The following is a 764,403-nucleotide window of genomic DNA, read 5'->3' as shown; positions in this document are numbered from 1 at the left end:
CTTGTTGGGTTAGTGGTTCTTTATGCATTCAGCAGAATGAAAGAAAGTAAACGTTGCACACTTCACGGTGAACAATTGAAGATAAAAGGGTGATAATCATTAACTTTAACTCGAGTTTATTATTTAATAAATTAAAAGAAACGAAATTAGCATTTTCATTGAAAGATTTAAATATAGAAACCTGGAATCAAGATTATGAAGCTATCAATTTTATTTTTAATAACATCACTTTTAAAAGTAGATTAGCTAAAAAAACACCGAAGAAACACGGCTACTTTGTTGCAATATGGCATAAAAATAATCAAGGGAACAATGTACCTTTTACTTATGATGAAATAGCAGATAAATTAGTTGTTAATATTATAGATGGTGTACAAAAAGGACAATTCGTTTTTCAAAAAGAAATACTCATGCACAAGGGTATAATTAGTTCTGAAAATAAAAAAGGGAAAATGGCTTTTCGTGTTTATCCAAGTTGGGAAAAGGATTTAAACAAAACTGCGCAGCTTAGTCAAAAATGGCAACTCGAATATTTTGTTGATTTGTCAAATGATGTTGATGAACAAAAGATAATTGAATTATATACATAGTGTTGACGCAAGATATCTAATATAAACATCCACTATTTTTTTTTTTCGTCTAATTGCGAACAATAAATGATACATAGGTATTTTTTGTAATGAAAAGTAAAGTGAAAGTGATTCAAACAATCTATTGTTTGAAATATAAATTGAAATACTATCATAATAAACGAGCCGAATACTAAAGTGTCCTACTATAAAAAAGCCTGAGTATGAAATTTTTATAAATTCATGCTCAGGCTGATTATACTAGAAATGAAATTTTAAATGTTTTCGAGTAGTAATTATTCATTTTAAACGCGTAATACATGTGTATTAAAATCTGTTTCTGTACGATTAGAAAGCAAATTATAAATGTGTGTTGAATGGATTTCTTGCTCAAATAAATGCGCATTTTGTTGATTTAGTTGCGTAATGAAATGACGTTCTGGAAATTTTTTCTTTAAGTATTTTAAATATTGTTGACCTTTTGATGACATACCAAGGATATGCACTGCTTTTATGTCGTTATGTTTATGCTGGTGTTGAAAGTTTAGTAAAATATTCATTAATATACGTTGTATATGCGTATATGTATATCTCTTTGTTTTAATCAACGACATTAAATGCTCAAATGATGAGGCATATCTGATTTTATCTAATATGCGATTTTCTAATCCTTCCCTCATCGTATAGATATTTTTCAATGAATTTGTTGTATGACTTAAAATAGCATATTTAATATACGGAAATGTATCTTCTACAGTCGCGTGTGGTTCTTGATAAAGCTGTTGTATTGAGTTAGGAACAACCGATTTCCATAGGTCATTTTGAGTTTGTAATGCATTGCGAATGGCAGTGCCACTAGCGAAATTTAAGTTTGAAATGTTGAAATCATGGTGATGACTACTTTCTCTTGATATCGTCCAAGGTTTGATATGTGGTGCTAACTTTTGAATTGCCCGCATATAAGAAATACCTAGTGTATTATTTGGAGAAGATAATAACGTATGATTGTTTAAAAGTTCACTTAATATTCTGGGATAACTTTTGCCTTCTTTTAGTTTCATTGAAAATTCAGATGTTTGTTCTATTTTAGAGATGTCTTTTTGCAATTCATGAAATGAATCGATATCACCTGATTCACTACCAAATGATAGATGATTTGCGTCAACATAACTTGCTATTTGGACAGCTGTTTCTGCAAAATATTGTCCTGCTGATAAAGCAGCTACTGCTGGCAATTCAATGACTAAATCGACAGCACTCAATGCCATTCGGGTGCGTATAAATTTATTATATATAGCTGGTTGCCCTCTCATAACAAAATTACCACTCATAATGGCTATTGATATTTCAGAATCGGTTATTGACTTTGATGTCTGGGCATGGTATAAGTGACCATTGTGGAAAGGATTATATTCAGTGACTAGTGCAACGCTTTTCATTTGCAATTCTCCCTTTCAGAATTCATTATAGATATTGTATCAGATTAATTTGTGTTAAGAAAAAATCTTGACAACTTTTATCTATAAAGTTAAAATAAATTTTGTGCTTGTTAGAGGTGAAGCCATATGAAATGGTCAATAACACAATTAAGAAAATTCCAAGATAAACCATTTGAGTTCCATCAAACGGTGAATTTTGATCATTTAGTAAAATCATTAGATTTAATAGATCTATCTGATATTGATGTTGAGGGTGAACTAACTGTCAAATCAAATGAAGTCATTGCAGATATGCATATAACTGGAACCTATACGATGGCATGTGCCCGTACGTTAGTACCAGTCGAAGTTCCTATTGATATAAAATCACAAGAAATTTTTGATTTAGAAGGTAACGAGTATATAAGTGATGACGAGGAAGATGAGCATTATCATGATGTCACAGACGGCATGATTAATCTAAAAGATATTGCTGAAGAACTTGTTATTATAGAAAAGCCAATGCGTGCTTTTGCAAATAATAGCGATCAGATGTTACGTGAAGGTAATGGTTGGGAAGTTATTGACGAGGAACAAGCGGTTGAGCTTGCTGAAGAAGAGGAAACTGAGCAAATCGATCCTAGGCTTCAAAAACTACAACAATTATATGACGAAGAGCAATAGCGGATTTAAATAATTTATAGTATAATAGATTATTGAGTCTGAAAATAATTTAGTAATGTATGAATATAAGGAGGATATATCATGGCAGTACCAAAAAGAAGAACGTCAAAAACAAGAAAAAATAAACGTCGTACTCATTTTAAAATTTCAGTACCTGGTATGACAGAATGCCCAAATTGTGGTGAATACAAATTATCTCACCGTGTTTGTAAGAACTGTGGTTCATACAAAGGTGAAGAAGTTGTATCTAAATAATTTCATTTATTTAAAGGCTAATGTATAGCCGAGATTAATCGTTCATTAATTATTCATATAATAATTTTTGAGCGATTTTTTATTTTATAATACTAATGCTATATACAATTGATGGGTTGTGTAAATGATGATTGAAATAAATGCACAAGTAATTTTAGAAAAAATAGAAAAAAGTGATAGCGAATGGTTATATAATCAGTTTAGTGATTATTTCCAAGAAATTTCTTCCTATCACGAATTAGAAAGATTATTGAAATCTTATAATACAATTAGGCATAAAAATATATTATATAAACACATACAACTCAATTATAAAGAAGAATACATATGGTTGGATGTAAAGCAAACATCTGGTATTAGTGTGACTTTAAATAAATATCATGAAATTATTGGTTTCGTTCTTATGCCTATCAACTTGGCAAACAGGCATAAAGAAACGAAATTAAGGTATACGATACCAGTTCCAAACAGTTGGTTTGTTTACGCTGGCGGAGAAAATGAACTTTTAAACCATCATTACTCATACAAAAATCAAAGTCATGCATTAGATTTAGTTTTTGTGAAGGATCATCTTACTTATCAGGGCAATCCTAATAGCTGTGAAAGTTATTATAGTTATGGTCAAAGTGTGATTGCACCAGCAAATGGCGTTGTAATAGACATTGTAGACGGAATACCAGATGCACCATCGGGTGAAAATAATATGAAACACCCTGAAGGGAATTACATCATTATTAAACATACAAGCAAAGAGTATAGTATGATAGCATATCTTAAACCAGACACATTTGAAGTGAATGTTGGAGATTATATAAGACGTGGGCAATTAATTGCACGAGTAGGAAATTCGGGTAACACAATGGAACCGCACATACATTTTCAAATTATGAATCAAAGCAACCCACAATTCGCCAAAACTTATAAGATTAGGTTACTAGATAACGTTTTGCCTGAAAAAGGTGATATGGTAAGTTATAGTGGAGACAGTATTATTATAGAAAATCAATTTGACTTAGCTAGAAGATGTAAGCAATTAAGTTCTAATATTAGGCATATATTTAAAAATTGAAATAAAGAGGCTATATTATGGAAATGATAACTTCTGCACAAAATAATAAAATTAAAAGTGCAAATAAATTAAAAAAGAAACGTGAAAGAGATAAAACAGGTCATGTACTTATCGAAGGTGTACATTTAATTGATGAAGCATATAAGAGTAATATAAAAATATTACAATTATTCGCAATTGATATCGATAGACTAGATGAGCAATTAGTGAATGATGCAGAAGAAGTATATGAAATAAATATAAAAGTTGCGGAATCATTGTCTGGTACGGTAACACCACAAGGATTCTTTGCGATTATAGAAAAAGTACATTATGAGGAACGCGCATATCAGCAAGTACTACTGTTAGATCGTATTCAAGATCCAGGTAATATGGGGACATTAATACGTACTGCGGATGCGGCAGGTATTGATTTAATCGTGCTAGAAAAAGGAACCGCAGATCCATATCAAGATAAAGTACTACGTGCAAGCCAAGGTAGTGTTTTTCATATTCCTATTATCACTAGAGATTTAAGTGAATTTATAGATGGTTTTAATGGAAATGTTTATGGTACAGCATTAGAGAACGCTATCCCTTATAATCAAATGGAACATCAAGAAAAATTTGCGCTGCTCCTTGGAAATGAGGGAGAAGGTGTCAACCCTAATTTATTAACACAAACGACTCAGAATTTAAACATTCCCATATATGGGCAAGCAGAAAGTTTAAATGTTGCCATAGCTGGTAGCATATTATTGTATCATCTCAAAGGTTGACCCTTTGAATGAACTTCGTATATAATACAAGTATCAATGAAAAATATTAACCTATAAAAAGACGTAAACTAATTGAGACAGTTGTTCAAGGGAGATTATTCATAGACTGAAAGATAATCCACTGTAATTGGTTTTTTTCATCTTTTTGGTTACTTAAAGAAATTTAAGTCGGAAATCATTTCCGTTATCAAAGATTACAAGTGTATGCGTGTGCATAAATTTGGGTGGTACCACGGAAAGCTTTCGTCCCAGTTTTAAGGGATGAAAGCTTTTTTGTATGCATTTATTGTTTATTTGAAAATATAGATCTTAAATAGGAGGCAAAGTATGGCACAAACAGAGGCAATGTCTGAGATTAAACAACAAGCATTAGTTGATATAAATGAAGCTCAAAATGAAAAAGAGTTACAAGATGTCAAAGTCAAATATCTAGGTAAAAAAGGTTCTGTGACTGGTTTGATGAAACATATGAAAGAATTATCAAACGAAGAGAAACCAGCATATGGCCAAAAAGTAAATGAAGTGAGACAAACGATCGAGGGTGAGATTGAATCCCGTCGAGAGGTTTTAGCAAATGCAAAATTAGAACAACAGTTAAAAGAAGAAAAAATTGATGTAACGTTGCCTAGCCGTAAAATTTCAATAGGTGCTAAGCATCCTTTAACAAGAACGATTGAAGAAATTGAAGATTTATTTTTAGGATTGGGCTATGAAATTGTTGATGGATATGAAGTTGAAAAAGATTATTACAATTTTGAAGCATTAAATTTACCAAAATCTCACCCAGCGAGAGATATGCAAGATAGTTTTTATATTACAGAAGATATTTTAATGCGCACACATACGTCACCAGTTCAAGCGAGAACAATGGAACAACGTAATGGTCAAGGACCAGTGAAAATATTATGTCCCGGTAAAGTTTATAGACGTGATTCTGACGATGCAACACACAGTCATCAATTTACGCAAATTGAAGGTTTAGTTGTAGACGAAAATATTCAAATGAGTGATTTGAAAGGGACATTAGAGTTGTTAGCCAAACAATTATTTGGTGAAGACAGAGAAATTCGTCTTCGTCCAAGTTACTTCCCATTTACTGAACCATCTGTAGAAGTTGATGTTTCTTGTTTTAAATGTGGTGGCGAGGGATGCAATGTCTGTAAACAAACGGGTTGGATAGAGATTTTAGGGGCAGGTATGGTTCACCCGAATGTACTAGAAATGGCTGGATTTGATGCAACGAAATATACAGGATTTGCTTTTGGTATGGGACCAGATAGAATTGCGATGCTCAAGTACGGTATTGAAGATATACGTCATTTCTATACGAATGATGTGCGTTTCTTAGACCAATTTAAAGCAGTAGAAGATAGAGGTGAGTTATAATGTTTATTTCAAAAGAATGGTTAGAGACATTTGTAGAAATTAATCAACCTGTCAATGTTCTAGCAGAAAAAATTACACGCACAGGTATTGAAGTAGATGATATTATTGATTACACAAAAGACATTAAAAATTTAGTGGTTGGATATATTCAATCTAAAGCACCGCATCCAGATGCAGATAAACTAAGTTTATGTCAAGTTGATATAGGTGAAGAAGCACCAGTGCAAATTGTTTGTGGTGCACCTAATGTAGATGCAGGACAGAGTGTCATTGTGGCAACTGTAGGTGGACGTTTACCTGGGGGAATAAAAATCAAAAGAGCAAAATTACGAGGTGAACGTTCAGAAGGAATGATTTGTTCATTACAAGAAATTGGTATTTCCTCAAATCTAGTTCCTAAACAATTTGAAGAAGGTATATATGTATTCACCTCAGATGTCAAACCTGGAACAGACGCCCTTACGGCTTTATATTTAAATGATCAAGTTATGGAATTTGATTTAACACCAAATAGAGCAGATGCATTAAGTATGATAGGTACAGCTTATGAAACAGCTGCACTTTATAATATGCCATTGAAAAAACCAGAAACACAATGCGAGACAACGAACGAACAAGCCGCTGATGAATTAAGTATTAGTGTTCAAAACCAAGACAAGGTACCGTACTACAGTGCTAGAATAGTGAAAAATGTTAAAATCCAACCATCACCAGAATGGATGCAAATGAGATTGATTAAAGCAGGTATTCGACCAATAAATAATGTTGTAGATATTTCAAATTATGTATTATTAGAATATGGTCAACCACTGCATATGTTTGATAAAGACCACATCGGCTCTGATCAAATAGAAGTGCGCCAAGCCAAAGCAGAAGAAAAAATGACAACACTAGATGATCAAGAGAGAACATTAAAAGAAAGTGATATTGTTATTACTAATGGTGATAGTCCTATTGCAATTGCTGGTGTTATGGGCGGCGATTTCTCAGAGGTGACTGAAAATACCACAAATGTCATCATCGAAGGTGCAATTTTCGACCCAGTTTCAATTAGACATACTTCCCGACGTTTAAATTTGCGTAGTGAAGCTTCAAGTCGATTTGAAAAGGGTATTGCAACAGAATTTGTAGACGAAGCGGTAGACAGAGCTTGTTATTTGCTACAACAATATGCGAGTGGAACGGTGGTACAAGATCGTGTAGCTGCAGGCGACCTTGGCCAATTTGTTACTCCAATTGAAATTACTGTTGAAAAAGTAAACAAAACGATTGGTTTTGATTTATCGAGAGAAGAAATTGAAGCTATTTTTGTTCAACTAGGCTTTGAAACAACACTAGAAGGTAATGCATTGACAGTAATGGTTCCGTCTCGTCGTAAAGATATTACAATCAAAGAAGACCTAATCGAAGAAATTGCTCGAATATACGGTTATGATGAAATTCCTTCAACGTTACCTGTGTTTGAACATGTAACACCGGGTACATTAAATGATAGACAAGCAAAAACAAGAATAGTAAAAGCGACATTAGAAGGTGCCGGTTTAAGCCAAGCGATTAATTACTCACTTGTAGATAAAGCACGTGCAACTGATTTTGCACTGCAAGATCGCTCAACGATATCATTGCTGATGCCTATGAGTGAAGCACATGCTACTTTGAGACAGAGTTTGATTCCTCATCTCATTGATGATGTGTCTTATAATGTAGCTCGAAGTAATCATCATGTTGCGCTATATGAATTAGGGCGTGTATTCTTCGGCAATGAGGAAGATCAATTGCCAGACGAGGTAGAATATTTAAGCGGTATATTAACAGGAGATTATGCTGTTAATACTTGGCAAAGTAAAAAGGAAGCAATTGATTTCTTTGTAGCAAAAGGTATCGTTGAACGTATTGCAGAAATTTTAGACATTCAATTTGAATATGAAGCTGGTGAAATAACTGGATTACACCCTGGTAGAACTGCATTGGTTAAATTAAATAATGAAATCGTTGGATTCGTAGGGGAGTTACATCCGCAAACTGAAAATGATTATGATTTAAAACAAACTTATGTATTTGAACTTAATTACGATAAGTTGATGTCAGTTTCAGTAGGTTACATTAATTATCAACCAATACCAAGATTCCCTGGTGTATCAAGAGATATTGCACTAGTCATTAATCGTGCAACGCCATCAGCCCAAATCGTTAATGTGATTAAAAATAACGGTGGCGACATTTTACAAAAAACGGAAGTCTTTGACGTTTATGAAGGTGAACATGTGGCAGAAGATGAAAAATCAATTGCACTTCGTTTATCATATTTAGATACAAAACAAACACTTACAGATGATAAAGTAAATGAAGTACATGATCGTATTTTAGAAGCCTTACAAGCAGAAGGTGCAACGATTAGATAATATAATAAAGCCTTGAATCTATGTCGCATGTTGCGATGATTCAAGGCTTTATTTTGCATTAGTAACGTTATGATTTACAAAAAAGCGTTTATTGTTGCTTTTTATTTATTAAATTTAAAGCTTTTGTTCTGTTAGCAAAATGTTTTTTGGTCATGGTATCTAAATAATGGACACCTTTTTTATCAATGATTTTTGCAGCGGCCAAATCCACTTTATTACTGGCGCCTTTAGGTAATATAACTTTTGCGTATTTTGAAAGTTGATCCATATTTTTCACAAAGGCATAACGTGAAATAATACTAGCGGCAGCAATTGCTATGGATTTTGATTCACCTTTCGTTTCAAATTTTGTCTTATTTTCAAACGGCAGTTCGCCAAGTGCATATCTTTTATATACGCCAGGTTCAGCAAATTGATCAATAACGATATAGTCAAGTTCGTCTGTGTCAATTTTTGCAACGACATTTTTAATTGCTTCGTTATGCAAAACTGCTTTCATTTTAACTTGAGACCAACCGGCTTTTTGTTTCTCGTTGTATTTTTCATTATGCATTGTTAATAAAGAATGTGGGATGAAAGTTATAATTTGTTCAGCAATTTCTATAATTTTAGGGTCAGTAAGTCTTTTAGAGTCGTCTACTCCAAGTGTTTTTAAGATTTGAGCGTCTTTTTCTGATACATAAGCTGCACAAACTGTTAGTGGTCCAAAGTAATCACCGCTGCCTGCCTCGTCACTACCGATACATTGAAATTGATTATAGGAGATGTGCTGTTTAGTTTGTTTGGTACTACCATGTTTTGTTTTGTTTTTGGGAGATGCTGATTTATTAGGTAATATAGCGTTTGCTACAGCTTCAGCATCTTTACCTTGAAACATTACTTTATTAGAATTATATATCGTAATCGCAGTATTGCAATGCTTTGCACGTGCTTTCATACCTTGTGAAAGATTAGTTGTATCAAAATTGATTTTAGTCATTAATTGTTGTATCTCTGAATTTGTTAATTTATGTACTATATTAGTCATTTAGTGACCTCTCTTTGTTCGTATAACGTATTTTAAAATTTAACAATGCATATCATATCATAAATTTAAATAAGTAAGCTATTTATGATATAACTAGCAATATGACTTTAATGAATGTGAATTAAAACCATTGTTTTATAATCATTAAATATTTCAAATAGAACAATTCCCACCTCTTACAAAAAAATATCTTGTCGTGTATAATAGTTCGTAATAAATATTATAAATTACCAACATATAAATATAAATAAAGTAAAACATTTAGATTAGAAATAAAATACAAAAGTCAGGAGTTATTATATGGGTGAGTTTAAAAATCGGATTAATGTAACTATAAATGATCAACATTATACAATCGTCGGAGAAGATAATCCTGAGCATATCCGTTATGTAGCACATTTGGTAGATGAAAGACTCAAAGAGTTAGCAAGTAAAAGTGCGGGTTTAGACACAACTAGAAAAGCCATTCTTACTGCAGTTAATATCATGCATGAAAAAGTCCAAGTAGAAGAAGAAAATGATCGTTTAAGACAAGAAATAAATCAATTGAAACATAGTGAAGATTAATGATTATTGATATAGTGATAGCTGTCATCTTTATATATATTGGCATCATTGGCTTTAGAAGAGGCGTGTGGTTATCAGCTATACATTTGAGCGCAACAATTTTTGCTTTGTGGATGGCTCAACGATATTATTTACAAATAGCACGACGCTTGGAGTTATTTGTCCCATATCCAAAGACACATGCTTACGATATGAATTTTGCATTTCAATTTGATAATTTGCAACAACGTTTTGAGCATATTGTCGCCTTTGTAACGATTGCTCTGATTACAAAAGTAATATGTTATGGCATTATTGTTATATTTGATTATACGCTTAAACAAAAGCTACCAAATATTACGAGCAGACTATGTGGTATGATTTTAAGTGTTATTCCATCGTTAATCATTAATGCTATTTTGTTATATAGTTGTGCAATTTATCCTAATGTGACGATACAACAACAACTTTCTCATTCGATTATAACAGAACATATATTATTACATATTCCATTTATCTCAATGTTTATCACACAACTATAAAGATATTGATGTGAAATTTATAGATTTAAAAAACTAGGGGGTCAAGGCATAACTGAAATACCAAAATAGTTTGGTGATGCTGTCTTGGCCTTTTTCTATGGAGTGAAACAAATGACTAAAAAAGAAATTATTCAATTATTAGAAAAAATTGCGGTGTATATGGAAATAAAAGGCGAAAACACTTTCAAAATTTCAGCTTATAGAAAAGCAGCTCAAAGTTTAGAAATAGATGAACGGCCTTTAGACCAAATCGAAGATGTTACAGAATTAAAAGGGATTGGTAAGGGTGTAGGAGACGTAATCAATGAATATAGAGAAACAGGTAATTCTACGACTTTAGCAACATTACAAGAAGAGGTGCCAGAAGGGTTAATTCCTTTACTTAAAATACAAGGTCTCGGTAGCAAAAAAATAGCGAAATTATATAAAGCGCTTAATATTGATGGGAAAGAAGCGTTGCAAAAAGCATGTGAAGAAGGAAAAGTAAGTGAATTAAGTGGATTCGCTAAGAAAACTGAAAAGAATATTCTTGAAGCAGTAAAAGCATTAGGAGCAAAAAAAGAGCGTTATCCAATTGATCAAATGAGAGGACTAAATATAGAAATTAGTGATTATTTATCATCGATTGAGACAGTAGAAAAATATGAAGTTGCAGGGAGTTTCCGTCGCTTTAAAGAAATGAGTAAAGACTTAGATTATATTATAAGCACGAATCAACCTTTAGAAGTTCAAAAAGCTTTATTAAAAATTCCAAATAAGGTTAAAGAAGTGGCAGTTGGAGCAACAAAAGTGTCATTAGAGTTAACTTATGATGACGAAACTATTGGCGTAGATTTTAGATTAATCGAGCCATCTGCTTTTTACCATACACTACAGCATTTTACAGGTTCAAAAGATCATAATATTCGAATCCGTCAATTGGCAAAAGAAAACAATGAAAAAGTTAGTGAATATGGTATAGAAAAAGAGAACGGCGCACTAATTCAATATAGCAGTGAACAAGAAATTTATAATCACTTTGGAGTGAATTGGATTGAACCTGCACTACGTGAAGATGGTAGCGAATTTGACAAAGATTTAACAGATATTATCAATATCAATGATATCAATGGTGATATTCATATGCATACAACATATAGTGATGGTGCTTTTAGTATTGAAGATATGATTGAAGCAAACATCGCAAAAGGTTATCAGTTTATGGTTATTACAGATCATTCTCAAAGTTTAAAAGTCGCCAATGGACTTTCTGTTGAGCGGTTGTTGCGACAAAATGAAGAGATTAAAGCGTTAAACGAAAAATATGATGAAATTGATATATATTCAGGCATTGAAATGGACATTTTACCTGATGGCCGTTTAGACTATGATGATGAAATATTAGCACAGTTAGATTATGTCATCGCAGCGATACATCAAAGTTTCAACCAATCTCAAGAAGATATTATGTATCGACTAGAACAAGCATGTCGTAATCCTTATGTCCGTCATATTGCACATCCAACAGGACGTATCATAGGTAAACGTGCAGGTTATGAACCTGATATTGATAAATTATGTGAAATCGCAGAAGAAACAAATACTATTTTAGAAATCAATGCGAACCCTAAACGCTTAGATTTAAATGCAGATATCGTTAAAAAACATCCTAATGTTAAATTAACGATTAATACTGATGCTCATCACGTAGATCACTTAGAATTTATGAAATATGGTATAGCTACTGCACAAAAAGGTTTTGTAAAAAAAGAAAGCGTGATTAATACAATGGATAGAGCATCCTTTAAAACATTTATTGAAAATAATATAAAATTGAAGAAATAGAGGGATTATATGAGACAGAAATCATTAAATGTCTTAGAATTCGATAAAATAAAAGCACTTGTTGAAAAAGAAACCATGAGTGACTTAGGTAGAGAGAAAGTCGTTGAAATGGTACCAGCAACTGATTTTCAAACTGTCGAATTTCAAATGAATGAAACGGATGAAATTGCTCAAATATATAATAAACACCGTTTACCCAGTTTGAGTGGATTATCTAAGATTTCATCACTGATTCATAGAGCGACAATCGGCGGTGTATTAAGTGTTAAAGAACTTAATGCAATTAAACGTTTAATTCAAATTCAAAATCAATATAAGACATTTTATAATAATTTATTAGAAGAAGAAGAAGTAGTGAATTATGCTATTCTTCACGATAGGATGGAACAATTACCTGTCCTTTCAGAGTTGTATCAAAATATCCATCAAAAATGTGACGCTAATGATTTATTCGATAACGCTAGTTACGAATTACAAGGCATCCGGAGTAAAATTTCTGGTACGACTCAACGAATAAAACAAAACTTAGACAAAATTGTGAAGCGTCAAGCTAATCAGAAAAAGTTGTCAGATGCTATAATAACGGTGCGCAATGAACGCAATGTTATTCCGGTAAAAGCAGAATATCGTCAAGATTTTAATGGCATCGTTCATGACCAATCAGCTTCTGGGCAAACACTTTACATTGAACCTTCGTCTATCGTTGAAATGAATAATCAAATTAGCCGTCTAAGAAATGATGAAGCGGTTGAACGTGAACGTATTTTAACTGAGTTAACGGGTTATGTAGCGGCTGAAGCAGACGCTTGTTTAATTTCAGAAAATATTATGGGTCAAATTGACTTTTTAACCGCTAAAGCACGTTATGCACGCTCAATCAAAGGAACGAAACCTGAGTTTACCAGTGAGCGAATGGTTTATTTACCCAAAGCATTTCATCCTTTATTAGATAGAGATACCGTTGTAGCAAATACGATTGAATTTGCAGACGATATTGAAACTGTGATCATCACCGGTCCTAATACAGGGGGGAAAACTGTAACACTAAAAACCCTCGGACTCGTTATTTTGATGGCACAATCAGGGATGTTGATACCTACTTTAGACGGTAGTAAACTAAGCATTTTTGAAAATGTTTATTGTGATATCGGAGATGAGCAATCTATTGAACAATCACTTTCAACTTTTTCCTCACACATGAAAAATATTGTTGAAATCTTACAGCATACAACAAAAAATAGTTTGATTCTTTTTGATGAACTAGGTGCTGGGACAGATCCGAGTGAAGGTGCTGCTTTAGCGATGAGTATCTTAGATCATGTTCATGAAATAGGATCATTAGTAATGGCGACAACGCATTACCCTGAACTTAAAGCATACAGTTACAATAGATCAGGTGTGATGAATGCTAGCGTAGAGTTTGATGTTAATACATTAAGCCCAACATATAAATTGCTCATGGGTGTACCGGGACGTTCTAATGCTTTTGATATTTCAAAAAAATTAGGACTCAATATGAAAGTGATTCAAAACGCGAAAGCAATGATAGGACAGGATGAGCAAGAAATAAATGAAATGATTGCTTCATTAGAAAAAAATTCTAAACGTGTAGACGAACAGAGAATTGAATTAGATGGTCTATTAAGAGAAGCTCAAGAAACACATGATGAACTTGAAAAAGAATATGATAAATATCGTAATCAAGAGAAACAATTAATGAGTGAAGCCAAAGAAAAAGCCAATCAACGCGTGAAAGCCGCTACCCAAGAAGCAGATGAGATCATTAAAGAATTACGCGAACTTAGAGATAAAAAAGGTGCTGATGTAAAAGAACATGAGCTTATCAATAAAAAGAAACAGCTGGATGATCAATATGAAGCTAAGTCAATAAAGCAAAATGTCGAAAAGAAAAAATGGGATGAAATTAAAGTTGGCGATGAAGTAAAAGTTCTGACATATGGGCAAAAAGGTGAAATATTAGAATTACTAGATGATAATGAAGCGGTTGTTCAAATGGGCATCATTAAAATGAAATTACCAACCAGTGACTTAGAAAAAACACAAAAGACGAAAGAAGCACCTTCTAAAATGGTTAAACGTGAAAATCGTCAAAGTATTAAAATGGAACTTGATTTACGTGGCTACCGCTATGATGAAGCAATGGTTGCGGTTGATCAATATTTAGACCAAGCTGTATTAAGTAATTATGAACAAGTATATATTATTCATGGTAAAGGAACAGGTGCACTTCAAAAAGGTGTGCAAAAACATTTAAAACAACATAAAAATGTGTCATCATATAGGAACGGCATGCCAAGTGAAGGTGGATTTGGCGTGACCGTTGCAGAATTGAAATAAATGTGAGCAAGAGGTATGCAGATTTGTACAAAGTCTGTTATAATTTCTTCATCATTTGAAATTTAAGGAGGATTGGCAGTTATGGCAATCGTAAAAGTAACAGATTCAAACTTTGATGAAAATATTCAATCAGGTGTCAATTTAGTAGATTTTTGGGCAACATGGTGTGGCCCATGTAAGATGATTGCTCCAGTATTAGAAGAATTAGCTGGTGATTATGATGGAAAAGCTAATATTTTAAAACTTGATGTAGATGAAAATCCGTCAACAGCTGCTAAATTTGAAGTAATGAGTATCCCGACTTTAATCTTATTTAAAGATGGTGAACCTGTCGATAAAGTTGTAGGCTTCCAACCTAAAGAAAACTTAGCAGAAGTAATTGAGAAACACTTATAAAAGCACAACGAAACGACCTGGGACATCAATGATTGTCTCAGGTTTTTTCTGTGATTTTTGTTAGTTTGTCTGAAATCGTAGTTTTTATGATTTTTATAGAGCTAGGCCTACATTCTGATTATTTATAGCATTGGTATAAAAATGCGAATTTGCATTATATTCATAACTAAAATTGACTGCATATCCACACCCTATATTATTCAACGTCGCTTATCCTCTAAATTTGGTTTATGAAAAAGCTTCAGTGTTTAAAATATTTTGATGCACCAGCATTTTATAGATTAAGGTGCTTTATATATAATGTTTGAAATTTTTACTGGCCACATATTTCATGTTCAAACGAATACTTTGGTTTAATGATAATGTATATTCTATAATGAATATTAGAATTAAAATTTTATATTTGCGAATAAGCTTTCAACGTTATACAACTGTGATGCAAATGATATATATCTTATTTTAGCAATATATTTTTACAAGAAAGGGGGGACTAAAGTGGAAAAATATCAAGAAGATATTAAACAAAAATTAACGGTCGTACCCACTGAACCGGGTTGCTATTTAATGAAAGATCGAAATGATCAAATTATTTATGTCGGCAAGGCTAAAAAATTAAGAAATAGATTAAGATCTTATTTTACAGGTGCACATGATGCTAAAACGACACGGCTCGTTTCAGAAATTAGAAACTTCGAATATATTGTAACTTCGAGTGAAACAGAATCATTATTGCTCGAACTTAATTTGATTAAACAATATCAACCGAGATATAACATTTTGTTGAAAGACGATAAAAGTTACCCTTTTATTAAAATCACTAAAGAAAAATATCCTCGGTTAATTGTGACACGCACAGTTAAAAAAGGAACAGGAAAATATTTTGGGCCTTATCCTAATGCATATTCAGCACAAGAGACAAAAAAGTTATTAGATAGAATTTATCCATTTAGAAAGTGTGATAAAATGCCCGATAAATTGTGTCTTTATTACCATATTGGCCAATGTTTAGGTCCTTGTGTTTACCCAGTAGATTTAAATAAATATGCTGAAATGACTAAAGAAATTACTGACTTTTTAAATGGCGAAGATAAAACAATATTGAATAACTTAGAACAAAAAATGAATGAAGCGAGTGAAGCACTAGACTTTGAAAGAGCAAAAGAGTACAGAGATTTAATACAACATATTCACAATTTAACTAAAAAACAAAAAATTACAACTTCGGATAATACTATAAGAGATGTTTTTGGGTATAGTGTGTCAAAAGGTTGGATGTGTATTCAAGTGTTTTTCATTAGACAAGGGAATATGATTAAGCGAGATGCAACTATGATTCCATTGCAACAAACAGAAGAAGAAGAATTTTATACTTTTATAGGTCAATTTTATGATTTAAATCAACACATTCTTCCTAAAGAAGTCCATATTCCTAAAAATTTAAACAAAGACATCATTCAATCGGTAGTAGATACGAAAATAGTCCAACCCATTAAAGGTAAGAAAAAAGAAATGATTGATTTAGCGAATCATAATGCTGAAGTTACGCTAGAGAATAAATTTGAACTCATTGCTAAAGATGAATCACGTACCGTGAAGGCAATTGAAGAATTAGGGGATCATATGGGGATTCAAACGCCTATTCGTATTGAAGCTTTTGACAATTCAAACATACAAGGTGTACACCCTGTTTCAGCTATGGTTTCATTTGTTGATGGCAAACCTAATAAAAAAGGATACCGTAAATATAAAATTAAAACGGTGGATGGCCCAGATGATTATAAATCGATGAGAGAAGTTGTGCGTAGACGTTATACACGTGTTTTAAATGAAGGTACACCATTACCAGACTTAATCATCGTCGATGGTGGTAAAGGTCATATGAACGGAGTAATCGATGTGCTTGAAAACGAATTAGGTTTGGATATACCAGTTGCTGGGCTACGTAAAAATGATAAACACCAAACCTCAGAGATTCTGTATGGTGAAAGTGCAGAGATTGTACCTTTGAAAAAAAATAGCCAAGCGTTTTATTTACTTCAAAGAATACAAGATGAAGTTCATAGATTTGCAATTACGTTTCATAGACAAACACGCCAGAAAACTGGTTTACAATCAGTTTTAGATACCGTAGATGGTATAGGTTCTAAACGCAAAACAAAACTATTACGAACTTTTGGCTCCATAAAGAAAATGAAAGAGGCAAGTATCGAAGATCTAAAGTCTTCTGGTTTACCTCAAAAAGTCGCTGAGAATCTTCATCACGCACTATATAACAAATAGAAAAAAAGAATATGGCATGAGAATCATTCTCATGCCCAAAATTTTATGAATTAGTGTTACAATAGCAAATAACAGGAATTCTTTTTTTAAAAGTATATGGAAGCGTTTACTAATTGAGAAAAATTATCACTTAAATCTAAATAATAAAACAATTGTTAAATTCAACTAGGGGTATTACTTCATTGTTTTATACATACATGTTGAAGTTTATATTGCTATAAATATAAAGCGATTGCATAACATGTTGTTGTTTAGTTTTAGTTGATAAGTGTCATCACATTTATACTTTAAAAAAAGGATACCAAAAAATTAATTGTTTCACAGGGGGGACTTCCTTTTGGCATATTCGAAAAATCAATTCTATTTAAGACGCTTACATTCTTTGTTAGGCGTAATACCGATAGGTGGATTCTTATTAGTGCATCTACTTGTTAACCACCAAGCTACAAAAGGCGTTGAGGCGTTTAACAAGGCTGCTGGATTTATGGAATCTTTACCATTCTTGATTGCATTGGAGTTTATCGTAATTTACATTCCAATTCTATATCATGCGGTATATGGTGTACATATTGCCTTTACGGCAAAAGAAAACGTAGGACATTACTCTCAATTTAGAAATTGGATGTTCTTATTGCAACGTATTACAGGTATTGTAACGTTTATTTTTGTTGCTATACATTTATGGCAAACACGTATTCAGCGTGCATTAGGTCAAGAAGTAAACTTCGATATGGTACATGATATTGTATCTAATCCAGGTTGGTTAATTTTCTATATCATTTGTTTACTTTCTGTAACATTCCACTTCGCAAATGGCTTATGGTCATTTTTAGTTACATGGGGTGTTTTACAATCTAAAAGATCACAACAGATTTTTACATGGGTATCACTTGTTGTATTTATCGTAGTTTCGTATATCGGAATAAGTGCTATTCTTGCGTTCGTATAATTTAAAAATGTTTCAGATATATTTAGGGGAGTGACTATTTATGGCAGAGAAGAAAATTATTGTTGTCGGTGGAGGACTTGCCGGTCTGATGTCAACAATTAAAGCAGCAGAACAAGGCGCACACGTTGACTTGTTCTCATTAGTGCCTGTTAAACGTTCACATTCCGTATGTGCCCAAGGTGGCATAAACGGAGCAATCAATACGAAAGGTGAAGGTGACTCACCTGCTGTTCACTTTGATGACACAGTTTATGGTGGAGATTTCTTAGCGAATCAGCCACCAGTAAAAGCAATGGCAGAAGAAGCGCCAAATATTATACATTTACTTGATCGTATGGGTGTAATGTTTAATAGAACGAATGAAGGCTTGCTAGATTTCCGTCGCTTTGGTGGTACGATGTATCACAGAACGGCATATGCTGGAGCAACAACTGGACAACAATTAATGTATGCCTTAGATGAACAAGTACGTAGTTATGAAGTGGATGGTTTAGTTACAAAATATGAAGGATGGGAATTCTTAGGTATTGTCAAAGATGATGACAATATGGCCAGAGGTATTGTGGCTCAAGATATGACATCTTCTGAAATAAAATCATTTGGTTCAGATGCAGTTATTATGGCAACTGGTGGTCCAGGTATTATATTTGGTAAAACAACAAACTCAATGATTAATACTGGTTCTGCTGCATCAATCGTTTACCAACAAGGAGCAATTTATGCAAATGGTGAGTTTATTCAAATTCATCCAACAGCAATCCCTGGCGATGACAAACTACGATTAATGAGTGAATCGGCTCGTGGTGAAGGTGGACGTATTTGGACATACAAAGATGGTAAACCATGGTACTTCTTAGAAGAAAAATATCCAGATTATGGTAACTTAGTACCTCGTGATATTGCAACACGTGAAATTTTTGATGTATGTGTTAATCAAAAATTAGGTATTAACGGTGAAAACATGGTATACCTTGATCTTTCTCATAAAGATCCGCATGAATTAGATGTAAAATTAGGTGGCATCATTGAAATTTATGAAAAATTCACTGGTGACGATCCAAGAAAAGTACCAATGAAAATCTTCCCAGCAGTCCACTATTCAATGGGTGGCCTTTATGTAGATTATGATCAAATGACAAATATCAAAGGCTTATTTGCAGCAGGTGAGTGTGATTTCTCACAACATGGTGGTAACCGTTTAGGTGCTAATTCATTGTTATCTGCTATTTACGGCGGAACAGTTGCAGGACCAAATGCAATTGAATATGTTGCAAATATTGAAAAATCATATACTGATTTGGACGACAGCATTTATGAAAAACGTGTTAAAGAAGAACAAGAAAAATTCGATAATTTATTGAATATGAATGGTACAGAAAATGCATATAAACTTCATAGAGAACTTGGTGAAGTTATGACAGCAAACGTTACTGTTGTACGTGATAATAAAGCATTATTGGAAACAGACAAGAAAATCCTAGAATTGATGGAACGTTATCAAGATATTGACATTGAAGATACGCAAACATGGAGTAACCAAGCAGTCTTCTTTACTCGTCAATTATGGAATATGTTAGTACTAGCACGTGTAATTACAATCGGTGCATACAACCGAAATGAGACTCGTGGGGCACATTATAAACCTGAATTCCCTGAGAGAAACGACGAAGAATGGTTGAAAACGACTTTAGCATCATATCAAGGAAAAACAGAACCGCCTAAATTTACATACGAACCAGTAGATGTAAGTTTAATCCCACCTCGTAAACGTGACTATTCAAGTAGTTCTAAAGGAGGTAAATAAAATGGCAGATACTAAAGAAGTAAATGAAACTCAAGCGCAAAACGAACAACAAAGCCAACAACAAAATCAAAAAACAATTAAATTTATCATTAAACGACAAGATGATGCAGAATCTAAACCTTATGAGGAAGAGTTTGAAATTCCTTATAAAGAGAATTTAAATGTTATTGCTTGTTTAATGGAAATTAGACGTAATCCGGTTAATAGTAAAGGTGAGAAAACAACACCTGTTATTTGGGATATGAACTGTTTAGAAGAAGTTTGTGGTGCTTGTTCTATGGTTATCAACGGCAAAGCGAGACAATCTTGTACAGCAATTGTTGACCAATTAGAACAACCAATTAAATTAGAGCCAATGAGTACATTCCCAGTGGTTCGTGACTTACAAGTTGATCGTAGTAGAATGTTTGATAACTTGAAACGTATGAAAGCATGGGTACCGATTGATGGTACGTATGATCTTGGACCAGGGCCTCGTATGCCAGAGAAAAAACGTCAAACAGCATATGAATTATCTAAATGTATGACATGTGGTGTATGTTTAGAAGTTTGTCCAAACGTTACAAGAAATAACGACTTTGTTGGTGCACAAGCTATTTCACAAGTTAGATTGTTTAACTTACACCCAACAGGTTCAATGACTAAAGATGAACGTTTAAATGCATTGATGGGTGCAGGTGGTTTACAAGAGTGTGGTAACTCACAAAACTGTGTTAACGCATGTCCTAAAGGTATTCCTCTAACGACATCAATTGCAGCATTAAACCGTGAAACTTCTTTCCATATGTTTAAATCATTCTTTGGTTCAGACCACCAAGTAAATTAATATATATATTAAGACTGTCAACAAAGTACTAACTTTGCTGACAGTTTTTTTATGAAATATGGTATAGATATAAATTTAACATCATGATTAGACGTTTAGTAAAAGTACTTTTCATATTAAATACGTTTAAATCACTGCTGTTGTAAAGTTAATATCTGAAATGCCAGTTATTTAGAAATTTAGTTCTTGTAAAATGATTTTGAAAACACAGCTATGCTACAATAAAAGACAAGTAAATATATAAGGATGAACAATATATGGAGAAACCAATTGGAGTTATTGACTCTGGCGTTGGAGGTTTAACAGTAGCTAAAGAAATCATGCGCCAATTACCAAATGAAACAATCTACTATTTAGGAGATATAAAACGTTGTCCTTATGGGCCAAGAGAAGCTTCGGAGGTAAGACAATTTACTACAGAATTAGCTGAAAAGCTCATGACGTTTGATATCAAGATGTTAGTGATTGCGTGTAATACTGCAACGGCAGTCGCATTAAAACATTTACAAAATTTATTAGCGATACCTGTTATTGGTGTTATAGAACCAGGTGCTAGAACAGCCATTATGACAACAAAAAATCAAAATGTTTTAATATTAGGTACAGAAGGTACGATTAAATCAGAGGCCTATAGGCATCATATTAAGCAAATTAATCCAAATGTAGAAGTATCTGGAGTTGCATGCCCAGGCTTTGTTCCACTTGTAGAACAAATGAGATACAAAGATCCAACGATTACGAGTATTGTTATACATCAAACATTAAAACAGTGGAGAAACAGCAAAGCAGATACAGTTATTTTAGGATGTACGCATTATCCATTACTGTATCAGCCAATTAATGATTACTTTCACGGAGAAAAAGTAGTTATTTCATCTGGTTTAGAAACAGCGAGAGAAGTGAGTGCATTATTAACGTTCAGTAACGAGCATGCAGGTTATAAAAAGCAACCCGAACATAAATTTTTTGCTACAGGAGAAACAGAACATATTGAACGCATTATTGATGAGTGGTTAAATATGAAAGCAACAGTTGAAAAAATAGAAGTTTAAAGTGAGGCGTAAATAATGGAAGATATTGTTATTGCATCAAATAATAAAGGAAAAATAAACGATTTTAGAGTTATTTTTCCTGATTATAATGTTATAGGTATATCAGAACTCATCGAAGGTTTTGATGTTGAGGAAACGGGTGACACTTTTGAAGAAAATGCAAAACTAAAATCTGAAGCAGCTGCGCAAGCATTAAATAAACGTGTTATTGCTGATGATAGTGGATTGGAAGTTTTTGCGTTAGATGGTGAACCTGGTATATATTCAGCTCGCTATGCTGGCGAAACTAAAGATGATAATGCAAATATTGAAAAACTTTTAACTAAATTAGGTGATGAAACCGACCGTAGTGCACAATTTGTTTGCGTTATTAGCATGAGCGCACCAGGTGAAGATACAGTACAGTTTAAAGGAACTGTACAAGGAGAAATCACACTAAATAAAATTGGTGAACATGGCTTTGGATATGATCCTATCTTTTTCGTAGAAGACAAAAATAAAACAATGGCACAGTTAACCGCTGAAGAAAAAGGGCAAATTAGTCATAGGGGTAAAGCAATAGAACAACTACAACAATACCTAGAAGGTGATCAATAATGTCGAAATGGATTATAGTTAGTGATAATCATACTGAACAAGGTGTGTTGTTTGATATTATAAATCAACATGAGCATGTAGATGCTGCTATTCATTTAGGTGACTCTGAATTTGCTTATGATGATAGTGAACTCAGTCATTTTTATAGAGTAAAAGGAAATACCGATTTTTACCCTGAGTTTCCAAATGAACAAACACTTAATATAAATGGTATCAATGCATTTTTAACTCATGGCCATTTATATCAAGTGAATCGTACAAGAATACCTTTAGCAGAACAAGCAAAAGCAGCAGACTGCAAATTTGCCTTTTATGGACATACACATGTTGCTAAACATGAAGCAATAAATGGTGTGCATGTGATAAATCCAGGTAGTATTTCACAGTCGAGAAGTAATATTGAAGAAACATATGCAGAATTGCTTATTGATGATACGAGTTTAGATGCGATTTTAAATTTCCGTAATCGAAATCATGAAATCATCAGCAGTGAAAACTTTACAATTTAAAAAAGATGAAGGGTCTAGCTACGTTTAGAAACAATTTAATCGTAGCTTCATCCTCTTATTTCTATAAATAGTTAGATGCAACAAATAATTAAGCGTTATAAAGTTGTAAAAATAACGCTAACGTTAATGAATTCCTCAATTTAAAGAATTTAAATAAATTAGCAATATTATGATAAAAAGTTTACAATAGTGAAAAATCATATTTATTTTTAAGGGATAGAGTATTGCTTTATCAGTGCAAGTTAGATATAATTATTCTTGTGTTCAAAAGATAATGTCCTGGTAGCTCAGCTGGATAGAGCAATGGCCTTCTAAGCCATCGGTCGGGGGTTCGAATCCCTCCCAGGACACTATAACCCGTTGTTATGACAACGTTTCAAGCTTGCAGGTGTCAAATATGTGTCAAGAGAATATTTCTCTGACACGTTGGCCCTGCTCTTTTTTATGTTCATCAAGTAAATGTGTATAAACATCTAGCGTAATTGATATACTCGCGTGTCCTAATCTTTTGCTAATATATTCAATAGAAATCCCTTTACTAATTAAGTAACTAGCATGTGTGTGTCTTAAAGAGTAAGGTGTGATTTCATCATCTATATTAAATCTGTCTTTAGCTTTATTAAACACTTTAGAAACTGCTGTGTGAGATAAACCGAATAACTTTCTATCTGTTCTTAACGGATGATTAGCAATACTTTTTTTAATATGTGCTAAATCTGCGTCTGACACTTCTATTTCTCTATCAGCGTTTTCTGTTTTTGTACCAGGTAAATGGATTAAACCTGGTTTATAATATAAATCATTATATGTCATTCTATTAACTTCTGAAAATCTAGCACCAGTTATCAAAAGTATATATAGCATCAATGTACTTTTATCACTTTTTAATTTAAAGTGTTTTCTTAATTGTTCGTATTGGAATATCGTTAGGAATTTCACACTTTCTTTTTTAGGCGCTTTAGTTCCTTTATAAGTTACTTTGTAAGTCGGGTCCTTTTTTATATATCCATCATAAATTGCATCTTTAATGCAACTAGATATATACAGATGTACTTTCCTAACTGTTTCTGATGTTCTATCAATCGAGTATTCGGAAATAAATTTTTGATATTCATTTCTTGTTATATTTTTGATCAGTACGTTTTCTCCAAAATGTTTTAGAAACAAATTAAGCGCATGTTCATACCAATATCGTTGCTTTTCAGACAACGTGTTTTTGCCATTAGCTATTAACCAATCTCTATAATAATCTTCAAACTTCTTATTATCTTCTATTTTGTTACCATCTTCTAAATCTCTGATAAGTTGTTGTGCTGCTAATGTAGCTTCTGCTTTCGTTTTAAAACCCGATTTACGTTTTTTACCTGACTTAAAACTTGGATCTTTCACATCGTATTGCCATGTTGTAGATGTTTTATTTTTACGTTTTGTTACTGTAAATGTTGCCATATTCACCAATTCCTTTTAAAAAAGATAAAAATATATAGGACAGTAGGGACTGCCCGTAAAATTATTTTTCACTTTTACGCATTACAGGATGCATAAAACTGCTTTCAGCTTGTGTTTCAATTGCGTCTGGTAGAGTAGTTAGCGCGTCTTTATTCATTTCGTTAATAGTATCTTTATCCCATCTACTGCTCATAACCATTTTTTCTTCATCTTTCATTCCGTCGTTCAGAGGATAATATACATATATATCTGCACTATTTACATCAATTTTAGATTTCTTTAGCGCATATAACGCTTCAGATGTTCCCATTCTAAACCCTCTTGAGGTCATTTTTTCAGATAAATTTTCTTTACCTTTTAATTCAATAGTTACATCCGACTCTCCTACGCCAAAATCAACATTTTTAACATCTGCAGAATGTACTTCTTTTTTCAGTTCCTTATTTAGCTTTTCTTCGTCTGTCAGAGGTTTTTTAGTTTCTTCTTTCTTGTTAGTATCTTTTTCTTTTTTAGTATCTTGTTTACTTTCTTTCTTCTCTTGTTTGGTAGCAGTTTCCTTTTTAGCATCTTCTGTTTCTGTGTTTTCGGAATCAGTAAAAATGTTCCCAATGCTACCAATAAGTATTAATATTATAATCCCACTCCAAATTTTGTGTTTTTTAATCCAACTGATAATTTTGTTATCTTCATTATTAGACGGTTCAAACTTCTGTGGATTAAACTCATGTATAATTTTTCTTTTTTCTTCCACTGGTTTTTTCTTGTACTCTTTTTTCTGATCTTTTGTTAGTGTTCTTAAATAATACCCTTCCACCATAGTTTCCTTAAACGTAAGCGTTTCCTTCCGTGCCATTCCACATTCTCCTTAATTATATTTTATATATTAAACAACAAAAGTTGCTATTCCCATTTATAGTGTTCGAATATTTGTAAAGGTTCGAACTTGATTACATATCCTTTGTGGTAGACATCTAATCCATATTTCATTTTGTAATTATTGAGTGCATTCAAAACATATTGTTCTGACACATCAAAATATTGTGACATTTCATATAAGTTTTGCACTCCATGATGAAAAGCATCTATTAAACCATCAAGCGAAACGGCCAACTCTGAACCTAAACGCCTAGCTTTTAGTTCAAATTTGCGATGTAACATTTTCGTTTGATCTCTAATATCACCATATGTAATTAAATGATGTGCTATTTCTTCACACAAAGTTTCGAGTTTGTTTACAGAATTTAAGCGTTTTTCAATAAGTATGATTTCACCTAAATACACACCGAGTAGGCCCTTTTTTAAATTAGTTTCTTCAATAATGATTTCATCATCATATTGTGCTAATAAATTTTCATAACTCTCCACAATAACACCCCTTACTTTTTACGCTTGCTTTTCACAAATTCTGCATAATCCAATATTTCTTGCCATTCTTCTTCTGTTAAATCTCCGTCTAAGTGAGCAGCGATCGTTTCGAAAGAACTTTTGTTTTTATTGTTTTCTTTTTGTTCAAATAAAATACTCTCAGGAGTCACACCCAATACGTTTGCAAAATCTGCAATATCTTCCATTGGTATTTTACGAGTTCCATTTTCATATCTTGATAAAGTAGATTTATTTATATCCACTTTCTTCGCCAAATCAGTTACACTCATTTGTCTTTGTTGTCGTATTTGCTTTATGTATTTACCGATTTGTTCTGAATTTCTCATAATATGTTACCTCCGTTATTTGATAATTTCATATTACCATATTTCCATATAGGAAACAACTAGGACTTTTAATATTCTTTAAAACTTTTTTGAAATCTTTTGTTGACAAACAGGAAACAGGAGTTTAATATTGGTTACAGAACGAAAGCGAGGTGACAAACAACATGTATGAATTCAACGTAAGACGAATGAAAGCAGAGCGTATTGCAAAAGGGATTTCGCTTAAAGAGATGTCAGATAAGTTAGGCATGACTCAAGGAACGTATTCGAAAAAAGAAAACGGTAAAATAAGGGTTAATGTTGACGACTTGGCAAAAATATTTGAAATCCTAGAATTAAGTGAAGAAGATTGTGGTATTTTTTTTACACATAGAGTTTCCAAATTGACAACTTAATACAGTATGGAGAAAGGAGTTGATCAAATGGAATTCATCGGATTTGCAGATGCAAAAGAATTTATAAAAGTTAGTGGCATTTCTAGGGACGATTTAGAAAGCAAAGTTTATCCGAACAAAGAATTTCAAGAAGCGTGTATGTACCGATTTGGTAAAGGTAACAAACGCTACATTAAAATCAGACCAGCAATAGAATTTATCGAACAAAACATAATGATTAAAGAAACTAATTTATAAGGAGGTGATTACATGAAACATATACTAGCGTGGTCAACAGCAATATTATTCACAGCACTGTTTGCAATAATCTCATTCGATTTCCATTACAGCGTTGTAGTTAGCATTTTAAGTTTCGTTGGTAGTTACGCATTTTGGAACGCATATTACACAGAAAAAAAGACCGCTAAGCGCGCCAACGCTTAACAGTCGGAAATTTAATAAATTATTTATATAAACAGTATACCCCATAACCTAGGAGGTAATCAATATGCAGAAACACAGACTGCTAAATATATTAACGGATTTAAACATTAAATTGGCTCATTCAGATATAGAAGGGCATGTAATCTTTAAACAATTCGATGGTGGAGAACTAGGTATTTGTTTCACACACTTTAGTGATTATTACGTTGGTGGTTGGAAAAGCCTCCACATATTCGAACATTATTCTGAGAATGACGCAGTACAAACATTCAATGAAATCAAAGAAGTGATATCTGGCGAAAGGTTGGTTACAGATGAAAGAAACAGTGACGTACTTAATCAAACTTAAAAACGCACCTTTCGACTTATACATCACCAATAAACCGATGGTTGCAGAAGATACGAGCTACACACGTAACAGAAGTAGAGCGAGAGATTTCAATGGTTTAGATGATGTCAGTATCGATATGACTGAACACATTGCGATTAAGAAAATTGTAACAGAACAAACTAAATACGAGGAGGTAGACAATGAGTTTTCAAATTAAACCAGCAACAGAAATGAAGAACAATACAGATACATTTTTAATATATGGCAGTCCAGGGCGTGGTAAAACACACACAATTAACTTTCTACCCGGCAAAACATTATATATCAGTGTAGATAAATCAGAACGTCCATTATCTAAAAATGAAAACGTCGATATATTAGATTTTAATGTTCACGAATCATGGACAGAATGGTCAGAATTAATGAAATGGTTAAACGAACAAGACATATCAATGTATGACAACATTGTGGTCGATAACATTTCAGAACTTTTTAGATCCATGTTAGCTAACTTAGGACGTAACGGCAGAAATAATAGAACACCAGAAATGTCACATTATCAACAAGTAGATTTCTTCACAATTGATAGCTTTAGATTTTTACAATCATTAAAAAAACGCCTTGTATTCTTAGCTTGGGAAACAACAGCAGAACATTATACAGAAGGTGGACAACAGTTCACTAGAACAATGCCAGATATTCGCCACACAATTAGAGATAACGTAGCAGGCTTATGCCAAGTAGTAGCTCGATTAGTTATCAATGAAAAGAGTGGTAACAGAGGTTTCATACTGTCACCGAGCAATACAGTCTGGGCTAAGAATCAATTAAGTAGTGATGAGCATTGTAAACAAGATGAACTGTTTGAGTTAGGCGGTGAAGGTGATGGTTAAAAGTATTTATTTACAAGATGGTGAAGAAATATTTGTAGATGATGAAGATTATGAAAAATTAAATCAATATACGTGGGTTAAAATATATAATCGCAACACTAGAGTTATTGTTTCTCGCCCTAATCTTTCCCTATGTAATTTTATTTTAAAAGACAGCACTCAAAAAACAAAGAATAACAATTTCACAAAAAGTAATTTAACTACAAAAGGAAATAAAGGTGTTTGGAGGAGACCTAAAATAAGTTCCAGTTCCAAATACAAAGGAGTTTGTTGGGATAAAAACAAAAAGAAATGGAGAGCCGATATAAATTTTAATGGTAAAACTATTTTTTTGGGTAATTTTTACAAAGAAGATGATGCGGGGAAAGCTTATAACGAAGCTGTATATAAATTTTATGAAGGTAAAGCTTTTATTAATGATATAGGTAAAGATAATAGAATACCAATTAAGCAATACAAAACACGTAAAGACCAATATTTCACAAGAGGTGGAAGTAGTGGATATAGAGGTGTATATCTCGTCCGCAAAAATAAACAATTGTTCAATGTATATGTTCCGTTTTCAAAAAAATACAAGTATGTGTCACGTTTCAAAGATGTTGATAAAGCTGCGTTAGTTTATAACAAATGTGTGAAATATTTATACGGTGACGAAGCAATTCTTAATGATGTACCAATGACAGATGAACTCAAAGAGTTTATATCTAACTGGCAGATACCAGAAAGGATAAAAGCATTAAAAGTCGGTGATTCCAATGAATAGTGAAACATTAGAAACCTACATCTACTGTATAAAAGGATTGAAACAAGCAAATAAAGATATGAAGTTAGGTATTGATGATAATTCTATCCCTCATATGGCAATAGAAATAGCTAAATTAGAAGAACTAATATCTATTAATAAAGCAGTTCAAAAATTACCTACTTGGGATTGTCAAGTCGAAATAAGCAATGCTATTACAAGTGAGCTAAATGGTATTAATGAATCAATTGAAGAATTGAACAATGAAGCTATATCTGAGGATGATACCCATGACTAACTTCCAACTATTTGATTATCAATTAGAGTTAGTTGATAAAGCTAGACACTTACTACTCAAAAATCAAGGTGTATTAATACAAAGCCCTCCAGGTAGTGGCAAGTCAGTAATGATTGCAGAAGTCGTTAAGAAAGCAGTGGAGAAAGGTGGACACATACTATTCATTGTCCATCGCAAAGAGTTAATTATGCAAATAACTCACACTCTAAATACTCATGGTGTTGATTTAAATCATGTAGATATTCTTTCAGAAAAACGAGCTAGAAATATACTGCAAGAATTAAAGACACCCACAATTATACTTACTGATGAAACACACCATAGTAGAGCAAAGACTTATACAGAAATATATGAATACTTTCCTAAAGCATTACGTTTAGGATTTACAGCAACTCCTTGGCGTTCGAATGGCAAAGGTTTCACTGATATATATAACGAAATGGTCGAAGGTCCTAGCGTAGAGTGGTTAATCAACAACAATCGTTTAGCTGACTATGATTATAAAAGTATTGTAATGGCAGATAACACTAAATTGAAAAAATCGTCAACTGGTGATTACACAAAGAAATCAATGGACGAAGCGATACCGAAAGCTATTTATGGAGATATTGTTGGTAATTATAAAAAGTATGCAAATGGTCAAAAAACTATATTATATGCCCACAGTGTTGAAGCTAGTAAAGATATAGCTCAAGAGTTTCAAGCCCAAGGTATTAACGCAATTCATGCAGACGCAAAAACGAAATCTGTAGAACGCGAACAAATTATGAATGACTTTAGGAACGGAACAATCAAAGTATTATGTAACGTTGATTTAATTAGTGAGGGCTTTGATGTACCCGATTGTACTTGCGTAATTCTAGCTAGACCTACAGATTCATTAGTTTTGTTCATGCAGCAAGCAATGCGTTCTATGCGTTATCAACCTGGTAAGAAAGCATTGATTATTGATCACGTTGGTAATTATGCAAGACACGGATTGCCAGATACTCATCATGACTGGAAGAAATACTTCAAGGGTTTTAAAAAGAACCGTAACAAACAAACAGATGATGAAGATATTGGACTGAAAACTTGCGATGAGTGTTTTGCAGTTTATCGTAACACAGAGCCAGAGTGTCCAGAATGTGGACACACCAACGAAACACAACCAAACAAATCTGATTTAGATAGAGTTAATGCTGAACTTACTGATATAAAACCTTTTAAAGTGGATTACACACTAAAGAGATACAGTAAAGCGAATACATCTCAATCAGATTTAAAAACTTTAGAAGATTATTATTTATATGCCAAAGCAAATAACTATAAAGAAACATGGATTAAATTTAACTATCCAGAATGCGTAAGAATGAGTTTCCCGCAGTTTTACGCAACATTAAAACCAATAAAAGAAAAATACAAACATTAAAGGAGAAATGAATTATGACATTATTTACAACAGATTATTCAAATATCGAGGAAAACAATCAAAACTTTGGACCACTACCAGAAGGAGAGTACGAAGTAGTAATCAAAAATGCATCTGAACGTTCAACACCAAATGGTAAAGAAGAAACACAATTAACATTAGTCGTACGTAACGATTTAACTAAAGTACCAGAACTAGCAGAACAAAATGGAAAATATGCAAACCGTCACATCTTTGTAGACGAGTGGAAACGTGATATTGACGGAGAGTACAAATATAAAATGGATAACTTCATGCACTACTTAAATGGTGTAGGTGTACCAGAAGGAACAAAAGTAGAAAGTTTTGAACAATTGCTATCTATGTTCAGAGGTAAACCAGTGAGAGTGTTCGTTAAGCAAGAAGAAAATGAGTATAAAGGTAACAAACAAACAGTCAATCGAGTAGCACCTTGGAACTTCAAGAATACTAAATACCCACAAGTGAATCATGAGTGGAAAGAGAAAGACAAAGACAATAAACAATCAAGCAATCCATTTGAAAATGCAAATGGTGGTCCAGTAGATATTCAAGATGATGATTTACCATTTTAAGCAAAGGATGATTTTAAATGTATAACAACATTCCAGATGAATTAAAACAACTTAATAACTGGTGCGTATGGAAACTTCAAGAACGCAACGGTAAAAAAACTAAAATTCCTTTTAACGCTGAAACTGGAGAGTTTGCTAAATCAAATGACAAAAGTACTTGGTCTAGTTATGAAACGGCAGTTAATGCAGAAGGTGTCGATGGTATAGGGTTCTTCTTTGAACCCCCATACCTTGGCATTGATATAGATAAAATTGATGATGATCTACACAGATACAGACACGGGGATAAACTCGACAACATTGTCAGTGAATTTAATGAAGCATTTAAAAGTTATACAGAAGTAAGTCCTAGTGGTACTGGGTTGCACATTATTGTTAAAGGTAAAATACCAGGCAATCGCAGACGTAAAGGTAACATTGAAATGTATGACAGTGGTCGCTTTTTCACTATGACTGGCAAACGTATAGGTAAATACACAGAAGTGACCGAAACATCAGATAGAGTATTTAAAACTATCTATGATAAATATCTACCAGATAACACAGTTCAATATCCTACACAAAATAACTACCAACAGAACATCCACAATCTTTCAGAAATAGATGTAATCAACGAAATATATAAATCAAAGCAATCTAAATTATTTGATGACTTAATGAGAGGTACTTACGAACCATATTACAATTCTCATTCAGAAGCAGATATGGCACTTGCAAACATTCTCGCTTTCTGGTGTGCCAAAGATTACTCACAAATGGATAGTATATTCAGACAATCAAATCTATATAGAGATAAATGGGACGAGAAACGTAAAAACTCCACATACGGAGAACAAACACTATTTAAAGCAATCAATGAAACAAATAATATCTATACACCTAAAGAAGAAAAAGAACCCTTACGTTATGCGTTAAGCCACATATTCGATACTAAAAAAGAAGAAGTTGAATATCCTGTCAGAAGTTATGACGATACAGGTAACGCAGATCGTTTCATTGATAGATATGGCAACCTATATAAGTTTAGTTATGTAGAGAAGAAATTTTATATCTATGATGGCACAAAGTGGACACTAGACGATAGAGGGTCAATACGTAAACTCATTGATGAAATGATTGAAAGTATGAAGAAGGAAAAAGTTGTTCACAATGAGGATGTAACTGAAGAAGAAGCCAAAGAATACTTTCAAAAATTCTATAAAAAAACGAGAGGTACACAATCTAAAAAGAACATTACAGACGAATTAAAACACCGTAGACCAGTGACACCAGATAGTTTTGACAAAGATAACATGTTACTGAATGTAGCGAATGGATATATCGATTTAACAAGTCGTGAACTATACAAACACGATATTAATAAAATGTTTTCTCAAATAGCGAATACTGATTATTCTGAAAAAATGCAACCATCTGTGTGGTTAGATTTCCTAAACGATATATTCGCAGGTGATAAAGAAGTCATTCGATATATACAAAAAGCACTTGGTTATTCATTAACTGGAAGTACGAGAGAGCAAGTAATGTTCATACTTCATGGTAAAGGACGTAACGGTAAGAGTATATTCGTTGAAACAATCGCAGAGATACTCGGAGATTACTCGAATAACATGCAAGCGAAATCACTCATGGTTAAGAAAAATGACAATGTTAATACAGATATTGCCAGATTAAGCAAAGCAAGGTTTGTCACATCGTCTGAACCTAACGAAGGTTTTCGTTTTGATGAAGGATTAATAAAACAAATCACAGGTGGAGATAAAGTAACTGCTAGATTCCTATATGCAGAAGAATTTGAGTATACACCTAAATTTAAAATATGGGTTTCAACTAACCATAAACCGATTATTCGTGGTACTGACGACGGTATATGGCGACGTTTAGTCTTGATACCTTTCGAAGTACAGATACCCGAAGAAAAAGTCGATAAAGATCTAAAGTACAAATTACTTAGAGAAGCACCTGCAATACTTAATTGGATGACAGAAGGTGCATACATGTGGATGCGTGAAGGATTAGAAATGCCAGAGAAATTAAAGAATGCTGGACAATCTTACCGTACAGAAATGGATGTTATCGAACAGTTTATCCAAGAAGAATGTATAAGAATTGAAGGCGGTCGAGCTAAAGGTAGTAGACTTTATGATTTATATAAAAAATGGGCAGATGAAAACAGTGCATACAAAATGGACAATAAAAAATTCGGTCAAAAAATGAAAGAAAAATTTAAATCTAAAAAAATGAATGACGGTATTAATTATATAGGAATAGAAATTCCAGAGAAAATACCAGGTTTAGAATCAGTCCTAAAATAAGTGAATAGTGAAGGGTAAAAGTGAAGGGTAAAAATTACACTTTTTACCTTATAAACACTGTCATATCAAGGTTTTTATTTCTTTATTTATAAAAGTGAATAGTAAGTAATAAAAAGTTATTATACGTAAAAATAAAAGAATATATATGTATGTGAACCTTTTATAAGCGTCACCCTTCACTTTTTTGTTGAAACCTAGAGCGCGTAAGGTTTGAAGGCGATTTTACTATTCACTTTACCCGTCACTTTGTGGAGGAACTAATGAAATCAGAACAAACAATACAAAATGAAATAATTATTGCGATTAACAAAATGGGTCACAGATTGTGGAGAAGTAACGCTGGCAAAGTTATTACGAAAGATAATCGAGTAATTCAGTTATTTCCCAAAGGATTTCCCGACACAGTAGGTTTTCGTAAAACAGATGGCAAAATAATATTCATTGAAGTGAAAACAGATAAAGGAAAATTAAGACCTGAACAAGAAAGGTTTAAAACATTCATTGAAACACAACCCGTTTTATACGGAGTAGCACGCAGTGTGGAAGATGCAATCAAAATTATAGAAGGTGATCTAAATGAATGAAGAAACGGCAACAATTCGATATAAAGTCTACGTTGAAAAGCAAGTGTATGTTAATCACGATGACGATGATAATACTGTTGAAGAAAAGATACACGACCAGATGTGGACATTAAAAGAAGATTACATGGACGCAAAGCCATTAGAGTTTGACGACGTAAAAATTATAGATAGGGGTTATTGATATGAGATTAAAACGTGCGAAAGATAAGCAAGGTGAAATTTGTTTCTTGATTATAGACGGAGACAAAGAATTATTAGTGCCAGTTGAAGATTATAAAGAGGCTGTGATGGCTGGAATAAGCAACGGTACGATTAAGAAGCATATTGTAAAAGGCAAGAGACACTTCCGTAAATATATTCGAGATTACGAAGTTCAAAAAGGATTAGCTAGATTAAAGCGTGAGGATAGAGAGCGTGAAGAACGCAAACAAGCATTAGCAGAAGAAAAACAACGTAAGGAGCAGGAACGCCTGCAGATGATTAACGATGCAAAATGTAATGGTAAGTGGTTTCAGGAATTATCTAAAAATAACTTAGTAGCAAAAATTAAAAAAGATAAATATGGCAATCAACATTTAGTTTAGGAGTGAATAAAATGCCAAGTGGACGTCCACACATGTATGAATATGTTGTTTATAAAGGAGACGAAGTGATTTGTGCTGGTACTAGACAAGAAATACAAGCGAAGATGAATATTACAGAAGGTACATTTGCTCGAATGGCAAGCTCATTAACAAAAAGAGAAGCTGGGCCAAATCAAATTGTAGTTGAAAAAGTGAAAATCAAAGAAATAGAAGCAGAGGCGGTGCGTTAGATGAAGGAACTAAAAGTAGGAACATGGATAGCTTACCCAAATAAATTAGGTCAATCAGAGTACGGTAGATTTATAAAAAAAGTATATAGAATGCACAAATTTAAGACAGAATTAGAGCTAGAGAAAGTAAACGGTGTGCATGTTTATTTAAGAGAAGATTCGGATTGGATAACTGTACAAGAATCTATGGCTGAACAGTTAGAAGAAGTGCGTAAAGAAAATTTAAAAGAAGTTAATAAAATGTTGTTAGGTATAAATGATGTGTATGAAAGTGAATATAATCAATCCAACGACTTACAACAACGTAAGCGTAAGGAAGAAAATACAGCGTTATTTAAAATTAAAGATTTAAAAGTTGGTTACAAAATTGAAATATTAGGCGACAGAATGACAGGAGAAGTTTCTGAAATAGCCAATAACGGTAAATCTGCTGAAATAAAAGTAGATGATGGCGTGTATAGAGTTATAAACGATAATTATGATTTCACAATAATAGAATGGAACGAAACGCCACAGTACGCAGAAGATATGGTCAACAGTCCTTCACATTATATGTTAGGCAATCATGAGGTTAAGGATATAGTTTCGCTTGTGGCAGATAAATATCATAAAGGTTCTGTTGCGCATAACATTGCTAGTGCATTGGAATATCAAATGAGAGCGCCGGAGAAGAATGGACTTGAAGATATTAAGGAAGCTAGAAAATGCTTAGACTTCGCTATTGAGAATTGGGATGTGAAGTAGATGACGACAATAATAGAAGGTTTAATCAATGCAAACTATAACCTCAATAAAAATAATACAGGCGACATTAACGTAGACAATATGACTGATTCGTTTGGCAAAGAAACTTTAAGACAAATAGTGAAGTTAATTGAACAAGGCGCACAATTAGATGATGAATTTATCGAGGAGGACTAGCACGTGATCCTATCTAACACTTCGAAAATTAAATACAAACTTGATACTAAAGACAGAAATACTGTCGAAATGGCAAAGCTACTAAGAGATTGTGGAGTTAAAGGATATTTATACTCCGTCAATCAACGTAGCATTGTCATGGCAGTGTTACCAGAGGACAAGGAACATAACAGGAGAGTAATGGAGGGGTTGAGAGAATGGTAAAAATTAAGCAGAAGAAAACGATGAATTTACCACAGTTGATTGAGTGGGCGTGGGATAACGGAATAAAAAACGAAAGGTTTATACATTCAGACAGCAATCCTCCTGAATACGTATGGATTAATGAAAATTCAAATGTTGAGTTAGATGAGGATATGTGTATTAGTAAAACCGACACTTTCACAGTTGAAGTCGAGGAAACCGTAACAGAAGATACGAAATTTAAGTACTTGGTAGAAATTTCTACAAAAGGTAGTTCTATAATGTGGGAACATTCATATATTAATCAAAGAATTGGTGGCCAAAGCAAAGAATTCCACGCATACATTGATGGAGAATTTAAATTAATCTGGCGTGACGGAAAGCTGGTGGAGTAGATGATTAAGTATAAAATGTGGATAAAATCGGACAAAAGATTTATTGATGGAAGTTTAGCGTTAGTTGATAATTTAAAATATTTAATAGAGGAGTGATGGCGAGTGGCTACAGAAAAACAAGTAAAGTATGTTCAATTATTACAAGAACAATATGGTGCAGAAGATTACACAGAAAAAGAAATCAAAAATATGAGCCATAACGAAATAAGCATTGTCATAGATGAACTTAAAAAAGCGATTGCAGAAGATGAATTGTACAACGAATGTATGAGTTATGGATTACCTAATCAATAAGGAGTGTTAAATATGAATTCAGAAACGAAATTTCATGTCAGCGTTATGGATGCAAGGTTGAAGAAAGTAAAAAAGCAATGTGACCAATACAAACAAGCATATCATCACTGTGTAGACGATTTAATTGTCTTGCGTGCGAATAATAAACGGTTGGAACGAGAGAATGCAGAACAACTCGCATTACTGAAACAGTTTAGAAAGCTCATAGATTATAAATTAACACTGCATCAAGGCAGTTCAATGTATAGAGAATATCGAAGTAAGTTAGATCAGCTGGGGGTTAAGTAGGATGGCGTATGAGTATGAAATCAAGATACCGATGTGGTTAGAAGATGGACGTTGGTTGAATATGAACGTGGACGATGAAGTATTAGAAGAACTTGAAGAAGTCTATCGCAAAGCGAAGGCGTTTGATGAAATTAAAAAAAGATTTGAAAAAGAATATAAAGCAGAAGTTCTCGAAGAAAGTCTGTATTACCCTGAAAATTTTGATAATAGCGAATTTTTAGTAGATGTAGAACATATTTTATATTTTGAAGATGTTAGATATGTAAAAATCAAGGAGGATAAATAAATGAATGAATTAATCAAACAAGTAGAACAATGGAGTAAGGATAAACAATTAGACAAAGGTAATTCAGATTTTAAATTAATTGAAAATTATCCTAATTATGTTGTTAGCAAAAACGGAGATATTGTTATCTTGCCATACAAAGATAAAAATAAGCATAATAGAAAAATTAGAGTTAAAAAAACAGGCTCAGATTTAGATGGATACGAAATAGTTCCTTTAGTTAATGAAAAAGGCACAAAAACTTTCTCGGTTCATCGTTTAGTAGCACAAGCGTTTTTACCTAATCCAGAAAATAAAGAAACAGTAAATCATATAGACGGGGATAAAACAAACAATAGCGTTACTAATTTGGAGTGGGCAACTAGAGGAGAACAAATGAGCCATGCCTATGATTTAGGATTGAAGAAATCAAATAATATTATGGTTACAAGTTCTAATATCAAAAATTGTAAACCTATAAAGGTATATGTAAAAGAAACAAATGAAATTATTTATTTTTTATCTGCTAGAGATTGCTCTAGACATTTTGGTTATTCAGATAGATGGTGTGACAAGTTAATTGGTGAAATGAATGGGGATACTAAAAAATATTTATTTGAATATGTCGATATAGATGAGATTAAAAATAATACCAATAAAGTTACATTTACTACATTGGTTAAATTAATTGAGTATTGGTCTATAGAAAAAGGATTGCATAAATCCAACTCTGCACAACAAGCATTGAAGACACTCGAGGAAATGGGTGAGGTCGCCTCTGCACTTTGTAGAAACAACACAGACGCACTCAGAGACGGTATAGGGGACGTTGTCGTTACATTAATCATATTGGCGCAACAAAATAATATGACGCTGTATGAGTGTCTGAATACGGCGTATGAAGAGATAAAGGACCGCAAGGGGGTTATGAGCAGTGAAGGAAGTTTTATCAAACAAGAAGACCTCAAAGGATAAAGACATCGTAACTAAAGTTAAGGAAGTGTTGAGGAAATGAGAGCTACTGCTTATGGCATACTAGGAGTTTTATTTGTTAGGGGAGTTTTTGAATTAATTGGTTCGCCATTTCACGTGGATAAACCAATAGATATTGGAATGATATTTTGCATATTCATCACATGTGCAACATCACAATTAATTAAACAGGCTAAGGAGTGAGTGTGGATGACAACAATAGAGTTTATTAAATCAGTCGAGCTACTAGGCTACAAATTGAATTGGTCATATAAGAATGTAAATAACCGTAAAGTTAAACTGCTTATTACACATAAAGATGATAAACATCCTAACGCTTGGGTATTCGTGCATGAACCTTATTCATTTAGAAGTTTAGGAGTTAGCAGTGAATTGTTTACATTACTTGTTATGTATGCAAGCACTTCAATTTATGAAAGAGGTGTCGTCTAATGCAATTCCTAGTACGCAAAACACACCACACAACAGGTGAAGTATTCTTTGATGTAACTAGAGCTAAGGAGAATGAAGAATTTATTGTTGTGGATGCAGAGAATAAGCAAGAAGCGAAAGAGAAGGTTAAGAAGCCTAAAGGACTATTGGAAGTAGTACCATCTAGTTTTAATAATGGTCCTATTAGTAGAGCGTTAAAAGCTGGTATGTATAGAAAGGACAATGACCAATGAAACAAATACTCAAATTATTATTAACACTTGCACTCTATGAATTAAGTAAAGAGATCACGTATGAAATCATTTGCCGCATGCAAGCGAATGATATGGTCCCGAAGGATTATGAGGTGAATGAATGATGTGGGTAATAACAACAATCGTGTTAGGGTGTGTTGCGATACTCACGCTTATATACAATGCCATCAAAGACGCAAAGATAAACGCGTTAGAGTATGAAGTCGGTTATCTGTTATACACAATATTTGAAAAGGACCTGCCTAAGAGAGAGCTGGACGATGAAGATATACGCAAGATTAAAGATGAGTTAGATAAACGTATGAAGTAGGTGGAGAGAATGTGTGAGAACATTAACCATTATGTTAAAGAGTTGAGAAAGAGCAAGGGTATCAACATAACTAATTTAGCTAGAGAAATTGGTGTTAGTCGTACGCTTGTTTCTATATTTGAGAATGGTAAAGGGAAAATGAGCGACTATAAAGTGAATGAATTGATAAAAGTGTTGTCGACTAATGAAAAGGAATATAAATCACATACAAAGTATATACAAGAAATGTTTGCTATGACATTTGAACATTGTGATGATGACTTTGGTTTAACCACTTATGATTTAAGTGATATAGACAAACTAGCCAAAACATTAACATATAAAGGAAAGCAAATTAGTCCTTCAAACATTGCGTTAATAAAACAATTGGCTCAGGCGTTGGCTGATAAATAACTGGGAGGTAGCGTATGTATACACGTGAAGATATAAGAGAAATGATAGACAATTATAAGTGGATGAACAATATTGTAACATCGCAAGTTTATGATGCAGATAGCACTTCGGTTGCACAATACGGTGTTGAATCTGCTATGCCTAAAGCTAAAGGACAAACAGGTGACAAAGTATTACTTAAGGTCATGAACAGAAATAAAGCGTGGAGAAGAAATATTAAACTGATAGAGAAAATAGAATTCATTGATAAGTACGAGGAACATATAACCAATGAAATGAACTACCACATTCTACAAATGATTAAATTAGGCACACAACATAAAACTGTCATGGACCTTATGGAGATTAAAAGCAAGTCGACATTTTATGGATGTCTGAATGAGATAGTAAATGTATACATGGACGCACAACAAGGTCATTTCGATTAGTGTACGAAACGAACACATCGAACCAATCGAACACATCGAACGATGATAGGCGTTTGATATTAATACGTTATATAATATATGCATAGGAAATCTGGATGGTAGCTTTAGAGGTGAAGTTATTATTCAGTAGGTATGTAAACTTAATACTATATTATATGAGGCACGTTACATTTGTAGCGTGTCTTTTTGTATGCACCTAATCTTAATGACCCACACAATAAGGACGCACATATTAAAAGACACTGCTTATTAAGGTGGGGAATAAAGGTCGTGTGAATTAAGGTCACATACTTTAAGGTCATCACTTGCACATTGAGTGTGTGACAGACAGAACAATGAACATCCATTTATATATTAAAAAGGTTTCATTAGTTCATAAAGATTAATTGAAACATTAAATCATAATTAGAATATAAAGTTTGTTTGTTGTTTAACAATTGAATATTAAAAAGAATTGTTTTATTGATCATAAACTTTATTAGATTAATTTGCATTTGATTGATGAAACAATTTCTAAAGTTAAAGACAAAATGATTTGAGATTATAATTTCTTAATTCGTTTTGTCTTTTATTATTTCTAAAACTAAATTACAAAATGAAATTAATAAAACAAAATTAATAAATAAAATTCAAATGAAAGAAGTTGATTCATTTGTTTGTTCAACCAAAGGTTCGACTTGGTAATAAGTCATATACTCAAACCGAGTTGCAAGACTATAGGAAAGCCAATACCAAAAGGTATAACCAAGAGGTTAGGCAGAATAGACGTAATAAAGAGTATACAGCGTTCTACAATAGCACACAGTGGCGTAAGCTACGTCAACAGGTGTTAATACGCGATAACTACTTATGTCAACACTGTTTAGCTGATGGCGTTGTGAATGACAAAGATTTAATTGTCCATCACAAGATTGAATTAAAACGGGATTGGTCAAAAAGACTGGATATGGAAAATTTAGAGGTAGTGTGTTTTAGCTGCCACAATAAAATTCATTCGAGTTAAAATTTATTTTTATTTTTGAAAATATTTTTGCGGGGCGAAGAAAACCCCGTCACTTCTGAGACGAGCGAACAACGAGCCCGACTTACACTTTGAAAAATGTTGAAAATAAAATGTAAATATTCGTAAAGTAAAACTTCTTTACATAATTGGAGGTGGATGAAATAGCTAAACTAAGCCAATCTGATATAAAAATAATTCTGGATTTGTACAAAAAGGGTGAAACATTCACCAACATAGCTAAAAAATTTAATGTATCAAGAAGTAGTGTAACAAGACGAATAAAACAAGCTGGTGTTTATAAATTAGATTCATCTAAAGTGTGTATTCGTTGTGGAACAACATTTTATCCTTCTAACTATGGATCTCAAATTCAAAAATATTGTTCAGACAAATGTAGAATTAAAACTCATTATAGTGATAATAAAAAAATAGCATATGGCAACTGTAAACAGTGTAATAATGAATTCGTAATAGGAAACAACAAAACGTTTTGTTGTAATAAATGTCAGAAAGAACATAAACGATTAGAAAAAATAAGAGGTAGAAAACTTAAAAAGTGTTACTACTGCGAAAAATGGCGATACGGATTTCGAGGTAAATACTGTACAGAAGAATGCAGGCATAAAGCTAATAGAGTGAAAGATGGACTTAGGAAAAGTGAGCGATTAAAAAGAGCTAGAAGTAATGGCCAATTCGACGCTGATATAGATATATATAAGTTAATAGAACGAGATGGAGGATGTTGTTACTTATGCGGTGATGATGTCCTTTTTTCATACCATTATAACGACCCTAAGTACCCAACGATCGAACATGTTTTACCTATTTCTAAAGGTGGCTCGCATTCTTGGGACAATGTAAAAGTTGCTTGTAGGGAGTGTAACACTAGAAAAAGCACAACTCTAATTGACGATTATTTGAAAGGGAGGTGAGTGAGTTGGCTGAACGTAAATTGTTATCACAACAAAAAAGCAGACGTACAAAAGAGGTACAAGAAGAAAAACAAGCTACGGAAGAAGCTATGAACGAACTTACTCCTTTAACAGATGAAGCACCAGAGTGGTTAGATAATGATGCTAAAAAAGAATGGAAACGAATATTACCTCTGATTAAAGAATTACCAGTGAAAGACTTAGATAAAGGTTTATTAGCAACTTATTGCCAAACGTATAGCAATTACAAGAACGCGACTCTCAAATTAGAAGAAGAAGGTATGGTCATCGAAACCGAAAGAGGAACAAAGTTATCTAGCTACTACACTGTACAAAGAGATAGCGTAAATACAATGAATGCCATTTGTCCTAAACTAGGATTAACTGTTGAATCACGTTTGAAAATACTAGCACCTAGCAACGATAAAGAAAAATCAGACCCATTTGAGGATTTAATGGATGACAAATAAAGATTTCGTTACCGAATATGCGCGAAAAGTGGTTAATGGCGAAATATTAGCTAGTAATAAAAACGTGAAAGTGTGTCAAAGACATTTAGACGATTTGAATAATAAAAATTTGCCTTATCATTTCGATGTAAAAAGAGCGAATCATGTTATTAAATTCCTTGAAATGTTACCCGACCCAAAATCAGGCAAGAAAATGGAGCTTGCAGGTTTTCAGAAGTTTATTGTAGGTAGTTTATACGGTTGGCAAGACAGCGAAGGATATAAAAGATTTACTAAAGCATATATAAGTATGAGTAGAAAAAACGGCAAGACGATAGCTGTGTCAGGATTAGCGTTATATGAAATGTTAATGGGCGACGACCCAGTGAACGAACGCTTAGTTGGCCTTAGCGCTAACAGTCGTGACCAAGCAGGTATTGCTTATGACATGACGTACGCGCAACTTAGTGCAATAAGACGCGTTTCACCTAAGATGAAGCAATTAACTAAGATTACGCCTAGTGCTAAAGAAATATTGAATACGAATGACCGGAGTAAGATTAAAGCTGTTTCTAATGAAGCTGCCAACCTTGAAGGTCACCAATTCAGTTATGCAATTATCGATGAATACCACGAAGCAAAAGACAAAAAGATATATGAAACGTTAAGGCGTGGACAAGTGTTATTACACAACCCTAGTTTGATTATTATTTCCACTGCTGGCACAAATATGAACGGGCCTATGTACGAAGAATATCAGTACATAGATAAAATATTAGACGGCATATCGCCTAATGATAATTATTTCATATTTTGTGCTGAACAAGATAATGAAGATGAAGTACATGATCCTGAAACATGGATTAAATCTAATCCATTGATGGAGTTGCCAGAACTCAAAAAATTGCTGACCAAAAACATTCAACCAGAAGTTAGAACGGCTTTAGATAGTGGAAGTGGATTAAACGGCATACTGATTAAGAATTTCAATATGTGGCGTGCAGCAAGCGAAGAATCCTATTTAGACTTTAACGACTGGAAAAAGAACGAAACTGATTTTGATATTAACTATTCCAAAGTGTATATCGGATTAGACTTATCACGCGCTGATGATTTAACGGCAATTTCATTCATACACCTAGATGAAACGAATAAACAATACTATATAACGTCACACTCATTTGTAGGCACAAAGGGCGGCCTACAAGGCAAGATAGAACGTGACCTTATTGACTATCGTCAATTGTCAGAAGATGGTTTCTGCACCATCACAGACTTGTCTAGCGGGATTATTAATACTAACCAAGTGCTAGATTACATTGAAACGTATGTAAATAGACACAACCTAGATGTTCAAGCTATATGCTATGACCCGTATTCAATACACGGTGTGTTAGCAGAGATTGAGCGTAGAGAATGGTATTACGATTTGTATGAAATAAGACAAGGTCCACAAACACTTTCTAATCCTAACTTAGACTTTAGATTAAATGTAATCAATGGAGATATTAAGCATCATAAAAATCCTTTGTTAGATACAGCAGTAAAAAACGCTGTTGCTAAAAATGTGAACGATTCAATCATGATTGAAAAGAAAATGAACAGACATAAAATTGATCCATTAATGGCCACTATATTCGCTTATGTGATAGCAAGTGAGCATGAATGGGACGCAGAAACGTTTATGCCAATGTTCTTATAGGAGGTGTGACGATGAAGAAAACCTTATATGCACTTGTGGTAATACTACTATTCGTTGTGGGCTTAATAGGGCTGTTCTACGGCTTGTTTATACTTTGGAAGCCGTTAGCTTATATTATTGGTGGACTGCTGCTCATAGGCCTCTCAGGTGTTTTAAATCAAGCGTATGACAATACCTCGATAAGTCAGAAAGGGGGTGACAGTTAAAGATGCCATTACTTGATTTAGGATTTACAAGTAAACAAGAAAAGATGAACAGAGATTTAGAACGATTATTGTATTGGCAAGAACATGGTACACACGCAAGTTATGTTGGCATCAATGCGTTGAAGAATAGTGATGTGTTCACTGCGACACGTATTATATCTGCAGACATAGCAAGTACTAAGTTAAAGGTTAAAGGTCATGAAACAAATACGGTTATGAATGATGTGTTAGATCTGTTCAATAATAATCCACATTCTGATTTACCAGGTTGGCATTTCAAATTCATAATCATTGCGAATATGTTACTTAACGGACAATCTTTCGTTGAAATCATACGTGATAAAAACGATTTCCCAGTTGGTTTCCACTTCTTACATAACGATTTAGTAGGAATAGAGGAGAAAGACGGAGAAATTGTTTATAACGTTAGTGAAGATGTGGAAGGGAATGCTGCTAAGATAACCAGTGAAGATATATTGCACTTTAGATATATCACATTAGATGGATATGTTGGCTACAGTCCTTTATATGCACTAGCACATGAGATTGGTATATCACAAGGCTCAAAGAGTTTCTTACGCAACTTCTTTGATAACGGTGGCACATCAACGTCTGTATTGCAATACAAAAAAGGTCAAATTAACGCAGAACAATTGAGGGATTTGAAACAAAACTTTGCAGAAAGCCAGTTAAAAAATAATGGTGGGTTAGTTGCTATTGACGACACAATGGACTTTAAACGATTGCAAATTCCTACTGAAGTATTGAACTTCTTAAACAGTTATAAGTTCAGCACTTCACAAGTTGCTAAAGCGTTTGGATTGCCAGTATCTAAATTAGGTATTGAAACAGTCAATACATCTATCACACAAGCAAACCTTGAGTATTTGCAAAGTACATTAGATCCAATATTCAAGATGATGATTTCAGAATTAGAAACCAAGATATTTAAATTTATTGATTCTGGTTATGAATTAGAGTTTGATTCATCACGTCTCATTGATATTGACCCAGAATTACAATTGGAACGTATTACTGAATTGCATGGTAAAGGGATTATATCTACAGACGAGGCAAGAAGTGTATTTGGTTATCAACCTATTGAACACGGTGAACAACCACTTGTGGACCTTAACAGAGCGCCACTTTCTACTTTACAGAACTATCAAGAATCTAAGATAGACAAAGAAGTCGAAAAGAACTCCATTAAAGGGGGTGATGAGTATGACGAACAGTAACGTTGACACTGGACAACAAGACATGGTTGTTGAAGGTTACGCAATTATCTTTAATTCAACGAGCGATGACTTGGGTGGGTTCAGAGAAATAGTAGCACCAAATGCCTTAGACGGTGTAGATGTAAGCGATGTGAAATGTTTAATTAACCACGATTTCAGTTATGTTATAGGTCGAACACAAGCAGGAACGCTTGAATTACAAGTGGATGAAAAAGGATTGTACTTTAAGTGCCACTTACCTAACACATCTTACGCTAGAGATATTTATGAAAATATTAAAGCGGGCAATGTAAACCAGTGTAGTTTCTTCTACACATTACCACCTAATGACTCAACAGCTCGCACATGGCAAAACATTGATAATGAGTACGTTCAAACCATAAATAAAATCGATGAACTTATTGAAGTCAGTATTGTTACAATACCTGCATACAAAGACACATCGGTTGAAGTCGGTCAACGTGCAAAAGATTTAAAGAAATTCAAACAGTTGGAACAAATGAAAATCGTGCTAGACATAGAAAGCCTTCGTTTTGAAACGTAAGGCTATTTTTTATGCACAAATTTAACAAGGAGTGATATTGCATGGCCAATTTAGATGAGCGCAAAAAAGAAATTGCTAGTTTGATTTCTAAAGCGCAAGAAGCAGTCGAAAAGGGCGACCTTGAAACTGCGCGTAATTTAAAAGCTGATATTGATGCACAGAAAAAAGAGTTTGAAGAACTCGAACAGCTTTCACAAGAAATTGAAGCATCAGCACCTAAGTTAGAAGAAACACCACCCAAAGACGAGGGTGCAGAAGTCGAAGATAACAAAGGTGATGACACTGGAGAAGGGTCAGAAAGTAAACCATCTGACGACAAAGAGGAGAAACCGTCAGATGAAGAAAAACCTGATGATAAACCAAAACCAGATGGCCCACCTGAATCTGAAAAAAAACCAGAAGGACCTGCTATCGAGAAAGTAGAAGAACCTACTGAAGAAGAATTAGAAGAAGAAAAAGACAAAAAGAAAAAAGAAGGAGCGAAACGTTCTATGGCGAAATTAAATCAAAATCCAGAGGAAAGCTTAGAAGTACAAGGCTTTGAACAATACATGAAATCAAAAGGGGCTAAACGTGACAACGTTAAATCAGACGATGTTGGCGTAACTATCCCAGAGGATATTAAATATATTCCTGAAAAAGAAGTAAACACAGTACAAGACTTATCAGAATTGGTACAAAAAACATCAGTATCAACTGCAAGTGGTAAATACCCAATCTTAAAACGTGCTAACGCTAAATTCAACACTGTTGCTGAATTAGAGAAAAACCCAGAGTTAGCTCGTCCAGAATTCGAAACAATTGCTTGGGAAGTAGACACTTATCGTGGTTCTATTCCAATTTCACAAGAAGCATTAGACGATTCAGTTGCTAACTTAACTGCTATTGTTTCTGAAAACATCAATGAACAAAAAATCAATACTTTAAACGAACGTATTGGTGAAGTATTAAAATCATTTAATCCATCTTCAATCTCTGATGTGGACGACTTAAAAGCAATCATTAACGTTAAATTAGACCCTGGTTATGACCGTCAAATCATCTGTACACAAAGTTTCTACCAAAAACTAGATACTTTGAAAGATGGTAACGGACGTTATTTATTACAAGATAGCATTATTAACACTGCAGGTAACACTGTATTAGGTATGAACGTAACAGTAGTTCGTGACGACCTATTAGGTGCTAACGGTGATGCTAAAGCCTTCATTGGTGATGTAAAACGTGGCGTTCTATTTGCAGACCGTACAGACGTGTCAGTGCAATGGATTGAAAACGAAATCTACGGTAAATACTTGATGGGTGCTTTCCGTTTCGATGTAAAACAAGCTGATAAAAATGCTGGTTTCTTCGTAACATTTGAAGATGCAGCAGAACCTAGTGATGGTTTAGGAGCATAAGTAAAGTAGGTGACTTCAATGTTTAAAATAGACAACGTTGAATCAATTAAGAAGTCTATTAGAGTGGACTATGACATAGATGACGATGAAATTATGCACGTCTTTCTACCAAACGCTATAGACAGCGTAAAAACAGCCGTTTCTTTAAATGAAAGTGATGAACCTTTTTTCAAAGACAATCCCACTTTCAATAGATTGGTGTTAATTACTATTGCTCATATGCAGGATAATCGTTCTCTAACTTCAAATGAGCAAATCTTTGATAACCCATCATACCTATCTGGAATACAAACATTAAGAGCTAAATTAGCTAAATGGCGTAGAGATAATATCGAGGTGATAGCCGATGAATCTTAACCAATTAGATTACAGAGTTACGTTTTACGAGAACACTAATGACGGTCCAGAAGCTGGTATGAACGAACGAAACGAATTATATAGTTGTTTTGCTGGGTTGTATGAGCCTACACAAAAAGATGTTCAGTTAGGGAATTTAGAACTTAGCAAAAGGTCAGTCACATTAAATATTAGAGATGCACAACCTCAATTTATACCTAATGTAAATCAAGTATTTGAGATACAGAACGGTATGTACGCAGGGTTGTTTTTTAATGTCAAAAATGTGGCACCTGCTAAGTCACCTAACTACGTCAAAGTCGTAGGTGAAGAACAATGACGGTAACAGTTAAAGGCGATAAAGAAATAATCGCTTATTTAGAAAAGAAATACGGTAAATCTGCTACAAAGCGCATAACAGACTTTGCACTAACTAAAGGTGGACAGAAGGTTGCTCAAATAATCAAAAACAACATGAAGTCGTTTAAAGATACTGGTGAATCTGTTGAAGAAACGACAGTATCAAAGCCTATGACGATAAATGGTGTACGCACAGTGAAAATCCATTGGCGTGGTCCTAAACAGCGTTATAGGATTATCCACTTAAATGAATATGGTCACTTTGACCGTGCTGGTAAGTGGGTTAATACAGCTGGTAAAGGTGTTATTGAAAACGCTATGCGCGAAGGCAGAGAAACGTATTTTAGAACAGTTAAAGAAGAAATAAGAAGGAGGGTGTAACTTATTGGACGACATCACAATGAAGATATACCAAGCGATTATAGATAACAAAGAAATTATGGAACATGTTCCTAAGAACAATATAAAGTTCTTCGATTATCCCAACGCACAAGAAATCAAAGATGTAGTGGTTGTTATAGATCCATTAGATACACCTAAACCTTCTGACTATGGCGATAACGATAATCTTACTTACGAATACTTTTATCAAATAGATGTATTTGTAAAGCAAAAGCAAGGCGTAAACGGACGAGTTCTATCAGATAGGCTCGTTTTTTTATTGCAAAGAATAATGTGGGAAGTATTGGGATTTGGCGAAGCATCTTCCATGAAACCCGAATATATCAAGGAGTTCAATATCTACCGACAAGCTAAACGGTTTGAAGGTAAACAATATTTTAATTTATAGGAGTGTTTTAATATGGCAGAGAAAAACTACCGTTCATTTACAGGTTTAACAGAGTTTTATTACAAAGTTCATGGTGAAGATGTACAACAAGTTACAGACCCAGAACGTATTAAATATTTACAAGAAATTTCAGTATCAAAAGACCAAGACATTGAAAAAGCTTACGGTGATAACCAAGTAGCAGAAATGGCTGTTGCTAACGGTACTATCGAAGTAGAAGCTGGTTTCCACAAACTACCTTTAGAGGACAGAGTGGCTTTATTTGGCTTAGAAAAATCAGAAGAAGGTATTGTATCAGTTGGTAACGATACGCCTCCATATGTAGCAGTTATGTTCGCTAAAACTATGGAAGATGGTTCTCGTGAATATGTAGGATTACCTAAAGGATTATTCACATTCCCTGAAGTTGAAGGTAATACGAAAGAAGATGGCGTTGAATTCAGTTCAGACTCTACTACTGCAGAATTCATGCAAGCACCAGTTAAAGGCTTTGAAGAAGAAAAAGCTATGTTAATGGGTCACGATGCTAAAGGTGCATCTGTTATGAAGGATGCTATTTGGAAAGCTATCTTTGGTGAATCTGCAGAAAGCAGTAATCCAAGTGATGGCACAGCAGAATCAGAATTAGGCGCATAACATACAGGAGGTTTGATTATGGCTAAGAAAAAATATGAAGTTTTACACAAATTCATCGATTTAGAGGATAAGAACAAAGTATATAACGCTGGTGACACTTATCCTAAACCAGCAAACAAAAAAGTACCACACGATCGCATATTAGACCTTACTACAAGCGATAACAAACGTGGCAAGGTATTAATCAAAGAGATAGAAGAATAACTAACACGAGGGCTTAAATGCCCTCTTTTTATTTGCAAATAAAAACCAAAATTAAAGGAGAAATTAAATATGGCTAAACGTAATTTTATTAAATTAACTCAAATCGACAAAAAAGGTAACGCAGTAACTGACACAGAGGGCAACGCAAAATACGACACATTCATTACTCCAACTCAAATTCCATTCCGTAAAATCTATGATGCTGCAGACTTAATGGACGGTGCATCAGAAGAAAATGCTTCCGCACAAGAAAACATCGACCAAATGTTAGATATGGTGGTAGACATCTACAACAACCAATTCACAAAAGACGACTTACTAGACAGATTACATGCACCAGATGCAGTAGAAGAATTACAAGGACAAATTGAATTTATCGCACAAGGACAAATGGATGAAGAAAGAAAAAAGGAACTAGCGAGAATAATTTAAAATCTCTCTCTTATAAAGAACATAAAGAAAACATGAAGAAACTCATGCTGCAAATGATGAAAGATGGGGGCAAGGATATTAACGACATTTTAGATATGCCCTTTGCTTTCTTCATGGAGTTAGTTGACGAAAGTAATAAGAAAAACGTCAAGAAAACGGATAGCATGATTAATGCGTTCATGTGATACATCTCACAAGTAAGGAGGTGGAGTAATGGCAGAAAGAATAAAAGGGTTACAGATTGACCTATCCATGCGTGACATGGGAGTTAGTAAAACACTAGCTGGTATTAAGCGTGAGTTTAGGTCATTGAACTCTAGTTTAAAATTATCTAGTAACAACTTTAAATATGGTGAAAAGAGTGCATCATCTTATAAAGCAAGAATGAATGATCTCGACAAATCTATTAAAGTTGGTACTTCTAATTTAAACGAACTAGAAAAACAATATAAACAAGTAGCACAATCACAAGGTGCAAACAGTGCTAAAGCGGTTAGGTTGCAAACAGAGTATAACAAGCAAGCTAATGCTATTAATGCTATGAAAGACGAATATAGTCGTTTAAATCAGTACTATAGAGAAAACTTTTCTATGGCTGGACGATTAAGTAATTCGTTTAGAAGTATAGGAACTAGCATGCAAGGTGTAGGGCAAAAAGCACAAGATGTAGGAGGCTCTCTAACAAACAGTATTACTAAGCCAGCATTAGTTGCTGGAACTGCGATGGCTGGTATCACAGCTAAGCTAGGTTTCGACAGATTAGTTGGTTTAGATAGTGCAAAGGCTAAACTCGAAGGACTAGGATATTCAACGAAAGAGGTTGGCTCAATCACTGACCAAGTATCGAAAGCTATTGAGGGTGGTATGACCACAATGGCAGAAGGTACTGACGTAGCAGCAGGTGCATTAGCAGCAGGTGTAAAAGAAGGTAAAGAATTAGAGAAATACATCAAGCTTGTTGGTGATGCTGCAGTCGGTAGTAACAGGCCAGTGAGTGAAATGGCTATGATATTCAACCGTGTACAAGGTCAGGGTAAACTTATGACACAAGAACTGAATATGGTTGAAGAAGGTATGCCTGGATTTAGTAATGCTATGGCTAAACATTTAGGCGTTTCATATGATGCGTTTAGAGAAATGGTCACTAATGGTGAAGTTAGTTCGAAAGAGTTCTTAACTGTAATGGACGACTTCGCAGGTGGAATGGCAAATGCTTATTCTAAATCATGGAAAGGTATGATGCAAAACACTAAAGCCTATATTGGACAAATTGGTGAGGCATTTCTTAGTAGCACATTCCAACAGGCTAAGGGTGGACTTCATGAGTTTGAAAAGATGCTCAAATCACCAGGAGCTAAACAATGGGCTGCTGAATCTGGAGAAAAACTAGGAAACGCTTTTGCTGCAATCGGAAACGGGATTAAAAATTTAATTAACTGGTGGAATGGTCTTGATAGTTCTACTCAAAAAGTATTTGGTGGCATTGCTAAATGGTTAGCAATAACTTTAGTAGCAGTTGGCCCATTATTAACTGTTTTTGGAAAGTTAGCAGTTGTTACTGGTGGTATGTTTACAACATTTGGCCAATTAGCTGGTGGAATAGGTAAGGTCGCATTTGCATCAAAAGAAGCAGGAAGCTTGCTAGGTGGATTGAAAGCGGTGTTTCCTAAACTTGGTGCCGCCATCGGATTATTCTCCGGACCAGTTGGATGGATAGTAGCTGGTGTAGTTGCTTTAGGTACTGCGTTTGTCATTGCTTACCAAAAGTCAGAAACATTTAGAAATATTGTAAATGGAGTTTTAGAAGCAATAAAAAATGGATTCATTGTATTATGGAATGTTCTAAAACCAGTACTAGCTGCAATATGGGATATTGTTAAAACTGTTTTCCAACAAATAAATGATGCTGGGAAAGAAATTATAACAATGTTATCCGAACAATTTGGCCCAGCTTTTAGTGATGTTGGAAATGCACTAAAAACATTACAACCCGTTTTCTCAACAGTAATGTATGCAATTAAAGCAATTGTTGATTTTGTGATGCCTGGAATTAAAGCAATGATCAGAAACACATTCGAAGGAATTAAAGGTATAATCACTGGTGCAGTTGACATCATACTAGGTGTCGTTAAGATTTTCGCAGGATTACTTACAGGTAATTTCCAATTGATGTGGTCTGGTGTAAAACAGATATTCAGTGGATTTATAAAAATAATTGTAGGCATATTCAAAGTGTCTTTTGTAGGACAAGTTATAGCTTTTGCCAAAGGCATGTGGGTTAGAACAAAACAAATATTTCTAAATCTTTGGACAGGTACAAAAGCTATTTTTACTGTTTTAGGCACATGGGTAGGCAAAAAATGGCAAGCAATCAAAGACTCTGTAGTTAATAAAGTTAAAGGATTATGGAGTGGTGTTAAAGCAACTTGGAACATTTTAAGAACTGGCACAATTAAAATTATGGCTGCGATAGCTGTATGGATAATCAAAAAATGGTTGTCAATAAGAAATGGTGTTGTAAATAAAGCTAAATCTTTATGGAACGGTGTTAAAAGTGCATGGAATGCTCTTAAAAATGGAACTATAAAAATCATGGCTGCTGTTGCTGTTTGGATAATCAAAAAGTGGCTTTCTATTAAAAATAGCGTCGTTAATAGAGCTAAAGCATTATGGACAGGTGTCAAAAATACATGGAATGCTTTAAAAGGCGGAACAATTAAAATTATTTCTGCCGTAAGCACTTGGCTTTCTAAAAAATGGACTGGTATAAAAAATTCAGTGGTAAATAAAGCCAAAGCCTTGTGGTCTGGTGTGAAAGGCGCTTGGAACAATCTTAAAAAAGGCACAACTAATACATTCAAGGCAGTAGGCAATTTCATGAGTTCCAAATGGAATGGTATTAAATCTGGCACAGTAAATAAAGCTAAAGCCTTGTGGTCTGGTGTGAAAGGCGCTTGGGGTTCTTTATCTAAAGGAACACGTAACACGATGAATTCCGTCGGCGGTTTCATGTCTAAAAAGTGGCAAGGCATCAAGAATAGTACAGTAAATTTAGTTACTGGAATGAAGAACAAAGTAACTGGTGTCATGAACAAAATGGGTGACGCTATCAAGTCGGTTACAGGAAAAATTAAAGGTTTCTTTAAAGGTATGCTTGGTGGAGTAGAAAAAGGATTAAACGGATTAATCAAAGGGGTAAACTGGGTAGGTAAAAAGTTAAATATGGACCCCTTACCTGATGTCAAATTACACACTGGTACAGAATCTACGCATACACAAAACGTTGTAACAAACGGTAAAATAAACCGTGATACATTTGCCACTGTTGGTGATAAAGGACGTGGAAATGGTCCTGGTGGTTTCAGACACGAAGCTATTCGTTATCCGAACGGTAAAATGGCACTTACACCTAATAAAGATACAACAGCGTTCCTACCTAAAGGTTCATCTGTTATGAATGGTATGCAGACGCATTCTATGTTAAGTGGATTGCCTAAATTTGCTAATGGTACTTTATCTAACAAAAAGCCTAAGAAGAAAAAGAAAGGGGATAACTTCTTCGGCGACGTAGCTACTGGTATAAAGGCAGGCACAAAAGTTGCTACTGGTAAAGTTGTAGACAGTGGTAAAGCAGTGGTTAATAAAACACTGGAAACTGCAGCCAAAGGTAAGAAATGGATGGAAGATAAAATTGGCGATGTAATGGACTGGATAGACAAACCAGGTAAATTACTCGACAAAGTTCTTGAAGGTGTAGGATTAGACTTAGACGGCTTTGGAATTAAAAAAGCAGCAGAGCTACCTTATAACATGATGAAAGGTATGTACGGCAAACTTAAAAAAGCTGCTATAGACACATTCACTTCATGGATGGCAGATGCTGCAGAAGGTGACGGAGGATATATAGACCTTTCTAAAGGTATTAACTTCCCGTTCAGTCCACATGGTAGAGCGCCAGGCTATCCTTTTGCAGGACCACATATGGGTGTCGATATTGGATATAGATATGACAAACTATATTCAGTTCTAGCTGGTAAAGCTACTGCTCGTAAAGGTTGGAACGGTGGCTTTGGTAACATGGTTGACATTGTTAAAGGTGCAACGAAAGTTATCTATGGTCACATGAGGAAACACGCATTTAGTGGAAATAAAAATGTAAAACCAGGTGACTATTTAGGTGTATCTGGTAACAGTGGTCGTTCATCAGGACCACACTTACACTTTGAAGTTCAAAAAAATGGAAAGCCAATTGACCCGTTAAAATGGTTAAAAACTAATGATGGCGGCGGTGGCAAAGCTGGTGGTAAATATGGCAGCACAATTAAAAAAGCTTTAGGTATGGCTGGATTGCCACAAACTAGCAAATACATTAAAGCATGGCAAAGTCAAGCTAACACAGAGTCTACATTTAATCCAAAAGCTAAAAACCCTAGTGGTGCGTCTGGATTGGTACAAGTTAAGCCAGGAACGTTCAATCAATATAAATTACCTGGTCATGGCAATATTTGGAATCCGTTAGATAACTTAATAGCAGGTATGCGATATGCAAAAGCTAGATACGGTAAAAGTGGTATGTTGAGCCAAATCGGTCATGGTCTACCATACGCTACAGGAGGTTTAATTAATTCATCCGGATTATATAACTTAGCAGAAGAAGGACATCCAGAATTTGTAATACCTACAGACCCAAGTAGACAATCAGATGCTATGAAACTACTTGCTATTGCTACTCAAAGAATAGAAGGTAATAAGAAAAACAAACGCCCTAATCAAATGCGTACACCTTCTACTAGCAACAATAACGACAATGAAATGATGAATGTTATGGCTAGGCAGTTAGAAGCTACACAAAGACAAGTTGAATTACTAACACAACTTGTAGCTAGTAACCAACGTTTAGAGCAGAAACCTACAGGTGTGAGTGAGCAAGATATGAGTAAGGCGCAAGGTAAACGAGCGCAAATGATGGCATACAACATGGGAGGTGCTTTCTAGTTTGAAAAAAGAAGTAAGGTTATTTAATGATAATTTTGACATTAAGCTAACCGATACACCCAACTTATTATTCTTAGATCACATTGAAGAAGATGTGGAAGTTAAAGCAAACACAACTGAAATTAATGGTACTGATGGAGTACTTATGGGACCGACTACGTTCGGTCCTTTTAATTTAGTTTTAAACTTTTCATTTAAAGGGTTAGATACTAAAGATTTGAAACTGTATAAACAGAAAATAAGAAACATTTTATACCAACGTGAACCATATTATGTGTGGCACAGTGATGCACCTGGTAAAAAATACGCAGTGTATTGTGATAGTAATGATAATGAAAATTTAACTAATTCATTTGCTACTTTTAAAGTAACTTTCGTTGTATTCAAAGGTTATTCAGAATCATTAAAAGACACAAGTCAATTCAGTTTATCTAGCGGAGATTGGCAATTTGAGGCTGGTGTGTTATCTGATAATGAAATCAAATACAAACACACTACGACAAGTTTTAAAATCTATAATGGCTCAACAGATACGATTAATCCATTACTTAGACACAAACTGAAAGTGTTAATCAATCTAAATGCGCCGAAAGGTTTCAAAATAAAAAACACAACAACGGGCGATGTGTTCGAATACAAGAAAGCTATTAAGAGCAATCAACGTTTTACACTAGATGGTGTACATCCGTTCATAAACAACAAACGCGTTGGCATAGATACCAATTGGCAATGGCTCACATTAGATGAAGGTTTCAATAACATAGAAATCATTGGCGAGAATATCAGTAACGTTCAGACACAATGGATATTCCCTTTCATATATAGGTAGGTGAATGAATTGGAAAGTTTAGTTTTGAAAAATAAAAAAGACACATACGGTGAAATATTAACCGATTTTGATTTCGGTTCATTCAAATATGAATATGAAAAGAATAATGAACGTTCTGTTGCTTTCACTATATTTAAGACAACATCTAATTCTGACATTTTTGACGCAATGTTGAATGAAATGTTGATACTTTGGAAAGGTCAGGAATATGTTATTAAATCAACTTCTGTTAAATATGATGGTGCAATTGTATCTAATGATGTGACTGCCAAACATATATTTATGGAGTTTCAAAATCATTACATTCAGAAAGATTTAGAAAATGAAAAAATGAATAGTGAAGAAACGACGGATGAAGAAAGCAAGCCCACAATGACGCTCGAACAATATCTTGATTTTGGCTTTAAAGGTAACAAGCTAGGATTTACCTATGAGATTAAAGGCACATTTAATAAACGTGTTGAAATTGATGAATTAGGTAACAAAAATGGCATGGAATTTCTTACAGAGGGTGCTGAATTATTCAATTATATTTATTTTGCCGACAATAAGAAAATTTACATCTACGATGAAGCAACTTTTTATAAAATGGCAGATATACCGTTAATCTACAAATATAATTCAAGTGAAGTGCAAGCAACAATTACTACAACTGATGTTAAAACTTACATTCAAGGTTATGGCAAGAAGAAAACAAAAGCTGAAACTAAGAACTATAAACCTATGAAACCTAAAGACTTAAGTTACTCAGGAACATTTATTAAGGATGGTACTTGGAGAACCGAAACTGTTGGGGCAAGTTACAATAAAACATTTAACTGTAAATGGGGAAACGAAACACTTGAATGGACATTGAAAAAAATGGCTAAAGGTGGTTTACTCGATATTTATTTAGACAATGAGTTAGTTGGACGATATGAATGTTATAGTAAAACAGCTACAAGCGAGAAGATAGTTGTTGCAAGAAATTTATCAAAAGGTAACCACACATTTAAAGCGGTATACAGAGGAGCCAAACCTGGTATAGACTATAAAAAGTCAAAACCTTGTATGTATGTTGGCACAGAGAAGTCTACAGTTTTAAATATTACTGCGGTATTGAAAGGTGCTGACATTTATCATGCTTATGCTGAATATAAATCGCCAAATATAGACGCTTTTGGTTTTTCAGAAGCGCCGACAGTGTTTGATGATAACGCGTTAGATAAAGAAGAATTATTAAAAAAAATAAAAGACGAACTTAATGACCAACCAACTGTTGAAGTATCAACAAACTATTTAGGTTCTGTCGAAGATAAGCATTATATTGGACATGATGATATTAAAGAAAATAATACTATAAGGTTTATCCATCAACCCTTAGGCTATAACTTAGATTTAAAAGTTGTTAAAATCACTGCTTCACATCCATTAGTAAATGAACCAGTGGAAGTTGATTTCAGCAATTCACCAACAGATATTATAAAAATACAACAGGGTATAAGTAGAAATATTAAAAAAGTAAACAATTTAGTAAGAGGTGGTTCACTAGGTGGAACATCATTTGCTATGCCTGAAAACTATTCGGATATTGTGGGGGTGACATTAACAGATGGCTGAGATTAACCACAGATATTTAAAAGATAATGATAACGAGGTTTATTATCCAGTAACACATATAGATGCTGTACAAGGTTGGAACCAAGAAAACACAGATAATGCATTAACTGATATAAATGACAAGATTAACCAAATGAATACTTTAATCACAGAAGCTAATGGAACGATAGCAAAACAACAAAAAATTATAGAAGAAAATGATAAAGCTATTAAAACATTTGACTTAGCAATGAAGGATACGGTAGGTGATACTGGTTGGGTAGATATTTCAATACCTACAGCTAATAAAAATAATGCTGTTTCAACGGGCTTTAAAAGTGGTGTTAGAGAGGTTAGAGTAGGCAATAGTTTAATGCCAAAGAGATTTCTTGTCCGTTCTATTAGATTAAATGTGTCTAATATTACAGGAAGTAGTATGCAAATAGCTCAAATACCCGCAGGCTTTGTCACTGACAACCAGTCATTCATGGCTAGACAAAATGGTAGCAGGTCTCCAGTAACAGTTGAATGTTTAAAAGATGGTAAGGTCATGGCTTATATCCATCCTGACGACCAATCCAAAACTAATTGGCTCTACCAAGAGTTTACTTGGCTGGAATAAAAAAGGAGTAAGATAAATGAAACTATATATAGACTTCCCTATTGAACTAGGTCAAAAATTTAGATATAAAACAGTAGAAAACTTTAAACGTATCTTAGATAACTATAAGTATCTTAATGAAGATATGAAGTATCATAGAGAAGAAGAAAAACATGCTCACAACTCAAAACAGATTGATTACAAGCTCTCGAATGTTCATGATGAATTAACTTATCAAGATGGACGTATTGAGGGCTTAGTTATTGGTCATAATGGTGACGGTATAGAAGAAATTAAAGATAGTAGAACAGCTTTAGATGGTACTAATCAACCTCTATTATCTAAACGTTTAAAATATGATTTTGAAATCATTAAGAACAAAATGGAAGAAAACTTTAACTACCTTAATAAGAAGATTGAACGTATTGTAAACGTAAATGATTACGGTGCAGATCCAACAGGTGAACAAGATTCTACTGAAGCTTTTAAGCAGGCTGTACGAGGTGGCAACGTTCACGTTCATATGACAGCAGGTACTTACAAAGTTACTGGAATTAAATTACCAAATAACACTGTATTATCAGGTGAAGGTAAAGATATTACTACAATTAAATTTGCAGATGAAACACCTGCTGAGAACATTGTAATTACTAATGAAGATATGTCAGGCAATGCTCACAATATCGGTATCAAAGATTTTACAGTCAACGGCAATAAGTGGAGACAGAACAAGAAGTTCAATGCGGCAGGAGGATCATTATCGTCTAACGTTAGGTTTGCTGGTGTTAAACATGGCTTTGCAAACAACATTAAATCAATTGATGCATTATTACATGGTTTTGATATTACTTATGCCAACGATGATTATTTCTATCAAGGTGATGGAGTAAGAGTTAATGAAGCTTTAGAAAGTAAATATATTCATATCGATAATTGTGAAGCTAGTGGTTTTGGTGATGATGGTATTACTACCCACCATTCAAGATACTTGTTAATCACTAATAATTATTCGCATCATGCTACTGGTGGAGGTAACAATAACGGTTTTGAAATTGACGATGGCTCACAACATGTAATGTTAGATAATAACATGACTGAAATGAACTATGGAGGTATCGAAGTTAAAGCCCATGCTCCTGCATCAGCTCCTAATAACGTTTTAATCAGTAATCATATGAGTATTCACGATTCACGTGCTTATAACTTAAGACATATCGGACATCACAGAGCAGGAGATGCTAAATCTAAAACAGCTCACAGTTTAATGTTGAACAACTGTACAGCAATTGAACCTTATGATAACAAAGTTTATCCAAATACTTCGCCACGTGCTTTAGTAATAGCAGCTTATAGAAATGTACAAATCAACAACTTTAGTGCTATTGGTGATGGTAAATTCGCAGCAAATCAGCCTGTTATCGCCGTACAATTTATGGCAGAAAATGTTATGTTTAATGGTATTAACGTAACTGGTTTTAAAAATGCTTCTACTGATATTAAATTATTTGGTGGTAAAAATAGAGGTAAAAAATTCACTGTCACTAATGCAAATATTTGGAACTCATCTCAAAATATTGGTATAGCTGGTGGTGCAGGATTATATGATATTCGAATTATTAATGCAAATATACAAGGTCAAGGAACCGGTAATGGCATAGAATTATATAATCACACTGCTGAAATAATTGGTTGTCATGCAGATAATTATAAAAATCCAGCAGTAATTGGTGGAAATGAGTATGCCACAGTACCTACTTTCTTAAAAGGTGGTTTTAACGGAGGTACGACTGGTTCTTCTGCTTTAGCTAACCGTTCTGCAATATTTGCTTCTACTGGTGGTTCATTTGCACACAGTGCTCGTTCATGGGTAGCTGGTTCGGGTGCTAATTCACATGCATGGGGTTCACGTAGTGCTGTACTTAACTCACTGGAATCAGAGACTACTAACGGAAATCATACACAGACTATATTAAACTCAAGAGGTATGAAGGTAGATAAAAACTACACTGTAGCAATGGGCTATGGTACAGATGGACCTTCAACTGAAAACACTGGTATAGAGTTTAGACCTATTAGTGGTAACGCATATTTCAAAGGGAAAATAACTTCAGGAAATAGTACAGGTGACTATGCAGAGTATTTTGAATCTCAATCAGGACAAGAAATACCTAACGGATATTTAGTTACACTTGATGGAAGATATGTCCGTAAAGCTAATTCAAATGATACACCTATCGGAGTTATTTCAGGAACAGCAGGGGTTATTCTTGGTGACCAAATGTTCCATCACAAAGAAAAATTCTTAAAAGATGAATTTGGTGTTACGCAAACCGAATGGACCACTAAAAAATGGGAAGATGACGAAGGTAATTGGTACTCAGAAGAAGTAGAACTTCCTATCCCTAACCCTGATTGGAAAGAATCAGATAATAAATATATAGACCGTTCGCAACGTCCTGAATGGAACGTAGTAGGTCTTGTAGGGCAAGTATATACTCGTATTGATTCAACAGTATCAGAGAACGACTATATCAAACCTAATAAAGGTATCGGTACTAAAGATAACGTGAATGGTTTCTATAGAGTACTAGAAATAACTACGCCTTATAATTCTGAAAAAGGTTATGGCGTGGCAGTAGTATTAATCAAATAAGGAGGACAAATAAATGGCTAATGGCATAGATAAAAAAGCCTTATTTAAATTAAAATCTGAACCTTATTTAAAACCTATTTCCGATTTGGGAGTAGGTTTTTATAATTTAGATGAAAACACAGCAATATTAAGATTTCAATTAAGCAATGAAAAAGGACCTTTATTAATTCATGAAAATAACTTAACAGCTTACGCTTACTTTGAATCTAGCAATGGAAGTGCTTCAGATGTAATTGAATTAGAAATAGAAGATTCATTCAATGGTATTGTGACAATCACCTTAGATAAAGAGTTCTTGCAAGCTAGCACATCAACAAAAGTTAAAGGACAAGTTTATATTGGTGTTAATAATGTAGATGGTAATCCTAAATATAATGAAGTAGCTGTATTTAGAGAGTTTAATTTTGAAGTAGCAGATGCATTAATTAACAAGATTTCTTCATTTACTAAGATTGAGTATATTCGTATGTTCGACCAACTTAAAATGCGTATCGAACAGAAAGTAAGAGATATTGAAGAAGCTATAGCTAACGGTGCAGACTATGTAGCAGAAATGGAATCAGTATTACAACAAGGTATCGAAACACTTAATGCTATTGTTGCTGATGGTAAATCAGATATTCAAGCATACATTGCTCAGGCTAAAACTGATTTAACTAAAGTTAAAGATGATGCTACAGAAGATATAACTACTACAGCTAATAATGCTAAATCAAGCTTAGAGGACACAGCAGACACTTCTATTAATAGTATTACAGCTAAAGCAACTGAAGCTACAGAACATGTAGACACTAAAGTTACAGAATTTAATCAGACAGTAACTGACAATGGTTTCTTATCACCTCAAATATTAGATGAAGAGATAGGTAATTTAAATTGGCAGAAGTATAAACTAACAAATGATGACGGAACAAGTTTTATTTTGACTAGTCCTGTGGATTTAGGAGATCCGACATATTTAAGTGGTTTAACTCCCGGTGAATATTATGCAGCAGCTCCAAAAAATTCACCAAATGGAGTAAGTGGTTTCTTAACGGTTCTACAAAGAGGCACTATAAAAATAATTTACTTCCAACCTTATAACCAAGATAGATTGTTTGTTAACAGATATTACAACGAATGGTTTGGTTGGAAAGAAATATCAAACAACCAAACCGACACTGGTTGGGTACCATTTAATTTAATAAACGGTGCTAAAACTAATAGTGCTTATGATTACGGTGGTCCTCGTAATGGTTATGGTTCTGCTTATAGAACTATAAAACGTGGTGAGGTAACAGAAAGACATTTAAGAATAAATGGTTCTAATGTTACACAGGGACAAGTTATAGCACAACTACCTCCTAACTTTTGTAAAAATGTACAAGTAGGATTTATAAGAGCACCGTTAGCTCACAATGGAACTAGTATTATTGTTGAAAATACTGGAGAGGTAAAAGTGTATATTAGTAATAGTGCAGAGTGGAGTAGCGATGATGGTCATTATCTATACGGAGAAATTAGTTGGTTAGACTAGAAGGAGAGTGAAAAATGGATTTCAAACAAGTATTTTTATATGATGGAACACCTTATTTAGCATTTAGAAATGAAGATGGAGAATATGATTATCCTAATGATGAATGGACTGAGGTAGCTCCTCCAGAAGGTATATACAGTCCGTTCTATTTTAATGGTAATGAGTGGGTTGGTGCTACGAAAGAGGAGTATGAGAAAAGTTTACCTGAAAGAGAACCTCATGTTCCTAGTGCTAATGAAATGATGTTGGCCCAAGCACAAATGCAAGTAACCAAGACAGCTAATCAATTAGTAAAGTCTCAAAAAGAACAAGCAGAAACTTTAAAAGAATTAACTAAAAAAGAAAAGCGTATGCAACAGTTAGAAGAACAACAAGCTCAAACTATGCTTGAAATCGCTAAATTGAAAGGGGAATAAATTATGTATCCAGGATTTGATTCAATCAAATATTTTTATGACATTAACTGCTACACAAATGAAGATATTCAAACTTATGTGGAGTTAGACGCATTGACGAAAGAAGAATATAAAAAAATCACAGGTGAAGAATATCCAGAACAACCACAGGCTTAGGCTTGTGGTTTTTATTTTATAAAAAGTGGGTGAACGCATGAATGAACATTTTACAATACGTGACAAACTAGCCACATTATCCTTATTTGGATTAGGCGTGTTTGTAGATGTACGAGGCCTCTACTGGTTTGTAAACCCTGGAAATGTAATCAAAGAGAGCGCTTTTTATCAAGCGTTAAATGACGTTATGCCTATTTGGATTTGGGGTTTGTTACTGCTTGTATTCGGTACTTGTCTGATTCTATCAAGTTTGTTTTTCGGCAAACGATCTGTGAATAATATTTCGGATCACTTTATGTTAATAGGTGGGTTAGGAAGTGCCATCATACACTTCTTAATGTCGTCGGCAGCTGTGTATAACGCCCTTAATTTGCTAACCCCAGCACAAATGATTATCATGACGGCATGGCTCGGATTTGTCGGTTTCTTAGGTGGTTTGGGTATTTATGGACGAAGATAAATATGTGCTAAGACACGAGTGGGAAAAATCAAGAGGCAAGATACACGAACGCATAAACGAAGTAGATAACAAACACACAGAAAACTTTAATAGTTTGTTGAATAAAATAGATAGACAGACATTGCTACAAGAGAAGGCATTCGAATCGCAATCCAGGTCAGAAAAACATTTAGAAAAAATGAGTGAATCATTATCAACGGTAGGAACTAGGGTAACTGATTTAGAATACGAAACAAAAAGTCACGAGAAAGAAATTAAAAGTTTGCAAGGAACTGTAGAAGCAGAAGCAAAAGGAAACAGAGAAGTAATTGGCTACTGGTTAGGATTTGCAGGTGTTGTATTAGTACCACTTATCACTTTGGTAGCAAACATTTTCTTTAAATAAGTCGGCACATATGTGTCGGCTTTTTATTATGGAGGTAAACTATGAATTTTATATTAAGACTTAAAAACAAAGCAACACTCACAGCTATTGTGGGTGCGATTTTACTATTCATTAAGCAAATAACGGAAGCGTTCGGTGTTGACTTATCTGCACAGATTGAACAAGTAAGCGGATTGATAGGTGCAATTATTACGTTTTTAGTTGGGATAGGCGTTGTGACTGATCCTACTACAGTTGGTGTGAAGGACAGTGGCATAACTAAAACTTACACAAAACCGCGTGATGAAAATGAAAATCCAGTTGAGTATCAGAAAGTGGTTAGTGATGAAAAAGTTACACCAGAACGAAAAGAATTAACGCCCGAAGAATTCGACACATCTGAACCATTCACTGATGACACTGACGAAGTGGAATTTGATGTTGCGGATTATGAATATGATGAAGAATTAAAACGTGGTGCTAGTCGTTACCACGATGACGAAGTATTGAAAGTGAGTGATGAAGATGGTCGCTAAATTAACACAAAAGGAAGCAGTTGCTTATGTTAAATCACAAGAAGGAAAAGGGTACGATTTTGATAATTATGCAGGATGGCAATGTTTCGACAGTGTCAACTACTATTGGTATCAACTATTCGGTCACGGTTTAAAAGGAGAAGGTGCAGCAGATATTCCTTTTAAAAATAATTTTACTAATGAAGCTAAAGTTTATCAGAACACACCATCATTTTTACCTAAACCAGGTGACGTTGTTGTTTGGAATAGAAAATATGGTGGTGGTTATGGCCACGTTGCTGTCGTTATTTCTGCCACATTAAACAGCTTTGTTGTAATCGAGCAGAATTGGTTGGGTGGTGGCGCAAGTAAAACTGAAGTAGCTACTAAAAGAACAAAAAGTTACGATAATCCAATGTGGTTTATCAGACCATATTACAAATCAGAGGGTGCAAAATCAGTTTCTGCACAATCTGCTACTAAAACCGCTGCTAAGAAGAAAACAACGGCTAAAAAGAAAATGAAGAAATTAACTTATATTCGAGATGAAGTGAAAGGTTATCGTTTACCTAATCGTGGATATAAGCCGACTTCAATAACGTTACACAATGATGCAGGAAGTGTAGGCGCTACTGCAGAAGCATATCATCGTGGATTAGTTAATGCACCTTTATCACGTTTAGAAGCTGGTGTAGCTCATTCTTATATTAGTGGAAATACAGTATACCAAGCATTACCAGAAGGGCGTATAGCGTGGCATACAGCTAATCAGAACGGTAATAAAAATTCATATGGTATTGAAATATGTCAATCTATTGGTGCAAGTGATAAAGTATTTCTTGCCAATGAGCAGGCAGCGTTCCAAGAAGCTGCGAGATTATTAAACAAGTGGGGATTAAAAGCTAATCGTAATACAGTGAGACTTCATATGGAATTTTCACAAACTAGCTGTCCACATCGATCAATGAAGCTTCACTCTGGTTTTGACCCAGTGACACAAGGCGTACCTTCACAAGCAATTAAACTCAAACTCAAAGACTACTTCATTAAGCAAATTAGAGCTTATCAAGATGGTAAAATACCAACTGCAACTGTTTCTAAAAAAACTAGTTCTGCAAGTAACACTAAATCAACAGTAGCTGGTGCTTGGAAACGTAACAGTCATCGTACTTGGTATATGAGTGAAAAAGCTAGATTTACTAATGGTAATCAACCTATTGTAGCTAGAACAACTGGACCATTTAGAAGTTGTCCATATGCTTATGATTTTCAACCTGGTGGATGGTGTGATTATGACGAAGTAATGTTGCAAGATTCGTTAGTGTGGATAGGGTATACATGGAAAAATAAAAGATACTACCTTCCAATCAGAAATTGGGATGGCACACCTCCGCCACGTCATTCGGTAGGAAAACTATGGGGAACAATTTCATAAAGTGTGGTATAATGTAGATACCACGTAATCATACTAGGGTAAGCACTCATGTGCTTGCCCTATTTTTTTGTGTTATAATGTAAATGCAGCGGTAATGAACCGACTGTATATTCCGAACGGTAATATTTGCTGTTCCGTGTCTAAAATTGAAAGTATGCCTCTCATCATCAGAGAAAGTAGAAATCATATTAAAAAGTAGTTGTAAGCTAACGCTTATTTAAACCTACGCCACCCATACATGTCACTGGGTGGTTATTTTTGTAACAAAGTTCAAAATATTTTACAAAAAGGTATTGATGAAATTAACAAACAACAGCAACTTATCATTGAAGAGCAAAGAAAGATAATTAAAGATAAATCGGAGTGATAAACATGGATAACCTTATATGGATTCTACTAACTTTATCAGCGGCATTTTTCGGATTAGCTTTTTATGGGCAATCAGTAAAAGTAGATCGATTAGAAAAAGACATAGAAAAATTGAAGGAACATAAATAAACCCACCAATTAAGGTGGGTCGCGTGTCAAATACGTGTCAAAATGTTTCTGTTTCGTTCTATTCCGTTCTAAAGTATATACTCTAAAATCCTTTAGTTATACGGTTTTCGATTATATCCGAAAGTATACAAATGCCCTCCCAGGACACTAAAAGCGTTAAAATACATAAATTAATTTATGCATTTACTGACTAGACTGCTGATATATCAGCAGTCTTTTTATTTTGCTTTAAATTTTATTTACATATAGTTGACACACATAGTGGATACAAACATACTGTTTATTAAAGTCATAATATAGTTAATTAGCACATTGCAAAACTAAGTTTACAGATGAAATTGGATATTGAATATTGAATAAAGTGAATGATCATTATAATATATGAAAATGATGTCAAAAAGTATTATTTTATATAGTGAATTTAAACTTTCCCTTGCTCATTAGGCTATAACAATTAAAATACATTGTCATTTAATGCTTAATCATCTAAATTTGTAAGATGCTGAAATTATTTATAGATAATTGAGACATTAACATATGTTTCAGTCTAACAATAAGTGGTATTTAATATATAACTATAAGGTAATATATAACTTAATGATTATTTTGCGTTTGCGCTACTTCAATTTGAAGTGGCGCATTTTTAATGTTATTTGTAAAATTAATAAAAACCTTTCGTATTAAAAACATTGATATATTACATAGCAAGCTTAATTAGCATTAAATTATTCGGTAAGTTTAATTATATATATATATATTATAATTAAAGGCTCTCATCTAAGTTGTATAACATGGAATTGTACAAAATACAGTTGAGCATTCAAAACTGTAAAATGATGTGTTTTTCACTACAGTTTTTACTATTATTTAATGAAGTATGAAATAAAACACAATTTTATATGTAAATGTCTTATAGTTATAGATAACAAACGATACTTAATTAAATAAAAAAATAACAGTATCGTTTAAAACATAATAAAACAGTCATAAGCATCTATCATATAATGAGGAGTGTTTATAATGGAAGGTTTATTTAACGCAATCAAAGATACAGTACAAGCTGGCATAGCAGGGGACGGTGCTAAATTAGGTACAAGTATCGTAAGCATCGTAGAAAACGGTGTAGGTTTAGCAAGTAAATTATTTGGATTCTAATATAAATAAATAATAAAGGAGATATAAATTATGACTAAATTAGCAGAGGCAATTGCAAACACAGTTGAAGCGGCAAAATCAGGTAACGGTTCAGAATTAGGTACAAGTATTGTAGATATCGTTTCAAGTGGTGCAGGTTTACTAGGTAAACTTTTCGGATTTTAAAATTGAGTACTTAGCTTATTTTAAAAATATAGTGAGGGGTGTTTATAATGGAAGGTTTATTTAATGCAATTAAAGATACAGTACAAGCTGGCATAGCAGGCGATGGTGCTAAATTAGGTACTAGTATTGTAGACATCGTAGAGAACGGTGTAGGTTTAGCAAGTAAATTATTCGGATTCTAATATAAATTTCTATGACGGACTGGCCAAGGTAATAACCTTGGCCTTTTTTGTTTGCTGAGATATGAAATATGGTATGATGAAGTAAAATTCGGCTATGTTTATACATTGACGAGGACATAACTGATATAGTTTATTAAAAGATATCATTAAGGGGTTAGAAAATACTATGAATAAAAGATGTTTGCTTATCGATTTTGACGATACAATTGTTGATTTTCATGATGCAGAAGCATATGCATTTCACCAACTTACAAAAAAATATAAATTAGAGACAAACCAAAATGATTTAAATCAATTTATGACTGTAAATCAAGCGCATTGGGAAGCATTTCAACAAAACCAATTATCAAAAACTGAAGTTTTAAGTAAAAGGTTTGAAGTGTATTTTGAGTTACATCAAATCAATGTTAATGGAGAAGAAGCGGACGTAATCTTTCGTGATGAACTGGCAAATGCTCCAATAAAATATTTTATGAACACGGTGGAAACATTGAGAATGCTCAAAGATACACATGATCTATATATTGTTACAAATGGTGTTTTAGAAACACAAGAAAGACGCATAGCAAAAACAAAAATGGGGAATTGGTTTAAAGGTGTTTATGTATCTGAGCAAACAGGATATCAAAAACCGATGCCAGAATTTTTTGATTTTGTTTTTAATGAAATTGGTCATGATAAAAGAGACCATGCAATGATTGTTGGCGATTCAATAACATCAGATATTTTAGGTGGGAAAAATGCTGCAATAAAAACATGTTGGTTTAATCCAAGAAATAAAATAAATGACACAGAAATTAATCCGGATTATACTATCGAATCGCTTGATCAATTGTTAGATATAGCAAAATAAAAGAAGCGTGAATTATAATCAGAAAAATTGATTTTAATTCACGCTTCATATTATGTTGATGATCATTCAAGAAATAAAAAAAGTTTACTTTATTAATAAAGTATCTACTATATTATAAAAATGAGTGCATTATTTTAAATGTATTAGATGTGAAAATTATGGTGTCCAAATAAGTATATCGTGGCCATCTTTATTTTGTTGTTCAATATCTTTAAATCCATGTTTAATAAAGAAATTTTTTGATTGATTACGTGCAATAACTTTTATAGGTTGGCCTTGTTCCTTGGCAAAATCTAGCAATGCTTTACCGTAACCACGACCTTGGAAATCACGTAAAACTTCTAGTTTCCATAAAATATTATAATCATTAAAATCTGAGAAATATACATCTTCAACTTCTCCTTTTCGGTATAAAGCCATACGAGCGCCTAACCTATCACCAACATATATGCCGAAAAATGGTGAGTCTGAACTAGCGTCTATCATTTCACCGCGTAATTCATCTACTAAATATAAATCTTCATTTCCGAAGTTTCTAAAATCTTCAAATAATTCGTCAGTTTTGTAATTAATATCTAGTCGTTTAACATTACTCACTTTAGCTTCCCCCTTTGCTTTATTACTAACTATTATACCTTATTTTATTGGATATTTCACAAAAATGAATGCTTAAAACATTTTGTAAAATTAACAATGTTAATTTGCTCATTGTTTTTATATAATGTAAAGTGCTGATAACTTGTATGAATATTGGACAACGACGTTTATACATATTTAAAATAATTTCCAATCAATTTATAAGCCGTAAAATTGTCAATGTTGAACATAAACTTTATACTAAATAGGAATAGAGTAACGTAAGGAGAATTACGAATGGATTGTATGACAACGAAACTTAATGAAAAAGATCAATTTATATCGAATGTTAAAAATAGTGATTCAACTTTAGCTAAATATTATCATCTTGATGCAATGAATGAACATGATTACAAAAAACGACTACTTATAGAAAATAACGGAAGAGAAGCGTCACTAGCAAAAATCATTGAAGCATACATGGGTGATTTAACATTAGATCATCAACAAAATGACAATTTAAAAGCACTTAGTAACGGTGCGAAAGTTGTAATCGGAGGCCAACAAGCTGGTTTGTTTGGTGGGCCCTTATACACGTTCCATAAAATATTTTCAATTATTACATTAAGTGAAAAACTATCAAAAGATTACGATACGCACGTTGTCCCTGTTTTTTGGATTGCGGGTGAAGATCATGATTTTGATGAAGTAAATCATACTTATGTTTTTAATGAGCACAAGGCAACTTTACAAAAAATTAGATATAGTACAATGACGCCACCAGAGTCTAGTGTTTCAAAGTATTTGCCAGATAAAGAAGCGTTACATAAAGCGTTAAATCAATTTTTTAAAGAACTAAAAGAAACTGAGGCTTCTTCAAAACTATTGAACATGTGTAGAAATATTATCGATCATTATGATGGTTGGACTGACATGTTTAAAGCTTTATTACACGAAGTTTTCAAACATTATGGATTATTACTGATAGATGCAAATGATAAAGCGTTGCGTCAATTAGAAAAACCAATGTTCAGAAACATGATTGAAAAGCATCATTCAGTTGACGATGCCTTTAGACAAACGCAAGCTCAAACAATGGCTGATGGCTTAGACCAAATGATACAGACAGAGACGAATGTGCATTTGTTCATGCATGATGAGGGTGTAAGACAACTATTAACTTTTGAAAATGGGAGATTTTATTTAAATAAATCTGAGAAGTCATTTTCGGAACAAGAACTTCTTAATATAGTAGAAACAGAACCAGAAAGATTTTCTAATAATGTCGTTACAAGGCCAGTAATGGAAGAATGGCTATTTAATACAGTAGCGTTTATAGGCGGTCCAAGTGAAATTAAATATTGGACAGAATTAAGCGATGTTTTTCGAACATTAGAAGTAAACATGCCTATCGTTTTACCTCGATTAAGAATTACTTATATAAATGCTAGAATAGAAAAGTTATTAGCGCATTATCAATTGAACCGTAATGATATCATTGAAAAAGGAATAGAGGCAGACAAAGCGCAGTTTATTAGATCCAAAGCGTCACAAACTTTTATAGAACAAATTGAAACACTGAAAGAACAGCAAAAGGACTTATTTCAATCTCTTCAAGCAGAAGTTACAGACAATCATGATAATAAAGTATTGTTAAACAAAAATAATGAAATTCATCAAAAACAATTTGATTACTTGCTAAAACGGTACTTATTAAATATCGAAAGAGAAAATGACATTAGCATGAAACATTTTGAGATATTAAGTAAAACACTCCATCCAATGGGTGGATTACAAGAAAGAATATGGAATCCACTTCAAATTATGAATGATTTTGGGCTAGATGTGTTTAGTCCCTCCACCTATCCACCACTTTCTTACACATTTGATCATATATTGATAAAACCTTAGAGCGACAATGGGAACACCCGATTCATCATTAAGATGAATCGGGTGTTTTTTTCTATATTTCAAGAAATTTTGGTGAAATTTGTATAATTAGTGGAGGATAGTGGTGAGATGTGGTAAATTATATATATAAGAAGGTGAGGTGATTATAAATGTTCATGGGTGAATACGAGCATCAATTGGATACTAAGGGACGTATGATTGTTCCTTCCAAATTTCGCTATGACCTAAATGAGCGTTTTATAATTACCCGAGGCCTTGATAAATGCTTATTTGGTTACACTTTAGAAGAATGGCAAGTAATTGAAGAGAAAATGAAAACCTTACCAATGACAAAAAAAGATGCGCGTAAATTTATGCGTATGTTCTTTTCAGGCGCTGTCGAAGTAGAATTAGATAAGCAAGGGCGTATTAATATTCCTCAGAATTTGAGAAAGTATGCCAATTTAAGTAAGGAATGTACGGTAATAGGTGTCTCAAATCGCATAGAAATTTGGGATAGAGAAACTTGGAATGATTTTTATGATGAATCAGAAGATAGTTTTGAAGATATTGCCGAAGACTTAATTGACTTTGATTTTTAAATGGAGGCGTTAAATTGTTTCATCATGTCAGCGTTATGCTAGAAGAAACTATAGATTACTTGAATATTAAAGAAGATGGCATATATGTCGACTGTACATTAGGTGGAGCAGGTCATGCCCTCTATTTATTAAATCAAATTGGAGACGAAGGTAGACTTATTGCAATTGATCAAGACACAACAGCACTTGAAAATGCAAAAGAAGTATTGAAAGACCATATACATAAAGTTACCTTCGTTCACAGCAACTTTAGAAAATTAACTGAAATTTTAGATGATTTAAATATTGAAAAAGTAGATGGCATTTATTATGACTTAGGTGTATCTAGCCCCCAATTAGACGTGCCTGAAAGAGGTTTTAGTTATCATAATGATGCGAAATTAGATATGCGTATGGATCAAACACAATCATTATCAGCATATGAAGTAGTGAATGAATGGTCGTTTGAAAAATTAGTTAGGATTTTTCATCGTTATGGTGAAGAAAAATTTTCAAAACAAATTGCAAGACGTATAGAACAAAATAGAGAACAAAAGCCAATTGAAACAACTTTAGAACTTGTAGATGTCATTAAAGAAGGTATCCCAGCTAAAGCAAGAAGAAAAGGTGGGCATCCTGCTAAAAGAATTTTCCAAGCAATTAGGATTGCAGTTAATGATGAATTATCTGCATTTGAAAATTCGTTAGAACAAGCGATTGATCTCGTGAAAGTGGACGGAAGAATATCTGTGATAACATTCCATTCGTTAGAGGATCGGCTATGTAAACAAATGTTTCAAGAATATGAAAAAGGTCCCGAAGTTCCTAGAGGTTTACCTGTCATACCAGAAGCTTATACACCTAAATTGAAGCGAGTTAACCGAAAACCAATCCTTGCTACAGATGAAGATTTAGAAGAAAACAATCGAGCGCGTAGTGCCAAGTTACGTATAGCTGAAATACTAAAATAAGGAGTGATTTTTGAGTGGCAGTAGAGAAAATATACCAACCGTATAGTGGAGCAGAGCAGCATATACCACAAACGCAACCGTCGCCTCATCCCCAGAGTCAACCCCAGACAGTTAAGCGTAAAGTAATTGTCAAGCTAACTAAGTTTGAAAAGATGTTATACATAGGACTTATAACAGTAATTGCTTTAATAAGTATTTATATGCTATCTTTAAAAATGGATGCGTATGAAACTCGAGAAAAAATTGCAGATTTAGATACAAAAATTGAAAAACAATCTAGTGAAAACAGCGCAATAAAATCTGAAATTAAAAAGAACTCCTCATATGAACGCATTTACGATAAGGCCAAAAAAGATGGAATGAGCCTTAAGAACGATAATGTAAAGGTAGTGCGTAATAATGGCGAAGCGAAGAATTAAATTAAAAAAACCGAAGTTTTCAATTAAAAAAAGTAAAATAGGGGCAGTCCTACTCATCCTTGGATTTGGACTGCTCTTTTTTACGTTGGTTTTAAGATACTCGTATATTATGTTGACAGGACACTCTTCTGGTGAAGATTTAATTATGAAAGCGAATGAAAAGTACTTAGTAAATACACAACAACAACCAGAAAGAGGTAAGATTTATGACAGAAATGGCAAAGTCTTAGCTGAAGATGTGGAACGTTATAAAGTTGTGGCAGTTGTAGATAAAAAAGCAAGTGAAGGTAGCGATAAACCTAAGCATGTGACAGACAAAAAAGAAACTGCCAAAAAACTTGCAACTGTGATTGATATGTCAGCAAAAGAAATTGAAAAAAAACTGGATAATAAAAAAGCCTTTCAAGTTGAATTTGGTCAAAAAGGTACAGATTTAACGTATCAAGAGAAAGAAAAAATTGAAAAAATGAACCTTCCTGGTGTGACGTTATATCCAGAAACTGAAAGATTTTATCCTAATGGAAACTTCGCATCTCATTTGATAGGAATTGCACAAAAAGATCCTGATAGTGGAGAATTAAAAGGTGCTTTAGGCGTTGAAAAGATATTTGATAGCTATCTTTCAGGTCAAAAAGGTGCATTATCATATATTCATGATATTTGGGGCTATATTGCACCAAATACCAAAAAAGAAAAAGTACCTAAACGTGGAGATGACGTACATTTAACCCTTGATTCAAACATACAAGTTTTCGTTGAAGAAGCATTAGATGGCATGGTTGAACATTATAAACCAAAAGATTTGTTTGCCGTAGTTATGGATGCAAAAACTGGAGAAATCTTGGCGTTTAGTCAAAGGCCAACTTTCAACCCAGAAACTGGTGAAAATTTTGGAAAAAAATGGGCAAACGATCTATATCAAAACACTTATGAACCAGGATCAACTTTTAAATCTTATGGACTAGCGGCTGCAATTCAAGAAGGTGAATTTAAACCGGATAAAAAATACACTGCTGAACCTAGAGAAGTTATGGGATCTAAAATATCTGACTGGAATAAAGTAGGTTGGGGAGAAATCTCAATGTCTACTGGTTTCACATATTCTTCAAATACTTTAATGATGCACTTACAAGATTTAGTTGGTTCAGATAAGATGAAAGAATGGTATGAAAAATTTGGTTTTGGTAAATCTACCGATAGCATGTTTGATGGTGAATCTACAGGTGGTATTGCCTGGGATAATGAAGCACAGCAAAAAACATCTTCATTTGGACAATCTACAACCGTAACACCAGTTCAAATGCTAAGAGCGCAATCAGCTTTTAATAATGAAGGTAAAATGTTGCAACCATGGTTTGTGGATAGCGTGAGCAATCCTGTTACTGATGATACATTTTATAAAGGTAAAAAAGAGTTTGCAGGAAAACCAATTACTAAAGACACTGCTAAGAAAGTTCGTACCGAATTAGATAAAGTTGTAAACAGTGAAGACAGTCACGCTAAAAACTATCAAATTGATGGTTATGACGTAGCCGGTAAAACAGGTACAGCACAAGTTGCTGACTCTGATAATGGTGGTTATGTTCAAGGTGAAAATCCATATTTTGTAAGCTTTATTGGTGACGCACCTAAAGATGATCCAGAAGTAATTGTTTATGCTGGTATGAGTTTAGCACAAAAAAATGATCAAGAAGCCTACGAAATGGGTGTAAGTAAAGCGTTTAAACCTATTATGGAAAATACGTTAAAATACTTAAATGTTGGAGATAAAAATTCTAAAGATAAATCTGATGTGAAGTATAGTAAAGTACCAGATGTTCAAGGTCAAGAGACGCAAAAAGCACAAGATAAGGTGAATAGTAAATCTCTTGATCCAATAGTCATAGGAAGTGGAGATAAAGTGGTAAAACAATCAGTATCACCTGATAAGGAAGTGCTTCCAAATAGTAAGGTACTCCTATTGACAGATGGGGATATAACAATGCCTGACATGACTGGTTGGACAAAAGAAGAAGTAATTGCCTTTGAAACATTGACGCAAACAAAAGTGACTACAAAAGGTAGTGGTTTTGTTTCTAATCAATCTGTTAATAAAGGACAAAAAATTGACAAAAAAGATAAAGTAGAAGTGACGTTATCTGCTGAAGCGATTAATGGTGAATCATCAACCACGTCATCTAAAGAAAAGGAATCATCCAAAGACGATACTGACAAAAATGATGATAACAACTCAGATTCAAGTAGTGACAAACAAAGTGAATAAATAAATTATTTTATTTCTGACGTCAATGGTAAAACATGTTAAAATGTATAATTTGAAATTGATGCGAGGTAGTAATTTAAATGTTTAGTACAAAATATAATTTTGTAGATTTAAAACATAAATACTGCCTCGTTACATATGATTTATAAGTTGCACCTAGCATTAACGACATTAATCCAATTTAATATTAAAGGAGCATAATATGGTTTATTTACTAGCGATCATTGCATTACTAATAACATTTATATTAGTCCCTGTATTGATACCAACACTAAAAAGAATGAAATTCGGACAAAGTATAAGAGAAGAAGGCCCTCAAAGTCATATGAAAAAAACAGGTACACCAACTATGGGTGGGTTAACTTTCCTACTTAGTATTATTATCACTTCAATATTAGCTATTATTTTTATGGATAATGCGAATCCAATTATATTATTATTGTTTGTGACGATTGGTTTTGGGTTAATTGGTTTTATAGATGACTACATCATTGTTGTTAAAAAAAATAATCAAGGTTTAACGAGTAAACAAAAATTTCTTGCTCAAATCGCTATTGCGGTTATTTTCTTCATATTAAGCCAAGTGTTTAATTTAACAGACTTTTCAACTGGCATTCATATTCCATTTACAGGTTTAGAAGTACCTTTATCTATTGCATATGTAATTTTCATTGTATTTTGGCAAGTTGGTTTTTCTAATGCAGTGAATTTAACAGATGGATTAGATGGACTTTCTACAGGGCTTTCCATTATTGGATTTATTATGTATGCATTAATGGCTTATATCCAAGGGGCTAATTCTATTGGTTTGTTTTGTATTATCATGATTTTTGCGTTACTTGGATTCTTACCGTTTAATTTAAATCCTGCAAAGGTATTTATGGGAGATACAGGCAGCTTAGCTTTAGGTGGTATCTTTGCCACGATTTCAATTATGCTAAACCAAGAATTGTCGCTCATTTTTATTGGTTTTGTATTTGTAGCTGAAACATTATCAGTTATGATTCAAGTTACATCATATAAGCTTACAGGGAAAAGAGTTTTCAAAATGTCACCACTACATCACCATTTTGAGTTAGTCGGCTGGAATGAACGAAAAGTTGTTACTGTATTTTGGACAGTTGGTATTATTTCAGGTCTTATTGGCTTATGGATTGGAGTGAATTAAATTGCTGAAATATACAGGTTTAGAAAATAAAGATGTATTAGTAATAGGATTAGCAAAAAGCGGATATGAAGCAGCAAAATTATTACAAAAACTTGGCGCAAATGTCGTTGTCAACGACGGCAAGGATTTAAGTCGAGATGCACATGCAATTGATTTAGAAAATATGGGTGTCAAAGTTGTTGGTGGGGAGCACCCATTTTCTTTACTTGATAATGATCCACTCATTTTTAAAAACCCTGGCATACCTTATACTGTTCCGTTGATTCAAGAAGCGGAACGCCGAGGACTACAAATACTTACTGAAGTGGAATTAAGTTATTTAGTTTCAAAAGCACCTATTATTGGTGTGACAGGTACAAATGGAAAAACAACGGTAACTTCATTAATTGGAGATATGTTTAAAAAAAGTAGAATTACTGGTAAATTATCTGGCAATATAGGTTATGTTGCTTCAAAAGTGGCACAAGAAGTAGATGAAGAGGATTACCTTATAACTGAATTATCTTCATTTCAATTACTAGGGATTGATAAATATAAACCACATATCTCAATTATTACAAATATTTATTCGGCACATTTGGATTATCATGAAAATTTAGAGAATTATCAAAATGCCAAAAAACAAATATATAAAAATCAAACAGAAGATGATTACTTAATATGTAATTATCATCAACGCCATTTGATTGAATCTGAGTCTTTAACAGCAAAAGTATATTATTTTTCAACACAGCAAGAGGTTGATGGTATCTACGTAAAAGATGATTATATTACATTTAAAGGTTTCCGACTTATTCATAAAGATGACTTAGTACTACCTGGTGAACACAATTTAGAAAACATACTTGCTGCCGTGTTAGCTGCATTATTAGCAGGTATTTCTGTAAGAGCAATTATAGATAGTTTGTCAACATTTTCAGGCATAGAACATAGGCTTCAATATGTAGGATCAAATAAAACTAATAAGTACTACAATGACTCTAAGGCTACTAATACTTTAGCAACTCAATTTGCGCTTAATTCATTTAAACAACCTATTATTTGGTTGTGTGGCGGTTTAGACAGAGGAAATGGATTTGATGAATTGATTCCATATATGAATAACGTCAGAGTGATGGTAACTTTTGGTGAAACACAAGATAAATTTGTGAAATTAGGCGAGAATCAAGGCAAATATGTAATAAAGGCTACTGATGTAGAAGATGCAGTCGATAAAGTACAATCAATTATTGAGCCTAATGACGTTGTGTTATTATCGCCAGCTTGTGCAAGTTGGGATCAATACAATACATTCGAAGAGCGCGGGAATAAGTTTATTAAGAGTTTCCAAGCGCATTTACCTTCACTTTAAAGGTTGTGAAATAAATGTCAGATAAAGTTAGTGAATTTGATTCTGAATATTTAAAAGAGAAACGTGCAAAGCGACGTAAAAAACAAAAACAAATCCAATACGCGATTTTCGGTATTTTGTTATTTATTATTTTGCTGATTCTTATTTATATGTTCACACCATTAAGTAAAATCAACACAGTGACCATTGAAGGTAATGATAATGTATCTAAAACTTCTATTAAAAAAGCTATCAATGTGAAAGATGATTCAAGAATGTATACCTATAGTACTTCAACAGCTGTTAAGAATTTAAAAAAGAATAAATTAATAAAACATGCAGAAGTGACTAAAGTATTACCGAATAAGTTGAATGTTAAAGTGACAGAAAGTCAAATTGTTGGTTTAGTTAAAAAGAAAGATGATTATGTACCCATTCTTGAAGATGGCACAGAGTTAGAAAATTATGAAGAAAGTAATGTGACAGATGACGGTCCCGTACTAGAAGGATTCAAAAAAGAGAAAAAAGAAAAAATGATACAAGAATTATCAAAAATGCCTGCAAAAGTTCGAGGTATGATTGCAGAAGTGCAATATGATCCACAAGAAAATTTACAAAATCAAATCAAATTATTTACGACAGATGAGATTCAAATTGTAGGTAATTTAAATACTATTGCCAATAAGATGAAGTATTATCCTCAAATGTCACAATCATTAGAACGTGATGAATCAGGAAGTTTAAAAAAATCAGGTTACATTGATTTGTCAGTTGGCGCTTCTTTCATTCCTTATAGTGGTGGAAGTACGACTAAATCAACAAGTGATCAAAATGTTGATAAAGGAAATACAGAGGAAGATAAAGCTAAAGACGAGTTACAAAGTGCATTAAATAAGATAAATAAAGAATCAGACAAAAATAATTAAAAAATTTAGACAAATACATGTGTTTATAGTTCACAAGCGTCAAAACGTATTGTAAACTGTTAATAGTGTGAACATGAATAAGTAATTGTCAGGAGGTGCCTATCTATGGAAGAGCATTATTATGTAAGTATAGATATCGGTTCGTCAAGTGTTAAAGCGATAGTGGGCGAAAAATTTCACAATGGAATAAATGTGATAGGTACAGGACAGACCTACACAAGTGGTATAAAAAATGGTCTTATTGATGATTTCGACATCGCAAAACAAGCGGTTAAAGATACAATCAAAAAAGCCTCTATTGCATCAGGCGTCGATGTTAAAGAAGTGTTTTTAAAACTTCCAATTATCGGTACTGAGGTATTTGATGAATCAAATGAAATTGAATTTTATGAAGATACTGAACTAGATGGTACACACATTGAAAGTGTACTGGAAGGTATACGTGAAAAAAATGATGTACCCGAAACAGAAATAATAAACGCTTTCCCAATTAAATTTGTTGTAGATGGCGAAAATGAAGTGTCAGATCCTAAAGAACTCATTGCTAGACACAGTTTGAAAGTAGAAGCTGGTGTCATTGCAATTCAAAAATCAATCTTAATAAACATGATTAAATGTGTAGAATCTTGTGGTGTAGACGTGTTAGATGTTTATTCTGATGCATATAACTATGGATCAGTACTTTCAGCAACGGAGAAAGAACTTGGCGCATGCATCATTGATATAGGTGAAGATATAACACAATTAGCATTTTACGAAAGAGGAGAGCTCGTAGATGCTGATGCTATAGAAATGGCTGGTAGAGATATAACAGAAGATATTGCAAAAGGTTTAAATACATCATATGAAACGGCTGAAAAAATTAAACATCAATATGGTCACGCTTTCTTTGATTCAGCGTCTGATCATGATGTATTCACTATTGACCAAGTAAATAGTGAAGAAGAAGCGCAATTTACTCAAAAAGATTTAGCAGATGTAATAGAAGCACGTGTGGAAGATATATTCTTTAATGTGTTTGATGTATTACAAGAGTTAGGTCTTACAAAGGTAAATGGAGGTTTCGTTGTAACTGGTGGTTCAGCTAATTTACTAGGCGTTAAAGAATTGCTTCAAGATATGGTAAGTGAAAAAGTAAGAATTCATACACCATCACAAATGGGCATAAGAAAACCAGAGTTTTCTTCAGCGATTTCAACGATTTCTAGTAGCATTACTTTCGACGAATTACTAGATTATGTTACAATTAATAATCATGACAGTGAAGAATTTGAAGAAGAAGTCATAGAATCAAATGATCGAGAAAATAGTACGAAGTCAAGCGGATTTGATTGGTTCAAAAAGAAATCAAACAAACAAGAAGAGCCACATACATCAACTTCTGATATAGAAGAACCAGAAGCGTCTGAGGCATACGAACATGAAGACAACATAGAACAAGAACATGAAGAAGAAAGTAAACCTCAAGACAAAGAAGAAAGTAAGTTCAAGAAACTTATGAAATCTCTATTCGATTGATTGGCCACTAAAACTAGGAGGAAATTTAAATGTTAGAATTTGAACAAGGATTTAATCATTTAGCGACGTTAAAAGTCATCGGTGTAGGGGGCGGCGGAAATAACGCTGTTAACCGAATGATTGATCATGGTATGAATAATGTTGAATTTATTTCCATCAATACGGATGGACAAGCTTTAAACTTATCTAAAGCTGAGTCTAAAATCCAAATTGGTGAAAAATTAACGCGTGGTTTAGGCGCTGGTGCAAACCCTGAAATAGGTAAAAAAGCTGCCGAAGAATCGCGTGAGCAAATTGAAGATGCCATCCAAGGTGCGGATATGGTGTTCGTAACAGCAGGTATGGGTGGCGGTACTGGTACAGGTGCTGCGCCAGTTGTAGCGAAAATCGCAAAAGAAATGGGAGCGTTAACAGTTGGTGTTGTTACGCGTCCATTCGGATTTGAAGGCCGTAAACGTCAAACACAAGCAGCTGCTGGTGTAGAATCAATGAAAGCTGCTGTTGACACATTAATCGTAATTCCTAATGACCGTTTATTAGATATTGTTGATAAGTCTACACCAATGATGGAAGCATTTAAAGAAGCTGACAATGTATTACGTCAAGGTGTTCAAGGTATTTCAGATTTAATCGCTGTTTCAGGTGAAGTTAACCTTGACTTTGCAGACGTTAAAACAATTATGTCTAACCAAGGTTCTGCGTTAATGGGTATCGGTGTGTCTTCTGGCGAAAACCGTGCAGTAGAAGCTGCTAAAAAAGCTATTTCTTCACCATTATTAGAAACTTCTATTGTGGGTGCACAAGGTGTGTTAATGAACATTACTGGTGGAGAATCACTATCATTATTCGAAGCACAGGAAGCAGCAGATATTGTACAAGATGCAGCAGACGAAGATGTTAATATGATTTTCGGTACTGTAATTAATCCAGAATTACAAGATGAAATTGTGGTAACAGTAATTGCTACTGGATTTGAAGATAAACCATCATCTCAAGGTCGCAAAGCATCAAATACTGGATTCGGCAATAGTGCATCATCTGGAAGTACAACTGCAAAAGAAGATTCATTCTCTTCTAGTGCATCACAATCTACAGATAGTGCAAATGAAGGTAGAACACATACTACAAATGAAGATGATATTCCTAGCTTTATTAGAAATCGTGAAGAAAGACGTTCTAGAAGAACTAGACGTTAATCTCGAATGAACTTCTTCTTCTGTTAGTTTTTCATAATAATTAATATTAATTAAGACAACATAAAACATATAGATGTCATCAGGTCCAAAGATCTGATGACTTTTTTGAATTTAGAAATTGGCATATAATTAGATGTGAAATAATTCGTTATGGACAAAATGTAGTTTCCAATTATTTAGAATCTCCCAATGACTTTAGATAGTTTGTAAATGTTGAATAGCTGGAGGTTTATGACATGCAAGAGAAATTTATCAAAGATCGTCATATTTTAAAATATGATGACAATCAATTAAACAATGTGAAATTGGGTATAACAACAAGAGAAGATGGATTTAGTAATTACCCGAAAAATGCATTTAACATGGCAAGATATATTAATGATGATCAAGATAATGTTACAAAGCATCAAATGTTACTTGCTTCTGTAATTCAGTTTCCCACAAATCAATGGGTTTTTCCGATTCAAACACATGAAAATAAAGTGGTTGAAATTACTAACAAAGATAAGGGTACAAATATTGATAGACTTTCTAATGCGTTACATGGTATAGATGGTATGTATACATTTGAAAAAGATATTTTATTAACCATGTGTTATGCAGATTGTGTACCAATTTATTTTTACAGCGAAAAGCATGATTTTATTGGTTTGGCTCATGCGGGTTGGCGTGGTACAGTAGGACAAATTGGCAACCAAATGTTAAAACATATACCATTTGATTTTAATGATTTAAAAGTTGTTATAGGACCAGCAACAGCAAATTCATATGAAATTAATGATGATATTAAAAGTAAATTTGAGCGCTTACCTATAGATTCACATCAATATATTGAGACGAGAGCAGAAAACCGTCACGGTATAGACTTAAAAAAAGCAAATGCTATGTTGCTAGCGTATGGTGGCGTTCCCCAAAATAATATTTATATAACAGATTATGCTACTTCAGAAGATTTAACTTTATTCTTTTCATATAGAGTAGAGAAAGGTAATACTGGTCGTATGTTAGCTTATATTGGTCAATAACTAAGAGGTGTATAAAAATTGGATGTACAGCAAAGTTTAACGCAAATAAATAATCAATTGGACATACATTGTAAAAAAGGAAATATTACAACAGTCCCACACGTGATAGCAGTGACAAAATATGTTACAATAGAGCGAGCTAATGATGCTTACCAAGCAGGTATTAGACACTTTGGTGAAAATCGTTTAGAAGGTTTTCAACAAAAAAAAGCAGCTTTACCAGACGATGTAGTCATGCATTTTATCGGTTCTTTACAAACAAGAAAAGTTAAAGAAGTAATCAATGATATCGACTATTTTCACGCTTTAGATCGTCTGAAATTAGCAAAAGAGATTAATAAAAGAGCTGAACATAAAGTGAAATGTTTTGTTCAAGTAAATGTTTCTGGAGAAACGTCAAAACAAGGCATCGCTTTAGATGAAGTAGATACGTTTATTAAAGATTTAGAGCAATATGAAAACATAGAAATTACTGGTCTTATGACAATGGCACCATATACGGACGATGAACCGTACATTAAAGATTTATTCAAATCATTAAGAGCAAAAAGAGATGAAATTAAAGCGCTCAATTTAAATTATGCACCATGCACAGAGTTATCGATGGGAATGAGTAATGATTACCATTTAGCAGCTGAAGAAGGTGCGTCATTTTTGAGAATTGGGACTAAACTTGTAGGAAAAGAGGAGTGAGCCCCGTGGCTTTAAAAGATTTATTTAGTGGTTTTTTCGTAGTTGAAGAGGAAGACGATGATTTAAAAGCGCCACCCGAAGAAGAACAAGATAGACAACAAGCACAGTCTCAAACAAATTATAATAATCAACAAACTGAAAATACAGAAAGACAACGTATACAGTCCGTACCCAAAAAACAACCAACAAGATTACAACAATCAACAGGGGAAAGGAAGTATCAAATGAATAACAGTGCACCTAAAAATAATACTAGGAACGTTGTGAACATGAATAATCAAGAACAAAATAATTATGGATTTACGCAAGAAAGTTCTAAAATGTGTTTATTTGAGCCACGCGTCTTTTCAGATACTCAAGATATTGCGGATGAATTAAAAAATCGCAGAGCAACTTTAGTAAACTTACAACGTATTGATAAAGTGTCTGCAAAAAGAATTATCGATTTTCTAAGCGGTACCGTTTATGCAATTGGTGGAGACATTCAACGTGTAGGTTCTGATATATTCTTATGTACGCCAGATAATGTTGAAGTCGCAGGAAGCATAACGGACCAAATTGAAAATATGGAATACCAAGGTGAATAGAGGTAAACATTCATGGATATAGGTTTATTAGCAAATATATTTCAATTTATTTTATTCTTGGTCAAAATTTATTACTTTGGGATGATTGTGTATTTCTTTATGTCATGGCTTCCAGGTGCACGGGAAAATAAATTCGGTCGATTTTTATCAAAATTGTATGAGCCGTTTTTAGAACCATTCCGTAAAATTATTCCGCCCATTGGCATGATTGATATTTCTTCAATTGTTGCAATAATTGTACTTGTATTATTCCAAACTGGCTTGGCAAATATTTTTAGTTTGATTTTAAGAAATTTAGTGTAAGTTTTGTACTGAGAATAAATAATAATTGAATAAAGTTTAAAATAAATGTTAAGCACCTAACGTTAAAAACGAGAGGTGCTTTAACTTATATTTGGAGTGAAATCACATCGATATTTATCAACATTTTAGAAAAGAAGAGCATGAATTAATCGATCAACTTATCGATAAGTGTTATCGTGCCAATGAGCAATTTGCGCCTGTGTTAACTTCTTTTTTAGATCCCAGAGGCCAATATATATTAAATGTTATAGTTGGTAGTTTTCAAGATTTAGAAGTTACATTTTATGGAGGACCATTTGCTGAGAGACAAAGAGCTATCATAGCACCAGATTACTTTCAACCTGAAGTGGAAGATTTTGAAATCATTCTTTTTGAAATTGATTATCCTCAAAAATTTGTCACACTTCAACATCAACATGTACTGGGTACAATCATGTCATTAGGTATCGAAAGAGACCAATTAGGTGACATTGTGGTAGATGAAAGTATACAATTTACTTTGACAAAGCAATTAGAATCATATATTATATTGGAATTAAATAAAATTAAAGGCGCTACAGTTAAACTAAATGCGATACCAATAAAAGATATGATACAATCAAAAGAGAACTGGCACTCATTTGAGACAACCGTATCTGGTTTACGTTTAGATGTCGTTCTAAAAGAAATGATTCGTAAATCGCGTTCTATTAGCAAACAGTTAATTGAAAAGAAACGTGTTAAAGTTAACCATACGATCATTGATTCTGCTGATTTCCAACTGGACAAAGGTGACTTACTGTCTATTCAAGGATACGGAAGAGCAATGGTTGTTGATATCGGTGGAAAAACAAAAAAAGATAAAACACGAATTTCCTACAAAACTTTATTTAAATAAGTTATACTTATAAAGTGTAAAACAACCGAATTTTAACGACTAAAATTAGCATTGATACTATATAAAATAAATTTTATTTCTGATATTTAATGAAATAACAAAATAGTGTATGATAAAAGGAGGATAATGACGCATGGCTTTTACACCAAGTGAAATAAAAAACAAATCATTTACTCGTGTTAAAACGGGTTTTGAACCAACTGAAGTTGAAAGTTATCTAGAACAACTCAGTAATGAAATTGAACGTTTAAAAGAAGATAAAGCACAATTAGAAAAAGTTGTTGAAGATAAAGAAACGAATATTCAATCTTATAAAGATGTGCATCAATCAGTGAGCGATGCATTAGTTCAAGCGAAACAAGCTGGAGAAGAAACGAAAGCAGCAGCAAATAAAGATGCAGAGGCAACAATTGCAAAAGCGAAAAGTGAAGCAGATCGTATTGTCAATGATGCAGTTGAAAAAGCTCGTCGACTTTCTTTCCAAACAGAAGATATGAAACGTCAGTCTAAAATATTTAGATCTCGTTTCCGTATGTTAGTAGAAGCACAGTTAGATTTACTCAAAAATGATGATTGGGATTATTTATTGAATTATGACCTTGATTCTGAACAAGTAACGCAAGAGAACATTAATCATTTAAATGAAAATGAATTAACTGAAGAAGAAAAAGCGATGAAAGCAAAAGCTGAAGCAGATAGTGCAGCAGAAGCGGATGCAGAAGCAACAGATAATGAGAATAAACAATAAACAACAGACGCGTAAGAAACAGTCGATATATTCAAGCGAGTTAGGGATAGTGCGAGCCTAATATATATTTGTTTCTTATATCACTGTCGTTTTAATTGAATAACATGCAATGAGAGAACTCTAAGTTGAGTTAATCAGGGTGGTAACGCGGTAAATATCGTCCCTGTTAATTGAACTTAGAGTTCTTTTTATTGTTAGATACTAGACAAGTCAGAATATTGTAATAAGGAGTGTAGGAAATGGATTACAAAGATACGTTATTAATGCCAAAAACGAATTTTCCAATGCGTGGAGGATTACCAAATAAAGAACCAAAGATTCAAGAAGAATGGGATGCTAATGATATTTATCAAAAAGCATTAGAAAAAAACAAAGATAATGAACATTACATTTTACATGATGGTCCACCATATGCAAATGGTAATTTACATATGGGACATGCGTTAAATAAAATTTTGAAGGATTTTATTACGCGTTATAAAACAATGCAAGGTTTCTATACACCATATGTTCCAGGTTGGGATACACATGGATTACCAATTGAACAAGCACTTACTAAAAAAGGTGTTAAGCGTAAAGAATTATCAATTGCTGAGTTTAGAAGAAAATGTGAAGCATTTGCGTTAGAGCAAATTGAAAATCAAAAAAAAGATTTTAAACGCCTTGGTGTTAAAGGAGATTTTGCTAATCCATATATAACTTTAAAACCAGAATATGAAGCTGCTCAAATTCGTTTGTTTGGTGAAATGGCTGATAAAGGACTTATTTATAAAGGTAAAAAACCAGTTTATTGGTCACCATCTAGTGAATCTTCATTAGCTGAAGCAGAAATTGAATATCAAGATAAGCGTTCGCCATCTATTTATGTCGCATTTGATGTTAAAGATAGTAAAGGTATTGTTGCTGAAGATGCAAAATTCGTTATTTGGACTACTACGCCTTGGACATTACCATCTAATGTTGCAATCACAGTACATCCAGATTTAGTTTATGGTCAATATAATGTGAACGGTGACAAATACATCATCGGCAAAGACTTAGTAGCTAATGTTGCTGAAGCATTAGAATGGGACGAAGATGCCATTGAACTAGAAAAAGAATTCAAAGGTAGTGACTTAGAATACATCGAAACACAACATCCATTTGCTGATCGTGTGTCACTAGTGATTAATGGATTACATGTTACAACAGATGCTGGTACAGGGTGTGTTCATACGGCTCCTGGACACGGGGAAGATGACTTTATTGTAGGCCAAAAATATAACTTGCCTGTTATCAGCCCTGTAGATGATAAAGGCGTATTTACAGAAGAAGCTGGCCAATTTGAAGGTATGTTCTACGATAAAGCCAATAAAGAAATTACAGATTTATTAAAAGAGAATGGTTCATTATTGAAATTAGAATTCATGACACATAGTTACCCACATGACTGGCGTACTAAGAAACCTGTTATTTTCCGTGCAACTCCACAATGGTTTGCTTCTATTGATAAAGTACGTCAAGATATTTTAGATGCAATCGAAAATACACACTTTAAGGTTGATTGGGGTAGAACTCGTATTTACAACATGGTAAGAGACCGTGGCGAATGGGTTATTTCACGTCAACGTGTCTGGGGCGTGCCATTACCAGTATTTTATGCGGAAAACGGCGACATTATTATGACTAAAGAAACTGTTAATCATGTTGCAGATTTATTCCAAGAACATGGTTCAAATGTGTGGTTTGAGCGAGAAGCTAAAGATTTATTACCTGACGGATTCACACATCCAAGCAGTCCGAATGGTGTATTTACAAAAGAAACAGATATCATGGATGTTTGGTTCGATTCAGGATCATCACATCGTGGTGTATTAGAAGAGCGTCCAGAATTATCTTATCCTGCTGATTTATATTTAGAAGGTAGTGACCAGTACCGTGGTTGGTTTAACTCCTCAATTACAACATCTGTTGCTACAAGAGGTATTTCACCATATAAAATGTTACTTTCACATGGATTCGTAATGGACGGCGAAGGTAAAAAAATGAGTAAATCATTAGGCAATGTCATCGTACCTGATCAAATAGTAAAACAAAAAGGTGCAGATATTGCACGTCTTTGGGTAAGTAGTGTTGATTATTTATCAGATGTGCGTATTTCAGATGAAATTTTAAAACAAACTTCTGACGTATATCGTAAAATTAGAAATACATTAAGATTTATGTTGGGTAATTTAAATGATTATAATCCGTCAACAGATGCAGTCCCAGAATCTGATTTATTAGAAGTAGATAAATATTTATTAAATAGATTACGTGAATTTACTGCGAACACATTAGATAATTATGATAACTATGATTATTTAGATATATATCAAGAATTACAAAATTTCATTAACGTTGAACTAAGTAATTTCTATTTAGATTATGGTAAAGACATCTTATATATAGAAGAGCAAAATGCACATAAACGTCGTAGTATGCAAACTGTGTTATACCAAATTGTAGTAGACATGACGAAACTATTAGCGCCTATTCTTGCACATACGTCTGAAGAAGTATGGTCACATATTCCACATGTAGAGGAAGAAAGTGTGCATTTATCACGCATGCCTGAACGTGTCGCTGTTGATGCTGAATTCATGGAAAAATGGAATACTTTTATGAAATTACGTGACGATGTGAACCGAGCTTTAGAAGTTGCACGTAATGAAAAAGTAATTGGAAAATCATTAGAAGCCAAAGTAGTAATCGGTAGTAATGATAACTTTGATGCAACTACGTTTTTACAACAATTTTCTGATTTACAACAACTATTCATTACTTCACAAGCAGAGGTAGTTGATAAAGTTGAAAATGGAGAAGCATATCAATACGGTGATATCCACATTGAACATGCTCACGGAGAAAAATGTGAACGTTGTTGGAATTATAGTGAAACATTAGTTTCTGTAGGCGAACTAGATAACTTATGCCCACGTTGTCAAGCAGTTGTTAAAACACTTGTTTAAATATTTATAAATGAAAATGCAGGAGCATGGCAATAACTGTATTAACAAAATATTCCACAGTTTTGTTCCAACATATTTGAATTGAATCAAGTTAAATTCGGTATGTATTTTAAACATTACAACAACTTTCGACTAATATTTTTGAATAACCTGAGACATCGTTGTGATGTCCCAGGTTTTCTTTTCTCTAATATAAAAAACTTAAGCGAGTTATTTAGCAAATCCAATTTTTAAATTAAAATGAGCATATTGAAATTTAAAATTGAACAATTCATATATAATGAATGCAATAAGTAATTAGAAAGGTGTTAAATATGTTCCATAACGAAAGTGCGCATTTTGTAAATGGCATTATATTAAATGTGAGAGACAAAGATGAAATGAAAAAATTTTATGGAGACATAATTGGATTAAATGTAGTGAATGAATCATATTCTACGATTCAATATGAGATTGGAAATCTAAATCACTTCATGACACTTAATCAAATAAATATAGGAAGAGAACCACTTGTTTCAGAAGCAGGTTTATTTCACTTAGCTATTAAATTACCAACAAAAACAGATTTAGCAGACCTACTTGTACAATTAAGTGAATATAAAATACCAATCAACGGTGGAGAACATGATATTTCAACTTCATTATATTTAGAAGATACTGAAGGAAATGGCTTAGAGTTTTATGTAGACAATCCAATTGATGAATGGTCTATTGAAAATGAAAAAGCAGTTTTAGAAACAAAACCATTAAATGTACCTAAATTATTAACATATGTCTCAGATGAGAAATGGCAAGGCATTCCTGATGACAGTATTATCGGATATATTAATTTAAAAACAATTCGGTTAAATAGAGTTAAACAATATTATAAAAATTACTTTGGTTTGGTACCATCTTCTGTAGAAACAGAGAGTGCAGTATATTTGGCTTCAAATGGTTATCATCAGCATCTTGTAGTGAATAATTGGCTATCAAGTGTTAAACGCATAGAAAATCATAAAACTTATGGTCTAGCATGCGTAGATTTTCACTTTCCAGAAACAACACATAAATTATTGACTGGTCCCGACGGAATTCAGTTTAGATTTAATTATTATTCTGTACTTTAAAATAATGTCTATTTGAATAATGTTTCAAAAAAATAACTTAATATTTGAACTGTAACTTTTTTTATAAGTTTGATTAGGATATAATGAGAGTTGTTGTAAAAATCGACCGCACGTAGAATAAATAGGAGGTACAGACATGAAACGTCAGTACTATATTGGTACTTCTATATTTATAACAATTGTTATACTTATATTAGATCAAATCACAAAATTTATAATAACTAAAACAATGCAAATTGGTGACTCATTTGAAGTAATCCCTAATTTTTTGAGCATCACTTCACATAGAAATAATGGTGCAGCATGGGGGATTTTAAGTGGAAAAATGGCTTTTTTCTATATCATAACTGTCATTATTCTAATTATACTCATTGTCTTTTTTATAAAAGAAGCGAAGCATAATTTATTGATGCAAATTGCTATAAGTTTATTGTTTGCTGGTGCTTTAGGTAACTTTATTGACCGTGTATTAAACGGTGAAGTTGTAGACTTTGTTGATACTTATATATTTAGTTATAATTTTCCAATATTTAACGTAGCTGATTCTAGTTTAACTATAGGCGTCGTTTTAGTAATAATCGCTTTGTTAAGGGATATGAGGACAGAAGAATAGGAGAGATAGTGTATGGAGTTTCATGAGTTTAACATAGAAGACCCAGCTAACGCAGGACAACGAATAGATAAACTTTTGCCTGAGTTTAATGCTGAATGGTCACGTACTCAAATGCAAGATTGGATTAAAGAAGGTTTAGTTAAAGTCAATGATAAAGTGATAAAATCCAATTATAAAACTAAGCTAAATGATAAAATTGTAGTAACTGAAAAAGAAATTGTTGAGGCAGATATTAAGCCAGAAAATCTTAATCTAAATTTTTATTATGAAGATGATGATGTCGCAATTGTTTATAAACCTAAGGGTATGGTAGTACATCCTTCTGCAGGTCATTATACAGGTACATTAGTAAATGGTTTAATGTATCAAATGAAAGACTTATCTGGTATAAATGGTGAAATACGTCCGGGAATTGTACATCGTATTGATAAAGATACTTCAGGTTTATTAATGATTGCGAAAAACGATATTGCACATCGTAGTTTAGTTGAACAATTGATAGATAAATCAGTCACGCGTAAATACATTGCATTAGTACATGGTAACATTCCACATGATTATGGTACTGTTGATGCACCTATTGGTCGAAATAAAAATGACCGTCAATCTATGGCTGTAGTCGATGATGGTAAAGACGCAATCACTCACTTTAATGTATTAGAACATTTTAATAAGTATACTTTAATAGAATGTCAGTTAGAAACAGGTCGTACCCACCAAATTCGTGTGCATATGAAATATATTGGTTATCCATTAGTAGGAGATCCAAAATATGGTCAGAAGAAAACATTAGATATTGGTGGTCAAGCATTGCATGCGGCAGTAATTGGTTTTGAACATCCAGTTACACAAGCTTACATTGAAAAGACTTCACCTTTACCAGATGATTTTGAACAACTTTTAAATGATATTCGTAAATCTGATAATTAATAAGGCTAAGTTATATGACAAATTGAAAGTCATACCATGATATTTGAATTGAAGCGATTGCTTTTACAAATCGAACTATATTCTAATATAGACTTGCAACGACATGTTATTCATGATAATATAATGACAGTTTAATAAAGAACGAACGTCTTTAATTGAAAGTCCAGAGAGGCTTCGAAGACATGTAATGAAAATAGAATATACAAACAAAGCATTTTAGTCACAAAAATAGCTAAAAGCCATCGTAGTTTTATAGTAAACGCGATAAAAATCGTAATCACAGACACAAAATGGGTTATGATGGAGAAATCATCTGAAATTCAGAAATGTCTCTGCTTTTTGTTTGTAATATTTTATTATGCAACCTCATGTCTTCTGAAGATGTGAGGTTTTTTTATATCATTAAGATTAAGGTAGGTGCCCAAAATGTCAGAACGAGTGATTATGGATGAAGCAGCAATACAAAGAACAGTGACACGTATTGCACATGAAATCTTAGAATATAATAAAGGTACTGATGATTTAATTTTGTTAGGCATTAAAACAAGAGGGGCATTTTTAGCGCGACGAATACAACAAAAAATCGAACAAATTGAAGAAATCACTGTTCCAACAGGTACCATTGATATTACACAATTTAGAGATGATTTGGAACAGACAATAGATCAAGCTGCAGAACAAACGTATGAAATTGATGTCAATATAACAAATCAAGTCGTAATTATAGTGGATGATGTTTTATATACTGGACGCACAGTTAGAGCATCACTTGATGCAGTACTTCAATATGCAAGACCTAGAAAAATAGGGCTAGCAACACTTATCGATCGCGGTCATAGAGAACTGCCGATACGCGCAGACTTTGTTGGTAAAAACATACCTACTGCTAGAGAAGAAGCTGTCTCAGTTTTTCTTAGTGAAATAGATAATAGAAATGCAGTTGTAATTGAATAAATCAACACCTTTTAATTCAGTACGAGAGACTGAAAAAGGGAAGAGAATCATGTGGAAGTCAAAATGAAGTTTCAAAGCAACCACATTTCAAAATATAGTTATATTATATAAAACATATACTATAGATTCTCTCCATATCATCTAATCTTAATTTAAGCCTAGTATTCAAATAACAAACCTTACGCTTTAAGCAGTAATTTTGTTTGAATGAGCTAAATTTTGATTTGAGGATTGATACTTTTTAAGTCTCTTTACATGAAAACAATGTAAAGAGACTTTTTTTATGAGAGGAAGCGGAAAGTCATGGAAAATGAAACAATGTTTGAACGGACAGCTAAACCAGTATTAGATGTACGAGATAAACCTAAATTAGGACAATGGGCATTTTTAAGCACCCAGCATTTATTTGCAATGTTTGGATCGACTGTTCTCGTACCTTTTTTAACTGGATTACCCATATCATCTGCCTTACTAGCATCAGGCATAGGGACATTATTGTATATACTAATTACAAAAGCGAAAATACCAGCATATTTAGGTTCAAGTTTCGCATTTATCACACCAATCATAACTGGATTGAATTCACATGGCTTAGGTGACATGTTAGTGGCATTGTTTATGAGCGGTGTAATGTATGTGCTCATCGGATTAGCTATTAGATTAAGTGGAACAGGGTGGCTTATGCACTTACTCCCTCCTGTAGTTGTCGGACCTGTCATTATGGTGATTGGTTTGAGTCTGGCACCTACTGCGGTTAACATGGCAATGTTTGAAAATTCAGGGGATATGAAGGGTTATAACTTAAGTTATTTAATAGTAGCAATGATTACATTGCTTGTAACGATTATGGTTCAAGGATACTTTAAAGGTTTCTTGTCGCTTATACCTGTATTAATAGGCATTATAACGGGTTACATTGTTTCAATTTTTATGGGACTTGTTAACTTTAAACCTGTAGCCGAAGCAAAATGGCTTCAGTTTCCAGAGGTGTACCTGCCGTTTAAAGATTACACGCCATCATTTCATCTAGGTTTGGTGCTCGTTTTAATACCAATCGTTTTTGTTACGGTAAGTGAGCATATTGGACATCAAATGGTGATTAACAAAATCGTGGGACGAAATTTCTTTAAAGATCCAGGATTAGATAAATCCATTATTGGTGACGGTGTGTCAACAATGTTTGCAAGTATTATAGGTGGTCCTCCAAGTACAACTTACGGAGAAAACATCGGCGTATTAGCTATCACAAAAATTTATAGTATATATGTGATTGGAGGTGCTGCAGTCATAGCTATAATATTAGGATTTGTAGGCAAATTCACAGCATTGGTTTCATCTATACCAACACCTGTTATGGGAGGTGTATCGATATTACTTTTTGGAATTATTGCAGCAAGTGGTCTGAGAATGCTTGTAGAAAGTGAGGTTGATTTTGCAAGTAACCGAAATCTTGTCATTGCATCAGTCATACTAGTAATAGGTATTGGCAACCTCGTCTTCAACTTAAATGGGATAGGTATTAATTTAGAAATTGAAGGTATGGCATTAGCAGCACTAGCTGGTATTCTACTAAACTTAATTTTACCGCAAGAGATTGAAACAAATAGATAAATGTGTATTTCATTATTAGGAGGCTGAAAAAATGGATAATTTACTATCAATGGAACATCTAACTACAAATGAGATTTATGAACTAATCGAAATTGCGAGTGGTATTAAAAACGGATCGTTTAAACCACATAATTATGAAGACAAGTTTGTAGCAAATTTATTTTTTGAAAATTCTACGCGTACGAAAAGTAGCTTTTTAGTGGCAGAGCAAAAATTAGGATTAAAATTGATTGATTTTGAGACGAGCACGTCTTCAGTTCAAAAAGGTGAGAGTTTATACGATACGTGTAAAACATTAGAACAAGTAGGCGCAGATGTTTTAGTAATTAGACATTCAGATACAACATACTATAATGATTTAAATTCACTGAAGTTACCGATTATCAATGCAGGTGATGGAAGTGGACAGCATCCAACACAAAGTTTATTAGACCTTATGACAATATATGAAGAGTATGACACATTTAAAGATTTAAATATTTTAATATGTGGAGATATAAAAAACTCCCGTGTAGCGAGAAGTAACTTCCAAAGTCTAACAGCACTCGGTGCAAATGTTATGTTCTCGAGTCCTGAAGCGTGGAGAGATGACACTTTAGCAGCACCCTATGTTGATATAGATAAAGTGATAGATGATATAGACATTGTCATGTTACTTAGAGTACAGCACGAAAGACATGGAGATGAAGAAACATCAAATTTTGAAAATCAAAATTATCACGAAAACTTTGGTTTGACGAAAGATCGCTATAATCGATTGAAATCATCAGCAATCGTTATGCATCCAGCACCTGTCAATCGCGGTGTTGAAATTGATGATTGTTTAGTTGAAGCAGAAAAATCGCGCATCTTTAAACAGATGGAAAATGGCATGTATACACGAATGGCTGTCATTGAGTATATATTACAAACAAAGGAGGCAGAAATAAATGAAATTGCTAACTAATGCGAAAATCTTAGAAAATGGTGAACTTAAAACCACTTCTATCTTAATAGAAGGTAAAAATATAAAAAAAATTGCGTCAGATATAGAGGTAGATACCGATGTTGAAATCGTTGATTTAAAGGGGGATTTTGTTGCTCCAGGTTTAGTTGATGTACATGTACATTTAAGAGAACCAGGTGGTGAACATAAAGAAACAATTGCAACAGGGACTCAAGCAGCTGCAAGAGGAGGATTTACAACAGTTTGTCCAATGCCAAACACACGCCCTGTACCTGACTCTGTTGAATATTTAGAGCGTTTAAACAAATTAATCGAAGAAAATGCACAAGTTAGAGTTTTACCATACAGTGCAATCACGGTTAGACAAGCAGGTAATGAACACGTTGATTTCGAAGCTTTAGCAAAGTTAGGCACATTTGCCTTTACTGATGATGGCGTAGGTGTACAACAAGCAAATATGATGTATGAAGCCATGCAACAAGCAGCAAAAGTAAATAAAGCAGTAGTTGCGCATTGTGAAGATAATAGTTTGATATATGGTGGTGCTATGCATGAAGGGGAACGTAGTAAAGCTTTAGGCATACCGGGTATACCTAATATTTGTGAAGCGGTACAAATTGCGAGAGATGTTCTGTTAGCTGAAGCAGCAGGGGCACATTACCATGTGTGTCATGTATCTACAAAAGAAAGTGTACGAGCTATAAGAGATGCTAAAAAAGCAGGTATTCATGTAACAGCAGAAGTGACACCACATCATTTATTATTAACTGAAGAGGATGTGCCTGGCGATGATGCAATCTATAAAATGAATCCTCCTTTAAGAAGTAAAGAAGATCGAGCAGCGCTAATCGAAGGATTGTTAGATGGGACAATAGATTGCATTGCTACAGACCATGCACCACATGCGAAAGAAGAAAAAGCACAGCCGATGACAAAAGCACCTTTTGGCATCGTTGGCAGTGAAACAGCATTTCCATTATTGTATACAAACTTTGTGAAAAATGGTGATTGGTCATTGCAACAATTGGTTGACTATTTAACAATCAAGCCATCTCAAATATTTGATTTACCTTATGGAAGATTAGAAGAAGGTGGTTTGGCTGACCTTACTGTCATTAATCTAGAAGAAGAGAAAGAGATTAGGTCAGAAGATTTTGCATCTAAAGGAACCAATACACCTTTTATAGGCGAAAAAGTATTCGGTACTCCAGTATTAACATTGGTAGAAGGTGAAGTTAAATTTAAGGAGGAAAAGTAATGTTGCAAAAACGCTATTTAGTTTTAGAAGATGGAACATATTATGAAGGTTATCCATTGGGTTCAGATCATTTGACGAAAGGTGAAATAGTATTCAATACTGCTATGACTGGATATCAAGAAACGATATCAGATCCATCATACACAGGACAAATTATTACATTTACTTATCCATTGATAGGAAACTATGGAATTAATCGAGATGATTTTGAATCATTGATACCAACATTGAGTGGTGTTGTTGTTAAAGAAGCGAGCACTTATCCGAGTCATTTTCGCATGCAAAAAACATTCCACGAAGTGTTAAAAGACTATGATATACCAGGTATTTCTGGCGTGGATACACGTAGTATTACTCGAAAAATTAGAAACTATGGCGTTTTAAAAGCAGCTTTTACAGATAATAAGGCAGATATTCCGCAATTGTTAGAAGAGTTGAAGGTCATTGAATTACCTAGAGATGAAGTGAAAACAGTGTCTACTAAGACACCATATGTGTCTACTGGCTATGACTTAAGTGTTGTATTAGTAGATTTTGGTAAAAAACAAAATATTGTAAGGGAACTTAATTTACGTGGTTGTAATGTTACAGTTGTGCCTTATGATTCCACGGCAGAAGAAATTATTAGAATGTCACCAGATGGTGTGATGTTATCAAATGGGCCTGGTGATCCAGAAGAAGTCAAAGTTGCAATTAATATGATTAATGGTATTTTAGGAAAAATTCCTTTCTTTGGCATTTGCTTAGGTCATCAATTATTTGCACTTTCACAAGGAGCTACATCGTTTAAAATGAAATTTGGACATAGAGGTGCAAATCATCCTGTGAAAGATTTAAAAACTGGAAAAATAGCATTAACAAGCCAAAATCATGGTTATGCAATTGATAAAGATTCATTAGTTAATACACCATTAGAAATAACACATGTAGCGATTAATGACGGTACAGTTGAAGGGTTAAGACACCAATCATTACCTGCATTTTCAGTTCAATATCATCCTGAAGCAAATCCTGGACCGACAGATTCAAATTATTTGTTTGATGAATTTATTAAAATGATGCATGACTTTAAAGAAAAGGAGCTTTTGACAAATGCCTAAACGTAACGATATTAAAACAATTTTAGTTATAGGATCTGGACCGATTATTATAGGTCAAGCTGCAGAGTTTGATTATGCAGGTACGCAAGCATGCTTAGCATTACGAGAAGAAGGTTATCGTGTTATATTAGTAAATTCAAATCCAGCGACGATCATGACGGATAATGAGATTGCTGACAAAGTCTATATTGAACCTTTAACGCATGACTTTATTGCACGCATTATTCGTAAAGAACAACCTGATGCTTTACTACCAACTTTAGGTGGCCAAACAGGGCTTAATATGGCGATTCAATTACATGATAGCGGCGTATTAGAAGCGAACAATGTACAATTACTTGGTACAAAACTAGCGTCTATTCAACAAGCGGAAGATAGAGAATTATTCAGAGATTTAATGAATGAGCTAGATGTTCCCGTTCCAGAAAGTGATATCGTAAATACTTTAGAACAGGCGTTTGAATTTAAAGAAGTGGTAGGATATCCATTAATTGTGAGACCTGCTTTCACTATGGGAGGTACTGGCGGTGGCATTTGCCATAATGATGAAGAATTCAGACAAGTGGTAACGAATGGCTTACATTACAGTCCTGCAACACAATGTTTAATAGAAAAATCAATCGCAGGTTTTAAAGAGATTGAATATGAAGTGATGCGAGATAAAAATGATAATGCCATTGTTGTTTGTAACATGGAGAATATAGATCCAGTCGGTATACATACAGGGGATTCGATTGTAGTAGCACCTAGTCAAACTTTATCAGATGTTGAATATCAAATGTTACGTGATGTGTCGTTAAAAGTGATTCGTGCTTTAGGCATTGAAGGTGGCTGTAATGTACAACTGGCATTAGACCCACACTCAATGAAATATTATATTATTGAAGTGAATCCACGTGTTTCACGTTCATCAGCTTTAGCTTCAAAGGCTACAGGCTATCCGATTGCAAAATTAGCTGCCAAAATAGCGATAGGTTTATCTTTAGATGAAATGCTGAATCCAATAACTAAAACGTCTTATGCTGCATTTGAACCTACGTTGGACTATGTTATAACAAAAATTCCACGTTTTCCGTTTGATAAGTTTGAAAAGGGTGAACGTGTGCTAGGTACACAAATGAAAGCAACTGGTGAGGTAATGGCGATTGGTCGAACATATGAAGAGTCATTATTGAAAGCGATTCGTTCACTTGAATATGGTGTACATCATTTAGGCTTACCAAATGGTGAAACATATGATTTAGATTATATAAAAGCGCGTATACAAGACCAAGATGATGAGCGTTTATTCTTTATAGGAGAAGCTATTAGACGAGGTACATCTTTAGAAGAAATACACGAAATGACTAAGATTGATTATTTCTTCTTAAATAAATTCCTACACATCATTGATATAGAGCATGATTTAAAAGAACACAAAGGGGATATAGACTATTTAAAATTTGCTAAGAGTTATGGTTTTAGTGATCGAATTATCGCACATCGTTTTGATATGTCAGAATCTGAAATTTATAATTTAAGAAAACAACATAATATTTCACCAGTATATAAAATGGTAGATACTTGTGCTGCAGAATTTGAATCAGCTACACCATATTACTATGGCACATATGAACAAGAAAATGAGTCAATCGTCACTGAAAAAGAGAAAATATTAGTTTTAGGTTCAGGACCAATTAGAATCGGCCAAGGTGTAGAATTTGATTACGCAACTGTGCATGCTGTTTGGGCAATTCAGCAAGCTGGTTATGAAGCCATTATCGTCAATAATAATCCTGAAACAGTGTCTACAGACTTCTCAATTTCAGACAAATTATATTTTGAACCACTAACAGAAGAAGATGTAATGAATATTATAAATATTGAACAACCAAAAGGTGTAGTAGTTCAGTTTGGTGGTCAAACTGCGATTAATTTAGCAGATAAAATTGAAAAGTATGGCGTGAAAATTTTAGGTACATCACTTGAAGATCTGAACCGTGCTGAAGATCGTAAAGAATTTGAGGCGCTGTTACATAAGATTGATGTGCCTCAACCTAACGGTAAAACAGCAACTTCAGCTGAAGAAGCGCTCAAAAATGCACGTGCAATCGGTTATCCTGTAGTAGTTAGACCATCATATGTATTAGGTGGACGTGCTATGGAAATCGTATATAACGATGAAGAGTTAACCAATTATATGAACCAAGCAGTGAAAGCGAGTCCGGATCATCCTGTATTAGTTGATAGATATCTCACAGGTAAAGAAATAGAAGTCGATGCTATCTCAGATGGTGAAACGGTAATTATACCTGGGATTATGGAACATATTGAACGCGCTGGTGTTCATTCAGGTGATTCGATTGCAGTATATCCTCCACAAACCTTGACACAAGAAGAGCTTAAAACACTAGAAGATTATACAATTCGCTTAGCGAAAGGCCTAAATATCATAGGTTTAATCAATATACAATTTGTCATTGCACATGATGGTGTATATGTTTTAGAAGTGAACCCTCGTGCGAGTCGTACAGTTCCTTTCTTAAGTAAAATTACGCATATACAAATGGCACAGTTGGCCATGCGTGCAATTATAGGTGAGCAACTTACAGATTTAGGATATCGCGAAGGTGTTCAACCATATAGTGAAGGTGTCTTTGTCAAAGCACCGGTATTTAGTTTTAATAAATTGAAAAATGTAGATATCACATTAGGACCTGAAATGAAGTCAACTGGAGAAGTCATGGGCAAAGATTCAACTATGGAAAAGGCTTTATATAAAGGTTTGACAGCAAGTGGTATGGAAGTTAAAGATTATGGCACGGTATTGATGACTGTAAGTGATAAAGACAAAGATGAAATTGTGAATATCGCAGCTCGTTTAAATGAAGTCGGTTATAAAATATTAGCTACTGAAGGTACTGCTAAAAAATTAGAAAATAACCATATAACTGCAGAAACTGTAGGGAAAATTGGCGGAGAAGACGATTTATTATCACGTATACAAACGAATGATGTGCAAATTGTGATTAATACAATGACAAAAGGAAAAGAAGTTGAACGTGATGGTTTCCAAATTAGACGTGCCTCTGTAGAAAATGGTGTACCTTGTCTAACTTCATTAGATACAGCGGAAGCATTAACATCGGTTATAGAAAGTATGACTTTTACAATGAAAAATATGTAAAATTTAGTTTCCAATGTTAAGAAAACTAAAACAATTGTTTATGTTTAAGTGAAAATTATGAAATTGGCAGTAGATGGCTAGGACGAAAAATGGTTTCATAAATTTTTCTCCTAGTTGTCCTTGTCAGGGTAAAAAATTTAAAAATATCATTGCTGTCATATGCCTTTACGTGCTTGGCAAATATAATGAAAAAGATACTATGAGAGGCGATATATATGCAAAATAATCTACCAATCATTGCTTTAGATTTTGATTCAGCAGAAGCAGTTGAACAATTCTTAGATCAATTTGATGAACCTTTATTTGTCAAAGTCGGGATGGAACTTTTTTATCAAACTGGTCCGTCATTAATCACTAATATTAAAAAACGTGGTCATCGCATATTCTTAGATTTAAAATTACATGATATTCCTAACACTGTTGGCAAAGCAATGGAAGGCTTAGGTAAATTAGATGTCGATTTAGTAAATGTACATGCGGCTGGTGGTTCAGAAATGATGAAACGCGCCTTAGAAGGCATTAAAAAACATAATAATGATATTAAAATTATTGCAGTGACACAATTAACGTCAACTACAGAAATAATGTTACATGATGAACAAAATATCCAAAGTACAATGGATGAAGCGGTTTTGAATTATGCGCGTTTAGCCAAATTATCAGGTTTAGATGGCGTTGTATGTTCACCACTGGAGGCAAAATTATTAACACGAGAATTGGGTGAAGATTTCTTGAAAGTGACGCCAGGCATTCGACCGGAAAATACTTCCTCCGATGATCAGCAACGTGTTACGACACCAGAAAAGGCAAGCATTTTTGGTGCTACACATATTGTTGTGGGGCGACCAATCACGCAGAGTGAAACTCCGGTTAAGAGTTACCAAAAAATTAAAGAAAGTTGGTTGAAATCAAATGACTAAATCAATTGCACAAGCATTGTTAGACATAAAAGCTGTATCATTATCTCCCAATGATCCGTTTACTTGGAGTTCAGGCATTAAATCACCAATATATTGTGATAATCGCGTTACATTAGGTTTTCCAGACGTACGTAATCATATTAGAGATGGTCTACAAGCATTGATTGAATCACATTTTAAAGATATTGAAGTTATATCAGGTACTGCAACAGCCGGTATACCGCATGCAGCTTATGTCTCAGAAGTGATGAACTTACCGATGAACTATGTTCGATCAAAAAGTAAAAGCCATGGTAAACAGAATCAAATTGAAGGCGCATCAAGTGAAGGGAAAAATGTAGTAGTTATAGAAGATTTAATATCTACAGGTGGTTCTTCAATAACTGCAGTAGAAGCATTGAAAGCTGCTGGTGCAAATGTCATTGGTGTAGTAGCGATCTTTACTTATGGTTTGAAAAAAGCAGACGAACAATTTGCACAAGCTGGAGTTCCTTTCTATACATTAAGTAATTATAATGAATTAATTGAAGTTGCAAGAGAAAATGGAGAAATTTCTGAAAATGATATTACTACATTAGTTGATTGGAGAGATAACTTGTCATAAAATGTTAAGTGGAGGGGATGTTATGACAAAAGACTCGAAAGTAGCCTATAATCATTTTGCTCATTTAAATAAATTCCTCAAAAAATCAGAAGACTATAGAGCACAATCAACTTCAGAAGACGAAAATAAATGGGTATTTAACGCTACAGAATCAAATATTTATAAAAAATCCAAATCAAACCTTAAGCAAAAAGGCCATATTAAATAACCATTATTTGTAAATATATTGTGGAAATTTGAAATAACGCAAAAAAATTATGTAATTATATTGATTAGAAAATGCTTAAAAGACTTTTATATATTGATAAAAGGTCTTTTAGGCATTTTTTAATATGTAAATACATTTTTGTTCATAATTAGTTCACAAAGTAGGTTTTAAATAATAAATATCATATGAAATTCCAAGATAGAAAGGAATGAATGAATTTGAAACATAAAAAATTTGATATTGTTGCACTATTTTTACTCATTGGTGTGTTTATGGCGGCTTTAGACAACGGTATTATTAGTGCAGCGTTAACTACAATAAATCAATCCTTTGAAATTTCAGCACAAATGGGATCATGGGGAATAACGATTTATACATTAGGTATGGCTGTAACCACACCTATAGCAGGTAAACTTGCTGATATGTATGGCTGTAAAAAAATATTTATAATTGAAGTGATTTTATTTGGTTTTGGATCATTGTTAGTTGCATTAAGTCCTAATTATACGTTCTTTATCATTGCACGTTTAATTCAATCGTTTGGTGGTGGCGGTTTATTTGTAATCGCTAGTTCACATATCATTTCTACATATACCAAAGAAAAGCAAGGTAGTATGCTTGGTGGATTAGGAGCAATGAATGGTATTGCTTCGGTATTAGGACCAAATATTGGAAGTTTATTAATTAATGTAAGTGGTACATGGCATTGGTTATTCTTGATCAATGTCCCAGTGGCAATAATGATTGTCATTTTTATGATGATTAAAATGCCAGAAACACAAGAAAAAGTTAAAACCAAAATTGATAAATATGCCATCATTGTATTTTCATTTTCAACGTTATTAATGATGTTTGCGATTAATAATATACAAACTGGTAATATTGCTAATAGTATACTCAGTTTTTCGGTGATTGGTTTATTTGTATTGGCTATGATTGGCTATGGTATTTTAATTTTAGTGGAATATAAAAATGAAGCGACTGATATAGATGCTTTCTTACCTTTTTATTTACTGAAAAAGCCAGCTTTTTCAGTGGTATTGATTATGGGCGTTTTATCTGGGATGTTAATTGGATCAATTATTTTCATTCCTTCATTTGTTGAAAACGTATTGCATGTTAAAGCTGCTAACAGTGGATATTGGATGACGCCCTTGGCATTAGCTTCAGGTGTAGGCGCATCAATGGGTGGAAAGATTGTAGATAAAAAAGGTCCTATATTTGCATTAGTGATTGCAAGTATCATTAGTATGATTGGCTATGGTGGTTTAGCCTTTTTAACTTATTCAACTATGCCATTTCTAGTATTTTCAATAATTGCAGGCTTAGGCTTTGGTTTTACTATTGGCGCACCAATGACTGTATTAGCAACTAAGTCAGCACATTCAGCTAAAAATAATAGTACAGTTATTGGAACATTATCAGTTTCTAGACAAGTCGGAATTACTATTGCACCGACAATGTTTACGACATTTATTCAATTCGGATATAGCCAAATGGGGAGTAAAATTAAAGAAAGTATAAATTCAGCCCATTTTGGACTCAAAGACATACCAGTTTCTTTAATGAACATAATGGAGCATCGTTCAGGTAATCTTACTAAAATATTAGGGCAAGTAAATCAAATTTCTAACGATACATTAAGACGTGCAATCACAAATGGTATTGAAGATGCAACACATCTTGCGTATATGCCAATATTTTTAACTGCAGTTATTGCATCTTTTATCATCTTGTTACTTGTTACGCTTTTTAGAAAAGAATTTAAATAAAGTGAAAATTTAGCAAGTGAGTAAATGGTATAGATTTTTTATAGAAGTTTCGGTTAACTTCAAAAACAAAAACGCAGAAACGTAGATAAGATTATATTGTCTACGTTTCTGCGTTATTTGAATGTTGCTATATGAAAACGACTGAAATCATTCACGATTTGAAATGATTAAAAAGAAATGTGATAAAGTTGTTATATAAAAATTATTAACGAATCATAATTTTAATGATGATAAAGCCAATGAGTATCACTAAAGCTGCAATAAGTAACGGTATAATATAATAAAGCATGAAATACCTCCAATTGTATTTGTATTTATTTTAACTATAAATATTCAAAAGTAAAATGATTTTATTGTTTTAAGCCGTCAAAGTTTTCAATAACACACGCTTTAGAAATTAATGTTGCAAACTACACTAAGTGGTATATTGAAATAGGTTGTGTTACATTTGCAATTATACTATGTAACAACAAATAATGTTATATTTTCAATTAATTTGGTTTTTAATTCAATTTGTGAGAAAAAAACGCATTTGTAAAATCAAAATGAAGCATGATTTGAATACGCTTTTCTAGCTTACCTTAATTAAATTTATATTATCAAATGTAAGGGGAAATGATATGAAGTTTGTGAAACAACTACTAAAAAACCATACAAAAAATGTTATTGTCTGTTTAATTGGTGCGTTTGTGAGTGCGATCGCAGTTAATTCATTTATATTAGAATCTAATTTAGGTGATGGGGGTACAGTTGGTATGTCATTGGCATTAAAATATGCATTTGGCTTTTCACCTGCTATATCCTCTTTAATTATAAATACATTGGTCATTATTGTAGGATGGCGTTTTTTGAGTACCAGAACAGCAGTATATACTTTTATTGCCAATACAGCGATATCTATCTTTTTAGATTTAACTGAAAACTTTAAAACAGGTATTGATAATTTTGTAATAAATGCTTCTTTTGGAGGGGTATTAGTAGGTGTAGGTATAGGATTAGTAATTACTTCTGGGGGCGTGATAGGGGGTACATCAGTCATTGCTAAGATGTTAAATAAATATTTTGACATCAAAACATCACAAGGTATTTTTGTTTTAGATGCTCTGGTTGTCTTATCCTTTTTATTTGTCTTACCATTAGAAAATGTCTTGTTTACTGTAATTATGATATTTATCACTGAACGTGCAACTGCATTTATTATTGAAGGATTCTATCCTAAAAAAGCAGTTACTGTGATATCAAGTAAAAATGAGATAATTAGTGATGAAATCAATAGTTTTACAGGTAGAGGCTCGACACTTTTAAAAGGGAAAGGTGGTTATGGTAAAAATGAAACAAGTATGTTGTATGTTGTAGTGCCACAATCACAAGTGACCAGAGTTAAAAAGCTTGTAAATGAGGTAGATGAAAATGCCTTTTTAGTTATTCATGATGTGAGAGATGTATTAGGAAACGGATTTATGAATTTATCTTAATTATAGATCTTTATAGGTGCTATGCTTCAAATTATTTGTTAATTGCTAATTTAATTCGTTCGATTTTTTTAAGAATTTGTTTTATTCTATATTTAAGATGTTTTAAGGAGGCAATTTAATGGCAATTCCAAAAATAACGACATTTCTTATGTTTAATGGACAAGCAGAGGAAGCAATCAATCTGTATGTAGAAGCATTTGAAGATGCAGAAATATTAACGATGGTTAAATATGAAGAAGATGATAAAGAACCTACTGGTGCAGTGCAACATGCTATCTTTCGTTTGAAAGATCAAGTTTTTATGGCGATTGATAATATGAATGGTGTCGATGTGGACATGAATCCAGCAATGTCATTATATGTTACGGTAGACAGTCCATTAGAAATGGAAAGATTATTTAGTAAATTAAAAAGTGGTGGGGCAATTTTAATGCCTAAAACTGAAATGCCACCATTTAGAGAATTTACATGGATTGTAGATAGATTTGGCGTTAATTTTCAACTCGCGTTACCAGAAAAAAATAAATATTAAAAAGGCTAAGATTAAGCATCGTACACATGTTGTGTGTACTAATTGCTCATAATCTTAGCCTTGTTTTTAATTTATAGGGACATGGTTACTACAACTTTAAAGTATTTTATGTTTATGATGTCACTTTCATTTTTTGAATATGGTCGTAATCAGGTGTAGCATAGAGTGTTTTTTGATGATCATATGTTACAAACCCTGGTTTTGCACCAGAAGGTTTATGAACGTGTTTAATTTCAGTGTAATCTACTGGTATTTGACCAGAATTACCAGCTTTTGAATAATAGCCAGCCAGCATAGCCGCTTCTTTTATGGTATTTTCACTAGGTGCATCATTTAAGATCACCACATGAGAACCAGGAATGTCTTTTGTATGAAACCACAAATGCTGTTTGCTTGCCTTTTTATTTGTTAAATAATCATTTTGCTTATTATTCTTTCCTACAAGCATAGTATCTCCGTCACTTGAGACATATTCCTGTAATTGAATGGAAGGTTTCTTTTTCTTATTTTTTTGTTTGCGTTGTTTCATATAGCCCTGTTCGGCAAGTTCTTCTCTAATGTCATCAATATCTTCCACGGATATATGTGTAAGTTGTTGTTCTATATTTTCAAAATATGTGATGTTTTCTTTAGTTAAATCAATTTGACGTGTTAATTCATGTGCACGTGTTTTCAATTTATTATATTTTTTATAATACATTTGGGCATTTGTTGCTGGTGATTTTGTGGTATCTAAAGGAATGGTTACTTCATTACCATCATAATAATTAGTAGTCGTCAGATACTCATCACCTTGTTTAATTCTATAAATATTGGCAGTGATTAATTCACCAAATAATTGTTGTACTTCTTTATCTTTAGTACCTTCTTGTTCATCGATTAGTTTACTTAATTTATTTTGATATTTATGCAACTGTTGCTGTACAAATTTAACTAAATCATTTGCACGTTGTTTTACGCGTTCTCTTTCGCCTCTGGCATCATAATATCTATCTAATAAATCATGTAAAGAATCATATTCAACCATATCATCGTAAAACTGATTTAAATGCATGAAGTAGAAATCTTCTTTTCCTGTTTCATGATTTTTATGAAAAACAGGGGTAGGTAATTCCTTTGTCTCATTCATTACAGAATCAAATGCCTCTGGTAACGTTTCAGTTGTCATAAATTGTTTGCGATTGACGATTTCGTTCGTAATTAAAGGACTAAAGCCTTCAAATTGATTTAATAGCTGTCTAGCGATTTTTCCACTATTGAAATCAATGAATTTTAAAGCTTCTGTACCTGTAATATCATATGGATTTGTTTTATTTTGCGTAGGAGGTGCTTCGTATTGAAACCCAGGCATTACTGTACGATATTGATTTGTATTAGGCGTCAAATGTTTAAAACCTTCAATAATCTTGCGTTGATCATCTACTAATATTAAATTACTGTGTTTCCCCATTATTTCTAAAATAACTGTACGGTAAGTGGTATCACCAATTTCATCTTTACTGTGTATATCTATTTCTACACGTCTATCATTTCCAATTTGTCTTATTGCTTTAATAAAACCACCCTCTAAATGTTTACGAAATACTCTTGCAAACATTGGTGGTTCAAATGGATTATCGTATTTTTTATCTGTTAAATGCATTCTAGCAAAACTAGGATGGATCGAGAGTAGAAGTTGATGGTTTTTACGATTTTGACGTATTACCATGATGATTGTATCGTTTTCAGGTTGATTGATTTTATGAATTCTACCATCAACGAGAAATTGTAAAGATTCTACCATTTTTCGTGTAAATAAACCATCGTATGCCATTACTATCAGCCACCTTATTTTTAGTCATTCATCATATTGTAACATGATGAAAAGATTTGGTCATGAGCAAAGATTGTTTGAACGTATGCTATACAACCAAACGCTCATTATGGTATCATAGTTTAATAATAGAAGAATAGCTTAGAGAGGTAGTAAGGCATGGATAATGAGAAAGGTTTGTTGATTGTACTTTCTGGACCTTCTGGTGTAGGAAAAGGTACAGTTAGAAAAAAAATATTTGATGACCCAACCACATCTTATAAATATTCTATCTCGATGACGACACGTAATATGCGTGAAGGTGAAGTCGATGGTGTAGATTATTTCTTCAAAACAAAATCAGAGTTTGAAGCATTAATTAAACAAGATCAATTTATAGAATATGCAGAGTATGTGGGTAATTATTATGGTACACCGGTGCAATACGTAAAAGATACTATGGACCAAGGACATGACGTATTTTTAGAAATTGAAGTAGAAGGTGCCAAACAAGTTCGTAAAAAGTTCCCTGATGCATTATTTATTTTTCTAGCACCACCAAGTTTAGATCATTTACGTGAACGTTTAGTAGGACGTGGTACTGAGTCTGATGAAAAAATTCAAAGTAGAGTACTCGAAGCTCGTAAAGAAGTTGAAATGATGAATTTATATGATTATGTTGTGGTTAATGATGAAGTTGAATTAGCTAAGCAACGTATTCAATCTATTGTTGAAGCTGAGCATTTGAAAAGGGAAAGAATTGAAGCAAAATATAGAAAAATGATATTGGAGGCAAAAAAATAATGTTATATCCACCATTAAATGATTTAACATCAAAAATCACATCAAAGTATTTAATCGCTACGACTGCTGCTAAACGTGCACGTGAGTTAGACGAGCATCCAAATAGTACGCTATTAAGCAAATATAATTCTGAAAAATCAGTGGGAAAAGCATTGGAAGAAATTGCTGGCGGCGAAATTTATCCTGAAACTACTAAATAACACTTTCTAAGCGAATATTGAATAATATAATTTTATAATTTTGAAAAGTACACCGGGTTAATGATGTGCACTTCAAAAGTCGGACGCATGCGATGACTTTGAGGTTTCATAGCCAAGGTGTGCTTTTTTAATTTGGACATTAATTTGTGTATAATAAGCAGTAACCATATTTATACTTAAAGCAATATAGCTAAAATATTAAAAGTTAATTTAACTAATGAAAATGAAAACATGCTATGTAATCCTATACATTAAACTAATGCGGAATAAAAACATTTGTCTATATTTAGTTATATTGAAGATTAAATATATAAACTACTATGTTAAACCATTAATAGAAAGATATAAATTATTTGGAGGAGAACTACGATGAAAAATATATTACTTGCTGTAACTGGTGGTATCGCTGCGTATAAAGCAATAGATTTAACGAGTAAACTCACACAGGCTGATTATAATGTCAGAGTGATGTTAACAGACCATGCACAAGAGTTTGTAACTCCTTTAGCTTTTCAAGCCATCGGTAGAAATCCTGTTTATACGAGCACTTTTAAAGAAGACAATCCAGAAGAAATTCAACATGTAGCTTTAGGAGATTGGGCAGATGCAATTGTAGTTGCACCGGCAACTGCAAATATAATCGCTAAACTAGCAAACGGTATTGCTGATGACATGGTTACATCAACGCTATTAGCTACAGAAACACCTAAATTTATCGCTCCAGCAATGAATGTACATATGTATGAGAATAAAAGAACGCAACATAATTTAGCAACGTTAAGTTCAGATGGTTATTATTTCTTAGAACCTGGTGAAGGTTTCTTAGCATGTGGCTACGTTGCAAAAGGTAGAATGGAAGAACCTTTGCAAATTGTAGAAAGGCTAAATCAATATTTTCAACACGACATATCAACACCCAAAAATAGTAGATTTAACGGTATGAAAGCTTTGGTGACTGCTGGACCAACCATAGAAGAACTAGATCCAGTTCGTTATTTATCCAATCGCTCATCAGGTAAAATGGGATATGCGCTAGCAGAATCTTTAGCTCAAAGAGGGGCGACCGTGACACTTATATCTGGTCCAACCAAGCTAACACCACCGAAAAATGTGGAAGTCATACAAGTAGAAAGTGCACAGCAGATGTTTGAAGCGGTTAAAACACGATTCGAGAACATGGATATTGTCTTTAAATCTGCAGCAGTATCAGATTATGCTCCAACAGAATTATTAGAGCATAAACTAAAAAAACAACAAGGCGATTTGACGGTTACTTTTAAACGCACACCCGATATTTTAAAATATTTGGGAGAACATAAAGGTAATCAATTTTTAGTTGGTTTTGCAGCAGAAACACAAAACATTGAAACATATGCTCAAAAAAAATTAAAAAGTAAAAACGCAGATGTCATTATAGCGAATAATGTTGGAGATCGCACAATTGGGTTTAGCTCTGATGATAATGCATATACAATGTACTATAAAAACGGTGAAACTATAGCGTTAGGAAAACATAAAAAAGTCATATTAGCGGAGCATATACTAGATAGTTTAGAAACAAGGTGGCAATAAAATGATAGCAAAAGTAATCGTAGATATCCCATCTAAAAGTGTTGACTTTACATTTGATTATTTAATTCCACAAAAATTTCAAGCGATGATTGAAGTTGGTATGCGTGTAATTGTACCTTTTGGACCGAGAACGATACAAGGTTATGTCATGGACATCACTAAGCAACCTGACACTGATATGGATATATCAAAATTAAAAGAAATAAAAGAGATACAAGATATTAAACCTGAATTAACGAAAGAATTAATACAACTTACAGACTGGTATCATACTTATTTTGTTACAAAGCGAATTTCTATGTTAGAGGTTATGCTTCCAAGTGCAATCAAAGCTAAATATACCAAAGTTTTTGCAGTTGAAGATGCTGAAGCTATACCAGAAAAGTTATTAAAACGATTTGACTCGGAAGGGCATTATGCATATAAAGAAGCACAAAAAAATGAAGACTTAACTCTAATTGCACCATTCTTAAAGCAAGGTGCAATTCTTGAAGATACCATTTTATCTCAAAGTTTAAAGAAAAAGAAACAACGTGCAGTGCGCATCGTCGAAGGTTTTGATTATGATATGGTATTAGGCTCTTTAGAAAAATCAAAAAAGCAATATGAATTATATGCTTATTTAATCGATGAAAGTCATCACGTTGTTTTTTTAAAGCAATTAGAAGAAATGGGCTTTTCAAAATCTAGCATTGAGACATTAGCTCGTAAAGGTTTTATTGAGAAATATGATACAACTGTAGAGCGCGATCCTTTTGCGACGCGAGTATTTGAACAAGATCAAAAGCAACAACTTACGCAAGAACAACAAGAAGCATATAATGCCATACTTGAGACGATTAATAAAAGTGAACAACGGACATTTTTATTACACGGCGTGACGGGTTCTGGAAAGACTGAAGTTTACTTACAAACCATAGAAAAAGTACTCAATCAGGACAAACAAGCGATGATGTTAGTACCGGAAATTGCACTCACACCCCAAATGGTATTAAGATTTAAACAAAGATTTGGGGACGAAGTTGCAGTTTTACATTCAGGGTTATCTAAGGGCGAACGTTATGATGAATGGCAAAAAATTAGAGATGGTAAAGCGAGTGTGAGCGTTGGTGCTCGTTCCAGTGTGTTTGCCCCTTTTAAAGATTTAGGTATGATTATTATTGATGAAGAGCACGAGTCTTCGTATAAACAAGAGGACTATCCAAGATACCATGCTAGAGATATTGCACAATGGCGCAGTCAATATCATCAATGTCCTTTAGTATTAGGCAGTGCCACGCCAAGTTTAGAGACATATGCACGTGCAACTAAAGGTGTTTATGAACTTTTATCATTACCTCATAGAGTGAATCAACAAGCTTTGCCAGAAGTGAACATCGTAGATATGCGTGCTGAACTTGCATCTGGAAATCGTTCTATGTTTTCAGAAGATTTGCGTCATGCGATTCAAGAGCGGTTAGATAAAAAAGAACAAGTTGTTTTATTTTTAAATAGACGTGGCTATGCGTCATTTATGTTGTGTCGTGATTGCGGTCATGTACCTCAATGTCCTAATTGTGATATTTCTCTAACATATCATAAATCAACGGATCAATTGAAATGCCATTATTGTGGTCATCAAGAAATCCCTCCCAATAAGTGTCCTAACTGTGAAAGTGAACACATTAGACAGGTTGGTACGGGTACGCAAAGAGTTGAAGAATTATTACAAGAAAATTTTCAGGAAGCAAAGATTATTCGTATGGATGTAGATACAACTTCTCGAAAAGGTGCACATGAACAATTATTAGATGACTTTGGTTCAGGTAAAGGGGATATTTTACTGGGGACACAAATGATAGCGAAAGGTTTAGACTTTCCAAACATTACATTAGTTGGCGTATTAAATGCTGATACGATGTTGAATTTGCCTGACTTTAGAGCTAGTGAGCGTACATATCAATTGTTGACACAGGTTTCAGGACGTGCAGGCCGCCATGAAAAAGAGGGGCAAGTGATCATACAAACGTATAATCCTGATCATTATGCAATTAAAGATGTTCAAGATAATGACTATCATTCTTTTTTTGAAAAAGAAATGAATTATAGAAAGTTAGGTAAATACCCGCCATACTTCTTTTTAATTAATTTTACGATTGCACACAAAGATATGAAAAAAGTAATGGAAGCTTCTAAACATATACACAAAATATTGTTACAGCATTTATCAGATAAGGCATTAGTGTTAGGCCCTTCTCCAGCAGCTTTATCACGAATTAATAATGAATACCGCTTTCAAATATTAATTAAATATAAAAGCGAACCTTCATTACACGAAGCGCTAAAATATTTAGATGATTTTTATCATGATCAATATTTAAAAGACAAATTATCACTGAAGATTGACATTAATCCTCAAATGATGATGTAGGTCACTATTAAATGTGGTTTAACCGTAGTGTTTAAAAACCTGTTGTTTAGCGATTAAGTTACAGTTTAGATAATTAATATTTTTCTTTTTTTTAAAATGGGGTCTGTAAATCGGTGTTTTGCTGATTTGATGGCCCTATTTTTTATTAAACTATAAATATTATTAGTTGAATATGATTGATAGATATAGTAAATTTATTTGCTCATATTTCTTTAAAAGGAGTACTAGATATGGAGATGAGAATTGCAAATAAAAATGATATTGAAACAATTATAAAATTAAGAAAAGAACAACTACTGGATCAAGGTATGCTTGCTACTGAAGATATTGATGATAATATGAGAGAATATTTTGAAGATGTTTTCGACAAAGAAAACATCTACCAAGTGTTTATGATAGATAATCAACAAGTTGTATCTACAGGAGCAGTTATTTTTCAACAAATACCACCCGCATATGATAATTATTCTGGCGTTGAAGGTTATATTACCAATGTTTATACAACTAAATTGTACAGAGGGTTAGGTTTAAGTAAACAAATTTTAGATGAGCTTTTATTAAAGTGTAAAACAGAACAGGTCAATATAGTTAATTTAAAAGCTTCTACTAATGCAGAACCATTATATTCTAAAATTGGTTTCATAAAAAATGCATCTTCCATGACCATTGAGTTATAAAATAACGAAGTGAACAGTATTAGATATAAATTTTTTTATTGAAATAATAATTAAGGTTAAACCTTTCAATATATAATAAATCTAAATATAAAATTAAGAAGTAGAAGTAAGAGAATTCAATTAAACTATTATTGATTTCTTTTTACTTCTACTTTTTTATTAATCCCTATTGTAAATTATAAAAAAATACTATTTGAATATTGAAAACGCTTTCGTAATGTAAATTATAATGATAACATATTATTAATTTATAAGAATTGGTATAAAGGTATTATATGCAATTGCTAAACATTTCAATGCTTAATCGTTAATGGAAATATTATATGATAATGGTTTATACTTATTGATTTTAAAAGGGAGGAAATAAATGGAATATAATCAGTTTAAACAACCTATTGGTAAGTCATTAATCAATTTCACTCAACCCAAAGCACCAACCGTTGATGTGTTAGAAGGGAAGTACTGTAGGTTAGAAAAATTAACTTCGCAACATATTAACCCTTTATTTAATCATTTCAAGGCACAAGATGATGCACCTAATTGGACTTATTTACCGGATGAGCAGCCTCAAAGTTATGATGATTTTGCAGCATATATAAATAATAAAAGACAAACAAAAGATCCATACTTTTTTGCTATAATTGATCAATTGGATAATGACGTGGTAGGCATTTTATCATTACTGAGAATAAATGAACAAAATGCAACGATTGAAGTTGGGCATATTCATTATGCTAATAAAATGAAACAAACACGTATAGCTACAGAGACACACTACTTATTAGCAAAATATATTTTTGACACGTTGGGTTATAGAAGGTATGAATGGAAGTGTGATGCATTCAATGAACCATCTATAAAAGCAGCAAAACGACTTGGGTTCAAATATGAAGGTTTATTTAAACATCATACTATTTATAAACAACGAAGTAGAGATACATACTGGCTTGCTATGTTAGCAGATGAGTGGTCACTTTATAAAAGTAAGTTTGAAAATTGGTTGAACGAAAACAATTTTGATGAATTTGGTAATCAAATCAATAAGTTATCGCTATGATTTTACAAAAGTTAACTGGAGCATAAAAATATATTACACCGTAAGCTTGTATGTGAGAGCTTGCGGTTATATTTTGTGATGAAGTAAAAGCGTAAAAAAGAAAATATGTATTGTTTTAACGCTTGCATTTCATCTAACCTTGGTGCAAATTTAACTAAAATAAGTTATAATGATGTGATGAATTTTTATGAGGAGTAATTTGTATGACAATAAAGCAACTTGTTGCAGCAGAAAATCCAATTTTACATAAAAACGTTCCTGATGTAACGCGATTTGATGAAAACTTAGCTCAATTATTGCTCGATTTAGAAGACACTATGTATGAAGTTGAAGCTTCTGCCATATGTGCGCCACAAATTGGCATCTTACAAAAAGTAGCTATTATCGATATGGAAATAGATGGATTGTTACAACTTATCAATCCAAAAATTATTCGCGAATCAGACCAAAAAGTAACTGACTTAGAAGGATCTATTTCATTACCTGACATTTATGGTGAAGTTGAAAGAAGTAAAATGATTGTTGTTAAAAGTAATGATAAAAATGGAAATGAAGTAGAGATGACAGCATATGATGATATTGCGCGTATGATATTACATATGATTGACCATTTTGAAGGGAAGTTTTTTACAGAACGTGCGGATAAAATTTTGACTGAAGCAGAAGTGGAGGCGTATTTTGAAAATGAGTAGAATTATTTTTATGGGCACACCTGATTTTTCGACAAAAGTGTTAGAAATGTTAATTGCAGAACATAATGTCATAGCAGTAGTTACACAACCTGATCGACCAGTTGGCAGAAAACGAAAATTAACACCACCACCAGTGAAACAAGTTGCGATAGAACATGCAATTCCTGTATATCAACCGGAAAAACTGTCACAATCTGAAGAATTACAGATGTTGATTGATTTGAACGCGGATTTAATTGTTACTGCAGCATTTGGCCAATTATTACCACAAACTTTATTGGATTCACCAAAGTTAGGTGCTATCAATGTGCATGCATCATTATTGCCTAAATATAGAGGTGGCGCTCCCATACATCAAGCGATTATTGATGGAGAAAAACAAACTGGTATTTCTATCATGTATATGGGTAAGAAATTGGATGCTGGAAATATTATATCTCAAAAAGCAATCGATATTGAACCACAAGATGACGTTGGTGTGATGCATGATAAATTAAGCTTTTTAGGTGCTGAATTATTAAAAGAAACACTTCCTTCTATTATTAATGGTACGAATGAAAGTATTGTTCAAAATGAAGACGAAGCAACATTTGCATCTAATATTCGTCGTGAAGATGAAAAAATTGATTGGTCAGAACCTGCTGAAGTAATTTATAACCATATTAGAGGCTTGTCTCCATGGCCGGTTGCTTACACAATAATGGATGAAGAAAATTTAAAGGTCTATGCTTCTCGCATTGAAAATGATAAAGATGGTGAACCGGGTACAATAATAGAGACAACTAAGAAAGCAATTATTGTGGCTACAGGTTCTAACGATGCGATTGCATTAACAGAGATTCAAGTTGCAGGTAAAAAAAGAATGCCTACAGCTAATTACTTAAGTGGTGTGCAATCAACACTCGTTGGGAAGGTATTAAAATGACAATTGAAACTAATGTAAGATTATTAGCTTTTGAAACATTACAAGATATTATTAATGATAAGGCATATAGTAATATTATTATTAACGAGGTATTAACCAATAATGATTTGAGCCGGGCAGATAAGAATTTATTAACCGAATTGGTATATGGTACATTAAAAAGAAAATATACACTTGATTATTATTTGAAACCTTTCGTACAAACTAAACTTAAAGGTTGGGTCAGACAATTACTGTGGATGAGTATCTATCAGTATATTTACTTGGATAAAGTCCCTGAACATGCGATTATTAATGAAGCTGTTAATATAGCAAAATATAAAGGTGGCCCGCATAACGGTAATGTGGTTAATGGGATTTTGAGAAACCTTATGCGCAGTGAATTACCAAATTTTAATGAAATTACGGACGATAAGAAGCGCATTGCTATTCAATATAGTTTGCCCAAATGGCTTGTTGATCACTGGGTTACACACTTTGGAATAGAAGAAACTGAAGCAATTGCACAATCATTTTTAACAAAAGTGACAACAACTGTAAGGGTCAATTTGACAAGAATTTCAGTTGAAAATGTGATGCAACGTTTAGAAGACGAAGGTTATACTGTAACGCAAGATAGTGACATTACAATTTGTTTACATATTAGTGGTAAACCAATTATAGAGTCACGTGTATTTAAAGATGGTCTAGTGTCTATCCAAGATAAAAGCTCTATGTTTGTAGCTGATGTAATGAATCTCCAAGATGGCGACCTTGTATTAGATGCTTGTAGTGCACCTGGTGGAAAGGCATGCCATATAGCAGAAAGGCTTCACGGTACTGGACATGTAGATGCGACAGATATCCATGAACATAAAATCGACTTGATTGATTTTAATATTCGAAAATTACGATTATCTAACATTTCTGCTTTTAGTCACGATGCGACGGAAAATTATGATAAAGTGTATGATAAGATTTTGGTAGATGCACCTTGTAGTGGCTTGGGTGTACTTAGACATAAGCCAGAAATCAAATATGAACAAAGTCAACAAAGCATTCAATCTTTAGTGAATATTCAACTAGAAATTTTAAATAACGTGAAAAATCATTTGCGACCTGGTGGCACATTAGTTTATTCAACTTGTACGATAGAACAGTTAGAAAATGAAAATGTTATATATACATTTTTAAAAGAAAATAAAGATTTTGAATTTGATTTATTTGAACATCCAATCAGTGGAGAAAAAGTAAAAACGTTACAGGTGCTACCACAGCAATTTAATTCTGATGGCTTTTTCATTACTAGGATAAAAAGAAAGGAACAATAAATAATGATAACTGCAGAGAAGAAGAAAAAAAATAAATTTCTTCCCAATTTCGAAAAGCAATCTATTTACTCTTTGAGATATGATGAAATGGAAAATTGGTTAAAAGAAAATGGACAACAAAAATTCAGAGCGAAACAAATCTTTGAATGGTTATATGAAAAACGAGTAGATAGCATTGATGAAATGACAAATTTGTCTAAAGAGCTAAGAGCACTTTTGAAAGACCATTTTGCAATGACAGTGATGACTACAGTAGTTAAACAAGAAAGTAGAGACGGAACGATTAAGTTTTTATTTGAATTACAAGATGGTTACACGATTGAAACAGTATTAATGAGACATGAATATGGGAACTCCGTATGTGTTACTACTCAAGTGGGTTGCCGTATAGGTTGTACATTCTGTGCATCCACATTAGGTGGCCTAAAGCGTAATTTAGAAGCGGGAGAAATTGTATCTCAGGTACTCACTGTCCAAAAAGCATTATATGAAACCGATGAACGTGTATCACAAATTGTAATCATGGGAATTGGTGAGCCATTTGAAAACTATGATGAAATGATGGACTTTTTAAAGATTGTTAACCATGATAATGGTTTAAATATAGGTGCGCGTCATATTACTGTTTCTACTTCTGGTATTATACCTAGAATTTATGATTTTGCTGACGAAGATATTCAAATAAATTTTGCAGTAAGCTTACATGGTGCTAATGACGAAATTCGTTCTCGTTTAATGCCTATTAATCGAGCGTATAATGTTGAAAAATTAATGGAAGCCATTAAATATTATCAAGAAACAACAAATAGACGTATTACATTTGAATATGGACTGTTTGGAGGAGTCAACGACCAAGTTGAACATGCAAGAGAATTAGCACATTTAATCCAAAAATTAAACTGTCATGTGAATTTAATACCTGTAAATCATGTACCAGAAAGAAATTACGTTAAGACACCTAAAGAGGATATTTTTAAATTTGAAAAAGAATTAAAGAGACTAGGTATTAATGCAACAATAAGAAGAGAACAAGGTGCTGATATTGATGCAGCATGTGGTCAATTAAGAGCTAAGGAACGAAAAGTAGAAACGAGGTAATAGTATGCTAAAAGCACAATTTTTTACTGACACAGGTCAATATCGTGATAAGAACGAAGATGCAGGTGGTGTGTTCTATAATCAAACAGAACAACAATTACTTGTACTCTGTGATGGTATGGGTGGACATTTAGCAGGAGAAGTAGCAAGTCAATTTGTGACAGATGAGTTGCAACGTCGTTTTGAAGAAGAAAATTTAATTGAACCTAACCAAGCTGAAGATTGGCTGAGAACCACACTAAAAGCGATTAACCGTGAATTATATCAACTCTCAGTTGACAATGCAGACTATCATGGCATGGGAACAACTTGTGTTTGTGCACTTGTATTTGATGATTATGTCGTTGTCGCAAATATTGGTGATTCAAGAGGATATTTGATTAATAGTAGAGAAATTGAACAAATTACAAATGATCATTCCTTCGTTAATCACTTAGTAATGATAGGGCAAATTAGTGTCGAAGAAGCATTTAATCATCCCCAAAAGAATATCATTACAAAAGTCATGGGTACGGATAAAGTAGTAACACCAGATATTTTTGTAAAAAGAACCAATTTTTATGATTTTCTATTATTAAATTCGGATGGATTAACAGATTTTGCAAGAAATCATATGATTCAAGAAGAATTAATGCAAGAAAATGATCTAGAAACACATGGTCGGAATCTTATTGAATTAGCATTATCACAAGAAACAAATGATAATGTAAGCATTGTTTTAGCAGAAATTGAAGGAGATAAGGTATGATTGGAAAATTAATAAGCGAACGTTATAAAGTGATAAAAAAGCTTGGCGGCGGTGGCATGAGCACGGTTTATTTGGCTGATGACACTATTTTGAATCGCAATGTAGCAATCAAAGCTATTAGGATACCTTCTGGTGAAAAAGAAGAAACAATTAAGCGTTTTGAGCGTGAAGTTCACAACTTAACACAACTTTCACATAAACATATCGTTAATGTTTTTGATGTTACTGAAAATGATGAAAATTTCTTTTTAGTGATGGAATACATAGAAGGTCCCACTTTATCAGAATATATTCAACAACATCGACCTTTAGACATCAAAACTGTAATCAAATTTACTGAACAAATTATTGAAGGAATAAAGCATGCACATGATACAAAAATTGTTCATCGTGATGTAAAGCCTCAAAATATTTTGGTGAATCGTGATCAAACATTAAAAATATTAGATTTTGGTATTGCAAAAGCATTAAGTGAAACAACGATGACTCAAACAAATCATGTTTTAGGTACGGTTCAATACCTTTCTCCTGAACAAGCTCGCGGTGATGCAACAGATAACGGTACTGATATATATTCTATTGGTGTTGTGCTTTATGAAATGTTAGTAGGGCAACCTCCATTTTCAGGTGAAACAGCAGTAAGCATTGCTATAAAGCATATTCAAGATCCGATGCCTAATGTTTCTAATAAACGTTCTGAAGTACCACAATCACTGAGCAATGTCGTGCTAAAAGCTACTGAAAAAGATAAGAATGATCGTTATCAAACAGTTCAAGAAATGCAAGAAGACTTGTCTACTGTGCTGTCAAAAGAGCGAGAGAATGAATCACCATATCATTCTGTTGATGCTGACACTAAAACGGTTCCTATTGATAAAAATGAAATAGCTAATCAGACACGTGCTGAAGATAAATCAAAAAGCATGAATCAAACCATGCAAATTCCAATTGTTAATCAACAATATTTTCAATCAAATGAGGAACAATTATATGCGATGCCTCCGAAAAAAAGATCAAAAAAGAAAAAGTTTTTCTATGGTTTAATCATCGTACTACTTTTATTTGGACTCTTTGGTTTCATGGCTATGGGAATGTTTGGTAATAAATATTTAGAAACACCTAATTTAATAGGTAAAACTGAAAAAGAAGCAGAAGGTATTTTAAAAGATAACAAACTAGAATTAGGCAAAACTACAAGAGCATACAGTGATAAGTATCCGGAGAATAAAATTATTAAAACAACACCAGGAAAAGGTGAGCGTTTAGAACAGCAAAGTAAAGTAGACATTGTATTATCAAAAGGTCCTAAAACTGCAGAAATGCCAAATTTATATGGCTTACCAAAATCAGAAGCGTTAAATAAATTAAAAAAACTAGGAATTGATGATGCTAAAGTTGACCAATCTTATACAAAACAAAATGTTGCTAAAGGTTTAATTGAAGCACAAAGTATTTCACCAGGAGACAGAGTGAAAATCAATGATAGTGATATTAAATTGACTGAATCGTTAGGTGTTAAACAAATTTATGTGGATGATTATGAGAAAAAATCGTTTAAGACTGCTAAATCCGAGCTGGAATCTAAAGGGTTTAAAGTAGTTACTGTAGAAAAACGCTCTGATAAAACAGTTAAAAAGGATAATGTCATTAGTCAATCACCTAAAGGCGAAGAAGTAGATGAAGGTTCTACTATAGAATTTGTGGTATCCACAGGTGAACCGAAATCATCAGAGAAAAAAGATGGTAAAGATTCTGATGAGCAAGAAGATAAGTCATCTAAAGAAGATGAAAAATCACAAACTAAAACATATACAGAAACCTATCAAGTTCCCTATACGGGTGATGATGATGAAAGTCAAGAAGTGAAGGTATATGTGAGAGATAAAGATGACAAAGGATCGTCAGCTGCACAAAGCTTTAAAATTAAAGATGACAAAACTGTAACCATTCCGATGACTATTGAAAAAGGAGAGACGGCTGGTTATACCATTCGAGTTGATGGTAAGGTTGTAGCTGATAAAGATATTCCTTACGATTTTTAGCGCAACTTAACGAATGGAGCAAAGCGAAGAGAGTTTAGTTGTGCTTATGCAGAAGCCAAAGGCTTCAGCGAACCGAAAGGCGAATGGAGCAAAGCGAAGAGAGTTTAGTTGCGCTTATGCACAGCGTACTGCTTTAAAAAAACGTTTATAACAGAGTGTTATTTCTACGATTGCTCGTAGTTATAATGCTCTGTTATTTATTTTTAACTGAAATAGTCTCAAATCGTATTTAAATTAAAAAGCCTTTGCTATAATATAGTATGTAAAGCTTTAAAAAGAGGGGTGCCTAAGTGAAAACAGGACGCATCATAAAATCATTAAGTGGTGTATATCGTGTAGATGTAAATGGAGAAATGTATGACACAAAACCACGTGGATTATTTAGAAAAAATAAATTTTCGCCTATAGTTGGTGATGTTGTAGATTTTGAAGTTGAAAATATTACAGAGGGCTATATTCACCATGTTCATGAACGAAAAAATGAATTAAAAAGACCACCAGTTAGCAATGTTGATCATCTTGTATTAGTGATGAGTGCAGTAGAGCCTGAATTTTCAACTCAGTTATTGGATAGATTTTTAGTAATAGCACATTCTTATCATATGAGACCTCGCATATTAGTAACAAAACGGGATATTACTTCACCTAACATGCAAAATACAATATTGCAGACACTAAAAGTTTATGAAAAGATGGGATATAATACACAATTTATAAGTGTTGAAGACCATATTGGTGAGGTTTTCTCACAATGGGGTGAAGGACTAGTGGTATTAAGCGGTCAGTCAGGTGTAGGGAAATCTACGTTATTAAATAAATATTTTCCAGAATTGGATATTGAAACGCAACATATATCTAAAGCCTTAAATAGAGGAAGACATACTACAAGACATGTAGAGTTATTTGAACGAGAAAATGGCTTTATAGCTGATACGCCTGGATTTAGTGCGCTAGATTTTAATCATATTCAAAAAGATGAAGTGAAACATTATTTCATGGAAATCAATGAATATGGCGAACAATGTAAATTTAGAGACTGCAACCATATAAACGAACCCAAATGTAACGTTAAAAATGAAATAGAAAAAGGAAATATAGCTCATTTTAGATATGAGCATTATTTACAATTATTTAAAGAAATTGCAAACAGAAAGGAAAGATATTAAGTGGCAAAATTATATCCATCATTATTATCAGCTGATTTTTTACAATTACAAAAGGAATTAAAGGCTTTGGAAGATGCAGGTGTTGATGGTGTGCACTTTGATGTGATGGACGGCCAATTTGTTCCAAACATTTCAATTGGATTACCTATATTAGAAGCAGTTAGGAAGGGTACTGATTTACCAATAGATGTACATTTAATGATAGAAGAACCTGAAAAATATGTAGAGCTTTTTGCAACGCAAGGAGCAGATATGATTTCAGTACATGTAGAAGCAACGCCACATATTCACAGAGTGATACAACAAATTAAAAAGACAAATGTAAAAGCTGGTGTAGTCATTAACCCAGGTACATCGGTTGATGCGATTATTCCAGTGTTGAAAATGGTGGATTATGTACTTGTCATGACAGTCAATCCTGGATTTGGTGGACAAACTTTCATTCAAGAAAGTATTGATAAATTAGATCAACTTGACAAGATGAAGAAAGAATTAAATTTATCATTTGAAATTGAAGTTGATGGTGGTATTAACGAAGAAACAGTTGCAACTGTAATCGAACACGGTGCTACTATGTTAGTAGCTGGTTCATATTTCTTTAAACAAAAGGATTATAAACAAGTGACGCAAACATTGAAAGGTTGAAGTCAATGAAAGTCAATTTATTATGCGGTGCAAGAAATTTACCAGAAAACATTTTACAAAATAAAACAAATGAGGCATGGATAGGGATTGATCGAGGTGCATTAATCTTGATTGAATCAGGGATTATGCCACAATTTGCAGTCGGTGATTTTGATTCAATAACTAAAGAAGAAAAGGATTATTTGACTGAAAAATTAGCAATTAATCCATATAATTCTGAAAAAGATGACACTGATTTAGCATTAGGTATCGAACAAGCTATAAGTTCAGGTTATAGTGAAATATGTGTTTACGGTGCAACCGGAGGGCGTTTAGACCATTTTATGGGTGCAATGCAAATATTAGAAAAGCCAGAATATACAAAAAAACAAATTAATATTAAAATCATTGATCAACAAAATGAAATTTCATATCTTTCTGCTAAAGACTATCATATCGATAGAGATTTAAATTACCCATATATATCATTTATTCCTATTGCATATCCCACAGTTATTTCATTAATCAATTTTAAATATGAATTGAAACAAGCATCTTTACAGCTAGGTTCTACATTGACAATATCTAATGAATTAATAAAACCACAGGGCATTGTTTCTATTCATTCAGGTAGCGTGTTAATGATTAAAAGTAAAGATTGATACATCGTAGTAAATTTAATTTCAAACAAAAAAAGACCAATCCTCCACATAAGGATTGGTCTTTTTCGTGCATTATATTTATTAAACTCTAGTTACTTTACCAGATTTTAAAGCACGTGCAGAAACCCAAACTTTTTTAGGTTTTCCGTCTACAAGAATTCTAACTTTTTGAAGGTTAGCATTCCATCTTCTTTTAGAAGAATTTAAAGCGTGTGAACGATTGTTTCCAGTTGAAGCTTTGCGACCTGTTACGAAACATTGTTTGCCCATGAAAGTACCTCCTTTAATAAATATAAATACACATATCTACTACATACTTGAATAATGTACCACATAAAAAAAATAATGGCAATAAAATGAAAAAAATTTCTTTACATAGCTTCTACTTTTGTTACACTCATTTTATGATATAATTGTAAACTATGGATAATATTGTATTTTTTAATCTTAATAAAAAGTTTTAAAGTATCAAAAATAAAGTAAGAACCATAAACTAGGAGGCCCAATAAAATGACATTAGAAATTACAAATGATTATGGTAGCATAGACATTTCAAACGAAGTAATAGCTTCAGTTGTGGGTAGTAAAGCAGTAGAATGTTATGGCATTGTAGGAATGGCTTCTAGACAACAAGTAAGAGATGGAATTGCTGAAATATTAGGCTATGAAAATTATGCAAAAGGCATTGTTGTGAGAGAAGAAAATAGTGTGTTGGATGTTGATATGTACATTATTGTAAGTTATGGTACGAAGATATCAGAAGTTGCAAGCAATGTTCAATCAACTGTCAAATATACATTAGAACAAACATTAAAAGTTAAAGTAAATTCAATTAATATATTTGTACAAGGCGTACGAGTGGATAATGGCAAGAAAAACTAGGAGGACATAACGAGATGGTTAGTAAAATAAATGGTAAATTATTTGCCGAAATGATTATTCAAGGGGCACAAAATTTATCTAATCATTCAGATTTAGTAGATTCATTAAATGTATACCCGGTTCCAGATGGTGATACTGGGACAAATATGAACTTAACTATGACATCAGGTAGAGAAGCTGTAGAAGAGAATTTATCTCAACATATAGGTGAGTTAGGTAAAACCTTTTCAAAAGGTTTATTAATGGGTGCACGAGGTAATTCTGGTGTTATTTTATCACAACTTTTTAGAGGCTTTAGTAAAAATTTAGAAGAATTTAGTGAAATTAATGCACAACAATTAGCAGACAGTTTTAAAGCTGGTGTTGACACTGCATACAAAGCAATTATGAAACCAGTAGAAGGTACAATTTTAACTGTTGCTAGAGATGCTGCGGATGCAGGTATACAAAAGGCACAGGAAACAGAAGATTGCATTGAACTTGTGACATATATTATAGAACAAGCTCATATTTCTTTAGAAAATACGCCTAATTTATTACCTGTATTAAAAGAAGTTGGTGTAGTTGACAGTGGCGGTAAAGGATTAGTCATCGTTTATGAAGGTTTTCTAAAAGCGTTAAAAGGTGAAACTGTAACTGCAGAAACTCCAAAATTAGATACAGAAACTTTAGTAAATGAAGAACATGACTTCCACGGTGTGATTAATACTGAAGATATTGTTTATGGGTATTGTACCGAAATGATGGTTCGTTTTGGAGTTAATAAAAAAGTATTCGATGAAAATACTTTTAGAGAAGAGATGAGCCAATTTGGTGATTCTTTATTAGTTATTAATGATGATGAAATTGTAAAAGTTCATGTACATACTGAAAAACCCGGAGATGTTTTTAATTACGGTCAGCAATACGGTGAATTAATTAAACTAAAAGTTGAGAATATGCGTGAACAACATCGTGAAGTTGTAAAAAAAGAACAAAAAGGTACAAATGCACAACAATCTAATCAAGAAACTTCAACAGTAGACACTGCAGTCATCGCTATATCTATGGGAGAAGGCATATCTGAATTGTTTAAATCCATGGGTGCGACACATTTAATAAGTGGTGGCCAGACAATGAATCCGTCTACAGAAGATATTGTAAAAGTGATTGAACAATCACAATGTAAACGTGCAATCATCTTACCAAATAATAAAAATATTATGATGGCGAGTGAACAGGCTGCAACAATCGTAGATGCTGAAGCTGTTGTCATTCCTACGAAATCTATACCACAGGGAATAGCTGCATTATTTAACTTTGATGAATCCGACGAGCTAACTGACAATAAAGCACGTATGGTTGAATCATTAGAAGTGATAGCGTCTGGTTCTGTTACTTACGCGGTGAGAGATACTAAAGTTGATGGTGTAGAAATTAAAAAAGATGCATTTATGGGATTAATCGAAGATAAAATTATCACAAGTAATGAAGACGAATTTGAGACAGTTAAGCAACTATTGTCTCAAATGATTACTGATGAAAGTGAAATCATCACTATGATTATCGGTGAAGATGCCAATGGTGATATAACATCCAATGTTGAATCTTGGATTGAAGCAACATATCCAGACATTGAACTAGATCAACATCAAGGTGATCAGCCAGTATATCAATATCTGTTCTCCGTTGAATAATTTTAGTTTGTTGATAATGACAAAAATTTCTATCAATATACGTAATTAGGTATGTTTCATATCTAGTTACGTATATTTATTTTTGAAGTAAAATAAAACATTTGGTAGATTTAAAATTTTTAAAAAGTATATACAAGATTGTTATGTTTAATTTATTAACGTTTATTGTGAAAAATAATTATTTTCACTATTTTTATATGTATATTCAATTCACAATAGTGTGCAATTTGTAACAATTTTAAATTAAAAGCAGTACAACCAAAATTAGTTTATAATGTTAACTTAAATTGTTATAATAATAAAGGTGCAAATAAAATGTAAGCGCAACACTTTAGAATGATTAAAAATAAGGGTGGGGTATCCATTATGAAATATAAAACAGTTTTCGATATAATTGGTCCAACAATGGTTGGTCCATCATCTTCACATACAGCAGGTGCAGTCAGAATTGGGTTAGTAGCTAAAGATTTATTTAATGAAATACCAAAACAAGTTGATATATATTTGTATGGCTCATTTATGGAAACATATAAGGGTCATGGTACTGATGTTGCACTTGTAGGTGGTTTATTAGGATATGATACAGACGATGATCGAATCCAAAAAAGTTTGGAAACTGCTGAAGAAATTGGGATGAAAGTAAATTTTATTGAAATGGCAGAAGAACGCTCTCATCCAAATACTGCAATTATTAATATGAGAGACGGAGAAAAAGAAATTTCTGTTGAAGGTGTATCTATCGGTGGTGGTAAAATAGAGGTTGTTGCAATCAATGGTTTTAGTATTGCAATTAGTGGCAATTATCCAGCACTTTTAGTATTCCATAAAGATACATTCGGTACGATTGGACGCGTAGCTAATATTTTAGGTGATTCCAGTATTAATGTTGGCAGCATGCAAGTTTCAAGAAAAGAAAAAGGTGACCAAGCATTAATGACTTGTGAATTAGATGATGCTATCAATGATGAAATAATAGAAAAAATAAAAAACGTCGATGGTGTAGTGACAGTCTCACTCATGGGCGACGCCTAATGGAGGGTTATCAATGTTTAAAAGTGTGAAAGAACTCATTGAAAAATGTGAGACAGAAAATAAAAAAATATATGAAGTGATGCTCGAGCAAGAAATGGAAGTTACGGGTCTATCAGAAGAAGAAGTATATGCACATATGGATAAGAATTTACAAACTATGGAAAATGCTTTAGATGAAGGCTTAGAAGGTGTTACTTCAACGACTGGTTTAACAGGTGGAGATGCTGTTTTAATCAAAGAATACTTAAAAACAGGTAAATCTTTATCTGGTGCAACATTATTAGACGCTGTGAGTAAAGCAGTAGCAACAAATGAAGTAAACGCTGCAATGGGGAAAATTTGTGCTACACCAACAGCTGGTTCAGCTGGGGTAGTTCCCGGCGTTCTATTTGGTTTGAAACCACGACTAGAACCTACGCGTAAAGATATGTTAAATTTCTTACTTACTTCAGGTGCATTTGGATTTGTTGTAGCAAATAATGCATCGATATCAGGTGCGGCAGGAGGTTGCCAGGCTGAAGTTGGCTCTGCTGCAGCTATGGCAGCAGGTGCAACAGTTGAACTCGCAGGTGGTACACCTCAACAATCTTCTGAAGCTTTTGCAATTTGTTTGAAAAATATGCTAGGTTTAGTATGTGACCCAGTAGCTGGTTTAGTAGAAGTACCTTGTGTAAAAAGAAATGCAGCTGGAGCATCTAATGCAATCGTATCAGCAGATATGGCATTAGCAGGTGTAACTTCTAGAATACCGACAGATGAAGTTATAGAAGCGATGTATAAAATAGGGCAAACGATGCCTTCAGCATTGCGTGAAACTGGTCGTGGAGGTTTAGCAGGTACACCGACAGGACAGCGTTTAAAACAAGAAATATTTGGTGATTAAAATGTCAAAAGTCAATTTAATAGAAAGTCCATTTCCTTTATCTCAAATCAAGGGTTTAGGTCCGAAAAGGTTAGCGGTATTAAATGAATTGAACATTTATACAGTAGAGGATTTAATTTTATATCTACCAACGCGTTATGAAGACAATACTGTAATTGACTTGAATGAAGCAGAAGATCAAGCGATGGTGACTGTTGTTGGGGAAGTATACTCAACACCCACTGTCGCTTTTTTTGGTAGGAATAAATCTAAACTTACAGTTCATCTAATGGTTAACAATATTGCTGTAAAATGCGTGTTTTTTAACCAACCTTATCTGAAAAACAAATTAGAATTACACCAAACGATTACGATTAAAGGTAAATGGAATAGAAACAAGCAAGAAATCAACGGAAATCGAATGTTTTTTAATCAATCAGCGATGGATGATGTACAATTTGAACCCATTTATCGAATTAAAGAGGGTATAAAGCAAAAACCACTACGTGATATGATTAGGCAAGTATTAGGACATGTCACGATTCATGAATGGATATCAGATTCGTTAAGAGCAAAATATAAATTAGAAACGCTAGAAGATACAATCAAAACATTGCACCTTGCGCCTGATAAAACCTCATTACTCAAAGCTAGAAGAACATACGCATTTATTGAATTATTTATGTTTGAACTAAGAATGCAATGGCTAAATAGATTGGAAAAAATTTCAGATGAGGCAATCGAAATTGATTATGATATTCAATTAGTTAGAAATTTTATAGCAAGTTTGCCATTTGAATTAACCGACGCACAAAAACAAAGTGTCAATGAGATATTTAGAGATTTAAAAGCACCCATCCGTATGCATAGATTATTACAAGGTGATGTTGGCTCAGGGAAAACAGTAGTAGCTGCAATTTGTATGTTTGCATTAAAAACGGCAGGTTATCAATCTGCTTTAATGGTACCTACGGAAATACTTGCCGAGCAGCACGCTGAAAGTCTTGCGGAGATATTTGGTGACAGAATGAATATTGCTTTACTAACAGGTTCAGTTAAAGGGAAAAAGCGCAGAATTTTGTTGGAACAACTTGAGCAAAATGAGATAGATTGCATTATTGGAACACATGCGCTTATTCAAGATGATGTTGTGTTTAATAATGTCGGTCTTGTAATTACAGATGAACAGCATCGTTTTGGTGTCAATCAACGACAATTGTTGAGAGAGAAGGGTGCTATGACAAATGTTTTGTTTATGACAGCGACACCTATTCCACGTACATTAGCGATTTCAGTTTTTGGAGAGATGGATGTATCCTCAATCAAACAGTTACCAAAAGGTAGGAAACCTATTATAACTTCTTGGTCTAAGCATGAAGCATATGAAAGTGTATTAAAACAAATGTCTGCTGAATTAAAAAAAGGTAGACAAGCATATGTGATCTGTCCATTGATAGAAAGTTCAGAGCATTTAGAAGATGTACAAAATGTTGTTGAATTATTCGAGTCTTTACAAGTTTATTATGGTACTGAAAAAGTTGGATTACTTCATGGTAAATTAACTTCTGAAGAAAAAGATCAAGTGATGCAACAATTTAGTAAGCACGAAATTGATATATTAGTGTCTACAACTGTTGTAGAAGTGGGCGTTAATGTACCAAATGCAACATTTATGATGATTTACGATGCAGATCGTTTTGGATTATCGACTTTGCACCAATTAAGAGGACGTGTTGGTAGAAGTGAACATCAAAGCTATTGTGTATTAATCGCTTCTCCTAAAACAGAAACAGGAATAGAACGTATGAATGTAATGACCCAAACAACAGATGGCTTTGAATTAAGTGAACGCGACTTAGAAATGAGAGGACCTGGTGATTTCTTTGGTGTAAAACAAAGTGGATTACCTGATTTCTTAGTAGCCAATGTAGTTGAAGATTACAAAATGTTAGAAGTAGCAAGAGATGAAGCAGCAGAATTAATACAATCTGGTGCATTTTTTGAAGATGAGTATCAAAGGCTAAGAACTTTTGTAGAAGATAATTTACTATATACAAGCTTCGATTAACCAAATAATATAAAAAAACAGCAATTTAGTACGGGTTTCGCTAAACTGCTGTTTTTTAATATTTACTAATCAACCCCTACATTAGTCCACGCTTGATCTATGGACTTTGATTCGGTACTATCATGACCATATAATTCATCTGAAGCTTGTTTTAAAGCAATTTTAGCATCAGAAAATTCAGCGTTGGATGTCAAATATTGCGTTAATGCTAGATAGTATATTTGTTCAGCCTTATCTTTACCAATAGATTGTATAGTAAGATATGCTGCTTTGTTTGGAATACCACTATTAATATGAACACCACCATTATCTTCAGAGCCAGTATAAAATTGGTCCATATGTGCTGGTTGATCATATTTTTCTGGATTTTTTAAGCTTCTTAACGCATCACCATCTTGTTTGGGTGTATATACATCTTCACCCATTAACCAGTTATCAGGATCTATAAAATATCCAAAAACATCTGAAAAAGATTCGTTGAGCGCACCAGATTGGTTTGCATATTCTAAATTAGCAGTTCTTTCTGTCACTGCATGCGTTAATTCATGAGCGACAATATCTTTAGCGCCTGATAAAGGATTAAATGTTTGACCATCACCATCACCATAAACCATATATTGTCCAGTCCATGCAGCATTATTATAGTTCTTATCAAAGTGTACGATAGAATTAATGTCAGCAGCATTACCGTCGTAACTATTTCTGCCGTGCGTATTTAAATAATAATCATAAACTGCTTTTGCGTAATAGTGTGCATCGACACCCGGACGTTGTTGTTTTTCATCAAAATGTTTTGAATCGTGAGTGATAGGAGAAAACCGATCAATGGTTTCATCGGCACTTTTAGTATTAATATGCGTATCTGTAGTTGTATCATTTAAAGTATATTGTCCACCGTTACTAGAAACGTTAAGTGGTGATTTTTTATCCCCGTTCACTCCGATACCAGAACCTTCTTCCGAAGCATGTTCAATCACATTTTGTTTTTTTAATATTTCCCCAGTACTAGCATCCACTTGTATTTGCCAATGCGCAAGTTTTGGAGATACGTAATTTAATTCAATATTATGTATAAATCTTTCTTTTTCACTATTAATATCTAATTTGTTTTTAGACACTATTTTAAAGCCATCTATGTTTGCAACATCATTACTTTTTTTACCAATCGCTTTAAAGGCTAATTTTTCTGCTTGAGAAGATGAAATGTTTACTTTGTTTTTAACGTCGATATGTTGTCTGTGTATATGCCCATTAATGAGTGATACCTTACCATCTCGGTTGACATGGACTTTTATCGTACTATCATCTGCTAATACATTATTGATTTTTGGCTTTAATTCATAATGCGAAACGCCAGTTGAATCAGTATTGCTATTGATTACTTTATATTGTTTGAAAGCATTTTTATTAATTGATTCCGTTTTCGTTTTATTATTATTGTTAAGCATAGACGTAGCATTGTTTTGAAGGTAATTTTCTACATCTATTTTATTGGAAATTTCTGTTTCAGTTGAACTTTCTAAGCGTTCAGGAATGATACTATTTAGTTCTTTTGCGTTGGACTGAGTAGAGATAGCTGCAAAAAATGTTGCTGATAGTAATGTATTGGTCACTACTTTTTTCAATGTTTTCAACCCCTTTGAATTGGAATGTATGATCTATTTATTTCTTAAAAATTTCTTGATAGTTAAGAATTTTTAAAATTATACATATTATTTTTATATAATTTAACATACTATTATTTTTAATTATATATTAACTACAAAAAACTTTTTTGTATTAACAATAAAGATGCTCAGTTTTAACTGATATATTATAGAAAGTCTTATGTTTTTAGTTGAGCAATTGAAATAGAAAGTGTTATGATATGTGAGGAATGTTTAAGACTTGGTACTAAAATTGGGGAGTAGTAAACTATGAAATTAAAAAAACAAGAACGTCGTGAAGCAATTAAAAAAGAAATAGAAAAAAATCCCTTTATTACTGATCTTGATTTAAGTAGTCTTTTTTCAGTCAGTATCCAAACAATAAGATTGGACCGTACACACTTAAATATTCCTGAGTTGAGAAAAAGAATAAAATCCGTTGCTCGAAAAAATTACGAAAGTATTCGGTCTATTGACGGAAGTGAAATCATAGGTGATGTGATTAACGTAGAACCTGATCATCAAGCAACATCTCTGATTAATATTGATGAAGATTCAGTATTTACAAGAAATAAGATTGCCAGAGGTCATGTGTTGTTTGCACAGGCCAATTCATTATGTGTGGCACTTATACATAAACCAATCGTTTTAACTAAAGAAAGTAACGTTTCATTTTTAAAACAAGTTAAATTAAATGATACGGTACGTGCTGAAGCACAAGCTGTTGAAATAACTAATAAATATTTTAAGATAAAAGTAAGTTCGTATGTCAAAGATACTTTAGTATTTAGAGGTACCTTCAAAATGTATTATACAAGTGAGGATGAACAAAATGGTTAAAATAGCTATCGACATGATGGGTGGCGATGATGCGCCCGGCATCGTTTTAGAAGCTGTTGAAAAAGCGGTCAATGATTTTAAAGATTTAGAAATTATATTATTTGGTGATCAAAATAAATGTAATATTAACCACGGTCGAGTGGAAGTGCGTCACTGTACAGAAGCAATAACGATGGAAGATGAACCTGTAAGAGCAATTAAACGAAAAAAAAATAGTTCCATGGTGCGCATGGCTGAAGCAGTAAAATCTGGAGAAGCGGATGGTTGTGTATCAGCTGGGAATACAGGTGCTTTAATGTCAGCAGGATTATTTATAGTTGGTAGGATTAAAGGTGTTGAAAGACCAGCCTTAGTGCTTACTTTACCGACTGTCTCAGGTAAAGGTTTTGTATTTATGGATGTTGGTGCAAATGCAGATGCTAAAGCAGAACATTTATTGCAATATGCGCAATTAGGCAATATTTATGCACAAAAAATACGTAATATTGAACAACCTTCTGTAGCATTACTTAATATAGGAACTGAAGCAGCCAAAGGGAATACATTAACTAAAAAAGCATTTAATCTAATGGAAGAACAACAAGATTTTCATTTTGCTGGTAATGTTGAAGCTAAAGTATTAATGGATGATGCTGCAGATGTCGTTGTTACGGATGGGTATACTGGGAATATGATTTTAAAAAATCTAGAAGGTGTAGCAAAATCTATAGGAAAAATGTTGAAAACCACACTTTTAAGTAATTTTAAAAATAAGTTGGCAGCATTAGTCTTGCGTAAAGATTTAAATGAGATAACTACAAAAATGGACTATGCAGAATACGGTGGCTCAGTTTTACTGGGATTGAATGGTATCGTTGTTAAAGCGCATGGTAGTTCTAATGCCAAGGCATTTTATTCAGCAATTCGTCAAGCTAAGGTTGCCGGAGAATTAAATATAGTAGATACAATGAGAGAAACGGTGGGGTCAAAAAATGGGTAAAACAGCGATTATCTTTCCTGGACAAGGGTCACAAAAAGTAGGTATGGCTAGTGATTTGTTTAATGAAAATGATGCAGCAACATCAATTCTAAATGAAGCGCAAGCACAATTGGATTTTGATATTTTAGAAACAATGTTTGAAGATGCCGAAGATAAGTTAGGCCAAACTGAAAATACACAACCAGCATTACTTACGCATAGCACTGCACTATTAAAGGCGTTAAATCAGATCAATGCAGATTATACAATGGGGCATAGCTTAGGTGAATACGCAAGTTTAGTAGCGAGCGGTGTATTAAAGTTTGAAGATGCGGTAAAAATAGTACGTAAACGTGGACAATTAATGTCAGCAGCTTTTCCTGATGGTGTTGGTAGCATGGCGGCTGTACTAGGTTTAAATTACAGTGAAGTTGATGATATTTGTAAACAACTTTCAACAGAAGACGAAATCATAGAACCTGCTAATATAAATGCACCTGGACAAATTGTGGTTTCAGGACATAAAACTTTGATAGATCAACTCGTTGCTGAAGGAAAATCTATGGGTGCTAAACGTGTGATGCCTTTAGCCGTTTCTGGACCATTTCATTCATCAATGATGCAAGTCATTGAATCAGATTTTGCAAATTATATCGAGCAATTTGAGTGGAACGATGCGCATTATCCAGTTGTTCAAAATGTAAATGCTAAAGGTGAAACAGACGCTAAAATAATTAAATCAAATATGATTAAGCAATTATATTCTCCGGTTCAATTTATAGATTCTACAAAATGGTTACTCGACCAAGGTGTAGATCATTTTATAGAAATTGGACCAGGTAAAGTGCTTTCAGGTCTAATTAAAAAAATAAATAGAGATGTTAAACTCACTTCAATTAAAACATTAGAAGACGTAAAAGGGTGGAATGAAAATGACTAAAAATGCATTAGTAACTGGGGCATCTAGAGGTATCGGTCGTAGTATAGCAATTCAATTAGCTGAAGAAGGTTATAACGTAGCAGTAAATTTTGCAGGTAATAAAGAAAAAGCAGAAGCTGTAGTAGCAGAAATCAAAGCTAAAGGTGTAGAAAGTTTTGCAATTCAAGCTAATGTTGCCAATGGTGATGAAGTAAAAGCAATGATTAAAGAAGTTGTAAGCCAATTTGGTACAGTCGATGTATTAGTTAACAATGCAGGTATAACTAGAGATAATTTATTGATGCGTATGAAAGAAAGTGAATGGGATGACGTTATCGACACTAATTTAAAAGGTGTATTTAACTGTATTCAAAAAGTAACACCACAAATGTTACGACAAAGAAGTGGTTCAATCATCAATTTATCTAGCGTAGTTGGTGCAGTCGGTAATCCTGGTCAAGCAAACTATGTGGCGACAAAAGCAGGCGTTATTGGTTTGACTAAATCTGCTGCGAAGGAATTAGCTTCAAGAAATATTACAGTTAACGCTGTTGCACCAGGATTTATTGTTTCTGACATGACAGATGCGTTAACAGATGATTTAAAAGATCAAATGCTTCAACAAATTCCATTATCAAGATTCGGTGAAGATACTGATATTGCAAATACAGTGGCGTTTTTAGCTTCAGACAAAGCAAAATATATTACTGGTCAAACAATACATGTTAATGGTGGCATGTTCATGGAATAGTGTTAACGTGTGAAAAACACCATTTTAACATTACTTGATGTGTCTTATATATGTATGTCATGCTTTAAGTATGTAATTCGTCGAAATACTACTTGTATTTCAATGGATAAAATGGGAAAATATAAAAGTCTATCATAGACTTTTAAAAGGAGGTGAATCGACGTGGAAAACTTCGACAAAGTAAAAGATATCATCGTTGACCGTTTAGGTGTTGACGCTGAAAAAGTAACTCAAGATGCATCTTTCAAAGATGATTTAGGCGCTGACTCACTTGATATTGCTGAATTAGTTATGGAATTAGAAGACGAATTTGGTACTGAAATTCCAGATGAAGAAGCTGAAAAAATCAACACAGTTGGTGACGCAGTTAACTTTATCAATAGTATGGAAAAATAATAAACCAATATCTGAGTCGTGGATTTTACGGCTCAGATTTTTTTCTATTAAAAATGGTTAATTTCAGCAATAATATTATGAGTATTCGTTAAAAAAGTTAAGTGTACGATATATGATAAAATGAACGTATTATTAGCAGTTTTCCCTTTTGTTTTATAATAAATTCACGTAAAATATAAAGGCATAAGTATATACAAAATTACATTAGATTGAGGTGGAAAAGTATTGACGAATCATAAAAAGAAAGAAATGGTTCATGCATTCCAAGAAAAGTTTTCCAAAAAAATGCAAGAATTAAATTTGAATTTTAATCAGGTAAATTTATACCAACAAGCATTTTCGCATTCGAGCTTCATTAATGACTTTAACATGGACAGATTAGATCATAATGAACGTTTAGAGTTTTTAGGAGATGCGGTATTAGAATTGACGGTTTCACGCTATTTGTTTGATAAATATCCAGAGTTACCTGAAGGTAATTTAACTAAAATGCGTGCGACAATTGTTTGTGAGCCTTCACTTGTAATATTCGCGAATAAAATTGCATTACACGACCTTATCTTATTAGGTAAAGGAGAAGAAAAAACAGGTGGCAGAACAAGGCCTTCACTCGTATCAGATGCATTTGAAGCTTTTGTAGGTGCATTATATTTAGACCAAGGACTAGCCGCTGTTTGGAAATTTGCTGAAAATGTGATTTTTCCATTTGTTGAAGGAGATAAACTTGATGGCGTCGTTGATTTTAAAACACAGTTTCAAGAATATGTGCATCAACAAAACAAAGGTGACGTTACTTATCGTTTAATAAATGAAGAAGGGCCTGCACATCATCGTTTATTTACGTCGGAAGTCATCTTAGAAAACAAGCCAGTTGCGATTGGCAAAGGCAAAACGAAAAAAGAATCGGAACAGCAAGCAGCAGAAAGTGCATATAAACTTTTGAAAAATAAAGAAGTTTAATAACAGTGCAATTGTTTAGTGTGATATAGCTCACACGTGATTTATCGCATATTGTACAAAATTGTAATTTATGTAGCATGAGTTAAGAACTGATGTAAAAGTATTTCTAAGAGATTAGTCTATAATGCATTTATTACATGTCTTTAATTGTGGATATTATTTGGTGGAAATGTAATAACTGCAAGTCGTTGTGCCAAATTTATTGATGCACTAATCATATAGAAGCGAGAGCATGAGCATAACTGTATTGCGTAGTTTTTATCTCGCATCTGAGAAACACTTTAAAGGAGAATAGCATGGTATATTTGAAATCTATTGATGCCTTTGGATTTAAATCATTTGCTGAACATACAAATGTACAGTTTGATGAAGGTGTCACGGCAATAGTTGGACCTAATGGTAGTGGTAAGAGTAATATTACAGATGCAATAAAGTGGGTATTGGGCGAACAATCCGCGAAATCATTGCGTGGCGCTAAAATGGAAGATATTATTTTTTCTGGTGCAGAGCATAGAAAAGCTCAAAATTTTGCTGAAGTAAAATTAAAATTAGATAATAGTACAGGTAAATTAAATGTTGATACAGAAGAATTAGTAGTCACTCGCCGTTTATATAGAAGTGGGGAAAGTGAATATTATTTAAATAATGACCGGTCACGACTTAAAGATATTATAGAATTATTTTTAGATTCGGGATTAGGAAAAGAAGCATTCAGTATAATATCTCAAGGTCGCGTTGATGAAATTCTTAATGCAAAGCCAATTGATAGAAGACAAATATTGGAAGAATCTGCAGGTGTATTAAAATATAAAAAAAGAAAGGCAACTTCTGTGCAAAAATTAGATCAAACAGAAGACAACCTGACGCGTGTAGAAGATATTTTATTTGATTTAGAAGGTCGTGTCGAACCATTACGAGAAGAAGCTGCAATAGCAAAAGAATATAAACACTTATCTAATGAGATGGAAAAAAGTGATGTGCTAGTCACTGTTTATGATATTGAGCAATATAATCAAAATATTTATGAGCTAGACGAAAATCTCAATCGCTTAAAAAGTCAACAAGCTTCAAAAGATGCAGAAAAGGTACAACACACACAATCATTAAATCAATATAAATCTGAACGTCAACAATTAGACGAAACAATCGAATCTTTAAATTTTAAACTGGTTAAAGCAACTGAAGAAGTTGAAAAATTTGCTGGACAGTTAAATGTGTTAGAGGAACGTAAGAAAAATCAATCACAAACTAATGCACGATTTGAAGAAGAACAAGAAAGTCTAGAGACACAAGTCACAAATATAAAGCAAGAGCAAGCAGAAGTGAAAGACCAAATAAAACATTTAAAATCCAAACAAACAGATTTAAATGAAGAGATACAACAATATGAGTCACAGCTTTATGTATCCGATGAACAACATGATGAAAAGTTAGAGTCAATAAAAGATAAATACTATCAACTTATGTCAGAACAATCAGATGTCAATAATGATATTCGTTTTTTAGAGCATACGATTCAAGAAAATGAAACGAAACAATCACGATTAGATTCACGCTTGTTAGATGCTTATAAAGATTTGAAAAATATTCAAAATCAAATTACTGAAACTGAGAAACAAAGTACCATCGCGAAAAAAGAGTTGAAAAAAGCGGAAAGTGATTTAGCATCTTATGAGAAAAAACTAACACAACTTAAAAATCAACAAAATGAATACGAAGAGAAATTACACCAAGCATACAGATTTAATGAAAAATTAAAATCACGTATCGACAGTTTAGCGACACAGCAAGAAGAATATAGTTATTTTTTCAATGGTGTCAAACACATACTGAAAATGAAAGATAATAAACTTTCTGGCATCCGTGGCGCAGTCGCAGAAGTCATCCATGTGCCTTCGAATTTAACGAAAGCAATTGAAACGGCATTAGGTGCTTCACTGCAACATATCATTGTGGATTCTGAAAAAGATGGTCGTCAAGCAATACAATATTTAAAACAAAATGGTCTTGGAAGAGCTACATTTTTACCATTAAATGTCATTCAACCTCGTAATGTTGCAAGCGATATTTTGAATATAGCAGATAGCTCAACTGGCTTTGTAAACGTTGCTTCAAATGCGATACAAGTTGAAAATGATTATAAACATGTGATTCAAAATTTATTAGGTAATACAATAATTGTAGACAATTTGAAAAATGCTAACGAGTTAGCTAGAAAAATTCGTTATAGAACACGTATCGTAACGTTAGAAGGAGATATTGTAAACCCAGGTGGTTCCATGACTGGTGGTGGTGATCGTAAAACTAAAAGTATTTTATCTCAAAAAGATGAGCTTTCAACAATGCGTGCACAATTAGAAGATTATCAACAACAAACTGTTTCATTCGAAAAACAGTTCCAAGCTATTAAAGAAGAAGCAGATGCGTTAAGTAATACTTATTTTGATACGAGTCAAAACTATAATACGATAAAACAAAACGTACATGAATTTGACTTAGAATTGGATAGATTACGAAAGCAAGAAACACATTTAAAAAATGAGCATGAGGAATTTGAATTTGAGAAAAATGATGGTTACCAAAGCGAAACAAGTAAGCAAACCTTAAACGACAAAAAGGAACAATTAGCAACAATTCAAGCGCAATTGCAAAAATTAGAAGAAGATATTAATATCTATACAAAATTATCAAAAGAAGGTAAAGAGAGTACAACGTTAATACAACAAAAATTACATCAAAAACAATCTGATTTAGCAGTAATTAAAGAAAGACTAAATACTCAAAAGCAAACTGAATCAAGATTAAATCATCAACTTAAACAATTAAAAGAGCAAAAGCAAAAATTGAGTGAACAAATTGAATTATTTAATTCAGATGAAATAACTGGCGAAAAAGCTTTCGAAACGATTCAAAATAATATTGAACAAAGTAAAAATAATAAAGTAAAATTAACTGAAGATTTAGCTACTATTAAATCACAACGTCAAGCTTTGAATGATACAATTGAGACAACAGAACGTAAGTTGGAAGAAGCAAATCAAGATATTTTATCAATTGAAAACCGTTACCAAGATATTAAAGCAGAACAATCTCGTTTAGATGTACTCATTAACCATGCGATAGATCATTTAAGTGAGCAGTATCATCTTACCTTTGAACGAGCGAGTGAATTATATACATTAGAAGAAGATATTGAGAGTTTGCGTAAAAAAGTAAAATTAACGAAGATGTCTATTGAAGAATTAGGACCTGTAAACTTAAATGCGATTGAACAATTTGAAGAAATCAATGAACGTTATACTTTCTTGAATGAGCAACGTGCAGATTTAAGAGCAGCCAAAGCGACATTAGAACAATTAATTGAAGAAATGGATAAAGAAGTTAAGGAACGGTTTAAAGAGACTTTTCATTCCGTACAAGGTCATTTTTCTGAAGTATTTAAATCATTATTTGGTGGGGGACAAGCAGAGCTGCGCTTGACAGATGATGATTATTTATCAGCAGGGGTAGATATTATCGTCCAACCACCAGGTAAAAAACTACAAAATCTATCATTATTAAGTGGTGGAGAACGTGCTTTAAGTGCAATTGCTTTGTTATTCGCAATTTTAAAAGTGAGATCAGCGCCATTTGTGATTTTAGATGAAGTAGAAGCCGCTTTAGATGAAGCCAATGTTATACGTTATGCGCAATATTTAAAAGCATTATCAAGTCAAACTCAGTTTATTGTCATAACACATCGTAAAGGTACGATGGAATTTTCAGATCGTTTATACGGTGTAACGATGCAAGAATCAGGTGTATCAAAATTAGTAAGTGTCAATTTAAATACGATTGATGAAGTCATTAAGGAGGAACAAGTATGAGCTTTTTCAAACGACTAAAAGATAAATTCACAACGTCTACAGAAAATCAAAAACCAGACGAATTAGAGCAAGAACAACAATCTGAATTAGATGTAGAACAATCTCAAACATCTGAAGAACCACAAGAAAAAACAAAACAGCCAAAAAAATTAAAAGAAGCTGATTTTGATGATGACGGATTAATTTCAATTGAGGATTTTGAAGAAATTGAAGCACAGCAATTAGGTGCAAAATTTAGAGCAGGGTTAGAAAAATCTCGCGAAAATTTCCAAGAACAGTTAAATAACTTAATTGCACGTTATCGTAAAGTTGATGAAGATTTCTTTGAAGCATTGGAAGAAATGTTAATAACTGCAGATGTTGGCTTTAATACAGTGATGGAACTCGTAGAAGAATTACGTAACGAAGCTCAGCGACGTAATATTTCAGAAACTGAAGATTTACGTGAAGTTATCGTAGAAAAAATTGTAGATATCTATCATCAAGACGATGAACATTCAGAAGTAATGAACATTGAAAATGAAGGATTAAATGTCATTTTAATGGTAGGTGTGAATGGTGTTGGCAAAACGACAACAATCGGTAAATTAGCACATCGTTATCAAGCTGAAGGTAAGAAAGTGATGCTAGCAGCTGGTGATACTTTTAGAGCTGGCGCTATTGAACAACTCAAAGTATGGGGAGAACGTGTTGGTGTGGAAGTAATGAGCCAAAAAGAAGGTTCAGACCCAGCTGCAGTTATGTATGATGCTATCAATGCAGCTAAAAGTAAGGGCGTTGATATTTTAATTTGTGATACTGCAGGTCGCTTACAAAATAAATCTAATTTAATGAATGAATTAGAAAAAGTAAAACGTGTGATAGGCAGAGCAGTACCAGAAGCGCCCCATGAAGTACTTCTTTGTTTAGATGCTACTACCGGACAAAATGCATTGTCCCAAGCTAAATCATTTAAAGAGGTTACGAATGTGACTGGTATTGTATTAACTAAGCTGGATGGAACTGCAAAAGGCGGTATCGTTTTAGCGATACGTAATGAATTAAAAATACCAGTTAAATATGTTGGCTTAGGTGAAAAATTAGATGATTTACAACCATTTAATCCAGAAAGTTATGTATATGGACTATTTGCTGATATGATTGAACAAAATGTTGATGATACAGAGGCATCTGACGATGGTGCAGATAGCACGGATGTGCAGAATGAAGGCAATAAAGATGAGTCAAAATGATTTAATTAAGACAATACGTATGAATTACTTGTTTGATTTTTATCAATCATTATTAACGGAAAAGCAACGAAACTATCTAGAACTATTTTACCTACAAGATTATTCTTTAAGTGAGATTGCAGATACGTTTGATGTGAGCCGCCAAGCAGTGTATGATAACATAAGAAGAACTGGTGATTTAGTAGAAGATTATGAAGAGAAACTAGGTCTTTATCAAAATTTTGAAAAACGACAAAATATATATGAAGCAATAAAAAAGCATATTGAGGAGCCAGAAAAAATTAAACAGTATCTTCAAGCACTTGAAGATTTAGAATAATTAAGAGTATAAAGGAGGGTATTGATATGGCATTTGAAGGGTTATCCGATCGTCTCCAAGGGACGATGCAAAAAATCCGTGGCAAAGGGAAAGTAACTGAAGCAGATATTAAATTAATGATGCGAGAGGTCCGACTAGCATTACTTGAAGCAGACGTTAACTTTAAAGTCGTAAAGGATTTTGTCAAAACCGTATCAGAACGAGCTTTAGGTTCAGATGTAATGAAGTCTTTAACACCTGGACAACAAGTTATTAAGATAGTACAAGAAGAACTTACACAACTCATGGGTGGCGAAAATGCAACCATCCAGATGGCCAACAAACCGCCAACAGTTGTGATGATGGTTGGTTTACAAGGTGCAGGTAAAACTACGACTGCAGGTAAGTTAGCATTGCTTATGCGTAAAAAATACAACAAAAAACCATTATTAGTTGCGGCCGATATTTATAGACCAGCAGCAATTGATCAATTACAAACTGTAGGTAAGCAAATTGATATTCCTGTATACAGTGAAGGGGACCAAGTTAAGCCACAACAAATTGTAGAAAATGCAATTAAACATGCAAAAGAGGAACATTTAGATTTTGTCATTATTGATACTGCAGGTCGTTTGCATGTTGATGAAGCATTAATGGAAGAATTAAGTGATGTAAAAGAAATCACTAAACCAGATGAGATTATGCTTGTTGTTGATGCCATGACTGGTCAAGATGCAGTAAATGTAGCCCAATCGTTTGATGAGCAATTAGAAGTTTCAGGTGTTACCTTGACAAAACTAGATGGTGATACACGTGGTGGTGCTGCTTTATCAATTAGAGCAGTGACACAAAAGCCAATTAAATTTGTTGGTATGAGTGAAAAGTTAGATGGCTTAGAACCATTTCATCCAGAACGTATGGCTTCTCGAATATTAGGTATGGGTGATGTGTTAAGTTTAATAGAAAAAGCGCAACAAGATGTAGATGAAGATAAAGCTAAAGATTTAGAAAAGAAAATGCGTACGTCATCATTTACTTTGGAAGATTTCTTAGAACAATTAGATCAAGTCAAGAACCTTGGTCCATTAGATGACATTATGAAAATGATCCCTGGAATGAACAAAATGAAAGGGATGAATAATCTTAATATGGATGATAAACAAATCGACCATATTAAAGCTATTATTCAATCTATGACACCTAATGAACGTAATAACCCTGAAACATTAAATGTATCACGTAAAAAACGTATTGCTAAGGGTTCAGGACGTACTGTTCAAGAAGTTAACAGATTGATGAAACAATTTAATGAAATGAAGAAAATGATGAAGCAATTTTCTGGTGGCGGCAAAGGCAAAAAAGGTAAACGTAAACAAATGGAGAATATGTTAAATGGTATGAACTTACCATTTTAACAATTGTCTATAAAATAATTTTTTAAAGAAATAAACGGGCACAAGTCTCATTCACAAAATAAAGGACTAATCCATATGAAAATGGATTAGTCCTTTTTATATGGATAATTTGCGATTTTGAACGTGCATGCTTGCCTGGGGATATGGCTCGAGCCCGTAGTCTCTCGCTCATATCATTTCCCTGGGCGTCAGCACGATGCAAAATCGTTTAAAATATTTCTCAAGATACAAAAGAAAAGGTTCAATTAAAACAATTTATTAACCCTAATAAATTGATGAAGTTCTTATTTTATAAAGTTACTAACATGAATTATCTTGAAATAATAAGTAATAAAGAATTAGTCCTTTTTATATGGATAATTTGCGATTTTGAACGTGCATGCTTGCCTGGGGATATGGCTCGAGCCTGTAGTCTCTCGCTCATATCATTTCCCTGGGCGTCAGCACGATGCAAAATCGTAGAAAATATAAAATTATGAATTTTCATTTGTGAATGACATGTTATTTAATTTAACTTAGGTATATTAATATTTTCCCTGAATGTCGTACCTTCATATTCTGTTCTAAAAAGATTTCTTTTTTGTAATTCTGGAATGATGTAATCTACAAAATCTTCCAAGCTATTAGGAAAAGTTGGCGGCATTAAATTAAATCCGTCAGCTACACCCTCATTAAACCAATGTTCCATTTCATCAACAATTTGTTCTGGTGTTCCGATGAGCGTTAAATGCCCACCACCTGCACTAAGATATCCTAACAATTGTCGTAAAGTTGGATTTTTGTCTTTTATAATTTCCAACACAGTTTGATAACGACCTTTGGGGCCTTTAAAAGATTCTAATGGTGGTAAAGGTGGCACCGGTTCATCCAAATCCCAATTATGACAATCTTGATGGATGAAAAATTCTAATTGATTTAATGCTGTTTCAATTGCTAAGTTTGCATCTAGTTTTTGCTTTTTAGCATAAGCTTCTTCGTATGTTGGGGCGACATATGTGACTAATCCTGGAAAGACTTTTAAACTGTTTTCTGATTTACCTGCTAATTTAAGTTGATGATTTAATCTTTTTTTAAATACAGTGGCTTGCTGTATGTTCCAAGCTACTGCATAAACAGCATCTGCGTATTTAGTAGCTAATGCAATGCCAGGATCTGATGCACCAGCTTGCATAGCAACAGGTTTGCCTTGTAGGCTGCTTGGTGTTGTTAAAGGTCCCTGTACTTTGAAATGCTCTCCTACATGATTGATCGCATGGATATGATTCGCATTGATTAGAATATCATGTACCTTGTCATGTATAAAATCATCTGAGCTCCAAGATGTTAATAATTGATTCATGACACATGCAAATTCATCTGCTTTTTTATAACGTTCATGATGTGCAGGTAAACTAGACATGCTATGATTTGCAGCTTCTAAATCCGTCATAGACGTTACTAAATTCCAGCCTGCACGTCCTTGACTCATATGATCAAGGCTCAATAATTGCCTTGCAGCAGTAAAAGGATTCGAAAATGTACTTGAGATAGTTGCAACAAGACCTATATTTTGTGTTACTTGTGCTATTGCTGCTAAATTCATTAATGGGTCAAACCAAAAAGCAGGCATGTCATTATCCGTTTTAGCAGGAAAAGATTGATTATCTGCAAAAAATATAGCGTCCAACAACCCCCGTTCTGCTAGTCTAGCTAACGATTTGTAATAAGCGGTATCTCCAATTTGGTCAATACTAGAATCATGCATACGCCATGCAGCTTGGTGATGGCCACAACCATAAAGTAATACACCTATATTGAGATGTTGGGTATGTGTCATAATTGATGTCCTCCATATTTTAATTCATTGTTAAGCCGCCATCTACGGTAATATTTTGACCAGTGATACCATTAGCCTGATCGGAAACTAAAAATGTCACCATGTTAGCTACATCTTGTGGTGTTGTAACTTTATGTAATGGCGTAGTTTGTTCGATTAAATCAAACACTTCATCCGTAGTGACAGCACTAGCGTCTGTAGTTTTTAATAAACCACCAGAAACGACATTAGCTTTGATGCCATATTGTCCTAGTTCGGCAGCGATATTTCTAGTGAAACCGATTAAACTTGACTTAGCGGTAGTATATTCGTGGTAGGGTACGACAGGATTTTGGTATAAATTCGTTCCGATAGATATAATGGTACCTGATTTGTGCTTAATAAATTGATCAATAACGCTTTGCGTTACATTGAAAGCACCTTTGAGCGTACCGTCAATTTGTTGTTGATAATCTGACCAGCTTAAGTCTTTAAATGATTTTTGACTAGAAGGATCAAATTTAAATCCTATAAGCGCATTATTCACAACAGCATCTATTTTTCCAAAATAATTAGTAGCTTCCGTGATTAATTGATCAACTTGTGTTCTGTCTGTGACATCAGCACGTATTGCAATTGCATGCTCGTGACCAATTTCGTCCACAACTTTTTCTGCTAATGCTTTATTTTGAAAATAATTGATAATTACATTATGTCCTTGTTTACCTAAAGTTTTTGCTATTGATGCACCTAATCCTCTACTGCTACCAGTTATAAGTATTGTTTTAGTCATCATTTCACTCCTAGAATTATTTATTAAATAAAAAAATACACAACCTCCGTGAGAGAAGTTGTGTACTAAAAATCTACAATCTATAGTTAAGATATTAAAATAGCTTTGTCATTTTTGTAACACTTCCCTCCGCTAGTATGGACTAGATCAGGTTCAAAGGGTTTGAGTAAACTCATCTCAGTTAAAAAACACCCCTAGTGCATTTCATATTTAATTTATTCTCAATTTATAGTGTTTAATGATTAATGTCAAGTTTACTTCAAAGTCGGAAGCTATATTGATACAATTAATTGTTTAAAAGTAAAAATATAAAATGGTAAAGAAGAAACTCTTTACAAACTTCTAAATAACTGTTAATATTATTTCTTGTAGAAAATAAAAATTAGAACAATCAAAGGAGAGAATATAAATGGCAGTTAAATTACGTTTAACACGTTTAGGCTCAAAAAGAAATCCATTCTATCGTATCGTAGCAGCAGATGCTCGTGCGCCACGTGATGGTCGTAACATCGAACAAATCGGAACTTATAATCCAAATAATGTAAATGCTCCAGAAGTTAAAATTGACGAAGAGTTAGCATTAAAATGGTTAAAAAATGGTGCTAAACCAACAGATACTGTACACAATATCTTATCAAGAGAAGGTATCTTGAAAAAATTTGACGATCAAAAATAATTGTCATCATTTACACATATTAAATTTATAAAAGGAGAGGCGTAGAAATCTCAGTGATTTAAAATGATTTCGTCGTCTCATCTTCGCATGAATGACTAAGGTAAAATGTTTACCATAGCGCATGCCAATATAATGATAAGAGGCTGAGACAATACATTTGTCCCAGCCTTTTAAATTATCACAAACATTTTAATACACATTAACTAATTGATAAGATTGTTTAAAGGAATAAATAAAATAATCAATAAAATAATCAATACAACATTTTACCACGTAACGATAGAGAAGGCTTATTATAATTATAATAATTCATGTTATAATTATTTTAGTCAAAAAATGAAAAAAACGAATTTCAATGATATATACACATTATCGGAGGAGCTTAAATGAAAGTAGAAATAGGTAAAATTATCAATACACATGGTATAAAAGGCGAAATCAAAGTCCAATCTCACTCAGATTTTACAGATATCCGCTTTCAACCAGGTGAAATTGTGATGATAGAACGTCAAAATGAACCAACAATAGAATTGAAAGTTGCGACATATCGTATGCATAAAGGGTTGCACATGTTGACTTTTGAAGGCATCAATAATATTAATGATATTGAGCATTTAAAAGGGGAGATACTTTTACAAGAACGCGACCATGAAGAAATTGAATTAGGTGAACATGAATATTATTACTCAGATATTATTGGTTGTACCGTATTCGATGAAAAAGAAACGCCTATTGGACGCGTGATAGAAATTTTTGAAACGGGTGCGAATGATGTATGGGTTGTCAAAGGTGATAAAGAATATCTTATACCATATATAGAAGGTGTTGTTAAACATATAGATGTTGAAGGTAGACGTATTGATATTACGCCTATGGAAGGACTGTTGGAGTAATGAAGATAGATTATTTAACTTTGTTCCCTCAAATGTTTGATGGCGTATTAAATCAATCGATTTTAAAAAGAGCACAAGATAAGGAAATGCTACAAGTCAATACTGTCGATTTTAGAAGTTTCGCTGAAAATAAGCATAATCAAGTAGATGATTATCCATTTGGCGGTGGACAAGGTATGGTGCTTAAACCAGAACCTATATTTAATGCAATGAAGTGCATTGAAAAAACAGAAAATACACGAGTGATTTTAATGTGTCCACAAGGTCGGCCATTTAATCAGGAAATTGCCCAGGAACTTAGTCATTCAGAACATTTGGTTTTTATTTGTGGACATTATGAAGGATATGATGAACGAATTCGACAGCATCTAGTTACTGATGAAATTTCTATGGGAGATTATGTTTTAACAGGTGGAGAATTGCCTGCTATGGTAATGACTGATGCAATTGTAAGGTTAATACCAGGTGTTTTAGGTAATCAACAATCACATGAGGATGATTCCTTTCAGGATGGTTTATTAGAATTTCCACAATATACAAGACCACGTTCATACCAAGATATGAACGTGCCAGATGTATTATTATCAGGTAATCATGCGCATATTGATCAATGGCGTCATGAGCAAAAACTGATACGTACGTGGGAAAAGCGTCCAGATTTATTAGAAAATTATCCACTTACGGATAAAGATAAAGATATTTTAGAAAGATATAAAAAGCAATTGAAAAATGAATGACAGTGTGCTAACATAATTTAAGTGTGCGACACACGAAAATCACTATGATCCGCTGCTATATATTTGTCAAGGCAAGAACATAGGTTGAAGGAGAGAAAAAATAATGAGTAATCACAAATTAATCGAAGCAGTAACACAATCACAATTACGCACAGATTTACCTTCATTCCGTCCAGGTGACACTTTAAGAGTTCACGTACGTATTATTGAAGGTACTCGCGAACGTATCCAAGTATTCGAAGGTGTTGTAATCAAACGTCGTGGTGGAGGTATTTCAGAAACTTTCACAGTACGTAAGATTTCTTCAGGTGTAGGTGTGGAACGTACATTCCCATTACACACTCCAAAAATCGAAAAAATCGAAGTTAAACGTCGCGGTAAAGTACGTCGTGCTAAATTATATTACTTACGTGAATTACGTGGTAAAGCTGCTAGAATCAAAGAAATTCGTTAATCAGCATAAAAGTCATAAAAAAGAAGCAGTTCCTAATAGGAACTGCTTCTTTTTTTGTTTCGTAATCAATTCGACGAAGGTAATAATGATATTATTTTTTAGCGTAAATCCATTTTGTATATATGAAACTTAAAACGACGCCAATAACACTAATTATGATCAATAACCATGTATAGGGTGGTGTATATTTAAGCGTAATTGTCTTTTGTCCTTGTTCTACAGGGATGATTGTCATGATGCCATTTCCTTGTTTAACTGGTAACGTTTTGACTTTGTCTGTATAAGCTTTCATTCCATCTCTATAAGGCATTGGCAACACGAGATAACCTTCATCATTTTTATTTTTTTCAATTGTATAATTACGCGCATTTTGTGAAACTTTCACTGAATGTAGTTGTTTATGTGCTTTATTTAATACGTCGTAGTTTTCTCCGTATATTCCTTTAATATTAAAACGATAAGTACCTTTAGATAATTTTATATTCAAATCTTGAGCAGATTTTATGCGCATTGTTACAGGAGTGACGAAACGTCTGTACTTATAAGATAAGTTATTACGATGTTGATTATATTCATTTACGCCAACATTGTGTACTTTATCTGGTCCCAATAATTCAACATCCATCTCTACATAGAGGTCTTCATATTGATTGGCAATAGATGTTGGTAACTTATACTGGATACCACCGCCGTCCTTAGAAACGGATAATTTATTTTTTTGTGTACGTTTTGCATTAACTAAATGAGTTGAAGTTTCTGCAAGTAAGTTTTTATTCGGTGTGAACTGTTGATTGGTAGGGTATGCGTCTGTCTGGTCAAAAACGACCCCTTGTAACATTGCTTGTTCTTTATCCAAAGGTGATTTAAGATCTTTTTTATTAAATACTTTATTTGTAATATGCGCACTTGGATAGTTGATTTTATTTGTTGAGTGTACAAAGGATTCATCATCAGAATGTTTGATTGTACTATGCTTAGAAAAACCATAAGGCATATTTTTGTCTTCTGGACGTCGTATACGATCATTGACATCCCAAAGTGCCATCAAATTAGCTCTATTTGAAAGTAAACGGTAAGTGCTGTTTTTATCCGTATGCATATTGATTTGTAATGCTTTATCATAATATTTTAAAATATCGCCATCAAAAATACTTGAATATAATGCAATGCCGTTGAAATGATATATCATTGGTGAATTCAAACCGTATTGTGACATGTAATCGATTCTACTGAATGGATTATCTTGACTCTGTTTAATCTTATCAATTTTTTTGGCTAATGAAGGACTTTTATATTTTGAATCATGCATTGACGAAACTGTCGATTCGTATTTTTGAACATTATTTACATGGTCGTTTTCTAAAATAATTGCTTGTTGAATAATGAATAATATTACAAGTACAACAGATGGCCATTTTAATTTGAATAGTGATTTTTTATAAAGCAATATACCGATAAAAATCATAATTACAAGGCAGACGCCCATCCATGACATTTTTTGTTCTTTTACTATAATTTGCATAATACCCATAATCATTAATACGGGTAAGCAAGCGAATATATACGACTTCAATGATAATTCAGATAAATGCTGAATAAATAATGCAATTAATCCAGCAGTAGTAAGCGCAAATATATAAACCCAGCGGCGCTCAGGTGTTGAGAACCCATTGAACATACTATCGAAAAGGGGAGTTAGAGATCCTATTAGCATCACCCAAGTTGCGATAGCGAAAAGTCTATAATAATAATGTCGATATAATTTAAAAGATAGTAAGGCAATGAGTGCAATGATAGTAACAGTGATATAAAATCCATTTGTGAAAAAATGTTTTTGTCGTGCGAAATCTGTAATGATACCAAAATTAAAATAAGGATTACTTACTCTATCATTATTTAAAAAAGAAGAAACTCCAGTATAAAAACCCCATATAGCAATTAAGGTACTTAATATAACAGCTATAGGTATCATCCAAAGTTGTTGTTTCCTTGTGACGCTATCTTTTGCATGTGGGAAGATACATCTGTAGATAAAGTAACTCAAAATGACAATAGCTTCGTAATAACTAAAATAAAAATTAGAAAATAATGTTAAAGCAATAGCAAAAATAAATAATCCAATTTTTCTTTCTTTATAAAACCGTTCAATACCAAGCAAAGATAGTGGGAGAAAAATTAATAAATCTCCATAATATGACCAAGTAAAATTAAAATAAATGACGGTTGTTGAAGCTGCATATAACATTGAAGCCAAAAATACTATGTAGTTTTTGAGCTTGATATAATTAAAGAAATAGAACGCAAGGATAAATGTAGCAATACCTTTGACAAAAGCTACAATCAATTGGTTACTTGCCCAATATGTGATATTGCTAGGGTTGCTATTAAATATTACTTCAGATAACCACACGAATAAAAAATTAATTATTACAAAAGGTGAGGTTGCATAGTAATAGGATAAATCTTTAACATAATCTCCACCTAAACCAAAAGAATGATCATAAAAACTTTTGAATTGGCTAAAGTGTTCGTAAAGATACATTTGGAAAGGCATCATTTGCCTAAACCCATCACCATGACCACTGAATACGACACCGTCAGTTAAATAGCGATAAATATATGGTGTGAACGTTAATAAAGCTACGCCAACACCCATTAAAAGGATCGTAAAAAATCTTGTTAGTTTGTGAGACCAAATTCTATGAAACACGGTCATACCTCATCTCAGATAAACTCCTTTATTTAAATTTAGATTTTTGTTTTAGACACCAAAAAGCACTTATTAAGATACTTATACCTGAAATTATAATCATCGTAAACCAATATTTCGGTCGATATTTAATGACAATTTCATGATCTTGTTCTGAGACTGGCACACCAGTCATCATATAATTTACTTTTTTAGGTTTTACTTTTTTATGATCTATGTAGGCCATCATACCGTCACGATAAGGAATGTTAATCGTTGCGATACCCTCAGAGTGTGGCGCTAACTTCACTTTAACTCCATTGTTAATATCATTATAATAATGATTTTGTTTTGTGTTATAGGCTTTTTTAAGTTTATTATAGTTTTCTCCATGAAGACTTTGAATTTCAAAATAATAATTACCTCTAGGATTAATAGCTATGTTAATATTACCATCTTTATCTGGTTGCGTCCTATATAATTGGTTTTCAACGCCAGTTTTATAGGTTGAATTGTTATATAAACGGTGGTTAGCATAATTATTTATATTAATTGTGTAGTTACTATCGGGTTTGCCACGTTGAACTTTTAAACTTAAATAAAAGTCTGAATAACGTTTTCTTATGTGATTTGGAACATGAATTTTAATCTGACCTTGGTTTTTGGGCAGATAGATTTGATTATGATTTTTCATTTTTACATTTTTATAAACTATTTTAGTTGAATTGATAAGGTTTTGTGCATTGTCCGTATAAGTCTCACCTTTATTTTTTATAACAACACCATCTAACATCGCATGTTCTCGATCGATAGGTGTTTTTAAAGCGTCGGCATTATAGATTTGATCACTCACTTTTACGGAAGGTAAGTTTAAAGTATTCTCATAAATGTGATATTGTCCTTCACTTTTTACTTTTTTAAAATAACTAGGAACATTGTTTTCGTAATCTTTTAACATTAAATATTTCATTGAAAATAAACTGCTAATATTTTGTCGCCCATTAGTACTTTGGTATCTACTCACTGATTCAGACTGCAGGTTAATTTTTAAATCATCGTAGTAATAGTCTAAAATATTATGGTGAAAGATACTTGAGTATATACTTGAACCTTTAAAAAATTGATACATAGGTGTGTTATCTTGTTCATTAACACGCCAATCGATACGTTCGTCTTCGGTCTTAGAATGTTTCATTTCAGAGACTAACTGTCTTTGTAACGGTGTGTTAAAAAGACTTGCATTGACATAATAACGATTTGCTCGTTCAACATGATCTTCAAAATAAATTTGATTGCGTATAAAAACAGCTACAACGAGTGTTGCTAATATCAATATGGCAGTATAGTAAAAATAAGCTAAACGTTTACGATAAGTTGGAACATGAATACACAATACTAATAAGCCAATTAAACTAACAATAGGTGTAAACCAAAGCCAAGAAACGAAATCATCATAAACCCAAGCGCTTATAAAGATAAAACTTAAACTTATGATTGATGAAAAAAGATAGTTTTTAACCGTTAAAGTGCTAAAGTATTTTGCATATAGTCCAATGAGCAATGCAGCGTTAAAAGCTATTAAGTAATGCCATCTTTTTTGTGGAGCAGAAAAGCCGTTAAAGAGCTGATCGACAAATGGTAAATAATTAGCACCTATCGTAAGGATCATAAAGAAAGCGAATAACTTAAAATAAAAATGTTTGTACAGTTTAAATGATAACAGTGCTTGTATCACTATAAATAAAATCACTATTAGGTAATTGTCATAAAATAAATTCGTATTTTGGTTGAAGGGTTCAAAAGCATCTACGTCTCCATTAAAAGGTATACGTCTATTATTGGTATAAGCACGTAAGCCATGATAAAAAAAGAAAAGACTACAACCAAGTGCTAAAATTGCAGCAATGAGGATTGTGTATATTGCTTTAAGTCTAGGAACGATATCATGTTTATGCTTATATATTAACCTAACCGTGAAATAGATTAGGCCTACGATTAATTGATAATATGCAAAATAAAAGTTATTAATTAATGAAACTGTGACTACTATAATAAACATAGCTTTTTTTTCTTTTTGCAAAAATAATTCAATAGACCATAAGAGTAGCGGTAATAATATAAAAATATCACTGAAAAAAGGCCAATATACAGTAAACCTAAAATAGAGTGGTGATATTACAAAAAGATATGACGATAGTAGTGCAATGCTTCTGTTATGTGTAATGTAACGTACAAAACCAAAAGTTGCTAACATCGCTAATGTTGATTTAAATACTGATATGACAATAGCATTTGTCATCCAAAACATGATGTCTTGCGTATTTATATTGACAACTAATTTTATTATAAAGATAAACAGCACATTCATCATAAATAAAATATTAGTTGAAAAATAATAACTTAAGTCAGTAAAAAAATCTCCGCCTAATCCAAAATCAGTGGCGTAAAACCATTGTCCATGACTCCATTTATCATACAAGTACATTTGCATTGGAATCATTTGTTCCATGCCATCGTTGGGCCCTGTAAATAAAACACCATCATTTATAAATCTATAGATGACATATCCATGACCAATGATTGCTAATATAAAGCATAATAATATGTAAAAAAGCATCCTTTTCATGAGTAGTCTCCTGTAATTGAATTATTTTAATTCTATTGTAACGATTTTTTAGATTTATTGATAAAAATTACTATTATTTTATTTCAAAAAAATTAATCTCAAGATTATATTTATTTTGGTGTTTAGTATTGAAGGACACAAATTTGCTTAGTTTAAGGTCTGTTATAGACAATTGGGCACTTATTATAGGAAAATAGTGTAAATTAGTTTTTTAAATAAAGTAAATACAAGTTTTTATTTATCTCTATTCACCGCTCGTGTTATGATTTTAAGGTCAATGAATGGTATGAATAAAATATAAAATTTTGAAAAACAAACGAATAAACGTAAAAAGAAAGGTGAAGTAAATGGTAATCCAATGGTATCCAGGACATATGGCAAAAGCAAAACGCGAAGTTGCTGAACAATTAAAGAAAGTAGATGTTGTTTTTGAACTTGTTGACGCCCGTATTCCTTATAGTTCAAGAAATCCAATGATTGATGACGTGATACAACAAAAACCGAGAGTAGTTATTTTGAATAAAAAAGACATGGCGAATTTAAAAGAATTAGAAAAATGGGAGTCTTATTTTAAAGAAAAAGGCTATTATCCAGTGGCAATCGATGCTAAACATGGAAAAGGACTAAAATTAGTAGAGCAAACAGCTATTAAAGCAACACAAGAAAAATTTGACCGTGAAAAGAAAAAAGGTCTAAAACCACGTGCGATACGTGCGATGATCGTCGGCATTCCTAATGTTGGAAAATCTACACTCATTAATAAGTTAGCACACAAATCCATTGCTAAAACTGGAAATACACCTGGTGTCACAAAGCAACAACAATGGATCAAAGTTGGAAATTCACTTCAATTATTAGATACGCCAGGTATACTTTGGCCTAAATTTGAAGATCAACTTGTAGGGAAAAAATTAAGTATTACCGGAGCGATTAAAGATAGTATTGTACATTTGGATGAAGTTGCGATTTATGGTCTTGAATTTTTAAAAACCTATGATTATGAAGGATTGAAAAATCACTATAAGGTCGATGTGCCAATAGAAGCTGAAAATTTAGAATGGTTTGATGCTATAGGACGTCGTAGAGGATTGTTGCGTAGCGGTAATGAGGTTGACTATGAAGCGGTCATTGAATTAATCATCCATGAAATTAGAAATGCAAAAATCGGAACATATACGTTTGATGTTATTAAAGAAATGGATGTGTAACATAAATTTATGAAGCAAACGATAAAAGAAATTAAAGACCAATTAGCAACGTTACACAACACAAGCGACATTCAACTTCAACCATTTTATAAGGATGAACGTATTGGGGTTCAAAAAGCAATAGCAACAAGAATAAAACAACTAGATAAAGAACAACAATTATTAAATCAATATCAAGCCATGACATTTTATGAAAATCAAATATTAGCAAATGATGAAAGTGCGATAATTTGTGGTATTGATGAAGTAGGGAGAGGTCCACTTGCAGGACCAGTTGTCGCTTGTGCGGTGATATTAAATCATGATCATCACTTTACAGGTCTTAATGATTCGAAACAACTTACTGCCAAAAAAAGAAAAGTATTAGAACGTCAATTATTAGAGGAATTACATGCTTATGCATTCGGCTATGCTACTGTAGAGGAAATTGATGAAATCAATATTTATGAAGCGACAAAATTAGCTATGAAACGTGCTATTAATGGGCTGTCAGTTCAGCCAACACATTTACTCATTGATGCGATGACTTTAGAAACAAATATCGATCAAACATCTCTTGTGAAAGGTGATGCTAAAAGTGTATCGATTGCTGCAGCAAGTGTCTTAGCCAAAGAAAATAGAGACAGGTATATGACTCAGCTTGCCCAAAAATTTCCAGAATATGGGTTTGAAAAAAACGTTGGCTATGGTACTCAGCAACACTTAGATGCAATTAAAAATCACGGCATTTTAAATGTCCACAGAAAAACATTTCAACCAATTAAATCACTTTATAAATAATCTAAAAATTAAAAGAATTGAAATAAGTAGTTTAAATCAGTTTACAATAGCGCTTTCATTTCCTATAATTAAATATGAACTTAACCTAAGAAACAGGAGGATGGAGAATGAATATCCACGAGTATCAAGGTAAAGCAATATTTCGTTCAATGGGCGTTGCTGTCCCAGAAGGACGTGTAGCATTTACTGTTGAAGAAGCAGTTGAAAAGGCAAAAGAATTAGATTCAAATGTATATGTTGTAAAAGCGCAAATTCACGCCGGGGGTAGAGGTAATGCAGGCGGTGTTAAAATTGCAAAATCACTATCTGAAGTGGAAACATATGCAAAAGAATTGTTAGGAAAAACATTAGTAACACATCAAACTGGACCAGAAGGTAAAGAGATTAAGCGCCTTTACATAGAAGAAGGCTGCGATATTCAAAAAGAATATTATGTTGGATTTGTAATTGATCGTGCAACTGATAGAGTAACTTTGATGGCATCAGAAGAAGGCGGTACTGAAATTGAAAAGGTTGCTGCTGAAACACCCGAAAAAATCTTCAAAGAAACAATTGATCCAGTTGTTGGATTAGCACCTTATCAAGCAAGAAGAATTGCTTTCAATATTAATATTCCTAAAGAATCTATTAATAAAGCAGCTAAGTTTTTAGTATCACTTTATAATGTATTTATTGAAAAGGATTGTTCAATTGTTGAGATTAACCCACTTGTAACTACAGGTGATGGGCAAGTACTTGCATTAGATGCAAAACTCAACTTTGATGACAATGCGTTATTTAAACATAAAGATATCCAAGAATTACGCGATTTAGAAGAAGAAGATCCAAAAGAAATCGAAGCTTCTAAATATGATTTATCATACATTGCATTAGATGGCGACATTGGCTGTATGGTAAATGGTGCTGGTCTTGCAATGGCGACAATGGATACAATCAATCACTTTGGTGGTAATCCGGCGAACTTCCTTGACGTAGGGGGCGGCGCAACGAAAGAAAAAGTTACTGAAGCGTTTAAAATCATATTGGGTGATGAAAACGTAAAAGGTATCTTTGTTAATATCTTTGGTGGCATTATGAAATGCGACATTATTGCTGAAGGTATTGTTGCTGCAGTTAAAGAAGTAGAATTAACTTTACCGTTAGTTGTACGTTTAGAAGGTACAAATGTTGAAAGAGGTAAAGAAATTCTGAAAGAATCAGGATTAGCTATTGAACCGGCTGCAACAATGGCAGAAGGCGCACAAAAAATCGTAAAACTTGTAAAAGAAGCGTAAGGAAAGGATGGGAACGCTAAGATGAGCGTAATGATAGATAAAAATACAAAAGTAATTGTACAAGGTATCACAGGGTCTACTGCACTTTTCCATACAAAACAAATGCTTGAATATGGTACGCAAATTGTTGCAGGGGTAACTCCAGGTAAAGGTGGACAAGTGGTTGAAGGCGTACCAGTTTTCAATACTGTTGAAGAAGCTAAAAAAGAAACTGGTGCAACCGTTTCAGTAATCTATGTACCTGCTCCATTTGCAGCAGATGCTATTTTAGAATGCATTGAAGCTGAGTTAGATTTAGCTATATGTATTACAGAGCATATTCCAGTTATCGACATGGTTAAAGTGAAACGTTATTCAGAAGGTAAGAAAACACGTGTTATTGGACCAAACTGTCCAGGTGTTATTACTGCAGACGAATGTAAGATTGGTATCATGCCTGGTTATATACACAAAAAAGGTCATGTGGGCGTAGTTTCACGTTCAGGTACATTGACTTATGAAGCTGTACATCAGTTGACTGAAGAAGGCATTGGTCAAACTACTGCAGTAGGTATCGGAGGAGATCCAGTTAACGGTACTAACTTCATCGATGTATTAAAACAATTTAATGAAGATGATGAAACGAAAGCAGTTGTTATGATTGGTGAAATTGGCGGTACAGCAGAAGAAGAAGCTGCTGAGTGGATTAAAGCTAATATGAATAAACCTGTTGTAGGTTTCGTTGGTGGCCAAACAGCGCCTCCAGGAAAACGTATGGGTCATGCTGGCGCAATTGTTTCTGGTGGTAAAGGTACTGCAGATGAGAAAATCAAAACATTAAATAGTTGTGGTGTGAAGACTGCAGATACACCATCAGAAATTGGTACTACGTTAATTGATGCTGCAAAAGAAGCAGGTATCTATGAACAGTTACTTACTGTTAAATAGTATAAATTAACAATAAAATAGTATTAAAAATGAGCACAAACTCCCGAAATATGTTGGAGTTTGTGCTATTTTAAGTGTATGAAATTTGTATGATATGAAGATTATGTACTGTACTCATTTAAATTTCTTTTTAAAAATAGATTACAAATGTAGTGTAAATGAATTTAATTTGTAAACTGACTTTATATCGATTTACTTTATAATGATTTTATAAAGGAGCACGATATATGAACACAGATTATCTATTTTTAAAATTACGTTTCTCAGGACTGTCCACACAGCAAATACATCGGTTACTTAAATTTAAAAGCAATTTTCTGTCATACACTAAGCGTGAACAACAAACAATATTAAAACTATATTTATCAACTACTAAATCTCAAAAGAAATATCAAATATATCATGATTTTGTTAACTATCATATTGATGCTATACTGATGCAATTATATAAATGGAATATTAATTTTATTGGATTTAACCATCCATCTTATCCAAATTTACTTCGTGAAATACACGATCCCCCGTTCATACTTTTTTATAAAGGAGATATCGCATTAACTGCACGTGATCAAAACCTTGCAATTGTCGGCTCTAGACATGCTACTGATTATACAAGGGATGCTCTGAAATTCCTTTTTCCTTCATTTAAAAAGAAGAATTTAACTATCGTTTCTGGATTAGCAGAAGGTGCAGACCAAGTAGCACATCAATACGCTATAGAAAATCATATTTCAGCTATTGCAGTGTTAGCCTTTGGCCACCTTAATCATTATCCAAAATCGACGCAAAAACTTAGGAAACAGTTAGAACAAACAGGATTAGTCATTAGTGAATATCTGCCTTATCAAAAACCGCTTAAACACCATTTTCCAGAAAGAAATAGATTGATTAGTGGTCTTTCGAAAGGTGTATTGATAACAGAATCTACAATTAAAAGTGGCACTTCAATTACAACAAATTGCGCATTAGAACAAAATAGAGAAGTATATGTTTTACCAGGTTCAATGTTTAATAATATGACAATGGGCAACCTAATGAGTGCACAAGAAGGCGCAAAAATTGTAATTTCACCGAAAGATATCATAGATGATTTTGATTAAAATTGATATAAATAAAATTGTACGAGAATACTTTTTGATTTATAAAAAAGATGTGAATAATCGGTGTCTTTTCCAATAATTAAAGCTAAATATGCCTTTGTTTAAATGAATTTAAAATTAAAAACATTGACAAAAACAAAATAGACCGTTTATCATTTATCTTTGTAATTAGAAATGCAAGGGGGTAACTACTTTGGCAGAAAATTTAGTCATAGTTGAATCGCCTGCAAAAGCTAAAACCATTGAAAAATATTTAGGTAAAAAATATAAAGTTATCGCATCTATGGGGCATGTAAGAGATTTGCCAAGAAGCCAAATGGGCGTAGATGTAGAAAATGACTATGAACCCAAATATATTACTATACGTGGCAAGGGTCCTGTTGTTAAGGAATTAAAAAAACATGCTAAGAAAGCAAAAAATATATTCTTAGCAAGTGACCCCGATCGTGAAGGTGAGGCAATTGCTTGGCATTTAGCGAATATATTAAATTTAGAAGACTCAACTGAAAATAGAGTAGTATTTAATGAAATAACAAAAGATGCAGTAAAACAAAGTTTTAAACATCCTAGGGGCATAGAAATGGAACTCGTGGATGCACAACAGGCTAGAAGAATTTTAGACCGTTTAGTAGGTTATAATATTTCACCTGTTTTATGGAAGAAAGTTAAAAAAGGACTTTCTGCGGGTCGCGTACAATCAGTCGCTTTAAGATTAGTCATAGATCGTGAAAATGAAATCAGAAATTTCAAGCCAGAAGAATATTGGAAAATAGAAGGGGAATTTAGATATAAAAAATCAAAATTTAGTGCTAAATTCTTACATTATAAAAACAAACCATATAAATTAACTAATAAAAATGAAGTTGAGACGATTACATCACAACTTGATGGAGATCAATTTGAAGTTACAAAAGTAACAAAAAAAGAGAAGACGCGTTATCCTGCAAATCCATTTACGACTTCAACACTACAACAAGAAGCTGCAAGAAAATTGAATTTCAAAGCGCGTAAAACAATGATGCTTGCTCAACAATTATATGAAGGTATCGACTTGAAAAAACAAGGTACAGTTGGTTTAATCACTTATATGCGTACAGATTCTACTAGAATTTCTGAACAAGCCAAGAGTGAAGCTAAAGGTTATATTCAAGATACTTATGGGAATGAATATACCTCAAATCGTAAATCTAAAGGTCAAGGAGACCAAGATGCCCACGAAGCTATTAGACCATCTAGTACTTTGCGTACACCTAGCGAAATGAAAAATTATTTAACTAGGGATCAATATAGATTATATAAATTAATTTGGGAGCGTTTTGTGGCAAGTCAAATGGCACCAGCTATTTTAGATACGGTAGCATTAGATTTAACGCAAAATGATTTGAAATTTAGAGCCAATGGACAAACAATCAAATTCAAAGGTTTTATGACTTTATATGTAGAAACAAAAGATGATGGAGATGAAGGTAAAGAAAATAAGTTACCTAATATAAATGAAGGTGAAATGGTTACAGCAACAAATATTGAACCTTCACAACATTTTACACAACCTCCACCACGTTATACCGAAGCAAGATTAGTAAAAACCTTGGAAGAAATGAAAATAGGACGTCCATCAACTTATGCACCTACAATTGATACAATTCAAAAAAGAAACTACGTTAAAAATGAGAGTAAGCGTTTTGTTCCTACCGAATTAGGTGAAATTGTTCATGAACAAGTTAAAGAATACTTCCCTGAAATTATTGATGTAGACTTTACAGTTAATATGGAGACATTACTCGATAAAGTTGCAGAAGGTGAGATAGCATGGAAAAAAGTTATTTCAGATTTCTATAATAGCTTTAAACAAGATGTTGAACGTGCAGAAGAAGAAATGGAAAAAATAGAAATTAAGGACGAACCTGCTGGAGAAGATTGTGAAGTTTGCGGTGCACCTATGGTTATAAAAATGGGTCGATATGGTAAATTTATGGCATGTTCTAACTTCCCTGATTGTAGAAATACAAAAGCAATCGTCAAAACAATTGGTGTGACTTGCCCTAAATGTAAAGAGGGCGATGTCGTTGAACGTAAGTCTAAGAAAAATCGTATCTTCTATGGTTGTTCTAAATATCCTGAATGTGATTTTGTGACTTGGGATAAACCAATTGGACGTGATTGTCCAAAATGTGAACACTATTTAGTTGAGAAAAAACAAGGACGTAAAAGTCAGGTTATTTGCTCAAACTGTGATTACAAAGAAGAAGAACAAAAATAACAATTATATATAAATTGATTATTAGGAAAAGAAAGTATTTTTTTAATAATATTTAGCAACTTACGATTCATATTTATAATGTAGAGATATGTTATTAAACTTATAAATTAGTATCGTAGTTGCTATTTTTTGTATAGGAGGATAATATATGACTCAAATTGTCAATGTTGTAGGAGCTGGTTTAGCTGGCTCAGAAGCCGCTTATCAATTAGCGCAAAGAGGCATAAAAGTAAATTTAATTGAAATGAGGCCGGTTAAACAAACTCCAGCACATCATACAGATAAGTTTGCTGAATTAGTATGTTCCAATTCATTACGTGGCAATGCGCTAACTAATGCCGTGGGTGTATTAAAAGAAGAAATGCGCCGAATGGATTCTCTCGTTATAACCGCAGCAGATAAAGCACGTGTACCTGCTGGTGGAGCACTTGCTGTATATAGACATGATTTTGCAGGTTATATTACTGAAACGTTGAAAAATCACCCGAATGTAACTGTAATGAATAAAGAAATTAATACGATACCTGAAGGATATACTATTATTGCTACTGGTCCGCTAACAACAGATCAATTAGCACAAGAAATTGTTGATGTAACAGGTGAAGATCAGCTATATTTTTATGATGCTGCAGCACCGATTGTTGAAAAAGACAGTATTGACATGAATAAAGTTTATTTAAAATCACGTTATGATAAAGGTGAAGCGGCTTATTTAAATTGTCCTATGACCGAAGAAGAATTTAATAAATTTTATGATGCTTTATTAGCAGCAGAGGTAGCACCTGTGAATGAATTCGAAAAAGAAAAATATTTCGAAGGTTGTATGCCATTTGAAGTAATGGCAGCACGTGGACGTAAAACGTTATTGTTTGGTCCAATGAAACCAGTTGGCTTGGAAGATCCTAAGACTGGTGAAATACCATATGCTGTTGTACAATTACGTCAGGACGATGCTGCTGGTACTTTGTATAATTTAGTAGGGTTTCAAACACATCTAAAATGGGGTGCACAAAAAGAAGTGCTTAGATTGATACCGGGTTTAGAAAATGTTGAAATCGTTAGATATGGTGTTATGCATAGAAATACATTTATTAATTCTCCTGATGTACTTACGGAGACTTATGAATTAAAAGGAAAAGAAACACTTCACTTTGCTGGCCAAATGACTGGTGTAGAAGGTTATGTAGAAAGTGCGGCAAGTGGTTTGATTGCTGGTATTAACGTAGCACATAAAATTAAAAATAGAGGAAAGGTTATTTTCCCTAGAGAAACAATGTTAGGTAGCATGGCTTATTATATTGCTCATGCAAAAAATGAAAAAAACTTCCAGCCGATGAATGCTAATTTTGGTTTGCTACCAGTTTTAGATGAAAAAATTAAAGATAAAAAAATAAGATATGAACAACTCGCTCATAGAGCTTTATCATATTTGGACAACTTTAAAGAAACATTATGATTTTAATAGAATGAAAAAGTGATTCAGAAAATAAAAAAAAGTTTTTCTCAATTTAATAGTTATTTTTCGCAGTTCCCTCCATCGATATGCTACAATTTATATCGATGGAGGGGTTTTTATTGGAAGAAATCCAACAAGCTTATTTATATATGCTTAAAGTAGAACGGCATTTTTCAGATCATACATTAAAATCATATCATGATGATTTAGAACAATTTAATGATTTTTTAAATCAAGAGCATTTAAGCTTAGCTAATTTTGAATATAAAGATGCAAGAAATTACTTAAGCTTTTTATATTCAAAAAACTTGAAAAGAACAACGGTTTCTCGTAAAATTTCTACGCTGAGAAGTTTTTATGAGTATTGGATGGTACAAGATGAAAGTGTTATAAATCCATTTATACAATTAGTTCATCCGAAAAAAGAACAGTATTTGCCGCATTTCTTTTATGAAGAAGAAATGGAAGCATTATTTAAAACAGTAGAGCAAGATTTAAAAAAAGGTTTAAGAGATCGTGTTATTTTGGAACTTTTATATGCAACTGGGATTAGGGTTTCAGAATTAGTAAATATCAAAGAACAAGATTTGGACATGAATTTGCCAGGTGTTAAAGTTTTAGGTAAGGGTGGTAAAGAAAGGTTTATCCCTTTCGGCGAATTTTGTAAACAGAGCATTGAACATTACTTAGAAACATTTAGACCCAAAAAAAGTACCGAACACGTTTATTTGTTAGTTAATATGAACGGTGCGCCTATCACTGAGCGTGGCGTTCGTTATGTGTTGAATGATGTAGTGAAACGAACTGCAGGTGTGACAGATATACATCCGCATAAATTAAGACATACGTTTGCTACACATATGTTAAATCAAGGCGCTGACTTAAGAACAGTGCAATCGTTATTAGGACATGTTAATTTATCGACGACAGGTCGTTATACACATGTTACGAATGAACAGCTTAAAAAAGTATATTTAAATGCACATCCTCGTGCAAAGAAGGAGAATTAATATATGAGTACATCTATTCATGCGACAACTATTTTCGCAGTACAACATAATGGACATTCGGCAATGGCTGGTGATGGTCAAGTAACACTTGGAGAACAAGTGATTATGAAGAAAACCGCTAGAAAAGTTCGACGCTTATATAATGATAAAGTGTTAGCAGGATTCGCAGGTAGTGTGGCAGATGCATTTACACTGTTTGAAAAGTTCGAGACAAAATTACAACAGTTTAGTGGTAATTTGGAAAGAGCTGCTGTCGAATTAGCGCAAGAATGGAGAGGCGATAAACAGTTAAGACAACTAGAAGCAATGCTTATTGTTATGGATAAAGATTCCATCCTTGTGGTGAGTGGTACTGGGGAAGTGATTGCACCAGATGATGATTTGATTGCAATTGGATCAGGTGGTAACTATGCCCTAAGTGCAGGTAGAGCATTAAAACGTCATGCGACAGATTTAAGCGCGCGCGAGATGGCTTATGAAAGTTTGAAAGTTGCATCAGATATTTGCGTATTCACGAATGACCAAATCGTAGTAGAAGAACTTTAAAAATTCATGTTTTAACGTAAGTAGAAATAACAAAAACTAAAAAATTATGAAATAAATGCATAATAAATGACGAGTTTTTGAAGAAAATATAGTAACGGAGGTATTTATCTTATGGAGTCGAATGGTATTAAATTAACGCCAAAAGATATCGTTTCAAAACTTAACGAATATATAGTCGGTCAAGATGACGCTAAACGCAAGGTAGCAGTAGCATTAAGAAATAGATATAGACGGAGCTTGCTTTCTGATGAAGAGAAACAAGAAATTGCACCTAAAAATATTTTAATGATTGGACCAACTGGTGTAGGGAAAACGGAAATTGCGCGACGTATGGCTAAAGTGGTTGGCGCACCTTTTATTAAAGTAGAAGCTACGAAATTTACAGAAGTAGGTTACGTTGGTCGTGACGTTGAGAGTATGGTTAGAGACTTGGTTGACATTGCTGTTAGATTAGTTAAAGATCAAAAGAAAGCGTTAGTTAAAGATGAAGCGAGAAATAAAGCAAATGAAAAATTAGTTAAACTTTTAGTACCAAGTATGAAGAAGAAAGCGAATAGCAGTAATAGTAATAACCCTTTAGAGTCTCTTTTTGGTGGAGCAATACCCAATTTTGGTCAAAATAATGAAGATGATGAAGAAGATACACCAACAGAAGAAATCAAAACAAAGCGTTCTGAAATTAAACAACAATTATTAAATGGTGAACTTGAAGAAGAAAAAGTGAGATTAAAAGTCGAGCAAGACCCAGGTGCCTTAGGTATGTTAGGAACAAATCAAAATCAACAAATGCAAGATATGATGAACCAACTTATGCCTAAGAAAAAAGTGGAAAGAGAAGTACCAGTCAAAACAGCTCGAAATATTTTGACAGATGAATATGCTGATGAATTGATTGATCAAGAAACTGCCAACCAAGAAGCGATTGAGCTAGCTGAACAAATGGGAATTATTTTTATTGATGAAATAGATAAAGTGGCTACGAACAATCAAAATTCAGGTCAAGACGTTTCACGACAAGGTGTTCAAAGAGACATTTTACCTATACTTGAAGGTAGCATGGTTCAAACCAAATATGGTACTGTTAATACTGAACATATGCTATTCATTGGCGCAGGAGCATTTCATGTTTCAAAACCAAGTGATTTAATACCTGAATTACAAGGTCGTTTCCCAATTCGTGTTGAATTAGAAAGCCTATCTGTGGAAGACTTTGTAAGCATTTTAACTGAACCTAAATTATCATTAATTAAACAGTATGAAGCGCTACTTCAAACAGAGCAAGTAACAGTTAATTTTACTGAAGAAGCGATTAAACGTCTGGCAGAAATTGCTTTTCAAGTTAATCAAGATACAGATAATATTGGCGCGCGTAGATTGCATACAATACTTGAAAAAATGTTGGAAGATTTATCGTTTGAAGCACCGAGCATGCCACATGCTGTCGTAGATATCACACCTCAATATGTTGATGATAAGTTGAAATCAATTTCAACAAATAAAGATTTAAGTGCATTTATTTTATAATACAAACAAAAAGGAGAAGTAATATGAGCTTATTATCAAAAACAAGAGAATTAAATACACTTTTGCAAAAGCACAAAGGAATTGCTGTAGACTTTAAAGACGTCGCACAAACAATAAGCAGTGTAACAGTGACAAATGTTTTTATTGTGTCAAGAAAAGGTAAAATTTTAGGATCAAGTTTAAATGAATTGTTAAAAAATGAACGTATTATTCAAATGTTAGAAAATAGACATATACCTGTAGAATATACTGACAAGTTAATGGATGTAAAAGAGACAGAATCTAACATTGGTATTGAAAGTGCTCTTTCAGTTTTCCCACCTGAAAATAAAGATGTATTTAAAGATAGTAAGTCAACTATCTTTCCAATACTAGGTGGGGGAGAAAGACTAGGTACGTTAGTACTTGGGCGTGTACAAGACGATTTTTCTGAAAACGATCTCGTTTTAGGTGAGTACGCGGCTACAGTTATTGGTATGGAAATTCTGCGTGAAAAACATAATGAAGTTGAACAAGAAGCAAGAGATAAAGCTGCAATCAATATGGCAATCAATTCGTTATCATACTCAGAAAGTGAAGCTATTGAACATATTTTTGAAGAGCTGGGTGGTAAAGAAGGCTTGCTAATTGCGTCTAAAGTAGCTGACCGAGTTGGTATTACACGTTCTGTGATTGTTAATGCATTACGTAAGTTAGAAAGTGCTGGAGTTATTGAATCACGTTCATTAGGTATGAAAGGTACGTTTATTAAAGTTAAAAAAGAAAAATTCTTAGATGAATTAGATAGAATAAAATAAAACGTAGAATAGCTAATTCGTGCATTTGCTATTTACACTATTCACATCATTTTGTATATCCATGCGTTATGCGTTGATTTGATAAATATGTAAAAAATAAATACAATGTCATTTTTAAACTTAAGCATTTCATATTAAGCATCTCATACTGGGGTGGAATCGTGTTATCTGAATTTGTAAAAATACAACTTGAGACCATGCCATTATTAATGAGAAATTATAAGCTGAACTATTGCTTTATATGTATGAATATGATATATTTATTCACGGCTATTAAGCCAATACGCACATAAAGAGCGGAAGTATAAAGGGTGCGATAACTTATTATCGTGTTTATATGAGCTTTTTATGGAGGTAAAAAACCAATAGGAGGATTTTATTTATGGCAGTAATTTCAATGAAACAATTACTAGAAGCAGGTGTTCACTTCGGTCACCAAACACGCCGTTGGAACCCAAAAATGAAAAGATACATCTTCACTGAAAGAAACGGTATCTACATTATCGACTTACAAAAAACAGTGAAGAAAGTAGAAGAAGCTTACAACTTTATCAAACAAATTTCAGAAGATGGCGGAAAAGTTTTATTCGTTGGTACGAAAAAACAAGCACAAGAATCAGTAAAAGCTGAAGCAGAACGTGCTGGTCAATTCTACGTTAACCAAAGATGGTTAGGTGGAATTTTAACTAACTATAAAACAATTTCAAAACGTATCAAACGTATTTCTGAAATTGAAAAAATGGAAGAAGATGGCTTATTCGAAGTATTACCTAAAAAAGAAGTAGTAGAACTTAGAAAAGAATATGACCGTTTAATTAAATTCTTAGGCGGAATTCGTGATATGAAATCTATGCCTCAAGCATTATTTGTAGTTGACCCTCGTAAAGAGCGCAACGCAATTGCTGAAGCACGTAAATTACACATCCCAATCGTTGGTATTGTGGATACTAACTGTGATCCAGATGAGATCGATTATGTTATCCCTGCAAACGATGATGCTATCCGTGCCGTTAAATTATTAACTGGTAAAATGGCAGATGCAATCTTAGAAGGTCAACAAGGTGTATCAAATGAAGAAGTAGCAGCTGAACAAAACATTGATTTAAATGAATCAAAAGAAGAAGCTACTGAAGCAGAAACAACTGAAGAAAACACTTCTGTTGAATCAAACTAAGAATAATGTAAAATGGGTGATAAGATATATAAGCTTATCACCTTTTTTTAAAATAAATATATTAAAATTCATTAAATAATGGAGGAATATGAAATGGCAATTTCAGCTAAACTTGTAAAAGAATTACGTGAAAAAACTGGCGCTGGTATGATGGATTGTAAAAAAGCGTTGACAGAAACTGATGGTGATATTGATAAAGCTATTGATTACCTACGTGAAAAAGGTATTGCAAAAGCAGCTAAAAAAGCTGACCGTATCGCTGCAGAAGGACTAGTACATGTAGAAGAAAGAGGAAATGAAGCAGCAATCGTAGAAATTAATTCAGAAACTGACTTCGTAGCACGTAACGAAGGTTTCCAAGAATTAGTAAAAGAAATTGCTATCCAAGTGTTAGATAGTAAAGTAGATACTGTTGAAGCTTTATTAGAATCTGAATTAGCTGACGGTAAATCTGTAGATCAACGCATGAAAGAAGCAATCTCTACAATCGGTGAAAAATTAAGTATCCGTCGTTTTGCAGTTAGAACAAAATCAGATAGTGATGCATTTGGTTCATATTTACACATGGGTGGACGTATCGGTGTATTAACAGTTGTTGAAGGTACTACTGATAGCGATGCTGCTAAAGATGTAGCTATGCATATTGCTGCGATTAACCCTAAATATGTTTCATCTGAACAAGTAAGTGAAGATGAAATTGCTCATGAAAAAGAAGTATTGAAACAACAAGCTTTAAACGAAGGAAAACCAGAAAAAATCGTTGAGAAAATGGTTGAAGGTCGTTTACGTAAATATTTACAAGAAATTTGTGCAGTTGACCAAAACTTTGTTAAAGATCCTGATCAAACAGTTGAAGCTTTCTTAAAATCAAAAGGTGGAAAACTAGTTGACTTCGTACGTTATGAAGTAGGCGAAGGTATGGAAAAACGTGAAGAAAACTTTGCTGACGAAGTAAAAGGACAAATGAAATAATTTTTCATAGTTTGAACAAGAAAGAAGACACCTTTTTGTGCTCCGTATGAAAGACTTACTTTTATATTGGAAGTTCTACTGTGTCTTCTTTACTTGTATCAAATACATATTTTCACAATAGAGAGGATAAGACAATGGCTCAAACTTCTAAATATAAACGTGTCGTTTTAAAATTAAGTGGTGAAGCACTAGCAGGTCAAGACGGATTCGGGATTAATCCGATAATTATTAAAAGTGTTGCTCAACAAGTAGCTGAGGTAGCAAAAATGGATTGTGAGATTGCAGTGATTGTTGGTGGAGGAAATATCTGGAGAGGTAAAACTGGTAGTGACCTTGGTATGGATCGTGGCACAGCCGATTATATGGGTATGTTGGCTACTGTCATGAACGCTTTAGCACTTCAAGATAGTCTAGAACAATTAGAGTGTGATACACGTGTGTTAACTTCTATAGAGATGAAACAAGTTGCAGAACCTTATATTCGTCGTCGTGCAATTAGACACTTAGAGAAAAAACGAGTTGTGATATTTGCAGCTGGCATAGGTAATCCATACTTCTCAACTGACACAACTGCAGCTCTGCGTGCTGCTGAAGTAGAAGCAGATGTTATCTTAATGGGCAAAAATAATGTTGATGGTGTTTACTCTGCAGATCCTAAAAAAGATGAAAATGCAGTTAAATATGAACATTTAACACATATTCAAATGTTACAAGAAGGATTACAAGTCATGGACTCAACAGCATCTTCTTTCTGTATGGATAACAATATTCCATTGAATGTGTTCTCTATTACAGAAGAAGGGAATATCAAACGTGCTGTTATGGGTGAAAAAATAGGAACATTAATTACAAAATAATTTAGAGGTGTATAATATGAGTGACATAATTAATGACACGAAAACAAAGATGAAAAAATCAATTGATAGTCTTTCAAGAGAATTAGCCAACATTAGTGCTGGTAGAGCAAATTCAAACCTTTTAAATGGTGTTACTGTTGATTATTATGGAGCACCAACACCTATACAGCAACTTGCTAGTATCAGTGTGCCAGAAGCACGTCTTTTAGTCATTTCACCATACGATAAATCATCAGTGGCTAATGTTGAAAAAGCCATTAATGCAGCAAACCTAGGTGTGAATCCATCTAGTGATGGTGAAGTAATCCGTATAAGTGTACCTGCATTAACAGAAGAACGTCGTAAAGAGCTTGTAAAAGAAGTTAAAAAAATTGGCGAAGATTCTAAAGTTGCAGTTAGAAATGTGCGTCGTGATTCGAATGACGAGCTTAAAAAACAAGAGAAAAATGGTGACATCACTGAAGATGACCTAAGAACTCAAACAAATGAAGTTCAAAAAATAACTGACGATTCTATAAATGACATTGATAAATTATTAGAAGAAAAAGAACAAGATATTATGTCAGTATAAACATGGTAATTATGATATGACTTTTTGTGAGTAAATATCTATCTTTTAGTTGTTTGATATTGAAAATAAAGCATATTATAAATTTATCTGAACTGTATCAAATCAGACTTTGGTACAGTTTTTTTATTTGTTTATTCATTGCGCTTATCTAGTATGATAAAATGATAGATAATTGCATTTAGAAGCTAATATAAAAAGCAGAGATGATAACGCTCGGAGGAAATACCATGTTTAAAAAGCTAAACAAGAAAAAAAATCAGCCTAACGAATCCAACATTGGCTTGGATTTACATAATGTACCTAATCATATAGCAATTATTATGGATGGCAATGGACGCTGGGCTAAACAAAGAAAGCTGCCTAGAATAAAAGGCCATTACCAAGGTATGCAAACGATCAAAAAAATAACTAAAGAAGCTAGTGATTTAGGTATTAAATATTTAACGTTGTATGCATTTTCAACTGAAAATTGGACTAGACCTAAAAATGAAGTTAATTATATTATGAACCTACCAGTTAATTTCTTAAAAACCTTTTTACCAGAATTAATAGAAAATAATGTTAAAGTAGAAACCATTGGTTTTTTAAATGATTTACCAACAGCAACACTTGAAGCTATAAATAAAGCAAAAGACCAAACCAAAGATAATACAGGTTTAAAACTGATTTTTGCAATTAACTATGGCGGACGTGCTGAAATTGTCCATAGTGTAAAATCAATTTATGAAAAATTATCTTCAGAAGGCTTATCCAGTGAACATATTACAGAACAATTGATTAACGAACATTTAATGACCCACCATTATCCTGATCCAGACCTTTTAATTAGAACCTCAGGTGAACAACGAATTAGTAACTTTCTTATCTGGCAAGTATCTTACAGTGAATTTATATTCAATGAAAAATTTTGGCCAGATTTTGACAAAGAAGAATTAATAAACTGTATTAAAATTTATCAATCTCGTCAAAGACGTTTTGGGGGATTATAGATAGTTAGGAGAATAGTATGAAAGTTAGAACTTTAACAGCAATAATAGCACTTATTGTTTTTCTACCTGTATTGTTAAAGGGTGGGCTTGTACTAATGCTTTTTTCATATTTATTAGCGTTTATAGGTCTCAAGGAATTGTTAAATATGAATATGATAAAGTTCTTATCCATCCCAGGAATTATAAGTGCATTAGGAATTTTAATTATTATGATACCGCAAGAAGCAGGTACATGGGTGAATGATTTACAATTAAAATCTTTGATAGCAATGAGTTTTATTTTATTAAGTTATACTGTGTTATCTAAAAATAGATTTAGTTTTATGGATGCTGCTTTTTGTTTAATGTCTATAGCTTATGTAGGCATAGGTTTTATGTATCTTTATGAAACAAGATCAGAGGGATTACATTACATACTGTTAGCTTTCTTAATTGTGTGGTCTACTGATACTGGTGCATACATTTTTGGTAGATTAATGGGCAAACATAAATTATGGCCAGTAATCAGTCCTAATAAAACAATTGAAGGATTCATAGGTGGTATTATTTGTAGTCTGATTGTTCCACTTATAATGGTGATGTTTATAGACTTTAATATTGCAATATGGTTATTGCTATTATGTACAGTTATTTTGAGTATGTTTGGTCAGCTAGGTGATTTAGTGGAGTCAGGTTTTAAACGCCATTTTGGTGTGAAGGATTCTGGACGTATTTTACCTGGTCATGGCGGAATATTAGACCGATTCGATAGTTTTATGTTTGTTTTACCATTATTAAATATATTTTTAATTTAAGTGATTTTGAAAGAAATGATGTGCTTTTAAAATTGTATAATTGAAAAATAAAAGGAGTTATTAATTTAAATGTTGATGATTGATCACATGAGACATTTAAATTTTTAACTCCTTTTCATAAGTTTATAAAATGAATCGTATATATTTAAGAGGTAAGTCGTGAAAATTTTTTATACTGTATAAAGTTACGTGTATCAGTCGGTAGTGTTATGTTATAATTTTATAATCAAAAGCATTAAATTTCTTGTATATTATAATAATATAAAATAATGGAACAATCTTACGGAAAATATGAGGTGTATCAATTTGAGTTTTCTAGTGACAATTATTTCTTTTATAATCGTATTTGGTGTTCTTGTAACGGTTCATGAATACGGTCATATGTTTTTTGCAAAAAGAGCTGGCATTATGTGCCCAGAATTTGCAATTGGAATGGGACCAAAAATTTTCAGCTTCAGAAAAAATGAAACTTTATATACCATTCGTTTATTGCCAGTTGGAGGATATGTAAGAATGGCAGGTGACGGATTGGAAGAACCACCCGTTCAACCAGGTATGCATGTAAAGATAAAATTAAATGATAAATATGAAATCACACACATCATTTTAGATGATCAACACAAATTCCAACAAATTGAAGCAATGGAAGTTAAGCAATGTGATTTTAAAGAAGATTTATATATAGAAGGTGTAACTGCATATGATCAACAAAGACATCATTATCAGATTGCTGACAAAGCTTATTTTGTTGAAAATGGTAGTTTAATTCAAATTGCTCCTAAAAACCGACAATTCACACACAAGAAACCTTATCAAAAATTCTTAACACTGTTTGCGGGTCCGTTATTTAACTTCTTACTTACATTAGTATTATTTATTGGCTTAGCTTATTATCAAGGTACACCAACAAATACAGTTGATAAAGTTGCGCAAGATAGTCCAGCAGCACACGCTGGCTTAAAAACAGGTGACACTATCGTGAAAATTGATGACAAATCTATCGATAGTAAATCTGATATAGATCAAGCAATGTCACAGGTTAAAGACAAAAAGACGCAAATTAAAGTAGAACGAGATGGCAAAACAGAAAATTTACAAGTAAAACCGAAAAAATACGAACAAAAAGTAACTAAAACACATTCAGAAACAAAATATTTATTAGGCTATACTGCTTCTACTGAACATACAGTATTTAAACCTATTGCTGAAGGTGTAAAACAAACAATTGTAGCTGGGAAACTGATATTTACTGCGATTTTAAGTATGATTGCGAGCATTTTTACAGGTCAATTTTCATTTGATATGTTAAATGGTCCTGTCGGTATTTACCATACGGTTGACTCTGTTGTTAAAACAGGCATTATCAATTTAATTTCTTGGACAGCATTGCTCAGTGTCAATTTAGGGTTGATGAATTTATTACCAGTCCCAGCACTTGATGGCGGACGTATCTTATTCGTAATATATGAAGCGATTTTCAGAAAGCCATTAAACAAAAAAGCAGAAACTACCATTATTGCGATTGGTGCAGTATTTGTATTAATTGTTATGGTCTTAGTGACATGGAATGACATTCAACGTTATTTCTTATAAAAGGAGAGAGCATGTAAATGAAACAATCTAAAGTATTTATACCAACGATGAAAGAAGTACCGGCTGCAGCTGAAGCTTTAAGTCATAGACTTTTGCTAAAAGCAGGATTAATTAAACAAAGTACGAGCGGCATATATAGCTATTTACCGTTAGCTGCAAAAGTTTTGAATAACATTGAAACAATTGTAAGACAAGAAATGGAACGTATTGATGCTGTGGAAATTTTAATGCCTGCGTTACAAAAAGCAGAACTATGGGAAGAATCAGGTCGTTGGAATGCATATGGTCCAGAACTGATGCGTTTAAAAGATAGACATGGTCGTGAGTTTGCACTTGGGCCAACACATGAAGAGCTTATAACGTCTGTGATAAGAGATGAGCTTAAATCATATAAACAATTACCACTTACTTTATTCCAAATACAATCTAAATTTAGAGATGAAAAACGTCCTCGTTTTGGACTGTTACGTGGTCGTGAATTTATTATGAAAGACGCATATTCGTTTCATGCAGATGAAACTTCTTTAGATGAAACATACCAAGATATGTATCACGCTTATGATCGCATATTTAAACGTGTCGGAATTAATGCACGACCAGTAGTTGCAGATTCAGGTGCTATTGGTGGAAGTCATACACATGAATTTATGGCTTTAAGTGAAATTGGTGAAGATACAATTGTTTATAGTGAAAATAGTGATTATGCTGCCAATATTGAAAAAGCTGAGGTTGTATATCATCCTAATGAAAAACATGATGATGTAGCACCATTAACAAAAATAGAAACACCTCAAGTACACACAGCACAAGCATTAGCAACATTTTTAGAAAAACCATTGGATGAAATTACAAAATCTATGGTGTTTAATGTCGATGGTGAATTTATTATGGTACTTGTACGTGGTCACCATGAAATTAATGATGTGAAATTAAAAGCATTCTTTGGTACTGATCACATCGAATTAGCAACAGAAGATGAAATTAAAAATTTATTAGGTGCATCTCCTGGTTCACTTGGGCCAATTTTTGATAAAAATATCAAAGTATATGCTGATAACTTTATAAAAGATTTAAATAATATTGTTGTAGGCGCTAACGAAGATGGTTACCATTTATTGAATGCAAATGTAGGGCGTGACTTTGAAATAGAAGCGTATGGCGATTTTAGATTTATTTTAGAAGGTGAAGCCTTAGCTGATGGGTCAGGTGTCGCTAAATTTGCTGAAGGAATTGAAGTCGGGCAAGTATTTAAACTTGGTACAAAATATTCTGAAGCAATGAATGCAACATTCTTAGATAATCAAGGCAAAGCCAAACCTTTATTAATGGGATGTTATGGTATAGGTATTTCTAGAACTTTAAGTGCGATTGTTGAGCAAAATAATGATGAAAATGGTATTATATGGCCTAAATCAGTGACGCCATTTGATTTACATTTAATTACAATCAACCCTAAAAAAGAAGAACAACGTGAATTGGCCGATCAACTTTATACACAATTAAAAGAAACATACGATGTACTATATGATGACCGTAAAGAACGTGCAGGTGTTAAATTTAATGATGCTGATTTAATTGGGTTACCAATTAGAGTAGTAGTTGGCAAAAATGCTGCAGAAGGTATCGTAGAAGTTAAACGACGTGATACAGGTGAAAGTGAAGATGTTCAAATTGATAACTTAAATCGTTATATTAATGATTTATACCTAAGTATATAATTCAGCAATTTACTTTTAGAAAGTAATTGCTATGACGAATGATATGTATGTTAAACAATTAAAAGCAAATATAGTTTTTATCAATGAATATATTTGTATATGGGCATAGTTGAATTTTTAAGATTAACCTGTAATTTGGTAAATAGTCGCCTTATTTAGGGGAGCGGGAAAGCGAAATCGAATGAGTCAGATTTGATTTCATTTCCGCTCCTATTTATTATTAGTAACCATATTGTAAAAATAGTAGAGTTTAAGTATTAGAAATTAATGCTTTTCCGTTATAAGATAGATAATGTAAAAAATACATACGCGACAGTTAAAGAAATGATTTGAAATAGTAACGTAGTGTAATTAATAGTAAGGTGGTTATCGTCATGTCAATGACAAATCAAGAAAAATTTAAGGTCTTAGCAGATCAAATTAAAATTGCAGATCATTTGGATCCAGAAATTTTAGCACAAAGTGAATTAACGCGTGTAGATGTTAAAACAACTGATCGTATTTGGGTATTTCAGATAACATTTCCATATTTTTTACCTATAGAAGATTATCTGTTATTTATGAATGCAATCACTGAAGAATTTAAAACAATTGCCAAAGTTGATTGCAATTTTACAGTTACGAATAAAGTGAATCAAGACGAATATGCCTTGAAATACTTTAGTTATTGTATTGATCAAACGCAATTATCGCCAAAAGTAAAAGGTCAGCTTAAGCAAAAACGCTTAATTATGTCAGGGGATGTTCTCAAAGTCATGTGTCAGAATGATATAGAACGAGATCATTTTGATAAAGCTTGCAATGGGAGTTTGATTAAAGCATTTCAACAATGTGGATTTGCAATCAGTAGTATCATTTTTGAAACTGATCATACTTCAAATGGAGACGATTTAGCATCATTAGAGGCACATATTCAACAAGAAGATGAAAAAAGTGCACGTGAAGCCACTGAAAAGTTAGAAAAGATGCGCGCTGAAAAAGCCAAACAACAAGATAATAACGAAAGTGCTGTAGCTAAATGTCAAATTGGTAAACCGATTCAAATAGAAAATGTAAAACCTATTGAATCAATTATCGAAGAAGAATTTAAAGTTGCGGTGGAAGGTGTTATCTTTGATATTAATTTAAAAGAATTGAAAAGCGGACGTCATATTGTTGAATTAAAAGTTACAGATTACACCGATTCATTAGTGTTGAAAATGTTCACTAGAAAAAATAAAGATGATTTAGCTCATTTTAAAGCCCTTAGTGTTGGTAAATGGGTACGAGCACAAGGTCGAATAGAAGAAGACACATTCGTACGTGACTTAGTAATGATGATGTCTGATATAGAAGAAATAAAAAAAGCAGTTAAACAAGACAAAGCAGATGAGAAACGCGTAGAATTTCATTTGCATTCATCCATGAGTCAGATGGACGGCATTCCGAATATAAGTGCATATGTGGACCAAGCAGCCAAATGGGGTCATAAAGCGATTGCAATTACTGATCATAATGTGGTTCAAGCATTTCCAGATGCGCATGCTGCAGCTGAAAAAAATAATATTAAAATGATATATGGTATGGAAGGCATGTTGGTTGATGATGGTGTGCCTATAGCTTACAAGCCACAAGATATTGATTTAAAAACTGCAACATACGTTGTTTTTGACGTTGAAACAACAGGTTTATCTAATCAGTATGATAAAATTATTGAACTCGCAGCTGTAAAAGTAAAAGAAGGAGAAATCATTGATAAGTTTGAACGTTTTAGTAATCCACATGAACGTTTATCTGAAACAATCAAGAATTTAACGCATATCACTGACGATATGCTCGTCAATGCGCCTGAAATTGAAACAGTATTAACAGAGTTTAAAGAGTGGGTCGGCGATGCGATATTTGTAGCACATAATGCATCATTTGATATGGGATTCATAGATACCGGTTATGAAAAAACTGGTCTAGGTGCATCAACGAATGGTGTGATAGATACACTTGAACTTTCCAGAACTATCAACACAGAATATGGTAAGCATGGTCTGAATTTCTTAGCTAAAAAATATGGTGTAGATTTAACACAGCATCACAGAGCGATTTATGATACTGAAGCAACAGCTTATATTTTTATAAAAATGTTAAAACAATTAGAAGAAGCGGAAGTTTATAATCATCAAGATATTAATAAATCGTTATCTAATGAAGATGCGTATAAACGTGCACGTCCAAACCACGTAACACTTATTGTGCAAAATCAACAAGGCTTGAAAAATTTATTTAAAATAGTAAGTGCGTCTTTAGTTAAATATTATTATAGAACACCTAGAATTCCACGATCATTATTAGATGAATATCGTGAAGGTATTCTTGTTGGTTCTGCATGTGATGAAGGTGAAGTATTTACTGCAGTAATGCAAAAAGATCAATCTCAAGTGGAAAGAATAGCAAAATACTATGATTTCATTGAAGTTCAGCCACCTGCATTATATCAAGATTTAATAGATAGAGAACTGGTGAGAGATAATGAAACATTGCATGAAATTTATCAACGCCTTATTCAAGCTGGAGATGTAAATGATATTCCTGTCATTGCTACAGGGAACGCGCATTATCTAAACGAACATGATGGTATTGCACGTAAAATTTTAATTGCATCACAGCCAGGTAACCCGTTAAATCGTAGTACTTTACCTGAGGCACACTTTAGAACAACAGATGAAATGTTAGACGAATTACATTTCTTAGGTGAAGCAAAAGCTCATGAACTAGTTGTTAAAAACACGAATGAATTAGCAGACCGTATCGAACGTGTAGTTCCGATAAAAGATGAATTGTATACGCCGCGTATGGAAGGTGCTAATGATGAAATACGAGATATGAGCTATGCCAATGCCAGAGCATTATATGGCGAAGATTTACCACAAATTGTCATCGACCGATTAGAGAAAGAACTTGAAAGTATCATTGGGAATGGATTCTCTGTTATATATTTAATTTCGCAAAGACTTGTTAAAAAATCGCTGGATGACGGTTACCTAGTAGGTTCACGTGGCTCTGTAGGTTCGAGTTTTGTAGCGACAATGACTGAAATTACAGAAGTTAATCCATTACCACCGCATTATATTTGTCCACAATGTAAAGAAAGTGAGTTCTTTAACGATGGATCCATTGGCTCTGGTTTTGATTTACCAGATAAAAAATGTGGCACATGTGGTTGTGAATTGATTAAAGAAGGGCAAGATATTCCTTTTGAAACTTTCTTAGGCTTCAAAGGTGATAAAGTGCCTGATATCGACTTGAACTTTAGTGGTGAGTATCAACCTCAAGCTCATAATTACACAAAAGAATTGTTTGGTGAAGACAAAGTCTTTCGTGCCGGTACTATTGGTACGGTGGCAGAAAAAACAGCTTTCGGTTTTGTGAAAGGATTTTTAAACGATCAAGGCATTCACAAAAGAGGAGCTGAAGTTGACAGACTCGTGAAAGGTTGCACGGGTGTTAAACGTACAACAGGACAACATCCAGGTGGCATCATCGTTGTCCCAGATTATATGGATATCTACGATTTTACACCTGTTCAATTTCCGGCAGATGATCAATCATCAGCTTGGATGACAACACATTTTGATTTCCACTCAATACATGATAACGTATTGAAACTGGATATATTAGGACACGATGACCCGACCATGATCCGTATGTTACAGGATTTATCAGGTATTGATCCTAAAACGATACCTGTTGATGATAAGGAAACCATGGGGATTTTTAGTTCACCAGAACCATTAGGTGTAACATCAGAGCAAATTTTATGTAAAACTGGTACATTTGGTGTGCCTGAATTTGGTACAGGATTTGTTCGTCAAATGTTAGAAGATACCAAACCAACTACATTTTCAGAATTAGTTAGAATATCTGGATTATCACATGGTACGGATGTTTGGCTAGGTAACGCACAAGATTTAATACGCTCAGGAACTTGCGATTTATCAAGTGTCATTTGTTGTCGTGATGATATTATGGTTTATCTAATGTATAACGGTTTAGAACCTTCACTAGCCTTCAAGACAATGGAATTTGTGCGTAAAGGTAAAGGGCTTACGGATGATATGGTTGAAGCAATGGTAGACAATGAAGTGCCTGATTGGTATTTAGATTCATGTAGAAAAATTAAATACATGTTCCCTAAAGCGCATGCTGCAGCATATGTGTTGATGGCGGTACGTATTGCATATTTCAAAGTCCATTACCCACTTTACTACTATGCAAGCTACTTTACGGTGCGTGCATCTGATTTTGATTTAATCTCAATGATTAAAGATAAAGAAGGTATTCGAAATACAGTAAACGATATGTATTCGCGCTACATGGATTTAGCCAAAAAAGAAAAAGATACATTAACTGTATTAGAAATCATGAATGAAATGGCGCAACGTGGTTATCGTATGCAACCGATAAGTTTAGAGAAAAGCAAAGCATTTGATTTTATCATTGAAGATGATAGTTTAATTCCACCGTTTATTGCTGTTCCTGGATTAGGAGAAAACGTTGCGCAACGCATAGTTGAAGCACGTGAAGAGGGACCGTTTTTATCTAAAGAAGATTTAAATAAAAAAGCTGGCTTGTCACAAAAAGTCATTGAGTATTTAGACGAACTTGGTTCATTACCTAACTTGCCAGATAAAGCACAATTATCAATATTTGATATGTAATCGTGCAATATAGTGATTGAAATTGAATATCAAAATGCTAAATTTATAAAAATTTGATATTAGTTATTGTCATACTATATGAAAAGATATAGTTGTTTGTATAGGAAATAAACATATGGTATAATAATATTGCTTAAAAAATTAGACTCAGGCAGGAAGAGTGGGCGTTATACCCGCTCTTTTCTATTTGCCAAAAAAGGAGGTCAGTATGAGTAAAGTAACTGAGCAAGTTGAATCAATTATTCAACCCGTCCTTGACGACTTAAATTTCGAATTAGTTGAAGTCGAATACACAAAAGAAGGAAAAGATTACTTCTTAAGAGTATCCATTGATAAAGAAGGTGGCGTCGATTTAAACGATTGCGCCCTAGCTTCTGAAAAGATTAGTGAAGTTATGGATGAAGAAGATCCTATTCAAGAAATGTATTATTTAGATGTAGCTTCTCCAGGTGCTGAAAGACCTATAAAAAAAGAAAAAGATTTCCAAAATGCTGTTTCAAAACCGATATACGTTTCTTTATATGCTCCTATTGAAGGTGGAAAAGAATGGTTAGGTATCTTAAAAGAAGTAACAAGTGAAACGATTATTATGGAAGTAAAAGAAAAATCAAAGAAGAAACAAGTTGAAATTCCAAGAAATAAAATCGCTAAAGCACGTCATGCTGTAATGCTTTAATGTGATGAGGAGGATGATAAATCGTGTCAAGTAATGAATTATTATTAGCAACTGAATATTTAGAAAAAGAAAAAAAGATTCCAAGAGAAGTTTTAATTGATGCAATTGAAGCAGCGCTGATTACTGCATATAAAAAGAACTATGACAGTGCAAGAAGTGTACGCGTTGAGTTAAACATGGATGAAGGTACATTTCATGTGATTGCTCGTAAACAAGTCGTAGAAGAAGTAATGGATAATAGAGAAGAAATCGACTTAAGTACAGCACTAGTTAAAAATCCAGCATATGAAGTTGGTGATATCTACGAAGAAGATGTAACGCCAAGTGATTTTGGACGTGTAGGTGCACAAGCTGCGAAACAAGCTGTAATGCAACGTTTACGCGATGCTGAGCGTGAAATATTATATGATGAGTTTATCGATAAAGAAGATGATATTGTTAATGGTCTCATTGATAGAGTCGATCATCGTTATGTATACGTTAATTTAGGACGCACAGAAGCTGTTTTATCTGAAGCTGAAAGAAGCCCTAATGATAGCTACATTCCTAATGAGAGAATTAGAGTATATGTCAATAAAGTAGAGCAAACTACAAAAGGGCCTCAAATTTACGTTTCACGTAGCCATCCAGGATTATTAAAACGCTTGTTTGAACAAGAAGTACCAGAAATTTTTGACGGTACAGTAATTGTAAAATCAGTTGCTCGTGAAGCTGGAGATCGCTCTAAAATCAGCGTTCATTCAGATAATCCAGATATTGATGCAGTAGGTGCATGTGTAGGTGCTAAAGGTTCCCGTGTTGAAGCGGTTGTAGAAGAATTAGGTGGCGAAAAAATTGACATTGTTCAATGGAATGAAGATCCGAAGGTATTTGTTAAAAATGCTTTAAGCCCTTCTCAAGTACTACAAGTTATTGTTGATGAAGAAAACCAATCAACGGTTGTTGTTGTGCCTGACTATCAATTATCTTTAGCAATCGGTAAGCGTGGACAAAACGCACGTTTAGCTGCCAAATTAACTGGTTGGAAAATTGATATAAAATCAGAAAGTGATGCTAGAGCTGAAGGCGTTTATCCTACAGATGAAGCGATTGAAACTGAGGATGTTGAAAATATTGAACAAAACACAGACATTGATTTAGAAGACGTTAATACAGAAATTAATGACTTCAAAAAAGATGATGAAACAGATAGCTTGGATGAAGAAGACGCTGAAAAATAAATTGGAGTGAGCTTTATGAAAAAGAAAAAAATTCCAATGCGTAAATGTATACTTTCAAACGACATGCACCCTAAAAAAGATATGATTCGAGTTGTTATTAATAAAGAAGGCGAAATTTTTGCTGATGCAACTGGAAAACAACAAGGTCGTGGTGCATATGTATCAAAAGATGTTAAATTAGTAGAAGATGCACAAAAAAAAGGTGTATTAGAAAAATACTTTAAGGTTGATGCAGAAACTCTAAATCCTGTATATAAGGAAATTATACGTCTTATTTATCGTGAAGAGATACCTAAATGACTATAGAGAAAATCGTGAATTTTTTAGGGTTAGCAATGCGTGCTGGAAAAGTTAAAACAGGTGAATCAGTCATTTTAAATGACATTAAGAAAAATAGATTGAAGCTCGTAATTATTGCAACTGATGCTTCTGAAAATACAATGACAATGTTTCAGAACAAGTGTGAAAGTTACCATATATCATTTCGTATATTTGGAACGAGAGCTGAATTAGGACAAGCTTTAGGTAAAGCAGAACGAGTTAACATTGGAATCACTGATCAAGGCTTTGCTAAAAAGTTAGTGTCAATGATAGATGAATATCGTAAGGAGTGACTATATGAGTAAAATAAGAATTTACGAATACGCCAAAGATTTAAAATTAAAAAGTAAAGATATTATAGACGAATTAAAGAAGATGGACGTTGAGGTAACGAGCCATATGCAAACGTTAGAAGACGACCAAATAAAAGCATTAGATAAAGTTTATAAACCAGAGAAATCCAATCAATCAGAACAAAAACAACAAGGTCAAAATCAACAGAAATCATCAAATAGCAAGTCTAATGCTAATAAAAAAGATAATAGTAATCAAAATCACAAGCAAAATAATAAAAATAATAACAAAAATAAGAAGAACAACAAGAACAATAAAAATAACAATAAAAACAAACAAACTAAACAGGAAGAACCAAAAGAAATACCTTCAAACATCACTTATCAAGAAGGTATAACAGTGGGAGAACTTGCTGAGAAAATTAATGTTGATTCTTCAGAAATTATTAAAAAGTTATTCTTATTAGGAATAATGGCTAACATTAATCAAGCATTAGATGATGAAACATTAGAATTGATTGCTGATGATTATGGTGTGGAAGTGGAAAAAGAAGTTGTTATTGATGAAGAAGATTTATCAATTTATTTTGATGATGAATCTGAAGATGAAGATGCAGTAGAAAGACCAGCAGTCGTTACTATTATGGGACATGTTGACCATGGTAAAACAACATTATTGGATTCTATCCGTCACACACAAGTAACAGCAGGTGAAGCTGGTGGTATCACACAACATATTGGTGCTTATCAAATTGAAAATGATGGCAAAAAAATTACTTTCCTTGATACACCAGGACATGCTGCATTCACAACGATGCGTGCACGTGGTGCACAAGTAACTGATATTACAATTTTGGTAGTAGCAGCAGATGATGGTGTAATGCCTCAAACGATAGAAGCTATTAATCATGCCAAAGAGGCAAATGTACCAACAATTGTAGCTGTTAATAAAGTTGATAAACCAACTGCTAACCCAGACCGAGTAATGCAAGAATTGACTGAATATGGTTTGATTCCTGAAGCCTGGGGTGGCGATACAATTTTCGTACCACTTTCTGCTTTAAGCGGTGATGGTATTGAAGATTTAATAGAAATGATTGTACTTACATCTGAAATACAAGAACTAAAAGCTAATCCTGATAAAAAAGCAGTGGGTACAGTGATAGAAGCAGAATTAGATAAATCACGTGGTCCATCTGCATCACTTCTAGTACAAAATGGTACGCTACATGTCGGAGATGCATTGGTTGTTGGTAATACGTATGGTAGAATTCGTGCGATGGTTAACGATTTAGGTCAAAGAATTAAATCTGCAAAGCCATCTACTCCTGTTGAAATTACAGGTATTCATGATGTACCACAAGCTGGGGACCGTTTTGTTGTGTTTAAAGATGAGAAACAAGCAAGACGTATTGGAGAAGCACGTCATGAAGCCAATGTTTTACAACAACGTCAAGAAAGTAAGAGCGTTTCACTAGATAATTTATTTGAACAAATGAAACAAGGTGAAATGAAAGATTTAAATGTCATCATTAAAGGTGATGTCCAAGGCTCTGTAGAAGCACTTGCAGCTTCATTAATGAAAATTGAAGTAGAAGGTGTTAATGTTCGTATTATTCACACTGCAGTAGGTGCGATAAACGAATCCGATGTGACCTTAGCGAATGCATCAAATGGTATTATCATTGGTTTCAATGTAAGACCTGATACAGGTGCCAAACGTGCAGCTGAAACAGAAGGTGTAGACATGAGATTACACCGCGTCATTTATAGCGTTATTGAAGAAATAGAAGCTGCAATGAAAGGCTTGCTAGATCCAGAATACGAAGAACAAGTGATTGGCCAAGCAGAAGTACGTCAAACATTTAAAGTTTCAAAAGTAGGTACAATTGCTGGTAGTTATGTTACAGATGGTAAGATTACGAGAAATGCGGGTGTCCGTGTTATCAGAGATGGTATTGTTCAATTTGAAGGTGAACTGGACACGTTAAAACGTTATAAAGACGATGCTAAAGAAGTAGCCCAAGGCTATGAATGTGGTATCACAATTGAAAAATATAACGATTTAAAAGAAGGCGACATTATAGAAGCTTTCGAAATGGTTGAAATTAAAAGATAAAGATAGTTATTTTAAATAAATAAGAAAAATAAAACCGTAGGCTAACTTATAGTGTTAGCTTACGGTTTTTTTCTTTTAAATATGTTATCTTTTGGGTAAGAGCATGTGTAACTTTGGATCATTTAAAATAATTGTTTATTTTTATAATTTATTTTAATGTTTAGCTTTAAGTGCATAGTTATTTGAAAATTTAGCCTTTTATTAAGCGTTGTGAACGAGTTAAAAAAGTTTAAGTAAAATTGCTTGTTACCTTAATCTGGACACTAACTGTCTATGTACTTAATTAAACTTAGCATAAATAGGAGGTTATAAGTGATGAGTGAATACTTAAAAGAAATAAATGAATTTTGGCAAGAATACTTGGATCAATATAACTCTATTTATGACTTAGATACTTTAAATGAAATAATAAAAAGACATGACACAACCGCTTTTCTACACCCACAAGATTTAGCATACTTCAAAAGAAATTTTGGTGAAGATTTTAGTAATATCCCAAGATTTAAAAAGTTGATTGATTTTGCAAATGGGAAAGTGAAAATTAATAAGCACAGACAACGAATTGTACAAAATGATGCAGTATTAAGTCCAGCCATAGCAAGACCATATTTTGGAAATCCTGAAATAGCAGATATAGTGATTTTGAAAAAAAAGGCTGAGAATGATTTTATAATTAATGACCCTTTATTACCAGAAGAAATGGTAGTACATTATCGTAATAGAATATTGCAAGATATCCAAGGTGAGTTGAATTTAAACGGACAAAAAGTATTTCTTCCTTATATAGATCATCATTGTTGGTTTAAGAAATATATCTATAGCAATGGGTCTATATTAAAGCAATTTAATATTAATCCAAATAGAGTGATGGTTATGAATTTCTTTCCATATCAAACTGGCCATACAGCAGGTATACCAAAAGATTTTTTAACATTTAATCATTATCTACCATCCCAAGTTATGAATTTTGAACTATTATTAAAAATTATAAATGATGATAAGAGGCGGATTTATATTGTAAGTGAAGAAGAACTCTTTATTTCAATTTTTAAAAATTTTACTAATAGTGAATTACATCAATACCTTGTTGACAATTTGTTTGTGCTTTCATCTAAACAGAATAGACACATCACAGCATGTAATGTATTGAGTTATAAAGAGCATGTTAAGCGTTTAAAAAAGAAAGAGTCATTAAATAAAATAGATTATTATAAGTGGAATCAACAACAAAAAAAAGAGCGAGAGTTAGGCAATTCGGATTTTATAAGAAAACTTAAAGCTATCCAATATAAGGAAGCATTACCACGTTAGTAAAATTGAAATGACTGAAAAGGTTCGGGACATAAATGTCTCTGACTAAACAGAAAACGATAATTTCTATTGAAATAATGTAGAAATTGTCGTTTTCTTTTTTTACCAAATAGTGTAGCTCGTTGAGCTACTATTTTCCTTACATTCAATGCCATTAAGACAAACTCTAATTTTCTTTTGACTTTGTCTACCCCTCGAACTAACACTCGAGTGAAACCCAAAATAGCCTTCATGAATCCAAAAACTGGTTCTACATCAATTTTTCTTTGACTTTAGATTTTTTAGTTCCTAGTTCTGAAAGCTGCTGATTAATTTGAGATTTAAAATACTCCCAAATTAAAATGCTTCATTATCTTCTTATTCGTTTTTGAATTGTTTTTCATACATAAATTTTTAAGTGGACATTTTAAACAATCATCACATTCGTATAATATGAGTCATGTTATAATCTTTATACATAAGGCAACTCGTTAATTTGGTTTAGTAGTGTTTATTAAATTATACGAAATGCCCTTCTTTTTTTGAATAAAAAATGCAAATTGTACTGATTTTGTAACGTGCTGACGCCCGGGGAAATGATATGAGCGAGAGACTACAGGCTCGAGCCATATCCCCAGGCAAGCATGCACGATCAAAATCGGAAGATTTTAAATATAAAGAGGGCAAATCCATTGTTAAGGATTTGCCCTCTTATTTTGAGAATGGGATTTATGTCCCGGCCTTTTTAGTATGCAGTTAAATATGATAATGCTTAAATAACGATTTGATTTTATTTTTGAAATCTTCCACATAATGATCTGGCTTTAATAAAATGATTTCTTGTGGATATTCATATGCTAAGTGTAGGCATTCGCTTTTTGAAATAATGAGTTCAGCTTCAATGAATGCTTCGTTATTTTGAGCATTCAGGACTATAAATTGACGTTGAATTTGTTCCCATATAGATGAACGGAATTTCATAGTGACAGTCGGGACTTGTAGAAAAATATTTTCGTCAAAAGCTTCATCAAATTGATGAATATCAAGTATTGAATTTAAATCTTGCGTATAAATTTTGTTCTGATATATATAAGTAATCCAATATTTATTTTTGAAATGTCTTGTATATACTGGTACAACTTTATATGTTTGATGATCAACATCATTTAGCGAAATAATCTGTTTATTTTGTATGGCAAGTTGTATTTTATAAATAAGTGTTGATTCTGTTAATTCGTGATTGATTGTAAATTGATTGAGTAATGTATTAGATAAAAATTTTTCAGCTAGATTCGAATTACTGTTTAGGCCTCTAATTAAATTATATGTATCGATATGAATGTTGGGCGTGAAATTTTTCATTCTAAATAGCAGATTAAGTAACCGATTATTTTTAAATTTATAGCGATCTATTCTTATGCGATGTCGGCCTATATTGTTTTCATAAACAATTCTTGCATTTAGTCCTTCCCATTCATGGTCTTCATATAAAAAATTGTTTATATCACTAAAGTCTCGCTGTATTGATCTTACATTAACATTTAATTGTTGTGCGAGTTCTTCTTTGCTTAATTTTTTCCCATTAAATAGACGAGTGAAAATATAAAGTAGTCTTTCTGATTTATCCAAGTATACACGCTCCTAACAATTTCAATAGAACAATTCATATTTTATTAGTTTGAATTATAGCATGATATTTTCTATAATGTGTAAAACAATATAAAATAAATTAAAAACTTAGTTGTTTCCTAAATAGTAATCATTTATAAAATTCAATGTAAATTTTATAAACTACCGCAGCATTTAAAAATAAAAATGTAATAAAGTTTCAGGCTATAACACTTAAGAAATATAATTGTGCCTAACTGTAATGGAAATAATGTTTTATCGTTTCATAACAATTACCTTTTTGATTTATTATTGATTTAGCAATTAAATTTTTTTTATTAAAAAAAGAATGAAGTTTGTTTGACGTTGTGAAATGAACTGTCATATAATCTTTAAGTAAGATAAATATACATGTATGAATGATATTTGTGAGGTGAAATATATGAATATGAGAGCTGAACGTGTTGGCGAACAAATGAAACAAGAAATCATGGACATTGTTAACAATAAAGTAAAAGATCCTAGAATTGGTTTCCTAACAATAACAGAAGTTCAATTAACGAATGATTTATCTATTGCAACAATTTATTTAACTGTACTTGGTAATGACAAACAAATTGATGATACGTTTAAAGGTTTAGAGAAAGCAAAAGGTTTTATCAAATCTGAAATTGGTTCAAGAATGCGTTTAAGAATTGTACCAGATTTAAAATTTGAATACGATGAGTCTATTGACTACGGAAATAAAATTGAAAAAATGATACAAGATTTACACAAAAATGATTAATTTTCAAAGCTGAAACAAACATTCACTGAGATGTTTGTTTCAGCTTTTTTATAACCATTTCTTTATTGAGTCGTGTTAATATAAGTAAGGAATGATAATAAAAGAACGATTGAAGGTGACATTAAAATGTATAATGGTATTTTACCTGTGTACAAAGAACGTGGCTTAACAAGCCATGACGTTGTATTTAAATTAAGGAAAATTTTAAAAACCAAAAAGGTGGGGCATACTGGTACATTAGATCCTGAAGTTTCAGGTGTATTACCCATATGTATAGGTCCAGCGACTAAGGTGAGCGATTATATTATGGAAATGGGAAAGACCTATTTTGCAACTGTATATTTAGGTTTTAGTACCACTACAGAAGATCAGACAGGTGAAATTTTAGAAAAAAAGGCTATTGATGAAGACGCACTTAATGAGGAACAAATAGATAACACTTTAGCACGTTTTGAAGGTGTAATTACGCAAATCCCACCGATGTATTCATCAGTGAAGGTTAACGGTAAAAAGCTTTATGAATATGCAAGAAAAAATGAAACAGTTGAAAGGCCTTCAAGAGAAGTCGAGATTTTCGACATTAAGCGAGCGTCTGAACTACGATTTAAAAATCAAGGTTGCCAGTTTGATATCATAGTAAAATGTGGTAAAGGTACTTATATTAGAACGTTGGCAACAGATATAGGAAAAGCGCTTGAATTACCAGCACATATGTCAAAGTTAACAAGAATACAAAGTGGTGGTTTTGATATTGAAAATAGTCTTACAATCGAAGATATACAATCACTACATGAGCACGAAACATTACAGGAAAAACTTTTTCCGATAGAATATGGTCTGAGAGGTTTGAAAAAAATCAACATTTCAAATGAAAGTCAAAGATTTAAAATATTGAATGGTCAAAAATTTGATACGAATGATTTTGACCAATCCATAGATACGTTGGTTGTGATGTTTGATACACTAAATAATAAGGCATTAGCAATTTATACACCACATCCTGAGAAGCCTTATGAAATAAAACCGAAGAAGGTATTTAACTAAAGGAGAAATAGCCATGAAAGTAATTGAAGTAACTCATCCGATTCAAGAAGATCAGTATATATCAGAAGATGTAGCAATGGCTTTTGGTTTTTTTGATGGCATGCATAAAGGTCATGCAGAGGTATTTGATACTTTAGAAAAAAAGGCAGAGGCATCGAATTTAAAGAAAGCTGTGATGACATTTGATCCACATCCTTCTGTTGTTTTAAATCCTGAACTTAAACGTACGGATTACTTAACTCCGATTCAAGATAAAATAGAAATATTAGAATCTTACGGGATTGACTATTGCATTGTCATTAATTTTTCTTCTAAATTTGCGAATGTAAGTGCAGAAGAATTTATACAGGAATACATCATTAATAACCATGTAAAAGAAGTAATTGCAGGTTTTGATTTTACGTTTGGCAAATTTGGTAAAGGTAACATGATGATTTTAGACGAAATGTCGGATTTTAATACGACTATCGTAAGTAAACAAGAAATTGAATCGGAGAAAATATCTACAACAGATATTAGAAAATCACTGAAAACAGGTGACTTACAAAAGGCAAACGATGAGCTTGGATATCGATATCGTATAAAAGGCATGGTTGTACAAGGGGAAAAACGTGGAAGAACAATTGGTTTTCCTACAGCGAATGTAGAGCCGAGTGGAGATTACGTACTGCCTAAAAATGGTGTTTATGCCGTGAGTATGAAAATAGGTGCAAATGATAAGATTTATCGTGGAGCTGCCAACGTTGGTGTCAAACCAACATTTCATGATCCTTCTAAAGCACAAGTTGTCATAGAGGTGAATCTGTTTGACTTCCACGAAAACATATACGGTGAACGTGTTATCGTTTATTGGCATCATTATTTAAGACCAGAAGTTAAATTTGATGGTATAGATCCTTTAGTTGAACAAATGAATAAGGATAAAGAAAAAGCGAAATATTTACTTTCTGTTGATTTTGGTGACGAAATATCATATAATATTTAAGTCTGATGTGTTACACACACATACAAGGCACCTTTATCTTGGCAGTTCGAGACTCCGACGATTGCTCGGATAAAGGCGCATAAAAATAAAAGGAGGAAATTGACTATGGCAATTTCACAAGAACGTAAAAATGAATTAATTAAAGAATATCGTACACACGAAGCGGACACTGGTTCTCCAGAAGTACAAATCGCTGTGTTAACTGCAGAAATCACTGCATTAAACACTCACTTACGTGAACATACGAAAGATCACCATTCACGTCGTGGATTATTAAAAATGGTAGGTCGTCGTAGACACTTATTAAACTACTTACGTAGCAAAGATATTCAACGTTACCGTGAATTAATTAAATCATTAGGTATCCGTCGTTAATCTTTAGACGTATATTTATCGGGAAAGAACCTTTGGGGTCTTTCCCTTTTTTATAATTTTAGCATTTATAATTATTCATTAAACTATATACTAATATAAATCATTATTAATAAATGATATGATAGGATTAACAGATAAATGAGAGGAGATTCGTAATGTCTCAAGAAAAAAAAGTTTTCAAAACTGAATGGGCAAATAGATCTTTAACGATTGAAACCGGACAATTAGCTAAACAAGCTAACGGCGCAGTACTTGTTAGATATGGTGATACAGTCGTTTTATCTACTGCAGTAGCGTCAAAAGAACCACGTGATGGTGACTTTTTCCCATTAATGGTTAACTACGAAGAAAAAATGTATGCTGCAGGTAAAATACCTGGTGGCTTTAAAAAACGCGAAGGCCGTCCGAGTGATGAAGCTACGTTAACTGCACGATTAATTGATAGACCCATTCGACCTTTGTTCCCTAAAGGTTATAGATATGACGTACAAATAATGAATACAGTCTTAAGTGCTGATCCTGATTGCTCTCCTGAAATGGCAGCAATGATAGGTTCGTCAATGGCATTAAGTGTTTCTGATATACCTTTTCAAGGTCCAATAGCAGGCGTGAACGTTGGTTATATAGATGGAGAATATGTGATTAACCCTACCGTTGCACAAAAAGAAGTATCTAGACTTGATTTAGAAGTAGCTGGTCATAAAGATGCTGTAAATATGGTAGAAGCAGGCGCAAGTGAAATTACAGAAAATGAAATGCTTGAAGCTATTTTCTTTGGACACCAAGAAATTCAGCGTCTAGTTAGCTTCCAAGAAGAAATTATCGATCATATTCAACCAGAGAAAAAAGCATTTGTTCCTGTTGAAAAAGATGAAACACTCGTTGAAAAGGTAAAATCATTAACTGCATCATATGGTTTAAAAGATGCCGTGTTAACATTTGATAAGCAACAACGAGATATTAATTTAGATGAACTTAAAGAGAAGGTTGCATCAGAATTTGTTGATGAAAATGATGATGAGAATGAAGTTTTAATCAAAGAAGTTTACAGTATATTAGATGACTTGGTTAAAGAAGAAGTAAGACGTCTCATAGCAGAAGAAAAAATCAGACCAGATGGTCGTAAAACAGATGAAATTCGCCCATTAGAATCTGAAGTTGGTATTTTACCAAGAGCGCATGGTTCAGGTTTATTTACAAGAGGACAAACACAGGCACTTTCAGTGTTAACATTAGGTTCGATGAGTGAATATCAAATCCTAGATGGTCTTGGTGAAGAAGAACAAAAACGTTTTATGCATCACTATAACTTCCCAAATTATTCAGTTGGTGAAACTGGACCAGTTCGTTCACCTGGTCGACGCGAAATTGGACATGGTGCATTGGGAGAACGCGCACTTAGCCACATCATTCCAGATGTTAAAGATTTCCCATATACTGTGAGAATAGTGAGTGAAGTATTAGAATCAAACGGTTCATCATCACAAGCTTCTATTTGTGGCTCAACGTTAGCGTTGATGGATGCGGGTGTTCCAATCAAAGCCCCAGTTGCTGGTATCGCTATGGGATTAGTTACACGTGACGATAGTTATACCATATTAACTGACATACAGGGGATGGAAGATGCACTTGGTGATATGGACTTTAAAGTAGCTGGTACATCTGAAGGTATTACAGCTATACAAATGGATATCAAAATTGATGGTTTAACTAAAGAAATTATTAAAGAAGCATTAGACCAAGCTCGAGAAGGTCGTTTGGCCATATTAGATCATATGCTACAAACAATTGATACACCACGTGGTGAACTAAGTGCCTTTGCACCTAAGGTTGTTACGATGTCTATTAAACCTGAAAAAATTAGAGATGTAATTGGTCCGGGTGGTAAAAAAATCAATGAAATCATTGATGAAACGGGCGTTAAATTAGATATCGAACAAGATGGAACGATATTTATTGGTGCAGTAGATAAAGATGCGATTGAAAAAGCGCGTAGTATCATTGACGAAATTACAAGAGAAGCAGTAGTTGGAGAAATATACAACGGTACAGTTAAACGTATTGAAAAATATGGTGCGTTTGTTGAATTATTCCCAGGTAAAGACGCACTTGTACACATTTCTCAAATTGCTAATGAGCGCATTGATAAAGTAGAAGATGTGTTGAAAGTAGGAGACACATTTAAAATTAAAGTTACAGAAATTGATAAACAAGGTAGAGTAAATGCTTCACATAAGGCATTGTTATCAAATAATACTAAATAATGTTTATTATTAGAGACTGGTAAAATGATGAGAACTGCTTACAATAGAATTATTTTAATTCTATTGTAGAAAAGTTCAAGTCATATCACTGGTTTCTTTTTTTAATATTTCAGCATTGATAATTAAATAGGAGTAAGCAAAAAGCTAAAAATAAATGTGAATATATACATAAAAAGCGCTACAAATACATCATTGCATACGTTAGAATCGCTTTTACATAAAAATAAATCATCCAATTATATATTTTAAAACAACTAAAGTAGCTACTTTAATAGTGTACATAAGGCCTATTTTAACTTATAATAAACTATGAGTTTATATATGGACGGGTAATTTAAATAGGAGGTAACATTTTGAGTTTAATTAAGAAAAAGAATAAAAATATTCGTATTATCCCTCTCGGAGGCGTTGGGGAAATTGCGAAAAATATGTATATCGTTGAAGTAGACGATGAAATGTTTATGTTAGATGCGGGACTGATGTTTCCAGAAGATGAAATGTTGGGTGTAGATATTGTTATTCCTGATATTCAATATGTGATAGAAAATAAAGACAGATTAAAAGGTATATTCCTAACGCACGGCTATGAACACGCGATAGGTGCTGTTACTTATGTGCTTGAGCAAGTTGATGCGCCTGTTTATGGTTCTAAATTAACAATTGCATTAATCAAAGAAAATATGAAGGCTCGCAATGTAAATAAGAAAGTTAGATATTATACTGTTAATAATGAATCAATTATGCGCTTTAAAGGTGTTAATGTCACATTCTTTAACACTACACATAGTATTCCAGATAGTTTAGGTGTTTGTATACACACTTCTTATGGCGCGATTGTATACACTGGGGAATTCAAGTTCGATCAAAGTTTACAAGGACATTATGCTCCAGATTTGAAAAAAATGACTGAAGTTGGACAAGATGGTGTATTTGCTTTGATCAGTGACTCGACTGAAGCAGAAAAGCCAGGTTATAACACGCCAGAAAACGTGATAGAATCTCATATGTATGATGCGTTTACAAAGGTGAAAGGTAGATTGATTGTTTCATGCTATGCATCTAATTTTATTCGTATTCAACAGGTTTTAAACATTGCGCAAAGATTAAATAGAAAAGTATCTTTCCTAGGGCGTTCGTTAGAAAGTTCATTTAATATCGCTAGAAAACTTGGTTATTTTGATATTTCTAAGGATTTACTAATACCAATTAATGAAGTTGAAAATTATCCGAAAAATGAAGTGATAATTATTGCAACTGGTATGCAAGGAGAACCAGTTGAAGCATTAAGCCAAATGGCACAAAAGAAACATAAGATAATGAATATTGAAGAAGGAGATTCGGTCTTCTTAGCAATTACTGCGTCTGCTAATATGGAAGTGATTGTTGGAAATACGCTTAATGAACTCGTTCGTGCAGGAGCAGAAATCATTCCCAACAGCAAAAAAATTCATACTTCAAGTCATGGTTGCATGGAAGAATTAAAAATGATGATTAATATCATGAAGCCTGAGTATTTCATTCCGGTAAATGGTGAATTTAAAATGCAAATTGCGCATGCTAAGTTAGCTAATGAAGCTGGCGTCCAACCTGAGAAAATATTCCTAGTGGAAAAAGGCGATGTAGTAAACTATGATGGTGAAGAAATGATTTTAAATGAGAAGGTCAATTCCGGCAATGTGCTCATTGATGGTATTGGTGTAGGTGATGTTGGTAACATCGTGTTACGTGATCGTCATTTACTTGCTGAAGATGGCATCTTTATCGCAGTCGTAACACTAGATCCCAAGAATCGTAGAATTGCCGCTGGTCCAGAAATTCAATCACGTGGTTTTGTTTATGTAAGGGAAAGTGAAGCTTTATTAAATGAAGCTGAAGAAAAAGTGCGTGAAATCGTTGAATTAGGTTTACAAGAAAAACGTATTGAATGGTCAGAAATCAAACAAAATATGCGTGATCAAGTAAGCAAATTGCTTTTTGAAAATACAAAACGCCGTCCAATGATTATTCCGGTAATATCTGAAATTTAATAATTTCTATTCTAAAATAAAGAGGTTAAGACAGACGCTTTGGTAAGGTTATTTAAAAGTAAATTGTATATATGTTATATCTAAACAAGATATATACAACCTTTAAATATACTGGAGCGAATAATGTCTTACCTCTTTTATGTTATTATAAGTATATAATAAAATGATTTTTATAGAATTTAAAATCATATTTATAATTTGTATTATCACTTGATATTAAAATACACAAATATGATTCATATACATATCGAAAAAACAGAGTTGAAAAGAAGGTGTGAATGTTGGCACAAACGAGAAAGAGCTCAACAACAAAGAAAAAAACATCGAATACAAGAAAGAAAACTGCAAATAATAAAAAAAGGAAAAGTGATAGTCCATTAAGATATATTATTGCGATAGTAATTTTTATTGCTATCATTCTTGGTGTTTTTCAATTGGGCATTATAGGCACAATGATAGATAGTTTTTTTAATTACTTATTTGGCACAAGTAGGTATTTAACTTATATCTTAATTTTGATAAGTACTGTATTTATTACTTACTATAAGGCATTGCCGAAGACGAGACGTACAACAGGTGCATTTGTTTTACAAATTGCATTATTACTTGTGACTCAAACAGTGTACTATTTTATGCATAGAGCTCAATCATTAAGAGAACCCGTGTTATCATATGTTTATAAATCTTATGAACATAATACATTTCCAAATTTTGGTGGAGGATTATTTGGACATTACTTATTGGCATTATTTATACCACTCATTTCAATTGTCGGTGTAATTATTGTAACGCTATTATTAATAGCTTCTAGTTTTATCTTATTGACAAAACAAAGACATAGAGATGTGTCTAAAGTTGCTTTTGAAAAGATGAAAGTAAAAAGTCAAGATGCTTCTGCAAATCTTAAAGAACGCCGTAAAGAAAATAAAATTAATAAAGATGCTAAAGCACGTATAAAAGCCGAAAAAAAAGCCGAAAAAGCAACTGAACAAGCACAAACTCAAAATAATGTTAAGGATGTAACTGATCTACCAGAGATAAGTAACAACACTCCTGAACAACAATCAATTCCAATTTATGGACATAACGATTATAAAGATGAAGATAATAAACAAACACAAACTCAAAACAAGAGAGCGAAACGCGTATTTGATCAAAATAATCAAAGTACAATCCAAGAATCAAATCCAGAAGATAACGTAATCATTGATCAACCAGTTAATGAATTAGAAGAAAGTGAAGCACAAGATGAAGATGCGGCTTCAAATTCCATATCTGAAGCTGGAGAAGTAGAAAATGAAGCATATAAAATACCACCATTAACATTATTGAAACAACCAACTAAACAGAAATCGACTTCTAAAGCAGAGGTGCAGAAAAAGGGGCAGTTGTTAGAAAACACATTGAAAAACTTTGGTGTAGATGCTAAAGTGACTCAGATTAAAATAGGCCCAGCAGTGACACAATATGAAATACAACCCGCTCAAGGGGTTAAAGTGAGTAAGATTGTTAATCTGCATAACGATATTGCCTTAGCCTTAGCAGCTAAGGACATACGTATCGAAGCACCAATACCTGGACGATCTGCTGTAGGTATAGAAGTACCGAATGATAAAATTTCGCTTGTTTCTTTAAAAGAAGTATTAGATGAAAAATTTCCTGCTTCTAATAAGTTAGAAGTAGGACTAGGTAGGGATATTTCAGGTGACCCTATTACAGTAGAACTTAACAAAATGCCTCATTTACTTGTAGCAGGTTCTACAGGAAGCGGGAAATCTGTTTGTATCAATGGTATTATTACAAGTATCCTATTAAATGCAAAGCCACACGAAGTTAAACTTATGTTAATTGATCCGAAAATGGTAGAATTAAATATATACAATGGTATCCCTCATTTACTCATACCTGTTGTAACCAATCCGCATAAGGCATCACAAGCTTTAGAAAAAGTAGTAGCAGAAATGGAAAGACGGTATGACTTGTTTCAACATTCTTCTACTAGAAATATTGAGGGATATAATGAAGCAATTAGAAAACAAAATGAAGAGTTAGATGAGAAACAATCTGAGTTACCATATATTGTTGTTATAGTAGATGAGTTAGCAGATTTAATGATGGTTGCTGGTAAAGAAGTAGAAAACGCAATACAAAGAATCACACAAATGGCACGTGCAGCAGGTATTCACCTAATAATCGCAACACAACGTCCTTCCGTAGATGTAATTACTGGTTTAATAAAAAATAATATACCTTCTAGAATTGCTTTTGCTGTGAGTTCACAAACAGATTCTAGAACGATTATTGATAGCGGTGGTGCAGATAAATTACTTGGTAAAGGTGACATGCTTTATGTTGCTAATGGTGGATCTACTAGAACCAGAGTTCAAGGTGCGTTTTTAAGTGACCAAGAGGTTCAAGACATTGTAAATTATGTCGTAGAGCAACAAAAAGCGAATTATGTAAAAGAAATGGAACCAGATGCGCCTGTTGAAAAATCAGAAATGAAGAGTGAAGATGCCTTGTATGATGAAGCGTATTTATTTGTAATTGAACAACAAAAAGCAAGTACATCGTTATTACAAAGACAATTTAGAATTGGTTACAACCGTGCTTCTAGATTGATGGATGATTTAGAAAGTAATCAAGTGATTGGACCACAAAAAGGCAGTAAACCTAGACAAATACTTGTGGATTTAGATAGTGATGAGGTGTAAATATGGAATTGACTTCTGTTTATAAAGTAAAAGAATGGCTGATACAAGAGATAAATACGAGAGCATTGAAACCAGGAGATGCTTTACCTAGTAACCTTGCAGTTGCTAGAAAATTAAATGTTAAAACAGATGACGTATACGATGCAGTTGATGAACTAATTACTGAACAAGTGTTATCTAATAATTTAGAAGAAGGTGCAAGTGTTAAAACGCTGCACCCGTTCTTCTATCCATTAGATGAATTGGTTAGTATCAGTAAAATGATTGAAAATCAAGGTTATCATGCGAGTACGGAGTATATAAGCTTAGACGAAAAACCTGCGACATCTTTAGATGCCCAGAGATTAAATCTTCCTGAAAAAGCGTTAGTAACAATTATTGAACGCGTGAGAATGGCTGACCGTATGCCAGTTGTTTATTGCTTAGATAAGCTACCAGCAGAAGATTTAACATGTGCGCAGTATCAAAATAGTGATGAATCGTTGTTAAACGCAATTGAATATTATGCTTCGAAAAAAGTTGCATATGCAGAAACTGAGATAGAGGCTATTGGTTATGAACCACATATATCAGACATATTGGATGCCTCACCACATGAAGGGCTTATGTTGTTGAAATTAATTCATTATGATAAAAATGATCAACCAATACTTTATTCTTTTAATTATTTCAAAAGTAGTTTAGTAAAATTTAAAACGGTTAGAAATAGTATATAATAACAAAATTATGAAAGTGAGGTTTGACAATTTGAAAATAAATGAACAGCAAAATGATTTGCATATTAATGTGTTACCAACAACAAAGTTCAAAACAACCACAATTACTTTAAAATTTATGGCCCCGTTAGATAGTGAAACCATGACAGCGCGATCAATACTCAGTAAATTACTCGTGCGTGCCACTAAAAAATGGCCGACAGACAAGGCGTTTAACCGTCATCTTTCAGAATTGTATGGCGCGTATGTTAATAGTTTTGTCTCAAAATTTAAAGACAAGCATGTCATAACGATATCATTGGAGTTAGTCAACGAACGCTATCTTACTGATCAAACACCATTATTTGAAAAGGGTTTAGATTTGTTAACAGAAATGATTTGGCACCCTTTAGTTTCTAATGATAGTTTTGATGAAAACTTTGTTTCACAAGAAAAAGCTTTACTAACTAAAAAATTAGAAGCAATGGTTGATAATAAATCTCAAATATCTTTTTTAAATTTATTGAAGTATATGTTTGGTGAACAGCCGTATCGTCACCTAGCATCAGGGCAAGTAGATTACATAGCAAATATAACACCCGAAACTTTATATCATACATATCAATCTATGCTACAGAACGACTATTGTGCTGTTTATGTCGTAGGTAATGTAGATGAACAAGAAGTAAAATCTCAAATCAAAACTTATTTTGATATAAAACCATTCCAATTCAAACAATCTCATGCGACGCCAGTACCACAAGCAGATAAAGTTCCACAAGAGATCGTTGAGACAGATGAAGTGGACCAAGCTAAATTAAATATTGGATTTAAACTGCCAGTACAATTTGGAGATAAACAATATTTTGCTAGTGTTGTTTTTAATACCATGTTTGGCGGAGATCCCTCTTCCGTTTTGTTTAACGAAGTTCGAGAAAAACAAAGTTTAGCGTATTCAATTCATTCGCAAATAGATGCAAAAAATGGTTTTATGTTTGTGCTTAGCGGTGTTTCATCTGATAAATATAGCGTAGCAAAAGATACAATTATTGCGGAATTTGAAAAGTTCCAGCAAGGTCAATTTAGCGAAGAAAAACTGGAACTTGCTAAGAAAATTATTATTTCTCAACGTCAAGAGTCGTACGATCGTCCTAAACGTATCATAGAGATATTGAATAATAATATTTTATTAGAGCATGATATATCAGAGGATGATTACATTAAACATATTCAAGATGTTAATAAATCTGAAATCATAGAATTAGTGAAAAACATAGAACTCAATACAATTTATATACTAACGAAAGGAGGTCAACAATAATGCAAAGCACATATTACGAGCAAATAGATGAAACTGTTTATGAAACTGAGTTGAATAATGGGTTAAAACTATTTGTGATACCTAAAACAGGCTTCCAGAAAACATTTGTTACATATACAACGCAATTTGGTTCTTTAGACCGTAAATTCAAACCACATGGTAGTGAAGATTATGTTACTGTACCAGATGGTGTTGCACACTTTTTAGAACATAAACTATTTGAAAATGAAGAAGAAGACTTATTCACAGCATTTGCAGAAGATAATGCACAAGTAAATGCATTTACTAGTTTTGACCGAACAAGTTATTTGTTTAGTGCAACAGATAATGTTGAAAGCAATATAAAACGCTTGTTAACGATGGTTGAAACACCGTACTTTACTGAGGCATCTGTAAATAAAGAAAAAGGTATTATTGCTGAAGAAATTAAAATGTATCAAGAACAGCCTGGCTATAAAATGATGTTTAATACGTTGAGAGCTATGTATGAATCACATCCAATTCGAGTTGATATAGCTGGTAGTGTAGAAAGTATTTATGAAATAACTAAAGAAGATTTATATCTTTGCTATGAAACATTTTATCATCCTTCTAACATGGTTTTATTTGTTGTTGGAGATGTAGATGTAGACCATATTTACAATGTTGTTGCAGACCATGAAAATCAAAGAGATAAAACGAATCAATCTCAAATAGTAAGAGATCCGTTAACAGAACAAGACAGCGTAAGAGAAAACATAGTAACTGAAAAGATGAAGTTACAATCACCTAGAATTATGCTTGGCTTTAAAAATACACCATTAGTTGATGTGCCAGATAAATTATTAGTAAAAAAAGATTTAGAAATGACTTTGTTTTTTGAATTATTATTTGGTGAAGAAACTGATTTTTATCAAATGTTGCTTAATAAAGAGTTGATAGATGAAACATTTGGTTATCAATTTGTATTAGAACCTACATATAGCTTTTCCATGATTACCAGTGCAACACAACATCCAGATAAGTTAAAAAAATTACTATTAGATGAACTAGAAGCAAAACAGGGTAATTTAACTGATGTAGAAGCGTTTAATTTATTGAAAAAACAATTTATTGGAGAGTTTATATCCGGTTTGAATTCCCCTGAATATATAGCAAACCAATACACAAAACTTTATTTTGAAGGTGTAAGTTTATTTGATTTATTAGATATTGTAGAAAGTATTACGTTAGAAAGCGTAAATGAAACGGCGCAAACGTGTTTGAATTTATCCCAAATTGTTGATAGTCGTTTGGAGATGAAATAAACAATGAAAGCTTTGGTTATAGGTGGTTCAGGATCTATAGGTTCTGCAATCGTTAATCGTTTGTTGTCTGATGGATATGAAGTCATCATCCATTACAATAATGCTGATATCAATCAACTAAACGTTCAGTTCAACCATAGTTCAGTACAATTTATACAATGCGATTTGCGCAATGTAAATGATTTCAATCAATATTTTCATTTTATAAAAAATTTAGATTGTCTTATTTATGCCAGTGGAACCGCGTTGTATGGTCAGTTGCAAGATATGACAGATGCAATGATTGATGAGCATTATCAAATTCATGTGCGCCAATTAATTAGAATATGTAGATATTTTGTAGACCAGTTACGACAAAGTCATAATGGTCGAATTGTAGTTATTTCATCAATTTGGGGAGAAACAGGTGCAAGTATGGAAACGATCTATTCGGCGATGAAATCAGCTCAAATTGGTTTCGTAAAAGCATTGAGTCAAGAACTATCAATGACTTCAGTCACTGTGAACGCCATCGCACCCGGTTTTGTGAGCGGTAATATGTTAAAAGCTTGGGGAGAAAGTGAGCTTGAAACTTTGACTCAAGAATTACCACAACAAAGGTTTATTGAGCCTGAAGAAGTTGCACATACCTGTAGTTACCTTTGCAATCCATTAGCTAAAAGTGTGACTGGTACAATACAAAAAGTGAATGGCGCTTGGTATTTATAATTTTTGATATAATTGAAAAAATAAACCACTTGTGAAACATTCAATGATATAATATCAATATCATTCATTACATTACAATTTAAAATTATTTGTGCTGTACTATGCTTTTTTCATTTAATAGATAACTAGAAATGTGATAGATTTTAGTCAAAGCTAATTGCTGTGATTTATAAACTAAGGGGTGTATATGCCATGACAGTTGCTGCAAAAAAAGAATGGTATTTAGAATATGAAATAACAATGAACAGAGCCGGACTGCTAGGTGATGTTTCCAGTTTGTTAGGTATGATGGGTATAAGTATTGTTACTATAAATGGTATTGATGAAGGTAGAAGAGGTCTATTAATTAAATCTGATAACCTTGAAAAAGTTAGTAGATTTGAAAATATCGTTAGTGAAATTGATGATATCTCTATTACTAAATTGCGTAAACCAGAATTGCGAGACCGATTGGCAGTACGACATGGCAGATACATAGAACAAGATGCTGCTGATAAAAAAACATTTCGTTTTGAAAGAGAAGATTTGGGTTTATTAGTAGATTTTATGGCCGAATTATTTAAAGAAAAAGGTCATAAATTAATCGGTATTAGAGGTATGCCAAGAGTGGGTAAAACTGAATCAATTGTAGCCGGTAGTGTCTGTGCACACAAACGTTGGTTATTTATTAGTTCTACTTTAATTAAGCAAACTGTTCGTAGTTCACTCATAAAAGGTGAGTATGATTCTGATCACGTCTATATTATTGATGGTGCGGTTACGGCAAGAGAATCCAACCAAAAACATCAAGAATTAGTAAAAGAGGTTATGAGCTTACCAGCAATTAAAGTTGTAGAGCATCCTGATTTATTTGTAGAAACCAGTGATTATGAGATGAGTGATTTTGATTACATCATTGAACTAAGAGAAAATAAAAATCAAGAAATCCATTATGAAGAAATGAAAAAACACACTGTAAAAAGTAAAAATAATCTTGATTTCGGTGACGATGTTTTCGGTGGAGGTTTTGGATTTTTTGAATAGCAAAAGATAATGGATGAGGAGGACTAACATCGTGAGTTTAGTTGGTCAAACTTTAAAAGGACGTCGCGAAAGATTAGGTATGACATTAACAGAATTAGAAAATCGAACAGAAATTAAACGTCAAACTTTGACACTCATTGAAAAAAATGATTTTGAGTCACTTAAAAATGCAGATTATGTAGAAGGTTTTATCCGTAAATATGCAAAGGCTGTAAATATTGATGCTGAACAGCTTATTCATGCACATAGAGATGAAATTCCTAATCATGATAATAACTTGAAAGATACAATTGACGCTTTTTCTTCTGATCATCAACCTAGTTATCGCAGTAAAAACAAAGAACCTTTGCAGTTAGCAGTAGTAATAAGTCTGGTGATTATTATCACTGCCATACTGTGGATATTAGCAGTATTATTTTTATAAAAATATTTTCGTGCATTTGTAGTAAGTTATATATATAGAAATGAGGATTTGAAATGAATATTCCGAATTGGATAACTGTTTTTAGAGTTATATTAATTCCAGTATTTCTATTATTCGCTTTAGTAGATTTTGGTTTTGGTAATGTAACTTTTATTGGTGGATATGAAATAAGAATCGAATTATTGATTAGTGGTGTTATCTTTATTATTGCCTCGTTAAGTGATTTTGTAGATGGTTATTTAGCAAGAAAATGGCAACTCGTTACAAATATGGGGAAATTTTTAGACCCATTAGCAGATAAACTACTTGTTTCAAGTGCTTTGATAGCATTAGTTGAAATTGGATTAACAAACTCCTGGGTAGCGATTATCATAATTGCACGTGAATTTGCGGTCACAGGGTTGCGATTATTACAAATCGAACAAGGTTTTGTAAGTGCGGCTGGGCAATTAGGTAAAATTAAAACGGCCGTTACGATGATAGCGCTAGTATGGATTTTACTTGGTGACCCATTAGCAACGTGGATTGGTTTTCCAATAGGTCAGGTGCTTTTATACATTGGGGTATTCTTTACTGTTCTTTCTGGTATTGAATATTTCTATAAGGGTAGAGATGTATTCAAAGCCAAATAATATGAGTTTAATTCTGACAATCATGAATTCAACTGGAAAGTGTTTTTTAAAGCACATTTCCAGTTTTTTTGTTGAAATAGTATGTTTTGTAACAGAATGCTGATTCATCAAAACAGAACAATTTACAAACGAAATTTTAGTTTTTAAATAGAGTTAGATTTATAATAAAAATAAGTAATTTAACATGTTAAATAGCGAAATGGTTATTTGCGAACGAGGAGGAAAAAGCGTGAATATATCAATTATAGCGGTTGGATCTGAATTATTACTGGGTCAAATTGCAAATACCAATGGTCAATATCTGTCAAAATTATTTAATGATATAGGACACAGTGTTGTAGAACATATTGTAGTAGGAGATAATCCTAAAAGACTTGAACGAGCTATACATTCATCATTAGAGCAGTATGATGCTGTTATTCTTACTGGTGGACTAGGACCTACTAAAGATGATTTAACGAAGCATACGATAGCTCAGATATTAGATCGCAATTTGGTGACGGATGAAAAATCATTGAAGTATATTGAGCAATATTTTAAAGATCAAAATGTTGAGATGACACCGAACAATAAACAACAAGCATTAGTCATTGAAGGTGCAATAGTTTTAGATAATAAAGTAGGTATGGCACCAGGCATGTTGATTGAACATAACGATAAACATATTGCTTTATTACCTGGTCCACCTAAAGAAATGCAACCGATGGCAAAACATGGCTTATTACCATATTTTTTAAATGGAGAAAGCATTATTTTTTCAGAATTATTGCGTTTTGCAGGTATAGGTGAATCCAAAATTGAAACTATTTTAATGGACTTAATAGATAATCAAACGAACCCTACAATTGCCCCTTTAGCAGGTACGCATGAAGTGAATATAAGATTGACGGCGAATGGTGATTCAAAACAAGAATGTGAAGCATTAATAGCACCAGTAAAAAAAGAAATACTATCACGTATTGGTGATTATTATTATGGATCGGATGACGTTTCCATTGAAGCAGCGTTTTTAAAACATATGAAGCAATCATTTGCAATCTATGATGGTGTTACAGATGGTGAATTATACTCGAGAATGAAAAATAATGATGATTCAAATAAACTCTTGGGTATGTTACCGCATCATCAACAATTTATAAATCTAAAAGAGGGTATTGAGCGTCAACTGTCAATATCATGTCGTATCGTTAAAGATTTATATAATGCGGAGATAGGTATTTCATTATTACATGAAAATGGTACAGTATACTTAGGTATTTTAGAAAATGAATATCTAACAATTAAATCATTTAAAATGACGAAAAATAGAAATTTAATTAAAAAAAGAGCACAAAACTATACATTGATCCGATTATTAAATTATTTTAAAGCATAAATGATTAAATCAAAACAAGTAATAATTAGTACGTACGTTCGCTTTTTGTAAAAATCGTTCTGTTATTAGCGAACAAATATTCGCAAAATGCTTGCAGAATACTTTAAATCAATGTATAGTATGGTTAAGATATTTTTCAGAGATAAATCTCATTTAGGAGGTCCAGCGTTTTGGATAATGATCGTCAAAAAGCTTTAGATACAGTAATTAAAAATATGGAAAAATCATTTGGTAAAGGTGCAGTAATGAAACTTGGTGATAATGAAGCACGTAAAGTTTCTAGTGTATCAAGTGGTTCAGTAACTCTAGATAACGCATTAGGAGTTGGTGGTTACCCTAAAGGTAGAATTATAGAAATATACGGACCAGAAAGTTCCGGTAAAACAACAGTTGCATTACATGCCATAGCTGAAGTACAAAAAAATGGTGGCATTGCCGCATTTATTGATGCTGAACATGCTTTAGACCCAGTTTATGCTGAAGCATTAGGTGTTGATATTCAAAATTTATACTTGTCTCAACCAGATCACGGTGAACAAGGCTTAGAAATTGCTGAAGCATTTGTTAGAAGTGGTGCGGTAGATATCGTTGTTATCGACTCTGTAGCTGCGTTAACGCCGAAAGCTGAAATTGAAGGTGAAATGGGCGATACACACGTCGGTTTACAAGCGCGTTTAATGTCACAAGCGCTACGTAAATTGTCTGGCGCTATTTCTAAATCAAATACAACTGCTGTATTTATAAATCAAATTCGTGAAAAAGTTGGCGTTATGTTTGGTAATCCTGAAACGACACCAGGTGGACGTGCATTGAAATTCTATAGCTCAGTGCGTTTAGAAGTTCGTCGTGCTGAACAGTTGAAACAAGGTCAAGAAATTGTTGGTAACAGAACAAAAATTAAAGTGGTAAAAAATAAAGTAGCGCCTCCATTTAGAGTGGCAGAAGTTGATATGATGTACGGCAAAGGTATCTCGAAAGAAGGCGAACTCATTGATCTCGGTGTAGAAAATGAAATCGTCAATAAATCGGGTGCTTGGTATTCTTACAATGGTGAACGTATGGGTCAAGGTAAAGAAAACGTTAAACTATATTTAAAAGAAAATCCAAAAGTTAAACAAGAAATCGACCAAAAATTGCGAGAAAAACTTGGTATTTTCGATGGTGACGTAGATGAAAAAGAGGAAGAAGAAGCAACAGCTACACTTTTTGATGAAAAAGATGAATAAATTATATTTTGACGTAAAATAAAAATTTTTCCTTATAAAATAAGCTTATATTTTAAAATATAGGCTTATTTTTTTGTTATAACATACAGGTTTAAAATTATTAAATAAGAATATTTTATGATGAAAATACAACAAGAAATAGACAATAGCAGTAACTATAACTAATTTAATGTAAAATGAGCTATTCAAATAATGAATTAATGTAGTTGCACACCTTGACACTTCTTAGTTTGAAACCGTACAATTACATTGTATGATTCTTATATAACTTCATATAATCATATTGAATTTGATATACAGAGCAAAATCCTAGAAAAAGGGGGTGTTTGTGTGAATTTATTAAACCTCCTACTCATTTTGCTAGGTATTATTCTCGGAGTTGTTGTAGGGTATATTATTGCCCGAAATATATTGCATCAAAAGCAATTACAAGCAAGACAGACTGCTGAAGATATTATCGAACATGGTAATAAAGAAGCAGAGAATATCAAGAAGGAAAAGCTCCTTGAAGCTAAAGAAGAGAATCAAATCTTAAAAGAGCAAAGTGAAAATGAACTTCGTGAAAGACGTGGTGATCTTCAAAGGCAAGAAGCACGACTTCTTCAAAAAGAAGAAAACTTAGAGCGAAAATCTGATCTTTTAGATAAAAAGGATGAGATTTTAGAGCAAAAAGAGTCTAAACTTGAAGAACGACAACAACAAGTAGATGCAAAAGAGAGTAGTGTTCAGTCATTAATAAATAAGCATGAACAAGAATTAGAACGCATCTCTGGTCTCACTCAAGAAGAAGCTGCCAATGAACAACTTCAAAGAGTCGAGGAAGAATTGTCACATGATATTGCAATACTTGTTAAGGAAAAAGAGAAAGAAGCAAAAGAAGCAGTCGATAAAAATGCAAAAGAACTATTAGCAACTACTGTACAACGGTTAGCTGCAGAGCATACTTCAGAATCTACAGTATCAGTTGTTAATTTACCAAATGACGAAATGAAAGGTCGAATTATTGGTAGAGAAGGTAGAAATATAAGAACGTTAGAAACGTTAACTGGTATTGATTTAATTATAGATGATACACCAGAAGCAGTTATTCTATCAGGTTTTGACCCAATTAGACGCGAAATTGCAAGAACTGCATTAGTAAATCTTGTTTCAGATGGACGCATCCATCCTGGAAGAATTGAAGATATGGTTGAAAAAGCTCGAAAAGAAGTGGACGATATTATAAGGGATGCTGGTGAACAAGCAACATTTGAAATTAATGTGCATAACATGCATCCAGATTTAGTTAAAATTCTAGGTCGTTTACAATATCGTACTAGCTATGGTCAAAATGTGTTAAAACATTCTATAGAGGTTGCTCACTTAAGTGGCATGTTAGCAGCTGAATTAGGAGAAGATGTTACATTAGCCAAACGTGCTGGACTACTTCATGATGTTGGTAAAGCTATTGACCATGAAGTTGAAGGAAGTCACGTTGAAATTGGTGTGGAATTAGCTAAAAAATACGCTGAAAGTGAAACAGTATTAAATGCTATACACTCACATCACGGTGATGTAGAACCAACTTCTATTATTTCTATATTGGTTGCAGCAGCAGATGCTCTATCAGCTGCTAGACCAGGTGCTCGTAAAGAGACGTTAGAAAATTATATTAGAAGATTGGAAAGACTAGAAACACTTTCAGAAAGCTATGATGGTGTTGAAAAAGCATTTGCAATCCAAGCTGGTAGAGAAATTCGGGTTATTGTATCACCAGAAACTATCGACGACTTAAAGTCACATCGCTTAGCAAGAGATATTAAGAGCCAGATTGAAGACGAACTTCAATATCCTGGTCATATAAAAGTGACAGTTGTTCGTGAGACTAGAGCAATTGAATACGCAAAATAATAAATAAAAACATAATTAACTTATGAAATAACTGCTAGCAGAGAAGTAAAACTTTGTTGGCAGTTATTTTTAGTTTGTGAAAAATAATGTGATTTTTAACACATTGAGAAAGTATCAATATATGATGGGAAATCGCTCTTTTTTGAATTAACATACCTTATTAGTAATGATTTTGTAATAGCTGAAAAAAAATGAAAAATGATGTGCGTGACAGGCTACAAACTCAGATTATGTAAATCGTATCGTCAGGCAAGTATAGCACAATCAAAATTGTAAATGTTTAAATTAAAAAAGAGATTGGGAAGTCATTTTTTGACTATATAAATGAGTCTGAAACATCATTGATATCCCAGACTCATTGTTTTGAAACTAAGCATTATATCTTAGTCTTTGTTATTCCTATGCGTTACGATTAGTTATTTTAACTCTAAGTCTACTTTCTGCAATTCTTTGATTACTTCAGCAGTGTCATAACAACTAGTGGAGATATTGGCATATCTTTCAGCAAGCCTATAAGCATTGATATATAACTCTAAGCTATCTTTAGCAATATCTTCCGGATTGTCACTATTTGCAGGGTTTGCAGAAACAACTAAGTCAGCAAAATGTTGTGGATCAATATTAATTGACATTTCTTACATACAACTCCTATTTTTTGAAATGATACTTAACTATAATATAAATATTACCACCAATCTGAAATTTAAAACAAAGTAATGTTTATGAATATTTATTAAAGAGCCTTTTCATCATAGATAATTTCAATTAAACTAACAGTAAGAGAGGATGACACGTAAATGAGAATTTTATTTATTGGGGATATTGTTGGCAAAATAGGTAGAGAAGCTATTTCAAACTATTTACCCAAGTTGAAACAAACTTATAAACCTACCGTTACAATAGTAAACGCAGAAAATGCAGCTCATGGTAAAGGTTTGACTGAAAAAATATATAAATCTTTACTAAGAGAAGGCGTTGATTTTATGACAATGGGAAATCATACATATGGTCAACGTCAAATATATGATTTTATAGAGAATGCCAATCGGATGGTTCGTCCAGCCAATTTTCCAGATGAAGCGCCTGGTGTTGGTATGCGCTTCATTCAAATTAATGAAATCAAATTGGCTATCATTAATTTACAAGGAAGAGCATTTATGCAAGACATTGACGATCCTTTTAAAAAAGCAGATGCATTAATAGCTGAAGCACAAAAAGAAACAGATTATATCTTTGTTGACTTTCATGCTGAGACTACTTCAGAAAAAAATGCAATGGGATGGTATTTAGATAATAGAGTTAGTGCTGTTGTTGGTACTCACACACATATCCAAACTTCAGATGAAAGAATATTACCTGGAGGCACTGGATATATTACAGATGTAGGGATGACTGGTTACTACGATGGTATACTTGGCATTAATCGTGAAGAAGTGATTACTCGCTTTATCACGAGCTTACCACAAAGACATGTCGTTCCTGATGAAGGTCGAAGTGTATTATCAGGTATAATTATAGATTTAAATAAAGATGGTAAAACAAAACGTATAGAACGTATTCTTATTAATGATGACCATCCTTTTAAATAATCGTCCATTAGTATGAATTTTTAATTAAACCGCTCTTTTCATAGTAAAAGCGTGGTTTGTTTTGGTATGATGAAATATGAATTATTATAACCACTAGGAGGCTAGATGATATGAAATCTCAAGTATCATGGAAAGTGGGCGGACAACAAGGTGAAGGTATTGAATCAACAGGTGAAATCTTTGCCACTGCTATGAACCGTAAAGGATACTATTTATACGGATATCGTCATTTTTCAAGTAGAATCAAAGGCGGTCATACAAATAACAAAATTAGAGTATCAACATCACCAGTGCATGCAATTAGTGATGATTTAGATATATTAATCGCATTCGATCAAGAAACAATCGAATTGAATCACCAAGAAATGCGTAAAGATAGTGTGATTATTGCTGATAGTAAAGTTAAACCAGAAAAGCCCGAACATTGTGAAGCACAATTGGTTGCGCTTCCTTTTACTGCTACTGCGAAAGAATTAGGCACGACTTTAATGAAAAATATGGTCGCTGTTGGTGCAACATGTGCCGTAATGAACTTAGATATCTCAGATTTCGAGACACTTATCACCAATATGTTTACTAAAAAAGGTGATAAAGTTGTAGAAATGAATATTGAAGCATTGAATGAAGGTTATCGATTAATGAACGAGCAATTAAGTACTGTTGATGGTGATTTTGTTTTAGAAACAACAGAAGGCACACCACACCTATATATGATAGGCAATGATGCGATAGGTTTAGGTGCGCTGTCAGCCGGTTCAAGATTTATGGCAGCATATCCTATTACACCAGCATCTGAAATTATGGAATATATGATTGAAAACTTACCTAAAGTTGGAGGTACTGTTGTACAAACAGAAGATGAAATCGCTGCAGCAAATATGGCAATTGGCTCCAACTATGCTGGCGTACGTGCATTTACAGCAAGCGCTGGACCTGGTCTTTCACTCATGATGGAAGCCATTGGCCTATCTGGTATGACTGAAACACCATTTGTTGTTATTAATACACAACGCGGAGGTCCATCCACTGGATTACCTACCAAGCAAGAACAATCAGACCTTATGCAAATGATTTACGGTACTCATGGTGATATACCTAAAATAGTAGTAGCACCTACTGATGCTGAAGATGCATTTTATCTTACAATAGAAGCTTTCAATCTTGCTGAAATGTATCAATGCCCTGTAATCATTTTAAGTGATTTACAATTGTCATTAGGTAAACAAACTGTAGAATCATTAGATTATAATAAAATCGAAATAAATCGTGGAGAAACGATTCAATCAGATATAGAAAGAGATGAAGATGATAAAACATACTTCAAGCGTTATGCGTTGACTGAAAGCGGTGTCTCTCCTAGACCAATCCCTGGCGTTAAAGGGGGCATACATCATGTTACGGGTGTGGAACATAATGAAGAAGGTAAGACAAGTGAAGCAGCTGATAACAGACAACAACAAATGGATAAACGTATGCGAAAAACAGAGCATCTATTGATTAATGATCCTGTTGAAAATGATGCGTTTCATGAAGCAGCAGATATACTTTATTTAGGTTTCATTTCTACTAAAGGCGCGATTCAAGAAGGTAAAGAAAGATTAGAGCACCAAGGTTTGAAGATTAACCATTTACAAATTCGACAATTACATCCATTCCCAAGCAAAACGATACAAGAAGCGGTTGATAAAGCTTCAAAAGTTGTAGTTGTTGAACATAATTATCAAGGTCAACTTTCAAATATATTAAAAATGAATGTGAACGTTGGAGACAAGTTAATTAACCAAACGAAATATGATGGTACGCCATTCTTACCAAATGAAATAGAATCCAAAGGATTAGAAATTGCCAAAAATTTAAAGGAGTTGGTATAAGTGGCAACATTTAAAGATTTTAGAAATAATGTGAAGCCCAATTGGTGCCCTGGTTGTGGAGATTTTTCTGTTCAAGCAGCGATTCAAAAAGCAGCTGCAAATGTTGGACTAGAACCTGAAGAAGTTGCAATTATAACAGGTATCGGGTGCTCAGGTCGCTTATCTGGTTACGTTAATTCATATGGTGTTCATGGCATTCACGGCCGTTCATTACCATTAGCACAAGGTGTGAAAATGGCTAATAAAGACTTAACAGTTATTGCTTCCGGTGGTGATGGTGACGGTTATGCGATTGGTATGGGACATACGATTCATGCACTACGTAGAAATATGAATATGACATATATAGTGATGGATAACCAAATCTATGGTTTAACAAAAGGACAAACATCACCATCTTCAGCACAGGGTTTTGTGACTAAATCTACGCCAAAAGGCAATATTGAGAAAAATGTTGCGCCATTAGAGCTTGCATTGTCTTCAGGTGCAACATTTGTTGCTCAAGGCTTTTCTAGTGATATCAAAGGATTAACTAAAATGTTGGAAGATGCAATTAATCATGATGGTTTTTCATTCGTTAACGTATTCTCTCCATGTGTGACATACAATAAAGTAAACACTTATGATTGGTTTAAAGAAAATCTTACCAATATTGATGAAATTGAAGATTTTGATACGACCGACAAACAAAAAGCGACTCAAAAAGTTTTAGAATATAATTCATTACTTAAAGGTATCGTATACCAAGACACAGAAACACCTTCCTATGAATCTCAAATTGAAGAAATAGAAGGCACAGCACTAGCCAAAAAAGATATTCACCTTGATGAACAACAATTCAAAGACTTAACAAAACAATTTGTATAGTAGTTTATCTACTTAAATAGTAATCAAAAGTGTAAAATAACTAGCTGATCACAAAAAGATGATTTTCATAGAAAAATCATTGTTTTATATTTGTGGATCAGCTATTTTTATATATAAACATTAAAAGTGGAGGCATAGAGAAAAATGGTTGATCATTTTGTGACAATGAAGGAATTGCTAGCATACACACACGAAGGTGAAGATTGGGAAATTCAAACGCGTGAAAGAGATTCACCTGTGCTTGTTACTGCTGTCCATGGAGGGGCTATAGAAAGAGGTACCACTGAAATTGCACAATATTTAAGTGAAATAGGAAATTTCAGTTTTTATAGTTTTAAAGGTGTAAGAAAAAATAAAAATAATGAACTTCATGTTACGTCAACTCATTTTGATGAACCTAAATTAAAAAAGATTGTGAGCGAACATGCCCAAGTTATATCTATTCATGGTTGTATGGGTGAGAAAAATGAAGTGTATATCGGTGGTAGAGATGAAGTGTTAATTACGCACATAAAACAAGTATTAAATGAAGCAGGATTCATTATAAAGGATGCACCATCTCATATTTCTGGTAAACAACAAGATAACTTTGTCAATTGTGGCAAGAATGGTATGGGAGTACAGTTAGAATTGACCGTTAACTTTAGGAAGCAATGTTTTGTTAATAAAAAATTTAATCTAAAAGATCGAGAAGATCGTTCAAATTGGTCAACTTATTTAAAAGAATTTTCGGAAGCAATGATTAAGGCAATCACATACCATAAATAGTTAACTGCAAATTGCTCAGAAGCAAATGTAAAAATTTTGTTAATAAACTAGCAAAAACTTAACAGTGATTTAAGATAGTGGACGCTAAAGTGTGGTAAATAAAAAAGTACATTTATATAGGAGGTGGAATATGTCTGATCGATTTAAGTCTATGACGGAATTAATGGATCTTACAGAGGAAAATACGGATTGGATCATTAATACTATTGAGCGAAATAGCAATGTTATAATAACTGCAATTCACGGAGGAGCTATTGAACCTGCTACTACCGAATTGGCGGAATTAACAGCTGAGAAAGGTGGTTTTGACTACATTACTTTTAAAGCAATTAGAACAAAAGCTAATGCAGAATTACATGTGACCTCCAGAAACTATGATGAACCTAAATTAATGAAAATGATTGCTAATAATCCATACGCCATCGCTATACATGGTTGTAAAGGTGAAGATGAAACTATTTATATGGGTGGTAAAGACGAGCAATTAATGGATGCAATGACAGAAGAATTTGAAAAACTAGAGATAGATGTCAGACAAGCGCCATCACATATGTCTGGTGCACATGATGACAATATTATTAATTGTTGTAAAACTGAAAAAGGTGTACAACTCGAATTAACCTCAGGAATAAGAAAAAAATTGTTTGAAAATGGACGCTATAATAAAAAAAGTAGAGAAAACAGCAGTAATTGGACTCAGTTTATGTATGATTTTGCACAAGCAATCATTAATGCGACTAAAAACATTGCATAATATTGAAAAGGAAAATCTAATAAGTTATTATAGATTTATTATATCTATAATAGGAAGATGATGAATTTATGAAATTTTCAAAAGCGACTGATTATGCTTTACACGCATTGTTATTTATGGTTAATAACCAAGGGGACCAAAAAAAGATTCCTGTACAAGATTTAGCATCAGTTTTAAGTGTTTCTACAACTTACTTATCAAAAGTACTGACACGTTTAGTAAAAAGCAATATCATTTCTGCTAGTAGTGGTGCTAAAGGTGGGTATCAATTAAAAAATGGTTGGGATTCAGTATCTATTTATGATGTCATAATTACGATTGATGGGAAGCAAAGTTTATTAGAAGACTCCTTTAATCACGATGAAGGTTGCCCGATTAAAGCTATAATGGAAGATGCTGAAACAACATTGATAACAACATTGAAACAAAAAAAATTAACAAGTTTAGATAAAAATAGAACAAGTAAATGAATTTATAGTATAGAAATAGGAAATGATAAACTATTTCTATACATTATTTTAAATTTATTATAGATATTAAAAATCTTTAATATATGTATAAATAAAAGGAATGGAATTTGAAGATAGTAGTCTTATACAAATAGAAAGTGCATTTACACAAATGATGTTTAACACCGAATTCGATTTCTTTAAATAATATAGAGCTACACCTTGATAAACAAGGAAAATCTAATCGAGATTTTATGGAAAAACTAATATTAATAGGTTGTATGTAGCTAGAGTGGTTAAAGATAACTTTGTTAGTCAATTAATTGATGCTGCTGCGAATGGAAGGAACATTGCTAAAAATATGATGATGGATCTTATAGATGAAACCTATCGATAAACAAAGCTTTAGAATTCTATACCTTAGGTTAATGTTTTGGTAAACTGAAGATAAGTAAAATTTAAGGGGTTGAATAAGTATGAATGATACTTTAATGAGCGTACAAATTATTCCAAAAACTACTAATGGTGAAGACGTTATACCTTACGTAGATGAAGCAATTAAAGTGATAGATGATTCTGGTTTAGAATATCGCGTTGGACCACTAGAAACAACTGTGCAAGGTGAAATGAATGAATGCTTAATATTGATTCAAAAGCTTAATGAGCGAATGGTAGAACTAGAAATACCAAGTACCATCAGTCAAGTAAAATTTTATCATGTTCCTGAAGGTATCACGATTGAAACATTAACTGGAAAATACGATGAAATCTAAGTGATTGTCATGTTAGTTAGATATTGGCTATTGATGTTATAAAGATAAAATTAAATTGTTAACTATTTAAGGTACATCGTTAATTTAGTTAAATTTACTAAATAATACAGAAGTACCTTATTTTTTGTGGGTAAAACCAAGGATAGTTTTATATGAAAATATTATAATAGTAAGAGGTACACTTAAAGATAATTCGATTTTTCACGATGATTTAACTACATATTTCTGTTATCGACCAATATATATATAAGTAAAAGGAGTTTTTGTTATATAAATTTTTAAATCAAAGTTGATTATTGTATATGACTTTTGCACTTTAGTGCTAAATTTAATATAATGAAATAATGATTATAGATAAAGTTATAGAACTTTGAACGACTCGATTGTTAAACAGCGAGATAGAATCTATTTTAAAGCGTTTGTTCTTAGTTTTTATGATATAGAAAGGGTTTTGTTAGCGTGAATGAAGAACAAAGAAAGCAAACTTCTATAGATGTGTTGGCCGAACGCGATAAGAAGACAAAAGATTATAGTAAGTATTTTGAGCATGTATACCAACCACCAAGTTTAAAAGAAGCACGTAAACGTGGTAAAGAAGAAATACATTATAATCGCGATTTTCAAATTGATGAAAAATATCGTGATATGGGTAAAGGGAAGACATTTTTAATAAAAACATATGGTTGTCAAATGAATGCGCATGATACAGAAGTCATGGCAGGTATTTTAAGTGCTTTAGGTTATCAAGCAACGGAAGAGATAAATGAAGCGGATGTTATATTAATTAATACTTGTGCAATTCGTGAAAATGCAGAAAATAAAGTGTTTAGTGAGATTGGCAATTTAAAACACTTAAAAAAAGAAAAACCTGAAACGGTCATTGGTGTTTGTGGTTGTATGTCGCAAGAAGAATCAGTCGTCAATAAAATATTAAAATCATATCAAAACGTGGATATGATTTTCGGTACTCATAATATACACAGACTGCCTGAAATACTTGAAGAAGCTTATCTATCGAAAGCAATGGTAGTGGAAGTTTGGTCTAAAGAAGGCGATGTAATTGAAAATTTACCTAAGGTCAGAAAAGGCAATATAAAAGCATGGGTAAATATCATGTATGGTTGTGACAAATTCTGTACATACTGTATTGTGCCATTTACACGAGGAAAAGAGCGGAGTAGAAGGCCACAAGATATTATTGATGAAGTTAGAGATCTAGCACGTCAAGGATATCAAGAAGTTACATTATTAGGTCAAAACGTTAATTCATATGGCAAAGATATTGATGGATTGGAATATGGACTTGGTGATTTACTTGAAGATATTTCGAAAATAGATATTCCGAGAGTACGTTTCACTACGAGTCACCCATGGGATTTTACTGATCGTATGATAGAAGTGATTGCTAACGGTGGGAACATAGTGCCGCATGTTCATTTGCCTGTACAATCAGGAAATAATGCTGTACTTAAAATTATGGGACGTAAATATACAAGAGAAAGTTATTTAGATTTAGTAGATCGTATTAAGTCTAAAATACCTGACGTTGCTTTAACAACAGATATTATTGTTGGTTATCCAAACGAAACAGCAGAACAATTTGAAGAAACATTAACTCTTTACGATGAAGTAGCATTTGAACATGCATATACGTATATCTATTCACAAAGAGATGGCACGCCAGCGGCTAAAATGAAAGACAACGTACCTTTAGAGGAAAAAAAGGCTAGACTACAACAGTTAAATAAAAAAGTAGCTTATTATTCTGAACAAGCTATGACACAATATGAAGGACAAACGGTTCAAGTTCTATGTGAAGGTGCTAGTAAGAAAGACGATACTGTACTCGCGGGTTATACAAATAAAAATAAACTTGTTAACTTTAAGGCGCCTAAAGAAATGATCGGAAAAATTGTTGATGTAAAAGTTGATGAAGCAAAACAATTTTCGTTAAATGGTACATTTTTAGGAGCTAGTGAAAAAGCAGTGGTGACACAATAATGTATGAAAAATATGAAATATTAGCTGAAGCAGATAAACTCAGCCAACGTATTCAATCATTAGACACTGTCAAAGAATATCAAGCGATTGAACAGCAAATTCATCATAATAAAAATATTGAGACACGCATGAAAGACTTGAAAAAAACACAGAAACAGTCTGTTAATTTACAAAATTATGGTAAACATCAGGCATTACGTCAATCTGAAGATAAAATTCAAGATATTGAGCAAAATATCAATGTTATACCTATTGTTGAAGAATTTAGAGAATCACAAACAGAAGCGAATGACTTATTGCAAATGATGATCAGTACGATGTCAAACCGTTTAAATGAAATTCAACAAGATAAAGATTGATACGTAATCCACTTGTAGAAAGGAAATGAACAATATGAAAACAAGAAAATTAACACTAACTGCGATATTGATTGCTATTAATGTAGTGTTAAGTAGCATTGTTGTTATACCTTTAGGGCCTATTAAAGCGGCACCTATTCAACATTTAATCAATGTTATATGCGCGGTATTTGTGGGACCTTGGTTTGGTTTGGCACAAGCGTTTATATCTTCGTTGTTAAGAATGCTATTTGGCACCGGTAGTTTCTTTGCATTTCCTGGAAGTATGGTTGGCGTATTATTAGCAAGTGGTTTTTACTATTATCGAAAACATATTTTTATGGCAGCAGTAGGTGAAGTTATAGGTACAGGTATCATTGGTAGTATCATGTGCATACCTTTAGCTTGGTTATTAGGCTTTAATAATTTTGCTGTAAAGCCTTTAATGATAGCTTTTATTGTATCAAGTGTGATTGGTGCAATGATTAGTTACATCGTTTTAATGATTATGAAAAGAAAAGGTATTTTAAAACGCTTCTTATAAATATGTAAATATGAAAAGGTTAAGTTTCATTACTTTTAACATATAAAAGAATTAATTATAATGTAGATTTGTAATTAACTATTTGTATGTGCAAATGAGACTTAATCTTTTTTTTATAAATTTTATATATCAATCAGCGAATTAATGAAGTTTTTATATCAATCTGACCCTGTAAGCATAAGCGTAAAAGCTAAAGTTATGTTAAAATTTAAGAGTTAAATGGACAATAAAATCTCAGGAAAATGGTTTGAGAGTACAAAACGATAAAGTAGTAAAATTCCTGATATAAAGCATAAATATCAATCAGATGAACAATTGAAAAGTCATCTGATTTAATGATTTACCATACATAAGTAATGATTTATTTAATGTATTTTAAATTATAGTGAGAAACTAATAGAAGGATTGTGAAAGATTAAATGACTAACCAAACGCCAATGATGCAGCAGTATTTAAAAATAAAATCACAATATCAAGATTGTTTACTATTTTTTAGATTAGGCGATTTTTATGAAATGTTTTTTGAAGATGCGAAAGAAGCATCTAGAGTTCTAGAAATAACATTAACGAAACGGGATGCTAAAAAAGAAAATCCCATTCCTATGTGCGGTGTACCTTACCATTCAGCAGATGGCTATATCGAAACATTAATTAATAATGGATATAAAGTTGCTATTTGCGAGCAAATGGAAGACCCTAGACAAACAAAGGGAATGGTAAAACGTGAGGTAGTTAGAATCGTTACGCCTGGTACGGTTATGGATCAAGGCGGCGTAGATGAAAAACAAAACAATTATATTTTGAGCTTTGTACAAATAAATGATTGTTATGCACTAAGTTATTGTGATGTGTCTACAGGAGAACTTAAAGTAACATCTTTTAACGATCAAGCTACATTAATTAATGAAATAACAACAATTAATCCAAATGAAATCGTGGTAAATGCGCAAATAGATGAGGGATTAAAACGTCAAATTAGTTTGACAACTGAAACAATTACAGTATTGAATGAAATATCAAATGCAGAATATGCAGTTAATACAAGTAATGATCAATCTTTATATAATGCGACTCAGTTATTACTTGATTATATTTTCCATACGCAAAAACGAGATCTATCTCATATAGAAACTGTTGTAAAATATGAAGCAGTAGATTTTATGAAAATGGACTTTTATGCAAAACGTAATTTAGAATTGACAGAAAGCATACGCCTAAAAAGTAAAAAAGGAACATTGCTATGGTTGATGGATGAAACTAAAACGCCTATGGGGGCAAGAAGATTAAAACAATGGATTGATAGACCGTTAATCCATAAAAACCAAATTGAATCTCGGCTAGATACAGTTGAGCAATTTATTGACTTTTTTATAGAGAGAGACACTTTGAGAGAACATCTTAATCAAGTATATGATATCGAGCGTTTAGTCGGCCGTGTAAGTTATGGAAATGTAAATGCTAGAGATTTAATTCAGTTAAAACATTCAATTTCTGAGATACCCAATATTAAACAATTATTAGATGGTTTAGATACAGAAACCACTGAACAATTTAAAGCACTTGAACCTTTAGATGAATTGTTAACATTATTAGAAAATAGTTTGAAAGAAGAGCCACCTATCTCTGTTAAAGAAGGTGGATTATTCAAAAAAGGATTTAATCAGGAGCTTGATGAGTATTTAGAAGCATCGAAGAATGGTAAATCTTGGTTGGCTGAACTGCAGACAAAGGAACGTCAACGCACTGGTATTAAATCACTGAAGATTAGTTTTAACAAAGTCTTTGGATATTTTATTGAAATTACAAGAGCCAACTTGCAAGGTTTTGATCCTTCTGCATATGGTTATCATCGTAAACAAACTTTATCAAATGCAGAACGATTTATTACGGATGAATTAAAAGAAAAAGAAGATATTATTTTAGGTGCTGAAGATAAAGCGATTGAATTAGAATATCAATTATTTGTGCAATTGAGAGAGCAAATAAAAACGTATACAGAGCGCTTGCAAAAACAAGCGAAAATTATTTCAGAATTGGATTGTTTACAAAGTTTTGCAGAAATAGCGCAAAAATACAATTATGCAAGACCTGCATTTAGTGAAGACAAAACACTTAAATTAACAAATTCAAGGCATCCAGTTGTAGAACGTGTCATGGATCACAACGACTATGTGCCAAATGATTGTAAACTAGATCAAGATACGTTTATTTATTTAATCACAGGACCTAATATGTCAGGGAAATCTACTTATATGAGACAAGTTGCAATCATAAGTATTATGGCACAAATGGGCGCATACGTACCTTGTGAAGCAGCTGTATTACCAGTTTTTGATCAAATATTTACAAGAATTGGAGCTGCAGATGATTTAGTTTCTGGTAAAAGTACATTTATGGTTGAGATGTTGGAAGCACAAAAAGCTCTTGCTAATGCTACAGAAGATAGTTTAATTATTTTTGATGAAATAGGTAGAGGTACCTCTACTTATGATGGATTGGCTTTGGCACAAGCTATGATTGAATTCGTTGCACATACTTCTCATGCCAAGACATTATTCTCTACACATTACCACGAATTAACAACTTTAGATCAGTCGTTATCTTCGTTGAAAAATGTTCATGTTGCAGCAAATGAATACAATGGTGAGCTTATCTTCTTACATAAAGTTAAAGATGGAGCTGTCGATGATAGTTATGGTATCCAAGTAGCGAAGTTAGCACATTTACCAGAAGCAGTTATCTCACGCGCACAAGTAATTCTAGATGCATTTGAACAAAATAATAATCAAGAACAAACGACAAATGAAAAAGTTAATGTTATTAAAACAGGTGTGGAAGCACAATCTTTAGAAAAACCAATAGTAGCAGAAAATGATTACAACTATAGCGATGACAAACAAGAACATAACAGCTACCAATTTGAACAAGCAGCTTTTGATTTGTTTGATTATCCAGCAGCACAAAGTGAAATAGAGAATGAAATTAAGCAATTAAATTTATCGAATATGACACCGATAGAAGCCCTAGTAAAACTTAGTGAATTACAGAATCAGTTAAAGTAGAGGTGAGGTCATTCAATGGGTAAAATAAAAGAATTACAGACATCTTTAGCAAATAAAATAGCAGCTGGTGAAGTAGTGGAAAGACCTGGATCAGTTGTGAAAGAACTATTAGAAAATGCAATTGATGCACAAGCAACAGAAATAAATATAGAGGTTGAACAATCAGGCGTCGCTTCTATACGTGTTGTTGACAACGGTACTGGTATTGAAATCGATGATTTAGATTTAGTATTCCATCGTCACGCAACAAGCAAATTGGATGCAGATGATGATCTGTTCCATATTCGTACATTAGGCTTTCGTGGAGAGGCATTAGCTAGTATTTCATCAGTTTCTAAGGTAACATTGAAAACATGCACAGATAATCAAGAAGGCCAAGAAATTTATGTGGAAAATGGTGAGGTTTTAAATCGAAAACCAGCTAAAGCAAAAAGAGGCACAGATATTTTAGTGGAGTCACTATTTTATAATACGCCAGCACGATTAAAATATATTAAGAGTCTATATACCGAACTAGGTAAGATAACAGATATAGTAAATCGTATGGCCATGAGTCATCCTGATATACGTATTTCGCTTGTGTCTGATGGTAAAACAATTATAAAAACAAATGGATCTGGTAGAACAAATGAAGTGATGGCTGAAATTTATGGTATGAAAGTTGCTAAAGACTTAGTACATGTTACAGGGGATACAAGTGATTATCATTTAGATGCTTATTTTGCGAAACCTGAACATTCTAGAAGTAATAAGCATTATATTTCTATCTTTATTAACGGGAGATATATTAAGAATTTCTTGTTAAATAAAGCGATTTTAGAAGGTTATCATACTTTATTAATGGTTGGTCGTTACCCAATATGTTATATCAATATTGAAATGGATCCGATATTGGTAGATGTCAATGTCCATCCAACTAAATTAGAGGTAAGATTATCAAAAGAAGACCAGCTTTTTGAATTAATCGTTAACAAAATTCGTGAAGCTTTTAAAGATCGCATTTTAATTCCTCAAAATGATATGGATAAAATGACGAAGAAAAACAAGGTATTAAACCAATTTGAGCAACAGAAAATGGATTTTGAAAAACGTCAACAACAAAATAACTTTGAGCAAAATATTGAGCAAACAGCTGATTCAAACATGCATAATGAAAATGACACAAGTGTAGAAAATGAAGCATCTTATATAAATCAACACGATGGTGAACAAAATCGTATTCAAGAATCACAAAATGATTATAAGAAAATACAAAATGAACTACTTTATGATTTTGAAACAACAAATAGTGATTCTACTGATAATGAAGTCTCAGTTGAAGATAATAGTGATGAGGATATTAAAGGTCGCGTGAGTGCTTCACCAACTCGTCGAATACCCTACATGGAAATTGTTGGACAAGTCCACGGTACCTATATTATCGCTCAAAATGAAAATGGTATGTTTATGATTGACCAACACGCAGCTCAAGAAAGAATAAAGTATGAATATTTCAGAGAAAAAATTGGTGATGTTGTAAATGAAAGTCAAAATTTATTAATCCCGTTAACTTTCCATTTCTCAAAAGATGAATTAATGATTATTAATCAGTATAAAGATGAATTAGATAAGGTAGGCGTGCATTTAGAACCATTTGGCGGACATGATTATATTGTAGATAGCTATCCTGTTTGGTTTCCGAAAGAAGAAGCAGAAGAAATCATCAAAGATATGATTGAATATGTATTAGAACATAAAAAAGTCGACGTTAGAAAAATTCGTGAAGAAGCTGCGATTATGATGAGTTGTAAAAAATCAATTAAGGCTAACCACTATCTAAAAAATAATGAAATGGCAGATTTAGTCAATCAGTTGAGAGAGACTGAAGATCCATTCACCTGTCCGCATGGAAGACCCATTATTATTAATTTCTCAAATTATGAATTAGAACGTCTATTTAAACGTATTGTCTAAGGAGGAATTCATGTTGAAACCGCATATTTTACCTGCAGTTCGCTCAATGAAAGATTTAGAAAAATTAACGATGACAGATTATAAGGAATGTGTCATGTTAGATGCGCATATTGGGCATGTTAAAAGCATCATGGGTCTATTAAACAAGAATAATATTGAAACATACATGCATATCGATTTAATCAAAGGTATGAGCCATGATGAATTCGCGTGTGAATACATTATTCAAAATTATCATCCTAAAGGCATCGTTTCAACCAAGACAAAAGTAATTAACAAAGCAAAATCACTAAATACAACAACTGTGTTCAGAGTATTTGTATTAGATAGCCATGCATTATCTAGAAGTATTGAATTGATTAAGCGTGTAGAACCAGATTTTGTGGAAGTTTTACCGGGTATTGCTACAAAAGCCATACGTATCATTAACGAAGAAACGAATACTGCTGTAATTGCTGGCGGACTCATTAACAGTAAAGAAGAAGTAGACATTGCAGTTTCAAATGGTGCAAAATATATTACAACTAGTGATCGATCGTTATGGTGATCTAACCAGATGATATAACTAAAACAATAAAAGTTAAGTATTTTGATATCATCAATATATTTGTGAACGATCACCATGAACGAGTATAGGGAGTTGTTGATAATGATAAAACCAATGCAATTAAAAGAAGGAGACACTGTGGCGATTGTGTCTCTTTCTTCTGGTTTAGCAGGTGAAAGTGATATATTATGGCGAACGCGACAAGGCATTCATCGTTTGGAAAGTGAATTTGGTTTAAAAGTCAAAGTAATGCCCCATGCACTCAAAGGTGTAACGTTTATTCACGATCACCCAGAATGTAGAGCGAAAGATTTAAATGAAGCAGTAAAAGATCCAGAAGTTAAAGCTATTATTAGTTGTATTGGTGGAGAAGATGCGATACGCATTTTGCCTTATGTGGATTTGCAGGCAATTACCACAAATCCTAAAATATTCAGTGGTTATTCAGATACAACTACAGTACATTTGATGTTTTATAAAATGGGGATAGTTAGTTTTTATGGGCAGGCATTACTTACTGATTTTGCAGAAAATATTGCAATGGATACATATACTGTAGAGAATATTAACAAGTGTTGGTTTAATACAAATAAAATTGGAACAATAGAACCAGCATTTTATATACGACCATACGGATTAAAGTGGGATATAAAAAATAAAAACAGGTGTAGACCTGAAATAGTCCAAAATGGATACGAAATATTAAATGGTAATAACAAAGTAAGCGGCCATCTTTTAGGCGGGAATCTAGAAACTTTTGTTGACTTATGTCATACTTCAATATTTCCTGAAATTGAGGCTTTTAATGGGGCAATATTATTTTTAGAAACATCGGAAGACACACCGACACCGGAAATGTTTACTGAATATTTAGAGCAATTGCTAGAGCATGGTATTTTAAATCGTCTGAATGGCATGATTTTTGGCAAGCCATTTAACAATGTATATTATGAAAATTATAAAAGAGAAATATTTAAAATAATAAAAAAATGCAATAATCCTAAAATGGTTGTTTTTTATAATTTATCATTTGGTCACAATGAACCAAAACATGCGATTCCTTATGGGTTGATGGCACAAATTGATCCATTAACCAGTCAGTTTAGTATCGCTGAAAACAGTGTAGTATCCACTTAAGTTGTGACAACTTTTCTACAAAAACATTTGACAACGCTTACAACAACGGTGTAAGATAAACTCAAGTTAATATTTAGAACAGAGATGGGAGATTTCTACAGTAATTAAACCGGTGGTTCACAACTGGATATAATTGTAGGGGTCTCCCTGTCTTATTTTAGGAGGAGTCTTTATGAGTGTATATTTTGCTGAATTTTTGGGAACAGCAATACTTGTACTATTTGGGGGAGGCGTTGTTGCAAACGTCAACTTAAAAAGAAGTAATGGGAATGGCGCAGATTGGATCGTTATTGCTACAGGTTGGGGATTAGCAGTTACTATGGGAGTGTACGCGGTAGGTAATATATCGGGTGCGCATTTAAATCCAGCAGTGACTTTAGCATTTGCAATGGATGGCGCAGTTAATTGGTCTATGGTACCTGGTTATATCATCTGTCAAATCCTTGGTGGTATTGTGGGTGGTGCATTAGTTTGGCTAATGTATTTAGCTCAATGGAAAGCAACAGAAGATCAAGGTACAAAATTAGCTGTATTTTCTACAGCTCCTGCCATTAAGAACTATTTTGCAAACTTTATGAGTGAAATTATTGGCACAGCTATTTTAACAATGGGGCTTTTATTCATCGGTATGAATAAAATTGCTGATGGACTAAATCCATTAATTGTCGGTAGTTTAATCGTTGCAATTGGTTTAAGCCTAGGTGGTCCTACAGGTTATGCAATTAACCCAGCGCGTGATTTAGGTCCGCGTATTGCACATGCAATTCTACCAATCTCTGGCAAAGGCGATTCTAATTGGTCCTATGCAATTGTACCAGTGTTAGGCCCTGTGACTGGTGGTATGATTGGTGCGGTGATTTATAGACTGTTTTATAAAGGTGCATTTGATACAATGTCAGTGGTTGCAATCGTATTATTAATCATCACACTTATTTTAGGTGTCGTATTAAATAAAGCGAAAAATGCTAAAGGTATTGAATCGATATATTAATTAAGTTTAATTTATTTGTATTTACGTTAAAATATAACTAGATATTATTATCATTGGATTAATATAAAATTATTAGTTGAGTGAACTAATAAAAAAAGGGTACAGAAAAGTATGTATATCAATGTGAATTACATATGTAATTCGTGTTATGAACATTAGAAGAGGGAGCTAATAATTATGGAAAAATATATTTTGTCAATCGACCAAGGCACTACGAGTTCTAGAGCAATTCTGTTTGATCAAGACGGAAAAATCAAAGGCGTTGCACAACGTGAATTCAAACAATATTTTCCAAAATCAGGCTGGGTAGAACATGATGCTAATGAAATTTGGACGTCTGTTTTAGCTGTTATGGCTGAAGTTTTAAATGAAGAAAACGTTGGTGCAGATCAAATTGCTGGTATTGGTATTACAAACCAACGTGAAACTACGGTAGTGTGGGATAAGAAAACATCAAGACCGGTATATCATGCAATTGTTTGGCAATCACGTCAAACACAAGGCATCTGTCAAGAATTAAAAGAACAAGGTTTAGAAGATAAATTCAGAGAAAAAACAGGTCTCTTATTAGATCCGTATTTCGCTGGGACAAAAGTTAAATGGATTCTTGATAATGTAGAAGGTGCAAGAGAAAAAGCTGATAATGGAGATTTATTATTCGGTACAATTGATTCATGGCTAGTGTGGAAATTATCTGGTGGCAAAGCACATATTACAGATTATACAAATGCAAGCCGTACATTGATTTATAATATCCATGATTTAGAATGGGATCAAGAATTATTGGATATATTAGAAATTCCAAACACTATGTTACCTGAAGTTAAAGAGTCTAGTGAAGTTTATGCAAATACCATTGATTATCATTTCTTTGGACAAGAAATACCAATTGCTGGTATTGCAGGTGACCAACAAGCAGCATTATTTGGTCAAGCTTGTTTTGAACGTGGAGATGTAAAAAACACCTACGGTACAGGTGGCTTTATGTTGATGAATACAGGTGAAGAAGCTGTAGCATCTAAAAGCGGTTTGTTAACAACAATCGCTTACGGACTAGATGGAAAAGTTAATTATGCACTTGAAGGTTCTATCTTTGTTTCGGGTTCAGCCATTCAATGGTTACGAGATGGATTAAGAATGATTAATTCTGCACCACAATCAGAAAATTACGCAGAACGTGTAGAATCTACAGAAGGTGTTTACGTTGTGCCTGCATTCGTAGGCTTAGGAACACCATATTGGGATGCAGATGCACGTGGAGCAATCTTTGGTTTAACGCGTGGTACTGAAAAAGAACACTTTATCCGTGCTACATTAGAATCACTGTGTTATCAAACGCGTGATGTACTTGAAGCAATGGAAAAAGATTCTGATATTACAGTGAATAACCTGCGTGTTGACGGTGGTGCTGTTAAAAATAACTTTATTATGCAATTCCAATCTGATTTATTAAACGTGAGTGTTGAACGTCCAGAAATTAATGAAACAACAGCTTTAGGTGCTGCTTATTTAGCTGGTTTAGCTGTAGGTTTCTGGGATAATAAAGATGAAATTGCTAACCGTTGGAAACTAGAAAAAGAATTTAATCCAGATATGGAAGAAAAAGAAAGAAATAAATTATATAAAGGCTGGAAAAAAGCTGTAGAAGCAACGCAAGTCTTTAAGTTAGACGATGAATAAAGAATTAGACTTATCTAAGTTTCTTATGCTATAATAAGGGTAAGTTAATATTATCGAGATGAGAATTGAGAGACACTGTTCGTACAATTATATATGTATGGGATAGGTCTCTCTTTTTTTATTACTACTAGGAGGCGCTAGATTTTATGAGTTTATCAACTTTGAAAAGAGAGCAGATTAAGAAAGATTTAAAAAATGATACTTTTGACGTTGTCATTATCGGTGGAGGTATTACTGGTGCAGGTATTGCATTAGATGCAACACAAAGAGGTATGAAGGTTGCGTTAGTTGAAATGCAAGACTTTGCACAAGGTACAAGTTCACGTTCAACAAAATTAGTTCATGGTGGTTTACGTTACTTGAAGCAATTGCAAGTGGGCGTTGTAGCAGAAACTGGTCGTGAGCGTGCGATTGTATATGAAAATGGCCCTCATGTAACGACACCAGAGCGTATGTTATTGCCAATGCATAAAGGTGGTTCAATGGGTAAATTTACCACAGCTATTGGTTTAACAATGTATGACAGACTAGCAGGCGTAAAAAAATCAGAACGTAAAACAATGTTAAATGCTAAAGAAACGTTAGCGAAAGAGCCACTTGTTAAAAAATCAGGCTTAAAAGGCGGTGGATCTTACGTTGAATATCGTACTGACGATGCGCGTTTAACAATTGAAGTTATGAAACGTGCAGCTGAAAAAGGCGCAACAATAATTAACCATACGAAATCAGTACATTTCACATATGATTCAAATGAAAAGGTAAATGGTATTCATGCCGAAGACCAAATTACTGGCGAAACTTACCCAATTAAGGCTAAAAAAGTAATCAATGCGAGTGGCCCATGGGTAGATGAAGTACGTAGCGGTGATTATGCACGTAATAACAAACAACTGCGCTTAACAAAAGGTGTTCATATTGTTATAGATCAATCGAAATTCCCATTAGGACAAGCAGTATACTTTGATACTGAAAAAGATGGACGTATGATTTTTGCGATTCCTCGTGAAGGAAAAGCATATGTAGGTACAACAGATACGTTTTACGATAACGATAAAACGTCACCATTAGCAACGCAGGAAGATAGAGATTATTTAATCGACGCAATCAACTATATGTTCCCAGATGTAAATGTAGCTGATGAAGACATTGAATCATCATGGGCTGGTGTTAGACCATTGATTTTAGAAGAAGGTAAAGATCCTTCAGAAATTTCTCGTAAAGATGAAGTATGGGAAGGTAAGTCTGGTTTACTCACGATTGCTGGTGGTAAATTAACTGGTTATCGCCATATGGCATTAGAAATTGTGGACTTATTATCTAAACGCTTAAAATCAGAGTACGGTTTGAAATTTGATAAATGTGCTACAAAACACTTACCAATTTCTGGTGGAGATGTTGGTGGTAGTGCAAACTTTGATAACTTTATTGATAAAAAAGTTGAAGATGCCAAAGCTTATCAAATAGATGATGCAACAGCACGTCATTTTGCAACGAAATATGGTTCGAATGTAGAAGAATTATTCAAAATTGCTCAAACAGCACAATATCAAGAGTCTGGTTTACCATTAGATATTTATACAGAATTGATTTATTCTATTCAAAACGAAATGGTTCATCGTCCAACAGATTTCTTTATTCGTCGTACTGGTAAACTTTATTTCAAAATAGATGATGTTCTAAATTATAAAGATCAAGTGATTGATGTAATGGCTGAATTACTTGGCTACACAGATATTCAAAAAGACTTGTTTACAAAAGAACTTCAAACTGCAATTGATGAAGCACAAACGGGTAATAATCAACCTGCAGTTAAAGAATAAATTTAAATATTGTATGAATCTATCATTGAATGCTCATGTATATGAGTGAGTGGATTCAAACTATGAATAATAATTTCCCCCCTTCAAAGTAGACATTAAAAAAATGTAAGCTTTGAAGGGGGTTTTTATATCTAAGATATATAGAGCGACACAGGTTTTTTTACTTAGTTAGTTTTTAAAGATATAATGCATTTAATTTTACTAATAATTGCGTTGTAAAATGTAATAAAGCTTAATAGCATTGTATTTGAAAACAGTGTACTTTGAAGGTATATTGTATAATGTATGATGAATGAAACGAAACGTGATTTGGGGGTAAAACATGAGTGGAAATGAGTTTAAAATCACTGTTGCAGATGGGACAACTTTAGAAGTGAAATTGAATAAGGCGAAAAAAGATACGATTGGTGTTATTCACTTACTTCATGGCATGGCGGAACATATGGATAGATATGATGCGCTTGTTGAATCATTAAATCAACAAGGATATGATGTACTGCGACACAACCATAGAGGGCATGGTATAGATATAGAATCATATGAACGTGGTCACATTGATAGTATGGAGCAAACAGCTGACGATACTTTTGAGATTGCACAGACGTTGTATTCTGATTCTGTGCATACGCCATATATTATATTAGGGCATTCTATGGGTTCTATTATCGCTAGAATTTTCACACAAAAATATCCTGATGTTGCGCAAGGTATGATTTTATCAGGAACTATGCAGTACCCTAAATATCTAGGTAAACTCGTACAAATAGTTTTAAAACTTATCACTTTAATAACTGGAAAAAGACGGCGTTTAAAATGGTTAAACCAAATAATGTATAAAACCTTTAATAAAAATATAAAAAATAATAAATCGGAAAGTGATTGGTTATCCAGCGATGAACAAGAAGTAGAAAAATTTGAAAAAGACCCTTATACTGGATTTTTAGTCTCAAATCAATTGATTTTTGAAACAGTAAAATATATGTTACAGACAAGTAAATTAAAAAATATAAAAAAAATGAAACCAGATCTACCCATTTTACTTATTTCTGGAAAAGATGATGCGATAGGTAATTATGGCAAAGGGATTAGACATTTAGGGAAATTATATAAAAAAGGTAATATTCAACATATCACAGTACATTTATACAAAAATAAAAGACATGAAGTGTTATTTGAAAAAGATGCGACGACTACATGGCAACATATGTACGATTGGATAGAAAGACAAATTTTAAAAAAATATAACAGAGCAGATAAAGCATAGAGAGAGTTGATATAAGTGCAGAGCGATAAACCATTCATAATTGCATTAGTTGGTCCAACAGCTGTTGGTAAAACAGAATTAAGCATTGAATTGGCTAAAAAATTTAATGGTGAAATAATTAGCGGAGATTCCATGCAAGTATATAAATACATGGATATTGGAACAGCAAAAATAAAACAAGAAGAGATGGCTGATATACCTCATCATATGATAGATATTTTGGAACCTGATGAAACTTTTTCTGCATATGATTTTAAAAATAGAGCTCAAAATTTAATTAATGAAATCACGGTTAGAAATCATGTGCCTATCATAGTTGGTGGCACAGGCTTGTATATCCAATCATTAATCTATAATTATGCCTTCGAGGATGAAACGATATCTGAAGCACAACAAATTAAAGTCGATCATGCGCTAAAAGAAATAGATTCATTAACAAATGAAGCAATGCATGACTATTTAGCATCTATAGATAAAATTTCAGCTGATAATATACATCCAAATAACCGAAAAAGAGTTCGAAGAGCTATTGAATATTATTTAAAAACAAAAAAACTTTTAAGTTCACGCAAGAAAAACCAACAATATACAGAAAATTATGATACATTATTAATAGGGATAGAAATGTCACGCGAAACTTTATATCAAAGAATTAATAAACGTGTAGATATAATGTTGGAACGCGGATTACTAAATGAAGTGAAACAACTCGTTGAAGATGGTTTTGAAACTTGTCAAAGTATGCAAGCTATCGGATATAAAGAGATGTTACCTGTAATTAAAAATGAGGCTAGTCTAGCCGAAGCAACAAATAAATTGAAAAAGCATTCTAGAAATTATGCTAAAAGACAAATGACTTGGTTCAAAAACAAACTCGACGTAGTATGGTTAGATAGAGAGAAAATGTCACTTTCATTGATGTTAGATGAAGTTTCAGTCCAAATAAAGAAAAGGAGAACATAATATGAATACAACAGAAAACATCCAAGATAAATTCCTAGGACAATTTAAGGCTGATCAAACGAAAGTTATTGTATTTTTAGTAAACGGTTTTCAAATGAAGGGCATTATTGAAGATTATGATGACAATTTAGTTTGTTTATTAACACAAGGAAAGCAACATCTTATTTATAAACATGCTATCAGTACATTCACGCTTGATGATGCAGTAGAAGAAGTATAATATTAAAAAACAATTTATTTTGCATACTTTAAATGAAAAAGCTACACTTTGATATAAATTATCAAGTGTAGCTTTCTTATTATTTATAATAGTGCTTCAATATCTGCTTCAATTTGACTTGGTTTTTTTTGTGGTGCGTAACGATTGGTTACTTTACCTTCTCTATCAATTAAAAATTTAGTGAAATTCCATTTGATTTTTTCATTGAAAAATCCATTTTGTTGTTCTGTTAGGAATTGATATAATGGGTGTTGATTTTCTCCTTTGACATCAATCTTTTCATGCATTGGAAAAGATACGCCATAATTAATTTTACAGTTTTGAGTCGCTTCTTCACCGGTACCTGGCTCTTGACCTCCAAATTGATTACATGGAAAACCTAGTACAACAAATCCTTGGTCTTTATAGTTGTCGTATAAATGTTGTAATCCTTCAAATTGTGGTGTGAAACCACATTCACTAGCAGTATTAACAATTAGCAATACTTTGTTTTTATATTCTTCTAATTTGTATGTTTCACCATTTGATTTTTGAACTTCTATATCGTATATAGTCATATAGCGTCACCTCTTATTAATAATTTAACATAATTTGAGAAGATAGTCTTTATATAAACACTGTGATAAAATAGCAAAGAAAACTTTGAAAGAGGTGCATGTTATGAGCCAACAAACACATACGACTAAAAAGGAATTAGAATCAGCAATTTTAGTTGGAGTACAAGCTCAAACCGATGAAGTGTTTGATTTTGAATCAACAATGGAAGAATTAGCTTCATTGTCTGAAACATGCCAATTAAATGTACAAGCTGAATTTACTCAGAACAGACAACATTTTGATAATAAATATTACGTTGGAAAAGGTAAGTTAGAAGAAATTAAAGCATACGTAGAAATGAACGAAATAGATGTAGTAGTTGCTAATGATGAATTGACAACGGCACAGTCAAAAACATTAAATGGTAATTTGAATGTTAAAATTATCGACAGAACGCAACTGATTTTAGAAATTTTTGCACTTCGAGCACGAAGTAAAGAAGGTAAGTTACAAGTAGAATTAGCGCAATTAGATTATTTATTACCAAGACTTCAAGGTCATGGGCGTAGTTTATCAAGATTAGGTGGAGGCATTGGAACGAGAGGTCCTGGTGAAACTAAATTAGAAATGGACCGTCGTCATATTAGAACACGCATGAATGAAATAAAACATCAATTAGAAACAGTGGTTGAACATCGTGAGCGTTATCGTAATAAACGTGAACAAAATAATGTGTTTCAAGTAGCACTAATTGGTTATACAAACGCTGGTAAATCATCTTGGTTTAATGCATTAGCTAATGAAGCTACCTATGAGAAGAATTTACTTTTTGCTACTTTAGATCCTAAGACAAGACAAATTCAAATTAATGATGGATTTAATTTAATCATATCTGATACGGTTGGTTTTATTCAAAAACTACCAACTACACTTATCGCTGCGTTTAAATCTACATTAGAAGAAGCGAAAGGTGCAGATTTGTTGTTACATGTCGTAGATGCGAGTCATCCTGAATATCGTGTTCAGTATGATACAGTTAATCAAATTATAGGTGATTTAGAAATGGGGCATATTCCACAAGCTATTATTTTTAATAAAAAAGATTTACATGAAGGTACTGCCCCTACTACTAATTTACCATCAATTTTTGTTTCAAGTAAAAATGAAGCAGATGAAGAAAAAGTGAAACAATTACTTATTGAGCAAGTAAAATCTGCTTTGACTACTTATGAAGAAAATGTACCAAGTGCTGATGCCGATAGATTATATTTTTTAAAACAGCATACACTTGTCACTGAAATCAAATTTAATGAAACAGATGCAACATATACTGTAAAAGGTTTTAAAAAAGAATAGGAAGAAGAATTACGATGAAAAATACGAAGCAATTAATAGCAGAAACAGAAGCAAAACTAGAACCATATTTTAAAAAAATAGAAGAAATCGCTTATATCAATCAAGAAAAAGTGTTAGATGCATTCCATGCTGTTAAAGTAGCTGAAAGTGACTTACTGGGGACAACGGGTTATGGTTATGATGATATAGGTCGGGATCATTTAGAAGCGGTTTATGCACATGCATTTAAGGCAGAAGATGCATTAGTACGTCCCCAAATTATTTCTGGCACGCATGCGATCACGATTGCATTACAAAGTACTTTGAAATATGGGGATGAGTTATTGTATATCACTGGAGATCCTTACGATACGTTATTAGAAGTGATAGGTATTAATGGTAATGGTATAGAAAGTTTAAAAGAACACGGAATACTATATAATAAGGTTGACTTAAAGCATGGTGAAATTGATATTGATAAGGTATTGTCTAAAATATCATCGCAAACTAAGGTTATTGCTATTCAGCGTTCGAAAGGTTATGATCAACGACCATCCATAGATTTAACAAACATAGAAATCGCGATTCAAAAAATAAAAGCCAAATACCCTGAAATCATAATTTTTGTAGATAATTGTTATGGTGAATTTGTTGAAGAACGGGAACCTATAGAATGTGGTGCTGATTTAATGGCAGGTTCATTAATTAAAAACCCAGGTGGAGGTTTAGCTAAAATTGGTGGTTATATCGTAGGTAATGAAACATTGATAGAAAGATGTGGATACCGTTTAACCGCGCCAGGAATTGGTAAAGAAGCCGGTGCCTCTCTATATTCATTGCAAGAAATGTATCAAGGCTTCTTCTTAGCGCCTCATGTGGTTAGTCAAAGTTTGAAAGGTGCATTATTTACGAGTTTATTATTAGAAAAAATGAATATGCACACTTCACCAAGATTTGATGTGCCTAGAACAGATTTGATTCAAACGGTCACTTTTGATACGAAGGAACAGATGATTCAATTTTGTCAAAGTATTCAAGCAGCTTCCCCGATTAACGCACATTTTAGTCCTGAACCATCTTATATGCCAGGTTATGAAGATGATGTTATTATGGCTGCGGGTACTTTTATTCAAGGTTCTTCAATTGAATTATCAGCGGATGGTCCAATTAGACCCCCATATGAAGCATATATACAAGGCGGCTTAACGTATGAACACATTAAGTTAGCAGTAACAAGAGCTGTTGAAAAGTTATTTTAATAACCTGAAAGAGATGCCACATTGAATTGCATTTATTGCTATGTTAAATAGCAAATTGTAATGTATATGTGGCTTTTTTAATTAAATTAAAAAAATTTCGGAAAATTCAGCGATTAAATTGAATAAAACTGTTATAAAGTCAGTAAGATCAATGGTTTGATGTATATGTTAGAAAACCTGACATATTTTTGAATTACTTTAGTAATTATGCTAAATTAAATACAAGTTCAAAAATAGAGGTGATTGGATTGGAGTCAAAAGATACGATACGACGAAGCATGCCGGTCTTCTCTATGAGTGTTGTTACGAAATTAAGTGAATTAACTGCTAGACAAGTTCGCTATTATGAGACACATGAACTGATTAAACCACATAGATCAGAAGGAAATAAACGACTTTTTTCGTTAAACGATTTGGAACGCCTTTTAGAGATAAAAAGATTAATAGAAAAAGGTTTTAATTTAAAAGGTATTAAACAGATTTTAAATGACGAACAAGAACACCTTTCTGATGTTGAACAAGAAACGAGAAAACAAATGATTGTTGATGCTACACAGAAACCACAACGAGAAGCGATTCCGATAAATCGTGGAGATTTATCTCGATTTATCAAATAAAATTAATGGGGGACATTTATAATGGCAAAACGTACATTTACAAAGGAAGACATACACAAGTTCGCTAAGGAAGAAAATGTCAGATACCTACGTTTACAATTTACTGATATTTTAGGTGTAATTAAAAACGTGGAAGTACCAGTAAGCCAATTAGAAAAAGTTTTAGATAACGAAATGATGTTTGACGGATCTTCAATTGAAGGTTTCGTACGTATTGAAGAATCAGACATGTATTTATATCCAGATTTAGATACATGGGTTATTTTCCCATGGACAGCCGGTCAAGGTAAAGTAGCTCGTCTTATCTGTGATGTTTATAAAACAGATGGCACACCATTTGAAGGTGACCCACGCGCAAACTTAAAACGTGTGTTAAAAAACATGCAAGATTTAGGATTTAGTGAACTTAATTTAGGGCCAGAACCTGAATTCTTCTTGTTTAAATTAGATGAAAAAGGTGAACCAACATTAGAATTAAATGATAATGGGGGTTACTTTGACCTTGCACCAACAGATTTAGGTGAAAATTGTCGTCGCGATATTGTTTTAGAATTAGAGGATATGGGCTTTGATATTGAAGCAAGTCACCACGAAGTGGCACCAGGCCAACATGAAATTGATTTTAAATATGCAGATGCTATCACTGCTTGTGATAATATCCAGACATTTAAATTAGTTGTTAAAACAATCGCACGTCAACACAATCTTCATGCAACATTTATGCCTAAACCATTATTTGGTGTGAACGGAAGCGGCATGCACTTCAATATGTCACTTTTCAAAGGTAAAGAAAATGCCTTTTACGATCCAGAGGGCGATATGGAAATGACTAAAGATGCTTATCATTTTATCGCGGGGATTCTGAAAAATGCACGTGGTTTAACTGGTGTATGTAACCCATTAGTTAATTCTTATAAACGTTTAGTTCCAGGTTATGAAGCGCCATGCTATATTGCTTGGAGTGGTAAAAACCGTTCACCATTAATCCGTGTACCAACTTCACGTGGTTTATCAACGCGTGTAGAAGTTCGTTCAGTAGATCCAGCAGCCAATCCTTACTTAGCATTAGCAGCTATCTTACAAGCGGGCTTAGACGGTATTGAAAATAAATTAGAAGTACCAGAACCAGTAAATCAAAATATATATGAAATGAATCGTGAAGAACGTGAAGCCGTTGGTATTCAAGATTTACCATCAACATTATATACAGCTATTAAAGCAATGAAAGATAATGATTCTATTAAAGAAGCTTTAGGTAATCACATTTATAATCAATTTATAAACTCTAAATCTATTGAATGGGATTACTATAGAACTCAAGTTTCTGAATGGGAAAGAGAACAATACTTAAAACAATACTAGGTGCTAAGCAAAAGGGGCAAACACTAGGTATATAAGCAATTCGGGTCACTTATTCGTAAGTGATTCGGGTTGCTTTTTTTGCACCCACTCGTATTTATAAGTGCCTTTTGGGTGAAAATCAGGGATGATTCAGCCTATTTTTAACTATTAGAAAGTGAAAAAGTTATGTAAAATTTGTATGAAGTGATATAATTTTTGAAAATAAGATTAGATTTTTTAATATAGTGTATTATATTTATAGGTTTTTAAGTTAAAGTAAAAATAACGTTTAGTCTTATTGAAATGATTTAAACTAATTAAAAAGGGGTTGGAGTTAAATGCAAGAAGTAAAATTAAGTACGTTAAAAGCGGGTTCCTTAAAAGAATTAGAAAGTAGCATAAATGCATATTTAAAAGATGAAGAAGTAGCGGATTATCAATTACTCAATTCAACTGTTCGTGAAATAGAAGAGCGTGCTTTTTCAGCAAATGAAGAAGAATTTCATGCTATATTAACATTTATAAAAGAAGTAGAATAAGAACAAACGTTATTGATTGTAATGATTACTAAGTTTTAGGGAATTACAAAATACACAATATGAGGTTGAGACTATTATCACGTCTCAACCTTTTTCTAATGAAAATTGATTTGTGAATGAAAGGTAGAATGTAATGAAGTATTTAAAAGTACAGATGACAAGAGAAAATTTAGAAAGTATTCCACAGTATGAATTACCTGTTGGATATAAAATTCGTAACTTTAAAATAGGAGAAGAAGTAAAATGGGCAAATTTGGAAATGAAAGTTAATGAATTTGATACTTCTGATCAAGCATTGACACATTTCAACACTGAATTTGGACCGTATATTAATGAAATGGAACAAAGATGTTTGTTTCTTGAGAATCCCGAAGGAGAAGTTATTGGTACCGCAACTGCTTGGTATGGACATTTAACAAAAGATAGCAAAACATCTGGACGAATCCATTGGGTTGCGATTATTCCGGAGTATCAAGGTAAGCAATTATCTAAACCTTTATTAACGGCAGCAATGAAAATTTTAGCTGCATATCATAATCAAGCATATTTAACCTCTCAAACAACAAGCTTCCAAGCAATCAATATGTATCTTAATTTTGGATTCAGACCAATTCATGCTGATGAATATGATCATGAAGCATGGGCTTTATTGGAAAAAACGTTAAATCGAAGCATTTTATAAATATATTTTTTAAAGAAAAGCGTGTTTATTAGTATATTCCTATAATAATATTATGTTAACTAAAATAAAAAAACTGCCGATTTAAACACTCGGCAGAAGACACTATTTTTTCTTATTCTTAGTTACAATAACTTGAATAATAAAAATAATAAATCCAATGAAAATGCCTAAAAATATTGCTACAACTGCAGACACAAGCGGTGGAAATTGAAATTGATATTGTAATATTAAGCCTACAATGATTGCTATAACAATCGCAATAACTGTAATCATGTTCTCCTTAAATATACTCAAACTGTTCACTCCTATCATTTATGTATTATATCATGATTGCTTAAGTACGTTAAAATAAAATAATGACTAATTAAAGTTTAATTTAATGTAAAAGATTAATTTTTATTTAAAATGAGCGTCTTGACGTAAACTTTAATTTTTTATATGATAATTTGGTATATTTATAAAAAGTGGGTGCAACAATGAAACCAACAAAGAAAATTACTACATTAATTATTAGTATAGTTGTACTAGGCGTACTTGCATTTCAGTTTATAAATGGGACTGGCCCTTTTTCATCCAATGATACAAATAATAATGACGGACCAAAGCAAACTGAGAAAGTACATGTAGCCCGTGTAGTTGATGGTGATACATTAATAGCAAATAATAATCAACATGAACAAATTAAAGTGAGGTTGATAGGTGTAGATACGCCTGAAACTGTTAAACCAAATACGCCAGTACAACCATATGGTAAAGAAGCATCTGATTTTTCAAAAGAACATTTAACCGATAAAGATGTCTTTTTAGAATATGATAAAGAAAAAGAAGATCGATATGGTCGTACACTGGCATATGTTTGGCTAGATAAAGATACGATGTTCAATGAACTGTTAGTGAAAAAAGGATTGGCTAGAGAAAAATATTTTTCTCCAAATGGTAAATATAGAGAAATGTTCGAAAAAGCAGAACAGATAGCTAAAAGTAATAACGAAAATATATGGAGTTAAAAATTTCAAATGACTTAAACACAAAAGTGACTGGTACATAAATATCTATTCTCAAAAAAGAGAGCTAATCCATAATGGGTTAGCTCTCCTTTATATTTACATCTTACGATTTTGGCAATACATGTTTGTCTGAGTATTTGATTTACTTAATCTGAGCATGTAATCTCTTACTTATATCATTATTAGAAGTGACGGCATGTTACAAAATCGTTCATGCAGTTTTTAATACTGTTTAATTAGTGGAAATGTGCAAGTAGTTCATTATACTGTGATTCAGTTAATGATTCTTGAGCATTTACAATCGTTTCACCAATTACTTCTTTTAGAGAAGATTTGGATGAAACTGTTTCTACAAAATCTTGTCTTTCTGTAGGTCCATCAATTAAATTTACGCTACCATCTGTAAAGTAAACTAAACCAATATTTTGAATTCTATGATGCAATTGGTCTGCAATTCTATCTTCCAATGCTTTGGCATTTTTTGAAGACTGTTCATATGGATCATAATTATAAAAGTCATAAATAATAGAATTATTTCTAATTCTCTCTACAAATGTGTATGTTGTAGGTCGTGTTGATTGGAATTGACTATGGAATTGATTTGCAATATAACGGCCAACTGTTTGATTTACAGTATCATCGTCACTATTTTGTGTGTCATTTGTTGGGTCAACTGTGAAGTGGTAAAATGTTTTTTGCTTCCAGTTTTTCACATTAATATTAAATAACCCTTTTTCAGTAATAACAATGTAATCGAAAGCTCTAGCATATTCAAACAAAGGATGCTTAACAGCTAAATTTCCAGTTGTTATAATATCAAAAAATGAAATTGAACCTTCACTTTGATATTGATTTAATATGTCATTTAAATCCTGTTTAGCTTTTCTTAATCCATGATGGTGTGTATCATTATTAACATTTTTTTCAAGCATTTGATTTTTTAAATAAGTGTTTTCACGCGTGATGATACTAATTTTATTTATTAACTGATCTTTTGCATATGATTCAGTCTCAAGCTTATGATTCATCACTCTTCTTTCAATAATAATAACTAATAATAGTATTACAATAATTATTGCTAAAATAATCGGTAAAAACATTGGTATCATCCTAATCTTAATATTTTTAATAAACTATATTTTACTCTTTTATTTATATTTGTACAAATACAATTAACTAATAGGGTTAATATTAGTATAATCATATTTTTTAATTATAAGCAATTCCTACTTAATATATAAATGAGTGATATGATTTGTTATAAAAATTATTGAATTAAAAAAATGATGTATCTATTTAATTAGTGCTTAATTGGGTAATACATATATTATCTACTATACTTACCATAGAAAAGTCTGTTTGGAGGACATTGATTTGACTACTATGAAAAAATATATCAACTATATAATAGAAAACGTAAATAATGAAGATGTTATTGCATTTGATAACCACCCAGTTACTTATCACATTATTGACGAACTATATGAAGCTAAATTTAAAATTTCAGTGATTTCTTTTTCAACTGATATCATTAAATATGTTGCAAGGTACACTGATTTTAATATTATAATGCCCAATGGAAAGGTAGACAATGCACTACATATTATCACTGGTACGGATGTTATCCAAACATTTGAGAGATATCGCATTCGCTATTATTTTGCAACTGCACCTTATATGACAGATAAAGCATTGTATCAAACATTGCCAGAAATTGCTGAAATTCAGTTAGCTTTATACAATCGTTCAGAAGAATTATTAATTGTTAACAGACCAGCGATTTTGAAACAACATCATCGACAAGACTATAGCTATATTGGCGAATTTTAAATAAAAATGTGTTTAAATTCACATTTTTGTGCTTTTCACATTGAAAAATGTAGCAACAAATAATATAATGATCATTAATGGAAACGCTTACTTTTGATAGGAGGTACAGATTTGGCAGTTAGTAATGATAAAAATATTAAAGAAGTTGTAAAAAATTTAACTGAAAATGTACCTGAACTGTTTAAATATAATGGTGAAGTCGCAAAACAACTTTTTCTTCATGATGAGTTTAATTTAGACGATAAGGTAGATATTAGTGTCGAAAGAAAATATCTTGGTGAAGTTTTAAAGTTTATACCTAAAAGCAATACGATTGTTTTACACGATGGTAAAAATACAACCACTGATTTTACAAAGTTAGAATTTGCAGATGTCACTCATGCAAATATTTATATAAATGATGAGTTAATAATGACAATTATTGTTTATGATGTTGAAAATGATGAATGGATGTTCAGGTGGAATCACAATATTCGTTTACCCGAAAAGCATATTTATTTTCATTCTATCAAATGGGATGTAGATTATATTAAGCCTGAAATTGTATTAATGTATGAATTATTGGATCCCATCGATTATCATCAATTACCAAATTATAGAAGTGTTATCGATTCGTTAAGTTATTATCAATTTGTTATTTTACGCTTAGTTGTTGGAGATGAACGCATTAATCAAGCACTTATATCTGAAAAAAAAGCAATTTAAAAACCCTTCAAATCATTCTTTAGGATTCATTCACTTTCAAATGAGTCTATACGATTTGAAGGATTTTTTATCGATAAATAGTTAGTAATTATTGTTTAAATATTCAAACAATTTTTAGTGTAACAATATTCATAAGTAGCATTAACTGCTTTCTCTGCATCTGTAACGTCGATTCCAAACATCATAGAAATTTCTGAAGCGCCTTGGTTCATCATTTTCAAGTTTATGTTTGATTCTGCAAGTGCATGAGTAATTGTGCTGGCAGTACCAACGATTCTATGCATGCCTTCACCAACTACCATTAGTATCGCTAAATCATGTTCAATGCTTAATTCATCTACATCACAATTTTTACGTATATCATTAAGTACTTGTTCCTCTTTGTTTTGTATCTCTTTAGAGCGCATGATGATACTTATGTTATCTATACCTGATGGCATATGATCAAATGAAATATTATAGTCTTCTAGTACGGCTAGTATTTTACGTGTAAAACCAACTTGTCTATTCATAAGATACTTTTTAATATTTAATACTGTGAAATCTTTGTCACAACTAATGCCACTTACAATACTATTTGAGTCAATTTCTCTATCATGTCTAATATAAGTTCCTATATCATCAGGTCTATTTGTGTTTTTTATAACGACAGGAATTCTGTCTTTGTGTAGCGGTTGTAAAGCTTCATCATGGAATACGCCAAAGCCAGCGTAAGATAACTCACGCATTTCGCGATATGTAATTTCATTTATAACTTCAGGATTTTTAACAATAGAAGGATTAGCTCTAAAAATGCCAGAAACATCTGTAAAGTTTTCATATAAATCCGCTCTTACACCTCTTGCTACAATAGCTCCTGTTATATCTGAACCACCACGAGGGAATGTGACCACGTAATTTTGTCTAGAAATACCAAAAAACCCAGGAATGATTAATTTTTCTTCAAATGACCTTAAGTTATAAAGTGCTTCATAAGATTGATCTAAGATTTGAGCATTTTGAGGTAAATCCGTAACAGTAATACCAGCCTCTCCAGGAGAAATATAACGCGTTGGAATACCTTGGCTATTATTATATTCTGCAATAAGCTGAGCATTAAAGTTCTCACCACATGAAAGTAAAGCATCTAACAGTCTGGATGGCTTTTCGCTCAATGTAGCTATGTAACTTTCTAAAGTTTCATCAATTGTTTTTAAAAGTGCATCACTCATGTTGAGTTCGTTAATAATATCCTTGTAACGTTGAATGATTTCTTCTTTTTTAGAATTGTAGTCTAATCGTTCTATCACTTTTTCGTAAAGTCGAATTAATAAATCAGTAGTTTTTACATCATCTTTATTTCGTTTTCCTGGTGCCGATACGACTACGATTTTTCGAGCTTCATCTGAATTAACAATGTCTAATACCTTTTTAATTTGCTCTGCATTGGAAACAGAGCTTCCTCCGAATTTAGTTACTTTCATAATGTTATACAACCTTTCTAAAAAATCAGAAAATTTAGTTTAGTTTTTATCACAGGAGTGATAATATAAATATACGTTTTAAATATTCATAGACTTTACAAAAATAATGAATGAATTTATACTATACCATATTCAAGTATTTTTCAACTGTACAATTGTATTTTTTAGATAAACAAACGGAGGAATGAAGACATGAAAGAATTAAATGTAGCACTACTTGGTTTAGGAACTGTAGGTTCTGGTGTAGTAAAAATAATAGAAGAAAATAGAGAACAAATTAGAGAAACAATGAATAAAGATATTAATATTAGACATATATTAGTACGTGACAAGTCTAGAAAACGTCCTATTAATACATCTAAATATAATTTAACTGAAAATATAGAAGATATTCTTGATGATGAAACAATTGATATCATTGTCGAAGTACTTGGTGGAGTTGAGCCCACAGTAGAATGGTTAAAACGCGCATTGAGTGAGAAGAAACACGTGATTACCGCAAACAAAGATCTTCTAGCTGAAAATTTAAGAGAGCTAGAACATTTAGCACAAGAAAATGATGTTGCTTTAAAATATGAAGCTAGTGTCGCAGGTGGTATTCCGATTGTAAATGCCATAAATAACGGTTTAAACGCCAATAATATAAGTAAATTTATGGGGATTTTAAATGGTACATCTAACTTTATATTAAGTAAGATGACACAAGAAGAAACATCATTTGAAGAAGCGTTGGCAGAAGCACAACGTCTAGGGTTTGCTGAAGCAGATCCAACTGATGATGTTGAAGGTATTGATGCAGCACGAAAAGTAGTTATTACGTCGTATTTATCATTTAATCAGGTGATTAATTTAGATGAGGTTGATAAATATGGTATTAGCGATGTCACACTATCAGATATTAAAGTAGCTGATAAACTTGGTTATAAAATTAAGTTGATTGGTAAAGGTACATATGAAAATGCTCAAGTCAATGCATCAGTCGCACCAACTTTGATTGATAAAAGCCATCAGTTAGCATCAGTAGAAGATGAATTTAACGCGATTTATGTGATAGGTGATGCTGTTGGAGAAACAATGTTTTATGGTAAAGGTGCAGGTAGTTTAGCTACAGGGAGTGCCGTTGTAAGTGATTTATTAAATGTTACATTTAATTTTGATACTAATTTGCATACGCTACCACCGCATTTTGAATTGAAAACTGAAGAAACCAAAGAAATGATGAACGAAGAAGAAGATACGATTGTTATCAAAGGGAAAGAAAGTTATTATGTCGTGGTGCAAACAGATGGAGAAGATGTAAACCAAGTTGAAACTTTATTGAAAGGCGAATTGCCTGTTCATAAATCATTAGCAGTTACTGAACGTGATGCACATACTGCTGGTGTAGTTATCATAGGAATTGATGAATCCCCGATAGAAACAATTCAAGAATCAGGTTATGTTGTACAGAAAATTTACCCAGTTGAAGGAGTTTAATGTTTATGAAAAATTGGCAAGGGCTTGTAGAAGAATTCAAGGAATATTTACCAGTAACAGCTGATACACCTAAAGTAAGTTTAAATGAAGGCCATACACCTTTGATATACTGTGAGAACATGTCTGAAATGCTTGGTATTGAATTACATGTTAAATACGAAGGTGCAAATCCAACAGGTTCATTTAAAGATAGAGGCATGGTAATGGCAATGGCTAAAGCTAAAGAAGAAGGCAAGAAAATAGTGATTTGTGCTTCAACTGGCAATACTTCAGCTTCCGCGGCAGCATATGCTGCGAGAGCAGGTTTAAAAGCGATTGTAGTTATTCCGGAAGGGAAAATTGCTTTAGGGAAATTGTCGCAAGCAGTTATGTACGGTGCAGAAATTGTTTCTATAGAAGGAAATTTTGATGAAGCACTTGAAATTGTACAAGAAGTGGCTAAAAATGGTGAAATTGCGCTTGTGAACTCAGTTAATCCTTATCGTATTGAAGGTCAAAAAACAAGTGCTTTTGAAGTGATTCAACAATTGAATGGCCAAGCACCAGATATATTATCAATTCCGGTTGGAAATGCTGGTAATATTTCAGCATATTGGAAAGGATTTAAAGAGTACCATGACACGAATGATACGCAACTTCCTAACTTATATGGGTTCCAAGCTGCAGGTGCATCCCCAATCGTTCAAAATAAAGTAGTGAAGAATCCAGATACAGTAGCTACTGCAATTAGAATCGGTAACCCCGCAAGTTGGGATAAAGCTAATCGTGCCTTAAAAGAATCAGAAGGTCTCATTGATAGCGTAACAGACGAAGAAATTTTAGAAGCATATCAACTGATGGCTCGAAAAGAAGGTATATTTAGTGAACCTGCAAGCAATGCCTCCATTGCTGGTTTAATTAAGTTACACCGTGCTGGTAAGTTACCAAAGGGGAAACGTGTTGTGTCAGTGTTGACTGGTAATGGTTTGAAAGATCCAGATACAGCTATCTCATTATTAGATAATCCAATTAAGCCACTACCAAATGATAGAGAAAGCATTTTAGAATATATTAAAGGAGCACTTTAGCATGTGTGTACGTTTACGTTTAAAAATACCGGCATCTACTGCTAATTTAGGTGTCGGATTTGATTCTATTGGAATGGCTTTAAATAAATTTTTATATCTTGATGTGCGAATTAATAATAGTGATAGATGGTCTTTTAAACATATAGGGCCAAATGTTGAATCATTACCAACAGACGAATCGCACTATATTTATCAAATTGCACAACAAGTGGCAAATAAATATGACGTGACTTTACCGTCTTTATCTATAGAAATGAGAAGTGAAATCCCTTTAGCAAGAGGCTTAGGTTCCTCTGCTTCTGCACTAGTAGGGGGATTATACATAGCTAATTATTTTGGTGATATAGAGCTTTCTAAATATGAATTATTGCAATTGGCAACTGAATTTGAAGGACATCCAGACAATGTAGCACCTACAATTTACGGAGGGCTTGTCTTAGGATACTATGATCCTGAAACAAAAGTGACGGATGTATCATATATTGATCCACCAAAAGCTGATATTATCATAACAATACCATCAAATGAATTAAGTACGACACTTTCAAGGAATGTGCTTCCGGAAACATTTTCACATAAAAATGCTGTTAGAAATAGTGCCATCAGCAATACAATGATTAGTGCTTTAATACAACAAAATTATGAACTTGCAGGCAAGATGATGGAACAAGACGGTTTTCATGAACCATATCGTCAACATCTAATCCCAGAATTTCAAACCATTAAACAAATTGCAAAACAATATAAATCATATGCTACAGTTATTAGTGGTGCAGGCCCAACTGTTTTAACCTTGATAGCACCTGAACGAAGCGGTGAATTAGTGAGGGAACTTAAACGTGAATTTACGAATTGTCGATCTGAACTCGTTACAGTTAATATCACAGGAGTGGAATCTGAAGTAGTATATTAGTTTGATTTATTTGTTATAATATAGTCTTGTAGAGGTTGAAAGGAGATAGCAAGATGGGATATAAATTAATAGTGATGGATATGGATGATACATTAATGACTTCTGATAACGAAGTTAGTGTTGAAACAGCGCAATATTTAATAGATATACAAGCGCAAGGTTATAAAGTTGTACTTGCATCGGGTAGACCAACAGATGGTATGATGCCTACAGCAAAACATTTGAAATTAGACCAACATGACAGTTATGTCATAAGTTACAATGGTGGAAAAACAGTTAAAGTTTCTGATGAAAAAGTGGAAGTAAGTCGCACTGTGTCAAAGTCTGATTTTGATAGTATTGTAGATTTTTGTAGGAATCAAAAATTGTTTGTTTTGACTTACCAAGATGGTTATATCGTATATGAAGGTGAACATGAATATATGAACATTGAATCAGAACTCACAGGCCTGCCAATGAAACAGGTGGATGATTTAAAAGCATATATTCAAGAGGACGTACCTAAAGTTATGGGGATTGATTATGTTTCAAATATTACAAGTATTAGAAATGATTTAGAAGGTCACTTTAATGAAAATATTGATGTTACTACAAGTAAACCGTTTTTCTTAGAATTTATGGCACAGGGTGTATCTAAAGGCAATGCTATCACTGAATTGTGTCAAAAATTAGATGTAAAATTATCTCAAGTTATTGGCTTCGGTGATAGTTCAAATGATATATCAATGTTGAAAGTAGTTGGTAAAGCTGTTGCTATGGGCAATGCAAATGATGATGTCAAAGCTGTTGTTGATGAAGTTACTTTAACAAATGATAATGATGGTATCCCACACACACTAAAAGCTTTACTTAACTAACAAATTAATTGCTTAACCTTTATTTTTAAATATTGGTCACGCAAATGATTGATAGTTTGATCCGAAATGCTCACCTATAAGTCCCACTAACTCAATTTATTGAGTAGTGGGACTTTATTTTTCAGTTCAATCATCTACTAAAAAACAGCCTGGGGCGAATCGATGATGTCTTAGACTTAACTTTTAATGTAAAAAATTGAAATTTTTGCTTGTGCAAGCTTGGCCTAGGGTTATGATTTAATAGTATAAGTCACTCATACCATTGATCTCGGTGTCAGCTCGTTACAAAATCGTTATCAAGTATGTATTTTAGTACGAAAATAAGCGCCTTATATATACTAAATAAAAATATTAAATTAATTGAACGCGAAACAGTACACGAAATTACTTTTATAAGAACGAAAACGATTATAAGAAACGTGTAAACTTAAATTAATATACCATGTATAAATAGTGCTAAATTATCAATATGCAGTCTTTTACTAAGCTAATACATTAGAATATTTCAACTACAATCTACTGTTTACATATAATTAGCAGAAAAAATGGCAATTTCTATATGAAAATTAGAAATTGCCATTTTTTGTTGGTGATTATTTAGCAGTATGTGTCCATTCATTTTTGCCTCGGTGTCTTTTAACATGAGCATAAACGTTATCTGCAGCATAGTTTAAATTGGTATAAACTGTGATTGAAAACGCTGACTGATTTTCTTCAAATTCTTCTTCTGAAAATAATTCTTTAAGATGGCTAAAAAGACTTTCCATTTGTGAGTGATCTAAACTTGGATACTCTCTTAATGTACGTTTGATTAATTGATCATGTCTTTCTTCAAGTGATTGTACAACAATAACGAAACGCTCGTCAGTTTCTAAAATATCGTCAAATAGGTTTGTTTGTCCAATCATAATTTCCACCTCTAAGTCATTAAATTATTAACTTCATTATACCTTAATTTTGGGTATCTGAAAATATGATAAGCTTTTAATTATTATAAATTCTCATTGTTGAGGTTTATTTTAGAACAAGTAGGTAATAAATAAATGTAAGGTTTGCAATATTAAAAAAGCACTGCAAAAAGTATCTTAAAATACTTTTACAGTGCAATTCATTAATTATAATCATGTTCTTTTAAATCAATGTCTTTGAGTTTAACAATTTTAGTTTGTCGTATTAATTTATGAACAAAGTAAATGATAGCTAAAATAATCATCGGCGATAGGTTTCTAATTAAGACGCCCATATCACCAGCTAAAATCGCACCAATTGAATTACCTATGAATAAGAATAATAATGCAATGATGACTATGATTGGTCCTAAAGGATAGAAAGGAGCTTTATAAGGTAGTACTTCATCAGGATTCAAATTTTGTTTTTTAATCGCTGAACGTAGCCTGATTTGCGCTACGATACTAGAAGCCCAAACAACGATGACTAAAGAACCAATAATATTTAATAGTGAAAAGACGATATCTGATTTAAACTGAGCAATTATAATTATAATTAAAACAATAATGAAAGTTACGAACAATGATACCAAAGGTAACTTTGTAGTTTTATTTAATTTACCTAAAAATTTAGGCGCTTGTTTATCTTCTGCCATTGAGAAAAGCATTCTACTTGTAGTATAAATACCTGAATTCGCAGCAGACAATAATGAAGTTAAAATAACAGCATTAATAACCGAAGCGGCAAAGGCAATACCTACACGATCAAATACGATTGTAAAAGGACTCTGTGATACAGATTCACTTTTGTTTAATAACAATGGGTCTGTGTAAGGAATAATAGCTGAAATAACAGCAATTGATAAAACATAGAACAATAATATTCTCCAAAACACTTGTTTAATTGCTTTTGGCATTGAATGACTTGGATTTGAAGATTCTCCAGCTGTTACGGCCACCACTTCGGTACCACCGACAGAGAATCCAGCGACAAGCAAGACACCCAAGAAGCCAGAGACGCCTCCTACAAAAGGAGCTTCTCCTGTTACGTAGTTGCCTAGACCATATGTCTTTCCACCTAAGATTCCAATAATCGTCAATACACCAATTACGATGAAAATAATTATTGTTGCAACTTTGATAAGTGATAACCAAAATTCTGTTTCACCGAAAGCTTTTACAGAGAAAATATTAAGTAAAAAAAGTATGGCAAGGAAGATAATGCTCCAAGTAACTGGACTGAAAAATTGGAAGAAATCCCAATAATAAATTACACTTGAAGAAATAATAATATCAACACTGGTAACTAGTAGCCAGATTGCCCAATATAGCCATCCCATAGTGAAACCTAGGGAACTATCAACAAAACGGGTTGAATAAGAACTAAAAGAACCTGTAACCGGATAAAAGGTGGCAAGTTCACCGATTGAAGACATTAAGAAATATAACATCACGCCAATAATCAAGTAAGCTAATATTGCGCCACCTGGTCCTGCTTGTGATATTACACTTCCAGTAGCTACAAACAAGCCTGTGCCAATTGCACCACCAATTGCTATCATAGAAATGTGTCTAGAATTAAGACCACGGTTCATATTGTTTTGTGCCATAATACAGTCTCCTATAGTCTATTGAATTTTAAATATATTCTCCATTTTAATGGTTTTATGATTTAAGAGCAATGCTTTTTATGACTTTAAAGCCATAAAATATTCAAATATTTTGAAAATTGTTATTTTATAGATGTATTGTGAGTTGCTTTTACAAATGTTATAGATTAAAATAAATACTAGGTAATAATAATTATTAATAAGAAAAAGCGGGGGAAATATTATGAGTAACAAGAAAAAGTTGACGAGCCTATTTGGCGCACCAATTTCAGATAGAGAAAATAGTATGACAGCAGGCCCTAGAGGACCACTATTAATGCAAGATTGGTACTTTTTAGAGCAAATGGCTCATTTTGATAGAGAAGTTATTCCTGAAAGACGTATGCATGCAAAAGGTTCAGGTGCATTTGGTACATTTACAGTTACAAATGATATTACACAATATACTTCAGCAAGCATTTTTTCTGAAGTTGGTAAACAAACAGAAATGTTTGCACGTTTTTCAACAGTAGCAGGTGAAAGAGGTGCAGCTGATGCTGAACGTGATATTCGCGGATTTGCATTGAAATTTTATACAGATGAAGGGAACTGGGATTTAGTAGGAAATAATACACCAGTGTTCTTCTTTAGAGATCCGAAATTATTTGCAAGTTTAAACCACGCAGTGAAGCGTGACCCAAGAACAAATATGAGAAGTGCACAAAATAACTGGGATTTCTGGACGTCTTTACCTGAAGCATTGCACCAAGTAACAATTTTAATGTCAGACCGTGGTATTCCTAAAGGCTTTAGAAACATGCACGGATTTGGCTCTCATACTTATTCTATGTACAATGATAAAGGTGAACGTGTTTGGGTTAAATTCCATCACAGAACACAACAAGGTATTGAAAACTTACAACCTGATGAAGCAGCTAGCGTAATTGCTGAAGACAGAGAATCATCACAACGTGACTTATTTGAAGCAATTGAAAATAAAGACTATCCAAAATGGAAAATGTATATCCAAGTTATGACAGAAGAACAAGCTCGTAACCATAAAGATAATCCGTTTGATTTAACAAAAGTTTGGTATAAAGGAGACTATCCATTAATAGAAGTTGGAGAGTTTGAATTAAATCGTAATCCAGACAACTATTTCCAAGATGTTGAACAAGCTGCTTTCGCACCAACCAATATTGTACCTGGCATAGATTTTTCTCCAGACAGAATGTTACAAGGTAGACTATTCTCATATGGTGATGCACAACGTTATAGATTAGGTGTGAACCATTGGCAAATCCCAGTTAACCAACCTAAAGGTGTAGGTATGGAAAATATTTGTCCATTCAGCCGTGATGGCCAAATGAGAATTATTGATAATAATCAAGGTGGCAGTACTCATTACTATCCAAATAGTGATGGCTCATTTGAAGATCAACCTGAATTTAAAAAACCTGGTCTAAAAGTTGAAGGTGAAGCATATGAATATGATTTAAGAGAAGATGATGATAACTACTTCGAACAACCAGGTCGTTTATTCAGATTACAATCAAAAGAACAACAAGAACGTATTTTTGAAAATACAGCTAATGAAATGCAAGGCACTACTTTAGAAGTACAACATCGTCATATTCGTCACTGTTATAAAGCGGATAGCGAATATGGTAAAGGTGTTGCGAAAGCACTAGGCATTGACATTAATGATGTAGATTTAGAAATTGCAGATTAATAAATGTATCTTAATTATACACGCATATTTATACTTCAATGGCGCATGGAATTATACAAAATAATTAATTTATGTTAAACATTTGAGATATATGTAGTTCGTGTATGATTTTAAGCGGATGATTTTTACGATATAAAGTAAAAATCATCCGTTTTTATATTTATTTATACCGAGTCTATGTTATAAGTATTGCTTTGTTTTTATAAATTTCCACATACAAAAACCTACAAAGTCAGAGGCTTTGTAGGTTGTCAAAGGTTGTTAACTATCGCTCACATCATATGAGGCGACTGAGTGATGAACAGTAATTTATTTCTCAATTACTAAAAATAATTATCGAGTTTTGATACCTAAGAAATTTTGTGAATAGAAATGCATTTTCCCACAGTTATTACATAATAAAGTTATCATAGGTGTCGGATCATTACCTAAAGAAGCAGTTAACAATGGTAGGAAATAATGTCCGTCTAATATTTCAATATTTGGATGTCCGCAGTTACATACACTTTTATCTTTTGTTTTCTCTGTTATTGAATCTATAATATGCCTTTTTTGCTCATTTGTAATATGACGATTTTCCATATGAAACGCCTCCACATATTTTAATATACTGTATTTATTATAAGGCTTGGCAACCTTTATTAGTAGTCTCTTAACCTATTTAAAAGTGTTAATTAAGTACTTTATTGTTAAATAACTATTAATTTTGATGAATAAATTATAATTTGCAATAAACTATCGTATTTTTGTGCATGTAAAAGTTTTAAATCACCATTCATCTTCAATGATTCAATTAACATTTAAATATTAAAAATAGCTACATAAATCCCATAATCAAAATAATAAACTTATCATTTTCTTATAGATGCGATATATGTTCCGCGTTTTTACCATTTAAAATATAAAAAAACGTCAATTCTATAGTAAAGGAATAGAATTGACGTTAATACTAAGTCCGAGACGTTTATATACCAGACAATTAGTTTGAATGTCGTATTAAAAAGATAATGAAAGCACAGAATTATTTTGTTTCACGATGTAAAGTGTATTTATTTAATCGTGGACAGAATTTTTTAAGTTCAATTCGTTCTGGATTATTACGCTTGTTTTTAGTGCTAATATAATTACGATCACCACATTCAGTACAAGCTAATGTTATATTTACGCGCAAAGTTAACACCTCTTTCTTAACAGGAATCATTACGTTTTAAAATAATATCATATTCTTTCATTAATTTCAATAAGATTGAGCTTTGAAAAGTATGTAGTTAATTAAAGTTAAATTTCTAAGCATTATACGAATGTTAATAATTTAAATATTTTAGTTTGATAAATAAAAAGAATGTGTTATTTTACAAAACGTAATAATTACGATTTGTAAAAAGGAGAGAATATTATGGCAAAAAAATCTAAAATTGCTAAGGAGCAAAAAAGAGAACGCTTAGTAGCACAATATTACGAATTAAGAAAAACGCTGAAGGAAAAAGGTGATTATGAAGCATTAAGAAAATTACCAAGAGATGCTTCACCAACAAGACTGACACGTAGATGTAAAGTAACTGGTCGTCCAAGAGGCGTGCTGAGAAAGTTTGAAATGTCACGAATTGCGTTTAGGGAACATGCACATAAAGGACAAATTCCTGGCGTGAAAAAATCAAGTTGGTAATTTAGGACTTTAGTTCATTTACATTTAGGGAAAAAGCATGTATATTAACTATTGGTAAAGATAAATAAAATGTCATTGTTCGGAAATAACTATCGTATGTTTAAGTATTTCTATTTAGAGTTATGAATTTTATTTGAAAATCTTACCTTTAAATACTATTTTATTAATAAATGTTAGGGGTTTATTTAATTATGAAGATATTTGATTACGAAGATATACAGCTTATTCCAAATAAATGTATTGTTAATAGCCGTTCAGAATGTGATACTACTGTGAAATTTGGTCCAAAATCATTTAAATTGCCAGTGGTACCTGCAAACATGCAAACAGTAATGAATGAAACATTAGCAGAATGGTTTGCTGAAAATGATTACTTCTATATTATGCATAGATTCGATGAAGAAGCACGTATACCATTTGTAAAGCAAATGCATGATAAAGGATTATTTGCTTCAATTTCAGTTGGTATTAAAGACCGTGAATTTGATTTTGTAGAAAAATTAGCACAGGATAAAGTGATTCCTGAGTATATTACAATTGATATCGCACACGGACATTCTGATGCCGTTATTAATATGATCAAACATATTAAAAACCACATACCTGAAGCATTTGTTATTGCAGGTAATGTTGGAACGCCAGAAGGTGTTCGTGAATTGGAAAATGCTGGTGCAGATGCAACTAAGGTTGGTATTGGACCAGGTCGCGTTTGTATTACAAAAATTAAAACAGGATTTGGCACAGGTGGTTGGCAATTAGCTGCGTTGAACCATTGTAGTAAAGCTGCAAGAAAACCGATAATAGCTGATGGAGGTATCAGAACGCACGGTGATATTGCTAAATCAATTCGTTTTGGTGCATCAATGGTTATGGTAGGCTCATTATTTGCAGCACATGAAGAATCTCCTGGTGAAACCGTTGAATTAGATGGAAAAATGTATAAAGAATATTTTGGTAGTGCGTCTGAGTTCCAAAAAGGTGAACACAAAAACGTTGAAGGTAAAAAAATGTTTGTTGAACATAAAGGTTTATTGAAAGATACATTAATTGAAATGCAACAAGATTTACAAAGTTCTATTTCATATGCGGGTGGCGATGATTTAAATTCATTGACTAAAGTAGATTATGTTATAGTAAGAAACTCCATTTTTAATGGAGACAGAGACTAATAAACTAGTAGGTGTAAAAAATTAAACGATTTTTATTATATGTAATTGTACTTCTTTGTATTGTTTTAATTGTTCCAATCAAAGAATTTACACCTTTAGAAAATTTGCAACAACAATTTAAAGCAAAAGTAGATAGTTGGTCATCATCTGAACAGTCACAAACTCAAAATGCTTTGAAAGTACCTGATGAGCAAGAATTTGCTTTGAATAATATTCAAATGAATATGTCGAAGACTGAAGTTGAAAGAAAACTAGGTAAAGCAAAACGCGTTACTGCAAATGAATATGGTACACAATGGTATGCGTATTATTCGGAGAATTATAGAAGCTTTATTATGGTAAGTTATATTAAAGGTAAAGTGAACGGATTATACAGTAATCAAAATGTTATTTCTTCAAAATCTAAAATTAAATATAGTACTCCTAAAGATATAGTTAGAGAACGATTAGGTGATCCGATAACTACAAAACGTAAAGGTCATTTGAGTATAGACGTTCGCGATAATGAATTTGATAATTTTAAAAAAGACAATATTTACACGACAGCTTTTTATGATAAGCATAATGACAATAATCTCACTGCGCTACTATTAGTAAGTGAAAAAATGGAGAATAGACTTCAAAATCAATATGCAACGCCTTCGCGTAATTTAGCAAAAAGTTTTGAACTTCAAAATTTTGATTTGGTCAATGCTGAAAGAGTACAACATGGGTTAAATACATTAGATTATTCTGAAACTATCTCTGATACAGCACGCAAACACAGTAATGATATGGCGGAGAATAATTATTTTGACCATAATAATCAATCTGGGGATTCACCATTTGATAGATTAGAACAAGATGGACATGATTTTAATGCAGCTGGCGAGAATTTAGCTTATGGTCAACCAAGTAGCATTTATGCTCATCAAGGATTAATGAACTCTTTAGGTCATAGAAAAAATATTCTTAAAAAAGAATTTAATACTTTAGGTGTCGGCGTTGATTTTAATGAACATAAACAACCTTATTGGACTGAAAATTATACGGGATAGTGTTTATGCATTGTTGAAAAGGGTATCTATATTCTGTGAGGATGAGGTATTATGACAACAAATAAAAAAGATCAAACAGAAGATATACTAGAAAAAGTGAAAGATGTCTTAGAAAAAAATGACAATAAATAAGAGGCTACGCTATAAGCGTAGCCTCTTATTTTAATTGAGAGTGTCTTTATCTATAAAATTAAATTTCTCTAAACAGGCCGACAACTTTACCTAAAACAGCAACTTGATCTAAATAGATTGGCGACATTGTACTATTTTCCGGCTGTAAACGGTATCGTGTTTTTTCTTTGTAAAAACGTTTGACTGTAGCTTCATTGTCCTCAGTCATTGCTACAATAATATCACCATTTTCAGCAATAGTTTGGCTTCTTACGATAACTTTATCTCCATCTAATATTCCCGCTTCAATCATGCTATCACCAACAACATTTAAGATGAAAATATCGCTGTTATGCGTTGAAGTGAAATGCTCGGGTAACGGAAAATACTCTTCAACATTTTCAACAGCAGTAATAGGTATACCTGCTGTGACTTTACCAATGACTGGCACGTGAATTGTAGATTCCATATTCACGGTTTCCCCTAATTGTTCGGTAACAATTTCAATTGCACGTGGTTTAGTTGGATCTCTTTTTATATAACCCTTTTCTTCTAATCTGGATAGATGTCCATGCACAGTTGAGCTAGATGCTAAACCAACAGCTTCACCAATTTCCCGAACACTTGGTGGATAACCCTTTGAATGAACAGTCTGTTTAATATACTCAAAAATCTCATTTTGTCGCTTAGTTAATTCTCTCATAATAGGCACTCCCTACGTTAATTTGTTTTTATTATAGCATGTATTGTTTATGTTTACAAACGTTTGTTCGTTTTCGTGTTGACAGAGAACAGATGTTCTGATAAAGTTTAAGTACAAACAAACGTTCTAGGAGTGACTTATATGTTTAAACTATATATATATCAAATTAAACCTTATATTACAGTATTACTAGTTACAATGATTTTAAGTACTGTATTTATATTAAGTGCTTATTATAATACAAAATCAGAACAAACGTACGAAATGACAGATCATCAAATCACAAATATTTCTACAAAAGACGAACAGTATCAAATGAATTCAGATGAAAAAAGCGAACGGACACTCAATCAATTTTTAGCAAAAGCCAAATAAAATATTAAGCCAACTGTATTGTGAAAGTGAATTTATTTAGTAGAATGGTAATATAAGCGTAACTATTTAGTTTCGCTTATTTTTTTGTTATATTTTCTATATTATGAATTACGGAGGTTTATTATGGCGAAAAATGATGCCGTAGATATTAAGCGTATAAATGAGTTAGCAAAAAAGAAAAAAGAACAAGGATTGACTGAATCTGAATCGAAAGAACAATCGAAATTAAGAAAAGCATATTTAGATTCTTTCCGACAAAGCTTTAAAAAACAAATTGAAAGTACGAGAGTTATTGATCCAGAAGGCAATGATGTAACGCCTGAAAAGGTGAAAAAAATATTAGATTCTAAAGATAAAAAAGATAATAACTAAATCAATTTTTTGTTAAATAATTACTAAATAAGGTATAATAGTAATGAAACTTGCTATAAGAAAGGAAGTCATTTAGATGAATAAAGAAAAAGATCAATTAGCGATAGATACGATAAGAGCCTTAAGTATCGATGCTGTTGAGCAAGCAAACTCAGGTCACCCTGGATTACCAATGGGCGCAGCTCCAATGGCATATACATTATGGACACGCCACTTAAATTTCAACCCCCAATCAAAAGATTTCTTCGATAGAGATCGTTTTGTATTGTCTGCAGGCCATGGTTCTGCATTGCTATACAGTTTATTACACGTTTCAGGTAGTTTAGAATTAGATGAATTAAAACAATTTAGACAATGGGGTTCAAAAACTCCAGGCCATCCAGAGTTTAGACATACTGATGGTGTTGAGGTAACAACTGGCCCATTAGGACAAGGTTTTGCTATGTCTGTAGGTATGGCATTGGCTGAAAAACATCTTGCTGGTAAGTTTAATAAAGAAGATGCTAATGTAATAGATCACCATACTTACGTAATAGCATCTGATGGAGATTTAATGGAAGGTATTTCACATGAAGCAGCATCATTAGCTGGTCATACACAATTAGATAAACTTATTGTATTATATGACTCAAATGACATTTCTTTAGATGGAGATTTAAACAAAGCATTTTCTGAAGATGTTAAAACGCGTTTTGAATCATATGGTTGGAAACACATTTTAGTTAAAGATGGTAATGATATAGATGCTATTGATAATGCTATTAAAGAAGCTAAAACTTCAGATGTACCAACAATCATTGAAGTGAAAACAATCATTGGTTACGGCGCGCCTAATAAACAAGCTTCTCATGGCGTACACGGTGCTCCATTAGGTGAAGAAGAAAGAAAATTAGCATTAGAAAACTATGGTTTGGATCCTGAAAAACGCTTTAACGTACCAGATGAAGTATATGAAATTTTCCAACAAACAATGTTAAAACGTGCTAATGAAAAAGAAGAAAACTGGAATAAACTTGTTGAAACATACAGTGAAAAATATCCAGAATTAGCTGAAGAATTCAAATTGGCAATCAGTGGTAAATTACCAACGAACTACTCAAATGAATTGCCAGAATTTGAAGCTGGCCATAGTGGTGCTTCACGTGCAGACTCTGGTGAAGTAATACAAGCACTAAGTAAAACAGTACCTTCATTCTTTGGTGGTTCAGCTGACTTAGCAGGTTCAAACAAATCAAACGTTAAAGATGCGGTTGACTTTGATAAAGATACACCTGAAGGTAAAAATATCTGGTTTGGTGTACGTGAATTTGCAATGGGTGCTGCTGTAAATGGTATGGCTGCTCACGGTGGTTTACATCCATATGGTGCAACTTTCTTCGTGTTTAGTGACTATTTAAAACCAGCACTTCGTTTATCAGCAATCATGGGATTAAATTCAACATTTATTTTCACGCATGATTCAATTGCAGTTGGTGAAGATGGCCCTACACATGAACCAATCGAACAATTATCTGGTTTACGTGCAATTCCAAACATGAATGTTATTCGTCCAGCAGACGGTAATGAAACACGTGTAGCTTGGGAAGTAGCAATGGAATCAGAAAATACACCTACATCTTTAGTATTGACACGTCAAAACCTAACAACAATGGACTTACCTAAAGAAACTGTTGAAGAAGGTGTGCGTAAAGGTGCTTATGTAGTGTTTGAATCAGATAAAGATCCAGAGTACTTACTATTAGCTACAGGTTCAGAAGTTAATTTAGCTATTGAAGCTGCTAAAGATTTAGAAGGACAAGGTAAAGGTGTACGTGTTGTATCAATGCCTAACTGGAATGCATTCGATCAACAATCCGATGAATATAAAGCATCTATCTTACCTTCTTCAATTACAAAACGTGTTGCTATTGAAATGGCATCATCATTAGGTTGGCATAAATATGTTGGTACTGAAGGTAAAGTGATTGGTATTGATGGATTTGGTGCAAGTGCGCCTGGTGATTTAGTAGTTGAAAAATATGGTTTCACTAAAGAAAATGTCTTAAATCAAATTCAAACGTTCTAATTATTAAGATAAAAAGATAGGTAACATTTTTGGTATGAGAGCTTTTGTTCTCATACCAATTTTTAATTATAAATAAAGATTGGATTATATTTACAAACTGAAATTATAATTGATATAATACATAAGGTTGGAAATATAAATTAATTGAGTCACTCTTGAAAAGGAGTGGTTATTTTAGTAAAATGCATTAGGATAGGAAAGTGGGTGAAACAATGGCAACTTGGTTAGCAATTTTATTAATCGTGTTAGCACTAATTCTAGGACTAGTCGGTGGATTTTTCCTTGCGAGAAAATATATGATGGATTATCTGAAAAAGAACCCACCAATTAATGAAGAAATGCTACGAATGATGATGATGCAAATGGGTCAAAAACCATCTCAAAAGAAAATAAATCAAATGATGACAATGATGAATAAAAATCAAGACGACGCATTCAAGAAGAAGAAATAATGTCTTGTGAAAAGCTGATGATTACTACCTACTAGTAAATCGTCAGCTTTTTTGATTTGAACAAATACCTATTATATTTAAAAAATGAGAATATAATCCTGGTTCGGTCATATAAATGTGATGCTACTCAATTTTTGTCATTTGCAAATCATACTTTAATGTTTCGAAATTTTATAGACGGATTAGGTTTTTTAAATGCGCATTAAAATAATTAAAGTGATAGTGAATGTAATTTATTTTTTAAATATTCAGTAAATATTTGATTGTAAAATCATATTTGTTATAATTTGTATATATAAGGGAGGTATTAATAAGTGAAGAGTGCTTATGACATGGAAGACAAAGAAGTTTTAGATCGATTAGCAAATATGCATATTAACTTTTCTACTGATGAAGCTTTCAAAGAATATCACAACGCGATGCAAATTCATGATATGAATTATCTTAGATATACTTTAGAAAATGCATTGTCAGCTTGTGACACAACACGCGCTATTTAAATAGCAATGAATAAGATAAGTCTGAAACAAGGCTTATTTTATTTTGAGTAATTTTCTATCAATACCTCCCGACGTTGACATTAATCTTTTGATACTATAGATCACCTATACATAATTGAATTTTTGAAATATACAGATAAGGCTAAATAACATGCTATACAGTCCAAATGAAAACATATTAAAATTACTGAATGTTAAATAGTAAAATGATATACTATTTGAGGTGGAGATTAAGCCAGTAACATAAAGAAGGTGTAAGCATGTTATATTTAGTTTTTTCTATAGTTGTAGCTTTTTTAATGGGTATTGGGGTAATCGTTGTAAGAATGAAAGCGCAGCAATATCCAGTAAATGAAAAGAAAATTATTTTACCGCCATTTTTTATGGCAACAGGTGCATTAATGTATGTGGTACCTTATTTCAGATTAACGGGTATGGAAATAATAGAGTGCATCGTATTAGGTGTTCTTTTCTCGACGATATTAATTTGGACTTCTCGATTTGAAACATCCGGTAGCGAAGTATACATGAAGCGGTCTAAAGCTTTTCCTATTATCTTAATTTCACTGTTGTTAATCAGAACAATTATGAAAATATTTATAAGTAATAAAATAGATCCAGGTGAAATTGGTGGCATGTTTTTCTTACTTGCTTTTTGTATGATTGTACCTTGGAGATTGGCTATGTTATATCAATATAAAAAAGTTAAGAAAACATTAATTAAATAAGCGAATGAAGTAATAATTATATTAGAGTAATTGAATATGCTTAATACTAAAGGGCTACTAAATTTCCTTAAAAATCATGGAATTTAAGTAGCCTCTTTTATATTTTGAAAAATTACTTGAGTATTAAGTAGGAGTATTATATCATAAAATCGAACGGATGTTCTATTAGGAGTGATAGAATGAAAATTGTACATACAGCTGATTGGCATTTAGGGCGGATTTTGAACGGAAAATCATTGCTAGAAGACCAAGCACATATATTAGATCAATTTATTAAAAAAATGGGCGACGAAAAACCAGATGTAATCGTAATTGCAGGTGATTTATATGATACTAGTTATCCCAATAAAGCTGCAATACAGTTATTGGAAAATACAATTAATACATTAAATTTAGAAATGAACATTCCGTTGGTGATGATAAGTGGAAATCATGATAGTAAAGAACGGTTAAATTATGGCTCAAAGTGGTTTGAAAAATCTCAACTTTATATCAGAACCTCACTTGAAGATATGTGTGATCCTATTACCATTGGAAATATTGATTTTTATACATTACCATTTTCTACAGTGAATGAAACAAGTTATTTCTTTAATGATAAAAAGATAGAAACACATCAACAAGCCGTGAGTAAATCAATAGAATTTATGGCACAGAATATTAATCCAAATAAAGTCAATATACTAATAGGCCACCTCACAGTTCAAGGTGGTATACGCACTGAATCTGAGAGAGCATTGACGATTGGCACTGTTGAATCAGTTACAGAACATTCATTTCAGCAATTTGATGCAGTGTTACTCGGCCATTTACATCATCCATTTAGTATAGATTCAGATTTTATTCATTATAGTGGTTCTTTATTACAATACTCTTTTTCAGAAACTACACAACCTAAAGGTTATAGAGTGATTGAAATGATAGATCATAAATTGAAAAGTATATTTAGGCCATTAATGCCCTTAAGACAATTAGAAGTAATTGAAGGGGATTATGAAGACGCTATTCAAGAAAAATTAAGCATAAAAGATAAAAACAACTATTTACATTTCAAGTTAAAACATATGTCACATGTTAGTGATCCTATGATGCATTTGAAACAAATATACCCAAACACGTTGGCGCTTACCAATAGTTCTTTTGAATTTAATACTCCGTTACATCATGAAAATATAGAAATACAAAAATTAGATGATACAACAATCATTAATAAATTTTTTGAGAATATGACGGATCAATCATTAACAAGCATTCAAAATAATAAAATTGGTAAAGTATTAAATCATTTACTTGAAGGAGATCAGAATAAATGAGACCTTTAACATTAAAATTAACAAATTTCGGCCCATTTTTAGACGAAACCATTGATTTTCAACAAGTAAATAATGATCAATTGTTTTTAATTAGTGGAAAAACGGGTTCAGGAAAAACAATGATATTTGATGCAATTGTATTTGCTTTATTTGGTGAAGCATCGACAAAAGATAGGAATGAAGGAGATTTACGTAGTCACTTTGCAGACGGTAAATCACCAATGGTCGTTGAATTCGAGTTTAAATTGAGAGATAGTATTTATAAAATTAATCGACAAGGCGCATTTGTAAAAGAAGGAAATAAAAATAAAACACTTGGACAACTTTCAATTTATCAACTTGAAGATACATTTGAATTACGTGAAAGTAAAGTGAATGCTGGAAATCAATTTATTAGAACGTTACTTGGTGTTAATTCAGAACAGTTTAGACAATTATTTATCCTTCCTCAGGGTGAATTTAAACGTTTCTTATTATCTAAAAGCATAGAAAAACAGGAAATATTAAGAACATTGTTTAATAGTCAAAGATTTGAAGAAATACAAAAATTGTTAAATGATGATGTTAAAGAAGTAAGGGCGAATATTGAAAAGCGTTATCATACACTTGAAACGGATTGGATGGATTTAGATACTTTTGATGAGACCTTATTAAATGAGTATAAAGAAGTAAATTCAAGACAAACTGATAAAATCAAAGCATTAATACCACAATTCAAAAGTTTAGGCGAATCTATTCAAAATGATTTATTAACAGCTAAAAAAAGAAGTATCGAAAAATTTGAGCAAGCTGAAAATTTATTAAATCGTAATTTGAAACTTCAAGATGCAATGACAAGTCTCGAAGAAAATAAACAAAAGCAAGAAGCATTGTTATCCAATCAAAATTATATAAAAAATCAAATAAAATTATTAAATGAAATCAATGAGGTAAGACCGCTCTCCAATTTACTTGACTCAAAAGAAAAACTTTTAAATAAGCATAAAGAGATAGAAAAAGATAATGCAAAAACAATAACAAGCATATCAAATTTACAGGAGCAATTAGAAAATTGTGAGAAACAATTAGCAAAACATAAAGACTTATCTGAGACAATAGATAAATCGAAAACATTTATAGAAAATTGTAAAATATTTTATAAAAAAATTGATAAATATAAAGAGCTATACCAGCAAATTGAAAATTTAAAAAACACATACGGTGAGTTTAAATCACAGTACGAAAAACAAAAGCAACAACTTAATCAATATATTGAAAAATTAAATGACAGAGAGCCAGATTATAAAAGAAATGAACAACTTAATGAAAAAATACATCAGTTGGATAGTGAAATTAAAACTAAAAAACAAAATGAGTTAAATAAAAAAGAATATCAAGCGTTGCAAAAGCGACAAACTGACATAACAGCGAAAAATGAACATATTAAATCTGAAATAAATGCATTAGATGATAAATATAAAGCTATTGATAAAACAAATATAGATTTAAACAATAAACAAGATATGATTATTAAATTACAATCAGTGCTTTCTAAAGGTGACAAATGCCCACTTTGTGGGAATGAGATTCATGAAATTGAACATCATATTGATTTTGATGAACTTACAAAAAGACATGACCAACTCAATAATATTGAACAACAACGATTAAAGTTAAAAGAACAAAAAATCAAATATGATAGTGAATTACAGCACATCTTAGAACAATTACATAGATTTAATTTAGATGAGTTAGAAAAAATTAACTATACAGAGCTTGAATTAACTAAGGATAACCTTTTGAAAGAAAAAGGATTAATAGAAGAGGAAAATGAAGAAATTAGAAACCTTAAAGAGAAAATTTTAAATTTAAGGCAAAAATCACATGAGTTAGAATTGGATTTAAAAACAAAACAATTCAAATTAGATGAAAGCACACTGATGATTAATGACTTTGAAAATACCACACAATATAAAGATGTGAATAAGTTTATTACGGCTTATGATAAATCATTAGAGGAAGTAAATGAATATCAAAAGCAATATGAATGGTTAGTACAGCAAGTTCAAAAATATAATAACGAACTGTCACTTGAAATGAATAATAAAACACATCTAGAAAATACTATAAAGAGTTTGCAAAAGGATATTAAAGAAGCAAATCAAAAAATTGATCATGAAATGAATAGGATAGGCTTTACATCATTGAAAGATGTAGAACACACCATTAATGAAATTCCTAATAAAGTAAAAATAGAAGCGGAAATAAATAAGTTCAATCAAGAGAAACAACAATTTGAAATTATCATTAATCAGCTAGAAGCAGAAATTAATAACCAAGAATTACATGATATTTCTCAATTAAAAAAAGATTATGAACAAGAAAAAGTACAACTAGATCAAGCTAAATCGATGTTAAGTCAACATAATTATAAACTTGAATTTAACAATAAGAAAATCGATAATATTTATGCTGTTATAAATCATTTAGAAAAAGAGTTACAAGAACAACAAGAAGTTTTTCAATTAGCAGAAGTATTATCTGGAAAAAATGAACAAAAATTAACTTTGGAAAATTTTGTTTTAATATATTATTTAGAACGAATACTTGCTCATGCGAACCAGCGCTTATCATTGATGACGGGTGAAAGGTATCAATTAGTTAGAAGGGAACAAACTTCAAAAGGGTATAGTGGTTTGGAAATAGATGTATTTGATTCTCACTCTAATAAAAAGAGACATATCACCTCGTTATCGGGAGGGGAAACCTTCCAAGCTTCTTTAGCGCTGGCATTAGGTTTGAGTGAAGTGGTGCAACAAGAATCTGGTGGGATTGCATTAGATTCTATGTTCATAGACGAAGGATTTGGTACCTTAGATCAGGAAACGCTGGAAACTGCTTTGGATACACTACTTAGTTTAAAATCTTCTGGAAGAATGGTTGGAATTATTTCTCATGTTAGCGAACTAAAACAACGTATTCCGCTTATTTTAGAAGTACAAACTGAGCAATACCAAAGTACAACAAACTTTATAAAACAATAAAAACAAAAAAACAGTGAATTACTTTTTGATAAAGTAAATTCACTGTTTTTTAATCTTAAAGCTATAAGCATTTAAATGAATAGGTGATGTATATTTGATTACTTTGTCCATTGAAATAAGCATAGTAACAATGATGATACGTCGATTTAAATTTTAAGATTTAATAATAATATGGTTGTGTATTGATTTTATAGTAAATAGTTAACACAAGTAACGCTCAACTGAATATTTAGGACAAAGTTTCCGCAAATACTAGCCTATCTAAAAGAGTTAGATTGCACAGTCTGATGAGTCTAAGAAAACAAAATTAGGAATTATAGACAAAAATAGACCCGTAAATGAATGTTCAAAATTCATTTACGGGTCTATCCTCATCGCTTACGCTAATATGAGATAACTAAATAATGTATTTGTTGCTTGCTGCTTATTGTTTCTCACGTAATAAATCACGAATTTCTGTTAATAATACTGTGTTTTCTTCAATTTCTTCTTCTTCTTGTTTAATTAATGTATTTGCAATTTTAACAAATATAAATAATGCAAATGCAATAATAATAAAGTCTATAATCGATTGTACAAACATACCATATTTGATACCCATGAAGGACCAACTTTTGGCAAAATCAACGGTACCAAATATTAAACCGATTAATGGCATGATAATATATGAAACCAAAGCTGTTACAATTTTGTTGAAAGCTGCACCCATAACTACAGCTACTGCTAAATCTAAGACATTCCCTTTTAATGCAAAATCTTTAAATTCTTGTAGCATATTAATAACCTCTCTTAATTAAATTTTTTTAATATAAATGTTATTATACAATATTTATTAAATTAAGAAAATACTTTTTAAAAGTGAATTTGATATTAACATAGATGTTTGTTATTCTTATGAATGGTAAAACTAAAAAATAGAAATAAATTTGTTTTTTCAAATTTTCTATTTAGATTTAAAAATTTAATATAAATATGAAAGGGAGTAATTAATTGTGAATTCTTCTGAAAATCAACCAAACGGTAAGAAGATATCCCCAGTATTTATTTATAGTGCGATTATTGTTGGTATAGTTGTTTTAATCGGGGCAATTGTTCCAGAACAATTTGACACTGTTACGAACACAATCAAACTATGGATTACTGATAAATTGGGTTGGTATTACTTAATTCTTACAACGTTTATTGTTTTCTTCTGTATTTTCCTAATTTTTAGCCCTATTGGAAAATTAAAGCTCGGTAAACCAAATGATAAACCGGAGTTTAATACTATATCTTGGTTTGCGATGCTATTCAGTGCTGGTATGGGTATAGGACTTGTGTTCTACGGTGCTGCTGAACCTATGGCAGATTTTGCTGCACCGCCAAATGCGGAACCTAAAACTACTGCAGCATATACTGAAGCATTACGTTCTACATTCTTCCATTGGGGATTCCATGCGTGGTCTATTTACGGTGTCGTTGCATTAGCACTTGCTTACGCACAGTTTAGAAAAGGAGAACCAGGACTTATCTCAAGAACGTTACGCCCTATCTTAGGCAATAAAGTAGAAGGTCCAATTGGAACAATCATTGACGTGTTAGCAGTATTTGCTACAGTTGTCGGTGTTGCTGTTTCATTAGGTATGGGTGCATTACAAATCAATGGTGGTTTGAATTACCTATTTGGTGTACCAAATACTATTTGGGTACAAGCAATCATTATTGTGATCGTTACGATTCTATTCCTAATGAGTGCATGGTCAGGCTTAAGTAGAGGTATCCAATACTTAAGTAATTTAAATATTAGTTTGGGCGCAGTTCTAATGATTGCAGTCTTGATTATTGGACCAACTGTGTTGATATTAAATATGATGACAAGTTCAACAGGTAGTTTATTAAATTCATTCCTATTTAATACTTTTGATACAGCGGCTCAAAACCCACAAAAACGTGAATGGATGTCTAGCTGGACACTTTACTATTGGGGCTGGTGGTTAAGTTGGAGTCCATTCGTAGGTATCTTTATAGCGCGTGTTTCTAAAGGTCGTTCAGTACGTGAATTTATTGGTGGGGTACTTTTAGTACCTGCTTTAGTAAGTTTTGTATGGTTCAGTGTATTTGGTGTACTAGGTATTGAAACTGGTAAGAAAAATCCTGAACTGTTTAATATGACAGCTGAAACTCAATTATTTGGTGCGTTTAATGAAATACCATTTGGAATTGTATTATCGTTGATAGCGCTAGTACTCATTGCATCATTCTTTATTACATCTGCTGACTCTGCAACATTTGTATTAGGTATGCAAACGACATTTGGTTCATTAGAACCTTCAAATGTTGTTAAAGTGACTTGGGGTATTGCTCAGTCATTAATTGCTTTCGTATTATTATTTGCAGGTGGAGGAAATGGTGCAGATGCTTTAAATGCAATTCAAAGTGCTGCCATAATCAGTGCGTTACCATTCTCCTTTGTAGTTATAATGATGATGATTTCATTCTACAAAGATGCGAATAAAGAACGTAAATTCTTAGGCTTAACTTTAACGCCTAACAAACACAGACTACAAGATTATGTACAATATCAACAAGAAGATTTTGAAGATGATATTATCAATAAAAGAGCGCCGTTAAGAGACGCTGAAAAATCAGAGAAATAAGCTTAAAAACTGAGGGCCGATGAAGGCTCTCAGTTTTTTTGTTTAAGTTTAATTGCACTTCATTAGTGATAATGATTCTCAATTAATAATAATAACTTATTACACGATACACTTGTGATAAGTTTTACTTATACATACTGATTGTAAATTCAAATCTAAATTATAGATGTTTATAATGGTAGGTAGTTGTTTTAAGTTACATATAATTATACAATTTAATTAACGGCATATAATTACTAAAAATTTCAAGGGGGATTTATATGGCTTCTAATTTAAAAGAGCAAGCGAAAAAGTCATTCGAGCTAAATGGGAAATCATACACATACTATGATTTAAAAACTTTAGAAGAACAAGGTTTAACTAAAATATCCAAATTACCATATTCGATAAGAGTTTTATTAGAATCTGAATTGAGACAAGAAGATGGATTTGTTATTTCTGAAGATCACATTAAAGCATTGTCTGAATTCAATAAAGGTACAGTAGGTGAGGTGCCTTTCAAACCATCTCGTGTAATTTTACAAGATTTCACTGGTGTACCTGCAGTTGTTGACTTAGCGTCATTACGTAAAGCTATGAATGATGTTGGGGGAGATTTAAATAAAATTAATCCAGAAGTGCCAGTGGATTTAGTTATTGATCACTCAGTTCAAGTAGATAGCTATGCGAATCCAGATGCGCTAGAAAGAAATATGAAATTAGAATTTGAAAGAAACTACGAACGTTATCAATTCTTAAATTGGGCTACTAAAGCATTTGCTAACTATAGTGCTGTTCCACCAGCAACTGGTATTGTACACCAAGTTAACCTAGAGTACTTAGCAAACGTTGTTCACGCACGTGAAGTAGACGGAGAAACAGTTGCTTTTCCAGATACATTAGTAGGAACTGACTCACATACAACTATGATTAATGGTCTAGGTGTATTAGGTTGGGGTGTAGGTGGTATTGAAGCCGAAGCTGGTATGCTTGGTCAACCTTCTTATTTCCCAATTCCTGAAGTAATTGGTGTAAGATTATCTAATGCGCTACCTCAAGGTGCTACTGCAACGGATTTAGCCTTACGTGTAACTCAAGAATTACGTAAAAAAGGCGTTGTTGGTAAATTTGTTGAGTTCTTTGGCCCAGGTGTAGAACATCTACCATTAGCAGATAGAGCTACAATCGCAAATATGGCGCCTGAATATGGTGCAACTTGTGGTTTCTTCCCTGTAGATAAAGAATCTTTAAAATATTTACGTTTAACTGGTCGTTCAGAAGAACAAATTGAATTAGTTGAAAAATATTTAGAAGAAAACAATATGTTCTTTACTGCTGATAAAGATGAACCAGATTATACAGATGTGGTTGAATTAGATTTAGCTACAGTTGAAGCTTCACTTTCAGGTCCTAAACGACCTCAAGATTTAATCTTCTTAAGTGATATGAAAGAAGAATTTGAAAAATCTGTTACTGCACCTGCTGGTAACCAAGGTCATGGTTTTGATGAAAGTGAATTTGATAAAACAGCAACAATTGAATTTAAAGATGGATCTAAAACACAAATGACTACAGGTGACCTTGCGATTGCAGCAATTACATCATGTACGAATACGTCAAATCCATATGTTATGTTGGGTGCTGGCTTGGTAGCTAGAAATGCAGTTGAAAAAGGCTTAAAAGTACCTGAATATGTTAAAACTTCATTAGCTCCGGGTTCTAAAGTTGTTACAGGTTATTTAAGAGATTCTGGATTACAAGAATATTTAGATGACTTAGGATTTAATTTAGTAGGGTACGGTTGTACAACTTGTATCGGTAACTCAGGCCCATTATTAGAAGAAATCGAAAAAGCGATTGCTGAAGAAGATTTACTTGTAACATCTGTTTTATCAGGTAACCGTAACTTTGAAGGACGTATTCATCCATTAGTAAAAGCTAACTATTTAGCATCACCTCAATTAGTAGTTGCATATGCACTTGCAGGTACAGTTGATATTGATTTACAAAATGAGCCATTAGGTAAAGGAAAAAATGGTGAAGATATCTATCTAAAAGATATTTGGCCAACAATTAAAGAAGTAGCAGATACTGTAGATAGTGTCGTTACACCTGAATTGTTTAAAGAAGAATATGAAACTGTTTATAACAACAATGAAATGTGGAATGAAATCGATGTAACAGATCAACCGTTGTATGATTTTGATCCAGAATCAACTTATATTCAAAATCCATCATTCTTCCAAAATTTATCTAAAGAACCAAATGATATTAAATCATTAAATAATTTACGTATTATGGGTAAATTTGGAGATTCAGTTACGACTGACCATATTTCTCCAGCGGGTGCTATCGGCAAAGATACGCCAGCAGGTAAATATTTACTAGATCATGACGTACCTATTCGTCAATTTAACTCTTATGGTTCTCGTCGTGGTAACCATGAGGTAATGGTTCGTGGTACTTTTGCTAATATTCGTATTAAAAACCAATTAGCACCAGGTACAGAAGGTGGTTTCACTACTTACTGGCCTACTGGTGAACAAATGCCTATATATGATGCGGCAATGAAATATAAAGAAGATGGTACTGGTTTAGTAGTATTAGCCGGAAATGACTACGGAATGGGTTCTTCCCGTGACTGGGCTGCTAAAGGTACAAATTTACTAGGTGTTAAAACTGTAATCGCTCAAAGTTATGAACGTATCCACCGTTCTAACTTAGTTATGATGGGTGTACTACCTTTACAATTCAAAGATGGTGAATCTGCAGATAGCCTAGGTTTAGATGGTACAGAAACTATTTCTGTTGACATCGATGAAAATGTAAAACCACATGATTTAGTGAAAGTAACTGCTAAAAAAGAAAATGGAGAAGTTGTTGACTTCGAAGCAGTTGCACGTTTCGATTCACATGTAGAAATTGATTACTATCGTCATGGCGGCATTTTACAATTAGTATTAAGAAATAAATTAGCAAATTAATTGTTTATTCTGAACAAAAATAAGGCTGAGACAATCTTTTGTGTCTCAGCCTTATTTTATTTGTGAACGCTAAACATTTAACTTTTTCTAGTTAAGTCTGTGGAAATGATTTTAAAATGTGTTTTCTGCCTTGCTTTCATTTTTATGTTAATATTTATATATAAGTAATTCGAACAATTGAAAAGAGGACGTTTATAATGATTTATAGTATTACAGAAATTCCTTCACGTTATGCAGAAACAGATCAAATGGGTGTTATTTATCACGGTAATTATCCAACATGGTTTGAGGTTGCACGCACAGATTATATATCAAAATTAGGTTTTAGCTATAAAGCAATGGAAGAATCTGGTATTATTTCTCCTGTTACAGATTTAGATATTAAATATATAAAAACGATACAATATCCTGAAACTGTTAAAATTAAAACATGGGTTGAAAAATATACACGTTTAAGATCAATTTATCGTTATGAAGTGTACAACGAGGTTGGCGAATTAGCTACTACAGGTTCAACTGTTTTGACTTGTATTAGGAAGGATAACTTTAAGCCTATTAGATTAGATAGATATTTTCCAGAATGGCATGCTATGTATGCAGAAGTAGATAAAAGAAATCAAGCTGGAGAAACATTTGAAGTAGAAAATGGCATGCTTTAATTTAGTTAGATGTATAAATGCATAATTCAATGTATGGTATTTGTATTTATATACATTAATTCATTTGCCATATGTTTTTCAAGTGTACAAAAGAATGATAAAGATGATTGATAAAAAGAGCCTGGAATGAAACCAGGCTCTTTTTAAGTATATATTTTTATATGAATTATATATTGTGTTATGTGTTTTGAGTTCTATTATTATTTAGCAGAATAAGCAATTTCATCGACACTATCATTGACGTCTATGAATAAATCATGGTCTTCAAAATACCATAAGTCTTTTTCGGCAATCACTACATCTAAGCCATCGAAATGGTTTTCGTAACCAATTTCTACATCATCTTTTTGATCAACACTAAATGCAGGGCTAAATCCTTGTTTTAATTGGAATTCTCCACCATAGCGAACGAAAAATTGTAAGACTTTGTTATCTTCAGGTAAATCAAGTTCATCTTTAAACCAAGATACAGCGTTATCTGAAAGTTTTATATCCATAATAAAAGTCCCCTCTCATTTCACAAGTTATAGCTTGTGACCATTGGTTACTAATTTTTAAATTAGTACTATATTTATTACCCAATTTTGAGTAATAATAAAAGTAGTATATCATATTTAAGTATAATTTTCTTTGAATTCAAATTGTTCAATCATGTTTCAGAGTGAAAACGAAGATATTTAACCACGTTGTAGATTAGTGTGGCATAATGAATATAAGGATTATAATTAAAATAATAGTAAATGAACGATAGATGTTATTGCTTATGAATGTAGAATTAAGAGAAGTGCATTTATTCCACAAATGTTAAGTTATGTTTTATAAATAATGTTTTAAAATGCTGATTTTGAGACAAGATTTAATTCATACGCTTAACTTGGATTATAATAAGTAAAAATTAATAGTATAATGATAGTCTGAGCTATAAATCTTTAATTTAATGAATAAAAAAATAGTGAAGCAGAAGTCTATTTTAAAGATTTCTGCTTCACTATAAGGAAAACTGACTAATGAATAGGTTTATGTTCCATCATTTTCTATTAGCCAGACATTCATTTTTACTTATCAGTAGCTGAGGCATTAGATTGTCCCAGTCTGAGTATGTTTGCTATTTTTGTTATTGATTGCTAATGACTTTTGTAATAGTTACATCCATTTAATTTTTGGTTCTTCGCCTTTAAATATTCTAACAATATTAGTTCGATGTCTAAATATTAATAGAACGCCTACACCGATACTCACGACTAGTAAGATATAATCTCGAATTAATAGTGCACCGATTACACAACAGATTGATGCTATGATACTCGATAGTGATACATACTTTGTTAAATAAAGTATGCCGAAGAAAATCGCTGCTAAAATGAGTAATAATATAGGATTGATTCCAAGTATAACACCAGCACTTGTGGCAACCGCTTTTCCACCTTTAAATCCAAGGTAAACTGGATAAACATGACCCAGAATAGCGAATGCGCCTACGATGAGTCCATTTGTGAAAAATGTACTAATAGCACCGTCTGCATGCACTGGTAACCATAGTGGTAAGAACACAACAATAAACCCTTTAAATATATCTAAAAATGTAACAAGGAATCCTGCAGGTTTTCCTAATACTCTAAAACTGTTTGTTGCTCCTGTATTCCCACTACCAAATTGTCTAATATCTTTTTTGAAAAATAATTTACCTATTACATAGCCACTTGGGAAAGCACCAATGAGATAACTTAAAATTAACATGATAATTATCATCACCATACATAATCCACATCCTTTAATGACATTAAAATTATTTTACCATATATGACCTCGGTTAGACGAATAAAAATTTATAACTGTAGTAAAACACGGTTTAAATATTAATTTGATACTTGCAATTTATCAAGATTTATATAAGAATAACTAATGTATAGTTTTAAAAACGAACGTACGTTTGTAGGAGGGCGAAACGATTGGCAATGAACAAACAAAATAAATATTCGGATGATTCCATTCAGGTTTTGGAAGGGTTAGAAGCCGTAAGAAAAAGACCTGGTATGTATATTGGTTCTACCGATAAAAGAGGATTACATCATTTAGTGTATGAAGTTGTCGATAATTCCGTCGATGAAGTATTAAACGGTTTTGGTAATGAAATATTAGTGACAATAAATAAGGACGAAAGTATTACTATAGAAGATGATGGACGTGGGATGCCAACCGGAATTCATACATCGGGTAAACCTACTGTTCAAGTAATATTTACAGTACTTCATGCAGGCGGTAAATTTGGACAAGGCGGATATAAAACTTCAGGTGGTCTACACGGTGTAGGTGCATCAGTTGTAAATGCATTAAGTGAATGGTTAGAAGTAGAAATATACAGAGATGGTGCTATCTATAAACAGCTATTTAGTCATGGTGGTGTACCAGCTACTGGATTAGAAAAGCAAGGTAAAACTAGAAAAACAGGTACTAAAGTTACCTTTAAACCAGATGCTGAAATTTTCAAATCAGCAACATCTTTTAACTATGATGTGTTGAGCGAACGTTTACAAGAATCAGCATTTTTGCTTAAAAATCTTAGAATTACACTTAAAGATTTGAGAGCTGGCAAAGAAAGAGAAGATGTTTTCCACTATGAAGATGGTATAAAAGAATTTGTGAGTTATGTAAATGAAGGTAAAGAAGTGTTACACGATGTAGCAAACTTTGCTGGCACTGCTAATGATATAGAAGTAGAGGTTGCATTTCAGTATAATGATCAATATTCGGAAAGCATCTTGAGTTTTGTCAATAATGTGCGTACTAAAGATGGCGGCACTCATGAAGTTGGCTTTAAAACAGCAATGACGAGAGTGTTTAATGATTATGCTAGACGTATTAATGAATTGAAAGAAAAAGATAAGAACCTAGATGGTAATGATATAAGAGAAGGTTTGACTGCGATTATTTCAATTCGTATACCTGAGGAATTATTACAATTCGAAGGGCAAACTAAGTCTAAATTAGGTACACCTGAAGCCAGAAGTGCAGTAGATTCAGTTGTATCTGAAAAATTACCTTATTATTTAGAAGAAAAAGGACAATTGTCAAAAACCCTCGTTAAAAAAGCATTAAAAGCCCAACAAGCAAGAGAAGCAGCACGTAAAGCAAGAGAAGATGCGCGTTCAGGTAAGAAAAACAAACGAAAAGATACATTATTATCCGGAAAGTTAACACCTGCGCAAAGTAAGAATACAGAGAAAAAAGAATTGTATTTAGTTGAGGGTGATTCAGCTGGTGGTTCTGCAAAATTGGGGCGTGACCGGAAATATCAAGCAATTTTACCTTTAAGAGGTAAAGTTATAAATACTGAAAAAGCACGCTTAGAAGATATTTTTAAAAATGAAGAGATTAATACGATTATCCACACAATAGGTGCTGGTGTAGGTAATGAATTTAAATTAGAAGATAGCAATTACAATCGTGTAATTATAATGACAGATGCGGATACGGATGGCGCACATATTCAAGTGCTTTTATTAACATTCTTCTTTAAATATATGAAACCTTTAGTAGAAGCAGGTAGAGTATTTATAGCATTACCTCCATTGTACAAACTGGAAAAAGGTAAGGGTGCTTCTAAGAAAATAGAATATGCATGGACAGATGAAGAATTAGAAAAACTACAAAAGAAATTAGGTAAAGGATTTAGTTTACAGCGTTATAAAGGTTTAGGGGAAATGAACGCTGATCAATTATGGGAAACAACAATGAACCCAGATACAAGAACGCTGATTCGAGTACAAGTTGATGATGAATTACGTTCATCGAAACGCGTAACAACTTTAATGGGAGACAAAGTAGCTCCTAGACGTGAATGGATTGAAAAACATGTTGAATTTGGTCTTCAAGAAGATCAAAGCATTCTGGATAACAATGAAATTCAAATACTAGAGCAGGATTATTCTGATGAGGAGGAAATGAATTGAGTGAAATAATTCAAGATTTGTCGCTGGAAGATGTTATTGGCGACCGATTTGGTAGATATAGTAAATACATCATTCAAGAGCGTGCATTACCAGATGTTCGTGATGGGCTTAAACCTGTTCAAAGACGTATTTTATACGCTATGTATTCTAGTGGTAATACATTTGATAAAAATTTCCGTAAAAGTGCAAAAACTGTCGGTGATGTTATCGGACAATATCACCCTCATGGTGATTTATCTGTATATGATGCGATGGTTCGTTTGAGTCAAGATTGGAAACTGCGACATGTTCTGATAGAAATGCAAGGTAATAATGGTAGTATTGATAACGACCCAGCAGCTGCTATGCGTTATACTGAAGCGAAATTAAGCAGAATATCAGAAGAGTTATTAAGAGATATTAATAAAGAAACTGTACCATTTATGCCTAACTACGATGATACGACAATGGAACCAATGGTATTACCTGCTAGACTGCCACATTTGTTAATCAATGGAAGTACAGGCATATCTTCAGGTTATGCTACGGATATACCTCCGCATAATCTCGCTGAAGTTATTCAAGCAACATTGAAGTATATAGATAATCCCAACATCACTGTAAGTCAGTTGATGAAGTATATCAAAGGTCCCGATTTTCCTACAGGTGGTATTATTCAAGGGATTGATGGTATTAAGAAAGCTTATGAAACAGGAAAAGGTAAAATTGTTGTTCGCTCTAAAGTCGATGTCGAAGAATTGAGAAATGGTAGAAAAGAACTCATCGTTACTGAATTACCTTATGAAGTTAACAAAAGTTCACTTGTTAAAAAGATGGATGAACTGCGAGCAGATAAAAAAGTAGATGGTATTGTAGAAGTACGTGACGAAACAGACCGTACAGGGCTGCGAATTGCCATTGAATTAAAGAAAGATGTCAATAGCGAAGCGGTTGCTAATTTTTTATATAAAAACACAGACTTACAAGTTGCATATAATTTTAATATGGTAGCAATCAGTGACGGTCGTCCACTTCTTATGGGTATTCGTCAATTTATAGACAGTTATCTCAATCATCAGATTGATGTAGTTACTAAGCGTACACGTTTTGAATTAGATAATGCAGAAAGTAGAATGCATATTGTAGAAGGTCTAATGAAAGCTTTGTCAATTTTAGATGAAGTTATCAAACTCATTAGAAATTCAAAAAATAAAAAAGATGCTAAAGATAATTTGGTTTCTGAGTTTGATTTTACAGAAGCACAAGCTGAAGCTATTGTTACGTTGCAACTATATCGTCTGACAAATACAGATATAGTACAATTACAAGAAGAACATGATGAATTAAAAGCTAAAATTGCACATTTAAAAAATATTTTAGATAACCATGATGCTTTGTTGAATGTTATCAAAGAAGAATTGGGAGAAATAAAAAATAAATATAAACAACAACGTTTATCTACTATAGAAGCTGAAATCAGTGAAATCAAAATTGACAAAGAGGTCATGGTGCCAAGCGAAAATGTGATTATGAGTATTACGAAACATGGTTACATAAAACGAACATCGTTACGTAGCTTTAATGCCAGTGGTGTAGAAGAGCTAGGTGTAAAAGATGGGGATACAATGCTCAAATATCAAGAAGTAAATACATTAGATACAGCATTAGTATTCACTAATAAAGGCAGACATCTTTATATACCAGTTCATAAACTTTCAGAGATTAAGTGGAAAGATTTAGGACAACATGTATCACAGATTGTGCCTATTGATGAAGGCGAGCATGTTATAGATGTTTATTGTGAAAGTGATTTTAAACCAGATGTATTTTATATTTTAGCTACGCGAAATGGCATGATTAAGAAAAGTAATGTCTCTATGTTTAAAACATCAAGATACAATAAACCACTTGTCTCTATGAAACTAAAAGATAATGATGAAGTGATCAATGTAATGAGATTAGATGAACCACAAACGATTACTGTTTTAACACACAAAGGGATGTCATTAACTTACAGTAGTGAAGAGTTATCAGATACTGGACTAAGAGCCGCTGGTGTTAAATCGATTAACCTTAAAAGTGAGGACTATGTTGTGTTAACACAAATCGTTAATGAAAATAACACGATCTTGATGGCGACTCAACGTGGTTCATTAAAACGCATAAGATTTAATATTTTACAAAAAGCTAAACGTGCACAACGCGGTATCACATTATTAAAAGAGCTTAAAAAAACACCGCATCGCATCGTAGCAGCTAACGTTGTTCAGCCGGATCATACAACTTATACAGTATATTCAAAACAACATGAAGAAAGCGGCAATATTAAAGATATTCATTTATCGGAACAATATACCAATGGTAGCTTTGTAGTAGATGTTAAAGAATTTGGTGAAGTTGTTAATATGATCGTTAAATAACACAAGTTTTAAAATTTTGTTAGAAAATACAACAATATAATGATAAAATACCTATTAGGTGTAACAAAAATGAAGCAAGAGATTTATAGTAATGTGAAAAGGTACTGTGCAATGCTTGATGATAAGTACTTTACCGATTCATTTATTTTCATGTCTACATAAGCATTGGATTTTGTTTATAAACATGAATGAAACTATAAATCTCTTGATTTTACTATGAAAATTAATTTGTATAGATGAGAGGGATTAAATTGAGCAATTTTGATAGTTTGATTCCGGATTGGTTCAAAGCATTTGTTCAAGTCGGGAATGATTTAATCTGGTCACAATACTTAATTGGACTTTTAATTACAGCAGGTATATTTTTTACCATTGGATCTAAGTTCGTACAATTAAGATGGATACCGGAAATGTTTCGAGCAATTGGAGAAAAACCTGAAACATTAGAAAATGGAAAAAAAGGTATTTCACCATTCCAAGCATTTGCAATTAGTGCAGGTTCTCGTGTTGGTACTGGTAATATTGCCGGTGTTGCGACAGCAATTGTATTAGGAGGCCCTGGTGCAGTATTCTGGATGTGGATTATTGCTTTTATCGGAGCAGCCAGTGCATTTATTGAAGCGACGCTTGCGCAAGTGTATAAGGTGCCTGATGAAGAAGGTGGTTATCGTGGTGGACCAGCTTATTACATAACTAAAGGACTCAACCAAAAATGGTTAGGTGTTGTTTTTGCGGTATTAATTACAGTGACATTTGCATTTGTTTTTAATACAGTACAATCAAACACAATAGCTGAATCATTAAAAACGCAATATAATGTAAGCCCTATTGTTACTGGTATAATCTTAGCTATTGTTACTGCTATTATTATATTTGGAGGCGTAAGAAGTATTGCAACATTATCTTCTATAATTGTGCCTGTGATGGCAATTATTTATATAGGTTTAGTTGCTGTAATATTAATATTCAACTATGATCAAATCATACCAATGATTGCAACTATAGTTAAAAATGCTTTTGGATTTGAACAAGCAACTGGAGGCGCTGTTGGTGCAGCTGTTCTTCAAGGTATTAAACGTGGTTTGTTCTCAAACGAAGCTGGTATGGGTTCTGCGCCAAATGCTGCTGCTACAGCTGCTGCGCCACACCCAGTTAAACAAGGTTTGATCCAATCATTAGGCGTATTCTTTGATACGATGTTAGTATGTACGGCAACGGCGATAATGATTTTATTATATACTGGATTGGAATTTGGAGAGAATGCAGCACAAGGCGTTGCAGTTACACAATCTGCATTGAATGAACATTTAGGTAGTGCAGGTGGTATTTTCTTAACGATTGCGATTACTTTATTTGCATTTTCTTCCGTTATCGGTAATTATTATTATGGTCAATCGAACATGGAATTTTTATGGGAAAATAAAACTGTATTATTTATTTTCAGATGTTTAGTTGTTGTACTTGTCTTCGTTGGCGCAGTTGTGAAAACTGAAACGGTATGGAGTACGGCAGATGTATTCATGGGTCTAATGGCGATTGTCAACTTAGTAGCTATTATTGGTTTATCTAACATTGCTTTCGCAGTTATGAATGATTACCAACGTCAACGTAAAGCCGGCAAAAAGCCTGTATTTAAACCTGAAGAGTTAGAAATCAACTTGTTCGGTATTGAGAGTTGGGGAATGAAGAAAAAATAATCTTGTTTAAATATTAGTGCAAAGATTTAAATGTTTCTTCATTATCATATTTTCTTTAATATTAATTTATATATAGGCAGTAATATAAAGTTATGTTAAACATTTGATTTTATATTACTGCTTTTTAATATACACTGTAATATTTTAGTCCAATACATTTTTTATTTGTAGTTGTTATTATGAATTATGGGTGTTTAGTTAATTTTTAATAAAACATGACAAAATATATGTTTGGGAAATGGTCATTGTGTTATGATTAACATTAGTTATTTTAAATATTAAACGTTATGTATTGTGTCACAAAAGTGCATAATTTTTTTATTATGCGCTAAAAGATCAATATATTTTGAAAAATAAGGTTTGGTGATGTTATGTCAAATGAAGATAATTTAAAGCAAGAAACGGAATCTAAGAAAAGTAAGTTAAAATTAAGTTTCCCCGAAACGCGTTTTATGAAGTTTTTAGGAGGCAAAGATTTAGTTTTTGCTTTGCTTATATTGATATTTATTGGCTGTGCTATTTTTATATTTGATCAAGTTTCTTATATTTTCAAACCATTTATAATTGTTTTTAATACAATTGTAGCACCGATCATTGTATCGATTATATTATATTATTTATTTAACCCATTAGTTAATTTGATGGAACGATATAATATATCAAGACTTTGGGGTGTGATTATATTATTCTTAGTCATTATTGGTGTGATTGCGTTAGCTATTAATTTATTAATACCTGTGATTGGCGCTCAGTTTAAAAGTTTTGGAAATAACTTCCCATACTATGTAGATAAGGTTAATAAATTTATAGATAGTGTAACGAAATACTCTTTAATTTCTAATTTTTATGGACAAATTCAAGATCAATTAGATTCATTGGCGAAAAAATTACCTTCAATGGTGTCTGATTATTTTAATGGTTTTAGTTCTAAAGTTAAAAATTTTGCTGAAGCTTTAGTAAATGTTGGCGTTGTGATTGCTACAACACCATTTGTTTTATTCTTTATGTTAAAAGATGGGCACCGCTTCAAAGAATTTTCAACAAACTTGATGCCGCCTAAATTTAGAAAAGACTTTCATGATTTGTTAGATAAAATGAGTCTACAAGTTGGTTCTTATATCCAAGGACAAATTATCGTATCGTTTTGTATTGGTATATTATTATTTATTGGGTATAGTATCATCGGTTTAGACTACAGTTTAATTTTAGCTTCAATCGCTGCAGTCACAAGTGTTGTTCCATATATTGGTCCGACGATTGCGATTTCACCAGCAATTATAATTGCTTTAATTACTTCACCGATTATGTTGCTGAAGTTAGTGGTTGTTTGGACAGCTGTTCAATTTATTGAAGGGCATTTCATTTCTCCGAATATCATGGGTAAAACATTGAAAATTCATCCACTGACAATTATATTCATCTTACTAAGTGCAGGTAATTTATTAGGTGTTGTCGGTGTTATTTTAGGTATTCCAGCTTATGCGATATTGAAAGTATTAGTTTCGCATTTATTTACCATGTACAAACGTCGTTATAATAAATATTATGGTGATGATGCAGGGGAATATGAAATTACTTCTGATGAAGAAATTCGTTGATTTAAAATTTAAACAATGTATTAAAAGGCTGAGACATAAGGTTCTTGGTCAAGTGAAAAAAGGCAATTTCTATTGAAATAATATAGAAATTGTCTTTTTCATTATTGTTTTGATTATTGCTAGCTTATTGAGCTATTACTTTTCTAATATTAAGTGCCATCAATACAAATCCAAGTTCTCTTTTGACGTGTTTACTTTTTTAACCGAATACATTTTTAGGGGTTGTTTCAACGATTTCATTCACATGTCGTGACATATCACTTATAGCGATTTTGTAACGTGCGGACGCCCGGGAAATGATATGAGCGAGAGACTACAGGTTCGAGCCATATCCCAGGCAAGCATGCATAATCAAAATCGTAAGATTTTTATATAAAATGGACTCATCCATCATGTGTAATCATATTAAGTTATATCATTTGGTGAAATTAAAATTATAAATTTCTGGCAGTTGTATATGTTAAATCATGTGTTTTAATATTATAAAACAGTTACTTCTTTAAATAATAAATACGAAAGTTTTTCCATTGTTTTAAAACACATCACTTATAGCGATTTTGTAACGTGCGGACGCCCGGGGAAATGATATGGGCGAGAGACTACAGGCTCGAGCCATATCCCCAGGCAAGCATGCACGATCAAAATCGTAGTATTTTAAATATAAAGAGGACCAATCTATATTAAGGATTGGCCCTCTTATTTTGAGAATGGGGATTTATGTTCCAGTCTCTTTTATAATTGCCAAGATGGGATGAAATATTCATTTTAAGTGAATTAGCTTCCCGTTCTGCTCATTTTTATTTTGTTTGTAAGATGATTCCATGTGTAAACTTTTAAACGAAGTATACAGAGTCTAACAATATTGTAATATATAACATGTATAAGAATTATTTATTAAAAATAAGAATTGTGCTATATTTTAAATATTATATGAATATAGAAAAGTGATGTGAACACATGTCAAAGAAGTTAGGAAATAAAATATTAACAATAATGAAAGTTATATTTGCACTTTCGTTATTTATATTTGTTGCTTTTACGTTATATAAAGAATTAGCGAATATAAATTTAAAAGAAACGATTCATTCTATAAAAGATATTAATAGTGTATGGTTGGTTGTGTTGTTTATGAGTGGCGGCCTAGCCATATTGATTTTATCGATGTATGATGTAATTTTAGCTAAGGTATTACATTTGAAAATTTCTTTAGTTAAAACCGTACGTATAGGATATATTGTAAATGCTTTGAATGCAGTATTGGGTTTTGGAGGATTTATAGGAGCGAGCGTAAGATTTTTATTATATAAAGATACTACGGAAGATAAAAAAGGATTACTACACACTATTTCTATTGTTTTAATCTCTATGTTGACTGGTTTGAGTATGCTTTCTATTTTAGTAGTATTTCATGTATTTGATGTTAGGCATGTATTTAGTCCATTCCCTTGGGTTAGATGGTTAATGTATATTGTAGCATTATTTTTGCCGATCTTTATTTTCTTTACAATTTGGAAACCAGTCAATAAAAACAGTAAACTGACTGGGATATATTGTACCATTGTTTCTAGTATTGAATGGATGATTGCTGCTTTAGTGTTGTACATGGCACTATTAATTGTTGGTATACATGTGCATTTTCCTGTATTCATGGGGATATTTATCATTGGCGCTTTATCTGGGTTAATGAGTTTCATTCCCGGAGGATTTGGCACATTTGATTTGGTACTATTACTAGGATTGAAAAGTTTAAACATTCCAGAAGAGAAAATTGTTTTAGCTTTATTACTCTACAGGTTAGCTTATTACCTATTTCCTGTTTTAATTGCACTTATTCTCTCAACATTTGAATTCAGAAATACTGCAAAACGTTATTGGGATGACTCTAAAATTATGATACCTGTCAAAGATATGTCATCACTTCTAGCATCTTATCAAAAAGATATTTTAACAAGAATTCCAGCGTTTTCCATTGCATTATTACTTTTATTTACGAGTGTTTTATTTTTCTTTAATAACATTACAATTATTTATGATGGGCTATATAGTAACAATCATGCGTTTTATTATATTATAGCGTCTATCCATACTTGTGCATGTTTATTATTATTGTTAAATGTGATTGGTGTATATCATTTATCTAAGAGAGCACTTTTGTTCGCTATCTGTTCAATCATCATTATATTTAGCGTCACAGTTTATACTTATCCTTCTTTGATTCTTTTGAGTTGGTTAATAACTATGTTCGTAATGCTTGTTTTATTTTATAGAAGCGCACGCGTCATAAAGCGTCCATTTAGATATACGAAACTATTGTCTAGTGTAATCATAGGCGCACTAGTGTTGTTCATTAACCATGTGTTTATAAAGAATACATTTTATACTTTAGATATTTATCATTTAGAAGTAGATACCTCTCTTTTAAGATATTATTTTTGGTTCACAATTATTACGGTAGTTATTATAGTAAGTGTTATTGTGTGGTGGTTTGAAGCAAGATTTAAATCTGCAGGCAGTGATCACAATCTAGAGCAATGTGAAACAATCATTCAAAAATTTGGCGGGAATTATTTAAGTCATCTAATTTATAGTGGTGATAAGAAGTTTTTCTTTAATGAACAGCAAGATGCATTTGTGATGTATCGTTATAAACGAAATGCATATATTGTTTTGGGTGATCCTATCGGAAATAGTGCATCGTTCCATGAGTTGCTTGAAACATTTTATAATGAAGCACACTATTTAGGTTACGATATTATTTTCTATCAAGTAACTGACAAATATATGTCAATTTACCATGATTTTGGAAATCAATTTTTTAAATTAGGTGAAGAAGCCATTATTGATTTATCAACTTTCACTACTTCAGGAAAAAAGAAGCGCGGTTTGCGTGCTACCTTGAACAAACTAGAAGATTTGGGTTGTAATTTTGAGATGTTAGAACCGCCTTTTTCACAAAACATATTTGATGAATTGAAACAAATAAGTGATGATTGGTTATCAGGTTCTACAGAAATGCAATTTTCAGTAGGGAATTTTAGTGAACATTATATATCACAAGCGCCGATTGGAGTCATTAGAGATAAAGAAAAAGTTATTATTGGTTTTTGTACATTTATGCCTGTGAATGACAATTCGACATTATCTATTGATTTAATTCGTTGGAAATCAGATGCTTCCTTACCACTGATGGATAGTTTATATCTGCATATGCTATTATGGGCTAAAGCAAATCATTATCAATACTTTAATATGGGCATGGCCACACTGTCTAATGTAGGTAAAGTACCGTTTTCATTTTACAGAGAAAGACTTGCTGGTAGAATATTTGAGCATTTCAATGGCTTATATAGATTTCAAGGTTTAAGACGTTATAAAGAAAAGTTCAATCCCAACTGGCAACCAAGATTTTTAGTATATCGTAAAGGTAATTCATTATGGGTAAGTATGACAAAAGTCATGCGCGTAATTAGAAAAAAATAATAAAAAACAACCAACAATCCCGTTAATGATTGTTGGTTGTTTTTTGGAGTTATAGCTTTTAATGGTTTTTGTAGTCAATGCCGGAGAAGTTATTAACTACTTTTTAATAAACTAACTATATACTTTCTAAATATCATTTTGACTCTAACTATATTTATGAATTTCTAGTTACCCCTTTGTCCAAGGTGTAAATATAATATATCATCAATAGAAAACGCTTTCAATACTATAATATCATCTCATGTGAATAAAAATTGACATTTTATATAGTTAATTTCATTTTGAAACTTAAATGTATTTTTACATCAGATTAAAGTTAATATTTGTAATTTGAATTATTATCATTTGTTATATTATTAAAATACATTCAATATTTTAAGATTATGTAGTAACATGTAAATATTAATGCTTGCAGTGTGCGCAATGGGGTGAAAAAATGAAAAAAGTTATCGTTTGTTTGGTATTAATAATGCTTTTAGTTGCGTTAACGTTATCAATTAAGTCGTTATATGATACCATACACACAAATTACAAAGGTTCGAACCAATCTGCTCAAAATGAAAAATTTAAAAAGGAAAAAAATCCAAAGTATAAAATACCTAAGATTAATGTATTATCGCAACAATTCAGTGAAAATTTCATGAATAGTGATGTAAGAAATCATTATATGCATATTTCAAAAGGTATGCACAAGCGTAAAGTTGAAACATATTTTGGTGATAGTGAAAATATAATACAAATTGCTAATGAGAAAGCACATAAATATGGTAACATCGCAGTTTTGTTTAAAAATGATAAAGTTCAACGAATTTTTGTTGTTCCTGATAATGTTACTGTTGAATCGTTTGCTCAAGTACATGGTCAAAGAACATTTACTAGTCATAATCGCACGATAATATATGATGATAATCCATCTAATCATTTTTCTGTTAAAGTATATTTTGATTCAAATGAAAAAGTGACGGCAATAGAAAATATAGATCAAATATCTACTATAGAATAGATATTAATGAGTGTGGACATAATGTTCAATATCAACTTTAAAGACTTATCCGAATTAACAGGATGAGTCTTTTTTATTTAAATTTATATGAGGTGAAAGAATTGCGGTTTTCAAGAAAATGATGAAACTATCACTTAATAAAAGTAATGAAGGTTCGAGTACGTCTTTATTTAATATAACTAATAGCGCAATAGTTTATAAAATGGTAAGATATTTATATTTTTGGTCCGATTAGTATAAACTAATGCTTTTGTGCTATATAAATAAATTAATAAAAACATGGGATATAAAGTAATATAAAAATTAAAATTTCAAATAAACTACCAAAATATAAATTATTATGATAATATGAAAACGGTTACAAAAATAGAGGTGATTTTTATAGTAACAATAAAAGAGGTAGCTAAATTAGCGGGTTGTTCTGTAGCAACGGTATCTAGAGTTATCAATAATAATGGATATGTAAAAGCTCAAACAAAAACACAAATTGAACGTGCGATTCATGAGCTTAACTATCAACCTAATGAAGCAGCACGTACATTATATAAACGCAAGTCAAAAATGATTGGTTTATTATTACCAGATATCAGTAATCCTTTTTTTACATTGATAGCGAGAGGTGTTGAAGATATAGCGCTTGCGCATGGTTTTCAAGTTTTAATTGGCAATAGTGACAACGATGTTGATAAGGCTAAAGATTATCTATCTACTTTCAATGCTTATAATTGTGTAGGCGTGATTGCTACAGCATTTGCTGATGATCAAATCGAAAAGTTATTAGTATCACAAGGTATTCATTATGTATTTGTAGATCGTGTTAAAGATGAAGGTAATGGTATTTCTATGAATCATTTTGAAGGTGGACAATTACAAGCTCGGCTTGTGTTAGAAGGTAAGCCAAAAAATATTTTGATTCTTCATTTAGATTTGAATATTGAGGCATTTAAATTGAGAATAGATGGCATTAAACAAGAATTGAACAATTATGATGTAAGTTATTACGATTGTTCAGCCGAGACTTTAAAAAATAAAAGTGCATTTATTTCATTAGTTAAAGATTTACATATTGATAGCATTATATGTAGCAATGATGTACTTGCAATTGAAACAATGGGACTTATTCAGCAATTTCAATTGAAAGTTCCTGAAGATATTCAAATTGTGGGTTATGACAATATACCTTTTTCTGCAATGACGTTTCCTCAAATTGCAACTATTGATCAGTCTGCGTATTTTTTAGGACAACAAGCGGTATCAATTTTATTGAAATTAAATAAAAACTGTGTAGTGAATCAACAAGATAATACGCTAAAGTTATCAACTAAACGCAGAGGCAGTATTAGATTTGAGTAATGATATGTAACGGGTTACATAAAATATGATTTAACGAAAGGGGAATTAAATGTATAAAACAGGTATTTTGAACAGTGAAATTTCTAAGGTATTAAGTGATTTAGGGCATACAGATACAATTATCATTGCTGATTGTGGATTACTAGTACCAGATGGTGTTAAAAAAATAGATTTAGCATTAACTTTTGGACACCCTTCATTTGAAGAAGTATTTAATTTAGTTAAAGCACATATGAAAATTGAACAGCTTACCATTGCAAATGAAATGATAAAACAAAATAGTGAGTTATATGTGAAATTATTAGCTGAAAATATTGATATGGTCACGGAATCCCATGAAAAATTAAAAATGTATAGTAAGGATGTTAAAGCAATTATAAGAACAGGTGAAGCGACACCTTACGCTAATGCAATTTTATCAAGCGGTGTTTTATTTTAAGGGGTGAAAAATATGATAACGATGAATCAAATTCATAAATCATTTGGTCAAAATGATGTCTTAAGAGGTGTTGATTTTGAAATCAATGATGCAGAAATACATGCGTTAATGGGTGAAAATGGTGCAGGTAAGAGTACGCTCATGAAAATATTAACAGGTGTATATAACGCTGATAGCGGTAATGTTTTAGAAAACGGTCAACCTATTCATTTTAAAAATACGATGGATGCTGAACAAAACGGTGTGTCATTTATACAGCAAGAATTAAATATTTGGCCAAATCTTACAGTGCTTGAAAATTTATTTTTAGGAAAAGAAGAAACAAAAGTTTTTGGCATTGTTGATAATAAAAAAATGAAACAACGTGCTTTGGCTATTTTCAAAAAATTAAATATTGATATCGATTTAAACCGCATGGCAGGTACTTTATCAGTCGGCATGCAACAGATGCTCGAAATCAGTAAAGCATTAATGGAAAAATCGAAAATCATTATCATGGATGAGCCTACTGCAGCTCTGACAAATAACGAAATAAATACGTTGTTTGAACAAATCAAAAATTTAAAAAAAGAAGGCGTTTCTTTTATATATATATCGCATAGAATGGAAGAAATTTTTGCAATCTCAGATCGTATTACAGTAATGAGGGATGGTCGTTCGATATTAACTAAAGAAACTCAAAATACGACGCATGCTGAGATAGTAAAATCTATGATTGGTAGAGATTTAGATAATCAATACCCTGTTAGACAATATCATCAAGGTGATGTTGTGCTTTCTGTTGAAAATTTGGATTCGGCTGAACATCATTTAAAACATATTCATTTTGATTTACATAAAGGTGAAATACTTGGTTTTAGTGGTTTGATGGGTGCCGGTCGTTCAGAAATTATGAGAGTACTTTTTGGCTTAGATAAAGGGAATAAATCGGTGAAACTTAACAATAAGCAATTACAGATTCAAAATCCTAACCAATCCATTTCACAAGGTCTGGCTTTTATCACTGAAAATAGAAAAGAAGAAGGTTTAGTTTTACAGGATTCAATTTTAGAAAACATTACATTACCTGCTTTGAAAAGTTTTTCAAGGTCTGGTTTTTTAACACAACATGCTATGGAACAATATTCAGAACAAATGGTTCAGCGTTTAAATATTAAAGGCAAAATAGGAGATACTTGTGGCAATTTATCAGGTGGTAATCAACAGAAAGTAGTTTTAGCTAAATGGATTGCGACTGCACCACACGTGTTAATACTAGATGAACCAACCCGAGGCATTGATGTAGGTGCTAAACGTGAGATATACCAATTGATGCATGAATTAACTGACCGAGGTATGTCTATTATTATGATTTCATCAGAACTACCAGAGATTATAGGTATGAGTGATAGAGTTGCGGTTGTACATGAAGGATCCATTGCAGGCACATTAGAGGGTTCAGCTATCACAGAAGAACGTATTATGACTTTAGCTACAGGAGGAAAATTAAATGAAACAGTCTAAATTATCATTTTCTTATTCGTATTTGGAAAAAATTATACCTTTTATTGGGTTAATACTATTAGTTGTTATTATTAGTATATTAAATAGTGCTTTTTTAGAACCTTCTAACTTATTTAATTTATTAAGACAAGTTTCTATTAATGGTTTGATTGCATTTGGCATGACTTTCGTAATATTGACTGGAGGCATTGATTTATCAGTAGGTTCAACGTTAGCGTTATCTAGTGCTTTTGTAGCGATTTTAATGGTTTCAGGTATGGATTCTATTGTAGCTTTATTCATGGGTTGTATATTTGGTGCGATTTTGGGAGCTGTGAACGGCTTACTCATCACGATAGGTAAAATGGCACCTTTCATTGCAACACTAGCTACAATGACTGTATTTAGGGGACTAACGCTTGTCATTACAGATGGAAATCCCATTACAAATTTAAATGGTAGTTATGCATTTCAATTATTTGGTAGGGGCTATTTTTTAGGTATTCCAGTACCAGCTGTCACAATGTTTATTACATTTATCATATTATATATTGTGCTACATAAAACCGTATTTGGTAGACAGACTTATGCTATGGGTGGTAATGAAAAAGCAGCATTTATTTCAGGAATTAAAGTTAATAAAATCAAAATAATGATTTATAGTTTAGCCGGCTTAATGTCAGCTATGGCAGGATCAATTTTAACTTCACGTTTAAATTCAGCACAACCAACAGCAGGGATGTCCTATGAATTGGATGCCATTGCAGCAGTTGTACTAGGAGGAACTTCTTTAACTGGTGGTAAAGGTCGTATTGTTGGAACATTAATTGGTGTGTTAATTATTGGTGTTTTGAACAATGGTTTGAATTTACTAGGTGTATCTTCATTTTACCAACAAGTGGTAAAAGGTGTCGTTATTATCATTGCAGTACTGATAGATAGAAAAAATAAATAATTGGAGGTGTTGATATTGAAAAAACTTTTTATAACTACAATAGCTATTTTATTATTTTTAACAGGTTGTTCTCTAGAATCACCTATAGAAAAAAATGATAATGGTAAAGTAGATAAGAAAAAATCTGATGTTGTTATTGGTGTGAGTATTTCTACCTTAAATAACCCTTTCTTTGTGAAAATTAAAGATGGCATTGAGAAAGAGGCAAAGAAACAAGGTGTCAAAGTTAAGTTTGCAGATGCCCAAGATGATGCAGCGAAACAAGCTAATGATATTGATGATTTAATACAACAAAAAGTGGATTACCTGATTGTAAATCCAACAGATTCTGATGCGATATCAGGTAGTATCCAAATCGCGAATGATGAGGCAATACCAGTTATTACATTAGACCGAGATGTAGCTAAAGGGGATGTTGCATCATTTATTGCTTCCGATAATATCAAAGGCGGTGAAATGGGTGGCGAACTCATTGTCGATGAATTAGGTGAAGATGCGAAAGTAGCGGAACTTGAGGGCGTTCCTGGTGCCAGTGCTACACGTGAACGTGGTAAAGGTTTCCATAACGTCGCAGATAAATCACTTGATGTAGTTTCCAAACAAAGCGCTAAGTTTAATAGAACAGAAGGTTTAAATGTAACACAAAATATTATTCAAGCTCATCCTGATATCAAAGCTATTTTTGCTCAAAATGATGAAATGGCTTTAGGGGCAGTAGAAGCGATAGGAAATAAGGATATTAAAGTCGTTGGTTTTGATGGTAATGAAGATGCGATAAAATCTGTTGAAAAGGGTAAGTTATTTGCTACAGTTGCGCAACAACCTAATTTGATGGGAGAAGAAAGTATTAAAACAATAATGAATTTATATAATGGTAAAAAGGTTGAGAAAAAGAATAAAATACCTTTAGAAATGAAACGACAATAAGTTATTTTGAAGTTTGAGTAATAAATAAAAACCGGATGCAAAAGGCACCGGTTTTTTTATGTGCTTACTTATATTTTTGACGTTCTTGCTGTTCTTGAGCATATCGTTCAGGGTTTTTCTTATAAAAATTTTGATGTTCTGCTTCAGCTTCATAAAATGTAGAAGCGGGTAATATTTTTGTAGCAATAGCTTTTTCTTTATCTATACTTTGTTTTAATTGTTCTACATAATCTTCAGCTACCGCTTTTTGGTCTTCATTTGTATAAAAAATTGCTGTTTTATATTGTGACCCTCTATCTTGGAATTGTCCACCTTCATCAGTTGGATCTATTACAGAAAAGAATATTTCTAATAATTTATTGTAGGAAAATAGAGCGACATCATACTCTATTTCAACTGTTTCGTAATGCCCGGTGTCACCCGTTTTAACTTCTTCATACGACGGATTATCTGTATGACCTCCCATGTAACCAGAAGTCACTTTCTCAATACCTTCAAATGTGTCGAAAGGCTTGACCATACACCAAAAGCAACCTCCAGCGAAGTATGCCTTGTTTATATTCATGTTTAACATCCTTTCCATATTAGACCTTAGTACCATATATTAAGATATCACTTGATTTTTATTCAGTTTTTATATAACTTTAATATATGTTAATTATAGTACATAGCAGTGCAATTTTGAAGATATAAGGTTGATTACATATGAATGAACACAAACACAGTAGTAAAGAAAGTGCAAACACAGAAGAACAACCGACGATGCGTAGGACAAAAAAGAAGAAATTAAAAAAATTTCCGATTGTAATTTTAATCATTGTAATTATTTTAGCCATTATAGTTGGTTATTCTGTTCATGGTTATAAATCAGGTATTGAATACGCAAAAGATCATGGCAAAACGCTCAAGCAACATAAATTTAATGGTGCTAAAAAAAATGATGGAAAAATTACGATTATGGTCTTAGGTGCAGATAAAGAGCAAGGTGGTATTTCTAGAACCGACTCAATTATGATTGCACAATATGATTATATTCATAAAAAGATGAAGATGATGTCTGTAATGCGAGATATTTATGCAGATATACCAGGCAATGGGCAACATAAAATTAATTCAGCTTATTCTATCGGTGGACCTGAATTATTACGACAAACATTAAAGAAAAATTTAGGTATAGACCCTGAGTATTATGCAATACTTGATTTTACCGGTTTTGAAAAAATGATTGATGAATTGGAACCTAACGGTGTACCGATTGATGTTGAAAAAGATATGTCTAAAAATATAGGTGTATCGCTTAAAAAAGGTCATCATCGATTAAATGGTAAAGAATTATTAGGTTATGCTAGATTCAGACATGATGAAGAAGGCGATTTCGGGCGTGTAAGACGTCAGCAACAAGTCATGCAATCACTTAAACAAGAATTGGCTAGTTTAGACACGCTACCTAAATTACCTAGAGTTGCAGGTATTTTAAGAGGTTATTTAAATACGAATATGCCAGATTCTGCGCTCATCCAAACTGGTTTGAATTTTGGAATACGTGGTGATAAAAAAGTAGAGTCTATCACTTTACCTGTATCAAACACTTATCAAGATATTCAGTCACCAATGGATGGTAGCGCGCTAGAAATCGATAAAGCCAAAAATAAAGAAGAAGTACAGAAATTTTTAAATGAATGATGATTAAAAGCATTCATTTAAACGTGAATGAAATATAAATCTCATACTTAAAAAGGCTAATCCGTTTTCAAAAGGATTAGCCTTTTTTTATTTGAAAACTTGCGATTTTGACCGTGCATGCTTGCCTGGGGATATGGCTCGAGCCTGTAGTCTCTCGCTCATATCATTTCCCCGGGCGTCCGCACGATGCAAAATCGCTATAAGTGATGTGTTTTAATACAATAGAAAAAAGTTTCGTATTATTTAACTTATACAACTAATAGAAAGTCATATTTTTAATTAACCAAAAGATATAACTTAATATGAAAACACATGATGGATTGGTCCTCTTTATATTTAAAATCTTACGATTTTGACTGTGCATGCTTGCCTGGGGATATGGCTCGAGCCTGTAGTCTCTCGCTCATATCATTTCCCCGGGCGTCCGCACGATGCAAAATCTCTATAAGTGATGTTGTTGAAAATAATTTTATATACCTATACGTATCATTCGTTTTTTTGGTCATATCATTGATAAATGAATAAACTTTTGAAAAGTAAAAAACATCAATCCCTAATATGTTTAGAATAGAAATTGATGATTATGTTCTAGTTTTTTGATATGTAATTTATTGTTGATCTGATTTTCTAATTCCAGCAACACCATAATGAGAAGCTTTCATTTCTTCTATTACAACTTGTATAGCGTCTTTGTTAGCACCTGTTGTTTTCTCTACTGCATTAGTAACTTCTGTGACTAAATTTTTTAGTTGTTCATCAGAACGACCTTCTAATAGTTTTACATTTACTATTGGCATTTAAATTCCTCCTAAAGCTATTTTTATATATTATAGCATGAAAATTCACAAAATTATAAAAAATATAAATAAGAACATTTGTTCTCTTTTATATTGAAATAGAACGTATGTTCTTTTATAATGTAAGTGATTAAGGGAGGAATGTTATATGTATGAATTTTATGATTACAATCTGTTAGAGGAAAGAGATATATTGTGTATCGACCAAAAAAGTTTTTTTGCAAGTGTTTCTTGCATACAAAAAGGATTAGACCCAATGAAAGAAAAGTTAGCAGTTGTTGCGGATACTAAGAGACAGGGATCGGTTGTATTGGCTGCTACGGGGCCACTAAAAGCTATAGGTATTAAAACAGGGTCAAGATTATTCGAAATCCCTCATAGAAATGATATATATATTATCAATCCAAGCATGAGAAAATATTTGGAAGTTTCAGTAGCAATTTCTAAAATCGCTTTACGCTATGTTGCTCCAGAAGATTTACACCAATATAGTATTGATGAATTTTTTATGGATGTAACAAATAGTTATCACAGATTTAGTAGTACAATTCAATCTTTTTGTAAAAAATTGCAATATGAAATTCTAGAAGAGACAGGTATACATTGTTCGATAGGGATTGGATCAAATATGTTATTGAGTAAAGTTGCAATGGATGTAGAAGCAAAACATACTGATGATCTCATTGCTGAATGGAGATATCAAGATGTTTCGCACAAACTTTGGCCTATTTCACCATTGAGTAAATTTTGGGGGATTAGTAGAAAAACAGAAGCAAAAATGAATAAAAGAGGTATTTTTACTATAGGTGATTTAGCTCATTATCCATATCAATATTTAAAAAGGGATTTTGGTACTGTAGGTGTGGATTTACATTTGCATGCAAATGGTATTGATCAAAGTAGAATAAGAGACAAGTATAGTGTAGTTAATCCTTCAATTTGTAAGAGTCAAATATTGATGCGTGATTACCATTATGATGAAGCTAAAATAGTGATGCAGGAATTAATTGAGGACGTAGCGAGTCGTGTTAGAGCAAGAAATAAATTAGCTAAGACAATACACTTTTCATTTGGTTATAGTGACCAAGGAGGGGTGCAGAAACAATACACATTAGAAGATCCAACAAATTTAGATGGTACTATTTTTAAGGTGGTTGAATATTTAGCAGATAAATTATGTGATCCAACAATGTTGTACAGAACGGTGAGCATTTCACTCACGCAGTTTATAGATGAGCGAAATACACAGTTGAATTTATTTATAGATGAATACGAAAGAAAAAGGAATGAAAAGTTGGCCAAAACGATTGATGCGCTACATCAAAAATTTGGTAAAGGTATCGTATCTAAAGCAATCTCCTATACAGATGCAGGCACAAAACATGGGCGTTTAGGACTTATGGCAGGGCATAAAATGTAAAAATTAAAATGATAAACTGAACGTTTAATATAGTCATAAATCAATTTCATTGGCAATATATGGAACGGAGATAATTTTAAGTAAGTTTATACGGTGCAGCCCGTCCCTAAAGTAGCTGTTGAATCAAACTTAGTTAGCTTTTTAACAAATACAATTTAAATAACGTATCTATAACATAATAGATGATTTGTCTATGCTAGGTAAGTAAAAAATCTAACGTACATCTATTAAACATATAAATATCATATTAGTATGATAAGGAGGGTATAATAGACTTTACATTACTACTATGAGTTATTTAAAAAAGTATGATGTCTAGATAGTAATAAAGCATAAATTGTATCTAGATGAGGTGTTGTTAATTTGTACTTTCGAGCTTGTCGATATAGAAAACCTTGTATGCCATCGATTTCTAATGGTGTATTTGAAAGTACATCATAATACATGCTTGTTCCCATATCGTCTGGATAACCTTGATAAATTGTCATTATTTCTTCAATAACGTTATCAGAAAGATTGATACCAGAATGTTTAGCTATCATATAACCTTCATTTAATAACGATATGCATAATGATTTAATATGAGGTTGCTTGAGAATAGATGCAGGCTGTATTCCAAGCGCTGTAACTGTATTGATTGCTAAATTAACTAATAGTTTATACCAGATTTCCACTTCAATATTTTTATGTAACACAAGCGAAAGACCACTTGAAGCTAATATTTTTTTCAATGACACTGTGTTGTCATCTTGTTGTAAATGCAGTATTTCATCTCTAAAGTGAATCACATGTTGAGCGGTCTTTTGACCGCTAATATAAGTTACAGCTTGATATATATTTGGAAAAGGAAGTTTTAAGTGTTGTCCATATCCATTTTGAGCTAGTATAACAATAGTAGTATCTTGTGATAAATGCTTGATTTGTTCATATAACCCCTCTAAGTGTGGAATTTTAACAGCGATGAATATAATATCTAATGGTTCAGTCATATCTGATGCTTTAACAACATTAAGTACTATATTTACGTTATTCGAAGCATCTTGATAGGTAATGTGCTCATTACGTTGACCAATTAAATAGACTTTATGTTCTGTTGTTAAAAGTTGAACTGTGATGCAGCTACCAACAGCACCAGGACCAATAACACCTATCTTTTTCATTTATAGTTGACCTCCGTTTATTTAGAAAATAAAATTATAATAGATATGTTTATGATAGTAATCAATAATGAAGTGTTAATCAACTAAAAATGTAAAATTATTTTTTTGAACAGGAGCATAAATCAAATGATAAAAACTATGATGAATGGAAAAATACACCGTGCACGTGTAACAGAAGCTAACCTTAATTATGTTGGTAGTATCACGATAGATCGTAATATTTTAGATGCAGTAGATATATTACCTAATGAGAAAGTTGCAATTGTTAATAATAACAATGGAGAAAGATTAGAAACCTATGTGATTGAAGGAGAACGTAATAGTGGAAAGATATGCCTGAATGGTGCAGCTGCTAGGCTTGTTCAAGTAAATGATATTATTATTATTATGTCTTATGTACAAGTTACTGCAGAAGAAGCATTAAATCACAATCCAAAAGTCGCGCTTATGAATGAAAAAAATGAAATTATAGAGATGATACAAGAAGAAGAAGGAAAATTGCTAAATTAGTTATGTAAAACAACATTTGAAATATAAACAGTCTCATCCAAACTATACCGAGATACGAGAATGAAACGATATGAGCCTAACGTAGCTTTCTAACAAAAGAAAACTGCGCTAGGCTCATATTTATATTTGATAATAAATTGAAAATGCTTTTAAATTTAGCGTTGTAAAAAACAACAACCATTACCACAGAAATGAGTGGTTGGCTTAAATATGTACTTTACGATTTATGCAAACAAAAAATAAATAAAACAATAACAATTAAGTAATTAACCTTTTTAAAAAGATAAAATCTATTCAATATAAGTATCAAAATCACTTAATGCTTCAGCGCCTTTTTTACGGTCTTCTGGATTTTTGAAGCTAATACGTAACGCACCATAAATATCTTCACGGACTTCTAATATTCTTAAGTTGCTTATAGAAATATTATGTAAACTAAGGATATGTGTTACTTGGCTAATCATACCCGGTTTATCCGGAATATCTACATAAAGATCATACTCTATAGATAGTGCACCTTGTGATTTAAGGGGGAGTCCATCTCTATATACTTTTGCATCATTATAAAAATTATATAACGCGTCCGGTTTGTTTTCTTCAACGAGCGTAATGACATCTTCCATTTGTGATTTCCATTCTTTTAATATATCAACAATAGTATTTTTATTTTCAATAGTAATATCACGCCACATAATTGGACTGCCACTTGCAATTCTTGTAATGTCTCTAAAACCTCCAGCAGCAAGTGTTTTAACTAATGAAGAGTGAGATGCGTGGTTTGCATTTAAATGAACGAGACTCGACGCAATGATATGAGGGACATGACTAACGATTCCTGTCACAAAATCATGTTCTTTTGGATTAGTAGCAATAAATTTTGCATTTGTTGTACTAAGTAATGAACGTATTTCATCAAAAGCTTTATCATTTGCAGGTTCGTCGTGAACCAAAACATAAAAAGCATTTTCAAATAAATGTTTCTTTGCATTGAGTACGCCAGATTTATGACTACCTGCCATCGGATGACCACCAATTAGGTGAATATTGTGATTTAAAAGGTATTGTTCATATTGCAAAATCGTCAATTTAGTACTGCCAGTATCGGTAACAATGACGTCAGACTTTGTTTGATAGTTTGGTAGTTCTTGTAAGTATTTGATTGTTTGTTGCACAGGTGTGGCATAAATAATGATATCTGCATTTTCCACACAGGCTTTATAATCAGTAGATTGATAATCAATAATTCCAATAGATAAAGCTTTTTCTAATTGGGAGCAATCTGCATCATATGCAGTGATTTCAATGTCATTATGATAATATCTTAAATTACTTGCCAGACTACCACCAATTAAGCCTAAACCTACGAAAAGTATTTGTTTCATTTTGCTGACCACCTCTATCAAAATTTTCAGAATAGTAACATTGTATAGTAGGAGTAGTTAATTCGCAATACATGTTTTATTTTCTATTTCATAAGCAGAACTCATTTATAAGGCCACTGGTTTAACAGTTTTTGATTCTAAACAATTTAGCTTACACAATTTCAATATAATTAAAACACTAAGTCACCAGATTACTTTAAATAAGTAGAAGAATTTAAAAATAAGAGTTGACAAAAATGAATGATGCTTGTATTATTCTAGTTAATTCATTTTGCAACGACAGTTGCCGTTTGAAAGGTAAAGTAACGTATGTGATTTGTAGCAAGTAGAAAGCTAATGGTAGATGGAAATTAGCACAACATATATTGTGAATTGGGCTTTTAAACGTAAGCATAATATAATAATTTTTAAAGTGAACAATGAAATTGTTAACTAAGGTGGCACCACGGTAACGCGTCCTTACAGCATGCGTTAGTGTGGTGTTTTTTATATAAAAAAACAAAATGTAGTAAGTTGTGAATGGTAGCAAGCAGAAAGTTAGTGGTAGATGAAAACTAACACCTACACATACTGAAATTGGGTTTTGTTGGATTAAAATTGCATAATTAAATGAGTGAGTAGGTGAGATTGATATTATCTACTAATTTAGGTGGTACCGCGCATCAGCGTCCTTAATTAATATTTAAGGATGCTGATTTTTTTTATAAGGAGGAGTAAAAATGAAGGTGCAATATCAAAAGATAAATGCTGAAGTAACACCAGAAGCATTGGCAAGATTAAAAAAACAAAAAATAGTGTTGGAAAGTACAGAACAATCTAAAGTGAAAGGGCGTTATTCAATTGTAATATTTGATGTATATGGCTCAGTGACTTTAGATAATGAAAATATGGCCATTCAATACAATGACAAGCAAACAGAGATAGAAAACGAAGCACCATATGACAAACTGAAAGCTTTTATAGATCAATATAAAGTAGAAATAGAAGACGAAGATTTAGCACAATTACCATTTATCTCAGGCTTTGTTGGATCATGCAGTTTTGATTTGGTAAGACATGAATTTCCTGTATTAAAGCAAATCGGTTTAGCTGACCACAAACAACACGATGCTAAATTTCACATGGTAGAAGATGTATACGTATTTGACCATTACAAAGAGCATCTATACGTTATATCCACAAACTTGTTTTCCAATGAAAATGAAGAACAATTAGCATTACGTGTCAAACGTCATGTTGATGAGTTGCAAAATATAAATATATATCCTTCGCCTATAAAAAATGACATAAAAGACAAAGCAATTGAATCAAACATTACACCAGATCAATTTAAAAAAACTGTTAGTAAAATGAAATCATTGATACAACAAGGGGATATGTTTCAAGTTGTACCCTCAATTATATATAAGTATAAACATAATTTTGGAATGAATTTACAACAATTATCGTATCAGCTTTATCAGAATTTAAAGAGACAAAACCCAAGTCCTTACATGTATTATTTGAATTTTGATGAACCGATTATTGTAGGTAGTTCGCCTGAAAGTTTTGTCAAAGTGAAAGGGCAAACTGTAGTCACAAATCCTATAGCTGGAACAATTAAACGAGGCACGACTGACAAAGAAGATCTTGAAAATGAAAAACAACTAATCAACGATGAAAAAGAGATAAGCGAACATAGCATGCTTGTTGATTTAGGTAGAAATGATATTCATAGAGTGAGTGAAATTGCTAGTTCTAAAATTGAAAAGTTAATGTCAATTGAACGCTATGAACATGTTATGCATATCGTTAGTGAGGTAACAGGAAAACTGAAATCAAATTATTCGCCAATGACTGTAATTGCAAGTTTATTACCTACAGGTACCGTGTCAGGAGCACCTAAATTAAGAGCAATACAAAGAATTTATGAAGCCCAACCTCAAAAACGAGGTGTATACAGTGGAGGAATAGGATATATCAACTGTAATCATGACCTAGATTTTGCTTTAGCGATTCGTACAATGATGATTGATGATACATACATCAATGTAGAAGCAGGATGTGGTGTCGTTTATGATTCAATACCTGAAAAAGAATTAGAAGAAACAAAATTAAAAGCCAAAAGTTTATTGGAGGTATCACCATGATTTTAGTAGTGGATAATTACGATTCTTTTACGTATAACTTAGTCAATATTGTAGGAAAGACTTCTGATGTAATTATTAAGTATCCAGATGATCCTGAAATATTTGATTTAAAAATAGATGGTTTGATTATATCGCCAGGACCTGGACATCCATTAGATACTAGCTATTTAGTCAATATTATTGAACATTATAAACATAAACCTATATTAGGTGTATGTCTGGGCTCACAAGCGTTGACATGTTACCACGGTGGTGATGTTATCCAAGGTGAAAAAATATGTCACGGTAAAAAAGATACGATGCAGATTGTAAGTGAATCCAAACTATACCGAAATATTACAGAATATTCTGAAATAATGCGCTATCATTCATTAATTAGTGACCCAAAAACGTTACCCGATACATTAAAAGTAACTGCTCAAACAAAAGATAGTATTCAATCATTTGAGCATGTTAATGACTTACATTTTGGCATACAATATCACCCCGAATCTTTTGCTACGGAATACGGTGAAGCAATCATAAGTAACTTTTTAAATATAGTAGAGGAGGTCAATGATATTGAGTCTACAAAATCATATAAAACAGTATAAGCCACTTAATCAAACACAAATGAACGAATTTATAGAATTGTTAATCACAGATCAACTAGAAGATGATATAAAACGAGAACTGTTAGAAGCCTTTTCGAAAAGAGAACCTAGTCAAGCGGAATTAACATATATTTCAAAAAGCTTAATAGGGTCTATGTACCCTACACAACCAACTTTTCCTAATAGTATGTGTGTTTGTGGTACTGGCGGAGATAAATCTAATAGTTTTAATATTTCAACAACAGTTTCTTTTGTATTGGCAAGTGCAGGTGTACCAGTTATTAAACATGGTAATAGAAGCGTTACATCAGCATCAGGGAGTACCGATTTATTAAATGCAATGTGTATTCCGACACGAAGTGTTGAGGAAACATCAACACATTTAAAAACACAAGGGCTTGTTTTTTTAAATGCGACTGAAACGTATCCAATTATGAAGCATATTCAACCGTTAAGAAAAGCCATAAGTAATCCAACTATTTTTAATGTTACTGGACCATTAATTAATCCATTCAAATTAGATTATCAAGTTATGGGTGTCTATGAACCGTCTCAATTAAATAAAATTGCGCAAACATTAGCAGATTTAGGTAGAAAAAGAGCAATCGTCTTACATGGTGCAAATGGTATGGACGAAGCTACATTATCTGGAAATAACACACTATATGAAGTGACGGAAGACAAACATATTAAATCTTATTCTATAAATGCAACAGATTTAGGGTTAGATTATGCACCAAATACGGATTTAAAAGGTGGCACACCTCAGGAAAATTTAGAAATTACAAAACAAATATTAAATGGTAAAGATCAAAGTGCTAAAAGAGATGTGGTGTTATTGAATGCAGGTATTGCCTTATATGTTGCTGAAAAAGCAGCCACTATTCAAGAAGGTGTTCATAAAGCAAAAATATTAATTGAAAATGGAGATGCACTCAAACAATATAACAAAATGGGAGGCAAAACGTATGACTATATTGGATGAAATAGTAGCATATAAAAAGGAATTATTGAAGGATGGCTATTATACAAAAAAATTATCAGACCTTGATGAGGTAGACATTACGCATAAACAAACGTTTGAGTCACAGTTAGCACAAGCTGATCAATTATCAGTTATCGCTGAGATTAAATCGAAAAGTCCGACATTATCTGAACTTCCAGGGAGAGATTTGAAACAACAAGTTAAGGCGTATGAAGCATATGGTGCTAACGCAGTTTCAATCTTAACAGATGAACATTATTTTGGAGGGAGTTACGAACGATTACAAACTTTGACACAAGTAACTGATTTACCAGTATTGTGTAAAGATTTTGTAGTTGATCCTATTCAAATTGATGTTGCTAAAAAGGCAGGTGCATCTATTATTTTACTTATTGTAAATGTATTGACTGATCAACAGTTAAAAGCCTTATATGATTATGCGATATCAAAAAATTTAGAAGTATTAGTAGAAGTTCATGATAAAGAAGAATTGGAACGTGCTTACAAGTTAAATCCCAAAATTATTGGTGTAAACAATAGAGATTTAAAACGATTTGTAACAGATGTTTTGCATACAAATGAAATATTAGAAAATAAAAAAGCAGGTTATTATTATATTTCTGAAAGTGGTATTCGCAACAAACAAGACGTTGCAAGTATTATAAACGCAGGTATTGATGGTTTACTTATCGGCGAATCATTAATGAAATGTGATGATTTAAGTCAGTTTTTACCAAGTCTAAAGTTAGATAAGGTGAAGGTATGAAATTGAAATTTTGTGGTTTTAAAACAATTGAAGATGTATATAAAGCAAAAGATTTAGATATTGATGCAATTGGTTTTATTCATTACCCCAAAAGTAAACGCTATGTGGATATCGATAAGATAGAAACATTTGCTAACATAATACCAGAAGATATAGACAAAGTAGTAATTGTAGTAAATCCAGATTATCAAACGATCAGTAACCTCATAGATAATACAAATATAACTACCATCCAATTACACGGGTTGGAAAATTTAGAAACCATTCATTTTATACGTCAAAAAAAAGACACCATAAAAATTATTAAAGCATTGCCTGCAAAAAACACAAATACATTAGCGAAGCATATTCAATATTATAAAGGTTTTGTAGATCAATTTATTATTGATACACCATCAATCTCTTACGGTGGTACTGGCCAATCCTATGATTGGGAAATCTTAAAATATATAAAAGATGTGGATTTTTTAATAGCTGGCGGTATGAATTATAAAAATATTCAAAGTGTAAGTAAACTTAATTTAAATCACAATGGTTATGATATTGCAAGTGGTATCGAAACAAATGGTGTAAAAGATAGCGAAAAAATGCAAGCAATCATAGAACTTGTAAAAGGAGTTAATTAAATATGGTTAAAAACATACAGACAGAAGCAGATGAATTTGGATTTTTTGGGAATTTTGGTGGGCAATATGTCCCAGAAACATTAATGCCAGCAATTCAAGAACTTAAACAAGCTTATGAAAAAGCTAAACTAAATCCTAAGTTTCAAAATGAATTGAATAACTATTTAAAAGATTATGTAGGAAGAGAGACACCATTAACATATGCGGCATCATATACAGAAGCGCTAGGCGGGGCAAAAATATATTTAAAAAGAGAAGATTTGAATCATACTGGTGCCCACAAAATTAATAATGCACTAGGTCAAGCACTTTTAGCTAAAAGAATGGGCAAAAATAAATTAGTTGCAGAAACTGGTGCAGGACAACATGGAGTTGCTAGCGCGACAGCAGCAGCCTTATTTGATATGGAACTCGTGGTGTTTATGGGTGAAGAAGATATCAAACGACAAGAATTGAATGTATTTAGAATGGAATTACTTGGTGCAAAAGTTGAACCCGTGACTGAAGGACAAGGAACGTTATCTGATGCAGTTAATAAGGCGTTACAATATTGGGTAAGTCATGTAGACGATACACATTATTTATTAGGTTCTGCATTAGGACCAGATCCATTCCCGACAATAGTGAGAGATTTCCAAAAAGTTATAGGTACTGAAATCAAAGATCAAATCAAAGAGAAGGAAGGGCGTTTACCAGATGCGATAATTGCATGTGTAGGCGGAGGATCAAATGCTATTGGTACATTTTATCCATTTATTCAAGATGATGTTGCACTTTATGGTGTTGAAGCAGCAGGAGAGGGCATTGATAGTGACAAACATGCACTCGCAATAAATAAAGGTCATGAAGGTATTTTACATGGTACAAAAATGTATTTAATACAAGATGAAAATGGACAGATAGAATTAGCACATTCAATCTCAGCTGGGTTAGATTATCCAGGTGTAGGACCTGAGCATTCATATTATCATGATATTGGAAGAGTTAAATATGCAACTGCTAGTGATAGACAAGCCATGGATGCATTGGTGAAATTTACCCAGGCAGAAGGTATTATACCTGCGATAGAAAGTGCGCATGCATTAAGTTTTGTTGAAGAGCTAGCACCATCTATGGATAAAGACCAAATCATTGTCGTAACTGTGTCAGGACGTGGTGATAAAGATATGGAAACGATTAGAAACTACATGAGACAAGGTGGCGAAAGTAATGCATAAATTATTTATTCCCTATATCATGGGGAACAAAAATTTTATTGAAAATATGAAAATATTAAGTGAATCAGGCGCGGATATTATTGAAGTAGGCGTTCCATTTTCAGATCCAGTAGCTGATGGGCCAGTGATTATGGAAGCTGGAAATAAAGCCATACAACAAGGCGTGAACATCGCATATATTTTTGATGAACTGACTGCACATCGTGATTCTATAAACAGTCAATATGTACTTATGACGTATATCAATATAATTAATCATTATGGAGAAGATGCATTTTTTGATGCATGTGAGAAAGCTGGTGTATATGGATTAATTATACCTGATTTGCCACATGAACTTGTCCAACAATTAAAAGATAGACATCCTCATCGCAAAGTTAATATTATTTCATTAATTGCTATGACAACATCTGATGAACGCATCAATCAAATTTCTGAAAATGCGGAAGGGTTTATCTATACAGTTACAATGAATGCAACAACTGGAGAAAATGGAAAGTTTCATCCAGAACTAAAACGAAAAATTGAAAAAATTAAAAACAAAGCAAATGTACCTGTAGTAGCCGGTTTTGGTATTCGTACTAAAACGCATGTTAGTGACATTAGCGAAGTAGCTGATGGTATAGTCATCGGTAGTGAAATTGTTAAACGGTTTGAACAAGACCAAAAAGAATCGACAATCGCGTATCTAAATTCAATTAGAACAACCCTAGATGATGTACAAATTAATAAATGATGTGTAATGTTTATTTTAGATGGGTATTATTTGAAATAGATAGTCAAAATTGAAACATCGAAATGAATTTGACGTGATTTCAAGTAGATAATAACCTAAATAAATGAAGAGGTGACAATCGTGAATAAAAAAGTTTTATTCGTTATAACAAGTAGAGCACAATATGAAGATGGTACACCAACTGGATTATGGTTGGAAGAGGCAAGTGAACCTTATCATATTTTAACAGAATCAGGTATCGACGTAGATATCGTTTCAATAGAAGGTGGAGAAATACCTTTAGATCCAAACTCAACTCAAAATGACGAATTAACGAAATATGCACAATTTGTAGAAAAAATTAATGATGTGCCTAGTATAGATAACATTAATGTTTCAGATTATGATGCAGTTTACCTACCAGGTGGTCATGGTACAGTATTTGATTTTGCTCATAATCAAAAATTAGCTAATATCTTGTCTGATTTTAAACATGAAGGCAAATTTATAAGTTCTGTATGTCATGGACCAAGTGCATTTGTCGGTGCAAAAGATAAAAATGGTAAATATCTCGTAGAAGGTGTTACTTTAACATCATTTACAGATGATGAAGAACGTACGATGGGACTAGAGAATAAAGTACCATTCTTAACACAAACAGAATTAGAGCAACAGGGCGCTAAATTCGTTACCAAAGATAATTTTACGGAACATGTTGAAACAGATAGTCAATTCATCACTGGTCAAAATCCTCAATCAAGTGTAGCAATCGGTGAAGCATTAAAAGATGCCTTAAAATAGTGGGGTTTTTAAAATAAGTTATATTGGGTAACATGAACTACTAACAAGTAAAAAACTTGTTAGTAGTTTTTATATTTACATAATTAAATTAAGATTTGTGTTTAAATAGTTATTCTTTGTTAGAATAAAAGTAATGCTATAATAAAACAATACATAAATTATAAGTGAATTGTAGCATTTAGTAATTCTAACTAGGGTATCGATTTAGTTTTATAATTGAATATTGTATAATAATTAAGATTAAAGTTTAAACTCGAAATAAAGTACTATAGACAAATAGGAGTATATAAAATGAAATTTACGAATTTAACTGCAAAAGAGTTTGGTGCATTTGTTGATCACATGCCCAACAGTCATTTCACACAGATGGTAGGGAATTATGAGTTAAAAATTGCAGAAGGCACAGAAACACATTTAGTAGGCGTTAAAAATAATGAAAATGAAGTTATAGCAGCATGTTTATTAACGGCTGTACCAGTTATGAAAATATTTAAATATTTTTATACAAATCGTGGACCAGTGATTGATTTCGAAAATAAAGAACTCGTCCATTATTTTTTCAATGAATTAGCTAAATATGTAAAAAAACATAATGCATTATATTTAAGAGTAGATCCATACTTAGCATATCAATATCGAAATCACGATGGAGATGTATTAGAAAATGCAGGTCATGATTGGATTTTCGATAAAATGAAACAACTTGGTTATAAACATCAAGGGTTTTTAACTGGTTTTGATCCAATTATTCAAATAAGATTCCATTCTGTATTAGACTTAAAAGATAAGACAGCAAAAGATGCACTAAATGATATGGATAGTTTACGTAAACGTAATACGAAAAAAGTTCAAAAAAATGGCGTGAAGGTCAGATTCTTAGGCGAAGATGAATTACCTATTTTCCGTTCGTTTATGGAAGATACTTCAGAATCTAAAGATTTCGATGATAGAGAAGACAGTTTCTATTACAATAGGTTAAAGTATTATAAGAATCGTGTATTGGTGCCATTAGCTTATATGGATTTTGAAGCATATATCGATGAACTCAAGTCAGAGCGTGAAGTGTTAAGTAAAGATATCAACAAAGCGCTTAAAGATATAGAAAAACGTCCTGAAAATAAAAAAGCATATAATAAAAAAGAAAATTTAGAAAAACAACTTATTGCAAATCAGCAAAAAATTGATGAAGCTAAGTCATTACAAGAACAACACGGTAATGAATTACCAATTTCAGCAGCATTCTTTATTGTTAATCCGTACGAAGTAGTGTATTACGCTGGAGGAACATCTAACGAATTTAGACATTTTGCGGGAAGCTATGCAATACAATGGAAAATGATAAATTATGCAATCGATAATAATATTGATAGATATAACTTCTATGGCATTAGTGGTGATTTTTCAGAAGATGCAGAAGATGCAGGTGTTGTTAAATTTAAAAAAGGCTTCAACGCTGATGTAGTTGAATATGTTGGTGATTTTATAAAACCAATAAATAAACCAATGTACAAAATTTATACAATGTTAAAGGGATTAAAAGATAAAAAGTAATACGTATTATATTTAGAAAGGAACTAGCTATAATGAAATTTACAGAGTTAACTGTCAAAGAATATGACAATTTTGTACAAAATCCAGCTTTAGAGAGTCATTACTTTCAAGTAAAGGAAAATATAGCTACTAGAGAAGAAGATGGTTTTCAAGTTGTTTTATTAGGCTTAAAAGATGATGATAATCAAGTTATCGCAGCTAGTCTTTTCTCTAAAATCCCAACTATGGGTAGCTATGTATATTATTCAAACCGTGGTCCAGTCATGGATTATAATGATTTAGGTTTAGTTGATTTCTATTTACGTGAATTAGATACTTACCTTCAAAAACAAAATTGTTTATATGTGAAAATGGATCCTTATTGGATATACCAAATTTATGATAAAGATATTAATCCAATGCCTGATTATCAAGAAAATGATGCGCTTGTTAATTTATTTAAATCACATGGATATACGCATCATGGTTTTACAACAGAATATGATACATCAAGTCAAGTTAGATGGATGGGTGTACTTAATTTAGATGGTAAATCACCAGCATCATTAAAAAAACAATTTGATAGCCAAAGAAAACGAAATATTAATAAAGCGATTAATTTTGGCGTGAAAGTAAGATTTTTAGAAAGAGATGAATTTGACATCTTTTTATCACTCTATCGTGAAACTGAAAAACGAGCTGGTTTTGTATCAAAAACGGATGAATATTTCTATAATTTCATAGATAATTATGGGGATAAAGCTTTAATTCCTCTAGCTTATATTGATTTAGATGAATATATTACGAATACGCAAGAAAGTATTAATGAAAAAGAAGCGCGTAGGGATCAAATGATGCAAAATGAAAATAAATCTGATAAGCAATTGAAAAAAATTGCTGAAATCGATAAACAAATTGAGCATGATAAAAAAGAATTATTACATGCGAGTGAATTAAGACAGACAGATGGCTCTATCTTGAATCTTGCAGCAGGCGTATATTTTGCTAATGCGTATGAAGTGAATTATTTCTCAGGTGGGTCATCTGAAAAATACAATCAATACATGGGACCTTATATGATGCATTGGTTTATGATTAATTATTGTTTTGATCATGGATATGGTCGTTACAATTTCTATGGCTTATCTGGTGACTTCACTGAAAATAGTGAAGACTATGGTGTTTATCGATTTAAACGAGGTTTCGGCGTACAAATCGAAGAATTAATTGGTGATTTTTATAAACCAATCAAAAAAACGAAGTATAAGTTATTCAATACGCTTAACAATATTAGAAAAAAAATTAAAAAATAAAAAGAAAGCATACTGGTATATAAGCCCTAAGCCAGTATGCTTTCTTATGTTCAAAAGAGGTTGAGATATAATGGATTCGCCCAACCTCATTTCACGTAGGACAGAAATCTTTTTAATAAAATCAGATTTCTGTCCCACTCCCTTTGCGTGGATTATCATGCGATGTCAATTCTGGTTGTTTTCCACATTTTTAGTATATATCTCACTAATCAGAAGTGCAATATCATTTTATTATATAAACAGGATAGTAAATTAATAAATAATATTATTCAAAAATGTTAGGTTTAAGAAATATTTCTAATATATTAAAAATATCTTTTTGAAAACAATTAACGTAAAGCGTCTATGAGATAAGTTATTCCAATAATAAAGAAAACTGCACTCATAAATACAGCGATAACAACGGCAGCTATCAATGGATTAAACAATAAAATGACACCAAATATAATTTCTATTATGTTTAATATAATAGATACCATATGAAATCGTTTGTTTGCACCTTCTGCTGACGTAATCGTAAACATATTCAAAAGTGCATTAATAATAAACCATATGGCAAATAAATAAACAATAAATGTTGTACTTGTTACTACATTAAATAATATAAGTATACCAATAATGATGTTGATAATACCTAAGATAATAAGTAAACTCGAACCATTTTGCGTGGCTTGTTTCATAATACGCCTTACAAAAATTTCAATGAAGCCATTAATTATAAATAAAATACCAATTAACCAAGTAATGGCAAATAAATTTTCTTCAGGAAAACTAATGATAAAAACGCCTATAATCAAGAAGAAAACACCTATTAATAAACTGGACCATTTAATACCTGATTTTTGTTGCATGTTTTTCACTCCAATCTCAATAATATTTACCCAAAATGAAAGTATTCAACACTTTAGTAAATAATAATATTATTATGTTAACAAAAACGAATAACAAAGTAACCTGTTTTGTTTGATTTAATAAATATTTAGGTCCAATCTATAATATGTATGGTTTAAAAATTAAGTATTCGTTTTAGGAGTGTATGATCAGTGGGAATTTCGATTCAAAAATCAATTTATAAAAAACTATTAAAAAATTTAGCAACTGAGCCGTTTAATGTAACATTTTGGGATGGTTCAACCGTACATTATAATGACGGAATTGCTAAATTTCATTTGACTTTCAATAGACCGTTAAATAAAAAACTGTTAAAAGCAAATCCGATGATTGCATTAGCAGAAGGCTATATGGATAAGAATATTGAAGTCAGTGGTGATTTAGAATTTATTATGGCGTCCATCTTTTCACAACAAAAAAGTTTTATTAATAAACCTAAGAAAAAATATGTACAATCTCGTAAAAAATATAAAAACAATAAAAAAATTGCTAAAGAAAATGCTTCATTTCATTATGATTTAGGTAACGATTTTTATCGCTTATGGTTAGATAAAACGATGAATTATTCTTGTGCATATTTTAAAACGAAAGAAGATTCGTTATATACAGCTCAAGTTAACAAGATTAACCATATATTAAAAAAGCTAAATTTACAGTCTGGACAAAGCTTATTAGATATTGGATCTGGATGGGGACATCTTATTATTGAAGCTGCAAAACAATACAATGTCCAAACATTAGGTATTACATTAAGTAAAGAACAATATATCAAAACAAAAGAACGTATTAAAGCTGAAGGTTTGATCGGTCAAGTGGATGTTAAGTTAATGGATTATAGAGAACTTATTAATGAAAAAAGAACGTTTGATCGTATTGTAAGTGTAGGCATGTTAGAACATGTTGGACATGATCATATTCCTATATTCATGGAAAATACACATAAGTTATTGAACGATGGCGGTGTGGCCTTATTGCATTGTATTACTGGACTTGTTGAAGTAGAAGGTAACGACTTTCTCACTAAATATATCTTTCCCGGAGGTGCAATTCCTTCTATAAGAGCGTTAGTTGACAATATGTCACAAAATAACTTAAAAATTGTAGATGTAGAAAGTTTAAGAAGGCATTACACTTTAACTTTACGCAACTGGGCAGAGAATTTTGAAGCAAATCTAGATAAAGTACGAGAGCAATTTGATGAGAGGTTTATAAGAATGTGGCGTTTGTATTTAAATGCATGTGCGGCAAACTTTACATGTGGCGTTTCTGATTTGCACCAGTTTTTAATCACAAAAGGCGTCAATAATGAACTGCCAATGACAAGAGATTATTTATACAAAGATAATTAAAATAAAATTTTCGATCAATAGTATTGAGATTTTACTTTTATCTCAATACTATTGATTTATTTATGTTATATAAGACAATCATTTAGTTAACGTTATTTATGTTATGTAAACCTATAATTATATATGCTTATTTTTAAACCATAGATTAAATAAGGATTGTTATAAATGTTATCTGATAGTAATACTCTTATAATTAATAGAAACTATAATTACTTTTAAAAAAACATCTCATTTAAAACGCTGAGAAGTTGATTTCTGAACGTTGAACTTTGCTTTTGTGTATCTATGTAAACATGATTGCAAATGAGCCAAAAATTGATTTATGATAATGTTATTGTCAGTTAGATTACTGTAAATACACGTTGAGGATGGTTAAGAAAAAAATAGAATACATATAGTGATGTTCATATGAATGAAATAAGATGTGATTATCAATTTTGTATTTGTATCTTAAGTTTTGGTTAAATTAATTAAGGATTTATCATACGATGAACTTTATACTTTTATAAATTAATAGATAAATCAGCATGCATATATAAATTAACATTTTAGTTTACATAATATATATTATAGGAAGTTATGTGTATTTCGATATAAGGGACCTATCATATAATCTTTATGTTATTTACGTTTGTTCTAATTTGTTTTCGTTAGCTTTTTTGAATAACCAATTTCATATCTTACTTGCAGTTTAAATTAGATTATTCGTTATCTACTTTAATAACTGAAATTATTAAGTCACTATGTATTCATTATATATAATTATTTGCATTGTATCTTAAATATGTAACGATACGTATTAGTCTATTAAGTATTTACTATAATCTATTAATCATTATATGAACTCTACAGCTTTAATCATTGATGTTGAAAATATAACTGATAACTTTACATAAAATATATGCCTTTATCAAATCGTAATTTTTTTGATTTAATAAAGGCATATCATTATTGTTTGTTTTTTACATAAACATCTATTGAGTCTTTAATGAACTGAGCAGTGCCTGTTCCAAATTTATCAATATTTACTTTGAATCGTTCGTCTTCGACATATATTTTACCTAAACACTCAAAAATATCTAATGTGTAATTAAAATTTAAATTTGAATTTAAATAATCATACCATTTTTGTACGTTTGACTGGGCTTCAACAGATTCTGGTGGCTGACTTTTTAAATTGGCGAAAGTTGAAAAGATATCATTCATTTCATTTGTTTTTAGAACTTTTTCTTTGTCTGACCATGAGTTAATATGTTGGTTAGCTTTTATAATAGTGCTATCGCCCCACTTTTTACGTGCTTCTTCGTCATAGCTTTTAGATAAATTATCAAAATTAAAGCCTTCGAATTTTTCTTCATTGGTCATTGCTATTTCTCCTCTCATATGACGTAATGTTTGATCAATTGTTTGAATCATTTGATCGGTACGATTTTGTCTTTCAATAAGTAATTGCTTGTGTATTTTTAATGCTTCTTGTCTATCGAAAGACGGGCTATCAATGATTGATTTTATTTTTTTAAGAGAAAAGTCGAGTTCTCTAAAAAATAAAATTTGCTGTAATTTATCTAGGTCTGTTTCTGAATATAGCCGATATCCTGACTTGGACAGTTTCGTTGGATTTAATAAATTAATTTCATCATAGTAATGTAACGTACGCACACTAATACCTACTAAATTGGCTATTTGTTTAACCGTCATTTGCATTTATCTTACCTCCTCATAAAATGACTATAATGCTTAACGGAACGTCAGGGTCAATAATAAATTTTGTATTATTGTTAGCAGTATAATAAAAATAAAAAGTCCCTGAGACAAAATGTGTCTGGGGACTTTCAATATTGGTAGATGAAACAATGAGCTTTGCATTTTTATTCCGATGTTACTTTTAACAATTATTTTTTTCTTTTAAATTCATGTGCTTCGTCTTCAGGCGAGATACCACGTTTTTTCATTTCTTTTAATGCCTTTTTTTCTCGACGTTTACGTCTGAAGTCACGCGTAAAGTACCAAATTAAAAAGCTCATGATTAAACTTAATACCGCCATAAATGCAGCAAAACCTAATAAAGGCTCGTAAGTAATATTTTCAAAATTAGGTATTAAGAATGCAGCAATAGCTAATATAACAAATGTTAAAATTGCAGCTGCAAACCATTTATTTAAAACAAGTGTACAGAATAATGTAACTACTATAACAGCTACTACTGTAATCCATAAAAAATTAGGTAAATCAAAAATAGTCATTTATAGCGCTCCTTATAAAAATCGACATATTTGTCATTATAACAATAATACTAAATGAAATTATATATCATATCCATCTTGAGTAGTATAATAACATATTAAAATATTGCATTAATCACGTCAAATTAACATTCTTTATATAATTAGATAACTTGTTTTCTTACGCGGGTTTGGTCTATAAACGCACAATTGTATCTTACCAGGTAATTTCATGTATAATTAAACATGAAATTATTATACATGATTAGGAGTGATTAAATGGCAGATACTTTACCACTTAGAAATGAAGTTTCAGCTGAAACAACTTGGGATATTTCAGCTCTATTTTCATCAGATGAAGCATTTTATCAAACTTTAGATAACACCACAGCAGCTGCAAAAACATTTAATGAAAATTATGTTCATCAATTGGATAATCCTACTATTATTGAAAAAGCATTAGCTGTATATTCTGATATACTGGTCCAATTAGATAAAATGGCAAATTATGCAGAATTGAGATTAAGTGTTGATACGTCAAATGAACAAGCACAAACATTAAGTGCTAAATTTTCAAATACTTATGGAAAAATTGCGAGTGAACTATCATTTGTTGAATCAGAAATATTGGAACTTTCTGATGAGGTATTCAATCATTTTATTTCAACATCTAAATACCCACATTATTTAAAAAAATTAAAAGAAAGTAAACCGTATCAACTTAGTCCTGAAGTTGAAAAAACATTAGCAAGTTTATCATCAGTGTTTGAACGTCCTTTTGAACTATATGGTATAACGAAGATGTTAGATATAGATTTTGATTCGTTTGAATATAACGGTAAAACATATCCTTTAGATTATGCTACCTTTGAAAATGAATATGAAGATCATCCAGAAGAAGCATTTAGAAGGATTAGTTTCAAAAAATTTAGCGATGCATTAAATAAGTATCAACATACAACTGCTGCTACATATAATATGCAAGTACAACAAGAAAAAATTGAAGCAGATTTACGTGGTTATGATTCTGTAATTGATTACCTATTACAAGATCAAGAAATTACTCGAGATATGTTTGACCGTCAAATTGATGTTATTATGAGTAATTTAGCGCCTATTATGCAAAAATATGCGAAATTGATTAAACGTGTTCATGGCTTAGAAGTCATGCATTTTGAAGATTTAAAGATATCTATAGATCCTAATTACGAACCAGATATCTCTATTGAAGATTCTAAAAAATATATTTATGGCGCATTAAATGTATTAGGTGAAAATTATTTGAATATGGTTGAAACAGCTTATCAAGATAGATGGATAGATTTTGCTCAGAACAAAGGCAAAGATACTGGTGCGTATTGTGCAAGTCCATATGCTACACATTCGTATATATTTATTTCTTGGACTGGTAAAATGACTGAGACATTTGTTTTAGCACATGAGTTAGGACACGCTGGCCATTTTACGTTAGCACAAAGTCATCAAAATTATTTGGAATCAGAACCATCCATGTATTTTGTAGAGGCACCATCGACAATGAATGAGATGTTAATGGCGAATTATTTATTCGAAAATAGTAGTGATGCTCAATTTAAGCGTTGGGTTATAGGTTCTATCGTTTCTAGAACATATTATCACAATATGGTAACGCATTTACTAGAAGCAGCGTATCAACGCGAAGTTTATAAAAAAGTTGATAATGGCGAATCGCTGACTGCGCCAATATTAAATCGAATTATGTTGGATGTCTACACTCAATTTTTTGGAGAAAGTGTTAAGTTTACTAAAGGTTCAGAGCTTACATGGATGAGACAACCACATTATTATATGGGGTTATATTCGTATACGTATTCTGCTGGCTTAACAATAGGTACAGTTATGTCACAACGTATTCAGCAAGAAGGACAACCTGCTGTGAGTGATTGGTTAAAAACATTGCAAGCAGGTGGCAGTCAATCACCTACTGAATTAGCTCAATTGGCTGGTATTGATATTCGCACTGATCAGCCATTAAAATCTACAATTGCATATATAGGTAAATTGGTAGATGAGTTGGAGCAGCTTACAGATGAAATTGAAGCAGACAATCATCAACACTAATAAATATAAATAAAGACATATCTTAAAAAAGCACGATGTCGATAAAATAAGCAAGCCCTGTTTTACAACTGGATGTAGCTTATCTCGACACCGTGCTTTTGTATTTTAGTCATATGATTCGTAACGTTCACTTGTGACAAAGTAAAAAATACTTTCTGCAACATTGCTGATGTGGTCACCGATGCGTTCCAAATGTCTGGCTGCTAGATGTGCTTGTCCTGCAACAAAAGGATCATTATCTATTAAATAAGTTGTATTAACAATATTTTTATATAAATCATCAATATCTTCGTCACGTTCAATAATTTCCTTAATCAAGGTAACATCGTCTCTTTTTACTGCATCATCTAAATCTTTTAACATTAATAATGCAAGTTTACCCATTGTGTTCAATCTTGTAAGCACGTATTCATCGGTGATTTTAGCGCGTAATCTAATTTCTGCAATATTTGCAGCATTATCACCAATTCTTTCAAAATCAGAAGCAATTTTTAATGCAGCCATCATCAACCTTAAATCAGTAGCGATGGGCTGTTGTTTAGTAATTAACATAATTACTTTTTCATTTATTTCTGTTTCTAAGGCATTGATGTCTTTATCGTTCGCAATTGTTTCCCGCGCGTAATTTCTATCCTCTTCACTTAACGATTTTAATCCATATTCAATATTATAATATACGTGAAGGCCAAGTCGACGTAAATCTTTCATTAATGCGTCTAATTGGCCTTCATATTTCTCTCTAATAACCATATATTAACCGAAACGACCAGAGATATAATCTTCTGTTTGTTTATCAGATGGGTTAGAGAAGATTTTATCAGTGTCGTCGTATTCATTTACATAACCGTTAAGGAAAAATGCTGTTTTATCAGATACACGCGCAGCTTGTTGCATATTATGTGTAACGATAATGATCGAATATTTTTCTTTTAGTTCTTGTACGAGCTCTTCAACTTTTAACGTTGAAATTGGATCTAACGCAGATGTTGGTTCATCCATTAAAATAACATCTGGTTCAATTGCTAATGTACGTGCAATACAAACACGCTGTTGTTGGCCACCTGATAAGCTATATGCGTTTGTATCTAAGCGGTCTTTTAATTCATCCCATATTGCAGCCCCACGTAAAGATTTTTCTACAATTTCATCAAGAATCTTTTTGTTTTTAATACCATGTATTTTAGGTCCGTATGTGATATTATCATATATTGATTTTGGAAATGGGTTGGGTTGTTGGAACACCATTCCGACATTTGTTCTTAATTTTTCAACTGAATATTTTTCGTCGAAAATATTTTGATCACGATAAATGATTTTACCTGCTGTTTTAACAGATGGCACAAGTTCTACCATTCTATTTAATGTTTTGATATAAGTAGATTTACCACAACCTGATGGTCCTATAATAGCAGTGACATTATTTTCTAAGATATCTAGATTTATGTTTTTTAAAGCATGATTATCGCCGTACCATAAATCTAGATTTTTTGTAGAATAGACAATTTTTTTCTTACTATCAGGAATTTTATGTTCTTTGTTATCTGTGTTTCTATCAATGGATGCAATTGGTACTGAATTTTGATTCGTATGTTCCGCTATTTTTGTTTTTTCTTCTTTAATTGTATCTTTAGCCATAATTAAAACTCCTTTTACGGTTATTTTCAAACTATAAATTTATAATTTCTCCCCAAAATAACCGTTTAATTAAATTTGATTTTGAAATAACATTAATATTTTTTACTGTATTTGTTTCTCAAGAATATCGCAATTGCGTTCATTAGCAGTAAAATGACTAGCAAGACAATGATACCGGCAGACGCAACATTTTGGAATTCATCTTGTGGAAGTTTTGCCCAATTGTAAATCGACATAGGTAATGCTTGGAATTGGTCGAATACACTTGAAGGTAAACTTAATAAAACGGTCGGTATACCGATTAGTATGAGCGGTGCAGTTTCACCTAATGCACGTGATAATGCTAGAATGAAACCTGTTAGTATACCTGGAATAGCTGCTGGTAATACAACTCGACGTATTGTTTGCCATTTATTTCCACCTAAGCCATATGAAGCTTCTCTAACCGAATTTGGCACAGATCTGATAGCTTCCTGGCTTGCGACAATAATGACTGGTAATATTAGTAACGACATGGTTAATGCTGCCGCAAGTACTGAGTTACTTAAAGCAAGTGCTTCTATCCCCATACCTCTTACAAAAATAGTGAGTCCAAGTAAACCAAAAACTACTGAAGGCACGCCGGCTAAGTTTGAAATACTGACTTTAATAAAACTTGTAAATGCATTATCTTTGGCATATTCCTCTAAATAAATTGCTGTACCTACACCTAATACAATTGAAATGGGTATGATTGTAATCATCAACCAAATTGTACCGATTAAACCACCTTTCACACCTGCCATTGAAGGTGTTGAGGACGAGAAATTACTGAAGAATGACGGTGTTAAATGTCCTGCACCTTTAATGAATGTGTCTATGATTAGAGCTGCTAGAAAAAGTAAGGCTACTAAAGTACATGTAAAAAATGCCCATTTATTGAATTTATTTGTTGCTAATCTACTGGAAAGTTTTTTTTCAACTTTTTGTTGATTAACAAGCGCTTTAGTATTTGTCTCTCCCATATTAATACTCCTCTCTAAAGCGTTTCGTAATCCATTGTGAAATTAAATTCATCACAAGTGTGAATAAGAATAATGTGAAACCAACAGCATAGATACTGTAATAGATATCAGAGCCAAATGTCGCATCTCCTGTTGCCACTTGTACAATATATCCTGTCATAGTTTGGATTGACCCAGTTAAATCTAATGAGGAACTAGGTGTACTACCTGCAGCGAGTGATACGATCATCGTTTCCCCGATTGCACGAGAAATAGCTAATACGATAGACGCCATAATACCTGAAGTAGCGGCTGGTAATATTACTTTTGTTGCAACTTCAAATTTTGTTGCGCCTAAACCAAGTGCACCTTCACGTATTTTGTTTGGCACTGATGACATAGCATCTTCACTCATACTTGAAATCAACGGAATAATCATAACGCCTACGACAATACCAGGACTAATTGAGTTAAAGCTGCCTAACTCAGGAAATATTGAACGAAGTACAGGGGTAACAAATGTTAAAGCGAAAAAGCCGAAAACAATTGTTGGTATCCCAGACAATATTTCTAATATAGGTTTTATTATTTTTCTCACTCTAGTAGAAGCATATTCACTTAAATATAAAGCAGCTCCTAAACCAAGAGGAACAGCAACGATTGTTGCAATAGCTGTGATTTTAAGCGTACCTAAAATTAATGCCCAAATACCATATTGTGGTGTTGATGAGAATGGATTCCATTCTTTAGAAAATAGAAACTCAGTTATTGGAACACGTGTAAAAAATGTAATGGTTTCTGTTAATAATGTAACGATAATCCCTACTGTTGCTAAGATTGAGCAAATTGCAATGATTCCCAGAATGATCGGTACAATTTTATCGCTAATGCCTTTTTTCTTGCCATTATTTTTAGCAATCATTTCACTAACAGAAGTATTCTGATTAGCCATGTAAATACCCTTCTTTCGTATAGACTCCCAATATTTAAAATAAAGTTGGGACTGTTCTTCATCTAGCGTTTAGCAACATAGCGATTTTCACTATATTGTTAAACGCTAGATAAATTGAACTTGGAAGTAGATAGATAAATTTAATAACGTGTTTTGTCTATCTACTTCCTGAATCCCAACTTTAAAAATTGCTATTATGTTTATTTATCTTCTTTTTTGCTGTCTTTTTTGTCGCTATCTTTACCAATGATGTCTTTTAATTTACTTTGTTGTTCTGTGTAATCTTTTTCAGGTAAGGCAACAAATCCTGCTTCTTCAGCTGATTTCCCTTTATCCTTCATGACAAATTTCATGAAGTCTTGGAATCCTTCATTATCTTTTAATTTTTTCTCGTTAGTGTAGATATAAAGTGGTCTGCTTAATGCGTAAGAACCATCTTGGATTGTTTTCTTAGTTGGTTCTGTTAATTGACCATTTTCATCTTTGATTTTAACTTCTTTTAATTTGTCTTTATTTTGTTTATAGAAGTTATAACCAAAGTAACCGACACTGTCTTTGTTTTTCTCTACTGATTGGACAATTGTATTTGTATCAGCATTTTTTTCTGCTTTGATATCTTTTTTGTCCATAATTTCTTCAGAGAAGAAATCGTAAGTACCGTGTGATTGGTCAGGAGAGAATGCTTTAATTTCTTTATCTGGCCATTTTGAATTAACGTCTTTCCATGTTTTTGCTTTGCCTGAGTAGATTTCTCTTAATTGCTCTTTCGTAAGTTCATCTACAAAGTCATTTTCTTTATTTACTGTAATTGTTACACCATCTTGTGCAACTTTAAATTCATCATATTTAATGCCTTTATCATCTAATTTTTTCTTTTCTTCATCTTTTATAGGTCTAGATGCATTTGAGAAATCAGTGCTGCCTGAAATGAATTTTTCAAATCCACCACCAGTTCCCGATGTACCATTTGATACAGTTACATCTGAATTATCTTTAGCAAATTTTTCATTTAATTTTTCAATGATTGGACCTACAGTAGATGAACCGTCACCTTTAACTTCTCCACTTCCTTTACCAGAATCGCTATTTCCGCCGCCACAAGCTCCTAATAAAAGTGAAGCACCGATTACAGTAGTACCAAATAATTGCCATTTTTTCATTGAAACATCCTCCTAATAAGTGAATAACCCAAAAGTTATATGTATTTCTTACAGTTCCTATACTACACACCTTTTATTAAATACAAATATAGTTAATGTAAATGTTTTGTTAAGTATTTATTGACCTTGTTTACAAAATTCACAATGGTAGAATCTATGGCTTAAACTTTTGAATAAACCTTGATATGACAACATTTGTGGAAAAATGAATATTACAAAAAGCGCATGATTTGTAATATAAAAACAAAAAAATCCTGTCCTACATGTTGATTTATGTAGTACAGGATAAAATTATAAATATTTAAACACTATTTTATATAGAAAGAACTAGTCTTCAACTCTGCTACAACCTTTATTAGTTAACGCGATTTTGCCAGTTTCAATTGTTATAATTTTGTTTTTATATAAATGACCAATCGCACGTTTAAATGCGCCTTTACTCATATTAAATACTTCTTTAATAGCTTCAGGATTTGATTTGTCCCAAAACGGCAATTCGCCATCATATTCTACAAGTAAATTAAATATATGTTGACCATCTTCGTCAAGTCTTTCATGTGCAAATGGTAAAAACGAACCGTTGAGTTCCCCTTTTTCATTATGCCCTATAATTCGAACTTCTAGCTTTTCACCTAAGCGAGGTTCCGATTTACGTTCAGACTCATGGACGAATATTTTATAACCATCTTTGGATAGCATGAAGCTTCCGATTCTTAAAACTCTGTATGGTCTTGCTTCGATAACTTTATTCTGTAATGTATCATCGTTTACTGGTGTGTACATTGAATCAACAATTGTTTCAGTTGCTAGACGAGCAAACATGTTGTTTTCGCTATCAATACGTAAAGTAACTAATAATTCATCACCTTGTATTGGCCATACATCTTTTACTTTTGGTAAATCAATCCACGGGATTAAAACTTCCCTTGGAAGACCTACATCAACGTGTGCACCATCTCGATCGGTTTTTAAAACTTTCACAAAATCATATTTGCTAGTTGTAATGTCTGGCATATTTTGTGTAGCAAACAATGCGCCAGATCTATTAGGATAAATGAAAAAGCTATATTCCTCGCCTATGATTAAATTATCTTCTTCATTAACTTCTGACTGATTGAGTTTAACTTCTTCTCCGTTTGGTCCTTGTAACTTGTAAGTAGATCCTTCTAATCCAACAACTTCAAGAAATTCAATGGAACCTACAATATTTTTCTCTTCTTGGGCCATACTGTTCTCCTTCGTACTTAAATTTATTCTTATCTATTATAACATGCCATAAAGAAACAAGCATCAACTCATTGTGAATGGTCGAAACTCCCTCTTAAGTGTGTTATAATTTGTCCGGTAGATTAACGTAAAGGAGCAAATGCATGTTACAAGTTACTGATGTGAGTTTACGATTTGGTGATCGTAAATTATTCGAAGATGTAAATATTAAATTTACAGAAGGAAATTGTTATGGTTTGATTGGAGCTAATGGTGCTGGAAAATCGACATTTTTAAAGATTTTATCTGGCGAGTTGGATGCTCAATCAGGTCATGTATCTATGGGGAAAGACGAACGTTTAGCAATCTTAAAACAGGATCACTTTGCATATGAAGAAGAACGTGTGATTGATGTTGTCATTAAAGGACATGAACGTCTATATGAAGTAATGAAAGAAAAAGATGAAATTTATATGAAACCGGATTTCAGTGATGAAGACGGTATCAGAGCTGCAGAATTAGAAGGTGAATTTGCTGAAATGGACGGCTGGAATGCCGAAGCAGATGCAGGTTCTTTATTATCTGGATTAGGTATATCTGCAGATTTACAAGATAAAAAAATGGCTGAATTAGAAAATAACCAAAAAGTAAAAGTATTATTAGCCCAAAGTCTGTTCGGTAAACCTGATGTACTTCTACTTGATGAACCGACCAATGGTTTAGATATCCCTGCGATAAGCTGGTTAGAAGATTTCTTAATCAATTTTGAAAATACAGTGATTGTGGTATCACATGATAGACACTTTTTAAATAATGTATGTACACATATTGCAGACTTAGATTATGGAAAAATAAAAGTATACGTAGGTAACTATGATTTTTGGTATCAATCAAGTCAATTAGCAATGAAAATGGCACAAGAACAAAACAAGAAAAAAGAAGAAAAGATTAAAGAATTGCAAGATTTCGTTGCTCGTTTCTCTGCAAATGCATCTAAATCTAAACAAGCAACAAGCCGTAAAAAGCAACTAGAAAAAATTGAACTAGATGATATTCAACCTTCTTCACGTCGTTACCCTTATGTGAAATTCACGCCAGAACGTGAAATTGGTAATGATTTACTATTTGTTGAAAATGTATCAAAAACAATAGATGGTAATAAAGTGTTAGATAATATTTCATTTACAATGAACCCTAATGATAAAGCAGTTTTAATTGGAGATAGTGAAATTGCGAAAACGACATTACTCAAAATATTAGCTGGTGAAATGACGCCAGACGAAGGAACTGTAAAATGGGGTGTTACGACTTCACGTAGTTACTTCCCTAAAGATAACTCTGAATACTTCGAAGGTGTAAATATGAACCTTGTTGATTGGTTACGTCAATATGCGCCTGAAGATGAACAAACAGAAACATTCTTAAGAGGCTTCTTAGGCCGCATGTTATTTAGTGGTGAAGAAGTTAAGAAAAAAGCGAGTGTTTTATCTGGTGGAGAAAAAGTGCGTTGTATGTTAAGTAAAATGATGTTATCTAGTGCGAATGTTCTATTACTAGATGAACCAACAAACCACTTAGATTTAGAAAGTATTACTGCAGTAAACGATGGTTTGAAAAATTTCAAAGGTTCAATGATTTTCACGTCGTATGACTTTGAATTTATCAACACAATCGCGAACCGAGTAATTGACTTAAATCCTACTGGCGGTTTATCAAAAGAAATATCTTATGAAGCTTATTTACAGGAAACTGGTGTATTAAATAAATAAGACCATTAAAAAAATAGAAGTATATTAGTCAACATATAGATTAAAAGTATTGCATATTTCAATGGTAAATTAGATAGCAAATAGCGTTATTAATCATATATGAAAAATACCATCAATGGATGAAATCATATGTTAAAGCTGAGATATTAATATATATCAGCTTAGACTGTCGACAAAGTATTCGCTTTGTTGGCAGTTTTTTTGTGCACGCTTTCCGCGGGCACTGCCTTTGCCTGTAGTCTTCGGCTAGTGCTCTTCCCGCAGGAGTCGGCCCAAATTACTGCCAATATCACACTAAAAACACTATTAATTCAGAGAATATTTTGTCTCAAGTCAATGTGACAAACAATCAAAGAAATTGTGGAAAAAGATACTTTTCTCTCCCAAATTGAAAAGTATTGTTGATACTGTAAAGAAACAATATAATTTGCGAAGTCAAACAATTGAGAGAAGATTTGGCGATATAAAAGAACACATGGTATGCGATGAACGAAATATAGACGTCATGACAAAGTTTCTATGCATACCATGATAATTTGCGTTACCACGAATCTTTAAAAAATGGCAATATGGTTAGTAAAATGGCCAATAATGGTCTGAAATACCCCTACTATTTTGAAAAAGCTATGTAAATAGACAATAGACAAACCCTTCGCAAATTAATGCAAAGGGTTTGTCTATGTTCTGAAGCTGAGATATTGATTTATCTCAGCTTTTTTTGTTTATAGTCTTCTCCCCTATGAAGACTAAATATTAGGCATAAATGGTTATGCATTATATAATCAAAGACATATATCGTTATGGAGGTATGTAAATGGAACAGTTAAATATGTTAGATGGACAAGTGATTCCTCAAATTGGGTTTGGTACATATAAGTTAAATGGTGCGCATGGTGCACATGCAATTGTGAATGCATTAGAACAAGGTTATCGTTTGTTAGATACAGCTTATAATTATGAGAATGAAGGAACAGTTGGTAAAGCAATCGAGATGAGCAGTGTTTCACGAGATCAAATTATGATTACTTCAAAATTGCCTGGACGTTATCAATCTTACGACGATGCACTGACTGCAATTCAGGAATCAATTTATCGCTTAGGTGTTGAGTATCTTGATTTATATTTAATTCACTGGCCTAATCCTAAACAAGGTAAATATGTTGAAGCTTGGCAAGCAATGATTGCAGCACAAAAAGCGGGCTTAATAAAATCGATTGGTGTGTGTAATTTTTTACCAGAACATATCGAAACACTACAACAAGAAACTGGTGTTCTGCCAGCAGTAAACCAAATTGAATTACACCCGTATTTCAATCAAGAAGCATTAGTTCAATACAACACATCCAAAGGAATTGTTACTCAAGCATGGAGCCCATTAGGTCGTGCTTCTAGTGTTATTGATGATGAAAATCTGGTCGAAATTGCTAAAAAACATAATAAAACAATTCCTCAAGTTATATTAAAATGGCATATTCAAAATGGTGTTGTGCCTATTCCGAAATCTACAACTGTATCAAGACAACTGCAAAATATGGATATTTTTGACTTTTATCTTGATAGTAATGATATTGAGAAAATCAATGCATTAACACGTACAGATGGCAGACGTAAAGACCAAGATCCGGCCACTTATGAAGAATTTTAAATTAATAGTTCATACATTTGAATATTTAAATTTTAATATATATATAATTACACTTATTTAGCAAAACGTTAATAAAACGGTTTAATTTTTCAGTAAATTTAAAAAACTTTGTAAAAGCGGTTTACAGTATATATAAGCATATGTATAATATGATTCATAAACAAAATTAAATAAGTTTTGATGAGGCGCATCAATCATTAGTAAATTTTAGAAGAACCTGTCTGCTAGCAGCTAATTTTGAAAGGGTGAGATGCCGAAACAGTTATAATAGCAGCTTATAACAAGTTGGACTTTATGGTTAAGAGCTAAGAGTCTGTCATTATTTTAAAATAATGGAGTGCATCACTTGTATATAAATTATAGAACAGGTTCGCATTCCGGACTTGTTCTTTTTTTATATCACTGTGATTCTCCCCTATCAAATGAGGAGGATATGGAATTGGAAAGAAGTGTTTTGAAATTTGGAGGTTCTTCCGTAAGTGATTTTACTAAAATTAAAAATATAGCAGGCATGTTAAAAACAAGAGTTGATGAAGGCGAACAACTTATCGTTGTCGTTAGTGCAATGGGAAAAACAACAGATGAGCTTATGGCTAATGTTTCAACGCTTACTACGACACCTAAAGATCAAGAATTAGCCTTGCTATTAACAACCGGTGAACAACAGACCGTTTCCTATTTGTCGATGGTATTAAATGATATCGGTGTAAACGCAAAAGCGATGACTGGATATCAAGCAGGAATTAAAACGGTTGGGCATCATTTGAAAAGTAAAATTGCTGAAATCAATCCTAGTACATTTGAACAAGCTTTTGAAAACAATGATGTACTAGTGATAGCAGGGTTTCAAGGTATTAATGATGAATTAGAAATAACTACCTTAGGTCGTGGCGGCTCAGACACGACTGCTGTAGCTTTAGCTGCAAGTAATCAAACGACTTGTGAGATATATACTGATGTAGATGGTGTATATGCGACAGATCCAAGGGTTTACAAAGATGCGAAACGATTAGCATATGTATCTTATGAGGAAATGATGGAGATGAGTGCTTTAGGTGCAGGTGTACTTGAAACTAGGAGTGTGGAGATAGCAAATAATTATAACATCCCACTGTATTTAGGAAGAACTTTATCAAATGTGAAAGGAACATGGATTATGTCACAAGCAGAATTATTAGAAAAAAAAGCAGTTACTGGTGTAGCATTAGATACACACATGTTACACGTTACAATTAGTTATCCCCTACCGGACAATAGATTATTGACGGATTTATTCAATCTTTTAGAAGAAGGATCAGTCAATGTGGATATGATTTCTCAAATCATTAATTTAGAAGGGTTGCAAATGTCTTTTACGATAAAAGATACAGATGCTGTTCAAATAACAAACATCTTAGATGTGTTAAAAGAAAGATTTAATGCATTAGACTTCAAGATTAACGAAGGATACGTTAAACTTTCATTAATTGGTTCTGGTATGCGAGATATGTCTGGTGTTGCTTCAAAAGCATTTATCACATTGATTGAAAATGATATTGCTTTTTATCAAACCACCACATCAGAAATTAGTATTTCATGTGTAATAGATTCCGAAAATGGTGAACGTGCAGTTCATGCCTTATATCAAACTTTTGATATCTGAATTTTCTAAATATAATTAATTTTTAAAAACTTATAAAAATGAAAATGGAGTGTATATTCTATGACAAAATTAGCAATAGCAGGCGCAACTGGTTTAGTAGGAAGAAAAATGTTAGAAACATTAGATCGTAAAAATGTACCGTTTGATGAATTAGTATTGTTTTCTTCAGCACGTTCAGCAGGAGAAGAAATTGAATTCCAAGGCAAAACGTATACTGTTAAAGAATTAACTGAAGAGGCTGCAAGTGAACATTATGATTATGTTTTAATGAGTGCCGGTGGAAGTACAAGTGCCCACTTCTCCCCTATTTTTGAACAAGCTGGTGCCATTGTTATTGATAATTCTAGTCAATGGAGAATGGCAGATGACATTGATTTAATTGTACCTGAAGTTAATGAACCTGTTTTAAACAGAAAGATTATCGCTAATCCAAATTGCTCTACTATTCAATCAGTTGTACCTTTAAAAGTATTACAAGAAGCATTTGGCCTAGAGCGTGTAGCTTATACAACATATCAAGCAGTTTCAGGTTCTGGTGTAAAAGGTAGACAAGACTTATCTGAAGGTGCGAATGGTAAAGACCCGGAAGCATACCCTCACCCTATCTATAATAATGTGTTGCCACATATTGATAGTTTTTTAGAAAATGGGTATACAAAAGAAGAACAAAAAATGATTGATGAGACTAGAAAAATTTTAAAAGATGATAATTTAAAAGTAACAGCAACTTGTGTACGTGTACCTGTTCAAGATAGTCACAGTGTACATATGAGCGTTACGCTTGAAAGTGAAAGTTCAGTTCAAGCGATTCAGCAACTCTTTGACAATGATCAACGCGTTGTACTTATTGATAATCCAGAACAAAATGAATATCCATTGGCGGTTAACGCTACTGGCAAAGATGAAATTTTTGTTGGTAGAATTCGTCGAGATGATTCATTAGATAATACTTTCCATGTTTGGTGTACTTCAGACAATTTACTAAAAGGTGCGGCTTTAAATGCAGTACAAGTTCTAGAACAAGTAATGAGTTTGAAAGGAGTAAAATAAAATGGGACATATTTTTGAAGGTGTAGGTGTTGCTCTAACAACACCGTTTACACACAATGAAGTTGATTTAAATGCGCTTAGAAGACATGTAAAATATTTATTAGAAAATAATGCGAAATGTATTGTGGTTAATGGTACAACAGCCGAAAATCCTACTTTAACAGATGAAGAAAAAGATCAAGTGTTGGAGACAGTTGTTAATTATGTAGATGGTAAAGTGCCAGTTATCGCTGGAACGGGTACAAATAATACTCAAAAATCTATCCAAGCTTCAGTACGTGCGAGAGAAATTGGTGCAGATGGTATTATGTTGATTACGCCCTACTATAATAAAACAAATCAACGTGGATTGATTGAACATTTTACAACTATAGCTAACGCAGTAAAATTACCTGTCATTTTGTATAATGTACCTTCACGTACGAACATGACTATTAATCCAGAAACAGTTGAAACATTAAGTGATAATGAATATATTGTAGCGATAAAAGATGCTACTAATGATTTTGAATATATGGATGAATTGAAAAAACGATTAGATTTAAATAACTTTGCTTTGTACAGCGGTAATGATGATAATGTGGTTGATTATTTTGAAAAAGGTGGTCACGGTGTCATTTCTGTTGCAGCAAATGTAATTCCTAATGCGTTCCAGTCTTTATTCGAAGCAAAACAAAGTGGAAAAGATATCAATTCACAATTTCAACCAATTCAAACACTATTAGATGCATTAGCTGTTGATGTCAATCCTATTCCAATCAAAGCATTAACAGCGGTTGAAGGGTTTGGTAATTATGAAGTACGCCTCCCATTAGTGAAGCTTCAAGATGCAGAACGTCAAACGTTAGAGCAAGCATACGAACAATTTAAAGCAGGTGACAATACATGAAGATTGTTTTAATAGGCTATGGAGCCATGAATCAACGGGTAGCAAGATTAGCTGAAGAAAAAGGACATCAAATTGAAGGTGTGATTGTACCTAATTCCTCAAAATCATATCCTTATCCAACGTACCAAAGTATTTCAGACGTTAAAGATGCTGATGTCGCAATTGATTTTTCAAATCCAGAGTTATTGTTGCCTTTGTTAGACGATGAATTTAATTTGCCATTAGTTATCGCAACAACTGGAGAAAAAGAAAAAATTATTGCAAAATTAAAAGAATTAAGTAGTGAAATGCCAGTATTTTTCAGTGCAAATATGAGTTATGGGGTTCACGCATTAACTAAAATTTTGGAAGCTGCTGTTCCCCTACTTCAAGATTTTGACATTGAACTTACAGAAGCACATCATAATAAAAAAGTGGACGCGCCTAGTGGTACATTAGTAAAACTTTATGATGTAATTGAGTCTTTACGTGAAAAGACAACACCAGTTTACGACAGACATGAAATAAATGAAAAGCGTTCCCAAGATGAAATTGGTATTCACTCAATACGTGGTGGTACGATTGTTGGGGAACATGATGTTTTATTTGCAGGTACTGATGAAACAATAGAAATCACCCACCGCGCTCAATCAAAAGATATTTTTGCTAATGGAGCGATTGGTGCAGCAGAAAAATTAATTAATAAATCAAATGAATTTTATACATTTGATAATTTATAACTTTTAAGGAGCGAATTAAATTATGGTACAACATTTAACGGCAGAAGAAATTATTCAATATATAAGTGATGCAAAGAAATCTACACCACTTAAAGTTTATGTGAATGGTCAGTTTGACAAAGTAACGTTCCCTGACAGCTTTAAAGTGTTTGGTGGTTCTGATTCTAAAGTAATCTTTTGTGAAGCGGATGATTGGAAGCAATTTTATGAAAATAATCAATCAGTGATTGATGAATTAGAAGTTGAGATGGACCGTCGTAATTCAGCAATTCCATTAAAAGACTTAACTAATACTAATGCACGTATTGAACCTGGTGCATTTATTCGTGAACAAGCTACTATTGAAGATGGCGCAGTAATTATGATGGGTGCTACTATCAACATCGGTGCTGTAGTTGGTGAAGGAACAATGGTAGACATGAACGCAACACTTGGCGGTCGTGCTACTACGGGCAAAAACGTCCATGTTGGAGCTGGTGCAGTATTAGCTGGTGTAATTGAACCGCCTAGTGCATCACCAGTGGTCATTGAAGATGACGTACTCATTGGTGCAAATGCAGTGATTCTTGAAGGTGTTCGTGTTGGTGAAGGTTCTATTGTTGCAGCTGGTGCAATCGTTACGCAAGATGTCCCTGCTGGATCTGTAGTTGCTGGAACACCAGCAAAAGTAATTAAGCAAACAAGTGAAGTTGAAGATTCAAAAAGAGAAATCGTTTCAGCACTAAGAAAATTAAATGATTAATTAATAAAAACTGAAATTTTAATATTTATAGGAGGTTTTAGACGACATAACATGCAATCATTGATAAATACATTTATTTTAATGTATATATCAATATGCAACTATGCAAGTCGTCTAACCTCCTTTTTATACATAAATCTTCTTAATTGAGCATTAATTTATACCTATACATATTACAATAACTAAAAGGATTTGATTTTAATGAATGAGTTAGAATTTGTTACAACCCATAGACGTCACTTACATCAACATCCAGAATTAAGCCTCCATGAATTTGAAACCACTAAATATATTGCAGCATTTTTAGATGATCTTAATATCGAATATCATCGGCCACTGGAAACGGGTTTGATTGCCTATCTTCCTGGTAATGGTAATCATACGATTGCTTATCGCGCGGATATAGATGCCTTACCTATTTATGAAGAGAATGACATCCCGTATCGTAGTAAAACTGATAATGTTATGCACGCATGTGGGCATGATGGACATACAACTGCATTAATGCTATTTGTTAAACGATGTAAATCTATGGCAGATCAAGGTACACTACCTCAAAATATTGTATTTATCTTTCAGCCAGCTGAAGAAACTGGAGGTGGCGCAAATCGTTTAATCCGTGCAGGCGCTTTTGATAAATACCCTATCGAAGCTATATTTGGTATTCACGTAATGCCTTTTGAAGATGAAGGTCGAGTTGTGATTCGTGACGAAGAAATTACAGCAAGTGCCACAGAATATCGTTTTTATTTAACTGGTCTATCAAGTCATGTTGCGGACAAAGAGCAAGGACATTCTGCTGGAGAAGCGCTACAGCATGTTTTAAGTCAAGTTGGTCAGATACAACAATTCCATTTAAATGGGTTAAAGAGAAATATTGTACATATGGGTCATTTTGAAGCTGGAGAAGCCATAAATACAGTTCCTAGCAATGGTTATTTAGAAGGTACAATTAGAACTTATGATGTCTATGATTTGGAAACTGTTAAACAGCAAATGAACAAAATTGCTGAAAGTGTAAAATTATTGTTTGATGTTGATTGTGAAGTGAAGTTTGAAGAAGGCTATCCGCCAACATATAATTCACCTGAATTACGTAAACATGTTGAAAATGGTCTGAACATTGCCAACTTAACAATAGTAGACAAGCCCACACCGTATTTATTTGGCGAAGATTTTAGCTTTTATAGTCAACTTGCACCTAGTTATTTTATTTTTGTCGGTGTACGAGACGAGTCAAATGGTTTTGTAACAGGGTTGCATACTGCCCATTTAAATTTTAATGAACATATGTTAATTAAAATTGTAGATTATTATGAAGCGATTTTAAAATCCTACAGTGAGGTGGAAACACAATGACAGCAATATGGTCTGTTGATGCTCAACGATTTTATAATAATGCGCTTAAAGTAATCCAAAATAATCAAATTATGGCAGTAGTTAAAAATAATGCTTATCATTACGGATTGGAATTTGCTGTACAGCAATTTTTAAAAGCAGGTATCAATACCTTTAGTACGACTTCCTTAAGAGAAGCAGTTCGCATTAGACAATTAGCCCCTAATGCAACAATTTTTTTAATGAATGCGGTGTATGAATTTGATAAAGTACGAGATTATCAGATTCAAATGACCCTCCCCTCATTAAACTTCTATTATGAACATATTGAAGATTTACAAGGTATTCAAGTGCATTTAGAATTTGAAAATTTACTTCACCGTTCAGGTTTGAAAAATATTGATGAAATAAGAGAAGTGATACATCATCATATGAAAAATGCAAATAAAAATAAAATGCATATCGCTGGTTTATGGACCCACTTTGGATATGCTGATGAATTTGATGTATCTGAATATAACGTAGAGCGTAAGGCTTGGTTAGATATTGTTAGTACATTAATAGACGAAGGTTATCACTTTGATATGATACATGCACAAAACAGTGCAAGCTATTATAGAGAAAACGGGGTGCTTGAAAACCATACACATGCGCGAGTCGGTATTGCGCTTTATGGCTCTAGACCTTATCAAACAATTGATGTAAATGCGATTGAACAATCATTGACTGTAAAAGGTAATGTCATCCAAATTCGTGAAGTAAATGAAGGAGATTATTGTGGCTATAGTTTTGCATTTGAAGCTAAACATGATCATACAAAATTAGCAGTAGTTGATATTGGCTATGGAGATGGTATTCTTAAGTCAAGAGCAAAACATGAGGCACTTATCAATGGCAAGCGTTACCCTATTCGTGCGTTGATGATGAGTCATATGTTTGTTGAAGTTGATCATAACGTGCATGCACAAGACGAAGTAATATTATATAATAATGATATTCGTGTTGATGAGTTTACATTTAAAGGTGTTGGCGCGAATTCTGAACAATTAAGTGCAATGAATCATGACTCACTAATAAAGGAGTATAGATAAATTATGGTAGTAGAATATAATGATCGTGGCGAGTTAACAATGGGAGGTACAAGTCTTAAAACAATAGCACAAAGTTTCGGTACCCCTACGATTGTTTATGACGAAGATCAAATCAGAACACAAATGCAACGATTTCACTCTGCTTTTCAGAAAAGTGGATTGAACTATAACATTTCATATGCTTCTAAAGCATTTACCTGTCTACAAATGGTGAAATTAGTACAAGAAGAAGGTCTTGAACTTGATGTAGTATCTGAAGGAGAACTGTATACAGCATTGGAGGCAGGTTTTGATCCACAGCATATACATTTTCATGGTAACAACAAGACAAAACATGAGATACAGTATGCATTAGAAAGTCAAGTTGGTTACATCGTTATTGATGCTTTAGAAGAAATAGAACTCATCGATAAGTATGCGAGTGAAACGGTTAATGTCGTATTACGTTTAAACCCTGGTGTAGAAGCACATACTCATGAATTTATTCAAACTGGTCAGGAAGATAGTAAATTTGGTCTGTCAATTAAACATGGGTTGGCAATACAAGCAGTTGAAAAAGTAAAAAACACTAAGCATTTAAAATTAAAAGGCGTTCACTTTCATGTAGGATCACAAATTGAAGGCACAGAAGCAATGATTGAAACTGCAAAAATAGTAATTCAATGGTTAAAAGAAAATGCTATAAATGTTGAGCTGATTAACTTGGGTGGTGGCTTCAGTATTAAATATGTTGAGGGTGATGTTAGTTTCCCTATCGAAACAGGTATTACTGAAATCACTGATGCAATTAAACAATTTTCAACTGAATTCGACTACCCTCTTCCTGAAATTGGAATAGAGCCTGGGAGATCCATTGTTGGAGAAGCTGGTATAACATTATATGAAGTTGGCACAATCAAAGAGATTCCCAATGTTAACAAATATGTATCGGTAGATGGTGGTATGAGTGATCATATCCGTACTGCGTTATATGACGCACAGTATGAAGCATTGTTAGTTAATAGAAATGAGCCTAAAGATGAAACTGTAACAATTGCTGGTAAACTTTGTGAGTCTGGAGATATTATAATTAAAGATGCTAAGTTACCTAGTACAGTTAAGCGTGGTGACTATCTAGCAGTATTATCAACTGGTGCCTATCATTATTCCATGGCTTCTAATTATAACCAAATGCAAAAGCCATCAGTATTCTTTTTAAAAGATAGTAAAGCGAGAGAAGTTATAAAACGACAATCATTGCGACAATTAATAATAAATGATACAAAATAACTTGTTAGTATTATAAAGAACCAAACATATTTAAAAGCTCTTTTTAAAGTACTCGATTTACGAGTATTCACTTTAAAAAGAGCTTTTTAAGTTACAATTTATTAATTTGTATATTAAAAAAGAACCTTTAACAAGGTTCTTTTTATAGTCAATATTGCAATCTATATTATAGTTTTACAACGTTCGCAGCTTGAGGACCGCGGTCGCCTTCAACTACTTCAAATTCAACTGATTGACCTTCTTCTAATGATTTGTAACCTTCTTGGTTAATCGCTGAGAAGTGTACGAATACATCGTTTTCTCCTTCTACTTCGATAAAACCAAATCCTTTTTCAGCGTTAAACCATTTTACTGTACCTTGTTTCATAAATGTGAAACCTCCAAGACTAATATTCATTCAATATGCATTATTCGCATATTACAAAAAATACAATTTCACAGTGTAAATCTGTCTTACAATATTCTTTGCAATATGGAATAAAACAATTGCTTGACTCATATTATAAGCCATAATAGCTGAAAATGCAATGCAATTATGAAAAAACAATTTATTAAACAATCGGTAATTTATAATAAACTTCATTATTATTTAAAACAATATAACTATAAAAAATCTGTAAATCTTCATCACAATCTTCACAAAATCCTAATTCACAATTATTATAAAATGCATGAATATTGTATTTACCAACTAGGAAATTATCATAATGCCTTTTACTATTTTCAATGATTGATTGATAGTAATTTAGCATTTTCTCATAGTTTTCAAAATGATATTGTTCTACGATATGATCAGTCCAGTCACTAAATAACCACCAGCCTTCATAATCAGCTCGAATTTTTGCAACTGTCCACATGTAAATTACACCCTTTCACTTTCAACTTCATATTTTAACTTCGTCAAATACATTTTTCGTTCATTATCAACATTATATTAAGTTTGATTTATTACGTTCATTTTGATTTATTTGCAAATATTAGCTATATGTATGTAATGTATTAAAAGAATACATTTATTCATCGATACTCAAATGATATTGCTAAATAGCTATGTGTAATATTTTAACTGTATCATACACAAAATCAAGTTATCTGTTTCATACTTTTGACGGATAGACAATTGTTGTTCAGACAAAAATATTAGTTTTGTATGACAAAATTTCGTATAATGATAATAAGAGGTGATTATATGCAATGCAAACATATTAAAGTATTCGGTATAGTGCAAGGTGTTGGTTTTCGCTATTATACTGAGAAGATAGCAAGAAAATATAATGTTGTGGGTACTGTTCAAAATATATCTGATTATGTAGAGATTTATGCCCAAAGTGATGAGACATCACTAACTTCATTTATTAACGCTATCATTGAGGGTGCTTCACCTGCTTCTCAAGTTGAAGATTATGAAATTGAAGAAATAGAAACGAACCCATCATGGAAAAATTTTAGTACATTATAAAGGAAGATGAAGTTTGAGATATAATATTTCGCGAATTTATGGGACCATTATTGCTTTTCCAATAGCAGTTATCGCGTGGATTTCTAGTATATTTGCATTAGAATTAAATTTTATTTTTGATTTTCTTATTTCTGCAGTAGCGTTTATAGCATTCTACTTCCCTACTCAGCGTTTAACTTCTAGAAAATATTTAAATGAAATTGGCTTAACACGAAGAGATTATCATTTTGTAAATAGTCAATTAAATAATGCTCAAGACAAGATAAGAAGAATTTTAAAATCTTTTGTTAATGTGAGATCAATCAAAGATTTTAGACAAGTAAATGAAATATATAGATTATCTCGAGCTATTTACTTTGCTGTTAAACAACAACCCAGAATGTTTTTTAAAGTAGAAAGTTTTTTCTACTCTCATATTGATAATGCATTGAATCTCATTGAATCTTATACGAGATTAGCAAAATCTCCAAAAAAATCTGAAGAAGAAAAGCAAAAGTTAGCACAAACTCGTATCACATTAGATGAAGTTAAACGAACTTTAGTAGCGGACTTAAAGAGAATTAATGAAGAAGACTATAGTCAATTAGATATAGAAATGGAATTAAATAAAATTGAACAAAAAAGGCATAAGTAAATTACATGAAGAAATGGAGTGAAATTAAATGGTAAGAGAACAAGACTTTTTAAATTCGCATCCATTGGATAAATATATTGATGAACAATCAGCAAATGAATCGGAAATTATCAACAGCACAAAACAATTTACTCAAGAAGATCAACAGAAAATTGATGAATTGAGTAAACAAATAAAACCAATGGATAATGATAGCTTATTAAATTATGGTACTACTGCACAATCTGATATGTCTCAATTCTCACAACGTATTCTTAATGAGGTAAAAACTACAGATGTTGGCCCTGTTGGGGAATCCTTAAATGGATTGATGAGCAAACTTAAATCAGTAAACCCAGATGAGTTAAACCCAGAAAATCAATCGAAATTAAAACGTATTTTCAGAAGAACAAAAGCATCAGTAAATGAAATTTTTTCAAAAATGCAATCTGTCGGTTCTCAAATTGATCGTATTTCTATTGAATTAGACAAACATAAAAATAATTTAAATAAAGATATAGGAATGCTAGATGAATTGTATAATTTAAATAAAGCGTATTTTGATGAATTAACACTGTATATTGAAGCTGCTAAAAGAAAGCAACAAGTACTCCAACAGGAAGATGTGCCTAAATTAAACGCACAAGCTGAATCTACAGGTAATCAAATGGATGTTCAAGCTGTATCAGATATGGAACAGTTTATAGATAGATTAGATAAACGTATTTATGACTTACAACTATCCAGACAAATTGCTATACAAACAGCACCTCAAATTCGAATGATTCAAAATGTAAACCATGCCTTAGCAGAAAAGATTCAAAGTTCCATTTTAACGAGCATTCCTTTATGGAAAAATCAAATGTCAATTGCTTTGACGTTAATGAGACAACGCAATGCAGTTTCTGCACAGAAAGCAGTAACAGATACAACGAATAATTTGTTACTCAAGAATTCAGAACTATTAAAACAAAATGCAGTTGCTACAGCTACTGAAAATGAACGTGGTGTCGTTGATATTGAGACCTTAAAAACAACACAACAAGATATTATTGATACGATTGAACAAACGCTCCAAATTCAAGAACAAGGTCGAAATAAACGTAGACAAGCAGAAACTGAATTAAACCAATTAGAAACAGAAATGAAGAATCAATTATTAGGTATGAAACAGGAAAAATAAAAAGAATTTAAAATATAAGTTTATAAAAAAGCCTGTGAATGCATTCCTTGATTCATTCACAGGCTTTTTTCTTGAATAGAAGATTTTGTTTTGTATGTTATACCATTGTCTTAAATTGTAATCAAGAAATCATTTTTCTCATCAGTAATATGCCAAGTTTCGTATGATGAATCTATCCCAATATACAGCAAACGTCAATTTCTATTAAAATAATATAGAAATTGACGTTTATTTATTAATGAAGGATAACGATACCCTAGCTGTTTGATTATATTATTCTTTTTCGTAAACGATAGTTTCTTGTTTTTTAAACAATGGCGCTACAATATAACCAATAATTGTAGTAATAACTGCAATTGGGAACCACTCTAATGAATAATCTTTCAATGGTAAGTTATCAATAAGGCCTAATTTAATCCACCCTTGAGTATGCACCACACTAAGGATCGAAACAATGGAAACCACCGCTACAGGAATTTGCTGTGCAATTGGTTTTGTTGGAACAAAACGTGCAATTAATATTAGTAGTACTGAAGTGATAGCTACTGGATATACAATACTTAAAACTGGAACTGACATCGTAATCACTGAGTTTAATCCTTGGTTTGCTAAAATAAAACTCACTAATGTGAAGATGATAACGTAAGTTTTGTATGAAATTCTCGGGAATATTCTATTAAAATACTCTGAAACAGATACAATCAATCCACAAGCAGTTGTTAAACAAGCAAGTGCTACGATAATACCTAGCAAGTACTTCCCAAAAGCACCAAATCCAGTGCTTGCCATTGTTGTTAGTAAATATGTACCAATATTTTGATCATTAGCAATTAAACTTGCAACTTTCTCTTGCGGTACAGCCATGTGGTTACCTATAAATCCTAAAGAAATATAAATGAACATAAGTGCAACTGCAGCAATAATACCAGCTAATAGTGTTTGTCTGAAAATTTTATTAGCATGCGTGACACCAGTCGCTTTAACCGCATTAACTACAATCATTGAAAAAGCAATGGCAGCAATAGCATCCATCGTTAAATAACCATTAGTAAATCCTTGAGAAAATCCTGCAAAATTAGAAGTGAAAGCTTCAGCTGCTTGACTATGTGTATTGCTACCATAATCAACAAACCCTTTGATAATCATCGCTAAAATAGTAATCAATAATAAAGGTGTTAACAATGAACCGATGCGATCTACCATTTTATTTGGATTGATACATAAATATAAAACTACTAAAAAGTAAATAATTGTAAATATAAACAATGCTAAACTGCTATTAGTATGGGCAATTGGTGTAATTGTCATTTCAAATGACGTTGATGCAGTACGTGGTATTGCAAAAAGTGGTCCTATTGTTAAATATATGATAATTAAGAATACAACAGAGAATTTTGGCGAAATTTTATTCAAAGAACCAATATAACCTTGTTTATCTAAAGCACCAACGACTACCCCTAATAATGGTAATCCTATACCTGTTAAAGCAAATGCTAATATGGAAGGCCAAAAGAATTGACCGCTATCTAAACCTAAATTTGGTGGAAATATAAGATTCCCTGCTCCGAAAAACATAGCGAACAGTGTAAACCCTATAATCCATGTATTTTTATTCATAAATCGTTCTCCTTCTTGCCTATAAAATAATATTTACTATTCTATCACGATTTATAAGAATGCGTCTATATAAATTTCTGAATATTTCAATTTATGTGTGATTTTATAAATAAATTACGTACTAAAAAGATTTTAATAATAATTTTTTAAGTAATGGTGCAAGATGGCTTGGTAGATTTTCTACACCTTCTACGAAAATTGCATAGTTACCATAAATATTATGAATTGTTTCTTCAACATCTTCTGTAATTGGGTCTTGACTTAAAAATACATTGAAAACTTCAATTCCTAATTTACGAGCTGTTTCCACTGCTTCATAAGTATCAAGAATACCATCTTGACTATAATTATAAGCTGATGGCTCACCATCAGAGAATACGATTAGAAAACGCTGATTATGCGCTCTGCGCATTAAACGTTCACTTCCAATTCTAATTGCCACACCGTCTCTATTATCATCTTGAGGTTCTAGGGCCATTATTCTAGGTCCTTCTCGTTTTATAGTTGATTGATCATAAGCTATAATCTCATCAATGATATTAGGTTGTTTTGTATCGTCAGCATCAAATGCATCTTCATTAAATGCTAAAATTTCGTGTTTTACATTTAATGATTTTAACGTTTCATGAAATAAAACGACACCTTTGATTGTTTCAGACATTTTATCCTGCATACTTGCCGAAGCATCCACTAACAATGTGAATGTTGCATCAAAAGTTTGGCTTAAATCTTGCTTTTTATAAAATAATTTATATTGATCATCAATAAACCAATTTAATAAATTTTTTTGTAATCGTCCTTTGGTTAGATTTCGACGCTCATCTTGGTATTCTCTATCTATTGTTTTTTTGATAATTTGTATCAAATCTTTTGTTTCAAATTGTACTTCGTTTTCAACATCGTGATATTCATTTTGAAATTCAGGTCGTATTTCAGGTACGTTCCATTTAACGTCTACGTTTGCATTTATGCCTTTTAATGCAAAAATAGAATTATTGCCGATTGATCCGCCCTCATCACTTTCAACTTGGTTTGTGGAACCTTTACCTTTCTTTGTTTGCATATCTGTCATATTATCACCACTATCACCTTCTCTGGCAGTGTCATTATCACCAACAACATCACTATTTTCACCTTCATGAAGTTCCATTTCTAAATATGCACCACCTTGTGAAGCACTATCTTGATGATTGGATTCTATATCTTCACTGACACTCTCTTCATCATGATCATTATTTGAAGCATTATCAGTATTACTTGCATCTGTTCGTTTTAAATCTTCAAAATTAAGCTCATGAATTGCCTCATATACTTTTTTAGGTAAATGATAATATTCGTTTAGCATATCTTCATTTAAGATATCATCAATTTGAAACATGATTCGTTCAGCTAAGTACAAATTATCCTCAGAAGAATCGTTATAGAAAAAATTAGGTAGATATTGATACATATTTAACAGAATATCATCAATTTGTGGACCAATTTGAGGTACGTCGTAAAAGTTTTCAGTTAAAAATGAAGATTCTAAATATAAAAAGAGCAAATCTGTAAATGTCTTTTTTGTTTTATATACATTAATTTGAGTACGTGTATAGCTTAATCTAACTTCATTGCGCATGTGAATTGCATCTTTAGTAGATGGTCGTTGCTTAACAATTTCATTCAATACTCTTTTATCTTCTAGTAATTTAAACAGTTGTTGAAAAAATTTTGGATGTTTAAACGTATCATTGTGAATAACTTCGTTGACTACTGTTTCATCCATTAATTGGTAGCCATAAGCTGCGAGCATAACATCTGTTTTAAGCCCTGTTGTTTCAATATCTTTTTTTCTATGTGACCAAAAAGAACTCGTTATTAACATATTATTGATTGGATCGTAATATGGGAATTTTTGAATTTTAACTTGTGTTTGTTCATTTTTAAGTAATAATCGAGCTAAATCTTGTAGCATCATCACTTGCTTTGCATCTAGCTGTTCATCATTAAATAATATAAAACGATCGCTCATAAATATCCCTCACTAAAAATTTAATTCTACCGCATTTAATATCGCTTGTTGTTCACGTTCGTCTTCTAGTTTATCAATAATCGTACGTTTGATGGCACGTTCTATAGGCATCACGGTAGCCAAATCACTTAAATCAATTAAAGCACGTATGCTCGCTGCTTCTTCAGATATTTGACCTTGTTTAGTCATTGTTCGTAAATCTTCATTAAAATTAATGATTTTTTGTATTGTCGTATCATCTGCTAATTGGCTTTGATCTTTAATTACATCATTTAATATATCCCCATCAATATAATCGACTTGAATGACTATAAAACGGTTTTTTAGTGCTTCGTTCATCGGTAATGTACCAATATATCCCTCATTTATTGCAGCGATTACATTGAATCCTGGAGCAGCATTAATCACTTCGCCAGTGAATGGATTTGTTAATTTTCTGCGGTAATCTAATACACCGTTTAAAATTGGTAATGTTTCTGGTTTTGCCATGTTGATTTCGTCGATATAAAGAATATGGCCTTCTTTCATTGCTTTGATTACTGGTCCATCAATAAATACAATCTCTTGAGTACCATTTTCATTTGTCTGTATAGTTTTAAAACCTAATAAACTTTCAGCATCTAAATCTACTGAACAATTGACTTGATGCATTGGTCGTTGTATTGTTTCACTTAAAGTCTCAGCTAGCTTTGTTTTTCCTGAGCCCGTTGGTCCTTTTAATAAAATATTTTTATTCAATGCCATCAATGATTTTGCATCATCAAATACTGTTTCATCTTTATTAATATATTGTGAGTTCGTCATTGTTTCTTACTCCTTTAAATTTAAAATAAGTTATAAAAAATCCATTTCATTAAAAATAGACCGGGGCTTGAATAATGTTTGATATTATAGCCCTAGTCTTATTAATTTAAGCAATATTTAAAATGCACATTTTCAATAGTACATGTGTCATACTGTAAATTATATCTCTTTAAAGTAGGTTTTAAAGTAGCCACCAACAAGTCCAGAGTTGTCGATGATTTGATAATATTCTTCAGTTTCATTTATTACATCATATTGTTGTCCCACAGTTAACATGTCAGAGACTGTGAATTTTTGCGCATCTGTATGTGTAACTTCTACTTTTTTAATGGGTGTATGATCTTTCCAAGTTTCGTGTAACATTTCTAAAAATCCTCTCTTTTTTATTATGAAGTTTCTAAGGTTAAAATGAATGTAATACCACTTTTTTCAGTGATTCTTAAAGATCTTTCGCCTTCTTGATCTAACGTTTGATAAGGTATTCCTATGGATTCAAGTTCTTCAATAGTCTTTTGAAATTGTGATTTAGATTCTATTCCAAATTCGATTTGTTCTAAAATACCATGTTCAGGCATTAAAATTTCCTCGTTTGATGCGTGAATATGTAGCTCACCGCCTAAACCACCATCACCTATACGAAAAACTTGTATTTTAAATTCAGCATGATCACTAGGAGTATATTCTGCAAAATGTTCTAGGCCAAATACTCTAGTTAAAATAGATTGTGTGAGTACAATATCATTAACTTTTAAGATTACAGGTCCTAGCCCTTGAATCTGATGTAATGGGTTTACATTACTTTCGAATGTTGGTATACCTAATGGTGTGCCAGAATTATGTTCATTGGAATAAATATTAAATGTTTGACCATTTTGATCTTGGAAATTGAAGTATTTATGGCCATTTAAATCTGTAGGTGAACTGAAAGAAATTTGATGTTGTTCTAAAATAGATTGATATTCTTCAATTCCTTCATCACTTGGAACCCTCAATCCGATATTTTCAATATGGTTGTTTTTGTTAATATAGTTTGGTACTTCTACAAAATGTATACGTGTACCTGAATTTAATTCAGCATCACCAAAACGTAAAGCTTGTCCTTTATCTGCCACATTTAATCCAAGTATGTTTGAGAATAACTCTTTGGTTTTACTTAAATCATTTGTCCCTGTAGTAACACTTCTAAGACCATTCATTATATTAACCCCTCTATTCATATCTTTTCAATACATTATAACTTATTTTTCATGTTATTTGTATGATGAAGTATCTGATTGTGCTTGTATTTACAAAATTGTAATTTTTAAACATTGGAGGATTAGCAGAAATGTATTAATATAGGTATATAATAGGAATAATTATTTTATATGTTCAAATATTTATTTAAGTTACTAGAGGAGGTTGTATATATGATTGGTACATGGATTTTATTTGGTGTCACAGTACTTATTGCAGTTTATTCAGGTATTACTTTCTTTTCCAATATAAATAATAAAGCAAAACAGCAAAAAGCAAGCAAAGAAAGTATAAAGAAAAATAATATTTACGGCATTGTTTTTCTAGTGTTTTTAATTCTAGCAATTATTGAACTATTTGTATTTATTGCTTAAATAAAACGTTTTAAAATAGTCAAGAATATAAATGACAATAACGGTTGAAATCGTAAATTTTAAATAAAGGACGCATCCATTAACTACGGATGCGTCCTTTATTTTGAACATGAGATTAATATCTATACCTTTATTTTTACTCTAATTTTTGATAAATCATTTGCACTACCCCACTTTTGTAAACATGTGTGTCACACAAAGTTATGTTTACACGATTTTGAATATGTTCAAAAAGTGGTTTGCCAGAACCTAAAATGACTGGGTGGATTGAAAGCCTATACTCGTCAATAAGGTTAAGATTTATAAAAGTTGTGATAATATTTGAGCCACCATAGAGCCAAATATCTTTATTGCTATGCTCTTTAATTTTAAAAACCATCCCACTGATATCGTCACTATTAATAAATTTTGTTTGATCTTTATCGTTATAATGTTGGTTAGTAAACACGAATTTATGCTTGCTATGAATTTGGTCCCACATCGTTTTATCCCCAAATTGATCGTCCTTTAAATTTGGGATAAATTCGCCTCATAAATCATAACTTTTCCTACCATATATAATGGTATCAATTTGATCTAAAAAATGATTGAAGTTCATTTCTTCATCCATGATGCACCAATCAACTTCTCCATTCGGTCCTTCTATATATCCATCCAATGTAATCGCTAAATCTAAGATAATTTTATTTGTAGGCATCGTGATTACTCCTTATTTTGGTAATGTTTATTATAGTTTATAAAATTACTATTTACAATAAATCAAATGATAATAAAACCGGACAGAAATCAATATAAAAAGATTTCTATCCGGTTCATTAATCAAATTGAATAAGTATGCTTTTAATCACTAATGGTCATGTTCCGCAATAAATCAAAATTTCATTTGTATGTTAAACACTAGTAAAATGAATTGTCTCATTTGCTTGTGAAGATTTTTGTATCGCATCAATGATTGCAATTGATGGTAATGCGTCATTGACGTGTACATAATTTTGGGTATTTTCATAAATTGATTCGTAGAATTGATTTATGAGTGTCCCATGGCTTGGTCCATAATACGATTTTGTACCTGGTAGCTTTTTATCCTCAATAATATGGATTTTGTAACCTTCTTTATTGACACGTGTAAGTATATTATCTTTAATTGTAAATTTTTCATTTTTAAAAATGACTTGAAGCTCAATACTTGAATTGCCAAAATTAGCATTAGTTGCAAAAAACATACCATTTGCTCCATTTTCAAATTTTATATGAGCAGAAGCAGTATCTTCGACCTCGATACGATAATCTAACAACTGTGATACATTGCCTTTAATTGTATCAACGGGACCGCAAAGTAATTGCATTAAATCCAACGTGTGAATGGCTTGGTTAATTAATACGCCTCCTCCAGCGGTATCTAATTTACCGCGCCATGGTTTATCAGTATAATATGATTCGGGTCTGAACCAAGTAACGATTCCTTTTATACCAATGATGTCACCAAATTTGTTGCTTTTTACTATTTGTTGTAAAGTTTGAAATGTATCATTGAATCTATTTTGAAAACAAACACATATTTTAGTATTTGGATTTTTTTGTTCTAATTGTATTAATTTTAATCCTTCTTTAGCGTTGATTGATAAAGGTTTTTCTTGCAATACATGTATACCTTTTTCTACACAGGCAGTCGTCGCAGATACATGCAAATGATGCGGCAAGCAAATATGTACACAATCTAGCGCTACTTCCTCTAACATAACTTCAAAATCTGTAAAAAAAAGAGCGTTGGGTACTTTAGCTTGCAAAGCTTTATCTATATCACATGCAGCAACTAATTCTACATTGGAATTTGTCTCTATCACGTTTAGATGTATTGCTGAAATATCACCTAGCCCTATAATTCCAATTTTCAACATATTACCAGCTCCGATTTTAAACTTTTTTAATGTGCTTCGTTTTGAATTTGTTTATTTAATGCATCCTTAAATTCTGAGGGATTTACTGGAACTGTTACTTCTTTACCTGTCCAACTAGATAAATAAATAGCGTTTACTAGATTCACGCCGTTTATACCATCTTTTCCAGGTGCAATTAGAGGCGTACCATCAATGATATTAGCAGCGAAATTTTCTAATACATTCATATGCTGTTCACCCCATACACTTTCAAATTCAAGTGTTTCTTGCTCATAAATACTTTCTAAACCATTGCCTTTAAAAATTTCAGCTGCTTCTTTCCAAGTCATATTTCGATTCATTTGTGTCTCGGATTCTTTCAAACGTGTCAAAGTTATTGTTTTACTATCTTCAACTAATATTTTCCCTTTATCACCTGTGATTTCTAAACGGTCGGTGCCAATGATGTCATGGGTACATGTAATGAACACACCTGTCGCACCATTTCCATAATCTAGTATGGTTGTAACATCATCATCAACTGCTAAATCACGCTGATAACCATATTTAATATTTGCAAATACAGATTTTGGCATACCACATAGCCACTGTAATAAATCAATTTGGTGTGGTGCTTGGTTTACTAAAACGCCTCCACCTTCTTCTGACCAAGTTGCTCTCCATGAACTTTGATCATAGTAAGCTTGAGGACGCCACCAAGTAGTAATAATCCAATTCGTGCGACGAACATTTCCTATTTCACCGGCGTCAATGAGTGATTTTACTTTTTGGTAAAGTGGATTTGTGCGTTGATTAAAGAATATAGCAAATGTTAAGTGTGGTTTAGATGCTGCTAATTCACTTATTTCTCTCACTTTTTCAGCATAAATATCAGCCGGCTTTTCAAGTAAAGCGTGAATATCTCGTTTTAATGCTTCTTTACCTATATCAGTATGCAGATAATGAGGAACGGTTGTAACAATTGCATCAACATCTCCACTTTCTAGCATAGCGATATAATCATTATAAAATGGTACATTAGGATACTGTTTTTCTACTTCACTTTTCTTTTCAGCATTGATGTCACAAATCGCACCAATTTCAATTTGTGGTATTTTACCAGCTTTAATAAATTCAGCATACGTACTACCTTGAGCGCCCAAACCAATAATGCCTAAACGAATTTTTTTCATTGTGTATTCTCCTTTTTATTTATATTAGATAATATTTTTAAAAGTGCTTCATATTGCATTTTGTATCCTTCTGCGCCATCTTTTGCAGCAGAATTTTGAATTGTTTCAGTTGAATGTTCTAATTCTAAGTCTTTAATAGCATCAAAAACCACAAGGTGAGGTTCAAGTGTTAAGAAACCTTGATAACCTGATTCAAAAAATTGTACTAAGATACTTTCAATCTGACCATCACCTGTACCACAAAGCACATTAAAATTATCTTTATATACTGCATCTTTAATGTGGATATACGCTATGTCATCTGAAAGTAAGTCATAACAGTCTTGTGTATTTTCCCCACATTGGACAAAGTTCGCAAAGTCAAATATCGCCTTGAAATTTGGAGAGTTTACTTCATCAAGAATAAGTTTACATCGACGAGCAATATCACCGAAAATATCTTTTTCATTTTCATGTAACAGTATAATATTGTATTGCTCAGCGATTTTTGCAAATTCTTTTAATTTTGAAATCACAATATCTTTATAAGCATCAAAATTGTCCTCTTTAGGAATGTAAAAACTAAATATTCTAATATACTGACAATTGAGCAATTGACTTATTTCACATAATGCTTTGAGCATTGTTAATTGTTTTTTAAATGCATTTTCATCGTTTATATAAATTTTACCGATTGGTGAACCTATAGAAGAGACACCAATGTCCCATTGCTTTAAGCGAGGAACTACATCTTTCTTAATCATTTCTACTGAGTAATCACCAATATTTTTATCATTAATACCACGTAAGGAAATATATCTCATGCCTAGCTCATTTACCGTTTTTAACTGTGTCTGAAAATCTGAAGCGATTTCATCAGAAAATCCAGAGATCTCAATATTTTTAAACATCGTATCAACATCCTCATCATTTTTGGTAGCGCTTACTTATTCGATGATAAATAAGCACATATTTCTTATTTAAAAGCAAATGTTAAAACCAAGATTTATAACCTAAATCATATAAATGGTTACGGCTAATTGTTAAACAATCATATGGATCTTCGCCGTATAGTTCGTCTTGTTCAACAAAGAAATATTCACTGCCGCTCTCACGTCCAATTTCAATAATATCTTTAAGCGGTAAAGTACCTTTTCCTAATTCAGCAAATTGAGTAATCATATGCAACATATAATATATTTTTTCATGACCTTCCCCAGGATATTGCGACATATCTATTTCGCCTACACGATAATCTTTAAGATGTATAGCACGAATACGATTCGCATATTTTGGTATAACATCTATGGGATTCAGTCCTGCTCTCCAAATCCAATGTACATCTAACTCGAAACCTAAATAATGAGTATTGTCTCTCATTAAATCAAGCATAAACTGTCCATTGTATTGAACAAATTCTAAATTATGCGCATGATAGTATAAATCAATTCCTTCATCTTTAAGTCTTTTGGCATAAGTTTCACAGATTTCAGCAAATTGTAAGGTGCTTTCTTTAGACCCCATATAGTTAATTGGTAACATCCCTATTCTCAATATAGAACAGTTTACAGCTTTACAGTCTGCTACAATTTTATCGAAATCATTTTGTAAAGTATCTCCAGGATATTTTTGTTTAGCAGATATATCCTCTACACCACAGGACATTGCTGCAATATTCATACCGAAATCATTAATAGCTTGTTGCATTTCTTCAATGTTTTGTGAATTCATGTCGATTTGAGAAATCTCGATCGCATTATAACCTAAATCACTGACTTTCTTCAGCACGTTATACAATCCTTCTTCTTGTACTTTTTGTTTGAGCATCATCATTTGAACGCCAATTTGTGTAGATGTAATATTCATTCTTCCTTTCAAAAATATTTATATTTTAGTGTTATAATATAATTATAATTTGAGGGAAAATTAACAACATTGTAAATCATGGAAAAAAGTATGTTTTTTGAGCAGGAGGGATACGTTCATGAAAAATAGAGAAGAATTTGTCCATCAATTTGATACTATTTCACTACCTTTTGAAGGTAAATACGCCGCATGGCATAGAATAAGTGATGGACATTTTGGAAATGAATTACACTATCATGATCATTATGAAATATTTTTTTCATTATCTGGAAATTTGCGTTATACCATAGAAGGACAATCTTTTAATTTAGAGGTTGGTTCAATGCTTATTATCCCACCGTATGAATTTCACCGTTTGGATGAACAAATGGATGGTCATGCAGAGCGTATTGGATTGAGATTTGATGCTAAAATATTAAATGAACTTTCCGTAGAAAATTGTGATCTGAGCATGTGTTTTGATAAATATTCACCAAAGTTTAAATATCTACTGCAATTATCGGAATCTCAAAAAAGAGAATTATATTATTTGTTACAAGGTTTAATTAATGAGCAAGATAATCAAGCTTTTGGTAAAGCATTAGCAGCTAAGTCTTTACTTACTCAGTTTTTAATCATACTTAATAGGACAGCAATAGAAAATGAAGATATTGTTGATTATAGTGATGACCCATCTAGTCATTTAGTTAGACAGGTATTAGATTATATGGAATTGCATTATAGTGAAGACATTTCATTAGAGCAACTTGAAAATAAGTTCTTTGTAAGTCGACACAAAATAACACAACAATTCACAAAACTGGTTGGTTATCCACCTTATCGTTATTTACTAAATTTACGTTTACGAAATGCTCAAAGATTATTAAAAAAAGGAGAAAATCCACAACAAGTAGCAACCAATTGTGGTTTTACTGATTATTCGAATTTTTACAGAAGATTTAAAACATCATATGGTTGTAGTCCACGCGAATTTTTACAGCAATATGATAATCATTAACGTAAAATCAATTCATAACTAATGCATTAAAATATTCAGAGCAACATAAACTAATAAACCAGCCATGACAAAATTAAATAAGCGCTCATGTGCTGCTATAAATGATTTAAATAAAGTGCCCAAAATACCCCAACTCAAAGTGCCAAAAAATCCAATAATAGCCAATAAAATAATAAATGGTAATTGTTCTAGCCAATGCGTATAAAATGGTGTAATAAAAGTGGAAATCACTGTTAAAGCATAAATGATTCCTTTAGGATTAATGAATTGCAGCATTACACCAGATTTTAAACCACTTAGTTCGTGATTAAAAGTTTGTTTCGTCCCATAAATAGAACTCATGGAAATTTTAAAAGCTAAATAAAGTAAATATATAAATGCAAATATTTTCATCCATAATTCAATTTTAGGAAAAACAGCATGCATTGTTGTGTTAAATATATTAGATAGTAATAATAAAAATAGAAAACCTAATCCTACACCAATTGAAAATCGCAAACTACTTTTGAAATTAAAATTTTGAGAAAAAAATAATGCCATAATATTATTTGGTCCAGGTGTAAAGCTTGCTACAATGGCATATATAACCATAGATATTGTTAACATTATAACTCCCCCTATTCGCAAAAACACTATAATGTCCGAATTTACGTTATAGTGTTCGGTCTTCAAATTATATGCTTTGTACGTTATATTGTAAATAGAGGTGTTAAAATTGATGAGAGAAATAAATGATATTATTGCTGAAAATTTAAAATTATATAGAAAACAAAATGGATATTCGTTAGAACAATTATCAGAAGCCACTGGTGTAAGTAAAACAATGTTGGGACAAATAGAACGTAAGATATCCATTCCATCTATCACTACATTATGGAAGATAGCAAATGGTTTAAAAATATCTTTTACAGAATTAACACAAGAAAATGGTAATGTTATACAGAAAATAAGTTTAAATGAAATACAACCTTTAATCTCAGATGATAATAAATACAAAGTATTTCCTCTATTTAAGTTTGATATTGAAAAGAAATTTGAAAGCTATATGGTTATTATTGAAGGTGAAGGTGAAATGAATGGATCACCCCATGGATCAAATACAATGGAATATATCACAGTCTATGAAGGTACCTTAACACTTATATTAGACGGGGAAACCTTTGTTATTCATAAAAATGAAGCTATTAAATTTAATGGAAATATGTTCCATCAATACTTAAATCAGCACAACGTAGCTGTACGATTACATATGACTATTCATTATTAATAAGTAATAACATAAATTGATTGAAATGACTGTTTTTACAGTTTTTTCATGTTTGATGATATGGGTATGCTTAATTTGATATATTAAATGAGGCAATATTAAGGACTGATTCAGAGAAAGAAATCATTTTATATTGCTCTCTTTTATCGATTGATTTATGACGACTCCTGCGGGAATAGCACTAGCCGAAGACTATAGGCTAAGGCAGTGTCCGCGGAAGCGTGCATAAAAGAAACTGCCAACAAAGTTGGAGACTTTGCCGACAGTCTGAAAGCACCTAAATTATTTGGGTGCTTTTGTTTTATATTCAAATATTACAATGACTTTCAACAGTAAAATAATACTAGAGCGCGCATTTGATTGTTATCAAAAAATGAAATAAACACATAAAAATACAACGACGCTAAACGCCGTTGTATTAGGGTTATTAAACTATTTTGTGTTGTGGATTAAGATTCTAATAGTAAATCTTCAGGATTTAGATAGAATATATATTATAATGTTATATATAGTGAAATGTTGTTATGAATTTCCATGATTAGTGAATTCTATGAGACAAATTTGGGGCAAAGAAATAATGTCTGGATTTAGTCATAACGAAAATCTGCGTTTAGATGTGAACACTTTTGTACTTGTCTACATCCATACAATACATTTATTAATAATAAAACCACGTTATTTTAATTAATAACGTGGTAAATTTCAACACAATCAATGTGCTACTTTTTTTTCATATTCTCTTTTCCTAAAATAAAATACGATAGTAATAAACCAACACCAACTATTATTAGGCAAAATAGTATTTTCCACACTATTGTTTCAGGCATTGGAAAAATATAAAACATTGTACACATAACTAATGCCATTATGATACCGAATCTCAATGAATTTTTAAGTGTCATAAAACCACCTCTTTTTATTGATATCCCCAATTAGTACCTTTAAACACATAATTACCGGCAGCATCTTTTACAGTTTCCATATTTATATAAACTCCTTTATTTGTATCTAAAGCTGAACCAGCCATAGCTCCAAGGAAACTACCAATAGAACCACCTAAAGGACCACCTATTAATCCTGATATTGCACCGGTTGCAGCTGCACCTGACCACGCTATAGCTTTAGTATATGCTGATGATAAGTATAGTGTAGCTTTACCGTTGCCATGGTCAACAAAAGTCGTTTTTCCAGCGCGTAATTGGTCTTCAGCTTTATACTGTTTAATTTCTTCTTTTGTATATATGTCGTTAATATCATAACCATCTTTTTCTAATTGGTCAAACAAATCTTGGTTTGAAAAATATTGAACCTTAGAATTTGTAGACTGACCGCCTTGTGACTGATTTTCTGCTTCTTTTGCGTCTGCATATGGAACAGTTGCATATCCAAGTATTAAAGCGCCCGTAGCCAAAGTTGCGAATAATATTTTTTTCAAATCATTCCATCTCCTCTACTAAATTATTTATTTCAAATATAGTATATCATTTTATATTGTAAACGGTTTATTATTCTTTAATCGTTTACTTTTATTTCATAACTGTTGTATTCTACTTATTTTTCGTAACAAAATAAAACTTGTATACGTATTGATAAAGTATTAGCGTTACAGTTTAAAGATATCTATCTTAGCACAGCATGCCAATTCCCTTAAAAGCTATTCAAGAGCGTGTGGGTCATTCTGATAGCAATATGCATTAAAGATATACACACATGTAACTGGTAACATGGGTCGAAACTTGATTAATGAATTAGGGGCATATGACGAAGACTATAGGCTAAGGCAGTGTCCGCGGAAGCGTGCATAAAAGAAACTGCCAACAAAGTTGGAGACTTTGCCGACAGTCTGAAAGCACCTAAATTATTTGGGTGCTTTTGTTTTATATTCAAATATTACAATGACTTTCAACAGTAAAATAATACTAGAGCGCGCATTTGATTGTTATCAAAAAATGAAATAAACACATAAAAATACAACGACGCTAAACGCCGTTGTATTAGGGTTATTAAACTATTTTGTGTTGTGGATTAAGATTCTAATAGTAAATCTTCAGGATTTTCAATTAATTCTTTAATAGTTTTTAAGAAACCTACTGCTTCTTTACCATCGATGATTCTGTGATCATAACTTAATGCAATATACATCATCGGACGGTTTTCAATTGTATCTGCATCGATAGCAATTGGACGTGTAATAATAGAATGCATACCTAGAATCGCAGCTTGGCTACCATTAATAATTGGTGTAGACATCATTGAACCAAAGATGCCGCCATTTGTAATAGTAAACGAACCATTTACCATGTCATCTAAACCTAATTTTTTATCACGTGCTTTGATAGCTAAATTAGCAATTTCATCTTCAATTTCGGCAAAGTTTTTCTTATCACAATCTCTTACAAATGGTACTAGTAAACCATCATCTGTAGATACTGCAACACCGATATCATAGAATTGTTTAGTAATCATGTCTTCACCATCAATTTCAGCGTTTACTTCAGGGTATTTTTTCAAAGCTGCTACTGATGCTTTTGTAAAGAATGACATAAATCCAAGTTTTGTGCCATCATGATCTTTAATGAACTGTTCTTTTTTACGTTTACGTAAGTTCATCACATTTGTCATGTCTACTTCATTAAATGTCGTTAGCATTGCTGTATTATTAGATACTTCTAATAATTTTTTAGAAGCTGTTTTCTTACGGCGAGACATCTTTTCTCTGATAACTGGTTTTGTTGGGTTTTGTTGAGCTGCTTGTTTTTTAGGTTCTTCTTTTGTTGATGATTGTGCAGCTTGTTCATTTTTATTATTTTGTGTTTGATCGACATGTTCTTTTCTAACAACGTCATTTGATTGTGTTGCTACTTCTGATAAGTCAATGCCTTTTTCACGAGCATATTTACGTGCAGATGGTGTCGCATTAACACGTTGTCCTTTATCTTGTGAATCGTCAGTAGTGCTATCATTATCCTTTTGAGATTCTGATTCTGTTTTTGGTTGCTCTGATTCTTCCTTACTAGCAGATGCTTGTGATTCAGAATTATCTTGTTTTGGTGCTTCTGAATTATTATTGCCACTTCCTTCGCCTACAACAGCGATAGATTGACCAACTTCTACAGTATCACCTTCATTTGCAAGTAATTCTTGCAATACGCCAGCTTCTTCAGAAACAACTTCGACGTTTACTTTGTCTGTTTCTAATTCAAGGATAGCTTCACCTTTATCTACACTATCACCGACTTGTTTTAACCATTCTGCAATGGTACCTTCTGTAATGGATTCTGCTAATTCTGGAACTTTTACCTCTGGCATGCTTAACTTCCCCCTAGTTAAATTTTGTGCTTTGTTCGATTATCATATTTTGAACAAGTTTGTGTATTTCTCCATCACCTTCAGCAGGAGCTGAACGTTGAATACGGCCATGATAACTTAAATCGTATTTATCAGTTGTTAATTCTTTTAGATATGGATAAACAAATGACCAAGCGCCTTGGTTCTTAGGTTCTTCTTGTACCCAAGCTACATTTTCTAAATTAGGTAATTCATTTAGTAACGTTTCAATTTCTTCAGCTGGGAATGGATACAATCTTTCCACGGCAACTAATAAAATTGAATTGTTTCGATTTTTTGCTAAATATTCTTTTAAATCAATAAACATTTTACCTGAAGCTAGAATAACTTTTTTAACAGCATCCTTATCATGTTCTTCTGGTAAAATTGGTTCGAATTTTCCAGATGTAAATTTATCAATTGGATCAGCAACCGTTTTATTACGTAAGAGACTCTTAGGAGACATTACCACTAGTGGTCTCATTGATTGTGTACCTAAGCTAGCAGCTTGAGCTCTCAGTAAATGGAAGTAGTTGCTTGAGCTTGATAAGTTTACTACTGTAGCGTTATTTTCTCCAGCTAATTGTAAAAATCTTTCTAGACGTGCCGATGAATGTTCAGGGCCTTGACCTTCAAATGAATGAGGTAAGAATAGTGTTAAACCTGAACGTTCGCCCCACTTGGCTCTAGCACTAAATAAGAAGTTGTCGAATATCATTTGAGCCATATTAGAAAAATCTCCATATTGTGCTTCCCAGATTGTCATACAATCTTTATTTTGCACATTATAACCATATTCAAAACCAACAACCGCTGCTTCTGATAGTGGCGAATTACGCACTTCAAAAGTTGCTTTTTGTCCTGGGACATTGTGTAGTGGGATATATTCTTCACCTGAATCAGGGTCGTGAAGTACGGCGTGACGGTGACTGAATGTACCACGTTCACTATCTTGTCCAGTTAAGCGAATAGGTGTACCTTTTTGAGTGATTGTTGCGAAGGCTAATTGTTCTGCTTGAGCCCAATCAACTAATCCTTCTTCGCTCTCAAAAGGTTCTCTTCTTTTCTCTAAGACTTTATTTAATTTTTTAAGAACATTAAAGTTAGATGGATATGATAGCATTGCATCATTAATTTCTTTAAGTTGTTCATAACTTACATCCACATCGACACTTTGGAGTGGTTCTGCAAGACTATCTGGTTTTTGCATATCAGGATTATCCATCTTGTCGTTTTTATCTATTTCATCATGAGCGGCACGAAGTTCTTTTTGAACATCATCAAAGATTTGATTCATTTGATCTTCAGAAATAATATTATCTTGAACTAATTGATGACCATAAAGTACATCAACAGGGTCATGTTTTCGAATATTGTGGTATGGTAACGGATTGGTAATGGATGGTTCATCCATCTCATTGTGGCCATATCGACGATATCCAACCAAATCAATGACAACATCTTTATGGAATTCTTTCCTAAATGCCATAGCGATTTCGATTGCCTCAATTGTTGCTTCAACATTATCCGCATTAACGTGCATGATAGGGACATCATAACCCTTTGCAACATCAGATGAATACGTTGTGGAACGTCCATCTTCTGGCTCTGTTGTAAAGCCAATTCTATTATTAGTGATGATATGAAGTGTACCGCCTGTTGAATAGCCATCCAAATTTTCCAAATTCATTGCTTCGAAGTTAATACCTTGACCTGGGTATGCAGCATCACCATGAATTAATATTGGCATAGATTTATGGAAATCAGTGTGAACAGCTCCAGATTTATCAGTATCATCTTGATTTGCACGTGTTTTACCTAAAACAACTGGTGCAACTATTTCAAGGTGACTTGGGTTATTAGCAAGAGAAATACGTTGCTCACTACCATATGAATTTGTAGTTTTGACACCACCGAGATGGTATTTCACATCTCCTGACCAACCAGAAGTTAATTCTAAACTGCCATCTTTCGGTAGGAACTTCATTGGATCAGTATGCATGAATTCTGAAATCATCATTTGATATGGTTTTTCTAACACATGTGTGAGTACATTTAATCTACCACGGTGGGCCATACCAATTTGTATGTTTTGAATGCCTTCATCACTAGCAAGTCTTAATGTCTGTTGTAACATTGGAACTAGTGTGTCTACACCTTCTATGGAGAAACGTTTTGCGCCCACAAAATTTTTGTGTAAATATTTTTCGAAGCCTTCTACATGTGCTAAGTTTTTAAATAATTCAATCTTTTGATTATCGTTTAATGTCGCTTTGTATGGTGTTTCTATTCTACGTTTTAACCATACACGTTCCCTATTGTTATTGATATGTGTATATTCAAATGCAATAGGACCTTTATAACGTTTTTCCATACGAACAATAGCTTCATAAGCATTATCGTAAATATCTTTAAAGTGTTCAGATACGATACCTGCTGAAATTGATTCTAATGTTTCTCTATCCAAATTAAAATCTTCAATATTTAATTTTGGAAGATTTTCTCTTACAGGTTTGTTAACTGGATAAATATCTGCCAATAAATGCCCATATTGACGTATGTTATCTATGAGACGCATAACACGTTTAATCGTGCTATCAGCTTTAGTCGCATTTTGTTGACCTTCAGCTGTATTTGTTGCGATGTTTGCTTCACCGTTTTTGATTGTACTAAATAGGACTTGTAAATCTTCAGGGACTGAAGCCGGATCATTCAAATACAAATCATATAAATCTAAAATGTATCCAAGATTTGCCCCGAAATTTACAGGTGCCTGGGTAACCTGACTTTCGTTGCTCATATTACACCCTCCACAAAATAGTTAAAACGCTTACAAATCAATAATAGCATTAAATATAACCAAATTAAAGTGTCAATAACTAGTTATATGAAAAAAGCAGAACCTGATTTTATTTGGCTCTGCTAATTATATTTTCATTTTATAGCGTAACATATTTTCTGTCGAAATAGTAACCGGTTAAAAATCAAAATGTGATTTTAAATGTCGTGTATTTTCCTACTTCACTTTCTACATGAATCGTACCATGATTTAATTCAATGATTTTTTTAGCTATCGATAAACCTAAACCGTTTCCTCCTAATTTTCTGGAACGAGATTTATCTACTCTATAGAATCTATCGAAAATAAAATCTATATCTTCTTTTGGAATACCAACACCATGGTCAGTGATTTCTATTGATATTTGTTTGTTTCGCAGGTTTGTCTGAATTTGAATATATTTATTAACTTGATCATATTTCATAGCGTTATCAATAAAGATAACTAATACTTGTTCGAATTGATAACGATCTATTTTTATATTAAGTGGTTTATGATACGGTTCAAATTCAAAAATATAATCTTGATGTAGCTGTTTTAAAGATTTAATTCTAGAAGTTATCTCTTGATTAATTTCTACGCTTTCTGTTTCATTTTCTTTACTGTTGTTATTATCTTTTGTTAATAATAATAATTCTTCAACTAATTTTGTAATTCTAGTCATCTCTTCTAAAGATATATCGAGAGATTCTTCAAGAATTGCTGCATCTTTTTTGCCCCAACGCTGTATCAAATTCAAGTGTCCCTGAATAATTTGTAATGGTGTACGTAGCTCATGAGAAGCATCTTCAACAAATTGTCGCTGTTGATTAAACGACTCTTCCAATTGAAACATCATTTCATTAAAGGTAACGATTAAATTATCTGTTTCTTCATAATTTGTAACTAGATCAACTTTTTCTTGGAAACCATCACGACGAATTTGCTGCATTTTATTAGACATTAAGATTAATGGTTTTGTAATTTGTGCAGAGAAGAAGTAACTTACCATTGCAGTGATAAAAGTAGCAATAACCCCAAATATGAGTGCAATAAAATATAGTGAATTAACAAGTGCATTATAATTTTCTAAAGAATGAATGATTACACTATATCCTTTGAAGTGCTGCGTATTAATTCGATTTGTAATAATTAAATAATCGTTGTTATGATAATTTTTTATCAAAGCAGTATTGATTTCTTTAGGTTTAAAATTGGGTGAAAAAACGATATCGTTATCATTTGAAGTTTCTATTTGTTTTTCACCTTTTTTATCAAAAAGAATCACTTTTTGAAAATTACCTAACGATGCATTTAAATCTAATGGCGTAATATCATTCAATTGTTTAGTTTCAAATAGTTGAATGATATCCGATGAACTTCTTTCTGCTTCGCTAAGTTCATTGTGACGTAATGCATTACTTAGAAAGAATATAATAATTAAACTGAAGATAAAAATTGTTGAAAATGTAATGGTTGTTGTGATAATCATCCACTTAGTTTTTAATTTACGCTGTTTCATTTTCTAACCACGTATCCCACACCACGTACAGTTTCGATAATTTTATCTTTGCCATATGGTTTAAGCTTATTTCTTAAATAACGTATATATACATCAACAACATTTGTTTCAACTTCTGAATCATAGCCCCACACATCTGCGATAATTTGCTCTCGCTGTAATACATGATTACGATTTTCAGCTAATAAGGTCAATAAATCATATTCTGTTTTCGTCAAATCTAAAGTATTACCATCTACAGTGACTTTAAAGCCATCTCTATCTATAATAATGCCTTGCATGTCTATGATGTTTTTTTGTGGCTGTCTACGTAACATTGCTCTAATTCTTGCTAATAATTCTTCAATATCAAATGGTTTTACTATATAATCATCTGCACCATAATCTAATCCTGCTACTTTATCATAAGTGTCACTTTTAGCTGTGATAATAATTATAGGAGTGGCTTTATTTTGTCTTACTTGTCTACAAATTTCTAAACCATTAATATTTGGTAACATCAAGTCTAACAAAATTAAATCGTAATCATTGGTTAAAGCTTTCTCTAACCCAGGTTTGCCATCATATTCAATATCTACTACATAATTTTCGTGTTCTAATTCTAGTTCGATGAAACGAGCAAGATTTTGTTCATCTTCAACAATTAAAATTTTTGTCATTGCTTACACCTCAAAATATATAATATATGAAATAACAGTTTATAGAAAGTAACAGGGTATTAAAAATACAATAAGATAGTGAAGATAATTAAGTGTAATAATGTTGAAATAAAAGATTAGAAAAATTTTCGAAATCTAATTGACAATTATTCTCAGTATTGTATAATGTAATTGAAAATGATTATCAATACTACATAGACATTCCCCCCACACATATTTGTTTTAGTAGGAATGATCATTTTCGTAAATATCCCCTTTTATATGCCCGTAAAAGACTAACGTTGTAAAACAACGTATATATAAAAACCGGTTTTGCAGTGTGAAATCGGTTTTTATAATAATTTTTGACACAATTAAATTAAGTTTGAGATAAAATCATTTCAGACGAATTTAAAAAAGGCAATTTCTATTTTTGTATAGAAATTGCCTTTTTCTCTATTTTATTGTGATTTAACTTCTCAAGGTGTAATTATCATTTATATTTTTAACTTGTGTCTTAATATCAATGTTGATAAAACGACGCAAAAAGCACCACCAATAATACCAGCAATGATATCTGTAGGATAATGCACTCCTAGATATACTCTTGATGATGAAATTAAAATAATAAATAGTGCTGAAAGACCTATCATTATCCCTTTTGTTTTCCCTTTTAAGACACGATTAGCAATGTAAATGGTACTGCCAAAGAAAGCAGCTGAGCCCATTGCGTGTCCACTTGGAAAACTAAAACCAGAGATATCTATAAGTCGTAATAATGTAGGTCTTTCTCTATCAAATATATTTTTTAATAATGGATTTAAAGTACTTGATAAACTCATAGCTATAGCAAAGAAAAGTGCCTCTATATTTAACTTTTTCAGCATTAAATAGGCGATGAGTAATAATGATAAACAAACCATTGCCCATACTTCACCGATTTTAGTTACTCCTAAGAAAAATGTGGTAGTTATGAAGCTTTCAGAAGAATATATAAATTCGTAAACTTCATTGTCTATCCATTTTCCTAATCTAGATTCATGGAAGGATGCAATAATGCCAAAAATTAATGTAAAAATAATGAGTAGACTTATTCTTTTCCAACGACTCATTGCGTATCCTCCCTATTATTAGTTATTTGCATCATTAACAATTTTATGAAATAAATCTTGGCGTGTAAAACTTTCCTTGTATGTTTGCATTTGAGTGATGATTGATTCACGTTGTGTTTCAATATCTTTTAACTGATCGATAAGTTTATGTTCAGTTAAAGTGTCTTCTGGAATCGTTCTTCCAAAACCTTTAGATTCAAAATTTTTCGCATTGTCAATTTGATCTCCCCTAGATTGGTCAAGACCTAAAGGAATTAAGAGCATTGGAATTCTTAATGCTAAAAACTCATATATAGCGTTTGAACCAGCACGGCTAATAACTGTATCTGTTATCGCTAATAAGTCAGTTAAATCGTCTTTAACAAATTCAAATTGAACATAACCTTCTTTATGCGTTAAGGATTGATCTAGCAAACCTTTGCCAGTTAAGTGAATGATTTGATAATTTTTTAATAATGCATCTAAATTATCTCTAATTATATCATTTAACTTTTTACTTCCAAGGCTTCCCCCCATGATTAATAAAACTTTTTTATCATCTTTAAATTCTGTTAATTGATAACCTCTATTTTTATCACCGCTTTTTAAATCTTCACGTACTGTAGCACCTACAAAATCTGCTTTTTCACTAGGAAGATATTGCAATGTATCTTCAAAAGTTGTATAAATCTTTTTAGCGAATTTTAAAGCAATTTTATTTGCTAAACCTGGTGTTAAATCAGACTCATGTATGATTGTTGGAATTTTCAAAGATTTAGCAGCAATAACTACTGGCACAGATACAAAACCGCCTTTTGAAAATAATAGGTCAGGACGTTCTTTTTTTAATATTCGTCTTGAATCGAATATACCTTTTAAAACTTTAAAAATATCTTTGATATTTTCAAAAGAGATGTATCGTCTTAATTTGCCACTTGAAATTTTATGGTATGGAATCTCTGGTAATTGAGATTCAATCATTTCTCGTTCCATACCATTTTTTGATCCAATATAAAAAGCTTCATGTCCTTCCTCTAAAGCTGTTGGAATTAAACTGAGATTTACAGATACATGTCCAACAGTACCGCCACCAGTAAATGCGATTTTTGTCATATTATTACCTCTATTCTTCTAATTTTTTATAATAGGCATAGAATGGTTCTCCTTTGTCGAAAGGAGGATAATCAATATTTACTTCACCTAATTTGATAAAGCCAAATTTTTAGAATAATCCTTGAGCACGTTTATTTAATGCAAAAGTGTCAGTTAACATTACATGTACATTATCTTTTAACGCAAGGTTAACAGCAAAATCAAATAATTTTGTTGCAGCACCCTTATATTCTGATGAGGCTGCTAATCTATGAATAACGTATGCATTTTTTCTATCAATTGGCCATGCCAGTTCATCATACCATTCAGATTGTTGTTGGTCGACAACTATAAAAGCATAAATTATCTCATTTTCTTCTAGTACAAAAAGTGAGTCTTTACTAATATCTTCTTTAAAATGTGATTTTAATGGATATTGTTCATCCCATTGTGTGTTATTTTCTTGTTTCATTATTGATTTTGCTTCTTCTACAATCGTTAAAATAGTTGGTAAATCTTTTATAGTACCTAATCTTATCATGGGGATTTCACCTCTTTAATTTAATTTATTTAATAAAGTTTTTAATACAGTATCTTCTTTATTAGCTTTATTAACTAAAGCTTGAGTGAATTTATCATTGGTTTGTTTGTCGAACTTTCCATTAACTGTTAAATTATTATCTTTTTGGAATGATTTAACAGCATCTTCTAAATCGTTATCAAAGATTTTAGATTTATTATTAGTCTCATAGTTTAATGCAGATAGACCTATTTTTATTGTTTTTATATGTTTGTCTTCGTCACCCAATTGATAAGTTTGTGTATTAGGTATGACATTTAATGATTGATATTCAGGTTCTTTAATTTTTGTATCAGGCGTAATACCTTTTCCGTGAATATAATGGGATTTTGGTGTTAGCCATTTCATATTCGTAAATTTTAATAACGAACCGTCATCAAATTCATGCGTTGTTTGTACAATACCTTTACCAAAAGTTTTTGAACCGTAAACTTTGGCTTTATTATAATCCATCATTGCACCTGTGAATACTTCAGATGCACTGGCTGAACCTTTGTTTACTAAAATTGAAACATCCATATCTTTAGCTTCTTTGTTAGCGTCGTTTGATGTTTTTATTTGTTCTTTTTGATCGCCTTTTTCAAGTTGAACTGCAGTTTTATCTTTATCTATAAAAATATTCACCATTTTCACAGCTTCATCAAGTAATCCACCGGGATTATTACGTAAATCGAGAACAATTTTTCTAATTCCATCTTTATGCGCTTTAATAATTAAAGATTTTAACTCACCTGATGTACTACTTTGGAATTTATTAATTGTAAACACACCAGTATTTCCATGTTTTTCATATTCTACACTCTTAACGTGTATTTTATCTCTTTTAATAGTGATTTCGTGTGCTTGATTCGCTCTTTCAATTGTTAATGTGACTTTTGTTCCTTGTTTTCCACGCACTTTTTTGACAATAGCTTCAAGTGGTTGTCCTTTAATAGACTTACCATTTACCTTAGTCACTACATCTTTAGGTTGAATGCCAGCTTTTTCCGCAGGGGAGTTTTTCATCGGGCTTGTAATTTGGATTTTATCTCCTTTTTTTTGCATTTCTGCACCGATACCTACAAAATCACCTGAGACATCTTCGTTAAACGATTTAGACTCCTTTTTTGTCATATACTCTGAATATGGATCATCTAAATCTTTAACCATCCCTTTAATTGCAGATTCAGATATTTTTTCTGAATCAGTATTTTTATAATATTCTTTATTTAAAATACGATAGACATCTTCAACTTTTTTCATTTCAGCTTTTTGCTTTCCATCCAGTCCACTTGTCCAGTGCATGACTGCTATGGTTGCAAAGACCGTTAAAACTGCTGTTATGAGCACAATACTTATGATTGTTAAAATAAAATTTTTACGTTTAAAGCTTAATTTTTTAGTGGGCTGTTTGTTATTTGCATCGTCAGTTTTGGTTTCTTTGTTGTGTTCATTTTCCATGTCTGATCTTTCCGACATTTTATCACTTCCTAAATATATGTATGTTTCAAATCAAAATTTTATTGATTTGAAAATAAAAGTAGCTGGGATTGAATCATTAAAGATTAATCCCAGCTCTCTATGATACTCTATTATTTTAATATACTTTACTATATTCGCTCAAATATAAACTAAGACTAAAATTTTAACCATTCAGTATATTCTTCATATAAACTATCAAAAACAGACATTGAAACGGTGTAACTTCCTTGCATTTCAATGTAATCAGATAGTGCATGAAAATCTTTTTCCTGTCGTGGAAAAGACAAATCATCAAAAATTTCTTCTGCTAATTCGCCTTTTTCGTCTTTTCGACCACGTGCTGTTAATGCAAATTGATAAAATGAATGATCTTTCATTAGTTCATTGTCACATCTATAATTTTAGTTTCACCTTTAGTTACTGAAGTTACATCGTCGGCAATTGCAATTGATGATGTGTTATCTGAGTTTGTAACAATAATCGGAGAAATAACTGATTTAGCATTTTCTTTAATATAATCTAAATCAAAACGTAATAATGGGTCTCCAACATTAACAGTATCGCCACTTTCAACTAATACTTCGAAACCTTCCCCATCAAGTTGAACTGTATCTAAACCAATATGAACAAGTAGTTCAAGTTCATTATCAGCTTGTAAACCAATAGCGTGTTTTGTTGGGAAGATATTATCTACTTTACCATTGATTGGAGAAACAACTTCACCGTCAGTTGGATTCACTCCGAATCCCTCTCCCATCATTTTTTGTGCAAACACTGGATCTGGAATATCTTCTATTTTTACATATTCTCCTGTAATAGGTGCATATACACTTGTTTCTTTGTCGACTTCTTTACCTTTACCAAATAATTTTTTAAACATGTCTTGTTCGCTCCTTATTTTTCAAAATGTGGTATTAAATCTTCATAGCCTAATTCTTCTAGTTTGTCATATGGTATGAATTGAACAGCAGCTGAGTTAATACAATATCTTAAACCACCGCTATCAGTTGGACCATCATTGAAAACATGTCCTAAATGACTGTTTGCATCTTCAGAGCGTACTTCTGTCCGTACCATACCAAATGTTTTGTCAACAAGCTCTATGATTTCTTCATCATCTAAAGCTTTTGAGAAACTAGGCCAACCACAGTCTGATTCAAATTTTTCTTCTGAGGTAAATAAAGGTTTACCAGAAATTTTATCAACATAAATCCCTTTTTCAAAATGATTCCAATACTCATTTTGAAATGGAGGTTCAGTTCCATCTTCTTGTGTTACCAAATATTCTATTTCAGTTAAATCATTTTTATTTTTTTTAATCATATTGTTTCCCCCAATGTTTTTCTATAAAACTTTTACGGCCAGAACCACGCTGATATTGCTCATAATGTAGTGGATTCTTTTTATAATAATCTTGATGATATGATTCAGCAGGGTAAAAGTTTTTGTATGGTTTTATGGGTGTAATTACAGGGTTGTTGAATATTGCCTGCTCATTTAATTCTTGAATTTTTGCTTCTGCGGCCTTTTTTTGCGCTTCATTATGATAAAAAATAGCTGGTTGATAATGTTCGCCTCTATCAAAAAATTGACCACCGTTATCAGTAGGATCAAATGTCTTAAAATAAACATCCAAAATGTTTTCGAAGGTAGTGATTTCAGAGTTATATGTGATTTGTACTGCTTCTACATGACCGGTTTGTCCACGGCTAACATCTTCATAAGAAGGATTTTCAACATGTCCACCACTATAGCCAGAAACAACATTTTCAATGCCTGGATAAGATGTGAATGGTTTTACCAAACACCAGAAACAACCTCCAGCTAATGTCGCATATGCCATGGTATACCTCCTTTTTTATTATCTTGTCATTAAGTTATCATTAATTCCAGAGATAAGCTATTAAATTGTTTTGAAAATTTAACAAATGAAAGAATAATTAAAACGAACCTTAATTTATTATAAATTAGTTTATGATTTTAAAACAACTAGACCTATTGCACCTTCTCCAGTATGTGTAGATATTATAGGAGTTGTAACATTTGTATCATATTCAGTGACATTAAATTCTTCGGTGAAATGTTTTTTTATTTTATCCACAAATTCTAAAATATTTGCATGCGCGATGCCTATTGATTTAATTTTTTTATCACCTAAAAAAGTGCTGATTTCTTTTTTTAGAAATTGAATACTACCATTTTGAGTACGGGAATTATGAATTAATTCAATTTTACCATCATCAAGCGTTCCAATTGGCTTGATTTTCATCATATTACCTATTAATCCTTTAGTTTTACTGATTCTACCGCCTTTGATTAATTGATTTAATTGACCAATCACGACGTATAATTTTATATTACTCTGTAAATCTGTAATTTTTGAAACAATTTCTTCTGATGAAAACCCTTGATTATTCCAATCAACTACATGTTGAACTTGATACCCTAATCCAAATGAAATAGATTTTGAATCTATAACAGTTACTTTGCTATCTGTCATTTGGCTTGCTTGTAGCGCAGTCTGATACGTACCACTAAGTCCTGATGTCATATGAATACTAATGATTTCAGAACCATCTTTGCCTAATTCATCATATAATTCAATAAAATTACCAATCGCTGGTTGACTTGTTTTTACATCAGCATTTTCTTCCAACTTTTCAATATATTCTTCAGAGGAAATGTCTACTTGATCTACATATGACTTGCCATCAATAGTTAAATTAAGCGGGATGACATGTATATCATTATCTTGTAAATAAGTATGAGATAAATCTGATGTTGAATCAGTTACAATTTTCATTTTCATATTATTTCCTCCTATGTTGTTTTTTTACGCACTAAATGTAGAAATGTATGGGGAATCGTATTTTTTTCATCTAATTTACCCGGAATAGAAGATTCCACTTCCCAGTCTTCAAATGTATAAGGTGGAAAGAATGTATCTCCATTATATTTATCTTCAATAACAGTAATATACATATCATCGACTTTATCAATCATTGCTTCGAATAATGTTTGACCACCAAAAATGAAAACATGACCGGATAAATTAAATATTTCGTCAATTGAGTGGATAACTTCCACACCATCATGCGCAAATGATTTATTTCTTGTTAGTACTACATTTTTTCTATTAGGAAGAGGTTTTCCTATAGAATCAAATGTTGCACGTCCCATAACAAGCGTATTGCCAGTTGAGAGTTTTTTAACATGCTTTAAATCATTTGGTAAATGCCATGGTAATTGATTATTAACTCCAATAACACGTTGCTGATCGTGAGCAACCAGTATAGAAAGTGTCATAATTTCCCTCCTAATAGTAGTATGATTTCAGTAAGTAAAACGTTCTCAGCATAAAGTATATATTAAATAAACATTAAAATTAAATATTCTATTATTTATACTGCTATTGGTGCCTTAATTGCTGGGTGTGATTCATAATTAACAATTTCTAAATCTTCATAATTAATGTCGAAGATAGAGTCATTTGAATTTATTTTAAGTTGTGGTGGCGCATAGCTAGTACGAGACAACTGTGTTTCTATGGCGTTTATATGATTCGTATAAATATGAGCATCCCCAAACGTATGTATAAATTCTCCTACTTCTAAATCACATTCTTTTGCGATTAAATGTGTCAGTAAACTGTAACTAGCTATGTTAAATGGTACACCCAAAAAGATATCTGCACTTCTTTGGTATAATTGGCAACTTAATTTACCATCTTGGACATAAAACTGAAACATTGTGTGACAAGGTGGTAATGCCATAGTATCAATTTCAGTTGGATTCCATGCTGAAACAATATGACGTCTTGAATTTGGGTTGTTTTTAATTTGTTCGATAACAGTTTTTAACTGATCAAAGTGATTGCCATTTTTATCTTCCCAATCGCGCCATTGTTTGCCATAAACATTACCTAGATCACCATACTTGTTTGCAAAAGCTTCATCGTTTAAAATTTGCTCTTTAAATTTACGCATTTCTTCTTTATATTTTTCATTAAATGCCTCATCCGTTTGTGCTCTATGACCAAAATTTGTCATATCTGGTCCTTTATAATCAACTGATTTAATATAATTTTCAAACGCCCATTCATTCCATATATTATTATTATATTGGAGTAAATATTTAATGTTTGTATCGCCTTTGATAAACCATAGTAATTCAGTTGCAATCAATTTAAAAGATACTTTTTTGGTAGTTAGCAATGGAAAACCTTCTGACAAATCAAATCTTAATTGATGGCCAAACTTTGAAATCGTACCTGTATTTGTGCGGTCTTCTTTTTGTTTTCCTATGTCTAATATTTCGTTACAAAGATCATGATAGGATTGATCAAATTTATTTAACATGTGGAACACACTCCTTTCAACAGCATAGTTATTTTTATTTAATCATATTTTAAAATACCAATAATTTAAAGAGATAACTACTAGTAAAACCAAAAATAAAATTGGAATTTGAGCATTATATTTATGTATCCAATTAATGACTTGTGTTTTGAAAGGCTTAGTGACACAAATCTGTTATTCTAAATATTGTGATAAACAATCAAAAGTAAAATCAACTTTTTAAATAGTTAATCCTATACTAATGGGATGGTCAACCATATCAGTCAAAACAACAAAATATGTTCATTAATGAAATGCATGATAAAGTCAGAAATTATGTGTTTAGCATTAAAGCAATTTAAGGCTGAGACATTTATTTATATCTCAGCCTTGGTCTTAATTGATTAATCACAATAATCATCAAATATGTCTTTAATATCCATACAAATGTCTTGAATATCTCTGCCTTCTATATGCTCTCTTGGCATGAAATGTTTTAATTCTTTTCCTTTAAACAATGCATACGAAGGACTAGATGGTGCTTGTTGAATGAAAGCGCGCATTGCTTCAGTTGCTTCTTTATCTTGACCAGCAAATACAGTAACTTTATGAGTTGGTTTTTTTTCATTTTGTTCTGCAACAGTAACTGCAGCGGGTCTTGCCAATCCTGCAGCACAACCACAAGTTGAATTAATCACGACAAATGTTGTATCATCTTCAGATACATTATTCATAAAGTCATCGACATCATCTGCAGTTTCTAAACTATTAAATTCATGATTAGTTAGTTCGCTTCTCATTTGTGTTGCAAGTTCATTCATATATGCTTCATAAGCATTCATTTATAACACTCCTATTTTATTAAATGATAGTTTCTTTAGACATTATTTCGATTAGCAATTTGCTTCCAAACGGAACCTAATGCTTCATCACCATTTTCAATTCTTGTTATAGCCATCTCTATTTGAAGTTTCACTTCATATGCTGAATCATCAGCATGTTCACGTAGTGATTTTAATTGTTCTGGTCCACCTTCATCAAAAATAAACATAGCAGCTCTCCATCTGACAATTTTGTGAGGATCATCTAATGCTTTTTCCATTTCTGGTAATGCTTGTTTGAAACCTAAATCACTTAAACAATCACCAGCAGTTCTTCTTACTGCAGGACTTTTATCGTTTAACCCTTTATAGAGATAAGGAAGTACTATTTCATCTTCAATCATTCCAAGAAGTATGATAGCTTCACGTCTTAATGGTGTTTTCTGTTCATCACTCACGACTTCGCCGAGCAACGGTAAATCTTCAATTGTAGGTGTTGGGAATGATTTTAGCATTCTTAAACGTTCTTTCCAACTTTCAGTTGATTGATATGTTTCCAAGGTTACATGTTTGTATTTGGTTTCAGGAATTGTAATATCAGAGGCTAAGGCTTCTTCCACAAGTTTTTGCAATTGATCTTTGGGATAGACAGCTGTAATCTCTTCAACGACATCCTCCATTACCTCTGAGAGCTCACCATAACGTATGCCTAAATCTTCCCACTTACGTTGAAACACAACATTGTCATCATCTTTCTGGGCAGCTAACATACTGTCGACATATATTTCAGGTAATTGTTTACGTTGTTCTTCTGTACTTGTCGTTAGTTTAATTTGATAAGGAATACCTTTGAACGTTAAAACTTCTGCTTTTATTTCACCAAAATGTTCATCTGGTAGCGCTTCGGAAGTTACTTCGTGTTCGTCATTTAATGTTGCTGTTACTTTAGGTAAAACATCTTCCCAATCAAACTTAGGTTTTTTATCTACAGCTAAAAAGTCCATCACATGAAATATAGATTTAACGCCATCAATTTCTAAAACATCATTGATAAAATCAGGCTGCCCTTCTGCAATTGATGAATAAGTATTAGATTGGTTATCCTCTCTTTTTTCACTCAATACAATTTTCATTGTATTGGGACTTGGTGTAGGCTCAACACGTACAATTTCCATAAAGGCACCCTCCTTATTTTTATATTTCTTCTAATACTTTTGTTATATTTGGTAAAAGTGTGTCCCAATCTGCATCTGAATTTTTATCAACTGATATAAAGTTCATTGCTTGAAATATAGATTTGACACCATCAACTTCTAATACTGCGTTGATGAAGGCTGGTTGGTCTTCTTTAACTTTTGTATACGTATTAGGTTTGTTATCACCACTATCTAATTTTAAATCAATTTTCATCGTATTTGGATTTGGTGTCGTTGCTACATTTAATATTTCCATAATCGTATGCTCCTTTTTATTGTAGTTCATTACCGATTTGTTTAATTTGTTTTCCGACTGAACATTCATTTATACAAAAATGATGTGCTTGTGTTTTGCCTTTTGTATTTTTAATATGACGTTTTAATAAACACGCTTTACAATATGTGTTCATCAATTGGTCTATGGCGTCAATTGCCTCTTTTTCAGAATAGGTTAGAATACGCTTCACGCTCCTGTATTTCTAAAAATGAATTATAAGTACCCAATTAACTAATTTATTATAAGATTTGAGACTTGATGACATTATATCATTTGTAACAACGATTGTTTAATCATTAAATTGAAATAGGGCATTGGTGAAAACATTTGTTGATAATTTACAATTTGAGCTTGCTTTTTTATAATTTTCTAGTAAAATAATGTAGTTGTTTATTTTGCGGTTTCTAAACACCCGCATTATCAAAATTTAGGAGGAATAAAATTGTTTAATGAAATATTTGGTGTTATTACTTTTTTAGTAACTTTTATATTATTGGTTACTATGTATCGTTTGTTTGGTAAACATGGTTTGATTGCATGGATTGCTATTGGCACAATTATAGCTAATATTCAAGTTATTAAAACAATCGATATTTTTACTATTTCAGCAACACTGGGAAATGTTATGTTTGCATCAATCTATTTAGCAACCGATATTTTAAATGATATCTACGGTCGCAAAATAGCTAAACGTGCAGTTTGGCTAGGTTTTTGTTCAACGTTGGTAATGATTATAGTGATGCAATTTTCACTTCATTTCACACCTTCCCCAGTAGATAATACACAAAAAGCATTAGAATCTATTTTTAATATTGTTCCAAGGATTGCTTTAGGTTCTGTTATAGCATACATCATCGGACAACATTTAGATGTTTTACTTTTCTCATTAATCAAAAAAGTGTTCAGCTCTGATAAAACATTTATTATAAGAGCTTATGGTAGTACTATTTTAAGTAATATCGTGGATACTGCATTATTTGTTATTATTGCCTTTTTAGGCGCAATGCCAAATGAAGCGGTACTTGAAATCTTTATTACAACGTATTTATTAAAAATAATTTCTACTATATTTAATGTTCCTTTTGGTTATTGGGCTAAATCAATGTACCGAAAAGGAAAGATTCAGAAGTTAGATGAAGGTTATTAATTTTTAATTAAGTGTTTCAATATAACTGATAAAAAAGCCCGTAAATGAATTTTCGGAAATTCATTTACGGGCTTTTTATATTTCAAGGAATTGAATATAATTATAAAATTTCCATTATCTTATCTTTTAAGTAATTGAAGGTGTCATACCCCTCAGTTTCTAAAAAGTGACCATCATGATTAATGTAATGTGTTTTGACATTTAATTGATTTGATAATCTATCAGTCGCGTCTATATTTACTACTGGATCATTTGAAGCACCAATTGTAACAATGTGACGCGCGTTTAATTTATTAATGTCAATACAGGTGTTATTGATATATTGATTTAGTTCAGGTATGTTAGACAATTTTTCGTTAAAACCAGAAATTAGAAAAAGCCCTTTTATTTTTGAATTAGCCTTAAAAGAAGTTAAATAATGTAATATTGAAATGACACCTAAACTATGCGCAACGATAATTGTTTCCGAATTCAATTTATTTTGTACGATATTATCAATAGCCTGACACCATGAATCGAGTTCAGGATAATCGGAATTTGGTAAATATACAATTTCAACATTGTAACCATATGGTTTCATCTGTGAGGCTAACCATTGAAACCAATGACTTTTTGTACTGGCTTGATAACCATGTATAATAAACATGTTTTTCAATTAAAATCATCCTTTGTATATATTAATTTTGTGCATTTTCATTAACTGTAATAGCTTACGTTATTTTGATGTATTTTCCAAGAAAATATATCTTCATGATTATGCTTATTTATGCTCTTTTGTTAATATAAAATTAACTTATTAAATTTGAAGGTGAATTTATGGCAAAAATATATTTTGATGCAGCTACAGCAGGTAATCCAGGTCAAAGCGCATGCTCTATAGTTATTATTACTGAGCAAGAACGATTGCATTATGACTTTGATTTGGGGATTTTAGATAATCATAGTGCAGAATGGGCAGCTTTTGTATTTGCATTGGAATGTGCAAAACATCATGGGATCACTATAGCACTCGTATACACTGATTCGAAATTAATAGAAGATAGTATGAACAAAGGACAAGTCAAAAATAAACAGTTCATAAATTACTACCATAAAATAAAAATATTAGAATCATCTTTTGATTTATTGTTTGTTAAATGGGTTCCAAGAAACCAAAATAAAGAGGCAAATCATCATGCCAAAAATGCCTTATATAAAATCATTAAAACGGCAGAAAAAAAGCGTTAAAACAATAATTTATTGTCAAAAATAGTGTCTGGACGATAGATATCCAGTAAGATATAAAAAGTTAATATCTATTTAAAATCTTAAGACATTAACTTTTTTGGTGCAAAACTTTTTAGTTGTTGGTGCTAATAGTTATTCCTTTGCATTTATAACACATTTTTAATGCAAATTCGTCCGAAACAATTGTATGAACAATAGACCACGAGCTCCTATTATATAAATCATATCTCAGACAAGTATGCACGGTCAAAAGCATTCGATATTAATTATTAGGGAGATTGGATATAAATCTCAGAAAAATAGCACTCAGATGATTTAATTCAATTCATCTGAATGCTTCTTTTTTATTCAATGCTTCGTATTGTTGGCTCGCTTACTTTGGGGACAGCTTCAGCTTCTCCTGTTCCCTCAAGAGACTCGCCAAAATACGTAATATTATTGAATAAGAAAAATGTAGTATAGTTAGGAAAACAAACACGACAAAAGCGAGCTTGGCGTTATATTAATGACACTTAATATAAGAAAAATAGTAGCTCAATGAGCTAGCTATAATTAAAATAATAGCGAAAAAGGCAATTTCTATATTATTTCAATAGAAATTGCCTTTTTTCACTTGTCCAAGAACTTTATGTTCCAGGATCCTTAACTATGAGCGTGTACTTTATTGTTGTTTATTTTATTTAACTAAAATGTGTTGCTAAATACTTTCCAGATACATAGAGCTCATGCTCTTTACATATATTTAGTATTTCAGCTAAATCAGTTCCGAATTTCATATCACTTAATAAATCGGATGTATTTATTGGTACTTCTGTATGAATTTTAGCTAATGATTTAGAAAGTTTTAAATTATATAAGTTATCTTCTATTTTATTACGTTGACCAGGTGTTAATTCGTTTAAAGCGTCAATAACTGATTCAACTGAACCATGATTTTGAATGAGTTTTATAGCTGTTTTTTCTCCAATGCCTTTAACGCCAGGATAGCCATCAGCGCTATCTCCCATAAATGCTTTAACATCTATGAGTTGTAGTGGATTTAGTCCATATTCATTTTGAAATCTGGTTAAAGTATAGCGATTGTAAATATTGAATCCTTTTTTAGTTAGCCAAATCTCAACATTTGGATTAATACATTGTAAAATATCTTTATCACCGGTGATTACATAAATTTGATTTTCTTGTGAATACTCATGTGCTAAAGTCCCTATAACATCATCAGCTTCGTAATTTTGTACACCAATATTTACAAAACCAAATTGGTTTGCTATCTCTTTTACATAATCAAACTGCGGTATCAATTCTTCTGGTGGTGCGGGACGATTTTGCTTGTATCCATCAAACATTTCATTTCGAAATGTAGATTTTCCCATATCCCAACACACAGCCACATGTGAGGGTTGTATTTCGTTTATTGCGATAAATACATGACGTACAAATCCTTGAACACCGTTCGTAGGCATTCCTGATGAATTTCTCATGAATTGTTTGTGTAAACTTGTTGCGTAAAAATGACGAAATAATAAAGCCATACCATCTATTAATAATATTTTTTTGGACATTGTGCGTACCTCTTTCTAAGTTAACAACTGAGCTTTTAGTTCGCTATTTGTTTCTTGAAGTTGTTTTACTAATGAATTATCTATATTAAAAGCTAAAAGTTGTTTAATTTGTGTGTGTATCTCTTTTTCATACTGATTGAATTTCATTTCTGCATCATTATTCAGTTTATTTACAATTTCAATTAATGCCTTCCTTAAATCAGCAATACTAGGTTTAAGTTGCACAAGTGTGTTTTGAGTTATTGTAGTTTGAATTTCATTTTGCATTTTTGGTTGCAAAATGTTCTTTTTAGTCAGTGATTTAGGCAAAGCAGAGATCATTTGGCTTAATTCAATTTTTAAATATGGATCGTCTAGTTCCATATTACTTTTATTAAATTCTGGTTCGATGAAAATGTGTAATTGTTCCAATTTTTGTTTTAAAGGTGCGATTTCTTCATGTATTTGTTGAATGAAATACTTTTTAATTCGTTCTACAAGTAAGGATTGTTCTAAATATAATCTTTGATGAATTTGATCTAAGTATTGTTTAGTGGAAAGACGTTTTTCTTCATTGAAGTTATTGCTTTGTGTCATTTGACCGTTATAAATTGATTTTACCTCATCTAGCAACTGAATTTTTAAACGCTCATTTAAGTGATAAATTTGATCTTCAACTTCATTTGAAGCACGTTGTACTGCAATTTGTAATATATTATTATTCAGTATTATTTGTTGTTGGTACTGTTCGAGTTTATTTTTACGTTGCTTAATTTTTGATTGATTATGCTGTGCATCTTCTATCATTTGATCAAATGCTTCTGAAATATTTGCTAATTGCTTAGTCATTTGTTGTTGCAATATATCTTTCGACTCAACTTGAGTAAAGTAGTCTATACTATTTTTTAATTTATCAATTCCTGAGTCACCTGTATTCAATGCTTTTCGACTTGAAACTGCAAAAATATCAGAATTCATATTTACATGATTAAGTGCATCACTTACATAGTTTATGACTGCATTCAGATCTTCTTCAGTTTCAGCTAAATCAGTGGCATTTATGATCATTTTAAATGCTTGGTTTTCACTTAATTGGTTCATTTCTTTCATATGCTCAATAAAGCGTTTATCATTATCTGTGAAAGAATGATTAAAATAACTTACATAAAGTATTAAATCTGAAGAAGTTAAAATCTTTTCTGTTTCATTTGTATGTCGTTGATTATTGGAATGTAATCCAAGTGAATCTACGATAACTTTATTTTTTAACCAATCAATGGGTAATCTTAAGTGAACTGTATTTACAAAGGTTGCATATTCATCTTCTGCACTCCATTTTCTAATTTCGTCCTGTTCAATGGAATGGGTTAAGCCTTGTTCTAGCATTTTTTGATACATCGTGTAATGTTTGTCAATTGCATTGATAAATGCTAATTTGTTTTTTTCTAAAGATGCTGTTAACTTATGTGTATTTTGATTTAAAAATGCTTCAATTGAATCAAAAGATTTATTTTCCACTTCAAATAATTGGTTTAATTCTTCTAATATTTGTTCTGATGATTTAAGTGTGATTTGACTTTCCTCACCATAAGTCAATTCTGTCATTGCAGCTGTTGTAGGATTTGGCGAGCTTACAAGATACGCATCACCAAGTAGCGCATTGATTAAACTACTTTTTCCGGCACTGAATGTTCCGAAAACCCCTATTTTAATAATTTTATTATCAAGGCGATTTAATGCATCATTGATATCTTGCTTAGTTTGTTCAAATAATGGAATATTTTTTATTAAATCTAATGAACGTTTTATATCTTGAATTGAAGTATTTGTTGATTTTGCTTTAGTGGTACTAGGTTGATTTTGTTTTTTAGTCACTGAATGTTCCTGTTTAGCTTGATAAGTGATTTCTTCTCTATCTATTAATTTATCTAATGAATCATCAATATGAATATAGTAGTGTCTGTAATTTTGTGTTTCAAGTGATTCTCTCAAATTACGTAGCTCCATAAATTTAACATAATCATTATAATCATCTACTTCTTCTGTGCCAATGTCGTTTGCTTGAGAATGGTTTATTGCTTTTTCAAATAATGGTTCAGTTTCTTTAACAATATGTTGTTTGATGGATTTCATTAAATCATCTGAAAATGTTAAGACATATTGATTACTAATAGATATTTGCATTTGATACAAATCATCCACGAGTTTTGAAGGGATTTGATAATGTTGGTTTAAAATAGCCTCAGTTACTTCGGAAGAATTAATAAATCGAGTCAAAAAGGACATGTCTTCTCTCAAAGGTTGACGTATTTCTTGATTTACCTTTTCTTGTAATTGCTCAAGTAGTTCTTGAAGTCTAATTTGTTGTGTTTCTAATGTTTTTTTCTTTTTATTGAATAAGCCACCCACTTTAAAATCTTTAGTTCGGCTTTCCAAATAAGTTCTTATTTTTTCCCTAGTATCGTGTGTCATTACATATGCATTGTCGAGAATCGCCTTACGTTTTTGTTTTAAGAAATCATATAACTGATCAGGATTATTTAGTAATTTTGCTTCTTCACTCACTTGTTGATGTTGTTGGAAGTTTAAATATGCTTGGTCAAAGTCTGCTTCAAATATATCCAGCTCTGTTAAAATTGCTTGAATTTCATGTTGTATAAATGATAGCTGTTCCTCTGTAATAAAATTGATAGTACGTTCCACATAATCCGACATTGATTCTCTATGTTGATCTTTATCAATGAGATAGTCTGATAATGCTTGAATTTGGTTGTGTTCATGTTCAAATTTAGAAACATAAAATATTTGTTCTAATTTGATTTCCCATTCATCAATCGATTTTTCAACGCGTTGTTTAAATGTGGCGAATGGAATCTCTGATTCATGATGTTTATCTATTTGATTGATAACAAAAACTACTGGTACACCAGCATGATTAAGCTGTTTCATAAATTGAAAATTCATTGCAGATTGAACATGATTATAGTCTACAGTGTAAAATAGAACATTACTTGTATACATAAATTCTTCAGTACTAGATTGATGTGTCGATACATTAGAATCAACACCTGGTGTATCTTGAAGTGTGAACCCTTTATTAAATTTATCAGAAGGGAATTTAATTTCTACAGATTCAACATCAATATTTTCGCGATTCATTTGTTTAACTTCATCATAGTTTGTTAATAAAGTATATTTTTGGTTGCTCAAATTTGCTATAATACCTGGTTCATCTGATACAGAAACGATTGCTGTGTTACTAGTTGTAGGTACTGGAGAACTTGGTAAAATATTTTCTTCCAGTAGCATATTGATGAGCGTTGATTTTCCTGCTGAAAAATGACCAACAAATGTAGCAGTATATTGTTCTAAAAATATTTTTTTAATGACTTGATTTATAATATGTACAAGCCTATGATTATCTGATTTTTCAACTTCTTTTTTTAGTTTATATAGAATATCGAGTTGCTTCGTTTTAGACATGTTATGTATCCCCTTTATTACTTATATGTAATTAAGTTCTATTGTATAACAAATTATTGTGGGTCTAAAGTAAGTTAGCAAAATTAAATTGTATTTAGTGCTTATTTATTAGTAAAAGCAAAGAAGTGTTACAAAGTTATTGGTAGCGACTTTATTTAAAATTAAAAATACCACCTTAATTGGTGGCATTTGCAATCATTACAAAAATGTTGTTGTTTTTTAAATTTTATTTCCAGCTTGGTTTACTAAAATCAGTATTAGGTTTGCTAATACCAATGTTATCTTTTAAATAAAGTTCAGGATTTTTGGCAATTTGTACTGCAACAGCAGCAACACTTTTTCTGGAAACTTCTGTCCCCTTAAATGGTTCATCTTTATGAGTAATTTCATAATCAATTTCGTTAATATCTGATAACCAAGCAGGTCTTAAAATTGTATAATTGAGCTTTGAGCTTTCAATGGTGTCAGCTGCTTTTTTATAAATTGGTAAGTAATTATGGATTTGCTCATTTACCCATTCGCCAAATTCACCAGGTACCTCATTATAAATGCCAAGCGCAGCTACAAATATTAAACGATCAACTTTATTCTGTTCCATAGCTTTAACAATAGTACTTGCTTCTTTATCTAATTCACCTGAAAGACTAGCAAATACAATGTCTACATCTTCCATCGCACTATTAACATCTTCAAAGTTTGTAGCGTCTCCTTCACGAACACGAATGCGATCTGATGCATAATCAGGTAATCTATTCGCGTCTCTTAAAAACAATCTCAGCGTATATGAGGTGTTTTCTAAAAAAGAATTAATAGCTGCTTTAGAAATTGCTCCGTTTGCCCCTAGTATTAATACTCTAGTCATATAATCACTCCATTATAATATATGGTTAAAAATATTAGTATATATAATAATTTTTTTGGATGCTTTTCTTTATATCTAATTTCACAATACTACAAATGCATGATTTATACTAATGATATATTTACGATATTGAATATAATAAAATGAGCTGTATGATATGTAAACATGTTTTGATTAATTTCAAGACAAAATAAAATCCCTAAAACAACTTTTATGAAGTTAACTTAGGGAAGTAATCAATACCAATTAGTGGATAGCAGGATTATTGTTTTTTTTAATTTTTACATACTGTGAAATACTATATATTACAATGCCAACCCAAATAAAGATGAACGTGATAAATTGGTCGACACTAAATGGTTCTTTGAATAAGAAAATACCTATTACAAACATAATTGTAGGACCAATGTACTGTATGAATCCAGTAAGCGACAATGGAATTCTACGTGCACCAGCTGAGAAAAGTATCAATGGAATTGCTGTTACAGCCCCTGAGAAAATCAACCAAAAAGATGAGGAGTTATAACCAAATGTTAAACTACCTTGTTGCCAAATGTACCATAGATATATAATGCCTGCTGGTGCAGTAACAATACATTCTATTGTAATACTACTAATTGCATCTATTGGCACGATTTTTTTAATTAAACCATAAATACCAAATGAACATGCTAATAGTAATGAAATACTTGGGAATACACCGACTCTTATAGTCATATACAAAACTCCGATGACTGCAAATCCAATAGCAATCCATTCTAATTTATTAAACCGTTCTTTGAGGAAAATTAACGCTAATAGAATGCTTACGAGTGGATTAATATAATAGCCTAAACTTGATTGTAATACGTGACCGTTCGTAACTGCCCATATAAAAGTGCCCCAATTAATTGTTATTACATAGCCAGCAGCTATGATAGCAATGAGTTGTATAGGATTTGCAATGAGCTGTTGTAAATCGCGTTTGAATGGTGCTGTATTGTTAGTGATTACTACTACTATCAGCATAAATATCATTGAAAGTATAATTCTGAAAGCTAATATTTCAAATGCACCAATATCTTCTATTAGATCCCAATATATTGGTAAAATCCCCCATAAAATGTATGCACCAAAAGCAAAAAATATGCCTTTTTTAAACTCGTTATTCATTTGTCGCACCTCTTTCTGATTGATTCATGCAGTCTAATTTTTAGGTTTTTTATTCCCCCAATATTGATAATAAGTACACTCGATATAACCATTAAATAGCTTTCTTCTTTTTGTAGCTTTTTTATTAACTAAAAATTCAAATTCATTATTACTTGTTAAAATATAAGTTGATAAATAAGGGTGTTCCTGCATTAATTGACCGATATAACGATACATTTCTTCAACTTCTGCTCTATCACCAATACGTTCACCATATGGTGGATTGCCAATTAAAGCAATTGGTGCTTCTGACTCTAATGATAAGGTGTTAACATCTTGAACTTTAAAGTTAATAATGTCTGATAAGCCGACTTCTTCAGCATTTCTACGCGCTATTTCTATCATTTCTGGGTCAATATCTGATGCGTAGATCTCTAGAGGTCTATCGTAATGAGCTTGTTGATCAGCTTCATCTCTCAATTCATCGTATAGTCCATCAGGCATAATATCCCATGTTTCTGAAACGAAATCTCGATTAAAACCAGGTGCAATATTTTGAGCTATTAAACATGCTTCAATCGCAATCGTGCCAGAACCACAAAATGGATCTATCAATGGTGTATCACCTGTCCAATTTGCTAATTTAATCAAACTAGCAGCAAGCGTTTCTTTTATAGGCGCTTCACCTTGGGCAAGCCTATAACCACGTTTGTTTAGCCCTGATCCAGAAGTATCTATTGTCAATAGTGCTTTATCCTTTAATAGAGCTACTTCAACTGGATATTTAGCACCTGATTCATCTAGCCACCCTTTTTCTTGATAAGCAGTTTTTAATCGTTCAACAATTGCTTTTTTAACGATTGCTTGGCAATCTGGCACACTAAATAAAGTAGATTTCACACTTCGACCTTGTACAGGAAAGTTTCCTTCTTTTTCAATAATCGATTCCCATGGGAGTTCTTTTGTTTTTTCAAATAATTCATCAAATGTTTTTGCATTAAATTGACCAACAACAATTTTTATTCTATCGGCAGTTCTTAGCCATAAATTGCATTTAACTATTGCTGTTTCATCGCCTTCGAAAAAGATTTTGCCGTTTTCTACTGTTGTTACATAACCAAGATCTTGGATTTCCTTAGAAACAACTGCTTCTAACCCCATTGGGCATACAGCTAATAATTGATACATTGTTTTGCTCCTTTTTTTAAATTGATTTAATTTAATTTTATCAAAAGTTATTTTAAATAGATATGACTTAACTTCTGTTTAGGTTCATATTAAAATTTTATGTGAATTTTAAACATTAAAAAAGCTCTCCTAAGTGGGAGAGCTTGGGGTCTAGTAATGATGTTTCTATAAGCCATGTTTTGTACCTTTGTACTGCCAACGTGTACTAGTTACACTCGTACGCTGGTGGTAACCATCTGTCTATATACTTTAAAAGTATACCTTATTTATACGTTGAATTCCGTTAAATAAGTGCTCCTACCTAATTTGGATTGCTCACTCGAGGGGTTTACCGCGTTCCACCTTTTATATTTCTATAAAAGCTACGTCACTGTGGCACTTTCAAACTATTTTAACCTTATCTAAAGACTTAGGTTATTTCGTTGCCGTCAATTTAATGCCTTGACTTATTGTTTCATCAAGCACGAACACTACAATCATCTCAGATTGTGTGAGCATGGACTTTCCTCTATATCGCTATAGCGATTACCCAAAACACCATCTTTAAGAGTATATCACTTTTCAAAGACTAGAACAAATAAAAATAAGATAAGTTTTGGGGAAAACCAAAACTTATCTTTATGTACGCAATAACTACTACGTATACATAGTCATTTGTTGTGATAGTTAGTTATATTATTTACCGAACACTGCTTTTTCTAGGTTTGAAATTCTTTTTAGAATATCGACGTTGTTATTATTAGTAGAATTGCTTGTAGCATTACCGTTTTTTGAAAAGTTTTTATTCTCTTGTGGTCTTGAAGTAGCCACTCGTAATCTCAATTCTTCTAGTTCTTTTTTTAATTTGTTATTTTCTTCGGAAAGTTTAACAACTTCATTATCTAAATCTGCCATCTTTTGATAATCTGCTATGATGTCGTCTAAGAAAGCATCTACTTCTTCCCTTCTATAACCACGTGTCATAGTTTTTTCAAAATCTTTTTCATAAATATCTTTAGCTGATAGTTTTAATGAAACATCTGACATATTTTTCCACCTCATTCGAAACTTTGTTCTTGAGACCACTGCAAATCGTTGATAAATTCCGTTAATTCATCGAACGAAACAATGTCACAAGTATAATTTGTTTTTTCCATAAAATCAACTAACATTTGTTTAAAGTATTTTGGACTAGCTTCTTGTTCTTCGTCATATATCAGTAATGATTGATCAGTATGGTCGAGCATAAATTGATCTGTCTGTTTAAATTGATGTGGCCCTACATATGATGTATGAAATACGCTATCTACAAAATCAGCATGTTGTACAATGTGATTATATTTTGCTTGATTTTGTTCATTCCATCTTTCAGTATGACCATAAAATGGTGTGACCACACCGAGTTTAAGATCAGGATATGTCTCTTTTAAATCAATTACTACTTCAGCTGTCCATAATTCTATACCCATCTGTCCTTGTATTAATACCCATTCAAGCCCTTCTTCAATCAATGATTTTAATTTATGTGCTATAAATTTTTTCAAATAAGAAACTTCAGGTGCATCATCTTTAAAGATATTAAGTTCAAATGACTTATAACCAGTCACATAAATTGTCCTTATCATAATGTAACATCACTTCTTTGTATATAACTTAAATCGTATTGTACTGCCTTAACTTTTTCTGTGAATAATTTGCGGCTAGTCCTTTTAAAATGACATTCAACTGACAATGATTCAATATTTGAAATAAGTAAATCAAATTTTTTCTTATTCATATAGAATAGTTGTAGTATTTTAGGCTCGAATGTGCTAAGTGTTTCTAACAGGTTATCTATGTAACTAGTAAATGGAACAACATCTTTGTAAAAATCATAGTCTATATCTTTCGATTTAACTGATTCATATCTATCTTGCATCAATTGCACATCATTTAATAGTTGGGTAATTAATTGTTGCATGAAGTTTCCTCCTACACATTAAATTTACCACAAATAAATTTGATAGTCATTTGTGAAACAATCATCTAACATTTATGTCATATTCCGGGCATATTTATAGGGAAATATTGTTTAATTGAGAAAAGCACGTTAAAATAAATATTGATGTATGTACAGATACATTGCATTATATTTCATAGTTTGGAAAAAAAGATTATTTTCATGTATAATGAAAAAAGTTTTTGAAACCAAATTAAAGTGGTGAAAAACAATGAATTATCCAAATGGGAAACCATTTTACGGAAATAAGTCTCAAGTCGGACGAACTTATAAGGATGAAAAGAGTAAAATAAACTATGGTGGCAGAGGCATGTCACTTGAGAGTGATATTGAATTATCTAATACGCACTATTTGAAACTTGGGCAAGCTGTTATACATAAAAAGCCCACCCCCGTTCAAATAGTTAATGTTCATTATCCTATGAGAAGTAAGGCGGTAATTAATGAGGCTTATTTCCGAACGCCTTCGACTACTGATTACAATGGTATTTACAAAGCGCACTATTTAGATTTTGAAGCGAAAGAAACTAAAAATAAAACTTCTTTTCCATTGAATAACATGCATGAACACCAAGTGGAGCATATGGATGCTTGCTATGACCAGGGAGGAATTGTTTTTTTATTAATTCGCTTTAAATTATTAGATGAAGTTTATTTGTTGCCTTATCGCAAGTTTAAATATTATTGGCATCGGTACAAAAAAGAAATTAAAAAGTCGATTACGGTTGAAGAAATTAGAAAAAATGGTTACTATATTCCTTATCAGTATCAACCAAGATTGAATTACCTCAAAGCAGTTGATAAGTTGATATTAGATGAAAGTGAGGACCGCGTATGACGGAGAAAAAAAGGACTTCCGATTCAAATAAGAATGATAAGTCCGGAGAAAAAAAGAATAGGAATATAAAAAGAACGATTATTAAGATAATCGGGTTTCTCATCATAGCCTTCATTGTTCTAGCATTAATTGGTATTTTATTATTTGCATACTATGCTTGGAAAGCACCTGCATTTACAGAATCAAAATTACAAGATCCAATTCCTGCTAAAATATATGATAAAGATGGCGATTTGATTAAAACGATTGATAATGGGCAAAGACGTGAACATGTTGATTTAGATGAAGTACCTAAAAGCATGAAATCAGCTGTCTTGGCAACAGAAGATAATCGTTTCTATGACCATGGTGCACTTGACTATAAACGTTTGTTTGGTGCAGTGGCTAAAAACTTTACGGGTGGATTTGGTTCGCAAGGTGCATCAACATTAACTCAACAAGTAGTTAAGCGTTCGTTCTTAACGGATCAAAAATCAATAGCACGTAAAGCACAAGAAGCTTATTTATCATATAGACTCGAACAAGAATATAGTAAAGATGAAATTTTTGAGATGTATTTAAATAAAATTTACTATTCTGACAGTGTTTATGGTGTGAAAGCTGCAGCTAAATATTACTTCGATAAAGATTTGAAAGATTTAAATTTAGCTGAATCGGCATATCTTGCTGGTTTACCGCAAGTTCCAAATACTTATAATATTTATGATCATCCAAAAGAAGCAGAATCACGTAAAGATACTGTTTTATACTTAATGGAATATCATAATCGTATTACTAAGAAACAAAAAGAAGAAGCACAAAATACATCATTAGAAGATAACTTAGTAAAACGTGATTCAGAAGATCGCCAAGTGAGTGATAAAAGTTCAAATCCTGAATATGATTCTTACGTTAACTTCGTAAAATCTGAATTAATGAATAATAAAGCATTCAAAGGCAAAGATTTAGGTGAAGTTCTTAATAGTGGTGTTAAAATCTACACAAATATGGACAAAGATGTCCAACAAACACTGCAAGATCGTGTAGATAATGGTGGCTACTATAAAAATGAAGACCAACAAGTTGGTGCTTCTATTGTAGACAGTGAATCTGGTGGTTTAGTTGCAATATCTGGCGGTAGAAATTATAAAGATATTGTTGATAGAAACTTAGCTACAGATGCTCACCCTACTGGTTCATCATTAAAACCATTCTTAGCGTATGGCCCTGCCATTGAAAATATGAATTGGGCTACGAATCACGCAATTCAAGATGAAGAAGCATATCAAGTTGATGGTGTCACATTTAGAAACTATGATACTAAAGGTCATGGTGAAGTTAAATTGTATGATGCTTTACGTCAAAGTTTCAATATACCAGCATTAAAAGCTTGGCAATCTTCAAAAGAGAACGCTGGAAATGACGCACCAAAAGATTTTGCTAATAAAGTTGGTTTAGAATATGAAGGAGATGTAGGACCTTCTGAAGTATTAGGTGGTTCATCATCAGAATTCTCACCTACACAATTAGCATCTGCATTTGCATCTATTGCAAATGGTGGCGAATATAATAATGCACATTCTATTAAAAAAGTAGAAAAAGAAGATGGAGAAACAATTAATTACGATCATACAAGTAAGAAAGCAATGAAAGATTCCACTTCTTATATGTTAGCAGAAGTACTTAAAGGTACATTTGAAGCATATGGTTCTGCATATGGCCACGGTATATCTGGTGTAAACGTTGCAGCAAAAACTGGTACAGGTACTTATGGTGACCAAACTTACCAACAATACGGCTTGCCTGATGATGCTGCAAAAGATGTATGGATGAATGGCTTCACGCCAAAATACAGCATGTCTGTGTGGATGGGCTTCAAAGAAGTTAAACAAGGCGGCGTAAATTCATTTGTTGGACATGACGAACAAGAGTATCCTCAGTATCTATTCGAGGATGTAATGAGCAATATCTCACCAAGAGATGGCAAAGACTTTAGTAAACCTGATTCAGTAAATGGTGATAGTAAAGATAGCCTATCTGTTGAAGGACATCCTGATGACAACACAACAAGTAATAAGCCTCGAGGACAAGGTGGTAGCAGTAGTAGTAATAGCGATGACAGTGATAATAATAGCAACAGCAATAGCAATAGTTCTTCATCAGCTTCATCAGCTAGCTCAAACAGTAGTAATACAAGTAATTCTAATGGCTTATCAAGAGCGCAATAATTATTAGTTGAAGTTTTTGAGTATCTATTACAAAGCTCAAAAAGTGCTTAGTTATCATCATTATTTATGAACACATAAACGCCAATTTCTATTGAAATTAAATAGAAATTGGCGTTTTCTTTATTTTATAGAGATTTTGTTACTTATTGACATCTTATGGAATTGTATGAATAAGAAACTAAATATCAAGTGTAAATTTGATAAGCTTAGAACACCAAAAACTTTGGAAATTAAATAAAAAGAAATGAGACAGAAATCTAATTATATTAAAATGGTTTCGTTGTCCACTTCGGCAAGGATGACTATAATTGAAAAAAATAAAAGAGGATTATCTGAACTGTAGCTCATGCATAAGTCCCACTAACTCAATAAATTGAGAAGTGGGACTTATTAATTTCAGCTCTACTATCTATTGACCATATATGAATAAGTCTGGACGAATCAATGATGTTTCAAGACGCATTTTGTTTAAAATATTGCTATATGATTGTAATGACATCACAAAATTGATTTGTAACTCAATTTCAACGCTAAATATTTGTGTTAATGGCCTTTATTTTTGTTACGTATTTGGTATGATGCATTCATTTTAATTAATTCCGATTTAAGTGTCTTCATTTGACTATAACCCATAAAATGATATTTACGCGCAATCATATAATGATAACGTTCTTTAAAATTCATTGGTACAACTGGATAATCGGTTAATCGCTCAAAGTCAATCGTATGAATGTGATTGATTTGTTTAAAAAAAGTTTCAATCATATCAAAATATTCATCAATTAATACCTTAGCTTCTTCAGAATTTAATTTTTTTTGTTTCGAGAATAAATCTATTTGTTCTTCTAATCTTATAAAATCTTCTTTTGAAATCAATTGTGTCACACTTCTTTCAAACTGGCTTTATATCTTTTTTGCCCTTCTCTACATTCATTAAATAAGGGGCAAATATCACATTTAGGGCTACGTGCTAAACAGTGATAGCGTCCGAAGAAAATAAGTTGATGATGCGTTTTATTCCAACGTTCTCTAGGTACTACTTTGCATAATTTATCTTCAACTTGTCTAACATTATCTTTCCACCTACAAATACCTAAACGTTTAGCTACACGTTCTACATGAGTATCTACTGCAAGCGAAGGTTCATTAAAAGCAACACTCATCACTACATTTGCTGTTTTACGCCCCACTCCAGCTAGACTTTCAAGCTCTGCATGTGTTTGAGGAATGACGCCATCAAATTTATTTAGTAATGATGCACATAATTTTTGGATATTTTTAGCTTTATTTCTATATAAGCCAATAGTACGAAGATCATTTTCTAATTCTGAGATATCTACATTTAGATAATCTTCAGGTGTTTTATATTTTTTAAAAAGATTTTTAGTGAGTTTATTAACAGAAATATCTGTAGTTTGTGCTGATAATAACACTGCAATTGTTAGTTCAAATGGATTATCATGTACAAGTTCGCATTCAGCGTTTGGGAACATATTAGCAATGACGTCAATCATTTCTAAAGATTTTTTATTACTTATCATCTTGATTCTCCTCATTTAGCCAATCAAATTTAGGCACTTTTTTTACTGTGTGTTTCATTTTAGGTTGGTTAAACTGTCGGCTTATTTTTTTGGAATCTTCAATGGTTTTCACATTATTTTTTTTCCAATTTAATAGAATTCTATCAATATATTTAAAACTCATTTTGTTTTGGCTTTCTGCCTCATCTAAAGCTGCTTGAATCACACTTAAGTCGTGTTTATCTACATCTAACCATTGGTTTAAGGTCTCAATTTCATATGGTGATAACGGTCTACCAAAAGCTTGTTCAATTTGTTGAAAAAGCTTGTTGAATTCAAGTTCAGTTTGTTTTTGATCATTATTATCATTAACGTGTTGCATAATATCATTTAGTTTATAATAAAACGGATCGAGATTCATATATTCAGTGAATTTGCCTTCTTCATCTTTATTAACGTTTAATTCTAATAAATCACGTTGAATAAGATTTTGTATAATGGCAGTAATTTCCCTGGAATCTAGTGAAGTTCCTTTTTGTAAAGATTCAATAGATGGTTGTTTATTGGTCATTTCCGATGCATGAATCAATTTTATCAAAATAACTAATTCACGTTCATTGATACCTAATTCATTATAGTGTTCTAGTAATTCTTTGTGAATTACAACTGGTCTAGTCTTTAGCATATCTATATTCAAATACATCCCTCCTTATCTTGTATAAATATTATAAAAAAGTCCAGCCATAAAATAGACTGGACGTAGCTTCGGTAGTTACTTGTATTGATAAGATTATGGATATAGACGATTTAATAAACGAGGGAATGGTGCAGTTTCACGAACATGTTCTACACCTGATAACCATGCAACTGTTCTTTCAAGTCCTAATCCGAACCCACTATGAGGTACACTGCCATAACGGCGTAAATCTAAATAGTAACTATAACTTTCAGCATCTAATTCAAATTCATTGATACGTTGTTCTAATAATGCAAGGTCATTAATACGTTCAGAACCACCAATTATTTCACCATATCCTTCAGGTGCAATTAAATCTGCACACAACACAGTATCCTCATTATCAGGATTTGGTTGCATATAGAATGGTTTGATTTTTGTTGGATAATTTGTAATAAATACAGGTAAATCATAATGATTTGCAATTGCAGTTTCATGGGGTGCACCAAAGTCTTCTCCCCATTCAATGTCATCAAAACCTTGTTCTTTCAAGAATTCAACTGCATCATCATATGTGATACGTGGGAAAGGAGTTGCAACTTTTTCAAGCTTTTCAGTATCACGTTCTAAAATATTTAATTCTAATTTGCAATTTTCTAGTACTGATTTAACAACATGAGTTACATATTGCTCTTGAATTTCTAAACTTTCGTTATGATCGCAAAATGCTTTTTCAGCTTCTATCATCCAAAATTCAATTAAATGACGGCGTGTTTTAGATTTTTCTGCACGGAATGTCGGTCCAAATGAAAATACTTTACCGTGAGCCATTGCAGCTGCTTCTAAATAGAGTTGACCACTTTGAGATAAAAAGGCATCTTGATCAAAATATTTAGTATGGAATAGTTCACTTGTGCCTTCTGGTGCACTAGCTGTTAAAATAGGTGGATCTATTTTAGTAAACCCAGTATTATTAAAGAATTCATAAGTTGCACGAATAATTTCGTTTCTTATTTTCATAACTGCATGTTGTTTTTTTGAACGTAACCAAAGGTGACGGTGATCCATTAAGAACTCTGTACCATGGTTTTTTGGTGTGATTGGGTAATCATGTGCTTCTGCGATGATTTCAATAGATTTTACTTGCATTTCATAACCTAAGTCAGAACGATTATCTTCTGAGATAACGCCAGTGATATATAATGAAGTTTCTTGTGTAATATCCTTAGCTAATTGAAAAGTCTCTTCATCTACATCAGCTTTTACTACGACACCTTGCATAAAACCAGTACCATCTCTTAACTGCAAGAATGCAATTTTACCACTTGAACGTTTATTCGTTAACCAAGCACCTATCGTTACTTCTTGGTTAATGTAATGTTTTGCTTCTTTTATCGTTGTTTTCATAACCAAACTCCTAATATTTTTGTAGTCTTCTTTTATTAATCCTTATACATTTTAACAAAATCAAGATACAAGTTCTAGTTGCGCGTGTTAACTTTTAATGATGTATTGTCTCTTTTTTTATTTTTTTAAGTAAGCTTGAAAATTGTTTTATATCACCTTTTTTTTGGCGATAACTTTCTAGTGATTGTTCAAAGAATTGTTTGTAATTACTTTTAATTAAACGATCATCAAAGGATACAATTATGCCTTTATCTTGTTCATTTCGAATAAGTCTACCTAACCCCTGTCTGAAACGCGTAACAGCATCTGGTAATACAAAATCTTTGAATGTGGAAGTGAATTCAGATTCCATTAGCCAATATTTAGTATTATTATGATTCATGAATGGTAGTTTTGTGATCATCACGCATTTGATACCATTTGATTGAAAATCAAACCCTTCAAAAAATGTTCCAGTCCCTAATAATATGGCTTTAGAAAAACTGTTGAATTGCTGAACGATTTTATAGTTTTCGTTTTGTTGTTGCGTGAGTATTACATAATCTTCAAATTCAGGTAATTCATTCAAGAGTTCTTGTACCATATGCATCATCTTATAACTAGTGAAAAGAATTAAACATTTTGATTCAACGACTGTTGTATATTCTATAACATAATTGACAATAGAGCTCACATAATCATCAATATTTTTATAATTATATGAAGCAATATCATTTGGTATAAATACTGTTGTCTGATTTGAAGATACTGCAGTAGTATCAAGTTCATAAGTATTAAAAACGATGTCCTTATTAAACCACTGCTTGAAATTTTCAAATGAATGATTAAAGGTTAAAGTACCTGAAATGAATGTTAGCGCATTAAATTTATCTAACACTTGTTTTGTTAGTATTTCTTTCACATCATAATCTTTGACATTTAATTTTATTGTGGATTTTTGATTAATATTTTTAATAGACAAATAACTAATATGATTATTTTTCAAACTAGTTTCAATTGCCCTAAATTTATCATTGATATAAAGTAATTGTTTTCTTACTGTTTTAATCGTTTTATGGCTCATGCCATTAAAGAATTCTAAAGTCATGTTTAATTTATGAATAACGGCATGCAAATCATTCAAAATCGGCGTTACATCGAAATGATATACAAAATGAACTTTATGCACTTCATCATCATGTATTTCTGATTGTTGGATGCTATTAAACATAGTACTAAACAATTGTTCATTTAAATCATGTATTTCATTGATATTTGTTTTAAGGCCAAAAACATCGATTGGTGGTATATCTAACTTTTCAAGTATACGTTGTTGTTCTAAATAGTCGATTGCTGCAAGCAATTTTTCGTTTTCAGTTTTACCGATCAGTCCTAATTGATACTTAACATCAGAATAACTTAACTCATTCGTAACTTGATTTAAAGCATAGTCAGGTAATCTATGTGCTTCGTCAATAATACAATCATCAAATAATTGATAGATTGTATTATCATGTGAAGCATGAATTAAATGTGCATGATTAGTAATACCGATTTGAATATTTTTTGCGTTACGTTTAATAAAGTTAAAATAATTAATGTCATTACGCACTGGAACATAAGTTTCTAACTTTTGTTCGTAATACATTTTCTGTCCGCCTTTTAAATCTAACTCCTGAATATCTCCAGTATGCGTTTCTGTAATCCAAATTAATAACTGCATTTTTAAAATGCTTACTTCGTAATTATTAGACTCATCTTTCAAAATTTGACTGATTAATCCTAAAGAAATATAGTCTCTTTTACTTTTGATTAATGAAGCATTTATTTTAAAATTTAAAGCTGATTTTAGAGCAGGTATATCTTTTTCCAACAATTGGCTTTGTAATAATTTTGTATTTGTAGAAATCATTACATGTTTCCCTGTTTGAATATTATACATTAATGATGCTAATAAATAAGAAAATGATTTGCCACTTCCTAACGGTGCTTCAATCATGGCTTTTTCACTATGCATCAATTGTTCTAATATAATTTCAGCTAAATATAATTGTTGTGGTCTATATGTTAAATTTAATTTTTCAGTAATATCTGTATATAGATCTTTTAAGGTTCCATCAAAATTTGCAGTAGGTGCTTTAAAATCTTTTTGTTTTTTATAAATAATCTGTTCAAACTGATCGAAATCTTCATTTAGAGGTTCATGATTATGGTTTCGAGCCATTTCAAAAAGAATATCATGTAAATCATACTTTAAATTTTTACTTAAATAATAAAGTTGCTTTAAAGTGTCTAAATGGAGCGCTTCAAATTTATTAAAAGCAAGTATCATGAGTTGTGCCGTCGTTGCAGCATCTTCATCAGCACGGTGAGCATTATTTAATATGATTCCATGCGATTCTGCTAATTCACTTAATTGGTAACTTTTATCTGTTGGGAAAGCTACTTTAAACAGCTCTAATGTATCTAATACCTTTTTGGGCTTATATTTGATATTGCAATTTTTAAACGATTTTTTTATAAAATTTAAGTCAAAGGTCACGTTATGTGCTACAAAGATGCAACCTTCTAGTTGCTTATAGATATCGTCAGCAATTTCATGAAAATATGGTGATTGATTTAGCATTTCTTCTTCAATTGAGGTTAATGCTTGAATAAAAGGAGGAATTTCTAAATCTGTTTTCACCATAGAGTGATAGGTGCCAATTATTTTATTATCACGAACGAAAGTAATACCAATTTGAATAATTTCATCATAATCTAATTGATTACCCGTCGTTTCTAAATCAACAACAGCGTAACAAGGTTGTGTCATTTTCATTCCTCCTTTTCTTATAATTTAAAGTTCTATATCTGCACTCATAAGTTTGTGTTGTATCTGTTGGTCATCAATGACGATTAAATAGCCATCCTCATCAATATCTACAGCTTCACCTTGAAATTGTTGCGCATTTTCAGTGAATTTTAGGGATCTATTCCAAATATTTGAAGCTTCAATATATTCGTTTCGTATAGTAGAAAATGGCTGGTTTAAAAATTGGTGATAACGTCTTTCAATATGATTTATCAATTGCTCTAAAAAATGATAACGATGTATTTTTTGGTTAGCATGTATTCTCAAGCTCGTAGCTTTTAATTGTAACTCACCTTGAAAGTCTTCGGCTAAGTGATTCATGTTTATGCCAATACCACATATAACCGCTTCTATACCATCACTATTAGCCACCATTTCAGTCAAAAAGCCGCAAGCTTTTTTTCCATCAATATAAATATCATTTGGCCATTTTATAGTTACGCTTTCATTACTAAATTGTTGCATTGTATCTCTGATACCCAATGCCATAAACAAATTAAATTTCGTTATCATTTCAAATGGAACTTTTGGTCGTAGCACAATAGACATCCACAACCCTTTGCCACGTGAAGAATCCCAAGGTCTATTGAAACGGCCTTTTCCTTTCGTTTGTTCATCACTTAAAATTAAAAAAGTATCTGTATTGCCAACTAATTTCTGCTTAGCGAGTAACTGTGTGGAATCTATTTGTGCTATTACCTCAACATGATCAAACATTTTTTGCTCATCGATTAAAGGTTCTACAATCCCACTATACCATTTATCAGGTAGTTCAATTAAGCGATGTCCTTTATGGTTAATTGATTCAATTTCGAATCCTTCTTGCTTTAGTTGATCGATGACTTTTTTGACTGCTGTTCGAGAAATTGCAAGATGTTCAGCGATAAATTGACCAGAAATATATTCATCTTGATTTGTATATAAGATTTGAATAACATCTTTACTGTATTTCGACATGTGAATTCACCCACCTAATGAGTTCTGATTTAATATTTTGAACATCTCCATCGATAATCGCAATCTCAATATCTCTCAATATTGTTTTTAGCCAAGGACCGCTTTGTTTATTGACTACTTCAAGGATATCTTTACCATTAATATCAATATCTTTTCTCGATTGAATTGGTAGTTGTTTGGATACTTCTTTTACAGACTGTGTATTTATAATGAGTGGTGAAAAAGATGGTAAATGGTTTTTTATGTGCAAATCCATATAATTTAATATGGATTGTATATCTTGCTCACCATAATCATAAATAAGTATTTTAAAGTCTGATTTTGATTTAATATTGGGTAATTGATTGAGTAGCTTTTCTAACTTGCTTATATATTTTTTGTCATTATTACTGATTTTCAAATCATTAAGATTGCCATTTATTGAAGGTTGCTGTACTTTCAATAATGCTACTAATAAAGTGAACGGAATGGCTTCATCCAAAATAAAATTATTTAGATTATAATGTTTAAAAAAAGGAATGTAATTAAATGCATTCAAACGCTGTAAGTTTTCAAAACTATTGGCTACATATTTACCAGAAGTGAGTTTCTTTAACTCAACCACTATACGTTCAATTGATAAATGTTCAATATCATTGATGTGTGATTGCATACCGTAAAAAGTTTCATTTTCTAGTGAGAATCCTAATTGTGATTGAAAACGTAACCCTCGGATGATTCTTAATGCATCCTCATTAAAACGTTCTTGTGCATTTCCTACAGTTCTGATTATGCGATTTTTTATATCTTGTTGCCCATTAAAATAGTCATGAATATGAAAATCAGCGTCCATGGCTATTGCATTCATTGTAAAATCACGTCTTTTAACATCCTCATATAATTCACGCACAAAAAATACTTCGTTAGGTCTACGATGATCATCATAATCACCTTCTGCACGAAAAGTCGTTACTTCATAATGTTCCCCGTTATAAACAACATTGATTGTACCATGTTCTCTACCTATAGGAATTGTCTTTTCAAAAATAGTTTCTACTTCATCAGGTGTCGCACTCGTAGTAATATCGATATCGTGTATTGTTTTATGCATTAGATAATCTCTGACAGATCCCCCAACAAAATATGCTTGGTGCTGGTTAGTTTGTAAAGTTTTTAATATAGGTTTTGCTTGTTCGAATAATGTTTTAGTCATGATTACCCTCTAACATTTTTTTATAATAATATTCATATTGATCAGCAATTAAATCTGAAGAAAAACGTTCAGCAACATCATTCAACATTTGCTGTTGCATTTTTTTATAAAGCTGATTATCTGTCAACAATTGTAAGGCATACGTACTAGCTTTTTCACTATCTCCAACATCTACAAGAAAACCTGTTTCATTATGTTTAATTACTTCCTTGATACCTCCAGCAGTTGAGCCAACTGGAAGTACACCTGATTTCATTGCTTCTAGTAATGTGAGACCAAAGCTTTCCTTTTCACTTAATAATAATACTATATCTGATATTTGATAAAATTCACTTACCCAATTTTGTTTACCTAAAAATAGTACGGAATCTTCAATATTTAATTCACGTGCTTTTGTTTTCATATCCATTAATTGAGGACCATCACCTAATAAAATAAGTTTTGATGGCAATTGTTGGTGTATCTTTGCGAAAGTTTCAATGACTGTATCAATACGTTTAACGGCTCTAAAATTAGACACGTGAATAACCACTTTTTCTTCAGGTTTTATCTCGTAACAAGCCTTTAATTTGATATCGGATTCAGTCGGCGTTGAATGTTTTGTAGGAAATTCATTTTCTCTAACGAAATTATATATTGGAATAATAGCTTTATCAGTTTCAATAATATCAGTTGTTTGTTCGGCTAGTGATTTACTAACGCTTGTTACTACATCACTACCTTCTATACCAAATTTAATCGCATTTTTTAATGAATGGTCATATCCCAATACAGTAATATCAGTGCCATGTAAAGTGGTCATTATTTTAATATCTTTACCTGACATGTGTTTTGCTAGGATGCCACAAACAGCATGTGGTACCGCATAATGCATATGTAATAGATCTAAGTCATACTCATTGATTACTTCAGCGATCTTTGTACTTAAGGTGATATCATAAGGTGCATATTGGAATACAGCATATTGATTCACTTCAACTTGATGAAATGTAATATTTGGTAATGGTTTTCTAATCCTAAAGGGTATATTTGATGTTATAAAATGGATATCATGTCCTCTTTCTGCTAACTTGATACCCAATTCAGTAGCGATAATACCAGAACCACCCATAGACGGGTAACATGTAATTCCTATTTTCATAGGTGGCACATCCTTTCTTAAACAATGTCAATCTATTTTCTTTCAAAACGATTTTTATCACGTGTATTAAATTTATCCATCGTTTCGTTAAAGCTTTCCGTCATGTCTATATCTAAAGAATTAGCAATACATAGTAACACAAATAAATTATCTCCAAGTTCTGCTTTTACTGTGTTTGCTGCTTCACTATCTTTTTTCTTTTTTTCACCATAAAAGTGGTTAATTTCTCTTGATAATTCTCCCACTTCTTCTGATAATCTTGCGAGATTTGCTAGAGGTGAAAAGTAGCCTGTTTTAAATTGATTTATATAGTCATCTACTTCGATTTGCATATCTTTCATTGATTTCATGATAAACGCCTCTCATTCTTACAGTTTCTTTTATAGTATAGACTAATTCTATGATTCATGCATTATTCCTGCAACCTTTATACGCTATTCAATGTTAAGTAAGCATTGAATATAATGATAATATAAAACACATAAAGCACAGTAATAATGAATCTTACGAAAAATGAGCATGATAAATATTTATATTGAAGGATAATTATTGCAAGCATAAAAAAGAGGCTGGACAAATTTATTGTCTCAACCTCTTATGCTAATATTGTCATTCTTGCCATTTTAAGACGAAGAAATCATTTGAAACCAATTAGACTTCTGTCACATGTGTATGACCAAATTATTCACTTGATCTAGCGATTAAAATGAAACGTGCAAGTTCTGCTAATGCTACAGCAGTTGATGCAACGTAAGTCATTGCAGCAGCAGATAATACTTTTTTCGCATGTCGATATTCTTTTTCATTAACAATATCTAAACTTTTGATTTGTTTCATTGCTCTACTGCTGGCATCAAATTCGACTGGTAAGGTAACAATTGAGAAAAGTACTGCAAATGACATTAATGCAATGCCAATCCAAAGTGCAGTTGAACCCAATGTACTCTGTAAACTAGTTAAAACAATACCAGCAAAAACTGCCATGTAACCTAAAGAACTACCAATATTTGCTAAAGGTACTAATGATGTTCTAAACCTTAAGAAGAAGTAACCCTGAGCATGCTGGATAGCATGACCTACTTCATGGGCAGCTATTGCTGTTCCAGCTACAGAAGGTCTATTGAAGTTCGCTGGAGATAAGACAAGTACTTTTTTACTAGGATCGTAGTGATCTGTTAGAAATCCTTTACCTTCGACAACGTCTACATCATAAATTCCATTTGAATGGAGTATTTCAAGCGCTACTTCACGCCCTGTTTTTCCACTAGTTGATCTTACTTGAGAATACTTTTCATAGTTAGATTTAACCTTGTGTTGTGCCCATAGAGGCAGAACCATTAAGATAACAAAGTATATAATCATATAAATAAAAGACAAAAATCCTCACTCCTTTATAAACATTTTACTGTGGACGTTAATAATGGTCAAATATTTTATCTTTTTTAAATAGAGTTAAACTTAAATATAAAACTAAAGGTATGACACTTAACCAAAATGCTAAGTATGCAATTGCTCCAATGTGACTTTCAATAAAATCATAAAAAGGATATTGCATGAATACATAATCGATAATGTCATTGTGGAACACCCATATCATCGCTACGAAAAACGAAAACATAGTCACTTTAAATCTTGGATAAAATATAAAAGCTTCAATGGCCATAATGCCGTGGGAAAGTATCAGCATACAACCTATAACTGTAATCATATCGTATTGGATAAATAAAATAATATTCATAATTACAGCCCATACACCATATTTGATTAATGTGACAAAAGCAAGTGCTTCAATGATTGGTATGTTCTGGTTAACAATTAACCCTAGTATAGCAATACATAAAAATAATGATGCAGTCGGACTATCAGGTACAAAAGGTATAAAATACCATGGTGTAATACTCATTTGTGAACCATACCAAATATACCCATAAATCGTTCCTAATAAATTACATATTAATAAGAAATAGAGCATCCCTTTATTATAAATGATAAGTTGCCAAAGCGAATAAATGTTCATATAGTCAATCCTTCGATAATGTATTAAGATTCCTCAACTTAAATGTATTAAGGATTTGAGATAATTGATAAAATAAAGCTTTATCTTGTAATTGTAAACTTAAGTCAATATTGTCTTGTAAATATTTGATAATAGATGATTCACTTTGTTTTGATAATGGCAAGCCATAAATATCTTGAATATATATAGCATAATAAGGAGAGTGAAGTAATTGTGTTAACAATAATTCATCTAATCTTGTATCTCTTGAACCTTCATTATTTAAATATAATTTGATATCAAAATAGATGTCTTGATTTGCGATATAGTCAAATATTTTTTCATTGTTAATATATTGTTGATTCTGCACTTTAAGTTTTATGGCGATATTGTCTGTATTCACTGCAGCAATTTCTAAAGTATTATGACTAGGAATTTGCTCATCTACAAAGTATATTTTTTGTAATAATTCAGGTGAGGATTTTATCAAATTTAATACCCATACACTAATTCGAGATTTAAAACGATAATGGAATAATACGTATTCTATAAAACTTGCTTTTACTTGTTGTAAGGTATCAGTCAATGTACTCACCTTCCTTACTTTTTAGAATGATTGCAATCTCTCAGCTTCATCATGCCATGTTTCATTAGATGGATCTATTTCCAGTAATTGTTTTAAGATTTGTTGAGCTTGTTCTATATAACCAATTTCAACTAAATAGAAATAATAATCACTTAAAAATGCTGATTGCGTTCTCATAGTTGGATAAGCTAATTCAAAGAAATGTTGAGCTTCTTTATCTCGCTCTTCTTGACCTAATGCATGTGCTAAGTGCCACATAAATACTGGATCCAAATCTTCTTCATCTGCATATTGTAGTAAGCCAATAATTGAATCGTAATCTTCTTCTTGTCTATAGAAATCACTTAAGATTAAAAGTGGTTCCTGATAAGCATTGTCTACATCTAAAGCTTGTAGTAGTAATTGAACACCTTCATTAGCATCTCCGTGTTCGATTTGAATACTTCCTGTTGATACCATTAATTCTTTATAAAATTGACTCAATCTCAATCCTTCTTTACCAATTTCAATGGCATCTGCGTGATTATGCTCGTTTTCATACAATTGTTGTAGATAAAAGTAGCCTTGTAGGAAATCCGGATCTTTTGATAATAATGTTTGTACTAATTTGATAGCTTCTTGTGTTAAATCATTTTTTTCATAAGCAATCGCTTTTTTGAAGTAACTTTCTGAATCCATTTCATCTTCACTGATTTCATCGAACATCGTGATTGCATCGCTATAATTTCCACTTTGCAAGCTACAATCAGCTAAACGTGAGAATAAATTAACATTATTGACCTGATATTCTCCCGTTTCTAGTACCGTTTCATATTCCGATGAAGCACGTAAATATTGTCCATCAAAATAAAGTAATTCTGCCAATGCGAAATGGATGATTGGGTCATTGGGTTCAATATCAATAGCTTCTACTAATTTATCAATAGCTACTTCTAGCATATTTAATTGTTGGTACAAATCTGCTTCTAACATCAAACGTTCCGTAGAAAGTTCAACAGTACTTAAATATTCTAATGCTTCATCCGTTTGGTCTTCCGCGATCAGCCCTTCAATAAAATAAATTAACAGTTCACTTTCATCTGGATATTTATGATAAAGTGTACGAAATACCTCAAGACCTTGCGGCATTAATCCATAATTATATAGTGTTTCACCAAGTATAAAGAGTGCATCATCTTTTGGAGAACTTAACGCGTCATTTACACGTGTATCTAAGTTGTCTAGTTTTTGTAAGTTGATATCATCTATAAGTTTATAGATATCTTCCATACTTTATCCCTCTTTTTCTAATTGTTTAAATTTAGCTAAGAAACCTGGGAAGGAAACATTGACTGCATCAAATTGATCAATCGTTAATGTATCATCAGTTAATAAAGAAGTTACAGCAAGCATCATTCCAATACGGTGATCAGTAAAACTATCCACTGTGGCAGTTTGTTCCAATCTTGATGGATGTATAATCATGCCATCACTTGTTGGTTGCAATGTAAAGCCTAATAAATTCAACATGTTTGCTGTAGTATCAATACGATTTGTTTCTTTGACCTTTAATTCTTCCGCTTCTTTTATAATACTTGTGCCATTTGCTTGAGTACAAAGTAATGCAATAACTGGTAACTCATCAATTGCTCTAGGTACTAACTCACCTTCGATATGGATAGGTTTCATGTTTGGCGTATACTGTACACGTATTGAAGCGGTAGGTTCTGAACCATTAGTTTGATTGAATAAAGTTATATTTCCACCCATTTGTGTCACGATATCAATAATACCTGAACGTGTTGGATTTATGCCAACATTGTGAATTGTAATATCACTGCCTGGTGTTATCAAGCCAGCAACAATGAAATATGCAGCAGAAGAAATGTCGCCAGGTACATGAAAATCAGTGGCAGTAATATGTTTGATACTATTTTCAGGTAATTCAATCGTTTTATCATTGGTAGTGATTGGAATTTGATAATGTTCAAACATCGTTTCTGTATGATTACGCGTAATACCGATTTCAGAAATAGTCGTTTTTTCGTTTGCAAATAAGCTTGCAAATAATATTGCGCTTTTAACTTGAGCACTTGCGACTTCCATTTGGTATGTTATGCCTTTAATTTGAGCAGGTTTGATTATTAAAGGTGTATAATTATCATTCACACCTGAAATATCTGCATTCATTAAGGTTAAGGGTTTCATAATTCGATCCATAGGCCTTTTTCCAATTGAAGCATCACCAGATAGCACTGTTTCAATACCAAGACCACACAATAATCCAGCAACTAAGCGTGTAGTTGTTCCGGAATTACCAGTATAGAGTACTTGATGTGGTGTTTGGAAAAATTTATATCCAGGTGAATTAATTTCTATTTTATCTTCTAATATATCTATTTCCACACCTAGCAGACGGAAAATTTCAACTGTACGAATACAATCTTCACCAAGTAATGGTTTATATATCGTTGATTTACCAGATGCTAATGAGCTCAGAATAATAGCTCTATGCGTCATTGATTTATCTCCAGGAACTTCTATATCTCCAATCAGAGGACCTTTTATATCAATTGTTTTACTAATAACCAAATATGCCACCTACTTTTTAATATATGTTTGTAATGCATTAAAGCTCTCTAATAATATGGATTTATCAACATGTTTAACCACAGGGTTACCTAATCCTTCTAATAAAACCATCTGCACCCCTTGCTGATCATTTTTCTTATCTCTTAACATCAATTCATAAAGTGGATCAAAATCGAAGGTATTGATGATATTTAATGGATAATCTAGAGAATTTAAATAATTGATGTAATGTGAAATATCAAAATTTTGATTTAAAATATGATTTGACACAATAAATTGGAATAGGATGCCAATCATTACTGCATGACCATGTGGAATTTTAAATGCATATTCAACGGCGTGACCAAAAGTATGTCCTAAGTTTAAAAATTTACGAACGTTAGATTCTTTTTCATCTTTTACAATGATATTTAACTTAGTCTCTATGCCCTTAAAAAGATAATATTCCATTTCATTTAAGGAAGCTAACGTAGCTTTATCATAAAAATGCGCTTCAATATCTCGTACTGCGTTCGCACTATTTAATAATGCGTGTTTATATACTTCAGCATAACCACTCAATACTTCTGTATAAGGGAGTGTTGAAAGAAAATTCAAATCATAGATAACAGCATTTGGTCTATAAAATGCACCAATCAAATTCTTACCGTGTTTCGAATTGATACCCACTTTACCACCAACACTAGAATCGTGCGCTAATATCGTCGTAGGCACCTGAATAAAATCAACGCCTCTTAATAAGGTAGAAGCTAAAAATCCAGCGAAATCACCTGTGGCTCCCCCTCCTACTGCAATGATACACGTATTTCTGGTCAAATTTTTACTCAATAATGTTTCTATACTTTCGGCATAATAAGCTAGAGATTTTGTGGTTTCACCTGATGGAACCATCAGCTTGTGTGCATCGTATTCAGATGTAATAAATTCTAATGTGTCATCCCATTTGTTTGCGATTTCGGTATCAACGACAAGTACAATATCTTTATAATTTTCAATATAATGACGCAGATCCTTTAATGCGTTATGTTCTATGATGATGGGATAATTATTTGTCTCATACGTAGTTTGTAATTTCATAGATATCACCTGGCTAATCTTAAAATTTTAATAAAACTTAGTATTCTATATTCAACAAGCGACGTTCTTCAATTTGTGATTTTAATTGATCGATATGATTACATTGGAATTCTTCTAATAGTGCTTTTGCAAGTTCAAATGCAACAACATTTTCTACTACAACACTTGCAGCTGGAACAGCACAACTATCAGAACGTTCAACAGAAGCTTTAAATGATTCTTTAGTGTTAATGTCTACTGAGTTTAAAGGTTTATATAGTGTTGGAATTGGTTTCATAACTCCATTGACGACAATAGGCATACCATTAGACATACCACCTTCAAATCCACCTAAATGATTTGATCCTCTGTAATAACCATTGGTTGTATCATATAGTATTTCGTCCTGTATTTCACTACCAGGTTTTTCAGCTGCTTTAAATCCTTCTCCAAAACTCACACCTTTAAAGGCATTGATACTTACGACACCTTGAGCAATTCTACCATCTAATTTACGGTCATAATGGACATAACTGCCGATACCAATTGGCACACCTTCAATAACAGTTTGCACAACACCACCAATAGTATCTCCTGCCTTTTTAGCATCATCAATTTTATCTCTCATTTGTTGAGCGATGTCATCATTAATAACACGGACATCATTTTTATCAAAATTAGATTTAATCGTTTCAAGATCATACTCTAAATCATCTTTAATACCACCAATTTCCATAACTCTACTATAAAAATGAATATCGAGTTGCTTAAGTAATATTTTAGATACTGCGCCAACAGCTACTCGCGCGGCAGTTTCTCTAGCTGAAGAACGTTCTAATACATTTCTTAAGTCTCTATGATTATATTTCATACCACCGATTAAATCTGCATGTCCAGGACGTGGTTTTGTAATCACACGTTTCATGTTTTCTTGATCTTCATCGCTAATAGGGTCAGCACCCATAATTTTTCTCCAATGTTTAAAATCATCATTTGTGACAATAAGCGTGATTGGACTACCAAGTGTATACCCGTTTCGCACACCAGACACAATTTCAACACTATCCTTTTCAATTTGCATGCGTCTACCTCTACCATATCCACCTTGACGCTTAAACATTTCTTCATTTATATCGGCAACATTAATTTCTAAATTTGCTGGCACACCTTCAATAATTACTGTTAGCTGTGGACCATGTGATTCTCCTGAAGTTAAATATCTCATTATTTACCCACTCCGTTCTTTAGTACTTTAAATGATTATATGTTCCTTATCTTATCATATTCATTTGTTCAAATTAACAGAAAAATTTCAAATAACTAAACTTTATAAGATTTACCTACATTCAACTATAACATCTGGCTAAATTTTAGTAATAACTTAAGATATTAAACGACTTCACTATAGAATGCAATTGCAACTTTTATCCATAGAAAAAACACTTTCGTATCAATTCATATTATTATGAATTCAACGAAAGTGTTTTGATTTTAATCACACGACCAAGAATCGTGTTTTTAACTATCAGCTTTTTATCTATATTGTTGAAAGTATTAAAAGTTAATAACGAATGTCATCTTATTTGCATTGGTTTGTCAATTCAAAGACAATTATTCATATAACCAAGCTTCACGTGATTCTGTGAAATCACTTAATTCTTCTGTGTTAAACCAAAGCTTGATTTCTTTATTAGCAGATTCTACTGAATCTGAACCATGAATAATGTTTCTGCCTACAGTCAAACCAAAGTCTCCTCTAATTGTACCAGGTGTAGCTTCTGATGGGTTTGTTGCTCCAATAATGTGACGTGCAATATGTACAGCATCTTCACCTTCTACAACCATTGCAAATACCGGTGCAGAAGTAATAAAATCTATTAAATTACCATAGAATGGTTTATCTGTATGTTCAGCGTAATGTTCTTCTGCAAGCGATTTTGGTACCGTCATTAGTTTAGCACCTACAAGTTTTAGTCCTTTACGTTCAATACGTGAAACGATTTCACCTATCAAGTTACGTTGAACCGCGTCCGGTTTAATCATTAAAAATGTTCTTTCCATTGTGTGTTTATCCCCCTGTTAATGATGTAAGTTTTATAAAAATATAAAACAAAATATTATAATGTCTTAAAGCACATTATAATATTAACAGTTAATTTAAGCGCTTTCAATGCTTTTCACACAATTATCCGTTTCTTTTTCCTACTTTTTTAATAATTTTTTTAAATATAGGTTTTGCTTCATCTCTTTCTAGCTGATCAATAAGATGTAAGGCTTTATCTAAATATCTATCACTGATTGCTTGCGATTGGTTTATGACATCAGAATGTTTAATTGTTTGAATACATTCATCAAATAATGATTGATCACTGTTAGGGCCAAGTTGTTCGATTTTTGATTTGAACTCAGGATTTTTACGCATTTCTAACAATACTGGTAAAGTTAAGTGACCATTCATTAAATCACTGCCTACAGGTTTTCCTAATTTTTTTTCAGAACTAGTAAAATCTAGAATATCATCTACGATTTGAAAACTCATCCCAATATAATGTCCGATCATTTTTAAATTACGAACTGTTTTGGTATCGGCGTGTGAAGCAATTGCGCCAACTTCTGTTGATAATTGTATGAGCAAGGCTGTTTTGCGATTGATTCTTCTTAAATAATTTGTAATTGTTTGATTTGCATTAAATTGATCTTGAAATTGATACAATTCACCCATACATACTTCAACAATAGCACTAGATATCACTTTATGTACTCGATTATCTTCTATATTTGAAATATATTCTAAACCGACTGCTAATAGAAAATTACCTGTAAGGATCGCAGTATCCTGATCCCATTTTTTAGCAATAGTTAAGCTACCGCGACGTTTATCACTTTTATCAATGACATCATCATGTACTAAAGTAGCCATATGTATTAATTCAAGTGCAACAGCTACACGATATACATCTTCATTCATTTCTTCACCAAATTGACTACTTAAGATTACAAAGGCAGGTCTTACACGTTTACCACCTGATGAAAACAAATGATAAGAAGCATCTTCTAAGATTTGATCTTTACTTATTAATGCTTCTTCTAATCGCTTTTCAATTATTTTAATTTCATTATTCATATTTAACTTTGACACAGTCATCACCTTTGGTTGTTTCATTTTATTTATAGCCTAGGTGCATCGCTGCAACGCCACCAGTGAAGCTACGTACCTTTATATTACTAAATCCTGCTTGTGAAAATAAACGTTTCAATTTTTCTTTATCTGGAAAATCAAAAGTGGATTGTTGTAACCATTCATATTCATCTTTTGATTTCGCAAATATTTTACCGAATATAGGCATAATAAATTTAAAATATAATTTATAACACTGTTTGAATATTGGTGCAGTTGGTTGGCTTGTTTCTAAACAAACAACCATACCACCAGGCTTTAATACTCTATTAAGTTCCTTAAGTGTTGCTAGATAATCAGGTACATTACGCAAACCAAAGCCGATTGTGACATAATCAAATTCATTATCTTCAAACGGTAAATTCATTGCATCACCATGAATAAGTTGGATGTTTTGCATATCCGTTGTCTTCTTTTTCCCTTCTTCAAGCATGTTCTCGCTAAAATCTACACCTATCACTTCACCAGAAGGACCGACTGCCTTGCTTAAAGAAATGGTCCAATCGGCCGTGCCACAACAAACATCTAATGCTTTGCTACCGTCTTTGACATTCATTTCTTTCATTACACGTTTTCTCCATGTTTTATGTTGTTCAAAGCTAATGATGTTATTTAAGCGATCATACTTTCCAGAAATATTTTGAAAAACGTTATGGACTTGTTCTTTTTTTGCTTTATTATCTGTCATTATTGATTACCTCTTTTTTAATAAATTTCTGATTTAATTTCATCTAAAAATGTAGTTAATTCATCTTTTGAATATTTCTTTAAATACGAAGGATGATTTTCTAATATGTTTGCTAATAATTTTTGGTTTATATTTACTGTTTCTATATTTGGTACGTATCGATTGATTGTTATAAGTGGAAATTTATTTTCTATCATTAAAATATAATGTCCAATTTTTTCTCTTGGAATCACTCCATTATGGATTGAAGATTTCATTTCGTTAATTTCAACAATCGCTGAACTAATTTGCTTTTGAAAAATTGGATCATGTAACTTCGCTAATAATGTATAAAAGTGAGCGCTTAGTAAATCACCAATTAATATGGCTTTCTTAGAGGATAAATTTTTGGAAACCTCATCTAAATGACGCATCGCAGTATCTATAGTGAGGCAAGCTAATTTAGCATCTTCAGGTATATCATAAGAATCAAGGATTTTTGCTAATATTTCATTTATATAAATAGCGTCATAATGATGTATACCTTTCAAGCGTTGGGTAATTTGTTTTTCAAAAATACTTAATGTCGTTTCCATGTTCACACCTCACGTTATTATCAATATACATATTAACATTATATAAGGAAAATTAAAATCAACGGTTTTCAAACTGATAAATATATACGTTTTATGTATTTTGTGAATAATAAAAATTATTCAAAGAAATGAATTATGTTTTGTTAATTATTTTAAAAAGCTCTTAATATCATATCATCATATCGAATGATACCATATTAAGAGACATAGTTTACAATCTATTTTTATTTGCGTTTAAAAGTTTTTACCAAAAGAAAAAAGCCCCTGTAACAAGGGCTTCACTTGTAAGTAAAGAATTATTTAACTGCATCTTTTAAAGCTTTACCAGCTTTGAACGCCGGTACTTTGCTTGCAGGGATATCAATTTCTTTACCAGTTTGTGGATTACGTCCTTTACGAGCAGCACGTTCACGTACTTCGAAATTACCGAATCCAATTAATTGTACTTTTTCACCTTTAGAAAGTGATGTTTGAATTGATTCGAATACTGCATCTACAGCTAAACCAGCTTCTTTTTTAGTTAAGTCAGCTTGTTCAGCAACAGCATTGATTAAATCTGTTTTGTTCATTATGAATTCACCTCCCCTAGGGTTTATAATGATAACTTAATATCATTATGGTATGACTTTAACACAACGAATACTGCAACTGCAATGATTTATGTGTAAAAAACGTTGAATTAATAGGATTTTAATATCAAATTGTTATATATTTGCTAAAAAGTGTAATACTTCTATCTTATTCAGCTTTTTTGCCACGTTCCATTAAATCTTTTACGCTTTCATCGACAGGTTGGTTTTCAAATAAAACTTTGTATAATGCAGTTGTAATTGGCATATCAATATTGTGTTCTTTTGCTAAATTATAAACTGATTTTGTCGTGTATACACCTTCAACAACCATATTCATTTCTTCCAATGCTTTGTCTAAGGATTTACCCTCACCTAATTTATAACCAAGTGTATAATTTCTAGAATGTGTAGAGGTACAAGTTACAATTAAATCGCCAATACCACCCAAACCTAAAAATGTGAGTGGATCTGCACCTAATTTTTCGCCAAGTCTACTTATTTCAGCTAAACCTCTAGTCATTAATGCCGCTTTAGCATTGTCTCCGAAACCCATTCCTGAAATCACACCGCTTGCAACAGCTATAATATTTTTCAAAGCACCACCCAATTCTACGCCAACTAGATCGTCATTAGTATAAACTCTTAAATAATCGTTCATAAATAAATCTTGAGCTAGCTTACTCACCTCTGTTGATTTAGAAGAAGCAGCCACTGTAGTTGGTTGTTTGATGACAACTTCTTCAGCATGACTTGGCCCTGATAATACACCAATACCTGCATTATGTTCAGGGCTGATTGAGTCTTCTAACATTTCAGAAACACGTTTATAAGTGTCGTTTTCTATTCCTTTAGCAACATGGATAAAGGTTTTTTTCGATGATAAATGTGAATCTATTTCACTTGCAACTTCTCTCATCGCTTTAGTAGGTAAAGCCATGAGATATACATCTGAATGTGTTATTGCTTTATTTATATCAGTAGTTGCGTTAATTGATAACTCAAGTTGTGCATTTTTAAGATATTTTGTGTTTGAATGTAATTCATTTATTTCTTTAACAGTCGTTTCATTTTTTCCCCACATTAATACTTGGTGTCCATTTTCAGCTAAGACATTTGCTAATGCCGTACCAAAACTCCCCGTACCAAAGACAGTTATATTAGACATGTAACCCCTCCATTTATTAATTTCTTCTTCTAGATATGATGTGTACAGGTGTACCTTCAAATCCAAAGGCAGCTCTTATTTGATTTTCAAGATAACGTTTATAAGAAAAATGCATTAATTCTACGTCATTTACAAATACAACAAATGTAGGAGGCTCTATTGCAACTTGTGTAGCATAAAATACGTTTAATCGACGTCCTTTATCTGTTGGTGTAGGATTCATAGAAATTGCATCTGTGATAACTTCATTTAATGTTGAACTTTGAACACGTTTTTTATGATTTTCACTAGCTTCTAGAATATATGGGAATAGTGTAGATAATCTTTTCTGTTCTTTAGCTGAAACAAATGCGATTTGTGCGTAATCTAAGAATTGAAATTCTTTACGCACTTCGTCTTTAAATTTCTTCATTGTGTTTGTTTCTTTATCTACAGCATCCCATTTATTGACAACTATAACAATCGCTTTTCCTTCTTCATGCGCATACCCAGCGACACGCTTATCTTGTTCTATAATGCCTTGTTCTGCATCAATTACTACTAAAACAACGTTTGATCGTTCTATCGCTTTAAGTGCTCGTAAAACTGAGTACTTTTCTGTATTTTCATATACTTTACCTTTTTTTCGCATACCAGCAGTATCAATAAGGACGTAATCTTGATCATCATAGCTATATTCAGTATCAATAGCATCTCTAGTTGTCCCAGCAACATTTGATACGATAACACGATTTTCACCTAATATGGCATTAACTAAACTTGACTTCCCAACATTAGGGCGACCAATGATTGATAAACGAATTGTATCTTCGTCATATGGGTCTGGTTCTTCTTCTTTGAAGTTTTTAACTACTTCATCTAATAAATCACCTAATCCCAAACCATGTGAACCTGAAATAGGATAAGGATCCCCGAAACCTAGTGAATAAAAATCATAAATTTCATTACGCATTTCAGGATTATCAACTTTATTCACCGCTAATACAACGGGTTTTTTAGATTTGTATAGCATTTGAGCTACCATTTCATCACTTTGTGTTAAGCCTTCTCTAACATTTACCATAAAAATAATGACATCAGCTTCATCTATGGCAATTTCTGCTTGTGCTCTTATCTGTGTTTGGAATGGCGCTTCACCTATTTCAATACCTCCAGTATCAATGATATTGAAATCATGAGTTAACCATTCGCCTGATGAATAAATTCTGTCACGAGTCACACCTGGTGTATCTTCAACAATAGAGACACGTTCACCTACGACTCTGTTAAAAATTGTAGACTTTCCAACATTCGGTCTTCCTACAATAGCAACTATAGGTTTAGTCATAACTAACTTCCTCTCTTTTTTAATCTCTATAATTCTATCATACGGGGTAAGTATTTCAAAAGAAATTATTAATGAAACCATTTAAATGATTTCCATTAAATACAATTACTTAATTGATTGATATGGACACTAAAAAAATAAATCTTGCCCTAACATAATATAGGACAAGATTTAGATTTGGTCTTATGATAACTATTAAAACTTAATATCTTTAAGTTTATCTCCGAAAACATCACCAAGTGTTGGATTGTCTTCATCTTCATTATTATCTAAATACGATTGCGTTGTTTCATTATCACTTTCAGCAACGTTTTCATCAGATAATGTTGCTTTAATAGAAAGTGAAATACGTTCATTATCAATATCGACACTGAGTATTTTAACACTGACAACTTGTCCTGGTTCTAACACTTCACCAGGTGTACCGATGTGTGAATGACTGATTTCTGAAATATGAACTAAACCTTGAACTCCAGGTTTGATTTCAACAAAAGCACCAAAATTTGTAAGTCTGACAACTTTACCTTCTATTACATCGCCTTCATTGACTTCTCCTTTTAATGATTCGAATGGGCTTGGTAACGTATCTTTAATTGATAATGAAATACGTTCAGAATCTTTATCAACAGATTTTACCTTCACTTTTACTTGATCACCAATTGAGACAACATCTTCTGGTGATTTAACATGTTCATGTGATAATTCAGAAACATGTACAAGTCCATCTACGCCACCAATATCGATAAACGCTCCGAAGTTTGTTAAGCGTGCAACTTTACCTTCTATTACATCGCCTTCATTAAGATTATTTAGTAAGTCATCTTTTTTCTCCGCATTTTCTAATGCTTCTACAGCTTTACGACTAAGAATGACGCGATTATTTGCTGGGTCTAGTTCTTCAACTTTTAATTTTAGAACTTGACCTTCAAAATGAGAGAAATCTTCGATGAAATCGGTTGAAATTAACGAAGCTGGTACAAACCCTCTTTGACCAACATCTACTACCAAACCACCTTTTACAACTTCAGTGACTTTAGCTTCGATAATTTCATCATTATCTAATTTTTCTTGTAAAAATTCATATGACTTTTCAGTTTCTAATTGACGTTTAGATAAGATATAAGTACCTGTCTCATTTTCTTCGTCATATTCCACTTTTGTAACATATGCACCGATTTCGTCACCAACTTTAACAGCATCACTCGGATTATCAATATGATGTGTTGAAAGTTGACTTATAGGGATAATACCGTTAAATTTACCACCGTTAACATGTACAATTACTTGTTTTTCTTCAATCTCTTGAATTTCACCAGTAACTTTATCCCCTTCTTTAATTTCGTTAATCATTGATTCATTGAATTCTTCAGTCATCTTGTCTGCCTCCTTATTACACTACATATTTATAACATCTTATAATTTGACAGAATTGTCAAGAAATTCCACTTTATAGTGAACACTCTAATTCCATACATTTAAAAATATTAATTGATACTTATCATGTAGACAATAGTTTTAATATCAATAGCAATTTACATTGACTTATATGTAGTACAAATTTTAAAAATCTACTACAATAATATACCCTAATTTTGATATTTTATAACTTTTTTACATTATTTTAACAAAAAGACAAAAAGAATAACAAATTGACCATGCATGCTTAATTATTTAAATTTTTTCTACTAATGTTAAAATTTTATCAGTAACTTCTTCGATACTCATACCAGTAGTGTCAATTGTTATTGCATCATCAGCTTTTTTCAATGGAGATATTTCTCTATTCATATCATAGTGATCACGCTCAGAAATTTCTTTTTTTAATTGTTCTACTGTTGATTGAATCCCTCTGATTTCATTGTCCTTTTGACGACGTACAGCACGTTCTTCCACAGAAGCAATCATATATATTTTTAAATCAGCATCAGGTAAGACAACAGTACCGATATCTCTTCCGTCCATTACGATTCCTTTTTGCTCTGCCAATTCTTGTTGTTTTTCAACTGCAAATGAACGCACTGATTCTTTTGAAGAAACATAGGAAACATGATTCGTTACATCATTTTCTCTTAAATAATCTGTAACATCTTGGTTGTCTAAAATAATTCTTTGCCCTTTTTCTTCATCATAAGTTAATGATAGCTCCGTTGACTGAACAAGTTCAGAAAAATTTTCAGTTTTATTTAATTGTAAATATTTATAAGTAATAGCACGATACATTGCACCAGTATCTACATAAACCATAGACAATTTGGCTGCCACAAGTTTTGCTATTGTACTCTTACCTGCGGCTGCAGGTCCATCAAGTGCGATATTTATTGGTTTCATTTTAGTAACCCTTCCTTGTTGTTTTATAGATATTATTTTATCATAAATATGTATTTTATAAATAGGAGGAATGCACACATGAAAAAACTTCTTGTCATACATACTGGTGGTACGATTAGCATGTCACAAGATGAATCAAACAAAGTTGTTACAAATACGGATAATCCAATTTCGAATCATCAAAATATTATTAATAAATATGCTGATGTAACTGAAATAACACCTTTTAATGTACCATCTCCACATATGAATATTGAGTATGTAGAAACATTAAAGCAAATTATTAACCAATCTGAAAAACAAGATGACTATGATGGTTATGTGATTACACATGGCACTGACACGCTAGAAGAAACGGCGTATTTATTAGATTTAACAGTGGATACCTCGAAACCAATTGTAATCACAGGTGCGATGCGTTCCTCTAATGAAATTGGTGCAGATGGATTATATAACTTTTTATCAGCAATTAGAGTTGCAATAAGTGATGAATCATTAAATATGGGTGTTATGGTGGTATTTAATGATGAGATTCATACAGCTAGAAATGTTACGAAAACACATACTTCTAATACGAATACTTTTCAAAGTCCGAATCATGGTCCTTTAGGTGTGATTACAAAACAAAGTGTACAATTTCATCACAGACCATTTGATCATTTAGTACTGACTGAAATAAATCAAACTTTAAATATCCCCCTTGTTAAAGCATATATGGGGATGAATAGTGATGTATTATCTTTCTACAGTGAAAAACAAGTGGATGGCATTATAATTGAAGCACTCGGACAAGGTAATTTACCTCCGACATGTTTAGAGGGATTGAATCAATGTTTAAGTAATCATATACCAGTCATACTTGTATCTAGATCTTTTAATGGCATTGTTGGCCCAATTTATGCCTATGAAGGTGGCGGAGCAACATTAGAGGAAAAAGGCGTTATTTTCTCTAACGGATTAAATGGACAAAAAGCGAGACTGAAATTATTAATCGGTTTAAGTAATCATTTAACGTTTGAACAATTGAAAAAGTATTTTGAAGCTCAGTTATAAAATAAAAAAAGAGTTGAGATAAGTAATATTGGATTTTTAGAATATTGAAGGAATTCTAAAATAATAATCACTTATCCAGCTCTTTTTTTTATATTATGACTCTAAAGGTGTTTGTTTTTTAGATAAAATATTTTGTGTAATGATGCCACCATGATATTTACCGTTTTCAATGAAAATCGTATTAGCATCATTCCCTGCTGCAATTACACCAGCAATATAACAATTTTCAACATTTGTTTCATAAGTTTCTTTGTTATGAACCGGTGCTGTACCATATTCATTTTCATTGATTTCAATTCCAATTGATTCTAAGAAATTATAGTCCGGGTGATAACCAATCATTGCAAAAATATAATCGTTAGGAATCTCAATTACTTCCCCATCTTGCTCATAAATAACACTGTCTTCAGTTATTTTTGTGACGTCAGCATTAAAAGCCATGTTTATTTTTTCATGTTTCACTAATGATTCAAAGTTAGGTAAAATCCATGGTTTAACTGCTTTTGGATAGTCAGAACCACGATAGATAACTGTGACATGTGCACCAGCTTTTTCTAATTCCAATGCTGCATCTACTGCTGAGTTTTTGCCACCGATGATAACAACATTTTGATCGAAATAAGGATGTGCTTCTTTAAAGTAATGTTTTACTTTTGGTAGTTCTGCACCTTCTACTTCTAAAGTATTATGTTGACCATAATAACCAGTAGCTACAGTTAGAAATCGACACTGATAAACATCTTTCGTAGTAGTAAGTGTAAAACGATTATTAATTTTTTTTACAGTAAGGACTTCTTCGAAAGCATTGATACGTAGTTGATGATGTTTAACAACTTCTCTATAATACACTAATGCTTGATTTCGACGTGGTTTGCTTTCTTCTACAATAAACGGAATGTCACCGATACTTAATTTATCACTTGAAGAAAAGAATGTTTGGTGTGTTGGATAGTTATAAATAGCATCCACGACATTTCCTTTTTCAATTACTAATGTATCAATCCCTTTTTTCTTTTGTTCGATAGCGGCACTTAAACCACATGGTCCACCGCCAATGATTATACTTTCTACTGTTTGCATAGTATTTGTCCTCCTTTTACCACCCATTTATTATAACAGTAGATTTTAAAAAACCAAGTGATAGAATTTGAAAATTTGTTTACAATAAAAATTAATTCATTGAAATTAGCACAATACAAAAAGGACTAATCCATTTGATAAGGATTAGTCTCAGGCTGTCGACAAAGTCTCCGACTTTGTTGGCAGTTTTTATGCATGCTTTCCGCGGGCACTGCCTTAGCCTATAGTCTTCGGCTAGTGCTATTCCCGCAGGAGTCGGCATAAATCACTGTCAATATTATAATATATGTAAATTAAACAGTGATGTTATTTATGCTGTTGAATAAATCAATAAAAGAGAGCAAGATAAAATAATTTCTTTTTCTGAATTTGTCTCTAATAATCATTTATTACGTAAAGTCGATGCGATATTAGATTTAAATTTTGTATATGAACTTGTCGAAGATAAATATTGTCTTGATAATGGTAAACCATCAATAGATCCAGTTGTTTAGTAATAATTATACAAGTCGTTTTCATGATACAGATTTATTTGAACAAATATTTGAGAAAATACTAAAAATAGCTATCAAAAAGAAATCTATTAGATCAGTCATTTTTATTTATTGATTTTATGCATATTAAAGTAAATGCAAATAAGAATAAATACACCAAAAGAATTGTGAAAAAAGATACGCCCCACTTGCAGAAAGAATTGGACAATGAAATAAATAAACAAAGACGAGCACTAAGAAAAAAGCCATTAAAAAGTAAAAACAAGGAGGAAAATAAAACAAAAAAGTTAAGCACAACTGATCCAGAAGCCGGATACTACGCTAATTTGTGGTGCCATGAATTTAATAAATCGCATTGCGACTAGTAAAAGTACCAATAATGGTCTGAAAGACTACTACTATTTTGAAAAAACTATATAAGTAGAAAATAAACAAACCCTTCGCAAATTAATGCGAAGGGTTTGTTTACGTTCAGTAACTAATCCATTTGATAGGGATTAGTCCCTTTATGGAAATGGGCTTGATATTCAAGCTCATTATATTTTTACAGTGTGAATGATATTATTGAGGGATAACTAATTGTTGTCCATTATGAATATCATTACCTTGTAAACCATTGGCTTTTCTGATTTTTTCTACATTTTCAGGAGAACCACTTCCATAATATTGGATAGCTATTCTGTATAGGTTTTGACCATTTACAGTATGTGTTTGTTGTCCTGAATTGTTGTTTGAAGATTGATTGTTTTGTTGATTGTTTTGGCTGTTAGTTGCTTGGTCTTGATTTGCTGAATCATTACCTTGATTCGTAGCTTGGTTATCTTGTTGAGACTGATCGCTTTGACCACTTTGTGCATTTTGATCACTTTGATTACTTTGATTGCTTTGGTCTGATTCAGTAGCTTGATTTTGGTCGCTAGTAGCAGCATCATCAGAATTAGAATCAGTTTGATTTGAACTATCATTATTATCTGATTCAGCGCTATCGTCACTGTTTTTATTTGCTTTATCACTATCAGCATCTTTGTCTTTGTCTGAATCTTTCTTGTTGTCTTTATCTGAGTCAGCATTTTTATCTTTATTATCAGCTACTTTTTTATCGTCGTTGCTGCCACTATCATCATTATTGCCAGTTAGTGCCATACCACCAAAAATTCCGATTGCTGCTAAAATTAAAATTGCTGCTATAATAGGCAATATTTTTCCGAACAAGCCGCCTTTTTTCTTGTTCTTATTGTTATCATCATCATTATTATTATCGTTGTTATTGTTACCGTTGCCATTATTTCCACCAGAGCCGTTGCCATTTGAATGTGCAGCTTTTGCTCCTGCAGCACCAGCACCAGCTGCGGCTGCTCCGCCAGCTACGGCAGCACCTTTTTTCTTGTTCTTATTGTTATCATCATCATTATTATCGTTGTTATTGTTATCGTTGCCATTATTTTCACCAGAGCCGTTGCCATTTGAATGTGCAGCTTTTGCTCCTGCAGCACCAGCACCAGCTGCGGCTGCTCCGCCAGCTACGGTAGCACCTTTTTTCTTGTTGTCTTTTTGCTCTTTATCTTTTTCAGATTTAGCACTAGTTTCTTCAGTATGTTGATCTTTATTATTAGATGCACCTACGTCTGTGCTAGCACCACTTTTTTCTTTATCTTTTGTTGATGTGATATCATCTTTTGAATCAACAGATTCGTCTTTTTTGTCATGATGTTTTTTAGTGGCATAAGCACCAGCACCAGCAGCTGCCGCTCCACCAGCCACGGCAGCACCTTTTTTCTTATCGTTTTTATCTTCAGATTGGTTGTCGTTATGTGTTTCGTTATCACTATCTTTTTCACTTCGATTTTGATTTATATTATTGCTTTCTGAAGGGTCTTGATTCTTATTGATTTCATCTGTATGAGATGATGAATGTGTGTCTTGTTGTTGTTCATCATCTATTTGACTTGATTTATCATTATTTTCATCAACAGGTGATTGGTTTCCTTCATTTTGATGTGTTGCCGTATCTCTTCTACGTTGTCTTCTTTGAGCATTTCTAGGAGGGAATTGTTCGTCTTTTTTATCAGAAACTTCCTCTTTTACGTTGTCAACGGAATCGTTAACAGAATCCTGTACATCATCTTGATGTTCTTTTGGATCAATAGATTGACGATTTTTCTCAAAATCATCTTTGAAATTATTATTAGACAAATTCATCATCCTTCCGTCATTTAATTTTAGTATATACTGTTTTACCCTAAAAGGTAGTATATATGTATAAATTTTATATGAAAAATAAATAAAACTTTAGTGTATATCTCGTATTATAGCTTGATTGAAAAAGTGAAGTAAAGCATTTATCTTTTATTTGAATATATTTTGTAATTTTTCTTTATAATCCATTTTTCTTTTCACTTTTTTACTATTAATTATATGAATTGATTTTAATTCTGAGTCATTATCGCAACACTGTGTTGGTTTAGATGTTAGATTTTCACCGAAAAATTCTATCATATATGCTCTGCGACATTGATCTAAGTTTTTATAACCTAACATTCGATAATAACCTCGTTGTTTTCGTTCAAAAGCTGCTTTGAAAATAGCACGCAATTGTTCAATTTTATAATAACTACTAAGAACGTCTAATATTTCATTTTTTTCAGGTGGTAAAAACATACCTAATTCAAATGAACTCACATCTTCTTCTGTAATGATATCGGCAAAGAGTAACGTTTCTAATAAATAGCTGTCATCTGGTTGATAAAGACTGATTGCTTGGCTTGACTTACCATCACGTCCTGCACGTCCAATTTCTTGCATATAACTTGATGGGCTCGTAGCTAAATGAAAATGTATGATTGTTCGAATATCTTTTTTATTAATCCCCATACCAAAAGCGCTCGTTGCTACAATAATGGGTATTTCATTATTTATAAACTGATGTTGTACTGTATGTCGTTCTTGATAGGTTAAATCACCATGATATATTCCTGTTAAAAAGCCATATTGGTAAATTGCTTTGGCTAAAGTCAGGCACATTTTTTTAGATGAAACATAAATAATTGTTGGTCCTGATTGTTCTAACATTGGAAGTAGCCATTTTAACTTTCCGTGATCATCTTCGAAATTTTTGTGAGATAATGTAATATTCTCTCTATTCGTTGTTGTTTTCACAACAGTAAATGTTTTATTTAACATGTCATTTAAGTCGTATGTTAAATATGGTGGTGCTGTAGCAGTCAAAGCAAGTATGTTTGCTTTAGGAAAATGATTGATAATTTTCCCTACAAGGGCATAATGTGGTCTGAAATCATAACCCCATTCAGACAAGCAGTGTGCTTCATCTAAAACAATTAACCCTAAATCCAAACTTTGTATAAGTTTAAAATTATGTGGTTGCAACAAAAATTCAGGACTTAAAAATATAAAGCGACTATGTAGCAAAGATTGTATATTTTGTTTTTTTTCATTTTCATCTAATCCTGAATGGATACATGAAACGTAATGCTCACCTTGAAGTTTTAATTGCATGACCTGATCATCCATTAAAGATATTAATGGTGAGATGATGAGCGTTGGTTTTTGCTTAATATAGGTTGGTAATTGATAACATAGACTTTTCCCGCTACCAGTAGGCAATATACCCAAAGTATTTTTATCATTTAATACATGTTCTATAATTTCTTGTTGCCCAGGTTTAAATGTATCAAAACCAAACCATTTTTTTAATTCATGATGCAACATTTAAATCACCTCTTTCATAACCGATGATTAATAGTTTTATTTCAAAGTAATTTAATTTTGGAAATTTTTCTTTGTAGTTTCTTAGTCTTTCGCTACGATTTTCTACATAATAACTTAAAAAATGTGTATACGACTTCTCGTTGATAAATGTGTCGTAGTGTGATAAATATCCTTTGATAAATAATTCTAGTATATGATCTTCGATTGTGTTTGGTTTTACATTTTGCATCTTGGCTAATTGTTTAAAACTGAGCCCTTTTTTTATACCATTGTATGTTTCTTCTGTTTTAAAAAGTAAAGTAGGTAAAATAATCAATTGACTTAAAATAGGATATTTAGTTACATTTTCTAATTCAAACATCATTATTACTAAATCATTCATATCTAGTACAAACAAATGTTGTTGAGAAATGTCTTCTATTAAGCTAACTTGTTGTCTTGTATACATGCTTTCTTTATATCCTTGTAAATAGTAATGTAAGTATGTTTTATTATTCTTTTCCGTAATTGAAGAAAATAAAATATTTAGTTCGTTATTTAATTTGAATGATATGTCCTTATTTTTAATGTTGTTATATACTTTTTTCACTCTATATTGAATTGTACTGTTGTGCGTTACAGGTACAAATTGAAATGAATCATGTGCGATATTCGAAATTGTTTGGGTTAATAATTGAATTGCCTTAAAAGTATTTAATAAACTATCGTATGTATACCTTGGATGAGTACGAATTAATTGCGTATCATCAACATCTTGTGTTTCATTTTGAGCATATCCAACAAATGATGGATATTTTAAGTTTGGTAAGCTATGATACAATGATAATAGCTGTTGACTACAGGCGTCAAAAAAGGTTTGATGGGACTTTTTGCCTGTGATAATATTATATATGCTTTTTTCTGTTTTGTAATTATGTGCTTGCGTTCGTGTAAAGTGAATTAAATTATACATGTGTGCTCCCTCATTTTATAAAACAAAAACATTTGAAAAAATTTAAAACAGTAACTACAATACTAATTGTGTTATTAGTGTAGCATGTTTGTTAAAGGAGGCGAAGAGTTTGGCTAAATATACAATTGTTGATATGGATACATGCATTGCATGTGGTGCTTGCGGTGCTGCTGCCCCTGATATATATGATTACGACGATGAAGGTATCGCATACGTTATACTAGATGATAACCAAGGTACTGCGGAAGTACCAGAAGAATTATATGAAGACATGGAAGATGCATTAGAAGGTTGTCCTACAGATTCTATTAAAATTGAAGAGGAATCTTTTGACGGCGATCCTTTAAAATTTGAATAATAAAATTAATCAAATAGATGTTCATTTTTGAATGAATTTAATTTATATAAGCTCAGTGTATTCATTGTATTAATGAAAATGCTGAGCTTTTATATTAGGAAAATGCAAACATTATGCAGATAATCATTTGGAAATGAACGAGTAAAGCTTTGTACATAAATCTTATTTTTTTAATATTTTACGATTTTGATCGTGCATGCTTGCCTGGGGATATGATTCGAGCCAGTAGTCTCTCACTCATATCTTTCCCCTCGGGCGTCAGCACGATGCAAAATCTCTATAAGTGATGTGTTTTAATACAATAAAAAAGCCTCGTATTATTTAACTTGTACAACTAATAGAAAGTCATATTTTTAATTAAACAAAAGATATAACTTAAAATGAATACACATGCATGATGGATGAGTCCATTTTATATAAAAAACTTACGATTTTGACTGTGCATGCTTGCCTAGGTATGGTTCGAGCCAGTAGTCTCTCACTCATATCTTTCCCCTAGGCGTCAGCACATTACAAAATCGTTATGAATGAGGCGTTTAAGCACAACAAATAAAGAGACATTATAAATGGTAATAACTTCCTTCAAGTTTCAAATTTATCAAAACCTTTTAATAACGAAAGAAGCTGAGATATTAAATTTATCTCAGCCATTCTCGAGTCTTTTATTCTTATTTGTTTCATATTTTTAGACTTAAACGTGTACTTAACTATTAGTTAAGTAAAATTTTTTCCAAACGTTTGAATAGTAGCATAAATATTAAAGAAATTATGATACCTTTTATTATGTTAAAAGGTATAACACCTGAAACTATAACAATTTTAATATTTTCAACTACATTAGTTAAATTCATAATCATGCCATATAGTGGTAATAAAACAAAATAGTTTAAAATACTTAAGACAATAGTCATGACAATTGTCGCTATAGCAAATCCAATAATTTGTGTTTTGACAGTATGTTTATTTTTAATAATATAAAAAGCACTTAAAATAAAGCTTGCACCAGCTAAGAAATTAGCAATGGGGCCCACTGGATCACCTATATTAAATAAGAAATTAAGTAAATTTTTTATAAATAATATAATAATACCGGCTACTGGTCCTAAACTAAAAGTTGCTAATAAAGCTGGAATATCACTAAAGTCTAATGTCAAATACGGCGGTAAAAACGGAATTGGAAATTTTATAAACATCAAAATAAATGACACCGCACTTAACATACTTATTGTAATAAGTCGTTTGGTTTGTTGTTGCATATTCAATTATCTCCTTCCATTCATCTTACACAGAAAAGGAGGATTTAATTGCACAACAAAAACCCTCCATCTTCTCCCATCCAGACTATACTGTCGGCTCTAGATTTACACTAGATCAGCCATTTATCTCATTAATAGATAAACGGGTCGCAGGCTTAAATTACTGCCGGTTGGGAATTACACCCTACCCCGAAGATGAATTTGTTAAATTTTATAAATATATCATAGCCTATTACTCAGATAAAAACAATAGACGTGCTCTATTCTAATTAAATGATATTATTTTTAAAAAAGACGAGATTGGAAATCAATATTAAAATATTGATTTCTTATCTCGCCTTTTTCAGCACACTCATGCTTTATAAATATTCATATTTATAAACTAAATCAAATTTAACTTTATACTAATTAATTGATAATCAAGTGTTTTTATATTCATCTGTTGGTTTTGGTAGATTAATTATAAAAGTAGTGCCTTTGCCAAGCTCACTTTTAACGTCAATCGTTCCTCCGTGTTCATCAATGATCATACGACAGATAAACAGTCCTAAACCAGTCCCCTGTTTACCCCGTTTTCGAGCAGTATCAACTTTATAGAAACGATCAAATACTTGTTGTAAATGTTCTGGAGCAATACCAGATCCTGTGTCTGAAATGTATAAGATATTTTCACTTTCTGTTTCTCCATAACTAATTGATATTAAATCACCAGGTTCTGTATATCTGGTAGCATTATCAATGAGATTGGTCAACACTTGTTCAATTCTATCCGTGTCGAAATACCATAATTGATTGTGTGTATTTGGATTTAAATTCATTGTTAACTTTAAATCATTTGCTTGTTTTTGGTATTTTTGTTGCATTCTACTTAGCAGCGGATCAATGGGTTGTTTAACTTTTTCTACAGTTAGTCCTTCAGCATCCATTCGTGCAACATTGAGCAATTCATTTACTAATCGATTTAAACGTTTTGTTTCATCAAGGACAATTGACAATGATTCATGTATTTCGTCTGGCTCTGTTACAATACCATCAACAATCGACTCTGTATATCCTTGTAATAATGAAATAGGCGTACGCAATTCATGCGATACATTAGCAATAAAATCTTTTTTCATTTGATCAATATTATGCTCATTTGTCATATCACGAATAATAGCGACAATACCACTTCGACCATCAGGTTGAATTTGTTCAATATAACTTGTAATAATGACAAAATAACGTGTGCTAATTTCATATTCTTCGAATTGTGTTTGCTGGGTTTTAAATGTTAATTCGTTTTGACGATCAAGCTTGTCTAAATCGTGAGCATCTAATATCTTTAAAATATTTTGTGCCATCTTGTTTGATATGATTATTTCTTGTTTATCATTAAAGCCAAGTACACCTTCAACCATAGAATTTATTAAACTATCTCTGATATTTTTAGATGAGGATAATGCGTCTATATGTTGTTGTATTTCGGAACTCATCGTGTTAAAAGCACGTGATAATTCTCCAATTTCATCTCGAGAATTAACAGGAACTACTTGAGCATAGTCCCCTTTAGAAACTTTTAATGCTTGTGTTCTTAAATTTCTAAGGGGCTTTGTAATTCGTGATGATAAGAAAAAGGCAAACACAGTTGTAATAGATAAAAAGATTATTGCAATAATTAATATAATGACTGTAATAACATTATTAGTATCTTCTATCGTTTTCAAATCTTGATAGATAAAAACACCACTATATTTACTATTATGAGGACTAGACTCTAGATTTTTAGATGGATAGCCTATTAAAACATAAGTCTTTTGCTGTTTATTCATATCAATTGTCACGTGCTCTGATATCTGTTTTCCTCGATCAAACACTTTTTCATAGTTTTTATTACTTTTAATTTCTTTGAACATCTTTTCTTTTGTCTCATCATTATTAATACTATCCATATGTTTATGGTTCATGATGATGAGTCCTACTGGCCCCTCGATAAGGGATTTACTATGTTTTATGGCAGTTGTTTTATCATCAGAATTCTCAACTAAATGACTTATTCTTTTAGCATCTTCAAGTAATGAATCTTCGGTTTCTTGCGTAAAGTAAGATTGTATAAACGTTATAAGTGCTGCACTTAATAAAATTAAAACTGTCGTTACTATAAAGATTATAGTTAACCACAGTTTTACTACTACGTTATTGAGTCGGTTCATTTTCAGATTTAACCTCGAATTTATAGCCAACGCCCCAAACAGTCTGAATCATTTGGGCAGCTTCATCAGAAACGCGATTTAATTTTTCTCTTAAACGTTTTACATGTGTATCAACAGTACGCAAATCTCCGTAAAATTCATAGTGCCATACTTCTTTTAAAAGTTGTTCACGATCAAAGACTTTATTTGGCGTTTTTGCTAAAAAGATTAAAAGTTCATATTCTTTTGGAGTTAAGTTTACTTGGTTGCCATCTGCTAGCACACGGTGTGCGTCATTATCAATCACAAGATGTTCAAACTCTATTAAATCTCGTGCATGTGGTTCGCTTTGTTCTGTATGTGCAACTTGAGTTCTTCTTAATAAAGCTTTGACACGTAAAACCACTTCACGCGGTGAAAATGGTTTTACAATATAATCATCTGCACCGGATTCAAAACCTTCTACGCGGTTTGTTTCTTCTCCTTTAGCAGTTAACATAATAATTGGTGTTTCCTTTTGCTCTCTTAATCTAGATGCCACAGTAATGCCATCCATTTCTGGCAACATTAAATCTAATAAGATACATGCATAATCATGTTCCATTGCCATTTTGTATGCTTCTTGTCCGTCTCTAGCTTCATGAGTTTCAAAAGATTCTCTTTCTAAGTACAATTTTAATAATCGTCTGATTCTATCTTCATCATCGACGATAAGTATTTCGTTTGACATAGGTTCGTACCCTCCCACACTGCTAACTTTCAATTTCAACCATATTATATCATAGGTTGAGCTATAAAAGTGTTTATGAATGAAAAGTTTGTGAAAAAATTATCAATATCAAGTTTTTGTTAAAGTAAAGTCATAATTAATGTCCGTGTTCTGCAATTTGACGTATCGTTTTTACTTCGTGAGGTGTAAGTACGCGACCTTCACCTGCATTGAGTCCTTTTAGATTTAAAGGACCAAATTCTATGCGCTGTAATTTTGATACTTGATGACCAAAGTGTTCAAACATGCGTCTGACTTGTCTATTGCGACCTTCAGTTATTGTAATTTCAACAAGTGTAGTGTTTTTATCTTTATCTTGGTTTTTGACTTTAACTGTTGCAGGTTGTGTTTTTCCATCTTCTAAATTAATACCTTGTTCTAATGCTTTAACTTCTTCACGCATTAGATAACCTTTTAATTTAACTACATATTTCTTTTTGATTTTATAACGAGGGTGTGTCATTAAGTTAGTGAACTCACCATCATTGGTAAGTAAAAGTAACCCTGATGTATCATAATCTAAACGTCCGACTGGATAAATCCTTGTCTTAATTTGTTTAAAATAATCAGTAACGACCTTTCTACCTTTGTCATCTGATACGCTAGTGATAACTTGCGAAGGTTTATAGAAAAGAATATATAGTTTATCTTCTTGTTCTAATTTAATTCCTTCAACTTCTACTGTATCTGTCGGTTTTACTTTAGTACCTAATTCTGTTTCAATTTCACCATTTACTTTTACTTTACCTTCTGTAATTAATGTTTCAGCTTTACGTCTTGATGTATAACCACTATTTGCGATACGTTTTTGTAATCTTTCTGTTTCTTTATTCATTATTATCTCCTTTTTGATTTACTAAATTACTAAAGAAAGCTTCTATTTCTTCGTCTTCTTCATCAGTAGTTGGTAAATCATCTAATTGTTCAATACCAAATACATTTAAAAATAATGCTGTTGTATATAATTGTTGACTTCTGGAATCTTCCTCATCTTTAGCTTCAATTAAACCACGTGCTATTAGAGTTTTGACGGCTCCGTCAGAATTAATGCCTCTAATCATTTCGATATCACTTCGAGATAATGGCTGATTATATGCTATTATCGATAAAGCTTCCATTGCTGCTTGCGATAATTTCATTTTAGATTTTTGTTCTATTAACTTCTCAATGTATTCTGACGCGTCTTTTTTAGTTGTTAAGACATAATGTTCCCCATAATGTTGGATTTCTAAGCCACAAGCGTCATATTCTTTTATTAATGTGTGGAAACTATCTTGGTCAATGTCTAAAATTTCTAGAATTTGTTTTTCTTCAAGTCCTTCATCACCTGCAGTATAAAGTAATGCTTCCAGGATACCTTTATCGTTCAATGCCATAATTAACTCCTCTTAAAATATTAATATCGTCAAAGCTTTTTTGTTGTTCAATATTTACTATTCCAGATTTAGACATTTCTAGTATTGCAAGGAAATGAGTAACAACCATTTCCAATGGTTCAGTAAAATTGAATAAACTAAAAAAGTTGAATGATTCATGTTTTTGTAAACGTTGAGTTACTTGTGAAGTAGCTTGTTGAATTGTAAACGTTTCTTTTCGAATATCGACGGATTTAGGTGTTTGATATTCAACACGATTTTTCACCTTTTGGTAAGCTATGATTAACTCTGTTAAATCAATCGTATTATTAGGATCCCAAGTTTCATTTGATTCTAAGTGCGTTAAATCCGTTGGATGTTTAGAATAATACTTTTCTCTTTCCGCCCTTTTTTCGTTTAAGAGCACTGTGTATTCTTTATAGTTTTGATATTCAATTAATCTCTCAACCAAATTTTCGCGTGGATCATCATCTAAATCGTCAACTTCTTCTGAATGAGGCAATAACATTTTGCTTTTTATCATAAGTAATTCTGAAGCCATAACTAAATATTCACTTGCCACATTAATTTCTAATTGACTCATCGCATGTATATATTGCATATACTGTTCTGTTAAAGATTTCATTGGTATATCATAAATATCAATTTCAAATTTTTGAATAAGATGCAATAATAAATCTAAAGGACCATTAAAGGCATCGAGTTTTACTTCATACATTTTATCTACCTCATATTAGCAAGTTAAGTGCGTAATTCACTAAATTATTATAGCATGTTTATTATAAACATTTAAAATCGGAGCGATATTCATGTTGAAAAATGCACTAAAAGATTTTTATTTTCAATTTCATACAAAGCAACATTATTTTCTTTGTCACGATATTTTAGAAGAAGCTTGGAAAACTAACCCAAATTACAATAAGAATGATGCTGTTGTGAGTCTTATATTGATTGCAACTGGATCTTATCATTACCGTAGACAAAATTATGTAGGCGCCCACAAATCTTTTAATAAGGCATTAAAAGTTATTGAAAACTATGATTCAGCGATTAATATTGGACTAGATATACAACCGTATAAAAGTCTGCTAGTTGGATTAATTAAAGCTGCAAAAAAAGAGAAATCTTTTGAGCCAATTCATCTACCTTTAACAGATACAATGGAACAAATTGTATTAGAACAGTACCCGAATTATGTGCTGACATATTATAAAATTGAAGATGATTATATCATAGACCACCATTTAAAAAGGGATAGAACTGAAGTTGAAGCGGCAAGGAAACGTGCATTACAAGCGCGAAATAGATCAGTATAAACACTTTACTTACGTAGATGATTTGTTACATGCTATGGCATCAATAAAAAAACACAGTCCAGTTATTCAATCGAATAAACCAGTCTGTGTTTATGCTCTTGGATGAAATTCGTTATACATCTTACGAATTTGTGATTTCGAAACGTGTGTATACAATTGTGTTGTTGATATATCAGAATGACCGAGCATTTCTTGTACTGCACGTAAATCTGCTCCGTTTTCAAGTAAATGGGTAGCAAATGAATGTCTTAATGTATGTGGTGTTAAAGTTTTTAATATATTTGCTTTGATACCATTTTGTTTAATCATTTTCCATATCGCTTGTCTCGATAAAGGTTTGCCGTGCATGTTTAAAAATAGTGTATCAGTGACCGTATTTTTTAATAATTGTGGTCTTACCGTTTCTAAATAAGTGTTTAAGTATTCAATCACTGTATCGCCTAATGGCACAATTCTTTCTTTATTTCCTTTACCAAAAACACGTATAAAGCCCATAATTAAATTAACGTCTTCTAATTCAATCTGAATCAGTTCTGATACACGCATGCCGGTAGCGTAAAGTAATTCTAACATTGTGCGATCTCTATAGCCGTTGTTTTTGGATAAATCAGGTGTTTCTAATAGTCTCAGTACTTCATCTATTTCTAAAACATCTGGTAATTTACGATCATATTTAGGTGTTTCTATTAATACCGTTGGGTCTTTTGCTGCATATTTTTCTCTTAATGCAAACTGATGAAAACTACGAATGGTAGAAATGAAGCGAGCTAATGATTTTGAAGATGCGCCTTCATCATGTAAGTGACCCAAACATTCTTGAATAAGTTGTCTATCCACAAAATCAATATGACTAATTTTGTGTAATGTTAAAAATTCATCATATTTCTTTAAATCTCTTCGATATGCACCAATTGTATTTACACTTAACCCTTTTTCTAATTGTATAAATTTCAAATATTCATCTATAATATTTTTCACTGTACTACCTCTATTTCTGAAATAGTATTTTTAAATTTATTTCCCTTTTGCTTGGCATGACGCACAAATACCATGGAATGTTAAACGATGGTCTAATATTTTAAATTCAAATTCATTTTCAACTCTTTCCTCTACACGAGGTAATAAGTCTTCTTCGATTTCTTCTACTTTACCACATTCCATACAAACAAGATGGTGATGAAAATGTTTTGCTCCTTCTTTTCTCAAATCGAATCGAGCAACACCATCTCCGAAATTTATTTTATCTACCACTTTCAATTCTGCTAGCAATTCTAAAGTACGATATACAGTTGCAAGTCCAATTTCAGGTGCTTTGTCTTTAACTTTCAAATAAACATCTTCAGCACTTAAATGGTCTTTTTCATTTTCAATTAAAACTCTTAAAGTTGCTTCACGTTGTGGCGTCAATTTATAAGATGATTGCTGTAATTGTTGCTTCACGCGATTTAATCGTTCTTCCACGGAAGCCTCACTCCCCTACTAATAATTATAATCATTTTAATTTAGTTATGATATATATATATAAAATACCAATAATTGATAAAATTCGCAAGTATTCTCGCATCTTATTTATAATGATTATAATTAAGTATTAAATGTTGTAAAGCAATTATAGTTTTTGCATCTTCTATTTCTTTATTGTCTAACAACGTTTTTATTTCGTTCATATCATAATATGCTAATTCTAAAAATTCATCTTCATCTAATTGCATTTTACCTTTTGTTAAATTTTCAGCTATATAAATTGATAATTTCTCATTTGAGAAACCTGGAGAACCATACATTTCAGTTATATGTTCTAATTCATCAGCAATATAACCTGTTTCTTCTTCAAGTTCACGTTTGGCAGCTGAAATTCGTTCTTCACCTTGTTCCAATTTGCCTGCAGGAATTTCTAAAAGTGGTTTTTCACAAGCTTTACGAAATTGTTTCACTAATATCACTTTGTTTTCAGGTGTAATTGGACAAACTGCGACAGCACCATTGTGGTATATCAATTCACGTTTAGAAGTTTGTCCATCGGGTAGTTCAACATCGTGGACTTCTAAATCAATGATTGTCCCTTTATAAATAGAAGTACTATGTAAAGTCTTTTCAAATAGGTTCATAAATAATCACAGTCCTTTTAATTGATTTAAGATATTGTTAAGATGTACTCATTAGTTATTATGGGAATAGCGAATGAACATATACTTGTTTCATTATGCTATGTATAGATTTAATATTGAAAATCCATCTTACTTTATTACGTCTACGCCCTATTATTCAAGTGTATCGAAAGGAGATAAAACATGCAAAAAAATGTTTTGAAAAGCGGTATAGAAATTTCAGAGTTAGGTTTAGGTTGTATGAGTCTTGGAACAAGTAAGAAACAAGCAGAGCCTATCATTGAACGTGCAATTGAACATGGTATCACGTATTTTGATACAGCTGATATGTATGACAAAGGTGTAAACGAAACAATTGTTGGTGAGACTTTAAAAAAATATCAAAATAGAGATGATATCATTATTGGTACAAAAGTAGGAAATCGTTTAACAGAAGATGGTTCTACAACTTGGGATCCTTCTAAATCTTATATCAAAGAAGCAGTGAAAGGATCCTTGAAAAGACTCGGATTAGATCATTTAGATTTATATCAGTTACACGGTGGTACAATCGAGGATCCAATTGATGAAACAATTAGTGCTTTCGATGAATTAAAGAAAGAAGGTATTATCCGTGCTTATGGTATTTCTTCAATCAGACCTAACGTGATTGATTACTATTTAGAACATAGCGATATCGAAACGCTAATGTCTCAATTTAATTTAATTGATAACAGACCAGAGCAACTTTTAGATGATGTACATGCTAAAAAAGTTAAAGTACTAGCACGTGGTCCAGTATTTAAAGGGTTATTAACTGCTAAAAGTAACAATGTGTTAGATTCAAAATTTAGTGATGGTATTTTTGATTATACTTATCAAGAACTTGGAGAAACAATTGCATCAATTAAAGAAATTGAAAGTAATTTATCTGCACTTACTTTTAATTATTTAACTTCTCATGATGCATTAGGTTCTATCATTGTAGGTGCAAGTAGTACAGATCAGCTAGATGAAAATGTAAAAAATTATCAACGTTCAAAAGACATAAGTTTAGAAGCATTAAAAGCAGCGCAAGATCGAGTGAAAAATTTAGAATATACCCAACATTTAAAATAAATCTCTTTTCGTTGTCCTAAAACATGTATGTCTGAGCAAAGATAAAAATATAAATAACTTCTATCAAAGCAAAAACGTCAATTTCTCTTATGATTTTATAGAAATTGACGTTTTTATTTTTATAAAGCTTCTTAATCCATGACATTGCTGTCTTCTATTTTAATGCTTTAGTCAAAATGAATATTTCCAAACTTTGAAGAAGTGCTAACCTTTGTTCTTAAATAATGAAGTAAAGTTTTTTTCTATAAACCGTGGCATCAATTGATAAATTTTTAATAAATGGTGCATCCATCTAGGTTGATTGATTTCTAATTTTTTCTCAATTATACCATTGATAATTTGGTTTGCTAATTTTTCTGGGTCAAGCATCATGTCCCTGTATTTTTTGGCAAATTTCATAGATGGATCTGCTTTTTCATGAAATGGTGTCGCTATTGGCCCAGTATTAACAGTCATAATATGATAATTTGGTTTCTCGATACGCAGTGCATTTAACAATTGGTTAAAAGCTGCTTTACTTGCACCATAATGTGCAGCATAACCTTGACTTATAAAGGCAGCTTGGCTACCTATACCTACTATTATTGGATTTTTTGAGAATGCCGGTTGTAAAACTTTCATTAATATATTGAAATGGAGCACATTTAATTTATATGTTTCAAGCATTTCTACAAATGTATGGTCTTCAATAGATTTAAAATACCCAAGGCCAGAACTGTATATAAGTCCATCAATGGTTTGGTATTGAAAGTATTCCTTTAAATCAATGATTTCTTGTTGTGATTGTAAATCGCATTTAATGATATTTAGATGTTCCGTATCATATTGCGTTGCGAATTGTTTTAGTTTATCTGGATTTCGGGCAAGTACAGTAACATATGCTCTTTTAGATAATAATGCTTTTAATATAGCTTTACCTAATCCACTTGTACCACCAGTTAACACAAAATGTTTACCTATCATAGTAAATTCTCCTTGCTTTAAATTCATAGTTTAAGTATATGAGTGTAAACGATATTTTGCCACAGGTCTTTAAAAATTCTTAGCCATAATTTAAATCTATGTTAGTATGGAAACATAAAAAGCAAAGAGGAAGTGAAGTCTTCACATGAAACTAGTATTTTATGGTGCCGGAAATATGGCGCATGCAATTTTTACAGGTATTGTTAGTTCTAAAGTGATTGATTCTAATAATATTTATTTAACGAATCGTTCAAATGAAGTTGCATTAAAAGAATATGCTGACGAGTTAGGTGTTAATTATAGCTATGATGATGCAGCATTGTTAAAAGATGCAGATTATGTATTCTTAGGAACGAAACCATATGATTTTGATGATTTAGCAGAGCGTATTAAGCCATATATTGCAGAAAAAAATAAATTCATTTCTATTATGGCTGGTTTACCGATAAACTATATTCGTGAAAAATTGGCTTCTAACAACCCAATTGCACGTATCATGCCAAACACAAATGCCCATGTTGGACATTCAGTTACTGGTATTAGCTTTTCTAATAATTTTGGCGCTAAGTCAAAAGAAGAAGTTGATAATTTAATAAACGCATTTGGATCTGCGATAGAAGTTTCAGAAGATAATTTGCATCAAGTTACAGCAATTACTGGAAGCGGTCCAGCTTTTTTATACCATGTCTTTGAGCAATATGTCACAGCGGGTACACGTTTGGGTTTGGAAAAATCACAGGTAGAAGAATCAATTCGTAATTTAATCATAGGGACGAGCAAAATGATAGAACGCTCAGAATTGAGTATGGAACAGTTAAGAAAAAATATTACTTCTAAAGGTGGTACAACACAAGCAGGCCTTAATGCACTTGCAGATCATGATATAGAAGCTATTTTCGAAGATTGTTTACGTTCTGCAGTAAATAGAAGTATTGAATTATCTAACCAAGACAATGATTAAAATTTAAAAAGCTTAAATTATTATAAAAAGTGGGACAGTAATCTAAATTGTAAAATACTACAATTTTTAGAAAACTGCCCCACTTTTCATTTATTAAAATTGCCAAGAATCAAAATCACTGACAAAACTAAATGGTGGTGTATTACTCAAAGCTTTAAGCGATTTACTAATATCGCACACCTCTTCTTTAGTATAACGATTGCTGATATGTGTTATTAAACTATAGTCAACATTTGCTTCTCTCATCAATTCAAAAACGTCATCAATATGGCTATGGTGATAGCTATTAGCTAATGATTTATCTCCTTCTATATATGTACTTTCATGTACCATGATATTTGCATCACGTGCAATTATCATTTCATTTTTACAAGGCATAGTATCTCCAAAAATTGCTACGACTGGGCCTTTAATTGCTTCATCTTTAAAATCTTTAGAGTTATAAATCTCACCTTTGTATTCAAATGTTTCATTGTTTTTTACATCTTGATATTTAGGTCCTGGTTCTAAACCAATGTTTCTGAGCGCTTCAACATTGATTTTACCAGATTTATATGGCGCTTCTACCCTATATCCAAAAGAAGGAATACCATGATTTAACATATGTGCTTCAACATTAAATCCATTGTGATGATAAGAAAGTTGTTCCTCTATTTCAATATAAGTGATTGGATAATTTAATTTTGATTCTGATAAAGTTAAAGTAGTTTCTATATATGATTTAATACCTTTTGGACCAATAATAGTAAGAGGCTTATCTTCGCCCCCTTGAAAAGATCGACTTGTGAGTAACCCAGGTAAACCAAATATATGATCACCATGCATATGCGTAATAAAAATGTGATCTACTTTTCCTAATTTGATTGAATGGTGTAATATTTGATGCTGTGTGCCTTCACCAACATCAAAAAGCCAAATGCTATTGGAGTATGGTTCCAAATTTAATGCAATCGCTTGGGTATTTCTTTCTTTAGTTGGCAGACCAGCACTTGTCCCAAAAAACGTAATTTCCATGCATATGCCTCCTCTTCTTGTTCATATTTTATCATATAAAAGTATTAAAAATATAATAAAATATGATATTACAAGCAAAATTGTGGGAAGATACTGGTGTATTGGTCTATAATAAATACAGATTTAATAAAGAATTGAGGTTTTGATCTTGAATACTAGAAATAAAGATATCCCATGCTTAATTACAATTTTTGGAGCAACTGGTGATCTTAGTCACAGAAAATTATTTCCATCATTATTCCATTTATACCAACAAGAAAATTTGAATGAGCACATTGCAATCGTTGGAATTGGTAGAAGAGACTTAACAAACGATGATTTCCGTAGTCAAGTGAAGTCGTCAATTCAAGAACACGTTAAAGATACTAAACACCTAGATAAGTTTATGGAACACGTATTTTATCACAAACACGATGTAAGTGACGAAGCAAGTTATCAATCACTATTAGAATTCAGTAATAAATTAGATCACGATTTCCAATTACAAGGTAATAGACTCTTTTATTTAGCTATGGCTCCAAATTTCTTTGGTGTTATATCTGATTATTTAAAATCTTCTGGATTAACAGATACAACTGGTTTCAAACGTTTAGTTATTGAAAAACCATTTGGTTCAGATTTAGAATCTGCTGAAAAATTAAATGAACAACTACGTCGTTCATTTAAGGAAGAAGAAATTTACCGTATTGACCACTATCTTGGTAAAGATATGGTGCAAAATATTGAAGTACTTCGTTTTGCTAATGCAATGTTTGAACCATTATGGAATAACAAATATATTTCAAACATTCAAGTTACTTCTTCGGAAGTACTTGGAGTTGAAGACAGAGGTGGCTACTACGAATCTAGTGGTGCATTAAAAGATATGGTCCAAAACCATATGCTGCAAATGGTTGCTTTGCTAGCAATGGAAGCACCTATAAGTTTAAATAGTGAAGATATCAGAGCAGAAAAAGTTAAGGCTTTAAAATCATTACGCAAACTAGAACCTGAAGAAGTTCGTCAAAACTTTGTTCGTGGTCAATATGATGAAGGCATCATAGAAGGACAGCAAGTTAAAAGATATAGAGATGAGGATCGTGTTGCAGAAGATTCTACAACGCCAACTTTTGTTTCTGGTAAACTAACCATTGATAATTTTAGATGGGCTGGCGTACCGTTCTACATAAGAACTGGTAAACGAATGAAGAGTAAAACGATACAAGTAGTCGTCGAATTCAAAGAAGTTCCAATGAATTTATACTATAAAACAGATAAAAAACTAGATTCCAACCTATTAGTTATTAATATTCAACCAAATGAAGGTGTTTCTTTACACTTAAATGCTAAAAAGAATGTACAAGGCATTGAAACTGAGCCAGTTCAACTATCATACGCAATGAGTGCACAAGATAAAATGAACACAGTGGATGCTTATGAAAATTTATTATTTGACTGTTTAAATGGAGATGCAACTAACTTTACGCATTGGGAAGAATTAAAATCAACTTGGAAATTTGTTGATGCAATACAAGAAGAGTGGAACCAAAATGAACCAGAATTCCCTAATTATACAGCTGGAACAAATGGTCCATTAGCGAGTGATTTACTATTGAGTAGAGATGGCTTCCACTGGTGGGACGATATCCATTAATCAACTTTTTAAAAATAAGGCAATGATACAAGTTTCAATCTGAGCTTGTGTTGTTGCTTTTTTATTATACCTTATTTGTGTTATGATTTAGACTATTGATTAAATCATTCATATACAATTTTAGGATGTTTACATTTTACCCTATTTAATATTTTTGAGATGTAAGTCACATGAAAATGATGTAAAATAGAATTAATCAACAATGATTCATAACATTATGTATAGAAAAGTAACGAGGTACATAATCATTTGTATTTCGTTATAATTTAGGAGTGAAAGTTTTGGACGTTATCAAGCAAATCCAACAGGCAATTGTATATATTGAAGATCATTTGCTAGAGCCTCTACATTTGCAAGCACTTAGTGATTACGTTGGTCTTTCACCATTTCATATTGATCAATCATTTAAAATGATTGTAGGTCAATCACCAACAGAATATGCAAGGTCAAGAAGGTTGACTTTAGCAGCACAAGACATTTTAAGTGGTTCAGCTCGCTTGGTAGATGTTGCAAAAAAGTATAGTTATAAAGACGCTAATGATTTTGCTAATGATTTTAGTGATTTTCATGGTGTTTCTCCTATTCAAGTCAATACAAAACGAGACGAATTAAAATTGCAATCAAGGCTTTATATTAAACTTACTACTACAGAACGTGCCCCTTATGCGTACCGTTTGGAAGATACACAAGGTTTGTCTTTAGTAGGTTATGCTAAGTTCTTAAATTCAGAAGAAATTGATAACCCTTTTAAAGTGCCTGATTTTTTAGAGGATTTATTAATTGACGATAAAATTAAAGAATTACAACGATATAATGATACGAGTCCACATGAACTCTTTGTGGTTAATTGTCCGCTTGATAATGGAATGGAAATTTTTGTTGGCGTACCGAGTGAAAGATATCCTGCGCACCTTGAAAGTCGTTTCTTACCTGAAAGACAATATGCTAAATTTAATTTACAAGGTGAGATGGATTATGTAGTCAATGAAGCGTGGTATTATATAGAGACTAGCCTTCAAATGACTTTACCCTATGAACATAATAGTTTGTACGTTGAAGTTTATCCATTTGACATTTCATTCGATGATCCATTCACTAAAGTTCAATTATGGATGCCTGTTGATCAAGAACAATATGACATATTAGAATAAAACCATAAAAATACGCTTAAACAATATATAGCGAGCAAGCAAACATATTTTTATATAAGTTGCTTACTCGCTATATTTTTGTTAGTTAATCATTATCTTAATTGCTAGATAATTGTTTCTAAAGTTTAATTACAAATGCTTCGTATGGTTGTATATTTTCAAAATCAATCGTGTTATTTTTGTAGTTATGTAGTAATATGTTTTCTTCTAGGAAGCTTGCATCAAAGGATAATGCAGCTTTTTTATTTGTTAAATTACCAACAATTAGTACATATTGCTCATTTAATTCTCGTGTATATGCAAATATTTGGTTATTTTTTGAATCAACCAAATTAAATTCACCATATGTAAAAACATCATGAGATTTTTTTAACTTTATTAAAGCTTTATAGAAATTTAATATTGAATCTGGATCTTTTTGTTGATGTGCAACATTAATGTTTTTGTAGTTTGGATTTACAGGAAACCAAGGCGTTACATCTGAAAATCCTGCAAAGTAAGAACTATTCCACTGCATAGGCGTTCTAGAATTATCTCTATTTTCTTTTTTATGCTTATCTAATAGTTTTGAGACATCGCCACCTTGTTGTTTGACAATTTCGTATTCATTGACCACTGCAACATCATTAAAGGTTTCAATATCATCAAATGGATAATTGGTCATACCAATTTCTTGACCTTGATAGATAAATGGTGTGCCTTGCTGCAAAAAATATACGACTGCATGACTTGTAGCAGATTCAAACCAATAATGAGTATCATCACCCCAAGTTGATACACGTCTTGGCTGATCGTGATTTTCAATAAACAATGCATTCCATCCAACATTTTCAAGTTTCTTTTGCCATTCATTGAGTACATTTTTATATGCATTGACGTCAAATTTAACATCGCCTGAATTCCACAAGCTTAAATGTTCAAACTGAAAAATCATATTGAATTTGCCAGTTGTCTCACCTACCCAAGGTTCAGCGTTTTCTGGACTAACACCATTTGCTTCTCCTACGGTCATAATATCATAATGACTTAAAGATTTATCTTTCATTTCTTGTAACCAAGTTTGTATGCCAGGCTGATTCATATCTACTTCAAAAGCCGGCGCATAAACTTTTCCTTCTGGTAGTTTTAAGTCACCAGCTTCAAATGTTTTTTTAATATGTGTTATAGCATCTACTCTAAAACCATCTATACCTTTATTAAACCACCAATTCATCATTTCAAAAATAGCATTTCTGACTTCTTGGTTTTCCCAGTTTAAATCTGGTTGCTTTTTACTGAATAAATGAAAATAATATTGACCTGTTTGTTCATCAAATTCCCATGTAGATCCATTAAATATACTTTCCCAATTATTTGGCTCCGATCCATCTGGTTTCGGATCTCTCCATATATACCAGTCACGTTTAGGGTTATCTTTACTTGATTTTGATTCTATAAACCATTGATGTTCGTCTGATGTATGATTAACGACTAAATCTAATATTAACTTCATATCTCTTTGGTGTACTTCATCTAATAATTGATCAAAATCGTCCATTGTTCCAAACTCATCCATGATATCTTTATAGTCACTTATATCATAGCCATTATCATCATTTGGCGATTTATACATTGGGCTAAGCCAAATAACATCAATTCCTAAATCATCTAAGTAATCTAACTTTTCTATCACACCTTTTAAATCTCCGATACCGTCGCTATTAGTATCATTAAAGCTTCTTGGATAAACTTGATAAGCGATTGCTTCTTTCCACCATTCCCTTTTCATATATATCCCCCTTTAAAGTTATTGAATTTGTTAAATCCTATCAATATTTATATCTAAAATTTTAACTATGAACAATCATGTCATATAAATATAGCATGAAAAATAGTATCAATGTTTAAACTGTCATAGGTTAATACAATATTAAATATAATAGACTTAATCACATATATTAATAGATTAATTAATGTACGTATAAAAGTCAAAATTTTAGCGCAATCGCTTACAAATGACTATATTTATTATTTTTGAAAAAGCATATAGATAATTGATAAAACAATATAATGTTAAAAAATTAGTAACTTATATTAATAATTATTACTCGAAAGCAAGTGAAATGGGAGAAACAACAATCTCATGTTTAAAATATTAAGATAACTTTATGAAAATGCTTTCTATTTTGACTATGCATGCTTGCCTCGGGATATGATTTACATAATCCGAGTCTGTAGTATCTATCTCTTAACACACCACTACGCGTCAGTAGGTTACAAAACGTAGAAATTATTATGTATTTATGATACGAGAAAAAACACTTCCGTATAAATTCATTTTTTATTATGAATTCAACGAAAGTGTTTTAATTTCACTCCATTATTTGAAGTTATTATATAATTATTCTAATGAAATTATATAATTTAAAGTCTGAATTGTGTATATCTCTGACAATTTTTAGGTCTTCTAAGTTAGTTATTCAAAACTGACCATTATAATATATCTAAATTATTCTTCAATCCATTGTGTATGGAAAATACCAGAACGATCTTTACGTTCATAAGTATGTGCACCAAAGTAATCACGTTGTGCTTGGATTAAGTTTGCTGGTAGATTTTCTGAACGATAACTATCATAGTAGTTAATACTTGCAGAAAAACCTGGTGTCGGAACGCCATTTTGTACGCCTGTTGCAACAACGTCACGTAAAGCTTCTTGATAATTCGTAACGATATCTTTGAAATAAGGATCTAATAGTAAGTTTTGTAGATCGCTATCATTATCGTATGCTTCTTTAATTTTTTGTAAAAATTGAGCACGGATAATGCAACCTTCACGCCATATCATAGCAAGTTCACCAAGTTGAAGGTTCCATGCATTGTCTTCACTAGCTTTTCTCATTTGAGCAAAACCTTGTGCATAAGAACAAATTTTACTCATGTAAAGTGCTTTACGGATTTTTTCAAGGAATGCTTCCTTATCACCTTCAAATTTTGCATTTGGTCCATTTAATTGTTTTGAAGCATTTACACGTTCTTCTTTAATTGAAGAAATAAAACGAGCAAATACTGACTCAGTGATAATTGTTAAAGGTATTCCTAATTCTAAAGCATTTATAGATGTCCATTTACCAGTACCTTTTTGGCCAGCTGTATCTAATATTTGTTCAACTAATGGACCATTCGTTTCATCATCTAATTTATTGAAAATATCACCAGTAATTTCTATTAAATAACTTGATAATTCACCAGCATTCCAATCTTTAAATGTTTGAGCAATATCTTTATGTGACATACCTAGCAAGTCTTTCATCATTGCATAACTTTCTGCAATTAATTGCATGTCAGCATATTCTATACCATTATGAACCATTTTAACGTAATGACCAGCACCATTTGGACCAATATAAGCTACACATGGTGCACCATCTTTTGCTTTTGCTGATATAGCTTCTAATATATGACTCACTTTATTAAAAGCTGCTTCTTGTCCGCCGGGCATAAGTGAAGGTCCAGTCAATGCACCAACTTCACCGCCAGATACACCCATACCAATAAAGTTAACACCACTTTCAGCTAAAGCTTTGTTTCGTCTGATTGTATCTTGATAATTTGTATTACCGCCATCAATTAAAATATCGTCATCATCTAATAATGGTAATAGAGTATCAATTGTTGCGTCTGTCGCTGTACCAGCTTTTACCATTAATAAAATTTTACGGGGTTTTTCTAAGGAATTTACAAATTCTTCCATTGAATATGTTGGATGTATGTTTTTTCCTTCAGATTCTTTTACCATTTCATCTGTTTTTTCTGAAGAACGGTTAAAAACTGATACGCTGTATCCGCGTGATTCAATATTCCAAGCAAGGTTTTTACCCATTACGGCTAAACCTACTACACCTATTTGTTGTGTCATTTAACTAACCTCTCTTATTAAAGTTTTCTAGTACATTGTATCACAAAGGTATCTTTAGATTCACTTAATCAGTTTATAGATTGTTTAATAACCACATCGTTGATACCTAAAAGTTGATTAGCTAACTGATTTAAAGATTTAATTGATATTCTTTCTTCTGTAGTGTGAATGTTTTCATAACCGACACCTAAAATGACTGTAGGTATACCAAGTTGATTGATTATATTACCATCTGATCCGCCACCAGCAATGACGGTATTTGCTTCTAAACCTAAAGATAAAGCGCTAGATTTTGCTATAGAAGTAACCGTTGCATCATCAGAAATTTTAAATCCTGGATAACTTTTGATGATTTCTACTTCTGCATGACAATGGTACTTTTTTGCAGTTGTTTCAAATACAGATTTCATATGATTCACTTGTTTGATAATACTTTCATCTGAATGCGAACGTGCTTCTGCATTTAATGTTACTTTTTCAGCCACAATATTGGTAGCTGATCCACCTTCAAAGCGACCGATATTAGCTGTAGTATATTCATCTATTCGACCTAAGTTCATCTCACTAATTGCTTTTGCTGCTACATTAATTGCGCTAATCCCATGGTTAGGCGTACTGGCGTGTGCTGTTTTTCCAAATATTGTGGCATTCAGTTTCATTTGTGTTGGCGCACCTACTACTGTTGTACCGACTGGAACACTTGCATCAATCGCAAAGCCATAATTTGCATCTAGTAAAGTTTTATCTATAGCTTTCGCACCCTCTAAACCTATTTCTTCTCCTACAGTTAAAATAAATTGTATTTGACCATGAGGCAAATTTTGTTCGTTAATGACACGGATAAATTCTATAATAGCTGCTAAACCTGCTTTATCATCTGCGCCTAAAATTGTAGTTCCATCTGAGTATATGTATCCATCTTCTTTTACAGTTGGTACAATTTTTTGACCTGGTACAACTGTATCCATGTGACTTGTAAAATATATTTTCTCAAGATGCTCAAAATTTGGAGTAGCCTTTAATGTGCATATTAAATTATTAGCACCTAATGCTTCATTTTGAATACTCGCTTTGTCTTCACTGATATCTATATTTTGTTGCTCCATCAATTTTTTTAAATGGTTTTGTATAGTTTGTTCATTTCCACTTTCTGAATCAATTTGAACGAGTGTTAAAAATGTCTCTAATAGACGTTTTTCATTTATCATATTTATCCCCTTTTCTATAATCACAATTTATTTTAGTTTACATAAGTTTAAAGTTTAGTAAAACAAATATGTTTATACGTGTTAGACTTGTTATGTTATAATATACATTGATAAAATAAAGATACTTAAAATTATTGTGGATGCTTCAAAGTACAATAATGATTAATAAAACGCATTGGATATATTATGGAGGAATAAAGATTGAATAACAATAAAGTGCTTAGATTTATAATTGTAGTTATGTTGGTAGCAGTAGTACTTGCATTAATCTTGACAAGTATAGTTCCTTTAACGAATTAAAATCAAAGCTTAACTTTTAAAAATTTTTTCTATCGGATTGAGACATAAATCCGTTAAAAATAGCACTTAGATGATTTAATTCATTTCATCTGAGTGCTTCTTTTTTATTCCATACTTCGTATTGTAGGCTCACTTTCTTAGGCGACAGCTTTAGCTTGTAGTCTTCAGCTTGTCCTGTTCCCTCAAGCGTCTCGCCAAAATACGTCGCATTTATATGTGTTTGTCACGACATGTTAATGAAATCGTTGAAACTATCCCTGCAAATGTATTCGATGTATTCAAATATCATCGTGGTAATACATCATATCATCAACCGTAATCAAAACAATAATGAAAAAGACAATTTCTATGTTATTTTAATAGAAATTGTCTTTTTTCACTAGTCCAAGAACTTTATATCACAAGCTCTTTTTCTGTACAATTTTAATTAAAATGGCCTAGGTATAAAGAAAATAGATGTCATTCTCTTAACTAGGCCAAGGTGATTATTATTTATGCTTTCTATGAAAAAATTGTTGATTTTGTATCTTTATGTAATTTTAAGGATCCAAATTGTGATTTAACTTCTAAATATTCTTCTAATTCATTGAGTAGTTGTTTAATACTTGCTCTAGTTCTAAATGAAGCATGTGTTTTTGGTAACTCTAATTGTTCTAACTCTATTTTAATTTCATAGAGAGAATGCAATCGTAACACTGTATAGTCATTACTATTTACGTTATGAGCCACTTCCAAAAATAAACTGCTGATTTTAGTTAACAGCATATCTTTCGTTTCAATGTTTTGTATCATTTTAGACATTCTTTCAAGTAGTTCTAACTGCTCTTCTCTCATATCAAAATAATGATAGTAAGAATTTTCATTACGTACGAAATGATTTTTAACATCTCTAAATGCAATTGATTTTGCCTTTTGAATCGTAAGTTGTAACTGGTTGAAAGAAATATTTAATGAAGCATTGGGTTCTTTACAATTATTACTAAATGTTTCAAAAATTGTTGTAAATTGATTTTCTATTTCTTCTTTATATTGTTTAAGTTTAAAGTCTAGGCTAGGCATGATTAAATTCATTATGAATGCAATACCAAGGCCCACAATTAATAATAAAATTTCATTGATAAACAAGTGCATGTCAATCACTTCAGCATTAAATACATGCAGCAAAATGACACAACTTGTAACTACGCCTTCCTGTACTTTGAATACAACAGTGAGCGGTATAAAAAATAATACGATTAGACCTAAAATAATAGCATTTTGACCGAAGTAACTGAAAGCTATTGACCCTATTATAAGGATTAATATACAAGATACAAATCTTGATATAATCGCTTGAAGTGAATGCACTTTGGTATGTTTAATACAAAGCACTACTAAAATGGCACTAGAAGCAAAATTATCTAATCCCATTAATTTAGCAATGATAATTCCTAGTGCCATACCTACAGCAGTTTTAATTGTTCTGAATCCGATTCGATATGGATTTAATCGCATCATCGGTGTCAACCTCTATCTTTCATCACAATAAGTATCAAATAAATTTTGTAATTGATTAATAACGTCCATCACATCATGGCCTTCGATTTGATGACGTTCTATCATTTGTGTGATTTCACCATTTTTTATTAATGCAAATGATGGGCTTGATGGTGCGTATCCTTTAAAATAATCTCTTGCTTGTTGTGTAGCTTCTTTGTCTTGTCCAGCAAACACTGTCACTAGTCTGTCTGGTAATTTATCATAATGTAAAGCGTGCGTAGCTGCTGGTCTAGCAATCCCACCAGCACAACCACAAACTGAATTAACCATAACAAGTGATGTACCTTCTTGACTTAACACTTTATCAACTTCATCTGCTGTTGTTAATTGTTCATAACCCGCTTCCTCAATTTCATTTCTTGCTTGGCTTACTACATCATTCATATATAAATCAAAATTTAAATCCATATTCAAATCACCTTTCATTATCAATTTATTAATTTCATTTTACTAATATATAGACAATAGTTCAACATGTGTGTTTAATGAGAAAGTAAGTTCGCTTTTCGTGAAATGCTTGAACAATAGTTATTTAAAAAAATAAGTTAGAAATCAAAATAATCAAATTTGATTTCTAACTTACCATTTTCATATAAATTACCATTTGTTTATACTATAAAAACTAGTAAATACTTGTATTTTCTATAGAGTATTGCTCAATTCTTGTCTTAACGAAATTCATAAATCTACCTGCTTGCAAACCATCTAATATACGATGATCAATAGAAATACATAGATTAACCATGTGTCTAATAGCTATCATATCATCAATAACAACGGGCTTTTTGATGATGGATTCAATTTGCAGTATAGCGGCTTCTGGGTGATTGATAATACCCATAGATGATACTGAGCCAAATGTACCAGTATTATTGACCGTAAATGTACCACCTTGCATATCTTCAGATTTTAATTTTTTATTACGTGCTTTTTGTGCTAAATCATTTATTTCTCTAGCAATGCCTTTTAAGGATTTTTCATCTGCATTTTTGATTACAGGAACATATAATTTTTCTTCATCAGCTACTGCAATTGAAATGTTGACATCTTTATGCATAACTATTTCGGAATTTTGCCAACTACTATTGAGTAAAGGATATGCTTTTAATCCTTCTGCAACCGCCTTTACAAAGAACGCAAAATAAGTAAGGTTATAACCTTCATTTTCTTTGAAACTATTTTTATGATAATTTCTTGTTTTAACTAAGTTTGTAGCATCTGCCTCAACCATCATCCAAGCATGTGGGATTTCATTAACACTGTTCACCATATTTTCAGCTATTTGTTTGCGAACACCATTTACTGGAATTGCAGAGCCAGGAGATGGTTCGTTATATTGAACTTGCTTATTGACTTTAGGAGAGTCTTTAGGAGCGATGATTTCTGAACCTAATTTATTAGTACCTTCTTTGATTACTTTCTCTATATCTTTTTTGGTTACTCTACCTTCAAAGCCAGTCCCTTTGACTTGTGAAAGGTCGATTTGATGTTCAGACGCAAGTTTAAATACTACCGGTGAAAAGCGTCCGTTATTTTTCGGAAGATTATCTGACGCATCAGTCGTGCTATCATTTACATTAGAGGAATCAACCATAGTTTGTGTTGATTCTGATGTATATTCATCTTGTTCATTTGTAGTATTATTATCGGTATTTTCATTGGATACTTCTTCCTCAGTATCTAAATAACAAATTACTTCACCAACTTCTACTGTTGTACCTTCCTCCACAATAATTTCGCGGATTGTACCAGCGTATGATGAAGGCACTTCTGCAGTTACTTTATCCGTAATAACCTCACAAAGTGGGTCATACTCTTCTACTTTATCGCCTACTGAAACGAGCCATTGTTCTATTGTGCCCTCATGCACACTTTCTCCGAGTTTAGGCATTTTTATTTCCATCATTGTGCCTCCTTAAAATTCTGCGAGTTCACGCATTTTAATTTTTATCTTATCTGGATTAATCATAAACTCATCTTCGAGTGTTGGTGCAAATGGCATTGAAGGAACATCTGGTCCAGCAAGTCTCATTATCGGTGCATCTAAATCAAACAGACAATTTTCAGCAATAATTGCAGCAACTTCAGATATGATACTACCTTCTAGGTTATCTTCAGTGACCAATAAAACCTTACCTGTTAATTTAGCTCTCTCAATAATCGTTTCTTTATCTAAAGGATAGACTGTGCGTAAATCAACTACTTCAACATTTATATCATCTTCAGCAAGCATATCAGCTGCTTGAATACAGTAATTGACACAAAGACCATAAGTAAATACAGTAATATCGTCGCCTTCACGCTTAACATCAGCTTTACCAATTGGCACTGTATAATACGATTCTGGCACTTCTTCTTTAAGTAAGCGATAAGCTTTTTTATGTTCGAAATATAATACTGGGTCATTTGATTCGATTGATGCTAATAATAAGCCTTTCGCATCATATGGTGTGGACGGAATAACAATTGTGAGCCCCGGCGTAGAAGCAAAAATGGATTCAACACTTTGTGAATGATAAAGTGCACCATGTATGCCTCCACCAAATGGAGAACGAATAGTAATAGGACAATGCCAATCATTATTAGAGCGGTATCTCATTTTTGCTGCTTCACTCATAATTTGATTCGTTGCAGGTAAAATATATTCAGCAAATTGAATTTCTGCAACTGGTCGTTTACCTAACATAGCAGCACCAATACTAGTACCCACAATATTCGATTCTGCAAGTGGTGTATCTAACACTCTTGCTTCTCCATATTTTTGCTGTAAACCTAATGTGACACCAAACACGCCACCTTTTTTACCAACATCCTCACCTAATACAAAAACGTCATTGTCTTTTTCCATTGCTTGATCTAGGCCTTGATGAATTGCTTCTAAATAAGATAATTTAGCCATTATTTAAGCTCCCTTCTTCGTAGACATATGTGTAAGTTTCTTCTGGTGATGGATAAGGAGCTTTTTCAGCTTCTTTTGTTGCTTGATTTACAATCTCTTTATGTTCTTTTTCTATTTCATCCAACCATTGTTCATCAATGATACCTTCTTCTAATAAAAAAGATTTGAATTTTAGGTTGCAGTCTAATGATTTTAACCCATCACGTTCTTCTTGTGTACGATACTTGTCATCATCATCTGATGAGTGTGCAGTCATTCTTGTACACATTGCTTCGATTAATGTCGATCCCTCTCCATTCAATGCGCGTTCTCGTGCTTCTTTCATTACTTTATACATTGCTATTGGATCATTACCATCGACATGCTCGCCATGCATACCATAACCAATAGCGCGATCAGATAATTTTTCTGCACCATATTGTAGCGTGTCGGGTACTGAAATTGCATATTTGTTGTTTTCAATCACGCAAATAAATGGAAGATTGTGAACACCAGCAAAATTGAGACCTTCATGAAAATCACCTTGGTTTGAACTACCTTCTCCCACAGTTGCCATAGCAATATTAGGCTTATTATCCATCTTTAATGCTAATGCAGCACCTACAGCGTGTAATATTTGTGTGCCAACAGGAGAACTTTGTGATAATATACCTTTTTCTCTTTTTCCAAAATGAGAAGGCATCTGTTTCCCACCGGAATTTATATCATCACGTTTACCGAATGCAGCTAGCATTGAGTCTAATGCTGTCATACCCATATAAGTTACAAACGCTAAATCTCTATAATAAGGTGAAGATATGTCTCCCTCATGCATAGCATATGCCATACCTATTTGTGTCGCCTCTTGCCCCTGGCAGCTTATGACAAATGGGATTTTCCCAGCACGGTTTAAAAGCCACATGCGCTCATCTATTTTACGACCTAAGTCCATCCATTTATACATGGTTTGTAAGTCAGACGCTTCAAGTCCAACTGATTTATAATCAAACATCTTATTTCCTCCTTATTTAAACATGAATCGATCTGTTTTCAACTTTTAAGCCTAACTCCATTAACACTTCAGACAGCGATGGATGAGCATGAGTAGTTAATCCAAGTTCTAGAGTGGAGCCATTCATAAATTGCATTAATGATACTTCATTAATTAATTCTGTTACATGTGGACCAATCATATTAAGTCCAAGTACAGTATCATTATCCTGATCGATTATGATTTCACAAAAGCCATTTTGATTTGTAACATTTTCTATAACAGCTTTGCCGATTGCTTTAAACGGAACTTTAAAGGCTTTTGCATTAAGCTTATTAGATTTTGCTTGTTCTAAATTTTGCCCAATACTTGCAACTTCAGGTTGCGTATAAACACATTTTGGCATTTTATCATAGTCAACTGATATTGGTGAAGCATCAAACATATGGTCAATTGCTGTTATGCCTTCTTTGGATCCTACATGTGCGAGTTGTAATTTACCGATACAATCACCTGCAGCATATATATGTTTGTCTTCAGTTTGTTGATATTCATTTACAATTATATGATTGGCATCTGATAATTTTATTTTTGTATTATTTAAGCCAATATCATCCGTATTGGGCTTTCTACCAATTGCGACTAAGCATTTTTCAAAATGAGTCGTTTCATCATTCAATAAAATATTGATACCAGAGTCTTCAATTGAAACTTGTTCTTTTGATAGTTGTGTATTTTCATAAAATTTCACACCACGTTGTATTAAATCATTTTTTAATGTATTTGCGATGGATTTACTTTCAGTCGGTAAGATTCGTTTACCTGCTTCTATGACAACTACTTCAACCCCAAAATCCGTCATTAAAGATGCGAATTCTAAACCTATGACACCTCCACCAATGATCGCAAGTGATTGGGGTAATTTATCTAGTTTTAATATATCGTCACTGGATAGCACAGTGTTTCCATCAAATGGTAAAAAGGGTAAAGGCATTGGAGATGAACCGGTACAGATTAATACATTATTATTTGGAATTAATTCTGATTCACCATTTTCGTATTCTACTGAAATAGTACCGCTTTGAGGTGAGAAAATAGATGGACCTAATATTCGTCCCACCCCATTAAATACATCAATTTTATTATGATTCATAAGTTGTTCAACACCTTTGAACATTTGTTGGACAACTTCATTTTTACGTGCTTGAATTCGTGAAAAATTTAATTTAAATGCATCTACATCTACACCAAATCCACTCGAATTTGCTACTGTTCTTAATACATCAGCTGATTTCAAAAGTGCTTTTGTTGGTATGCATCCTTTATGTAAACATGTGCCGCCTAAAAGTGACTTTTCTACAAGTGCAACTTTTTTCCCTAATTGAGATGCTCTAATTGCTGACACATACCCAGCAGTGCCCCCACCTAAAATTACTAAATCATATTTTTCGTCTGCCATATTTTTACTCCTAACTGTAATCTTAGTACTATGTCAATAATCATATTTAAACAAAAAATTTAGCAAAGTAATTGAAAATCAATATACAATATAAAAATCAAATTCATAACAAATTTTAATTTTTTATTAAACTAAATTGTTTGATATTAATTATTTTAAACATGCGAATAAAATCACCTTTGAGTTTTAAAAGTGATTTCAATGCGTGTTTTTAAAATTTCTAAAATCCTTTATTTTTCAAATGCTTTAATTTTATATTTTAAAAGAATTGTCTAGATAATGAAATATTGATGGTTACTATGATTACAATAAGTCTTTTATAGAAAAATCGTATGCTTCATACTTTATTTAAATACAAGCGCAAAAGAAATAGTTTTCTATTAATTTATATCCTTTACTATCTTACATCAAAATTCAATATTATAAAATTAATAACCTAAATAATAGTGTAAAAATTCAAATATAATTAGAAGTTAAATTTATTTTGTGATTTCAAAGCAAGTAATAAAGAGTTTAATTTATTTTGTTTACTTTCTGTCCTAGATGTGAAAACAATAGGGAATTTTGCTCCGAGTAACAAACTAGAAACAGAAGCATTTCCAAAATAAGTTAAAGATTTTAACAATGCACTCCCAACATCTATATTGGAAACTAGAAGTGCATCAACGTTACCAGCAATACTAGATGTATTATTTTTTTCAATTGCTCTTTTTTTACTGATTGCATGATCAAAAAGAATGGGTCCGTCTATTTTCGCATCTGTATCAGATGTTCGATTGAAAATATTTTTTAATTTTTCAGCATCTATAGATGACAAAATCTTTTTAGATGCTTGTTCTACTGAAGATAATAAACCTATGTTAAATTCATCATAACCTAGTGCTTTGCTGAAAGTAGTTAAATTTTTAATGATTTGTTTTTTTTCTTCAATTGTCGGAGCTACATTATATGCAACGTCACTAATCATTAACGTTTTGTGATAATTAGGAATACTAAAGCACGCAACATGATTTAAAAAGCCATATTGATCTATAAAGTTTTTATTGCTTAAAACAAAAGAAATCATTGATGTGGCTTTCATTTTTCCTTTCATTAAAACAGTAACTTTTCCTTGTGATAGATCTTCTGAACATTGTTTTAGTAATTGGTAATCACTTGAAAATGATAGCACATGAATCCTATTCAAGATTTGGGGTTCTAAATCAAAAGAACGTATGATTTCCGTAGTGTCTTGGGTATCATAAATAAAAATATCTATGTTAGTTAATTTTAATGCTTTAACTAATACTGCTATCATTTTTTCATCATTTGCATATAAAACCGCTACATTTCCAGTCATTGTTTCACATGGTTCAACTAATTGTTGGAATCGCATAAAATCAACATCCTTCACTGATTATTTATCAAATTCAGCTAGCACTAAAAATAACAATAATGAATTTAAATTTTTATTATAAATTGTGATTCTGTTCTATCATTTCCTTAGCATTTTGTTTGGTTAATTTTGTCACAGTAGCGCCTGAAATCATTCTCGCTACTTCATCGATACGCTCTTCTCCTGTCAATTCTTTAACTTGTGTTGTTGTTCTTTCATCATCTGTATTTTTACTAATAAATAAATGATGGTCACTCATTGATGCAACTTGTGGTAGATGCGAGATGCATATCACTTGAATGTGTTCAGCCAGTCCTTTCATTTTTTCTGCCATTTTTTGAGCAGCCTTACCAGACACACCAGAATCTACTTCATCAAATAAAATGGCTGTTTGGCCTCTAGTTTTTACAAAGATAGTTTTTAGCGCTAACATAATTCTGGACAATTCTCCTCCAGAAGCTATTTTATTTAAGCTTTTTAAAGGTTCGCCTTTATTTGGACTGATTAAAAACTCTACAAATTCTATACCTTCTCGATTAGGTGTGTCTAATGGTTTAAATGAAATTTCTAAATTAGCATCGTTCATCTGCAGGTTTTGGATTTCATCTACAATATGATTACGCAAAGATTGAGCGACAATTCTTCTTTCTTGTGATAACTTTTCCCCTAATTCCATAACATTTTTATATAAATCATCTATTTCTTGACGTAATTGAGCTGTACTTTCTTCATAATTTTCAATCTTATTAATTTCGTCAGCCATTTTATCTTGATACATAATAAGTTCATTGATATCTTTACCATATTTACGCTTTAAACTATTTAATAAATTCATCCTAGATTCTAATTCATTTAAATATTGTTCATCAAATTCTGTATTCGTTAAATCATCGTATAATTGATGTTTAGCGTCCTCAAGTGTGTAATAAAACTGGTCGACATCTTCTTTTAGTTCATCGTATTTTTCTGGTAAAATTTCACTGATTGATTGTAATTGATGACTCAATTCGTATAAACGGTCTGTAATAGCATGCTCATCCGTTAATGTAATATGTGCATTGTTTAACGCTAAACTTAGACTTTCGGAATTTTGAATACGTTTGATATCAGTTTCAAGTTGTGGGACTTCGTTTTCAATAAGATTCGCTTCTTGTAATTCATCATATTGAAATTTCAACAAGTCTAACCTTTGTAATAATGCTTGATCAGCAGACTCTAAATCGGCTAATTCTTTTTTCTTAGCTTTATATTTATCAAAAGTATCAACATACGATTCAAGTAGCGTTTGATATGTATTTTCAGCATAACTATCTAATAAATGTAAATGATATTTTTGTTTTAATAAAGTTTGTGTTTCATGTTGGCCATGTATATCTAGTAATTCTTGCATTATTTTTCGCAAATCTTGTAAAGTAACTGTTTGATTATTAACTCTACAAATACTCTTACCAGAGCTGAATATTTCTCTTTTTACTAATAAAAAGTCCTCATCTATATCGATTGATAAATCATGAAGTATTGAAATGGCTTCTTTACTATTATCAATATCAAAGATACCTTCAATCACTGCTTTTTTCTCACCGTGTCTAACATAGTTTGATGATGCACGCATGCCAATTAGTTGCCCAATTGCGTCTATAATAATTGATTTACCAGCACCAGTTTCACCACTTAAAACAGTTAAGCCATCACCAAAATTCACTTCTAATTCATCTATAATTGCGAATTGTTTAATCGATAAGGTTTGTAGCATTCATAATCACTTCCTTATACTTATAGTAAATTAAAGATACGCGTTTTAATTTTTTCGCTTGCAGATTCATCTCTGCATATAATTAAACAAGTATCATCACCACAAATTGTGCCTAGCACTTCATCCCAGTCTATTTGATCTAGGATTGCTCCAATTGATTGAGCGTTACCAGGTAATGTTTTAAGTACTAAAAGATTTCCTGTACCATCAATGTTTACAAATGAATCCATTAAATAACGACCAAGTTTTTCTAATGGATGATATTTTCTGTCATTAGGTAAACTATAAACATATTGACCAGAAGGTGTAGGTACCTTAATTAATTGTAATTCTTTAATGTCACGAGAAACAGTTGCTTGAGTTACATTTAACTCATATTCATTTAAACGCTTTACCAATTCATCTTGTGTTTCAATTTTTTCATTAGATATAATTTCTCTTATTTTAATATGTCTTACTGATTTTTTTGCCATGTGTAGCACCTCTATAAACGAATATTTATACAATGATTTTAACACATGGATGATGATACTACTACTAAAGTTAATCTAATTGAAATACTTTTATTCACTGTTATATATACTGCTTGCCTATTTTCTTAGATTGTTTAATATTGCACATACTTCTATTTTATACTGCTAATACTGTTACAATTTTAGTAGCAAATGAATATTTATTTATAAAATTATAAATTCTTATAAATAAAAAATCATGCTACGATCAGTAGCATGACTTAATATTTGAAATAATATAAAAGTATCAAAAACAGTTAATAAGTTTTTTTAAGATTCTCTATTATTAAATAATTCAATTATAAATTTTAGATTACTTGTGTCATACTGCTCAGGTAAACGAGCTAAACAAGCATATGCAGATTCAGTATGTGACTTTAACTTCTCTTCTGCACCATTTTGTCCTAACAATGAAACGTAAGTACTTTTATCATTTTCGATATCACTACCTGTAGCTTTTCCTAGTTTTGCTTCATCACCGTAAATATCTAATAAATCATCTTTTATTTGGAACATTAATCCTAAATGTTCACTATATGATTCTAATAAACTGGCGACATTGGTTTCGGGCTCAGCAATATCTACTGCAGCCATTACAGCAAATTTTAATAACGCTCCTGTTTTAGCATGATGTATATGTTCTAAAGTATTCAGGTCTACTGCAGATCCTTCACCTTCGCTTTGCATATCTAGTGTTTGACCGCCCACCATACCTAAATGTCCACTTGCAGATGACAAGCGCTTGATAAGTTTTACTTTAACATCATCTTTCAGATTGTCATCATTAATAATAATATCAAAAGCTTTTGTGAGCAATGCGTCACCAGCAAGTATTGCTTTCCATTCACCATACACTTTATGATTTGTCAATTTACCTCTTCGATAGTCATCATTATCCATTGCAGGTAAATCATCATGAATAAGAGAATACGTATGTACCATTTCTAATCCAAGTGCTGAAGAATAGCCAAGTTTGTAATCCTTTGCTAACATGTCCAGTGTTAATAAAAGTAAAACAGGCCTAATTCGTTTGCCACCTGCTTCTAACGAATATCTCATACTATTTTCTAAATCTGTATTTAGTGATGAATTCGGAATTGATTTTTGCAATAATTTATTTATTTCATCAGTTAAATTGTCAATTTTATGATTCATCATGATTTTCTTCCTTTTCAGTTTCTTCATCGCCTTCAACATTTTCTTCAGACATAAGTTCATTCACTTTTTTTTCAGCATTTTTCAATGTTTCATCACAATTTGCTGATAATGTCATACCTCGTTGATATAAGTTTAAAGATTCTTCTAAAGAAACATTTTCATTATCTAATTTTTGAACTATATTTTCTAATTCTTTCATCATTTCTTCAAAACTTTGTGATTTATTCGTCATCATTACACCTTACTTTCATAACTTGTGCATCAACAGAACCGTCTTTCATTGTTAATACAATATTATCATTTTCAGTTAAATCACTCGTGCTCGTTACTATCTTATCCTCTTTATTCACAATCGTATAACCACGTAACATTGTATTGGTTGGACTAAGATTATTCAAATTCTCTATTTTATTAGTTAAATTATTTCTTTGTTTTACAATGAGGTGATTCATTAATTTTACAAGATTCGTTTGTTGTTGATTGATCGTTGTTTGTTCTCTCTGAATACTTTGTTTGAAATGTTTTAAGTTGAAATTCTGTTTTATTAATTGCAGTTTTTGTACCTGTTGATTAACTTTAAAGTTTATTGCTAAATTAAGTTGTTTTTCTAAATCATCACGTTTTTGAATCTGTTGATCATATAACAAAGTTGGCGTTTTAAATTTATAGTATGAAGCAACATGTTGTAGATACTGTTTTCGATGTTGAATTTGTTGTTTCATAAACCTAGTTAGAGAAAATTTTTGTTGTTGAATATATTGTCTTAATTCATATTGATCAGGTGTAGCCATCACTGCTGCTTGTGTAGGTGTTGCTGCACGTGCATCTGCTACGAAATCACTAAGTGTAAAGTCTGTTTCGTGACCTACTGCTGATATAATTGGTGTTTCACATGTATAAATCGCTTTTACAACATCTTCTTCATTGAAGTTCCATAAATCTTCTATAGAACCACCACCACGCCCAATTATAATAGTATCTACATTTAATTCATCAGCTTGTTTTATTTTTTCAATGATATCATGCTTAGCCTGCTCACCTTGTACTAAAGTATTAATTTGAATTTGTTCAACTAAAGGATATCGACTATTGATAGTTGTATGGATATCCCTTATTGCTGCACCAGTACCTGCAGTCAACACAGCAATTTTTTCAGGAAACTTAGGAATCATTTTCTTGTGGTTTTGATCAAAATACCCATCTTTAGTTAATTTCTTTTTTAATTGTTCTAATTTTTGATATAAATTACCAATGCCATCTATATGCATTTTATTAACATAAACTTGATAATTGCCACGTCTTTCATATACAGAAACACGTGCTTCTAAAAGCACTTCGTCACCTTCTTTAGGCTCGAAGTCAATTTTTGAAGCATTTCCTTTAAACATCATTGCACTGATTACACTATTTTTATCTTTAACATTAAAATAAAGATGACCACTACTATGTTTTTTAAAGTTAGAAAGCTCGCCTTTGAGCAATACATTTTGTAGGTGTGGATCCTGATCAAATTTATATTTAATATATTTAGTTAAAGCTGACACACTTAAATAATCTGACATATTATATCACTCTTTTATTCAATATTACTTAATACACCATTGATGAACTTATAATGATCATCATCACTAAATTGTTTTGCTAATTCAACTGCTTCATTGATGATTACTTTTTGTGGCGTTTCGCTATTTAACAACTCAAAAGTTGACATTCTTAATATGATACGGTCAGATTTTAATAACCTGTCGATCGTCCAATCTTTTAAATGTGGCGCAATTTTGTTATCTAACACAGATTCATGATCTTTTACACCAGTAACTAGCCAATTAATAAAATCAAATTCTAAATCTGGATTATCATCTTTAATAAAACTAATTGCTTCATCAATCGTTAAATCACTATTTTTCATTTCTAATTGAAATAGTGTTTGAAAGGCTTGTGTTCTTGATTCTTTTCGACTCATTATAAACTCCTTTTAGCATTGTACGCTTTATGACTAATATAAAATAGAATTTTGTTAATCACTTGATTATGGAACTCCTGTTTTATGACTACATTAAAGTCATAGTGCTATTTTTAATTTGTAGATACGATATGTGTAATGTGAACATTAATTTGACTTGGTATGATGGTTGTCATCGTAGATAATGAGTTATAAATGGCATTTTGTATTTTTCTTGCAGTTTCTGAGATATTAATGCCGTATGAAAATGAACAATAAACATCTATATGAATACCATCATCTTTTGTATCTACTTTAATGCCACGTGCTAATTGTTTTTTTGTAACTTTTTCAACACTTAAGTCTTTAATTTCTTTAAAGTGTCCTTCTAAGCCTTTTATTTCTGAGGTTGCTATACTAGCTATAACAGTCAAAACCTCAGGTGCTATTTCTATTTTTCCTAAATTGGAATGTGATGATTCTGCTACTTTGACCATTTCACAAACCTCCTATTTAGATTATTCATCCATTATATTATATGTTTCTAAGAAGTTAGTATTAAATTTACCACTTCTAAATATATCGTTATTTAAAAGTCGAATATGGAACGGAATTGTAGTGTCAATTCCTAATACTAAATATTCACCTAACGCTCTCAATCCAGTCATAATTGCTTCATCTCTCGATGGTTCATGAACAATTAATTTTGCTACCATAGAATCATAATATGGAGGGATTGTATAATTAGTATAACATGCGGATTCGATTCTTACTCCAAAACCACCTGGTGCTAGATACTGTGTAATCTTTCCTGGTGAAGGCATAAAGTTTTTATATGGATTTTCGGCGTTAATCCTAAATTCGATTGCGTGTCCTTTGATTTCAATATCTTTTTGTGTGAATGGTAATTTTTCACCCATTGCAACTTTAAGTTGCAGTTTTACTAAATCAATACCAGTTACCATTTCTGTAACGGGGTGCTCTACCTGAATACGCGTATTCATTTCCATGAAATAAAATTCATTAGTGTTTAAATCATAAATGAATTCAATAGTACCAGCATTTTCATAATTAACAGCTTTTGCTGCTCGTACTGCTGCATTACCCATTTCTTGTCTTTTAGCATCAGTTAAGATTGGAGATGGTGCTTCTTCCACAAGTTTTTGCATACGTCTTTGTATTGTACAATCTCGCTCTCCTAAATGGATGACGTTACCATAACTATCTCCCATCACTTGTATTTCAATATGTCTAAAGTTTTCTATAAATTTTTCAAGATACAAGCCACTATTACCAAAAGCAGTTTCTGCTTCTTGTTGCGTCATTTTGAAGCCAGTTTCCAATTCTTTTTCATCACGTGCGACACGTATACCTTTACCACCACCGCCTGCAGTAGCTTTGATAATAACAGGATAACCTATATCTTTTGCAATTTTCTTAGCTTCTTTAATGTCTTTAACTAATCCTTCACTGCCAGGAACTACAGGTACTTCAGCACGCTTCATTTCTTCTTTAGCTACGTCTTTAATACCCATTTTTTGAATTGATTCATAACTTGGACCAATAAATTTAAGTTGACAAGCTTCACAAAGTTCAGCAAAATCGCCATTTTCTGCTAAAAAACCATATCCAGGGTGAACACCATCACATCCTGTAGAAGTCGCAATGGATAAAATATTAGGGATATTTAGGTAAGAATCTTTAGATTGAGTGGGACCGACACAATATGCTTCATCAGCAATTTGAGTATGTAATGCATCTTTGTCTCCCTCAGAATATATTGCTACAGTTTGTAATCCTAAATCGTGACATGCACGTATAATTCTTACAGCAATTTCCCCTCTATTTGCTATTAAAATTTTATTCATTATTTCACCTTAAATAACGGTTGGCCATACTCTACCATTTGACCGTCTTCTACAAGTATTTCAGTAATTTCCCCTGTGACTTCTGCTTGTATTTCATTGAATAATTTCATAGCTTCCAAAATACATACAGTGGATTCGTTTGAAACAGAATCTCCTACTTGAACATATGGACTTTCTTCCGGTGAAGGTGATTTATAAAACGTACCAACCATCGGTGCATTTATTGTTTTCAAGTTATCATTTTCCTGAGAAGAACTTGTCTCTTCAGAACTTTGAGCATCGAGTTGATTTGATACAGCCGATTGTTGTGGTGCAATTTGTTGCATCGGTTGTTGTGAAACTTGAGGTGTAATAATCTCAGTTTCTTTCTCTTTTTTTAAATTAACTATATTCCCTTTATCTTCTATATTAATTTCAGTCAAGCTGGATTGATCAAGAATTTCAATTAATTCTTTAATTTCTTTAAAATTCATAAATACTGACTCCTTCAGATTGTTTTCATTACCTAGTTTATTTTACTTTAGTGAAATGTTCAATTCAAGCATATACATATTTTCTATTATAACTCATTAATTACTATATTTAATCAATGGTTAACGATTATTTGTGTCAAGGTTATTTTCAGTTTATTCTTAAATAACAAAAGCCCTTCCATTTAAATAATTGGAAAGGCTTTTAAGTAATTTGCAAGATACTGTAGTCATATTATGTGTGAAGTTGATGAATTAAGCTCTTGATACGTAACTACCATCGCTAGTGTTAATTACTAAAGTATCTCCTTCATTAACAAATAGTGGCACATTTAATGTATAACCTGTTTCAACTGTTGCAGACTTTGTAGCACCGGTAGCAGTATCACCTTTAATACCTGGTTCTGTTTCTGTGACTGTAAGTTCAACGTTTTTAGGTAATTCAACACCTAAAGTTTCATTTTCATAACTTTGAATTTGAACTTCCATATTTGCTTTTAAGAAATTTAATTCATGTTCTAAATAATCAGCAGATAATTCAATTTGATCAAATGTTTGATTATCCATGAAAACATGTGTATCACCATCAGCGTATAAATATTGCATACGGCGATTTTCGATCATAGCAGTTTCAACTTTTTCTCCGCCTCTAAATGTTTTCTCTTGGATAGCACCTGTTCTTAAATTACGTAATTTAGAACGTACAAATGCAGCACCTTTTCCTGGTTTTACGTGTTGGAAATCTAAAACTTTCCAAATTCCATTATCTACAGAAATTGTTAAACCTGTTTTAAAATCATTAACCGAAATCATTCAGTTTCCTCCTTAATATAAGGTCTTCTATAAAATAATAAGGTCTTTAGACGATTTAGTAAAGCGTTCGCAACCATTTTCTGTAATTAATATATCATCTTCAATACGCACGCCACCAATTCCATCTAAATATATACCGGGTTCAATTGTAACACAATTATTTAACTCTAATGGAGATTCAGATTTTTTAGATAAATTTGGACCTTCGTGTACATCTAATCCAATACCATGGCCCAGTGAATGACCAAACGCTTCACCATATCCTTTTTCAGTGATATAATCTCTTGCAACTGCATCAAGTTCTTTTGCGGTCATCCCTTTTTTAGCTGCTTCAATTCCTTTTAAATTTGCTTGTAATACAATTTGATATATTTCTTTTAACTGAGCATCCGGTTCGCCTATAGCAAAAGTACGAGTAATATCTGAGGCATATCCATTGTAATAAGCACCATAATCTAAGGTGATTAATTCTCCTTGGTTAATTACTTTATCACTTGCTACGCCATGTGGGAGCGCCCCTCTGACTCCAGAGGCAACAATTGTATTAAAAGATGGACCTTCTGAACCTAATTCGAGCATTTTACTTTCTAATTTTGCTTTCAGCTCAAGTTCTGTCATTCCTGCTTTAGCAACTGTTAAAATATACTCATAAGCATCATCAACAATTTGAGCAGCCTTTTGAATATTTGCTATTTCTTGTTCATCTTTGACTTCTCTGATTTTTTCAATTAATCCAGAAATACTTATTAAACTAATATAAGATTTACTTAACTGTAAATAAGTATCATAGCTCACTAAATTACCTTCAAAACCAACATTTTGCACATTTAATTCTTCAAGTGTTGATTTAATAGATTCTATCAATTGCCCCTGTTGCTTAATTACTTTAAAATCAGCAGCCTGAGTAGTCGCTTGTTCTATGTATCTGAAATCAGTAAGTAATAGTTTTTCTTCATTTGTAATAATTAGTGCGCCACTGGTTCCAGTGAATCCAGATAAGTAACGTCTATTATAATCAGATAAAACGATAATTGCTTCTAAATGTTTTGTTTTTAGAGCAGCTTTTAATTTATCTATTCTATTCAACAGTAATCACCCTATTCAATAAATTTGTACATTTCCAATATATACATTAAAATGATAGCATAATTAATGTACAAATTTATAGTTTTTGAATTAGGAGAGAGTTATGAAGAAAAAATTATTCGCTATTTTAAGCGCTTCGTGTATACTCGCTGGGTGTGGGAGCCAAAATTTAGGGCCATTAGAAGAGAAAACAACAAAACTACGTGATGAAAATCATAAATTAAAAAGTAATATTCAAGATTTAAAATTAGAAATAAAAAAAGAAAAAACAAATATTACTGCATTAGAAAAAGATAAAAACAATATTAAGAATGCAAAAAGTAATAAAAATAAGCTGAATCATATTAAAGCGTCTTCTGAATATTATCAAGATGTCGCAAAAGCAATTGATGATTATAATAATATTGAAGATGAGGTTTCAAAAAATAAACAAAGTGAAAAAACTCAAAACAAATTAACAGATATTACTAATAAAATTGATGCTGCTTTTTCTACATATAAAAATAAAATTGATAAAGATAAAATGAATGATGAAGATAAAAAGAAACATAAAAGTATTACTAAATTAAACAAATCATTAGATTCAGCTATGAGTGATATAAGGGATGGTTATAACGAAAAAGATAAGAAGAAACTTAATAAAGGTCAAACTACTTTATCAAAAGTAAGTATAAGTAATGAGTAACGTGACATATAAATAGGAGTGTTTATTTTGAAACAAGCAATATTCTATATCGTAATCGCAATTGCATTAGTTGGTTTAATACTTAACTTAGATGCATTTATATTTAGTTTTGTAAAAATGGCCATCAGTTTAGCTGTTTTTGCAGGTATTATTTATTTAATTTACTATTTTTTCTTTTTAACAGAAGATCAAAGAAAATATAAGCGTGCCCAAAGAAAGTATAGAAAAAGAAATAAAAAAAAATAATGTTAAACTTTTAAAGTTTAACATTATCGAAAAATCAAAGCATTTACCCTACAATATTTGAAATTAATTGTGTGGGTAAATGCTTTTTTATAAAGAATAAAATTATTTTCGATAAGTCCATTCTGATGATTGGTACTTTTCAATTAATGCTTCAACTTCTTCATTTTGTTGAGTGGTTAATTCTAAAGGTTTTAAATTAATATTTAATCCTTTTTTGAATCCACTTTCGAATGCGCTTTCCATTTCATCTATAGTGATGTAACGGTCAGATATATCATTAATTGCTACTGCTTTATCAACAAAAGCTTGTTTCATTTTTTCTTTCAAACGGTCATTTTTAAATATAAACATATCAAACAAATCATCGATATCTATATCTTGTAACAATGAACCATGTTGCAGAATAACACCTTTTTGTCTCATTTGAGCACTTCCTGCAATTTTACGTCCTTCTACAACTAATTCATACCAGCTCGAAGCATCGAAACAAACTGCACTTCTTGGTTGTTTTAATTTAGACCTTTCTTCTTTGGATCGTGGAATAGCAAAAGAGGCATTAAAACCTAATGTTTTGAATCCTTCAAGTAAACCCTCAGAAATGACCCTATAAGCTTCTGTAACCGTTTTGGGCATATTCGGATGCGATTCTGGTACAATAACACTATAAGTTAATTCTTTGTCATGTAAGACCCCTCTGCCACCTGTTTGTCTTCTAACAAGGCCGTAACCTTTTTCTGCCACCTTGTCTATATCAATTTCTTTAGTCAATCTTTGAAAGTAGCCAACTGAAAGTGTAGCTGGATCCCATGTGTAAAATCTTATTACTGGGTCAATCTCACCTCTAGAAACAAAATTTAATAACGCTTCATCCATTGCCATATTGTAAAATGGATCATTACTACCCGTGTTGATAAAATGCCATGTTTCAGTCACAATCAAAACTCCATTCATTAAAATTAAATTGTGATAACATCTAATGTGTGTTATCGTTTTCAATAATTGTACAAAAATGTCAGTATTATGTAATTATCATGATAAAAATATTTTGATAATTTGTGCTAACAGTCTTATAATATATAATATCGGTTAATTAGGGAGGATGCAAGATGAGTAATTTTTGGTTTATAGCTTTAGCAATTTTAATAATAATCGTCGCTTATATGTTGTTCAATAGATATTTGAACAAAAAAGCGGTAACAGAATTAAACCAAAATGAATTCCATAATGGTTTACGAAAAGCTCAAGTGATTGATGTGAGAGAAAAAGTAGACTATGATTATGGTCATATTAATGGTGCTCGTAACATTCCAATCACAATGTTTAAACAAAGATATCAGGGATTGAGAACGGATCAACCAATCTATCTTTGTGACGCGAATGGTATTGCCAGTTATCGTGCCGCTAGAATATTAAAAAAGAACGGATATAAAGATATATTCATGCTTAAAGGCGGATATAAAAAATGGACTGGTAAAATCAAATCAAAAAAGTAAATGGTTAAATAAACATTTAAAAATTGAGCTATTAGTTATTTTACTAATAGCTCAATTTTTTTAATAATATATTCCAATAAAGCAGTGAGAGTATTAATTGGAAAATAAGCTATGTCATCTTAGTATAATTGCAAGATGAGAGCCTACAAAATTATAATTACAACCATATATGCTTACACGATTAACGTTTTACATCGATCACAAAGAGGACTAATCCATATTAAAATGGATTAGTCCTCTATATTTGATTGAGTTTAATGTCTCATACTCTTTTTCGTTTATTAAAACCAAAAGTTATTTGACTTGTTCTATTAAAATTATTTTTCTGATCTTAAATTCTCAAACTTTAATACTGGTTGACGAGCAGCTTTTGTTTCATCTAAACGATCAATAATCGTTGTATGAGGTGCTTCTAAAACTTTGTCAGGGTTTTCTTTTGCTTCTTTCGCTATTTCAATCATTGTGTCACAGAAATAATCTAATGTTTCTTTAGATTCTGTTTCAGTTGGTTCAATCATCATCCCCTCTTCTACATTTAATGGGAAATAGATAGTAGGTGGATGAACGCCAAAGTCAAGTAAACGTTTAGCCATATCTAATGTTCTTACACCATATTCTTTTTGTTTTGAACCACTTAATACAAATTCATGTTTACAATATTGCTCGTATGGGATTTCAAAATGTTCTTTCAATCTTGCTTTAATATAGTTTGCATTTAATACTGCTGCCTCTGAAACTTCTTCAAGTCCTTTATTACCCATTGTTCTAATGTATGTGTAAGCGCGTAAATAAATACCGAAGTTACCATAAAATGGTTTAACACGACCGATTGAATGTTCGATATCATTATCATATTTATACACATCATTTTCTTTAACGACCATTGGTTTTGGTAAGAAACTTGCAAGTTCTTTTTTAACACCAACTGGCCCTGAACCAGGTCCACCACCACCATGTGGCCCAGTAAATGTTTTGTGTAAATTTAAATGAACAGCATCAAAACCCATATCTCCAGGTCTAACTTTGTCCATAATTGCATTTAAATTAGCACCATCATAGTACAATAACCCACCAGCTTCATGTACAATGTTTCGAATATCCATGATGTTTTGTTCGAAAATACCTAATGTATTTGGATTTGTAAGCATAATTGCAGCAGTGTTTTCATTGACGAGTCGTTTTAAATCTTCTATATCAACTTCTCCACGTTCATTAGATTTCACTGTAACAGCTTTAAATCCAGCGAATGCTGCTGAAGCTGGGTTTGTACCATGTGCAGAGTCAGGTACGATGACTTCGTTACGATGTCCTTCGCCATTTTTTTCATGAAAAGCTTTGAAAATCATAAGTGCTGTCCATTCTCCATGAGCACCAGCAGCTGGTTGTAATGTAACTTCGTCCATACCAGTTATTTCTTTAAGTTCTTCTTGTAAGCTATGAATAATTTCTAATGAACCTTGTACCTGCGATTCATCTTGTAGTGGATGTGATTCAGCAAATCCAGGTATTCTGGCTATTTTCTCATTTACCTTTGGATTATATTTCATGGTACATGACCCTAGCGGATAAAATCCTGAATCCACACCAAAGTTTTTATTTGATAACTCTGTATAATGACGCACTAAATCTAGTTCAGCTACTTCAGGAAATTCAGCTTTATTTTTTCTGATAAATTTGTCATCTAATAGCTTATTAACTGCCCCATTATCAATTTCTTTTTGGGGTAAAGAATATGCATAGCGACCTTCTTTAGAACGTTCAAAAATTAATGGACTAGATTTACTTACTACCATTTATTTCACCTGCTTTCTTAACAAATGTATCAATTTCATCTTTCGTTCGTAATTCTGTTACTGCAATTAACATGTGATTGTCGAAGTTTTCTACGATTTCACTTAAATCAAATCCACCTATGATGTCTTCTTGAATTAAAGCATCGTTTACATCTTTAACAGGTTTATCAAATTTAACAACAAATTCATTAAAGGATGTACCATTACTAACTTCAAATCCTTGTTGTTTAAATTGTTCTTTAGCATAGTTTGCATTTTCAAAATTTTGAACCGCAATGTCATAGATACCTTGTTTTCCTAAAGCAGACATACAAATTGATGAAGCCAATGCGTTTAATGCTTGATTGGAACATATATTTGATGTTGCTTTATCACGTCTAATATGTTGTTCACGTGCTTGAAGTGTTAACACAAAACCACGGTTTCCATCTTGGTCTTCAGTTTGTCCGACTAGTCTACCAGGTGTTTTTCTCATGAGTTTCTTAGTAGTAGCAAAGAAACCACAATGAGGACCACCAAATTGCGTTGGGATACCAAATGGTTGCGTATCTCCCACTACAATATCTGCACCAAAACTACCTGGAGGCGTCAATAAGCCTAGTGCGATTGGATTTGTATAAACAATGAATAATGCTTTTTTATCTTCGATAAATGATTGGATTTTTTCTAAATCCTCTATTGAACCATAAAAATTTGGGTATTGAACTGCAACTGCAGCAGTATCATCATCAATTGCATTTTCAAGTTTTTCTATATCTGTAATTGTACCATCTAAATCAACTTCAACAACTTCAAATTCTTCGCGTGTTTTTACATATGTGTGTAAAACTTGTAGTGCTTGATAATGCATACCTTTTGAAACGACAATTTTATTTTTACGCGTTTGATTAAATGCTAGAATACAAGCTTCTGCGAAACTTGTCATACCATCGTACATTGATGAGTTGGCAATATCCATATCTGTTAATTCACAGATTAATGTTTGAAATTCGAAGATAGCTTGTAACTCACCTTGTGAAATTTCAGGTTGATAAGGTGTATAAGCAGTATAGAATTCAGAACGTGAGATCATTGCATCTACAACTGCAGGAGCATAGTGATCATAAACACCTGCACCTAAAAATGTAGTATGTGTTTCTTTAGTGATATTTTTACTAGCAATTTTATTAAGTCTTTTAGTTAATGTGGTTTCAGATTCAGCATCAGGAATAGCTAATTCTCTGTTTAATAAAATGTCTTTGGGAACATCTCCAAATAATTCACTGATCGATTCAGCGCCAATTGTCTCAAGCATTTCATTTTTATCTTGATCTGTTAATGGAATATAACGATGACTCACAATAACACCCCTTTAAATTATTTATTAATTTGATTTTTCTTAACAATTTTTGCTTTTGCTTGTCTTTTTCTTATTTGTACTATAACTTCCTTGCCCATTTCAAAAGCATCTCTATCAATTATAGCTAAACCAATAGACTTACCACTTAATGGAGATTGTGTACCTGAAGTAACTTCACCAATCTCATTTCCATCGATATCATAAACAGTGTAACCAGTTCTTGGAATTCCTTTATCAATCATTTCAATTCCAACTGTTCTTCTCTTGGAAACATTTTCTTTTTGATCTTTTAACACGTTCTTACCTATAAAATCAGCGTCGATTAATGGTTTAGCAGCAAATGCAATTCCACCTTCATATGGTGTGATTGATTCACTTAAATCTTGTCCATGAAGTGGTAAACCAGCCTCTAATCTTAATGTATCCCTAGCACCAAGACCACATGGTTCTACATCATATTCTAATATTGATTCCCATAGATATGGTGTATCATCTGATTTACAATAAATTTCAAAGCCATCTTCACCTGTATAACCAGATTGTGATAATATTACATTTTTACCAAAGAATTCAACATCTTGTAGGAATTCAAATGGAGTCATCTCTGATACATCATGATTCACATGTTCTTGAACAAAATCACGTGCTTTTGGACCTTGTATAGCTAATTGTCCATATTCTGTTGAAACATTTAAAACTTCAGCATCGAAATTTTCTGCTTGTTTTTTCATCCAATCAAAGTCTTTATCAGTATTTCCAGCATTTACGACTAGTAAATATTCTTTTTCACTAAGTTTATAGGTGATTAAATCATCGATAATACCGCCTTGTTCATTACACAATGCTGTATATTGTGCCTTCTTTGTGTCTAAATTATCAGTATCATTTGAAAGTAAGTATTGTACTAATTGATCTGCTTCAGAACCTTTTATTAAAATTTCTCCCATGTGACTTACGTCAAATAAACCCATATTTGTTCTTACAGCATTGTGCTCATCTTTAATACTTGAAAATTGAACTGGCATAGCCCAACCACCAAATTCAACAATTTTTGCACCAAGATCCACGAAGTTTTGATAAAGTGGCGTGTGTTTTAATTCATTTACCATTGCTAAACCCCCTATTATTGTATTAAAAAAGACAGAGTAGACTAAGCCTACCCTGTCAAAAAATCCAGGAATGCGTCTCAGTATTATCCTTTTGCCTGAGAGTTTCGTTAAACTTGCACCTTCGGCGATGGTTAAAATCAATTATTAACCATTCTCTCTAATACTGGTCATTCGCTTTCATCGATTCCAATATTTTTTTATATGTAACTGGAAGCGACTTATTACTATTCACTTTGATGAATGCGATTTCATTATATCTTGAAACTCTAGTTGAATACAAGCTTTTTAGTTTAAAAAGCGGTTTATTATTTGCATTGGGTCTGTTGCTATCATTTTTAATTCTATCGTATAGAATTTCTATATCACAATCTAACCATACAACATGTTTTTGCTCTATTAATAAGTTAAAAGCGTCATTGCCCTCGATGATGCCCCCTCCTGTAGCAATGACATCAAATTGGTTAACACATTTTTTTAAGTATTTAAACTCCAAGTTACGAAAACCTTTTTCTCCTAATTGTTCAAAAATTTCTGGTATTGTTTTCTCTTCTTGTTGTACTATAAATTCATCTAAATCTACAAAAGTTAATTGATTGTGTTGTGCAATATATTTCCCTAATGTTGTTTTACCTGTACCCATAAAACCTATTAAAATAAGCGGTGTTTTAATTTTATTTTTCAAAAATATCTTCCTTTTGTAATTGTAATTTAATTTGTTTATCATAATAAGACTCAATATTATCAAGCGTTTTTAGCTGAATATTAAATTGAAAAGAATATATTGCTATTAGTGATAAATATAGCATATAAACAACCATCACAAAAGGGTATATGTACCCGTTTATGTTAGAATTGAATTGCTTTTTCAAAAGTACCTCCTGTATAATGCATTTTCAATTTTAATTTTATGTGCTTATTTTTTAATAATATGAATTGTGCATTTGTTACATTGTTTAATAATGTGATGTTTCCTGTATTATTTATTGTTTTAATAATCTTATTGTTTTTGAACTCATATCTTATAGTATTTTCTCTTGTGTCGAATTTTAATATTCGTCCGTTTTTATCAATTTCTAGTGCCTTTGAATTTCTTTGCAATAGTGTTTCGGTTAAGTCTCTAGAAAAAAATTCTATATCAATGGATGATTCAAAATTAGACTGATGTTTTATAGGGGTGATTGATTTATATAATAAAGGTAACATTGTAAATATTAATAAAGTGATAAATAGTGCAAATAATACTTCAATGTAAGTAAAACTTGAATATTTATTTGTAAAAACATTTTTCATTAACTTGGTCCTTTATTCTTATACATAAATTTGAATTGGTTAATTTAACTTTGTATCCTTCAATATCAATGCCTTTTAGTAAACTTTTACGATTATTATGTTTTAACGTTAATAATGTAATTCTTTTCATACTTAATCTGTCAATTTTATCGCTGAAAGTATGATTTAATTGTAAAATCATAGGCAAAAAAACACTGCACATTATAAGCATACAAACAAAAGCGATATATGCATCCATAAGTATACTACCTTTAATGTTTTTGTTTCTCATATCTTAATCTTCCCTTTTCAATATGAAATATTAATTTAAAAAGTTCATTATCTACTGATAAAAAAATACTCCCAAATTTATTTGTATTACCTTTATTGTTGAATGTTAAATAATTTATATTACTTTTAGGATGTATATAAGTATTTTGTGGAAAATTTATATCTTTATTTTCAGTTGACTGTTCTCTAACTATGATTTTATTTGAATAGTCGTTAAATATGAGTGTTATGGATTTATCATCTTTAATCGCTTTAGATTTCAAATAATTTAGTCGAATGATTAATGTATTCATAAAGTTATTGTTTTTATTAATTTTCTTATCATTTATAGATATATGGTTTACTTGAATAAATAATAAGATACTTATGATACCCATAACCAACAGCATTTCAATTAAAGTAAATGCTTTACTAGTTTGCAATTACTTCACCGTTGTTAATTGTAATGGTTGATCCTGATTTACAATTTTTTTGGTTTTCTTTGATATAGCCATCCGCAATAAGTTCATCTATAGACTGTGGTTTTTTATTATGTTTTAGAGTAAATGCTTCAACTTGACTTTCAATCATTTTTATTTGTGCTTCACAACCAGTACTTTGAATATGTGAAGATTGTTTTGCAATATTGGGTATAATCAAAATCAATAATAAGCTTATAATTAATAATACAAGGAGCATTTCAATTAAAGTAAATGCACGCTTATTAAAAGTTCGTTTTGTTTTGTTCATTAAAAACCTCCGAATGTTATTATTTAATCGTTTGCATTAGATCGAACATAGGTAACATTATCACTAAATATAAGGAAATGATCAGTATCCCTAGCATGATAAATATAGTTGGTTGTATAAATTTAATTAATAATTGTAAATACCTTTCAATTTTTGTAAATATGATTTCGCTATATAATTTTAATTCTATATCTAGTTTCCCTGTCTTTTCACTCTCCTTAATAAAATTAATCAATCCTTCTTCAAAACAAGAAATCTTTTTTAAAATCTCACTTAACTTATGACCACTTTGACTTCCTGTTGCTAATTTTCTAGCAAGATAAATTAAATATGTGTCATTTTTTTGCTTAGAATATATATCAACGATTGATTGTAAGGTCACACCGTTCTTATAAAACAATGCAAATTCTGTAGAAAGTCTGTAAGTTTTATAAAATTTAAAAAAAGTACGTAAAATGGGGATTTTTAATATTATTCTATACTTCAAGTTAATCGATAATTTTTTTGTGATTTTATAAAATAAATAAGAAAAAATTAAGCAGTTTAATGTAATAATAAGTAGTGTTTTAGGTAGATAAATTAATATGGAGGATAAGATTAATTGTGTTTTTGATATTTCAACATCAAAGCTATTATAAAGTGCTTGAAATTCGGGTATAATAGTATGATTTAAAATTATCAACATTCCTATAAAAATTGTAATTAATAGTAAGGGATATTGCAGTGTTCTAATTAGTTGTTGCTTCGCTTTGTTATTTCGAATCAAATAGTCTTTTGCATGTGGTAGTGTTGATGTGAGTTCACTAAATAACTCTGAAAAATATATTAACATGATAATAATTTTAGGATATTTTAGAAGTGATAATATTTCATAACATTGTGCACCTTGATCTAGACGTGTATTAATCAGAGAAATTAATTTGGGTGATTTGATTTTTATATGTTGTAATAAAAATTTAAATGATTCCGATAATGTGAAACCATGTTGAAGTAAATCATGTAATCTTTGAAGTAAGTCAATTTGATTCTTTTCGCTGATAAGCATAAATCGAGGTGTATTAAAGGTATCTATTGAGTGTTTCTTCACAAATTTCTCCTTCTTTTGCCATTTCTTGCAATTTGTAAGATAAATTTTTGAATGTATTCGGAAGTGTAAGTTGATTTTCAAAATAAAAGGCTATATCTTCACGGTTTAATTGTTCATAAATAAGGGAACTTTCATTCTTTGAAGTGATTACTAATCTCTGATTAATAATACTTAATACCGTCTGTCGCAGTTCTTGAATAGTAATGCCCATTTCTAATAATCTACTCAATGCTCCTTTACAATTATTTGAATGTATTGTTGAAAGTACTAAATGCCCACTTAAACTTGCATGAATTACTTGTTTAGCAATCATTGCATCCCTGATTTCACCAATGAGTATTATATCAGGATCACACCTCAAAATAGCCTTAAAAGAATTAGCATAATTAATACCTGCTTTTTCGTTGATAGACACTTGTGTAATTCCCTCAACTAAACGCTCTACAGGATCTTCTACGGTAATGATGTTAACATTTAAATGCTCCTTTGCGTGTACTATGAGCTGATACATTAGTGTACTTTTTCCTGATCCCGTCGGACCACTAAACAATATTAACCCTTGTTTTTTATGAACTAGCTTAAATAATTGATTAATACTAAGTGCTTTTGCAGAATTTTGAAAGTATTGAGGTATAATTCTCACTACACAACTTTCAAATCCTAGAGATAAAGGTAAAGTTGAAACTCTTAAATAGTATAATTGTTTGAGTTTGTAAGCATATCTTCCACTTTGCGCAGTGCTATGTGTTGAGACATCTAAGCCAGCTTGATATTTCATATATGTGAGCAATTTCCTATAAATATGAACTTCTACTGTTTCTATAGTGCTTAAATATTCTTTTTTCCTAAATTTAATGTGTACTTTGTTTTGGTCAGGGATAAAGTGTACATCTGATACATTTTCATTAATAGCTTTATCAATAATATTTTTAAAGAGTAACTTCAAAAAAACACCTCCTACAATAATACACGTAGGAGGTGTTAATATTACTTTCTAAAATTAAATTAACCATGCAAGTATGGATTAAGTTGTTCATCTTCTATCGTTGTATATGGCCCATGTCCTGGGAATAAAGGTAAATCATCATCTAGCTTGAATAATTTATCTAATATCGAGTCAACTAATGTTTCATAATCACCTTTATATAAATCGGTTCTTCCTATACCTTGTTTAAATAAAGTATCACCAACTACAGCAAAATCGTCAAATATAAAAGATAAACTACCAGGCGAATGTCCAGGCGTATGAAGTACTTTGAATTTAAAGCCTTCAATTTCCATAGAACCTTCATCAATCTTTTGTGGTGATACGCGACTTGTGACAGGTGTTAATCCATATTGCTTAAATTTCTGTGAACCATTTTTATCAGTATTAGTTAAAAAATCAAATTCACTGTAATGCATATAAACGGGCACCTTATATTTATCAACAATTTGATCTAAAGCACCAATATGGTCGAAATGAGCGTGTGTTAACAATACTGCAATGACAGGTTTATTAATTTGGTTTAATTTTTTTATAATTAATTCATAATCAGCCGCTGGATCAACTATAATGACATGCTTATCATTTTCAATAAAATAAGTATTCGTCTTAACTAAGCCCAATGCTAAACTAGAAATTTGCATTGTTAGTGACCTCCATTATCTAAATGATTTTGAACTGATTTTAGTTTATCATTCATTTTTCGAGATTTATCTCTTCTATCGTCAATTCTGATATTAGTACAAACTCTATCAATACCTTTATCAAAAGGTAATTCATGAATGGCTTGAACGACTTCAAATAAATCTTTCAAATCTCCTTCAATTAAGGTATTCATTGGTGTTAATTGATAGTCAATTTTACCTTGTGCTTTAAATTCTTTTAATTTCGTTTGTATCTCAGCAATATACTTGCTAACACTTGGTCCTTCTGTACCCACAGGTATAACTACTACATCTACTATAGCCATTATTTCACACCTTCCTTTTCAATTATATAAGTATAAATTAAGCCAGCAGCACCAGTAATGCCCGCATCATTACCTAATTTAGCTTGAACAATTTCTGTTCCTTGTTGTGCTGGTGTAAAAGTTAGATTATGATACTCTGTTTTTATATTTTCAATTAAAATCAAACCAGCTGTAGACATTCCTCCACCTAAAACAATATATTTAGGGTTACTTGTCACGCTGATAATACTGCACAAATATGCAATATAATTAGCTACACGCTCCGTAATAAAGATACAGAATTGATCTCCAGCTTTCGCTGCATCAAATACTGCTTTTGCGGTAACTTGATTATCTTTAATTAATTGAAGTATCGAAGATTTAAACGTTAATTTAGGATAATAAAAATTCACTAAATTAACAACACCTGTCGCGGAAGCAACGGTTTCAATACAACCTGATTTACCACAATTACATTTAAAGCGTTGATCATGGTCAACTCTAAAATGACCAATTTCAGCACCAGAGCCATTATGACCGTGCACAATTTCTCCGTTAGAAATAATACCGCCACCTAGACCAGTGCCTAATGTGATTGCAACTACATCGTCTGCACCATGTCCTGCACCTTTGTGCTTTTCACCTAATGCTGCAACATTAGCATCATTATCAACATAAACAGGACATTCTACAAATTGTTTGAAAATTTCTCTGACATTAACAGTTTCTTTCCAATATAAGTTAACTGCACCATTAACCTCACCTGTTTCAAAATTCACTGGTCCTGGTACACCAATACCAACACCTAACACATCTGAAAAAACAAAGTCAGAATTATCGACATGTTCAACGAAAGATTCATAAACATTTTTCAAAAGTGCATAACCTGTAACATCTGACGTATCAGTCTTTATAGACCATTTCTCAATTTGTTCTAATTGTTGGTCGAATATACCTAGCTTACAAGTTGTACCACCAATATCTGCTGCTAAGATAATTTTTTTCATGTATTTTATTCATCCTTCTCTTATTTTTTAAGGAATACTAATCTAAATCTTGATTTCATAAACAGTCGATCTTAACGTTTTGCATGTTAAAATAGTTGTCTTTTTCCTTAAAATATATTTTTTCTCTGTATAAAACATATATATCTATATTAATATTTTTCATTTCACAAATGCAATGATAACGAATATAAAGATATATTATATAATCAATAACAAAAAATGTGGCTATTGATTGTTAACTGTTTAAACTGCCAATATGGTATGTATCCATATTATAAAAACTACTTACTCATATAATGATTCAAGGCATTAGCGTTCATTTTTCCGTTGATTAATAATTAATTTAGATTTAATATAATCATCTTTGGTAATTAAACTATATTCATACAATGAATGTAGCTCTTGTTCCATCATTTCATAAATATCTTCCTTATCCTTGAAGTAAATGATAAAACCAAATTTTTTTAAAAGTTGTTGCACATCATAAAATGTATTAATCTCATGAATCACCGTCATCGCTCAATTCTTTATTTAAATTAATATAATCATGATTAGTTGGATCTATTTTTAAAGCGGCTTTAATATGTTTTTTTGCTTTATCTTTATTATCGATAGATCTATTTGCAACCGCTAGTTGGTAATTTAATAATGCAGAATCTGGAAAATTTCTTAAACCTCTTTCCCATGTTGCCATGCCCTCTGATTTTGAATCCGTTGTCGCATTAATTAATCCTTTTAGGTAGTATGTTTCATCATCGGCATAACTTTTATTTACCGTGTGTTGCACCATATTTTCAGCACTTTTATAATTACCATGCTTCATTTCCTTTTCAATGATTGTATTATAAATATTATCCTCTTGAATCGTAAAGATTCGAATTTGAGCTGCAATAAATAAAACAATCATTAAAATTAGAAAAATCCAGAATTTATTTTGGTTAATTTTAAAATAATATCCTATAAGCGTTATTAGTAAACCACCAATAAAACCACCCACATGTGCTATTATATTTACATTTTGCATTAGTAATGAAGCACCAATTAAGATGACTAGGACAATTAATAATTGGCCAATTAACTTTTGATTAAATTGTTTACCAATATGCATAAAAGCAAAAATGGCTCCAATTAAACCAAAAATAGCACCGCTTGCACCAACGGAAACCGTATCTGTATTAAAAGATAACGAAGCAAAATTACCAAATAAGCCAGAAACAAAATAAATAATTAAAAATCGCCAATGCCCAACAATAGCTTCCACTATTTTTCCAAAAATAAATAAACTTAACATATTCATTAATATATGTTCAAAATTATAATGTAAAAATATAGATGATATGAGTCTGTACCATTCTCCATGAACGACGTTAAAATGTACAAGACCTCCAATATCTAAAAGTTTTAAATCAGAAAAATGATTTAAAAATAGCACCATCGAAAGCCAGATAATAATATTAATTACAATTAATGAATATGTAACTGGTGCAAATTTAAGCATATGTTTTTCAATAGGATTATTATTTAATGCTCTTTGCTTATAATAGCCTTTTGTATGCTTCGTACTGCGATTAAACATAAATTTCACTAAAAAATTGGGCATTATTTTATCCATATGTTCAACTTGTCGAATAATTTTTACTTTGAATTTAACTGATTTTAGCTCGTCTAAATTTTCATTTGTAAATGTTTTATCAGTGTAAATATATAAATTATAATTTTTGGGTTTGAAACCTAAAAATGTAATAATATCTTCTTCATGGTCTTGAACTCTACTTTTATCAAATCTAACTTCTTGTGTAGAATTAGCACCAAATTTAAATATTGCAACAGATTGCTTTCTTTTATTTGCAAGCCAAATTTCAGAATCATCTTGATTACGATGTACTACTTGATAGTTTAAATATTTTACCCAAGTATAAATTGACTTCCAAAAGTGCTTTTCAGTTATCATTTTTTCCTCCATTAATTCGTAGTCACTATAATTAATTTTTGCACGGGTTGATCATGTGCTTCTATTTCAAAATCATTCATTTGGAAGTCATAAATTAAACTTATCGTTGGCTGGTGATGCTGTGATAAAAATTTATCAAAATAGCCCCCACCATAACCGATTCTATAGCCTTTGTTATTGAATACTACACCTGGTACTATTAACAAGTCTAAATCATTAGTTATTTCAGTATTACTTGTAACATAATTAATTCCTTTATCGTCAGGTGCAAGATTCGATAAATCATCTAAACCTTTAAATGACATTGTTTTAGTTTTATAATCAGTTTCTGGTACATATACATTTTTATCATCATTTAGCATTTTTGAAATGATTGGATAAGTATCGACTTCATGTGCCATTGAGAGCACAATGCCAATACGTTTTGCCGATTTATATTCAAATGAACTCAATAATTGTTGTGTTAAGTATTGGTCAGCAGATAATTTTTGATCTTGTTCGGAAAATTGCTTCATTATTTTTATTATTTCTTTTCTTAATGAACGTTTACTCATATATGACACCTTCCCATTTTATATCCTCTTTTATTATAACGATAAAAATATATTATGTCATCATACTGCTATTTCAATATATTTTTGAAAAAAAATAACCAGATTCAAATTTTAGAATCTGGTTAAAATTTTTATTATTTTGTTTCACGGTGCAATGTATGTTTGTTATCACGAGCACAGTGTTTTTTCATTTCGATACGTTCAGGATTAGTACGTTTATTTTTTGTTGTAATGTAGTTTCTTTCTCCACATTCTGTGCAAGCTAGTGTTACGTTTACGCGCATGCTAATTCCTCCTTACCTTTTCAAAATACGACTTATTTATCATACCATTTAGTTATAAAATTGAAAAGTATTATTTTTTAATATAGTCCATACCCATAGGTTTTAAACTTAAAATAGGCTGTTTATGGTTTACTTTTTATCTTTTTCCTTAAAATAATAGTTAATTATATCGCGACCTAAGTCACCACCATTAAGCCAAGGTTCTGGAACAGGTTGATTAGTATATACAATTGAAAATGCTAATTTTGGATCTTCAATTGGTGCATAACCAACATAAGTTGAATTTACTTTTGGTTCACCATCTTGGAATACTTCTGCTGTACCAGTTTTACCAGCTGAAGGGACAACCGTATCATTGAAACTTTGATAGCCTGTACCTTCTTTTTCATTAAATGCCATTTTAAAACCTTCTTGTACTTGGTTAACTTGGTCTGATGTATTGTTAACTTTGTTTAATACGTCGCCTTTTACTTTCTGTTTAACTGGACCTAAGGAATCTTTATTTGTTGCTTTTCTAATTTCTAAGCCAATATGTGGTTGAATTCTATAACCATCGTTTGCAATTGTAGAAGCATATTGTGATAACTGCAATGGTGAATAAGTATCATATTGTCCAATTGCCAAATCTAAATAGTTTCCTGGATTATCTGTTAATGGTTCTATCTGACCGCCAGTTTCATTTGGTAAATCGATACCTGTTTTAACGCCTAAACCAACTTGATTTAACCCTTTTCGTAATTTTTGACCTGCTTCTGAAATATCAGTAGGCAATGTCATATTTGGTGAGTATGGTGAACCAGCAATTTTTAATGCTGTTTTAAACATGTATACGTTTGATGAATGCATTAAAGCTTCTTTATCATCAATCGTTACTTTACCATCTTGGTTGAAGTATGAACGTTTAGAGAGACCGCCTGCAAATTTTAATGGTTCATCAACCATTTTCTCACCAACATTAATGGCATCATTTTGGTAACCTGCTAATAATGTTCCACCTTTAACAGACGATCCAACAGCGTATTGTGACGTGAACGTTCCGATATCATAATCGGTTAAATCACCGTTTTTATCAATTTGTTTACCTGCCATCGCTAAAATATCACCATTATTAGGATTTTGGACAACCACTAAAGCATTGTCCATATCTTTAGCACCTTCACTACGTAATTTGCTTATTTGTTTTTCCAAATACGCTTCTGTTTTCTTTTGTAAGTCTATATCAATACTTAAAACAAGATCGTCTCCACGTGATCCTTCATGAATTACTTGTGAATCAATGACTTCTCCTGATTTATCTGTTGTGTATTTCATTTCTTTCTTTTTACCTTTAAGAATATTATCGTATTGATATTCTAAATAAGATTTTCCTACACGATCATTTCTTGAATATCCTTTTGATAAATATTGTTCTGTTAATTCTTTTGGAATACCTTCTTGTGTAGTAGAGACATCACCAAAAATACCGCGTAATGTATCATCATATGGATACTTTCGATCCCAATCCATCGTGGTATTAACGCCTGGTAAATCAGAAAGTTTTTGTGACACTGCAGCATATTCTTCATCTGTAACATCTTCATTTTTAATCATTTGAGGATCTAATGCAGAACCAGACATCATTTCTCTAAATATTGCTAAAACTTGTAAATCTTTATCAGAAAATGAATCAAATTGTTTCTTTCCAATTTTTTTATGTAATGTTTCATCATATTGTTCTTGAGTAATACTTCCATCATCTAATAATGATTGTTCTTTTTTCATTAATTCATCAGCTTTATTAGGGTGCTTTAAAATCCAAAAATCTTGTTTATCTCGATCTGTAATTTTATCAGTATCCATTTTTATAAGTTTTGATAAATCATTAGCTATTTTTAAAACCTCTGATTGCGACGTTTTTCTTCCACGAGAAAAAGTAATGGCTTTTTTAGATGCATTATCTACTAGGACTTTACCATTTCTATCGAGAATTCTCCCTCTTGGAACAGCTTCATTAACAGTTAAATTTTCACTGTTTTTAATTAATTGCTTATAATGAGAGCCCTGCGCAATTTGCAAATAACCTAATCGTAAAACAATAACCGCAAAAATAAATACAATTAGACCAAACACAAAGCTTATTCTTTTGTTCATCGTATTTCTTATTTTCTCATCGTTTGATTTTTCCTTTAATCTTTTTAGCAAAACAACATACCTCTATTCAAAAGTGATCACTTTAAATGATATATGAAATTGACACAGATTTCTATTATTTTAAATAAAAAAATGACGACCTGTGTAAGGCCGTCAAAAATAGAAGCTTAATTATTTAGCAGCGTTATATAATTCATCAACTTTTTCCCAATTTACAACGTTCCAGAAAGCACTAATATATTCTGGGCGTTTGTTTTGGTATTTAAGATAATAAGCATGTTCCCAAACGTCTAAGCCTAGGATTGGTGTTTTACCTTCTGTAAGTGGGTTATCTTGGTTTGGAGTTGTAACAATTTCTAAATTACCATTATTAACAACTAGCCAAGCCCATCCTGAACCAAAACGAGCTGCAGCTTTATCTGCAAATTCTTCTTTAAATGCATCTAAAGAACCCCATTGTTCTTTAATTTTATCAACTACAGTTCCTTTTTCTTCAGAGTTTGGAGTTAATAATTCCCAGAATAATGAATGGTTTAAGTGTCCACCACCATTATTTCTAACAGCTGTTTGAATATCTTCTGGTACACTGTCTAAATTTGCAATAATTTCTTCAATTGATTTAGACTCTAAATCAGTACCTTCAATTGCTGCATTTAATTTAGTAACATAAGTGTTATGATGTTTGTCGTGATGGATTTCCATTGTTTGTTGATCAATATGTGGTTCTAATGCGTCAGAACCATAAGGTAAGTTTGGTAATTCAAAAGCCATAAATAATCATCCTCCTAATTAATCTGTAAATAAAGCATAACAACTAAAAATGATTACAACAATGAATATGCTTACAAACTTATTCAAAAGTCATAAAATTATATTTGTTATCTTTAGTTCCTTTATTATTATATCTCAAATTAGTGGATTTTAAACATAATAGACAAAGTATTTTAAAAATTCAATATAATTCAGACTATTGACCTATGTTTAGAAGGAAACTTTTTTGTAATAAGCGTCGATTGGTGCTATTTTACATTTAGAGATACACTGGAAATTTTAAGCATGCTGACAAGCTTCACATACTCCATAAACTTCTAATTTGTGGGTGTGGATTGCAACTTTAGGTAAAAACGCTTTTATCTGTTCAATTGGACAAAAATCAATTATTTTTGTATCACCACAGGATTCACAAATAAAATGATGGTGATGATGATCTGTACATGCAATTCTAAATTTCATTTCACCATCGAGTTCCGTGCCCTCAACGATACCTAAATCTTTAAATAAATGTAAATTTCGATATATCGTATCAAATGAAATACCTGGATAATCTTTATCTAATGTTTGTTGTATATGTTTTGCGTTAATATACTTATCTTCTTCTATAAAAACATTTATCATATCTCTTCTTTTATTTGTATATTTGTGTCCTTCTGCTTTTAGAATATTAATTGCTTCGTCTATTTTCATTATTAATAGCCCCTTTCACAGTTTTTAATTTGAACTTTTGATATGACATCATTATTGCTAATAAAAGAACAAGTAATACGACAATCACGCCACCAGGAGAAATATTCATATAAAATGCTAATACTAGCCCTGCTATAACTGAAAATTCTCCAATTAACACACTCAATATAATCAGTTGTTTGAAACCTTTTGTCATACGCATTGCGATAGCTATCGGCAATGTAATTAATGCACTTACTAGTAATATACCTACTACTCTCATAGATGCTGATATGACCATTGCGACTATAATGATAAATAAAAACTGTATCCATTTCGGAATACCTATAACTTTACTATATTCTTCATCGAATGATAGTATGAATAACTCTTTGTAAAATAACAATATAAATGCTAATACGATGATAACGATTGCGATAATGGTTGATAAATCACTGATAGTTACAGCACTAATGGAACCAAATAATAAACCAACAATTTCTTGATTAAAACCATCTGCTAATGAAATAAAAATAGCACTTAATGCTATGCCTGCACTCATTATAATTGGTATCGCGATTTCTTGGTAATTACTATACGATGTCCTAAGCTTTTCGATTAATAATGCACCAATGACTGCGAATAATATCCCAAACCACATCGGATTAATAAATGTAAGTGCAGGTGCAATCGTCACGAAAAACATACCAAAAGAAATACCGCCAAGTGTAACGTGACTTAATGCATCTGCAATTAAAGATAGCCTTCGAACAACAATAAATGCACCGATTAATGGGGCAATAAAGCCAATCAATATACCACTTATCAGAGAGTATCTCATAAAATCAAAATTTAATAATGCCTCAATCATGATGAACAACACTCCCTATTATGTTGATGGTCTACAAATTGAATAGGATGACCATATATTTTAGATATTTCCACTTCATCTAACGACTTAAAATCCTCTGTTGTGCCATGAAAATGTAGATGCTTGTTTAAACATGCTACTTCTGTAGCGGTATCTGCTACAACACCTATATCATGGGTAACTAAAATGATTGTTACTCCTTCATTTTTTAAGGTCTCTAATGTTTCATAGAATTCACTAACGTGTTTTGCATCTATACCGTTAGTCGGTTCATCTAGTATAAGTACTGAGGGGTTGCTAATCAAAGCTCGCGCTATTAATACACGTTGTTGTTGCCCACCCGATAATTCTGCAATATTTTTATTAATTAAATGACCTATATTCAAACGATTTAATACGTCCACCACTTTATGTTCATCATTTTTATTAAACCATTGAAATAACTTTTTACGTTTTGTAAGCCCACTCATAACAACTTCCTTGACACTCGCAGGAAAGCCCGCTTTAAATGCTTGGGCTTTTTGTGAAACATAACTAATTTTATATAAAGATTGCTTTCCATTATATGCTTTGCCATCTACAAATATTTCACCTTTTTGCAAAGGTAAAAGTCCTAATATAATTTTTAGCAAAGTTGATTTACCAGCACCATTTGGTCCAACTATAGCCAAAAATTGACCTTTATTAATTTTAATGTTTATGTTTTCTAATACTTTTTTGTTTTCAAAATAATAATCAATATTTTTTAATTCGAACACTGGAGTAGTCATCTTTTCACCTCGTTCTATACTATACAACTTGTTAACAATTATGTAAATAGTAATGTTTACGAATTAACAAAAAGGATGAAATAGAGCCCAATTATAAATTGAGTTTACTATTCCATCCTTCAAAACATTATTTTATTCAGTACTTTATTTGGTTATTATCCAGTCTTTTTAAGTGTTATTGCATTAAAATTTTATCCTTTAACTCAGGATCAAATTGTTGTTGTTTAAGCATTTCAATTTCAAATTTATACGGTGGTTTTTTATTCTTTTTGTCTTCACCTACATATGGTGTTTCAAGTATTTTGGGAATATCTTTGAACGTATCATGATGAACGATATAATTTAAAGCATCAAAACCGATATAACCAAAGCCTATATTTTCGTGTCTATCTTTATGTGCGCCAATATCATTTTTACTATCATTTACATGAACAACCTTTATTCTATCGATACCAATAATCTTATCAAATTCATTTAATACACCATCGAAATCTTCTTTTACGTTATAGCCTGCATCATGTGTATGACAAGTATCGAAACACACAGATAAACGTTCATTATGCTTAACGCCATCTATAATTCGAGCGATTTCTTCAAAATTTCTTCCAATTTCTGACCCTTTACCAGCCATTGTTTCAAGTGCGATGCGTACATTATTATCATTTGTAAGTACTTCATTTAGTCCTTCTATGATCTTATTAATACCAGCATCTGCACCTTCTCCTACATGTGAACCTGGATGCAATACTATATCTTTAGCTCCTATTGCTTGAGTTCTTTCAATTTCACTTTGTAGAAATTCAACACCTAAATTAAACACATGAGGTTTAACAGTATTCGCAATATTTATAATATAAGGTGCATGCACTACAATATTTGAAAGCCCATAAGTTTGCATCAATTCTTGACCTTGATCAATATTTAATTCTTCTAAAGGCTTTCTTCTTGTGTTTTGTGGTGCACCTGTATAAATCATGAAAGTAGATTCACCGAATTTATGTGCTTCTTCAGCTGAACCTGCTAACATTTTCTTGCCATTCATAGATACGTGAGATCCTAATAACATAGTAGTCACCAATCCTTTATTTATTTTTTCTGGCTTGACGATTTTGTTTCTTACTGAATTTTTTACGCTCTTGACGTTTTAAATGTTCTAGATCACGTTGGAATTTTTTCTTATAGCCAGGTTTTACTTTTTTCTTGTTTCTCTTCACTTTGTTTTTTAATTCGTTTGTTAAATGATCATCTTTATTTTTACGTGATTGTCGTGTATTGTGTGCCTTTATTGGTGTCAATTCATCGTTTTTTATATCAACATTCTCAAATTGATAACCTCGTTGTTCTATTAACGCGATGTTTTCTTCTTCCTCAGGGCTGTATAGGGTAATTGCAACACCTTTATATTGACCTCTACCAGTACGTCCAACACGATGCGTGAAGAAATCAATATCATTTGGTACATCAAAGTTAATGACATGACTTACGCCTTCAATATCTATCCCACGTGAAGCTAAATCACTTGCGATAACAAATTGAAATTCTAAGTTACGAATACGTTTCATTTGTTGTTTACGCTCTCTAGGAGTTAAACCACCATGAATCATACCTAATTTTAATCCCGCAGCATTTAACTGGTCTGCAAGTTCGTTTGCATTATCACGACTATTACAAAATATAATACATAGATATGGATTTAAAATATCAATGAGTTTTATCGTTTTTTCTATCTTTGCCTCTCCCTTTGTTGGAATTAAAAAGAATTCAATGTTTTTGTTATTCTTTTGAACATTTTCAATTTCAACGTATTCAGGATTTTCTAAATATTTATTTAAAAATGGATGTAATGATTTAGGGATTGTAGCGCTAAACACAGCTATATGAGATTGTTCATCTAAGCGTGTAGCAATATGGTCTACCTCTTCTATTAATCCTAAATCAATCATTAAGTCAGCTTCATCCACAACTAAATAAGAAGCTAAGTGCACATGTAAATCCCCATGTTTAGCTAGTTCGTTTATCCGTGTTGGCGTACCTATAATAAGTTGCGGTTGGTTCTTAGCGCGTTGTCTATCTTTTTCAATATCAGTGCCACCAATGAAAAGTTTAACAGATAAGCCACCTTTATAATCAGCTAAATGGCTAGCAACATCAAATAATTGTTGTGCTAATTCTCTTGTTGGTGCAACAATGATTGCTTGTGGTTCTTTAACATCGACATTTATTAAATGTACTAATGGTAATAAAAAGGCGTGGGATTTGCCAGTGCCTGTTTGTGATTGTCCAATTAAGTTTACTTGTTTTAATATTTTTGGAATTACTCTATTTTGTACTTCTGTAGGTTGATTAAAGTTCAAATTTCGTACCGCGTCAATTAAACTAGGGTCTAAATTAAACTTATCAAATGGGTGATTTGCCATGATTTGGCCTCCTTAAATCTTCATCTTTTCTATTATAAAGCATTCACAAACGATTTTGAACTAAATATTTTTTTATCTAACCGTTGATGGTAAATATAGTTTGAAAGTAAGAGAGGCTGGGACATAAAGTAATGCCTCAGCCTAAAGTAAATGGTAGTCGTTGACTGAAATAAAATTTTAAATAATTATCTTTTCCAAATTTCAACTATTCTTAGTCGGAAGGATTAATGAAATTTTATTTCTTCCAGTTATATCAATAACAATTATAAATAATTAAACGGATCCGTGTTGAGTTTAGATGCCTTAATTTCAAAAGTAATATCATCCGGTTTAATCCAATTAATTAATAAGTCACACAAACCATCTTTCATTACATATTCACTATAATGATTAATATCTAATAAGTTAATACCCGCAATTTTTGCATCTAAGGCATCATGATGTTTGATATCACCAGTTATAAAAATGTCTGCGCCTTGTTGATCCGCTTGATACTCAAATCCAATACCCGAACCACCTATAATCGCAACCTTTTTAATCGTTTGCTTTAAATTTCCAATAAATCTAACACTTGGCATTTCCAATTGTGTTTTGACATGCTTCACAAAAGTAGGTGCATCCATCTCAGATTCCAATTCTCCAATCATACCTAAACCGTAATTTGCTTCTTTTTCCATTTCTATAAAATCAAAAACTGGCGTTTCATATGGATGGTTCGTTTTAATTAATTGTTCTGCTAAATGCTTTTGGTTTTCATCAATCATAAATTCTAATTTAAACTCGTTAACTTCTTCGATTTTATCTAATGTTCCAATATGTGGTTGAGCATTACCAGTGGGTTTAAATTGCCCATTTCCTGGGCTCTCAAAGAAACAATATTTATAATTTCCTTCTTCAGCTAAACCTGCATCACTCAAAGCATCTTTAAATGATTTAAGGTTTGCTTCTGGTATAAACACTTGCACTTTATAGTATTTTAAAATTTCTGGGTTCAAGATATGTTGATTATTCAATTGAAGTTTTTCTGCTAACATCGCATTAACACCTTTTGGGTAAACATCTAGATTTGTATGCAAAGCAATTAAATTCATATCATTTTTAATTAACTTTCGTAAAATAGCGCCATAACCATCTTGATGAATGATATTTTTAACACCTTTAAATATGAGTGGATGATGACAAATAATAGTGTTAAAATCATGATTTATTGCTTCATCAACGACCTCATTGGTACAATCTAAAGCGGTTAAAACACCTGAAATTTCAGCAGATTCATCTCCGATTAACAAGCCAACATTATCCCATGATTCTGCAGTTTTAAATGGTACATGTTGATTTATTATTTGAAGTAACGTTTTGACTTTCATTTACAACACCTCATTAATTAAATTGATTTCGTTGTTAATTTCATTTAATCGCTCGCCATGTTTTTCAGAGTCCAAATGACTTTTGATTTTTTGCAATGCTTGTCGTTCTCTTTCCCATTTTTTGAAAAATAATTCATGTTTCTTTTTTAATAAAATCGGTCCAAACTTTAATTCCGATTTAGTAAGTGTTTGTGGCTGTTGTTCACAAAAATCTGCTACGATTATTTCATAGATATGACCTTTTTCTTCTAAAATTACTTCTTCAATAATATTATAATGCATGGATTCTAACAAATTTCTAATCGCGCTAGATTGTATGTTACTTTGTAAAATAAGCCTCGGATGTGCGGTTAATTTTTCTTTACCTTCTTCAAGGATTTTAGCTATTAGTGGCCCACCCATACCACAAATTGTAATGGAATTGATTTGATCATTCGACTGTATTATCGATAATCCATCACCTAATCTAACATCAACATGATTTACTAAATCATGTTCTACAACATTCTTTTTCGAAGCTTCGAATGGACCTTTGATTACTTCTCCAGCAATTGCATTTTTGACTAAATTATTTTCAATCGCATAAATCGGAAGATATGCATGATCTGAACCAATATCTGCTAAGCAATCTCCTGTTATAAATGTACTCACTTTTTTTAATCTTTCATTTAATGTAACCATAAAAGCGCTCCTCTATGTAAATGTAAAAAGCTCTTTTGTACGACAAGGTACAAAAGAGCTGAAAAATTAGTCCATAAAGTCTTTAAGACGTTTACTTCTACTCGGATGTCTTAATTTCCTCAATGCTTTAGCTTCAATTTGACGAATACGCTCTCTCGTAACACCGAAGACTTTACCAACTTCTTCTAGCGTACGTGTTCTTCCGTCGTCAAGTCCAAAACGCAAGCGTAGTACATTTTCTTCTCTGTCAGTTAATGTATCTAAGACATCTTCAAGTTGTTCTTTTAATAATTCATAAGCCGCATGATCAGATGGACTTTGAGCTTCTTGGTCTTCGATAAAATCACCTAAGTGACTATCGTCTTCTTCACCAATTGGTGTTTCTAATGAAACTGGCTCCTGAGCTATTTTTAATATTTCTCTTACTTTTTCAGGTGGTAAATCCATTTCTTCACCAATTTCTTCTGGAGCTGGATCACGACCTAAATCTTGTAATAGTTGTCTTTGTACACGGATTAATTTATTGATTGTTTCTACCATATGCACTGGAATACGTATTGTACGAGCTTGGTCTGCAATTGCACGTGTAATTGCTTGACGTATCCACCAAGTTGCATATGTTGAAAATTTAAATCCTTTATTGAAATCGAACTTTTCAACTGCTTTAATTAAGCCCATATTACCTTCTTGAATTAAATCTAAGAAAAGCATGCCACGGCCAACATATCTTTTGGCTATACTGACTACTAAACGCAAGTTTGCTTCAGCTAATCTTGATTTAGCGACTTCGTCACCTTGTTCAATTCTTTTAGCTAATTCTATTTCTTCTTGCGCATTTAATAAATCGACACGTCCGATTTCTTTAAGATACATACGTACAGGGTCATTAATTTTAACACCTGGAGGAGCACTTAAATCATTAGGATTTAATTTAGCATCTTTGTCAGAACTATCTTTTTCGTTTACCAAACTGATATCGTTATCTGTTAATTGATCAAATAGTTCATCCATTTGATCAGAATCCATCTCGAAGTTTTGCAATTTCTCTGCAATCTCTTCGTGGCTAAGATGCCCTTCTTTTTTACCTTTTTCAATTAAGTGTTTTTTTACATCTTCTAAAGTTAGAGATGGGTCAATCGTTTGCTTTTTAAGTGTAACTTTATTTCCAGACATGAAAAGGCCTCCCGAATATAATATCAACTTGAAACCGTGATATCATTTGATAGATAATCTTAATATTATCTACCCATAATTCATACGATTTATTCAAGTTGTTAAACCCAATAATATACAAATATATTCATTTTTTATTTAATTCATTCTATTTTTATTGAAGTTTACAATTTTTTCTAGGTAATATTTCTGCAACTCTAAATCACCTAATCTAGAAGCCTCCCGTAACTTATGATTAAGCGATTCAATCGTTTCTTCATTTCTATTTGTTAAAAGTGTGTTTAAATAATCATCGATTTCATGTTCATAGGGTTCTTCATTTATCATATAGTTATCCAATGATATAAATGCTTCTTTAATTTCATTTGAATCGATATATTGTAAAACATCACTAATATTAAACGTATCATTCTCAGAATAAAACTCATGTAAAACATAAAATATACGCTTAAAATACTGATTTGTAAAGTCTTCTGATTGAAGTAATTTATGATAATTCAAGAAAATATCCTTATCATTCATAAAGTGTTTTAATAAAGCACGCTCTGCCTTTTCTTGTTTATTTAAATTAGTGAATTGTGGCACACTAGGAAATTGATATGACTGTGGTTGATAATAATCTTCACGTTGTCCTACTTCAATATTTAAACTGTCCATGCTTACTTTAAACAATTCTGACACGTCTTGCAATATTTTTTTACGTAAAATTGAGGACTTCATTAATGAAATGTCATTCGTGATTTCTTTTAAATATCTTTCATATGCCAAATCATTATTTTCAATTTCTTCTTGATGCATGTGCACTTTATAAAGAATGAATGACTTTTTTTCATGTTCAACAAAATAATTAAACGCATCTGCACCGTGTTTTCCAATATACTCATCCGGATCCATGTTTTTCGGAAGTTGTACTACAAATACATTAAAACCTTGTTGTAACAATATTTGACCAGATTTTAAAGTGGCCTCACTACCAGCAAAATCCCCGTCAAACATCAGCGTCACATTTGAAGTGAGTTTTTTCATAAATGCGATATGTTCTTGTGAAATCTGTGTTCCCATACTTGCTACGACTTGATGTAATCCTGCATAATCGGCTTTTATCACATCCATAAAACCTTCGAGTAGAATAATTTCATCATTTTTTCGAATCGCTTTTCTGGCTTGATCAACGTTGTATAATAATCTTCTTTTTTGAAATATCGGTGTTTCAGGACTGTTAAGATATTTTGGCTCTTGATTTGTATATGTTCTCCCTGAATAACCAACAGTTCGCCCTTGTGCATTTGTTAATGGGAACATAATTCTATCTCTGAAACGATCATAATAGCTGAAATTTTCTTCGTTTCTAGACAATAAACCCGCTTCATATGCTAGTTGAATATCATAACCTTTCTTCTGTAAAAAGTCATGACAAAAATTTGCATTTTTAGGCGCATAGCCTATTTTCCGACTATCTATGAGTTCATCAGTAAAACCACGCTCTTTTAAATAATTTAACGCTGCTTCACCTTCAACAGTTTTCTTTAAGGCGTAATGATAATAATCTTGCATTAATTCATGCATTTCAATCATTTGCAAATCTTCAGAAGCAATTTGATGATTAGGATGTTGATCTGACGCTGTCTGAGGCGTTTCAACTTCAATATTTACACGTTCACCTAATAATTTTACTGCTTCAGTAAAAGAAACGTCTTTAATTTCTTGAGTAAATTGAAAGACGTTCCCTCCTTTTTTGCAACCAAAGCAATGGCAAATTTGTTTATCTTCAGAAACAGTAAACGATGGGGTTTTTTCATCATGAAAAGGACACAACCCAATGTAATTGCGTCCTCTTTTTTCTAATTTAACATATTCACTTACTAAATCGAGAATATCCGTTTTCTCTTTAATTTCATTAATTGTTGCTTGTTCAATTCGCAAAATTATCACCTATTAGACAGTAGTTATCATATTATAATAGAATTTCTTATTTTAAGAAACTATTTTGCTCAATGATACTAATAATATCATTTGCAGTTTCTTCAATTGCTTTATCAGTAACGTCTATCACAGGGCAGCCAATCTTTTCAACTAATTCATTAAAGTAATTTAGTTCTTCTACAATACGTTGCTCTGTAGCATATCTTGCACTATCTCCTAAGCCCAATTGTTTTAATCTTTCTTTTCTGATGCGATTTAATTTGTCTTCACTTATCTTTAATGCAATGCATTTTGAAGTGTCAACGTTAAATAAATTATCTGGTGGTGTTACTTCTGGCACAATTGGGATATTCATCACTTTATAACTTTTATGTGCAAGATATTGTGACAGAGGCGTTTTTGAAGTTCTAGATATGCCTAATAGAACAATGTCAGCTTTATCTAAACCTTTTGGATCTTTACCATCATCATATTTTACTGCAAATTCTATAGCATCAATCTTTTTAAAATATGCTTCATCTAATTGATGCACAAGTCCTGGTTCAAAATAAGGTTGTTCATCAATTTTATCTAATAATATATTCATCAGTGGACCCATAATGTCTACAGACTTAATTTGAAATTCTTTTATTTTCGCCTCCATATACTTTCTTATTTCTGGCTTCACTAATGTATAAACAACTATCGCTTCAGTGTCTTTTGCGACTGAGATTACTTCATCTACATTTTCTAAAGCTTCAATATACGGATACCTACTTATTTCACTTTCACATTGATTTGGGTTAAATTGTGAAATGCAAGCTCTTGCTACAAGTTCAGCAGTTTCACCTACTGAGTCAGAAGCAACAATAATTTTAATATTTTCCATTTAATACATACCACCTATTCATTTAGTAAAGAGACAAATATTTTTGTAATTGTTGTTTTAGATATACGGCCCTTAACTTCATATTTTCCATTTTCTTTTTTAATCACAATTGGTAAAGAATCTATTTCTTTTTCAATCATTAGATTTGCAGCAAATATTACACGCTCGTCTTCAAGTACAAAGCTTAAATTAGGCATACGTGTCATTATAATATTAACAGGCATCGTATGTATATCCTTACCTATCATTGACGCACGTAATAAATCCTTTCGAGAACAAACGCCTATAAAATCTCCTTCATTATTTATAACAAACAACGTACTAACATCCTCTAGAAATATTGTACAAATTGCATCATAAACAGACATTTCGTTTTTTACTACTACAGGGTGTGATGCGTAATCTTTAACAATATATTGTTTTAATTGATCAGCAATTAATTTATTTTTTGGCTTTCCAGAATAGTAGTAGCCTACACGTGGACGAGCTTCTAAAATACCAGACATTGTGAGAATTGCTAAATCTGGTCTCAAGGTCGCTCTAGTAAGACTAAGATGTTCTGCTATATGTTCACCAGTAATAGGTCCATTATTTTTGACAATATCAACAATTTGTTGTTGTCTTTTACTCAGTTCTATAAGACTTCACCCCTTTACTCATTACATTTAATTATACATTGAATTATAAATTGCTACAAATACATATATTTACTTGCTAATAATCAACCAATACATTAAAATTGTATTTAAAGCGAGTTAAGGGTGGTGAAAGCTTAACAAAACAATTGGCTACAATTTCAAATGAAGTTTCAAAAGCGAGTGTACACACTAAATTGGGTGGAACCGCGGGTTATTAAAAATTTATTAAAAACACATAAATTTTATGTGATTAAAATTAATTAACTCGTCCCAAGACAATGATTAAGTTTTTTTGGCTTTTTCTTTGTCTTGGGGCGTTTTTTATGTTAAAAGGAGTGGTTTTTTTGGCAAAAGATATGGAAACAATCGTTCAGTTAGCAAAACATAGAGGTTTTGTATTCCCTGGTAGTGACATTTATGGTGGATTATCAAATACATGGGACTATGGTCCATTAGGTGTTGAATTAAAAAACAATATTAAAAAAGCCTGGTGGCAAAAATTTATCACGCAATCTCCATATAACGTTGGGATCGATGCAGCAATTTTAATGAACCCAAAAACATGGGAAGCGTCTGGGCATTTAGGTAACTTTAATGATCCAATGATAGACAATAAAGACAGTAAAATTCGTTATCGTGCAGATAAAATAATAGAAGACTATATGGCAAATGAAAAAGGCGATGAAAATTTCGTTGCTGATGGTCTAAGTTTCGATGAAATGAAACGTATTATTGATGAAGAAGGTATTGTTTGTCCAGTAAGTGGCACTGCTAATTGGACAGATATTCGTCAATTTAATTTGATGTTCAAAACATTCCAAGGTGTTACGGAAGATTCAACAAATGAAATTTTCTTACGTCCTGAAACTGCACAAGGTATTTTCGTCAATTACAAAAATGTTCAACGTACAATGCGTAAAAAATTGCCATTCGGAATTGGCCAAATTGGTAAGTCATTCCGTAATGAAATTACACCTGGTAACTTCATCTTTAGAACACGTGAATTTGAACAGATGGAATTAGAATTCTTCTGTAAGCCTGGTGAAGAAATAGAGTGGCAAAATTATTGGAAAACTTTTGCAAGCCAATGGTTAAAAGATTTAAATTTAAGTGAATCTGCAACGCGCTTACGTGACCATGATGCAGACGAGTTATCACATTACTCAAATGCAACAACTGATATAGAATATCGTTTCCCATTTGGTTGGGGAGAATTATGGGGTATTGCAAGTAGAACAGATTATGATTTAAAACAACATAGTGAACATTCTGGTGAAGATTTCCAATATCATGACCAAGAAACTGGTGAAAAATACCTACCATATTGTATCGAACCTTCACTTGGTGCGGATCGAGTTACTTTAGCATTCCTTTGTGATGCATATGCAGAAGAAGGTGTTGAAGGTAGTAAAGATTCAAGAACTGTATTACACTTCCATCCTGCATTAGCACCATATAAAGCTGCTGTTTTACCATTAAGTAAAAAATTATCTGGTGATGCAATTAAAATATTTGAACAGTTAAGCGCAAACTTTGCAATTGATTTTGATGAATCACAATCAATTGGTAAACGTTACCGTCGTCAAGACGAAATCGGCACACCATACTGTATAACATTTGATTTCGATTCACTAGAAGACCAGCAAGTAACGGTACGAGACAGAGATACGATGGAACAAGTACGTATGCCGATTGCTGAATTAGAAAGTTTCTTAACAGAAAGAGTTAAATTTTAATTTCAATATATCTATCGACCCTTAAAAGTGGTCGAGCTAAATGAAAAACGTCAATTTCTATACAATTTATAGAAATTGACGTTTTTATTATTTATAAAATTTAATGATTGATTGAACTTGACCCTATTTATAGAATTAATTTGAATTATCTAATCTTTGTAATTGATTAATAAGTTTTTGGCTTTTGAAATACATGCCAGCATATTCACTATATAACATTATCATCAATTGCGACATCTCATCAACGATATCTTGATGAATACTTAAAGCGCTCATTTTACTTATCGGTAAGTTTTGTAACACATCTAATAAATAAAGTGTTCTATTGGACAGTAGCAACGCATTTGGATCTTGTTGATTTGCATGATTTGAAATTGCACCATCAAATTTAAAACTATAACCAATGAGCTTAGATTGGTCGTCATCACCAGTGACAACGCAATGATTAAATATTGCGCTGAAGCCAAACTTTGACATTGATTTAATCAATACGATGACTGACATCAATTGAGCGGATACACCACTTTTAATTTTAGCTAATACAAAGTGTAATAACTCGTAACTAAATTGCGAAAGTTCATCATTTTCAATGGATTGATCTATCGTTTCAGTACATAAACTAGCGTAACTACTCTCATAAATATCTAATCGCAAATGGTAATTTTGGTCGATGACATCTACAGAACTTAAAGTTCCCATGCCTTTCCATTTGGAATAAATAAACAAGCCATACACAAATAGTTGCGTATTAGCTTGCAAACCACTCTTACTCTTTTTGGCGCGTCGAACCATAAGTGGAATTTTTGCACCATATTCATTTAAAATTGTGATGATTTTATCGGATTCGCCATAATCAATTGTTTTAATAATAATACCCTTTTGTTTGATTAACATTTTAGCTCACCGACTCTCAAATTAATCTCGATCTTCTAAATATCCCATTTGACGAATAAAGTTAACTTTGTTTCGCCAATCTTTTTGAACTTTTACCCATAATTCTAAATACACTTTAGAGCCTAATAACCCTTCAATATCTTGGCGTGCCCTTTTCCCAACTTCTTTGAGTTTTTTGCCACCTTTACCTATAACTATCCCTTTTTGTGAATCGCGTTCCACAAAAATAGTAGCTTCTATTCTCACTCGATCTTCATCTTCTTTAATCATTCGATCAACATTGACTCCAATCGCATGTGGAATTTCTTCATTTGTAAGATGTAATATTTTCTCGCGGATAAGTTCACTCACTACAAACTGTTCAGGGTGATCGGAAATTTGGTCATCCGGGTAGTATTTGGGCCCTTCTGGTAAATAAGATTTAATAACATTGATAAAATGCTCAACATTTAATCCTTCTAATGCAGATATAGGAACAATTTCAGTGAAATTCATATATTTTTTATATTTTTCTATTCTTGGCATAAGTTCATCTGGATGTACTAAGTCAATCTTATTTAACACTAAAAATACTGGTGTTTTAACTGATTTTAACATTTCCATAATGTATTCATCACCACGACCAATATCTTCATTAACATTGACCATAAACATAATAGCATCAATTTCCGATAACGTGTTAGTCGCCACACGCATCATATAATCGCCTAATTTATGTTTAGGTTTGTGTATACCTGGCGTATCTAAAAATATAATTTGTGCATCTTCTTGAGTCATTACACCTTGAATTTTATTTCTTGTCGTTTGTGCTTTATCAGACATAATAGCAATTTTATGTCCGATGACGCGATTTACAAAGGTAGATTTACCTACATTAGGTCTACCAATAATTGTTACAAATCCTGATTTATGTGCTGTCATTAGTTTAAATCCTTTCCAGAAAATCCTAGAGGTAACAAATCACTAACTGTAGATTGTATCATGTCACCCTTATGATTGGTCATATATACAGGCATTTCATCATCACAAAGCTCTTTTAACACTTGTCTACAAGAACCACAAGGCGAAGAAGGTGATTCTGCATCAACGGTTACAGTAATCGATTCGAAATCGCCTGGTCGGTATCCATCAGCAATAGCTGCAACAAGGCTTGACCTTTCTGCACAAATACCTAATGGATAAGCGGCATTTTCTACATTTGCACCGTGATATGTTTTACCATCTTTTGTAATTAAATATGCACCTACTTTAAATTTACTGTATGGTGCATAAGCATTACTTTGTGCTTTTCTTACTTCCTTAAAATAATCAGGTTGGTATGCCATAATTTAACACTCCTATTCAATTTTTAATTTTGTATTGTTATTTCAAACTAACTGCTGCTTAGTATATAGATAGATTAAAAATCGTATTGTTTATTTTATAAAATATGGTAAAAAAACGATAAGTCCAATTGCCAACGCAATTATTGAAGCAAGCATAACACTAGCAGCTGCTGTATCTTTAGCTTTCTTTGCAAAGTCATGATATTCATCTGTAATCAAATCCACTACATATTCAAGTGCTGTATTTATGGCTTCAAATGTTAACACGAATCCTATAGCAATGAGGATTAAAATCCATTCAACTGTATTTATTTTTAAATAAATACTAAGAAAAATTGCAATAACTGCAAAAATAATATGGATTAAAAACTTTTTATCTTTACTAAAAAGGACCAGTAAACCTTGAAAAGCATATTTAAAACGTTTCATAGCTACCTCTAATCTCTTGGCAACCCGTAGGCATTTAAAATTTCATCTTGACGACCAAACATTTCTTTTTCATCCGCTTCATCCATGTGATCATAGCCTAATAAATGTAAAAAACCATGAAGGGCAAGGAAGCCAAGTTCTCTTTCAAACGAATGTCCATATGCATCTGCCTGTGATTGAGCAACTTCAGTGCATATGATAATATCTCCGAGTACTCTAGGTATGTCTAAACCACTAATTTCGGGTTCATCTTCTTCTAAAGCAAAGGATATTACATCTGTTACTTTGTCTTTATCTCGATACATTTTATTAATTTGTTGAATTTCTGCTTTGTCTACAAATGTCACAGATAATTCAGCATCGTTATCTATTCCTTCTTGTTCTTTTGCAAAAGTAAGAAGATCGTCTATTTGCTTAAACCAGTTGTTATCAACTAATTCAGTATGATCATTAAAATCTATTGTAAACATTTACTCTTCTCCCTCATAACGATCAATTATTTTACTTACAAGTGGATGACGAACAACGTCGTTTTGGTCTAAATGATGGATACTTAGACCTTTAACATTGTGTAACTTTGCTATTGCTTCTTTAAGACCACTTTTAACACCTTTAGGTAAGTCAATTTGTGTCTTATCACCAGTTACAACCATTTTCGAACCAAAACCTAACCTTGTTAAGAACATTTTCATCTGAGCATGCGTAGTGTTTTGCGCTTCATCTAAAATAACAAATGCATCATCAAGTGTTCTCCCTCTCATATATGCTAATGGTGCTATTTCTATAACGCCACGCTCGATAAATCTAGCAGTTTGTTCTCTTCCTAAAACAGTATTTAAACCATCATATAACGGGCGCAAATAAGGATCTACTTTCTCCTTCAAATCACCAGGTAAAAATCCTAATGATTCACCAGCTTCTACTGCAGGTCTTGTCAACACGATACGTTTAACATTACCTTTTCGCAGTTGCTTAGCGGCATAAACGACGGCTAAAAATGTTTTCCCTGTACCTGCTGGTCCAACGCCAAATACCAAGTCATTATGATACATAGCATTAACATAAAGTCTTTGTCCCATAGTTTTAGCCCGTATTGTTTTACCAAACGCGTCTTTAGTAATTTCGTCATCATATAAATCTAATAAGTAATGAATCGTACCATTTTTTGCCATTTTAACAGCGGCTTCTACATCCTTGAGCGATATAGTTACGCCTTGCTGTATTACTTTTAATAAATTAATCAGTACTGATTCTGCTTGTTCTACATGCTCAATTTTTTCACCTTTTACGGCTATTTCTTGTCCTCGAGCATGTATTATGACATCAAATCCTTCTTCAATTGATTTAAGATTTTCATCATTATTACCAATGAGTGCTTGTGCTTCATTGATGTCATCTATTTGAATAATTCCAGGCATATAGTTGCTCCTTTACAAATATATTCGTTTCTATTATTTTATCCTATTAGATTTTAAGTTACAAAAATAATTATGATGCATGATATGAAATAAGCATTATTATAAAATTAACAATTTCAATAAATCATACTGCAACTTCAATGTTATTATATCATGAAATATTCTCATATTATTTCAAAGTGAATTAAAAATTAACATAAATTGTTATTTTTATGTAAACCAGAGCATTAAGAAAGTATAGTATAAAAATTAACGATCATTATATATTTTGAAATTAAAAATAACTCAACTTACAAAGTCAAAAATCTAACTTTATAAGTTGAGTTTAAATAAATTTATAATTTTTTTGGTCTTTCTAAAACTTCAGACCAAATAATACCATTAACAACTTCATCATCAGCAAATCTATATTGAGCATTTGTGCCAGAGCTTTGAACAGAATGCGCATTCATTAACTGTTTTAAACGATAACGCTTAGTTCTCTCTGATAAATATTTATCAGAAATGATTTCTCGTGCTTTTTTCTCAGTTCTTTGTATTTTTTTCTCAGTTTCACGATCGATTTCATTACGTACGTCTTCCATTTTGCCCATTAAATCAGCTTCAAGCTCTTTTTGAAGTGTATCATCTTGTTGCTTTTGCTCACGTTTTACTTTTTCAGCTTCGGTTTCATTATGTTTAGGAACCGTTGATGTTTCTTGTTGAGGCGTCTCAGTTTCCATCTTTTCAGCTCGTGTTTCAGCAGGTTTATTCTGCTTTGGTGTATGTTCTTCCTGAGTAAAAGGACCATCATTAAATTGTTTTTCTAACTCAGAAAATGTTTTTCCAACTTCTTCAAGGAAACCACGTTTTTTTGGTGGTGTTTCAGACTGATTCGGCTGTTTATTAGCTGGCGGTTGTTGTTTTTTTCGCTTTTTATGACTATCATCGTTAATAGCACCAATTATCGTAAAAATGACAGATACTACAAAGATAATAATACCTATATTCATTTAATCACCCCTATTTATTATTCCGGTGATTCATCATCTTCTTTTTTTGTACGTTGGTTAATAGAATTTCTCATACCAGTATCTGCTTCAACATTTTTCAGATTATAATAATCTTTCACTCCAAGATTTCCTGAACGTAATGCTTCAGCCATAGCTAGTGGAACTTCTGCTTCCGCTTCAACAACTTTAGAGCGCATTTCTTGTACTTTTGCTTTCATTTCTTGTTCTTGTGCTACTGCCATTGCACGGCGTTCTTCGGCTTTTGCTTGTGCGATATTTTTATCAGCAAGCGCTTGTTCAGTTTGTAAATCTGCACCAATGTTCTTGCTAATGTCTACGTCTGCAATATCGATTGATAAAATTTCAAAAGCTGTACCTGAATCTAAACCTTTACTTAAAACTGTTTTAGAAATATTATCAGGATTTTCAAGCACTTGTGTGTGATGTTCACTAGAACCAATTGTAGAAACAATACCTTCACCAACACGTGCAATAATCGTTTCTTCTCCAGCACCACCGACTAATCTTGCAATATTCGCACGTACTGTGATTCTTGCTTTTGCTTTAACTTCGATACCATTCATTGCAACACCGGCGATAAATGGTGTCTCAATTACTTTTGGATTTACAGACATTTGAACTGCTTCTAACACGTCACGTCCTGCTAAGTCAATAGCTGCACCACGTTCAAAAGGTAAATTAATATCAGCTCTTTGTGCAGCGATATTTGCATCAACAACACGGTCAACATTACCACCTGCTAAATAATGTGATTCAAGTTGGTTCGTTGTCAAGTTTAGCCCTGCTTTATGAGCTTTAATTAAAGGTGATATTACTTTACGTGGAGAAACTCTACGTAATCTCATACCTACTAGGGTACCAATGCCTACTTTTACACCCGCTGCGATTGCTGAAATCCACAATCCAACAGGTACAAATGAAAATAATAACAATAATGCAATTACGACTATAACTGCTATAATTAAAATTCCAATCATACTCATTCTCCTTTATGTTTCTATTTCTCTCACAACAACTCGAGTACCTTCAACTTCCAGAATAGTAACTTGTTTGTTCCGTAATATAAAAGAACCATCTGAAACTGCATCGATACGTTCATTGTTATAAATAATAATTCCTGCTGGTCTCAAATCTGTAGATGTAGTTGCAACTTCTCCAACTAAATGAGAGCGATCTTCATGTGATGTATAACCTGCTTCTGCATTTGTAGAATCCTTCAATACAACTTTATCTAAAAACGGTATTTTACGTTTGAAAAATTTCACAAGTATCACCCATTCTATGATTGATAATATTAAGGCTACGACAACATTAGCAATCATGTACACTAGATTATCACCTAAAGTAACAATACTGAAAACGATTAACGCCATACCTATAATGCCAATAATTGCACCCACTACAAATAATTCAATGATAACGAATATCACACCAATGGCGAATAAAACAACAGAATAAAAGTTGACATCCCCTTTTACAAAAAATCCTAAAAAGAAAATGAATAATGCTAATGTTGATATAATTCCGACAATATTTATTCTATTTGAATATAACTGGTACAAAAAACCTAAGAAGATAATACAAGTTAATATCAAAGCACCTATTGGACTAACAATAAAGTTAGAAACATTGTCTATCCAGTTTCCGTTTTCAACAAGTTTGGTTGAAAAGATAGTATGTATACTGCTCATCGAAGGAATCACTTTATCACCTCACTCTCAATTTAATTATACATGAAATAAATATATGATTATACCGTTTACACAATAAAAATCGTAATATTATTCATTTATTATTAAATGATATTCCCAGAAAAATAATCAATTTCAACCAGCTACACGAGATGTACGACATTAATACTTGATTAACGTGAATATGGTAATTTTTAAACTAAGTACAAGATTTTCTAATGCTTATGAAAATCATAAATAGGAATATATAGTGTAGTTCATTTATCTACGTTAATAAATAAAAATAGCCTTAGCTGTATGAACAACTAAGGCTATTATGGTTTATAATTAATGTTGGTGTTGAGGGAGTCAACGAAACAATTAATTATTTGAATTTACGTTTACGTGCAGCTTCTGATTTCTTTTTACGTTTAACGCTAGGTTTTTCGTAAAATTCACGTTTACGTACTTCTTGAATTGTACCGCTTTTAGAAACTGTACGTTTGAAACGACGTAACGCATCTTCAAGTGATTCGTTCTTTTTGACTACTGTTTTAGACATGTGTATTTCCCTCCCTCCAAATATCAACGAAACTTTATAATCATTACACGGTAATTACCATGTATTAATTAGTATAATATATCTGATTAATGTGGTCAATTAGTAAAATTTTAATTTCATGATTCATTTTACACCATGTAGAGGTGTTTGCATTGAATCATTATCAATTAAATTTTATACAGTAACAGAATGTTCTGTTGTATTGGTAGCATGATTTACCACTCTTAGTAATTCACCTTGATTGATTGGGTAATCAGGTTGAGTGATTTTTATCTTTACGAGTTCACCGATTAGAGATTCATCGCCAGCGAATTGAACTTTCATATAATTATCAGCAAAACCTATTAATGTCCCTGGCTCACTGCCAACTTCTTCTGGAATAACTTCAAGTACTTCTTGATCAAATTTTGATGCATACTTTTTAGCAAGCTGATCGCTTAAATGAATTAAGCGATGTACACGTTCATTTTTAATATTTTCATCAACTTGGTCGTCCATTCTAGCAGCTGGTGTGCCAATTCTTGAAGAATAAGGAAATACATGTAATTCTGAAAATTTGTGTTCAACAATAAAATCATATGTTTCTTGGAACTCTTCTTCAGTTTCACCTGGGAAACCAACAATGACATCACTTGTGACTGCTAATCCAGGTAGTGCTTCATGTAAACGAGTCAATCGCTCTGAAAAATGAGCCATAGTATATTTTCTTCTCATTCTCTTCAACACTGAATCAGACCCAGATTGTAATGGGATATGAAGATGACGTACAACTTTGTTTGATTGCTCAATTACACTAATAACTTCATCTGTTAATTGACTTGCTTCAATCGAAGAAATTCTAATACGCTCTAAGCCATCTACAGTTTCTAAGTCACGTAATAATTGTGCTAAATTATAATTTTTTAAATCCTGACCATATCCACCTGTATGAATACCAGTTAAAACAATTTCTTTATACCCTGAATTTACAAGTGTAGTTGCTTGTTCTATCACTTTTTCGGGGTCTCTAGATCGCATTAAGCCACGAGCCCAAGGAATAATACAGAAAGTACAAAAATTATTGCACCCTTCTTGTATCTTCAACGAGGCTCTTGTTCTATCTGTAAAGTATGGAACTTCTAATTCTTCATATGTACGATTTTTCATGATGTTTCCCACACCATTAATTGGTTGTCTTTCTTTTTTAAACTCATTGATATAACCGATTAACTTCGTCCGATCTTGAGTGCCGACCACAATATCTACGCCAGGTATTTCCATAATTTCAGCAGGAGATGTCTGTGCATAACAACCAGTTACACATACCACTGCCTCTGGATTTTGTCTTATAGCACGTCTAATGACTTGTCTGCTTTTTTTATCACCTGTATTAGTTACCGTACACGTATTAATAACAAATACATCAGCATTTGTTTCAAAATCAACACGATCATAATCTGCTTCTTTAAATAATTGCCAAATTGCTTCTGTTTCATAATGATTCACTTTACATCCTAATGTATGAAATGCAACTGTTGACATAAATATCACCCCAATAAGTCTTTTTGAAAGCTTACAGCACTTAAAGTATATAGCGGTGCAGTTTCAGCTCTTAATATCCTAGGCCCTAGACCAACTTGGTATGCTGAACTACCAAATAACTTAATTTCTGATTCAGACAAGCCACCTTCAGGCCCAAAAATGATTAACACACGATCACCAGGTTCAAATTTTTGAACAACTGCCTTAAAAGTACTTTTTTCCCCACACTTAGCAGATTCTTCATAAGCAATCAATACATAATCATATTCATTTATAATATCATAAATTTCTTTTAAATTCGACTTATACTCTATTTCTGGAATAATTAGCCTATAACTTTGTTCAGCAGCTTCTTTTATAATTTTTTGCCAACGTTCTATCTTTTTGATAACTTTATTTTCATTTAATTTTACAACGGATCTTTGCATACCAACAGCGATAAATTGACTTGCACCTAACTCTGTGGATTTTTGTATCATCCATTCATACTTATCCGCTTTAATTAACCCACTGCAAATTGTTATATGTTGTGGTAATTCAGAATCGATATCTATTTTTTCTATTAAAGTAATTTCAATTTGCGCCATAGTCATATTTTCGATTTTACATTTATAAACGCTTTGATCTGAAAAAGTAATAATTATTTGGTCACCAATTTGATATCGCATTACCTTTGTAATATGATGTATATCATTTTGATCTGTAATAAAAAAACGCTGATTTATATCAGCGTTTTGGTCAATAAAATATCTCTGCATTGCTTAATCGCTCACTTTCTGTCCAACGATACATACCCAACCGTTTTCATGATTAATAGAAATGATTTTAAACCCTACACGCTTCATCTGTACTAAAATTGTTTCATGTTTCTCTGTGATAATACCAGAAGTTATAAAATAACCATCTTTATTTAACGTATTATAAGCATCTTCAATCATTTCTTCAATAATATGAGCTAAAATATTTGCAATAACGACATCAAACTTTTCAGTTTCTTCTGTAAGTAAATTGCCTGGCGCAGCCTCAATAGCTTTAACACAATTGTTTTTTTCAAAGTTTTCTTTCGCAACTTTAATGGCCATTTCATCTACATCAATCGCTTTTATGCGTTCTACTCCTAATAAATATGATGCAATGCTAAGTATGCCTGAACCTGTACCAACATCAATCACTGAATCATCTGGCTTCACGAAAGTTTCAATAGCTTTCAAGCACATACTTGTCGTTGGATGATCACCTGTACCAAAGGCCATACCTGAATCCAACTCAATACACATTTCATTTTCGTCTTCTTTTTGATATGTTTCCCAACTTGGAACAATTGTAAATTTAGCAGACGCTCTAAACGGATGAAAATAGTTTTTCCATTCATTTTCCCAATCATGTTCTTGAATTGTTTGTTGTTGATATTCAAATATTTTTGCATCCAAAGATTCGATATTTTTAATTTTTTGAATCAGATCATTTTTAAAATCCTGAGTATATTTTATTTCATTAAAATATGCTTTAACTCTTACGCCATTAACTGGGTAATCATCAGGATTTAGTTCATAAATTTCACCAAATTTATCAGCAAAATCATTTCGAAGATCTAGTGAATCTTCGATAACAACTCCGTTTGATCCAAATTCTTCTAAAATATTAGAAATAATTGGTATGGCATCATGATTTGCAGTGATTGATATTTCAGTCCAGTTCATATTTTATTCTCCCTTAAAGAATCTTTTTGCTTTATCCTTAAAATTTGACGGTTGCTCAGTTAATGATTCACCATCAATTTCAGCAAATTCTCTTAACAATTCTTTTTGACGTTCATTTATCTTAGTAGGTGTGACAACTTTCACGTTGATAAATAAATCACCATAGCCATAGCCATGAACATTTTTTACACCTTTTTCTTTAAGACGGAATTGTTTTCCTGATTGTGTTCCGCCAGGAATTGTTAATATAACATGACCTTTTAAAGTTGGGACTTTAATTTCATCACCAAGTGTTGCTTGAGCGATGCTGATATCTTGTGAAAAGTAAATATCGTCGCCGTCCCTTTCGAATGTTTCAGAAGGTTTAACTCTAAATACAACGTATAGATCACCTTGTGGTCCACCATTTTCTCCTGGCGCGCCTTCACCTGCTAATCTTATTTGTTGTTCATTATCTACACCTTCTGGCACTGTAACATTAATTTTAACTGTTTTGTTTTCAGTTCCTTTACCGTGACATGTCGGACAAGGTTCTTCAAATTCTTGACCAGAACCACTACATACTGGACAAACTTTTTCAGTTCTAACTCTACCTAATATTGTATTCTGTTCTACAGCAACATGTCCTGAACCATTACAGTAATGACACGTTTTTTTCTTAGTCCCTGGTTTTGCACCTTCACCATCACAAGTATGACAAGTTACATCTTTGCGTATTGAAATCTCTTTGCTTGTACCGAATACAGCTTCTTCAAAAGTAACAGTCATTGTATATTGTAGGTCATCACCTTTTCTAGGTGCATTTGGATCTCTTTGACGTCCACCACCGAAGAATGAACTGAATATATCTTCGAAACCGCCGCCGAAACCGCTAAAGTCTTGACCACCAAATCCTTGGCCGCCAAATCCACCTTGTGGTCCATCATGACCAAATTGATCATAGTTTGCACGCTTGTTTTCATCACTTAACGTTTCATATGCTTCTGAAATTTCCTTGAACTTTTCGTCTGCACCTTCTTCTTTATTGATGTCAGGATGATATTTTTTTGATAATTTACGGTAAGCCTTTTTTATTTCATCTTTAGAGGCATCTTTACTAACACCTAAGATATCATAATAATCTCTTTTGGCCACTTTTATCTCTCCTTTTACGTTTGATTAAATTACTTATTAAAAAGGAAAAAGTCAAAGCCAATGTTCAATTGACTTTGACTTAATTTGGCTAAGCAATTGTGTCATATTCTGCTTTCAATAGCAATTAATAACTAAACTTATTTTTTGTCGTCTTTGTTATCATCATCATTTACTTCTGTGAAATCAGCATCTTCAACATTGCTATCATCTGAACCACTTGCTTGTTCACCTTGTGCTTGTTGTTGTGCTTGAGCAGCTTGCTCGTAAACTTTAGCAGATAAGTCTTGAACTACTTTTTCTAGTTCTTCTTTTTTAGCTTTAATGTCATCAATATCTTCGCCTTCAAGCGCAGATTTTAAAGCTTCTTTTTTCTCTTCTGCATTATTTTTATCATCTTCACTGATGTTTTCACCTAAATCAGTAATTGTTTTTTCAACTTGGAATACTAAGCTATCTGCTTCGTTTCTTAAATCACTTTCTTCACGACGTTGTTTATCTGCTTCAGCATTTTCTTCAGCATCTTTCACCATACGATCGATTTCATCATCAGAAAGTGAAGAACTTGATTGAATAGTAATATTTTGTTCTTTATTTGTACCTAAATCTTTTGCAGTAACATTAACGATACCATTTTTATCGATATCAAAAGTTACTTCGATTTGTGGTACACCACGTGGAGCTGGTGGAATATCAGTTAATTGGAATCTGCCAAGTGTTTTGTTGTCAGAAGCCATTGGACGTTCACCTTGTAATACGTGAATATCAACTGCTGGTTGATTATCTGCAGCCGTTGAATAAACTTGTGATTTAGATGTAGGGATAGTAGTATTTCTTTCAATCAATGTATTCATACGTCCACCCATTATTTCAATACCTAATGAAAGAGGTGTTACGTCTAATAATACTACATCTTTAACATCACCAGTGATAACGCCACCTTGGATAGCAGCACCCATTGCTACTACTTCGTCTGGGTTAACACCTTTGTGAGGATCTTTACCTACTTCTTTTTTCACAGCGTCTTGAACTGCAGGAATTCTTGTTGAACCACCAACTAAAATAACTTCATCGATATCAGAACTACTGATACCTGCATCTTTCATAGCTTGGCGAGTTGGTTCCATCGTTCTTCTGATTAATGAATCAGCTAATTCTTCAAATTTTGAACGTGTTAAACTTAATTCTAAGTGTAATGGACCATTTTCACCTGCAGAAATAAATGGTAATGAGATTTGTGTTTGAGAAACACCTGATAAGTCTTTTTTAGCTTTTTCAGCTGCGTCTTTAAGACGTTGTAATGCCATTTTGTCTTGTGATAGGTCTACGCCATTTTCTTTTTTAAATTCTGCAACTAAATAATCGATAATAACTTGGTCAAAGTCGTCCCCACCTAGTTTATTATCACCTGCAGTTGAAAGTACTTCGAATACACCGTCACCTAATTCAAGGATAGATACGTCGAATGTACCGCCACCTAGGTCAAATACTAAGACTTTTTGGTCTTGTTCTGTTTTATCTAAACCATAAGCTAATGCTGCTGCTGTTGGTTCGTTAATAATACGTTCAACTTCTAAGCCTGCAATTTTACCAGCATCTTTTGTAGCTTGACGTTCACTATCATTAAAATATGCAGGAACAGTGATAACTGCTTTTTCTACTTTTTCACCTAAGTAATCTTCTGCAGTACTCTTAAGGTTTTGTAATACCATCGCAGATATTTCTTGGGGTGTGTATGATTTACCTTCTACGTCTACTTTGTGCTCAGTACCCATGTGACGTTTGATAGATTGAATTGTATTAGGGTTTGTAATTGCTTGACGCTTAGCAACTTCACCTACTTGAGTTTCACCATTTTTAAATGCTACAACAGATGGTGTTGTTCTAGCACCTTCTGGGTTTTGAACAACTTTTGGTTCGTCACCTTCTAAGATTGCTACACATGAATTTGTTGTACCTAAGTCAATACCTATTACTTTACTCATAAATAAATTCCTCCTGTTTGTTTAAAAAATTCGGTATTTTCATCAATAAACTTATTGATTTACTTTAACCATTGAAGGTCTTAAAACACGTTCCTTCAATTTATAACCAGTTTGTAGTTCTTGAGTAACTTGACCTGATTCATAATCAGGATTATCGTCTTGTACTACAGCTTGATGTACATTTGGATCAAACTGTTGACCTTCAGCCTCAATTTTTTCTAAACCGTTATTTTTCAATGCATTCAACAAGCTTTCATAAACCATTTCTACACCTTTTTGTAATGATTTAAATTGCTCATCTTCGCCTTCAATCTGTAAAGCTCGTTCTATATTATCTATAGTCGGTAAAATGTCATTTAAAACATCTTGAGCTTTATATGCTTTCATCGTTTGATTTTCTTTTTGGATTCTACGCTTATAATTTTCAAATTCAGCATATAATCTTAAATATTTTTCTTCTTCTTCTTGAACATTATTTTTTAATTGTTGAATTTCTTCATCTTTAGGATCGATATCTGCCTCAATATCTTCAGAATTTTCCTCTTGCAGATTATCTTGTGATTCGTTAGCTATTTCATCAGTATCTTCAACTGAAGTTGTTTGATTGTTTGGTGTTTCTTGATTGATATCTTCAGTCTTTTCGTTTTCATCGAATACTGATTCATTTTTTTCTGTCATTTTCTGCCCTCCATCCAATACAATTCTTAATTACCAAATCGTATTTAGTAATTGTATTACATTCTGATAATTCATTGCCGTTGGTCCGATAACCGCAATTTGACCTTTAAGTCTATCGTCAATGTGATACTCCGTAGTGACAATAGAAATATCGCTCAAGCTTGATTCGATTTCCTGTCCAATCTTAACATTAATTGATGAATTTGACATTTCATCAAGTAGCTGAGTAATTTTGTTTGATTCAATATACTGCAATATAGGTTGAATAGAAGAAACATTTGATTCGTTTAGTGCATCAATTAGTTTAACCTTTCCACCCATGTAAATGCCATTACTTTGATTATCAAAATGAACATCTATTGTATCTAACATATCCTTTATAAAGTCTTTTTCAAAATCTGACTTTGCAAAGGCATTTAGTTCATTTTCCAAGCGTTGTTGATTTAACGCATTATATTTTGCAGTCACAAAATTAGCTATATTTGTCAATTCATCACTCGATAAACGTGCCTTGGATACTAAATGTAAGTGTTCAACATGGCCAGATGTAAAAACAACGACCATGATTACTAAATATGCATTTGCTCGAATCAAGTGAATGTTATTAATAATATCTTTTTTGTGATTTGGACGCATTACCAACGTTGTATACTGAGAAGCGATTGAAAGTTCATTCGCGAATTCACTCAAGGCTGAGGAAATATCATAATGATTTTCAACCAGTAAATCTCCTAAACGTTGTATTTTTTTGTGTTGTTGATGAGATGTTTGTTGCAATAATTGATTCACATAATATCTGATGCCTGACTCTGATGGAGAACGTCCTGATGAAGTATGTGTTTTTTCTATTAAATGAAGTTCCTCTAGTTGTTTCATTTCGTTTCTGATAGTGGCAGGACTAACATTTAAATTATGTCTTTCAATCAGTGTTTTGGAACCAATTGGTTGACCTAAATCAACATAATCTTCAACAATTGCATTTAAAATGCTCAATTGTCTATCACTAATCATGTTTTCACCTCATTAGCACTCTTTTGTTTCAAGTGCTAATTATAATTTATCAAATTGGTCAAAGTAAGTCAATGTTAAAGCCTCAGTTTTTTTAAAAAATTAAACATTCAGTAAAAACGCTTCAAATACTAGGTTTCCAATTACTTTACCTCTCTCTGTTAAAGAAATATAGTCACCTGTATCATAAATTAATTCTCTCTGTTTTAAATCTTTAATCGCTTCGTCATAAACGTCATCAATCGTTTTATTAAACTTTTGATTAAACCGTTTTCTACTTACACCTTGGTTCATTCTTAAACCTAGAAACATCTCTTCTTCCATTTGTTCACTTTCTGTTGGATATACTGCGTCAAGAATAGGTCTTTCGTTATTTTGTATCTTTTTTATATAATGATTCACGGGATTTACATTATTATAACGTTCGCCATTTACGTAACCACTTGCCCCGGCTCCAAATCCATAATAGCCTTCGTTTTTCCAGTAAACTTTATTGTGTTCTGATTCATGTCCTTTTTTACCAAAGTTTGAAATTTCATATTGATGTAACTCAGTCTCATGCATCCTCTTTAATAAATATTCGTACATTTCTTCTCCGACATCTTCGTTCGGGATTTTTAACTGCCCTTTACGGTACATATTATAGAACTGAGTTTTAGGCTCTAAAATCAAGCCGTAACTTGAAATATGATCAATATCCATCGATAACGCTTTTTCTAAACTATCTTTGAAATCTTCTAAGCTTTGTTGTGGTAAATGGTACATTAAATCTAAACTTATAGAAGGTATCCCAACTTGTCTTGCATTCGATACGGCTCTGTATATATCCTCAGTCTTATGAGAACGTCCTAATATCTCTAACAATTCAGGTTTGAATGTTTGAACGCCCATCGACAATCTATTCACACCATAATCCCTTAACAATTGTACTTTTTCTAAAGTTAATTCATCTGGATTCGCTTCAAAACTAAATTCTCCTTTAATTTCAAAGATTTCTGTAATTGCAGTCAATAATTTCTCAAGTTGCTCATACGACAAAGCAGTAGGTGTGCCACCACCGACAAAAACTGTTTCTAAAGATCTAACTTCACTTTGTTTCATTTCATTTATTAAGCAATCTAAATACTGATCCACTGGTTGATTTTGTATAAAATATTTATTGAAATCACAATAAGTACAAATTTTGACACAGAAAGGAATATGGATATAAGCACTTTTCACTTCCATTTTGAGATGACCTTCTTTCGTTAAATAAAATAGATTAACATAACAAAAAAACCGGGGCATAAATCGAATGGATTTAAGGCCCCAATATTTAATAAGTAATAATATTAATCTTCGTCCATCTTAAGCACTGCAAGGAAAGCATCCTGTGGTATTTCAACATTACCAACTGATTTCATTTTTGCCTTACCAGCTTTTTGTTTTTCTAATAGTTTTCTCTTACGGCTAATATCTCCACCATAACACTTAGATAAGACATTTTTACCCATTGATTTTATATTTGTACGGGCGACTATTTTTTGTCCAACTGCTGCTTGTACAGGTACTTCGAATTGTTGTCTAGGTATAAGCGTTTTTAGCTTTTCAACTAACGCTTTTCCTCTTTCATATGCGAAATCTTTATGAACTATAAAACTAAGTGCATCTACTTTCTCTCCATTTAGTAATATATCCATTTTGACTAGGTCACTTTCTTTATTATCAATGAATTCATAATCAAAAGAAGCATAGCCTTTTGTATTTGATTTAAGCTGATCAAAGAAATCAAATACAACTTCAGATAGTGGCAATTCATAAATAATATTGACACGAATATCATCTAAATATTCCATATTAATAAATTGTCCACGTTTACGTTGACATAATTCCATAACTGCACCGACATAATCATTTGGTACCATCATTGTCGCTCTTACAAAAGGTTCATATACCGTATCAATTTGATCTCTTTCAGGCATATATGCTGGATTATCAACAGAGATTTCATCACCATTTTTAAGAATACATTCATAAATCACAGATGGTGCTGTAGCAATTAGTTCTATTCCAAACTCACGTTCAATACGTTCTTGAATAATTTCCATATGCAACATACCTAAGAAACCTGTTCTATATCCAAAACCTAATGCTTGAGATGACTCAGGTTCAAATTCTAATGAAGCATCATTTAATTGCAACTTTTCTAATGCCTCTCGTAAATCATTGTAATCTTTATTATCTATAGGGAATAAACCACAGAAAACCATCGGATTCATTTTTTTATAACCTTTTAACGGCTCTGCTGCTGGACGATCTAGATGTGTAATCGTATCTCCGACACGTGAATCATCTACATTTTTAATACTGGCAATGACATAACCTACATCCCCTACTGTCAGCTCACTAACTGGTAATTGTTTAGGTGTATTGATACCTACTTCGGTAACTTCAAAAGATTTTCCTGTAGCCATCATTTTAATTTCATCACCCGTTTTCAAAGTTCCTTCAACTATTCGAATTGAAGAAATAACGCCTCTATACGGATCATATTCTGAATCAAAAATCAATGCTTTTAACGGCGCTTCTGGATCTCCTTGAGGTGGTGGTACTACTTCTACAATTTTTTCTAATATATCTTCAATGCCAATATTTGATTTTGCACTGGCTAATACGACATCATCTTTATCTAGCCCTATTACATCTTCTACTTCTTGCTTTACACGTTCAGGTTCTGCTGCTGGTAAATCAATTTTATTTACAACTGGTAATAACTCTAAATCGTTATCTAGTGCCAAATAAACATTGGCTAATGTTTGAGCCTCTATGCCCTGAGCAGCATCTACAACTAATATAGCCCCCTCACAGGCAGCTAATGATCTAGAAACTTCATATGTAAAATCTACGTGTCCAGGTGTATCGATCAAGTGAAACGTATAAGTCTCACCATCTTTTGCATCATATTTTAAACGCACAGCATTTAATTTTATTGTTATACCGCGTTCTCTCTCTAAATCCATAGAATCCAATAACTGTGATTGCATCTCACGTGATTCAACAGATTTAGTATTTTCCAAAATTCTATCTGCTAATGTAGATTTCCCATGGTCAATATGTGCAATAATAGAAAAGTTTCTTATATTTTCACGCTTGCTTAAACGATTTTCTTTATCCATGTATTATCAGTCTCACTTTCATAATTCTAGCCCGTAAATATGTATGACATTCTTTGATATAATAACGTTTTTATTTACTAATTGCAAACTTGATAAAATTAATAGTAAATTTTAAAGTTATGTGTATATTTTATCGTCTATGTAACTATTTTTGTGTATATCTTTTGTCATTATAATTATTATTGTACCATTTATCGCGACTTTACGCGTCTTAATATAAATAAATGATTGCAGAAACCTGGTTGTTTTGATAAAATATTTCTTGTTGTAATCAAATTAATTTTTGATAGCGAAGATCACACTTTTAGGAGGTGACAGACATGCCAAACATTAAATCTGCAATTAAACGTGTTAATACTACTCATGTAACTGAAGAACGTAATATTTCACAAAAAAATGCAATGCGTACAGCTGTGAAAAGAGCTCATACAGCAATCGACACTAATGCTGACGATAAAGCTGAATTAGTAAGCTTTGCATTGAAAAAAGTAGATAAAGCTGCTCAACGCAACTTAATACATTCTAACAAAGCTGCTAGAATTAAATCATCTTTAATGACAGCTGCTAAATAATTTAAAGTTCAAGCCTACGCTTGAACTTTTTTATTTTTTAAATATATCGAACCCCATCCTTCATAAATTTAGCCCAGAAATGATTTGCAATAAGTGAAATCTCTTCTGGGCTTTTTTCTATATATATATATGGTTTTATAAGATTAAACATTATAGATACTTACGTTATAATTCATCGACAACATTATATGCAGTATGACGGTTAGTTAAAACTAAAAACGCCTAATTTATAAGGATAAAATAAACAGTTCAAGTATAAGGTGTTTATTCATATAAGATGATTTTAATTTATAATCTGTTTCTGCGCAATTATCAATGATATTTAATAAACTTTCTAATTCGTAGTGTCTTGCTTGATTTAAAGCCAACTTTACTCTATAAGGATGAACATTGATTGTTTTAGCAATTTGTTGACCACTATAACCCTTTTGTCCTAATATTTTACTTTGATAGAAAAGTCGATAATTACTCGTAATTAGAGCTAATAATTTTATAGGTTCCTCTTTCATCGCTATTAAGTCTTTAACCAATTGAATAGCTTTTGTTTTCTTATTTTTTTGGATATATTCAGTGAGCAAAAAAACATTTTGCTCCAAACTTCTATTAACAATTTGATGAACATCATTTTTGTTAATTGTTGTTCTATCACCTAAAAACAAAATAAGTTTTTCTATTTCTTGCTTAACAATATTAAAATTAACTCCAGTTAATTCAATAACTAAATCTAGTGCATCTTGTTTAATATCTTTATAATTTTCATGCAGTTGACTTTTTATCCAATGCTTTATTTCTTCTTCTGACATTTGTTCTATTTTTTTAATTTGTGCATGTTTTTTCAAAGATTTAACAACTTTTTTTCTTTCGTCTAGTTTAGAATGATTTACTTCAAATAATATTAAAGTGTCACCATCGTATTTTTCTATAAATTCTATCAGTTGATCAATATTATGATTTAACTCTTTAGGTGGCTTCTCACCAGTAAATACATATGCATTTTGTACTAGAACAGCCTTTTTATTAGAGAAAAAAGGCATTGTCAGCGTTTCTTCAATAATTGGAGCTAAATCATTTTCATATAAGTTATATTTAACGAAATTGAATTCATCTTTTGGTGCATCTAAATATTGTTCAATGACTTCAGAAGCTTTTTTTTCAATTAGTTCAGGTACTTCACCATATATCGTTATTATATTGCTGCTCATTCTTAGCACCCTTTCATTTCTATTACACGTTTTATAATTATAACACGCGTCATAGCTTCTCACTAATTAAAAATTTTAATTGAATTGTGAGTGAATTTCTATTTGGTTTTTAAATAAAATGTTCACTTCTCCGTTGATATTTGTTTGAAATATTTTAATGTCAAAAGATTTTAATCTATTGATAATTTGTGGATTGGGAAGTCTATATTTATTTTTTTCGCCTACTGAAATGAGAGCTATTTTAGGCCTAATTGCTTTCAATAAATTATTACTTGTACTCGTACGACTACCATGATGTCCAACTTTTAAAATATCAACATTGTATAAATGATATTTATGTATTAAATTCTCTTCATTATTATTTGTTGCATCTCCCATTAATAAAATTTTATAACTTTTGTACTGTATTAATATAATGATTGATTGTTCATTTAAATTATCAGAATTGGAAATTGTAGCATCTAACAGATTAACTTTCGCTTTATTCATAAAAAATTGTAGTTTATTTTTGAAATCTATTAACTTGATATCCTTTTTTAAACAAGTATTTTTTAAATGATTTAGTTCTTTAATTTTAAAACTATTTGCATTGATAATGATATTTTTAATTTTTAAACTTTTTGTTAAATAGTCTAGTTCACCGATATGATCAAGATGTGGATGTGTAACCACAACGTAATCTATCTTTTTTATATTATGTCGTTTTAATGTTGGTAAGATATGATATTTTGAAATACTGTGATTCGCAAAGTTCTGTGTCGAATTAAAATTACCGCCCGTATCGATTAATAATGATTCGTGTAATTTAGTTTCAAATAACAGGGCGTCACCTTGTCCTACATCCAACATTGTAAGTTGGTAGTCGCGTACTTGAGGTAGAATTGTAGAGACAATATATAAGGCAATTAAACTAATTATCATAAATTTATAGCATTTATGAACGAATAAAACTAAACATAGAAACGAAATGAGACATATTATAGTTATTTGGAGATTATTTAAGTTGGGAATGTACCATTGGTAAAGGTTGAGTTTATCAAAAAATCCGACCACTTTATCATGCAAAACAATTAATTGATTATATAAGTTGATTATAAATAATGGTTTGATTGGCAAATGTATGATAAAAGTAAGAAAAATAACGAAGGGAAATAATATGAAAGAATAGAATGGAACAAAAAAGATGTTTGATATTAGACCAATCCATTGAATTTGATGAAAATGGATACAACTTAAGATAAATGAGCTTAATTGTGCAATCCACGTGATATAACACAAAGATTGAAGAATACCTAAATTCTTTAGTAATGGACTAGCAAAAAGGATTGAAAAAGTGATTAAAAAGGAAAGTTGAAATCCGACATGATAAATTAACGAGGGATTTAAAAATGTTAAAAATATGAATAAAAATCCTAAAATGTTCATTGAATTCTTTATAATGTATTTTGGAAATATGAATATTAACAAACTCATAAATATTGCTCTAACAGCACTTGGAGACATACTTGTATACATGCAATAAATAGTAATAATATGATTAATATTAGTTTGGTTAAAAACAATGGACATTTTATCCTATTAAGGATATAACATATGATTGCAATAATTATAGCTATATGTGTTCCACTAATAGCAAGTAGATGCGCAATGCCAATCTTTTTAATTGTATCTAATTCATCTTTTTTCATAAGCGATGTATCGCCTGTAATTAATGCAATTGTTTTTTCGGTAAAAGCTATTTTCCATTGTTTCATTTTTTCATAAATAAACGCTTTATGTTTATTTAAAGTATCAGAAAAAGTGCTTGTGTCTTCATAACAACTTGAAAGATGAATATTTTGAATAATAAAAATAAGATTAGGTCTTGTATCGTTTTTTAATGTTCTAAACTGTCCGTGTACCTTACAAGTTTTTTGGAACAAAAATTCAGAAACATTTTTTATTTCTATATTTTTTGATGCATGTATATTATAAATGTAAGTATAAAGCTTTTTACCTATTTTAATTTTACCTTTAAGTATACGATGCTCCAAATTGGGTTTTGTGATAAACTTCGCTTTTCCTTGAAATACTTTATTTATCATTGAAGAATGGTATTCTTTTTCTGATCTCAAGTCATTTTGAAACATCATAAAACTACTTAAAGATATGATAACTATCATGATAAAATGAATTAAACTAAAGCTTTTTCTCTTCATTGTTATGACTAGCCCAAGTATTAAAATAAAAGATAAAAATTTATTAAATAGTAGCAAGTTACCAGACAAATAAGCTAAAGCATAATAAATCAATTTTATTTATTGATTAAATATTGTGCTACGTGTTCTTGATTAAATGGAATTTTTTTATACACAATACCTGATTGTTTTAACAAATCTAAAGCATAATGATGATTATGATAGTCTTCAGCATAATAAATCGTTTTAATACCAGCTTGAATAATTGACTTTGTGCAATTCAAACATGGAAAGTGTGTAACATAAATCGTTGCCCCTTCTGTTGACACCCCTTGTTTTGCGCACTGTAGCAATGCGTTCATTTCTGCGTGTATCGTGCGAATGCAATGACCATCTTCCAGCAGGCAATCTTCATCAATACAATGTACTTCTCCAGACACAGAACCATTATACCCTCCGGCTATAATTCTATTATCTTTTACAATCGTTGCTCCTACAGACAATCTTTGACATGTAGAACGCAGCGCTAATAAATGACTTTGCGCCATAAAGTATTCTTCCCATTTAATACGATCCATGATACTAAACCTCCAATTTATGTAAATTTTTAATGTGATATTTATAGATTAAATCGATTTTCGAAAAATTACAACAAAATTTCAGATTGTTAAATATGAACTTAATTTTTCTATTGTTTTAGTACCGAATCCATTAATTTCTTTCAACTGATCAATAGATTTAAAATTACCATTTTGTTCACGATATTCAATGATTGCTTTAGCTTTGACCTTTCCTATTCCAGGTATACTGGTAAGCTTGCTTTCTGATGCAGTATTTAAATTTACTGTTGCACCATCAGCATCCTTTTTTTCTGAAAAATTTGTGGCGGTTTCACTTTTATTCAATTGATTCTGAGCTTGTAAATGAGTGTGTTCCCCCTTTTCAGGAATATATATCATTTTCTGATCTATTAATCGTTCTGATAAATTAATGTTCGTTAAATCAGCATGTTCTGAAACGATTGCTTTATCCAACAACTGTTTAACTCGATCATTATTTCTCATTTTATAAACATTTGGATATTTTACCGCACCTTTGATATCAACATAAACAAATGAATCTTTGGTATGGTCATTGCTTTGTGTTTCAGTTTTATTCGATGAATGTTCATTTTTATCATTTGGTATGGGTTGGTTATGCTCGGGCAATTCTATTGGTGCCATATCATTATTTTTTTTCATTTGTTCGTTATCACGGTTCATCAAAAATGATAAAGTTATGGCTACAGTCACTATTATAAATAGCATAACACAAACCTTTATTGTAGAATTAAATTGACTAAATCTTTCTTTAAACAATTCCCATAATGGTAACAAAAAATTACTCCTTTATAGTTTACACGCATAAAGGAGTGATTTTACTTTTTTATTTTTTAACAATGAAGAACAAGCGCTCTCCTTCTTGATTATCATTCTGGTTTTCAAATTCAAAATCAACAAATGTCGTTATATGTTTAAAACCACATGATTCTAACATTTTAGTGTAAACATCTTTTGAATAAGTCTTTTGGTAATGTGACTCATCAAATCTTTTATATAAGTTATCATCTTGTTTTATAAAAAATGTCATATCATGCCATACGCTTAAAGGTTCTTCGCCACGAATCGCTTCCCAAGCTAAAAATACATTTTCTGTTTCATCAATATAACTTTGATTATTGAATAATGTATTCATCTTGTGTTCAGTATGGACATCAAACATAAATACACCCTCATTCGGCTCTAGATGATGATATACTTGCTGAAAAGTGGATAACACATCTCCATATTCTGTTAAATAATTTAAAGAATCACAAAAAATGGTTATTGCATCATATTGTTGGTTAAGGTCGAATTCAGTCATATCACCTTCTATCCAATTCACTTCACTGGATTTTTGCATTGCTATCGAAAGCATATCAACACTTAAATCCATACCCGTTATATTATCAAAGTCGTTTAATTTTGAAGTGAAACTGCCTGTACCACAACCAATATCTAAGATAGTTGATTTGTTTTTAGCATAATAATTTACAATATCAAGCCATGATTCGTATGGCTGATCTAAAGTTAATTGATCATAGTAATAGCTCATTTCTTCATATTGAGCCATTATTAATAAACTGCCTGTCCATAAGATTCTAATGGTGCATCACGATATAATTTCTCCAAGTTGTAATAATCACGTTCATCTTTATGGAATACGTGTACTACTACGTTGGCCAAGTCAATTAAAATCCATCTTGCTTCATTAAAGCCTTCCATTCGTTTTACTTCGATTTCCGCTTCATTTGCAGCATCTTTAACTGCACGTGCGATGGATTGAACTTGTCTTTCATTATTGCCGTGGCATACGATAAAATAGTCAGTCATATCGCTAATACCTTGCATATTTAAAGAAATAATATCTTCTGCTTTTTTATTCTCAGTTGCATTGACAGCTAACTTTAATAATTGATCTGATTTCATTTAATCATCCTTTACTCTTTCGTCACTATAATTGTAATAATTCAAGCAAGCAATCGTGGCATCATAAACGGTAATATCTTTCGTGATTAAATATAAGACAGTTCGCTTAGATATTTCATAAATGGTTTTATCTAAGCTACCTTGATTGTATGCTAAATCTCTAATTTCTTCAACGCCTGGGGTTTGACGACCAGGTTCAATATAATCTGCGATAAAAACTAATTTTTCCGTTTTGGTCATTTGCGCACGACCAGTTGTATGATTTTTAATGGCAAGTAATACTTCTTCATCGTTTACACCAAATTGTTGCTCCATTATAACTGCACAAACTGGACCGTGTAAGATTTCTGATCCGTAACTCAACAAGTTGCTATCCAAATCATTTTGTCTAACAATCTGATACATAGATCCCAAATCATCGTACTTGCTATAATCATGTAATATACCTGCGAGTTCTGCCTTATCTTTATCCCCATCATACTGTTCAGCTAATTTAACAGCAGTTTCTGCTACTCTTAGTGAATGATTATATCTTTTCTCAGGTAATTTGTCTTTAACTAGGGAGACAGCTTCATCAAATTTCATATAATCCTTCCTCTCTGATATATTTCTCTACACTTTGAGGCACCAGCGTTTGAATATTACTATGTTGTTTTACTCTTTCCCTGATGAGTGTTGAACTTATATCTATGCGTGGAATATTAATTGCTATCATATTATTTGAAACTTCTTGCTTTGCTTTACCACGATTCACAATTACAAAGGTTACCATTGATTTCAAATTTTCAATCTCATACCACTTTTCTAACTGAATATACTGGTCAGTACCTATAACAAAATATAGTTTAGCATTGGGATGTTTTTCTAAAATATGTTTAATTGTAAAATACGTGTAACTTTGTCCCTTGCGTTCGACTTCGTCTAAATAAACAGATCCAAACCCAAGTTCATTAATTGCACAATGGATCATATCAATTCTATATTTCGCATCTAAGTAATCATCATGCGCTTTGAGCGGTGACATATAACTTGGAATAAAGTAAAACAAATCTGGTTTAATAACATGATTCACTTCGCTAGCAACAACCATGTGAGCTGTATGAATCGGGTTAAACTGCCCACCATATAAGACTATCGTTTTAGACATTATGGCAATTGAATTTGTTTATTATCTTGTGATTCTTTATACAAGACAATCATAGACCCGATTACTTGAACAATTTCACTATGAGTTGCATCGCTTAAAGTTTGCGCTAAATCATTTTTGTCTTCAAAGTTATTTTGTAATACATGTATTTTTATTAATTCTCTATTTTCTAAAATATCATTTAATTGTTCTATCATATTTTCACCAACACCAGCTTTTCCGATTTGGAAAGTTGGGTCAACATTATGTGCTTTACTTCTCAAAAATCTCTTTTGTTTACCTGTTAACATAAAATGCTCCTTTTATAAATAATTTAAAACTGTGCGTTTCATAACTTGCACGTCCGGTTCTGTATCTGTCCATATTTTAAAACTTTCTGCACCTTGATAAACAAACATATCCAAGCCATTATAGATTGGGTTACCTTGGACTTCAGCTTGTTCTAAGATTGGTGTTTTAAAGGGTACATACACAATGTCACTCACTAACGTATCAGACTCTAGATGCTTCAAACTAATTGGTATTTCTTGATTTGTGTTCATTCCTGCTGGTGTCGTATTGATGATAATATCGAATTCGGATAATGCTAATTCAGCATCAGATAATCGAATTTTGTTTACATTCAAATTCCATTGTTCAAATCTGTCCAAAGATCTGTTTGCAATAGTAAGTTTGGGTTGTACATACTTAGTTAATTCATTCGCAATGCCTTTACTAGCACCGCCTGCACCTAAAATTAAGATATAGGCATGTTTTAAATCTGGATACACGCGTTGCAAGCCTTTAACATAACCGATACCATCTGTATTATAACCAATCCATTTACCATCTTCTATCTTAACCGTATTCACGGCACCTACAGTTTCTGATTGTTCATCAATTTCATCTAAAAAAGGTATAATACGTTCCTTATGCGGAATTGTTACATTAAAACCAGAAAGTGCTTTATCTGAAATAATTTCTCTTATTAGATGGAATTTATCTTCAGGAATATTAATCGCTTCAAATGCTGCATTGTAATTTAAAGATTCAAAATTAGCATTATGCATCACTGGAGATAAAGAATGATCAATTGGGTGGCCTATTACTGCATATTTCATATTTTACACACCTTACATAATTGAATTTCTTAAAATAACATCAACATTTTTTGGCACGCGTACAATGACTTTTGCACCTGCGTCTATCGTGATAAAGCCTAATCCAGAAATCATTACATCACGTTTTTCTTTACCAGTTTCTAACCTTACGGCTTTAACATTTCTCAAATCAAAATTTTCAGGATTATGAGGTGGTGCTAATACAGATCCTAATTGATTTCGCCATAATTCATTAGCATTTTCTGTTTTTGTTCTATGAATATTTAAATCATTAGAAAAGTAACAGACTAACGGTCTTTTTCCGCCACTAATATAGTCTATACGTGCAAGTCCACCGAAAAATAATGTTTGTCCTTCGTTAAGCTGATAAACACGTTGTTTAATTTCTTTTCTAGGCATAATTGTTTTAAGTTCATGTTCAGATACTAAATGTGTCATTTGATGCGCTTGAATAATTCCTGGTGTATCATACATAAACGTCGTTTCATCAAGTGGAATATCAATCATGTCCAAGGTTGTACCAGGAAATCTTGAAGTTGTAACAACATCTTTTTCTCCTACACTACGTTCTATTAATTTATTAATTAAAGTTGATTTACCTACATTTGTAGTTCCTACAATATATACGTCTTCATCGTTTCTGATACTGTTAATAGAAGTTAATAGATTTTCAATACCTTCATTTTTGTCTGCTGAAATAAGCACGACATCTTCAGCATCAAGTCCATATTTTTTAGCTGTTTTCTTCAACCATTCTTTTACACGACGTTTATTTATTTGTTTTGGCAAAAGATCTATTTTATTCGCTACAAGAATAATTTTTTTGTTGCCGACGATACGTTTAATTGCATTGATAAATGAACCCTCAAAATCAAATACATCCACAACATTTACTATTATTCCTTTTTTATCTGCTAAGCCATTAAGTAAATTTAAAAAGTCATCGCTATCTAAACCTACATCTTGAACTTCGTTATAATTTTTTAGTCTAAAACATCTTTTACACACAACATCTTCACGAAATAAGTTATGTTCTGGAACATAACCCGGTGCATCAGAATCTTCAGACTGTAAAGGTGCACCACAACCTATACATTTCAATACATCCACTTCACTCAATCAATTTTCCTCCCATTTTATATATCCTTTTTTTCTAAAATGTTGTAATAATCTGCGTTCAATAAGACGATTAAATTTAGTAATCAAGCCATCTGTCTGTTTGACAGGTACTACCATAATAGTAAATAAGCCACGTCTGTTACCACCAAATACATCCGTTAACATTTGATCACCTATTACCACTATCTCTGATGGATCTAAACTCATAGAATGCATTGCACGATCAAATGCACGCCCTCTTGGTTTTCTTGCTTTAAAAATATAATCTACTTTTAATGATTTAGAAAAGCTACCAACTCTTTTTTCATTATTATTAGAAACAATTGTAATCGTAATGCCTTTTTGTTTTGCCTCTTCAAACCAAGTTTTAACTGCTTCTGTAGGATCAGCAACATCCCATCCCACTAGTGTATTATCTAAATCAGTAATGATACCTTTTACGCCAGATTCTGCAAGCTTATCTATATCAATTTGAAAAATAGATTGCACATATTCATTTGGCATAAAGTATTTCTTTATTATACCCATTATTTCAATTCACCTTTTTTATATTTTTTTAATTAAATTTTCTACCATTGTACTAGAAGATTTTGCTGCTTTTGTTAAAAATTCATCAAATGTGATACCAGCGTCTCCATCTGCTAAATCTGATATTGCACGTGTGATAATAAATGGTAAATTAAATTGATAGCAAGTCTGTGCAATTGCAGTTGCTTCCATTTCTGCAGCCATCGCTTGAGGGAAATTTGTTTTAATTTTCATTCGTTGGTCTTTTGTACCAATAAAACTGTCACCACTTACAATCAAGCCTACCTTAGCAATTAGTTGTTGATTTGTAATTACTTGTGTCGCTTTGTCAATCAATGATTTATCTGCTACGAATTGTTCAGGCATTTGTGGGATTTGTCCTAACTGATAACCAAATGCTCTAGCATCAGCATCATGATAAGCAACCATATCGCTTACTACGATATCACCAACATTTAATGATTTATCCAATGCACCTGCAGAACCTGTATTAATAATTAAATCAGGTTTGAACTTTTCAATTAATAATGTTGTTGAAATGGCTACATTTACTTTACCAATGCCACTTTGAGTTAATACGACTGCTTTATCATTTATATAACCTTTGTAAAAATATACATGTGCAATATTAATCTCTTCTAAATTCACAAGTTTATTTTTTAAGATTGCTACTTCTTCATCCATAGCTCCAATAATACCGATCATTGTTATTCACCTCAATTTAAAATCCTAACCTTAGTTATTCTACCACATTTAAACTGATAGCTCGACGATTGAATCATATTTATATCAAATTTATATTTCATTATTTATCGTAAGAAATTTATGTAAATTTTCGCATTATCAATTTGATTTAACATGTAAATACATTGTTCTTATTTTAATAGGAAATGACAATGTTTATTTAATGTAAGTATAACTATAAAACAAACCATTCTCTAAGTCCTTATTATAAGCATAAGAACTAGAGAATGGTTACTTTGTAACTATAATGATATTGTTAACTACCTATTAATTGTGTCAATCCTTGCAGTGAATATATACCTGTAACAACTGTGACTAAAACAGCTAAAATACCAAACCAAAGCATCCATGTTGGATGATGATAATCCCCTACGATTGATTTTCGTTTACTAGCAATAAGTATTGTCGTTAATATAATAGGTAAGATAAGTCCATTTAAAGCACCTGCAACGATTAATAATGTTACTGGTTTTCCTAAAAATAGAAAAACAAAAGTTGAAATGACTATAAATGAAATTACAATAATATTTGTTTTATTATAGATCGATTTATGCAATGTTTTTAAGAAAGTCGCACTTGTATATGCTGATCCAATAACTGAAGACATTGCTGCAGCAAATAATACAACACCAAATATATTTCGACCAATTGGTCCTAATACATGCTCAAATACTGAAGCTGGTGGATTTGTATCATTTAAAGTTACGCCCGTAACGACTACACCAAGTACCGCTAAGAATAATAATGCTCTAAGCACACCTGTTGTTAATATTCCTGAAATAGCCGCTTTGTTTACAAATGGCAAATAATGCTTACCACGGATGCCAGAATCTAATATTCTATGTGCACCAGCAAATGTAATATAACCGCCAACTGTTCCACCCACTAATGTGATAATAGGTAAAACAAGTGCTAAAGGTTGTTCCGGCATCACAAGATGTTTAGCTGCGTCAGCATAAGGCGGGTTAGCTTTAAACATTAAAAATGCAACAACCACAATCATTAAAACACCTAAAAACATCGTGACAACATCCATAATTTTTTGACCACTTTTACTTACAAAAATAAGTATTGCTAATACTGCTGTAATAGCTGCACCAATCTTTACATCTAAGCCAAAAATTGCATTTAATCCTAATCCAGCACCTGCAATATTACCAATATTAAATGCGAGTCCACCTATTGCAATTAATATCGATATAAAAGTACCCAATCCTTTAAATATTTCATTAGCTACTTCTTGACCACGTTTACCTGTGACGACCAACACTCTCCAAATATTAATTTGCGCTCCTATATCAATCAATATTGATAATAAAATTGCAAAAGCAAAACTTGAAGTGAACTGCGCAGTAAATACTGCTGTCTGAGTTAAAAATGCAGGTCCAATTGCAGATGTAGCCATTAAGAATACAGAACCTAATAATAACCTTTTATGATTTTTTGTAAATTCAAAATCCTTCGATTCTGTTTTTAATTTTTCTCCCATGTGTTAGCCTCCCAGCTTAGATATAGAAACGCCTTCTTTCGATAATCTTTCTCTTATTTTTGTAACAAATTCTAGTGCATGTTCACCATCTCCATGAACACAAATTGTATCTGCTTGAATATCAATTTCCTTGTTATTTTTCGTAATTACTTTTTGTGATTTAACCATTTTGACAACTTGTTCAATAGCTTCTTCTGTGTCAGTTATTAAAGCATCACTTTCTTTTCTACTCACTAATTGACCATCATCTTCATAACGTCTATCTGCAAACACTTCTGAAGCAGTAGTTAAACCAACAGCTTGCGCTTCTGTAACAAGTAGTGTATTTGATAATCCAACATAAATTAATGATTCATCAAAATCATATACAGCTTGAGCAATCGCATGTGCGATTGCTTTATCACGTGCACCCATTTGATACAGTGCACCATGTGGTTTTACGTGGTTTATTTTAACTTGGTGAACATTACAGAATCCACTTAATGCACCGAGCTGGTAAATGACGATATCATAAATTTCTTTCGGTGACAAGTCCATATTTCTACGGCCAAATCCTTGTAAATCTGGAAGACCAGGATGTGCACCTATACCAACACCATTTGCTTTAGCTAATTCTACCGTTTGATTCATGACATGTTGGTCACCAGCATGAAAACCACATGCAATGTTTGCTGACGTAATTAACGGAATAATTTGATCCTCTCCACCGAATGAATAATTTCCAAAAGCTTCACCTAAATCACAGTTCAAATCAACTTTCATTATGCTTCCTCCTTAATTATTTGATGTCTATCTAAGAATTTAATATCTACATCTTTTGCATCACCATTGGCATATTGTGGATATGATAAAACTGCATATAAGAAATCAGCTGTTGTAGTAAAACCATCAATTACCATTTCATCCAATGTTACTTTTAATTTGTTTATTGCTGAAGCTCTATTAGGTGCTTTTACGATAACTTTCGCTACTAGCGAATCATAATTTGGTGATACCGTATAACCAGGATAAAGCAAACTATCGATACGTACGTTAAATCCTTGTGGCAAATGTAATGCTTTTACTTTGCCTGGAGAAGGTTGAAATCCTTTCTGAGGATTTTCTGCGTTGATTCTCGCTTCAATGACATGTCCATCAAATAGTACCTCGTCTTGGTTGAATGGTAATGAACCATGCTTCATTAAATAAAGCTGAGCGTGTAGTAAATCACGATTCGCTCTCATTTCAGTTACTGTATGTTCAACTTGAATTCGCGCATTCATTTCAATAAAGTAATAAGCATCTTCTGTCACTAAGTATTCGATAGTACCTGCACTTCTATAATTAGATGCTCTAGCCACTTTTACAGCATCATTACACATAGATGCTCTCATATTATCGGATAATGCAGCACAAGGTGATTCTTCAATTAATTTTTGATTTTTTCTCTGAACTGAGCAATCACGCTCACCTAAGTGTATGTAATTATCTTTACCGTCTCCTAGCACCTGTACTTCCACGTGCTTAGCTACAGGTATAAATGCTTCCACATATACGCGATTATCATTAAAATATTTTTGTCCTTCACTTTTTGCTTCCTTAAACGACTTTTCCAAAGCTTCTTCAGCTTTGACAATTCTTATACCTTTACCGCCACCACCACTGGCAGCTTTTAATACAAGTGGATAACCAATGTCATGCGCTATTTCTTTAACTTCTTCGATTGTCTCTACTGCAGAAGTAGAACCAGGTATGATTGGTACATTCGCTTGATCAACTGTTTGTCGTGCTGTTATTTTATCACCCATCATTTCCATGGTTTGATCAGTTGGCCCTATAAAATAAATACCATTTTCTTCAACATTTTTAGCAAATGAAGTGCTTTCTGATAAAAAACCATACCCTGGATGTATTGCATTTGCACCACTTATTTTTGCAGCACTAATAATTCTGTCTTGGTTTAAATAGCTATCCAAAGCATTGGCTTCTCCAATACATATCGCTTGATCAGCTAAACTTACATGTAGACTTGACTCATCCCCTAAAGCATAGATAGCCACAGTTTCAATATCCATTTCTCTACATGCGCGAATAATTCTTACAGCAATTTCTCCTCTATTTGCAATTAAACAACGATACAATTCAAATACCCCCTTTAAACGTATTTCACAGTTATAATCGTTTGATCATATTCAACATTTGAACCGTGATTGACATGTATTGTGTCTACAACACCATCCACATCACTTTTTACTTCATTCATTACTTTCATCGCTTCTATGTAACCAATGGTATCTCCTTTTTTAATTTCATCACCTTCACGAATGAGTGGATTTGTTAATTCTTTTTCATCTTGTAAATAAAACGTACCGACCATAGGTGATTTGACAGCCTGATTTGATTGTTCTTCATTTGATATACCTTGCTCATTTAAAGTTGATTCATTATTTGAAGCTAATTGTTGTTGCGCAGGTGATGCAGATGTATTATCTGTAAAATCAATAGTTATTTCATTTTCATAATCTTTATAATTAAATTTTTTAACCCCGTTATCTTTTACAATTTTAATTAATTGTTCTACTTTTTCAAAATTCATTATAATTCCCCTTTCAATAAATGATTAATGCGTATAGATGTATCTCTCAATTGCGTAACATCAAAAATAGGTTGCTCATAAATATTTTTGATTGTATTTTTAAATGCTTCTTCTTGTTGTTCTAATTTTTTAACTGCTTCATCGATTGTGGTCCATTCAAAAAGAATCGTATCATTGGGTTGCATTTGAGCTAATTTATGTAAATCAGATGCACAAACGGTTGCTATTTTTGTATAGCCACCTACTGTTTGTTTATCATTTAATAAAATAATAGGATTACCATCATTTGGAACTTGTATACTGCCTAAGGCAACAGGTTCTGATATTATATCTGCCGATGTGTTTGGTGAAATCGTTTCACCTTGTAATCGATAACCCATGCGGTCTGATTTTTCTGATATTTTAAATTCATTGGCTACTAGCTTTTCTTGCGCTTCTTGACTAAAGCTTTCAATTTGAGGACCCTCAATGATTTGAATAGTGTTTTCTTTAACCTCTGCGACATCAGTAAGTAAACTCAAACCAAGGTTACGTGTATACGAATGATTTTTTTTACACTCTATTACATCACCAGATTTTAATGAACGCCCTTTAAAACCACCAATTTGGCTTCGTGTATGAGTAGCATAGCTATTTGCAACTTTTTGAATTTTCAAAGGTTTACCAAATAATAAGTATCCTCTTGCCCCATTAGTGACTTGTCCAACTTTCAAAACGTCGCCTTTTTTTACTGCTATTACAGTAGATTCATCAATAGTTGCATCGTTAACGGTTGCGTTAAACTCAGCACCTATTAATACAAACGTATTATCTTCTAAAAATTCAATCGTTGGGCCAATAATTGTACATTCAATCGCTGGCCCTTCATTACCAATTAGCGCTAGCCCAGTTCTATAAGCATATTGATCCAAAACACCTGCAGTAGAAAATCCTTGGTCTTGATAGCCGATTCTTCCTAAATCTTGGATCGTACTAAATAAACCTGGATTAATAATTTTAATACTCATATTGAATTTTCACCCATTTCTCAATATCAAATTCACCTTGTTGTGCTTCAACAATCTGTTCGAACGTAGATTCATCTATAGAATAGAATTTTATATAGTCTCCGGATTCATATAAACACATAGGCGTTCTTAAAATATCAAATACCGTAATTGGTGTACGACCGATGATTTGCCAACCTCCTGGAGATTGTTTTGGATATAATCCTGTTTGATTATTCGCAATACCAACTGAACCTGCAGGAATACTTGTTCTTGGTTCTTCTCTTCTAGGAGTAGCTAACTTTGAATTTAATCCTCCTAAAAATGGAAAACCTGGCATAAATCCAAGCATATAAATTAAATATGTATTCTCTGTATGTAACTTAATTACTTCTTCTATTGATAATTGATTATGTGTAGCTACTTCTTGAATATCTGGGCCATAATTACCACCATAAAGTACTGGTAAACTAATGGTTTTTACTTTATTTAAATTTTCATCAAAATCCAGTTTGTTTAATTGTTCTAGTTTCAGTTCATTAACAACTTTCGCTAAACTTTGTTTAGTAATATCTATATGTAGCATAATTGCGCGATAAGAAGGTATCACTTCAATAATAGCTTCATGTTGCTGATCTTTAATGTACTTTTCAACTTTTTGTACTTCCTTAAATGTCGAAGGATCAATTTGTTGTTCAAAGTAAATCATAATTGTCTCTTCATTGATTAATTTATATTTCAACACTTTTCCCCCTTTGTATTATATACATTAAACTATTTATTAAACATTAATATGTGTACAACATTATAATTGTATCATTAACTAACGCACTATGTTTAATTAGAAATAGTTATAATTGGTGATAATAAACTACTATTGTTAAATACAAATTAACCCTAAATTATCTTAATATTTCAATAATTGTATCAATGATATAAATTTATCAAATAGTTGAAGATAAGTATATATTTTTATTTATAAAGTGTAAAATCCCCCTAACATTAGTTGTTAAGGGGATTTTAATATTACTTGATATTCACAATTTTTACATTGATTTCTGCACCATTTGGTAGTGGAACACGAACCTCTTCGTTTAATTTTTTACCTATTAAACTTTTAGCCATTGGTGATTCATTTGAGATTTTACCATTAAATGCATCAGATTCTGCAGATCCAACAATTTGGTATTCTTCTTCATCTTCACCTGGTAATTCTACAAAAGTTACAGTTTTACCAATTTGTACTTGATTGTTGTCACCTGTATCCTCAATTATAAGTGCATTACGTAGCATATGCTCAATTCTTTGTATGTCTTGTTCGATGAATCCCTGTTCATCTTTAGCAGCATCATACTCAGAGTTCTCAGATAAATCTCCGAATGAACGAGCTACTTTTATTTTTTCAACGACTTCTGGTCTCTTAACTGTCTTTAACTCTTCAAGTTCATTTTCTAGCTTTTCGAAACCTTCTTGCGTCATAGGGTATTGTTTTTGGTTTTCCATATTGTCATCTTCCTTTACTAAAATACTATTGTTTACTTACTAAAGTCTGAATTTTTGTCGTCATTATATCGATCGCAACTTTATTACTTCCACCTTCGGGAATGATAATATCTGCATATCTTTTTGTAGGTTCTATAAATTGATTATGCATTGGTCGAACTACATTTAGATATTGATTTATAACAGAATCCATTGTACGACCTCTTTCTTCTGTATCGCGAAGTAAGCGACGTAAGATTCGTAAATCTGCATCAGTATCAACATAAATTTTGACATCCATTAAATCTCTTAACGTTTTATTTTCAAGCGCAAATATGCCTTCTACGATAATAACATCTTTTGGTTTAAATGCAATCGTTTCATCGCTTCTAGTATGATTTGTATAATCATATGTTGGTACTTCAATCTGTTTACCATTTCTCAAATCGTTTAAATTTTCTATTAATAAGTCATTATCAAAAGCAAAAGGATGATCATAATTGGTCTCTAAACGTTCTTCGAAACTTAAATGCGATTGGTCCTTATAATAATAGTCTTGTGCTAATAATGCAACACTATGGCCTTCTAAATTTTTCATAATTTCGTTTGTGACTGATGTTTTACCTGAACCAGAACCACCAGCGATTCCAATAATAGTCGTACGTTTCATTATCCAATTTCCTTTCTCATCATGTTGTTGATATAAATTGGATGATCAACTTCAATTTGCACAATTTGCAATGGGTGTCGTGCAGCATCAAGTTTGTTACCTTCTTCATCATAAATAGTTTCAACAACTTGTCTAAATGTATCAATTTCAGGACCAAAAAACTCTATTTCTTCTCCAGGCTCAAATTTATTACGCTGTTGAATCGTAGCGAGTTTGGTTTTTTCATCATAACCAAGGACTAATCCACAAAAATCATAAGCTGAGTTCTTTTTATTTTGTTGCCCAAACATTTGCTCTTCGTAACCAGGTGTGCCTTCAATAAATGCAGAAGCAGTGTCTCTGTTAGCGCATTTTTCCAGCTCAGCTAACCATTCTGGCTTAATTTTAAAATTATCAGGATCTTCTGCATAAGCATCGATGACTTTGCGATATACAGATACAACAGTTGCAATGTAGTGTATTGATTTCATGCGTCCTTCAACTTTAAGTGAATCCACACCAATATCCATCATTTTAGGGATTGACTCAATAAGTTTCAAATCTTTTGGACTCATTGCGAAAGGTGTCACTGCATTTTCATCATAATATAAATCTAAATCACCATCTTTATCAATTTCCAATAGGTCATAATCCCACCTACAGCTTTGACAACAACCACCTCTATTAGAATCTCGAGCTGTCATGTGATTACTTAATGTACATCTACCAGAATACGCAATACACATTGCGCCATGAATAAATGATTCAATTTCAATATCTACTTTGTCTTTCATTTCCTTCATTTCCATAGCACCTGTTTCACGTGCTAATACTACACGATCTAAACCTTCATTTTTCCAAAATTCTACAGCTTTATAATTTGAAAGTGATTGTTGTGTTGATAAATGAATTTCTAAGTTCGGTGCTACGCGCTTACATGTTTCAATGATAAGTGGATCCGCAACAATAATACCAGTGGCACCGGCTGACTCTAAATTTTTTAAATATTCATCCAAACCTGCAATATTTTCATCATGTGCAATAATATTAGTCGTAACGTAAATTTTTGCCCCATATTGCTGTGCGAATGTCACACCTTCTTTGATTTCTTCCATCGTAAAATTATCCGCATTGGACCTTAAACCATACGCTTGTCCACCTAAAAATACTGCATCTGCACCATAATGTACTGCTATTTTGAGTTTTTCTAAATTACCTGCTGGAGCGAGTAGTTCAGGTTTTTTTATCTTATTATTAGTATTGCCTTCAACTTTTTCTAATAATTTCATTATTTAAACCTCCCTTAATAGACTGTTTGCTTATACAAGAATCCTTCATCAAACGGACGATGCTCAGGTTGAATAGCTTCGATAGGATCTACGAGCATAAATTTTTCATCATCATAAGCCTCTGGATCTTCATTGAATAAATCAATAGCTTCTCTATATTGTTCTGTACAAACATTGATATATTCTTCAGTTTGTAATACACCGTCAATCTTGAATGCATCAATATTGGCTGCTAAAAGTTGATCTAACTCTTCAATCAAACATATATCATTGGGAGACATAATATGTGTTCCATTGTAATCCTCAAAAACAGGATATTTGTTATCTCGTTCTTCATCATATAATAACAACTCATTAGCTACTTTGTTTCGATGAATTTTCATTTGTCTTTCTTGGAAAGTAAAATAGTTGCCTAATAACATGCGTTTTGATTGGAACATGCAAGTCATACCATGTACTTGTACTTCAACCTCTACATCTGCATGTTGTTTTATATTTAATATTTCATCTAAACTTAATTCTCTAGCTAGTTGCGCGCGTTGCGCCCCCTTTTTTCCCCAATAGTTGCATTGAAAATAATTTGTGACTAATGCTTCTGCATCCCAATTTAATGGAATTGGGTTTTCTTGTTCATTTACATACATAACTACCGCTGGATCACCAAATATAATACGGTCAACTTTTATCTCATGTAAAAAGTCAATATATGCTTTCAGCGCATTTAAATGATAATTGTGAAATATACCATTTACTGCCACATAGGCCTTTTTCCCATGATTATGTATTAATGTCACTGCTTCCACCAATGCTTCTTTTTTAAATTCTCCTGCTAATCTTAAACCAAATTTTTGCTCACCGATTACAAAAGCATCTGCACCTTTTTCAATTAATGCCTCAATATGTTTAACAGATTTTGGCGTTACTAATAATTCTGTCATTTTGATTCTCCTTTAATCGAAATAGCTAGACCATCATCTATATTTAAGAAATTAGTTGTGAAACGAGGTTGAACCATCAGCCATTCATTATATTCTTGTACTTTTTTTACCATTTGTCTGACATTTCTGCTTCTCACTACAGCAATATCTGAAACAAAACCATGATACAAAACGTTATCTGTAACTATTATTCCACCTTCTTTGAGTAAAGGCTCATACAAAGTAAAAAACTTTTTTGATTGTGCTTTCGCAGCATCAATAAATATCATATCAAATGATTCATGTTGGATGTTTTCAAAAGCTTCTAAGGCATCTTTTTCAATTAACTCTATTTGCGTATGATATCCAAATTTTGCAAAATTTTCTTTGGCTTTTAATTGCATATCGACATCACGCTCAATGGTAACCACTTTTATATCCTTAGAAACAGAAGCAAATTGCATACTACTATAGCCAATTGCAGTGCCTATTTCTAAAATACGCTTGGGTTTATGTATTCTGATCAGTTGTTTAATCATATCTAAAGTTAGCCTATCCACGATTGGAACATGATGTTCCACAGCATATGGTCTAAGTTGTTCTATAGCAATATCATTCTCTTTGTGCAATTCTAATAAATATGATTGATTATTATCCATTTCAAAACTTCCTTCAATGTAAATATTTCAAAGTGTTTTTGACAAATAAAATAAATCAGTCAATGATTGTGACTGATTGTATTTCAATTAATAACAACGGCTATATGTTCTTATATTACGAACTACTTTTTATATAATTCTTTGAAATTATCTCATAAATTTAATTTTAACTTTATATATTTTACCACAAAGGCATATATATTATAAGTGTAAATTGTGATAACCAACTTGTTTATATAGCTATATTGAATATTACATCAACTTCACATAATAAATGCGTATAAGAAACTAATACAAAAATCGAAATTATTATGTTTTTATCTCTTTTATCGATTAAATTATCTAACAGAATAAACACCACAATTGTGCAATGGTTATATATTACAATTTTTGCGTAAAATATTGTAGTGATTTGTGTTGTCTCTTGGAGTAAAAAAACACTAGTCTCAGATTTCAGAAAGAGTTAGCACCCGACATAATGAATACAAAAAACTGCCAACAAAGTCAGAAACTTTGTCGACAGTATGAGCTGAAATTTAAAAATTTCAGCTTGATAACGTGATATTAATACATAATGACCAGAATTTTTACACATTAGCTTTTGTAAAATTAGTGGTAAAAACACATTGTCACCTAAGACAAAGTGTAAACAATATTGAATCAATTTGTAATTCAGATTCACACTTTAAATATCAATGCGTATTTTTAGTGTTGTCCAAATATTATTCATGGTTATGATCATGGTCGTCCATTTCAGTGTTAACGACTTCTTCAATCATATCCCATTCTTCATCAGTTTCAACTGGTAAAAATTTTCCGCCTTCGCCATCTACATCAGGCTCATTAATCATTGGTACTAATTCGATTAAATCATCATCATCTGATTCTGCACCTTCTTCAGCAAGAATCACATATTCTTTTTTGAATTCAGGATGGAAAAATTCTAATACTTTTCGATAAAGTACTTCGTTTCCATCTTCATCAAATAAAGTTAATAATTCCTCTTGGTTGTTAATTTCTAATTCAGATTCATGGTTATGTTCAGTCATTATAAAACGCTCCTTTTTATTGTATAGAATCTAAATAGCCTTGTAATATAAATACTGCAGCCATTTTATCTATTACTTTTTTTCGTTTTTGTCTAGAAACATCTGCTTCAAGTAAAGAACGTTCTGCAGCCATGGTACTTAAACGCTCATCCCACATGATTATCTCTACAGATGGCAATGCTTCCTGAAGTTGCTCCTTGTATTGTAACGAAGCTTCGCCTCGAAATCCAATAGAATTATTCATATTCTTTGGCAAACCTATGACAACAGTACCAACTTTTTCTTTCTCTATGATCGTTACTAGTCTGTCTATACCTAGTTCATTCTTATCTTCGTTTATATGGAGTGTATCTAATCCCTGGGCTGTCCAACCCATGAGATCACTTATAGCAATGCCAACAGTTTTACTTCCTACATCTAAACCTAAAATTTTATGTTTTAGCATTAATTACTTTGAGTTCTCTTGTAAATAATTTGAAACTAATTCTTCCATGATATCGTCGCGATCAATACGACGAATTTGGTTTCTAGCTTCATTATTACGTGGAATATACGCAGGATCACCTGATAATAAATAACCGACAATTTGATTTACAGGGTTGTAGCCACGTTCATTCAGCGTGTTATAGACATTTTGAAGTACTGTTTTGACATCTTCTTTTGGAATTTCATCATAATTAAATTTCATTGTTTTATCAAAGTTTTCCATTTTGTAACACTCCTTCGTATCGACTAAAAAGTACTTATTGTTAATTCTACATTACTAAACGTAGAACTTATAGAGATTTAATGTAATCTTTAATGAAACGTAATGATTCTGTTATGTTTTCAGGTTGAGTGCCCCCACCTTGAGCCATGTCTGGGCGGCCGCCACCTTTACCACCTACAATTGGTGCCATGTTTTTAATAATGTCACCAGCTTTTACACTATCTGTTAATTCTTTTGGTACTGTAGCTACTAAAGACACTTTGCCATCTATGTTACTGATTAAAATTATAATAGCATCTTGCAACTTAGATTTAAAGTCATCCATTGTCTCACGAATCGCTTTTGCGTTTGCGACTTCAACTTCAGTTGCAAGTACATTAAATCCATTAATTTCTTCTACCTGATTTGTAATATCACCCATTTTCAGTGTAGTGATTTCTTTATTTCTTTGTTCAAGTTGCTTAGATAATTCTTTTTCATCCGCTTGCATTTGGATAACTTTTTCTAAAACTTGATCATCTGATTTCACTTTAACTTGTGCTTTCACCGCATTAAATTGTTCTTGTATTGTTTCTAAATATAGAAATGCTGATTTTCCAGTAAATGCTTCTATACGTCTCACACCAGCACCTGTACCCGATTCACTCACTATTTTAAACAAACCTATTTCAGAAGTATTATTAACATGGATACCTCCACATAATTCAATGGAGAAAGGTGCCATATTGACAACTCGAACGACATCGCCATATTTTTCACCAAATAATGCCATCGCACCTAATTTTTTAGCTTCAGCAATAGGCATTTCTTGTATATTCACATCTATACTATTCCAAATTTCTTCATTAACTCTTCGCTCAACGTGATCTATTTCATCTTGAGTTAAAGGTCCAAAGTGCGTGAAATCAAATCTTAATCTCTCCGCTTCAACAAGTGAACCTGCTTGATTGACATGATCTCCAAGTACTTCTTTTAATGCCGCATGTAATAAATGTGTGGCGCTGTGATTCTTTTTAATATCTCTTCGTTCAACATGGTTTACACTAGCAAGCACTTCGTCATTCTTTTTAACAGTTCCAAATTGAATTTCACCTTTGTGTAAATTTTGTCCATTAGGTGCTTTGGTTACTTCAGTAACTTTGATTTCGAACTGTTCATTACTTATTGTACCTTCATCTGCTACTTGTCCACCACTCACTGCATAAAATGGTGTTTCTTTTAAAATAAAGTAAATGATTTCTCCAGCTTCAGCTTCGTTTACGAAATCTCCATTATAAATGATATCGGTAATAAACGTTTTTTGATCCATGACATCATAACCTACAAATTGACTCTCTGTTGTTACTTTTTTCAATATGTCACTTTGTACTTGCATAGATTGAGAGTTTTGACGAGCTTGTCTAGCTCTATCACGTTGTTTTTGCATTTCATCTTCAAAAGTATTCATATCAACAGAAAGGTTTTCTTGTGTTGCAATTTCTTCAGTAAGTTCAACTGGAAAACCATATGTGTCATATAATTTAAATGCATCCTTACCACTGATTTCATTTGTCGTTGATTTTGCTTTTGCAATTAAATTATTTAATATCGCTAAACCTTCTTCCAGTGTTTCATGGAAACGTTCTTCTTCCGATTTGATCACGCGTTTGATGAAATCAGCTTTTTCTTTAACGTTCGGAAAATAAGGTTCCATGATATCTGCAACGATATCAACCAATTTATACATAAATGGTTCATTAATATCTAATGATTGACTAAACCTTACAGCACGACGTAAAAGCCTACGCAACACATAACCTCGTCCTTCATTTGCTGGTAATGCGCCATCAGCGATTGCAAATGAAATCGTGCGTATATGGTCAGAAATGACTTTGAATGCTACATCATAAGTATCTTTTTCAAGATACTTTTTACCTGAAACTTTTTCTACTTCATTAATGATTGGCATAAACAAATCAGTTTCGTAATTTGTACGAACATTTTGCGCTATAGATGCCATTCTTTCAAGCCCCATACCAGTATCAATATTTTTATTTGGTAATGGTGTGTACGTATGATCTTTATTATGATTAAATTCACTAAATACTAAATTCCAAACCTCTAAAAATCTTTCATTCTCACCACCTGGATACATTTCTTCTGCAGGATCATCTTGTCCAAATTGATCACCGCGATCATAGAATATCTCAGTATTAGGGCCTGAAGGTCCTTCTCCGATATCCCAGAAATTTCCTTCTATACGAATAATTCTACTCTCTTCTAAACCTATGTCTTCATTCCATATTTTATAGGCTTCTTTGTCCTCAGGATGTATCGTTACATACAATCGTTTTGGATCCATAGCCATCCATTTTTCATTCGTTAAAAATGCCCAAGCAAATTCAATAGCCTCTTTTTTAAAATAATCACCAATTGAAAAATTACCTAACATTTCAAAAAAAGTATGATGTCTAGCTGTAAAGCCGACATTCTCAATGTCATTGGTTCTTATAGCTTTTTGAGAATTAACAATACGAGGCTTTTTAGGTGTTTCTCTGCCATCAAAATATTTTTTTAATGTCGCAACACCAGAGTTAATCCATAGTAAAGAATCATCATCTATAGGTACTAATGGTGCAGAAGGTTCAACCATATGCCCTTGTTCAACAAAGTAATCAATAAAATTCTGTCTAATTTCACTTGCTTTTAAGTTTTTCATACTTAAAATTCCTCCATCTCAACTCAAGTTATATCAATTATTTGATAAAAAAGAAAATAAAAAACGTCCATCCTATCAAAAGGGACGAACGTTTCGCGGTACCACCCTAGTTATAAGCATTAATAATGATTACTAATTTCGCTTATCACTTTAAATAAGTATATTTATTATTTAACATAAAGTAGCTTTCAACTATGCTATCTGTACTTTTCACCAGCCAGTACATCTCTTGTCGACTACCATAGTTTACTCATCTTTATGCACAATCAATTATATTGTATTTACTTTAACCTACGTTGTCAATGTTCAACAAAATCATATGGCGAAATATCTCCCATATTAATCATAGGATTAATTTTATATATATTTTCTTCTGTTAAAACAGTCGTCGAATCAAATGTAGCATTAACTTCATCTTCATCTTTACGATCATCATTATTAAAATACGTTTTTAAGAACGTACAAAGCTGTGTCATTCTCACTTGGCCATGTGTATTTAAACCGATTTCGAAAGCTTGTGGGTCCCCCAAAAATACCAGTGATTGCTTAGCTCTTGTTAGTCCAGTATATAATATTGGTTTTTGCAACATTCTAAAATATTGCTTAACCATAGGCATAATAACGATTGGAAATTCGGAACCTTGTGATTTGTGAATAGACGTACAATATGCATGTGTTAATTCCAATAAATCTTGCCTTACAAAAGTAATTTCATTTCCGTCAAAATCAACGACAATCACATCTTTATTTAAGGCATTTTCTTTTGCCCAAAATATACCAACAACCACTCCAATATCACCATTAAATATATTATCACTTGGTCTATTTACTAGTTGTAGTACTTTATCTCCTTTTCTAAAGACAACATCCCCGAATTCAACTTCACGTGTTTCTTTCTCTTTAGGGTTTAAAATTGTTTGCAATACAGTATTTAATTTTTTTATACCAGCTGAACCTTTATACATCGGAGCTAATACTTGTATATCACTCATATCATAACCTTTATTTACAGCGCTTGAAACCACCTTTTCAACTACTGAAGGTATTTGATCTGTTGAACAGTTGATAAAGTTACGATCGTGAAATCTTTGTGTAATATCAATAGGTTCACCCAATTTCATTCTATGTGCTAATTCTATGATACTAGATCCATCTTGTTGTCGGTAAACTTCAGTTAGATTCACTCTGGGAATTACTTTAGAATCAATGAGATCTTTAAAAACCTGACCTGGGCCTACAGAAGGTAATTGGTCTTCATCACCTACTAATATGACTTGAGCATCTATAGGGACGGCACTAAGGAATTGATGAAATAACCAAGTGTCGACCATTGACATTTCATCTATAATAATTAATTTCGCTGAAATCTCATTATCTAAAATATCCTCTGGTTGTGTGTCTTGATTCCAACCTATTAACCGATGTATAGTCATAGCTTCCAATCCCGTAGATTCAGCCAACCGTTTTGAAGCTCTTCCTGTCGGGGCTGCTAGTACAACGGGATAGTCATCGTTTTGATAATCATCATAATCTAAAGATAAACCATGTATTTCTGCATATAATTCAACAATACCTTTAATCACAGTCGTCTTTCCTGTTCCTGGACCGCCAGTTAACAGCATAATTTTAGTATTGATTGCAGTTTGTAACGCTTCTCTTTGAGAATTAGCATATGTAACCTGATTACGTTGTTCTATTTCACCAATTTCTAATTGTAATTCAGATTGTTCTATTTCTTTTAATTTATTCGTATATGTGTAATTACGATATAAGTTTTGAACACTTTTAAGTTCTGAATAATATAAACTAGGAATTGCTATTTCACTTTCTTGTTTTACTAATTTTGTATCTTCAACAAGGACTTGAATCATATTTTCTAACTGTTGATGCTCAATCACTTCATTAGGTGGTTGAGACAACATTTCTTGTGTCATTTCTAATACAGTTTGTGTCGGCAAGTATGTGTGTCCTTGCTTAATGCATTCTTCTTCTAATACATATAATAAACCAGCTTTTAAACGCTCATCATCGTTATATTGAATACCTACATTTCGTGCTAAAGTATCTGCTTTGTTAAATCCGATACCCTTCACGTCGTAAACCAATTGATAGGGTTTGTTTTCTACAATATTGAGTGTATCGCCTAAATAAACTTGATAGATTGCCATCGCGAGTTTAGGCCCAAACCCTAAATCATGTAATCGAATAATGATTTGCTCTGTTTCTTGATTACTCGCAATTTGTTCAGCAATTTGTTTTTGCTTTTTCTTTGGCAAACTAGGTACCTTTTCTAAAATAGATGAATCATTTAAAATATCTGAAATTGCATTTTCTCCAAGTGTATTTACAATATTTTGGGCCGTTTTTTTACCTATGCCTTTAAATAAATCACTAGATAAATAGCTAATTATAGCTTCTTTTGTTTGAGGCAACTCTTTTTCAAACGTTTCAGCTTTTAACTGTTTACCATATTTAGGATGTGAAACGACTTGTCCTTTAAAAGTATAAACATCGCCTTCAGCAATTTCTGGAAAAAACCCTACAACTGTAGGCATAGAATCAAATTCTTCATTAGATTCTATCGTATCTACTTTTAAAACAGTATAAAAATTGTCTTTGTTTTGAAACAAGATAGCATCTACAGTACCTTTAATCATTGAATTATTAAATAATGTAGGGTTATCCATTTAATTACTCCTCCTCTGCGATTGATTTAAACGTTTTGATGGCATGTTGACTCATCAAATGTTCTGGGTTGATAGAAACTGCACGTTCAAAATATTCGATGGCACTTTCAGTATCTTCAGTTAACATATAGGTTGCTAAACCTAAGTTATATAAAGCATCCGTATGGGCTTCATCTAATGTGAGTACATACTTTAATTGTGAAACGGCTTGTTCATACATTTCTAAGTGGCACAATACTAACCCATACTGAAATTGTACTTCTACATCGTTGCGATTATCTTTTTCAGCGGCAGTCATTAAAAAGGGAAGTGCTTCTGTAAAAGCTTCCAACTGGTTAAAAGACATACCAATCATGTAATTTGTATCTATTTCGTCTACTTTATATTGCAAAGCTTGTTGATATAATTTAACCGCTTCTTTATAACGTCCCTCATTGTAATAGACATTAGCTAAATTGTAATAAACAGCACCATTTCCCGGATCAATGGTTAGTGCTTTTTGGAAAAATTTTTCCGCTTTATCTATTTCACCCGCTTCAGCTATTAATATACCTGCATTGATATAGTTTTCGACTTCATTCGGGTTTGCTTCTATATTTTCAAATAGTGCTGCTAAAGCTTGCTCAAAATTACCTTGTTTTATCAGCGTATAAATTTGTTCTTGATTCATGCTATCCCTCTCTCTCAACATCTTATTATAACATTTAAGAATGAAAAAACAGTAAAAAGGAGTAAGTGACAAATCAAAAATTTAAATTTGATATTGTACGCTTACTCCTCAAAACATGTTCATCTATAAAACTCTATATTTAATTAACAATAAATCATTGTTATTTTACTATTTACTAAGCCAATTAATTTATTTGTTTAAACAACATAACTTAATTGACCTGATGTTTTGTATACATCATCTATAGTAGCGCCACCTAGACATACATCACCATCATATAAAACAACTGATTGACCTGGAGTAATTGCGCGAACAGGTTCATCAAATGTTACGCGAATCGCATTATCATTTTCTCTTTGAACAAAAACTTTTGTATCTTTTTGACGATATCTAAATTTTGCTGTACATTCAAAGCCATTTTCTAAATCGACAGGGTTAACAAATGAAATATCTGAAGCAATCAAATAATCACTATAAAGGGCTTCATGATGAAAACCTTGTTCTACATATAAGACATTTTCATTTAAATTTTTGCCAACAACAAACCAAGGATCACCATCTCCACCAATACCTAGACCGTGACGTTGTCCTATAGTATAGTACATTAATCCTGTGTGTGTGCCTATTTTTTTACCATCTAATGTTTGCATTTCACCAGACTGTGCTGGCAAATATTGAGATAAAAATGTTTTGAAATTACGTTCACCAATAAAACAAATACCAGTAGAATCTTTTTTCTTAGCCGTAGCTAAATCTTGTGCTTCAGCAATTCTACGAACTTCTTTTTTATCAATATCACCTATCGGGAACATTACTTTTGATAATTGAGATTGTGATAATTGATTTAAGAAATAAGTTTGATCTTTATTATTGTCAACACCGCGCAACATTTCAACATGTCCATCTTCATGGCGACGTATACGTGCATAATGACCTGTAGCTACATAATCTGCACCTAACTTAAGTGCATGTTCTAAAAATGCTTTGAATTTAATTTCCTTATTACACATCACATCGGGGTTTGGTGTGCGTCCTTTTTTATATTCATCTAAGAAATAAGTAAACACTTTATCCCAATATTCTTTTTCAAAATTAACTGCATAATATGGTATACCAATTTGATTACATACAGCTATGACATCGTTATAATCTTCCGTAGCTGTACACACACCGTTTTCATCCGTGTCATCCCAGTTTTTCATAAAAATACCAATGACATCATAACCTTGTTCTTTTAATAAGTGTGCTGTAACTGAACTATCTACGCCACCTGACATGCCAACAACAACACGTGTATCTTTATTTGACAACTAAACTTCCTCCTTGAATTTATGATAAATTTTGTGAATTTCAGTAACTAAATATTTTATTTCTTGTTCGGTCGTTTGTTCATTAAAGCTAAATCGTACAGAATGATTTGCTCTTGTATCATCACCATACATTGCCAATAAAACATGCGAAGGCGATGTGGAACCTGCAGTACATGCTGAACCAGAAGCTACATATATATTGGCTAAATCTAGCAATGTTAACATGGTTTCTACATCAATAAATGGAAAATACAAATTAACGATGTGACCTGTAGTATCTGTCATTGAGCCGTTTAATTCAAAAGGAACTGATCGTTCTTGTAATGTAACAATAAATTGATTTTTCAAATTCATCAAATGGACATTGTTTTCATCTCTATACTGATTTGCTAGTTTTAAAGCTTCAGACAATCCCACAATTTGGGGAACATTTTCTGTACCTGCTCTTCTTTTCACTTCTTGTTCTCCACCTAATTGTGGAAACTTGATGGTTGTACCTGTTTTTATTAGTAAAACTCCGATACCCTTTGGCCCGCCAAATTTATGTGCTGTAATACTCATTGCATCGATATCAAATTCATGAAAATCTATGTCTAAGTGGCCGATTGCTTGTACCGCATCTACATGAAATATGGCATTTGAATGACTTAAAATTTCATCAATATCATACATTGGTTGTACTGTTCCAATTTCATTATTAACAAACATGATTGAAACGAGTATCGTCTCATCAGTTAACGCACTTTTTAATTGTTCTAACGATATCAAGCCTTCCACATCTACATCAAGGTATGTTACATCAAAACCTTCTTTTTCTAATTGTTCAAAAACATGGAGTACTGAATGATGTTCTATTTTAGTTGTAATAATATGCTTGCCTTTATCCTGATTTGCATACGCAATACCTTTAATCGCTGTGTTATTAGATTCGGTTGCTCCACTTGTAAAGATTACTTCACTCGGCTTAGCATTGAGTTGCTTTGCTACGAAACGACGTGACTCATCTAAATATTTACGTGCATCTCTACCTATACTATGTATAGAGGACGGATTACCGTAATGCGTTGTATAGACTTCCATCATTTTATCTATTACTTGCTGTTTAACTGGCGTTGTAGCAGCGTAATCTGCATATACTTCCATGTTTGACACTCCTTACAAATTTATCAATGTTCCAATGATAGCACCATCTATTTAATTTTTCTAGTTGTCTGTTTCAAAATGTCCATTTTCATCTATCATTTCATATTCATCTAATAATGCTAATGTTTCGTCTACATTTGATTTTGTCGTATTATTTAACGTTAAGTTGTATAATTTTTTATCTTTGATTTCCCAGTGTGTCGCTTTAAATCTAGATTGAAAATACTCATCATGTGTCACAACTAATACTTGACCGTTAAAACTTTTTATCATATTTAAAATTAAATCCTGTGTTGAAATATCAAAATAATTAGTTGGCTCATCTAAAATTAATAAATTGGCACCAGAGAAATATAGTAGTACAAATTGAAATCTACTTTTCTCGCCCATAGATAATTGACTAATTGGCGCATTAATTTTTTCTTCATTAAAACCAAATGAAGCTAAAATAGTTTGTGTCTCACTTCGTAATATTTTATTTGTAGTTAATAGCATCGAAAGTGGAGATTCTGCTTCATTTAAGTTTTTATTTGTCTGATCAAAATATCCAATTTTTAGTGAAGGGGTGATTTTTATATTTCCTTGATTTGGAAGTATCTTTTGTCTGATCATTGCAATTAAAAGTGATTTACCACTCCCATTTGGCCCAGTAATTAAAATATTTTCTTTTTGTTTCATTTCAAAATGAGCATGTTCAAATATATGATGTTCATTTATAGCAACATTGAAGTCTTCAAAATGAATTAAAAAGCGTTTACGTAAACGATCTTGATGATTAAAATGATAATGTTTTTGTTCATTATCTGGCTGATTTATCGTCTTCTCATTTAATTTTTGAGTCATTTGCTTTTCTTTCGTCTTTGCTCTTTGAGCTAACTTACTGAGTTTCTTCTGCTCAAGAGGGCTACGGACACTTGCTTTTTGTTGTGCTGAATGATGCCATGTTTGTATTCGTTGTATCGTGCGATTAAGTTCTGCTATTTCTTTTTGTTGCTTTTCGTACATATTTTGTTGTGTTTGTAACGTTAAATCTTTAATTTTACGGTACTTGGAATAATTACCATTATATTTATTCGTTTTTTCAGACGTTACTTCAATGACATGAGTCGCTGTTTGATCGATAAAATCACGCTGGTGTGATACAAAGATAATTGTATATTTTGATTTTTGTATTTTTTTAATCAGTTGTTCTAACATTTCTAAATCTAAATGATTTGTAGGTTCATCAAGCAAAATCAATGGTTTGTTTGACATAAATGCTTTTAATAATGCTAGTCTCGTTTGTTGGCCGCCACTTAAATATTGAATTTGTTTTTCTAAATCTCTTTCAGTTAAATTCAATTGATTTGCTTGAGTGATAATATTCTGTTCAAATTCATAGCCATTTAAAGCACTATAATCAGCAATATACTTATAATTACTCTTAAGCTTCTGTTTTATCTGCAGCAACTCAGGATTTATAGCCATTACATAGTCTAATCCTGTTAAGTGTTCATAAACAGACATATTTTGATGCATTAAATAAGCTTCATCTTGATATTTCATCTTTATTGCTTCTAACAATGTTGTTTTCCCTACGCCATTGTTACCAATCATTGCAACATGTTCGCCCTTATCAATTTGAATTTCTACAGAGTTAATTAAATTTTTACCAAATTTTTCAAATGGTTTTTGAACATAATAAAAAGACATACCAATTCCCTCTTTCTCAAGAGATACGATACGCCTTAACAATCCGAACATTATTTATGTTAGGTATTTTACTGATCATTTTTTATTAAGACATAATCGTATCCCATATATTACTTTTTTGATTAAATAAATTGTTTTGATTGTTCTTATGAGATTTATCCATTGTCTTAATAAGACCACCTAACTTTTTTAATTTCATACAGTATAACAGTGAGCAATTTCTTACGCAAGTTTTATTTAGACTGTTATACTGCAATATATTAATATATTTAAGGAGGATATCGTGTAATGAACGATTTAAAATTATCTGCGCTTAATCTCGTTCCTATTAGAGAAGGTCAAACCGATCAAGATGCAATTAGCGATATGGTTAAATTAGCACAAAATTTAGAAGAACTGGATTATGAGAGATATTGGATTGCAGAACATCATAACGCACCTAACCTTGTCAGTTCAGCCACTGCGTTATTAATTCAACATACATTAGAACATACTTCTAAAATAAGAGTAGGTTCTGGTGGTATCATGTTACCTAATCATGCTCCACTTGTTGTTGCAGAACAATTTGGGACAATGGAAACTGTATTTCCAAATCGCGTTGATTTAGGTTTAGGTCGTGCGCCAGGTACTGATATGATGACAGCGAGTGCCTTACGTAGAGATCAACACAATGGCGTTTATGAATTTCCTGAAGAAGTAGAACAACTTGCGACTTATTTCGGACCGGGTAATCAACAAACTTATGTCCGTGCATATCCAGCAGTTGGTAAAAACGTTCCTCTTTATATTTTGGGTTCTTCAACTGATTCAGCACACTTAGCTGCACACAAAGGATTACCATACGTCTTTGCAGGGCATTTTGCACCACAACAAATGAAAGAAGCTATTGAAATTTATAAAGAACTATTTGAACCCTCAGACGTGTTGAGCAAACCATATGTGATTGTTTGTTTAAATGCAATCGTTGCCGATACAGATGCTCAAGCAGAATATCTGGCAACAACTCAGGCTCAGGTTATGGTAAGTATTACTCGAGGAAGAATGCAACCTGTACAACCACCTACTGACGATTTAAAAGGACTACTCACGCCTACTGAGTATGAAATAGCAAAACAACGTATGCAAAGTTCCCTTATTGGCTCTGAAGAAACCGTCAAACAAAAATTACAATCATTTATAGATGAATACGGTGAAATAGATGAATTGATGGCTATTAGTTACATTTATGATCAAGAAGCACAACTTGAATCATATCGTAAACTTAAAAATATGATTACAACGCTAAATTAAATATAAAAAAAGCCTAGTTCCTATATTAGAAACTGGGCTTTTTAATATTTAAGCGAAAAGGCTTAAACTTTTAAGACAACTTTATTTTTTATCGTCTTTTTTATCATCTTTTTTATCGTCACTGCCACCAGTGAAATTATCGATTTGTTCAGATGCTTGTTTTGCTTTTTCGTTATCAGTATCTTTTAATTTGTCAGAAACGTTTTTTGCAGTTTCTTTTGCTTTATTTAAGAAATCAGCCATAATAAAACCACCTTTTTAGTATTAGTTAACGATTATTATTTTTTAAATTTATCGATAACTTCATTTGCTTTATCTTTTGCATTTTCTACTACTTCTTTGGCTTTACCAGAATTTTTATCTTCTTTGCCTTCTTTTTCTAACTCTTTATTGTCGGCTACGTTACCAACTGTTTCTTTAACGTTTCCTTTTGCTTGTTCGAATTTATTTTCATCTGCCATAAATAATACCTCCTTAGCAATGTATTAATTAAATACCACAATAATTAAGTCATAAACATTTAAAACAAATTTTTTTAATATTTTCAGTTAAAGTCAAAGAAATGTTTTAATTTACAACGTTATTCACATCTTAAATATAGAACATATATCCATCTAAATTATTAGTTTCATTATAATCTGCTAAATATTTCAATGTTGTATTATCTAATACTTCTCTTACTGCGTCTCTCATTCTGATCCAAAGTTGTTTCTGTGCAGGAGGTTCAGAATCAATACTTTCTACGAATGTAATTGGTCCTTCTAACAAACGAATAATGTCACCAGCCGTAATTTCTTCTGCTGAGACTCTCAATTGATAACCACCTTTTGCACCACGAACACTTCGAATTAAACCAGCATTTCTTAATGGACCTACTAGTTGTTCTAGATAAAGATCACTTAAATTATTTTCTTCAGCTATAGATTTTAACGAAACACATCCTTGCCCTTGCTTTTTGGCTAAGGATATCATTAGTGTTAAGCCATATCTACCTTTTGTTGATATTTTCATTATATAACCTCACTTAATTCGAATACTATATATTAACATTCTATCATTTTTTACGTTAAGATAATATTAGAAAGGTGTGAAAGATTGTGACGAACGAACCACTCGCTTCAAGAATGCGACCAAATAATATTGATGAAATCATTTCACAGGATCATTTAGTTGGTGACAAAGGTATTATACGCAGAATGGTCAATACCAAACGATTATCGTCCATGATTTTTTATGGTCCTCCTGGAATTGGCAAAACGAGTATCGCTAAAGCTATTTCAGGCAGTACTCAGTTTAAATTCCGCCAACTAAATGCTGTAACTAATACTAAAAAAGATATGCAACTCATTGTCGAAGAAGCAAAAATGTCTGGACAAGTCATTCTATTATTAGATGAGATTCATCGTTTAGATAAAGCGAAGCAAGATTTTTTATTGCCTCATCTTGAAAATGGAAAAATTGTATTAATTGGTGCTACAACTTCAAACCCATATCATGCGATTAATCCTGCAATTCGATCAAGAGCACAAATCTTTGAGTTATACCCATTAGATGAAAACGACATAAAAGTTTCTTTAGAAAGAGCGCTAACCGATGAAACACGTGGTCTAGCTTCATACAATCCAGTCATTGATGAAGAAGCGATGAATTATTTCACAACGCAAAGCCAAGGAGATGTTAGAAGTGCGCTGAACGCTTTAGAATTAGCCGTACTCAGTTCTGAGGTGGTTGATAATCAAAGACATATTACATTGGAAGATGCTAAAGATTGCTTACAAAAAGGTGCTTTTGTCAGTGATAAGGATGGCGATATGCACTATGATGTGATGAGTGCATTTCAGAAATCAATTCGAGGAAGTGATGTTAATGCAGCATTGCATTATTTAGCACGTTTGATAGAAGCTGGAGACTTACCTACTATTGTCAGAAGATTATTAGTTATTAGTTATGAAGATATAGGTTTAGCTTCACCAGGTGCTGGACAACGTACTTTAGCAGCGATTGAATCAGCTGAAAGACTCGGCTTTCCAGAAGCAAGAATACCTTTGAGTCAAGCGGTAATTGAATTATGTCTGTCACCTAAATCTAATTCTGGAATCACTGCTATCGATGCAGCACTGTCAGATATTCGAAAAGGTCATGTAGGACAAATTCCCGATCATTTAAAAGATGGGCATTACTCAGGTGCCAAAGAATTGGGTAGAGCAATAGGCTATAAATATCCTCATAATTATGACAATGGTTTTATACCACAACAATATTTGCCAGATAAATTAAAAAACAAAATTTACTATACGCCTAAAACAACATCAAAAACTGAGCAACAGCTTAAATCTATTTTTGACAACATCAATAAGGCGCAACAAAATAAAAGTTAATTTACAACCATATGAAACAACCGCGTTAACACATTACAAAAGACTGCTTGTGTTAAACGCGGTTGTTTAATTCCTTTATTTATCTTTGATTCTTGTTACGGGTATATCTTTTAATATATCATTCACTACATAGCTTGCACATATGAGTCCTACAACACTAGGTACAAATGCATTTGAGGATGGTGGCATTTGCCCTTTTCTGGTTGGGGCATTTGCATCGCCAACTGTTTCTTTGACATCTTCTCTTATGACGATTGGACTTTCATCTGAGAATACTACAGGAATCCCTTTGTATATACCTAACTTTTTCAATTTACGACGTATCAATTTAGCCATTGGATCCATATAAGTTTTAGAAATATCTGCAATTTGGAAACGTGTAGGATCTGTTTTATTTGCGGCACCCATACTTGAAATAACAGAAATACCTCTTTCAAGACATTCTTTCATAAGATGAACTTTGTAAATAAGTGTATCACTCGCATCTAAAAAATAATCTATATCATAGTTATTAAACAAGGCTTCATATGTTTCTTCTGTATAAAACATATGAAGTGATGTGACTTTACACTCTGGATTGATTAATTTAATACGCTCTTCCATTAATGTTACTTTACTTTGACCAATTGTAGATGTTAATGCATGTAGCTGACGGTTAACGTTCGTTATATCAACATCGTCTTTGTCTATTAATATAATATGGCCTATATTAGTACGAGCTAATGCTTCAGCTGCAAATGAGCCAACGCCTCCTACTCCTAAAACAACAACGGTTTTTTGTTTTAATAAATCTAAACCTTCTTGGCCGTATGCCAATTCATTTCTCGAAAATTGATGTTTCATTTTTTAACTCCTTATTTAGCGAATACTATTATCATAACATTTTTGCTTGCTGATTATTTGTAAAACAACATTTTCTGTTAATTTATAACGATATAAAAAATACGCAAGACCGAAGTCTTGCGTACCGATAGAGTCCGTGCGTGCCGTAGTTATAAATTGCTTGATCATTCGGCCTGCTATTAACAGGTGGGTGCCCTGTTTCTTGTTTTGCAAGTCCTCCTTAAGAGGCGTGTGCGCTGCAAGAAAACCTATTGGGCTCCCGGATCAAAGAGTGTTAGGCCCAAATATGAAGCAAACTTACGAACACGACAGATGACTACCTTATGCAAGTATAATAACACATTATTGGAATTTAGCAAGAATAAAGACTTGGTAAAAATTAATGTCTAATTCTTAATGAAAGTTCTTCTAATTGATTTTCTGATACTTCGCTAGGCGCATTTGTTAATAAACAAGTTGCAGATGCAGTTTTAGGGAATGCAATTGTGTCGCGTAAATTTGTACGACCAGTTAACAACATCACTAAGCGGTCTAGACCTAAAGCAATTCCACCATGTGGTGGTGCGCCATATTTAAATGCATCTAATAAGAAACCAAACTGTTCCCTAGCTTGCTCTTCAGTAAATCCTAATACTTCAAACATTTTTGATTGTAAACCTTCATTATGAATTCTGATTGAACCACCACCGAGTTCATAACCATTTAACACAATATCGTATGCATTAGCTTGAGCATTTTCAGGTTCAGTATCTAATTTATTAATATCTTCTTGTTTTGGTGCTGTGAATGGATGATGCGCAGCAGTATAACGTTTTAACTCTTCATCATATTCAAGCAATGGCCAGTCTGTTACCCATAAGAAGTTTAATTTACTTTCATCAATTAAATCTAATTCTTTAGCCAATTTTAATCTTAGCGCACCTAAACTTTGAGCAACAACATTAGGTTTGTCAGCTACAAATAATACTAAGTCTCCAGCTTTTGCACCAGTCAACGATTTTAATTTTTCAACATGGTCTGCTTCAAAGAATTTAGCTATAGGGCCATTTAAACCTTCTTCAACTACTTTTACCCACGCCAAACCTTTCGCACCGTATATATTAACAAATTCAGTTAAAGCATCAATATCTTTTCTAGTGTAATTATCAGATGCACCTTCAGCTACAATTGCCTTCACTTGTCCATCGTTATTTACTACATCTTTGAAGACTTTAAAGTCCATGATTTCACCAAGTTCTGAAACGTTAATTAATTCCATACCAAAACGTGTGTCTGGTTTATCAGAACCAAAACGTGCCATTGCTTCATTATAAGTCATTCTTGGGAATGGACGCGGCACTTCCACTTCTTTTACATCTTTCACAACTTTTTGTAACATTTCTTCGCCCATATCCATGACGTCTTCTTGATCAACAAAGCTCATTTCAATATCAACTTGCGTAAATTCTGGTTGACGGTCTGCACGTAAATCTTCGTCACGGAAACATTTAACAATCTGATAATATTTATCAAAGCCGCTAATCATTAACAATTGTTTAAATATTTGTGGTGATTGAGGCAATGCATAAAATTCACCTTCATGAACACGGGATGGTACTAAATAATCACGCGCACCTTCAGGTGTTGATTTAGTTAGCACTGGTGTTTCTATATCATAGAAACCTTCACCATCTAAATATTGTCTAATTGAACGTGTAGTTTGATGTCTCATCTTAAAAGTTTGTGCTAATTCTTGACGTCTTAAATCTAAATATCTATATTTTAGTCTTATGTTTTCATCCACATTTTGATTATCTTCATTTAATGCAAATGGTGGTGTTTCGGCTTTATTAATAATTTCAATCTCTGAAACTTGTACTTCAACTTGGCCTGTAGCAATTTTTGGATTTACTGTTTGAGGGTCACGTTTTTTTACGATACCTTTTACTTCTACAACGTACTCAGATCTAACTGTTTCAGCTATACGCAAGGCTTCTTCTGAAAAATCCGGGTTAAATACAATTTGCACATAACCTTCACGGTCACGTAAATCTACAAAGATAAGTCCACCTAAATCTCTACGATTATGCACCCAACCTTTTAATATAACTTCTTGTTCTAATAATGATTCAGTCACTAAACCACAATATGTTGTACGTTTACTCATGATATCTTCTCCTTAATTTCTAAAATAGTTAACAAGTTCATTTAAATCAATACGTTCTGATGTTCCGGTTTCCATATTTTTTACATTAATATTTTTTTCTTCTAATTCTTGATCACCAATAACAACAGTATGTTTGGCATTCAGTCTATCAGCTTGTTTCATTTGTCCTTTAACTTTACGTTCCATATAATCTTTGTCCGCTTTAACACCATTTTTACGTAAATCATTCAATAATTTTACTGCATAACGGTCTGCTTCTTCACCCATAGTAACGATAAATAAATCAAAATCATGGTCAACATCTAAATCAATGCCTTCTTCTTCTAATGCCATTAACAATCTTTCAATGCTAAGTGCAAAACCAATACCTGTTTGACTTGGACCATCTAGCAATTCAAGTAGACCATTATAACGGCCACCACCACATAAAGTCGTAATCGCACCTTCATAATTTGGATTATCAATCATCAGTTCAAATGCTGTGTGTGTATAATAATCTAAGCCTCTTACTAAGTTAGGATCTTCTTCATATTTGATGTCTAAATCGTTTAAATGCTGTTTTACTTCCTTAAAATATGCTTTTGAATCATCATTTAAATATTCTGTAATGCGCGGTGCTGTTTTCACTGCTTCTTTATCTTTATCAACTTTACAATCCAAAATCCTCATTGGATTAGTATGCAAACGTGCTTGGCAATCCTTACAAAAATCGCCAATTACTGGTTCAAAATGTTTAACCAGGGCTTCATTGTATTCTTTGCGCGAATCAATATCGCCAATGCTATTAATAACTAATTTTAAATGTTTAAGACCAAATGACTGATAAATATGCATGACCATTGCTAAAATTTCAGCATCAATACTAGGATTTTCTGCACCTATGGCTTCTACACCAAATTGTGTAAACTGACGATAACGTCCTTTCTGTTTTCGTTCATAACGGAACATTGGACCATTGTAGTACAATTTAATCGGTTGGTTAGGTAATCCCTGCATTTTATTTTCTATATATGAACGTACTACTGCAGCAGTACCCTCAGGTCTCAAAGTGATACTGCGGTCGCCTTTATCTTTGAATGTATACATTTCTTTTTGAACGACATCCGTAGAATCACCAACGCCACGTGCAAATAATTCAGTGCTTTCAAAAATAGGCGTACGAATTTCTTCATAATTATATAATTCCATCAATTCATCTAATTTTGTTTCTATATATCGCCATTTTTTTGTTTCGCTTGGTAAAATGTCTTGTGTTCCTCTAGGAATATTTATCATAAAACCTCTCCTTTTATACAATAAAAAGTCCCTTGCATAACTGTACAGTTATACAAGGGACGAATATCCGTGTTGCCACCCTAATTGGTTAGATATAGTTTATCAACAAGCTATATCAACCCACTTCATACGGATAACGTTCGTCACACGGCTTTAATTTCATAAAGCACCTCTTCTTGCGTTTTAATAACTAAACTACTAAGCATAATTTTCCAGCCTCGAATTATGTCTCTACACATTTAAAATGTTGACGTTTCATTTAGCATAGTCAAGAATAATAACGGTTTTAATATAGAATTCATATCTAATAATAACGAGTTATTGATTAATATGCAACCTTTTTATTCTGAAAAATATGCACGTAAACCATCGACAACTGCTTGTTCAACAATGTGGCGATGTAATTGATTCGTTATCATATCTTCATCAGTTGGATTACTAATATAACCTAACTCTAATAAAACAGCGGGGACATTCGTCTGTCTCAATACTTGGAAGTTTTCTTGTCGAGCGCCTTTATTTGTCAGTAACGCTTTTTTTTGTATGTAAAGATTTAATGTTTCTGCAAGTGCTTTTTGATTATCTTGAAGCCAATAAACTGTAGTTCCATTAGCTTTAGAAGATTTTAGCGAATCATTATGTATGCTGATAAAAGCATCACCTTTAATATTACGATCGTCCAAACTAACATAACTATCTGAACTTCTCGTCATATTTACAGTCGCGCCTTCTTTTTCAAGAAGACTTTTCAATTCTTTCGCTGTTTTCAGTGTATAAACTTTTTCAGTGCTCTTCTTTTTTGTATTACTTGAAGCTCCCTGGTCACTTCCCCCGTGACCAGGATCAAGTACAATTGTTTTATCTTTAAGTGGTTTATCGTTAGCATTAGCATCTGCTTGAATATCTAGATTTGTATGCCAACCAGCCACCCAACCTTTATCTTTATGATTACTTGATTCAACTTCAATCCATTTGCCGGATTTACCAATTTTATTATAACTTTGACCTTGATTAGCCGGTTTAATAGTAGGATATACAGCATTAGGACCTGTTCTCAAATCAGTATCTTCCGTTATATATATCGTACTCGCATCTTCATCATTGTGATTTAGAAAAGCGATGAGCATAAAAATAAATATGACAAATGCTAACGTAACAATAAGTGTAGGGAAATTTTTTAAATTATGTTTATCTAGCCAAGTATTGATTGTTTTCATACGATTTTGCCATCCTGACTTTCATAAATAATTGTCACTGGGCCATCGTTAGCAATATTAACAAGCATATCTGTGCCAAATTCTCCTGTTAATACATTTATGTTATAAGTGCGTAATGCCTCATTAAATTTTTCATAAAGTTCATTTGCTTTTTCAGGCGGCATTGAATTGGTAAAACCAGGTCTATTACCTTTTCTTACATCTGCATATAGTGTGAATTGTGAGATAGAAAGAATCTCTCCTCGTACTTGCTGTAAATTCAAATTAAGCTTGCCATTCTCATCTTCAAACAATCGGGCATTCACAATTTTTCTTACTAATGTATCAATGTCCGCTTCTGTAGATGATTTACCTACGCCAACAAGCAAACAAAAGCCTTTATTTATTTTATTATCTATTGAACCATTAGAAACGGATGCTTCTTTCACTCTTTGAACAATAATCCTCATGTGTATTTCACCTCTAATTCCAAACTCTTGTTACTGTGTAAACATCTCCGAGTTGTTTAATCTTATCAACAACTTGATAGACTTCATTTACATTTTTCACCATAACACCAATATTAATGATTGCATTTTTATCAATATCTGAACGACCAGAAACTTTAACTAAGTTACTTTTAGTGGAATTAACGGCTTGTAAAACTTCATTTAATAATCCATTTCGGTCATAAGCGGTAACTTCTAAGTCAACTTGATGACGTTGTGTCGCATCTTTAGAGCGTACCCATTCAACACTAATTAATCTGTCTTTTTCATTTTTGATATTAGGACAATCCGTGCGATGCACCTTAATACCATGCCCTTTAGTGATATATCCAACAATATCATCACCAGGGATTGGATTACAACATTTTGATAATTTAATGAGTACATTTTCAATTCCCTCAACGTATACGCCACTATCTGTTGTGATGTCATCCTTAATTGGCACAGATTTTTGTACTTCTTGCACTGAATTCAATGCTTTTTGTTTGTCTTGAATGCGTTGCTTTTCTGTTAACTTATTAACAATTTGTAAAGCTGTTACACCACCAAACCCTACTGCGGCAAATAAATCTTCTTCATTCGAAAAATTATATTTATCTTTTACGACTTCAATATTATCATCCGTTAAAACTGCATCTACACGGTACCCTTGGTCTTTTATTTCTGCCTCGACCATAAACTTACCTTTTTCAATATTAGAAGACCGATCTTGTTTTTTAAAGAAACTACGTATCTTACTTTTAGCACTAGAAGATTTAACAATTTTTAACCAATCACGACTTGGACCATAAGAGTGCTTACTTGTTCTGATTTCAACGATATCACCAGTTTTGAGCACGTAATCTATCGGCTCAATTTTTCCGTTAACCTTAGCACCAATCATCTTATTTCCTACTTCGCTATGTACAGCATATGCAAAATCGATTGGTACAGCACCATAAGGTAATTCTATTACATCACTTTCTGGCGTAAAAGCATAGACTTTATCACTTTGTAAATCAAATTTTAATGTTTCCATAAATTCTTCTGCATCGGTGGTAGTGCTATCCGTTTCAGCGAGTTCTTTAATCCAATTTAATTTTTTATTGAAATTTTGTGTTTTTTCAGTAACCTTTTTGCCTTCTTTATATGCCCAATGCGCTGCAACCCCGTGTTCTGCAATTTCATGCATTTCATAAGTTCTTATCTGAATCTCTAAAGGATCGCCATTCGGTCCAACGACCGTTGTATGTAAAGATTGATACATGTTTTGCTTTGGCATAGCAATATAATCTTTAAATCTACCTGGCATGGGTTTCCATAGTGTATGCACAAGACCTAGTACTGCATAGCAATCATTTATTGAATTAACGATAATTCTTATAGCTAATAAATCAAATATTTGGTCGAATTGTTTCTTTTGTTTAACCATTTTTCTATAAATGCTATATATATGTTTAGGCCTACCATTAATATCACCAATTATATTCATTTTTTCCATTTCTGAATCAATGCGGTTAATAGCATTTTGTATATATTCTTCTCGCTCACTTCGCTTTTTCTTCATAAGATTAACAATTCTGAAATATTGCACACTATCAATATATCTAAGTGCTGTATCTTCTAATTCCCATTTAATCGTATTAATCCCTAATCTATGTGCCAATGGTGCATAGATTTCTAAAGTTTCTTTTGATATTCTTATTTGTTTTTCTCTTGGCATTGCTTTCAGTGTTCTCATATTATGTAATCGATCCGCTAATTTAACTAGAATAACACGCACATCTTTTGCGATAGCAATAAATAACTTGCGGTGGTTTTCTGCTTGTTGTTCTTCTTTAGAACGATATTTTACTTTTTTAAGCTTAGTCACACCTTCTACGATTATGGCAATTTCTTCATTAAACATGCCTTTTACATCATCAAACGTATAAGGTGTGTCCTCAATCACGTCATGTAAAAAACCTGCAACAATGGTTGGGCCATCTAAATGCATTTCAGTTAAAATCCCAGCGACTTGTATGGGATGCATAATATATGGCAAGCCATTTTTACGAAATTGACCTTCGTGTGCCTCATAAGCTAGATGGTAACTCTTCAATACATATTCATAATCTTCTTTTGACAAATATGATTTTGCTTTGGATAATACTTCGTCCACACTGTATGGATATTCATTGTTCACTTAAGACACCCCTATACTAAATATTAATCACGATTAGATACCCAGTATTATTTTATATCGATTGTAACGTATTTTTACGCTATTAGGTCAAATTATGTATAATAGTTATATAATACTACATGTTATTAAATAAATAAATGCGTACATAAGACAATTGGCAAAATGTAGCTGAATTTTAATTTTTTAATACAAATAAAAGATAATTTAAGTTAACGAATCATTAAAACTATTTATAAATATAAAAAGCCAAATGAAATCATTTTAAATGTTTTCATTTGGCTATAAAATTTCTTTTATTATAAATGTGATTATTCATCGTATGAAATTAAACTCATTACGTCATAATCTTTAATTTTTTCAATACCTTTTAAATATTTTAATTCTATAATAAATGCAATACCTACAACAATACCACCTAATTGTTCAACTAACTTAATAGCCGCTTCAATCGTACCGCCAGTAGCTAATAAATCATCTGTAATTAACACACGTTGCCCTGGTTTAATTGCATCTTTGTGCATGGTTAATACGTTTGTACCATACTCCAAATTATACTCATAACGAATGACTTCTCTAGGAAGTTTGCCTTCTTTTCTCACTGGTGCAAAGCCAATACCCATTGAATATGCAACAGGACAACCAATGATGAATCCTCTAGCTTCCGGTCCTACAACTACATCAACGTCTCGTAGTTTTGCATATTTAACTATTTGATCCGTGGCATAACCATAAGCTTCGCCATTGTCCATTATCGTTGTAATATCTTTGAAGTTAACACCCGGTTGTGGCCAGTCTGATACTTCAGATACATATTGTTTTAAATCCATACAAACTTCCTCCTATTATTCTACCAATTCATCCTTTATCCATTGCTTCAAACGATTAAAATCCTCATAAAGCAATAACTTTTCAACTTCAATTCTGTCGATACGACTTTGATAATATTTACTTGAAGCAATATCACGTTTTGTTGAAACATTATTTAATTTAATTATACCATTTTCAACTTGAATAAACTCTAAATCCAAGAAAACTTTCAAGATAAATTTAAGTATATGTGGTTGAATGTTTAAAAATTTACTTAGTTGTACACCTTCTTTAGCTAAATTTGTTTCTTTTTTAGCTGCAAGTGCTTTAAAACATTGTTTAAATGTTTCTATTTTTGGCATACCTTCAAAGTATATCGATCTATCATGATTTAACACGAGATAAATTTGAGATATATCAACTGTTTTTAATGTTGTTTTTAAATCATTAATGGATGTCGGCAAATCTCTAAAGACGTATTTATCATACTTATTAATAATTTCATCACCATAATAGTGATAATTTTCACCTAACTTTTCACTTCTTTGATGAATCAAGTAAGCAACATTCTCAGCATCTGCATTTAATTCATTTACTTTGTTTTTGCTTCTATAATCTAAAATCTGTAAATTATGACTTGCTAAATCTTCAATCATAAATTGAGGAGATTGAAATCCATTCCATTCATTAATTTGTAATGTTCCAATTACATTGATAGGTTGTTGCACACCCAATTCTTTTACTAAGTGACCGCTTTGCCAAAAGATTGCTTGTAATTGACTTTCGCCAATAACGAGTTTTAAGTGTTTTTTTTCTTGACCAATACCTTTTACCTGTTGAACAAGGACGTCTTGTAATTCGAAGCATGGACTAGTGAAATCTGTACCAAATGGTCGCAATCTTTGAATATCTTTAATATTTTGTATAGTAATATCACTTTCTGAAATAGTTACATCAACTTTTTTACGTGGTTCAAGTGAAGTTGTTTCTGCTAATTGTGCCATCCATGCATTTAAACTACTCTGTAATTGTTGAACATTTTCTATAGGCATTGTGACCCCAGCTGCCATATGGTGTCCACCAAATTTCGTTATTAACTGTGAATAATCACTTAAAATTTCAAACATCGATACTTGATCAATGCTTCGAGCTGAACCTTTTGCGTGGTTTTGGGCTTTATCAATATTTAAAATTAATGTTGGAAGACTGTAAGTTTCAACAATTCTTGACGCTACAATACCAAGTACGCCTTCATGCCAATCTGTTTGAGCTAACAGTAAGAATTTTGAACCTTGCTGTACTTGTTCTTCTGCCATTACAAGCGCTTCTTCAGTAATTTGAGACACGATATCTTTTCGCTCTTGATTAAAAAATTCAACTTGTTCAGCTAAAAACATAGCTTCATCTTCTGTTTCAGTCATTAATAACTCTGCAGCAAGTGCAGCATCCTCTAAACGCCCTACAGCATTTAACCTTGGTCCTATAATAAATCCGACAGTTTCTTCATTTATTTCGTCATTATAACCAGCTTGGTTTAAAATAGCTTTTATTGATGGCGGACAATATTTATTTAATGACGCTAAACCATTTTGAACCAGCGTTCTATTCTCATCCGTTAAGGATACTAAATCAGCAATTGTTCCAATAGCAACCAAACCTAGAAAATGAACTGGTGGTTCATCCAATAAACATTGAGCTAACTTATAAGCAACACCTGCACCACACAGATATTTAAACGGATATTCAAACTCAGGATGCATTGGATGGACAATCGCATATGCATTAGGCATTGTTTCACCAATTTCATGGTGATCTGTGACAATAACATCAACACCTAGGTCTTGAACCATTTGTATTTCATCATGCCCTTGAATACCATTATCCACTGTTATAATTAATGATATCCCTTCATCATAAGCATTTTTAAAAGCCAATTCATTTGGCCCGTAACCTTCAGAAAAGCGGTTCGGTATATACCAGCCTACATGAGCACCAAGTTCTTTCAATGTAGAAACCAATATAGTCGTTGAAGTGACACCATCCGCATCATAGTCTCCATATACTAAAATCTTTTGGTTTTGATCTATTGCTACATTGATACGCTCAATAGCCTTATCCATATCACTCATCTTCCAAGGGTCATGTGTAATTTGAATCCCTTCTAAAAGATTTCGAATATCAGTTTCATCAGTTATACCTTTACTTTCCAAAACTTTTTTTACAATAGGAGTTAGCTTTAAATCTGTTGCAATATTTTCTGCTATTTCAACTTCAGGTAATTTAACGTCCCAATTATATTTTGATTTAATCATACTATTCTCCCTCATTTCCACAAGCAATTATACAAAAGAATTTGAAAAATAAAAAGTGGTAACCTTTATTTCAACCATACTTAAAACTTCAAACGATTTTGTAACGTGCGGACGCCCAGGGAAATGATATGAGTGAGCATCTACAGACTCGAACCATATACCAGGCAAGTACGCACGATCAAAATCGCAAGATTTAAAAAATGACTAATCCATCATTTATACTCATGTTCATTTGGATTATTTGGTGAATTTAAAAATTCAACTTTCTATTAATTGTATACAATAAATCATGTTTTTTATTGTTATAAAATAGTTACTTCTTTAAATGATACAGAGATGTTTCTATGATGACATATCACTTATAGCGATTTGGAAACGTGCGGACGCCCAGGGAAATGATATGAGTGAGAGACTACAGGCTCGAGCCATATCCCCAGGCAAGCATGCACGGTCAAAATCGCAAATATTAACAATAAAAAAGGCTAATCCATGATCCCATGGATTAGCCTTTCATTTAGAGTGTGCGCTTTTGCTCCACCCTATTTTATATTAGTACATGTTTTGATATTAATTATACTAATATTTTTTCATCATTTGATTTTTTCTCTTTATATACAATAAGTTTATTGTCGTCTGATTTTTTAAGCTGACGTTTTTTCATAATTCCCCATAAAGGAACAGCTATAAATACTGATGAGAACACACCAGATATTAAACCAATTAACAACGCTAATGAGAAATTGAAAATACTTGGTGCACCGAATGCTAATAGTGCAACTACGACAATAATCACTGTCAGCACTGTATTGATAGAACGCGTCATTGTCTGACGAATTGATCTATTAACAATATCATCGATTTGTTCAGGTTTCGTAATCACTTTAACTTTATGCAAGTTCTCACGTACCCTGTCAAACGTTACAATCGTATCATTAATTGAGTAACCAATAATAGTTAGCACAGCTGCAATAAATGTAATGTCAACTTCCAATCTAAACAGACTGAATACAGCCACAATCATAAAGGCATCATGTAACAGTGCTAACACTGAGGACAGTCCCATACGCCATTCGAATCTGAATGTGATATAAATAATGATACCGATAGCTGCATACAATAGCGCCATCATTGCATTTTTAGCTAATTCTTGACCTATAACTGGTGAAACCGTATTAACAGTTGGATCATTACCGAATGATTTATCAATCGTGTTCTTAATTTTTGACACTTCATCTTTAGATAAGTCATTTTTGAATTGTACTGTTGCATTTTTGCCATTTTCACCTAAAGAAACTTGGGTAGGTTTAAAATCTTGATCCTCAAGTGTTTTTGTCACTTTCGCTTCAGATATTTTATCTTTCGATTCAAAATCAACTCTTGTACCACTTGTAAAATCAATACCTAAGTTAAGTTTGAAAATAAACAGTATAACCGCACCAACGATTAAAATTAGTACGCTTAGTGACAATAATGGTTTGGCTAGCTTCATGAAATCCCAACGCTCATACGGTGTTTTTAAATCATGAACTTCTTTACCTTCATTTATATCTGCAATATGATGCTTGTTGACACCAAATAACCAAGATGATTTTTTGAAGAAATTTGAAGAAACAAGTAGTGAAAGTAACCATCTTGATAAAAATACTGCTGTTACAAAAATCATTAAAATGCCAAGTAGCAACATTGTAGCGAAACCTTTTACAGAACTTTCACCAAAGAAGAACAATACAGCAGCAGCAATCACTGTTGTAAGCTGCGCATCGACTATGGTTAAGAATGAACTTTTATTCGCTTTTTTATAGGCTTGTTTGAGCGTTCGTCCAATTTTCAGTTCATCTTTAATCCGTTCATACATGATAATATTCGCATCGACTGCCATACCGACACCCAGTACTAAAGCTGCAAGGCCTGGCAATGTTAATACACCAGAAATGAAATTAAATGCAACTAATGTCAAATAAATATAAACAGTAAGTGCAATAACAGCTACTAACCCTGGTAAACGATAGAAACCTAACATAAATAAATAAATTACCGCTATACCAATTGCTGCAGCAAATATTGTTTTATCTAAAGCATCTTGTCCAAATTGCGCACCTACAGAATTAGAGTAAATTTCATTAAGGTCTACAGGTAATGAACCAGAATTTAATAAGTCTGCAATTTGTTTTGCTTCTTCAATACCTTTTTCACCTTTAAATCCACCAGAAATTTCTACACTATCTGAATTGATAGGTTTGTCAACTGAAGCAGCAGACACATATTTTGGATCTTTTTTGTTCATTTCTTTATGGTAAGTATCACCTTTTTCGTGATCTAACCATACAACCATGACATTTTCATCTTTTTTAGAAATTTCTTCAGTTACTTTTTTAAATTTATCACTATCTTTTAATTTAAAAGTAACTGCGGGTTGATTCGTATTCTGTTTAAATTCTTGTTTCGCTGAACCTTGTTGAATATCTTTACCCGTTAATTTGATATTGTCATCAGCATCACGAATCGTTAAATTAGCTTGTGAAGATAAAATTTCTCTAGCTTGAGATTGATTTTTGATACCCGCTAATTGTACACGGATTCTATTTTTATCTTCCACTTGAATCTTAGGTTCAGAAACCCCTAAAACGTTTACACGGTTTTCAAGTGTTTTTGCTGTGGCTTTTACAGCTTTATCATCAATCTTATCACCTTTTTGTAAAGGGTCAACTTGGTATAAGACTTCAAAGCCACCTTGTAAGTCTAATCCGAGGCTGACATTTTTTACTACATTTTTATATGTAAGTCCTATCCCGCCTAACAATAGAACTACAAGCAATATAAATGCAACAATTCTACTACTTTTCTTCACTTGAACACCTCATTGTAAGCTTATGTTATAAATTCATAATTCAATCGCCTTCGTTCTCATATACTAAACGATTAAATTTTCTAAATAACCTTACATATTTTAACACATTACATGTAGTGTAAAAACAAACTTAACTTATTTGTAACTTCTTTTTAAATGTAAGTGTTACCAAATGTAATGATTACTTAAGCTATTTAAAAATTTGATTTTGTCTATCTTTCATTATAACACCAACTATGTCTTTAAAGTCCAATATCTTTAGGTTTTGTTAAACAAAAAACGAACTGATAGTATATATCAGTTCGTAATCATAAGATCATTTATGAAGGATCAACTTGTTTAATAGCTGGTTTTTCTAAAGTGATTTCTGTACCATTGCCATTTAAAGTTAATACAACTGTAGTTTCGTCAACGCTACGTACAGTACCTTTAATTCCACCTATAGTAGTAACATGTTGACCTGATGAAATTTGGCTAATCATTTCACGATGCTCTTTAGCCTTTTTTTGTTGTGGTCTAATTAAGAAGAACCACATTAATACTAATAATAATATCGGTAATATCAATGAAGTAAATTGCATATAGTTATTTCTCCCTTTTAAAAGTTTTTTGGGTTTTCTACATTTAGTCCATACTGTTCAAAGAATTCTTCTTTAAAATCAAGTAAACGATCATCGCGAATAGCTTGTCTGATGTTTTCCATTAATTTCAGCAAGAAATGTAAATTATGATAAGTAGTAAGACGGATACCAAAAGTTTCTTCTGCTTTTATTAAATGTCTTATGTATGCTCTACTATAATTTTTACAAGTATAGCAGTCACAATTATCATCAAGTGGACCTAAATCTTCAGCATATTTAGCATTTTTTATAGTAACACGGCCATGTGAAGTCATACATGTACCATTACGTGCAATACGTGTAGGTAATACACAATCAAACATATCCATACCTCTAATGCTACATTCTATTAATGCGTCTGGTGAACCCACACCCATTAAATAACGTGGTTTATCTTTAGGCATAAATTGTTGTGTATGCGAAACCATATCATACATTACTGGCTTGGGTTCCCCAACAGATAAACCTCCGATAGCATAACCGGGAAAATCCAACGCTACTAATTCTTCAGCGCTTTGTTGACGTAAATCTTTATATTCTCCGCCTTGGATGATACCAAATAAAGCTTGATCCTCAGGTCTTTGATGCGCTTGTAAACATCTAGCTGCCCATCTACTTGTTCTTTCGATTGATTCTTTTACATATTGATATTCAGCTGGCATAGGTGGGCATTCATCAAATGCCATCATAATATCTGAGCCAAGATCATTTTGAATCTGCATTGATTTTTCAGGACTCAAGAATAATTTAGAACCATTAGTATGATGACGGAATTCAACACCTTCTTCAGTAATTTTTCTTAAATTACTTAAACTAAATACTTGAAAACCACCTGAATCTGTCAGTATTGGACCATTCCAGTTCATGAACTGATGTAATCCCCCACTCTTTTTGATAATATCATTTCCTGGTTGCAACCACAAATGATATGTATTTCCTAATATTATTTTTGCTTCCATCTGATGCAATTCTTCAGGACTCATCGTTTTAACTGTGGCTTTAGTACCAACAGGCATAAACATTGGTGTTTCAAACGATCCATGTGGTGTATGCACGATTCCTAATCTTGCTCCAGATTGTTTACATGTTTTTATATGTTCATATGTTACAGCTGGCATACAAAAACTCCTTTCGTTTCATTCCTAAAAAATTAACATTGCATCGCCGAAACTAAAAAATCTATATTCAGATTTGACAGCCTGTTGATAAGCGTTCAAAATATAATCTCTTGAACTAAATGCCGAAACTAACATAACTAGTGTTGACTTCGGCAAGTGAAAGTTTGTTATTAAACCATCTATTGCTTTAAAATCAAAACCAGGATAGATAAAAATATCGGTCCATCCACTCTCTGCTACAAAATTGTTACGTGTTTGCATAATGGTTTCTAATGTTCTAGTAGAAGTTGTTCCTACTGAAAAGATACGGTGCCCATTTGTTTTTGTAGCATTTAGCAAATCTGCTGTTTCTTGATTCATTTGATAATATTCACTGTGCATTTCATGGTCATCTATATTTTCAACACTCACAGGTCTAAATGTACCTAACCCGACATGTAAAGTAATAAATGCAATATTAACACCTTTAGCTTTTAATTGTTCAAGTAGTTCATCAGTAAAATGAAGTCCTGCTGTAGGAGCTGCAGCTGATCCTGATGCTTTTGCATAAACAGTTTGATAACGATCTGGATCATCTAAGCGTTCTTTAATATACGGAGGCAGTGGCATTTCACCCAATTCATCCAAACGTTCTTGTAGTATACCTTCATAATTTAAACGCATGATTCTTCCGCCCTGATCTAAAGTTTCAAGACATTCAGCAACTATTTTGCCTTCACCAAAAGATAATTTGTCGCCTACTTTAATTCTTTTTGCTGGCTTCAATAAGACTTCCCAATCATTATCTTCAAGTTGTGTTAGCATCAACATTTCTACTTTTGCACCTGTCTCTTCTTTTAAACCAAATAAACGTGCAGGCATCACTCTGGTGTCGTTAAGTACTAATGTATCTCCTGATTCAATATAATCAATAATATTTTTAAAGTGTTTATGTGCGATATTTCCAGTTTTTCTACCAAGCACAAGCAATCTACTCTCATCTCTATTTTTCAGAGGCGTTTGAGCGATTAATGATTCTGGCAAATGATAATCAAATGCTTCAATATCCAAAACTATTCCTTCTTTCCATTCTTACTAAAATGTTCAAAAGCATACGCTGTCGCTTTACGCCCTCTTGGTGTACGTTCAATAAAACCTTTTTGTATTAAAAATGGCTCATAAACATCTTCAATTGTGACACGTTCTTCACCAATTGAAACAGCGATTGTATCTAAACCTACAGGGCCACCCTTATATTGTTCTAAGATACAGTTCATCATCTTATGATCGATATAATCTAACCCTTCATCATCCACTTGTAATAATGCTAGAGATTGCTTTGTAGTTTCAATACTTATCGATTCATCTTCTTTAACTTGTTGAAAATCTCTAACTCGTTTTAACAGCCTATTTGCCACTCTCGGCGTACCTCTGCTTCTTTTCGCAAGTTCAATGGCACTTTCATCATCTATAGTTGTACCTAAAACTTCTGCGGTACGGATTATAATTTCTTTCAATTCATGTTCTTTATAATATTCTAATCTCAGATGAACACCAAATCTATCACGTAAAGGCGCGGTTAAACTCCCGGCTCTGGTTGTAGCACCTATTAATGTAAAAGGAGGCAAGTCAATACGTATACTTCGCGCTTCTTCTCCCTTACCTATCACAATATCAAGAAAGAAATCTTCCATTGCTGGATATAAAACTTCTTCTACAACACTACTCAATCTGTGAATTTCATCGATAAATAATACATCACCAGGTTGTAAACTAGACAAAATAGCAGCCAAGTCACCCGGTCGTTCAATAGACGGTCCAGAAATGGTTCTAATATTGACTTCCATTTCATTAGCAATGATGTTGGATAAAGTCGTTTTACCTAATCCAGGGGGGCCAAATAAAAGTACATGATCTAACGGTTCTTTCCTAATTTTAGCTGCTTTTATAAAAACTTCTAAATTTGATTTAATCGTTGATTGTCCTATATATTGGCGTAATCTTTCAGGTCTTAAAGATAATTCAAATGATGATTCATCTTCATGCATAGACTGATCTACCATTCTATCATCCATTTATATTTCCCCCTTCATAAAATTTCAGCAAACTTAAGATATAAGCAACTGTAAACCACGCTTCACTGCATCATCTATTGATTCAAAAGATTCCTTATCTAAAGTTTTTTCAACTTTATTCAACTCTCTCTTAGAATAACCCAGTGCTTCTAAAGCTAGTAACGCTTCTTTTACAATTGCAGAATTTTGCGGATTATTTTGGTCCACATTAAACAATTGACTGCTATCTTCCTCTGTTACTTGTACTTTACCTTTGAGGTCTAAAACAATTTGACGCGCTGTTTTTTTACCTATGCCAGGAAATTTTGTTAAATAAGCATCATTTTCATTTTCAATTGCAATTTTTACTTCGTTTGGTGAACTACTAGCTAAAATTGCTAAAGCTGATTTTGGACCGATGCCTGTCACTTTAATTAAACTTAAAAACATATCTTTTTCCTCTTGATTAATAAAGCCATAAAGCAGCTGTGCATCTTCTCTTACAATCAACGAAGTATGAATCAAAATCTCTTGGTCTTTATATTTTTGAAATCGATATGAGTTTGGAGTTTGAATCTCATAACCTACGCCTGAAGCCTCTAAAACTACATGCGTGGGATTTAAAACGGTTAAAGTTCCTTTAATATATGCGTACACAGTCACACTTCCTTATATCGTCATACTAATGAGTTCCACATTAGAAATATGTTCAATCTTTTTTAATGCATTTATGACTTCATCTATTTCTAAATCTGTGCCTTTGCCATCTAATGATAGTGTAATGGTAGCTCTACCGTCCATCGGTATACTTTGATGAATCGTCAACACTGACAAATCTAATTTAGAAAGCGTATTTAAAACCTCAGCTAACATACCTATGATGTCATTCACATACAAAATCAATGTAAACTCTCTTGTTTCTTCTAATTTTTCGTCAACTGGAAATATCGTATCACGATATTTGTAAAATGCACTTCGGGATAAATCGAATTGTTTCACTGCTTCAAATATGGACAATGATGGGTCATTTTTTAAAACTTCTTTGATTTGTAAAGTTTTAACCACTGATTCAGGTAACACATCTTCACGAATTAAATAAAACTTTTTATTTTCATTTTTGTCCATATCAAGCACTCCTATTCAACAAATTCAAATTCTCCACCAAGTATTCTTACAATATCTCCATTTTCACAACCACGTTCACGTAGTGCATCATCAATACCCATTGAACGCATTTGACGCGCAAAACGTCTAACTGCTGGATTACTATTAAAGTCAGTCATTTTGAACATTCTTTCTATAGCTTTACCACTCACTACGTAAGCAGCATCATCGTCTCTAGTAATCGTAAATGCATCCTGACTAGGTGTATGTTTATAGACTACTCTATTAACACCTAAATCTTCTTCTTTCTCATTAAAATCTACATCTTTGACCTCTTCTAATGTATCAGCAATAGCATATAATAATTCATCAATATTATCATGCATTACTGTAGATAAGGGAATAATGCGTACACTTTTATCATTTAATTGTTCTTTAAAAATGGTTAAATTATCTTCTGCATCAGGGATATCCATTTTATTAGCAACCACAATTTGTGGTCGGTCTTCTAATCTATGTTCATAAGCTTTTAATTCTTCATTAATAACTTGATAATCTTCGTAAGGATCACGACCTTCTGAACCACTCATATCAATCATATGCACGATTACTTTGGTTCTCTCAACGTGTCTTAAAAATTGGTGACCCAGTCCGACACCTTCAGAAGCGCCTTGTATAAGTCCAGGTAAATCTGCCATCACAAAACTACGACGATCTTTGGTAGAAACAACGCCTAGATTAGGTTTAATTGTTGTGAAGTGATAAGCTCCAATCTTTGGTTTTGCTTTAGAAACTGTTGATAATAATGTAGATTTTCCAACACTAGGGAAACCGACTAAACCAACATCTGCAAGTAGTTTCAGTTCCAAAGTAACCTCAATTTCTTCGCCTGGTTCACCGTTTTCACTAAAATCTGGTGCAGGGTTTCGTGGAGAAGCAAAGCGGGAATTCCCACGTCCTCCACGACCACCTCTTGCAACTGTAGCACGCTGTCCATTCTCTACTAAATCAGCTAGAACTTCTTCAGTTTCTACACTTTTAATAATTGTACCTGGTGGTACTTTTAATACTAAATGCTCAGCATTTTTACCGTGCATATTACTGCTTTGACCACCTTCACCTCTTTTAGCCTTGAAATGTGTTTGGTATCTGAAATCTAATAACGTTCTTAGACCTTCATCTACTTCGAACATAATTGAAGCTCCGTTACCACCATCACCACCTGCTGGACCGCCAAATGGTACATATTTCTCTCTTCTATATGCAGTTATGCCATTACCGCCATCACCAGCTTTGAGTGATATTTTAACTTGATCAACAAACATGATTTCACCTCTTTTTTATAAAACTTAATTTACATATCTTGTATATTATAGCATTTTCTATATAACTAGAAAATAAAGACAAAAAATAAACACCAGAAGTCATCACTTCTGGTGTTAACATGAACAAAAATTACTCAGCAGCTGCGTATACAGATACTTGTTTTTTGTCTCGACCTTTACGTTCAAATTTTACAACGCCGTCGATTTTAGCGAATAATGTATCGTCGCCACCACGACCAACATTTTCACCAGGATAAATTTTAGTACCACGTTGACGGAATAAAATAGAACCGCCAGTAACGAATTGACCATCCGCACGTTTAGCACCTAAACGTTTTGATTCAGAGTCACGTCCGTTTTTTGTAGAACTTACCCCTTTTTTAGATGCGAAGAACTGTAAGTTTAATTTTAACATTTGGTTGCACCTCACTTATAATTTAATCTAATATTTTCTTTGTATTCTTCTTCAATGGTCTGCAAAGAGACTAACATTGCTTGAAGAATTAATTGCGCTTTTTCGTTATTCGTATCGACACTTCTAACATGGAAGTATCCACCGTCGTCACTATAGTCAATGTCGGGTTTCTCAGATGTTAATCCCATTATAGCATTAACACTTCCGAAAATAACTGCAGATGCTCCTGCACATACAATATCGTAACCGTAGTCACCATGATCGGCATGACCATCCATGATAACGTCTGTTACTTGACCCGAATCATTTAATGTAACATCTACATTAATCATAATTACGCGTTGATTTTGTCGATTGTTAATTTAGTGTATGGTTGACGGTGACCTTTTTTACGTTTAGAGTCTTTACGACGTCTATAAGTGAAAACAGTAATTTTTTTACCGCGACCTTGTTTGTTTACAGTAGCAGTAACTGTTGCACCTTCAACTGTTGGTGCACCAACTTTAACTGAATCTCCACCTACAAATAGTACTTTATCAAAAGTGAAAGAATCACCTTCATTTACGTCTAATTTTTCAACGAAAATTTCTTGTCCTTCTTCAACTTTTACTTGTTTTCCACCTGTTTCAATAATAGCAAACATACTTTGCACCTCCTATAATTTAAGTCACGCCAAACTCAGGTGACATCTTTGTACTTAAACCTGAATCCGAGCGGTTGTATGTAGCTAGAAACTACTCAACTACTGCATTTTAGCATTATGATCTTTCACTGTCAATCTTCAATTGGATTTTTTTGAGAAATTTAGTTATTAGCGGATACAAAACAATTAATAAAATTAAATTTAGAATTAATGTCGGTATCATTCTAAAAATCACAAACTCAAACAGATTAAATTGAACTAATCCTAAAACACTATATATAACTGCTACATAAATTTCTAACACGAGTGTACCTAACAATACGATAGTAAATAACATCGAATGATCTCGATAAAATACTTTGAAGAAAAAATCCATGATAACGACTAATAAAATATAGCCAAATAAATATAATCCGTAAAAGCTACCATAATATAAATCGGTAATTAATCCTAATACTGTAGATAAAATCAGAGCTACACCAAAACCTCTATAGACACTAATGATTAAGATGTACATAATTGTTAAATGAGGTACAAAAATGATCTCTTTACCAGAAATTTGCATAGGTATGACAAGTGCAATTGCGGTATCAATATAAAAAAGGATGATACCTATTAGAAAGTAGTATAAAGCTCGCATTAATTATCACCACTTTCAGTATCAGGTACTGTATTAGGGTCTCTTTTAGCAACATAAACATGACTTAAATCAGCTAAATCAGTACCAGTTTTCACTCTTACTTCTTTAGCTAAACCATACTCATCATTTTCAACCTTTGCTACTTCACCTATGTATAACCCAGTTGGAAGCTGATCAGCTAATCCACTTGTAACTACCTTATCTCCTTTTTTAACACTGTCTTTATTGTTAATATCAGATATTACTAGCTCTTCCTTTTTTGCATCATAATGGTCTATGAGGCCAAACACGTTTTTATCATCATGTTGGATATTGACAGATAAGCGATTTGCCCTTGTGTTTGTTGATATTAAATCTACTTGTGAAGAAAACTGATTCACTTTAGAGATTCGACCAACTAAACCATCAGAAGTCATTACTGCCATATTATTTTTGATTCCATCTTTTGACCCTTGATTAATGACTAATGTATTCATCCACTGATCAGGGTTTCTAGAAAGAACTGTGCTTGAAATTGGATCGAATTTAGATATATCTTCAATATCTAATTCTTTTTTGTACTTTTTATTCTCTGACTTTAACCTTTGATTTTCCGCCTCTAACTGTTTCAATTCACTTGATTGTTTTTTTGAATCACCACTGGTAAAAATACTATTGATAGATCCAGTAATAAAATGGACTGGATAACTCACAGCCTTTTGGCCAAAAGCTACTGTATCCCCAACATACTGTTCAACATGTGATTGGGATTGGGATCGCAATGACACACCAATCAAGGCGATAAAAACAATGATTGCACATAATATAACAATCAATTTGTTGTTTCTAAAAAACTTTGACAACCTAAACACCTCTATTAACCAACTATTTTATCTTCTTCCTATCATTTTATATTACTACTTAAACGAAATAAAGCACGAACATAAAGAATATGAAACAAAATTCATTTGAGAATTTTAATATGAAGATAAGTTTACTATATTTTATATTAAAACATTGTGATAACTTGTATTATAGCAATAAATTTAGAGAATAGTGTATTATTTAGTATTAATTTAAACGTTCCATTTGATTTTTAAAATAGTCATTGAAAATTCCTTTTTAGGACAACAGTTTACTCATTTTGATAAATATCCAATCTCATAAAAAAGGACGAGTTAAAATCAATCATATCCATATTGATTTAAAACTCGTCCCGGTTATTTATCATATTAATTTTTTAAACTAAAAAATTACCTAGAAGCTACATAAACTACAGCTTACATACACATTTAATTAACTTACTGTACTCGTATTAAACGAATACTATTTCTGCTCTTCATCTGATGATGTTTTAGAGTCATTAGACTTACTAGATTCTTTTTCATCTTCTTTATAAAGCGTTTCTTCTTTACGCCAACGCGCAAATAAATTTTGTGCTTTTGCTTGTTCGTCTGCTTTTTTTTCATTAGATTTTTCACTCATTATAAACACCAACCTTTTCATATTACTTATATAAGGCTAACTTATTTATTAAAAGAATTCAAACCCATTACTCATAATTTGAAGCTGGCTTCAATTCTATATGTTCGCCCAATTGATTAAGGTCTTGATTCATCTCTATTTCAGTTTTATAAACTCTCATAGATTCAGAACCAAATTTATAAATAATAAATTCATCTCCACGTTGACCAGCTAAATAAGTGTCATTATATCCCATTCTTTCGATACCAGTTACTGACATAAACTCCCGTTTATCAATCCAATTAAACATATTTTTTGTTTGACTAAGTGGAACATTATTCAAAATATCGTTATCTTCTACTGAATATCTTTGTCCACCTGTAAGATGACCTTTATTTGCGCTATTATTTAAGGATGATTCATCATTATGAATTGGGTTCCAATCTTGGTCTTTCAAAAAGGGCGCATATTTGAGTGCGAAAAATACAATTACTATAATTGCAATAATAGCTATAATATTCTTTATAATACTAAAAATGAAACGCATGAACCATCCTCCTATTTTATTCATCAAAATTATAGTATGTTTAATAAAGTTTATCATCAGACTATAGGTGTATTTATATCTTAACTATAGACCGATGTATGTTTCATGCATTAATATTAAACTATATTAAAAGGAGTGAATAGACGATGAGTATTTTATCTATAATCCTGCTTGCACTCTTAGTTATCTTATTATTTAGAGTAGGTTTATCTATTTTAAGATTTTTAATCTATGTTGGCATAATTGTATTATGTATTTATCTAGGATACCAAGGTATTCTTTGGTTAATGGAAAATTATAATCAATTTTTTAATTTTATAAATTAAAATTTTAGCGCTTATAGACATTGACGTCCATTAAGCGCTTTTTAATAATTCAAATGATTATTTTTTCGCAAGTACTTGATAACAATAATAACAACCACACAATAACAGCGCCCAAATAACCCCAAGGACAATCGCGCCAAAAACCACATTAAAAAGCGAATGATTATAATCCTTTAAAAAACTTAGTACTGTTGAGGAAATAGTAACACCTATCGTTGAAATCAATAAAGTATTGTAAATATGTTTCTTTCTCATATTAGTTTTCATTTTAATCATTTGCATTAAATAAATCACAGGTAATAACAGCGCTACTAAAAGTATACTTTCCATCCTTTAACCTCCTAATTTGATGCCTCAAATATAATATGCTCGTTAAGTATACGATGACAATTTAACCAAACATCGTTAGTAATATTATATTTAAATCACTGTTATTTAATCAAAGTAACCCGCTTCTACCATGCTTAAATATTCATGGTCGCCTATAATGACATGATCTAATAAATCAATACCTAATAGTTGACCGCAATCTCTAAGTCTTGCAGTGGTTTTAATATCTTCATTTGAAGGTGTTGTATCACCGGAAGGGTGATTATGTAAAACGATAATCGCATTACTCGCACATTTAATCGCTTCACTAAATATTTCTCTTGGATGAACAATTGAAGAATTTAGCGTACCTACAAATATTGTTTTCTTTTTTATAATGATATTTTTAGAATTTAAGAACAGCACAATAAATTTTTCTTGCGTCAAATGTTCCATCTTACCCATCATAAAATCTGCCACATCTTTAGGGCTAGTAATTTGAATTTTATCATTAACACTTCCGGAATGTATACGTTCACCCAATTCAAAAGCTGCTTTCAATATAAGTGCTTTATACAGTCCCACACCTTTTACTTTGTTTAAATCATTAATAGATAACGTTTTTAATTCTTTTAAACTATCTACTGATTTTAATAATTCATTAGCTATATCTAAACTTGAACTGCCTTTTCTTCCTGTATTAATGAGAATAGCTAATAATTCAGCATGTGATAAATACCTGGCACCATGACACAACATACGTTCTCTTGGTTTTTGATGATCTGCAAGTTCATTTATTCTCAATAAACAACAACTCCTATGAATAATCTAGATGTATTTCTGTATTAAAATTAATAATTTTGTAATGTCATTGGAATAACAAATTTTAAAGAAGCATTCAAAAGCGAGGTGTATTTATTCTACTACGAATGATGTGTCATGTTGACTATTTTCTCATTAATTTAATAATTGCTTATTTTTAGCCAAAAAGTTTTAACTCAGAATAAAAATTTGCTTGTTTTATAAATTATATCAAGATGTTTCTTTACTTTTTTGTGCACTGTCCCACTGTGCAAATAAAAATAAAAGACCTATAATCCCTAAAATTACAGTTCCCCATATATTCAATGGTAATACATCTTTAACATATAAATAAATAAGTGTAACCACAAATAAAGTTAGTAAAATGGCGCCCAATAGCTTATTCCCTGTTTTAGATATAAAATATTGCACCGCTAACAATACAGCATAAATAATTGCTGGTGATAATGTCATAAAAAATTTCAAATAAAATCCCTTCCTTTTTTATTATATTTTATGAATATAACAAACCATAACAAATTATAAATTGTTTTATCATTAAAAATTATGGTTATCAATATTGTGATTATCATGCTTATATTTTTTAATAGCGTCTATAAAAATACAGATACCTAAGCCGAAAATAATTAAAGGAAGTATGATGATTAAATATATTGTGAGTTTTCCAAATATATTAGTAAAAAAAGCTACAGCAAATATGACTAAAAATATAAAAATTAAAACATTCATTCCTGTTGTTTTATTCAAGCCCTTTCACCCATCCTTTTAATAATGTACTCGAGTTATATTAGAGTTCGTCAAAATTCAAAAATGAAATAAACTATAATTTATTACAAGGCTAAAAAAAGCATAGTTTATTTCAAAATGTAAATTTTTACAAATTAAAATAGCTATGCTTTTAATCGAACTATTCTTCTTTTTTTACTTCTTCTACTGTTTTTTCAACTTCTTCACGTGTCATTTTTTCACGCCCATTTTTCATTGCTTTTAACGTTTTATGTGCGAAAGCTAATGGTAAACGACAGAACAATAAAATTGTCCTTTTATTGATTGCTTTCATATATTCATCCGCTTTTGCTAAATTTTCTTCAGCATATGCAAATAAATCCTCGCGCGTCCAGTCGTCGGGAACGAAACTCACATCACGTTCCTCAAGATCTTCTTCTTCATTTCGCAGAATGTTTAAAGCCTGAAGTCCTCTTCCATAACCTATTGCTAAATCTCTATCTGTTTTAACATTTGCACAGACATCCCATAGTTTAGATAGCATTACACCTACAAGTCCTGCTACATAATATGTATAATCATCTAAATCTTCACGAGATTTAATTCTCCAGTTTGCTTTTGCCCATTTTGCCATACCATATGCCATTTCACTAGAAGATTCTCTAACGATTGCCCGAGTACGTTCAGGGCAAGCTGCCAACCAATCTCCTAATCTCACTGAAACTTCAGGTAATTTATCTTTTACTGGATCTATTATTTTTAAATATTTTTCAGAATCAAAAGGCGTATTTAATAATTCGCTAATTTGCATTAACAAACTATGCTTTAAATCATTGTTAATTTCCTCATGATCTTCAATTTCATCAATTGCACGCATAACTAAATATGCACAAGCTACAGAATGTTTTAGTTCTTTTTCTAAAAAAGTAATTGGAATATAAAACGTACGGCTTGTCTCTTTTAAAACGCGCATTGCATCTTTTGGGAATTTCTTTTCTGCCATTTTATGAGTTCCCCTCCCTTTTCTTGATATTATCATATTTTTACATTTTAAAATAGCAAATGCTATACTGATAGCATTTTTAAACTTTAATTATTAAAATAAATTAAAAAGCGAGAATAAAATCGACAGTTGTTAATCGATCCCATTGCCCGCTTTTAGAAATTAGCAAAACACGAAATTTAAAAAATATATTTTTAAGTGTTTTAAACTAAAATGTGAATTTATCCCTTGTTATATTATACAAATTCTTCATACTCATAAGGATTCTGTCCTTCAACACGACCATTTTCGCCTTTATCTAAGGCATCTATTTTAGCTATATCTTCATCTGATAGTTTAAAATCAAGATAATTAAAGTTATCTCGTTGGTGAGTATATTGTGAAGCTTTAACTACAGGGAAAACATGTTTCTGATTCACCCAATTAATAATGACTTGTGCTGTAGAACGATTATATTTTTCTGCTATTTCTTTAATTGTATTATTGGTTAACACATCATTAATCTCACGACCAAGCGGACTCCATGCCTCCGATAAAACACCACGTTTATCGTTTTCTTTGATTAATTCACTATTATTAAAGTATGGATGAATTTCTATTTGATTTGTTGCAGGCGTAACACCTGTTGCCTCTATGATGTCATCTAAATGATCAGGCATGAAATTGGATACACCAATCGATTTTATTAATCCATATTTTTGAGCGTCTACTAATGCTTGCCAAGCTTCTACATATTTACCTTGTTTAGGATTAGGCCAATGAACTAAATATTTATCAAAATAATCTAAGCCCGTTCTATATAGTGATTCTTGTATAAGGTTAATTGCTTTATCATATTCATGAGCTGCACCAGGTAGTTTAGCACTTACATAAATTTCTTCTCTTGGAATACTAGAACGACGAATGGCTTCGCCTACCATTCCTTCATTATTATAGTTTGTGGAAGTATCAATAACTCTATAACCAAGATTCAATGCATTTTCTAATGCTTTAACACCCTTGCCACCTTGAATATTAACTGTGCCTAATGCTATATGAGGTAATATTGTACCATCATTTAATAGAAATTTTTCATTTAAACTCAATTTATAACTTCCTTTCAATATTTAACAAATTATGTTACAAATCAACCTTAAATTGATTTTAAATCATTACATATGTATTTTACCCACATATGGACTTTTTTAATCTAAATGGATGAGTGAATGAAGCATTGATATCATAAACTTCCTCCGAAAATCCTAAAATGTGATAATACTGCCTCTATACAAAAAGCTATATATATAAATGGTATAAATGGTATTTTAATTTTTCGATTTTTTGTTTTCAACACTAATATCGTAGAAAATATACTGCCTATTAAGCATGTTAGAAAGAGTACATTGATAAAAATGGAATATGGTATTAAATATGATAAAAGCGAACAAATTAATATATCACCATATCCAATAGCATTTTTGAATAAAAAATAAAATATATGTAGTAGGAGTGTGGTAATAACAAAATAATAGAGGTTGCCATCAATAATAACTGCACTACTGAAAGCAAATACAAAAAATATGTGTAACGGGATAGATAAAGTTTGTATATCATAGAGAGCAAAAACAAGGAGAAATAAATATATGCATATGAAAGTGGATAACGATTTTGCGTTTGGATTAAATATCAAATATAAGGCTGGTACCAATGACAATACCTCACCTAAAATATAAAGTCTACTAAGCGGTTGATTACAACATGAGGATTTTCCTAAGAGTCTAATATAACTGAATATTGGCATGATATCTCTGTAGCTCAATTGCTTATTACAGAAATCACACTTGGATCTTGTTGCCAAATACTTTAAGTTAAATGTTTCAACAAAACATAATTGATAAAGAAAGCTAAATAACACAGGACAAACAACAAACAATATAAGCAATGAATCGCCTTCTCTTGCTTATTATAACAATACGAGTCTAGCACTTTAACAAAAACATCACTTTTCAAATAATAATAGAAAAATACAAAAAATAAAGCTAGTCTACCATTTAACAAAACCATTATATAACTTTGGTTAAGGTGCTAAATAATAACTAGCTTTATTATATTCAAATTAAATGTTTAGAAATTTACTTTAGCTTTAACTTCGCTGATGAAATACAAACTACCTGTAATAACTAAGCCCTGTCCTTCATAATTTTCAATAAATCGAACGAAATCATCCACAGTTTCTTTTTGATCAAATCGTATTTCATCGTAAATTTCTTCTTTTGTGCATGCTTTTGGAAAATCAAAATCCGTAATATACATTGTAGAAGCAATTGTTTTTAATTGATCAACCATTGCGTGAATAGGCTTTCCATTAATAGCCGCATACAATACGTCGACATTATCTAATTTATAATAGTCTTTTAACGTCTTTATAAGTGCTTCTACACTTTCCAAATTATGGGCACCATCTATAATCATCAATGGTTCATCTTTAACTTTCTCAATTCTTCCTGTCCAATTCACAGCTTCAATCCCATTAATCATTTTATTAAAATCTAATTCAACTAACCCAGATTCATTTAATTCGATTAATGCTGTAATTGCCAATGCTGCATTCTCTTTTTGATGTTCACCAAGCATATTCAAAATAAGCGTTTCTAGTTCATAATTCTTATAGCGATATGTAAATTCCTCACCTTGAGAAATCACACTAATATCTCTATCTAACTCAATACCTTCTGCATTTTGTTGTTCTACAAAATCGCGAATGATTTTAAGTGCATCTTCATTTTTCACAGCATATATGACAGGCGTTTCAGGTTTAATAATTGCACCTTTATCTTTGGCGATATCTACATATGTGTCGCCTAAAATATCAACATGATCTAAACCAATACTCGTTAAAATGCTAAGTATTGGTTTAAATACATTTGTAGAATCATTCTTTATACCTAAGCCTGCTTCAACTATTACAAAGTCAACTGGATGAATTTCTCCAAAATATAGAAACATCATCGTTGTAATAATTTCAAATTCTGTGGCTGTTCCAAGTTCTGTTTCTATTTCTAATGCTTCACTTACTGGTTTTACCTTTTGAACTAATTCTACAATGGCATCGTCGCTTATTGGTACACCATTTAAACTTATACGTTCATTAAATGTTTCTATAAAAGGAGACGTAAAGGTCCCAACTTCATATCCATTGTCAACAAGCGCTGACCTTAAATAGGCAACTGTTGACCCTTTACCATTTGTACCACCGACATGAATACCATTGATATTAAATTGTGGATTGTTTAATTTATCTAGCATCCACTCCATGCGTTTAACACCTGGTTTAATGCCAAATTTAGTTCGTTCATGTATCCAATATAAGCTGTCTAGGTAATTCATGTTAAGGACTCCTATGCTTTTAATTGATTAATTCGTTCTTGTACACCATCATATTTTTCTTGATATGTTTGTTTTTTCTCACGCTCTTCATTAATAATTTTTTCAGGCGCTTTATTAACAAAGTTTTCATTAGCTAGTTTTTTATTGACACGATCTAACTCTTTTTCCCATTTTTCGAGTTCGTTTTCTAAACGTGCAATTTCTTTATCCATGTCGATTAAACCTTCTAATGGTAATATGACTTCACCAGCAGAAGTAATTGATGTCATTGCTTTTTCAGGGATCGCTATTGTAGTTTGGATAATTAGTTCGCTTGGATGACAGAATCTATCAATATAATTTGAATTATTTAATAAAGTTTCTCGTATATTTTCATCTTTTGCTTGAATGAAAATTGGAATAGCTTTTGATAATGGCGTATCTACTTCTAGTCGAGATTGTCTTACAGATTTTATTATTTCAACAAGTTGTTGCATCGTTTCTTTACTTTCATCAAATACTAACTCATTATTTGATTTAGGCCAAGCTGCATTGACAATCGTTTCACCTTCATGTGGTAAATTTTGCCAAATTTGTTCTGTTACAAACGGCATAAATGGGTGTAACATTCTCATTGTATTATCTAGCACATAAGTTAATACAGAACGTGTAACTTGTTTTTGAGCTTCATCTTCACCGTTCATAGGTATTTTACTCATTTCTATATACCAATCACAGAATTCATCCCAAATAAAGTTATATAGAGCTCTGCCAACCTCACCAAATTCATAACGTTCACTTAAATCAGTAACTGTATCTATTGTTTCATTTAAGCGTGTTAAAATCCATTTATCTGCTAAAGATAAATTAGTTGATAAATCTACATCTTCAACTTTGAAATCGTCACCAATATTCATCAGACTAAATCTAGCAGCATTCCATATTTTATTTATAAAATTCCAGATTGATTCAACTTTTTCTGTAGAATAACGTAAATCGTGACCAGGAGATGAACCAGTAGCTAAGAAATATCTTAAACTATCTGCACCATACTCATCAATAACGTCCATTGGATCAACACCATTGCCTAATGATTTGCTCATTTTACGTCCATCTTCAGCACGCACTAACCCATGTAATAACACATCGTTAAATGGGCGTTGTCCTGTAAACTCAAGTCCTTGGAATATCATTCTAGCTACCCAGAAGAATATAATATCATAACCTGTTACAAGTACATTAGTTGGGTAATAACGTTGGAAATCTTCATTTTCAGTATCCGGCCAGCCTAATGTTGAAAATGGCCAAAGTGCACTTGAGAACCAAGTGTCTAATACATCTTCATCTTGTGTCCATTCTTCTTGATTTTGTGGTGGCTCTTCACCGACATAAATTTCTCCAGTTTCATTATGGTACCAAGCAGGTATTTGATGCCCCCACCATAACTGTCGTGAAATCGTCCAATCTCTAATTTCTTCCATCCAACGGTTGAATGTTTTTTCAAATCTATTTGGCACAAAATCGATTCTGTTATCCGTTTTTTGGTTGTTTAATGCTTGTTCAGCTAATGGTTTCATTTTAACAAACCATTGTGTAGATAGATAAGGTTCAACGACTGCACCAGAACGTTCTGAATGTCCAACAGAATGTTCATGTTCTTCAATTTTAATCACTAAATCCTGTTCGTATAAGTCTTTTACTAATGCTTCACGACATTCAAATCTATCCATACCTTGATATTTACCAGCATGTGCATTCATGTGACCAGACTCATCCATAACTGTAATACGTTCTAAATCATGGCGATTACCTATTTCAAAGTCATTTGGATCATGTGATGGTGTAACTTTCATCGCACCACTACCAAAATCGATATCCACATATTCATCTGCTAGTATTGGTAATTCTCTCCCAATTATAGGCAAAATTACAGTTTTACCTATAACATCTTTATAACGATCATCATTCGGATTCACTACGATTGCAGTATCACCTAACATCGTCTCAGGACGTGTAGTGGCTATCTCAATGAAGCCATTACCATCTGCATAAGGATATTTAAAATGATAAAACTTACCTTGTACATCCTCATGAATTACTTCTATATCAGATAAAGCAGTTCGTGCAACTGGATCCCAGTTGATGATGTATTCACCACGATAAATTAGACCTTTATTATACATATCTACAAATACTTTTTTAACTGCTTTACTAAGTCCTTCATCTAATGTAAAGCGCTCTCTACTATAATCTAAGCCTAAACCTAATTTTGCCCACTGTTGTCTAATAAAATCTGCATACTCTTCTTTCCAATCCCAAGCTTTTTCTAAGAACTTCTCTCTACCTAAATCATGGCGAGATAAACCTTCTTCTTTGAGTTTAGCTTCTACTTTAGCTTGTGTCGCTATACCAGCATGGTCCATACCTGGTAAATAAAGTGTGTCATACCCTTGCATACGCTTCATTCTTGTTATAATATCTTGTAACGTTGTATCCCAAGCATGACCTAAATGTAATTTTCCAGTTACATTTGGGGGTGGAATAACGATTGTATATGTTTCTTTTGAATGATCTTCTGCTGCTTTAAAATAGCCGTTATTGACCCACTGGTCATAACGTCCAGCTTCGACTTCGTTTGGATTATATTTGGGTTTCATTTCCATGTGTAAAATCCTCCTTAAATAAATAAAAACCCATCCTATAAAATAGGACGGGTTTTACCGTGGTACCACCTAAATTCAAGAAATTAGTATAATAATTTCAAGCACTTAAAATTATGATTAACGCTCAAACACGCTTTAACCTACTTTATTATCTCAGATTTGACAAGTTTCAGCTAAAGTTCAATGTGGGCTACCTTCAATAAGTTAAATTGTACATTTTCAGCTACCATGTACTCTCTGTTAAATTTCAGCTTATTTACTCTTCCCAGTAGACAATATTTCTTTACTTGATTATAGTATAATGGATATGAAAATAAGTCAATAAAATGGAGTGAAATTTATGAATGAATGTGCATTTGGCACTACAGATCCTGTTTACATTAATTATCACAATGAAAGTTGGGGACATCCTATATATGATAGTTTGAAACTATTTAAATTGATGGCATTAGAATCCCAACATGCTGGGCTATCTTGGTTAACTATTTTAAAGAAAAAAGAATCATATGAACAAGCATTTTATAATTTCGATCCAACGAAAATTGTAAATATGACGTCAGAAGATATTGATAGGTTAATGGAGTTTCCCAATATTGTTCATAATAGAAAAAAATTAGAGGCTATTGTCAATCAAGCAGAAGGATATTTCAAAATCGAAAAAGATTATGGCAGTTTTAGTACGTTTTTATGGTCTTATGTCGATAATAAACCACTCGATTTAGGCTATCGTCAGTCAACTGAACGAATGACAGTAGATGAGCGTGCCACGGAACTTTCTAAAAAATTAAAGCAGTATGGATTTAAGTTTTTAGGTCCAGTCACTGTCTTCTCATTTTTGGAGGCAGCAGGTCTATATAATGCTCACTTACAAGCATGCCCTTATAACCCTAACATTTACAATGGCGAAGGTTTTCATTAAAAATAAACCACTTTAATATAGTTAACGAGCAGTTGTCTCATTTATTAGATTTTATTGAATAATAGAATTGTTTTTTCCAAAAAGTGTGTGCTAAAAAATATTTTTTAAACTTGCATCAATAATTAATATAGACAGAAAACATGCACAAAAAACTGCTATCAAAGTCGCCCAGTTTATCGACAGTCTGACATGAGCTTTTGCTCATGTTTTTTAGTTTAAGCATATTCAAGTCTTTTAAAAATTAAACAGTGTCATAAGCGTATATTTAGTTTGATTTCAATCATGACGCTAAATGTATAAAAAAACCACTCCGCAGAGTGGTCAAAAGGATGAAGTACTGGAGGTACTTCGCTTATATAATATCAAAGAAAAATAAGTTGTTCAACATAATAAATATTAAATTATTGTAAAAAAACAATAGATTTTACAACGCTATATTTCGCTAATCATTTTTATTACTTTCGCTTTGTCTTTCCCTAAATTTAAGAAAATAATTTAACATCGGTGCAATTAAAAATAATATAAAGAAAATTCTAAAGATATGGTAACTAGATATCATCGCGACATCTGCGCCAGTTTCAATAGCAACTAAAACAATTTGACTCATGCCTCCAGGGGCGGCACCTAGGAACAATTCGTTCACTTGATGATGTGATACGGTTGCGATAAACAAAACCATGACAAATGCTAATAATATTAATAAAATATTTTGGAATGCAATTGCTATTGCAATTCTTCCTTTCATTTGGTCTAATAACTTTGCTATTTGTATACCTATGCGAATCATATATATAATTTGTGCTGCAGCAATGATGTAATTATCTAGTGTGAAAGTCACACCAGTAAATAAGTTCCATCCTATTAGTACGAGAATAGGAGCAAGTAATTGTTTGGTTGGAAAATTTATTTTTGTCATAACAAAATAAATAACAGCTATTGCAATAATAAGTAAAGCTATATTCGGAATTGTTAAAGCCTGTGTCAAAACTTGTGTAGTTCGTCCAGTTGTTGAATGATTTCCAGAATCTTGAAAAAAATACGATATAAATGGAACTAATATAACAACAAATATGATTCTTGATGTTTGAGTTAAACTAACAACCATTATATTCGCTTTTTTATTTTCCTCTGCCATTATTAACATTTGACTCAAAGCACCGGGGATCACACTTAATATTGCCGTTTCGGTATTAACATTAGCAATTTTTTTGAAAAAATAAGCAATGATTAAAGCTAATATAAGTAACATAATTGTTATCAAAACAATCGTGAGCCAATCATCTTTGATATCAAATATGACATTTTTTGTAAAAGTAGAGCCTATTTGAACTCCTAATAGCACTAAACCAATTTGACTTAACCAAAACGGCCATCTTACATCTAAGTGTAAATAGCGTATACAAACGATACTAGCAATAATTGGTCCAAACATAAACGGCAGCAAAACATGGGCTGCATTTAGTACTAAACTAAAAATAAGCGCTAATATTAATACGATAAAATTACTTTTTAAATGCTTATTCATTTGCTCACAACTTTCTTTAGTATCGTTATATTTATATACATGACTAATTAAATTAAAAGGAGCGAGTTAGAAATCAAAATGCTTAATTTGATTTCGAATCCTCGCCCCATTTAGGTAAAAGAACTCTAAAAAGTAAATACAATTAAATGTTATTAATGAGCCCTTTAAAACACTATTTATTTTGACTAAATTGGAAATAACAATATAAATTTTAAGTGCTTAACATTAAACAATACGGCTCAATGCAGTATCAAATGCTGCTAATGTTTTTTCTATATCCGCTTCTGTATGCGCAGTAGAAAGGAATGTCCCTTCAAATTGGGAAGGTGGTAAAAATACGCCTTCTTTTGCCATTTCTCTATACATTTGACTAAACATTTCTAAATCACTTTGATTTGCTTCTTCAAAATTAGTTACCGGTCCTTCATTTAAGAAATACCCTATCATAGATCCTGCACGATTCACAGTAATGGGTACATTATGCTTTTTAAAAATATCTTTTAAGCCATTTTCTAATATATCTCCAAGTTTATTGAAGTATTCATATGACTCTGGTGTTAATTGTTTTAAAGTTTCATAACCACTTGTCATAGCTAGCGGATTTCCAGATAATGTTCCCGCTTGGTAAATATTACCTGAAGGTGCAATATGATCCATGATTTCTTTTTTACCACCAAATGCTGCTGCAGGTAATCCTCCACCTATGACTTTACCAAGACAAGTTAAATCAGGCATCACATTAAAGTAACCTTGTGCACAATGATATCCCACTCTAAAACCAGTCATAACTTCATCAAATATTAATAACGAACCATATTCATTTGTGATATCTCTCAAGCCTTGTAAGAATCCTTCTACTGGTGGAACAACACCCATATTACCCGCTACAGGTTCAACGATAACACCAGCAATGTCATCACCAAATTCTTCAAAAGCTACTTTTATTGACGCTAAGTCATTATATGGTACTGAAATTGTATTTTTTGCAATACCTTCTGGAACACCTGGAGAATCAGGTAATCCTAAAGTAGCAACGCCAGACCCTGCTTTGATTAAAAGTGAATCACTATGACCATGATAACATCCTGTAAATTTCACTATTTTATTTCTACCAGTATAGCCTCTTGCTAAACGTAATGTATCCAGTGTCGCTTCTGTACCTGAAGATACCATGCGTAGTTTTTCAATGGAAGGTACACGATCGATAACTAGTTCTGCTAACTTATTTTCAATTAAAGTTGAAGCGCCAAAACTTGTACCATTATCAACAGCTTCATGTAAGCTTTCATTTACTTGTTTGTTTTTATGACCTAAAATTAATGGTCCCCAACTTAAAACATAATCAATATATTCATTGCCATCGATATCGTATATTTTTGAACCTTCACCATGATCCATAAAAATCGCCGGCGTATCTACAGATTTAAATGCTCTAACTGGACTATTTACACCACCTGGCATTAGATTTTCAGCTGTCTTCATTGCTTCTATAGAATTATTATATCCCATTTAAAATTGCCTCCTTATTGTTCATCAATATATCTACAAATATCTTTAGAGAAATACGTGATAATCATGTCCGCTCCTGCACGTTTCATTGAAATCATCTGTTCCATCACAACTTGTTTTTCATCAATCCATCCATTAAGTGCAGCTGCTTTCGTCATGCTATATTCACCGCTTACATTATATGCAATTACCGGAACATTTGTCGTATTACGAACATCTCTAATAATGTCTAAAAAACTCAAAGCAGGTTTAACAATCATCATGTCTGCACCTTCATGTAAATCACTTTCAAGCTCTCTTAGTGCTTCTCTTCTATTTGCTGGATCCATTTGGTACGTTTTTCTATCTCCAAATTGTGGTGCAGATTCAGCAGCATCACGGAATGGACCGAAAAAGCTAGAAGCATATTTAATACCATAACTCATGATTGGTATATTGTAATAACCAGCATCATCTAAACCTGCTCTAATTTCTGCTACGAAACCGTCCATCATATTACTAGGCGCAATGATATCGGCACCAGCTTCCACTTGTGAGATAGCAGTTTTCACTAGCAATGGTAAAGATTTATCGTTGTCTACATCATTTGTTTTTTCATTAATAACACCACAATGACCATGATCTGTATATTCACATAAACAAGTGTCTGCGACAACGAGCAAGTCACTGTACATTGCTTTGGCTTTTCTAGTAGCTTCTTGAACAATGCCATTATGATCATAAGCACCTGTACCAACAGCATCTTTTTCATTGGGTACACCGAAGAACATTATTCCTCTAATTCCTAAATCATATGCTTCTTTAATTTCTTCATCAAGCAAGTTTAAACTGAGTTGATACACACCTGGCATTGATTTTATTTCTTCTTTAACATTATCTCGTTCTACAACGAAAATAGGATAAATTAAATCTTCTTTGTGTACATGTGTTTCACGAACCATGTCTCTCATAGATTTACTACTACGTAATCTTCTGTGTCTATCAAATTGCATCATTTTCCCAACTTTCTTCAACTTTATTTATTAATGAATCTAATGTTTGAATATTTGATATTGCCGCATCATAACCATATTGCTTTATAGTGTCTAAGGTTTGTTGTCCTATGACGTAATACTGATTAAATTGCGGTGTTTCACTTTGTTCAAAAAAATATCTTACTGCAGATGAACTAGCAAATGTAATAACATCTAACTCATTATTTCTTATCATATGCTTAACATCTTCAATATTTTTAGTATGTGGTACTGGGCGATATAAATCAATTTTACAAACTTGATAACCTCGTTGACTTAAACTTTTTTGCAATAAAGGCCGTGCATAAGCACTTGAGGGTATTAAAATTTTGCTGTTTTTTGAAGTTTGAAAGCATTTAAGAAACCCTTCTTGTGAGTAATCTGAAGGATAAAATAACACATCTAAACCCAATGATTTACAATAGTCTGCAGTTTTGGCACCTATCGCAGCGAAATTTTTAACTTTCACTTGTGATAAAAATGGTTGGAAATATTTCACTGCATTTTTAGACGAAAAAATAAGCCAGTCATAGTCGACATCTAATAAATTTAAATCAAATGATAAAGGCTCTACATCTATAAATGGTTTGTGTAGAATAAGCTTATCATTTTGTTTAAATTTAGAAGTTTGTGTCATAACTATAACTGGTCTCATTATTTTCACCTCGAACGATTATTGTTCTTCGTTTAGCGCTTTAATTATTTCATATGCACCCTGTGCATTTAAGACTTCTGTTACTTTTTCACCAAGTTCTACAGGATCAGTCCCACGTTCGGTTTGTTCGTAACGTTCTTTACCGTCAGGTGACATAATTAGTCCTGTGAATTCTATTGTACCATCACTATTTTTACTAGCATAGCCCCCTATAGGTACTTGGCAACTACCATTCATACGTTCTAAAAACGTGCGCTCTGCAGTTACACAATCTGCAACATCATGATTGTGGACTTTAGCAAGAAGTTCTAGCAACTCCTTGTCATCTGACCGACATTCTATACCTAAGGCCCCTTGACCTATCGCAGGTATCAAAGTACGCTCGTCTAAATATGAAGTGACGATATCATCAGACCAACCCATACGTTTTAGCCCAGCTGCAGCTAATAATATGGCATCGTAATCTTCATTATTTAATTTACTCAATCGTGTATCAATATTACCGCGAATCCATTTTATTTGTAAATGTGGATATTTTGCAAGTATTTGCGCACCACGTCTTAACGAACTAGTACCAACAATACTTTGCTTTGGTAGTTCTTCTAGTGGAATATGATTTTTAGCAATGTACGCATCATATGGATTTTCTCTGTCAGGTATGCAACCTAAAGTCAATCCATCTGGAATCACACTTGGGACATCTTTTAAGGAATGAATTGCCATATCAATTTCTTCATTAAATAAAGCATTTTGAATTTCTTTAACAAACAGACCTTTTCCGCCCACTTTAGATAATTGTTTATCTATAATTCGATCGCCTTTTGTTACGATTTCCTTTATTTCCACTTCTAAACTTGGATCTACTGATTTTAATTTATCAATAAATTGTTTACTTTGCGTTAAAGCTAACTTACTTCTTCGTGAACCTACTACTAATTTACGCATCATGCGCATCCTCCTAGAAACAAGTCTATTCATTCAACTAAATTACACTTCAATAAATACCTGTCCATTGATGAAAATCAGATATATGTGAAGCAAAAAATAAATTAATCATACTAAGACAAAACAATAAGATATTAAAGTAAATTAATTTATGCTTAGTTAGTATTTTTTTAACTCTAAAAATCAAATAAATTCCATATAGCAATGTTATGACTGATGACATAATAACTTTAGGGTCTATAATGATGTTTACACCTAAAGTATTAAATCCCCATTGCGCGCCTAGTACAATGCTTAATATTATGAAAATAAAACCGATTAAACTACTGTAGAATACCACTTGTTCAAGTGTGGCCACACTACCAATTCTAAAATATTTCTGGTCAAATCGTTTTTGTTTCAAATTATTATATTGTATTAAATACAAGATACAATTTACAAAAGCAAAAGCAAATAATGCGTAACTAATTACTGCCAAACTAATATGCACTATAAGCAATTCATTGATAATATTGAGTTTTTCACCGGTACTTTGATAATGCATAGGTTGGAATGTGTTGATTGCAATGAATAAAAAACCAATCATATTAAATAAAAATATGGATAAGTTTATTTGTTTAATCACATTGATAACTATGGAAATAGAAATAATAAGCCATGCTAACGCAAAAAACACATCAAATATATTCCCTAACGGAATTTGCTTCGTTACATTTACATATAAAGATAAAGAGACTGTTTGTAACATCCAAACAATCCCTAATGAAACAAAACCAATCATTTTAATTCTATGATGTTTTTTCAAAAAATCATAAAAATAACAAGCAATGCTAAATAAATAAATTAATAATATAAGTTCATTTAATCTAATGAACGAAAATTCTTGCATATCATCACCATTTGCATTTGCTTATTCAAAACTAAAAATTTGACTTGTCGTAGCTACATTACTTTTTTTCTTTTTTGGTTTATAGGCTTGTTCAGCTTCAATGTCAAAAATGTTTTGAAATAGCTCTAATTTTTCGTTACTTTTTTTGTCACTACTCAACTCTTTCGCTTGCTTAATAGGATCTTTTAACATTTGGTTAATGATACTTTTTGTATGTTTTGATATTATTTTACGTTCTCTTTCTGTTAAACCAGGAAGTTTTCGATCAATACTACTCATTGTATCTTCTTGAATATCCATCGCTTTTTCTCTAAGTGCACGAATAACAGGAACAACACCTAACATATTAACCCATTCATTATGTGCTTCAATTTCTGCTGGAATTCTTTGTAAAATTTCGTCAGCCGCATTTTGACGTTGTTTTAAGTTAGCATCCACTAAGCCTTTCAAATCGTCAACATCATAATTAAAGACATCTTGATGTGTATCAATGCCTGGTTCAATATCTCTTGGGACCGCAATATCAATCAATACGAGTGAATCATTTTTCCGTTGTGATTGAATAGAAGCCATCATGCTATTTGTAATGATATATTCATCTGAACTCGTTGAACTGATCACAATATCCGCATGTGCCAAAAGTTGTGGTAGTGCCTCCATAGATTCATACTTAACATTATGTGAGATTGCTAATTTCTGTGCTTTACTGACAGTCCTATTAACGATTGTCACATCAGTTACATCTGAACCAATCAAATTTAAGAGTGACAGCTCACTCATATCCCCTGCACCAATTATCAATGCGCTTTTATTATTAATTTTGCCAAATACTTTCTTACTAAGTTCAACTGCTGCATATGAAACACTCACTGCATTATCTGCAATATCTGTTTCATTATGTGCTTTTTTCGCGAAAGTAATCGCTTGTTTAAATAGATGATTAAATATAGTACCAGTTGTATCTTCTTCTTGAGCGATAAAGAATGCATCTCTAATTTGTCCAAGAATTTGAGTTTCTCCTAATACTACAGAATCTAATCCAGAAGTAACTTGCAATAAATGTTTTACTGCTGCGTCCCCCACTGTTACTTCAGTTATTTGTTTAATCTCTTCTACATCAAATCCAAAATTTCTCGCTAAAAAACGTTGAATATAATAGCGACCCGTATGAATTTGATCAACAACCGCATATACTTCTGTACGATTACATGTTGATAATATTACATTTTCTAAAATAGATTTAGTTTCAAATAAATCAATATTAGCTGAACGTATGGCATCATCTTTAAAAGCAACTTGTTCTCTCAGTGCTACATCTGCTGTACGATGATTAATGCTTATCGCAATTAAATGCATTTATAACGCCCTCCATACATATTACAATAAGTAAATTATAACACAATTATCATTTGAGTTAAGCATCTTGCGCACGTAAATTAGAAATATTCTAATTTACATTCAAATAGTTGTCATAATTTATACAATTTAAAGACCTTTTAAGCTTTTTATAAATATTTTTCAATTATATTCCAGACTTGTTGTTGTTTATTCGCTTGGATAGAAGAATAACTTATAATTTCATCCTCAGGTTCCATTTCAAGCTTTCGTTGAACATTAGCCAAATGTTTCTGTACTTTGCCTTTAGCAATTTTATCCTCTTTTGTAGCGATCACTAATGTCGGAATATCAAAATACTTCAAATAATTATACATTAAAATATCGTCTTCAGTCGGATTATGTCTCAAATCGACAAGCTGAATGACAAGCTTTAAAGATGTTCTTTGAGAAATATATTTTTCAATCATTTTTCCAAATGCTTCACGCTGCTTTTTACTTACTTTTGCATAACCGTAGCCTGGCACATCTACAAATACCAGTTGGTTATCAATGTTATAAAAATTGAGTGTTTGCGTTTTACCTGGTTGTTGTGAAGTTCTTGCCATATTTTTTCGTCCAATCATACTATTGATAAAGGATGATTTACCAACGTTAGAGCGACCACTAAGACCAACTTCACTTAATCCAGTTTCTGGATATTGTTCGGGCTTTACCGCACTTATTAATAATTCAATTTCATTAGGATTTATTTTCATTCCCGACCCTCTTTTCTATTAAAGTCACTTCATTATTATATTACACAATTTCACATATTTATATGTATTTTTATATGATTTATACTGCTTTTAAAAAGAAAGAGGCTAAGACATATTAAAAATGTCTCAGCCTCGTAGTTTGAATTTTTAACGTTGACGCATTTGAAATTTTGATAATTATAGTTTATATCAACGTTAATCTAACCTTGCAGGACAACCAATACTCATAAAATGATGCGTTGGCTTTGGCCCTTATTTCAAAACTGTTTTGTTAAGCAGAAGTTTGTTCCTTATTTACAAGGTTACCTTCTTTATCGTATAGTTCAGGATCTTTTTCTTCATTAATTGTTTCTTCTGTAATTACTACTTTCACAACACCATCAGAAGATGGAACATCGTACATAATATCAATCAATGCTTCTTCAATAATTGAACGTAATCCACGTGCACCTGTTTTACGCTCGATCGCTTTATTACTAATTGCAGACAACGCTTCGTCTGTAAATTCTAATTCTACATCATCAAGTTCTAACATTTTTGTATATTGTTTTACTAAAGCATTTTTTGGTTGCGTTAAAATATTTTTTAATGCATCTACATCTAATGTCTCTAAATTAGCAACAATAGGTACACGACCAATAAATTCTGGAATCAGACCATATGATTGTAAATCTTCAGGTCTAATTTGTTCTAAGATAGCATCTTCATCATATTTAGATGCTTCACTACTAGAAAAACCAATTACTTTTTCACCAAGTCTACGTTTGATTACTTCATCAATACCATCAAATGCACCACCTAGTACAAATAAGATGTTTGTAGTATCAATTTGAATTAATTCTTGGTTTGGATGTTTACGTCCGCCTTGTGGTGGCACACTAGCAGTCGTACCTTCAAGAATTTTCAATAGCGCTTGTTGTACACCTTCACCAGAAACATCTCTTGTAATAGATGTGTTTTCAGATTTTCTAGCGATTTTATCAATTTCATCGACATAAATAATACCTTTTTCTGCTTTATCTATATCAAAATCAGCTGCTTGAATTAAGCGAAGCAATATATTTTCAACGTCATCGCCAACATATCCGGCTTCAGTTAAACTCGTAGCGTCTGCGATTGCAAAAGGTACGTTTAATGTTTTAGCTAAAGTTTGGGCTAAAAGGGTTTTACCGCTACCTGTTGGACCAATTAAGGCAACATTACTTTTTTGTAATTCTACGTCATCTTCATTTGGACCTAAATTTTGAACACGTTTATAATGATTATATACTGCGACAGCTAAAGATTTTTTAGCTTTTTCTTGTCCAATAACATAATCATTTAATTGGTCCATAATTTCTTTAGGAGTTGGTAATTCTGTTAGTCCTTCTGATTCTGATTGAGCTAATTCTTCTTCAACAATTTCTGAGCATAGCTCAATACATTCATTACAAATGTATACGCCACTTCCTGCGACTAATTTTTTAACTTGGCCTTGATCTTTACCACAGAAAGAGCATTTTAAATTTTCTTCATCTTCATTGAATTTGAACATTCTATTTACACCCCTATTCCCTAAAGACTATACTAGATAGCATTTTAATATGCAACTTGAATAAATCTCAAGTTTTTTGCACAAAACATTGTAGCAGACACATTAATTGAATGCATCTGCTACTAGTTTACAATATTAAACAACTATTCTTTGTTTCTACAAACAATATGCTTGAGATATTTTTAATTATGCTTCTGAGTCATCTTTAGATGGTTCTACTAATTTCGCTTCTTCTACTAACATATCGATAACTTTTTGGATACGCACATCATTTTTAACGATGTCAGTACTGCCAAGCGTTTGTTTAATATCTTCTACAGATATATTAAACTGTTCACTCATTTTTTCTAATTCTTTATCGATGTCAGCATCAGATACTTCAACTTCTTCAGCATCAGCAATCGCAGTTAATGTTAAGTTTGTTTTAACGCGTTCTTCAGCATCATCTTTCATTTGTTCTCTTAATTGTGACTCATCTTGTCCAGAAATTTGGAAATAAGTTTCTAAATTAAGACCTTGTTGTTGCATACGTTGTCCAAATTCTTGAACCATGCGGTCTAACTCAGTTTTAATCATCGCTTCTGGAACGTCAATTGTTGTATTATTCGTAGCTTTGTTGATAGCTTCTTCTTTTTGAGTATTTTCAGCGTCTGTTGCTTTTTGTTCAGCTAAACGTTTACGTACGTTTTCTTTATACTCATCAACTGAGTTAGCTTCAGCATCTAATTCGTTTGCAATTTCATCATTTAATTCTGGAACGTCTTTATATTTAATTTCATTAACTTTTGTTTTGAATGTTGCTTCTTTACCAGCTAATTCTTCAGCATGGTATTCTTCTGGGAATGTTACATTAACATCTTTTTCTTCACCAGCTTTAACACCAACCAATTGTTCTTCAAAACCTGGAATGAATGATCCTGAACCAATTTCAAGGTCATAGCCTTCAGCTTGTCCACCTTCAAATTGTTCATCATCTACATAACCATCAAAATCAATGTTTACAGTATCACCGTTTTCAACTGCACCATCTTCTTTAACAACCATTTCTGCTAAATGTCCAAGTTGATGATCGATTGATTCTTGTACTTCTTCTTCAGTTAATTCAGTATCTTGTTTTTCAATTTCTAAACCTTTGTAATCACCAAGTTCAACTTCAGGTTCAACTACAACATTTGCTTCAAATGTCATGTCTTCACCTTTTTCAATTGATGTTACATTGATTTCTGGTTGATCAACTGGTTTAATGCCAGTTTCGTCAATAGCTTCACCATAAGCTTCTGGTAATAAGATATCAACTGCATCTTGATACAATGCTTCTACACCAAAGCGTTGTTCAAAAATTTGGCGAGGTACTTTCCCTTTACGGAATCCTGGCACATTAATTTGTTTAACCACTTTTTTGAAAGCTTGATCAATTGCTTTGTCTACTTTTTCTGCTGGAACAGTAACAGATAAAACGCCTTCGTTACCTTCCTTTTTTTCCCAAGTTGCTGTCATGTATAAAAACCTCCATGATTATCCTATTTTATTTTTTCAACTTCATTATTATAGCACACGTCAAAGCTCGACACAAATTATGAATTTTATATGAATAATAAATAAAAAGTTGAAATTTATTTTAATTTTTTTTACCTCTTAACATCATTACCCACTTTTCATATGAGTTAATGATAAAACAACCTATTTTTCTTTATCTAGTGACACGATGAATGCAAGCACATGATTCGTTTCATCAAGACTTTCTAAACCGACCATAGATTTGAAATAATTTGTGTAACCTTCTATCCAAGTTTGCTTAGTTGCAATGTTTTCAACATTTAATGGATATAGTAAAATAGCATGATTATTCAGCAAATGAAGTGCTTCCTCTACAAGCTGTGCTGCACCATCTTCAAGTTGTTTTAGTACGTTAGGTATGATTTCATTTTTGAATAAAGTTTGTTCTAATCCTTCAAGATTACGTGGAATCACATTGATTTCATATCCGTATTTATGAATAGAAATCGTTTGGTCATTTTTTGCAAAGCGCAAGTATTCCAACATAATACTTACGACATTTGGTGCTAGTGCTAACGCATTCAACAAATGAATAACTGTTTCTTGATAACGATATTGACTATGGTCTATGAGCGTCAACATAATATTAACTTGTTCTTTAAGTGTTAATGTATCAAAATTTTGTAGCATTTGAGCTGCATGTTCATTATGTTTATCAATTTGGCTTAATGCAAATTCCTTGATTGGAAACAGTTCCATTCTAGTTTTATGATCATTAACCTCATCTATGATTTGGTTAATGATTTCGACGACTTCAAAATATTGACCCAAGCCATTTAAACTTTTTACATAGTAAATCATTAAATCATCATAATTGGACATACCTTGTTTTAATAAAATGATTGCTTCTTCACGTAATTCTAAATAATGTTCCATTTTAAAAAGCATCGCACATTTTAAAAGCGCCATTTGTTCATCAAGTTCGAATTGAGCTTCTAATGACTCAAACAAATCATAGGCTTGCGCTAAATTATTTTCATTAAAAGCTTGCTTAATTTCTCTAATCAACTTTTCTTTTGATCGTGGAAATGGAATGATATCAGACATTGATCAACACCTCTATTGTATTGCCTGTAAAATGAGTGCACTCCATGTTTCAAAGTCATCATAATTATCTATCTTATTATGATTGACCCATTTAATTTTTAAAGTATCTGTCTCTTTTGCTTCTACATCATTACTATTAACATTTATCTTAAATACAACACCTAAATGAACTTCACCGACTTCATTTGTATCATCGTTGATAAAGCCTATGTATGCTAAATTTTGTGATTTACTTTCAGAAAGTCCTACTTCTTCATTTAATTCTCTCTGAGCATTCACTCTGAGCACTTCATTAATAGATTCGGCTCCTTTAACGTCATTCATATGACCACCGACACCGATTGAAGATTGCCCGTGTAAACGTGTTTCTCCACCACCAGATAGACGTTCATAAACCAAAATTTCATCGTGTTCATTTTCTAATATGCAATATGAAATAAGTTGTTTATAACTTGGATTTCCCTCCATATCACCACGACGTTTAATTTCATAATTCGATAGTGTTTCAAAAATGTCTTGTCCTTTATTTGAATTTTTATCTAAAAATCCATTAAACTGATTATTTTCATTATCAAATAAAATTTTTCTTGGTACGACTGTAATCATTTCATCAAATTTAGACATTAGTTTCTCCTTCATGTGTGACTTCTTTGTTATTTTATCAAAACATTTAAGTATCTCAAAATAATACTAATGTCAAAGCTCTAACCAGCAGTGAAATTTTTAATCATCTCATATTCCAATCTCTGAGTTAAAAATAATTATTATATTGGTATTCGCTCAAGCCTCTCTATTTTATAATACTTACGCTTTGCTAATACCACATAAAAGCCTGAGACAATATGGTGTCCCAGGCTTTATTTTAAAATTATTTTAAAGCTTCTTTAGCTTTAGCTACTAATTCACCGAAAGCTTTGTCATCTGAAATTGCGATTTCAGAAAGCATTTTACGGTTAACGTCGATATCAGCTTTTTTCAAGCCGTTCATTAATCTTGAATAACTCATATCATGTTGACGTGCTGCAGCATTAATACGTGTAATCCATAATTTACGGAAGTCACGTTTTCTTTGACGACGGTCACGGAAAGCGTATTGTCCTGATTTCATTACTTGTTGTTTTGCAACTTTGTATAATGTGCGTTTCGCACCGAAGTAACCTTTAGCTAATTTAATCGTCTTTTTACGACGAGCTCTTGTTACTGTTCCACCTTTTACTCGTGGCATAATAAATTCCTCCTTAAAATGTGTACATGCTTAATATTTTCGTTATTTCTCACGCTAACTCGTTAATTATTTTTTATAAGATAATAATTGTTTTACACGTTTCATGTCTGATTTGTGTACTAATGAAGCTTTACGTAATTTACGTTTTTGTTTAGTCGTTTTATTTGCAAACATATGTGAAGTAAAAGCTCTTGAACGTTTTAATTGACCTGAAGCAGTTCTTTTAACACGTTTAGCAGCTCCACGGTGTGTTTTCATTTTAGGCATGATTCATTTCCTCCTGTATTATCTAGTATTATTTTTCATTTATCGGGTTAAGCATAATGAACATTTGACGGCCGTCCATTTTAGGTCTTTGCCCAATAGTTGCGATATCTTTACATTCTTCAGCGAATTTTTCTAAAACTCGTTGACCAATTTCTTTATGCGTAATCGCACGTCCTCTGAAGCGAATAGAAACTTTACATTTATCGCCTTTTTCTAAGAACTTACGTCCATTTTTCAATTTAGTTTGGAAATCATGTTCCTCAATTGTTGGACTTAAGCGAATTTCTTTAAGGTTAATTGTTTTTTGTTTCTTCTTCATTTCTTTTTCTTTTTTCTGTTGTTCGAATCTGTATTTACCGTAATCCATAATTCTTGCAACAGGTGGTTTAGCATTTGGAGCCATTAAGACTACATCTAAACCTACTCTTTCAGCCATTTCTAGGGCTTCGGATTTTGATTTAACACCAATTTGTTCTCCATCTTGCCCTATCAAACGTAATTCTTTTGCGCGAATCTTTTCGTTAACTTGAGTCTGATCTTTTGCTATGGTTGACACCTCCAAGATTTTTACGAAATTATCCCAAGCAAAAAGAGCGAGTATATAATATACCCGCTCTTCTCTACACATGATATTTCCATGTATATATAGACCTGCCAACTGCATTTGCGTCGCCACAGGTGAGAAGCGGGAGCTTCTACTTGGTTCGTTTCGTATTCAACATTACCTATCTTAGCAACAATATTAATATAAGTCAACAGTTTGTTTTAATTATTATTTAATTTCGTCCATATCTACATCTTGATGTAAGTTCACTTTCTCTAATGGAACCATTCTAGTTTTATAACGCAATTTATGATAAATAAAGAAAGCAAGAAATACCGGAATACCCATATACGTGATTACAAAACGATTCAAGTTAAATTCACCTGTTTTGATAAAATCAACATCTTGTCCGATAATGACTAGCACACAAAGTATACCAGCAAAGATTGGACCAAATGGGAATAATTTAGCTTTGTATTTTAATTTAGATTTATCATAATTTTGCTTATCAAATGCTTTTCTAAATCTATAATGACTAACCGCAATACCTACCCATGCGATAAAGCCAGTCATACCACTTGCAGCAACGATATATTCATAAGCGTCACCACTCAAATGTTGTAATATAAAGATACCTACGACAATGATTGCTGTCGTGATTAGCGATACATATGGAACACCGTTTCTATTTGTTTTACCAAAAATTGGATAGGCTAATTTATCTTTACTCATAGAGTATAGCATTCTAGTCGATGCATACATTCCAGAATTACCTGCTGATAATACTGATGTTAAGATAACCGCATTCATAAATGAAGCAGCGAAAGCCAATCCTGCATTTTGGAATACTAATGTAAATGGCGAAGTTGAAATATCATCTCCACCGCCCATTAACGCCGAGCTATCATATGGTATTAACATACCGATTACAAAAATTGCTAATATATAAAAAATCAATATTCTCCAAAACACTTGTTTAATTGCTTTAGGCACTGCTCGTTCTGGGTTTTCTGATTCACCAGCTGTAATACCGATTAATTCAGTACCTTGGAATGAGAATCCTGCAACTAAGAATACCCCAAGGATTGTTAGTAGGCTACCATCTAATCCGTCACCAAGAATTGGCCCTCCACCTTTAGTGAATGTGTCAAAACCTACGAATTCTCCACCCATAATACCTAGGATAGTAAGTAGACCAATTCCGATAAAGATAATAACTGTAACAACTTTAATTAATGCAAACCAGTATTCACTTTCGCCATATACCCTAACGGACAATGCGTTTAGTCCAAATATAATCATTAAGAACAAACAGCTCCAACTCCATGCTGGTATACCTGAAAGTGGTGTCCAATATTGAATCACTTGTGCAGCAATTGTAACGTCTGCAGCAACTGTAATAACCCAGTTGAACCAATAATTCCATCCCAATGCAAAACCAAGTGATGGGTCAACGAAACGCGTAGCATATGTACTAAATGACCCAGAAACAGGTAAATAAGTAGCCATTTCTCCTAAAGATGTCATAAGGAAAAATACCATTGCACCAATAATTGCGTATGCAAGTAATGCACCCAAGGCGCCTGCATCATGAATTGCACCACCAGAAGTCATAAACAAACCAGTACCAATACAACCACCAATTGCTATCATGGATATATGACGATCTTTTAGTCCTCTTTTAACTCCATTATTTTGATTTCCTTCTTTTGCCATAGATGCTCCCTTTCCTTTAAACTTAGAGGCCAACTTACTATGCGATTATAATTATACTTTTATAGTTATTAATAACGTAAATATTGTAATATACATGTTATTTAAACAATTTGCTTTAAATTTCCCGTTTTAGTATGAATAATAATCTTTAACCTAAAATAAAATGGTTACATACCTATTAGATATGCAACCATTTTAGTAATAGCATTTATATAGGTAGCACATCACATATGTGACAGTCCAGTCCCTTTCGAGAACTGACCCAACCAATAGCGCAAATGGTCACTTTTGGTTTCGGCATTTTCACCTTTCACAAATCCTACATACGCTCCAAATAGCTTCCGGATTGTTACTGATTAAAAACGCAACCTCTAACTCAATTTTTTATTTTTTTATTTCACTAAGATTTAATATACATGATTTCAAGATTACTTTCAAGGTTATCTTTGTTTTTTAAGTCTGATTTCATCTACCAAGTCCCAAATAAATGACTCTTTTTCAACCGTTTCTTGATCTTGAGAACCATATTTTCTAACATTCACTTCATTATTTTCCATTTCTTTATCTCCAACTACAAGTTGATAAGGGATTTTTTGCATTTGAGCTTCTCTAATTTTGTATCCCATTTTCTCATTTCTATCGTCTATCTCGACTCTTACGCCTTGTGATTTAAGTTCATCTTGCAAATGTCTAGCGTAATCATAATGCAAGTCCACATTTACAGGGATAATTTCAACTTGTTTTGGCGCTAACCATGTAGGGAAAGCGCCTTTAGTTTCTTCTGTTAAAAATGCAACAAAGCGTTCCATTGTCGAAACAACGCCACGATGGATGACTACAGGTCTATGTTGCTCACCGTCTTTTCCTATATATGATAATTCAAATTTTTCAGGTAGTAAAAAGTCTAATTGTGCTGTTGATAATGTTTCTTCTTTACCCATAGCTGTTTGAACTTGGACATCTAACTTAGGACCATAAAATGCCGCTTCACCAATAGCTTCTTCGTATTCTAAACCAAGTTCATCAGCCGCTTCTTTCAACATACTTTCTGCTTTATTCCACATTTCTTCATCATCAAAGTACTTTTCTTTATCCTCTGGATCTCTGTAACTTAAGCGGAATTTATAATTTTCAAACCCAAAGTCCTCATAAACATCGACGATTAAATTAACAACCCGTTTGAACTCTTCTTTTATTTGGTCTGGTCTTACAAAAATATGTGCATCATTTAAAGTCATTCCTCTAACACGTTGTAACCCAGAAACAGCACCACTTGCTTCATAACGATGCATTGTACCTAATTCAGCAATTCGAATTGGTAATTCGCGATATGAATGTGGTTTATTAGCATAGATCATCATATGATGAGGACAGTTCATAGGTCTTAACACCATTTCTTCATTTTCATCTAATTTCATAGTTGGGAACATGTCTTCTTGATAATGATCCCAATGCCCTGATGTTTTATATAAATCTACATTAGCCATCACTGGTGTATAAACATGATCATAACCCATGCTCACTTCTTTATCTACAATATATCGTTCAATTTCACGGCGAATTGTTGCACCGTTTGGCAACCATAATGGTAACCCAGCACCTACTAATTGATTATTTGAGAATAATTCTAGCTCTTTACCAATTTTACGGTGATCGCGTTCTTTACGTTCTTCTAACATTTGTAAATGTGCTTTTAAATCTTTTTTATCGAAGAAAGCAGTACCGTATATACGTTGAAGCATTTTATTATCGCTGTCTCCACGCCAATATGCACCTGCAGTTGATAAAAGCTTAAATTCTTTAATTTTGGAAGTAGACGGTACATGAACACCACGACATAAATCAGTAAATTCACCTTGCGAATATAAAGTAACATTTTCATCTTCTGGAATGGCATCTATTAATTCTAGCTTATATGGATCATCTGCAAAAAATGTTTTAGCTTCATCTCTCGAAACTACTTTTCGCTCTATAGGATAGTTTTCATTAACAATTTGTTTCATTGTTTTTTCAATTTTTTCAAAATCATCGGATGACACACTTTCAGTCATATCAAAGTCATAATAAAAACCACCATCAATTACTGGACCTACACCAAATTTCACATCTCCGTATAAACGTTTTAATGCTTGTGCCATTAAATGTGCAGTAGAATGGCGTAAAACTTCTAAAGCTTCATCACTACCAGGTGTTACAATTTCAATTTCACCATCTGTTTCAATGGGTCTTGTTAAATCAATGAGTTGTCCGTTTAATTTACCTGCAACTGCCTTTTTTCTTAAACCTGGACTGATTGAATGCGCAATTTCTTCAGTAGTAATTCCTTTTTCAAATGCTTTCGCATTACCATCTGGAAAAGTTATATTTATTTGAGCCATTTAAATTCCTCCTATTTATACTTGCCTTAAATCATAGCGAAAAGGACATAATTACAAATGTAAAACAAAAAGACCCCATCCCTAAAAGGGACGAGGTCTTCGTGGTACCACCCTAATTAAAGTTATTTCTGTAAGAATGAAACAACTTTACTCTACATAAGTTAACGGTCTTGAGCCGGATGTTGATTAAAACATCTATAATGAAGTAGTAACAGATAATGATACTTACCAAATTCTCATCACACATTGGTTCTCTGTGAAGTAACCATTTACCTATCGTGTCTTCATTTTATTTCGCTTGATTTAGATTTAATTATATTATACAACAATTTTTTTTAAATTCAATCGTTACGATAATTTTTGCCTTCCAAAAAATATGGTGTTGCTAAAGATTTAATTCTTTCCATAATTCTAGCTGCTTTTGTTTTTTCTGTACCGTTACGCGTAACAGAAAGATGATATTCTAATTCTTCAAAACTTAGGTTAGAGCTAAAGAACGTTGGTAACTCTTGAACCATTCTATAATGTAATAATGGACCAATCACTTCATCTCTCGCCCAAGGTGTAATTTCTTCAGCACCAATATCATCCAACATTAATACATGTGATTCACGTACTTTTGCAAGCCTTGATTCGAAACTACCATCTTTAAACCCGCCTTTTAAAGAGCGAATAAATTCTGGTAAATATACAATTGTAGAAGGTACTTTTTCAACTTTTAATTCATTGGCAATTGCACCTAAGATAAATGACTTGCCTGTACCAAAAGGACCGTGTATATATAAACCTTTAACTTGGGGTGCTTTTTCTACTATTTTTTCACAAATATCCGTTGCTGCCATTGCGACATCTATACGGTCTCTCTTATCCATATAAATATCGCTTAATTTGGCATTTAATGTATCTCGTTGCATATGATGTGAGGCAATTAAATGTGCATCGAATTTTTCTTCATCATGTTTAATTTTACATGGGCAAGGCAAGTAACGAATCTTAATGTGTTGATTTTCTACATATAATTCAGGTATGTGACCTTTAACAAAATTAGGGCAATCTTTAAAAGCATGTCCATCATAATGTTTTTCTTGATCCTTATATTCTTGTAAAATATTCAAATCTTCATCAATCATCGCATTCGTCACTTCAGATTGATGCGATTCTAGAAACGTCTTAACGTCAGGATCATTGATAACATCTTTTTTTATCTTTTCAATTCGCTTACTTAAATCTTTAGAATCACCCATAATATGATTGAAAGACTTCATATATTACTCCTCCTCTCGCTTGCTATTTAATCGTTTTAACAATGCTTCACGGTCTCGTTTTAATGCTTCATCCTCATCTGGATTAGTATAATTTTCTAAACTTTGGCTTTTCGTGTCTTTACTATCCCTTTCTTCTAGCCACTTAGGCGTCATTTCTCTAGAAACGAGTTGCTTAGGTTTATAACTACCACTTTTAGTTTGATTTGATTGATTGGATGTAGGTTGATTTACCTTTTTAGCATAATGATATGCTTCCTCTGCAGTTTTGATGCCTTTTTTTTTCCAATTTGATGCAATCTCAAAGATATAGGTTTTAGGGAGTTTCATATCTTCTTTTAGCATTACAAATTGTAAAAGTATGTTAATCACACCAAACGGTAATTGTTCTCTCTCTATTAATTCTTCGACCATATATTTTTGTTGAGTCGTCGGTTCAGATTCTGACCACGAAGCAAGCATATCAATAGGACTGGTTTCATCCAATTGCTTTAACCAATTTTTTGAATCATCTTTAATATGATTTTTATTTTCCGTGTTATCATCATTGATATAATTTGATTTTTTAGCATTTAATTTGGGAAGCTGTTGCTCATGCTCTATAAGATAATACGTTCTAGCATGTTTACGCATCTCTTCAAAAGAAAGTTCTTGTGCACTAGTGATTGATTTTAAAATAATGCGTTTCATTGCTTCTGGTGTCAAACCATATAAAGTCGCAATTTGTGTGATCAGCGCTTTAGCTTCACCATCAATCATTTTAGTGCTAATAAAATGATTTTGTAATAAATCATAAAGTACTTCAAAATCAAAATTCACATTAGACAAATCCATGCCACCATAAGTTTCTTCACCTTCAATCATCTGTTCATCCTCAGTGAGTGCTTGGTTAGGAACTTTAAACACATCAGTAAATGTGCGTGTAACATCTTGGTACTGATTTAAATCAATAGACATTTGATCCTCAAAATGTGATTTCAATTGTAAGTAACGTTGCTTGCTTACTTGGCTATATAAATATACGGATAGCATAGGATCATTAAAAAATTGTTGTGCTGATGGTGGTTGTATGAGTTTGTAAACGAAAGAAGAGTGTTGCTTAGAATGATGAGCAAAAGATTTTAATAAACCTATGCCTTCTAACAAATCCATTTCTTTCCTGAATTCAAGTAGATTTATTTTCAATTCATTCATAATAATATAATGAGTCAAGACAACATCTTGTTTAAATTCTACAAATTGATTCAAATAATGATACAAACCGATTGCATTTGATCCAATCATCGGCGTAAATAATCTATTTAGAATTTCTAAATGCTTATGATTTAAATAAAAATGACGTAACACATGAAAGTCATCTTGTGGTCTTAAACCATAATCATAGGATTGTAATCCCATTTAAGAATCACTCCGTTTGTTTTCTGCTAAAATCCCTTGCATTGATTGTAATAATTGATCAACATCTTTAAATTCTTTGTAAACAGATGCAAAACGCACATAAGAAACTTGATCTACATGCATTAATAAATTCATGACGTGTTCCCCAATTTCTCTTGAAGATATTTCAGCACGTCCTTCATCTCTTAGTTTCCACTCCACATTATTAGTAATATCTTCTAATTGTTGATAACGCACAGGCCTTTTTTCACAAGAGCGCACCAAGCCATTGAGTATTTTTTCACGCAAAAATTGCTCACGTGTACCATCTTTTTTTACAACGATTAATGGTCTTTTTTCAATATGTTCAAACGTAGTAAACCTTGTGCCGCATTGTTCACATTCTCTTCTACGTCTAATCGCATTTACTTCATCAGCATGTCGTGAATCTACAACGCGAGAGTGCGTTGAACTACATTTCGGGCATTTCATCGAATTACCACCCTCTCAATTTGATTACCATTCATTATACTATAAATCCTTAAGCCACAAAAGAATGGTATTACACAATAATTTCATTTATTTATTTAGATTCACTTGTTCTTCATATTTAAAGTTAAAACCTCTCGTTAAAGTGAAAATATTATTTCACTTTAACGAGAGGTTTAGATATAAGTTAACAATAAATTATTTTTCTTGATTAAGCAATTACAAAGCAATAATCATGTAAAACTCTAACAGTAATTACACTATTAATTAACAACAGTTGATACATTACTTTTTAGTAATTGACCAATTTCTTCAGCGACATCAACAACTCTATTTGAATAACCCCATTCGTTATCATACCAAGCTATCACTTTCACTTTATTATCACCCATAATCATTGTACTTTGCGTATCGATAATGGCTGAATGTGGATTTGTGTTAAAATCCATAGATACAAGTGGCGCATCTTCAGTAGCAATCACATCTTCTAATGTGTTATTTCTGAAAGCATCATTAACTTGTTCTACTGTCACATTAGTATCTAAATCAACTACTAAATCAACTAATGATACATTTTTAGTTGGCACTCTTAAAGCCATACCGTGAAGTTTTCCTTCTAGTTCAGGTAAAACTTCTTTTAGTGCTTTAGCAGCGCCTGTCGAAGTAGGAATAATACTTTCATTGCATGAACGTGCACGTCGTAAATCTTTATGTGGGTTATCGATATTATTTTGATCATTGGTAATAGCATGTACTGTTGTCATTAAGCCATTTTGAATACCAAATTGGTCATTAAGCACTTTAGCTACAGGTCCAATACAATTCGTTGTACAAGAAGCATTACTAAAGATATCATATTTTTCAATGTCCAATTGATCGTTATTCACACCTTTAACAATCATTTGAACATCTCCACCTTTTGATGGTCCTGTTAACAATACTTTTTTAGCTCCAGCAGTAATATGAGCCACTGCTTTATCTCCATGATTAAACTTACCAGTAGCTTCAATTACAATATCTACATCAAGTTCAGCCCACGGTAAATTTTCTGGATTTCTGTCAGCTACAAGTTTAATTTCTTGTTCATCGACTTTTATACCATTCTCAATAGGTTCTACTTTTAAATCGTAGTTACCATGTGTCGTATCATAATTGATTAGGTGAGCAATTGTTTCCGGTGGATAGCTGGCATTAATCGCGACTACATTCATATTTTCGTTTTTAAGCGCTATTCTTAATACCATTCTACCTATCCTACCCATTCCATTAATTGCAATATTTGTCGTCATTCGAAACACCCCTCGTTTTAGTGTTATACTTTATGTAATTAGTATAACATAAATCGATAAATGCGAAAGCGTTTTCTTGAATAAAAATTTAAAAATCTTAAAACAGTTAAAATTATAGTTTTCTAAACGATTAATTTTTTATAAAATCATCATTTATTTCTTTGATATTTCAAACCTGTGATTTTTCATGCATGCTTGCCTGATGGTATGGTTCAATCCTGTAGCCTCTGATTCTTATTATTCCTCCATAATCTGCACGTTACAAAATCTCTATAAATGTATAAAAAAATCCCTCCAAAGTTTTCATTTATTAAATGTCCACTTTGAAGGAATTAAGTGCGTATGTTTTTAATACACACATTTGATATTTATATTTCTTGCGAATGACCTGTTTCACTTTCAATATAGCCTTCATCGGTCAATAATTGTTCTAAATTTTGTTTTAAATCTAATTTAGAATCTCGATTATCGATGACATGGTCTGCCATTCTGCGTTTTTTGTCTATGGATATTTGACTATAAACCCGTGCCTTTGCATCCTCCATAGAAATATCATTGCGTTGCATTAATCTATCTATTTGAATACTTTCTGAAGTATAAACAAGCCATACTTCATCTACTGTATCTTGTAATTCATTTTCATAAAGTAACGGAATGTCCATAATTACATTATAGCCATCTTTTAAAAACGCTTCTTTCTCTTGTTCCATAATGTTTCTAACAATCGGATGGACGATTTCATTTAATTCTAATCTTTTTTCGGGGTAGTTGAAGACGATATCTCCTACATATCCACGGTCCATATTACCATCTTCATCAATTGCTTCTTCTCCGAATGTTGCACGAACTTGCTCAAGTCCTTCAGAACCTTTTTCAACAGCTTTACGTGATGCAATATCTGCATCTACAATTTTAAAACCATGTGCTGTTAACAATTCTGAAACAGTTGATTTTCCTGATGCGATACCACCAGTTAATCCAATAACTTTAGGCATAATTTCACTCTTCCTTCATTTTTGACATACAGGACAGAAATGACTATTGCGTGTTGCAATAATTTGTGTCTCAATATCATTTCCGCACACTTTACATGTCTTTTGTTTATATACATTTAAATATTGTTGCATTGTACCAGTACTTCCATCCGCATGACGATAATCTGAAATACTGGTACCACCATATTTTATACCCGCTTCTAGTACTTCTCGAACATAATAAAATAATATTTCTTTTTCTTGATGATTTAAATCTTTAGATATACGTGCTGGGTGAATGCCAGCTCGAAACAATGCTTCACAAGCATAGATGTTACCACAACCTGAAATCACTCTATGATCTAATATCATTTGTTTGATTGGTTTGTTTAGATATAATTTTTTATCAAACCAAGACATATAATGTGGTAGTGCTTCTTGCTCAAAAGGTTCTGGTGCGATTTCTAAAAATGATGGATATCCTTCAAATGAAGCAACATTTCTAATCTCTCCAAATCTGCGAATATCTGAATAAACTAATAGTTTGTCATTATCTAATTTAAAAATAACATGCCAATGTTTACGATAATTAGGAGTACTGATGTCTTCTATATGATCTACAACAAAAAAACCACCAGCCATACCTAAATGACTAATAAGAATTCTTTGTGTTGAATTATTTTGAATATAAAAGACAATATACTTACTACGTCTTTCAATATTATTAATCGTGTAGCCCTCAGTAAACTTTTTGAATGTATCTAATGATAGACCTTTAATAATCGTTTCTTTTTGACTATTTTTTCCTTCTATCACTTTATCAGAGAAAATAACATCCTCAATTTTTTGCCCTTGTACAAAAGGTCTTATTCCTCTTGTAACATGTTCAACTTCAGGTAGTTCAGGCACTATATTCCCCTCTTTCTATTTCGCGTCATACCATGTTTGTCCATAACTAGATTCAACTTTCAATGGAACATCTAACTTCAATGCATTATCCATTATTTTTTCAATGAATTTTTCAAAGTCATCTACTTCTTTTTCTGGTAATTCAAAAATCAATTCATCGTGAACTTGTAATAATAGCTGAGCATGAAAATCTGTATGTTTAACCTCATTAGCAAAATGTACCATCGCAAGTTTGATAATATCTGCTGCGCTACCCTGTATAGGTGTGTTCATCGCTGTTCTTTCAGCAAAACCTCTTAAATTAAAGTTTCTACTAGTGATATCTGGAATATAGCGTCTTCTATGAAGTAGTGTTTCTACATAGCCTTGTGCTTTACAGTCTTTAACTATGTCTTCCATATATTGTTTGACGCCAGGGAAACTATCTAGATAATCATCTATGAATTTTTTAGCTTGTTTTCTAGTTATACCTAAACTTTGGCTTAAACCATAGTCACTTATACCATATACGATACCAAAATTCACGGCTTTTGCTTGTCTACGCATTAAACTATCTACATTTTCAGGATCTACATCAAATACTTTTACCGCTGTGGCTGTGTGGATATCTTCATCATTGATGAACGCTTGTTTCAAACTTTCATCTTGCGTTATATGTGCCAATACTCTTAATTCAATTTGTGAGTAATCGGCTGAAAATATAACATTATTTTTATCACTTGATTTAAATGCTTTTCTAATTTTTCGACCTTCTTCTAAACGTACTGGTATGTTTTGAAGATTTGGATCAATTGATGATAAACGTCCTGTTTGAGCCAATGTTTGATTGAAACGAGTATGAATACGATTATCTTCAGCAATCACTTTTTGTAACCCTTCAACATACGTAGATTGTAATTTCGCTAATTGCCTATATTCTAAAATATATTCTATGATTGGATGTTCCCCTTGCAACTGTTCTAACACATCAACTGCAGTAGAGTATCCTGTCTTAGTCTTTTTAATCACAGGTAATTTTAATGTTTCAAATAATACGACACCTAATTGTTTTGGTGAGTTAATATTAAACTTTTCACCAGCAGCATCATAGATATTATCAATTAATACATCTAATTTGCTTTGAATTTCTGTTTCCATTTGTTGCAATTCACTGATTTCTGTATAAATTCCAGTTTCTTCCATTTCACTTAATATTTGTGCTAATGGTAATTCTAAATCATACAGTAAATCGGTTTGATTATATTCATCCAATTGTTGTTGAATCTTTGGTTTAACTTGACTGATAGCATTGATAATAGAACCCACATAAGGATTTAATACATCATCTGTAGGTATCTGTTTTTTCTTGCCTTTTCCATATATCGTTACACTTGATTGGACATAATGTTGACCGTAGTTTGCCACCACAGAATTCACGTCATCTATTGTGCGTGAAGGATCAATAATGTAACTTGCTAACATCACATCAAACACAATATGCTTAATACTAATACCGAGTCGATGTGCTACAATATAAGATTTTTTGGCATCATAAACGATCTTTTCAGTCTTATCGTCTTCAAGCCAAGCAATTAATGATTGATTCTGTGCTAATTGTTCTGCATTAACTACGATATAATGTTGGCCATCAAACAAGCCAAATTTCAAAATATTATCCTTTAAGTAGTTGGCACCATCCAATTCAAAATGGATGGTAGCTGCTTCTAATGAGTTGAAATCAATGTTTGTAAAATCGTCTTCTATTTCTATATCCATGTCTTGAACTTCAGATACATTATTTGAAGCATCCATCTGATCTAAGAGTTGATTGAATTCTAACTTTTTAAATAGTTCAATTTTATCCTCAGTTTCTGAATGATCCGGTAATTTTGTATCCTCTAACGATACATCAATCGGGCTATCACAATTGATTGTTGCTAATGTTTTACTCATTAAAGCATCATCTTTACTATTTTCAAGTTTTTCTTTCAGTTTTTTTCCTGATACTTCATCTAGATGATCGTATACATTTTCAACAGTTGAAAATTGCTTCAATAGCTTAATTGCTGTTTTTTCTCCGACACCAGCTACTCCAGGAATATTATCTGAAGTGTCACCCATTAAACCTTTCATGTCGATAATTTGTTTCGGTGTTAGACCACTATACTTTTCAGCTATAAACGCTGGTGTATAATGATCGACGTCTGTAACACCTTTTTTAGTATAATAAATCGTTACATCATCTGTTGCTAATTGAGTTAAATCACGATCTCCTGTAATGATTATTGTTTGGAAGTTTTCCTGATTAGCTTGTTTACTTAATGTACCTATAATATCATCTGCTTCATAGTTTTCTAATTCGTAACGTTTGATACGATAAGCATCCAATAGTTGTCTCACGTATGGAAATTGCTCACTAAGTTCTGGAGGAGTGGATTGTCGTCCACCTTTATATTCACTATATTGCGCGTGCCTAAATGTTGTTTTCCCAGCATCAAAAGCGACTAAAAAATGTGTGGGCTGTTCTTCTTTAATTATCTTTTCCAACAACATTGCAAAACCATAAACGGCGTTCGTATGAATACCAGCTTTATTTTGTAATAATGGTAACGCATAAAAAGCTCTAAAGCTCAAACTGTTTCCATCAATTAAAATTAATTTGTTCAATATTTTAACCTCCAACACATATTTACTTTTCATTTTATCATAAATTATAGGACAATCCGTATTCATTCGATGAGGTTGCGTCAAATTGAGCATCTCAGTTAATCACCATTATATTGTTAGTTACTGATAAAGGCCTACTTTTTAATTTTATGTACTTGTACGACTGATGCAAGCGTATGCATTTCAGCTCAATTAATGCTCTATCCTATTATTCATCCCTGTGCATCTTTACACATGCACAAGACAACACAAGCATCATCAAATTGATTAAATATCTATTTCTATCGTATTTTACATTAACAAAATAAAACAATCGATTTAACCTTGACCATTTATGGTTAAATCGATTGTAGTTATTATTTTATTCAAAAAATGTGACTCTAAAGGTAGATCCTTTTTCCGGCTCACTAAACACATTAATTCTACCTTGATGCGCTTCCATAATATGTTTCGTAATAGATAAACCTAAACCAGTACCTCCAGAATCTCTACTACGTGCTTTATCTACACGATAAAAGCGTTCAAATATATGTTTTTGATCTTGCTGGCTAATGCCAATACCAAAATCTTGAACTTCAAGCATGCGCTTATTACCTTCTTTGAAAACGCGCACGATGACTTCTCCAGATACTTTAGAATAACTTATCGCGTTCGAAAGTAAATTAAGTGCAACTTGCGAAACTTTATCTTTATTCGCTTCAATAATAATATCTGGTTCAATTTCATTAACGATTGTTATATTTTTACTTTCTGCGATATTTTGCATATGCCTCATTGTTGATTCAGCAATTTCAGACAAACTTGTTGGCTCTGTTTCCAATTGCGTTTGTTGTTCAACATGAGATAAATCTAACAAGTCATATACTAATGTTTCAATACGATTTGATTCTTTAGAAATAATTTTTAAAAAGTCATTTAATGTTTGCTCATCATCTTTTGCACCATCTAACAGTGTTTCAGCAAAACCTTTTATAGATGTGATTGGTGTTTTCAATTCATGAGACACATTAGCCACAAATTCACGTCTTAAATTTTCCAACTTTTTCAAATTCGTAATATCATGTAGTACAACAACCATACCGTAAAGATTCTTTTTATTTTTAGATAAAATTGGAATACATGCTGTGTCAAAATATTTTTGATGGACTTGGTCAATCGTCAACTCGATTTGATCATATGTTGGTTTTTCAACTTTAAATGCTGCAGCGATTAACTTTTGTATCTCTGGATCTATAAAATCAATATAACTTTTATGTTCTACAACATTGTCTGGACTAAACACATCGTAATATGATTTATTTGCAATTACAATTTCTCCATATTTATCAATCATTAAAATTGAACTAGGTATATTTTCTATCGTTGTTTTCAAGCGATTAGATTGCAACTTTTGCTTATGATTTAAGCGTTGTAATCTTCTGGCTAGCTCATTAGTAGTGACGAATAGTTCCCTTGTTTCTTTTACATTACTTTCTGGAACTCTTACATGATAATAACCTTCAGCTAAAAGATTGGTAGCATATGTCACTTCATTAATGGGTCTAATGTATGTTCTATTAATGCTTCTGACGACAAAGAAAATAATAACCAAAACAAATAATCCAATTAAGCCAACATATTTCCATATACCTATTTGTAATTCGAGGATTTGATTATTAATACCACTGATAATCACATCTTTATCTCTTATCGATGTTTTAAAAGTGTATCTCCGATCATCCCCAAATTTATCGTAAATTATTTTAGAAGGATTCGCTTCATTATTAATGTCGTCGTTAAATTGGGTTCTTTCTTTTGTGGAAAACACTTCATCGTTATCTTTCGTGAGTATAAATGTAAAATTTTCGTTTTTTACAATATCTTTGATTTCATCTGTTTTATCATGATTATATAAACTGACTAAATGTTGTGCTTGATGCTCTAAATCACCTTGTTGGCTTGAAATGACAGTATTATAAATGACATGTGTAATTATTGCACCTAATGCAACAAAACTGATGATAACGATGGTACATAATAAAAATAAGAGTCTTTGATGAAACTTTAGCATTAGACTTTAGGTCTTTCCAATTTATAACCTAAACCTCTAACTGTTTTTATCAATTTAGGTTGTTTTGGATTCTCTTCTAATTTATCTCTTAAATGACTTATATGTACATCCACAATTCTTGAATCACCTGCAAATTCATAATTCCAAACAGAATTTAACATATGTTCTCGCGTGATTACTCTGCCTTGTCTTTCAATAAGGTAAAGTAACAGTTCAAACTCTTTAGGTGTGAGTTCTAATAATTCATCTTCGCGATAAACTTCAAAATATTCTGGTCTAATTCTTATAGAACCAATTAAAATATCATCCTCATCATTTTCAACTGGTACTGCTTCATTGATCATTGCAGAGCGTCTTAAAATAGCTTTAACTCTTGCAACAACCTCTCTCGGTGAAAACGGTTTAGTCATATAATCGTCTGCACCAAGCTCTAAACCTAACACACGATCAAATTCATCATCTTTAGCAGTTAACATCAAAATTGGTACTAAATTTTTATCAGATCGAATTGTTTTACAAACTTCGATACCATCTTTTTTAGGAAGCATAACATCTAATACAACCAATTCCGGATTTACAGTATTCACTTTTTCTAATGCTTCTTCACCATCATAGGCAACATCCACTATGTATCCAGCTTGCTCTAAATTATATTTTAACAAGGTTACAATTGATTGCTCATCATCTACTACAAGTACTTTTTGTGACATAGTATACCTCCAATTTTATGATTACAAATTAATTATAACGTAAATTTTAATAAAAATAACATACTTAAAAGTTTTTTTACATAAACTTAATAAATAGAAAATAATTAGTTATTTGTAAAGAATGAACAAAGAATTTGTATCGTCTTCTTAAACAATTCTTCAATGAATCTATCTCCAGCATTTCAAATAAATAATATTGTTTATGTTAATACTAACTTAACATTAACTTTATATTAAAACTAATAATTGTTTCAATTTAACCATATTAAGGCCAAGCGTTGCTAGTTAGTAACGTGAATTCAAGCAAAATAAAAAAGAGCGAGATAGAAATCATTATAAAAGTGATTTCTTATTCTCGCTCTTAAGTAAAATGATGCATCTTCATTTGAAAAATGCTTCGTTATACTATTTGTTGTTAATTTATTTAATATTTTTGATTAATTCATCAGCGAATTCAGAAGTAGATACTTCTTTTGCACCGTCCATTAAACGTGCAAAGTCATAAGTAACAACTTTTGAAGCAATTGTTTTTTCAATAGACTCAGTAATCTTATCAGCAGCTTCTTGCCAACCTAAGTGTTCAAGCATTAATGAAGCACTTAAAATTTCAGAAGATGGGTTAACTTTATTTAAACCAGCATATTTTGGAGCAGTACCGTGCGTTGCTTCAAATATCGCATGGCCTGTTTCATAGTTAATATTTGCTCCTGGTGCAATTCCAATGCCGCCAACTTGTGCTGCTAAGGCGTCTGACACATAGTCACCATTAAGATTCATCGTAGCAACAACATCGTGATCTGCAGGGCGTGTCAATATTTGTTGTAAGAAAATGTCTGCAATAGAATCTTTAATAATAATTTTACCGTCTTTTTCAGCTTGTTCTTGAATTTCATTTGCTTTTTCTTTACCGTCTTTTTCAACAATTTCGTCATATTGTTGCCAAGTAAATACTTTATCACCAAATTCATTATGTGCTAAATCATAACCCCATTGTTTGAAAGCACCCTCTGTAAATTTCATGATATTACCTTTATGAACTAAAGTTACAGATTTACGATTATTATCTAGAGCATATTGAATTGCTGCGCGTACTAAACGCTCTGTGCCTTCTTTAGATACTGGTTTTACACCAATTCCTGATGTTTCAGGGAATCTGATATTTTTAGCGCCCATTTCATCTTGTAAGAATTCAATTAATTTTTTAACTTCTGGAGTACCTTCTTTAAACTCAATACCAGCATAGATATCTTCTGTGTTTTCACGGAAAATAACCATATCAGTATCTTCCGGACGTTTAACTGGTGATGGAACGCCTTGGAACCAACGAACTGGTCTTAAACAAGTAAACAAATCAAGTTCTTGACGTAGTGCAACGTTTAATGAACGAATACCCCCACCGATTGGTGTAGTTAGTGGTCCTTTAATTGCGATTAAATATTCATTAATTGTATCTAAAGTTTCTTGCGGTAACCATTCGCCTGTTTCATCATAAGCTTTTTGACCAGCAAGTACTTCTTTCCATTCAATTTTCTTTTCACCATTATAAGCTTGTTCTACAGCTGCGTCGATGACTCTGCTAGCAGCTGACCAAATATCTGGACCGATACCGTCACCAATAATATAAGGAATGATAGGGTTATTTGGTACAGTTAACCCTTCTGCTGATTTTACTACTTTTTCTCCTGCCATGTAAAAATACCTCCGTCATTTGTAATATTTTTCAAAATGCTAATTCGTAATTATCTTTCTTCAATTGGTTCATATGTTCTATTAGTTTCACCAATATATTGTGCTCTTGGACGCATAATTCTATTGTCTCTGTATTGTTCAAGAATATGTGCAATCCAACCTGAAGTTCTGCTAACTGCAAAAATAGGTGTGAATAAATCATGTTCAATATTCATACTGTGATATACAGTTGCACTATAGAAGTCCACATTGGCGATAAGGCCTTTTTCTTCTTTCATTTTATCAGCTATTTTTACAGATATATCAAATAACTGACTTTGACCTGTTTCTGATGTGATTTTTCTACTCATCTCTTTCAGGAATTTCGCTCTTGGATCACCATTTTTATATACACGGTGACCGAATCCCATTATTTTTTCTTTATTTTTAATTTTATTATCGATGTATTCGTCTACATCATCAATAGATTTAACTTCTGATAGCATGCTCATCACACGTTCATTTGCCCCACCGTGTAATGGACCTTTTAAAGATCCGACAGCTGCTACAATACCTGAATACATATCTGATAATGAGGACACTGCACATCTAGCAGTAAAGGTAGACGCATTCAACTCGTGATCTGCATGTAGTACCAATGCTTTATTAAATGCTTCAACTTCTATATCTGTTGGCAATTCACCACGTAACATATATAAGAAGTTCCCGGCATAATTTAAATCACTATTAGGTTTGACAGGTTCTTTACCTTCTCTAACTCTAGCATACGCTGTAACAAGTGAGGCGATTTTAGCTTGGATACGCACTGCACGTTCCATTGTTTGATCTTCACTTTCATCCTCAGCATGTTCATCAAAGTGTGCAACGTAAGACACTGATGTTCTTAGCGCTGTCATTGGATGTACATTACTAGTAGCATATTCTTTAAAATGATTATACACTCTAGGATTTAATGTCATATACTTAAAGAGTTTTTCTTTAAATGTTTGTAGTTCTTCTTTATTAGGTAATCTGTAATGCCATAATAAAAAGACAACTTCTTCAAATTCAGCATTTTCGGCTAAATCATCAATTTCATAGCCAGCATATGTAAGTTGACTATCAATGATTGAGCTCACTTTTGTTTCTGCTGCAATTACCCCTTCTAAACCTTTTTGTAACTCTGCCATATATATTCCCCTTTTCTATTTCATAATGAAACGGCTTTCATAAACTATTATAGCCAATATTTACGTTTTTGTGAATATTTCCGTTTAAAGTCCTGATTAATCATTAAGAAACGATAATTTGTTTATATGCCCATAAACACGTCATAATTAATGAACGTTGTTATATCATCATTCTAATATGTAATTACCCTTTCTTCAATTTATCAAAGTTTTTAATTGGTTATCATGATTAATAACAAATTATTAATATAATATTACACTGACTTTTTTGAGATACAACTATAAAAAAGTATTGTTTTATTTTAGATTGCGTATCATAATAATAAATAACTTAATAAAGGAGTTAAAACTTATGGCAAAACAACAGCTACAAAGAGAACTCAGCAATAGACATATACAGTTAATTGCAATTGGAGGCGCAATCGGTACAGGACTTTTCTTAGGTGCCGGTCAAACCATAGCATTAACAGGTCCTTCTATTTTACTTACATATATCATTATAGGATTTATGTTGTTTATGTTTATGCGTGGCTTAGGAGAAATTCTTGTAACAAATACAGATTTTAAATCCTTTGCTGATGTGACAAATCAATATATAGGTTCATTTGCTGGGTTTGTTACCGGATGGACGTATTGGTTGTGCTGGATTATCACAGGTATGGCCGAGGTAACAGCAGTTGCAAAATATGTTAGTTTCTGGTTTCCACATATACCTAATTGGATAAGTGCTCTATTTTGTGTATTAATTTTAATGTCATTAAATTTACTGAGTGCTAAACTTTTCGGTGAACTAGAGTTCTGGTTCTCAATCATTAAAGTAGTTACAATCTTGGCACTTATCGTCGTTGGTGTGGTAATGATTATCATGGCATACGACACACAATTTGGACATACTTCATTAACCAATTTATATCAACATGGTATTTTTCCTAAAGGAATTAATGGATTTTTAATGTCATTCCAAATGGCACTCTTTTCTTTTGTAGGAATTGAATTAATCGGAGTAACGGCTGGTGAAACAAAAGATCCAACTAAAACCATTCCAAAAGCAATCAATAGTGTTCCGATTAGAATCTTAATCTTTTATGTCGGTGCATTGACTGTAATTATGTCCATCATCCCTTGGAACAATATTAATCCTGAAGAAAGTCCCTTTGTCAGATTATTTGCTTTAATCGGTATTCCATTTGCAGCAGGAATCATTAACTTTGTAGTATTAACAGCTGCTGCTTCTTCTTGTAATAGCGGTATATTTTCAAACAGTCGTATGTTATTTGGACTTTCAAATCAAAAGCAAGCACCGCCTATTTTTGAAAAAACAAACAAAAATGGAGTACCTCATATAGCTATCTTAGTATCATGTGCATTATTATTAATTTCAGCATTATTAAATTACATTATTCCAAATGCAACTTTAGTATTCACGTATATTACAACCGTTTCTACAGTGTTGTTTTTAGTCGTTTGGGCTCTAATCATAGTTGCTTATATTAATTATCATCGCCAAAATCCAGAAATGCACAAAAATGCTACATATAAATTATTTGGTGGTAAATATATAGGATATATCATTTTGGCTTTCTTCTTTTTAGTGTTTTGCTTACTTTTTGTAAATGTAGAAACAAGAAGAGCAGTCTATTTAACACCTATTTGGTTTATCATCTTGAGTCTTATGTATCTAAGATACAAAAAAATCGCAAGTTCAGAAGTAAAATAACTGCATCATTAATCTTGCATAACGACTTTACTATTTCAACTAGTTGATACAAACGCCCAAGACATAAAAATAGTCTTGGGCTTTGCTTTATACAAAGTGAATGAAAGACAATCAATATGTTTTGTCTAGAACTATAATGTTTGTGTATTTTAATTTTCGTTGTATATATCATAACAAGATTGTTAAAATGTACATTCAATTTCGAGTTATTTATACGTTTTATACTCTCTCCATAAGCGCAATCTTTTTATGTAAGAAAGAACGGAAGTTTCCATTGGTAGTGTATGTTGAGTCATGTAATAATTTTTATACATAAGGCACTTCGTTAATTTAATTTAGTGGGATTTATTAAATTATACGAAAGGCCTTATTTTTTTGAATAACAAAATATAAATTGTACCGATTTTGTAATGTGCTGACGCCTGGAGAAATAATATGAGCGAGAGACTACAGGCTCGAGGCACATCCCCAGACAAGCATACACAATCAAAAGCGTAATATTTTAAATATAAGAATCATATGTATTCATATTAAGTTATATCTTTTGGTTAATTAAAAATATGACTTTCTATTAGTTGTATTAGTTAAATAATACGAAGCTTTTTTCTATTGTATTAAAACACATCACTTATAGAAATTTTGCATCGTGTGGACGCCCAGGGAATGATATGAATGAGAGACTACAGGCTCGAGCCATATCCCCAGGCAAGCATGCACGATCAAAATCGTAAGCTTTTAAATATAAAGAGGACCAATCCTTAGTATGGATTGGTCCTCTTATTTTGAGAATGAGGATTTATGTCCTAACCTCTCATTTTATTTATATCGTCATTTATGCTGCTTAATGCATGGATAAAGACTAATGGAAACGCCAATATGATTAAAGAACGTTCGCATATCCTTCGAATACTTTACCTTGATTTGCATCTACAGTAATCAAGATGTCATTTTGTATCTCTTTAGTCGCATTTTCAACACCTACAATTGTTGGAATACCTTTTTCTAGGCCTATAATTGCACTTGGTGACGTAATACCACTTTCTTCAGCAATTAAGCCACTTGCTTTTTCAATATAAGGGACGAGTGTTTCATCCACAGAAGTTGTTACAATGACCGTTTCACTTAAATCTTTGCCTTCAAGTTCACTCGCATCATTAACTACTAAAGTATTTCCAACTACTGAGTTTCTACCGATACCTTGACCTTTAGCTAACTCATCACCTACTAAATGTAATTTCATCATATTCGTAGTTCCTTTTTCACCAGTAGGTACGCCTGCTGTAATAATGATTAAATCACCATTTTGAACTTTTTCAGTTTCAACCGCTGTAGCAACTGCTGTGTTCAGCATAGCATCTGTTGTTTTACGTCCTTCTTTAACAACAGGATGTATACCCCAAACTAATGCACATTGACGCGCAGTTTCAGCATGAGGTGTAACTGCAATAATATCTGATTTAGGACGATATTTAGAAATTGTTCTAGCAGTTGACCCACTCTCAGTTGCTGCGACTATCGCTTTTACATTTAAATTTAAAGCAGTATGCGCTACTGAAACACCAATTGCATTAACTAATGAAGTTTGCACTAATTTAGTACGATCTGATAATAATCGTTTATAATCTTGTGCAGCTTCAGCTGAAATTGCAATATTACGCATTGTTTTAACTGCTTCTTCTGGATATAATCCAGCAGCAGTTTCGCCTGAAAGCATAACTGCGTCTGTACCGTCATAGATGGCATTCGCAACGTCACTTGCTTCAGCACGTGTCGCACGAGGGTTACGTTGCATTGAATCTAACATTTGCGTCGCTGTGATAACTGGTTTACCTAATTTATTACATTGTCTGATTAAATCTTTTTGCACCATTGGTACTGATTCAGGTGGTATTTCAACACCCATATCACCACGTGCAACCATTAAACCGTCTGAAACTTCAAGTATCTCTTTAATGTTATCTATACCTTCTTGATTTTCAATTTTAGGAATAATGTTAATGTTTGTATTTTTACCATCTTCAAGTAATCTACGAATATCTAATACATCACTTGGGCGACGAACAAAACTTGCAGCGATAAAGTCAATATTTTCACTTATACCGAATTTAATATCTTCAGCATCTTTATCTGTAATGCCAGGTAAACTTACTTTAACACCCGGTAAGTTTACACCTTTTTTATTTTTTAACTCTCCAGTATTTAAAACATCACAAACAACTTCACCGTTAGCTTTGTCTATTTGTTTTACTTGTAATTCAATAAGACCATCATCTAATAAAATATATGAACCTTCTTGAACATCATTTATTAGATTATCGTAAGTTACTGAGAATTTTTCTGGTGTACCTTCAACTTCAGTCATACTTACGATGACTTCCGTACCTTTTTCAAGTTCAATAGCACCATCTTTCATGTTGTGAGTACGGATTTCAGGACCTTTAGTATCTAATAATATAGCGACTGTTTTGCCCAATCTATGAGATACTTCACGAATTCTATCAATTCTAGCTTTATGTTCTGCATGATCACCATGTGAGAAATTCAATCTCGCAACATTCATTCCAGCCTTAATTAATTTCTCTAGCATTTCTTCAGACTCTGATGCAGGTCCTATTGTACAAACAATTTTAGTTTTTCTCATTATTAATGCCTCCCAGTATTTTATATCGATAATTCATTTGCTAAAGCAAAAGTTTCAAAATCAAATTTGTGTTCATTTGATCTGAATATTTCTTCAAATGATGTGTCTGTTAATTCATTGTTGCGGATACCAACACCAATTGCTGTTTTTCCTTCTAGCAATAAGTCTACAGCATGTCCACCTAATCGTGAAGCAAGTACTCTATCTGCGCCACTTGGACTGCCACCACGTTGGATATGGCCAAGTACAGATACACGCGCATCAACATTAATGTACTTTGTCAATTCTTTTGCGCAATCTTCTCCAGACATACAACCTTCTGCAACCATAACAATGGAATGTTTTTTTCCACGTCTTATCCCATTATCAATTTTCTCTGCTACATCTTTAATATCCGTTTCTACTTCTGGGACAATAATTGTTTCTGCCCCAACTGAAAGTCCAGCCCATAGAGCTAAGTCTCCACAATCACGACCCATAACTTCAATGATAAATGTTCTTGCGTGACTTGAGGCCGTATCACGAATTTTATCAACACAATCTATAATGGTATTTAAAGCAGTATCAAATCCTATTGTAAAATCTGAACCATTGATATCATTATCAATTGTACCTGGTACTCCTATCGTTTGAATTTCTTTACATTCTTCACTTATACGTTGAGCACCTCTATAGCTACCGTCTCCGCCGATAACTACTAGTCCTTCAATTCCTCTTTTACGTAAGTTATCTATAGCTTTTTTCCGAACTTCTGCTTCTTTAAATTCAGGACATCTCGCTGAATACAGAAAAGTTCCGCCACGTTGGATTGTATCACCAACAGAACCGAGCTCTAACTTCTCGATATCATCGTTTAATAATCCTTGATAGCCTTGGTAAACACCATAAACTTCAATATTATTATAAATCGCTTTTCTAACAACAGCTCTAATAGCCGCGTTCATGCCTGGTGAATCTCCACCGCTAGTCAACACTGCAATTTTTTTCATGACGACATACCTTTCTAACATGTATTTCTTATTCTAAAAATACCATAAAATCATAGAAGGTGCCATTAAAATAAGGCTTAGTAACTCATGTAAACGTTTTTAATTATTGTAAAAAAACATTTTACAATACGAAAGCGTTTCCTTTTACTTTATCTCATATTGTCAAAACAACTATACTTTATCATACCTTTAACTTCACTTTATTAAACAGACATCTCAATTTTCCATTTTACATTGCTTTATTCAATAAAAATAAGAGCACTAATATGAAATCAAGTATTGAAAACCTGACTCCAATTTCATGCTCTTTGAAAACCTTAGACTATTAATGCTTCATAGCTACTATGTGTACTAAAAAATGTTTTGTTGATGTAAACATTAAGTGCTTTTTAGTTATTCATTAAAAGATCCAATATTTCTAAATTTATCATAACGATCATCTATGATTTGCTGTTCATTAAATGCATTTAATTCACTCAAATGATTTAAAAATGCTTTTTTAATACTTTGTGCTTGCGTTTCAATATCATGATGAGCACCACCAAGTGGTTCTTTTAAAACCTCATCGGCAATTTTCAACTCATATAAATCTTCTGCCGTAATCTTCATTGTTTCGGCAGCTATTTGTGCTAAATTACTATCTTTCCATAGTAATGCAGATGCACCTTCTGGTGAAATAACAGAATAAGTACTATTTTCAAGCATTAATAAACGATTTGAAATACCGAGACCTAAAGCCCCACCGCTTCCGCCTTCACCTATTACAATTGCAATGACTGGCACTTTAAGTGCTGCCATTTCAATGAGATTTTTAGCTATAGACTCACTTTGACCACGTTCTTCTGCTGCTTTTCCTGGGTAAGCACCTTTTGTATCAATAAAAGTGAAAATAGGTCGGTTGAATTTTTCAGCTTGTTTCATTAAACGTAATGCTTTTCTATACCCCTCAGGGTGTGCCATACCAAAGTTACGATAAATATTATCTTTGGTATCTTTTCCCCGCTGTTGGCCAACTACTGTTACTGCTTGGCCATTTAAATATCCAATACCACCAATCATAGCTGGATCATCTCGAAAATTACGATCACCGTGTAACTCAATAAAGGAGTCAAAAATATGTGGTATATAATCTAATGATGTAGGTCTTTCTTGTAAGCGCGCTAATTGTACACGATCCCAAGGCTTTAAATGAGTATATACTTTTTTTGTTTCACGTTCTAAAGACGCCTCAAGCATATCAATTTCTTCCTGTAAGTCCACATCATTTTTTTCTTGTGATTCTTTCAACGATTCAATTTTATTTTTTATTTCAAAAAGTGGCTTTTCAAAGTCAAGCATTCGTTTTCACCTCTTGGTGCATTTTTAGAATATTAGAAAGTGTTACTTTCATTTCTTTTCTATGTACAACCTTATCTAGTTGTCCATGTTCTAATAAAAATTCAGCAGTTTGGAAGTCGTCAGGTAACTTTTCATTAATCGTTTGTTCGATTACACGTCTGCCAGCAAAACCAATGAGTGCTTTGGGTTCACTTAAATTAATATCACCAACTGAAGCAAAACTTGCCGATACGCCACCTGTTGTTGGGTTTGTAATATATGAAATATATAGCAATCCATGATCCATATGTCTTTTTAATGTAACACTTGTTTTACCCATCTGCATTAATGATATGATACCTTCTTGCATTCTAGCACCACCACTAGCAGAAAATAGGATGAATGGTAAACGGTGCTCAGTGCAGTGTTCTATAATTCTGCAAATCTTTTCACCAACAACTGATCCCATGCTCCCCATTCTAAATCGAGCATCCATCACAGCTACACCAAATTCAATGCCGTCTAAATACGCTGTACCAGTAACAACAGCTTCATTTAACTCTGTTTTTTGTTGGTCTTTTTGAATTTTTTCTTCATAACTTGGAAAATCCAATGGATTCGCAGAGGTCATTCCTTTGTCAAATTCTGTGAATGTACCTTCATCAGAAATGGCTTCAATTCTTTTATACGCTGTTAAAGCGATGTGATGATCACAATTGAAACATACGTTTAAATTTTCAGCTAATTCTTTGGTATACATAATCTTTTTACATTTCGGGCATTTCGTCATAATTCCCGCTGGAACATCACTTTGTTTTGAATCGGAAACAGTCACATACTTTTTCTTTTTACTACTTCTATTGAAAAAATCTTTAAACATTTTAAACCTCCACTTAACCATTACTGTCTTTCCAATATTATAAACTCAATATTTTGAGATCAGTATTCATGAATATTATTTATCTAAGTCTGTTAATTTCATTGTTTTATTATAAATTTCTTCTGGATCCATATCTGTTCTTGCTACCCCTGTTTCCATTGCTGCCTTTGCAACCTCTCTAGCAACAGAAGGTGCAACACGTTTATCAAATGGACCTGGAATACAGTAATCTGGATTTAATTCTTCCGGTTTAATTAAGTCTGCAATTGCTTCTACTGCAGCTTGTTTCATCTCTTCATTAATGTGTGTAGCTTCTACATCTAATGCACCTCTGAATATACCAGGAAATGCAAGTACGTTATTGATTTGATTTGGGTAATCAGAACGACCAGTTCCAATTACTTTAGCGCCTGCTTCTTTTGCTACATCAGGGTTGATTTCAGGGTTAGGATTCGCCATTGCAAATATAATTGGATCTTTAGCCATTGACTCAACCATTTCTTTTGTTAATAAATCAGCTACAGAAACACCAATAAATACGTCAGCATCTTTAATTACATCATTTAACGAACCTTCGACTCTATCTCTGTTTGTCCATTTAGCTACAAATGATTTTGTATCATTCATTCCATGGGAACGACCTTCATAAATTGCACCTTTGGAATCACACATAATCATATCTCTAACACCATATGAATACAGTAATTGAACAATTGCCATACCTGCTGCACCAGCTCCGTTAAGCACCACTTTTATATCCGATAATTCTTTATCTATAATGCGCAGCGCATTTATCATACCTGCAACTGTAACAATTGCTGTCCCATGTTGGTCATCATGAAAAACAGGTATTTTTGTTTCTTTTTTCAAACGCTCTTCTATTTCAAAACAACGTGGAGCAGAAATATCTTCAAGATTAATGCCGCCGTAGTTAGGTTCTAATAACTTCACTGTATTAACAATTTCATCTGTATCCGTAGTATTTAGTGCAATTGGTACACCATCTATACCTGAAAAACTTTTAAACAAAACTGCTTTACCTTCCATTACTGCAATACTAGCTTCTGGACCTATGTCACCTAATCCAAGTACAGCTGTACCATCTGTAACAACTGCGACTGTATTTGCTTTCATTGTATATTCAAATACTTTTCTAGGGTCTTCGTGTATTTCTTTACATGGCTCAGCTACACCAGGTGAATACGCTAAACTCAACTCTTCTTTATTGGTCACTTGAACTTTTGGTGTAACTTCTAATTTACCTTGATTTATTCTATGCATTTCTAGTGCGTCGTCTCTTAATGTCATGTAAACCTACCCCTTACATTCAATAATTTTAATCAGTCATATATATTTTTATTACAATCTAACATAAATTACAAATGTTATCGTTAGTATTAAATCCCAAGCATAAGTTGTATGTTAACTTTTGTAATAAAAACATATATTTTACATGAAGGATTGATGCCATCATTTAATATAAACTGATGGTAAGTTTCAACTTAACCATCAGTTTACTATATCATAGTTTATGGACTTGATAAAGTTAAATTATCCTTATATCCCACGGTGAGAACTTAGATATAAGCACTTCAATTTTTTCTTTTTCACGCGAGATAAAACCTATAATTTTAAATTGATTTTGTTTTTCTTGAAAATATTTCACTGGGATATCGTCTGCAGTTTCTTGTGAATTTAACCATTGTTTTATTTCCGATAAACTTTCAATATTTCTTATGATTACTTGTTTCGCATTTGCTAATTTATTGCTCTCAAATGACGCAACATTTTCTATTTGGTTAATAATAAGTTGCTTTTTATTATTTCTATTTTCAAATTTTCCTTTCACGATAAGCGTATCTGTACTGTTTAAATATACTTCAAATTTTTTATATGCGTCTGGGAACACCACACCATCTAAATTGTTAAGACCATCATTTAATGTAATAAATGCCATGTTTTGTCCATTTTTAGTACGAATACGTTTTAACTGGTCGATTTGAACAAAGATTGGTTGATTATCTCTGGCATTATTAAGTTTATAAATACCAAGATATTGTTTTTCTTCAAATGCTTTTTCTACAGGATGTGTAGATACATAAAACCCTAAATATTCTTTTTCATAATCACTTAACACTTGATCTGGTAGCTCTTCTTTTTCTTCATATGTTGTTTTAGGTGTCAACACATCGAAAATAAAACCATCTTGTTCAACATCGGAGACGTCATCTAACACTTGGTCAATAGACTGTAATAAAGTCGCTCTATTTTTACCAAATGTATCAAAAGCGCCGACTAATATTAATGCCTCAAGTAATTTCCTACTCTTTATTCTTTTAGGTATACGACGTGTAAAGTCAAAGAAATCTTTATATGCACCATTACTTTTTCTTTCATCTACAATGAGTTTAACACTTTGATAACCTATGCCTTTAATCGCACCTAAAGATAAATATATACCTTTATTACTTGCTTTATAAAACCAATGACTTTCATTAATATTAGGTGCTAATATATTTAATTGCTGATGTTTCGCTTCATCGATCATTTGTGCCGTCTTTTTTTCGCTACCAATTGAATTACTTAAAATATTGGCATAAAAATAATTAGCATAGTGCACTTTTAAATAACTCATAATATAAGCTATTTTGGAATAGCTCACTGCATGTGCACGTGCAAAGCCATAGTCTGCAAATTTTAAAATCAAATCAAAAATCTGCTTGCTTAATCGTTCATCATATCCGTTACTTAAAGCACCTTCCACAAAATGTTGTCGCTCACTCTCTAATACTGCACGATTTTTTTTACTCATAGCACGTCTTAATATATCTGCTTCACCATAACTAAAATGAGCAAACTTACTCGCGATTTGCATAATTTGTTCTTGATAAATAATTACACCGTAAGTAGTTTTTAATATGGGTTCTAAATCTTTATGCAAATATTGTACTTTTTCAGGGAAGTGTCTTCTTGTAATATAGGTTGGAATTTCTTCCATAGGTCCTGGTCTATACAAAGAAGTTACTGCCACAATATCTTCAAATTGTTCTGGCTGTAATTTTTTCAATACATTTCGTATGCCATCAGATTCTAATTGGAATACACCTGTTGTGTCACCCTGCGAGAGTAACTGAAATACTTTTGGATCATTAAAAGGAATGGATTCAATATCTATATCAATATTCATATCTCTTTTTACTTGTTTAACTATTTGATGAATAATGGATAAGTTTCGTAAACCTAGAAAATCAATTTTTAAAAGGCCAATACGTTCAGCTTCAGTCATGGTCCACTGCGTCAATAACCCCGTATCTCCTAAGGTTAATGGTGTATATTCATATAAAGGATGATCGTTTATAATGATCCCTGCTGCATGTGTTGACGTATGTCGTGGCAATCCTTCTAACTTTTTACAAATTTCAAACCAGCGTTCATGCCGATGATTTCTATGCACAAATTGTTTAAATTCAGTTTTCTCATATGCCTCATCTAATGTAATACCTAATTTATGAGGGATTAAAGATGAGATCTCATTTAATGTTATTTCATCAAAACCCATAATTCGACCTACATCTCTTGAAACTGCCCTCGCTAATAAATGACCAAACGTCACAATGCCAGCAACGTGGTTATCACCATATTTTTCTTGTACGTATCTAATCACTTTTTCTCTATGCGTATCTTCAAAATCGATATCAATATCTGGCATAGTAACACGTTCAGGATTTAAAAAGCGCTCAAATAACAAGTTATATTTAATGGGATCAATCGTCGTAATATCTAATAGATAACTGACTAAGGAGCCAGCAGATGAACCACGACCCGGACCGACTAATACATCATGAGTTTTGGCATAATGGATTAAATCACTAACAATTAAAAAATAATCTTCAAAACCCATGCGTGTAATAATCTCATATTCATGATTAAGCCTGTCATCGTATTTTTGTAATGATGCTTTAGGTAAATTTAGTTGTTTCAAATTTTGTTGGAGAATTTGATAAAGGTAATCTTTAGACGGTTGGTTATTCGGTGTCTTGAATTTAGGTAATAACGATTGATGATATTGTAGTTCAGCATTACAGATGGACGCGATGTAATTTGTATTTTGCCAAATTTGCTCATTTAAATTAAACGCATCCAAATCGGTCCGACTATACATATGTGCATTATAATTATAAACTTCTTTAACCAAATCTAATTTCTCATTATTTTTTATAGCAGCTAAAGCCGTTAAAGTATCCGCATCATCTTCATTTAAATAATTTGTACTTTGCGCCCATACAACTGGAAAATCTAATCGTTGTTGGCTATTGTGATTTACAAATATATCTTCTTTATCAGTGAAATTTTGTAATATACTTTGGTGTGCTTCCGTAACATTTTTAAATATGATAACCAAATGATTAATATATTTATTCAGCCACTCTATTGGCGTTTCAGTCTTCTCTTTCATTTTTATGGCAGAAGATAATTTAAATAAATCTTTTAGACCTTGATTATTTTTAGCAAGTACTATAGTTTCAATTGATGATAAACCATCTGTAAGATAAATCGTCATTCCAAATAAAGGATGGATATTTGCTGCAATACACGCGTCATAAAATTGAGGATAACCATATAAAACGTTTGTATCTGTAATTGCTAACGATGTATAACCTTCTTTCGTTGCTTTCGCAATGACATCTTTAATTTTAATACTTGAATTCAATAAGTCATACGATGTATGAACGTTTAAATGCGCAACCATCAGCAAATACCTCCTTAATCTTACAATTTATTATTTAATGCTTGTGCTAATTCTTCAAATTGCTGCCAATCTGCAACTGAAACACCAGATGCATTCGGATGACCTCCACCACCAAATGCATTAGCAATATCATTAATGACGATACCTTTAGAACGAATGCGACATCTAATTTCGGAACCTTCATCTACCGCAAACACCCATATTTTCAATCCTTGAATATCAGCAATCGCATTGACAAAAAGCGAAGCTTCATTCGCTACAATATCAAATTCCTCAAGTACATCTTTGGTGATTTTCACTTTACAAAAACCTTTTTCATTTAAATCAAAATTCTGTAAAACATGGCCTTGAAAAGGTAATAGTTTTGGATCTTTTTCCCCTAATTTATTCAATTCTTGTTGATGGTTAAATGAATATTTTAATAATTGGCTTGCGACTTCCATAGTATGTGGTGTTGTATTATTAAATAAAAACCGTCCAGTATCTCCTACAATACCTAAATATAATACTCTTGCTACAGAATCATCAATTAGTGATTGATCGTTAAAATGACTTATAAAATCAAAAATAATCTCACTCGTTGATGATGCTTGATCATTCACATAGTTAATATCTCCGTATTGGTCAACTGCTGGATGATGATCTATTTTAACAAGACGCTTGCCAGCATTGAATCTATGGTCACTGATTCTAGGAGAATTAGCAGTATCACATACGATAACCAATGCTTCGTTATATTGGTCATCACTAATATCATCAAAAGTACCGATAAAATCAAGTGACGGTTCTCCTTCTCCTACTGCATAAATATTCTTTTCTGGAAATTTAAGTTTCAAATAATTTTTCATTCCAAGTTGTGACCCATAAGCATCTGGATCTGGTCTTACATGTCTATGTATGATTACTGTTTGAACCGCTTTTATTTCATCCATAATTTGATTAAATTCTATCGTCATTTTTATCTTCCTTTTTTAAAGTTATATATGTGCCTTTTAATCTATCATTTGACAAATAATCATTGCTTTTGCAACTTGTTTACCATCACTTGTCATCGTTACTTCTAATTTTGCAAAATTTCTTCCTACATCTAACATATCATAATGTACATTAATTTCAGATTCAATTTGCACAGTCTTAATGTAAATGATATTTAAACTTTCAATCATTACTTCAAGTTTCTTTAATTTTCGCATTTCATAACGCACAGTTTCTTCAATAATAGCTACAAACACCGCTTTACTCAGTGTACCAAACTGATTTGTAAGTAAAGGCGAAGTTTGTACTTGAATATCATCATTTGCAATTGTAATATGTTTAGCTACTTGATCATTAATGGTTTCGCCTACCTGGGGCTGACGACTCAGTAATTGCATTGCTATCAATACATCTTTTCTTGTAATTACACCAATTAATTTTTTGCTTGGTGAAATCACTGGTAATAATTCGATGCCTTCCCAAATCATCATGTGCGCACAATTTGCTACTGTAGTTGATAGTTGTACATTAAGCGGAGACTTAGTCATAAAATGTGCTAAAGTATCCTTGTCTTCCATTTTAATTATTTCTTTACTCGTAATGATACCAACTAAGCGCCAATGTTCATCAATAACTGGGAATCTGGAGTGACCTGTGCGTTTTGCTTTTTCTTTATAATCGTGCAAAGTCATATTATCAAAAACCACAGTATCTTCATTCACAGATTTCACTATATCTTCGACGACTAATATTTCTTTCCGAATCATTTGATTATACATCGCTCTGTTAATAATATTCGCAACTAAATATGTATCATAATTAGATGATAGTATTGGTAAATCATGTTCATCAGCATATTTGATTATTTCATTGGACGTTCTAAAACCACCAGTAATCAATACTGCACTTCCTCTTTTCAAAGCGGCTAGTTGGACATCTTTTCGATTTCCTACAATCAACAATGTATGTGGACTTAAATACTTTACCACATCTTCAATTTCCATTGCGCCAATAGCAAATTTTGTTAATGTCTTGATGAGGCCATTTCTTCCTCCTAATACTTGTCCATCAATTATTTTTACAATTTCTCCAAATGTAAGTTGTTCAATTTGTTCACGTGTTTTCTTTTCTATTCGGACAGTACCAACTCTATCGATTGTTGCTACTAAACCAATTCTACCGGCATCTTTGATCGCACGATAAGCTGTCCCTTCAGAGACATTTAAATCTTTCGCTATTTTTCTAACAGAAATTTTTTGCCCTACTGCTAAAGATTCGATATAAGATAAAATTTGCTCATGCTTTGTCATTGTAATAACCTCATTTTTGGACATTTTCTATGATATTATAACTTTTTATAACTAAAATTGCGATTTAATCACTTAAAAAATATATTTTAACTTTAATTATGACATATATTCACTAAGATATTAATATCTATAAAACTTTTTACTCTGTTAATATGAAAACATATAATTTTTAATTTGATTTGTGATAAACTCTAATTAGAATAGAATTAAGGAGGGATAGAATAATGTTTAAAAATATTTTACTTGGTGTTGATACAACACTTAAAAATGAAAAAGCACTTAAAGAAGTTTCTAAGTTAGCTGGTGAAGACACTGTTGTAACAATTCTTAATGCAATCAGTGAGCAAGATGCACAAGCATCGATTAAATCTGGTGTTCATTTAGATAAACTCGTTGAAAAACGTAGTAAAGGGTTAGAAAGCACTCGAAATACACTCGATGAGTATGGCATCAAATATGATGAAATCATTGTGCGTGGTAATGCCAAAGAACAATTGGTAAAAGAAGCAAATAGTGGCAAATATGAAATAGTTGTCCTCAGTAACCGTCGTGCCGAAGAAAAGAAAAAATTCGTACTAGGTAGCGTGAGTCACAAAGTTGCTAAAAGAGCAAGCATCCCTGTGCTTATTGTAAAATAGTATAGCGATGTAATGACTGGGATAATCATCTCATTGCAACAAATGGTGCAATCCCATAAAAACAAAGAAAACGCCAATTTCTACTATGATGTTAGTGAAATTGGCGTTTATATTTTAGTATAAACTGTTGATATCGCTATCACTCTAAAGTCGAACTGCGTCACCTGGGTTTAATATCTGTACTTCACCTTCTGAAACAGCTGACTTGAAGTCATCTGGATTTTGTTTGATTAAGTCAAATGTATTGTAGTGAATTGGTACTGTAATTTTAGGTTTAATGAACTGATTAATTGCAAAACTAGCATCATCAATGCCCATTGTGAAATTATCACCAATTGGAATAAAACAAATGTCAACCGGATGACGTTCAGCAATTAATTTCATGTCACCAAATAATCCTGTATCACCAGTATGATAAATCGTCTTGCCTTCTATTTCTAAAATTAGCCCCATCGGCATTCCTAAATATACGGGAATACCATTGTCATCAGTCAAGCTAGAACTGTGAAACGCTTGTACAAACTTAACCGTTCCAAAATCAAATTCTGCTTTACCACCAATATTCATAGGTCTAACATTTTCAACATTTTTAGTAGTCGTTAAATAATCACCTAATTCTGCTGAACCAATAACTGTTGCGTGATTTCTATTTGCTAATTCAATCGTATCACCAAAATGGTCTCCATGACCATGTGTTAAAATAATATAATCAACTTCTAAAGTTTCAGCATCTAAATCGGATAAATCGTTGCCCGTAATAAATGGATCAACAATTACTTTTTTGCCATTCGCTTCAAAATAAATCGTTGATTGTCCGTGAAAAGATAATTTCATATCGATAATTCCTCCCATAAAACTGTTTGTTTTATATATACCACAATTATTAACAGTTATAACACGCTTATATCAAAATACGCGCTTATATTTGATAATTCTTTAATAATTTTAGCAATATACCTTATTTCAACATATTATTTTTGAATTCCTTACACAACTAACATAAAATTAATATAATCATATATTTAGGAGGCAGTAAAAATGAAGTTACAACAAGTTAAAGAATCATTAAAATCACAACAAGCTGACGCAGCATGGATTACTACCCCATTGAACATCTTTTATTTCACTGGCTATTTAAGTGATCCTCATGAACGTTTACTAGCTTTATTAATCAAAGAAAATGGCGATCAAGTCCTATATTGTCCACAATTAGAAGTCGAAGAAGTAAAGGCTTCACCATTTGATGGTGAAATCATTGGTTACCTTGATACAGAAAATGCATTAGATAAATATCCTTTTACTTTCAATAAAATGTTAGTTGAAGCGGCACACTTAACTGTGCAACGTCAACGTGAATTAATCGAAGCTTTTGATGTAAAAGCGTTCGGTGATATTGATCAAACAATAAAATCATTACGTAATGTTAAAAGCGATTCTGAAATTGCTAAAATTCGTAAAGCTTGTGAACTTGCAGATAAATGTATTGAAATTGGGGCAAGTTTCTTAAAAGAAGGTGTGACAGAACGACAAGTTGTTAATCACATTGAATATGAAATCAAAGCTTATGGCGTTAATGAAATGAGCTTTGATACGATGGTCCTATTCGGCGACCATGCAGCGTCACCACATGGTATACCTGGTGACCGTCAATTACAAAATAATGAATTTGTATTATTTGATTTAGGTGTCATTTATGATAACTATTGTAGTGATATGACAAGAACAATTAGATTTGGACAACCTAGCTCAGATGCTCAAAACATATACGATATCGTATTAAAAGCCGAACAAGAGGCAATCGCTGCAATTAAACCTGGTGTACAAATTAAAGATATAGACGCTATTGCTCGAGGTATTATTACAGATGCTGGGTACGGAGACTATTTCCCTCATCGATTAGGACATGGTCTTGGATTAGAAGAACATGAATATCAAGATGTTTCTAGTACAAATACAAATGAATTTGTACCAGGAATGGTTGTAACTGTAGAACCTGGCATCTATGTGCCTGGTGTAGCTGGTGTCCGTATAGAAGATGATATTCTCGTAACTGAAAATGGAAACGAAAGTTTGACAGGTTACGAAAAATGATTAAAGAAGCCGTAGTCGAAACAATCCAACAAGTTGAATATGCGATTGAAAATGGCGCAGATCGTGTTGAATTGTGTGATCACTTACATGTCGGAGGAACCACGCCAAGTATAGGAATGATTGAAATTGCTACTGAAATTTGCAAAGCAAACAACGTAGAAATTGCTGTCATGATTCGTCCACGTGGCGGTGATTTTGTATATAGCCTATATGACTTTGAAATTATGCAGCGAGATATTAAAGCAATTAAATCATTTGATATTGATTATTTTGTATTCGGTTGTTTAACAGATGATAACACATTGAATGAATGGCAAATGAAAACTTTAAAACAACTAGCATCACCGATACCTGTTGTTTGTCATATGGCGTTTGATGAAATACATTTAGAAGGTCAGGTAAAAGCATTACACAAATTAATTGAACTTGGTTTTAGTAGATTATTGACACATGGGGGTCCAGCTGATACTAATATTTTTGACAATTTAAATCAGCTTGGTAAGTTGGTCGTGAATTCTGGAGGAAAGATTGAGATCATGCCCGGTGGCGGTTTAACAAAATCTAATGTTCAAGAACTCATTAGTGCATTCCCTTTTCAAGAGATACACGGTACAAAAATTGTATGACATAACAAATTTACTCGGCACTAAATTTTAATAAATCGTATTAAACCTGAAATTAAAAACTGGTAACCTCTGCTATATAGAAGAGATTACCAGTTTTTGTTTGTTATTTTTTATTATTTTAGAGTACTTTCCACATTAGAATATGGTAAATTCAAAGCTTCACCTACACCTTTATTGGTTAATACGCCATTAATTGTATTTAAACCTAATGATAAAGGTTCATTATCTTGTAATGCTTTTAAATAACCTTTTCCCGCAATTTGTAATGCATAAGGTAACGTTGCATTATTTAATGCAATAGTAGAAGTACGTGGCACTGCACCAGGCATATTAGCCACAGCATAATGTACAACACCATGTTTTTTATATGTTGGATCGTCATGTGTTGAAATACGATCAGTCGTTTCGAAAATACCACCTTGGTCTATAGCAATATCAACGATTACCGAACCGTCTTTCATAGATTTTACCATGTCTTCAGTAACTAGGTTTGGTGCTTTGGCACCTGGAATTAATACCGCACCGATGACTAAGTCACTATTTTTAACACATTCTTCAATATTTAATGGATTAGACATAATTGTGTGTACACGGCCATCAAATAAATCTTCAAGCTCTTGTAAGCGCTTAGGGTTAACATCCAAAATCGTTACATCGGCACCTAAACCTAATGCAATTTTAGCAGCATTTGTACCAGCCTGACCGCCGCCGATGATCGTTACGCGACCTTTAGCTACACCAGGTACACCACCAAGTAAAATGCCCATGCCGCCTTTATATTTTTGTAAAAATTCAGCACCAATTTGTGCAGACATACGCCCTGCTACTTCACTCATCGGCGTTAATAATGGTAATGATTTATCTGGCAATTGAACTGTTTCATAAGCAATACCTATTACTTTATTATCTAATAAAGCTTGTGTGAGTTTCTTTTCATTTGCTAAATGTAAATAAGTAAATAGTATTAACCCTTCCTTAAAGAATTGGAACTCTTCTTCTAATGGTTCTTTAACTTTCATAACCATATCAACGTTCCATACTTCAGCCGGTCCATCACCAATTTTAGCCCCAGCTGTAATATAATCATCGTCTTCAAAATATGAACCTAAACCAGCAGATTTTTCAACAATAACTGAGTGGCCTTGTTCTACTAATGCATGTACACCACTTGGTGATAAGCTCACCCTATTTTCATTGTTTTTAATCTCTTTCGGAATACCTATTATCATTTTATCCACCTCCAAATTTATAGTAACGCGTATTATATGAAAGCGCAATCATAGTTTAGAGTATTTTTACAACATGTATTAAGGCGAATTATGTTAATATTCTGTAAATAGTGGTATAATATAAGCAAGAAGATGAAGGAGGTAATTGTGATGCTAACGTATAAAAATATTTTAATCGCAGTCGATGGATCACATGAAGCTGAATGGGCATTTAATAAAGCTGTAGAAGTTGCAAAACGTAATGATTCAAAACTAACAATCGTAAATGTTATTGATTCAAGAACTTACTCTTCTTATGAAGTTTATGATGCACAATTTACTGAAAAGTCAAAAAACTTCTCTGATGATTTATTAAAAGGTTATAAAGAAGTGGCAACGAATGCTGGTGTTACTGAAGTTGAAACAAGACTAGAATTTGGTTCACCTAAAGCAATCATACCTAAAAAATTGGCTGCTGATGTTGATGCAGATTTAATTATGTGTGGTACATCAGGTTTAAACGCAGTTGAAAGATTTATCGTAGGTTCTGTATCAGAAGCAATTGTGCGTCACTCTCCTTGTGACGTGTTGGTGGTACGTACAGAAGAACTTCCTGAAGATTTCCAACCACAAGTAGCTACAGATGAATTCAGATCCAAGTATCAAGCACATTAACGATAAAGTTCAACTTATTTAATAAAACATTCAGCTATAGAAAAAAGATAGTTTACACTGTATATCGTGTTAAACTATCTTTTTTTCTTAATCATCTTCACATAGCCTGTTTAGTTGTTAAGAAATTGTTATATCATCTTCAAATGAGCTTCATATCAAGCATGTAAAATAGGATTAAGAAATGCCATAAAGGAGTTAATGATATGAACCAATTTAAGAGAATGATGATGCTTAGTTTATTTATAAGTACTTATTTTATATCTTCGTCAACACATACATATGCTTATACTGATAATGTAAAAAATGAAAAAACGGCTTCTCAATTAAAATATATTGATACAGAAACCATTCCTTATAATAAATCATTCAAAAATACAAAAATAGGCGGTCTTTCTGGTATTTCTTATGATGCTAAATCCAAAAAGTGGCTAATGATTAGCGACGATCGCTCAGAAGAAAATCCAGCAAGGTTTTATGAGGCCCAAATCAATTACAATAAACATAAATTTAACAAAATGAAATTCACACAAATGCACTATTTAACACAACCACATGGCACAAAATATCCAAGTAAGTCATCATATAAGAAGCGTCAACATGATGTTGTTGCTGATCCTGAGTCGATAAGAATTGACCCTTTAAATAATAAACGTCTGCTTTATACAAGTGAAGGCGATTGCGAACTTGGTTTCAATCCGTTTATAAGGACAGCTACTAGAAATGGCACATTTATTAGTAATCTTCAAATCCATAATCCCATTAAAATGGAACATCAGAATAAACATGGATTTAGAAATAACCTCGCGTTAGAAGGTAGCAGTTTTTCAGAAGATGGTAAGTATATATGGACTTCTATGGAAGCACCTTTACTTCAAGATAATCAATTACCAACTATAAAAACAGGCGCTAAAACACGCCTAACAAAATATAATCGTCAAGGCGATGTTATTTCAGAAAAGCCTTATAATCTAGATTCAATTCCAAAAAAACCAGGAAAAAATAAAGATGCTGAAAATGGAATTGCTGAAATTTTAACATTGAATAAAAAGGAATTACTTGTACTTGAGCGTGCCAGTGTTCAAGATAAAAATAACAATTTCAAAAATTATATACGTATTTATAAAATTGATAGCACAAGCGGAACAGATACTAAAAATATCAAATCACTGCAAAAGAACCATGTAACACCGGTTAAAAAACAATTAATTGCAAATCTTAATGAGCAAGACATTGGACATATTGACAATATAGAAGGTATGTCCTTTGGTCCAAAATTACCAAATGGTCACGACAGTTTAGTCCTTATATCAGATAATAACTTTAATCAAAAACAACAAACGAACCTTACTGCATTTGAAATAAAACCTTAAGAATTGAAAAAAACAGCTATTATTTTGGAATTCATATATCTATTTAAATTAAAGGTAAATAAGTAGTTAAAATATAAATTTTAGGGATTATGAAATATGCTGACGCCCGGGGAAATGATATGAGCGAGAGACTACAGGCTCGAGCCATATCCCCAGGCAAGCATGCACGATCAAAATCGTAATATTTTAAATTTAAAGAGGGCCAATCCACATTAAGGATTGGCCCTCTTATTGATAAACTAGACATTTATATCATAGATTTTAATTTTTGAACATTGTTTTATATCTTAAACTGTGTCAAAAAACTATCGTGCATTTTAATCTATCATACTTTTGATATCAAATTTATTCAAGATTACCAAATTTAACTACATCACGTGCAATCATTACCTCTTCATTTGTAGGGATAACAATAACTTTTACAGGAGAATGTGGATAGTTAATGAAACCTTCTTCGCCATGAATCGCTTCATTTTTCTTAGCATCCCAATAAACACCCATAAATTCTAAACCTTCTAAAACTTTTGCTCTAACAGGATCAGAATTCTCACCTACGCCTGCAGTAAAGATGATTACATCTACACCGTGCATACGTGTCGCATAAGAACCAATATATTTATGAATTCTTGATGCAAACACATCTAATGCTAATTGCGCACGCTCTTTACCTGCTTTTGCCTCATCAATAATATCTCTTAAATCACTTGAAGTACCAGAAATACCTAATAAACCAGATTCTTTATTTAATGTATTCAGAACTTCTTCTGCATTTTTTCCTGTTTTTTCCATAATAAATGGTATTAAGGCAGGGTCAATATTCCCTGAACGTGTACCCATAGTAACACCAGCTAATGGTGTGAATCCCATTGAAGTATCAACAGATTCTCCACCATCAATTGCAGCAATGGATGCTCCGTTACCGATATGACATGAAATCATGCGTAATTCTTCAATCGGTTTGCCTAAAATTTCAGCTGCGCGTTGTGATACATATTTATGACTTGTTCCATGGAATCCGTATTTACGAATACCATAATCTTCATAATATTGGTATGGTAAGCTGTATAAATAAGATTTCTCTGGCATTGTTTGATGGAATGAAGTATCAAAGATAGCTACATGTGGAATTTCTGGTAATAATTTGCGAAAAGCACGGATGCCCATTAAATTTGCAGGATTGTGTAATGGTGCTAGTTCACTTAATGACTCAATTTGTTCCTCAACTTCATCTGTAACATATACTGAATTTGGGAATAATTCACCACCATGTACGACACGATGACCTGTTCCATCGATATCATAAATGCTATCAATTACACCATGTTGTTTGAAGCTTTCCAACATAATATTAACCGCTTGTTCGTGGTCTGTAATATCTAATGTTGATTTGTTTTTTTCTCCGCCTACTTCAATAGTAAATACAGAATCTTTTAATCCAATACGTTCAATAAGTCCTTTAGTAATAATCTTTTCTTCCGGCATTTCAATAAGTTGAAATTTCAATGATGAACTACCAGCGTTAATAGCCAAAATTAATTTTGACATAGCATAATGCCTCCAATTTAAATTAAGTTTTTTTATATCCATATCTATTTAATCATTAATACAGTAAGAATTCAAGAATATTACAGTTTAATTTTCAGGATGATTTTCCATCATCCAAGCATTTAAATCTTGTAAAAAAGCTTGGAATTGTTGAGGGCTTTTGAAATCAGGTATATTAGCTAACAGAACCTCTACAGGCTTTGTTACATTAGTTTCTTTTTTCTGTAGAATGAGTATCGACTTACGCGCTTTTTCATTTTTAAACAGTGTAGATGGCAAGTTTAGAAAAGCTTGCATTTCTGTTTCTGTTGCAATGAAATTTTGTAACTGTTTCACATTCGTACCCTCGAATAAATTACTAGGTACTACTAAAAACGCATATCCTGATGCTTTTAATGCTGTTACTGCTTGTTCAATTAATAAATAGTGAGAAAAACTATGTCCTTCTTCAAAACCTAAGTCCATTTCATTACTTCTATCATCCACTGGATAATATCCTATTGGTAAATCACCAATAACAACATCTGCGTCTTCAAAAGGAAGTGGCATGATAGCATCTTGAGGATAAACATCAAATGGGATTTCTAAAAAGTTTGCTAAATGTACACTCACACGAGATAATACTGGATCAACTTCAACAAGATGATGCATAACTGTATGTTCAGTTAATACTTCATGTACAGAAGCGCTCAAATGTCCAGCCCCACTTGCAATATCTGCGACATGAAATGCTTCTTTGTTTTTTAAAAAACGCTCGGCAAGGAATCCTAGAATCATTCCAATTGAATCAGGTGTAATTTGATGGTTTGCTTGAATATCTTCTTTTTGCATTAGATTTAAATAAGCAAATTGAAATGCTTTACGTCTATCTTGTAATGTAGCTTGTTCCAGCAATGATCTTTGATTAGTATAAACATTTTCCATTGCAAGACCTAAATTTTCTATGAAACTTTGACCATTCTCTTCATTTAAAGATTTGGTTTTTTCATCAAGTGCCTTAAATAATTGTTCCATTACTGTTTCTTCTTGTGCCATTTAAAAGTCCTTTCTAAAAAAACTGTCCATAATTTAATTGAAATTAAGTCAGTACCCTAACTTATATTACCAAATAATTATGGACAGTTTAATTTATAATGTCAACGATACTGTTTTATGAGTTTTACTAGTATAATCATGTGACAATATTATATAATTTATAGACTACGATAAGCTTCTAATGCAGCATCAAAGTCTGGGAAATTTGTGCCTTCAGAAACAATTTCAGTATAAACTACTTTATTGTTTTTATCTAAAACGAAAACAGAACGTGCTAATAAACGTAATTCTTCCATAACAACACCGTACGTTTTACCGAAAGATAAGTTTCTATGATCGCTCAATGTGATTACATTTTCTAAGCCATTTGATGCACACCATCTTTTTTGTGCAAATGGTAAGTCTGCAGAAATTGTTAAAACTACACCATCTTCTTTAGCAGCTTCTTCATTAAATTTACGTGTTTGTTGATCACAAACACCTGTATCTATAGACGGAACAACGCTAATTAATTTTTTTTGTCCGTCATAAGTTTCTAAATTAACTTCATTTAAATCATTATCTAAAACAGTAAAATCTGGCGCATATTCTCCTTTTTTTACTTGTGAACCATATAGTGTTACTGGTTCTTGTTTGAATGTAATTTGTGCCATGTTGCACGCCCTCCTATTAAATAGTTCTTACTACCATAGTATACCCATCTATCGTCTCAAAATAAACTCATAGATAACTAAAGTTTACTTTTATTTTTTTAAATAAAATAATTTTTCGTATTTATTTCTGATTATGACCGTGTCAGCGAAGATATCATGAATACCTCTGTGTTTATTTGTAAACAAAATAACTAAGTAAGGTAAATTAAATAACACGCCACTTATAATACGTCCAATCCACTCCCTAAATAACACATCTGCCCATGTAAGTGATTGACGATCTATCCTTTCTACCCGAATGTTACAAATCATTTTACCTATCGTTTGTTTGAAAAATTTAGTTAATAATACAAAGTATAGATAAAATACAACCGCATCTAAAATGTGTCCTAGGCTAAAATATTCAATCCATAACTTAAGTTCATCAATATGCGTAAAATGATATATCGGTTTCAATATCAGACCCTGTATACCAAATATAATGAGTAAATCAATAATAAAACTCCAAAACCTTATACCAAAACCTGCATATACAGACTGTGCTAATTGTTTATGATACATTGCTTCTATATCAGATTTATCATTTTCTGGAGTTGTCTGTAAAGTTTGTTCATTTGTATACTGCTCCATTTTATACACCTAACCTTTATATAGATACATAGGTTCAGCTTCTGTATCATTGCTTATAATTGATTTCAAATCACTTAATTCATTTTTGAATTGATCTAGTGTTGATTTAGTTGAATAGATAGAACTAAACCAGCCTTCATCTGCACTATATTTAAACACTTCTGCATCCTTTGCTTTTATGTCATTTTTAAGTGCTTTTAACGCATTATCGTTATAACCAATTTCATCAATCAAACCGTTCTTTTCGGCTTGTTGCGCACTATAAATACGTCCATCAGCTAACTTTTCAACCTTTTTCTTTGGCATATCTCTACCTTCTGCAACAATATTAATAAATCTTTCATAACTATCATCTAATACAGATTGCAAAATATCTTTTTCCTCATTAGTCATTTCTCGAGAGCTACTCATAATATCTTTATGTTCACCAGATTTAATGACATTTTCCTTAATGCCTAGTTTTTCTTGTAACCCAGAATAATCAACATTTGACATAATAACGCCAATGGATCCGGTAGTAGATTGAGGGCCAGCATATATTTTATCGGCAGGAGCAGAAATATAATATCCACCAGACGCAGCCATCGCATCCATATGTACATAAACTTTTTTATGTTTTTGTTTTATTTCTTCAATTTTTTTATAAATTTCATCACTTGGGTATGTACCTCCGCCAGGTGTATTAACGGTTAATAAAACACCTTTTATCGAGCTATCTTTTTTCACTTTATCCAACTGTTTAAGAAATGCTTCATGATTATAACCAGAACTTCCAAACATTCCTTCACCAGTACCTTCACTAATTTCACCATTTAAAGTCAGGTGTACAATGCGTTTTGAACTGTCACCTTCTGATTCTACCGTTTCAGTAAAAGGATCCATTTCTGACATGCCATCTTCACTAAAAAGCGAAGATATCACAGTAGATATCGAACTCATAACAATACCACCAAGCACGATTATTACGGCAAGTACTATTGCTATTATTCTTTTTTTCGACATAACGTATTCACTCCCAGAATATTTTTTCAATCGTTCCAAATACAATTTAAACATAATCAATTAAACAATGTATACCTTTATAAGAAAAATAAAATAAGAGGAAGATCTGAGTGATATAGAAAACAAATCGTTTTAAAATGAAAAAAGCTGAGACATTTTTTTGTCTCAGCCACATGCACACACCCGAATACCATTGAAGTATTACAGTTTAATTTTCAACATGATCAATTGATTAATTGCATAATATAATCGTAAGCATTTTTAATAATCAAAACAGCAGTTACTACAATAAATAAAGTTTTTACATAACTGACACCTTTTTTAATTGCGAATGTCGCCCCAACATACGATCCGCAAATCATACTTACTGCCATAATCAAACCATAAAAATAGTCAACTTGATCTAATATCATAAACAAAATTAAAGCGCCTAAGTTAGAAGCAAAATTTAATACTTTTGCATTGCCAGCAGCGCCTAAAAAATCAAAACCGAACATAAGTAGAATAAAAAGCATAAATGAGCCAGTGCCGCCACCTAAAAAACCATCATAAAATCCAATAAGCGACATAATACTTACAAATAAAATTGCTTTACCAAATGTCAATTTTGTATATGTACGTACATTGCCCCAATCTTTTTTCACCAATGTATAAATCATGACTAAGGTCAAAATAATGATAACCAGTGGTTTTAAAAGCTCGGCTGGTAGAAATGTGGCTACACTCGCGCCACAAATTGCCAAAATAAATACAAATGGAAATAACTTTCCTACTATCTTCAAATCGACATTACCCGATCTCAAGAAACGAAATGCACTTGTGAGTGAACCAAATGAACTTGCTAATTTATTTGTACCCAAAGCAACGGCTGGTGGCATACCAACAGCTAATAATGCCGGAATAGAAATTAAACCGCCGCCACCTACAACAGCATCAATAAACGCTGCTAAAAACCCTAGAAGTATAATTATAAGAACGATCGAAATATCCCAATCTAGCATAATTCCATCCCCTGTCTGTTTTATTCTTATGTCTGATTAGCTAATGTTGTTTGTATGGAATTGAATATTCATAATAAAAGTTAAAATAAATCATCTGCCAGTGCTTGCGTTTCAGTATCTTTTTCACTTTGATAGTCTGCCGTAATTGTTAATGTTTCTATTTGTTCAAATGCTTCCTGTACAAGTGGTTCAAAATCATACACTGTTTCAAATTTTTCCACCTTTTCAATATCTGGCTCCGTCACAGGATTTTTAGGTGTAAAGATTGTACAACAATCTTCATATGGTTGGATAGATACGTCAAATGTGCCAATTTCTTTAGCTTTCTTCACAATGTCTTCTTTATCTAATGTTAAAAGCGGTCGTAAAATTGGTGTAGACGTCACATGATTGATAGCATACATACTCTTAAGGGTTTGACTTGCAACCTGCCCTAAATTCTCTCCATTTACTATGGCATGTCCTTCAATATCATGCACAAGCTTGTCCGCTACTCTCATCATCATTCTACGTGTTGAAGTCATCGTATAGCGCTCATGTACCACTTTGTTTATTTGTTTTTGTAAAGCAGTGAATGGCACGATATGCAATTTTATAGGACCTACATGAGAGGACATGATTCTTGTAAGTTCAATTACTTTGTCCTTAGCCTTTTCACTCGTAAATGGTGGACTATGAAAATGAATGGCTTCTACAGTAACGCCTCTTCTCATAACTTCAATACCAGCTACTGGAGAATCTATACCTCCTGATAACATAAGTAATGTCTTACCGCCTGTACCGACTGGTAATCCACCAGATCCAGCAATTACTTTATCATATACATAAATAGCGTCTAATCGAACCTCTACTTTAATCGTATGGTTCGGGTTATGTACGTCTACTGTTAGATTATCAGTAGCGTTTAGCACTGTACCACCGAGTTCTTTTTGCAATTGATATGTATCAAACGGAAAGTTTTTATCTGAACGTTTGACATCAATCTTAAATGTATCTCCATGTGCATAACCTTGTGCAAATTTTACTGCTAAATCACGTACTGCTTCTATTGTTTTATCAATTTTCAATACAGGACTAATAGAATAAATACCAAATACTTTTTCTAGTCGACGACACATTTCTTCAATATCTGCACCTTCATACAATTCAATGTACATTCTATCTCTATTGGCTTTGACGTTATATCCTTGCAGTGGCATTAATGCACGCTTGACATTCGAACGTAATTTATTAACAAACATTTTACGGTTAGCACCTTTTAAAGTCAACTCACCATATCTCACTAAAATGTGATCATAAATCATATTAACAACTCCTTCACTTCTTCATATACAAGCTTAAATTTCTCTTTAAAATCACGAATATCTTCTGCGGTAGTGTTGGCACCCATCGATATTCTAATACTGCCTTCTATTTGCTTTTTTGGAATATCCATTGCTAAAAGCACCTCGTTCAATGAAGCTTTTTTGGATGAACACGCACTTGTAGTAGAAAGCATAATATCATATTTTGAAAATGCATTTACTAAAACCTCACCTTTCACACCCGGAAAGCCAACATTCAAAATATGTGGTGATGCACCGCTAGGAGAATTAACTTTCACGCCAGTAAATTCATTTAAAAATCGTATAATTTCCTGATTGAACTCACTTAGTTTTTCATACAGTTGCGTACTTTCTTTAGCAGCGACCTTTAAAGCTTTTACGATAGCTATATCAATAGGAAGATTGACTGTGCCACTTCTAAGTCCATACTCTTGACCACCACCATGCACAATTGGCTCAATTTGATGTAAATTACGAACAAATAAAAGACCTTGGCCTTTTAAGCCATGAAATTTATGACCGCTTAAACTCAGTGTGTCAGCAGCTTCGAAATTCAAACCAATTTTACCTATTGCTTGTACTGCATCGACATGTAAATGCGCTTTAGGGTATTGATGAACAATTTTTGACACTGCTTCGACAGGTTGAATTTGTCCCATAATATTATTGACATGCATACAAGTCACGAGTGCTACTTTGTCTGACATTAACGATTCCAAATGTTCTAAATCAATTTGTCCATCTTTTGTAATATTTACATATCTTATTTCGAACCCTTCAGTTTCCAATGAACGTACCACCTCTAAAACAGAAGGATGTTCTAAAACAGATGTAATTATGACATTTGCAAATGCCTTTTTCTTGTATGCAATTCCTTTAATCGCAATATTATTCGATTCAGTTGCACCACTTGTAAATACAATATCAAAATCTTTTTCTAATTTAAATAGCTCTTTGATTTGATCTTTTGATTGTTGTAATAATTGCTCTGCTTGTATACCTGCTTTATGTGGGCTATTAGGATTAAAATATAACGACTCATTTACTTTTAAATAGGTATCTAATACGTCTTGTCTTGGTTTTGTTGTCGCTGCATTATCAAGATAAATCAATGTTTTCACTCCAATTGTATATCATTTTATATTTTTAAACGCTTCATATTTATATTTTATGTCAACATTTCATTTCATATTTTAAAGTTTCCCTTTTAGCATTATACTCGCTTTTATTAAAAAGAAAAGAGAGTGAAACAGAAATTGATTTTTAAAATATAATTTCTTCATCACTATCGAAATAAATTTTTGAATGACCATTAAATATTAATATCTATTAATGCGAACATCTACGTCCAACAAATTATTCGAGGCTGGAACATAAAAATGTTCCAGCCTCAAATAAGATTACTATTATTTAGTTAATAACTTGTGATTCAATTTGTTTTGTAACGCCCGGTTCTACACTTTCAAGCGCTTGTTCAGATATTTCAATTGAGCGTTTGTAACGATTGTTTTTAAATAAACGTTCCGCTTCGTTAAGACTTTTATCAATATTTGAACTTTCTTTACGATAACGGTTCCCATATTCGATTAATTTTTCAGCATAAACTGCATTAACGAGGACATCTGTAGCTTCATCTTCAAATTTATTCATTTGTAAGACTACTTTAGATACTTTATCTTTAAGTTGTTTTACATGAATCGGTCTTACACTGAATTTTTTATTTACTTCACGTACTTCGTAGTCTATTTCATTTTTCATAATGATGAATCTTTCAGGTACACTTGGTAAATTTGACGCCAAGAGTTTTCTATAAACTTCTTCTTTTTTACTTTGTACACGCAAGATATTTTCTTCTGCTTCTGCTTCATCTTCGCGAAGTTGAATTAAATGATTTTGTAATTTTTCTTGTTTTTCATTGATAACATCAACATGTTCTGCGATATATTTCAAGTTATCTTGAACTTCGCTATATCTTACAGCTGACTTTGCCATTTCTTGTAGAATTTCATCATAAACTGAAATCATACTCTGAATTTCATTTTCAAACTGTCTGACATTTTGAACATCACTTTCATTTATATAATAATTTTCACGCACATATTCAATTTCAGTTTGTAATGTATAATTCATTTCTTTAGCTCTAAATAAATTATCTGTGATGACTTCTTTTGTTTCTTCTACTTCATTTTTTGCTTTCACTTCATGTTCGATTAATTCATACATTTCATCAAGACGATCATTGATACTATTTAATTTATCATTTGCTTCGTCTAATTCTAACCTGCTAATCATCGGTTCTACAAAACTCAATTCTGTTTTAAGCGTCTGTAATGAGCTATCAATTTTGACATGGTCTAAATCATAACCTTCGACTTTCAAATCTCGACATCCATATTTTAAATCTTGGAATTGACCTGGTAATTCCTTTTGTGCTTCTCTAATTAATTCAGGAATTTCATCCATATCTTTTTTAAGATAATTCATATCTTCATTAAGTGTTTTGATGTGATCATACGCTTGGTTATAGTTGCCGTCTTCTTTTAATGTTTCGTATGTTTCCATCTCTGGAACAAAAGTTTCAATTTCTTGTTCCAATGGAGCAGCCGCTTCACCGAATTGGTGTCTATTGGCTAACACATCACGCTTCATTTCACGATAATCCACCTTACATTCTTCATATAAGTGGTCACTTTCTTTATGTAGATTTAAAATGTTTTCAATATTTGAATTAAGTTCGTTGTAGTTTTCTTCATATTTATCCATTAGTTCATGTGCTTCATCAATCTCAGTTTGAGCTTGTGAAAACTTAAATTTATCAAGTAATCCTTCCGCTTGATGAATTTTTTCTTCTACTGGCAATAAATATTGATTTTTACTATCTAATGCATTTTGTTTTAAACCGTTATAAGTCGTTTTTGTTTCCCCAGTTAAAGTTAGCTCAGATAATTGAGATAGACTTTCATCATAGGGTAATTGTTCTACTTTTGATTTACGCGTTTCAGCCTTTTCAATCATTTGGCTTTTGTTGGAACGCATATAGAACAATACACCGACAATAATCAGTATAATGACAATAATTGCTGAAATGACATACAATACCATATGTTTTCTCCTCCTATTTTATCACTATTCATTATAACGTAAGATACCTACCCATTAAAGAGAAAATGAGTGAATCATCTCAATTATTTAAAATTAATCATAAGTTCATTCTCACCTAAATCATATGTATAACGATATTTTGAAAAACTTCTAAAATCTATTGATTGATTACTATTAAAACAGTCTTTATAATAAATGAAAAGTAAAAAGTGAGGTTTTTTATGCTAGAGGTCACTGAAACAAATTATGATTTATTACAAAAACAAGTTTCAAGTTTAATTGAAGATGAGTCAAATATGATTGCTATCCTAAGTAACGTATCTGCATTATTAAATGACTCAATAGATCAAATTAACTGGATTGGCTTTTATTTAGTAGAAGATAACGAATTGATTCTCGGACCATTTCAAGGGCACCCTGCTTGTGTACATATCGCTATTGGTAAAGGGGTATGTGGTACTGCTGTTGCCCAAGATAAAACGCAATTAGTAGAAGATGTCAATGCGTTTCCTGGTCATATTGCCTGCGATGCTAACAGTAAATCTGAAATTGTAGTACCGATTCATAAAGATAATAATGTAATAGGTGTTTTAGATATAGATGCACCTATCACAAACCGTTTTAATAATGAAGATAAACAAGGATTAGAAGCAATTGTAAAAATCATTGAACAACAATTAGCATAAATTGCATGCTTATCTATCATAAACAAACGCAAAGTCGACTATTGACAGATTAATATATCATGATACAATGTTCTTTGTGTGAATAAACGAAATTAGCAGTTGTATATTAATTGGCGCTATGTTGTTCCCAAAGTGGGCGTGCCGTGTAACCGTAGCTATGAGGCGAGGACACATAAAACAATATATCCAATTAAGCATGCAACACTCTTTTTTGTTTTTTCATAACAATAAAAGAGAAAAAGGAGGAGTCAATTTATGGCTCGATTCAGAGGTTCAAACTGGAAAAAATCTCGTCGCTTAGGTATTTCTTTAAGTGGCACAGGTAAAGAATTAGAAAAACGTCCTTACGCACCAGGACAACATGGTCCTAACCAACGTAAAAAAATGTCAGAGTATGGTTTACAATTACGTGAGAAACAAAAATTACGTTATTTATATGGCATGACTGAAAGACAATTCCGTAACACATTCGAAATCGCTGGTAACCAACATGGTGTACACGGTGAAAACTTCATGCAATTACTTGCTGCACGTTTAGATGCAGTTGTATATTCATTAGGTTTAGCTCGTACACGTCGTCAAGCACGTCAAATCGTTAACCACGGTCATATCGAAGTTGATGGTAAACGTGTTGACATTCCGTCATACACACTTAAACCTGGTCAAGAAGTTTCAGTACGTGAAAAATCTGCTAAATTGGATATCATTGCTGAATCTGTTGAAATCAACAACTTTGTACCTGATTACTTAGAATTTGATGCAGACAACTTAAAAGGTAAATTCATTCGCATTCCTGAACGTAGTGAATTACCAGCTGAAATCAATGAACAACTTATCGTTGAGTACTACTCAAGATAATAAGTTTCATACTCAAACACCGACAATTTTTTGTCGGTGTTTTTTTATTTCTCCATTCTAATTTATATGCAATGAACCATTATGCTATCATTTCAGAGCAAATGCATAATAAATTTTGCTATATTAAAGCTCTTCTTCATGTTTGCCATTGCACTCACTAAATGTTAAAGAAAGATATAACATCCCCTCTGTACGCCCTTTCAATTTTACTTTTTACTTCACTTTGTTTATATTTAGTAAAAAGGAGTGTTATCATTGAAAATCAGAGCTTTAGAAGAAACAGATTTAGACTTTGTACATCATTTAAATAATGAATATTCCATTATGTCTTATTGGTTTGAAGAACCCTATCAGTCTCTAAGTGAATTACAATCACTCTACAAAAAACATCTATTAGATGAATCTGAAAGAAGATTTATTATTGAAAATGATTCTGAACGTATCGGAGTCGTTGAATTAGTAGAAATTGATTTTATACATAGCAATTGCGAAATACAAATTATCGTGGATGAAGGATATGGTGGTAAAGGATATGCCTCTCAAGCATTTAAAATGGCTATAGACTATGCCTTTTTAGTGTTAAACCTTCATAAAATATATTTATTTGTAGACGTTACGAACGAAAAAGCTGTACATATTTACCAAAAACAAAACTTTAAAATTGAAGGTACCTTACAAGAACATTTCTATACACGAGGAAAATATAATGATTGCCATGTAATGGGACTTTTAAGAGATGATTGGATTAACCAACAAAAATAAACGTATAACTGTAAATGAAACTTACTTTTGTAATGTAAATAGAATCTACATTTAAACAACAAAATTATAGAAAATATTCGCTAAATAACATGCATAAGTCCCACTTCTCAATTTATTGAGTTAGTGGGACTTATGCATGAGCTTTTGCTTAACTAATCCTGAAATCTAAATTATCTTCCCTTGTCAGATTGCATGTTAAAAAAAGTTACTTCTATGTCTATACCATGTCAATTTTGATAATGTATTCCAATTTAAATCTACGCATTAACAGAACGGATAAAGTGATACCTCAAACTTTTATTTAAAACTAATCATTGATTTAACAAAATAAACGATGTGGTTTGTCAGAAATAAGACCATCTACACCAATACGTATCAGTTTTATTGCCTGCCTTTTTTCATTAACAGTATAAGGCATTACTTTCAATCCATAGTCATGTGCCTTCTTCATAAACGCTTCCGTAACTAATGAATAGTGTGGATTAACATAGTCAGCATATTCAGCTATTTTTTTAAAAGATGGCATTTTATACCAATATCGTTTTTTGCTAAGTAAAACACCTAATCGATAACCATAATGTTTCAGATATAGTTGTTTTATAAAATTTTGATCAAATGATTGAATGATCACTTGATTTTTACCTAGCTCATATTGCTTTAATTTATCTATTAAATCATTTTCAATGCCAGGATAGTTTTTAGGTTGCTTCATTTCTATTAATAATAACTGAGGCGATGATTTGATTAATGTTAATACTTCATCTAATGTCGGCAATGTTTGTTTTCTATATCTTGGATTACTATTTATACCATAATCAAATCTTCTTAATTCATTAAGTGTTTGTTCTTTAACTTTTCCACTACCATCGGATGTTCTGTCAATAGAATCATCATGTAACACAACTAACTGACCATCCCGCGTTTTATGTAAATCTATCTCTAATATATCTGCATTGCTTTGAAGGGCAGCTTGAATTGCAATGATAGTATTTTCTGGATAATCCATTGCCAAGCCACGATGCGCAACTAACATTATGTGATGATCTTCGAATTCAAATGACATAAAAAGTGCCCTCCCCTTTCAATATAAAGTAGAATCATCTAAACTTAAGTTATCATAAAAACATTGGAGGTCAAAGCAATGGTCCAACATCAATTTAAAGTAACTACAAAATGGGCAGATGGACGTGAATCAGTCGGTAAACTATCTGGTGATATTTTAGATGAACAAATATCTATCCCAGCAGGTTTAGGCGGAAATGGAACTGGTACGAATCCTGATGAGTTACTAGTTTCTGCAGCATCATCTTGTTATATCATTTCCCTTGCAGCTGTATTAGAACGCTCAGGTTTTACGCAGATAGATATCCAACAATCAACAATTGGATTAGCTATATTTGAAAATGCCAAATTTAAAATGGACACGATTACACATTATCCAGAAATAAAAGTGGATACAACACAGAAAGAACAATTAAAAAAGAAACTACCAAAGTTACTAAAGATTGCAGACAATAATTGCATGATTTCAAATTCTATAAGAGGCAATGTCGACGTCAAAATAGAACCAATATTAAAATAATTTTGCAATCATTTTATGTATGACGGAATATGATTATAATAACAATGTATGCCCTTACATATTATTTGAAATTTGAATATATTTAATAATTTTAAATTTTTACACTTTTATATTTTCTGAAAATTTGCTAAAATTGACAATCATAAGCATTGGGGGAATTACACATGAAATATTATCATCCTTTGTTACTTACACCAGGACCTACACCTGTACCAGAACATATATTACACGCTACACAATTACCAATGGTCGGACATCGATCAAGTGATTTTGAATCAATCGCAGAACAAGCTTTTAAATCACTTAAACCTATCTTTGGCTCTAAAAATGAGGTTATGATACTTACTTCAAGTGGTACAAGCGTACTTGAAGCGAGTATGTTGAATATAGCAAACCCAGATGATGACATTGTTATTATTGTTTCTGGTGCATTTGGCAATAGATTTAAACAAATTGCAGAGACTTATTACGATAATGTACATATATTTGAAGTTGAATGGGGTCAAGCAGTTAATGTTCCTGATTTTATCGACTTTTTAAAATCTTTAAACACTGATATCACAGCAGTCTTCAGCCAATATTGTGAGACTTCTACAGCTGTATTACATCCTGTACATGAACTAGGTAAAGCATTAAGCGACTTTGATTCATCGATTTATTTTGTGGTTGATGGTGTCAGTTGTATTGGAGCCGTTGATGTAGATTTAGATCGAGATTATATCGATGTCCTTGTTTCAGGTAGTCAAAAGGCAATTATGCTTCCACCTGGTCTTGGATTTGTAGCTTATAATAATCGTGCAAAAGAACGATTTAACGAAGTAATAACGCCTAGATTTTATTTAGATTTAAATAAATATTTAAAATCATTGTCTGAACATTCAACACCTTTCACACCTAATGTTTCTTTATTTAGAGGTGTAAACGCATACGCCGAACTAGTTAATTCAGAAGGATTAGATCAAGTGATAGATAGACACTATGCAATAAGAGATGGACTAAGACAAGCTTTGAAAGCATTAGATTTAGAGTTATTGGTCCAAGATGCTTATGCATCTCCTACTGTCACTGCGTTTATTCCAAAATCTAAAGATGAACTGAACTATATTAAAAATGAATTAAAAAATAGATTTGCCATTACGATTGCTGGTGGCCAGGGTCATTTAAAAGGTCAAATATTACGTATTGGCCATATGGGTCAAATATCGCCTTTTGATATTTTACAAGTTGTATCAGCGTTAGAAATACTATTGTCAGAATTTAGAAATGAATCTTATGTTGGTAAAGCTATCACACAATATATGGAGGTCGTAAAAGCATATGTATAAAATTTTAGTTTCAGATCCAATTTCACCAGATGGTTTAAAAAATTTAACAGATCATAGCGATTTTAATGTCGACATTCAAACTGATTTGAATGAAACAGAATTAGCTGAAATCATTCCTAACTATGAGGGTCTAATTGTACGAAGCCAAACCCAAGTCACTTCTAATATCATTGCTGCTGCACCAAACTTAAAAGTCATCGCACGTGCAGGCGTTGGTGTGGATAATATTGATGTAGAAGCTGCTACTAAACATGGTGTTATCGTTATTAATGCACCTGATGGGAATACAATTTCAGCTACTGAACATTCGATGGCAATGATTTTATCCATGGCACGTAACGTCCCTCAAGCCCACCAATCATTGAAAAACGGAAAATGGGATCGTAAAGCTTATAGAGGAACTGAACTTTATAACAAAACATTAGGTGTCATTGGTGCTGGGAGAATTGGAATTGGTGTAGCAAAACGTGCACAAAGCTTTGGTATGAACATACTTGCTTTTGATCCTTATCTGTCAGAAGACAAAGCTAAAGAACTTAATGTGACACGTGCTACAGTTGATGAAATTGCTGAACAAGCAGATTTTGTAACAGTGCATACCCCACTAACACCAAAAACAAGAGGTATTGTAGATAAAGCATTTTTTGAAAAAGCAAAACCGACCCTTCAAATTATCAATGTTGCGCGCGGAGGTATCATTGATGAAGATGCGCTTGTCGAAGCATTAGATACCAATCAAATTCAGGGCGCTGCAATTGATGTATTTGAAAGCGAACCTGCAACTGAATCACCACTTGTTGCGCATGATAAAATAATTGTCACACCACACTTAGGTGCATCTACTGTTGAAGCACAAGAAAAAGTTGCAGTCTCCGTTGCCAATGAAATCATAGACATATTTGAACACGGTAATGTCGTTAATGCGATTAACGCACCAAAAATGTCCTTCAATGAAATTAATGATGAATTAAAGCCATATATTGAATTAAGTAAATTAACTGGTGAAGTAGGTATTCAATTATTGGAAAAAGCCCCACGTGAGTTACAAATTAAATATAAAGGGGATATCGCACTGGATGATACAAGTTTACTTACTAGAACCCTTGTATCAGGTGTATTACGCCAAGATTTAGCGGAACGTGTCAATTTAATAAATGCCTTAGTGTTACTAAATGAGCAAGGTGTATCATATAATATAGAAAAAGATACTAAACATCGTGGATTTAGTAATTATATTGAATTAACTTTAATTAATAAAGACACACAAATTAAAATTGGTGCCACTGTACTAAATGGCTATGGCCCAAGAATCGTGCGTATTAATGAATACCCTGTTGATTTCAAACCCGAAAAACATCAACTGGTTATCAATCATAACGATAGACCAGGTATCGTAGGTCGTACAGGTCAAATATTAGGTGAATACAATATCAATATCGCTTCTATGCATTTAGGACGCACAAACCAAGGTGGTAATGCGTTGATGATTTTATCAATTGATCATCCTGTTACACAAGATGTAATCGATGCTTTATATGAAATTGAAGGATTTAATTTAATAAGAAGTGTAGAATTAGATGTTGCAGTAAGTGAAAATTATAATATTTAACAATAATAAGCTGAAAGGACAACAAAATGATTGTCCTTTCAGTTTTTTTAATCAAAGTACTTATATTTCAAACTATTATTAACCGCCCTATTCATGTTAATACTATTTCAGAGTCTAGGACATAAATGCACATGCTCAAAATAAGAGGACCAATCCTTAATATGGATTGGTCCTCTTTATATTAAAAATATTACGGTTTTGATCGTGCATGCTTGCCTGGGGATATGGCTCGAGCCTGTAGTCTCTCACTCACTCATACTATTCACCCGGTGTCAGCACATTACAAAATCGCTACAATTTATATTTTGTTATTCAAAAAAATAAGGCCTTTCGTATAATTTAATAAATCCCACTAAACTAAATTAACGAAGTGCCTTATGTATAAAGATTACAACATGACTCAACACTCTACCAATGGAAACTTCAGTTCTTATTCCCTCAAATGATATGTCACGACATGTGAATGAAATCGTTGAAACAATCTCTGAAATTGTAATCGATACATTCAAACATCATCGTGGTGCTACTCATATCATCCAAAATGTTTATATATGCGCTTTAGTACAAGTAAAACCTGTAACTCATTAATCGTAATCATCTTTATCAAGATGTGCTTATATACATTAATATTTCTTATATTCCTCAATCGTCAACGTTTGTATTATAATAAAATATCTCGAATTTCACCTACATGATTAACGATATATTCTGCATCATAACTTTCTAATTCCTCACGTGCATTTTGGCCTTTCAAACCTGTTAAAGGACCGATAAAAGTTGCGCCTATCTTTTTCGCACTTAATAAATCAGCTAATGAATCACCAACAATAAATACTTCATCTGGATTTACACGATTTTCTTGATTTGTTGCATATTTTTTATAATGTTCCATAATATTACCATCAAGCGTTGCTAAATAGCTAAACGGGTTTGGTTTCCCTAGCGGCTTTAATTCAGGAAAATGCTCTTCTGCATTCAATACGTCACTAGCTGTTACAATATGTAAATCATCAAACAAAGATTTAATGCCTAATGTCTCAAATGGAACAATTGTCTCAGTTCGTGGTCGACCTGTTGCAATAGCTATTTGGTAACCAGCCTCTTTCAAATCTTCTAACAATTGCTTGATTTCACTAACAGGTCTAAGCACTACCTCTTGATATATATAGCCCTTTTTAAAGTCAGTGCGTTGTTGTTTCTGTTCTACTTCATTATATAATTGGTAACCTAAATACCATTCCTGATAAATTTCTTGTGCTAGCGTCCAGAATGGACTTTTCAACTCAAATAATTCAGCATCTTCTGTATTTAACTGTACTTTTGCATGTTCAATTAATGCTTGGTATATATTTTCTTTACCAGAACTTAAACCATCTAAAAATGAAAGTGGTAATTCAAAATTAAGCTCAATATTTGAAATATGATCACCGAGAAATTGTAGCGTTTGTTCACTAAAGCTTTCAGTATTCAATGCAATAGATAATTCCTCTTGAGAAAGTGATTTGCATAAATCAATGTAATGTAATGCAATAACGATAAATAACATATCCCAGTTTGAATTCAAACCTAAAGATTTTAACTTTGTTAAAATTTCATCATGGTAGAAGACAATATCTCTTATTTCAGAAATTTGCTCATCATCCAGTTCATGAAAATCTATAGACGGGTCAATACCAATATAATCTTTACTCATTAACATTTCATAAACAGTTAATGCAGATACATCAAAGCACCTTTCTTCACTTAAAAACACACCATCAACATCAAATAATACCGACTTCATCTTAGTTCCTCTCCTTTAATCAGAAAATTCTGATACTAGTATATCGTACTATTTACATGTGAAAAGAGCAATGTATTTCCAAAAGATATATATAGAAAAATATTATTAATTTCATAGAATTAATTTGAAAATAAAATCACGCTTGAAAATGAAACGATAACATGTACTTATCGATTATTTCCAAACGTGATTTTATGAATTGCTGTATCTTTATAATAAATCTTTCAAAGGATGCTATCTAATTATGATCTTCTAATTGTGCTTCCATTTCGTCTGCTACTTGTTGTACTTGCGTACCAATGATAACTTGGGTGTTGTGCTTACCACTTGTTGTAACACCTACTGCACCAGCACCTTTAATCTTAGTTTCATCAATAATGCTATTATCATTGAGTTCCATACGTAAACGTGTAGCACAGTTTGTTAAAGAAGTAATGTTTTCTTTGCCACCAAGACCTTCTAAAATTTGACTAGCCGTTTTTGAATACTTATTTGTCTGTAACTCCCCTTCAGACTCAGCTGAATCTGCAGTGTCACCTGTTGTAGCTTCTTCAGATGTCGGATCAGGTAGTAAGTTATCACCACGACCAGGTGTATTAAGTTTCAACCATTTTATTGCTAATCTAAATACAACATAATAAATCACAAAGAACACTACACCTTGAACCATTAACATCAGTGGATGATTTGCTACTGGATTAATCAGAGATAGTAAAAAGTCAATTAATCCTGCACTAAATGAGAACCCTGCTGTCCAGTGGAATAGCGCTGCAATAAACAGAGATAAACCAGTTAATAGTGCATGAATGACAAATAGTATTGGTGCTACAAACATAAATGAAAATTCGATTGGCTCAGTCACGCCAACGAAAAATGCTGAAATAGCTCCACCAAACATTAAACCATAAACTCTTTTTTTCTGTTTTGTCTCAGCAGTATGATACATCGCTAATGCTGCTGCTGGAATTCCAAACATCATTACTGGGAAGAAACCAGCCATATAGCGTCCTGTAATACCTTTAACGGCACCATCACCTGTTTGGAATTTAGCGATATCATTAATACCTACTAAATCAAGCCAGAACACTGTATTCAATGCATGGTGCAACCCGGTAGGTATTAACAAACGGTTGAAAAAGCCATATAAAAATGCGCCGCCAGGTCCTAAATCCAATATCCATGTTCCAAATGTAACAATTGCTGAATACACAACCGGCCAAACAAATAACATAATAACTGCTATAAATATACTAAAGAATGCAGTTAAAATAGGTACCAAACGTTTACCACTAAAGAACGATAACGCTGTTGGCAACTCTGTTTTACTAAATCTGTTATACGTATATGCAGCAACTAAACCAATAATCAAACCGATTAAGACGTTTTGATTATTCATTTGTTCGAACGCTTCATTTACTCCTGTTTCTTTTACACCCAATAATGGTGCTAATTTTTCAGGACTAAGCACGACGGTTGTTAAGAAGAAACCAACAGCTGCAGCAAGCGCCACTGCACCGTCATTTTTTTTCGCCATACCTAAAGCGACCCCAATTGCAAATAATATTCCTAGTTGTTCTAGAATCGTTGAGCCTGCTGTAGAAAAGAACGCAGCTATAGTTGGCAATATACCGAGTGCTGTTAATGCATTACCAATACCAACGATAATTGCTGCTGCTGGTAACACTGCAACTGGCAACATGAGCGATCTTCCCAAACGTTGAAAGAAACTATACATAATCATTCCCCATTTCCCAATAAATTACCTAAAAAATCACCACATGTACAAAATGTCCACGTGGTGAATGAAAGCGTTTTACTTGTTGTCATTGTACAATTCCATAATAACACAAGTTCTATAAATTTCGTATATAAAATAAGATTCAAAATGAGTAAAATTAACTATTTATGTGCTGCATACGTATTTAATTCATTTTGTAATTGAATTGTTCTTTTTTCCAATTCTTTTGTTAAATATTCTAATTTTTCATTTCGTTTCATATCTTTAGGCAAGTTTTTTGTTTCGATGGGTTCACCAAATTTAATAATTGCTTTACCCGTGATTAAACCTTTGATTTTTTTGGGTCCAATATATGCCGCTGGTAAAATTGGTGCTTGAGCCATCATAGCGATTGTAACTGCGCCACGTTTCATCGGTGAGCCTTCATCATATTTCATACGATGTCCAGTTGGAAAAATACCGACTGTTTTATTTTCTTTTAATAATTTAATTGGCTTTTTCAACGTGCTTGGTCCAGGGTTTTCTCTGTCAACTGGAAAAGCATTAAGTGAACTTAAAAATCCACCGAACCATTTGCTATTAAACAACTCTTTTTTGGCCATATAATGAATTTGGTTTGGATAAATAGCCATACCTAGCATAATGACTTCATTGTAACTTTCGTGGGTACAAGTGACGACGTATCTATGTAATTGAGGGATGTTTTCTTTTCCTTGTACTTCTAATGATTTACATATTTTACGTAAAATAAAATTTAATATACCGCTAACAATTCTATACATTTTTCCACCTACTTTTTTTACCTTATATTACCCTATTGATTCTATCATTTAGTGCATTAATGAACAAGATAATTTATATTTCAGTCTAAAGTTGTATAGTGATATACTAGAAAAAGTTGGACAAACCTTTCATAATAGGTTTTATAGAATAAATCGGAGGTATAATATGTCAGAATTTAACAACGATCAAAATATAAATAATAAACAACCTGACGCGCAAACATCAAATAACACTCAGACGACATTTAGTAAACGAACAAAACCAAAATTCCCTTGGTTTAAAACTGTTCTTGTTGCACTAATAGCTGGTATCATAGGTGCACTCATCGTCTTAGGTATTGGCAAATTGATGGAGAATACTGTTTTAAATGATAATGGTTCAACCGTCAAAGAAGCGAATAATAATAGTAATGCTGGTAATTCATTAGATGGCAAAAATGATAAATATGATTCTGTCAATCAAATGATTACAGATGTATCACCTGCAATTGTCGGTGTCATCAATATGCAAAAAGCCCAAAATTTAGATGATTTGCTTAAAGGGAAATCTGCTAAATCTGAAGAAGCTGGCGTGGGTTCTGGTGTGATTTATCAAAAGAATAATGGATCAGCATATATTGTTACGAATAATCACGTAATTGATGGCGCAAGCGAAATTAAAGTACAATTACATAATTCTAAACAAGTAGATGCCAAATTAATAGGTAAAGATGCACTTACTGATATTGCTGTATTAAAAATTGATGATACCAAAGGTACAAAAGCGATAGATTTTGCCAACTCCTCTAAAGTTAAAACAGGTGACAGTGTATTTGCAATGGGCAACCCACTTGGTTTAGAATTCGCAAATTCTGTAACATCAGGTATCATTTCAGCAAGTGAACGTACAATTGATACACAAACATCAGCAGGTGCGAACAAAGTAAATGTACTACAAACAGATGCAGCCATTAACCCTGGTAACTCTGGTGGTGCGTTAGTAGATTTAAATGGGAATTTAGTAGGTATAAATTCTATGAAAATAGCGAATGAACAAGTTGAAGGTATTGGTTTCGCAATACCTAGTAACGAAGTGAAAGTTACAATTAAAGAACTCGTTAAAAACGGAAAAATCGATCGCCCTTCTATCGGTATTGGTTTACTAAATTTAAGTGAAATACCAGATGAGTATAAAAAACAATTAAATACGGATAGAAAACAAGGTATATATGTAGCAAAAGTATATGCTGATAGTGGATTAAAAGAAGGCGATATTATTACAAAAATTGATGATGAAAAAGTCACAGAAGATACAGAACTACGCTCTTATTTATATGAACATAAAAAACCAGGAGATAATGTTAAATTAACAATTGAAAGAAAAGGTAAAACACAAAGTGTAGATGTAAAATTAACAGAACAAAAGTCTAATACCACAGACTCATCTAAAGAGGAAGCCGTCCCTTTTAATTAATAAAATATGGTAATATGTTAAGAAAACAGGATACAAAACTTAATCTTTAAAAAAAGGAGTCTGGGACATCAATCATGTCCCAGACTCCTTTATATTGTCAGTAGATGTTAAAGTCCCACTACTCAATAAATTGAGTAGTGGGACTTATGCATGAACTTTAGTTCTACTTTTTTCAAATGTAGTCATCGCTACTAGTGGTGGGACGACAAAATGATTTTAATAAAATTAAATTTCAGTTCCGCTCACCTTTTATATTTCAAATCTTATTTATAATTGATCATAAAGTATTTTTTCTTACCTCTACGTACAATTGTAAATGCATTATCGATTTTATCTTCGTCTGACAATTCATAATTTACATCTTGTTGTCTTTCACCATTTATATAAATTGCACCATTATTTATATCTTCACGTGCTTGTCTCTTAGATGAAGATATGCCAGTTTCAACGATGGCTTCAACAATGTTCGAAGTCGTGTGGTTTAAGTCAACTTGCGGTACATCTTTAAATCCTTCTTTTAATTCTTTAGCTGAAAGTGATTTCAAATCACCTGAAAATAAAGCTTGTGAAATTCTAATTGCATCATCTAATGCATCTTGGCCATGAATAAATCTAGTAACATTTTCAGCTAATGCTTTTTGTGCTTCTCGTAAATGTGGTGCTTCTTGCAATGATTTTTCTAAATCATTTATTTCTGATTTACTTAAAAATGTGAAGTATTTTAAAAATTTAATAACATCTTCATCAGTTGAATTAATCCAAAATTGGTAGAATTCATAAGGGCTTGTTTTGTCAGCATCTAACCATACTGCTCCACCTTCTGTTTTACCAAATTTTTTACCATCAGATTTAACTACTAACGGAATCGTCAGACCAAAAGCTTCATTTTCCCCATACATACGACGCATGAGTTCAATACCACTAGTGATATTGCCCCATTGGTCTGAACCGCCCACTTGAATTTTACAATTGTATGATTGATTAAGGTGTCCAAAATCAATTGCTTGTAAAATTGTGTAAGTAAATTCAGTAAACGAAATGCCATGTTCTAAACGCGTTTGAATAGAATCTTTGCCTAACATGTAATTTACACCGACATGTTTACCATAATCTCGTAAAAATTCAATTAATGATATTTGTCCAAGCCAATCTTTATTATTAACTAGTTTTGCACCTTTATTTGTGTCAAACTCAAAAATTTTATGCATTTGTTTACTAATACCTTGAACATTGATTTCAACTTGTTCTTCAGTTTGTAACTTTCTTTCTTCTGATTTACCAGATGGGTCGCCTATCATTCCAGTACCGCCACCAATTAACACAAGCGGTCGATGACCATGCTCTTGAAAGCGACGTAAAGTTAAGAATGGTAATAAATGACCAATGTGTAAACTATCTGCTGTTGGATCGGCACCACAGTATAACGTAACTTGTTCTTTATTTAATAAATTTTCAATACCTGTTTCATCCGTTTGTTGATAAATTAAGCCTCTCCATTTTAATTCTTCAATTAATGCATTTGTCATGATATCAACCTCCTAATTAAATATTGATAAAGTTTTGAATAGGCTTTATTTGCATCGCTTCCATCATTCAAGAAAAATAATATTAGAAAATGCAAAAAAGCGCCCTTACATATTTATGTAAGGGCGCAAGTGCACGGTACCACCATACTTTAAGTCAAACAACTTTATTAATGATACGTTCATTAACTAAAACGTTTGGATAATTGCGTTATAAAGGTGTATTCATATAAAGATCAACGTTAGTTCACAGCAACCACTAACTCTCTGAAGATGATACAATATAATACTTCTCCTCTATCCAAAAACGATATCGAATTGATATTTATTATATTTAATTCTATTTTAAAAGTCAACAGTCTATCTTATGTTATAATACTGTTTAGCTAAGGAGGACCACAATGGAAAAACAAACGTTTGATACAGACATTCGTAAAAATAAACAACATACCAGACTGGAACAGTTTGAATTTATTTATAAAAAAATCAAACACTTTTTCGTAGGTTTGTTTTTCATATTTGGCTGTACTTTGCTTATTTTACTAGCAATATCTGTGCTTTATTTTCAAAATTTAACAGAAGAAGCAACGCATATGTCAGATAATGAATTAAAACATAAATTATTAAATGTGTCTGGTAATGAAGATATTGATTATAAAAGTGACAATATTTTATCAGAATATAACAATTCTATTAATACACTTATTGTTGGTCCAAAACATGTTGATAGCAATGTGATTAAAGCATTAACAGCTTCAGAAGACAGCTTGTTCTTTCGTCATAATGGTATATTACCTAAAGCAGTTTTAAGAGCAATTGGACAGGATATATTTAATTCAATCGATGCTACTGGAGGTAGTACAATTACGCAACAACTTGTTAAAAACCAAGTTTTAACCAATAAAAAAACATATAACCGAAAAGCAAATGAACTGGTACTCTCAATGCGCGCAGAAAAAATACTGACTAAAGACGAAATTTTATATACATACTTAAATATTGTTCCCTTTGGTCGTGATTATAATGGCACAAATATTTCTGGCATTGGTTCAGCTGCTTATAGTATTTTTGGCAAACCTGCTGATGATTTGAATATTGCTGAATCTGCTTATTTAGTTGGATTATTACAAAGCCCATACTATTACACACCCTATAATGAAGATGGCTCACTTAAATCTAGCGATCAAATTCAGGTCAGTTTAAATAGACAACATTATGTGTTAAAACGTATGTTAGTAGAAGATGAAATTACCCTTTATGATTATAGACGTGCAGAAAATTATGATATTAAAGCTCATTTAATGACTAAATAAAATTAATCATATTCATGTTTTTAATTTCTATTAAGTTAGCAAGTCTATGCATAGAAAAACACTTTCGTATTATTCATTTTAAATGAACTCAACGAAAGTGTTTTTATTTTAGTCTCACTAATTAAGATTGGTTCTTATATGATTCGATAGAAATTGACGTTTGTATTAAAAAAAGAGGTTATATCAAAGACTCTTTTTTGTACAATTATTTAGAATAAACCTACTGCATGTCCATCATCTGTTACATCCATTTTTAATGCAGCGGGTTGTTTAGGTAATCCAGGCATTGTCATTATTGCACCAGTCAGTGCTACAATAAATCCAGCACCTGTTTTAGCTTCTAATTCACGGATTGTAATTTCAAAATCTTCAGGTGCACCTAACAATGTAGCATCATCTGAAAATGAATATTGCGTTTTGGCCATACATACAGGGTAATGGTCCCAACCATTTTCCTTAAATTGTTTTAATTGTTTTTGAGCTTTACTACTAAATGTTACTTTGCTACCGCCGTAAATTTCTTTTACGATTGTTTCAATTTTATCTTCTAATGGTTGCTCTAGTTCATATAAATGTTTGAAATCTTGTGGTTGTTCGATTACTTCTAACACTTCGTTAGCTAAATCGATACCGCCTTTACCACCTTTTTCCCAAACTTCTGTTAAAGCTAGTCGAACACCATTTTCTTTTGCCCATTCTTGAACAAATTTAGTTTCTGCTTCTGTATCATGTATAAATGCATTTAATGCAATCACTGGTTCTAATCCATATTTTTTCACATTATTTACATGGCGTTCTAAGTTTACAATTCCTGCTTTTAATGCTTCAACGTTTTCTTCTTTAAGGTTGTCTTTTGCAACGCCACCATGCATTTTAATCGCCCGAATTGTAGCCACTACTACAACTGCTGATGGTTCAAATCCTGCTTCACGCGCTTTGATATCAATAAATTTCTCAGCACCTAAATCTGAGCCAAATCCTGCTTCTGTTACGACAATATCAGCTAATTCTCTAGCAGTTTGTGTAGCAAGAATCGAGTTACAACCATGTGCAATATTTGCAAATGGACCACCATGTACTAATGCAGGCGTTCCTTCTATCGTTTGTACTAAATTCGGTTTGATTGCGTCTTTAAGTATCATCGCTAAAGCACCTTCAACTTTTAAATCCGCAACAGTGACTGGTTTACGATCTCTTGTATAACCTACTGTAATTTTGCTGATTTTAGATTTCAAATCTTGAATGTCGTTAGCTAAACATAAAATCGCCATAATTTCTGAAGCCACTGTAATATTGAAGCCATCTTCGCGAGGTACACCTTGTGTTGGTCCGCCTAATCCTACAATCACATTTCTTAGGGCACGATCATTCATGTCTAAAACGCGTTTCCACTCAATTCTTCTTTGATCTATACCTAAGTCATTTCCTTGATGAATGTGATTATCAATAAATGCTGATAAAGCATTGTTCGCTGTAGTAATCGCATGGAAGTCACCATTAAAATGCAAGTTAATATCTTCCATTGGTAATACTTGAGCATAACCACCACCTGTCGCCCCGCCTTTAATACCAAATGTTGGTCCTAAAGCAGGTTCACGTAAAGCAACCATGACATTTTGCTTCAATTGGTTAAATGCATCTGACAATCCCACTGTAACTGTTGATTTCCCTTCACCAGCTGGTGTTGGGCTCATAGCTGTTACCAACACTACTTTCCCTTTGTTCTCTTTTTGTTTAACTTGGTTGATATCTATCTTAGCCTTATAGTGTCCATATGGTTCTAAAGCATCTGCAGGAATACCCACTTTTTCAGCAATATCTCCAATTGGTTGTAATGTTGATTGATTAGCAATATCTAAGTCTGATAAATGTGCCAAATTAATTCGCCCCTTCTTATATAAATTTTAATCACTTTTAAAAATCAAATTTCAATCAGTGAGTCAAAATTCCTTACACATTCATAATAACTAAATAATGTTGTGTTGTCGATTAATAGAGATAGCGCTTTCAAAATAATAAGCGTCTTTTGTAAAGATATGATATACATTTCCACTTACATTGTCTTATTACACTAAAAAACTCCTTTATTTCAAAATTTTAAGCTGCGTTAAAACTTATCAATAAAGGAGTGTTTTTAGCTATTTTTGCTTACTGAATAATCGTAAAACACTTTGTATTTAATTAATCTTCCATCGTACTTAAGTCACCTTCTGGCAAATCAAGTTCCCATGCTTTTAATACGCGACGCATAATTTTACCTGAACGTGTTTTAGGTAATTTTTCTTTGAATTCTATTTCACGTGGTGCAGCATGTGCAGCTAATCCTTCTTTAACAAATTTACGAATTTCTTCTTTCAACTCTTCACTTTCTTTGAATTCAGGACGTAGGGCAACAAATGCTTTGATAATTTCACCACGTACAGGATCAGGTTTACCAATGACTCCTGCTTCTGCAACTGCCTCATGTTCCACTAATTTTGATTCTACTTCAAATGGACCTACACGTTCTCCTGCTGTCATGATTACATCATCAACACGACCTTGGAACCAGAAATATCCGTCTTCATCTTTATAAGCGGAATCTCCAGAAACATACCAGTCGCCGATAAAATACGATTCATATTTTTCAGGATTATTCCAAATAGAAATCATCATGGATGGCCAACCTTTTTTAATTGCTAAATTACCCATGCGATTAGGGGGTAATTCATTACCTTGGTCATCTACGATTGATGCCTCAATGCCTGGTAAAGGTTTACCCATTGAGCCTAATTTCACGTCCATCGAAGGATAATTTACAATCATATGACCACCTGTTTCAGTCATCCACCAAGTGTCTAATACACGTAATCCAAATACATCTTTTGCCCATTTAATGACTTCAGGGTTTAACGGTTCACCGACAGATAAAATGCTCTTCAATGATGACAAGTCATATTTTTCGACGATATCGTCACCAGCACTCATTAACATTCTTAATGCTGTTGGTGCTGTATACCAGATAGTCACTTTAAATTCTTCTATCATGCCATACCATGCTTCAGGAGAAAATCTACCTCCCGCAATACAATTCGTAATGCCATTTAACCAAGGACTAAATATACCGTACGATGTACCAGTGACCCATCCTGGATCTGCTGTACACCAATACACATCATCATCTTTAAAATCAAGTACATATTTACCTGAAATATAATGTACCAACATTGATTTTTGCGCATGTAGTACACCTTTAGGTTGACCAGTTGATCCTGATGTATAATGTAAAATCAAACCATCATCTAAATCTAACCATTCCGTATCAAATTGATCACTTGCTTGTTCAAACTCACTATTGAAATCTACATATGCGCGATCTACATCATTATCAACTACAATGATTGTTTCTAAATTTGGTAATTTATCTACAGGTATTCTTGGTAATAAGCTATTAGTAGTAACAATTACTTTCGCCTCACTATTTTCTAGTCTATCTCCAACAGCTTTTTCCATAAATGCTTCAAATAATGGGCCGACAATTGCGCCTATTTTCAAAATACCAAATAATGCAAAATAAAGTTCAGGTGTTCGTGGCATGAAAATAAATACACGATCACCTTTTTCAACATTTGCCTTATCCTTTAAAACATTTGCAGCTTTATTCGATTTTGATTTCATTTCACTGAAAGTATAACTTTCTTGTCGCTGATCATCTTTATAATGAAGTGCAACTTTTTCTCCTTTACCTTCATCCACATGACGATCGATACATTCATGCGCCATATTCACTTTACCAGTGTCATACCATGAAAATGCTTTTTCGACCTCTTTCCAATCAAAGTTGTTGTATTGTTTCTCATAGTTTTGAAGGTTAAAATTTCCTTCTTCCCCTTTATATACTTCTACTTTCATTCTAAATCCCCCTCTTAATGAAATCGAATGCTTAATGCATATTATAACTAACAAATTCGCAATTTTCAAAATAATCGGTGTAAACGGATACATTATCGTGTTAATTTTTTCTAAAATCCCTTATACTAAAAGTATTAAAGAATGAATATGATATTCATCTACAGTCGTTTGGAGTGAAAAAATGGAACATATAAAAACGTATCAATTTCAAACATTTCATTTGGACGAAGGTACATTTATTATAGAAGGTCCTGTTTCTAGAGAAAATCTTGAACTTATGACTTTTGATGATGGACTTTCTGCTTTTCGACAACCCGACGATCAATTTATAGCTATAAAAGAAATTAGTGAATTAGCAGAAGGTAGAATTTTTGTGATACGAGAACATAAACATATTATTGGTTATGTCACCTATCATTATCCTGATCCATTAGAACGTTGGTCGGATGGTAACCTTGAGTATTTAATAGAACTGGGTGCCATAGAAATTAGTTTACCATATCGACATTTACATTTAGGTAGTAAACTTATTCGCTTAAGTTTGACTGCTGATGAATATGAAGATTATATCGTATTAACCACTGAGTATTATTGGCATTGGGATTTAAAAAATGCAGGTTTGGATGTTTACGCATATAAAAAACTAATGCAAAAATTAATGGGTTATGGGGGCCTAGAGATTTTTGCTACAGATGATCCTGAAATCACTAGCCATCCAGCTAATTGTTTAATGGCAAGAATAGGTTCACGCATTTCCATTGATCAGTTACAAGCATTCGATGATTTAAGATACAAGAATCGCTTTTTCTTTTAAAGGGGAGTTAAATCAATATGAGCAATACCCAAAAAACTGGTTTTGTTTATTCAAACGAAATCTTACAATACCGTTTTAGTAATCAACATCCTTTCAATCAAATGAGATTGAAACTGACAACTGAATTATTAAGTGATTTAGGTTATTTAAAACCTGAACACATTGTTAAACCACGGATTGCAACAGATGATGAATTAAATTTGATTCATAGCTATGATTATATACAATCGATTAGACGTGCATCACATGGCATTTTAAATGATAATGAAGCCAAGAAATATGGCTTAGATGGAAGCGATACTCTACAATTTAGAATGATGCATAAACACAGTGCACGCATTGTGGGTGGTGCCCTTAATTTAGCTGATAAAATTATGGACGGTACATTCACCAATGGTTGTCATTTAGGTGGTGGATTACATCATAGTTTGCCAGGTCGTGCTAATGGTTTCTGCATATACAATGATGTGGCAATTACCATTGCTTACCTCATCAAACATTATAATTTACGTGTAATGTGTATAGATACAGATGCACATCATGGTGATGGAACACAATGGAGTTTTTATACTAACAGTGATGCATTAATTTATTCTATACATGAAACTGGTAAATTTTTATTCCCTGGGTCAGGAAACTATACAGAACGTGGCAATGAACAAGGCTTCGGTTATACCGTCAATATACCACTTGAACCGTACACAGAAGATGAATCTTATCTCGAGGTCTTAAATGAAACATTAGAACCTGTTGTTGCTTCTTTCAAACCTGATATCATTTTGAGTGTGCATGGTGTAGATATTCATTATTTAGATCCACTCACACATTTAAGTTGTACACTAAACGCACTATATGAAATCCCCTATAAAATTAAAGCGTTAGCAGATAAATATACTGATGGAAAAGTGATTATGTTTGGTGGCGGTGGTTACAATATTTGGAAAGTTGTACCTCGTGCATGGACGCATGTTTTTTTAGCATTAATTGGTGAACAACCACAACAAGGTGAATTGCCTGAAAAATGGATCGCTAAGTGGACACCTTATGCTACTTGTGAATTACCAATGACTTGGAAAGACCAAAAATTAGATTATCAATTGATACCCAGACGTAAAGAAATTACAGAGATCAATATGAAACACGCAACTCAAGTATTAAGCTGGTTTAAATAACGCTTATTTTTATAGTTTTACTACATAAAAAATACAAAGCGTGATAAAGCCCCACTACTCAGTTCATTGAGATTAGTGGGGCTTACGCATGAATTTCAGTTCAGATAAAATTTAAAAACAGTGCATTATTACTAAACTATGACCAAAAGCATGTATTTGGTCATAGCATCTGTGTTTTATTAAATTTATTTTGTTGTACCTCTATATTCAATTCTATGCGGTAAAATCACATTAGGTTCATCAATTTCTTCTTCGTTCATATATTTGGTTAATAATCTCATTCCCACTGCACCAATATCATACAATGGCTGAATCACACTTGATAATTGTGGTCTAACCATTTCTACTAATCGTGTATTATTAAAACTAACAATTTGTAAATCATCCGGAACAGTTACACCCTCATCTTGTGCTGCATGAACTAAACCAATTGCTTGTTCATCACTAATTGATAAAATAGCATCTGGTTTAGTAGATTTTAATGCACCAAATGCACGTAAACCATCTTTATATGTTTCATTACCATTGAAGATTAATTGTTCATCTAATGTTAATTGATTTTCTGATAAGACTTCTTTTAATCCTTCTAACACATCATCTTGTGCCTTCTTGGAATAATCTCCACCTACAAAAGCAAAACGCTTTGCCCCTTTTTCGATCAGGTGTGCAGTTATTTCTTTTGCAGCAGTTTGGAAATCAATATTAACAGATGAAATTCCTTCATCTTTACCATTCGTACCTGACACAACCACTGGTACAGATGATTTATTAATCAACTCTTTAATTTCTTCTGATATGGTACCACCTAAAAAGATAATGCCATCTACTTGTTTGCTTAATAAATTATTAAAAATTTCTTTCTCTTTGCTTGGATCATTATCAGAATTAGAGATGATTGAATGATACTTATACATCGTAGCAATGTCTTCTAAACCACGTGCGAGTTGTGAATAATACACATTTGAAATATCTGGGATAATTACTCCAACAGTCGTCGTACGTTTACTAGCTAATCCTCTTGCTACTGCGTTAGGACGATAACTCAATTTTTTTATTACTTCGTTCACTTTGTCTCGGGTTTCTGGTTTTACATTTTGGTTACCATTTACGACACGCGAAACAGTAGCCATAGATACTCTAGCTTCTCTAGCTACATCATAAATTGTTACAGTCATAAACTTCCTCCTTGAAAGCGATTTCTTTATCATTATACTCTGTTTTCATAATATTTTCAAAGTTTACCATATTTTTCGTAAATGTAAAATCATTTTGATTTGAATGTCATAATTATGTCAATTTCATAATAATTTATCAAATCTTATTTGAGTATATCTTTTATTTCATTAACAATAAATTTTAAAAGCACTATTTATTTTTCGTATAAATAGTTATTATAAAGCAATATAAAAACCTCTATATGCACCTAAATAGTTAGTGTGCAAAATAGAGGTTATAAAATCATAATATCATATACATTATTTTAATTGTTTGCTGTTATACATATCAGCTAATGGTTTTAATTCATTGTAGAATTTTTCAAATTCATTTAAATCCATTTGTTGACCACTATCACTTAATGCAACAGAAGGATCTGGGTGAACTTCTGCCATAATACCATCAGCACCAACAGCTAAACCTGCTTTTGCAGTAGGTAACATGATATCTTTACGTCCAGTACTATGTGTAACATCTACTAAAACTGGTAAATGTGTACCCTGTTTTAAAATTGGCACTGCGGAAATGTCTAATGTATTTCTAGTAGCTTTTTCATATGTACGTATACCACGTTCACATAAAATTATATTTTCATTACCTTGCGACGCAATATACTCAGCTGCAAAAATAAATTCTTCAATTGTAGCGGCCAATCCACGTTTTAATAATACTGGCTTATTAGAACGTCCTGCCTCTTTTAATAATTCGAAATTCTGCATATTACGTGCACCGATTTGAAAGACATCTAAATATTGATCAGCAATTTCAAAATCTGCTGGATTTACAATTTCACTTACAACATTCAAACCATATTTATCTTTTGTATTTTTAAGTATTTTAAGTCCTTCTTCACCTAATCCTTGGAAATCATAAGGTGATGTACGAGGTTTAAATGCACCACCTCTAATGAATTTCTCACCTTTAGCTTGTAAATTTGCAGCAACTGCATCTACTTGTTCTTGTGACTCAACTGAGCATGGACCAAAAACAAATGATTTATTACCATCACCAATAATGCCTCCATTATCAAATTGAACAATCGTATCTTCTGGTTTCAATTTTCTAGACACATATAAGTGTTTTTCATTCTCTGATTTTTGCAAGTCAGTAGAGGCTTTAAAAATTTCTTTAAATAGTTGTTTAATCACATTATCATTAAACGGACCTTCATTTTTATCTAAAAGTTGGTTAATCATTTCTTTTTCACGTTGAGGGTCATAAACCATTGTACCCTGTTTGCGTTTTTCTTCACCTATTTTTTGTGCGATTTTCCCTCTTTTAGATAAAAGGTCTAATATTTGTTCATTAATTCCAACAATTTCATCTCTGTATTCTTGTAATTTGTCTGTCATTTTATTCACCTCTATGAAAATTTTACAGCGATATTTTATTCTGCTTTAAAGCGATAAAATATTTGTTAAACGTAATTCTAACAATAACTACATATAAGTTCAAGTCTCAAACGTAAAAAATCACTTTTTAAAGTGAATACGTTTAATGATAACTGAATTTTCTGTTATTTGCTAGTCGTATTTTTACACTATTACTTAAAATATAATTTTATTTCAACGACTCGTTACATCGTATGCAAGTAGATTTAGTTTAGTGCTATTTATTAAATTATGCAAAATAGCTTATTTTTTGAATAACAAAATATAAATTGTACGATTTTGTAATGTGCTGACGCCCTGGGATTCATATGAATGAGAGACTACAGGCTCTAATCATATCCCCAGGCAAGCATGCAAAGTCAAAATCGTAAGATTTTAAATATAAAGAAGACCTATCCATCATGTGTATTCATATTAAGTTATATCTTTGGTTAATTAAAAATACGACTTTCTATTAGTTGTATAAGTTAAATAAGACGAAGCTTTTTTCTATTGTATTAAAGCACATCACTTATAGAGATTTTGCATCGTGCTGACGCCCGGGGAAATGATATGAGCGAGAGACTACAGGCTCTAGCCATATCCCCAGGCAAGCATGCACGATCAAAATCGTAAGATTTTAAATATAAAGAGGACCAATCCATATTATGGATTGGCCCTCTTATTTTGAGATGGGGATTTATGCCCGAAACTCTTTTTGATTATAGAATTTATACCAAAATTAGATAACAGCTTTTAGTCGTTAAATGTTCTTTTATCTATTTTACTTTTCGCTTTTTCAGACTTCTTGTTTTGTAATCTATTTTTTGAATATGTTGGCACTTCTTGGTCAGAATTAGCTGAAACAGTATTGTTATCACTAGAAGATTGCTTACTTATACCTTGTTCAGCATTATCATGAACAATCATACCATCTTTAAAAGACACACTTTTATGTGTTTGCTTAACACGTTGCTCTGCAGCTTGAGATGCATTATTATTTGAAGCTTGATCATGTTTATCTGCAGAATTTTCTACTTTATTATTATTTTCTACTGCATTATCTAATTTCTTTGTAACTAAATTAGGTACTTTTTGATTACCTTTAGCTGTTAGCGTTTCAGGTTTTAATAAATCAACGGTCTTTTCAGCTACTTTAGGATCTTTGGACATTGCATCACGTTTTTGACTCGCTGCTAATGCTAATCCTGCAGCAGTAATACTACCTGCAGCTGTTGCTGATTTTAAACTGTTTGTTGATTCAGCTTCAGTACTTTTAGTAACTAAATTAGGAACTGCCTTTTTAGAATTAGATTTTACATTTTCTTCAGCTACAAGTGCAGTTGTGTTTTTCTTAACTGTCGTGTCATTTTTTAAAGCTTTATTTTTCTCTTCAGCAGCATTCGCTAATTTTGTAGCCGATACTGTACCATTTTTTGATGATTCGTCAGAAGATGATGCAACTGTAGAATCAGATAAATGATGTGTTTCTGACTCTTGCTTAATTGCATTTTTTTGAGCATTTTTTTCACTTTCTGTTGGTTGTGCTTGTACATCAATATTGTTTAAACTATCATCTGATGCTTCACTCGATTGTTGTTCAGTTAATGTTTCTTGTGCTTGAGGTGACGTATTAGATAAGTTGTGTGAAGCCGTCTCTTGTTGAATTGCAACTTTTTGCGCATCTAATTCATTGTTTGTAATTGCTTTTTCTTTAATGTGCGCAACTTGACGTTCTGCTTCTGCTTTATCATTTTCAGCTTCTTTAACTACATTTGATTTGAATGCTTTATTATTTTTAGGAACGGATTTATCACTTTGACGTGATTTACTAATAGAAACTAACCCTACTGCCGAACCTATCACTGCACCCACTATAAATCCATAAACAAACACATTTCTAGCGCCAGATGTAAAATATTCTGGAACTTCATAGCTTTCTAAATTTCTTTCGAAATCATCTCGATTATAGTACTTCATATTTGAATGCCTCCTATAACAAATGCACTTAAATAAGTTTATACCTCATTTAAGTGCATTTGTTTTTTAAGTATATAAATGATTAATGGTCAACACGTGTAGTATAGCTATGATTTGCATCGTCTGCTACGCTACTTGTTTTATAATTTGCACTTTCTCTACGATTTCTTCTGTTTTGCCATTTGTCAGCAACTTCCATTGCAACGTTTGACCATTGTACAACTTGAGAAATTTTATCTTCATTTTGAGAAATATTGTGCGTGATTGAGTTAGTTACTCGATCAACAGAACCATTTAATGTTTGAACTGAATCACCGATACCTTTCACAGCATCAACGACAGAGTTTAAACGTTCTGATTTATCTTGAATATCTTCAGTTAAGCGATTCGCTTTATGAAGTAAGTCAGTAGATTCACGTGTAATCCCTTGAATTTGTCCTTCAACTCCATCAAGAGTTTTAGCAACGTGATCTAAATTTTTCTTAACTGAAAGTAATACAACAACGATTCCTATACATAATACTAAAAAAGCAATCGCTGCAATTATTCCAGCTATAGGTAAAATCCATTCCATTTAAAACGCCTCCTAAAAAAACATATGTTGTTATTTAATATAAATACCCACATCATTTTAACATAAACATATTAAAATGAGGTAGTTACACCGATATTTTCCATATATGCACGTTGGATTTTTTGTATATCGCCTGCACCCATAAATAAGATAACTGCATCTTTATACTGTTCTAAAGCATTTACACTATGCTCATCAATAAGCGTGGAACCATCCACCCTATTAACTAGGTCTTGAATGGTTAGTTCACCATTAATTTCTCTTATTGATCCAAAAATTTCACATAAAAATGTTTTATCAGCAAGATTCAAACATTCAGCAAATTCTTCTAAAAAAGCCTGTGTTCTACTGAAAGTATGTGGTTGGAAAACAGCTATAACTTCTTTATTAGGATATTTTTTTCGTGCTGTCTCAATTGTAGCACTAATTTCTCTCGGATGGTGAGCATAATCATCCACTAATATTTGTTTACCCGCCTTAGTTTCATTAAATCTACGTTTTACACCACCAAATGTTTCTAACGCTTCTTTAATATTATCAACGTTTAATCCTTCTAAATAACTTATTGCTATTACTGCAAGTCCATTTAAAATATTATGATCCCCAAATTGTGGAGATAAGAAAGTATCATAAAATTTATTATTAATATAAACATCAAATTGTGTACCTTTTTCACTAATTTGAATATTATCTGCATATATATCATCATTTTTAGAAAATCCATAATAATAAATAGGTACATCTGCTTTTAAATCACGAAGATATGGATCATCTCCCCAAGCTATAATTGCTTTTTTTACGTTATGTGCCATTTCTTGAAAAGCATTAAAAACATCATGTACATCTTTAAAATAATCTGGATGATCAAAATCAATATTTGTCATAATTGTATAATCCGGATGATAACTTAAAAAATGTCTACGGTATTCACATGCTTCAAAAGCAAAGTAATCACTAGCCGGAATACCTAAACCTGTACCGTCTCCAATTAAGAAAGAAGTCTTTTTATCTCCGTTCATAACATGTGATAGTAAGCCAGTTGTAGATGTTTTACCATGTGCACCTGTTACAGCAACAGAAGTGTATTGGTTAATAACATGACCTAAAAAATCATGGTAACGAATAACTTCTAAATTTAATTCATGTGCGCGGACTACTTCTTCATGCGTATCAGGAAAGGCATTACCTTGAACAATGACCATATCTTTCTTTATATTATCTGCATCAAAGGGCAGGATTTTTATACCTTTATTTTTTAATGCTACTTCTGTGAAAACATAATTCTTTATATCTGATCCTTGTACTTCATTTCCAAGATCATGCATGATTTGTGCTAATGAACTCATACCGGCACCTTTAATGCCGACAAAATGGTAATGTGTCATTGTAACACTCCTTTATCTCTATATTAATTATCATTCAAATCAGACTCTGTGATATACACATCTCTAGGTTTCGAACCGTTTGCTTCCGAAACATAACCTAACTGTTCTAGTTGGTCTACAATTCTCGCAGCGCGATTATAACCGATTTGGAAATGTCTTTGTATCAGTGAAGTAGAAATATGTCCTTCTTGTACCATAAATCGACATACGTCGTCGAATAAATCATCTTGTGGATGACTTTCTACTTTTTTCAACAATTCTTTTTCTTCAAAAAGATAATCAGGTTCACGTTGTTGTTTAATAAAATCAACTACATCATCAATTTCTTCATCAGAAACGAATGTTCCTTGTACACGTATTGGTTTGTTCATTCCACTTCCTAGGTATAGCATATCCCCATAACCTAATAAGCGCTCTGCTCCACCACTATCTAAAATCGTACGTGAATCTACACTTGAAGATACCATAAAGGCAATACGTGTTGGTATATTCGCTTTGATTAATCCTGTAATTACGTTTACGGATGGTCTTTGTGTTGCAACTAACATATGAATCCCACATGCGCGTGCTTTTTGTGCAATTCGTGCAATTGATTGTTCAACCTCTTGTGGTGCCATCATCATTAAATCAGCTAATTCATCTATTACTATAACAATTTTTGGCATTCTATCTTCATAATTTGCTTTTTTATTAAAAGCAGTTATATTTCTAACATGGTATTTGGCAAATACTTTATATCGACGTTCCATTTCTTCAACTGCCCATTTTAAACTTTGTGTAGCAGCTTTAACATCAGTAATAACAGGAGATACCAAATGTGGCAAGCCATTATATGGTGCCAACTCAACCATCTTAGGATCGATAAGTAATAACCTTAGTTCTTCAGGATGATTTTTATACAATAATGACATTAAAATGCTGTTAATAGATACAGATTTACCTGAGCCTGTAGCACCAGCAATTAAAGCATGAGGTGTTTTTGCTATATCCATAACCAATGGCTCATTGTTAATTCTAAGCCCCATAGCTACTGTTAATTTAGATTCAGCATTTTTAAATGTATTATCTTCTATGATAGAACGTAAATTAACAGGTGTGGAAGACTGATTTGGCACTTCAATACCTACTAGACTCGTGCCTGGAATAGGTGCTTCAATACGTATATCTTTTGCTGCCAATGCCATTTTAATATCATCTTGTAAGTTAGTGATTCTAGATACTTTCACACCTTTTTCAACAGACAGTTCAAAACGAGTCACACTTGGTCCTTCCGTAACAGTTTGAACTTCCGCAGGTACATTGAAATAATAGAATGCTTCATTTAATTCTTGTTTCTTTTCTTCAATCCATTGATTATCTATTTCATGCACTTTAGGTTCATCAAGTAAATCAATACTTGGAAGTTTAATATTCGGACCTTTTCTTATTGACGTTTTACTTTCTTGATATGGTGGCGTATTTTGACTTGGCTGACTCACAGTATTTGAATTCTGAGACGTCGTATCATTAACTGATTGATTGTCTATATGTTTGGATTCAAGTTTTTGTGTTTTTTCATCATGCTCGTTTTCTATACCTTCATCTTTCAGACCTTTACTGGACTGTACATCCTCAGTCAATGTTTCAGATTGCACATGCATATCCGTAATTTTTGACTTATTATCGTCTGAAGCATATACTTCCACGTTATTTTCGGTTTGCATTTGTTGATGATAAGAAGCAGTTGATTCATCTTTTTTTGTCTGTGTTGGTTTATCTATATTTTCATCTGATTGTTGTAATTTAACCTCATTAGATTTGACAGAAGTATTCGTGTTGTTAAGATTTTTTTTAGCATCAAGCATTCGTTTTTTGTCAGATGGTGTCATCACTACATTGAAAGGTTTGCTCCCTTTCAATCTAGTTGTATTTTTATGTTGTTGATTCCTTTGTTCATCACTATTAACTTTAGCTGCTGGCTTATCATGAACTTGTTGTGTTTCATCATCTTTATTCTCTGAAATCTGTGCGTCACTAACAAATGTATTTTCACCAGTTCTATCCGCTTCAGTATTAACCGATGAATCTTTTTGATATCGTGAAGCATTTTGATTTAAATCATCAGTGTCATCTATATTTTGCTCATCTTCTTTTTCAAAATGATGGTTTGTATACATTGATGTATCATCCACAGAATAATCATTTTCATTTTTCGATGTTTTTACTTCATTTTTGTGCGCTTGTTGAGTCGAATCAAGCGTATTTTGTGACATATCTTTTTGAACATCTGAAATTTCTCTATAAGTTGCATCCGAAATTTCAGTATTATCGATTGATTCTGTTGAGTTTTCATCGTCGTGTTGCAGAACATTATCTATTTCTACATGATTACTATCTTGAAAAAGATTTGACTCGTCATTAGCTTGACTCGTTGATGTTTCTGTAATACTTGGTTCATTTTCTACATTGACAGTTTGATTCTCACTTTCATCTGACTCAACATCTGATTGGTTATTGTCAATGTTATGTACATCACTTATATGATCTAAATTAATTTCTTGATACTTGTATTGTGACGTATCACTTTGGTTATCAGCATCATTTTGTTCATTTGTATCTTTATCTGACAATTTTTTTGCGTAGTCTGTATCACTATTATTATTTTCTGATCCGTCTAATGAACTTTCTCCAATATATTGTTTTGCTTGTTGTGCATACATTTCATCAATTGCTTTTTGAATTGTATCTTCGTCATTTTGTTGATTTTCTTGTCGCTTCTGTTGCAATGCTTTCTTAAACTGACGTTTTTGAAGCACTTTACGCTCACGTTCTCTACGAATTTCTTCAACAATTTGAGACGCATAGATATTTTCTATATTGATTGTATTGTTCTTTTTAGGTGTATTTGTTGATTGTGATAAATGATCTTGTTGCATAGATTTATTTTGCGTTTGTTCTTTGCTCTTTTTAGATGATGGTTGTTCGCTATCAACTTGAGAAAATTGATCAAACGTTGATTCATCAGTGACGCTTTGGTCATTGTTAGAATTTAATTTTTGTTCTCCTTGCATTTCACTCTCATTATCATCTGTAAAACGATTATTAGGTTTTATCACACCATTTTCTAAAGGATGTGGTTTTTTAGTTCCAAAAATAGCTGAAGGAACTTCGCTCGCTTTAAATTCACTTTTATGATATTGAGGTGTAGTAGGCTCATGTTTTTTTGTACTATGTCCACTTCCGTGTCCAGTACCGCCTAAAACATCTGTTTGAATTCTTGTTCTTTTTCCTTTGTGTTGTTTCTTTTCTTTACGAACTTCATTATCTAATGACGCATTTGTTTTACTACGTGATGATGGATAAGATTCTGTAGATGGTTGATCAAATTTATCTGTAGTTGTTTCATCAGCCATTTGTCTCCGTCTTCTATAGTGGTGATTCTCAGTATGAGGATTAGATGACTTATGATTGGAATTTTTAAATTCATTTTCTGATGATTCTTTATTAGCGTCCTCAGTATCACTATTTTCTTCTAAAACACGCATTGGAAATCTAAATTTCCCTTTGGGTCTCTCATAAACATCGTTATTTTGAGGAAGTAATGTGTCTTGATGTTCTTGCTGCATATTCTTTTGGCGTCGTTGGTTTCTTTTATTTAGATAATCTTTATTAGGATCATTTTCTTCTCCAAATAATTTGTCGAACCAGCTCATTCGGTCATTACCTCCTTCTATTCTTCAAAAAATGCCTGTCCAACTTTGTATTCATCAGACAATACCATAATACCTTTTTCCTGTGGAGCATTTGGTAAATTTAATTCTTTCATAGAACAAATCATTCCACTTGAATCTACACCACGTAATGCTGCATCTTTAATAACCATGCCACTTGGCATCACAGCTCCTACTTTTGCTACAACGACCTTTTGTCCTGCTTCAACATTCGGCGCTCCACAAACGATTTGTAGCTTTTCTGTTTCTACATCTACATTTAAAACACTTAATTTATCTGCATCTGGGTGTTTTTCTTTAGTTTCAACATAACCGACAACAAATCTTGGTGATAAATCTGCGTTCAATTCAAATGTGAAACCAGCATTATTAATTGCTTGTTGTAAGTCATGAATCAAATTTTCATCCAATTTTATATGACCTTTTCCAGTAATATTTGAGACCTTTGATGCATTGAATATATTAAAACCTACAACCTTATTATCTTGACGAATTTCCACTACATCATTCTTTGTTTCATAAGTAAATTCACCTGTTGTGGGTTCAATTTGTAAAAAAGCTACATCTCCAACAGCTTCTTTATTGTAAAATAAATTCATTTTTTTAACTCCTTATTTCTTATCTTTATTTTCATATTGTTTTCTAGTTGCTTCTAATCTTTGGATGACATTTGGGTTTCTTTTTTGCTTATTATTTTTACCTAATATAAATATTGGTTCAAAATGTCCGTTATCATAAGCTAATGATAATGACGTGATTGGAACTAAACCTTTCGTGAAGAATTCCATCGTTAAATGTGCCATGACATCATAACCTGTTTTATTTCGTATATCGGCAATAATTAACACATCTTGATGTGGTACTGCTACCAACATTTCACCTTCACATTGAGCTTGTATGTCATTCAAAAAGGTATTATTTAAAATTCTACTTGCATCGTAGCCATCATTTGAATTTACAAAATAGAAAATATTACCTTTAACTTCATCAGTTTTATATTTGTTTTCAAGTTTTCTGACATTAAATAATGCCATTTCTTTCACTTGTTGTTTAGTAAGATTTAATTTTTCTAACATTTGTTCATCTATTAATCGATAAGATTTTCCTAAATCTACTGCATAATAAATATTTGTTTCTGCAGTATGTTTATCTATAACAAATGAATTACCTTCTTTATCTTTTTTATCAAAACTAGGCGATCTCAGTACAGGCATTATCTCAATGTTCTCTGCTTCAGATAAAGCCTCCCCTTTCATTTGTTCAATCGCTTCTTCAACATAATATACAATTTCATCTACAATGTTTTCTTTTTGTTCTTTATATTTCGCTACAATTGTAGAAATTTTGACAGTAACACCTTTGCCATTATCATTTCTAGATACGCGTAGCGTTTCTTCATCACGATTAAAACTAAATTTAACATCTAAATGTTTCAATCTATCTTTTAATTTATCTCTCATTTGAAAGACATTCATCGTTAACACTCCTATTTACGTGTCTTAATACAGTTTACAATAAATATACCCTTAGGAACAGAAAAAAAGTAAGTTCTAAGGGTATATTTTTAGCGTACACATTAATACATTTGATTTACTTTATTTTTATAAAGAAGCTAAAAATTCATCTATCTGTTCAATGGATTTACGTTCTTTGCCAATATAACTTCCAATTTGTTGTCCATTACTAAATACTAAAAAACTAGGAATGCCCATAATACCATGTTCAATACAAATATCTATAAATTTATCTCTATCCACTGATATGAATTTATAATTTGTATACTTCGCTTCAAGTTGTGGTAGGTCTGGTTCAATTACTTTACAATCCGGACACCAATCAGCAGTAAATAAAAATACTGTGTGTCCTTTTTTTAATTCTAAAAATTGTTGTTCATTTTCTAATTGTTCCATCTAATCACTCCAAAACGTTATTTATACTGTAAAGTATTTATTACTTCATTATCTAAATTTTTAACTGATTGTAATATTAGGCTTCTTGCAGCATCATAATCGCGAAAATCAAATACTGCATTTGTACTGTGAATATAGCGTGCACAAACACCAATAACCGCGGTTGGTATACCTATGTTTGCTTTGTGAATTTCTCCTCCATCTGTACCACCTGGAGACATATAATATTGATGTGGAATTTTAAATTTGTTTGCTAAATCTAACAGAAAATCTCTAAACGTTGGTTTTAATATCATTGTTCCATCTTTTATACGAATTAAAGTCCCTTTTCCCAGTTCACCGGAAAGATTTTGCTTTCCTTTCATATCATTTGCTGGTGAACAATCTACTATAAAAGCAACATCTGGATCAATTAATTCAGCAGAGGCTTTTGCACCTCTTAAACCAACCTCTTCTTGGACATTTGCTCCGACATATAAATCAAAATCTAACTCTACATCTTTTAATAATTCTAATAATTCTATGCCTATTAAACAACCATAGCGATTATCCCACGCTTTACTAGCAAACCTATGCTCTGATAATTGTGTGAATGGTGTGTCTGGAACTATAGTATCACCTATTTGAATGCCTCGATTTATGACATCTTGTTCGTTTTCACAACCTATATCTAATAATAAGTCTTCAATTTTTGGTGCGCCTTCGTTACCTGTTCTAAAATGTTTCGGTATATTTGCAACGACCCCGACAATTTCTTCGTTGTTTCTTGATTTTACCTTTAACCTTTGGCCTTGCCAAATATCAGTTGCTACTCCACCTAAATTAGTGAATTGTAAAAGCCCATTATCTGTGATGTTCGTTATTAAAAAACCTACTTCATCCATATGAGCGGCAACCATTATTCTTTTAGGATCTTTAGATTTAGATCGTTTAACCCCATAAAAACCACCCATACGATTATAAACAAAGTCATCTACATAGGGTGACATCTCATCTTTCAAATATGCTTTAACGTCATCTTCAAATCCTGGCGCGCCATGTAATTCTGTTAATATTTTCATTCTTGATAATGTTTTACTTTTGTCTATACTCAATGTCTTTCACTCCTTAATATTTATTATATCATCTTCATTATGGTAAACTATAAATATGAATTTATTGGGGGTAGATTGTAATATGTTGAATAAAAAAAGTTGGTTCTTCATCGGCTTAATCTTAATAACAACTATTGTTGGATCAATTTATTTTTATACTCGCCAAAAGCAACTACAAAATCGTAATCCTGAAACTATTATTTCAGATGTAAAAACTTATTTTATGAATGTTGTAGGTTCTTACATATTAAACGAAACGATAATGTATCAAAATGCTGGCGATCAATTAGAAGTCTTTCAAGGTGGTATCACTACCCTTCATAATGGCAAACGCACTTATTATGATTTTTATGCTAATGCTAAAACCGGTGAAGTGATAAACATCGTTGAATGCAAATGATAAATGGTTAAAGTTATGAACATGTTTGTATCATGTAGTCAACGATTATCGACTACATTGAAAGAAATAAACTATATCACTGCTCAAGCCAAGAAGACATAGATTGTATTTCTTGTTAAAGATATAGTGCTATTTCAAATGTTCAAAACTTTAACCTTTTACTTTATTCTCTTGTAATATAATGTTCGATTTCAGAGAGTTCTTTTTGGTTAAATTTTACAGCAAAGTAATTCACATCATGATAATATAAGAACCAGTAATTTTCTAAAATAAATCTAGGTATCATACGTTCTTTTTCTCTTATTGACTGCATTGGATAATCATCGTAGGCAGTAACCCATAGCGGGTTTTTGTGAGCGACTGTGGGAAAAATATCTCCCATATGCACTGCTTTTTCTCCTTCACTTTCAATTGTAATAATTGAATGACCGTAACTATGACCTCCAGTATGGTACATATTAATCCCCTTGACTATTTCAATTTCATTTTCAAATAACAATAAATTATTGGAGAAATCACCATTATTTTTCTGCCAATACGTTGATTTACTACGTATATTAGGACTAATAAACTCATGCCATTCATCTTGTTGAATAATATGAATCGCATTTTTAAAAACCGCACGTCCTTCACTATCAGTTAATCCTGACGCATGGTCAAAATGTAGATGTGACATTAGTACATAATCAATATCATTCGTCGTCAAATTAAATAATTTTAACTCTTCTTCTATGTTACTTTCATAATGCACACCAAATATTTTACGCTCTTTTTCCGTAAGCTTTTGATTACCTATACCAGTATCAATGATGAAGTTAAATTCTTCCGTTTGTATTAATATTGGATGTGTGGGTAATGGAATCCGATTGTCCTCACTCAGTTCATACTTTTTTGTCCATAAAACTTTGGGTACTACACCAAACATCGCTCCCCCATCAATGTTCGTAATACCACCATTAAGGTAATGTATCTTGAAATTTCCTAATTTCATAACCAATCCCCATTTCTTAATTTAATTACTAATCACTTAATATAGTAATATAATACTTGTTACACGTAAAATAACGAAATTTGTTAGTCCTCCTGCTATTGTCATTTCATTGCGATTTTGTAACATATTGACGTTCATGCATTCGTATGTGTGAAAGACTACAGGCTCGAGCCATATCCCCAGGCAAGCACGTACGGTCAAAATCACAAGATCGTTAATATAAAAAAGGACTAATCCGTCTTTCTTATGGATTAGCCCTTTATTTTGAACATGAGCGTTATAACTGAGTCATAACAAATATTTAATTATTATGGAATTTGGCTTCCATTCTATAAATTCTTGAACCTCTGTCAGAAAACTTTCGCTCATATTCTGTTTCAATATTATTCTCTTTTTCTTCTTGATGTAAATTTAAATTTATTTTTGTAAAATACATACCAAATTGGGACATACTTTCTAAGCTATAAGCAAATAATCCTCTATTATCTGTTTTAAAATGAATTTCTCCATCTGTTTTTAACACTTGTTTATACAAGGATAAAAACGTGTGATACGTTAATCTACGCTTAGTATGTCTTTTTTTCGGCCAAGGGTCAGAAAAATTTAAATAAATACGTGAAATTTCTCCATCTTTAAAGTATTCATTGAGTTCTATCGCATCATTACATATCAATTTAATATTTGTTAGATTTTGCTCTCTCACTTTATCTAACACTTTGACCATAACATTTTTTTCACGTTCCATAGATATAAAATTAATTTCAGGTCTTTGTGCAGCAAGTGTTGTTATAAATTGTCCCATGCCAGAACCAATTTCAATATAAATTGGTTGATCTTTATCAAACCATTCACTAATATGTCCCGCATGACTGCCATCCGTGTCTACAATATCAGGATGCGATTTTAAATAATCTTCAGCCCATGGCTTGTAACGCATTCTCATTTTCTTGATAACTCCTTATATAAATGCATTGTTATTCATTACTTCATTTAAGAACTTCAGCCACATATTCATATCTTTATAGCGTTTTTGTTCTTCATACCACTGTACCATTCCAATAGACTGGACAGCAGTATACCACTTCATCCTCTTTTGCAAGTCTATAGAATCTTTCGTACCGTAATCATTTAACCACTGAGGCCATTTATTTTCAGGAACGTAATTGTATAGCAGCATGCCTAAATCAATTGCTGGATCCGCAATCATTGCACCTTCCCAATCCACTAAAAATAATTCATCGTGGTCAGACAACAACCAATTATTGTGATTGACATCTCCATGGACAACTGTAAAAAATCTAGGGTCAAGACTTGGCATATGATCTTCTAAATAAGTTAGTGCTTTTCGCACTACATGATGCGTTAACACTTCTCTAGATAATGAGGCATTTATTTTATTTAACAAAATATCAGGCGTAATAGGATACATTTCCATACGTTTCAACATATTCAAAAGTGTTTTTGAACTATGTATTTTTTTCAATAAATTAGCCACTCGTTGTTCATACATCTCATTGAAAGTTAGCTCTCTGCCATTTTTCCAATGTTGCGCTGTTACGACTTCCCCAGTCTCTATTCGTTTCGTCCATACAAGCTTAGGTACAATACCTTCAGCAGACAAGGCTGCAATAAATGGGTTTGAATTTCGTTTTAAAAACAATTTCTGCCCATCTTGTTCAGCCATATATGCTTCTCCAGATGCACCACCTGCTGAATCAAGTGTCCATCCTAATTGATAAAACTGCTCCAACACGTTCACCTCACTTTCAATTAGAAAATGGCTCAAGAAAACAGATTTCGAGAGCCAAATATAATCATTTTCTAATACACTTATAAACTTTAAACTCTATATCACAGTCATTTAATTATGACTATCATTTTGTCCCATAGAATCAAGTTTTCATATTTAAATATGAAATACTGTATCGAGATTAATAATAACTTTAACATCATATCATACATGATCTCGTAACAGTATTTTTTTGAAAAATTCCTTTAGTTTTTTATGAAATTTCAAGTCTCAATTTCAAGTCTCATAGAAGATTTTATAATGTTTAGAGATTTATTTCAACCAATAATGAGAAACAAAAAGTCACATTTTACTACAGTATTTTTCTGTAATTTTTTAAATCGGCTCAGTTAGCATTATAACATAATTTAGCTTTTATAGATGTTACATTTTATTTCCTTTTATGGAAAATATTAACTATCTGTGTCAATGTAACTATTAAATCCTTCTTGTAATGATTTCGTTACTGGACCGACTGCTCCGTCTCCTACTTGTTCGCCATCTAATTTAACGACTGGCATCACTTCAATAGAAGTACTAGACACAATAATTTCATCCGCGTTTCTTAAAAAGTCTACAGTAAATGTACCTTCATTAAATGGTATACCTTTTTCTTCGGCAATATCTTTTATAACCATTCGCGTAATACCATTCAATATATAATTGTTTACTGGATGTGTATAGATTTCGCCTGCTTTAATAGCATATACATTGCTTGATGATCCCTCAGTAACAATGTCACCTCTGTGTTGAATAGCTTCTTGCGCATTATATTTTACTGCACGCTCTTTAGCCAATACATTTCCAAGTAAATTCAAGCTTTTAATATCACATCTTAACCAACGAATATCCTCAGTTGTTATCGCATTAATACCTTCTTCTAATAACTTGTATGGACGTTCATAAGTTTTGGTAAATGCCATCACATTAGCTTCTACTGATGGTGTTGGAAAAGCATGGTCACGAGGTGCTGCTCCACGCGTAACTTGAATATAAACGCCGCCATTAACAACGCCATTCGCTGCTAATAATTCTTGAATTAATTCAGTAAGTTCATCCACATTGTATTTCAATTCTAAACCTATTTCTTTAGCACTTCTTATAAGCCTTTCAAAATGGGGTTTAGCAGTAAAAATATTATTATTATATGTTCTAATATATTCATATATCCCGTCACCAAATACGTAACCTCGATCATTGTATGGTACTTTTGCATCTTGTTCATCTACTAAATGTTCATTAATAAGTACTTTTGTCATCATCATTCCTCCACGCATAGTGCATATAAAGCTTCTAAATAAATACTAGTTGCATTAAATAATTGCTTTTTCGTAATATACTCATTTTTTTGATGCATTAAATCTTCGGAGTCATTAAACATAGCTCCAAAGGCAACACCTTTATCTAAATTACGTGCGTATGTTCCACCACCTATTGTGTAAGGTTCGGTTTGGTCACCAGTTTGATTACGATATGCTGTCACTAACGTTTGCACGAAAGGATCATTTTTATCCACATAGTGAGGTGTTTGGTTTTTACCTAATTCAATAGAAAATCCAAGTTGTTGAATCTCACCTTTAAAACGAGTCATGGCTTCTTCAAATTCAAAACCTTGCGGATATCTTAAGTTAATACCAAATCGGCCACCATTTTGATTATCGTATGAAATGATACCAATATTTGTAGTTACATCTCCCATGACATCTGTATGGAATTTCATCCCCATTTTTTCACCGAAATGAGAGTTGAATAAATACTGTTCACTAAATTGAGTGAAATTTTCAGCAGTTTTATCTAAATTTAATTTGGCTAAGAAATTCAATAAGTATAACCCTGCATTCACACCAATAGATGGATCCATACCATGTACAGCTTTACCATAAACCTTAAGTACTAATACACCGCTATCAACGATACTTTCACCATCAATATTATTATCAGATAAAAACTGTTCAAATTTTTGAATGACGTCAGTCATGTTTTCTTTAACTGCAAGTTTAGCAATTGCTTCATCAGGCACCATGTTATAGCGCTGACCGGATGCAAAAGAAATAAGTTCGTATTCTGGCTCATCTTTATCCTCTGCTTTGTCATTTTGAACCACATCAAATGTACTTATACCTTTTTCACCATGTATTGCTGGGAATTCAGCATCAGGTGCAAAGCCTAAAGTTGGCATTTCTTCAGTTTTAAAATAACGCTCTGTACATTGCCAATCTGACTCTTCATCAGTGCCTATAATGATATGTATACGTTTTTTCCAATTGACCTTCATATCGTTCAATATTTTCACTGCATAATATGCTGCTATTGTTGGCCCTTTATCATCAAGGGTACCTCTTGCAATAATCTTATCTTCAGTTACAACAGGATCGAAAGGATTAGAATCCCAACCATCGCCAGCCGGCACTACATCAACATGACATAAAATTCCCATAACATCTTCGCCTTCACCAGCTTCAATACGTCCTGCAATATGTTCAACATCATGCGTGTTAAATCCATCACGTTCAGCAATACCATACATATAATCTAATGCCTTACGTGGTCCAGGTCCAACCGGATTTTCTGAAGAAATTTTATTATCGTCTCTCACACTTTCAATAGATAATAAGCCATTTAAATCGTTTATAATATCTGTTTCGTATTCTTTCACTTTATCTTTCCACATTTAGCATCAACTTCCTTTTTAATACTTATATATTTAATATTTTACATGAAGTAGTACAGAAACTACAGTGAGATGTGATTATTATTTTAAAAAAATTCACTGTATAATTAATTGAAAAACAGATTGAAGCCTTTCACATACATGTCTTTCAAAATCTGTATTAATATAAAAAAACCTAGTTCAAAACTATGAACTAGGTTAAAAAACTAAATTAATAATTGCTTATTTGTTTTTATTGTTTTTGAGTTCTTCTTCAGTAACGACGCGAAGATTATTTGAAGGATCAGCTGCACCTTCATCAGTAAATCTCGCTTCTTCAACATGTTCTTCTTCTTCAGATTCGCCTTTAAAACGATCTTTTTGTTCGTTAATGAAACCTTTAGGATCTTGTTTTACTTTTGAAGCATAACCTTTAGGGTCTTGTTTTACTTCATTATAAGTTTCATTGGCTTTTGAACTGATTTGACTAGCGATGTCTTTTGCGTTTTGCTTATAGGACTCAGGATTTGATTTATATTTACTATATTCATCCTTTAATTTATCTCTATTCTCTTTTTTAGAAAGAACAACTGCAGCAGCTGCGCCTCCAACACCTATAATTGCTTTTAATAATTTTGACATAATAACACCTCTTTATTATTTTAATCCTAATTGTTTAAAATCTATTTGAGTTAAGTGGCGATATTCACCCGGTTCTAAAGATTCATCCAGTTTTAGTTCACCAATGCTAATACGTTTCAATTCCAGAACTTCATTATCTATAGCATGAAACATACGCTTAACTTGATGATATCTTCCTTCATAAATTGTGACAAATGATTTATATGCCTCATCACTTTTTACTAAAGTTGCAGGCTTCGCCAAACCCTCATTCAATTCAATACCCATTTTAAATGATTTTATATCATTATTTGTAATATTTTTTTTAGAAATTACCTCATATGTTTTAGAAACATGCTTAGCAGGGCTCATTAGTTCATGATTAAAAGTTCCATCATTCGTAATTAATAACAAACCCTCAGTGTCTTTATCTAATCGCCCCACTGGAAAAACTTCTAAAAACCGATATGGTTCAACCAAGTCTACAACTGTTTGATGTTGGTCATCCTCTGTTGCAGATACATAGCCTTTAGGCTTATTTAACATTAGATAGACTTTATCTATATAATGAATCGTTTCATTGTTTTTTTGAACTACATCATTTTCTGGGTCTATTTGCTTTTTAGGAGATTTTTCTATTTTATTATTAACTGTAATCGTACCTTTTTTCAATAACTGTTTAACTTCTGTACGCGTTCCGACACCCATATTAGCTAAAAATTTATCTAATCTCATTTTATAAGACCTAATTTACGTCTAAGTTTATTTGGAATATCTCCTAAAAATTGATCGGCCAGTTTTGTCTTCATCGTAATTCCACCGTAAACAATCATACCTATAATGACACTAATAATTAAAATTGCTAAAGCGCCAAATTTAGTTTGTGGTGAAATAACCATTTGTAATAAAAATGATGATAATTCAACTACGACCATCATTAAGAAGCCGTATAAGAAAATTTTACCAAAATGTAGCCATGTTTCTGAGAAATCAAAATTAGCATATTTTTTAAGTATATAAAAATTACAGATAACAGCAAATAGCAATGCTATTGCCGTACTTAAAATTGCTCCGGCAGTATGGAAAGCCATAATCAATGGCGTGTTTAGTATTACTTTTAATACTACTGCCGCTAAAATTACAAACACTGTTAATTTTTGTTTATCAATGCCTTGTAGCATAGATGCTGTCACACTCAATAATCCTATTAAAATTGCCACAGGTGCATAATAAAATAACAATTGACTACCATCGACATTGTAACTATAAAAGACAGTATATAATGGTAAAGCTAAGGCCATAATACCCAGACTTGCTGGGACTGTAATATACATTAGAACCCCTAAAGATGTTCTGATTTGTCTGTGCATTTCTTTTAATTCACCCGATTCATACGTCTTAGTGATAAATGGGATTAAACTCACTGCAAAACCAGCAGATAAAGACGTTGGAATCATCACTATTTTATTTGTCGTCATGTTTAAAATGGTAAAGAAATAGTCATGTAAACGGCTTGGTACACCAGCCAAATCTAAGGCACCGTTATGTGTAAACTGATCTACTAGATTAAACAGTGGGAAATTCAAACTAACAATTACAAATGGGATACTATAAGAAATAATTTCTTTATACATTTTTCCATAGGAAACTGTGATATCTGAAGTATCCGTTGCTACCATTTTTTCAATGTTAGGTTTTCTCTTTCTCCAGTAATACCATAATGTAAATATCCCTGCTATCGCACCTATTGCAGCAGCAAATGTTGCTATACCGTTGGCTTGTAGCACACTTCCACCAAAGACATTAAGTACTAAATAACTTCCTACTAAAATAAATAATATACGTGCGATTTGTTCTATGACTTCTGAGACCGCAGTTGGCCCCATTGATTTATAACCTTGGAACACACCACGCCACGTAGCAAGTAATGGTATGAATATGACCACCATACTGATTATTCTAATAATCCATGTAATATCAGCTACTGACCAACCACCTTTAGTACCAGATTCATGTGCTAAAGTAATTGTGGCGATACTTGGTGCTAATAAATATAAAATGAAAAATCCAATAAATCCTGTTATAGTCATAACTATAAAGCTAGATTTATATAACTTTTCACTTACTTTATAAGCGCCTAAAGCATTATATTTAGACACATATTTAGACGCCGCTAATGGCACACCAGCAGTTGCGACTGCAATGGCAATATTATACGGCGTATATGCATAGTTAAAAGGTGCCAATTTTTCTTCTCCACCAATAATGGAGTAAAAAGGAATAATATATATAACACCCAAGACTTTAGTAATCAATATACTAAGGGTGATTAAAAAGGTACCCCTAACTAATTCTTTACTTTCACTCATTCAGATCTTCCTATCTCAAATTAAATTTTTACAATCATAACTTTAATCATAACGTTATAAACACTTTTTTTCAAAACTATATTACTATAAACTATAAAATAACACTATTTAGTAAAGTGAGGCAATCAAATGTACCAAACAATTATTATTGGCGGTGGCCCTAGCGGTTTAATGGCGGCTGCTGCCGCAAGTCAACATAGCGATAAAGTCCTTCTCATAGAAAAGAAAAAAGGACTCGGTCGCAAATTAAAAATCTCTGGTGGCGGACGTTGCAACGTCACAAACCGTTTACCATATGAAGAGATAATTAAAAATATACCAGGAAATGGAAAATTTTTATATAGTCCTTTTTCCGTATTTGATAATGAATCTATTATTCGCTTTTTTGAATCACGTGGTGTTGCACTTAAAGAAGAAGACCATGGACGTATGTTTCCTGTTTCTAATAAAGCACAGGATGTTGTAGATGCATTAATTCGTACAATTGATAAGAATAATGTAACTGTAAAACAAGAAACTTCAGTGCATGCTATTGAACATACACCACAACAGACTTTCAAAGTATTTTTAGATAATCAACAAACTGTTGAAGGTCATAGTTTGATTATCGCTACAGGTGGTACGAGTGTGCCAAAGACTGGATCAACTGGTGATGGTTACAAATTTGCTGAACACTTGGGACATACAATTACAGAACTTTTCCCGACTGAAGTACCAATTACGTCATCCGAACCTTTTATAAATAATAAAAGGTTAAAAGGATTGAGCTTAAAAAATGTTGCACTATCTGTATTAAAGAAAAATGGTAAAAAACGTGTTACACATCAAATGGATATGATATTCACTCATTTCGGAATCAGTGGCCCTGCCGCTTTAAGATGTAGCCAATTTGTATATAAGGAACAAAAAAATCAAAAACGCCAAGATATTGATATGCAATTAGACGCTTTTCCAGAACTAAGCTTTACACAATTAGAAGATAAAGTAAGTGAATTATTAAAGAATACACCAGATAAATATGTAAAAAATAGCTTACATGGTTTAATCGAAGAACGTTATTTATTATATATGTTAGAATTAGCAAATATTTCAGAAACATTAACAGCACATCATATGTCTAATGAACAATTTAATAAATTGATTACTTTATTTAAAGGCTTTACGTTTACAGTTAATGGAACTTTATCAATTGAAAAAGCTTTCGTAACTGGAGGAGGCGTTTCTCTTAAAGAAATCGAACCCAAAACGATGATGTCAAAATTAACTCCGGGATTATTTATGTGTGGCGAACTGCTAGATATCCATGGTTATACTGGTGGCTATAATATTACCAGTGCTTTAGTTACAGGTCATATATCAGGAACAAATGCAAGTAAATTTCAACGTTAAACATATCAATTTATATAATTTGTCACCTATTAGTTCCACTACTTACGTTTAAAACAAATTCACTATTTATCAATTTTAATGATTGATACTTTCTATGCGAGTGACACACGTAATGTTATAATATTTAAGTCGCCTACTCTCAGGCGTCAATAGACGTAGGGAGGAGGTGTATTTTGTGATTGATATCTTTGTTCATATTATGACTACTGTCATCAGTGGTTGTATCGTTACGTTATTTGCGTACTGGCTGCGCAATCGTAATGACAAGTAAAATAGGCGACACTTAGCTAACACCAAAAAACCCCCTCACTACTCGCAATAGTGAGGGGGTTTGGTGTATCTGTATTGATATCTTTGTTAAACGTATTATAACACTATATTTGCATAAAATGCAAAATCATCGGCTTATTTTCACTCTGTCTAAAGATTAAATACTTTTAATTTCTAAACCTTCATCTCCCCATGCATCCATGCCACCTTCAACATTGACTGCATGAACGCCATTACGTTCTAAATACTGAACGACTTGTGCACTTCTGCCACCAACTTTACAAATAATATAATACGTATCTTCTGAGTTGAAGTGATTTAAATTATCAGGAATTTTATCCATAGGTATCGTTTCCGCTTCTGGTATCACGCCCATTGCTGTTTCTTCATCGGTTCTCACATCTACGATATGAATAGGATTAGAATTTAAAATTTTTGATTTCAATTCATCTATAGTAATAGTTTCCATAATATAAACGCCCCTTTTGTGTTATTTGGCAACAATATTAACAAGTTTTTGAGGTACCGCAATCACTTTTTTAATATCTTTGCCTTCTATTTCAGCTTTAATATTTTCATTACCTAATGCTGCTGTTTCCATTTCTTCTTTTGAAATATCCTTAGAAACATTGATTTTGGCACGAACTTTGCCATTTACTTGAACGACAATTTCCACTTCATCATCGACTAATAATGTTTCATCATATGATGGCCAAGGTTGATAAGTAATTGTCTCTTCATGTCCTAAGCGCGCCCATAATTCTTCACCTATATGAGGTGCAATTGGCGCTAACATTTTAATAAACCCTTCAATATATGGTTTATAAATCTCATCAACTTTATAACAATCATTAATGAAGACCATCAATTGACTAATTGCCGTATTGAAGTTTAATGTTTCAAAGTCTTCCGAAACTTTTTTCACAGTTTGGTGGTAACTTTTATCTAAAGCTTTATTATTAGTATTGACTACTTTATCTGTGATTAAACCGTCTTCTGTAATTAAAAGTCTCCAAATTCTATCTAAGAAACGTCTTGAACCATCTAATCCTTTATCACTCCAAGCAATTGCAGCATCTAGAGGACCCATGAACATTTCATATAGTCTTAAAGTGTCAGCACCATGCGATTTGATAATATCATCTGGATTGATAACATTACCTTTAGATTTACTCATTTTTTCATTACCTTCACCTAAAATCATACCTTGGTTAAATAATTTTTGGAATGGTTCTTTGGTAGGTACTACACCTAAATCATACAAGACTTTGTGCCAAAATCTAGCGTATAACAAGTGTAACACTGCATGTTCAACGCCACCAATATATAAATCTACAGGCAACCAATGTTTTAACCTTTCTGGGTCAGCTAACATCTGTTCATTATCTGGATCAATAAAGCGTAAATAATACCAACAACTGCCTGCCCATTGTGGCATTGTATTTGTTTCACGACGACCTTTCATTCCAGTTTCTTTATCCACGACATTAACAAATGCATCTATATTTGCTAATGGTGATTCACCTGTACCTGAAGGCTTAATTTCGTCAGTTTCCGGTAGAAGTAATGGTAATTCATCTTCGGGAACAGTCGTCATAGTCCCATCTTCCCAATGAATTACAGGAATAGGTTCACCCCAATAACGTTGACGACTAAATAACCAATCTCTCAGTTTATAATTAACTTTTCTAGTTCCAGCATTGTTTTGTTCTAATAATGTAATTGCTTTTTCAATCGCTTCATTATTATATAGACCATTTAACTCTCCTGAATTAATATGAGGTCCATCGCCGTCATAAGCTGCTTCAGATATGTCTCCACCTTCAATGATTTCTATAATTGGTAAATCAAAAGTTTTTGCAAATTCATAGTCTCTTTGGTCTCCACTAGGGACAGCCATAACTGCTCCTGTGCCATAAGAAGATAAGACATAATCTGCTATCCAAATTGGCGTTTTCTCACCAGATAAAGGATTAATTGCATACGCTCCAGTAAAAACTCCAGATTTTTCTTTAGCTAGTCCAGTACGTTCTAAATCTGATTTCATCGCCGCCTCTTGTTGGTATTTCTCAATACTTTCTTGATGTTCTGATGTAGTGATTTTGTTAACGAGTTCATGTTCAGGGCTCAACACTAGGAATGTAGTACCATAAATAGTATCAGGACGTGTTGTAAACACTTCTATTTGATCATTAATATCTTCTACATTAAATGTTATAGATGCACCTTCTGAACGTCCAATCCAATTTCGTTGCATATCTTTTAAAGATTCAGGCCAATCTAAGTCATCTAAATCTTCAAGTAATCTGTCAGCATATTCAGTAATTCTAAGTACCCATTGTTTCATCGGTCTTCTATAAACAGGGTGTCCGCCACGTTCAGAAACACCGTCGACAACTTCTTCATTTGACAATACAGTGCCTAAGGCAGGACACCAGTTCACTGCTACTTCATCTATATAAGCAAGCCCTTTATTATATAATTGGATAAATATCCATTGTGTCCATTTATAATATTCTGGGTCTGTTGTATTAACTTCTCGATCCCAATCATAACTAAATCCTAACTCTTTAATTTGACGTTTAAACGTTTGGATATTTTGTTTAGTGAATTCACGAGGATCATTCCCTGTATCTAGCGCATATTGTTCAGCTGGTAAACCAAATGCGTCCCAACCCATAGGATGTAATACATTATATCCTTGCATACGTTTGTATCTTGAAATAATATCAGTAGCTGTGTAACCCTCAGGGTGTCCTACATGTAATCCTGCTCCAGATGGATAAGGGAACATATCAAGTGCATAAAATTTTTTTTGGCCTAAATTATCTTCAGTTTTAAATGTTTTATAGTCTTCCCAATAATCCTGCCATTTTTTTTCAACTTCATTATGATTGTAATTCACTTCATTTCCTCCTGTTCAATAATAAAAAGACACCTCAAACTATTATATAATAGGGACGATTTTTCACCGCGGTACCACCCTGTTTCACTTAATGTGCACTCATTTTAATTAATAGTAAGAGATGTCATTCATTCATTTTAAGTCCTGGTAAGTTCACTAGATGCTTCACGCTAAGTTCCACCAACCTTAGCTCTCTGTGGAAAAGCTTTCAAGTTACTACTCCTATACTCTTCTTATGATATTTGAAAAAGCCCTTTATTTCAAGTATAAAGTTGATTTTCAAGCTTCATCTTAATGCATATATAAATTTATTAAAATAATACGTAAAAATATTGTTAATTCAATAAGCATCACTTGCTGAATTAACAATACTTGTCCTTTTTATCATATAACAACAATTATCTGGGTTTAAAAGTTAACTAAATCTACTATTGTTGACTACAATATTGCCACAATTTTATGCTAAATATCTTTTGGTAATTTGTGATCATAGAATGTTAAAAATACGAGTGATAAAACTAACAATGAAATCATGCTTAAAAACATAATTTGCATGTTAAACATATCAACAACTACGCCACCAATAAGTGGTCCGAATGCTTTACCTACTGTCGCTGCAGAATTTACATAACCTTGAAATGAACCTTCTTTCCCATTAGGCGCAAGTTGATTTGCGATAGTTGGAACAGCTGGCCAAACAAACATTTCTCCCAATGTTAATATAATCATACCTACCATAAATACAGAAAATTGTTCAGCAAAACTTGTGACAAAAAAAGATATGATAAAAATACCTATTCCAACATACATTTGATGTTTCAGATTACCTTTTAATAATCTGATTATCGGAATGATTAATGGTTGTGCTACTAATATCATGATACCATTGACAGTCCATAATAAACTGTATTGGCTCATAGAGATATTTAGCTCTTGTGTAAATGAAGCTATTGTACTTTCCCATTGAATATAAGCAATCCAGCAAATACTAAACATCACGCATAACAATGTTAATGCAATGAATTGAGGTCTATACGCTTTATCTAATAAACTCATGGCATCATTTGATTTTACTTTAACGTCCAATTTAATATTAAATTGACTAATTGCAACTATGCCAAATGCAATATACATGAGCAAATTAGCAATAAATATATAATTAAAACTTAATTCCGCCACAAAACCGCCAGAAGCTGCGCCAATCGCCACCCCTAGATTTTGAGCTAAATATATCGCATTAAAAGTTTGTCTACCACCTTGCGGCCAAATTGCACCGGCTAGTGCGTAAATTGCTGGTACAATCATGCCACCACCAAAGCCAAGACAAACCAACCAAACTGCATACCATGGCCATCCGTGAAAAAAATTTAACAAGGTAGTACTACTTAAGCAGATCACTGTACCAATCATAATTGTTCGATAGCCACCCAATTTATCAAATAGATTACCACCTAGTAAATTCCCTATGACCATGCCAAATGAATTAATCATCAAAACTAACCCGGCCATAGTTAAACTTTTATCTAATTCTTCATTCATATATATTGTATTTAATGGCCATAAAAAACTTGAGCCTGTGATATTTAATGCCATACCAATAACCAACCACCACACTGATTTTGGCATATTCATAACCATAAGCTCCCTTCTTTTTTTAAATTTCTGTTTTTACTCTAAACACTATATCATTAAAATATGTTAAAATCTTTAACTAGAATGAATTTAGAAAGGAAAATGTTATATGGGACAATTCTTCCCTTACGCATTCGAGAATAAACGATATCATACTTGGAATTATCATTTAAAAAATAAATTTGGACAAAAAATCTTTAAAGTTGCAATTGACGGAGGATTTGATTGTCCAAATAGAGATGGCACGGTTGCACATGGTGGCTGTACATTTTGTTCTGCAGCAGGAAGTGGAGATTTTGCAGGAAATCGTGTAGATCCGATAGATGTTCAATTTCAACAAATCAAAGATAGAATGCATGAAAAATGGCATGAAGGTCAGTATATTGCTTATTTCCAAGCATTTACTAATACACATGCACCAGTAGAAGTATTAAGAGAAAAATACGAAACTGCATTAAAAGAACCCGGCGTTGTCGGATTATCTATTGGAACGCGGCCTGATTGCTTACCGGATGATGTTGTAGAATATTTAGCTGAATTAAATGAACGTACTTATTTATGGGTTGAATTAGGTCTACAGACAGTACACCAAAAAACTTCAGATTTGATCAATCGTGCACATGACATGAAAACGTATTATGAAGGAGTGGCCAAGCTACGAAAACATAATATAAATGTATGTACACATATTATTAATGGGCTTCCTGAAGAAGATTATGACATGATGATGGAAACAGCTAAAGAAGTAGCACAAATGGACGTCCAAGGTATTAAAATACACTTATTGCATCTCCTTAAAGGCACACCAATGGTAAAACAATACGAAAAAGGTATGCTAGAATTCATGTCACAAGATGATTATACAAATTTAGTTTGTGATCAGCTAGAAATTTTACCAAAAGAAATGATCGTTCATCGAATTACTGGTGATGGTCCGATTGACTTGATGGTTGGACCAATGTGGAGTGTCAACAAATGGGAAGTGCTTAACGAAATTGATGAGGAATTAGCACGAAGAAATTCTTATCAAGGAAAATACTATGAAACGACGGTTAAATCATGAAACTAGAACGTATTTTACCATTTTCCAAAACGCTACTACAGCAACACATCAACAAGGATAGTATTGTTATTGATGCCACATGTGGTAATGGTAATGATACCGAATTTCTAGCACAACAAGTACCAAATGGTAAAGTCTACGCTTTTGATATTCAAGAAATTGCAATTCAAAATACAAGCAAAAAGACAGACGCATTTAAAAATGTACGCTTAATTCAAGATAGTCATGCTAAAGTAAAGCAATATATACAAAGTAACGAAATTGGACAAATTGATGCAGCCATTTTTAATTTAGGGTATTTGCCTAAGGGTGACAAATCAATTGTAACAAACTCTAGTAGTACATTAGCAGCGATAGACGAAATATTTGATATATTAGCGACAGAAGGTATTATAGTACTAGTTATATATCATGGGCATGATGAAGGTAAAATCGAACGTGATGCATTATTAAATTATCTACAACATTTTGACCAAAACAAAGCGCACATATTACAATATCAATTTATTAACCAAAAAAACAATGCACCATTTATCTGTGCAATTGAAAAAAGATAATATATATAATAAAAATGCATCTCCTTTTAAGCGGAGATGCATTTTTATTTTAGTATAGATATTAACTACCTATTACTATTTTGAGTCTAACTTGTCATTTTGTAACTATAATTATTCCCTATAATTTTAAGATAGATTTAAGACTAGATTGTATAGTAGATGATTTTTCGTTTATTTCCGCTTTAAAACAATTTAAAAGTTCTTCCCTTTGATCTTTTAAATCCTCATTGAAATGTATAATTACTGTACGTTCGTCATTAACGGGTCTTTCTTTAATAATCCATGCTTTCTCAACTAAATCGTTATATGTTCTTGTACGTTTATATGATTTAATTTTCACATAATTATCCATTTCTTTAAGCGTCATTGATCCTTCTTCCCAAAGTGTTAAAAGAATTAATATTTCTTCTTTTGACATTTTATATTGTTTCTGTACTTTTCCAAAGATATCTTCAATATCTTTAAGTACATGTTCCAATCTAAGGACACTATCTACCATATCAGCAATTGTCTTCCCCATAGAAATATCCCCCAATCATAATATAAAGTTAAACATGTAAAATTAATTTACCAAAAAATCATTCAAAGCAAAATTTATTCATATCAGAATAAATTTTGATATTTTCAATAAAATTAATCTTATATACAGTTTAAAATTAAATTATGAATTATGCAATTAGTTGTTTGATTTTATTTTGCATATCTTTCAAAATTATGGCAGAATTTTCAAACTTTTCACTTTCTTCACTATTTAATTGCGTTTCATATACTTTAATTGCGCCATTTCTATTAATTAATGTTGGAACTCCAATATAAATATCATTTTGATTATACTCACCTTCTAAGTAACTTGAAACAGGTAATACTACATTTTGGTTTTTTAAAATAGCTTGTGTTATACGAACTAAGCCCATTGCTATACCATAATACGTTGCACCTTTTGATTGGATAATATCATATGCAGCATCTCTTGTGTTAGTAAATATTTCATCTATTCTATGTTGTTTATCAGGGTTATCTTTCAATGCATGGTATATTGGTTGACCAGCAATATTAGCTTGTGACCATACTGCTAATTCAGAATCGCCATGTTCACCAATAATTTGTGCGTCCACACTCCAAGGTGACACACCAAATTCTTGTGCTAGTTCAAATTTAAATCGTGCAGTATCTAGTATCGTACCAGATCCAATAACTTGTGATTTCGGTAAGCCTGAAACTTTTTGTGTTACATATGATAATACATCTACTGGATTAGTTGCTATAAGAAAAATACCATTAAATCCTGTGTTCATAATTTTTGTGACAATGTCTTTAAATATTTTTGTGTTTTTTTCTACTAAATCTAATCTAGTTTCACCTGGCTTTTGCGCAGCTCCTGCAGTAATAACAATTAAATCAGCATTACCACAATCTTCATAATTACCAGCTTTTACTTTAACAGGTGAATCACCATATGGTGCACTATGATTTAAATCTGCAACATCGCCTTTAACTTTCGCTTCATCTAAATCAATAATTACTAATTCATCAGCTAAGCCTTGTGCAACTAATGCAAATGCATAACTTGATCCAACTGCTCCATCACCTATTAAAACTACTTTATTCCCTTTTTCAAATTTCATGTTAAATCGCTCCTTTTATTTCAAAGTAAATATTTCTAAAATTTAATGTGATTTTTTTCACAATATAAATATAACAATTATTATTTTAAAAATCAATGTTTATTGTGATTTTTTTCACATTATTTCTTAATAATAAAAAGAGTGTGAATAAAATCAACGTTAGATCACATTTATACACTCTTTTTATAAGCAATTATTTAGTCATAATTTGAATAAATTAGATTTAAGTTAACTTACTTGTTTCCATAAAATGATATTCATCATTTATTAAACGAATTATGACGGTTCATTTTCATCATGTACAATAAAACCAATGTTACTGGCACTATTATTAAGAAATGCTAGAATATAGCGCATTACTTCATCTCTTTCAGGTTCATTATGTATTTCATGATTTAATCCTTTCCAGGCTTTAAAATACAGTTCTTCTGTTGCAATTTTTTCTTTAATTAAATACATCGTAGAAACATCTGAAACTTTATCTTCAAGTCCATACATTAATAATAAAGGAAGTGGTTTAATATCTTTTAAATGTGTAACGGTCTCTTTCATGATTTCTATGACTTGTTTATACCAATGATAAGTAACTTTCTGCAGCATCAGTTGATCCTCTTTTGCTTCTTCAATAACTTCTTCATTTCGTGTTAAATCTTCAATCGTAATACCTATTTTAAACCTTGTATCTTTTGTTAATTTCCCGACATTCGATACAATTTTATCTTTTCTAGTTTTATTACTTTTCTTAAATTCTAACAATGGAGAAATCAACATTATTCCTTCAATAGGCACATCCACTTTTTCAAGTAAATTTAAAATGATAAGCCCACCAAGGCCCACACCTAAAACATAAGTCGGCAGTTTATACTCATTAGCTATTCTAATCCACTCAAGGACATGCTCATGATATACTTCAAAGTTTGATATTTGTCCTTTATTCGCACGCGTCGTTTGACCTTGACCAGGCAAATCACCCATGATTACATGATAACCATTTCTACGTAGCATTGTTATAACATATGCATACCTACCTGTATGTTCGAGCATGTTATGGGCAATTACAATGACGCCCTTTGCTTCATTTTCTGTTTCCCATTTCCACATATTCCATACTTCCCCTTCTACAATAATTTCAATAACTACATTGTATCAAAATATGATGTACTTTTTCCATTTTTAACGTATAAATCTTACCGTTATATGTTACTTCAACTTTATCATTAAATGTCGTATCTAAAGCGTGAGTCAATGTTATCGTGTAGTATATAATATTTAGTGTAATAAATTTTATTGTAAACGATTTCATTAATATTCGATTCATGCTACACTATTATTGAAAGAACAGCTATTAGCAGAATGGGAGGAATTAATATGCCAATTGTGAAAAATTTTTTTATAGGATTATCTAACAATCCTTTTTTAAATAAAACAGCTAAGGAAATAGGACCTATGTTCGGCGCTAGAAAAGTAGTCGCAGGGAATACTATTCCAGAATTAGTTGACACAATTGAACGTTTAAATAACAAAGGAATTACTGTCACAGTAGATTGTCTAGGTGAATTTGTTTTAAATGAAGGTGAAGCAATACAATCAAAAGATCAAATATTAGAAGTGATGTATGCTATCTACAATCATAATTTAGATGGTCACATGTCTATTAAAATCAGCCAATTAGGTTCTGAATTTGACCTTGATCTTGCTTATCGCAATTTACGTGAAATATTACTTAAAGCTAACGAATTTGGTAATATGCATATTAATATAGACACTGAAAAATATGATAGCTTATTTGATATTACTCAAGTTTTAGACCGATTAAAAGGCGAATTTAAAAATGTGGGAACTGTTATACAAGGATATTTATATAAAGCAGATGCACTCGTTGATAAATATCCAGAATTACGATTACGTATGGTTAAAGGTGCATACAAAGAAAATGAAAACATCGCTTATCAAACTAAAGAAGAAATTGACGATAATTACATACGCTTAATTAAAAAGCGACTGTTAAATGCGAAAAATGTCACTTCTATTGCTACACATGATGATGCTATCATCACACATATTAAACAATTCATTAAAGACAACAATATTGAAAAGGATAGCTATGAATTTCAAATGTTATATGGTTTCCGCTCAGAATTAGCAGAATCATTAGCGCGAGAAGGCAACCATTTCTGTATCTATGTGCCATATGGTGATGATTGGTTTAGTTATTTTATGAGAAGATTAGCAGAGCGTCCTCAAAATTTAAATCTGATGTTTTTAGAACTTATGAAACCTGAAGTGTTGAAAAAAGCTGGGATAGTAGTTGGAGCATTATCAACTATTGGAGCAATTAGTGGATTGTTATACAAAAAATTTAAAAACTAACAAATTTTCAAATTAAAAAGTATGTAATTAAAATCGTTTTAAACATTATTTTAGATTAATGAAATGTAACACCAAGACTGTGAATAAAAGATTACAAACACGTACTAAGTAAATCTTATCCACAGAAATGCATATAAGAACAAAAACATAAAATATTAAGCTAAAAGAGAGCTCACCCGTAGAGGTAAGCTCTCTTATTTTGAGCATAAATAATTATATTTCATACTACGTCATATTTTTAAAATTTTAAATTGTACTATTTCTATAACTACTGCAAACATTAAATTTCTTTCAATAAATTCGCCATTTCTATAGCACTTACCGCTGCTTCAGAACCTTTGTTGCCTGCTTTTGTACCTGCACGTTCTACAGCTTGCTCGATATTCTCAGTAGTTAAAATTCCAAAAATAACTGGTGTATCCGAAACATCATTCGCTTTTGAAACACCCTTTGCAACTTCATTACATACATAATCATAATGTGACGTTGAACCTCTTATCACACATCCTAAAGTAATTACTGCATCATAATCACTTTTTTGAGCTAATTTTTTAGCTACTAATGGAATTTCAAAAGCACCAGGAACATATGCAACATCAATATTTTCTGCTGGTACTTCATGTCTAACTAAGGTATCTTTAGCACCGTCTAACAAACGATTCGTAATGAAATCGTTAAATCTACTTACTACAATCGCTACTTTTAAATCTGATCCTATTAATTTACCTTCAAAATTCATGTTTTTTCCTCCTATATTAAATGACCCATTTTCTCTTTTTTTGTTTGCATATACGCTTGGTTATATTGATTTGTAGGTATCACTAATTCAATTCTTTTAGCGATATCAATACCGTAATTTTCTAAACTTCCAAATTTTTTAGGATTATTACTTAATAAATTTACACGTTTGATACCTAAATATTTTAAAATTTCTGCAGCATATCGATACTCTCTTAAGTCTTCATCAAAACCGAGCGCAATATTTGCTGTAACAGTATCATAACCTTGTTCTATCAATTCATAGGCTCTTAATTTATTAATTAAGCCGATTCCTCTGCCTTCTTGTGGCAAATAAAGGATAACGCCTCCATGTTCATTAATATATTCCATAGATGCAGCAAGCTGTTCACCGCAATCACATCTTTGACTATGGAATATATCTCCAGTTAAACAAGCAGAATGTATGCGTACATTCTCTGTTTCATTAATTTCACCATTCGCGATTGCTACAATTTCCTCGTTATCATTCGTTCTAAAACCATACATGTCAAAATCGCCAAATTCAGTAGGCATCTTTATTTTCGCTTTAGCTTCAATAGACGAAACAGATTGCTTTCTATATTTTTCTAAATCTTCGATAGATATCATTACCAAATTATGTTTACTTTTAAATGCTTCTAAATCGTCACCTTTTGCCATTGTGCCATCATCATTCATTATTTCACAAATGAGTGCCGCAGGTTTTGCGCCAGTTAGATTAGCTAAGTCGACAGAGGCTTCAGTATGACCACGTCTAGCCAACACACCATCATCTTGAGCTATTAATGGAAATAGATGGCCTGGCTTATTAAAATCTTCTGCTGTTGTACTATCATCGATTAACGCCTTCGCAGTGAGCATTCTTTCATCAGCACTGATACCTGTTGTTGTTTTAACATGATCGATACTTACAGTAAATTGAGTACCATAAACATCTGAATTATGATTAACCATTGAATGAAGTTCTAAATCTTCAGCTATTTTTTTACTAATAGGCGCACAAATTAACCCTCTACCATATTTAGCCATAAAATTAACTGTATTATCATACATCCATTCTGTAACTGCTACTAAATCGCCTTCATTTTCTCTATTTTCATCATCTACTACAATGATACTTTTACCTTCTTTAAGTGATTCAAGTGCTAATTCTATACTATCTAATTGCATTTTACCCCTCCTAGAATCCAAAAGCGCTTAGTTTTTCTAAACTTAAACCTTTTTCGCTATTGCCAACTATTTTTTCCACATATTTAAACAACATGTCTGTCTCAATATGTACAGGATCACCCACACGTTTTTGATTTAAAATAGTTGATCTTCTTGTTTCTGGTATAAGATGAATATCAAATTCTGTATCTCTTAATTGAAACACTGTCAAACTTACGCCATCTACAGTAATTGAACCTTGTTGTACCATTTGATTTATAATAGAAGTAGATGGTTTAATAGTTACAATTTTAGAATTATCTGAGTTTTGTATTTTAGTGATTCTAGCTACTTCATCTGTGTGGCCGAGTACAAAATGGCCACCAAATCTTCCCGTACCACTCATTGCTCGTTCTAAATTTACCTCAGTAGCTTGATTTAATTGATTCAGATAGGTTTTATTCTCAGTGCCTTTAATTACTTGGACTGAAAATGACTGATTATCAAATTGTATTACAGTTAAACATACACCGTTTACACTAATAGAATCACCAATATGCATGTCAGATAAAATTGTCTTACAATCAATTGTTAAATTAACAACGGATTGTTGTGTTGCAACTTTTTTTATAGTGCCTATTTCTTCGACAATACCAGTAAACATAGTTATTCACTTCTTTCGCAATTCTAATTTAATATTTTGCTCAAGCATTTTGGAATTTACAATTTCAAATTGAGGTACGCCTGATAAATTAAAGACATTTTCTGTTTTGAAAAATTGATAATCACCAGAACCACCTATTATTTTCGGGGCATAATATAAGATGAGTTCATTCGTATAGTTAGATTGAAGAAATTCTGAAGTAATCGTAGGGCCTGCTTCAACCAAAGCACTTCCAATCCCATATTGATATAACTGTTTTAAAATATTTTCAATCGTGCAATTCGAACAATATATAATTTCTATATTTGTATCTTCACTTTTTAAATTTTTATTTTCTGTAAAAATCCATATTGGTGTCACCGGTTGTTTAAATATGTCTAAGGTAAAATCTACCTGGCCAGATTTTGAAAGTATCACACGTATCGGTTGCTTACCTTCTTCAATCCTTGTAGTATATTGCGGATTGTCTGCATTTAAAGTACCAGTACCAGTGATAACTGCATCATGTTTATGTCTGAGCATAAATACATCTTGTTTAACAGTTTTGTTAGTAATCCATTTACTTTCACCATGATCAGTAGCTTGTTTACCATCTAAACTACAAGAAACTTTTACAGTAACTTCAGGGACGCCTTGTCGTTTAGTAATAAAAAAGTCTTTATACAATGCTTCAGCCTCTGGCTTATGATGAAACTCAACTTTTATTCCAGCATTGTGCAAAATATCGTCACCTTTAGTCGATAATGTCGTATCTTTAACAGCATAAACAACTTTTGAAATACCAAATTCAATAATTTTGTTTACACATGGTGGTGTTGAACCATAATGTGAGCAAGGTTCTAAAGATATATAAATTGTTGCTCCATTTGCAGCTTCTTTAGCCATATCTAAAGCTTGCACTTCAGCATGTTTATCACCTTTTCGTAAATGTGCACCGATGCCAACGATTCTACCTTGATTTACTACAACTGCACCTACTGGCGGATTTACACCTGTCTGGCCATCAACCATTTGTGCCAATTGGATTGCATAGTTTAAATATTGACTCATATAATCACCTCTTAATAATAAAAAAACACCTGAAATTGATTTCAGGTGTGGGATGTATTTAGATATAACATAAATTACTTAAATTTGAATACACTTCTCCAATTTTCAGAAAAATGTATGTTAAATAAACACTAAAAAAGTGCTTTTTTTGTTATACTTCATTCTTTCTCCCATCCAGACTATACTGTCGGCTCTAGAATTTCACTAGATCAGCCACACTTGTCAAAAACAAATGCAGGTCGCAGGCTTAATTTACTGCCGGTTGGGAATTTCACCCTGCCCCGAAAGAATATTTATGAAATTGTAATTGATGATTGAGTCAAAGTAACTTTATGAAAGTTACATCGTTATCGTACTATATATTTATACAAAAAACAATTCATATTATCTAAGTCGGCTTTATTTATAAACAACCACTTTCTTATATCCTTTGATTAGCAATGCTTATAAGCAATTTTTACAAAACCATTTTTAAAATATATTTTTCCAAATGATTTCCTAAATAATTAACCGTTAAAACAATTTAAATGATTTCGTTTTTAGTTTGAATTATAAAAATAACCGCTTATCCAGCTATATAAAATCGATAGTCTTACTTCATAATGTATGCATATTTATATTCACTTAAAAACATATTTCACTTACGGCTTAATTATGTAAGCAATGTTCGTTTGAATGCTACACTACAAAATTAATCATGCTTAGTGTTTAATAATTTTTCTACTACACTAACGGCTTGTTTTACTATCATCATAACGCCGTTACGTGATTGGTTAATCCCATTTGTAACTTGGCCTAAAGCAAACATGTTCTGTAAAGTACCGTAACGCGGACTTATAATTTGATTTGTTTCTGGAATGATTTGAATACCACCAAGTGGGTGTGCTTGGACAACTTGTCTATTTTCTAAATTTAGAATTAGTTGATCATCTTGATCTAAATCTGATAAATGTGATTTTGAACCAGTAGCATTAATAACAATATCAAATTTATCGATCGCTTTAAAATCATCCTCATATTTAAAACAAAACTGCTGTCCGTCATGTTTTACATCTTCCAACCCTTTTTTGATTTCAATTTGCCCATTTTCAATATGGTCGATAATTAGTTTTGCTGTACGTGGGGGCATTGGATTTGAATTTTCTTTCAATATAGATTGGTATTTTTCTAAAAATATCTTCTGATCCTGTCTACTGAAACTATTCCAAATCCAATTAAGATTTTCTTTTGTTAATTCTAAAATACTTTGAAATTTCCCTAGCTCATCGGCATGTTGTAAATCATATGTTAAATCTAAAATTGGATCACCTTGTCTTCTGTGGACTAATTTCTCTACTGGAATATCATAATATTCACAGTCCTTTTTAAATAATGCTAATGCTTCCTCCAAAGGTACATTCCCAAAATATTCTTTTTTGATTTCATTAAAATTTTCTGGTGTAAGATATTTAAATTGAATTTCTGGCATATCTCCCCTAACACTAGGTAAATGACCTTTACGACTCGTCACAGTAATAGGTAAATTTGGATGATGTGCCGTTACAAATCGAATTACATCTAAACTTGCTAGTCCTGTTCCAATGATAGCAATTCTATCAGTACTATCAACCTCATTTAATGTGTCATATGTTGGGTAAGGTGTTTTTATGTAACCTGGTGTTCCTTTTAAATGATATGGGTCATGATAAGACATCGTACCAATCGTTAAAAATACGATATCATAACGTCGGCGTTTCTCTAGATTTTCAGAAGTACAAACAACATATTTAACATGCGTATCACCAATATTAGATTCTATAAAGACTTCCAAAACCTCTTCTTTGATCATATGAATATTATTATAGCGATTATGATAAGTTTCCAAATAGTCTTTCATATAATGTCCAAAAATAAATCTAGGTAGATACTCTGGGTTAGAAAATTTAAATATGGATTGTTCTTGATACCATTCATAAAATTCCCGTTCATTATTCAAATTTAAGGACATTTGACTTGCGGGCAAATTGATTAATAATTGGTCGCTGTCATTTTGAAACGGCACGCCTTGTCCCATATTTTTAGGATTATCATAAACGTCTACTTCCATTTGTTTGAATTCCTTATATTTTACCAATTCTTTCAACAAACTAACACCTGCAGTGCCCATACCAATGATAGCTAAACGCATTTCACTCATCCTTACTTTAATTAATTTATACTTAGTATATCAAGTATCGAATTAATATTACATATTAATGGATTATGCCACCATTATACAAAATTAATAAATATGTTAATATAAAAATGTTGTATCAAAAAATATTTCTAAAACATATAAGGGGTTAAAATATGAAATTTTTTAAAAGAATAATCTATTTATTGATTGCAAGTTCACTTTTATTAGCAAGTTGTGATTTACCTGGTTTAGGTGGCGGTCAATCTAAAAACTCAGTTAAAATTTCTGCTTTAGCTACGAGTGAATCTCAAATCATGGCTTATATGCTCAAAGATTTAATTGAACATGATACAAAAGGGAAAACTACTGGCTCCATTATTAACAATTTAGGTTCAGCTACAATTCAGCATAATGCATTGCTCCGTGGAGATGCTGATATATCAAGCACTCGCTATACTGGCACTGATTTGGTTGGAGCTTTAGAACAACAACCCATTACAGATACTAAAAAAGCAATGTCTGTTACTCAAAAATTATTTAACCAAAAATTTAACCAAACGTTTTTCGACTCTTATGGATTTGAAAATACTTTTGCTTTTATGGTTACTAAAGAAACCGCAAAAAAATATGATTTACATACTGTTTCAGATTTAAAAAAAGTAAAAGACAAAGTTAGAGTTGGTACGGATACTACATGGATTAAGCGAGGCGGCGATGGTTATGCACCATTCCGTGAACATTATGGGTTTGGATTTAATGATTTAAAACCTATGCAAATTGGACTTGTTTATGACGCATTAAAAAATAACAAACTTGATGTTGCACTTGGTTACACAACAGATGGAAGAATTGCAGCATATGATTTAGTTGTACTTAAAGATGATAAAAACTTTTTCCCACCATATGATGCTAGCGCCGTTGCACCAAATGAATTACTACAAAAAAATCCACAAATTAAAAAATCCATTGCTAAGTTAAATGGTAAAATTAGTACTGAACAAATGCAAAAGCTCAACTATGAAGCAGATGGAGAGGGTAAAGAACCAGCAATTGTAGCCAAAAGATTTTTAGAAAAACATAATTATTTCGAAGATGAAAACTAAATTTAAACATTGCTTTTTATGTGATATTAATCAATTAATGTTACTATAGTTACATAGTTAAGGAAGTGATTAAATGAAATTCATTTTAAAAGTCATATTATCGACGATCTTACTTTTTATATTATTTGGACAGAAAAACAAAGCTAAATAATGTTAAGTACTCTAGTGGTCTATGTCCTCAATGAATAATGCATTCACATTGTGTGTAAGTATACTTATATATTTTTAAAATATTACTACGCTATTAATCCAATATCTAAATCAATAATTAAAGCATTCAAAAAGGACTAATCCATTTTTCAACGGATTAGTCCTTCATTTGTTTGAATAACAAAATTAATCTTTAATTATTCTTTTTTATGTTTATTGTCATCTTTATATACAAAATATTTATAATATTTACCTTCTGTTTTCATATCTTTATAAAAGTTTGACATTAGACTTGCGTTACTTTCAGCCCATTTAATATCTGTAGCATATTGATGTTCACCAGGATTTTTAGGATTCCAGCGCATGCTATATAATGTGTTCTGATCTTTATTTGATAAAAAATGTTCATGTATAAAATTAGCGCCACCAGTAATTGCTTTTTCTGGCGTATCCCAACCGTGTTTTTTAGCATATTCGGCACCGGTTTTCACTGGATCTTCATCTAGTGCGCCAACTCCAAAAAAGTTATAATATTTCTTACCATCAATTTCAACACCACTAGATAACTCACTTTTAGCTGAGCCTGTTTCAAGTAATGCATGTGATATTAAGTATACTTCGTTTACATGCTTTTCTTTCGCTGCTTTTATGAAATCATCTGAATGTTCTAATAATATTGGATTATCAATTAACATTCTTTTTATTCTATTTTCATCAATACCTTGATATTTATCTAATTCTAAAAATTGGTATTTTTGCGTATCACTTTCGATAAATTCTTTACTATCCATCGCTGCTTTAATCTCTGTTGAAGATGCATCTCTCCACGAATCATTATTTTTATTTGAAATTTGTTGGCTAGTATAATTATCGATTTGTTTTTTTGATGCTTTATTTAAAGAAATATTGAGCTGTTCTACTTTTTCTTGTTGATTAACTTTTTTAAAAAAGATTTGATCTGAAATCATTGAAAATACAACGATAACAGCTATCACTAACACTACCAATAAGCCAATAATCGATAGTATTGAGCCTTTCTTATGCTTCGTCATGTCCACACCTCATAGGTAATAATAAGAATATTAAGTTCTCTATTTATACAAATATATTATAAGAGACTATCTAAATTTAAATTCTAACACTAAATAGTTTAACGTACAATTTAATATGTTTGTTGTTACATATTCATAAAAAAAGTAATGAAATTTTAATTTCATTACTCTTGACTTTTATTATATTCCATCATTACAAAGCTTACTGCTTGAGATCTGTTTTTATAATAATAACGATTTAAATCAATTGTTCCTTCAATTTCACCATCACGGTACATCATTTCTTTTGTTAGATTATTTATCATAACAAAATCTGATTTATCTTTAATCATATCTAAATCATCATGTCTTGCAAAAAAATGTTCTAAATTTAAATGTGCGTAATCCATATAAACCTCCTGATTTGTTGTCCGAAGATAATACTAAAACTCTAAAGTGTTATATCTTTAAGTTGAATACGCGTTGATGTTATAAAACTTAAATTTTATCTATCTTATTAACTCTATTTAACACCTATTATCATTATTTAGCAAATGAAAATTACTATAATTTAAAATAAAATGATTTCATCCGGAAATCAAAGTTATATATATAACATTGGAGCTACAGCATGTCTTTCGAACAAACTTATTTTCAATTCAAACATATTATTTTTGTGTTATTAAAAAAATACCGTATTGAATATAATCGAGAAGAATATACTCAATTACTCACTATCAAAATGTGGGAATTAACACAGAAATATTCACCACATCATTCTACAACGCTACAACAATTTCTATTCTTTCGTTTAAATTTCTATTTGATTGATTTGTTTCGCAGTCAAAAACAAACAGAAATCACAATACATTCTCAATATTTAATAGAACAGCAAATTAATGTGATTGATCATAGTAATTATCAACTCATGTATGAACAGTTTTTACAACTATTAACTACTAACGAAAAAAACTGGATTAGATTAAAATTGCTTGGTTATAAACAATTTGAGATTGCTTCGATGTTAAACTGCTCTATTTCTACAATAAAAAATTATCGAAAAAAGGTTCAAGTAAAATACATTAAATATTACGGACTAAATCAAAAATAGGAGTTGGAAAATGACACAGTTTACAAAATTATTATACTTAAAATCAGTTGCTGGAAATGAAATCATAACAATAGGACAATATACCACACATCAATTTCACTATCCTACTTCAATAATGCCTACAATTACTTATCTACTTGAAACCTATGGCTTATCTCTTTCTTATCAAACAAAACAGGCTAAACAAATTTTAAAAATAAGAAAGATGGTCCCCATATTTATTACTCCACAAATCACTTTGTTTCCTCTTAAAGCGAGGCGTGCGCCCTTGCAATACTACATTAATGCAAATGCGATTGTTGGCATTAAATCAAATAATGATCAAACAACGATTTATTTTGAAAATGCTACATTCATCATCGTTGATGCTCCCTACACTTTTGTATATAAAAAATGGCAAGAAAGTATTACACTTTCTCACCTTTTAATTTAACGCATCATAATGCCCTATTGTGTTTATATTCTAATAGTTTTTTCGTAAAATAACCTGTTACTACCTTAATTAAATACAGACTAATTATCAATAATAATACTGCACCAATAAGTGTCAATATAACTATAACACTAGATAAATCAACTTCTGGTTTAATAAAAAATTGGACTGATGACAAACTTGTCAATAAAGCAAATAAGAATAATCCTAATAAAATAATATATGTAAATAAAATACTAATTAATAACATGAAGAAATACGTTGATGACACTACTTTTTCTTCAAAGATATAATTTTTCAAAAATTGATTGGAAAACGCAATCGGTCGATTGAGTTCTTCTTCATGGTGTTTATCCAAGACATTTGTTAATACTTGGTCTAGTTGATGTTTTTCTTTTTTATTTAAAAACCATAAATGCTTTTTAACTTTCTGTTTAAAAATATTTGCCTTCATTAAAGTTTCTCCTTAAATGTATAACACTTATACTATCATTATAAAGGATAAGTTATTTATCTCATGGTTTCAATGAAATTATAAAATTTTTTTAATCAAATTACATTTTCTTAATCTAAGTGGACTATCCAATAATTTTTGTTTCCATTGTGACCAGAAAACTCAATTAACTCAAATCAACTCAACAATGTATTATTTAATACAACTTTTCTGTGCACTCATCGTCATTATTTCAACAACCGGACTTTAAATTTTACAGTGTGTCAGCAATGTTGATAAAAATTAAAACACTTCCGTATCAATTCATTAAGCGATGAATTCTACGAAAGTGTTTTTCTCTTAGATTAGCATTAACCCAGAAATGAACTTACTGAGCTTACGATTATAAAATAGAAAGTCCAGAACTTTGGATGTCTTTCGCAAAGCCTTTGACTGTATCTACTGATAATTCGTTAACGTCACGTCCTAAATTATTATTCACTTTTTTAACTACATCTGCAGGACATGTAATAATATCAGCACCAATTTCATCAGCTTGGATAACGTTGATGACTTCACGACAACTTGCCCATAATAATTTCACACCTTTTTTACTGTGTGTAACCTCAACCGCTTCTTTCATCAATGGAATTGGGTCTACACCTGTATCTGCAATACGTCCAGCAAATACAGAAACATAAGTTGGCACACCTTCAGTTACAGCGTCAGTAATTTCTTTAACTTGATCTAATGTATAAACAGCAGTAATGTTTAAACGAACATTGTTTGCTGATAATTTTTTAATTAGAGAAATAGTTGATTCGCCTTTAGTGTTTACAATTGGAATTTTAACAAAAACATTATCTCCATATTGTTTTAAAATTTCTGCTTCTTTTTCCATTGTTTCTAAATCATCTGCAAATACTTCAAATGAAATTGAAGCATCAGGAATTTCACGCACAGCTTCTTCAGCAAATGCTTTATAATCTGTTACACCTGCTTTTGCCATTAAACTTGGGTTTGTAGTAAACCCATCTACTTGTTTATTTTTATAAGCAGCTTTCATTTCTTCAATATCTGCACCATCTGCAAACACTTCAACATTTAAATTTGCCATTACTAATTCCTCCTGACTAAAATAAATAATTCTATAAAGAATTATTTTTATAACGGTTTAAACCATACACTTTATTTATACCACCTTTATTTCATAAATTCTATTTTTCTGCTTATAGATGATGGCTTATTAAAAATACAATAATTGATAATTTCTCTAGATTCACTATAGACAGGCCTTATAAGCTATATTATTATTCATTAAATTTTTTTCTTATTGTAAATTTAGTTAACTTTAAGTTAATTTATGGTATTATTACATAATGAATTGCATTAGGAGGTTATTATGGCACGTTCAAAACTTTATTTTTATTTATCATGCATTTTAATTATTATTAGCTTTTATTTTAATACTAGAAACCCTCTATTAAATATGCACTTTAATTCAATGATTAAACTTATTTTTGTTTGTAGTATTATCAATGCTATTATTTTAATAATTGCTATTATCTTTTCTGATAAATCTATTAAGCATTTACATGAAGATTCAGGCTGGATTCGACCAGTTAGTAAAATTTTACCTTATATCATATTAATTGTGATCGCAATTCATATTATAGCTTCTCTTTCAACATTTGGTATTATTTTCTAATTTTTACTACAAAAGTTATACTACTTTTGTAGTTTATTTTTTGAAAGGAAGAAATCATCGTGCAATATTTATATATTTTTATTGGCGGTGCCCTTGGTGCATTCATTCGTTATCTATTATCTTTTTTAAATACTACTGATGGATTTCCATCTGGCACGTTTATTGCAAATATTATAGGTGCATTTTTAATGGGCTTGTTAGGTTCCTTAGCGATACAGTATTTTAGAAACAGTCCACTACTTAAAAAAGGAATGACTTCTGGGTTTCTTGGTGCGCTTACCACTTTTTCAACGTTTCAATTCGAGCTTGTCGGCATATTACAACAACAAGCATATGTAATGTTCATAACCTATGCTTTACTCAGTTACATCATAGGTATATGGGTTTGTTATGTCGGAGTTAAAATGGGGGAACGTTTATCATGAGTCAAATATTTTTAGTTATGTTAGGTGGCGGAATAGGCGCAGTTATTCGTGCTGTTGTTACTAACTTCTTTAACAATAAAATTGATAGTACATTACCTATTGCAACACCTGTCGTAAATATTTTAGGTAGTTTTTTGATTGGTTTGCTCATGGGACTTACTTTAAATATTTCTTGGATTAACGCATTTTTAATTGTTGGCGTTCTAGGTGGACTAACAACTTTTTCAACTTTGTCATCAGAGTTAGTTCAAATGTTAACAGTAAACAAGCACGTATTTCACTTTATTGTTTATTCAATTTTACAATTTGTAGTGTCCTTCGTCGCATGTTTATTAGGATATTTAATGATTTAACTCACATACTTACATAACAAAAGACCGTAGATATAGTTATAAACCACTATACTTACGGTCTTTTTCAATATTTTATTTCTGATTTTAATGGCCACTATATTCTGAAGGATTTGGGCCTATTCTTTTATCTTCGTTTAAACTATCTAATCGCTCTATGTGTGCTTTAGTTAACTCAAAATCAAATACATTTAAATTTTCTTCAATTCTAGTTGGTGTGACAGATTTAGGTATCACCACTACATCATGTTCAATATTCCATCTAATTATAACTTGTGCAGGTGTTTTATTAATTTCTGATGCTATCGCCTTAACTGTATCATCTTCTAAAATCTGTGCATTCATTAATGGTGACCATGATTCTGCATGTATATTCTGAACTTCTAAATATCTTCTCAATTCTGACTGAGTGAGATAAGGATGAAATTCAACTTGATTAATTACAGGCTTAATCGAAACTTGAGCTAATAATGCTTCTAAATGTTCTGCATTGAAATTACTAACACCAATATTTTTAACTTTATCATTTTTATACAAATCTTCCATACCTTGCCAAGTATCTATCATTAATGCTTCATCTAGACCTGGCCAATGCATTAAATATAAATCTAAATAATCTAATCCAAGTTTACTTAAACTAGTCTCATAAGCTTCAGCTACATTATTACGACCGTAATCATCGAGCCATAATTTAGATGTAATAAAAAGATCGCTTCTATCTAAACCTGTAGAAGCTAATCCTTCTGCAATACCCTGTCCAACCATTTCTTCATTTTCGTATATCATTGCAGTATCAATATGTCTATATCCATTTTCAATTGCATGTTTAACTGCCTTCTTACATTCATCATTATTTTCAACTCGGAAAGTACCTAAACCTATGATAGGCATTTCATTACCATTATAAAAAGTTACAAATTCCAAATTTGAGCTCCCCTTTACTATTAAACTAACTATAATAATAATCAAAATTGGCAAACTATTAAATTAAAATGCCTAAATTTTAAATAATTTGTTTAAAATAGTTATTTATGTCATTAATTTTCGACTAAAACTTAAAAAATATAGACTTAAAAGACTAAAATATCTTTAATCACTTTACTTAAACAAAAACACCTTAAAAATTTAGTTTAAGCACATTTATTCTAAGATTCATGCCTCTATGGTGTTGTACATAATTAGAATAACATTAATAAATAGTGTATTGGATACACTACTACTGTTACGCAAGTAAAACTGAAACACGATAAATTGAAGCTTGTGTTAAAGAAATACAAGCTAATACGTATGAAATTTTGATATAAAAAAAAGCCCATAAATAAATTTTCAAAAAATTTATTTATGAGCCTATTGTATCTAGATTTATATTCTTGATACTTTATTAGTTAAATGTTTCAATTTCATCCATCACACGTTGTAAATCTTCAACATTGTACTGGATACGACCATGAAAAACAAACTTATTAAAGTATTCATCAAGTTGTTCTGGTCCAACTAACACTTTAGAATTGGTACTTTGTGCATAATTTGAAATAGTCACAGCACCTTCATCTTTAGGGTTGAAATATAGGATTGATGTCGGTGTGAACTTCAAGTTTAACTCTGTTTGTAATTCACCAGCTAGTTTTTCAATTTCATTTAAATAATTTGTATAATTCACAAATGATAAAGAATCTTTATCATCATTTTGATCCATTACTAATGTTTGTGCCGTTTGTTTATCAAGGTTTAACGTGTCAAACACTTGTTCCATCATCGGTTGTTCTTTGAATTGGTTAGCATTAATGCCATTAAACACATGACCTTTTAACAACTGAGAATCAATGAGATATAGTCCTGTACGCGTAAGTACTAAATGACTTATACGACGTATATCACTGAAGTTATTTTTAGGTAAGAAAATATTTGCCATGATATGCATATCTTCTGGTCGAATGCGTTTCTCATTAACTAGACGCTCACGAATACCAATTAATCTCATATCCGTTACGTACTCACTTTTATTTTTAGAGAAAAGTTTCAATGCATCTATTTCTTGATTTTTCGCATTTACTGTAGCTTCGTAGTCCTCTTTTTGTTTAGTAACTTGCTTTTTATTTTCAATTCTTTCTTTTTCTAACTCTTCATCATGTTCATCGCTAAGTTTTTGTTCTCTTGATTTATATTGCTCCTCGATGGTTTGCTGTGCTTTTTTCTTACTTTTCAAAGCAACTAAAAATAGGATTAAACAAATAACTGCTACGACTATTGCCACGATTAAACCTATTTCTATCGGGCCAAATGAATTCATAACAACAACGCTCCTTTATGTGTTCAGTAACTTAATTATAATAGATATGAGCTCATCATTCGATAGTAAAGTTAAAAAATAAATACTTCGCGCTTATATTTCTACGCTATCTTTTAATAAATTAACTTTATCTAATTTTTCCCATGGTAACAGTATATCTGTTCGTCCAAAGTGGCCATACGCAGCCGTTTGTTTATAAATTGGATGTTTTAAATCTAACATTTTAATAATGCCTGCTGGTCTTAAATCAAAGTGTTCTCTAACAGCCTCTACTAGTTCTGTTTCACTTACCTTTCCTGTTCCAAAAGTATCTATCGCAATCGAAACTGGTTCCGCTACACCAATTGCATAAGCGAGTTGAACTTCACATTTATCAGCTAAATCAGCAGCAACAATATTTTTGGCTACGTAACGAGCAGCATAAGTAGCTGAGCGATCTACTTTTGTAGGATCTTTCCCGCTAAAACAACCTCCTCCATGACGTGCATAGCCACCATATGTATCTACGATAATCTTACGACCTGTTAAACCAACATCACCTTGAGGTCCACCGATTACAAATCGTCCAGTCGGATTAATATAAAATCTTGTATTATCATCTATTAATCCTTCAGGTACTGTTGGATATATAACATGTTCTTTGATATCAGCTTGAATTTGTTCTAAAGTAGTATCTTCTGCATGTTGAGCTGAAACGACAATTGTATCTATACGATGTGGTTTATCTTGCTCATCATATTCCACTGTTACTTGAACTTTTCCATCTGGGCGCAAATATTTTAAAATATTATCTTTTCGCACATCTGATAATCGTTTAGCTAATTGATGCGATAAAAATATTGGTAACGGCATATAAGTATCCGTTTCATTCGTCGCATAACCAAACATTAAACCTTGGTCACCAGCACCAGTTGCTTCAATTTCCTCTTCTGATAAATTGTCACGATATTCTAAAGCATTATCGACACCTTGTGCAATATCAGGTGATTGCTCATCAATTGCTGTTAATATAGCCATGGTTTGGCTATCATATCCATATTTCGCACGTGTATATCCGATATTTTTAATTGTTTCTCTTACAACTTTAGGTATATCTACATAAGTAGCAGTAGAAATCTCTCCGGAAATTAATGCCATACCTGTAGTTACCGTTGTTTCACAAGCAACCCGCGCATTAGGATCGTCTTTCAAAATTTCATCTAAAATTGCATCAGACACTTGGTCAGCGATTTTATCTGGGTGCCCTTCTGTAACCGATTCTGAAGTAAATAATCTTCTATTATAAGTCATAAATTAACTTGCTCCTTTGTCTTTGATTACGAAAATTCTCTTTGATTGAGCTCATTAAAAAAAGCCTTCTTCACTATATGAATAGAGAGAAGGCCCTTATACGTCCATTCGCTCTTATCGTTCAGACGCTATTTGTCCGCAAACGGTTTGGCACCTTTCTTCATTGTAAGAAGAGGTTGCTGGGCTTCATTGGGTCCATGTCCCTCCGCCACTCAGGATAAGAGAATCCGTTAATCACTATAGTACCGAAACTAAGTAGTAATGTCAATTTGATATTTATTTAATTTCCTTTAAAAATGGTGTGGACTAATCAATCATATGTGTTATACTCTGTAATTGTAAAGGCTTACATTAATTTAATAGCGTTGGAGGGATTTAGTATGGCGGTAGATACATACACTTACACAAAAAAAGTCCAAAATATTTTGGACAAGAAGTCTTCATTATTTCAACAATCCACAACACAGTTGTATAAGAAAATTCTTAATAACAATGAAGGAGAATTAACCGAACTAGGTGCAATTAACGCTAAAACAGGTAAATACACTGGTCGTTCACCGAAAGATAAGTTTATTGTTAATGAACCATCATACAGAGATGACATTGATTGGGGAAATATCAATCAACCTATTGAAGAGGACACATTTTTAAAGTTATATGATAAGGTATTAAATTATCTAAATGAAAAAGATGAATTATATGTATTTAAAGGATATGCCGGTAGTGATCAAGATTCACAACTTAAACTAACAGTTGTAAATGAATTGGCTTGGCATAATCTATTCGCACAAAATATGTTTATTCGTCCTGAAACAAAAGAAGAAGCAGAAGAAATCAAATCTGACTTTACTATTGTATCGGCACCATATTTTAAAGCTGATTCAAGTAAAGATGGTACAAATTCAGAAACATTTATTATTACTTCATTTAAACACAAGGTCATTTTAATCGGTGGAACAGAATACGCTGGTGAAATGAAAAAAGGTATCTTCTCCGTAATGAACTACTTACTACCTAAAGATAATATTATGAGTATGCACTGCTCCGCAAACGTTGGTGAAAAAGGTGACGTAGCTCTATTCTTTGGACTTTCTGGAACAGGTAAAACCACGCTTTCAGCAGATTCAACTCGAAAGTTAATTGGTGATGATGAACACGGATGGAATGAAAATGGTATTTTTAATATCGAAGGTGGCTGTTACGCAAAAGCAATCAACCTTTCTTACAAAAAGGAACCTCAAATTTATGAAGCAATTAAATACGGTACGATTTTAGAAAACGTTGTTGTAGATGAAGAAGGCGATGTCGACTTTGATGATAACTATTATACTGAAAATACGAGAGCCGCTTATCCAATCAATCATATAGATAATATCGTTACACCTTCCAAAGCAGCACATCCAAATACGATTATTTTCTTAACTGCTGACGCTTTTGGTGTGTTACCACCTATCTCAAAACTCAGCAAAGATCAAGCAATGTATCACTTTTTAAGTGGATTCACAGCTAAACTTGCAGGAACAGAAAGAGGTATAACTGAACCTGAACCATCTTTCTCAACATGTTTCGGTTCACCTTTCTTACCATTACACGCAAAAGTTTATGCAGACTTGCTAGGCAACTTAATAGATAAACACGATGTAGATGTATACTTAGTAAATACCGGTTGGACTGGTGGTAAATATGGCACAGGACGCCGTATTAGCTTAAATTATACGAGACAAATGGTTAATCAGGCAATTACTGGTCAGTTAAGAGATACAGAGTATATTCAAGATGACATGTTTGGATTAAATATACCAGTGGAAGTTGATGATGTACCTCAAACATTACTAAATCCTATAAATGCTTGGAGTAAGCCAGAGGCATATAGAGAACAAGCGCAAGATTTAAAAGACAGATTTAAACATAATTTCGAAAAATTTGGCGATGAAGTTTCTGATTTAGCACAAAACGGCGGATTTTAAATAAAATACTAAATAAAGCACATGGACCACATTACAATTGTGGTCCATGTGCTTTATTAGTGACTGTTTTATTTTTTTCCACTTTTACCATCCATTGTTTAACTGTAGATAATGCTTTTTTCATCGCAAATGGCCTTGGTACATGGCCCTCATCCATTTGATAAAATGTTTGATAAGTTGTGCCAATATGTTTCAATTGTGTTTCCAAATAATAGGCTTGGTGAATCCCAACTTGTTTATCTTTCCCTCCATGTACTATAAGTATTGGGGGACTATCGGCATGTATATTAATTAACGCATCTCTTTGCTTATATGCTTTTTCTTTTTTCTTTGGATGTCCAACCATCCTTCTCAACATACCTCTTAAATCTATTCTTTCCTCGTACATGAGACGAATATCGGACACACCACCCCAAATAATATAACTAGCTATAGGCAAATCCTGAAATGTAAGTAACCCCTGTAATCCACCTCTAGAAAAGCCTATCATATGAATATAAGCTTCTGGATAAAGTGTATTTAATATTCGAATAGCAACCGTAACATCATTTAAATCTCTACCATAAAATTCATCTTTGCCTTCACTACCATTGTTACCTCTATAATACGGCCCAAATACAAGTGTTTGCGCATCTGAAAATTGCATTAGTCGCCCTGCTCTTACTTTACCGACTTGCCCTTTACCACCTCGCAAATATACAACAATTCGCTTTACACTTTTATGTGGTTGCATTAATAAACCTCTAACATTAATGCCATCTACTTTATAAGTGACTTCTTCAAAAATATGGTCAGGTACTTCTATAGGCATTCTTTTTTTATGCATAAAATCCAAGCTCGATCACTCTCTCTAAACATTGTAAGATTGCAGTATCTTTCAATAAATAACTTTTACGTTCTTCTGCAATGTCTGAAATACTATTGAAAATTAATGGTCCGTCAGTTTCTAAATAATCATTTTTGGTTTGTAATCGATCTACTTTAACCATAAAAACATCTTTTGTGAACGGTATACCATTTTGACGATTAACACAATATTGAGCAATATAATGTTTGTCTTTAATATTTATAAGCGCCCCTGTTTCTTCAAACAATTCCCTTTCACACGCTTGTTCACTCGATTCTCCTTCTTCTCTTTTGCCTCCTGGAAATTCTATGCCCCTTAATTTATGTTTGGTGAAAAGCAATTGTCCTTGATATATAGGAATAACCAAGACATGATCACCATCTGGGATGTCATTTTCATCCTTAAATGATAAATAGACATCATCATTTTCTTTATCTTTAAACTTCACAAACATCAAACTCCCTTTATATATGTTAAACTATCATTGCTATGTAAATTGTTGGAGGCAAAATTTTATGAAAAAAATCTTTCTAGGACTTATCTATATATATCAACATTTCATTTCTCCTATGACCCCGGCTACTTGTCGTTTTTACCCCACTTGTTCTGAATATACTAGAGAAGCCATAGAAGTTTTCGGACCCATCAAAGGTACTTGGTTAGGTGTTAAACGTATTTCAAAATGTCATCCACTCCATAAAGGTGGATTTGATCCAGTACCTTTAAAAAAAGATAAAAAGCATAAACATTAATTAATCTGAGTTAAATTAAACTTGTTTACAAAAGGAGGTTCAAAATAAATTGAGCCTCTTTTTAATATGCCCGAATGCGCTACAATATCATTTTCAAAATAAAATCCGTGTGGTGTAATATCGCTTGGATAAGTAGCATACCGTGTTAATAAAGCTGTAAAATAACGACTTAATCCATATTCATACATACCACCAATGACAAATTTCACATGTTTTTGTTCTAATATTTCAATTATTTCCAAGACTTTATCAATGCCACCTAGTCTGAATGGTTTTAATACCACAACATCAATTTTATAATTTTCAACATAATATAAAATTGCTTTCAATGATACTGCCTTCTCATCAATAGCTATAGGAGGTAATTCAGAATCTTTAAAATCATTTACTTTTTCTATATCTTTAAAAGGTTCTTCTAAATAAAGTATATCGCTGCTTGAAAGGAGCATAACTTTCTCAACTTCACTATTTTTAACCGATTCATTAGCGTCAATGACGATCTGAGGTTTAAATGGCAATCTCTTCAATTGTTTTACATCTTCTAAAATATTTTCAGACCATTTTATTTTTATGCGATGTGGTTGTGTGACTTTTAAGTTGAAAATATGCTTATATGTTAGACCACTAACTGTTGCACCATAGGGTACATTAAACGTTTCTAATTCGTAAAAAGCCTGATAACAGGCCATCACAATCATACTTCGTGTAGCAGGATATATCTCCAAACATTGAAGTGCATTTTGTACATCCGAAAAGCGTTCAAACTCATGGTTTTTAAATGTTTCAAACCACTTTATTGCTTGGTCATAAACTACTTCTATCGTTTCATCTGCATACCAATCTGTTTCAAAAGCGTTACACTCTCCAAAATAATGTATATGTTTATCAGTTATAAACTCAACAAAAAGTGCTTTACGCTTGTCCATTTTTACTTTAGGAGTAACGATTGCATGCTTAAAATAATTATTACAAATATAAAGTTTCATTTCGCTCAATTTCATAATTGCTCACGCCTAATTTCTTAAATGTTTTCGTTGCAATTTACCTGTTGATGTATAAGGTAATTCTGTTACATGTTTAAAATATTTGGGGATTTTATACTTCGCTATATGCGTTTTAAAATGTGCCAATAATTCTTCATTTGATAATTCTGTTTTTGAAACATAATATAAATAAGGTACTTCTCCCCATGTACTGTCATGTTCCCCAATACACATTGCATCAATAATTGATGCATGAAGTTTTGCCACAGATTCTATTTGATATGGATATATATTTTCGCCACCGCTAATGATTAAATCTTTTCGTCTGTCATAAATCATTACATAACCATCTTCATCAATTTCTGCAATATCTCCCGTTTTAAAATAGCCGTTTTCAAAAGTATCCATTAAATTCTCAGGATATAGATACCCATTCATAACATTTTCACCCTTGATAAGCAGTTCTCCATGTCCTTGATCGTTAGGGTCTTTTATTTTAACAAAAACATTTTCACTTGGTTTTCCGACAGTATCATATCGCTTAGCTAACATATTTGGTGATGCTGTTAAAAATTGAGAGCATGTTTCAGTCATTCCGAATGAATTATAAATCGGCAATTCTGATTTCAAAGCATTTTCAATTAATGTACTAGAAAGTTTAGACCCACCCAACAATATCTTTTGTATATTAAATGGTTGATCCAAACCTTCATCAATTAACCATTTTAAAGTTTGCGGAACCAATGACACATGTGTCGGTAATTCTTTTTGGATTATTTCAAGAATTACTTGTGAATTGAACTTCGCTGCAATACGTACTGTAAAACCTTCCATAAGCGCTCTTAGTATGACACTTAAACCAGATATATGATAAATAGGTAACACAGATAACCATTTTGTGTCTTGATCAAATCCTAAACTTTCTTTACAGCCAACTGCACTTGCATAATGATTGCTAAATGTTTGAGGAACTGCTTTTTGTGGTCCAGTTGTTCCAGATGTAAACATAATTGAAGCAATTCGATCCAAATTGAATATAGCCTCATACGTGTTGTCAGAAACCTCTTTTTTTAATTCATTAAAGTCAATTATGGCTATATCTTGTAACATTAAATTGTTAGTAGTAATAACTGTATCGGTTTCAATAGAGTATAACTGATTTTGCATTTCTTCTTTGGTTAAACGCGTGTTTAGCATCACTATTTCTACACCTGCTAGCCACAACGCATTAATCAAAGTAATAGATTCAATTTGATTTTCTATATATATACCTATACGTTTTTTTTTCAATTGTTTTATTTGATAAGCTAATCGACTTGCCTCGTAATACATTGAAGCAAAGGTGATTTTATTGGTACCATCATCAATAAATATTTTATCTCCATTTTGTTTTGCTTGTGTTTTCAACCAAAATTCCAATCTGTCATTCCTCCATCTCATTGACTATTATAACGTTTTTACTCTGTTTTAACAGTGTTGATGCATCTTCTTGTGTGTTTAACCTAAATTGTAGTGAACGAATTATAAGCTATTAAAATTTATAAATTCAAATAAATACTTAGTAGTGTACTTAAAGCATAAACAAAAGTTAACGAAAAAGTAACTTATTTTATCGTATAAGCAAAAAAATAACAAAACATAAAATTGAGCTATATACAAAAAAGCAAAATCTTAAAAATTGAATAAGTGCATGACTATGAGAAGCCAAAAATTCGTGTTTTGTAACCTACTGATAATACAAAACTAATATTCACACTAATTGATATCAAATCATGTATAAAATTGTGATAATTTATATTGTATACCACAAATTATGATGATATGATAATGAAAACGAATTCATTTTCAGATAATAACAAATGCTTAAACATAACTTTCTCTACGAAAGCACTTTTCAATATCTTATTGCAATCATCCATTGTGGGTTCGAATCCCTCACTCTTCGTTTACTTAAATCTTGTTAAATGAAAAGGAAAAGTAAGCGTTTTTAATTTTATATATGATGAAGGAGTTAAAATAAAATGAAATTTATTAAATACGAAATTGAGCAAGGCTTATATTATGACTTAATAACAATATATGCAAAAACAAACAAAAATACCCCGTTTCATTTCACTTTTTCAGAGAGCCATACTCTAAAAGAAGTAAAAGATAAATTAGAAGACATTGCAATTAAAATTGATAAACCATAATACTTGGTATCATTAATCATCTAATAAAGAAACGGCACTCCCCTTTTTGAAAAAAGAACGTGGCTAAACAACGATTTATAATCTATCAATAACAAAATAATAATACTAGAAGGCCTTGCGCCACATGTAATACAGCATTTATTGGTCAACGCTTTGGTTAGTGGCGTAGTATTGTATTTTTTGTGGTCATCTTGACCATGAAATGGCCAAAATATTAGTAGCCTATGCAAAATAAAAACACCGTAACCCTAATATATCAAAGGTTACGGTGTTTTAGAAAAACTCAAATTATGTAATTAACGGAGAGTGAGGGATTCGAACCCTCGAGACGCTTGTGGCGCCTACACACTTTCCAGGCGTGCTCCTTCGGCCAACTCGGACAACTCTCCAATATAGAATTAAAAAAACAGAAGCGATATTTCACTTCTGTTTGTATGACCCCGACGGGACTCGAACCCGTGTTACCGCCGTGAAAGGGCGGTGTCTTAACCGCTTGACCACGGGGCCATGGCTCCACAGGTAGGACTCGAACCTACGACCGATCGGTTAACAGCCGATAGCTCTACCACTGAGCTACTGTGGATTAATTTGAATGGAGCGGGTGATGGGAATCGAACCCACAACATCAGCTTGGAAGGCTGAGGTTTTGCCATTAAACTACACCCGCTTGTTAACGATTATGGGGCGGTTGATGGGAATCGAACCCACGAATGTCGGAACCACAATCCGATGCGTTAACCACTTCGCCACAACCGCCAAAAATAAAATGGTTCAGGACAGAGTCGAACTGCCGACACATGGAGCTTCAATCCATTGCTCTACCAACTGAGCTACTGAACCCTAATGATAAAATCATAATGGCGGTCTCGACGGGAATCGAACCCGCGATCTCCTGCGTGACAGGCAGGCGTGTTAACCGCTACACTACGAGACCAAATTATGTAATTGCGGGAGGCGGATTCGAACCACCGACCTTCGGGTTATGAGCCCGACGAGCTACCGAACTGCTCCATCCCGCGTTAATATTATTAATGACGCCTACCTAACAAATATACCATAATGTCATTACAAAATCAACATTATTTTAAAATTAATTTACAAATAATTAATTGTTAATTAAAAATTAAATGTCATAATTGGTGGTTAAGCCCACCTCATTTCTGAATACTTATTTAGTATATAAACTTTTATTACTTTCGTCAATGCTTTCACTAAAGTATTTTGTGTAAAAACGGAATATAACTATAATATTATAATTTTAGTTGAGAAATGACACAAATTTATTTATTTTTATAGCTTGCCGAAGTTTATTCACCAGAATTGTTGGCAAGCTATAAAGAGTTATTCACTTTATAATTAAAATATGGAAATTATTTTTCTTGCTCTATGCGCGATGTTTATCACTATCCAATCTATTTACTCATAATACCCATCATTTTACTTTGCAAGTTTGTAAATGTAGTGAAACCGTCATCTTCCATGAAGTGTCCTCCAAAATCAGTGACTTTACACTTGCCATCTAACGCGTCCATTAAACGCTTTGTTTCTTTGTAAGAAACATGTTTATCATCTTTTGCACACAAACCATAAAATTCATTCACTTTTTCTTTAACTTTATCATAGTCGATTATTTTATCATCTAATTTTAACGACTCATCAATCTCTTGTGCATCCTCTTTAAACCCTGAAATACTAAATAAGCCTTCTATATTGCTTAAGTTTTTACTTTGGATAAATTCAAGTGATGCAATTGTACCAAAACCATGAGTTACAAAATAAGTATCTTGTTTACGGATATGAATTTGTTCATTCATAACATTAATCCATTTACGTATATCACTATTTTGTTCTTCAGGAATATTAAAAAGTGTAACTACATAACCTTCCAAGGTAAGATTATTTGCTAACCATTCATACCAGTGATTCGTTGAATCACCTAACTTTGAGTGTACTATTACTATATCTGTCATAAATCAGTCCCCCACTTTACAAATATTACTATTAAAGTATCTCATATATTTCACATGTATTGTAATTTTCATCTTAATAAAAAAAGCCATTTCTACAATAATTAAAAATTCTCAAGTAGAAAATGACTTTTTATTATTTATTTAAATTTCATTTAAAATCTCTTCCACTGCATCTTTACCTTGTTTTATGCAATCAGGTAACCCTACAGCTTCAAATGATGCACCGGTAATACGTAATTTAGGATAATTATTTCTAATATGTGATTGTATCGCTTTAATTTGTTCAATATGTCCTACTTGATATTGCGGCATACTTTTTGGCAAACGATTTACAATACTGAAATCAGGTGCACCTTTAAAGGTCATCATTTTACTCAAATCTTTTTTTACGATTTTCACGATTTCTTCGTCTGTGTGATCGTCAACTACAGTATCACCTGGTTTACCAACATAAGCTCTAATTAACACTTTACCTTCAGGTGTTGTAAATGGCCATTTCTTACTTGTCCATGTACAAGCTGTAATATTGGTATCACTTGTACGAGCAATAACGAATCCTGTGCCATCATAGTTATTGATAATATTTGTTTCGTCAAATGCAAGTACAACTGTTGCTACTGTAGTAGAATTCATGTTTTTAAAATAATCGAAAGCAGGATCATTACCAAACCATTGTAAGAATTTTTGATGTGGCGTTGTAACTAAAACACTATCATAAATATGCTTTTCGTTGTCTGTTTTTATTTCATATTTTTTCTGTGAAGCAGTAATATCGCGAACAGCGGTTTGATACTTAATATTAACACCTTTTGCTTCCAAATCGTCTTTTAAATGTTCTATAAATGAACTCAATCCATGTCTAAACTGTTTAAATTGTCCCTTAGGTGCACCTGGATAAAGTTCACGTTGTTTGATTCTTTGAGCTTTCTCATATCGCATTCCTTTAATAAGGCTTCCAAATTGTTCTTCTCTCTCTTTAAATTCAGGAAAAGTACTCATTAAACTGAGCTCATCGATATTTGTACCATAAATACCACCCATCAATGGTTCTATTAGATTTTCTAACACTTCGTCACCTAATCGTGTTCTAAAAAACTTACCTACCGACATATCGCTATTCATGTCTACTGTTTTTTTAAACAAATCCATTCCAGCTCTTAATTTACCCAACGGAGAAATTAATTTGGTTTTTAGAAATGGTTTGATGTCAGTCGGTATTCCTAATATGGAACCTCCAGGAATCGGATAGAGCTTGTTTTTGGCATATATATACGATTGCCCAGTTTTATTAGTAATGAGTTGATCTTCAAGCCCTATGTCTTTGGCTATATCTGTCATAATTTGTTTGCGTCCTAAATAGGATTCTGGACCTAATTCAATGGTATAACCTTCATTTCGGTATGTTTGAATTTTCCCGCCTACTCTATTAGAAGATTCATAAATTGTGACATCGATATCAGGTCGTTTAGATTTTATAAAATAAGCACTAGATAGACCAGTGATGCCTGCCCCAATAATTGCGATACGCTTAGTCAATGTAATTCACGCTTCCTTTAATAAACATTTTTTATTTCATCAACGATTGCACCAATAAATAGTGGATCTGTATTAGGCATTGCTGGACGGAAGTAATTAACTCCTAATTCATCACAAATTATTTTACATTCGTAATCATTATCGTATAGTACTTCCAAATGTTCACATACAAAGCCTACAGGTGTATAAATAAAGTTTTTATAATTATATTTTTCGTATAAATTTCTTGTTAAATCTTGAACATCAGGTCCTAACCAAGGTGTACCTGTATTACCTTCCGATTGCCATCCTTCAGCTACATGAGCGATGTTTGATTTAGCTTTTAATAATTCAGCAGTATCATGCAATTCGTTTGGATATGGGTCGTTATTTTTTTCTATAAGACCTTTGGGTAAACTGTGTGCTGATACAACTAAAACTGTCTCATCATGTTCCTCTTTTGGTATTTGCTCTAAAGTTTCATTTACCTTTTCAGTCCAATATTGGATAAATTTAGGTTGTTGGTAATAATGTTCAACATGTTTTAAAGTAATACCATATTTATCTGCTTCTTCTTGTGCACGTTTGTTATAAGAGCCCACTGAAAAACTAGAATAATGTGGTGCGAGTACTACAGTAACCGCTTCTTCTATGCCTTCTTTGTTCATAGCTTTTACAGCATCTTCGATAAATGGATGTATGTGTTTCAAGCCTATATATAACTTGAAATTAACATCTGTATACTGATTATTCAGCTCTGAACATAAAGCCTCAGCTTGTCGATTCGTAGTGCCTGCGAGCGGTGATAAACCACCAATAAATTTATATCTATCTTTTAAATCTTGTAATTCTGCTTCTGTAGGTTTTTTTCCATGTCTAATATCTGTGTAATAAGCTTCTATATCACTTTCTTTATAAGGTGTACCATAAGCCATTACTAATAAGCCTACTGTTTTTGCCATTTTAAAATCATCCTTTTATTTAAATTTTTTAGATGTAGATGACATAATTAATTGTAAATCTTGCTCACTATATTTATGTCTAACTATCTTTGTGTATATTCGTGAACAAATGTAGTAATTCTTTTTAAAGTTTCAGGTTTAACTTGTGGAAAAACACCATGACCTAAATTAAATATATGTTTACCATGAGCTAAACCTTGATCTAAAATAGGTTTTAATCTTGCTTCTATAACTTCCCAAGGTGCTAACAGTAAAGAAGGATCTAAATTTCCTTGTAAGGTTTTAGTTATATTTAAATCATTAGCTTCCTTAATAGATAGTCTCCAATCTAAACCTAATACATCTATTGGTAAATCATTCCATTCATGTACTAAATGACTTGCACCTACACCAAATAAAATAACTGGCACATCATGTTTCGCTTTAATTCCATTAATCAACTTTTTCATTGCTGGCTTTATATAATATCTATAATCATGTACGTTTAATGCACCAACCCAAGAATCAAATACTTGGATAATTTCTGCACCAGCTTCTATTTGGGCAGTCGTATAAATGATGGACATATCAACTAAATGATCCATAAGTGCGAACCATGTTGCTTCATCACTATACATCATCGCCTTTGTAAAATTATAATTCTTAGAAGGACCACCTTCAATCATATAGCTTGCTAATGTAAATGGAGCACCTGTAAAACCTATCAATGGCACATTTAATTTTTCTTCAGTTAACAATTTTATTGTATCTAATACATATGGAACGTCTCGTTTTGGATCAATTTCCCCTAATTTTTCAACATCTTGAATAGTTTTAATCGGATTATGAATTACTGGACCTATCCCAGACTTAATTTCAACATCAACGCCTATCGGTTGCAACGGTGTCATGATGTCTTTATATAAAACCGCGGCATCCGTATTATAGTTATCTACTGGTAAATGTGTTACATATGCACATAATTCTGGTTGATGTGTAATTTCAAATAAAGAGTATTGCTCTTTCAATTTTCTATATTCAGGCTGAGATCTACCAGCTTGACGCATAAACCACACAGGTGTGTGTTTAACTTCTTTGCCCTTAATCATATCTAGGATTGTATTATTTTTATTATGCACCTTGTAATCCTCCTACATTATAATCATTCTTATTAATATTACCATATCCATTAATTTACCGTATTCAATGTATAGAAATGTCATAAAAATGACAAAGTGTGTCACTTTATGATCTTAATTATTTGACTATTGTTTTCTATCAGAAATCAATTATAATACTGTTAAAGTCTATTTTACATTTATTTGAAATATTAGAAGTATATATAGTAAATTATAATAGTTATCCAATGTTTCTTAAACAATTCAAGGGGGAAAATTTATGAAAATATACGCATCTTACGGTACATTTGGTTATTTGAATCAAATTAAGCTAAATAATCCGACACATAATCTATTACAATTTTCAGCTTCTGACTCTTCAGTCATTATAGAAGAAACAGAAGGTGAAACTGTTTTAAAACATCCGTTAGCTTATGACATCATTAAATCTGAAGGGAATTTAGATGAAAATTACTTCTATTCTGTTATTTTCATACCAACATCAGAAGATCATGCTTATCAATTAGAAAAGAAATTAGAAAATGTAACAACTGATTTTAAACAATTTGCAGGTTACAGAAGTTATCGTTTTTTAAAACCAAATCAAGGGTTAACATACAAAATTTATTTTGGCTTTAATAGTCGTACAGACTATGAAGATTTCAAAGCCTCTACTGTCTTCCAAGACAACTTTGATAAACTTGCACTAAGTCAATTCTTTGGTTCTAGTGGTCAACATTCTAGTTATTTTGAAAGATATTTATTCCCAATTGATGACTATTAAATAAAAATCGCTACTCAAAATTAGCATTAAGCTAAAACTTGAGTAGCGATTTTTTAATCTGTTAGCAAACTTTCTTGATATTTTAGTTTTTTAGTTATATTTCTAATCGTCAACCACCCTACAAGAAAGAATATCAATCCAAAGAAACTATATTGTGGGAGAATAATAGCAAAAGTAACAATAAATACCACGCCTATAAAACACATTAATCTATTTAAAAATTGTTCATACCCTTTTATCACTTTACTATCAGATACCGGCCAAACTTGAGGCCATAAACCATATGCTTGTTGTGTATAAAATTGAGACATTTGTAACAAAATAATATACATAAACAGGCTACCAATTAATAAAATTACGATGACTTGATGTAACCATATCATCATAACTAAAGCTATAATAATCAAGCGTAATATAATATTAAATGCGTCTTTACCTCTAGCAAAACTTCTAATAAATAAATAAAGATACATATAGTTGTCATTAAATTTTTTAGGTTTCGGTTTCCACAATAACGGATCTAAATAACTTCTCCTTACTGCTTTCTCTTCTAGTTGTTTTACATCCGTAAACATATTTACAAATTTATAATAATTCATATGATGTTGTTGTTCTGTATTAATCATATGCTCCCATGGGAACAAATAGTCTTTGTTTAAATATCTTATTAACAGAGTAAGAGCAACAAGTATAATAACTGAAAAAATACTTAAGATATTTTTAGGATCTAAGGCTACATAATAACCAGATGTAAATATCACAAACAAAATACTAAATAATGACCAACGTTCAAGTCGAAATTTATACCACTGCCATTTTAATAATAAACCTAGGAGCGGGAATATAATTGCTAGTCCAGCAAAGATAATATAAAATCCAAACGTTTTGTTATTAAGCACATAAAATAATGGAAATAATATAATAATTAATAATATTTGTATAGGTAATCTAGTAACATAACTATACATCAAACTTTTTTTCATATATTCAAACATATGTTTTTCAAATGGCAAGAGAAATAATTTATCTGCATCTTTCAATAAAGTCCTAATTGGGAACATAGAAGTAATGGCTGTGATTATACTAGCAATTAATGGATAATTAATATGTTTAGGTATTGATTTCAACCAATCTCCATAGCCTAAAATAAATGCACCTAATAAAATCACAAGAAATACGGAAAAATGACCATTAAATATAAACTTATTATAATAACTTTTCTCCTTTGTAATTTCTTGTTTCCTTAAATCAAATAATTGTTTAGCTTCATGTCTCATGAGTTCTGGCCACCTTGAGTAACATGTATATAGATTTCATCTAAAGTTTTACCACTTAGCCCTGTTTGTTCTCTTAATTCATCTATATTACCGAATGCCACGATTTGACCTTTGTCCATTATTAAAAATCTGTCACAATATTTTTCAGCAGTTGCCAAAATATGTGTACTCATCAATACAGTTCTATTTTCTTCTTTTTTTTCAACCATTAAATCAAGCATAGATTGAATACCTAAAGGATCTAAACCTAAAAATGGTTCATCAATGATATATAGTTCTGGATCTACAATAAATGCACAAATAATCATTACTTTTTGTTTCATACCTTTAGAAAAATGACTTGGAAATATATCTAACTCATTTTCTAACCTAAATGTTTTTAATAATGGATTTGCTCTTTTCATAGCTTCTTCTTTATCAATATTATACGCCATTGCAGTCATGTTAATATGTTCTTGTAACGTTAATTCATCGTATATTACTGGTGCTTCTGGAATATATGATAATTTTCGTCTATAAGTTTCTACGTCTTTTTTGATATTAATATCTGAAATTGTTAACTGCCCTTCCATAGGCGTTAATAAACCTAACATATGTTTAATAGTAGTACTCTTCCCAGCACCATTCAAACCTATCAAACCAACAATTTCTCCTTTTCTCAATTCAAAATTTATATCTTTAATCACAGGTCTTTTGCCATATCCACCTGTTAAATGCTCTACTTTTACTGTCATAAGGCACCTCCACAAATAGTATTGTATCAAAAATCAAACATTGTTCATAAAGTTACTGCAAAAAATGACGGAAATTAATCAGTAATGCTATAATGGTTATTAAATATCTGACAAGGAGTGAAGATTTATGTCTGAAACAATCTTTAGTAAAATAATAAATGGTGAGATTCCTAGTTATAAAGTATATGAAGATGAATATGTTTATGCATTTTTAGACATCTCTCAAGTGACTAAAGGTCATACTTTATTAGTTCCTAAAAAAATCTCTGCAAATATCTTTGAAACAGATAGTGAAACAATGAAACATATAGGTGTTGCTTTACCTAAAGTAGCAAACGCAATTAAAAATGCATTTAACCCTGATGGTCTAAATATTATACAAAATAATGGTGAATTTGCCGATCAATCTGTCTTCCATTTACATTTCCACTTATTACCAAGATATGAAAATGAAGTAGATGGTTTTGGTTATAAATGGGAAACACATGAAGAAAGCATAGACGATGATCAGAAGGAAAAAATTGCACAAGAAATTGCAGCTCAATTTAATTAATTATGCTTAGCTGATATGATTTAGGGTATATTAAAATTATTAATGACTCAGAAATTTTAGAAATGAGGAGAATTTTTATGAAAACAGCTCAATTATTACTAGGTCTTGGTGCTGGTGTTGCAACTGGAATTGGTGTTGCATTAATGAATCGTGATAAGAAAAATTCAAACCAATACGTGACAGAAGCGCGTAAGCCTACAGGTGCTGAATCTGAATTTGATAGAGAAATCAATACAATAAAACAAAACGTCAATGATATTGTAAATTACATTGCTCAAATCAAGTCCGAAAGTACTGAAATTGGAAGCACTATCGGTGATGAAGTAAAAACGATGATTGGCGATTTCAAATCTGATATCGATCCTAATATTGAAAATTTGCAATCTCATATTGAGAATTTACAAAATCGTGGCGAAGAAATTTCAAAAGCCTTTGAAAAAGATAAATAATAAGTTTGGTTAAATAAGAGTTATGACTTAGTTTTCAAAAGAGTTATAACTCTTTTATTTTTTATAATAGATTCTTTAAGCATTTGAAATAATACTAATTCATAACTAATTTTTAATCTCATAAGTTTCTTTGCTCAAGAACTATAATGTTCAGCCAGTGTGTTTCTAAATAATCTTTCAAACTCTAAAACTAGCATAAAGTTAAACTTGACGATTGTAGTAATACGTTAGATAATACGAAAGTATATTCAATATATTTTAAAAGGAGTATGATTGCGTAATGTATTTATGTACACGTCAAATAGATATTAACGCTCGTTTTGGCATACCTAGAATTGCTTTCCTTAGTTTTGCTACTACAATTATTACATTTTTAATTGCATACGAACTATTATACTTCTTTTCAAATACCAAGTTAACAGATGATCACTTTTTGATATTTTTAATTTTAGTGGTACTTTTGTACCCATTGCATAAATTAATCCATTTATTATTTTTCTATCCCTATCGTAAATCATTTAAAAAATATAAATTAGTAAAACGTAAACCTGTGCCATTTTATAATGTGTATGTAAATACACCAGTTAATAAATATTACTTTTGTTTTGATTTAATCACGCCTGCTTTATTTATTACAATTATCTGTGGTTATATAAGTACTTTAATTCCGCAATATGGTCATTATTTGATGTTTTTAATTGCTTTAAATTTAGGCTATTCGGTCATGGATTTTCTTTATTTAAAAATTATATTATTTTCAAATGAAGGCGCTTATGTTGAAGAACATCAAACAGGTATTAATATTTTAAATAAAGTATCCCCACATTGGAATAATGAACTTGATTAAGCAAACAGCACTGTTTGATTTTCAGACTGTCGTCAAAGTCTCCGACTTTGTTGGCAGTTTTTTTATGCACGCTTTCCACATAAAAAGCTTACAACTATAGTCGTATATATGGGTTTCTAATTGGTGAAAACGACTTTATATGTTATATTTACGTTGTTATTCTTACAAAAGGAGTTCCCAAACATGAAAACATTTAAAAAAGTTATAATTCCTGTTACTGCCAGTGCATTACTATTAGGTGCTTGTGGTAATAGTGCTACAGATTCTAAAGAAGATACAATCATTTCATCAAAAGCTGGCGATGTTAAAGTTGAAGATGTAATGAATAAAATGGGCGATGAGCAAGTTGCAAATACGTCTTTTTCAATTTTATTAAATAAATTGTTAGCAGATAAGTATAAAGATAAAATAGATACTAAAGATATTGATAAAGAGGTTGAGAAAGAACAGAAGCAATATGGTGGTAAAGATCAATTTGAAAGTATGTTGAAACAACAAAAAATGTCACTTAGTGACTATAAAGAGCAGAAAAAATTACAATCTTATCAAAAAGCACTACTAAATGATAAAGTGGATATTTCTGATAAAGAAATCAAAGAATCTACGAAAAAAGGTTCACATATCTTAATTAAAGTTAAAGAGAATAAAGATGACAAAGAAGGTTTATCAGATAAAGATGCGAAGGCAAAAGCAGAAAAAATCCAAAAACAAGTATCAGAAAATCCTGATAAGTTTGGAGAAATTGCCAAAAAAGAATCCATGGATAAATCTTCAGCTAAAAAAGATGGTAGCTTAGGCTATGTTATCAAAGGACAAATGGAAAAAGATTTTGAAAAAGCACTATTCAAACTTAAAGAAGGCGACGTTTCAAAAGTAGTTAAAACGGATTATGGTTATCATATTATTAAAGCAGATAAAGAAAATGACTTTGATAAAGAAAAAGGTAAGCTAAAATCACAATTAATCCAACAAAAAGTACAAAAAAGTCCTAAATTATTAACAGATGCTTATAAAGAATTGTTAGATGAATACAAAGTAGATTATAAAGATCGAGATATCAAAAAAGCTATCGAAGATTCCATTCTAGATCCAGATAAAATCAAACAACAACAACAGCAGCAACAACAACAGCAAGCGATGCAACAAGGTGGAGCTGGTATGACCTCTGGACAATAAAATCATATCTCAAAACATAGATAAGGCAAATGCTATTATAGATAGCATTTGCCTTATTTTTTCAATGAAACGTACTCATATTTCTTAATTAGGTACATAATTGATACGATAGTATTTTATTTTTTTGTATTAATATTCAACATATGATAAATACATGTTTAAACTACTCACCTAAGTCAAATTATCCCATGAATAAAAAACTGGCGACTCATCCCTACTACAATATATTACATGTAATTTTTCACGGTCTGAACCGAATGAGTTTACATGTAAAAAGGACTAGTCCATGCAAAATTGGATTAGTCCTTTTTAAAAATTTATTTTTTTAACGTATATTATTTTTTGTTTAATCCAATGATGTTGGATTGTAAAATTGTCTACCCTCAAGTCCAAATATACGTTCAGTAAATTGACCTTTTGGTGTTTTTTTATATGCTTTTTCAAACATATTCATTTTTGCATCAATATTATCGATGAAATATAAAATTTCCGCTTCTTTCATATGTGGTAGTTTTGGAGAGCCAAATTCCATTTTTCCATGATGCGCTAATATCATATGACGTAGTAATAATACCTCTTCGCCTTCTATTTTTAATTCTCGAGCAGCATCTGCTACTTCATCACTTGCTATAGAAATGTGACCTAATAAATTGCCTTCAACTGTATATGTTGTTGCAACAGGACCACTTAATTCTTTAACTTTACCAAGGTCATGTAAAATAATAGAACTATATAACAAGCTACGGTTTAACAGTGGATATATATCACAAATAGATTTTGCGACACGTAACATTGTTAATACGTGATAACTTAACCCACTTGAAAAATTATGATGATGTGTACTTGCTGCAGGGAATGTAAAAAATTCCGTTTGATATTTGCGCAATAAATGTCTTGTAATACGTTGTAAATTTGCATTTTCAATTTCCAAAATATAATGAGAGACTTCTTCTTTGATTTCTTCTGGTGTCAGCGGGGCGCCATCTACGAAATCATGTATGTTTAAATCTGCTTCATCTGAAGCTAATTTAATTTTATTAATTTTCATCTGTTTACGCCCACGATAATTTATAACATCACCAATTACGTGTACAATTTTTTCTGGTTCTAGCACGCGCATATCTTCCTTAGTAGCAGTCCATAATTTGGCTTCTATATCTCCACTTTTATCTTGAAGATATATCGTCATATAGTCTTTCCCTTGAGCAGTCACACCTTGTGTCGCTTTATGAATCAAGAAATAGTGATCAACTGAATCTCCAGGATTTAATTTTTCTACATTTCTCATTATTTACCGCCTTCCTCAGGTTTATTCAAAGTAATAATTTGTTTTGAAGGCACACTTGTATCCTTGACACATGTAAAGTATAAAATTTGATAATCATTAGGCATTTGTCTTAGATAATTCATCATCGTTTCTTTTCTATGTTTATCAAAATGTACAAATGCATCATCAATAATTACAGGGAATGGATAGTAAGGTTTTAATGTTTTAATTAAACTTAAACGCAATGCGATATATAGTATTTCTTTAGTAGACTGGCTTAATTCAATTGGTTCGTACATTTGACCATTCACTTGTTTTACCATTAAATCTTCATTCGCATAAGTAACTTGTACATAATTTCCATTTGTCAAATGTGCAAAGATCTCTGTCGCTTCATTTATCACTTGTGGTAAACGCTTGTCTTTAATTTGTTTAATATGTCCTTCCACTAAAGATTGTAAGTAGCTGAGACTTGCCCAATCTTTCGCTTCATCGTTCACTCTATTTTTCAAAATATGGAACTTATGACGTAAATCCGCTAGTGTCTTATCTGTTTCCATATCCGTGATTTTAGCGTTTAAATCACTGACTTCTGATTGCATTTCTAAATACTGGTCATTATAATTATCTACTTGTCTTTCCAACACTTCATCTTCTTCAGATAATTGTGCATATGTTTTTTGGCTTAACATGGAACTAGCTTCGTAATTATAATTTTGGTTTTCCAGATATTTTGTTAAATCATTAAAACGATTTAATTGTTGGTGATAAGCTTGGTATTGTGCATGTTGATAATAATATGATTCTTCATCATTTGCACTTACAAAGTTAAATAACTGTGAAATCACATTACTATTCTCATTTAAACGATGTTTAAGCTGTGATAATTCACTTTCTATTAAAGCGATTTGTTCTTGATTCCTATTCCATTTATCTAAATTCGTTGTTTCTTCTTTTAACCATTGATTTACATCATGAAATAAAGATAGCGTGTTAAAAGTCGTAAATTGATTTTGAGTTACTGCTTTGGCATGTTCATAAAATGTATTTAATGCTTGTTGTAACTCAATTTTTTGATCGTTCAATTCAACCGTATGATTGTCATAATCCTTAATTTTATTCATCGTCGCAATACTATCAATAATGAGTTCGTCTGAAATTTTATCAGATAAATGTAATTCATCTTTAATTTGGTTAATCTCATTATCTGATTTTGAATATTGGTGCTGAGCCGCTTCTAAATTAGAAGATAAATAATTTGCTTTTTTATCTAAAGCTTCTTTCGTTTTAATAGCATTATGAAATTGTTCGCGAATCCTATTTTGATCATCTAAATCAAAATCCAAATTATAATTAGCTTCTAAATCATTTATTTGGTGTTGCAAATCTTCAATTTCATTAGAAAATGTTTCACTATGTCCAATCTCTTTTGATTTAACTAAAAATATTCCTACGATAAATATAAGAGAAAGTATTGCAAATACAATACCAAAGACTAAATTAGCAGAAATAAATGAAAAGATTGTTAATCCAATACCAACAACCGCTAATATAATCAAAGCAAATCGGAAAATATTCTGCTTGCGTTCATTTTCTTGTTGTTCTTTATCAAACGCTTCTTTCATTTTTTGATATAAATTATTCTTCTCTTGAAGTTCAAACACACGATTGTTATATTGCTTTTTCTTTTCATAATTTTCATCAGACACAATATCTTTTTCTAATGCATCCATCTCAGTTTGATTTGTTTCTTTATCAATTTTATTTTCTTCAATATTGCGTTCTAATTGTTGAATAAAAGCAGTCTGTTCTTGTTTATTTTTAATTTGATTACTTACGTGACTCTTCATTGCCTCTGAACTGTCTACTTCATGGTATACATCTTGCCATCCAATATTAGACTTTAAGCCTGATTTTTCACGTTCTTTATCTTGAATTTCTTTTTCAACTGATTTTAATTCGTATTCTTTTTGTTTAATTTCATTTTCTTGTTGCTGTATATGGTTAAAAGCATCTAAATCAGATTGCTTAGGGACATTGATTTTTTCGTTTTCACTTTTCAAGTGTGCTAATCGCTCTTCTCTTAAACCAATATCTCTTTTTAAATTTTGCGTTTGAATTTTTGCAGATTCATAGCGATCAATACCTTGTTCAGGAAATGTGACAGGTTCGATATTTAATTGGGTTTCTAGCGTTTTCCACTCTTGTGTTTGTTCATGTAAAGCTAATTCTTTTTGTTTACGGTCATGCATTTTAGACAGTTGATTTAAATTTTGTTTCAAATTTTCTAAACGTCGATCAGCTTTATCTTTATCATCTACTAAGCGTTTATAAGAGGATAGCTTTTCTTCTTCTTCTCGAATTTGACGCTCTAATGACTTCAATTCTTCAAGTTGTTGATTAATCATTGGATTTCTACCATTTTTCTTATACAACATTTCTTTTTTATCATTCAAAATTTCACGCATACTAGTAAATTCTGTTGATCCTAATGCACCAGCCTGAAGTAAATAGTTTTGTAATTGCGTTTCATCCATATTTTTATGAATATTTTGTAGACCTAATACATCAAATGAAAATATACCTTGGTATGTACGTTTTGAGATAAAATTAAGTTCTTTTTTTAACCAGCTTTCATCTTTGATGGCGCCGTTTGGTAGATAAACTTTAACGTCTCCAGTTGCTGCACCTTTGATACGTTCAATTTCTATCAAAGAACCATCATCTTGAATCAATGTAAGTTTTCCGCCATATTGATTACCTAAACGTGGTTCTAGTCGTGGTTCATTTTCTTTCTTAGTTGGAAAACCGAATAGGATAGAATGTATAAATGCCTGTATCGTAGACTTTCCTGACTCATTTTCTCCATATATTTCTGTGAAATGTTCATCAAATTGAATGGTTCTTTGAATAAATCTACCATAACCATATATATCTAATGATTTAATCTTCATTTTATTCCCCCCTCATATCTGATTTTAATAATAATTCCGCTCGCTTAATTAATTCACGACGATCAAAATCATCATAATTTTCTAGGTATTTGGAAGCTTTTGGATTAAGATATAAATCATTCATAGCTTGCTCATAAACTGAATTATCTTCAATCAAATCTGGTGAAAATTCTTTAACAAGAGTCGTTTTATCATCATCTTTATTCTTTATTTTTAAATCTTCTATAAACACAAAATTATGCTCATTTTCTTCATATTCGCTAATCATTTCATGTACTTGCATTAAATCTTGATCAGAAATAATTTCGTCTGAATTGACATGTACTACTAATTGATAAATTGCTTTACCGTGAGCTCTAACTTGTGATTTAAAGTCTTGTATTGCGTCAAACAAACCTTGTTTTGAAGTCATGTCTGTATCTATTTCAGCTTTCTCAAAACGAATAAACTGGGTTGGCACAAATTTAGCATTTAGATGTAAATCATCTCCCTCTATTAATAGGCAGCCTTTTTCTCCAGTTTCTTTGAAATGACGACCTTGAATATTACCAGGATAATGAATTTGAGGCATATCACTTAGTTGTTGTCGCTCGTGTATATGACCAAGTGCCCAATAATGATAAAGTTTATTGTTTAAATCTTCCAATCTAAATTCCGTATAACGGTCTTTTGTGTTCGTTTTGCTATATGTACCATGTAAAATACCTATATGGATACCTTTTTGGCCTTGGCTTGATGGATAAGCATCAAGCTTATTTTCGTAACTCGCTTCATTTTGATAGCTGAAACCGTGTAAATATATTTCTTCGCCATTTTTGGTAATTGTTTGATATGTTTCTACATTTTCAGAAAAAACAGAAACGTTCTCTGGCCATTCAGTACCTATAGATGAAGAAAGCGGATCATGATTACCATGACAAAGATAAACAAATATTTGTTCTTTTGATAGTCGTTCAAATTGCTCTTTTAAGAACACTTCAGCACGGAGTGTTCTATTATGACTATCAAATAAATCCCCTGCTATAATCATAAAATCTACTTCTTCATTTAACGCTAAATCCACGATTTTTTTAAAACTTTCATATGCGCTTTTTTGCATATCTTCAAATATCGATTGACTTAAGTAGCTTCTAGACTTAAATGGACTATCTAAATGTAAATCTGCACAATGAATAAATTTAACCATATAGTTATAGTTCTCCTTTATTTAAAGGTTTTTATAAAAAGCATGAAAACTAGGCATTTATTTTGAGATTTAAAAAACTCTACTAATACCTATGTACATGCTAATACCTTGTATCTCTTTATTTTACCACACCGACTATTGTACAGTCGATAAAACAAAAAAGCTGAAACATAAATAAATGTCTCAGCTTGAAATTCAATATTAACCATGGTTCATTGAATAAAAAATGAACTATTATCCAGCAATTAAAGAACTCATTTATCGGAATCAATTCTTTTGTATATCACTTCTCAATATATTGAGTTTATCATACATATGCTTGAATAAAAGTTCATATATTTCTTTCAATTATGGTTGTGGCCATGTATTGATTTCAAAAATCAATTTTTACATAGCAACACATTAAATATTTTTAACTTTTTATAAAAACTTTAGATTATTTTTAAAAATAAACATTCTGATTAATTAGTCAGCGTAAATTTCATCTAAAGGTTTAACAATGATTTGATTAATTTCTTGGAATACTTGGCTCATGTTTTGCTCAGCAGCCATTAATTCTGAAATGTTAGAATCATTTTCGATTTTTTGTGCTTGTTCTTGAGCTTTTTGTAATTCCTCTTCACCAATTTCTTCACCTTGCATTTGTTTTTGTTGGAAGTTTAATTGTGTTTCACGGAATTCATCAAAAAGTGCTTTTGATTCATCATTTTCTTTTACTTTAGCATAAGCTTTTTGAATTGCTTGATATTCATCACTTTCTCTTAAAGCTTGTTCTAATTGATTTGCATGATCGTATAAATTTACTGCCACTGTGCTTCACTCCTTTATTTGTATATGTGTTATAACCACATCGATATTACAATAACATAATTTAATATGTTATACAAAAATTGCAATCACACCTTGTAATAAACCTATGATGCCGCCTAATAAAAAGCCTAAAAGCATAATTAATTTCAACTCTTTATTTGCGATATCTATGATTAAGCGTTCAATATATGCTAAATCAAATGAATTTATCTGTTCTTCAACCATTTGTCTTAGGTTGATTTTTTTCATGATTGGAGAAATATGTTTAGAACCTTTATCAATAATCAATTCTGTAAGTTGTTTTGAAATTTTTGTTTCTAAGAATGTTATAAATTCTGGCATTACTTCTTTCAGTGGTCGATTCGATATATTATCTATGTTTGCATAGTTCATAAGTAAATCAGCAACCGTTACCTTAAGCGAATCGAATTGATCTTCATTGATGATTTCTACTAACGTTTTTGATTTAAATGTTGCGTATTCATTTTCAATAATCTGCTTTGCAATTGCTTTAGCTTTAGGATGATTTGTTAATCTAATCAATTCATGTTGTATTCGATCTGCAATGCTTTCTCTAGTCATAAACATCTGTAGCAAACCTACGATTTTACCTTTCTCATTAAAGAAAGTATCTAACATTGATGCTATATCAGCAGTGCCTTTTTCTGATTTAAGATAGACGCGTGCACGTTCAAACAATAATTCAGGTACTCCATCTACCTTTGCATCAATATTTTTTTCAATATCTGAAGGAATCATTTGTTTTATAGGAGTTTCTTTATATTCAGCATAATATTGTTCTAATTTATTATTGATAACCGAATACATTTTATCATTAGTAACCTGTACAACATCAACATCGAAACTTTTCGTCAACGATTGAATCGTCACATGGTCTGTTTTTAATTTTTGAATCTGTTTTAAGATTAATGATTCGATTGCTTCTCTTGATTTAGGTGCATTTAATTTTGACTTAATTAATGTTTCAGTCAATAGGTGTTCTTCAATAACTTGTCCAATTTTATCTGCAATTTCTGCTCTTCTTTTAGGTATTAACCCAGGTGTAAAAGGAATACGTTTATTAAAAATATAGTAAGTTTTAAACGGATGAAATAACATTCTTACAGCAATTACATTTGTGACGCCACCTATTATTGCTCCAATAATCATCATCGCTATAATTATTAAAAAAGCGTGCATAGTTAATTCTCCTTCAAATAAAATTTGTTATAAACTGAAGGTACATTCATATCAGTCATTTTTACATTGTATAACATATATCAAAAAAATGTGTATACTATTTGTTATTTTTTAAAAACAAAATTGCTTGGCAGCAATAATTATGAGTATATTCAATTTGTATTAGTATAAATTCAAAAAAAAAGAGCGATTTAGAAATCAATCAACATTTGATTTCCCGTGTTCGCTCTTACAATGATGTATTCTTTTTTATCATAGGTCAAAAACTGTATCAACTTGCCTATTAAGTTCAGTTCATTTGTTCATGACCGATTTCAATTAAACTTTAGTGACTAAACCATTCAATATATAAGCTATAACTTTATTAGTTAATGTTATAAATAATGATTCTTCTATCACAAAATGCATTTATTTATACGTGCATTAATTCTTCTTTAGAAACTCTACCAAAATATGTTTCAGCTTCTCTTAATTTAGAAGTACCAAAAATAGGTTGTGTTTCCTGATTTAGTACACGGTAGATATCACTTACTTTATTGCTTTGTAGAATATAGCCGTTACGAGTATCAACTGTGTTCCAATATATATCACTAGTTGTAGAATGATTTGGATACGCACAATGGTTACGTGAAATTGTTTGTACCATTTCTAACGGATCGCAACCGAAAGTACTATTTAGAACATCAGAATCTCTAAATAATGCACAAATTGACACACATGTTGTCCAGTTGGGCAATACTCTCTCTTTTTCAATTTGTACTAGTGTCTTTTTTGAAAGACCAATCGTTTGTGCCATTGTATCTTGCGTGTAACCTGCTTCAATACGCACCATTTTAAATTTTGTTTGAATTAAATCTGTAAAACTCTGTCTATCCATTACTTTAATCTACCTTTCATAAAAGAATATTTTATCCGGACACAAGAAATTGCAATAATACACGTTTCTTGAAACACAAATTACATCTTAATACAATTTGCGATAAAATAAAAGAGCGAAATGATATTTTCGTTGTTTTTTGTTATTTGCGAAATTATCTAAATAATCAATCTTATATCCTATAATTAACTTAAACACTTATACCACTTTTATTGTAAGCGCATAACAAGCATGAAATGTGATTATATTTTTTACTTATTACTCTTTTGATATAAAAACACTATTCATTATTATATCTTAATTTTTACTTTTTGGCATATACTTTGCCTTAAACAATTGAAAATGATCATTTATTTACTTTTTTCAGAATTTTCATTATAATCAGGGTTACTTTAATAATTGAGGTGTAAAAGATGACAGAGAAATATATTTTACTTGCAACTTGTACAGATAAAGTCGGTATTACTTCATTAATTACTAATAAAATTGCTCAATATCATTCTAATATTCTACATTTAGATCATTTTACAGAATACGACCATTCACCAAATGCTACAGGTCAATTATATTTGAGATTAGAATTTGAAAATGTACCATCATTGAAAGAAGATTTAGAAACAACGTTGCAAACACATCAAATAGATTTTAAACTCTTTGACAATCAACAACATACAAAAATAGCACTTTTTGTTTCTAAGGAAGATCATGCTTTCAACGAAATTTTATTACGTGTTAACAGAAATGAATTGCCTGCCGAAATTGTGTGTATCGTTAGTAATCACGAAAACAATAGACAATTCGCAGAAACACTTCATATCCCTTTTTATTACATACCGAGCAACGAAGATAAAGAAATCGTAGAAAGAAAAATACTAGATGTTTGTTCTGAGCATCAAGTTGAACTCATCGTGTTAGCAAAATATATGCAAATACTATCCGATCATTTTGTCAGTCACTATCCAAATCAAATCATCAATATTCATCACTCATTCCTACCGTCATTTATAGGGGCAAATCCTTATAAACAAGCATGGGAACGCGGTGTCAAATTAGTTGGAGCAACAAGTCATTATGTTACTTCTGACCTGGATGAAGGTCCAATCATAGATCAAGACGTTATCCGAATTAATCATCGGTACAATGTACAAGATTTACGTAAAATTGGTCGGCATGTTGAATCAAGTGTGTTAGCTCAAGCTGTAGAATATCATGTGCTTCATAAGGTGATTGTGACTGCGAATAGTAAGACAATTGTTTTTAATTAATATTCATAAAAAACCTGAAATAGCTTTTTGCTCTGAACATAATTTGTGGGAATAAAATAAAAACACTTCTGTTGAATTCATTTAAAATGAAAAATACGGAGGTGTTTTTTTCTATGAAAGGAGTTGCTTACTCATTAGAAATGAAAATGAAGGTTACAGTTCAAGCGAAATTATGGAAACATTAAACATTAGAAAAAGTTCACAAGTGAAAACTTGGTGGAAATGATAAAACCCATAGATACTACCAACAAGTTGGTAAACAATATTTATATGGTAAGGATATTGGATAATTAAATAATGAAGAAAAGTTAAGAATATAAAACAGAGGCAAAAAGCTGAAATTGATGTTTTAAAAAGTACAAGGAATTGGAAAGGAAGTTGAGCCAAAATAATTATACAAGTCGTTGAAGCATTGAACTTAATATATTCAATTAAACTAGTATTAAAATTATTTGATATTTCAAAATCAACTTATTATCGTTAGAAACACAAATGTGATGAAGCTAATTCAACTACTTAAGAGATTAACTCTATTCGTCAAATTTATCACAGTATAAATAAAAGCACTTATAAATTAATATAAGCGCCTAAATCAACTTTAGTTAGAATGTTGATTATTATCTTTTTTAAAATTATATATGCATGATGCAATACCTAAGCCAAATACTAAAATTATAAGAATATATACTGAATAATTATCTGTTTGTATATAAAACTTAAATAAAGCAAAGCTTAAAAATGCAACAATGTAATAAACTGGTATGAATTTTTTAGACCAAAATATTGAATTTTCCATATCAATTCTCCTAATAATCATTTAGAAACAAGATGCAGCAGCTCCAGTAGCAGCTCCAGAAACGCCACCTACTATTCCACCAGCAACCGTACCAATTCCAGGTACCGCTGAACCGACTCCTGCTCCACCTAGTCCACCAGTGCCTGTTCCACCAGCTGTGCCTAGAGTACATTTAGCCCATCCTTCTTTTTGGTTCTTATCTAAAACTTGGATATCATATCCATCTTTTGTTTCTTTTTATTTTAATACTATGTCTTTATCATCTTTATCTTTTGCTTCTGTAGGTAACTTTTCAGTTTTACCATTCTGATCTTTTCAAGTTACTACGCCATTGTCATTTTGAGTACTTGTAACCCCGTCACTTTACTTAATATGCAATGCGCTTTCGGTAGGCTGACTTAATTTAACATTATCTTTACTTACCCCTGATCCTACTATAATGATAAATAAAAACCACTTTCTATTATGTCACAATAATATTACAAAATCATTGAAACTTGGATACAACACTATCAGAAAAGTCTGAAAGTAAAAAGGTTTTTTGAAAATCCTTTCAATTTTTATTTATCTAATCATTTATATTTATTATTTTCATTAATATAAATGGCAATTATCTAAACTTAAGTTGTTCTGTATGTGGGCTTTAGCAACTTTAATTTCATAATCTTCAATCATTAATTGTGATGTATTCATACCTTAGATATTACTTATTTACCTTAAACCAAATAAAAATACCTAATGGATGCCTATTTCATAGCAATTAATTAAGTGTGTATACATCATATGAATATTATAAATTATGCGAAGAAAAAATCATTACCCGAAGCATGTCCCCCCAAGGGAATTCCAGCTGATAATGCCTTAATCGAATGTTTCCATTCCTCGCTAAAGTGTGAAACGTTATATTAAACAACGGGCTTAATAACTCTAATTAAATTGTAATAGATATTGTCGAAAATTACTTTCAAAACTACTATGTTTAGCTTTTTCTATTAAATCTTAATTAATTATACACTTTTAAAACTGTTCTATAACAGACCTATAACATACCTTAAGTGTATTACTTTTTAATACAGATTCCAAAAGCTTTCACATTTTAGATTAAAATTATTCAAAAACTTTGTGATTTTTTTAACAAAACAAATGATATAATTATTGTGAAAAAATAACATACTTTTGGAGGTAATGATATGTTAAAAGAAAATAATATGCAATCCACAGCATGGAATGATTTTAAAAAAGGTCGCTGGCAACATCATGTAGATGTAAGAGAATTTATTCAACTAAATTACACATTATACGAAGGTGATGATCAATTTTTAGAAAGTCCTACAGAAGCAACAACTAAGCTTTGGGATCAAGTCATGCAATTGTCTAAAGAAGAACGTGAACGCGGTGGTATGTGGGACATGGACACAAAAATCCCTTCTACCATCACTTCTCACGAGGCAGGTTATCTAAATAAAGAATTAGAAAGCATAGTAGGTGTCCAAACCGATAAACCATTCAAACGTTCAATGCAACCTTTTGGTGGTATTCGCATGGCCAAAGCAGCTTGTGAAGCGTATGGTTATGATTTAAATAGTGAAACTGAAAAAATATTTACTGACTATCGTAAAACGCATAACCAAGGAGTATTCGATGCATACTCCAAAGAAATGCTAAATTGCAGAAAGGCTGGGATCATTACTGGACTTCCAGATGCGTACGGTCGTGGACGTATTATTGGAGATTACCGCAGAGTCGCTTTATATGGTGTAGACTTCCTAATGCAGAAAAAAATGGAAGATTTCAACAATATGTCTAAAGAAATGTCAGAAGATGTCATTCGATTACGCGAAGAATTGTCTGAACAATACCGAGCATTAAATGAATTGAAAACATTAGGTAATATTTATGGATTTGACTTAAGTCGCCCAGCTTATAACTTTAAAGAAGCAGTACAATGGTTGTACTTAGCATATTTAGCAGCGATTAAAGAACAAAACGGTGCAGCTATGAGCTTAGGTCGTACTTCAACATTTTTAGATATCTATGCTGAAAGAGATTTAAACAATGGATTGATTACAGAACGTGAAGTGCAAGAAATCATAGACCACTTTATTATGAAATTACGTATCGTAAAATTCGCGCGAACACCTGACTATAATGAGTTATTCTCTGGTGATCCTACTTGGGTAACAGAATCAATCGGTGGTGTAGGTATTGACGGACGTGCATTAGTAACTAAAAACTCATTCCGATTCTTACATTCACTAGATAATTTAGGTCCAGCACCTGAACCAAACCTCACAGTATTATGGTCAGTTCGCCTACCTGACAATTTTAAAACATATTGCGCAATAATGAGTATTAAAACAAGTGCAATTCAATATGAAAATGATGACTTAATGAGAGAATCTTATGGTGATGATTATGGTATTGCATGTTGTGTGTCTGCTATGACAATTGGTAAACAAATGCAATTTTTTGGCGCTCGTGCTAATTTAGCAAAAACATTATTATATGCTATTAATGGAGGAGTAGATGAAAAATCAGGACGTCAAGTTGGGCCTGCCTATGAAAGTATAAAAACAGAAATCCTAGATTATGATGAAGTATTTGAAAAATTTGATAAAATGATGGATTGGTTAGCTGGAGTATATATTAATTCACTTAATATTATTCATTATATGCATGATAAGTATAGTTATGAACGTATAGAAATGGCATTGCACGATACAAATATCATTAGAACAATGGCTACAGGTATAGCTGGTCTTTCTGTTGCTGCAGATTCATTATCTGCAATCAAATATGCAAAAGTAAAACCTATTCGAGATGAAAATGGTATTGTTACAGATTTTGAAATTGAAGGTGATTTTCCTAAATATGGCAATAATGATGCACGTGTCGATGATTTAGCAATAGACCTTGTAGAACGCTTTATGACAAAATTACGTAGTCATAAAACTTATCGCAATTCGGAACATACAATGAGTGTATTAACGATAACATCAAATGTTGTATATGGTAAGAAGACTGGAAATACACCAGATGGTCGTAAAGCTGGAGAACCATTTGCACCAGGTGCAAACCCTATGCATGGACGTGACCAAAAAGGCGCACTTTCTTCACTTAGTACCGTAGCAAAAATACCTTATGATTGTTGTAAAGATGGTATTTCTAACACATTTAGCATCGTTCCAAAATCACTAGGTAAGGAAAGTAATGATCAATGTAAAAATCTCACAAGTATGTTGGATGGCTATGCAATGCAACACGGACATCACTTAAACATTAATGTATTTAATAGGGAAACACTATTAGATGCAATGGAACACCCTGAAGCATATCCACAATTAACGATTCGTGTTTCTGGTTATGCCGTTAACTTTATTAAATTAACACGAGAACAACAATTAGATGTAATTTCACGTACTTTCCATGAAAAAATGTAATTTGAATTTAAGGCGGCCTATATATGTTAAAAGGACATTTACATTCTGTTGAAAGTTTGGGTACCGTTGATGGTCCAGGATTACGCTATATTTTATTTACCCAAGGTTGTTTACTAAGATGTTTATACTGTCATAATCCAGACACTTGGAAAATAAATGACTATACACGCGCAGTTACAGTTGATGAAATGGTAAACGAAATAATACCTTTCAAACCATATTTTGATGCATCAAATGGAGGTGTGACAGTAAGTGGTGGTGAGCCTTTACTACAAATTAAATTCTTAACCTCCCTATTTCAATCGTTAAAAAAATATGATATTCATACCTGTATAGATACATCAGCTGGTACTGCGAAAAATACACCCACTTTTGAAAAACAATTAGATGCTTTATTAAAATATACAGACTTAATATTATTAGATATTAAACATATTGATAATGCTAAACATAAGGAATTAACTGGCCAACCTAATACACATATATTAAACTTTGCTAAAACACTTTCTCGTAAAAGACAGCCTGTTTGGATAAGACATGTGCTGGTGCCAGGTCTTACAGATAATAAACAAGATTTGATGCGGTTAGGTGAATTTATAAATTCACTCGATAACGTTAAGCGCTTTGAAATACTGCCATATCACCAACTAGGTGTGCATAAATGGCAATCACTAGGTATAACTTATGTGTTAAAGCATAAAGAAGCACCTACTGAGGCTGAAGTAAAACAAGCATATCAATATGTAAATTTTAAAGGTTACACCCCTATTTAACTTTATTTAGACACATTAAAATTATCGCGGTTATTAAAATGTATCAAATCAAAAAAGTAGTGAATGATATCATTTGAAATGTAGATATCATTCACTACTTTTATTTTTTGCTATTGAACATGAAATTAAATAATATTTTTCAAAATGATATATTAACAGAAACAAATTTTAAGGGGATGTTCATTTGAATACTCATACTTCAACAAAACTAATTTCTATCAGTACTTCTATGAAATTTATTAATGCTCAAATGATTCCAGGAATTTTGACGCTATATAATGATAAAATTACGTTTAAAGCAAAAGGAATAATTGAAAATCATGAAATCAAAAGTTTATTCCCTTTTGATGAACTTCAAAGTGTTAAATTTGGACTATCCTTAACCCCTTTTAGAATAACTATTATGGAATCAGACGGAGAGCCTTGGCTTTTTGACCAGGTTCCAAGAAAAGATGGCAAAAAATTTGTAGAGTTATATAATGTACTTCTTTCTGAATAAGTAACACATTAGGTTAATCTGAAACTAAGCTATCATTGTGATGGTTTAGTTTTTTTATAAAGACAAATACTACTTTTATATATCAACATCTATTTTACAACACTTCTCATGTATATCAACTAAAAAGAGTGGCCAAAACATATAAACGTTAGAGCCACTCTCAGATTTTAAATTCTTTATATTTATATCTATTATTTTATTAACTTTCATTTCTAGCAGCTAATTTTTTATCTTCAGCTTTTGAAATGATAAGCGCACAAGCGGCATCACCTGTAATATTGACAGATGTTCGTGTCATATCTAATAATCTATCAATACCTAAAATAATACCAATTGCTGCTGGATCTAATCCAACGGCATTTAAAACCATTGCTAACATAATCAGTCCAACCCCAGGTACGCCAGCTGTACCAATAGATGCTACAACAGCGATGACCACAACAGTTATAATTTGCATAAATGAAAGCTCTACACCTGAGATTTGTGCAATAAATATTGTCGCAACACCTTGCATGATTGCCGTTCCATCCATGTTTATTGTTGCACCGAGAGGTTGTACGAAAGATGCTACTTCTGGTCTAACACCCATATTTTTTGTACATTTAAGTGATACTGGTAAGGTTGCAGTGGAACTCGAAGCACTAAAACCTAGTGTTATTGCAGGAAGAAACCCCTTAAAGAATTTTAGTGGACTTGATTTAGCCATAAATTTCACCGCTGAACCATATACAACGAAGAAATGGATAAATAGCGCTAGAAGCACTATAAAGAAATACATACCAAGTTGTTGGATAGCTCCAAATCCTGCCCCTGTAAATGCATGTGCAACAAGACCAAAAGTACCTATAGGCGCAAATACGCTCATGATCATCGTTACAATATACATTAAAACTTCGTTGGTTTGCTCAAATAACCGGTGTACCGCTTCAGCTTTCGAACCAACCATTATCAAACCAACCCCTATAAAAATGGCAAATGTAATAATTTGCAACATATTTTCTTCACTCATGGCTTGTAATGGATTTTTAGGAAAAAGATTGATCAGTGTTTGATCAAACGATTGCTTTGCAGCAGAACTTTGTGAATTATCTTCTTTATCTAATGTTTTTTGATAACTTGAAACATCTTCACTTTTTAATAAATCTGATTTCCCTTCACCCGGTTGTAAAACTAAAGCTAAAGTAATCCCAATAATAATAGCTATTGCAGTAGTAGTTAAAAAGAAACTAATCGTTTTCAACCCAATACCACCTAGTAATTTTGGATCACCCACACCTACTACACCTAACACAATTGAAACAAACACAACAGGCACCACTAACATGAAAATTAAATTAAGAAAAATTTGCCCAATAACATTGAAGACATATTTATCAACGTTGACTACAAAACTCGATTGCGCAAACATGTTAAGTATGGAGCCTATTGCTATACCGAGAATTAACGCTATAACAATTTTCAATGAAAGATTTTTAGTCTTCATAATAACATCCCCTTTATGTTTATTAGATATAGTATATAGTAATATTATACATTTTGAAACAAAAGTATATATAGAATTCAAAAAAACAGAACTGATATAATATCAGTTCTGTTATGTATAGATTTTTTTAATAGTATCATAATTCTTAAAATTTTTATTTATAAATTAAATGAGAATAGAGCTTAAAAGCTTTATTCTATCTAAAACAAACGGATTAATTTTGAATTTTATTATACTAAAACCAAATTGCTATCGCTATAAAAACTATAATAATAGGAATAATTCCTTTATTAAAACCGAAAATATTACTAAAGTAGAAACCTATCTCAACAGTAACAAAATATACAAGTATCATTTAAAGAATTACCAATATCTTATTATTTTTTAGTAACCACGCTTCATCATTCTTGTATCCCTTTAATTAAACTCTAGGATTATCGTTTAATAAATATTCTTTCTAAATATCATATATTATGTTATTGAAACACTCAACCATTTTTATTATTTTTCATCTTGTCGAAACAACTTTTATATATATTATATTTTATTTCTTAGAATAAGCATGCATTCACATAGCATTTGAGACTTTAATTTTCCTCGTTAGGATCACTTTCAGTTATGTTCCCAGTTTCTTGGTCAATATAAATTGCATCATGGGCGTGACTAGCATCGCCTTCTCCATAGTTCACTCTATATATACCATTATATTCATCAACAGAGTGGAACCAATAATCATCATCATATTTCTCAAATAAATAATCTTTGCCAATTTTTTCAGCCTTTGATTTACTTGTTATGATTTCATTAGAATCAGATTCATCAGAAGAATCAGTCCTTTCAATTTGTTCTACACTTTCTATACCCTCCACTTTGCTATTTTCATCTACAAATACTTTTACTGTAAAGTCATTATCAGCATTATCATCATACACGATTCCGCCTTCATCTGCTTTCATTGTTGGGTCACCATGTTGGTTTATAAATTGATAAACAGTTATATCATTACTTGGAACAATAAAGTATCTCTCAACTATATCATGATTGTAATGGACTGCTATGCTTCCGTACTGGCTTGCAGAAGTACCAGCGATTATTACACTATCATTAGGTTGACCAAATTTATTTTCTACTTCATCTTTATTCATTCCTATTCTTATAAAACCGTATCCTGATCTATTATCCTGATTCATAAATGTAGTATTAAATGTATCAGTTAAAACATCAATTGTCGGAGCTCCATCCACATCTTCATTATTTTGTGAATCATCCCCTTGTGTATCATTACCACTAATTGAGCTATTATTTGTTCCATTTGAACTAGTATCGTTTTCCCAAAACAGTTTGTAAGCACCAAATAATAGTCCAGCGAGTAACAACAAAAATACTATAATGGTTATTATTATCATAACTATTTTACCACCGTTCTTTTTTGGTGGTTGTGGTGTACCACTATTGTAACTAGAATTTAAGTTATTGTAGCTTACACTTTTACCACATTTATCGCAAAACTTTTGATTATCTTGCAATTTATTCCCACAATTATTACAATACTTCAAAAATACAGCCCCTAACTATTTTAATTTTACACTTATTTATATTATATCCTCAATTTACAAGTAGAACAATATAAATAAAAATATTTTCTCTAAAAATTTTAAATAATTTATCATTAAACTAAACCACAATAAACGTTATATAATTATTGCATTTTTATTAAAATATCCATTTTATTATTACAATGTAAAAAACTATAATTACTACATTTTAGTCACTAATATAAACTGATAAGTAAAAGTCTAATTTTCTTTAAATTTTTAAAAATTTTCATATTCTATTTTTTCTCGTATTCTTGTTTGCCTTTTGCCTTGCACAACTTTATATATAATATTTGTATTTAAATTATCTATATTAATTATTCCTAACTTTGAGATTGTTAATAGCCACCTTGTTTTCAATTATGATGTATACATTCAATCTTTCCTTACTTACGAAGGAACTTCTAATAACTAATTCATCTTCCATTTCAAACTTATTATAATACGTAGTAATTGCCCAAAAAGCACAAATTTATCTTCAATTACAAATACGTATTAAGGATGTTATTTATATGTAATTGCCCAAACTTTTAGTGTTTTTTCACTTTTTAATCCTACCATTTGTTGTTACGGTAACATCATCACAAATTATTTTATTTGTTTATTCATTTAAATTTTCATTTGGATAAAAATTCATTTATTGATTCCTTCTCAAGAATCCATTTACTTAATCTCATTGTTTCAAAGTGAAGTTTGTCACAACCAATGTCTTTATAATCAATTAATTTAAATCTTGTTTTTCACTTTTCACCTCCATATATCATACTTCTCTGAACAAATCTGCTTTATTTAATAACCATGTACTGTTTCGTCTACTGATTTCTCTTTATAGCATAGTAAGTTGCTAAATTCGTTTATATTAATTAGCTCTTATTTTGATATTATTTATGTGTAAAAGGTTGAAAACATCCTTACTAATGAAGCAGAATTTGTTTTACTTCAACCAGTTATTATCAAGATAGGATAGAAGATAGTATGGATAAACGCAATGCAAGGTATTTTGAAGATGAACATAAAAAAATGCTATGTAAAATAATATTTACATAACATCTAATATATTATATAAGATTATTCTGCATAGCATAAATAGCCGCTTGTGTGCGATCAGATACTTGCAATTTAGCAAATATGTGACTTACATGTGTTTTAACAGTTTTTTCTGAGACAAATAAAGTTTCCGCAATTTCTTTATTTGTTTTACCCTTTGCCATTTCTGTCAATACTTCAGATTCACGTTTAGATAGTTTGTTTGTATAGTGCGGTTTACTGCTTACAGATTCCATCACACTTTGGGCTTGTGGATGGATAACTTTTTCACCTGACAATACATTTTTAATTGTTTTAATCAACTTCTCAGGTTCAACATCTTTCATTTCATAACCATCGGCGCCTTTATCAATTGCCGAAATCACATGTTCATCATCTACATAACTGGTTAGCACTAATATTTTTACTTCGGGATATTTTCGCTTCATAATTTCAGTGATTTCTATACCATTCATATTGGGCATCACTAAATCTAATAATACAATATCGGGTAATTCATGCTCTTCCAAATAACTTAAAAATGATTTGCCATCTGAAAAGCCTTTAACAACCTCTATATCACCAACTGTTGATAATAGAAATTCTAAACCTTGTCTTACGATATGGTGATCATCTACCAAAATGATTCGATTCATCTTGACCTTCCTTTCGAAACTTTATAATGGTATTGAGATATGAATTTTTGTACCTTTGTTTGGTTCACCTTCAATTGTCAATTTACCATTTATCTGTTTAGTCCTTTGTTTCATATTATTCAAGCCATGCGAGTGATAAAGATTTGACTTATGTTTATCAAAACCTTTGCCAAAATCAGAGATTGTTACCAATAAATAATTGTCCGCTTGAACTAAATCTAATCGAACTTGAGTGGTTTCACTATGTTTTTTCGTATTATTCATTGCTTCTTGAACAATTCTATAAACATTTTCCTCGATTTGACTTGGAAGTTTAATTAAACCATCCACTTTAACAATTAACTCTAACTGTAGTAATTCACTATACTGTTTTAGTGCACTAACTAATCCTTGTTCTAAACCAACGGGTTTTAATTGCCAAATTAAAGCTCTCATTTCATTTACTGCTTGCTGGCTTGTATCTTCAATCACTTGGAATGCCTTACGAGAAACCTTTTCTTGTGTCATCCCTAATGCTGCGTGTGCTGTCAATTTAACAGAAAAAAGCATTTGGTTTACTGAATCATGTAAATCTCTAGCTAATCTATTACGTTCACTAATACGCGCAGCTTCTTTTTCTTGATCGGTTAAGAGAATCCTTTTTATTGCAGATCCGATTTGCAATGCAACAGATTCTAATAACTCTAAGTTTTCTGCACTATATCTACTTGTATAAGGTGTTGCAACATTGAGTAACCCAAATTGCTCTTCGCCAGACCTTAACGGTACAGTAGCATGGTGTGTAATACCGTCAGTTTCTTCATGATAAGCCCGATTGGCTAAATTAATTCTCGAACAATTTATAATATTTGAAGCCTTCGTTAACTTTTTATTTTGATATGCTTGAACACACCAACACGTACCCTTTCGCATATATTGACAATGATTATTTTCCAATGCTCCTGGTAAACCATTATATGATACGAGCTCATGTTGCCCCACATCATCAATGAAGAAAATCCAGCCCGTAGTAAATTCACTACCATCAATCAACGATTTTAATGCGCCTTGTAGCATACTAAATGTTTCTGTTTCTTCATTTAAAAATTCAGCAATTTCTTTTAATAATGCTAATCTTGTCGGTTTTTCCATTTAACCAGTCCATTCTTTAACAACACTATTTACATACATTATACAAGTTTGTAAAGCATTTAAAAATAGATAAATAATTCCTTTTTACTTGAATTAAAACAATGTAAAAAATTATTAAATCAATCTCTGGGTCTAATATTTTTAACAGCGTGTTTATGGTATGATAATAATTGATTAAAGAGGAGGATATTATGAAATTTCAAATCCCAGAAAATTATGATGAATTAACACTTAGAGAAATTTTCCAGCAATTACAATTACCAAAAAAAGATTTACACAATTTAAATATGTCAAAAGAGATTAAAATCAATGATATAAATGCAAAACTCACGTCACAAGTACATACAGGAGATCAAGTTTACATTCCAACACCAGAAGAAAAAAGTAATTATTTACCAAGTTATCGATATGCACAAATTTATTATGAAGACAATGATTTAGCAATTGTTATGAAGCCTAAAGGGGTTAAAACGCATCCTAATGATTTAAAAGAAAGTAATACATTAATGAATCATGTGATATATACAATCAATAGTGACTATGCAGAACCGATACATCGCTTAGATCAAGAAACTGTGGGCTTATTAATTGTTGCTAAAAATCCTTTAATGAAAAAAATCCTAGATCGTATGTTAGAAGAAAATAAAATAGACCGTATCTATAAAGCAAAGGTACATAGCTTGTTACCTATTAAACCACAAACCATTAATGCGCCTATTGGTAAAGATAAATTTCATTCGAACAAGCGCCGAGTATCTACTACAGGACAATCTGCTATTACACACATTTTGTCTTCGAATATGGTCAAAGAAAATGTATGTGAAGTCGATTTGAAATTAGACACGGGTCGAACACACCAAATACGTGTGCATTTAGCAGAAATTGGACATCCAGTTATTGGAGATCCACTATACGGTTATTCAACTTTAAGACAACTCCAATTGAATAGTTATAAAATTGAATTTATTCACCCATTAACACAAGAAAAAATATCAGTTAGTTTAGATAATGAAATTTAAAAGAGATAGGTTGAATTTTCAATTCTCTCTATAGCTTTTATCGCGCGAACAACATTGTAGTTAAAATGACTCAAAATAAATGCAAAAACGTCAATTTCTATTTCATTTTAATAGAAATTGACGTTTCGTCGTTAATCAAAGATATTGATATGCCTTAAGATTTTAAATTTATTTAGGTTCAACCATATCTTCCGGTTTAATCCACTCATTAAACTGTTCTTCAGTTAAATATCCAGATTGGATGGCAGATTCTTTTAATGTTAAACCTTCTCGATGGGCTTTTTTAGCTATGCTAGCAGCTTTTTCATACCCAATATGAGGATTTAATGCTGTTACTAACATTAGTGATTGATTTAAATAATTATCAATGTTTTCTTCAATTGGTTCAATGCCTACTGCACAATTATCGTTAAATGTTTGCATGCCATCCGCCAATAAATATATAGACTGCAATGTATTATGCAAAATCACAGGTTTATAGACATTTAATTCAAAATTCCCCTGTGAACTACCTATACCAACCACAGTGTCATTACCCATAACTTGAACTGCAACCATCGTCAACATTTCACATTGTGTTGGGTTGACTTTACCAGGCATAATAGATGAACCAGGTTCATTTTCTGGTATAGAAATTTCAGCAAGCCCAGCACGTGGTCCAGACGCTAACCATCTCACATCATTTGCAATTTTCATTAAGTCAGTAGCTAAAGCTTTGAGAGAACCATGTAATTGAACGACCTCATCATGCGCAGTTAATGCATGAAATTTATTTTCAGATGATACAAATGGATACCCAGTATTTTTTGAAATAAATTTAGCAACTTTATCACCAAATTCTGGATGAGCGTTAATACCGGTACCTACTGCAGTACCCCCGATTGCTAAATTTAAAATATGCGCTTTTGATTCACTAAGTAATGTTTCACATTTATCTAACATATAACGCCATCCGCTTATTTCTTGCCCTAAACGAATAGGTGTAGCATCTTGTAAATGAGTACGTCCGATTTTTATAATATCATTAAACTTTGCTTCTTTTTCTTTAAAAGTATCACGTAATGATTTTAATGCAGGTTCAAGTTTTACTTCAATTTCATTATATAGTGCAACATGCATCGCAGTAGGGAAAGTATCATTTGAACTTTGAGATTTATTCACATCATCATTTGGATGTATTGACTCATCGCTACCTTGTTCTTTGAGATACATATTCGCAACATAACTCACAACTTCGTTGACGTTCATATTGCTTTGTGTACCGCTTCCTGTTTGCCAAACGACTAATGGGAAGTGTTCATCCAATTCTTTGTTTAATATACGATCACATGCATGAACAATAGCATCTTTTTTTGCGTCACTTAGTTTTCCTAACTCATGATTGGCTAATGCTGCCCCTCTTTTTAATTGAGCAAATCCATAAACAACTTCAATTGGCATTTGTTCTTTTCCAACTGGAAAGTTACGTTTACTTCTTTCTGTTTGTGCACCCCAGTATTTATCTGCAGGTACTTCTATTTCACCAAATGTATCATGTTCAATTCTAACTGACATTTATAAATCTCCCCTTCAATATGTATTTAACTTTAGTATAGCATTAATTAATTTAACTGAGCAATCTCTTAATATAGCGTTTTCATTACATAAAAAATGTCTGATTAATAACAACGATTTACAAAGCTTAATTAATTAGTTGCTAGCATGAAAAAAACCAGAAACTAATTTTTAGTTCCTGGTTTATACATCTATTCATTATTCTTTTGTAATTGTTACATCGTTAAATTTCACCTTTGCTGCTTGTATAATACCTATTGCAGTTAAAACTAAAAGAATTGCGCCAATAATCATAGTCACAGGACTAACTGTGACAAGAAGCCCTAAAAACCCAGTTAAACTATTATAAAAACCTCCAAGCGGCTTAAATAACAATACTGTTATAACAATACAACATAATACACTAATAATGATCCCAGTTTGATTACTTTTTACAAATGTAGAAGCATTTACTTTATCTACCAGTCCATGTGACAAGTTGATTTGTAGTTGAATAATTTTAAATAAGATTGGCAGATATATTGCTCCAATGGCCATAGGAAAGCCTTTTATAGAAATTAAATTTACAATCACAGCACTTATCATGAGGTATTTCCAATAGTTACTTAACATATTAATGATAACTCCTTAATTCAAATAATGATTTAATAATAACATAATCAAATTTATGTTGGCATTGTTTTTTTATTATTCATATAACCATAAGCAAATAACTTGGCACATTGATTAAATAAATATAAAAAGAAGCGAGAAGGACATCAAATTTTTTAATATTTGATCATCACTTACTCGCTTCCAATTATTTATAAAAGAAATAATGATTTTGTTTGTAAGTAGTACTCATAGAATGTCATTTAGGCTTTGATAGATACTATTTAATCACTTATTAAATAAACGTAACACTTTAATTATCTAAATCAGAACGTACATTTGAATCATGTGATTTATCTAGTTTATCTTCATCATTTTCTTCAGAAATTTGTTCCATTTCTTTTCCCAATTCTACGATATCTTCAAAATCATCGACCATTTCATTTTTGGGTTCTGTTTCATGGTTAGAATACTGTTTATTAGCATTATCATTTGTCATTAGTTACACCTCACATTTTTAATTTTATGCGAAACGTGCAGTGAAATAGTGACGAACATCTTCAGGAAGGCCTTCTGCAGCAGCTTCATCCAAAATAACATTCACCATGCGGTGTGCTTTCAAATCAGATGGCTCAAATGAAGTTTTACCATTTTCTTCATATAATTTATGCACAACATCTTTTTTCTCAGAACCAGTAATCACTAAAATTACTTCTCTTGCAGAAAAGAGACCATGATTGATACTTACATTTAGTTTACCATTTGTATCTATTGACAGTATTTGTGTAATCAATTTACCTTTATTTTCTTTAGTTTTGATTTTATCACTTATAAATGATTCTGTATCTTGACCATATGAAACACTATATATTTGACTTTCTGGTACGCCTAACGCTTCAAAATAAGACTTATTGCTATCATAATCTAATATATTAATTTGACTAAAATCTACTGCATGATCATCTACATTTTTCTTTAATTCATCTAATACTGGTGCATTATCATTAGAAAGATGTATGCCTGCTATAGTAGTTGGATTATTGTTAAACTGTTTTCTTAAAATATCTGCAGCGTATTCTGCCACACTTTTTTCGTTTTCTAAAATTTTAAAGTTCATTGCCATAGTTATTACACTCCTCTTAATCTTTTAAGACGCGTTCTAGCATTATTTATAATAATACCCTTGAAGCTATCTTCATAAACTATATAATTTTAATAATCAACTAAATTTTCAAAAACTATTTTTAGCTTTATCTTCATTATACAAATGTCAAAGTCGTTTTTCATCGATTAATATATAATTTAATGTAAATTTGGAAAATTTTGTTGTCTCAACGCTTCATAAATAAGTAAAGATGCAGTATTTGATAAATTTAATGATCTTATATTATCATTCATTGGGATTCTTAATGCTGTATCTTTATATTTCTCCTTTACCCAATCAGGTAAGCCAGTAGTTTCTCTACCAAAAATAAAATAATGATTTTCATCTTCATCAGTAAAATCAAAATCAGAATAAGTTTTTTCACCAAACTTAGTTAATAAGTAATATTCACCTTCCGTACTTTCAAAAAACGATTCTATATTTTCATAATAACTAATATTTACAGAATCCCAATAATCTAATCCTGCTCTTTTCAACATCTTGTCATCTGTACTAAATCCTAATGGTTTTATTAGATGTAAATGTGTATATGTACCGGCACAGGTTCTAGCGATACTACCCGTATTTCCGGGTATCTGTGGTTGAAATAATACAATGTGGTTCGTCATGCTTTTTATTCTCTCCTCATATCTAGTCCTTTTAACATCTCATGTTGGACTTCCTCTAATTCACTGTCGTAGTGTGCTTCAATAAATGGTCTTGCTTGCTCGCCCTGAATTTGTCCAATTGCCCAATAAGCTGTAGCTCTAATCATAGGCCTTGGGTCATTTAATGCGACTTCTTGTAATTCGGGTATCGCAGTTTCCTCTTTAAAATGTGCTAACGCTAGAATTGCGTTTCTTTGAATTGGTTTTTTACCTCTCCAAGCACCTGCTAAATGACCGTAAGTATTTTTAAACTCTTTATTACTCATTTGTAATAATGGTACTAACCTTGGTTTTAATGTTTCTGGTTCTAACACAATATCATCATGCTGTGTATTAATACCACGATTTCTTGGACAAACTTGTTGACATGTATCACAGCCATAAAGTCGATTACCAATTTTATATCGATATTCATCTTGCATGTAACCTTTTGTCTGTGTTAAAAAACTAATACATTTTTGACTATTTAGTTGTCCATCACCAACTAAAGCTCCTGTTGGACAACGGTCAACACAAATTGTACAATCTCCACAACTATCAATGATTGGGTCATCAGGAGGAAAAGGAACACTAACTAACATTTCTCCTAAATAAGTCCAAGTACCGAGATCTGGATTTATGACAAATCCATTTCTACCTACATAACCTAATCCTGCGCGTTCTGCAACAGCTCGGTCTGACAACACACCCGTATCAACCATAGATTTAATTTCCACATCTGGGACTCTAGCCTCTAAATACTCAGCTAATTTATCTAAACGTTTTCTCATGATTGAATGATAATCTTGGCCCCAAGATGCCCTTGCAAACATACCTCTTCTGTCTCCACGCACGCTTCTAGGTGCACCTTTTAATTTATTGGGATAACCAACAGCAATAGCAATAATAGATCTTGCAGTAGGCAATGTTAACTTAGGTTCAGTACGCAAACCAATATCTGGTTCTTCAAATCCAGAGGCATATCCCTTTTCATGATAATCAACTAATTTTTGCTTTAATTCATCAAATGGATCAGCCGTGGTAAAACCAATACTATCAATACCAATTGAGTGAGCATAGTCTATGACATCTTGTTTCAATTGATCTACATTCATTTTTCACACCCCACCTTAAAAACATACATTCTATAGTTTAACATATTCATTATTAATAAGAGAATTCGATAATCCAATTTTCAATATTTATTAAAAAAACCAAGGTGCTATGAATGAATTACAATAATCCATTGCCAAACACCTTGGTTGATTTTATATTTATAAAACACGTGCTAAAAAGTTTCTAGTTCTATCATGTTGTGGTTGCTCAAAAATATTTTGTGGTGTACCTGATTCCACAATGACACCATCAGCCATAAACACAACTTTATCACTCACGTCTTTTGCAAAATTCATTTCGTGTGTTACAACTGCCATAGTCATACCTTCTTTGGCTAAATCTTTCATTACTTCTAAAACATCACCAACCACTTCAGGATCTAGTGCTGAGGTGGGCTCATCAAACAGAAGTACTTCTGGATTCATTGCTAAAGCTCTAGCAATAGCAACCCTTTGCTTTTGCCCACCCGATAATTGAGCAGGATATGCATTAGCCTTATCTTCTAATCCAACTTTTTTCAACAAATCCATTGCTTCCTTTTTCAAATCTCTTTGATTACCCTTTTTTAATAAACTAGGAGCCAATATGATATTGTCTATAACCTTCTTATGTGGAAATAAATTAAAATTTTGAAAAACCATACCCATCTGTTGTCTTAGTGTTTCTAATTTAGTTTTTTCATTTGTTAAACTATGATCTTTAAATATCACTTCACCACTTGAAGGGGTTTCAAGAAGGTTTATACAGCGTAAAAGTGTACTTTTACCACTACCTGAAGGACCTATTATAGCAACAACATCACCTTTATCCACCGTTAGATTTATCCCTTTTAAAACTTCATTTTTTCCAAAAGATTTATATAAATTTTTAATATTAATCACTAACTTTCAATCTCCCTTCGAAGAAATACATCACTCTTGATAAAGTAAATGTAAGTATAAAGTATAATATTGCAGCTACAATGAGCGGTGTAAATGGATCAAATGATGCTCCTTGTACAACTTGTGCATTGAACATTATTTCACTAACACCTATTACGGATACAATTGATGATTCTTTAATAACAGTAACAAACTCATTACCTAAAGCTGGTAATATGTTTTTTACAGCCTGTGGCAAAATAACTGATTTCATTGTTTGACCATATGTAAGTCCTAAACTTCTTGCAGCTTCAGTTTGTCCTTTATCAACTGCATTAATACCAGCTCTTATAATTTCAGCAATGTAAGCTGAACAGTTTATAACAAGTGCTATCATACCACATATCAAAGCTGAGATATCTAGACCTAAAACTGCTGTGGTACCAAAATAAACTAGAAATACTTGAACTAATAAAGGAGTGCCTCTTAAAAATTCAATATAAGCTGAAGAAATCCATCTCAATATTTTCACTTTACTTAATTTTAATAATGCAATAAATGCACCAAATACAGCACCTAAAACGACTCCAACTATAGAAATTAAAATCGTGTTTTTAATTCCTTTTAAGAAAAAGCTGCCATATTTCGTAAAGAAATTACCGTCATCTTTTTGCATTGCATCAGCAGCTGACGCTTTATAATCTTCCAGCAAATTTTTATTTTTAACATCTTTGATAGAGGTGTTTAATTTATCCATAAGCATGGGAGAATTTTTAGGTAAGGCAATTGCCGTTTCTTTTCTACCTTCATTAAACTTAACATCATTAGCAAAAGTTAAATCTTTATTTTGTTTTAAATATGCTTCTGCAACTGGCCCTTCAATTACCATTCCATTAACTTTTCCGCTTTTCAATGACATTATAACTTCAGGTACACGTGTTAAAGATTGAATTTGTGCATTATCGATTTCAGTTTGCGCAATTTTTTCTTGTTGTGTTTGCTTTTGTACACCTATTTTTTTATTCGCAAAATCTTCAATTGTTTTGAAACGATCTGCCTCAGACTTTTTAATAATCATTTTTTGATCGACTGTCATATAAGGGTTTGAAAAATCCACCTCTTTCAAACGTTCTGGTGTAGGTGTCATTCCAGAAATAATGATATCAATTTTACCAGTTTGTATCGCACCTAATAAACTATCAAACTGCATATTTACAATTTTTAATTTTAAATGATTATCTTTCGCAATCTTTTTTGCGATATCAATATCAATGCCTGCATACTTTGATTTACCATTAACATTATGTTCAAACTCATATGGTGCATAATCAGCTGATAAACCAACACGCAATTCACCACGCTCTTTAATTTTATGCCATTGATCTTTTTCACTAGCATTTACTTCTGGATTTATGTAAATAATTAAAGTACTTATAAGGAATGAAAAAACAGTAATCACTTTCAATATTTGTTTCATCTATTAATCCCCTTTCTATAATATTTATTATTATACATAATTACGCAAAAATATTCAATAAGAGATTTGTATATTTTTCTTAATTTTAAAAGTTCATGTTCGTATGATTACATAAAATGGTATATTTGATGTCGTCAACTGACAGCTATATTCTATATATATTAAAAAAACACCTCCATTTAATATGAAGGTGTTTTTTAGCTCGTCGTTCTGATTTCAAAATTTATATCAATTAATATGTATAATGACTGTTATAAACATGCATTATAATATTGAAAGATAGATAAAACGCTTAACTATTTATTATCTATGTGATTGTAAAACTTTGTTACTGCTTAGGAATTTCAAATTTATAAATATCATCTGTATATTTACGCATCATTTTTTTACAAATTTCATGCACAAAGAATGCTGATACAAATGGTATTATAAAATATCCAAATACTAATAAAATAATATTCATGGTCGGATCTCCATCCATTCGATTAAACGCATTGATAGGTCCAACCAAACCAGTATAACCAAAACCAGCAGACATTGGTGTACCTTTAATTCCAATAAAATAAGCTATTAAGCCACCAATCACGCCATTAATGATTAATGGTATTGCAATAATTAAATGTTTAAAATAAACAGGAATCATCATCTTAGCTGCACCAATAATCAATACTAAATTGACGCCAGCACCGTTAACTCTAATTGAACCAAATAAAAAAGTCACACAAGCTGCTACAATACCCATATTAGCTGCACCACTACCTAAACCAGATAAGCTAATTGCCGTTGCAATAGCAACTACAGATATAGGTGTAACCATCAACAAAGCATATGTGACACATATCAATATAGACATCATCAATGGATTTAACTCTGTAAATGCATTTACTACATGACCAATTCCTTTAGTGACATTTGATACATAACCTAACGTAAACAAACCTATAAATCCACTTATAACAGGAATAATAACAGGTAACAAAATCATTTCCAGTGACCCTAATTTATTTTGTAATAACAAATATAAAGAACAAGATATCATTACAACTAAAATAGTATTAATGATATCACCAATGCCATTAAGTAAAAATCCATCCGGTGTCATCTTAACAGCACCACTACCGATCATAGCAGAAACTCCTATCATCGTGGCACCAGCACCGCTAAATTTAAATTGATGCGCTGCTAAAACACCAATTATAAATGCCATAAATGATTGAATCAAAACGACTAACTGATAAATAGTTTCTAGTAATTGGTTGCCTTCTTTAAAAAACTTTAATAATTCACCTAACAATGCATTAGGTATTAATGCTATGACTACACCTGCTCCAACAGCTTGTAAAATATTACTAAAAAATGTTTTCCCTGTAACCTTGGCTGTGCTAGATTTTACCATTCTTGTATCCTCCAAATATAACATTAGACTTATAATATTATATTTTCGACTAAACTACAATATGAAGTTTAATATTAAAAACCAAGGTTTAAATATTTAACAGTATCTTATAATATATAACAGCTCACCGTTTGAATAAGAAATGATTTTTAATTGTCAGTTCACTTCTAACAAATTGACAACTTAAATTTTGCGAAAAAAGTTTAAATAACTAAAAAACTATCAATGTAATAAATGTACAACAAACTTTCCTATTATTTACAAAATCAGTAGAGTAAGTATGTATTGTTAAACTGATAATTAGATTATCAAGCAAAAATAAAATTTCTACACCCTTGCAGGCCAATAATTTTCACAATATTTTGTAGCTATTCAATGTTCAAAATATTTAAAGTCAATGGTATTTAATGAAATCCATAAAAAAAGAAACCCCATAATAATGAGGTTTCTGAGAAATACTAATTCGCTATTTATACCAGCGGTCGGGATCGAACCGACACTCCAAAAAGGAACGGGATTTTGAGTCCCGCGCGTCTGCCAATTCCGCCACGCTGGCTCAATGTTATAAACAAAAAACTTCCAATCAGGAAGTGATAATGGAGCGGAAGATAGGACT

The 764,403-nt window shown here is 32.1% G+C and carries 716 protein-coding genes, 10 tRNA genes, 2 other RNA genes, 13 pseudogenes, 7 riboswitches and 3 other annotated features; of the genes and pseudogenes, 347 read left to right on the top strand and 394 right to left on the bottom strand.

The features are described from left to right. The first annotated feature begins 89 nt into the window (after window positions 1–89). Window positions 90–590, top strand: coding sequence for a MepB family protein (locus KA856_RS08915; protein WP_107384383.1), 501 nt, complete (start codon window positions 90–92; stop codon window positions 588–590). 284 nt (window positions 591–874) lie between these two features. Here KA856_RS08915 and KA856_RS08910 read toward each other — a convergent pair whose 3' ends face one another. Continuing rightward, complete coding sequence (locus tag KA856_RS08910; protein ID WP_107384384.1) at window positions 875–2,008, bottom strand: nucleotidyltransferase; 1,134 nt, start codon at window positions 2,006–2,008, stop codon at window positions 875–877. Window positions 2,009–2,134: 126 nt separating this feature from the next. Here KA856_RS08910 and KA856_RS08905 point away from each other — a divergent pair, with 126 nt between their 5' ends. From KA856_RS08905 to pheT, 6 genes are all read left to right on the top strand, one after another. After that, a complete protein-coding gene (locus KA856_RS08905; RefSeq protein ID WP_210138641.1) occupies window positions 2,135–2,671 on the top strand; it encodes a YceD family protein in 537 nt (178 codons plus the stop codon). A gap of 81 nt (window positions 2,672–2,752) precedes the next feature. Next, window positions 2,753–2,926, top strand: a complete 174-nt coding sequence (gene rpmF, locus KA856_RS08900; protein WP_019469283.1) for a 50S ribosomal protein L32 — start codon at window positions 2,753–2,755, stop codon at window positions 2,924–2,926. Window positions 2,927–3,050: 124 nt separating this feature from the next. Next, window positions 3,051–3,995 carry a M23 family metallopeptidase gene (locus KA856_RS08895; protein WP_181187525.1) on the top strand — a complete coding sequence of 315 codons (945 nt, stop codon included), beginning with the start codon at window positions 3,051–3,053 and terminating at the stop codon, window positions 3,993–3,995. A 17-nt stretch (window positions 3,996–4,012) separates the two neighbouring features. Then, window positions 4,013–4,753: a TrmH family RNA methyltransferase gene (locus KA856_RS08890; RefSeq protein ID WP_107384387.1), complete on the top strand. Its 741-nt coding sequence runs from the start codon at window positions 4,013–4,015 to the stop codon at window positions 4,751–4,753. Window positions 4,754–5,080: 327 nt separating this feature from the next. After that, window positions 5,081–6,139, top strand: a complete 1,059-nt coding sequence (gene pheS / locus KA856_RS08885; protein ID WP_107386411.1) for a phenylalanine--tRNA ligase subunit alpha — start codon at window positions 5,081–5,083, stop codon at window positions 6,137–6,139. Continuing rightward, entirely contained in the window at window positions 6,139–8,541 is a 2,403-nt protein-coding gene (gene pheT / locus KA856_RS08880) for a phenylalanine--tRNA ligase subunit beta (RefSeq protein ID WP_107384389.1), read from the top strand. The genes pheS and pheT overlap by 1 nt, the downstream gene beginning before the upstream one ends. An 88-nt stretch (window positions 8,542–8,629) precedes the next feature. Here pheT and rnhC read toward each other — a convergent pair whose 3' ends face one another. Further along, complete coding sequence (rnhC, locus tag KA856_RS08875; protein ID WP_107384390.1) at window positions 8,630–9,568, bottom strand: ribonuclease HIII; 939 nt, start codon at window positions 9,566–9,568, stop codon at window positions 8,630–8,632. 300 nt (window positions 9,569–9,868) lie between these two features. Between rnhC and zapA the strand changes: the two genes are divergently transcribed. From zapA to KA856_RS08810, 13 genes are all read left to right on the top strand, one after another. After that, window positions 9,869–10,135 (top strand): cell division protein ZapA, encoded by a 267-nt coding sequence (gene zapA / locus KA856_RS08870; RefSeq protein WP_019469289.1) that lies wholly within the window; start codon window positions 9,869–9,871, stop codon window positions 10,133–10,135. Next, a complete protein-coding gene (locus KA856_RS08865) occupies window positions 10,135–10,656 on the top strand; it encodes a CvpA family protein (RefSeq protein ID WP_107383700.1) in 522 nt (173 codons plus the stop codon). The genes zapA and KA856_RS08865 overlap by 1 nt, the downstream gene beginning before the upstream one ends. Window positions 10,657–10,767: 111 nt before the next feature. Next, a complete protein-coding gene (gene polX / locus KA856_RS08860; RefSeq protein WP_107504529.1) occupies window positions 10,768–12,480 on the top strand; it encodes a DNA polymerase/3'-5' exonuclease PolX in 1,713 nt (570 codons plus the stop codon). 9 nt (window positions 12,481–12,489) lie between these two features. Further along, on the top strand, window positions 12,490–14,838 hold the full coding sequence (locus KA856_RS08855) for an endonuclease MutS2 (protein ID WP_107383702.1): 2,349 nt from the start codon (window positions 12,490–12,492) through the stop codon (window positions 14,836–14,838). Window positions 14,839–14,919: 81 nt separating this feature from the next. Next, on the top strand, window positions 14,920–15,234 hold the full coding sequence (gene trxA, locus KA856_RS08850) for a thioredoxin (protein ID WP_019469293.1): 315 nt from the start codon (window positions 14,920–14,922) through the stop codon (window positions 15,232–15,234). A 495-nt stretch (window positions 15,235–15,729) separates the two neighbouring features. Next, window positions 15,730–17,514: an excinuclease ABC subunit UvrC gene (gene uvrC / locus KA856_RS08845; protein WP_019469294.1), complete on the top strand. Its 1,785-nt coding sequence runs from the start codon at window positions 15,730–15,732 to the stop codon at window positions 17,512–17,514. A gap of 337 nt (window positions 17,515–17,851) precedes the next feature. Continuing rightward, a complete protein-coding gene (locus tag KA856_RS08840) occupies window positions 17,852–18,463 on the top strand; it encodes a succinate dehydrogenase cytochrome b558 subunit (RefSeq protein WP_107383703.1) in 612 nt (203 codons plus the stop codon). Window positions 18,464–18,503: 40 nt separating this feature from the next. Beyond that, window positions 18,504–20,267 carry a succinate dehydrogenase flavoprotein subunit gene (gene sdhA, locus KA856_RS08835; protein WP_107383704.1) on the top strand — a complete coding sequence of 588 codons (1,764 nt, stop codon included), beginning with the start codon at window positions 18,504–18,506 and terminating at the stop codon, window positions 20,265–20,267. 1 nt (window position 20,268) lies between these two features. After that, window positions 20,269–21,093, top strand: coding sequence for a succinate dehydrogenase iron-sulfur subunit (sdhB, locus tag KA856_RS08830; RefSeq protein ID WP_107383705.1), 825 nt, complete (start codon window positions 20,269–20,271; stop codon window positions 21,091–21,093). A gap of 257 nt (window positions 21,094–21,350) precedes the next feature. Continuing rightward, the gene (racE, locus tag KA856_RS08825; protein WP_107383706.1) at window positions 21,351–22,145 is read left to right on the top strand and encodes a glutamate racemase; all 795 of its coding nucleotides are present in this window, start codon (window positions 21,351–21,353) and stop codon (window positions 22,143–22,145) included. A gap of 15 nt (window positions 22,146–22,160) precedes the next feature. Continuing rightward, window positions 22,161–22,742, top strand: coding sequence for an XTP/dITP diphosphatase (locus KA856_RS08820; RefSeq protein WP_107383707.1), 582 nt, complete (start codon window positions 22,161–22,163; stop codon window positions 22,740–22,742). Beyond that, window positions 22,742–23,251: a YfcE family phosphodiesterase gene (locus tag KA856_RS08815; protein ID WP_107383708.1), complete on the top strand. Its 510-nt coding sequence runs from the start codon at window positions 22,742–22,744 to the stop codon at window positions 23,249–23,251. Before KA856_RS08820 ends, KA856_RS08815 begins: the two co-directional genes overlap by 1 nt. 276 nt (window positions 23,252–23,527) lie before the next feature. Next, window positions 23,528–23,601, top strand: a tRNA-Arg gene (locus KA856_RS08810). A gap of 52 nt (window positions 23,602–23,653) precedes the next feature. On the opposite strand, the gene KA856_RS08805 is transcribed toward KA856_RS08810, so the two are convergent. The 4 genes from KA856_RS08805 to KA856_RS08790 all read right to left on the bottom strand — a co-directional run bounded on the left by KA856_RS08805 (window position 23,654) and on the right by KA856_RS08790 (window position 26,412). Continuing rightward, window positions 23,654–24,700, bottom strand: coding sequence for a tyrosine-type recombinase/integrase (locus KA856_RS08805; RefSeq protein ID WP_210138640.1), 1,047 nt, complete (start codon window positions 24,698–24,700; stop codon window positions 23,654–23,656). Between the two features lie 61 nt (window positions 24,701–24,761). Next, window positions 24,762–25,553: a hypothetical protein gene (locus tag KA856_RS08800; RefSeq protein WP_210138639.1), complete on the bottom strand. Its 792-nt coding sequence runs from the start codon at window positions 25,551–25,553 to the stop codon at window positions 24,762–24,764. Between the two features lie 47 nt (window positions 25,554–25,600). Then, on the bottom strand, window positions 25,601–26,065 hold the full coding sequence (locus KA856_RS08795) for an ImmA/IrrE family metallo-endopeptidase (RefSeq protein ID WP_210138638.1): 465 nt from the start codon (window positions 26,063–26,065) through the stop codon (window positions 25,601–25,603). Between the two features lie 11 nt (window positions 26,066–26,076). Next, window positions 26,077–26,412, bottom strand: a complete 336-nt coding sequence (locus KA856_RS08790; RefSeq protein ID WP_210138637.1) for a helix-turn-helix domain-containing protein — start codon at window positions 26,410–26,412, stop codon at window positions 26,077–26,079. 164 nt (window positions 26,413–26,576) lie between these two features. Here KA856_RS08790 and KA856_RS08785 point away from each other — a divergent pair, with 164 nt between their 5' ends. From KA856_RS08785 to KA856_RS08490, 62 genes and pseudogenes are all read left to right on the top strand, one after another. Next, entirely contained in the window at window positions 26,577–26,807 is a 231-nt protein-coding gene (locus KA856_RS08785; protein WP_210129027.1) for a helix-turn-helix domain-containing protein, read from the top strand. 27 nt (window positions 26,808–26,834) lie between these two features. Further along, window positions 26,835–27,044: a hypothetical protein gene (locus tag KA856_RS08780; RefSeq protein ID WP_210138636.1), complete on the top strand. Its 210-nt coding sequence runs from the start codon at window positions 26,835–26,837 to the stop codon at window positions 27,042–27,044. Window positions 27,045–27,056: 12 nt separating this feature from the next. Continuing rightward, the gene (locus KA856_RS08775) at window positions 27,057–27,230 is read left to right on the top strand and encodes a hypothetical protein (protein ID WP_210138635.1); all 174 of its coding nucleotides are present in this window, start codon (window positions 27,057–27,059) and stop codon (window positions 27,228–27,230) included. A gap of 64 nt (window positions 27,231–27,294) precedes the next feature. Next, window positions 27,295–27,579 (top strand): hypothetical protein, encoded by a 285-nt coding sequence (locus KA856_RS08770; RefSeq protein WP_210138634.1) that lies wholly within the window; start codon window positions 27,295–27,297, stop codon window positions 27,577–27,579. Beyond that, on the top strand, window positions 27,545–27,778 hold the full coding sequence (locus KA856_RS08765) for a DUF2483 family protein (RefSeq protein WP_210138633.1): 234 nt from the start codon (window positions 27,545–27,547) through the stop codon (window positions 27,776–27,778). Before KA856_RS08770 ends, KA856_RS08765 begins: the two co-directional genes overlap by 35 nt. Beyond that, window positions 27,762–28,454 (top strand): AAA family ATPase, encoded by a 693-nt coding sequence (locus tag KA856_RS08760; protein ID WP_210138632.1) that lies wholly within the window; start codon window positions 27,762–27,764, stop codon window positions 28,452–28,454. Before KA856_RS08765 ends, KA856_RS08760 begins: the two co-directional genes overlap by 17 nt. Next, complete coding sequence (locus KA856_RS08755; RefSeq protein ID WP_210138631.1) at window positions 28,447–29,217, top strand: AP2 domain-containing protein; 771 nt, start codon at window positions 28,447–28,449, stop codon at window positions 29,215–29,217. Before KA856_RS08760 ends, KA856_RS08755 begins: the two co-directional genes overlap by 8 nt. Next, window positions 29,210–29,494 (top strand): hypothetical protein, encoded by a 285-nt coding sequence (locus KA856_RS08750; RefSeq protein ID WP_210138630.1) that lies wholly within the window; start codon window positions 29,210–29,212, stop codon window positions 29,492–29,494. Before KA856_RS08755 ends, KA856_RS08750 begins: the two co-directional genes overlap by 8 nt. Beyond that, entirely contained in the window at window positions 29,487–30,905 is a 1,419-nt protein-coding gene (locus KA856_RS08745) for a DEAD/DEAH box helicase (RefSeq protein WP_210138629.1), read from the top strand. The genes KA856_RS08750 and KA856_RS08745 overlap by 8 nt, the downstream gene beginning before the upstream one ends. Window positions 30,906–30,919: 14 nt before the next feature. Then, the gene (locus tag KA856_RS08740) at window positions 30,920–31,498 is read left to right on the top strand and encodes a DUF669 domain-containing protein (RefSeq protein ID WP_210138628.1); all 579 of its coding nucleotides are present in this window, start codon (window positions 30,920–30,922) and stop codon (window positions 31,496–31,498) included. 17 nt (window positions 31,499–31,515) lie between these two features. Next, a complete protein-coding gene (locus KA856_RS08735; RefSeq protein ID WP_210138627.1) occupies window positions 31,516–33,813 on the top strand; it encodes a phage/plasmid primase, P4 family in 2,298 nt (765 codons plus the stop codon). 260 nt (window positions 33,814–34,073) lie between these two features. Next, window positions 34,074–34,397: a VRR-NUC domain-containing protein gene (locus KA856_RS08730; RefSeq protein ID WP_210138626.1), complete on the top strand. Its 324-nt coding sequence runs from the start codon at window positions 34,074–34,076 to the stop codon at window positions 34,395–34,397. Then, window positions 34,390–34,578, top strand: a complete 189-nt coding sequence (locus KA856_RS08725; RefSeq protein WP_210138625.1) for a hypothetical protein — start codon at window positions 34,390–34,392, stop codon at window positions 34,576–34,578. Before KA856_RS08730 ends, KA856_RS08725 begins: the two co-directional genes overlap by 8 nt. Window position 34,579: 1 nt before the next feature. Further along, a complete protein-coding gene (locus KA856_RS08720; protein ID WP_210138624.1) occupies window positions 34,580–34,981 on the top strand; it encodes a hypothetical protein in 402 nt (133 codons plus the stop codon). 11 nt (window positions 34,982–34,992) lie between these two features. After that, window positions 34,993–35,211, top strand: coding sequence for a hypothetical protein (locus tag KA856_RS08715; RefSeq protein ID WP_145353014.1), 219 nt, complete (start codon window positions 34,993–34,995; stop codon window positions 35,209–35,211). Then, on the top strand, window positions 35,212–35,955 hold the full coding sequence (locus tag KA856_RS08710; RefSeq protein ID WP_210138623.1) for a DUF3310 domain-containing protein: 744 nt from the start codon (window positions 35,212–35,214) through the stop codon (window positions 35,953–35,955). Further along, window positions 35,956–36,132, top strand: a complete 177-nt coding sequence (locus KA856_RS08705) for a hypothetical protein (RefSeq protein ID WP_210138622.1) — start codon at window positions 35,956–35,958, stop codon at window positions 36,130–36,132. Window positions 36,133–36,329: 197 nt separating this feature from the next. Then, window positions 36,330–36,710 carry a hypothetical protein gene (locus KA856_RS08700; protein WP_210138621.1) on the top strand — a complete coding sequence of 127 codons (381 nt, stop codon included), beginning with the start codon at window positions 36,330–36,332 and terminating at the stop codon, window positions 36,708–36,710. Between the two features lie 102 nt (window positions 36,711–36,812). Beyond that, entirely contained in the window at window positions 36,813–37,004 is a 192-nt protein-coding gene (locus tag KA856_RS08695; protein WP_145445841.1) for a hypothetical protein, read from the top strand. Window positions 37,005–37,016: 12 nt separating this feature from the next. Continuing rightward, a complete protein-coding gene (locus tag KA856_RS08690) occupies window positions 37,017–37,292 on the top strand; it encodes a hypothetical protein (RefSeq protein WP_210138620.1) in 276 nt (91 codons plus the stop codon). 1 nt (window position 37,293) lies between these two features. Next, window positions 37,294–37,578: a hypothetical protein gene (locus KA856_RS08685; RefSeq protein WP_210138619.1), complete on the top strand. Its 285-nt coding sequence runs from the start codon at window positions 37,294–37,296 to the stop codon at window positions 37,576–37,578. Then, window positions 37,579–37,941, top strand: a pseudogene (locus tag KA856_RS08680) (HNH endonuclease); the annotation flags it as partial. 255 nt (window positions 37,942–38,196) lie between these two features. Beyond that, window positions 38,197–38,532 carry a MazG-like family protein gene (locus tag KA856_RS08675; protein ID WP_348634781.1) on the top strand — a complete coding sequence of 112 codons (336 nt, stop codon included), beginning with the start codon at window positions 38,197–38,199 and terminating at the stop codon, window positions 38,530–38,532. Window positions 38,533–38,739: 207 nt separating this feature from the next. Next, window positions 38,740–38,982 carry a hypothetical protein gene (locus KA856_RS08670; protein ID WP_210138618.1) on the top strand — a complete coding sequence of 81 codons (243 nt, stop codon included), beginning with the start codon at window positions 38,740–38,742 and terminating at the stop codon, window positions 38,980–38,982. Continuing rightward, window positions 38,982–39,215, top strand: a complete 234-nt coding sequence (locus tag KA856_RS08665) for a DUF1381 domain-containing protein (RefSeq protein ID WP_210138617.1) — start codon at window positions 38,982–38,984, stop codon at window positions 39,213–39,215. The genes KA856_RS08670 and KA856_RS08665 overlap by 1 nt, the downstream gene beginning before the upstream one ends. Further along, window positions 39,212–39,340 carry a transcriptional activator RinB gene (rinB, locus tag KA856_RS08660; RefSeq protein WP_210138616.1) on the top strand — a complete coding sequence of 43 codons (129 nt, stop codon included), beginning with the start codon at window positions 39,212–39,214 and terminating at the stop codon, window positions 39,338–39,340. The genes KA856_RS08665 and rinB overlap by 4 nt, the downstream gene beginning before the upstream one ends. Then, window positions 39,337–39,546, top strand: coding sequence for a hypothetical protein (locus KA856_RS08655; RefSeq protein WP_210138615.1), 210 nt, complete (start codon window positions 39,337–39,339; stop codon window positions 39,544–39,546). Before rinB ends, KA856_RS08655 begins: the two co-directional genes overlap by 4 nt. A gap of 9 nt (window positions 39,547–39,555) precedes the next feature. Continuing rightward, entirely contained in the window at window positions 39,556–39,939 is a 384-nt protein-coding gene (locus KA856_RS08650; protein WP_210138614.1) for a helix-turn-helix transcriptional regulator, read from the top strand. A gap of 14 nt (window positions 39,940–39,953) precedes the next feature. Beyond that, window positions 39,954–40,367 carry a hypothetical protein gene (locus tag KA856_RS08645; RefSeq protein ID WP_069794769.1) on the top strand — a complete coding sequence of 138 codons (414 nt, stop codon included), beginning with the start codon at window positions 39,954–39,956 and terminating at the stop codon, window positions 40,365–40,367. Window positions 40,368–41,019: 652 nt separating this feature from the next. Beyond that, entirely contained in the window at window positions 41,020–41,370 is a 351-nt protein-coding gene (locus tag KA856_RS08640; protein WP_210123485.1) for an HNH endonuclease, read from the top strand. Window positions 41,371–41,522: 152 nt separating this feature from the next. Further along, on the top strand, window positions 41,523–42,302 hold the full coding sequence (locus tag KA856_RS08635; RefSeq protein WP_210138613.1) for an HNH endonuclease: 780 nt from the start codon (window positions 41,523–41,525) through the stop codon (window positions 42,300–42,302). A 5-nt stretch (window positions 42,303–42,307) separates the two neighbouring features. Further along, on the top strand, window positions 42,308–42,772 hold the full coding sequence (locus KA856_RS08630) for a phage terminase small subunit P27 family (RefSeq protein WP_210138612.1): 465 nt from the start codon (window positions 42,308–42,310) through the stop codon (window positions 42,770–42,772). After that, complete coding sequence (locus KA856_RS08625) at window positions 42,762–44,453, top strand: terminase large subunit (protein WP_210138611.1); 1,692 nt, start codon at window positions 42,762–42,764, stop codon at window positions 44,451–44,453. The genes KA856_RS08630 and KA856_RS08625 overlap by 11 nt, the downstream gene beginning before the upstream one ends. A gap of 11 nt (window positions 44,454–44,464) precedes the next feature. Further along, a complete protein-coding gene (locus tag KA856_RS08620; RefSeq protein ID WP_192946245.1) occupies window positions 44,465–44,659 on the top strand; it encodes a hypothetical protein in 195 nt (64 codons plus the stop codon). Between the two features lie 2 nt (window positions 44,660–44,661). Further along, window positions 44,662–45,897 (top strand): phage portal protein, encoded by a 1,236-nt coding sequence (locus KA856_RS08615; protein WP_210138610.1) that lies wholly within the window; start codon window positions 44,662–44,664, stop codon window positions 45,895–45,897. Next, window positions 45,884–46,441 carry an HK97 family phage prohead protease gene (locus KA856_RS08610; protein ID WP_210138609.1) on the top strand — a complete coding sequence of 186 codons (558 nt, stop codon included), beginning with the start codon at window positions 45,884–45,886 and terminating at the stop codon, window positions 46,439–46,441. The genes KA856_RS08615 and KA856_RS08610 overlap by 14 nt, the downstream gene beginning before the upstream one ends. Window positions 46,442–46,482: 41 nt before the next feature. Then, window positions 46,483–47,841 carry a phage major capsid protein gene (locus KA856_RS08605; RefSeq protein ID WP_210123975.1) on the top strand — a complete coding sequence of 453 codons (1,359 nt, stop codon included), beginning with the start codon at window positions 46,483–46,485 and terminating at the stop codon, window positions 47,839–47,841. 18 nt (window positions 47,842–47,859) lie between these two features. Further along, window positions 47,860–48,198, top strand: coding sequence for a head-tail connector protein (locus tag KA856_RS08600; RefSeq protein ID WP_210138608.1), 339 nt, complete (start codon window positions 47,860–47,862; stop codon window positions 48,196–48,198). Then, complete coding sequence (locus KA856_RS08595) at window positions 48,188–48,517, top strand: hypothetical protein (RefSeq protein ID WP_069794761.1); 330 nt, start codon at window positions 48,188–48,190, stop codon at window positions 48,515–48,517. Before KA856_RS08600 ends, KA856_RS08595 begins: the two co-directional genes overlap by 11 nt. Then, complete coding sequence (locus KA856_RS08590) at window positions 48,514–48,918, top strand: HK97-gp10 family putative phage morphogenesis protein (RefSeq protein WP_123144229.1); 405 nt, start codon at window positions 48,514–48,516, stop codon at window positions 48,916–48,918. The genes KA856_RS08595 and KA856_RS08590 overlap by 4 nt, the downstream gene beginning before the upstream one ends. Window positions 48,919–48,922: 4 nt before the next feature. After that, window positions 48,923–49,327 carry a hypothetical protein gene (locus tag KA856_RS08585; protein ID WP_210138607.1) on the top strand — a complete coding sequence of 135 codons (405 nt, stop codon included), beginning with the start codon at window positions 48,923–48,925 and terminating at the stop codon, window positions 49,325–49,327. A 12-nt stretch (window positions 49,328–49,339) separates the two neighbouring features. Further along, window positions 49,340–49,963, top strand: a complete 624-nt coding sequence (locus KA856_RS08580; protein ID WP_210138606.1) for a major tail protein — start codon at window positions 49,340–49,342, stop codon at window positions 49,961–49,963. Window positions 49,964–49,981: 18 nt separating this feature from the next. Beyond that, window positions 49,982–50,167, top strand: a complete 186-nt coding sequence (locus tag KA856_RS08575; protein WP_145438042.1) for a hypothetical protein — start codon at window positions 49,982–49,984, stop codon at window positions 50,165–50,167. A gap of 69 nt (window positions 50,168–50,236) precedes the next feature. Beyond that, window positions 50,237–50,599: a phage tail assembly chaperone G gene (gene gpG, locus KA856_RS08570; protein WP_193325565.1), complete on the top strand. Its 363-nt coding sequence runs from the start codon at window positions 50,237–50,239 to the stop codon at window positions 50,597–50,599. Between the two features lie 32 nt (window positions 50,600–50,631). Then, on the top strand, window positions 50,632–50,784 hold the full coding sequence (gene gpGT / locus KA856_RS14145; RefSeq protein WP_210123969.1) for a phage tail assembly chaperone GT: 153 nt from the start codon (window positions 50,632–50,634) through the stop codon (window positions 50,782–50,784). 28 nt (window positions 50,785–50,812) lie between these two features. Then, a complete protein-coding gene (locus KA856_RS08565; RefSeq protein WP_210138605.1) occupies window positions 50,813–55,594 on the top strand; it encodes a tape measure protein in 4,782 nt (1,593 codons plus the stop codon). A gap of 1 nt (window position 55,595) precedes the next feature. Next, window positions 55,596–56,423 (top strand): phage tail domain-containing protein, encoded by an 828-nt coding sequence (locus KA856_RS08560; protein ID WP_204174266.1) that lies wholly within the window; start codon window positions 55,596–55,598, stop codon window positions 56,421–56,423. A 9-nt stretch (window positions 56,424–56,432) separates the two neighbouring features. Next, complete coding sequence (locus KA856_RS08555; protein WP_210138604.1) at window positions 56,433–58,022, top strand: prophage endopeptidase tail family protein; 1,590 nt, start codon at window positions 56,433–56,435, stop codon at window positions 58,020–58,022. Then, complete coding sequence (locus KA856_RS08550) at window positions 58,015–58,623, top strand: hypothetical protein (RefSeq protein ID WP_210138603.1); 609 nt, start codon at window positions 58,015–58,017, stop codon at window positions 58,621–58,623. Before KA856_RS08555 ends, KA856_RS08550 begins: the two co-directional genes overlap by 8 nt. Window positions 58,624–58,639: 16 nt before the next feature. Next, window positions 58,640–61,255 (top strand): peptidase G2 autoproteolytic cleavage domain-containing protein, encoded by a 2,616-nt coding sequence (locus KA856_RS08545; protein WP_210138602.1) that lies wholly within the window; start codon window positions 58,640–58,642, stop codon window positions 61,253–61,255. Window positions 61,256–61,268: 13 nt separating this feature from the next. Then, window positions 61,269–62,771, top strand: coding sequence for a BppU family phage baseplate upper protein (locus tag KA856_RS08540; RefSeq protein ID WP_210138601.1), 1,503 nt, complete (start codon window positions 61,269–61,271; stop codon window positions 62,769–62,771). Between the two features lie 14 nt (window positions 62,772–62,785). Continuing rightward, the gene (locus tag KA856_RS08535) at window positions 62,786–63,187 is read left to right on the top strand and encodes a hypothetical protein (RefSeq protein WP_210138600.1); all 402 of its coding nucleotides are present in this window, start codon (window positions 62,786–62,788) and stop codon (window positions 63,185–63,187) included. Between the two features lie 3 nt (window positions 63,188–63,190). Further along, the gene (locus KA856_RS08530; protein ID WP_207021306.1) at window positions 63,191–63,343 is read left to right on the top strand and encodes an XkdX family protein; all 153 of its coding nucleotides are present in this window, start codon (window positions 63,191–63,193) and stop codon (window positions 63,341–63,343) included. Window positions 63,344–63,380: 37 nt separating this feature from the next. Next, a complete protein-coding gene (locus tag KA856_RS08525; RefSeq protein ID WP_210138599.1) occupies window positions 63,381–63,803 on the top strand; it encodes a hypothetical protein in 423 nt (140 codons plus the stop codon). Then, window positions 63,790–64,188: a hypothetical protein gene (locus KA856_RS08520; protein WP_210138598.1), complete on the top strand. Its 399-nt coding sequence runs from the start codon at window positions 63,790–63,792 to the stop codon at window positions 64,186–64,188. Before KA856_RS08525 ends, KA856_RS08520 begins: the two co-directional genes overlap by 14 nt. A gap of 41 nt (window positions 64,189–64,229) precedes the next feature. Then, window positions 64,230–64,703 carry a phage holin gene (locus tag KA856_RS08515; RefSeq protein WP_210138597.1) on the top strand — a complete coding sequence of 158 codons (474 nt, stop codon included), beginning with the start codon at window positions 64,230–64,232 and terminating at the stop codon, window positions 64,701–64,703. Further along, window positions 64,693–66,117: an SH3 domain-containing protein gene (locus KA856_RS08510; RefSeq protein ID WP_210138596.1), complete on the top strand. Its 1,425-nt coding sequence runs from the start codon at window positions 64,693–64,695 to the stop codon at window positions 66,115–66,117. The genes KA856_RS08515 and KA856_RS08510 overlap by 11 nt, the downstream gene beginning before the upstream one ends. Window positions 66,118–66,489: 372 nt before the next feature. Beyond that, window positions 66,490–66,615, top strand: coding sequence for a hypothetical protein (locus KA856_RS14010; protein ID WP_281060396.1), 126 nt, complete (start codon window positions 66,490–66,492; stop codon window positions 66,613–66,615). Window positions 66,616–67,635: 1,020 nt separating this feature from the next. Beyond that, window positions 67,636–67,770 (top strand): beta-class phenol-soluble modulin, encoded by a 135-nt coding sequence (locus tag KA856_RS08505; RefSeq protein WP_019469301.1) that lies wholly within the window; start codon window positions 67,636–67,638, stop codon window positions 67,768–67,770. Window positions 67,771–67,800: 30 nt separating this feature from the next. Then, entirely contained in the window at window positions 67,801–67,935 is a 135-nt protein-coding gene (locus KA856_RS08500) for a beta-class phenol-soluble modulin (protein WP_046208718.1), read from the top strand. 47 nt (window positions 67,936–67,982) lie between these two features. Beyond that, on the top strand, window positions 67,983–68,117 hold the full coding sequence (locus KA856_RS08495) for a beta-class phenol-soluble modulin (protein WP_019469303.1): 135 nt from the start codon (window positions 67,983–67,985) through the stop codon (window positions 68,115–68,117). 166 nt (window positions 68,118–68,283) lie between these two features. Further along, window positions 68,284–68,970 carry a YjjG family noncanonical pyrimidine nucleotidase gene (locus KA856_RS08490; RefSeq protein WP_107383709.1) on the top strand — a complete coding sequence of 229 codons (687 nt, stop codon included), beginning with the start codon at window positions 68,284–68,286 and terminating at the stop codon, window positions 68,968–68,970. A gap of 156 nt (window positions 68,971–69,126) precedes the next feature. Here the strand turns inward: KA856_RS08490 and KA856_RS08485 are convergent, their stop codons facing one another. Then, the gene (locus KA856_RS08485; protein ID WP_107383710.1) at window positions 69,127–69,567 is read right to left on the bottom strand and encodes an N-acetyltransferase; all 441 of its coding nucleotides are present in this window, start codon (window positions 69,565–69,567) and stop codon (window positions 69,127–69,129) included. A 276-nt stretch (window positions 69,568–69,843) separates the two neighbouring features. On the opposite strand from KA856_RS08485, the gene bshC reads away from it, so the two are divergent. The 32 genes from bshC to KA856_RS08325 all read left to right on the top strand — a co-directional run bounded on the left by bshC (window position 69,844) and on the right by KA856_RS08325 (window position 106,229). Then, window positions 69,844–71,457 carry a bacillithiol biosynthesis cysteine-adding enzyme BshC gene (gene bshC / locus KA856_RS08480; protein ID WP_107383711.1) on the top strand — a complete coding sequence of 538 codons (1,614 nt, stop codon included), beginning with the start codon at window positions 69,844–69,846 and terminating at the stop codon, window positions 71,455–71,457. Window positions 71,458–71,606: 149 nt separating this feature from the next. Next, the gene (gene mraZ, locus KA856_RS08475) at window positions 71,607–72,038 is read left to right on the top strand and encodes a division/cell wall cluster transcriptional repressor MraZ (RefSeq protein WP_046208714.1); all 432 of its coding nucleotides are present in this window, start codon (window positions 71,607–71,609) and stop codon (window positions 72,036–72,038) included. Window positions 72,039–72,052: 14 nt separating this feature from the next. Further along, window positions 72,053–72,988, top strand: a complete 936-nt coding sequence (gene rsmH / locus KA856_RS08470; RefSeq protein ID WP_107383712.1) for a 16S rRNA (cytosine(1402)-N(4))-methyltransferase RsmH — start codon at window positions 72,053–72,055, stop codon at window positions 72,986–72,988. A gap of 14 nt (window positions 72,989–73,002) precedes the next feature. Further along, window positions 73,003–73,407 (top strand): cell division protein FtsL, encoded by a 405-nt coding sequence (gene ftsL, locus KA856_RS08465; protein WP_019469309.1) that lies wholly within the window; start codon window positions 73,003–73,005, stop codon window positions 73,405–73,407. Next, entirely contained in the window at window positions 73,388–75,670 is a 2,283-nt protein-coding gene (locus tag KA856_RS08460) for a penicillin-binding protein (protein WP_107385916.1), read from the top strand. The genes ftsL and KA856_RS08460 overlap by 20 nt, the downstream gene beginning before the upstream one ends. 202 nt (window positions 75,671–75,872) lie before the next feature. After that, window positions 75,873–76,838, top strand: a complete 966-nt coding sequence (gene mraY / locus KA856_RS08455) for a phospho-N-acetylmuramoyl-pentapeptide-transferase (protein WP_107383714.1) — start codon at window positions 75,873–75,875, stop codon at window positions 76,836–76,838. Between the two features lies 1 nt (window position 76,839). Continuing rightward, the gene (gene murD, locus KA856_RS08450) at window positions 76,840–78,189 is read left to right on the top strand and encodes a UDP-N-acetylmuramoyl-L-alanine--D-glutamate ligase (protein WP_107383715.1); all 1,350 of its coding nucleotides are present in this window, start codon (window positions 76,840–76,842) and stop codon (window positions 78,187–78,189) included. 14 nt (window positions 78,190–78,203) lie between these two features. After that, window positions 78,204–79,094: a cell division protein FtsQ/DivIB gene (locus KA856_RS08445; protein ID WP_107383716.1), complete on the top strand. Its 891-nt coding sequence runs from the start codon at window positions 78,204–78,206 to the stop codon at window positions 79,092–79,094. Between the two features lie 105 nt (window positions 79,095–79,199). After that, on the top strand, window positions 79,200–80,612 hold the full coding sequence (gene ftsA / locus KA856_RS08440; RefSeq protein ID WP_107383717.1) for a cell division protein FtsA: 1,413 nt from the start codon (window positions 79,200–79,202) through the stop codon (window positions 80,610–80,612). A 29-nt stretch (window positions 80,613–80,641) separates the two neighbouring features. Continuing rightward, window positions 80,642–81,808 carry a cell division protein FtsZ gene (ftsZ, locus tag KA856_RS08435; protein WP_019469315.1) on the top strand — a complete coding sequence of 389 codons (1,167 nt, stop codon included), beginning with the start codon at window positions 80,642–80,644 and terminating at the stop codon, window positions 81,806–81,808. 236 nt (window positions 81,809–82,044) lie between these two features. Next, on the top strand, window positions 82,045–82,833 hold the full coding sequence (gene pgeF, locus KA856_RS08430) for a peptidoglycan editing factor PgeF (protein ID WP_107383718.1): 789 nt from the start codon (window positions 82,045–82,047) through the stop codon (window positions 82,831–82,833). 18 nt (window positions 82,834–82,851) lie between these two features. After that, entirely contained in the window at window positions 82,852–83,526 is a 675-nt protein-coding gene (locus tag KA856_RS08425) for a YggS family pyridoxal phosphate-dependent enzyme (protein ID WP_181187478.1), read from the top strand. A 5-nt stretch (window positions 83,527–83,531) separates the two neighbouring features. Then, window positions 83,532–84,113 (top strand): cell division protein SepF, encoded by a 582-nt coding sequence (locus KA856_RS08420; RefSeq protein ID WP_107383720.1) that lies wholly within the window; start codon window positions 83,532–83,534, stop codon window positions 84,111–84,113. Window positions 84,114–84,125: 12 nt separating this feature from the next. After that, window positions 84,126–84,416 carry a YggT family protein gene (locus tag KA856_RS08415; protein WP_107385915.1) on the top strand — a complete coding sequence of 97 codons (291 nt, stop codon included), beginning with the start codon at window positions 84,126–84,128 and terminating at the stop codon, window positions 84,414–84,416. A 106-nt stretch (window positions 84,417–84,522) separates the two neighbouring features. Next, on the top strand, window positions 84,523–85,293 hold the full coding sequence (locus KA856_RS08410; protein ID WP_107383722.1) for a YlmH family RNA-binding protein: 771 nt from the start codon (window positions 84,523–84,525) through the stop codon (window positions 85,291–85,293). A gap of 133 nt (window positions 85,294–85,426) precedes the next feature. Beyond that, window positions 85,427–86,041: a DivIVA domain-containing protein gene (locus tag KA856_RS08405; RefSeq protein WP_107383723.1), complete on the top strand. Its 615-nt coding sequence runs from the start codon at window positions 85,427–85,429 to the stop codon at window positions 86,039–86,041. Between the two features lie 239 nt (window positions 86,042–86,280). Continuing rightward, window positions 86,281–89,031 carry an isoleucine--tRNA ligase gene (gene ileS / locus KA856_RS08400; protein ID WP_210138595.1) on the top strand — a complete coding sequence of 917 codons (2,751 nt, stop codon included), beginning with the start codon at window positions 86,281–86,283 and terminating at the stop codon, window positions 89,029–89,031. Between the two features lie 314 nt (window positions 89,032–89,345). Next, a complete protein-coding gene (locus tag KA856_RS08395) occupies window positions 89,346–90,140 on the top strand; it encodes a VOC family protein (protein WP_107383725.1) in 795 nt (264 codons plus the stop codon). A 136-nt stretch (window positions 90,141–90,276) separates the two neighbouring features. Further along, the gene (gene lspA, locus KA856_RS08390) at window positions 90,277–90,753 is read left to right on the top strand and encodes a signal peptidase II (RefSeq protein ID WP_019469324.1); all 477 of its coding nucleotides are present in this window, start codon (window positions 90,277–90,279) and stop codon (window positions 90,751–90,753) included. A 12-nt stretch (window positions 90,754–90,765) separates the two neighbouring features. Then, the gene (locus tag KA856_RS08385; protein ID WP_107383726.1) at window positions 90,766–91,683 is read left to right on the top strand and encodes an RluA family pseudouridine synthase; all 918 of its coding nucleotides are present in this window, start codon (window positions 90,766–90,768) and stop codon (window positions 91,681–91,683) included. Between the two features lie 426 nt (window positions 91,684–92,109). Next, on the top strand, window positions 92,110–92,637 hold the full coding sequence (gene pyrR / locus KA856_RS08380; protein ID WP_107383727.1) for a bifunctional pyr operon transcriptional regulator/uracil phosphoribosyltransferase PyrR: 528 nt from the start codon (window positions 92,110–92,112) through the stop codon (window positions 92,635–92,637). Window positions 92,638–92,940: 303 nt separating this feature from the next. After that, on the top strand, window positions 92,941–94,248 hold the full coding sequence (locus KA856_RS08375) for a uracil-xanthine permease family protein (RefSeq protein ID WP_107383728.1): 1,308 nt from the start codon (window positions 92,941–92,943) through the stop codon (window positions 94,246–94,248). A 31-nt stretch (window positions 94,249–94,279) separates the two neighbouring features. Then, the gene (locus KA856_RS08370; protein ID WP_107383729.1) at window positions 94,280–95,194 is read left to right on the top strand and encodes an aspartate carbamoyltransferase catalytic subunit; all 915 of its coding nucleotides are present in this window, start codon (window positions 94,280–94,282) and stop codon (window positions 95,192–95,194) included. Further along, window positions 95,178–96,452, top strand: a complete 1,275-nt coding sequence (locus KA856_RS08365; protein ID WP_107383730.1) for a dihydroorotase — start codon at window positions 95,178–95,180, stop codon at window positions 96,450–96,452. Before KA856_RS08370 ends, KA856_RS08365 begins: the two co-directional genes overlap by 17 nt. After that, window positions 96,452–97,552 (top strand): carbamoyl phosphate synthase small subunit, encoded by a 1,101-nt coding sequence (locus KA856_RS08360; RefSeq protein WP_107383731.1) that lies wholly within the window; start codon window positions 96,452–96,454, stop codon window positions 97,550–97,552. The genes KA856_RS08365 and KA856_RS08360 overlap by 1 nt, the downstream gene beginning before the upstream one ends. Then, window positions 97,545–100,718 (top strand): carbamoyl-phosphate synthase large subunit, encoded by a 3,174-nt coding sequence (carB, locus tag KA856_RS08355; protein WP_107383732.1) that lies wholly within the window; start codon window positions 97,545–97,547, stop codon window positions 100,716–100,718. Before KA856_RS08360 ends, carB begins: the two co-directional genes overlap by 8 nt. A 215-nt stretch (window positions 100,719–100,933) precedes the next feature. Continuing rightward, window positions 100,934–101,638, top strand: coding sequence for an orotidine-5'-phosphate decarboxylase (gene pyrF / locus KA856_RS08350; protein ID WP_107383733.1), 705 nt, complete (start codon window positions 100,934–100,936; stop codon window positions 101,636–101,638). Next, the gene (gene pyrE / locus KA856_RS08345) at window positions 101,631–102,242 is read left to right on the top strand and encodes an orotate phosphoribosyltransferase (RefSeq protein ID WP_107383734.1); all 612 of its coding nucleotides are present in this window, start codon (window positions 101,631–101,633) and stop codon (window positions 102,240–102,242) included. The genes pyrF and pyrE overlap by 8 nt, the downstream gene beginning before the upstream one ends. Before the next feature lie 22 nt (window positions 102,243–102,264). After that, window positions 102,265–102,450 (top strand): hypothetical protein, encoded by a 186-nt coding sequence (locus KA856_RS08340; RefSeq protein WP_107383735.1) that lies wholly within the window; start codon window positions 102,265–102,267, stop codon window positions 102,448–102,450. 218 nt (window positions 102,451–102,668) lie between these two features. After that, entirely contained in the window at window positions 102,669–104,222 is a 1,554-nt protein-coding gene (locus KA856_RS08335; protein WP_107385914.1) for an MFS transporter, read from the top strand. A gap of 620 nt (window positions 104,223–104,842) precedes the next feature. Further along, complete coding sequence (locus KA856_RS08330) at window positions 104,843–105,697, top strand: YitT family protein (RefSeq protein ID WP_210138594.1); 855 nt, start codon at window positions 104,843–104,845, stop codon at window positions 105,695–105,697. Window positions 105,698–105,815: 118 nt separating this feature from the next. Then, complete coding sequence (locus tag KA856_RS08325; protein ID WP_107385116.1) at window positions 105,816–106,229, top strand: VOC family protein; 414 nt, start codon at window positions 105,816–105,818, stop codon at window positions 106,227–106,229. A 112-nt stretch (window positions 106,230–106,341) separates the two neighbouring features. Here the strand turns inward: KA856_RS08325 and KA856_RS08320 are convergent, their stop codons facing one another. Beyond that, window positions 106,342–108,042 carry an Rqc2 family fibronectin-binding protein gene (locus KA856_RS08320; protein WP_107385913.1) on the bottom strand — a complete coding sequence of 567 codons (1,701 nt, stop codon included), beginning with the start codon at window positions 108,040–108,042 and terminating at the stop codon, window positions 106,342–106,344. Between the two features lie 159 nt (window positions 108,043–108,201). Between KA856_RS08320 and gmk the strand changes: the two genes are divergently transcribed. The 15 genes from gmk to KA856_RS08245 all read left to right on the top strand — a co-directional run bounded on the left by gmk (window position 108,202) and on the right by KA856_RS08245 (window position 124,008). Then, window positions 108,202–108,825, top strand: coding sequence for a guanylate kinase (gene gmk, locus KA856_RS08315; protein WP_019467771.1), 624 nt, complete (start codon window positions 108,202–108,204; stop codon window positions 108,823–108,825). After that, window positions 108,825–109,025: a DNA-directed RNA polymerase subunit omega gene (rpoZ, locus tag KA856_RS08310; protein ID WP_107385114.1), complete on the top strand. Its 201-nt coding sequence runs from the start codon at window positions 108,825–108,827 to the stop codon at window positions 109,023–109,025. The genes gmk and rpoZ overlap by 1 nt, the downstream gene beginning before the upstream one ends. A 369-nt stretch (window positions 109,026–109,394) precedes the next feature. Next, window positions 109,395–110,597, top strand: a complete 1,203-nt coding sequence (coaBC, locus tag KA856_RS08305) for a bifunctional phosphopantothenoylcysteine decarboxylase/phosphopantothenate--cysteine ligase CoaBC (protein ID WP_210138593.1) — start codon at window positions 109,395–109,397, stop codon at window positions 110,595–110,597. A 1-nt stretch (window position 110,598) separates the two neighbouring features. Further along, window positions 110,599–113,007 carry a primosomal protein N' gene (gene priA / locus KA856_RS08300; protein ID WP_119535974.1) on the top strand — a complete coding sequence of 803 codons (2,409 nt, stop codon included), beginning with the start codon at window positions 110,599–110,601 and terminating at the stop codon, window positions 113,005–113,007. Between the two features lie 230 nt (window positions 113,008–113,237). Further along, window positions 113,238–113,684: a GNAT family N-acetyltransferase gene (locus KA856_RS08295; protein WP_107384640.1), complete on the top strand. Its 447-nt coding sequence runs from the start codon at window positions 113,238–113,240 to the stop codon at window positions 113,682–113,684. A gap of 367 nt (window positions 113,685–114,051) precedes the next feature. Continuing rightward, window positions 114,052–114,741, top strand: coding sequence for a GNAT family N-acetyltransferase (locus KA856_RS08290; RefSeq protein WP_107384639.1), 690 nt, complete (start codon window positions 114,052–114,054; stop codon window positions 114,739–114,741). Between the two features lie 203 nt (window positions 114,742–114,944). Further along, window positions 114,945–115,433 carry a peptide deformylase gene (locus tag KA856_RS08285; protein WP_107384638.1) on the top strand — a complete coding sequence of 163 codons (489 nt, stop codon included), beginning with the start codon at window positions 114,945–114,947 and terminating at the stop codon, window positions 115,431–115,433. Continuing rightward, complete coding sequence (gene fmt / locus KA856_RS08280) at window positions 115,426–116,358, top strand: methionyl-tRNA formyltransferase (RefSeq protein WP_210129416.1); 933 nt, start codon at window positions 115,426–115,428, stop codon at window positions 116,356–116,358. The genes KA856_RS08285 and fmt overlap by 8 nt, the downstream gene beginning before the upstream one ends. 2 nt (window positions 116,359–116,360) lie before the next feature. After that, complete coding sequence (gene rsmB, locus KA856_RS08275; RefSeq protein ID WP_233422660.1) at window positions 116,361–117,668, top strand: 16S rRNA (cytosine(967)-C(5))-methyltransferase RsmB; 1,308 nt, start codon at window positions 116,361–116,363, stop codon at window positions 117,666–117,668. A 3-nt stretch (window positions 117,669–117,671) separates the two neighbouring features. Next, window positions 117,672–118,766: a dual-specificity RNA methyltransferase RlmN gene (gene rlmN / locus KA856_RS08270; RefSeq protein WP_210138592.1), complete on the top strand. Its 1,095-nt coding sequence runs from the start codon at window positions 117,672–117,674 to the stop codon at window positions 118,764–118,766. Window positions 118,767–118,770: 4 nt separating this feature from the next. Beyond that, window positions 118,771–119,514 (top strand): Stp1/IreP family PP2C-type Ser/Thr phosphatase, encoded by a 744-nt coding sequence (locus tag KA856_RS08265; protein ID WP_107384636.1) that lies wholly within the window; start codon window positions 118,771–118,773, stop codon window positions 119,512–119,514. Beyond that, entirely contained in the window at window positions 119,511–121,556 is a 2,046-nt protein-coding gene (gene pknB, locus KA856_RS08260) for a Stk1 family PASTA domain-containing Ser/Thr kinase (RefSeq protein ID WP_107384635.1), read from the top strand. The genes KA856_RS08265 and pknB overlap by 4 nt, the downstream gene beginning before the upstream one ends. A 290-nt stretch (window positions 121,557–121,846) precedes the next feature. Then, window positions 121,847–122,722: a ribosome small subunit-dependent GTPase A gene (gene rsgA / locus KA856_RS08255; RefSeq protein ID WP_107384634.1), complete on the top strand. Its 876-nt coding sequence runs from the start codon at window positions 121,847–121,849 to the stop codon at window positions 122,720–122,722. Further along, window positions 122,723–123,367: a ribulose-phosphate 3-epimerase gene (rpe, locus tag KA856_RS08250; protein WP_107384633.1), complete on the top strand. Its 645-nt coding sequence runs from the start codon at window positions 122,723–122,725 to the stop codon at window positions 123,365–123,367. 5 nt (window positions 123,368–123,372) lie between these two features. Next, the gene (locus KA856_RS08245; protein WP_107384632.1) at window positions 123,373–124,008 is read left to right on the top strand and encodes a thiamine diphosphokinase; all 636 of its coding nucleotides are present in this window, start codon (window positions 123,373–123,375) and stop codon (window positions 124,006–124,008) included. Between the two features lie 81 nt (window positions 124,009–124,089). On the opposite strand, the gene rpmB is transcribed toward KA856_RS08245, so the two are convergent. Beyond that, window positions 124,090–124,278, bottom strand: coding sequence for a 50S ribosomal protein L28 (rpmB, locus tag KA856_RS08240; protein WP_002483503.1), 189 nt, complete (start codon window positions 124,276–124,278; stop codon window positions 124,090–124,092). A 240-nt stretch (window positions 124,279–124,518) separates the two neighbouring features. On the opposite strand from rpmB, the gene KA856_RS08235 reads away from it, so the two are divergent. The 5 genes from KA856_RS08235 to recG all read left to right on the top strand — a co-directional run bounded on the left by KA856_RS08235 (window position 124,519) and on the right by recG (window position 130,528). Then, complete coding sequence (locus tag KA856_RS08235; protein ID WP_019467949.1) at window positions 124,519–124,890, top strand: Asp23/Gls24 family envelope stress response protein; 372 nt, start codon at window positions 124,519–124,521, stop codon at window positions 124,888–124,890. A gap of 14 nt (window positions 124,891–124,904) precedes the next feature. Next, window positions 124,905–126,566: a fatty acid kinase catalytic subunit FakA gene (fakA, locus tag KA856_RS08230; protein ID WP_107384631.1), complete on the top strand. Its 1,662-nt coding sequence runs from the start codon at window positions 124,905–124,907 to the stop codon at window positions 126,564–126,566. A 366-nt stretch (window positions 126,567–126,932) separates the two neighbouring features. Continuing rightward, window positions 126,933–127,598 (top strand): L-serine ammonia-lyase, iron-sulfur-dependent subunit beta, encoded by a 666-nt coding sequence (sdaAB, locus tag KA856_RS08225; RefSeq protein ID WP_040030555.1) that lies wholly within the window; start codon window positions 126,933–126,935, stop codon window positions 127,596–127,598. A 13-nt stretch (window positions 127,599–127,611) separates the two neighbouring features. Beyond that, window positions 127,612–128,481 (top strand): L-serine ammonia-lyase, iron-sulfur-dependent, subunit alpha, encoded by an 870-nt coding sequence (sdaAA, locus tag KA856_RS08220; RefSeq protein WP_019467946.1) that lies wholly within the window; start codon window positions 127,612–127,614, stop codon window positions 128,479–128,481. Between the two features lies 1 nt (window position 128,482). Further along, the gene (gene recG / locus KA856_RS08215; protein ID WP_107384630.1) at window positions 128,483–130,528 is read left to right on the top strand and encodes an ATP-dependent DNA helicase RecG; all 2,046 of its coding nucleotides are present in this window, start codon (window positions 128,483–128,485) and stop codon (window positions 130,526–130,528) included. Between the two features lie 65 nt (window positions 130,529–130,593). On the opposite strand, the gene KA856_RS08210 is transcribed toward recG, so the two are convergent. Further along, complete coding sequence (locus tag KA856_RS08210; RefSeq protein WP_107384629.1) at window positions 130,594–132,153, bottom strand: M4 family metallopeptidase; 1,560 nt, start codon at window positions 132,151–132,153, stop codon at window positions 130,594–130,596. Window positions 132,154–132,444: 291 nt separating this feature from the next. Between KA856_RS08210 and fapR the strand changes: the two genes are divergently transcribed. The 10 genes from fapR (at window position 132,445) to ffh (ending at window position 143,809) form a co-directional block, all read left to right on the top strand. After that, window positions 132,445–133,014: a transcription factor FapR gene (gene fapR / locus KA856_RS08205; RefSeq protein WP_107384505.1), complete on the top strand. Its 570-nt coding sequence runs from the start codon at window positions 132,445–132,447 to the stop codon at window positions 133,012–133,014. Beyond that, complete coding sequence (gene plsX, locus KA856_RS08200; RefSeq protein ID WP_107384506.1) at window positions 133,007–133,993, top strand: phosphate acyltransferase PlsX; 987 nt, start codon at window positions 133,007–133,009, stop codon at window positions 133,991–133,993. The genes fapR and plsX overlap by 8 nt, the downstream gene beginning before the upstream one ends. Next, window positions 133,986–134,912 (top strand): ACP S-malonyltransferase, encoded by a 927-nt coding sequence (fabD, locus tag KA856_RS08195; RefSeq protein WP_107384507.1) that lies wholly within the window; start codon window positions 133,986–133,988, stop codon window positions 134,910–134,912. The genes plsX and fabD overlap by 8 nt, the downstream gene beginning before the upstream one ends. After that, entirely contained in the window at window positions 134,905–135,642 is a 738-nt protein-coding gene (gene fabG, locus KA856_RS08190; protein WP_107384508.1) for a 3-oxoacyl-[acyl-carrier-protein] reductase, read from the top strand. The genes fabD and fabG overlap by 8 nt, the downstream gene beginning before the upstream one ends. Window positions 135,643–135,804: 162 nt before the next feature. Then, on the top strand, window positions 135,805–136,038 hold the full coding sequence (locus KA856_RS08185) for an acyl carrier protein (RefSeq protein ID WP_019467939.1): 234 nt from the start codon (window positions 135,805–135,807) through the stop codon (window positions 136,036–136,038). A 249-nt stretch (window positions 136,039–136,287) separates the two neighbouring features. Beyond that, the gene (gene rnc / locus KA856_RS08180; protein WP_394859555.1) at window positions 136,288–136,998 is read left to right on the top strand and encodes a ribonuclease III; all 711 of its coding nucleotides are present in this window, start codon (window positions 136,288–136,290) and stop codon (window positions 136,996–136,998) included. Window positions 136,999–137,294: 296 nt separating this feature from the next. Beyond that, window positions 137,295–140,864, top strand: a complete 3,570-nt coding sequence (gene smc / locus KA856_RS08175; RefSeq protein ID WP_107504895.1) for a chromosome segregation protein SMC — start codon at window positions 137,295–137,297, stop codon at window positions 140,862–140,864. Continuing rightward, complete coding sequence (ftsY, locus tag KA856_RS08170) at window positions 140,861–142,096, top strand: signal recognition particle-docking protein FtsY (protein WP_107384511.1); 1,236 nt, start codon at window positions 140,861–140,863, stop codon at window positions 142,094–142,096. The genes smc and ftsY overlap by 4 nt, the downstream gene beginning before the upstream one ends. Next, window positions 142,083–142,415 carry a putative DNA-binding protein gene (locus tag KA856_RS08165; RefSeq protein ID WP_040030561.1) on the top strand — a complete coding sequence of 111 codons (333 nt, stop codon included), beginning with the start codon at window positions 142,083–142,085 and terminating at the stop codon, window positions 142,413–142,415. The genes ftsY and KA856_RS08165 overlap by 14 nt, the downstream gene beginning before the upstream one ends. Window positions 142,416–142,441: 26 nt before the next feature. Further along, window positions 142,442–143,809, top strand: coding sequence for a signal recognition particle protein (gene ffh, locus KA856_RS08160; RefSeq protein WP_107384512.1), 1,368 nt, complete (start codon window positions 142,442–142,444; stop codon window positions 143,807–143,809). Window positions 143,810–144,314: 505 nt separating this feature from the next. Here ffh and KA856_RS08155 read toward each other — a convergent pair. Both KA856_RS08155 and KA856_RS08150 read right to left on the bottom strand, forming a co-directional pair. Then, window positions 144,315–145,625, bottom strand: a complete 1,311-nt coding sequence (locus KA856_RS08155) for an LLM class flavin-dependent oxidoreductase (protein WP_107384513.1) — start codon at window positions 145,623–145,625, stop codon at window positions 144,315–144,317. Between the two features lie 19 nt (window positions 145,626–145,644). After that, on the bottom strand, window positions 145,645–146,397 hold the full coding sequence (locus tag KA856_RS08150) for a 3-oxoacyl-ACP reductase (protein WP_107384514.1): 753 nt from the start codon (window positions 146,395–146,397) through the stop codon (window positions 145,645–145,647). A 107-nt stretch (window positions 146,398–146,504) separates the two neighbouring features. Beyond that, window positions 146,505–146,603: riboswitch (TPP riboswitch) on the bottom strand. Window positions 146,604–146,806: 203 nt separating this feature from the next. Here KA856_RS08150 and rpsP point away from each other — a divergent pair. The 4 genes from rpsP (at window position 146,807) to rplS (ending at window position 149,157) form a co-directional block, all read left to right on the top strand. Beyond that, window positions 146,807–147,073 carry a 30S ribosomal protein S16 gene (gene rpsP / locus KA856_RS08145; RefSeq protein WP_019468468.1) on the top strand — a complete coding sequence of 89 codons (267 nt, stop codon included), beginning with the start codon at window positions 146,807–146,809 and terminating at the stop codon, window positions 147,071–147,073. A 386-nt stretch (window positions 147,074–147,459) separates the two neighbouring features. Beyond that, window positions 147,460–147,966: a ribosome maturation factor RimM gene (rimM, locus tag KA856_RS08140; protein ID WP_107386167.1), complete on the top strand. Its 507-nt coding sequence runs from the start codon at window positions 147,460–147,462 to the stop codon at window positions 147,964–147,966. Then, a complete protein-coding gene (gene trmD, locus KA856_RS08135; RefSeq protein WP_107386168.1) occupies window positions 147,966–148,703 on the top strand; it encodes a tRNA (guanosine(37)-N1)-methyltransferase TrmD in 738 nt (245 codons plus the stop codon). The genes rimM and trmD overlap by 1 nt, the downstream gene beginning before the upstream one ends. Window positions 148,704–148,806: 103 nt before the next feature. After that, on the top strand, window positions 148,807–149,157 hold the full coding sequence (gene rplS / locus KA856_RS08130; RefSeq protein WP_019468465.1) for a 50S ribosomal protein L19: 351 nt from the start codon (window positions 148,807–148,809) through the stop codon (window positions 149,155–149,157). A gap of 91 nt (window positions 149,158–149,248) precedes the next feature. Here rplS and KA856_RS08125 read toward each other — a convergent pair whose 3' ends face one another. Beyond that, the gene (locus KA856_RS08125) at window positions 149,249–151,867 is read right to left on the bottom strand and encodes a YfhO family protein (protein ID WP_348634524.1); all 2,619 of its coding nucleotides are present in this window, start codon (window positions 151,865–151,867) and stop codon (window positions 149,249–149,251) included. Between the two features lie 28 nt (window positions 151,868–151,895). Beyond that, on the bottom strand, window positions 151,896–154,472 hold the full coding sequence (locus KA856_RS08120) for a YfhO family protein (RefSeq protein WP_107523485.1): 2,577 nt from the start codon (window positions 154,470–154,472) through the stop codon (window positions 151,896–151,898). Window positions 154,473–154,819: 347 nt separating this feature from the next. Between KA856_RS08120 and ylqF the strand changes: the two genes are divergently transcribed. The 26 genes from ylqF to KA856_RS07990 all read left to right on the top strand — a co-directional run bounded on the left by ylqF (window position 154,820) and on the right by KA856_RS07990 (window position 186,653). Then, entirely contained in the window at window positions 154,820–155,680 is an 861-nt protein-coding gene (gene ylqF / locus KA856_RS08115; RefSeq protein WP_107384719.1) for a ribosome biogenesis GTPase YlqF, read from the top strand. A gap of 9 nt (window positions 155,681–155,689) precedes the next feature. Continuing rightward, window positions 155,690–156,460 (top strand): ribonuclease HII, encoded by a 771-nt coding sequence (locus KA856_RS08110; protein WP_107384720.1) that lies wholly within the window; start codon window positions 155,690–155,692, stop codon window positions 156,458–156,460. A gap of 107 nt (window positions 156,461–156,567) precedes the next feature. Then, window positions 156,568–157,734 (top strand): ADP-forming succinate--CoA ligase subunit beta, encoded by a 1,167-nt coding sequence (gene sucC, locus KA856_RS08105; protein WP_019468460.1) that lies wholly within the window; start codon window positions 156,568–156,570, stop codon window positions 157,732–157,734. Window positions 157,735–157,755: 21 nt separating this feature from the next. Continuing rightward, window positions 157,756–158,661, top strand: a complete 906-nt coding sequence (gene sucD, locus KA856_RS08100) for a succinate--CoA ligase subunit alpha (protein WP_019468459.1) — start codon at window positions 157,756–157,758, stop codon at window positions 158,659–158,661. 227 nt (window positions 158,662–158,888) lie between these two features. Beyond that, window positions 158,889–159,761 (top strand): DNA-processing protein DprA, encoded by an 873-nt coding sequence (dprA, locus tag KA856_RS08095; RefSeq protein WP_107517964.1) that lies wholly within the window; start codon window positions 158,889–158,891, stop codon window positions 159,759–159,761. A 193-nt stretch (window positions 159,762–159,954) separates the two neighbouring features. Next, the gene (topA, locus tag KA856_RS08090; protein WP_107386104.1) at window positions 159,955–162,021 is read left to right on the top strand and encodes a type I DNA topoisomerase; all 2,067 of its coding nucleotides are present in this window, start codon (window positions 159,955–159,957) and stop codon (window positions 162,019–162,021) included. Between the two features lie 148 nt (window positions 162,022–162,169). Next, on the top strand, window positions 162,170–163,477 hold the full coding sequence (trmFO, locus tag KA856_RS08085; RefSeq protein WP_107386103.1) for an FADH(2)-oxidizing methylenetetrahydrofolate--tRNA-(uracil(54)-C(5))-methyltransferase TrmFO: 1,308 nt from the start codon (window positions 162,170–162,172) through the stop codon (window positions 163,475–163,477). A gap of 119 nt (window positions 163,478–163,596) precedes the next feature. Continuing rightward, window positions 163,597–164,487 carry a tyrosine recombinase XerC gene (gene xerC, locus KA856_RS08080; RefSeq protein ID WP_107386102.1) on the top strand — a complete coding sequence of 297 codons (891 nt, stop codon included), beginning with the start codon at window positions 163,597–163,599 and terminating at the stop codon, window positions 164,485–164,487. Window positions 164,488–164,490: 3 nt separating this feature from the next. Continuing rightward, a complete protein-coding gene (gene hslV, locus KA856_RS08075) occupies window positions 164,491–165,033 on the top strand; it encodes an ATP-dependent protease subunit HslV (protein ID WP_107384725.1) in 543 nt (180 codons plus the stop codon). Between the two features lie 111 nt (window positions 165,034–165,144). Beyond that, window positions 165,145–166,557 carry an ATP-dependent protease ATPase subunit HslU gene (hslU, locus tag KA856_RS08070; protein WP_107384726.1) on the top strand — a complete coding sequence of 471 codons (1,413 nt, stop codon included), beginning with the start codon at window positions 165,145–165,147 and terminating at the stop codon, window positions 166,555–166,557. A gap of 23 nt (window positions 166,558–166,580) precedes the next feature. Further along, on the top strand, window positions 166,581–167,354 hold the full coding sequence (gene codY / locus KA856_RS08065; RefSeq protein ID WP_107384727.1) for a GTP-sensing pleiotropic transcriptional regulator CodY: 774 nt from the start codon (window positions 166,581–166,583) through the stop codon (window positions 167,352–167,354). Between the two features lie 382 nt (window positions 167,355–167,736). Beyond that, complete coding sequence (rpsB, locus tag KA856_RS08060) at window positions 167,737–168,528, top strand: 30S ribosomal protein S2 (RefSeq protein WP_040030607.1); 792 nt, start codon at window positions 167,737–167,739, stop codon at window positions 168,526–168,528. A 93-nt stretch (window positions 168,529–168,621) separates the two neighbouring features. Beyond that, window positions 168,622–169,500, top strand: coding sequence for a translation elongation factor Ts (tsf, locus tag KA856_RS08055; RefSeq protein WP_107384728.1), 879 nt, complete (start codon window positions 168,622–168,624; stop codon window positions 169,498–169,500). A gap of 134 nt (window positions 169,501–169,634) precedes the next feature. Next, entirely contained in the window at window positions 169,635–170,357 is a 723-nt protein-coding gene (pyrH, locus tag KA856_RS08050) for a UMP kinase (RefSeq protein WP_107386101.1), read from the top strand. A gap of 16 nt (window positions 170,358–170,373) precedes the next feature. Then, the gene (frr, locus tag KA856_RS08045; protein ID WP_107384729.1) at window positions 170,374–170,928 is read left to right on the top strand and encodes a ribosome recycling factor; all 555 of its coding nucleotides are present in this window, start codon (window positions 170,374–170,376) and stop codon (window positions 170,926–170,928) included. A 227-nt stretch (window positions 170,929–171,155) separates the two neighbouring features. Further along, window positions 171,156–171,917, top strand: a complete 762-nt coding sequence (locus KA856_RS08040) for an isoprenyl transferase (protein ID WP_107384730.1) — start codon at window positions 171,156–171,158, stop codon at window positions 171,915–171,917. Window positions 171,918–171,934: 17 nt separating this feature from the next. Further along, a complete protein-coding gene (locus KA856_RS08035; RefSeq protein WP_107384731.1) occupies window positions 171,935–172,711 on the top strand; it encodes a phosphatidate cytidylyltransferase in 777 nt (258 codons plus the stop codon). A gap of 306 nt (window positions 172,712–173,017) precedes the next feature. Then, window positions 173,018–174,304, top strand: coding sequence for an RIP metalloprotease RseP (gene rseP, locus KA856_RS08030; RefSeq protein WP_107386100.1), 1,287 nt, complete (start codon window positions 173,018–173,020; stop codon window positions 174,302–174,304). Window positions 174,305–174,321: 17 nt separating this feature from the next. Continuing rightward, complete coding sequence (locus KA856_RS08025) at window positions 174,322–176,022, top strand: proline--tRNA ligase (RefSeq protein WP_107386099.1); 1,701 nt, start codon at window positions 174,322–174,324, stop codon at window positions 176,020–176,022. A 374-nt stretch (window positions 176,023–176,396) separates the two neighbouring features. Further along, a complete protein-coding gene (locus tag KA856_RS08020) occupies window positions 176,397–180,713 on the top strand; it encodes a PolC-type DNA polymerase III (protein ID WP_107386098.1) in 4,317 nt (1,438 codons plus the stop codon). 208 nt (window positions 180,714–180,921) lie between these two features. Next, complete coding sequence (gene rimP / locus KA856_RS08015) at window positions 180,922–181,389, top strand: ribosome maturation factor RimP (RefSeq protein WP_019468442.1); 468 nt, start codon at window positions 180,922–180,924, stop codon at window positions 181,387–181,389. A 23-nt stretch (window positions 181,390–181,412) separates the two neighbouring features. Beyond that, window positions 181,413–182,609, top strand: coding sequence for a transcription termination factor NusA (gene nusA, locus KA856_RS08010; RefSeq protein ID WP_107384967.1), 1,197 nt, complete (start codon window positions 181,413–181,415; stop codon window positions 182,607–182,609). Window positions 182,610–182,624: 15 nt separating this feature from the next. Further along, a complete protein-coding gene (rnpM, locus tag KA856_RS08005) occupies window positions 182,625–182,909 on the top strand; it encodes an RNase P modulator RnpM (protein ID WP_019468440.1) in 285 nt (94 codons plus the stop codon). After that, window positions 182,906–183,223: a L7Ae/L30e/S12e/Gadd45 family ribosomal protein gene (locus KA856_RS08000; RefSeq protein ID WP_019468439.1), complete on the top strand. Its 318-nt coding sequence runs from the start codon at window positions 182,906–182,908 to the stop codon at window positions 183,221–183,223. The genes rnpM and KA856_RS08000 overlap by 4 nt, the downstream gene beginning before the upstream one ends. A gap of 4 nt (window positions 183,224–183,227) precedes the next feature. Further along, window positions 183,228–185,342, top strand: a complete 2,115-nt coding sequence (gene infB / locus KA856_RS07995; protein ID WP_107386097.1) for a translation initiation factor IF-2 — start codon at window positions 183,228–183,230, stop codon at window positions 185,340–185,342. Window positions 185,343–185,657: 315 nt separating this feature from the next. Next, entirely contained in the window at window positions 185,658–186,653 is a 996-nt protein-coding gene (locus KA856_RS07990) for a hypothetical protein (protein WP_226953468.1), read from the top strand. On the opposite strand, the pseudogene KA856_RS07985 reads toward KA856_RS07990, so the two are convergent. Beyond that, window positions 186,642–187,084 (bottom strand): annotated as a pseudogene (locus KA856_RS07985) (transposase); the annotation flags it as partial. The gene KA856_RS07990 and the pseudogene KA856_RS07985 overlap by 12 nt on opposite strands. A 304-nt stretch (window positions 187,085–187,388) precedes the next feature. Then, on the bottom strand, window positions 187,389–188,261 hold the full coding sequence (locus KA856_RS07980; protein ID WP_107521388.1) for an HTH domain-containing protein: 873 nt from the start codon (window positions 188,259–188,261) through the stop codon (window positions 187,389–187,391). Between the two features lie 421 nt (window positions 188,262–188,682). On the opposite strand from KA856_RS07980, the gene rbfA reads away from it, so the two are divergent. From rbfA to rny, 18 genes and pseudogenes are all read left to right on the top strand, one after another. Then, window positions 188,683–189,027, top strand: a complete 345-nt coding sequence (gene rbfA / locus KA856_RS07975; protein WP_019468695.1) for a 30S ribosome-binding factor RbfA — start codon at window positions 188,683–188,685, stop codon at window positions 189,025–189,027. Between the two features lie 126 nt (window positions 189,028–189,153). Further along, a complete protein-coding gene (truB, locus tag KA856_RS07970; RefSeq protein ID WP_107384821.1) occupies window positions 189,154–190,071 on the top strand; it encodes a tRNA pseudouridine(55) synthase TruB in 918 nt (305 codons plus the stop codon). A 13-nt stretch (window positions 190,072–190,084) separates the two neighbouring features. After that, window positions 190,085–191,056 (top strand): bifunctional riboflavin kinase/FAD synthetase, encoded by a 972-nt coding sequence (locus KA856_RS07965; RefSeq protein ID WP_107384820.1) that lies wholly within the window; start codon window positions 190,085–190,087, stop codon window positions 191,054–191,056. A gap of 105 nt (window positions 191,057–191,161) precedes the next feature. Beyond that, a complete protein-coding gene (gene rpsO, locus KA856_RS07960; RefSeq protein WP_019468698.1) occupies window positions 191,162–191,431 on the top strand; it encodes a 30S ribosomal protein S15 in 270 nt (89 codons plus the stop codon). Window positions 191,432–191,586: 155 nt separating this feature from the next. Further along, window positions 191,587–193,695 (top strand): polyribonucleotide nucleotidyltransferase, encoded by a 2,109-nt coding sequence (gene pnp, locus KA856_RS07955; RefSeq protein ID WP_107384819.1) that lies wholly within the window; start codon window positions 191,587–191,589, stop codon window positions 193,693–193,695. A gap of 353 nt (window positions 193,696–194,048) precedes the next feature. Further along, the gene (gene rnjB / locus KA856_RS07950) at window positions 194,049–195,722 is read left to right on the top strand and encodes a ribonuclease J2 (protein WP_210138591.1); all 1,674 of its coding nucleotides are present in this window, start codon (window positions 194,049–194,051) and stop codon (window positions 195,720–195,722) included. A 278-nt stretch (window positions 195,723–196,000) separates the two neighbouring features. Continuing rightward, window positions 196,001–196,877, top strand: a pseudogene (locus KA856_RS14140) (cell division protein FtsK); the annotation flags it as partial. 104 nt (window positions 196,878–196,981) lie between these two features. Further along, window positions 196,982–198,436, top strand: a pseudogene (locus tag KA856_RS14135) (DNA translocase FtsK); the annotation flags it as partial. Window positions 198,437–198,438: 2 nt separating this feature from the next. Continuing rightward, window positions 198,439–199,152, top strand: a complete 714-nt coding sequence (locus KA856_RS07940) for a GntR family transcriptional regulator (protein ID WP_107384818.1) — start codon at window positions 198,439–198,441, stop codon at window positions 199,150–199,152. 10 nt (window positions 199,153–199,162) lie between these two features. Then, complete coding sequence (yfmF, locus tag KA856_RS07935; protein ID WP_107386240.1) at window positions 199,163–200,452, top strand: EF-P 5-aminopentanol modification-associated protein YfmF; 1,290 nt, start codon at window positions 199,163–199,165, stop codon at window positions 200,450–200,452. After that, complete coding sequence (gene yfmH, locus KA856_RS07930; RefSeq protein WP_107386239.1) at window positions 200,452–201,738, top strand: EF-P 5-aminopentanol modification-associated protein YfmH; 1,287 nt, start codon at window positions 200,452–200,454, stop codon at window positions 201,736–201,738. The genes yfmF and yfmH overlap by 1 nt, the downstream gene beginning before the upstream one ends. 3 nt (window positions 201,739–201,741) lie before the next feature. Continuing rightward, window positions 201,742–202,446 carry an elongation factor P 5-aminopentanone reductase gene (gene ymfI, locus KA856_RS07925; RefSeq protein ID WP_107384815.1) on the top strand — a complete coding sequence of 235 codons (705 nt, stop codon included), beginning with the start codon at window positions 201,742–201,744 and terminating at the stop codon, window positions 202,444–202,446. 192 nt (window positions 202,447–202,638) lie between these two features. Continuing rightward, entirely contained in the window at window positions 202,639–203,469 is an 831-nt protein-coding gene (locus KA856_RS07920; RefSeq protein WP_019468706.1) for a DUF3388 domain-containing protein, read from the top strand. Between the two features lie 31 nt (window positions 203,470–203,500). Next, window positions 203,501–203,893 carry a helix-turn-helix domain-containing protein gene (locus KA856_RS07915; RefSeq protein ID WP_107384814.1) on the top strand — a complete coding sequence of 131 codons (393 nt, stop codon included), beginning with the start codon at window positions 203,501–203,503 and terminating at the stop codon, window positions 203,891–203,893. A 53-nt stretch (window positions 203,894–203,946) separates the two neighbouring features. Continuing rightward, window positions 203,947–204,525, top strand: a complete 579-nt coding sequence (gene pgsA / locus KA856_RS07910) for a CDP-diacylglycerol--glycerol-3-phosphate 3-phosphatidyltransferase (RefSeq protein WP_107384813.1) — start codon at window positions 203,947–203,949, stop codon at window positions 204,523–204,525. Between the two features lie 229 nt (window positions 204,526–204,754). Then, the gene (locus KA856_RS07905; RefSeq protein ID WP_107386238.1) at window positions 204,755–205,900 is read left to right on the top strand and encodes a CinA family nicotinamide mononucleotide deamidase-related protein; all 1,146 of its coding nucleotides are present in this window, start codon (window positions 204,755–204,757) and stop codon (window positions 205,898–205,900) included. A gap of 170 nt (window positions 205,901–206,070) precedes the next feature. Next, window positions 206,071–207,126 carry a recombinase RecA gene (gene recA / locus KA856_RS07900; RefSeq protein WP_107383979.1) on the top strand — a complete coding sequence of 352 codons (1,056 nt, stop codon included), beginning with the start codon at window positions 206,071–206,073 and terminating at the stop codon, window positions 207,124–207,126. A gap of 330 nt (window positions 207,127–207,456) precedes the next feature. After that, complete coding sequence (gene rny, locus KA856_RS07895) at window positions 207,457–209,016, top strand: ribonuclease Y (RefSeq protein ID WP_019468711.1); 1,560 nt, start codon at window positions 207,457–207,459, stop codon at window positions 209,014–209,016. Window positions 209,017–209,432: 416 nt separating this feature from the next. Here rny and KA856_RS07890 read toward each other — a convergent pair whose 3' ends face one another. Then, the gene (locus KA856_RS07890) at window positions 209,433–209,648 is read right to left on the bottom strand and encodes a hypothetical protein (protein WP_019468712.1); all 216 of its coding nucleotides are present in this window, start codon (window positions 209,646–209,648) and stop codon (window positions 209,433–209,435) included. Between the two features lie 165 nt (window positions 209,649–209,813). Between KA856_RS07890 and KA856_RS07885 the strand changes: the two genes are divergently transcribed. The 20 genes from KA856_RS07885 (at window position 209,814) to hfq (ending at window position 232,607) form a co-directional block, all read left to right on the top strand. Continuing rightward, complete coding sequence (locus KA856_RS07885) at window positions 209,814–210,605, top strand: TIGR00282 family metallophosphoesterase (RefSeq protein WP_107386237.1); 792 nt, start codon at window positions 209,814–209,816, stop codon at window positions 210,603–210,605. Window positions 210,606–210,715: 110 nt separating this feature from the next. Beyond that, on the top strand, window positions 210,716–212,476 hold the full coding sequence (locus tag KA856_RS07880; protein ID WP_107386236.1) for a 2-oxoacid:acceptor oxidoreductase subunit alpha: 1,761 nt from the start codon (window positions 210,716–210,718) through the stop codon (window positions 212,474–212,476). Then, window positions 212,477–213,343, top strand: a complete 867-nt coding sequence (locus tag KA856_RS07875; RefSeq protein WP_019468715.1) for a 2-oxoacid:ferredoxin oxidoreductase subunit beta — start codon at window positions 212,477–212,479, stop codon at window positions 213,341–213,343. A gap of 144 nt (window positions 213,344–213,487) precedes the next feature. After that, window positions 213,488–214,111, top strand: coding sequence for a poly-gamma-glutamate hydrolase family protein (locus KA856_RS07870; RefSeq protein WP_107386235.1), 624 nt, complete (start codon window positions 213,488–213,490; stop codon window positions 214,109–214,111). Window positions 214,112–214,241: 130 nt separating this feature from the next. After that, on the top strand, window positions 214,242–214,865 hold the full coding sequence (locus tag KA856_RS07865) for a poly-gamma-glutamate hydrolase family protein (protein ID WP_210138590.1): 624 nt from the start codon (window positions 214,242–214,244) through the stop codon (window positions 214,863–214,865). 68 nt (window positions 214,866–214,933) lie between these two features. Further along, on the top strand, window positions 214,934–215,335 hold the full coding sequence (locus KA856_RS07860; RefSeq protein WP_107386233.1) for an RrF2 family transcriptional regulator: 402 nt from the start codon (window positions 214,934–214,936) through the stop codon (window positions 215,333–215,335). Window positions 215,336–215,790: 455 nt separating this feature from the next. Continuing rightward, the gene (locus tag KA856_RS07855; RefSeq protein ID WP_019468719.1) at window positions 215,791–216,087 is read left to right on the top strand and encodes a thiamine-binding protein; all 297 of its coding nucleotides are present in this window, start codon (window positions 215,791–215,793) and stop codon (window positions 216,085–216,087) included. 459 nt (window positions 216,088–216,546) lie between these two features. Next, window positions 216,547–218,088, top strand: a complete 1,542-nt coding sequence (gene miaB, locus KA856_RS07850; protein WP_107386231.1) for a tRNA (N6-isopentenyl adenosine(37)-C2)-methylthiotransferase MiaB — start codon at window positions 216,547–216,549, stop codon at window positions 218,086–218,088. Next, the gene (locus KA856_RS07845; protein ID WP_210138589.1) at window positions 218,088–218,447 is read left to right on the top strand and encodes a YlbF/YmcA family competence regulator; all 360 of its coding nucleotides are present in this window, start codon (window positions 218,088–218,090) and stop codon (window positions 218,445–218,447) included. Before miaB ends, KA856_RS07845 begins: the two co-directional genes overlap by 1 nt. A gap of 34 nt (window positions 218,448–218,481) precedes the next feature. After that, window positions 218,482–218,970: an energy coupling factor transporter S component ThiW gene (thiW, locus tag KA856_RS07840; RefSeq protein ID WP_107386229.1), complete on the top strand. Its 489-nt coding sequence runs from the start codon at window positions 218,482–218,484 to the stop codon at window positions 218,968–218,970. A 419-nt stretch (window positions 218,971–219,389) separates the two neighbouring features. After that, window positions 219,390–222,032 carry a DNA mismatch repair protein MutS gene (gene mutS / locus KA856_RS07835; RefSeq protein WP_107383969.1) on the top strand — a complete coding sequence of 881 codons (2,643 nt, stop codon included), beginning with the start codon at window positions 219,390–219,392 and terminating at the stop codon, window positions 222,030–222,032. Window positions 222,033–222,047: 15 nt separating this feature from the next. After that, window positions 222,048–223,985, top strand: a complete 1,938-nt coding sequence (gene mutL, locus KA856_RS07830; RefSeq protein ID WP_107383968.1) for a DNA mismatch repair endonuclease MutL — start codon at window positions 222,048–222,050, stop codon at window positions 223,983–223,985. Between the two features lie 13 nt (window positions 223,986–223,998). Further along, window positions 223,999–224,532: a glycerol-3-phosphate responsive antiterminator gene (locus KA856_RS07825; protein WP_107383981.1), complete on the top strand. Its 534-nt coding sequence runs from the start codon at window positions 223,999–224,001 to the stop codon at window positions 224,530–224,532. Between the two features lie 102 nt (window positions 224,533–224,634). Continuing rightward, complete coding sequence (locus KA856_RS07820) at window positions 224,635–225,669, top strand: S66 family peptidase (protein WP_107386588.1); 1,035 nt, start codon at window positions 224,635–224,637, stop codon at window positions 225,667–225,669. A 172-nt stretch (window positions 225,670–225,841) separates the two neighbouring features. Beyond that, window positions 225,842–226,660 carry an MIP/aquaporin family protein gene (locus tag KA856_RS07815; protein WP_107386589.1) on the top strand — a complete coding sequence of 273 codons (819 nt, stop codon included), beginning with the start codon at window positions 225,842–225,844 and terminating at the stop codon, window positions 226,658–226,660. Window positions 226,661–226,837: 177 nt separating this feature from the next. Next, window positions 226,838–228,340, top strand: a complete 1,503-nt coding sequence (gene glpK / locus KA856_RS07810; RefSeq protein WP_107383965.1) for a glycerol kinase GlpK — start codon at window positions 226,838–226,840, stop codon at window positions 228,338–228,340. Between the two features lie 146 nt (window positions 228,341–228,486). Beyond that, on the top strand, window positions 228,487–230,160 hold the full coding sequence (locus KA856_RS07805; protein ID WP_107386182.1) for a glycerol-3-phosphate dehydrogenase/oxidase: 1,674 nt from the start codon (window positions 228,487–228,489) through the stop codon (window positions 230,158–230,160). Window positions 230,161–230,482: 322 nt separating this feature from the next. Beyond that, window positions 230,483–231,424 (top strand): alpha/beta hydrolase, encoded by a 942-nt coding sequence (locus KA856_RS07800; protein WP_107383963.1) that lies wholly within the window; start codon window positions 230,483–230,485, stop codon window positions 231,422–231,424. 15 nt (window positions 231,425–231,439) lie between these two features. Further along, on the top strand, window positions 231,440–232,387 hold the full coding sequence (gene miaA, locus KA856_RS07795; protein WP_107386180.1) for a tRNA (adenosine(37)-N6)-dimethylallyltransferase MiaA: 948 nt from the start codon (window positions 231,440–231,442) through the stop codon (window positions 232,385–232,387). Window position 232,388: 1 nt separating this feature from the next. Further along, window positions 232,389–232,607 carry an RNA chaperone Hfq gene (gene hfq / locus KA856_RS07790; RefSeq protein WP_046208590.1) on the top strand — a complete coding sequence of 73 codons (219 nt, stop codon included), beginning with the start codon at window positions 232,389–232,391 and terminating at the stop codon, window positions 232,605–232,607. Window positions 232,608–232,690: 83 nt separating this feature from the next. Here hfq and KA856_RS07785 read toward each other — a convergent pair whose 3' ends face one another. Beyond that, window positions 232,691–233,164: a glutathione peroxidase gene (locus KA856_RS07785; protein WP_019468733.1), complete on the bottom strand. Its 474-nt coding sequence runs from the start codon at window positions 233,162–233,164 to the stop codon at window positions 232,691–232,693. A 103-nt stretch (window positions 233,165–233,267) separates the two neighbouring features. On the opposite strand from KA856_RS07785, the gene hflX reads away from it, so the two are divergent. From hflX to KA856_RS07755, 6 genes are all read left to right on the top strand, one after another. After that, window positions 233,268–234,500 carry a GTPase HflX gene (gene hflX / locus KA856_RS07780; RefSeq protein ID WP_107383960.1) on the top strand — a complete coding sequence of 411 codons (1,233 nt, stop codon included), beginning with the start codon at window positions 233,268–233,270 and terminating at the stop codon, window positions 234,498–234,500. 14 nt (window positions 234,501–234,514) lie between these two features. Beyond that, window positions 234,515–235,738, top strand: coding sequence for a methionine gamma-lyase family protein (locus KA856_RS07775; RefSeq protein WP_107386179.1), 1,224 nt, complete (start codon window positions 234,515–234,517; stop codon window positions 235,736–235,738). 248 nt (window positions 235,739–235,986) lie between these two features. Next, window positions 235,987–236,355 carry a MerR family transcriptional regulator gene (locus tag KA856_RS07770; protein WP_181187463.1) on the top strand — a complete coding sequence of 123 codons (369 nt, stop codon included), beginning with the start codon at window positions 235,987–235,989 and terminating at the stop codon, window positions 236,353–236,355. A 21-nt stretch (window positions 236,356–236,376) separates the two neighbouring features. Then, a complete protein-coding gene (gene glnA, locus KA856_RS07765) occupies window positions 236,377–237,717 on the top strand; it encodes a type I glutamate--ammonia ligase (RefSeq protein WP_019468737.1) in 1,341 nt (446 codons plus the stop codon). A 317-nt stretch (window positions 237,718–238,034) separates the two neighbouring features. After that, window positions 238,035–238,235 (top strand): hypothetical protein, encoded by a 201-nt coding sequence (locus tag KA856_RS07760; RefSeq protein WP_019468738.1) that lies wholly within the window; start codon window positions 238,035–238,037, stop codon window positions 238,233–238,235. A gap of 133 nt (window positions 238,236–238,368) precedes the next feature. Further along, the gene (locus tag KA856_RS07755; protein ID WP_107386178.1) at window positions 238,369–238,917 is read left to right on the top strand and encodes a GNAT family N-acetyltransferase; all 549 of its coding nucleotides are present in this window, start codon (window positions 238,369–238,371) and stop codon (window positions 238,915–238,917) included. Window positions 238,918–239,019: 102 nt separating this feature from the next. On the opposite strand, the gene KA856_RS07750 is transcribed toward KA856_RS07755, so the two are convergent. Next, on the bottom strand, window positions 239,020–239,211 hold the full coding sequence (locus KA856_RS07750; RefSeq protein ID WP_107383956.1) for a hypothetical protein: 192 nt from the start codon (window positions 239,209–239,211) through the stop codon (window positions 239,020–239,022). 182 nt (window positions 239,212–239,393) lie between these two features. On the opposite strand from KA856_RS07750, the gene nucI reads away from it, so the two are divergent. Then, window positions 239,394–239,924, top strand: coding sequence for a thermonuclease NucI (gene nucI / locus KA856_RS07745; protein ID WP_107386177.1), 531 nt, complete (start codon window positions 239,394–239,396; stop codon window positions 239,922–239,924). A gap of 236 nt (window positions 239,925–240,160) precedes the next feature. Here nucI and KA856_RS07740 read toward each other — a convergent pair whose 3' ends face one another. Continuing rightward, on the bottom strand, window positions 240,161–241,024 hold the full coding sequence (locus KA856_RS07740) for a hypothetical protein (protein ID WP_107386176.1): 864 nt from the start codon (window positions 241,022–241,024) through the stop codon (window positions 240,161–240,163). 283 nt (window positions 241,025–241,307) lie between these two features. Between KA856_RS07740 and KA856_RS07735 the strand changes: the two genes are divergently transcribed. Both KA856_RS07735 and KA856_RS07730 read left to right on the top strand, forming a co-directional pair. Beyond that, window positions 241,308–241,754: a sugar phosphate isomerase family gene (locus KA856_RS07735; RefSeq protein ID WP_226952021.1), complete on the top strand. Its 447-nt coding sequence runs from the start codon at window positions 241,308–241,310 to the stop codon at window positions 241,752–241,754. A gap of 111 nt (window positions 241,755–241,865) precedes the next feature. Continuing rightward, window positions 241,866–242,459, top strand: a complete 594-nt coding sequence (locus KA856_RS07730) for a hypothetical protein (RefSeq protein WP_107517891.1) — start codon at window positions 241,866–241,868, stop codon at window positions 242,457–242,459. Between the two features lie 95 nt (window positions 242,460–242,554). Here KA856_RS07730 and KA856_RS07725 read toward each other — a convergent pair whose 3' ends face one another. Beyond that, the gene (locus KA856_RS07725) at window positions 242,555–243,922 is read right to left on the bottom strand and encodes an aspartate kinase (RefSeq protein ID WP_107386174.1); all 1,368 of its coding nucleotides are present in this window, start codon (window positions 243,920–243,922) and stop codon (window positions 242,555–242,557) included. A gap of 192 nt (window positions 243,923–244,114) precedes the next feature. On the opposite strand from KA856_RS07725, the gene KA856_RS07720 reads away from it, so the two are divergent. The 4 genes from KA856_RS07720 to KA856_RS07705 are packed head-to-tail and all read left to right on the top strand — an operon-like array spanning window position 244,115 to window position 248,235. Next, entirely contained in the window at window positions 244,115–245,398 is a 1,284-nt protein-coding gene (locus KA856_RS07720; protein WP_107386173.1) for a homoserine dehydrogenase, read from the top strand. A 5-nt stretch (window positions 245,399–245,403) separates the two neighbouring features. Further along, window positions 245,404–246,465: a threonine synthase gene (thrC, locus tag KA856_RS07715; RefSeq protein WP_107383949.1), complete on the top strand. Its 1,062-nt coding sequence runs from the start codon at window positions 245,404–245,406 to the stop codon at window positions 246,463–246,465. 1 nt (window position 246,466) lies between these two features. Beyond that, complete coding sequence (gene thrB, locus KA856_RS07710) at window positions 246,467–247,378, top strand: homoserine kinase (RefSeq protein WP_107386172.1); 912 nt, start codon at window positions 246,467–246,469, stop codon at window positions 247,376–247,378. Between the two features lie 53 nt (window positions 247,379–247,431). Next, window positions 247,432–248,235: a Cof-type HAD-IIB family hydrolase gene (locus KA856_RS07705; RefSeq protein ID WP_107386171.1), complete on the top strand. Its 804-nt coding sequence runs from the start codon at window positions 247,432–247,434 to the stop codon at window positions 248,233–248,235. A 593-nt stretch (window positions 248,236–248,828) separates the two neighbouring features. Here KA856_RS07705 and KA856_RS07700 read toward each other — a convergent pair. Next, complete coding sequence (locus KA856_RS07700) at window positions 248,829–249,143, bottom strand: hypothetical protein (protein WP_019467809.1); 315 nt, start codon at window positions 249,141–249,143, stop codon at window positions 248,829–248,831. Window positions 249,144–249,346: 203 nt separating this feature from the next. Further along, window positions 249,347–250,792: an amino acid permease gene (locus KA856_RS07695; RefSeq protein ID WP_210138588.1), complete on the bottom strand. Its 1,446-nt coding sequence runs from the start codon at window positions 250,790–250,792 to the stop codon at window positions 249,347–249,349. A 223-nt stretch (window positions 250,793–251,015) separates the two neighbouring features. On the opposite strand from KA856_RS07695, the gene KA856_RS07690 reads away from it, so the two are divergent. Further along, window positions 251,016–252,503, top strand: a complete 1,488-nt coding sequence (locus KA856_RS07690) for a catalase (protein ID WP_107385305.1) — start codon at window positions 251,016–251,018, stop codon at window positions 252,501–252,503. A 333-nt stretch (window positions 252,504–252,836) separates the two neighbouring features. Here KA856_RS07690 and KA856_RS07685 read toward each other — a convergent pair whose 3' ends face one another. Together KA856_RS07685 and rpmG (KA856_RS07680) are read right to left on the bottom strand one after the other, a co-directional pair. Further along, complete coding sequence (locus tag KA856_RS07685) at window positions 252,837–253,085, bottom strand: hypothetical protein (protein ID WP_107385306.1); 249 nt, start codon at window positions 253,083–253,085, stop codon at window positions 252,837–252,839. Window positions 253,086–253,524: 439 nt separating this feature from the next. Continuing rightward, the gene (gene rpmG, locus KA856_RS07680) at window positions 253,525–253,674 is read right to left on the bottom strand and encodes a 50S ribosomal protein L33 (RefSeq protein ID WP_017724369.1); all 150 of its coding nucleotides are present in this window, start codon (window positions 253,672–253,674) and stop codon (window positions 253,525–253,527) included. Between the two features lie 225 nt (window positions 253,675–253,899). Here rpmG (KA856_RS07680) and rpsN point away from each other — a divergent pair, with 225 nt between their 5' ends. The 3 genes from rpsN to KA856_RS07665 all read left to right on the top strand — a co-directional run bounded on the left by rpsN (window position 253,900) and on the right by KA856_RS07665 (window position 256,375). Continuing rightward, window positions 253,900–254,169 (top strand): 30S ribosomal protein S14, encoded by a 270-nt coding sequence (rpsN, locus tag KA856_RS07675; RefSeq protein ID WP_019467805.1) that lies wholly within the window; start codon window positions 253,900–253,902, stop codon window positions 254,167–254,169. A gap of 191 nt (window positions 254,170–254,360) precedes the next feature. Continuing rightward, window positions 254,361–255,338, top strand: a complete 978-nt coding sequence (guaC, locus tag KA856_RS07670) for a GMP reductase (RefSeq protein ID WP_107386450.1) — start codon at window positions 254,361–254,363, stop codon at window positions 255,336–255,338. 20 nt (window positions 255,339–255,358) lie between these two features. Next, window positions 255,359–256,375 (top strand): CAP domain-containing protein, encoded by a 1,017-nt coding sequence (locus KA856_RS07665; RefSeq protein ID WP_107386449.1) that lies wholly within the window; start codon window positions 255,359–255,361, stop codon window positions 256,373–256,375. A gap of 190 nt (window positions 256,376–256,565) precedes the next feature. Here the strand turns inward: KA856_RS07665 and lexA are convergent, their stop codons facing one another. After that, complete coding sequence (gene lexA, locus KA856_RS07660; protein WP_019467990.1) at window positions 256,566–257,189, bottom strand: transcriptional repressor LexA; 624 nt, start codon at window positions 257,187–257,189, stop codon at window positions 256,566–256,568. A 141-nt stretch (window positions 257,190–257,330) separates the two neighbouring features. Here lexA and sosA point away from each other — a divergent pair, with 141 nt between their 5' ends. The 8 genes from sosA to sbcC all read left to right on the top strand — a co-directional run bounded on the left by sosA (window position 257,331) and on the right by sbcC (window position 266,017). Further along, complete coding sequence (sosA, locus tag KA856_RS07655) at window positions 257,331–257,564, top strand: DNA damage-induced cell division inhibitor SosA (protein WP_107386448.1); 234 nt, start codon at window positions 257,331–257,333, stop codon at window positions 257,562–257,564. A 123-nt stretch (window positions 257,565–257,687) separates the two neighbouring features. Then, window positions 257,688–257,936 (top strand): DUF896 domain-containing protein, encoded by a 249-nt coding sequence (locus KA856_RS07650; protein ID WP_019467988.1) that lies wholly within the window; start codon window positions 257,688–257,690, stop codon window positions 257,934–257,936. A gap of 76 nt (window positions 257,937–258,012) precedes the next feature. Beyond that, entirely contained in the window at window positions 258,013–260,001 is a 1,989-nt protein-coding gene (tkt, locus tag KA856_RS07645) for a transketolase (RefSeq protein WP_107384946.1), read from the top strand. 212 nt (window positions 260,002–260,213) lie between these two features. After that, a complete protein-coding gene (locus tag KA856_RS07640) occupies window positions 260,214–260,453 on the top strand; it encodes a YneF family protein (RefSeq protein ID WP_019467986.1) in 240 nt (79 codons plus the stop codon). Window positions 260,454–260,767: 314 nt separating this feature from the next. Continuing rightward, window positions 260,768–260,953 carry a hypothetical protein gene (locus KA856_RS07635; protein ID WP_019467985.1) on the top strand — a complete coding sequence of 62 codons (186 nt, stop codon included), beginning with the start codon at window positions 260,768–260,770 and terminating at the stop codon, window positions 260,951–260,953. 260 nt (window positions 260,954–261,213) lie between these two features. Next, a complete protein-coding gene (locus KA856_RS07630) occupies window positions 261,214–261,681 on the top strand; it encodes a CcdC family protein (RefSeq protein ID WP_107384945.1) in 468 nt (155 codons plus the stop codon). A gap of 179 nt (window positions 261,682–261,860) precedes the next feature. Then, window positions 261,861–262,994: an exonuclease subunit SbcD gene (gene sbcD / locus KA856_RS07625; RefSeq protein ID WP_119536028.1), complete on the top strand. Its 1,134-nt coding sequence runs from the start codon at window positions 261,861–261,863 to the stop codon at window positions 262,992–262,994. Further along, on the top strand, window positions 262,991–266,017 hold the full coding sequence (sbcC, locus tag KA856_RS07620; protein ID WP_107524316.1) for an exonuclease subunit SbcC: 3,027 nt from the start codon (window positions 262,991–262,993) through the stop codon (window positions 266,015–266,017). Before sbcD ends, sbcC begins: the two co-directional genes overlap by 4 nt. A gap of 424 nt (window positions 266,018–266,441) precedes the next feature. Here the strand turns inward: sbcC and mscL are convergent, their stop codons facing one another. Then, window positions 266,442–266,792, bottom strand: a complete 351-nt coding sequence (mscL, locus tag KA856_RS07615) for a large conductance mechanosensitive channel protein MscL (RefSeq protein ID WP_107384942.1) — start codon at window positions 266,790–266,792, stop codon at window positions 266,442–266,444. 217 nt (window positions 266,793–267,009) lie between these two features. Between mscL and KA856_RS07610 the strand changes: the two genes are divergently transcribed. The 3 genes from KA856_RS07610 (at window position 267,010) to menI (ending at window position 272,275) form a co-directional block, all read left to right on the top strand. Beyond that, the gene (locus KA856_RS07610) at window positions 267,010–268,653 is read left to right on the top strand and encodes a BCCT family transporter (protein ID WP_432578136.1); all 1,644 of its coding nucleotides are present in this window, start codon (window positions 267,010–267,012) and stop codon (window positions 268,651–268,653) included. Window positions 268,654–268,913: 260 nt separating this feature from the next. Then, the gene (gene acnA / locus KA856_RS07605; protein WP_107386646.1) at window positions 268,914–271,616 is read left to right on the top strand and encodes an aconitate hydratase AcnA; all 2,703 of its coding nucleotides are present in this window, start codon (window positions 268,914–268,916) and stop codon (window positions 271,614–271,616) included. 197 nt (window positions 271,617–271,813) lie between these two features. After that, complete coding sequence (menI, locus tag KA856_RS07600) at window positions 271,814–272,275, top strand: 1,4-dihydroxy-2-naphthoyl-CoA hydrolase MenI (RefSeq protein WP_107384939.1); 462 nt, start codon at window positions 271,814–271,816, stop codon at window positions 272,273–272,275. A 200-nt stretch (window positions 272,276–272,475) separates the two neighbouring features. Here the strand turns inward: menI and KA856_RS07595 are convergent, their stop codons facing one another. Together KA856_RS07595 and plsY are read right to left on the bottom strand one after the other, a co-directional pair. Continuing rightward, window positions 272,476–272,772: a HesB/YadR/YfhF family protein gene (locus tag KA856_RS07595; protein WP_019467977.1), complete on the bottom strand. Its 297-nt coding sequence runs from the start codon at window positions 272,770–272,772 to the stop codon at window positions 272,476–272,478. Window positions 272,773–273,418: 646 nt separating this feature from the next. After that, on the bottom strand, window positions 273,419–274,027 hold the full coding sequence (gene plsY, locus KA856_RS07590) for a glycerol-3-phosphate 1-O-acyltransferase PlsY (protein ID WP_107385380.1): 609 nt from the start codon (window positions 274,025–274,027) through the stop codon (window positions 273,419–273,421). 203 nt (window positions 274,028–274,230) lie between these two features. On the opposite strand from plsY, the gene parE reads away from it, so the two are divergent. The 4 genes from parE to KA856_RS07570 all read left to right on the top strand — a co-directional run bounded on the left by parE (window position 274,231) and on the right by KA856_RS07570 (window position 281,919). Next, entirely contained in the window at window positions 274,231–276,225 is a 1,995-nt protein-coding gene (gene parE, locus KA856_RS07585) for a DNA topoisomerase IV subunit B (protein ID WP_182467393.1), read from the top strand. Further along, on the top strand, window positions 276,222–278,624 hold the full coding sequence (gene parC, locus KA856_RS07580; RefSeq protein WP_210138587.1) for a DNA topoisomerase IV subunit A: 2,403 nt from the start codon (window positions 276,222–276,224) through the stop codon (window positions 278,622–278,624). The genes parE and parC overlap by 4 nt, the downstream gene beginning before the upstream one ends. Window positions 278,625–278,875: 251 nt before the next feature. Further along, entirely contained in the window at window positions 278,876–280,321 is a 1,446-nt protein-coding gene (alsT, locus tag KA856_RS07575) for a glutamine transporter AlsT (RefSeq protein WP_107386597.1), read from the top strand. Between the two features lie 371 nt (window positions 280,322–280,692). Then, complete coding sequence (locus KA856_RS07570) at window positions 280,693–281,919, top strand: AI-2E family transporter (RefSeq protein ID WP_107386064.1); 1,227 nt, start codon at window positions 280,693–280,695, stop codon at window positions 281,917–281,919. A gap of 1 nt (window position 281,920) precedes the next feature. On the opposite strand, the pseudogene KA856_RS07565 reads toward KA856_RS07570, so the two are convergent. Further along, a pseudogene (locus tag KA856_RS07565) lies at window positions 281,921–282,103 on the bottom strand (IS5/IS1182 family transposase); the annotation flags it as partial. A gap of 773 nt (window positions 282,104–282,876) precedes the next feature. On the opposite strand from KA856_RS07565, the gene mprF reads away from it, so the two are divergent. The 7 genes from mprF (at window position 282,877) to KA856_RS07530 (ending at window position 291,558) form a co-directional block, all read left to right on the top strand. Then, the gene (gene mprF / locus KA856_RS07560) at window positions 282,877–285,399 is read left to right on the top strand and encodes a bifunctional lysylphosphatidylglycerol flippase/synthetase MprF (protein WP_107386065.1); all 2,523 of its coding nucleotides are present in this window, start codon (window positions 282,877–282,879) and stop codon (window positions 285,397–285,399) included. Window positions 285,400–285,835: 436 nt separating this feature from the next. Further along, complete coding sequence (locus KA856_RS07555; protein WP_107386066.1) at window positions 285,836–286,402, top strand: hypothetical protein; 567 nt, start codon at window positions 285,836–285,838, stop codon at window positions 286,400–286,402. Between the two features lie 348 nt (window positions 286,403–286,750). Beyond that, window positions 286,751–287,755 (top strand): LacI family DNA-binding transcriptional regulator, encoded by a 1,005-nt coding sequence (locus KA856_RS07550; protein ID WP_182467354.1) that lies wholly within the window; start codon window positions 286,751–286,753, stop codon window positions 287,753–287,755. Window positions 287,756–287,804: 49 nt separating this feature from the next. Next, window positions 287,805–288,194 carry a D-ribose pyranase gene (rbsD, locus tag KA856_RS07545; RefSeq protein ID WP_107386067.1) on the top strand — a complete coding sequence of 130 codons (390 nt, stop codon included), beginning with the start codon at window positions 287,805–287,807 and terminating at the stop codon, window positions 288,192–288,194. Between the two features lie 12 nt (window positions 288,195–288,206). Continuing rightward, window positions 288,207–289,697: a sugar ABC transporter ATP-binding protein gene (locus tag KA856_RS07540; protein WP_107386068.1), complete on the top strand. Its 1,491-nt coding sequence runs from the start codon at window positions 288,207–288,209 to the stop codon at window positions 289,695–289,697. Next, a complete protein-coding gene (locus tag KA856_RS07535) occupies window positions 289,684–290,631 on the top strand; it encodes an ABC transporter permease subunit (protein WP_107386069.1) in 948 nt (315 codons plus the stop codon). Before KA856_RS07540 ends, KA856_RS07535 begins: the two co-directional genes overlap by 14 nt. A gap of 15 nt (window positions 290,632–290,646) precedes the next feature. After that, complete coding sequence (locus tag KA856_RS07530; protein WP_107384578.1) at window positions 290,647–291,558, top strand: D-ribose ABC transporter substrate-binding protein; 912 nt, start codon at window positions 290,647–290,649, stop codon at window positions 291,556–291,558. 64 nt (window positions 291,559–291,622) lie between these two features. Here the strand turns inward: KA856_RS07530 and msrA (KA856_RS07525) are convergent, their stop codons facing one another. Continuing rightward, entirely contained in the window at window positions 291,623–292,123 is a 501-nt protein-coding gene (msrA, locus tag KA856_RS07525) for a peptide-methionine (S)-S-oxide reductase MsrA (protein ID WP_107505054.1), read from the bottom strand. A gap of 140 nt (window positions 292,124–292,263) precedes the next feature. On the opposite strand from msrA (KA856_RS07525), the gene KA856_RS07520 reads away from it, so the two are divergent. Next, complete coding sequence (locus KA856_RS07520) at window positions 292,264–293,241, top strand: LCP family protein (protein ID WP_107384580.1); 978 nt, start codon at window positions 292,264–292,266, stop codon at window positions 293,239–293,241. A 608-nt stretch (window positions 293,242–293,849) separates the two neighbouring features. Here the strand turns inward: KA856_RS07520 and KA856_RS07515 are convergent. Beyond that, window positions 293,850–294,038: a 2-hydroxymuconate tautomerase gene (locus tag KA856_RS07515; protein ID WP_107384581.1), complete on the bottom strand. Its 189-nt coding sequence runs from the start codon at window positions 294,036–294,038 to the stop codon at window positions 293,850–293,852. A gap of 148 nt (window positions 294,039–294,186) precedes the next feature. On the opposite strand from KA856_RS07515, the gene KA856_RS07510 reads away from it, so the two are divergent. Further along, the gene (locus tag KA856_RS07510) at window positions 294,187–295,458 is read left to right on the top strand and encodes a Y-family DNA polymerase (protein WP_107505053.1); all 1,272 of its coding nucleotides are present in this window, start codon (window positions 294,187–294,189) and stop codon (window positions 295,456–295,458) included. 287 nt (window positions 295,459–295,745) lie between these two features. Here KA856_RS07510 and KA856_RS07505 read toward each other — a convergent pair whose 3' ends face one another. Next, on the bottom strand, window positions 295,746–296,618 hold the full coding sequence (locus tag KA856_RS07505) for an oxidoreductase (protein ID WP_107523440.1): 873 nt from the start codon (window positions 296,616–296,618) through the stop codon (window positions 295,746–295,748). Window positions 296,619–296,744: 126 nt separating this feature from the next. Between KA856_RS07505 and panD the strand changes: the two genes are divergently transcribed. Continuing rightward, window positions 296,745–297,128 carry an aspartate 1-decarboxylase gene (gene panD / locus KA856_RS07500; protein ID WP_107384584.1) on the top strand — a complete coding sequence of 128 codons (384 nt, stop codon included), beginning with the start codon at window positions 296,745–296,747 and terminating at the stop codon, window positions 297,126–297,128. A gap of 290 nt (window positions 297,129–297,418) precedes the next feature. Here panD and KA856_RS07495 read toward each other — a convergent pair whose 3' ends face one another. Beyond that, a complete protein-coding gene (locus tag KA856_RS07495; RefSeq protein WP_107523439.1) occupies window positions 297,419–298,510 on the bottom strand; it encodes a prephenate dehydrogenase in 1,092 nt (363 codons plus the stop codon). Between the two features lie 719 nt (window positions 298,511–299,229). On the opposite strand from KA856_RS07495, the gene KA856_RS07490 reads away from it, so the two are divergent. From KA856_RS07490 to KA856_RS07445, 10 genes are all read left to right on the top strand, one after another. After that, window positions 299,230–300,639 (top strand): anthranilate synthase component I, encoded by a 1,410-nt coding sequence (locus tag KA856_RS07490; protein ID WP_107523438.1) that lies wholly within the window; start codon window positions 299,230–299,232, stop codon window positions 300,637–300,639. Next, window positions 300,636–301,232 (top strand): anthranilate synthase component II, encoded by a 597-nt coding sequence (locus KA856_RS07485; protein ID WP_107523437.1) that lies wholly within the window; start codon window positions 300,636–300,638, stop codon window positions 301,230–301,232. The genes KA856_RS07490 and KA856_RS07485 overlap by 4 nt, the downstream gene beginning before the upstream one ends. Beyond that, window positions 301,201–302,217 (top strand): anthranilate phosphoribosyltransferase, encoded by a 1,017-nt coding sequence (gene trpD, locus KA856_RS07480; protein ID WP_107523436.1) that lies wholly within the window; start codon window positions 301,201–301,203, stop codon window positions 302,215–302,217. Before KA856_RS07485 ends, trpD begins: the two co-directional genes overlap by 32 nt. Next, on the top strand, window positions 302,201–302,983 hold the full coding sequence (gene trpC, locus KA856_RS07475) for an indole-3-glycerol phosphate synthase TrpC (protein WP_107523435.1): 783 nt from the start codon (window positions 302,201–302,203) through the stop codon (window positions 302,981–302,983). The genes trpD and trpC overlap by 17 nt, the downstream gene beginning before the upstream one ends. Then, window positions 302,980–303,609 carry a phosphoribosylanthranilate isomerase gene (locus tag KA856_RS07470; protein WP_107523434.1) on the top strand — a complete coding sequence of 210 codons (630 nt, stop codon included), beginning with the start codon at window positions 302,980–302,982 and terminating at the stop codon, window positions 303,607–303,609. Before trpC ends, KA856_RS07470 begins: the two co-directional genes overlap by 4 nt. A 2-nt stretch (window positions 303,610–303,611) precedes the next feature. Further along, window positions 303,612–304,826: a tryptophan synthase subunit beta gene (trpB, locus tag KA856_RS07465; protein ID WP_192945607.1), complete on the top strand. Its 1,215-nt coding sequence runs from the start codon at window positions 303,612–303,614 to the stop codon at window positions 304,824–304,826. Then, window positions 304,819–305,562 (top strand): tryptophan synthase subunit alpha, encoded by a 744-nt coding sequence (trpA, locus tag KA856_RS07460; RefSeq protein WP_107384591.1) that lies wholly within the window; start codon window positions 304,819–304,821, stop codon window positions 305,560–305,562. The genes trpB and trpA overlap by 8 nt, the downstream gene beginning before the upstream one ends. 120 nt (window positions 305,563–305,682) lie before the next feature. After that, window positions 305,683–306,342: a type 1 glutamine amidotransferase domain-containing protein gene (locus KA856_RS07455; RefSeq protein WP_107384592.1), complete on the top strand. Its 660-nt coding sequence runs from the start codon at window positions 305,683–305,685 to the stop codon at window positions 306,340–306,342. Window positions 306,343–306,633: 291 nt separating this feature from the next. Then, window positions 306,634–307,893 (top strand): aminoacyltransferase, encoded by a 1,260-nt coding sequence (locus KA856_RS07450; RefSeq protein ID WP_119535668.1) that lies wholly within the window; start codon window positions 306,634–306,636, stop codon window positions 307,891–307,893. A gap of 32 nt (window positions 307,894–307,925) precedes the next feature. After that, on the top strand, window positions 307,926–309,185 hold the full coding sequence (locus KA856_RS07445) for an aminoacyltransferase (RefSeq protein WP_107385324.1): 1,260 nt from the start codon (window positions 307,926–307,928) through the stop codon (window positions 309,183–309,185). A gap of 329 nt (window positions 309,186–309,514) precedes the next feature. Here the strand turns inward: KA856_RS07445 and KA856_RS07440 are convergent, their stop codons facing one another. Then, on the bottom strand, window positions 309,515–310,036 hold the full coding sequence (locus tag KA856_RS07440; protein WP_107385325.1) for a DUF308 domain-containing protein: 522 nt from the start codon (window positions 310,034–310,036) through the stop codon (window positions 309,515–309,517). Between the two features lie 192 nt (window positions 310,037–310,228). Between KA856_RS07440 and KA856_RS07435 the strand changes: the two genes are divergently transcribed. Next, window positions 310,229–311,425 carry an SAM-dependent methyltransferase gene (locus KA856_RS07435; protein WP_275113067.1) on the top strand — a complete coding sequence of 399 codons (1,197 nt, stop codon included), beginning with the start codon at window positions 310,229–310,231 and terminating at the stop codon, window positions 311,423–311,425. Between the two features lie 948 nt (window positions 311,426–312,373). On the opposite strand, the gene KA856_RS07430 is transcribed toward KA856_RS07435, so the two are convergent. After that, entirely contained in the window at window positions 312,374–313,129 is a 756-nt protein-coding gene (locus KA856_RS07430; protein WP_107523341.1) for a MerR family transcriptional regulator, read from the bottom strand. A 188-nt stretch (window positions 313,130–313,317) separates the two neighbouring features. Next, a complete protein-coding gene (locus tag KA856_RS07425; RefSeq protein ID WP_107383945.1) occupies window positions 313,318–313,668 on the bottom strand; it encodes a hypothetical protein in 351 nt (116 codons plus the stop codon). Between the two features lie 258 nt (window positions 313,669–313,926). Here KA856_RS07425 and pepF point away from each other — a divergent pair, with 258 nt between their 5' ends. Further along, window positions 313,927–315,747 (top strand): oligoendopeptidase F, encoded by a 1,821-nt coding sequence (pepF, locus tag KA856_RS07420; protein ID WP_107523340.1) that lies wholly within the window; start codon window positions 313,927–313,929, stop codon window positions 315,745–315,747. A 105-nt stretch (window positions 315,748–315,852) separates the two neighbouring features. Here the strand turns inward: pepF and phoU are convergent, their stop codons facing one another. From phoU to KA856_RS07390, 6 genes are all read right to left on the bottom strand, one after another. Then, window positions 315,853–316,497 (bottom strand): phosphate signaling complex protein PhoU, encoded by a 645-nt coding sequence (gene phoU / locus KA856_RS07415; RefSeq protein ID WP_192945608.1) that lies wholly within the window; start codon window positions 316,495–316,497, stop codon window positions 315,853–315,855. A gap of 3 nt (window positions 316,498–316,500) precedes the next feature. Next, window positions 316,501–317,382, bottom strand: coding sequence for a phosphate ABC transporter ATP-binding protein PstB (gene pstB, locus KA856_RS07410; protein ID WP_107523339.1), 882 nt, complete (start codon window positions 317,380–317,382; stop codon window positions 316,501–316,503). Window positions 317,383–317,474: 92 nt separating this feature from the next. Continuing rightward, complete coding sequence (pstA, locus tag KA856_RS07405) at window positions 317,475–318,386, bottom strand: phosphate ABC transporter permease PstA (protein ID WP_192945609.1); 912 nt, start codon at window positions 318,384–318,386, stop codon at window positions 317,475–317,477. 1 nt (window position 318,387) lies between these two features. Further along, complete coding sequence (gene pstC / locus KA856_RS07400; RefSeq protein ID WP_107383941.1) at window positions 318,388–319,317, bottom strand: phosphate ABC transporter permease subunit PstC; 930 nt, start codon at window positions 319,315–319,317, stop codon at window positions 318,388–318,390. A 200-nt stretch (window positions 319,318–319,517) separates the two neighbouring features. Next, the gene (locus KA856_RS07395; RefSeq protein WP_107383940.1) at window positions 319,518–320,477 is read right to left on the bottom strand and encodes a PstS family phosphate ABC transporter substrate-binding protein; all 960 of its coding nucleotides are present in this window, start codon (window positions 320,475–320,477) and stop codon (window positions 319,518–319,520) included. A 327-nt stretch (window positions 320,478–320,804) separates the two neighbouring features. Next, entirely contained in the window at window positions 320,805–321,704 is a 900-nt protein-coding gene (locus tag KA856_RS07390) for a CvfB family protein (protein WP_210138586.1), read from the bottom strand. 143 nt (window positions 321,705–321,847) lie between these two features. Here KA856_RS07390 and KA856_RS07385 point away from each other — a divergent pair, with 143 nt between their 5' ends. From KA856_RS07385 to lysA, 10 genes are all read left to right on the top strand, one after another. After that, complete coding sequence (locus KA856_RS07385; protein ID WP_019468776.1) at window positions 321,848–323,452, top strand: ABC-F family ATP-binding cassette domain-containing protein; 1,605 nt, start codon at window positions 321,848–321,850, stop codon at window positions 323,450–323,452. An 814-nt stretch (window positions 323,453–324,266) separates the two neighbouring features. Further along, window positions 324,267–325,097, top strand: a complete 831-nt coding sequence (locus tag KA856_RS07380) for an aldo/keto reductase (RefSeq protein WP_107523337.1) — start codon at window positions 324,267–324,269, stop codon at window positions 325,095–325,097. A gap of 172 nt (window positions 325,098–325,269) precedes the next feature. Beyond that, a riboswitch (Lysine riboswitch) is annotated at window positions 325,270–325,448 on the top strand. A gap of 82 nt (window positions 325,449–325,530) precedes the next feature. Next, window positions 325,531–326,739, top strand: a complete 1,209-nt coding sequence (locus KA856_RS07375; RefSeq protein ID WP_107523336.1) for an aspartate kinase — start codon at window positions 325,531–325,533, stop codon at window positions 326,737–326,739. 60 nt (window positions 326,740–326,799) lie between these two features. After that, on the top strand, window positions 326,800–327,789 hold the full coding sequence (locus tag KA856_RS07370; RefSeq protein WP_107385784.1) for an aspartate-semialdehyde dehydrogenase: 990 nt from the start codon (window positions 326,800–326,802) through the stop codon (window positions 327,787–327,789). 1 nt (window position 327,790) lies between these two features. Continuing rightward, window positions 327,791–328,678 (top strand): 4-hydroxy-tetrahydrodipicolinate synthase, encoded by an 888-nt coding sequence (dapA, locus tag KA856_RS07365; RefSeq protein ID WP_107385785.1) that lies wholly within the window; start codon window positions 327,791–327,793, stop codon window positions 328,676–328,678. Next, window positions 328,675–329,397 carry a 4-hydroxy-tetrahydrodipicolinate reductase gene (gene dapB, locus KA856_RS07360; RefSeq protein WP_107383934.1) on the top strand — a complete coding sequence of 241 codons (723 nt, stop codon included), beginning with the start codon at window positions 328,675–328,677 and terminating at the stop codon, window positions 329,395–329,397. Before dapA ends, dapB begins: the two co-directional genes overlap by 4 nt. A gap of 22 nt (window positions 329,398–329,419) precedes the next feature. After that, entirely contained in the window at window positions 329,420–330,139 is a 720-nt protein-coding gene (dapD, locus tag KA856_RS07355) for a 2,3,4,5-tetrahydropyridine-2,6-dicarboxylate N-acetyltransferase (protein ID WP_107383933.1), read from the top strand. A 201-nt stretch (window positions 330,140–330,340) separates the two neighbouring features. Then, a complete protein-coding gene (locus KA856_RS07350; protein WP_107383932.1) occupies window positions 330,341–331,498 on the top strand; it encodes an amidohydrolase in 1,158 nt (385 codons plus the stop codon). Next, window positions 331,495–332,568, top strand: coding sequence for an alanine racemase (locus KA856_RS07345; protein WP_107385787.1), 1,074 nt, complete (start codon window positions 331,495–331,497; stop codon window positions 332,566–332,568). The genes KA856_RS07350 and KA856_RS07345 overlap by 4 nt, the downstream gene beginning before the upstream one ends. Before the next feature lie 3 nt (window positions 332,569–332,571). Beyond that, window positions 332,572–333,837 (top strand): diaminopimelate decarboxylase, encoded by a 1,266-nt coding sequence (gene lysA / locus KA856_RS07340; protein WP_107383930.1) that lies wholly within the window; start codon window positions 332,572–332,574, stop codon window positions 333,835–333,837. A 166-nt stretch (window positions 333,838–334,003) separates the two neighbouring features. Here the strand turns inward: lysA and cspA are convergent, their stop codons facing one another. Then, window positions 334,004–334,204 carry a cold shock protein CspA gene (gene cspA / locus KA856_RS07335; RefSeq protein ID WP_001831260.1) on the bottom strand — a complete coding sequence of 67 codons (201 nt, stop codon included), beginning with the start codon at window positions 334,202–334,204 and terminating at the stop codon, window positions 334,004–334,006. A gap of 184 nt (window positions 334,205–334,388) precedes the next feature. Further along, window positions 334,389–334,694, bottom strand: a complete 306-nt coding sequence (msaA, locus tag KA856_RS07330) for a regulatory protein MsaA (protein ID WP_064208967.1) — start codon at window positions 334,692–334,694, stop codon at window positions 334,389–334,391. A 332-nt stretch (window positions 334,695–335,026) separates the two neighbouring features. Here msaA and KA856_RS07325 point away from each other — a divergent pair, with 332 nt between their 5' ends. The 3 genes from KA856_RS07325 to KA856_RS07315 are packed head-to-tail and all read left to right on the top strand — an operon-like array spanning window position 335,027 to window position 337,092. Continuing rightward, on the top strand, window positions 335,027–335,296 hold the full coding sequence (locus KA856_RS07325) for an acylphosphatase (protein WP_107383929.1): 270 nt from the start codon (window positions 335,027–335,029) through the stop codon (window positions 335,294–335,296). A 13-nt stretch (window positions 335,297–335,309) separates the two neighbouring features. Next, complete coding sequence (locus tag KA856_RS07320; protein WP_107383928.1) at window positions 335,310–335,930, top strand: 5-bromo-4-chloroindolyl phosphate hydrolysis family protein; 621 nt, start codon at window positions 335,310–335,312, stop codon at window positions 335,928–335,930. A 28-nt stretch (window positions 335,931–335,958) separates the two neighbouring features. Then, window positions 335,959–337,092, top strand: coding sequence for a toxic anion resistance protein (locus KA856_RS07315; RefSeq protein ID WP_210138585.1), 1,134 nt, complete (start codon window positions 335,959–335,961; stop codon window positions 337,090–337,092). 273 nt (window positions 337,093–337,365) lie between these two features. Here KA856_RS07315 and brnQ3 read toward each other — a convergent pair whose 3' ends face one another. The 5 genes from brnQ3 to KA856_RS07290 form a co-directional block, all read right to left on the bottom strand. Continuing rightward, window positions 337,366–338,709 (bottom strand): branched-chain amino acid-like transporter carrier protein BrnQ3, encoded by a 1,344-nt coding sequence (gene brnQ3 / locus KA856_RS07310; protein ID WP_107383926.1) that lies wholly within the window; start codon window positions 338,707–338,709, stop codon window positions 337,366–337,368. Window positions 338,710–338,830: 121 nt separating this feature from the next. Beyond that, the gene (locus tag KA856_RS07305; RefSeq protein WP_192945610.1) at window positions 338,831–340,720 is read right to left on the bottom strand and encodes a vWA domain-containing protein; all 1,890 of its coding nucleotides are present in this window, start codon (window positions 340,718–340,720) and stop codon (window positions 338,831–338,833) included. A 12-nt stretch (window positions 340,721–340,732) separates the two neighbouring features. Further along, the gene (locus KA856_RS07300) at window positions 340,733–341,524 is read right to left on the bottom strand and encodes an ATP-binding protein (protein WP_107383924.1); all 792 of its coding nucleotides are present in this window, start codon (window positions 341,522–341,524) and stop codon (window positions 340,733–340,735) included. A gap of 159 nt (window positions 341,525–341,683) precedes the next feature. Further along, entirely contained in the window at window positions 341,684–341,887 is a 204-nt protein-coding gene (locus tag KA856_RS07295; protein WP_107383923.1) for a DUF6501 family protein, read from the bottom strand. Window positions 341,888–341,910: 23 nt separating this feature from the next. Continuing rightward, a complete protein-coding gene (locus KA856_RS07290; RefSeq protein ID WP_107383922.1) occupies window positions 341,911–342,720 on the bottom strand; it encodes a VOC family protein in 810 nt (269 codons plus the stop codon). A gap of 213 nt (window positions 342,721–342,933) precedes the next feature. Between KA856_RS07290 and KA856_RS07285 the strand changes: the two genes are divergently transcribed. Then, window positions 342,934–343,134 (top strand): hypothetical protein, encoded by a 201-nt coding sequence (locus tag KA856_RS07285; protein WP_019468795.1) that lies wholly within the window; start codon window positions 342,934–342,936, stop codon window positions 343,132–343,134. Between the two features lie 136 nt (window positions 343,135–343,270). Here the strand turns inward: KA856_RS07285 and KA856_RS07280 are convergent. From KA856_RS07280 to KA856_RS07260, 5 genes and pseudogenes are all read right to left on the bottom strand, one after another. Next, window positions 343,271–343,831, bottom strand: a pseudogene (locus tag KA856_RS07280) (dihydrofolate reductase family protein). A 193-nt stretch (window positions 343,832–344,024) separates the two neighbouring features. Then, window positions 344,025–345,032 carry a Gfo/Idh/MocA family protein gene (locus KA856_RS07275; RefSeq protein ID WP_107505122.1) on the bottom strand — a complete coding sequence of 336 codons (1,008 nt, stop codon included), beginning with the start codon at window positions 345,030–345,032 and terminating at the stop codon, window positions 344,025–344,027. Between the two features lie 26 nt (window positions 345,033–345,058). Beyond that, the gene (locus tag KA856_RS07270; protein WP_107523531.1) at window positions 345,059–346,204 is read right to left on the bottom strand and encodes a Gfo/Idh/MocA family protein; all 1,146 of its coding nucleotides are present in this window, start codon (window positions 346,202–346,204) and stop codon (window positions 345,059–345,061) included. Continuing rightward, window positions 346,201–347,094, bottom strand: a complete 894-nt coding sequence (locus KA856_RS07265) for a sugar phosphate isomerase/epimerase family protein (protein ID WP_107383918.1) — start codon at window positions 347,092–347,094, stop codon at window positions 346,201–346,203. Before KA856_RS07265 ends, KA856_RS07270 begins: the two co-directional genes overlap by 4 nt. An 82-nt stretch (window positions 347,095–347,176) precedes the next feature. Continuing rightward, window positions 347,177–348,049, bottom strand: a complete 873-nt coding sequence (locus KA856_RS07260; RefSeq protein WP_226953471.1) for a sugar phosphate isomerase/epimerase family protein — start codon at window positions 348,047–348,049, stop codon at window positions 347,177–347,179. 118 nt (window positions 348,050–348,167) lie between these two features. On the opposite strand from KA856_RS07260, the gene KA856_RS07255 reads away from it, so the two are divergent. Beyond that, a complete protein-coding gene (locus KA856_RS07255; protein WP_107505125.1) occupies window positions 348,168–349,046 on the top strand; it encodes an AraC family transcriptional regulator in 879 nt (292 codons plus the stop codon). Window positions 349,047–349,064: 18 nt separating this feature from the next. On the opposite strand, the gene KA856_RS07250 is transcribed toward KA856_RS07255, so the two are convergent. Continuing rightward, on the bottom strand, window positions 349,065–349,652 hold the full coding sequence (locus KA856_RS07250; RefSeq protein WP_119535893.1) for a LysE family translocator: 588 nt from the start codon (window positions 349,650–349,652) through the stop codon (window positions 349,065–349,067). 112 nt (window positions 349,653–349,764) lie between these two features. Here KA856_RS07250 and KA856_RS07245 point away from each other — a divergent pair, with 112 nt between their 5' ends. Continuing rightward, window positions 349,765–350,313: a helix-turn-helix domain-containing protein gene (locus KA856_RS07245; protein WP_107385799.1), complete on the top strand. Its 549-nt coding sequence runs from the start codon at window positions 349,765–349,767 to the stop codon at window positions 350,311–350,313. A 916-nt stretch (window positions 350,314–351,229) separates the two neighbouring features. Here the strand turns inward: KA856_RS07245 and KA856_RS07240 are convergent. The 20 genes and pseudogenes from KA856_RS07240 to KA856_RS07145 form a co-directional block, all read right to left on the bottom strand. Further along, window positions 351,230–351,748, bottom strand: a complete 519-nt coding sequence (locus KA856_RS07240; protein ID WP_245336599.1) for a hypothetical protein — start codon at window positions 351,746–351,748, stop codon at window positions 351,230–351,232. A 590-nt stretch (window positions 351,749–352,338) separates the two neighbouring features. Next, the gene (gene sucB / locus KA856_RS07235; RefSeq protein WP_107523544.1) at window positions 352,339–353,622 is read right to left on the bottom strand and encodes a dihydrolipoyllysine-residue succinyltransferase; all 1,284 of its coding nucleotides are present in this window, start codon (window positions 353,620–353,622) and stop codon (window positions 352,339–352,341) included. Between the two features lie 13 nt (window positions 353,623–353,635). Next, on the bottom strand, window positions 353,636–356,440 hold the full coding sequence (locus tag KA856_RS07230; RefSeq protein WP_210138584.1) for a 2-oxoglutarate dehydrogenase E1 component: 2,805 nt from the start codon (window positions 356,438–356,440) through the stop codon (window positions 353,636–353,638). Window positions 356,441–356,624: 184 nt separating this feature from the next. Further along, window positions 356,625–357,980, bottom strand: coding sequence for a HAMP domain-containing sensor histidine kinase (locus KA856_RS07225; RefSeq protein WP_107523542.1), 1,356 nt, complete (start codon window positions 357,978–357,980; stop codon window positions 356,625–356,627). Then, entirely contained in the window at window positions 357,977–358,639 is a 663-nt protein-coding gene (locus KA856_RS07220; protein ID WP_210138583.1) for a response regulator transcription factor, read from the bottom strand. The genes KA856_RS07225 and KA856_RS07220 overlap by 4 nt, the downstream gene beginning before the upstream one ends. Before the next feature lie 476 nt (window positions 358,640–359,115). Next, window positions 359,116–359,730 (bottom strand): phosphatase PAP2 family protein, encoded by a 615-nt coding sequence (locus KA856_RS07215; protein WP_019468963.1) that lies wholly within the window; start codon window positions 359,728–359,730, stop codon window positions 359,116–359,118. Window positions 359,731–359,748: 18 nt separating this feature from the next. Next, window positions 359,749–360,822, bottom strand: coding sequence for an undecaprenyldiphospho-muramoylpentapeptide beta-N-acetylglucosaminyltransferase (locus KA856_RS07210; protein WP_107523540.1), 1,074 nt, complete (start codon window positions 360,820–360,822; stop codon window positions 359,749–359,751). A gap of 10 nt (window positions 360,823–360,832) precedes the next feature. Then, window positions 360,833–361,342, bottom strand: a pseudogene (locus KA856_RS07205) (N-acetyltransferase family protein). A gap of 15 nt (window positions 361,343–361,357) precedes the next feature. Then, on the bottom strand, window positions 361,358–362,839 hold the full coding sequence (locus KA856_RS07200) for a S41 family peptidase (RefSeq protein ID WP_119537729.1): 1,482 nt from the start codon (window positions 362,837–362,839) through the stop codon (window positions 361,358–361,360). A 158-nt stretch (window positions 362,840–362,997) separates the two neighbouring features. After that, the gene (locus KA856_RS07195; protein ID WP_019468959.1) at window positions 362,998–363,219 is read right to left on the bottom strand and encodes a YozE family protein; all 222 of its coding nucleotides are present in this window, start codon (window positions 363,217–363,219) and stop codon (window positions 362,998–363,000) included. Then, a complete protein-coding gene (locus KA856_RS07190; protein WP_071560120.1) occupies window positions 363,219–363,722 on the bottom strand; it encodes a PTS sugar transporter subunit IIA in 504 nt (167 codons plus the stop codon). The genes KA856_RS07195 and KA856_RS07190 overlap by 1 nt, the downstream gene beginning before the upstream one ends. Before the next feature lie 14 nt (window positions 363,723–363,736). Further along, window positions 363,737–364,165 carry a peptide-methionine (R)-S-oxide reductase MsrB gene (gene msrB, locus KA856_RS07185; RefSeq protein ID WP_107523667.1) on the bottom strand — a complete coding sequence of 143 codons (429 nt, stop codon included), beginning with the start codon at window positions 364,163–364,165 and terminating at the stop codon, window positions 363,737–363,739. Further along, window positions 364,158–364,685, bottom strand: a complete 528-nt coding sequence (gene msrA / locus KA856_RS07180) for a peptide-methionine (S)-S-oxide reductase MsrA (RefSeq protein ID WP_107385363.1) — start codon at window positions 364,683–364,685, stop codon at window positions 364,158–364,160. Before msrA (KA856_RS07180) ends, msrB begins: the two co-directional genes overlap by 8 nt. Before the next feature lie 129 nt (window positions 364,686–364,814). Next, window positions 364,815–365,651 (bottom strand): DegV family protein, encoded by an 837-nt coding sequence (locus KA856_RS07175; protein ID WP_107386621.1) that lies wholly within the window; start codon window positions 365,649–365,651, stop codon window positions 364,815–364,817. Window positions 365,652–365,662: 11 nt separating this feature from the next. Continuing rightward, window positions 365,663–366,148, bottom strand: coding sequence for a dihydrofolate reductase (locus tag KA856_RS07170; protein WP_107505135.1), 486 nt, complete (start codon window positions 366,146–366,148; stop codon window positions 365,663–365,665). 95 nt (window positions 366,149–366,243) lie between these two features. Continuing rightward, window positions 366,244–367,200 carry a thymidylate synthase gene (locus KA856_RS07165; protein ID WP_119535947.1) on the bottom strand — a complete coding sequence of 319 codons (957 nt, stop codon included), beginning with the start codon at window positions 367,198–367,200 and terminating at the stop codon, window positions 366,244–366,246. 383 nt (window positions 367,201–367,583) lie between these two features. Then, entirely contained in the window at window positions 367,584–368,021 is a 438-nt protein-coding gene (gene brxA, locus KA856_RS07160; protein WP_107505137.1) for a bacilliredoxin BrxA, read from the bottom strand. 35 nt (window positions 368,022–368,056) lie between these two features. Continuing rightward, complete coding sequence (locus tag KA856_RS07155) at window positions 368,057–369,175, bottom strand: conserved virulence factor C family protein (protein WP_107523726.1); 1,119 nt, start codon at window positions 369,173–369,175, stop codon at window positions 368,057–368,059. A 19-nt stretch (window positions 369,176–369,194) separates the two neighbouring features. After that, window positions 369,195–369,452, bottom strand: a complete 258-nt coding sequence (locus KA856_RS07150; protein ID WP_107385231.1) for a NifU N-terminal domain-containing protein — start codon at window positions 369,450–369,452, stop codon at window positions 369,195–369,197. Window positions 369,453–369,468: 16 nt separating this feature from the next. Continuing rightward, window positions 369,469–369,663 (bottom strand): zinc-finger domain-containing protein, encoded by a 195-nt coding sequence (locus KA856_RS07145; protein WP_107385230.1) that lies wholly within the window; start codon window positions 369,661–369,663, stop codon window positions 369,469–369,471. A gap of 252 nt (window positions 369,664–369,915) precedes the next feature. Between KA856_RS07145 and KA856_RS07140 the strand changes: the two genes are divergently transcribed. Continuing rightward, window positions 369,916–370,620 carry a queuosine precursor transporter gene (locus tag KA856_RS07140; RefSeq protein WP_107523727.1) on the top strand — a complete coding sequence of 235 codons (705 nt, stop codon included), beginning with the start codon at window positions 369,916–369,918 and terminating at the stop codon, window positions 370,618–370,620. A gap of 100 nt (window positions 370,621–370,720) precedes the next feature. Here KA856_RS07140 and KA856_RS07135 read toward each other — a convergent pair whose 3' ends face one another. Then, entirely contained in the window at window positions 370,721–371,266 is a 546-nt protein-coding gene (locus KA856_RS07135; protein ID WP_233422667.1) for an RBBP9/YdeN family alpha/beta hydrolase, read from the bottom strand. A gap of 170 nt (window positions 371,267–371,436) precedes the next feature. On the opposite strand from KA856_RS07135, the gene KA856_RS07130 reads away from it, so the two are divergent. After that, window positions 371,437–371,847 (top strand): ribonuclease HI family protein, encoded by a 411-nt coding sequence (locus KA856_RS07130; protein WP_107385001.1) that lies wholly within the window; start codon window positions 371,437–371,439, stop codon window positions 371,845–371,847. A gap of 680 nt (window positions 371,848–372,527) precedes the next feature. On the opposite strand, the gene KA856_RS07125 is transcribed toward KA856_RS07130, so the two are convergent. From KA856_RS07125 to KA856_RS07085, 9 genes are all read right to left on the bottom strand, one after another. Further along, entirely contained in the window at window positions 372,528–373,409 is an 882-nt protein-coding gene (locus tag KA856_RS07125; RefSeq protein WP_210138582.1) for a 5'-3' exonuclease, read from the bottom strand. Window positions 373,410–373,424: 15 nt separating this feature from the next. Further along, complete coding sequence (locus KA856_RS07120; protein ID WP_119535859.1) at window positions 373,425–376,871, bottom strand: dynamin family protein; 3,447 nt, start codon at window positions 376,869–376,871, stop codon at window positions 373,425–373,427. Window positions 376,872–377,097: 226 nt separating this feature from the next. After that, the gene (locus tag KA856_RS07115) at window positions 377,098–377,733 is read right to left on the bottom strand and encodes an SDR family oxidoreductase (protein ID WP_107386296.1); all 636 of its coding nucleotides are present in this window, start codon (window positions 377,731–377,733) and stop codon (window positions 377,098–377,100) included. Between the two features lie 246 nt (window positions 377,734–377,979). Then, the gene (gene rarD / locus KA856_RS07110; protein ID WP_107523643.1) at window positions 377,980–378,885 is read right to left on the bottom strand and encodes an EamA family transporter RarD; all 906 of its coding nucleotides are present in this window, start codon (window positions 378,883–378,885) and stop codon (window positions 377,980–377,982) included. Between the two features lie 33 nt (window positions 378,886–378,918). Further along, entirely contained in the window at window positions 378,919–380,052 is a 1,134-nt protein-coding gene (locus tag KA856_RS07105) for a THUMP domain-containing class I SAM-dependent RNA methyltransferase (RefSeq protein WP_107386298.1), read from the bottom strand. Between the two features lie 163 nt (window positions 380,053–380,215). After that, an RNA gene (gene rnpB / locus KA856_RS07100) (RNase P RNA component class B) lies at window positions 380,216–380,589 on the bottom strand. A 138-nt stretch (window positions 380,590–380,727) separates the two neighbouring features. Next, window positions 380,728–381,078, bottom strand: coding sequence for a cell division regulator GpsB (gpsB, locus tag KA856_RS07095; RefSeq protein ID WP_107523602.1), 351 nt, complete (start codon window positions 381,076–381,078; stop codon window positions 380,728–380,730). 11 nt (window positions 381,079–381,089) lie between these two features. After that, complete coding sequence (locus tag KA856_RS07090) at window positions 381,090–381,656, bottom strand: SLOG family protein (RefSeq protein WP_107385008.1); 567 nt, start codon at window positions 381,654–381,656, stop codon at window positions 381,090–381,092. After that, window positions 381,653–381,991, bottom strand: a complete 339-nt coding sequence (locus tag KA856_RS07085; protein ID WP_210129341.1) for a DUF1798 family protein — start codon at window positions 381,989–381,991, stop codon at window positions 381,653–381,655. The genes KA856_RS07090 and KA856_RS07085 overlap by 4 nt, the downstream gene beginning before the upstream one ends. A 250-nt stretch (window positions 381,992–382,241) precedes the next feature. On the opposite strand from KA856_RS07085, the gene recU reads away from it, so the two are divergent. Both recU and KA856_RS07075 read left to right on the top strand, forming a co-directional pair. Next, a complete protein-coding gene (gene recU / locus KA856_RS07080) occupies window positions 382,242–382,868 on the top strand; it encodes a Holliday junction resolvase RecU (RefSeq protein WP_107523603.1) in 627 nt (208 codons plus the stop codon). Continuing rightward, window positions 382,865–385,075: a transglycosylase domain-containing protein gene (locus tag KA856_RS07075; RefSeq protein ID WP_107386301.1), complete on the top strand. Its 2,211-nt coding sequence runs from the start codon at window positions 382,865–382,867 to the stop codon at window positions 385,073–385,075. The genes recU and KA856_RS07075 overlap by 4 nt, the downstream gene beginning before the upstream one ends. A 543-nt stretch (window positions 385,076–385,618) precedes the next feature. Here the strand turns inward: KA856_RS07075 and KA856_RS07070 are convergent. The 25 genes from KA856_RS07070 to cmk all read right to left on the bottom strand — a co-directional run bounded on the left by KA856_RS07070 (window position 385,619) and on the right by cmk (window position 410,843). Next, a complete protein-coding gene (locus KA856_RS07070) occupies window positions 385,619–385,951 on the bottom strand; it encodes a YpoC family protein (protein WP_107385083.1) in 333 nt (110 codons plus the stop codon). A 5-nt stretch (window positions 385,952–385,956) separates the two neighbouring features. Continuing rightward, window positions 385,957–386,616, bottom strand: a complete 660-nt coding sequence (nth, locus tag KA856_RS07065) for an endonuclease III (RefSeq protein WP_107385079.1) — start codon at window positions 386,614–386,616, stop codon at window positions 385,957–385,959. Beyond that, window positions 386,606–387,298, bottom strand: a complete 693-nt coding sequence (locus KA856_RS07060) for a DnaD domain-containing protein (RefSeq protein ID WP_394859696.1) — start codon at window positions 387,296–387,298, stop codon at window positions 386,606–386,608. The genes nth and KA856_RS07060 overlap by 11 nt, the downstream gene beginning before the upstream one ends. An 87-nt stretch (window positions 387,299–387,385) precedes the next feature. Beyond that, window positions 387,386–388,678 (bottom strand): asparagine--tRNA ligase, encoded by a 1,293-nt coding sequence (asnS, locus tag KA856_RS07055; protein WP_107386302.1) that lies wholly within the window; start codon window positions 388,676–388,678, stop codon window positions 387,386–387,388. 94 nt (window positions 388,679–388,772) lie between these two features. Then, on the bottom strand, window positions 388,773–391,472 hold the full coding sequence (locus KA856_RS07050) for a helicase C-terminal domain-containing protein (RefSeq protein ID WP_210138581.1): 2,700 nt from the start codon (window positions 391,470–391,472) through the stop codon (window positions 388,773–388,775). Between the two features lie 24 nt (window positions 391,473–391,496). Next, entirely contained in the window at window positions 391,497–392,468 is a 972-nt protein-coding gene (locus KA856_RS07045; protein WP_107523645.1) for a biotin--[acetyl-CoA-carboxylase] ligase, read from the bottom strand. Next, entirely contained in the window at window positions 392,452–393,660 is a 1,209-nt protein-coding gene (locus KA856_RS07040; RefSeq protein WP_107523644.1) for a CCA tRNA nucleotidyltransferase, read from the bottom strand. Before KA856_RS07040 ends, KA856_RS07045 begins: the two co-directional genes overlap by 17 nt. Beyond that, window positions 393,653–394,801, bottom strand: coding sequence for an N-acetyl-alpha-D-glucosaminyl L-malate synthase BshA (gene bshA, locus KA856_RS07035; RefSeq protein WP_119535874.1), 1,149 nt, complete (start codon window positions 394,799–394,801; stop codon window positions 393,653–393,655). The genes KA856_RS07040 and bshA overlap by 8 nt, the downstream gene beginning before the upstream one ends. Before the next feature lie 32 nt (window positions 394,802–394,833). Beyond that, window positions 394,834–395,151, bottom strand: a complete 318-nt coding sequence (locus KA856_RS07030) for a nucleotide pyrophosphohydrolase (protein WP_019468926.1) — start codon at window positions 395,149–395,151, stop codon at window positions 394,834–394,836. A gap of 331 nt (window positions 395,152–395,482) precedes the next feature. Continuing rightward, window positions 395,483–396,178 carry a zinc metallopeptidase gene (locus tag KA856_RS07025; protein ID WP_046208235.1) on the bottom strand — a complete coding sequence of 232 codons (696 nt, stop codon included), beginning with the start codon at window positions 396,176–396,178 and terminating at the stop codon, window positions 395,483–395,485. A gap of 37 nt (window positions 396,179–396,215) precedes the next feature. Beyond that, entirely contained in the window at window positions 396,216–396,818 is a 603-nt protein-coding gene (locus KA856_RS07020) for a DUF1405 domain-containing protein (RefSeq protein ID WP_107504878.1), read from the bottom strand. Between the two features lie 4 nt (window positions 396,819–396,822). Continuing rightward, window positions 396,823–397,383 carry a YpiB family protein gene (locus KA856_RS07015; RefSeq protein ID WP_119535875.1) on the bottom strand — a complete coding sequence of 187 codons (561 nt, stop codon included), beginning with the start codon at window positions 397,381–397,383 and terminating at the stop codon, window positions 396,823–396,825. 21 nt (window positions 397,384–397,404) lie between these two features. After that, window positions 397,405–398,652 carry a tetratricopeptide repeat protein gene (locus KA856_RS07010; RefSeq protein WP_183076932.1) on the bottom strand — a complete coding sequence of 416 codons (1,248 nt, stop codon included), beginning with the start codon at window positions 398,650–398,652 and terminating at the stop codon, window positions 397,405–397,407. Between the two features lie 3 nt (window positions 398,653–398,655). Next, window positions 398,656–399,954, bottom strand: coding sequence for a 3-phosphoshikimate 1-carboxyvinyltransferase (gene aroA / locus KA856_RS07005; RefSeq protein WP_119535877.1), 1,299 nt, complete (start codon window positions 399,952–399,954; stop codon window positions 398,656–398,658). Window positions 399,955–399,963: 9 nt separating this feature from the next. Continuing rightward, the gene (aroB, locus tag KA856_RS07000; RefSeq protein WP_107384495.1) at window positions 399,964–401,031 is read right to left on the bottom strand and encodes a 3-dehydroquinate synthase; all 1,068 of its coding nucleotides are present in this window, start codon (window positions 401,029–401,031) and stop codon (window positions 399,964–399,966) included. 37 nt (window positions 401,032–401,068) lie between these two features. Beyond that, entirely contained in the window at window positions 401,069–402,235 is a 1,167-nt protein-coding gene (gene aroC, locus KA856_RS06995; protein WP_210138580.1) for a chorismate synthase, read from the bottom strand. Window positions 402,236–402,621: 386 nt separating this feature from the next. Further along, window positions 402,622–403,071, bottom strand: coding sequence for a nucleoside-diphosphate kinase (gene ndk / locus KA856_RS06990; RefSeq protein WP_119535854.1), 450 nt, complete (start codon window positions 403,069–403,071; stop codon window positions 402,622–402,624). A gap of 124 nt (window positions 403,072–403,195) precedes the next feature. Then, window positions 403,196–404,149, bottom strand: a complete 954-nt coding sequence (locus KA856_RS06985) for a polyprenyl synthetase family protein (protein ID WP_181187624.1) — start codon at window positions 404,147–404,149, stop codon at window positions 403,196–403,198. Window positions 404,150–404,174: 25 nt separating this feature from the next. Further along, window positions 404,175–404,876: a demethylmenaquinone methyltransferase gene (locus KA856_RS06980; RefSeq protein ID WP_107384503.1), complete on the bottom strand. Its 702-nt coding sequence runs from the start codon at window positions 404,874–404,876 to the stop codon at window positions 404,175–404,177. 17 nt (window positions 404,877–404,893) lie between these two features. Beyond that, window positions 404,894–405,451, bottom strand: a complete 558-nt coding sequence (locus KA856_RS06975; protein ID WP_119535855.1) for a heptaprenyl pyrophosphate synthase subunit A — start codon at window positions 405,449–405,451, stop codon at window positions 404,894–404,896. Between the two features lie 296 nt (window positions 405,452–405,747). After that, window positions 405,748–406,020: an HU family DNA-binding protein gene (locus tag KA856_RS06970; RefSeq protein WP_019468914.1), complete on the bottom strand. Its 273-nt coding sequence runs from the start codon at window positions 406,018–406,020 to the stop codon at window positions 405,748–405,750. Between the two features lie 169 nt (window positions 406,021–406,189). Further along, complete coding sequence (locus KA856_RS06965; protein WP_107384498.1) at window positions 406,190–407,188, bottom strand: NAD(P)H-dependent glycerol-3-phosphate dehydrogenase; 999 nt, start codon at window positions 407,186–407,188, stop codon at window positions 406,190–406,192. A gap of 16 nt (window positions 407,189–407,204) precedes the next feature. Beyond that, entirely contained in the window at window positions 407,205–408,515 is a 1,311-nt protein-coding gene (der, locus tag KA856_RS06960) for a ribosome biogenesis GTPase Der (protein ID WP_019468912.1), read from the bottom strand. Window positions 408,516–408,710: 195 nt separating this feature from the next. Continuing rightward, a complete protein-coding gene (gene rpsA, locus KA856_RS06955) occupies window positions 408,711–409,889 on the bottom strand; it encodes a 30S ribosomal protein S1 (RefSeq protein ID WP_107384499.1) in 1,179 nt (392 codons plus the stop codon). 297 nt (window positions 409,890–410,186) lie between these two features. Beyond that, window positions 410,187–410,843 carry a (d)CMP kinase gene (gene cmk / locus KA856_RS06950; protein WP_107386677.1) on the bottom strand — a complete coding sequence of 219 codons (657 nt, stop codon included), beginning with the start codon at window positions 410,841–410,843 and terminating at the stop codon, window positions 410,187–410,189. Window positions 410,844–410,921: 78 nt separating this feature from the next. On the opposite strand from cmk, the gene KA856_RS06945 reads away from it, so the two are divergent. Beyond that, window positions 410,922–411,896, top strand: a complete 975-nt coding sequence (locus tag KA856_RS06945) for an asparaginase (RefSeq protein ID WP_107386676.1) — start codon at window positions 410,922–410,924, stop codon at window positions 411,894–411,896. A 93-nt stretch (window positions 411,897–411,989) separates the two neighbouring features. Here KA856_RS06945 and ypdA read toward each other — a convergent pair whose 3' ends face one another. Further along, on the bottom strand, window positions 411,990–412,976 hold the full coding sequence (gene ypdA, locus KA856_RS06940; RefSeq protein ID WP_107384502.1) for a bacillithiol disulfide reductase YpdA: 987 nt from the start codon (window positions 412,974–412,976) through the stop codon (window positions 411,990–411,992). Window positions 412,977–413,302: 326 nt separating this feature from the next. Here ypdA and KA856_RS14130 point away from each other — a divergent pair, with 326 nt between their 5' ends. Beyond that, window positions 413,303–413,470 carry a transposase gene (locus tag KA856_RS14130; RefSeq protein WP_481906138.1) on the top strand — a complete coding sequence of 56 codons (168 nt, stop codon included), beginning with the start codon at window positions 413,303–413,305 and terminating at the stop codon, window positions 413,468–413,470. 561 nt (window positions 413,471–414,031) lie between these two features. Here the strand turns inward: KA856_RS14130 and ebpS are convergent. From ebpS to KA856_RS06925, 3 genes are all read right to left on the bottom strand, one after another. Next, window positions 414,032–415,669, bottom strand: a complete 1,638-nt coding sequence (gene ebpS / locus KA856_RS06935; protein WP_119535856.1) for an elastin-binding protein EbpS — start codon at window positions 415,667–415,669, stop codon at window positions 414,032–414,034. A gap of 147 nt (window positions 415,670–415,816) precedes the next feature. Next, a complete protein-coding gene (locus KA856_RS06930) occupies window positions 415,817–417,196 on the bottom strand; it encodes a RecQ family ATP-dependent DNA helicase (RefSeq protein WP_210138579.1) in 1,380 nt (459 codons plus the stop codon). Then, on the bottom strand, window positions 417,183–418,148 hold the full coding sequence (locus tag KA856_RS06925) for a helix-turn-helix domain-containing protein (protein WP_210138578.1): 966 nt from the start codon (window positions 418,146–418,148) through the stop codon (window positions 417,183–417,185). The genes KA856_RS06930 and KA856_RS06925 overlap by 14 nt, the downstream gene beginning before the upstream one ends. 109 nt (window positions 418,149–418,257) lie before the next feature. Here KA856_RS06925 and KA856_RS06920 point away from each other — a divergent pair, with 109 nt between their 5' ends. Beyond that, complete coding sequence (locus tag KA856_RS06920; RefSeq protein ID WP_019468351.1) at window positions 418,258–418,506, top strand: ferredoxin; 249 nt, start codon at window positions 418,258–418,260, stop codon at window positions 418,504–418,506. Between the two features lie 710 nt (window positions 418,507–419,216). On the opposite strand, the gene KA856_RS06915 is transcribed toward KA856_RS06920, so the two are convergent. The 6 genes from KA856_RS06915 to KA856_RS06890 form a co-directional block, all read right to left on the bottom strand. Continuing rightward, entirely contained in the window at window positions 419,217–419,762 is a 546-nt protein-coding gene (locus KA856_RS06915; RefSeq protein WP_107386628.1) for an ECF transporter S component, read from the bottom strand. A gap of 64 nt (window positions 419,763–419,826) precedes the next feature. Then, window positions 419,827–419,963, bottom strand: a riboswitch (FMN riboswitch). A gap of 218 nt (window positions 419,964–420,181) precedes the next feature. Then, window positions 420,182–421,954 (bottom strand): ATP-binding protein, encoded by a 1,773-nt coding sequence (locus KA856_RS06910; RefSeq protein WP_107505323.1) that lies wholly within the window; start codon window positions 421,952–421,954, stop codon window positions 420,182–420,184. Further along, window positions 421,938–422,663 (bottom strand): response regulator transcription factor, encoded by a 726-nt coding sequence (locus KA856_RS06905; protein ID WP_107385272.1) that lies wholly within the window; start codon window positions 422,661–422,663, stop codon window positions 421,938–421,940. The genes KA856_RS06910 and KA856_RS06905 overlap by 17 nt, the downstream gene beginning before the upstream one ends. A gap of 136 nt (window positions 422,664–422,799) precedes the next feature. Beyond that, entirely contained in the window at window positions 422,800–423,537 is a 738-nt protein-coding gene (locus KA856_RS06900; protein ID WP_107385273.1) for a pseudouridine synthase, read from the bottom strand. Beyond that, window positions 423,530–424,078 (bottom strand): SMC-Scp complex subunit ScpB, encoded by a 549-nt coding sequence (gene scpB, locus KA856_RS06895; RefSeq protein WP_107385274.1) that lies wholly within the window; start codon window positions 424,076–424,078, stop codon window positions 423,530–423,532. Before scpB ends, KA856_RS06900 begins: the two co-directional genes overlap by 8 nt. Continuing rightward, window positions 424,062–424,796: a segregation and condensation protein A gene (locus tag KA856_RS06890; RefSeq protein ID WP_107385275.1), complete on the bottom strand. Its 735-nt coding sequence runs from the start codon at window positions 424,794–424,796 to the stop codon at window positions 424,062–424,064. Before KA856_RS06890 ends, scpB begins: the two co-directional genes overlap by 17 nt. A 94-nt stretch (window positions 424,797–424,890) precedes the next feature. Here KA856_RS06890 and KA856_RS06885 point away from each other — a divergent pair, with 94 nt between their 5' ends. Then, window positions 424,891–425,394 carry a DUF309 domain-containing protein gene (locus KA856_RS06885; protein ID WP_107385277.1) on the top strand — a complete coding sequence of 168 codons (504 nt, stop codon included), beginning with the start codon at window positions 424,891–424,893 and terminating at the stop codon, window positions 425,392–425,394. Between the two features lie 90 nt (window positions 425,395–425,484). Here KA856_RS06885 and xerD read toward each other — a convergent pair whose 3' ends face one another. The 3 genes from xerD to KA856_RS06870 form a co-directional block, all read right to left on the bottom strand. Then, window positions 425,485–426,372, bottom strand: a complete 888-nt coding sequence (gene xerD / locus KA856_RS06880) for a site-specific tyrosine recombinase XerD (protein ID WP_064208929.1) — start codon at window positions 426,370–426,372, stop codon at window positions 425,485–425,487. A 36-nt stretch (window positions 426,373–426,408) separates the two neighbouring features. Beyond that, window positions 426,409–426,855 carry a ferric iron uptake transcriptional regulator gene (gene fur / locus KA856_RS06875; protein WP_019468360.1) on the bottom strand — a complete coding sequence of 149 codons (447 nt, stop codon included), beginning with the start codon at window positions 426,853–426,855 and terminating at the stop codon, window positions 426,409–426,411. Window positions 426,856–426,959: 104 nt separating this feature from the next. Beyond that, window positions 426,960–427,502 carry an NUDIX hydrolase gene (locus tag KA856_RS06870; RefSeq protein WP_107385118.1) on the bottom strand — a complete coding sequence of 181 codons (543 nt, stop codon included), beginning with the start codon at window positions 427,500–427,502 and terminating at the stop codon, window positions 426,960–426,962. A gap of 183 nt (window positions 427,503–427,685) precedes the next feature. Here KA856_RS06870 and KA856_RS06865 point away from each other — a divergent pair, with 183 nt between their 5' ends. Further along, window positions 427,686–428,600: an aldo/keto reductase gene (locus tag KA856_RS06865; RefSeq protein ID WP_107385119.1), complete on the top strand. Its 915-nt coding sequence runs from the start codon at window positions 427,686–427,688 to the stop codon at window positions 428,598–428,600. Window positions 428,601–428,804: 204 nt separating this feature from the next. Here KA856_RS06865 and KA856_RS06860 read toward each other — a convergent pair whose 3' ends face one another. After that, on the bottom strand, window positions 428,805–429,563 hold the full coding sequence (locus tag KA856_RS06860) for an SDR family NAD(P)-dependent oxidoreductase (RefSeq protein ID WP_107385120.1): 759 nt from the start codon (window positions 429,561–429,563) through the stop codon (window positions 428,805–428,807). A 145-nt stretch (window positions 429,564–429,708) separates the two neighbouring features. Here KA856_RS06860 and proC point away from each other — a divergent pair, with 145 nt between their 5' ends. After that, window positions 429,709–430,524 carry a pyrroline-5-carboxylate reductase gene (gene proC / locus KA856_RS06855; RefSeq protein ID WP_107385121.1) on the top strand — a complete coding sequence of 272 codons (816 nt, stop codon included), beginning with the start codon at window positions 429,709–429,711 and terminating at the stop codon, window positions 430,522–430,524. A 93-nt stretch (window positions 430,525–430,617) separates the two neighbouring features. Here the strand turns inward: proC and rnz are convergent, their stop codons facing one another. After that, window positions 430,618–431,538, bottom strand: coding sequence for a ribonuclease Z (gene rnz, locus KA856_RS06850; protein WP_107385122.1), 921 nt, complete (start codon window positions 431,536–431,538; stop codon window positions 430,618–430,620). 148 nt (window positions 431,539–431,686) lie between these two features. On the opposite strand from rnz, the gene zwf reads away from it, so the two are divergent. Beyond that, on the top strand, window positions 431,687–433,171 hold the full coding sequence (zwf, locus tag KA856_RS06845; RefSeq protein ID WP_107504956.1) for a glucose-6-phosphate dehydrogenase: 1,485 nt from the start codon (window positions 431,687–431,689) through the stop codon (window positions 433,169–433,171). A gap of 281 nt (window positions 433,172–433,452) precedes the next feature. Beyond that, a complete protein-coding gene (locus KA856_RS06840) occupies window positions 433,453–434,322 on the top strand; it encodes an AraC family transcriptional regulator (protein ID WP_107504957.1) in 870 nt (289 codons plus the stop codon). Window positions 434,323–434,440: 118 nt separating this feature from the next. On the opposite strand, the gene KA856_RS06835 is transcribed toward KA856_RS06840, so the two are convergent. From KA856_RS06835 to KA856_RS06825, 3 genes are all read right to left on the bottom strand, one after another. Beyond that, the gene (locus tag KA856_RS06835; RefSeq protein ID WP_107504958.1) at window positions 434,441–436,090 is read right to left on the bottom strand and encodes a glycoside hydrolase family 13 protein; all 1,650 of its coding nucleotides are present in this window, start codon (window positions 436,088–436,090) and stop codon (window positions 434,441–434,443) included. Between the two features lie 720 nt (window positions 436,091–436,810). Beyond that, a complete protein-coding gene (gene gndA, locus KA856_RS06830) occupies window positions 436,811–438,220 on the bottom strand; it encodes an NADP-dependent phosphogluconate dehydrogenase (RefSeq protein ID WP_107385326.1) in 1,410 nt (469 codons plus the stop codon). Between the two features lie 68 nt (window positions 438,221–438,288). Next, a complete protein-coding gene (locus tag KA856_RS06825) occupies window positions 438,289–439,428 on the bottom strand; it encodes a M20/M25/M40 family metallo-hydrolase (RefSeq protein WP_119535957.1) in 1,140 nt (379 codons plus the stop codon). A gap of 210 nt (window positions 439,429–439,638) precedes the next feature. Here KA856_RS06825 and KA856_RS06820 point away from each other — a divergent pair. Then, a pseudogene (locus KA856_RS06820) lies at window positions 439,639–439,728 on the top strand (hypothetical protein); the annotation flags it as partial. Window positions 439,729–440,229: 501 nt separating this feature from the next. On the opposite strand, the gene KA856_RS06815 reads toward KA856_RS06820, so the two are convergent. From KA856_RS06815 to KA856_RS06730, 18 genes are all read right to left on the bottom strand, one after another. After that, window positions 440,230–441,225: an aromatic acid exporter family protein gene (locus KA856_RS06815; protein ID WP_107385023.1), complete on the bottom strand. Its 996-nt coding sequence runs from the start codon at window positions 441,223–441,225 to the stop codon at window positions 440,230–440,232. Window positions 441,226–441,237: 12 nt separating this feature from the next. Then, entirely contained in the window at window positions 441,238–441,675 is a 438-nt protein-coding gene (brxB, locus tag KA856_RS06810) for a bacilliredoxin BrxB (protein ID WP_107385022.1), read from the bottom strand. A 214-nt stretch (window positions 441,676–441,889) separates the two neighbouring features. After that, window positions 441,890–443,170 (bottom strand): dihydrolipoamide acetyltransferase family protein, encoded by a 1,281-nt coding sequence (locus KA856_RS06805; protein ID WP_119535955.1) that lies wholly within the window; start codon window positions 443,168–443,170, stop codon window positions 441,890–441,892. A gap of 12 nt (window positions 443,171–443,182) precedes the next feature. Then, on the bottom strand, window positions 443,183–444,166 hold the full coding sequence (locus KA856_RS06800; protein WP_107385020.1) for an alpha-ketoacid dehydrogenase subunit beta: 984 nt from the start codon (window positions 444,164–444,166) through the stop codon (window positions 443,183–443,185). Then, window positions 444,159–445,157, bottom strand: a complete 999-nt coding sequence (locus KA856_RS06795) for a thiamine pyrophosphate-dependent dehydrogenase E1 component subunit alpha (protein ID WP_107386594.1) — start codon at window positions 445,155–445,157, stop codon at window positions 444,159–444,161. Before KA856_RS06795 ends, KA856_RS06800 begins: the two co-directional genes overlap by 8 nt. A gap of 16 nt (window positions 445,158–445,173) precedes the next feature. Beyond that, the gene (gene lpdA, locus KA856_RS06790; RefSeq protein ID WP_107386595.1) at window positions 445,174–446,595 is read right to left on the bottom strand and encodes a dihydrolipoyl dehydrogenase; all 1,422 of its coding nucleotides are present in this window, start codon (window positions 446,593–446,595) and stop codon (window positions 445,174–445,176) included. Window positions 446,596–447,061: 466 nt separating this feature from the next. Next, window positions 447,062–447,970, bottom strand: coding sequence for a phosphate acyltransferase (locus tag KA856_RS06785; RefSeq protein WP_119535937.1), 909 nt, complete (start codon window positions 447,968–447,970; stop codon window positions 447,062–447,064). 76 nt (window positions 447,971–448,046) lie between these two features. Next, entirely contained in the window at window positions 448,047–449,723 is a 1,677-nt protein-coding gene (gene recN, locus KA856_RS06780; RefSeq protein WP_107385016.1) for a DNA repair protein RecN, read from the bottom strand. 20 nt (window positions 449,724–449,743) lie between these two features. Beyond that, window positions 449,744–450,196 carry a transcriptional regulator AhrC/ArgR gene (gene ahrC, locus KA856_RS06775; RefSeq protein ID WP_019468379.1) on the bottom strand — a complete coding sequence of 151 codons (453 nt, stop codon included), beginning with the start codon at window positions 450,194–450,196 and terminating at the stop codon, window positions 449,744–449,746. Window positions 450,197–450,505: 309 nt separating this feature from the next. Further along, window positions 450,506–451,393 carry a polyprenyl synthetase family protein gene (locus tag KA856_RS06770; RefSeq protein WP_107505164.1) on the bottom strand — a complete coding sequence of 296 codons (888 nt, stop codon included), beginning with the start codon at window positions 451,391–451,393 and terminating at the stop codon, window positions 450,506–450,508. Continuing rightward, window positions 451,380–451,625: an exodeoxyribonuclease VII small subunit gene (locus tag KA856_RS06765; RefSeq protein WP_107385149.1), complete on the bottom strand. Its 246-nt coding sequence runs from the start codon at window positions 451,623–451,625 to the stop codon at window positions 451,380–451,382. Before KA856_RS06765 ends, KA856_RS06770 begins: the two co-directional genes overlap by 14 nt. Continuing rightward, window positions 451,615–452,955, bottom strand: a complete 1,341-nt coding sequence (xseA, locus tag KA856_RS06760; protein WP_107385148.1) for an exodeoxyribonuclease VII large subunit — start codon at window positions 452,953–452,955, stop codon at window positions 451,615–451,617. The genes KA856_RS06765 and xseA overlap by 11 nt, the downstream gene beginning before the upstream one ends. Before the next feature lie 14 nt (window positions 452,956–452,969). Then, window positions 452,970–453,356 carry a transcription antitermination factor NusB gene (nusB, locus tag KA856_RS06755; protein ID WP_019468383.1) on the bottom strand — a complete coding sequence of 129 codons (387 nt, stop codon included), beginning with the start codon at window positions 453,354–453,356 and terminating at the stop codon, window positions 452,970–452,972. A 113-nt stretch (window positions 453,357–453,469) separates the two neighbouring features. Continuing rightward, window positions 453,470–453,832, bottom strand: a complete 363-nt coding sequence (locus KA856_RS06750; RefSeq protein ID WP_071560408.1) for an Asp23/Gls24 family envelope stress response protein — start codon at window positions 453,830–453,832, stop codon at window positions 453,470–453,472. Window positions 453,833–453,853: 21 nt separating this feature from the next. Further along, the gene (gene accC / locus KA856_RS06745) at window positions 453,854–455,203 is read right to left on the bottom strand and encodes an acetyl-CoA carboxylase biotin carboxylase subunit (protein ID WP_107385147.1); all 1,350 of its coding nucleotides are present in this window, start codon (window positions 455,201–455,203) and stop codon (window positions 453,854–453,856) included. Next, window positions 455,203–455,676, bottom strand: coding sequence for an acetyl-CoA carboxylase biotin carboxyl carrier protein (accB, locus tag KA856_RS06740; RefSeq protein ID WP_107385146.1), 474 nt, complete (start codon window positions 455,674–455,676; stop codon window positions 455,203–455,205). The genes accC and accB overlap by 1 nt, the downstream gene beginning before the upstream one ends. A gap of 252 nt (window positions 455,677–455,928) precedes the next feature. Next, complete coding sequence (gene efp, locus KA856_RS06735; RefSeq protein ID WP_019468387.1) at window positions 455,929–456,486, bottom strand: elongation factor P; 558 nt, start codon at window positions 456,484–456,486, stop codon at window positions 455,929–455,931. 27 nt (window positions 456,487–456,513) lie between these two features. Then, complete coding sequence (locus KA856_RS06730; protein ID WP_119535936.1) at window positions 456,514–457,572, bottom strand: M24 family metallopeptidase; 1,059 nt, start codon at window positions 457,570–457,572, stop codon at window positions 456,514–456,516. 103 nt (window positions 457,573–457,675) lie between these two features. On the opposite strand from KA856_RS06730, the gene KA856_RS06725 reads away from it, so the two are divergent. Both KA856_RS06725 and KA856_RS06720 read left to right on the top strand, forming a co-directional pair. Further along, complete coding sequence (locus KA856_RS06725; RefSeq protein ID WP_107505163.1) at window positions 457,676–458,257, top strand: hypothetical protein; 582 nt, start codon at window positions 457,676–457,678, stop codon at window positions 458,255–458,257. 27 nt (window positions 458,258–458,284) lie between these two features. Next, complete coding sequence (locus KA856_RS06720) at window positions 458,285–458,503, top strand: SA1362 family protein (RefSeq protein ID WP_107521411.1); 219 nt, start codon at window positions 458,285–458,287, stop codon at window positions 458,501–458,503. A gap of 102 nt (window positions 458,504–458,605) precedes the next feature. Here the strand turns inward: KA856_RS06720 and KA856_RS06715 are convergent, their stop codons facing one another. Then, window positions 458,606–459,436, bottom strand: a complete 831-nt coding sequence (locus KA856_RS06715; protein WP_107385152.1) for a lipoate--protein ligase family protein — start codon at window positions 459,434–459,436, stop codon at window positions 458,606–458,608. A 173-nt stretch (window positions 459,437–459,609) separates the two neighbouring features. Here KA856_RS06715 and KA856_RS06710 point away from each other — a divergent pair, with 173 nt between their 5' ends. Beyond that, entirely contained in the window at window positions 459,610–459,996 is a 387-nt protein-coding gene (locus KA856_RS06710) for a rhodanese-like domain-containing protein (protein ID WP_107385153.1), read from the top strand. Between the two features lie 317 nt (window positions 459,997–460,313). Here KA856_RS06710 and gcvPB read toward each other — a convergent pair whose 3' ends face one another. The 29 genes from gcvPB to ccpN all read right to left on the bottom strand — a co-directional run bounded on the left by gcvPB (window position 460,314) and on the right by ccpN (window position 487,624). Beyond that, a complete protein-coding gene (gene gcvPB / locus KA856_RS06705) occupies window positions 460,314–461,789 on the bottom strand; it encodes an aminomethyl-transferring glycine dehydrogenase subunit GcvPB (protein WP_107386609.1) in 1,476 nt (491 codons plus the stop codon). Next, window positions 461,776–463,128 carry an aminomethyl-transferring glycine dehydrogenase subunit GcvPA gene (gcvPA, locus tag KA856_RS06700; RefSeq protein ID WP_107386608.1) on the bottom strand — a complete coding sequence of 451 codons (1,353 nt, stop codon included), beginning with the start codon at window positions 463,126–463,128 and terminating at the stop codon, window positions 461,776–461,778. The genes gcvPB and gcvPA overlap by 14 nt, the downstream gene beginning before the upstream one ends. 17 nt (window positions 463,129–463,145) lie before the next feature. Beyond that, a complete protein-coding gene (gene gcvT, locus KA856_RS06695) occupies window positions 463,146–464,237 on the bottom strand; it encodes a glycine cleavage system aminomethyltransferase GcvT (RefSeq protein WP_210138577.1) in 1,092 nt (363 codons plus the stop codon). Between the two features lie 73 nt (window positions 464,238–464,310). Then, window positions 464,311–464,408, bottom strand: a riboswitch (glycine riboswitch). Then, entirely contained in the window at window positions 464,395–464,919 is a 525-nt protein-coding gene (locus tag KA856_RS06690; RefSeq protein ID WP_107385157.1) for a shikimate kinase, read from the bottom strand. It overlaps the preceding riboswitch by 14 nt. A gap of 164 nt (window positions 464,920–465,083) precedes the next feature. Further along, entirely contained in the window at window positions 465,084–465,527 is a 444-nt protein-coding gene (comGF, locus tag KA856_RS06685) for a competence type IV pilus minor pilin ComGF (protein ID WP_107386709.1), read from the bottom strand. Window positions 465,528–465,778: 251 nt separating this feature from the next. Then, complete coding sequence (gene comGD / locus KA856_RS06680) at window positions 465,779–466,219, bottom strand: competence type IV pilus minor pilin ComGD (protein ID WP_107386699.1); 441 nt, start codon at window positions 466,217–466,219, stop codon at window positions 465,779–465,781. Beyond that, complete coding sequence (gene comGC / locus KA856_RS06675; protein ID WP_107505267.1) at window positions 466,209–466,526, bottom strand: competence type IV pilus major pilin ComGC; 318 nt, start codon at window positions 466,524–466,526, stop codon at window positions 466,209–466,211. The genes comGD and comGC overlap by 11 nt, the downstream gene beginning before the upstream one ends. A 19-nt stretch (window positions 466,527–466,545) precedes the next feature. Beyond that, on the bottom strand, window positions 466,546–467,613 hold the full coding sequence (comGB, locus tag KA856_RS06670; protein ID WP_259338459.1) for a competence type IV pilus assembly protein ComGB: 1,068 nt from the start codon (window positions 467,611–467,613) through the stop codon (window positions 466,546–466,548). Beyond that, window positions 467,585–468,559, bottom strand: a complete 975-nt coding sequence (gene comGA / locus KA856_RS06665; RefSeq protein ID WP_107386654.1) for a competence type IV pilus ATPase ComGA — start codon at window positions 468,557–468,559, stop codon at window positions 467,585–467,587. The genes comGB and comGA overlap by 29 nt, the downstream gene beginning before the upstream one ends. Before the next feature lie 59 nt (window positions 468,560–468,618). Continuing rightward, window positions 468,619–469,242: an MBL fold metallo-hydrolase gene (locus KA856_RS06660; RefSeq protein WP_107385049.1), complete on the bottom strand. Its 624-nt coding sequence runs from the start codon at window positions 469,240–469,242 to the stop codon at window positions 468,619–468,621. A 2-nt stretch (window positions 469,243–469,244) separates the two neighbouring features. Further along, complete coding sequence (locus tag KA856_RS06655; protein WP_107385048.1) at window positions 469,245–469,568, bottom strand: MTH1187 family thiamine-binding protein; 324 nt, start codon at window positions 469,566–469,568, stop codon at window positions 469,245–469,247. Next, window positions 469,568–470,554: a glucokinase gene (locus KA856_RS06650; RefSeq protein ID WP_019469350.1), complete on the bottom strand. Its 987-nt coding sequence runs from the start codon at window positions 470,552–470,554 to the stop codon at window positions 469,568–469,570. Before KA856_RS06650 ends, KA856_RS06655 begins: the two co-directional genes overlap by 1 nt. A 309-nt stretch (window positions 470,555–470,863) precedes the next feature. Then, a complete protein-coding gene (locus tag KA856_RS06645) occupies window positions 470,864–471,070 on the bottom strand; it encodes a YqgQ family protein (protein WP_107385046.1) in 207 nt (68 codons plus the stop codon). Beyond that, complete coding sequence (locus KA856_RS06640) at window positions 471,054–472,505, bottom strand: rhomboid family intramembrane serine protease (protein ID WP_210138576.1); 1,452 nt, start codon at window positions 472,503–472,505, stop codon at window positions 471,054–471,056. The genes KA856_RS06645 and KA856_RS06640 overlap by 17 nt, the downstream gene beginning before the upstream one ends. Before the next feature lie 11 nt (window positions 472,506–472,516). Beyond that, window positions 472,517–473,059: a 5-formyltetrahydrofolate cyclo-ligase gene (locus KA856_RS06635; RefSeq protein ID WP_210138575.1), complete on the bottom strand. Its 543-nt coding sequence runs from the start codon at window positions 473,057–473,059 to the stop codon at window positions 472,517–472,519. 134 nt (window positions 473,060–473,193) lie between these two features. Further along, window positions 473,194–473,343, bottom strand: a complete 150-nt coding sequence (gene rpmG, locus KA856_RS06630) for a 50S ribosomal protein L33 (protein ID WP_019469354.1) — start codon at window positions 473,341–473,343, stop codon at window positions 473,194–473,196. A 129-nt stretch (window positions 473,344–473,472) separates the two neighbouring features. Then, complete coding sequence (locus KA856_RS06625) at window positions 473,473–475,524, bottom strand: peptidoglycan D,D-transpeptidase FtsI family protein (protein ID WP_107385043.1); 2,052 nt, start codon at window positions 475,522–475,524, stop codon at window positions 473,473–473,475. A gap of 120 nt (window positions 475,525–475,644) precedes the next feature. Beyond that, window positions 475,645–476,244 (bottom strand): superoxide dismutase, encoded by a 600-nt coding sequence (locus KA856_RS06620; protein ID WP_019469356.1) that lies wholly within the window; start codon window positions 476,242–476,244, stop codon window positions 475,645–475,647. A 279-nt stretch (window positions 476,245–476,523) separates the two neighbouring features. Further along, window positions 476,524–476,937 (bottom strand): Fur family transcriptional regulator, encoded by a 414-nt coding sequence (locus KA856_RS06615; RefSeq protein ID WP_119535834.1) that lies wholly within the window; start codon window positions 476,935–476,937, stop codon window positions 476,524–476,526. Further along, entirely contained in the window at window positions 476,915–477,787 is an 873-nt protein-coding gene (locus KA856_RS06610; protein WP_019469358.1) for a metal ABC transporter permease, read from the bottom strand. Before KA856_RS06610 ends, KA856_RS06615 begins: the two co-directional genes overlap by 23 nt. After that, on the bottom strand, window positions 477,784–478,557 hold the full coding sequence (locus KA856_RS06605; RefSeq protein WP_107386513.1) for a metal ABC transporter ATP-binding protein: 774 nt from the start codon (window positions 478,555–478,557) through the stop codon (window positions 477,784–477,786). The genes KA856_RS06610 and KA856_RS06605 overlap by 4 nt, the downstream gene beginning before the upstream one ends. Window positions 478,558–478,732: 175 nt before the next feature. Next, on the bottom strand, window positions 478,733–479,623 hold the full coding sequence (locus tag KA856_RS06600; RefSeq protein WP_119535835.1) for a deoxyribonuclease IV: 891 nt from the start codon (window positions 479,621–479,623) through the stop codon (window positions 478,733–478,735). A gap of 16 nt (window positions 479,624–479,639) precedes the next feature. After that, window positions 479,640–480,974, bottom strand: coding sequence for a DEAD/DEAH box helicase (locus KA856_RS06595; protein ID WP_119535836.1), 1,335 nt, complete (start codon window positions 480,972–480,974; stop codon window positions 479,640–479,642). 263 nt (window positions 480,975–481,237) lie between these two features. Further along, on the bottom strand, window positions 481,238–482,341 hold the full coding sequence (locus KA856_RS06590; protein ID WP_107386516.1) for a Nif3-like dinuclear metal center hexameric protein: 1,104 nt from the start codon (window positions 482,339–482,341) through the stop codon (window positions 481,238–481,240). Further along, on the bottom strand, window positions 482,342–483,022 hold the full coding sequence (locus KA856_RS06585; protein ID WP_107386517.1) for a tRNA (adenine(22)-N(1))-methyltransferase: 681 nt from the start codon (window positions 483,020–483,022) through the stop codon (window positions 482,342–482,344). 66 nt (window positions 483,023–483,088) lie between these two features. Further along, entirely contained in the window at window positions 483,089–484,195 is a 1,107-nt protein-coding gene (gene rpoD, locus KA856_RS06580) for an RNA polymerase sigma factor RpoD (RefSeq protein ID WP_046208153.1), read from the bottom strand. A 138-nt stretch (window positions 484,196–484,333) separates the two neighbouring features. Next, window positions 484,334–486,118, bottom strand: coding sequence for a DNA primase (gene dnaG / locus KA856_RS06575; protein ID WP_210138574.1), 1,785 nt, complete (start codon window positions 486,116–486,118; stop codon window positions 484,334–484,336). A gap of 46 nt (window positions 486,119–486,164) precedes the next feature. Next, window positions 486,165–486,986, bottom strand: a complete 822-nt coding sequence (locus KA856_RS06570) for a pyruvate, water dikinase regulatory protein (RefSeq protein WP_019469366.1) — start codon at window positions 486,984–486,986, stop codon at window positions 486,165–486,167. 14 nt (window positions 486,987–487,000) lie between these two features. Beyond that, window positions 487,001–487,624, bottom strand: a complete 624-nt coding sequence (ccpN, locus tag KA856_RS06565) for a transcriptional regulator CcpN (RefSeq protein WP_071560292.1) — start codon at window positions 487,622–487,624, stop codon at window positions 487,001–487,003. Between the two features lie 344 nt (window positions 487,625–487,968). Here ccpN and KA856_RS06560 point away from each other — a divergent pair, with 344 nt between their 5' ends. Then, window positions 487,969–489,360, top strand: a complete 1,392-nt coding sequence (locus KA856_RS06560; RefSeq protein ID WP_119535839.1) for a glycine--tRNA ligase — start codon at window positions 487,969–487,971, stop codon at window positions 489,358–489,360. A 135-nt stretch (window positions 489,361–489,495) separates the two neighbouring features. Here KA856_RS06560 and recO read toward each other — a convergent pair whose 3' ends face one another. From recO to lepA, 19 genes are all read right to left on the bottom strand, one after another. Further along, a complete protein-coding gene (gene recO / locus KA856_RS06555) occupies window positions 489,496–490,254 on the bottom strand; it encodes a DNA repair protein RecO (RefSeq protein WP_210138573.1) in 759 nt (252 codons plus the stop codon). A 21-nt stretch (window positions 490,255–490,275) separates the two neighbouring features. After that, window positions 490,276–491,175: a GTPase Era gene (gene era, locus KA856_RS06550; protein WP_107385073.1), complete on the bottom strand. Its 900-nt coding sequence runs from the start codon at window positions 491,173–491,175 to the stop codon at window positions 490,276–490,278. Then, window positions 491,175–491,579: a cytidine deaminase gene (cdd, locus tag KA856_RS06545; RefSeq protein ID WP_019469371.1), complete on the bottom strand. Its 405-nt coding sequence runs from the start codon at window positions 491,577–491,579 to the stop codon at window positions 491,175–491,177. The genes era and cdd overlap by 1 nt, the downstream gene beginning before the upstream one ends. A 90-nt stretch (window positions 491,580–491,669) precedes the next feature. Next, entirely contained in the window at window positions 491,670–492,008 is a 339-nt protein-coding gene (locus tag KA856_RS06540) for a diacylglycerol kinase family protein (RefSeq protein ID WP_107505153.1), read from the bottom strand. Between the two features lie 8 nt (window positions 492,009–492,016). Next, complete coding sequence (gene ybeY, locus KA856_RS06535) at window positions 492,017–492,478, bottom strand: rRNA maturation RNase YbeY (protein WP_107385075.1); 462 nt, start codon at window positions 492,476–492,478, stop codon at window positions 492,017–492,019. Next, on the bottom strand, window positions 492,479–493,426 hold the full coding sequence (locus KA856_RS06530; RefSeq protein WP_107385076.1) for a PhoH family protein: 948 nt from the start codon (window positions 493,424–493,426) through the stop codon (window positions 492,479–492,481). A 335-nt stretch (window positions 493,427–493,761) separates the two neighbouring features. Continuing rightward, a complete protein-coding gene (locus KA856_RS06525) occupies window positions 493,762–494,418 on the bottom strand; it encodes a hypothetical protein (RefSeq protein ID WP_181187598.1) in 657 nt (218 codons plus the stop codon). 17 nt (window positions 494,419–494,435) lie between these two features. Further along, on the bottom strand, window positions 494,436–495,422 hold the full coding sequence (floA, locus tag KA856_RS06520) for a flotillin-like protein FloA (RefSeq protein ID WP_026034799.1): 987 nt from the start codon (window positions 495,420–495,422) through the stop codon (window positions 494,436–494,438). 6 nt (window positions 495,423–495,428) lie between these two features. Next, window positions 495,429–496,130, bottom strand: coding sequence for an NfeD family protein (locus KA856_RS06515; protein WP_154409384.1), 702 nt, complete (start codon window positions 496,128–496,130; stop codon window positions 495,429–495,431). A gap of 364 nt (window positions 496,131–496,494) precedes the next feature. Beyond that, complete coding sequence (gene rpsU, locus KA856_RS06510; protein ID WP_002483157.1) at window positions 496,495–496,671, bottom strand: 30S ribosomal protein S21; 177 nt, start codon at window positions 496,669–496,671, stop codon at window positions 496,495–496,497. Window positions 496,672–496,845: 174 nt separating this feature from the next. Beyond that, window positions 496,846–498,192: a tRNA (N(6)-L-threonylcarbamoyladenosine(37)-C(2))-methylthiotransferase MtaB gene (mtaB, locus tag KA856_RS06505; RefSeq protein ID WP_119535949.1), complete on the bottom strand. Its 1,347-nt coding sequence runs from the start codon at window positions 498,190–498,192 to the stop codon at window positions 496,846–496,848. Window positions 498,193–498,197: 5 nt separating this feature from the next. After that, a complete protein-coding gene (locus KA856_RS06500) occupies window positions 498,198–498,950 on the bottom strand; it encodes a 16S rRNA (uracil(1498)-N(3))-methyltransferase (protein ID WP_119535950.1) in 753 nt (250 codons plus the stop codon). Between the two features lie 3 nt (window positions 498,951–498,953). Further along, complete coding sequence (gene prmA / locus KA856_RS06495; RefSeq protein WP_119535951.1) at window positions 498,954–499,892, bottom strand: 50S ribosomal protein L11 methyltransferase; 939 nt, start codon at window positions 499,890–499,892, stop codon at window positions 498,954–498,956. 3 nt (window positions 499,893–499,895) lie between these two features. Further along, complete coding sequence (gene dnaJ / locus KA856_RS06490; RefSeq protein WP_107384908.1) at window positions 499,896–501,026, bottom strand: molecular chaperone DnaJ; 1,131 nt, start codon at window positions 501,024–501,026, stop codon at window positions 499,896–499,898. 137 nt (window positions 501,027–501,163) lie between these two features. Then, a complete protein-coding gene (gene dnaK, locus KA856_RS06485) occupies window positions 501,164–503,008 on the bottom strand; it encodes a molecular chaperone DnaK (RefSeq protein WP_019469381.1) in 1,845 nt (614 codons plus the stop codon). A gap of 51 nt (window positions 503,009–503,059) precedes the next feature. After that, window positions 503,060–503,686, bottom strand: a complete 627-nt coding sequence (gene grpE, locus KA856_RS06480; RefSeq protein ID WP_107384907.1) for a nucleotide exchange factor GrpE — start codon at window positions 503,684–503,686, stop codon at window positions 503,060–503,062. 30 nt (window positions 503,687–503,716) lie between these two features. Then, window positions 503,717–504,697 (bottom strand): heat-inducible transcriptional repressor HrcA, encoded by a 981-nt coding sequence (hrcA, locus tag KA856_RS06475; protein WP_107384906.1) that lies wholly within the window; start codon window positions 504,695–504,697, stop codon window positions 503,717–503,719. 99 nt (window positions 504,698–504,796) lie between these two features. Then, window positions 504,797–505,921: a radical SAM family heme chaperone HemW gene (gene hemW, locus KA856_RS06470; RefSeq protein ID WP_107505109.1), complete on the bottom strand. Its 1,125-nt coding sequence runs from the start codon at window positions 505,919–505,921 to the stop codon at window positions 504,797–504,799. Between the two features lie 104 nt (window positions 505,922–506,025). Continuing rightward, complete coding sequence (gene lepA / locus KA856_RS06465; protein ID WP_107384904.1) at window positions 506,026–507,849, bottom strand: translation elongation factor 4; 1,824 nt, start codon at window positions 507,847–507,849, stop codon at window positions 506,026–506,028. A 320-nt stretch (window positions 507,850–508,169) separates the two neighbouring features. On the opposite strand from lepA, the gene rpsT reads away from it, so the two are divergent. Beyond that, window positions 508,170–508,421 carry a 30S ribosomal protein S20 gene (rpsT, locus tag KA856_RS06460; RefSeq protein ID WP_019469386.1) on the top strand — a complete coding sequence of 84 codons (252 nt, stop codon included), beginning with the start codon at window positions 508,170–508,172 and terminating at the stop codon, window positions 508,419–508,421. Between the two features lie 227 nt (window positions 508,422–508,648). On the opposite strand, the gene holA is transcribed toward rpsT, so the two are convergent. From holA to sal, 33 genes and pseudogenes are all read right to left on the bottom strand, one after another. Continuing rightward, window positions 508,649–509,623 carry a DNA polymerase III subunit delta gene (holA, locus tag KA856_RS06455; protein ID WP_107521393.1) on the bottom strand — a complete coding sequence of 325 codons (975 nt, stop codon included), beginning with the start codon at window positions 509,621–509,623 and terminating at the stop codon, window positions 508,649–508,651. A 75-nt stretch (window positions 509,624–509,698) separates the two neighbouring features. Further along, a pseudogene (locus KA856_RS06450) lies at window positions 509,699–511,311 on the bottom strand (DNA internalization-related competence protein ComEC/Rec2). Between the two features lie 605 nt (window positions 511,312–511,916). Beyond that, entirely contained in the window at window positions 511,917–512,378 is a 462-nt protein-coding gene (locus KA856_RS06445; protein WP_019469390.1) for a ComE operon protein 2, read from the bottom strand. 81 nt (window positions 512,379–512,459) lie between these two features. After that, window positions 512,460–513,176 (bottom strand): helix-hairpin-helix domain-containing protein, encoded by a 717-nt coding sequence (locus KA856_RS06440; RefSeq protein WP_245336598.1) that lies wholly within the window; start codon window positions 513,174–513,176, stop codon window positions 512,460–512,462. Between the two features lie 49 nt (window positions 513,177–513,225). After that, window positions 513,226–513,951 carry a class I SAM-dependent DNA methyltransferase gene (locus KA856_RS06435; RefSeq protein ID WP_107504805.1) on the bottom strand — a complete coding sequence of 242 codons (726 nt, stop codon included), beginning with the start codon at window positions 513,949–513,951 and terminating at the stop codon, window positions 513,226–513,228. A gap of 2 nt (window positions 513,952–513,953) precedes the next feature. Then, entirely contained in the window at window positions 513,954–514,307 is a 354-nt protein-coding gene (rsfS, locus tag KA856_RS06430; protein WP_073341865.1) for a ribosome silencing factor, read from the bottom strand. Continuing rightward, window positions 514,308–514,892: a bis(5'-nucleosyl)-tetraphosphatase (symmetrical) YqeK gene (gene yqeK, locus KA856_RS06425; RefSeq protein WP_107384644.1), complete on the bottom strand. Its 585-nt coding sequence runs from the start codon at window positions 514,890–514,892 to the stop codon at window positions 514,308–514,310. Beyond that, window positions 514,882–515,454: a nicotinate (nicotinamide) nucleotide adenylyltransferase gene (nadD, locus tag KA856_RS06420; protein ID WP_107384645.1), complete on the bottom strand. Its 573-nt coding sequence runs from the start codon at window positions 515,452–515,454 to the stop codon at window positions 514,882–514,884. Before nadD ends, yqeK begins: the two co-directional genes overlap by 11 nt. Beyond that, window positions 515,454–515,744 (bottom strand): ribosome assembly RNA-binding protein YhbY, encoded by a 291-nt coding sequence (yhbY, locus tag KA856_RS06415; RefSeq protein WP_019469395.1) that lies wholly within the window; start codon window positions 515,742–515,744, stop codon window positions 515,454–515,456. The genes nadD and yhbY overlap by 1 nt, the downstream gene beginning before the upstream one ends. A 12-nt stretch (window positions 515,745–515,756) precedes the next feature. Continuing rightward, entirely contained in the window at window positions 515,757–516,554 is a 798-nt protein-coding gene (gene aroE / locus KA856_RS06410) for a shikimate dehydrogenase (protein WP_210138572.1), read from the bottom strand. A 12-nt stretch (window positions 516,555–516,566) separates the two neighbouring features. Continuing rightward, window positions 516,567–517,664 carry a ribosome biogenesis GTPase YqeH gene (yqeH, locus tag KA856_RS06405; RefSeq protein WP_432590868.1) on the bottom strand — a complete coding sequence of 366 codons (1,098 nt, stop codon included), beginning with the start codon at window positions 517,662–517,664 and terminating at the stop codon, window positions 516,567–516,569. 9 nt (window positions 517,665–517,673) lie between these two features. Next, entirely contained in the window at window positions 517,674–518,201 is a 528-nt protein-coding gene (locus KA856_RS06400) for a YqeG family HAD IIIA-type phosphatase (RefSeq protein WP_107384648.1), read from the bottom strand. A gap of 18 nt (window positions 518,202–518,219) precedes the next feature. After that, on the bottom strand, window positions 518,220–518,906 hold the full coding sequence (mtnN, locus tag KA856_RS06395; protein ID WP_107384649.1) for a 5'-methylthioadenosine/S-adenosylhomocysteine nucleosidase: 687 nt from the start codon (window positions 518,904–518,906) through the stop codon (window positions 518,220–518,222). A 295-nt stretch (window positions 518,907–519,201) separates the two neighbouring features. Continuing rightward, complete coding sequence (locus tag KA856_RS06390; RefSeq protein ID WP_210138571.1) at window positions 519,202–520,434, bottom strand: NRAMP family divalent metal transporter; 1,233 nt, start codon at window positions 520,432–520,434, stop codon at window positions 519,202–519,204. A gap of 3 nt (window positions 520,435–520,437) precedes the next feature. After that, window positions 520,438–521,196 (bottom strand): 5-oxoprolinase subunit PxpA, encoded by a 759-nt coding sequence (gene pxpA, locus KA856_RS06385; RefSeq protein WP_119535685.1) that lies wholly within the window; start codon window positions 521,194–521,196, stop codon window positions 520,438–520,440. Then, a complete protein-coding gene (locus KA856_RS06380; protein WP_210138570.1) occupies window positions 521,196–522,554 on the bottom strand; it encodes an acetyl-CoA carboxylase biotin carboxylase subunit in 1,359 nt (452 codons plus the stop codon). The genes pxpA and KA856_RS06380 overlap by 1 nt, the downstream gene beginning before the upstream one ends. 14 nt (window positions 522,555–522,568) lie before the next feature. Beyond that, a complete protein-coding gene (locus KA856_RS06375; protein ID WP_119535687.1) occupies window positions 522,569–523,009 on the bottom strand; it encodes an acetyl-CoA carboxylase biotin carboxyl carrier protein in 441 nt (146 codons plus the stop codon). Next, window positions 523,009–524,016 (bottom strand): 5-oxoprolinase subunit C family protein, encoded by a 1,008-nt coding sequence (locus KA856_RS06370; RefSeq protein ID WP_119535688.1) that lies wholly within the window; start codon window positions 524,014–524,016, stop codon window positions 523,009–523,011. The genes KA856_RS06375 and KA856_RS06370 overlap by 1 nt, the downstream gene beginning before the upstream one ends. Continuing rightward, window positions 524,006–524,737 carry a 5-oxoprolinase subunit PxpB gene (pxpB, locus tag KA856_RS06365; protein ID WP_119535689.1) on the bottom strand — a complete coding sequence of 244 codons (732 nt, stop codon included), beginning with the start codon at window positions 524,735–524,737 and terminating at the stop codon, window positions 524,006–524,008. Before pxpB ends, KA856_RS06370 begins: the two co-directional genes overlap by 11 nt. A gap of 284 nt (window positions 524,738–525,021) precedes the next feature. Beyond that, window positions 525,022–525,498 carry a transcription elongation factor GreA gene (greA, locus tag KA856_RS06360; RefSeq protein ID WP_019469406.1) on the bottom strand — a complete coding sequence of 159 codons (477 nt, stop codon included), beginning with the start codon at window positions 525,496–525,498 and terminating at the stop codon, window positions 525,022–525,024. A 25-nt stretch (window positions 525,499–525,523) separates the two neighbouring features. Continuing rightward, on the bottom strand, window positions 525,524–526,147 hold the full coding sequence (gene udk / locus KA856_RS06355) for a uridine kinase (protein ID WP_019469407.1): 624 nt from the start codon (window positions 526,145–526,147) through the stop codon (window positions 525,524–525,526). Beyond that, a complete protein-coding gene (locus tag KA856_RS06350; protein ID WP_210138569.1) occupies window positions 526,147–527,415 on the bottom strand; it encodes a peptidase U32 family protein in 1,269 nt (422 codons plus the stop codon). The genes udk and KA856_RS06350 overlap by 1 nt, the downstream gene beginning before the upstream one ends. A 14-nt stretch (window positions 527,416–527,429) precedes the next feature. Further along, window positions 527,430–528,353 (bottom strand): peptidase U32 family protein, encoded by a 924-nt coding sequence (locus KA856_RS06345; protein ID WP_107384657.1) that lies wholly within the window; start codon window positions 528,351–528,353, stop codon window positions 527,430–527,432. Continuing rightward, window positions 528,350–528,991: an O-methyltransferase gene (locus KA856_RS06340; protein ID WP_107504807.1), complete on the bottom strand. Its 642-nt coding sequence runs from the start codon at window positions 528,989–528,991 to the stop codon at window positions 528,350–528,352. Before KA856_RS06340 ends, KA856_RS06345 begins: the two co-directional genes overlap by 4 nt. 722 nt (window positions 528,992–529,713) lie before the next feature. Then, window positions 529,714–530,040: a DUF1292 domain-containing protein gene (locus KA856_RS06335; RefSeq protein WP_107384957.1), complete on the bottom strand. Its 327-nt coding sequence runs from the start codon at window positions 530,038–530,040 to the stop codon at window positions 529,714–529,716. Between the two features lie 16 nt (window positions 530,041–530,056). Then, window positions 530,057–530,485: a Holliday junction resolvase RuvX gene (ruvX, locus tag KA856_RS06330; protein WP_019469412.1), complete on the bottom strand. Its 429-nt coding sequence runs from the start codon at window positions 530,483–530,485 to the stop codon at window positions 530,057–530,059. A gap of 3 nt (window positions 530,486–530,488) precedes the next feature. Next, window positions 530,489–530,749 (bottom strand): IreB family regulatory phosphoprotein, encoded by a 261-nt coding sequence (locus KA856_RS06325; protein WP_019469413.1) that lies wholly within the window; start codon window positions 530,747–530,749, stop codon window positions 530,489–530,491. 67 nt (window positions 530,750–530,816) lie between these two features. Next, window positions 530,817–533,447, bottom strand: a complete 2,631-nt coding sequence (gene alaS, locus KA856_RS06320) for an alanine--tRNA ligase (RefSeq protein ID WP_210138568.1) — start codon at window positions 533,445–533,447, stop codon at window positions 530,817–530,819. 299 nt (window positions 533,448–533,746) lie between these two features. After that, entirely contained in the window at window positions 533,747–536,134 is a 2,388-nt protein-coding gene (gene recD2, locus KA856_RS06315) for an SF1B family DNA helicase RecD2 (protein ID WP_119535691.1), read from the bottom strand. A 4-nt stretch (window positions 536,135–536,138) separates the two neighbouring features. After that, window positions 536,139–536,804, bottom strand: coding sequence for a tetratricopeptide repeat protein (locus KA856_RS06310; RefSeq protein ID WP_119535692.1), 666 nt, complete (start codon window positions 536,802–536,804; stop codon window positions 536,139–536,141). Between the two features lie 197 nt (window positions 536,805–537,001). Further along, window positions 537,002–538,114: a tRNA 2-thiouridine(34) synthase MnmA gene (mnmA, locus tag KA856_RS06305; protein ID WP_107384960.1), complete on the bottom strand. Its 1,113-nt coding sequence runs from the start codon at window positions 538,112–538,114 to the stop codon at window positions 537,002–537,004. Next, window positions 538,115–539,257 carry a cysteine desulfurase family protein gene (locus KA856_RS06300; protein ID WP_210138567.1) on the bottom strand — a complete coding sequence of 381 codons (1,143 nt, stop codon included), beginning with the start codon at window positions 539,255–539,257 and terminating at the stop codon, window positions 538,115–538,117. Between the two features lie 60 nt (window positions 539,258–539,317). Then, entirely contained in the window at window positions 539,318–540,949 is a 1,632-nt protein-coding gene (sal, locus tag KA856_RS06295; protein ID WP_210138566.1) for a Sal family ABC-F type ribosomal protection protein, read from the bottom strand. 288 nt (window positions 540,950–541,237) lie between these two features. On the opposite strand from sal, the gene KA856_RS06290 reads away from it, so the two are divergent. After that, window positions 541,238–542,239, top strand: a complete 1,002-nt coding sequence (locus tag KA856_RS06290; protein ID WP_210138565.1) for an LLM class flavin-dependent oxidoreductase — start codon at window positions 541,238–541,240, stop codon at window positions 542,237–542,239. A gap of 81 nt (window positions 542,240–542,320) precedes the next feature. On the opposite strand, the gene KA856_RS06285 is transcribed toward KA856_RS06290, so the two are convergent. From KA856_RS06285 to cymR, 3 genes are all read right to left on the bottom strand, one after another. Next, window positions 542,321–542,482, bottom strand: a complete 162-nt coding sequence (locus KA856_RS06285) for a hypothetical protein (protein ID WP_019469421.1) — start codon at window positions 542,480–542,482, stop codon at window positions 542,321–542,323. Window positions 542,483–542,517: 35 nt separating this feature from the next. Next, window positions 542,518–542,700 carry a CsbD family protein gene (locus KA856_RS06280; RefSeq protein ID WP_040030019.1) on the bottom strand — a complete coding sequence of 61 codons (183 nt, stop codon included), beginning with the start codon at window positions 542,698–542,700 and terminating at the stop codon, window positions 542,518–542,520. Window positions 542,701–542,830: 130 nt separating this feature from the next. Continuing rightward, window positions 542,831–543,250: a cysteine metabolism transcriptional regulator CymR gene (cymR, locus tag KA856_RS06275; protein WP_019469423.1), complete on the bottom strand. Its 420-nt coding sequence runs from the start codon at window positions 543,248–543,250 to the stop codon at window positions 542,831–542,833. 86 nt (window positions 543,251–543,336) lie between these two features. Here cymR and KA856_RS06270 point away from each other — a divergent pair, with 86 nt between their 5' ends. Then, window positions 543,337–544,617 (top strand): replication-associated recombination protein A, encoded by a 1,281-nt coding sequence (locus KA856_RS06270; RefSeq protein WP_181187615.1) that lies wholly within the window; start codon window positions 543,337–543,339, stop codon window positions 544,615–544,617. 75 nt (window positions 544,618–544,692) lie between these two features. On the opposite strand, the gene KA856_RS06265 is transcribed toward KA856_RS06270, so the two are convergent. From KA856_RS06265 to KA856_RS06150, 24 genes are all read right to left on the bottom strand, one after another. Then, on the bottom strand, window positions 544,693–545,460 hold the full coding sequence (locus KA856_RS06265) for a tRNA threonylcarbamoyladenosine dehydratase (protein ID WP_107505058.1): 768 nt from the start codon (window positions 545,458–545,460) through the stop codon (window positions 544,693–544,695). Window positions 545,461–545,587: 127 nt separating this feature from the next. Beyond that, window positions 545,588–545,778: non-coding RNA, 6S RNA (gene ssrS, locus KA856_RS06260), on the bottom strand. A 61-nt stretch (window positions 545,779–545,839) separates the two neighbouring features. Then, window positions 545,840–547,606, bottom strand: coding sequence for an aspartate--tRNA ligase (gene aspS / locus KA856_RS06255; protein WP_119535927.1), 1,767 nt, complete (start codon window positions 547,604–547,606; stop codon window positions 545,840–545,842). Between the two features lie 12 nt (window positions 547,607–547,618). After that, window positions 547,619–548,881, bottom strand: coding sequence for a histidine--tRNA ligase (hisS, locus tag KA856_RS06250; RefSeq protein ID WP_119535928.1), 1,263 nt, complete (start codon window positions 548,879–548,881; stop codon window positions 547,619–547,621). A 341-nt stretch (window positions 548,882–549,222) separates the two neighbouring features. Further along, complete coding sequence (locus KA856_RS06245; protein WP_107385038.1) at window positions 549,223–550,098, bottom strand: N-acetylmuramoyl-L-alanine amidase family protein; 876 nt, start codon at window positions 550,096–550,098, stop codon at window positions 549,223–549,225. After that, window positions 550,095–550,547, bottom strand: coding sequence for a D-aminoacyl-tRNA deacylase (dtd, locus tag KA856_RS06240; RefSeq protein ID WP_107385039.1), 453 nt, complete (start codon window positions 550,545–550,547; stop codon window positions 550,095–550,097). The genes KA856_RS06245 and dtd overlap by 4 nt, the downstream gene beginning before the upstream one ends. Before the next feature lie 13 nt (window positions 550,548–550,560). Then, on the bottom strand, window positions 550,561–552,750 hold the full coding sequence (locus KA856_RS06235; protein WP_210138564.1) for a RelA/SpoT family protein: 2,190 nt from the start codon (window positions 552,748–552,750) through the stop codon (window positions 550,561–550,563). Window positions 552,751–553,058: 308 nt separating this feature from the next. Further along, complete coding sequence (locus tag KA856_RS06230; protein WP_107384787.1) at window positions 553,059–553,577, bottom strand: adenine phosphoribosyltransferase; 519 nt, start codon at window positions 553,575–553,577, stop codon at window positions 553,059–553,061. Window positions 553,578–553,592: 15 nt separating this feature from the next. Next, a complete protein-coding gene (recJ, locus tag KA856_RS06225; protein WP_119535884.1) occupies window positions 553,593–555,869 on the bottom strand; it encodes a single-stranded-DNA-specific exonuclease RecJ in 2,277 nt (758 codons plus the stop codon). A gap of 571 nt (window positions 555,870–556,440) precedes the next feature. Further along, window positions 556,441–558,717: a protein translocase subunit SecDF gene (secDF, locus tag KA856_RS06220; RefSeq protein ID WP_107386400.1), complete on the bottom strand. Its 2,277-nt coding sequence runs from the start codon at window positions 558,715–558,717 to the stop codon at window positions 556,441–556,443. 320 nt (window positions 558,718–559,037) lie between these two features. Further along, window positions 559,038–559,298 carry a preprotein translocase subunit YajC gene (yajC, locus tag KA856_RS06215; protein ID WP_019468514.1) on the bottom strand — a complete coding sequence of 87 codons (261 nt, stop codon included), beginning with the start codon at window positions 559,296–559,298 and terminating at the stop codon, window positions 559,038–559,040. A gap of 17 nt (window positions 559,299–559,315) precedes the next feature. Further along, window positions 559,316–560,455 carry a tRNA guanosine(34) transglycosylase Tgt gene (gene tgt, locus KA856_RS06210; RefSeq protein WP_107384784.1) on the bottom strand — a complete coding sequence of 380 codons (1,140 nt, stop codon included), beginning with the start codon at window positions 560,453–560,455 and terminating at the stop codon, window positions 559,316–559,318. Window positions 560,456–560,479: 24 nt separating this feature from the next. Beyond that, window positions 560,480–561,505 carry a tRNA preQ1(34) S-adenosylmethionine ribosyltransferase-isomerase QueA gene (queA, locus tag KA856_RS06205; protein WP_107384783.1) on the bottom strand — a complete coding sequence of 342 codons (1,026 nt, stop codon included), beginning with the start codon at window positions 561,503–561,505 and terminating at the stop codon, window positions 560,480–560,482. A 2-nt stretch (window positions 561,506–561,507) separates the two neighbouring features. Next, on the bottom strand, window positions 561,508–562,509 hold the full coding sequence (gene ruvB, locus KA856_RS06200; RefSeq protein WP_107384782.1) for a Holliday junction branch migration DNA helicase RuvB: 1,002 nt from the start codon (window positions 562,507–562,509) through the stop codon (window positions 561,508–561,510). A gap of 33 nt (window positions 562,510–562,542) precedes the next feature. Further along, window positions 562,543–563,145 carry a Holliday junction branch migration protein RuvA gene (gene ruvA / locus KA856_RS06195; protein WP_119535885.1) on the bottom strand — a complete coding sequence of 201 codons (603 nt, stop codon included), beginning with the start codon at window positions 563,143–563,145 and terminating at the stop codon, window positions 562,543–562,545. A 12-nt stretch (window positions 563,146–563,157) separates the two neighbouring features. Then, on the bottom strand, window positions 563,158–563,613 hold the full coding sequence (locus KA856_RS06190) for an ACT domain-containing protein (RefSeq protein ID WP_019468509.1): 456 nt from the start codon (window positions 563,611–563,613) through the stop codon (window positions 563,158–563,160). An 11-nt stretch (window positions 563,614–563,624) separates the two neighbouring features. Next, window positions 563,625–564,917: a GTPase ObgE gene (gene obgE / locus KA856_RS06185; RefSeq protein ID WP_210138563.1), complete on the bottom strand. Its 1,293-nt coding sequence runs from the start codon at window positions 564,915–564,917 to the stop codon at window positions 563,625–563,627. 130 nt (window positions 564,918–565,047) lie between these two features. Next, the gene (gene rpmA / locus KA856_RS06180) at window positions 565,048–565,332 is read right to left on the bottom strand and encodes a 50S ribosomal protein L27 (RefSeq protein ID WP_019468507.1); all 285 of its coding nucleotides are present in this window, start codon (window positions 565,330–565,332) and stop codon (window positions 565,048–565,050) included. Between the two features lie 11 nt (window positions 565,333–565,343). Continuing rightward, window positions 565,344–565,664, bottom strand: coding sequence for a ribosomal-processing cysteine protease Prp (locus KA856_RS06175; protein ID WP_107384778.1), 321 nt, complete (start codon window positions 565,662–565,664; stop codon window positions 565,344–565,346). 2 nt (window positions 565,665–565,666) lie between these two features. After that, a complete protein-coding gene (gene rplU / locus KA856_RS06170) occupies window positions 565,667–565,975 on the bottom strand; it encodes a 50S ribosomal protein L21 (RefSeq protein ID WP_019468505.1) in 309 nt (102 codons plus the stop codon). 12 nt (window positions 565,976–565,987) lie between these two features. After that, window positions 565,988–566,061 (bottom strand) — a sequence feature (ribosomal protein L21 leader region). A 29-nt stretch (window positions 566,062–566,090) separates the two neighbouring features. Further along, window positions 566,091–566,615, bottom strand: coding sequence for a rod shape-determining protein MreD (mreD, locus tag KA856_RS06165; RefSeq protein ID WP_107384777.1), 525 nt, complete (start codon window positions 566,613–566,615; stop codon window positions 566,091–566,093). After that, window positions 566,615–567,457 (bottom strand): rod shape-determining protein MreC, encoded by an 843-nt coding sequence (gene mreC / locus KA856_RS06160; RefSeq protein WP_107384776.1) that lies wholly within the window; start codon window positions 567,455–567,457, stop codon window positions 566,615–566,617. Before mreC ends, mreD begins: the two co-directional genes overlap by 1 nt. Before the next feature lie 463 nt (window positions 567,458–567,920). Continuing rightward, complete coding sequence (locus tag KA856_RS06155) at window positions 567,921–568,079, bottom strand: hypothetical protein (RefSeq protein WP_019468502.1); 159 nt, start codon at window positions 568,077–568,079, stop codon at window positions 567,921–567,923. Between the two features lie 67 nt (window positions 568,080–568,146). Beyond that, on the bottom strand, window positions 568,147–568,605 hold the full coding sequence (locus KA856_RS06150) for a DUF4930 family protein (protein WP_107384775.1): 459 nt from the start codon (window positions 568,603–568,605) through the stop codon (window positions 568,147–568,149). A 146-nt stretch (window positions 568,606–568,751) separates the two neighbouring features. Here KA856_RS06150 and KA856_RS06145 point away from each other — a divergent pair, with 146 nt between their 5' ends. Beyond that, window positions 568,752–568,931, top strand: coding sequence for a hypothetical protein (locus tag KA856_RS06145; RefSeq protein ID WP_107384774.1), 180 nt, complete (start codon window positions 568,752–568,754; stop codon window positions 568,929–568,931). Window positions 568,932–568,988: 57 nt separating this feature from the next. On the opposite strand, the gene KA856_RS06140 is transcribed toward KA856_RS06145, so the two are convergent. From KA856_RS06140 to KA856_RS06105, 9 genes and pseudogenes are all read right to left on the bottom strand, one after another. After that, complete coding sequence (locus tag KA856_RS06140) at window positions 568,989–569,261, bottom strand: hypothetical protein (protein ID WP_119536076.1); 273 nt, start codon at window positions 569,259–569,261, stop codon at window positions 568,989–568,991. A 105-nt stretch (window positions 569,262–569,366) separates the two neighbouring features. Next, entirely contained in the window at window positions 569,367–570,044 is a 678-nt protein-coding gene (gene radC / locus KA856_RS06135; RefSeq protein ID WP_210138562.1) for a RadC family protein, read from the bottom strand. A gap of 228 nt (window positions 570,045–570,272) precedes the next feature. After that, window positions 570,273–570,527 (bottom strand): hypothetical protein, encoded by a 255-nt coding sequence (locus KA856_RS06130; protein WP_210138561.1) that lies wholly within the window; start codon window positions 570,525–570,527, stop codon window positions 570,273–570,275. Between the two features lie 442 nt (window positions 570,528–570,969). After that, on the bottom strand, window positions 570,970–571,791 hold the full coding sequence (locus KA856_RS06125) for a squalene/phytoene synthase family protein (protein ID WP_210138560.1): 822 nt from the start codon (window positions 571,789–571,791) through the stop codon (window positions 570,970–570,972). A 236-nt stretch (window positions 571,792–572,027) separates the two neighbouring features. Next, entirely contained in the window at window positions 572,028–572,876 is an 849-nt protein-coding gene (locus KA856_RS06120; RefSeq protein ID WP_107386348.1) for an aldo/keto reductase, read from the bottom strand. A 134-nt stretch (window positions 572,877–573,010) separates the two neighbouring features. Beyond that, window positions 573,011–573,358, bottom strand: a pseudogene (locus KA856_RS14125) (A24 family peptidase); the annotation flags it as partial. Window positions 573,359–573,514: 156 nt separating this feature from the next. Next, window positions 573,515–573,685: pseudogene (locus KA856_RS14120) on the bottom strand (prepilin peptidase); the annotation flags it as partial. A gap of 209 nt (window positions 573,686–573,894) precedes the next feature. Then, window positions 573,895–575,157 carry a bifunctional folylpolyglutamate synthase/dihydrofolate synthase gene (locus tag KA856_RS06110; RefSeq protein ID WP_107384324.1) on the bottom strand — a complete coding sequence of 421 codons (1,263 nt, stop codon included), beginning with the start codon at window positions 575,155–575,157 and terminating at the stop codon, window positions 573,895–573,897. A gap of 11 nt (window positions 575,158–575,168) precedes the next feature. Beyond that, entirely contained in the window at window positions 575,169–577,799 is a 2,631-nt protein-coding gene (locus tag KA856_RS06105) for a valine--tRNA ligase (RefSeq protein WP_107384323.1), read from the bottom strand. 40 nt (window positions 577,800–577,839) lie between these two features. After that, window positions 577,840–578,081, bottom strand: a binding site (T-box leader). A 58-nt stretch (window positions 578,082–578,139) separates the two neighbouring features. On the opposite strand from KA856_RS06105, the gene KA856_RS06100 reads away from it, so the two are divergent. After that, on the top strand, window positions 578,140–578,718 hold the full coding sequence (locus KA856_RS06100) for a DNA-3-methyladenine glycosylase I (protein ID WP_107384322.1): 579 nt from the start codon (window positions 578,140–578,142) through the stop codon (window positions 578,716–578,718). Between the two features lie 442 nt (window positions 578,719–579,160). Here the strand turns inward: KA856_RS06100 and KA856_RS06095 are convergent, their stop codons facing one another. From KA856_RS06095 to KA856_RS05960, 28 genes are all read right to left on the bottom strand, one after another. Beyond that, complete coding sequence (locus KA856_RS06095; RefSeq protein WP_107384321.1) at window positions 579,161–580,243, bottom strand: AbrB family transcriptional regulator; 1,083 nt, start codon at window positions 580,241–580,243, stop codon at window positions 579,161–579,163. A gap of 225 nt (window positions 580,244–580,468) precedes the next feature. Then, window positions 580,469–581,752, bottom strand: coding sequence for a glutamate-1-semialdehyde 2,1-aminomutase (gene hemL / locus KA856_RS06090; protein ID WP_107384320.1), 1,284 nt, complete (start codon window positions 581,750–581,752; stop codon window positions 580,469–580,471). A 14-nt stretch (window positions 581,753–581,766) separates the two neighbouring features. Continuing rightward, the gene (gene hemB / locus KA856_RS06085) at window positions 581,767–582,744 is read right to left on the bottom strand and encodes a porphobilinogen synthase (protein WP_107384319.1); all 978 of its coding nucleotides are present in this window, start codon (window positions 582,742–582,744) and stop codon (window positions 581,767–581,769) included. Next, entirely contained in the window at window positions 582,734–583,420 is a 687-nt protein-coding gene (locus KA856_RS06080; RefSeq protein ID WP_107384318.1) for a uroporphyrinogen-III synthase, read from the bottom strand. Before KA856_RS06080 ends, hemB begins: the two co-directional genes overlap by 11 nt. 18 nt (window positions 583,421–583,438) lie before the next feature. After that, entirely contained in the window at window positions 583,439–584,365 is a 927-nt protein-coding gene (gene hemC, locus KA856_RS06075) for a hydroxymethylbilane synthase (RefSeq protein ID WP_107384317.1), read from the bottom strand. Between the two features lie 49 nt (window positions 584,366–584,414). Then, window positions 584,415–585,254: a cytochrome c biogenesis protein gene (ccsA, locus tag KA856_RS06070; RefSeq protein ID WP_107384316.1), complete on the bottom strand. Its 840-nt coding sequence runs from the start codon at window positions 585,252–585,254 to the stop codon at window positions 584,415–584,417. Window positions 585,255–585,275: 21 nt separating this feature from the next. Further along, on the bottom strand, window positions 585,276–586,610 hold the full coding sequence (gene hemA / locus KA856_RS06065; protein WP_210138559.1) for a glutamyl-tRNA reductase: 1,335 nt from the start codon (window positions 586,608–586,610) through the stop codon (window positions 585,276–585,278). 149 nt (window positions 586,611–586,759) lie between these two features. Next, the gene (gene yihA, locus KA856_RS06060; protein ID WP_107384314.1) at window positions 586,760–587,347 is read right to left on the bottom strand and encodes a ribosome biogenesis GTP-binding protein YihA/YsxC; all 588 of its coding nucleotides are present in this window, start codon (window positions 587,345–587,347) and stop codon (window positions 586,760–586,762) included. A gap of 271 nt (window positions 587,348–587,618) precedes the next feature. After that, window positions 587,619–588,881: an ATP-dependent Clp protease ATP-binding subunit ClpX gene (clpX, locus tag KA856_RS06055; RefSeq protein WP_210138558.1), complete on the bottom strand. Its 1,263-nt coding sequence runs from the start codon at window positions 588,879–588,881 to the stop codon at window positions 587,619–587,621. Between the two features lie 186 nt (window positions 588,882–589,067). Then, window positions 589,068–590,378 (bottom strand): trigger factor, encoded by a 1,311-nt coding sequence (gene tig / locus KA856_RS06050; protein WP_107384313.1) that lies wholly within the window; start codon window positions 590,376–590,378, stop codon window positions 589,068–589,070. 183 nt (window positions 590,379–590,561) lie between these two features. Then, the gene (locus KA856_RS06045; RefSeq protein ID WP_210138557.1) at window positions 590,562–591,485 is read right to left on the bottom strand and encodes a hypothetical protein; all 924 of its coding nucleotides are present in this window, start codon (window positions 591,483–591,485) and stop codon (window positions 590,562–590,564) included. Window positions 591,486–591,497: 12 nt separating this feature from the next. Next, window positions 591,498–592,109 (bottom strand): NUDIX domain-containing protein, encoded by a 612-nt coding sequence (locus KA856_RS06040; RefSeq protein ID WP_210138556.1) that lies wholly within the window; start codon window positions 592,107–592,109, stop codon window positions 591,498–591,500. Between the two features lie 244 nt (window positions 592,110–592,353). Then, on the bottom strand, window positions 592,354–592,710 hold the full coding sequence (gene rplT, locus KA856_RS06035; protein WP_019468478.1) for a 50S ribosomal protein L20: 357 nt from the start codon (window positions 592,708–592,710) through the stop codon (window positions 592,354–592,356). 66 nt (window positions 592,711–592,776) lie between these two features. Continuing rightward, window positions 592,777–592,977, bottom strand: a complete 201-nt coding sequence (gene rpmI / locus KA856_RS06030; protein ID WP_019468477.1) for a 50S ribosomal protein L35 — start codon at window positions 592,975–592,977, stop codon at window positions 592,777–592,779. 28 nt (window positions 592,978–593,005) lie between these two features. Next, a complete protein-coding gene (gene infC / locus KA856_RS06025; RefSeq protein ID WP_107384326.1) occupies window positions 593,006–593,533 on the bottom strand; it encodes a translation initiation factor IF-3 in 528 nt (175 codons plus the stop codon). A 23-nt stretch (window positions 593,534–593,556) separates the two neighbouring features. Further along, window positions 593,557–593,684 (bottom strand) — a sequence feature (ribosomal protein L20 leader region). A 65-nt stretch (window positions 593,685–593,749) separates the two neighbouring features. Next, window positions 593,750–595,237 carry an amino acid permease gene (locus KA856_RS06020; protein WP_019468475.1) on the bottom strand — a complete coding sequence of 496 codons (1,488 nt, stop codon included), beginning with the start codon at window positions 595,235–595,237 and terminating at the stop codon, window positions 593,750–593,752. A gap of 209 nt (window positions 595,238–595,446) precedes the next feature. After that, a riboswitch (Lysine riboswitch) is annotated at window positions 595,447–595,619 on the bottom strand. A gap of 58 nt (window positions 595,620–595,677) precedes the next feature. Continuing rightward, the gene (gene thrS / locus KA856_RS06015) at window positions 595,678–597,615 is read right to left on the bottom strand and encodes a threonine--tRNA ligase (RefSeq protein WP_107384310.1); all 1,938 of its coding nucleotides are present in this window, start codon (window positions 597,613–597,615) and stop codon (window positions 595,678–595,680) included. Window positions 597,616–597,956: 341 nt separating this feature from the next. Continuing rightward, a complete protein-coding gene (gene dnaI / locus KA856_RS06010) occupies window positions 597,957–598,880 on the bottom strand; it encodes a primosomal protein DnaI (protein ID WP_210138555.1) in 924 nt (307 codons plus the stop codon). A gap of 3 nt (window positions 598,881–598,883) precedes the next feature. Beyond that, complete coding sequence (locus KA856_RS06005; protein ID WP_210138554.1) at window positions 598,884–600,275, bottom strand: replicative helicase loading/DNA remodeling protein DnaB; 1,392 nt, start codon at window positions 600,273–600,275, stop codon at window positions 598,884–598,886. Continuing rightward, window positions 600,276–600,746, bottom strand: a complete 471-nt coding sequence (gene nrdR / locus KA856_RS06000; RefSeq protein WP_040030011.1) for a transcriptional regulator NrdR — start codon at window positions 600,744–600,746, stop codon at window positions 600,276–600,278. 260 nt (window positions 600,747–601,006) lie between these two features. After that, window positions 601,007–602,032: a type I glyceraldehyde-3-phosphate dehydrogenase gene (gene gap / locus KA856_RS05995; protein WP_107383770.1), complete on the bottom strand. Its 1,026-nt coding sequence runs from the start codon at window positions 602,030–602,032 to the stop codon at window positions 601,007–601,009. A gap of 368 nt (window positions 602,033–602,400) precedes the next feature. After that, window positions 602,401–603,027, bottom strand: a complete 627-nt coding sequence (gene coaE / locus KA856_RS05990; RefSeq protein ID WP_040030010.1) for a dephospho-CoA kinase — start codon at window positions 603,025–603,027, stop codon at window positions 602,401–602,403. A gap of 15 nt (window positions 603,028–603,042) precedes the next feature. Then, window positions 603,043–603,915 carry a bifunctional DNA-formamidopyrimidine glycosylase/DNA-(apurinic or apyrimidinic site) lyase gene (gene mutM / locus KA856_RS05985; RefSeq protein WP_119535439.1) on the bottom strand — a complete coding sequence of 291 codons (873 nt, stop codon included), beginning with the start codon at window positions 603,913–603,915 and terminating at the stop codon, window positions 603,043–603,045. A 15-nt stretch (window positions 603,916–603,930) separates the two neighbouring features. Next, complete coding sequence (gene polA, locus KA856_RS05980) at window positions 603,931–606,561, bottom strand: DNA polymerase I (RefSeq protein WP_119535440.1); 2,631 nt, start codon at window positions 606,559–606,561, stop codon at window positions 603,931–603,933. Window positions 606,562–606,922: 361 nt separating this feature from the next. Beyond that, window positions 606,923–608,611, bottom strand: a complete 1,689-nt coding sequence (gene pnpS, locus KA856_RS05975) for a two-component system histidine kinase PnpS (protein ID WP_210138553.1) — start codon at window positions 608,609–608,611, stop codon at window positions 606,923–606,925. Then, window positions 608,611–609,321, bottom strand: a complete 711-nt coding sequence (locus KA856_RS05970; protein ID WP_019468628.1) for a response regulator transcription factor — start codon at window positions 609,319–609,321, stop codon at window positions 608,611–608,613. Before KA856_RS05970 ends, pnpS begins: the two co-directional genes overlap by 1 nt. Window positions 609,322–609,741: 420 nt before the next feature. Continuing rightward, window positions 609,742–611,010 carry an NADP-dependent isocitrate dehydrogenase gene (gene icd, locus KA856_RS05965; protein WP_107383774.1) on the bottom strand — a complete coding sequence of 423 codons (1,269 nt, stop codon included), beginning with the start codon at window positions 611,008–611,010 and terminating at the stop codon, window positions 609,742–609,744. A 50-nt stretch (window positions 611,011–611,060) separates the two neighbouring features. Beyond that, a complete protein-coding gene (locus KA856_RS05960) occupies window positions 611,061–612,179 on the bottom strand; it encodes a citrate synthase (RefSeq protein WP_019468626.1) in 1,119 nt (372 codons plus the stop codon). Between the two features lie 352 nt (window positions 612,180–612,531). Between KA856_RS05960 and KA856_RS05955 the strand changes: the two genes are divergently transcribed. Continuing rightward, complete coding sequence (locus KA856_RS05955) at window positions 612,532–613,896, top strand: amino acid permease (protein ID WP_107383775.1); 1,365 nt, start codon at window positions 612,532–612,534, stop codon at window positions 613,894–613,896. A gap of 880 nt (window positions 613,897–614,776) precedes the next feature. Here KA856_RS05955 and pyk read toward each other — a convergent pair. The 8 genes from pyk to KA856_RS05915 all read right to left on the bottom strand — a co-directional run bounded on the left by pyk (window position 614,777) and on the right by KA856_RS05915 (window position 626,758). Further along, window positions 614,777–616,537 (bottom strand): pyruvate kinase, encoded by a 1,761-nt coding sequence (gene pyk, locus KA856_RS05950; RefSeq protein ID WP_107383776.1) that lies wholly within the window; start codon window positions 616,535–616,537, stop codon window positions 614,777–614,779. 20 nt (window positions 616,538–616,557) lie between these two features. Continuing rightward, window positions 616,558–617,526: a 6-phosphofructokinase gene (gene pfkA, locus KA856_RS05945; RefSeq protein WP_019468622.1), complete on the bottom strand. Its 969-nt coding sequence runs from the start codon at window positions 617,524–617,526 to the stop codon at window positions 616,558–616,560. 393 nt (window positions 617,527–617,919) lie between these two features. Then, window positions 617,920–618,864, bottom strand: a complete 945-nt coding sequence (locus KA856_RS05940) for an acetyl-CoA carboxylase carboxyltransferase subunit alpha (RefSeq protein WP_119535442.1) — start codon at window positions 618,862–618,864, stop codon at window positions 617,920–617,922. Then, complete coding sequence (gene accD, locus KA856_RS05935; RefSeq protein ID WP_107383779.1) at window positions 618,857–619,723, bottom strand: acetyl-CoA carboxylase, carboxyltransferase subunit beta; 867 nt, start codon at window positions 619,721–619,723, stop codon at window positions 618,857–618,859. Before accD ends, KA856_RS05940 begins: the two co-directional genes overlap by 8 nt. Before the next feature lie 75 nt (window positions 619,724–619,798). After that, complete coding sequence (gene ystJ / locus KA856_RS05930; protein WP_210138552.1) at window positions 619,799–621,031, bottom strand: NADP-dependent malic enzyme; 1,233 nt, start codon at window positions 621,029–621,031, stop codon at window positions 619,799–619,801. Window positions 621,032–621,269: 238 nt separating this feature from the next. Further along, window positions 621,270–624,473, bottom strand: coding sequence for a DNA polymerase III subunit alpha (locus tag KA856_RS05925; RefSeq protein WP_210138551.1), 3,204 nt, complete (start codon window positions 624,471–624,473; stop codon window positions 621,270–621,272). A gap of 20 nt (window positions 624,474–624,493) precedes the next feature. After that, the gene (locus KA856_RS05920) at window positions 624,494–625,429 is read right to left on the bottom strand and encodes a DHH family phosphoesterase (protein WP_107383782.1); all 936 of its coding nucleotides are present in this window, start codon (window positions 625,427–625,429) and stop codon (window positions 624,494–624,496) included. A gap of 36 nt (window positions 625,430–625,465) precedes the next feature. After that, complete coding sequence (locus KA856_RS05915) at window positions 625,466–626,758, bottom strand: DRTGG domain-containing protein (RefSeq protein WP_210138550.1); 1,293 nt, start codon at window positions 626,756–626,758, stop codon at window positions 625,466–625,468. A 224-nt stretch (window positions 626,759–626,982) separates the two neighbouring features. Between KA856_RS05915 and KA856_RS05910 the strand changes: the two genes are divergently transcribed. Next, the gene (locus tag KA856_RS05910; RefSeq protein ID WP_019468615.1) at window positions 626,983–627,396 is read left to right on the top strand and encodes a universal stress protein; all 414 of its coding nucleotides are present in this window, start codon (window positions 626,983–626,985) and stop codon (window positions 627,394–627,396) included. 144 nt (window positions 627,397–627,540) lie between these two features. Here the strand turns inward: KA856_RS05910 and KA856_RS05905 are convergent, their stop codons facing one another. Beyond that, window positions 627,541–628,230: a metal-dependent hydrolase gene (locus KA856_RS05905; RefSeq protein WP_119536004.1), complete on the bottom strand. Its 690-nt coding sequence runs from the start codon at window positions 628,228–628,230 to the stop codon at window positions 627,541–627,543. Window positions 628,231–628,434: 204 nt separating this feature from the next. On the opposite strand from KA856_RS05905, the gene KA856_RS05900 reads away from it, so the two are divergent. Continuing rightward, window positions 628,435–629,487 (top strand): M24 family metallopeptidase, encoded by a 1,053-nt coding sequence (locus KA856_RS05900; RefSeq protein ID WP_210138549.1) that lies wholly within the window; start codon window positions 628,435–628,437, stop codon window positions 629,485–629,487. After that, on the top strand, window positions 629,484–630,113 hold the full coding sequence (locus tag KA856_RS05895) for a copper homeostasis protein CutC (RefSeq protein ID WP_210138548.1): 630 nt from the start codon (window positions 629,484–629,486) through the stop codon (window positions 630,111–630,113). Before KA856_RS05900 ends, KA856_RS05895 begins: the two co-directional genes overlap by 4 nt. Before the next feature lie 113 nt (window positions 630,114–630,226). Here KA856_RS05895 and ald read toward each other — a convergent pair whose 3' ends face one another. Continuing rightward, complete coding sequence (gene ald, locus KA856_RS05890; protein WP_107383787.1) at window positions 630,227–631,342, bottom strand: alanine dehydrogenase; 1,116 nt, start codon at window positions 631,340–631,342, stop codon at window positions 630,227–630,229. Window positions 631,343–631,492: 150 nt separating this feature from the next. Here ald and KA856_RS05885 point away from each other — a divergent pair, with 150 nt between their 5' ends. Beyond that, a complete protein-coding gene (locus tag KA856_RS05885) occupies window positions 631,493–631,996 on the top strand; it encodes a universal stress protein (RefSeq protein WP_019468610.1) in 504 nt (167 codons plus the stop codon). A gap of 203 nt (window positions 631,997–632,199) precedes the next feature. Further along, window positions 632,200–633,366: an esterase-like activity of phytase family protein gene (locus KA856_RS05880; RefSeq protein WP_210138547.1), complete on the top strand. Its 1,167-nt coding sequence runs from the start codon at window positions 632,200–632,202 to the stop codon at window positions 633,364–633,366. A gap of 345 nt (window positions 633,367–633,711) precedes the next feature. Here the strand turns inward: KA856_RS05880 and KA856_RS05875 are convergent, their stop codons facing one another. From KA856_RS05875 to ezrA, 9 genes are all read right to left on the bottom strand, one after another. Then, complete coding sequence (locus tag KA856_RS05875) at window positions 633,712–634,911, bottom strand: acetate kinase (protein ID WP_210138546.1); 1,200 nt, start codon at window positions 634,909–634,911, stop codon at window positions 633,712–633,714. A gap of 87 nt (window positions 634,912–634,998) precedes the next feature. Then, entirely contained in the window at window positions 634,999–635,946 is a 948-nt protein-coding gene (locus KA856_RS05870; RefSeq protein WP_210138545.1) for a class I SAM-dependent methyltransferase, read from the bottom strand. Between the two features lie 158 nt (window positions 635,947–636,104). Then, window positions 636,105–636,599: a thiol peroxidase gene (gene tpx / locus KA856_RS05865; RefSeq protein WP_019468606.1), complete on the bottom strand. Its 495-nt coding sequence runs from the start codon at window positions 636,597–636,599 to the stop codon at window positions 636,105–636,107. A 90-nt stretch (window positions 636,600–636,689) separates the two neighbouring features. Next, window positions 636,690–637,229: an RDD family protein gene (locus KA856_RS05860; RefSeq protein ID WP_119535847.1), complete on the bottom strand. Its 540-nt coding sequence runs from the start codon at window positions 637,227–637,229 to the stop codon at window positions 636,690–636,692. A gap of 9 nt (window positions 637,230–637,238) precedes the next feature. Continuing rightward, window positions 637,239–638,231 (bottom strand): signal peptide peptidase SppA, encoded by a 993-nt coding sequence (sppA, locus tag KA856_RS05855; protein ID WP_107383793.1) that lies wholly within the window; start codon window positions 638,229–638,231, stop codon window positions 637,239–637,241. A gap of 224 nt (window positions 638,232–638,455) precedes the next feature. Next, on the bottom strand, window positions 638,456–639,232 hold the full coding sequence (locus KA856_RS05850) for a sulfite exporter TauE/SafE family protein (RefSeq protein WP_107383794.1): 777 nt from the start codon (window positions 639,230–639,232) through the stop codon (window positions 638,456–638,458). Between the two features lie 80 nt (window positions 639,233–639,312). Further along, on the bottom strand, window positions 639,313–640,536 hold the full coding sequence (gene thiI / locus KA856_RS05845) for a tRNA uracil 4-sulfurtransferase ThiI (RefSeq protein ID WP_119535845.1): 1,224 nt from the start codon (window positions 640,534–640,536) through the stop codon (window positions 639,313–639,315). Then, on the bottom strand, window positions 640,533–641,669 hold the full coding sequence (locus KA856_RS05840) for a cysteine desulfurase family protein (RefSeq protein WP_119535844.1): 1,137 nt from the start codon (window positions 641,667–641,669) through the stop codon (window positions 640,533–640,535). The genes thiI and KA856_RS05840 overlap by 4 nt, the downstream gene beginning before the upstream one ends. Window positions 641,670–641,967: 298 nt before the next feature. Continuing rightward, window positions 641,968–643,659: a septation ring formation regulator EzrA gene (gene ezrA / locus KA856_RS05835; protein WP_210138544.1), complete on the bottom strand. Its 1,692-nt coding sequence runs from the start codon at window positions 643,657–643,659 to the stop codon at window positions 641,968–641,970. Window positions 643,660–643,880: 221 nt separating this feature from the next. On the opposite strand from ezrA, the gene KA856_RS05830 reads away from it, so the two are divergent. From KA856_RS05830 to KA856_RS05820, 3 genes are all read left to right on the top strand, one after another. Continuing rightward, a complete protein-coding gene (locus KA856_RS05830) occupies window positions 643,881–644,345 on the top strand; it encodes a GAF domain-containing protein (protein WP_119535843.1) in 465 nt (154 codons plus the stop codon). A gap of 255 nt (window positions 644,346–644,600) precedes the next feature. Continuing rightward, window positions 644,601–645,203: a 30S ribosomal protein S4 gene (gene rpsD / locus KA856_RS05825; RefSeq protein WP_019468598.1), complete on the top strand. Its 603-nt coding sequence runs from the start codon at window positions 644,601–644,603 to the stop codon at window positions 645,201–645,203. 255 nt (window positions 645,204–645,458) lie between these two features. Then, on the top strand, window positions 645,459–645,965 hold the full coding sequence (locus KA856_RS05820; protein WP_107505144.1) for a GNAT family N-acetyltransferase: 507 nt from the start codon (window positions 645,459–645,461) through the stop codon (window positions 645,963–645,965). 319 nt (window positions 645,966–646,284) lie between these two features. On the opposite strand, the gene KA856_RS05815 is transcribed toward KA856_RS05820, so the two are convergent. Further along, on the bottom strand, window positions 646,285–647,028 hold the full coding sequence (locus tag KA856_RS05815; protein WP_210138543.1) for a glycerophosphodiester phosphodiesterase: 744 nt from the start codon (window positions 647,026–647,028) through the stop codon (window positions 646,285–646,287). Window positions 647,029–647,106: 78 nt separating this feature from the next. Here KA856_RS05815 and KA856_RS05810 point away from each other — a divergent pair, with 78 nt between their 5' ends. The 4 genes and pseudogenes from KA856_RS05810 to KA856_RS05795 form a co-directional block, all read left to right on the top strand. After that, window positions 647,107–647,547: an SACOL1771 family peroxiredoxin gene (locus KA856_RS05810; RefSeq protein ID WP_119535841.1), complete on the top strand. Its 441-nt coding sequence runs from the start codon at window positions 647,107–647,109 to the stop codon at window positions 647,545–647,547. A gap of 164 nt (window positions 647,548–647,711) precedes the next feature. Further along, complete coding sequence (locus tag KA856_RS05805) at window positions 647,712–648,872, top strand: pyridoxal-phosphate-dependent aminotransferase family protein (protein WP_107504694.1); 1,161 nt, start codon at window positions 647,712–647,714, stop codon at window positions 648,870–648,872. After that, window positions 648,865–650,481: a phosphoglycerate dehydrogenase gene (serA, locus tag KA856_RS05800; RefSeq protein ID WP_107504695.1), complete on the top strand. Its 1,617-nt coding sequence runs from the start codon at window positions 648,865–648,867 to the stop codon at window positions 650,479–650,481. The genes KA856_RS05805 and serA overlap by 8 nt, the downstream gene beginning before the upstream one ends. Before the next feature lie 377 nt (window positions 650,482–650,858). Then, window positions 650,859–651,029, top strand: a pseudogene (locus KA856_RS05795) (IS5/IS1182 family transposase); the annotation flags it as partial. Between the two features lie 113 nt (window positions 651,030–651,142). Here KA856_RS05795 and KA856_RS05790 read toward each other — a convergent pair. The 3 genes from KA856_RS05790 to KA856_RS05780 form a co-directional block, all read right to left on the bottom strand. After that, window positions 651,143–652,264 (bottom strand): HAD family hydrolase, encoded by a 1,122-nt coding sequence (locus tag KA856_RS05790; protein ID WP_107504696.1) that lies wholly within the window; start codon window positions 652,262–652,264, stop codon window positions 651,143–651,145. 238 nt (window positions 652,265–652,502) lie between these two features. Next, complete coding sequence (gene nagE / locus KA856_RS05785; protein WP_107504697.1) at window positions 652,503–653,999, bottom strand: N-acetylglucosamine-specific PTS transporter subunit IIBC; 1,497 nt, start codon at window positions 653,997–653,999, stop codon at window positions 652,503–652,505. Window positions 654,000–654,163: 164 nt separating this feature from the next. Next, window positions 654,164–654,784 carry a lysophospholipid acyltransferase family protein gene (locus KA856_RS05780; RefSeq protein ID WP_107384393.1) on the bottom strand — a complete coding sequence of 207 codons (621 nt, stop codon included), beginning with the start codon at window positions 654,782–654,784 and terminating at the stop codon, window positions 654,164–654,166. 166 nt (window positions 654,785–654,950) lie between these two features. On the opposite strand from KA856_RS05780, the gene KA856_RS05775 reads away from it, so the two are divergent. Further along, window positions 654,951–656,237: a S1C family serine protease gene (locus KA856_RS05775; protein ID WP_107504698.1), complete on the top strand. Its 1,287-nt coding sequence runs from the start codon at window positions 654,951–654,953 to the stop codon at window positions 656,235–656,237. Between the two features lie 263 nt (window positions 656,238–656,500). Here the strand turns inward: KA856_RS05775 and tyrS are convergent, their stop codons facing one another. Beyond that, a complete protein-coding gene (tyrS, locus tag KA856_RS05770) occupies window positions 656,501–657,763 on the bottom strand; it encodes a tyrosine--tRNA ligase (RefSeq protein ID WP_107504699.1) in 1,263 nt (420 codons plus the stop codon). Window positions 657,764–658,161: 398 nt separating this feature from the next. Between tyrS and KA856_RS05765 the strand changes: the two genes are divergently transcribed. After that, on the top strand, window positions 658,162–659,073 hold the full coding sequence (locus tag KA856_RS05765) for a biosynthetic peptidoglycan transglycosylase (protein WP_119535867.1): 912 nt from the start codon (window positions 658,162–658,164) through the stop codon (window positions 659,071–659,073). 209 nt (window positions 659,074–659,282) lie between these two features. Here KA856_RS05765 and KA856_RS05760 read toward each other — a convergent pair whose 3' ends face one another. Both KA856_RS05760 and acsA read right to left on the bottom strand, forming a co-directional pair. Further along, complete coding sequence (locus tag KA856_RS05760) at window positions 659,283–660,950, bottom strand: formate--tetrahydrofolate ligase (RefSeq protein ID WP_119535868.1); 1,668 nt, start codon at window positions 660,948–660,950, stop codon at window positions 659,283–659,285. Window positions 660,951–661,254: 304 nt separating this feature from the next. Next, window positions 661,255–662,964, bottom strand: coding sequence for an acetate--CoA ligase (acsA, locus tag KA856_RS05755; RefSeq protein ID WP_107384398.1), 1,710 nt, complete (start codon window positions 662,962–662,964; stop codon window positions 661,255–661,257). Window positions 662,965–663,145: 181 nt separating this feature from the next. On the opposite strand from acsA, the gene KA856_RS05750 reads away from it, so the two are divergent. Beyond that, window positions 663,146–663,778 carry an N-acetyltransferase gene (locus KA856_RS05750; protein ID WP_119535869.1) on the top strand — a complete coding sequence of 211 codons (633 nt, stop codon included), beginning with the start codon at window positions 663,146–663,148 and terminating at the stop codon, window positions 663,776–663,778. A 17-nt stretch (window positions 663,779–663,795) separates the two neighbouring features. Beyond that, window positions 663,796–664,950, top strand: coding sequence for an acetoin utilization protein AcuC (locus KA856_RS05745; protein ID WP_119535870.1), 1,155 nt, complete (start codon window positions 663,796–663,798; stop codon window positions 664,948–664,950). A gap of 185 nt (window positions 664,951–665,135) precedes the next feature. Here the strand turns inward: KA856_RS05745 and ccpA are convergent, their stop codons facing one another. From ccpA to KA856_RS05695, 10 genes are all read right to left on the bottom strand, one after another. Then, entirely contained in the window at window positions 665,136–666,125 is a 990-nt protein-coding gene (ccpA, locus tag KA856_RS05740) for a catabolite control protein A (RefSeq protein WP_019467758.1), read from the bottom strand. Window positions 666,126–666,425: 300 nt separating this feature from the next. Beyond that, window positions 666,426–667,517, bottom strand: a complete 1,092-nt coding sequence (locus tag KA856_RS05735; protein ID WP_107504705.1) for a bifunctional 3-deoxy-7-phosphoheptulonate synthase/chorismate mutase — start codon at window positions 667,515–667,517, stop codon at window positions 666,426–666,428. A 774-nt stretch (window positions 667,518–668,291) separates the two neighbouring features. Continuing rightward, entirely contained in the window at window positions 668,292–669,515 is a 1,224-nt protein-coding gene (locus KA856_RS05730; RefSeq protein WP_107384402.1) for a hypothetical protein, read from the bottom strand. A gap of 82 nt (window positions 669,516–669,597) precedes the next feature. After that, on the bottom strand, window positions 669,598–670,089 hold the full coding sequence (locus KA856_RS05725; protein ID WP_107384403.1) for a DUF948 domain-containing protein: 492 nt from the start codon (window positions 670,087–670,089) through the stop codon (window positions 669,598–669,600). Between the two features lie 71 nt (window positions 670,090–670,160). Further along, complete coding sequence (gene murC, locus KA856_RS05720) at window positions 670,161–671,474, bottom strand: UDP-N-acetylmuramate--L-alanine ligase (protein ID WP_119535952.1); 1,314 nt, start codon at window positions 671,472–671,474, stop codon at window positions 670,161–670,163. Between the two features lie 23 nt (window positions 671,475–671,497). Continuing rightward, window positions 671,498–675,166, bottom strand: coding sequence for a DNA translocase FtsK (locus KA856_RS05715; protein WP_210138542.1), 3,669 nt, complete (start codon window positions 675,164–675,166; stop codon window positions 671,498–671,500). Window positions 675,167–675,183: 17 nt separating this feature from the next. After that, on the bottom strand, window positions 675,184–675,783 hold the full coding sequence (gene ytpR / locus KA856_RS05710) for a YtpR family tRNA-binding protein (RefSeq protein ID WP_119535954.1): 600 nt from the start codon (window positions 675,781–675,783) through the stop codon (window positions 675,184–675,186). 12 nt (window positions 675,784–675,795) lie between these two features. Further along, window positions 675,796–676,659 carry a DUF1444 domain-containing protein gene (locus KA856_RS05705; protein WP_107384407.1) on the bottom strand — a complete coding sequence of 288 codons (864 nt, stop codon included), beginning with the start codon at window positions 676,657–676,659 and terminating at the stop codon, window positions 675,796–675,798. Between the two features lie 126 nt (window positions 676,660–676,785). Next, window positions 676,786–677,094 carry a thioredoxin family protein gene (locus KA856_RS05700; protein ID WP_019467703.1) on the bottom strand — a complete coding sequence of 103 codons (309 nt, stop codon included), beginning with the start codon at window positions 677,092–677,094 and terminating at the stop codon, window positions 676,786–676,788. A 17-nt stretch (window positions 677,095–677,111) separates the two neighbouring features. Next, window positions 677,112–678,155 (bottom strand): M42 family metallopeptidase, encoded by a 1,044-nt coding sequence (locus KA856_RS05695; RefSeq protein WP_394859703.1) that lies wholly within the window; start codon window positions 678,153–678,155, stop codon window positions 677,112–677,114. A gap of 115 nt (window positions 678,156–678,270) precedes the next feature. Between KA856_RS05695 and KA856_RS05690 the strand changes: the two genes are divergently transcribed. Further along, the gene (locus KA856_RS05690; protein ID WP_107385162.1) at window positions 678,271–678,588 is read left to right on the top strand and encodes a hypothetical protein; all 318 of its coding nucleotides are present in this window, start codon (window positions 678,271–678,273) and stop codon (window positions 678,586–678,588) included. A gap of 163 nt (window positions 678,589–678,751) precedes the next feature. Here the strand turns inward: KA856_RS05690 and KA856_RS05685 are convergent, their stop codons facing one another. The 8 genes from KA856_RS05685 to KA856_RS05650 all read right to left on the bottom strand — a co-directional run bounded on the left by KA856_RS05685 (window position 678,752) and on the right by KA856_RS05650 (window position 687,008). After that, window positions 678,752–679,579 carry a YtnP family quorum-quenching lactonase gene (locus KA856_RS05685; protein ID WP_181187721.1) on the bottom strand — a complete coding sequence of 276 codons (828 nt, stop codon included), beginning with the start codon at window positions 679,577–679,579 and terminating at the stop codon, window positions 678,752–678,754. A gap of 301 nt (window positions 679,580–679,880) precedes the next feature. After that, the gene (gene trmB / locus KA856_RS05680) at window positions 679,881–680,522 is read right to left on the bottom strand and encodes a tRNA (guanosine(46)-N7)-methyltransferase TrmB (RefSeq protein WP_107385164.1); all 642 of its coding nucleotides are present in this window, start codon (window positions 680,520–680,522) and stop codon (window positions 679,881–679,883) included. 15 nt (window positions 680,523–680,537) lie between these two features. Next, the gene (locus KA856_RS05675) at window positions 680,538–681,329 is read right to left on the bottom strand and encodes a phosphotransferase family protein (protein WP_182467376.1); all 792 of its coding nucleotides are present in this window, start codon (window positions 681,327–681,329) and stop codon (window positions 680,538–680,540) included. A 452-nt stretch (window positions 681,330–681,781) separates the two neighbouring features. Further along, complete coding sequence (gene dat, locus KA856_RS05670; protein WP_107504711.1) at window positions 681,782–682,627, bottom strand: D-amino-acid transaminase; 846 nt, start codon at window positions 682,625–682,627, stop codon at window positions 681,782–681,784. 2 nt (window positions 682,628–682,629) lie between these two features. After that, window positions 682,630–684,039: a dipeptidase PepV gene (gene pepV, locus KA856_RS05665; RefSeq protein ID WP_107385166.1), complete on the bottom strand. Its 1,410-nt coding sequence runs from the start codon at window positions 684,037–684,039 to the stop codon at window positions 682,630–682,632. 222 nt (window positions 684,040–684,261) lie between these two features. Next, window positions 684,262–684,660 (bottom strand): YtxH domain-containing protein, encoded by a 399-nt coding sequence (locus KA856_RS05660; protein ID WP_107385125.1) that lies wholly within the window; start codon window positions 684,658–684,660, stop codon window positions 684,262–684,264. Between the two features lie 15 nt (window positions 684,661–684,675). Continuing rightward, a complete protein-coding gene (locus tag KA856_RS05655) occupies window positions 684,676–685,374 on the bottom strand; it encodes a pseudouridine synthase (RefSeq protein WP_107385126.1) in 699 nt (232 codons plus the stop codon). After that, a complete protein-coding gene (locus tag KA856_RS05650; protein WP_107385127.1) occupies window positions 685,371–687,008 on the bottom strand; it encodes a putative polysaccharide biosynthesis protein in 1,638 nt (545 codons plus the stop codon). Before KA856_RS05650 ends, KA856_RS05655 begins: the two co-directional genes overlap by 4 nt. Before the next feature lie 129 nt (window positions 687,009–687,137). On the opposite strand from KA856_RS05650, the gene KA856_RS05645 reads away from it, so the two are divergent. After that, entirely contained in the window at window positions 687,138–688,397 is a 1,260-nt protein-coding gene (locus tag KA856_RS05645; protein WP_107385128.1) for a BaiN/RdsA family NAD(P)/FAD-dependent oxidoreductase, read from the top strand. Window positions 688,398–688,572: 175 nt separating this feature from the next. Further along, window positions 688,573–688,668, top strand: coding sequence for a type I toxin-antitoxin system Fst family toxin (locus KA856_RS05640; protein ID WP_107385129.1), 96 nt, complete (start codon window positions 688,573–688,575; stop codon window positions 688,666–688,668). Window positions 688,669–688,824: 156 nt separating this feature from the next. On the opposite strand, the gene KA856_RS05635 is transcribed toward KA856_RS05640, so the two are convergent. From KA856_RS05635 to KA856_RS05625, 3 genes are all read right to left on the bottom strand, one after another. After that, on the bottom strand, window positions 688,825–689,136 hold the full coding sequence (locus KA856_RS05635; protein ID WP_019467829.1) for a rhodanese-like domain-containing protein: 312 nt from the start codon (window positions 689,134–689,136) through the stop codon (window positions 688,825–688,827). Between the two features lie 21 nt (window positions 689,137–689,157). Then, the gene (gene leuS, locus KA856_RS05630) at window positions 689,158–691,572 is read right to left on the bottom strand and encodes a leucine--tRNA ligase (RefSeq protein ID WP_210138541.1); all 2,415 of its coding nucleotides are present in this window, start codon (window positions 691,570–691,572) and stop codon (window positions 689,158–689,160) included. A 462-nt stretch (window positions 691,573–692,034) separates the two neighbouring features. Next, on the bottom strand, window positions 692,035–693,204 hold the full coding sequence (locus KA856_RS05625) for an MDR family MFS transporter (RefSeq protein ID WP_107505196.1): 1,170 nt from the start codon (window positions 693,202–693,204) through the stop codon (window positions 692,035–692,037). A gap of 109 nt (window positions 693,205–693,313) precedes the next feature. On the opposite strand from KA856_RS05625, the gene mnmL reads away from it, so the two are divergent. Continuing rightward, window positions 693,314–694,267 (top strand): tRNA modification radical SAM protein MnmL/YtqA, encoded by a 954-nt coding sequence (gene mnmL, locus KA856_RS05620; protein WP_107384741.1) that lies wholly within the window; start codon window positions 693,314–693,316, stop codon window positions 694,265–694,267. Then, complete coding sequence (gene mnmM / locus KA856_RS05615) at window positions 694,264–694,824, top strand: tRNA 5-(aminomethyl)-2-thiouridylate-methyltransferase MnmM (RefSeq protein ID WP_107505197.1); 561 nt, start codon at window positions 694,264–694,266, stop codon at window positions 694,822–694,824. The genes mnmL and mnmM overlap by 4 nt, the downstream gene beginning before the upstream one ends. 118 nt (window positions 694,825–694,942) lie before the next feature. Here the strand turns inward: mnmM and KA856_RS05610 are convergent, their stop codons facing one another. From KA856_RS05610 to KA856_RS05600, 3 genes are all read right to left on the bottom strand, one after another. Beyond that, window positions 694,943–695,344, bottom strand: a complete 402-nt coding sequence (locus KA856_RS05610; protein WP_019467834.1) for a transcriptional regulator, SarA/Rot family — start codon at window positions 695,342–695,344, stop codon at window positions 694,943–694,945. 148 nt (window positions 695,345–695,492) lie between these two features. Continuing rightward, window positions 695,493–696,449: an L-lactate dehydrogenase gene (locus KA856_RS05605; RefSeq protein ID WP_107384743.1), complete on the bottom strand. Its 957-nt coding sequence runs from the start codon at window positions 696,447–696,449 to the stop codon at window positions 695,493–695,495. Window positions 696,450–696,725: 276 nt separating this feature from the next. Continuing rightward, window positions 696,726–697,550, bottom strand: coding sequence for an alpha/beta fold hydrolase (locus tag KA856_RS05600; protein ID WP_107505253.1), 825 nt, complete (start codon window positions 697,548–697,550; stop codon window positions 696,726–696,728). 267 nt (window positions 697,551–697,817) lie between these two features. On the opposite strand from KA856_RS05600, the gene KA856_RS05595 reads away from it, so the two are divergent. Next, entirely contained in the window at window positions 697,818–698,819 is a 1,002-nt protein-coding gene (locus KA856_RS05595; protein ID WP_107505254.1) for a proline dehydrogenase family protein, read from the top strand. Between the two features lie 280 nt (window positions 698,820–699,099). Here KA856_RS05595 and ribH read toward each other — a convergent pair whose 3' ends face one another. The 5 genes from ribH to KA856_RS05570 form a co-directional block, all read right to left on the bottom strand. Continuing rightward, entirely contained in the window at window positions 699,100–699,558 is a 459-nt protein-coding gene (gene ribH, locus KA856_RS05590; RefSeq protein WP_107384746.1) for a 6,7-dimethyl-8-ribityllumazine synthase, read from the bottom strand. Between the two features lie 11 nt (window positions 699,559–699,569). Beyond that, the gene (gene ribB / locus KA856_RS05585) at window positions 699,570–700,748 is read right to left on the bottom strand and encodes a 3,4-dihydroxy-2-butanone-4-phosphate synthase (RefSeq protein WP_107384747.1); all 1,179 of its coding nucleotides are present in this window, start codon (window positions 700,746–700,748) and stop codon (window positions 699,570–699,572) included. Between the two features lie 10 nt (window positions 700,749–700,758). Next, complete coding sequence (gene ribE / locus KA856_RS05580; protein ID WP_107384748.1) at window positions 700,759–701,391, bottom strand: riboflavin synthase; 633 nt, start codon at window positions 701,389–701,391, stop codon at window positions 700,759–700,761. 6 nt (window positions 701,392–701,397) lie between these two features. After that, window positions 701,398–702,441, bottom strand: a complete 1,044-nt coding sequence (ribD, locus tag KA856_RS05575) for a bifunctional diaminohydroxyphosphoribosylaminopyrimidine deaminase/5-amino-6-(5-phosphoribosylamino)uracil reductase RibD (protein WP_119535995.1) — start codon at window positions 702,439–702,441, stop codon at window positions 701,398–701,400. A 158-nt stretch (window positions 702,442–702,599) separates the two neighbouring features. Beyond that, window positions 702,600–702,734: riboswitch (FMN riboswitch) on the bottom strand. Window positions 702,735–703,132: 398 nt separating this feature from the next. Further along, window positions 703,133–704,608, bottom strand: coding sequence for an FAD/NAD(P)-binding protein (locus KA856_RS05570; protein ID WP_107384750.1), 1,476 nt, complete (start codon window positions 704,606–704,608; stop codon window positions 703,133–703,135). A 161-nt stretch (window positions 704,609–704,769) separates the two neighbouring features. Between KA856_RS05570 and KA856_RS05565 the strand changes: the two genes are divergently transcribed. Continuing rightward, window positions 704,770–705,699 carry an osmoprotectant ABC transporter substrate-binding protein gene (locus tag KA856_RS05565; RefSeq protein WP_107384751.1) on the top strand — a complete coding sequence of 310 codons (930 nt, stop codon included), beginning with the start codon at window positions 704,770–704,772 and terminating at the stop codon, window positions 705,697–705,699. Between the two features lie 347 nt (window positions 705,700–706,046). On the opposite strand, the gene sagB is transcribed toward KA856_RS05565, so the two are convergent. Both sagB and KA856_RS05555 read right to left on the bottom strand, forming a co-directional pair. Beyond that, window positions 706,047–706,901 (bottom strand): peptidoglycan release complex glucosaminidase SagB, encoded by an 855-nt coding sequence (sagB, locus tag KA856_RS05560; protein WP_019468075.1) that lies wholly within the window; start codon window positions 706,899–706,901, stop codon window positions 706,047–706,049. Window positions 706,902–707,065: 164 nt separating this feature from the next. Further along, complete coding sequence (locus KA856_RS05555; RefSeq protein ID WP_019468074.1) at window positions 707,066–707,290, bottom strand: hypothetical protein; 225 nt, start codon at window positions 707,288–707,290, stop codon at window positions 707,066–707,068. Window positions 707,291–707,511: 221 nt separating this feature from the next. Here KA856_RS05555 and KA856_RS05550 point away from each other — a divergent pair, with 221 nt between their 5' ends. Beyond that, the gene (locus KA856_RS05550; RefSeq protein ID WP_119536041.1) at window positions 707,512–707,991 is read left to right on the top strand and encodes a sigma-70 RNA polymerase sigma factor region 4 domain-containing protein; all 480 of its coding nucleotides are present in this window, start codon (window positions 707,512–707,514) and stop codon (window positions 707,989–707,991) included. A gap of 10 nt (window positions 707,992–708,001) precedes the next feature. After that, complete coding sequence (locus KA856_RS05545; RefSeq protein ID WP_107505405.1) at window positions 708,002–708,424, top strand: competence protein ComK; 423 nt, start codon at window positions 708,002–708,004, stop codon at window positions 708,422–708,424. Between the two features lie 4 nt (window positions 708,425–708,428). On the opposite strand, the gene KA856_RS05540 is transcribed toward KA856_RS05545, so the two are convergent. Then, window positions 708,429–708,878 (bottom strand): hypothetical protein, encoded by a 450-nt coding sequence (locus KA856_RS05540; RefSeq protein ID WP_107384754.1) that lies wholly within the window; start codon window positions 708,876–708,878, stop codon window positions 708,429–708,431. Between the two features lie 382 nt (window positions 708,879–709,260). Beyond that, entirely contained in the window at window positions 709,261–709,974 is a 714-nt protein-coding gene (locus tag KA856_RS05535) for a transaldolase (RefSeq protein ID WP_107384755.1), read from the bottom strand. A 285-nt stretch (window positions 709,975–710,259) separates the two neighbouring features. Between KA856_RS05535 and KA856_RS05530 the strand changes: the two genes are divergently transcribed. From KA856_RS05530 to KA856_RS05520, 3 genes are read left to right on the top strand one after another with little or no spacing between them, the layout of a single operon-like run. Beyond that, window positions 710,260–710,565 (top strand): hypothetical protein, encoded by a 306-nt coding sequence (locus tag KA856_RS05530; protein WP_107521381.1) that lies wholly within the window; start codon window positions 710,260–710,262, stop codon window positions 710,563–710,565. A 59-nt stretch (window positions 710,566–710,624) separates the two neighbouring features. Further along, window positions 710,625–710,990, top strand: a complete 366-nt coding sequence (gene crcB, locus KA856_RS05525) for a fluoride efflux transporter CrcB (RefSeq protein ID WP_107385359.1) — start codon at window positions 710,625–710,627, stop codon at window positions 710,988–710,990. Beyond that, window positions 710,987–711,343 carry a fluoride efflux transporter FluC gene (locus tag KA856_RS05520; protein WP_119535900.1) on the top strand — a complete coding sequence of 119 codons (357 nt, stop codon included), beginning with the start codon at window positions 710,987–710,989 and terminating at the stop codon, window positions 711,341–711,343. The genes crcB and KA856_RS05520 overlap by 4 nt, the downstream gene beginning before the upstream one ends. Window positions 711,344–711,427: 84 nt before the next feature. On the opposite strand, the gene KA856_RS05515 is transcribed toward KA856_RS05520, so the two are convergent. The 3 genes from KA856_RS05515 to metK all read right to left on the bottom strand — a co-directional run bounded on the left by KA856_RS05515 (window position 711,428) and on the right by metK (window position 714,920). Further along, on the bottom strand, window positions 711,428–712,264 hold the full coding sequence (locus KA856_RS05515) for an aldo/keto reductase (RefSeq protein WP_107385361.1): 837 nt from the start codon (window positions 712,262–712,264) through the stop codon (window positions 711,428–711,430). Between the two features lie 457 nt (window positions 712,265–712,721). After that, window positions 712,722–713,630 carry a nuclease-related domain-containing protein gene (locus KA856_RS05510; protein WP_119535899.1) on the bottom strand — a complete coding sequence of 303 codons (909 nt, stop codon included), beginning with the start codon at window positions 713,628–713,630 and terminating at the stop codon, window positions 712,722–712,724. 93 nt (window positions 713,631–713,723) lie between these two features. Beyond that, window positions 713,724–714,920 (bottom strand): methionine adenosyltransferase, encoded by a 1,197-nt coding sequence (metK, locus tag KA856_RS05505; RefSeq protein WP_119535898.1) that lies wholly within the window; start codon window positions 714,918–714,920, stop codon window positions 713,724–713,726. Between the two features lie 111 nt (window positions 714,921–715,031). After that, window positions 715,032–715,144, bottom strand: a riboswitch (SAM riboswitch). 156 nt (window positions 715,145–715,300) lie between these two features. Between metK and pckA the strand changes: the two genes are divergently transcribed. After that, window positions 715,301–716,887 carry a phosphoenolpyruvate carboxykinase (ATP) gene (pckA, locus tag KA856_RS05500; RefSeq protein ID WP_119535897.1) on the top strand — a complete coding sequence of 529 codons (1,587 nt, stop codon included), beginning with the start codon at window positions 715,301–715,303 and terminating at the stop codon, window positions 716,885–716,887. A 31-nt stretch (window positions 716,888–716,918) separates the two neighbouring features. Here pckA and KA856_RS05495 read toward each other — a convergent pair whose 3' ends face one another. Both KA856_RS05495 and ytkD read right to left on the bottom strand, forming a co-directional pair. Next, window positions 716,919–717,722: an alpha/beta hydrolase family protein gene (locus KA856_RS05495; RefSeq protein ID WP_181187706.1), complete on the bottom strand. Its 804-nt coding sequence runs from the start codon at window positions 717,720–717,722 to the stop codon at window positions 716,919–716,921. Beyond that, a complete protein-coding gene (ytkD, locus tag KA856_RS05490; protein WP_107384996.1) occupies window positions 717,706–718,188 on the bottom strand; it encodes an RNA deprotection pyrophosphohydrolase in 483 nt (160 codons plus the stop codon). Before ytkD ends, KA856_RS05495 begins: the two co-directional genes overlap by 17 nt. Before the next feature lie 61 nt (window positions 718,189–718,249). Here ytkD and yidD point away from each other — a divergent pair, with 61 nt between their 5' ends. Next, on the top strand, window positions 718,250–718,486 hold the full coding sequence (gene yidD / locus KA856_RS05485) for a membrane protein insertion efficiency factor YidD (RefSeq protein WP_206748476.1): 237 nt from the start codon (window positions 718,250–718,252) through the stop codon (window positions 718,484–718,486). Here the strand turns inward: yidD and menC are convergent. Beyond that, window positions 718,483–719,487 (bottom strand): o-succinylbenzoate synthase, encoded by a 1,005-nt coding sequence (gene menC, locus KA856_RS05480; protein WP_210138540.1) that lies wholly within the window; start codon window positions 719,485–719,487, stop codon window positions 718,483–718,485. The genes yidD and menC overlap by 4 nt on opposite strands. Before the next feature lie 12 nt (window positions 719,488–719,499). Further along, the gene (gene menE / locus KA856_RS05475; protein ID WP_107384993.1) at window positions 719,500–720,888 is read right to left on the bottom strand and encodes an o-succinylbenzoate--CoA ligase; all 1,389 of its coding nucleotides are present in this window, start codon (window positions 720,886–720,888) and stop codon (window positions 719,500–719,502) included. A 602-nt stretch (window positions 720,889–721,490) separates the two neighbouring features. Here menE and KA856_RS05470 point away from each other — a divergent pair. Then, window positions 721,491–721,661 (top strand): hypothetical protein, encoded by a 171-nt coding sequence (locus tag KA856_RS05470; protein WP_181187705.1) that lies wholly within the window; start codon window positions 721,491–721,493, stop codon window positions 721,659–721,661. A 300-nt stretch (window positions 721,662–721,961) separates the two neighbouring features. Here the strand turns inward: KA856_RS05470 and KA856_RS05465 are convergent. The 12 genes from KA856_RS05465 to hemE all read right to left on the bottom strand — a co-directional run bounded on the left by KA856_RS05465 (window position 721,962) and on the right by hemE (window position 727,226). Then, a tRNA-Ser gene (locus tag KA856_RS05465) sits at window positions 721,962–722,050 on the bottom strand. 46 nt (window positions 722,051–722,096) lie between these two features. Then, window positions 722,097–722,168 (bottom strand) — tRNA-Glu (locus KA856_RS05460). 1 nt (window position 722,169) lies between these two features. Next, window positions 722,170–722,244 (bottom strand) — tRNA-Asn (locus KA856_RS05455). A gap of 10 nt (window positions 722,245–722,254) precedes the next feature. Further along, window positions 722,255–722,328, bottom strand: a tRNA-Gly gene (locus KA856_RS05450). Window positions 722,329–722,341: 13 nt separating this feature from the next. After that, window positions 722,342–722,417 (bottom strand) — tRNA-His (locus KA856_RS05445). Between the two features lie 11 nt (window positions 722,418–722,428). Continuing rightward, window positions 722,429–722,501: transfer RNA gene (locus KA856_RS05440), tRNA-Phe, on the bottom strand. Between the two features lie 18 nt (window positions 722,502–722,519). Next, window positions 722,520–722,595 (bottom strand) — tRNA-Asp (locus KA856_RS05435). Between the two features lie 11 nt (window positions 722,596–722,606). Further along, window positions 722,607–722,680, bottom strand: a tRNA-Met gene (locus KA856_RS05430). Window positions 722,681–723,073: 393 nt separating this feature from the next. Then, complete coding sequence (locus KA856_RS05425; RefSeq protein WP_107385218.1) at window positions 723,074–723,631, bottom strand: alpha/beta hydrolase; 558 nt, start codon at window positions 723,629–723,631, stop codon at window positions 723,074–723,076. Window positions 723,632–723,772: 141 nt separating this feature from the next. Beyond that, window positions 723,773–725,167 (bottom strand): protoporphyrinogen oxidase, encoded by a 1,395-nt coding sequence (gene hemY, locus KA856_RS05420; protein WP_107385219.1) that lies wholly within the window; start codon window positions 725,165–725,167, stop codon window positions 723,773–723,775. Window positions 725,168–725,184: 17 nt separating this feature from the next. Beyond that, a complete protein-coding gene (hemH, locus tag KA856_RS05415) occupies window positions 725,185–726,108 on the bottom strand; it encodes a ferrochelatase (protein WP_181187703.1) in 924 nt (307 codons plus the stop codon). A gap of 83 nt (window positions 726,109–726,191) precedes the next feature. Beyond that, entirely contained in the window at window positions 726,192–727,226 is a 1,035-nt protein-coding gene (gene hemE / locus KA856_RS05410) for a uroporphyrinogen decarboxylase (protein WP_181187702.1), read from the bottom strand. Between the two features lie 259 nt (window positions 727,227–727,485). On the opposite strand from hemE, the gene KA856_RS05405 reads away from it, so the two are divergent. After that, on the top strand, window positions 727,486–727,989 hold the full coding sequence (locus tag KA856_RS05405; RefSeq protein ID WP_107385222.1) for a signal transduction protein TRAP: 504 nt from the start codon (window positions 727,486–727,488) through the stop codon (window positions 727,987–727,989). Between the two features lie 53 nt (window positions 727,990–728,042). Here the strand turns inward: KA856_RS05405 and ecsB are convergent, their stop codons facing one another. Both ecsB and ecsA read right to left on the bottom strand, forming a co-directional pair. After that, window positions 728,043–729,266 (bottom strand): ABC transporter permease EcsB, encoded by a 1,224-nt coding sequence (gene ecsB, locus KA856_RS05400; protein ID WP_181187701.1) that lies wholly within the window; start codon window positions 729,264–729,266, stop codon window positions 728,043–728,045. After that, complete coding sequence (gene ecsA / locus KA856_RS05395) at window positions 729,263–730,000, bottom strand: ABC transporter ATP-binding protein EcsA (protein ID WP_107505312.1); 738 nt, start codon at window positions 729,998–730,000, stop codon at window positions 729,263–729,265. The genes ecsB and ecsA overlap by 4 nt, the downstream gene beginning before the upstream one ends. Window positions 730,001–730,127: 127 nt before the next feature. Between ecsA and KA856_RS05390 the strand changes: the two genes are divergently transcribed. From KA856_RS05390 to prsA, 4 genes are all read left to right on the top strand, one after another. Beyond that, window positions 730,128–730,553, top strand: coding sequence for an HIT family protein (locus tag KA856_RS05390; RefSeq protein ID WP_107385242.1), 426 nt, complete (start codon window positions 730,128–730,130; stop codon window positions 730,551–730,553). A 77-nt stretch (window positions 730,554–730,630) separates the two neighbouring features. Continuing rightward, window positions 730,631–731,002, top strand: coding sequence for a YtxH domain-containing protein (locus tag KA856_RS05385; RefSeq protein WP_107505310.1), 372 nt, complete (start codon window positions 730,631–730,633; stop codon window positions 731,000–731,002). Window positions 731,003–731,282: 280 nt separating this feature from the next. Beyond that, window positions 731,283–731,849, top strand: coding sequence for a DUF3267 domain-containing protein (locus KA856_RS05380; RefSeq protein ID WP_107385244.1), 567 nt, complete (start codon window positions 731,283–731,285; stop codon window positions 731,847–731,849). A 183-nt stretch (window positions 731,850–732,032) separates the two neighbouring features. Then, window positions 732,033–733,025: a peptidylprolyl isomerase PrsA gene (gene prsA / locus KA856_RS05375; protein WP_019468046.1), complete on the top strand. Its 993-nt coding sequence runs from the start codon at window positions 732,033–732,035 to the stop codon at window positions 733,023–733,025. A 346-nt stretch (window positions 733,026–733,371) separates the two neighbouring features. Here the strand turns inward: prsA and yhaM are convergent, their stop codons facing one another. From yhaM to xdrA, 6 genes are all read right to left on the bottom strand, one after another. Continuing rightward, window positions 733,372–734,313 (bottom strand): 3'-5' exoribonuclease YhaM, encoded by a 942-nt coding sequence (yhaM, locus tag KA856_RS05370; RefSeq protein ID WP_107385246.1) that lies wholly within the window; start codon window positions 734,311–734,313, stop codon window positions 733,372–733,374. Further along, window positions 734,313–737,246, bottom strand: coding sequence for an ATP-binding protein (locus KA856_RS05365; RefSeq protein WP_192945053.1), 2,934 nt, complete (start codon window positions 737,244–737,246; stop codon window positions 734,313–734,315). The genes yhaM and KA856_RS05365 overlap by 1 nt, the downstream gene beginning before the upstream one ends. Before the next feature lies 1 nt (window position 737,247). Next, window positions 737,248–738,432, bottom strand: coding sequence for a metallophosphoesterase family protein (locus KA856_RS05360; protein ID WP_107385247.1), 1,185 nt, complete (start codon window positions 738,430–738,432; stop codon window positions 737,248–737,250). A gap of 465 nt (window positions 738,433–738,897) precedes the next feature. Then, entirely contained in the window at window positions 738,898–739,242 is a 345-nt protein-coding gene (locus KA856_RS05355; protein WP_019468127.1) for a YlbF/YmcA family competence regulator, read from the bottom strand. 69 nt (window positions 739,243–739,311) lie between these two features. Beyond that, the gene (locus KA856_RS05350; RefSeq protein WP_181187699.1) at window positions 739,312–740,442 is read right to left on the bottom strand and encodes a DUF445 domain-containing protein; all 1,131 of its coding nucleotides are present in this window, start codon (window positions 740,440–740,442) and stop codon (window positions 739,312–739,314) included. A gap of 412 nt (window positions 740,443–740,854) precedes the next feature. Next, window positions 740,855–741,319: an XRE family transcriptional regulator XdrA gene (gene xdrA, locus KA856_RS05345; protein WP_019468125.1), complete on the bottom strand. Its 465-nt coding sequence runs from the start codon at window positions 741,317–741,319 to the stop codon at window positions 740,855–740,857. A 413-nt stretch (window positions 741,320–741,732) separates the two neighbouring features. Here xdrA and purU point away from each other — a divergent pair, with 413 nt between their 5' ends. Continuing rightward, entirely contained in the window at window positions 741,733–742,584 is an 852-nt protein-coding gene (purU, locus tag KA856_RS05340; RefSeq protein WP_119536081.1) for a formyltetrahydrofolate deformylase, read from the top strand. A 598-nt stretch (window positions 742,585–743,182) separates the two neighbouring features. Here purU and KA856_RS05335 read toward each other — a convergent pair. Next, entirely contained in the window at window positions 743,183–743,380 is a 198-nt protein-coding gene (locus tag KA856_RS05335) for a hypothetical protein (protein ID WP_181187698.1), read from the bottom strand. 707 nt (window positions 743,381–744,087) lie between these two features. On the opposite strand from KA856_RS05335, the pseudogene KA856_RS14115 reads away from it, so the two are divergent. From KA856_RS14115 to KA856_RS05320, 4 genes and pseudogenes are all read left to right on the top strand, one after another. Then, a pseudogene (locus KA856_RS14115) lies at window positions 744,088–744,286 on the top strand (IS3-like element ISLmo1 family transposase); the annotation flags it as partial. Window positions 744,287–744,570: 284 nt separating this feature from the next. Further along, on the top strand, window positions 744,571–746,820 hold the full coding sequence (gene pflB / locus KA856_RS05330; RefSeq protein WP_181187697.1) for a formate C-acetyltransferase: 2,250 nt from the start codon (window positions 744,571–744,573) through the stop codon (window positions 746,818–746,820). A gap of 23 nt (window positions 746,821–746,843) precedes the next feature. Then, window positions 746,844–747,593, top strand: coding sequence for a pyruvate formate-lyase-activating protein (gene pflA / locus KA856_RS05325; protein WP_181187696.1), 750 nt, complete (start codon window positions 746,844–746,846; stop codon window positions 747,591–747,593). Window positions 747,594–747,777: 184 nt separating this feature from the next. Next, window positions 747,778–748,092 carry a hypothetical protein gene (locus tag KA856_RS05320; RefSeq protein WP_226952017.1) on the top strand — a complete coding sequence of 105 codons (315 nt, stop codon included), beginning with the start codon at window positions 747,778–747,780 and terminating at the stop codon, window positions 748,090–748,092. Window positions 748,093–748,291: 199 nt separating this feature from the next. Here KA856_RS05320 and KA856_RS05315 read toward each other — a convergent pair whose 3' ends face one another. The 4 genes from KA856_RS05315 to KA856_RS05300 form a co-directional block, all read right to left on the bottom strand. Further along, a complete protein-coding gene (locus KA856_RS05315; protein WP_107384713.1) occupies window positions 748,292–749,575 on the bottom strand; it encodes a dicarboxylate/amino acid:cation symporter in 1,284 nt (427 codons plus the stop codon). A gap of 587 nt (window positions 749,576–750,162) precedes the next feature. After that, on the bottom strand, window positions 750,163–751,131 hold the full coding sequence (locus tag KA856_RS05310; protein WP_181187695.1) for a zinc ribbon domain-containing protein: 969 nt from the start codon (window positions 751,129–751,131) through the stop codon (window positions 750,163–750,165). A 1,097-nt stretch (window positions 751,132–752,228) separates the two neighbouring features. Next, on the bottom strand, window positions 752,229–752,852 hold the full coding sequence (locus KA856_RS05305; RefSeq protein WP_181187694.1) for a response regulator: 624 nt from the start codon (window positions 752,850–752,852) through the stop codon (window positions 752,229–752,231). A 21-nt stretch (window positions 752,853–752,873) separates the two neighbouring features. Beyond that, window positions 752,874–753,983 carry a GAF domain-containing sensor histidine kinase gene (locus tag KA856_RS05300; protein WP_181187693.1) on the bottom strand — a complete coding sequence of 370 codons (1,110 nt, stop codon included), beginning with the start codon at window positions 753,981–753,983 and terminating at the stop codon, window positions 752,874–752,876. Between the two features lie 191 nt (window positions 753,984–754,174). Here KA856_RS05300 and KA856_RS05295 point away from each other — a divergent pair, with 191 nt between their 5' ends. Next, window positions 754,175–755,002: an RluA family pseudouridine synthase gene (locus KA856_RS05295; RefSeq protein WP_107384710.1), complete on the top strand. Its 828-nt coding sequence runs from the start codon at window positions 754,175–754,177 to the stop codon at window positions 755,000–755,002. Between the two features lie 168 nt (window positions 755,003–755,170). On the opposite strand, the gene fumC is transcribed toward KA856_RS05295, so the two are convergent. The 10 genes from fumC to KA856_RS05245 all read right to left on the bottom strand — a co-directional run bounded on the left by fumC (window position 755,171) and on the right by KA856_RS05245 (window position 764,343). Then, on the bottom strand, window positions 755,171–756,556 hold the full coding sequence (gene fumC / locus KA856_RS05290) for a class II fumarate hydratase (protein WP_107384709.1): 1,386 nt from the start codon (window positions 756,554–756,556) through the stop codon (window positions 755,171–755,173). Window positions 756,557–756,754: 198 nt separating this feature from the next. Further along, window positions 756,755–757,168, bottom strand: a complete 414-nt coding sequence (locus tag KA856_RS05285; RefSeq protein WP_181187692.1) for a hypothetical protein — start codon at window positions 757,166–757,168, stop codon at window positions 756,755–756,757. A gap of 292 nt (window positions 757,169–757,460) precedes the next feature. Beyond that, a complete protein-coding gene (locus KA856_RS05280; protein ID WP_107384707.1) occupies window positions 757,461–757,646 on the bottom strand; it encodes an SAS053 family DNA gyrase inhibitor in 186 nt (61 codons plus the stop codon). A 24-nt stretch (window positions 757,647–757,670) separates the two neighbouring features. Then, window positions 757,671–758,270: a sugar phosphate isomerase family gene (locus tag KA856_RS05275; protein WP_107384706.1), complete on the bottom strand. Its 600-nt coding sequence runs from the start codon at window positions 758,268–758,270 to the stop codon at window positions 757,671–757,673. A gap of 179 nt (window positions 758,271–758,449) precedes the next feature. After that, window positions 758,450–758,920: a tRNA (uridine(34)/cytosine(34)/5-carboxymethylaminomethyluridine(34)-2'-O)-methyltransferase TrmL gene (gene trmL / locus KA856_RS05270; RefSeq protein WP_107386552.1), complete on the bottom strand. Its 471-nt coding sequence runs from the start codon at window positions 758,918–758,920 to the stop codon at window positions 758,450–758,452. Between the two features lie 5 nt (window positions 758,921–758,925). Continuing rightward, window positions 758,926–760,053 (bottom strand): tRNA epoxyqueuosine(34) reductase QueG, encoded by a 1,128-nt coding sequence (gene queG / locus KA856_RS05265; RefSeq protein ID WP_107384704.1) that lies wholly within the window; start codon window positions 760,051–760,053, stop codon window positions 758,926–758,928. 159 nt (window positions 760,054–760,212) lie between these two features. Further along, a complete protein-coding gene (locus tag KA856_RS05260) occupies window positions 760,213–760,935 on the bottom strand; it encodes an amino acid ABC transporter ATP-binding protein (protein WP_064263717.1) in 723 nt (240 codons plus the stop codon). Continuing rightward, entirely contained in the window at window positions 760,928–762,391 is a 1,464-nt protein-coding gene (locus KA856_RS05255; protein WP_064263714.1) for an ABC transporter substrate-binding protein/permease, read from the bottom strand. Before KA856_RS05255 ends, KA856_RS05260 begins: the two co-directional genes overlap by 8 nt. Window positions 762,392–762,719: 328 nt before the next feature. Continuing rightward, on the bottom strand, window positions 762,720–763,787 hold the full coding sequence (locus KA856_RS05250; protein ID WP_107386693.1) for a PTS sugar transporter subunit IIC: 1,068 nt from the start codon (window positions 763,785–763,787) through the stop codon (window positions 762,720–762,722). Between the two features lie 473 nt (window positions 763,788–764,260). Then, window positions 764,261–764,343: transfer RNA gene (locus KA856_RS05245), tRNA-Leu, on the bottom strand. Window positions 764,344–764,403: the final 60 nt, after the last annotated feature.

This window comes from Staphylococcus sp. GDB9P120P (assembly GCF_017893435.1).
Lineage (GTDB): Bacteria > Bacillota > Bacilli > Staphylococcales > Staphylococcaceae > Staphylococcus > Staphylococcus cohnii.
This window is presented reverse-complemented; position numbering and strand designations above follow the sequence as displayed.

Coding starts and splice junctions, on each gene's coding strand:
- KA856_RS08910 (WP_107384384.1), bottom strand. CDS start 2,008: ATGAAAAGCGTTGCACTAGTCACTGAATATAATCCTTTCCACAATGGT.
- KA856_RS08905 (WP_210138641.1), top strand. CDS start 2,135: ATGAAATGGTCAATAACACAATTAAGAAAATTCCAAGATAAACCATTT.
- rpmF (WP_019469283.1), top strand. CDS start 2,753: ATGGCAGTACCAAAAAGAAGAACGTCAAAAACAAGAAAAAATAAACGT.
- KA856_RS08895 (WP_181187525.1), top strand. CDS start 3,051: ATGATGATTGAAATAAATGCACAAGTAATTTTAGAAAAAATAGAAAAA.
- KA856_RS08890 (WP_107384387.1), top strand. CDS start 4,013: ATGGAAATGATAACTTCTGCACAAAATAATAAAATTAAAAGTGCAAAT.
- pheS (WP_107386411.1), top strand. CDS start 5,081: ATGGCACAAACAGAGGCAATGTCTGAGATTAAACAACAAGCATTAGTT.
- pheT (WP_107384389.1), top strand. CDS start 6,139: ATGTTTATTTCAAAAGAATGGTTAGAGACATTTGTAGAAATTAATCAA.
- rnhC (WP_107384390.1), bottom strand. CDS start 9,568: ATGACTAATATAGTACATAAATTAACAAATTCAGAGATACAACAATTA.
- zapA (WP_019469289.1), top strand. CDS start 9,869: ATGGGTGAGTTTAAAAATCGGATTAATGTAACTATAAATGATCAACAT.
- KA856_RS08865 (WP_107383700.1), top strand. CDS start 10,135: ATGATTATTGATATAGTGATAGCTGTCATCTTTATATATATTGGCATC.
- polX (WP_107504529.1), top strand. CDS start 10,768: ATGACTAAAAAAGAAATTATTCAATTATTAGAAAAAATTGCGGTGTAT.
- KA856_RS08855 (WP_107383702.1), top strand. CDS start 12,490: ATGAGACAGAAATCATTAAATGTCTTAGAATTCGATAAAATAAAAGCA.
- trxA (WP_019469293.1), top strand. CDS start 14,920: ATGGCAATCGTAAAAGTAACAGATTCAAACTTTGATGAAAATATTCAA.
- sdhA (WP_107383704.1), top strand. CDS start 18,504: ATGGCAGAGAAGAAAATTATTGTTGTCGGTGGAGGACTTGCCGGTCTG.
- sdhB (WP_107383705.1), top strand. CDS start 20,269: ATGGCAGATACTAAAGAAGTAAATGAAACTCAAGCGCAAAACGAACAA.
- racE (WP_107383706.1), top strand. CDS start 21,351: ATGGAGAAACCAATTGGAGTTATTGACTCTGGCGTTGGAGGTTTAACA.
- KA856_RS08820 (WP_107383707.1), top strand. CDS start 22,161: ATGGAAGATATTGTTATTGCATCAAATAATAAAGGAAAAATAAACGAT.
- KA856_RS08815 (WP_107383708.1), top strand. CDS start 22,742: ATGTCGAAATGGATTATAGTTAGTGATAATCATACTGAACAAGGTGTG.
- KA856_RS08805 (WP_210138640.1), bottom strand. CDS start 24,700: ATGGCAACATTTACAGTAACAAAACGTAAAAATAAAACATCTACAACA.
- KA856_RS08800 (WP_210138639.1), bottom strand. CDS start 25,553: ATGGCACGGAAGGAAACGCTTACGTTTAAGGAAACTATGGTGGAAGGG.
- KA856_RS08790 (WP_210138637.1), bottom strand. CDS start 26,412: ATGAGAAATTCAGAACAAATCGGTAAATACATAAAGCAAATACGACAA.
- KA856_RS08785 (WP_210129027.1), top strand. CDS start 26,577: ATGTATGAATTCAACGTAAGACGAATGAAAGCAGAGCGTATTGCAAAA.
- KA856_RS08780 (WP_210138636.1), top strand. CDS start 26,835: ATGGAATTCATCGGATTTGCAGATGCAAAAGAATTTATAAAAGTTAGT.
- KA856_RS08775 (WP_210138635.1), top strand. CDS start 27,057: ATGAAACATATACTAGCGTGGTCAACAGCAATATTATTCACAGCACTG.
- KA856_RS08770 (WP_210138634.1), top strand. CDS start 27,295: ATGCAGAAACACAGACTGCTAAATATATTAACGGATTTAAACATTAAA.
- KA856_RS08765 (WP_210138633.1), top strand. CDS start 27,545: ATGAAAGAAACAGTGACGTACTTAATCAAACTTAAAAACGCACCTTTC.
- KA856_RS08760 (WP_210138632.1), top strand. CDS start 27,762: ATGAGTTTTCAAATTAAACCAGCAACAGAAATGAAGAACAATACAGAT.
- KA856_RS08755 (WP_210138631.1), top strand. CDS start 28,447: ATGGTTAAAAGTATTTATTTACAAGATGGTGAAGAAATATTTGTAGAT.
- KA856_RS08750 (WP_210138630.1), top strand. CDS start 29,210: ATGAATAGTGAAACATTAGAAACCTACATCTACTGTATAAAAGGATTG.
- KA856_RS08745 (WP_210138629.1), top strand. CDS start 29,487: ATGACTAACTTCCAACTATTTGATTATCAATTAGAGTTAGTTGATAAA.
- KA856_RS08740 (WP_210138628.1), top strand. CDS start 30,920: ATGACATTATTTACAACAGATTATTCAAATATCGAGGAAAACAATCAA.
- KA856_RS08735 (WP_210138627.1), top strand. CDS start 31,516: ATGTATAACAACATTCCAGATGAATTAAAACAACTTAATAACTGGTGC.
- KA856_RS08730 (WP_210138626.1), top strand. CDS start 34,074: ATGAAATCAGAACAAACAATACAAAATGAAATAATTATTGCGATTAAC.
- KA856_RS08725 (WP_210138625.1), top strand. CDS start 34,390: ATGAATGAAGAAACGGCAACAATTCGATATAAAGTCTACGTTGAAAAG.
- KA856_RS08720 (WP_210138624.1), top strand. CDS start 34,580: ATGAGATTAAAACGTGCGAAAGATAAGCAAGGTGAAATTTGTTTCTTG.
- KA856_RS08715 (WP_145353014.1), top strand. CDS start 34,993: ATGCCAAGTGGACGTCCACACATGTATGAATATGTTGTTTATAAAGGA.
- KA856_RS08710 (WP_210138623.1), top strand. CDS start 35,212: ATGAAGGAACTAAAAGTAGGAACATGGATAGCTTACCCAAATAAATTA.
- KA856_RS08705 (WP_210138622.1), top strand. CDS start 35,956: ATGACGACAATAATAGAAGGTTTAATCAATGCAAACTATAACCTCAAT.
- KA856_RS08700 (WP_210138621.1), top strand. CDS start 36,330: ATGGTAAAAATTAAGCAGAAGAAAACGATGAATTTACCACAGTTGATT.
- KA856_RS08690 (WP_210138620.1), top strand. CDS start 37,017: ATGAATTCAGAAACGAAATTTCATGTCAGCGTTATGGATGCAAGGTTG.
- KA856_RS08685 (WP_210138619.1), top strand. CDS start 37,294: ATGGCGTATGAGTATGAAATCAAGATACCGATGTGGTTAGAAGATGGA.
- KA856_RS08670 (WP_210138618.1), top strand. CDS start 38,740: ATGACAACAATAGAGTTTATTAAATCAGTCGAGCTACTAGGCTACAAA.
- KA856_RS08665 (WP_210138617.1), top strand. CDS start 38,982: ATGCAATTCCTAGTACGCAAAACACACCACACAACAGGTGAAGTATTC.
- rinB (WP_210138616.1), top strand. CDS start 39,212: ATGAAACAAATACTCAAATTATTATTAACACTTGCACTCTATGAATTA.
- KA856_RS08655 (WP_210138615.1), top strand. CDS start 39,337: ATGATGTGGGTAATAACAACAATCGTGTTAGGGTGTGTTGCGATACTC.
- KA856_RS08650 (WP_210138614.1), top strand. CDS start 39,556: ATGTGTGAGAACATTAACCATTATGTTAAAGAGTTGAGAAAGAGCAAG.
- KA856_RS08645 (WP_069794769.1), top strand. CDS start 39,954: ATGTATACACGTGAAGATATAAGAGAAATGATAGACAATTATAAGTGG.
- KA856_RS08625 (WP_210138611.1), top strand. CDS start 42,762: ATGACAAATAAAGATTTCGTTACCGAATATGCGCGAAAAGTGGTTAAT.
- KA856_RS08620 (WP_192946245.1), top strand. CDS start 44,465: ATGAAGAAAACCTTATATGCACTTGTGGTAATACTACTATTCGTTGTG.
- KA856_RS08615 (WP_210138610.1), top strand. CDS start 44,662: ATGCCATTACTTGATTTAGGATTTACAAGTAAACAAGAAAAGATGAAC.
- KA856_RS08610 (WP_210138609.1), top strand. CDS start 45,884: ATGACGAACAGTAACGTTGACACTGGACAACAAGACATGGTTGTTGAA.
- KA856_RS08605 (WP_210123975.1), top strand. CDS start 46,483: ATGGCCAATTTAGATGAGCGCAAAAAAGAAATTGCTAGTTTGATTTCT.
- KA856_RS08600 (WP_210138608.1), top strand. CDS start 47,860: ATGTTTAAAATAGACAACGTTGAATCAATTAAGAAGTCTATTAGAGTG.
- KA856_RS08595 (WP_069794761.1), top strand. CDS start 48,188: ATGAATCTTAACCAATTAGATTACAGAGTTACGTTTTACGAGAACACT.
- KA856_RS08590 (WP_123144229.1), top strand. CDS start 48,514: ATGACGGTAACAGTTAAAGGCGATAAAGAAATAATCGCTTATTTAGAA.
- KA856_RS08580 (WP_210138606.1), top strand. CDS start 49,340: ATGGCAGAGAAAAACTACCGTTCATTTACAGGTTTAACAGAGTTTTAT.
- KA856_RS08575 (WP_145438042.1), top strand. CDS start 49,982: ATGGCTAAGAAAAAATATGAAGTTTTACACAAATTCATCGATTTAGAG.
- gpG (WP_193325565.1), top strand. CDS start 50,237: ATGGCTAAACGTAATTTTATTAAATTAACTCAAATCGACAAAAAAGGT.
- gpGT (WP_210123969.1), top strand. CDS start 50,632: ATGAAGAAACTCATGCTGCAAATGATGAAAGATGGGGGCAAGGATATT.
- KA856_RS08565 (WP_210138605.1), top strand. CDS start 50,813: ATGGCAGAAAGAATAAAAGGGTTACAGATTGACCTATCCATGCGTGAC.
- KA856_RS08550 (WP_210138603.1), top strand. CDS start 58,015: ATGGCTGAGATTAACCACAGATATTTAAAAGATAATGATAACGAGGTT.
- KA856_RS08545 (WP_210138602.1), top strand. CDS start 58,640: ATGAAACTATATATAGACTTCCCTATTGAACTAGGTCAAAAATTTAGA.
- KA856_RS08540 (WP_210138601.1), top strand. CDS start 61,269: ATGGCTAATGGCATAGATAAAAAAGCCTTATTTAAATTAAAATCTGAA.
- KA856_RS08535 (WP_210138600.1), top strand. CDS start 62,786: ATGGATTTCAAACAAGTATTTTTATATGATGGAACACCTTATTTAGCA.
- KA856_RS08530 (WP_207021306.1), top strand. CDS start 63,191: ATGTATCCAGGATTTGATTCAATCAAATATTTTTATGACATTAACTGC.
- KA856_RS08525 (WP_210138599.1), top strand. CDS start 63,381: ATGAATGAACATTTTACAATACGTGACAAACTAGCCACATTATCCTTA.
- KA856_RS08520 (WP_210138598.1), top strand. CDS start 63,790: ATGGACGAAGATAAATATGTGCTAAGACACGAGTGGGAAAAATCAAGA.
- KA856_RS08515 (WP_210138597.1), top strand. CDS start 64,230: ATGAATTTTATATTAAGACTTAAAAACAAAGCAACACTCACAGCTATT.
- KA856_RS08510 (WP_210138596.1), top strand. CDS start 64,693: ATGGTCGCTAAATTAACACAAAAGGAAGCAGTTGCTTATGTTAAATCA.
- KA856_RS14010 (WP_281060396.1), top strand. CDS start 66,490: ATGGATAACCTTATATGGATTCTACTAACTTTATCAGCGGCATTTTTC.
- KA856_RS08505 (WP_019469301.1), top strand. CDS start 67,636: ATGGAAGGTTTATTTAACGCAATCAAAGATACAGTACAAGCTGGCATA.
- KA856_RS08500 (WP_046208718.1), top strand. CDS start 67,801: ATGACTAAATTAGCAGAGGCAATTGCAAACACAGTTGAAGCGGCAAAA.
- KA856_RS08495 (WP_019469303.1), top strand. CDS start 67,983: ATGGAAGGTTTATTTAATGCAATTAAAGATACAGTACAAGCTGGCATA.
- KA856_RS08490 (WP_107383709.1), top strand. CDS start 68,284: ATGAATAAAAGATGTTTGCTTATCGATTTTGACGATACAATTGTTGAT.
- bshC (WP_107383711.1), top strand. CDS start 69,844: ATGGATTGTATGACAACGAAACTTAATGAAAAAGATCAATTTATATCG.
- mraZ (WP_046208714.1), top strand. CDS start 71,607: ATGTTCATGGGTGAATACGAGCATCAATTGGATACTAAGGGACGTATG.
- KA856_RS08460 (WP_107385916.1), top strand. CDS start 73,388: ATGGCGAAGCGAAGAATTAAATTAAAAAAACCGAAGTTTTCAATTAAA.
- mraY (WP_107383714.1), top strand. CDS start 75,873: ATGGTTTATTTACTAGCGATCATTGCATTACTAATAACATTTATATTA.
- KA856_RS08445 (WP_107383716.1), top strand. CDS start 78,204: ATGTCAGATAAAGTTAGTGAATTTGATTCTGAATATTTAAAAGAGAAA.
- ftsA (WP_107383717.1), top strand. CDS start 79,200: ATGGAAGAGCATTATTATGTAAGTATAGATATCGGTTCGTCAAGTGTT.
- ftsZ (WP_019469315.1), top strand. CDS start 80,642: ATGTTAGAATTTGAACAAGGATTTAATCATTTAGCGACGTTAAAAGTC.
- pgeF (WP_107383718.1), top strand. CDS start 82,045: ATGCAAGAGAAATTTATCAAAGATCGTCATATTTTAAAATATGATGAC.
- KA856_RS08415 (WP_107385915.1), top strand. CDS start 84,126: ATGGATATAGGTTTATTAGCAAATATATTTCAATTTATTTTATTCTTG.
- KA856_RS08405 (WP_107383723.1), top strand. CDS start 85,427: ATGGCTTTTACACCAAGTGAAATAAAAAACAAATCATTTACTCGTGTT.
- ileS (WP_210138595.1), top strand. CDS start 86,281: ATGGATTACAAAGATACGTTATTAATGCCAAAAACGAATTTTCCAATG.
- KA856_RS08395 (WP_107383725.1), top strand. CDS start 89,346: ATGTTCCATAACGAAAGTGCGCATTTTGTAAATGGCATTATATTAAAT.
- lspA (WP_019469324.1), top strand. CDS start 90,277: ATGAAACGTCAGTACTATATTGGTACTTCTATATTTATAACAATTGTT.
- KA856_RS08385 (WP_107383726.1), top strand. CDS start 90,766: ATGGAGTTTCATGAGTTTAACATAGAAGACCCAGCTAACGCAGGACAA.
- pyrR (WP_107383727.1), top strand. CDS start 92,110: ATGTCAGAACGAGTGATTATGGATGAAGCAGCAATACAAAGAACAGTG.
- KA856_RS08375 (WP_107383728.1), top strand. CDS start 92,941: ATGGAAAATGAAACAATGTTTGAACGGACAGCTAAACCAGTATTAGAT.
- KA856_RS08370 (WP_107383729.1), top strand. CDS start 94,280: ATGGATAATTTACTATCAATGGAACATCTAACTACAAATGAGATTTAT.
- KA856_RS08365 (WP_107383730.1), top strand. CDS start 95,178: ATGAAATTGCTAACTAATGCGAAAATCTTAGAAAATGGTGAACTTAAA.
- KA856_RS08360 (WP_107383731.1), top strand. CDS start 96,452: ATGTTGCAAAAACGCTATTTAGTTTTAGAAGATGGAACATATTATGAA.
- carB (WP_107383732.1), top strand. CDS start 97,545: ATGCCTAAACGTAACGATATTAAAACAATTTTAGTTATAGGATCTGGA.
- pyrF (WP_107383733.1), top strand. CDS start 100,934: ATGCAAAATAATCTACCAATCATTGCTTTAGATTTTGATTCAGCAGAA.
- pyrE (WP_107383734.1), top strand. CDS start 101,631: ATGACTAAATCAATTGCACAAGCATTGTTAGACATAAAAGCTGTATCA.
- KA856_RS08340 (WP_107383735.1), top strand. CDS start 102,265: ATGACAAAAGACTCGAAAGTAGCCTATAATCATTTTGCTCATTTAAAT.
- KA856_RS08330 (WP_210138594.1), top strand. CDS start 104,843: ATGAAGTTTGTGAAACAACTACTAAAAAACCATACAAAAAATGTTATT.
- KA856_RS08325 (WP_107385116.1), top strand. CDS start 105,816: ATGGCAATTCCAAAAATAACGACATTTCTTATGTTTAATGGACAAGCA.
- KA856_RS08320 (WP_107385913.1), bottom strand. CDS start 108,042: ATGGCATACGATGGTTTATTTACACGAAAAATGGTAGAATCTTTACAA.
- gmk (WP_019467771.1), top strand. CDS start 108,202: ATGGATAATGAGAAAGGTTTGTTGATTGTACTTTCTGGACCTTCTGGT.
- rpoZ (WP_107385114.1), top strand. CDS start 108,825: ATGTTATATCCACCATTAAATGATTTAACATCAAAAATCACATCAAAG.
- coaBC (WP_210138593.1), top strand. CDS start 109,395: ATGAAAAATATATTACTTGCTGTAACTGGTGGTATCGCTGCGTATAAA.
- priA (WP_119535974.1), top strand. CDS start 110,599: ATGATAGCAAAAGTAATCGTAGATATCCCATCTAAAAGTGTTGACTTT.
- KA856_RS08295 (WP_107384640.1), top strand. CDS start 113,238: ATGGAGATGAGAATTGCAAATAAAAATGATATTGAAACAATTATAAAA.
- KA856_RS08290 (WP_107384639.1), top strand. CDS start 114,052: ATGGAATATAATCAGTTTAAACAACCTATTGGTAAGTCATTAATCAAT.
- KA856_RS08285 (WP_107384638.1), top strand. CDS start 114,945: ATGACAATAAAGCAACTTGTTGCAGCAGAAAATCCAATTTTACATAAA.
- fmt (WP_210129416.1), top strand. CDS start 115,426: ATGAGTAGAATTATTTTTATGGGCACACCTGATTTTTCGACAAAAGTG.
- rlmN (WP_210138592.1), top strand. CDS start 117,672: ATGATAACTGCAGAGAAGAAGAAAAAAAATAAATTTCTTCCCAATTTC.
- KA856_RS08265 (WP_107384636.1), top strand. CDS start 118,771: ATGCTAAAAGCACAATTTTTTACTGACACAGGTCAATATCGTGATAAG.
- pknB (WP_107384635.1), top strand. CDS start 119,511: ATGATTGGAAAATTAATAAGCGAACGTTATAAAGTGATAAAAAAGCTT.
- KA856_RS08245 (WP_107384632.1), top strand. CDS start 123,373: ATGAAAGTCAATTTATTATGCGGTGCAAGAAATTTACCAGAAAACATT.
- rpmB (WP_002483503.1), bottom strand. CDS start 124,278: ATGGGCAAACAATGTTTCGTAACAGGTCGCAAAGCTTCAACTGGAAAC.
- KA856_RS08235 (WP_019467949.1), top strand. CDS start 124,519: ATGACATTAGAAATTACAAATGATTATGGTAGCATAGACATTTCAAAC.
- fakA (WP_107384631.1), top strand. CDS start 124,905: ATGGTTAGTAAAATAAATGGTAAATTATTTGCCGAAATGATTATTCAA.
- sdaAB (WP_040030555.1), top strand. CDS start 126,933: ATGAAATATAAAACAGTTTTCGATATAATTGGTCCAACAATGGTTGGT.
- sdaAA (WP_019467946.1), top strand. CDS start 127,612: ATGTTTAAAAGTGTGAAAGAACTCATTGAAAAATGTGAGACAGAAAAT.
- recG (WP_107384630.1), top strand. CDS start 128,483: ATGTCAAAAGTCAATTTAATAGAAAGTCCATTTCCTTTATCTCAAATC.
- fapR (WP_107384505.1), top strand. CDS start 132,445: ATGAAATTAAAAAAACAAGAACGTCGTGAAGCAATTAAAAAAGAAATA.
- plsX (WP_107384506.1), top strand. CDS start 133,007: ATGGTTAAAATAGCTATCGACATGATGGGTGGCGATGATGCGCCCGGC.
- fabD (WP_107384507.1), top strand. CDS start 133,986: ATGGGTAAAACAGCGATTATCTTTCCTGGACAAGGGTCACAAAAAGTA.
- fabG (WP_107384508.1), top strand. CDS start 134,905: ATGACTAAAAATGCATTAGTAACTGGGGCATCTAGAGGTATCGGTCGT.
- rnc (WP_394859555.1), top strand. CDS start 136,288: ATGGTTCATGCATTCCAAGAAAAGTTTTCCAAAAAAATGCAAGAATTA.
- smc (WP_107504895.1), top strand. CDS start 137,295: ATGGTATATTTGAAATCTATTGATGCCTTTGGATTTAAATCATTTGCT.
- ftsY (WP_107384511.1), top strand. CDS start 140,861: ATGAGCTTTTTCAAACGACTAAAAGATAAATTCACAACGTCTACAGAA.
- KA856_RS08165 (WP_040030561.1), top strand. CDS start 142,083: ATGAGTCAAAATGATTTAATTAAGACAATACGTATGAATTACTTGTTT.
- ffh (WP_107384512.1), top strand. CDS start 142,442: ATGGCATTTGAAGGGTTATCCGATCGTCTCCAAGGGACGATGCAAAAA.
- KA856_RS08155 (WP_107384513.1), bottom strand. CDS start 145,625: ATGACACATACCCAACATCTCAATATAGGTGTATTACTTTATGGTTGT.
- KA856_RS08150 (WP_107384514.1), bottom strand. CDS start 146,397: ATGACTAAAACAATACTTATAACTGGTAGCAGTAGAGGATTAGGTGCA.
- rpsP (WP_019468468.1), top strand. CDS start 146,807: ATGGCAGTTAAATTACGTTTAACACGTTTAGGCTCAAAAAGAAATCCA.
- rimM (WP_107386167.1), top strand. CDS start 147,460: ATGAAAGTAGAAATAGGTAAAATTATCAATACACATGGTATAAAAGGC.
- trmD (WP_107386168.1), top strand. CDS start 147,966: ATGAAGATAGATTATTTAACTTTGTTCCCTCAAATGTTTGATGGCGTA.
- rplS (WP_019468465.1), top strand. CDS start 148,807: ATGAGTAATCACAAATTAATCGAAGCAGTAACACAATCACAATTACGC.
- KA856_RS08120 (WP_107523485.1), bottom strand. CDS start 154,472: ATGAAAAGGATGCTTTTTTACATATTATTATGCTTTATATTAGCAATC.
- ylqF (WP_107384719.1), top strand. CDS start 154,820: ATGGTAATCCAATGGTATCCAGGACATATGGCAAAAGCAAAACGCGAA.
- KA856_RS08110 (WP_107384720.1), top strand. CDS start 155,690: ATGAAGCAAACGATAAAAGAAATTAAAGACCAATTAGCAACGTTACAC.
- sucC (WP_019468460.1), top strand. CDS start 156,568: ATGAATATCCACGAGTATCAAGGTAAAGCAATATTTCGTTCAATGGGC.
- sucD (WP_019468459.1), top strand. CDS start 157,756: ATGAGCGTAATGATAGATAAAAATACAAAAGTAATTGTACAAGGTATC.
- dprA (WP_107517964.1), top strand. CDS start 158,889: ATGAACACAGATTATCTATTTTTAAAATTACGTTTCTCAGGACTGTCC.
- trmFO (WP_107386103.1), top strand. CDS start 162,170: ATGACTCAAATTGTCAATGTTGTAGGAGCTGGTTTAGCTGGCTCAGAA.
- hslV (WP_107384725.1), top strand. CDS start 164,491: ATGAGTACATCTATTCATGCGACAACTATTTTCGCAGTACAACATAAT.
- hslU (WP_107384726.1), top strand. CDS start 165,145: ATGGAGTCGAATGGTATTAAATTAACGCCAAAAGATATCGTTTCAAAA.
- codY (WP_107384727.1), top strand. CDS start 166,581: ATGAGCTTATTATCAAAAACAAGAGAATTAAATACACTTTTGCAAAAG.
- rpsB (WP_040030607.1), top strand. CDS start 167,737: ATGGCAGTAATTTCAATGAAACAATTACTAGAAGCAGGTGTTCACTTC.
- tsf (WP_107384728.1), top strand. CDS start 168,622: ATGGCAATTTCAGCTAAACTTGTAAAAGAATTACGTGAAAAAACTGGC.
- pyrH (WP_107386101.1), top strand. CDS start 169,635: ATGGCTCAAACTTCTAAATATAAACGTGTCGTTTTAAAATTAAGTGGT.
- frr (WP_107384729.1), top strand. CDS start 170,374: ATGAGTGACATAATTAATGACACGAAAACAAAGATGAAAAAATCAATT.
- KA856_RS08040 (WP_107384730.1), top strand. CDS start 171,156: ATGTTTAAAAAGCTAAACAAGAAAAAAAATCAGCCTAACGAATCCAAC.
- KA856_RS08035 (WP_107384731.1), top strand. CDS start 171,935: ATGAAAGTTAGAACTTTAACAGCAATAATAGCACTTATTGTTTTTCTA.
- KA856_RS08025 (WP_107386099.1), top strand. CDS start 174,322: ATGAAACAATCTAAAGTATTTATACCAACGATGAAAGAAGTACCGGCT.
- KA856_RS08020 (WP_107386098.1), top strand. CDS start 176,397: ATGTCAATGACAAATCAAGAAAAATTTAAGGTCTTAGCAGATCAAATT.
- rimP (WP_019468442.1), top strand. CDS start 180,922: ATGAGTAAAGTAACTGAGCAAGTTGAATCAATTATTCAACCCGTCCTT.
- rnpM (WP_019468440.1), top strand. CDS start 182,625: ATGAAAAAGAAAAAAATTCCAATGCGTAAATGTATACTTTCAAACGAC.
- KA856_RS08000 (WP_019468439.1), top strand. CDS start 182,906: ATGACTATAGAGAAAATCGTGAATTTTTTAGGGTTAGCAATGCGTGCT.
- infB (WP_107386097.1), top strand. CDS start 183,228: ATGAGTAAAATAAGAATTTACGAATACGCCAAAGATTTAAAATTAAAA.
- KA856_RS07990 (WP_226953468.1), top strand. CDS start 185,658: ATGAGTGAATACTTAAAAGAAATAAATGAATTTTGGCAAGAATACTTG.
- rbfA (WP_019468695.1), top strand. CDS start 188,683: ATGAATATGAGAGCTGAACGTGTTGGCGAACAAATGAAACAAGAAATC.
- truB (WP_107384821.1), top strand. CDS start 189,154: ATGTATAATGGTATTTTACCTGTGTACAAAGAACGTGGCTTAACAAGC.
- KA856_RS07965 (WP_107384820.1), top strand. CDS start 190,085: ATGAAAGTAATTGAAGTAACTCATCCGATTCAAGAAGATCAGTATATA.
- rpsO (WP_019468698.1), top strand. CDS start 191,162: ATGGCAATTTCACAAGAACGTAAAAATGAATTAATTAAAGAATATCGT.
- pnp (WP_107384819.1), top strand. CDS start 191,587: ATGTCTCAAGAAAAAAAAGTTTTCAAAACTGAATGGGCAAATAGATCT.
- KA856_RS07940 (WP_107384818.1), top strand. CDS start 198,439: ATGGAATTGACTTCTGTTTATAAAGTAAAAGAATGGCTGATACAAGAG.
- yfmF (WP_107386240.1), top strand. CDS start 199,163: ATGAAAGTGAGGTTTGACAATTTGAAAATAAATGAACAGCAAAATGAT.
- yfmH (WP_107386239.1), top strand. CDS start 200,452: ATGCAAAGCACATATTACGAGCAAATAGATGAAACTGTTTATGAAACT.
- ymfI (WP_107384815.1), top strand. CDS start 201,742: ATGAAAGCTTTGGTTATAGGTGGTTCAGGATCTATAGGTTCTGCAATC.
- KA856_RS07920 (WP_019468706.1), top strand. CDS start 202,639: ATGACAGTTGCTGCAAAAAAAGAATGGTATTTAGAATATGAAATAACA.
- pgsA (WP_107384813.1), top strand. CDS start 203,947: ATGAATATTCCGAATTGGATAACTGTTTTTAGAGTTATATTAATTCCA.
- KA856_RS07890 (WP_019468712.1), bottom strand. CDS start 209,648: ATGTCAATTAATATTGATCCACAACATTTTGCTGACTTAGTTGTTTCT.
- KA856_RS07885 (WP_107386237.1), top strand. CDS start 209,814: ATGAGAATTTTATTTATTGGGGATATTGTTGGCAAAATAGGTAGAGAA.
- KA856_RS07880 (WP_107386236.1), top strand. CDS start 210,716: ATGAAATCTCAAGTATCATGGAAAGTGGGCGGACAACAAGGTGAAGGT.
- KA856_RS07870 (WP_107386235.1), top strand. CDS start 213,488: ATGGTTGATCATTTTGTGACAATGAAGGAATTGCTAGCATACACACAC.
- KA856_RS07865 (WP_210138590.1), top strand. CDS start 214,242: ATGTCTGATCGATTTAAGTCTATGACGGAATTAATGGATCTTACAGAG.
- KA856_RS07860 (WP_107386233.1), top strand. CDS start 214,934: ATGAAATTTTCAAAAGCGACTGATTATGCTTTACACGCATTGTTATTT.
- KA856_RS07855 (WP_019468719.1), top strand. CDS start 215,791: ATGAATGATACTTTAATGAGCGTACAAATTATTCCAAAAACTACTAAT.
- KA856_RS07845 (WP_210138589.1), top strand. CDS start 218,088: ATGTATGAAAAATATGAAATATTAGCTGAAGCAGATAAACTCAGCCAA.
- thiW (WP_107386229.1), top strand. CDS start 218,482: ATGAAAACAAGAAAATTAACACTAACTGCGATATTGATTGCTATTAAT.
- mutS (WP_107383969.1), top strand. CDS start 219,390: ATGACTAACCAAACGCCAATGATGCAGCAGTATTTAAAAATAAAATCA.
- mutL (WP_107383968.1), top strand. CDS start 222,048: ATGGGTAAAATAAAAGAATTACAGACATCTTTAGCAAATAAAATAGCA.
- KA856_RS07820 (WP_107386588.1), top strand. CDS start 224,635: ATGATAAAACCAATGCAATTAAAAGAAGGAGACACTGTGGCGATTGTG.
- KA856_RS07815 (WP_107386589.1), top strand. CDS start 225,842: ATGAGTGTATATTTTGCTGAATTTTTGGGAACAGCAATACTTGTACTA.
- glpK (WP_107383965.1), top strand. CDS start 226,838: ATGGAAAAATATATTTTGTCAATCGACCAAGGCACTACGAGTTCTAGA.
- KA856_RS07805 (WP_107386182.1), top strand. CDS start 228,487: ATGAGTTTATCAACTTTGAAAAGAGAGCAGATTAAGAAAGATTTAAAA.
- KA856_RS07800 (WP_107383963.1), top strand. CDS start 230,483: ATGAGTGGAAATGAGTTTAAAATCACTGTTGCAGATGGGACAACTTTA.
- hfq (WP_046208590.1), top strand. CDS start 232,389: ATGAATACAACAGAAAACATCCAAGATAAATTCCTAGGACAATTTAAG.
- KA856_RS07785 (WP_019468733.1), bottom strand. CDS start 233,164: ATGACTATATACGATATAGAAGTTCAAAAATCAAATGGTGAAACATAC.
- hflX (WP_107383960.1), top strand. CDS start 233,268: ATGAGCCAACAAACACATACGACTAAAAAGGAATTAGAATCAGCAATT.
- KA856_RS07775 (WP_107386179.1), top strand. CDS start 234,515: ATGAAAAATACGAAGCAATTAATAGCAGAAACAGAAGCAAAACTAGAA.
- glnA (WP_019468737.1), top strand. CDS start 236,377: ATGGCAAAACGTACATTTACAAAGGAAGACATACACAAGTTCGCTAAG.
- KA856_RS07760 (WP_019468738.1), top strand. CDS start 238,035: ATGCAAGAAGTAAAATTAAGTACGTTAAAAGCGGGTTCCTTAAAAGAA.
- KA856_RS07755 (WP_107386178.1), top strand. CDS start 238,369: ATGAAGTATTTAAAAGTACAGATGACAAGAGAAAATTTAGAAAGTATT.
- nucI (WP_107386177.1), top strand. CDS start 239,394: ATGAAACCAACAAAGAAAATTACTACATTAATTATTAGTATAGTTGTA.
- KA856_RS07740 (WP_107386176.1), bottom strand. CDS start 241,024: ATGTTTTTACCGATTATTTTAGCAATAATTATTGTAATACTATTATTA.
- KA856_RS07735 (WP_226952021.1), top strand. CDS start 241,308: ATGAAAAAATATATCAACTATATAATAGAAAACGTAAATAATGAAGAT.
- KA856_RS07725 (WP_107386174.1), bottom strand. CDS start 243,922: ATGAAAGTAACTAAATTCGGAGGAAGCTCTGTTTCCAATGCAGAGCAA.
- KA856_RS07720 (WP_107386173.1), top strand. CDS start 244,115: ATGAAAGAATTAAATGTAGCACTACTTGGTTTAGGAACTGTAGGTTCT.
- thrC (WP_107383949.1), top strand. CDS start 245,404: ATGAAAAATTGGCAAGGGCTTGTAGAAGAATTCAAGGAATATTTACCA.
- thrB (WP_107386172.1), top strand. CDS start 246,467: ATGTGTGTACGTTTACGTTTAAAAATACCGGCATCTACTGCTAATTTA.
- KA856_RS07705 (WP_107386171.1), top strand. CDS start 247,432: ATGGGATATAAATTAATAGTGATGGATATGGATGATACATTAATGACT.
- KA856_RS07700 (WP_019467809.1), bottom strand. CDS start 249,143: ATGATTGGACAAACAAACCTATTTGACGATATTTTAGAAACTGACGAG.
- KA856_RS07695 (WP_210138588.1), bottom strand. CDS start 250,792: ATGGCACAAAACAATATGAACCGTGGTCTTAATTCTAGACACATTTCT.
- KA856_RS07690 (WP_107385305.1), top strand. CDS start 251,016: ATGAGTAACAAGAAAAAGTTGACGAGCCTATTTGGCGCACCAATTTCA.
- KA856_RS07685 (WP_107385306.1), bottom strand. CDS start 253,085: ATGGAAAATCGTCATATTACAAATGAGCAAAAAAGGCATATTATAGAT.
- rpsN (WP_019467805.1), top strand. CDS start 253,900: ATGGCAAAAAAATCTAAAATTGCTAAGGAGCAAAAAAGAGAACGCTTA.
- guaC (WP_107386450.1), top strand. CDS start 254,361: ATGAAGATATTTGATTACGAAGATATACAGCTTATTCCAAATAAATGT.
- lexA (WP_019467990.1), bottom strand. CDS start 257,189: ATGAGAGAATTAACTAAGCGACAAAATGAGATTTTTGAGTATATTAAA.
- sosA (WP_107386448.1), top strand. CDS start 257,331: ATGTTTAAACTATATATATATCAAATTAAACCTTATATTACAGTATTA.
- KA856_RS07650 (WP_019467988.1), top strand. CDS start 257,688: ATGGCGAAAAATGATGCCGTAGATATTAAGCGTATAAATGAGTTAGCA.
- tkt (WP_107384946.1), top strand. CDS start 258,013: ATGAATAAAGAAAAAGATCAATTAGCGATAGATACGATAAGAGCCTTA.
- KA856_RS07640 (WP_019467986.1), top strand. CDS start 260,214: ATGGCAACTTGGTTAGCAATTTTATTAATCGTGTTAGCACTAATTCTA.
- KA856_RS07630 (WP_107384945.1), top strand. CDS start 261,214: ATGTTATATTTAGTTTTTTCTATAGTTGTAGCTTTTTTAATGGGTATT.
- sbcD (WP_119536028.1), top strand. CDS start 261,861: ATGAAAATTGTACATACAGCTGATTGGCATTTAGGGCGGATTTTGAAC.
- sbcC (WP_107524316.1), top strand. CDS start 262,991: ATGAGACCTTTAACATTAAAATTAACAAATTTCGGCCCATTTTTAGAC.
- mscL (WP_107384942.1), bottom strand. CDS start 266,792: ATGCTACAAGAATTTAAAGATTTTGCATTAAAAGGGAATGTCTTAGAT.
- acnA (WP_107386646.1), top strand. CDS start 268,914: ATGGCTTCTAATTTAAAAGAGCAAGCGAAAAAGTCATTCGAGCTAAAT.
- menI (WP_107384939.1), top strand. CDS start 271,814: ATGATTTATAGTATTACAGAAATTCCTTCACGTTATGCAGAAACAGAT.
- KA856_RS07595 (WP_019467977.1), bottom strand. CDS start 272,772: ATGGATATAAAACTTTCAGATAACGCTGTATCTTGGTTTAAAGATGAA.
- parE (WP_182467393.1), top strand. CDS start 274,231: ATGAACAAACAAAATAAATATTCGGATGATTCCATTCAGGTTTTGGAA.
- KA856_RS07570 (WP_107386064.1), top strand. CDS start 280,693: ATGTCAAATGAAGATAATTTAAAGCAAGAAACGGAATCTAAGAAAAGT.
- mprF (WP_107386065.1), top strand. CDS start 282,877: ATGTCAAAGAAGTTAGGAAATAAAATATTAACAATAATGAAAGTTATA.
- KA856_RS07555 (WP_107386066.1), top strand. CDS start 285,836: ATGAAAAAAGTTATCGTTTGTTTGGTATTAATAATGCTTTTAGTTGCG.
- KA856_RS07550 (WP_182467354.1), top strand. CDS start 286,751: ATGAAAACGGTTACAAAAATAGAGGTGATTTTTATAGTAACAATAAAA.
- rbsD (WP_107386067.1), top strand. CDS start 287,805: ATGTATAAAACAGGTATTTTGAACAGTGAAATTTCTAAGGTATTAAGT.
- KA856_RS07540 (WP_107386068.1), top strand. CDS start 288,207: ATGATAACGATGAATCAAATTCATAAATCATTTGGTCAAAATGATGTC.
- KA856_RS07535 (WP_107386069.1), top strand. CDS start 289,684: ATGAAACAGTCTAAATTATCATTTTCTTATTCGTATTTGGAAAAAATT.
- msrA (WP_107505054.1), bottom strand. CDS start 292,123: ATGAATATAAACAAGGCATACTTCGCTGGAGGTTGCTTTTGGTGTATG.
- KA856_RS07520 (WP_107384580.1), top strand. CDS start 292,264: ATGAATGAACACAAACACAGTAGTAAAGAAAGTGCAAACACAGAAGAA.
- KA856_RS07515 (WP_107384581.1), bottom strand. CDS start 294,038: ATGCCAATAGTAAATGTAAAACTATTAGAAGGTCGTTCTGATGAACAA.
- KA856_RS07510 (WP_107505053.1), top strand. CDS start 294,187: ATGTATGAATTTTATGATTACAATCTGTTAGAGGAAAGAGATATATTG.
- KA856_RS07505 (WP_107523440.1), bottom strand. CDS start 296,618: ATGAAAAAGATAGGTGTTATTGGTCCTGGTGCTGTTGGTAGCTGCATC.
- panD (WP_107384584.1), top strand. CDS start 296,745: ATGATAAAAACTATGATGAATGGAAAAATACACCGTGCACGTGTAACA.
- KA856_RS07495 (WP_107523439.1), bottom strand. CDS start 298,510: ATGAAACAAATACTTTTCGTAGGTTTAGGCTTAATTGGTGGTAGTCTG.
- KA856_RS07490 (WP_107523438.1), top strand. CDS start 299,230: ATGAAGGTGCAATATCAAAAGATAAATGCTGAAGTAACACCAGAAGCA.
- KA856_RS07485 (WP_107523437.1), top strand. CDS start 300,636: ATGATTTTAGTAGTGGATAATTACGATTCTTTTACGTATAACTTAGTC.
- trpC (WP_107523435.1), top strand. CDS start 302,201: ATGACTATATTGGATGAAATAGTAGCATATAAAAAGGAATTATTGAAG.
- KA856_RS07470 (WP_107523434.1), top strand. CDS start 302,980: ATGAAATTGAAATTTTGTGGTTTTAAAACAATTGAAGATGTATATAAA.
- trpB (WP_192945607.1), top strand. CDS start 303,612: ATGGTTAAAAACATACAGACAGAAGCAGATGAATTTGGATTTTTTGGG.
- trpA (WP_107384591.1), top strand. CDS start 304,819: ATGCATAAATTATTTATTCCCTATATCATGGGGAACAAAAATTTTATT.
- KA856_RS07450 (WP_119535668.1), top strand. CDS start 306,634: ATGAAATTTACGAATTTAACTGCAAAAGAGTTTGGTGCATTTGTTGAT.
- KA856_RS07445 (WP_107385324.1), top strand. CDS start 307,926: ATGAAATTTACAGAGTTAACTGTCAAAGAATATGACAATTTTGTACAA.
- KA856_RS07440 (WP_107385325.1), bottom strand. CDS start 310,036: ATGCAACAAAAATCAGGTATTAAATGGTCCAGTTTATTAATAGGTGTT.
- KA856_RS07430 (WP_107523341.1), bottom strand. CDS start 313,129: ATGCAAATGACGGTTAAACAAATAGCCAATTTAGTAGGTATTAGTGTG.
- KA856_RS07425 (WP_107383945.1), bottom strand. CDS start 313,668: ATGACTATTTTTGATTTACCTAATTTTTTATGGATTACAGTAGTAGCT.
- pepF (WP_107523340.1), top strand. CDS start 313,927: ATGGCAGATACTTTACCACTTAGAAATGAAGTTTCAGCTGAAACAACT.
- phoU (WP_192945608.1), bottom strand. CDS start 316,497: ATGGTTATTAGAGAGAAATATGAAGGCCAATTAGACGCATTAATGAAA.
- pstB (WP_107523339.1), bottom strand. CDS start 317,382: ATGGCTAAAGATACAATTAAAGAAGAAAAAACAAAAATAGCGGAACAT.
- pstA (WP_192945609.1), bottom strand. CDS start 318,386: ATGGGAGAGACAAATACTAAAGCGCTTGTTAATCAACAAAAAGTTGAA.
- pstC (WP_107383941.1), bottom strand. CDS start 319,317: ATGGCTAATCAGAATACTTCTGTTAGTGAAATGATTGCTAAAAATAAT.
- KA856_RS07395 (WP_107383940.1), bottom strand. CDS start 320,477: ATGAAAAAATGGCAATTATTTGGTACTACTGTAATCGGTGCTTCACTT.
- KA856_RS07390 (WP_210138586.1), bottom strand. CDS start 321,704: ATGGCCCAAGAAGAGAAAAATATTGTAGGTTCCATTGAATTTCTTGAA.
- KA856_RS07385 (WP_019468776.1), top strand. CDS start 321,848: ATGTTACAAGTTACTGATGTGAGTTTACGATTTGGTGATCGTAAATTA.
- KA856_RS07380 (WP_107523337.1), top strand. CDS start 324,267: ATGGAACAGTTAAATATGTTAGATGGACAAGTGATTCCTCAAATTGGG.
- KA856_RS07375 (WP_107523336.1), top strand. CDS start 325,531: ATGGAATTGGAAAGAAGTGTTTTGAAATTTGGAGGTTCTTCCGTAAGT.
- KA856_RS07370 (WP_107385784.1), top strand. CDS start 326,800: ATGACAAAATTAGCAATAGCAGGCGCAACTGGTTTAGTAGGAAGAAAA.
- dapA (WP_107385785.1), top strand. CDS start 327,791: ATGGGACATATTTTTGAAGGTGTAGGTGTTGCTCTAACAACACCGTTT.
- dapB (WP_107383934.1), top strand. CDS start 328,675: ATGAAGATTGTTTTAATAGGCTATGGAGCCATGAATCAACGGGTAGCA.
- dapD (WP_107383933.1), top strand. CDS start 329,420: ATGGTACAACATTTAACGGCAGAAGAAATTATTCAATATATAAGTGAT.
- KA856_RS07350 (WP_107383932.1), top strand. CDS start 330,341: ATGAATGAGTTAGAATTTGTTACAACCCATAGACGTCACTTACATCAA.
- KA856_RS07345 (WP_107385787.1), top strand. CDS start 331,495: ATGACAGCAATATGGTCTGTTGATGCTCAACGATTTTATAATAATGCG.
- lysA (WP_107383930.1), top strand. CDS start 332,572: ATGGTAGTAGAATATAATGATCGTGGCGAGTTAACAATGGGAGGTACA.
- cspA (WP_001831260.1), bottom strand. CDS start 334,204: ATGAAACAAGGTACAGTAAAATGGTTTAACGCTGAAAAAGGATTTGGT.
- msaA (WP_064208967.1), bottom strand. CDS start 334,694: ATGTGGACAGTTGCAAAAATTCGAGCTGATTATGAAGGCTGGTGGTTA.
- KA856_RS07325 (WP_107383929.1), top strand. CDS start 335,027: ATGCAATGCAAACATATTAAAGTATTCGGTATAGTGCAAGGTGTTGGT.
- KA856_RS07315 (WP_210138585.1), top strand. CDS start 335,959: ATGGTAAGAGAACAAGACTTTTTAAATTCGCATCCATTGGATAAATAT.
- brnQ3 (WP_107383926.1), bottom strand. CDS start 338,709: ATGAATAAAAATACATGGATTATAGGGTTTACACTGTTCGCTATGTTT.
- KA856_RS07305 (WP_192945610.1), bottom strand. CDS start 340,720: ATGAGCGATCGTTTTATATTATTTAATGATGAACAGCTAGATGCAAAG.
- KA856_RS07300 (WP_107383924.1), bottom strand. CDS start 341,524: ATGACGAACTCACAATATATTAATAAAGATGAAACAGTATTTGATGAT.
- KA856_RS07295 (WP_107383923.1), bottom strand. CDS start 341,887: ATGTTACACGAAACTTGGAAAGATCATACACCCATTAAAAAAGTAGAA.
- KA856_RS07290 (WP_107383922.1), bottom strand. CDS start 342,720: ATGAATGGTCTTAGAAGTGTTACTACAGGGACAAATGATTTAAGTAAA.
- KA856_RS07285 (WP_019468795.1), top strand. CDS start 342,934: ATGATTGGTACATGGATTTTATTTGGTGTCACAGTACTTATTGCAGTT.
- KA856_RS07275 (WP_107505122.1), bottom strand. CDS start 345,032: ATGTTGAAAATTGGAATTATAGGGCTAGGTGATATTTCAGCAATACAT.
- KA856_RS07270 (WP_107523531.1), bottom strand. CDS start 346,204: ATGAAAAAAATTCGTTTAGGCATTATTGGTTTGGGCGCTCAAGGTAGT.
- KA856_RS07265 (WP_107383918.1), bottom strand. CDS start 347,094: ATGTTTAAAAATATTGAGATCTCTGGATTTTCTGATGAAATCGCTTCA.
- KA856_RS07260 (WP_226953471.1), bottom strand. CDS start 348,049: ATGAATATTACATCTACACAAATTGGCGTTCAAATGATGATGCTCAAA.
- KA856_RS07255 (WP_107505125.1), top strand. CDS start 348,168: ATGAAAAATAGAGAAGAATTTGTCCATCAATTTGATACTATTTCACTA.
- KA856_RS07250 (WP_119535893.1), bottom strand. CDS start 349,652: ATGTTAACAATATCTATGGTTATATATGCCATTGTAGCAAGCTTTACA.
- KA856_RS07245 (WP_107385799.1), top strand. CDS start 349,765: ATGAGAGAAATAAATGATATTATTGCTGAAAATTTAAAATTATATAGA.
- sucB (WP_107523544.1), bottom strand. CDS start 353,622: ATGCCAGAGGTAAAAGTTCCAGAATTAGCAGAATCCATTACAGAAGGT.
- KA856_RS07230 (WP_210138584.1), bottom strand. CDS start 356,440: ATGAGCAACGAAAGTCAGGTTACCCAGGCACCTGTAAATTTCGGGGCA.
- KA856_RS07225 (WP_107523542.1), bottom strand. CDS start 357,980: ATGAAACAGCGTAAATTAAAAACTAAGTGGATGATTATCACAACAACC.
- KA856_RS07220 (WP_210138583.1), bottom strand. CDS start 358,639: ATGACAAAAATTTTAATTGTTGAAGATGAACAAAATCTTGCTCGTTTC.
- KA856_RS07215 (WP_019468963.1), bottom strand. CDS start 359,730: ATGAGTCGTTGGAAAAGAATAAGTCTACTCATTATTTTTACATTAATT.
- KA856_RS07210 (WP_107523540.1), bottom strand. CDS start 360,822: ATGACAAAAATCGCATTTACTGGTGGCGGTACTGTTGGACATGTATCT.
- KA856_RS07200 (WP_119537729.1), bottom strand. CDS start 362,839: ATGTCGGAAAGATCAGACATGGAAAATGAACACAACAAAGAAACCAAA.
- KA856_RS07195 (WP_019468959.1), bottom strand. CDS start 363,219: ATGAAAGATCATTCATTTTATCAATTTGCATTAACAGCACGTGGTCGA.
- KA856_RS07190 (WP_071560120.1), bottom strand. CDS start 363,722: ATGTTTAAAAAATTATTTGGTAAAGGTAAAGAAGTCGACAAAGAAACA.
- msrB (WP_107523667.1), bottom strand. CDS start 364,165: ATGATTAAAAAAAATAAAAATGATTTAACTGAAATAGAATATTTGGTA.
- msrA (WP_107385363.1), bottom strand. CDS start 364,685: ATGGCATATGCGACATTAGCTGGAGGTTGTTTCTGGTGTTTGGTAAAA.
- KA856_RS07175 (WP_107386621.1), bottom strand. CDS start 365,651: ATGAAAATGAAAATTGTAACTGATTCAACATCAGATTTATCTCATACT.
- KA856_RS07170 (WP_107505135.1), bottom strand. CDS start 366,148: ATGACACTTTCTATACTGGTTGCTCACGATCAGCAACGTGTTATTGGA.
- KA856_RS07165 (WP_119535947.1), bottom strand. CDS start 367,200: ATGTTAAATAAATTTGATCAATCCTATCATGATCTTTGTAACGAAATA.
- brxA (WP_107505137.1), bottom strand. CDS start 368,021: ATGAATGCTTATGAAGCATATATGAATGAACTTGCAACACAAATGAGA.
- KA856_RS07155 (WP_107523726.1), bottom strand. CDS start 369,175: ATGGAAATTGTACGTGTTGAGCCTACACCAAGTCCCAATACAATGAAA.
- KA856_RS07150 (WP_107385231.1), bottom strand. CDS start 369,452: ATGGAAATATTAAATGTAGCAACGACACCAAATCCAAATACGATGAAA.
- KA856_RS07135 (WP_233422667.1), bottom strand. CDS start 371,266: ATGTTTATTATACATGGTTATCAAGCCAGTACAAAAAGTCATTGGTTT.
- KA856_RS07130 (WP_107385001.1), top strand. CDS start 371,437: ATGGCAAAAATATATTTTGATGCAGCTACAGCAGGTAATCCAGGTCAA.
- KA856_RS07125 (WP_210138582.1), bottom strand. CDS start 373,409: ATGTCCAAAAAAATATTATTAATAGATGGTATGGCTTTATTATTTCGT.
- KA856_RS07120 (WP_119535859.1), bottom strand. CDS start 376,871: ATGTCTAAAACGAAGCAACTCGATATTCTATATAAACTAAAAAAAGAA.
- KA856_RS07115 (WP_107386296.1), bottom strand. CDS start 377,733: ATGACTAGAGTATTAATACTAGGGGCAAACGGAGCAATTTCTAAAGCA.
- rarD (WP_107523643.1), bottom strand. CDS start 378,885: ATGAATAACGAGTTTAAAAAAGGCATATTTTTTGCTTTTGGTGCATAC.
- KA856_RS07105 (WP_107386298.1), bottom strand. CDS start 380,052: ATGTATCAATTATTAGCTGTATGCCCAATGGGGTTAGAAGCAGTTGTT.
- gpsB (WP_107523602.1), bottom strand. CDS start 381,078: ATGTCAGATGTTTCATTAAAACTATCAGCTAAAGATATTTATGAAAAA.
- KA856_RS07090 (WP_107385008.1), bottom strand. CDS start 381,656: ATGATAAGGACAATTTATGTGACTGGTTATAAGTCATTTGAACTTAAT.
- KA856_RS07085 (WP_210129341.1), bottom strand. CDS start 381,991: ATGCAACAATTAATTACCCAACTATTAAATGATGTGCAATTGATGCAA.
- recU (WP_107523603.1), top strand. CDS start 382,242: ATGAATTATCCAAATGGGAAACCATTTTACGGAAATAAGTCTCAAGTC.
- KA856_RS07075 (WP_107386301.1), top strand. CDS start 382,865: ATGACGGAGAAAAAAAGGACTTCCGATTCAAATAAGAATGATAAGTCC.
- nth (WP_107385079.1), bottom strand. CDS start 386,616: ATGATAAGTAATAAAAAATCTTTAGAAATGATTGACGTCATTGCTAAT.
- KA856_RS07060 (WP_394859696.1), bottom strand. CDS start 387,298: ATGTATTTGAATATAGATATGCTAAAGACTAGACCAGTTGTAATTCAC.
- asnS (WP_107386302.1), bottom strand. CDS start 388,678: ATGAAAACAACGATAAAAGAAGCAAAACATTACATTAACCAAGAAGTA.
- KA856_RS07050 (WP_210138581.1), bottom strand. CDS start 391,472: ATGACACAACCTTGTTACGCTGTTGTTGATTTAGAAACGACGGGTAAT.
- KA856_RS07045 (WP_107523645.1), bottom strand. CDS start 392,468: ATGTCGAAATACAGTAAAGATGTTATTCAAATCTTATATACAAATCAA.
- KA856_RS07040 (WP_107523644.1), bottom strand. CDS start 393,660: ATGACTAAAACATTATTCGAACAAGCAAAACCTATATTAAAAACTTTA.
- bshA (WP_119535874.1), bottom strand. CDS start 394,801: ATGAAAATAGGAATTACATGTTACCCGTCTATGGGTGGTTCTGGTATT.
- KA856_RS07030 (WP_019468926.1), bottom strand. CDS start 395,151: ATGAAATCAATGAAAGATATGCAAATCGAAGTAGATGACTATATAAAT.
- KA856_RS07020 (WP_107504878.1), bottom strand. CDS start 396,818: ATGAACATTTATTCGCTTTGGCAACTTATCATTTATAATAAAGGGATG.
- KA856_RS07010 (WP_183076932.1), bottom strand. CDS start 398,652: ATGGAAGATATCTATAAACTTATAGATGATATCAACTTACAAAAACTA.
- aroB (WP_107384495.1), bottom strand. CDS start 401,031: ATGAAATTACAAACTACGTATGAGACAAATAATTATCCCATCATCATA.
- aroC (WP_210138580.1), bottom strand. CDS start 402,235: ATGAGATATTTAACTTCAGGAGAATCACATGGTCCACAGCTAACAGTA.
- ndk (WP_119535854.1), bottom strand. CDS start 403,071: ATGGAAAGAACATTTTTAATGATTAAACCGGACGCGGTTCAACGTAAC.
- KA856_RS06980 (WP_107384503.1), bottom strand. CDS start 404,876: ATGACAGATAATAAAGCAAAAAAAGAACAAGTCCATAACGTTTTTCAA.
- KA856_RS06975 (WP_119535855.1), bottom strand. CDS start 405,451: ATGGAAACGACATTAAGTATTTTTGAAAAACAAATTACCCAACGCTTG.
- KA856_RS06970 (WP_019468914.1), bottom strand. CDS start 406,020: ATGAACAAAACAGATTTAATCAATGCTGTTGCTGAACAAGCTGACTTA.
- KA856_RS06965 (WP_107384498.1), bottom strand. CDS start 407,188: ATGTCTAATATAACTGTCTTTGGTACGGGGAGTTTTGGTACGGCATTA.
- der (WP_019468912.1), bottom strand. CDS start 408,515: ATGACTAAACCTATAGTTGCTATTGTAGGAAGACCGAATGTTGGAAAG.
- rpsA (WP_107384499.1), bottom strand. CDS start 409,889: ATGACTGAAGAATTCAATGAATCAATGATTAACGAAATTAAAGAAGGG.
- cmk (WP_107386677.1), bottom strand. CDS start 410,843: ATGAAACCAATAAATATCGCACTTGATGGACCTGCAGCCGCAGGTAAG.
- KA856_RS06945 (WP_107386676.1), top strand. CDS start 410,922: ATGAAAAAACTTCTTGTCATACATACTGGTGGTACGATTAGCATGTCA.
- ypdA (WP_107384502.1), bottom strand. CDS start 412,976: ATGCAAACAGTAGAAAGTATAATCATTGGCGGTGGACCATGTGGTTTA.
- ebpS (WP_119535856.1), bottom strand. CDS start 415,669: ATGAATTTGTCTAATAATAATTTCAAAGATGATTTTGAGAAAAATCGT.
- KA856_RS06930 (WP_210138579.1), bottom strand. CDS start 417,196: ATGTTGCATCATGAATTAAAAAAATGGTTTGGTTTTGATACATTTAAA.
- KA856_RS06925 (WP_210138578.1), bottom strand. CDS start 418,148: ATGTATAATTTAATTCACTTTACACGAACGCAAGCACATAATTACAAA.
- KA856_RS06915 (WP_107386628.1), bottom strand. CDS start 419,762: ATGCAACAACAAACCAAACGACTTATTACAATAAGTATGTTAAGTGCG.
- KA856_RS06910 (WP_107505323.1), bottom strand. CDS start 421,954: ATGAACCGACTCAATAACGTAGTAGTAAAACTGTGGTTAACTATAATC.
- KA856_RS06905 (WP_107385272.1), bottom strand. CDS start 422,663: ATGTCAAACGAAATACTTATCGTCGATGATGAAGATAGAATCAGACGA.
- KA856_RS06900 (WP_107385273.1), bottom strand. CDS start 423,537: ATGAATAAAGAAACAGAAAGATTACAAAAACGTATCGCAAATAGTGGT.
- scpB (WP_107385274.1), bottom strand. CDS start 424,078: ATGGCATTGAACGATAAAGGTATCCTGGAAGCATTACTTTATACTGCA.
- KA856_RS06890 (WP_107385275.1), bottom strand. CDS start 424,796: ATGTATGAAGTAAAACTCGATGCCTTTAATGGTCCTTTAGATTTATTA.
- KA856_RS06870 (WP_107385118.1), bottom strand. CDS start 427,502: ATGAACCTATTTGAAAAGACTTTACATAGTACTTCTATTTATAAAGGG.
- KA856_RS06865 (WP_107385119.1), top strand. CDS start 427,686: ATGCAAAAAAATGTTTTGAAAAGCGGTATAGAAATTTCAGAGTTAGGT.
- KA856_RS06860 (WP_107385120.1), bottom strand. CDS start 429,563: ATGATAGGTAAACATTTTGTGTTAACTGGTGGTACAAGTGGATTAGGT.
- proC (WP_107385121.1), top strand. CDS start 429,709: ATGAAACTAGTATTTTATGGTGCCGGAAATATGGCGCATGCAATTTTT.
- rnz (WP_107385122.1), bottom strand. CDS start 431,538: ATGGAAATTACGTTTTTTGGGACAAGTGCTGGTCTGCCAACTAAAGAA.
- KA856_RS06835 (WP_107504958.1), bottom strand. CDS start 436,090: ATGAAAAGGGAATGGTGGAAAGAAGCAATCGCTTATCAAGTTTATCCA.
- gndA (WP_107385326.1), bottom strand. CDS start 438,220: ATGACACAACAAATAGGTGTAGTAGGTTTAGCCGTAATGGGTAAAAAC.
- KA856_RS06825 (WP_119535957.1), bottom strand. CDS start 439,428: ATGATAAATGAAAAACGTCTATTAGAGACATTTTTAACACTCGTTCAA.
- KA856_RS06815 (WP_107385023.1), bottom strand. CDS start 441,225: ATGATGCGATTAAATCCATATCGAATCGGATTCAGAACAATTAAAACT.
- brxB (WP_107385022.1), bottom strand. CDS start 441,675: ATGGATTTAAATTTTGATTTATATATGAATGATGTAGTAAGCCAAGCA.
- KA856_RS06805 (WP_119535955.1), bottom strand. CDS start 443,170: ATGGAAATAAAAATGCCTAAACTCGGAGAAAGTGTGCATGAGGGCACA.
- KA856_RS06800 (WP_107385020.1), bottom strand. CDS start 444,166: ATGGCTAAATTATCTTATTTAGAAGCAATTCATCAAGGCCTAGATCAA.
- KA856_RS06795 (WP_107386594.1), bottom strand. CDS start 445,157: ATGTTTGATTATAAATCAGTTGGACTTGAAGCGTCTGACTTACAAACC.
- lpdA (WP_107386595.1), bottom strand. CDS start 446,595: ATGGCAGACGAAAAATATGATTTAGTAATTTTAGGTGGGGGCACTGCT.
- KA856_RS06785 (WP_119535937.1), bottom strand. CDS start 447,970: ATGCGATTCCAACAATTAGTTGAACCATGTGAAACAATGACTGGAAAT.
- recN (WP_107385016.1), bottom strand. CDS start 449,723: ATGCTACAAACCTTATCGATTAAACAATTCGCAATTATAGATGAATTA.
- ahrC (WP_019468379.1), bottom strand. CDS start 450,196: ATGGCAAAAAAATCAGTAAGACATATTAAAATAAGAGAAATTATATCT.
- KA856_RS06770 (WP_107505164.1), bottom strand. CDS start 451,393: ATGATGAATCATAAAATTGACAATTTAACTGATGAAATAAATAAATTA.
- KA856_RS06765 (WP_107385149.1), bottom strand. CDS start 451,625: ATGACGAATAAATCACAAAGTTTTGAAGAAATGATGAAAGAATTAGAA.
- xseA (WP_107385148.1), bottom strand. CDS start 452,955: ATGTCAGATTATTTAAGTGTGTCAGCTTTAACTAAATATATTAAATAT.
- nusB (WP_019468383.1), bottom strand. CDS start 453,356: ATGAGTCGAAAAGAATCAAGAACACAAGCCTTTCAAACACTATTTCAA.
- KA856_RS06750 (WP_071560408.1), bottom strand. CDS start 453,832: ATGGTCAAAGTAGCAGAATCATCACATTCCAATTTAGGAAAAATAGAA.
- accC (WP_107385147.1), bottom strand. CDS start 455,203: ATGAATAAAATTTTAATAGCAAATAGAGGGGAAATTGCTGTAAGAATT.
- accB (WP_107385146.1), bottom strand. CDS start 455,676: ATGAATTTTAAAGAAATTAAAGAATTAATTGAAATTCTTGATCAATCC.
- efp (WP_019468387.1), bottom strand. CDS start 456,486: ATGATTTCGGTTAATGATTTTAAAACAGGTTTAACAATTTCTGTAGAT.
- KA856_RS06725 (WP_107505163.1), top strand. CDS start 457,676: ATGAAGAAAAAATTATTCGCTATTTTAAGCGCTTCGTGTATACTCGCT.
- KA856_RS06710 (WP_107385153.1), top strand. CDS start 459,610: ATGAGTAATTTTTGGTTTATAGCTTTAGCAATTTTAATAATAATCGTC.
- gcvPB (WP_107386609.1), bottom strand. CDS start 461,789: ATGGTAGTAAGTAAATCTAGTCCATTAATTTTTGAACGTTCTAAAGAA.
- gcvT (WP_210138577.1), bottom strand. CDS start 464,237: ATGGTAAATGAATTAAAACACACGCCACTTTATCAAAACTTCGTGGAT.
- comGF (WP_107386709.1), bottom strand. CDS start 465,527: ATGAAAAATGTTTTTACAAATAAATATTCAAGTTTTACTTACATTGAA.
- comGC (WP_107505267.1), bottom strand. CDS start 466,526: ATGAACAAAACAAAACGAACTTTTAATAAGCGTGCATTTACTTTAATT.
- KA856_RS06660 (WP_107385049.1), bottom strand. CDS start 469,242: ATGCAAATTTCTAGTTTAGCATTGGGCTTAGTTAAGACGAATACTTAT.
- KA856_RS06655 (WP_107385048.1), bottom strand. CDS start 469,568: ATGGCTATAGTAGATGTAGTAGTTATACCTGTGGGTACAGAAGGACCA.
- KA856_RS06650 (WP_019469350.1), bottom strand. CDS start 470,554: ATGAAAAAAATTATCTTAGCAGCAGATATTGGTGGTACAACTTGTAAG.
- KA856_RS06645 (WP_107385046.1), bottom strand. CDS start 471,070: ATGACGGTGATTCATGAGATTAATACATTTTATGATGTGCAACAACTT.
- KA856_RS06640 (WP_210138576.1), bottom strand. CDS start 472,505: ATGATAACTGAAAAGCACTTTTGGAAGTCAATTTATACTTGGGTAAAA.
- KA856_RS06635 (WP_210138575.1), bottom strand. CDS start 473,059: ATGAGTAAACGTTCATTAAGAAAAGAAATAATAAAAATAATGAAGCAA.
- rpmG (WP_019469354.1), bottom strand. CDS start 473,343: ATGCGCGTAAACGTAACACTAGCTTGCACAGAATGTGGAGAAAGAAAC.
- KA856_RS06620 (WP_019469356.1), bottom strand. CDS start 476,244: ATGGCTTTTGAATTACCAAACTTACCTTATGGTTCTGACGCATTAGAA.
- KA856_RS06615 (WP_119535834.1), bottom strand. CDS start 476,937: ATGAAAATAGACGAAGCAATTAATATTCTAAAAGCAGAAGGACACAAA.
- KA856_RS06610 (WP_019469358.1), bottom strand. CDS start 477,787: ATGATTGAGGCATTATTAAATTTTGATTTTATGAGATACTCTCTGATA.
- KA856_RS06605 (WP_107386513.1), bottom strand. CDS start 478,557: ATGACTACTCCAGTGTTCGAATTAAAAAATATTGATTATTATTTTGAA.
- KA856_RS06600 (WP_119535835.1), bottom strand. CDS start 479,623: ATGTTATTAGGATCTCACGTATCTATGAATGGCAAGAAAATGTTAGCA.
- KA856_RS06595 (WP_119535836.1), bottom strand. CDS start 480,974: ATGGCAAATCACCCATTTGATAAGTTTAATTTAGACCCTAGTTTAATT.
- KA856_RS06590 (WP_107386516.1), bottom strand. CDS start 482,341: ATGAAAGTCAAAACGTTACTTCAAATAATAAATCAACATGTACCATTT.
- KA856_RS06585 (WP_107386517.1), bottom strand. CDS start 483,022: ATGGTTACATTAAATGAAAGATTAAAAAAAGTGAGTACATTTATAACA.
- rpoD (WP_046208153.1), bottom strand. CDS start 484,195: ATGTCTGGAAATAAAGTTACACTTAAAAAGCAAACGATTGACCCATCT.
- KA856_RS06570 (WP_019469366.1), bottom strand. CDS start 486,986: ATGGAAAATATTAAAATTATTGTTGCTTCTGACTCAGTAGGTGAAACT.
- recO (WP_210138573.1), bottom strand. CDS start 490,254: ATGTTAATCAAACAAAAGGGTATTATTATTAAAACAATTGATTATGGC.
- era (WP_107385073.1), bottom strand. CDS start 491,175: ATGACAGCACATAAATCAGGATTTGTAACAATTATTGGTAGACCTAAT.
- cdd (WP_019469371.1), bottom strand. CDS start 491,579: ATGGCATACCAACCTGATTATTTTAAGGAAGTAAGAAAAGCACAAAGT.
- KA856_RS06540 (WP_107505153.1), bottom strand. CDS start 492,008: ATGAAACGTTTTAAATATGCTTTTCAAGGTTTACTGGTCCTTTTTAGT.
- ybeY (WP_107385075.1), bottom strand. CDS start 492,478: ATGTTTACAATAGATTTTAATGATCATACTGAATTAGTTGATAACAAC.
- KA856_RS06530 (WP_107385076.1), bottom strand. CDS start 493,426: ATGCCTGGAATTATTCAAATAGATGACATCAATGAAGCACAAGCACTC.
- KA856_RS06525 (WP_181187598.1), bottom strand. CDS start 494,418: ATGAATATAGGTATTATTATCTTTGTAGTATCTGTCATTTTTACGATA.
- floA (WP_026034799.1), bottom strand. CDS start 495,422: ATGAGTATGATTGGAATTTTAATTATAGCAGTTATAGTCGTAATTGCA.
- KA856_RS06515 (WP_154409384.1), bottom strand. CDS start 496,130: ATGAGCAGTATACATACTATCTTTTCAACCAAACTTGTTGAAAACGGA.
- rpsU (WP_002483157.1), bottom strand. CDS start 496,671: ATGTCTAAAACAGTAGTCAAAAAGAACGAATCACTTGAAGATGCGTTA.
- mtaB (WP_119535949.1), bottom strand. CDS start 498,192: ATGTCAACAGTTGCATTTCATACATTAGGATGTAAAGTGAATCATTAT.
- KA856_RS06500 (WP_119535950.1), bottom strand. CDS start 498,950: ATGCAGAGATATTTTATTGACCAAAACGCTGATATAAATCAGCGTTTT.
- prmA (WP_119535951.1), bottom strand. CDS start 499,892: ATGAACTGGACTGAAATATCAATCACTGCAAATCATGATGCCATACCA.
- dnaK (WP_019469381.1), bottom strand. CDS start 503,008: ATGAGTAAAGTAATAGGTATTGACTTAGGTACAACAAATTCATGTGTA.
- grpE (WP_107384907.1), bottom strand. CDS start 503,686: ATGACAGAAAAAAATGAATCAGTATTCGATGAAAACGAAAAGACTGAA.
- hrcA (WP_107384906.1), bottom strand. CDS start 504,697: ATGATTAGTGATAGACAATTGAGCATTTTAAATGCAATTGTTGAAGAT.
- hemW (WP_107505109.1), bottom strand. CDS start 505,921: ATGGAAGTGAAAAGTGCTTATATCCATATTCCTTTCTGTGTCAAAATT.
- lepA (WP_107384904.1), bottom strand. CDS start 507,849: ATGGATAAAGAAAATCGTTTAAGCAAGCGTGAAAATATAAGAAACTTT.
- rpsT (WP_019469386.1), top strand. CDS start 508,170: ATGCCAAACATTAAATCTGCAATTAAACGTGTTAATACTACTCATGTA.
- holA (WP_107521393.1), bottom strand. CDS start 509,623: ATGAGCAGCAATATAATAACGATATATGGTGAAGTACCTGAACTAATT.
- KA856_RS06445 (WP_019469390.1), bottom strand. CDS start 512,378: ATGGATCGTATTAAATGGGAAGAATACTTTATGGCGCAAAGTCATTTA.
- KA856_RS06435 (WP_107504805.1), bottom strand. CDS start 513,951: ATGGCTCAATATGAAGAAATGAGCTATTACTATGATCAATTAACTTTA.
- rsfS (WP_073341865.1), bottom strand. CDS start 514,307: ATGAAATCAGATCAATTATTAAAGTTAGCTGTCAATGCAACTGAGAAT.
- yqeK (WP_107384644.1), bottom strand. CDS start 514,892: ATGAAATTTGATGAAGCTGTCTCCCTAGTTAAAGACAAATTACCTGAG.
- nadD (WP_107384645.1), bottom strand. CDS start 515,454: ATGTCTAAAACGATAGTCTTATATGGTGGGCAGTTTAACCCGATTCAT.
- yhbY (WP_019469395.1), bottom strand. CDS start 515,744: ATGTTAACAGGTAAACAAAAGAGATTTTTGAGAAGTAAAGCACATAAT.
- aroE (WP_210138572.1), bottom strand. CDS start 516,554: ATGAAATATGCAGTAATAGGCCACCCAATTGATCATTCTTTATCTCCA.
- KA856_RS06400 (WP_107384648.1), bottom strand. CDS start 518,201: ATGGGTATAATAAAGAAATACTTTATGCCAAATGAATATGTGCAATCT.
- mtnN (WP_107384649.1), bottom strand. CDS start 518,906: ATGATCGGTATTATTGGAGCTATGGATGAAGAAGTAGCAATCTTAAAA.
- KA856_RS06390 (WP_210138571.1), bottom strand. CDS start 520,434: ATGGGAGAAAAATTAAAAACAGAATCGAAGGATTTTGAATTTACAAAA.
- pxpA (WP_119535685.1), bottom strand. CDS start 521,196: ATGAAAGTTGATTTGAACTGTGATTTAGGTGAAGCTTTTGGAAATTAT.
- KA856_RS06375 (WP_119535687.1), bottom strand. CDS start 523,009: ATGAATTTTGAAAAAGTAGAACAATTAATTAAAATTGTAAAAGATAAC.
- KA856_RS06370 (WP_119535688.1), bottom strand. CDS start 524,016: ATGAGTATTAAAATTATTAATCCAGGTTTATTTAGTACGATCCAAGAT.
- greA (WP_019469406.1), bottom strand. CDS start 525,498: ATGGAAAACCAAAAACAATACCCTATGACGCAAGAAGGTTTCGAAAAG.
- udk (WP_019469407.1), bottom strand. CDS start 526,147: ATGAAACGTACGACTATTATTGGAATCGCTGGTGGTTCTGGTTCAGGT.
- KA856_RS06350 (WP_210138569.1), bottom strand. CDS start 527,415: ATGAAATTATTAGAAAAAGTTGAAGGCAATACTAATAATAAGATAAAA.
- KA856_RS06345 (WP_107384657.1), bottom strand. CDS start 528,353: ATGACAGAATTATTAGTAACGCCAAAATCTGTTAAACATATTGAGGCA.
- KA856_RS06340 (WP_107504807.1), bottom strand. CDS start 528,991: ATGGATAATAATCAATCATATTTATTAGAATTGCACAAAGAGAATGAT.
- KA856_RS06335 (WP_107384957.1), bottom strand. CDS start 530,040: ATGACTGAACATAACCATGAATCTGAATTAGAAATTAACAACCAAGAG.
- ruvX (WP_019469412.1), bottom strand. CDS start 530,485: ATGCTAAAACATAAAATTTTAGGTTTAGATGTAGGAAGTAAAACTGTT.
- KA856_RS06325 (WP_019469413.1), bottom strand. CDS start 530,749: ATGGAAAACTTTGATAAAACAATGAAATTTAATTATGATGAAATTCCA.
- alaS (WP_210138568.1), bottom strand. CDS start 533,447: ATGAAAAACTTAAAAGCAAGTGAAATTAGACAGAATTTTATTGATTAC.
- recD2 (WP_119535691.1), bottom strand. CDS start 536,134: ATGGATAACCCTACATTATTTAATAATTCAATGATTAAAGGTACTGTA.
- KA856_RS06310 (WP_119535692.1), bottom strand. CDS start 536,804: ATGAATCAAGAACAAATTTATACGCTGATAAAACAAGGTAATTTTGAG.
- KA856_RS06300 (WP_210138567.1), bottom strand. CDS start 539,257: ATGGAAGTATATGCAGATTACGCTGCTACAACGCCAGTTAAACAGCAA.
- sal (WP_210138566.1), bottom strand. CDS start 540,949: ATGTCTTTTTATTATGTTCAAAAACCATTTGAAAAATTTGGTAAAAAT.
- KA856_RS06290 (WP_210138565.1), top strand. CDS start 541,238: ATGAACGATTTAAAATTATCTGCGCTTAATCTCGTTCCTATTAGAGAA.
- KA856_RS06285 (WP_019469421.1), bottom strand. CDS start 542,482: ATGGCTGATTTCTTAAATAAAGCAAAAGAAACTGCAAAAAACGTTTCT.
- KA856_RS06280 (WP_040030019.1), bottom strand. CDS start 542,700: ATGGCAGATGAAAATAAATTCGAACAAGCAAAAGGAAACGTTAAAGAA.
- cymR (WP_019469423.1), bottom strand. CDS start 543,250: ATGAAAATATCAACAAAAGGTAGATATGGCTTAACACTAATGATATCC.
- KA856_RS06265 (WP_107505058.1), bottom strand. CDS start 545,460: ATGAAACATCAATTTTCGAGAAATGAATTGGCATACGGCCAAGAAGGT.
- aspS (WP_119535927.1), bottom strand. CDS start 547,606: ATGAGTAAACGTACAACATATTGTGGTTTAGTGACTGAATCATTATTA.
- hisS (WP_119535928.1), bottom strand. CDS start 548,881: ATGATAAATATTCCTAGAGGAACACAAGACATTTTACCAAGCGAAACA.
- KA856_RS06245 (WP_107385038.1), bottom strand. CDS start 550,098: ATGAAAACAATCAATACTTGGCTAGATAAACATAATTTAAAAAATTTC.
- dtd (WP_107385039.1), bottom strand. CDS start 550,547: ATGAGGATTATTGTTCAAAGAGTGAAAGAAGCATCCGTTTCTAATGGT.
- KA856_RS06230 (WP_107384787.1), bottom strand. CDS start 553,577: ATGGATTTAAAACAATATGTATCTGAAGTATCAGACTGGCCACAACCG.
- recJ (WP_119535884.1), bottom strand. CDS start 555,869: ATGATTAAATCAAAATATAATTGGGACGTTAAATTACCTGAAGTTGAA.
- yajC (WP_019468514.1), bottom strand. CDS start 559,298: ATGCAATTTACTTCATTGATATTACCGATATTATTATTAGTATTAATG.
- tgt (WP_107384784.1), bottom strand. CDS start 560,455: ATGCCAGCTGTAACATATGAACATATAAAAACATGTAAACAATCTGGA.
- ruvB (WP_107384782.1), bottom strand. CDS start 562,509: ATGGATGATAGAATGGTAGATCAGTCTATGCATGAAGATGAATCATCA.
- KA856_RS06190 (WP_019468509.1), bottom strand. CDS start 563,613: ATGGACAAAAATGAAAATAAAAAGTTTTATTTAATTCGTGAAGATGTG.
- obgE (WP_210138563.1), bottom strand. CDS start 564,917: ATGTTTGTTGATCAAGTTAAAATATCACTCAAAGCTGGTGATGGCGGT.
- rpmA (WP_019468507.1), bottom strand. CDS start 565,332: ATGTTAAAATTAAACTTACAGTTCTTCGCATCTAAAAAAGGGGTAAGT.
- KA856_RS06175 (WP_107384778.1), bottom strand. CDS start 565,664: ATGATTAATGTAGATGTTACATTAAATGATTCGGGTCAAGTAACAGAC.
- rplU (WP_019468505.1), bottom strand. CDS start 565,975: ATGTTTGCTATTATTGAAACAGGTGGAAAACAAGTAAAAGTTGAAGAA.
- mreD (WP_107384777.1), bottom strand. CDS start 566,615: ATGCGAGCTTTATACTACTTTCTAATAGGTATCATCCTTTTTTATATT.
- KA856_RS06155 (WP_019468502.1), bottom strand. CDS start 568,079: ATGAGTGAAAAATCTAATGAAAAAAAAGCAGACGAACAAGCAAAAGCA.
- KA856_RS06150 (WP_107384775.1), bottom strand. CDS start 568,605: ATGCGTTTCATTTTTAGTATTATAAAGAATATTATAGCTATTATTGCA.
- KA856_RS06145 (WP_107384774.1), top strand. CDS start 568,752: ATGAGTATTTTATCTATAATCCTGCTTGCACTCTTAGTTATCTTATTA.
- KA856_RS06140 (WP_119536076.1), bottom strand. CDS start 569,261: ATGGAAAGTATACTTTTAGTAGCGCTGTTATTACCTGTGATTTATTTA.
- KA856_RS06125 (WP_210138560.1), bottom strand. CDS start 571,791: ATGGCAGAAAAGAAATTCCCAAAAGATGCAATGCGCGTTTTAAAAGAG.
- KA856_RS06110 (WP_107384324.1), bottom strand. CDS start 575,157: ATGAATTACCTAGACAGCTTATATTGGATACATGAACGAACTAAATTT.
- KA856_RS06105 (WP_107384323.1), bottom strand. CDS start 577,799: ATGGAAATGAAACCCAAATATAATCCAAACGAAGTCGAAGCTGGACGT.
- KA856_RS06100 (WP_107384322.1), top strand. CDS start 578,140: ATGAATGAATGTGCATTTGGCACTACAGATCCTGTTTACATTAATTAT.
- KA856_RS06095 (WP_107384321.1), bottom strand. CDS start 580,243: ATGAATAAGCATTTAAAAAGTAATTTTATCGTATTAATATTAGCGCTT.
- hemL (WP_107384320.1), bottom strand. CDS start 581,752: ATGGGATATAATAATTCTATAGAAGCAATGAAGACAGCTGAAAATCTA.
- hemB (WP_107384319.1), bottom strand. CDS start 582,744: ATGCAATTTGATAGACACAGAAGATTACGTAGTAGTAAATCTATGAGA.
- KA856_RS06080 (WP_107384318.1), bottom strand. CDS start 583,420: ATGAGACCAGTTATAGTTATGACACAAACTTCTAAATTTAAACAAAAT.
- hemC (WP_107384317.1), bottom strand. CDS start 584,365: ATGCGTAAATTAGTAGTAGGTTCACGAAGAAGTAAGTTAGCTTTAACG.
- ccsA (WP_107384316.1), bottom strand. CDS start 585,254: ATGCAAGAATTTTCGTTCATTAGATTAAATGAACTTATATTATTAATT.
- hemA (WP_210138559.1), bottom strand. CDS start 586,610: ATGCATTTAATTGCGATAAGCATTAATCATCGTACAGCAGATGTAGCA.
- yihA (WP_107384314.1), bottom strand. CDS start 587,347: ATGAAAATAAATCCTAATGAAATTGAATTATTAATAAGTGCGGTAAAG.
- clpX (WP_210138558.1), bottom strand. CDS start 588,881: ATGTTCAAATTCAATGAAGATGAAGAAAATTTAAAATGCTCTTTCTGT.
- tig (WP_107384313.1), bottom strand. CDS start 590,378: ATGACAGCAACTTGGGAAAAAAAGGAAGGTAACGAAGGCGTTTTATCT.
- KA856_RS06045 (WP_210138557.1), bottom strand. CDS start 591,485: ATGTCTGATATCATTCCATTTCCACGATCAAAAGAAAAGTTGATTAGA.
- KA856_RS06040 (WP_210138556.1), bottom strand. CDS start 592,109: ATGTCTAAATTTGATGAAATGATTACAGTCGTACCAAGAAAAATTTTA.
- rplT (WP_019468478.1), bottom strand. CDS start 592,710: ATGCCACGAGTAAAAGGTGGAACAGTAACAAGAGCTCGTCGTAAAAAG.
- rpmI (WP_019468477.1), bottom strand. CDS start 592,977: ATGCCTAAAATGAAAACACACCGTGGAGCTGCTAAACGTGTTAAAAGA.
- KA856_RS06020 (WP_019468475.1), bottom strand. CDS start 595,237: ATGGCAAAAGAAGGAAATCAAAATAATGGAGTTAAAAGAGGACTAAAA.
- thrS (WP_107384310.1), bottom strand. CDS start 597,615: ATGGCTCAAATAAATATAACTTTTCCAGATGGTAATGCGAAAGCATTT.
- dnaI (WP_210138555.1), bottom strand. CDS start 598,880: ATGAAGTCTTTCAATCATATTATGGGTGATTCTAAAGATTTAAGTAAG.
- KA856_RS06005 (WP_210138554.1), bottom strand. CDS start 600,275: ATGGGATTACAATCCTATGATTATGGTTTAAGACCACAAGATGACTTT.
- nrdR (WP_040030011.1), bottom strand. CDS start 600,746: ATGAAATGCCCGAAATGTAGTTCAACGCACTCTCGCGTTGTAGATTCA.
- gap (WP_107383770.1), bottom strand. CDS start 602,032: ATGACGACAAATATTGCAATTAATGGAATGGGTAGGATAGGTAGAATG.
- coaE (WP_040030010.1), bottom strand. CDS start 603,027: ATGCCTAAAGTTATTGGATTAACTGGTGGTATCGCATCAGGAAAATCA.
- pnpS (WP_210138553.1), bottom strand. CDS start 608,611: ATGCTAAAGTTTCATCAAAGACTCTTATTTTTATTATGTACCATCGTT.
- KA856_RS05970 (WP_019468628.1), bottom strand. CDS start 609,321: ATGTCACAAAAAGTACTTGTAGTAGATGATGAGCAATCAATTGTAACC.
- icd (WP_107383774.1), bottom strand. CDS start 611,010: ATGGCAGGAGAAAAAGTAGTAAAATCAGCAGAAGGGTTAACTGTACCA.
- KA856_RS05960 (WP_019468626.1), bottom strand. CDS start 612,179: ATGGCAGAGTTACAAAAAGGTTTAGAAGGGGTAATTGCAGCAGAAACA.
- KA856_RS05955 (WP_107383775.1), top strand. CDS start 612,532: ATGGCAAAACAACAGCTACAAAGAGAACTCAGCAATAGACATATACAG.
- pyk (WP_107383776.1), bottom strand. CDS start 616,537: ATGAGAAAAACTAAAATTGTTTGTACAATAGGACCTGCATCAGAGTCT.
- pfkA (WP_019468622.1), bottom strand. CDS start 617,526: ATGAAAAAAATTGCAGTGTTGACTAGCGGTGGAGATTCACCAGGCATG.
- KA856_RS05940 (WP_119535442.1), bottom strand. CDS start 618,864: ATGCTTGACTTTGAAAAGCCACTTTTTGAAATAAAAAATAAAATTGAA.
- accD (WP_107383779.1), bottom strand. CDS start 619,723: ATGTTTAAAGATTTTTTCAATAGAAGTAGTAAAAAGAAAAAGTATGTG.
- ystJ (WP_210138552.1), bottom strand. CDS start 621,031: ATGACATTAAGAGACGACGCACTAGAAATGCATAGAATAAATCAAGGT.
- KA856_RS05925 (WP_210138551.1), bottom strand. CDS start 624,473: ATGGTTGCGCATTTAAACGTTCATACATCGTATGACTTATTGAATTCA.
- KA856_RS05920 (WP_107383782.1), bottom strand. CDS start 625,429: ATGACGATAGAATTTAATCAAATTATGGATGAAATAAAAGCGGTTCAA.
- KA856_RS05915 (WP_210138550.1), bottom strand. CDS start 626,758: ATGACAAAGCATGAGCAAATTTTATCTTATATCGAATCTTTAGCAGTA.
- KA856_RS05910 (WP_019468615.1), top strand. CDS start 626,983: ATGTTTAAAAATATTTTACTTGGTGTTGATACAACACTTAAAAATGAA.
- KA856_RS05905 (WP_119536004.1), bottom strand. CDS start 628,230: ATGAAATTATCTTTTCACGGACAATCAACGATTTATTTTGAAGCGAAT.
- KA856_RS05900 (WP_210138549.1), top strand. CDS start 628,435: ATGAAGTTACAACAAGTTAAAGAATCATTAAAATCACAACAAGCTGAC.
- KA856_RS05895 (WP_210138548.1), top strand. CDS start 629,484: ATGATTAAAGAAGCCGTAGTCGAAACAATCCAACAAGTTGAATATGCG.
- ald (WP_107383787.1), bottom strand. CDS start 631,342: ATGATAATAGGTATTCCGAAAGAGATTAAAAACAATGAAAATAGGGTG.
- KA856_RS05885 (WP_019468610.1), top strand. CDS start 631,493: ATGCTAACGTATAAAAATATTTTAATCGCAGTCGATGGATCACATGAA.
- KA856_RS05880 (WP_210138547.1), top strand. CDS start 632,200: ATGAACCAATTTAAGAGAATGATGATGCTTAGTTTATTTATAAGTACT.
- KA856_RS05875 (WP_210138546.1), bottom strand. CDS start 634,911: ATGTCAAAATTAATTTTGGCTATTAACGCTGGTAGTTCATCATTGAAA.
- KA856_RS05870 (WP_210138545.1), bottom strand. CDS start 635,946: ATGGCACAAGAAGAAACAGTAATGGAACAATTATTTAAGGCACTTGAT.
- tpx (WP_019468606.1), bottom strand. CDS start 636,599: ATGGCACAAATTACATTCAAACAAGAACCAGTAACACTATATGGTTCA.
- KA856_RS05860 (WP_119535847.1), bottom strand. CDS start 637,229: ATGGAGCAGTATACAAATGAACAAACTTTACAGACAACTCCAGAAAAT.
- sppA (WP_107383793.1), bottom strand. CDS start 638,231: ATGTCGAAAAAAAGAATAATAGCAATAGTACTTGCCGTAATAATCGTG.
- KA856_RS05850 (WP_107383794.1), bottom strand. CDS start 639,232: ATGCTAGATTGGGATATTTCGATCGTTCTTATAATTATACTTCTAGGG.
- thiI (WP_119535845.1), bottom strand. CDS start 640,536: ATGATTTATGATCACATTTTAGTGAGATATGGTGAGTTGACTTTAAAA.
- ezrA (WP_210138544.1), bottom strand. CDS start 643,659: ATGGTATTGTATGTCATTTCAGCAATTATTGTCATTATACTGATTATT.
- KA856_RS05830 (WP_119535843.1), top strand. CDS start 643,881: ATGCTAGAGGTCACTGAAACAAATTATGATTTATTACAAAAACAAGTT.
- rpsD (WP_019468598.1), top strand. CDS start 644,601: ATGGCTCGATTCAGAGGTTCAAACTGGAAAAAATCTCGTCGCTTAGGT.
- KA856_RS05815 (WP_210138543.1), bottom strand. CDS start 647,028: ATGTCATTTGAATTCGAAGATCATCACATAATGTTAGTTGCGCATCGT.
- KA856_RS05810 (WP_119535841.1), top strand. CDS start 647,107: ATGGTCCAACATCAATTTAAAGTAACTACAAAATGGGCAGATGGACGT.
- KA856_RS05805 (WP_107504694.1), top strand. CDS start 647,712: ATGAAATATTATCATCCTTTGTTACTTACACCAGGACCTACACCTGTA.
- serA (WP_107504695.1), top strand. CDS start 648,865: ATGTATAAAATTTTAGTTTCAGATCCAATTTCACCAGATGGTTTAAAA.
- KA856_RS05790 (WP_107504696.1), bottom strand. CDS start 652,264: ATGAAGTCGGTATTATTTGATGTTGATGGTGTGTTTTTAAGTGAAGAA.
- nagE (WP_107504697.1), bottom strand. CDS start 653,999: ATGTATAGTTTCTTTCAACGTTTGGGAAGATCGCTCATGTTGCCAGTT.
- KA856_RS05780 (WP_107384393.1), bottom strand. CDS start 654,784: ATGTATAGAATTGTTAGCGGTATATTAAATTTTATTTTACGTAAAATA.
- KA856_RS05775 (WP_107504698.1), top strand. CDS start 654,951: ATGTCAGAATTTAACAACGATCAAAATATAAATAATAAACAACCTGAC.
- tyrS (WP_107504699.1), bottom strand. CDS start 657,763: ATGACAAATGCATTAATTGAAGAATTAAAATGGAGAGGCTTAATTTAT.
- KA856_RS05765 (WP_119535867.1), top strand. CDS start 658,162: ATGGAAAAACAAACGTTTGATACAGACATTCGTAAAAATAAACAACAT.
- acsA (WP_107384398.1), bottom strand. CDS start 662,964: ATGAAAGTAGAAGTATATAAAGGGGAAGAAGGAAATTTTAACCTTCAA.
- KA856_RS05750 (WP_119535869.1), top strand. CDS start 663,146: ATGGAACATATAAAAACGTATCAATTTCAAACATTTCATTTGGACGAA.
- KA856_RS05745 (WP_119535870.1), top strand. CDS start 663,796: ATGAGCAATACCCAAAAAACTGGTTTTGTTTATTCAAACGAAATCTTA.
- ccpA (WP_019467758.1), bottom strand. CDS start 666,125: ATGACTGTAACAATTTATGATGTAGCTAGAGAAGCTAGAGTATCTATG.
- KA856_RS05735 (WP_107504705.1), bottom strand. CDS start 667,517: ATGACAGACAAATTACAAGAATACAGAGATGAAATTGTTGGAATTAAT.
- KA856_RS05730 (WP_107384402.1), bottom strand. CDS start 669,515: ATGAAGTACTATAATCGAGATGATTTCGAAAGAAATTTAGAAAGCTAT.
- KA856_RS05725 (WP_107384403.1), bottom strand. CDS start 670,089: ATGGAATGGATTTTACCTATAGCTGGAATAATTGCAGCGATTGCTTTT.
- murC (WP_119535952.1), bottom strand. CDS start 671,474: ATGACACATTACCATTTTGTCGGCATTAAAGGTGCCGGTATGAGTTCA.
- KA856_RS05715 (WP_210138542.1), bottom strand. CDS start 675,166: ATGAGCTGGTTCGACAAATTATTTGGAGAAGAAAATGATCCTAATAAA.
- ytpR (WP_119535954.1), bottom strand. CDS start 675,783: ATGAATTTATTTTACAATAAAGAAGCTGTTGGAGATGTAGCTTTTTTA.
- KA856_RS05705 (WP_107384407.1), bottom strand. CDS start 676,659: ATGAATGTCTTTCAAATGAGAGATAAATTAAAAGATAGATTGAAACAT.
- KA856_RS05700 (WP_019467703.1), bottom strand. CDS start 677,094: ATGGAACAATTAGAAAATGAACAACAATTTTTAGAATTAAAAAAAGGA.
- KA856_RS05695 (WP_394859703.1), bottom strand. CDS start 678,155: ATGAAAATATTAACAGAATTACATGGCGCGCCAGGATTTGAAGATGAC.
- KA856_RS05690 (WP_107385162.1), top strand. CDS start 678,271: ATGTTGAATAAAAAAAGTTGGTTCTTCATCGGCTTAATCTTAATAACA.
- KA856_RS05685 (WP_181187721.1), bottom strand. CDS start 679,579: ATGAAATTAGGAAATTTCAAGATACATTACCTTAATGGTGGTATTACG.
- trmB (WP_107385164.1), bottom strand. CDS start 680,522: ATGAGAATGCGTTACAAGCCATGGGCTGAAGATTATTTAAAATCGCAT.
- dat (WP_107504711.1), bottom strand. CDS start 682,627: ATGACAAAAGTACTTATTAATGAACATTTAGTAGATGAACAAGATGCA.
- pepV (WP_107385166.1), bottom strand. CDS start 684,039: ATGTGGAAAGATAAAGTGAAAGAATACGAAACAGATATTATAAACGAT.
- KA856_RS05660 (WP_107385125.1), bottom strand. CDS start 684,660: ATGTCAAAATTATTAAAAGCAATTATAGGTGTTGGAGGCGCAGCTGCT.
- KA856_RS05655 (WP_107385126.1), bottom strand. CDS start 685,374: ATGAGATTAGATAAATTTTTAGCTAATATGGGTGTCGGAACGCGTACA.
- KA856_RS05650 (WP_107385127.1), bottom strand. CDS start 687,008: ATGAGTGAAAGTAAAGAATTAGTTAGGGGTACCTTTTTAATCACCCTT.
- KA856_RS05645 (WP_107385128.1), top strand. CDS start 687,138: ATGTACCAAACAATTATTATTGGCGGTGGCCCTAGCGGTTTAATGGCG.
- KA856_RS05635 (WP_019467829.1), bottom strand. CDS start 689,136: ATGGAAACTATTACTATAGATGAATTGAAATCAAAAATTTTAAATTCT.
- KA856_RS05625 (WP_107505196.1), bottom strand. CDS start 693,204: ATGAATATGCCAAAATCAGTGTGGTGGTTGGTTATTGGTATGGCATTA.
- mnmL (WP_107384741.1), top strand. CDS start 693,314: ATGGGACAATTCTTCCCTTACGCATTCGAGAATAAACGATATCATACT.
- mnmM (WP_107505197.1), top strand. CDS start 694,264: ATGAAACTAGAACGTATTTTACCATTTTCCAAAACGCTACTACAGCAA.
- KA856_RS05610 (WP_019467834.1), bottom strand. CDS start 695,344: ATGGGGAAGACAATTGCTGATATGGTAGATAGTGTCCTTAGATTGGAA.
- KA856_RS05605 (WP_107384743.1), bottom strand. CDS start 696,449: ATGAAATTTGAAAAAGGGAATAAAGTAGTTTTAATAGGTGATGGAGCA.
- KA856_RS05600 (WP_107505253.1), bottom strand. CDS start 697,550: ATGTGGAAATGGGAAACAGAAAATGAAGCAAAGGGCGTCATTGTAATT.
- KA856_RS05595 (WP_107505254.1), top strand. CDS start 697,818: ATGCCAATTGTGAAAAATTTTTTTATAGGATTATCTAACAATCCTTTT.
- ribH (WP_107384746.1), bottom strand. CDS start 699,558: ATGAATTTTGAAGGTAAATTAATAGGATCAGATTTAAAAGTAGCGATT.
- ribB (WP_107384747.1), bottom strand. CDS start 700,748: ATGCAATTAGATAGTATAGAATTAGCACTTGAATCACTTAAAGAAGGT.
- ribE (WP_107384748.1), bottom strand. CDS start 701,391: ATGTTTACTGGTATTGTCGAAGAAATAGGCACTATAAAAAAAGTTGCA.
- ribD (WP_119535995.1), bottom strand. CDS start 702,441: ATGAGTCAATATTTAAACTATGCAATCCAATTGGCACAAATGGTTGAT.
- KA856_RS05570 (WP_107384750.1), bottom strand. CDS start 704,608: ATGCGTTTAGCTATCATTGGTATGGGCACTGCAGGTGTTAGTTTGTTG.
- KA856_RS05565 (WP_107384751.1), top strand. CDS start 704,770: ATGAAATTTTTTAAAAGAATAATCTATTTATTGATTGCAAGTTCACTT.
- sagB (WP_019468075.1), bottom strand. CDS start 706,901: ATGACGAAGCATAAGAAAGGCTCAATACTATCGATTATTGGCTTATTG.
- KA856_RS05555 (WP_019468074.1), bottom strand. CDS start 707,290: ATGGATTACGCACATTTAAATTTAGAACATTTTTTTGCAAGACATGAT.
- KA856_RS05550 (WP_119536041.1), top strand. CDS start 707,512: ATGTCTTTCGAACAAACTTATTTTCAATTCAAACATATTATTTTTGTG.
- KA856_RS05545 (WP_107505405.1), top strand. CDS start 708,002: ATGACACAGTTTACAAAATTATTATACTTAAAATCAGTTGCTGGAAAT.
- KA856_RS05540 (WP_107384754.1), bottom strand. CDS start 708,878: ATGAAGGCAAATATTTTTAAACAGAAAGTTAAAAAGCATTTATGGTTT.
- KA856_RS05535 (WP_107384755.1), bottom strand. CDS start 709,974: ATGGCAAATTTAAATGTTGAAGTGTTTGCAGATGGTGCAGATATTGAA.
- KA856_RS05530 (WP_107521381.1), top strand. CDS start 710,260: ATGGCACGTTCAAAACTTTATTTTTATTTATCATGCATTTTAATTATT.
- KA856_RS05520 (WP_119535900.1), top strand. CDS start 710,987: ATGAGTCAAATATTTTTAGTTATGTTAGGTGGCGGAATAGGCGCAGTT.
- KA856_RS05510 (WP_119535899.1), bottom strand. CDS start 713,630: ATGAATTCATTTGGCCCGATAGAAATAGGTTTAATCGTGGCAATAGTC.
- metK (WP_119535898.1), bottom strand. CDS start 714,920: ATGACTTATAATAGAAGATTATTTACTTCAGAATCGGTTACAGAAGGG.
- pckA (WP_119535897.1), top strand. CDS start 715,301: ATGGCGGTAGATACATACACTTACACAAAAAAAGTCCAAAATATTTTG.
- ytkD (WP_107384996.1), bottom strand. CDS start 718,188: ATGTTTGTGAAGTTTAAAGATAAAGAAAATGATGATGTCTATTTATCA.
- yidD (WP_206748476.1), top strand. CDS start 718,250: ATGAAAAAAATCTTTCTAGGACTTATCTATATATATCAACATTTCATT.
- menC (WP_210138540.1), bottom strand. CDS start 719,487: ATGAAATTGAGCGAAATGAAACTTTATATTTGTAATAATTATTTTAAG.
- KA856_RS05470 (WP_181187705.1), top strand. CDS start 721,491: ATGAAATTTATTAAATACGAAATTGAGCAAGGCTTATATTATGACTTA.
- KA856_RS05425 (WP_107385218.1), bottom strand. CDS start 723,631: ATGACAGATATAGTAATAGTACACTCAAAGTTAGGTGATTCAACGAAT.
- hemH (WP_181187703.1), bottom strand. CDS start 726,108: ATGGCAAAAACAGTAGGCTTATTAGTAATGGCTTATGGTACACCTTAT.
- KA856_RS05405 (WP_107385222.1), top strand. CDS start 727,486: ATGAAAATATACGCATCTTACGGTACATTTGGTTATTTGAATCAAATT.
- ecsB (WP_181187701.1), bottom strand. CDS start 729,266: ATGAGACATGAAGCTAAACAATTATTTGATTTAAGGAAACAAGAAATT.
- ecsA (WP_107505312.1), bottom strand. CDS start 730,000: ATGACAGTAAAAGTAGAGCATTTAACAGGTGGATATGGCAAAAGACCT.
- KA856_RS05390 (WP_107385242.1), top strand. CDS start 730,128: ATGTCTGAAACAATCTTTAGTAAAATAATAAATGGTGAGATTCCTAGT.
- KA856_RS05385 (WP_107505310.1), top strand. CDS start 730,631: ATGAAAACAGCTCAATTATTACTAGGTCTTGGTGCTGGTGTTGCAACT.
- KA856_RS05380 (WP_107385244.1), top strand. CDS start 731,283: ATGTATTTATGTACACGTCAAATAGATATTAACGCTCGTTTTGGCATA.
- prsA (WP_019468046.1), top strand. CDS start 732,033: ATGAAAACATTTAAAAAAGTTATAATTCCTGTTACTGCCAGTGCATTA.
- yhaM (WP_107385246.1), bottom strand. CDS start 734,313: ATGAGAAATGTAGAAAAATTAAATCCTGGAGATTCAGTTGATCACTAT.
- KA856_RS05365 (WP_192945053.1), bottom strand. CDS start 737,246: ATGAAGATTAAATCATTAGATATATATGGTTATGGTAGATTTATTCAA.
- KA856_RS05360 (WP_107385247.1), bottom strand. CDS start 738,432: ATGGTTAAATTTATTCATTGTGCAGATTTACATTTAGATAGTCCATTT.
- KA856_RS05350 (WP_181187699.1), bottom strand. CDS start 740,442: ATGCACGCTTTTTTAATAATTATAGCGATGATGATTATTGGAGCAATA.
- xdrA (WP_019468125.1), bottom strand. CDS start 741,319: ATGGATAGACAGAGTTTTACAGATTTAATTCAAACAAAATTTAAAATG.
- purU (WP_119536081.1), top strand. CDS start 741,733: ATGACAGAGAAATATATTTTACTTGCAACTTGTACAGATAAAGTCGGT.
- KA856_RS05335 (WP_181187698.1), bottom strand. CDS start 743,380: ATGGAAAATTCAATATTTTGGTCTAAAAAATTCATACCAGTTTATTAC.
- pflB (WP_181187697.1), top strand. CDS start 744,571: ATGTTAAAAGAAAATAATATGCAATCCACAGCATGGAATGATTTTAAA.
- pflA (WP_181187696.1), top strand. CDS start 746,844: ATGTTAAAAGGACATTTACATTCTGTTGAAAGTTTGGGTACCGTTGAT.
- KA856_RS05315 (WP_107384713.1), bottom strand. CDS start 749,575: ATGAAGACTAAAAATCTTTCATTGAAAATTGTTATAGCGTTAATTCTC.
- KA856_RS05305 (WP_181187694.1), bottom strand. CDS start 752,852: ATGAATCGAATCATTTTGGTAGATGATCACCATATCGTAAGACAAGGT.
- KA856_RS05300 (WP_181187693.1), bottom strand. CDS start 753,983: ATGGAAAAACCGACAAGATTAGCATTATTAAAAGAAATTGCTGAATTT.
- KA856_RS05295 (WP_107384710.1), top strand. CDS start 754,175: ATGAAATTTCAAATCCCAGAAAATTATGATGAATTAACACTTAGAGAA.
- fumC (WP_107384709.1), bottom strand. CDS start 756,556: ATGTCAGTTAGAATTGAACATGATACATTTGGTGAAATAGAAGTACCT.
- KA856_RS05285 (WP_181187692.1), bottom strand. CDS start 757,168: ATGTTAAGTAACTATTGGAAATACCTCATGATAAGTGCTGTGATTGTA.
- KA856_RS05280 (WP_107384707.1), bottom strand. CDS start 757,646: ATGACAAATGATAATGCTAATAAACAGTATTCTAACCATGAAACAGAA.
- KA856_RS05275 (WP_107384706.1), bottom strand. CDS start 758,270: ATGGCAATGAACTTTAAAATTTTAGAAAACGAAAAAAGTGTGGCAGAA.
- trmL (WP_107386552.1), bottom strand. CDS start 758,920: ATGACGAACCACATTGTATTATTTCAACCACAGATACCCGGAAATACG.
- queG (WP_107384704.1), bottom strand. CDS start 760,053: ATGAATGTAGATCAATTGAAACAAGATGTCATAGACTATGCTCACTCA.
- KA856_RS05255 (WP_064263714.1), bottom strand. CDS start 762,391: ATGAAACAAATATTGAAAGTGATTACTGTTTTTTCATTCCTTATAAGT.
- KA856_RS05250 (WP_107386693.1), bottom strand. CDS start 763,787: ATGGTAAAATCTAGCACAGCCAAGGTTACAGGGAAAACATTTTTTAGT.